This window comes from Thermoanaerobacterium aotearoense (assembly GCF_009905255.1).
In the GTDB taxonomy this organism is placed as follows: Bacteria; Bacillota; Thermoanaerobacteria; order Thermoanaerobacterales; family Thermoanaerobacteraceae; genus Thermoanaerobacterium; species Thermoanaerobacterium aotearoense.
In genome coordinates this window covers 807,401-1,535,000 of sequence record NZ_CP047602.1, presented here as the reverse complement: position 1 = coordinate 1,535,000, position 727,600 = coordinate 807,401, and the positions used below count along the sequence as shown (strand labels likewise).

The 727,600-nt window shown below is 34.1% G+C and carries 743 protein-coding genes, 7 tRNA genes, 2 rRNA genes, 2 other RNA genes, 3 pseudogenes, 4 riboswitches and 5 other annotated features (1 of these 766 only partly in view); of the genes and pseudogenes, 216 read left to right on the top strand and 541 right to left on the bottom strand.

The features are described 5' to 3' along the window. Positions 1-37: 37 nt before the first annotated feature. The 4 genes from GSH73_RS07745 to thpR all read left to right on the top strand — a co-directional run bounded on the left by GSH73_RS07745 (position 38) and on the right by thpR (position 4,304). Positions 38-2,914, top strand: a 23S ribosomal RNA gene (locus GSH73_RS07745). Positions 2,915-2,968: 54 nt separating this feature from the next. Continuing rightward, a 5S ribosomal RNA gene (gene rrf, locus GSH73_RS07740) occupies positions 2,969-3,077 on the top strand. A gap of 98 nt (positions 3,078-3,175) precedes the next feature. Continuing rightward, positions 3,176-3,727, top strand: coding sequence for a GNAT family N-acetyltransferase (locus tag GSH73_RS07735; RefSeq protein WP_014758581.1), 552 nt, complete (start codon positions 3,176-3,178; stop codon positions 3,725-3,727). Continuing rightward, positions 3,690-4,304 (top strand): RNA 2',3'-cyclic phosphodiesterase, encoded by a 615-nt coding sequence (gene thpR / locus GSH73_RS07730; protein WP_014758582.1) that lies wholly within the window; start codon positions 3,690-3,692, stop codon positions 4,302-4,304. The genes GSH73_RS07735 and thpR overlap by 38 nt, the downstream gene beginning before the upstream one ends. Positions 4,305-4,313: 9 nt before the next feature. Here the strand turns inward: thpR and GSH73_RS07725 are convergent, their stop codons facing one another. Further along, positions 4,314-6,029 carry an Rqc2 family fibronectin-binding protein gene (locus GSH73_RS07725; protein WP_014758583.1) on the bottom strand — a complete coding sequence of 572 codons (1,716 nt, stop codon included), beginning with the start codon at positions 6,027-6,029 and terminating at the stop codon, positions 4,314-4,316. Positions 6,030-6,208: 179 nt separating this feature from the next. Here GSH73_RS07725 and dapF point away from each other — a divergent pair, with 179 nt between their 5' ends. The 18 genes from dapF to GSH73_RS07635 all read left to right on the top strand — a co-directional run bounded on the left by dapF (position 6,209) and on the right by GSH73_RS07635 (position 22,676). Then, positions 6,209-7,042, top strand: coding sequence for a diaminopimelate epimerase (gene dapF, locus GSH73_RS07720; protein ID WP_014758584.1), 834 nt, complete (start codon positions 6,209-6,211; stop codon positions 7,040-7,042). A gap of 9 nt (positions 7,043-7,051) precedes the next feature. Continuing rightward, a complete protein-coding gene (locus tag GSH73_RS07715; RefSeq protein ID WP_014758585.1) occupies positions 7,052-7,957 on the top strand; it encodes a YicC/YloC family endoribonuclease in 906 nt (301 codons plus the stop codon). Between the two features lie 13 nt (positions 7,958-7,970). Continuing rightward, positions 7,971-8,255 (top strand): extracellular matrix/biofilm regulator RemA, encoded by a 285-nt coding sequence (gene remA / locus GSH73_RS07710; protein ID WP_014758586.1) that lies wholly within the window; start codon positions 7,971-7,973, stop codon positions 8,253-8,255. A gap of 8 nt (positions 8,256-8,263) precedes the next feature. Then, on the top strand, positions 8,264-8,881 hold the full coding sequence (gene gmk / locus GSH73_RS07705) for a guanylate kinase (protein ID WP_014758587.1): 618 nt from the start codon (positions 8,264-8,266) through the stop codon (positions 8,879-8,881). Then, positions 8,882-9,091, top strand: coding sequence for a DNA-directed RNA polymerase subunit omega (gene rpoZ / locus GSH73_RS07700; RefSeq protein WP_014758588.1), 210 nt, complete (start codon positions 8,882-8,884; stop codon positions 9,089-9,091). Between the two features lie 11 nt (positions 9,092-9,102). After that, on the top strand, positions 9,103-10,302 hold the full coding sequence (gene coaBC / locus GSH73_RS07695) for a bifunctional phosphopantothenoylcysteine decarboxylase/phosphopantothenate--cysteine ligase CoaBC (RefSeq protein WP_014758589.1): 1,200 nt from the start codon (positions 9,103-9,105) through the stop codon (positions 10,300-10,302). A gap of 31 nt (positions 10,303-10,333) precedes the next feature. Then, positions 10,334-12,529: a primosomal protein N' gene (priA, locus tag GSH73_RS07690; RefSeq protein ID WP_014758590.1), complete on the top strand. Its 2,196-nt coding sequence runs from the start codon at positions 10,334-10,336 to the stop codon at positions 12,527-12,529. Positions 12,530-12,540: 11 nt separating this feature from the next. Continuing rightward, entirely contained in the window at positions 12,541-13,017 is a 477-nt protein-coding gene (gene def / locus GSH73_RS07685; protein ID WP_014758591.1) for a peptide deformylase, read from the top strand. Between the two features lies 1 nt (position 13,018). Further along, entirely contained in the window at positions 13,019-13,960 is a 942-nt protein-coding gene (gene fmt, locus GSH73_RS07680; RefSeq protein WP_014758592.1) for a methionyl-tRNA formyltransferase, read from the top strand. A gap of 134 nt (positions 13,961-14,094) precedes the next feature. Further along, complete coding sequence (locus tag GSH73_RS07675) at positions 14,095-14,709, top strand: DUF116 domain-containing protein (RefSeq protein WP_233432474.1); 615 nt, start codon at positions 14,095-14,097, stop codon at positions 14,707-14,709. A gap of 5 nt (positions 14,710-14,714) precedes the next feature. Beyond that, positions 14,715-15,398: a zinc metallopeptidase gene (locus tag GSH73_RS07670; protein ID WP_014758594.1), complete on the top strand. Its 684-nt coding sequence runs from the start codon at positions 14,715-14,717 to the stop codon at positions 15,396-15,398. 39 nt (positions 15,399-15,437) lie between these two features. Beyond that, positions 15,438-16,781, top strand: coding sequence for a 16S rRNA (cytosine(967)-C(5))-methyltransferase RsmB (rsmB, locus tag GSH73_RS07665; protein ID WP_014758595.1), 1,344 nt, complete (start codon positions 15,438-15,440; stop codon positions 16,779-16,781). A gap of 43 nt (positions 16,782-16,824) precedes the next feature. Then, the gene (gene rlmN, locus GSH73_RS07660; RefSeq protein WP_014758596.1) at positions 16,825-17,856 is read left to right on the top strand and encodes a dual-specificity RNA methyltransferase RlmN; all 1,032 of its coding nucleotides are present in this window, start codon (positions 16,825-16,827) and stop codon (positions 17,854-17,856) included. A 5-nt stretch (positions 17,857-17,861) separates the two neighbouring features. Continuing rightward, positions 17,862-18,596, top strand: coding sequence for a Stp1/IreP family PP2C-type Ser/Thr phosphatase (locus tag GSH73_RS07655; protein WP_014758597.1), 735 nt, complete (start codon positions 17,862-17,864; stop codon positions 18,594-18,596). 4 nt (positions 18,597-18,600) lie between these two features. Beyond that, positions 18,601-20,511, top strand: coding sequence for a Stk1 family PASTA domain-containing Ser/Thr kinase (pknB, locus tag GSH73_RS07650; RefSeq protein WP_014758598.1), 1,911 nt, complete (start codon positions 18,601-18,603; stop codon positions 20,509-20,511). Next, complete coding sequence (rsgA, locus tag GSH73_RS07645; protein ID WP_014758599.1) at positions 20,511-21,386, top strand: ribosome small subunit-dependent GTPase A; 876 nt, start codon at positions 20,511-20,513, stop codon at positions 21,384-21,386. Before pknB ends, rsgA begins: the two co-directional genes overlap by 1 nt. 4 nt (positions 21,387-21,390) lie before the next feature. After that, positions 21,391-22,044, top strand: a complete 654-nt coding sequence (gene rpe / locus GSH73_RS07640) for a ribulose-phosphate 3-epimerase (protein WP_014758600.1) — start codon at positions 21,391-21,393, stop codon at positions 22,042-22,044. Beyond that, complete coding sequence (locus tag GSH73_RS07635; protein WP_014758601.1) at positions 22,041-22,676, top strand: thiamine diphosphokinase; 636 nt, start codon at positions 22,041-22,043, stop codon at positions 22,674-22,676. The genes rpe and GSH73_RS07635 overlap by 4 nt, the downstream gene beginning before the upstream one ends. A 400-nt stretch (positions 22,677-23,076) precedes the next feature. On the opposite strand, the gene rpmB is transcribed toward GSH73_RS07635, so the two are convergent. Continuing rightward, the gene (gene rpmB, locus GSH73_RS07625) at positions 23,077-23,265 is read right to left on the bottom strand and encodes a 50S ribosomal protein L28 (protein WP_082243678.1); all 189 of its coding nucleotides are present in this window, start codon (positions 23,263-23,265) and stop codon (positions 23,077-23,079) included. A 240-nt stretch (positions 23,266-23,505) separates the two neighbouring features. Here rpmB and GSH73_RS07620 point away from each other — a divergent pair, with 240 nt between their 5' ends. The 9 genes from GSH73_RS07620 to GSH73_RS07580 all read left to right on the top strand — a co-directional run bounded on the left by GSH73_RS07620 (position 23,506) and on the right by GSH73_RS07580 (position 30,817). After that, on the top strand, positions 23,506-23,856 hold the full coding sequence (locus GSH73_RS07620; protein ID WP_013788152.1) for an Asp23/Gls24 family envelope stress response protein: 351 nt from the start codon (positions 23,506-23,508) through the stop codon (positions 23,854-23,856). 46 nt (positions 23,857-23,902) lie between these two features. Beyond that, positions 23,903-25,453: a DAK2 domain-containing protein gene (locus GSH73_RS07615; protein WP_044984049.1), complete on the top strand. Its 1,551-nt coding sequence runs from the start codon at positions 23,903-23,905 to the stop codon at positions 25,451-25,453. A gap of 8 nt (positions 25,454-25,461) precedes the next feature. Next, a complete protein-coding gene (recG, locus tag GSH73_RS07610) occupies positions 25,462-27,510 on the top strand; it encodes an ATP-dependent DNA helicase RecG (RefSeq protein WP_014758605.1) in 2,049 nt (682 codons plus the stop codon). Between the two features lie 19 nt (positions 27,511-27,529). Beyond that, positions 27,530-28,372: a DegV family protein gene (locus GSH73_RS07605; protein ID WP_014758606.1), complete on the top strand. Its 843-nt coding sequence runs from the start codon at positions 27,530-27,532 to the stop codon at positions 28,370-28,372. A gap of 127 nt (positions 28,373-28,499) precedes the next feature. Further along, on the top strand, positions 28,500-28,727 hold the full coding sequence (locus tag GSH73_RS07600; protein WP_014758607.1) for an alpha/beta-type small acid-soluble spore protein: 228 nt from the start codon (positions 28,500-28,502) through the stop codon (positions 28,725-28,727). A gap of 139 nt (positions 28,728-28,866) precedes the next feature. Then, the gene (locus GSH73_RS07595) at positions 28,867-29,094 is read left to right on the top strand and encodes an alpha/beta-type small acid-soluble spore protein (protein WP_014758608.1); all 228 of its coding nucleotides are present in this window, start codon (positions 28,867-28,869) and stop codon (positions 29,092-29,094) included. A 213-nt stretch (positions 29,095-29,307) separates the two neighbouring features. Next, positions 29,308-29,892: a 16S rRNA (guanine(966)-N(2))-methyltransferase RsmD gene (gene rsmD / locus GSH73_RS07590; RefSeq protein ID WP_014758609.1), complete on the top strand. Its 585-nt coding sequence runs from the start codon at positions 29,308-29,310 to the stop codon at positions 29,890-29,892. Then, positions 29,861-30,340, top strand: a complete 480-nt coding sequence (coaD, locus tag GSH73_RS07585) for a pantetheine-phosphate adenylyltransferase (protein WP_014758610.1) — start codon at positions 29,861-29,863, stop codon at positions 30,338-30,340. Before rsmD ends, coaD begins: the two co-directional genes overlap by 32 nt. A 12-nt stretch (positions 30,341-30,352) precedes the next feature. After that, positions 30,353-30,817, top strand: a complete 465-nt coding sequence (locus GSH73_RS07580) for a hypothetical protein (protein ID WP_013788145.1) — start codon at positions 30,353-30,355, stop codon at positions 30,815-30,817. On the opposite strand, the gene ylbJ is transcribed toward GSH73_RS07580, so the two are convergent. Further along, complete coding sequence (gene ylbJ / locus GSH73_RS07575) at positions 30,818-31,981, bottom strand: sporulation integral membrane protein YlbJ (protein WP_014758611.1); 1,164 nt, start codon at positions 31,979-31,981, stop codon at positions 30,818-30,820. Positions 31,982-32,042: 61 nt separating this feature from the next. After that, a complete protein-coding gene (locus GSH73_RS07570; RefSeq protein ID WP_014758612.1) occupies positions 32,043-33,245 on the bottom strand; it encodes a nucleotidyltransferase in 1,203 nt (400 codons plus the stop codon). Between the two features lie 142 nt (positions 33,246-33,387). Between GSH73_RS07570 and pta the strand changes: the two genes are divergently transcribed. The 27 genes from pta (at position 33,388) to trpS (ending at position 57,294) form a co-directional block, all read left to right on the top strand. Continuing rightward, positions 33,388-34,374 carry a phosphate acetyltransferase gene (gene pta, locus GSH73_RS07565; RefSeq protein ID WP_014758613.1) on the top strand — a complete coding sequence of 329 codons (987 nt, stop codon included), beginning with the start codon at positions 33,388-33,390 and terminating at the stop codon, positions 34,372-34,374. A gap of 26 nt (positions 34,375-34,400) precedes the next feature. After that, the gene (locus tag GSH73_RS07560) at positions 34,401-35,603 is read left to right on the top strand and encodes an acetate/propionate family kinase (RefSeq protein WP_014758614.1); all 1,203 of its coding nucleotides are present in this window, start codon (positions 34,401-34,403) and stop codon (positions 35,601-35,603) included. A gap of 64 nt (positions 35,604-35,667) precedes the next feature. Then, positions 35,668-36,159 carry a YceD family protein gene (locus tag GSH73_RS07555; RefSeq protein ID WP_014758615.1) on the top strand — a complete coding sequence of 164 codons (492 nt, stop codon included), beginning with the start codon at positions 35,668-35,670 and terminating at the stop codon, positions 36,157-36,159. 12 nt (positions 36,160-36,171) lie between these two features. Continuing rightward, positions 36,172-36,354: a 50S ribosomal protein L32 gene (rpmF, locus tag GSH73_RS07550; RefSeq protein WP_013788139.1), complete on the top strand. Its 183-nt coding sequence runs from the start codon at positions 36,172-36,174 to the stop codon at positions 36,352-36,354. A 107-nt stretch (positions 36,355-36,461) separates the two neighbouring features. Beyond that, the gene (gene fapR, locus GSH73_RS07545) at positions 36,462-37,052 is read left to right on the top strand and encodes a transcription factor FapR (protein WP_013788138.1); all 591 of its coding nucleotides are present in this window, start codon (positions 36,462-36,464) and stop codon (positions 37,050-37,052) included. Then, complete coding sequence (gene plsX, locus GSH73_RS07540) at positions 37,049-38,050, top strand: phosphate acyltransferase PlsX (protein ID WP_014758616.1); 1,002 nt, start codon at positions 37,049-37,051, stop codon at positions 38,048-38,050. The genes fapR and plsX overlap by 4 nt, the downstream gene beginning before the upstream one ends. Next, positions 38,037-39,038 carry a beta-ketoacyl-ACP synthase III gene (locus GSH73_RS07535; RefSeq protein ID WP_014758617.1) on the top strand — a complete coding sequence of 334 codons (1,002 nt, stop codon included), beginning with the start codon at positions 38,037-38,039 and terminating at the stop codon, positions 39,036-39,038. The genes plsX and GSH73_RS07535 overlap by 14 nt, the downstream gene beginning before the upstream one ends. A 10-nt stretch (positions 39,039-39,048) precedes the next feature. Then, a complete protein-coding gene (fabK, locus tag GSH73_RS07530; RefSeq protein ID WP_014758618.1) occupies positions 39,049-39,996 on the top strand; it encodes an enoyl-[acyl-carrier-protein] reductase FabK in 948 nt (315 codons plus the stop codon). Continuing rightward, entirely contained in the window at positions 39,993-40,925 is a 933-nt protein-coding gene (fabD, locus tag GSH73_RS07525) for an ACP S-malonyltransferase (RefSeq protein WP_014758619.1), read from the top strand. Before fabK ends, fabD begins: the two co-directional genes overlap by 4 nt. Continuing rightward, on the top strand, positions 40,926-41,669 hold the full coding sequence (fabG, locus tag GSH73_RS07520; RefSeq protein ID WP_014758620.1) for a 3-oxoacyl-[acyl-carrier-protein] reductase: 744 nt from the start codon (positions 40,926-40,928) through the stop codon (positions 41,667-41,669). 40 nt (positions 41,670-41,709) lie between these two features. Next, the gene (gene acpP / locus GSH73_RS07515; RefSeq protein WP_013297969.1) at positions 41,710-41,940 is read left to right on the top strand and encodes an acyl carrier protein; all 231 of its coding nucleotides are present in this window, start codon (positions 41,710-41,712) and stop codon (positions 41,938-41,940) included. Between the two features lie 57 nt (positions 41,941-41,997). Next, positions 41,998-43,227 (top strand): beta-ketoacyl-ACP synthase II, encoded by a 1,230-nt coding sequence (gene fabF / locus GSH73_RS07510; protein ID WP_014758621.1) that lies wholly within the window; start codon positions 41,998-42,000, stop codon positions 43,225-43,227. 13 nt (positions 43,228-43,240) lie between these two features. Next, a complete protein-coding gene (gene rnc / locus GSH73_RS07505) occupies positions 43,241-43,939 on the top strand; it encodes a ribonuclease III (RefSeq protein ID WP_014758622.1) in 699 nt (232 codons plus the stop codon). Next, positions 43,936-45,000, top strand: coding sequence for an elongator complex protein 3 (locus tag GSH73_RS07500; RefSeq protein WP_014758623.1), 1,065 nt, complete (start codon positions 43,936-43,938; stop codon positions 44,998-45,000). The genes rnc and GSH73_RS07500 overlap by 4 nt, the downstream gene beginning before the upstream one ends. Positions 45,001-45,095: 95 nt before the next feature. After that, positions 45,096-45,356: a stage V sporulation protein S gene (locus GSH73_RS07495; protein ID WP_013788129.1), complete on the top strand. Its 261-nt coding sequence runs from the start codon at positions 45,096-45,098 to the stop codon at positions 45,354-45,356. 70 nt (positions 45,357-45,426) lie between these two features. Continuing rightward, positions 45,427-48,975: a chromosome segregation protein SMC gene (gene smc, locus GSH73_RS07490; RefSeq protein WP_014758624.1), complete on the top strand. Its 3,549-nt coding sequence runs from the start codon at positions 45,427-45,429 to the stop codon at positions 48,973-48,975. Between the two features lie 15 nt (positions 48,976-48,990). Next, a complete protein-coding gene (gene ftsY, locus GSH73_RS07485; RefSeq protein ID WP_014758625.1) occupies positions 48,991-49,956 on the top strand; it encodes a signal recognition particle-docking protein FtsY in 966 nt (321 codons plus the stop codon). A gap of 70 nt (positions 49,957-50,026) precedes the next feature. After that, positions 50,027-50,380 (top strand): YlxM family DNA-binding protein, encoded by a 354-nt coding sequence (gene ylxM, locus GSH73_RS07480; RefSeq protein WP_014758626.1) that lies wholly within the window; start codon positions 50,027-50,029, stop codon positions 50,378-50,380. Positions 50,381-50,404: 24 nt separating this feature from the next. After that, positions 50,405-51,745, top strand: coding sequence for a signal recognition particle protein (gene ffh, locus GSH73_RS07475; RefSeq protein WP_014758627.1), 1,341 nt, complete (start codon positions 50,405-50,407; stop codon positions 51,743-51,745). 28 nt (positions 51,746-51,773) lie between these two features. Beyond that, positions 51,774-52,031 carry a 30S ribosomal protein S16 gene (gene rpsP / locus GSH73_RS07470; RefSeq protein WP_013788124.1) on the top strand — a complete coding sequence of 86 codons (258 nt, stop codon included), beginning with the start codon at positions 51,774-51,776 and terminating at the stop codon, positions 52,029-52,031. A gap of 25 nt (positions 52,032-52,056) precedes the next feature. Next, positions 52,057-52,284 carry a KH domain-containing protein gene (locus GSH73_RS07465; protein ID WP_013788123.1) on the top strand — a complete coding sequence of 76 codons (228 nt, stop codon included), beginning with the start codon at positions 52,057-52,059 and terminating at the stop codon, positions 52,282-52,284. Between the two features lie 8 nt (positions 52,285-52,292). Further along, the gene (gene rimM / locus GSH73_RS07460) at positions 52,293-52,793 is read left to right on the top strand and encodes a ribosome maturation factor RimM (RefSeq protein ID WP_014758628.1); all 501 of its coding nucleotides are present in this window, start codon (positions 52,293-52,295) and stop codon (positions 52,791-52,793) included. Next, the gene (gene trmD, locus GSH73_RS07455; protein WP_014758629.1) at positions 52,793-53,521 is read left to right on the top strand and encodes a tRNA (guanosine(37)-N1)-methyltransferase TrmD; all 729 of its coding nucleotides are present in this window, start codon (positions 52,793-52,795) and stop codon (positions 53,519-53,521) included. The genes rimM and trmD overlap by 1 nt, the downstream gene beginning before the upstream one ends. 14 nt (positions 53,522-53,535) lie before the next feature. After that, entirely contained in the window at positions 53,536-53,874 is a 339-nt protein-coding gene (rplS, locus tag GSH73_RS07450) for a 50S ribosomal protein L19 (RefSeq protein WP_014758630.1), read from the top strand. Positions 53,875-53,915: 41 nt separating this feature from the next. Then, positions 53,916-54,752: a ribosome biogenesis GTPase YlqF gene (ylqF, locus tag GSH73_RS07445; RefSeq protein WP_014758631.1), complete on the top strand. Its 837-nt coding sequence runs from the start codon at positions 53,916-53,918 to the stop codon at positions 54,750-54,752. Positions 54,753-54,763: 11 nt separating this feature from the next. After that, complete coding sequence (locus GSH73_RS07440; RefSeq protein WP_014758632.1) at positions 54,764-56,296, top strand: YifB family Mg chelatase-like AAA ATPase; 1,533 nt, start codon at positions 54,764-54,766, stop codon at positions 56,294-56,296. A gap of 14 nt (positions 56,297-56,310) precedes the next feature. Further along, positions 56,311-57,294: a tryptophan--tRNA ligase gene (trpS, locus tag GSH73_RS07435; protein ID WP_014758633.1), complete on the top strand. Its 984-nt coding sequence runs from the start codon at positions 56,311-56,313 to the stop codon at positions 57,292-57,294. Here trpS and GSH73_RS07430 read toward each other — a convergent pair. After that, on the bottom strand, positions 57,284-57,652 hold the full coding sequence (locus GSH73_RS07430) for a YraN family protein (RefSeq protein WP_014758634.1): 369 nt from the start codon (positions 57,650-57,652) through the stop codon (positions 57,284-57,286). The genes trpS and GSH73_RS07430 overlap by 11 nt on opposite strands. A 4-nt stretch (positions 57,653-57,656) precedes the next feature. Beyond that, on the bottom strand, positions 57,657-58,385 hold the full coding sequence (gene rnhB / locus GSH73_RS07425) for a ribonuclease HII (RefSeq protein ID WP_038069287.1): 729 nt from the start codon (positions 58,383-58,385) through the stop codon (positions 57,657-57,659). Positions 58,386-58,498: 113 nt separating this feature from the next. Here rnhB and dprA point away from each other — a divergent pair, with 113 nt between their 5' ends. The 89 genes from dprA (at position 58,499) to GSH73_RS06985 (ending at position 145,415) form a co-directional block, all read left to right on the top strand. Further along, positions 58,499-59,587 (top strand): DNA-processing protein DprA, encoded by a 1,089-nt coding sequence (dprA, locus tag GSH73_RS07420; RefSeq protein ID WP_014758636.1) that lies wholly within the window; start codon positions 58,499-58,501, stop codon positions 59,585-59,587. 44 nt (positions 59,588-59,631) lie between these two features. Then, on the top strand, positions 59,632-61,689 hold the full coding sequence (gene topA / locus GSH73_RS07415) for a type I DNA topoisomerase (protein ID WP_014758637.1): 2,058 nt from the start codon (positions 59,632-59,634) through the stop codon (positions 61,687-61,689). An 84-nt stretch (positions 61,690-61,773) separates the two neighbouring features. Continuing rightward, positions 61,774-62,304 carry an ATP-dependent protease subunit HslV gene (gene hslV, locus GSH73_RS07410; protein ID WP_014758638.1) on the top strand — a complete coding sequence of 177 codons (531 nt, stop codon included), beginning with the start codon at positions 61,774-61,776 and terminating at the stop codon, positions 62,302-62,304. A gap of 13 nt (positions 62,305-62,317) precedes the next feature. Next, positions 62,318-63,700, top strand: a complete 1,383-nt coding sequence (hslU, locus tag GSH73_RS07405; RefSeq protein ID WP_014758639.1) for an ATP-dependent protease ATPase subunit HslU — start codon at positions 62,318-62,320, stop codon at positions 63,698-63,700. Between the two features lie 13 nt (positions 63,701-63,713). Continuing rightward, entirely contained in the window at positions 63,714-64,472 is a 759-nt protein-coding gene (gene codY, locus GSH73_RS07400; RefSeq protein WP_014758640.1) for a GTP-sensing pleiotropic transcriptional regulator CodY, read from the top strand. A 223-nt stretch (positions 64,473-64,695) separates the two neighbouring features. Next, positions 64,696-65,106, top strand: coding sequence for a flagellar basal body rod protein FlgB (flgB, locus tag GSH73_RS07395; protein ID WP_014758641.1), 411 nt, complete (start codon positions 64,696-64,698; stop codon positions 65,104-65,106). 2 nt (positions 65,107-65,108) lie between these two features. Further along, entirely contained in the window at positions 65,109-65,558 is a 450-nt protein-coding gene (gene flgC, locus GSH73_RS07390) for a flagellar basal body rod protein FlgC (protein ID WP_014758642.1), read from the top strand. Positions 65,559-65,568: 10 nt separating this feature from the next. Then, positions 65,569-65,853, top strand: a complete 285-nt coding sequence (fliE, locus tag GSH73_RS07385) for a flagellar hook-basal body complex protein FliE (RefSeq protein WP_014758643.1) — start codon at positions 65,569-65,571, stop codon at positions 65,851-65,853. Between the two features lie 24 nt (positions 65,854-65,877). Continuing rightward, positions 65,878-67,386, top strand: coding sequence for a flagellar basal-body MS-ring/collar protein FliF (fliF, locus tag GSH73_RS07380; protein WP_014758644.1), 1,509 nt, complete (start codon positions 65,878-65,880; stop codon positions 67,384-67,386). An 11-nt stretch (positions 67,387-67,397) separates the two neighbouring features. Beyond that, a complete protein-coding gene (fliG, locus tag GSH73_RS07375; protein ID WP_432416190.1) occupies positions 67,398-68,411 on the top strand; it encodes a flagellar motor switch protein FliG in 1,014 nt (337 codons plus the stop codon). Next, complete coding sequence (locus GSH73_RS07370; RefSeq protein WP_014758646.1) at positions 68,404-69,171, top strand: FliH/SctL family protein; 768 nt, start codon at positions 68,404-68,406, stop codon at positions 69,169-69,171. The genes fliG and GSH73_RS07370 overlap by 8 nt, the downstream gene beginning before the upstream one ends. Further along, positions 69,161-70,477, top strand: a complete 1,317-nt coding sequence (fliI, locus tag GSH73_RS07365; protein WP_014758647.1) for a flagellar protein export ATPase FliI — start codon at positions 69,161-69,163, stop codon at positions 70,475-70,477. Before GSH73_RS07370 ends, fliI begins: the two co-directional genes overlap by 11 nt. A 4-nt stretch (positions 70,478-70,481) precedes the next feature. Further along, positions 70,482-70,934 (top strand): flagellar export protein FliJ, encoded by a 453-nt coding sequence (gene fliJ, locus GSH73_RS07360; RefSeq protein WP_014758648.1) that lies wholly within the window; start codon positions 70,482-70,484, stop codon positions 70,932-70,934. 3 nt (positions 70,935-70,937) lie between these two features. Next, complete coding sequence (locus GSH73_RS07355) at positions 70,938-71,519, top strand: MotE family protein (RefSeq protein ID WP_014758649.1); 582 nt, start codon at positions 70,938-70,940, stop codon at positions 71,517-71,519. A gap of 15 nt (positions 71,520-71,534) precedes the next feature. After that, complete coding sequence (locus tag GSH73_RS07350) at positions 71,535-72,842, top strand: flagellar hook-length control protein FliK (protein ID WP_014758650.1); 1,308 nt, start codon at positions 71,535-71,537, stop codon at positions 72,840-72,842. Between the two features lie 13 nt (positions 72,843-72,855). Next, the gene (flgD, locus tag GSH73_RS07345; protein WP_014758651.1) at positions 72,856-73,260 is read left to right on the top strand and encodes a flagellar hook assembly protein FlgD; all 405 of its coding nucleotides are present in this window, start codon (positions 72,856-72,858) and stop codon (positions 73,258-73,260) included. 29 nt (positions 73,261-73,289) lie between these two features. Then, positions 73,290-74,564, top strand: coding sequence for a flagellar hook protein FlgE (locus GSH73_RS07340; RefSeq protein WP_014758652.1), 1,275 nt, complete (start codon positions 73,290-73,292; stop codon positions 74,562-74,564). Between the two features lie 34 nt (positions 74,565-74,598). Then, a complete protein-coding gene (locus GSH73_RS07335) occupies positions 74,599-74,784 on the top strand; it encodes a flagellar FlbD family protein (protein ID WP_014758653.1) in 186 nt (61 codons plus the stop codon). Positions 74,785-74,841: 57 nt separating this feature from the next. Continuing rightward, entirely contained in the window at positions 74,842-75,240 is a 399-nt protein-coding gene (locus GSH73_RS07330) for a flagellar basal body-associated FliL family protein (protein WP_014758654.1), read from the top strand. A 14-nt stretch (positions 75,241-75,254) separates the two neighbouring features. Next, a complete protein-coding gene (gene fliM / locus GSH73_RS07325; RefSeq protein WP_014758655.1) occupies positions 75,255-76,244 on the top strand; it encodes a flagellar motor switch protein FliM in 990 nt (329 codons plus the stop codon). Next, on the top strand, positions 76,237-77,355 hold the full coding sequence (gene fliY, locus GSH73_RS07320; protein WP_014758656.1) for a flagellar motor switch phosphatase FliY: 1,119 nt from the start codon (positions 76,237-76,239) through the stop codon (positions 77,353-77,355). Before fliM ends, fliY begins: the two co-directional genes overlap by 8 nt. 18 nt (positions 77,356-77,373) lie before the next feature. Beyond that, positions 77,374-77,733: a response regulator gene (locus tag GSH73_RS07315; protein WP_014758657.1), complete on the top strand. Its 360-nt coding sequence runs from the start codon at positions 77,374-77,376 to the stop codon at positions 77,731-77,733. Positions 77,734-77,742: 9 nt separating this feature from the next. Then, positions 77,743-78,126, top strand: a complete 384-nt coding sequence (locus GSH73_RS07310) for a flagellar biosynthetic protein FliO (protein ID WP_014758658.1) — start codon at positions 77,743-77,745, stop codon at positions 78,124-78,126. After that, positions 78,104-78,853 carry a flagellar type III secretion system pore protein FliP gene (gene fliP, locus GSH73_RS07305; protein WP_014758659.1) on the top strand — a complete coding sequence of 250 codons (750 nt, stop codon included), beginning with the start codon at positions 78,104-78,106 and terminating at the stop codon, positions 78,851-78,853. Before GSH73_RS07310 ends, fliP begins: the two co-directional genes overlap by 23 nt. A 12-nt stretch (positions 78,854-78,865) precedes the next feature. Next, entirely contained in the window at positions 78,866-79,135 is a 270-nt protein-coding gene (fliQ, locus tag GSH73_RS07300; RefSeq protein WP_014758660.1) for a flagellar biosynthesis protein FliQ, read from the top strand. A gap of 5 nt (positions 79,136-79,140) precedes the next feature. After that, on the top strand, positions 79,141-79,923 hold the full coding sequence (gene fliR / locus GSH73_RS07295) for a flagellar biosynthetic protein FliR (protein WP_014758661.1): 783 nt from the start codon (positions 79,141-79,143) through the stop codon (positions 79,921-79,923). A gap of 6 nt (positions 79,924-79,929) precedes the next feature. Further along, positions 79,930-81,003 (top strand): flagellar biosynthesis protein FlhB, encoded by a 1,074-nt coding sequence (flhB, locus tag GSH73_RS07290; protein ID WP_014758662.1) that lies wholly within the window; start codon positions 79,930-79,932, stop codon positions 81,001-81,003. A gap of 10 nt (positions 81,004-81,013) precedes the next feature. After that, positions 81,014-83,035, top strand: a complete 2,022-nt coding sequence (flhA, locus tag GSH73_RS07285) for a flagellar biosynthesis protein FlhA (protein ID WP_014758663.1) — start codon at positions 81,014-81,016, stop codon at positions 83,033-83,035. Then, positions 83,025-84,038: a flagellar biosynthesis protein FlhF gene (locus GSH73_RS07280; protein WP_014758664.1), complete on the top strand. Its 1,014-nt coding sequence runs from the start codon at positions 83,025-83,027 to the stop codon at positions 84,036-84,038. The genes flhA and GSH73_RS07280 overlap by 11 nt, the downstream gene beginning before the upstream one ends. 1 nt (position 84,039) lies before the next feature. Continuing rightward, positions 84,040-84,897 (top strand): MinD/ParA family ATP-binding protein, encoded by an 858-nt coding sequence (locus GSH73_RS07275; protein ID WP_014758665.1) that lies wholly within the window; start codon positions 84,040-84,042, stop codon positions 84,895-84,897. Next, positions 84,890-85,519 carry a flagellar brake protein gene (locus GSH73_RS07270; protein WP_014758666.1) on the top strand — a complete coding sequence of 210 codons (630 nt, stop codon included), beginning with the start codon at positions 84,890-84,892 and terminating at the stop codon, positions 85,517-85,519. Before GSH73_RS07275 ends, GSH73_RS07270 begins: the two co-directional genes overlap by 8 nt. 22 nt (positions 85,520-85,541) lie before the next feature. Next, positions 85,542-87,503 carry a chemotaxis protein CheA gene (locus GSH73_RS07265; protein ID WP_014758667.1) on the top strand — a complete coding sequence of 654 codons (1,962 nt, stop codon included), beginning with the start codon at positions 85,542-85,544 and terminating at the stop codon, positions 87,501-87,503. A 21-nt stretch (positions 87,504-87,524) separates the two neighbouring features. Next, positions 87,525-87,959, top strand: coding sequence for a chemotaxis protein CheW (locus GSH73_RS07260; RefSeq protein ID WP_014758668.1), 435 nt, complete (start codon positions 87,525-87,527; stop codon positions 87,957-87,959). Continuing rightward, positions 87,956-88,570: a chemotaxis protein CheC gene (locus GSH73_RS07255; protein WP_014758669.1), complete on the top strand. Its 615-nt coding sequence runs from the start codon at positions 87,956-87,958 to the stop codon at positions 88,568-88,570. The genes GSH73_RS07260 and GSH73_RS07255 overlap by 4 nt, the downstream gene beginning before the upstream one ends. Next, positions 88,563-89,051 (top strand): chemotaxis protein CheD, encoded by a 489-nt coding sequence (locus GSH73_RS07250; protein ID WP_014758670.1) that lies wholly within the window; start codon positions 88,563-88,565, stop codon positions 89,049-89,051. Before GSH73_RS07255 ends, GSH73_RS07250 begins: the two co-directional genes overlap by 8 nt. Before the next feature lie 22 nt (positions 89,052-89,073). Then, entirely contained in the window at positions 89,074-89,814 is a 741-nt protein-coding gene (locus GSH73_RS07245; protein ID WP_014758671.1) for a sigma-70 family RNA polymerase sigma factor, read from the top strand. Between the two features lie 26 nt (positions 89,815-89,840). After that, positions 89,841-91,202, top strand: coding sequence for a flagellar assembly protein A (locus tag GSH73_RS07240; RefSeq protein WP_014758672.1), 1,362 nt, complete (start codon positions 89,841-89,843; stop codon positions 91,200-91,202). 12 nt (positions 91,203-91,214) lie between these two features. Next, positions 91,215-91,487: a hypothetical protein gene (locus GSH73_RS07235; protein WP_014758673.1), complete on the top strand. Its 273-nt coding sequence runs from the start codon at positions 91,215-91,217 to the stop codon at positions 91,485-91,487. A 134-nt stretch (positions 91,488-91,621) separates the two neighbouring features. Further along, positions 91,622-92,329: a 30S ribosomal protein S2 gene (gene rpsB, locus GSH73_RS07230; RefSeq protein ID WP_014758674.1), complete on the top strand. Its 708-nt coding sequence runs from the start codon at positions 91,622-91,624 to the stop codon at positions 92,327-92,329. 62 nt (positions 92,330-92,391) lie between these two features. Continuing rightward, complete coding sequence (gene tsf / locus GSH73_RS07225) at positions 92,392-93,009, top strand: translation elongation factor Ts (protein WP_014758675.1); 618 nt, start codon at positions 92,392-92,394, stop codon at positions 93,007-93,009. A gap of 104 nt (positions 93,010-93,113) precedes the next feature. Further along, positions 93,114-93,824: a UMP kinase gene (pyrH, locus tag GSH73_RS07220; protein ID WP_014758676.1), complete on the top strand. Its 711-nt coding sequence runs from the start codon at positions 93,114-93,116 to the stop codon at positions 93,822-93,824. A gap of 2 nt (positions 93,825-93,826) precedes the next feature. Next, entirely contained in the window at positions 93,827-94,381 is a 555-nt protein-coding gene (gene frr, locus GSH73_RS07215) for a ribosome recycling factor (protein WP_014758677.1), read from the top strand. Beyond that, complete coding sequence (locus GSH73_RS13455) at positions 94,378-94,554, top strand: hypothetical protein (RefSeq protein WP_014758678.1); 177 nt, start codon at positions 94,378-94,380, stop codon at positions 94,552-94,554. Before frr ends, GSH73_RS13455 begins: the two co-directional genes overlap by 4 nt. Before the next feature lie 47 nt (positions 94,555-94,601). Continuing rightward, positions 94,602-95,363, top strand: a complete 762-nt coding sequence (gene uppS / locus GSH73_RS07210; RefSeq protein WP_014758679.1) for an undecaprenyl pyrophosphate synthase — start codon at positions 94,602-94,604, stop codon at positions 95,361-95,363. A 16-nt stretch (positions 95,364-95,379) separates the two neighbouring features. Then, complete coding sequence (locus GSH73_RS07205) at positions 95,380-96,162, top strand: phosphatidate cytidylyltransferase (RefSeq protein WP_014758680.1); 783 nt, start codon at positions 95,380-95,382, stop codon at positions 96,160-96,162. Between the two features lie 12 nt (positions 96,163-96,174). Then, positions 96,175-97,323: a 1-deoxy-D-xylulose-5-phosphate reductoisomerase gene (gene dxr / locus GSH73_RS07200; protein WP_014758681.1), complete on the top strand. Its 1,149-nt coding sequence runs from the start codon at positions 96,175-96,177 to the stop codon at positions 97,321-97,323. 7 nt (positions 97,324-97,330) lie between these two features. Beyond that, positions 97,331-98,347, top strand: a complete 1,017-nt coding sequence (gene rseP / locus GSH73_RS07195; RefSeq protein ID WP_014758682.1) for an RIP metalloprotease RseP — start codon at positions 97,331-97,333, stop codon at positions 98,345-98,347. Positions 98,348-98,362: 15 nt separating this feature from the next. Next, the gene (gene ispG, locus GSH73_RS07190) at positions 98,363-99,424 is read left to right on the top strand and encodes a flavodoxin-dependent (E)-4-hydroxy-3-methylbut-2-enyl-diphosphate synthase (RefSeq protein ID WP_014758683.1); all 1,062 of its coding nucleotides are present in this window, start codon (positions 98,363-98,365) and stop codon (positions 99,422-99,424) included. After that, on the top strand, positions 99,424-100,053 hold the full coding sequence (locus tag GSH73_RS07185) for a glycosyltransferase family 2 protein (protein WP_038069279.1): 630 nt from the start codon (positions 99,424-99,426) through the stop codon (positions 100,051-100,053). Before ispG ends, GSH73_RS07185 begins: the two co-directional genes overlap by 1 nt. A gap of 13 nt (positions 100,054-100,066) precedes the next feature. Beyond that, positions 100,067-104,299 carry a PolC-type DNA polymerase III gene (locus GSH73_RS07180; RefSeq protein WP_014758685.1) on the top strand — a complete coding sequence of 1,411 codons (4,233 nt, stop codon included), beginning with the start codon at positions 100,067-100,069 and terminating at the stop codon, positions 104,297-104,299. Positions 104,300-104,424: 125 nt separating this feature from the next. Then, on the top strand, positions 104,425-104,880 hold the full coding sequence (rimP, locus tag GSH73_RS07175) for a ribosome maturation factor RimP (RefSeq protein WP_014758686.1): 456 nt from the start codon (positions 104,425-104,427) through the stop codon (positions 104,878-104,880). A gap of 18 nt (positions 104,881-104,898) precedes the next feature. Next, positions 104,899-105,936 carry a transcription termination factor NusA gene (gene nusA / locus GSH73_RS07170; RefSeq protein WP_014758687.1) on the top strand — a complete coding sequence of 346 codons (1,038 nt, stop codon included), beginning with the start codon at positions 104,899-104,901 and terminating at the stop codon, positions 105,934-105,936. 17 nt (positions 105,937-105,953) lie between these two features. Beyond that, entirely contained in the window at positions 105,954-106,223 is a 270-nt protein-coding gene (gene rnpM / locus GSH73_RS07165) for an RNase P modulator RnpM (RefSeq protein ID WP_038069276.1), read from the top strand. Next, positions 106,216-106,536, top strand: coding sequence for a L7Ae/L30e/S12e/Gadd45 family ribosomal protein (locus tag GSH73_RS07160; protein WP_014758688.1), 321 nt, complete (start codon positions 106,216-106,218; stop codon positions 106,534-106,536). The genes rnpM and GSH73_RS07160 overlap by 8 nt, the downstream gene beginning before the upstream one ends. Then, complete coding sequence (gene infB / locus GSH73_RS07155; RefSeq protein WP_014758689.1) at positions 106,523-108,577, top strand: translation initiation factor IF-2; 2,055 nt, start codon at positions 106,523-106,525, stop codon at positions 108,575-108,577. The genes GSH73_RS07160 and infB overlap by 14 nt, the downstream gene beginning before the upstream one ends. Before the next feature lie 14 nt (positions 108,578-108,591). Beyond that, entirely contained in the window at positions 108,592-108,951 is a 360-nt protein-coding gene (rbfA, locus tag GSH73_RS07150; RefSeq protein WP_014758690.1) for a 30S ribosome-binding factor RbfA, read from the top strand. After that, on the top strand, positions 108,948-109,901 hold the full coding sequence (locus tag GSH73_RS07145) for a DHH family phosphoesterase (RefSeq protein WP_014758691.1): 954 nt from the start codon (positions 108,948-108,950) through the stop codon (positions 109,899-109,901). The genes rbfA and GSH73_RS07145 overlap by 4 nt, the downstream gene beginning before the upstream one ends. A 6-nt stretch (positions 109,902-109,907) precedes the next feature. After that, a complete protein-coding gene (truB, locus tag GSH73_RS07140; RefSeq protein ID WP_014758692.1) occupies positions 109,908-110,777 on the top strand; it encodes a tRNA pseudouridine(55) synthase TruB in 870 nt (289 codons plus the stop codon). Continuing rightward, positions 110,778-111,695, top strand: a complete 918-nt coding sequence (locus GSH73_RS07135) for a bifunctional riboflavin kinase/FAD synthetase (protein ID WP_014758693.1) — start codon at positions 110,778-110,780, stop codon at positions 111,693-111,695. Between the two features lie 126 nt (positions 111,696-111,821). Continuing rightward, complete coding sequence (locus GSH73_RS07130) at positions 111,822-113,306, top strand: ISLre2 family transposase (protein ID WP_160175246.1); 1,485 nt, start codon at positions 111,822-111,824, stop codon at positions 113,304-113,306. 249 nt (positions 113,307-113,555) lie between these two features. Next, positions 113,556-113,822, top strand: coding sequence for a 30S ribosomal protein S15 (rpsO, locus tag GSH73_RS07125; protein WP_014758694.1), 267 nt, complete (start codon positions 113,556-113,558; stop codon positions 113,820-113,822). 80 nt (positions 113,823-113,902) lie between these two features. Then, a complete protein-coding gene (locus GSH73_RS07120; RefSeq protein WP_014758695.1) occupies positions 113,903-116,005 on the top strand; it encodes a polyribonucleotide nucleotidyltransferase in 2,103 nt (700 codons plus the stop codon). Positions 116,006-116,122: 117 nt separating this feature from the next. Continuing rightward, the gene (locus tag GSH73_RS07115; RefSeq protein ID WP_038068785.1) at positions 116,123-116,830 is read left to right on the top strand and encodes a polysaccharide deacetylase family protein; all 708 of its coding nucleotides are present in this window, start codon (positions 116,123-116,125) and stop codon (positions 116,828-116,830) included. A 15-nt stretch (positions 116,831-116,845) separates the two neighbouring features. Next, positions 116,846-118,093 (top strand): M16 family metallopeptidase, encoded by a 1,248-nt coding sequence (locus GSH73_RS07110; RefSeq protein WP_014758697.1) that lies wholly within the window; start codon positions 116,846-116,848, stop codon positions 118,091-118,093. Then, on the top strand, positions 118,086-118,538 hold the full coding sequence (gene dut / locus GSH73_RS07105; protein WP_014758698.1) for a dUTP diphosphatase: 453 nt from the start codon (positions 118,086-118,088) through the stop codon (positions 118,536-118,538). The genes GSH73_RS07110 and dut overlap by 8 nt, the downstream gene beginning before the upstream one ends. An 18-nt stretch (positions 118,539-118,556) precedes the next feature. Then, entirely contained in the window at positions 118,557-118,814 is a 258-nt protein-coding gene (locus GSH73_RS07100) for a YlmC/YmxH family sporulation protein (RefSeq protein ID WP_014758699.1), read from the top strand. A gap of 97 nt (positions 118,815-118,911) precedes the next feature. Then, positions 118,912-120,129, top strand: a complete 1,218-nt coding sequence (gene dapG / locus GSH73_RS07095; protein WP_267889017.1) for an aspartate kinase — start codon at positions 118,912-118,914, stop codon at positions 120,127-120,129. Between the two features lie 51 nt (positions 120,130-120,180). Then, the gene (locus GSH73_RS07090; RefSeq protein WP_014758701.1) at positions 120,181-120,879 is read left to right on the top strand and encodes a ClpP family protease; all 699 of its coding nucleotides are present in this window, start codon (positions 120,181-120,183) and stop codon (positions 120,877-120,879) included. Between the two features lie 4 nt (positions 120,880-120,883). Then, positions 120,884-121,108 carry a YlzJ-like family protein gene (locus GSH73_RS07085; RefSeq protein ID WP_014758702.1) on the top strand — a complete coding sequence of 75 codons (225 nt, stop codon included), beginning with the start codon at positions 120,884-120,886 and terminating at the stop codon, positions 121,106-121,108. A 79-nt stretch (positions 121,109-121,187) separates the two neighbouring features. After that, positions 121,188-123,362 carry an FtsK/SpoIIIE family DNA translocase gene (locus tag GSH73_RS07080; RefSeq protein WP_014758703.1) on the top strand — a complete coding sequence of 725 codons (2,175 nt, stop codon included), beginning with the start codon at positions 121,188-121,190 and terminating at the stop codon, positions 123,360-123,362. 76 nt (positions 123,363-123,438) lie between these two features. Further along, entirely contained in the window at positions 123,439-124,752 is a 1,314-nt protein-coding gene (gene rimO / locus GSH73_RS07075) for a 30S ribosomal protein S12 methylthiotransferase RimO (RefSeq protein ID WP_014758704.1), read from the top strand. Next, positions 124,749-125,285, top strand: coding sequence for a CDP-diacylglycerol--glycerol-3-phosphate 3-phosphatidyltransferase (pgsA, locus tag GSH73_RS07070; RefSeq protein WP_014758705.1), 537 nt, complete (start codon positions 124,749-124,751; stop codon positions 125,283-125,285). The genes rimO and pgsA overlap by 4 nt, the downstream gene beginning before the upstream one ends. 13 nt (positions 125,286-125,298) lie before the next feature. After that, positions 125,299-126,543, top strand: a complete 1,245-nt coding sequence (locus GSH73_RS07065; protein WP_014758706.1) for a competence/damage-inducible protein A — start codon at positions 125,299-125,301, stop codon at positions 126,541-126,543. Positions 126,544-126,602: 59 nt separating this feature from the next. Then, positions 126,603-127,634: a recombinase RecA gene (gene recA, locus GSH73_RS07060; RefSeq protein ID WP_014758707.1), complete on the top strand. Its 1,032-nt coding sequence runs from the start codon at positions 126,603-126,605 to the stop codon at positions 127,632-127,634. Positions 127,635-127,674: 40 nt separating this feature from the next. Next, a complete protein-coding gene (locus GSH73_RS07055; protein WP_014758708.1) occupies positions 127,675-128,274 on the top strand; it encodes a regulatory protein RecX in 600 nt (199 codons plus the stop codon). A 1-nt stretch (position 128,275) separates the two neighbouring features. Next, a complete protein-coding gene (locus tag GSH73_RS07050; RefSeq protein WP_014758709.1) occupies positions 128,276-129,442 on the top strand; it encodes a DNA double-strand break repair nuclease NurA in 1,167 nt (388 codons plus the stop codon). Next, the gene (locus tag GSH73_RS07045) at positions 129,439-130,014 is read left to right on the top strand and encodes an HAS-barrel domain-containing protein (RefSeq protein ID WP_014758710.1); all 576 of its coding nucleotides are present in this window, start codon (positions 129,439-129,441) and stop codon (positions 130,012-130,014) included. Before GSH73_RS07050 ends, GSH73_RS07045 begins: the two co-directional genes overlap by 4 nt. Continuing rightward, positions 130,011-131,609: an ATP-binding protein gene (locus GSH73_RS07040; RefSeq protein ID WP_014758711.1), complete on the top strand. Its 1,599-nt coding sequence runs from the start codon at positions 130,011-130,013 to the stop codon at positions 131,607-131,609. The genes GSH73_RS07045 and GSH73_RS07040 overlap by 4 nt, the downstream gene beginning before the upstream one ends. 19 nt (positions 131,610-131,628) lie before the next feature. After that, positions 131,629-132,849: a metallophosphoesterase family protein gene (locus tag GSH73_RS07035; protein ID WP_014758712.1), complete on the top strand. Its 1,221-nt coding sequence runs from the start codon at positions 131,629-131,631 to the stop codon at positions 132,847-132,849. After that, entirely contained in the window at positions 132,850-135,411 is a 2,562-nt protein-coding gene (locus GSH73_RS07030) for an AAA family ATPase (RefSeq protein WP_014758713.1), read from the top strand. 120 nt (positions 135,412-135,531) lie between these two features. Continuing rightward, entirely contained in the window at positions 135,532-137,058 is a 1,527-nt protein-coding gene (gene rny / locus GSH73_RS07025) for a ribonuclease Y (RefSeq protein ID WP_038068776.1), read from the top strand. 95 nt (positions 137,059-137,153) lie between these two features. Next, positions 137,154-137,933, top strand: a complete 780-nt coding sequence (locus tag GSH73_RS07020) for a TIGR00282 family metallophosphoesterase (RefSeq protein WP_014758715.1) — start codon at positions 137,154-137,156, stop codon at positions 137,931-137,933. 77 nt (positions 137,934-138,010) lie between these two features. Continuing rightward, positions 138,011-138,271 (top strand): stage V sporulation protein S, encoded by a 261-nt coding sequence (locus GSH73_RS07015; RefSeq protein ID WP_013297863.1) that lies wholly within the window; start codon positions 138,011-138,013, stop codon positions 138,269-138,271. A 50-nt stretch (positions 138,272-138,321) separates the two neighbouring features. Then, positions 138,322-139,137 carry a PHP domain-containing protein gene (locus GSH73_RS07010; RefSeq protein WP_014758716.1) on the top strand — a complete coding sequence of 272 codons (816 nt, stop codon included), beginning with the start codon at positions 138,322-138,324 and terminating at the stop codon, positions 139,135-139,137. Between the two features lie 56 nt (positions 139,138-139,193). After that, positions 139,194-140,381 (top strand): pyridoxal phosphate-dependent aminotransferase, encoded by a 1,188-nt coding sequence (locus tag GSH73_RS07005; RefSeq protein WP_014758717.1) that lies wholly within the window; start codon positions 139,194-139,196, stop codon positions 140,379-140,381. A 15-nt stretch (positions 140,382-140,396) separates the two neighbouring features. Next, positions 140,397-141,821 (top strand): adenylosuccinate lyase, encoded by a 1,425-nt coding sequence (purB, locus tag GSH73_RS07000; protein ID WP_014758718.1) that lies wholly within the window; start codon positions 140,397-140,399, stop codon positions 141,819-141,821. A gap of 40 nt (positions 141,822-141,861) precedes the next feature. Further along, complete coding sequence (asnS, locus tag GSH73_RS06995) at positions 141,862-143,157, top strand: asparagine--tRNA ligase (RefSeq protein ID WP_014758719.1); 1,296 nt, start codon at positions 141,862-141,864, stop codon at positions 143,155-143,157. Positions 143,158-143,233: 76 nt separating this feature from the next. Beyond that, positions 143,234-144,124, top strand: coding sequence for a stage V sporulation protein K (gene spoVK, locus GSH73_RS06990; RefSeq protein WP_014758720.1), 891 nt, complete (start codon positions 143,234-143,236; stop codon positions 144,122-144,124). Between the two features lie 4 nt (positions 144,125-144,128). Continuing rightward, entirely contained in the window at positions 144,129-145,415 is a 1,287-nt protein-coding gene (locus tag GSH73_RS06985) for a methionine gamma-lyase family protein (RefSeq protein WP_014758721.1), read from the top strand. Positions 145,416-145,438: 23 nt separating this feature from the next. On the opposite strand, the gene lexA is transcribed toward GSH73_RS06985, so the two are convergent. The 21 genes from lexA to surE form a co-directional block, all read right to left on the bottom strand. Further along, positions 145,439-146,062 (bottom strand): transcriptional repressor LexA, encoded by a 624-nt coding sequence (gene lexA / locus GSH73_RS06980; protein ID WP_014758722.1) that lies wholly within the window; start codon positions 146,060-146,062, stop codon positions 145,439-145,441. A gap of 58 nt (positions 146,063-146,120) precedes the next feature. Next, on the bottom strand, positions 146,121-147,104 hold the full coding sequence (locus GSH73_RS06975) for a tyrosine recombinase XerC (protein WP_014758723.1): 984 nt from the start codon (positions 147,102-147,104) through the stop codon (positions 146,121-146,123). A 91-nt stretch (positions 147,105-147,195) separates the two neighbouring features. Continuing rightward, positions 147,196-147,657 carry a ribonuclease HI gene (gene rnhA / locus GSH73_RS06970; protein WP_038068767.1) on the bottom strand — a complete coding sequence of 154 codons (462 nt, stop codon included), beginning with the start codon at positions 147,655-147,657 and terminating at the stop codon, positions 147,196-147,198. Continuing rightward, positions 147,654-148,451 (bottom strand): pyrroline-5-carboxylate reductase, encoded by a 798-nt coding sequence (proC, locus tag GSH73_RS06965; protein ID WP_014758725.1) that lies wholly within the window; start codon positions 148,449-148,451, stop codon positions 147,654-147,656. The genes rnhA and proC overlap by 4 nt, the downstream gene beginning before the upstream one ends. A gap of 67 nt (positions 148,452-148,518) precedes the next feature. Then, positions 148,519-148,773: an RNA chaperone Hfq gene (gene hfq, locus GSH73_RS06960; RefSeq protein WP_013788022.1), complete on the bottom strand. Its 255-nt coding sequence runs from the start codon at positions 148,771-148,773 to the stop codon at positions 148,519-148,521. Positions 148,774-148,815: 42 nt separating this feature from the next. Next, a complete protein-coding gene (gene miaA, locus GSH73_RS06955; protein ID WP_014758726.1) occupies positions 148,816-149,766 on the bottom strand; it encodes a tRNA (adenosine(37)-N6)-dimethylallyltransferase MiaA in 951 nt (316 codons plus the stop codon). A gap of 10 nt (positions 149,767-149,776) precedes the next feature. Further along, complete coding sequence (mutL, locus tag GSH73_RS06950; protein WP_014758727.1) at positions 149,777-151,600, bottom strand: DNA mismatch repair endonuclease MutL; 1,824 nt, start codon at positions 151,598-151,600, stop codon at positions 149,777-149,779. A 5-nt stretch (positions 151,601-151,605) separates the two neighbouring features. Then, positions 151,606-154,179, bottom strand: a complete 2,574-nt coding sequence (gene mutS / locus GSH73_RS06945) for a DNA mismatch repair protein MutS (protein WP_014758728.1) — start codon at positions 154,177-154,179, stop codon at positions 151,606-151,608. 35 nt (positions 154,180-154,214) lie between these two features. Continuing rightward, positions 154,215-154,580: a YlbF family regulator gene (locus tag GSH73_RS06940; RefSeq protein WP_014758729.1), complete on the bottom strand. Its 366-nt coding sequence runs from the start codon at positions 154,578-154,580 to the stop codon at positions 154,215-154,217. Beyond that, entirely contained in the window at positions 154,573-155,988 is a 1,416-nt protein-coding gene (miaB, locus tag GSH73_RS06935) for a tRNA (N6-isopentenyl adenosine(37)-C2)-methylthiotransferase MiaB (protein ID WP_014758730.1), read from the bottom strand. Before miaB ends, GSH73_RS06940 begins: the two co-directional genes overlap by 8 nt. A gap of 122 nt (positions 155,989-156,110) precedes the next feature. Further along, entirely contained in the window at positions 156,111-156,878 is a 768-nt protein-coding gene (locus GSH73_RS06930) for a CheR family methyltransferase (protein WP_014758731.1), read from the bottom strand. A 155-nt stretch (positions 156,879-157,033) separates the two neighbouring features. After that, a complete protein-coding gene (speD, locus tag GSH73_RS06925; protein ID WP_014758732.1) occupies positions 157,034-157,408 on the bottom strand; it encodes an adenosylmethionine decarboxylase in 375 nt (124 codons plus the stop codon). A gap of 95 nt (positions 157,409-157,503) precedes the next feature. Beyond that, entirely contained in the window at positions 157,504-158,601 is a 1,098-nt protein-coding gene (locus tag GSH73_RS06920; protein WP_014758733.1) for a 30S ribosomal protein S1, read from the bottom strand. Between the two features lie 2 nt (positions 158,602-158,603). Beyond that, entirely contained in the window at positions 158,604-159,455 is an 852-nt protein-coding gene (locus GSH73_RS06915) for a 4-hydroxy-3-methylbut-2-enyl diphosphate reductase (protein ID WP_014758734.1), read from the bottom strand. Between the two features lie 9 nt (positions 159,456-159,464). Next, positions 159,465-160,043, bottom strand: a complete 579-nt coding sequence (locus tag GSH73_RS06910; RefSeq protein ID WP_014758735.1) for a lysophospholipid acyltransferase family protein — start codon at positions 160,041-160,043, stop codon at positions 159,465-159,467. 12 nt (positions 160,044-160,055) lie between these two features. Continuing rightward, complete coding sequence (gene cmk, locus GSH73_RS06905; protein ID WP_267889040.1) at positions 160,056-161,039, bottom strand: (d)CMP kinase; 984 nt, start codon at positions 161,037-161,039, stop codon at positions 160,056-160,058. 78 nt (positions 161,040-161,117) lie between these two features. Further along, the gene (locus tag GSH73_RS06900; RefSeq protein WP_014758737.1) at positions 161,118-161,582 is read right to left on the bottom strand and encodes a hypothetical protein; all 465 of its coding nucleotides are present in this window, start codon (positions 161,580-161,582) and stop codon (positions 161,118-161,120) included. Positions 161,583-161,652: 70 nt separating this feature from the next. Beyond that, positions 161,653-162,870 (bottom strand): BaiN/RdsA family NAD(P)/FAD-dependent oxidoreductase, encoded by a 1,218-nt coding sequence (locus GSH73_RS06895; protein ID WP_014758738.1) that lies wholly within the window; start codon positions 162,868-162,870, stop codon positions 161,653-161,655. Then, entirely contained in the window at positions 162,867-163,490 is a 624-nt protein-coding gene (locus tag GSH73_RS06890) for a histidine phosphatase family protein (protein WP_014758739.1), read from the bottom strand. The genes GSH73_RS06895 and GSH73_RS06890 overlap by 4 nt, the downstream gene beginning before the upstream one ends. 49 nt (positions 163,491-163,539) lie before the next feature. Continuing rightward, on the bottom strand, positions 163,540-164,403 hold the full coding sequence (locus GSH73_RS06885) for a MurR/RpiR family transcriptional regulator (protein WP_014758740.1): 864 nt from the start codon (positions 164,401-164,403) through the stop codon (positions 163,540-163,542). Between the two features lie 135 nt (positions 164,404-164,538). Then, the gene (surE, locus tag GSH73_RS06880) at positions 164,539-165,291 is read right to left on the bottom strand and encodes a 5'/3'-nucleotidase SurE (RefSeq protein ID WP_014758741.1); all 753 of its coding nucleotides are present in this window, start codon (positions 165,289-165,291) and stop codon (positions 164,539-164,541) included. A gap of 90 nt (positions 165,292-165,381) precedes the next feature. Here surE and GSH73_RS06875 point away from each other — a divergent pair, with 90 nt between their 5' ends. Further along, positions 165,382-166,020, top strand: coding sequence for a hypothetical protein (locus GSH73_RS06875; RefSeq protein ID WP_014758742.1), 639 nt, complete (start codon positions 165,382-165,384; stop codon positions 166,018-166,020). Between the two features lie 35 nt (positions 166,021-166,055). On the opposite strand, the gene safA is transcribed toward GSH73_RS06875, so the two are convergent. The 79 genes from safA to GSH73_RS06480 all read right to left on the bottom strand — a co-directional run bounded on the left by safA (position 166,056) and on the right by GSH73_RS06480 (position 230,262). Next, a complete protein-coding gene (safA, locus tag GSH73_RS06870) occupies positions 166,056-166,418 on the bottom strand; it encodes a SafA/ExsA family spore coat assembly protein (RefSeq protein WP_014758743.1) in 363 nt (120 codons plus the stop codon). A 114-nt stretch (positions 166,419-166,532) separates the two neighbouring features. After that, positions 166,533-167,927: an oxaloacetate decarboxylase subunit alpha gene (locus GSH73_RS06865; RefSeq protein WP_014758744.1), complete on the bottom strand. Its 1,395-nt coding sequence runs from the start codon at positions 167,925-167,927 to the stop codon at positions 166,533-166,535. A gap of 103 nt (positions 167,928-168,030) precedes the next feature. After that, positions 168,031-168,897 (bottom strand): agmatinase, encoded by an 867-nt coding sequence (gene speB / locus GSH73_RS06860; protein WP_014758745.1) that lies wholly within the window; start codon positions 168,895-168,897, stop codon positions 168,031-168,033. A gap of 3 nt (positions 168,898-168,900) precedes the next feature. Further along, a complete protein-coding gene (speE, locus tag GSH73_RS06855) occupies positions 168,901-169,734 on the bottom strand; it encodes a polyamine aminopropyltransferase (RefSeq protein ID WP_014758746.1) in 834 nt (277 codons plus the stop codon). Positions 169,735-169,751: 17 nt separating this feature from the next. Next, the gene (locus GSH73_RS06850; protein ID WP_014758747.1) at positions 169,752-170,129 is read right to left on the bottom strand and encodes a GNAT family N-acetyltransferase; all 378 of its coding nucleotides are present in this window, start codon (positions 170,127-170,129) and stop codon (positions 169,752-169,754) included. A 13-nt stretch (positions 170,130-170,142) separates the two neighbouring features. Beyond that, positions 170,143-170,850, bottom strand: coding sequence for a pseudouridine synthase (locus tag GSH73_RS06845; protein ID WP_014758748.1), 708 nt, complete (start codon positions 170,848-170,850; stop codon positions 170,143-170,145). A 99-nt stretch (positions 170,851-170,949) separates the two neighbouring features. Beyond that, complete coding sequence (locus GSH73_RS06840; protein WP_014758749.1) at positions 170,950-172,233, bottom strand: FAD-dependent oxidoreductase; 1,284 nt, start codon at positions 172,231-172,233, stop codon at positions 170,950-170,952. Beyond that, complete coding sequence (locus GSH73_RS06835) at positions 172,226-173,191, bottom strand: sulfide/dihydroorotate dehydrogenase-like FAD/NAD-binding protein (RefSeq protein ID WP_200866662.1); 966 nt, start codon at positions 173,189-173,191, stop codon at positions 172,226-172,228. The genes GSH73_RS06840 and GSH73_RS06835 overlap by 8 nt, the downstream gene beginning before the upstream one ends. Positions 173,192-173,282: 91 nt before the next feature. Continuing rightward, positions 173,283-174,428: a D-alanyl-D-alanine carboxypeptidase family protein gene (locus tag GSH73_RS06830; RefSeq protein ID WP_014758751.1), complete on the bottom strand. Its 1,146-nt coding sequence runs from the start codon at positions 174,426-174,428 to the stop codon at positions 173,283-173,285. Positions 174,429-174,485: 57 nt separating this feature from the next. Beyond that, a complete protein-coding gene (ytfJ, locus tag GSH73_RS06825) occupies positions 174,486-174,932 on the bottom strand; it encodes a GerW family sporulation protein (RefSeq protein WP_014758752.1) in 447 nt (148 codons plus the stop codon). Between the two features lie 6 nt (positions 174,933-174,938). Beyond that, positions 174,939-175,646: a DUF2953 domain-containing protein gene (locus GSH73_RS06820; protein WP_014758753.1), complete on the bottom strand. Its 708-nt coding sequence runs from the start codon at positions 175,644-175,646 to the stop codon at positions 174,939-174,941. 47 nt (positions 175,647-175,693) lie between these two features. Further along, complete coding sequence (gene scpB, locus GSH73_RS06815) at positions 175,694-176,200, bottom strand: SMC-Scp complex subunit ScpB (RefSeq protein WP_014758754.1); 507 nt, start codon at positions 176,198-176,200, stop codon at positions 175,694-175,696. Positions 176,201-176,204: 4 nt separating this feature from the next. Then, positions 176,205-176,915, bottom strand: coding sequence for a segregation and condensation protein A (locus GSH73_RS06810; RefSeq protein ID WP_014758755.1), 711 nt, complete (start codon positions 176,913-176,915; stop codon positions 176,205-176,207). Beyond that, entirely contained in the window at positions 176,915-177,478 is a 564-nt protein-coding gene (locus GSH73_RS06805) for a site-2 protease family protein (protein ID WP_044984053.1), read from the bottom strand. The genes GSH73_RS06810 and GSH73_RS06805 overlap by 1 nt, the downstream gene beginning before the upstream one ends. Positions 177,479-177,525: 47 nt before the next feature. Then, the gene (locus GSH73_RS06800; protein ID WP_014758757.1) at positions 177,526-178,677 is read right to left on the bottom strand and encodes a CCA tRNA nucleotidyltransferase; all 1,152 of its coding nucleotides are present in this window, start codon (positions 178,675-178,677) and stop codon (positions 177,526-177,528) included. 131 nt (positions 178,678-178,808) lie between these two features. Further along, entirely contained in the window at positions 178,809-179,165 is a 357-nt protein-coding gene (spoVAE, locus tag GSH73_RS06795) for a stage V sporulation protein AE (protein WP_014758758.1), read from the bottom strand. Positions 179,166-179,180: 15 nt separating this feature from the next. Beyond that, on the bottom strand, positions 179,181-180,194 hold the full coding sequence (gene spoVAD, locus GSH73_RS06790; RefSeq protein WP_014758759.1) for a stage V sporulation protein AD: 1,014 nt from the start codon (positions 180,192-180,194) through the stop codon (positions 179,181-179,183). Between the two features lie 5 nt (positions 180,195-180,199). Beyond that, entirely contained in the window at positions 180,200-180,649 is a 450-nt protein-coding gene (gene spoVAC / locus GSH73_RS06785; protein ID WP_014758760.1) for a stage V sporulation protein AC, read from the bottom strand. A 53-nt stretch (positions 180,650-180,702) separates the two neighbouring features. Then, the gene (locus GSH73_RS06780; RefSeq protein ID WP_014758761.1) at positions 180,703-180,906 is read right to left on the bottom strand and encodes a dodecin family protein; all 204 of its coding nucleotides are present in this window, start codon (positions 180,904-180,906) and stop codon (positions 180,703-180,705) included. Positions 180,907-181,102: 196 nt separating this feature from the next. Further along, positions 181,103-181,846: an RNA polymerase sporulation sigma factor SigF gene (gene sigF / locus GSH73_RS06775; RefSeq protein WP_014758763.1), complete on the bottom strand. Its 744-nt coding sequence runs from the start codon at positions 181,844-181,846 to the stop codon at positions 181,103-181,105. Positions 181,847-181,855: 9 nt separating this feature from the next. Then, positions 181,856-182,287 carry an anti-sigma F factor gene (gene spoIIAB, locus GSH73_RS06770; protein WP_014758764.1) on the bottom strand — a complete coding sequence of 144 codons (432 nt, stop codon included), beginning with the start codon at positions 182,285-182,287 and terminating at the stop codon, positions 181,856-181,858. After that, complete coding sequence (gene spoIIAA / locus GSH73_RS06765; RefSeq protein ID WP_014758765.1) at positions 182,288-182,632, bottom strand: anti-sigma F factor antagonist; 345 nt, start codon at positions 182,630-182,632, stop codon at positions 182,288-182,290. A 97-nt stretch (positions 182,633-182,729) separates the two neighbouring features. Continuing rightward, entirely contained in the window at positions 182,730-183,884 is a 1,155-nt protein-coding gene (locus GSH73_RS06760) for a D-alanyl-D-alanine carboxypeptidase family protein (protein WP_014758766.1), read from the bottom strand. Positions 183,885-183,941: 57 nt separating this feature from the next. Beyond that, positions 183,942-184,808, bottom strand: a complete 867-nt coding sequence (locus GSH73_RS06755; protein WP_014758767.1) for a site-specific tyrosine recombinase — start codon at positions 184,806-184,808, stop codon at positions 183,942-183,944. A 66-nt stretch (positions 184,809-184,874) separates the two neighbouring features. Continuing rightward, positions 184,875-185,501, bottom strand: coding sequence for a stage II sporulation protein M (gene spoIIM / locus GSH73_RS06750; RefSeq protein WP_014758768.1), 627 nt, complete (start codon positions 185,499-185,501; stop codon positions 184,875-184,877). Between the two features lie 68 nt (positions 185,502-185,569). Next, positions 185,570-186,736, bottom strand: a complete 1,167-nt coding sequence (locus tag GSH73_RS06745) for an endonuclease Q family protein (protein WP_014758769.1) — start codon at positions 186,734-186,736, stop codon at positions 185,570-185,572. Between the two features lie 13 nt (positions 186,737-186,749). Continuing rightward, positions 186,750-187,274, bottom strand: coding sequence for an NUDIX hydrolase (locus GSH73_RS06740; RefSeq protein ID WP_014758770.1), 525 nt, complete (start codon positions 187,272-187,274; stop codon positions 186,750-186,752). Between the two features lie 172 nt (positions 187,275-187,446). Then, positions 187,447-188,523, bottom strand: coding sequence for a DUF3866 family protein (locus tag GSH73_RS06735; RefSeq protein WP_014758771.1), 1,077 nt, complete (start codon positions 188,521-188,523; stop codon positions 187,447-187,449). 2 nt (positions 188,524-188,525) lie between these two features. Then, the gene (locus tag GSH73_RS06730; RefSeq protein WP_014758772.1) at positions 188,526-189,335 is read right to left on the bottom strand and encodes an MraY family glycosyltransferase; all 810 of its coding nucleotides are present in this window, start codon (positions 189,333-189,335) and stop codon (positions 188,526-188,528) included. Positions 189,336-189,339: 4 nt separating this feature from the next. Further along, positions 189,340-190,014 (bottom strand): glycosyltransferase family 2 protein, encoded by a 675-nt coding sequence (locus GSH73_RS06725; protein WP_014758773.1) that lies wholly within the window; start codon positions 190,012-190,014, stop codon positions 189,340-189,342. Then, the gene (locus tag GSH73_RS06720; protein WP_014758774.1) at positions 190,014-190,940 is read right to left on the bottom strand and encodes a copper transporter; all 927 of its coding nucleotides are present in this window, start codon (positions 190,938-190,940) and stop codon (positions 190,014-190,016) included. The genes GSH73_RS06725 and GSH73_RS06720 overlap by 1 nt, the downstream gene beginning before the upstream one ends. 10 nt (positions 190,941-190,950) lie before the next feature. Next, positions 190,951-192,072 carry a putative cytokinetic ring protein SteA gene (steA, locus tag GSH73_RS06715; RefSeq protein ID WP_014758775.1) on the bottom strand — a complete coding sequence of 374 codons (1,122 nt, stop codon included), beginning with the start codon at positions 192,070-192,072 and terminating at the stop codon, positions 190,951-190,953. A gap of 92 nt (positions 192,073-192,164) precedes the next feature. Further along, on the bottom strand, positions 192,165-192,947 hold the full coding sequence (gene spo0A, locus GSH73_RS06710) for a sporulation transcription factor Spo0A (protein ID WP_014758776.1): 783 nt from the start codon (positions 192,945-192,947) through the stop codon (positions 192,165-192,167). Positions 192,948-193,060: 113 nt separating this feature from the next. Beyond that, positions 193,061-194,371 (bottom strand): SpoIVB peptidase, encoded by a 1,311-nt coding sequence (spoIVB, locus tag GSH73_RS06705; RefSeq protein ID WP_014758777.1) that lies wholly within the window; start codon positions 194,369-194,371, stop codon positions 193,061-193,063. 149 nt (positions 194,372-194,520) lie between these two features. Next, on the bottom strand, positions 194,521-196,227 hold the full coding sequence (recN, locus tag GSH73_RS06700) for a DNA repair protein RecN (RefSeq protein ID WP_014758778.1): 1,707 nt from the start codon (positions 196,225-196,227) through the stop codon (positions 194,521-194,523). A gap of 22 nt (positions 196,228-196,249) precedes the next feature. Beyond that, positions 196,250-196,702 carry an arginine repressor gene (locus tag GSH73_RS06695; RefSeq protein WP_014758779.1) on the bottom strand — a complete coding sequence of 151 codons (453 nt, stop codon included), beginning with the start codon at positions 196,700-196,702 and terminating at the stop codon, positions 196,250-196,252. 15 nt (positions 196,703-196,717) lie between these two features. Then, on the bottom strand, positions 196,718-197,581 hold the full coding sequence (locus GSH73_RS06690; protein WP_038068743.1) for an NAD(+)/NADH kinase: 864 nt from the start codon (positions 197,579-197,581) through the stop codon (positions 196,718-196,720). A gap of 49 nt (positions 197,582-197,630) precedes the next feature. Further along, positions 197,631-198,455, bottom strand: coding sequence for a TlyA family RNA methyltransferase (locus GSH73_RS06685; protein ID WP_014758781.1), 825 nt, complete (start codon positions 198,453-198,455; stop codon positions 197,631-197,633). After that, positions 198,452-200,305 carry a 1-deoxy-D-xylulose-5-phosphate synthase gene (gene dxs, locus GSH73_RS06680; protein ID WP_014758782.1) on the bottom strand — a complete coding sequence of 618 codons (1,854 nt, stop codon included), beginning with the start codon at positions 200,303-200,305 and terminating at the stop codon, positions 198,452-198,454. Before dxs ends, GSH73_RS06685 begins: the two co-directional genes overlap by 4 nt. A gap of 16 nt (positions 200,306-200,321) precedes the next feature. After that, entirely contained in the window at positions 200,322-200,900 is a 579-nt protein-coding gene (locus GSH73_RS06675) for a hypothetical protein (RefSeq protein ID WP_014758783.1), read from the bottom strand. 727 nt (positions 200,901-201,627) lie between these two features. Further along, on the bottom strand, positions 201,628-202,509 hold the full coding sequence (locus GSH73_RS06670) for a polyprenyl synthetase family protein (RefSeq protein ID WP_014758784.1): 882 nt from the start codon (positions 202,507-202,509) through the stop codon (positions 201,628-201,630). Further along, on the bottom strand, positions 202,502-202,732 hold the full coding sequence (xseB, locus tag GSH73_RS06665; RefSeq protein ID WP_014758785.1) for an exodeoxyribonuclease VII small subunit: 231 nt from the start codon (positions 202,730-202,732) through the stop codon (positions 202,502-202,504). The genes GSH73_RS06670 and xseB overlap by 8 nt, the downstream gene beginning before the upstream one ends. Next, positions 202,710-203,933 (bottom strand): exodeoxyribonuclease VII large subunit, encoded by a 1,224-nt coding sequence (gene xseA, locus GSH73_RS06660; protein ID WP_014758786.1) that lies wholly within the window; start codon positions 203,931-203,933, stop codon positions 202,710-202,712. The genes xseB and xseA overlap by 23 nt, the downstream gene beginning before the upstream one ends. Then, positions 203,899-204,747: a bifunctional 5,10-methylenetetrahydrofolate dehydrogenase/5,10-methenyltetrahydrofolate cyclohydrolase gene (locus GSH73_RS06655; RefSeq protein ID WP_014758787.1), complete on the bottom strand. Its 849-nt coding sequence runs from the start codon at positions 204,745-204,747 to the stop codon at positions 203,899-203,901. The genes xseA and GSH73_RS06655 overlap by 35 nt, the downstream gene beginning before the upstream one ends. Further along, positions 204,737-205,156, bottom strand: a complete 420-nt coding sequence (gene nusB, locus GSH73_RS06650; RefSeq protein ID WP_014758788.1) for a transcription antitermination factor NusB — start codon at positions 205,154-205,156, stop codon at positions 204,737-204,739. Before nusB ends, GSH73_RS06655 begins: the two co-directional genes overlap by 11 nt. 81 nt (positions 205,157-205,237) lie before the next feature. Further along, positions 205,238-205,633 carry an Asp23/Gls24 family envelope stress response protein gene (locus tag GSH73_RS06645; RefSeq protein ID WP_013787958.1) on the bottom strand — a complete coding sequence of 132 codons (396 nt, stop codon included), beginning with the start codon at positions 205,631-205,633 and terminating at the stop codon, positions 205,238-205,240. 58 nt (positions 205,634-205,691) lie between these two features. Continuing rightward, complete coding sequence (locus GSH73_RS06640) at positions 205,692-206,249, bottom strand: SpoIIIAH-like family protein (protein WP_038068737.1); 558 nt, start codon at positions 206,247-206,249, stop codon at positions 205,692-205,694. An 18-nt stretch (positions 206,250-206,267) separates the two neighbouring features. Continuing rightward, complete coding sequence (spoIIIAG, locus tag GSH73_RS06635; RefSeq protein WP_014758790.1) at positions 206,268-206,843, bottom strand: stage III sporulation protein AG; 576 nt, start codon at positions 206,841-206,843, stop codon at positions 206,268-206,270. Positions 206,844-206,863: 20 nt separating this feature from the next. Beyond that, complete coding sequence (spoIIIAF, locus tag GSH73_RS06630) at positions 206,864-207,448, bottom strand: stage III sporulation protein AF (RefSeq protein WP_014758791.1); 585 nt, start codon at positions 207,446-207,448, stop codon at positions 206,864-206,866. Positions 207,449-207,460: 12 nt separating this feature from the next. Further along, on the bottom strand, positions 207,461-208,624 hold the full coding sequence (gene spoIIIAE / locus GSH73_RS06625) for a stage III sporulation protein AE (protein ID WP_038068732.1): 1,164 nt from the start codon (positions 208,622-208,624) through the stop codon (positions 207,461-207,463). 10 nt (positions 208,625-208,634) lie between these two features. Beyond that, complete coding sequence (spoIIIAD, locus tag GSH73_RS06620; RefSeq protein ID WP_014758793.1) at positions 208,635-209,021, bottom strand: stage III sporulation protein AD; 387 nt, start codon at positions 209,019-209,021, stop codon at positions 208,635-208,637. Between the two features lie 29 nt (positions 209,022-209,050). After that, the gene (spoIIIAC, locus tag GSH73_RS06615) at positions 209,051-209,248 is read right to left on the bottom strand and encodes a stage III sporulation protein AC (RefSeq protein WP_013787952.1); all 198 of its coding nucleotides are present in this window, start codon (positions 209,246-209,248) and stop codon (positions 209,051-209,053) included. Between the two features lie 14 nt (positions 209,249-209,262). Next, positions 209,263-209,778, bottom strand: a complete 516-nt coding sequence (gene spoIIIAB / locus GSH73_RS06610) for a stage III sporulation protein SpoIIIAB (RefSeq protein WP_014758794.1) — start codon at positions 209,776-209,778, stop codon at positions 209,263-209,265. Further along, positions 209,772-210,776 (bottom strand): stage III sporulation protein AA, encoded by a 1,005-nt coding sequence (gene spoIIIAA, locus GSH73_RS06605; RefSeq protein ID WP_014758795.1) that lies wholly within the window; start codon positions 210,774-210,776, stop codon positions 209,772-209,774. The genes spoIIIAB and spoIIIAA overlap by 7 nt, the downstream gene beginning before the upstream one ends. A gap of 111 nt (positions 210,777-210,887) precedes the next feature. Beyond that, positions 210,888-211,286, bottom strand: a complete 399-nt coding sequence (locus tag GSH73_RS06600; protein WP_014758796.1) for a CD1247 N-terminal domain-containing protein — start codon at positions 211,284-211,286, stop codon at positions 210,888-210,890. A 45-nt stretch (positions 211,287-211,331) separates the two neighbouring features. Continuing rightward, the gene (efp, locus tag GSH73_RS06595) at positions 211,332-211,889 is read right to left on the bottom strand and encodes an elongation factor P (RefSeq protein WP_013787948.1); all 558 of its coding nucleotides are present in this window, start codon (positions 211,887-211,889) and stop codon (positions 211,332-211,334) included. Between the two features lie 21 nt (positions 211,890-211,910). Beyond that, positions 211,911-212,975: a M24 family metallopeptidase gene (locus GSH73_RS06590; protein WP_014758797.1), complete on the bottom strand. Its 1,065-nt coding sequence runs from the start codon at positions 212,973-212,975 to the stop codon at positions 211,911-211,913. 4 nt (positions 212,976-212,979) lie between these two features. Next, on the bottom strand, positions 212,980-213,426 hold the full coding sequence (gene aroQ / locus GSH73_RS06585) for a type II 3-dehydroquinate dehydratase (protein WP_014758798.1): 447 nt from the start codon (positions 213,424-213,426) through the stop codon (positions 212,980-212,982). A 22-nt stretch (positions 213,427-213,448) separates the two neighbouring features. Further along, positions 213,449-214,723 (bottom strand): glutamate-5-semialdehyde dehydrogenase, encoded by a 1,275-nt coding sequence (locus GSH73_RS06580; protein WP_267889041.1) that lies wholly within the window; start codon positions 214,721-214,723, stop codon positions 213,449-213,451. Positions 214,724-214,737: 14 nt separating this feature from the next. After that, the gene (gene proB / locus GSH73_RS06575) at positions 214,738-215,832 is read right to left on the bottom strand and encodes a glutamate 5-kinase (RefSeq protein ID WP_014758800.1); all 1,095 of its coding nucleotides are present in this window, start codon (positions 215,830-215,832) and stop codon (positions 214,738-214,740) included. Positions 215,833-215,852: 20 nt separating this feature from the next. Next, on the bottom strand, positions 215,853-216,368 hold the full coding sequence (locus GSH73_RS06570) for a shikimate kinase (protein WP_014758801.1): 516 nt from the start codon (positions 216,366-216,368) through the stop codon (positions 215,853-215,855). Between the two features lie 32 nt (positions 216,369-216,400). Next, positions 216,401-217,192, bottom strand: coding sequence for a type IV pilus inner membrane component PilO (locus GSH73_RS06565; RefSeq protein WP_014758802.1), 792 nt, complete (start codon positions 217,190-217,192; stop codon positions 216,401-216,403). A gap of 4 nt (positions 217,193-217,196) precedes the next feature. Further along, positions 217,197-217,727 (bottom strand): PilN domain-containing protein, encoded by a 531-nt coding sequence (locus GSH73_RS06560; RefSeq protein ID WP_014758803.1) that lies wholly within the window; start codon positions 217,725-217,727, stop codon positions 217,197-217,199. 1 nt (position 217,728) lies between these two features. Beyond that, the gene (pilM, locus tag GSH73_RS06555) at positions 217,729-218,688 is read right to left on the bottom strand and encodes a pilus assembly protein PilM (protein WP_014758804.1); all 960 of its coding nucleotides are present in this window, start codon (positions 218,686-218,688) and stop codon (positions 217,729-217,731) included. Then, a complete protein-coding gene (locus GSH73_RS06550; RefSeq protein WP_014758805.1) occupies positions 218,685-218,960 on the bottom strand; it encodes a late competence development ComFB family protein in 276 nt (91 codons plus the stop codon). The genes pilM and GSH73_RS06550 overlap by 4 nt, the downstream gene beginning before the upstream one ends. Positions 218,961-218,974: 14 nt before the next feature. Then, on the bottom strand, positions 218,975-219,577 hold the full coding sequence (locus GSH73_RS06545; RefSeq protein WP_014758806.1) for a hypothetical protein: 603 nt from the start codon (positions 219,575-219,577) through the stop codon (positions 218,975-218,977). Positions 219,578-219,587: 10 nt separating this feature from the next. Beyond that, complete coding sequence (locus tag GSH73_RS06540) at positions 219,588-220,052, bottom strand: prepilin-type N-terminal cleavage/methylation domain-containing protein (RefSeq protein WP_014758807.1); 465 nt, start codon at positions 220,050-220,052, stop codon at positions 219,588-219,590. Then, complete coding sequence (locus GSH73_RS06535; RefSeq protein ID WP_014758808.1) at positions 220,030-220,767, bottom strand: prepilin-type N-terminal cleavage/methylation domain-containing protein; 738 nt, start codon at positions 220,765-220,767, stop codon at positions 220,030-220,032. The genes GSH73_RS06540 and GSH73_RS06535 overlap by 23 nt, the downstream gene beginning before the upstream one ends. 11 nt (positions 220,768-220,778) lie before the next feature. Next, positions 220,779-221,252, bottom strand: coding sequence for a prepilin-type N-terminal cleavage/methylation domain-containing protein (locus GSH73_RS06530; protein ID WP_014758809.1), 474 nt, complete (start codon positions 221,250-221,252; stop codon positions 220,779-220,781). Positions 221,253-221,256: 4 nt separating this feature from the next. Next, positions 221,257-222,012, bottom strand: coding sequence for a prepilin peptidase (locus GSH73_RS06525; RefSeq protein ID WP_014758810.1), 756 nt, complete (start codon positions 222,010-222,012; stop codon positions 221,257-221,259). Between the two features lie 49 nt (positions 222,013-222,061). Beyond that, the gene (locus GSH73_RS06520) at positions 222,062-222,451 is read right to left on the bottom strand and encodes a type II secretion system protein (protein WP_014758811.1); all 390 of its coding nucleotides are present in this window, start codon (positions 222,449-222,451) and stop codon (positions 222,062-222,064) included. A gap of 25 nt (positions 222,452-222,476) precedes the next feature. Next, positions 222,477-223,691, bottom strand: a complete 1,215-nt coding sequence (locus GSH73_RS06515; RefSeq protein ID WP_014758812.1) for a type II secretion system F family protein — start codon at positions 223,689-223,691, stop codon at positions 222,477-222,479. Between the two features lie 26 nt (positions 223,692-223,717). Further along, on the bottom strand, positions 223,718-224,770 hold the full coding sequence (locus GSH73_RS06510; RefSeq protein ID WP_014758813.1) for a type IV pilus twitching motility protein PilT: 1,053 nt from the start codon (positions 224,768-224,770) through the stop codon (positions 223,718-223,720). A gap of 28 nt (positions 224,771-224,798) precedes the next feature. Then, positions 224,799-226,493, bottom strand: coding sequence for a GspE/PulE family protein (locus tag GSH73_RS06505; RefSeq protein WP_014758814.1), 1,695 nt, complete (start codon positions 226,491-226,493; stop codon positions 224,799-224,801). A 153-nt stretch (positions 226,494-226,646) separates the two neighbouring features. Next, positions 226,647-227,498 (bottom strand): shikimate dehydrogenase, encoded by an 852-nt coding sequence (gene aroE / locus GSH73_RS06500; RefSeq protein ID WP_014758815.1) that lies wholly within the window; start codon positions 227,496-227,498, stop codon positions 226,647-226,649. A gap of 4 nt (positions 227,499-227,502) precedes the next feature. Then, the gene (locus tag GSH73_RS06495; protein ID WP_014758816.1) at positions 227,503-227,997 is read right to left on the bottom strand and encodes a YqeG family HAD IIIA-type phosphatase; all 495 of its coding nucleotides are present in this window, start codon (positions 227,995-227,997) and stop codon (positions 227,503-227,505) included. An 82-nt stretch (positions 227,998-228,079) separates the two neighbouring features. Then, entirely contained in the window at positions 228,080-228,775 is a 696-nt protein-coding gene (gene sigK / locus GSH73_RS06490; protein ID WP_014758817.1) for an RNA polymerase sporulation sigma factor SigK, read from the bottom strand. 190 nt (positions 228,776-228,965) lie between these two features. Then, entirely contained in the window at positions 228,966-230,093 is a 1,128-nt protein-coding gene (locus tag GSH73_RS06485; RefSeq protein ID WP_014758818.1) for a tyrosine-type recombinase/integrase, read from the bottom strand. Next, complete coding sequence (locus GSH73_RS06480) at positions 230,068-230,262, bottom strand: hypothetical protein (protein WP_014758819.1); 195 nt, start codon at positions 230,260-230,262, stop codon at positions 230,068-230,070. The genes GSH73_RS06485 and GSH73_RS06480 overlap by 26 nt, the downstream gene beginning before the upstream one ends. Positions 230,263-230,419: 157 nt before the next feature. On the opposite strand from GSH73_RS06480, the gene GSH73_RS06475 reads away from it, so the two are divergent. Then, positions 230,420-230,599 carry a helix-turn-helix domain-containing protein gene (locus GSH73_RS06475; RefSeq protein ID WP_223814614.1) on the top strand — a complete coding sequence of 60 codons (180 nt, stop codon included), beginning with the start codon at positions 230,420-230,422 and terminating at the stop codon, positions 230,597-230,599. Positions 230,600-231,411: 812 nt separating this feature from the next. Here the strand turns inward: GSH73_RS06475 and GSH73_RS13705 are convergent. The 24 genes from GSH73_RS13705 to GSH73_RS06365 form a co-directional block, all read right to left on the bottom strand. Then, on the bottom strand, positions 231,412-231,546 hold the full coding sequence (locus GSH73_RS13705) for a hypothetical protein (RefSeq protein ID WP_267889018.1): 135 nt from the start codon (positions 231,544-231,546) through the stop codon (positions 231,412-231,414). 4 nt (positions 231,547-231,550) lie between these two features. Beyond that, positions 231,551-232,159: a hypothetical protein gene (locus tag GSH73_RS06470; RefSeq protein WP_014758821.1), complete on the bottom strand. Its 609-nt coding sequence runs from the start codon at positions 232,157-232,159 to the stop codon at positions 231,551-231,553. Positions 232,160-232,171: 12 nt separating this feature from the next. Then, positions 232,172-232,591, bottom strand: a complete 420-nt coding sequence (locus GSH73_RS06465) for a hypothetical protein (RefSeq protein WP_014758822.1) — start codon at positions 232,589-232,591, stop codon at positions 232,172-232,174. 233 nt (positions 232,592-232,824) lie between these two features. Next, positions 232,825-234,156 carry a YfjI family protein gene (locus tag GSH73_RS06460; protein WP_014758823.1) on the bottom strand — a complete coding sequence of 444 codons (1,332 nt, stop codon included), beginning with the start codon at positions 234,154-234,156 and terminating at the stop codon, positions 232,825-232,827. Then, a complete protein-coding gene (locus GSH73_RS06455) occupies positions 234,135-234,734 on the bottom strand; it encodes a CHC2 zinc finger domain-containing protein (protein ID WP_014758824.1) in 600 nt (199 codons plus the stop codon). The genes GSH73_RS06460 and GSH73_RS06455 overlap by 22 nt, the downstream gene beginning before the upstream one ends. Before the next feature lie 179 nt (positions 234,735-234,913). Next, the gene (locus GSH73_RS06450; RefSeq protein ID WP_014758825.1) at positions 234,914-235,114 is read right to left on the bottom strand and encodes a helix-turn-helix domain-containing protein; all 201 of its coding nucleotides are present in this window, start codon (positions 235,112-235,114) and stop codon (positions 234,914-234,916) included. Between the two features lie 506 nt (positions 235,115-235,620). Then, positions 235,621-237,225, bottom strand: a complete 1,605-nt coding sequence (locus GSH73_RS06445) for a peptidoglycan D,D-transpeptidase FtsI family protein (protein ID WP_014758826.1) — start codon at positions 237,223-237,225, stop codon at positions 235,621-235,623. A gap of 56 nt (positions 237,226-237,281) precedes the next feature. After that, on the bottom strand, positions 237,282-238,493 hold the full coding sequence (locus tag GSH73_RS06440; RefSeq protein ID WP_014758827.1) for a peptidase U32 family protein: 1,212 nt from the start codon (positions 238,491-238,493) through the stop codon (positions 237,282-237,284). A gap of 4 nt (positions 238,494-238,497) precedes the next feature. Then, complete coding sequence (locus GSH73_RS06435; RefSeq protein ID WP_014758828.1) at positions 238,498-239,127, bottom strand: O-methyltransferase; 630 nt, start codon at positions 239,125-239,127, stop codon at positions 238,498-238,500. Positions 239,128-239,144: 17 nt separating this feature from the next. Continuing rightward, on the bottom strand, positions 239,145-240,170 hold the full coding sequence (gene mltG, locus GSH73_RS06430) for an endolytic transglycosylase MltG (protein WP_038068715.1): 1,026 nt from the start codon (positions 240,168-240,170) through the stop codon (positions 239,145-239,147). A 102-nt stretch (positions 240,171-240,272) separates the two neighbouring features. Then, on the bottom strand, positions 240,273-240,602 hold the full coding sequence (locus GSH73_RS06425) for a YlbF family regulator (protein WP_014758830.1): 330 nt from the start codon (positions 240,600-240,602) through the stop codon (positions 240,273-240,275). A gap of 12 nt (positions 240,603-240,614) precedes the next feature. Then, complete coding sequence (locus GSH73_RS06420; RefSeq protein ID WP_014758831.1) at positions 240,615-242,285, bottom strand: ribonuclease J; 1,671 nt, start codon at positions 242,283-242,285, stop codon at positions 240,615-240,617. A gap of 149 nt (positions 242,286-242,434) precedes the next feature. After that, a complete protein-coding gene (locus tag GSH73_RS06415; RefSeq protein WP_013787920.1) occupies positions 242,435-242,875 on the bottom strand; it encodes a Fur family transcriptional regulator in 441 nt (146 codons plus the stop codon). 323 nt (positions 242,876-243,198) lie between these two features. Then, entirely contained in the window at positions 243,199-243,504 is a 306-nt protein-coding gene (locus tag GSH73_RS06410) for a DUF1292 domain-containing protein (RefSeq protein ID WP_014758832.1), read from the bottom strand. A 63-nt stretch (positions 243,505-243,567) separates the two neighbouring features. Then, positions 243,568-243,990 (bottom strand): Holliday junction resolvase RuvX, encoded by a 423-nt coding sequence (gene ruvX, locus GSH73_RS06405; protein WP_014758833.1) that lies wholly within the window; start codon positions 243,988-243,990, stop codon positions 243,568-243,570. A gap of 64 nt (positions 243,991-244,054) precedes the next feature. Then, positions 244,055-244,306 (bottom strand): IreB family regulatory phosphoprotein, encoded by a 252-nt coding sequence (locus GSH73_RS06400; protein WP_014758834.1) that lies wholly within the window; start codon positions 244,304-244,306, stop codon positions 244,055-244,057. A gap of 83 nt (positions 244,307-244,389) precedes the next feature. After that, positions 244,390-247,023 (bottom strand): alanine--tRNA ligase, encoded by a 2,634-nt coding sequence (gene alaS / locus GSH73_RS06395; protein WP_160175245.1) that lies wholly within the window; start codon positions 247,021-247,023, stop codon positions 244,390-244,392. Between the two features lie 107 nt (positions 247,024-247,130). Next, positions 247,131-248,162 (bottom strand): AI-2E family transporter, encoded by a 1,032-nt coding sequence (locus GSH73_RS06390; RefSeq protein WP_014758836.1) that lies wholly within the window; start codon positions 248,160-248,162, stop codon positions 247,131-247,133. A 36-nt stretch (positions 248,163-248,198) separates the two neighbouring features. Then, positions 248,199-248,345 (bottom strand): hypothetical protein, encoded by a 147-nt coding sequence (locus GSH73_RS13450; RefSeq protein ID WP_014758837.1) that lies wholly within the window; start codon positions 248,343-248,345, stop codon positions 248,199-248,201. 118 nt (positions 248,346-248,463) lie between these two features. Further along, positions 248,464-248,829 carry a hypothetical protein gene (locus GSH73_RS06385; RefSeq protein ID WP_014758838.1) on the bottom strand — a complete coding sequence of 122 codons (366 nt, stop codon included), beginning with the start codon at positions 248,827-248,829 and terminating at the stop codon, positions 248,464-248,466. A gap of 184 nt (positions 248,830-249,013) precedes the next feature. Then, complete coding sequence (locus GSH73_RS06380) at positions 249,014-250,297, bottom strand: MFS transporter (RefSeq protein ID WP_014758839.1); 1,284 nt, start codon at positions 250,295-250,297, stop codon at positions 249,014-249,016. A gap of 26 nt (positions 250,298-250,323) precedes the next feature. Further along, complete coding sequence (locus GSH73_RS06375) at positions 250,324-250,527, bottom strand: hypothetical protein (RefSeq protein WP_014758840.1); 204 nt, start codon at positions 250,525-250,527, stop codon at positions 250,324-250,326. A 59-nt stretch (positions 250,528-250,586) separates the two neighbouring features. After that, a complete protein-coding gene (locus GSH73_RS06370) occupies positions 250,587-251,381 on the bottom strand; it encodes a CPBP family intramembrane glutamic endopeptidase (RefSeq protein ID WP_014758841.1) in 795 nt (264 codons plus the stop codon). Between the two features lie 35 nt (positions 251,382-251,416). After that, positions 251,417-252,247 (bottom strand): CPBP family intramembrane glutamic endopeptidase, encoded by an 831-nt coding sequence (locus GSH73_RS06365; RefSeq protein WP_014758842.1) that lies wholly within the window; start codon positions 252,245-252,247, stop codon positions 251,417-251,419. Positions 252,248-252,475: 228 nt separating this feature from the next. Here GSH73_RS06365 and GSH73_RS06360 point away from each other — a divergent pair, with 228 nt between their 5' ends. Then, positions 252,476-253,777: a helix-turn-helix domain-containing protein gene (locus GSH73_RS06360; protein ID WP_233432477.1), complete on the top strand. Its 1,302-nt coding sequence runs from the start codon at positions 252,476-252,478 to the stop codon at positions 253,775-253,777. Between the two features lie 15 nt (positions 253,778-253,792). Here GSH73_RS06360 and nifS read toward each other — a convergent pair whose 3' ends face one another. The 17 genes from nifS to tkt form a co-directional block, all read right to left on the bottom strand. Beyond that, entirely contained in the window at positions 253,793-254,974 is a 1,182-nt protein-coding gene (gene nifS, locus GSH73_RS06355; RefSeq protein WP_014758844.1) for a cysteine desulfurase NifS, read from the bottom strand. A gap of 9 nt (positions 254,975-254,983) precedes the next feature. Then, positions 254,984-255,433, bottom strand: coding sequence for an RrF2 family transcriptional regulator (locus GSH73_RS06350; protein ID WP_014758845.1), 450 nt, complete (start codon positions 255,431-255,433; stop codon positions 254,984-254,986). 133 nt (positions 255,434-255,566) lie between these two features. Next, positions 255,567-256,895 (bottom strand): replication-associated recombination protein A, encoded by a 1,329-nt coding sequence (locus GSH73_RS06345; RefSeq protein WP_014758846.1) that lies wholly within the window; start codon positions 256,893-256,895, stop codon positions 255,567-255,569. A 499-nt stretch (positions 256,896-257,394) separates the two neighbouring features. Further along, positions 257,395-258,666, bottom strand: coding sequence for a permease (locus GSH73_RS06340; RefSeq protein ID WP_014758847.1), 1,272 nt, complete (start codon positions 258,664-258,666; stop codon positions 257,395-257,397). Positions 258,667-258,868: 202 nt separating this feature from the next. Then, positions 258,869-259,186 (bottom strand): hypothetical protein, encoded by a 318-nt coding sequence (locus GSH73_RS06335; protein WP_014758848.1) that lies wholly within the window; start codon positions 259,184-259,186, stop codon positions 258,869-258,871. Continuing rightward, positions 259,180-260,436, bottom strand: a complete 1,257-nt coding sequence (locus GSH73_RS06330) for an ATP-grasp domain-containing protein (RefSeq protein ID WP_014758849.1) — start codon at positions 260,434-260,436, stop codon at positions 259,180-259,182. Before GSH73_RS06330 ends, GSH73_RS06335 begins: the two co-directional genes overlap by 7 nt. Positions 260,437-260,939: 503 nt before the next feature. Then, positions 260,940-261,590, bottom strand: a complete 651-nt coding sequence (gene uppS, locus GSH73_RS06325) for a polyprenyl diphosphate synthase (RefSeq protein WP_014758850.1) — start codon at positions 261,588-261,590, stop codon at positions 260,940-260,942. A gap of 124 nt (positions 261,591-261,714) precedes the next feature. Continuing rightward, positions 261,715-262,035, bottom strand: coding sequence for a thioredoxin (trxA, locus tag GSH73_RS06320; protein WP_014758851.1), 321 nt, complete (start codon positions 262,033-262,035; stop codon positions 261,715-261,717). 108 nt (positions 262,036-262,143) lie between these two features. After that, complete coding sequence (locus GSH73_RS06315) at positions 262,144-262,416, bottom strand: metal-sensitive transcriptional regulator (RefSeq protein ID WP_013788225.1); 273 nt, start codon at positions 262,414-262,416, stop codon at positions 262,144-262,146. 71 nt (positions 262,417-262,487) lie between these two features. Next, complete coding sequence (locus tag GSH73_RS06310) at positions 262,488-263,240, bottom strand: tRNA threonylcarbamoyladenosine dehydratase (RefSeq protein ID WP_014758852.1); 753 nt, start codon at positions 263,238-263,240, stop codon at positions 262,488-262,490. An 18-nt stretch (positions 263,241-263,258) separates the two neighbouring features. Further along, positions 263,259-263,438: non-coding RNA, 6S RNA (ssrS, locus tag GSH73_RS06305), on the bottom strand. 46 nt (positions 263,439-263,484) lie between these two features. Beyond that, on the bottom strand, positions 263,485-265,266 hold the full coding sequence (aspS, locus tag GSH73_RS06300) for an aspartate--tRNA ligase (RefSeq protein ID WP_014758853.1): 1,782 nt from the start codon (positions 265,264-265,266) through the stop codon (positions 263,485-263,487). 14 nt (positions 265,267-265,280) lie between these two features. Further along, the gene (gene hisS, locus GSH73_RS06295) at positions 265,281-266,534 is read right to left on the bottom strand and encodes a histidine--tRNA ligase (protein WP_014758854.1); all 1,254 of its coding nucleotides are present in this window, start codon (positions 266,532-266,534) and stop codon (positions 265,281-265,283) included. Positions 266,535-266,601: 67 nt separating this feature from the next. Next, positions 266,602-266,801, bottom strand: a binding site (T-box leader). Positions 266,802-266,863: 62 nt separating this feature from the next. Beyond that, positions 266,864-267,784 (bottom strand): RluA family pseudouridine synthase, encoded by a 921-nt coding sequence (locus tag GSH73_RS06290; RefSeq protein ID WP_014758855.1) that lies wholly within the window; start codon positions 267,782-267,784, stop codon positions 266,864-266,866. Between the two features lie 36 nt (positions 267,785-267,820). Continuing rightward, positions 267,821-268,255, bottom strand: coding sequence for a signal peptidase II (lspA, locus tag GSH73_RS06285; RefSeq protein ID WP_014758856.1), 435 nt, complete (start codon positions 268,253-268,255; stop codon positions 267,821-267,823). A 50-nt stretch (positions 268,256-268,305) separates the two neighbouring features. Continuing rightward, positions 268,306-269,208, bottom strand: coding sequence for a TTE1925 family mutarotase (locus tag GSH73_RS06280; RefSeq protein ID WP_014758857.1), 903 nt, complete (start codon positions 269,206-269,208; stop codon positions 268,306-268,308). A gap of 83 nt (positions 269,209-269,291) precedes the next feature. Beyond that, a complete protein-coding gene (tkt, locus tag GSH73_RS06275; protein WP_014758858.1) occupies positions 269,292-271,277 on the bottom strand; it encodes a transketolase in 1,986 nt (661 codons plus the stop codon). Between the two features lie 211 nt (positions 271,278-271,488). Between tkt and GSH73_RS06270 the strand changes: the two genes are divergently transcribed. Continuing rightward, positions 271,489-271,564 (top strand) — tRNA-Trp (locus GSH73_RS06270). Positions 271,565-271,656: 92 nt separating this feature from the next. Here GSH73_RS06270 and GSH73_RS06265 read toward each other — a convergent pair. Together GSH73_RS06265 and GSH73_RS06260 are read right to left on the bottom strand one after the other, a co-directional pair. Further along, entirely contained in the window at positions 271,657-272,280 is a 624-nt protein-coding gene (locus tag GSH73_RS06265; protein WP_014758859.1) for a TraR/DksA C4-type zinc finger protein, read from the bottom strand. A gap of 19 nt (positions 272,281-272,299) precedes the next feature. Next, complete coding sequence (locus GSH73_RS06260; RefSeq protein ID WP_200866660.1) at positions 272,300-272,590, bottom strand: DUF5665 domain-containing protein; 291 nt, start codon at positions 272,588-272,590, stop codon at positions 272,300-272,302. 141 nt (positions 272,591-272,731) lie between these two features. Between GSH73_RS06260 and GSH73_RS13445 the strand changes: the two genes are divergently transcribed. Next, entirely contained in the window at positions 272,732-272,869 is a 138-nt protein-coding gene (locus tag GSH73_RS13445) for a hypothetical protein (protein WP_013788235.1), read from the top strand. Between the two features lie 27 nt (positions 272,870-272,896). Here the strand turns inward: GSH73_RS13445 and bcp are convergent, their stop codons facing one another. From bcp to trpE, 8 genes are all read right to left on the bottom strand, one after another. After that, a complete protein-coding gene (bcp, locus tag GSH73_RS06255; protein ID WP_014758861.1) occupies positions 272,897-273,361 on the bottom strand; it encodes a thioredoxin-dependent thiol peroxidase in 465 nt (154 codons plus the stop codon). Positions 273,362-273,472: 111 nt separating this feature from the next. Continuing rightward, positions 273,473-274,294 carry a tryptophan synthase subunit alpha gene (gene trpA / locus GSH73_RS06250; RefSeq protein ID WP_102789875.1) on the bottom strand — a complete coding sequence of 274 codons (822 nt, stop codon included), beginning with the start codon at positions 274,292-274,294 and terminating at the stop codon, positions 273,473-273,475. Next, positions 274,294-275,469, bottom strand: a complete 1,176-nt coding sequence (trpB, locus tag GSH73_RS06245) for a tryptophan synthase subunit beta (protein ID WP_014758863.1) — start codon at positions 275,467-275,469, stop codon at positions 274,294-274,296. The genes trpA and trpB overlap by 1 nt, the downstream gene beginning before the upstream one ends. Continuing rightward, on the bottom strand, positions 275,463-276,083 hold the full coding sequence (locus GSH73_RS06240; RefSeq protein ID WP_014758864.1) for a phosphoribosylanthranilate isomerase: 621 nt from the start codon (positions 276,081-276,083) through the stop codon (positions 275,463-275,465). The genes trpB and GSH73_RS06240 overlap by 7 nt, the downstream gene beginning before the upstream one ends. 1 nt (position 276,084) lies before the next feature. After that, the gene (gene trpC, locus GSH73_RS06235; protein WP_014758865.1) at positions 276,085-276,867 is read right to left on the bottom strand and encodes an indole-3-glycerol phosphate synthase TrpC; all 783 of its coding nucleotides are present in this window, start codon (positions 276,865-276,867) and stop codon (positions 276,085-276,087) included. Continuing rightward, the gene (gene trpD / locus GSH73_RS06230; RefSeq protein ID WP_014758866.1) at positions 276,864-277,883 is read right to left on the bottom strand and encodes an anthranilate phosphoribosyltransferase; all 1,020 of its coding nucleotides are present in this window, start codon (positions 277,881-277,883) and stop codon (positions 276,864-276,866) included. The genes trpC and trpD overlap by 4 nt, the downstream gene beginning before the upstream one ends. Then, the gene (locus GSH73_RS06225) at positions 277,864-278,451 is read right to left on the bottom strand and encodes an anthranilate synthase component II (RefSeq protein WP_014758867.1); all 588 of its coding nucleotides are present in this window, start codon (positions 278,449-278,451) and stop codon (positions 277,864-277,866) included. Before GSH73_RS06225 ends, trpD begins: the two co-directional genes overlap by 20 nt. Next, entirely contained in the window at positions 278,451-279,875 is a 1,425-nt protein-coding gene (trpE, locus tag GSH73_RS06220; protein ID WP_014758868.1) for an anthranilate synthase component I, read from the bottom strand. The genes GSH73_RS06225 and trpE overlap by 1 nt, the downstream gene beginning before the upstream one ends. A 39-nt stretch (positions 279,876-279,914) precedes the next feature. Beyond that, positions 279,915-280,222, bottom strand: a binding site (T-box leader). Between the two features lie 244 nt (positions 280,223-280,466). On the opposite strand from trpE, the pseudogene GSH73_RS06215 reads away from it, so the two are divergent. After that, positions 280,467-282,178: pseudogene (locus GSH73_RS06215) on the top strand (IS1634 family transposase). 153 nt (positions 282,179-282,331) lie between these two features. Here the strand turns inward: GSH73_RS06215 and GSH73_RS06210 are convergent. The 11 genes from GSH73_RS06210 to GSH73_RS06160 all read right to left on the bottom strand — a co-directional run bounded on the left by GSH73_RS06210 (position 282,332) and on the right by GSH73_RS06160 (position 291,616). Then, on the bottom strand, positions 282,332-282,637 hold the full coding sequence (locus tag GSH73_RS06210; protein WP_014758870.1) for a thiamine-binding protein: 306 nt from the start codon (positions 282,635-282,637) through the stop codon (positions 282,332-282,334). A gap of 2 nt (positions 282,638-282,639) precedes the next feature. Further along, positions 282,640-283,344, bottom strand: a complete 705-nt coding sequence (locus GSH73_RS06205) for a 5'-methylthioadenosine/adenosylhomocysteine nucleosidase (RefSeq protein WP_014758871.1) — start codon at positions 283,342-283,344, stop codon at positions 282,640-282,642. Between the two features lie 48 nt (positions 283,345-283,392). Next, a complete protein-coding gene (ileS, locus tag GSH73_RS06200) occupies positions 283,393-286,176 on the bottom strand; it encodes an isoleucine--tRNA ligase (RefSeq protein ID WP_014758872.1) in 2,784 nt (927 codons plus the stop codon). 55 nt (positions 286,177-286,231) lie between these two features. Further along, positions 286,232-286,441: a binding site (T-box leader), on the bottom strand. Between the two features lie 45 nt (positions 286,442-286,486). After that, complete coding sequence (locus GSH73_RS06195) at positions 286,487-286,732, bottom strand: TM1266 family iron-only hydrogenase system putative regulator (protein ID WP_013788247.1); 246 nt, start codon at positions 286,730-286,732, stop codon at positions 286,487-286,489. Further along, on the bottom strand, positions 286,722-287,210 hold the full coding sequence (locus GSH73_RS06190) for a DivIVA domain-containing protein (protein WP_014758873.1): 489 nt from the start codon (positions 287,208-287,210) through the stop codon (positions 286,722-286,724). Before GSH73_RS06190 ends, GSH73_RS06195 begins: the two co-directional genes overlap by 11 nt. A 26-nt stretch (positions 287,211-287,236) precedes the next feature. Then, positions 287,237-287,980: a YlmH family RNA-binding protein gene (locus tag GSH73_RS06185; protein WP_014758874.1), complete on the bottom strand. Its 744-nt coding sequence runs from the start codon at positions 287,978-287,980 to the stop codon at positions 287,237-287,239. 12 nt (positions 287,981-287,992) lie between these two features. Continuing rightward, the gene (locus tag GSH73_RS06180) at positions 287,993-288,283 is read right to left on the bottom strand and encodes a YggT family protein (RefSeq protein ID WP_014758875.1); all 291 of its coding nucleotides are present in this window, start codon (positions 288,281-288,283) and stop codon (positions 287,993-287,995) included. A gap of 15 nt (positions 288,284-288,298) precedes the next feature. Next, entirely contained in the window at positions 288,299-288,709 is a 411-nt protein-coding gene (locus GSH73_RS06175; protein ID WP_014758876.1) for a cell division protein SepF, read from the bottom strand. After that, entirely contained in the window at positions 288,710-289,411 is a 702-nt protein-coding gene (locus GSH73_RS06170) for a YggS family pyridoxal phosphate-dependent enzyme (protein ID WP_014758877.1), read from the bottom strand. Positions 289,412-289,422: 11 nt separating this feature from the next. After that, positions 289,423-290,607 (bottom strand): biotin/lipoyl attachment domain-containing protein, encoded by a 1,185-nt coding sequence (locus GSH73_RS06165; RefSeq protein WP_014758878.1) that lies wholly within the window; start codon positions 290,605-290,607, stop codon positions 289,423-289,425. Positions 290,608-290,689: 82 nt separating this feature from the next. After that, positions 290,690-291,616, bottom strand: a complete 927-nt coding sequence (locus tag GSH73_RS06160; protein ID WP_014758879.1) for a Gfo/Idh/MocA family protein — start codon at positions 291,614-291,616, stop codon at positions 290,690-290,692. Positions 291,617-291,913: 297 nt separating this feature from the next. Here GSH73_RS06160 and GSH73_RS06155 point away from each other — a divergent pair, with 297 nt between their 5' ends. Continuing rightward, positions 291,914-294,016 carry a glutamine synthetase III family protein gene (locus GSH73_RS06155; RefSeq protein ID WP_014758880.1) on the top strand — a complete coding sequence of 701 codons (2,103 nt, stop codon included), beginning with the start codon at positions 291,914-291,916 and terminating at the stop codon, positions 294,014-294,016. Positions 294,017-294,155: 139 nt separating this feature from the next. Here the strand turns inward: GSH73_RS06155 and GSH73_RS06150 are convergent. The 8 genes from GSH73_RS06150 to GSH73_RS06115 all read right to left on the bottom strand — a co-directional run bounded on the left by GSH73_RS06150 (position 294,156) and on the right by GSH73_RS06115 (position 301,335). Next, positions 294,156-294,228 (bottom strand) — tRNA-Ala (locus tag GSH73_RS06150). 9 nt (positions 294,229-294,237) lie between these two features. Continuing rightward, positions 294,238-294,587, bottom strand: a transfer-messenger RNA (tmRNA) gene (gene ssrA / locus GSH73_RS06145). Between the two features lie 5 nt (positions 294,588-294,592). Then, positions 294,593-295,060 carry an SsrA-binding protein SmpB gene (smpB, locus tag GSH73_RS06140; RefSeq protein WP_014758881.1) on the bottom strand — a complete coding sequence of 156 codons (468 nt, stop codon included), beginning with the start codon at positions 295,058-295,060 and terminating at the stop codon, positions 294,593-294,595. Positions 295,061-295,147: 87 nt separating this feature from the next. After that, entirely contained in the window at positions 295,148-297,295 is a 2,148-nt protein-coding gene (gene rnr / locus GSH73_RS06135; protein WP_014758882.1) for a ribonuclease R, read from the bottom strand. A 627-nt stretch (positions 297,296-297,922) separates the two neighbouring features. Continuing rightward, positions 297,923-298,447: a hypothetical protein gene (locus tag GSH73_RS06130; RefSeq protein ID WP_160175244.1), complete on the bottom strand. Its 525-nt coding sequence runs from the start codon at positions 298,445-298,447 to the stop codon at positions 297,923-297,925. Beyond that, complete coding sequence (locus GSH73_RS06125; RefSeq protein WP_014758885.1) at positions 298,444-299,613, bottom strand: hypothetical protein; 1,170 nt, start codon at positions 299,611-299,613, stop codon at positions 298,444-298,446. Before GSH73_RS06125 ends, GSH73_RS06130 begins: the two co-directional genes overlap by 4 nt. Before the next feature lie 48 nt (positions 299,614-299,661). After that, complete coding sequence (locus GSH73_RS06120; protein WP_014758886.1) at positions 299,662-300,330, bottom strand: PH domain-containing protein; 669 nt, start codon at positions 300,328-300,330, stop codon at positions 299,662-299,664. Positions 300,331-300,531: 201 nt separating this feature from the next. Continuing rightward, on the bottom strand, positions 300,532-301,335 hold the full coding sequence (locus tag GSH73_RS06115; protein WP_014758887.1) for a helix-turn-helix domain-containing protein: 804 nt from the start codon (positions 301,333-301,335) through the stop codon (positions 300,532-300,534). 345 nt (positions 301,336-301,680) lie between these two features. Between GSH73_RS06115 and GSH73_RS06110 the strand changes: the two genes are divergently transcribed. Next, positions 301,681-302,169 carry a hypothetical protein gene (locus GSH73_RS06110; protein ID WP_014758888.1) on the top strand — a complete coding sequence of 163 codons (489 nt, stop codon included), beginning with the start codon at positions 301,681-301,683 and terminating at the stop codon, positions 302,167-302,169. A 53-nt stretch (positions 302,170-302,222) separates the two neighbouring features. On the opposite strand, the gene ppdK is transcribed toward GSH73_RS06110, so the two are convergent. From ppdK to GSH73_RS05970, 28 genes are all read right to left on the bottom strand, one after another. Then, complete coding sequence (gene ppdK, locus GSH73_RS06105) at positions 302,223-304,853, bottom strand: pyruvate, phosphate dikinase (RefSeq protein WP_014758889.1); 2,631 nt, start codon at positions 304,851-304,853, stop codon at positions 302,223-302,225. Continuing rightward, positions 304,854-305,669, bottom strand: coding sequence for a pyruvate, water dikinase regulatory protein (locus tag GSH73_RS06100; RefSeq protein WP_014758890.1), 816 nt, complete (start codon positions 305,667-305,669; stop codon positions 304,854-304,856). A 200-nt stretch (positions 305,670-305,869) separates the two neighbouring features. Continuing rightward, positions 305,870-307,258 (bottom strand): glycine--tRNA ligase, encoded by a 1,389-nt coding sequence (locus tag GSH73_RS06095; RefSeq protein WP_014758891.1) that lies wholly within the window; start codon positions 307,256-307,258, stop codon positions 305,870-305,872. Between the two features lie 130 nt (positions 307,259-307,388). After that, positions 307,389-307,790, bottom strand: a complete 402-nt coding sequence (locus GSH73_RS06090) for a DUF4342 domain-containing protein (protein WP_014758892.1) — start codon at positions 307,788-307,790, stop codon at positions 307,389-307,391. A gap of 12 nt (positions 307,791-307,802) precedes the next feature. Then, positions 307,803-308,549 (bottom strand): DNA repair protein RecO, encoded by a 747-nt coding sequence (gene recO, locus GSH73_RS06085; RefSeq protein ID WP_014758893.1) that lies wholly within the window; start codon positions 308,547-308,549, stop codon positions 307,803-307,805. Positions 308,550-308,570: 21 nt separating this feature from the next. Beyond that, complete coding sequence (gene deoC / locus GSH73_RS06080) at positions 308,571-309,224, bottom strand: deoxyribose-phosphate aldolase (protein ID WP_014758894.1); 654 nt, start codon at positions 309,222-309,224, stop codon at positions 308,571-308,573. 40 nt (positions 309,225-309,264) lie between these two features. Next, positions 309,265-310,164, bottom strand: coding sequence for a GTPase Era (gene era / locus GSH73_RS06075; protein WP_014758895.1), 900 nt, complete (start codon positions 310,162-310,164; stop codon positions 309,265-309,267). A gap of 18 nt (positions 310,165-310,182) precedes the next feature. After that, the gene (locus GSH73_RS06070; protein ID WP_014758896.1) at positions 310,183-310,881 is read right to left on the bottom strand and encodes a diacylglycerol kinase; all 699 of its coding nucleotides are present in this window, start codon (positions 310,879-310,881) and stop codon (positions 310,183-310,185) included. Positions 310,882-310,888: 7 nt separating this feature from the next. After that, complete coding sequence (ybeY, locus tag GSH73_RS06065; protein WP_014758897.1) at positions 310,889-311,368, bottom strand: rRNA maturation RNase YbeY; 480 nt, start codon at positions 311,366-311,368, stop codon at positions 310,889-310,891. Continuing rightward, on the bottom strand, positions 311,365-313,425 hold the full coding sequence (locus GSH73_RS06060; RefSeq protein WP_014758898.1) for an HD family phosphohydrolase: 2,061 nt from the start codon (positions 313,423-313,425) through the stop codon (positions 311,365-311,367). The genes ybeY and GSH73_RS06060 overlap by 4 nt, the downstream gene beginning before the upstream one ends. Before the next feature lie 5 nt (positions 313,426-313,430). Continuing rightward, on the bottom strand, positions 313,431-314,429 hold the full coding sequence (locus GSH73_RS06055) for a PhoH family protein (RefSeq protein WP_013788271.1): 999 nt from the start codon (positions 314,427-314,429) through the stop codon (positions 313,431-313,433). Beyond that, entirely contained in the window at positions 314,410-315,615 is a 1,206-nt protein-coding gene (gene yqfD, locus GSH73_RS06050; protein ID WP_014758899.1) for a sporulation protein YqfD, read from the bottom strand. The genes GSH73_RS06055 and yqfD overlap by 20 nt, the downstream gene beginning before the upstream one ends. 51 nt (positions 315,616-315,666) lie before the next feature. Next, a complete protein-coding gene (gene yqfC / locus GSH73_RS06045) occupies positions 315,667-315,939 on the bottom strand; it encodes a sporulation protein YqfC (protein ID WP_013788273.1) in 273 nt (90 codons plus the stop codon). A 142-nt stretch (positions 315,940-316,081) separates the two neighbouring features. Continuing rightward, entirely contained in the window at positions 316,082-316,525 is a 444-nt protein-coding gene (locus GSH73_RS06040; protein WP_014758900.1) for a GatB/YqeY domain-containing protein, read from the bottom strand. Positions 316,526-316,537: 12 nt separating this feature from the next. Further along, positions 316,538-316,723 carry a 30S ribosomal protein S21 gene (gene rpsU, locus GSH73_RS06035; RefSeq protein WP_013297679.1) on the bottom strand — a complete coding sequence of 62 codons (186 nt, stop codon included), beginning with the start codon at positions 316,721-316,723 and terminating at the stop codon, positions 316,538-316,540. Between the two features lie 112 nt (positions 316,724-316,835). After that, entirely contained in the window at positions 316,836-317,180 is a 345-nt protein-coding gene (locus tag GSH73_RS06030) for a histidine triad nucleotide-binding protein (protein WP_014758901.1), read from the bottom strand. After that, positions 317,173-318,549, bottom strand: a complete 1,377-nt coding sequence (mtaB, locus tag GSH73_RS06025; protein WP_014758902.1) for a tRNA (N(6)-L-threonylcarbamoyladenosine(37)-C(2))-methylthiotransferase MtaB — start codon at positions 318,547-318,549, stop codon at positions 317,173-317,175. The genes GSH73_RS06030 and mtaB overlap by 8 nt, the downstream gene beginning before the upstream one ends. 113 nt (positions 318,550-318,662) lie before the next feature. Then, a complete protein-coding gene (locus GSH73_RS06020; protein ID WP_201739046.1) occupies positions 318,663-319,436 on the bottom strand; it encodes a 16S rRNA (uracil(1498)-N(3))-methyltransferase in 774 nt (257 codons plus the stop codon). Beyond that, positions 319,406-320,332 carry a 50S ribosomal protein L11 methyltransferase gene (gene prmA / locus GSH73_RS06015; RefSeq protein WP_014758904.1) on the bottom strand — a complete coding sequence of 309 codons (927 nt, stop codon included), beginning with the start codon at positions 320,330-320,332 and terminating at the stop codon, positions 319,406-319,408. The genes GSH73_RS06020 and prmA overlap by 31 nt, the downstream gene beginning before the upstream one ends. Before the next feature lie 16 nt (positions 320,333-320,348). Then, a complete protein-coding gene (dnaJ, locus tag GSH73_RS06010) occupies positions 320,349-321,491 on the bottom strand; it encodes a molecular chaperone DnaJ (protein WP_014758905.1) in 1,143 nt (380 codons plus the stop codon). Positions 321,492-321,543: 52 nt separating this feature from the next. Next, positions 321,544-323,385, bottom strand: a complete 1,842-nt coding sequence (gene dnaK, locus GSH73_RS06005; protein WP_014758906.1) for a molecular chaperone DnaK — start codon at positions 323,383-323,385, stop codon at positions 321,544-321,546. A 25-nt stretch (positions 323,386-323,410) separates the two neighbouring features. Further along, positions 323,411-324,010, bottom strand: coding sequence for a nucleotide exchange factor GrpE (gene grpE, locus GSH73_RS06000; protein WP_038069031.1), 600 nt, complete (start codon positions 324,008-324,010; stop codon positions 323,411-323,413). Positions 324,011-324,036: 26 nt separating this feature from the next. Continuing rightward, a complete protein-coding gene (hrcA, locus tag GSH73_RS05995; RefSeq protein WP_014758908.1) occupies positions 324,037-325,071 on the bottom strand; it encodes a heat-inducible transcriptional repressor HrcA in 1,035 nt (344 codons plus the stop codon). A 93-nt stretch (positions 325,072-325,164) separates the two neighbouring features. Beyond that, positions 325,165-326,301, bottom strand: coding sequence for a radical SAM family heme chaperone HemW (hemW, locus tag GSH73_RS05990; protein WP_235062556.1), 1,137 nt, complete (start codon positions 326,299-326,301; stop codon positions 325,165-325,167). Next, the gene (gene lepA / locus GSH73_RS05985) at positions 326,288-328,105 is read right to left on the bottom strand and encodes a translation elongation factor 4 (protein WP_014758910.1); all 1,818 of its coding nucleotides are present in this window, start codon (positions 328,103-328,105) and stop codon (positions 326,288-326,290) included. Before lepA ends, hemW begins: the two co-directional genes overlap by 14 nt. Positions 328,106-328,147: 42 nt before the next feature. After that, positions 328,148-328,408 (bottom strand): hypothetical protein, encoded by a 261-nt coding sequence (locus GSH73_RS05980; protein ID WP_038069038.1) that lies wholly within the window; start codon positions 328,406-328,408, stop codon positions 328,148-328,150. A 4-nt stretch (positions 328,409-328,412) separates the two neighbouring features. Continuing rightward, positions 328,413-329,534 carry a glycosyltransferase family 4 protein gene (locus tag GSH73_RS05975; RefSeq protein WP_014758912.1) on the bottom strand — a complete coding sequence of 374 codons (1,122 nt, stop codon included), beginning with the start codon at positions 329,532-329,534 and terminating at the stop codon, positions 328,413-328,415. A 6-nt stretch (positions 329,535-329,540) separates the two neighbouring features. Beyond that, the gene (locus tag GSH73_RS05970) at positions 329,541-331,733 is read right to left on the bottom strand and encodes an alkaline phosphatase family protein (RefSeq protein WP_014758913.1); all 2,193 of its coding nucleotides are present in this window, start codon (positions 331,731-331,733) and stop codon (positions 329,541-329,543) included. A 101-nt stretch (positions 331,734-331,834) separates the two neighbouring features. Between GSH73_RS05970 and GSH73_RS05965 the strand changes: the two genes are divergently transcribed. Continuing rightward, complete coding sequence (locus tag GSH73_RS05965; RefSeq protein ID WP_014758914.1) at positions 331,835-332,533, top strand: N-acetylmuramoyl-L-alanine amidase family protein; 699 nt, start codon at positions 331,835-331,837, stop codon at positions 332,531-332,533. Between the two features lie 15 nt (positions 332,534-332,548). Here GSH73_RS05965 and spoIIP read toward each other — a convergent pair whose 3' ends face one another. From spoIIP to GSH73_RS05950, 3 genes are all read right to left on the bottom strand, one after another. Further along, the gene (gene spoIIP, locus GSH73_RS05960) at positions 332,549-333,730 is read right to left on the bottom strand and encodes a stage II sporulation protein P (RefSeq protein ID WP_014758915.1); all 1,182 of its coding nucleotides are present in this window, start codon (positions 333,728-333,730) and stop codon (positions 332,549-332,551) included. 64 nt (positions 333,731-333,794) lie between these two features. Next, on the bottom strand, positions 333,795-334,766 hold the full coding sequence (gene gpr / locus GSH73_RS05955) for a GPR endopeptidase (RefSeq protein WP_014758916.1): 972 nt from the start codon (positions 334,764-334,766) through the stop codon (positions 333,795-333,797). Positions 334,767-334,770: 4 nt separating this feature from the next. Continuing rightward, positions 334,771-335,097 (bottom strand): phage holin family protein, encoded by a 327-nt coding sequence (locus GSH73_RS05950; protein WP_014758917.1) that lies wholly within the window; start codon positions 335,095-335,097, stop codon positions 334,771-334,773. A 143-nt stretch (positions 335,098-335,240) separates the two neighbouring features. Here GSH73_RS05950 and rpsT point away from each other — a divergent pair, with 143 nt between their 5' ends. After that, positions 335,241-335,507 (top strand): 30S ribosomal protein S20, encoded by a 267-nt coding sequence (gene rpsT, locus GSH73_RS05945; RefSeq protein WP_013788292.1) that lies wholly within the window; start codon positions 335,241-335,243, stop codon positions 335,505-335,507. A 22-nt stretch (positions 335,508-335,529) separates the two neighbouring features. On the opposite strand, the gene holA is transcribed toward rpsT, so the two are convergent. From holA to GSH73_RS05920, 5 genes are all read right to left on the bottom strand, one after another. Beyond that, the gene (gene holA, locus GSH73_RS05940) at positions 335,530-336,522 is read right to left on the bottom strand and encodes a DNA polymerase III subunit delta (RefSeq protein ID WP_038069025.1); all 993 of its coding nucleotides are present in this window, start codon (positions 336,520-336,522) and stop codon (positions 335,530-335,532) included. Then, positions 336,522-338,780 carry a DNA internalization-related competence protein ComEC/Rec2 gene (locus GSH73_RS05935; RefSeq protein ID WP_014758919.1) on the bottom strand — a complete coding sequence of 753 codons (2,259 nt, stop codon included), beginning with the start codon at positions 338,778-338,780 and terminating at the stop codon, positions 336,522-336,524. Before GSH73_RS05935 ends, holA begins: the two co-directional genes overlap by 1 nt. A gap of 20 nt (positions 338,781-338,800) precedes the next feature. Continuing rightward, positions 338,801-339,532 (bottom strand): MBL fold metallo-hydrolase, encoded by a 732-nt coding sequence (locus tag GSH73_RS05930; RefSeq protein WP_236640061.1) that lies wholly within the window; start codon positions 339,530-339,532, stop codon positions 338,801-338,803. 7 nt (positions 339,533-339,539) lie between these two features. Further along, positions 339,540-340,253: an HAD family hydrolase gene (locus tag GSH73_RS05925; RefSeq protein ID WP_014758921.1), complete on the bottom strand. Its 714-nt coding sequence runs from the start codon at positions 340,251-340,253 to the stop codon at positions 339,540-339,542. A gap of 67 nt (positions 340,254-340,320) precedes the next feature. Further along, complete coding sequence (locus GSH73_RS05920) at positions 340,321-340,833, bottom strand: ECF transporter S component (RefSeq protein ID WP_014758922.1); 513 nt, start codon at positions 340,831-340,833, stop codon at positions 340,321-340,323. A 172-nt stretch (positions 340,834-341,005) separates the two neighbouring features. Between GSH73_RS05920 and GSH73_RS05915 the strand changes: the two genes are divergently transcribed. From GSH73_RS05915 to GSH73_RS05905, 3 genes are read left to right on the top strand one after another with little or no spacing between them, the layout of a single operon-like run. After that, positions 341,006-341,446 (top strand): MarR family winged helix-turn-helix transcriptional regulator, encoded by a 441-nt coding sequence (locus GSH73_RS05915; protein WP_014758923.1) that lies wholly within the window; start codon positions 341,006-341,008, stop codon positions 341,444-341,446. A 22-nt stretch (positions 341,447-341,468) separates the two neighbouring features. Continuing rightward, complete coding sequence (locus GSH73_RS05910; protein ID WP_014758924.1) at positions 341,469-342,269, top strand: ABC transporter ATP-binding protein; 801 nt, start codon at positions 341,469-341,471, stop codon at positions 342,267-342,269. Next, positions 342,226-343,056: an ABC transporter permease gene (locus GSH73_RS05905; protein WP_014758925.1), complete on the top strand. Its 831-nt coding sequence runs from the start codon at positions 342,226-342,228 to the stop codon at positions 343,054-343,056. The genes GSH73_RS05910 and GSH73_RS05905 overlap by 44 nt, the downstream gene beginning before the upstream one ends. Before the next feature lie 81 nt (positions 343,057-343,137). Here the strand turns inward: GSH73_RS05905 and GSH73_RS05900 are convergent, their stop codons facing one another. The 6 genes from GSH73_RS05900 to fdxA form a co-directional block, all read right to left on the bottom strand. Further along, positions 343,138-345,747 (bottom strand): calcium-translocating P-type ATPase, SERCA-type, encoded by a 2,610-nt coding sequence (locus GSH73_RS05900; protein ID WP_014758926.1) that lies wholly within the window; start codon positions 345,745-345,747, stop codon positions 343,138-343,140. A gap of 169 nt (positions 345,748-345,916) precedes the next feature. Then, the gene (locus GSH73_RS05895) at positions 345,917-346,108 is read right to left on the bottom strand and encodes an aspartyl-phosphate phosphatase Spo0E family protein (RefSeq protein WP_231560511.1); all 192 of its coding nucleotides are present in this window, start codon (positions 346,106-346,108) and stop codon (positions 345,917-345,919) included. An 81-nt stretch (positions 346,109-346,189) separates the two neighbouring features. Continuing rightward, positions 346,190-346,393: a hypothetical protein gene (locus GSH73_RS05890; protein WP_014758928.1), complete on the bottom strand. Its 204-nt coding sequence runs from the start codon at positions 346,391-346,393 to the stop codon at positions 346,190-346,192. An 86-nt stretch (positions 346,394-346,479) separates the two neighbouring features. Then, positions 346,480-347,664, bottom strand: coding sequence for an alanyl-tRNA editing protein (locus GSH73_RS05885; RefSeq protein ID WP_014758929.1), 1,185 nt, complete (start codon positions 347,662-347,664; stop codon positions 346,480-346,482). Positions 347,665-347,713: 49 nt separating this feature from the next. Next, positions 347,714-348,586, bottom strand: a complete 873-nt coding sequence (gene ilvE, locus GSH73_RS05880) for a branched-chain-amino-acid transaminase (protein ID WP_014758930.1) — start codon at positions 348,584-348,586, stop codon at positions 347,714-347,716. 107 nt (positions 348,587-348,693) lie between these two features. Continuing rightward, positions 348,694-348,864, bottom strand: coding sequence for a 4Fe-4S ferredoxin (gene fdxA, locus GSH73_RS05875; protein ID WP_013788306.1), 171 nt, complete (start codon positions 348,862-348,864; stop codon positions 348,694-348,696). Between the two features lie 165 nt (positions 348,865-349,029). Here fdxA and GSH73_RS05870 point away from each other — a divergent pair. Then, positions 349,030-349,103, top strand: a tRNA-Gln gene (locus tag GSH73_RS05870). A gap of 6 nt (positions 349,104-349,109) precedes the next feature. Continuing rightward, positions 349,110-349,182 (top strand) — tRNA-Glu (locus tag GSH73_RS05865). Positions 349,183-349,311: 129 nt separating this feature from the next. Here the strand turns inward: GSH73_RS05865 and gltA are convergent. The 9 genes from gltA to gltX all read right to left on the bottom strand — a co-directional run bounded on the left by gltA (position 349,312) and on the right by gltX (position 359,008). After that, on the bottom strand, positions 349,312-350,694 hold the full coding sequence (gene gltA, locus GSH73_RS05860) for an NADPH-dependent glutamate synthase (protein WP_233230911.1): 1,383 nt from the start codon (positions 350,692-350,694) through the stop codon (positions 349,312-349,314). Position 350,695: 1 nt separating this feature from the next. Continuing rightward, on the bottom strand, positions 350,696-351,550 hold the full coding sequence (locus GSH73_RS05855; RefSeq protein WP_014758932.1) for a sulfide/dihydroorotate dehydrogenase-like FAD/NAD-binding protein: 855 nt from the start codon (positions 351,548-351,550) through the stop codon (positions 350,696-350,698). A gap of 190 nt (positions 351,551-351,740) precedes the next feature. After that, positions 351,741-352,940, bottom strand: coding sequence for an iron-containing alcohol dehydrogenase (locus GSH73_RS05850; RefSeq protein ID WP_014758933.1), 1,200 nt, complete (start codon positions 352,938-352,940; stop codon positions 351,741-351,743). Positions 352,941-353,096: 156 nt separating this feature from the next. After that, positions 353,097-354,470 (bottom strand): ABC transporter substrate-binding protein, encoded by a 1,374-nt coding sequence (locus GSH73_RS05845; protein ID WP_014758934.1) that lies wholly within the window; start codon positions 354,468-354,470, stop codon positions 353,097-353,099. 33 nt (positions 354,471-354,503) lie between these two features. Next, positions 354,504-355,337 (bottom strand): carbohydrate ABC transporter permease, encoded by an 834-nt coding sequence (locus GSH73_RS05840; RefSeq protein ID WP_014758935.1) that lies wholly within the window; start codon positions 355,335-355,337, stop codon positions 354,504-354,506. After that, positions 355,334-356,275: a carbohydrate ABC transporter permease gene (locus GSH73_RS05835; RefSeq protein ID WP_014758936.1), complete on the bottom strand. Its 942-nt coding sequence runs from the start codon at positions 356,273-356,275 to the stop codon at positions 355,334-355,336. The genes GSH73_RS05840 and GSH73_RS05835 overlap by 4 nt, the downstream gene beginning before the upstream one ends. Continuing rightward, a complete protein-coding gene (locus tag GSH73_RS05830; protein WP_014758937.1) occupies positions 356,233-356,874 on the bottom strand; it encodes a glycerol-3-phosphate responsive antiterminator in 642 nt (213 codons plus the stop codon). The genes GSH73_RS05835 and GSH73_RS05830 overlap by 43 nt, the downstream gene beginning before the upstream one ends. Before the next feature lie 197 nt (positions 356,875-357,071). Next, positions 357,072-357,497: a gamma-glutamylcyclotransferase family protein gene (locus tag GSH73_RS05825; protein ID WP_014758938.1), complete on the bottom strand. Its 426-nt coding sequence runs from the start codon at positions 357,495-357,497 to the stop codon at positions 357,072-357,074. Positions 357,498-357,565: 68 nt separating this feature from the next. Then, complete coding sequence (gene gltX, locus GSH73_RS05820) at positions 357,566-359,008, bottom strand: glutamate--tRNA ligase (RefSeq protein WP_014758939.1); 1,443 nt, start codon at positions 359,006-359,008, stop codon at positions 357,566-357,568. Between the two features lie 128 nt (positions 359,009-359,136). On the opposite strand from gltX, the gene GSH73_RS05815 reads away from it, so the two are divergent. Beyond that, positions 359,137-359,607 (top strand): phosphatidylglycerophosphatase A family protein, encoded by a 471-nt coding sequence (locus GSH73_RS05815; protein WP_014758940.1) that lies wholly within the window; start codon positions 359,137-359,139, stop codon positions 359,605-359,607. A gap of 36 nt (positions 359,608-359,643) precedes the next feature. Here the strand turns inward: GSH73_RS05815 and msrA are convergent, their stop codons facing one another. The 3 genes from msrA to GSH73_RS05800 form a co-directional block, all read right to left on the bottom strand. Then, positions 359,644-360,132, bottom strand: coding sequence for a peptide-methionine (S)-S-oxide reductase MsrA (gene msrA, locus GSH73_RS05810; RefSeq protein ID WP_014758941.1), 489 nt, complete (start codon positions 360,130-360,132; stop codon positions 359,644-359,646). 64 nt (positions 360,133-360,196) lie between these two features. Further along, positions 360,197-361,258, bottom strand: coding sequence for a coiled-coil domain-containing protein (locus tag GSH73_RS05805; RefSeq protein ID WP_014758942.1), 1,062 nt, complete (start codon positions 361,256-361,258; stop codon positions 360,197-360,199). Positions 361,259-361,299: 41 nt separating this feature from the next. After that, positions 361,300-361,914, bottom strand: coding sequence for a helix-hairpin-helix domain-containing protein (locus tag GSH73_RS05800; protein ID WP_014758943.1), 615 nt, complete (start codon positions 361,912-361,914; stop codon positions 361,300-361,302). Positions 361,915-362,098: 184 nt separating this feature from the next. Between GSH73_RS05800 and GSH73_RS05795 the strand changes: the two genes are divergently transcribed. Beyond that, a complete protein-coding gene (locus GSH73_RS05795; protein WP_014758944.1) occupies positions 362,099-363,286 on the top strand; it encodes a D-alanyl-D-alanine carboxypeptidase family protein in 1,188 nt (395 codons plus the stop codon). A gap of 22 nt (positions 363,287-363,308) precedes the next feature. On the opposite strand, the gene GSH73_RS05790 is transcribed toward GSH73_RS05795, so the two are convergent. The 38 genes from GSH73_RS05790 to GSH73_RS05605 form a co-directional block, all read right to left on the bottom strand. Beyond that, complete coding sequence (locus GSH73_RS05790) at positions 363,309-364,445, bottom strand: DUF362 domain-containing protein (RefSeq protein WP_014758945.1); 1,137 nt, start codon at positions 364,443-364,445, stop codon at positions 363,309-363,311. 79 nt (positions 364,446-364,524) lie between these two features. Beyond that, positions 364,525-365,181, bottom strand: coding sequence for a helix-turn-helix transcriptional regulator (locus GSH73_RS05785; protein WP_014758946.1), 657 nt, complete (start codon positions 365,179-365,181; stop codon positions 364,525-364,527). A gap of 131 nt (positions 365,182-365,312) precedes the next feature. Further along, entirely contained in the window at positions 365,313-365,693 is a 381-nt protein-coding gene (rsfS, locus tag GSH73_RS05780) for a ribosome silencing factor (protein ID WP_038069068.1), read from the bottom strand. Positions 365,694-365,702: 9 nt separating this feature from the next. Next, positions 365,703-366,275: a bis(5'-nucleosyl)-tetraphosphatase (symmetrical) YqeK gene (yqeK, locus tag GSH73_RS05775; protein ID WP_014758948.1), complete on the bottom strand. Its 573-nt coding sequence runs from the start codon at positions 366,273-366,275 to the stop codon at positions 365,703-365,705. Positions 366,276-366,279: 4 nt separating this feature from the next. Beyond that, complete coding sequence (nadD, locus tag GSH73_RS05770) at positions 366,280-366,903, bottom strand: nicotinate-nucleotide adenylyltransferase (protein ID WP_014758949.1); 624 nt, start codon at positions 366,901-366,903, stop codon at positions 366,280-366,282. Between the two features lie 95 nt (positions 366,904-366,998). Then, entirely contained in the window at positions 366,999-368,270 is a 1,272-nt protein-coding gene (gene obgE, locus GSH73_RS05765) for a GTPase ObgE (protein ID WP_014758950.1), read from the bottom strand. 19 nt (positions 368,271-368,289) lie between these two features. Then, on the bottom strand, positions 368,290-368,517 hold the full coding sequence (locus tag GSH73_RS05760; RefSeq protein ID WP_014758951.1) for a Spo0B domain-containing protein: 228 nt from the start codon (positions 368,515-368,517) through the stop codon (positions 368,290-368,292). A gap of 79 nt (positions 368,518-368,596) precedes the next feature. After that, positions 368,597-368,884 carry a 50S ribosomal protein L27 gene (gene rpmA, locus GSH73_RS05755; RefSeq protein WP_014758952.1) on the bottom strand — a complete coding sequence of 96 codons (288 nt, stop codon included), beginning with the start codon at positions 368,882-368,884 and terminating at the stop codon, positions 368,597-368,599. Continuing rightward, a complete protein-coding gene (locus GSH73_RS05750; protein WP_014758953.1) occupies positions 368,881-369,216 on the bottom strand; it encodes a ribosomal-processing cysteine protease Prp in 336 nt (111 codons plus the stop codon). The genes rpmA and GSH73_RS05750 overlap by 4 nt, the downstream gene beginning before the upstream one ends. Before the next feature lie 2 nt (positions 369,217-369,218). Beyond that, positions 369,219-369,530, bottom strand: a complete 312-nt coding sequence (gene rplU / locus GSH73_RS05745; protein ID WP_014758954.1) for a 50S ribosomal protein L21 — start codon at positions 369,528-369,530, stop codon at positions 369,219-369,221. A 119-nt stretch (positions 369,531-369,649) separates the two neighbouring features. Continuing rightward, the gene (locus GSH73_RS05740) at positions 369,650-371,071 is read right to left on the bottom strand and encodes an Rne/Rng family ribonuclease (RefSeq protein ID WP_014758955.1); all 1,422 of its coding nucleotides are present in this window, start codon (positions 371,069-371,071) and stop codon (positions 369,650-369,652) included. Between the two features lie 10 nt (positions 371,072-371,081). Further along, positions 371,082-371,732, bottom strand: a complete 651-nt coding sequence (locus GSH73_RS05735) for a TIGR03936 family radical SAM-associated protein (RefSeq protein ID WP_014758956.1) — start codon at positions 371,730-371,732, stop codon at positions 371,082-371,084. Continuing rightward, positions 371,722-373,566 (bottom strand): TIGR03960 family B12-binding radical SAM protein, encoded by a 1,845-nt coding sequence (locus tag GSH73_RS05730; RefSeq protein WP_014758957.1) that lies wholly within the window; start codon positions 373,564-373,566, stop codon positions 371,722-371,724. The genes GSH73_RS05735 and GSH73_RS05730 overlap by 11 nt, the downstream gene beginning before the upstream one ends. Positions 373,567-373,575: 9 nt before the next feature. Next, positions 373,576-374,439: a M50 family metallopeptidase gene (locus GSH73_RS05725; protein ID WP_038069079.1), complete on the bottom strand. Its 864-nt coding sequence runs from the start codon at positions 374,437-374,439 to the stop codon at positions 373,576-373,578. After that, positions 374,429-375,175, bottom strand: a complete 747-nt coding sequence (locus tag GSH73_RS05720; protein WP_014758959.1) for a M23 family metallopeptidase — start codon at positions 375,173-375,175, stop codon at positions 374,429-374,431. The genes GSH73_RS05725 and GSH73_RS05720 overlap by 11 nt, the downstream gene beginning before the upstream one ends. A 55-nt stretch (positions 375,176-375,230) precedes the next feature. Next, positions 375,231-375,626, bottom strand: coding sequence for a methylglyoxal synthase (gene mgsA / locus GSH73_RS05715; RefSeq protein ID WP_013788335.1), 396 nt, complete (start codon positions 375,624-375,626; stop codon positions 375,231-375,233). A gap of 17 nt (positions 375,627-375,643) precedes the next feature. Next, positions 375,644-376,741: a rod shape-determining protein RodA gene (gene rodA / locus GSH73_RS05710; RefSeq protein ID WP_014758960.1), complete on the bottom strand. Its 1,098-nt coding sequence runs from the start codon at positions 376,739-376,741 to the stop codon at positions 375,644-375,646. Between the two features lie 131 nt (positions 376,742-376,872). After that, positions 376,873-377,148 (bottom strand): cell division topological specificity factor MinE, encoded by a 276-nt coding sequence (minE, locus tag GSH73_RS05705; RefSeq protein WP_013788337.1) that lies wholly within the window; start codon positions 377,146-377,148, stop codon positions 376,873-376,875. 18 nt (positions 377,149-377,166) lie between these two features. Then, positions 377,167-377,970, bottom strand: a complete 804-nt coding sequence (gene minD, locus GSH73_RS05700; protein ID WP_014758961.1) for a septum site-determining protein MinD — start codon at positions 377,968-377,970, stop codon at positions 377,167-377,169. 43 nt (positions 377,971-378,013) lie between these two features. Next, positions 378,014-378,658: a septum site-determining protein MinC gene (gene minC / locus GSH73_RS05695; protein WP_014758962.1), complete on the bottom strand. Its 645-nt coding sequence runs from the start codon at positions 378,656-378,658 to the stop codon at positions 378,014-378,016. A gap of 93 nt (positions 378,659-378,751) precedes the next feature. Beyond that, positions 378,752-381,064: a penicillin-binding protein 2 gene (locus tag GSH73_RS05690; RefSeq protein ID WP_014758963.1), complete on the bottom strand. Its 2,313-nt coding sequence runs from the start codon at positions 381,062-381,064 to the stop codon at positions 378,752-378,754. Positions 381,065-381,073: 9 nt separating this feature from the next. Further along, the gene (gene mreD, locus GSH73_RS05685; RefSeq protein WP_014758964.1) at positions 381,074-381,577 is read right to left on the bottom strand and encodes a rod shape-determining protein MreD; all 504 of its coding nucleotides are present in this window, start codon (positions 381,575-381,577) and stop codon (positions 381,074-381,076) included. 33 nt (positions 381,578-381,610) lie between these two features. Continuing rightward, positions 381,611-382,441, bottom strand: coding sequence for a rod shape-determining protein MreC (gene mreC, locus GSH73_RS05680; protein WP_014758965.1), 831 nt, complete (start codon positions 382,439-382,441; stop codon positions 381,611-381,613). 13 nt (positions 382,442-382,454) lie between these two features. Further along, positions 382,455-383,477: a rod shape-determining protein gene (locus GSH73_RS05675; protein ID WP_038069099.1), complete on the bottom strand. Its 1,023-nt coding sequence runs from the start codon at positions 383,475-383,477 to the stop codon at positions 382,455-382,457. 19 nt (positions 383,478-383,496) lie between these two features. Then, entirely contained in the window at positions 383,497-384,201 is a 705-nt protein-coding gene (radC, locus tag GSH73_RS05670; protein ID WP_014758966.1) for a RadC family protein, read from the bottom strand. 11 nt (positions 384,202-384,212) lie between these two features. Next, positions 384,213-384,788 carry a Maf family protein gene (locus tag GSH73_RS05665; RefSeq protein ID WP_014758967.1) on the bottom strand — a complete coding sequence of 192 codons (576 nt, stop codon included), beginning with the start codon at positions 384,786-384,788 and terminating at the stop codon, positions 384,213-384,215. Positions 384,789-384,818: 30 nt separating this feature from the next. Continuing rightward, a complete protein-coding gene (locus GSH73_RS05660; protein WP_014758968.1) occupies positions 384,819-385,070 on the bottom strand; it encodes a DUF4321 domain-containing protein in 252 nt (83 codons plus the stop codon). A gap of 151 nt (positions 385,071-385,221) precedes the next feature. Continuing rightward, complete coding sequence (locus tag GSH73_RS05655) at positions 385,222-386,967, bottom strand: NADH-dependent [FeFe] hydrogenase, group A6 (RefSeq protein ID WP_014758969.1); 1,746 nt, start codon at positions 386,965-386,967, stop codon at positions 385,222-385,224. 20 nt (positions 386,968-386,987) lie between these two features. Further along, positions 386,988-388,778, bottom strand: coding sequence for an NADH-quinone oxidoreductase subunit NuoF (gene nuoF, locus GSH73_RS05650; RefSeq protein ID WP_014758970.1), 1,791 nt, complete (start codon positions 388,776-388,778; stop codon positions 386,988-386,990). A 13-nt stretch (positions 388,779-388,791) separates the two neighbouring features. Beyond that, a complete protein-coding gene (locus GSH73_RS05645) occupies positions 388,792-389,157 on the bottom strand; it encodes a (2Fe-2S) ferredoxin domain-containing protein (protein WP_014758971.1) in 366 nt (121 codons plus the stop codon). A gap of 2 nt (positions 389,158-389,159) precedes the next feature. Further along, positions 389,160-389,705 carry an ATP-binding protein gene (locus GSH73_RS05640; protein WP_014758972.1) on the bottom strand — a complete coding sequence of 182 codons (546 nt, stop codon included), beginning with the start codon at positions 389,703-389,705 and terminating at the stop codon, positions 389,160-389,162. Positions 389,706-389,708: 3 nt separating this feature from the next. Beyond that, positions 389,709-390,191 carry an NADH-quinone oxidoreductase subunit NuoE family protein gene (locus GSH73_RS05635; RefSeq protein ID WP_014758973.1) on the bottom strand — a complete coding sequence of 161 codons (483 nt, stop codon included), beginning with the start codon at positions 390,189-390,191 and terminating at the stop codon, positions 389,709-389,711. A 145-nt stretch (positions 390,192-390,336) separates the two neighbouring features. After that, positions 390,337-391,032 carry a PHP domain-containing protein gene (locus GSH73_RS05630; protein ID WP_014758974.1) on the bottom strand — a complete coding sequence of 232 codons (696 nt, stop codon included), beginning with the start codon at positions 391,030-391,032 and terminating at the stop codon, positions 390,337-390,339. Further along, the gene (locus tag GSH73_RS05625; protein ID WP_014758975.1) at positions 391,029-391,358 is read right to left on the bottom strand and encodes a DRTGG domain-containing protein; all 330 of its coding nucleotides are present in this window, start codon (positions 391,356-391,358) and stop codon (positions 391,029-391,031) included. The genes GSH73_RS05630 and GSH73_RS05625 overlap by 4 nt, the downstream gene beginning before the upstream one ends. Further along, positions 391,355-392,665 (bottom strand): [Fe-Fe] hydrogenase large subunit C-terminal domain-containing protein, encoded by a 1,311-nt coding sequence (locus GSH73_RS05620; protein ID WP_014758976.1) that lies wholly within the window; start codon positions 392,663-392,665, stop codon positions 391,355-391,357. Before GSH73_RS05620 ends, GSH73_RS05625 begins: the two co-directional genes overlap by 4 nt. A 22-nt stretch (positions 392,666-392,687) precedes the next feature. Then, a complete protein-coding gene (locus GSH73_RS05615; RefSeq protein ID WP_014758977.1) occupies positions 392,688-393,107 on the bottom strand; it encodes an ATP-binding protein in 420 nt (139 codons plus the stop codon). Positions 393,108-393,109: 2 nt separating this feature from the next. Beyond that, complete coding sequence (locus GSH73_RS05610; RefSeq protein ID WP_014758978.1) at positions 393,110-393,463, bottom strand: DRTGG domain-containing protein; 354 nt, start codon at positions 393,461-393,463, stop codon at positions 393,110-393,112. A gap of 11 nt (positions 393,464-393,474) precedes the next feature. Next, positions 393,475-394,275, bottom strand: a complete 801-nt coding sequence (locus GSH73_RS05605) for an SPOR domain-containing protein (protein ID WP_233432478.1) — start codon at positions 394,273-394,275, stop codon at positions 393,475-393,477. 142 nt (positions 394,276-394,417) lie between these two features. Here GSH73_RS05605 and GSH73_RS05600 point away from each other — a divergent pair, with 142 nt between their 5' ends. Further along, positions 394,418-395,005, top strand: a complete 588-nt coding sequence (locus GSH73_RS05600; RefSeq protein WP_014758980.1) for a lytic transglycosylase domain-containing protein — start codon at positions 394,418-394,420, stop codon at positions 395,003-395,005. Between the two features lie 21 nt (positions 395,006-395,026). Here the strand turns inward: GSH73_RS05600 and typA are convergent, their stop codons facing one another. Together typA and GSH73_RS05590 are read right to left on the bottom strand one after the other, a co-directional pair. Continuing rightward, a complete protein-coding gene (typA, locus tag GSH73_RS05595) occupies positions 395,027-396,850 on the bottom strand; it encodes a translational GTPase TypA (RefSeq protein WP_014758981.1) in 1,824 nt (607 codons plus the stop codon). A gap of 147 nt (positions 396,851-396,997) precedes the next feature. Beyond that, complete coding sequence (locus GSH73_RS05590; protein ID WP_014758982.1) at positions 396,998-397,693, bottom strand: C40 family peptidase; 696 nt, start codon at positions 397,691-397,693, stop codon at positions 396,998-397,000. A 3-nt stretch (positions 397,694-397,696) separates the two neighbouring features. Beyond that, a riboswitch (cyclic di-AMP (ydaO/yuaA leader) is annotated at positions 397,697-397,827 on the bottom strand. 188 nt (positions 397,828-398,015) lie between these two features. On the opposite strand from GSH73_RS05590, the gene GSH73_RS05585 reads away from it, so the two are divergent. From GSH73_RS05585 to GSH73_RS05575, 3 genes are all read left to right on the top strand, one after another. Further along, positions 398,016-398,744 carry an AEC family transporter gene (locus tag GSH73_RS05585; RefSeq protein WP_236640056.1) on the top strand — a complete coding sequence of 243 codons (729 nt, stop codon included), beginning with the start codon at positions 398,016-398,018 and terminating at the stop codon, positions 398,742-398,744. A 49-nt stretch (positions 398,745-398,793) separates the two neighbouring features. Then, positions 398,794-400,305, top strand: coding sequence for a hypothetical protein (locus tag GSH73_RS05580; protein ID WP_014759563.1), 1,512 nt, complete (start codon positions 398,794-398,796; stop codon positions 400,303-400,305). A 224-nt stretch (positions 400,306-400,529) separates the two neighbouring features. Further along, the gene (locus GSH73_RS05575; RefSeq protein ID WP_235062572.1) at positions 400,530-400,916 is read left to right on the top strand and encodes an AEC family transporter; all 387 of its coding nucleotides are present in this window, start codon (positions 400,530-400,532) and stop codon (positions 400,914-400,916) included. A 52-nt stretch (positions 400,917-400,968) separates the two neighbouring features. Here the strand turns inward: GSH73_RS05575 and GSH73_RS05570 are convergent. From GSH73_RS05570 to GSH73_RS05525, 10 genes are all read right to left on the bottom strand, one after another. After that, positions 400,969-401,053: transfer RNA gene (locus GSH73_RS05570), tRNA-Leu, on the bottom strand. A 121-nt stretch (positions 401,054-401,174) separates the two neighbouring features. Continuing rightward, the gene (locus tag GSH73_RS05565; protein ID WP_014758984.1) at positions 401,175-402,209 is read right to left on the bottom strand and encodes a nicotinate phosphoribosyltransferase; all 1,035 of its coding nucleotides are present in this window, start codon (positions 402,207-402,209) and stop codon (positions 401,175-401,177) included. 18 nt (positions 402,210-402,227) lie between these two features. Beyond that, on the bottom strand, positions 402,228-402,677 hold the full coding sequence (locus tag GSH73_RS05560; protein WP_014758985.1) for a DUF441 domain-containing protein: 450 nt from the start codon (positions 402,675-402,677) through the stop codon (positions 402,228-402,230). 40 nt (positions 402,678-402,717) lie between these two features. Beyond that, positions 402,718-403,272: a lytic transglycosylase domain-containing protein gene (locus tag GSH73_RS05555; protein WP_014758986.1), complete on the bottom strand. Its 555-nt coding sequence runs from the start codon at positions 403,270-403,272 to the stop codon at positions 402,718-402,720. 19 nt (positions 403,273-403,291) lie between these two features. Further along, positions 403,292-403,888 (bottom strand): dephospho-CoA kinase, encoded by a 597-nt coding sequence (gene coaE, locus GSH73_RS05550; protein ID WP_038069466.1) that lies wholly within the window; start codon positions 403,886-403,888, stop codon positions 403,292-403,294. 47 nt (positions 403,889-403,935) lie between these two features. Continuing rightward, positions 403,936-406,539 carry a DNA polymerase I gene (polA, locus tag GSH73_RS05545; protein WP_014758988.1) on the bottom strand — a complete coding sequence of 868 codons (2,604 nt, stop codon included), beginning with the start codon at positions 406,537-406,539 and terminating at the stop codon, positions 403,936-403,938. A gap of 70 nt (positions 406,540-406,609) precedes the next feature. After that, complete coding sequence (locus tag GSH73_RS05540; RefSeq protein ID WP_014758989.1) at positions 406,610-407,752, bottom strand: DUF4349 domain-containing protein; 1,143 nt, start codon at positions 407,750-407,752, stop codon at positions 406,610-406,612. Further along, the gene (locus tag GSH73_RS05535; RefSeq protein ID WP_014758990.1) at positions 407,752-408,309 is read right to left on the bottom strand and encodes an RNA polymerase sigma factor; all 558 of its coding nucleotides are present in this window, start codon (positions 408,307-408,309) and stop codon (positions 407,752-407,754) included. The genes GSH73_RS05540 and GSH73_RS05535 overlap by 1 nt, the downstream gene beginning before the upstream one ends. A 107-nt stretch (positions 408,310-408,416) precedes the next feature. After that, the gene (locus GSH73_RS05530) at positions 408,417-409,589 is read right to left on the bottom strand and encodes a L,D-transpeptidase family protein (RefSeq protein WP_236640055.1); all 1,173 of its coding nucleotides are present in this window, start codon (positions 409,587-409,589) and stop codon (positions 408,417-408,419) included. A 214-nt stretch (positions 409,590-409,803) separates the two neighbouring features. Further along, positions 409,804-410,190, bottom strand: coding sequence for a hypothetical protein (locus tag GSH73_RS05525; RefSeq protein ID WP_236640054.1), 387 nt, complete (start codon positions 410,188-410,190; stop codon positions 409,804-409,806). Between the two features lie 136 nt (positions 410,191-410,326). On the opposite strand from GSH73_RS05525, the gene GSH73_RS05520 reads away from it, so the two are divergent. After that, positions 410,327-411,676 (top strand): amino acid permease, encoded by a 1,350-nt coding sequence (locus GSH73_RS05520; protein ID WP_014758993.1) that lies wholly within the window; start codon positions 410,327-410,329, stop codon positions 411,674-411,676. Between the two features lie 28 nt (positions 411,677-411,704). Here the strand turns inward: GSH73_RS05520 and GSH73_RS05515 are convergent, their stop codons facing one another. Beyond that, positions 411,705-412,115 carry a PspC domain-containing protein gene (locus tag GSH73_RS05515; protein ID WP_014758994.1) on the bottom strand — a complete coding sequence of 137 codons (411 nt, stop codon included), beginning with the start codon at positions 412,113-412,115 and terminating at the stop codon, positions 411,705-411,707. A gap of 206 nt (positions 412,116-412,321) precedes the next feature. Here GSH73_RS05515 and GSH73_RS05510 point away from each other — a divergent pair, with 206 nt between their 5' ends. Together GSH73_RS05510 and GSH73_RS05505 are read left to right on the top strand one after the other, a co-directional pair. Next, positions 412,322-413,245, top strand: coding sequence for a glycosyl hydrolase family 18 protein (locus GSH73_RS05510; protein WP_014758995.1), 924 nt, complete (start codon positions 412,322-412,324; stop codon positions 413,243-413,245). Positions 413,246-413,325: 80 nt separating this feature from the next. Next, positions 413,326-415,476 carry an S-layer homology domain-containing protein gene (locus tag GSH73_RS05505; RefSeq protein ID WP_014758996.1) on the top strand — a complete coding sequence of 717 codons (2,151 nt, stop codon included), beginning with the start codon at positions 413,326-413,328 and terminating at the stop codon, positions 415,474-415,476. Positions 415,477-415,489: 13 nt separating this feature from the next. On the opposite strand, the gene GSH73_RS05500 is transcribed toward GSH73_RS05505, so the two are convergent. From GSH73_RS05500 to GSH73_RS05485, 4 genes are all read right to left on the bottom strand, one after another. Next, positions 415,490-417,331: a heavy metal translocating P-type ATPase gene (locus GSH73_RS05500; protein ID WP_014758997.1), complete on the bottom strand. Its 1,842-nt coding sequence runs from the start codon at positions 417,329-417,331 to the stop codon at positions 415,490-415,492. Positions 417,332-417,389: 58 nt separating this feature from the next. Continuing rightward, on the bottom strand, positions 417,390-417,596 hold the full coding sequence (locus tag GSH73_RS05495) for a heavy-metal-associated domain-containing protein (protein WP_014758998.1): 207 nt from the start codon (positions 417,594-417,596) through the stop codon (positions 417,390-417,392). Between the two features lie 73 nt (positions 417,597-417,669). Next, a complete protein-coding gene (locus tag GSH73_RS05490; protein ID WP_014758999.1) occupies positions 417,670-418,347 on the bottom strand; it encodes a Crp/Fnr family transcriptional regulator in 678 nt (225 codons plus the stop codon). 104 nt (positions 418,348-418,451) lie between these two features. Beyond that, entirely contained in the window at positions 418,452-419,006 is a 555-nt protein-coding gene (locus GSH73_RS05485) for a TIGR01440 family protein (RefSeq protein ID WP_014759000.1), read from the bottom strand. Positions 419,007-419,120: 114 nt separating this feature from the next. On the opposite strand from GSH73_RS05485, the gene GSH73_RS05480 reads away from it, so the two are divergent. Further along, on the top strand, positions 419,121-419,717 hold the full coding sequence (locus GSH73_RS05480) for a superoxide dismutase (RefSeq protein ID WP_014759001.1): 597 nt from the start codon (positions 419,121-419,123) through the stop codon (positions 419,715-419,717). Positions 419,718-419,845: 128 nt separating this feature from the next. Here GSH73_RS05480 and GSH73_RS05475 read toward each other — a convergent pair whose 3' ends face one another. The 26 genes from GSH73_RS05475 to GSH73_RS05355 all read right to left on the bottom strand — a co-directional run bounded on the left by GSH73_RS05475 (position 419,846) and on the right by GSH73_RS05355 (position 445,713). After that, positions 419,846-421,036 carry a pyridoxal phosphate-dependent aminotransferase gene (locus tag GSH73_RS05475; protein WP_014759002.1) on the bottom strand — a complete coding sequence of 397 codons (1,191 nt, stop codon included), beginning with the start codon at positions 421,034-421,036 and terminating at the stop codon, positions 419,846-419,848. Positions 421,037-421,084: 48 nt separating this feature from the next. Next, entirely contained in the window at positions 421,085-421,633 is a 549-nt protein-coding gene (locus GSH73_RS05470) for a 2-oxoacid:acceptor oxidoreductase family protein (protein WP_014759003.1), read from the bottom strand. Next, complete coding sequence (locus GSH73_RS05465) at positions 421,623-422,453, bottom strand: 2-oxoacid:ferredoxin oxidoreductase subunit beta (RefSeq protein ID WP_014759004.1); 831 nt, start codon at positions 422,451-422,453, stop codon at positions 421,623-421,625. Before GSH73_RS05465 ends, GSH73_RS05470 begins: the two co-directional genes overlap by 11 nt. Further along, a complete protein-coding gene (locus tag GSH73_RS05460; RefSeq protein WP_014759005.1) occupies positions 422,453-423,574 on the bottom strand; it encodes a 2-oxoacid:acceptor oxidoreductase subunit alpha in 1,122 nt (373 codons plus the stop codon). Before GSH73_RS05460 ends, GSH73_RS05465 begins: the two co-directional genes overlap by 1 nt. Then, positions 423,546-423,770 (bottom strand): ATP-binding protein, encoded by a 225-nt coding sequence (locus GSH73_RS05455; RefSeq protein WP_038069473.1) that lies wholly within the window; start codon positions 423,768-423,770, stop codon positions 423,546-423,548. The genes GSH73_RS05460 and GSH73_RS05455 overlap by 29 nt, the downstream gene beginning before the upstream one ends. 76 nt (positions 423,771-423,846) lie before the next feature. Beyond that, positions 423,847-424,971, bottom strand: a complete 1,125-nt coding sequence (locus tag GSH73_RS05450; RefSeq protein WP_014759007.1) for a sodium ion-translocating decarboxylase subunit beta — start codon at positions 424,969-424,971, stop codon at positions 423,847-423,849. A gap of 10 nt (positions 424,972-424,981) precedes the next feature. Beyond that, positions 424,982-425,122, bottom strand: coding sequence for a hypothetical protein (locus GSH73_RS13440; RefSeq protein WP_014759008.1), 141 nt, complete (start codon positions 425,120-425,122; stop codon positions 424,982-424,984). 36 nt (positions 425,123-425,158) lie between these two features. Beyond that, entirely contained in the window at positions 425,159-425,557 is a 399-nt protein-coding gene (gene mce / locus GSH73_RS05445) for a methylmalonyl-CoA epimerase (protein WP_014759009.1), read from the bottom strand. Beyond that, the gene (meaB, locus tag GSH73_RS05440; RefSeq protein ID WP_014759010.1) at positions 425,551-426,504 is read right to left on the bottom strand and encodes a methylmalonyl Co-A mutase-associated GTPase MeaB; all 954 of its coding nucleotides are present in this window, start codon (positions 426,502-426,504) and stop codon (positions 425,551-425,553) included. Before meaB ends, mce begins: the two co-directional genes overlap by 7 nt. Before the next feature lie 28 nt (positions 426,505-426,532). Continuing rightward, a complete protein-coding gene (gene icmB, locus GSH73_RS05435; RefSeq protein ID WP_014759011.1) occupies positions 426,533-426,931 on the bottom strand; it encodes a coenzyme B12-dependent isobutyryl CoA mutase small subunit in 399 nt (132 codons plus the stop codon). A 12-nt stretch (positions 426,932-426,943) separates the two neighbouring features. Continuing rightward, positions 426,944-428,623 carry an acyl-CoA mutase large subunit family protein gene (locus GSH73_RS05430; RefSeq protein ID WP_014759012.1) on the bottom strand — a complete coding sequence of 560 codons (1,680 nt, stop codon included), beginning with the start codon at positions 428,621-428,623 and terminating at the stop codon, positions 426,944-426,946. A gap of 16 nt (positions 428,624-428,639) precedes the next feature. Next, positions 428,640-430,178 (bottom strand): phosphoenolpyruvate carboxykinase (ATP), encoded by a 1,539-nt coding sequence (gene pckA, locus GSH73_RS05425; RefSeq protein WP_038069477.1) that lies wholly within the window; start codon positions 430,176-430,178, stop codon positions 428,640-428,642. A gap of 49 nt (positions 430,179-430,227) precedes the next feature. Further along, positions 430,228-431,220, bottom strand: coding sequence for an asparaginase (locus GSH73_RS05420; RefSeq protein ID WP_084214952.1), 993 nt, complete (start codon positions 431,218-431,220; stop codon positions 430,228-430,230). Between the two features lie 19 nt (positions 431,221-431,239). After that, positions 431,240-432,490, bottom strand: a complete 1,251-nt coding sequence (locus tag GSH73_RS05415) for a Glu/Leu/Phe/Val family dehydrogenase (RefSeq protein ID WP_014759015.1) — start codon at positions 432,488-432,490, stop codon at positions 431,240-431,242. A 113-nt stretch (positions 432,491-432,603) separates the two neighbouring features. Further along, positions 432,604-433,668, bottom strand: a complete 1,065-nt coding sequence (locus tag GSH73_RS05410; RefSeq protein ID WP_014759016.1) for a M24 family metallopeptidase — start codon at positions 433,666-433,668, stop codon at positions 432,604-432,606. Positions 433,669-433,842: 174 nt separating this feature from the next. After that, the gene (yjeM, locus tag GSH73_RS05405; protein WP_014759017.1) at positions 433,843-435,363 is read right to left on the bottom strand and encodes a glutamate/gamma-aminobutyrate family transporter YjeM; all 1,521 of its coding nucleotides are present in this window, start codon (positions 435,361-435,363) and stop codon (positions 433,843-433,845) included. A gap of 421 nt (positions 435,364-435,784) precedes the next feature. After that, positions 435,785-436,906 carry an alanine dehydrogenase gene (gene ald, locus GSH73_RS05400; protein WP_014759018.1) on the bottom strand — a complete coding sequence of 374 codons (1,122 nt, stop codon included), beginning with the start codon at positions 436,904-436,906 and terminating at the stop codon, positions 435,785-435,787. A 94-nt stretch (positions 436,907-437,000) separates the two neighbouring features. After that, complete coding sequence (locus GSH73_RS05395) at positions 437,001-438,950, bottom strand: OPT family oligopeptide transporter (RefSeq protein WP_014759019.1); 1,950 nt, start codon at positions 438,948-438,950, stop codon at positions 437,001-437,003. Between the two features lie 266 nt (positions 438,951-439,216). Then, positions 439,217-439,768 carry a 2-oxoacid:ferredoxin oxidoreductase subunit gamma family protein gene (locus tag GSH73_RS05390; RefSeq protein WP_014759020.1) on the bottom strand — a complete coding sequence of 184 codons (552 nt, stop codon included), beginning with the start codon at positions 439,766-439,768 and terminating at the stop codon, positions 439,217-439,219. 1 nt (position 439,769) lies between these two features. After that, the gene (locus tag GSH73_RS05385) at positions 439,770-440,519 is read right to left on the bottom strand and encodes a thiamine pyrophosphate-dependent enzyme (protein WP_014759021.1); all 750 of its coding nucleotides are present in this window, start codon (positions 440,517-440,519) and stop codon (positions 439,770-439,772) included. Beyond that, the gene (locus tag GSH73_RS05380) at positions 440,519-441,583 is read right to left on the bottom strand and encodes a 3-methyl-2-oxobutanoate dehydrogenase subunit VorB (protein WP_014759022.1); all 1,065 of its coding nucleotides are present in this window, start codon (positions 441,581-441,583) and stop codon (positions 440,519-440,521) included. The genes GSH73_RS05385 and GSH73_RS05380 overlap by 1 nt, the downstream gene beginning before the upstream one ends. Before the next feature lie 13 nt (positions 441,584-441,596). Next, positions 441,597-441,809, bottom strand: a complete 213-nt coding sequence (locus GSH73_RS05375) for a 4Fe-4S binding protein (RefSeq protein WP_038069505.1) — start codon at positions 441,807-441,809, stop codon at positions 441,597-441,599. 29 nt (positions 441,810-441,838) lie between these two features. Further along, positions 441,839-442,906 carry a butyrate kinase gene (gene buk / locus GSH73_RS05370; protein ID WP_014759024.1) on the bottom strand — a complete coding sequence of 356 codons (1,068 nt, stop codon included), beginning with the start codon at positions 442,904-442,906 and terminating at the stop codon, positions 441,839-441,841. A gap of 19 nt (positions 442,907-442,925) precedes the next feature. Next, positions 442,926-443,996: a Glu/Leu/Phe/Val family dehydrogenase gene (locus GSH73_RS05365; protein WP_014759025.1), complete on the bottom strand. Its 1,071-nt coding sequence runs from the start codon at positions 443,994-443,996 to the stop codon at positions 442,926-442,928. Between the two features lie 34 nt (positions 443,997-444,030). Then, positions 444,031-444,936: a phosphate butyryltransferase gene (ptb, locus tag GSH73_RS05360; RefSeq protein WP_014759026.1), complete on the bottom strand. Its 906-nt coding sequence runs from the start codon at positions 444,934-444,936 to the stop codon at positions 444,031-444,033. A 192-nt stretch (positions 444,937-445,128) separates the two neighbouring features. Further along, positions 445,129-445,713 carry a hypothetical protein gene (locus GSH73_RS05355; protein WP_014759027.1) on the bottom strand — a complete coding sequence of 195 codons (585 nt, stop codon included), beginning with the start codon at positions 445,711-445,713 and terminating at the stop codon, positions 445,129-445,131. A 126-nt stretch (positions 445,714-445,839) separates the two neighbouring features. Here GSH73_RS05355 and GSH73_RS05350 point away from each other — a divergent pair, with 126 nt between their 5' ends. Continuing rightward, positions 445,840-447,210 carry a coiled-coil domain-containing protein gene (locus GSH73_RS05350; protein ID WP_160175243.1) on the top strand — a complete coding sequence of 457 codons (1,371 nt, stop codon included), beginning with the start codon at positions 445,840-445,842 and terminating at the stop codon, positions 447,208-447,210. On the opposite strand, the gene GSH73_RS05345 is transcribed toward GSH73_RS05350, so the two are convergent. Further along, positions 447,194-447,451: a putative Se/S carrier protein gene (locus tag GSH73_RS05345; protein ID WP_014759029.1), complete on the bottom strand. Its 258-nt coding sequence runs from the start codon at positions 447,449-447,451 to the stop codon at positions 447,194-447,196. The two genes, GSH73_RS05350 and GSH73_RS05345, sit on opposite strands and share 17 nt — an antisense overlap. A 127-nt stretch (positions 447,452-447,578) precedes the next feature. On the opposite strand from GSH73_RS05345, the gene GSH73_RS05340 reads away from it, so the two are divergent. Further along, positions 447,579-448,361, top strand: a complete 783-nt coding sequence (locus GSH73_RS05340; RefSeq protein WP_014759030.1) for a CAP domain-containing protein — start codon at positions 447,579-447,581, stop codon at positions 448,359-448,361. 40 nt (positions 448,362-448,401) lie between these two features. On the opposite strand, the gene GSH73_RS05335 is transcribed toward GSH73_RS05340, so the two are convergent. The 25 genes from GSH73_RS05335 to asnB (GSH73_RS05215) form a co-directional block, all read right to left on the bottom strand. After that, complete coding sequence (locus tag GSH73_RS05335; protein WP_014759031.1) at positions 448,402-449,805, bottom strand: aminopeptidase; 1,404 nt, start codon at positions 449,803-449,805, stop codon at positions 448,402-448,404. Between the two features lie 68 nt (positions 449,806-449,873). Then, complete coding sequence (locus GSH73_RS05330) at positions 449,874-450,506, bottom strand: response regulator (RefSeq protein ID WP_014759032.1); 633 nt, start codon at positions 450,504-450,506, stop codon at positions 449,874-449,876. Further along, entirely contained in the window at positions 450,499-451,647 is a 1,149-nt protein-coding gene (locus GSH73_RS05325) for a sensor histidine kinase (protein WP_014759033.1), read from the bottom strand. Before GSH73_RS05325 ends, GSH73_RS05330 begins: the two co-directional genes overlap by 8 nt. A 109-nt stretch (positions 451,648-451,756) precedes the next feature. Then, a tRNA-Ile gene (locus GSH73_RS05320) sits at positions 451,757-451,830 on the bottom strand. Between the two features lies 1 nt (position 451,831). Beyond that, positions 451,832-451,907, bottom strand: a tRNA-Ala gene (locus GSH73_RS05315). 38 nt (positions 451,908-451,945) lie between these two features. After that, entirely contained in the window at positions 451,946-452,656 is a 711-nt protein-coding gene (gene yunB / locus GSH73_RS05310) for a sporulation protein YunB (protein ID WP_014759034.1), read from the bottom strand. A 51-nt stretch (positions 452,657-452,707) separates the two neighbouring features. After that, entirely contained in the window at positions 452,708-455,068 is a 2,361-nt protein-coding gene (locus GSH73_RS05305) for an endonuclease MutS2 (RefSeq protein WP_014759035.1), read from the bottom strand. Continuing rightward, complete coding sequence (locus GSH73_RS05300) at positions 455,068-457,413, bottom strand: U32 family peptidase (protein WP_014759036.1); 2,346 nt, start codon at positions 457,411-457,413, stop codon at positions 455,068-455,070. The genes GSH73_RS05305 and GSH73_RS05300 overlap by 1 nt, the downstream gene beginning before the upstream one ends. A 54-nt stretch (positions 457,414-457,467) precedes the next feature. Beyond that, the gene (locus tag GSH73_RS05295) at positions 457,468-457,842 is read right to left on the bottom strand and encodes a cell division protein ZapA (RefSeq protein WP_014759037.1); all 375 of its coding nucleotides are present in this window, start codon (positions 457,840-457,842) and stop codon (positions 457,468-457,470) included. A gap of 96 nt (positions 457,843-457,938) precedes the next feature. Then, entirely contained in the window at positions 457,939-460,320 is a 2,382-nt protein-coding gene (pheT, locus tag GSH73_RS05290; protein WP_014759038.1) for a phenylalanine--tRNA ligase subunit beta, read from the bottom strand. Between the two features lie 12 nt (positions 460,321-460,332). Further along, positions 460,333-461,352: a phenylalanine--tRNA ligase subunit alpha gene (pheS, locus tag GSH73_RS05285; RefSeq protein ID WP_014759039.1), complete on the bottom strand. Its 1,020-nt coding sequence runs from the start codon at positions 461,350-461,352 to the stop codon at positions 460,333-460,335. Between the two features lie 44 nt (positions 461,353-461,396). Beyond that, positions 461,397-461,611: a binding site (T-box leader), on the bottom strand. A 35-nt stretch (positions 461,612-461,646) separates the two neighbouring features. Beyond that, positions 461,647-462,417 carry a TrmH family RNA methyltransferase gene (locus GSH73_RS05280; RefSeq protein WP_014759040.1) on the bottom strand — a complete coding sequence of 257 codons (771 nt, stop codon included), beginning with the start codon at positions 462,415-462,417 and terminating at the stop codon, positions 461,647-461,649. A gap of 55 nt (positions 462,418-462,472) precedes the next feature. Continuing rightward, positions 462,473-462,832: a 50S ribosomal protein L20 gene (rplT, locus tag GSH73_RS05275; RefSeq protein ID WP_013787802.1), complete on the bottom strand. Its 360-nt coding sequence runs from the start codon at positions 462,830-462,832 to the stop codon at positions 462,473-462,475. Between the two features lie 19 nt (positions 462,833-462,851). Beyond that, a complete protein-coding gene (gene rpmI, locus GSH73_RS05270) occupies positions 462,852-463,049 on the bottom strand; it encodes a 50S ribosomal protein L35 (RefSeq protein ID WP_014759041.1) in 198 nt (65 codons plus the stop codon). A gap of 17 nt (positions 463,050-463,066) precedes the next feature. Further along, the gene (gene infC / locus GSH73_RS05265) at positions 463,067-463,579 is read right to left on the bottom strand and encodes a translation initiation factor IF-3 (RefSeq protein WP_013787800.1); all 513 of its coding nucleotides are present in this window, start codon (positions 463,577-463,579) and stop codon (positions 463,067-463,069) included. A 21-nt stretch (positions 463,580-463,600) separates the two neighbouring features. Next, positions 463,601-463,713 (bottom strand) — a sequence feature (ribosomal protein L20 leader region). A gap of 123 nt (positions 463,714-463,836) precedes the next feature. Beyond that, positions 463,837-464,883 (bottom strand): chorismate synthase, encoded by a 1,047-nt coding sequence (locus tag GSH73_RS05260; RefSeq protein WP_014759043.1) that lies wholly within the window; start codon positions 464,881-464,883, stop codon positions 463,837-463,839. Between the two features lies 1 nt (position 464,884). Then, positions 464,885-466,075, bottom strand: a complete 1,191-nt coding sequence (locus GSH73_RS05255) for an MFS transporter (protein ID WP_014759044.1) — start codon at positions 466,073-466,075, stop codon at positions 464,885-464,887. A gap of 152 nt (positions 466,076-466,227) precedes the next feature. Beyond that, positions 466,228-468,132 (bottom strand): threonine--tRNA ligase, encoded by a 1,905-nt coding sequence (gene thrS / locus GSH73_RS05250; protein ID WP_014759045.1) that lies wholly within the window; start codon positions 468,130-468,132, stop codon positions 466,228-466,230. Positions 468,133-468,410: 278 nt separating this feature from the next. Next, entirely contained in the window at positions 468,411-469,010 is a 600-nt protein-coding gene (locus tag GSH73_RS05245) for a DUF445 domain-containing protein (protein WP_014759046.1), read from the bottom strand. A gap of 77 nt (positions 469,011-469,087) precedes the next feature. Continuing rightward, positions 469,088-469,963 (bottom strand): putative sporulation protein YtxC, encoded by an 876-nt coding sequence (ytxC, locus tag GSH73_RS05240; RefSeq protein WP_014759047.1) that lies wholly within the window; start codon positions 469,961-469,963, stop codon positions 469,088-469,090. A gap of 54 nt (positions 469,964-470,017) precedes the next feature. Further along, positions 470,018-470,758, bottom strand: coding sequence for a DUF6873 family GME fold protein (locus GSH73_RS05235; protein WP_014759048.1), 741 nt, complete (start codon positions 470,756-470,758; stop codon positions 470,018-470,020). A gap of 41 nt (positions 470,759-470,799) precedes the next feature. Then, on the bottom strand, positions 470,800-471,762 hold the full coding sequence (locus GSH73_RS05230) for a GGDEF domain-containing response regulator (RefSeq protein ID WP_044983983.1): 963 nt from the start codon (positions 471,760-471,762) through the stop codon (positions 470,800-470,802). Positions 471,763-471,945: 183 nt separating this feature from the next. Next, positions 471,946-473,280: a GH1 family beta-glucosidase gene (locus tag GSH73_RS05225; RefSeq protein ID WP_014759050.1), complete on the bottom strand. Its 1,335-nt coding sequence runs from the start codon at positions 473,278-473,280 to the stop codon at positions 471,946-471,948. Between the two features lie 117 nt (positions 473,281-473,397). Beyond that, complete coding sequence (locus tag GSH73_RS05220; protein ID WP_013787791.1) at positions 473,398-473,601, bottom strand: 4Fe-4S binding protein; 204 nt, start codon at positions 473,599-473,601, stop codon at positions 473,398-473,400. A 113-nt stretch (positions 473,602-473,714) separates the two neighbouring features. Then, positions 473,715-475,556: an asparagine synthase (glutamine-hydrolyzing) gene (gene asnB, locus GSH73_RS05215; RefSeq protein ID WP_038069519.1), complete on the bottom strand. Its 1,842-nt coding sequence runs from the start codon at positions 475,554-475,556 to the stop codon at positions 473,715-473,717. A 297-nt stretch (positions 475,557-475,853) separates the two neighbouring features. Here asnB (GSH73_RS05215) and GSH73_RS05210 point away from each other — a divergent pair, with 297 nt between their 5' ends. Next, positions 475,854-477,335 (top strand): methyl-accepting chemotaxis protein, encoded by a 1,482-nt coding sequence (locus tag GSH73_RS05210; RefSeq protein WP_014759052.1) that lies wholly within the window; start codon positions 475,854-475,856, stop codon positions 477,333-477,335. Positions 477,336-477,867: 532 nt separating this feature from the next. Here the strand turns inward: GSH73_RS05210 and GSH73_RS05205 are convergent. The 3 genes from GSH73_RS05205 to GSH73_RS05190 all read right to left on the bottom strand — a co-directional run bounded on the left by GSH73_RS05205 (position 477,868) and on the right by GSH73_RS05190 (position 481,542). Beyond that, complete coding sequence (locus GSH73_RS05205; protein ID WP_014759053.1) at positions 477,868-478,206, bottom strand: P-II family nitrogen regulator; 339 nt, start codon at positions 478,204-478,206, stop codon at positions 477,868-477,870. Further along, complete coding sequence (locus GSH73_RS05200) at positions 478,206-479,798, bottom strand: ammonium transporter (RefSeq protein WP_014759054.1); 1,593 nt, start codon at positions 479,796-479,798, stop codon at positions 478,206-478,208. Before GSH73_RS05200 ends, GSH73_RS05205 begins: the two co-directional genes overlap by 1 nt. A gap of 421 nt (positions 479,799-480,219) precedes the next feature. Next, a complete protein-coding gene (locus GSH73_RS05190; protein WP_014759056.1) occupies positions 480,220-481,542 on the bottom strand; it encodes an ammonium transporter in 1,323 nt (440 codons plus the stop codon). 349 nt (positions 481,543-481,891) lie between these two features. On the opposite strand from GSH73_RS05190, the gene GSH73_RS05185 reads away from it, so the two are divergent. Next, positions 481,892-483,604: an IS1634 family transposase gene (locus tag GSH73_RS05185; protein WP_014759057.1), complete on the top strand. Its 1,713-nt coding sequence runs from the start codon at positions 481,892-481,894 to the stop codon at positions 483,602-483,604. 414 nt (positions 483,605-484,018) lie between these two features. Here the strand turns inward: GSH73_RS05185 and GSH73_RS05180 are convergent, their stop codons facing one another. The 23 genes from GSH73_RS05180 to nifH all read right to left on the bottom strand — a co-directional run bounded on the left by GSH73_RS05180 (position 484,019) and on the right by nifH (position 506,237). After that, positions 484,019-485,077, bottom strand: a complete 1,059-nt coding sequence (locus GSH73_RS05180; RefSeq protein ID WP_233432479.1) for a Zn-dependent hydrolase — start codon at positions 485,075-485,077, stop codon at positions 484,019-484,021. Positions 485,078-485,102: 25 nt separating this feature from the next. Next, complete coding sequence (locus GSH73_RS13860; RefSeq protein WP_014759060.1) at positions 485,103-485,330, bottom strand: cytosine permease; 228 nt, start codon at positions 485,328-485,330, stop codon at positions 485,103-485,105. A gap of 53 nt (positions 485,331-485,383) precedes the next feature. Next, on the bottom strand, positions 485,384-486,745 hold the full coding sequence (locus GSH73_RS05170) for an aminotransferase class III-fold pyridoxal phosphate-dependent enzyme (protein ID WP_014759061.1): 1,362 nt from the start codon (positions 486,743-486,745) through the stop codon (positions 485,384-485,386). A 212-nt stretch (positions 486,746-486,957) separates the two neighbouring features. Beyond that, a complete protein-coding gene (locus GSH73_RS05165; protein ID WP_038069527.1) occupies positions 486,958-488,172 on the bottom strand; it encodes a PucR family transcriptional regulator in 1,215 nt (404 codons plus the stop codon). Between the two features lie 63 nt (positions 488,173-488,235). After that, complete coding sequence (locus tag GSH73_RS05160) at positions 488,236-489,354, bottom strand: iron-containing alcohol dehydrogenase family protein (protein ID WP_014759063.1); 1,119 nt, start codon at positions 489,352-489,354, stop codon at positions 488,236-488,238. 70 nt (positions 489,355-489,424) lie between these two features. Beyond that, positions 489,425-490,090, bottom strand: a complete 666-nt coding sequence (locus GSH73_RS05155) for an ATP-binding cassette domain-containing protein (RefSeq protein ID WP_014759064.1) — start codon at positions 490,088-490,090, stop codon at positions 489,425-489,427. A 40-nt stretch (positions 490,091-490,130) separates the two neighbouring features. Then, the gene (locus GSH73_RS05150) at positions 490,131-490,859 is read right to left on the bottom strand and encodes a Rossmann-like domain-containing protein (protein WP_014759065.1); all 729 of its coding nucleotides are present in this window, start codon (positions 490,857-490,859) and stop codon (positions 490,131-490,133) included. 54 nt (positions 490,860-490,913) lie between these two features. Then, positions 490,914-491,594 (bottom strand): molybdate ABC transporter permease subunit, encoded by a 681-nt coding sequence (gene modB / locus GSH73_RS05145; protein ID WP_014759066.1) that lies wholly within the window; start codon positions 491,592-491,594, stop codon positions 490,914-490,916. A gap of 27 nt (positions 491,595-491,621) precedes the next feature. After that, complete coding sequence (gene modA / locus GSH73_RS05140) at positions 491,622-492,434, bottom strand: molybdate ABC transporter substrate-binding protein (RefSeq protein ID WP_014759067.1); 813 nt, start codon at positions 492,432-492,434, stop codon at positions 491,622-491,624. A gap of 8 nt (positions 492,435-492,442) precedes the next feature. Beyond that, complete coding sequence (locus GSH73_RS05135; RefSeq protein WP_014759068.1) at positions 492,443-493,144, bottom strand: ABC transporter ATP-binding protein; 702 nt, start codon at positions 493,142-493,144, stop codon at positions 492,443-492,445. A gap of 1 nt (position 493,145) precedes the next feature. Next, positions 493,146-493,946 (bottom strand): ABC transporter ATP-binding protein, encoded by an 801-nt coding sequence (locus GSH73_RS05130; RefSeq protein ID WP_014759069.1) that lies wholly within the window; start codon positions 493,944-493,946, stop codon positions 493,146-493,148. Beyond that, complete coding sequence (locus tag GSH73_RS05125) at positions 493,927-494,883, bottom strand: branched-chain amino acid ABC transporter permease (protein ID WP_044984065.1); 957 nt, start codon at positions 494,881-494,883, stop codon at positions 493,927-493,929. Before GSH73_RS05125 ends, GSH73_RS05130 begins: the two co-directional genes overlap by 20 nt. Positions 494,884-494,892: 9 nt before the next feature. Continuing rightward, on the bottom strand, positions 494,893-495,777 hold the full coding sequence (locus GSH73_RS05120; protein ID WP_014759071.1) for a branched-chain amino acid ABC transporter permease: 885 nt from the start codon (positions 495,775-495,777) through the stop codon (positions 494,893-494,895). 155 nt (positions 495,778-495,932) lie between these two features. After that, entirely contained in the window at positions 495,933-497,114 is a 1,182-nt protein-coding gene (locus GSH73_RS05115; protein WP_014759072.1) for an ABC transporter substrate-binding protein, read from the bottom strand. A 120-nt stretch (positions 497,115-497,234) separates the two neighbouring features. Continuing rightward, positions 497,235-498,353 carry an alanine dehydrogenase gene (ald, locus tag GSH73_RS05110; protein WP_014759073.1) on the bottom strand — a complete coding sequence of 373 codons (1,119 nt, stop codon included), beginning with the start codon at positions 498,351-498,353 and terminating at the stop codon, positions 497,235-497,237. Between the two features lie 246 nt (positions 498,354-498,599). Next, on the bottom strand, positions 498,600-499,952 hold the full coding sequence (locus GSH73_RS05105) for a nitrogenase component 1 (protein WP_014759074.1): 1,353 nt from the start codon (positions 499,950-499,952) through the stop codon (positions 498,600-498,602). Beyond that, positions 499,945-501,303: a nitrogenase iron-molybdenum cofactor biosynthesis protein NifE gene (gene nifE, locus GSH73_RS05100; protein ID WP_014759075.1), complete on the bottom strand. Its 1,359-nt coding sequence runs from the start codon at positions 501,301-501,303 to the stop codon at positions 499,945-499,947. The genes GSH73_RS05105 and nifE overlap by 8 nt, the downstream gene beginning before the upstream one ends. A gap of 53 nt (positions 501,304-501,356) precedes the next feature. Further along, complete coding sequence (locus GSH73_RS05095) at positions 501,357-501,725, bottom strand: P-II family nitrogen regulator (protein WP_014759076.1); 369 nt, start codon at positions 501,723-501,725, stop codon at positions 501,357-501,359. A 12-nt stretch (positions 501,726-501,737) separates the two neighbouring features. Next, complete coding sequence (locus tag GSH73_RS05090; protein ID WP_014759077.1) at positions 501,738-502,055, bottom strand: P-II family nitrogen regulator; 318 nt, start codon at positions 502,053-502,055, stop codon at positions 501,738-501,740. 14 nt (positions 502,056-502,069) lie between these two features. After that, a complete protein-coding gene (locus GSH73_RS05085; protein ID WP_014759078.1) occupies positions 502,070-502,408 on the bottom strand; it encodes a HesB/IscA family protein in 339 nt (112 codons plus the stop codon). Positions 502,409-502,427: 19 nt separating this feature from the next. Beyond that, positions 502,428-503,774, bottom strand: a complete 1,347-nt coding sequence (locus tag GSH73_RS05080) for a nitrogenase component 1 (protein WP_038069545.1) — start codon at positions 503,772-503,774, stop codon at positions 502,428-502,430. 17 nt (positions 503,775-503,791) lie between these two features. Then, positions 503,792-505,399: a nitrogenase molybdenum-iron protein alpha chain gene (gene nifD, locus GSH73_RS05075; protein WP_014759080.1), complete on the bottom strand. Its 1,608-nt coding sequence runs from the start codon at positions 505,397-505,399 to the stop codon at positions 503,792-503,794. A gap of 19 nt (positions 505,400-505,418) precedes the next feature. Then, a complete protein-coding gene (gene nifH / locus GSH73_RS05070; RefSeq protein WP_014759081.1) occupies positions 505,419-506,237 on the bottom strand; it encodes a nitrogenase iron protein in 819 nt (272 codons plus the stop codon). Positions 506,238-506,795: 558 nt separating this feature from the next. Here nifH and GSH73_RS05065 point away from each other — a divergent pair. From GSH73_RS05065 to GSH73_RS05050, 4 genes are read left to right on the top strand one after another with little or no spacing between them, the layout of a single operon-like run. Next, positions 506,796-507,617, top strand: a complete 822-nt coding sequence (locus GSH73_RS05065; protein WP_014759082.1) for a radical SAM protein — start codon at positions 506,796-506,798, stop codon at positions 507,615-507,617. Further along, on the top strand, positions 507,614-507,955 hold the full coding sequence (locus tag GSH73_RS05060) for a NifB/NifX family molybdenum-iron cluster-binding protein (RefSeq protein ID WP_014759083.1): 342 nt from the start codon (positions 507,614-507,616) through the stop codon (positions 507,953-507,955). The genes GSH73_RS05065 and GSH73_RS05060 overlap by 4 nt, the downstream gene beginning before the upstream one ends. Next, complete coding sequence (modA, locus tag GSH73_RS05055) at positions 507,952-508,737, top strand: molybdate ABC transporter substrate-binding protein (RefSeq protein WP_014759084.1); 786 nt, start codon at positions 507,952-507,954, stop codon at positions 508,735-508,737. Before GSH73_RS05060 ends, modA (GSH73_RS05055) begins: the two co-directional genes overlap by 4 nt. A 23-nt stretch (positions 508,738-508,760) precedes the next feature. Beyond that, the gene (locus tag GSH73_RS05050; RefSeq protein WP_014759085.1) at positions 508,761-509,534 is read left to right on the top strand and encodes an ABC transporter permease; all 774 of its coding nucleotides are present in this window, start codon (positions 508,761-508,763) and stop codon (positions 509,532-509,534) included. A gap of 37 nt (positions 509,535-509,571) precedes the next feature. Here the strand turns inward: GSH73_RS05050 and thiE are convergent, their stop codons facing one another. The 4 genes from thiE to thiD are packed head-to-tail and all read right to left on the bottom strand — an operon-like array spanning position 509,572 to position 512,977. Continuing rightward, positions 509,572-510,201 carry a thiamine phosphate synthase gene (gene thiE, locus GSH73_RS05045; protein WP_014759086.1) on the bottom strand — a complete coding sequence of 210 codons (630 nt, stop codon included), beginning with the start codon at positions 510,199-510,201 and terminating at the stop codon, positions 509,572-509,574. Positions 510,202-510,203: 2 nt separating this feature from the next. Beyond that, the gene (gene thiM / locus GSH73_RS05040) at positions 510,204-511,004 is read right to left on the bottom strand and encodes a hydroxyethylthiazole kinase (protein ID WP_014759087.1); all 801 of its coding nucleotides are present in this window, start codon (positions 511,002-511,004) and stop codon (positions 510,204-510,206) included. Further along, positions 510,997-512,178: a putative hydroxymethylpyrimidine transporter CytX gene (gene cytX, locus GSH73_RS05035; RefSeq protein WP_014759088.1), complete on the bottom strand. Its 1,182-nt coding sequence runs from the start codon at positions 512,176-512,178 to the stop codon at positions 510,997-510,999. Before cytX ends, thiM begins: the two co-directional genes overlap by 8 nt. After that, entirely contained in the window at positions 512,168-512,977 is an 810-nt protein-coding gene (gene thiD, locus GSH73_RS05030; RefSeq protein ID WP_014759089.1) for a bifunctional hydroxymethylpyrimidine kinase/phosphomethylpyrimidine kinase, read from the bottom strand. The genes cytX and thiD overlap by 11 nt, the downstream gene beginning before the upstream one ends. 64 nt (positions 512,978-513,041) lie before the next feature. Beyond that, positions 513,042-513,158: riboswitch (TPP riboswitch) on the bottom strand. A gap of 158 nt (positions 513,159-513,316) precedes the next feature. Here thiD and GSH73_RS05025 point away from each other — a divergent pair. Continuing rightward, entirely contained in the window at positions 513,317-513,574 is a 258-nt protein-coding gene (locus tag GSH73_RS05025; protein WP_014759090.1) for a hypothetical protein, read from the top strand. A 91-nt stretch (positions 513,575-513,665) separates the two neighbouring features. Here GSH73_RS05025 and GSH73_RS05020 read toward each other — a convergent pair whose 3' ends face one another. Further along, complete coding sequence (locus tag GSH73_RS05020; RefSeq protein ID WP_014759091.1) at positions 513,666-515,399, bottom strand: ABC transporter ATP-binding protein; 1,734 nt, start codon at positions 515,397-515,399, stop codon at positions 513,666-513,668. 38 nt (positions 515,400-515,437) lie between these two features. Beyond that, entirely contained in the window at positions 515,438-515,989 is a 552-nt protein-coding gene (locus GSH73_RS05015) for a flavin reductase family protein (RefSeq protein ID WP_014759092.1), read from the bottom strand. Positions 515,990-516,259: 270 nt separating this feature from the next. Between GSH73_RS05015 and GSH73_RS05010 the strand changes: the two are divergent. After that, positions 516,260-517,127, top strand: a pseudogene (locus GSH73_RS05010) (transposase family protein); the annotation flags it as partial. 152 nt (positions 517,128-517,279) lie between these two features. On the opposite strand, the gene GSH73_RS13575 reads toward GSH73_RS05010, so the two are convergent. Continuing rightward, positions 517,280-520,726: a carbohydrate-binding domain-containing protein gene (locus GSH73_RS13575; protein WP_014759094.1), complete on the bottom strand. Its 3,447-nt coding sequence runs from the start codon at positions 520,724-520,726 to the stop codon at positions 517,280-517,282. A 48-nt stretch (positions 520,727-520,774) separates the two neighbouring features. Then, positions 520,775-521,188 (bottom strand): annotated as a pseudogene (gene tnpA, locus GSH73_RS05000) (IS200/IS605 family transposase). A gap of 190 nt (positions 521,189-521,378) precedes the next feature. On the opposite strand from tnpA (GSH73_RS05000), the gene GSH73_RS04995 reads away from it, so the two are divergent. Continuing rightward, entirely contained in the window at positions 521,379-522,656 is a 1,278-nt protein-coding gene (locus GSH73_RS04995) for a transposase (RefSeq protein WP_014759096.1), read from the top strand. Between the two features lie 690 nt (positions 522,657-523,346). Here the strand turns inward: GSH73_RS04995 and GSH73_RS13855 are convergent. The 5 genes from GSH73_RS13855 to GSH73_RS04970 all read right to left on the bottom strand — a co-directional run bounded on the left by GSH73_RS13855 (position 523,347) and on the right by GSH73_RS04970 (position 527,967). Next, positions 523,347-523,481: a family 1 glycosylhydrolase gene (locus tag GSH73_RS13855; RefSeq protein ID WP_152528719.1), complete on the bottom strand. Its 135-nt coding sequence runs from the start codon at positions 523,479-523,481 to the stop codon at positions 523,347-523,349. Positions 523,482-523,549: 68 nt separating this feature from the next. Further along, positions 523,550-524,449 carry a carbohydrate ABC transporter permease gene (locus tag GSH73_RS04985; protein ID WP_014759097.1) on the bottom strand — a complete coding sequence of 300 codons (900 nt, stop codon included), beginning with the start codon at positions 524,447-524,449 and terminating at the stop codon, positions 523,550-523,552. A 14-nt stretch (positions 524,450-524,463) separates the two neighbouring features. Beyond that, positions 524,464-525,396: a carbohydrate ABC transporter permease gene (locus GSH73_RS04980; RefSeq protein WP_014759098.1), complete on the bottom strand. Its 933-nt coding sequence runs from the start codon at positions 525,394-525,396 to the stop codon at positions 524,464-524,466. Between the two features lie 75 nt (positions 525,397-525,471). After that, positions 525,472-526,854: a sugar ABC transporter substrate-binding protein gene (locus GSH73_RS04975; protein ID WP_014759099.1), complete on the bottom strand. Its 1,383-nt coding sequence runs from the start codon at positions 526,852-526,854 to the stop codon at positions 525,472-525,474. Between the two features lie 54 nt (positions 526,855-526,908). Beyond that, positions 526,909-527,967, bottom strand: coding sequence for a LacI family DNA-binding transcriptional regulator (locus GSH73_RS04970; RefSeq protein ID WP_014759100.1), 1,059 nt, complete (start codon positions 527,965-527,967; stop codon positions 526,909-526,911). Between the two features lie 1,344 nt (positions 527,968-529,311). On the opposite strand from GSH73_RS04970, the gene GSH73_RS04965 reads away from it, so the two are divergent. Both GSH73_RS04965 and GSH73_RS04960 read left to right on the top strand, forming a co-directional pair. After that, positions 529,312-530,208, top strand: a complete 897-nt coding sequence (locus GSH73_RS04965; protein ID WP_014759101.1) for an acetamidase/formamidase family protein — start codon at positions 529,312-529,314, stop codon at positions 530,206-530,208. A gap of 16 nt (positions 530,209-530,224) precedes the next feature. Then, positions 530,225-531,583: an APC family permease gene (locus tag GSH73_RS04960; RefSeq protein WP_014759102.1), complete on the top strand. Its 1,359-nt coding sequence runs from the start codon at positions 530,225-530,227 to the stop codon at positions 531,581-531,583. Between the two features lie 113 nt (positions 531,584-531,696). On the opposite strand, the gene GSH73_RS13700 is transcribed toward GSH73_RS04960, so the two are convergent. From GSH73_RS13700 to GSH73_RS04930, 7 genes are all read right to left on the bottom strand, one after another. Next, positions 531,697-531,837 carry an EamA family transporter gene (locus tag GSH73_RS13700; protein ID WP_267889020.1) on the bottom strand — a complete coding sequence of 47 codons (141 nt, stop codon included), beginning with the start codon at positions 531,835-531,837 and terminating at the stop codon, positions 531,697-531,699. After that, positions 531,803-532,105: a DMT family transporter gene (locus GSH73_RS13695; RefSeq protein WP_014759103.1), complete on the bottom strand. Its 303-nt coding sequence runs from the start codon at positions 532,103-532,105 to the stop codon at positions 531,803-531,805. The genes GSH73_RS13700 and GSH73_RS13695 overlap by 35 nt, the downstream gene beginning before the upstream one ends. A 74-nt stretch (positions 532,106-532,179) precedes the next feature. After that, complete coding sequence (locus GSH73_RS04950; protein ID WP_014759104.1) at positions 532,180-533,631, bottom strand: sensor histidine kinase; 1,452 nt, start codon at positions 533,629-533,631, stop codon at positions 532,180-532,182. Continuing rightward, the gene (locus GSH73_RS04945) at positions 533,628-534,323 is read right to left on the bottom strand and encodes a response regulator transcription factor (protein ID WP_160175242.1); all 696 of its coding nucleotides are present in this window, start codon (positions 534,321-534,323) and stop codon (positions 533,628-533,630) included. The genes GSH73_RS04950 and GSH73_RS04945 overlap by 4 nt, the downstream gene beginning before the upstream one ends. Further along, positions 534,316-535,080, bottom strand: a complete 765-nt coding sequence (locus GSH73_RS04940) for a lantibiotic immunity ABC transporter MutG family permease subunit (protein WP_014759106.1) — start codon at positions 535,078-535,080, stop codon at positions 534,316-534,318. The genes GSH73_RS04945 and GSH73_RS04940 overlap by 8 nt, the downstream gene beginning before the upstream one ends. Further along, positions 535,080-535,838, bottom strand: coding sequence for a lantibiotic immunity ABC transporter MutE/EpiE family permease subunit (locus GSH73_RS04935; protein ID WP_014759107.1), 759 nt, complete (start codon positions 535,836-535,838; stop codon positions 535,080-535,082). The genes GSH73_RS04940 and GSH73_RS04935 overlap by 1 nt, the downstream gene beginning before the upstream one ends. Beyond that, positions 535,831-536,529, bottom strand: a complete 699-nt coding sequence (locus tag GSH73_RS04930) for a lantibiotic protection ABC transporter ATP-binding protein (RefSeq protein ID WP_014759108.1) — start codon at positions 536,527-536,529, stop codon at positions 535,831-535,833. The genes GSH73_RS04935 and GSH73_RS04930 overlap by 8 nt, the downstream gene beginning before the upstream one ends. 166 nt (positions 536,530-536,695) lie before the next feature. Between GSH73_RS04930 and GSH73_RS04925 the strand changes: the two genes are divergently transcribed. Beyond that, positions 536,696-537,184 carry a ferritin-like domain-containing protein gene (locus tag GSH73_RS04925; protein ID WP_014759109.1) on the top strand — a complete coding sequence of 163 codons (489 nt, stop codon included), beginning with the start codon at positions 536,696-536,698 and terminating at the stop codon, positions 537,182-537,184. A gap of 39 nt (positions 537,185-537,223) precedes the next feature. Here the strand turns inward: GSH73_RS04925 and GSH73_RS04920 are convergent, their stop codons facing one another. The 17 genes from GSH73_RS04920 to GSH73_RS04840 form a co-directional block, all read right to left on the bottom strand. After that, on the bottom strand, positions 537,224-539,020 hold the full coding sequence (locus GSH73_RS04920) for a carbon starvation CstA family protein (RefSeq protein WP_014759110.1): 1,797 nt from the start codon (positions 539,018-539,020) through the stop codon (positions 537,224-537,226). A gap of 138 nt (positions 539,021-539,158) precedes the next feature. Next, positions 539,159-539,926, bottom strand: a complete 768-nt coding sequence (locus GSH73_RS04915) for a LytR/AlgR family response regulator transcription factor (RefSeq protein WP_014759111.1) — start codon at positions 539,924-539,926, stop codon at positions 539,159-539,161. Beyond that, positions 539,898-541,592 carry a LytS/YhcK type 5TM receptor domain-containing protein gene (locus GSH73_RS04910; RefSeq protein WP_014759112.1) on the bottom strand — a complete coding sequence of 565 codons (1,695 nt, stop codon included), beginning with the start codon at positions 541,590-541,592 and terminating at the stop codon, positions 539,898-539,900. Before GSH73_RS04910 ends, GSH73_RS04915 begins: the two co-directional genes overlap by 29 nt. A gap of 31 nt (positions 541,593-541,623) precedes the next feature. After that, positions 541,624-542,184 (bottom strand): Uma2 family endonuclease, encoded by a 561-nt coding sequence (locus GSH73_RS04905; RefSeq protein ID WP_014759113.1) that lies wholly within the window; start codon positions 542,182-542,184, stop codon positions 541,624-541,626. A gap of 122 nt (positions 542,185-542,306) precedes the next feature. Further along, positions 542,307-544,793: a DUF2357 domain-containing protein gene (locus tag GSH73_RS04900; RefSeq protein WP_233432480.1), complete on the bottom strand. Its 2,487-nt coding sequence runs from the start codon at positions 544,791-544,793 to the stop codon at positions 542,307-542,309. Continuing rightward, a complete protein-coding gene (locus GSH73_RS04895) occupies positions 544,759-546,414 on the bottom strand; it encodes an McrB family protein (protein WP_038068451.1) in 1,656 nt (551 codons plus the stop codon). The genes GSH73_RS04900 and GSH73_RS04895 overlap by 35 nt, the downstream gene beginning before the upstream one ends. Positions 546,415-546,451: 37 nt before the next feature. Then, complete coding sequence (locus GSH73_RS04890; RefSeq protein ID WP_014759116.1) at positions 546,452-547,159, bottom strand: hypothetical protein; 708 nt, start codon at positions 547,157-547,159, stop codon at positions 546,452-546,454. Further along, a complete protein-coding gene (gene pglZ, locus GSH73_RS04885) occupies positions 547,140-549,080 on the bottom strand; it encodes a BREX-3 system phosphatase PglZ (RefSeq protein ID WP_014759117.1) in 1,941 nt (646 codons plus the stop codon). The genes GSH73_RS04890 and pglZ overlap by 20 nt, the downstream gene beginning before the upstream one ends. 31 nt (positions 549,081-549,111) lie before the next feature. Further along, positions 549,112-551,802, bottom strand: coding sequence for a DEAD/DEAH box helicase (locus tag GSH73_RS04880; protein ID WP_233432481.1), 2,691 nt, complete (start codon positions 551,800-551,802; stop codon positions 549,112-549,114). Then, entirely contained in the window at positions 551,795-554,341 is a 2,547-nt protein-coding gene (locus tag GSH73_RS04875) for a DNA methyltransferase (RefSeq protein WP_014759119.1), read from the bottom strand. The genes GSH73_RS04880 and GSH73_RS04875 overlap by 8 nt, the downstream gene beginning before the upstream one ends. Positions 554,342-554,354: 13 nt before the next feature. After that, the gene (locus tag GSH73_RS04870) at positions 554,355-558,038 is read right to left on the bottom strand and encodes a DUF6079 family protein (RefSeq protein WP_014759120.1); all 3,684 of its coding nucleotides are present in this window, start codon (positions 558,036-558,038) and stop codon (positions 554,355-554,357) included. A 26-nt stretch (positions 558,039-558,064) separates the two neighbouring features. Next, on the bottom strand, positions 558,065-558,535 hold the full coding sequence (gene brxF, locus GSH73_RS04865; protein WP_014759121.1) for a BREX-3 system P-loop-containing protein BrxF: 471 nt from the start codon (positions 558,533-558,535) through the stop codon (positions 558,065-558,067). A gap of 175 nt (positions 558,536-558,710) precedes the next feature. Next, entirely contained in the window at positions 558,711-559,076 is a 366-nt protein-coding gene (locus tag GSH73_RS04860; protein ID WP_014759122.1) for a hypothetical protein, read from the bottom strand. A 149-nt stretch (positions 559,077-559,225) separates the two neighbouring features. Next, positions 559,226-562,402 carry a DEAD/DEAH box helicase gene (locus GSH73_RS04855; RefSeq protein ID WP_014759123.1) on the bottom strand — a complete coding sequence of 1,059 codons (3,177 nt, stop codon included), beginning with the start codon at positions 562,400-562,402 and terminating at the stop codon, positions 559,226-559,228. Between the two features lie 7 nt (positions 562,403-562,409). Beyond that, positions 562,410-563,432: a sigma-70 family RNA polymerase sigma factor gene (locus GSH73_RS04850; protein ID WP_014759124.1), complete on the bottom strand. Its 1,023-nt coding sequence runs from the start codon at positions 563,430-563,432 to the stop codon at positions 562,410-562,412. Between the two features lie 303 nt (positions 563,433-563,735). Continuing rightward, positions 563,736-564,710, bottom strand: a complete 975-nt coding sequence (locus GSH73_RS04845) for a hypothetical protein (RefSeq protein ID WP_014759125.1) — start codon at positions 564,708-564,710, stop codon at positions 563,736-563,738. A 74-nt stretch (positions 564,711-564,784) separates the two neighbouring features. After that, entirely contained in the window at positions 564,785-565,351 is a 567-nt protein-coding gene (locus tag GSH73_RS04840; RefSeq protein ID WP_014759126.1) for a GNAT family N-acetyltransferase, read from the bottom strand. A gap of 163 nt (positions 565,352-565,514) precedes the next feature. On the opposite strand from GSH73_RS04840, the gene GSH73_RS04835 reads away from it, so the two are divergent. Both GSH73_RS04835 and GSH73_RS04830 read left to right on the top strand, forming a co-directional pair. Continuing rightward, on the top strand, positions 565,515-566,606 hold the full coding sequence (locus tag GSH73_RS04835) for a GerAB/ArcD/ProY family transporter (RefSeq protein ID WP_014759127.1): 1,092 nt from the start codon (positions 565,515-565,517) through the stop codon (positions 566,604-566,606). Between the two features lie 46 nt (positions 566,607-566,652). After that, positions 566,653-567,495, top strand: a complete 843-nt coding sequence (locus tag GSH73_RS04830) for an aldo/keto reductase (RefSeq protein ID WP_014759128.1) — start codon at positions 566,653-566,655, stop codon at positions 567,493-567,495. 63 nt (positions 567,496-567,558) lie between these two features. On the opposite strand, the gene GSH73_RS04825 is transcribed toward GSH73_RS04830, so the two are convergent. The 17 genes from GSH73_RS04825 to GSH73_RS04745 all read right to left on the bottom strand — a co-directional run bounded on the left by GSH73_RS04825 (position 567,559) and on the right by GSH73_RS04745 (position 587,529). Further along, on the bottom strand, positions 567,559-568,854 hold the full coding sequence (locus GSH73_RS04825; RefSeq protein WP_236640060.1) for an ADP-ribosylglycohydrolase family protein: 1,296 nt from the start codon (positions 568,852-568,854) through the stop codon (positions 567,559-567,561). 157 nt (positions 568,855-569,011) lie between these two features. Next, a complete protein-coding gene (locus GSH73_RS04820; RefSeq protein WP_014759130.1) occupies positions 569,012-570,640 on the bottom strand; it encodes a glycoside hydrolase family 84 protein in 1,629 nt (542 codons plus the stop codon). A 2-nt stretch (positions 570,641-570,642) separates the two neighbouring features. After that, positions 570,643-572,178 carry a DUF4127 family protein gene (locus tag GSH73_RS04815; protein WP_014759131.1) on the bottom strand — a complete coding sequence of 512 codons (1,536 nt, stop codon included), beginning with the start codon at positions 572,176-572,178 and terminating at the stop codon, positions 570,643-570,645. Continuing rightward, entirely contained in the window at positions 572,175-573,095 is a 921-nt protein-coding gene (locus GSH73_RS04810) for a GNAT family N-acetyltransferase (RefSeq protein WP_014759132.1), read from the bottom strand. Before GSH73_RS04810 ends, GSH73_RS04815 begins: the two co-directional genes overlap by 4 nt. 26 nt (positions 573,096-573,121) lie before the next feature. After that, on the bottom strand, positions 573,122-574,486 hold the full coding sequence (locus GSH73_RS04805; protein WP_014759133.1) for an FAD-dependent oxidoreductase: 1,365 nt from the start codon (positions 574,484-574,486) through the stop codon (positions 573,122-573,124). 12 nt (positions 574,487-574,498) lie between these two features. Then, complete coding sequence (locus tag GSH73_RS04800; protein WP_014759134.1) at positions 574,499-575,719, bottom strand: alpha amylase family protein; 1,221 nt, start codon at positions 575,717-575,719, stop codon at positions 574,499-574,501. Positions 575,720-575,730: 11 nt separating this feature from the next. Continuing rightward, positions 575,731-576,591 (bottom strand): carbohydrate ABC transporter permease, encoded by an 861-nt coding sequence (locus GSH73_RS04795; protein ID WP_014759135.1) that lies wholly within the window; start codon positions 576,589-576,591, stop codon positions 575,731-575,733. A 1-nt stretch (position 576,592) separates the two neighbouring features. Further along, positions 576,593-577,474 carry a carbohydrate ABC transporter permease gene (locus GSH73_RS04790; RefSeq protein ID WP_014759136.1) on the bottom strand — a complete coding sequence of 294 codons (882 nt, stop codon included), beginning with the start codon at positions 577,472-577,474 and terminating at the stop codon, positions 576,593-576,595. Positions 577,475-577,529: 55 nt separating this feature from the next. Further along, positions 577,530-578,831: an ABC transporter substrate-binding protein gene (locus tag GSH73_RS04785; RefSeq protein WP_014759137.1), complete on the bottom strand. Its 1,302-nt coding sequence runs from the start codon at positions 578,829-578,831 to the stop codon at positions 577,530-577,532. 1 nt (position 578,832) lies between these two features. Further along, positions 578,833-579,720 (bottom strand): ROK family protein, encoded by an 888-nt coding sequence (locus tag GSH73_RS04780; RefSeq protein WP_014759138.1) that lies wholly within the window; start codon positions 579,718-579,720, stop codon positions 578,833-578,835. A 17-nt stretch (positions 579,721-579,737) separates the two neighbouring features. Continuing rightward, the gene (locus GSH73_RS04775; protein ID WP_014759139.1) at positions 579,738-580,589 is read right to left on the bottom strand and encodes a MurR/RpiR family transcriptional regulator; all 852 of its coding nucleotides are present in this window, start codon (positions 580,587-580,589) and stop codon (positions 579,738-579,740) included. Then, positions 580,573-581,322 carry an N-acetylmannosamine-6-phosphate 2-epimerase gene (locus tag GSH73_RS04770; RefSeq protein WP_233432482.1) on the bottom strand — a complete coding sequence of 250 codons (750 nt, stop codon included), beginning with the start codon at positions 581,320-581,322 and terminating at the stop codon, positions 580,573-580,575. Before GSH73_RS04770 ends, GSH73_RS04775 begins: the two co-directional genes overlap by 17 nt. Before the next feature lie 212 nt (positions 581,323-581,534). After that, positions 581,535-583,238 (bottom strand): glycoside hydrolase family 66 protein, encoded by a 1,704-nt coding sequence (locus GSH73_RS04765; RefSeq protein ID WP_014759141.1) that lies wholly within the window; start codon positions 583,236-583,238, stop codon positions 581,535-581,537. A 4-nt stretch (positions 583,239-583,242) separates the two neighbouring features. Further along, positions 583,243-584,316 carry a glycoside hydrolase family 15 protein gene (locus GSH73_RS04760; RefSeq protein WP_014759142.1) on the bottom strand — a complete coding sequence of 358 codons (1,074 nt, stop codon included), beginning with the start codon at positions 584,314-584,316 and terminating at the stop codon, positions 583,243-583,245. A 71-nt stretch (positions 584,317-584,387) separates the two neighbouring features. Continuing rightward, positions 584,388-585,221 carry a carbohydrate ABC transporter permease gene (locus tag GSH73_RS04755; RefSeq protein WP_014759143.1) on the bottom strand — a complete coding sequence of 278 codons (834 nt, stop codon included), beginning with the start codon at positions 585,219-585,221 and terminating at the stop codon, positions 584,388-584,390. Positions 585,222-585,232: 11 nt separating this feature from the next. Further along, a complete protein-coding gene (locus GSH73_RS04750) occupies positions 585,233-586,162 on the bottom strand; it encodes a carbohydrate ABC transporter permease (RefSeq protein ID WP_014759144.1) in 930 nt (309 codons plus the stop codon). A 59-nt stretch (positions 586,163-586,221) separates the two neighbouring features. Continuing rightward, positions 586,222-587,529: an extracellular solute-binding protein gene (locus tag GSH73_RS04745; RefSeq protein ID WP_014759145.1), complete on the bottom strand. Its 1,308-nt coding sequence runs from the start codon at positions 587,527-587,529 to the stop codon at positions 586,222-586,224. 242 nt (positions 587,530-587,771) lie between these two features. Between GSH73_RS04745 and GSH73_RS04740 the strand changes: the two genes are divergently transcribed. Continuing rightward, the gene (locus GSH73_RS04740) at positions 587,772-589,049 is read left to right on the top strand and encodes a transposase (RefSeq protein ID WP_014759096.1); all 1,278 of its coding nucleotides are present in this window, start codon (positions 587,772-587,774) and stop codon (positions 589,047-589,049) included. 222 nt (positions 589,050-589,271) lie between these two features. Here GSH73_RS04740 and GSH73_RS04735 read toward each other — a convergent pair whose 3' ends face one another. Then, a complete protein-coding gene (locus tag GSH73_RS04735; protein WP_038070226.1) occupies positions 589,272-590,498 on the bottom strand; it encodes an ROK family transcriptional regulator in 1,227 nt (408 codons plus the stop codon). 245 nt (positions 590,499-590,743) lie between these two features. Here GSH73_RS04735 and GSH73_RS04730 point away from each other — a divergent pair, with 245 nt between their 5' ends. Beyond that, complete coding sequence (locus GSH73_RS04730; protein WP_014759146.1) at positions 590,744-591,175, top strand: HEPN domain-containing protein; 432 nt, start codon at positions 590,744-590,746, stop codon at positions 591,173-591,175. Beyond that, positions 591,135-591,536, top strand: coding sequence for a nucleotidyltransferase domain-containing protein (locus tag GSH73_RS04725; RefSeq protein WP_014759147.1), 402 nt, complete (start codon positions 591,135-591,137; stop codon positions 591,534-591,536). The genes GSH73_RS04730 and GSH73_RS04725 overlap by 41 nt, the downstream gene beginning before the upstream one ends. Before the next feature lie 34 nt (positions 591,537-591,570). Here GSH73_RS04725 and GSH73_RS04720 read toward each other — a convergent pair whose 3' ends face one another. The 8 genes from GSH73_RS04720 to GSH73_RS04685 all read right to left on the bottom strand — a co-directional run bounded on the left by GSH73_RS04720 (position 591,571) and on the right by GSH73_RS04685 (position 599,218). Beyond that, positions 591,571-591,858 (bottom strand): hypothetical protein, encoded by a 288-nt coding sequence (locus tag GSH73_RS04720; RefSeq protein WP_014759148.1) that lies wholly within the window; start codon positions 591,856-591,858, stop codon positions 591,571-591,573. Between the two features lie 164 nt (positions 591,859-592,022). Beyond that, positions 592,023-592,544: a YjbQ family protein gene (locus tag GSH73_RS04715; RefSeq protein ID WP_014759149.1), complete on the bottom strand. Its 522-nt coding sequence runs from the start codon at positions 592,542-592,544 to the stop codon at positions 592,023-592,025. Between the two features lies 1 nt (position 592,545). Then, the gene (locus GSH73_RS04710) at positions 592,546-593,250 is read right to left on the bottom strand and encodes a triose-phosphate isomerase (protein ID WP_197049925.1); all 705 of its coding nucleotides are present in this window, start codon (positions 593,248-593,250) and stop codon (positions 592,546-592,548) included. A gap of 23 nt (positions 593,251-593,273) precedes the next feature. Then, positions 593,274-594,116, bottom strand: coding sequence for a class II fructose-bisphosphate aldolase (locus tag GSH73_RS04705; RefSeq protein WP_014759151.1), 843 nt, complete (start codon positions 594,114-594,116; stop codon positions 593,274-593,276). A gap of 81 nt (positions 594,117-594,197) precedes the next feature. Further along, positions 594,198-595,445, bottom strand: coding sequence for a PTS galactitol transporter subunit IIC (locus tag GSH73_RS04700; protein ID WP_160175241.1), 1,248 nt, complete (start codon positions 595,443-595,445; stop codon positions 594,198-594,200). A gap of 10 nt (positions 595,446-595,455) precedes the next feature. Further along, positions 595,456-595,740, bottom strand: coding sequence for a PTS sugar transporter subunit IIB (locus GSH73_RS04695; RefSeq protein WP_014759153.1), 285 nt, complete (start codon positions 595,738-595,740; stop codon positions 595,456-595,458). A 32-nt stretch (positions 595,741-595,772) separates the two neighbouring features. Then, positions 595,773-596,237 (bottom strand): PTS sugar transporter subunit IIA, encoded by a 465-nt coding sequence (locus GSH73_RS04690; RefSeq protein ID WP_014759154.1) that lies wholly within the window; start codon positions 596,235-596,237, stop codon positions 595,773-595,775. 53 nt (positions 596,238-596,290) lie between these two features. Next, positions 596,291-599,218, bottom strand: a complete 2,928-nt coding sequence (locus GSH73_RS04685; RefSeq protein WP_038070238.1) for a sigma 54-interacting transcriptional regulator — start codon at positions 599,216-599,218, stop codon at positions 596,291-596,293. Between the two features lie 189 nt (positions 599,219-599,407). On the opposite strand from GSH73_RS04685, the gene GSH73_RS04680 reads away from it, so the two are divergent. Beyond that, entirely contained in the window at positions 599,408-599,971 is a 564-nt protein-coding gene (locus GSH73_RS04680; RefSeq protein WP_014759156.1) for a Uma2 family endonuclease, read from the top strand. Positions 599,972-600,037: 66 nt separating this feature from the next. On the opposite strand, the gene GSH73_RS13690 is transcribed toward GSH73_RS04680, so the two are convergent. The 23 genes from GSH73_RS13690 to GSH73_RS04565 form a co-directional block, all read right to left on the bottom strand. Beyond that, positions 600,038-600,172: a hypothetical protein gene (locus GSH73_RS13690; protein ID WP_267889023.1), complete on the bottom strand. Its 135-nt coding sequence runs from the start codon at positions 600,170-600,172 to the stop codon at positions 600,038-600,040. A gap of 122 nt (positions 600,173-600,294) precedes the next feature. After that, the gene (locus GSH73_RS04670) at positions 600,295-600,708 is read right to left on the bottom strand and encodes an EamA family transporter (RefSeq protein WP_014759157.1); all 414 of its coding nucleotides are present in this window, start codon (positions 600,706-600,708) and stop codon (positions 600,295-600,297) included. Positions 600,709-600,834: 126 nt separating this feature from the next. Beyond that, entirely contained in the window at positions 600,835-601,728 is an 894-nt protein-coding gene (locus GSH73_RS04665; protein WP_014759158.1) for a 1,2-beta-oligomannan phosphorylase, read from the bottom strand. Between the two features lie 12 nt (positions 601,729-601,740). Then, on the bottom strand, positions 601,741-602,649 hold the full coding sequence (locus tag GSH73_RS04660) for a beta-1,2-mannobiose phosphorylase (RefSeq protein WP_014759159.1): 909 nt from the start codon (positions 602,647-602,649) through the stop codon (positions 601,741-601,743). Between the two features lie 14 nt (positions 602,650-602,663). Beyond that, positions 602,664-604,532: a beta-galactosidase trimerization domain-containing protein gene (locus GSH73_RS04655; protein ID WP_014759160.1), complete on the bottom strand. Its 1,869-nt coding sequence runs from the start codon at positions 604,530-604,532 to the stop codon at positions 602,664-602,666. A 47-nt stretch (positions 604,533-604,579) separates the two neighbouring features. Then, complete coding sequence (locus GSH73_RS04650) at positions 604,580-605,452, bottom strand: carbohydrate ABC transporter permease (protein ID WP_014759161.1); 873 nt, start codon at positions 605,450-605,452, stop codon at positions 604,580-604,582. Positions 605,453-605,470: 18 nt separating this feature from the next. Next, on the bottom strand, positions 605,471-606,460 hold the full coding sequence (locus GSH73_RS04645) for a carbohydrate ABC transporter permease (protein WP_014759162.1): 990 nt from the start codon (positions 606,458-606,460) through the stop codon (positions 605,471-605,473). A 104-nt stretch (positions 606,461-606,564) separates the two neighbouring features. Next, on the bottom strand, positions 606,565-607,905 hold the full coding sequence (locus GSH73_RS04640) for an ABC transporter substrate-binding protein (protein WP_014759163.1): 1,341 nt from the start codon (positions 607,903-607,905) through the stop codon (positions 606,565-606,567). Between the two features lie 71 nt (positions 607,906-607,976). Next, positions 607,977-609,023, bottom strand: coding sequence for a LacI family DNA-binding transcriptional regulator (locus GSH73_RS04635; protein WP_014759164.1), 1,047 nt, complete (start codon positions 609,021-609,023; stop codon positions 607,977-607,979). A 263-nt stretch (positions 609,024-609,286) separates the two neighbouring features. Then, on the bottom strand, positions 609,287-610,279 hold the full coding sequence (locus GSH73_RS04630; protein ID WP_014759165.1) for a glycoside hydrolase family 5 protein: 993 nt from the start codon (positions 610,277-610,279) through the stop codon (positions 609,287-609,289). A 36-nt stretch (positions 610,280-610,315) separates the two neighbouring features. Next, entirely contained in the window at positions 610,316-611,491 is a 1,176-nt protein-coding gene (locus tag GSH73_RS04625) for a glycoside hydrolase family 130 protein (protein ID WP_014759166.1), read from the bottom strand. Continuing rightward, positions 611,481-612,659 carry an AGE family epimerase/isomerase gene (locus GSH73_RS04620; RefSeq protein WP_014759167.1) on the bottom strand — a complete coding sequence of 393 codons (1,179 nt, stop codon included), beginning with the start codon at positions 612,657-612,659 and terminating at the stop codon, positions 611,481-611,483. Before GSH73_RS04620 ends, GSH73_RS04625 begins: the two co-directional genes overlap by 11 nt. Before the next feature lie 80 nt (positions 612,660-612,739). Beyond that, positions 612,740-613,756: a LacI family DNA-binding transcriptional regulator gene (locus GSH73_RS04615; protein WP_038070222.1), complete on the bottom strand. Its 1,017-nt coding sequence runs from the start codon at positions 613,754-613,756 to the stop codon at positions 612,740-612,742. A gap of 205 nt (positions 613,757-613,961) precedes the next feature. Next, a complete protein-coding gene (locus tag GSH73_RS04610) occupies positions 613,962-614,609 on the bottom strand; it encodes a ThuA domain-containing protein (protein WP_014759169.1) in 648 nt (215 codons plus the stop codon). Between the two features lie 15 nt (positions 614,610-614,624). Beyond that, the gene (locus GSH73_RS04605) at positions 614,625-615,326 is read right to left on the bottom strand and encodes an SDR family oxidoreductase (protein WP_014759170.1); all 702 of its coding nucleotides are present in this window, start codon (positions 615,324-615,326) and stop codon (positions 614,625-614,627) included. A gap of 25 nt (positions 615,327-615,351) precedes the next feature. Further along, entirely contained in the window at positions 615,352-615,804 is a 453-nt protein-coding gene (locus tag GSH73_RS04600; protein WP_014759171.1) for a VOC family protein, read from the bottom strand. A gap of 248 nt (positions 615,805-616,052) precedes the next feature. After that, positions 616,053-616,736, bottom strand: coding sequence for an anaerobic ribonucleoside-triphosphate reductase activating protein (locus GSH73_RS04595; RefSeq protein ID WP_014759172.1), 684 nt, complete (start codon positions 616,734-616,736; stop codon positions 616,053-616,055). Then, positions 616,733-618,826: a ribonucleoside triphosphate reductase gene (locus tag GSH73_RS04590; RefSeq protein WP_432416198.1), complete on the bottom strand. Its 2,094-nt coding sequence runs from the start codon at positions 618,824-618,826 to the stop codon at positions 616,733-616,735. The genes GSH73_RS04595 and GSH73_RS04590 overlap by 4 nt, the downstream gene beginning before the upstream one ends. A 228-nt stretch (positions 618,827-619,054) precedes the next feature. Next, positions 619,055-621,190: a sodium-translocating pyrophosphatase gene (locus GSH73_RS04585; RefSeq protein ID WP_014759174.1), complete on the bottom strand. Its 2,136-nt coding sequence runs from the start codon at positions 621,188-621,190 to the stop codon at positions 619,055-619,057. Between the two features lie 210 nt (positions 621,191-621,400). After that, entirely contained in the window at positions 621,401-622,063 is a 663-nt protein-coding gene (locus GSH73_RS04580; protein ID WP_014759175.1) for a potassium channel family protein, read from the bottom strand. A gap of 67 nt (positions 622,064-622,130) precedes the next feature. After that, positions 622,131-622,775, bottom strand: a complete 645-nt coding sequence (locus GSH73_RS04575; RefSeq protein WP_014759176.1) for a potassium channel family protein — start codon at positions 622,773-622,775, stop codon at positions 622,131-622,133. Positions 622,776-622,784: 9 nt separating this feature from the next. Then, entirely contained in the window at positions 622,785-625,559 is a 2,775-nt protein-coding gene (locus GSH73_RS04570; RefSeq protein WP_014759177.1) for a cation-translocating P-type ATPase, read from the bottom strand. A gap of 327 nt (positions 625,560-625,886) precedes the next feature. Next, positions 625,887-626,588 (bottom strand): coenzyme F420-0:L-glutamate ligase, encoded by a 702-nt coding sequence (locus GSH73_RS04565; RefSeq protein WP_014759178.1) that lies wholly within the window; start codon positions 626,586-626,588, stop codon positions 625,887-625,889. 129 nt (positions 626,589-626,717) lie between these two features. Here GSH73_RS04565 and GSH73_RS04560 point away from each other — a divergent pair, with 129 nt between their 5' ends. The 5 genes from GSH73_RS04560 to gcvPB all read left to right on the top strand — a co-directional run bounded on the left by GSH73_RS04560 (position 626,718) and on the right by gcvPB (position 632,208). Then, positions 626,718-627,605 carry an N-acetylmuramoyl-L-alanine amidase gene (locus GSH73_RS04560; RefSeq protein ID WP_014759179.1) on the top strand — a complete coding sequence of 296 codons (888 nt, stop codon included), beginning with the start codon at positions 626,718-626,720 and terminating at the stop codon, positions 627,603-627,605. Between the two features lie 52 nt (positions 627,606-627,657). Beyond that, a riboswitch (glycine riboswitch) is annotated at positions 627,658-627,758 on the top strand. Positions 627,759-627,761: 3 nt separating this feature from the next. Beyond that, a riboswitch (glycine riboswitch) is annotated at positions 627,762-627,830 on the top strand. 69 nt (positions 627,831-627,899) lie between these two features. Then, positions 627,900-629,000, top strand: a complete 1,101-nt coding sequence (gene gcvT, locus GSH73_RS04555; RefSeq protein ID WP_014759180.1) for a glycine cleavage system aminomethyltransferase GcvT — start codon at positions 627,900-627,902, stop codon at positions 628,998-629,000. 11 nt (positions 629,001-629,011) lie between these two features. Further along, the gene (gene gcvH, locus GSH73_RS04550; RefSeq protein ID WP_014759181.1) at positions 629,012-629,386 is read left to right on the top strand and encodes a glycine cleavage system protein GcvH; all 375 of its coding nucleotides are present in this window, start codon (positions 629,012-629,014) and stop codon (positions 629,384-629,386) included. A gap of 28 nt (positions 629,387-629,414) precedes the next feature. Further along, entirely contained in the window at positions 629,415-630,770 is a 1,356-nt protein-coding gene (gene gcvPA, locus GSH73_RS04545) for an aminomethyl-transferring glycine dehydrogenase subunit GcvPA (protein WP_014759182.1), read from the top strand. Then, positions 630,757-632,208 carry an aminomethyl-transferring glycine dehydrogenase subunit GcvPB gene (gene gcvPB / locus GSH73_RS04540; RefSeq protein ID WP_014759183.1) on the top strand — a complete coding sequence of 484 codons (1,452 nt, stop codon included), beginning with the start codon at positions 630,757-630,759 and terminating at the stop codon, positions 632,206-632,208. Before gcvPA ends, gcvPB begins: the two co-directional genes overlap by 14 nt. A 20-nt stretch (positions 632,209-632,228) precedes the next feature. On the opposite strand, the gene GSH73_RS04535 is transcribed toward gcvPB, so the two are convergent. The 10 genes from GSH73_RS04535 to GSH73_RS04490 form a co-directional block, all read right to left on the bottom strand. Next, the gene (locus tag GSH73_RS04535; protein ID WP_014759184.1) at positions 632,229-632,672 is read right to left on the bottom strand and encodes an OsmC family protein; all 444 of its coding nucleotides are present in this window, start codon (positions 632,670-632,672) and stop codon (positions 632,229-632,231) included. Between the two features lie 53 nt (positions 632,673-632,725). Next, a complete protein-coding gene (gene lpdA, locus GSH73_RS04530; RefSeq protein ID WP_014759185.1) occupies positions 632,726-634,390 on the bottom strand; it encodes a dihydrolipoyl dehydrogenase in 1,665 nt (554 codons plus the stop codon). 119 nt (positions 634,391-634,509) lie between these two features. Next, complete coding sequence (gene lplA, locus GSH73_RS04525) at positions 634,510-635,490, bottom strand: lipoate--protein ligase (protein ID WP_014759186.1); 981 nt, start codon at positions 635,488-635,490, stop codon at positions 634,510-634,512. 106 nt (positions 635,491-635,596) lie between these two features. Next, positions 635,597-636,823, bottom strand: coding sequence for a S1C family serine protease (locus GSH73_RS04520; RefSeq protein ID WP_014759187.1), 1,227 nt, complete (start codon positions 636,821-636,823; stop codon positions 635,597-635,599). Between the two features lie 177 nt (positions 636,824-637,000). Beyond that, a complete protein-coding gene (locus tag GSH73_RS04515) occupies positions 637,001-637,744 on the bottom strand; it encodes an ABC transporter permease (RefSeq protein WP_014759188.1) in 744 nt (247 codons plus the stop codon). Next, positions 637,741-638,469, bottom strand: coding sequence for an ABC transporter ATP-binding protein (locus GSH73_RS04510; RefSeq protein WP_038070231.1), 729 nt, complete (start codon positions 638,467-638,469; stop codon positions 637,741-637,743). The genes GSH73_RS04515 and GSH73_RS04510 overlap by 4 nt, the downstream gene beginning before the upstream one ends. 92 nt (positions 638,470-638,561) lie before the next feature. Continuing rightward, a complete protein-coding gene (locus GSH73_RS04505) occupies positions 638,562-639,755 on the bottom strand; it encodes an MFS transporter (RefSeq protein WP_014759190.1) in 1,194 nt (397 codons plus the stop codon). A 160-nt stretch (positions 639,756-639,915) separates the two neighbouring features. Continuing rightward, entirely contained in the window at positions 639,916-640,509 is a 594-nt protein-coding gene (locus GSH73_RS04500; protein WP_014759191.1) for a DUF1847 domain-containing protein, read from the bottom strand. A gap of 85 nt (positions 640,510-640,594) precedes the next feature. After that, positions 640,595-641,944, bottom strand: a complete 1,350-nt coding sequence (locus GSH73_RS04495; protein WP_014759192.1) for a HAMP domain-containing sensor histidine kinase — start codon at positions 641,942-641,944, stop codon at positions 640,595-640,597. A gap of 1 nt (position 641,945) precedes the next feature. Further along, positions 641,946-642,614 carry a response regulator transcription factor gene (locus GSH73_RS04490; RefSeq protein WP_038070229.1) on the bottom strand — a complete coding sequence of 223 codons (669 nt, stop codon included), beginning with the start codon at positions 642,612-642,614 and terminating at the stop codon, positions 641,946-641,948. 162 nt (positions 642,615-642,776) lie between these two features. Here GSH73_RS04490 and GSH73_RS04485 point away from each other — a divergent pair, with 162 nt between their 5' ends. Continuing rightward, positions 642,777-643,289, top strand: coding sequence for a hypothetical protein (locus tag GSH73_RS04485; protein ID WP_014759194.1), 513 nt, complete (start codon positions 642,777-642,779; stop codon positions 643,287-643,289). An 87-nt stretch (positions 643,290-643,376) separates the two neighbouring features. Here GSH73_RS04485 and GSH73_RS04480 read toward each other — a convergent pair whose 3' ends face one another. From GSH73_RS04480 to GSH73_RS04460, 5 genes are all read right to left on the bottom strand, one after another. Next, complete coding sequence (locus GSH73_RS04480) at positions 643,377-644,195, bottom strand: MBL fold metallo-hydrolase (RefSeq protein WP_014759195.1); 819 nt, start codon at positions 644,193-644,195, stop codon at positions 643,377-643,379. Positions 644,196-644,257: 62 nt separating this feature from the next. Continuing rightward, positions 644,258-644,614, bottom strand: coding sequence for a NifB/NifX family molybdenum-iron cluster-binding protein (locus tag GSH73_RS04475; protein ID WP_014759196.1), 357 nt, complete (start codon positions 644,612-644,614; stop codon positions 644,258-644,260). Beyond that, a complete protein-coding gene (locus GSH73_RS04470; protein WP_014759197.1) occupies positions 644,615-645,484 on the bottom strand; it encodes an ATP-binding protein in 870 nt (289 codons plus the stop codon). Next, positions 645,481-646,326 (bottom strand): ATP-binding protein, encoded by an 846-nt coding sequence (locus GSH73_RS04465; RefSeq protein WP_014759198.1) that lies wholly within the window; start codon positions 646,324-646,326, stop codon positions 645,481-645,483. Before GSH73_RS04465 ends, GSH73_RS04470 begins: the two co-directional genes overlap by 4 nt. 2 nt (positions 646,327-646,328) lie before the next feature. Then, positions 646,329-646,694, bottom strand: coding sequence for a NifB/NifX family molybdenum-iron cluster-binding protein (locus GSH73_RS04460; protein ID WP_014759199.1), 366 nt, complete (start codon positions 646,692-646,694; stop codon positions 646,329-646,331). A 146-nt stretch (positions 646,695-646,840) separates the two neighbouring features. Between GSH73_RS04460 and hydE the strand changes: the two genes are divergently transcribed. Continuing rightward, positions 646,841-647,917: a [FeFe] hydrogenase H-cluster radical SAM maturase HydE gene (hydE, locus tag GSH73_RS04455; protein ID WP_014759200.1), complete on the top strand. Its 1,077-nt coding sequence runs from the start codon at positions 646,841-646,843 to the stop codon at positions 647,915-647,917. A gap of 12 nt (positions 647,918-647,929) precedes the next feature. Here the strand turns inward: hydE and hydG are convergent, their stop codons facing one another. The 3 genes from hydG to GSH73_RS04440 all read right to left on the bottom strand — a co-directional run bounded on the left by hydG (position 647,930) and on the right by GSH73_RS04440 (position 650,858). Beyond that, positions 647,930-649,330 (bottom strand): [FeFe] hydrogenase H-cluster radical SAM maturase HydG, encoded by a 1,401-nt coding sequence (gene hydG / locus GSH73_RS04450; protein WP_014759201.1) that lies wholly within the window; start codon positions 649,328-649,330, stop codon positions 647,930-647,932. Positions 649,331-649,432: 102 nt separating this feature from the next. Beyond that, positions 649,433-650,305: a YitT family protein gene (locus GSH73_RS04445; protein WP_014759202.1), complete on the bottom strand. Its 873-nt coding sequence runs from the start codon at positions 650,303-650,305 to the stop codon at positions 649,433-649,435. 265 nt (positions 650,306-650,570) lie between these two features. Next, entirely contained in the window at positions 650,571-650,858 is a 288-nt protein-coding gene (locus GSH73_RS04440; protein WP_014759203.1) for a DUF5320 domain-containing protein, read from the bottom strand. Positions 650,859-651,102: 244 nt separating this feature from the next. Here GSH73_RS04440 and GSH73_RS04435 point away from each other — a divergent pair, with 244 nt between their 5' ends. Continuing rightward, positions 651,103-652,254 (top strand): MFS transporter, encoded by a 1,152-nt coding sequence (locus tag GSH73_RS04435; protein ID WP_014759204.1) that lies wholly within the window; start codon positions 651,103-651,105, stop codon positions 652,252-652,254. 66 nt (positions 652,255-652,320) lie between these two features. Here GSH73_RS04435 and GSH73_RS04430 read toward each other — a convergent pair whose 3' ends face one another. The 10 genes from GSH73_RS04430 to GSH73_RS04390 all read right to left on the bottom strand — a co-directional run bounded on the left by GSH73_RS04430 (position 652,321) and on the right by GSH73_RS04390 (position 661,927). After that, positions 652,321-652,779 carry a Fur family transcriptional regulator gene (locus tag GSH73_RS04430; RefSeq protein ID WP_084215000.1) on the bottom strand — a complete coding sequence of 153 codons (459 nt, stop codon included), beginning with the start codon at positions 652,777-652,779 and terminating at the stop codon, positions 652,321-652,323. Between the two features lie 114 nt (positions 652,780-652,893). Next, entirely contained in the window at positions 652,894-653,055 is a 162-nt protein-coding gene (locus GSH73_RS13410) for a hypothetical protein (protein ID WP_014759206.1), read from the bottom strand. A gap of 122 nt (positions 653,056-653,177) precedes the next feature. Continuing rightward, complete coding sequence (locus GSH73_RS04425; RefSeq protein WP_014759207.1) at positions 653,178-653,837, bottom strand: hypothetical protein; 660 nt, start codon at positions 653,835-653,837, stop codon at positions 653,178-653,180. Positions 653,838-653,945: 108 nt separating this feature from the next. Beyond that, a complete protein-coding gene (locus tag GSH73_RS04420; protein ID WP_014759208.1) occupies positions 653,946-655,118 on the bottom strand; it encodes an ABC transporter permease in 1,173 nt (390 codons plus the stop codon). A gap of 15 nt (positions 655,119-655,133) precedes the next feature. Next, complete coding sequence (locus tag GSH73_RS04415) at positions 655,134-655,826, bottom strand: ABC transporter ATP-binding protein (RefSeq protein ID WP_014759209.1); 693 nt, start codon at positions 655,824-655,826, stop codon at positions 655,134-655,136. A gap of 2 nt (positions 655,827-655,828) precedes the next feature. After that, positions 655,829-657,598, bottom strand: a complete 1,770-nt coding sequence (locus GSH73_RS04410) for an efflux RND transporter periplasmic adaptor subunit (RefSeq protein ID WP_014759210.1) — start codon at positions 657,596-657,598, stop codon at positions 655,829-655,831. A gap of 259 nt (positions 657,599-657,857) precedes the next feature. Beyond that, entirely contained in the window at positions 657,858-658,955 is a 1,098-nt protein-coding gene (gene rodA / locus GSH73_RS04405) for a rod shape-determining protein RodA (RefSeq protein ID WP_014759211.1), read from the bottom strand. 47 nt (positions 658,956-659,002) lie between these two features. Further along, positions 659,003-660,130, bottom strand: coding sequence for a murein hydrolase activator EnvC family protein (locus tag GSH73_RS04400; RefSeq protein ID WP_152528720.1), 1,128 nt, complete (start codon positions 660,128-660,130; stop codon positions 659,003-659,005). A gap of 169 nt (positions 660,131-660,299) precedes the next feature. Then, positions 660,300-660,428 carry a hypothetical protein gene (locus tag GSH73_RS13685; protein ID WP_267889024.1) on the bottom strand — a complete coding sequence of 43 codons (129 nt, stop codon included), beginning with the start codon at positions 660,426-660,428 and terminating at the stop codon, positions 660,300-660,302. Positions 660,429-660,517: 89 nt separating this feature from the next. Further along, positions 660,518-661,927, bottom strand: a complete 1,410-nt coding sequence (locus GSH73_RS04390; RefSeq protein ID WP_014759213.1) for a PIG-L deacetylase family protein — start codon at positions 661,925-661,927, stop codon at positions 660,518-660,520. 256 nt (positions 661,928-662,183) lie between these two features. Between GSH73_RS04390 and GSH73_RS04385 the strand changes: the two genes are divergently transcribed. Further along, entirely contained in the window at positions 662,184-663,323 is a 1,140-nt protein-coding gene (locus GSH73_RS04385) for a YibE/F family protein (protein WP_038069116.1), read from the top strand. Between the two features lie 195 nt (positions 663,324-663,518). Here GSH73_RS04385 and GSH73_RS04380 read toward each other — a convergent pair whose 3' ends face one another. Both GSH73_RS04380 and GSH73_RS13850 read right to left on the bottom strand, forming a co-directional pair. Then, a complete protein-coding gene (locus tag GSH73_RS04380; RefSeq protein WP_267889042.1) occupies positions 663,519-664,130 on the bottom strand; it encodes a hypothetical protein in 612 nt (203 codons plus the stop codon). A gap of 14 nt (positions 664,131-664,144) precedes the next feature. Beyond that, a complete protein-coding gene (locus tag GSH73_RS13850) occupies positions 664,145-664,333 on the bottom strand; it encodes a hypothetical protein (protein ID WP_267889025.1) in 189 nt (62 codons plus the stop codon). A 311-nt stretch (positions 664,334-664,644) separates the two neighbouring features. Here GSH73_RS13850 and GSH73_RS13570 point away from each other — a divergent pair, with 311 nt between their 5' ends. Both GSH73_RS13570 and ytaF read left to right on the top strand, forming a co-directional pair. Continuing rightward, complete coding sequence (locus tag GSH73_RS13570; protein ID WP_014759216.1) at positions 664,645-665,178, top strand: peptidoglycan-binding domain-containing protein; 534 nt, start codon at positions 664,645-664,647, stop codon at positions 665,176-665,178. A gap of 393 nt (positions 665,179-665,571) precedes the next feature. Further along, positions 665,572-666,171 (top strand): sporulation membrane protein YtaF, encoded by a 600-nt coding sequence (gene ytaF / locus GSH73_RS04370; protein WP_014759217.1) that lies wholly within the window; start codon positions 665,572-665,574, stop codon positions 666,169-666,171. Between the two features lie 70 nt (positions 666,172-666,241). Here ytaF and fliD read toward each other — a convergent pair whose 3' ends face one another. Next, on the bottom strand, positions 666,242-667,543 hold the full coding sequence (fliD, locus tag GSH73_RS04365) for a flagellar filament capping protein FliD (protein ID WP_014759218.1): 1,302 nt from the start codon (positions 667,541-667,543) through the stop codon (positions 666,242-666,244). A gap of 210 nt (positions 667,544-667,753) precedes the next feature. On the opposite strand from fliD, the gene GSH73_RS04360 reads away from it, so the two are divergent. Next, the gene (locus tag GSH73_RS04360; RefSeq protein WP_014759219.1) at positions 667,754-668,338 is read left to right on the top strand and encodes a DedA family protein; all 585 of its coding nucleotides are present in this window, start codon (positions 667,754-667,756) and stop codon (positions 668,336-668,338) included. A gap of 197 nt (positions 668,339-668,535) precedes the next feature. On the opposite strand, the gene GSH73_RS04355 is transcribed toward GSH73_RS04360, so the two are convergent. From GSH73_RS04355 to GSH73_RS04345, 3 genes are all read right to left on the bottom strand, one after another. Beyond that, a complete protein-coding gene (locus tag GSH73_RS04355; protein WP_014759220.1) occupies positions 668,536-670,545 on the bottom strand; it encodes a PAS domain S-box protein in 2,010 nt (669 codons plus the stop codon). A gap of 126 nt (positions 670,546-670,671) precedes the next feature. Continuing rightward, complete coding sequence (locus GSH73_RS04350; protein ID WP_014759221.1) at positions 670,672-671,253, bottom strand: response regulator; 582 nt, start codon at positions 671,251-671,253, stop codon at positions 670,672-670,674. Positions 671,254-671,259: 6 nt separating this feature from the next. Further along, complete coding sequence (locus GSH73_RS04345) at positions 671,260-673,092, bottom strand: ATP-binding protein (RefSeq protein ID WP_014759222.1); 1,833 nt, start codon at positions 673,090-673,092, stop codon at positions 671,260-671,262. 383 nt (positions 673,093-673,475) lie between these two features. On the opposite strand from GSH73_RS04345, the gene kdpA reads away from it, so the two are divergent. From kdpA to kdpC, 3 genes are read left to right on the top strand one after another with little or no spacing between them, the layout of a single operon-like run. Next, complete coding sequence (gene kdpA, locus GSH73_RS04335) at positions 673,476-675,182, top strand: potassium-transporting ATPase subunit KdpA (protein ID WP_014759223.1); 1,707 nt, start codon at positions 673,476-673,478, stop codon at positions 675,180-675,182. Positions 675,183-675,199: 17 nt separating this feature from the next. After that, positions 675,200-677,236: a potassium-transporting ATPase subunit KdpB gene (kdpB, locus tag GSH73_RS04330; RefSeq protein WP_014759224.1), complete on the top strand. Its 2,037-nt coding sequence runs from the start codon at positions 675,200-675,202 to the stop codon at positions 677,234-677,236. Between the two features lie 31 nt (positions 677,237-677,267). After that, complete coding sequence (gene kdpC / locus GSH73_RS04325) at positions 677,268-677,846, top strand: potassium-transporting ATPase subunit KdpC (RefSeq protein ID WP_014759225.1); 579 nt, start codon at positions 677,268-677,270, stop codon at positions 677,844-677,846. A gap of 22 nt (positions 677,847-677,868) precedes the next feature. Here kdpC and GSH73_RS04320 read toward each other — a convergent pair whose 3' ends face one another. Together GSH73_RS04320 and GSH73_RS04315 are read right to left on the bottom strand one after the other, a co-directional pair. Then, positions 677,869-679,008, bottom strand: coding sequence for a universal stress protein (locus GSH73_RS04320; protein ID WP_014759226.1), 1,140 nt, complete (start codon positions 679,006-679,008; stop codon positions 677,869-677,871). A 58-nt stretch (positions 679,009-679,066) separates the two neighbouring features. Beyond that, complete coding sequence (locus GSH73_RS04315) at positions 679,067-680,311, bottom strand: stalk domain-containing protein (protein ID WP_014759227.1); 1,245 nt, start codon at positions 680,309-680,311, stop codon at positions 679,067-679,069. Positions 680,312-680,550: 239 nt separating this feature from the next. Between GSH73_RS04315 and GSH73_RS04310 the strand changes: the two genes are divergently transcribed. Then, positions 680,551-681,753: a mannosyltransferase family protein gene (locus GSH73_RS04310; protein ID WP_014759228.1), complete on the top strand. Its 1,203-nt coding sequence runs from the start codon at positions 680,551-680,553 to the stop codon at positions 681,751-681,753. Positions 681,754-681,755: 2 nt separating this feature from the next. On the opposite strand, the gene GSH73_RS04305 is transcribed toward GSH73_RS04310, so the two are convergent. Beyond that, on the bottom strand, positions 681,756-684,062 hold the full coding sequence (locus GSH73_RS04305) for a transglycosylase domain-containing protein (RefSeq protein ID WP_014759229.1): 2,307 nt from the start codon (positions 684,060-684,062) through the stop codon (positions 681,756-681,758). A 450-nt stretch (positions 684,063-684,512) separates the two neighbouring features. On the opposite strand from GSH73_RS04305, the gene asnB (GSH73_RS04300) reads away from it, so the two are divergent. The 3 genes from asnB (GSH73_RS04300) to GSH73_RS04290 all read left to right on the top strand — a co-directional run bounded on the left by asnB (GSH73_RS04300) (position 684,513) and on the right by GSH73_RS04290 (position 689,913). Then, positions 684,513-686,444, top strand: coding sequence for an asparagine synthase (glutamine-hydrolyzing) (asnB, locus tag GSH73_RS04300; RefSeq protein ID WP_051408273.1), 1,932 nt, complete (start codon positions 684,513-684,515; stop codon positions 686,442-686,444). A 102-nt stretch (positions 686,445-686,546) separates the two neighbouring features. After that, positions 686,547-687,968: a PIG-L deacetylase family protein gene (locus GSH73_RS04295; protein WP_160175240.1), complete on the top strand. Its 1,422-nt coding sequence runs from the start codon at positions 686,547-686,549 to the stop codon at positions 687,966-687,968. 28 nt (positions 687,969-687,996) lie between these two features. Continuing rightward, on the top strand, positions 687,997-689,913 hold the full coding sequence (locus GSH73_RS04290) for an FAD-dependent oxidoreductase (RefSeq protein ID WP_014759231.1): 1,917 nt from the start codon (positions 687,997-687,999) through the stop codon (positions 689,911-689,913). Between the two features lie 46 nt (positions 689,914-689,959). Here the strand turns inward: GSH73_RS04290 and murJ are convergent, their stop codons facing one another. Further along, complete coding sequence (gene murJ, locus GSH73_RS04285; protein ID WP_014759232.1) at positions 689,960-691,513, bottom strand: murein biosynthesis integral membrane protein MurJ; 1,554 nt, start codon at positions 691,511-691,513, stop codon at positions 689,960-689,962. Positions 691,514-691,677: 164 nt separating this feature from the next. Continuing rightward, positions 691,678-692,004 (bottom strand): thioredoxin family protein, encoded by a 327-nt coding sequence (locus GSH73_RS04280; RefSeq protein WP_014759233.1) that lies wholly within the window; start codon positions 692,002-692,004, stop codon positions 691,678-691,680. A gap of 151 nt (positions 692,005-692,155) precedes the next feature. On the opposite strand from GSH73_RS04280, the gene GSH73_RS04275 reads away from it, so the two are divergent. Both GSH73_RS04275 and GSH73_RS04270 read left to right on the top strand, forming a co-directional pair. Beyond that, the gene (locus GSH73_RS04275) at positions 692,156-692,455 is read left to right on the top strand and encodes a carboxymuconolactone decarboxylase family protein (RefSeq protein WP_014759234.1); all 300 of its coding nucleotides are present in this window, start codon (positions 692,156-692,158) and stop codon (positions 692,453-692,455) included. Between the two features lie 79 nt (positions 692,456-692,534). Continuing rightward, positions 692,535-692,987 (top strand): DUF1003 domain-containing protein, encoded by a 453-nt coding sequence (locus tag GSH73_RS04270; RefSeq protein WP_014759235.1) that lies wholly within the window; start codon positions 692,535-692,537, stop codon positions 692,985-692,987. Position 692,988: 1 nt separating this feature from the next. On the opposite strand, the gene GSH73_RS04265 is transcribed toward GSH73_RS04270, so the two are convergent. From GSH73_RS04265 to GSH73_RS04030, 51 genes are all read right to left on the bottom strand, one after another. Beyond that, complete coding sequence (locus tag GSH73_RS04265) at positions 692,989-693,333, bottom strand: PqqD family protein (RefSeq protein ID WP_014759236.1); 345 nt, start codon at positions 693,331-693,333, stop codon at positions 692,989-692,991. 64 nt (positions 693,334-693,397) lie between these two features. Further along, positions 693,398-693,568, bottom strand: coding sequence for a phosphodiester glycosidase family protein (locus GSH73_RS13675; protein ID WP_489884368.1), 171 nt, complete (start codon positions 693,566-693,568; stop codon positions 693,398-693,400). Beyond that, complete coding sequence (locus tag GSH73_RS13565) at positions 693,489-693,908, bottom strand: phosphodiester glycosidase family protein (protein WP_233432484.1); 420 nt, start codon at positions 693,906-693,908, stop codon at positions 693,489-693,491. Before GSH73_RS13565 ends, GSH73_RS13675 begins: the two co-directional genes overlap by 80 nt. A gap of 5 nt (positions 693,909-693,913) precedes the next feature. Beyond that, positions 693,914-694,804 carry a copper amine oxidase N-terminal domain-containing protein gene (locus GSH73_RS13560; RefSeq protein ID WP_233432485.1) on the bottom strand — a complete coding sequence of 297 codons (891 nt, stop codon included), beginning with the start codon at positions 694,802-694,804 and terminating at the stop codon, positions 693,914-693,916. Between the two features lie 788 nt (positions 694,805-695,592). Continuing rightward, positions 695,593-696,033 (bottom strand): IS200/IS605 family transposase, encoded by a 441-nt coding sequence (tnpA, locus tag GSH73_RS04255; RefSeq protein WP_014759237.1) that lies wholly within the window; start codon positions 696,031-696,033, stop codon positions 695,593-695,595. Positions 696,034-696,444: 411 nt separating this feature from the next. After that, positions 696,445-696,621, bottom strand: coding sequence for a hypothetical protein (locus tag GSH73_RS04250; RefSeq protein ID WP_014759238.1), 177 nt, complete (start codon positions 696,619-696,621; stop codon positions 696,445-696,447). Then, positions 696,618-697,478: a DNA adenine methylase gene (locus GSH73_RS04245; protein WP_014759239.1), complete on the bottom strand. Its 861-nt coding sequence runs from the start codon at positions 697,476-697,478 to the stop codon at positions 696,618-696,620. The genes GSH73_RS04250 and GSH73_RS04245 overlap by 4 nt, the downstream gene beginning before the upstream one ends. 97 nt (positions 697,479-697,575) lie before the next feature. Further along, complete coding sequence (locus GSH73_RS04240) at positions 697,576-699,204, bottom strand: AAA family ATPase (RefSeq protein ID WP_014759240.1); 1,629 nt, start codon at positions 699,202-699,204, stop codon at positions 697,576-697,578. A 647-nt stretch (positions 699,205-699,851) separates the two neighbouring features. Then, complete coding sequence (locus tag GSH73_RS04235; protein WP_014759241.1) at positions 699,852-700,388, bottom strand: hypothetical protein; 537 nt, start codon at positions 700,386-700,388, stop codon at positions 699,852-699,854. Positions 700,389-700,402: 14 nt separating this feature from the next. Continuing rightward, positions 700,403-701,101, bottom strand: coding sequence for a DUF3800 domain-containing protein (locus GSH73_RS04230; RefSeq protein WP_014759242.1), 699 nt, complete (start codon positions 701,099-701,101; stop codon positions 700,403-700,405). 102 nt (positions 701,102-701,203) lie between these two features. Next, the gene (locus GSH73_RS04225; protein ID WP_014759243.1) at positions 701,204-701,737 is read right to left on the bottom strand and encodes a hypothetical protein; all 534 of its coding nucleotides are present in this window, start codon (positions 701,735-701,737) and stop codon (positions 701,204-701,206) included. A gap of 20 nt (positions 701,738-701,757) precedes the next feature. After that, on the bottom strand, positions 701,758-702,633 hold the full coding sequence (locus GSH73_RS13670; protein WP_014759244.1) for a GH25 family lysozyme: 876 nt from the start codon (positions 702,631-702,633) through the stop codon (positions 701,758-701,760). 6 nt (positions 702,634-702,639) lie between these two features. Then, complete coding sequence (locus GSH73_RS04215; RefSeq protein ID WP_014759245.1) at positions 702,640-702,858, bottom strand: hypothetical protein; 219 nt, start codon at positions 702,856-702,858, stop codon at positions 702,640-702,642. Between the two features lie 15 nt (positions 702,859-702,873). Beyond that, positions 702,874-703,740: a hypothetical protein gene (locus GSH73_RS13400; RefSeq protein ID WP_014759246.1), complete on the bottom strand. Its 867-nt coding sequence runs from the start codon at positions 703,738-703,740 to the stop codon at positions 702,874-702,876. 13 nt (positions 703,741-703,753) lie between these two features. Continuing rightward, complete coding sequence (locus tag GSH73_RS04205) at positions 703,754-703,984, bottom strand: hypothetical protein (protein ID WP_014759247.1); 231 nt, start codon at positions 703,982-703,984, stop codon at positions 703,754-703,756. 2 nt (positions 703,985-703,986) lie between these two features. Continuing rightward, positions 703,987-704,454, bottom strand: a complete 468-nt coding sequence (locus GSH73_RS04200) for a hypothetical protein (RefSeq protein ID WP_014759248.1) — start codon at positions 704,452-704,454, stop codon at positions 703,987-703,989. Positions 704,455-704,466: 12 nt separating this feature from the next. Further along, on the bottom strand, positions 704,467-705,915 hold the full coding sequence (locus GSH73_RS04195; RefSeq protein WP_014759249.1) for a hypothetical protein: 1,449 nt from the start codon (positions 705,913-705,915) through the stop codon (positions 704,467-704,469). After that, entirely contained in the window at positions 705,915-708,452 is a 2,538-nt protein-coding gene (locus GSH73_RS04190; RefSeq protein WP_014759250.1) for a phage tail tape measure protein, read from the bottom strand. The genes GSH73_RS04195 and GSH73_RS04190 overlap by 1 nt, the downstream gene beginning before the upstream one ends. A gap of 45 nt (positions 708,453-708,497) precedes the next feature. Next, positions 708,498-708,926 (bottom strand): SHOCT domain-containing protein, encoded by a 429-nt coding sequence (locus GSH73_RS04185; RefSeq protein WP_014759251.1) that lies wholly within the window; start codon positions 708,924-708,926, stop codon positions 708,498-708,500. Between the two features lie 206 nt (positions 708,927-709,132). After that, a complete protein-coding gene (gene gpG / locus GSH73_RS04180) occupies positions 709,133-709,429 on the bottom strand; it encodes a phage tail assembly chaperone G (RefSeq protein ID WP_014759252.1) in 297 nt (98 codons plus the stop codon). A gap of 13 nt (positions 709,430-709,442) precedes the next feature. Beyond that, positions 709,443-710,015, bottom strand: a complete 573-nt coding sequence (locus GSH73_RS04175) for a major tail protein (protein WP_014759253.1) — start codon at positions 710,013-710,015, stop codon at positions 709,443-709,445. Further along, positions 710,016-710,339, bottom strand: coding sequence for a hypothetical protein (locus GSH73_RS04170; RefSeq protein WP_014759254.1), 324 nt, complete (start codon positions 710,337-710,339; stop codon positions 710,016-710,018). It lies immediately after the preceding gene. Next, complete coding sequence (locus GSH73_RS04165; RefSeq protein ID WP_014759255.1) at positions 710,336-710,734, bottom strand: HK97-gp10 family putative phage morphogenesis protein; 399 nt, start codon at positions 710,732-710,734, stop codon at positions 710,336-710,338. Before GSH73_RS04165 ends, GSH73_RS04170 begins: the two co-directional genes overlap by 4 nt. Beyond that, positions 710,718-711,017 (bottom strand): phage head closure protein, encoded by a 300-nt coding sequence (locus tag GSH73_RS04160; protein ID WP_044984080.1) that lies wholly within the window; start codon positions 711,015-711,017, stop codon positions 710,718-710,720. Before GSH73_RS04160 ends, GSH73_RS04165 begins: the two co-directional genes overlap by 17 nt. A 13-nt stretch (positions 711,018-711,030) precedes the next feature. Further along, entirely contained in the window at positions 711,031-711,321 is a 291-nt protein-coding gene (locus tag GSH73_RS04155) for a head-tail connector protein (protein ID WP_014759257.1), read from the bottom strand. A 16-nt stretch (positions 711,322-711,337) separates the two neighbouring features. After that, the gene (locus tag GSH73_RS04150) at positions 711,338-712,555 is read right to left on the bottom strand and encodes a phage major capsid protein (protein ID WP_014759258.1); all 1,218 of its coding nucleotides are present in this window, start codon (positions 712,553-712,555) and stop codon (positions 711,338-711,340) included. A gap of 13 nt (positions 712,556-712,568) precedes the next feature. Next, positions 712,569-713,531 carry an HK97 family phage prohead protease gene (locus GSH73_RS04145; RefSeq protein WP_014759259.1) on the bottom strand — a complete coding sequence of 321 codons (963 nt, stop codon included), beginning with the start codon at positions 713,529-713,531 and terminating at the stop codon, positions 712,569-712,571. Next, positions 713,494-714,747 carry a phage portal protein gene (locus GSH73_RS04140; RefSeq protein ID WP_051408282.1) on the bottom strand — a complete coding sequence of 418 codons (1,254 nt, stop codon included), beginning with the start codon at positions 714,745-714,747 and terminating at the stop codon, positions 713,494-713,496. The genes GSH73_RS04145 and GSH73_RS04140 overlap by 38 nt, the downstream gene beginning before the upstream one ends. Before the next feature lie 14 nt (positions 714,748-714,761). Next, complete coding sequence (locus GSH73_RS04135; RefSeq protein ID WP_014759261.1) at positions 714,762-716,405, bottom strand: terminase large subunit; 1,644 nt, start codon at positions 716,403-716,405, stop codon at positions 714,762-714,764. Between the two features lie 6 nt (positions 716,406-716,411). Beyond that, complete coding sequence (locus GSH73_RS04130; protein ID WP_014759262.1) at positions 716,412-716,765, bottom strand: hypothetical protein; 354 nt, start codon at positions 716,763-716,765, stop codon at positions 716,412-716,414. A gap of 27 nt (positions 716,766-716,792) precedes the next feature. After that, the gene (locus tag GSH73_RS13745; RefSeq protein WP_160175239.1) at positions 716,793-717,155 is read right to left on the bottom strand and encodes an HNH endonuclease signature motif containing protein; all 363 of its coding nucleotides are present in this window, start codon (positions 717,153-717,155) and stop codon (positions 716,793-716,795) included. A gap of 51 nt (positions 717,156-717,206) precedes the next feature. Then, positions 717,207-717,698: a hypothetical protein gene (locus GSH73_RS04120; RefSeq protein ID WP_014759264.1), complete on the bottom strand. Its 492-nt coding sequence runs from the start codon at positions 717,696-717,698 to the stop codon at positions 717,207-717,209. 77 nt (positions 717,699-717,775) lie between these two features. Beyond that, a complete protein-coding gene (locus tag GSH73_RS04115) occupies positions 717,776-718,681 on the bottom strand; it encodes a hypothetical protein (protein WP_014759265.1) in 906 nt (301 codons plus the stop codon). Positions 718,682-718,835: 154 nt separating this feature from the next. Continuing rightward, complete coding sequence (locus GSH73_RS04110) at positions 718,836-719,327, bottom strand: DUF1492 domain-containing protein (protein WP_014759266.1); 492 nt, start codon at positions 719,325-719,327, stop codon at positions 718,836-718,838. A gap of 37 nt (positions 719,328-719,364) precedes the next feature. After that, positions 719,365-719,544 (bottom strand): hypothetical protein, encoded by a 180-nt coding sequence (locus GSH73_RS04105; RefSeq protein ID WP_014759267.1) that lies wholly within the window; start codon positions 719,542-719,544, stop codon positions 719,365-719,367. Then, the gene (locus GSH73_RS04100) at positions 719,544-719,894 is read right to left on the bottom strand and encodes a putative PDDEXK endonuclease (protein ID WP_200866683.1); all 351 of its coding nucleotides are present in this window, start codon (positions 719,892-719,894) and stop codon (positions 719,544-719,546) included. The genes GSH73_RS04105 and GSH73_RS04100 overlap by 1 nt, the downstream gene beginning before the upstream one ends. Positions 719,895-719,902: 8 nt before the next feature. Beyond that, the gene (locus GSH73_RS13395) at positions 719,903-720,043 is read right to left on the bottom strand and encodes a hypothetical protein (RefSeq protein ID WP_200866684.1); all 141 of its coding nucleotides are present in this window, start codon (positions 720,041-720,043) and stop codon (positions 719,903-719,905) included. 6 nt (positions 720,044-720,049) lie between these two features. Further along, positions 720,050-720,238, bottom strand: a complete 189-nt coding sequence (locus GSH73_RS04095; protein ID WP_014759269.1) for a hypothetical protein — start codon at positions 720,236-720,238, stop codon at positions 720,050-720,052. Beyond that, on the bottom strand, positions 720,238-720,438 hold the full coding sequence (locus tag GSH73_RS04090; protein WP_014759270.1) for a hypothetical protein: 201 nt from the start codon (positions 720,436-720,438) through the stop codon (positions 720,238-720,240). The genes GSH73_RS04095 and GSH73_RS04090 overlap by 1 nt, the downstream gene beginning before the upstream one ends. Before the next feature lie 3 nt (positions 720,439-720,441). Beyond that, positions 720,442-720,843 (bottom strand): YopX family protein, encoded by a 402-nt coding sequence (locus GSH73_RS04085; RefSeq protein ID WP_014759271.1) that lies wholly within the window; start codon positions 720,841-720,843, stop codon positions 720,442-720,444. Positions 720,844-720,846: 3 nt separating this feature from the next. After that, positions 720,847-721,047 (bottom strand): hypothetical protein, encoded by a 201-nt coding sequence (locus GSH73_RS04080; protein ID WP_014759272.1) that lies wholly within the window; start codon positions 721,045-721,047, stop codon positions 720,847-720,849. Between the two features lies 1 nt (position 721,048). Beyond that, complete coding sequence (locus GSH73_RS04075; protein ID WP_014759273.1) at positions 721,049-721,585, bottom strand: replicative helicase loader/inhibitor; 537 nt, start codon at positions 721,583-721,585, stop codon at positions 721,049-721,051. A gap of 2 nt (positions 721,586-721,587) precedes the next feature. Next, on the bottom strand, positions 721,588-722,460 hold the full coding sequence (locus GSH73_RS04070) for a hypothetical protein (protein WP_014759274.1): 873 nt from the start codon (positions 722,458-722,460) through the stop codon (positions 721,588-721,590). A gap of 82 nt (positions 722,461-722,542) precedes the next feature. Further along, the gene (locus GSH73_RS04065) at positions 722,543-722,743 is read right to left on the bottom strand and encodes a hypothetical protein (protein ID WP_014759275.1); all 201 of its coding nucleotides are present in this window, start codon (positions 722,741-722,743) and stop codon (positions 722,543-722,545) included. Continuing rightward, on the bottom strand, positions 722,743-723,492 hold the full coding sequence (locus GSH73_RS04060; protein WP_014759276.1) for a hypothetical protein: 750 nt from the start codon (positions 723,490-723,492) through the stop codon (positions 722,743-722,745). The genes GSH73_RS04065 and GSH73_RS04060 overlap by 1 nt, the downstream gene beginning before the upstream one ends. After that, positions 723,492-723,683, bottom strand: coding sequence for a hypothetical protein (locus tag GSH73_RS04055; protein ID WP_014759277.1), 192 nt, complete (start codon positions 723,681-723,683; stop codon positions 723,492-723,494). Before GSH73_RS04055 ends, GSH73_RS04060 begins: the two co-directional genes overlap by 1 nt. A 21-nt stretch (positions 723,684-723,704) precedes the next feature. Beyond that, complete coding sequence (locus GSH73_RS04050) at positions 723,705-723,920, bottom strand: hypothetical protein (RefSeq protein WP_014759278.1); 216 nt, start codon at positions 723,918-723,920, stop codon at positions 723,705-723,707. A gap of 209 nt (positions 723,921-724,129) precedes the next feature. After that, positions 724,130-724,564 (bottom strand): helix-turn-helix domain-containing protein, encoded by a 435-nt coding sequence (locus tag GSH73_RS04045; protein WP_014759280.1) that lies wholly within the window; start codon positions 724,562-724,564, stop codon positions 724,130-724,132. Between the two features lie 63 nt (positions 724,565-724,627). Continuing rightward, the gene (locus GSH73_RS04040) at positions 724,628-724,828 is read right to left on the bottom strand and encodes a hypothetical protein (RefSeq protein ID WP_014759281.1); all 201 of its coding nucleotides are present in this window, start codon (positions 724,826-724,828) and stop codon (positions 724,628-724,630) included. A gap of 13 nt (positions 724,829-724,841) precedes the next feature. Continuing rightward, positions 724,842-725,054 (bottom strand): hypothetical protein, encoded by a 213-nt coding sequence (locus GSH73_RS04035; protein ID WP_014759282.1) that lies wholly within the window; start codon positions 725,052-725,054, stop codon positions 724,842-724,844. 13 nt (positions 725,055-725,067) lie between these two features. Next, positions 725,068-725,358, bottom strand: coding sequence for a helix-turn-helix domain-containing protein (locus GSH73_RS04030; protein ID WP_014759283.1), 291 nt, complete (start codon positions 725,356-725,358; stop codon positions 725,068-725,070). Positions 725,359-725,428: 70 nt separating this feature from the next. On the opposite strand from GSH73_RS04030, the gene GSH73_RS04025 reads away from it, so the two are divergent. Further along, complete coding sequence (locus tag GSH73_RS04025; protein WP_014759284.1) at positions 725,429-725,785, top strand: hypothetical protein; 357 nt, start codon at positions 725,429-725,431, stop codon at positions 725,783-725,785. On the opposite strand, the gene GSH73_RS04020 is transcribed toward GSH73_RS04025, so the two are convergent. Then, entirely contained in the window at positions 725,762-726,007 is a 246-nt protein-coding gene (locus tag GSH73_RS04020; RefSeq protein ID WP_014759285.1) for a hypothetical protein, read from the bottom strand. The genes GSH73_RS04025 and GSH73_RS04020 overlap by 24 nt on opposite strands. 15 nt (positions 726,008-726,022) lie before the next feature. Continuing rightward, positions 726,023-726,289 (bottom strand): helix-turn-helix transcriptional regulator, encoded by a 267-nt coding sequence (locus tag GSH73_RS04015; RefSeq protein ID WP_014759286.1) that lies wholly within the window; start codon positions 726,287-726,289, stop codon positions 726,023-726,025. 131 nt (positions 726,290-726,420) lie between these two features. On the opposite strand from GSH73_RS04015, the gene GSH73_RS04010 reads away from it, so the two are divergent. Together GSH73_RS04010 and GSH73_RS04005 are read left to right on the top strand one after the other, a co-directional pair. Beyond that, the gene (locus GSH73_RS04010) at positions 726,421-726,810 is read left to right on the top strand and encodes a helix-turn-helix domain-containing protein (RefSeq protein WP_014759287.1); all 390 of its coding nucleotides are present in this window, start codon (positions 726,421-726,423) and stop codon (positions 726,808-726,810) included. 117 nt (positions 726,811-726,927) lie between these two features. After that, on the top strand, positions 726,928-727,600 hold the start of the coding sequence (locus GSH73_RS04005) for an ATP-binding protein (protein WP_014759288.1). The gene runs 1,325 nt beyond the window's last position; only the first 673 of its 1,998 coding nucleotides appear in the window; it begins with the start codon at positions 726,928-726,930; its stop codon lies beyond the right edge, outside the window.

The window sequence follows — 727,600 nt, the reverse complement described above, 5'->3', positions numbered from 1 at the left end:
TGAGCGTTAATAATATTTTCAAAAAGCAATGGAAATAGGTCAAGTTAGAAAGGGCGTATGGTGGATGCCCAGGCACTTAGAGCCGAAGAAGGACGCAGCAAGCGGCGAAACGCTCCGGGGAGTCGCAAGCAGACGTAGATCCGGAGATATCCGAATGGGGAAACCCGCTTAAGGTAATACTTAAGCATCCCATGGTGAACACATAGCCATGAGGAGGGGAAACCGCGTGAACTGAAACATCTAAGTAGCGCGAGGAAAAGAAAGAAAAAGTCGATTTCCTGAGTAGTGGCGAGCGAAAAGGAAGGAGCCCAAACCATCACCATTGGTGATGGGGTTTAGGACCACGATAAGGTATATAAAGCGAAGCCGAACAGACCTGGGAAGGCAGGCCAAAGAAGGTGAAAGCCCTGTAGGCGAAAGCGAAATATACCGAGTGGGATCCAGAGTACCACAGGATAGGCAACCCGGTGGGAAGACGGGAGGACCATCTCCCAAGGCTAAATACTCCTAAGTGACCGATAGCGCATAGTACCGTGAGGGAAAGGTGAAAAGAATCCCGGGAGGGGAGTGAAAGAGAACCTGAAACCATATGTCCACAAGCAGTGGAAGCGAAAGCGACCACGTACTTTTTGTAGAACGGACCGGCGAGTTATAGATATGCAGCGAGGTTAAGCGAAAGCGGAGCCGAAGCGAAAGCGAGTCTTAAAAGGGCGAAAGTTGCATATCATAGACCCGAAACCGTGCGACCTACCCATGATCAGGGTGAAGCCGGAGTAAGATCTGGTGGAGGCCCGAACCACGTTGACGTTGAAAAGTCATGGGATGAATTGTGGGTAGCGGAGAAATTCCAATCGAGCTCGGAGATAGCTGGTTCTCCCCGAAATAGCTTTAGGGCTAGCCTCAGGGGGAAGGAAATATGGAGGTAGAGCACTGAATGGACAAGGGGCCAAAAAGGTTACCGAAGCCTATCAAACTCCGAATGCCATATTGAGACCCTGGGAGTCAGACTACGAGTGATAAGATCCGTGGTCAAAAGGGAAAGAGCCCAGACCGACAGCTAAGGTCCCAAAGAGCATGTTAAGTGGTAAAGGAAGTAGGATTTCCAAGACAACCAGGATGTTGGCTTAGAAGCAGCCATACATTCAAAGAGTGCGTAATAGCTCACTGGTCGAGAAATCCCGCGCCGAAAATAAACGGGGCTAAAACATGCCACCGAAGCTACGGATTCTAAAAAAGAATGGTAGGGGAGCGTACTGTACAGGACGAAGGATAAGCGAAAGCGAATCTGGACAGTACAGTAGAGAGAATGCCGGTATAAGTAACGAGAGTAAGGCGAGAAACCTTACCGTCGAAAGCCTAAGGATTCCTGGGGAAGGATAATCCGCCCAGGGTAAGTCGGGACCTAAGCCGAGGCGAAAGCGTAGGCGATGGAGAACCGGTAATAAATCCGGTACCACCGAAATCCGCCAAAAGAGAAGCAAGGACGCAGCGAGATAAGAAAAGCGTGCGGTTGGTAGAGCACGTCCAAGCAGCGACGAAAAGAGCTTTGAGTGAAGTACCAAAGCTCATAAGAGCTGTGATGGGGAGCCGCAAGGCGAAGTTTCGAAGGGGCTGCCAAGAAAAGTTGCTATCGAGGATGAGGTGCCCGTACCACAAACCGACACAGGTAGGCGAGGAGAGAATCCAAAGACGAGCGGGAGAACCCTCATTAAGGAACTCGGCAAAAAGACTCCGTAACTTCGGGAGAAGGAGTGCCGAAAGGCCGCAGAGAAGAGGCCCAAGCGACTGTTTACCAAAAACACAGGTTTCTGCTAAGTCGAAAGACGAAGTATAGGAGCTGACGCCTGCCCGGTGCTGGAAGGTTAAGGGGAAGGGTCAGGAGAAAATCCAAAGCTCTGAACTTAAGCCCCAGTAAACGGCGGCCGTAACTATAACGGTCCTAAGGTAGCGAAATTCCTTGTCGGGTAAGTTCCGACCTGCACGAAAGGCGTAACGACTTGGGCGCTGTCTTGAAGGGGGACCCGGTGAAATTGTAGTACTCGTGAAGATGCGAGTTACCCGCGACAGGACAGAAAGACCCCATGGAGCTTTACTGCAGCTTGTCACTGAATTTTAGTAATATCTGTACAGGATAGGTGGGAGGCGGAGAGATATGGGCGCCAGCCTATATGGAGCCAACGTTGGGATACCACCCTGATATTACCGAAATTCTAACATAGGAGCCGTAAGCCGGCATATGGACACTGACAGGCGGGCAGTTTGACTGGGGCGGTCGCCTCCTAAAAAGTAACGGAGGCGTCCAAAGGTTACCTCAGCGCGGAAGGAAATCGCGCGTAAGAGTGCAAAGGCAGAAGGTAGCCTAACTGCGAGAAAGACAATTCGAGCAGGGACGAAAGTCGGGCTTAGTGATCCGGCGGTAGAGAATGGGATTGCCGTCGCTCAACGGATAAAAGCTACCCTGGGGATAACAGGCTGATCTCCCCCAAGAGTCCACATCGACGGGGAGGTTTGGCACCTCGATGTCGGCTCATCGCATCCTGGGGCTGAAGTAGGTCCCAAGGGTTGGGCTGTTCGCCCATTAAAGCGGTACGCGAGCTGGGTTCAGAACGTCGTGAGACAGTTCGGTCCCTATCCGTCGCGGGCGCAGGAAATTTGAGAGGATCTGCCCTTAGTACGAGAGGACCGGGGTGGACAAACCGATGGTGTACCAGTTGCGTAGCCGTACGCACAGCTGGGTAGCCAAGTTTGGAAGGGATAAACGCTGAAAGCATCTAAGCGTGAAACCCACCTCAAGATAAGATTTCCCATCCGAAAGGAGTAAGACACCTTGAAGAAGACGAGGTAGATAGGCCGGAGGTGTAAGAGTAGAAATACTTTAAGCTGACCGGTACTAATAAGTCGAGGACTTGACCAAAAGAAGCATTGTGCAGTATTCAAAGTTCATTTAGAAGGAAATGAACGAAAGATTTCCGGTGGCAATAACGGAGGTTAAAAACCCGTTCCCATACCGAACACGGAAGTGAAGCCCTCCAGCGCCGATGGTACTGATTACTCGGGAGAGTAGGTCGCTGCCGGTAAAAATTTATAAAAGAGGTAGTCTGTTTTAAATGGACTATCTCTTTTTTGATTTTTATGATATAATAAGCGTTAAAATCATAAGAAAGGAAGTGAAAGAATGTTAAAAAGTAAAAATGTTGAACTTGTACCGTTTGAACCTAAATATATTAAGAAATTTGTAGAATTTCGCAATAGTGAAGATAGTAGAAATTTTTTGATGCCTGGTATACCATATCCTGTGACAGAAGGTTCAGTTTCAGAGTGGCTTAGTAAGAAAGCAAATCCTAATGAGTCAGGTGAATTTGCAATTATTTATAATGAAACTAAAGAATATATAGGCAATATTTCATATGGCAATGTAGATTGGAAAAATAGACATTGTGAAATTGCGATAATGATAGGTGAGGAAAAGTATAGAAATAGAGGACTTGGTTCAGAAGCAATAATGACTTTATTGGATTTTATATTTAATGAATTAAATTTGCATCGAGTTGAATTAAAAGTATATGATTTTAATGAGAGAGCAATAAGATGTTATGAAAAATGTGGCTTTAAAAAAGAAGGATTGCTGAGGGAAGTTGTATATAAACATGGCCGATATATAAACGAATGGTTAATGAGTATTGTTAAAGATGAATTTTCTAGGCACAATTTCCAGGGAAATAATTGAAAATATACATGATGGAGGAAATATGAGAGCTTTTTTAGCTGTTAAATTAAGTGAGAATATCATAAACGATGTTAAGAAATTGCAAGAGGAGTTAAAGAAATATACAATAAAAGGAAGATGGACAAATGAAGATAATTTACATATAACTCTTAAATTTTTTGGCGAAATAAATGAAAAACAAGTTAGTGAAATAAGAAAGACAATAGATGATATTTCTGTGAATTTTAAATCTTTTTATATTAGATTAAATAAAATTGGTTGTTTTAAAGGAAAAGATAGTATAAGAGTGCTATGGATAGATGTTAAAAATGATAATAACCTTATATTATTACATGATGCCATCGAAACAGAATTATCTAAAGTGGGATTTAAAAAAGACGATAGAAAATTTAAAGCTCATATAACTGTTGCAAGAGATATTATTTTGAAAAAGAGCATAGAAGAAATAAGCAACCTATATAAATTAGATTCTGACTACTTTGAAGTATCAAATATATATCTTATGGAAAGCAAGCTGGAGAATAATAGAAGAGTTTATAAATCCATCTTTGAAGTCCCACTAAAGACAAATAAGTAGGCACAATACCTACTTATTATCAGGCGTTACATATAATGTTTTTTGATTTGTGTAAATTACGAAACCTGGTTTTGCTCCTGCTGGTTTCTTAACATACTTTCTTAACGTGTAATCAACTGGTACATTTGAGGAGTTTTTTGCTTTGCTATACGTTGCTGCTAATTTCGCAGCTTCTAAAATGGTGCTGTCAGGAACAGTTTTACCTTGAGTCTTAATTATGACATGTGAGCCTGGTATGTCTTTAGTATGTAGCCAAATATCTTCAGAATCTGCAAATTTAGTCGTCAGGTAATCATTTTGAACATTATTTTTCCCAACATATATATCGAAATTATTCGACGAAACGAAATGCAGCGGTTTTGATATTGTCTTTTGACGTTTACTTATTTTTTTCTTTTTTATATATCCTAAGTCAGATAATTCTTCTCTTATTTCTTCTATTTCAGAAGGAAGCGTTGATTGTTCAACGTTTAAAAGTTGTCCTTCTAAATACTCTATTTCTCGTTTTGTTTCTTCTATTTGCTTAGAGAGAATTTCAACTGCATTTTTCATTTTGCTGTATTTTTTAAAATATATTTGGGCATTTTCATTTGGAGTATAACGTATATCAAGAGGTATAGAAATTTCCTCTCCGGTGTAGTAATTTGTAGTTTTTAACACGTCTGTTTTACCTTTAAATCTATATAGATTATTTGTTATGAGTTCACCGTATAGTCTATATATATCAGCATTTTTTGCTTCTTTTAATTCTTCTACTTGTTTCTCGACTTTATTATATAGCTTTTCTAAGAGGTTTTGAATTAGCTTTTTTAAATCATGAGATCGCCCTCGCATGTTTTCTGCGTTGGCCTTTTCTTTATAAAAATTTAAAGCTGCTTCATTTATGCTTTTGTAAAATATTAAATTTTCATATTGTGTAAGCTCAATAATCGAGAATTCCAATGGATTTCCGTCAATGTAAGCAATACATGGTTTAAAGGTTGAATTATCTATATGATTCTTTAAAATGTTAAGATTTAAATTTAATTTTTCCATATCATTCTGAGTTAATTCATCAACGTATTTGTCGTATATTGAGCTTCTATATGCAATTTCTCTTGATAGAACAGGACTAAATCCTTCAAAAAGTTCCAAAAGAGCTTTATCAACTTTTTTACCGCTTTTTAATTTTAATTCTCTTGATAAATCTTCTTTTGTAAAATTTTGAATTGTAAATTTATCTTGTAGTGGTGGCATCTCATATTTGACATCAGGAACTATTTCGCGTATTTTGCTCATGTCTTTGTACACGCGTTTAATGCTATCGACAATTATTTTGCTTTCTTTGTCTATTAATATGATATTGCTGTATCTTCCCATTATTTCTATTACTAATGTTTTTATGATTTCTTTTTCTAATTCATCGCGACTTAAAACATCAATGAATAAAATTCTGTCAAATCCTCTTTGGTATATATCTATAATTTTCCCACCTTGTAGATACTTCCGAAGTAACATGCAAAACATAGGAGGAGTAATGGGATTTTCTTTATTTTCATCTGTTAAATATACTCTTGGGAAATTTGCATTTGATGATAAAAGCAATTTATAATTGTTGCCGTTATTTCTGACAAAAATTATGATTTCATCTTTTTCAGGTTGATATATTTTATCTATTTTCCCATCTAACAATGTGCTTTTTAGTTCATTGACTATTCCATATAGTGTTATGCCATCCAAAGCCATGTTGAACATTCCTTTCTAAATGCAATTCTATTTAATAGTATACCACGGCATAAACTTATTACAAATAAACCAATGATATGATGATTGCAAAAAATTAATTGAACAAATTATATGACCAGTTTTTTATAAATTTATGTTATAATATATATGCGTTATTTGTGGTAAGAGGTGAAAAAGTTATGAAATTTACAAAGATGACTGGATTAGGCAATGATTTTATAGTGTTAGAAAACTTAGAAAACAAAGAATTAGAGTATGACGTGTTAGCAAGAAAACTGTGTGATAGACATTTTGGCATAGGCGGAGATGGTCTTTTGATAGTGGAGCCATCTGGAATAGCAGATATTAAGATGAGAATAATCAATTCTGATGGAAGTGAAGCAGAAATGTGCGGAAATGGAGCACGCTGCTTCGCAAAGTACGTCTATGAAAATGGCATAGTTTCAAAAGGGAAAATGTCTGTAGAGACATTGTCTGGCATTGTAATGCCAGAATTGATATTTGAAGATGATGTGGTGGATAAAGTAAGAGTTCATATGGGAAATCCTATTTTTAGGCCTGATTTAATTCCTGTAAAAACAGATAAAAATCAGTTTGTGGAAGAAACGATAAAAATAGATGGTAAAACTTACATTGTAACTTCCCTATTAGTTGGAGTGCCGCATACTGTTATTTTTGTTAATTCTATTGACGAAAACATAATTGTGAATGTGGGCCCATTAATTGAAAAGTTACAGATATTTCCACGTGGAACAAATGTTGATTTTGTCAAAGTTGAAGATGAAAATAATATTACAGTTAGAACTTGGGAGAGAGGTGCAGGCTTGACTCTCGCGTGTGGAACAGGTGCTTGTGCTTCTGCAGTTGCTTCTGCATTGACAAATAGGACAATGAGAAATGTTTATGTTCATTTCAAAAAGGGTGATCTGTATATTGAATGGACATCTGATAACAATATTTATTTAACAGGTAAAGCCGAAAAAGTTTTTACTGGCGATATAGACATTGTTTAGAAAGAAATAATGTTGATTATAATATTGATGGGTGATATGATGATAAAAAGCATGACTGGCTTTGGCAGAGGGGAAGCGAATGAAAATGGCTTTCACGTCTTAGTTGAAATAAAAACTTTAAACCATAGGTTTCTGGATTTGTCGTTAAAGCTTCCTAAAGTTTTAAGTGGATTGGAAGATAGAATTAGGATTAAGATTAGTGATACCATTAAAAGGGGTAGAGTGGAAGTAAATATTTCTTTTGAATCGCCTGAAAAAGGCCTTGACATACTTGAGATAAATCATGATCTTTTAAATCAATACATAAATATAATCCGCAGCTTGAAAGAAAGTGTCAATCTTGTAGGTGATATAAAAGCAACCGACATTTTATCGATGCCTGGGATAATAGATGTAAAAAGCACAGATGTAAATATTGATGACGTATGGACTGTGCTGGAAAAAGCATTAGATATGAGCATAAAAAATGTGATTGACATGAGGGTTTTAGAAGGTATAAAATTAAAAGACGATATAATAAATAGATTGGACATGCTAAGTGGCATAATTGAAAAAATAGAGGAAAGAGGACCAGTTGTTATAAACGAGTATAAGAGGAAACTGGAGATTCGTATAAGCGAACTGATTGGAGATGAATTTGATCAAAGTAGGTTTTTAACTGAAGTAGCTATAATGGCTGATAGAACGAGCATTTCAGAAGAGATAACAAGGTTTAAAAGCCATATTAGTCAGTTTAGGTTTTCGTTGGAGAGTTCTATGCCTGTAGGCAAAAAGTTAGATTTCTTGACACAAGAGATGAACAGAGAGGCAAATACAATCGGATCTAAATCAATAGATCTTGACATAATAAACGGAGTTATAGAATTGAAAGATCAGATAGAAAAAATAAGGGAGCAAGTGCAAAATATAGAGTAGGAGGATAATTATTATGGCCATCAAACTAATAAACATAGGGTTTGGCAATATTATTTCGGCAAATAGATTAGTAGCCATTGTTAGTCCTGAGTCTGCTCCTATAAAAAGAATTATTCAAGAGGCGCGGGACAGAGGTATGCTTATTGATGCTACATATGGTAGAAGGACTAGAGCTGTTATAATAACAGACAGCGACCACATAATATTATCGGCAGTTCAGCCTGAGACAGTTGCAAATAGATTGAATTCGAAAGACATAATTGATGAAGAAATTGTTGAAGAAGAATCTGAAGATTAAGGGGAATGATGTTATTGTACAATAAAGGTTTATTGATTGTAATATCTGGTCCATCTGGAGCTGGAAAAGGAACAGTTTGCAAAGCACTTTTAAAAAAAGATGAAAATCTTAAATTAAGTATATCAATGACTACTAGAAAACCTCGCAATGGCGAGGTTGATGGTGAGAACTATTTTTTCACCACTGTTGAAAAGTTTAAGATGCTTATTGAAAATAATATGCTTTTAGAGTGGGCGAAGGTGTACGATAATTATTATGGGACACCAAAAGAGTTTGTGCAAAGAAACATAGATGAAGGTCATGATGTAATTTTAGAGATAGACATTCAAGGCGCTTTAAAAGTTAAGGACAAATATCCGGAAGGTGTTTTTGTATTTATTTTGCCGCCGTCTATGGAGGAGCTTAAGAATAGAATCAAAAAGAGGGGGACAGAAACAGAAGAAGAGATTTTAAAAAGATTTAAAAGTGCTTACGAAGAAATAAATTTCGTCTCCAGATATAATTATGTTGTTATAAATGATGATGTTGATTTAGCTGTTGATAAAATCCTTGCCATTATAAAAGCTGAAAAATGTAGGGTTGATAGAAATAAAGGATTATATCTTGAAATAAAGGAGAGATGTTAAATGATTTTATATCCATCAATAGTAGATTTAATGAATAAAATTGACAGTAAATATACTTTGTGCGCTTTGGTTTCAAAACGTGCAAGACAATTAATAAATGGTGAACCAAGTCTTGTAGAGACAGATTCAAAAAAACCTGTGACAATTGCTACTGAGGAAATAAATAAAGGACTTATAACATTTGAAAGGCAAAAATTCGGTTTAAAATAGAAGGTGTTTTAATGGATTATACAAAAAATGTGGTCATTGGTGTTACTGGCGGTATTGCTGCATATAAGTCAGCAGATTTGGTTTCAAGACTTGTTAAAAAAAATATAAATGTCGATGTAATAATGACAGAGTCTGCTACAAAATTTATTTCTCCATTGACTTTTGAATCACTATCGCATAATAAAGTTGTAGTTGATATGTTTGATAGTCCTAAGTTTTGGGAGATAGAGCACATAGCGTTGGCAGAAAAGGCGGATGTGTTTGCTATCGTTCCTGCTACGGCAAATATAATAGGCAAAATAGCCAATGGTATAGCAGACGATATGCTTACAACTACTATAATGGCTACTGATGCAAAAATCGTTATTGCACCTGCGATGAATACAAACATGTATCAAAACATGCTATTTCAAGAAAATTTAAAGAAGCTTAAGTCTATTGGATATTCTATAATAGAACCTGAAGAGGGAAGATTAGCCTGCGGTACATTTGGCAAAGGTAAATTAGCAAAAATTGAGGATATAGAGAAAAAAATATTGGAATTATTAGGAACAGAAAAGAATGATTATGATGGTATTACTGTTTTGGTCACAGCAGGTCCTACAGTCGAACCAATTGATCCAGTAAGATATATTACAAATCGTTCTTCTGGAAAAATGGGTTTTGAAATTGCAAAGGCTGCAAAATCTCGAGGGGCTAAAGTTATTTTGATTTCAGGCCCTACAAGTATAGAAGATCCAGTCGATGTTGAGACTATACACGTAAATACCGCTCTTGAAATGTACAATGTGGTTATGAAATTTAAGGGCAAAGTCGATGTTTTTATTGGAGCTGCGGCTGTTGCTGATTATCGACCAGCGATATATGAGGTTAACAAAATAAAAAAAAGTGACGATGCACTTGTATTGAAGTTGGTTAGAAACCCAGATATTTTATATGAGTTTGGTAAAGAAAAAGGCAATACTTTTTTAGTCGGTTTTGCTGCAGAAACTGAAAATCTGATAGAGAGTGCTAAAGCCAAGATTATAAGAAAAAATTTGGATTTGATAGTTGCTAATGATGTTTTAAAAGAAGGTGCTGGATTTTCGGGTGATACAAATATAGTTAACATCATAGACAAGAATATGAACGTAAAAGAGTACCCTTTAATGAGCAAAACCGATGTAGCCCATGTAATACTTGATGAGATAAAAAATCTTTTTATTAGATAGCCTAAAGCGGCTTTTTTTTATGGGGGTATTTATGTTTGCTGATGTTGTCTTAAGTGAGCATTCACGAAATATCGATAAGATTTTAACTTACATTGTGCCAGATGGCATTGACAATATAAAAATAGGTGCTAAAGTTTTAGTGCCTGTAAATAGAAGCACAGTAGAAGGCTACGTTATAAATTTATCAGAAAAAACAGGCGTACCAATAGACAAGATAAAGCCAATAATTGGTGTTGTTGATGATATTGCATTGTTTGATGATAAATTGTTAGATTTAGCTTTTTGGATGAAAGATTACTATAAATGCAACATTTCTGAAAGTTTGCAATGTATTATACCATCAGGGACAAAAAGTGGCATAAAAAAGGTAAAGACAGTTAGGCTTAATAATGATTTTGTTGATGATTGCAAAATTACTCAGAGGCAACTTGAAATTATAAATTATTTAAAGATAAACGATTCAGTCATATTATCAGATCTGGTAAAAAACCTAAATGTAAGTTATTCAACTGTAAGAAGTTTGATTAAAAGGGGAATTTTGCAGTTAGATTTTAGAGAGATAAATAGGTTTAAAGCGACAGACTATAATAGAACTAAAAAGCATGTTCCTACTGAGGAACAAGAGCAGGTCATAAACGAAATAAAAAAAATCATTGGGAAAGGTATCTTTGAGAAGTATCTTTTGTTTGGTGTCACTGGAAGTGGGAAAACAGAAGTTTATCTTCAGCTTATTGAGAAGTGCATCGAATTAGGTAAAGAAGCAATTGTTCTGGTGCCGGAGATATCTTTAACGCCTCAAACTATTGAAAGATTTGTTTCAAGATTTGGCAATTTGGTTGCTGTTTTGCATAGCGGATTATCCGATGGAGAAAGATTTGACGAATGGAGAAAAATTGTAAATGGGGATGTAAAAATTGTCGTTGGTGTTAGAAACGCTGTATTTGCACCATTTTCTAATTTAGGGTTGATAATAATAGATGAAGAGCATGAAAATACTTATAAACAATCTGATTTTAAGCCAAAGTACAATGTAAAAGAAGTTGCGGAAAAAAGATGCGAGATAGAGAAAGCTGTTTTGCTGCTGGGTTCGGCAACGCCTCAGGTTGAAACGTACTATAAAGCTCTCAATAAAGAGTATAAACTTTTAAGATTAAACAATAGAATAGGGATTAGTTTGCCTGAAGTTGAAATTGTCAATATGAGTCGTGAATTGGCAGATGGCAATAATTCGATATTTAGTAGAAAACTTTATTATGAAATTAAAAAAAATTTGATTAAAGGTGAACAGACTATTTTGTTTTTAAACAGAAGGGGATTTTCTTCATTTGTCGTATGCAGGGATTGCGGATATGTTCCTGAGTGCCCGAATTGTGATATATCACTTACATATCATGCCGATGATGGAAATTTAAGATGCCATTATTGTGGATATAATATTAGCACAGTTCATGTATGTCCTAAATGTGGAAGCAAGCGAATTAGATATTTAGGCATTGGAACAGAGCGTGTAGAAAGGGAAGTTAAGCGACTGTTTCCTAAAAGCCGAGTTTTGAGAATGGATATCGATACTACTAAAACAAAGGGAGCTCATGAAAAAATATTTAATGAATTTAGAAGCGGAAATGCAGACGTATTAATAGGTACGCAGATGATTTCAAAAGGTTTTGACATACCAAATGTGACGTTGGTAGGAGTTATTCTGGCGGATATAACGCTTAACATACCTGATTTTAGATCAGGCGAAAGAACTTTTCAGCTTTTAACACAGGTAGCTGGAAGGGCTGGCAGAGGAGAAAAGCCAGGAAGGGTAATAATTCAGACATATGAAGATGATAACTACAGCATAGTAGCTGCAAAGAATCAAGATTATGAGGCCTTTTTCAATGAAGAAATACATTATAGAGAAACATACATGTACCCTCCTTTTACGCATTTATTGAATATATTGATATCAGGGCCAGAGAGAAATAACGTAATATCTGGTGCAGCATTGGCACATAATTTGATTATTAAAACTATTAACAAAAGTGAAATAAAGAGTTATAATAAAGTATTAGGTCCGTCATCTGCCCCTATAGAAAGGATAAAAAACAATTATAGATGGCAGATTATTGTAAAATCAGTCGAAAGAAGTGTTTTGGAAGATATATGCGATGCTTTAAATAATCATAATTTTATAAAAGGCGTCAAACTATCGTATGATTTGGACCCACTTAATTTAATTTAAGGAGGATTTATATGGCATTAAGGTATATTAGAAAGATTGGAGATCCTATACTGTATAAAAAGGCAAAATATGTTGATAAAATAGATGATCATGTTATTATGATTTTGGATGACATGGCTGAAACTATGTATAATGCTGATGGCGTCGGACTTGCTGCAAATCAGATTGGCATTTTAAGAAGACTTGTGGTGGTGGACGTTGGAGATGGTTTGATAGAATTGATAAATCCAGAAATAATATTAGAAGAAGGCGAACAAATAGGAAAAGAGGGATGCTTAAGCGTTCCTAATGTGACAGGAGAAGTCAAACGGCCTAAAAAGGTGAGAGTAAGGTATCAAGACAGAACTGGAGAGTATAAAGAAATCGAAGGAGAAGATTTTTTAGCCAGAGCATTGTCACATGAAATTGATCATTTAAATGGGATATTGTTTGTAAATAAAGCTATAAGGATAATAAATGACGAGGAAGAGAATATGGAGGCGGAGTGACTTGAACATTGTGTTTATGGGTACGCCTGAATTTGCTGTACCTTCACTTAAAAGGTTGGTTGAATCTGGACATAATGTGATGTTGGCTATAACACAACCAGATAAGCCTAAAGGCAGAGGCAAAAAGATGTCTTTTCCACCTGTAAAAGAATTTGCCATAAAATATGGTATAGAAGTTTATCAACCATTTAAATTAAAAAATAATGAGGAAGCATTTGAAAAAATAAGGGGTTTGAATCCTGAATTAATAGTTGTAGCTGCATATGGCAAAATTCTTCCAGAAGAAATTTTAAAAATCCCGAAATTTGGGTGCATAAATGTTCATGCATCTTTGCTTCCAAAGTACAGAGGAGCTGCACCCATAAATTGGGCTGTGATAAACGGCGAAAAAGAGACAGGTATTACTATAATGTATATGGAAAAAGGATTGGACACTGGTGACATTTTATTGCAAAAGTCAATACCGATATTAGAAGAGGATAATGCTGAGACAGTACATGATAAACTGGCGGTATTAGGCGGAGATGTTTTAATAGACGCTATAAGCATGATGAGCAATGGTACTTTAATGAGTGTAAAACAGGATGATAGCAAAGCGACGTATGCTCCTATGCTGGAAAAATCGATGGGGCTTATAAATTGGGAAAAAGATGCCGTTGAAATAAGAAATCTCATTAGAGGATTAAGGCCATGGCCTGGTGCGTATACGTACTATAATGGCAGCATGTTAAAAATTTGGTCTGCCGATGTATATCATTATTTCGGTGATGAAAAACCCGGCACAATTATTGATTCAGATGATACTTTGGTAATAAAATGCGGTAAAGAAGCGTTGAAGGTAATAGAAATTCAAGGTGAAGGCACGAGAAGGATGAATGTTGAAGATTATTTAAGGGGACACTTAATAAAAAAGGGTGAGCGGTTAGAGGGGATAACAATTTGAATGGGAAAAAACGTATTTTTTTGGGATTATTGAGTATATTGATATTGTTAATGACATTAAGTATTTTTTTTCTTTTCTATATGGTGAGAAACAGAAGCTCAGTTTTGTATAATTTTTTAATAGGATTTATAATTTTGTCTTTTTCTGCAATTACTATTGTCTTGATTCTTACAGTTTTTGGCTTTCTGTATGTGATTTATAGAGGGAAAAACAATGAGATGCTGAATAAAACATTATTATTGATGATAGATGAGTTATATCCATTTTTGGAGATATTGAGTGGTATATTTGGTGTAGAGAAGGAAAGGATTCAACAGTCATTTACAAATATAAATAACTTTTTAGTAAGTTCAAGAAAAGGCAAGTATTTACCTGAAGAGCTATTGATATTGACGCCGCATTGCATACAGTTTAATGAGTGTAAATTTAAAGTTACCAATGACATTGATAATTGTCGAAGATGTGGAAAATGTCAAGTCAGCGATTTAATAAAGCTAAAAGAGAAGTATGGTATTAAAGTCGCAATTGCAACTGGAGGCACTTTAGCGAGAAAAGCTGTCATGGACATTAAGCCAAAAGCCATCATTGCTATTGCATGCGAAAGAGATTTAACAAGTGGAATACTGGATGTGAAAAAAGTACCCGTTTATGGTATAATAAATATAAGACCTTATGGCCCTTGCTTCAACACAAAAGTGAATTTGGATGAAGTCGAAAAAGCGATAATCAATTTTACGAATGGAGGATAGGATTTATGTTTTGGTTTTACGATCCTACGTATATATTGTTGTTGCCTGCAATTTTACTTGCAATGTACGCTCAATTTAAGGTACAAAGCACGTTTAACAGGTATTCAAGTGTAAGAAACAGATATGGATACAGAGCTTATGAAGTGGCAAGAAGACTTTTAAATGATGCGGGGCTATATGATGTAAGCATTGAGATGATACCAGGCAATCTTACAGACCATTATGATCCAAGAAGCAAGGTACTAAGACTTTCTCAGACCGTTTATGGCAGTGATTCTATAGCAGCTATAGGTGTTGCGGCACATGAAACAGGGCACGCAATACAGCATGCTAATGGATATATTCCTCTTAAATTGAGAAATGCAATTGTACCTGTAGCAAACATTGGCACTACAATTTCATGGCCGCTTTTGCTGATGGGTTTTTTGTTTGGCTATACACAATTGATAGATATAGGCATAATACTTTTTTCAGCAGTTGTTTTGTTTCAGATAATAACATTGCCAGTAGAACTTAATGCAAGCAATAGAGCAATAAGACTTCTGGAATCCGGCGGGCTTTTCATGAGAGATGAGCTTTACCCAGCAAGGCAGGTGCTTAATGCAGCCGCTTTGACGTATGTTGCTGCTGCGTTTGCTTCTATTATGAATCTTATTAGACTGATAATTTTAAGGGATAGGAGAGATTAATTTCTATCCCTTATTTATTAAAATTTTAGAGGTGTTTTAATGAATCAGAGAAATACGGCTTTTAAAATTTTATATGATATAATTGTAAAAAGAGGGTATTCAAATATTGTATTGAGCAAGTATTTTAACAGCAATGAGTTAAGTGATGTAGACAGGAGCTTTATTAAAGAAATAGTTTTTGGAACAATAGAGAGAAAACAAACTTTAGATAGAATAATTGACTATTGTTCGACAAAAGGTATCAAAAAGATAGACAATAGAATATTGATAATACTTGAAATGGGATTATATCAAATAATTTATATGGATAAAGTGCCTCACTACGCTGCTATTAGTGAAGCTGTAAATCTTGCCAAGAAATATGCAGGGACATACGCTTCTAAGTTTGTTAATGCTGTGCTTCGCAATTATGTGCGCAATTCTGAAAAAATTGATGTCTTAAAATCTGACCAGAATCTTGTTGAATATTTGGCATTTAAATATTCATATCCTGAATGGATTGTAAAAAGACTTTTAAATAATTATGACAAAGGTGTGGTTGAGGATATATTAAAGTCATTGAACGAAAGACCGGAAATATCTGTAAGACTTAATACTTTGAAGGTAGGTATGCAAAAGTTTGAAAAGATATTGATGGATAGAGGATTGAATTTTAAAAAGGGATTGTATGTTGATGATGCTTATTATATTGATTTGAAAAATATCGCAGATGATGAAATTTACAAAGATGGCTTTGTACAGATCCAAGATGAAGGCGCTATGATTATATCTAAAGCTTTGTCGCCTAATTTAGGCGATCTTATAATAGATGTATGTAGCGCACCAGGAGGGAAGACTACGCATATTTCTCAATTAATGAACAATGAAGGAAAAGTTATTGCGTTTGATATTCATGAGCACAAGATTGATTTAATAAAAATGAATTGCAAAAGATTAGGCGTAAACAATGTTGATGCGTATGTATTTGACTCAACCAAGATAAATGAAAAATATATAGACAAGGCAGACAAGGTATTAGCTGACGTTCCATGCACTGGAATAGGGATCATAAGGAAAAAACCAGATATAAAATTAAAGGATTATACGGAAGAAGATATCAAAAAGCTTAATAACATTCAATACAGTATACTCAGTTCCAGTTCTAAATACGTCAAAAAAGGCGGGTATATATTGTACAGCACGTGTACAATTGGAAAAGAGGAAAATATGAATATTATAGATAAATTTTTGGATGAAAATAGGAATTTTGAAATTTCAGATATAACGCCTTTTTTGCCTGAAGCTTTGAAATCGCAAGTCGATATCAAAGGTTGCTTGCAATTGTTGCCAAATGTTAATAATACAGATGGCTTTTTCATATGCAAATTGCAGAGAAATGATTAAATTTGTGATATAATATCTCTATGAAATTCTGGAGGCGTTTTAATTGATAGATTTAAAGAATATGACTATTGAGGAACTTGAAAAGTTTTTTCTTGACATTGGTGAAACAAAGTATAGGGCAAAACAGGTTTTTCGGTGGATTTATAGGGGCATTGTTGATTTTGACGATATGACTGATTTAAAGAAAGATTTAAGGCAAAAGTTAAAAAATATCGCATTTGTGTCTAATTTGCAAATTGCAAAAAAAGTCGTATCAAGTGAAGATGCAACAGCTAAGTATCTTTTTTTGCTGGATGATGAAAATATTGTTGAAGGTGTGGCGATAAAGTATAGCTTTGGCAATACATCTTGCATATCTACTCAAGTTGGATGTAATATGAAGTGCTCATTTTGCGCATCAGGCATTGGAGGTAAAGTAAGAAATTTAAAGGCATCTGAGATGGTAGACGAAGTCCTTATAATGAATAAAGACTATGGCAAAATATCCAACATTGTATTGATGGGCAGTGGTGAACCGTTTGACAATTATGATGAGGTTATGAAATTTATAAAAATTGTCAATAATCCATTTGGCATGGGTATAGGTGTTAGACATATTACTATCTCCACATGCGGGATTGTGCCTAAAATTTACAAATTTGCAGATGAAGGCTTAGGAGTGAACTTGTCTATCTCGCTTCATGCCCCTACCGATGATTTGCGTTCACAGTTAATGCATATAAATAAGGTTTATCCTATAAAAGATTTAATTGATGCTTGTAGGTACTATATAGACAAAACCCATAGAAGGATAACTTTTGAATATTCGCTTATAAAAGGCGTAAATGATAGCTACGATATGAGCTTAAAACTGTCCAATCTTTTAAAAGGGCTTTTGTGCCATGTAAATTTAATACCGGTGAATTACGTCAGTGAGATTGGCTATGAAAAGGCTGATAATGAGAAAATAATGGCTTTTAAGAATGTGCTTGAGAGAAGTGGCATTACATGTACAGTGAGGCGCGAACTTGGCAGTGACATCGATGCAGCTTGCGGTCAATTAAGAAGGAAATACTTAGCTGGAAGGGTGAAATAATTTAGATGTTAGTATATGCACTTACTGATAAAGGTAATGTAAGAGAAAATAATGAAGATTCATACTTTATTTCTACAGATGAAAGAATAAAACTTTTTATTGTAGCTGATGGTATGGGTGGATGCAATGGCGGTGAAGTTGCAAGCAGATACGCGATAGAGGTCATTACAAAATATTTTTTTAGTAATTATAGTAGTTGTAATAAAAATGATAATTCAATAAAGAAATTTATTGAGGATGCGGTTAGAAGCGCAAACTCTCACGTTTTTAATAAATCTTTTTCAAATATAGACCTTACTGGAATGGGTACAACGCTAACTCTTCTTTTGATAGAGAATAAGAAATTTTTTATTGGGCACATAGGTGATAGCAGAGCATATTTAATAAGAGGCGATAAACTCATGCAAATTACTGAAGATCATTCTTATGTGGAAGAATTAGTGAAATTAGGTAGAATAACCCATGAAGAAGCAAGAAATCATCCACAGAAAAACATTATAACAAGGGCACTTGGCATCGATGAAGAAATAGAAGTAGATATATTTACTGGCGATGTTTTCGAAAATGATGTCTTTTTGCTGTGCACAGATGGCTTAACAAATATGCTTACAGATGATTTGATTTTAAAGGAATTTAACAGTTCCGAAAGCATAGATAAGGCTTGTGATAATCTGATCAAAATGGCAAAACAAAATGGCGGCTTTGATAATATAACCATTGTGGCTGTAAAGGAGGTGTGACAATATGATCGGTAAAATGCTTGGAAATCGATATGAGATATTGGAAAAGATAGGCGAAGGTGGTATGGCAAAAGTATATAAGGCAAAATGCCATCTTTTAAATAGAATTGTTGCTATAAAGGTATTGAGATCGGAGTTTGTGTCAGACGAAGAGTTTGTAAGAAGGTTCAAAAGAGAATCACAAGCGGCGGCAAGCCTTTCTCATCCCAATATTGTCAGCATATACGATGTTGGACAAGAAGGAGATATATACTATATTGTAATGGAATATGTAAATGGGAAAACCTTAAAGCAATTAATTAAGGAAACGAATGGACCTTTGCCTATACCAAAATCCTTGGATATAGCAAGGCAAGTATGTAGAGCGTTGGAACACGCTCATAAGCATCATATTGTTCACAGGGATATTAAGCCACAAAATATATTGGTGACAGATGACAACATTGTAAAGGTAACAGACTTTGGCATTGCAAGAGCAGCTAATGGATCAACAATAACGTATGGTGGAGGAGACGTCCTTGGTACTGCTTATTATTTTTCGCCAGAGCAAGCGAAAGGCTCTCTTATAGATGAAAAGACTGATATATATTCGCTTGGAATAGTCATGTATGAAATGCTAACTGGTAAAGTTCCTTTTGAAGGTGAGAGCCCAATATCGGTTGCATTAAAGCATATACAGGAAAACATAGTGCCACCATCAAAGTTGAATCCTCGAGTACCTTATAAACTTGATAAGATAGTTTTAAAGGCTACTGAAAAAGATATAAATTACAGATATAAAAGTGCGGCTGAACTTTTGAATGATATTGATACTTTTATAAGCGATCCAGATAAATTGATCATAGGCGATCTGACTGACAACAATGTTACGAGGGTTATGAAAGCGGAAGAAATTAACGAGAAGATCAAGGATTCAAAAACACCGAACAAAAGAAAAGGAAGAAAAATTTTAAGAAATATAGGGATTGCAATATTGATTTTAGCGCTTATGGCTTCACTGTCTTATGGTACTATGTATTTTTTAAACAACATGGCTACTGCAGCAGAAGTGAAAGTGCCTGATATAAAAGGTCAAACGCTGGATAAAGCAACTACAATATTGGAAAATAGCAATTTGAAGTTAAATATTTCAGACAGTCAATACAGCGATGCTCCAACCAACACTATTTTGTCGCAAGATCCACCGGCAGGAGAGACTGTAAAGAAGGGTTCTACTGTTAATGTAGTAGTTAGCAAGGGAAAGCAAAATTCCGTCGTCCCAAACGTTATAGGCAGCGAGTATAGGGATGCTCAGTTGAAATTAAAAAATAGTGGGTTAAATGCAAATTTAATTTGGGACTACAATGATAATTATCCAAATGGGTATGTATATGATCAAAATCCAAGGCAAGGCGTACAAGTTGAATACAATACTGTCGTTGATGTTTATGTAAGCAAAGGGCCAGAAATGGTTACAGTTCCTAATGTTCAAAACATGTCGCTTGATGATGCGACAAAAGCTTTGGAAGATGTAGGACTTAAGGTTGGAAATGTAACTACGCAATTTAGCGATAGTGTGCCTAATAATTTTGTGATTTCGCAAAGCATACCTCAGGGCACCAGTATTCAAAAAGGCAAATCCATTGATTTGATTGTGAGTCAATCAACACAGACACAGCAGCAACAGCAACAAACGCAGACTCAGTTGCCTCAAGGATATAAGACAAAAGAGATTACAATTGATTTGCCTAATCAAGAAGGTCCTATGAAAGTTGATGTCTATGTGATACAAGACGGCAATAAGACATTGCAGTATTCAAATACGTATACCTATGCAGACAGCCCAATAACAGTGCCAGTTAGTGGTAAAGGCAATGTTGTTATTGAAGTTGATATAAACGGCAATGTTTACGAAACGATGGGGGCGAAATTTTAGTGATATTAGTAGGACGAATTGTTAAAGGCATTGGAGGTTTTTACTATGTTTCCACCGAGCATGGCATCATAGAATGCCGTGCTCGTGGCAAATTTAGAATTTCCAATATTATACCTATTGTTGGAGATTATGTTGATGTGGAATCACAAAATTTTAAAGATGGATTTATAGTTAATATACATGACAGGAAAAACCAATTAGTAAGGCCACCTGTGTCAAATGTGGATCAAGCAATAATTACTTTTTCGATAGTTAATCCTGATTTAAACAGATTGCAGCTTGATAAAATGATAATATTAACTGAAGTAAACCAGATAAATCCCATCATCTGTATAAATAAGGTTGATTTAGTTGATGAAGATGAATACATGCCAATATACAATATATATAAAAAATTAGGCTATGAAGTGATTGCTACTTCCAAATACGACAACATTGGAATTGACAAGTTAAAAACAATTCTAAAAGGTAAAACATCTTTTTTTACAGGTCCATCTGGTGTAGGAAAATCTTCTTTGATAAATTGCGTTCATGGTCATGAAAGGCAAGAAATTGGAGATTTGAGCGAAAAGCTTAATAGAGGAAAGCATACGACAAGAAATGTAGAGTTAATATCTATTGATGGTGGTTACGTGTTAGATACGCCTGGCTTTACTTCGCTGAATCTGAATATTGATGAGAAAAATCTCAAAAATTTTTATAAAGATTTTAAAGTCTTTGAGGCAAATTGCAGGTTTAATTCATGCTTACATATTAATGAACCTAATTGTGGAGTTAAAGATGCTGTTGAAAATGGACTGATTGATAAAACAAGGTATTCAAACTATTTAAGTTTGTATGGTGAATTAAAAACCAACAGAAGAAGGAGGTATTGATATTATGGAAATCTCTCCATCAATTTTATCGGCTGACTTTGGAAATTTGTTATCTGATATACGAAAAGTTGAAAAAGAGAAACCTGAGTATTTACATATAGATATTATGGACGGTCATTTTGTGCCTAATATAACGATTGGACCATTGGTATTAAATGCTTTAAAAGATAAGACTGGTATTCCGCTTGATGTTCATTTAATGATAGAAGAACCTGACAAATACATAAAAGAATTTGTCGATGCAGGAGCTAAAAATATAACAGTGCATCAAGAAGCATGTGTACATCTAGATAGAACTTTGCAATTGATAAAATCAATGGGTGTAAATGCAAGCGTAGCATTAAATCCTGCAACATCTTTAGATACATTGAGATATGTATTATCATCAGTTGATATGGTATTGATTATGACTGTAAACCCTGGTTTTGGAGGACAAGTATTTATAGATGGCATGTATGAAAAAATTCGCGAATTAGCATCCATTAGAAATGAGAAAGGATTGAATTTTAAGATAGAAGTGGATGGAGGCATCAATATTGATAATATAAAGGATGTAGTTTTAGCTGGAGCTGATGTGATTGTGGCTGGATCGTTTATATTTGCCAATGGAGATCCTGGTGAGAATTTAAAAAAGCTTAGAGAGGCAGCGCTAAAATGAAGGTTTGTATTATCTCAAATGGAGAATTTAAAGATTCCAACTATTTAAAAAAGGCAATCAATGAATGCGACGCGGTAATCTGTGCGGATGGTGGAGCTAATATAGCGTACAAATTAGGCATAGTGCCAAATTACATCGTCGGTGATTTGGATTCAGCAGATGATAAGATCATAGATTATTATTTGCAAAAAGGCGTAACCATTGAAAAGCATCCTACTATGAAAGACGAGACGGATAGCCAACTTGCAACTATAAAGGCTATAGAAATAGGAGCTAATGAGATTGTGTATTTAGCGACGATAGGAAGTAGATTTGATCATTCGTTAGCGAATTTGTCGCTTTTGTTGTACCTTCTTAATAGAAAAATAAAGGGAAAAATTTTAAGTGAAAATAATGAAGTTTATCTCATTGATGACTTTATCGAATTGGAAGGCAAATCAGGTGATGTAGTTTCATTGATTCCGTACAGTGCAGACGTTAGAGGGATTTACACCGAAGGGTTGTTTTATCCTTTATCTGGTCAAGATATGTCTTTAGAAATGCCTTATGGGATTAGCAATGTATTTACAGATAATAAGATTAAAATAAAGATAAATAGTGGTTATCTGCTTGTGATAAAATCTAAAGATTAGCACAAAATCCACTCCTTCCGAATAAAATATTGAAAGAAAGGAGTGGATTTTTATGTGGAATAAAATTTATAAAAAAGTTAGAATATTAAATAAACGATTGAATTATTCAATTGGATATATTATAATTTCGCTTGGAATATTTATAATTGTATTGTACATACCAAGTTGGCTGTGGATGATACTTTTAGGATTTGCTGTAATAATGATTGGTTATTTTATTAATGCATATTTCAAATAGTAGATAAATAGTTTAGAAGTAAAAGGATAAAGGGGGATGTATATGAGTAAAAAAAAGGAACCTAAAATATACTACATTAGAATTCCTGATTTTATAAAAAAATTTTTGTCTTCATTTACTAAGAGCAAAAAATAAAAAGCGTGCATATATGCACGTCTTTCTTTATATGGCTCTCTTAACTCTTCCCGATCTTAAGCATTTTGTACAAACATTCAATCTTACAGGTGTACCGTCTACTATGGCTTTAACACGCTTTAAGTTTGGTTGCCATTTTTTGATTGATTTTCTGTGGGAATGACTGTATTGATATCCCGCCATCGGTGTTTTTCCGCATACTTCACATTTTCTCATCATGTGCACCTCCTCTTTGTCAACACTAACATTTTAGCAAAAAAATTAATAGACTTCAAGAAAAATAACTACACACTCTTTTATTTTATCCACACAACAATGATATTTTAACATTATATTTTAAAGCTGTAAATACTTTTTAATTAAAATTTGCATTAGCTTAAAATATAACAATTTTTTTCTTTGTTGATGATTTAAATTGGATAAGGTAAAATATAATTATAATAGGAGGTTGTAAAAATGGAGCAAACAAAAAATAATTTAGGAAAAATAGATATTTCTGCAGATGTAATTGCATCTATGGCTAGTTATGCTACATCTGAATGTTATGGCATAGTAGGTTTAGGAAAACGTGGACCTGACGGGCTTATAGAGCTTTTTAAAAATGAGCAGTCAGGCAAAGGAATAAAGATCGCATACGATGAAGATGGGATTGTTATAGATTTGTACATTGTTGTTGAATATGGAGTCAACATTAAAACAGTTGCTGCAAATATCATTGAAAAAGTCAAATACACTATAGAGACATATACAGGTGTCAATGTTAAGAATATTGTTGTAAATGTACAAAGCATAAAAGTTGATTTTTGAGGAGGAAAAACGGTTGGATCGTATAGATGTTAATACTATAAAGCGCATGTTTAGAGCTGGATCTCAATATTTAACAAATAAATCAGATGAAGTAAATAAATTAAATGTATTTCCTGTTCCAGATGGTGATACAGGTTCTAACATGGCCCATACATTGGATTTTGCTGTTAAGGAAATGGAGAAAGCCTCTGATGATATGAATGAGGTTTTAAATAACCTTTCCAGAGGTGCTCTCTTAGGCGCCAAAGGGAATTCAGGCGTGATTTTATCTCAAATAATTAGGGGATTTGCCAAACGTCTTATGAACCATGATGAAATCACGACCAAAGATTTTGCCGAAGCTTTAAATGCCGGTTCAGCGATTGCATATAAGGCAGTTATGAAACCTACAGAAGGTACTATTCTGACTGTAGTAAGAGATTGTGCCAATGAGGCTTTGAAACTAACCTCTATAAATGATTTTGAGATTTTCATGGAGAAGATTGTAAAAGCTGCCTCAGAATCAGTCAAAAGAACGCCTGACCTATTGCCGGTGTTAAAGCAAGCTAATGTAGTTGATTCTGGTGGGCAAGGCTTTTTATTTATGCTGATAGGAATGTTAGAAGCTATAAAAGGGCATGAGATAGCTGTCCAGCATGTTGTTGAAGGCATCCATAAAGAAGAAAGCAATATTGCAGATATAAAGTTTACTTATTGTACGGAAATGCTTATTGATGCAAAATCTAAGAATTTCTCTAAGCTTAAAGCTGAAATTGAATCTTTTGGTGATAGCATAATCGTTGTTGAAGATGAAGATTTAATAAAAGTTCATATACATACTAATTCTCCTGGACTGGTGTTACAGAAAGGTTTAGAGTATGGGGAATTGGTAAAAGTCAAGATCGACAATATGAAACTACAGCATGAAAATGTAATTTTTGAATCAAACAAAGACAGAAATACTTATGTCAAAAAATATGGCTTTTTGGCTGTTTCTCCCGGTGAAGGGATAAGCAGTTTGTTTAAAGATTTAGGGTGTGATATCGTAATAGATGGTGGACAAACTATGAATCCCAGCGCTTTAGATATCTTAAATGGTTTAAAAGAAATAAATGCAGAAAATATAATTGTCTTTCCAAACAACAAAAATGTAGTTATGACATGTGAACAAGCTAAAGGCTTATCAGGCAAAAATGTGTACGTCATCAATACGCACAGTTTCAATCAAGCTATAAGTGCCATGATAAACTTTGATGTCAATGCAAGCATAGATGATGCAATCAAAAATATAAATGATACTATCCAAAAGGTTACAACGGTAGAAATAACTTATTCTATAAGAGATACTGTATTAAATGGAACGGAAATCAAGACTGGAGAAATTTTAGGATTTGTAAATGGACAATTTGTAGATAAAGGTACTGACTACAATGAATTAGCAAGACAAATAGTGTTAAATGCTATCTCTGATGACACTTCAATAATAACCATTTATTATGGGAAAGAAGTTGGAGAAGAAAATGCGAAAAAATTGTTAAATACAATAGTATTTGATGGCGATGTAGATCTTCAATATGGCGGACAGCCTCTATACTATTATGTGATTTCGATTGAATAGGTGATTTTATGGATCTTTCAAAACCAATACAATATGTAAAAGGTGTTGGTCCAAAGAGAGCATTACTGCTTAAAAAAATTGGCATTGAAACTGTAAAGGATGCATTGGAGTATTATCCCAGAGAATATGAAGACAGAGAGAAAATAATTCCTATAGATATGTTGAAAATTGGTGAAAAGCAAACTTTTAAAGCGTACATTGCAGGAAAAGCAAGAGAGCATAGGATCAAGGGGCTAATAATCACGAAAATACCTGTTAAAGATGGAAGTGGAGCTTTAGAACTTGTTTGGTACAACCAGCCTTATATTAAAAATAATTTCAAATTGGGCGAAGAATATATAATAAATGGCAAGGTTTCCTATAAATATGGACAAGTGTACGTGGAAAACCCAACTATGGATAAAAGTGATGTTTTAAATCTAAATGCAGGAAGAATTGTGCCGATATATAAGTTGACAGATGGATTGAGTCAAAAGATTTTAAGAAATATAATTTATAGCCTTTTAAAAGAGTATATTAACGAAATAGACGAAATTTTTGACAAGGATTTTTTGGCAGAATATAATTTATTGGAAATAAGAAAAGCCATAAAAAATATTCATTTTCCTGATTCGTCAGAAATGTTAGAGAGAGCCAAATATAGACTTATATTTCAAGAATTTTTTATTTTGCAATTGGGGTTAAATTTGATTAAGCATAAGTATAATGATGACAAATCAGGCATAAAGTTTAAACAAGTAGATTTAAGAGGATTCTTAGACAATTTAAAATTTAAGTTTACTAAAGCACAAGATAAAGCTTTAAACGAAATCTTAAATGATATGTATTCAGGAAAAGTGATGAATAGACTTTTACAAGGCGATGTCGGTTCTGGAAAGACAGTTATAGCGGCAGCAGCAATGTATGTGGCAGTAAAGAATGGGTATCAGGCCTCCATATTGGCGCCAACAGAAATACTTGCAAAACAACACTATTTATCATTAAAGGAGTTGTATGATAAGTTAGATATTAAGACAGAATTGTTGACAGGAAGCATCAGCAATAAAAGAAAAAATTTAATAATAGAAAAAGTCAAAAATGGTGAGATCGATGTATTAGTTGGTACACATTCTTTAATTGAAGATAATGTTCAGTTTAAAAATTTAGGTTTGGCAATAACAGATGAACAGCATAGATTTGGAGTTCGACAAAGGGCTGTGTTTAAAGATAAGGGTAATCAAACCAATGTTCTCGTAATGACAGCAACGCCTATTCCAAGAACTTTGGCACTAATGCTGTATGGAGATTTGGATATGTCTATAATAGACGAATTGCCTCCAGGGAGAAAAAAAGTTGAGACGTACGCCGTAAGTGGAGCTTTAAGAGAGAGGGCGTATAAATTCGTCGTAAATGAAATAAAAAGAGGACACCAAGCTTACATAGTCTGCCCACTTATAGAGGATTCGCAAACTATATATGCAAAATCGGCAGAGGTGGTCTATGAAGAAATTTATAAAGGAGTTTTTAAAGATTTTAGAGTTGGCTTGGTCCATGGTGGAATGAATTCAAACGATAAGGACAAAGTGATGAGTGAATTTGTTGAGGGGAAAATAGATATATTAGTCTCTACAACAGTTATTGAAGTTGGTGTAAATGTTCCAAACGCAACAGTAATTGTCATTGAAAACGCAGAGAGATTTGGATTGGCTCAATTGCACCAATTAAGAGGACGTGTTGGTAGATCGTCACATCAATCTTATTGCATTTTGATAGCTTACTCATATTCTGATGTTGTCAAAAAAAGATTGAAGGTGATGACCGAAACAAATGATGGTTTTAAAATTGCAGAAAAAGATTTGGAGATAAGGGGACCAGGAGAATTTTTTGGTGTGAAACAACATGGATTGCCTGAACTTAAATTGGCCAATTTATTTGATGATATAGAAACATTAAAATTGGCGCAAAAGGCTGTAGAAAGATTTATAAGTGATGATGGTAATTTTGAAAGACACAGTAAAATGAAAGCGGAATTGATAGAGCGATTTAAGGATAAATTAGAAGGAATTATATTAAATTAACTGCTGGGAGGAAAAGATAATGGGAAAGATAGCCATAGTGACAGATAGTGTATCTGATATTCCAGATGATATTGTAAAATTATACGATATATATGTTGTACCGCTGACAGTTGATATTGATGGTATATATTATAAAGACGGGGTAGATATAAAAAAAGATGAATTTTACGATTTGATAAATTCTGGGAAGATGCCCAATACTTCACAAGTATCACCTATTGAATTTATGGATGTTTTTAGTGATTTGCTGAAAAGTTATGATGAAATAATCTGTATTTTAATGTCATCAAAATTAAGTGGTACATATCAGTCGGCATTGTTGGCTAAAGATAATTTAAAAAATCAAAACATAACCGTGATTGACTCTAAAAATTTTTCTTTAGGTGAGGGATTTATTGTCATTGAAGCTGCAAAAATGGCATGCAATGGCAGCACCAGTGATGAGATAATTGCAAAAGTAATAGATATGATACCTAAGATTAGTTATACAATGATTTTTGATTCGCTGGATTATCTTTACAAAGGAGGACGATTAAAAAAGACACAGGCAATTTTAGGAAGTATTTTAAATATTAAGCCAATATTAGTCAATAATGATGGTGAATTAGAAATAAAGGACAAGGTCAGAGGTCGAAAAAATGCTATAAAATGGATTATAAATTACATGAAAGATACGAAAATTGATTTTACAAAAAAAGAGATTGGGCTTTTGCATACCGACAGGGAAGAGTTTATGTTGGAAATTGAAAATGCAATTCGCAACGAATTTGGTGCAACTAATTTCATTAAAAACAGGGCCGGTTGCACAGTTGGGGTTCATGCTGGACCGTCTGCTGTTGGAATATTTTTTGAATTTAATTAATTTTTATTTTAAATAAGTTTTAACTCCATTTTTGTCACCTCGAAACAAAATTGCTAAATAAATTATAGTTTATTGATGTTACTATTGGGCAAATTAATATTGAAATCATTAAATGGAGGTGATAAAAATGGCAGCAGGTTCAGAGACAAAAAACCCTCTTGTAGTAAGAGAAGCTAAGCAAGCTATGAGCAAATGGAAATATGAAATAGCAAGCGAACTTGGAATAAATCCTCCAGCCGATGGTTATTGGGGCACACTTACATCCCGTGATTGCGGCGCTGTAGGTGGCCAAATGGTAAAAAAGATGATCCAAATGGCTGAAAGCCAAATCGCTAATAAAGGCACACTTAGATAACAAAAGATACCCGCAAGGGTATCTTTTTAAATAGATTTTTGGAAATATATCTCAATAATATATAAGAAAATATTAACATGAATATATAAAATAATATGTGGCAAATTAATATTGAAATCATTAAATGGAGGTGATAAAAATGGCAGCAGGTTCAGAGACAAAAAACCCTCTTGTAGTAAGAGAAGCTAAGCAAGCTATGAACAAATGGAAATATGAAATAGCAAGCGAACTTGGAATAAATCCTCCAGCCGATGGTTATTGGGGCACACTTACATCCCGTGATTGCGGCGCTGTAGGTGGTCACATGGTAAGAAAAATGATCCAAATGGCTGAAAGCCAAATCGCTAATAACGGAACATTAAAGTAATTAAATTAAAAGGGTAGCCAATTGAGGTTACCCTTTTTAATTAATTTAATCCAGGTAGTAATCTACCTGGATTGGGAGAGGAGAAATTGAAGGAAGAATTTTGGGGAAATTGGTTTCCCAAGTATATTATTTGCCATGTTTTAAAAGTTTTATACATAATTTTGTATCTAATCATAAAATATGCTAAAATATTTTAGTATTGGAGGTGTGATTTTGAGGGTTATATCTGGTATAGCTAAAGGCAGAAAATTAAAATGCCCACCTGGGAAGGCAATTAGACCAACGTCAGACATGGTTAAAGAATCGCTTTTCAATATAATAGGCATTGATATTTATGAAGCGACATTTTTAGATTTATTTTCTGGTACAGGCAGTGTAGGTATTGAAGCATTAAGTAGAGGAGCTAATATTTGCTACTTTGTAGAAAAAGTATATAATAATATTAAATACATATATGACAATGTAAAATTGCTTGGTTCTATTGACAATGCAGTTGTTTTGCATATGGACGCGTTACATGCTTTGGATTATTTTAGTAAGAATAATATTAAGTTTGATATTATATACATTGATCCGCCGTATTACAATAATTTATATGTGGAACCGTTAAATAAAATAAGTGAATATGAGCTATTGAATGCTGATGGTTACGCAATTGTTGAACACCATAAAAATGACTTTTTAGAAGATAAATACGGCAAATTGCAAAAATTTAGGATGAAAAAATATGGAGAAACGATATTAACATTTTTTAAGGAGGCAACAGATGAATATAGCAGTATATCCAGGCAGTTTTGATCCTGTTACAAATGGACATTTAGATGTAATTAAAAGAGCAGCAAGAGTTTTCGATAAATTAATTGTGGCAGTCCTTGTCAATCCATCTAAAACACCTATGTTTTCATTGGAGGAACGGGTGGAAATGCTGAAAGACGCAACTGCAGAAATAGAAAATGTTGAAATTGATAGTTTTTCTGGATTGCTTATAGAATATTTGGAAAAGGTCAATTCAAAAATTATTGTGAAGGGGCTGCGAATGGTTTCGGATTTTGAATATGAATTTCAGATGGCTTTGATAAACAAAAAGCTAAATCCTGAAGTTGAAACCATATTTTTTATGACAAGCAACAAATATGAATATTTAAGCTCCAGCATAGTTAAGGAAGTAGCAAGGTTTGGGGGGTGCTTATCGGATCTTGTTCCAGATTCAGTGATTGAAAAGATATCACAAAAACTTAAAGATTAAGGGGGCATTTCATTGGAAGTGGCTGATAATTTAGAAGTATTAGAATTGTTGGATTCATTGGAAGATTACATTGAGAAAAGTTCTACTATACCACTATCGCAAAAAACACTGATAAATAAGGATGAAATTTTAGAAATTATAAAGCAAATCAGGATTAAGCTGCCTGATGAATTAAAAAAAGCAGAGTGGATAAAACAAGAAAGGCAAAAGATATTGATAGAAGCTCAACAAGATGCTGAAACGATTTTAAAGGAAGCCGAGCAGAGAATTAATCAAATGGTAAATGAAAATGAAATTGTTAAAAAAGCCGAAAAAAAAGCAGCAGAAATAATAGCTCAAGCGCAGACTAACGCAAAAGAAATAAGACTTGGAAGTAAAGATTATGCTGACGAATTATTAGCTAAACTGGAGAAAAATGTTTCAGAATTATTAAATACGATAAAAAATAATAGGAATGAATTAAGAGGCATTAAATAATCATGCCTCTTTATTTGTCATGGAAGTTATGATGACGAGAAAAATAACAGATAAAAGCGAAATCAAAAACATGAGGGAGGACATTTCAAATATGCTTACCATATTTTTTACGTTTCCTTGATAAAAAGCTTCTGAAACTGCTACGTTGTCAATGCTTATAAATTTCATAAAGACAAAGGAAAACAATGCAGCAAAAACGCTATGAATAGCTTTTGCAATTAAATACGGCAAGTAATTTATCTTTGTACTATTAATGACACCTATTACTTGCCCATGCGTTGATAGGCCACCCCATGCTAAAATTGAACTTATTAGTATGACTTTTTGGTATAATGGTGCTGTTGCTTGGCTAATCATATTTGAGCCTATCGTGATTTCCATTAAGCCGCTTAAATATCCAGCAATCAAATTTTTGTTAAAACCAACTGCCGCAAATATTGGTGCGATAATCTTTTCTATAGCGTTTATTAAACCGTATACTTTTAGAAATTCTATTAAAACTGAGAATGTTATAATATATCCGCCTATCATGATTATTGTGTTCATGGAGCTTTTAACTGCGCTTCCCAAAACTTCTCCAAAATTAGCTGTTAAATCATCGGAATTGCTTTTGGGAATATTATGGTATTCTGAATCTTTTAAATTTTTCTCTTTGATATTGTAGTTTCTAAAAATTATACCAGTAGTAATTGCTGCTAAATAGTTTGACACCATTATTATATAACCAATTGTAGAGTTATTAAACATTCCCATGGCGACTACGCCTAACATAAACAGTGGCCCAGAATTATTGCAAAACGTCATTAGCCTTTCAGCTTCGGCTGTGTTTAAAAGTTTTTCTTCCCACAATCTTTTTATTATTTGCGCACCAACAGGATACCCAGATGTGTACCCAACAGCCATTGCAAAGCCACCGTTGCCAGAAACATTGAATATTGGCCGCATTATAGGCTCTAAAAATTTACCAAGCATTTTGACGAATCCTAATCGTACCAGCATTTCAGATCCGATGAAAAAAGGAAGTAACGCTGGGAATACTGTAAAAAGCCATAGGTTGATTCCTGATTTTGCAGCAGCAAGCGAATTTTTTGGGAATATGATAATTGAAATAACGAGAACTAAGACAAATACAATTGATAAAGCTTTTGTTTTATCCTCTTTCAATGTTGTTCCCCCTTTGAAGTTTCCATAGTATATTTTTATTAAAGAGGGGGAAATAAAATGATTATTTTACTATAAACTTTTTAGTAAAATCCAATCCTGAAACTGGTTCGTTTGTATATGCAAGCGTATATATATCGGTGGCTTTTAAATCTATTTCAAACATTTCTGCGTTAGACAAGATTTTTTTATATTCAGAAACTTTAGTAATAATTGGCATATTTGATCTATTTTTAATTTCTTTTAAAAGTTCTAAACCTTTTATAGTTGCGCCTAATATTCTGATGTAATTTGGCCCATCAAATTTCAAATAAATGCTTGAATCAATATCCAATAAAACGTGCATCATTATTCGCCTAATTCTGCTTTCGGTATACCTTTTAGTTTTGATGTAGCCGATTATATCGCTTAAATTATTGTAGAGAGATGAGGCTTTTTTTATACGGTTTTCCAAGCCTTCTGTAACGTCAAAAACATCTTTTACTGATGCATCATTTCTCAAACGGTAGACCACTATTTTAGCAAAATCGTCTAAAGTAACGGGGCCATGACCTTCTGCAAAGCACTTTTTTAAAATTTCAAGAGAATATTGTGGCATATATTTTTCTAATACAGAATAGTTTTTATCATTTATAACCTTTCTAAGATATGTAGCACTTGCAAAAGATTCTACTGTTTCCAGAGAATTATATCCTGGCCCAAATCTTTTTAATGTCAAAGGTCTAATATTGCTGTTTAACTTGATTAAGCTTTTTACGTATTCAATTCCAAGTATGTTATTTGGATTTCCGATAATATTGTTGATGGTTCTCCCAAAATATTTTGATAATGCTGCTTCACGTGCCTTTGCATATGTGATGCCGCTTTTTAAATAATTTTTCAAAAGAGCTTTATAGTCTTCTGGTTCATCTAAAAGAAATTTTGATATTTGGTATAATTCGTCAATAGAGCCATGTTCGCTTCCAAACGATATGTAATCAACGATCCGTAATGAATCAAGTAGTTTTATCGCACCGTAAGCAAATTTTTCTGCAGTGGAAACGGCGTATATTGTAGGAAGCTCAATTACTAAATCTATTCCAGATAATAATGCTGCTTCTGTTCTTGACCATTTGTCTATAATAGAAGGAATGCCGCGCTGTACGAAATTGCCACTCATTACAGCTACGACAAAGTCTGCTTTTGTCATTTCCATAGACTTTTTTATGTGATATACGTGCCCATTGTGAAGTGGATTGTATTCTACAATTAAACCTAATACGCTCATAATATGCGCCTTTCTAAAAAATTATTAATTGTACTTATTATTTTATAAAAAATATGTTAAAATGTAAAATGTGTATACAATATATTTCTTCTTAGTAAGAGGAATGTATAAAAATAAATATTTTAAAGGAAGGGACGATCTTATGAGCATTATTCAAAACATCATTGAAAAAGCTAAAAGCGATAAAAAGAAAATTGTTCTGCCAGAAGGTGCAGAACCCAGGACATTAAAAGCTGCTGAAATAGTTTTAAAAGAAGGGATTGCAGATTTAGTGCTTCTTGGAAATGAAGATGAGATAAGAAATGCTGCAAAAGACTTGGACATATCCAAAGCTGAAATCATTGACCCTGTAAAGTCTGAAATGTTTGATAGGTATGCTAATGATTTCTATGAGTTAAGGAAGAACAAAGGAATCACGTTGGAAAAAGCCAGAGAAACAATCAAGGATAATATCTATTTTGGATGTATGATGGTTAAAGAAGGTTATGCTGATGGATTGGTATCTGGCGCTATTCATGCTACTGCAGATTTATTAAGACCTGCATTTCAGATAATTAAAACGGCTCCAGGAGCAAAGATAGTATCAAGCTTTTTTATAATGGAAGTGCCTAATTGTGAATATGGTGAAAATGGTGTATTCTTGTTTGCTGATTGTGCGGTCAACCCATCGCCTAATGCAGAAGAACTTGCTTCTATTGCCGTACAATCTGCTAATACTGCAAAGAATTTGTTGGGCTTTGAACCAAAAGTTGCCATGCTATCATTTTCTACAAAAGGTAGTGCATCACATGAATTAGTAGATAAAGTAAGAAAAGCGACAGAGATAGCAAAAGAATTGATGCCAGATGTTGCTATCGACGGTGAATTGCAATTGGATGCTGCTCTTGTTAAAGAAGTTGCAGAGCTAAAAGCGCCGGGAAGCAAAGTTGCGGGATGTGCAAATGTGCTTATATTCCCTGATTTACAAGCTGGTAATATAGGATATAAGCTTGTACAGAGGTTAGCTAAGGCAAATGCAATTGGACCTATAACACAAGGAATGGGTGCACCGGTTAATGATTTATCAAGAGGATGCAGCTATAGAGATATTGTTGACGTAATAGCAACAACAGCTGTGCAGGCTCAATAAAATGTAAAGTATGGAGGATGAAAATTATGAAAATACTGGTTATTAATTGCGGAAGTTCTTCGCTAAAATATCAACTGATTGAATCAACTGATGGAAATGTGTTGGCAAAAGGCCTTGCTGAAAGAATCGGCATAAATGATTCCATGTTGACACATAATGCTAACGGAGAAAAAATCAAGATAAAAAAAGACATGAAAGATCACAAAGACGCAATAAAATTGGTTTTAGATGCTTTGGTAAACAGTGACTACGGCGTTATAAAAGATATGTCTGAGATAGATGCTGTAGGACATAGAGTTGTTCACGGAGGAGAATCTTTTACATCATCAGTTCTCATAAATGATGAAGTGTTAAAAGCGATAACAGATTGCATAGAATTAGCTCCACTGCACAATCCTGCTAATATAGAAGGAATTAAAGCTTGCCAGCAAATCATGCCAAACGTTCCAATGGTGGCGGTATTTGATACAGCCTTTCATCAGACAATGCCTGATTATGCATATCTTTATCCAATACCTTATGAATACTACACAAAGTACAGGATTAGAAGATATGGATTTCATGGCACATCGCATAAATATGTTTCAAATAGGGCTGCAGAGATTTTGAATAAACCTATTGAAGATTTGAAAATCATAACTTGTCATCTTGGAAATGGCTCCAGCATTGCTGCTGTCAAATATGGTAAATCAATTGACACAAGCATGGGATTTACACCATTAGAAGGTTTGGCTATGGGTACACGATCTGGAAGCATAGACCCATCCATCATTTCGTATCTTATGGAAAAAGAAAATATAAGCGCTGAAGAAGTAGTAAATATATTAAATAAAAAATCTGGTGTTTACGGTATTTCAGGAATAAGCAGCGATTTTAGAGACTTAGAAGATGCCGCCTTTAAAAATGGAGATGAAAGAGCTCAGTTGGCTTTAAATGTGTTTGCATATCGAGTAAAGAAGACGATTGGCGCTTATGCAGCAGCTATGGGAGGCGTCGATGTCATTGTATTTACAGCAGGTGTTGGTGAAAATGGTCCTGAGATACGAGAATTTATACTTGATGGATTAGAGTTTTTAGGGTTCAGCTTGGATAAAGAAAAAAATAAAGTCAGAGGAAAAGAAACTATTATATCTACGCCGAATTCAAAAGTTAGCGTGATGGTTGTGCCTACTAATGAAGAATACATGATTGCTAAAGATACTGAAAAGATTGTAAAGAGTATAAAATAGCATTCTTGACAAATGTTTACCCCATTAGTATAATTAATTTTGGCAATTATATTGGGGTGAGAAAATGAAAATTGATTTATCAAAAATTAAAGGACATAGGGGCCGCAGCATCGAAGTCAACTACGTAGAAAATCTGAGTGTTCTTGAGGCAAATAGCAATAGATACGTAGTTATAAAGCCTATTAGCGTAACTGGAAGCATAACATACGATAGTGAAGGAATAGTTTTAAAACTTTTAGCACGCGGGGCTATTAAAGTAACATGCGATAGGTGCCTTGACGAATTTGAGTATGAGTTCGTAATACCTATTGACGAAGTAGTAAACGAGTCTGACGATGAATTTTCAGGTGAAGTGGAAGATGAAAAGCTTGATTTGACGAAAATTGTGATTGAAAATGTGGAACTTTCTCTTCCGATGAAGTTCATTTGCTCGAATGATTGCAAGGGTCTATGTCCTACTTGTGGTAAAAATCTTAATCATGAAAAATGCGATTGCCAAATAAAAGAAATTGATCCACGCCTTTCAGTTTTGAATAAATTACTGCAGAAGATGTAGGAGGTGTATAATATGCCAGTTCCAAAACGTAGAACATCTAAGGCAAGAAGAGATAAAAGAAGGCATAGCCATAGTTTAGCTGTACCTGCTTATGTTTTGTGCCCACAATGTCACGAACCAAAATTGCCCCACAGAGTTTGTTTAAGCTGTGGTTATTACGATGGTAAAGAGGTATTGAAAGTGGAAGAAAAGTAATGGAGTTTTCTCTATTACTTTTCTTTTTTATTTCTTGACTTTTGTGTATGGCGTAATTTATAATTATGAGTAAGTCATAAAAACAACTTATATTTGGAGCTGATAATGTGGCCACGAAGCTTAGTAAAAGAGATAGATTAAAAAAGTTAAAAATTGAAATCGAAAAATATCCATTTTACACAGATGATGAGTTAGCTGATTTGTTTTCGGTTAGCGTTCAGACGATAAGGCTGGATAGAATGGAATTAGGCATTCCAGAGCTTAGAGAAAGAATAAAGAACGTAGCTGAAAAAAATTATAACAAGGTAAAAGCAATAGTAGGCAGCGAAATAGTAGGTGAACTTATCGATTTAGAGTTAGGAAAAAGTGGAATATCTGTTTTCGAGCCTACGCCTGAAATGGCTTTTTTAAAGACAAAAATTATAAGGGGACATTACATATATTCACAAGCAGAGTCATTGGCGATATCTGTTATCGATGCTGAGGCTGCGTTGATAGGTGTTGCAAATATAAAGTATAAATATCCAGTCAAGATAGGGGATAGGCTTGTCGCAAAAGCAGAAGTAACCAGAAAAAGAGGAAATAAATATTTTGTATGGGTTATGATTAAAGTGAAAGATAGAGAAGTGTTCAGAGGTAAATTCATATTAGTGTCTTTAGAAAGCGATAGTACCGAAAAGGAGGTGCAACAACCTTGAAAATAGCGGTTGATGCTATGGGAGGAGATTATGCACCGCGAGAGATTATAAAAGGCGTTGAAAAGGCTTTAGATAGTTTCGATATAGAAATAATTTTGGTTGGAAACAAAGAGCAATTAGATAAATATGTAAGGGAAAAAGATGGTTTGACTATTGTACATGCAAAAGATGTAATTACAAACAATGAACCACCTGTAGCCGCGATAAGGAAGAAGAAAGATTCTTCTATGGCTGTTGGCATTGAAATGCTTAAAAGGGATGAAGTGGATGCTTTTTTGTCAGCAGGCAATACGGGTGCTTTAATGGCAGGTTCACTTTTTAATATTGGAAGGATCAAAGGAATAGACAGACCTGCTTTGGCGCCAATATTGCCAACTTTGAATGGTGCAACGATTTTACTTGATGCCGGCTCAAACACAGATTGCAAACCGATAAATTTGTTCCAGTTTGCCATAATGGGAAGTGTATATGCGCAAAAAATGCTTAATGTCGACAATCCCAAAATTGGATTGTTTAATATTGGCGCTGAAGAAGAAAAGGGAAATGAGCTTACAAAACAAGTTTACGATTTAATAAAAAATTCTCATTTAAATTTCATTGGAAATGTAGAGGGCAGAGACATTGCGTATGGTGTAGCAGACGTTGTAACATGTGATGGATTCGTTGGAAATGCCATCTTAAAGTCGATGGAAGGGACTGCGTCTGTAATATCATCCCTGTTAAAGCAGGAGCTTCAAAAGAATATATTTACTAAATTAGGCGCGATGTTAATTTACGGCGCTCTAAAAAACATAGTTAAGAAAATGGATTACACTGAATACGGTGGTGCTCCGCTTCTTGGCATAAAGAAACCTGTTATCAAAGCTCATGGAAGTTCGAAAGAAAAAGCAATTTTTAATGCTATAAGACAGGCTAAAACCATTGTGGAAATGGATGTTATATCGCACATCCAGAGGGAAATAGAATTGATTGGAGATGATATAAGTGCTGCAAAATAGAGATTTTAAAGCTGGAATTTTAGGAACGGGAAGTTTTGTCCCAGAAAATAAGTTAACCAATAAAGATCTGGAGAAGATGGTGGATACTTCAGATGAATGGATTGTAACAAGAACGGGAATAAAAGAAAGACGCATTGCACCACAATCAATGACTACGTCTTATATGGCAACTGAAGCGGCAAAAAAGGCTATTGAAGATGCTGGAATAGAAGCTTCAGAAATAGATTTGATTATCGTTGCAACTGTCGTTCCAGATATGAATTTCCCTTCTACTGCTTGTCTTGTACAAGCAAATATTAAAGCTACAAAAGCAGCAGCTTTTGACATAGAAGTAGGATGTTCTGGATTTATATATGGTCTTTCTATAGCAAAACAGTTTGTAGAAAGTGGTACATATAAGACTGTTCTCGTAATTGCGGCAGATGTGCTGTCAAAAATAACGAATTGGGAAGACAGAAACACTTGTGTGCTATTTGGTGATGGAGCAGGGGCTGCTATAGTTGGTCCAGTTAAAGAAGGATATGGAATTTTAGATAATGTCATTGGAGCTGATGGAAATGGAGGAATGCATTTATACATGCCGGCTGGTGGCTCGCGAATGCCAGCAAGCGAAGATACTGTAAAAAACAAATTGCATACAATTCACATGAATGGACAGGAAGTTTTTAAATTTGCGGTCAACGTCATGAATACAGCAACTGTAGAAGTTTTAAATAGATGTGGATTGAAACCTGAAGATGTAGATCTTTTTATACCGCATCAAGCAAATATTAGAATAATAGATGCAGCAATGAAAAAGCTGAAACTATCAAGAGAAAAAGTTTTTATCAACTTGGATAAGTACGGGAATATGTCTGCAGCTTCTGTTATTGTCGCTTTAGATGAGGCTTTAAAAGCTGGTAAAATAAAAGATGGAGACATAATTTTGATGGTTGCCTTTGGAGCCGGCTTAACATGGGGCTCTACTGTGATAAAGTGGGTAAGATAGGAGTGAGAACATGATAAAGACGCAGATTACTGATTTGTTTGGCTTGGAATATCCTATATTTCAAGGTGGAATGGCTTGGGTTGCAACAGCAGAATTGGCTGCTGCGGTTTCGAATGCTGGCGGGCTTGGCATTATCGGTGCAGGAAATGCACCTGCCAGTTTTGTCAAAGAACAAATAAGAAAAGCGAGAGAGTTGACTGATAGACCTTTTGGTGTTAATGTAATGTTAATGTCGCCATTTGTCGATGAAGTCATGGATGTTGTGATAGAAGAAAAAGTAAGTGTGATTACTACAGGTGCCGGAAATCCAGGCAAATATATAAACAGGTTGAAAGAAAATAATACAAAAGTCGTGCCGGTTGTTCCATCTGTTGCATTGGCTAAAAGAATGGAATCAATTGGAGTTGATGCAGTTATAGCAGAAGGAACAGAATCAGGTGGACATATAGGTGAGCTTACTACTATGGCTTTGGTGCCTCAAGTTGTCGATGCAGTGAGTATACCTGTCATAGCTGCAGGTGGCATTGGCGATGGAAGAGGTGTTGCTGCAGCTTTTTGCCTTGGAGCTCAAGGTGTTCAGTTGGGCACGCGATTTGTGTGTTGTACGGAGTGTACAGCAAATGAAAAATATAAGGAGTACATAATAAATGCTAAGGACAGAGATGCGGTTGTGACTGGCAGAACTACAGGACATCCTGTAAGATCTTTAAAAAATCATCTTACAAGAGAGTTTGAAAAAGCAGAGCAAAACGGAGCTTCAAAAGAGGAGCTGGAACAGTTAGGTGCAGGAAAGCTAAGAGATGCAGTTGTATACGGGGATGTTTTGAATGGCTCTGTTATGGCTGGTCAAATATCCGGTCTTATAAACGATATTAAGCCTGCCAAAGCAATAATTGAGGATTTGTTTAATGATGCTGAGAAAATTATTGTAAGTTTATATGGAGGCTTTAAAAGATGAAAATTGCATTTATATATCCAGGACAAGGTGCGCAATATGCAGGAATGGGTAGAGAAATATATGAAAATTTTGCTGAAGCAAGAGAAGTTTTTGAAGAGGCAAATGATGCATTAAAATACGATATCACTAAGCTGTGTTTTGAAGGTCCTGATGAAGAATTAATGAAGACAGAAAATACACAACCTGCCATATTGACGGTAAGTATTGCATTGACTAAAGTGCTATCAAAAAGAGGGCTGAAAGCAGATGTGACGGCTGGCTTAAGCTTAGGTGAATACAGTTCTCTTGTATATTCAGGTGTATTATCTTTTAAAGATGCAGTGAAGCTTGTGAAAAAAAGGGGAGAATACATGCAAAATGCTGTTCCAATAGGCATAGGAGGAATGGCAGCGATAATAGGACTTGACAACGAAGTGGTGGAGAATATATGCTATAATGTGAGAGAATTTGGTGTTGTTGAACCAGCTAATTACAATTGCCCAGGGCAATTGTCGATTGCAGGTGAAATTAAAGCTTTAGAAAAAGCTGTAGAACTTGCTAAAGAAAAAGGAGCAAAAAAGGCAGTCATGTTGTCTGTTAGTGCACCATTTCATTGCAGCATGCTTAAAGGTGCAGGCATTAAATTAGAAGAAGATTTAAAGCAGGTTCCCATATTTGATATGTCAGTCCCTGTCATTACTAATGTTACTGCAGATTACCTTAAAATTGACGAAGTTAAAAAGACATTAGTGAAGCAAGTAAGTAGCCCTGTTTTATGGGAACAATCAGTAAGAAAGATGATTGATGATCAAGTTGAAGTTTTCATTGAAATAGGACCAGGAAAAACACTTACTGGATTTATGAAGCGAATAGATAAGACAAAAAAAGCCCTCAATTTCGAAGACATGAGTTCACTTGATAAACTTTTATCCAGCTTGGAGGTAAACTGAATGGGTAGGGAAACTAAAACGGCATTAGTGACGGGTGGAGGAAGAGGTATAGGGAAAGCTATCGCCTTAAAGTTAGCGGAAGACGGGTATAATGTTGTAATTAATTATTCAAAAAGTTCGAAAGATGCTTTAGAAACTGTTGAAGAAGCTAAAAAGTTTGGTGTTGAATCTTGTGCTTTAAAATGTGATATTTCAAATTATAATGAAGTTGAAAAAATGGTCAATGACATAATCGATATGTTTGGCAATATCGATGTTGTTGTAAATAATGCTGGAATAACAAAAGATAACCTTATACTTAGAATGTCCGAAGATGACTGGGATGATGTTATAGATGTCAATTTAAAAGGAACTTTTAATGTAATAAAATTTGTTTCTAAGTATATGATAAAAAGAAGAAAAGGAAAAATCATAAATATATCTTCGGTAGTGGGTGTGATTGGAAATGCAGGCCAATCCAATTATGCAGCGTCTAAAGCTGGAATTATAGGTTTAACGAAATCTTTAGCTAAGGAATTAGCATCCAGAGGAATAACTGTTAATGCTATTGCGCCTGGTTTTATAGAAACGGATATGACAGAGGTATTAAGTGAAACAGTAAAATCGTCAATGTTGGATTCCATACCATTAAAAAGAGCAGGAAAACCACAGGATATAGCAAATGTAGTGTCTTTTCTTGCCAGCAATGCTTCAGATTATATTACAGGACAGGTAATCAATGTTGACGGAGGAATGGTAATGTAATATTATTCTAATATGGGTGCTTTGAGAGGAGGTGAACTTTATGGAGTTTGAAAAAATTAGGGACATAATCGTTGAACAATTAGGAGTAGATCCAGAAGAAGTCACTATGGAATCATCTTTTATAGATGATCTTGGAGCAGATTCACTCGATATAGTTGAATTAATCATGGCGCTTGAGGAAGAATTTGATGTTGAAATTCCTGATGAAGATGCAGAAAAAATTAAGACAGTTGGTGATGTAGTAGAATATTTAAAAAATCTTGAAAAATAATATTAAGTCCCGCAATTGCGGGACTTAATTAGATAATTATTTGATGGAGGATTATCTATGAACAGGGTTGTAATAACGGGTATAGGAGCCATAACTCCAATAGGCAATAATATTGATGATTTATGGAATTCTCTCATAAATGGGAAGTCTGGGATTGATAGAATTTCCAGATTTGATGTTTCAGCTTATCCAACGAAACTGGCGGCAGAAGTAAAAGATTTTGAACCGACAGAATATATTGATAAAAAAGAAGCCAAGAGAATGGACAGATTTACTCAGTTTGCTTTGGCATCTGCGAAAATAGCTTTAGCGGATTCAGGACTTGATCTTGCCAGTGAAGATTTGGATAGAATAGGCGTTGTGTATGGCTCAGGAATAGGTGGAATAGAAACATTAGAAAATCAACAGAATATTTTAAGGGAGAAAGGTCCAGGAAGAGTAAGCCCTTTTTTTGTTCCAATGATGATAGCAGATATGGCAGCAGGGCTTATATCGATTACTTTCGGACTTAAAGGACACAATGAAACGATAGTCAACGCATGTGCATCAAGCTCCAATGCGATAGGTGATGCATTTAAAGTAATTGAACGCGGTGATGCGGATGTAATTGTTACTGGCGGCAGTGAAGCTGCAATAACACCTTTGGCAATTGCGGGATTTTGCTCAATGAAGGCGATGTCAACAAATGAAGACCCTAAGAATGCATGCAGACCTTTTGATGCTAATAGAGATGGATTTATAATGGGGGAAGGTTCGGCTACACTTGTCCTCGAGTCATTAGATCATGCGCTAAAAAGAGGTGCTAAAATATACTGTGAGATTGTGGGTTATGGTGCTACTGCCGATGCATATCATATAACCGCACCTGCACCTTTGGGTGAAGGAGCAGCAAGAGCGATGAAGCTTGCATTAAAAGATGCTGGTATTACGCCGGATGATATTGATTATATAAACGCACACGGGACTTCTACAGAGTACAACGATAAATATGAGACTATGGCTATTAAAAACGTATTTGGAGAACATGCTTATAAATTAAAAATCAGTTCTACCAAGTCTATGACAGGACATATGCTTGGAGCATCAGGGGCTGTGGAAGCTGTGGCTACAATACTTGCTATAAAAAATGGAATTGTTCCGCCTACTATCAATTATGAGACTCCAGATCCTGAATGTGATTTGGATTATGTTCCAAATAAAGCTTTAAAGATGGATATAAATTATGCTTTGTCAAATTCTTTTGGCTTTGGAGGACACAATGCTTCATTAGTGTTTAAAAAATATTGAAAGAGGCACAATCATGGAGTTAAGCGATAGATATGAAAATTTAGAAAAAAATATTGGTTACACTTTTAATAATAAAAAATTGCTTAAAAATGCTTTAACACATAGTTCATGGGCAAATGAAAGCAAAAACTTTTTAAGCAGCAATGAAAGGTTGGAATTTTTAGGCGATTCTGTATTAAGCATTGTAATAAGTGAATACTTATATAAAAATAGGACTGATTTGGAAGAAGGCTATTTGTCAAAGTACAGAGCCGAAATAGTCTGTGAGCCTTCACTTGCTCGATGTGCGAGAGAGATAGAGATTGGCAAATATTTAAATATAGGTAGAGGTGAAGAGATGACAGGTGGCCGCAACAGGGATTCTATCCTTGCAGATGCGATGGAAGCATTAATAGCGGCAGTTTACCTGGATTCGGACCTTAAAACCGTGAGTGAAGTTGTATTAAGGCTCTTTGAGAAAATTATAAACGAAGTGTTAAGTGGATTAATATATCGCGATTATAAGACAAAGTTGCAAGAAGTAACACAAAAGATGGGCTCAGAAAGAGTGATTTATAGATTAATAGATGAATATGGGCCTGATCACAATAAAATGTTTGTAATAGAAGTTTTTGTCGGTGAAAACAGACTTGGTAGAGGAAAGGGAAGAAGTAAAAAAGAAGCTGAGCAATATGCAGCAATGGAAGCTTTAAGCAAGATGGGGTTAATATGAAAGATATTTACATTATACCGATTTTTGTTCCTCATTTAGGATGCCCTCATAAATGTGTTTTTTGCAATCAAGATGAGATAACTGGTTTGAAATCGGAAGTAAATGAGGGATACGTAGAGAAAACTATCGAAGATTATTTGAAGACTATTCCGAAAGATGCTCACGTTGAGGTTTCCTTTTATGGTGGAAGCTTTACCGGAATACCATTAGAGATGCAAAAGAATTTTTTGTCGATTGCACAAAAATATTTGGCTTCAGGGAACATAGATGCAATTCGATTGTCTACCAGACCTGATTATATAGATGAGATTATTCTTGACAATTTAAAAAGGTATGATGTTTCGATTATAGAACTGGGAGTACAAAGCTTGGACAATGAGGTGCTATTAAAGAGCCATAGAGGTCATAGCATTGATGATGTTTATAAGGCATCAAAGCTTATAAAAGAGTATGGATTTACATTAGGGCTACAGATTATGGTAGGATTGCCTGGGGATACCAGACAAAAAACATTAAAAACCGCAGATGAGATAATTTCATTGAAGCCTGCGTTTGTAAGGATTTATCCTACTCTCGTTTTGAAAGGCACTTATTTAGAAAAGATGTATAAAAATGGAATGTATGTGCCTATTAGTTTGGAAGATGCAGTGGAGATTTCAAAAGAATTGTACATCAAATTTAAGAAGAATCATATAGATGTAATTAGAATAGGACTACAAGCTACAGATGAGATAAATGTAAATAAAGATGTGGTAGCTGGTCCATTTCATCCAGCATTTGGAGAATTAGTAAAGTCATCTATTTATAAAGATGTTGTTAAACATCTTTTTCAAAATAACGATATTAAAGAATGTACGGTGTTTATTTACATCAATCCTCGTTCGGTTTCAGCTTTAGTTGGAAATAAAAAAAGAAATAAGATTTACTTAGAATCGAAATTTGGCGTAAAAATTAATATAATTCAGCTTGATAATCTTGAAGATGATATTGTACTTTTAGAATATGATGGTCATATATTTAAAAAATCAATAGAAGATTACATAAATGAGTCCACTATATGATCTTAAAAAATTTTTTATAAAAAGAAGGAATTAGTCATTATTTATAGAATATATATTTTGTATTCATTTTCAATTCTACTAAGGAGGTTATTATAGTGGAGGTTCTAAAAGTATCAGCTAAATCTCAACCTAAATCTGTAGCAGGTGCATTGGCGGCTGTATTGAGAGACAAGTCTGTAGCTGAGATACAGGCTGTCGGAGCGGGAGCCGTAAATCAGGCTGTGAAGGCGATAGCAATAGCAAGAGGATTTGTGGCTCCAAATGGTATAGATTTAATTGCTATACCAGCTTTTTCAGAGATAGAAATAGAAGGGGAGACCCGAACAGCAATAAAGTTCATAGTAGAACCAAGATAATTAAAACCTGCTGAAGCAGGTTTTAATTATCTTGTGGAGTGCCTTTTAATTCTAATTTTTGGAGGGTCTTATGTTTTTAAAGAAATTAGAGATAATAGGATTTAAGTCCTTTGCAGATAGAGTTGTATTGAATTTTGAAAAGGGAATTACAGCAATTGTTGGCCCGAACGGAAGTGGGAAAAGCAATATTTCAGATGCTGTAAGGCTTGTTTTAGGAGAACAAAGCATTAAAAGTTTAAGAGGAAATAAATTGGAAGATGTCATTTTTGTAGGCACAGAAAATAGAAAGCCGTTGAGTTTTGCGGAAGTCACGTTGACACTTGATAACAGTGATCACATGCTTCCACTGGATTTTACTGAGGTTGTAATAACCAGAAAAATATTCAGATCTGGTGAAAGTGAATTTTACATAAACAAGACGCAGTGCAGATTAAAAGATGTATTTGAGCTGTTTATGGATACAGGAATAGGACGGGATGGGTACTCTATCATTGGTCAAGGTAAAATCGATGAGATTTTGCTGTCACGACCAGAAGATAGAAGGCAAATTTTTGAGGAAGCTTCTGGAATTTCAAAATACAAATACAAAAAGGAAGAGGCACAAAAAAAATTAGTTGTGACAAATGAAAATATAAATAGAATAAATGATATATTGCTGGAGCTCCAAAATCAATTAGAACCTCTGCATGAACAAAAAGTAAAAGCAGAAACTTTCCTGAAATTACAGGAAGAAAAAAAGCGCATTGATATAACAATTTATTGTCATGATATAGAAGAACTTTTTAAAAAGTTAAATAATTTTAAATCAGATTATAATGCAATTGAAAAGAATGTGTTGGAGTTAAAAACAGAAATCGAAAGCAAAAAAAGTACATTGAATGAAGCGGAATTAGAGCTTGAAAGTTTCAATAAGCAATTAGACAGAAAAAAACAAGATTATTATAATTCTATAAATGAGATAGAGACGTTAAATGGAAAGATAGAACTTTTAAATGAAAAAGTAAAAAATAGTGAAGAAAATATAGATAGATTAAAAAAATCACTTGAAGATAGTAAGAATAAATCTTCTCTTACATCAAAAGAAATAGGTGAAATCAATGAAAACATAAAAGAAATTGAATTAAAGAAGCAATATTTTGAATTAGAGTTAAGCAATCTTGTTTCAAGGTATGAATCCATAAAAGAAGAGTCTAGTTTAAAACAAATGGAAGTTGAATCTGCAAAAGAAGACGTAGTTGACATTTTAAATGAGATTGCAGAGAACAATAACATTCTTTCAAAGACGGAAGTGATGAAAACTAATTTATCTGAAAAATTAAGTGATTTAGTTAAAACGCAAAACAGTCTGCTAAACGACATTGAACTTAAAAAGCAAGAAATAAACGAAATACAAAATAACATTGATAGCCTTAATAGTGAATTAATTACATTTAAAGATGATAAAAATTCAACTGAAGAAAAATTAAAGTCATTAGAAAATAATATAAAAATTCAAAACAGGAAATATGAACAAACATTAAATGAGTACAACAGCGCCTTAGCTAGATTAAGGCTTTTAAAAGATATGGATAAGGAATATGAGGGCTATAACCACAGTATTAAAAACTTGATGAGGTACATTGAGAAGAATGAGCCATTAAGAAAGAATGTATTAGGTGTAGTCGGGGAATTAATTGATGTAAGAAGCGAATATTCTTTGGCTATTGAGATAGCCTTAGGTTCGGCAATTCAAGACATTATAACGGAAACTACCGAAAGTGCTAAGGATCTCATATCTGTGCTTAAAAAGAATAATTTTGGAAGAGCGACATTTTTGCCGCTTGACAATATAACGTACAAACCATTTGATAAATCTCTTAATATCGGCGATGGAGTAATAGGATTGGCTTCTGATATTATTGATTACGATAAAAAAATTGAAAAGGCAATAAAGTTTATTTTAGGAAGGGTAATAGTAACAAATGATTTAGATACTGCTATTTCGCTAAGTAGAAAATTTAAAAATCAATTTAAAATTGTGACATTAAAAGGCGAAGTAATCAATTCTGGTGGCTCGATTACTGGAGGAAGCATCTTAAAGTCTCAAAACATATTGAAACGGAAAGAAGATATTAAACTTGAGAATGTAAAATGCAATAAATTAGCAAAAGAATTAGAAGGATTGGAAAAGTACAAAGATAGTTTAACTAAAGAGATAGAAAAAACAAGAGAAAAATTGGACGACATAATAAATAACATCAACATTAAAGCAAGCATTTTAAATGATTTGATAAGAACTAAATCTTCTTTAGAGATGGAGATAGAAAAGTTAAACACAATTATAAAGCAAAGTACATTGGAAGAAAAACAGTTAAGAGATGTTATTAATAGCTATGACGAGGAAATTGATAAATACAAAGATAATATATCGCAACTTTATCAGAAGAAAGCTTGTTTAGATAAATTGATCAGAGATTATAAAGACAACAAAGACTCTAATGCTGATGTTCTCAATAAGTTAGAGGTACAAATAACCGATTTAAAAATTGAATTGGCAAAATACGAGCAAAAGTTGATGAATGATATTTCAAAATTAAATGAAAAGAAGTTGGAATATAATGACATTACTGAATCAATTATTGAGATAGAAAAAAGCCTTGACAAGTATGAAAATTTAAAAATAATGTATGAAAAAGATATAAATAAATCTAATGAGAAAAGTGAAATTTTAAATGAAAGGCTTAAAAAGATTAACGAAGATATACAGGAAATGGAGAGAAAGATTGAGAGAAAATTGGAAAACATAAATACTGACAAAGAGATATTGGCTAAATTAGAAGATGAATATTCTAAAGAAGTAGAAAATAAGCGGTTGAAAGAATTAAATATTCAAAAGGTAGAAATGGAGATTGAAAATATCAAAAATAAACTTTGGGAAGATTATGAAATAACTTTCAACAATGCAAAAGCAAATTTAATTAAGGAAAATATTTTGACATTGAAGCAGCAGCTATCAAAAATTAATGCATCAATTAAAGATTTAGGAATAGTCAATCTAAATGCGATAGAAGAATACAAAAATTTAAAAGAACGATACGATTTTTTGAAAATGCAATATGATGATTTAGTGGAAGCAAAGAATTCACTTAATTCAATCATTGATGATGCAAATAAAATTATAAAGACTAAATTTAAGGACAATTTTAACTTAATCGAAGCACAATTTAAAGAAACTTTTAAAAAATTGTTTGGCGGTGGCAGAGCAGAATTAATTTTGACAAATCCTGATGATTTGCTTAATACAGGGATAGAAATAAACGTACAGCCTCCTGGGAAAAAGCTTCAAAACATTTCGCTTCTGTCCGGTGGTGAAAAAGCACTAGTTGCAATATCGTTGTTATTTGCTATGATATTAATAAGGCCGACACCTTTTTGCATACTCGATGAAATAGATGCTGCGTTAGACGATGCAAATGTTGATAGATTTGCGTCTTACTTGAAAGACCTTTCCCGTGAATCACAGTTTATAGTTGTGACTCATAGAAAAGGTACTATGTCAGTTGCTGATACATTGTATGGAGTAACCATGCAGGAAAAAGGTGTTTCAAAGTTATTATCGTTAAAATTAGAAAGTGCTTAGAAAGGAATGTAATGTATGCTAAACTTCTTCAAAAAAAATAAAAAAGACGATGAAATTATAGAAAAAGAAGATAAAAAAGGACTTTATCAGAGACTAAAAGATGGTCTTGCAAGGACGAGGGATAATTTTACAGCCAAGATAGATGGCATATTATCATTTGGAAGAAAAGTAGACGATGAATTGTTTGAAGAATTGGAGGAAATTTTAATATTAGCAGATGTTGGTGTTTCTACAACAGAAAAAATTATTGACGATTTAAAAGAGAAAGCTAAGGAGCAGAAAGTTAAAGATGCAGAAAAAATAAAGGAATTGTTGGCAGAAGAAATATACGATATTATGGAGGCTAAAGAGACATCGCTTAAAATTACACCTCCAACTTTAATTTTAATTGTTGGCGTTAATGGTGTAGGTAAGACGACGACAATAGGCAAACTTGCCAATAAATTTAAAAGAGAGGGGAAAAGGGTACTGCTTGTTGCAGCAGATACATTTAGGGCAGCGGCCATAGATCAGTTAGATGTATGGGCAGGAAGAAATAATTGTGAAATAATCAGGCACGAGGAGGGTTCAGATCCGGCATCTGTCCTCTTTGACGGCATAAAAGCTGCGAAATCCAGAAATGTAGACGTGATATTGTGCGATACTGCGGGAAGGCTACACAACAAAAAAAATCTTATGGAAGAATTAAAAAAGATATACAGAGTTGCTCAAAGAGAATTTAATGAAGGCAATATAGAGACATTTTTAGTTTTAGATGCTACAACTGGCCAAAATGCAATACAACAAGCTAAAATCTTTAAAGAGGCTACAGATGTAACTGGTATAATACTGACAAAACTTGATGGAACAGCAAAAGGAGGCATTGTAATATCGATAAAATCTGAGCTTGATATACCAGTAAGGTTTATTGGTGTAGGAGAAGGTATTGACGACCTTCAAGAGTTTGATTCAGAAAAATTTGTTAGAGCATTGTTTGAATAAAAACTTGACAAATTACTTTTTCTCATATAAAATCTTAATGTAAAGGCAAGTACCTTAACAGGTGGTATATATGAATTCTGATTTTGTTGAAATGAATGTGTTGTATGATTTTTATGGCTCGCTACTTACAGGCAAACAAATGGATATATTTAAAATGTACTATATGGATGATTATTCATTAGGTGAGATATCACAAGAGCTTAATATTTCAAGACAAGGCGTATATGACTCTTTAAAAAGGGCTGAAAGCATCTTAAAATACTACGAAGATAAGTTGGGGCTTGTGAAGAAATACAATGATAACATGGAAAGGCTCTCTAAAATAAAGCGGTCTGTAGATGAAGTCAAAAAACATATTTCAGATAAAAAAGCCTTAGAGGCGTTGGAAGATATAGAAAAAGAAATTGATAGTTTGGAATTGTAAATAAAAATTGTAGGAGGTTTTTGAATGGCATTTGAAAGTCTTACTGGAAAGCTTCAAGACATTTTTAAGAAACTTAGAGGTAAAGGCAAGCTAAGTGAAAAAGATGTAAAAGAGGCTATGAAAGAAGTTAAGATAGCTCTTTTAGAGGCTGACGTTAATTTTAAAGTTGTCAAAGAATTTATAAATACTGTTACTGAGAAGTCTTTGGGGCAGGAAGTGATGGAAAGCCTAACGCCTGCGCAGCATGTCATAAAAATTGTCAATGACGAATTGACAGCATTGATGGGCTCTAAAGAAAGTAAGATCAATTTTAGCGATAAACCTCCAACAGTTATAATGATGGTAGGATTGCAAGGTTCCGGTAAGACGACTACAAGTGGCAAACTTGCTAATTATTTAAAATCTAAAGGGAAAAGTCCTGTGCTTGTTGCATGTGATATATATAGACCTGCAGCAATTAAACAGCTTCAAGTAGTTGGTTCATCCATAAATGTGCCTGTTTTTTCGATGGGTGATAAGACATCACCTGTTGACATTGCAAAGGCTTCTATAGATTTTGCAAAAAATAATAACTATAACGTAGTGATAATTGATACGGCTGGAAGGCTCCATGTAGATGAAGAATTGATGGACGAATTGAAAAACATAAAAGATGCTGTGCATCCGGATGAAATACTTTTAGTCGTCGATGCTATGACAGGTCAAGATGTTGTCAATGTAGCTGAATCTTTTAATGAGAAACTTGATGTAGATGGAGTTATATTGACAAAACTTGATGGTGATACGAGGGGTGGAGCGGCTTTGTCGGTGAAAGCTGTCACCCATAAACCCATTAAATTTATAGCATCAGGTGAAAAATTTACTGACATAGAAGTTTTTCATCCAGATAGAATGGCTTCAAGAATACTGGGAATGGGTGATGTTTTAAGTTTAATTGAAAAAGCTCAGGCACAGATAGATGAAAAAAAGGCATTAGAATTGCAAAAAAAGATTTTAGAGCAACAGTTTTCGTTTGATGACTTTTTAGATCAATTACAGGGATTAAAAAATATGGGTCCAATTGATCAGTTGTTTTCCATGATACCAGGTGTAAACATGTCAAAATTAAAAGGAATAAACATAAGTGATAAGGACATAAAGAGGATAGAGGCAATAATTCAGTCAATGACTAAGGAAGAAAGACAAAATCCTTCTATCATAAATGGCAGCAGAAAAAAGAGAATCGCTGCTGGCAGTGGTACATCGATTCAGCAAGTGAATAGCTTACTCAAACAGTTTGAGCAAACTAAGAAGATGATGAAGCAGTTTACTGATATGGGCAAAAATATGAAAATAGGCAAAAGGAAAATGCCATTTTTCAGATAGAAATTTAGCTTTAAAAGGAGGTGATAAAGTGGCAGTTAGGATTAGATTAAAAAGAATGGGTGCGAAAAAGTCACCGTTTTACAGATTTGTTGTGGCTGATTCAAGATCACCACGTGATGGTAAGTTTATAGAGGAGATTGGATATTATAATCCAGTATCTAATCCAAAGGAAATTAAAATTGATTCTGAAAAAGCCATAAAGTGGCTAAAAGTAGGTGCACAACCATCCGACACGGTTAGAGCTCTATTCAAAAAAGAAGGCATATTTGATAAAATTAACAATTAAAATGCTGTTTTAGGAAGGGATAAACATGGGTGAATTAGTTAAGTTCATTGCGAAATCTCTTGTTGATAATCCTGACGCAGTCCAAATTAATGAAATTGAAGGTGAGCAGTCAATCATAATAGAGCTTAAAGTTGCTCCAGAAGATATGGGAAAAGTTATAGGTAAACAAGGTAGGATAGCAAAAGCTATAAGAACTGTTGTTAAGGCTGCTGCAACTAAAGAAAAGAAGCGTGTCATCGTAGAAATAATTTAGGTGATTTTATGGATGATTATTTGTCCGTAGGTAAAATTACATCTGCATATGGCGTAAACGGCGAAGTCAAAGTATATCCGCTTACAGATCATTTAGATAGATTTTATGATCTCGATTATGTGTATATTTTTGATGATGAAAAAAAGGTTCAATATCAAATTGAGTCGGTAAGATTCATTAAGAATCTTGTTTTGATAAAATTTTATGCAGTGAATGACAGAAATGAGGCGGAGAAGCTTAAAGACAAATTTATAAAAATAACGATGGATGATGCTGTAGAGCTGGAAGAAGACGAGTATTTTATTAAAGACTTGATAGATATGAAAGTTTACACTGATGACAAAAGAGAGTTGGGTGTATTAAAGGACGTGTTAAAAACTGGCGCTAATGATGTGTATGTGGTAAAAACAGACGAGAGGGACATATTGATACCTGCCATTAAAGATGTGATTAAAGACGTGGATATAAATGGCAAAAAAATGATAGTCCATCTTTTGGAGGGACTATAATGGTTTTCAATGTTTTAACGATTTTTCCTGATATGTTTGAAGGTATACTAAGAAATAGCATTCTAAAAAGGGCAATTGAGAGAGAATTGATAAAAGTAAATTTGGTAAATATCAGGGATTATTCGAAAGATAAACATAAGAAAACTGATGATTATCCGTACGGCGGCGGGTATGGTATGGTAATGATGGTTCAGCCAATATACGATGCAATTAAAGCAGTCAAATCATCTAAAGATATGCCAGTTTTTTATATGGGCCCCAAAGGAAAAAAATTTGATCAAAAGAAAGCTATAGAGCTATCAAAATACGATGAAATAATGATTTTATGTGGACATTACGAGGGAATCGACGAAAGAGCGTATTCATTGATAGACGAGGAGATATCAATAGGAGATTTCATTCTGACAGGCGGCGAAATCGCTGCGATGGCAGTTATAGATTCCGTGTCAAGGTTGATACATGGTGTTTTGCCGCAAGATGAAAGTTTTATCGATGAATCTTTTTATTGTGGCTTATTAGAATATCCTCAATATACAAGGCCTGAAATATTTAATGGGATGGAAGTCCCGAAAGTGTTACTGTCTGGAAACCATGCAGAGATTGCTAAGTGGAGAAGACAGAAATCATTAGAGGCTACGCTTAATTTACGTCCAGATCTTTTAGATAGAAAGTATCTATCAGAACAAGATATTGAATATCTTAAAGAGTTAGGCTATTCAGATATTTGAAAGGAGGGAAAAAAATGAATTTAGTTGATATTGTAGAAAGAGAACAATTGAGAGAAGTACCTGAATTTAATGTTGGTGATACTGTAAGAGTACATTATAAAGTTATCGAAGGTGACAAAGAAAGAATTCAGGTTTTTGAAGGTGTTGTCATAAAGAGAAGTGGTGGATCATTAAGAGAGAATTTTACTGTAAGGCGTATTTCTTATGGTGTTGGAGTAGAAAGGACTTTCCCACTTCACTCACCTAGGATTGAAAAGATAGAGGTAGTGAGAAAAGGTAGAGTTAGAAGAGCCAAACTTTATTACGTTAGAAAAAGAGTTGGCAAAGCTGCTAAAATTCAAGAGAAAAAATAAAGGGGACTTGACTAGTCCCTTTTTCAATATTGGAGGAAATTATGTATCAATGGTATCCTGGACACATGGCAAAAACTAAACGCTTGATTGAGGAGAATTTAAAAATAGTAGATGTTGTTTATGAATTATTAGATGCTCGGATTCCCAAAAGCAGTAGAAATCCATTGATAGACGACTTAGTCAAAAATAAAAAGCGGATTATTTTGCTTAATAAATCCGATTTGGCTGATTTAGAAGTCAATAAAATGTGGAACGATTATTTCAATCTTAAAGGTCATGTAAGCCTTAATATAAATTCTTTAGATAGCAGATGCATTCAAAGTATTTACGAATTGACTTTAAAAGAGTGTAGCGATATAATCGATAAAAAAAGGCAAAAAGGCATAAAAGCCAAACTACGAGCGATGATAGTCGGTATACCTAACGTTGGGAAATCAACATTGATAAATTCTTTAACAAAAACAAAAAATGCTAAGACAGGCAACAAACCAGGTGTGACGAAATCAAAGCAGTGGATTAAAACACCTTATTTTGATTTGTTAGATACTCCAGGAATTCTGTGGCCTAAATTTGAAGACGAACATGTTGGAATAATGTTGGCTTTAACCTCTGCAATTAAAGATGAGCTATTAAATCATGAAGAGTTGGCATATTCATTACTTGATATATTGAAAATAAATTATCCAGAGCTTTTAATGAAAAGATACAAGTTGGAAGACATAGGTAAAGATGTGTTTAAATTACTTACGGATATAGGTAAATCAAGGGGTTGCTTGTCTTCGGGAGGAATTGTTGACACAGAACGTGCTGCAAAAATCATTATTGATGATTTTCGTGCAGGAAAAATTGGCAAAATATCTCTTGAAAGGCCTGATTAGGGGGATTTCTGATGCTTTCTATAACAAAAAGCATGGCAATCTTAGGTATTGACGGATATGTAGTAGATGTAGAAATTGATATATCAAATGGGCTTCCTGCTTTCGATATAGTCGGATTAGGCGATACAGAGATAAAAGAATCGAGAGATAGAGTAAGAGCTGCTATAAAAAATAGTGGATACGAATTTCCGGTTAAAAAAATAACAGTAAATTTAGCACCTGCTAATACTAAAAAAGAAGGCACATCATTCGATCTGCCGATAGCTGTAGGAATACTTATATGCACTGGACAAGTTAAATCGGTTGATTATGATACAGTTTTGCTTGGCGAGCTATCACTTGATGGATCTTTGCGACCAATTAAAGGTGTGTTGCCTATGGCTATGGATGCAAGACTCTACGGAATTAAGAGGATGATACTGCCATATGCAAACGCAAAAGAAGCTGCCATAACAAAAGATGTAGAGATTATACCTGTCAAATCATTAAAAGACGTTGTTGATTACATAAACGGCATAAAAGAAATCGACAGCATAAAAATTGATATCGATGAGCTTTTCAAAAGAGAAAATTATGATGTAGATTTTTCTGATGTAAAGGGACAGGAAAATGCAAAAAGAGCATTTGAAATTGCTGCTGCCGGTGGCCACAATGTCATGCTTGTAGGTCCTCCTGGTTCAGGCAAAACTATGTTGGCAAGAAGGTTTCCTACCATACTTCCAGAGATGACTTTGGAAGAGGCGTTAGAAGTTACCAAAATACATAGTATAGCAGGGACTTTGCCTGAAGATGTGTCACTATTGACAAACAGGGTTTTTCGAGCGCCACACCACACTATTTCAACAGTTTCTTTAGTTGGCGGCGGCAGGATTCCGAAACCAGGAGAAGTTTCTTTAGCGCATTATGGCGTCTTATTTCTTGATGAGTTTCCTGAATTTCGGAGAGATGCTATTGAAGCGCTTAGACAGCCGTTAGAAGATGAATGTGTTACGATATCACGAGTCAACGCTACTTTTACGTATCCGGCTAAGGTGACTCTCATCGTCGCATTAAATCCGTGCCCTTGTGGATATTTGGGCGACGATACTCATGAATGTAGATGTACTCCTAATGAAATAAGGCGTTATCAAAACAAGATTTCTGGTCCTTTATTGGATAGGATTGATTTGCATGTGGAAGTAAATCGCGTCGACAAGCAAAAGTATTTTGATGATGATGCAAATGTTGAAACATCAGAAATGATACGCAATAGAGTAAGAAAGGCAAGAGAGATTCAATTAAAAAGGTACAAAGGCAGTGGTATATTTTTTAATTCTCAGTTAAATAATAATATGATAAAAAAGTACATAAAACTTGATGAAAAAACTACGGATATGATAAAAGAATATTTTGATACATTGGGACTTAGCGCAAGGGCTTATAATAAAATAATAAAAGTAGCAAGGACGATTGCTGATTTAGAGGGAAGTCATGATGTTAAATATGAGCATGTTGTAGAAGCATTTCAATATAGAAATTTAAGCAATAAATACATTAGCAATTGAAAGAGGTGTTAAAGATGCAGAGAGTTTTTTCGGGTGTTCAACCAACAGGGGATATTCATATTGGCAATTACTTAGGAGCAATGAGACAGTTTGTAAAACTTCAAGATGATTATAGTTGTTTATTTTGTATTGTAGATTTACATGCATTGACTGTTCCACAAGATCCAGAGACTTTGCGAAAAAAATCCATTGAGTTGGCTGGACTTTATCTTGCCATAGGCCTTGATCCTAAAAAAGTGATTATTTTTGTTCAATCACATGTCAAAGAGCATTCAGAACTTGCTTGGTTGCTACAGTGTATGACATATTTTGGCGAGTTAAATAGGATGACTCAATTTAAAGATAAAAGCAAAGGCAAAGAGTCTGTATCAGTAGGTTTGTTTACGTATCCTGATTTAATGGCGGCGGATATCCTGCTATACGATACAAATTTTGTCCCTGTAGGCAATGATCAAAAACAACATTTAGAGCTTACAAGAGATATAGCCATAAGATTTAACAATAGATTTGGTGATACTTTTGTAATACCTGAACCGATGATTATGAAGACTGGTTCTAGAATAATGAGTTTGACTGAACCTGATAAAAAAATGAGCAAAAGTAGTGAAAATCAATATAGCAAAATAAATTTATTAGATGATCCTTCTTTGGTAAAGAAGAAAATCATGAAGGCAGTCACAGATTCAGAAAACGTGATAAGATATGATCCTGAGAATAAACCGGGTTTAAGCAATTTGCTTACGTTATACAGTGCATTTACTGACATAAGCATAGAAGATGCGGAGGCAAGATTTAAGGGACAAGGATATGGAACCTTAAAGAAAGAATTAGTTGATGTTATAGTAGAAAGGCTTCAGCAAATACAGCATAATTACAAAAATCTGGATTTAAATTTTATAAACGAAGTATTAAAAGATGGCGCTGAAAAAGCTAGTGAAATTGCAAAAACGACTGTAAATAAGGTTAAAGACAAAATGGGACTATTACCTAAAGCGTAAATGCGTCTTTTATGTGATTTATATTGTTAAGCTTAAATGTTTTTGGATCGATTAATATCTCAATTACATCAAATCTAAAAATATGATTTGCATATTTTTCGTTAAATGCTAAAAAAGCTTCTGCGACTTTAATGATTTTATTTTTTTTATGGTACGTTACTGCTTCCTTTGGATAGCCGAATTTTGTTGAAGTCCTTGTTTTAACTTCAACAAAAATCAGGCTATTTTTATTTAATGCTATTATATCTATTTCTCCGATAGAGCACCTGAAATTTTTGCAGACAATATTATAACCGGATTTTTTTAAATAATTTTCTGCAATTGTTTCTCCTAAATTACCCAATATTTTATTATTCATGTAATCAATCACCTAATATATTTTTTAAAAATGTTTTTCTGTGTATTGGACATGGGCCGTATTTTTTTATAGCTTCTATGTGTTCTTTTGTGCCATAGCCTTTATTTTTGTAAAAGCCGTACTGTGGATATATTTCATCGTATTTTTTCATCAAATTATCCCTTGTAACTTTAGCTATTATAGATGCAGCGGCAATAGAAATGCTTTTTGCATCACCTTTTACTATAGACATTTGCGCAATATCAATGTCTGGTATTGATATCGCGTCTACCAGCAAAAAATCAGCTTTAATATTGAGATTAGAAATCGCCATTTTCATCGCTTCATAAGTGGAATTCAGTATGTTTATTCTGTCAATACGTTCATTGTCTATTATGCCAATACCATATGAAATTGCCTTTTTTTTAATTATTTCAGACAATAATTCTCTTTTTGCCTCACTTAATTTTTTTGAATCGTCAATATCTGGAATAAGTGATTGCTTTGGAAGTATTACACATCCTGCAACGACAGGACCTGCTAAAGGTCCTCTTCCAACTTCGTCAATTCCTCCAATCAACTTATAATCTGAATTGTAAAGTTCATTTTCGTATTTCATTAAATTATTTAATCTACTTTTTTCTTTTTCAAGCCATCTTAAAGCATTGCTGCTTATCTTGCATCCCTCTATTTCGAATCCATAGCTATATATGTGTTCTTTTAAACTTTTTATCGTTAAAAATTGTTTTACCATTTTATCACCCAACTTATACTTATTCGACAAAAATATATAAAATACCTGCTTTTATTTTTTGTTTTTTATTATTATAATGGATAATGTTTAAAATATATATTTGAGGTGTAATAATGGATAGGAATAAAATATTTTCTGCTTGGCTTAGTTCAATTAACGGTGTAGGCGCAAAGACTTTCAAAAAGCTTGTGGATTATTTTGGAAATGCAGAAACAGTATATAAATCAAACGCGGATGATATAAAACAATTAGTCAATAATGAAAGGATCTTAAATAGCATAATAGAGGCAAAAAAGGTCGATCCGTATAAATACGCAGAAAGGTTGAATAAAGAAAAAATAAAAGTGTTATTGATAGATGATGACGAATATCCAAAATTACTTCGAGAGATATATGATGCGCCTCCAGTTTTGTATGTAAAAGGTAATATCACTGAATCTGATGATATGTCAATTGCCATAGTTGGTTCAAGAAATGCTACGTCGTACGGTAAATTGATGTCTGAAAAATTTTCATACGAATTGTCTAAGCATGGATTTACCATAATAAGTGGAATGGCCAGAGGAATTGACAGTCAAGCCCATAAAGGTGCTATAAAAGCTGGAGGAAGGACAATTGCAGTACTTGGTTGTGGAGTAAATATAGCATACCCTGAAGAAAATAAAAAACTGATGGAGGAAATAATTTCTAAAGGTGCTGTTGTATCGGAATATCCGCTTGATTATCTTCCTGTTGCTGGCAATTTTCCTGCTAGAAACAGGATAATAAGCGGCTTGTCATTAGGTGTATTAGTTGTTGAAGCAGGTGTTAAAAGTGGTTCTTTGATTACTGCCAAATTTGCGTTGGAACAGGGAAGAGATGTTTTTGCTGTTCCAGGTATTATTACAAGTGCTTATAGCAAAGGTACAAATGGATTAATAAAACAAGGTGCAAAATTAGTTGCAAATGTCAGCGATATTCTTGATGAGTATAATTTTAGAGAAGATATAAAAACAAGAATAAATGAGCGATTCGTAAATACACTAAGCAGTGAAGAACGAAAATTGTACGCTATAATATCAGAATGCCCAAGAGACATAGAAGAAATTGTGGAGATAACTAAATTTCCTATATCTAAAGTCAATTATCTTTTATCATCACTGACGATTAAGGGTCTTATTGTCAGGTTAGCTGGAAATAAATATGAAAAGAGTTTTAATTAATACGACAATTTGATATAATTAATAATTGTTTTGGAGGTATCAAAATGGAAAAATCTTTGGTAATAGTAGAATCGCCTTCTAAGGCTAAAACAATACATAAATATTTAGGAAAAAATTATAAAGTCGAAGCGTCTATGGGACACATTAGAGATCTGCCTAAAAGCCAGCTTGGGATAGATATTGAAAAAAATTTTGAACCAAAATACATAACGATTCGCGGAAAAGGACCGATAATCGAGAAGCTAAAAAAAGAGGCAAAAAATGCATCAAAAATTTACCTTGCCACGGACCCTGATAGAGAAGGAGAAGCTATATCATGGCATTTGGCAAGTTTATTAAATATTGATATTAATGAAAAATGCAGGATAGAGTTTCATGAAATAACAAAAAACGCTATACAAAATGCCATTAAAAATCCAAGGGAAATAAATATGAATTTGGTTGATGCGCAGCAAGCCAGGCGAATTTTAGATAGACTTGTAGGTTATAATATAAGTCCTTTGCTTTGGAAAAAAATAAAGAGAGGTTTGAGTGCCGGGAGAGTTCAATCGGTAGCAACAAGGTTGATTTGTGATAGGGAAAAGGAAATCGAAGATTTTAAACCGGAGGAGTATTGGAGCATATCGGCGTATTTGTACAAAGAAAAAAAGACACAACATTTTGAAGCAAAATTTTACGGTACAAAAGAGGGAAAAGTAGAATTAAAAAACGAGAAGGATGTAAACAAAGTAATAGACGATTTAACAGATGATTATGTAGTAGAAAATGTCAAAACAGGCACAAAAAAGAGAAATCCTTCTCCACCTTTTATAACAAGCACAATGCAGCAAGAAGCTTCAAAAACATTGGGTTTCACTGCGAAAAAGACCATGATGATTGCCCAACAACTTTATGAAGGTGTAGAAATAAAGGGGGAAGGCAGCCTTGGATTAATAACTTACATGAGAACAGACTCGACAAGAGTTTCCGATGAAGCTAAGAAAGCGGCCTATGAGTATATATTGCAGAAATACGGAAAGGAATATGCGAACCCGAATGCTACATATTCAAAGAAGGGAGGAAATGTGCAAGACGCACATGAAGCTATAAGACCTACATATATAGATTTAGACCCCGAAAGAATTAAAGATTCCTTAAAGCCAGATCAATATAAACTGTATAAGTTGATTTGGAGTAGGTTTTTGGCAAGTCAGATGTCACCGGCTTTATATGATACAATGAACGTTGATATTGTTAATAAAAATTACGTATTTAAGGCAAGTGGTTCTAAGGTTAAATTTGCTGGTTTTATGGTTGTTTACACAGATGATGTGGAAAGTGAAAATGAGGAGAAAATGCTTCCAATGCTTAACAGCGGAGATTTTTTGAAATTAAAGGAATTAAAGCCAGAACAACATTTTACACAGCCACCTGCAAGATACACCGAAGCTACACTAATAAAGGAGCTTGAAGAAAAAGGCATAGGAAGGCCAAGTACTTATGCACCTATAATATCCACATTATTAGAAAGAGGATATGTAATAAAAGAAAAGAAAAATCTTAAGCCAACGGAATTGGGATTTATTGTAACAGATGTAATGAAAGAATTCTTTCCGGACATAGTAGACGTAAAATTTACAGCTCAAATGGAAGAGCAATTGGATAGAATTGAAGAAGGAATTGAAAAATGGTGTGATGTCATCGATGAATTTTACAATGGGTTTAATGATTCACTGAAGGTAGCAGAGGAACAAATGAAAGATATTGAAATAAAAGATGAAGAAACTGATATCAAATGCGAATTCTGTGGTAGAAATATGGTTATAAAATATGGACGTTATGGTAAATTTTTGGCTTGTCCAGGATTTCCGGAATGTAAGAATACTAAACCATTGTACGAAGAAACTGGCGTAACATGCCCTAAATGTGGAGGCAAAATAATCATTAAGAAAAGCAAAAAGGGCAAAGTCTATTATGCCTGCGAAAATTCTTCAAATTGTGGTACGATGTTTTGGGATAGGCCAGTAGCAGAGACATGCCCTAAATGCGGTGCTTTACTTGTTGAGAAATATTCAAAAGGGCGAAAGATTATCAAATGCAGTAATTGCGATTATGTAAAGTAATTTAAATATATAAAAAATTTCGAAATATTATTGAAATGTTATAAAATTTGTGTTAATATTATATTGTTTTTGGGGGGTGAGAGTTTGTTTAAAGGTACTACTATAGTAGCTGTAAGACGAGGCAATAAAGTCTCAATAGCTGGTGATGGTCAGGTAACGTTTGGAGAAAATACAATTTTAAAACATGGCGCAAAAAAGATTAGAAGATTGTACAATGATGAGGTACTGATTGGCTTTGCTGGCTCAGTAGCTGATGCATTTACTTTATCTGAAATGTTTGAAGAAAAATTGGAGCAATACGGTGGGAATTTAAAAAGATCTGCTGTTGAGCTGGCACAGGATTGGAGAAAAGACAAAATTTTAAAAAAACTAGAGGCGCTCTTAATTGCGGCAGATAAGAATGTGACGTTAGTTATTTCTGGCAATGGAGAAGTGATTGAACCAGACAACGATGTAATTGCGATTGGTTCTGGTGGAAATTTTGCAATGTCTGCAGCACTTGCATTAAGGTATAATACAGATTTGCCGGTAGATGAAATTGCGAGAAAGTCCCTTGAGATTGCATCTCAAATTTGCGTATATACAAATGATCACATAACAGTAGAAAGCTTGTAAGGAGGGACTTAGTATGAAAAATTATACTCCAAAAGAAATTGTCGACGCTCTTGATAAATATATAGTTGGTCAAGACATGGCAAAAAGATCTGTGGCTGTAGCACTTAGAAACAGATACCGCAGAAATTTACTGCCAGACGAATTAAAAGACGAAATAACTCCTAAAAATATTTTGATGATTGGGCCTACAGGTGTAGGAAAGACAGAAATAGCACGAAGGATCGCAAAGCTTATTGAAGCTCCTTTTGTTAAAGTTGAGGCTACTAAGTTTACAGAAGTTGGTTATGTTGGACGAGATGTAGAGTCGATGATACGAGATCTGCTTGAGTCAGCCATTCGGATGGTTAAGCAGGAGAAAATGCAAAATGTCATGTTAAGGGCAAAAGAGCTTGCAGAGGAGAGAATATTAGATTACTTGATAAATGGCAGGAAAAGCAAAAGGCAGAAAAATCCCTTTGAGTTTTTGTTTAATGCACAAGGCGATGAGGATACCCACGATGATGATGGACAAGAAATAAGAATGCAAAAAGAGCAATTAAGAGAAAAAATAAGAAGCGGTGAATTAAACGATAGGATAATAGAGATTGAAATAACAGACTCTTCTTCGCCAATTCTGGAAATGTATTCAAATATAGGTGCAGAAGAAATGAACATAAATTTACAGGATATGTTTGCAGATATTTTACCTAAAAAGAAGAAGTATAAAAAAGTCCCCATAGGGGAAGCAAAGAAAATTTTAGAGGCTGAAGAAGCTCAAAATTTGATTGATATGGATGAGGTTATTGACGAAGCCATTAGGAGAACGGAACAAGACGGCATAATCTTTATAGATGAAATTGACAAAATTGCTGGAAGCGGATACACTAATGGTCCAGATGTATCTAGAGAAGGAGTTCAAAGGGATATATTGCCTATAGTAGAAGGCAGCACAGTTATGACAAAATACGGTCCTGTTAAAACTGATTATATTCTTTTTATAGCTGCAGGTGCTTTTAATGTATCTAAGGTTAGCGATTTAATTCCTGAGTTACAAGGGAGATTTCCTGTAAGAGTGGAGCTTAAATCTCTGACTAAAGAAGATTTCATAAAGATTTTGAAGGAGCCTAAAAATGCACTGACAAAGCAGTATGCGGCATTACTGAGCATTGAAGGGGTAGAAGTTGAATACACAGATGATGGAATAGATAGGATTGCAGAAATTGCTTATATAATAAATCAACAATCTGAAGACATAGGTGCAAGGCGATTACACACGGTAATGGAGAAGCTTTTTGAAAAGCTATCGTTTGAAGCTCCTGACATAACTGGTGGCAAAGTGATTATCGATAAGAATTATATCGATGAACAGCTAAAAGATAATTTGAACAAATTTGATGTTAATAAATACATACTTTAAGAGGAGGATAATAATGGGGATACTATTAGAAAAAATTAGAAAGGTAAATAAGGTACTTCAAAAGACAGGCGTTCAGCCAGTTGATTTCAATGAATTGTCTGAGATACTGAAGGATGTCATCAACTGCGATGTTTTTATAGTAAGCAGAAGAGGTAAGCTTTTAGGGAAAAATATAGAGAAATTTGTGGGAAATATAGGTGAATCGATAGTCAAAGGTATGCAGCTTTCAGAAGATTTTAATGATGAGCTTTTAAAGATATCAGAAACATCTGTAAATCTAACTGTCGAAAGTAAAGCCATGCTTGTAAAAAAGGATGACGTTTTTGAGACTGTAGTTCCTGTTTTCGGTGGTGGAAATCGACTCGGTACCCTAATGCTTTTGAGAGTAGGAGATAAATTTACTGATGATGATATTATTTTGGCTGAATACGGTGCTACAGTCATAGGATTGGAAATACTGAGATCCAAGAACTATGAAATGGAGGAAGATGAAAGGAAACGTACAGTAGTACAGATGGCTTTGGCAACATTATCTTATTCAGAGTTAGAAGCTGTGATTCACATATTTGAAGAATTAGATGGAAACGAAGGTTTGCTTGTGGCCAGTAAGATAGCTGATAAAGTTGGCATAACAAGGTCTGTAATTGTTAATGCTTTGAGAAAATTTGAAAGTGCTGGTGTTATTGAATCCAGATCGTTAGGAATGAAAGGAACTCACATAAAGATTCTGAATGATAAACTTATAGATGAGCTTAAAAAGTTAAAACGATAATGCGAAAAAAGTCCTAAATAAATTTAGGACTTTTTTCTTATGGTCTTTAAAATAATCCAGTGATATAATATATTTTGACAAAATTTGATAAATACTGACATATATTTCTTTACTTGCTCATAATACAGCTTTTATGCCAAAATAATCAATTTTTTTGAATATTTTTTGAAGGAAAATGCAATTTTGTGTCGAATAATAGTATTATTGAAATGGAGGAATAAAAATGCTGGGAATCAACTTTAACACAGTAGATCTTATGAGTAAAGCCTTAGATGCTTCAGAGCTTAGAAATGAAGTCATATCGAATAATATCGCCAATGTGGATACCCCGGGTTTTAAAAGATCTGATGTAAATTTTGAAAGCATTTTAAATGATGCCATAAATTCCAATAAGTTAGCTGGTTTTGTTACTGATAAAAATCATATACCAATTAATTCGACATCAATAGACAATATTGAACCGCAAATTGTTCAGGATAATAGTACATCTATGAGATTAGATGGCAATAATGTTGATATTGACGTAGAAATGTCGAATTTAGCAAAAAATCAGCTTTATTATGATGCGCTGGCTCAAAGAGTCAGTGGTGAATTGAATTCTCTGCTTACAGCAATAAAAGATGGAGGTAATTAAATGTGGGATTTTTAAATTCTATTGATATAAGCGCTACAGGTCTTACGGCTGAAAGACTTAGAATGGATGTTATTTCTCAAAACATCGCAAATGTAGATACTACAAGGACTTCTAATGGCGGTCCTTACAGAAGAAAGCTTGTAGTTTTAAAAGAAATTGACAATCAAAATAGCTTTAACGATATGCTGAATGCGGCAAGAAATTCATCATCGGTTGGAAATGGTGTTGAAGTCGTATCTATCGAGGAAGACAATAAAACACCTTTTAATCGCGTTTATGACCCAGGTAATCCTGATGCAGATAGCACTGGATACGTTAATTATCCTAATGTAAACATCGTTTCTGAAATGGTTGATATGATCTCTGCCACAAGGGCATACGAAGCGAATGTGACTGCGGTTAATTCAACTAAATCGATGATAGAAAAAGCATTAGAAATTGGAAAGGCTTAGGTGATTGATTATGATAAATCCTATTTCACAGATAAGTGCGGTTGGTAGTGTTGGTACTTCAAATACCACAAGCAATACTTCCTTTGGAGATATTTTAAAAACTGCTATTTCTGATGTGAACAATCTGCAACTTAAGGCACAGCAGGATGATCAAATGTTAGTTACAGGTGATATCAATGATATACATAATGTGATGATTGATGCTACCAAAGCCGATATAGCATTGGAACTTACCATTCAGATTAAAAATAAGATACTTGATGCATACCAGGAGATAATGAGAATGCCAGTTTAAAAAGCTTTGAGATGAGGTGAATTAATGCCCGTTTTTATAAATAACATACGTGAGCAGATAGACAATTTTTGGAATAAATTTGATAAAAAGCAAAAAATCCAAATAGGTATTATTGCATTATTATTAATAGGAAGCATTGCATTACTTCTGTATATTTTAAATAAGCCCAATTACGAAGTTTTGTATTCTGGTTTAAGTACAAAAGATGCAGGTACTGTAGTCGACAAATTGAAGAATGAATTGAAAATACCATATAAAATTGAAGGAGATGGCAGCACAATATTGGTGCCTGCTCAGTACAAAGATGAGGCGAGAATGCAACTTGCAACAGAAGGAATACCACAAGATGGTTTTAGCTTTAGCGATGCAATGAATAATTCATTAGCTACTACAGATCAAGAAAGAAGAGAGAAGTACATATATTTTGTTCAAAATGAAATACAGGATACGTTGAAGACAATAGATGGGGTACAAGATGCAAAAGTAAATATAGTCGTACCAGATCAGAATAATTTTGTGCTGTCTAATAGTGACAATTCTTCGACAGCGGCAGTTATGTTGCAGTTAAAGCCTGGAGTTACATTGACAAATCAGCAGATAAACGGAATAACAAACTTCGTGTCAAAAAGCGTTCAGGGATTAAGTCCTGATAAAGTTACGATCATTGATGGAAACGGTAAAGTGCTGGTAGCTCAAAATGACAGTTCACTTGATGGGGCAAGTTCGCAGTATGCCCTTCAAATGAAGGTGCAAAACGATTTGCAAAACAATATTCAGTCGCTTTTAGAGCAAGTTTTTGGGCCAGGAAATGTCATAGTTAGAGCTAATGTAAGTTTAAATTTCGATAAACAGGTGCAAGACAAAGTAGAATGGCAGCCAGTAATTGACAATAATGGGATCATAAGAAGCACACAGACAATAAAAGAGATTGCCAATGGTTCCAGCAATGGAGCGCCAGCTGGCACCGCGACGAACAATCCGCCAGGCAGCACGACATACACGACTCAAAATAATGGCAATTCAAGTTATAGCAAGACTGATACGACCATAAATTACGAGATAAATCAGATAAAGACGACGTTGACTTCAGCACAAGGTAAAATACAAAACATATCTTTAAGCGTAGTGGTAAACAACAATAATTTAACGCCAGCCATGAAACAGCAGCTTACAGATCTTGTTTCAAATGCCGCTGGAGGGAAAAATGTATCTGTTTCGGTTATGGGAATAAAATTTAACAACGATTTATTGAATCAAATGAAGAATAATGGAAAACAATCATTCCCATACGTATGGCTTATTTTGTTAGGTGCTTTGGTTTTAGCTGGAGGTGTTTTCTATGCTATGAAAAAGAGAAGCAAGCTGGCTGTACCTTCTGCGAAATCAGAAGAAGCCATATCTATGGTTGAACCTTTGGAAGATATAGAAGTGCATGATGAAAGAGATGAAAAGAAAAAGCAAATCGAGAAATTCATTAAGCAAAAACCAGACATAGTAGCTCAACTGATTAGAACATGGCTAAATGAAGAATAGAATGGATGGTGATGTCTACATTGGCAAAAAGTACACTATCAGGCAAACAAAAAAGTGCAATGCTTTTGATAGCTTTAGGGCCTTCGACAGCAGCACAAATCTACAAACATTTAAAAGAAGAAATAGAGCAATTGACGTTGGAAATAGCCAATATAAGAAATATATCCCCCGAGGAGAAGGATAAAATACTGGATGATTTTTACAATATGTGCATTGCACAAGAGTACATAATTGAAGGCGGTATCGATTATGCAAAAGAAATTTTGGAGAAAGCTCTTGGCTCTCAGCAAGCTTTAGAGATAATAAACAAGCTTACGTCTACACTTAAAGTTAGACCTTTTGACTTCGTAAGGCGGGCAGATCCATCTCAAATATTGAGCTTCATTCAAAACGAACATCCTCAGACGATAGCGATGATATTGTCGTATTTAAAGCCGCAACAAGCAGGTGTTATATTGTCATCGCTGCCTGAAGATATCCAGTCGGATGTGGCAATGAGAATTGCAAAAATGGAAGCTACATCGCCAGAGATTGTTAAAGAGGTTGAACGCATATTAGAAAAGAAACTATCTTCTTTGGTGACTCAAGATTACACATCTACAGGTGGTATACAGACAATCGTAGATATTTTAAATGCAGTTGATAGATCAACAGAGAAGAATATCATTGATACACTGGAGACAAAAGATGTAGAGCTTGTAGAAGAAATAAAGAAACGCATGTTTGTATTTGAAGATATTATAACGCTGGATAATCGTTCAATACAAAGAGTGTTAAGAGAAGTAGACAATCACGATATTGCTCTTGCGCTTAAAGGTTCTAATGAAGAAGTGCAAAGAGTTATTTACAGCAACATGTCAAAGAGGTTGGCTGATATGATTAAAGAAGACATTCAATACATGGGCCCTGTAAGATTAAAAGATGTTGAAGAAGCACAACAAAAAGTCGTCAATATTATAAGAAGGTTAGAGGAAGCAGGCGAGATAGTCATATCGAGAGGCGGAGGTGATGAAATAATTGTATAGAATACTAAAAAATGAGGATTGTGTAAATTCATCTCCTGTAATTATTGATAAACCTCATGTGGAAAAAGTGAAAGAGCTTACTAATGATAAACTTAATGTTGATGAGTCTTTTAAATATCTGGAATTTAAAAAGAGACTTGAGAAGATAAGCATTATCCAGAGTGAAATTATTAAAACTGCTAAAGATGAGGCAGAAAATCTTATAAAGAAAGCAAAAGAAATAGCTGAAGGGATAAAGGAAAATGCCAAGAAAGATGGGTACAAAGAGGGATATGAAAGAGGCTATGCTGATGGCTTGAATAAAGGGCTTGAAGATGGTAAAAGCCAAACTTACGATTTATTGGCTGAGGCAAGAGAGATTAAAGAAATGGTTGCAGACGAAAGGCGAAATCTTCATAAGGTGATTGAAAGTGACATTGTTTCAACTGTAATTTACTGTGTAAAGAAAATAATTGATCTTAATATCGAAGAAAATAAAGATTTAGTGATTAATCTCGTTAAAAAAGGTTTAGAAAACTATGAAGCATCTAATGTCGTGACTATTAGAGTTAGTGATGAAGATTATGAGTTTTTAACTAAAAATAAAGACAAGTTATTGAAAAGTTTGAAATTTATTGATGAAGTAAATATTGTAAGGGATATTTCACTCGATAAGTATGATTGCATTGTACAGACACCGTCAGGGATGATTGATTCTGGATTGAAAACCCAAATAGAAAGCATTAAAGAAGCTTTAAAAGGTGTTTTAAATGAGCAATAGCAGTTTTTTTGATAGGTGCAAATCCATATTGCAAGACAAAAATTTTATTAAGTATTACGGCAAGGTAAGCCAAGTTGTTGGCTTAACAATTGAAAGCGTAGGCCCTATATCTAATATTGGCGATGTCTGCGAAATAAGATCGATAAATGGCACTACTGTCTATGCAGAAGTAATGGGATTCAAAGATGATAAAGTCTATTTGATGCCTTTAGGAGATATGGACGGCATAGGTCCAGGCAATAGCGTTGTATCTACAGGGCAAAAATTAAAAATTGGAGTAGGGGAAGAATTGCTGGGAAGAGTTATCGATGCCTTAGGCAATCCGATTGATGGAAAAGGTGCGATAAAATGCAAAAAATTAGTCAGCACAAACAACACACCTCCGAATCCAATTGAGAGAAAGAGAATAAGTGAAGTGATGACTTTAGGCATAAAAGCCATAGATGGTTTGCTTACTTGTGGTAAAGGTCAGAGAATAGGAATCTTTGCAGGCAGTGGCGTCGGGAAAAGTACTTTACTTGGAATGATAGCCAGAAATGCAAAATCTGATATTAATGTTATTGCACTAATAGGCGAAAGAGGAAGGGAAGTTAATGAATTTATTGAGAATGACTTAGGAGAAGATGGGCTGAAAAGATCTATATTGGTGGTATCTACGTCTGATACTCCTGCATTGATGAGAGTCAAGGGAGCTATGGTGGCTACGTCTATTGCAGAATATTTCAGGGATCAGGGCTTAGATGTATTGCTCATGATGGACTCTGTCACAAGGTTTGCGATGGCTCAGAGAGAGATTGGATTATCAATAGGTGAAGCACCTGTTTCAAGAGGTTATACTCCATCAGTTTTTTCGGTTCTTCCAAAGCTATTAGAAAGAGCAGGCTCTTCAAAATATGGCTCAATAACGGCTTTGTACACGGTTTTAGTAGATGGCGACGATTTAAATGAGCCAATAACAGATGCAGTAAGAGGTATATTGGATGGGCATATTGTTTTATCGCGAAAGTTGGCAAATAAAGGTCAATACCCGGCTATAGATGTTTTATCAAGCATAAGTAGAGTTATGAATGATATTGTCACTGATGAACATAAAAATTTATCGTTGCGGTTTAAAAACATATTGTCTGTTTATGAAGAATCTGAAGATTTAATAAATATTGGTGCTTATGCAAGAGGCAGCAACTCTAAAATAGATGAGGCTATACTGCTTCATGATGACATGATAAATTACATAAAGCAGTCGACAGATGAAAAATATGACTTTGACGATGAAATAAACATGCTAAAAAATATATTGAACAGGTGATAATGTGAAAAAATTTAGGTATGCTTTGGAAACAGTTTTAAATATAAAGGAACAAAAGCAAAAGATGGAAAAAGAAAAAATGGCAATTTTGATTTCAAAATACGAAGTTCAAAAAAGCAAATTAGTTGAAATTTTAAATAGAATAGAAAAAACAACAAAAGAAAATGAAGAGAATAAGGCGTTAGGCACTTCAGCAATGAATTTAAGACAATTTAATTTGTACATAGAATCTCTTTACGAAAAATACAATCAGCAAAAAGCTATTCTAAAAGAGATAGAAGAAGAAATCGAAAAAGAGAGGCATAATCTGATGGAAGTCAGCAAAGAAAAAGAAGCCTTGGAAAGCCTGAAAGAGAAGAAATATGAAGAGTACAAGTATCAAACGTTGATAGAACAAAATTTAATGATCGATGAACAGATATCGTACAAAACAGCCAGGTCTACTTTAGGAGGTTAGTCGATGGAAAAAGAAGAATCCATAAACGGAAGAAGGCCATTGCGACTATTTATAGTTGTATTAATTTCATTATTTGTAGTTTTATTAGTCGGCTTGTTGTTTTATTTTAATATTGGTGGAATTAGCAATCATACATTAAAGATTTTAAGCAATGTACCTGTGCTAAAAGGCCTAATTCAGGTCAAACCTGCGACTAATTACGCAGATGAAATAAAAAAATTAAATGAAGAGCTTAGCATAAAGCAAAAAGAATTGCAAAGTGTTCAATCTGCCTTAAGCGATAAAGAAAAAAATATCGAAGATTTACAGTCACAGCTTCAAAAACAGCAAGATGAGATAAATAACTTAAAAGCGCAGTCAAACACAAAAAAAACTGATTTAAAAACTTTAGCTACGTATTATGAAAGCATGGATCCTGCGAATGCTGCCAACATATTGAACCAGATAACGGACAATAATGTTTTAATAGGCATTTTAAGCAATATGAATAAAGATAACGCATCTAAGATACTTGAACAGTTGGATCCTAAAAAAGCGGCTGATATAACGAAGATACTTTATGCAAATGCTTCCAGTTCCCCATAGAGAGGAGATGATAAAGTGGTGCAGGTAATGAACATATTAAACAGTTCTGTTCAGGTAAAAAATGATGGTAAAACGCCAAGCAAAAAAAGTTCAGATTTCAAAGACATTATAAAAAATATCAAAAATAGCGCAATCAAAAGCGACGGAAAAAATCTCGATGATAATATGTCTTTAGATGACAAACAAATATCAGATATAATAAGTATGATTTTAAATTTAATAAGTAACAATTTGCATTTAAATGTTTCAGCAAATCAAGATAATTTGGAATCTCTGAAAGAAAGCATATTAAATCAGTTAAATACTATAATTGCAAGCCAAAATGAGTCTAAAATAAACTTAAATAAATTGGCAGAAATTATTACAAAAACTTTGAATGATAAGTACAATTTAAACATTGACGCTAATGAAGTTTTAAATGTGTTAAAAAATGTTGATTTGTCTAAAATGGGATCTGATGTTATTACATTGAATGTTAATAGTACAACTAAAAATGATGCAATAGATAAGTCAAACCAAAGTTTAGGCGATGACGGTGGGCAAAAACAGTTAGCAACCATTAGTTACAGTGGAAGTGTAAAATCCAGCGTAAATGCATACGATGCTAAAACTGTTGCTGATACAAAAGTAGAAACTAAAAATGGTAATTTATCACAAAATGAAAATCAAAGTCAAAATGATGATTTAAATGGAACTCAAAAGGATGCTAACTTAGAAATAAGCAATAAATTATTTTCAAAAAAAGCAGATGATGCTTACCAACAGATAAATGACAGTAAATCGATAGAAACAAAGGTTGACAATTTGATTGCTTTTAATACTGTTCAAAGCAAACAGGCAGTAGCTTTAGAGGGTAATACAGATTCTAAAAACAGCGTGCAAATAAATGATATAATCGATCAAATTGTTAAAAACGTCAATATAACTAAAACAGATACAGAGTCAAATATAAAAATTCAGCTTAAGCCGGATTTTTTAGGGAATTTAGAAATCAACATAAAATCTGTAGATGGCAGTTTGACGGCTAACATTTTAACCGATAATGAAAAAGTAAAACACCAGATTGAGGCGAATTTAAACATATTAAATAATCAGCTTGAATCAAAAGGCATAAAAATAGATAGTTTCAATGTTTCAATAGATAGAAATATGCAATTTGCATCACAGTACAGTGGACAAGAGGATAGCAGTCAAAGATATAAAAGTCCTAACAATAGCAAAGTGCGCATTAATTATGAAGATTATGATGACGCAGAGCTTCAAACGCAGACTTATTCAACATTAAATAGCATATCTAACGATCATGTAGATGTGGTTGTTTAAAGGAGGTGATATGATGGCAATAAATACAAATTACGATAATAGCTATATGAATACATATACTGATGGGACTAAAGTTACCAATCCAAATTCAGAGTTAGGCAAAGATCAATTTTTACAGTTGCTTGTTACTCAATTGGAAAATCAAGATCCTTTGAATCCAATGGATGACAAAGAATTTATAGCTCAAATGGCACAGTTTTCAGCATTAGAGCAAATGCAAAATTTAAATGAAAGTTTTAGTGCTGTTAAAGCTTATAGCTTATTAGGAAAGACGGTTACAGCAAGTGTAGATTCAAATGGCTCCACTTCCACTGTGACAGGAAAGGTGGACTCCGTGAAATTTGACGGCAGCAATTGTTATTTAGAAATCAATGGAAGCGATGTGTCATTGGATTCTGTAACTTCTGTATCCGACTAATCTAATATAGTTTTTAAGGAGGAAAGATCATGTTAAGATCAATGTATTCAGCAGTCTCAGGACTTAAAGCAAACCAAGCTGAAATGGATGTAATAGGCAATAATATTGCTAATGTAAATACTGTAGGTTTTAAAGCCAGTAGAATGACATTCAAAGAGATATTCAACCAAACTATAAAAGGCGCTTCTGCACCACAAGACAATGGTGGAGGCACAAACCCACAACAAATTGGGTTAGGTGTTGCTATAGCGTCTATTGATACGTTGTTTACAAATGGTGGTTCTCAGAGAACTGACAATCCGACAGATTTGTCTATAGACGGCAACGGCTTTTTTATAGTAAACAATGGTGGTGCAAATTTATATACGAGAGCTGGAAATTTTTCCTTTGACTCAAATGGAGATCTTGTAACACCTGATGGATATAAAGTAATGGGGTGGATATCACAGGATGGGAAGACGGTAAATACAGATACCGGAAATTTATCGCCCATAAGCATTAAAAACTGGTCGAGCACATCACCAGCTTCTACTAAAACGATCCAGTTAGGTGGCAATCTTGATGCAGGCACAAGCATCGGAAGCTCGGTTAGCTACAATGTCACAATATACGATTCTCAAGGTGGAAGTCATGTTGCAACAATTCAATTCACTAAGCAAGATAATGCTGGAAATTGGAATGCCACAATAACAAATTTTGATGGCACTAACTTATCTACGCCTGTCACAATAGGGACAATTACATTCGATTCAAATGGTGTAATACAGCAACCAGCACCACCAGCTTCTCCTGCGGGAATATTTACAGTAGGTGTTTCATCACTTCCAATAACAAATACAAATGCTACATTGGGAGATGGAACAAATATTACCATAGATCTTTCTAAACTCACTATGTATTCCAATCCAACGGATATAAGGGAATTAAGTAAGGATGGCAATTCCGCAGGTTCTATTGAAAGCATAAACATCGATCAATACGGTGTTGTAAGCGGTATATATTCAAACGGCAGAACACAAGTGATCGGTCAAATAGCATTGGCTGATTTCCAAAATACGCAGGGCTTGGAGAAGGTAGGAAATACAATGTTTATAAATACAGTCAACTCTGGAGACCCAATGATAGGTGCTGCAAACACTGGGACAAGAGGAACCATAAACCCAGGAACACTTGAAATGTCAAACGTGGATCTTGCAAATGAATTTGCTAACATGATTACAACTCAAAGAGGTTTTGAAGCAAACGCAAAGGTAATAACTACATCTGATGAAATATTGCAAGATTTAGTAAACTTAAAAAGGTAATTTAATTTATTAATATGTTAAGAGGGATTAATAAGTGATAAGCGTTACAAAGCTAAATGGAGATGAATTCGTCGTTAATGCTGATATGATAGAATTTATTGAAGAAACACCCGATACTGTCATTAGCTTGATTAGCGGCAAAAAAGTTGTCGTGAAAGAAAAGAAAGATGATATTATAAGAAAAGTCATAGAGTATAAGCGCAAAATCATGTTAAGTTAAATTTTTGCATTTAGGAGAGGCTTAAAATCATTTTTTTAATATAGCAGAGGTGTTGTCATGAAAAATAACATCATAATAATAATTTTGATAGTAGTTATCATAGCTTTTGGAAGTGCATTTTTCTTTTTTAATTACAACTCAAAGCCGGCTAAAATTGTTTACTATAACTATTCTCCTGGCAGTGAGTTTATTACAAACTTAAAAGGAGACGATAAGTTTATCAAGGCTGGTATTGAATTAGAGGTCACCGATAAAAATGTCTTAAACGAGTTAACTGAACAAAACCCAAAAATAAGAGATGCAATAATTCAAATTTTGAGAAATGAAACTGCTCAAGATTTAGAAGGTTCTGAAGGACAAGCTAAACTACAGAATCAGATAAAAAGTCAAATCAATAAGATATTAGGGGCCGATAAGATAACGAATGTTTATTTTGATGATTTTATAGTTCAATAAGGGAGGAGAGTTCTATGGCTGACATACTGTCACAAAGCGAAATCGATGAATTATTAAAAGCAATGAATTCAGGAGAATTTGATGTAAAGGAAATAGAAGAAAGTCAGCAAGAAGCAAAAGTTAAACCTTATGACTTTCGCAGACCTAATAAATTTTCAAAGGAACAATTAAGAACTCTCCAAATGATATTTGAGAATATGTCGAGAAGTTTTACGACGTTTTTGTCTGGTTATTTAAGAACTTTGGTTCAAGTATCGATAGTGTCTGTGGAGCAGATAACATACTACGAGTTTAGCAATTCATTGACAAATCCAGTATTCATAGCCGTTATTGATGCAAAGCCGCTGGAAGGACCAATAATACTTGAGTACAACAATAATACAACATTTACAATAATAGATAAAATATTGGGTGGTATTGGTACATCCGAAACTGTGCAGAGAGATTATACTGAAATTGAGATGGGACTTTTAACAAGGATAACAACGCAATTGCTGCCACTGATAAAAGATGCGTGGAGCAATGTTACAGAGCTTAATCCAGAGATAACAAGGATAGAGACCAATTCTCAATTTACACAGGTAATTTCTCCTAACGAAACTGTAGCGTTGTGTACAATGTCTTTAAAGATAAATGATAATGAAGGGTTGATAAATTTTTGCCTGCCACATATAACGATTGTTCCTATATTGCCATTGCTTACTACAAAGACATGGTTCTCTAATGCAGAGAAGCAGACGTGTGACATAGGAATAATTAAAGATAAAATATCTAATACATATGTTCCTTTAAAAGTTGTCATAGGTACATCAAAGATAACAGTTAGAGATTTGTTAAGCTTTGATAAAGGCGATGTAATTGAGATAAATAAGCGGTATAAAGATCCTATTGAAGTAAAGATAAACGATGAAACAAAGTTTTTAGGTGTCCCAGGGATTAGAAACAAGAAATACTGCGTTCAAATAACCGAGATTTGCAGCGAAGGAGATGATGCGGATGAGTGATATTTTATCACAGGATGAAATTAATGCATTATTAAGTGGTATGGCTGGTGCGGAAAATAGCAAAAGTGATGTAATTTTGACTGAAGAAGAACAAGATGTTTTAGGTGAGATAGGAAATATCAGCTTTGGAACATCTGCAACAACATTGTTTACGCTTCTCAGAAACAAGGTAACTATAACGACGCCTAAAGTCAGCATTGTTAACTGGGAAAGCTTAAAGAAAGAATTCAATATACCATACGTTGCTGTTGAAGTAGAGTATACAGAAGGCATTAAAGGTAACAATCTCTTGATTTTAAAGGAGCAAGATGTACTTCGCATCACTGATTTAATGATGGGTGGTGATGGGAATATCACTGAAGGCGAGATAACAGAACTTCATTTGAGTGCTATTGGAGAGGCAATGAATCAGATGATTGGTTCTGCATCGACTTCGCTGTCTACACTCATTGGCGAAAGCATAAATATTTCGCCGCCAAAAGCTTTTATCGTGGATTTTAACAAAGGATTGCCAGGAGACATTTCTTTCCCTGAAGAGGATATAGTTAAGGTTGCATTTAAGATGGTAGTTGGAGACATAATTGACAGTGAAATCATGCAATTGATTCCTATTTCATTTGCTAAAAAGCTTGTCGAGCAGGTGATGTCAAAAAATGTAGAAAATTCTCCAAAAGGTTCTTTTCAAGATGTTAAGGATGATGATATAATAAATACTGGTACTGCAGGAATAAAGAATGATTTCAATGAAGAAATTAGACATGAAGAGCAAATAAGCCAGCCAAAAAGTAGAAAGGTCGATGTGAAGCCGGTCGTTTTTAAAGAGCTTGACGCTGATGAACAGACAGCTTCAGAAAAAGAAAATATAAATCTTATAATGGATATTCCATTAACTGTGACTGTTGAATTGGGGCGTACAAGAAAATTAATAAAAGATATATTAGAACTTAATGAAGGCTCTATAATCGAGCTTGACAAATTAGCTGGCGAACCTGTAGATATATTGGTTAATGGGAAATTTATTGCGAAAGGCGAAGTAGTAGTAATAGATGAGAACTTCGGCGTCAGAATACTTGATATAGTAAAACAAAGCAAAAGAATAAATTCATTATAATACGAGGAGGATTTGGTCATGAGCAAAATAATGATTGTAGATGATGCAGCTTTTATGAGGATGATGATAAAAGATATAATAACTAAAAACAATCTTGGCACTGTAATTGAAGCAGAAGATGGATCTGTAGCCGTGGAAAAATACAGTCAAGAGAAACCCGATTTAGTGCTTATGGATATTACAATGCCAGAAATGGATGGTATTCAAGCTGTAAAGCAAATAGTTAAAAAGGATCCAAATGCAAAAGTAGTCATGTGTTCAGCTATGGGACAACAGGCAATGGTTATAGAAGCAATACAGGCAGGTGCAAAAGATTTTATAGTAAAGCCGTTTCAACCAGATAGAGTCATAGAAGCCGTCAAGAAAATGTTGAAATGAGGAATTTAGATGTCCAGCGATAACCTGTTTGTTGAAGCTGTAGCATTTCTTTTGATGTTTATTTTAGTCGTGTTTTTGGCTTATTATGTAACTTTGTTTTTAAATAGAAAAGCGTTTAACATGTACAAAGGAGAAAATTTTGATATTATCGATCATCTGGCTTTAGGCAAGGATAAAAACTTATATATAATTAAGATTTGCAATGAATACATGCTTTTTAGTGTTACAAACGATTCTATTGTTTACATAAAAACTTTAGACGAAAAAGACTTAAAAATAAAAGATAAAAGTTTTAGCTTTGGACAAAGTTTTAATATTTCATTAAATAATTTAAAGAGATTGTCAATTAAAAATCTGGGTGGTAATGAACATGATAAAGATAAAAAAAATTAGTTGGTTGGTGCTTGTATTGCCAATTTTATTGATACAAAATGCATATGCAGCTCCAAATAACGCTTCGCCGTTAATAACGATCAATGCTCCATCGACTTCTAATGAAGTTGCATCAAGCATCCAAATAGTTCTTCTTTTGACTGTATTGACATTAGCGCCATCAATACTTATAATGATGACTTCTTTTACAAGGATAATTGTGGTTTTATCGTTTTTAAGAAACGCCTTAGGTTTACAGCAAATGCCTCCAAATCAAGTTTTAATTGGTCTGGCTTTGTTTTTGACGTTTTTTATAATGGCACCAGTTGGTGCACAAATAAATAAAGATTCTATCCAGCCATATATGCAAGGAAAGATAACACCACAAGAAGCTTATGTTAAGGCAAGAGATCCGTTGAAAAGCTTTATGCTTAAGCAGACGAGGAAAAATGACTTAAATTTGTTTATCAGTTTGTCAAAGCTGAAAGTAAAAAGTGTAAATGATGTTCCTTTGCGAGTTGTTATACCCTCATTCATAATAAGTGAATTGAAAACGGCATTTGAAATTGGATTTATCATATATATACCATTTTTAATCATAGACATGGTTGTTGCCAGTGTATTGATGTCGATGGGGATGTTCATGCTGCCACCTGTACTTATATCCTTGCCATTTAAACTTTTGCTTTTCATACTTGTGGATGGATGGAATATTTTGGTTAAGTCTTTAGTAATTGGTTTTAGATAAGGGGGTTAATAGATGGATCCGGGAGTAGTTCTTGATATAGGAAGAGAGGCATTAATGGTAACTATGATGGTTTCTGCACCTCTTCTAATTATATCATTGCTTGTAGGATTGATAATAAGTATTTTTCAGGCTACAACCCAAATTCAAGAACAGACATTGACATTTGTGCCTAAAATTTTAGCAATATTTGCATCTATTATATTATTTGGGCCATGGATGCTTACGGTACTTATTAATTACACTCAAAAATTGATTTTAAATATTAACAGTTTCATCAGGTAGATAATATGGAGTTAAGTTATTATATTTTAAACAATGTGCAGTACTTTTTAATAGTGTTTGTTAGAATGTTGGGAATCTTTATATTGACACCACTTTTTGGGACAAAGACATTGCCTTCCACGTTTAAGATAGGACTTGCTTTTTTTACATCAATAATGATTTTTGAATTAGTAAATGTGAAAATTGATGCAAATAATTTATATCAATACGTTGAAATTGTTTTTAACGAGTTTATGATTGGCTTATTGATTGGTTTGTCTTCTATGATTTCGTTTAGCGCTATATATTTGGCTGGACAAATAATAGATTACCAATTGGGCTTTAGCATTGTCAATGTCTTGGCGGCTGGTGAAGAAACGCAGGTACCTTTGATTGGAAATTTTGTGTACATACTTACATTATTATTGTTTTTACTTATAGATGGTCATCACAAGCTTTTTCAACTGCTTTTTCAAAGTTATAGCATGATACCTGTAGGCACGCCATTTTTACATTTAGAAAGCATTAATACAGTCATCACGAAAATTGTATCGGATATGTTTGTTTTAGGATTTAGAATAAGCGCTCCGATTGTTGTTTCGACTTTGCTTACAGATATAACTTTAAGCATAATATCGAGGACGATACCGCAATTAAATGTATTTATGATAGGTATGCCTATAAAAATATTCGTCGGTATTTTTACATTATTTATTATGCTGCCAATGTATTTAGCGGTTATTGATGTCTTGTTTAATGGAATGTACTCAGATATATTTATGCTTTTTAAATCAATTGTCAAAGGATGACAGGAATTGAAGCTACAAATTTTTGCAGGTGAAAGAACAGAACCGGCAACACCCAAAAGAAGGCAAGATGCAAGGAAAAAAGGACAAGTATTTCAAAGCAGAGAAGTTACCTCAGCACTTGTAACAATAGCTGGATTTCTTGTCATATATTTTACAGTACAAAATAGCATTGCCGAAATCATGAATTTAATCAAATTCCTTTTTTTAAATTATGGTGGTGCCAGCGATAATGTATTTACGATTAATGGCATATACAAGTTGTTTGAGATGGTGTTTTCTGTTTTTATAAAACTGATTTTGCCAACCATTGCAACTGTATTTATAATAGCTCTTATATCAACTTATGCGCAAGTTGGATTTGTATTTACTTTAGAGACTTTAAATTTTAAGTTAGAAAGACTAAATCCTCTTGATGGTTTAAAAAGGATGTTTTCTAAAAGGAGTCTTTTAGAACTTGTAAAGTCAATCATTAAAATCAGCATATTGGCATACGTAATGTATTCATTTTTGATAGGTCAATATAAGGGTATTCCGCAGCTTTTAGATATGTCTGTGCAAGATCTTATTAAATACAACATGAACATATTTGCTGGCATATTGCTGAGGATCTCTTTAGTATTGGTAGTTTTAGGAGCAATAGATTACGTGTATCAATGGAGAGAATATGAGTCAAACCTTAGAATGAGCAAGGAAGACATCAAAGAAGAATTTAAGGAAACTGAAGGCAATCCTCAGATAAAATCAGAAATTAGAAAGAAACAAAGGCAGATTTCCATGAGAAGGATGATGCAAAACATAAAAAAAGCCGATGTTGTCATAACAAACCCTACACACATTGCAGTAGCTTTAATGTATGATAGCGAGATTAATGATGCGCCTGTCGTATTGGCAAAAGGTCAAGATTATGTTGCACAAAAAATAAAGGAAGAAGCGATTAAATATTCGATTGCGATTGTAGAGAATAAGCCATTAGCTCAATCTTTGTATAAGACGACGGAAGTTGGTGACAGCATTCCACCCGAATTGTATAAAGCAGTTGCAGAAGTTTTGGCTTATGTATATAGTTTGAGGGGAGAATAGGAGGGATATATTGAAATTTTCAGATTTAATTGCAGCAATATTTGTCGTAGGAATTGTTTTAATAATAATCATTCCTGTTCCATCGATATTATTGGATTTTTTGCTTATTTTAAATATATCGCTATCCATCATAATATTGCTTACGACAATGTATGTTAAGGATGCCATGGATTTTTCTATTTTTCCATCAATATTGCTTATAACGACTTTGATGAGATTATCCCTTAATATTTCTTCTACCCGTTTGATTTTGACGTCTGGATTTGCAGGCAATGTGATTCATGCATTTGGGAGTTTTGTCATTGGCAATAATCCTATAGTAGGATTTATAGTGTTTATTATAATTGCAATTGTACAATTCATTGTAATAACAAAAGGCGCCGAAAGGGTGTCTGAAGTTTCCGCAAGATTTACTCTTGATGCAATGCCAGGTAAACAAATGTCAATTGATGCAGATTTGAATGCTGGAATAATAAACGACAAAGAAGCAAAAGAAAGAAGGAAGAAAATTCAGGAAGAGGCAAAGTTTTTTGGTTCAATGGATGGTGCAAGTAAATTTGTAAAAGGCGATGCCATCGTTGGAATCATAATCATGATAATAAATATAATCGCCGGATTAATCATTGGAATGACAATTAAGGGAATGGATATAAACCAAGCCATAAATACTTATACGATTTTGACTGTTGGTGATGGCTTAGTAAGCCAGATTCCGGCGCTTTTAATATCAACGGCAACTGGTATCATAGTTACAAGGACTGCTTCAGAGACAAATATGGGCAACGACGTGATAATGCAGCTTATAAAAGAGCCAAGAGTCTTACAGATGACTGGTATTCTGCTTATATTGATGGCATTTGTTCCTATGCTTCCTGCCATTCCATTGCTTATAATAGGTTCTTTATTTACATATTTAGGATTTGCAAATAGAAAGAAGAACTCTGCAAATGATGAAATCAAGAAAGATGATTTAAAGGAATTGGAAGAAATTAGAGATCCCAAAAGAGCTTATGATTTATTGCAAGTGGATCCAATTGAACTGGAATTTGGCTATGAATTAATTCCAATTGCCAGTAGCGAATTATTAGACAGAATTGTAATGATTAGAAGGCAAATTGCTTTGGACTTAGGTTTAGTGGTGCCTATGGTAAGGCTGAGAGACAATATTCAACTTAAACCAAATGAATACATAATCAAAATAAGAGGCAACGAAGTAGGGAAAGGCGATGTATATGTAAATAAATATTTGTGCATGCAAGTTGGGGAAATAAACAGCGATATAAAAGGTATAAGCACGAGAGAACCGGCTTTTGGCTTGCCTGCTTTATGGATTGACGATAGCGAGAAACAAAAAGCTGAAATGTTAGGATGTACAGTAGTTGATGTTCCATCTGTCATTTCTACTCATCTTACAAATATTATAAAAAGGCACTCGGATGAGCTTTTAGGAAGGCAGGAAGTCAAAGAGCTTTTAGATAATGTAAAGCTGTCAAATCCAGCTTTAGTTGACGAAATTGTGCCAAAATTACTAAGCTTAGGCGATATTGAGAAGGTTTTGTGCAACTTGTTAAGAGAGGAAATTTCGATTAGAGACATGGTAACTATTTTGGAAACTTTAGCTGATTATGCGCCAACTACGAAAGACACTGATGTTTTAACAGAGTATGTAAGACAATCATTAAAAAGAGCTATAACAAACAAGTATGCAAAAGACGGGAAGCTCCAAGTGATAACGTTAGATCCGGAGGTTGAAAGGTCAATACAAAATGCTATAAATCAAACTGAACATGGATCGTATTTAGCGCTTCCGCCTGATTCAATGCAAAAAATATTGAAGGCTGTACACAACATCATAAAAAAGATTACGATTAAGGGTGAACAGCCAATTATACTTACAGCACCAATTATACGCTTTTATTTGCGAAAATTAATCGAACAAATTTCAAAAGATATAGTCGTTTTATCGTACAATGAGCTTTTGCCTAATGTAGAGGTATTTTCTGTAGGGACGGTGAAACTAAGTGAAAGTTAAGCGATATATTGCAGACAATTATCAAGATGCTTTAAAACTTATTAAAGCTGAAATGGGCAGCGATGCGGTAATATTGCAACAGAGCAGTTACAAAGAAAGGGGATTGAGAGGCTTATTTAAAAAGAAGAAAGTTGAAGTTGTAGCTGCAGTAGAAGAAAACAAAATCGATGAAAGAGATCTGTTCATTAAAGACTTGTATGAAATCAAATCGCTTTTAAGAGAGTTTAAACATAGTGAAACAAAGGATGAAAGTAAAAAAGATTTAGTCTATGAACTTGTTTCAAGAGGCGTTGATGATAAATTGTCGAAAATTCTGGCTGAAGGTATAAATGAGATTTCAGATGATAATTTAGAGACATTGCAAAAAAGAATTGTAAATTTTATTGGGCCTCCAAAGAAAATAACCGGCTTAAACGAGAAAAAACGTGCTGTTTTTATTGGACCTACAGGTGTCGGTAAAACGACGACGATCGCTAAAATTGCTTCTAATTTAATTTTAAGGGAAAAGAAAAAAGTATTGCTAATAACTGCGGACATATTCAGAATTGCTGGTGCAGAACAATTAAAAATTTACGGTGAGATTCTTGGCGTACCTGTAATGGTAGTTAACAATATTTTCGATTTAAATCGATTAGAAGGTGAAATAAGCAAATACGATGTGGTTTTGATTGATACTGCTGGAAGAAGTCATACTGATTCTAAGAAAATGCAGGAATTAAAAACCTTTTTGCAATATGGTACCTATGACGAAGTTTATCTTTGCTTAAGCGCAGCTACAAAAAACAGCGATATTAAAAAAATTATAAAATCGTACGACTTTATAGATGAGTACAATCTTCTTTTTACTAAGTTAGATGAGACAGATAATTATAGTGTTATTTTAAATTCAATATACTACTCAAAAAAATCTGTATCATACGTGACAAATGGTCAGATGGTACCTGATGATATTAGTTTAGCTGATAGTAAAATGATTGCACAAAATATTTTAAAGGGGAATTAACATGGATCAGGCGGAGAGGCTTAGGTATCTATTTCAACAAAACAGTGCAAAAAGATGCAGAGTCATAACCGTTACAGGTGGAAAAGGAGGAACTGGAAAAACATGCATTTCTGTCAATCTATCTATAGCGCTAAAGAAGCTTGGATATAAAGTTTTAATCGTTGATGCTGATATAGGATTTTCTAATGCAGAGATAGAGTTAGGTGTTGTGTCAAATTATACATTGTACGATGTGCTGTATGGGAACAAAAAGATCGTTGACGTTATAAACGATGGACCTGTTGGGGTGAAATTCATTTCAACAGGAGGAAATTTTGATCTCGTAAATGGCGATATAGATTTAAATGTATTTTTTAACAATATAAAAATATTAGATAATTACTTTGATTATATAATTGTTGATACTGGAGCTGGGGTTAATAAAACGGTAAAAAGTTTTATAGATATGTCGGATGATGTGATAATCGTAACCACGCCAGAGCCAACTGCCATAATGGATGCTTACATACTTATTAAGACAATTAATGACTTAAGTGATAAAAATTTGTATTTAATAGTTAATAAAGTTGCTAACCAAAGTGAATATGTTTCTGTTTATGAAAGGCTTAACAATGCACTTATTAACTTTCTGGGCGCTTCAATAATTAATCTTGGTTTTATACATGAAGATGCCAAAATAAGTGAATGTATAAAAATGCAAATTCCTATTGTGCTAAAGTATCAGTATAGCAAACCTTCAAAAGATATCGCGAGAATTGCCGAAGTCCTTACAAATTATAAGACAGATAAAAAGAAAGAAGGGCTTCTCGGAATATTTAGAAAAATGTTTTTGAATGGTGGAGGCATTAATAATGGTTAACATAAAGCCAGGGCAAAAGATCGAAATAAGTATTGGCAAAAGTAACAACAAATATGTATCAAAAGTTGACGATGTATCTTTAGACGGTACATTGCTTGTGGAAACACCGATACATAATGGACACTTTGTTCCAATAAGGATTGGCGCAAAAGTTAATGTCATCTTTTTTAACAAAGATGGATTATTTACTTTTGATGGGATAGTCATCAATAGATTTTTCGGCAATTTGTCGTATATACAATTAAAAAGGGTAACTGATATAGAAAAGCTGCAAAGAAGACAATTTTTTAGATTAGAAAAAATAATTGAATTTAAGTATAAGCTACATGAAGATGATGAATCTTTCGAAAAAGGTGTCATAAAAGATATAAGTGGTGGTGGCTTTAGAGCGAAGGTTAAGAAAAAAGTAGACGTAGGTACAGAAATAATTTGCTACGTTAAGCTAAGCGATGAAACTGATGAATTGGTTCAAAAATGTAAAGTGGTAAGGTATAACTATTTTGATGATGGATATGAAATAGCCGCTCAATATGTCGATATACAAGATAGAATAAGAGAAAAGATAATATCATTTATTTTTAAAGAGCAAAGACGATTAAAAAGACAGCAGATAAACTTTTGAATGTAAAAAGGAGGAAAATAGAATGGATACAAATCAATACTTAGAGATATTTTTAGAAGAATCTGAAGAACACATTGAGAGCTTAAATGAAAATCTTCTTCAGCTTGAAAAAAATCCTGAAGATTCACATATTGTGGATGAAATATTTAGATCTGCCCATACTTTAAAGGGAATGGCAGCCACAATGGGTTTTGAAAACATGACAAAATTGACTCACAAGATGGAAGACATTTTTCAAGAAATTAGAAATAATTCTTTGAAAGTTTCCAGCAATTTAATGGATGTATTGTTTAAATGTATGGATGCTTTAAGCTCCATGATTGGAAAAATATCTCAAAGTGGTAATGATGCGTATGACATTGACAATTTGATTAAGTTGTTGGAAAGTGGCAATTCAAATGAGGAGATTGCTGTAACCAATAATAGTGAAGAATCCAAAGCTTATGCCAGCAATGAAGTGAATTTGTACGAGAAAGATATAATTGAAAAAGCGGCGTCTCAAGGCTATAAAACGTATAGTATTGAAGTTGTTATTGATAAAAATTGCGTGATGAAGTCTGCAAGAGCTTTTATAGTATTTAATACATTGGACAATTTAGGCGATATTATAGATTCTAAACCTTCAGTAGAGGATATAGAAGATGAAAAATTTGACGATAGATTCACCGTTCATTTGATTAGCAAACACGATAAAGATTCTGTAAAGTCAAAATTAACCGCAATATCAGAGATAAAGGAAGTAAATATCGAAGAAATATTGTATTCCAAAGAAATAAAAGATAATAAGAATTTTGAAAAGACAGCTAATATCAATAACGATGATCAGATAAAGCATAGCAAGACAAATAAAAGCGTTAGAGTAGACATTGAAAGATTAGATAATTTGATGAATTTAGTAAGTGAGTTAATCATAATAAAAACACGATTAGAGGGACTGGAATCAAACGAAAAAAATCCTGACACCATTGCAACGATTGAGTATCTCGAAAGAATAACTACGAATCTTCATGATGCGGTAATGAAGGTAAGAATGGTGCCAGTAGAAAGAGTTTTTAACCGTTTCCCAAGAATGGTAAGAGATTTGTCTCGAGAGCTGAATAAAAAAATAACGTTAAATATGTTTGGGCAGGATACGGAAGTTGATAGGACTGTAATAGACGAAATAGGTGATCCATTAGTACATCTAATAAGAAATTCCATAGATCATGGCATAGAAACACCTGAATTGAGAATAAGAAAAGGAAAGACGGAGACTGGCACTATAAATCTTAAGGCATACCATGAAGGGAATAATGTGATAATTGAAGTAAGTGATGATGGTTCCGGCATTAACTTTGATAAAGTGAAAAAGAAGGCTTACGAAAAAGGTATGCTATCTGATGAAGAAGCTAATGAGTTGTCAAACGAAAAATTAGTAAAATTGTTATTTGAACCTGGATTCAGCACTTCCGACAAGATATCTGATATATCAGGCAGAGGAGTAGGACTTGATGTAGTTAAAAACAAAATAGAATCTTTGAATGGTTCTATAGAAGTTAAAACAGAAAAAGATAAGGGGACAAAATTTATAATAAAATTGCCACTGACATTGGCTATAATTCAAGCATTGTTAGTGATGGTCGGAAACGAAAAGTACGCTTTTCCGCTTAATTCAATATCGGAAATTGTAAACAAAAATAAAAGCGAAGTACATTTGGTGCAGGGCAAGGAAGTTGTCATGTATAGAGGTAAAGTAATTCCACTTATAAGGCTGCATAATGTCTTAGATGTTGAGTCTAATGAAGACAATGATGAATTTATATGCGTGATCATAAAAAAAGGCGACAATTTGGCTGCATGTAGTGTTGATGAACTTATAGGGCAGCAAGAAATAGTAATAAAACCATTAGGCAAATATTTAAGCAATGTAAAAGTAATTGCGGGCGCAACAATATTGGGAGACGGGCAAGTAGCTTTAATCATAGATTCTAATAATTTATTTTAAAAGAAGAAGGAGGCGTTGCATATGAGTATGTTTGTCGTAACTAAATTAGGCGGTGAAGAGTACGGAATAGAAATAGATAAAGTACAATCTATTGAAAAGATTACTAAGATAACAAGGGTTCCAAAAGCGCCTTCATTTGTAAAAGGTGTTATAAATTTGAGAGGCGAGATAATCCCTGTCATATCAATTAGAATGTTGTTAAAATTAGAAGAAGTTGATTTTAACGATGATACAAGGATCGTCATAATAAAAAATAACGACATTGTAGTCGGAGTTATTGTAGATAACGCTAATGAAGTTGTAGAAATAAATGATGAAAGCATAGACTCAATAGATGTTAACAGCAATTTATACAAAAAGGAAAGTTTTATTGGGCGAATAGGAAAGGTAGGAAACAGGATATTGATGCTTTTTGATATAGACAAATTGACTACTCAGCAGGAAGTGAAGATATGAATATAAATAAGATAAATGAGACATACATCGATGTGCTTAAAGAACTTGGGAATATAGGCTCAGGAAATGCCATAACAGCTTTAGCATCTTTGATAGGAAAGAAAATAGATATGAAAATCCCCACCGTACGATTGATGGAATTAAACGAAGTACAGGATATATTTGGAGTTGCTGACACTATTATTGTGGGAATATATTTTGACCTTGAAGGAAGCGTGAATGGAAATATTTTATTTTCTTTAGACATTGAAAGTGCTTCTTATTTGATTCAATATTTGATGGGAGTTAATGTTGGCGATGAATTTACAGAAATCGAAAAATCAGCATTAGAAGAAATAGGCAATATTATGGCAGGGAGTTATGTGTCTTCACTGTCTACATTAACAAATTTGGACATGAAAATATCACCTCCTGCAATCAGCATTGATATGGCAGGTGCTATATTAAGTGTTCCTGCAATCAAATTTAGCGAATTGTCAGATAAAATTTTGTTTATTGAGACGGAGTTTTTTGAAGGCAATAGATTAATAAAAGGAGATTTCTTTCTTATACCTGATATAGAATCATTTGATAAAATACTTAATGCACTTGGAGTTGAATTAGATGGATAATTTTACATTTAGAGTAGGCATGGCCGATGCAAGAGTTGCTAAATGTCCAAGCAAATTGGTTACAGTCGGTCTTGGATCATGTGTGGGCATTGTCTTATATGACAAAGTAAGTAAAATATCTGGACTTGTCCACATTATGTTGCCATATAGCAATCAAAGCAAAAACAACTCAAATAAACTTAAATTTGCTGATACAGGCATTACAGCATTGATAGATATGATGTTAGAGTTAGGTGCTGACAGAAAGTACATAATAAGTAAAATAGCAGGTGGCGCTCAAATGTTTGCAACAAAAGCAAACCTGGATATTATGAATATAGGTGCCCGCAATGTAATTGCCACTAAAGAAGTTTTATCGTCTTTAAACATACCGTTGGTTTCAGAAGATACAGGTGGTAATTATGGTCGTACAATTGAATTTGATTGCGAAAGTGGTAAGCTATTAATTAAAACAATTGGGCATGGCGTAAAATTTATTTAGGGTAGGAAAGGAATGTTTAAAAATGTCTCTACTCGAACAGGACTTATGGGATAAATATGAGAAACAAAAAGACGGAAACTCCAAAGAAGATATAATCATCAAATATATGCCACTTGTTAAGCATATAGTCAAGAGAATTTGTTTGTCGGAGTTAAGCAAAGAAGATACTGATGATCTTATAAGCCAAGGCATGATTGGCTTAATCGATGCAGTCAATAAATACGATGTATCAAAAGGTGTAAAGTTTGAAACATATGCGTCGATAAGAATAAAGGGAGAGATAATTGATTATTTGAGAAAAAAAGATTGGATTCCGAGAAGTCTGAAAAAACGATATAAAAGCATCGAAAAAACAATTGAACAATTAGAACAGGAATACAAAAGAGAGCCTACTATTGAAGAAATCATGGAAGCAACAAAACTGTCAAAAAATGACGTTTTAAAAACTTTAAGCTATATGAATGCAGGATACATAAGTTCTTTAGATGAAGTGATTGAAAACAATTTAAAAATCACTTCAATCACAGATAATGAAGTTACAAATCCTGAAAGCGAAGTGATGATGTTTGATTTGAAGCAGAATATTTCTAAGGCTATTGATACGTTACAGGAGAAAGAAAGATTGATTATTTCATTGTATTACTATGAGGATTTGAACTATAAGGAAATTAGCAAGATAATGGGACTGACGGAATCGCGAATATCACAAATTCATTCAAAAGCCATAAAAAAGCTAAAGGAGAAGCTAAGTGACTTGCTGTAACTAAATAAAAATTTGGGGGCATTTATATGTGTGATTTAAAATATTCTTGCAAATTGGAAATATCATCAGACAAAATGTCAGCATTTTTAGTAGTTGAAAATATTTCAAACGATGGTATTGCTTTGAATAAAGATAATATTTACGAACTATTAAGATCTCATAACGTGGTTTTTGGGATAATTGAAAATGTCATAGATAAAATTTGCAAGTCCCCCAATATTAACGAACGTTATTTGATTGCACAAGGTAAAAAGCCTATAAATGGGAAAGATGGACGTGTTGAGTATTTAATTGATTTTGAAAGCAATGCTGAACCAAAGGTGCTTGAAGATGGAAGAGTGGATTACAAAGAGCTACAAATATTTAAGAGTGTGAAAAAGGATGAAATCATAGCCAGAAAAATAGATCCTGAAGACGGTATAGACGGTATGAACGTAAAAGGAGAAATAGTCAAAGCAAACAAAGGCAAAGAAGCCAAATTGCCATTAGGCAAAAATACATATATTAATGATGGGTGTCTTTATTCCTCTATTGATGGTCATATTTTCAAAAAAGATCAAAAAGTCAATGTAAATCCTATAATTGAGTTAAAAGATGTCAATGCTTCGACAGGAAACATTAGAACTTTTGCAAGCATTAAAATATACAACAACATAAGTTCCGGTTATAAGATAGAAAGCGATGGGGATGTGGAAATATACGGTGTTGTAGAAGGCTCTACAATATCGGCAAAAGGTAATGTAATAATTCATAAAGGCGTTCAAGGCAGTGGTAAGGCAAAGATTATCTCTGGTGGGAAAGTTGTATCGAAGTATTTGCAAAATTGTGAAGTAATAGCTGAAGATGATGTTGTGAGCGAAGCAATAATGTACAGTACGGTGAAGACAAATAATTGTGTCAAACTAATTGGGAATAAAGGTTTAATCGTTGGAAGTGTAGTTATAGCCACAAGAGAAATAGAAGCGATAAATGTTGGTTCCAAGATGTTTGTACAAACTGAGCTGATAGTCGGAGAACCGCCTGAAAAGAGAAAGAGAAAGGAAGAAATATCTAAAAGAATATCTGAAAATGAAAAATCCATAGACGGATTAAATAAAATCGTTTCATATTTGACGAAATTAGGCGTACCAGAAGATAAAAAAGCCATTTATGAAAAGACTCTTAAATCTTTGATGCAATTAGAGGCTGAGAATAAGTCATTATTGGATGAATATAGAGAATTAAATTCAAATAATGATGAATCATTTGGTATAATCAAAGTATATGATACGGTTTATCCGGGTACGAAAATAACAATAGATGATGTATCTAGAAAGATAAAGGATCCTTTGAAATATGTTGCATTTGTGAGAAATGGTGCAGATATAGACATATTGCCAGCGGGGTAAGGGGGTATATATATGTCAGTAAATCCGATAGATTTACAGGTAGCTATTCCTAAAATGGTGGATGTAAGCAATATAAAGCAAATTGAAATTCAAAGGCCAGATGTATTTGTTGGCCAATTTATGGAGATGATAAATAATGAAAATGAGATAAAAAAAAGCAGGACAAACAAAATCAATGAATCTAATAAATTGTCAACTAAGAAAGATAAAAATAAAATGGAAGGGAAATCATCTCAAAAAGAAAGAAAAAAATTTTTATTAGGGCATGTGGACATAAAAATTTAAAATTGTATTGACAAAAATATCATAATATAATATATTAATCAATGGATAACGCACGTTCAAAGATCATAAAGCTGGTGCCATAATGGTCGTTTTATGAGATGATTTGAACGGAGGAATAACCAGGAGGTGAGAAGATGTCAGTTATATCAATGAAACAATTGTTAGAAGCTGGTGTACATTTCGGTCATCAAACGAGAAGATGGAATCCTAAGATGGCTCCCTACATTTTTACCGAAAGAAATGGAATATATATTATAGATCTTCAAAAAACGGTAAAAAAGATAGAGGAAGCGTACGATTTTATAAAAGATGTTGTTTCGAATGATGGTACTGTTTTATTTGTAGGCACAAAAAAACAAGCCCAGGATTCTGTTAAAGAGGAAGCAGAAAGATGCGGAATGTACTATGTTAACCAAAGATGGCTTGGCGGAATGTTGACAAATTACAAGACAATTAGAAGCAGAGTCGAGAGACTTAAAGAGTTAAAGAAGATGGAGGAAGATGGTACATTTGAAGTTTTGCCTAAAAAAGAGGTTATAAAACTCAGAAAGGAAAAGGAAAAACTTCAAAAGTATTTAGGTGGAATAGAAAACATGAATAGCCTTCCATCGGTGCTTTTTGTAGTTGACCCTAAGAAAGAAGCTATTGCCATCGCTGAAGCTAAAAATCTTGATATCCCTATTGTTGCAATTGTTGATACAAATTGCGATCCTGAAGAAGTGGATTATCCTATACCGGGCAATGATGATGCGATCCGCGCGGTAAAATTAATAGCTTCAAAAATAGCTGATGCTGTAATTGAGGCTAAACAGGGTGAACAATTAACTGCGGTTGAGGAGTAATTTTAGAATGGTAAGGAATTTTTCGTCCTTACCATAAATTATATTAGGATGGAGGTAAGATTATGATTTCTGCACAACAAGTAAAAGAACTTAGAGAGCGTACTGGAGCAGGCATGATGGACTGCAAAAGAGCGCTTACTGATTCTAATGGTGATATTGAAAAAGCAATTGATATATTAAGAGAAAGAGGACTGGCAGCCGCTGCTAAAAAAGCTGGTAGAGTTGCAAATGAAGGATTAGTAGAATCGTATATTCACGGTGGCGGCAGAATCGGTGTTCTTGTTGAGGTAAATTGTGAAACAGATTTTGTTGCTAATACAGATGATTTTAAGTCTTTTGTAAAAGAAATATGTATGCAAATTGCTGCAGCAAACCCGCAGTACATAAAAAGAGAAGATGTGCCGCAAGAAGTTATTGAAAAAGAAAGGGAGATTTTAAAGGCACAATCATTAAATGAAGGTAAACCGGCTCAAGTGCTCGACAGAATAATTGAAGGAAGACTCGAAAAATTCTATAAGGAAAATTGCCTATTAGAACAATTGTATATAAGAGATGATAGCAAGACGATAAAAGACCTATTAAATGAATTGATTGCAAAGCTTGGTGAAAATATAATAATAAGAAGATTTGTTAGATTCGAAAGAGGAGAAGGTATTGAAAATTCTCAAGAAGAAGAATAAAATTAAATAGGCAACCAAAATAGGACACGGTTGTGTCCTATTTTTAATAGATTTTTATGAAGGATTTTTAATATTTTTATAGAATAATAAAATGAGGTGTTTTAATGTCTGTGAAATACAAGCGAATAATATTAAAAATTTCAGGAGAAGCTTTGTCTGGCAGCACAGGCTATGGTATCGATTTTGAAACCGTAAATTTAATTGCTGATCAAATAAAAGAAGTAAAAGAAATGGGAGTTCAAATAGGTGTCGTAATTGGAGGTGGTAATATCTGGAGAGGTAGAGAAGGAGTAGGAATGGATAGGACTACTGCTGATCATATGGGAATGCTTGCTACAGTTATTAATTCTCTTGCTTTGCAAGATGCTTTAGAGCGGAGAGGTGTAGAAACGAGAGTTCAAACTGCCATTGAGATGAGGCAGATTGCTGAACCGTATATTCGAAGAAGAGCAATAAGGCATCTTGAAAAAGGAAGAGTTGTGATTTTTGCGGCCGGTACTGGCAATCCTTTCTTCTCTACTGATACGACAGCATCTTTAAGAGCTGCTGAGATAGATGCGGAAGTGATTCTTCTTGCTAAGAAAGTAGATGGAGTCTATGATAAAGATCCTGTTAAACATAAAGATGCTATCAAGTTTGATAAGTTGACATATCTTGATGTGCTTAACAGAGGGCTTGGAGTGATGGATTCTACAGCAACTTCTCTGTGTATGGACAATAACATTCCGATTATCGTGTTTAATTTGACTGTACCAGGAAACATTAAAAATGTAATAATGGGTCAAAAAATAGGAACGATTGTCAAGGAGGGATAATGATGGATGATTTGTTAAAAAACACTGAAGAAAAAATGAAAAAGTCAATCGCAGTTTTAAAAAATGAGTTGATGTCTATAAGGGCTGGCAGGGCTAATCCTGCACTTTTAGACAGAATATCAATTGACTACTATGGTACTATGACGCCAATAAATAAGTTAGCAACAATCACGGCACCGGAACCAAAAGTTATAATCATTCAGCCATGGGATACATCTAAAATATCTGAAATTGAAAAAGCAATTCAAAAATCAGATTTAAACATTAATCCTACTTCTGATGGTAAAATAATTAGATTGGTTTTTCCGGATTTAACAGAGGAAAGAAGAAAAGAGCTTGTTAAATTGGTTCACAAAAAAGGAGAAGAGGCTAAAGTCGCAGTAAGGCAAATCAGAAGAGATGCTAATGATGCTATTAAAAAAATGGATAAAAATGGTGAGATTTCGGAAGATGAGAAATTAAAAAGTGAAGAAAATGTACAAAAACTGACGGATAAGTATATTAAAGAAATAGACAAAATTTTGGAGCAGAAGGAAAAGGAGATAATGGAGATTTGATCGATATTATTGGATACGATATTGAAGCGGCTAAGAGGATTTTAGAAAAAAATAATGTTCAATATAATGTGATATTTACTAAGCCTACTAAAAATTATAGAGGATATCAGATACGTGTGTTAAAGACAATATTTGAAGATGGTATATTAACAGTTATAGTAGCTGAATTTTAACCCCCTCTCGCGAGGGGGTATTGCCCATATTATAAGGAGGAAATTTGATGAGTTTTATTAAAAAGCGACAAAAAAACACTGATGAAGAAATAGAGAAAAAGCTTGATGCAAATAATATTCCAAAGCATGTGGCAATAATAATGGATGGGAATGGTAGATGGGCAAAAAAGAGAGGTTTCATAAGAACACTTGGGCATAGAGCTGGTATGGAAGCTGTAAGGCGAATTGTTAAAGCATCATCTGAAATAGGAATCAAGTATCTGACTTTATACGCATTTTCAACAGAGAATTGGAAAAGACCTGCAGATGAAGTTAACGGATTGATGGACTTGCTTATAGAGTATTTAGGTCGCGAAGTAAATGAATTAAATGAAAACAATGTGAAGTTAAACTTTATTGGCGATCTATCAATGATACCTGAAAAATGTAGAATTAAGATAAAAGAATCTGAGGAACTAACCAAAAGCAATACGGGTCTTACTTTAAATATTGCCTTAAATTATGGCGGCAGAAGTGAAATAGTTAGAGCATTTAAAAGGATAGGCAGCTCTTTATTAAGTGGTGAAATTGATCTAAGTGATATTGACGAAAATATTATTGCTGATAATTTATATACATCAGGACAACCAGATCCGGATTTGATCATAAGACCAAGTGGAGAATTGAGAATTAGCAATTTTATGCTTTGGCAGTCTGCATACTCTGAATTATGGTTTTCTGATGTTTTATGGCCAGATTTTGAAAAAAAGCATCTTTTGCAGGCTATATTTGATTACCAAAAGAGAAATAGACGTTTTGGCGGCATATAATTAAGGAGTTGAATATATGTTAAAAAAAAGGATATTTAGTGCGGTAATAGGACTTCCTCTGGTTTTTGCGGCATTAATAATGGGAGGATGGTATCTTAGACTTTTTTTAGTAGCGATTAGTCTTATTGGATTGTACGAGTTTTACGCGGTATTTAAAAATACCGAAATAAAGCCTATAAATTTTATAGGTTATGTGGCAGTTTTATTTTTTTACATTTTTGGCTATACCTATGATTCTATAGATCTTTTTGTAATTTTGTCTGTAGTAATATTTTCTATTCCAGTTGTATTTCATAAGTATAATTTGAAAGATACTTCCATAACGATTATGGGAATCATATATGTTATCTTTTTCTCGTACATAGGGAAAATAAGGGACATTAAAGGCGGTTACTTGCTTGTATGGCTTATATTTATCATTTCTTGGCTGACTGATACTTTTGCATATTTCATAGGTAAACGCATAGGTAAGAATAAATTATGTCCATCAATTAGTCCTAATAAAACTTTCGAAGGTTCGGTGGGTGGAGTAATAGGTTCATTGATAGGATGCCTTTTGTTTACATATTTATTTAAAGAAAAATTAGAATTAAATTATTTCTACATTACATTTTTAAGCGTTATAGGCAGCATAGTGGCTCAAATAGGCGATCTTTTTGCGTCGTTTATAAAACGAAATTGCAACACGAAGGATTTTAGCAAAATTATTCCGGGACATGGTGGAATATTAGATAGATTTGATAGCATTCTTTTCGTATCTCCTTGTATTTACATATTTTTCACGTATTTAAACAGATGAAAGGAGTTAAGCATGAAAAATATTGTCATTTTAGGTTCTACGGGTTCGATTGGGACTCAAACACTCGACGTAGTAAGAAAATCAAAAGAATTTCAAGTTATAGGACTTACATGTTATAATAATATTGATCTTATAAAGCAACAAATTGATGAATTTAATCCGAAATTTGTAGCTGTTAAAGATAAATCTTCTGCAAAAAAGTTAAAAGAAATGGTAGATACTAATACAGTGATTCTCTCTGGTGATGATGGAATAAACGAGGTAGCTTCTCTTTCAAATGTTCAGACTGTTGTTGTAGCAATTGAAGGCATAGCAGCGCTTATTCCTACTATAAAAGCGATTGAAACAGGACATGATATTGCACTTGCTAATAAAGAATGTTTAGTAACTGGTGGGCACATAATTAAGAAACTGGCAATTGAGAAAAACATAAATATATTCCCTGTTGATAGTGAGCACAATGCGATTTACCAATGCATTCAATCTGGGAAAAAGGAATTCGTAAATAAATTGATTATAACTGCATCTGGAGGACCATTTAGAGGTAAAACATTAAACGATTTAAAATCGGTGACAGTTGAAGAAGCTTTAAATCACCCTAATTGGAAGATGGGCAAGAAGATAACAATTGATTCTGCCACACTTATGAATAAAGGGTTTGAGGTAATAGAAGCTAATTGGCTTTTTGATATGCCGTTAGAAAAAATAGAAGTTGTTGTGCATAAAGAAAGCATAATACATTCAATGGTAGAGTTTATTGATGGAAGCATTATTGCAGAAATGGCGACTGCTGATATGAGGATACCGATACAGTACGCTTTAAATTTTCCAAACAGGGTATATGTAGAAGGCGTACGATATTTAGATATTGCCAAAATTGCAAGTTTATCATTTGAAAAACCAGATGTTAATACTTTTAGATGTCTCCAACTGGCGTATGACGCATTGAGAGAAGGCGGAACAATGACAACTGTTTTAAATACAGCAGATGAAGTAGCAGTTCAATTATTTTTAGAAAGAGCAATTTCGTTTAATGATATTCCTTGTATAATAGAAAAATATATGAATAGTCATAAAAACATCATTAATCCGGAATTAAATGATATAATAGAAGTAGATAAAGAAATAAGGGAAAAAATTAAGCGTGAGTATATGAGGTGATAGGTAAGTGGTATTTTTTTATGTTGTAGTAAGCGTAATTGTATTGGGAATTTTAGTTACGATTCATGAGTTCGGACATTTTATAATAGCCAAATTGTCTGGTACAAAAGTTAATGAATTTGCCATAGGTTTTGGACCGAAGATATTTTCAAAAAAATATGGTGAAACGGAGTATTCGTTTAGATTAATGCTTTTTGGCGGTTTTTGTGCCTTAGCAGGGGAAGATGAAGTATCTAATGATAAAAGAGCTGTGACAAATAAACCTTGGTATACAAGGCTTGGCATTTTTGCGGCTGGTCCTTTGATGAATATATTATTAACTTTTATAATTTTAATTATGGTTTTCTATTTCGTTGGAAGTCCAGTTCCTATTGTCAGTTCTACCATAAGTGGTTATCCTGCGGAAAAGGCCGGTATAAAGCCGGGTGATGAAATAGTGATGGTAAACAATACTAAAATTAATGACTGGACTACATTGCAGAACATTATAAATTCAAACAATGGAGTAAAGTTAAATTTTACAATTAAAAGGGGAAATATTACTTTAAAAAAAGCAGTTATACCGATGACTGATAAAAGCACTGGAAAGCCAATGATAGGGATAGTACCACAGTATCGTAGGTCTTTGATATTAGCTGCCGATAGCGGTATAAAGCAAACTATTTATTTCTCAAAGATGATAATTTTATCTCTGTACATGTTGATAACTGGCAAAGTTTCAACGAATGATTTGATGGGGCCAGTTGGCATAGTTCAAGCTATTGGCACAGAAGCGAAATCCGGCATACTGAATTTAATGGCATTTACTGCGCTTATAAGCGTGAATTTAGGGTTGTTTAACTTGCTGCCATTCCCAGCGTTAGATGGTGGTAGGATTTTATTCGTGTTGATAGAGAAAATTAGAGGGAAACCTGTCGATCCGGAAAAAGAAGGATTTGTACATTATATAGGTTTTATGTTGCTTATCGCGCTTATACTTTTTGCCACATATAAAGATTTGGTTAGGATAAATATTTTAAAATAATAGGTGATAAACTTTATGAGGAAAAGAACAAAAGAAATAAAAATAGGAAGCATACGCATAGGTGGAGAAAACCCGATTGCAATACAATCCATGACTAATACTGACACAAAAGACGTAAATAAAACCGTGCAGCAAATTAAAGAGCTTGAAAGTGTGGGTTGTGATATTGTGCGTGTAGCTGTCCTTGATGTAGATGCTGCAAAAGCCATTGAAGAAATAAAAAAAGAAATTGATATCCCCATTGTTGCCGACATACATTTTGATTATAGATTGGCTTTAGAAGCTATTAAGCATGGGGCGGATAAAATCAGGATAAATCCAGGCAATATTGGTGGAGATGATAAGCTTAAAGCAGTAGTAGATGCTGCTAAAGATGCAGGAATCCCCATAAGAGTAGGTGTAAATTCTGGTTCATTGGAAAGGGACATTTTAAATAAATATGGTGGTGTAACAGCGGATGGAATTGTTGAAAGTGCACTTAAAAGTGTATCTCTCTTAGAAAAATGCGGCTTTTACGATATAGTGGTATCTTTAAAGACCACTAATGTACCGTTGACAATTGAGTCTTATAAGATTATTTCTGAAAAGATAGATTATCCACTTCACGTTGGCATTACAGAGGCTGGAACAATTTTTTCAGGAACTATAAAATCTGCTGTTGGGATTGGCACACTGCTATATATGGGTATTGGAGATACAATAAGAGTATCTTTAACGGGGAATCCTGTCGAAGAAGTAAGAGTTGGAAAACAAATATTAAAATCTTTAGGATTGGCAAAAGGAGGCGTAGAAATAATTTCTTGCCCAACATGTGGAAGAACTAAAATTGATCTTATAGAATTGGCTCAAAAAGTTGAAAAAGCAACAGCAAATATAAATCAAGACATAAAAGTTGCTGTAATGGGATGTGCAGTCAATGGCCCTGGCGAGGCAAGAGAAGCAGATATAGGAATAGCTGGGGGAATTGGAGAAGGTCTTATTTTTAAAAAAGGAAAGATTATTAAAAAAGTACCAGAAGATAAGCTTTTTGATGAATTTATTAAGGAACTTAACGATATACTGAAGGAGAAATCATGATGATATCTGTCATTATTCCTGCGTATAATGAGGGGAAAAATATAAAAGATGTTTTAAAAGTATTAGAAAAAATCAATATTATTGATGAAACAATAGTTGTAAATGATGGTTCAACAGACGATACTGAAAAAGTCGTTTCTCTTTTTAACGTAAAGCTTATAAATCTAAAGACAAATTTAGGGAAAGGTGCTGCTTTAAAAAGGGGCATTCAAGCTGCTAATGGAGATGTATTAGTTTTGCTTGATGCAGATCTTATAGGTTTTACTCCAGAGCATTTTAATAAATTAGTAAAACCTGTTTTAGATAATAAGTGTGATATGGCAGTTGGCATATTTTCATCTGGAAGAAAAAGAACTGATTTAGCACAAAAAATAGCTCCTTTTTTGTCAGGACAGCGTGTTTTAAAAAGAGATGTTCTTATAGATTTTATAAATAATAGCGATGTAGACATTTTGAAATATGGAATAGAAGTAGCGCTTACGAAATATGCCAAAGAAAAACATTTAAGAGTGCAACATGTACAGTTAGAAAATATGACGCATGTAATGAAAGAAGAAAAATTGGGTTTTATTAAAGGTTTTAAAGCCAGGCTGATGATGTATAAAGACATTTTAAAGGTATGGATGTAAGGAGTGCGTTTTGATGCTACCTTCTTTTCTTAAAGAGGAATTAGGTATAAGCGACATAAAAATAAATAAAATAAGTTTATGTTTAAAGGAAAGAAAGCTTATACTGTTTTTGCCTTTTAATTTTAAAAAAGATGTTTCAAAATTAGAATCTTTAAAATCTACTATTAAATCAAAAATCCCTCTACTTTCTAATATAGAATTTGAATTTACAGGTGCAGATAACATTGACGTAAATTCAGTTTTAAATGATTATTGGGATGATATTATAAAAAAAGCCAGTGAAAAATATCCTGGCACTTTAAGTTTTATAAAATCATGTCATGTATCGATTAAAGATGAGGAACATGTAATAATAAAGGCGTCAAATGAAGTATCTTTTAATTTTCTAAAGAAAAACAAAATCGATGCGTATATTGGCGAATTGATAAAAGAATATTATGATCTAGACGTAAATTTTGCTTTAGATTTTGATGAAGCAATATATGACAAACTTCATGAAGAAATCAAAAAGGACGAAGAAATCTTGGCAAATAACATCATCACAAGTCCTCCAGAAAGCAGCCAAAAAATTGAAAGTGATGTGGATGATAATGACAGCAAAGTATTACTTGGAAAAGAAATAAATACAGAAATTGTAAAAATATGCGATGTATTTCAAGAAGGTGATGATGTTGCAATAAAAGGTGAAATTTTTTCAATAGATTTCCGCGAAATAAAATCTAAATATCTGATGACTTTTGATATTACTGATACTACATCTTCATTTACAGTTAAAGCATTTTTAAATGGTGAAAAGTACAATCTAATTAAAGACAGATTGACAATAGGAAGCAATGTAAAAGTGCGCGGTACTGTTATTTACGATAAATATGAAAGAGATCTAATATTGAATGCTAAAGACGTAGAACTATGCGAGAAATCTGTCAGAGTAGATTCTCATCCACAAAAAAGGGTAGAGTTGCATGTACATACACAAATGAGCAGCATGGATGGAGTAAGCTCTGCAGAGTCTTTAATCAGAAGGGCATCAGAGTGGGGGCACAAAGCGATTGCAATAACAGATCATGCTGTATTGCAGGCTTATCCTGAAGCTCAAAGTGCTGCGAAAAAATATGGTGTTAAAGTCATCTACGGCGTAGAGGGTTATCTTGTCAATGATGGTGTTCCAATCGTCAGCGGAAGCACATCTATGACTATTGATGGCAGCTTTGTTGTATTTGACATTGAAACTACTGGTCTTTCAAGCATTAATGACAATATTATTGAAATTGGGGCTGTCAAGATAAAGAATTGTCAAATAGTAGATACATTCGAGACTTTTGTGAATCCACAAGTTCACATATCTAAATTTATAACAAAATTGACCGGCATAACAGACGACATGGTTAAAGAGTACCCATCTATTGAAGAAATCTTGCCTAAATTTTTGGACTTTATAAAGGATTCTATTCTTGTAGCGCATAATGCAAACTTTGACGTGACTTTTATAAAGACAAAAGCCAGAAATCTTGGTATGGAAGTGGACAATCCCGTTTTAGACACTTTAGAGTTAAGCAGGCACATGTATGAAAATCTAAAAAATTACAAACTGGATACTGTAGCGCAGCATCTTGGTGTGTCACTTGAAAATCATCATAGAGCCGTAGACGATGCTAAAGCAACTGCTGAAATTTTTATTAAAAGTATCAATAAGCTGAAAGAAAACGGAATAGAAAAAGTAAATGAGATAAACGATTATTTAAAAAACAAGGTTGACATAAAAAAAATGCCTACATATCATGTAATCATACTTGTCAGAAACCAAAAAGGGTTGAGAAATCTCTATGAATTAGTATCAAGATCAAATTTGGAGTATTTTCACAGAAATCCAAGAATTCCTAAAAGTCTTTTGTCGCAAATGAGAGAAGGATTATTAATTGGTTCTGCTTGTGAACAAGGTGAAGTTTTTAGGGGATTAATATCAAATCTTGATGATGATAAATTACACGAGATCGCTAGTTACTATGATTATTTAGAAATACAACCTTTAGGAAATAACGAATTTTTAATTGATAAGGGTGAGGTAAAAAACAAAGAAGAATTGATTAAGATAAACAAAAGAATTTATGATTTGGGAAAACAACTCAAAAAACCGGTTGTTGCGACGTGTGATGTTCATTTTTTAGACCCTTGGGATAATGTGTATAGAAAGATACTCATGTATGGAAAAGGGTTTAAAGATGCTGATAGACAGCCACCACTTTATTTTAGAACAACCGATGAAATGCTGAGAGAATTTGATTACTTTGATGAAGAGATTGCAAGGGAGATTGTCATAGACAATCCTAATCAAATAGCAGATTCTATAGAAGATGTTAAACCAATACCAGATGGCACATTTCCTCCGTCAATAGAAGGTGCCGAAGAAGAGCTTAGGAAATTGACATTAAACAAGGCTCATGAAATATATGGTGAAAAATTGCCAGAGATAGTTGAAAAAAGGCTGGACAAAGAGCTAAATTCTATCATAAATAATGGTTACGCTGTTATGTACATCATAGCTCAAAAGTTAGTGACAAAATCACTAAGTGATGGTTATTTAGTTGGTTCAAGAGGTTCGGTCGGTTCGTCGTTTGTGGCAACCATGAGCGGAATAACCGAGGTTAATCCATTGCCACCTCATTATATCTGCCCTCATTGCAAGCACTCAGAGTTTATATTAGATGGAAGTTATGGTTCTGGTGTGGATATGCCTGATAAAGATTGTCCACAATGCGGAACAAAGATGAGAAAAGATGGACATGATATTCCATTTGAAGTGTTTCTTGGATTTGAAGGGGATAAAGAACCAGATATAGATTTAAACTTTTCAGGAGATTATCAGCCGATAGCACATAAGTACACAGAAGAAATATTTGGAATAGGTCACGTCTTTAGAGCTGGAACTATTGGTACATTGGCTGATAAAACAGCATACGGCTTTGTGAAAAAGTATTTCGAAGAAAAAAATTTAACGGTTCATAATGCAGAAATCAAGAGGTTAGTCATGGGTTGTACTGGTGCCAAAAGGACTACAGGGCAACATCCAGGTGGTGTTATGGTTGTCCCCAAAGACAAAGACATTTATGATTTTACACCAATACAGCATCCTGCAGATGCACAAGATTCAGACATAATAACAACACACTTTGATTATCACTCTATAAGCGGAAGACTGCTTAAGCTTGATATACTTGGTCATGATGATCCTACAGTAATCAGAATGCTGGAAGATTTAACAGGAATCAATGCCAGAGAAATACCATTAGATGATAAAAAGACGATGAGCCTTTTTACAAGTGTAGAAGCTCTTAACATAGATCCAGAAGATATAAATTGCACAGTAGGCACTTTAGGATTGCCTGAATTTGGAACGAAATTTGTAAGACAGATGCTGGTTGATACAAAGCCGACAACTTTTGCAGAGCTTGTAAGAATAAGCGGACTTTCACATGGTACAGATGTTTGGCTTAATAATGCACAAGACATAATAAAAGAAGGCAAAGCCACACTTAAAGAGGTAATTTCCACACGAGATGATATAATGTTATTTCTTATCAGCAAAGGGCTTGACAAGAAGTTGTCTTTCAAGATAATGGAAAGCGTTAGAAAAGGAAAGGGCATAAAAGACGAGGAAATAGAGGAAATGAAAAAGCATAATGTGCCTGATTGGTTTATTCAGTCGTGTCAAAAAATCAAGTACATGTTTCCTAAAGCCCATGCAGTTGCTTATGTCATAATGGCTTTTAGGATAGCTTATTTTAAAGTGCACCACCCTGAGGCTTTTTATGCCACGTATTTTACTGTTAGAGCTGATGAATTTAATTTGGATATGATGGATTCATTAGAAAAAATCAAAGAAAATATAAGGCTAATTGAATCAAAGGGCAATAATGCTACAGCAAAGGAGAAAGGCTTATTGACAATATTAGAGGTTGGTCTTGAAATGTACCTTAGAGGCCTAAGATTCACAAATATTGATTTGTATAAATCTGATGCGGTGAAATTTTTAATTACAAAAGATGGCATATTGCCTCCATTGAACTCATTGGAAGGTATAGGTAAGCAAGCAGCGAAGATAATAGCTGAAGAGAGAGAAAAAGGCAAATTTTTATCAATAGAAGATTTGAGAAATAGAACGAGAATCAGTAAAACTGTTATCGACATTTTAAAGCAGCATGGTTGCTTGCAGGATATTCCTGAATCAAATCAATTAAGTTTATTTTAATGTTGCATTGGTTATTTGTGTATGTTATAATTGATATGGCAAAATAGAGATGGAACTTAAGAGTGGGGTTTCCCACTCTTTCGTATTATATATATAAAATAATGAGCTACAAGGAGGTTATCAAATTGTCAAAGATTGAAGAGTTGACAAGACAGCTTGTTACTCCCGCCATAGAAAAAAACAATTTTGAATTGGTTGATGTTGAATACAAAAAAGAAGGCAACAATTGGTATCTAAGAGTTTATATAGACAAAGATGGAGGAGTTAGCTTAGACGATTGTCAAATTATAAGTGAATATTTAAGTGAAAAGCTGGATGAAGTAGATCCAATAGATAATAGTTATATACTTGAAGTTTCTTCGCCAGGAATAGATAGACCATTAAAAACAAAACGGGATTTTGAAAAATTCAAAGGCAGTTTGGTTGAAGTTTCATTATATCAACCAATAGATAAAAAGAAAAAGTATGAAGGCGAGCTTTTAGGCCTTGAAGATGATAAAGTGATCATTGTTGACGATGGCGGAAAAAGAGAATTTGATATAAAAAATGTTAGTTTGGTTAAACCTGTTATAAAATTTTAGATTAAAGGAGGGAAAATAATGAACAGTGAATTTATTGAAGCACTTGAACAAATTTGCAAAGATAAAGGCATTACGAAAGAAACGATGTTTGAAGCAATAGAAGCTGCATTGGTTTCGGCGTACAAAAAAAACTATGGAACAGCTCAGAATGTCAAAGTAAAGATGGACAGAGAAACGGGTGATGTTAAAGTCTATGCTCAAAAAACAGTTGTGGAAAATGTGTACAATGATTTGCTTGAAATAAGTTTGGAAGAGGCTCAAAAATTAAGCAAGAAATACCTTGTTGGTGATACTGTTGATATTGAAGTTACGCCAAAATCTTTTGGGAGAATAGCAGCACAAAATGCTAAACAGGTTGTTGTTCAAAGAATAAGAGAAGCAGAACGAGGTATTGTGTATGAAGACTTTTTAAGCAAGGAATCAGAAATAGTCACTGGAATTGTAGAAAGAATAGAAAAAAAGAATGTTTTAGTTGATTTAGGTAAAACTGAAGCTACTTTGACGCCAAATGAGCAGATTCCAAACGAAACCTACAAACATGGAGATAGAATAAAAGTCTATATAGTAGAAGTTAAAAAGACTACAAAAGGTCCGCAAATACTTATATCACGTTCACACCCAGGATTGGTAAAAAGGCTTTTTGAGATGGAGGTACCAGAATTGCAACAAGGTATCGTCGAAATTCGAAGTATTTCGAGAGAACCTGGTTCAAGGACGAAAATGGCTGTATATGCAAAAGACGAAAATGTTGATCCGGTAGGTTCATGTGTAGGTTACAAGGGCGCAAGAGTACAAGCTGTTGTAAATGAGTTAAAGGGTGAAAAGATAGATATCGTAAAATGGAGCTCAAAACCACAGGAATTTGTAACTAACGCTTTAAGTCCGGCCAAAGTTTTAAGTATTGATATTGATGAAAAAGAAAAAATAGCAAGAGTCGTCGTACCTGATTATCAGCTTTCTCTTGCAATTGGCAAAGAAGGACAAAATGTAAGATTAGCTGCTAAGCTAACAGGATGGAAGATAGACATAACAAGTGAATCTACTGCTAAATCTTAAAGGTTGGGGTTGATAACGTGAAGTCCAAAAAAGTTCCAATGAGAATGTGTCTTGGTTGCCAAGAAATGAAGCCAAAGAGAGAGTTGCTTCGAATCGTCAAAAAAGCGCATAGCAATGAAGTCCAAGTTGATTTGACAGGTAAGTTGTCTGGGAGAGGTTGCTATGTCTGTAAAAACATTGATTGCGTAGAAAAAGCCTTAAAATCAAAAAAAATAGAAAGGGCATTGGAAACTTCATTAACTGAAGATATTATTGAACAAATCAGAAAAGAGGTTTCAAATGAATAAATTTTATTCTATGCTGGGGTTGTGCAGGAGAGCAGGAAAATTATTGCCGGGAAGGTTGCCGGTTGAAAAAGGAATTGCTAAATCAAGTGTTCGTCTTGTTATTATAGCGGAAGACGCTTCTGAAAATACAAAGAAAAAGTTTATATCTTTATGTAATTCTAAAAACATTTTATATATAATCGCTGGTAATATGTCTTATATTGGCAAAAGCATAGGGCGAGACGATACAGCGGTGATTGGCATTACAGATGAAAACCTATCTAACAAACTATTAGCTGAAGCAAAGGAGGTTCTAACTAATGGAGGTGAATAAAATGTCAAAGACAAGAGTTTATGAGTTGGCAAAAGAACTAAAAATTACAAGCAAGGAATTGATTTCGAAGTTAAATGATTTAGATATTAATGTAAAAAATCATATGAGCACGTTAGAAGATGATGAAGTAAGTTTAATAATAGATTTATTGACGGAAAAAGAGGAAACAGAGACCGATGAATTAGTAGAAGAATATGACGAAATTGATGAAAAGCCTAAAAAGTCTAACAAAAAGCAAAAAAAGTCAGATGCCAAAAAAGCAAAGGACGATAACAATAAACCACAAGATGATTCTGTTAAAATAATATCGATACCTGCGTTTATAACTGTTAAAGAGCTATCTGAAAAAATGAAAATAAATCCTTCAGATATCATAAAGAAATTGATATCCAAAGGAATAATGGTGACAATAAATCAACAAATAGACTATGAAAATGCCTCGCAAATCGCTGAAGAGTATGGCTTTTTATTAGAAAAAAAAGAGGAAAATGAAGATAATCTTGAGATCATAGACAAAGAAGATGATGAAAAAGATCTTCTGCCTAGACCACCTGTAATAACTGTGATGGGTCATGTAGATCATGGAAAAACATCCTTGCTGGATGCAATCAGAAAGACAAACGTTACTCAACGTGAAGCTGGAGGAATTACACAACACATTGGTGCATCTGTTGTAGAAATAAATGGCAAAAAAGTCGTGTTTTTGGATACACCAGGACATGAAGCATTTACGGCTATGAGGGCGAGAGGTGCCAGTGTGACTGATATTGCTGTATTAGTTGTAGCAGCGGATGATGGTGTTATGCCTCAAACAATAGAAGCAATAAACCATGCTAAAGCTGCAAATGTTCCGATAATTGTAGCCATAAATAAAATTGATAAACCTAATGCGAACCCAGATAGAGTTAAGCAAGAATTGGTGGAATATGGTTTGGTGCCAGAGGATTGGGGCGGAAATACAATATGTGTCAATGTTTCAGCGCAAAAAAATATTGGGCTTGATGATTTGCTTGAAATGATATTGCTGGAAGCGGAAATGTTAGAATTAAAGGCAAATCCAAATAGGCCAGCCAGAGGTACAATCATTGAAGCACAACTTGACAAAAACAGAGGTCCTGTTGCAACAGTTTTAGTACAAAAGGGAACACTAAAAACAGGTGATGTAATAATTGCTGGGACAGCTTATGGGAAAGTAAGAGCAATGTTTGACGATAAAGGCAGGAAGGTTAAAAAAGCATCACCATCGATACCTGTTGAAGTTTTGGGTCTGTCTGACGTTCCAAAAGCAGGAGACATACTTGTTGTATTGGATGATGAGAAAAAAGCTCGTTCAATTGCAGAAAAGCGCAAGGAAAAGTTCAGAGAAGAAGAAATGATGCAAAAGCAAAAGATATCTCTTGATGAACTGTTTAATCAAATAAAAGAAGGCAATGTAAAAGAGCTAAATATAATATTAAAAGCTGATGTACAGGGTTCTGTTGAAGCATTAAAAAGCTCCATTGAGCAATTGAGTAATGATGATGTAAGACTTAGAGTTATCCATGGAGCAGTTGGTGCTATTACTGAAACTGATGTCATGTTTGCTTCTGCATCTAATGCCATAATAATTGGCTTTAATGTAAGACCTGATAGCAAGGCTAAATCTTTGGCCGAAAAAGAGAAAGTTGATATAAGATTATATAGAATAATTTACGATGCGATTGATGATTTAAAAGCAGCTATGAAGGGTATGTTGGAACCAGAGTATAGAGAAAAAGAATTAGGCAAAGCAGAGGTAAGAGCAGTATTTAGGGTTCCTAATGTAGGAAATGTAGCTGGATGTTATGTAGTAGAAGGCAAGATTTCCAGAAATGCAAACATAAGATTAGTAAGAGATGGCATAGTAATTTTTGAAGGAAAAATATCTTCATTGAAGAGATTTAAAGACGATGTAAAAGAAGTACAATCTGGTTTTGAATGCGGAATCGGCATAGAAAGATTTAATGACATTAAAGAAGGTGATGTGCTGGAAGCATACCAGATGGAGGAAATACCTCGTTGAAAGGATGAATTAATGTGCAGTATAGAATTGGACGTTTATCAGAAGAAATAAAAAAAGAAGTAAGCCAAATGATATTCGAAGAGATAAAGGATCCAAGGATAAGTAGCATGACTAGCATAACAGATATCGAAGTTTCAAAAGATTTGCGTTATGCAAAAATTTATATCAGCGTTTATGGAAATGATGATGAGAAAAAGAATACTATAGAAGGTTTAAAAAGTGCAACTGGTTTTATAAGACATGAATTAGGAAAAAGAATTAAATTAAGATATACTCCTGAATTGATTTTCGAACTTGATAATTCAATAGAATATGGTGCCCATATTTCTAAGATTTTAAGAGATTTAGATAGTCAAGAGAGTGAAGACAAATGATTTTAAATGATATGTTGGATTCAATAAGAGAAGCTGAAAAAATAGCTATTGTAACACATGTATCACCTGATGGTGATGGAATAGGATGTGTTACTGCATTGTACAAAGCCATGAATAAATTGAGAAAAGATGTATCTATATTTATTGACGATGATATACCTGAAATTTATAGATTTGTGCCATACACAGATAAAATCACAAAACCATTTGACATATCAGTAGATCTGCTTATAGCTGTAGATTGCGCCGATTCAGATAGAATGGGAAAGGCAAAAGAATTGCTTAGAAAAGTTCCTAAGTCAATAAATATAGATCATCATATTTCAAATACTTTGTATGCTACTATGAATTATGTAGACACAAATGCAGCTTCGTCATCTGAGATAGTATATCAATTGATAAAAATATTAGGTATTGATTTGGACCAAGAAATTGCAGAATGTCTGTATGTTGGAGTTGTTACAGACACGGGACATTTTATGTATGGCTCAACTACATCATTTACTCATGAAGTTGCTGGTGATTTAATAAACAATGGTGCTTCTGTGGATAAAATATCCAATATTATTTTTCATAATATTAAATATGAGAAGCTTAAGCTAATTGGCAGAGTTATAGACAATATGGAACTTTATTTTGGTGGAAAAGTTGCATATATGGAGATATCAAAGGAAGACTTCCTGAAGACAAATACAAAATTAGAAGATGTAGAGAATATTATAAATTATGGTAGAGATATAGACAGTGTGGAAATAGCTATCATGCTGGTTGAAAAAGACGATTTTGTAAAAGGAAGTTTACGCTCTAAAAAGTATGTGGATGTAAATAAACTGGCTAAAGAATTTGGCGGTGGTGGTCATGTAAGAGCATCAGGATTCTTAGTAAAAGGCAGTATAAATGATGTAAAAGAAAAAATTTTAGATTTAATAAAATCTGAAGTAGATGAGTGATTGAAAATGGATGGTTTTTTAAATGTTTTGAAGCCGCCAGGTATGACATCTCATGATATAATATCATTTTTAAGGAAAAATCTTAATATAAAAAAAGTAGGTCATTTGGGAACACTTGATCCGGGGGCAGCAGGTGTATTGCCTATATGTATAGGCAAAGCGACGAAATTGGCTCAGTATGTAGTATCGCAGACGAAGATGTATAGAGCAGAAATAACTTTTGGTTTCTCTACAGACAGCATTGATAAATTTGGGCATATTACAAGTGTAACGCCTGTTAAAGTTTTGGAACAATATAAAATGTTAGAAATTGAAAATGCATTTAAAGGCGATATTTTGCAGATTCCACCTATTTACTCTGCTAAAAAAGTTGATGGAAAAAGACTTTATCAATATGCACGAGAAGGCAAAACTATTGATATCAAGCCTTCTCTTGTGACTATATATGACATTAATGTGATATCTTACGAAGCACCGTACAAAATCATGTTTGACGTAAAATGTTCAAAAGGAACATATGTAAGAGCTCTTGTTCGTGATATTTGTGATTATTTGAATATTTCAGGATATATGTCAATGCTTATTAGATTAAGCGTTGGATCATTTACTTTAGAAAATTCATTTACATTAGAAGAAATTGTAGATGGAAAATATAAAATAATGAAAATGGATGATGTTATAACATTTCCTGATGTTTGTCTTAACAATGATGATTACCATAAGATTGTGCACGGCAATCCTGTGAAAAATAGATACATAGATACAGATAATGAATTTATAAAGTTATATAGCCCAGAACATTCATTTGTTGGCGTTGGCAAAGTTGCAGATGATAGAATCTATGTCGAACGATTATTATTTGGAGCTGATGGCTAAGTGATAATAATAGATGAGTACAATACAGAAAAGCACAACGAGAAAAAAGTAATCGCTCTTGGAAACTTTGATGGAATCCATCTTGGACATCAAGAATTAATTAAAAAATCAGTTGAGTTGTCAACAACAAATAAAATGATGAGCTCTGTATTTACATTTAAACAACATACGACAAAGACAATATACAAAAATGATTATCAAAAGCTATTGACAACTAATAGGAAAAAGATAGAGGAATTTTCTAAATTTAATTTAGACTATGCTATAATTTACGATTTTAATAAAGAGTTTTCATTGTTATCTCCCAAAGCTTTTATTGAGAACATTTTAATTGACAAGTTAAATATGAAAATTGCGGTTGTAGGGGATAATTATAGATTTGGATACAATGCTAATGGCGATGTCTCACTTTTAAAAAATTTTTCTAAGATCTATGGCTATGAAGTATATATTGTTGAACCTATAAAATTGAACGATATGCCAATAAGTAGCAGTTTTATACGTTCTTTGATCCAGGAAGGGAATGTGGAAGAAGCAAGCAAATGCCTTGGAAGATATTTTAGCTTAGAAGGGTATGTCGTTAGTGGTAGAAAAATTGGAAGAAAATTAGGATTTCCAACAGCTAATATTAGGATAGACAGCGATTGTATCTTACCGTTAAATGGTGTGTATATAACGAAAGTAAAAATAGGCAAGAGACACTTTCTTGGTATAACAAATGTTGGAATAAATCCAACTTTTAATGTCAATAATTTATCTGTTGAAACGTATATTATAGATTTTAACGAAAATATTTATGGATTGTTTATAGAAGTTGAATTTATTAAGCGCATTCGAGATGAAATAAAATTCAACAGCGAAAAAGAACTTATAGAACAGATGAGAAACGATTATGTATTAGCAAAATCTTATACTTAGTGTATAATTTTAGTAGGCGGTAAAAAATAGAAAAAGGAAGGTATCCAAAAAATACCTTCCTTTCGCATGAATCATCCGCTATAATGTTTAATAGAAAAAACAAAAAAGCGTTATAGAGGTGATTACATGCTAAATATAAGTTTAAATGAAAATGAAATAAATTTCAAGGATTTAGAAGTAGAAATTTATAGATTAGCATGCGAAAAAGCTTGTAATATAATGGCTCAAATCCTTATGGAAATAGATGATATGCTACTAGAAAAAAGGGACAAAAAAGAATATAGATGTAAAGGTAAAAAGCACACAAACATAAAGACAATTATGGGTACTGTTGAATTTGATAAAAGAATTTATGAACATATAAATAGTGAAGGAAAAAAAGAATATGTTTATCTTTTAGATGAATATTTAAACGTGGATACAATAGGCCATATATCAACAAATCTTATTGAAAAAGTTGTAGAAAATGTAACGGAAATGCCATATAGAGAAGCAGCAAAAAATATAGAATCATTAACAAATCAAAGCATTAGCCATACAACTGCATGGAATATAATACAAAAAGTTGGAGAAAAAATAGCAGAATTAGAAAAGCGAGATATAAAACTATTCAAAGAAAACAAGTTAAATGGAAAAAAAGAAACAAAAATATTATTTCAAGAAATGGATGGATTATGGTTATCAATGCAAGGCAAAGATAGACCAAAAGGCAAAAAAAGCAGAGGAAAGAAAGAAATAAAATTAGCAGTAGCATATGATGGATGGGTAAAAAGAAGCCCAGGAAGTGATGAATATATAACACATAACAAAATAGCATGTGCGGGATTTGCAAGCAGTAAAGAATTTAAAGAATTAGTAGATGCAACGATAGCAAAAGAATACAACGTAGACGAAATAGAAATAAAGATAATAAATGGAGATGGAGCAAGTTGGATTAAAGAAAGTTTAGGCGAAGAAGGAGTATATTTTCAATTAGATCCATTTCATAAAAGCCAAGCAGTAATAAAGAATGTAGAGGACAAAAAAGATGCTCACAAATTAATAAAAATGCTAGATGAAGGAAAAGCGGAAGAAAGTCTAGAATACATAACAAAATTGATAATAGAGCAAAAAGATGATGAAAAGCAGAAGGAAAAACTAGAAAAACTATATAACTATTTAGTAGCCAATAAAGAAGGGATAACACCATACCAAAAGAGAGAAGAAATAAAAATACCAGAAGCCCCAGAAGGAATAGAATACAAACATTTAGGGACAATGGAAAACAATATATTTGATATATTAGCAAACAGAATGAATGCAGGTAAAATGAGTTGGACAGAAAAAGGGGCAAATAATTTAGCAAAGATATTAGCCTTAAAGACAAGTGGAAAACTTAATAGTGTTGTAGAAGCATATTTTAATGTAACAATTTCAGAAGAAAAATTAGCAGAGATAAAAGAAGAAATAAAACTATCAGCAGCTGATGTAAACAAAAAACAGAAAAAAGCTAAGGCATATCACATACAAAGAGGCGGTATGCCGTTTGAAGGTTGCGCAATGACAAACAGTCGAAAAGCGATAAGGGAAATACTCAGATACAAATGCTTAAGTGAACTAAAAGTCATATAAAAGGTGCAATATAAAAAGAAAAATGGAGCAAAAACAATTGCACGAAAATTCACAATACGTTAAACATTATGCGGATAAAATTTGAAGAAAAAAATTTGCCAACGACTACTTGACACAAACAATCTTATAAATACATTTTACATAATTGATTTTTTGTGATAAAATTATATCCGTGGTTACCATAGCTTTGATATTCGTTCACCGGCGATGTCAATGCTAATTGGCGAATTTATGAGTGGAGGTGAAATTATGTTAAACAAAGAAAGAAAAAATGAAATAATTGCTCAGAACAGGATTCACGAAAAAGACACAGGTTCTCCAGAAGTTCAGATCGCTTTACTTACTGAGAGGATTAACTCTTTAAATGAACATTTAAAAGTTCATAAAAAAGATCATCATTCAAGACGCGGCTTGCTTAAGATGGTTGGTCAGAGAAGAGGATTATTAAATTATCTAATGAAGAAAGATATGGATAGGTACCGTGCCATCATTGAAAAGTTAGATTTAAGAAAATAGAGCGGGTAACCTCGCTCTTTTTTCTGTATTAATGCTTAAATATTTGAAAAAATATATTAAAAGGATGAAAGGAGGATAATATGGAAAAGATTTTTGAACTTAACCTTGCAGGGAGAAAATTAATCGTTCAAACCGGGAAACTTGCACAGCTGGCTAATGGTAGTGCTCTTGTTAGATATGGTGATACAGTTGTGCTGGTTACTGCTTGTGCTTCTAAAGAACCAAGAGAAGGAGTTGACTTTTTCCCTTTAAGTGTTGATTATGAAGAAAGGCTTTATTCCGTAGGCAAAATACCTGGCGGTTTTATTAAACGAGAAGGTAAACCTACTGAGAAAGCAATATTGACATCCAGATTAATAGATAGGCCAATAAGGCCATTATTTCCGCATGGTTATAGAAATGATGTACAAGTTATTGCTACTGTTTTATCTGTAGATCCTGATGTTCAGCCAGAGATAGTGGCTATGATAGGTTCTTCAGTTGCTTTGTCTATATCTGATATTCCTTTTAACGGCCCTACAGGCTCTGTATCAGTAGCACTTGTAGATGGGAATTTCATAATAAATCCTGACTTAAAGGCGAGGGAAAAAAGTGATCTGCACTTGACTGTTTCAGGCACAAAAGATGCCATAATGATGGTTGAGGCTGGTGCCAATGAAGTTCCAGAGGAAGTAATGTTAGATGCAATAATGTACGCTCATGAATACATAAAACAGATAGTAGAATTTATAGAAGGCATTGTAAAAGAAGTAGGGCTTCCAAAAGCTGAAGTAACAGTACATGAAATAGATGCTAACTTAGAACAACAGGTTAGGGAATTTGCAACTGAAAAAATTTATAATGCTTTAAGGACAGAAGAAAAGAAAGAAAGAAACGATAATATAGACAAAGTTGAGGAAGAAGTCTTAGATCATTTTAAAGATGAATATCCAGATAATATTGCAGATATTGATGAAGTTTTATATACAATTACAAAAGAGCAAATGCGAAAAATGATCACTGAAGAAAAAATAAGAGTAGATGGTAGGGGATTAGATGACATAAGGCCAATAACATGCGATGTTGGTGTTTTGCCTCGTACCCATGGATCAGCTATATTTACTCGTGGTCAGACGCAGGTTATGACAGTGGCAACATTAGGCCCTCTTGGAGATATCCAGATTCTCGATGGTTTAGGTGATGAAGAATCAAAGAGATATATGCATCATTATAATTTCCCTCCTTTTAGCGTAGGTGAAACGAGACCATTAAGAGGTCCAGGAAGGAGAGAAATAGGACATGGTGCGCTGGCTGAGAGAGCATTAGAGCCTATGATACCTTCAGAGGAGGAATTTCCTTATACGATCAGATTGGTTTCTGAAGTGTTAAGCTCAAATGGTTCAACTTCACAAGCAAGTGTATGCGGAAGCACTTTAGCTCTAATGGATGCTGGTGTTCCAATCAAAGCACCAGTTGCTGGTGTTGCAATGGGTCTTATTAAAGAAGGCGATACAGTATCTATACTGACAGATATACAGGGAATAGAAGATTTTCTTGGTGACATGGACTTTAAAGTTGCAGGTACTGAAAAAGGGATAACGGCAATACAAATGGATATAAAGATAGCTGGCATCGATCGCGATATCCTTTCGTTAGCTTTAGAAAAGGCTCGAAAAGGTAGGTTATTTATATTGAATAAAATGTTAGAAACTATAAAAGAGCCAAGAAAGGAATTATCTCCTTATGCTCCAAGGATTATAAGCTTAAACGTCGATCCTGAGAAAATAAGAGATATAATCGGAGCGGGCGGTAAGACAATAAATAAAATAATAGCAGATACAGGTGTAAAAATAGACATAGAAGACGATGGTAGAGTATTTATATCATCAACCGATTTAAAAGCTGGAGAAAAAGCTAAAATGATCATTGAAGCAATAACAAAAGATGTAGAAGTAGGTTCAATTTATTTAGGCAAAGTGACAAGACTGGCTTCATTTGGCGCTTTTGTAGAAATTGCTCCTGGTAAAGAAGGGTTGGTCCACATATCTAAGTTAGATAAAAAACATGTAAATAAAGTTGAAGATGTGGTAAATATTGGCGATGAAATTTTGGTTAAAGTGACAGAGATTGATAAGCAAGGACGGATTAATTTATCGAGAAAAGATGCTTTGCCAGAAGAAACTAAAAGTGACAAAGAAGTGTAAATGCATAAACCGCTTATGGTTTATGTTTTTTATTTATTAATATTCAATAAAAAAAGTAATATCTGATAACATCGCCTAATAAAATTTATTAAGAAAATGGATTAGGTGGTGTTAGTGTTGAAGATATATTATATAAAATATCCTAAAAAAACTACCATAATATTGATTTTAATATTAATTATTGCGATAATTTTGTTAGGGATGTTGATTAATCATTCCATTTCTACGTTTAAAACAAATGATCCTATTTATAAAGGCGATGCAAACAGTAAAAAGATAGCTTTTGCTTGCAACGTAGCGTGGGGTAATGAATATATTCCAAAAATGTTAGAAATATTTAAATCAAACAACATAAGGATAACATTCTTTTTTGAGGGACAATGGGCAGAAAAGAATCCAGAAATAGTCAAGCAGATAGCAAAAGACGGTCATGAGATAGCAAGCCATGGGTATACACACGTTAAGTATACGCAGTGGAGCAAAGATAAATATTCTGAAGATATTTCAAAAGCAGGTGATGTGCTTTTTAAAATAACTGGGAAAAAACCTAATCTTTTTGCTCCACCATACGGTGACTTTAATGATGATGTGGTAAAAACTGCTGAAGATCTTGGATATAAAGTAATCTTATGGAGTTTAGATACTATAGACTGGAGCAATCCTGGTGTTAACAATATTATAGATAGAGTTGTAAAGAAAGCTCATAATGGCGCTATCGTTTTGATGCATCCAACAAAAGGTACTGTAGAAGCACTGCCTACTATGATCAAAGAATTGGAAAGCAAAGGTTATGAAATAACTAACGTTTCGAATGTTCTAAAATAGATGAGGAGGTAATAAATGTACATACAAAAGAAAATTAACGATGTTAATGTAGTAGCTTATAAAATGCCATATGTTAATTCAGTTTACATAGGAATATGGATTAAAGTTGGTTCTCGCTATGAACGAAGTGATAATAATGGAATATCACATTTTATTGAACACATGGTATTCAAAGGAACAAAGAATAGAAGTGCAAAGGATATAGCAGAAGAGATTGATAACATTGGAGGACAATTAAATGGGTTTACAGGGAAAGAAAGCACTTGCTTTTATGTTAAAGTACATAATTCATACATAGAAAAAGCAGTTGATGTACTTTTTGATATGGTATTTAACCCACTTTTTAAAAGTGAAGATATCGAGAAAGAAAAAAATGTGGTTTTAGAAGAAATAAACATGAACAATGATTCTCCAGAGGATGTCGCTTATGATATGCTGGCAAATCTCATCTGGAATGGCAATCCATTATCATATCCTGTTCTTGGCTATGAAGACACTGTAAAATCTTTTGATAGAGACATGATTGTTAAATTCTATAAAGATAATTACATCAAAGATAATATTGTGATTTCAATTGCAGGAAATTTTGATGACTCTATATTTGATATTATATCAAGAAAGACCTTATTTATAAATTCTTGTAATAATGCCATTTCATTAGACAAACCTGATTGGAATAAAGGTATAGCACTAAAAAGCAAAGAATATGAACAAGTAAACATATGTATCAGTATGCCTGGCATAAATTATTCATTTGACAGTATATATACTTTATCTATAGTTAGCAATGCGTTCGGAGGAGGGATGAGCTCCAGACTGTTTCAGAAAATTCGTGAAGAAGCGGGATTAGTATATTCGATTTACTCTTATCCTTCTACATATATGGATACAGGTGCTTTTACCATTTTTGCAAGTACTGCATCTGAAAATTTAAAATCAGTTTATGAACTGATCATAGAGGAAATTTTAAAAGTAAAGAATGATGGCTTTTCGGAATTTGAGGTAAGCAAATTTAAAGAGCAGCTAAAAATCAGCATTTTAATGGATATGGATAGCATTAGTAGCAGAATGTCATCAATAGGCAAATCTCTGCTTTTTTTAAAAAAAGTTTATACTGTCAATGATATTGTAGACAAAATTGATTCAATTACATTTGATGATGTTAACAATCTTGCGAAAAAAATATTTAATACCAAACAATTGGGGATTTCAGTTGTCGGTAATATAAACGAAAAACAGATAGGATGGATGAAAGTTGAATGACAAATTGATTTTAAAAATAAAAAAAACAGATGATGCAAAGGATTTGCCCTTGCCTAAGTATATGAGCAAGGGAGCTGCAGGTATCGACTTATATGCGAAAGTAAATGAAGACGTGGTTATTAAGCCTGGCGAAATAAAATTGATAGGAACAGGTATTATGATACAGTTACCTGAGGGTTATGAAGCGCAAATTCGTCCGCGGAGTGGACTTGCATTAAATAACGGTATAACCATGTTGAATTCTCCCGGCACTATAGATTCTGATTATAGGGGAGAAATTAAATTGATATTAATAAACTTTGGAGAATCTGATTTTATAGTTAAAAGAGGACTTAGAATCGCTCAAATGATAATAAATAAAGTAGAAATACCGGAAATCATTGAGGTAGATGAATTGGATGAAACTGTAAGAGGGGAAAACGGCTTCGGACATACAGGATTATAGATAAGAAAGGAGGATATGATGAGGTTAAGTGAGTTTGGCAACAAAGAAATTGTAAACTTAAATGATGGCAAAAGGCTTGGTTTAATTGAAGATTCAGATCTTATAATCGATGAAAATACTGGAAAGATTAATTCAATTGTTGTCTATGAAACAAAAGGATCTATTTTTAGAAGCAAGCCTAATTACATAGAGATTCCTTGGGAATATATAAAAAAGATAGGAAATGATATGATAATCGTGGAGGTTGAACTTGATAAAATGAGAAAATTTTTATGATTTCTAATAAAGGAAAGGAAATTATCCTTTCCTTTATTAGCATAATAAAGTATAATAATATTAAATTTATTTTATTTTGCATGATGTATATGAAAGGGTGGTTATTACGAATATTATTGTTCAGAAATTTGGTGGCACATCTGTCTCAACATCTGAGAGAAGAAATATGGCGGTATCAAAAGTAGTAGATGCTATTGAACAAGGATTCATGCCAGTGGTAGTAGTATCTGCAATAGGAAGAAGTGGAGATCCGTATGCAACTGATACTTTGATAAATTTTGCCAAATCAATATATAAGGATACTCCTAAAAGAGAACTTGATATTTTAATGTCATGTGGTGAAATTATTTCAAGTGTCATTTTTTCAAATGTCTTGATGAGCAAAGGATATAAATCAAAAGTTTTTACTGGAGGACAAGCGGGAATAATTACGGATGATAATTTTGGGGATGCAGAAATAATAAGAGTAGAACCACAATATCTTCTTGACGCATTAAATCAAAATATAATTCCTGTAGTGGCTGGATTTCAAGGTATTACAGTTGATGGTGATATAACGACTTTAGGCAGAGGTGGCAGTGATACGACTGCTGCATTATTAGGTGAAGCATTGAAAGCATATGCCGTAGAAATTTATACAGATGTAGATGGAATCATGACAGCAGATCCTAGAATAGTGTCAAATGCTCATATATTGAAGCGAATAAGCTATAATGAGGTTTTTCAATTGGCAGAACAAGGTGCAAAAGTGATACATCCTCGAGCTGTAGAAATTGCAATGCGAGGCAATATACCTTTAGTAATAAAAAATACAATGAGCGACAGCCCAGGAACTATTATCACCCAATACAACAATGTTTATAACAACATTTATGATTCTGATAACCTTGTTACAGGTATAGCTAATATGAACAATAGAGTTCAAGTTATTATTGAATTAAATAGAGATGACAAAGATATCTTTGGAAAGATTGCAAAAGCCAAAATCAGCATTGACCTTATAAATGTCTTTCCTGATAGAAAAATATTCACCATATCGGAAGCTGATTTATCAAAATTAGAAACGTTGTTAAAAGAAAATGAAGTTAAATACGCGATAAGGAAAAATTGCAGCAAAGTTTCGATAATTGGCAATAGAATACGTGGTGTTCCAGGCGTTATGGCCAGAATAATAAAAGCATTATCTGATAATAATATTGAAATTTTCCAAACGGCAGATTCTCACAATACTATTTCATGCCTTGTAAGTCAAGATAAGGCGGATATAGCTGTGAAGGTTTTACACGATGAATTTAAGCTTGAAAGCTATAATTAGTGCATAATATGCACTAATTTTTTTATACTAATTTTATAGGAGAGTGATAAAATGGGTATATTGAAAAATGAAGATTTGCCTGTGCAAACCGGTACGGCATTACAGCAGAATATACAGAGTTTTGGACAGACAAATTTGCCGAACTTTGAAAGCAGTATTCATTGTCTGACAATAATAGGACAAATAGAAGGACACATGATATTGCCGCCACAAAATAAGACTACAAAATACGAACATATAATACCGCAATTAGTAGCAATTGAAGAAAATCCTCAGATAAAGGGCCTCTTAATCTTGCTAAATACAGTCGGTGGAGATGTAGAAGCTGGTTTGGCTATCGCTGAGATGATTTCCAGTTTGTCAAAACCTACAGTTTCAATCGTATTAGGCGGTGGACACAGCATAGGTGTGCCACTTGCAGTTTCTTCAAATTACTCTTTCATTGTTCCTAGCGCAACAATGACTATACATCCAATAAGAATGACAGGTTTAGTTATAGGTGTACCTCAAACATTTGATTATTTTAATAAAATGCAAGATAGAATAGTTGAATTTGTAATAAGAAATTCGAGAATTAAAAGGGATGCTTTTATGAATCTGATGTTAAAGATAGGAGAGTTAGCGAATGATGTTGGGACCATCTTGGTTGGAAAAGAAGCAGTTGATTATGGATTGATTGATGAAGTTGGAGGTGTTTCGGAAGCAATTGAAAAACTTCAACAATTGATTAAAGAGAAAGAAAATAGGTGATTTTATGTTATACACTATAATTCCTTACGAACTCGTATTTCAAAAGTGTGATGAAATAAAAGATAATTATATTGAAACAAATATAGAAGGTAAAACATTCATTTTGGAAAAAGAAGATGATAAATATAAAATAATAAGAATGTACTCTACAAATCCAAACGATTATCTAAAAACTAAATATACACCCGGAACTACAATTGATTTCAAAAAAAATCAAATTGTGCTATAATAGATGTGTTTAACACATCTATTTTTTTGATAAAAAGGATTTTTATATAAAATGTAGAATTAATTATTGGGTGATAATTATGAAATCAAAGACTAAAGAAAAATACAACAACGAAATAGTTGGAATAATTTTGCTTACTTTTTCGATTATTTCTATGATAAGCCTTTATTCTGACAAGACAGGCATAGTAGGAAAAGAATTAGTAGTTTTATTAAAAAGTCTTTTTGGTGTAGGTGCGTATGCAATATCGCTACTAATTTTGGTGTATTCATTGTTTCTTTTATTTAGAAATAGAAGCTTCTTAGACTATAAGAGAATCATATGTTTACTAATAACATTCTTGTGTTTTATAAATATGGTTCAGATATATCTTTATGATAACACTGGATATTTTAAAAATTATGTTTTAGATAGCATTAAGCACGGATTAAATGGGTCAGGTGGAGGAATTGTTTCTGCAATAACTGTCTTTGTGCTTGTCAAGTTTTTAGGAGTTATAGGAAGTTGGTTGTTTCTGGTTTCTACATTAATCATTAGCATCATACTTCTTACAGATATATCACTTATTGAAAGCATAAAATCAGTATATAGACAGATGTTTCAGCTTATAGAAAAATATAAAAACAAGAAAAAGGCGTTAGAGTTTAACGATGAGAATATACTGCCTGACATTGTAGAAAAGCCAGATGAAAAAAAATTATCCAGAAAAAAAATTGCAAATAGCGAAGATCAACAATTAAAGATAATACAACCGTACTTAGAAGAAAAAGAGGAAATAGAAGAGAAAAAAGATCACAGTGAAGATGAAGTCAAAACCTTAAAAAGAGAAAATAAAGGAAAAACTTATGAAAATTATATTTGTCCTCCTGTCGAATTGCTTAAAGAGGGTACACCGCAACAAAAAGTCAACAATAATCTAATTATAGAAAATGCTAAGAAATTAGAAGAAACGCTTAAAAATTTCGCTATTGACGCTAAAGTAGTGCAAGTAAGCAGAGGGCCGGCTATTACAAGATTTGAATTGCAACCAAGTCCTGGAGTCAAAGTCAGCAGAATAGTTAGTTTAACAGACGACATTGCGTTAAGTCTTGCAGCGCCTTCCGTTAGAATAGAGGCTCCAATTCCAGGAAAATCTGCAATTGGGATTGAAGTACCAAATGAAAAAATATCTGTTGTAACACTTAGAGAAGTTATAGATACTAAAAAATTTAGGGAAAGCAAGTCCGATTTAACAATAGGGTTAGGTAAAGATATTGCTGGGAACATAGTTATAGCTGATTTATCAAAAATGCCTCACTTGTTGATTGCTGGTGCTACGGGTTCAGGTAAAAGTGTTTGTATTAATACTCTAATTGTGAGTTTGTTGTACAAAGCTTCACCTGATAAAGTCAAAATGATTTTAATAGATCCTAAGGTTGTTGAATTGAATATTTACAATGGCATACCGCATTTGCTAACACCAGTTGTTACAGATCCTAAAAAAGCTGCTGGCGTCCTTAATTGGGCGGTAAATGAAATGACAGAACGGTATAAAGCATTTGCAGAAAACAATGTAAGGGACATTGAGGGGTATAATAAAATTCATGGTATTGATACAATGCCTAAGATAGTTGTTATTGTAGATGAATTGTCGGATCTCATGATGGTTTCACCAGCGGAAGTGGAAGAATACATATGTAGATTAGCCCAAATGGCGAGAGCTGCAGGCATATATTTAGTAATTGCTACACAAAGACCATCTGTAGATGTTATAACTGGTGTCATAAAAGCAAATATACCATCTAGAATCTCTTTTGCTGTTTCATCACAAATAGATTCAAGAACTATTTTAGACATGTCTGGTGCTGAAAAACTGTTAGGAAAAGGAGATATGCTTTATTACCCAATTGGTGAATCTAAGCCAATTCGCGTGCAAGGCGCATTTATTTCAGATAAAGAAGTTGAAGAAATTGTAAATTTTCTAAAGTCAAATACTAATGAACCAAAATACGAAGAAATAATTGTTGAACAAAAAAATACACTTAGTAAAGAAATAGAAGAAGATGAATTGATGAACGATGCAATTAAAGTGATTGTAGAAACTGGACAAGCTTCTATATCTATGCTGCAAAGAAGGCTTAGGATAGGCTATGCAAGAGCTGCAAGAATAATAGATCAGATAGAACAAAAAGGAATAATAAGTGGCTACGATGGCTCTAAACCAAGGCAAATATTGCTATCAGAAGAAGAAATAAAAAGAATAATAAACGATTAATATTTCTTTACAATGTGGATTATATGGTATATACTTTTCTTTGTAAAAACAAAAGAAATTAAGGAAGGAGCTTCAAATGGTAAATGTCGGAATAATATCTCTTGGATGTGCGAAAAATACCGTTGATTCAGAAAAAATGTTAGGAATAATAAAAGAAAAAGGATTTAATATAGTAAATAATGAAAATGATGCTGATGTCTTGATTATAAATACTTGTGGATTTATCGAAAGTGCAAAAAGAGAATCCATCGATTATATATTGGAAATGAGCAAATTAAAGAGAAAAAGATTAAAATCTTTAATTGCATCTGGATGCTTATCGGAACGCTATAAAGATGAACTTTTAAAAAGTCTTCCTGAATTGGATGCAGTGATAGGCACTGGCGATTTTTTAAAAATTGCAGATGTAATTGAAGACACATTGAATGGAAAGCGTATTTTAGAATATGGACATGCAAATGAATTAGATGATAAAGATTCACCAAGGATATTAAGCACGCCAAAACATTACGCGTATTTGAAAATCTCAGAAGGGTGCAATAATAAGTGTTCATTCTGCATCATACCAAAATTGAGAGGACATTACAGAAGTATCAAAATGGAAGATTTACTCAATGAAGCAAAGATGTTAGTTGAAAATGGCGTTAAAGAGTTAATTTTGATTGCTCAAGATACGACAAAGTACGGCATTGATATCTACAATAAATACATGTTGCCAACTTTATTGAGAAAATTATCACATATAGATGGGATAAAGTGGATTAGGATATTGTATGCATATCCAGACAGTATTACGGAAGAACTTATTGATGAGATAAAGACAAATGAAAAAGTGCTAAAATATATAGATATACCGCTGCAACATTCAAATGATGAAGTTTTAAAACGAATGAAAAGAAATACGACGAGAAAAAAGATTGAAAATACAATTGAAAAACTTAAGTCTATTCCTGGAATGATAATTAGAACAACGTTTATTGTTGGTTTTCCGGGAGAGACAGAGGATGAATTTGACGATTTAAAAAAATTTATTGTAGAAAAAAGGTTTAATAAATTGGGTGTATTCACATATTCCAGAGAAGAAGATACTGAAGCTTACGAGATGCAAAATCAAGTTTCAGAGCAAATTAAACAAAAAAGATACGATGAATTAATGCTTTTGCAAAAAAATATATCGCTTGAACATAATAAAAGATTAATTGGCAGTGAGTTTGAAGTAGTAGTAGAAGGGCAAAAGGATGGACTTTATTATGGCAGAAGCTATATTGATGCTCCAGACATTGATGGAATAACATTTTTTAAATCGTATAGGAAGTTAGGCATTGGCGATTTTGTCAAGGTTAAAATCACAAAAGCTTTTGACTATGATCTAATGGGGGAGTTGTTGTGAACGCAGCAAATAAGATTACAATTGCGAGATTGATTTTAGTTCCTTTTTTTATAGTAGTAATGTTGTCAGGAATTAAATACTCAAACATAATTGCAGCTTCTTTATTTTTAGTTGCTTCGTTAACTGATAAGTTAGATGGGTATATTGCGAGAAAATACAATCAAATTACGAATTTAGGCAAGTTTATGGACCCTCTTGTAGATAAAATCATGGTTTCATCTGCTTTAATCGTCTTAATACAGCTAAACCGCATACAAAGTTGGATAGTCATAGTTATTCTTTGCAGGGAATTTATAATAACTGGATTAAGAGCTGTTGGAGCAGATAAAGGTGTCGTAATCGCGGCCAGCAATCTTGGTAAATATAAGACGACGTTCCAAATCATAGCTATAATATCGCTGATGCTAAATAATTATCCATTTGAATACGTGTTTTTCCCATTTTCGACTATAGCTGTTTATTTAGCGCTATTTTTTACAGTTTATTCTGGAATTGATTATGTGGTAAAATGCAGAAACATAATTTTAGGATGAGAAGGTGCATTTTATGAAATGTGAGATAATATCTGTTGGCACAGAGCTTCTTTTAGGGCAAATTGCTAACACAAATTCAAAATTTATATCTGAGATGCTGACTACACTTGGAATAGATGTCTATTTTCAAACAAATGTAGGAGACAATAAAAGCAGACTTTTAGAGTGCCTTAAAATTGCCTCAGAACGTTCAGATTTGATAATTTTAACAGGTGGTTTAGGACCTACAATTGACGATTTAACAAAGGAAACTGTTGCTGAATTTTTTTCATTAAAGCTTATTGAAGACATTGATACAAAGCTTAAAATCCAATCATATTTTAAAAGATCAAAAAGAAATTTAACTCAAAATAATTACAAGCAGGCTTTATTTCCGGAAGGAGCTAAAATTTTACCAAATGACAATGGTACAGCTCCTGGATTCATTATAGAAAAAAACAACAAGGTAGTAGTTGTTTTGCCTGGACCGCCAGCAGAATTAATACCTATGTTTAAAAACCATGTATATTCTTATCTAAAGCCTTTAAGCGATGAGATAATTGTCTCTAAAGTTATAAAGATGTTTGGCATTAGTGAATCACAAGTTGATGAGATGGTAAATAATTTGCTTGTGTCACAGAATCCTACTGTTGCTCCGCTTGTTGGGAATGGATTTGTCACATTGAGAATAACTGCAAAATCAGATGATCCTTTAAAAGCAAAAAACATGATCGATGAATATGAAAAAAATATAAGAGGGCTTTTAAGCGAATACATTTTTGGAGTAGATGATGATACATTGGAATCTGTAGTTTTAAACTTATTAAAGACAAAAAATCTTACACTTTCTACTGCTGAATCATGTACTGGTGGATTGTTATCTGAAAAAATCACTAGTATACCAGGTGCATCTGAAGTATTTAAATTTGGAGCTATAACGTACAGCAATGAGTCAAAACAAGAGATTTTAGGTGTATCTAAAAACATCATAGAAAAATATGGAGCAGTTAGCGAAGAAACTGCGAGGGAAATGGCTGTCAATGTAAAAGATATTGCAAAAACAGATTACGGTTTATCTATTACAGGTATAGCCGGTCCCAGCGGTGGTACGCCCACTAAACCTGTTGGTTTGGTATATATAGGTTTAGCATATAAAGATACTGTATACATAAAAAAAATAATTTCAAATGGAAATAGAGATAAAATACGATTAAATTCTGCTATGAATGCTTTAGATATGCTTAGAAGACATTTAAGCGGTCTAAAAATTGACTATTGAATGTTACTAATATATAATTGAATTATGAATATTGCCGAATTTTGGCGGGAGGAGAAATTATGATAGAAAAGCAAAAAGCCCTTGATATGGCCATAAGCCAAATTGAAAGACAGTTTGGGAAAGGCTCCATAATGAGACTTGGCGATAATAGTAAGCTTAATATTGATGTGATTTCTACTGGCTCTATAGATTTAGACATAGCTTTAGGAGTTGGGGGAGTTCCAAGGGGAAGAATAATAGAAATATTTGGTCCAGAGTCTTCAGGTAAGACAACAATTGCATTACATATATTAGCTGAGGCTCAAAAATTAGGAGGAACAGGTGCTTTTATAGATGCCGAACATGCCTTAGATCCTGTGTATGCTAAAAATGTAGGCGTCAACATAGATAATCTGTTGGTTTCTCAGCCAGACACTGGTGAACAAGCTCTTGAAATTGTTGAAGCCTTAGTGCGAAGTGGTGCTGTGGATGTGATCGTTATTGACTCTGTAGCTGCTCTCGTACCGAAAGCAGAGATAGATGGTGATATGGGCGATGCACATGTTGGACTTCAAGCAAGACTTATGTCACAGGCTTTAAGAAAGCTATCTGGTGTTATAAGCAAAACAAAATCTGTAGCGGTATTTATAAATCAGTTGCGGGAAAAGGTTGGTGTGATGTTTGGGAATCCCGAGACGACTCCTGGCGGAAGGGCATTAAAATTTTATTCTACAATTCGTCTGGATGTAAGAAAAGTGGACGGTATAAAACAAGGTAATGATATTGTAGGGAATAGAACACGTGTAAAAGTCGTAAAAAATAAGGTTGCACCACCTTTTAAACAGGCAGAATTTGACATTATGTATGGAGAAGGTATATCGAGAGAAGGAAGTATTTTAGATTTAGCTGCAAGTATCGACATAATTGATAAAAGTGGTGCATGGTATTCATATGGCGACATAAGGCTTGGGCAAGGTAGAGAAAATGCGAAACAGTATTTGAAAGAAAACAAAGCAATTGCTGATGAGATAGAAAACAAAATCAGAGAAAATTTTAATCTCTTGGTGACAACAAAAAAATCTATCGTTGATGATGAAGTTGAACAAGATTAGTAACCCTTTATAGGGTTATTTTTCTATAAAAGGTGATTGGATGAAGATAACAAGTGTAGAAAAACAGAAAAATGACAATATGCGATTCAATGTTTATATTGATGATAAATATGCTTTCTCTATTTCTTACGAAGAAAAGGAAAAATTTAAGTTGGAAAATGGCGTTGAAATTGATAAAGAACAATATAATTATTATGTAAACTACTTGACATTTAAAAATGCGTATAACGATGCTATTAGAATTTTATCTTACAATATGAAAACAAAGAAAGAGCTATGGGAGAAGTTACGCTTAAAAGGATACAGCGATTCTGTAATTGGTGATGTCATAAATAAGCTTATTGATTTGCATTATTTGGATGATGAGTATTACGCAGAGGTATATGTAAAGGAGAAGAAAGAACGCCTTTTCAGTAAATACAGGATCTACAATGAACTTATAAGAAAGGGAATAGAGCCTTCTTTAATTGAGTTTAAGCTTTCTGAACTATATGATGATGAAACTGAAGTAATTCAAAAATTAATTAGAAAAAAAAGTATTTCCACAAATGATAAGTTAAAAATCAAAAATTATCTATACAGAAAGGGATTTAAAATCGAAGACATAAACAAAGTCCTCTCAGATGAGGAGGTTTATTAAATTGCTAAATAGTTCTAAGTTGATTCCTTTGCTTAATGCATTAATAAGTAGTGAAAAAAGCCTGCTTAACGATATATCAAATGATTTAAAGAATGCAATAAACGAATTTAATAAAGCCAAAGGCGTTGAGAACGAACTTGTAAAAAAGATAAAATTCAGCAAAACATCTTGGTTAACTGCAATTCCACTTGAAAGCTTGAATAGCACAAAGCGTGTAAGTGATAGTATAAATGACTACAGCGTAATTGCAGTGGATGGCTCACAAATTATGCCCGATAGGCATGAAATCAGATTGTGCTATTTAATAAATATAGGTTATGTAATATTTACCTATGGTGAAGATTCAAGTGCGGAATTAAAATCTGAACCATATCTGTATTTTAAGGAAGAAGATTTATTTAAGGAATATGCAGGTGTTAAAGCCTTAGTCACTCCTAAAGATATAACATTTAAGAGAACAATAATGGAGTATAAAAAAATTTCTGAATGTATATCTAAAATAAAAAGCAAAAATAAAATAGCCTTTATTGATGGGACACTGATAGAATGGATGGTACAGGGGGAACCTGATGAACAAAATATAATCGATAGTGTTCTTGCGACTTTTGATTATGCACAAAAGTTTAATACACCTATTGTTGGGTATATAAGTTCTCCTAAAAGCAATGATTTTATAAATATGTTGCGCATATCGCTGTGCCCACAAGACCCAGTAAACTGCAGTAATTGTCTGTATTTGAAAAATGATAAGGAATTGCCTTGTAGCACTATAAGCAAGTTAAACGATGCTGATCTTTTTTTGAAAATACTTGATGAAGGAGAAAGATCTCCGTTGTTCCTAAGCACATCCCATATTTTAGAAAACTACGGTCAGCACAAAATCGCATTTTTTTATTTAAATACAGGAAATGAAATTGCACGAATAGAAATTCCGTACTGGGTTGCAACTGATAGAAAAAATTTAGATTTAGTTCATTTTATATGTTATGATCAAGCCAAAAAAGGAAATGGGTATCCAATATCACTGTCAGAAGCGCATGAACAAGCTGTTGTTACTGGTGCAGACAGGGAACAATTCTATAATATTCTTTCGAACTTATATGTAAGAAGCGGTTTGAAAGTATCTCGATCGTATAAATCGCAAAGGAAAAGGAGTAGTATTCTATGAATCAGAATCATATAGGTGAAGTCATAGAGACCAGTACTCAGAAATTTTTGTGTCAATCGATAAAATTAAATGATGGTCCTGACTTTGGAAGTTTTGTAAAAACAACATCAAACGATATGACTATATATGGAATTGTATATAATGTTTCTACAATGAGCGATGACCAAAGTAGAAAACCAGTAGCTTTTGGATTGTCTGAAGAGGAGTTAAAAATGCAGCAACCACAAATTTTTGAATTAATGCACACGTATTTTGAAGTGCAAATAATTGGATATAAAAAAGACAGATATATTGGATTAATTCCACCTAAACCAGCTAAAATACATGCTTTTACATATCTCTGCGATGAAAGTGATTTAAACTGTATAAGGGAAAATTTGAATTATATAAAGTATATATTAAATAGTAAAACAGGGATTGAAGACGAATTAATAGCAGCAGCTATAAGGAATTTATATTCTTACGATTCTAATGAAAAAACATATTTGATTGAAGTTGGCAAAGAGCTGATAAGATTGCTAAAAAATGATTTCGACAGGTATGTAACCATAAAAAGGATGTGTAACATATGAAAGGAAAAATTTTTAGAGGATCTATTTCATCTGGTTTAGATGTTAAGCTTATAGGCGACAGCATTATAGAAGATGTTAAGGTTGGCAATTTTATAGTAGTAACCGGTAAAAAAAACAAATATTTGTGCATGGTAACCGATATAAAATATGAAGCTGTTAATCCTCAAATAATGATCAGTGGAACAGATTTTGATAGCGAAATAGACGAGAAAATAATAGAAGGTACAGGAGTATACGGTGTTGTCACATTGTCGCCTATGATACAAATAGATGAAAGCAAAAATCCTTTAACGGTAAAATCGATACCTTCTTACGGTTCTTATGCATTGGATGCAGATAAAGAAGATATATATGCCGTTTTTGGAGAACCATCAGAGGAAAATTTTTACATTGGTACACCACCGGAAATGGATATACCAATTTGCATTAATTTAAAAAGGTTGGTAGAGAGAAGCACAGGTATTTTTGGCCGTGCTGGAACTGGAAAAACGTATTTGACACGGTTACTGTTGTCTGGTTTAGTAAAATCCAATTTGGCAGTCAGTCTTATTTTTGATGCTCATAATGAATACGGCTATGGTGCAAAAAGTGAAAATAGCGGATATGTAAAAGGGTTAAAGCAATTATTTGGAAGTAAAGTTGCAATATTTACTTTAGATAGAGAATCTTCCTTGAGGAGACAGGTACCTATTGATGGCGTTTTAAACATTGCCTACAATCAAATAACCCCAGATGATATTTTATTGCTTAATTCCATGCTGAATCTAAATACTACAGCAATTGAAAGTATATATCAAATAATGAAGAAAGAAGGCAACAATTGGCTGTATAATTTCCTTAATATAGATGCTTCAGAGATTGATGAATACGCATTAGATATAGGTGCCAATGCCAGCTCTCTTCAAGCTTTAAGAAGAAAGTTAGAGAGATTTACGAAGCTTCCTTTTTTGATGGAAGTTGTTCCTAATGATTGCATAAAACAAATAATGGATTACTTGCAGAATGGTATAAATGTCGTTGTTGAATTTGGAAATGTATCAACACTGGGTTATATGCTTGTGGCAAATATCATAACAAGACATATACATGATATGTACGTAAAAAAATCTGAGGAAGCCATAGCTAATAACGGAAAAGGTCCCATACCTTTAATCATAACAATTGAAGAGGCTCACAGATTTTTAGATCCTTCAATTTCTAAAGAGACTACTATGGGAGAAATAGCAAGGGAAATGCGAAAATACAATGTGACTTTATTGATTGTAGACCAGAGGACGTCCCAAATAGATTCAGAAGTCATGTCTCAAATTGGGACAAAGATTACTTGTCGATTAGAGGACGATAACGACATTAATTCGTTTCTATCTGGTGTAAATAATGCATCGAAATTGAGAAATGTATTAGCAAGCCTTGACCAGAAGCAACAGGCTTTAATTTTAGGTCATGCTGTACCTATGCCTGTTGTGATTAAAACGAGAAATTACGACCAAGAATTTTACAGAGATATTTCAACTTACAACGACGCGGATTTTATAGATAAACCATTTTTAGAATTGATGGAAAAAGAGAAAATCGATGAGCTATTTCCAGACTGATTAGAAGAAGGTGAAATAAATGATAAATATTGCGCATACAGCAGATATTCACATTGGAATAGAGAATTACGGCGTTATAAACAAAAAAACAGGGTTAAATACAAGATTAGAAGACTTTTTGAACGCATTTGATCGGTTTGTAGATTATTCTATAGAAAATTGTGACGTAGCGGTTATTTCAGGCGATATGTACAAGTCCAGGGAACCCAACCCTACTCAGCAAAGAGAGCTGGCAAAAAGAATAAAACGCCTTTCACAATACATTCCAGTTGTCATAAACAATGGAAATCATGATCAGCCAAATTCTGATTCAAAAGCAAGGGCTTTTGATATATATAAAATATTAGATGTAAAAAACGTATATGTGGCCAATAAACCTGACATTTTTTGCATAGAAACTAAAAATGGTCCATTGCAAATTGCGTGCCTTCCGTATTTTCCTAAAAGTTTTCTTTTGAAGCTTGAAGAAAGCAAAAATTTAAGTATAAATGAGATAAACAAAAAAATGATTGAGAAAATAAATACTATCATTGATATTCTTACAGCCAAACTCGATCCTTCTATACCTTCGATTTTATCAGCTCATATATCCGTAACAGGAGCAATTACCAGCAGTGAAAAAAGCATTATGATTGGAGATGAAGTTGTTGTACCAATAAGCGTAATTGCCAGACCACAATACAAATACGTTGCATTAGGGCATATACATAAATATCAAGTAGTGTGGGATATGCCACTTGCCGTATACAGTGGCAGTATAGAGAAAATAGATTTTGGTGAAGAAAGAGATGAAAAAGGATTTTGCCATGTGATTATCGACGAACAGAATGTTACACATAAATTTATCACGACGAACTCCAGACAGTTTAAAACTATCAATATTGAAATAAAAGATGATGTTTCTCCTACTGAAGAAATATTAAAAGTAGTTAGCAAGTACGATTTAAAAGAGTCAATTGTCAGGCTAAATTTAAAAATCACAAAGGATATCGATAAACATATCAGGTACAGAGAAATAAGCAAATATTTTAATGAAAATTCTTATTATTTTGTTGGTATAAAAAAAGAATTTGATGTTGACAAAGGTGCTTTAAGAAATCCTGAAATAAATGAACAGCTTAATCCAATTGATGCTCTATCAAAATATTTTTTATCTGTTGATTTAGATGTTGATAAAGATGAACTTCTAAAAAGGGCTTCCCTCTTATACAAAGAACTGATGGAAGAGGTGAATAAATAAATGGTTCCAATAAGGCTTACGTTAAAGAATTTCATGTCATATTCTGAAAACGAAGTAATGGATTTTACAAGATTTCATATTGCTGCAATTACAGGCAAAAATGGGAATGGCAAATCATCACTTTGGGATGCTATAACATGGTGCATTTGGGGAAGAGCTAGAGGTTTAGATGGTGCCGGCAGAGGCAGTGATGATCTTATAAGAATCGGTGCTGATGAGATGGAAGTAGAATTCATATTCAAAATAAATAATACAAAATATCGAATTCTAAGAAAGAAAAAAAGAAATTCAAGTTCCATCCTTGAGTTTCATATAATAGGTGATGATGGAACATTAAAATCATTGACTCAAGAAAGATTGGAAGACACAAGAGACAAAATTGAAAGCACTATTATGTTGGATTATGATACTTTTGTCGCTTCATCTTTCATGCCACAAAACAAATATGGCTTTTTTTCTGAGGCTGATTCGACAAAAAGAAAGGAGATATTTTCTGAGGTCCTGGGCTTAGATATATATGATAAATTGCAGGAGAAAGCCAAAATAAAGCGCAATGAATACGAGAAAAAAGTAAATATTATAGATGAACAATTGAAAATGTATATGAATGAAGTAAAAGATAAAAATGAATTAGTTGACAAAAGAGATAAACTTTTAAAAAAATGCAATGAAAAAAAATCTGAAATTGACATGTTAAGCATTGATTTAAACGAATTAGATGAAAAAAAGCGCCACATGGATGATAACATAATAAAATACAATGAATATAGCGAAAGAATAAAGTTTAACGAAAAAGTAATATCGGAATACAAAATTATGATGGAGGATATGAAAAATAAAATAAATGAAGTAAATAATCTTTTGAAGGATGAAAGTGCAATCATTGAAGGATACAATACATTTAAATTGGTAAAAGAACAGCTTAAAGAGCTTGAAAAAAAATATACTGATTTTAATAAGTTTGAAAGAGAAAAAATCCAAATTGAAACTAATATAAATATATTGAGAAAAGAAACTCAGTTGGAGCTAAGGAATTTGCAATTTAAATACAATGATGCTTTGCTAAAGTACAATGAAATAGAAAATAATGCTTCAAAATTACGAGAGTTGGAAAAAAGCCTACAGGAAATTGGCAATTTGCAAGAAAAAATAAAATTAAACGATGAAGAAATTCAAAAAGCTACTCAAAAAATAGCTGAATACAAAGTCCAACTGGACAATTTTAATAAAAAGACAGAGGAACTTAAAGAAAACTATAAAGCAATACTGCAAACTGATGCAAAATGTCCATTGTGTAATTCACCTCTTGATGAAAATAAGAAAAGCAATTTGCTAAATGATATAAAAAAAGAAATAAATGATATAGCAAATAAAGTATATTCAATAAAAGATGAAATTTTAAAAGAGCAAGACAATATAAGATTTTTAAAAAAAGAACGCGAAAATCTGTTGATGCTTCAAAATAAACGGGAGAAGTTAATAGCTAACATCGATTCACTGAAAAATGCTATTGCTGAAAAGGAAAGCTTATTAAATTTATTAAATGAATTAAAGAAAAAAATTGACGATGTTAATGATTGTTTGATGAATGAAACTTTTGCTTCTGCTGAAAAAGATAAATTGTCCAATGTTGAAACCGAATTAAAGAATTTAAACTTTTCAATTGAGCTTTATGAAAATATAAAGAATAAATATGAATTATATAGAGACTTTGAAAAAAAATACGAAAGACTTTGTATTTCAAAACAAAATCTATCTGATTATCAGAATACATATCAAAGTCATAAAAAGACGATAGAAGTTTATTCAGAGTATCTAAACAAAGACAAAGAAATGTTGGAGTTTTTCAAGTCACAGTTTATAGGTTATGATAATTTGGTAAATGACATAAAAAAATTAAGGCAAAAAATAGATATTATAAACAATGAATATTTAGAATTAAATGCCAGTTTGACATCTATTGTTGATCAACTGAATAGAATAGAAAATTTAGAGAAAAAAATTGTTGATTTAAATAAAGAAAAGGATTTTTATTTATCTGAAATACATTATTACGAAATATTGGAGAAAAGTTTTAGCAAAAAGGGCATACAAGCATTAATTATAGAAAATGCATTGCCAGAATTTGAAGATACTGCCAACAATTTTTTGTCTAAATTGTCAGATGGAAAGATGTATGTAAGTCTATTGACTCAAAAAATTAACAAAAATGGCTCCGTACAAGAAACACTCGATATAGAAATTTCTGATGAATTGGGAAAAAGAAAATACGAACTTTTTAGTGGCGGAGAAGCCTTTAGGATCAATTTTGCATTGAGAATTGCTTTATCAAAGTTTTTATCAAGAAGAGCAGGTGTTAATTTACAAACCTTAATAATAGACGAGGGCTTTGGGTCTCAAGATGTACTTGGACGTCAAAATATTATTGACGTATTGAACATGATAAAAGATGAATTTGAACTGGTCTTAGTAATAACGCACATTGACGAACTTAAAGAAAGTTTTCCGTATTCAATAGAAATCACTAAAGATGAAAATGGGTCACATATAGTATACCCTTAAGCACTAAGTCAGCAATATAGCAGGGATGCTAACTTGACATAATTTTGAAATAGGAATAAAATATAAAATGAGTATCAACAAAGGAGGTGTAGGCATATTAACAATATTAGTCCACTATTTATAGCAGTAATTGCATTAATCGCCATAGCAATTGGTCTTTTTGTAGGATATTTCATACGAAAATTTATTGCAGAATCCAAAATAAAAAGCGCTGAAGAATTAGCAAAAACTATTTTGGAAAATGCGAAAAAAGACGGTGAAAATAAAAAAAGAGAGTTGCTTTTGGAAGCAAAGGAAGAAATTCATAGACAACGAACTGATCTCGAAAAGGAAGTCAGGGACCGTAGAGGCGAACTTCAGAGAATGGAAAGGCGTTTAATCCAAAAAGAAGAGTCTCTTGACAGAAGAGCTGAAACGTTAGAGCAAAAGGATGCAATGATTGAAAAGAAACAAAAAGAAATAAGCGATTTGGAAGAAGAAATAAAAATAATGCATCAAAAAGAAGTTGAGGAATTAGAAAGAATATCTGAATTAACCAGAGAAGAAGCCAGAAATATTTTATTAAACGATGTTAAAAACGAAATATCTCATGAAGCTGCTTTGATGATAAAGGAGATTGAAGCTAAAGCGAAAGAAGAAGCAGAAAGCAAAGCAAGGGAAATAGTTGTTACTTCAATTCAACGATGTGCTGTTGATCATGCGGCCGAAACAACTGTTTCGGTAGTAGCATTGCCTAACGACGAAATGAAAGGAAGAATCATAGGACGTGAAGGCAGGAATATTAGAACCTTAGAGACGTTGACGGGTATTGATTTGATAATTGATGATACACCTGAAGCGGTAGTTATATCAGGATTCGATCCAATACGGCGTGAAATCGCCCGTATAGCTTTAGAAAAATTAATTGAAGACGGAAGAATACATCCAGCCAGAATTGAAGAAATGGTCGAAAAAGCTAGAAAAGAAGTTGATAATGTCATTATTAAAGCTGGGGAAGAAGCAACTTTTGAAGTTGGCGTTCACGGAATTCACCCTGAACTAATAAAATTGCTTGGAAGATTAAAGTTTAGGACAAGTTACGGGCAGAATGTTTTGAAACATTCCATAGAAGTTGCTCATTTAGCAGGGCTTATGGCATACGAACTTGGTGCTGATGCAAATATAGCCAAAAGAGCCGGATTGTTGCATGATATAGGAAAGGCAGTAGACCATGAAGTCGAGGGTCCGCATGTAATGATAGGAGCAGATCTTGCAAAGAGATATCATGAGTCAAACGAAGTCATTCATGCTATAATGGCACATCACAATGATGTAGAACCTCAAACAGTGGAAGCAGTTTTGGTTCAGTCAGCAGATGCCATATCTGCAGCAAGACCTGGAGCAAGACGTGAGACACTTGAAGCGTATTTAAAGAGATTAAATAAATTAGAAGAAATTGCTAATTCATTTGATGGTGTTGAAAAATCGTATGCTATACAAGCTGGCAGAGAAATAAGGATAATGGTAAAACCAGAAATCATAAACGATGAAACTACAATCATGTTAGCAAGAGAAATTACTAAAAAAATCGAAGAAGAGCTGGAATATCCAGGTCAAATTAAGGTTATAGTAGTCAGAGAAACTGTTGCAGTTGATTATGCTAAATAAATTTGAAATAAAGCGTGCATATGCACGCTTTTCGATTTATAATTATCGATTATAGTAGTATAATAATATTATGTTGTAAATGAACGGAGGTTTATATGAATACGCTCATAATAGGTGATATTGTTGGAAGAATCGGAAGAAATATACTAAAGGATAAATTGCGGCAGTTAATTGAAGAAAATGATATTAATTTGGTCATTGCAAATGCTGAAAATGCTGCAGGTGGAAATGGCATAACGCGAAAAGTTGCCGATGAACTTTTTGAAATGGGAATATCGGCTTTAACTATGGGTAACCATGTATGGGATCAAAAAGAAATTTTTAACTTTATCGATGAAGAAAGAAGAATTGTAAGGCCTGCAAATTATCTTCCTAACACCCCTGGAAGAGGTTCTTCTCTGCTTAACATAAACAATATAAAAATCGGAATTATCAATTTGCAAGGTACAGTGTTTATGCCATGCAATAACAATCCTTTTTTTGTTGCTGATGAAGAAATAAAAATGTTAAAAGAACATACGAACATAATAATTGTTGATTTTCATGCCGAAGCTACGTCAGAAAAAATAGCTTTAGGTTATTACTTAGATGGGAAAGTATCGTGCGTATATGGAACACATACACATGTTCAAACGGCAGATGAAAAAATATTGCCAGGTGGTACAGGATATATAACTGATGTTGGAATGACAGGTCCGTATGATTCTGTTTTGGGAATGGACAAAGATAAGATAATAAAAAAATTTACATCTTCTTTGCCTGTTAAATTCGATATTGCAAAAGGCCCAGCTCAAATAAATGGATTGGTAATAAAAATAGATGAATCTACAGGGAAATGTATTGATATTTGCAGAATAAACAAAAATTATATATAAGTTTTAATTTAGAAGGATTTTTAATTTTTTTGTAGAATATAGATAATGTATTCGATATATTAAAAGGGGGATATACGATGGAGGTTTTAAAGGTCTCAGCAAAGTCTAATCCAAACTCAGTAGCAGGTGCACTAGCTGGTGTACTCAGGGAACGCGGTGGAGCAGAAGTACAAGCAATTGGAGCAGGTGCATTAAATCAAGCAATAAAAGCAGTAGCTATAGCAAGAGGTTTTGTTGCACCTGGTGGTATCGATTTAATTTGCATACCGGCCTTTACAGACATTGAAATCGATGGAGAAGAACGAACAGCCATTAAGTTGATCGTAGAACCAAGATAAACAACCTGCAAAACAGGTTGTTTTTAGTTTAACATTAGGAGTGGAAATAAATGTTTGGCGACTTGCACATACATACTACTAAATCAGATGGAACACATAAACCAAAAGAAGTAGTACACTTGGCAAAAAAAGCCGGTTTAAGTATTATTGCTATTACCGATCATGATACGTTGGAAGGCATTGATGAAGCAATACATGCCTCAAAAATTTTCGACGTAGAAATAATCCCTGGAATTGAGCTTAACTCATTTGATGGAAAACAAGATGTACACATACTTGGATATTTTATCGATCACAATAATGAAGATTTTTTAAGAAGATTGGTAGAAATTAGAGATTCCAGAATTTCTCGTGCAAAACTTATAATCCAAAAGCTTAATGAAATTGGTGTTAACATAAATTATGATGATGTACTAAAATACGCCAAAGAATCTTATATAGGGCGACCTCATATTGCAAGGGCTATAGTTGAGGCAGGTTATTCAAAAAGCGTAAAAGAAGCTTTTGACAGATATATTGGTGAAGGGCAACCAGCTTATGTTGAAAGATATAGGCTTCATCCATTTGAATCAATTAAAATGATAAAAGATATTGGTGGCATACCTGTATTGGCGCATCCAGGTCTTCTTAAAGATAAAAAAATTATAAGCCATCTTATCGAAAATGGTTTAAAAGGCATCGAAGTATATCATTCGAAACACGACAAAGATGATATAGAGTTTTTTAAAAATTTTGCCATAGAAAACAATTTGTTGATAACTGGTGGTTCGGATTTTCATGGAATTGATGTAGATGGAAAATATCTGTTGGGTACAGTAAAGCTTGATTACGAATATGTATTAAAACTTAAAGAAAGTATTAAATAGTAGAAATAATATCAAAAATAAGTTAAAATAATAGATATACTGTAGGAGGTGGAAATATGAGATTATCGGACAAGGCTCTTAGCATTAGTCCTTCACTGACATTGGATATTACCGCCAAAGCAAATAGGATGAAAAAGTCAGGAATAAATGTGATCGGTTTTGGAGCAGGAGAACCTGATTTTGATACACCTGATTATATAAAAGAAGCAGCAATTAGTGCTATAAGAGAAGGTTATACAAAATATACACCTACTTCAGGTATTTTGGAGCTAAAAGAAGCAATAGTACAAAAGTTAAAAAGAGACAATAATTTATCTTATGATGTTTCTCAAATAGTAGTTTCAAATGGTGCTAAACAGGCAATCTTTAATACATTATGTGCTATATTAAATCAAGGTGACGAAGTCATAATTCCTTCTCCTTATTGGCTTAGCTATCCTGAAATGGTTAAGTTAGCCGGCGGTATTCCAGTTTTTATTGATACTGCAGAAAGCAATAATTTTAAAATTACTGCGGCACAATTAGAAGAAGCAATAAGCGATAAGACAAAGGCAATTATTATAAATAGCCCAAATAATCCTACTGGGGCAGTTTATAATGAAGATGAATTGAAAAATATAGCATCTTTAGCCGTAAAATATAATATTTATGTAATTTCTGATGAAATCTATGAAAAATTAATTTACAGTGGAAAACATGTCAGCATTGCTTCTTTTAATGAAGGAATAAAAAATTTGACAATTATAATAAATGGCATGTCAAAAGCTTATTCAATGACAGGATGGAGGATTGGATATTCTGTATCAAATCCTGAGATCGCTAAACTAATTAACAATATCCAAAGTCATACTACATCAAATCCTAATACGATAGCTCAATATGCCAGTGTTGCAGCACTAAATCAAGGCGATGAGACGATCAAAGCTATGGTTGTTGAATTTAAGAGAAGACGGGATTACATGCTTCAAAGAATAAATAAAATAGATGGTTTAAAGGCTATCACACCAGATGGCGCATTTTATATAATTATCAATATCAGTAATTTTATTGGGACTGAAATATATGGAACAAAAATAAATGGCTCCATTGATTTCGCTAATTTTCTCTTAGAAAAAGCTAAAGTTGCTGTAATACCATGTCTTCCATTTGGCAATGATAATTATATTAGAGTTTCATATGCAACATCGATGAGCAATATTGAAGAAGGTTTTAATAGAATAGAAAATTTATTAACAAATTTTTAAAAAGCGGAGGTAATTATGTCAAATCTATATGAAAATCCATTGATAACACGTTATGCAAGCAAAGAAATGTCTCAAATATTCTCAGATGATGAGAAATTTAAGACTTGGAGAAAATTATGGATCGCTTTAGCAAAAAGCGAAAAAGAATTAGGGCTTAATATTACCGATGAACAAATACAAGAGATGGAAAAACATGTTGAAGATATAAATTACGAAGATGCTAAGAGATTGGAAAAAGAACTTCGCCATGATGTCATGGCACATATTAGAGCATATGGTCTGCAGTGCCCAAAAGCAAAGCCGATTATACATTTAGGAGCAACATCTGCTTTTGTGGATGATAATACAGATATTATACTTATGTATAAAGGATTCCAGATAATCAGAAAAAAGTTGCTTAAGCTAATTGAGGTACTTTCAGATTTTGCCTTAAAATATAAAGATGTACCTACATTGGGTTTTACTCACTTTCAACCAGCTCAGTTGACAACTGTCGGAAAAAGAGCTACTCTATGGATTCAAGATTTGATATTTGACTACGAAGATCTTGAATATAGGCTTAAAAACATAAAGCTAAGAGGTGTAAAAGGAACAACAGGAACACAAGCAAGTTTCATGGAGTTGTTTAATGGCGATGAAGAAAAAGTAAAGCTGCTTGATAAGCTTGTAGTAGAAAAGATGGGCTTTGACAAATCATTTGACGTAACTGGTCAAACTTACACAAGGAAATATGACTTTTTGCTTCTTTCTGTTTTAAGTGAAATAGCTCAAAGCGCACACAAATTTAGCAATGATATAAGATTGTTGCAGCATTTAAAAGAAATAGAAGAACCATTTGAAGAAAAACAAGTTGGCTCATCAGCAATGGCATATAAAAGAAATCCTATGAGATGTGAAAGGATAGCATCACTTTCAAGATACGTTATTACGTCACTGCTTAATTCATCAATTACATCATCTTCACAATGGTTTGAAAGAACGCTTGATGATTCTGCCAATAGAAGAATCGTAATACCAGAGATGTTTCTTGCAACTGATGCTATTTTAAATTTATATTTAAATGTCGCGTCTGGATTAGAAGTGAATGCCAAAATAATTAACAAGCATGTAATGAATGAACTGCCGTTTATGGCTACTGAAGCAATTCTAATGGAATGTGTTGTAAAAGGTGGAGATAGACAAGAGTTGCATGAAGTCATACGTGAAAATTCGTTAAAGGCTCAGGAAATTATTAAAAACGGTGGAGAAAATCAGCTATTAGATTTGTTAAAAGAAGATGAAAGAATAACCTTGTCAGACACAGAGATTGATAATATTATAAATCCCATCAAATTTACTGGAAGAGCTATAAACCAGACGGTAGAGTACATAGAGAATGTGGTTAAACCGTTGCTTAATGCAAATCACATTGAAGACGTAGAAGTCAGTATAGAAGTATAAAAATAATTATGTTATAATTTACGTGATAGGAGGCGTAAATATGAATCTGATAAAAATAAATGAAATGAAAGATCATGTGGGGGAAGAAGTTACAATTAATGGATGGCTATACAATAAAAGATCCAGCGGGAAAATTAAATTTTTAATAATCCGTGATGGATCTGGATTTGTTCAGGGCATAGTTGTAAAAAACGAAGTAGACGAAAATGTCTTTGAACTTTGCGACAAACTGACACAGGAGTCTTCTATATCGGTTTCTGGAATTGTGAGAAAAGATGAAAGATCTCCATTCGGTTTTGAACTTACAATCAAAAATGTAGATTTAGTACAAATGGCTTTTAATGATTATCCCATTTCATTAAAAGAACATGGAATAGATTTTTTATTAGACAATAGACACCTTTGGATCAGAACACCAAGACAGCAGGCAATTTTGTCTGTTCGCCATGAAGTAATAAGGGCAATACAGGAATTTTTAAATAACAATGATTTTGTGAGAATTGACTCACCAATCATAACACCATCTACTTGCGAGGGAACTTCGGATCTTTTTCAAATAGATTATTTTGGCGAAAATGCTTATCTTTCGCAAACTGGCCAGTTGTATCAAGAAGCTGCTGCCATGGCATTTGGTAAGGTGTACAGCTTTGGACCAACATTTAGAGCTGAGAAATCAAAAACGAGAAGGCACTTAAATGAGTTCTGGATGGTTGAACCTGAAATGGCTTTTGTCGATCATTATGGCAATATGGAAGTTCAAGAAAAGTTGGTGGAATACATAGTTCAATCTGTATTAGAAAACTGTTCAAGGGAATTAAAAGAACTTGGAAGGGATCTAAGTAAGCTGGAAAAAATCAAAACTCCTTTTCCACGCTTGACATATGATGAAGCAATTGAACTTTTGAATAAAAATGGTTATGAGATCCAGTGGGGTAATGACTTGGGTTCACCAGACGAGACATTCTTGTCAAATCAATTTGATAAACCTGTCTTCATAACTGAATACCCTGCTGAATGCAAAGCCTTTTACATGCAGCCGAAAGAAGATAGACCTGAAGTAGTGCTATGTGCAGATTTGCTTGCGCCTGAAGGCTATGGTGAGATTATTGGAGGTAGTCAGCGTATTCATGATTATGATTTGTTGTTAAAGAGACTGAAAGAAGAAAATTTACCTATTGATATGTACAATTGGTATCTTGATTTGAGAAAATATGGCACAGTGCCACATTCCGGGTTCGGACTTGGTATAGAGAGAACAGTCGCATGGATAACTAATACAGAACATGTGAGAGAATGCATACCATTTCCAAGAACGCTGTCCAGAATTCGCCCATAATAAACAGTATGAACATTTCACATCCCAATATCATAAGATAGTATTAGCGAAAACAATGTATTGGGATGTGATTATCATGAGTATATGGTCTGTAAACTTTGAAAATTATAAGATTGACAAAAAAGCAAAATCTGATGACAATAAAAATATAGAAAGAGATAAAAGCCTTGAGATAGAAGCATTAAAAGAATTAAACTCTTTAATCGGCCTTAACAAAGTAAAACAAATAATAAATGAATTATATGCTTTAGAGCAGGTTCAAATTAAGAGAAAAAATGCAGGATTAGTGACGGATCCAATAGTTTTACATATGGTGTTTAAGGGAAATCCTGGCACTGGGAAGACAACCGTTGCAAGAATATTGGGTAAACTTCTGAAAGGCATTGGAGTCCTTAACAAAGGGCACGTGGTAGAAGTAGAAAGAGCCGATTTAGTTGGCGAATACATAGGGCATACGGCTCATAGGGTACAAGAAAATGTAAAAAAAGCATTAGGTGGAATATTATTTGTCGATGAAGCTTATTCATTGGCCAGAGGTGGAGAAAAGGACTTTGGCAAAGAAGCGATTGATACTTTAGTCAAAGCAATGGAAGATTACAAAGATCAGTTTGTCTTGATTTTGGCGGGTTATAGAGATGAAATGGAATATTTTCTAAACACCAACCCAGGTTTAAGATCTAGATTTCCTATACAAATTGATTTTCCTGACTACACTATAGATGAGTTGTTGCGGATTGCAGAATTAATGACGAAGAATAGGCAATATGTACTAACAGACAGCGCAAAAAGAAAAATAATGAAAGTTTTAATTAATGACAATACTACAAGAGAAATAGGAAATGCGAGATTGGTTAGAAACATAATTGAAAGAGCTATAAGAAAACAAGCTGTGAGGATAATAAATAAAAAAACAATAACAAAAGATGATTTGATGATAATTGATTCTATTGATATTAGAGAGGATTGAGAATATGTCGGGAAACATACTTGAAGAAAAGTTTAACATCTCTAAAGATGTTATTTTTTTGCTTGAAAAAGCAGAAAATGACGTCAAAGATGAGTTTAAAAAAGTTGATAAGATCGTAGAAAAAAATCAATACAAAGTATTGTATGCAATGCAAAAGAATCATTTAAGCGATATACATTTTAATGGAACAACCGGATATGGTTATGGCGACATAGGAAGAGATACAATAGAAAAAATATATTCTGACATATTTAACGCACAAGACGCTTTAGTAAGGCCTCAAATAGTTTCTGGAACACATGCCATATCTCTATGTCTTTATGGTGTATTAAGACCAAATGATGAGCTAATATCGGCTTGTGGAACACCATATGATACTCTTATTGATATAATAGGGAAGGGAAGCAATAGCAACAATGGTTCTCTCACAGATTTAGGAATTATATACAAAGAAGTCCCTCTTTTAAAAAACGGAAAAATCGACGTTGAAAAACTTATAGGCGAAGTTACAAGTAAAACCAAAATGGTTATGATACAAAGATCAAAAGGATATGACTTTAGGTATTCGCTTTCTATTAACGATATTGAATTTGTGATTAAAAAATTGAAAGACAAAAAGAGAGATATAATTGTATTTGTAGATAATTGTTATGGAGAATTTACAGAGGATTTGGAACCAACAGATGTTGGAGCAGATCTGATTGCAGGCTCTCTGATAAAAAATCCTGGAGGTGGGCTATCTCCTACAGGTGGTTATGTTGCAGGAAAGAAAGAGCTTGTTGAAAAAGCGGCATACAGATTATTTGCACCTGGAATAGGGAAGAAGGTGGGGCCTACACTGAATACAAATCGTTTAACGTTAGAAGGATTATTTTTTTCACCTTTGGTTGTTGGCAATGCACTAAAAGGAGCTATAATTTTGGCTAAAATAATGGAAATGTTGGGCTACGAAGTTTTGCCAAAATTCAATGAATTAAGAACAGATATTGTGCAGGCAATTAGATTTAAAACAAAAGAAGAGTTGATCACTTTCATTCAGAGCATTCAGAAAGGTTCTCCTGTCGATTCACATGTGGTTCCTGAACCATGGGATATGCCAGGATACGATGATCAAGTCATTATGGCTGCAGGTGGGTTTATTCAAGGTTCATCTATTGAATTAAGTGCTGATGCTCCTATTAGGAAACCATATACAGCTTATGTACAGGGTGGTTTATCGTATTACCAAGTAAAGCTTAGCCTTATGATTGCTATAAACAATATGATAGAGAAAGGATTCATCAAAATCTAATTTAAGAAAGCTCAAACGATGATTCATTTGAGCTTTCTTATTACTCCAACCACTTTTCCTAAAATCATCACATCGTCTACAATTATAGGGTTCATTGAAGGATTTTCAGGCTGCAGCCTTATATGATTGTTTTCCTTATAAAATCTTTTCACAGTTGCCTCATCTTCGATCAAAGCTACTACAATATCGCCGTTGTCTGCATATGACTGCTTTCTAATTATGATGTAATCACCGTCTAATATGCCTGCATTTATCATACTTTCTCCGCGAACTTTTAAAATAAAACTTTCGCTTTCATAACCTGTAATAAGATCTCTCGGCACAGAATAATACTCCTCAATATTTTGAATAGCTAATATGGGAGTTCCAGCAGTGACCTTACCAATGACAGGTAGCTTTACAACGTCGCTTATATACTTTTCATCATTGCTTAAAACCTCAATAGCTCTTGGTTTTGTTGGATCTCTTCTTATATAACCTTTTTTCTCAAGGCGTGACAAGTGACCATGGACTGTTGATGTAGAACGCAAACCCACAGCTTTCCCAATTTCTCTAACTGATGGTGGGTATCCTTTGCGTTTAATCTCACTCTTTATGAAATCAATTATCTCTTGCTGTTTAATGCTTATTTTAGATGCATCTTTCACAATTAGACCCCTCCAAACTTTTCTTTATTATAACACAAAGGTATAATTAAATCAAACATTAGTTCTTGTTGTCAATATTCAATTCAGAGAGGGGATTCTTGCTTACAGCATCTCTCAGTTGACTATCGTCAACATGCGTATATATCTGCGTTGTTGATACATTGGAATGTCCTAATAACCTTTGCAATGTCCTAATATCAACTTTTCCATACCTGTACATAAGTGTCGCTGCTGTATGTCTAAGTTTATGAGTAGAATACTTTTTACCATCGAGATTAGCGTCTTTTAAGTGTTTTTTGACAATGTATTGTATAGTCTTAATGCTTATCCTTTGCAATCTTTTGCTTAAAAACAATGCCTTTTTGTCCTTAACGCCGTCATGCGGTCTAACTTTTAAATAATCGTTTATGGCATTTATACACGCATCATTAAGGTAAACAGTCCGCTGTTTATTTCCTTTACCGATAACTGTAAGTTTATCATCTTTAATATCGCTAATGTTTATATTTGCTAATTCTGAAAGTCTAAGCCCACAATTTAAGAATAAGGTTATTATAGCATAATCCCTTTCTTTAAATTCTCCATCAATAGAGTTTAATAATTTTACGCTTTCATCTAATGTTAAATATACAGGTTGTCTAATGCCCAGCTTAGGTGATTCTAATTCCAAAGCAGGATTTTTTGTTATTACTTTTCTTTTTGCGTACAGATAATTATAAAAAGACCTTAGACTTGCAACTTTGCGAGCACGGGCTGGAGGAGTATTAGATCTCTCATGTGTGACAAAGGATAAAAAGGCATACAGGTCATTTAAATCGATCGACTCAATGAGAGAGATATCAACATCACTAATATCGATGTTGTCAAAATCCGAATCAGAGCAGAGATTTTTTCTAACCTTTATAAATCTGAAAAACAAAATTAAATCGTATAAATAAGCTTTAACAGTATTAGGTGATCTAGCTTTTATAGTAGAGAAATAGTTTAAAAATTCTTCGAGAATAGGAGGTAATTCTAAATTATCTTTAGTTGAGATAAACATACAAAAAATTCACCTCTATAAACTTTACTTTATATGTACCCAATTATACGAAATAACTATTTCGTATAATTGGGTTTTGATTTAAAAAAAATTATTTTGCTATGCTAATCTGATGCTTTTTTATTTCATCAGTGGCCAATTTATCACATCTATTATTGTATTCATTATCAGCATGGCCTTTAACTTTGATCCACTTAATATGATGTATAGATGATAAGTCTAATAATTTAAGCCATAGATCTTTGTTTTCCACAGGAGTCTTATCAGACTTAATCCAGCCTTTTTTTAACCAATTGTCTATCCATTTTTGATTGAATGCGTTTATTAAATAGCTGCTATCGCTATATAAATTTACCTTGCAAGGCCTTTTTAGCATTTTTAAGGCTTCTATAGCGGCTGTCAATTCCATTCTGTTATTAGTGGTATTTTCTTCGTAGCCTGATATTTCTTTTACTGTATCTTTATAAATCAAAATTGCTCCCCAGCCACCTGGACCAGGATTGCCACTACAAGCACCATCAGTATATATAATAACCTCAGGAATACTCATCATTGTTTGTTTCCCTTTACTTTTTCAAAAGATGAAATTACAGCTTCAAAAACTGCACTCCTTAATCCGTACTTTTCCAAAGTCCTGACACCTTGTATTGTAGTTCCAGCCGGTGATGTAACCATATCTTTCAAATAGCCAGGATGAAAACCCGTCTTTAAAACCATACTACCAGAACCTGAAACAGCTTTTGAAGACAATTTGTAGGCTACATCTCTTGGCAACCCCAACGATACACCTGCGTCAGATAAAGCTTCAACAAACATGTACACGTAAGCTGGGCTACAGCTTGATATTGCCATTGCCGCATCTATTAAATTTTCTTTTATCTCAACTATCTCCCCGCAAGATTTGAATATTTTCTCAACTATTTCTTTATCACGAGAAGACATATCTTCAGGATAAGATATAGCTGTAATACCTTCTCCAATCAAAGCCGGTGTATTAGGAATCGTACGCACTATTTTTCCTTTCTTTAAAATACTCTTCACGTGATCGATACTAATTCCAGGAGCAATTATAATAATAATTTTATTTTCATCTACATCATTTTTTATTTCTTCCAATACGCTATCATATAAATTTGGCTTTACTGCTAGAATAATAACATCACACTCATTTGTCACATCGACATTGCTTTTAGATATGTTTATGCTTAATTCATCCTTTAATTTTAAAAGTTTGTCATATGAAACATCATAAGCATATATATCATTCGCAGTGACAAAATCAGAATTTATTAAGCCGTTAATTAAAGCTGTCCCCATATTGCCGGTTCCTATAAATCCAATTTTCATAAGCATATACCTCCAATATTTAAAAACAGTATTAGCTATTCTAATACTGTTTTTGCGTTTTCTTACATTATTGCTGCTTTTCATCCTTCTCAGTCGTTGTAAAAATTACTGGCTTTAAAGGCGTTATTGTAGAAACAGCGTGTTTGTATATAAGCTGCTGTTGTTTATTATCTGTTTCCAAAACAACCGTAAAATTGTCAAAACCTTTAACCATGCCTTTTAATTGAAAGCCATTAATCAGATAAACTGTTACAGCAATATGTTCTTTTCTTACCTGATTTAAAAAAATATCCTGTAAATTGATAGCTGTTTTTTGATTCATATAGCCATCCCCCTTCTATTGTTGTTAATAATTATTTATATTCTACTTAAATTTTAATTTTCCTGCTAAAAAAGAAATAATATTTTTTTCAAGATCTTCAAAGCTACTATAATCATCAACATAAAACCAATTTATGGTTTCATAACTTTTAAACCATGTTATCTGTCTTTTTGCATACCTCCTTGTCTTCATTTTTAGATCAGCAATTGCTTCTTCTAATGAAACTTTTCCCTCCAAATATTCTATAATTTCTTTATACCCTAAAGCCTGCATAGACGTACCATACTTATTATACCCTATTTTTAGCAAATTTACCACTTCATCTATTAAATTATTTTTTATCATTGTATCTACTCTATCATCAATTTTTTTATACAAAGTTTCTCTATTTCTGTAATTTAAGCCTACCATTACGGCATTGTAGTCTGGATTGACGCGTTTATTGCTTAATTCCTGGTAAACAGAAATTGGTATTCCTGTAAATTGGTAAACCTCTAAAGCTCTAATGACTCTTCTTAAATCATTTGGATGAAGTTTAGAATAAGTTTTAGGGTCAACCATCTTTAATCTTTCAAATAAATATTCATTGCCTAAAACAGATGCTATATTTTTTAGGGCAGATCTAAAATCATCATTGCCAATATACTCTGAAAAATTCATTATGTAAATCAATGAATTCACATATAAACCTGTACCGCCTACAACAATTGGCAGCTTTCCTCTCTTAAAAATATCATCTATCAGCGATTTAGCCATTTTCTCGTATTCAGCGACACTAAATTTAACGTTTGGTTCAACTATATCTATCATATAATGTGGTATGCCTTGTTTTTCTTCATTTGTTATTTTGGCAGTTCCGATATCCATATATTTATATATCTGCATCGAATCAGCAGATATTATTTCACCATTATAAAATTTAGCAATTTCTACAGATAATTTTGACTTTCCTGAAGCAGTTGGCCCTACGATTATTAATAATGGTATTGCCATTGAAACACCTCTACATGATTCTTTTAAACATTTTTTCTAATTCATATTTTTTTATCGATACAATTACTGGACGTCCATGTGGACACGTATATGGATTTTCAGTAACTTTCAAATCATTAAATAAAGAGCTAATCTCCTCTTTTGATAAACTGTCCATTGCTTTAACTGCCTTTTTGCAAGCCATCATTATTATTGTTTCCTCTTTTAAATTAATGTCTTTATTAAAATCATCTCTTTTCAATTTATCAATTATGTCAATGAATAGTTGCCTTGATTCTGGCTGGCCTAATACAACTGGCACTTCTCTTAATATAATTGAATTATTTCCAAAGCTTTCAAATTTATAACCTAATTTATTGAATAATTCTATATTTTCATTTATTATAACATCATCGCCAGGTTCGATATTTATCAGAATGGGTATAGTTGTCTGCTTCCCCTGAACATTATTATACATGTTCATAAACTTTTCATACAATATCCTTTCATGCGCGGCGTGTTGATCCACTAAGTATATCATATCGTTTTTTTCTACAACTATATAAGTTGAAAAAATCACACCGACGATTTTATAATCATCATGATCATCAGGCAATGTATTAAAATTTTCTATGTGCGTATTTTCAGTCTTTAAGGCATTGACATCATTGTAGTCAAAATAAGCCTTTTCGCTGCTTTCCTTTACATTGGATATAAAACTTTTGTTATTTGGATAGACTTCTATTATTTTATTAGTCGATTCTTCTTCTATTATATTAAGCTGTTTTGGATTAGATTTTTCTTCTACTTTGTTTTCTGGAATATCTGTATATGTAAACATATCATGTCGAATAGCTGGAATTAGATTTGATCTATTTAAAGCATTTTTTATGCTTTTGTATATTGAGTCAAAAATTTCCTTTTCGTCAGAAAATTTAACTTCTAATTTTGTTGGATGAACATTTACATCTATATTTTTAGGATCAATATTTAAATACGTGATCACAACAGGATATCTATTTACTGGAATCAATGTTTTATATGCTTCTTCAACAGCAGTTGTATAAATCTTATTTTTTACAAACCTTCCATTGACAAATAAAATTTGCATGTTGCGATTTCCTCTTGTATATGAAGGCTTACATAAAAATATTTTTATATTCATATATTCATCATTGTACTCAGTCTCTATCAAATTTGAATACAATTCATCACCATAAAGCCTTAAAATAACTTCATTGACAGAATTATTTCCGGACGTCATAAATTCCATTCTTTTATCCTTTATGTATTTAAATGATATGTCTGGCCTTGAAAGGGCAATTTTAGCTACCATATCTGTTATATACATTGCCTCTGTGGATGGTCGCTTTAAAAACTTTCTCCTTGCTGGTGTATTGTAAAACACATCTTTTACTTCAACGCTACAACCCTTCTCGCACCCGCACTTTGCCTTTTTTAAAATTTTTCCACCTTCAACATTAATTAAAGTTCCATACAGAGAATTTTCTTCCTTAGTTTTTAACAAAACTTTTGATATAGCTGCAATGCTTGCTAAGGCTTCACCGCGGAACCCTAATGTTCCTATGTTAAAAAGATCATCTGTCGACTTTATCTTGCTCGTAGCATGACGCCCAAAAGCTAAAACAGCATCAATCTCATTCATACCGCAACCATCATCTAAAACCTTTATGTAAGGTATTCCACCATCTATTATTTCAATAGTAATGTTCTTACTATCTGCATCTATTGAATTTTCTACAAGTTCTTTAACTATAGACATTGGCCTTTCAACAACTTCCCCGGCCGAAATTTTATTTATCAACTCATCATCTAAAAGGTTGATTTTATTCATTGAGATCACATCCTTAATGAAACGGCTTTTTTCTTTAAATCGTATAAATAATTTAAAGCTTGTATAGGTGTAATATTTTCTATATCTAAACCTACTATTTCTTCTATCAATGTCTCTTTCTCTAAGCTGAATATATCAATTTGAGTAGGCATAAATGTAGTGGCCACTTCTAAGTCACTATTCTCTAAATTATTTAATATTTTTTTCGCATTCTGAACGACTTCGTCTGGCAATCCAGCTAACTTTGCAACCTGAATGCCATAGCTTTTATCTGCTGCACCAGGTATTATCTTTCGTAAAAAAATTATTTCATCATCCGTCTCTTCAACAGAGATGTTATAATTTTTAATTCCATCTAGCTTATCTTCTAAATTAGTCAATTCATGATAATGTGTTGCAAACATCGTTTTGGCCTTTATTTTGTCATGAATGTATTCAAGAATAGCACATGCTATGCTCATACCGTCATAAGTGCTTGTGCCACGTCCAACCTCGTCAAGTATAATTAAACTGTTTTTTGTGGCAGAATTTAATATTAATGATACCTCATTCATTTCCACCATAAAAGTACTTTGCCCAGAAAACAAATCATCAGATGCACCTACTCTTGTAAAGATCCTATCGACAACGCCTATTTCAGCATAAGATGCAGGAACAAAGCTGCCAATTTGAGCCATTAAGACAATCAATGCAACTTGACGCATGTAAGTAGATTTTCCCGCCATATTTGGCCCTGTTATAATCATGATAGGTTTTTTGCCATCAATTTCGATATCATTTGATATAAAAGAGTCATCCATAATCGTTTCAATTACTGGGTGTCTTCCATCTTTTATTACAATCCTGTCACTGCCATTTACCACCGGCTTAACATAATTATTTGTTTCTGCCACCGTCGCCAGAGAAACGAGTACATCTAAAATAGCTATATGCCTGGACGTCATCTGTATTCGATATATCTCATTTTTTATCTGCTCTCTTATACTGTCAAATATTTCATATTCCAGCTCTACAAGCTTTGTTTCTGCACCGAGAATTTTTTCTTCTATATCTTTAAGTTCTGGAGTAATATATCTCTCAGCATTAGCAAGTGTCTGCTTTCTAATATAATTTTCTGGAACAGACGATATATATGATTTTGACACTTCAATATAGTAACCAAATACTTTGTTATAGCCGATTTTTAATGTTTTTATGCCGGTTTTTTCTTTCTCGTATGCTTCAAGGTTTGCTATCCATGATTTACCGTCTATAGATGCTCTTCTTAATTCATCAATATTTTTATCAAATCCATCCTTTATGATATTTCCTTCCTTCACATTAGAAGATGGATCATCTTTAATTGATTTATCGATTAAATCATGTATGTCTTGTAATGTATCTAACTTAGTAAATATTTCCTTCAAATAATTAGAGTTATACTTATTAAGCAATTGTTTTAACTTAGGAAGCCTTTCAATTGAGATCTTTATAGACAAAAGATCTTTTGCATTTATATTTTGATAAACCAATTTACTAGAAAGCCTTTCTAAATCATAAATCCCCTTTAAAATATCTCTAATATCCGATCGTCCTTTATAATCATTGTATAATTCTGAAACAGAATCCAATCGATAATTGATTTTTTCTACATCTATTAAAGGTTCTTCTAACCATCTTTTAAGTAATCTTCCTCCCATAGGTGTAACAGTTTGATCTAATACACTGAGTAAAGTTCCACTTTTAGAATGATCTCTGTTTATTGAATATATGATCTCCAAATTTCTTATTGTGTTATTATCAAGTAACATGAAAGAATTATCTTCATAATAAATTAAATTGTTTAATTGACTTAATTCAACCTTCTGCATTTCTTTTAAGTACAAAAGAACAGATGCTAAAGATTTAATTGCATATTTTTTCCTTTCTAATTTTAAATCTTTGAGCGACCTGTGAAATTGGCCTGTTATTACATCTTCTGCATTGTTTAATACTTTTTCATATTTGTTTATAAAAACTTTACTTGAATGTAAAATTTTAATTAATTTCTTTAATTCAAAAAAATCGCTATTTGCTATTATTTCAGAAGGACTGTATCTCATTATTTCATCGTATATTTTTCTTATGTCGTTACACTTTGTAATTTGTGTTACAAATAGTTCTCCTGTCAACACATCAACAAAAGACAATCCATAGCCGTCTCCTTCTTTAAATATAGACAAAAGGTAATTATTGCTTTTTTCCTCCAAAGAATTTGTGTTTATTACAGTACCTGGAGTAAAAACTCGTATGACATCTCTTTCTACTAATCCTTTGGCATAGGCAGGATCCTCCAGTTGTTCGCAAATGGCGACTTTATATCCTTTTTTGACTAATTTATCTATATAAAAATCCGCGGCATGGAACGGCACTCCAGCCATTGGTGCTCTTTCTTCTTGTCCACAATCTTTGCCTGTCAAAACTATTTCCAATTCTTTAGATGCAATTACCGCATCATCAAAAAACATTTCATAAAAATCACCAATTCGAAAAAACAAAATCGAATCTTTGTACTTCTCTTTTATTTTTAAATATTGTTCCATCATAGGAGTATATGACATTAAAACTACCTCCAATTTTATGGATAAGTCAAAACTCATTTTACGCAATGCCTATGACAATTCGCACAAGAATCTTTATCGCATTTATGGTCTACACCATTTATATAAAAATTTAATATGCTGTTTATCTCGGCCATCAACTCTTTAGAAGCTTTTTGTGCATTTAATAGCCTTTTATAACTGCCTAATTCAAATAGTTCTTCTTTAAGATATTTTAACTCAACTCCCTGATGCCCCTTTTTCTCATGCTCTTTTATCTTTGAAAGAAGCAATTGTGCCTTTTTATCATTTAAAAATGCGATCTCTGCATCCCTTAATTCATTAATAATGTCGGAGTCTGCCAAACTTTTTCCTAACTCTACCGTTTTTTCCATGATAATATTTTTATTATATTTATTCACTTATTAACTCACCTTGCATGGTCCACGCCTTTGTTTCAATTATTTTAACATCGACAAATTTACCTATTAGGTTAGGTTCTCCTTTGAAATGAACAATCTTATTTGTCCTCGTTCTCCCAGTCAGCTTATCACTATCCCGTTTGCTAATTCCTTCAACTAATACTTCTACAATTTTCCCATTCATCTCATTGTTTTTTTCTATGCTTATTGAATTTTGCAGTTCTATCAGTTCTTCAAGTCTTTTATGTTTAATATCTTCATCTACTTGATCAGGCATCTTTTCTGCTACTGTCCCTTTTCGCTTTGAGTAAATAAATGTATACGCAGAATCGTATTTGACTTTTTTTACAAGATCTAATGTATCCTGAAAGTCTTCATCTGTTTCTCCCGGAAATCCTACTATAATATCAGTTGTTATTGCAATATCTGGTATATTATCTCTTAGTTTCTCTATTATTTCTAAATACCTTTCTCTCGTATATTTTCTATTCATTTTCTCAAGAATTCTATTGCTTCCAGACTGTACAGGTAGATGTAAGTGTTCGCATACTTTGTCTAAATCCCTCATGGCAAAAATTAATTTATCAGAAATATCTTTTGGATGTGAAGTCATAAACCTGATTCTCTCTATGCCATTTATGTCATTTATCATATACAAAAGATCGGCAAAATCTACCTTTTGCGATAAATCATTGCCATAAGAATTTACATTCTGACCAAGCAAAGTTATTTCTTTAAACCCCTCATCGGCTAATGATTTTATCTCATCTAATATGTCATTAGGTTCTCTGCTTTTTTCTCTGCCACGGACATATGGCACAATACAATACGTACAGAAATTATTGCATCCATATATAATATTTACCCACGCCTTTAAACCTTCTGCACGCCTTATAGGTATATCTTCTATAATATTGCTATTATCATCCCAAACATCTATAATCGTCGTATCGGAATTTAGCGCTTCTTGTAAAAGTTCTGGGAATTTAAACAAATTATGTGTCCCAAAAACCATATCAATATATGGATAATCCTTTCTGATTGCCTCAACAACTTCTTTTTCTTGCATCATACATCCGCAGATGCCTAAGATAATATTAGGTTTTCTCTGTTTAAGCTCTTTAAGCTGAGATACTCTTCCAAAGATCCTTATTTCTGCATGTTGCCTGACACAGCAAGTATTAAAAAGTATGACATCAGCATCCTCTAAATTATCAGTATTTTGGTATCCCATCTCTGTTAACATGCCAGCCAATTTCTCTGAATCATGGACATTCATTTGACATCCATATGTTTCTATGTGAAATTTTAAATATCTATCCTTATTTAAAATAGCCATTTGATTTATTATATCTTTTTGTTTTTTTATGTCTTCTTCTGTGACTATAATTTCTTTTCTTTCACTCATCAGACGCATACCTCCGCAAAACTAAAATCTATGGCAAATGCTTATAATTGCATTTACTATAAAGGCTTATTCTAATTCAAATAATATTATACTATAAGAGCAATGCAAATTTAAACTCGATTTCATTTAGAAATTTTTCTGTAAAAAAAAGTTTTTATTGGAGCAAAATTATATTTATAAGGAAAAATGATTTGTTCTGTGCTTCCTACAAAAAGAATTCCATCTGAACTTAAGCTAGAATAAAATTTTTTATAAATATCTTCTTTAGCTTTATCATTAAAATATATTAATACATTTCTACATACAATCAAATCTACGCCATCAGGATATTTATCAAGTAATAAATTGTGCTTTTTAAACACAATATTTTTTCTCAACTCTTCAGAAATAACAAAATTATTTTCATCTAATTTGGTGAAATATTTCATATATTCTTCTGGAATTTTTTCAACACTTTTATTATTATAAATACCCTTTTTTGCTTTCTCAAGAACTGCGTCGTCAATATCAGTAGCGATGATATTAATTTCCCTTAAATCTATAAAATCTGAAAGCAACATAGCAAGACTATATGCTTCTTCACCTGTAGAACAAGCAGCACTCCAAATCTTCATGTTCTTTTTTACAATCTTAGGCAATATTTCATTCTTTAAAATCATCCATTGTTCTAAATTTCTAAAAAACTCTGTCACATTTATCGTAATATATTTCAAAAACTCTCTATAAATTTTCGTATCTTTAGTTAATGTCTCATAAAAAACATCGTAATTTTTACAATTGTTATTTGCTATAAATGAATCGACTCTTCTCTTCATTTGTTTTTCTTTATAAAGAGATAAATCTATACCTGTTAAATTAAATATTTTCTGCAAAAATTCGTCATAATTCAAATCAAGTACACCTCCAAGTGTCTAACCATGATAAAAAAAGTGGCTAAACTTAGCCACTCAAATGATGTAAAGGGGGTCTCAATGTATTTTGTGAGGTTCATTAATATTATTAACACATAAATCATCAAATATACATAAAATAATTTTTTTGCAAATTACATATTTACAACTTTGACAGGTTGTTCGAAAACCCCTCTTTTTACTTCAGTAGCAGTCATATTCTTCGCCTTCAACATCTTAGTTAAATAATTGCACGCATTCCACGGATTTACATTATCTCCACACGTAAACACATCAACAGCTGCATACCCTAATTCCGGCCAAGTATGAATTGTTATATGTGATTCAGAAATAACAACGACTCCACTAACGCCCTGGGGGCTAAATTTATGGAAAGCAACTTCACGGACTTCGGCACCTGCTTCTATAGCTGCTTTTACCATTATGTCTTCTATTAATTCGCAATCATCAAGAACATTTTCATCGCAACCATAAATCTCTGCCAATATGTGGCGACCCAAAGCATTCATTCTTTTATCTTGCCTCCTCGCATTTTAAAAGTAGATATTCAATAAGATAAATTTTATCAGATTTTTGTCTTTTGTCAAGGTATTTTACATAACACCTATGAATAATTATTTATGTTTTGTATTCTGTCTTTAATTGTTACATTTAATTCTTCTCTTTCTAAATCATAAGATTCACTGTTTTTTTCAACTTCTTTGAGACTTAACTTTTTCTTTTCTGAGTCAAAGCTAATTATTTCAACTGTAATTTGGTCCCCTATTTTGTATTCTCTGACATTTTTTATTAAATCATTTTTGTGTACTAATCCTTCTAACCCTTCGGAAATCTCCACAAAAGCACCAAATGTAGTCACATTTGTTATAATGCCTAATACAATATCTCCAATCCTAAATTTCTCATTAATATTCATCCATGGATCCGGAAAAAGCTTTTTCAAACTCAGCGTTATTTTTTCTTGATCTATTTTATCAACATAAACATCTACTCTATCGCCAACATGCAACACATCATTTATATTCACATTTTTACTCCAAGAAATCTCTCTTAATGGAATCAAACCATCAATACCACCTAAATCGACAAAAACACCAAACTTTGCAATTGATCTTACTACGCCGTTGATAACTTGACCTTCTCGTATGGTCTTTAGCAATGTTTCTTTCTTTTTGCTTTTTTCTTCTTCCAAAACAATTCTCCTCGATGCAACTAATTTTTTGTTTGGAATATAATCAATGATTTTTACTTCAATTTTTTCTCCTATATATGAATTTAAATCATCTACATAATGCATATCAAGTTGTGATGCTGGTATAAATGCCTTAACTCCTAATACTTCTGCAATAACACCACCTTTTACTACTTCAATTATTTTGCCATTTAATATATCTCCATTTTTAAATGATGTATTTAATCTTTCTTCAGCTAATTCAGTATCTGCTTTTACTTTTGAAGCCAAAACATCGCCATTCTCATCTTCTCTTTTTATTATATATAGATCGATTTCATCTCCTACATTAAAATCATCGTTTATTCTTATGTTAGGATTAAGGGACAATTGCGATTTAGGGACAAATGCATCAGATTTATATCCTATATCTGCTATAATTCCCTCGTTAAGTATTTTAATGATTTTACCCTTTACTATATCACCAGTATGAATTTCATTAAAAGTGTATTCATTCATAAAATCATCCATTTTTATTCTCCCTTTCTTCCACTTGTAATCTTATCAACAACTTCTTGTATTAAATAATCTGGCGTAGATGCACCAGCAGTAATGCCAACTGTTTCAACGTCTTTTAGAATAATCAAATCAATCTCATCAGCATTCTCAATTTGTATAGTTTTATCACAATTCTTTTCACATATTTTTTTTAATTTTTGCGTATTAGAGCTATTTTTTCCACCTATGACGATCATCATATCTACTTCTTTGGATATTTTTTCAGCAGATGATTGCCTTTTGTTGGTGGCATCGCATATTGTATTATATGATATTAATTCTTTGGCTTTAAGACGCAACAAAGCCAAAATATCTTCCCACATTTTTTGCGTTATGGTTGTCTGTGCAACAACACAGGCTTTATCTAAAAAAGGCAATGAATTTACATCATCGATTGATTGGATAACATAAGCTGAATTATTACACCATCCATTTACACCTACAACTTCCGGATGATTTCTATCACCTATTATAACAATAGAATATCCTTTTTTATAGTATCCATTGACTATTTTTTGAACTCTTTTTACAAAAGGACAAGTCATATCAATGATTTCCACTTTTTTCTTTTTTAATTCCTCATATATTTTTTCTGGTATACCATGTGTTCTAATAAGTATCTTGCTATTTTCATCCAATTCATCGATGTGTTCTATCGTCTTAATCCCTTTGTTTTCAAGGTCTTTTACAACTTGCGGGTTATGAATAAGCTCACCGTAAGCATAAGTCTTAAAATCATCGCCATTATTTACTTGATCATAGGCCATTTTGACTGCTCTTTTTACGCCGAAACAAAATCCTGCGTTGTCAGCTATCAATATTTTCATTGTTTCCTCCTAAATTAACTTTGAAATTTCCAGCATAATCTTTTCACCAATATTCGCCATATCTTGAGATGTTAAGTGCATATTTTGATACTCTTCAAAATAAATAGGTTTACCAATCTTTATTGTTACTTTTGAGAAAAGTTTATAATTCGACTTTATCCCGACCGGCAATACAGGTGCTTTCCCTTTTACTGATAAAAGCGATACACCAGGCTCGGCTTTTTGCAATTGGCCAGTTTTGCTTCTGGTTCCTTCTGGGAAAATACCAATGGCATGTCCTTTTTTCAAATGGTTTAAAGCAATTTTTATAGCAGTTAAGTCTGATGTGCCTCTTTTCACTGGAAAAGCGCCTAATCCTTTGTTTAATACAAATCTAAATAACGGATTTTTGAAAAGCTCAGCCTTTGCCATAAAAAAAATTCTTCTGGTAAAAATGGCGCCAACAATCGGTGGATCTAAAAAGCTTATATGATTAGGGCAGATAATTACAGGTCCATTAGCAGGAATATTTTCGTAGCCATCTACCTCTATTCTGAAAATTATATTTATAATAAAAAGAACGATGTATTTGGCTATATAATAAAACATGAGATACCCCCTTTACCCATTGGCTATAATATTGTACATTTTGCTTACTACTTCATCAATACTCATGTTTGTAGTGTCAATCACAATAGAATCATCAGCTTTTTTTAATGGGGCAACATCCCTTTCGGTATCATTCTTATCTCTTTTTCGTATATCATTTAATATATCATCATATTTAACAGGTATTTTCTTGCTTGTCAGTTCGTTGTATCTACGCATTGCCCTAACTTCAGGACTGGCAGTCAAAAAGAATTTAAACTGCGCATCTGGCATGACGACTGTCGCTATATCCCTACCGTCCATCACAACGCTGCCCTTATCTGACAACCTTTTTTGCAACTTTACCATTATTTCCCTTACCTCTGGTATCATTGAAATATATGATACTTTCTCAGAAATCGATGGTGTCCTGATCTCATTTGTAACATCTATTCCATCTAACAATACCTTATCATTTTTTAACTCAATATCAATCTTAGAAGCCAGTTCAACTATTTTATTTCTATTTTCTACATTGATATTTTCAATTATCGCTTTATATGTCAAAGCTCTATACATAGCTCCTGTATCTATGTAAGTAAAATTAAGTTTTTTTGCCAATTCCTTAGCAACTGTACTTTTCCCTGCACCAGCCGGTCCATCAATTGCAACTTTAATATTTAACAAGTCCAACCGCAATAATTTAGCATTTTTCATGTATATGTGCTTAACTTCTTTATCATCTTCACAATTAATGAACACTACGGTTCTGATACATTTCTCAAGACTTTTCTTTACGTTCATTTCTTGGAAACACATCATTGGAATATCTGAAATTCCATTATGTCTTAAGGCTTCTGCGGGGTAAGCAGCATCAATGTCTTTTGTTGCAGTAAAGAAGATAGATATGACATCACTGCTTTTTATCTTATTGATGCGAAAAATTTCATCAATTAGAGAAATTGTATCACGAAAAATAGCTTCTTTAGTATTTTCAGTTGTTATTGCTCCTCTAATGGCTTTTATAAGACATCAATCTCCTTTCCGTTTTTCTTTCTTTATAAATTATATAGTAAAAATCGTGTTATAACAATATCATCTCAATCTTACTCTACCAATGACTTCTATATCGCCGTTGACTTTTATAACTGCTGTCCTCTGTGGTTCTATTACATTGTCGCTTGAATCAATCACTTTAACATACAATGTTTGATTGTAGTTTGTTCCATCCATTTCAATAAGATCGCCTTGTTTTATGTTAATTTTTAATTTTTTCTCCTTAAAGCTATACTTTGGATCTCCGTTTATTAATATAAAAGCTTTTGGTGCCTTATCCAAATTAATTAATTCCAATTCCAAAGTTCCATCATTTGATAGATATGTATTTATGTTTATACCTTCGATTTTTTCTGTGGAATTTAAAAAAACCCTAATGTTATCATTTAACATTAATACTTGAGTCACTACCATAGTTAAAAAGCCCAATATGACAAAAAAGGCGACTATATTGTCGAAGCTTAAATAATATACACGTGCCGACTTTTTGACTCTTTTTCCCATAATAATCCTCCTTATGCATTCTTATATATTTTATGCAAAATATATAAGAAAATGCAAAGAAGGTTTATTTTCAAGAATTTATTCCTGCTAAATAGCCGGTAGAAAAAGAAATTTGAAGATTAAAACCGCCAGTCAATGCATCTACATCAATTATTTCACCCGCAAAAAAAAGTCCTTTAATAAGCCGCGATTCCATTGTCTTAGGATTTATTTCTTTAGTGCTTATCCCTCCAGAAGTGATTATGGCCTCATTTATAGATCGCTTAGATTTTATATGAAACACAAGATCTTTCATAACATTTACTAAAGCGCCTCGTTCCGCTTTTGATAATTCTGAAACTTTTTTGTCAGGATTTAAAGAGCTCACCTTTATCACATAAGGTATCAATGAACGCGGAAGCAAATCATTCAAAGAATTCTTCAACTCTTTTTTAGAATATTTTTTAAAATCTCTTTGCAGCCTTTCATCCAGCTTCTCGTGACTTAAAGCCGGCTTTAAATCAAGCTTTATTACAACATCTCCACTTTCAACACTTTTAAAAAAGCTGCTTAATGTCAATATTACAGGACCTGATAATCCAAAATGTGTAAACAACATTTCGCCAAATTCTTCTCTGACTAATTTACCATCTATACACAATTTAGCATTGATGTTTTTAAGTGTTAATCCCATCATTTCACTGACATCTTCGAAGGTTACAAGAGGCACTAATGCTGGATGCGGTTCTATTATTCTGTGGCCCAATTTTTTTGCCATATCATATCCATCCCCTGTTGAACCTGTAGAAGGATAAGATTTTCCGCCAGGTGCCAATATTAAACTATCACAAAATTCCTTTTTGCCATTGACAATTATTCCTTTGACGCTTGACCCATCAGTTAGAATATCAGTAACTTTGCTATTGAATCTAATTTCAATATGATTTTCTTTAATAAGCTTTAAAAGGACATCCAGTACATCAATAGCTTTATCTGAAACAGGAAATACCCTTCCCCCTCTTTCAACTTTAGTCATTAAACCATTCTTGTTGAAAAAATCAATTAAATCAGCATTAGAAAAACTATTTAAAGCACTATAAAGAAATTTGCCATTTGTTGGCGTGTTTTCAATAAATTCTTTTATTGATGCTGAATTTGTTATATTACATCTGCCTTTTCCGGTTATCATGAGCTTTTTCCCTGGTCTATCGTTTTTTTCAAAAATTATAACTTCATTGCCTTTTAGAGAACTCATTATGGCAGCCATCATTCCTGCAGGACCACAGCCAACTACAAAGACTTTTTTCAATTGTTATCGCTCCTTAAATGACATGTATCGTTCAGCAGAACTAAAACGCAATTTCCATCATCTTTTACATCTATTATGTTTAATGCTGTATTGTCTTGTCTTATCTTAGGATAAAAGCTTAAATCCAAATTTAGCATGCCTAAAATTAAAGCCTTGATTGTTGTTCCATGCGACACGATTAGTATATTTTTATTTTTATATTGTTCTACGATTTTATTCGTGACATTCAATATCCTCTCTTGCACAGCTTTTAACGTCTCAGCACCTTCAATTATGGCTTCTGGTGGATTAGTTTTCCATGTATGATACAATTCTTTATAGGATTTTTCTATCTCGTCTACTGTAAGCCCTTCCCACACGCCAAACGATATTTCTCTAAGCTCTGGCAATTTTATGACATCTAAGTTAAAGTTTTTTGCAATAAAAGTTGCTGTTTTATATGCTCTATCTAAATCACTGGAAAAAATCACATCTATAAATTCATTTTTTAATCTTTGAGACAACAAATAAGCTTGCTTCACTCCCTCATCGGAAAGTTCAGTATCACTTGCACCTTGAATTTTCTTTTGCCTATTCCATAACGTTTCACCATGCCGTACGATAAACAATCTAGTAGACATCAATAAACCTCCTGCAAATCAATTAAAGCCTTATTAGACTCTTATAGAATTAAATATTTTTCGACAAATATATTCCGTATTCATTCCAAATATTTTCTAATTTTTCAAATGTATCTGTTATCTTATCTTTCTCTCTGATACCGACAGAAACGATTAGTGCATTTATAAGACTCAACGGGGCGACTAATGAATCAACAAATGATGCCATATTGCTTTTGGCCAAAAGTATTTCATCGGCGATTTCGGTAAGCGGTGATATAAGACTGTCTGTAATAGCAACTATTTTTGCATTTTGAGATTTAGCATATTTCATAACTTCTAATGTCCTCTTTGAATACCTCGGAAACCCTATACCAATTACCAAATCCTCTGAATTTACTCTAAGCATTTGCTCAAAAACGTCAGATATGCCAGGTTTTACTAATATCACATTTTCAAGTATCAAATTTAGGTAAAAACCTAAATATTCAGCTATGGCAGTAGAACTTCTAAAGCCGATTATGTATATTTTCTTTGCCTTAAAAATATTGTCAACCACTTCTTTAAATGAATTTTTATCTATTTCTTCTTTTGTGGCTTTGATATTTTCTATATCAGATTTTAGCACATTGTTTAAAATAGAAACTTCATCTGTTTCATCTGTCATTTCAAGCCTTTGAACAGTAGTAAGTTTGTTTTTTATTAATTCCTGTAAAGCGCTTTGAAGCTCAGGATAGCCATCATAACCCAATGTATTTGCAAATCTAACTACAGTAGATTCACTTATATTTATGCTGTTGCCCAATTTTGCTGCAGTCATAAAGGCAGCTTTATCATAATGGTTTATTATATATTCTGCTATAATTTTTTGGCTTTTGCTTAATTGTGCGTAGTTATCTTGAATCCTTTTAATTATATCAGCATTTTTATCCATAATTTATACCCTTTCTATGCTTGATTTTAAAATTAATATCACATATAGAATATTCTATACGCAAACAAAAAATCCTGCAATCGATGAATAAAAAATGCCAATAAATTTAATGATAAATTTCTTGCTTCAAAAAATTCAAATAGACATATCCCAATTTTTTAAATTATCAATGAAGCTGTACATAGTTAAGTCAAGCTGTATTGGAGTTATAGAGATAAAGCCGTTTTTAACAGCGATTATATCACTATCTTCATCATTGGCATTTTCCAAGACTTTTCCCGCCAGCCAATAATAATCCCTGCCACGTGGATCGATTCTTTTTGTAAAATTTTCAGTATAATTTCGTTGACCTAATTTTGTGATTTTTATGCCGTTGAATTCGTCACTTACATTTGGTATGTTTACATTTAATAAACAGTTCTTTGGCAGTCCATTTCGTGCAACATTATCTATAAGCTTCCTTATATAAAGCATAGCTTTATCTGATAATTTTGACTCGGCTTCTAACGATATTGCAACCGAAGGATAACCATTAATAGCACCTTCCATTGCAGCCGAAACTGTCCCAGAATATAAAACATCTGTACCCAAATTGAAACCATCATTAATACCAGAAATTATGATATCTGGCTTTTTATCCATAACTACATCTATTCCCAGTTTCACACAGTCGGATGGGGTTCCATTTGCATAAAAAATTTTAAGTCTATCATCATCTTTGATTTTCTTAATCCTCAAGGGCTTATGCATCGTTATAGCATGTCCCACAGCACTTCTTTCTCTATCAGGTGCAACGACAACGACATCGTAATAATCTTTTAAAAAAACAGCCAATTCGTTTATGCCATCAGAAAAGACGCCATCATCGTTTGTCAGCAAAACATTCATACGCATCCTCCTACTATATTATTACATTCATGTACTGAATAATTAATATGATTTTAATATAAAATTAATATATAAGCAAGGAGTGATATTGTGATACAGATTGATGACGCTGGAAGCGGAAGTTTAATCGGCGGGACATGTATTGGCGTTATGAGAGTTGAAACTAATGAATACCATTATGACATAATACCTCTTACATACTATACGCAGGATAACTTTAGCAAAAAATTGTATTTACATAAAGCTGCTGAAATTTCAATTGGTTTCTTAAACCAAATGAAAGTAGACAAAGATGAGGAAATACATGTCTGCAGAGGTTACATGTTTGACTATTTGAGAGAATATCTAAAAGCTAATGGTTATAATTACAAAAGCACAAAAATATTGAATCCACTTCAGGATCAAATAGAGAAAACTTTTGAAAACTATGCATTGTCTCTTGGCCTTTCAAAGAGATTTCTTAGTTATACAAAATATCCATTTCATTTTCACAGATTATTAAAGTGGGTCTACGCCGATTACGATAATAGGCGCAAATTGTGTAAAACTGGATGGAAAAGCTTTATAAAGTATGGGTCATTAAAATTTGATGAATCATACTCAGAAATGACTAAAAATAAAAATATCTTCTGTCTTAAATGTGGTGAAAAAATCGATGATGGCCCAGTAAAGATAATTAAATTTAAAAGCAATTTTTTAAACGTTATTTATGTACATGTAAAATGTTGAGATACCATGCTTTGGCACCTCAACATTTCTATATTTTACCAGCAATGATGTGGTATACAAATTTGTTGACCCGGATATATTAAATTTGGATTTGGTATCTGTGGATTAGCTCTTATTAGGCAATCTAATGGAATACCATACATATTAGCTATGGTCCACATTGAATCTCCAGGCCTTACTATATACATTTCTCTGCAATGCCTCTCTGGTGGGCAATATGCTGGTATACAAATTTGTTGTCCCGGATATATTAGATTTGGGTTTGGTATCTGTGGATTAGCTCTTATTAAGCAGTCTAATGGTATGCCAAACATATTAGCTATGGTCCACATTGAATCTCCAGGTCTTACTATATATGTCGTTCTACAATGTCCAGGGTAATATTGTGGATCAGACATTATTAAAACCCCCTTTCATTTTTCTATTACATGTTATGTTTATTTTTAAATTGTGTTACACAACTATTTTTAAGATAAAAAAACTATAGGCTTTATGCCTATAGTCGTAATTGTTTATATCGGATGAACCCTTTCTTCGATATTTAATAATGTTGAATCAATTCTGTATTTTTTGGCTTGCCTATACTCGAAAAATCTTCTTGCTACTTGAGGAAATAATGCATATGATAAAACATCTTCATCTTGCTCTATAAATTCCTTTATCTCATTTTTAAATTCATCCAATTGAGGACTTAGTAAATCTGCTGGCCTCTTTGAAATTACTTCTTCATCGCCGATTATTTTCTTTCGTATAGAATCTGAAATTGGAGCTGGTGGCATCCCATATAAACCTTTGACATAATCTTTAATTTCTTTAGGAACGATTTTATATCTCTCCCCTGTAATAACATTTAAAACAGCCTGGGTTCCAACCATCTGGCTCATTGGAGTAACAAGAGGAGGATATCCCAAATCTTCGCGTACCCTTGGAACTTCTTTCAAGACGTCTTGATATTTGTTTAATGCATTCTGCTGCTTTAGCTGTGAAACCAAATTTGATAACATTCCCCCTGGTATTTGACTTTCTAATGCTTTAACATCAACAGACATAAGCAAAGACATATCGCTGTCATTTTTGTGATTCTGTTTGACTACATTAAAATGCTGAGCTATCTCAGCAAGCAATTTTAAATCTAGCCCTGTATCATATTCTGTATCTTTCAATGCAGCCACGATTGATTCTGTAGCTGGTTGTGATGTTCCTAAGGCAAGCGAAGAAATAGCTGTATCAACCCCGTCTACACCAGCTTCTATGGCTTTTAAATAAGTCATTGAAGCCAGTCCTGCTGTATAATGGCTATGCAGTTGAATTGGCGTGTAAAGTGCTCTTTTCAGAGATTTAATCAAATCGTATGCAACATAGGGTGATAATATTCCAGACATATCCTTAATGCATATGGAATCCGCACCCATATCTTGAAGAGACTTTGCCACTTTCAAATAATGATCTGTATTATGTACAGGACTAACTGTATATACAATAGCTGCCTGTACATGAGCACCTGCACTTTTTGCAGATTTTATTGGCACTTCTAAATTTCTCACATCATTTAACGCATCAAAAATTCTTATTATATCTATACCATTTTCAACAGATTTTATTATAAATTCATTTACGACATCATCGGGATAGTGTTTATATCCGAGTAAATTTTGACCTCTTAAAAGCATTTGAAGAGGTGTCTTCTTAATCGCCTTCTTTAAAAGTCTTAATCTTTCCCATGGGTCTTCATTCAAAAATCTCATACATGCATCAAATGTAGCACCGCCCCATGCTTCCAGCGAGAAAAAACCAACTTCATCTAATTTTTCTGCTATAGGAAGCATTTCATCGGTTGTCATTCTGGTTGCCAGCAACGATTGATGTGCATCTCTTAAAACAGTCTCCGTTATTTTTATCTTAGACATTAAAACTCCTCCTTTACTCAATATTATACTCTTGTTAAGTTAATATTTCTATAAAAAAATAAGACCAACTATTAAAAACTGGTCTTATTTTTAATGAAACTTATCATAAGAATGATAGAATAGACTCTCTTATCAATTTTGCAGCCAAAATCGACGTTATACCTGAGTGATCGTAATCAGGTGAAACCTCAACCAGATCCATACCTACAACATTAAGATCTTTTAACATGTGTATCGCACTTAACGCTTCTTTTGATGTTATGCCACCAGGTTCAGGAGTACCAGTTCCAGGTGCAAAAGCAGGATCTAAAACGTCTATGTCCCATGTGATGTATATAGGCTTTGATCTTATATTATCGAGTATTGATTTTAAAGGTTCTACAACATCATATAAGAACATATTGGTATTTTTAAATGCAAATACAAATTCCTCTTTAACACCTGAGCGTATACCGAAATGATACATATTTTTTTTGTTTATAAATTCAGAGGCGATTCTTAAAACTGTAGCATGGGAATCTCTTTCTCCAAAAAATTCAGTTCTCAAATCTGTATGTGCATCAAAGTGAAGCACAACTAACTCATTTCCGTATTTGTTAAAAACTTTTTCTAAAATTGGAGCGCTTATTAAATGCTCGCCACCCAAAAATATTGGCTTTTTCCCAGCATCTATAATATCTTTAGCAGCATCGCCAATTATATTTAAACATTTTTCTACATTTCCATAAGGTAATATCAAATCACCATAATCATAATACTTTTTATCTTTTAAACTTCTATCTAAATATACACTGTACTCTTCTAATCCTAATGACGCCATCCTTATTGCTTGCGGTCCAAAGCGTGTTCCAGGTTTAAAGCTTACAGTATAATCCATAGGAGCACCTACAATCACAATTTCAGATTTATAATAATCATCGCTGCTCCCTAAAAATTTTCCACCATTAGATAAATTGTCTTTTATTATCAAAAACTATGCCTCCTCAAAAATTTCTTTTACAAATTTCGGTAGAACAAAGCTGGCCTTATGTAATTGTGGCGTATAATATTTTGTGTCAATATTAGGAATATTATTCACATCTACAGCTTCTGGATCATACTTCTTAGAACCCATTGTGAAAGTCCACAAATGCCCAGGATATGTCGGTATAGTACATATATATGGCTTTACTATTGGGTAAATATTTTTAAACATCTTACTTAATTTATTTATTAAGCTACCATAAATAAAAGGTGACTCCGTCTGTGCTACTATAATTCCGTCTTCCTTTAAGCACTCATATACAGATCTATAAAAATCCTCTGTAAATAACCCTACCGCAGGGCCTATAGGATCTGTTGAATCTACAATTACAACATCAAATTCATTCTTGTGTTCGCTCACATATTTTATTCCATCACCAATCATAATCTCTACTTTTTCATCGTATAATCCGCAGCTAATTGTAGGTAAATATTTTTTCGAATTTTCCACAACACGATCATCGATCTCTGCGAGAACAACTCTTTCCACTGAATCGTGCTTCAAAATTTCTTTTACGGCACCACCATCGCCACCACCTACTATTAAAACACTTTTAGGATTTTTGTGAGTAAAAAGTGGAACATGCACTATCATCTCATGATACACAAACTCATCTTTCTCTGTCGTCTGTAAAATTCCATCAAGAATCAATACCCTACCGTAAAATTCAGACTCTATTACGTCTAGCTTTTGATACTGGGTATTTTCAGAATTTAATGTTCTATTTACTTTTAATGAATAACCTATAGAATCGTTGTGATGTTCAGTAAACCATAGTTCCATTTTTCATTCCTCCTAAATTATTTTTTAAATAATTCTTCTATGTCAACATATAAACCATTGTCAGATTTTTTAAAATGATTTCCAATGTAGAAATCATCTCTAATAGAATTTTTTATACATGCCTTTTTAATTCCAAAGTCATATACGTTGTTCAATGCAACCTTTAAAAGCATTGTTCCATAACCTTTCATCTGATATTCAGGCAAAACAGCATGTCCTATTATATAAGCTATATCATTATCTATTTTTATTGTTATAAAGCCAAAAGGCTTTTCATCTGTTGCTATCATATTGATACATTTGCTTAGATCTACCAAAAGAGGCAATTTAAAATAATCAGCAATTTCTTTTATATATTTTAAATCTTCTTCTAATGCAAACTTGATTTTAAACATAAACCATCTCTTCCTATAATTTTTTTAGATATTCTACTTCATCTTTAGATAGATAACGCCATTGTCCGGTTTTTAAATTTCCAATATCCAAATTGCCTATTTTTACTCTTTTTAACTTTAATACAGGATGTCCAATTAACTCACACATCTTTCTGATTTGCCTGTTTCGTCCCTCATGGATGACTATTCTTACGGTAGAATTTCCGTTTGCGACTTTTAATATATCTATCTTAGCCTTGGCAGTTTTATAATTATCAATGCGAAGTCCGTTTCTAAACATATCCAACTTCATTTTGTCTGGCACACCTTTTATTTGCGCAATATATACCTTGTTAATATTATGCCTCGGATGCATGAGCTTATTTGCCAAATCACCGTCATTCGTAAGCAAAAGCAGTCCTGAAGTGTCGTAGTCCAATCGACCGATTGGATACACCCTGTCATCAATATTAACTAAGTCTATTACCGAAGGCCTATCAAATTGATCTTTAACCGTCGTAATATATCCTACAGGTTTATTTAGCATGATGTATATATTTTTATTGACTTTAGTGACTACTTTACCATTGTATTCAATAACATCCTTGTTGGGGTCAACTTTGACACCAAGCTCTCTTACAGTTTCACCATTGACTTTAACTTTTCCATCTAAAATCAATTGCTCGCATTTTCTTCTGGACGCGATCCCGCACTCAGCCAAATATTTTTGCAATCTTTCCATGACACTTCACACTCACATTTATTATACACCCAGCACAACGCATATAATATAACATTTTTTGATACAAAAGACAATAGTTTAGGCAAGCTTTAAACTTGCCTAAACTAATTTTTCATCATATATTCCTATAAGATTATCTCTTTCTACCTTCTCTCTAATCACATCAGTATTTGTAGTATACAACCCTAATGATTTCATTCTCTCAAAATATATTCCACCTGCAAACGTATAGCGATTTTTCAATCCTTCTTTTGTTTCTATACATTCATTTTCATAGGCGATAAGATCTCCCGATGCCAAATTTCTTGGTAATTCTAAAAGCGGCATTCCTAATGACAACCTGACACTATTGTGCCCTGCCAGACATCCGGTAGTCATAGCCTCTGTATGTCCAGTAAAAAGCCCCGATTTTTCTCCTGCACAAAGCAAATTATCAAGACCTTTTACTTTCATTCCATTGTTCCTGGGAGCAATAGAGAGATATCTAATTGAATTAGCCTTTCCTCCAGAATACGGATCTTCAAACCTGGCTCTTTCAAGCCCCGGAATTTTTCTTAATTTTTCTAAAGGATAAAATGGGGTCATCAGCTTAGCATGGCCAGTATCAAGCAGTATGACATTCTTTGCGTATTCTGGAAGTGCATATTGTTGACATACTTTTATATTCAGTTTATCCATGTTTACATCTTCTTCAGGAACTGGTAACACGACAACACCTTCTTTATCAAGCTTCTCTCTGATTTCATCGCTTAATGAATCTTTATTCAACTTACAAGACCCGCTAAAGGCACCATAAACTTCATCAGATCTCATTCCTAAAATATCTTCAACACCTGCTCGGTAACTTATGCTTATCCTTGGTCCAAAAGATGGACATCTTAGTATGCACATTGAACAACCGTTGCCGTATCTTAAACAATTTCCCATAGGCCCTGTTGAACCGGTAGTCTCTATAAATACATCGCCATATTCAACTGATTCATCGTCTAAAACAATACCTTTGATTTTTGTCTTGTTTTCCATTACTACATCTGCCGCTCTAGATATAAATTTAATTTTAATTCCTTTATTTAATAGCATTTTTCTTATTTCAGGCTCAACCTTAGTTATGTCGTAAAGATTTGCGTGTTTATGACCTGGAAATTCAATATTTCTATGCCTTGCACACATATCAGTTATCTCAATCAATTCATGTCCACCTAAATACTTCAGCTCTTCTGCGGCAGTAAACCTGCCATTGTTTCGCATTATTCCTCCTACTAAACCACAGCCTAACAACATATCTGTTTTTTCAAGCAATACGACTTCAGCTCCTGCTTTTTTTGCCGTAAGAGCCGCTGCACATCCTGCCCAGCCGCCTCCAATAACAACAACCTTAACCATGTAATACTCTCCTTTCAATGGCTTTTCTAACATCTAATTGAACTTTACATGACCTTATTTTTTGCCCATCAATTTGGACCTCACAACTGCCGCAAATGCCTTCTCCGCAGCATATTGTATTATTGTTTGATACAGCAAAATAAGCTTTGCTATCAAGTAAATCTAAATAATTTAATATATTCAGATGTTGTTCATCAGAACCTCCACTGTAAATTAATTTAATATCGTTGTCTGCAATTGCTTTTTTTAAAATATCTTGCCCGTCGTTACTTAAAAGATCTGTCGTAATTATTTTTAAATTAAAGTTATTAATATACTGCCAAATAAAAAACTCTTCGACTTTACCCTTATCAATTATCACAGTTATTTCATTGTTGTTATTGTATAGCTTGTTTATGATTATTGCTCCAGGTGCTTGTGCTATACCCCTTAATATTACAAGGCATTTTGAATTTCTGGTGCCTTTTATATATTTGTGTCCAAACAATCCATTCCAATATGGGCCTCTTAAAAAAACGCGTTTACCGCATGAATTAATTACATTGGTCTTAGGACCGTTAATCTGTACAGCAATTTTTATAATCCCATTTATCTCATCAGCGTACATTACAGACATTGGAGCGTCGAAAAAAGAAGGAGTTGATTCATTTCTTAAGAATACATATGATCCGGGTTCATTTAAATCTCTTGCCATTTTATTAGGCACAGATAGCGTCAATATAATTAAATTTTTATTTATATTTTGTTTATCAATTATATCTGCCACAATAGTCTCCCTTTTTGCTTTCGCTTTTCTTTTTGACCATATAAAATCTTGATATACACATACACCATTCCAATTGCAATCGCAAAATTCTTTTCCTTGCAATTGAGAACAAACAATACATTCGTTTAATTCTGCTAAATAGCAAGGACAGTAATCACTACCAATGTCAATGCATTCAAGCCTGTGATTGATCATTTAACCATCTCCTAAAGAAATTTTACATATTTATGTTATTCTCAAATAAAAAAAAGGTTACAAAAAACTCCTGGTACGTACCAGGAGTTTAATATTGGAGTATGTCAATCCAATTCTTTATGATGGTTTTAAAATTAAACTTGTAATCTCTTTCATCAACGTTTTTGCCTGCAACAACATCGATAGTCGCAATCTGATTATCATTCAATTTTACAATTGCTACTCCTACCTTTTCTCCAATTCCTATCGGTGCTTTTACGGATTTAGGTAGGCTATAATCAATTTTAACATTTATCTCCTCATCTTTTGAAATTGGCAATATAAAATCACTATTATATATAAGAGGCAGATATTTTCCCTTGCCATTGACAACACTTATAGTCTTTACCATCTGACCTTTCGAAATGATTTTAATTGGAGTATAGTTTGCAAAAGAATAATCTAAAATTTTTTGCGTGTCTTCCCACATTGGGCCGCTGTTCAATACTACAGATATTAACCTTTGACCATTTCTCGTTGCTGAAGCAACTAAGCATCTACCAGCCTTATTAGTAAATCCTGTTTTTACTCCATCTGCTCCTTCATATTGCCAAAGCATCTTGTTTTTATTTCGCAGATATCTGTCGTATCCTTTTCCATCCCAAGGAATCGTCTTTTCTTTTGTTGATACTATTTCAGCAAATTTATTGTAATTATTAAAAGCATATCTTGTAATTAAAGCTAAATCATAAGCAGTTGTATAATGGTTGTCTATTCCGATATCAAGACCTGAAGGTGTGACAAAATTTGTATTATATGCTCCAATTTCTTTAGCTTTTTTGTTCATAAGCTCCACAAACTTATCAACACTGCCGCTTATATGTTCTGCAATCGCAGTTGCAGCATCATTCCCTGAATTCAACATCAAACCGTACAATAAATTTATCATTGAAATTTTTTCTCCAGGCGAAAGCCATATTGAAGACCCACCTACACTTGCAGCTTTTTTGCTGACGGTTACAATGTCATTTAAATTGCCGTATTCTAAAGCCAACAGCAATGTCATGATTTTGGTTGTACTTGCCATAGGAAGTTTTTCACTTATATTTTTTTCAAAAAGAATTCTGCCCGATCTCTGATCCATTACAATTGCAGCTTTTGCAGCAATTTGAGGAGACTTTAAATTTTCGGCTTCTATGTTTATAGGGGTCATAAGGAAAGTAAAAATAAGCACGAATAAAAGTATCTTCTTCATTACTGTCCTCCTTGAAAGTTAATACCTCACATTATGACCCGCTTACTACCTAATAAATCAATCTATGTTATTTGTTACAGTTATTGGAGTTGATTTTTTATAAGTCTTGTTTTTGCTAAAAACATTTTGAAGTTCTTCCATCAACTTAGGTGCTAAATCGATTATTCTTTCAACCATAGCATTTTGATTTACCGGCAAAAGCCTTATCTGTCCTTGTCCTACAACCATAAATGCAACTGGCTGCAAAGAAACGCCTGCACCACTACCACCGCCAAATGGCATGTTTGTTTGTCCATTATTTTGATTTTGTTCTTTGTCTTTATTTTGCGTCATCTGAAATTCTCCACCACCAGCAGCAAAACCAAATGTTACCCTTGAAATTGGAATGATCACTGTTCCGTCCGGAGCTTCTACCGCATCCCCAACGATTGTATTTACGTCTATCATTTCCTTAAGACTCTCCATAGTCGTCTTCATTAATCCTTCAATAGGATGATCGCTCATCCAAAATCACCTCCGTTTAAAATTTTTTAAGAATTTAATACCATTAACTATAATATTACCATATCTAAAATCTAATATGCAATCAAAGTCGCTTTTTAAAATATTTTCTCCAAAATGAGGGTTTATAGATATGTAAGGCTTAGTTAAAAATTTTATATTGCAATAGACAGGAACAATTAGCGTATAAATTACAGAATTAATGATTCCATATACAATGGATGTAAAAGCTGCATCGTTAAATCCCTCATCTATGTTTAATCTTAATTTTCTAATTACTATAGACCTTTTAATGCTTTTGCTCATTTCATAAATCATAATCTTATTTGAATTAAATAAATCTATTATTCTATGTACATCATGTAAACTTAGCATTTTTCTCTTTTCTGATTTTTGGGGAAATTTTAAAAAAAAGGCCTTATGAACTTCATACTTTATTACAGGTCTATTGTCTTTTAGAGTAAAATTAACAATATCAACGACTACATTCATCAATCTAATTCCAAATATTTTTAATGACAACTCTACTCTATCATTTTCATCAATTCTTTTATAATTAACGTTTAGGCTGGCAATCTTAGCAAATCGAACAATGTATATGTATATATTCAAAATAAAATTTACACCATAATTGTCATAGTGCATTTTAAAAGTCATAGGGTAAATAAAAATAAATATTACTACAAGCAAAATTAATAATATATAAAGAGAAAACATCAATTCACCTTCTCAAATATATTGTTTTCAATAATAAAAATAAAATACTAAGTAATATCATCTAATGGGGGCAAATCTTTTAAAGAAGGCAAATTAAAATACTTCAGAAAATCATCAGTTGTAGAATAAAGTATTGCACGGCCTGGAGCATTTATTCTTCCATCTTCTTTGATTAAATTAAAATCTAATAAGGTGTTAATTGCTTTCTCGCACTTTACACCTCTTATTTTTTCTATGTCGATTCTTGTAATAGGCTGATTATAAGCGATTATAGACAAAACTTCTAAAGCAGCTTGAGATAATCCTTGCTTTATATCAAGGCCTAAAGCCTTTTTTATATAGTCTGCATATACTTCATTTGAAGACATCACTATTGAATCATTTATCATTGAGACTTTTACACCTCTATTTTCTCTTTCATAACCGGTTTTTAACCTATTAAAAGATTCAATAACATCCCTTGAAGATATATTCAATACGTCACTTAAAGTTTTTATCTTTACAGGTCTGCCAGCGGCAAATAGTATGGACTCTATTATGAAATCTATATCCATTATTTCACCTCTTTAGACTTTTTATAATTATGTCTCCAAATGTCTTTTTTTGTTCAGCCGCAACTTTATTTAATTTAATCAATTCTAAAAGTGCTACAAACGAAACAATTTTTTCCAACTTACGTAAATTCTTTAAAAAATCGCCAAATTTAATCACAGGGGTAACTATTAGTTTCTTTAATATCTCCTTTATTTTGTCATCAATTGTAATTTGATCTTTTGCATATCTAATTGGCATAACATTGTTGTTGGACTTTTGAAGAATCTTCATATAAGCTTTTTTTAAGTCGATAGCTGAATAATTAAGACAAAGCGATTTATCAACGTATTTTATTTCAGGCTCATCTCTAAAAAATTTAGTGCCTAATGTATTTAAATCTTTCAGCCTGTTTGCGATACTTTTATATTTTTTATATTCAATCAGCTTTTCCACCAATTCTTCTCGAGGATCTGCATCAGCTATTGTCATTTGCTGCCCTTCGGCATTTTGCTTTGGCAAAAGCATACTTGATTTTATCTCCAGCAATGTAGCAGCCATTAAAATAAACTCTGTCGCAATATCCAAGTCCATTTCTTGCATTGCCTTTAAATATTCCATGTATTGATCAAAAACAGATGCTATCGGTATGTCTTTTATATCTATTTCATTTTTTTCTATCAGATGAAACAAAAGGTCAAAAGGCCCTTCAAAAGATTCTATTTTGATATTATACATTATCCCACTCCAAACGGAAACAAAATTATTTTAGAAATTAATCTATCTAATCCCATCATTAGCGGAGTCATAAATAAATTAATTATTCCTGTAAATAGAAGCAATAGCAAAACAATTTGTCCATATTGTTCATATTGCGAATAGATATACGCTTCTTTCTGAGGAAGAATGCTCCACAAAACCTTTGAACCATCTAACGGTGGAATAGGAATTATATTAAACACAGCAAAAACCAAATTGTATTGATATAGTATAGTCAAAAAAAGTCCTAATACAGGAATGTTTCCAACATAAAACATCAGAATTCGCGTTATTATAGCCAAAAAAACGTTAGAAAGGGGACCAGCCAGAGCCACATATAAAACGCCTTTTCTTCTGTCTTTAAAATAATATGGGTTTATTGGTAATGGCTTAGCCCAACCAAAGTATATAATAAACAGCATAATTAGTCCTAAAGGATCTATGTGGGCCAGTGGATTTAATGTAAGTCTTCCGCTTTGCCTAGGCGTAGGATCGCCTAATTTATCTGCTACATATCCATGGCTAAATTCATGAAAACTCATTGCGATTATCAGCGCCGGAATTCTAATTAAATAGCTTAATAATGTACTCAAATCTTTTCACCTCTTTTGACTTTTTCTACATAATGTAATAGACTCCTAATCTCATCTTCTCGATCTTTTATCTTGCCTGAAATTTTATCCAGCAATATTTTATCTAAAATTTGTTTGTAAATTGGTGACGGCTGAAGTCCTAATCTTTTTATATCGTCGCCATTTATTTCTAATCTTTTTAATTTCACCATATCATAATATTTTTCGATGGCTTGTTTTGTATTTAAGTCTTCCATAATATGTACTGCAGATATTGCTTCTATCCTCTTATCTTTTAATGTATTAAAAATAGATGCATTTTCATTTAGCTTAGACATATTCATCTTTATATTCAGAATATCAGATAATCCACTTAAATATTCTCGTTTTAAATTGTATTTTCTAATTAAACAATCAGCATCTTCTTTTGTGGCATTGTAGAAAAGCAACAAAAATCTATACAATAATATATCGCCTTCTTTAGGGCTTGTATTCAAATTTGTTGCATTAATCTTTATGCCGCAAAATAATTCCTTATTAATCTGATAATACTTCATCAACTCTACTATAGGTTCAGGTTTCTTTTCTTTTAATATCAAATAAATTTCATTCATAATTCTATCGGCAGATACATTAAAAATATCACCGTCAGATATAGACTTCCTCAACAACCGTTCAGTATGTTGCTCTATTTTAAAACCTAATCTTCCGCTGTATCTTATTGCTCTAAAAATCCTCGTTGGATCGTCAACAAAACTTTTATCATGCACGACTCTAATTAATTTATTTTTTATGTCGTTTCCACCGTTATATATATCAATGATTTGATTTGTTTTTACATCTAATGCCAGCATATTTATCGTAAAATCTCTTCTTTTAATATCATCAGCAAGACTGGCTCGTTGTACGACTGGCAACATTCCAGGACGTTCATAACGTTCCTTTCTTGCAGACACAATATCCAACTCAAAATCTTTTGTTTTTATTTTGGCAGTCTCAAATTTGTCATGTACTTCCATCTCACCATTTAAAATTTCATTGAGCATAAAAGCAAATTTTATTCCATCGCCTTCTACCGTAATATCAATATCGTCGCTTTCTAAATTTAACAATTTGTCTCTTACGTATCCTCCCACAATATACGCATTTACTCCAATTTTCTCCGACATATCTTTTAAAATTAAAAGTATATCTCTATCTATAAAAACTCCCTCTTTCTCGCTAATATGCTTTAATTATTATACCATATTTGCACAAAAAAATAAGCATAATCCCATGAATTATGCTTTTCTATAAATGATTATTTTTTAGTACGAGGATTAAATATTATGGAAAACAAATAACCAAAAAAAATTGCTGCAGCAATACCACCTGCTGTTGCCGTCAAACCACCTGTAAAAGCGCCAGTAATGCCATCTTTTTTTACTGCTTTGATTGCCCCTTGTGCTAAAGAATTTCCAAAACCAAGAAGTGGAACAGTGGCACCAGCTCCTCCAAAATCTATTATTTTTTTGTATATTCCTATACCACCTAATATAGCTCCTACTGTAACATACAAAACTAAAATTCTCGCAGGTGTAAGCTTTGTTTTATCCATTAATAATTGAGCAATCACGCAAATTATTCCGCCTACGAGAAAAGCCCGTAAATAATCCAATTGTATCAACCTCCTCTACGCGTAATTTGAAATTGTGACTGCATGTGCTATACCAGGTATTGACTCGCCTTGTTGCGTACTTGTTGGCGATAGCAAAGCCCCTGTAGCGATAAATAAAACCCTATTGTAAATTCCGCTTTTTATCTGTTGAAGTAGCCAACCATTTAAAACTACTGCAGAACATCCTGCCCCACTTCCGCCGGAATGTACATCTTGCGACTCATCATATATTTCTATTCCGCAATCTTTGTATTTATTTTCAATGTTCATGCCTTCTTTTCTAAGCAACTCCATTAGGATGCTTTTCCCAACTCTCGCCATATCTCCAGTTATTATCAAATCATAATCGTCTATTGTAAAACCAGTATCATTAAAATGTGTCAAAATTGTATCTGCTGCAGCAGGTGCCATAGCAGCACCCATGTTGTTTGCGTCTTTCATTCCCAAATCAACAACTTTCCCTGTGGTAACATGTGTTATATATGGACCTGTGCCATTGGATGACAACAACGATGAACCAGATCCTGTAACCGTCCACTGGGATGTGAATGGCCTTTGGACACCTTGCTCTAATGGAAATCTGTATTGTCTTTCTGCAGTAGAAAAATGACTAGATGTTGTAACAACAATATGATCTGCAAATCCTCCATCTATTAGCATAGAAGCTATCGACAATCCTTCAGCCATTGTGGAACAAGCTCCATATAATCCAAATGTAGGCACATTAAATTGCCTGGCAGCAAAACTAGAAGTAATTATTTGGTTTAAAAGATCTCCCCCTATCAAATAATCAATATCTGAAATATTTAAACTTGCTTTTTTAAGTGCTAAGTTAACAGAATCCTGAAACATTTTACATTCAGCTTTTTCCCAACTTTTTTCACCGTAAGTATCATCAGTCAAAATCATGTCAAAATAATCTTTTAAAGGTCCTTGCCCTTCTTTTGGTCCAACTATTGTGCCAGACGATATAATAGAAGGCGGATTTGCGAATTTCACAGTTTGCGATCCAACTTTTTTTATTGCCATAGTAATCACCCTTTTAGAAAATAGTATATGATCCCTACGATAATAGAAGTACCAACACCATAAACTATGACCGGTCCTGCAATGTTAAACATTCTCGAAGCTGCTCCAAATACAAATCCTTCTCTCTTAAACTCCATAGCTGGTGAAACAATAGAATTTGCAAAACCAGTTATCGGGACAACAGAGCCAGCTCCTGCAAAACGTCCAATATCATCGTAAATACCAATTCCAGTTAAAAATGAGCCTAAAAAAACCATTATAATTGCAACAGGAGTTCCAGCTTGTTCAGGAGTCATTCCACGTTTTACAAACAAATTTAAAAAAAATTGACCAACATCGCAGATTAACCCACCTACCACAAAAGCCCATAAAACATTTTTCAAAAGAGTTGGCTTTGGTTCATATTTTTGTGCAATATCTTTGTATTCTTGTTGCTTTTTTATATCTTTTTCCATTTCAATACCTCCATAAATTGATATACAGTGGGCACCTTATGGTTGCCCACTTTTTATCTGTCTACTCTAAATGCTATCTGAATATTTGCTTTATATTCCACAATTTTACCGTCTTTTACATTGGCAGTCTGGTTTAACACTTCTATCCCAGATATATTGTTTACAGTTTTTGCAGCTTCTGCAACAGCATTTTGTATAGCATCATCCCAGCTTTTAGTTGAATCTCCAACGACATTTAAAATTTTAACTACAGCCATTCTAATTCCTCCTTTAAATAAACAAGTATAGCACTATCTGGTACTTTTTTGGCGCTAAATTTTAAAAAGTAAATAGCAGATAAAGTAAATATAATTATTGAGAAAATTATAATAAGCTTTCTCATTTGTAACACCTCGGTACAGTAATATTATGTGACAATATGTTTTTTTCATACAAAAAGAAGTGCAAATAACTTTACACTTCTTGCAACTGTTCCTTTAGTTTTTTTAAAACCTTTTTTTCAATTCTTGATACCTGCACTTGAGATATGCCTAAGATTTTCGATACTTCTGTCTGCGTCATGTCTTTAAAATACCGCAAAACAATTATCTGTCTTTCACGAGAATTTAAATTTTTTAAAACCATTCTTAAAGCCAACCTATCTTCAATTTCGTATTCCTGTTCTTCGATCCCTATTTTTTCTATCAAAAGCAAATTGTCATCCTCATTATGATTGGAATTATCATACAAATATTCAGCAGCGGCAGTAGATTCAAATGCCATTGCAACTTCTTCTGCCGAAACATTAAGCTTTGAAGCAATTTCTTGAATTGTTGGTTCTCTATTTAATTCCTTTTCCAATTTGTCTTTCATAAAATAAGCTTTATTTGATAATTCTTTTAATGACCGGCTAACTTTGATAAGTCCATCATCTCTCAAAAACCTTTTTATTTCGCCTATTATAATTGGCACTGCATACGTGGATAATTTCACATTATAGGATTCATCAAACTTATTAATGGCTTTTACAAACCCTATACATCCAATCTGATAAAGATCTTCCGCCTCATATCCTCTGTAAGAAAATTTCTTCACTATGCTCCAAATAAGGCCGCTATTTTCTTTCAGCAATTTCTCCATCGAAGACTTGTCATTATTTTTAGATTTTCTTATAAGTTCATTTACATCTTCATTCCTTTCATTATCTTTATCAATCATAGCAGCACCTCATTTACCTGAATTGATGTATTTGGTCATTCTAACCTTAGTACCTTTTCCTTTTTCTGATTCAACAACCAATTCATCCATAAAAGTCTGCATCACAGTAAAACCCATTCCTGATCTATCTTCATCAGGTTTTGTAGTATATAAAGGTTCCATCGCTTTTTCAATGTCCTCTATCCCAACACCATTGTCAATAACTTCGACTGTTAACTTGTTACCTTCTATCTCTGCTTTTAATATTATATAATCAATTTTGCCTTCATAGCCGTGAATTATGGAATTTGTGACAGCTTCAGACACCGCCGTCTTGATATCTGCTATTTCTTCTACAGTCGGATCTAATTGAGCTGCAAAAGCAGCAATAACGGTCCGTGCAAAAGACTCATTTTGTGACTTGCTTAAAAATTTTAACTCCATTTTATTTGAATAACTCATTTATATCCCCCTTTGCATGTTTTTAATAGCTTCTTCTATTGTATCATAGCAATTTATTATCCTTAAAATTCCTGATAATTCAATGACTTTTAAAAGTCGAGAATTAGCACATACAATCGCCAATTTGCCATCATTATCTTTAGCCATTTTATACCTTCCAAGAATCATTCCAATGCCGGAACTATCCATAAAATTCAATTTTTCAAAATCCAATATAATATTTTTAAATCCTTTCTGGTATTCAGTATTTATAGCATCTTTAAAAATATCCGATGTATGATGATCTAATTCCCCTTTTATCTTTACTATTAAGGTGTCATTTTTTTCTACAAATTTTATTCCCATATTCATCCCTCCATAATATATTATTCTACATCATAGCTCAATTTCCTCCTTATTTGTAATTTTTTTCTATAGAAAATTTTAAAAAAATACTAAAAGCTTATAAGCTTTTAGTATTTTTTACCCACGATTTATAGATTTTTTCAAAAGTATTTATTAAATTTGTTCTTTTTACACTTTTATCAGCTATTAATGATACTGTCTTTATCAGATTATTGCCGTCGTATATTTTTACTGTTCCTATTTCTGAACCGGCTTTCACAGGTGCATCGACATATTTATTTAAGCTTACTATTTGCTTTATATTTTTTGATTCACCCTTCTTCAATAATACATATTCATCATTTTTGGAAATAGCATTTACGTAATCTTGTTGGCCTTTTAAAACTTTTATGTTGCCATATACTTTGCCTGCTTCAACGACTTTTTTTGTTTCAAAATTAGCAAAACCATAATCTAATAATTTTGAAGCTTCTTTGAAGCGAGTAGCAGAATCTGGTGCTCCAAATACCACCGCTATAAATCTTGTATCGCCTCTTTTGGCGGTTGCAGATAAACAATACAACGCTTCTGAAGTAGAGCCTGTTTTTATTCCATCTGCGCCTTGATAGTTCCAAAGAAGCTTATTAGTATTAGCTAAACTAAACTTACCATTTCTGACAGAATCAATTTTATCAGTTAAATATTTAAATATATTTTTATGTTTTACAAGTTCTCTGGATATTAGCGCCATATCATAAACAGAAGTATAGTGTCCCTCTTCAGGTAAGCCTGATGCATTCTTAAAATTTGTATTTTTTGCGCCCAACTCTTTAGCTCTTTTGTTCATTTCTTCCACAAATTTTTCCTCACTGCCTGAAATATATTCAGCCAATGCGACTGAGGCGTCGTTTGCAGAATTCATCGCGACAGATTTCAACAGATCATCCACCGTCATTTCTTCGCCGACCTCTAAATAAATTTGTGTGCCACCCATATCATAAGCATGTTCGCTTGTCACAACTTTGTCAGTAGTTTTGATTTTACCAGAATCCAATGCTTCCATAACTAAAAGCATAGTCATTACTTTTGTAACACTGGCAGGAGGTAGCTCTTCATGACTATTTTTTTCATATAGAACTTTACCTGTATTGGCGTCCATAAGAATTGCAGATTTTGACTTGAGATTAAAATTGTCAGCATATGCAAAATTTTGTAATAGCACTGAACATATAAGCACAAATATTAATGTAAATGATAGTGTTTTTTTCAACATTTTATCCCTCCTCTTAAAATTATTTTTTCTAATGGAGGGATTATTATTCTTAAATTTTTAAGCTCTTGGATGCGATTTTTTGTAGACTTCTTTTATTTTTGACTTTGAAATCAGTGAAATCAAATCACCTTGGTTAAAAGATTTGTACCCAAGAATTTCCTGTACACTTCTTATGTCAGCTCCATTTTCCAACATGTGCTTTGCAAAAGATTTTCTCAATATGCTTGGCGTTATGTCAAAACCAGGATTTACTATATCGGTATATTCTTTAATGATTTTCCAACATCCCTGGCGAGTTAACGGTTCACCTCTTAAATTTAAAAACAGGAATTCATCTTGATCTATTTTTCTCCTTACAGAAATGTAGTTTTGAAGTGCATTTGAAGCTGAATTTCCAATTGGTATAAATCTTTCCTTTGAGCTTTTGCAATAGATATACCCATAATTGAGATTTACATCTTTTACACGCAGAGATATCAGCTCTGATACTTTGAGCCCAGTTGCATACAATACCTCTAATATCGCTTTATCCCTCAATCCTTTTTCACTATTCTCGAATTCATGAGATAAAAGCTTGTCAACCTGTTCTACTGATAATGTTAGAGGAACTTTTTTCTCTATTTTTGGTGCATCTAAAGTATACGCCGGTTCTTTATCAATAAACTTGTTCATAAATAAGTATTGGTAAAAAGATTTTATGGATGATAGGTGACGAGAAATAGTGGATTGCGACATATTTTTATGTTTTAAAAAATTTAAATAGCTAATGATTGTTATTTTATTAACATCGTAATATTCGATGTTGTTTTCTTTTAAGTGCTCCATAAACTGTGTTATATCTCTTTTATAAGATTCAATCGTATTATCGCTTAGCTTTTTGTCATTTTTTAAAAAATCAATGAAAGCTTGTACAATACTTTCCATCTGCATTACCCCTATTATTTTAGTTATATTTTAATATTCAACATATTTTTTATTTTTCCTTCTTACCTATTGTATAATATTTTTTAAAAAATAGAGTATTTTAGGTGTAATATATGCTTCAAATATCCCGCTAACTATCATCAGCGAAAATGCAAAATAAACCAACAAAGTATATGTCACAAATTGAGAAAATAAATCATTAATATTGAATCTTCGGTTTTTTAATATATACATCGAAAAATTGACGGCCGTTGCCGAAATAAAAAATAATGAAATTAAAACAAGAATATTCTGAGGCAATATGGCAACTAACGTAAAAAGAATTCCTTTGTATTTCAATTGGTTTATCAGAAAGCCAACTGAAAAACCTAATAAAAATCCTCTTATGCCAATAACGATAAATATGAATGGAATTCCGATAATTGTTGCTCCAAGAAGCCACAATACAAACGTCGTTTCAAAATTATTTAAAACAGATTGTTTAAATATTTCAATTGGAACTATTTTCATCTGACTAATAATTACATAAAAATTTTTTATGTATTTCATCATATTTTCTTTTTGTACATCATTTAACGTATTTATTGTAAAAGAACCAGATGCTATGCCAATCATAAATGACATTAAAATAATGATATATAATATCGAATTGTCTCTAATGTGTTTAGATGTCTTTTCTTTTAAATATTTCAAGGCAACGTCCTCCTCCTGCCTCAAATTATATTTTAATTTATGCCATGGAGAAGGACATTATGACTACCTCAAATTATTTTCCCGTAGATACCGCCGCCTCCTGTTTCAATTTTTAAATTGCCATATCTTGCATCTATGATATTCTTTGCTATTTTTTCACCTACTGCATTTTTTAATTCTTCAAAAGGCGCTTCATGTGTGACGTATATTTCGCTTCCAACTTCTCTTGTAAGCTTCTTGATTGTTTTTGGCCCGATGCCAGGCAAAAATTCCAATGGGATCTGATATACGTATTCTGGTCTAAATGGTGGGTGCAGCATTTCTTGATCTTTTATCTCGTATATTCTGTCTAAAACCCCAAATACTATATTCTTGCTGTTGCAATAAGTACATTTATATGCAGGCGGATCTACGTTAGCAACTTTATTGCAATCAAGACAGAATGTCCTATGATATTTGCCTAATGCAGGATTTAGTCCATAATTTCTTATGACTCCTTTCATGGATTGTAATGCAGCTTTTAAGCTTAAAAAATCAGGTTTAGGCAAGTCAAATACGTTAAATTCTCTGCCAATCTTTTGTAGAGAATGAGCATCGGAATTGCTTAAAAAAGTTTTACCTTTCAATTCACTTATCATATCTGCCAAAAAAGTATCAGAGCTTAATCCGAGCTCGACAGCATCGATTTCTTCAAAATATTCATTAAATATATGATTTAACCTATCTGTCGTATTTCCATAATAACTTTTATATGGCGTAAATATGTGAGCAGGTACAACAAATCCGCCTAAGTCTTTTATAATTTTTAATATTTCCACGCTATTTAAATTGCATCTTTGTGTGCTTAAATTTAAATTATTAATATGTTTAGATAAGACTTTAGAAAACTTCCTCATTGATTTTATATCTTTCAAAAAACACAGCAAATGCGGTGAACCACGCAATTCACCACCAACCTCTATTTCACTTACCAACAGCAATGATACCTTTTGCTTAAATAAAATCCCGCCACCCCCAAGTTCTTCATACAATTCACATTCAGTTTCAAGCAGTTGCTCTATTTCATCTAAAATTTCTGGAGCGGCACAATCAACAATTCCAACGATATCTATGCCTTTCTCAATGCATTTATTTAATATATTTTCAATCGTTAGGTTTGGTGAAGCGGTGATCTTAACAGGTCTACCATTTTTAGTCCTTCCTATGTGAACGTGTAAATCTGCATTATAGTACATTTTAAACTCCTTTTCACTTTATATAATACAATAACGCAATAAGTGTTTTTGCATCTTCAATCAAGCCTTTTTGCATTATACCTTTTATCTCATCGACTGTATACTCATGGACGTTCAAAAATTCATCTGGATCTGTATTTGATACACCCTTTTCTAAATCATTCGCCAAAAATAGATGCAAAATTTCTGTGGAAAAGCCAGGCGATGGATAAAATGAAAACAAGTGTTTAAGCTCTTTCGCTATATACCCTGTTTCCTCCATTAGCTCTCTTTTTGCACATTCTATAGGTTCTTCTCCAATATTTAATTTTCCAGCAGGTATCTCCAACAACATCTTCTCTGCAGGTTTTCTGTATTGCTCCACCATGATTATTTTACCGCTTTTGTTTATCGCTAATATCGAAACACCACCATTGTGTTCAACAATTTCTCTTGTTGTTATCTTTCCGTTTGGCAAAACAACATCATCTACTCTTAAGTTTATTATTTTACCCGAAAATATAATATTTGAATTCTTCGTTACTTCAGTTAACTCCATTTTATACGATCCTTTCTAATCAGTATATTTTTTACTTAACTTGCATAAGATAACATTAAAGGAGATGAATGTGATGATCATATACGAAAACAAAATTTATTTTACAGGCAAATTTCGCCAGCTTTTAAAGCTTTTAAATGAACTTTCTTCTAAGTACAAAACGCTTTATGAGTTAATCAACCATTAATAGATCCGAACAATAAACTGCTGCAGCAATACAAGCATCGAAAAACTCGCTTTCTTCATCAAGTCCTCTTCCCATAGTAGTGAATTTAATATCTTTTACATTGTGCAACAACTCTCTATATTTTTCAATATCAATAAAGCGTTTATTCATTTTGTCAAACGCATTATTTTCTAATTGTTTTTTTATTATAAGCTGTTTTTCATGTTTCAGTTTTGGGACTACAATAGTACATGTGCTATTTACAAGTTCTACTACTGTGACAGTATGATGACTTATGCCGTTGTGCCTTTCTCTTGAATCATTAAAACTAATCCTGGGTATCAATATAGGATTGCCATTTATCTTATTAATCGCATCTATAATCGCGGCTTGATCAATGCCTGAAAATCCATATTTTGTTCCTGTCCCAACTATGCCTGGCCCCATAGCCACAATTGTAACGTCGCTTTTGGCTACTTCCTTTGCACATATTAATGCCGAATAAATATTAACAGCCTCAAAATCTCCTCCAAAAGCATGGCCAATAGTAATTGTGGTATCGATAAAATTATTTTCTTTTAAATAATGGACAGTATTGCTGAAATATATAGGCAGGCAAGCAGAATCAGTCATTATATATGATATTTTAGCCGACGGTCTTAGTTTCTTCAGTACTATTGCAGTAGGAGCCAACATGCTGTGGAGTTCAGCTACTATTACAGGCATACCCTCTAATCCTTTAAAGTCATTAAAAACATCATGGTATGGACTATCTTGTTCTTCTACCGAAAGCACATTAATCTGCATTGGAGCATAGCGCATTTTCATTATATGCCCTATGTTTTTATATTCAAACGTATCATATCTTGTATTCAATACGACAAAGTCATACCCGCCAGTACCCAATTGTAGATTTCTAGCCGTTTGATTTACATAAACCACATCATCAACATTTATTATGCCTGTAATTTTATTATAATTTACCGCCTTTGAAACAATTCCTTCTACATCAACCTCTACAAAGCATATATCAGCCTTTTCTGATATAATCTTTTTTACAATCCCTTTTTTAATTGAAATCACAGCTAATCACGTCCTCTGCCAATCATGTCTAAATAATTCAAAAACTTATTCCTTTCTATTATTTTAGACAATGAATATTTTTCAGTAATAATATGAATTAAAATTAAAAATCCTAAAATAATTAACTTTATATTGAAATTAAACAATAAAACACTTGATATCCCTAATGTAAGACCAAGAATATTAGAGCCAGTATCACCCAACATAATTTTTGCTTTTAAATCCAGCGGCATAAAGGCAATCGCAGCTCCCAGAACAATCAGTAAAATCAAAAAGTTTCCGGTGCCTGCTAATAAGAAAATTATGGATATAAAAAAGAACGCTTTACAAGCTCTTCCAGGCCTTAAATCAAGTAAATTCAAAAAATTAGTAAATAAAGATATCAATATTGTGTTAACTATTATATCAGCTAATCTGTTGCTGATATTTATGCTTATATAAAATGATACTATAACACCTATTACTGCTTTTAAACCTCCTGTTGTCAATTTCATGTTCAAAAGCGATTTAATATGACCTTTTAATCCTGTCACACTCCTGTCTCCTAATAAATCATCGATTAAACCTACATAAGACATCAATATAATAGAAACTAAAAAAATCGGTGTCATTTCATCAGAAAGCCCAACAAACTTTGAGATAATCGTTGCAACAAATATAGTTGGAACAAAAGCTATTCCGCCACATACTGGAATCAAAACATTTTTATAATTAGGCTTTAAACACACATCTTTGTCTAATATCTGAATTATAAATTTTTGAATTACTATCATTAGTAAAAAAGATATGATAAAAATTATTAATAATGACACTTTATCACCGGTCCTTAAATATCGCTTTTATTAATAAAACCTTAAGTATATCGAGAAATTGTCTGCCTCTGTGAATAAAACCTTTAATATCTCTTAATGTAACGGAATGCGTCATATCAACATCTACTTCTTTAATCTTATATCCTAAATTAAATATGTCGATTGTCATACCGACTTCTATGCCATAACCACCATAAAATTTTTTTATGTTGTCAAGCACTTCTTTTTTAAAAACTCTTTGGCCAGAGAGTGTAGAATCAAAATCATGACCAGTAAGCAGTTTTACACCGTATTTTGCTAATCTCTTTACAAATCCAAACCCTGATTTAACATTGACTTTAGGAAATCTGGCTACAGTAACATCCGCATCGCCATTTAAAACAGGACTTATTAATTTGATTACCTCTCGAGAAGTTAAACCAACATCTGCGTCAATAAAAGCGATAACATCATTTTTAACGTACTTTAATCCTTCTTTTAAAGCTCTTCCTTTACCAGAATTATTTTTTAAGTTCACCAATTTTGCTCCTGCTTTTTTAGCTTTATCTGCTGTATCGTCTGTAGAACCATCATTTATAACAATGATCTCATCAATTTCTTCTATATTCTCCATACCTTTTATTGTATCAACGATTCTCTTGCCCTCATTGTATGCCGGTATTAAAACACTTACAGCCATCATTTCACCTCGTTTGAATTTGTCTTATTTTGATTTTGATTCTGTTGATATTCTATAAAAGAATCGGGCATAATCGATGTATCTCCAGTTTTTATCCCATAATTACCATCTTTGCCTTGCATCACCATTATCAAAGAAGTTTGTCCTATAATCGTATCTATGTTATCAACAGTTGACAAGTGTTGTTTTCTGTACGCATCCATGTAAGAATATTTCACATCGCTTTGCTCGACCCCAACAATCGGCACATTTAAGATTTTCGATTGCTTTATTATTGGAATATCTACTATATTTAAATTGTTATTTTTAAGATTGCTGCCACCTGCCAAAACAATAAAATCTGTATTTCCAGGTGTACCAGTAAAGTCGATGTAACCTTTATCTTTTAAATAAGTTATCAATTCTCCATCTTGTCCGGTAACAAGAACTTCAGTTAACTTTTCAGATAAAGATTCTATAAGATGATTGCTATCAACATTGCCGTATTTAGACAAATTCGTTATTAAATCATCTTTCTCAGACTGATCTAAATTATTCAAATCATCTTTAAATATTGTAACAGATGATATTGTTGCACCTGCCTTCATCAAAGCATTCCTTAAGCCTGGATAGATAAAATCATTGTTTGTTTCAATTATTGCAACTTTTACACCATTTAAGCGTCCTTTTACAAGCTCAGGAAAGACAATTTTCCCGTATTGGTTCATATAGTCAAGTTGCTTATTCAAACTTTGTACATTGTCCTTTAAATTGGAATTTTCAGTTTGGATATCTTTAAATTTTTGCTCTAACTGATTTATGATCGTTTCCTGCTGTTCAGAAAAAACTTTTTGTCCGTCCAGCATGAAGCCTATAAATATGCCGATACCCAATGCCATAAAAATTGCTGCTATCGTCAACACATAATATCTAATATTTACGTTCATAGATCTCCTCCTAAAATCCTATTAAAAGCCTTATCCTCAGCTGCAAAAGTTTTAAAAGCTGTTGCATAGGTGGTGAAAAATAAGCTATTACACTAAGTGGAACCATTGCAGCAAATATAATACTAAAAACATATGAAAGCCTAAAATTTTCTCTGTATAGTTTATTAACCCCTTTAGCATCAATAAGCTTCGATCCAATCTTCAATCTTACGAGAAATGTGCTGGACATTCCTTTCCTTCCTTTTTCTAAAAAATCGATCATACTGGAATGAGTGCCAACAGCCACTATTAAATCTGCACCCTTTTCATATGCTAAAAGCATAGCAATATCTTCACTTGTTCCTGGCGCTTTAAATATATGTGCATCAAGTCCTAATGATTTAACTCTTTCTAACCCAGGAGACTTGCCATTTGGATAGGCATGAACTACTATCTCCTTTGCTTTTTTCAAAGCTTTATCGCTTACACTATCCATGTCTCCAATTATGATATCAGGAGTCAAGCCAAATTCCAGTATTGCATCTGCACCACCATCTACTCCTATCAATATGGGTTTTACATCTGTTATATACTGCCTAATAGTATATAAGTCTTCCTTATAGTCTTTTCCCCTTACAACAACCAGCGCTTGTCTATCTTTAAATTTTGTCTTTACGTCTGGTATTTCAATATCACCTAAAATAAACGATTTTTCTTTTTTAGCATATTCAAGTGTATTCTCAATGAACTTATCCAATTCGACTTCGAGATTTTCCTTGCACTCTTCCATTTTGTAATTAATGACATCATGTGTAAGCAATTTTCCTCTTTTTATCAATTTGCCATCTTTATATATTTCATTGTCGATTATAGTAATCTTATCATTCTCTTTTAGCAGATCAAATATATCTTCGCCAACTTCATCTATAATAGGAATACCAGCCTTATCTATAATAGAAGGGCCTAAATTAGGATATCTGCCGCTTATCGATTTATTGGCATTTATAACAGCCAAAATCTTCTTTTCTATCAAAGATTCAGCGCCAATTTCGTCGATGTCAACATGATCTATTACAGCGATTTCTCCAGGACCTATGCGCTTTGCCAGATTTTTTGTTCTTTTGTCCATTTTAACTGTGCCGGTAATTTGCATGGTAAAACCTCCATACATCTTTTCTTTGTTTATTATAGCACAATTTTCTACAAGGTAAAACAAAAAATACGGTGAACCACTCACCGCATTTTTCAGTTTGCCTTTAAACTCAATCTTAATTTGTCAGCAATAAGCGCGATAAACTCTGAATTGGTCGGTTTCCCCTTTTCATCGTTAATTGTATAGCCAAATAGATCATTTAAAACATCGACTTTACCTCTGCTCCATGCAACTTCAATCGCATGTCTTATAGCCCTTTCTACTCTACTGGGCGTAGTCTCATATTTTTCAGCTATCTTGGGATACAAAAGCTTCGTTACAGAATTTAAATATTCAATATTACTTATTACTAACGTTATGGCATCTCTTAAATACAGATAACCTTTTATGTGTGCAGGTATTCCCACATCATGGATAACCTGTGTTATAAGAGTTTCTAAGTCGACAGATTTTTTGTCTCCAATTATAGGCATGACAGCCTTTGACACCACATCAGGCTGATACTCCATTATCTCTGTTATTCTTTTAGAAAGCAATTCTAAATCAAACGGTTTTAAGATGTAATAATCTGCACCAAGACTTATTGCTCTTTGTGTAATTTTTTCCTGACCTACCGCCGATAAAATGATTATTTTAGGTCTCTTTTTCTTTAGTTCATTGACTTTTTCTAAGACTCCAATGCCATCTAAATACGGCATTATGATATCCAAGATTAAAAGATCTAAATCATTATCTTGAATAAGTTTTACTGCTTGATTGCCATCATTTGCAACACCTACAATTTCGATATTTTCTTTTGATGACAGGTAGTCAACCATTATACCGACAAATTCCTTATTATCATCACAAATTCCTAATTTAATTTTCTTTAACAACAAACGCCCCTCCTTATGCCATTTTATAAAAAACAAATCTACTTTATAATATTCTACATAAAATTAGAATTTCCTTCTTTTAACAATAAAAAAATTAGGGAAAAATGTAATCCCTAATTTTTAAACACATTTTCGTCATGGTGTAAATTTTCCATCTCATTTATCATCCATTCAGCATATACTGCATATCCTTTAGTTGGATCATTGACAAAAACATGCGTTACAGCACCTATAAGCTTGCCATTTTGTATAATTGGACTTCCACTCATTCCTTGAACAATACCGCCTGTTTTATCCAACAATTCCTTGTCTACAATTTTTATTATCATTCCTTTTTGATTTGGATTCTTTTGTTCAACTTTCTTTATTATCTGAATGTCAAATTCCTTTACTCCTGTATTGTCTATTGTCGTAAGGATTTTTGCCGGTCCTTCAATAACTTGTGATTGATAACCTATTGGCATTGGTTTTAAATTTATACCATTTGGATTAATTATCTTTCCATATATGCCATATTCAGTATTTTTTTCAATATCACCTATTGTGTCAACTTCTTCTAAAAAAATACCTCTAAGCTCTCCAGGACTACTTCTTTTCCCTTTACTTACAGATGTTATTTTGGACTTCATTATTTGTCCGTTGTTAACCGACAGAATATCTCCTGTGTCTATATCGGTAATAGCATGTCCTAAAGCAGCATAATATTTTTTATCTTCAGTGTAAAATGTCAACGTTCCAATACCTGCCGTATGATCTCTTACCCATAATCCCAGCTTATACTTTTGATCATCTTTAGCCAAAACCGGATGTAATTTTGAATAAACAATATTGCCTTTTCTACTTATTTTAAGTGTTACCATTGTATCTTTTTGCTTATTTATAATGTCTGTAATGTCATCAGCAGAATTAATCTTTATGTTGTTAACTTCAAGAATTATATCACCTATTTGTATTTTTCCTTCTCGGTATGGACTGTAAATTTTATCATCTGTTCCTATTATATCAGAATACCCTACTACAAGGGCTCCTTTTGTGTTAAGCTTAACTCCAATTGAATCGCCACCAGGAATTACCTTTATTGTTGGAATAACATCAACATAAATACTTTTTATTGGAAATATCCCAAATAACCTGAAGTTTATATTTACTTTCCCACGGTTTAGAGTTTCGACAGAAAATGGCTTGTCAAGATTTAAAATATTATTGCCACTTTCATCATTATCTATTTTTACAATACCTTGTCTATCTGTATAAAAGCCTACTTTAAGTGGTAAATTAAAATTAAATTTTACTTTTTCTCCTTCAAAAAATTTATAATAGTTGGGAGTCTGGTAAACACTCTTAATTGCAGGTGTATAATTTATATATATTATTAAAGCGGATAAAAAAGCAAAAATTAAATATTTAATCTTATTGCGATTCAATTTAATCACTCCCTCAAATAAATTTGCTATGATTAAATTAACCTTTTAGAATGATTTATATACTGTCAATAAAAAGTTAGATTTCTAAGTCAATTAATGACTTTTTTTCTAATGCAAAAAATAAAAAAATACGGCTTGAACCGTATCTTTTAAATTAAACTTTTTTTGTAGTTTTCTGCTAATTCAATTAGCTCCTTCGAATGACTGTAAGTAGTGTTTGTAACAACAGAACCGCTGATTATTCTCGATAGTTCTTTTATTTTTCCTTCATAATCCAATTTTTCAATTTTTATGTAAGTTTTGTCTTCGTCAAATTCCTTTGAAATTTTAAAATGCGAATCAGCCATGGATGTTATTTGAGGTAGATGAGTAACGCATATAACTTGGCGATTTCTTGAAATCAAAGCTATTTTCTGTGCCACAGATTGTGCCGCTTTGCCACTTATTCCTGTATCTACTTCATCGAATATTAATGTAGATATGCCATCAAAATCAGCTAAAATAGTCTTTAAAGCCAACATAATTCTCGATAACTCACCGCCAGACGCTATTTTATCAAGTGGCTTTAAAGGTTCACCGATATTAGTCGATATTAAAAACTCTACTTCGTCCATGCCGTTTTCATTTGCCACATCTTTCTTTCTAATATCGACTTTAAAAATCGTATTGGGCATATTTAACTCACTCAAGACATCACTTATTTTCTTTTCAAGAAAATCTGCTACATTTTTTCTCATTTCATGTATTTCATCGGAAATCATTTTTATTTTCTGCATGATTTCTTCTTTTTCTTTGTTTATCTTATGTATTTCTTCTTCCGCGTTTAACAACTTTGTAAGTTCATCATTTTTCTCTTCTTTATATCTAATTATTTCTTCAATCGTCCTTCCGTATTTTCTCTTTAAATTCCCCAGTATGTCCAATCTTTTTTCAATTTCATTTAACTCATTTGCATCAAAATTAATATTTTCAATGTAATCTCTGATTTGAATAGAACAATCATCTAATGTATATAAAGCACTTTGAATCATTTCTTTCAATTTCTCAAGCCTTCGATCTATTTTATACGAGACATCTAAATTTTTTAAAACTACACTGAGATTGTCTAAAACTGATGTGTTGTCATTAATACCTTTATAAAGCAAATTGTAGCATTCATTCATAGAATTAAATAATTTTTCTGAATTTATTAATATGTTTCGCCTTTCAAGTAAATTTTCTTCTTCTCCTTTTTTTATCTTTGCAGATTCTATTTCATTTATCTGATACTTAAGAAGATCTATTTTTGACATCTTTTCTTTGTCATCTGAATAAAATTCCTTTAGCCTTTTATTGAGAATATTGTATTCACTTAATAAATCCCTTAACGTGCCTTTTAAATCAAAAAAATTCTTATCTTGAAAATTGTCTAATATTGACAAATGCTTACTGCTATCTAACAGAAACTGATGCTCGTGTTGACCTAATATGTCAACCAAATACGTTCCCAATTTGCTTAAAAAAGATAAAGGCACTATTCTGCCATTAACTCTACAGTAGTTTCTTCCGTTTTCTGTTATGTCTCTACTGATAATCAGAGTATCATCATCTTCATGTTCAATACCTGCTTCATCTAAAATCTTATGTATAACATCAGTATTTGAATCTACTAAAAAAACACCTTCAACTGTAGCCTTTTGAGCACCATTCCGGATAATGTCTTTGTTTGCTCTCCCACCCAGCAAAAGCATCATTGAATCTATAACTATAGATTTACCAGCACCTGTCTCTCCAGTAAGAATGTTTAAGCCATCGTCAAAATCAATCTCAGCCTCATCGATTAAAGCTATATTTTTTATGTTCAATGTAAGGATCATCGTAATCCCCCTTAAAAAACATTCATTTAATCAATTCATTAATCCTGTCTATAATTTCTTTGACGGCATCTTCCGATCTCACAAGCATAAATATAGTATTATCTCCTGCAAGAGTTCCTACTACCTCATTCCAATTTAATGTATCCAAAGCTTCTGCAGCAGCAGGTGCAGTTCCAGAAAGTGTTTTAATTACTATAGTATTTCCAGCATAATCTATTCCTACTATTCCAGATAGAAGCGCAACCAATTTGTCAGTTACTTTGGTATCTTGGTTTTTCATTGGCGCATATTTGTACTTTTTGCCGTCTGCACTCAATACTTTTATAAGTCTTAGCTCTTTTATATCCCTGGATACTGTCGCTTGTGTGACTTTTATGCCTTCTTTTTGAAGGGCATCTGCCAATTCTTCCTGTGTTTCAATTTCATTTTTACTTATTATTTCAAGAATCTTTGCATGTCTTGCTAATTTCATCATCAACAACACTCCTCATTAAATGTTGAAATTCCTCTCTGATAATTTACTGCGCAGAAGTTCGAAAAAGTTCATGCTTTTTAAGCGTATCAAATTAGTGTATCTATTGCTTTTTTTTACATAAATTGTATCACCACTGTTTAGTTTGTAGCCTTGTTGTCCGTCTGTTGTCGCCATTACATCTTGATTTTCCCCTACTATAACAAGCTTTACTTTGTCTTTTTCTGATACTATAATAGACCTTGAATGCAGTGTATGAGGGCATATAGGCGTTATTACAAACAACTCCAGATTAGGGTACACTATCGGTCCACCTGCTGACAAAGAATACGCTGTTGAACCTGTAGGGCTAGATATAATTATCCCATCAGCAAGATATGTATTAACGTACTGTTCATTCACAAATACTTTTAATTTGACCATTCTGGAAAAAGAGCCTCTCGTCACCACAATGTCATTTAAAGCTATAAGATTAACCGCCTCCATATTCTCTTTGATTATGCTCGCTTCCAACATCATCCTTTTGTCTATAAAAAATTCATCGTTAACAATCTTTTCTACTGCTTCAATTACATTTTCGGCATCAACTTCCGCTAAAAAACCTAAATGTCCCAAATTTACGCCAAGGATAGGCGTAGAAAAAGATGCACATTGTCTGGCAACGTTTAGAATTGTCCCATCTCCCCCTAAAGCCACGATAAAATCACTGTTTTCAAAAATCTCTGTTCCGCTTTTACCATATTCAAAAAAGCCGATTTTCTGTGCGACAACCTCGTTTAGTATTGGTTTATATCCATGCTGGATGATCCACTCGACTAAACTTCTCGTAGTCCTCAAATTTTTGTCCTTATGAATATTCGGTATAACACAAATGTTCTTCATTTAATCACCACATAAATAGTATCATAAATTCATAATTCTACAAAACTTTTTATTTTCCTTCTTTATTTTGCTTTTTATTTTCATTAAGAGTATCATGAGACAACTCTACTAATCCTTCTACATCAAGATCAGAATCTACATCTTTTTCATTTTTTGCATAAATCAAATATTCTATATTGCCTTCTGGTCCTTTTATAGGTGAAAAAGTAATGCCTTTCACACTAAATGACAGATCTTTTAAAACATCTATTATTTTATTTATCACTTCTATATGGACACTTTTATCTCTTACAACCCCATTTTTCCCAACTTTCTCTCTTCCAGCTTCAAATTGTGGTTTTATAAGAGATACTAATTCACCACCATTTTTTAGAAACTTTTTTACAGATGGTATAACTATCGCAAGCGATATAAATGACACATCTATTGTAATTATATCGACAATATCAGGCAAATCATCGAGATAGCGAATATTTGTTCTTTCCATGTTTATAACTCTCTCATCGTTTCTTAAACTCCAATCAAGCTGACCATACCCTACATCTATAGCATAAACTTTTTTTGCTCCATTTTTTAGAAGGCAATCTGTAAATCCACCAGTTGATGCGCCCACATCCATTGCTATTTTGTCTTTAACATCAATATTAAAGTATTTGATTGCCTTTTCAAGCTTCAGACCGCCTCGACTTACGTAAGGGTTGCTTTTCGCTTTTATTTCTAAACTTGAATAAACGCTTATAATATCTCCAGCCTTATTTATCTTCTTTCCGTCTGCAAAAACCTCTCCTGCCATTATAGAAGCTTTAGCTTTTTCTCTTGATGTGAAAAAACCTTTTTGTACCAATAATAAATCTGCTCTTTCTTTATCTTTCATGACATCACCAATTCTATTATTTTTTCTGCCACAGAATCACTGTCCAATCCATATTTTTTAAATAAACTTTCTACATCGCCATGTTCTATGAATTTATCAGGAAATCCAAATCTGTAGAACTTCTTGCATATATTATTTTCATTTAATAGCTCCAATATTGCACTTCCAACGCCACCTATAAGTACATTGTCTTCTAATGTAAATATATAATCAACTTTTTTCGAAATTGTTATAATTGTATCCACATCTAAAGGCTTAGCAAACCTTAAATTCACTATGTAGGGGTTTATAGAATTGTATTTAAGCCTTAAAGACGCACTTAATGCAATTTTCACCATCTTGCCGAGGGCAAAAATCGCTACGTTAGAGCCAGCATTAATGACTTCAGCTTCTCCTAATGTAAAATTTGGTTCTTTATTGACATCGTAATTTTCGGCTTTTCCTTTTGGGTATCGTATTGCACAAGGTCCATTTATCAAGCCTGATAATTTTATCATTTCAACCAATTCATCAGCGTCCTTAGGAGCCATAACAATCATGTTTGGTATCATTCTTAAATACGATATATCAAACACACCTTGATGCGTTTCTCCATCTTCTCCTACAAGGCCAGCTCTATCTACTGCTAAGACAACTGGAAGATTTTGAATACATATATCGTGTATTACTTGGTCAAATGCTCTTTGCAAAAAAGTCGAATACACCGCAAAATAAGGCTTATACCCATTTACTGCCATACCAGCAGCAAAAGTCGCAGCGTGTTGCTCTGCAATGCCTACATCATAAAATCTGTTTGGAAACTTTTCAGCAAAGTAATTTAATCCTGTTCCATCCGGCATTGCGGCAGTTATTGCAACTATCTTTTTATTATTTTCAGCCAAATGAGTCAATGTTTTACCGAATACATCCGAATACGTGTCGGCCTTTTTCTTAAACTCTCCTGTTCCTATATCAAAAATTCCAGCGGAATGAAATTTATCAGGATTATCTTCTGCAAATACATATCCCTTACCCTTTTTCGTTATCACGTGAATTAAAATAGGTCCGTTCATTTTTTTAGCTCTTTTTAATACGTCAATTAAGGAATCCAGATCATGACCGTCAATTGGTCCTAAATATGTAAACCCCATTTCCTCAAAAAACATTCCAGGTACAATTAATTGTTTGATGGAATCCTTTATTTTTTCGATTGATTTATGGATGCTTTTCCCAATAGGCGGTATTATGTTTAAGATATTCTCTAAATCTTTCTTTAACCTAAAATAGCTTGGATCCGTTCTTAACCTACTTAAATAAAGTGAAAGACTACCTACATTTTTTGATATAGACATCTCATTGTGATTTAATATTACTATGAGATTTGTCTTAGATCTGCCTGCATCATTTAAAGCCTCAAAAGCCATTCCACCAGTAAGCGCTCCATCGCCTATTACAGAAATTACTGAATATTTTTCATTATTTAGATCTCGTGCCTTTGCTATTCCCAAGGCAGCAGATATAGATGTGCTGCTGTGTCCCGTTTCGAAAACATCATGCACGCTTTCATTTCTCTTGGGAAATCCCGACAAGCCACCAAATTTTCTCAATGTATTAAAGAGATCTCGTCTTCCTGTTAATATCTTGTGCACATAGCTTTGATGCCCTACATCCCAAATAATCTTGTCCTTAGGCGATTCAAAAACGTAATGAAGTGCAATAGTCAATTCCACTACTCCGAGATTTGACGCTAAATGCCCGCCTGTCTTAGAAATATTGTTTATCAAAAAACTGCGTATATCACTTGAAAGCTCTTCTAATTCAGTCAAACTGCATTTTTTTATATCATTAGGCGTAGAAATTTTTTCGAGCACAGTGCCCACTCACTTTCTATTTTTTATTTTTCTTAGAATTAGATGGGAAAAATTCTATACCTGTATTTTTTTCAAACCACGCCAAAAGTATGCCAACAGCAAAAATGATTGATTGGCTTTTATACATTCCTAAATTTTTCCCTAAAGATTTACCACCAATTGTAACCGCTGATAGTATTCCTCCAAAAATAGTCGCATAAATAGTGCTTTTAGTGCTGGAAATTGACAACTTAGCAATTATGCTGCTTAATGCAGCACCAGATACTATTCCACTTATATCGCCAATTATGTCATTGCAAATATTTGTAACGATATTTGCATTTCGTATCAATTTAATCGATTGCTTAGCTCCAAAAACCTTATTTGATGCCATAGAATGAAAAGGTTCTTCGGTTCCTGTTGCAACAGCTATGCCAATTATGTCAGATAAAACTCCTATCAATACTATAACCAACAATACAAAAAAAGCAATTATTATATTGCTTTTCTTTAACAAAACATCCGATGAAAAATTCAATATCACAGCAAAAATAAAGCTAAAAATGAAGGCATTTATAGTCCACTTGTAATTTATGTTAAACTTTTTAGATTTCATTAATAAAATCCTCCTATGTACTTGAAGTGGTAGCATATTGAGTAAATTTTGTGGCTTAGGTCCAGCAGGGTTTCCCCTTCAGGCACCAACTGTCGCCATTTGGCGGTTTCCCTTTAAGCCTGAATCTACTTTGTCGCCAAAAGTATGACTGGATTACCACTTAGTCCACACTGTAATCCTCAATATGCCTCCTTCGAGCAGCCTAGGAGCTTTCCTCGACGGTTTGTTAATTCCTATCCTCTTTTGCAACTAAGGTTTCATCAGCAATAGCTTTAACTTAAGAGCTCATTAAGTTAAAGTTCAGTCTGATAGCCACCTTAATCACTCAAGGCAGGCTACACTACCCACAGCTTTATTACCGCATGGTAGGTTCACCCTATGCCGTAGCACATTATGCCACGGGAATAGGTCTCCACGAAAAGGGGGTCAATGCCCACATGCCATTGCAGGTTGCCCCTCTTTTCTTAACTCCCAGCACAAGCCCTCGATTGGGCATCAAAAGCCAGCACCAGGAACTTCATCGATATGCCTTTAACGGATTTTTAGGCCCGTCTTCGGAATTAACAATACCGACTAGGATACTGCACCACTTCATGTCGATATTGATTATAGCATTTTTATGTATTTGTATCAAATATAATAATTGTTCAAGTTTTGTTACTAAGGGCTAAATGTATTGCATAATAACATGCTGCACATATTAATTTAATTTATGCTGTTTTATGCTCTAACTATCTCTCTCTGCCATGTACTGAGTAAGATTTTTTAAGAATTCACCCTTTTCTCCAAAGCCGTCTAATATATTAATTGCTTTTTCAGTCAACTCATTTATAAGATCTACAGAACGTTGTAATCCCAGTACGCTTACAAACGTGGATTTTCCATTAACCATATCACTGCCAATATCTTTTCCAATTTTCATTTCGTCTCCTAAAATATCTAAAATATCATCTTTTACCTGAAATGCAAATCCTAAATATTCTGCGTAACTGCTTAATTTTTTTAAAGTATCATCATCTGCACCACCCATTATCGCTCCTGCTAAAATTGAAGCTCTTATTAAAGCACCTGTTTTATGGTCATGCATGAATTTCAAATCGTCTACGCCAATTTCTCTGTTTTCTGATAGTAAATCTACAACTTGCCCCGCTATCATTCCACGACATCCTGCCGCACGCGCGATTTCGTCAGCGGCCTTTAAAATGTTTTGACTTTTACTTGAATTCAGTGCTTGCTGAATCAACACTTCAAATCCATAATTTAGCAAAGCATCACCCGCAAGAATCGCAATCGCTTCACCATAGACTTTGTGATTTGTAGGTTTTCCACGCCTTAAATCATCATTGTCCATTGCAGGCAAATCATCGTGAATCAGCGAATATGTATGTATAAATTCTATTGCACACGCAACTGCCAGTGCATCTTCTTTATTCCCGCCAACTAATTCGCAAGTAGATATGCAAAGTACAGGTCGAAGCCTTTTGCCACCAGCAAAGACACTGTACCTCATAGCTTCAAACAAGACTTCTGGCCTATCAGTTAATGATAAAAATTCATTTAACCCTTTATTAATATATTCTATCTTTTCTCTAAGAATGTCATCAAACATCTTTGTCCTCCTCAAAATTAAATGGTATTTCTTCATTTTCGTTAATGAGCATTGTTATTTTACCTTCAATATCGTTTAGCGCTTTATTCAATTTTTGGGATAATTCAAGGCCTTCTTTGAATAGTTTAAAAGATTCTTCTAAAGACAGATTGCCATCTTCTAATTTTTTTACAATATCATCTAACTTGTCCATACTTTCCTCAAAGTCCATATTTTCGCTCATATCTCATCACCTCATTGACAGTACAAAGTGCTTCGCCATCTTCAAACAAAAGGTATATTTTATCATCTGATGAAATATCATTAGCCTTTGTAACTAAATTGATTTTGTCTTTATCCATCGTCATTGTGTATCCTCGCTTTAAGACATTTAGCGGACTCAAAGCATTTAGCTTCTCTACAAGGCTTATATACTTGTTCTTTTTGTCTTTTAATATTTTGTAGATACTATCCTCCATAATTCTATTTAAAGTATTTAAGCGTTCTTTCATCTGCTGATTTTTGATAATTGGGTTTTTGCCTATTACAAGTTTCTTCAGATTATCGAGGCGATATCTCTTTTTATCAATTATTGACAACATATAACGATATAAACTTCTTTTATAGTTTTTAATTTTTTCGTTGTAAAAATTAACATCAGTTACTGCCAATTCTGCTGCTGCAGATGGCGTTGGCGCTCTTAAATCTGCAACAAAGTCAGCTATCGTAAAATCAGTCTCATGTCCTACAGCAGATATTACAGGTATTTCGGAATTATAAATGGCTCTTGCTACTATCTCCTCATTAAAAGGATAAAGATCTTCAAATGATCCGCCGCCTCTACCTAAAATGATCAAATCAACATCGCTTCTTTTATTAACCTTTATAATAGCTTCCACAATTTCTGAGGAAGCTTTAGTCCCCTGAACTAATATGGGGACCACCATTATATCTATCGACGGCTTTCTCCTTCTTAAAATATTTATAATATCGTGAACAGCCGCACCTGAAGGTGATGTAATCACCGCAACTTTTTTTGGGTTTTTAGGTAGATTCTTTTTCTTATCTAAATCAAATAAACCTTCACTTTTAAGCTTTTGCTTTAATCTCTCAAAAGATAAAAAAAGAGAACCTAATCCTTCAACCTCAATGTTAAAAACATGCAATTGAAACGAACTGCTTTTCTCATAAACGTAAACTCTACCTGTTACAATTACAGACATGCCATTTTTTACTTCTACATTTATGTTATCGATATAATCTTCAAAGACAACGCATTTTAAAGAGGAATACTCATCAACTAATGTAAAATACAGTGCTTGTCCTCTAAAATACAAATTTGATATTTCGCCTTTTACCATTACATGTTTTAATATTATGTCACCTGTAACTATGTTTTTTAAATAATCATTAACTTGTTTGACCGTGAGAGTTTTTAATAGCATTTTTATATGCCTCCAATGTATTTGATAAGACTATAGACGTCGTTACAGGACCAACTCCACCAGGAACTGGTGTTATATAGCTGCATAAACCCTCTACACTTTGAAAATCACAGTCACCGTATATTTCTCCATTGTATTCATTTATTCCAGCATCAATCAGTATAGTGCCTTTTTTTACCATTTGACCATCTACAAGATTTCTCCTACCTACTGCTAATACTAACACATCCGCTGTTTTGGTATACTCCTCTAAATTCAATGTTTTCGAATGGCATTGAGTAACCGTCATATCAAGATCCAGCATCAATTTAGCAACCGGTTTTCCCAATATATTGCTTCTTCCAACGACAACAGCATGTTTTCCAGTGTAATCAACATCTAAACTTTTTAAAATCGTCAATATTGCATAAGGTGTACATGGCAAGTAGAGAGGATTACCCGAAAATAAGCGTCCCATATTGTATGTCGATATACAATCTACATCTTTTATAGGATTGATAAGATCGTAAATTCTTTGTGCATTATATGACTTTGGAAGAGGCATTTCTATCATTATACCATGAATGCTATCGTCTGTATTTAGCTCATTTAATTTTTCTAAAAATTTATCTTCCTCATCATCGTTAAAGAAATATGTATAAGCATCAATGCCCACATTCGCACAAGCTTTAAGTTTAGTATTTGCATATATCAACGAAGCTTCATCATTTCCAGCAACGAGAATCGCAAGTTTTGGATGGTAATTTTTTTCAAGTATTTCAGATTTTACTTTTTCTCTTATTGATTTCGCAATATTTCTACCATCAATCACCATTTACATCACCGCCAATAATATCCCTTACCAAATTCCCCAGAATTCCATTTATAAAAGCCGGCGATTTCTCGGTGCTGTACTTTTTGGCAATTTCCACCGCTTCATTAATAGAAACACTGCTTGGTATGTCAGCAGAATATAGTATTTCGTAAAAACTGCAGCGCATTATTGCTAAATCAATTTTTGCTATTCTATTAATATCCCAATTCTTAAGATACTTTTTAATTTTTTCATCAATATTATCAAGATTTTTAATTACTCCAAAAAGCGTATTTTCTATATAGTCTTTCTCATCTCCTGGATCATTGTCCTCAAGGAATTTATCGAAAATTTTTTGAGGCTCCAACTTTGATATATCGTATTGATATAATAGTTTTACTAACCACTCTCGAGCTTGCGTTCTGTTCACATTTTTCAACTCCTTAATCGTAATTTGCTAATTGCATTTTATCCATTAAAATTAACCCTCTGCATTAAGAGGGTTTAAATATCATTTATTTTCTTTTGGAGGTTCTTTGGATTTTTGTTCTTTTTCCATGTTTACTCCTTGAATATGTATGTTGACTTCTACAACTTTAAGTCCTGTCATTGTTTCTATTGCCTTCTTAACATTTTCTTGTACATTCCAAGCTATTTCAGGTATTCTGACACCATAGTCAACTACGATGTACAAATCAATGGCCGCTTCTTTTTCACCAACTTGTACCTTCACACCTTTTGATAAATTCTTTCGGCCTAACATTTCGGTTATTCCATTGACAACTCCACCACTCATTCCCGCGACACCAGGAACTTCTGTAGCAGCTAATCCCGCTATAACAGCAACAACATCATCTGATATTTTAATCGTTCCAAATTCAAGTTCTTGGCTTATATTTTCCTCCATAATAACACTTCCTTTCAATAGATATTATATCAGACAATCAAATATTTTACAATTATGACTAATTCATTCTATTCATTATTTTTATGTTATCGAGAGGAAAACCTGTTTGCTGAGATACAACATCTTGTATTTTTGCGACTTCCTGTGCCGATAATTTATCAGCTTGTACTATGACATTTGCAGTATTGTTGTCAATCAAAACTATGGCATCTTGAAATCCTTTTGCTTTAATCAAATTCTCTAATATCAATTCCTTTTGATTCGTCTCTGTCAATTTGATAATTTGTTTTTGAGCTTCATCCCGAGTTTCCTGGCTTGTATTCTTGTTATTTACTATTTCTTGCAATGCCTCTAAACTACGGCTTCTGTTAATATCTCTGTCCTGTCTATATGAAGCAAATAAACCACTGGATAATGTTGTTGTCGCTTCAGTCTGTTCATTGGCAGATGAGGAAGTGGAAACTTTGCTATTGTCTATCAATTGTGAATTTAAACTGTTTTTGCTTGAAGCATTTTTATTAATTCCATTTTGATAATTATAATTGATTACAAAAGCTATCGCTATAAGCAAGACCAATGATGCTATTGCTATAGATTTTTTCTTTAAATACATCATAATAGACCCTCCTAAATTTTATTTTGAAGATACGACTTTAACTTTATATGCAGGAATGCCTAATGCCGTCTCTACAGCCGTCATAAGTTCATATTGAACATTTGGATCTTTTGCACCATCAGCAACGACGACAACACCCCTTACCTCAGGCATCACTTTTTTTAATATCATTGGTTGATTTTCTCCACTGGTGTTTTGTGAAGTAACGATTTTATTATCCGTCTCACTTTGAATGGTTGTTCTCGTGCCTCCATTGCTGTCCTTTTCGTTGGTAGTGGTTTCTGATTGTACTGTATCCATAGCTGCTACTACTTCTTCATCAGAATCTAAAGTGACAAGCACATCTACATTGCCAGCTCCGTGGATTTTGGATAGTATTTCTTTTAATTCAGATTCCAATTTACTTGCATAATCCTCATTTGTAATTTGCGTTTCAACCATTTGTTTATCTGAACTTTTATTTGTTGGTTTAGGCTTAAAAAAGATGCTGGCCCCAATCAAGATAATCAAACCAATAATGAAAATTACAGTCAAATCTTGTATAGTCTTATTATCAGCTTTTAAAATTTTTTGCTTTAGTTTATTAAAATCCACAATTTTATCCCCCTTTCATTTTATCTTTCCTCTATAGTTATATTCTTTAATGGCACATTATAGAATTTACTTAAATCGTTTTTGATGTTATCAATTTCACTCGTTTTTTCATTTGCTTTACTCACCTCAATTGAAATATTTCCACTGTTGTTCGATGATTCATTCTTGTCATTAAAGATTGTTATCTTGATTTCTTTTACTAATCCAAAGCTCTTATCATTTAAATCATCAACTATTGATGATTCCACCTCTACATCTGAGGCATTTACCATAGATAATATTCTCTCTTTTATCTGATCATTTAGCCTTTTTTTATACTCATCGACTATAAGCTTATTTCTTTCCATCTCCGCTTGTTTGGTCATTCCACTTATGTCTACATTGTTATAGTTATACTCTTTTTCCAAAGCATTATTTATATTGATGCCGCTTTTAATAAATCCTAATACTGGATTTATTATTGCAATCATGATTGTTAGACCTATTACTACCTTTACGTATTTTTTCATGCTTGATGATGGTATCAAAAGTTCAAATATTATAGCTAATATTGAAATATATGCTATTTGAATTATCCAACTTTTTACTTCATCCAAGAAATCCATCCCCTTTGTAGCCTATCGCATCATGACGCTGATACTTGATGCGTTAATTACGGCTGTTATGGCTAAAAACATCATTACGGTTACAGATACTAATGCAGCGAATACATACGCCACAGATGTTGAAATATCAGACAAAAAATCGACTATTTTTTTGTCGGCAATGGGCTCCACAACTGCAGCAGAAAGTTTGTATATAATCATTACTGAAAATATCTTTATAATGGGTACTATAGCCATCAAAACTATGGCTATCAATCCAAAAGTGCTTATTGCACCCTTTATTAGAAGCGATGCACTCATAATTGTATCTATGCTGTCAGATAATATACTGCCGACAACCGGCAGAAATGCTCCTACTGCGTATTTAGTTGTCCGCGAAATGACTCCATCCGCTAAAGATGATGTAATGCCTTGGATCGTTAAAACACCTATAAAAATACTTAATAATATTGAAATTGACGCTGTACAAATTGTCTTAAATAAATCGGCAAGCTTATTTAAAGTAAATTTATCGGAAATTCGGCTTATTATCCTAATGGCTGTCATAAATAAAATTGCAGGAAGAATAAAATCCCTTATTTCCTTGGCTGTGAATTCAACAATCATCACCAATGCAGGTTGAAAAAAGGAAGCAGATACAAAAGCTCCAACTGAAGCCAACATGGTAATTAAAACTGGCAGTATTGCTTGCATAAAATTAACCATGCTATCTATCGCATCTTTGCCGATATTTAAGACGCTCATAAAACTTTTAATTGCAACTATAACTAAGACAATGTAGACAGCCATATGGGCTACTTGGCTTATGCCTCCATTTTCAAAAGAGTTTTCTAAATTAGTTAGTACAGCACCGATAATTGCTAATAGTATAAGCTGTATCAAGATTTCAACAGATGCTTTTACTTCATTGAAAAAAATATTTAATATACCATTAACAATGTTTTTAACACTAAAAGTCTCCTTTCCATTTAAAAGATTATACAAATATGTTTTAACGTCTGTTATCTGAAACACATTGCCATTCTTCTCATTTATTCCCTTGATCAATGAGTCAATTTGACTTGTATCTGCACTGCTTATTTGGCTGTACAAATCGTCTTTTGTGTCAGCGTAAATCTTCATTGGAAACATCGATACTATCGTCAATATAAAAATTAAACATAAAGTTTTTCTCACGTTTATCACCTCACGGCAGTATGGAGACAATAGTGTCCACCAATGCTATAATAATTGGGAGGGATAAAAAAATGATTATTATTTTCCCTGCCAATTCGATCTTTGTAGCTATATTTTTTTCATCTGCATCGTTAGAAATCTGCACTCCTAATTCTGCAATATATGCAACTCCTATTATTTTAAGAATTGTTTTTACGTAGATGCTGTTTATGCCGCTTTTATCCGCAATTGTGTTTAAAACGGTTATTATATTGCTGATTTTGGGAATAATGATAAAAAATATGAGTATGCTGGCAGATAAACTTATTATGATAGCGACATCTTCAAAATTCTCTCTAAACAGTGAAAGAATTATTACACATATGATACCAATTGCTACAATCTGAATGATTTCCATAAAAGATTTCCTTTCGTTTGTTAATATATTCAATACAACTGGAATATCGTTTTTACGGCAGTAAATAGATTGTTTATCATTGTAATTACCATCATCAATACCACTACTACTCCTGCCAATGTAACCATCATGGCTTGTTCTTCTCTCCCAGACCTTATAAGAATCTGATTAAGAACAGTAACTAAGATTCCGATTGCAGCAATTTTAAAAATTATATCTATGCTCAAAATCACTACCTCCTCTATAGAAATATGATAACTACAGCAATTCCTATCAATATGCCAAGGCTTTTATACAATCTTTCATTTTTTCTGCTTGACTCCTCAGCATCAGTAAGCTGTTTTTTTAATAATTCGGAAGCTAATTTGAAATTCTTTTCTTGATTATATATGTCTGAATTTCCGAGGCCTTTTCCGAACGATTTTAGTATTTTTATGTCATCCTGGCTTAAATTTATGTTTTCAACTTTATCAAGTGCAATTTCCCATGCTTCACCAGCCGTATACCCTTCATTTGAATTTAAAATTCGAGATACCAATAAAAAAAATCTTCCGACGCCTGATTCTGATGTCTCAGATAACTTTGCAAATGCTTCAGACAATGTTATTTGGCTGTAGGTTATTTCAGTTATAAGCAAGTTTAGGCTGGATAAAAAAGATCTTAATGTTTGTCGTCTTAATGTATATTTAAGTGCTTTCATATAACCTATCATGGCAGATGAAATTAGAACCAGAACCATTCCAACGATTTTCAGCATATTGTCTTACATTCCTTTCTATAAGGGCCTTTAAAAATCGCATTAAAATCTCTGTCAAGAATGGCTTCTATAGTACCTGCTCCTAATTTGCGGCTTAAAATCACATACCTATCAAACTCTCTATTATTTAACATTTCATCAATGTACTTTTTCCTCGCCACATCTTCTATGCCGTTTCCATGAACTGTCGTAATTATGCTTACTCCTGCATTAAGTGCTTCGTGAATAGACGATATATCCTCAACTTTACCTATTTCGTCAGTTATTATGACTTTTGGTGACATAGATCTTATCATCATTAAAATGCCAATATGTTTTGGACATAAATCCAGTACATCCGTCCGGTATCCAACATCGTTTTGCGGAATGCCTTTAAAACATGCAGCTATTTCTGATCTTTCATCTACAATTGATACCTTCTCTCCTTGGAAATTCAATTCAGGCATTCCATTGCTAATATTGCGAGCTATATCTCTTATAAGCGTTGTTTTACCACATTGTGGAGGTGAAATTATCAACGTGTTATTCACTACGTCTGGATATTTTACAATGTACCTCATTATTTCATCTGACGAACCGATACATTGCCGCATTATTCTGTAATTAAAGCCAGATATGTTTACAATTGTTTTTACAGATTCACCGTCGATGACACATTTACCACATATTCCTACTCTATATCCACCTTTTATCGTAATATATCCATTTCTAAGCTCATTCTCAAAAGCATATATGGATGATTTAGAAATAAGCTGCAATGCTTTTTCACAATCTTCATTTGTGACTATATACGCCAAATTTGGAGAATTAACTATATTTCCATCAGCAGATAAAAACCTTTCTTGATTATTCACGTAAACCATCAATGGTTTATCGATTCTAAGCCTTATTTCCTCCAATCCTTCCTTTAAATACTCATCTAACTTTATGATTATGTTTCTTATATTTAATGGTAAAGAATACAATAGATCATCGTAATTTTTGCTTTTGTTTATCATTACATGTCCCCCTCTCTACAAAAATTATATTTAGGAGTATAAATATTTATGAATAAAAAAATGCCCACTAAATAATTTAGTGAGCATTTTTACGCTATTTGATTTTAATAGCTATTCTTTGTCATCATCTTCATATATTATTACATCTTTTACGTTAACTGTCTCATTGCAATGGGGGCAAACAATTTCCGCGTCTTCATCGTCTAAAAGCTCATCTTCCACGCTCATAAGCATGTGACAGTTGGGACATTCAACTTCAACATAATCGTACTCATCATCAGATTCGTCATCGTATATTTCATCTTCTACTTCTGACAAATCTTCATCAATGGCACCTACATAATCATCAAGCTCTGATTGTGAGGCCTCAAGATCATTAATGGCATCTGCAAAGTCTTCCAGCGCATCAATGATGGCAATTAAAACTTTGCCTTCTTTTGATTTTTCGTCAATATCCAACCCATCTACTAAGCCTCTTAAATACGATATGCGCTCATACAAATACTCCATCTTACATACCTCCTCCTTTACTATTATTTTTTAAAAGGTGCAAAACTATACTCTTTCCAGATACTCTGATGTCCTCGTATCAATCTTTATAACATCACCTTGATTTACAAATAGCGGAACTTGAATGATGGCTCCTGTTTCAACTTTAGCAGGTTTCGAACCACCTGTTGCGGTATCACCTTTAAATCCAGGTTCCGTCTCAACAACTTCTAATTCTACAAAAGTAGGAGGTTCTACTGAAAAGGCCTCACCTTTATAGAATTTTATTGTTGCTATCATATTCTCTTTTAAAAATTTCATGGCATCTTCGACTTTTTCGTAATTCAAAGGAATCTGCTCGTATGTCTCAGTATCCATGAAGTAGTATAGATTGCCATCATTGTAAAGATACTGCATATCTTTTCTTTCTATGACTGCCTCATCAACTTTTTCAGTTGGGTTAAAAGTTCTCTCTACAACAGCACCTGTTATGACGTTTTTTAACCTTGTTCTGACGAAAGCAGCTCCTTTCCCAGGTTTTACGTGTTGAAAATCTACAACCGTAAAAACTTGACCATCAATGTCAATAGTCATCCCTTTTCTGAATTCTCCTGCTGATACCAATTAAAATCCCTCCATCATTAGTTAAACTTCAATTAATTCCTTTGGCGAATTTGTCAAATCTATAACGCCATCCTCTTTTAATAATACCATATCTTCTATTCTAACGCCAGAGAAATTAGGAATATATATCCCTGGTTCAACTGTAACAACCATTCCAGCTTTTAATAAATTTGTCTTCTTAGGACCCATAAAAGGATTTTCATGTATCTCTAATCCTACACCATGACCTAATGAATGACCAAAATAATCACCATAGCCTTTATCAATGATCACCTTTCTTGCAAGATAGTCACCATCTTTTTCTATCATTCCCGCTTTTAAATTGCTGATTGCATTCACCTGTGCTTCTAAAACTATATTGTATATTTCTCGCTGCTTGTCATTTGCTTTTCCAACGACAACAGTTCTTGTCATGTCAGAACAATACCCATTTACTTTGCAGCCATAATCGAATGTTACAAAATCGCCATATTCAACGATTTTATCAGAAGCTTTTCCATGTGGCATTGAAGATCTTTTGCCAGATGCAACTATAAAATCAAAAGATTTTTCTTCTGCACCAAGCTTTTTCATGTAATATTCCATCTCTAAAGCCACATCTTTTTCTTTCATGCCAGGCTTTATAAAATTCAAAAAGTATTTGAAGGTTTCATCTGTAATATACTGTGCCTTTTTGATATTTTCTATTTCTATTTCATCTTTTATCTCTCTTAAAGATTCCACAAAGCCATTTTCAGATTTCAGCTCTATTTGTAAAATGTCTTTCAATTTATTGTACTGTTCAAAAGTTATGTAGTTTCCTTCAAATCCAAGTCTATCAGCACCCATATTTGATATGCAATCTCTTATTGCTTCAAAAATATCTGATTTGTGTTCTACTATTTTAAAGTCTTTAACTTCATAGGAAGCCTGCTCAGTATACCTTGAGTCTGTGATAAAATATGACTCATTGAGACCTACAATAGCAACGCTATCGTCGCCTGTAAATCCAGTCAAATATGTGACATTTACGGGTTTAAAAATCAAAAAGCTATCTAATCCTTTTTCACTTAACAATTTTTTAGCTTCATTTAATCTGTTTTTCAAACTATCACTCCTTTAAATTGTCTTCTAATAATTTAACTGCATTTAAAGCCAAGACATAGCTAAAAGGTCCAAAACCTGATATTTGTCCAAGACATTTAGTAGCAGTCACAGAAACATGCCGAAAATCTTCCCTTTTTTGTATGTTTGAAAGATGCACCTCTATTACTGGTATATCTATAGCACCTATTGCATCCATTATTGCATAGCTATAATGTGAGTAAGCACCAGGATTTATTATTATGGCATCAAAATTATTCTTTGCAGAATGAATAAAATCTATGATCTCACCCTCGCTATTAGACTGCTGAATTTTGACAGCCAACTCAAGTTTCGAAGCTTCTCTCTTAATTATATTGTTTATTTCATCAAAACTTACCTCTCCGTAAATGCTTATCTCTCTGCTACCAGTCAGATTCAAATTCGGCCCATGTATAATAAGAACTCTCTTCATATTAAAAACCTCACTTTAAAATTTATTCTCTTATTTGACCATTTCCTAAAATTACATATTTGTATGTGGTCAATTCTTTAAGCCCCATGGGGCCTCTTGCATGCATTTTTTGTGTGCTAATGCCTATTTCTGCACCAAATCCAAACTCTCCTCCGTCAGTAAATCTTGTAGATGCATTTACATATACAGCTGCTGAATCAACTGCTTTCAAAAATTTCATTGCATTTGTATAGTTTTCTGTAATAATGCTTTCAGAATGACCAGAAGAATATTTAGCTATGTGGTCAATCGCTTCATCAATGCTTTCCACAACTTTAACAGCCAGTATCAAATCTAAGTACTCTGTTTTCCAATCGTCTTCAGTCGCTTCTTTTACATTAGGGCAGATGGATTTTGTCATATTGCAGCCTCGTATTTCTACCCCCAAAGATGCAAGTTTATCCACCATAACAGGCAAAAAATCTTCCGCCAAGTCTTTATGGATAAGAACTGTTTCAATAGCGTTACATACACCAGGTCTTTGAGTTTTAGCATTCACAATGATATTAATAGCCTTTTCCAAATCAGCATCTGAATCAACAAACACGTGACAATTTCCTACTCCAGTTTCAATAACAGGTACCGTTGAATTTTGTATAACATTTTGTATTAGATTTGCACCACCCCTTGGTATAATTAAATCTATCTTACCATTTAACTTCATCATGCGATTTACTTCTTCTCTGTCTGTATTCTCAATAAGTTGAATGGCTCCTTTTGGAATGCCGCATTCTTCTGCCGCGCTTGAAATAACCTTAACAATGGCTATATTGGAGTTTATTGCATCACTGCCACCTTTTAAAATAACTGCATTTCCTGATTTCAAGCATAACCCTGCAGCATCGGCTGTTACATTTGGCCTCGATTCGTAAATTATGCCTATGACTCCGATTGGGCAGCGCATTTTCCCGATTTGAAGACCATTGGGCCTTTTCCACATTTCTTCTATATTTCCAACAGGATCAGGAAGCATGGCTATCTCTCTAAGCCCATTTGCCATACCTTCTATTCGCTTTTCGTTTAACTTAAGCCTATCAATTAATGATTCCTTTACTCCCTTCGCCTTTGCAATCGAAACGTCTTTTTCATTTGCCTCTAATATTTCGCGCTTATTTTCCACAAGCTTCAAAGCCATATTTTTAAGCGCTTCATTTTTAATGTTTTCATCAAGAATTGCAAGTATCCTTGACGCCTTCTTGGCAGCATCGGCTTTTAAATCGACTTCCATATTTTTAGTCCTCCTTACACAACATTTTATTATACACTATTAAGTTAAACTATGACAACTAAATTGTCTCTGTGGACAACTTCATCGTAATTTTTATATCCTAAAACTTTGTCTATTTCAGTTGATTTTAAACCCTTTATTTTGCTAACTTCGTCAGATGTATAATTAATCAAACCTCTTGCAATCTCTTTTCCATGCTCATCATATATTGATACACAATCCCCTACAGAATATTCTCCATCAGTTGATATAATACCACTTGGCAATAAGCTTTTTCCATTTTCAAGTATGGCCTGTCTTGCCCCATCATCAATAGTCAGCTTACCTGATAATTGTGCATTGAACGCGATCCATACCTTTCTATTGCTGATAGGATTTTTAGCAGGCATAAAAACTGTCCCTATTCTTTCACCTGCTACAATCTTGTTTAAAACATTATCAAGCTTGCCATTGGCAATTACCATTTTGACACCTGAGTTGTAACAAATTTTTGCCGCTTGAATCTTCGTATACATACCACCTGTGCCAAAATCTGTGCCAGAGCCACCAGCAATTTCAAAAAGCGCATCAGAAAAATCATAAACTACATCTATCAGCTTAGCTCCATCTGCTTTAGGATCTCTATCATATAGCCCATCAATATCAGTCAATATAATTAAAAGATCCGCTTCTACAATGCTTGCTACAAGTGCTGATAGAGTATCATTGTCACCTATTTTTATTTCATCTACAGTAACAGTATCATTTTCATTTATGATTGGAACTACATTATACCTTAATAAGTTTGATAATGTATAGCTTATGTTTAAGTACCTTTCTCTTATAGAAAAATCGTCCTTTGTAAGTAAAAGCTGAGCTGTAGTCTTCCCATATTCATTAAAAAATTTTTCATATAGTCCAATCAGCAATCCTTGTCCAATTGCCGCCAACGATTGTTTTTCCGGTAGTGTCTTAGGTCTTTTCAAAATATTTAGTTTTCCCATTCCAGCTCCAATTGCACCAGATGTCACAAGAACAACTTTATCGCCTTTGTTTTGCAAATTAGATATTTGACGTACAATTTTTTCCATCATTTCTAAATTCAATTTTCCGTTTTCATAAGTCAATGTGCTTGTTCCGACTTTTACGACAATTTTCATATTCATCTGCCCTCGACTTTTTATCTTGTTTTTAATTTCGAATATACATCTACTACTGTCAAAGCCACATCATTTATAGACATATTTGAAACATCAATAGTATAATCTGCAAATTCATAATAGTGCTGTCTTTCTGCTAAAAGAGCTTTTATCTTTTCATAAACGTCACCAGTAGCAAGTATTGGTCTTTTGTCATTATCTCCAATATTTCTCAAAATTACCTCTGGATTTGCCTTTAAGCATATAACTACGCCATGTTTTCTCAATTGTACTATATTAGAAGGATTTAATACAACACCACCACCAGTCGATATGACATGATTTTTTAATCTGGAAGCTCTTGCAACAGCAATTTTTTCAATTCCTCTAAAATATTTTTCACCGTATTTATCAAAAATTTCCGGAATCTTCATGCCAGAAATTTTTTCAATCAAATCATCAGTATCAATAAAGCTGAAGCTTAAAATATCAGCAACTCTTTTGCCAACAACTGTCTTTCCTGTAGCCATAAATCCGGTTAATGCGATGTTCTTCATTAAAATTTTATCCTCCAATACGCATAACTTTCTTACTGCTTATTTGCTGCTGTAGGTGGTGCAATTTTAGAAACATTATTTATTGCACTGTTTATACTATCTGAAATAATTTTGTTTATGTCAATTCCTTGCAAAGAATTCTGATTGTTTGAATTAACGTTTGTATTTTGATTTTCTTTATTCGCTTCAACTAATGATTTAAAAGGATCACTTTTCCCACTTTCCTCAAATGGATTCAAATTGCTTCCACCCTTTTTGCTCATGGAATATATCGCAATATCTATATTTAACAGTAAATTATTAGATTCATTATCTTTACTTATCTCAAATGATTTTATATTGCTAAGCCTTTGCATTGATTGTAGTTCTTCAATAAAACTCGATAATTTTGAATAGTCGCCTGCAACTTTTATATTGACAGGAATCTCTACATATTTTGTCTTGCTGGTTTTGTTATTATTTGTTTGATTTTCAGGACTCTGCGATTGATTATCGGTTGAATTAAAATTCAACTCTTCAAAATTTACACCAGTCTTTGCGATTGCATCATCAAGCAAAACTACAAAGCTTTCAATATTTTCATTGTCAGGAAGTTCTTCATTGCATGTTTCAATTTGCCTATCAAGCTCTGATAAACGGTTTTTCATTTTATCTACACTTAATGTATTGTAATCATTCACCTCTGTCTGTAACGTCATGATGTCATGTCTTAATTTATCTACTATTGCCAGTTGTTTTGTTAAAACAAACTGATAATATAAGCCAACGAAGGCGACAATAAACAATACCCCTATTAGCATTTTTTCTCTCGTGGTCAGTTTCATATAATTATACCACCTTAATCTTAATTTGCAAAGTATATTGAATCAAACCGTTATCAGATTTTTTTGTATCTAAGAGATCAACATCATCTACATATTTTAACTTTCTCAGATTCATCATGAAATCAGATAAGTATTTATTCATATAAGAATCGCCTGTTATTTCTAACATACTTCCATTAAATTTTATGTCCGTTATTGAAACATTTTCTGGAATATTAGACGAAATATCATTGAGCATTTCCGTCATGTTCAATTTTTTATTAGACAAATCTTTTATTATTTTTTCTTTTTCTGAATAATAATCTTCTTTACTTTTAATAGTTGAATACATATCTTTCTTTGCTTTTAAACTGCTTAATTGGATGTTTAAAGCAGACTTTTGCTTTTCTAAATTGTTGATATACATATTTGGCAAAAGTAAAATAAAAATAAGCGCAAAAGTCGCAATCAAAACGCCTATCATGGCAACGGTATTCTTTTTCCTTTTTTCGTCAAGTAATTTTATCTCATCGGGTATAAGATTAATATCTTTCAAATTACTCCCCCCTAATCAAAGAGCCAAATGCAGGCATAAAATATGTATATAGATCGTCATCATTGCCTGAAACAGGTATTTTAAAATAATCTTCTATATATCTTTTAAGCCCCGTAAGCCTTGACGTTCCGCCAATTAGAAAAATTTCGTTTATGCTTTTATGGTAAGATGATTCAAAAAAATCAAAAACCCTCGATATTTCACTCAATTTAATGCTTACATATTTCTCTGTATTCTCTCTAAGACTCGCATAATTTTCATCATCTATAAAAAAAGGTTTTCCCCTTTTATATTCTTCAGCAGTTTTAAAATCTGTATTAAACATATTGGCAATTATTTCATTTATATCATTTCCTCCGAATTTTACTATTCTGCTAAATGCATATTTGCCTTCATTTATTATCGTAATATCTGCATACTCTGCACCAATATTAATCACCGATACACTTCCTGTTGGTTTACATAATTTTTTTATCGACTTATAAATGCAATTGCTATATATATCTATGATTTCCAATCTCAATTTCAATGTTTTAGCTAAGTTCAAATACCCTGAAATCATTTCTTTCGGTGCTGCCACAATAATTGTCCTTATCTTTTTATCATCTTCATCATGCCCAATTTGCTTATAATCAACAACATAGTCGTCTGAATTAGGTATATACTGAACAATTTCATATTTTAAGGCATTCTTTAATTCATCATCTTTCATAAATGGCATTACTATTTCTCTAATTATTATATCTGTGCTTGAAATGCAAAAGGATAGCTTCTTTTCCTTTGCAAATTTCTTCTTTAATATTTCATTAAGGAAATCAGATAATACATTTATATCGCTCAAATATCCATTTCTAATGCAATTTTGAGGTGTTCTTTCTATCACCATATTATTTAATTTATCATTTTTTTTATCGCAACTGCCAATCTTAGTGTAAAAGCTGCCTATATCAATGCCTATCATTTAATATCCTCTCCATGGCGCCTATGTTGATTAACGTAAAAAGCTGATCTTGTGATTTGACTAATGATATCTACCTCAAATTGCCTTTTTAATTCATTGACTTTTGTATACACCTCACCTTTTTCTGTGTCGTAATATTTAGGAGGCAAATTGTTTAGGGTTAATGCCATTATATCGAGTTTACATTTATCGCACTTGCATACATCTAAATCTTTTAATACATTATCAATGACATCTTTCACTGCTTCTTCCATAAAATTTTTTAACTCCATTTATCATCTCTCCTTTAGCTTGATGGTGGTGTATTATCGATAACCCAACTGCTTATTGAAATTGGATTGCCAGATTTATTTAAATCAAGAACAATAAAAGCATGACCGTATCTTTTTAAATTTTTAAAATTTCCTATAGTTTCTATTCTTATTGTATACTTAGGCAAAATATTTGTCCCGTCAAAAGGCTGAAAATCAGTTATTTTAATATATGAAATAGTTACAGAGATCGTATTTTTATCATCTAAATAAAATTGATAATTTTGATACGCATTAAAAACATTGTTTTCAAGATATTGCCTAACTGCCTGATATATCGCTTCATACATAACCTCTTTTGGAACTGTTTGAGGAGGAATCAAAGAATTATATTCATTTATTAATGTATTAGCTGTATTATTTATCAAATTATTTAAATTATCAAATAAACTTTTATTAAACACACCCTTTGCTGTGTCTAATCCAGCCTCTGCAGCATTATCTACTGTGATTGAATTGCCATATGCATAAGAAGTTTTGTATTCAAATAAAGAGATATCTAAAATAGACAACGCAAGCACAGACAATATAAGTATTATAATCAAAGTGAATATTAAGGCAGAACCTTTATCATTCATTAAAATTATTTCACTTCCTTAAGTATATATCTGACTCCAATGTAATCTTACCGGTACCATCGCTTTTCTGACCAACTATTTTAACATTAATAATAGTTCCATCAGTAGAAGGAGTAACAGAAAAATCATATATATTTGTAGCTATTTCGTTTCCATTGTTTAAATAATCAAACAGCTTATGTAATTGACTATTGTAGAGAATAATGTTTTTATCATCGATTTTTATTCCTGTATATCCATTAATGCTATAAGGAGCAATTTTACTCTTATCAGAACATTGATTAACCTTATTCATAATGTACGTCATAGCATATCTAACATTCTGTTCTACATCAGAATTATTAACAACATTTGAGTATGTTTTATATCCAGAATAATACAATGTGGCATATATCGACACTATCAAGCCTATTAAGGATAATACAACCAAAAGTTCAATTAACGTAAAACCTTTATTTCCATTTCGTAGGATCAAATAACCATCTCCAGTCGAAATTTGGATCCCACCACTGCAATGCTGGTGGAAAGTTTATATTCCTAATTTTAGCAGATATCTCATCTGCAATTGTCTTTAAAGTATAGCCATCTTTCAATATATACGGAAAATTAAATATTTTCCAAATATCAATAGCATCAAAAATAGCCCCAAACACTGTGCCAAATGCACTAATTAAATCCAATTTTACAATAGGATATAAGAATAATAATGCAGCTAATGCACCCCACGCAAAAACAGTAAATATATTAGATATATCTCTATAATTAATAGTACTTCCACCTGGGATATTAACAGTCGGTGGTGTGTATGCAGTAACATTTGTTGCTGGTGCAACTACGTAAAGCGTATATACTAAATTGGTCTTGTACCGATAATTGACTTGAAACTTATATTTCATAAGTCCATTTCCGATAGATTGAGGATTTTCAGGCACAGATAAATAATATCCCTCTTGAATTTCTGGAAATACTTTTTTTTGTAAATCGTCGTTATTCTTTATATTTCCCGCCTTTATGTCCTCCGCAATACTTTGTGCAATAGTAGCTTCTTTTGTTCTGATTTTGGAATCTGCATTTGTAATTACTGATTCATGAAAAACGCCTAAAAGAGGTATAGCCGCAATCGAAAATAGCGCTATTGCTACAAGAACTTCAATAAGTGTCATGCCCAATGCATTTTTTAAATATTTCAACTTGCTTCACCTCAATAATTCCCTTTTATCATTACTCTTCCTGTAGCAGGCAAAACGGTTATGTCTAACCTCTTGTTTGAATTTAATAAGCTTATAGTACAGCCACCAGGTATTGGAGCACCTTGATTTGAAAATGATATTTTTAAAATATTTTCTGGAATATTCCAATATATATTGATACCATCAGGTAATTTTTTTGTCTTTATTCTTTTAACCATTGTACCAGGCTTATATATGCTGTATTCTTTGTGGTCCGATTGTAGCATTAAATACAAGCTTTCATTTTCATAGATATTTTTATACTGGACATACCTTATATCGCTTATAAGCTCATATGCCACCATTCTTAAACGCATTTCCGAAGTTTTTGCATTGAAAAAGTCTGTCTTTGGAACTGCCATCAATACGATAATAGAAAATATCGACACTACCGTTATCAACTCTATCAAAGTCAATCCATTTTCATCTGTTTTTACACAACGCATTGTTTCAACCTCTTATAAGTTTTATATACAGGTTCAACAAATCATATCCATATAAAATAGAAATCACACAACCAATGCTTATATAGGGCCCAAAAGGTATGTAATCTTTTCTCGTCTTAATTTTAAACAAAATCAAGGCGACACCACCAATAGCACCTAATACAACTGCCAGAAAAAGCGTTGATACAGTGAGTTTCCATCCTACAAAAAGTCCGATCATAGCCATAAGCTTTATATCTCCGCCACCCATACCACCTCCTGACAATAAAGATATTAAAAGAAGCACTCCACCGCCAACTAAAAAGCCTACAATATAGTCCCATACGCCGTAATTAATCGTAATCAACCTAAATGATGCTCCAACTATCAATCCTATCAATATTATTTTGTTTGGTATTATCTTATGTTCCATATCTATAAACGATATGACAATCAATAATGACGCCAAAAATGCATATGACAGCGACTTTATGGATATTCCAAAATATACAAATAAAATAAGATATATAAGTCCTGTTAAAAGCTCAACAATAGGATATCTTATGGAAATTCTATTTCCACAATACCTGCATTTGCCTCTTAAGACAATATAACTTACTATAGGAATCAAATCATAAGGCTTTAACTCATGTTGACAATTTGCACAATGTGATGGAGGATATACGATTGACTCATTCCTGGGGACCCTGTATATGACTGCATTTAGAAAACTACCAATTATTGTGCCAAATATAAAAACAAGTACGTATAGAATAAACATTTCTGCCTCCTTAATATAGGTATGTGCGGGCACCAATGGTGCCCGAAAATTACTGAATTATTTCATATTTAACTGAAGCTAAAGTGCTTCCATTGGGCCCAATAGACACATTTACAACATTATTGGTTGTATCTACATTAATTACAAAACCATTTGTTTTATCAGATTGTGGTGTAGGTTGTGCATCTAAATACTTATTCTGAACTAATTTGGTAAAAGTCACGTTCGTATCTCCAGTATCTGTTATGTATCTGGCTGCCGCTTCTGCAATGGTTTGTGCCGTTGCTTTATCAGCATTAACTTTCGCCTGATTTAGAGTACCTGTATATCTTGGTACTGCGATTGCTGCGAGTATTCCAAGTATTGCTATTACTACAATCAATTCAATCAATGTAAAACCTTTTTCATCTTTATTTAATGCCTTCACGAACCATGCCATTTTTTCACCCCCTTCCCATAATATCTCATTGCCCTATAAAGTTGTACATCTGGAACATAGGCATCACTATAGACACTACTATAAAGCCGACTATTGATGCCAAGAAAACTATTATTAGCGGTTCAATCAATGTAGTCATCTGCGATACGGCTGTATCGACTTCGCTGTCGTAAAAATCCGCTGTTTTCTTTAATATGCTGTCCAATGATCCCGAATCCTCTCCCACTTTTATCATTTGAATAACCATTGGTGGAAATATATCGATTTTCTTCAAAGGCAATGCAAGCCCATTTCCCCTTTTTATTTCTTCTTCCGCTTTTTTTAAGCCATTTGCCACAACAGTATTACCTACCACCTTTTCTACAACTAACAATGATTCCATTAGTGGAATCCCTGAACCTATAAGGGTTGACAGCGTCCGCGTAAACCTTGATGTGATGATCTTCACATTCAGTGGACCAAATATTGGCATCTTTAGCATCAAAAAATCAAACAACTCTTTTCCTCTATCTGTCTTTATAGTTCTTAAAAGCAAAAAGATCAAAAATACGAAATTCCCCAAATATATGTACCAATAATGCGCTATAGAATCACTTAAACCTAAAAGTATCAATGTAGGCATCGGCAATTGAGCTCCCGCATTTTTAAACATGCCTACAAATGTAGGAAGGACGTTTGTGACAAGAAATATGACTACCAATACTGCAACAATGGATACAATTGCAGGATATGCTAAAGCTGATTTTATTTTTTGGTTTAAATTATTTTCTTTCTCAAAATGTTCAGCCATTTCATTTAATACTTTGTCTAAGGTACCGCTTACTTCTCCCGCTTCTATCATGTTAAATAGAAGCATCGGAAATGCATCTGGATGCTTTCTCATTGATTCGGAAAGAGTTTTTCCTTTCTGCACATCCTCATATACTTCATTCAAGGCCTTCTTAAGCCGTTTATTTTCAAGTTGCTCAGACAAAGTTGCAAGTGATGCAACAATAGGAATACCTGCATTTATGAGAACCGAAAACTGCCTGCAAAACACAGCTATATCTTTTACCTTCACTTTACGAGAAGAATTGATACTTTCAAAAATATCCTTCTTCTCCACTTTTTCCTTAACATCTAATATGTAATAATTTTTCTGCTTTAAGCTATCTACACACGAAGACAATGTATCAAGTTCCATAGTGCCTGTTATAAGATTTCCATCCATATCCTTTACTTTGTATGTATAAGTTGGCATCTAAGCCACCCTTTCAAGCCATTATCTTATACTACTAATCGAGAAAAGTTTTCTCTGTCAACGCAATACGTAAGCGCATCATCCATAGAAATCAAATTCCTCTTTAATAACTGTGATATCCACATGTCCATTGTCACCATTCCAAATTTATTTCCGGTTTGCACCATCGATTGAATTTGAAATGACTTACCTTCTCTTATTAGGTTTCTTATTGCAGGTGTGGCTATCATGACTTCTACAGCGACGACTCGCCCTGAATTGTCTATTTTAGGCAGCAATTGTTGAGACACAATCCCTTCTAACACATTTGAAAGCTGTACTTTTATCTGTTGCTGTTGATGCGGTGGAAAAACATCTATAATCCTATCAATAGTCTTTGCTGAACCTATAGTATGTAAAGTGGATAACACGAGATGCCCTGTCTCAGCTGCTGTTATAGCTATCTGTATCGTCTCAAGATCTCTCATCTCCCCCACAAGTATCACATCAGGGTCTTCTCTTAATGCTGCCCTTAATGCACTGGCGTATGACGCAGCGTCATGTCCAATTTCTCTTTGATTTACTATGCTCTTTTTATGCTTATGCAAATATTCAATAGGGTCTTCAAGTGTCAATATATGACAATTGCGTTCTTCGTTTATTAAGTCGATCATAGATGCTAATGTCGTAGATTTTCCGCTGCCTGTAGGCCCTGTAACAATTATGAGACCACGGGTTTTAAGCGCAAGTTCTTTAATCACTTCTGGAAGTCCTAATTCATCAATTGTGGGAATTCTCAAAGCGACAGATCTTATGGCAAGGCTATATGTTCCTCTCTGCTTATACGCATTTATTCTAAACCTTCCAAGCCCTTTTACTGAATACGACAAATCAATGTCACCCATATCTTCAAGCTTTTTTAATTCATCGCTTGAAAGCAAATCTTTTGTAATTTCTTCCGTATCTTGAGGTGTTAATTGAGGTAAATTCAGTTTTATAAGTTGACCATTAATCCTGAGAACTGGAGGAACGCCAACTGTTATATGCAAATCAGATGCGCCTTTTTCTACAACCATAGCCAGAAGTTCACTTGTTTTCATCGTATCACCTTTAGCAAATTATTTAATGTTAATAAGCATCATCGTATGTAAGACGTAACATCTCATCTACAGTAGTTACACCTGATAAGACAAGCTTTTTAGCACTTTCTTTAAGCGTACTCATACCATTTGATACAGCCTCATTCAAAATCACATCTGCCGGAGCTTTCTCATTTGTAAGCTCTTTTATCTTAGGAGTCATCATCATTATCTCATATATAGGAACTCTGCCGCGATAACCAGTTTTATTGCAAACAGCACATCCTTTTGATCTATATAATTTAAGAGATTCATCGGCATCAATTCCTAAAATTATCTTTTCTCTCTTGCTGGCATCATACTCTATTTTACAGTTATCGCATATTTTTCTCGCCAACCTTTGAGCTATGACACCTACAACAGATGAAGAAACAAGATATGGCTCAATCCCCATATCAATGAGCCTCGTTATCGCGCCTGCAGAATCATTCGTGTGCAATGTTGATAATACAAGATGACCCGTTATGGAAGACCTTATAGCTATTTCAGCGGTCTCTCTATCCCTTATTTCGCCAATCATTATTATGTCCGGGTCCTGCCTTAGTATAGATCTTAAAGCAGAAGCAAATGTAAGGCCAGCTTTTTCATTGACTTGAACTTGATTTAATCCCTCAAGAGTGTATTCGACAGGGTCTTCCACAGTTATTATATTTTTATCAGGCTTATTAAGCTCGTTTAACATAGCATAAAGAGTCGTGGTTTTCCCACTTCCTGTAGGCCCAGTAAGAAGGATTATGCCATTTGGATGTTTAAGCAAATTATCAAATAGTTTCAAGTCATCATTGCCTAACCCCAATTTATCTTTTGTGATTATATAACCACTTTTATCCAATATCCTGAGCACAAGCTTTTCGCCATAGATTGTAGGCAAAGAGGAAACTCTTATATCGATATTTTTGCCGCCTGCATTCATTTCAATCTTACCGTCTTGAGGTATCCTTCTTTCAGCAATATTCATATTGGCCATGATTTTTATTCTGGTGATAACTGGCCCTTGGGTGCTTTTAAATACCCTCATTGCCTCATGCAATTCACCATCGATTCTAAACCTTATTCTTAAGTCATTTTCAGTAGGCTCTATATGTACATCAGATGCTCGGTTTTTCACCGCTTGCTCGATAATGGAATTTACTAATCTTACTGCAGGAGCATTGTTAATCTCATCTTCTGAAATATCCCTTAATAAATTGCCGTCGTCTTCAGCGCTATCATGGCTTAGCTCTTTTTTAAAGTCTTGGACAGCCCTTTCAGCTTCTTCTTTTCCAAAAACTCTGTCAATGGCCTTCAGTATACCATCTTCGGAAGCAATCAATGGCTTCACATCAAGTTTTGTGACAAGTTTAATATCATCAATAGCAAAGATATTTAGCGGATCTGCCATTGCAACAAATATGCTGTTGTTTTCTTTTTTTATAGGTATGGCAACATGCCTTTTAGCCATTGATTCAGGTATAAGCTTTGCCACATTAGCATCTATAAATACCTTTTTCATGTCTATATGCGGTATGCCCAATTGAAACTCCAAAGCCTCGATAATTTGCTCCTCTGTCAGATATCCTTCTTTTACAAGAATTTTACCTAACTTTTCACCAGTCTTTTTTTGTATCTTAATTGCATTATTGAGCTGACTCTCATCTAAAAGACCAACTTCTACAAGAAGATCTCCCAATTTCTTTTTTATCATCAAGGCCCCTCCAAAATAAATAAACCCGACAATGATGCCGGTTGCGCCACTATATCAATGAGTCATAAAGCGCCCAAATATAGACTCACATCATCTATCTCAATCAAATCCAAATTTATGAAAATAAAAATCACACATAAATTATATTCTACATTATTTAACAAAATCCTTCTTTTTAAGAAAATTTAAAATAATTTTTTTATCGAAATTTACTCCAGTCCAAATTTTAAATGAATCATTCGCTTGATTGACAAGCATATCAAGCCCATTAATGTATCTTATCTGGTATTTCTCCGCATAACTTAGAAATAGCGTCTTTTCAGGATTGTAGATAATATCATAGACAAATTTTGCTTTTGCAACTACATCTTCTTCGATTGGAGACACATCTACATTCGGATGCATACCAACGCTGGTTGCATTTATCAGCATATCAATCTCATCTAACATATTTAAATCATTATACGCAATCCCACGGCTTTTAATGTTAAAATTATTTTCTATGTGAATGCTAAGTTCATTTGCTTTGTCTATCGATCTATTGCATACATATATGGACTTAGCTCCTAAAAGCGCTAATCCTGTGGCCACAGCTTTGGCAGCACCACCAGCACCTAAAATAACCGCATTCTTACCTTCAACATCTACATTGTGTTCTTTTAGTGATTCCATAAAACCTGTCACATCAGTATTATACCCTTCTAATAAACCAGCGTTATTTCTTATTGTATTCACTGCTCCAATAAGTTTTGCTTCATCTGAAATACGATCAAGATACTTTATCACACTTTCTTTATGAGGAACAGTAACGTTAAGGCCTTTTATTCCCAATGCTTTTACACCCATAATTGCATCTTTTAAATCCTCTTGCTTTACATCAAAAGAAACGTAAACCGAATTAAAGTCGAGATTTTCAAAAGCATTATTATGTATCAAAGGCGATAGGCTGTGCCCTATAGGATGTCCTATTATACCAAAAATACCTGTCTTAGAATTGATATCCATCTCTTCACACCTTTTTCAGAACCTTTTTTTCTAATTTTCTCATGATTTTAGTCCATCCAAACTCTTCGTTCGACAAAGGCCTTACAAGTATTGTAAAAAGTCCAACTCTATGTCCACCAAGTATATCGGTGAAAATTTGGTCGCCAACAACAGCAGTTTCATCAGGCGTAGAATCAAGCATTTCCAACGCCTTATAAAAAGCGGACTTTCTCGGCTTTATAGCCCATGATATTCCTTTTACACCTGTACCTTTAGTAAAATTATTGACTCTCTTTGTCGTATTGTTTGATATGAGGCAAACTTTAAAACCTTTTGACTTCAAAAATTTAAAGAAGTTAATCACCTTTCGATCAGGATTTAAAACCTTTTGTGGTACAAGCGTATTGTCAATATCAAAAATCAATGATGTTATTCCTCTTTCTTTTAACTTTTCAAAGTCTATATCGTATATTGAATTAGCATACATATCTGGTATCAATTTTTTATACAACAAATTCACCCCAAACTTACTTTAATTATACTTTACAAAAAAATAAACTGTCAATACAGACAGCATTTGGGTTAAAACCTTTAGTTCACATTTACATCGTCATTTCCTTAAATAATTTGTTTAATGCCTTTTTTTCTATCCTCGACACATAAGATCTTGAAATTCCTAACATTTTTGCTATTTCTCGTTGAGTTTTTGCACCGCCATTTAAGAGGCCATATCTTAATTCAATTATTAATTTTTCCCTGTTTTTAAGGACACTATTTAACTTGTGGTACAGTTTTTTTACTTGCATTCTTAATTCTACTTGATCACTTACCTCATCTGTCTCAGTCCCTAAAATATCTATTAGCGAGATCTCATTGCCTTCTTTATCAACTCCTATAGGATCATGTAGAGATATTTCAGATTTTATCTTCTTTTCTGCTCGCAATGACATCAATATTTCGTTTTCAATGCATCGAGCAGCATATGTGGCTAAATGAGTTCCTTTTGAGGAATCGTAGGTTAAAATCGCCTTAATAAGACCTATTGTACCTATGGATATTAAATCATCTACATCTTTGCCCGTATTGCTGTACTTCTTTACAACATGAGCTACAAGCCTTAAATTTCTTTCTATCAAAATATTTTTCGCTTCTTCATCACCGTTTTTAAAGGCTTCAAAATACTTTTTTTCTTCTTCTGCTGTGAGAGGTTGGGGAAATGAATTAGCATTTGTTAAATAGCCGAAATTTATTATGTCTTTCACGATTGATGTAACAAGCGCTATAAGCGCTGCCCACATAAGCGCCACCTCCACATTTTAAGTCACATATTAAATAGATAGATTTGCCTACTTTTAATGAGAATTGTTAAAATTATCTAAAGTACTATAAGACTTGATTTTATAAGGCTTTCAGCCACCTCATAACTTTTATTATATGCCATTAAATTTATTAAGTTTTTTTCAGTTCGCAATCAACTCGCAATCAAAATTAAAATAGCAAATTTTCAAGTTTCATTGCGGCTTCTTCCTGCATGCTAGGCAAAACATGGCTATAAATATTTAATGTTATTGCAACGTTACTATGCCCTAATCGTTCACTTGTTACTTTTGGATTTTCGCCTGCCGCTAGCAGTAGTGTTGCACAGCTATGCCGTAAATCGTACAGCCGTAAATCTGGTAATCCTGTATCTTTAAGTAATGCTTTAAAATGTTGCTTAATATTTGTTATGCCTAATGGATTGCCATTACTGCACGCAAAGACAAGCCCATAATCATTATATTCCTCAGCTTCTAGCTTTTCTTGTGCTTGTTTTTTTCTGTGTTCTTTCAAATCTTCCATAACTTCGCATGGTAAAATAATTGTCCTTCGGCTATTCTTTGTTTTGGTTTCTTTAAAAAGCCATGTCTTCCCTACTCGGGATAATGTTCTTTTAATTGTAATTCGGTTATTTTTCCAATCAACATCTTCCCATTTAAGCCCTAATACTTCACTTGGTCTCATTCCTGATGTTAGAAGTAGTTCAAACAATACGCCAAATCTATCATAAATACAAGCTTCCAAAAACTTTCTGGCTTGCTCTGGCGTTAATACTTTCATTTCTCTTTCAACTGCTTTTGGCAATACTAAATTTTTACATGGATTTCTATTAATCATTTGCCATGTTACAGCCTGTTCTAAAGCTTGATTAAGTAGATTATGAATATATCGTATTGTACTGCCTTTTAAACCAGCAGCTTCTAAATCATTATATGCACTTTGGATTATTAATGGCACTAACTTTTTAATTTTATAATCTCCTAGGCTGGGAATAATATATTCTTTTAAATAATATTCATAAGTGGCGTATGTTTTAAGTCCTACTGAGGATTTTTTTACTTTTAGCCATTCATTCAAATAATCTTTTAATGTCGTGTTTGCCTCGCCTGTAGGTAATGCTCCTGTATCAAATTCTACTAACTTTTTAGCTAAATATTTTTGTGCTTCTGCCTTGTTTTTGGCTTCAATAGTTTCAACATGATATTTTCGCTTCCCATTAGCATCAGTTCCAATATAAAAGCTTATTTTGTATTTTTTCCCTTTTACAATTTCTTTAACCGATCCTCTTTGTCTCACCATTACAAAACCCCCTTTTAGCTAACGTGTATAATATTTGATATGTGCATTTGCCATTTTTTATATCTCGTAATATCTTCAACGCTTGCCAATGTATTGCTCTGTCTTTGTCGTTTGTATCATGAGCTAATTGCCATTTTAGGGCTTCTATTTGCTGGTCAATTTTGGTCATTCACAACCATCTCCTTAACTTAATATAACTAATTAAGTTTTATTAAGTTTTATTAAAATTTATTATAATCTTTTATATCTATATGTCAATATGCTTTATTCAATTTTATTAATTTTTATTGCTATGAATTATAACCTATGCTATCATATTAAATGAGGTGATTACTTTGGATGAATATTTTACAGTCAAAGAAGTAGCTGAAAAATTAAAACTTAACATTATGACGATATATAAATGGATTAATCAAGGAAAAATAAAAGCTGTTAAACTTGGCGATACTTGGCGCATATCTGAAACTGAAATAAATCGAATACTAAATGAGAATAAAAATATATAGTTTTATTATGTTGTATTATAATTTATTATAATTTATTATAATGTATTATACTAAATCTTCATTTCGTATAATTAGATCTTTATTCCCCTGTAAGGCTGGTATATCAAGGCTTTACAGGTTTTTTGATTATTCATCCATGCCTACTAGGATAATAATATTTTGTTAAATTTTTGACTTGTAATATATTCTATTCTTTAAAAACCGATCCATTGGCGCACTTTTTATTAAGGCATGCTCCATAAAATGCCCCCCTTCATTGGTTCGGAAAATTGCTCGATCCAAAACTGCGTGGATTTTTATCCACATAGCCTCACCTCGTACTAAAGTTATTTTAGCACCTCCACGGATTAAACCAAAAGTGAATTAGCCCCATTAAAAGGGCATAAAAGCATCGATAAAATCTTTTGGCATATTTTAATATCGCCCTAATTATCAACCGCCCTTTATAGCCCATTTAAAACCGCCTCTTTTTAGGTGCTAGTATAAAAATACTAGCAGCTTTTTTTATAGCGTCAGAAAAGTCAGATTAAAAAAATTTTTACGCTTTCAAATGTTACACTCTTATTGCTTCCATTCTCCTTGAAGGCTTGATATATGTGGTTTTCATCGATTTAAAAGCCCCCGATTTTGTAAACTTTTGTAAACTTTCTTAAAAAATTCGGACAAATTGACCGCTTTTATACTTATGGCACTTACATGTTAAACTTTTGAATAGCAAAATTCTTCAAATGCCTGATACAACTGTGTTTCATGATTTTTAAGACCTCTATTTTTATGACATTTCTTGACATTTTTAAGAATATTTCGCCAATTTATTTATTGTTATTTCTTCCGAAAAACATTTCCCATCGTCTTTCATCAATCACTTTTAGCAAGGCATCAAGGTCGTCATCTGATAGTTTTTCAATCTCTTTCAGTAGCTTTTCTAATCTTTGATGATCCACCATACTCTCACCCCACTTTCACACTATTGCTTTTAATGATCTTAAACGATTTTTTATCTTTAATCGGCATTGTTTTTCCTGTTTCACTATCATATAAAAACTTCTTGCCTTTATTGTCTGTATAAACTTTATAGGTCTTAATGCCCATCATGTTAGCGAATTCTTCCGCAATTGAAGGCTGTCCTTCCATCTGCCTTAAATGGCTCATAGTTAATAACATTTTCACAACAAATTCGTGAATATCGTCATTCACATATTCCCATAAGAAGTCCAATATCTTATCCCCTATAGATGTATCAAGGTCAAGTGTTTTTAAATAATCTATTGTATAAAAGTAATCTTTTGTATCGAATTTATAGCCTTTATAGTCCTTTTTTATCGGGAATATATTGATAAACTCCTTTGGCGTTATTGTTGACATCATATCAATTATTGAATTTATCAGTTTAAAATTACATATTAAATCCTCGCCTATGATCTCATCTTTCATTGTATTAATCATCTTAACACCGTAAAATATAGCCTTTTTTATAATAGGCAATGTGTCTTGACCTATTTGATATGCCTTTAAGGTATTAACATAAGCTTTTTTATATATTGCAAAACTTGCGTTCATTGTGTTTCCCCCTTACTTCTGATTGTATTTTATTACATAGGCTTGCTGTGCTTCGTCCCAATAGATAGAATTTATATCTACTTCATACTTCTCCGCCAACTGCTTCGCCTTTTTACAGGCTTCTACAATCTCGCTTATCACGCCTTCAAATTCTGCCATACTATTACAAAGAAGTGTCATGTCTTTAACTTTAAAGGAACGATTGATTTTTTCAATGGCTTCATTATGCTTCCTATTTAGGGGTTGGTGATGTTTTTCAACCCACTCAATGCCAAAGGTATCGCCACCTTTATGCTTTTCTTCTATCTCGTGTAATTTATCTTGAATATATTTAAACGCCTTTTCCTCGCTCCATTGGTTTAGCTCTCTGTACTTCCGTTTTATTTTATCTAGCAAATTATCATAATTCCAATAACTCTCATGCTGTTCCATCTTTTACCACCTTCTTTTTATATCCTTACGTATTTTACGTATTTACGTATTTGCAGTATTCATGCGGGTTTGCGGGAACGTATTAATTACGTATTAATTACGTATTTATTAATTCACCTATCAATTGATATATAATACGTAATTAATACGTAGGCGATTACGTATTAATTAACCTTGATTTCAAGCCAAAGTAAACATTTAATACGTAAATACGTTTATTACGTAAGGATAAGCTATTTCAATTTCCAAATGATGGTCTTCTTGCTCCGACCATCATGATTTGTATTTTCAGAAATCAGCCCTTTAGCTGATAATCGTTGAAGTGCATGTTTAATTTTATCGGCACTTACGTTGCAACCAAATATTTTCCGATATATGTCAGTCTGTGACATGCTCCCGTATTTCCTCAATCCCTCAATGATTGCATCCATTATCTTTTTTTCTTTGGTATCTTCGCCAAACAAAAATCTTATGGACTGCACGTTCCGATCCCAAATAGCCTGTGCCGCTAATAGGTGACTTGGCATAATAATTTTACTTTTGTTCAATATTGCGTACAGCAACCCAAGCCTTAAAATATATGGTTCTCCCCTTGCTGTCAGGGCGTTTACTCTCTCACCGTAATCGACATTTGCCAGCGTTGAATAAATTTCCTGCCACAGCTCTGACGTAATAGGGTCGAATTGAAGCCTTCTATCGTCTAATCTTTCTAACCAATCCTTTACTCCTTTTAGGGCTTGCACAGCCTCGTTATAAATGCAATTTGGCACTGGGTCGGCTAGTGGCAATAATTTGCTTCGCCTGACGCACATGGTTAGAAACCTGTTCAAAAATCCATTGCTTATATCAACTTCTTTTGTCAGTTTGAGCAATTCTGCCATTGTGATATGTGCCAATATCGCTACGTGTGGATTGCTTGCCCTTATAGATGTGCCTTCAAGCTTTGTGTTATTTTCAAGCGGAAGATTATCCCACGCTTTGCGGATAATATCGCTTAATAAATTCCCTTCTCGTGAAGCTACCTTGAGGATTGAAGAAAATTCGGGCTCGTATATTAGCAGTCTTTGGTCTGGTCTGTTTTCTTCATCACCATCGTCATCGTCTTTTATTTTAGCAATAATGCCTTCTCCGCTTCCGAAACCACCTTTGATGTGTTCTCGTTCAAAGACAGGGTCTAGCCTCAAAAATATTTCCCTAATAGGTGTCCAGCTTGTTCCCTTCCTTGATTTTGCACTGTCGCCAATTAGGAGGCAAAAAATATTCGGCGTAAATTTTTCGGTTCCAATTTGTAAATAAGCCCCTTTGCCTACGTAGCAACTGCATGCGGTCAAAAAACTCATTAATATTGCCGCTGGATCGGCTTCCGTATAGTCTTGTATTTCCTTGACAAATTTCCCAGCTATTCCGCTGTATGCTTCAGGAGCAAAATCTTGTGGATAAGGTACGGCTTCATTTAATAGGGAATTTTGCTTGTTTTCTGTTGGTATGCTGGTAACCTTATCCGAAAAAATATCTTCGGCATGTAACTCTCGGATCGCTCTAATTACTTCCTCCTTTGTTTCCATTCCTGTACCTCCTTCAACACTTGAATTTTTTCTTTTATGTTGCCATCTAACAAGACATTGAGCCAATATTGGACTATGTCCTGCATATGGCATGCTTCTACAAATTCGGGAATATCCATATCTTCAGGTGTTTCTATAGCTTGCTTAATCTTTTGATATAATTGATTAAGCCGACAAAGATAATCATAAACTTCGTTGAATTTTTTGTTGTACTCTTTATAAAGCTTGTCTAACTCCTGCTTTTGCCTAATCTTTCGCTGTGCCTCTTTGCTGGGTTTACTCCCTTCTAGGCGTATGCCAAAATCACTCGCTAGCTTTTTGGTTGCTTCTAATGGTGTGATATTAAAATACCTTGCTGTGAAGTCTATTACATCGCCATGTGCTTGGCATCCATAGCAATGATAGGCTTCATCATAAATTGCCATAGAAGGATTTTTGTCGGCATGGAACGGACATAATGCCCAATAACGTGAGCCTTTCTTTATAGGATTAAGCCCATAGCGTTCAATCGCCTCTAGGAGTGTAACCGATGTTTTGACTTCTTGAAATTTATCAGCTACAATAAAGTTAGAAGTCATTGATGGTAACACTCCTTTTCTTCTTTTTCCTTCCCTTTTTTGGAAGGCTTATGGCCAGACCTGTAGGGGTAAAGAGGACATGTCGTTATCGGACATTTCCTCACCTCCGCAGGCTGGTCATTACTGCATTGTAAGCACTTTTGCCTAATCGCCTTAAGTGGTCGTAATGCTTTCATTTTTTAAGCCTCCTTTTTCCATCCGCCTGCAAAACCTTGCCCACCGTTGTCAATCCACTGCTGAAGTTTAGTGGGGTCAATCCGCAATTGGCGTCCTATACGAACTACTGGAATAATACCTTGCCTTGCCAATGCATAAACTCGATCCTCCTTTAGGTCAAGTATTCTTGCTACCTCTGGCAATCGTAGTAACCGTTTTTCCACTTCAAATCACCTCCTATAACAATGATAAATATTGAACCTCGCCTAAATACCTTTTATATGTTTTTGAGGGGCAAATAAAAAAGAGCCGACGCTTTATGCTTTTTCTGCATAAAAACATCGGCTCAGGACTCTGGCTCACTAAATCATCCATTAGGATGACCGGCTCTGGTCTCTGGCTCTACAATATTCACTTTACTAAACATAACCCTACTTTGCCCTTGCTTCACTTTACCTTTTAATTTTACCTCATTTGAGTTTTTTTGTCAAGCATTTATTTGTATTTACATGGATTTATATATTTTTTGCAAGATTGAATTTGAAATCCTGCAAAATCGTACATAATTAAGTTATATTTTTCTCCAACTCGCAATCAATTCGCAATCAAAAAGGGTATCGATAAAATATCGATACCTGTAAAATGCCTTAAAATACTGGATTTGATGATACCTTTAAAGATTTTAAGTCACATATTAAATATATGCAACTTAAAATCTTTGGTGCAAGTCTCATTTATAGTATTTCATTATTTCTTCAGCTATTTGTTTAAATATTGGAGCTGCTTTAATCCCACCAATATCACCATTTTTAACAAAAACTGATATTGCATAAACAGGCTCATCATAAGGAACAAAGCCAGTAAACCATGCATGATATATATTTTTTTCTCTGTTTACTTCAGCCGAACCAGTTTTTCCCGCCGACTTATACTCAGTTTCTGCGTTTTTTCCGGTTCCATTTACTACAACATCTCTCATCATTTCTTTTACACTTTCTGCTGTACTTTCACTTACAACTCTGTATGAATTTACTTTGTGTAAATTTTCCACAATATTGCCATTCTCGTCTACAATAGCTTTTAAAAGATTAGGAACATTTCTTATACCATTATTGGCAATGGTCGCTGCAACATCGGCAGCTTGCAACGGAGTCATTGTGACATCTCCCTGCCCAATCGAAAGATTACCTATCCCAGCACCTAATGTATTTTCCAATGATGGCAATGTGCCAATTTGTTCCTCTATCGGCAGATTATCGTCCTTTGTTATTCCAAATTTTTTTGCCATTTCTATTATATCGCCGCCACCTGTCTTTTGCCCAATCTTTATAAATGTCGTATTCGATGAGACTTCAAATGCTTTAATCATATTAATCAATCCATTTGACTCATCCATAAAATTATGGTAAATCACTCCATCGATGTTTATGTACGGTTCGTCAATAAAGTTATCGTATATATTAACCTTTTTATTTTCTAATGCAGCAGATGCCACTATTATTTTAAAAATGGATCCCGGCGGATAATTCATCACTGCTTTGTTTAGCAGTTCTTCGTTTTTGCTGTTTAGATAATCGCTAACTTTATTTTGGTCGTAGTTGGGCCTTGAAGCCATTGCCAAAATATCTCCATTTTTTACACTTAAAACAACTGCAGCACCGTTAATATTGTTTTTATCCAAAATATTTTCTACCGCTTTCTGAATATGATAATCGAGTGTAGTTTGAATCGAATATACATTTTTATCAGTGCTTCTTATTTTTACACCCAATCCTTTTAAATAGTCATTATTGTTGTCTTTAAATACAGCTATGAAATCATATCCGTTAGTGCTTAAAACTTTGTTGAATGTATCTTCCAATCCATAATTAGTGCTGCCACTGTATCCTATTATGTGTCTCGCCAATGAATTAGAGTCATATCTTTGAGGAATATTGAGTATAAAGATTCCGACAGGCAACTTTTCGTCGTATGTATATTTTACTTTATAACTAAGAATATCTTTCCCAGTATTTAGATTTTTATATATCTCACTTTCTGAAATGCCTGTCAGTTTATTTATGATTTGTGATGCTGCTTTTTTATTGATGATCAAGCCGGGAATTGCATACACGTATTTTATTGAAGTTCTGTCTGTAAAAGGTATTAAATTTCTATCGTAGATTTCACCACGTTTTTTGTCTAAATTTAAACTTTGAATTTTTTGGTCTACAGCAATTTTAGCGTATGTTTCGCCTTTTACGTATTGTATATAAAAAAGCCTTATCAATAAAGATAAGATAAGAAGTGTCGTTGTAGTATTTAAAACAATAAACCTAAGGTTTTTCTTATTCATAAAAAACTCCTTTCTGGGTTTATTATTTCCCACAAAGGAGTTTAACATTCACAAAACTATACTTTTTTCCTAAGAATGTAATATTTTTCTACCTTCCTCTTTAATGGAATCTTCACAATCATCTGTGGATGTGGCGCAACTTCGATTTCATTGCCTTCTATATCATACATTTTATCAATAGTTTCCGTAAACATATCTTTAGGACCTACGATCTCTACTACATCACCTGAAAAAAATCTGTTTCTTTGCTCAATTACAGCCATTCCGCTTTTATCATCGTAATCCATCACCATTCCAACAATATTGTAATTTCTGATGTATGATGAAAAATCATAATTGTGTGATTCAGAGCCAGGCTTTCCGAAATAAAAACCAGTCGTAAAATCTCTATTGCTTACTTTGCCTAATTCTTCCAAAAGACTTTCATCAAAAACATATTTATCGCCAAATTCCAGATAATCATCAATTGCTTTTCTATAAGCTTTTGTCACAACAGCAACATAATACGAGCTTTTGTTTCTGCCTTCTATCTTTAGGCTGGTAACACCTGCTTTAATGACATCCGGAATATACTTTATCATGCACAGATCTTTTGAATTCATTATATACGTTCCTCTGTCATCTTCTTCTATCCTCATGTACTGTCCAGGTCTTTTCTCTTCAACAAGATAATATTTCCATCTGCATGGATGTGTACATTCACCTTTATTTGCATCTCTTCCCGTTAAGTAATTGCTAAGAAGACATCTGCCAGAATATGAAATGCACATTGCACCGTGGACGAACACTTCCAATTCCAAATCATCTGGAGTCTTTTGTCTAATCTGCTCTATTTCTTGCAGTGACAATTCTCTAGCCAAAACAATGCGCTTCGCACCTAAGTCATGCCAAAAAATTGCGCTTCTGTAATTAACGTTATTAGCCTGTGTGCTTATATGAATTTCAAGCTTTGGCGCAACTTCCTTAACTATTGAAAACACACCAGGATCAGAAATTATCACTGCGTCTATTCCCGTTTTACTAACTTCGTGTATATATTCTGGCAATCCAATAAGGTCATCATTGTGAGGAAATATGTTTACAGTTAAATAAGCTTTTTTGTCATGATTTTTAACGTACTCAACTGCATATTTTATCTCATCCATGCTAAAGCCGACTGTAGCTCTAAGTCCATAATTGTTTCCGCCGAAATAAACAGCATCGGCTCCATAATTTATCGCAACTTTCACTCTTTCTATATCACCGGCTGGCGACAATAATTCAACCATCTTTTCACTCCTTTACGCTTATAGACAGTCCATCACCTATGGGTATAATTGTCGTAGATATCTCTGTCTTGTTTAAAACATACAAGATAAAATCTCTCATCCTGTAAACTATTGTTCTTGGCTTATGTTTTACATGCTTTTCAGCAGCAACATAACCTTTATACAAAATATTATCGCAAATCAAAATGCCTCTATCATTTAATAATCTTAAAGATTCGTCAAAAAATTCCTTATAATGGCCTTTCGCTGCATCAATAAATATTAAGTCGTACTTTTTATTAAGGCAAGGCAAAACGTCCAAAGCATCGCCTTTTATAAGTTCGACCCTATCTAAAAGAGAAGCTTTAATAAAATTATTTTTTGCCATCTCAGCCATATCCATGTCTTTTTCAATAGTAAGGATTTTACATTTTTCATAAGCTAATAGCATCACGATAGAAGAATATCCAATGGCTGTGCCTATTTCTAAAATATTTTCTGGCTGCTTGACTTTTATAATTGTCTCCAAAAATTTCGCAACTTCAGGTTTTACGATTGGAATAAAATTATCACTTGCATAACTCTCGATTTCTCTAAGCAGCCCTTGACTTACATCAAACAATTGCCTTATAAATTTTATGTCGCTATCTATCATAAACGGCACCTCTTATTTTAATTGACCTTTTTTTCTGCATTTAACTGATCTAAATACGTCTTGCTAAAAATATGAGAGCCATCACTTTGAGCCACATAGTAGTAATAATCATGTTTCGCAGGATTTATAGCTGCTTCTATGGATTTTAAACCCGGATTGCTGATCGGCCCTATCGGCAATCCGTAATGCAAATAGGTATTATATGGTGAATTAACTTTCAAATCATCAAGAGACAATTTGTCTTTGTGCTCTCCTATGGCATATTCAACGGTAGCATCAATCTGCAATTTCATGTTTTTATTTAATCTGTTGTATATTACACCAGCAATAAGTGGTCTGTCTTTGTCTATTTTAGCTTCTTTTTCAATCATTGAGGCTACTATCACAATTTTGTCGGTAGTCATGCCAACATTTGTCTCTTTCCCTTTTATATAAGATTTATATATTTCGTCAAACCTTACCAGCATAAGATTTATAATATCATGAGCGCTGGTTCCTCTTTTTATTATATATGTGTCAGGGAAAAGATATCCCTCTAAGCGATCAGGTCTATCTTTAGGAATATCTTTTAAAAATTCATAATTAAACACACCATTTTGAGCTTCATTCATAAAATCGCTTTTCTTGACTATCCCCATCTGCTGCAAACGGTCTGCAATCTCACTTACAGTAAATCCTTCAGGTATAGTAAATTTGACAGTATCTAATACAACCTTTCCTTCTTTTAGCTTCTCAATTATCTCATCCGTAGTCATATTTGAACTTAAAAGATACTTTCCTGCTTTCATTTGGACGCCATCATCGTAAAATTTTGAACGAAAAATAAAAAACCACTCGCTTTTTATTAAGTCTTTATTTCGCAATATCTTAGCTATTTCTAAAGTAGACGCACCTTGCGGTATGACAACTTCTTTTTCAGTCGGGTTATTATCAACAGGCTTAAACAAACTCTCATAATATATAGCCGCTGATATGATAAAAAAAACTACAATGACAATCGTAACAAGCGATCTTTTTTTTACTTTCCCCTTTACATTTATCATCATGAGCTCTCCTCAAATCAAAAATCGACACTTTATACAAAGATTATATAATTATATACAAATAAAAACAAGTAAGGTTTTTAGCCTACTTGTTTTTATTTGTTATTTTAAATTAACAACATCCATTATAATCTTTGTAATGTCATCCATTATCCTGGAAAAACTGTATTCTGCAGAAAGATAAGCATTTAATTCAGGATTTAAGCTTAGTATATCATAAAGCTTTTTCAGCATTTCTTCATCTTCTTTTGTTATTTCTTTTCCCGTCAGTTCTTTCGTCTGAATTTCTAATTGTTTTTTCCTAAAATCTTCTAACATTTTTTTATTTTGTTCATTAGACTCAATTTTTTTGAATGCATCTTTAAATGCTTTATATTCAGGCAGCTCTTCTATTGCTCTTTTTAATTCATACGCTTTATCATATACGTTCATACATTAATCCTCCTATATTTCCATTATTATAGGTAATATCATTGGATTTCTCTTTGTTTTTTCATATAAAAAGCTGCTTAAACATTCCTTAATCATAGTCTTTATAGACGACCATTCTGTTATATCATCCTTCTCACATTGTGAAAGAGTTTCTTTAACGAGATTTTTAGCTTCCTCCATCAAATCTTCTGATTCTCTCACATATACAAAGCCTCTCGATATTATATCAGGTCCAGCGATTACAGAACCTTTTTCTTTAGATATGGTGACAACAACCACCAACAAACCATCCTGAGAAAGATGTTTCCTATCTCTCAAGACTATATTTCCTACATCGCCAACTCCTAATCCGTCAACCAATACTTTGCCTGCAGTTACTGTACCGGCAATCCGACCCGAATTTTTCGTAAATTCAATCACTGTACCATTATCAGCAATGAATATGTTTTTAGGATCCATACCAAGATCTTCTGCCAGTTTGGCATGTTGTTTCAAATGCCTGTATTCTCCATGTACGGGAATAAAAAATTGCGGTTTTATTAGTGTGTGGAGCAGCTTGATTTCTTCTTGGCATGCATGTCCGGATACATGTACATCAGCCAGTGCATCGTAAATTACTTCTGCACCCTTTTTGAACAGTTGATTTATCACCCTTGATATTAATTTTTCGTTGCCAGGTATAGCAGAAGCAGATATCACAACTGTATCACCTGGCACTATCTCAACTTTTTTGTGTTCTGAAGATGCCATTCTTGTCAATGCTGACATAGGCTCTCCTTGACTGCCAGTAGTAATAATGACTACTTCATTATACGGAAGTTTATTAGCTTCATCGATATCTACAAGTGTACCTTCTGGTATGCTTAAATACCCTAATTCATTGGCAACATTTATGACATTTATCATACTTCGCCCTGAAATCGAAACTTTTCTTCCATACTTGTAAGCAGAATCGATTATCTGCTGAACGCGATGAATGTTTGATGCAAATGTAGCTACGATTATCCTCTGTTCAGCTTTTCTGAATATATTGTCAAATGTGTCTCCAACAGTTTTCTCAGACATCGTATAACCTGGTCTTTCGATATTTGTACTATCACACATCATGACGAGAACGCCTTGTTCTCCTAATTCGGCAAATCTATGAAAATCAGCCACTTCTCCACCAATTGGTGTAAAGTCTATCTTAAAATCGCCAGAGTGAAATACGACTCCAACAGGTGTATGAATAGCCAACGCTGCCGAATCAGCAATGCTGTGAGATGTTCTTATAAATTCTACTTTAAGTTGCCCAAACGTCACTGTCTCTCGAGGTTTCACCGTTACCAATTTGCTATCTCTTAAAAGCCCATTTTCTTTTAATTTGTACTCAACTAAGCCAAGCGTCAAACGTGTCCCATACACAGGCACATTTAATTGCCTTAGAACATAAGGCAAAGCTCCAATGTGGTCTTCATGCCCGTGCGTCAAAACGATAGCCCTGACTTTTTCTTTGTTCTTCAATAAATACGAAATGTCTGGGATGACAAGATCTATACCCAACATCTCGTCATCAGGAAAAGCAAGACCGCAGTCAATGACAATAATGTCATTTCCGTACTCAATTACGGTCATATTTTTCCCGATTTCATTTAACCCGCCCAAAGGTATGATTTTTAATTTTGTCTTATTTGTCAAATACATATCTCCCTTCTTCGTTAATATCGCTAATAATATTTTAACCAACAACAATAAAACATTACCCGTACAACACACTAATTAATTGTATTATACTTTATTTAGTGCTCATCTTCAAGTAGATATAAAAAATTAAGCCCGTCAATCTGACAGGCCTAATTTTTATTTTGTTTGCACTTGCTACAATATCCAAAAAATTTTACATTATGATCGATTATTTGAAAATTCTTTGTATTTTCTATCGCTTCTTCTAAATTCTCCAGCAAATCTCCCTCCATTTCAATCACACTGCCACATTTTAAACAAATCAAATGGTGATGCTGATGATCTTCATTGTGATAAAGTTCATATCTGCTGCGTCCATCATCAAAATTTAATTTGTATATTATGCCCATTTCATCAAAAAGCTGTAACGTTCTGTAGACAGTAGCAAGGCCTATCTCTGGATACTTTTCCTTTACAAGGTCGTATATTTCCTCTGAAGACAAATGCTTTTCACGATTTTCTATTATAACGTCAAGTATCGCCCTTCTCTGTGTGGTCAACTTAAATCCTTTTTGTTTCAAATTCTCCTTTATATCATCTATTTCGTTCACTTTTTCACCACCTTACATTTTACCTGTTTATAAAAGTTTATGCATTATATTCTCAATTGTCAACTATTTTTGCAAAAATAAAATTAGCTTTATCATTAATATAACCTTATATTAACACAAAAAAAGATGTATTTTCAATTGAAATTAAAAATATTTTTATAAATCCTTTATTTGCACATAAAGCATAGATCTTTTAAGATAAATAACGTATTTTTTGAAAACGACAATAAAAATAGAAAGATTTGAATGGTGTTATTTCCCAGGTAATATTTGTTATAAGATATGGCTTAGCTTAAAAAAATAGATATACCTTCCAGGTATATCTATTCGTCGTCATGATGGTGATGGCAATCACAGTCATCATCACATTCATATTCTTCCAATAATTCATTGTAAGCTTCTACTACATCATTAAACTCATCTTCGTCATCTATTCCGACAAATATGTCTTCACCATTTTCATCCTGCTCAACTCTCAAAATATACGCATCATCGCTGTCACTATCTATCGGAGCAACAACGGCATATCTTGTGTCATCAAGTTCAAAAGATGAAATGAGTTCAAAATCTACTTCATTGCCATCTTCGTCGATAAGCTCAATAATGTCATTATTAAATTCATTATCCAACAAAATCACCTCATTTCTTATACCGATAATCCCATTGTATTATACAAAAAATTTCCTGTCAAGTTAAATTGATTTTCTTTTATAATCAAGATATCCTTGTAAAATTATCGTCGCTGCCAATTTATCTATGACTTTCTTTCTCTTGTCCCTTCTCATGTCAGCACTTTCCACAAGCATCCTATTAACCTCGACTGTCGTCAATCTTTCATCCCACAACATAATGGGTAAATCAATCTCTTTTTTTAAATGCTCCACAAAATCAATGACTTTCTGCCCTTGAGTTCCTATTGTACCATTCATATTTTTAGGAAAACCAATGACAATTTCCTCTACTTTAAATGCATCTATAATCTTCTTTATCTCAACTATATCATTATCTAAGCTTTCTCTTCTTATGGTTTTAATCCCCTGTGCTATAAGCCCTGATGGATCGCTTACTGCAATTCCTATTGTTTTATCACCAACGTCTAACCCTATTGTGCGCAATTCTACTCTCTCCATTCACGCATACAATATGCCTCACACGTATATGATGTGTGAGGCTAAATTTTTATTTCTCTAAATAATTTTTTACTAATTCCTCCACTAATTCATCTCTCTCAATCTTTCTTATAAGATTTCGAGCATTTTTATGGCTTGTTATATATGTAGGATCACCTGACAGAATATAACCGACTATCTGATTTATAGGATTATACCCCTTTTCCAACAAAGCATCATAGACAGAATTCAGTATGTCTTTCGCTTTACTGTCTTCATTTTCAAAATGAAATCTTACGGTTTCGTCATTGCGGTCGGTCATCTTTATCACCTCTATGGGATTTTCATTTAATATATTATACGACTATAATATATTAAACTATGAATGGTAGTCAAGTTAAATTTTTATTGAAGCCTTTCAACTGTCAAAGATCTTGAAGTTTCTATAGCTATATTTATCTTTTCCAAATTATTGCCAACACCTTGAGCCATATCAGCCCGTCCACCGCCTTTGCCATCTGCAACTCGGCATATTTCCTTTATGATATTGCCAACGTTAATTCCACGTTCAACAACATCTTTTGTCGCCATTCCTACAAAATTAATTTTTTGATCTTTTGTTGTAGCAAATATTATAACAGCGCTTTTTAATTTATCCTTTAGTATATCTCCCATCATCTTAAGCTCATCTACATCCAAATCATTTAATACAGCACTGACAAACTTTACTCCACTTATATCCTCTGCAGAATTAATTAACTTATCCGACATTGATATAACTACTTTTGATTTTAGCTGTTCTAATTGCTTTTCTAAATCTTTTATAGTTTGACTTAAATCAGCAATCCTATTCACAATGTCTTTTTCATTGACCTTTAGTATCTGTTCTATATTAGAAATTAATTCTCCTTTTTTATTCAAAAACTCCAAAGCACCTAATCCTGTCACAGCTTCAATTCTCCTGACACCTGCAGCAACACCACTTTCTGCAATGATTTTAAAAGCTCCAATTTGAATAGTATTAGTGACATGGGTTCCTCCACAAAGCTCCTTACTATCGTCAGAAATATTTACGACCCTTACCATATCACCATACTTTTCTTGAAAGAGTGCCATCGCACCTTTCTTAATAGCTTCATCCTGTGACATAATGTCTACAGATACATCAATGCTTTCGTAAATCTTTTTATTTACCTCATCTTCTATCGTCTTTATTTCCTCAGAGGTAAGACCTTGATAATGGGTGAAGTCAAATCTAAGCCTCTCTGGAGTAACCAAAGATCCTGCCTGATGTACATGATCACCTATAAACTTTCTCAATGCACTGTGCAGCAGGTGTGTTGCAGTGTGATTTCTGGCTGTGCTCATTCTGCTTTTCTCATCTATGATAGCCTCTACTGTGTCTCCTACATTTAAAATGCCTCTTTCGACAGTACCAATATGGATAAATTTATTTCCACCGGCTTTTTTGCAATCTTTTATGTTAATATAGACATCTTCGTTTTTTATTACACCGCTGTCTCCAACTTGACCACCGCTTTCTGCATAAAACGGCGTCGTATCTAAAATGATATTTACTTCTTCTCCAGCTTCAGCAGAATCCACTATCTCATTGTCCTTTATAATAGCCAAAACTTTTGCATCCGATTTAAATACATCATAGCCTATAAATTTTGTTTCAATGTCTTTCATAGTTGAATAAATATCTTTTTCCCAAAGGGCATTGTCCTCTTTCCTGCTGTTTCTGGCCCTTAGTCTTTGCTTTTCTAATTCTTGTTGGTATCCATTTTCGTCTATTGACATACCAGATTCATTCAGTATCTCTTTAGTAAGCTCAATAGGAAAACCGTATGTATCATATAATTTAAATGCTTTGATACCATCCAGTACATTTCCTCCAGAAGCTTTCAAATCATTGATATATTCATCAAGTATATCTAATCCTTGGTCAATCGTTTCTTTAAACCGCTCCTCTTCTTTTTTTTTTACATTTTTTATGTAATCTTTTCTTTCTTGTATTTCAGGGTACGCACCTTTATAGTGTTCGACAACAACATCCACTACATTATATAGAAATGGCCTATCAAGTCCTAATAACTTGCCATATCTTGCTGCCCTCCTTAATAACCTCCTTAGAACATAACCCCTACCTTCATTTGACGGCAATATCCCATCAGAGATCATAAAGGTAACTCCTCTTATATGGTCTGTTATAACTCTTAATGACACATCATTTTTCTTATCATCGCCATATTTTACACCAGCCATCTCGCCAACATAATCAGTAATGCCGCGAATCACATCCACGTCAAATATGCTGTCAACCTCTTGCATTATGGTCGCTATTCTTTCAAGCCCCATACCTGTATCTATATTTGGCTTAGGCAGTGGATTGTAGTTCCCTTCTGCATCTTTGTCAAATTGCGTAAATACGAGATTCCAAAACTCAATAAATCTGTCGCAATCACATCCAACACCGCAAGTAGGCTTTCCACAGCCTTTGTCCTCTCCCCTGTCAAAATATATTTCTGAGCACGGCCCACATGGTCCTGTACCAATCTCCCAAAAATTATCTTCCTTACCCATTCTAACAATCTTCTCTGGTGGAAGTCCAACGACTTTATTCCATATTTCATATGCCTCATCATCGTTTTCATAAATAGTCACCCATAATCTGTCTTCAGGCAACTCTAAAACTTTTGTCACAAACTCCCATGCCCATGGAATTGCTTCTTTCTTAAAATAATCGCCAAAAGAAAAATTGCCCAGCATTTCAAAAAAAGTCCCATGCCTTGCTGTCTTTCCAACTCTATCTATATCAGGAGTCCTAATGCATTTCTGGCATGTAGTAACTCTTTTGCTTGGCGGAATTTCCTTACCGGTAAAATACGGTTTCAAAGGAGCCATTCCAGCATTGATAAGCAGTAAACTTTTGTCGTTTTTAGGTACAAGCGAAAAACTTGGCAATCTTAAATGTCCTTTGCTTTCAAAAAAACTAAGATATTTCTCCCTTATCTCATTCATTCCGAGTTTTTCCATAAATATCCTCCTTATGTTTACAAAAAAACGCCCTACAAGGGACGGCAGAAACCTTCTCTTTTTATGTATATTTTACAAGAAAGCCTAATTAAAGTCAACAATTGCAATTATACCTCCATAAAAATATCTTTAAATATCACTTTTGCTACCGCTACGACAGGAACTGACAAAAGCATACCTAATACTCCGAAAAACTGCTCTCCCACCAAAAGAGCAATTATGACTGTTATAGGGTGCAAATCTACATTGTCGCTCATTATTTTGGGAGCTATTATGGCACTTTCGATTTGTTGTACTAAAAAAAATATAGCAAATGACCATATGCCTTTATAAAAAGAATCCATAAGTCCCATAACAACTGCTGGAATCGAACCCAGTATAGGCCCAAAATATGGTATTATATTTAATATACCGGCTAATATTCCTATCAGCAATGAATATTTTACTCTTAATATCATTAGTCCTATTGACGTCAAAATTGTCACTATTAACGAAATATATATTTGACTTCTAATGTAATTACTTAAGACATAGTCAATGTCTTTTAAGATTTTCAAAAAACTTCCTCTCATTTTTTGCGGTATAAATTGGTTGATGCCATTCTTTAAAGCTTCTTTGTCTTTTAGTAAGTAAAAAGTAATAATAGGTGACAATATCAAATTTACAAGATGATTTGTCATCGAGATAATGCCTTGCATTGCTCTGTCGATTATTAATTCCATTTGTCTATTAAACATATTCGCTCGTTTTGCAAATATATTATTGAATTCTCTTGGCAAATATGATAAATAATCATTTTTTATATTATTGATTTTGTAAGTCAGCAAACTAACATAATCTGGTATCATTTTAAAAAGATTCGATATTTCATTCGCAATTACTGGAAATATAAAAATAGCAAAAAGTGATAATACAATCATCAGCAAAAAATAAACAATTATTATAGATTGCACTCTTTTTATACCTTTCCTTTCAAGGTATGTCACAATCGGATTTATGAGATATGCAAGTATAACAGAAACCAACAAAGGTAACAAAATTTCTTTTATTTTATTAGCATTTCTATAAAAAAAATACAAAGCAATGATCGATATAATTATCCATATAATGTATTTAATATATCCTTTGCATATTCTCATATAAAACACCTTTAAATAAAAGGGCTAAAAGCCCTTTTACATTTTATTTGCCCTACGCGCAATTTTGGTTAAACCCATCTGAATTAATTGCCTCATTTTTTTTGAATTAATTCTCGGTAAAATAAATGCCGCTGCCGCTGCGCCAGTCAAGAAACCCTTTAAATATTTGCCTTTGTCCTCCATGATAATCCTCCTATCTTAAATTTCAATCAAGCGTAAACCTGCAAGTACAAAAACTTTAATTCAACATATCGATGATTTTAGTATTCCACTTTTTTAAATTAGTAAACCTGTCATTTTATTATTTCCAATACAAAGATGACGATATAGAATATCCGGATAATATTGTCAAAAGTGCTATTACATTCGATGATATTATATTCCTATTTAAAATTCCATTAAACGATAAAATATAAATCATAGCAGACGGCAACATAAGAGGAATGAAGTTCCATATATCAAATTTTAATTTACTGTCATTAATAGGTTTATATAACAGCTTTGAAAAGCCTATCAAGATCCCAAAAACAAAATAAATTAATGACATGCTCAAAAATGCCGTACGTATGTTGAATGACTGTGAAAGCACTAAATCTATCCTTTTGATTATTAAAGCGCTGATTAACAAATAAAAATACATTGAAATAATATAAAATTTTTTAATCATATCATATTAACTCCTTAAATTTTATTATATTCCGATTCACTGACATAAACTCCCATAATAAACTTATATAAAAAAATTTAATAAAAAATAGAGACAAATGCTCACTTCTATGGTATTAATATGTTGTTATCACACTATAATAATACCACTCAAAAGAGTTATAGTGATACTGTCACAAAATTTATTACCCTATTCCATCATTTGTAGTTACAAAGTGTTCCTGATCACCATATAATAAATAATTTTTAAAAAACAATATTACAACAAAATTTATAGAAGCACATATAATGATATTTATCCAACCGGGAATTTTGTCAAGTAAAATTCCAAATATCATTTGCCCTAATGGAGTCACTATCATTAAGCAAGTACTTATCGTTGCTATTATTCTTCCCATTAACTTTAAAGGTATTACTATTTGCAACATAGTAGTCAAAGCTATATTCCCGATGGATGTAATTAATCCGACAAAAAATATTATTATCATTAAGCTTATGTATGGTTTAAGAATGTAAGAAAAGCCCTGCAAATAGATAGGAGAAATTGTAAATGACAATAAAAAATATAATATAGAAACCGAAAATATATCTAAGAATAATATTTTACCTAATTTATATTTTTTTGTAATTATACTAGATATGAATGGTGATGCGATCATAGAAATAGCAAATGTAGATTGCAAAATTCCATATTGATAATCTGTAATTTTTAATATTTGTTTCGATATATATGTCAACCCTACAGATAATATAGGATTTGATGTGAAGTTAATAATTATACCTATAATTAATATATTCAAAATTAGCCTTTTACTTTTAATAAAATCAATACCCGTTAAGAAGTCATTTAAAAACGAAATTAGGTTTATTTTTCCTGGATCATCATTTGTTTTCTGTATTTCTAACATAGACTCACACATAAATGAAAGAAGAAAACTTATAGCATTAATTGTCAATATTATGAATATATTAAAAACTTCTAATAAAATACCAGCTATAACAGGTGAAATCAAATTTGCTATATTCATAAACATCGTATTAATACCATTAACATCCGCTAATTCATAATCTTCTGCAATGAAAGGCATAACTGCTGTTATTGTAGGATTAAACATTGAGGAGATAGTAGAAAGTAAAACTGATAAAATATAAATTTGAGTTAATGTTAAAACGCCATTTATTTTATAAATGATAGCATAAATTGCAACAATTGCTGCGCTTAGTAAATCTAACATCATAAGTAATTTCTTTTTATCAAACCAGTCGGCAATGACACCTGCAATATTGCCAAATACTATTTGAGGTACTAAAGTAATAGCCAATACTGATGCAAATTTTGTTGCAGAGCCCGTAATTTTTAAAACGTACAACGATAATGCAAAATTTTGCATTTCACTTCCAATAAGAGATACAAATTTCCCAGTAATAAGAAATAAAAAATTCTTTTTTCTAAAGAGAGAGAGATTCATCTATTTACCTCCCGTAAGTATTTATATCAATTGACGAATCTTAAAAGTCCAAATACAATCAAATTCTGCACATTCTTTTGTGCTATAGAATTATCAATGATTAATTTTATTACAAAGGGTTTAGCCAAAGATAAAACAGTCGATATTATGATCACTGAAAAACCAATAATCTCTTTAGCTATAAATGGCTTTATGATTTTAAATATGTACTTAAAATCACCTTTCTTCATAATAACGTGTCTTCCTTTCTTACAATATGACAAATAAACTTTTAAAACTCAAAAAGCAATTATTTTGAATTGAAATTTTCTATTCCGTAGATTTTTTTATTGTAAAAATACTTGCAAATATTGTATATTTCAATTATTATAACAGATGTAATTATATTAATAAACGTACTTAAAATACCGTAATATATTTCAGTATAATCTATTATAATTCCAGCATCTGCAAAAAAATGTGCAATTGCTGCAACATATATATTTTTTGTTCTCAAATAAAGATAACTAGCAAATATACCCCACATAAATATATTTAAAGTACTAAATATTTGTATATTTCTAACACTTAATATCGGTATATGCGCCATGGTAAATAAAAAACTTGTAATAACAACAGCAATTATCATTCTAAGTCTTTTATTTTTTAGTATAATTGTATCTAAAATTTTATAATATAAAATTACTCTAAATAAAAATTCTTCGCCCAATCCTACAAAAAGAAAATAAAAATTTTGAAAAATTAATGTTACATAGCTTTCACTTGTATTCCATATTAAATAATATTTTAAATGAAATATATTCACTAATATTATTGTTAATAACAATAGTAACAATATATAGACCATCAATTCAAGAATTGTTTTTAAAGATAATTTTACATAATTCATATAATTAAATTTTTTCAACAAATAAATTGCAATAATTAATAACACAATTTGTATAATATAGTTTACTATTATTTTTACATCTGGAATATTGCTTTTTAATATAAAAATTTCTATTCCAGCTAAGATTGGATATAATGCTACTACAATAGCAAATACAATTAAAATTATCATTATTAATTTCTTTACATTTATCATATCAAATCCTCCATATCTTTATAAAATAATATAGTCTAACTTTGTTCGTATTTGCTATATAGTCTTAGATAATAGCGTTTAACCATATAATAACTTTCTATTAACATAATTGAAATCATTAAAAGAATAATTTCCTCATAACGGTAATACCCGATGTCAATTGTTGTTAAAATCGGAAAGTCAAAATAAAAGTGCATCATGCAAGCTAAGTATATATTTCCACTTCGTAAAAAAAGATAACTGAAATAGATACCTGTTATAAATATTTCAAAAAGTTTAGAAATATTATAATGACGTATAGGATAATGGGCAATTGAGAATAAAATATTTGTTAATATCACGCTAAATACTATTTTTAAGATGTTGCTTTTTAAATTTAATATTTCAGATATTTTAAAATAAAGAGTAATTCTATATAAATATTCTTCTGATAAAGCAACTAAAATAAATAAAATCATTTGTGATATTGCAACAATATAATCTACCTTGTTCCAGCTTGCAATAATATTCTTAAAATCGGTCAACAAAAAAATATTATATATTTTAAATATATCCAGTATATACTTGGTAAAAATCAGCGACAATGTCATGAATAGTAATGCTTTGATTATAGATTTAAAAGACGTCTTAATATATTTTGTATAATTAAATTTTTTTAGTATAAATATAGCTAAAACTAACAACAAAATTTCCGTAATAAAATTGTAAACTAAATTACTACTTGTCATAACTAATGGATCATTATTTCTTATATTAAAAAAATGATATATACCTTCAAACAAATACATCATCATAAATTGATAAAAATATAAAGCCATGACAAAAATAATAAATATTAAAATTAAAATTCCTAATTTTTTTATCATATACCTCACCTTATTGTTCAATTTTATTTTCAAAAGCTATTATTCAATATAATAAATTTCTGGATTTTATTATAGTATCTTTATATTTTTTTGTAAAAGTAGTATAATATTTAAAAATAATTGTAATATTTCACCAATGTAATATACTTCTCTAATTTGCGCTTTTTCTTATACTTTTATATGCCATCAATTAAAAAATACAAAATTGTAACTAATAGTTACAAGGCGGTGTTATTGTTGGATCTTTACATAGGAAGTAAAATAAAGACTTTAAGGCTTCAAAAGAAAATTTCTCAAAGCCAATTGTGCGATAATTTTATGAATAGGATTGTTTTAAGCAGGATTGAGAATAATAAAGCTTTACCTTCTTTAGAACAACTTATTCACATATCTGAAAGGCTTGAAGTACCTTTAAGTTATTTTATTAGCGACGTCAAATACGACAAATTGATAGAATATGCTGATAACTCATCTTCTATCATCGGCGATTTATTTAATAGTCAGAATTATTATGAAATAGTAAAATTAATCGAGTACAATCATGATGAATTTTTAAAAATACAAGATTTTAACAAATATTATTATGCTGGCGCATCTTTTTTTAATATAGGGTTATATAATGACGCTTTAAAATATTTAAAAAGATATGTTAATTTATTTCTTAAATCAAAGGAAGATATTCAAAAGTTAAATATAGACAATTTTTGTCAGGCTTTAAATATACTATTTAAAATAATGCTTAAAAATCATAATTATGAAAAAGGAATATGCTATTTAGAACTGGCTAAAAAATATTTATGCGAATTTGATTCTTTGAACCATTCTATCTGCTTTATTATACATAATAATCTTGCTTATCTATACCTTAATACTAATCAATTTCAAAAGGTTATAAATTTGCTGGAAAGTTTTATTAATACGCATGACAATTTTATATATGTAAGAGCTATGCCACATATTTATATGTCTTTAAACATAGCTTGCTATAATGTGGGTGATTACGATAAGTCCATTAAATACATAGAAAAGGCGATATTGTTGTTTAAATTTTTTGATGATGAATATGATGTCGGAAGATGTCATCTAAACTATATAAATTCTCTACGATATAGCGGTAATTTTGATAAAGCTTTTGAAGTAGTCAATAGATGTAAAGATGAATATAAAAAATATAATAAGCTATACTTAAGCTTTTTCATTCAAGAAATGATATTATATTTTAATATAGGCAATTACGAAAAAGTAATGGAGATTTCAAGCAATATAGAAGTCAATCAACTCTCTGAAATGAGTAAACACAATTATGAATTTATGATGGGCCATATAAAATATTTGCATAATGACTTTAATGGGGCTTATGGTTTATTTAAAAAATGTGAGAAGTATTTTTCAGCACAATACTATTATCGCGATTTATCATTGCTCTATGATGATTTATATAACATGACAAAAGACATTTCTTACAAAGCAAAGCAAAATGAGATTATGAATAAAAATGGGAGAAAAAATATTGTGATGGTTCAGCAATGAATCCATCACAGGTAATTATACAAGTTTTTTCTCCTCTTTAATCCTTTCAAAAAGTGGCGACATCTGCCTCAATCTATCTACTATTTTAGGCAGTTTATTTATTACCGTATCGATTTCTTCTTCTGTATTTTCTTCTCCTATGGTAAGTCTCAATGAACCATGGGCTATTTCTTCTGGCAGCCCAATCGCTAATAGTACGTGAGATGGGTCAATGCTTCCTGCGGTACATGCAGAACCGCTGGATACACAAATTCCCTCCATATCAAGGCTTAGTATAAGCGATTCGCCATCAACAAATTCAAAAGAAACATTGACATTTCCAGGAAGTCTCTTTACTGGATGTCCATTTAGACGGGTATACGGTATTTTTAGTATCCCATCAATAAGCTTATCTCTAAGCACTGTCAATTTCTTTATATGTTCATCGATGTTTTTAGTGATAAGTTCTATCGCCGTTCCAAATCCCACAATTCCAGCTACATTTTCTGTCCCTGCTCTCCTGTTTCTCTCCTGTGCGCCACCTTGTAAAAGTGTATCAATTCTTAAGCCCTTTCTAATGTAAAGTGCTCCAACTCCTTTAGGCCCATATATTTTATGAGCTGACATTGACAACATATCCACATCTAATTTTTTTACGTCGATAGGCACATTTCCAACTGCTTGTACTGCATCTGTATGAAACAATACACCTTTCTCATGAGATACATTTGCAAGCTCTTGGATTGGCTCTATAGTACCTATCTCATTGTTCGCGTACATTATCGATACAAGTATTGTACTGTCTTTTATAGCTTTTTTCAGTTCATTTGGATCTACTAATCCATACTCATCTACAGGCAAATAAGTTATTTCAAATCCTTGGCTCTCAAGGTATTGGCATGTATGCAGTATTGCGTGGTGCTCCACACTGGATGTTATTATGTGGTTGCCTTTGCCTTTTAAGGCATATGCAGCACCTTTTAAAGCCCAGTTGTCTGACTCTGTACCTCCGCTTGTAAAAAAAATTTCATCTGAATTAGCGTAAATTGCATTGGCCACTTTATCTCTGGCTTCTTCAATTGCCTTTTTAGCTTCTTGCCCATAAGAGTAAAGTGAAGAGGGATTGCCAAAGCGATTGCTTAAATACGGCATCATTGCATCTAAAACTTCCGATCTTATTGGAGTAGTCGCTGCATTGTCGAGATAAATCCTATTCATAAAAGCCTCCTATATATAATACATGTAAGAATTTTTCTGAATCATCTTTTTGTAATCATCAACCATATCCTGTAATGTGATCGAATCAATCACTTTGTTTATAGCATCTCTGATTTTCTCTAATACTACTTTTGTTGGGCATCCACCTGATCTACTGCACTCAAATGGTATATCCTCTACAACACAGTCTGACGGAGCAAGTGACCCTTCCAAAGTTCTAATGACATCTCCTACTGTAATCTTATCTGGAGGAGCAGACAACATATAGCCACCTTGTGCTCCACGTATGCTTTTTACCAAATCAGCTTTCCTCAAGACTGCAATAAGCTGTTCTAAATAATGTTCTGATAATCCTTCATTTTCAGCTATAACCTTTAAGGATATCGGTCCCTCACCGTAATACAATGCAAGCTCAAACATAGCTTGAACTCCATATCTTCCTTTTGTCGATAATTTCATATAGACCCTCCTTAATACCGACTATTCTGCTCGGATTTCTACTAAATAAAATAACATTATAAATTTATTTTGTCAATAATTTATATGAATGTAAAACTAAATGTTATTGTATCCCTATAGTAAATAATTATCCTTAATTATCACCGCCATCATTTATAAATCTAAGCCAATCTGAAATCTTCTTTTCATACCCCATTGCAGATGGGCAATAATATTTTTTCCCTATCAATTCATCTGGAAGGTATTGCTGCTTTACATAGTGATTTTTAAAATCATGTGCGTATTTATACCCAATTCCTCGATTTAATTTTTCAGCACCTTTGTAATGAGCGTCTTGAAGATGCTTTGGAACTGCACCAGTTTTTTGACTTTTGATATCTTCAAGTGCTTTATCAATGCCAACTACCGATGAATTGCTTTTAGGAGCACAGGCAACATAAATTGCAGCTTGTGCAAGTATTATTCTGCCCTCAGGCATCCCGATTTGATTTACTGCCTGCATGGCAGATACTGCTATATTAAGCGCATTTGGATCAGCATTTCCAACATCCTCTGCTGCACAAATAACTATTCTCCTTGCGATAAACATGGGATCTTCTCCAGCATAAATCATTTTCGCAAGCCAATATAAAGCAGCGTCAGGATCAGATCCCCTCATACTTTTGATAAAAGCAGAAATAGTGTCGTAATGATTGTCACCATTTTTATCATACTTTAGCACTTTTCTTTGGATACATTCTTGAGCTACTTCTATGTCTATGTTAATTACTCCATCTACATCTCTCTCTGTAGTTAAAAATGCTAATTCTATTGCATTAAGTGCAGTTCTTGCATCACCATCAGAATATGTAATTATATGATTTAATGCATCATCCGTAATTTTAATTTTTTCATTTCCAAGTCCCCGCTTTCCATCATTTAACGCTCGTAAAACTATTTCCTTTACCTCATCATCGCTAAGTGGATAAAGTTCAAATATCATAGACCTTGATACTAAAGGACGAATAACCTCAAAATATGGATTTTCAGTTGTAGCACCGATCAAAATTATCGTTCCATCTTCAACATATGGAAGAAGTGCATCCTGCTGCGATTTATTGAAGCGATGTATCTCATCTACGAATAAAATTGTCCTTTTGCCATACATCGACAATCTATCTTTTGACTCATTTACTATCTTTTTTATATCTGCCACACCAGATGTTACTGCATTTAGCTTTTCAAAACTTGATTTTGTAGTATTAGCTATTATATTTGCAAGCGTTGTCTTACCTGTACCAGGTGGCCCATAAAATATAAGCGATCTGACTTTGTCAGCTTTTATGGCTCTATATAAAAGCTTATCATGCCCTAATATATGCTTTTGCCCAACAAACTCATCAAGAGTAGTAGGCCTCATGCGATCTGCCAACGGCGCATTGCTTTTTCTAAAATTGTCTTGTGCAAATTGAAACATATCCATGATTTTCACCTTTTACAAACTTTATTCATACATCAGCATTATTATACTATACATATGTATATATATAAAAGGGAGCAAAAATAAAGTTTGTGTCAAGTAGTTTTAGGTAAATTTTTTTAAACTATAGATTAGAAAATTCACTTGCATAAATTGCAATAATAATCTCACATGAAAAATTTTAATAAAAAACAGAAACAAATGTTCCTTTCGTCATTGATTTTATTATTTAAAAAAACCTTCAAGAGAAGAACAATTATATAATCTCTTGAAGGTTTTCTTTTTACTTTCTGTTTATTTTTTAAAATGATTTGTATAAGAACATCATGGACAAATCTATGCCATTTTATATTGTGTAAATACAAGTCAATATATATTGAGTTTTTTTCTACTATGTTGACATAAATCCAGCTTACAATTCTTTCATTCTAAGAAATAATCCATCTTCTTCAAAATCCTCGAAGTAAAAGCTAAAACACAAAAAAATAAATAGGATCAGTGATTACGTCTTTAGTAAAATCATCTCTATTATTTGGTATGTATAACCAAAAAAGATAGCACCGACTGCAATAATACCCAAGTAAAGTAAAAAGACACGCTTCGAGACAATTCCATATACAGCGGACATTGCAGGAAGTGTGGTAGTTGCTCCAGAAATCAAGAAGGCCAGAGCAGCTCCTCGACTCATATTCTTTGCAAGTAGTCCTCCAATCAAACCAAGTGCTGTAAGATTTGTGGTATAGAGAGGAACACCAAGAATTGTAGCATATAGTACAGAAAAAGGATTGCGAACTCCCAACAGGTTCTGGATCCATTCCTTAGGCATATAAAATGAAATAACCGCCTCCAAGAAATAAGCAATAAAGAGATATTTCCCAACCATCCATAGAACATCCATAAGTTCTTTCCAAAAGGCTTTCCAGGTAAATTTTTTGTTGTCCTTTTCTGAAAGAATATCGTTGCAACAAGATGATTCCGCTTCTTGTACTTTTGAGATTGAGCAACAATTAGTTTCTTGCTTTTGTACTGAAGTCAAATTTGTAATAGAAGGCAACATATTGATTTTGGAACAGCATGATGCTTTTGCTTTTTCTTGCTGTGAAAAATTTTTCTGTGGTTTTGCTGTAAAATTAATCTCAAGAAGATTCATTCCTTCATTTACAACACCTATGTTAGGTATAGCTTCTTCACAGCAAGAATTTTTGCTATTGGAGATTTGTTGTTTCTTTGCATTGGATAATTTATACGAAATTGCTTTTATCTTTCCTTTTAGATTTTGCAAAGAAAAGATGGTATGTTGTGGCTCCCTGTTGAGCTTTAGATAGTCTTTACCTATCCATCCTTTTGAAACAAAAAAGTGTGTGATTAATCCTCCACCAAGACTTAATAAGAAAGTAGCAACCAATCTTGCAATAGCAAGCGGCCAACCAAGAGATGCGACACTAAGAAAAAAGATTTCTGGATCCATTGAGGGCGAAGCAATCCAAAAAGACATTACAGCAGCAAGAGGAACACCTGCTATTAAAAAAGAAGTAATTACGGGTATAACACTACATGAACAAAATGGGCTAAATGCTCCAATAACAGTAGCAAAAAATATTGACAAAAAAACATTGTAATTTGTTAGTTTTTTTACATACTTTCCAGTGTCACTGATATTCACCCACACCGCCAAAGGAATGGTAATTAAAAGTAGCCACCAGATGTGCATAAAAGAATCCCAAATAAACTTCCCTATTCTGAGTAGTTCATAAAAAATAGTAGCTACACTCATATTTTTTCTCCCCCTTCTTAAACATTAACTTAAAAAATCAGCAACAAATCCCTTAATACATTCTTCATTTAAATGCTTTTTATGAGAATAACCAACCACTCAATATTTTATTTTTTCATTTAACGCTGCACAATAGTGTATTTATAAGTAACATTCTATTCAACATCTTTATTAAGAAATATTCTGGTGGCTCTATTCCCCATTATTGACAGCAACATGAACTTTTGTTCGTTCTTTCGTTACTTCCTGGATTTGTGGAAGTTCCTGTTGTCAAAAGCTGTACAATTTTTCGACCTTTCAATGCAATTACCATTGCTTCAATTTGTGCAATCTCTTCGTTAGTCAATCCTTCTTGCTTTGCTTTCATAAGACCCTCTTTTACAAGTTCTGGATTTTCTTCTGAAAGAGCAAATGTCAAAAGCACTATCGCCTTACTTTTGTTGCAAAGAGTTTGGTTTTGATAAGCTTCAGTAATAAATTCAGCAAAACTTTTTTCCAGTTGAGAGATAAAATTTAACATATACATCCTCCTTTTGCTTTTGGATTTATAATAATTTGTACTTGCTCAGCCAATGCATTAACAAGCTGATCTGCCATCTCCCCATCTGGGTCATAACAAATAATATGGCCTAAACGTGAAAAATTATCGACTGTTTTTGTAACATAGTCACCAGGACTAACATAAAACTCCAACTCCAAAACATGGCTATTATCTTTTATATTGTCAGGATAAAATTTCATAACTTCACCATCCATCTCACTGGTAAAAAAACGAATTGCTGCCGATCTTGCCACAATGGAATCACGAGGCATTTCCTCAAGACTGTACCCTAAAGCCAAGTAAAGTGCAATCTGACGAATATCGTAACCTGTAGTAAGATGTACAAGTCGTGGTATTTCATCACCTCCCGGACGAGCATTGACTTCAACAATCCTGGGCCCATTAGGCGTAAATTTGACTTCCGTATGTGTTACACATCTTCTAAGACCTATAGCATCTATGGCCTGCCTAACCAGATCCTCAATTTGTTGCTTTATAAGAGGCTCTAATCTAGCAGGGCTTAGATGACCAATCTCTACAGCATAAGGGAGAGGAGTTGTCATTTTAGCAGTAATCGAATATATAACCGTTTTCTCATCATCAGTTCCAGCCTCCACACTAAATTCTGGACCTTCTAAAAACTCTTCTACTATAATGTCTGAATCAAGCTTTTCATTTACATGATTTACTTTAGTATTGGTAATAATATTAAATGCCTCTATTAGTTCAGCCTCATTTCGGCAACAAAATACGTCGCGACTTCCAGAATCATTAGAAGGCTTTACAACGACGGGATAACCAATTTCCGACGCAAACTTTTTTGCACTACAACTACAAGTCACGACTTGATACCTAACAGGTGAAATTCTTTTATCTGCTAACTTTTCCCTTGTAAGTTTCTTATTGCGGCATTTCAAGACTGCATCAAGATCGGCAGGATGTGCCAAACCAAGCAACACAGCAATCTCCTTTGCTAGAGGAACACGGTACTCATTTGTTGTAAACACAGCACAAATATTGAACTTGTTTCGCAGTTCTTTGACTTTTTGCATCACTAATTCCTTATCATTTAATTCAATTTCTACAGGAATATCTACCATTATCAATGCATCCATATCTATTTTTCTGCTTAAAAGAATAACTTTATGCCCTAACCGATGAACAAGGTTGACATAATAATCCAAATATTTACTAATGGAAACAAACAATACATAATTATCAGCTTGCATACTTAACCTCCTTATTTTTTAGTGCCTTTCCGGAAGATATCATCGTGTCACTAATGCCTCTTTTTTTCTTTACTTTAAAAATTCCAACAATAATCTCATTAAAGTTTTCAGAGAAAGTTTTAAAAACATACATTTCTTAAATGTCTTTGAATTTTCTTCAAAGTAGTTGCTTAATTATAAATTCCCTATTTTTATTACAATTTCATAAAGCTATACCATATCTTCGGAAATCTTGCTTATTTAAAGCTGATGACAATTGATGTTCTTAAAGATTCGGAAATGTTCTTCAATGCAGTTTTCAATGTTATAGTACACTTCTAAGTTAACTTACCGTAAATTGTATTGTTGTTTTTATAACAGTTCAACACTTATTTGATAAAATTTTAACTTTTTTTCTTTTTACTGTCAAGTAGTTGTTGGTAATTTTTTTCTTAAAATTGTATTTGTATTACAAAAATTATACTTTGAGCAAAAATAAAAAATGCCACCTTTAATGATGACATTTATCCACCAAGTGTAATATCTTGTTTTGAATACCATTCAAGGGCATCGTAAAAATGTTGAGGCTTGAAATCCGGCCAATAATCATCAATCACATAAAAATCGGAATATATCGACTGGACAGGCAAAAATCCGCTTAACCTCCTTCTGCCACCCCACCTTATGATTAAATCTATTCGCGATATTTCTTTTGATGAAATTAGATCTAATATATCGCTTTTTTCACCACTGCTTAAAGCTTTCAATGCATTGTTCAAATCCCACTGCCATCCATAATTGACAAGAAAATTGACTTTCATCTTTCCACTGCCAATCTTTTTTCGTTTACAATACGGCAGCAATTCTTGCGGAAACATAGGAGAATTATAGTTTCCTATGACTAAAAGATCTGCATCTTCTTTTTCAAGCATTTTAACGGCATCAATGCACGCTCTTTTAAATGCTTCTGTTTGAACAGAAGGTCGCTTTGTGTTATCTTGCGTAAATCCATAGAAAGTTAATTCTTTGACGCCAATCTCTCTGCACATCTTATACAATGTTATTCCCGGTTCTAAACCGTATGAATATCCAGCTTCTTTAGGCATATTTCTATTTTGTGCCCAGCGCCTATTTCCATCAGGTATAATACCAATATGATTAGGAATTCGATACATTTTGTCCTCCTTTCTTTGCCTTGATATATACAGTTTTTCCAATTTAATTGCTATTATACTCTAAATACAAATGTTTTTAACTAAAAAAACTGTTATGCATAAAAGCATAACAGTTTTTTTATGGTTATATGTTCCTATTTATAAAATCTTCAAAATCAGATTTTGGCCTTGCGCCTATGATTTTATCCACCATTTTGCCGTCTTTGAAAAGGGCTATCGTAGGAATGCTCATTATTCTAAATTGCATTGCAAGCTCGTTTTCTTCATCAACATTGATTTTGCCAACTTTCACTTTCCCTTCATAATCTTCAGCTAACTCTTCTATTATAGGTGATACCATCCTGCATGGACCACACCACTCAGCCCAGAAGTCTACCAATACTGGTATATTCGAATTAACAACTTCTTCCTGAAAATTATCTTTTGTTATTGTAACTTCAGCCATTTTTCTACCTCCTAATTTTATTAAAATTTCTTTAATTATTAGCTTTTTCTTTTAGATTTATTTTATCCAACGAATAAATCTAAAAACTAAAAGCTAAAAATCTTTAAGTCATTTCATAAATTTCATGAATGTCTCAACAAGCTCGTCAATCATATCATCTTGCTTTTCAGTGTTTATGGCATCTTTCACACATCCAAGAGTATGACTTTTAAGCAATATTTTACCTACGCTATTTATAGCTGATCTTACGGCAGCAACTTGAATCAAGACATCTACGCAATATATGTCTTTTTCTATCATTTTCTGTATTCCCTTTATTTGTCCTTCGATTTTTTTTAGCCTTCTTAGCAAATCGTCTTTCTCATCTTGATACGAATTCATATTTACCTCCTATACCCCTATTAGGTACAAATTTAGTATAATTCTTCTACGAAAATTTGTCAACAGATTTTTCACTTGTACCCAAGTATATCCTTTATGACTTCACCTGCCAAAATAAAACCAGCTACAGGCGGCACAAAAGATACACTGCCTGGTATCTGTCTTCTTTTGACACAAGTTCTCTCTTTATTTGTGCATATACACTGTTCTTTACATGTTTCCACATCTAACAGAGGTTTTATAGGCTTTTCTTTAGAATAAACTACTTTTAGCGATTTTATACCGCGTTTTCTCAATTCATACCTCATGACTTTTGCAAGTGGACATATGCTCGTATCGTATATATCAGCCACTTCAAATTTTGTAGGATCCATTTTATTAGCTGCACCCATACAGCTTATTATTGGAATACCCATATCATTGCATTTTACAACAAGATCTATCTTTGACGATACTGTGTCAATTGCATCAACGACATAATCATAATCAGGAGATAATAGCATATTGCTGTTTTCGCTGCTATAAAATGTTTGATAAGCAGTAACTTCAAGTTTAGGATTTATTTCTAAAAGTCTTTCTTTCATCACTTCAACTTTCGGCTTGCCAACTGTTTTTCTTGTTGCATGTATTTGTCTATTTATGTTAGTTAAGCAGACTGTGTCATCGTCTACTATTACTAATCTCCCGATGCCGCTTCTTGCTAAAGCTTCTGCTGTGTACGAGCCTACGCCGCCCATTCCAAAAACAGCGACAGTAGATCTTTTTAATTTATCTAAATTATCTTTTCCTATTAATAATTCTGTTCTCGAAAAAGCGTGTAGCAATGCTGATTCCTCCAATAAAAAATCCCCATAGTGCCGTTAAGTCGGTGGTTTTGAACCTGCTCTCGCAGGTGGGTGCCCTCCTGATAACTTCATATGTCCATTCAAAGATGGCTTATATTCCATTACCAGAGCCCAGGCTCCCTTTTTATAGGTGTTGGCTCAAAACATTACCGCATTTCACGCACACCATAGGGTTTCTAAAAATATATTAGCACATTTTTAAGGATTTTTCAAGGTTAAACGTTTATAGGTCAACCTTTATGTGCAATTCCTCCAATTGCTCTTTCGACACTTCAGATGGCGCATCCGACATAAGATCGCACGCATTCTGAGTCTTTGGAAATGCGATAACATCTCTTATGTTATCTGTACCTGTAAGTATCATTGTCAATCTATCAAGCCCATATGCGATACCACCATGTGGCGGTGCTCCATATTTAAAAGCATTCAGCAAAAACCCAAATCGTGCTTCAGCATCCTCATCGGTGAATCCCAGCACTTTAAACATCTTTTTTTGCAACTCTGTATCGTGTATTCTAATACTGCCGCCACCTATTTCCATGCCATTTAATACAATGTCATACGCTTTTGCTCTTACTTGTCCAGGATTTTTGTCAAGCATTTCTATATCCTCATCTTTTGGAGCAGTAAACGGGTGGTGCATCGCAACATATCTTTTTTCTTCTTCACTGTACTCCAACAATGGAAAATCTACAACCCACAAAAATTCATATTTGTTCTCGTCGATGAGATTATATCTTCTCCCCATTTCCAATCTTAAATGGCCTAAAGCATCGTAAACTATCATATTGTTTCTGTCAGCCACTATCAATATCAAATCGCCTTTTTCTGCCTCCATCGTGTTTAAGACCTGTGTCAATTCATCTTCTTTTAGAAATTTCGATATTTGAGATTTTGGCCCATCATCTGACATCTGTATCCACACAAGTCCCTTTGCCTTATATGTTTTTACATATTCCACAAGCTCATCTAATTGCCTTCTGGGGATAGATGCTGCACCTTTCACATTTATTGCCCTTACAGAACCACCATTGTCTATTGCATCTTTAAAGACTTTAAATTCAGAATCCACAAATATTGATGAAAGATTTTTTAACTCCATTCCAAATCTTAAATCAGGCTTATCAGAGCCAAACCTGTCCATTGCTTCCTGCCAAGAAATTCTCTTAAATGGCACTTCCAAATCTATATCCAATATTTCTTTAAATATACGTGCTATCATCTTTTCATTAAGAGCAATAACATCATCTTCTTCAACAAACGACATCTCCATATCAATTTGAGTAAACTCAGGCTGTCTATCTGCCCTTAAATCCTCATCTCTTAAGCATTTTGCAATCTGATAGTACCTATCAAACCCCGATATCATCAAAAGCTGCTTAAATATCTGCGGCGATTGTGGCAACGCAAAAAATTTACCAGGCTGCACTCTACTTGGAACGAGATAATCTCTGGCTCCTTCCGGAGTGCTTTTTATGAGAAGCGGTGTCTCTATGTCAATAAAGCCGTTTTTATCTAAAAAGTCTCTCACAATTCTTGTTATCTTATACCTTGTAAGCAAAATTTTCTGCATCGATGGTCTTCTTAAATCCAAATATCTGTACTTTAATCTAATCGCCTCGGATACATTGTTTCTATCCTCCACCATAAATGGTGGTGTTTCAGCTTTGCTTAAAATCTTAAATTCGTTTACGTAAATTTCTATGTTTCCAGTTTCAAGATTTGGATTCACATTTTCTTCAGACCTTTTTACAACTTTGCCTGATGCAGCCAAAACATATTCATTTCTCACATGCTGTGCTTTATCAAATGCTTCTTTTGAAAGCTGCTCACTAAATACAATCTGTATAAGCCCAGTCCTATCACGCAATTCTAAAAATATGAGTCCTCCAAGATCTCTTCTTCTCTGAACCCATCCCATAACGACGACATTTTTCCCAACATCGTTAATCGTAAGTTCTCCGCACATATGTGTTCTTTTCATGCCTGCTAATTGCTCTCCCATCAATATACCTCCATCTATTCTGATATTTTATCATAAATTTTATCAATCTCAATTGTATTTTCTTCTCCAGTGTCCATGTTTTTCAGTTTCACCTTATTGTTCTTAACTTCGTCTTCACCTAAAATTATCGTATACCTTACATTTAGTTTGTTAGCGTATTTCATCTGCGCTTTTAGGCTTCTTCCCATATTATCTATTTCAACTGAAATTCCTAAACTTCTAAGTTTTGTAGCCATAGAAAACGCATATTTTTTTGCTTCATCCCCGACTGTGCATACGAAAAGATCTGGACGTTTTGGAACGGGTATTTCAATACCGCTGTTCTCAAGCGTAAGTAACAAACGTTCAAGTCCCAATCCAAACCCTACACCAGGTATAGAAGGGCCTCCACATTCTTCTACCAATCCGTCGTATCTTCCTCCGCCGCAAACGGTACCTTGTGCACCGATATCGTTCGATATTATTTCAAAAGCTGTCTTAGTATAGTAGTCAAGTCCTCTGACTATCTTAGGATTGACAACAAAGCTAAATCCCGCCTCTTTTAAATAAGATTTAAGATTTTCGAAATGGTCTTTGCAATCATCACAAAGGTAGTTAAGCATCAAAGGTGCATCCTTCAATATTTTTTTACAATTCTCAACTTTGCAATCAAGAACTCTCATCGGATTTATCTTATATCTTTCCTTGCAATCATCACATAAATTTTCAATATTTTCTCCTAAAAATTCCTTTAATGCTTCGTTATACTCTTTTCTGCAATTAGGACATCCAATGCTGTTGATATTTAGCTCCAAATTTTTAAGTCCTAATCTTTTAAATAAAGTCATGGCAACACTGATTACTTCAGCATCAGCCAATGCATCATGTGAACCAAACATTTCTATTCCAAATTGGTGATGTTCCCTAAGCCTTCCGGATTGAGGCCTTTCGTATCTATAAACTGGTGTTATGTAGTAAAGCTTAACTGGCATTGACTCTGCATACAGATTGTGTTCAACAAATGCTCTTACAGCAGGCGACGTCCCCTCAGGTTTTAAAGTAATACTTCTTCCGCCTTTGTCATTAAATGTATACATTTCTTTTCTGACAATATCGGTTGATTCACCAACACCTCTTAAAAATAGCTCTGTGTGTTCAAATCCAGGTGTCCTGATTTCTTTAAATCCAAAATCAGCACATATTTCTTTAATCATATTTTCTAAATAATGCCATTTATAGACTTCCGATGGCAGTACATCCTTTGTTCCTCTTGGTGCTTTTGTAAGCATAAAATCAACTCCTCTTTATACTTAAGTATTATATAAATGTAAAATTCTCTCAATCCCGCAAATAAATTGCAGGGACGAGAGAATTTCCCGTGGTGCCACCCTGATTACAACTCTTTCCTTTAACGCAGGTCTACGTATTTGGCCTACATATCGACCAATATGCTAATAGGCGTCTTTCACAAAAGCAGTGATATAAAGATACTCTCAGTCACGGTATCTTCTCCCTTGTATATGTGCTTTTGCTACTCTCCTACTCATCGCATCATCATATCAAACTATTTATTTGATATTATAACTTTAATATATTGACGTGTCAAGCCAGAAAAGAACTACTGCTTTTCTTTTAATACTTTCATTAACTTTTCAAAATAGTCAGGGACCGGCGCCTCAAATTCCATATAAATTTTCTTAGACGGATGCATTAAGCCTAAAAGTTTTGAATGTAGTGCCTGACCCGAAAGATTAAATCTCTGTTTTTTATATCCGTAAACTTCATCACCTACAATTGGATGTCCAATATATGCCATGTGAACTCTAATCTGATGAGTACGACCGGTTTTTATTACCGCTTCTACAAGAGAATTGTTTTTGTACCTTTCGAGGACTCTGTACAATGTTAAAGCATAACGTCCATCTTTTACAACAGCCATCTTTTTTCTCTCAATATGATCTCTTCCTATTGGAGCCTCTACAGCTCCTTCATCGCTTTTAATTACTCCCTCAACGATCGCTAAATATTTTTTTAAAATAGTCCTATTTTTTATTTGATTTGAAAGTTCCAAATGAGCTTTGTCATTTTTGGCAACGACCATTACACCAGAAGTATCTTTATCAAGTCTGTGAACAATCCCTGGCCTCAACTCTCCATTTATGCCTGACAAATTCGTGCAATGGTACAAAAGCGCATTGACAAGTGTACCGCTTAAATTGCCAGGAGCAGGGTGAACCACCATGCCTTGAGGCTTGTTTACAACAATTATATCATCATCTTCGTAAATAATATCAAGAGGAATGTTCTCTGGCTTTAAGTCTATTTCTTCTGCTTCAGGTATATTTACGTCTATTGTATCGCCTTCCTTTATCTTATAATTAGGCTTCACTGGTGCACCATTGACTTTAACAAGTCCATCCAATATCAATTTTTTCAAATACGATCTTGTAAAATCTACTTCTGAAGCTAAAAAAGAATCTATTCTTTTATCTTCATCATCTTTTTCTGCGATTATGTTTAAAGTATCAGCTATATTCATGAGATACAATCCTTTCAAACATGCAGCCAGATGTATTTAATTTTCTCTTTTTAATATCAAGGTATAGCATAACAATATGGCTCCTACTACTATCATGGAATCAGCCAAGTTAAATACTGCTGGAAAAAACTTAAAATCAATGAAATCTACAACATACCCTAATCTAACTCTATCAATCAAATTTCCAATAGCTCCCCCAAGAATCATGGACAAAGTAAATTTATAAAATGTACTGCTGGGTACTTTTATAATTGAGTATACCAATATTGTTCCAACAATAATCGTTATTATTATAAACAACAATGTTTTATTTTGCAATATTCCAAAAGCAGCCCCTTTGTTTTCAACATATGTAAAATTAAAAACATTGTCTATTATAGGAAAAGTTCCAATGGGTTTTAAATATCTCACCACAAAATATTTTGAAATTTGGTCAATTAAAATAGCTAAAATGACAGTAATTAGTTCCAATTCTATCCTCCTAAAAAACCTTAATTAGGGCTTTTGCAAGCCCTAATTAATCATTTTATATATTGTGACAACAATTCTTCTATTTCATCTTCGTTTATAGACGGTCTTTTTACATTGTCATATAATAACCATTCTTCTGTATGGATTGTGGAATCACCAGGATTTAACTTTACCATAGGGCCTAATGACTCCATTTCCATCATCCAATCTGTCGTATATGTTTCATAAGAAGCGTTGTAATCCGGATAAGTCGCATTTTCATCATGTTTGAATTTCTTTATGAAAAGATGTCCATGATTAAAGTACGCTGCCCATCCTTTTTCATTTTGAATTCCAAATTTAAATGGCTCTTTTTTGTTAGGATCTTGCTCAAAAATTATGTACTTGTTGCCAAAATGTATTCTGTGATCTTTCATATGGGAATACGGCCACAATACCAATGCTCTATTTGGCAAAAGTCCAGTGTCTTTCATAGGTTGCTCAACGACCTGAAGACCTCCTGTTGCCATGACAGATATAGCCCATGGTGAAAGCTCCACCGCCCAAGCGCCTTTATTTGTAAGCGTATGCTTAACCTTTGCAACAGGTTTATCTGGCTCTAAAGTTACTTCAATCTCTTTTTTTATGTAGGCATAATCATTAGGCTCTTGAATAAGCTTAATGCCGTTTTCTATTTCTTCGTATTTTATTGGAAAGTTGTCAAGCGTGTAAGTTCTTGGCATGGCTTCAGGACTATGCCACAGTCTATGTCCACCATAATTTCTCCAAATGTTTTCACCTTTTTTGCCTGCATCTTCATCGTTAATGCTGAATTCATTTGCTTGCCCTACAAATCCAAATCTCATTATCCTGGGACCTATTTCCGTCGTGGCTATAAAATCAACTACCCCATTTGAAACTTCAATGCAATCATTCCAGCCAGAAAATGAAACTTTTTTAATCGTAACACTCATAATACCATTCCTTTCTTAATATAGCATACTTGTATGATTCCTAAAAATTTTTGAATAAGAGCGCAATAAAGCGCTCTTATTCATCATTTTAATAGCTCTAATGCCTTGTTGACGACATTTTCAACAGTGAACCCAAATTCTCTAAAGAGTATTTCACCAGGTGCAGATGCTCCAAAATGGTCAAGTCCAATTACACATCCGTCAAGTCCAACGTATTTATACCAGCTCATAGTGCTTGCAGCCTCTACTGCAATTCTGGCTCTTACATTATCAGGAAGCACTGTTTTTTTGTATTCATCTGGTTGCGTATCAAATATCTCCATCGAAGGCATACTTACTACCCTCGCTTTAACACCTTTCTCTTTAAGCAGTTTGTATGCTTCGTAGATCAAGCTGACCTCTGAACCACTGGCCAATAATATCAAATCAGGATTTCCATCTTCTGCATCACACAATACATATCCGCCTTTTAGAGCATCTTTTGACGTCTCGTCGTATACAGGAAGATTTTGCCTTGTCAATATCAATGCTGTTGGACCGTCTTTTTTGTTAAGAGCATAACACCATGCAGCAGATACTTCTTTTGAATCTGCAGGTCTTATAACCGTCAAGTTTGGAATGCTTCTTAACATTGGCAAATGTTCTATCGGCTCATGTGTTGGACCATCCTCACCAACGCCAATGCTGTCATGAGTAAATACGTAAATCACAGGAAGCTTCATCAATGCAGACAACCTTACAGCACCTTTCATATAATCACTGAATACAAGGAATGTAGATACATAAGGTATAATTCCTCCATAAGCGGCCATTCCATTTGCAATTGCTGCCATTGCATGTTCTCTAACGCCAAAGTGGAAATTGGAGCCACCTCTGTTTTGGCTGCTATAATCGCCTCTATCTTTTGTATAAGTCTTTGTGGATGGAGCAAGATCTGCAGAACCACCGATCAGATTTGGGACAAGCTTAACCAAATAATTCAAAACATCTCCAGATGAGGACCTTGTAGCTGTCTTTGCTTTAAAGTTCCAAAGGCCTTCATCAGCGACTAAATCAACCGGCAATTTCTCACTGTGCCATTTATCCCATTCTTCTGCCAATTCAGGATATTCTTTTCTGTAATTTTCAAACATTCTATTCCATTTTTCTTCTTCTTTGTTTAATTCTTCTATGATATTCTCGAAGTGTTTACGCACTTCATCAGGAACATAGAATTCCTCCTCGTATTCCCATCCTAAAAACTTTTTAGTTGCCTCTACATTTTTATCTCCAAGCGGCTCTCCATGTGCTGAAGCTTTGCCTTGCTTCTCTGGGCAGCCGTATCCAATCACCGTCTTTACTATGATAAGCGACGGCCTCTCCTTATCCGCTTTTGCTTCTTCAATAGCTTTTCCTATCTTTTCTACATCATTTCCGTCATCTACTTTTATCACTTGCCAGCCATATGCTTCAAATCTTTTGCCGACGTCTTCTGTAAATGCAATGTCAGTACCACCTTCTATGGAAATATTATTTGAATCATACAATGCTATCAGCTTGCCAAGCTTTAACGTTCCAGCTAAAGAACATGCTTCAGATGAAATACCCTCCATAAGGCATCCATCGCCAACTATAGCATATGTATAATTGTCTACTATATCATACCCTGGGCGGTTGAATTTGCTTGCCATGTAAGTCTCAGCGATTGCCATGCCAACAGCATTTGAAATACCTTGCCCCAATGGCCCTGTGGTGATTTCAACACCTGGTGTATGTCCGTATTCTGGATGCCCTGGAGTCAAGCTCTGCCATTGCCTAAAATTTTTAAGATCTTCTATTGTAAGTCCATAGCCAAAGAGATGCAACAGTGAATATAAAAGCGCAGAACCATGTCCAGCAGATAGTATAAATCTATCTCTCCCAGCCCATTTAGGATTTCTTGGACTGTGCTTTAAATATTTGGCCCACAATGTATATGCCATTGGAGCAGAACCCATTGGCATACCTGGATGTCCGGAGTTCGCCTTTTGCACCTGTTCAATTGATAGTATACGTATAGTATTAATTGCTAATTCATCAATCCTGTTCATACTTAACTCTCCTTTGCTTTTTAATTACCATTAATATTATATCATTGGACAAATCGTAATAAAAGAATTTAACTTAAAATTCGGGTAAGTTATGAATTATTTTTATATTTTGCACACTTTTTTTGCTGAGTTTTATGACAGAATAACAACGAAATAGATGCACTTAGTTATTGACTACATGTAAATACTATGTTATAATAAAATTCGTCGCAGGGGAGTAGCTCAATTGGTAGAGCGGCGGTCTCCAAAACCGTAGGTTGCGAGTTCGATTCTTGTCTCCCCTGCCATTTTTTATGCCATTGTAATAAAATAAAGCCTGCGTTTTCTTTCCGAATTTGCAAGGCTTTTTTATTAATCTACATTATAGTAAGATTTATCATCACTCTAATGTTTTTTTGTAATCTTCATTGCTTATTTTATCTACTTCTTCCACATATCCTGAATTATAATCATCGTAATCGTCATCATAATTGTCAAGTCCTGCTTTAGTTTTATTATACCTTGCTACTGATTGGTACGAATCCTCGGCATCAAATTGATTTTCTTCTTTGGAATCCATGTATCCCCACCCAAAAGGATACTTAATAGTTCTTTCTTCGTTAGGGCGTGAAAACCTGAGATCGCTTAATTTTAAATCATTGTCTTTTGCACATTTTGCACATAAAGGTGCATATGGCAACGCTTCTAACCTTTCCATTTCAATTTCTTTATGACAATGATTGCATATACCGTATTCGCCATTAGCCATTCGCGAAAGAGCATCATCAATCTGCCTCAAAATGTGCTGTTCATTATCTTTTAATGCGTAATTTTTCTCTAATTCGTATACTTCCGAAGCAATATCCGCTGGATGGTTGTCCGCCATCGATAGTTCTTGGTAATACTCCCTCTCCCCAATTCTCCCGGTTCCGTTATTATCATCCATCTCGTTTAGAGTATGCAAAATTCTATTTCTTTCATCAATAAGTCTTTTTCTAAAATACTCTAATTTTTCGTCATCCATTTTACCACATGCCTTTCTATCACAAATTTTGTTGAACAATTTTAATTATATGAGCAATAATATTGCCTATAATAGGCAAATTCAATAAAACCGCTCTTTGCAATATGTATATTACAATTGCTCCAAGCAATGTAAATCCTATAGCCATTCCAAAACCACGCGCAAGCCCACCGACAAAGTTAAGCCATAGGAGTCTATAAGGGCTTTGCATCAATTCTACATAGTCTGCTATTTTCATTTTTTCCATCATATCAGACATTTTTTCAATTTGCTTCTTCATTTCATTTAATAATTTATTATCCAAGCCCATTCCTCCTATAAATTATTTTCTCTCTTTAGGTGAAGTTTATTAATAATTTATTGTTTTTTAAATTTAAATATGCTTAAATTAGTAATAAGAAGATGTATAATTTAATAAAATTACCTTAGTAAAATTGATGAGGGGAATAAAATGAAAAAAAAGAAAAACAAAGATTTTTTAAACCCTTTTTACAACAGAAAATGGCATAAATATGTAGCTTTGACTATTGTCATTGTGATGATAGTTGCATTAATAGCTGCTTTCAGTCTGCCGATTCTAAATTATTAAAAGTGCGCATAAAGCGCACTAAATCTCTTAATCAATCTCTTTAAGCACTTTCAATATTTCATCAACGTGTCCTTCAACTTTCACTTTCCTAAAAATTTTCTTTACTATGCCTTTTCTATCTATTACAAAAGTAGATCTTTCTATGCCCATTTTTTTCTTTCCATACATATTTTTTTCTTTATAAACACCGTACTCTGTTGATACTTTGGCATCACCATCACTTAAGAGTATAAATGGCAAATCAAATTTTTCAATAAATTTTTTATGAGACTCTAAATCATCTAAGCTTACCCCTATCACAACCGCATCATTATCTTCAATAGAATTTAGGTTGTCCCTAAACTGGCAAGCTTCCTTTGTACATCCAGGCGTGTTGTCCTTGGGATAAAAGTAAAGAACAACTTTTTTACCCCTGTAATCTTTTAAAGAGACATTCTTTCCCTCACTGGACATAAGCGTGAAATCAGGGGCTTCTTTTTCTAATTCAACCATCAACTTTTCCTCCTTTGATAATTATTCTCCTTTAATATTTCTTATCTTAATTATATCAATTTTAAAATAATAATCAATGCCTAAATTTAAAAAGAGGCAAATAGCCTCCTTTTAAATTACCTCTTTGACTGATGATATGAAATTTGCCACACTATCAAATATTTCATCATTATTTCTTGAATCACTTATCATTTTAACTATTGCACTGCCAATTATTATTCCATCACAGTACGGAGCAAATTTTTTTGCCATCTCAGGTCCAGATATGCCAAATCCAATTGCTTTTGGCAAATCAGTGTACTTTGATACCAAATCCATGTACTTTTCAATATCAGTTTCAATAGAATTCCTTACACCTGTGACACCTTTTGTGGAAACACAATACACAAATCCTTTGCCATTTTCACAAATCTTTTTTATCCTGTCATTTGAAGTAGGTGCAACTAATGGTATCAAATAAATATCATGTTTTTCTGATAATTCTTTTATGTCTTTTCTTTCCTCCAATGGCAAATCAGGTATAATTAGTCCATCTATGCCAGAATCCTTTGCATTCTTTAAAAATTTCTCCATTCCATATTTATAAATGGAATTGTAATAGGCAAGGTACACAAGCGGTACATCTGTATTTTGTCTTATTATATTAACAGCACTCATTATATCATCTATTTTAGTGCCCTTTTTCAATGCCCTTGCAGATGAAGCTTGTATTATAGGTCCATCTGCCAGCGGGTCCGAATATGGAATTCCAATCTCTATGATATCAGCCCCGCCTTCAACCATCTTATACACTAAATTGATGGTTATATTTATATCGGGATCTCCAGCGGTTATAAATGCAATCAGCGCTTTACGCCCTTTTTTCTTTAATTCATTGAATTTTTTATCAATCCTGTTTTCCCTTGCATTGTTAACTTCTACACTTGACAACATCATAGCTCAACCTCCAAAACATTCGCTACTGTATTGACGTCTTTGTCTCCTCTGCCTGATAAATTTACAACTATAATATCATCTTTGCTAAGACTTGGAGCAAGTTTCATTGCATAGGCAACAGCATGGGCACTTTCCAATGCCGGTATGATTCCTTCAATTTGAGATAAATCCATAAAAGCTGACAAAGCTTCTTCATCAGTTGCATACACATATTGTGCTCTGCCGGTATCCCTCAAATAAGCATGTTCAGGCCCTACACCAGGATAATCAAGTCCTGCTGATATTGAGTACACAGGCATTATCTGTCCTTCATCATCTTGAAGCAGATACGTCATCATGCCATGGAGGACGCCAATGCTTCCTTTTGCCATTGTAGCGGCATGTTTATTTGTATCTATTCCAAGGCCTGCAGCTTCTACCCCTATAAGTTTAACTGATGAATCGTTTATAAAAGGGTAAAATATACCCATAGAATTGCTGCCACCGCCCACACATGCAACAATATAATCAGGCAATCTCTTTTCTTTGCTTAAAATTTGTTCTCTCGTCTCGTCGCCGATCACCCTCTGAAAATCTCTAACCATTATCGGATATGGATGCGGTCCTACAACAGAGCCCATCACATAAAATGTATCATCGATATTCGTGACCCAATTGCGTATCGCTTCGTTAACAGCATCTTTCAATGTGCCAGTCCCCGTCTTAACAGGAGTAACTTTTGCACCCAATAACTTCATTCTAAATACGTTCAATGACTGTCTTTTTATGTCTTCTTCTCCCATAAATATCTCACATTCCATGTCAAACATCGCAGCGCCTGTTGCAGTCGCTACACCGTGTTGTCCTGCACCTGTTTCAGCGATGACTTTCCTTTTGCCCATTCTTTTAGCCAGCAATATTTGCCCTAAAACGTTGTTTATTTTATGAGCGCCAGTGTGGTTTAAATCTTCTCTTTTCAAATATATTTTTGCGCCACCCAATCTTTCAGTTAAGTTTCTTGCAAAATACAACGGTGTAGGCCTTCCAGAATATTCTCTTAAATAATATTTGTATTCATCAATAAAATCTTTATCATTTATTGCCTTGTAAAATTCGTCTTCAAGTTCTATCAATGCATTCATAATCGTTTCCGGTACGTATTGACCGCCAAATTTACCAAATCTCCCTACCATTTTACACTCCTCACTTTACATATTAAATCTTTCATCAATTGATAATTTTTAAAGCCGTCCACTTCAACACCGCTGGATGCATCTATTACATCCGGTCTAACTGTTTCTACAGCTTTTAAAGCATTGCCAGGATTAATGCCACCTGCTAAAATAAACTTGCACTTTAAGTTGTCCTTTACATCCTTAACTAAATTCCAATCAAATTTCACACCTGAACCACCATAAAAACCCTTTATCTTACTGTCAAGGAGAATACCATCAGCATGATAATCTTGTAATCTAAAAACATCGCTTTTTTCGCTAATCCGAATCGCCTTCCATACGGTATAATCATCAAAATTGTCTATATAATCTTGTGACTCATCGCCATGAAATTGTAAAACATCTAAATTTAAATAATCAGCAACATCCTTTACTACCGAAACTTTTTCATTTACAAAAACACCGACTTTTTTTATTTGTCTATCGAGATTTTTAATAAGGTTATATGCCGTATTTACATCTACTTTTCGCTTGCTTTCAGCAAAAACGAAACCAGCATAATCAGGCTTTAAATTATTAAGGTATTCTATATCTTCTGCCCGCCTTATTCCACATATTTTCACCAATGTCATTTTAAACACCCTTTGATTGAATTACGAAATCATCAATTTTACCGCCATTTTTGATTATATTCATAAATGTTTCACCGATTAGGACAGCATTCACACCTAATGATTTTAAGAATTTTACGTCATCAGAAGTCTTTATGCCACTTTCAGACACCAGTAAAACACCGCTTGGCACGTATCTAACAAGCCTTTCTGTCGTCCTTAAATCAACGTGAAAATCCTTTAAATCTCTGTTGTTTATGCCTAAAATATCCACATTCGCATTTAATGCTATTTCAAGTTCACGTTCGTCATGAACCTCAACAATAGCATCTAATCCAATCTTTTTAGCAGTATCGTAAAACTTCTTTAAATCATCTCCAAGTACAGTCACTATAAGCAAGACAGCATCTGCACCAATTAATTTGCTTTCGTATATTTGGTATTCGTCAAATATGAAGTCTTTTCTGAGAATAGGTTTTGATGTTACTTCTTTTACATCGTTTATATATGCATCATCTCCTTTAAAATAATTTTTTTCTGTAAGAACAGATATGGCATCAACATCAACATTTTCATATAGCTTAGCAATTTTTATGTGATCAAAGTCTTCTACCATTATCCCTTTAGATGGAGAAGCTTTTTTTATTTCAGCTATTATCGATATATCATCACCAATCAACGCTTCTTTAAAATTCCTCATATTTTTATCATTTTTAATTTCTTTTAATATACCATCCAGCGGTTTTTCGATTTTTTTTATTTCCACCTGTATTTTTTTCTTAACGATAATATCATCAAGTATCATTGCAAATACACCTTCTGAAAACTTAATATATCATTCAGCTTGCCTAATGCCTTGCCTGAATCAATGAGATATTCTGCAAGCTTGACACCTTCCTTAATGCTATCAACTGCTTTACCGACATATAAAGCTGCAGCGCTATTTAAAACTACAATGTCTCTCTTAGGGCCTTTTTCGCCATTTAATATATCTAAAATGATTTTTGCATTTTCTTTTGCATCGCCACCGCCGATATCCGTACCTTTCGACAGCCTAATACCGTAATCATCAGGATCAATTGTGTAATCAATAACCATACCGTTTCTCACTTCTGAAACAGTTGTAGTGGTAGTGGTGGTTATTTCGTCAAGCCCATCATTTCCATGAACGACTAAAGCTCTTTCGCATCCCAGTTTTAGCAAAACTTCTGCTAATATATGTGTCAGGCTTTTATCATAAACGCCTAAAACTTGGCCTTTAACAGAAGCTGGATTTGTCAATGGCCCTAATATATTAAAAACTGTTCTTAAACCCAGTTCTCTTCTTATGGGAGCTACGTTTTTCATAGCTGAATGATACAAAGGTGCGAAAAGGAACCCAAATCCTACTTCATCGATGAATTTCTTTGTCACCTCTGGTTCTACATCGATTTTTACACCTAATTCATTTAATACGTCAGCACTGCCGCTTTTACTGGAGACAGCTTTGTTTCCATGTTTGGCTATTTTGATTCCAGCAGACGAAGCAATTATTGCTACCGCAGTAGAAATATTAAATGTCTTTCCGCCATCACCTCCCGTTCCACAGGTATCTATTACATATGGAGAATCAAGATTTAATTTTTTTGCATTTTCTATCATTGACCTTGCAGAACCGGTTATCTCATCGATTGATTCACCTTTCATCCTTAATCCTATAAGATAACCACCAATTAATGGCGGGCTTGATTCCCCCTTCATTATTGCATCCATAGCGCTCTTTGCCTCTGTTTCAGACAAATTCTCCCCTTTGACGATCTTTTCAATGGCTTCCTTTAACATTGCAGATCCCCTCCACAAAATTTTTTAATATATTTTTACCATCATCTGTTAAAATAGACTCAGGATGAAATTGAAGTCCATATACATGATGGCACTTATGCTTAATTGCCATAATAGTTCCATCATCCGTTTCTGCAATTATTTCTAATGATTCTGGCAATGAGTCTTTGTCAATTACAAGTGAATGATATCTCATGGCTTTTATAGGATTTTTTATGCCTTCAAACACTCCTTCACCAACATGATTGACAGATGAAGTCTTCCCGTGCATTATGGTGGTTGCTCTGATTATTTTTGCGCCATAAGCATATCCAATAGCTTGATGGCCAAGGCAAATCCCTAATATAGGTATTTTGCCTTCAAACTCATCGACTATATCTACTGAAATTCCTGCATTTTCTGGCCTTCCCGGCCCAGGCGATATAATTATTCCTTTTGGATTCATTAAAGCTATGTCATTTAACCCTATTTTATCGTTGCGGGCAACTAATATATCGCTGTAAATTTCGCCTATGAATTGGTACAAGTTATAAGTAAATGAGTCGTAATTATCTACGAGAAGAAGCATCAAAGCACCTCCTTTAAGACCATTGCCTTATTTATAGTTTCATAGTATTCAGCTTCTGGTTGAGAATCATATACAATTCCACACCCAGCTTGAATAAATGCAGTGCCGCTTTTTAATAGCAATGTTCTTATTGCTATGCACATATCCATATCTCCGTTGTATGAAAAATAGCCGACTGCTCCAGCATAAAATGATCTTTTCACATTCTCCAATTCATCAATTATCTCCATGGCCCTTATTTTCGGTGCACCTGAAACCGTTCCAGCAGGAAGACATGCAATTAGTGCATCAAACGCTGTAAGACCCCTTCTCAAAATGCCTGAAACTTTCGATACAATGTGCATTACGTGCGAATAAAAATCGACTTCCATGAATCTATCCAATCTTACAGTGCCAAATTCGCTTACTTTTCCTATATCATTTCTTCCAAGGTCAACTAACATGACGTGTTCCGCCTTTTCCTTTTCATCGTTTAAAAGCTCATCTTTCAATATTAAATCTTCTTCAGCGTTTTTCCCTCTTCTTCTGGTTCCTGCAATCGGATTTGTAGTGACTTTATTGCCAAATACGGATACGAGACTTTCTGGCGACGAACCTATCAATTGGAAATCGTCAAAATCGATGTAAAACATATATGGTGATGGATTTGCAATCCTCAGCCTCCTGTATACATCAAAAGGTTCGGAATCAGTTTTGATTTTAAGTCTTTGGGAAGGCACTACTTGAAATATGTCGCCGTTTTTTATATATTCCTTTGCTTTAATTACAATATTGCAAAATTCTTCTTTGGTAAAATTACAATCAATATCGGAAGTGGGTTGTTTTGGTTTTATATCGTGAATTTTAACATTACTCTTTATGTTTAAAATTATTCTCTCCAATTTTTCTCTTATAAAACCATACTTTTCATTTTCATCAGGAAATACGTTGTAAATAACAGATACATTATGTTTATAGTGATCATAGCAGATTATAATCTTGTAAAACATAAAATACGCATCAGGTATTCCTATTTCATCAACATTTTTCGAAGGAAGATATTCATATTGTCTTATAATATCATATCCAGCATAGCCTATTGCTCCGCCAGTAAACGGAAATTCAAGTCCATAATTATCATAATCGTACATCATATTTTCCTTTATATAGTCAAGAATTCTGCCGTATCTTATTTCCGTTTTATCACCATCAATATGGATTATGTCACCACTACATCTGATCTTCAAATACGGATTTGAGCCGACAAACGAATACCTGCCCCACATTTTACTGCTTTCAGCACTTTCCAGGAGAAATTTATTTTCACCATCCAAATTGTAAAAAATGTTGATTGGCGTCAATTCATCACCGTTTATCTCCTCGTAAACAGGAAAGACAGTTTTCTTGTTCACAAGCCTTTCATATTCTTTTTCAGTTATATTCAATCAATACACCTCCTTAATATGCAAAAAAGTCACTTCATCCAATGGGACGAAGTGACTTCGTGGTGCCACCCAAATTGTTTTATACTTATGTGGTTAAAAAAAGCATCTCATCCACTAAGGACGAAATGCTTTCATTTCGCTTTGCCACCTAAGTACAAAACCTCTCATTGAAGGTACGGATTTCTCGATACCCTGTCATTTTAACGGTAGACTACCGGGCAATGCTACTTTTATTTCACACGCCATCTCGCAGGCCCATTCAATAACGCCGTCAGTACTTGGCTTCCACCATCCCAAGCTCGCTTTAACCTAATGCGATATTTACTATTCCTGCTCATCGATTTTTTTGTTTCGATTGATTTAATTATATAACGTGTTAAAATATATGTCAATAGTTTTAATCTTGTCTAAAATATAAATTATCTCACACCCTAGTTTTGCAGCAAAATTTTATGTAGCGTAACCCGGAACCAGCAATTTTACTAACGATTTTGGGTAAAATTTTTTTAAATTTTTGTCATATTTTGGTTGCGGATTATTATGGATTGTGGTATAATATAGTTATATTGAATTTTATTGGGGGAGTTTAATGTGTATTTAAAGAAAAGTAGACGCAGTTCCGGAAGAATATACCTATCTATTGCAGATGGATATCGTGATAAAGAAAGAGGGCATACAAGGACTGTTACTATTGAATCGCTTGGATACCTCGATGAGCTTCAAAAACAATACGATGATCCAATCGCTTTTTTTGAACAAAAGGTTAAAGAATTGAATGAACAAAAAGCCATGAAAAAGACTCCAATTACTCTTAGTTTTTCTCCTAATGAAAGACTTTTGATTAATACGAATGATCGTAAAAACTTTGGCTACGCTGCATTTAGTAAGATTTATCATGAACTTGAATTGGACAAATTTTTGAAAAACAGGCAGCGTCATTCAAAAGAAGAGTATGATTCTAATGCTATTATGAAACTTCTCGTATTTTCACGTTTATTGTATCCTGCTTCAAAGAAAAAGACTTATGAGAATAGAGATATATTCTTTGAGAGGTTTGATTTTTCTTTGGATGATGTCTACAGATGTCTATCTTTTTTAACAAACATAGTAATGCTTTGCAACTTTGGGTTCATGAGCATATTAAGTCTTTATATGAACGAAATACTAATCTGGTTTATTACGATGTTACCAACTATTATTTTGAAATTGATGAACAAGACGAATTGCGTAAAAAAGGCGTTTCTAAAGAACACAGGCCAGATCCAATTGTGCAGATGGGATTATTTATGGACACCAATGGTATACCTATTACATATAAACTTTTTCCTGGCAATGCTCTAGATAAAACTACATTTATGCCTATGTTAAGGAAAATACAACATGATTATTCTTTGGGAAGAATTATTGTAGTTGCTGATAAAGGTATCATCACTGGCGATAACATTTGGTATACTTTATCTGCTGGTAATGGTTATGTATTCAGCTATTCTGTTCGTTGTGCAGATAAGGAATTTAAGAAATATGTCCTTGACGAAAACGGATATACACACAGAGGAGATAGCTTCAAGATAAAATCCAGACTTTATCCAAGAGAAATATTAGTAACCACCACTAAAGGCAAAAAAATGAAAAAGGTAGTTGATGAAAAACAGGTTATTTTCTATAGTGAAGAATATGCTTTAAAAGCAAAATATGAACGAGCTGCTACCATAGAGAAAGCAAAAGACCTAATTAAAAATCCAGCAAAATACAATAGAGCTACATCATACGGTGCTTCCAAATATGTAAAGAATCTCATTTTTGATGAAGAAACCGGCGAAATATTAGAAAGTGCTCATCAGCATTTAACATTTGATGAGGAAAGGCTAAAAGAAGAAGAAAAATTTGATGGATATTATGCAATAGTTACTAGTGAATACAAAGAATCTGATGATAAAATTATTGAAATGTACCGTGGACTTTGGAAGATAGAAGAATCTTTTAAGATAACTAAAAGTGATATCGAAAGCAGACCAGTTTATTTATCACTGAGGGAACATATTGATGCTCATTTTCTGATATGCTTTATATCACTTGTAATTGTGAGAATACTTGAATATAGATTAAAAGGAAAATATTCTGTTTCAGCTATACTTGAGAGTCTAGCAAAAGCATCCTGCAGTTACATACAAGAAAATTATTATCTGTTTGATTTTAATAATGATGTTCTTGAAGATATAGGTAAAGAATTAGGCATTGATTTTGGGAAAAAGATTATGACATTAGGAGAGATTAAAAAAATTTTAGGAGAAGTAAAAAAATGACATTTCCACTACAACTTTTTGACAAAAACAGAAAGCCCGAAAGCCTTCATTTTAAAGGGCTTAGGGGCTTTTTTTATCCTTTTTTGCTGCAAAAGTCAGGATATAACGTGTTAAAATATATGTCAATAGTTTTAATCTTGTCTAAAATATAAATTATCTCACATCAGCACTATTTCTATATTTGCCTATTTTCTCCTCAATCGTCACACCATCAGGTTTAAAGTCTATCTTAACGATCGAAATTACTCTCTTGGCACCTTCATCCGCGCATATATTTTGAGCCTTTTTCACAATATCCAAGAGAACATCGATGTCTCCTTCCATAGTTGTTTCCATCGGGCTTACAAAATACTTAACGCCTGTTGATTTTATGTAATCAATAACTTTATCTACGACTGGATAAATTCTTTCTTCTTCAACTATAGGCAATACTTGTAAGCTTACATTTACAATGCTCATATCTAATTCTCCTTGATTAGATTTATCATCTCTTTAACTATATTGCTGGACACTATTGCTGCTTCCTTAACAAATTGACTAAAATCTTTCGCAGCATTTCCATCAGCATTGTCTGAAATGCTTCTTATTACAACAAATGGCACATTGTTGAGATATGAAGTATGAGCAATTGCTGCGCCTTCCATTTCGACTGCTGATGCGTTAAAAAGCTTTCCCAATTTTAAAGCTTCATCTTTTGATGAGATAAATTTATCGCCTGAAACGATCCTGCCAATATACACTTTCCCATCAATATTATCATTAGCAGCCTTATAAGCCACATCTATGAGATATTCGTCGGCTTTAAATACGCTTGTCTTCATGCGAGGTATTACTCCTAATTCATCTCCAAATGCTGTTGTATCGAAATCATGCTCTATCGCATCAGAAGAAATGACTATATCTCCAACATTTATGCCTTTTTTTAATCCTCCAGCAACACCTGTGTTTATTATGCAATCGACTTTAAATTCAGATATCAATATCTGTGTTGCGATCGCTGCATTTACCTTTCCTATACCTGATTTTACAACAACAGCATCTACTCCATTAAGTATACCGCTAAAAAAATCCATGTCTGCCCTATTTATCGTAAGCTTATTAACAATAGCTTCCTTGAGTAGCTCTACTTCTTCCTCCATAGCGCCAATAAAGCCTATCTTTTTCACACTTATACTCTCCTTTCATCTTTAATTAAAAAAGGGAGAAATCTCCCTTTAGATATGTGCAGCACACCTACTGCAAATTGTTGGATGCTCTTTATCTTCCCCGACAGTCTCGCTGTACATCCAGCATCTTTCGCATTTTTCACCAGGTGCATGACTTATTTTTATAGCGATGTCATAATCTTCGCTTTTGTACGCATCATCAGGTATAACTTCATCATTTTCATGAAGAACAGTCTTTGATACGATAAAGACTGTATTAAAATCTTCTTCAAACTGCTTCAAAAATTCATACAGTTCTCTGGACGCATAAATATCGACTTGAGCTTCCAAAGAATGTCCTATTTCCTTGTTTGAGCGGGATATCTCCAATGCCTTAGAAATGTCTTTTCGTATGTCAAAAAGCTTATTCCAGTTGTCTATTATCTGTTTATTGTCGTAGATATCATTAGGCTCTGGCCAATCAGCCAATTGAACGCTCTCGAAATTATTTTTTGCATCGTGCTGCATATAGCTCCATATTTCGTCTGCTGTAAATGTCAGCACTGGTGCTATGATTCTTACAAAACCGTTTAATATTGTGTACAAAGTAGTCTGAGCTGCCTTTCTTTCCTTTGATGCGGCTGGGAAAGTATACAGCCTGTCTTTCAATATGTCAAGGTACAAATTGCTCATATCTACAATACAGAAAGTATGAACAAGATGCAAGAACTCATAAAATTTATATTTATCAAAAGCTTCAGTTACATCCTTCACAAGTTCATTGTATTTGTACAAAGCCCATTTGTCTATATCTAACAATTCATCATATGGCAACAAATCTTTATCAGCATCAAAATCGTAAAGGTTACTTAATAAAAACTTTGCTGTGTTTCTGATTTTTCTATATGATTCCGTCATCTGCTTTAAAATTTCTTTTGATATCCTCATGTCTGAAGTGAAATCTGCAGAAACAGCCCACAGCCTCAATATATCAGCACCATACTCTTTTACAACATCGGCTGGATCGATTCCATTTCCAAGGGACTTTGACATTTTCCGCCCTTCACCATCTACAACAAAACCATGTGTCAATACATTTTTATACGGAGCGACACCTTTTGTAGCGACAGATGTCAGAAGCGATGACTGGAACCATCCTCTGTGTTGATCAGAGCCTTCCAAGTACAAATCTGCCGGCCATCTAAGTCCATCAGTTGTCTCTAAAACCGCTACATGGCTGGAACCAGAATCGAACCAGACATCCATGATGTCCGTTTCTTTTCTAAATTCTGCAGAACCACATTCACACTTTGTGCCTTGTGGCAGTATTTCTTCAGCCGATAATTCATACCATGCATCGGAACCCTTTTCGGCAAACAACTTCTTTACCGCATTTATCGTATCATCGTTTATCAATTCTTTCCCACAGTGTTTGCAGTAAAAAATAGGAATCGGGACGCCCCATATCCTTTGTCTGGATATGCACCAGTCGTGCCTATCTCTAACCATGTTTGTAATCCTATCTTCGCCCCACTCAGGAATCCAATTTACTTCTTTTATCGCTTTCAGCGCTTCATTTCTAAATCCATCTACAGATGCAAACCACTGCTCTGTGGCGCGGAATATAACAGGATTTTTGCATCTCCAGCAATGAGGATACGAATGCGTGAAAGTCTTCGAAGCCAATAACGCATTGGCTCTCTCAAGATCCTCTTTTATGACCTTATTTGCATCAGAGTAAAATAGCCCATTGTATTTTCCTGCTTTTTCAGTAAATCGCCCCTTATCGTCAACAGGATTCAAAACATCAAGTCCATATTTTTGACCAACTACAAAGTCCTCTTCGCCGTGGCCAGGTGCTGTATGCACACATCCTGTACCTGCTTCTTGCGTTACGTGTTCGCCTAATATTATAAGCGATGTCCTGTCAAAAAGAGGATGCTTAGCTTTCATTCCTTCCAGTTCTGAGCCTTTAAAAGTAGCAATTATTTGGCTGTTTGAAAGCCCAGTCTCTTTTTCAATGCTGTCAAGCATATCTTTTGCCATTATGTAAATTTCATTTCCGTACTTTGCTAAAGCATAATCAAAATCTGGATTCAAGCAAATTGCAAGATTAGCAGGGATTGTCCAAGTTGTTGTAGTCCATATTACAAAGTACAAATTGCTTAAATCATCAACAATGCCTTTAAATTTTCCAAGATCGTCTACAACTCTAAATTTAACGTAGATTGAATCAGATTTTTCATCAGAATACTCTATTTCTGCTTCTGCCAATGCAGTCTCACAATCTGTACACCAGTATACAGGCTTAAGTCCTTTATATATATATCCTTTCTTTGCCATCTCTCCAAATACTTCTATCTGCTTTGCCTCATATTCTGGTTTCAATGTCAAATATGGATTTTGCCAATCTCCTCTTACACCTAATCTAATAAACTGCGCTTTTTGCTTTTCAATTTGCGAAAAAGCAAAATCACGGCACACCCTTCTAAATTCTACTGGACCTACATCATTTCTCTTTATCCCTAATGTCTTAATCGCCTGCTGTTCTATTGGCAAGCCATGAGTATCCCAACCTGGCACATATGGTGATTCATACCCCCTCATCGTCTTATATTTAACCACCATGTCCTTCAAAACTTTGTTCATAGCAGTGCCAAGGTGTATATTGCCATTTGCGTATGGCGGGCCATCATGAAGAATGAACTTCTCCTTCCCTTTATTTTTAAGTAAAGTTTTGTGGTATATGTCCATGTTCTCCCATTTCTTTAATATTTCTGGCTCTCTCGTCGGCAAATTCGCCTTCATTGGAAAATCAGTCTTTGGCAGATTTAATGTTTTGTTGTAATCCATAAACATACCTCCTATTTCAAATTGCGTAATGCAGAAAAAATAAAAACCTCTCATCCAAAGGGACGAGAAGTCGCGGTACCACCCTAATTATTAAGGCACAATGCCTTAATCACTCATGAGATAACGGGGTTTTCCCGGCTTAGCCTACTGAATTTCAGCCAGCAGCTTCGAGGTGATATATGACAAACTAACTTATTGGCTTTCACCGACCGCCAACTCTCTTAAAAGTTTTGTTTGCATAAATTGTCCTCTTCATCGCTTTTTCGCATTTTAAATAATTATACAATATGTAAAAAAAGACGTCAACATCTTACGTTGTAATGGCAGACCTTACTTTTACACCTTCAATGCTGCCAAGCTTGCCAGTTAAAGCACCGATGTCATCCGTCGTACCGTCGACAATCAGCGAGATGATTGACACATTTCTTTCTTTATATGGAATACCCATTCTGCCCACTATGATATCGGCATATTCGCTTAAAATATGATTGACTTTTTCAGACGCCAACTCTCTATTTTGGACTAAGATTCCGATTACAGCAAGTCTATTCCTCATCATTTCTCACATCGTTCTCATCATCAAAAAATTCTCTGTCGTCTATAGATAATATAGCTTCAAGCTCTCCTTCAAGGAGTGTTTTGAATTTAGCCTTAAACACATTCAATTTTTTCCTTTGATTTTCAAGCTCTGCTCTAATCCTTACTACTTCTTGATTGGCTTTCTGCATTATTTTTTCTGCTTCTTGTTGCGCTTGCTGTATTATCAAATCAGCTTCTTTCTTGGCATTTAACTTTAAATCTTCAGCCGACTTTTGAGCAACCACCAGCGTATTATTTAGCGTTTTCTCTATATCGGTATAATTCTGCAATTTATCATTTAATATATTTACTCTATCCTTTAGATCAGAGTTTTCTTTGTACAACAGTTCATAGTCTTCCATGACTTTGTCCAAAAACTCGTCAACTTCATTTTCATTGTAGCCTCTAAATGAACGCTTAAACTCCTTGTTGTGTATGTCCATCGGTGTTAACATGCCAATCCACTCCTTGTCATCTTATATTATTTGTATTTTAAAATATGAACATATACCCTGCCTTTTCTCGATGTGCCCAAAACTTCTTGGAGTTTGATCCTTCCATAGCCTCTTAAAGACATGATGTCCCCTTCCTTTACCTCAAATGAAGGCGACATATTTGTCTCCCAATTCACTTCAGTAAGTCCAGCTTTTATCATTTCGGAAGCCTTTGTCCTGGATATTTTAAATCCTGATGCGACTATGCTGTCAAGCCTTATAGATGCAACGGTCGTTTTAATGTCCTCGTACTCTATTACAGGCTCTATAACCTCATCTAAGTCAATCGAACTAACAATAACCTTCTCTCTGCCTACCTTTTTCAAATTCATCAAAACATAATCGGCTATATCATTATGCACTATTACATCACAGATTTCCTGTCTTTTAATTATATCACCAATTTTTTCTCTTTTTATACCTAATCCTAACAGTGAACCTAACACATCTCTATGTGACAACTTCGTTAAGTCGCCATTTATCCTTATCCCCTTTATTACATTAAAATGTTCACCATCATAAATCGGTAAAAGCGACGGATATATACAGGCTATCTTTCTTTCAGCCTCCTTAAATCCACCATCAAATCTACAATCTATATCGTCATGTTTTGCAATCAACTTTAGCAGTATTTTCTGATCTTTCATGCTAAGAAAATCTGTAAATCTATCGCGCCTATTTTTTTGTACCCAGTTTATTATGTCACTAAGTCTTGCAGTACTGTATTCCATTCCTTCACCCTTTTATATTAACGATATTAAGCTTAATAATATTGGTCTTATCACATATTGGATAGCCAACATGGCAAGGATAGGCGAAAAATCTATCATCATATTCCTTCCAATAGATGACTTAAATTGCAATCTCCTGAAAGGATCCAAAATAGGCTCTGTAACGATGATGACGAATCGCGATATAGGGTTTCCCATATTCTCCATTCTCAAAAGTGATAATACCACCCTTATTACAATAAGCCAATTTACGATCTCAAAAAAGTAGTTTAATGTTAAGATCAAAGCATAGTTTGTCGTCAAATCATACCCTCCTCATTACTTTAAATTGAACATTGAATCGACTTCATCTTGTATATCGCCAGCAATATCAAAATTGTCCGGCACAATTAAAAATATGCTATTGGCAATTTTCTTAATTTCCCCATTTAACGCAAAAACAGCGCCGCTTAAAAAGTCTATGAGCCTTTGAGCATCATTTCTTTCCATATTTTGAAGATCAATAATTATAGGCTTTTTGTTTTTTATGTTTTCAAGGATTGTCTGCGCCTGTTCAAAACTATCTGGCTTCAAAATAATAACTTTTATCTGTGATTGTGTATGTATATTCACTATTTTGGGCTTTTGGCTAAAAGGCACTTCGTTTTCAACTTTTTCAACGTTCACTTCGTCTTCCTGCTCATCAAATCCAAAAAAATTCATAAGCTTTTCAATCACTTTTACAGCCATTTATTTTACCTCCATATCATATAATCTTTTCCCAAAAATTCCTGTACCTATACGTATGATGTTGGCACCTTCTTCAACAGCAACAGTGTAATCATTTGTCATACCCATAGATAAATACTTAAAATCTAAATTTCTTTGATTTAAAGACTTAGCGATATCAAATAATTGCTTCATTTTTCTAAAATAAGGCCTTACATCTTCAGCCTCTACATAAGGTGCCACCGTCATCAAACCTTTTATTTTCAAGTTCTCAAAGCTGTCAAGCTCCTTTATGAATTCCAATAAGTTTGACGGTTCAATTCCATACTTTGATTCTTCTGAGCCTACATTTACCTCGATCAAGCAGTCCATAATCCTATTGCACTTTTTGGCTCTTTTATCTATTTCTTCTGCAAGGCGTACGCTATCAAGCGAATGGATCATCTTCACTTTATCTATTATGTATTTTACCTTATTTGTTTGAAGATGACCTATAAAATGGAACTGAACCTTATCCATCAATGCTGGATATTTGTCTTCTAACTCTTGTACTTTGTTTTCTCCAATATCCGTAATGCCGTATTTTATTGCTTCTTCTATTCTTGATACATCGACGGTTTTAGTCACTGCCACAATTAATATATCGTCAGGATTTCTGTTAACTTTTAATGCATGCTTCTTAACATTTTCTTTTACTTCATCAATATTATAACGTATATCCATAATAATCCCTCTTACTTCTTTAAATAGTCTTTGCCATATACTAATATTTCGTCATACATTTTTAAATTTCCATCTGTACTTTCTACAACGGCACTTTCTGAATTTTGCGCTTTTACATCGACTTCTTCAAAGGCAGGAATGCCATTGTTTAATTTATACACGCCATATTTTCCATCAACTTTTACGATAGCCGTATTTGGCACAATAAAACCTTCATAGTTATTTACTGTTATGTTGACTTTGACCTTTCTTTTTTTATAAAAATCATTATAAGCATCATCCATTTTTATAACTACGCCAAACAAATTGTCAGATATCGAATATATTTTCATTATGTGTCCATCTAACAATTGACTGTCGTCATTATCTATTTCTACTTTTATGTTGTTCCCCTCTTTTAATTTTTGGCTCTGACTTTTGTCCAATACAGACAACACATACCAATCGTAATTGTCTATTAATTTTAATATAGGTTCACTTTGCTTTACTTCACCTTTTATCTCTGTTGGTTCTTTTTGTATCGCGTTGATATCATTGGATGTAATGTTAAACAATTTGTTTACATTAAACATCTTTTCATATCCATCAAAATAATCGCTGACGACCCCTGCTTCAGGCGAATATATCTTGTATAAGCCATTAGAAATAATGCTTTCTAATTGTTTTTTTTGGCTATAAAGGTCATCTAAATTTCTAATCGACGAAGGACCATTTTTGATTATCTGCTCTTTTTTGCTGGTCAAATCATCTATTTTTTTTCTTAAACTATTTAAAACGCTTTTGTCTTTTGCCTGCTGATATTCCTTATTTAATTCATCTATCTGAGCATTTATGCTTTCTATATCTTTTGCATAGGGATTTGTGTCTTTATCATCCTTAATGCTCTGAATCTTTTCATCTACAGAATTCAGCTCATTCAACTTCGACTTATCAAAGTTTGGCGATACAACTTCAGCTATTTCCTTGCCTTTCGGCACTCTTGTCCCATTCTTTACTAACATATTAACTTCTCCATTAATCGGAGAATTTATGACCATTTCATCAACCACTATGTAACCGTAAGTATCTATTGATTCAGATAAATTGCCCGGTTTAAGTGGTATAGTCTTATCTTTTCCGCTTATAGTATTTACTGCAACCTTCCCTATGTAAAGTATGACTACAATTGCTATGATGATATTCAATATTCTCTTCATAAAACCACCTAAGATAATATTCTATAAAAAATCAATTTTTCCTCCTTTAAATTCACTCTTTTGCACTTATTTTATAAACTTTTTATTTTATCTTTTTCACAATATCTTCAACCAATTGATGCGTCTTTAAAGAAAGTTTTATTTCATCATAATTTATTTCTTTAGAATTTATAGAACACAAAAAACTATCTACTGCACTTTCAAAACCTCTTATGTACGATACGCTGTCCCAAGAATGATGACTATAAATAGATACTGTTTCCCCATCAAACGCCCGTAATTTTTCGAGATTTTCAATTATTACACTTCTTCCATGACCATGCAACTCCAGCACTTCTTCATCTATGCCGCTGTTTCTGTGCATTACACCAATTGCGACTTTATTATCCGAAGAAATTTCAACGTTTATATATTTTAAGCTATTATTTTCCTTTATTACTTTTACGTGTGAAATATTTAGGCTTTCAACATCGCCAATTTGATGACACAGTGTATCAACTACGTGTATAAAGTCATCGTAAATGGTGAATTTACTATCATCTCCAACACCGCCACTTCTATTTTTCTTCATAATGTACAATTCAGGTTTTCTATCTCTAAAATGATCTAATGCTTTAATATACAATGGTGCATATCTTCTATTAAAACCAACAGTTAAAACAAGTGAATTGTTAAGCGCAACATCATAAAGTTCTTCAGTCTTTTTATAATCATCTGTCAATGGTTTATCCACATAAACATGAATATTGTTTGTGAGAAGTTTTTTTACAATCTCATAATGGCTATCAGTAGAAGCATGAACAAAAGCACAATCAGGCTCTAAAGCAATTGCTTCATCTGTCGAAACATATGTCTTAACTTTGTAATTCTCTTTATACTTTAAAAGCTTTTTTTCATCTCTGCCTACAATACCAACTATTTTAATCATATCTACATTAAATATGAATGGTAAATATGCTTTTTTAAATATATTGCCAGGTCCTACAATTATAGCTTTAAACTTCTTCATAACATCACCTCTATAATTCATTTGCTGTTTTTAGAAAATTTGTAAACCTCGGCATCTTTATGCATATTATATAACAAGTCATTCATATAACCAAGAAAAACACACGACTTTTTAAAAATGAAGTACTTGCATTTGCGTGAAGTTTGTGATAATATTTAATTAATTATTTGTGAAAAAATTTAATAGGTAAAAATGAGACAAGGGCGTTTCATTAATATATTTTGAGTGTATTAATGGCGTCCTTGTTTTGTTTATATTTTCCATTATTACTAAAAAATAAATGAAAGGGGATTTTTTATGTCAGAAAATTCTTTGAAAAATATTTTTGGTGCCAACGTGTTTAATGACGCAGTAATGAGAGAGCGTCTGCCAAAGCAAACATACAATGCTTTAAGAAAGACAATCGACGAAGGTTTGCCACTTGACCCAAAAGTTGCAGACGTAGTAGCAAACGCTATGAAAGACTGGGCCATTGAAAAAGGAGCAACGCACTTCACACATTGGTTTCAACCATTGACAGGTATCACCGCAGAAAAACATGAATCTTTTATCTCTCCTACACCAGACGGTAAAGTCATCACAGAATTTTCAGGCAAAGAACTCATAAAAGGTGAGCCTGATGCATCATCATTCCCTTCAGGCGGATTAAGGGCTACATTTGAGGCCAGAGGTTATACAGCATGGGATTGCACATCTCCTGCATTTGTCAAAGATAATGTCTTATACATCCCAACTGCATTTTGCTCATACACTGGCGAGGCATTGGATTTAAAGACACCTTTATTGCGTTCTATGGAAGCATTGTCAAAGGAAGCATTGAGAGTTCTTAAATTATTCGGAAATAGCACTTCAAAAAGAGTCATAACAACTGTTGGTCCAGAACAAGAGTATTTCTTGATAGACAAAAAATTGTATGAAAAACGCAAAGACTTAATATTAACAGGTAGAACATTATTTGGCGCAAAGCCACCAAAAGGACAGGAAATGGAAGACCATTATTTCGGAACCATCAGGGAAAGAGTTTTCGAATTCATGAAAGAGCTTGATGAAGAGCTTTGGAAGTTAGGAATATCAGCTAAAACCGAACACAATGAAGTTGCCCCTGCTCAACATGAATTAGCGCCAATCTTCAATACGACAAACATAGCAACGGATCACAATCAATTGACAATGGATATAATGAAAAAAGTGGCTTTGAGAAATGATTTGGTATGCCTATTGCACGAGAAGCCATTCGCCGGCGTCAACGGATCTGGAAAGCACAATAACTGGTCAATGAGCACAGATGATGGTTTAAACTTATTAGATCCTGGAAAGACTCCGCATGAAAATGCACAATTTTTGGTTTTCCTGTGCGCAGTTATCAAGGCAATCGATGAATACGCTGATTTATTAAGAGTATCATGTGCAACACCTGGAAATGATCACAGGCTTGGTGCAAATGAAGCTCCACCAGCAATAATCTCGATCTTCTTAGGCGATCAATTAACTGATATCTTGGAACAAATAGGCGAAACTGGCGGTGCTACAAACTCAAAGCAAGGTGGAGAATTAAAAATCGGCGTAACAACGCTTCCTACGCTTTACAAAGATTCTACTGACAGAAACAGAACATCACCTTTTGCATTTACAGGAAACAAATTCGAATTCAGAATGGTAGGTTCTTCATCATCAGTAGCAACTGCAAATTACATCTTAAATACGATTGTGGCAGAAGTTTTATCAGAAATTGCAGATAGACTTGAAAAAGCTGATAACTTTGATGAAGAAGTCCAAAAAATATTAAAAGAGATCGTAATAAATCATAAAAGAGTTATCTTCAACGGAAACGGATATTCAGAAGAATGGGTAAAAGAAGCTGAGAAAAGAGGGCTTCCAAATATAGCTTCAACAGTCGATGCTATTCCTGCCCTTTTAAAAGACAAAAATGTGAAGGTCATGGAAAAACACGGCGTATTAAGCAAGATAGAATTAGAAGCTCGCTATGAAATAATGCTTGAAAACTACTCAAAGACTATAAACATAGAAGCTTTGACAATGCTTGACATGGCTAAAAAGCAAATCCTTCCAGCGGTCTTAAAATTCATTAAAAATGTCGCAGACTCCATAAATGCAGTAAAAGAAACTGGATTAGATGCTTCGATTGAGGCGCAAGCCGATTTATTGAAGGAAGTTTCTTCATTGACAGCCGAATTTAAGAGGAGAACCGACAATCTTGAAAAGGCTTTAAACAATGCATCAAATATTGAAGGAGATTCTTTTGCTTTAGCTAAATATTATAGAGATGAAGTATTTGTAAAAATGGGAGAGCTTAGAGAAATAGGCGACAAATTAGAAACATTAGTTGACGCTGATATTTGGCCACTTCCAACATATGCCGACATGCTTTTCTACGTATAATCACCATATAAAAAAACTATTGGGGTTTTACCTCAATAGTTTTTTATATAATATTAGTTTAAATTTCAAATCAATAAGGATAATCAATAAGGATAATAAAAATAATAAAAAGCCTCATTCTCAAGGCTTTTTTTAAATATGGAGATAAGGGGATTCGAACCCCTGGCCTCTACAATGCCATTGTAGCGCTCTCCCAACTGAGCTATATCCCCGAATATGTATGGTGGAGGTGCGGGGAGTCGAACCCCGGTCCGAAGGTGTCACAGTAAAAGCTTCTCCGAGCGCAGTCACTGTTTTGACATTCCCTCTGCAGCTCTCCCAGTGACAGGATAACTGCTTTGGTAGCTTCATAAAATCCGATTTATCTCAAAGCTTTGATAAATCAGTTCCCCACTAAATCGACGCCCAATCCTTTGATGTGGGAATCAAAGGTTGAACGGCTGCTTGTAATTAAGCAGCGTAAGCTAAATTATCGTTTGCGTTTATATTTAAGTCCACCGTTTTACGAGCAGATGGAACCTCGGCTCGCTACTTTTACCTCAACTACCCCCGTCGAAACCAGTACACCCCCGTATATCATATATGCTGGCTTTCTTTAAAATGCCTTTCTATCTCCCTCTTAGCGTCTCTTTTCGCCATATCTTCACGTTTATCATACAATTTTTTGCCTCTGGCAACTGCTAATTCCACTTTTACAAGCCCATGCTTAAGATAAACTCTTAAAGGAACTAATGTATATCCTTTTTGAGTAACATAACCAGTCAGTTTATTAATCTCTCTTCTGTTAAGAAGCAATTTCCTCGTTCTAAGCGGATCTTTGTTGAAGATATTGCCTTTTTCGTATGGGCTTATATGCATATTGTATAGGAAAACCTCATTGTTTTCTATACGTGCAAAACTGTCCTTCAAATTCACTTTGCCCATCCGTACAGATTTGACTTCTGTACCAAAAAGCACAATGCCCGCTTCATAAACTTCATCTATAAAGAAGTCGTGACTGGCTTTTTTGTTTTGTGCAAGCACCTTTATATTTTCACTACTCATAAGAAAAACACCTTTTCTGTAAAATACATTGTTCCCTCACAGCACATGGGTCTGCGCTTAATTATTATAGCACATTAAATTCACATGTCAAGCACCTTCGATATTGCGGATTTCCTCTGGTGAAGCCAAGACAAAATCTATTTCCCTCCTATCCACGTTGGCACCTACTACTTTTACATATACAACATCTCCTATAGAAAATCTTCTATTAGTTCTTTCGCCAACTAACGTGTATGTTTCATCATCATAATGGTAATAGTCATCATCAAGAGTGTCAATATCGACTAATCCTTCTACTGTGTTGTCTAACTCTACAAAAAAGCCGTAATTCGTAACGTTGGCGATTATAGCTTTATAGATATTCCCGATTCTCTCTTTCATGTATTCTACTTTCTTCAAATCTTCTATTTCCTTCTCCGCCGAATCAGCCGCTCTTTCCCTTTCCGAAGCTTTTAATGAAATGTCATTTAATATTTTATTGTAATGTTCCTGCCGCTTCTCATTCAATTTACCATGGATATTTTCTTTTATAATCCTATGGATTATAAGATCGGGATATCTCCTTATAGGCGATGTAAAATGTGTATAATACTGTGTCGCCAAAGCATAATGTCCTAAATCCTCTGGACTATATCTGGCCCTCTTTAAAGACCTTAGTAAAAGCGTCTCCACGACTCTCTGTTCATTTTTGCCCCTCACTTGCTTTATAAGCTCCTGCAATGCTTTCGGATGTATTTCATCTCCTCCAATCCCTTTTATGTGATAACCTAAATTGTGTATAAATTTATTAAATGCCATCAGCTTCTCCATGTCCGGATGCTCATGAACTCTGTATACAAACGGCACGTTGATCCAGTGCATGTGTTCTGCAACTGTCTCATTTGCAACAAGCATAAATTCTTCAATAATCCTATGGGCTATATTTCTTTCGACTTTTACAATATCAACCGGCTTCCCTTTCTCGTCTACAATTATTTTTGCTTCTTCAAAATCAAAGTCTACGCTGCCACGTCTTTTTCTTCTTTCTAACAAAATCTTTGCCAAATCCTTCATATTATTAAAATCTTCTATTAAATCTTTATATCTTTCTTTTAATTCTTTGTCACTTTCCTCCAAAATTTTGTGCACATTAGTATATGTCATTCTTTCTTTGCTGCGTATTACGCTTTCAAATATATCGTGATCTACAACATTACCATTCCTGTCTATCTTCATCTTTACCGTAAGTGTCAATCTGTCCTCAGACGGATTAAGGCTACAGATCCCGTTTGACAACCTGTGCGGCAACATTGGTATGACTCTATCTATAAAGTACACGCTGCAACCTCTATTTAAAGCTTCCTTATCAAGCTCCGAACCCTCTTTAACGTAGTGACTGACATCTGCAATGCTGACATAAAGTATATAGTCACCACTATCAAGCTTCTCTACTGCTACAGCATCATCAAGATCTTTCGCATCTTCTCCGTCTATCGTGACAATATTTAAGTGGCGCAAATCTGTCCTTCCTGATATCTCATCACTTGATATTTTCTCTTGTATGTTTTCTGCCTCTTTTATGACTTTCTTTGGAAATTCTTCAGGTATGTTGTATGAACGAATCACTGATAGTACATCTACTCCAGGATCATCTTTCTTGCCTAAAATCTCAACTATTTTACCTTCAGGACTTCTCCTCTTTTCTGGCCACTTAGTTATCTTAACTACCACCTTCATGCCATCTTCGGCATTCATGGTATCAGATTTTGAAATAAATACATCTTGCGTAATACTTCTATCATAGGGAATTACAAAGCCAAAATTGCGACTTTTCTCAAAGGTACCAACAATGGTAGCATTAGCCCTCTTGAGTATTTTCACGACTTCGCCTTCCCACTTTTTGCCTTCAACTTTTTTTGTCGCCCGAACTAATACAATATCATTCTGCATTGCACTGTTTAAATTGTCTTTAGAAATAAATATATCCTTAATGTTTTCATTTTCTGGTATCAAAAAAGCAAAACCCCTTGATGTGGCATCTATTTTCCCTTTTATTATATCAAGTCTTTCTGATAAAGCATATTTCTCATTTTTTGTCTTATATATTGTCCCATCTTTCTCCAAATCTTTTAGTAGATCTTCAACAATTCCTTTTTGACTGTAATCCACATCAAGCATTTTTAAAATATTTTCAATTCTCGAAGGCTTATAATTTTCGTCATTAAAAAGCTCTAACAATTTATCTTTAAAATTCATACATATTCCTCACAATCTATTAAATTAAGTCTTACAGATTAATATCTCATATAGTTAATTTTCCATTTATCTATTATAATTATAACATCTACCATAAGAAATATTGAAGAAAACTATAAAATAATTTTCATTTTTCAAATATGAATTAAAGGTATGATTAATGCTAACCCAGACAATATCATTGAATCTAATAACGAATCAATAATATTAGAATCTGTATACTTCCAATAACTGTAGAAAAGTGTAATTGGAAGCAATATCGCATTCATCCAAATATATGTATTAGAGAATATACTCCATGAGATATTTAACAAAATTAAATTAAATAATGACATTATAGCCCATACTAACGTTAATGGCACAAATGCTAATAAAATAATTGCAACACTAGAAACCAATAAATTATTACGTCTTTCTTTTACTCTAATTAACCTTATTATTACTAACATTGGATACAAATAAACAAATTTAAAAAAGTATACTATACTAAGCATAATGAATCCGCTTTCGAAAAACACTTTGCTATTACCTGTAAAAGATTTAAACTGGCCTAACACTGTTACAGCTATTGATATAAAGATAAAAATTAATAGTAAAAAAATTTGTTTAAATGAAGCATGTATCTTTTTACTTGATAAAAGCCATGATTTCATATTGTTCTATCACTCCCCCAATTGCAATTAATGCTATTCCTGTTAAAAATAATGCAATTTGATATTTACTGTATCTTCTATAAACAAGATAATTCAAACCAATATACATTGAGAAAAGTACAACAACTGTAATACCGATTGACTCTGGTATAAAAAAAAAACATTTAGCAATTGAATTAATTTTAATTGTTTCTATCCATAAAGACCACCAACTAAATAGATACAGGATAGTGAAAATACCACCACTAATAAGCCCTAGCATCCCAACAAGTAAAGATAAAGATAGATTATGAATTATTATTTTTATCCATAAATTTCTCAATTCAGGTTTTTCAAAAATACCCATTCGATTTAATATATCTAAAATACCACTACTAATTTCATCGTTTGGTCTAACTCTTAATCCGCTAATTATTCCCATCAAAATTGGTATTAAAGTAATAATTAATGGGATCATATTAAAATATCTACTTTCTTTAATAATTTTTAGCGCTTTCATTTCTGCTTTAACCTCTCTATTAATTTAATAGCTTGAGTCCTATATCTATATTTATATTTTTCTGGTAGCATAATATCTCCATATGCTAACTCTTGCAAGGCTTTTATTGCACTATCAATACCTATTTTTCTGATAGCAAACTCCTCTGCTCGTTCTTCATAAATTTGCCTTATTTTTATAAAAATTAAAAATATCAAACTTATACTAGATGCTGCTATAAGCATTATTAACCAGAAGGTATAACGTAGCTTATTCATGAAGTGCAAATATTCAATTCCAACTGTAACAAAAAAAGCTAACCACGGAAATATTATCGGAGAAAGTAAATACATAATATTATTATATTTCGCACGAATATGTCCTTCTTCATGCGCGACTACGTATTTTAAGACTGTATTGTTTTCAGAAATTAAAGGATTTATATAAATTCTCTCTTTGTATGCTAATCCAAGCGGACAGTTTTGTAAAAAAGGCATTATTGGGCACTCATAAATTTCAAAATCATAAAGAAAATTTTTAATTTTTTTACTAAAGCTTATTGCAGGTAAAGCCCTATACCACCATGGCGATAATGAATAAGGTGAAAAATAAAATGATAAAATCTCAATGCCAAAAATCAATATTATATTACATGAAAATTTTTTAGAAATACCTATAATTTCTAATATTTTAGAAATGTAACTATTTAATTTAATAAATAAAAATGGTGAAGTAATTATAATTGCTAATGCAATCAAAATTACAATTATTGTTTTAACAAAATCAATCTTTTTTATAGGTTCAACATTGTCAATTCTCAAATAACTATGATCAGGACAAAGCTTTACTTTTATACGGTCTGACAATACTACTATGTTTCTTTCTATCTCTTTAACTTTTATTCCTTGAAGAAGAAAAAGCAGTAAATGGAACAAACTCAAGAAAAAATAATATTCTTTTTCTCGGTTTTTCTTAATATCATCATTTAAAATGAATTTTGGTTTCCCTGAAATAATTACATTAACAAAAAAAGAACATAAAATAAATAGAATATCAAGTGATACATAGTTATGTATAATTCCATTACCTAGCGGAATTACCAATACATTAATGCTAAGTGCCGATAAATAAATGGATACAAGGGCAGCGCGCATTACCCACGCTGCCACTTCTGCTAAAAGAATCAATTAAAATCCTCCTTATCGCCAAAACATTATATATCTTTATTTAGCAAACTATAAAACAATGCCAACAGCTGCAGCTCCTGTAATAATACCTGCTAGCTCCGGTGCTGTGACTATGGCATTTACAACTGCCCAAAAACCGTAGAATGAATATAAATATTTTAAGTCTTCCCAATTTTTAACTATATAATTAGTTACTTCCTGAACATATGAACCAATAGCACCTCCTAATACGTTCGCAACAATATCTCTTACATTAGGTAGTTTACCAGTTCCAAGATAATACACTAACGCATCTGGTTCTTGTTGATTATTTTCTATTTTTAAAGAATTCTTATTAAACAAGTAATCCGCAAGCGGATTAATTTTGCTTGTCACTTGAAATGTCTTCAAACTTTCCTCATCTGTTATTGTTATATCATATTGATTATTCGAAATTGGAGTTACTTTAATAGCCACAGTAGATGTTTTGCCTTTTGAATCTTTAAAGTTAACCATACCATCGAAAGAACTTTTTCTTGTCACAGTCAATACATTATGTCCATTTCTACTGATATTCAATGTCTTTGTATCATTTGAAACAGACATTGAAATCTTATCTTTTTCTTGAACATTTAACGTTTGTGCGCTTGCTGATATTATACCTCCTAACAGAACTAGCATAGCAAGAAGTAGCGCTACAGTCTTTTTTGTAAAAACTCTTTTGTATAATTCTAACACTCATCATTACCTCCTGTGTACATTATTAAACATACAACGGCCGTTTTCTGTTCATTTACTATTATAAACCTTTGTACAATCTTGAAAAGTTACCAAATTCGCCGATTTTTTAGTCAATATTTGTCGAACACAGTCGAAAACATGAGCGATTATTTCCATAAAATATTTTAGTATTTAAAATATTTTCATAACAACCTACCTCTAGTATCTATTATACCAGCATCTATAGCATTTAAGGACTAATGTAATATCATTTTTTGCCTTAAATTTAAATTTTAATTTATTAATATACCGTCTTAACGTTGTTTCTGAAATATTTATTTCATACATTATTTCTTTTTTATCCATACCACATGCTAAAAATGACAATATTGATTTTTCTGTTAAACTTAGTCTCTTGTCTATAGCACAACACTTTCCATATTTATACAAAATCATTTCTTCTATGTACATTGCAATATTCTTAAGCATAATACTTTGTTCCTTAATACTTGAAATATTAATACATGAGATATCAAGATATGCAATTGTTTCTACATTTAAACTATCAAATATTGGTATAGCTGTACAATACCAGTCTCTAAATAAATCGCAATAATGATCCTTACCACATAATTCAGCTTGCTTTTTGTATTTCATAGCAAGATTAATTGCATTTACACCACAGTCTTCAATTCTTAAGCTGTTCCCTTCTGAAAAATGCAATTCATTGAAGTAATCAATTAATTGATTATCATATATAAGCTTAATTATATAACCATTTTTATCACATAAAATAAAGAAATAACCATTTGCAAGGAGAAATTTGTATCTGGTACTTTTTCTAATGAGATTATCAAGTAAAGATATTAAATAACTATTTTCCTTTTTAGATCTTATCAATTCTTCTTTATCAATCTTCATATTGAACGATTTTTTATCTGGTTTGATATTCATAAGCAATGATTCCCCATATGAGAAAATTAATTCATTACATCCTCTTTTTATTACAGCTTCATTGTTCATAAATACCTCACTCCATAAACTTATTGTTATTTATCTAATATACATATTCTATAAAAATATAAAAAATCCTTTAAAAAGTTAAAAGAATAAATCAATAAATTATAATAAAATAGATAAAAATCAAAATCGAAGGAAATATTTGATTTTGCAGATAAAATAGTATAAAATTTAAATAAAGATTGGTAGCAATTTATTATCAAGCCTATTAAAATTTTGAGCATTAGAATAAACCCGAACATAGAAATGTCATGTTAAATTATTGTTCGGTGTATTAACTTACAATTTGATATAAATCATGTAACTTTGTTACAAATATATTATACTAGGTGGGGTATTATTATAAAAATGAAACACAAAATACTGTTATTATTTGTTCTAATAGCATGTCTTTTTATATTGCTTTTTTTAAGGCAAATACAAGCAATTTCTATGGTTATTTATGAAGGACATACAGTTAAAATTACATCTTTACATTTTAATAATATTGGTAGACCATTAACTGTAGTAAATGCTATTGACAGCAAAGGTAATAAAAATATTTATTTTATAAATCAGATTCATTTTTTTAATCCACATTTAGAATATATTGTCAACTCAAAAGATGGTATTTCAAGAGAAGACGCAATATCAATTGTAAATAACAATAAGTTATGTGATAATATTTGGAAAATAGAGTTGAAACACGAGACAACAGAAAATCCCAGAAAAGAATTAGTTTATTGGGAGATATTAACAAATAAATACAGTTCATATTCAATGATTTTTATTGATTTTTACACAGGCAAATATAAAGTTATAGATAAAAATGGTAAAATAATAAAAAGCAATATGTAAAAGGCTGCTGGACAAAATATGCCAGCAGCCTAAAATATTTTATATATATTTCTTTATTTTTCATCCTTTATTGCAGCTTGTGCAGCAGCAAGTCTTGCGATTGGAACCCTGAATGGTGAGCATGATACATAGTCAAGTCCTACTTTATGGCAGAATTCAATTGACGATGGATCTCCACCATGCTCGCCACATATTCCTACATTTAACTCAGGTCTTGTCTGTCTGCCAAGCTTTGTACCCATTTCAACAAGCTTGCCTACGCCAGTTTGATCAAGTTTTGCAAATGGGTCAAAGTCGTAAATCTTCTTATCATAGTATGATTCTAAGAACTTACCAGCATCATCTCTTGAGAATGCAAATGTAAGCTGTGTCAAGTCATTTGTACCAAATGAGAAGAATTCTGCTTCTTTTGCAATCTCATCTGCTGTAAGGGCAGCTCTTGGAACCTCAATCATTGTTCCAACTAAATACTTAATGTTGGAATTCTTTTCTTTTAATACCTCTTCAGCCGTTTTTACGATTATGTCTTTTACATATTTCATTTCTTTTACATCGCCTATAAGAGGTATCATTATCTGTGGTTCAATATTAATACCAAGCTTATTTGATACATTTATTGCTGCTTCTATTATAGCCCTTGTCTGCATTTCAGCTATTTCAGGATACTTGACAGCAAGCCTGCATCCTCTAAATCCAAGCATTGGGTTAAATTCTTTAAGGCTTTCTACAGTTGCTTTAAGATCCTCAAATGTCATTCCCATTTCATCAGCCAATGCTTTTATATCATCATCTTCATGTGGTAAGAATTCATGCAATGGTGGATCGAGAAGACGTATTGTAACAGGATGCTCGCCCATTGTCTCAAACAGCCCTTCAAAATCTGACCTTTGCATAGGCAGAAGTTTGTTTAGTGCATTTCTTCTTTGCTCTTCTGTCTTTGATACTATCATTTCCCTCATAGCAGGTATTCTGTCTTCAGCGAAGAACATATGCTCTGTTCTGCAAAGGCCTATTCCTTCAGCACCAAAATCTACAGCAACTTTTGCATCCCTTGGTATATCAGCATTTGCCTTGACTTTTAACTTTCTGTATTTGTCTGCCCAGCTCATCAATGTGGCAAAATTACCTGTAAGAGAAGGTGGAACAGTCTTTATTTCTCCCAAATACACATTTCCAGTGCTTCCATCAATTGATATGTAGTCACCTTCTTTAACTACGATATCACCAATCTTCATTATTTTCTGATTTTCATCGATCAATGCAGCGCTGCAGCCAGCAACACAGCATGTACCCATTCCTCTGGCGACAACAGCAGCATGTGATGTCATACCACCACGACCTGTCAAAATACCTTGCGCAACAACCATGCCCTCTATGTCTTCAGGGGATGTTTCCATTCTCACAAGTACCACTTTTTCGCCTCTTGCCTTCACGGCTTCAACAGCATCATCTGCAGTAAAGTAGACTTTTCCTGCTGCTGCACCTGGTGATGCCGGTAAACCTTTTGCAATAGGCTTTGCTGCTTTTAAGGCATCAGCGTCAAACATCGGGTGCAGTAATTGGTCAAGCTGTTTTGGATCAACCCTTAGCACTGCTTCTTTTTCATCTATTAAGCCTTCATTTACTAAGTCTATTGCGACTTTCAATGCTGCTTGAGCAGTTCTCTTTCCATTTCTCGTCTGAAGCATGTAAAGCTTTGATCTTTCTATAGTAAACTCGATATCTTGCATGTCTCTGTAGTGATTCTCCAGTTTATTTGCAATTTCTGTAAACTGGTTGTACACTTCAGGCATTATGTCTTTTAATGTTGATATTGGCTGTGGTGTCCTTATTCCGGCAACGACATCTTCACCTTGAGCATTCATCAAGAATTCGCCAAACAAAGCTTTTTCACCCGTTGCGGGATTTCTCGTAAACGCCACACCTGTACCAGAATCATTGCCCATGTTGCCAAATACCATTGTCTGAACATTTACAGCAGTACCCCAATCGCTTGGTATGTCATTTAACCTTCTGTAAACAATAGCTCTTGGATTGTCCCATGATCTAAATACGGCTTTAACAGCTTCTAAAAGCTGAATCTTTGGATCTTGTGGGAAATCAACGCCCATTTCTTTCTTGTACAGCTCTTTATATCTCTTTACGACTTCTTTTAAGTTTTCTGCAGTCAAATCTGTATCGTATTTTGCACCGTTTTCTTCTTTGACAGCGTCCAATATTGCTTCAAATTTATTCTTTTCAATTCCCATAACGACATCTGAGAACATCTGAATAAATCTTCTGTAGCTGTCGTATGCAAATCTCTCATTGTTAGTAGCTTCAGCAAGTCCTACAACGGTATCATCGTTTAACCCAAGATTTAAAATTGTATCCATCATTCCAGGCATGGAAACTCTTGCACCTGAACGTACTGAAACCAATAACGGATTTTTCTTATCGCCAAATTTTTTGTTGTTTATTTCCTCTAAAATAGCCATATTTTTGTAGATTTCTTCTACTATTTCATCAGATATTTTTTTACCATCTTCATAATATTTTGTGCAAGCTTCTGTTGTAACAGTAAAGCCTTGCGGAACAGGTAAGCCCAGATTTGTCATCTCAGCAAGGTTTGCCCCTTTTCCACCCAGTAAATTTCTCATGGACGCATTTCCTTCGCTAAACAAGTACACATATTTTTTAGCCATTTATAGTCCTCCTTTATTGATTTTATTTAATATTATGCTTGCTGTTTCCTCCACAGCTTTATTCGTTACATCAATCACTGTACAATCTAACCGCTCCATCACCTCCTTAGCGTAGTTAAGCTCTTTTATGATTCTATCTTTAGCAGCATAAACTGCCTTAGAATCCAACCCCAATGATTTTAGCCTTTCTTTTCGTATTTCTACTAAATTATCAATATTTATCATAAGACCAAATATTTTGTTGTGATCTATTTCAAACAGCTCTTTTGGCGGATCCACTTCAGGTACCAGCGGAAAATTTGCAGCTTTAATGTATTTATGCGCAAGGTACATACATAATGGCGTCTTTGATGTCCTTGAAACACCTAATATCACTACATCGGCCAACAATAGGCCGTTTACATCTTTTCCATCATCATGTTTTACTGCAAACTCAATCGCATCCATCTTTCTAAAGTAGTCTTCATCAAGTTTGCGCTTATGAAAAAACAATTCTGAAGGCGCAATACCGGTAGTACCTTCTATAGCATCCATAATAGGCCCCATCACATCGACGATGCGCAAATCATATTGCCTCGCTTTATTCAGAAGGTATCGTTTTAATTCATCGACTACCATTGTATGTATGATAAGGCTATTCTTATTATTAGAAGCATCTATTACTATTTCATCTATCTGGTTTTTATCACCAACATAAGGAAACTTTTTGATTTGACTTATATTGGTGCCAAATCTGGACGCGGCTATGGCTGCTACATGTTCCGCCGTATCAATGCTTGAGTCTGATACAAGATAAATGGCAACATTCTCATCCACAATAATTTTAGCCTCCTAAATAATAGCTGATACTAAAACAGTCATGCGGGACAATTTTACTCCCATTATGACAACACATTTTAGATTAACGTTTTCTGACTATACATAACAACATTTTATCAATTAAGTCAATTACAATAATGTCCAATTAATATTATAGCATAAAATATAAAAAAAACCAGGCACTCGCCTGATTTTTTTTATATTTTTAATTTAGATTCCAAATACGGCTTTACTTCATTTATCTTAATCCTTATTTGCTGCATCGTATCTCTATCCCTTACCGTCACCGATTCATCATTTAATGAATCAAAGTCGTACGTTATGCAGTATGGTGTTCCTATTTCATCCTGTCTTCTATATCTCTTGCCAATGCTTCCTGTCTCATCGTAATCAACCACAAAATCTTTTCTTAGTTCATCATACAATTTATAAGCATTTTCGCCTAACTTTTTAGACAAAGGAAGAACTGCTGCCTTTATCGGTGACAATGCAGGATGCAATTTTAAAACGACTCTTGTGTCATTTTCTTCCACTACTTCTTCATTGTAAGCATCTATCAAAAATGCCAAAGCTACTCTGTCAGCCCCTACAGATGGCTCAATGCAGTATGGTATGTACTTTTCATTTGTGACAGGGTCAAAATACGTTAAATCTGCCCCTGAATGTTCCATATGACGCCTAAGATCGAAATCAGTTCTGTCAGCTATACCCCACAACTCACCCCATCCAAATGGAAATTTGTATTCTATGTCTGTAGTAGCATTGCTGTAATGTGAAAGTTCTTCCTTGCTGTGATCTCTAAACCTCAAGTTTTCTTTTTTCAAGCCTAAATTCAAAAGCCAATTCATGCAAAACTCTTTCCAATAATTAAACCATTCTAAATCTTCACCAGGTTTGCAGAAAAACTCCAATTCCATCTGTTCAAATTCTCTCGTTCTAAAAGTAAAGTTTCCAGGCGTAATCTCATTTCTGAATGATTTGCCAATTTGTCCTATCCCAAACGGTATCTTTTTTCTTGATGTCCTAAGCACATTTTTAAAGTTGACAAATATTCCTTGTGCAGTTTCGGGCCTTAAGTATATTTCTGATTTAGAATCTTCAGTAACGCCTTGAAACGTCTTAAACATCAGATTGAATTTCCTGATATCCGTAAAATTATGAGCACCGCAAACTGGACAAGGCACGTTGTTTTCATCTATAAATTGTTTTAATCTTTCATTCGTCCAACCGTCTACATTTTTTTCTTCTCCATGCTCTTTTAAATAATCTTCCACAAGCTTATCAGCGCGAAATCTAGATTTACACTCTTTACAGTCCATCAGAGGATCGCTAAACCCTCCAACATGTCCAGATGCTACCCATGTTTCAGGATTCATCAGTATTGCACAGTCTATACCTACGTTATACTGACTTTCCTGTATAAACTTCCTCCACCAAGCTTTTTTTACATTGTTTTTAAATTCAACACCAAGCGGACCGTAGTCCCATGTGTTTGCCAAACCTCCATAAATCTCAGAGCCAGGAAATATAAAGCCGCGATTCTTTGCAAGAGATACTATCTTATCCATGGTTACATCAAAAGCCATCAACAAACACTCCTTTTTATGTATAAACAAAACCCTTTTTCCTCCTCGGTAAAAAGGGCTAAATTCAATTTATTTTAGAATATCAAATAGTTTTAAATATGTCAATATCGCTTAATGAAAGCATTGGGCTTTATTCTTTTTCTTCTTTCAATACAGTTATCTCTTTATTTGGTCTTTCTATCTCAACAGTACAGTTTGTAAAAAATGCCAATGCAGCGCCTATGACAGTAAGCTGAGGAACTATGATGGCTGATATGGCTCCGGCAGTGACAGGTACCTCAAGTATCACGTTGTCGTCTTTTTTTATTCTTATCTTTGTGACATTGCCTTTTTTAACAATTTCTTTTATCTTGTCGATTACTTCAGAACCTGCAACCGATATGCTCTCTGTCCAATTCTTTTTGTTTTCTTCAATGTATATAAGAGCATCCACCACATCACCATTGCACTTTTCTAATGCTTCCTTTGCTTCTTTGTAGCTTACACCCGTTCTGGCCACAATCTGATCGATCTTTTCAAGCTCATTATCCATTTACATCACCTCCTAAATATTTTTTAACTTGTCTAAAAAATATTTTGACTGAAAATTTTTGTCGAAATGAACACTCATGTAATCAGTAACTATTTTATCTAATTCGGCTAATGTATTCTTTTGTATCCTAAGTTTTGCAATATTGCCAAAACCATTGCTAAGCAAATACCTTAACATATTTAGTGTTTCTCTTTTTATGTAGAATATGTCGTCACTGCTTGCTTTACAATCTCTGCACAATACACCACCTTTTAATGGCGAAAAATACATAATGTTATCATTTCTGCCGCACGATAAACAGTGGTGTACTTCAGGCATATATCCCATAAATGTAACAAACTTCAGACAAAAAGTGATTGAAATCAAATCGCTATCGACAAAACCTCTTTCCAGCAAAAACATTGAATACTTTAATAGATTGTATATGTTTGTGTTCTTCTCATTTTCTTCCATCAGTTTATAAATGATATCTGCAAAATACGATGCGTAAGAAAGCTTCAAAATGTCATCGTCTATTTTTAAGAAAGAATGGATTAACTCCCACTGATCGATATAATAGTAATTTTGCCCTTCAAATAAAACATAATATCCTATTGAAAAAGGATGTGAGGAACCCAAAAATCTGCTTTTTGAGTTCCTTGCACCTTTTGCTATTGCGTCTATCTTGCCATTTGACTTTGTGAAAAGTGTGACAACTTTGTCTGATTCGCCTATTAGCCTGCTTTTTAAGACAATAGACTCTGTTTTTATAAATTTCATGATTGTTTACCTTTGTTGGTTTTACCACCCTTTTACAATTTGAATGCCAGAGCTTGTACCAATTCTATTAGCACCTGCTTTTACGATTTCTTTAGCAAAATCTGCAGTTCTTACACCGCCTGATGCTTTAACGCCAAAATTTTCGCCAACAGTTTTCCTCATCAATTCAACATCGTGCACAGTTGCGCCACCACTGCCAAAACCAGTTGATGTTTTTACAAAATCTGCTCCTGCATCAACAGTAATCTCGCAGGCTTTTACTTTTTCATCATCAGTAAGATAACATGTCTCCAAGATGACTTTAACTACGATTTCTCCAAATGATTTAGCTGCCTTTGTCACCGCTTCTATGTCCTTTTTCACATAATCGTAGTCACCAGATTTTAGTTTGCCTATGTTTAAGACCATGTCTATTTCATTTGCTCCATTTGATATGGCTTCTTTTGTTTCAAATACCTTAGTTTCAGTCGTATTAGCGCCAAGAGGAAAACCGATAACTGTACATACCTTTACATCACTGCCTTTTAAGGCATCAGCTACAAGTTTTACATGGCTTGGGTTTACGCACACAGACGCAAAACCATATTCCTTAGCTTCATCAGCCAATTTTTTAATATCAGAATCCGTTGCATCCGGTTTTAATAAAGTATGATCTATCATCTTTGCAATTTCCACAATATCTCCACCTTTCATAACTATACTTTAACACTACCAATCAATTTTTGTCAATCACATAACCAAAATTCCTTAAAATGCTGACATTATCTCTCCAACCTTTTCTCACCTTTACCCACAGATCTAAATATATTTTTTGCCCAAATAAACTTTCCAACTCTATTCTGGCACTGCTTCCTATCCTTCTTAGCATTTGTCCGTTTTTCCCTATGATTATAGCCTTATGGGACTCTTTCTCGCAATATATAAATGCTTCTATGTCCAATATGTCTTTGTCTTCTCTTGTTTTCATTGAGTCAACTTCCACGTATACGCCGTGTGGTACCTCATCCTCAAGGTAATTCAAGATTTTTTCCCTTATTATTTCGGATACGAGAAACTTCTCAGGCCTATCTGTTATATAATCGCTTGGAAAGTATTGCGGCCCTTCTGGCATATACGATACTATTGTGTGTTTTAAAAGATCTATGTTCATATTTTTTAAAGCAGATATCGGCAGTACATCCTTAAAATTATATAGCTGCTTAAACATCTGTATGGACATATCTACAGTTTCATGGGAAACTGCGTCTATCTTATTTATGACTAAAATTACTGGTGTATCAATATTTATAAGGTGATCGATTATATATTTATCACCCGGTCCTACTTCAACATCTGGCTCCACCATGTAGATTACTAAATCTACTTCTGCCAAAGTTTTTTTTACGGATTCAATCATGAATTCGCTTAATTTGTGTTTTGGCTTGTGTATACCTGGTGTATCAATAAAAATCACTTGATAGTCTTCACCTGTCAAAATACCTTGGATAGTATTTCTGGTTGTTTGCGGTTTGTCTGAAGTTATAGCCACTTTTTCGTTTAGCAACGCGTTTAATAGAGTAGATTTACCGACATTAGTTCTTCCAATCAATGCAGCAAATCCTGACTTAAATGACATATCATCACCTCAAAAGTTTTATTTAAAAATTTGAAAGAACAATACTGTTATAAGTATTCCAATAATGGCGCCTACTACTACCTGAAAAGCAGAATGTATTTTGCCTTCAACTCTGCTTTGTGCCACTAAAAAAGCCATAATGAAACTTATGGTTGATAAAAGTATATTTTTAGATATAAATGTTGATGCTGTTGCAAGACAAAAAGCAATTGCACTGTGCCCACTTGGCAGTCCACCTCTTAGTGGTGTTCCTTTGCCAAAATAAGCTTTTAAGATTATAGTCAATATCATTACAACTATGAGCGCAATGAATGTAACATGGGCTGGAGAGCTTTTTATCTTTGTAAGCAAAATATTAACCCAAGGATTAAGTCTATGAAAAAATAATAAGTATGCCACAAATACAGCGTTTAATGCAGATATCAACACAGCACCAGCAGCCACATCTTTAGCTATTTTAGCTAAAGCATGGTATTCATCAGTTATTAAATCGACTATAGTCTCTATAGCCGTATTTATCATTTCAGCGATTAAGACAAGAGATATTGTGACTATTATAGCTATCATCTCAAGTTTGCTGAAATTGTAAAACAGACTTAAAACTAATACAAAAAGTGCCGCCACAAAGTGTATTTTCATGTTTTTTTCTGTTTTAAATGCGTATATGATTCCTTCTATGGCATAATTAAAACTATCTATCAATTTTTTTATCTTCAAAAATGTATCACCTTTCTATTTTTAGACGTCTCATAACTTCTTCTTCTTTTTCCCTCATTATCTTTTTTTCGTCTTCTGTTTCATGATCGTATCCCATTAAATGAAACATGCTGTGGGCTGTAAGGTATGCGACTTCCCTTATAAAAGAATGTCCGTATTCTTCAGCTTGCTGCTTCGCCTTCTCCAAAGAAATTACTATGTCGCCTATAGGTTGTACTTCATCTAAATCATCATCTTCTTCATCTATATCTGTGTAAATTTCTTCAAACTCCACCAGTGGAAAAGACAATACATCAGTTTCTCTATCGACATTTCTGTAATACTTGTTTAACTTGTGGATCTCCTCATTGTCAACAAAAGATACGCTTACCTCCACATCATCGACAACGCCCTCAACTTCCAACGCTGTCCGCACCACATCTTCCACTATCTTATCCAATCCTTTTGCATCAACTTTATCCTGCCTATTATCAATTAAAATATTCATTGTAACACCTCTGCCTTATTATTTTCTATTTCAGGATACTCTATCCTGCGGTGAAATATTCCGTTTAAAGACGTCAAAAATGATTTTGACAAATCCTTTATGTCCTTTAAAGTCAAATTGCTTTCATTAAGCTGACCATCTTTCAATCTGTCGTCGATTATTTTGTTGACCATAGTTTCAATCTCATCGTCTGTAGGATCGTGAAGGGACCTTACAGCAGCTTCAATGGAATCTGCCAACATTAAAATTGCAGATTCCTTAGTCTGAGGTTTTGGGCCCGGATACCTAAACGAGTCCTCTTCACATAAATCATCTGTCTTTAATGCTTTACTGTAAAAATATTTTACGAGAGATGTACCATGGTGTTCTCGTATTAAATTTATTATATCTTCAGGTAACTTATATTTTTTAGCAAGCTCAACGCCGTCTTTAACGTGAGACGTAATCACCAGTGAACTTAAATCTGGCGATATTTTATCATGCAAATTTTCATCCGTAAATTGATTTTCTTTGAAAAAATACGGTCTTTTTACTTTGCCTATATCATGGTAATATGCCCCAACTCGTGTCAATAGGCTGTTGGCACCAATTGCATCAGAACCTGCTTCAGCCAAATTAGCAACTATTATGCTGTGATGATATGTGCCAGGGGCATCCATCATCAGCTTCTTCAGCAAAGGATTATTTGGATTTGAAAGCTCCAGCAATTTTAAAGGCGTTATGATGTCAAAACCAGATTCCCAAAATGGAAGTAATCCAATGGCTAATATGACACTAAAAGCACCGCTAATTATTCCCCAAAGGCTATTCTCTAAAACAGATAAAATATTATTGCTATTAATAAGCCCCACTCCTAATATGGACAATGTATTGGCAGCACTTATATATATGCCAGCTTTGACAAAATCGATTCTCTGCCTTGAATTAGCCATCTTTATTGCTCCAATTGTCCCTCCAAATATGGACATTACAAAGAAAGCCTGATTAAAATTTAGCATCATGCCACTTATAATAGAAAAGAATGTATTAAGCGTTACGGCAATAAAAGGATCTAATATGGCCGAAACAGACAGGGCGATAAGCTCTGATGGAATAAGCAACGGATTTATGTTTTTCAATGCTATAACTATGAAATAATATATTATACCCAAAAGGTAAAGTATTTGGATATACGCGTACTTCTCCCTCACTTTTTTATTAAGCTTAATTATATAATAGCCAGCAATAAATAAAGATACGCCCAATAAGACGATGATGCCAGACAGCATAGCAAAATCTACTCTGCTGTTATTTTTAAGAAGTCCCAATGCTTTTAAGACCTGAATTTGATCGTTTGTCACTACTTCACCGCTTACGATGATATTCTGCCCTTTCTTATAGACGACAGGCTCTACCTTTGAAGCAGCTTCTTTTCTTGCCATCTCAGTCTCAGTTGCATTGTATATCATATTAGGAGATATGACAGAAGATAGTATTTTATATACTATCGGCTTTAGATCTTGGCTCAGATCTGAACTATCTACAACACTTTTTACGCTGCTTAATGCACCAGATAAAGCATCATCTGTAATCTGACGTGACATAGTAGCTTTCTCAGTTGAAATAGCTAAAGATTCCACCGCAATTATCGTATTGTCTTCAGCAGAAAGCAAAACTTTAAGAGATTGGTCGTCAAGTTTAATTGGCAATGTTTCTCTTAATGTGCTAATTTTTTCGTCAATCTGGCCGCTGGACTTTCTAACGCTCCTAAGTTTATTAAAAAAATCAGTAAGCTTAATGTAAGATTCTTGTGCAACATTTTCATCGTAATCGTATTTAGGATTTACACTGTTCATGGCTTCTTGAATCTTTTTTTGTGTTGCCAAATTGTCAACAATGTCCTTCGGTGCTTTAATATCTATCTGAGCAACGTCTCCAGCTTTTATATCGATTTTAGGCGGCGTTATGGCTGTGTAAAACAAAAATATCGATACAATGATGTATATAGTTGTAATATATATCAAATATGCCTTTTGACTTAAAAATATTTTTCTAATCGGCATGTCCTTTATATGCATCTAAATTAATCCTCCCAAGAAGAATTTTCTTCTTCCGCATCATCAGTTTTTTTAGACTTTTCAAACACTTCATAAGCTTTTACTATCTTAGCAACAAGGGGATGTCTTATAACATCCTGCTCTTTTAGTAAAACAAATTCTATGCCTTCTATACCATTTAAAATTTCAATGACATCTTTAAGTCCAGATCTTTTTCCTTTAGGCAAATCCACCTGTGTAACGTCGCCCGTTATAACCGCCTTAGATCCAAATCCAATCCTTGTTAAAAACATCTTCATTTGCTCTGGAGTAGTATTTTGAGCTTCATCAAGTATTATAAATGAATCGTCCAAAGTTCTGCCCCTCATATACGCCAACGGAGCAACTTCAATAAGTCCCTTTTCCATGTATTTTTGAAATGTTTCAGCTCCAAGAATGTCGTATAACGCATCGTACAGCGGTCTTAAATACGGATCAACCTTCTCTTGCAAATCGCCTGGCAAAAAGCCCAGCCGCTCTCCTGCTTCAACTGCAGGCCTCGTCAAAATAATTCGCCCAACTTCTTTATTTTTCAAAGATGTTACAGCCATTGCCATAGCAAGATACGTCTTTCCTGTACCTGCGGGTCCAATCCCAAAGACAATTTCATTACTTCTTATGGCGTTTACATAGCGTTTCTGACCATAAGTTTTACACCTTATCTGTTTTCCTCTTGATGTAATGCATACAATGTCAGATAAGATGGATTTTAGCTTCTCTTCCTCTCCCATATTGACTAATCTCATGGCGTATAAGACGTTTTGAGCTGTTATAATCTCACCGCTATTGATTATATCTATAAGCTCACTAAACACCTTTTCTGCCCCATCCACATTGGCTTCTTCACCACTGATCTTAATCATATCATCTCTGACGACAATCTTTACATCCATTCCTTCTTCAATCAATTTTATATTTTCATCAAACTTGCCAAATAAATTTGCAGCTTGTTCAATATTATTGATATCAATTGTTACTTCTTTCAATTTTTACCTCCGTATTATAATTGATGTTCTCTTGCGTTCCAATATCCTCTATCACTTCCACTATGACGTCAGCTCGCAGCACGTTTGCGTTTATCATCGTCATCTTTTCCTGTCTATTGACTATTTTAGCATCTTTCCCAAAAGCGGGGGAAATATTTTTAAGAGCATTTTCCACAGCTAATTTTTCTGCTTCATCTTTTGTAAGCTTTATTTCAATCGGGACAGTCTCGTAATATGTCTCATTTACGATTCTTATTGGAGAAGCTGAGGAAGTTAAATTTCTCACTTCTCTATCATAATTCTTAAAATCGATTTTTCTTGATGAGAGAGTTAAAGTACTGCTGCCCATTGAAATTTTCGTCATAGTGATCTTTCTGCCAGTCCTCTTGTACTTTTGCTGCACTAAATTAACATCCGCGTAACCTTCATACCAGACTCTTGCCAGTATTGTACCCATTGAATGCACAAACCGCGTGTTTGTGTTAGGCCTTTCTATTACCCCAGATACTAAGACGTCTCCCGTCTTTACTGTATCTCCAACCTTTTTTAAAGCATCGCCTTCTAATACTGTCATTTTATATATTATACCATCTTTTTTAGCTATTATATTACATGGCACATTTTCATCTATTACAGCAGGTGGCGCAGTTTTCTTCACAACCTTAACTATTGCTTTTGTGCCTTTTATGTCAATGCCAATCCATGCTACATCTTTTTCATCCATCAAAAATTCTTGTTGAATCTTATGAATATCTATCGACGGCTTTAATACACCAGCTTTAAGCCCCAATTTGTCAAGTTCTGAAATTATAGAGGCTTCACTTATATTTTGTCCACCATCTATCTCAATAGACCATATAAACATCGAAAAAAGATATGCCAGCACCACACACGCTACTGCACCTAAAACCAACATTTTTCTCCTCTTTAAATAAAAGACAATAAACGGCAACCCTCTTTTTTCAACGATGTAAACCCTGCAATTCGTCATTTTCGTATACGGCAAGAGAAGCTTGAACCCTTTTAAACTGATCTTTGCTACTATTGTGGTGTGATTCGTCCTTTCTACATCCCATACATATATGTTTTTAGATATAACAATGTTTAAAAATCTCTCTATCGACAAGCCTTCTATTCTTATAATAGCATACCCGTATAAAAAATTCCACAATTTTATAGCCAGCAAACAAATACCCCCTTTTGCCTTTTTGCAACTAATTACAAGGCAAAGAAAATTTTATACAATTATTTCTATATTTAATATTTTCCCAGTAATGACTAATATTTCTGTCATTACTGAATTTATAATCATGTTTTTACCTGTTATTCTGATCATGCCTATCGTAGAATTGATCCTTATTCTTTCGGGAATATATTCTATTATGCCTCTATGATTTTCCACGGTAATTTGCGTGTTGCCTATTACTGTTATCTTAGGAAGGTTCAATAAAACATCTTTAGGAAAATCCACTAAATTCAGAATTCCCTCTTTTATGGTATTTGACTTCATTATAAAGCCTCCTCCCGTTAAATCTTATGAATCTTCAAGTAAAAACATTCTTTTAAGGAATTTTAAAATAAAAAAAGCATGGATCTATGTTCCATGCAAAAAAGCAAAAAAACTTGATACATCTAAGTACCAAGTTTTTTTATCATTGTAAGTGCTGCGAAACTATCGTCTTAACTTTATTGCCATCAGCCTTGCCTTTCACAAGAGGCATCACCTTGCTCATAACCATACCTATGTCATTTTTGTTTGTAGCACCAGTCTCATCGATAATACCTCTTACGATTTCATCTATCTCATCATCAGTCAACTGCTGTGGCATATACTCCAACATAATTTCTATTTCACGGTTCGCTTTATCTACCAAATCTTGCCTGCCACCTTTCTCGTATTCAGGCAAAACCTCTTTTCTTTGTTTTATCTCTCTTGAAATTACATTAATGACCCCTTCATCATCAAGGACTTTTCCTGTATCCTTTTCTACTTGCAATATTGAAGATCTAACCATGCTTAGAATATTTTTTCTGAATACATCTTTTGATTTCATAGCATCAACCATATCTTTGTACAATCGATCCTTAAGGGTCATAACCACACTTCCTTATTTTCCAAATTTGTACTTTCTTTTTCTTGCTGCTTCTGATTTCTTTTTGCGTTTTACGCTTGGGCTTTCATAATGTTCCCTTTTCCTTAATTCAGAAAGAACGCCACTTCTTGAGCATTGGCGCTTAAATCTTCTCAACGCATTATCAAGGGACTCATTTTCTCCAACTCGAACTTCTGACACTGTAATCTCCCTCCCTCCGGATAAACTGCCAAATGTAAGCTGCATTTATTGCTGCAAATATTATTGGGATATCTTAATATATTATAATCTAAAAACCAATTTGTGTCAATGTTTACCCTGGAGGCCATGTCATAAATCTTCCGCCTAAAAGATGAAAATGTATATGGTGAACAGTTTGTCCACCGTCGTCGCCACAATTGGATACTATCCTATATCCTTTGCTATCAATCCCATACTGCTTAGCCAGCTTTTTTGCAATTACATAGACATGTCCTACAAGCTCTTTGTTCTTGTCATCAATGTCCAATGGAGAATCAATATGAGCTTTTGGGACTATAAGCAAGTGAACTGGCGCTTGTGGATTGATGTCGGGAAAGGCAACTACATAATCATCTTCGTAAATTATTTTTGATTCAATCTCCCTATTTATGATCTTGCAAAAAATGCAATCACTCAATCATCTCACCTCCTTCAACTATATTGCCAATAGCAAAATCTTTTCTTACGTCTACTAACTTTACAGGTAGTATTTTATTCTTAATGTTTAAATCCGACTTTACTGCCACTCTAATATAGTTGTCAGTAAGTCCTTCTACATATCCCTGCAGTTCTTTAACCTTCTGTTCAAATAGAACATTTAGCGTGCTGCCTAAAAACCTTTTGTAAAATTCTGATTCGCATTCTTCTGAAAGCTTAATTAATATCTTACTTCTCTCTTCCTTAACAGAATTTTTAATTTGGTCGGGATAATTTGCCGCTTTTGTTCCCGCTCGCCTTGAATACTTAAAGACATGCATCTTGCTGAATTGTATGTCTTTTACAAAATTATAAGTTTCGTCAAACTCACTCTCGGTTTCTCCAGGAAACCCTACCATTATATCAGTTGTTATTGCCACATCTTCGACGTACTTTCTAACTCTCTCTATAATCTTTTTGTATTCACTGGTGGTGTATTTTCTACCCATTCTTTTAAGGACACTGTCCGAACCACTTTGCAATGATATATGGTAGTGTCTGCAAAATTTCGGCAAAATAGAAACTTCTCTTACGAAATCTTCGGTTAAAAATGTAGGCTCAACTGAACTTAGGCGTATCCTTTCGATACCCTCGATTTCGTGTATCATCTTTATTATATCAAGCAAATCCACATTTTCCAAGTCTTTGCCATATGATGCAACGTGTATGCCTGTCAACACTACTTCTTTATAGCCATTATCTTTAAGCCTTTTAACCTCATCCAATATGTCATGAGGCTTTCTGCTCCTTATAGGACCTCTGGCATACGGTATAATACAGTAAGTACAGTATTGATTGCACCCATCTTGTATCTTTAAATATGCCCGCGTATGACCTTCTTGAGCTGATATCTTAAGTTCCTCGAATTTTCTATCTTTAAATATATCTTCAACGGCATTTACCTTATTGGCACTCGCCGCTTTCTCTACTAATTTGACTATTTCTCCCTTGTTTTTAGTGCCTAAAACAACATTGACTTCAGGTATATTTAAAACTTCATTTGAGGCCACTTGCGAATAACAGCCAACCACAGCAATCACAGAATCTGGATTGATTTTTTTAGCCTTTCTTATTTCCTGCCTTGATTTCATATCGCCTCGACCAGTCACGGTGCATGTGTTTATGACATACACATCGGCATATTCATCGAACCCTACAACATCATATCCTGAACTCTTGAAAATCTCAGCCATGGCTTCCGTCTCATATTGATTTACTTTACAACCTAATGTAAAAAATGACACAGTTTTTTTGCGGCCATATACATCATAAAATTCGTCAGCGTCTAAAGCTATGTTTGCCTTTGCCACTTCGTAATATTCCTCCCATATCGTTTGTTATAAAGTTCAAAATTTATTATAACATTTAACGAAATATAAAAAAATAAGCCTCGAAACATTTAAGAGGCAAAAATAAAAACCGTCTATCCTAAATCTCCTAATTCGTACAAAATTATAGAACCAGCCACAATACCGGCTGTTTCTGTCCTTAAAATCCTTGGACCCAATGTGACAATCACAGCACCATTTTTAGTCGCCATAGTTACTTCACTGGATGAGAAGCCACCTTCAGGCCCGATAAAAATACAAATATTTTTTGCACCATTATTTTCCCTTAAAACATCTTTTAGCCTTACATTTGTCTCTCTTTCGTAAGGCATTATGCATAAATCAAACTCTTGGATGTAATTCAAAGCAATATTAAAACTTATCGGTTCCAGCACTTCCGGCACTATCAATCTTCCAGATTGCTTTGATGCTTCTTGAGAAATTTTATTCCACCTGTTTATTTTGTTGCCTATGCTTTTTTCTTTAACCTTTATAACCGAAAACTCGGTTTCAACAGGTACAATCTTTTTTATTCCGATCTCTGTGCATTTTTGAACAATCAAATCCATTTTATCAGACTTTGGCAGTCCTTGAAATAACGTTACATTTATAGAACTTTCTACGACTTGATGCAACTCACCAACTATCTTTAATAAGACAGAAGTGCTTTCGATAGAAAGAATAGAAGCATTGTACTGTTTCACTCCATTAGAAACCACCAAATCAGTTCCAATCTTTAACCTTAATACATCCTTTATATGATGAGCATCATCACCATGTATCCTGACTATGCCATCTTTTATATCCTCATCTTTTATAAAAAGTCTTCTCACAGCACTCACTTTTTCCTTGATAATATTGCAACCCATTCCCCATCTTCTTTGACATCAATAACGTCAAAATATTCGGAAATAGCATTTAAAACATCATCTTTACGATCTTTAATTATTCCACTTGATATAAACAAGCCGTTTTCTTTAAGTTTTTCATGTATGTCAAAAGTAGCTTTTATTATTATATCAGCTATAATATTTACAACTATTAAATCCGCTTCACCGCTTAGCTCTTTTAAAAGATCGCTTTTCAAAACCTCAACATTGTCCAGTTTGTTTAATTTCACATTTAAAGAAGCCACTTTTAATGCAACTTCGTCCACATCGACTGCAAAGACTTTTTTTGCACCTAACTTAGAGCTGACAATTGACAATATACCTGTACCGCACCCAACATCAAACACGGTATCGCCACTTTTAACATTATCTTCTAAAAATTCTATACACATTTTTGTTGTCTCGTGGCTGCCTGTGCCAAAAGCCATACCTGGATCTAACTCAACAACTATTTCATTTTCTTCTGGGTCATAATCTTCCCATGATGGTTTTATGACAACACGTTTGCCAATCTTAAAAGTTTTGTAGTACTTTTTCCAGCTGTTTGCCCAATCTTCATCATCGACTTCAGTCGTTTCAAACGTAAAATCTCCGATGTCCAGATTATATTCTTTAAGCCCTATTATTCTATCCTTGATTATGCTTAATTTGTCAATTGTACTGGGAGTAAGAGGAAAATAAGCAGATATTACAACTTTATCGCTATCTACAATCATATCAGGATCTACGTAGTCCCATTCATTGCTGTCATTTAACATCTTTAAATCATTTGGATCTTCTATGACAACACCGCCTGCACCAACTTCATGCATTATATTTGTTATAGCTTCCTCAGCTTCCACTGAAGTCGTAATTTTAACTTCAAGCCATTTCAATCATATCACCCTTTTTTTATGCTCCAAAAGCATCTTTTACTTTTTGAAAAAATGATTTACCACCGCTATCATTGCTCAGCTTGTCAAACTCCCTCAATAGCTCTTTTTGCTTTTCCGTCAATTTCTTAGGAACATCGATATATACTTCCACAAATTCGTCACCACGTCCTCTTCCATTGATATGAGGTATTCCTTTGTTCCTAAGTCTAAACACCGTTCCGGTCTGAGTTCCAGGTGGAATATTGTATATAGCTTTGCCGTCAAGGGTAGGAACTTCTATCTCTGCACCAAGTGCAGCATCTACAAAGCTAATAGGCATTTTAAGCAATACATTGAATCCATCCCGCTTGAATATCTTATGAGGTTTTATGCTTATTACAATAAAAAGATCTCCATTAGCTCCTCCTCTTTCTCCTGGTTCACCTTCACCTCTTAATGATACCATTTGTCCTTCATCAATTCCAGCAGGAATATTTACTTTTAATTTTCTCGCTCTTCTTATTTTCCCAGTTCCATGGCATTTTGAGCATGGATCTTTTACTATCCTGCCATCTCCATGGCACCTAGGACATGTTCTCACATTGACTATCCTGCCAAAAGGCGTATTTTGCGTTATCCTGACCTCTCCTGTTCCATGACATTCAGGGCATACATCTACTTTCGTTCCTGGGTTTGCACCGGTACCATTGCACCTATCGCATTTTTCATATCTTTCAACTTCAATCTCTTTCTCGACACCAAATGCAGCTTCTTCAAAGGACAAAGTCAGATTAATCCTTATATCATTTCCCTTTTGAGGACCAGTTTTTCTTCTGGTGCTGCCTCCAAACATATCGCCAAATATATCGCCAAAAATGTCGCCAAAGCCGCCAAAATCAAATCCACCTTGGCCAAAACCGCCAAAGCCACCAAAATCTCCTTGGTTGAAACCACCTTGATTAAATGCTGCATCGCCAAATTGATCATATTGAGCTTTTTTCTGAGGATCAGACAAAATCTGATATGCTTCATTTATCTCTTTAAACTTTTGTTCTGCTTCTTTATTGCCAGGATTTAAGTCGGGATGATACTTCTTTGCAAGAGTCCTATAAGCCTTCTTTATATCTTCATCACTGGCATTTTTATCAAGACCCAATATTGCATAATAATCTTTTGCCATACACATCACCTGCCTTTCTTAACATGAATGAGAACCAGGATTGCCCTGGTTCTTATTTATTGTCTTTGTTGTCATCTTCCATCCTATAGTCTGCTTCATATACATTATCTTTATTAGATGTTCCATCGCTGCCGCTATAGCTATTTGCCTGACCCGCACCGCCTGCTTGCTGATATATGCGTGAAGATACATTGTAAAATGCTTGTGACAATTTTTCTGAAGCACTTTTTATAGCGTTAATATCGCTGCCTTCAAGAGCTTTTCTTACATTTTCTATCTCTTTATTTATATCATCTTTTTCTTGTTGTGTCATCTTGTCTGCTAAATCTTTCATAGTCTTTTCAGCTTGATATATCAATGAATCTGCGTTGTTTCTTACTTCTATCTCTTCTTTTCTCCTTCTGTCTTCTTCTTCGTGCTGTTTCGCTTCATTCATCATTCTGTTTATCTCTTCTTCGCTTAAATTAGAAGAAGAAGTGATTGTTATGTTCTGAGATTTTCCTGTACCTAAATCTTTTGCAGAAACATGGACAATGCCATTAGCATCAATGTCAAATGTAACCTCTATCTGAGGCACTCCTCTTGGAGCAGGTGGAATTCCAGTCAGGGTAAATCTTCCAAGTGTCTTATTGTCACGAGCCATTGGTCTTTCACCTTGCAGAACGTGTATCTCAACAGATGTCTGCCCATCTGCAGCAGTGGAGAATATTTGGCTCTTCTTTGTAGGAATAGTAGTATTCCTTTCTATTAATTTTGTAAACACACCGCCAAGTGTTTCAATGCCAAGAGAAAGCGGTGTGACATCCAATAGTAAGACGTCTTTAACTTCGCCTCCTAATACACCACCTTGAATTGCGGCTCCAATTGCAACACATTCATCTGGGTTTATGCCTTTGTGCGGTTCTTTGCCCATTATCCTTTTTACTGTCTCTTGAACGAATGGTATTCTCGTCGAACCGCCGACTAATATCACTTTATCAATATCTGCAGGACTAAGTTTTGCATCGCTTAATGCACGATTTACTGGTTCTACAGTAGATTGCACTAAATCATTGATAAGCTCCTCAAATTTTGCTCTTGTAAGATTTACATCTATGTGCTTAGGACCTGTAGCATCAGCAGTTATAAAAGGCAAGTTTATGTTAGCTGTCATAGCAGAAGAAAGTTCTATCTTCGCCTTTTCTGCTGCATCTTTAAGCCTCTGCATTGCCATCTTGTCGTTTCTCAGATCAATTCCATACTCTTTTTTGAAGTTGTCTGCCAACCAATCCATAATCCTCTGGTCAAAATCATCACCACCTAAGTGGTTATTACCACTTGTAGCCAATACTTCAAATACTCCATCGCCTATCTCAAGTATAGATACATCGAATGTACCACCGCCTAAATCGTACACCATTATCTTCTGATTGCCTTGCTTATCAAGCCCATAGGCCAATGAAGCCGCAGTAGGCTCGTTTATAATCCTCTTTACATCAAGTCCTGCTATCCTACCTGCATCTTTGGTTGCCTGTCTTTGACTGTCATTGAAATACGCAGGAACTGTTATTACAGCCTCTGTAACTTTCTCTCCTAAGTACGCTTCAGCATCAGCTTTTAACTTCTGCAGTATCATTGCTGAAATCTCTTGCGGTGTATAACTTTTTCCATCAATAGTTACTTTGTAGTCAGAACCCATATGTCTTTTTATAGACATAACTGTCCTTTCAGGGTTTGTAATAGCCTGTCTTTTTGCGACTTGGCCTACTAATCTTTCACCTTCTTTTGTAAACGCCACAACAGATGGAGTTGTCCTGGCCCCCTCTGAGTTTGGTATGACTACCGGCTGTCCTCCTTCCATAACAGCTACGCACGAAAAAGTTGTGCCAAGATCAATTCCTATAATTTTTCCCATAATCTACTCCTCCTATTCCTATACTTTATTTTGCTACTTTGACCATACTCGGTCTTATTACTTTATTATTAAACATATATCCCTTTTGAAAAACTTCAATTATCTCATTTTCCTTCTTATCTTCTACCTCTTCCTGCATAACAGCATGATGCTTATATGGATCAAATATTTGGCCTAAAGCCTCTATCTCTTTAACCCCTATCTTTTCTAAAATACCTTTAAATTGCCTGTATATTAAATTGACACCTTCTTTAAAGGAAGCTATTTCCTCATTATCACCGTGAGATGCTTCAAGAGCTCTCTCAAAATTATCTATAACTGGCAATATATCTAAGATTACCTGTTCTTTACCATATTCAATCAGATCTGCTTTTTCCTTTTCTGTCCTTCTCCTGTAATTCTCAAATTCTGCTTTCAATCTCTGGGCCATTTCTAAGTATTCATTTGCTTCATCTTCTTTTTGCTTAAGCTTATTTTTCAATTCTTCAATTTCTCCTTCGTAATTTTTTTCTTCACCCTGATCAGAATTTTCTGTACCTATGCTGCCTTCACTGTCATCTTGAGGTCGGTCAGCATCAGATACATTGTCTTTTAAATCTTCGTCTAAATTGTTTTTGCTTTCCATTGTATCTTTTTCTCTATCCAATTGATTCACCTCTTATTTTCTTGGTATATATATGACAAAACTTTTGACAATTCATTCGACATCGTGTTTATTTCATTTATAAGCCTCTTGTAATTCATCCTTGTAGGCCCAATAATGCCAAAAGTCCCAACAACCTCACCATTTATCTTATACGTAGATTTGATTATGCTTAAATCCCACATCTCTTCAAACTTGCTTTCACTTCCAATAGTAACATCGATGGAATCGTCTAAAGGCTCTAATACTGAATTCATAATGTCTTTATTGTCAATCAGATCAAAAAACATTTTAGCTTTTAAGAGATCCTTGTACTCAGGAAAGTTGAGAATATTTGAAATGCCTTCCGAATACAAGTCTGTTTCATCCATCTGCTTTAAACCATTTATAATCGTATCTGTAATCTTGTCTATGATTCCGATAGCACTGCCAGACTCTTTTTTTATCTCATCTCTCAACGTCTGGTCCATTTCTCTTTTTCTTTTTCCTATCATTTTATTGTTGATCAGGTTGTTTAAAAACTCAAACAAATTATTATCAATATTATCCTTTAAGCTTATTAAATAGTTTTTCATGATGCCTGATTCTGTCATTACAAGAAGTATCAATTTATTTGCATCAACAGGCAATATTTGTATTCTCTTAATCGTGTTTTCATCAATTCGAGGCATCTTAACCACTATAGTGTGGTTAGTAATGGTAGATAATAACCTGGCATATTTCTTCACTATATCGTCTATCTCAGCAAAAACCTCATCAATTGCCTCTACTTCATCGTCACGACTTTCATTCAAATAGTGCTCTAATATATTATTAACATAAAACCTGTATCCTTTATCAGATGGTATTCTACCTGCAGATGTATGAGGCTGTTCAAGATACCCCATCTCCTCAAGGTCAGCCATTTCATTTCTAATTGTAGCCGAGCTTACACCAAGATTATATCGCTTTGCAATTGTCCGAGATCCAATTGGTTCTGCCGTCAAAATATAGTCATTAATCACAGCTTCTAAAATCTTCTTTTTCCTATCATCTAACGGCATATTCACCACCCCAAATTCTATTATTAGCACTCTTAGCTTGAGAGTGCTAATCACGATTTAAAAATACCACTATTGTGGATATTTGTCAATACTTTAAAATAAAAAATCCTCAAACACATTATTGGACACATCTACGCCTTTTGGCGTCAATTTAAGATTTTCACCTTCTTTTCTTAAAAGCCCCAACTCTATATTTTTATAAATGGCATTTTTAAATACAAAGAACATGCTTTCGCCAAATCTCTCTTTAAAGTCTTTGTCATTTACTCCATCCATCATTCTAAGACCTAAAAACATAAACTCAGACATTTGATCCTCTAAAGACAATTCATCAACATCGTCAACAGCATGTCCATCATTATTAATCATGCCTATGTACTTTTTAACATCTTTTATATTGCCAAATCGCTTATTTCCTACAAACGAATATGCACCTGGTCCAAAGCCTAAATAGTGCAAATCCATCCAATACAGCTTGTTATGTCGACATTCATACCCAGGCAATGCGTAATTTGATATTTCATAATGACTGTATCCACTATCCTCTAAAAGCTCTGCACCATAGTGAAACATCATCAATTCGTATTCATCATCAGCAAGCTTAACTTCATTTCTTTCATACATATCGTAAAGCGGCGTTCCTTTTTCTAATATAAGTCCATAACAAGAAATGTGTGATGGCTTTAATGCGATTACGTTTGTCAATGTTTCTTTAAAATTCTCAAAAGTCTGATTTGGCAGTGCATACATTATATCTATGTTTATGTTGTCAAAATATTTAGATGCTATACTATAATTTTCAATAAAATCACTCACTGTATGTATTCTACCGATAGCTTTTAATAAATCATTTTGCCAGGACTGCAAACCTATGCTTATTCTATTTACACCTGCTTTTTTATATAACTTAAGCTTTTCTTCATCTATTAAGCCAGGATTCAATTCGATCGTGATCTCTGCATCTTTGCTTAAACTGTAGTTTTCGTAGATTTCACCCAATATTTCTTCAATGTATATAGGAGGCAAGACATTTGGCGTACCTCCTCCTATATACACAGAAGTGTATATATCTTTAAGCTCCTCTTTTCTCGTTTTAATTTCCTTTATTATTGCCTTTTTAAACGAAAAAAAGCTATCTTCCATATTTGCATAGGAATTAAAATCGCAATAATAGCATTTTCTCTTGCAAAACGGAATATGAACATATATACCAGATCTAATCATTGTCATCATCAAGCTTTAAGATTGACATGAAGGCCTCTTGTGGAATTTCCACTTTCCCTATTTGTCTCATTCTCTTTTTGCCTTCTTTTTGCTTTTCTAATAATTTTTTCTTTCGCGTAACATCTCCGCCATAGCACTTTGCCAAAACATTTTTCCTCAATGCTTTGACAGTCTCCCTTGCTATTATCTTTGAACCTATAGCAGCTTGGATAGGAATTTCGAAAAGATGGCGAGGTATATTTTCTTTTAACCTTTCTGTCATCTTTCTGGCTCTTTCATAAGCCTTATCTTTATGGACTATCATAGACAAAGCGTCCACTATCTCGCCATTTATAAGTATATCCAATTTCACAAGATCTGATGTCTTGTAGCCTTTTAACTCATAATCTAATGAAGCATATCCTTTTGTTCGCGATTTTAAAGCGTCAAAAAAGTCATATATTATTTCATTCAATGGAATATCATATTTAATAAGCACTCTGGTAGGCTCAAGGTAATCCATTCCTTGATAAACGCCTCTTCTGTCTTGACAAAGCTCCATGATAGGCCCCACGTACTCTGTAGGAGACATTATTGTGGCAGTTATTATAGGTTCTTCTATATGATCGATCAACGTCGGCTCCGGCAAATTTGTCGGATTATCAAGTTCGATTACTTCTCCGTTTGTCTTGTAGACTTTATAGATAACGCCCGGTGCCGTAGTCACCAGATTCAGATTATATTCTCTCTCAAGCCTCTCCTGTATTATGTCCATATGTAAAAGGCCTAAAAAGCCACATCTAAAGCCAAACCCAAGAGCTGCAGATGTATCCGGCTCAAACGTCAATGATGCATCGTTTAATTGCAGTTTCATAAGAGCATCTTTTAGATTTTCATAATCTTCACCTTCCGCTGGATATATGCCGCAGAAAACCATGGGAGTCACTTTTTTATACCCTGGCAAAGGTTCAGATGCTGGAAATTCTGCATTTGTTATGGTATCTCCCACACGAGTATCGCTGACATTTTTTATGCTGGCAGCAACATATCCAACATCACCGGCTGTGAGAAAATCTACTGGACTTAGATTAGGCCTAAATATGCCTACTTCCGTCACTTCAAATTCTTTCCCGGTCGACATCATCTTTATCTTATCGCCTTGCTTTAATGTACCGTCAAAAACCCTTATGAAACTAATAGCACCTTTATAGTTATCGTAAAACGAATCAAATATCAATGCTTTAAGCGGTTTTTCTTGGTCTCCTGATGGTGGCGGTATTCTCTTTACTATTGCTTCCAAAACATCTTCAATGCCTATGCCTTCTTTAGCAGATATGAGCAAAGAATCTTCAGCATCGATGCCTATAACGTCCTCGATCTCCTTTTTTACAAAATCAGGATCCGCAGATGGAAGATCTATCTTGTTTATGACAGGCACAATCTCAAGATCGTGCTCTAATGCCAGATACAAGTTTGCCAGCGTTTGAGCTTCTATTCCTTGCGTTGCATCAACAACCAGCAAAGCACCTTCACATGCCGCAATACTCCTCGAAACTTCATACGTAAAGTCAACATGTCCAGGAGTATCTATAAGATTCAATTCATACTCTTCTCCATCGTTTGCTTTGTATATGAGGCGAACTGGCTGAAGCTTTATGGTTATGCCTCTTTCCCTCTCCAAGTCCATGCTGTCTAAAACTTGCTCTTCCATTTCCCTTTCCGTCAATACTCCAGTCTTCTCAATCAATCTATCTGCCAGAGTAGATTTACCATGGTCTATATGGGCTATAATGCAAAAATTCCTCTTGTTTTCCTTTCTAACTTTAGACATTTCAAACCTCCTTCACATATATTAATATTATAGCATAAAAAATCACTTGTACAGAGATTTGAAAAGACCATTAACGCCTTTTAATGGCACATGGTTATGCTGTCCCAAAAAAGTTATGTTGAGAAAATCTTTGCTTATAGCCACCTTAAATATGCTTTGACTTGCAATGCCTGTTGTTAAATCATTAAACGTGTAATCTACTTGAAATATGCATAACGTGATAAAAATTATGTAAATCGATATGAATAAGTATAACATTCTCAATTTTCTAAGCCTTTCTTTTTTCTCTTTTACCCTGCTCAAACTTTCATTTCCTCCTAAGTTCATCGTACAAAAGCTCCAATTCATTTATCATTTTTTCTCTTGAAAAATTGCTTAAAATATATTCTTTGCCTTTTTTTGAAAATTTATTTCTCAAATCTTCATTTAACGCAAGAATTTCAATGGCATTGGCCAAATCATTAGGGGCTTCAGATTTTACGATGATTCCATTTTCATCATTTCTAACTATTTCAGGTATCCCTCCAACGTCTGTAGCAATGACAGGTACACCTAACGCCATAGCCTCAGCAACCGATATGCCAAAGCCTTCGCTGTGAGACGGCAATACAAAGATATCTATACTGCTTAAAAAATTGAATATATCTTCTATAAACCCCAAAAATTCCACATTATCAAGTTTTAAATCCCGCACCATATCTTTAAGATGTTCCTTATAAGGCCCATCTCCTGCTATAAAGACAAATGCTTTAACTTTTCCTCTAAGTATGTTCAATGCTTCAATTAAATCTTGAACACCTTTTGACGGTATAAGCCTCGCAACACAACCAATTATAAGAGTATCTGAAGCTATGCCGTATTTTTCTCTCAATTTCAAAGGCTCTTTAATGATTTGTGGCACATCAATGCAGTTGTACACTACACGCACTTTATCAGGCGGCATGTTTTCTTCGTCTGCAACAGCTTTTTTAAGGGCGTAAGACACTGCAATTACTGCATCTGTCTTTTTATTTAAGCGTTTATTGATAGTCAGATAAAAATACTTTTTTACCTTGTTCATGTTATTGTAATTAGGAAAATTGTGCACTGTCACAACGATCTTTAAATTATATCCAAGTGAAGCCAGCCTTCCAACTAAGGACGCTTTTGCACCATGAAAATGGATGATATGTGGTTTGAAATCATCTATAATGGCTCTAATCTCCTTTAACGCAGCAAAATCCTTTTTAAAATTTATTCCATCACAAATATTAACACTGTAAACAGATACACCATCTTTTATCAAGTCGTCCATTGTTTTTTTATCAAAAGAGCAGCCAACGGCTAATTGATACTTGTCTTTATCAAGTCCATTAAGAAGCGATAACAGATGCTTCTTCATACCGCCTTCTGCTTCCCTTACAACATGCAAAACCCTTGTTTTTTCCAATCCATTTCACTCCTTTATAATTTTATTTTCATCAATGATAATGTCAATAAGCATCGGCGCAGCATAAACCATCGTCGTAGCCGCCGCAACAACACCTGAATCGTTAAAAGCTAAAGCAAAAATACTTCCTATTATGGTGGATAAAAAGCTTATGTATACAAATTTTCGCTCATTAAGAATCCTCTTTAAAGCGCCAACTGGTTTATAAAAAAGTATGAAAAGCACAAACACCAACGTAACTAAAACCCTGCTCCAAACGGAATACTTAAAAAGCTTCAAATTCATGCTAATCTTTCTTGCAAATATCTGAATAAGCGGGTAAAGCCCATCATCTTTCACTAAATTGAAGGTCTGCCCTATATGTGTTTGCTCCGGCAAAGGTCTTAAAGAGTCAACATAAAACAGCAAAAATAATAATGCAACGATGCTTCCACCTACAAACAAAATATTTTTAATGTTAAGTTTTTTGCCAAATAAGTACATAGACGCAACTGAAAATGCTGCAAACGCGGCTATACCACCGCCTACATTCGTCCCTAAAGACGGCGATGCTATAAAGTATAAGACGATAATGTAAATCAGTATATTTGCAAATATTAGATACTTTTTGTCAATATTCCCAAATATCTCAAACGATAAAAGCGCAAAGCACAGTACGGCTCCTATAAAAATCCCCATGTATTCATTCCCAATTCCATAGAATCTGGCACCTGCGATTACATCGTAACTTAAAAATGAATTTTTCAAAAGATTATATCCTGTAAGCATGTCCAGCATCAATATGGCAGCAGTGAAGGCTGCAATTAAAAAGTATCTAAAACTACTTTTTTTAACTAATTTGTACGCAGCTAATGTAAAAACTGTTGAAACAGCAACAATGCCTAAAACGCTGTTTACGATATTTGCATAATCAAATAGAGGCAAAAGCAAGAAACTTATAGGCATAATCGGTATCAAAAGCAAAAAAGGCTTCACCAAAGTAGAGTATTTTTTAAAAAACAGCAGTATAACCAAAGATAAAATCAGTATAAATATCTGCAGTATCACGTAAGTTTTTAAAAAATACGGCCTATACGTATAGTTAAATGTAAGCTGCTTATCTAAATTTTCAAGCTTCATTAAATCTCCATTGACATCTGATGAATACAAATTGTGTCCAGTTACAAAGGCAGGCACATCTAAGCCAAAATACGTCAATATTGTTGGAAGCAAGTCTGTGTTTGTTACAATACCTGTCCTTTTCGTCGTATCCGATGTTATAAGCTTACCTTTTGAAATGCCATTTCCATACATTACAACAGGCGTCAAAAAATCATTTTGACCCATTTTTTGAGAAGGCGGCAAAGGAGTGACAATCATAAAAAGGGTATTCCCACTATCAGTACGTAAAACTTTTCCAATGAATTCATCAGCATTCTTTAGTGCTTTTTCTTTGTTCTCTCTATTTATTTTATCTAATCCGCTGTTTTGATAATCATTTGCTCTTGCAGTATCGCCTAAATCAAATATTGCCAGAGCCACATTATCTTTAATACTCAGATACTCTTTGTACATTGTATCATAATCTGTCGATATGCCGTAAGGCATCAAAGGATCCTTTTTATTCGTCATATCACTGACATCTCCATAAGGCACGATACCGCTGTAATTCATGCCTATTAAAGGAGCATATCTTTTGTAATCAACATCTGTATCTTCATTGCCAAAAACAGCTACATTAAGCCCACTATCCTTAAATTTATCCCCTAATAAGCCAGGTCTTATAATATGATTTCTTTTTGAGTTGTTTCTGATTATCTGGGCAATATCCAAATTTAAAATTTGACCTTCTGAAGGAATTTTCCCCGTATTCCTCTCATAAATTGTAGACGCCAATTCATTGTTATATGTTTCCCATGTGTTGAAATTCAAAGAAGCACCATTAGAGCCAACAGCACGAGTACCTGTACCAAGCGTCATAAAAACACTTTCCAAAGATCTGCCACCATCAACATTGACAGTCATAAGGCCATAAGTACCATTGTCTATCATATTGTTAATATTCTTTAAATCACTATTTAAAAAATCATCTATAGAAACTCTATTTAATATAAATATTACGGCCCTTTTCCCATCCTCTGCAGTTTGTGCATAAGAAAAAGAAAATGTACTTAAGAAGAAAAGCAAAACTAAAAAAAATAAAGCAAATTTATTTTTCATCGTTACCTCCTAAATAACAGTTTCATACATAAATTATAATTATATACAGTATAATAAGCCTCTTTTTATCTAAACATAAAACTAGATTGGGGGCATCAAAATTGAATAAATCATTTAAATTCATTTGTATATATTGTACCATATCTTTGGTACTATTATCCACAATTTTACCGTTGATATTAAGAGCTAATACGGCATTTTCAGCACCGGACAATCCATTGAAAGACAAAATCATACTGATCGATCCTGGTCATGGAGGAATTGACGGTGGCACAAGCTCTGGAAATATACTAGAAAAAAGCATCAATTTAGAAGCATCATTAATCTTAAAAACAGAGTTGATAAATCGCGGAGCGAAAGTAATTATGACAAGAGATAAAGATACTTCCTTAGAAAATCTATGTAAAGATAATGACTACAGACATAGGCGAGATTTAAAAGCGAGAGTAAATATGATAAACAGCAATGATATAGATGCGTATATCAGCATACACGTCAATGCTGTAAACAACGCGCCATATGTAAAAGGTCCAATGGTTTTTTACTCAAATACCGATATAAACAGCAAAACATTAGCATCATATGTGCAAGATTCTTTAAATGCCATTGCTGGAACAAGCAGAAGTCCAAATGTGGCAGATTACTTTTTGCTGACAAATGCAAAAAAGACAGGAATATTAGTCGAACTTGGCTTTATCACAAACAATGATGACAAAAATCTACTTGTTAACAAAGACTATTTAAAAAAACTATCAACTGGTATTGTCACTGGATTAGAAAAATACTTTAAAAACAAATAATGAGGTAAACCCTCATTATTTGGCAAGTCCATCATCTTTCAGCACTAAATAAATTGCTTTAGCTAAGTATGGAGTCGAATTTAAGGCCTCTTCCAAAGTATTGTAATTGCTGCCTAATTCAATAAGTATGCCTTTCTCTGAAAAATGTTGGTTGTACTCGGCATACTGATGAATCTCTATTCCCAATGATATGCCCGGATATAATTCATTCAACTTATCGCTAATTTGTTTTGCAAACTCGTAATTCTTTTTCCAGTCTTCATTCATATCTGCAGTTCTTCGAGAACCAATTATGAACATGATCTTTGCAACCGTCTGTCCATTTATTTCCATCGTATATTTTTTTCTGTAATCTTGATTAGGCAAGCTGCTTAAAACAGGTATTGTATCAACTCCTGGCTGCATTACACTTCCATATCCATCACGGTGCAAATCGATAGTTACTTTAATCGAAGGATATTCTTCCAGATATTTTTTTACTGATAAAGAAGAATTGTAGTATGACTGATCGTAATTGTAATCATGTATTGTGCGATCATGCAAAACGCTAATGCCATAATCCTTAGTCAAATATTCTGTTAAACTATCGCCCACTCTTACCATGTTGTAATTGAGATTATTTGTCCTATCGTACCCATATGCGGCTACATATTTGTTTTTTAAAGTTGCAACGTACGATTCCATTGTATGTGTATGGTAAAGCAATATAAGTGGCTTGCCAGTATCAACGCTACTGGCATTTGTCGCAGTTGCAGTCGTCTCACTTTCTTTTGGTGTTTCATTTGCCGCTTGGCCATTTTCACTTTGATTAGCGCTGTGATTGTCTGCAACTTGCGTATTAGACGTATTGTTTTTTTCTCCTTTGTCTATTTGAGCAATAATGGGAATTTGGTACTTTAATATTTTAAGCGGATCTCTTTGATTTAGATTAAACATTGAAGCTATAGTCAAATCTCTATCGTAAAATCCTTCAGATTTATAGCCTACATCAACAGTCGGCATCGTATAATTCAAAGCAGTTATAAACATGCCATTAATGCTATTGTACTCCTCGGCAAAAGTCTCTGTTTCAAAATTTATATTGGCAGCTTCTATGTCATTTGTCATAAGCCATCTATAAAATAAAATATTAAAAAGCAATAAAATCACGAAAGACACCTTTTTAAGGCGGTAATACCTCAATGAACTTCTGTACAATGAAAGCACCTCTCTTTGGTTTTATACTATAAATTATTCACAAGAGAAGTGCTTTATTACTAATTTAATGTACAAGTTGATTCATCTCATCCACTGTCAAATTAGGTTGCAAAGCTAAATTAATTCCTCTTGACAAAATAGATGAAATGTTTTTGATAAGAAGATCAATTTCTTTTGGCGTGACTATGAGATTTTCTTCCGGACTTAATACCTCTCTTATTAAGGCGTATTTATCTTCATCATTCATGTTTTTCAATACATTGTATAGAGGACTACCGCTTTCCACATTGTTTTTCAATGCACTCTCAAGATGTTCTATAGCATCATTGGCAATTGTAGCTGCATCTACTACAGTCGGAACACCTATTGCAATTACAGGAACACCTAAGCTTTCCATGTTGATAGCAGATCTTTTATTTCCTATTCCAGATCCAGGGCTAATGCCTGTATTTGAAACCTGTATTGTTGTAGCAAGCCTTTCAACTCGCCTCGATGCAAGAGCGTCTATTGTGATGACTAAATCAGGTTTTATCTTATCAACGACGCTTTTAACGATTTCTGCCGTCTCAATACCTGTTATACCTAATACACCGGGAGCCATAGCACTTACAGCACATATATTTTCGCCAAACTGCAGAGGTGCCAATTCTTTCAAATGACGAGTCACAACAATATTTTCAATTGTCTTTGGTCCAAGTGCATCTGGCGTCACATTCCAATTGCCTAAACCTATCACAAGGACTTTCATATTGACATTAACATTAGAAATTTTCTTTATTACATCGGCAAGTTTTTGGGCTACTTTGTCTTCAAGTTCAATGTCCCTGTACCTTAAATCAGGAGCCTCTATAGTTATATAATCTCCTATCGGCTTTCCCATCGTTTTAGCACCGTCATCGTCCAAAATAGTTACTTTAACTATTTTTATGTTGTCATCTTGGCTTTCATCTACTAAAACGCCTGGGATTTCCCCCGCATGTCCGCCTTTATACATTTCACGGGCTTCAACAGCAAGATCTGTCCTTATATTGAACATAATCTCACCTCAATTCTGTAGGTATAAAAGCATCAACAAGCCCGATTACAAAAGCAGCTATTATTGAGCCTAATATCGTAGCATGTATTGTTGGAACTATAAACTGAGATACATATATTACTATTGCTGCAACTATGAAGCCAACAACACCTCTACTTCTCGGAGAAATATTTTGACCAAGCATTGCCTCAACTATATATCCCAGCAATGCAATCACAATTGCTGATATCAAAGCGCCCCAAAATCCAGCCACACTAAATCCTGGGACAAGATAACCTACGATCATTAAAACAATCGCTGAAACTACAAATCTAATTATCGCTTTTAACATAAAATCACCTCCTAAAAATATAATTGACATTTTAAAAAATATTATTCGCACAAGGTTGTATTAAACTGCTTTCCTGAATTGTATTGCAAAAAATGCTTTTTCGTGGTAAAATTACTTTTGATTGATTTGAGGAGGTGAATGGTTTGGCAAACATAAAATCAGCTAAAAAAAGAATACTTGTAACAAAAAGAAGGACATTGGAGAATAAAATAGTAAAATCAAAAGTTAGAACAGCTATTTCTAAATTCGAAAAGAGTTTAGCAGAAGGTAACATAGATAATACAAAAGCAGCTTTAATTAATGCCATAAGAGAACTTGATAAAGCATATTCAAAGGGCACATTGCACAAAAATACAGTTGCAAGGAAGAAGTCAAGATTATATGCAAAATTTAACGCATTAAATGCTTAAAAAGCGTACGTCGTACGCTTTTTTAATTGCAAAGCTTTCTTATCAATGATTCCAAAGCTAAATTGCCATCATAGCTTGATTTCAATTCCCTATCGCATTTTACACACAGTTTATACGCATTTAAAAGATCTTTTTCTTTAAAACACTTTGATTGCTGTATTATATCATCAACTAAAAAATAAGGTATCCCTAAGTCTTGCTGCAACTTTTTTTTGTCAATTTTTTTCATCAATAAATGCTTAGCCTTTATGAGAATCCGAAACTGTCGTGCAATCATGGATAATATTCCAATAGGATTTTCTTCATTTAAAATCATCTTGTTCAATATGTATATAGCTGCTTTTTCCTGTCTTAAACCTATTGCGTTTACCAATTTGAATACATTCTCAGCAGTTGATGCTGATACAACGTCTTTTACATCATCTATAAGCACTTCTTTGCCATCGCTGTAGGACACAATTTTTTTGATTTCATTTAAAATGGTATATAAATCCACACCTACGCTTTTAACAATATATTCTGCAACAGGTTTTTTTATGACTTTTCCATAGGTTCTGACAAAAAATCCTGCATAATTGACTGCTTCATCAAATTTTAAATGTTCAAAATTTACAATAGCACCATGTTTACTTATTGCCTTGAATATTCTTTTTCTCGTGTCGATTTTGTCCTTAAATACAAATGCTATACAACTGTCTGTATTTCCGCTTTCAATCCGCTTAATTATAGCATCGACAGTATTGTCATTTACCTTCTTTAAAATATCATCATCTTTTATTAAAACAAACCTATGTTCCGACATAAATGGAAGAGTTTCTAAACTGTCTATTATATTTTTATCATTAGCATCTTCAATTATGGTGTAATTCATGATTTCAGTGCCTTCAGCTATTAGTTTGTTTTTTAATTTTTTAATAGCTTCATCGATCAAAAATCTTTCTTCGCCGTAAAAAACATAAGCAGGCAAAAAGCCTTTGTTTGTAATCTCAAGAAATTCTTTGTAATTCACTGCCATCAATCCTCGATCATTTTTTTGATATGTATAAATGTGCCATTCGTTTCAACGATGATAGCACCATCTTTATCTGTCCTGAAAAGTCGCGATCTGCTTTTTAAATATTTTACTACTTCTCCATCTGGCTGTCCATAATTATTTTTACCTACCATTATCACGCTGATTTTAGGATTTACCTTGTCCACAAAATCTTTTTGCGATGACGTATTAGATCCATGATGTGGAACTTTCAATATATCTGACGATATATTATCATCTAATAGCGCATTTTCCGCTTCTTTCTCTATATCTCCAGTGAATAAGATGCTTACATTTTTATACACCATTTTAAAAACCAGCGCATTATTATTTATGGGGTTCTCAGCAATCACGTAAGAGTCGGGGCTCAAAATATCATATTTTATTCCAGATATCTCAACCCAGTCACCTTTTGACAATTGAAAAACTGGTATTTTCCTCTTGCTGGCGATAGCCATTAATTTTTTAAAATTTTCGCTATCCGCCACCTGTCTGCCAATAAATATCCTTTTCACATCTACATCGTTTAAAATGGACAATATGCCGCCTACATGATCATAATCTGTATGAGATATAAACACCGCATCTAACGATGTGGCATTTTTATAAAGCAAAAATGGCATCAAAATATCTTGTCCAACATCAAAGGAAGAATTGCCATATTCAGGCCTTCCTCCGCCATCTATCAGTATGTTTTTGCCATCCGGAGTCCTTAAAAAAGTACTGTCACCTTGTCCTACATCGAGAAAAGTTATTTCAAGATTTTTAGGTGTCAATGAATTTATAGCAAACACTGCCATCAAGAGAAACAGCATTGTTGAAACGGCACTAATTTTAATTTTTTTGCTGAGATTGCTGGACAATAAAATAAGTGCTGCATAATAGCATAACATCATGTAAACTGGAGGCTGCGATACGCTTATAGATGCATGCGGTATCTGGGAGAAAATCCTTGTAAGATACAAGACAATCTCTACTACCGGTATATTTATAAGGTTTAAAGGGATAGAAAAAGGCATATATATAAGACCTAAAATTGCGGACAAAAATCCCAACACTACAGCAACGCTTACAATCGGCACAATCAATATATTCGGCAATAGTGAAATAATCGAAATGTTGTGAAAAAAGTATATTATAATAGGAACCGTGCCAATTTGTGCAGCTAAAGTAGCAGAAACTACTTCTTTGATTTTTTCACTTTTTATCTTTACTATACCTTTTATTGGCTTATACAAAAGCAAAATAGACAATGTCGCTACAAATGATAGCTGAAACCCTATGTCAAATAACATCAATGGATTGAAAAATAGTATCATAGTTGCCGCAAAAGATATGGCATTAATTGGATTATTTTCTCTCCCGATAAATGTAGCAATTAAAGCCATACAAGCCATTATGGCGGCTCTTACGGCTGATGGTGGTGCACCTGTTATAACAGTGTATATTAAAAGCAGTGGAACTATCACAAATGGAGAATATCTTCTAATATGCAAAATATTTAAGACGAACATCATAAATAAAGTCAATATTCCAAAGTTAAATCCTGATACTGCAATTATATGTGTAAGACCTGTAACCTTAAAAGAATTAAGTACGTCTTCTTCGATATTGTATTGCCCCAGTATGACAGATGAGACAAAATCAGCATCGTTTTTAGGCATCGAATTGAAAAAAATCTGCGTTATTCTCTCCCTTATCCTTCTAATGACTTTATCCGCATAATTGTCTGCATTGCTTTTTATGATTTTTACAGAATAGCCATTTACATTCATCAAAGCTGTAATGCCGCTTTTTTTAAGATAAAGCCTATAATCAAATCCACCAGGATTTCTTTTGCCTTGAGGCAGCTCTATTATTCCTCTTACCTCGGTCAAATCACCTTCTTTAGGATAAGTACCACCATACTGCGTTATCAAAATTCTGTCTTTGTTTTTAGGAGCCAGCACGTACTTTGCAAATCCATCTTTTAAAACGACATTTGATACAATGCCATCAAGTGAAACCAATCTGTTGTTTAAATCATCGTACACACCTTTTGAATACAATGCATTTTCTCCCACCGTCAATCCCAAGACAAATACTGCCAGAAGCAATAAGTAAATGGCATTTTTTCTGAACAGATACATGTATATGCCGGCAAGCAGGACAACCAAAAACGCTAAAAGCAAAAACACAACATTTATCTCGACAAACCTGCTTATTATGATGCCTACAGATAATAATACTGCTACGTACAAAAATGGCTTATCCATATCAATTATACAAAATACGCTTCAAACGGCTTAGCTATGCTTGCATCATTTACCACTTCTGACACTTCTTTTTCATACTCTTCTATTGAGTGTTGCGGCCAAAGGTGTGTAACGACAAGCTTTTTGCAATGAGCAGCCTTTGAAATTTCTGCTGCCTGTCTTGCAGTAAGATGGGGCCCTTTCTCGCCATTTAATAAATTGCCATCGCACAAGAATAAGTCAGCATTATTTGCAAAAGAAATAAGCTTATCATTGTAAATCGTATCACTGCTAAAGACAAACGTCTTACCGCACGTATCAAATTTTACAGCAAATGTCTTAACAGGATGAACCATTTCTTTAAATGTTATCGTAAAGTTACCGATGTTGAGCTTTAACTCCTCATCTATATGTTTAATTTTAAATACGTCATTAAATTTTAATTCTTCAACGACTTTAGAAGGTTCGTCTGGACAATACACGTTTACAGGTTCATCTATATAACCCTTTTTCATCATTATGTCCAAAGCATACCTTAAGACAAGCATATCTGCCATGTGGTCTGAATGCAAATGTGTGAGTATTATGTACTTTAGGTCTTTTAAATCATGATACTTTTGGTATCTGCCGATAATACCGCTGCCACAATCTACAAGTACATTTACATCATCGTCTTCCACCAAATAACCTGAACAAGCTCCATCTGCACCTGGATAAGGCCCATGTGAGCCAAGAATTGTCAATTTCACTTTAATCATCTCCCATCTAAATAGCAGGTAATCTTTTAATATACTCATACAAATCTTTATAATTTCCATGTTCAAAGACTGAAATGTCTTTTGATGTTCTATTGATCAAAAACTCATCCAATAGATATGTCTTAAAGCCGATAGTCCCAGCTATTACATCTTCATCAACATCATTGCCGACCATGATGCAATTTTCAGGCTTTTTCTTAAGCTTTTCTACGATTTCTTTATAATATTGTATGTGAGGCTTGCAAAAGTGCATGCGCTCATAAGATGTGACAAAGCTAAAGTATTTATGGTCAATTCCAGCCCATCTCAATCTTTCTTTTATGGCTATACCTGGAAAAATCGGATTTGTAGCAAGTACAACATCGTATCCTTTATCAACCAGCAATTCTACACAAGCCTTAGCATACTCGTTTTTACACACATTAGCTCCAAGGTGCTTATAGTCATTTTCATAAAAATCAGTAAAAATCTCCATGATCTTATCCTTTGGATATTCCACTAATTTTAAAAACGAATCGAAAAAGGCTTCCTCGTTTGTCTTACTGGGATCCAAATTGTTTATCATGTCCATGCTGGCTGAATAAAGAGCCTTTTGAAAGTAATACTTATCGAAATAATCTGAGATTTTGTTTGAAATAGCTTCAAAATATTCCATAATCATCTTGTCTGTATCAACAGGGAGCAAAGTGCCATCAAGGTCAAACATCACTGTATCAATCATATTTTTTCACCTCAATGCAATTCTCATATAAAATAATACATTTTTGAAAAGAAAAAAGCAAGGATGTCTAACCTCGCCTTATATCTTTAAAGTATTTAACTCTTGACAACGAAGCCACAAGCACAGAACCAATGATCACACTTCCTATTCCTTGAAGTATATTTCCTGGCACATCAGCAAGAGCAGCTTTTGAACCGTACATAAAAGCACCGCCAATATAATATCCAAGCACCATCCATGATGCAGCTAAAGCAAAAACAGCTATTTGAACAATAAAATTTTTATCTTCCTTTTTCAATAAAGCAGCCACAATAAGCCCTTCCAACCCTTTTATGACTAATGTCCATGGAGCCCATAAAGCATATCCTGAAAGAAGATCAGATAATGCTGAACCAATGCCTCCAGACACAAAGCCTGCAAAAGGTCCCAAAATAGTAGCCGAAAGAAAGATGAAAGAATCACCTATATTTATATATCCTTTCGTATATGGCGTAGGAATTTGTATTACCATAGTACCAACAGCAATAAGAGCCGTCATAAGTGCGATGTAAACAAGTTTCTTCAAACTATTCTCTTTCACAATCGATACCTCCCATATTTTTTAAAATTATTATAACATACAATTGTTATAATTCAATAAATACAATATACAAACAATTTATAACTTTTTTATAACATGAAACTTTTGACATTAAGAACGATGTGTAATATAATAATATTACGGTTTACGAAATATTAGGGAGGCTGATATAATGGATGCCGAAATAAATTTATTAGAGTATTTACTGCGAGAAATCAACCATAGAATGAATCTTGTGACCAGAAATTACTTAAACAATAAAGAAATTACCATGTCTCGATTTTGGGTCTTAAACAAATTAAGCCAAGATGAAGCAATAACTATGAAGCAGTTACAGTCACAACTTTTACTGTCTTCCAGCACACTGACAGGGCTAATCGACAATCTCGTTGCTGATGATTTGGTATATAGGTGGAGAGATGACAAGGACAGACGCCTTGTGTTTTTGAAGCTCACAGAAAAGGGGGCTGTGCTTCTAAACGAAATTTTAGAATATCGCACAAAGATGCTAAAAAAAATAGTGGATATGTGCGGTGACAGCATAGACATTGACACATTAAACAAAAATCTTAAAACGCTATTAAACGCATCGGATGATGCCGTAATATTTTAAAAAATTTCAAGAAGGTGATTTTATGGACTTTGCAATCGAAATAAAAAATTTAAAGAAAAGATTTAAAGATTTTGAAGCAGTAGGTGGGATCACGTTTGACGTCAGAAAAGGAGAAATATTCGGCTTATTAGGTCCTAATGGTGCAGGAAAAACTACTACCATAAGAATGATAACGACATTGATGCCACCTACTTCTGGCAAAATACTTGTTGCTGGTCTTGATGCCAAAAAATACAGTGCAACGATAAGAAAGTACATTGGATATGTGCCACAAGCTCTTTCTGCCGATTCCACCTTAACTGGATATGAAAATATGCTATTTGTCGCTAAGCTTTTAAGGCTTGACAAAAAAGAAAGGGAAGAAAGAATTGATTACATTCTTGATATTTTGAATTTGAATGATGCCAGAAACCGCTTAGTCAAACAGTATTCAGGTGGAATGATACGAAGGCTTGAAATAGGCCAAGCCATAATACACAGACCTCAAGTCTTAATACTTGATGAACCGACAGTTGGGCTTGATCCTGTGGCAAGGCAAAACGTTTGGAACGTAATAGATACTTTGCGGAAAGAAACAGGTCTTACAATTTTAATTACTACCCATTACATGGAAGAAGCAGAAGCCATATGCGGAAGGATAGCAATAATGAACAGCGGCAAAATTGCTGCCTTAGGAACTCCTGATGAATTAAAATCAAAAACCGGAAATCCAAACGCTACATTGGATGATGTATTTACATTTTTCACAGGAAATCAATTAGAGTCTGGAGGGAATTATCGTGAAACAAGTCAATTACGCAAAAGAATCCAAAGATTCAGTTAAGATGAATTCTCCTATAAAAATAGTTTTAGACTATATCTTAAATTCTTTTACAATCGCAGAAATAGAGATACGAAAACTGAAACATGATCCAACCGAACTACTTACAAGAGCAGTTCAACCAGTTTTATGGCTTCTTATCTTTGGTCAGGCATTTTCCAGGATACGAGCCATACCTACAGGAAATGTCAACTATCAGACATTTATGGCTCCAGGCATTTTAGCCCAATCAATGATGTTCATATCCATATTTTATGGTTTAAGCATAATTTGGGATAAAGATCAGGGAATACTTCAAAAGCTTATAGCAATGCCTGTTCCTCGAGCAGCTTTTGTCACAGGAAAAGCCTTTGGAGCAGGAGTCAGAGCAATAAGCCAAGTAATAATAATATTATTTTTGGCGTTTTTGCTAAGACTTGACATAAAGTGGAGCATTTTAAACGTAATAATGAGCATATTGACAATTGTGTTGGGTGCTGCATTTTTTTCTTCTTTATCAATGGCTTTAGCAGCCATAGTAAAAAGCAGAGAAAGATTTATGGGAATAGGACAGGTTATAACGATGCCATTGTTTTTTGCCAGCAATGCAATCTATCCAATACAAATAATGCCACATTGGCTTCAAATAGTAGCAAGAATCAATCCTTTAAGTTATGTTGTTGAACTTTTACGAGGATATCTAATAAATGGCAGTGTATCACAAGCAGGCATTTCATGGATGATACTTATAGCTGCCACTGTCATAATTCAGATAATATCAGCAATTTTATACCCTCACATAGTAACATAAAACCGCTTTACACTTGATATGCCATGGTAGAGTAGCAAATGCTACTCCATCATGCAGCATGTCGTGCAAAGCGGTTTAAATTTACCTATTTTTGAAAAATGTCGCTTTTACTATTTCCATAATTGCTAAAGGCAAAAGTGATAGTGCAATTACTACATCCCAATCGTATATGTTTATATTTTTTATGTCAAAAATTGTATTCAATGGAGTCAGTATGACTACAAGCTGAAGGAATATGGAAACTAATAGTGCAAGCACCATGTATTTATTTTTAAATAAGCCGATCTTAAACACTGATTTGATGGATCTTGCGTTCAGCGCTTGTGAAAGCTGTGAAAAAGTCAAAACGGCAAATGCCATAGTTCTTGCATTAGTCAGATTTTCCCTAAGCCCAATCAGAAATGCTATAAAAGATACTAAGCCTATCATGATGCCTTCGATTGGTATTCTGTACATAAGGCCATCTGAAAAGATATTTTCATCTTTTGGTCTTGGTTTCTTAGACATTATATCTTTTTCAGCAGGTTCCAAACCTAAAGCAAGAGCAGGTAGGCTATCTGTTACTAAATTCACCCACAATATATGGATCGGCTTAAGAGGCATTGGCATACCAGCTAATGTTGCAACCAAGAGGACAAGTATTTCGCCAATATTGCATGATAAAAGGTAATGTATAGATTTTTTTATGTTTTCATAAATGGTTCTTCCTTCTTCTACAGCAGCCACAATAGTTGCAAAATTATCATCTGTAAGCACCATATCAGCAGAATCTTTTGCCACATCTGTGCCTGTAATACCCATTGCAGCACCTATATCAGCCTGCTTTAGCGCTGGTGCATCATTTACACCGTCGCCAGTCATAGCCACCACCGCATTGTTTTTCTGCCAAGCTTTTACTATCCTCATCTTATGCTCTGGAGAAACTCTTGCATACACTGATATGTTTTTTACCTTTTCGTAAAGTTCATCATCTGTCATTGTTTCCAACTCTCTGCCATCCACAGACATATCATCTTCATCCAAAATGCCTAAATCTTTTGCAATAGCTACAGCAGTAATCTTATGGTCACCTGTTATCATGACAGGTTTTATACCGGCATTTTTGCATATCCTAACAGAATCTCTTACTTCATCTCTCGGCGGATCTATCATTCCTAAAAGCCCAACAAATACAAGATCTTTCTCCACCTCAAGGCTTTCTAATCTTTCTGGCACACTATCAATATCTTTAAAAGATATAGCCAAAACTCTTAAAGCATCTTTCCCCATATTCTCATTTTCAATCTTAATTTTTGCCTTATCGTCATCGCTCAATTCTACTATTTTGCCATCTTTTAATATGTATCTACACCTTTCGATGACACTATCAAATGCTCCTTTTGTTATGACCTTATAATTTTTATCATTTGATTTGTGGATGGTAGTCATCATTTTTCGATCAGAATCAAATGGGATTTCGGCAACTCGCGGAAATTCTTTTTCTAACTCCGATTTTTTAGATACATATTTTTCACACGCTGATACTATAGCGACTTCAGTCGGATCTCCAAAGCTTTTACCTGACTCATCAATAAACGCATCTGTGCAAAGTACACTCTGCTCCAAAATAAACCCTGCCTTGCTGTCATATCCTTCAGTCAAGTCTATCTCTTTAAAATCGACAAAAACTTTCACTACAGTCATCTTGTTTTGAGTCAAAGTGCCTGTTTTATCAGAACATATCACATTTGCACTGCCTAATGTCTCCACTGCTGGAAGCCTTCTTAATATAGCATTTCTCTTTATCATCTTCTGTACGCCTAATGCTAAAGTGATAGTGACTATTGCTGGCAGTCCTTCAGGAATCGCAGCAACAGCAAGGCTTACGGATGTCATAAACATGTCAAATACCGGCCTTTTTTCCATGACACCTATTCCAAATATTATGCCACAAATGATAAGTGCTCCTGTGCCAAGATACTTCCCAAGTTGCTCTAACTTTATCTGGAGAGGCGTCATCGTCATCTCATCATCGTCTAACATCTTCGCTATTTTCCCCATCTCTGTGCTCATACCTGTCTCAGTCACTACAAACGATCCTCTCCCATAAGTTACAACTGTGCCCATGTACGCCATGTTATGTCTATCGCCGATATTGAGATTTTTGTCTTTTAACTTGCCAGAAGTCTTTTCTGACGGAACAGATTCACCTGTGAGAGCTGACTCATCTATCTTCAAATTTGCAGACTCTATTATCCTTCCATCAGCAGGCACAAAATTTCCTGCTTCTAAAAACACTACATCACCAGGAACGATATGCTGTGACTCTATCTCCACAACTTTTCCATCTCTTAGTAGGCGCGACACCGGCGCAGACAATTTTTTAAGCGCTTCAAGAGACTTCTCAGCGTTATTTTCTTGTATCATCCCTAAAAAAGCATTCAACAAGATTATGAATAAAATTATTACTGCATCTGTAATTTCACCCAGAAAAAACGAAACAATAGATGCAATTATCAAGATAATCACCATGTAATCTTTAAATTGATCCAAAAACATAGACAACATAGTTCGCTTTTTCTTTTCACTTAAAATGTTGGCGCCATACTTTTCTAACCTCTCTTTAGCATCTTTTGATGAAAGCCCCTCCTTAGCATCCACATTTAATTCATTTAAAACTTCTTCTACATCATAAATCCAGCTTTCCTTCATCTTATTCCTCCTTGTTTCTTAATTTATGGTATAAATAAAGACCTTTATTTTGTATTATTCCACAAAATAAAGGTCTCACTCGCAAATTTGCTTAACCAGCCGGGTGTTTCTCACCGTACTGACGACTGATTAACGAAGAGTTACTCCCCTTTAGACTATTATAGCATATTTATTGGACAATATCACCATTTGTGCGATATTTTTTCGATTTCGTCGTACAATATAGCACGATTAGATCGTCGAGTTTGCGGCTTAAGTCAAGAATCATCTCGTATTTTACTTCTTCTTGCTTTATCAAATCATCAAGTTCATCTCGTAAATTGCTAATCTGTTCTTCCAATACAGATATCTTATTGTACATCATTAGTTCCCCTTTTCTAAAAATCGCATATACAATTTTATCATTAGGAACCAAAAAATTCAATAGGATAATGTAGAAATTTCATCTAATTTTTTCCACCAAATTTGACAATTTCTTATATATATCTACTATATCTCGTCCACATTCTATCTCCCAATCTTCACATCCCTCACCAACTGTCAAAATTTCGCCGTCATTAATGCACCTTAATATGTCATCATTCGAAATTTTTTGCTTGATTTTTTCCAACAAGTCTTTTAACGATGACATTTCAATGTTTTCCATTTTAGCTCAACTCCTATAGAATATTCTAACTATAGTTATATATTCTATAAATGTTATTATTTTCCTGCATACCTCTTAAATTTTTTTTAACTTTTTGATATTAAGTTAATTGCTTTGTCTATAGCCAAGCCCACTTTTTCCGCTTTGCCACTTCCTTGGCATGTTTTTTGATTACCTCCACCGTTTCCTTCTATAACGTCCAAAACCTCTTTAAAAAACGAATTAATATCTATATCAACATCATCCGATCTTGATATTACTATATTGCCGCAATTCGCAACGCTGCCTAAAATGCAAATGATCCCTTTCTCTTTCGTGATTATCTGCGATAAAGCTCTCAATTCTTTCATATCTTTATCATCAAATGTTTTTGCCACCATCTTAAATTTTTTTAAATTTATTGACTCTGCGATTAATTTTTCAGCCTCATATTGAAGTATATTATCTCTCATTCTATTTAATTCCCTTTTTAGTTCTTTATTTTCATCCAATATCTTATCGATCTTTTCTAAGACTTCTTCTTCCTTTGCAGATAACAGCGCTATTAGTCTGTTTATGTAATTATTTTTCTTAAAATAATCATCAATTGCCCTAAATCCACAGACAAATTCTATCCTTAAGCCTTTTTTTGTTCTTTCAAATTTTTTTATCTTTACAATTCCTATTTCACCTAAATTTTTCACGTGAGTACCACCGCATGGTGAATAGTCAAAGTCTTTAATCTCCACTATTCTTATATTTTCGTCAACTTTAGGCTTTTTTCTCAAGGGTAATTTCCCCAAATCATCGTTTTTTACAAAGTATGAAACAACAGGTAAATTTAAATATATAAGCCTATTTGTTTCAATCTCGACTTCTTTAAGGTTATCTTCGCTTAAATCGCTATTTGTCAATGTAATATGCGAGCTATCATCTCCAATGCTAAAACTATCTGTTTCTGCATTAAATAGCTTATAAAATACTGCCGACAAAAGATGCTGACCACTGTGCTGTTGCATGTTGTCAAATCTCTTTTTCCAATCTATCTCACAACTTACCAAATCATTTTTAGGAGGCGTCTTCAAAACATGGATGACTTTATCATCTTTTAAAAAGACATTTTCAACCTTTATGCCGTCGATAAATCCGCTATCTGCTGGTTGTCCACCGCTTTCAGGATAGAAATACGTCTTATCAAGCATAACTTCGCAGTATTCATCAGTAACATTAATATCGATGACTTTTGCAGTAAAGGAGCTTTTATAGCTGTCATAATAGTACAATTTATCCATTTCATATCCTCCTTAAAGTCTAAAACGCATGGACTAGCCATGCGTTTTTTTAATATACCTTTGTTCCATACAAAGTTCTCACATTTTTAAATTCTTCAATGATCTTTTTAGTAATCTCGCCAGGCTTACCGTCACCGATGACTCTCTTGTCAACTTCAGTTACAGGAATTGCTTCTGCAGCAGTACCTGTCAAAAAGCATTCATCTGCAGTGTACACATTGAAAAGTGAAAAATATTTTTCAACAACTGGTATTCCAAGTTTATTTGCTATATCTATGACAGTAGCTCTCGTAATGCCACCTAAAGCTCCAGCAGCAGATGGCGGTGTATATAAAGTACCGTCAGATACAATAAAAACATTGTCACCTGTACATTCTGCCACATATCCTTCTAAATTTAATAAAAGAGCTTCTGGATAACCCGCTTTCACAGCCTCAATCTTTGCCAATATATTGTTAAGATAATTTAGAGATTTAATCTGTGGGTCTAAGGTTTGAATGGAGTTGCGCCTAAACGTAGATGTGATAATTTTTAATCCATTTTGGTACATTTCATCAGGATACAATGTAATCTTATCTGCAATGATAACTACTGTAGGCTTTGAACATTTGTAGGGATCGAGCCCTAAATCTCCTTTCCCTCTTGAAACAACTAATCTTATGTATGCATCTTTTAAGTTGTTTCTCCTCACAGTTTCCAAGACTTTATCGGCCATTTCTTCTTTAGAGTATGGTATATCTAAAAGAAGTGCCTTAGCCATATTGTAAAGTCTCTTTAAGTGATCATCTAATTTAAAAACAACACCATCATACGCCCTTATACCTTCAAAAACACCGTCACCATAAAGAAATCCATGGTCAAAAACCGAAACAGCCGCTTTTTCACTGTCTACAAACTCACCATTAAGAAAAACTATAGGCATTATGACTCCTCCTAATCTATCTAAAATATATTATTGTAGATTATACCACTTTGAAATTTTTAAGTCAATTAAACAAAAAGCCCCCTGAAAGGGACTTTTCGTTAATCTTATTCAGCCTTAATAGCTCCTGTTGGGCATACTGGTTCACATGCACCACAATCTATACATGTATCAGCATCCACTTCGTATTTTCCTGTACCTTCGTGAATAGCATCTACAGGGCATTCTGCAGCGCAAGCACCACAGCTTATGCATTCGTCTGTAATAATATGTGCCATTGTCATATCCCCCCTTTTATGTATACAGTATATAACTTCAAAGGATATTATATAGCATTTAACTTAATATGTAAACACTCAAAACAAGTCAGTTTTTTATAAAAATTTTTTAACACCCCCTTGTCAAAAATAAAAACCCATGCTATAATAAGTTCTGTCAGTTGATGCCGAATGGTGTAACGGTAGCACCGGTGACTCTGGATCATCTAGTCTAGGTTCGAATCCTAGTTCGGCAGCCAATATTTGGCCTTATCGTCTAGTGGCCTAGGACATCGCCCTCTCACGGCGAAGACAGGGGTTCGACTCCCCTTAAGGCTACTTCTAAAAGCAACGCTTTTAAAAGCGTTGCTTTTTGCGTTTAAAGTTAATCAAATTTTAGAGACAAAAACACCATTTATTGCATTTGACCATATACAACGCAATTAAATGGTGTTTTACAGTTAAAAATCACTTTTCGCTTAAATATTTGTGTATAGAAGCTGCAGCTTTTTTACCAGCTCCCATTGCAAGTATTACTGTAGCTGCACCTGTCACAGCATCACCGCCCGCAAAAACTCCTCTGCGGCTTGTCTCCAATGTTTCTTCGTTGACTATTATTCCACCCCATCTTTGCTTTTCTAAACCTTCTGTTGTGGATGTTATAAGCGGATTTGGACTTTGTCCTATTGCTATAATAACTGTATCTACATCTATTACATGCTCTGAGCCTTTTTCTTCTACAGGTCTTCTTCTACCTGATTCGTCTACATCGCCTAAAACCATGTTAACACATTCGATTCCTTTTACACTGCCACTTTCATCACCAATGATTCTTACAGGGTTTGTCAATAACTTAAATATGATTCCTTCTTCTTTTGCGTGGTGTATTTCCTCAAGCCTTGCAGGCATTTCTTCCTCTGACCTTCTATATACGATGTACACTTCTTCTGCTCCCATGCGCTTTGCGGATCTTGCTGCATCCATCGCCACGTTTCCACCGCCAACAACAGCAACTTTCTTGCCTACTTTTACAGGAGTGGGACTGTTAGGGAAATCATAAGCTTTCATCAAATTAATCCTCGTCAAAAATTCATTTGCTGAGTAAACTCCATTTAAGTTTTCTCCAGGTATATTCATAAATTTAGGCAATCCTGCGCCTGTCCCTATGAACACTGCTTCATACCCCATGTCGAATAAATCATCGATTGTAAGTATCTTGCCTATGACCATGTTGGTTTCTATTTTTACTCCCAATTTTTTCAACGAATCAATTTCTTTTTGCACTATTTCTTTTGGAAGTCTAAACTCTGGGATACCGTACATTAAAACACCGCCTGGTGTATGAAATGCTTCAAAGATGGTTGTGTCATATCCCATTTTTGCAAGATCACCTGCACACGATAGTCCTGCAGGCCCAGATCCTATAACAGCAACTTTTCTGCCATTCGTCTCTGGTTTTTCTATTTTATCTTCATTATTTTTCATATGCCAATCTGCTGTAAATCTCTCCAGTCTGCCTATAGCTACAGGTTCTCCTTTTTTGCCTCTTGTGCATACTGATTCACACTGGCTTTCCTGTGGACATACTCTTCCACATATTGCAGGTAGATTATTCGTTTCTTTTATCTTTTGATATGCTCCTTCAAAGTCCCTGTTTGCTATCAGCTTGATGAACTCAGGTATTTTTACGTGAACAGGGCAACCTTCAACACATGGCTGATTCTTACATTGAATACATCTTTCGGCTTCTTCAACAGCCATGTTTTCTTCATACCCTAATGCAACTTCTTTGAAATTTTTGTTCCGCTGATCTGGTTCCTGTTCAGGCATTGGTACTTTTTTTAACGACATGTTAGCCATTTAAGATGCCCCCTAACTTGCATTCGTGCTCATAATTTTCTAATACTTTCCTCTCCATATCTTTATACATATTCTGCCTTCTCATTGCTTCATCAAAGTCTACTTTAAGCCCGTCAAATGCTGGACCATCGACACATGCAAATTTTGTCTCTCCTCCAACTGTGACTCTGCATCCTCCGCACATTCCAGTTCCGTCTATCATTATCGGGTTCATGCTGACCATAGTTGGTATGTTGTATTCTTTTGTTATATTGCATACCATCTTCATCATTATCAGTGGCCCAATTGCAATTACTTCATCGTATTTGTTGTCTTTTTCTATCAATTCTTTTAATACATCTGTTACAAAGCCTTTACGGCCTTTTGTGCCGTCATCCGTCGTTATATAAAGGTTTTCACTGACTTTTTTCATTTCATCTTCTAATATGACGTACTCTGCACTTCTGCCGCCTATTATACTATCCACTGGTACTTTCATCTCATTTAGCATTTTTACTTTTGGATAAAGCGGCGCAACTCCAACACCTCCGCCGATTGCTAAAACTCTCTTCGTATCTTTTGAAAATTCAACAGGTTTTCCTAAAGGTCCTACGAAGTCATGCAATCTATCGCCTACGTTTAACGTACCTAACTTCTTGGTGCTCATGCCGACTTCTTGAAATATTATAGTAATCGTGCCTTTGTTTCTGTCGTAATCCGCTATTGTCAAAGGAATGCGTTCACCCTTTTCATCTACTCTTACTATGACAAACTGTCCAGGTTTCGCCTTTTTCGCCATTAGTGGAGCGTTTATAACCATCATTTTGACAGTGGGATTCAATTGCTTCTTCTCTAAAATCTCGTTCATTGCTTTCACACCTCCAAGATTTCGTAATAAATTATGTCTGGCTTTATACCAGACATAATTTTTCACTTAATGATATATTATATATTTATATGACTAATGTCAAATATTTTTACGTCAAAAACAACAAATTACATAATCACTTAACAACATCGTAATAAATTTAACAAAACAAGACAATTATTTATCAAAGTTAAAGAGATTTTAAATAAATCTTTTCAATGACAGATTCAGTAGCTTCAACAGGTGCAATAGATAACAACCCATCAAGGGAAGGAGTTGTTTTAGCAAGTTTTACAAGATTAGGAATATCATCTTTCGTAAACCCAAAATCAGATAACTTTTGAATGCACCCCACACTAAAAAGCCATTCTTGAACTTTTTCTGCTACATACTCCGCCTCAACAGGCAGTCCTTTTAAACCAGGAACTATAGGACTATATACATCAGCCAATACTTCTGCTGTAGCTGGATAAATAGCTTTTATAACTGCTGGCAATATTGCACCAAGCCCTAAACCATGAGCTATTTCAGGTTTTACAGCACTTAAAGGATGCTCTAAAGCATGAGTAAGATGCAAAAGACCATTGTCAAAAGATATGCCAGCTAATGCAGAAGCATACAGAAGGTAATATCTTGCCACTATATTTAAAGGATCATTTACAGCAGCGGGAAGATATCGAACAATCAATCTTACTGTTTCCTTAGCCGTAAGAATACTATATGGAGATGCAACAAGTGTCGTAGCAGCTTCTGTAATGTGATTTAAAGCATCAACAGTAACGGCTATAGTCTGTTTTTTATCAAGCTTTGTCATAAGCGAAGGGTCATCTATAGCAAACATAGGATATAAGCAATCATAAGCTATAGCTGGTTTATAATTTTTCTCAGGTATAGTAGCCACTGCAAATCTATCTACCTCTGTTCCTGTACCATGTGTAAGATTTATAGCTATTATAGGAACAGCATCATCAGGAATAAATTTTTGCTTATAAAGCTCTCGTGCATTTTTATCAGTATACTTTAATAGCACAGCTACACTTTTTGCAGTATCTATAGGGCTACCACCGCCAATTCCAATTACGGCTTTCGCTCCAGATTCTCGTCCAATTTTTGCCGCTTCGTCTATCATATCAACGGTAGGATTTGGACCAACTTTATCGTAAAGTGAATATTTTAAATCAAGCTCTTCCAATACAGGCCTTACAACATCCCAAGCTCCGCTAGTCTTATACGAACCTTTGCCTGTTATAAAAATAACATTATTAATGCCATTAATTTTTAGATTTTCTAATATATCCTTTATCTTATGTATACTGCCAACACCAAAATAAGTCGTATTTTTACAGCGAAGTTCAAAAATTTTGCTAGGATTTACTTTTGTTTCCCACATTTTTATAACCTCCTATTAGTTAAATTTATAACAAATTTCACAATATATTATAGTACCATTCCATCGAATAGTCAAATTCAAATCAAAAAATATCAAAAAGATTTTTATTAACAAAAAAACATAGCTATCAATACTATGTTTTTAAATTCTTTTATTCTATCTGTTTGATGTTTTGTTGTAATTTTCAAGCGCACTATTAATATTTTTTTCAGCATCATCGAGAGCTTGTTTTGGTGTAACCTGATTATTTAAAACTTTTTCTATGTTCTGTTCTATTATTTGTCTCGCCTCGGGAAAGACTCCTATTAATGCTCCTTGTGTTGCTCTATTTATAGGTGTAGAATGAAGCTGCTCAATTGCTGTTTTAAATTGCGGATACTTTTCCAAATGTACACTCATTTCAGGCAAATCATAAGCTTCCTTTGTCACTGGGAAATATCCTGTATTTTCATTCCAAAATACTTGTTCTTCCGGAGAAACCATGAACTTTACAAATTCCCACGCTGCTTTTTGGTATTCTTTCGGCTTATTGTTAAGTATCCACAGCGAGGCACCACCAATTATTACTCCACCATCTTTACTATCATTTAATGCTGGCAAATACGCTGTTCCAACTTCAAATTTATTTCCTACCCCATCCAATATTGATTTCAACGATGCTGTTGATTCTATAATCATAGCAGTTCGACCTGCAATAAATGCATTTTTAGTATCATCTGTTTTTCTTCCAAAATTGCCTGCAATACCTTCATCAACAAGTTTCTTCCACCAGTTAATAATATTTAAACCTGCATCATTATTAAATACTACTGCCGTTGCTTCTTTATCTCTGCCATTACCATTGTTGGCATACAGTGCTCCTTGTTTTGCCATAAATTGTTCAAAAAACCAACCATATATCGCCATTGAATATCCGTATTGTGTAACTTTGCCAGATGCGTCTTTTTTCACAAGCCTCTTACCGTATTCTTCTATCTCATTAAAATTATTAGGAGGGTTATTAGGGTCAAGACCAGCTTCTTTAAATGCATTTTTATTGTAATACAATATTGGTGTTGACGAATTGAATGGCATAGAATACAACTTGCCATTGACGGTATAATAACTTAAAAGGTTTGGTTCGAGTTTAGATGTATCAAATTTGTCTTCATCGATAAATTCTTGTACAGGCGTTGTCCAACCACTGTCAATCATGAATTTAGTTCCTATATCATACACTTGCATAATATCTGGTCCTGATTTTGACTGTTCTGATGCTTTCAATTTGTTTAACGCATCATCGTAGGTTCCCTGGTATTGGGCAGTAACTTTGATATTAGGATGTGTTTTATTAAAGTCGTCTACCATCTTGTTTATTGCTTCTCCTCCTTTTCCACCCATTGAATGCCAGAATGTTAGCTCTATGACTTTGTCTTTGTTCTGCTGTGTATTAGATACTGCCGATGGTTTTATGTCATTAGAACACGCTGTAGATGAAAATAATACACTTCCAATCAAAGCGATAGATAAGATTTTCTTCATTCGTTTCATTTTTAAAATCATTCCTTTCTTTTAATGATTTATTTAGCCTTTCAATGCACCGGCATTTAAGCCATCTACAAGCTGCTTTTGTCCAAAAATAAATATCATGATAGAGGGAATCAAAATCATGATTACACCAGCCATGATAAGTCCAAACGATTGTGAGTCTGACCATTGTAACATGCTTATGCCTATTTGCACTGTCCTCATATCATCAGTATTAGTTATCAAAAGCGGCCACATGTACTGATTCCACGTCATCAAAAAAGAATATACAGCCAAAGAACCAATTGCCGGCCTTGAAAGGGGCATCACCACTTTTATTAAAAATCCAAATCTCGTACAGCCATCTAGCTGAGCAGCTTCATAATAATCTTTTGGAATAGTTAAATAAAACTGTCTCAATAAAAATATTCCTAATGCGGAGCTTAAATATGGTAAGATGAGCCCTGCATAAGTATTTAACAGCCCTAACTGCCGTATAGTGAGATAATTTGCTATTATTATAGCTTCTGCCGGTATCATCATGGTCGATAGAAATATGGCAAAAATTATATTTTTTCCTTTAAACTCGTAAAATGTAAATGCATATGCAGCTAAACTTGATGTCAATATTTGTCCTATAGTAACGATTATCGAAACAATAAAGCTATTTGATATAAACCGCAATATCGGAACTGATTTAAGTGCCTCAATATAATTGCCTAAATAAAATGAATCTGGTATTAATTTTGGTGGATATTGAAAAGCTTCGCCATTAGGCATAAAACTTACAGATATGGCATAAATAATAGGAAATACCACAATAAATATTAGAATAAAGTTAACTAAATATAGCAAAATTCTCTTAATTAACCACCTCACATAGTCTGTCATTTATAAAACACCTTCTTTTCACTTGAAGCAAATTGTAATAATGTGAATATTAAAAGCAATATAAAAATGATTATCGATTCCGCCGCCCCATTTCCATATCTGAAATTAAAAAACGCATCTCTATATATCGAATAAACCATGACGTTAGTAGAATTAACTGGACCACCTTGTGTCATAATATTTATTACTCCAAATTCCTGAAAGGCATTTATAACGTCAACAGTAATTAGGAAAAACAATGTAGGAGAAAGCATTGGTACAGTTATCTTAATATGTTGTACAAAAATGTTGGCTCCGTCAATCTGAGCGCTTTCATAAAGGTCTTTCGGTATACTTTTCAGTCCTGCAAGCATAAAAATGAAATTTATCCCTACATTGAGCCATATATTTACTATCGATACTGAAATCATTCCGTATTTTACATCGGTTAGCCATCCTATACCATGTATTCCAAAAAAACTGAGTATGTAATTGATAAATCCTATACTTGGATTGAATAATAGCATCCATATTACCGCAGCTGATGCCGACGATATAGCAATAGGCAATGTGTATATTGTTTTAATAACCTCAATGCCTTTAAGTCTTAGATTGGCAAAAATAGACAGAACGAATGCAACAATCATTTCTAAGGGAACAGTCATAATTACAAATTTTAATGTTAAATAAATGCTATTTATATAATCAGCAGTTTTAAAAATGTCTATATAATTTTGCAATCCAATAAATTTGGCTAAATTCCCTTGTGGATCTGTTAGAAACAAACTTATGTAGATAGTCTTTATAAATGGATAAAAAACAAATGTCGCGAAAACAATAGCAGATGGAAAAAGGTATAAATATGGTTCAATGTTGTTTTTAAATCTTATTACGTCATTTTTTAGTTCACTATCTTCTATTGCATTACTAAAGTTTGCAATTGATTCTGTTCTCTCCACTTCGACACCTCCTTATACATTTTTGATGCATCTACATTCCATAATCTTGGAGTGCCTGTCGAAACAGCAATAGCACCATTTAATAAAGCATTCATCATTTGTTCACTTGTTTTAATTAGTCCTCCACTTATGACAGGCTCACTTGTATTTCCAGTAAATTCTCGAATTACATCAGGCATTAAAGCTGGCATAAGTTCAACAAAATCAGGTTGTGTTTCTTTCGAAATCTCTATCGCTTTTTTTAATGCATCTGTATCTATCATAAAACATCTTTGAATCGTCAACATATTAAGTTTTTTTGCAATCTTTATAAGACTGTTTTTTGTGGTAATTATCCCATCTGGTTTTACATAATTAGCTACAAATTCAAGCCCCTCTTTATCAAAACTTATACCTCCAATTTTCTCCATATGAACGAATGTAAACATATCATTTGCTCTAAAAAAGTCTACATACTTTTTTATTACACCAATATTCCCTGTAAGTAAGAAAACACCACTTAAGTTTTTATTAATTGCTTTTTCAATATATCTTTCTTCTTTAATAGCGGCAATCAATTTTCTGCTGTCAAGCCTTCTTAAGAACTCATCTTTCTTCAATATTTCACCTCCTTACATCTAAATATTCAGTAAAAAATCAGAAAGAGAAACCACTACAGATTAACAATTTATCTATGAAATTGTTAATCACATTAACGGTTTCTCTTCATCTCCAACCTAAAAATTTATATCTACTTGTCAATATCCATATTACAATAAAATTGTTATCACCATATTAAGTACATGTTACGTTTATGTTAATTTCTTAAAATATTTTCTATGAGCTCAACATCAAACCCTGCATCTATGTAGCCTTGCTTTATGATATTGTAATACCGTTTGCTTGGTTTTCCTATATCATACCCCGGATTCATTATATATGTCATCGCATTTATTGATTTATCTTCGCAAATTGCCTCTATAATCTCTTTCCTATAAAGATACGGATAATCTTCATATTTATCCAAAGCATCCTCGTCATTCTTTCCTATTTCCCACAAAAGAGCTGGCACGAAACTATTGTCAGATGGTTCAATTGTAGCATAAGCAAAGCCGTCTTTACCTCTGAATACAAGTTTCCAATTTTCGATTATGGCAGGCCCTATTAATTGTGCATTTGGACATCTTTTCATCATTTCCTTAAAATTCATATTGCTGCCATAAGCTAAATAAAGCTTTCCCATAAGTTCATCTCCTGATTAAGTTTACCGTAAAATTTATATTTAAACAAAAGTAAGAGAAGAATATTCTCTTACTTTTGTTTAATGCTTTCAATGTATTTTATCGCTTTTTCTATCCTTTCAATAGTCCTTTCTTTGCCTAATAGTTCCATTATATCAAATAAGCCTGGTCCAAACGTTCTGCCAGATATAGCAAGTCTTGTGGGGTGGAACAAATCACCGCTTTTTATGTTCAGTCTTTCTATCAAATCACGGTACGCATTTTCAGTTTCGGTCAAATTAAAATTATCTACTTTTTTAAGTATTTCAATGGCTTCTCTAAGTATGTTTTCGACTCCATCCTTTTCAAAATACTTCTTAACGCCTTTTTCATCATATGAAAAATCGTCTTTGAAGTAGTATGACATGGCATCAGCTATATCGCTTAAAGTTTTTTCCCTCTCCCTTACAGCGATTACAATTTTTCTTATATAATCATAATCGTATTCATCCCCTATCAATCCTTTGCTAATCAAGAACGGGATGACTTCTTTTGTCAATCTATCTATATCGCATTCTCTTATGTAAATGCCGTTTAACCAAGTAAGTTTTTTGGTATCATATATAGCCGGATTTTTAGATACTCTATCTAAAGTAAATTCTCTTACACTTTTTTCCGTAGTAAACACTTCTTCACCATCTGACGGCACCCACCCTAAAAGCGTGATGTAGTTTATGATTGCTTCAGGCAAGTATCCTAAATCTCTAAACTCTTGCACAGACGTAGCACCGTGTCTTTTGCTGAGTTTGCTTCTGTCAGGCGCCAATATCATCGAAACGTGTGCAAACTCTGGTTTTTCAAAGCCTAATGCTTCGTATATAAGGATCTGCTTAGGAGTGTTTGATAAGTGCTCCTCTCCTCTTATTATATGGCTTATCTTCATTTCATAATCATCTATTACGGTGGCAAAATTGTATGTAGGCATATTATCTGACTTCATTATGATAAAATCATCAAACGTTGAATTGTCAAATTCAACATCGCCCCTTATTATATCATGCACTACCGTTTTACCGTCTTTTGGCACTTTCAGACGTACGACGTATTTTTTACCTTCATCTATGTACTTTTTTACTTCATCAGGCGATAAATTTCTACATTTGCCTGTATACATAGGTGGTTTTCCAGCCTTTTGCGCTTCACTTCTCATTTCATCGAGCTCTTCTTTTGTACAAAAACAATAATAGGCTTTACCTTTACTTACTAACTCATCAGCATACTTCTTATATTCATCAAGCCTTTTTGACTGGTATATTGGCCCTTCATCCCAATCGATGCCAAGCCATTTAAGTCCATCTAATATGGCCTTCATTGAATCACCCGTCGAACGCTCCAAATCCGTATCATCAACTCTTAAAATTAACTTTCCATTATTGTGCCTTGCAAAAAGCCAATTAAATAACGCTGTTCTGGCACCGCCAATATGTAAATTGCCTGTTGGGCTTGGTGCAAATCTAACTCTAACATCTTTCATATAAACATCCCTTTCCAGCTGTCTATTGGATTTAAAACTAATTTAGATTATACTTTAATATATAATATTTTTCAACAATTGCACATAATATATGGTTGCACCACATTAATATTTTAAGGAGGCGCAAAATGAAGGATATAATCGTAGATTTGCTAAAAGAGCGAGGAGTAAATATCGAGGACATGGCTAAACTTGTATTAGAGCTTCAAAAAAAGTATTATGATCTAACCATGGATGAGGCAATAGAAAGCCTAAATGCAGTTTTAGACAAGAGAGAAGTTCAAAATGCTGTATTGACAGGCATAACTCTTGACAAACTTGCAGAGAAAAACATGCTTGAAGAACCACTTCTATCAATCCTCAAAAGAGATGAACCACTGTACGGAATTGACGAAATCTTAGCATTAAGCATTACAAACATCTACGGATCAATTGGACTTACCAACTACGGTTATTTGGATAAGGTAAAACTGGGCATAATAGGAACATTGAATGAACATAAAGATGAAAGATGCAATACATTTATAGATGATTTGGTCGCCGCAATAGTTGCTGCGGCATGTTCGAGAATAGCTCATTCCATCAAAAGCGGAAAATAGATTAAAAAGGGGCTTGTTAAAAAATGCCCCTTCATTTTACCTCTTTTCAAAAAGTTCTCTTGGTATATGACAATAGCCATTTGGATTCTTCTTAAGGTACTTTTGGTGATATTCTTCAGCATCGTAAAAATTTTTAAGCGGTTCAATTTCAGTCACGATTGGCTTTTCATGCTTTTTCTGCTCTTCTTCCTTAGATCTTAATATCACATTAAGATCACCATAATCCATGTAATAAATTCCCGTACGGTACTGCGTACCTATGTCATGGCCTTGTCTATTTTTAAGTGTTGGATCTACGATCTTCCAATAACTTCTCAGCAAATCTTCTAACGATATGATGCTTTCATCGTATTTTACATAGCACGCTTCAGCAAAACCTGTCGTATTTGTGCAGACTTCTTCGTATGTCGGATTCTCCTTGTTTCCATTTGCATACCCAACTTTCGTTTCCATCACTCCGTCTATGGTGTCAAAGTATGCTTGAACACCCCAAAAACAACCACCTGCTAAAACTATTTCTTTCATAGCCATTCCTCCTCGTAAGAATCTAATATAAGTCTAACACACTAAATAGCCAAAGAAAAACATTTTATTTTATTCTCGCCAATGTAAACTTCACTTCGCCAGCAGTTGTCTCAACACTGTCTAATTTATATTGTTTTAATGGACTTTCAAAATCCAAAACAGTATTGTAATTTTTTATAAGATTGTCTAAGTCCTCCCCTGTTATCTCCACACCTTTTACATTGATTGAGGTAACATTGAAATCAATTTTTCCATCATTCACCTCAAAATTTCCATATAAAGTGTAATTATCACCATCAGATAAAGTAAATCCGCTATCATCGAATGTGATCTTTACATTTTTCAATACATCATTATAATTGTCTATCATATTGCTTATTGATTCATCGCTAAATGATGCCGATACCGAATCAACCTGGATATCGAAGTTATCAGGCTGAAGGCTGTTCCAAGGCAGTTTTGAAATATTATTTAGCAAAAAGTCAAGAGATGGTAAGCCGCTTTCCACCGATGCGCTTATGTCTAATATTCTTTGATAATCGCTAATTTGCTTTTTGATATTGTCAAGCATTGCACTCTTTTCGTTTTCTAATTTATTTAAAGTCAAAACTGTATTTCTTTGCTCATCTAATTTCTTTTTAAGCTCATCTCGCTGATGGCTCAAAGCCTCTTCTTCAGCCTTTTTGTTTTTCAATAAGTAATTTATGTGATCTAATTTGCTGTAAAAGTAATTAGTAATTATATCTATGTATATCAATCTGTGCAAAAGCTCCGATGCATTGTTTGACATAAGCAGAAGTGATAATATGGTATTCGTACCATTCATGTACAAAAATCTGAACCAGCTTTTTATATTATTTCTCTCATTAACAATTTCTTTGCTTATGTTTGATATTTCTCCTTCCATTGAGTCGATGCGCTTTGTTGTATCTGCAACTTCAGAATTAAGCTCATCCAATAAATTTGATGCCCTTACCTTTTCCATGTCCAAATTAAATAGCTCAATTATGATTTTCTGTTCCTCAATCTGTGCATTTTTTAAATCTGATGCAGGATCAGAATAAGTCACCTTAATATTTGAAAACAACAATAGAAATATCAAAAGTATTGACACGTATTTCCTCATAATTTCTCCCCATCATGTTCTATATGGAACAAATTTACATTTTAATCAACTGTTATCTTGTCTTTTATTTGTTCAAAAAGCTTTGGCCCAATCCTTGAAACATTCATGATGTCCTCTATTTTTTGAAAATTGCCGTGTTGCTCTCTAAAATCTATTATGCGCTGTGCAGTGACTTCGCCAATTCCAGGCAGTGTGTCAAGCTCTTCTTTTGTAGCCGTATTGATATTTATCTTGCCATTTGCGGCATTAGAGCCGCTGGATTTATCGTTGGAAACATCATTTTCTCCAATTTTTGGCACTTTTATCATCTGCTCATCTTTTACTTTTTCGGCCAAATTTATGTTTGAAAGATCTGCACCATCCAAAGCTCCCCCTGCCATTTTTATGGCATCATCGATTCTATCGCCTTCTCTCATGGTATAAACTCCAGGTGATTTGACAAAGCCAGTGACATATACTTTTATTTCTTTGGCTTTTTCATTTTCTGATGTTTTACCTGTATTGGAATTGTTTATTAAATTCTCATCGCTTTTAATGCTGACAATATCATCCTTTTGAGGTTTGCTTTTTTCATAGATAAAATACCCAGTCAATAATGAAGCTACTATCAATAAAACGATGATTCCATATTGTTGACTTTTGGTTAATTTAAACATACTCCACCTCTTTTGATTTTGCTATATAAATATTTCTACATTTTTATATAAATTCCTTTTTAAATTTCATATTTTTTTGATATACTAAAATTATAAGCGTATATGGAGGCAAAAGTATGAAAAAACAGTTTCTATCATTACAGCTATCATACTTTTAATTAATTTTATACCAAAAGTATACGGAATGGAAAATCCACCACAAATCGTAGGTCCTACGGCAGTGCTGATGGATTTCACTACCGGTCAAGTCCTTTACGACAAAAATATGAATCAAAGGATGTATCCTGCCAGCACGACAAAAATTTTAACGGCCATAATCGCCATTGAAAAGGGAAAGTTAAATGACGTAGTAACTGTAAATGATGATGTCAAAAATATAGATGGTAATTCTATATACCTAGTACCGGGAGAAAAGCTTACATTAGAGCAGTTGCTTTATGCTATGCTTTTAGAGTCTGCCAACGATGCAGCAATTGCAGTAGCTGACCACATTGGAGGCAGCATACAGGGATTTGCAAATCTGATGAATGAGAAAGCAAAAGAAATTGGTGCTAAAGACAGCCATTTTGTCAATCCAAATGGTTTGCCAAATACCGACCACTACTCGACACCGTACGATATGGCTTTGATAGCAAGGTATGCGATGGGAAATACCACATTTAGGAAAATCGTAAGCACCATACATTACCAGATACCGCCTACCAACAAATTTGATAAGCCGAGAGATCTCTGGATTAGCAATAGATTAATAAAGCCTACAAGCTTTCATTACGACGGAGCAGATGGGGTAAAGACCGGTTATACTATCGCTGCTAACCAAGTTTTTGTCGGTTCTGCCACAAGAAATGGTCATAGGCTGATATCTGTAATCATGGGTGATGAAGGTACAAATATATGGACAGATACGATAAAATTGCTAAACTACGGTTTTAATAATTTTGATCTTGTAAATCCTTTAGAGAAAAATTCAATCGTAACATACGCAGACATTGGAAAGGTAAAGTTTAAGTTGCCTCTTATTGCGAAAGACTCATTCTACTATGTAGTGCCAAAAGGACAAGAAAGCAGTATTAAGTCATCTATTTCAGTCGATAAAAATATAAATGCACCTGTAAAAAAAGGCACTACATTGGGCATGATTAATTTCACGCTAAACGGAAAGCCTATTGGAAGTGTACAGCTTATAGCAGATGAGTCGGTTTATAAAAATTATTTAGGAACATACTACAACGGAACTAAAACCACTGTAATTAAAGATTACAGCACAATTAGATCTTACGCTGAACTTTTAATTGGGTTAGTAATAGTTATGATATCAATTTTGCTATGGCTTAAAAAGAGGGCGAGAAATAAATTTATCTTCATAAAATAAAAAAGGGTGATTAACCCTTTTTTTATCTATAAAACAACTTTGCAATCGATGGCTTTTTTATGCTTACTGCTTTATGAGGACACAGCTCTTGACAGCAAAAACACCTAATACATGCTTTAAGATCTACAACTGGTTTATTTTCAACCATTTTTAGCGCTTTAGGAGGGCAATTTGACACACATATTCCACAACTTTTGCACGTATCATGATGAAAAATCGGATACGGTTTTACATGTCTGTCTAAATATCTCGATAAAAATGGTGGAATCTTTTCAGTTACACTAAATCCTCTTAGCGTCGGTATGTCAAAATCATCTATTTTTGCATCTTCTACATTTATCCCTGTGATTTTTATATCTTCAATGCGGCCTAAATCACGTCTTTGTGCCATAAAAACCGTCGGTACATCTTGATTTTTCAAGCCGATAATTGACGTTGCAACTGTATCAAGCGCAAATACGTCATCTGATGAAATAATTAATCCAACCTTCTTTGGATGGCCGGCAGACGGGCCATTCCCTTCCATGGCTACTACAGCATCCATTACCGTCAATACTGGCTTTAAAATCGTATTTATGTCGATCAGCATGTCTGAAAAATCTTTCACATCCGGCATTGAAAGATGATAACCAGCTTTTACAAGCCCTGGTATGGCGCCAAACTGATTCTTTACAGCTCCTGTATAAACCGTCAAGCCGTGTGTCTTTAGTTTCGGCATTGACACAATTGCATCACATTCCATAAGTGCTTTCATAAACGTAGCTTGTTTTATAATTTTGCCATCGGGAATCTTTACTAAAACTTCTTCCGTATCGTAATTTAATTCAGCACCAGTTCTTGCTGCCACATCAATCATGCCTGTTGATTCATAAATCGCCTTTAAAGCTCTTTGAGAAAAAGGCCCTGCTGGACTATCGCCTATGATAGGCATAGCTCCAATTGCTTTAATGGCATTTGCAACTGCTTCAACAATTGAAGGATGTGTCGTTACAGCATCATCCGGTCTGTTTTTCTTTAAAAGGTTTGCTTTAAGAAAGACTCTTTGACCCTTTTTTATGTATTTTTCAAGTCCCCCCAAGTTTTTAAAAGAATTTTCCAATGCAACCTTTACATCATTTTGAGAATAAGAAGGACAATTTTCAATAGATACGGTATGCAAGATATACGCCACCTTTAAAAATATATTTTAGACCAAAATATTAAAGGAATGCAGCTTATGCACATTCCCATAATCAATTTTAATATTTGCCAAGGTCATCCCCTACTCTTATCTCATCAAGGTAATTGTATATGGTATATCTGGATACGCACAGTATTTTTGCAACATAGTCTATCGCACCTCTTATTAAGAAAGTGCCTTTAGCATCTAACATTTTTACCATATTGACTTTTTCCTCTTTAGACATAAAGTTGACAGGCTTCCCGTAATTCTCTATTGTGGTGTTTACAATGTTCTCCAAAACTTCGTTTACGCTTCCTCCATAAGGCTCGACCGGAGCTTCTTCCCCATCGTTTATCTCACAGAGATCTTCCAACGTATTCTTAACCATTATATATTCTGAAATGTCGATATTTATGCACAAACACCCTATCGGTTTTCCAGCATCATCTTTAATGTACACAATGGTAGATTTTAGTATCTTACCATCTCTTCCTTTAGTTTTGAAATTGACTTCGTTGTCAGTTTTATTTGCCTTCAGCGATTTTAGAATAGCCTCTGGTATAGGGTTTCCAATTTCTCTGCCTGTAATATGTCCATTTCCAACAGCAATTGCAGAACTTTGCAAATTCGAGAAATCGTAAAGAACGACTTCACAATTCTTGCCAAAGGTTTTAGCGATGCCATCTACAACTGGTATAAAATTTTTTAATAATGGATGTACTTTTGTAGGCACTTATATCCCCCCTAAAACTTCAAATATAAATTAAACTAATTTAAAGATTAAATAATTTATTGAATATAGATTACAAAAAAACCTCCCTGCCTTCTCTGCAGGCCACGGAGGTTTATATTAAATTCATTATACTAATCTGATAAAGCATTGTCAAGAGCTATTTCTTTGGCATCGCCCCAAAGCCTTTCCAATGAGTAAAAGTTTCTTTCGTCTTTAGTAAAAATATGAACTACAATGCTGCCGTAATCCATCAATATCCACGTAGCCGAATTATAACCTTCTATGTGATTTACATATACGCCATCTTCAGCAAGCTTTTCTGAAATTTCGTCACATAAAGATTTTACATGTGTTGTAGACGTACCGCTGGCAATCACAAAATAATCAGCAACTGTAGTAAGCTCTCCCACATATAGTCCTTTAATATCAAGCGCTTTTTTATCATCAAGTATTTTTAAAATTTTTAACGTTAAGTCAGTGCTTTTCTTATCCAATGTTGTACCTCCAAACATAAAATTTTATCAAATATATTTTGTCTTTATTATCATATCGTTGCGGGCGATTACTGTTTTCTGGTATAAAAGCTGTCCTTTCTCGAGCACATATTTTATTGTTTCGTCTAATGCCATAATCACCGCTTCATCAATGTTTTTATATGCCGCATCTCTCAAATTTTCTACTCCTTCAAAATTTCTATTTGGCTCTATATAATCAGCTAAAAATATTATCTTATCCAAAAGCGTCATATCTTTATCTCCAGTAGTGTGAAGCATTATGGCACGTTTTATTTCATCGTCATGTACGCCAAAGTAGTCTTCTATCATGTATCCTCCAACAGGTCCGTGAAGCAAAGATGGCGATTTTTCCAAGACATCATCTATCTGAATTCTGTACTTATTTGCTAAGGCAACAAGTTCATCTTCTCTAAGGTTTTTTGCGCAATCATGAAGCAATCCTGCAATTTTTGCCTTTTCTACATCTGCGCCGTATCTTACAGCCAATTTTTCAGACGTCTCCATAACACCCAATGAATGATTAAATCTCTCATCACTTAATAATTTTTTCAATTTATCGGCTAAAAATTCAAAATCCACAATATCAACCTCTCTTATAAAGTCCAGCTTTTTCAATGTATCTTTCTACAGACTCTGGCAACAAATACTTGATCGGTCTGCCTTCAGATACCCTATTGCGTATGTCTGTGGACGATATGGCTAATGACGGCACAGTCACCTGAAATATTTCTTTATCGTATATTCTCTTGATATACTGGATCTTTTCGCTTATGCTATCACCTGCATAACCTGGCCTTGTGGCAGCAACAAAATTGCACATCTTTAAAAGATCTTCAGCATTTTTCCATGTCAAAATCTCTAATATAGCATCAGCGCCCGTTATGAAAAATATCTGTGTTTCCTCTCCGTATATTTTTTTAAACTCCTTCAGCGTATCAATAGTGTATGTGTATCCTTCCCTCTCTATCTCAATGGCAGATACTTCAAAATACGGATTTGTAACGGTAGCAAGGATAGTCATCAAATACCTTATTCTCTTATCAGTAATGTTTCTTTTGACTTTATGCGGCGGATTGCCTGATGGGACAAATATAACTTTGTCCAAATCAAATTGATCTCTTACAGCCTCCGCTGTGACAAGGTGGCCAAAATGTATTGGATCAAAAGTACCACCCATAATGCCAATCCTTTGTGAGTTATTAGTCATCTAAATATCCTCCACTTGAAATTCAAAAACAATTTTCATACGTAAATTATACAATAATAAACTTTTAGAGACAATATTTGATAAACAGCATATTTTTATTCATAATACTCGAATTCAAAATCTCTCACATTTATCGCATCTCCGTCTTTGAATCCCTTCTCTTTAAGCATATCTATAACACCTGACTTTTTCAATATCATTTCAAAATATCTAAGCGAATTCTCATCTTGGAGATTTACTCTTTTTAACAGTCTATCTATTTTTGTCCCACCTAAATAGTAAACGCCATTTTTTACCTCGATTTCAACAGTTTCTTCTTCTTTTGGCATATTGTATATAATGACGTCTTCTGCATTTTCCTCCACATCTACTTTAAACCTATCAAGCATCTCTATCGTCTTATCAAGAAGCCCGTCAATGCCATCGCCTGTCATAGCAGATATTTTAAAGACATCATATCCAAGATTTTTCATCTTTGCTATTATATCATCTAAATTAATTGATGACGGATCAACTGCATCTATTTTATTTAAAACAGCAATTTGCGGAATTTCTTTTAATCTATTGCTGTACAGATACATTTCATCATTTATTTTCTTAAAATCGTCTATAGGATCCGACAATGGATTTGATACATCCACAATGTGCAATATCAATTTTGTCCTTTCAATATGCTTTAAAAAGTCATATCCAAGGCCTTCACCTTTATGAGCACCTTCAATAAGTCCTGGTATATCAGCCATGACAAAGGACTTTCCTTTATGGTACACAACACCTAAATTGGGATACAAAGTCGTAAATGGGTAATTTGCTATTTTAGGCCTTGCATTTGTGCATGAAGCAAGCAATGTTGACTTTCCAGCATTGGGAAACCCAACAAGACCTACATCTGCTAATAGCTTTAGTTCTAATCTCACATAAAGCTCTTTGCCTTCCTCACCGCTTTCCGCAAATCTGGGCGTTTTTAAAGTCGATGAAGCAAATTTTGCATTTCCCCTTCCGCCTCTGCCACCTCGCAGCACTATGGCTTTTTGTCCAGGTTTTGCAAGATCTGCTATCAACTCATTGGTGTCATCCCTTATTATTTGAGTTCCAACAGGGACTTTAATATATAGGTCATCACCATCTTTGCCGTATTTATTGTTTCCACTACCATTTTCTCCGCTTTCAGCAACATATTTTCTTTTGTACTTAAAATCCATCAATGTAGAAATATTTGGATCAGTAATGAATATGACATCACCGCCTTTCCCTCCGTCACCGCCGTCAGGGCCACCGTACGCCACGTATTTTTCTCGCCTAAATGATATGACACCATTTCCTCCGTTTCCAGACTTTATATAAATTTTCGCACTGTCTATAAACACATCATCACCTACTTTAAATTTAATTTTCTTCTATTTTATTTTTGATAAATTTCATGATACTATCCATATCGCTATTAAATACATTGCGCTCATTGTTGTATTCATCAATAACTCTTTGAATATATTCATAAATCTTGTCAGACTTGCCAAGCTGTGCATATCCAAGCAAAACTTGAAGGTCATTTATGTACTCATGCCTTTTTAAATTTATGTATTTTATCAAAAATTCATCATTGCATTTAGACATCCGCATCAGCTCCTTAAATAAACATTCGGTTTATCTATATTATACCATACATTCCACTGCAAAAAAGAAAAAGCCCGGCTTATGCCAGGACTTCTTTCCTCTTTTCATATACGCTTACCTGTTTTTTGTCTTTTCCTTTTCTTTCAAATGATACATAACCGTCAATCAATGCAAACAAAGTGTCATCTTTGCCTCTGCCTACATTAACACCTGGATGAATCTTTGTGCCTCTTTGTCTTACGAGAATGTTTCCCGCTAAGACGAATTGTCCATCAGCTCTTTTGACTCCAAGTCTTTTTGACTCGCTGTCGCGTCCATTACGAGTGCTTCCCATTCCTTTTTTATGAGCAAATAATTGCAGCTTCATCCATCACACCTCCTATCAAAGACTTTTACGTACGCTGAATAGTCCCTTTCGATGTCTTTAAGCCCAAGCACCATCGCATCTACAATAGCACAAGACTTTATGACATCATCACCAACACCGTAGTCCTCTATTTCAACATACATATAGCCATCTCTTATTTCCTTCTTTAAAGACACAGTATTAATCGATTCTAACCCAAGTACAGCCGTCTGTGCCACAGCCGTAACACCGGCACATACTATATCTCTGTCATAGACATCATAACCTGCATGTCCTTTTATTTCAAACTTCTTTACCTTATCATCATTTCTATATATGCTGACTTTAATCATTTTTACATGATCTTCTCAATCTGAACTTTTGTATATGGCTGACGATGACCGCGTTTCTTTCTCTCATTCTTCTTTGGCTTGTACTTAAAGACGATTATCTTCTCGCCTTTGCCATGCTCAAGAACTTTCGCTTCTACTTTAGCATCTTTAACGTATGGTTTCCCAAAATCAACAGTACCATCGTCTTTTGCAACAGCCAATACCTTATCAAAAGAATATACGCTGCCAGCTTCACAATCAAGCTTTTCAATATTTATTACATCGCCTTCTTGAACCCTGTACTGTTTGCCACCAGTCTCTATTATCGCGTACATTAGGGCACCTCCTCTTTACCAGTCTCGCCGGAGCCAAGGTACTTCGTCTACAAGAAGTATTTAAACCCGTTCCGAGCGGCTACAAAGTGTATTCTAACACAATAACATGAAAATGTCAATTACAACTGATAATCTACGTAAAATTCATCAGTATCAAGTTTGCTATTGCAGATGGTGTTTATTTCCACGCCGTATTTTTCCATGTACTTTTCTATTATGCCGCTTTTTTCGATTATGTTTTGTACTCTGCGGTTTGACGTTATAGTGATATTTTTAGCATTTGTATTCCTTAAGATTCTTTCTATAGAGCGATTTATTCTAAGTTGCATCATATCGCTTGACACAATATACCCTGTGCCTTTGCAGCAATCGCATTTCTCTTGCAAATACTCGCTTACGTTTGACCTAACTCTTTTTCTCGTCATTTCAACTAATCCTAAATGTGTAAAACCAAGTACGCTGCACTTTGATCTATCGCTTTTTAAAGATTCTTCAAAAACCTTTAGAAGCTTTTGACGGTCATTGTCACTATCCATGTCGATAAAATCTACAACGATGATGCCACCAATGTCCCTCAATCTCAATTGCAACGCAATTTCCTTCGCAGCTTCTATATTCGTTTTTAAAATTGTCTCCTGCAGTGAAGATTTTCCTGTGTATTTACCTGTATTGACATCTATTACAGTCAATGCTTCTGTCTCATCAATTATTATGAACCCGCCGCTTTTAAGCCAAACCTTTTTGCTTAAAAGCCTTTCTACTTGTTTTTCAATACCATATAGACCTACTAAATCTCCATCTTCATACTTTACTGAAATGTTTAAACTTTCCTTTTTAATATAATTAAAAATCCTTTTGTATTCTTCAGCATCATTTACAATTATTTCATCCACCATCAAAGATGACAAATCCCTTATGTACTTTGTTATAAAATTCTCTTCCTCGTAAATTAACTCAGGGGAACCAGCAACTTTAGATTTATTCAATATATCTTCATACAATTTACATAAATCAACTATGTCCCTTTCAAACTCCTCTTCACCCACGTATTGCGCTGCAGTTCTGATTATTATGCCTACATTATCTGGCTTTACTCTTTTCGCAATATTTATCAGTTCCATTCGCTTTTTTTCATCTTCTATCCTGTGGGAAATGCCAACATGATCAGAATCAGGCATAAGCACTACATACTTTCCTGGCAGCGATATATTTGTCGTAACTCTCGGATTCTTAAGTCCTATAGAATCTTTTAAGACTTGAACAATTATATCTTGTCCTGGTTTTACATATTTAGTTATTGAAGAATTTGATTTGAGAATTCCTTTAACATCATTTACAAATAGGTACGCATTTTTGTCTAATCCTATGTCAATAAAAGCACTTTGCATGCCTTTTATCGTATTTTTCACTTTTCCTTTGTAAATATTTCCGACTATGCTTTTTTTATCAGAATATTCAACATGATATTCAATTAACAATCCATCTTCTAAATATGCCACTTGATAAAATTTATCGCTTATATCAAATAAAATTCTCTTCAAGTAAAACACCTCAATTTAAAATAAGGTTTCTTCTGTCTACTAAGATTTTCTCCATATCAAAAACATGCCCCAAAAAATCATCAAGAGCTTTTACAACATATATTGGCCCTGGAGAGCCTTCTGAAATCTTTAGCTTCACGTACAGAGTGACTTTGCTGCCTTTTGCTTCAATCATTTTAAGATCTAAAATGTAATTTTTTAAGTCAATGATTTTGCTGCCGCTTTTTGATTCCTTCTCTATAAATATCTCATCTCTACCTAAAAATCTTTTAATTTCATCAGGAAGGTCTATCACATGACTCATCAAATAAACATCTACAGTGTATTCAGCTTCTTTCACTTTGTTTGACAACAAGTCCTTATCATCGACAATATAGCAATCGACGATCTCTAAACCATTTGGCAACGTCTTATTCAAATCACGTTTGAATCTTTCAGGTTCAATTTCGCCTTCTATCACTACATCAAAGTAATCGCCATGAGTTGTCGCACCCATGCTAAGCGCCGGCCCAAAAGATATCAATGGATGCGGGTTGAATCCCTTCGACAGTGAAAACTTTATTTGCGCCCTTCTCATAGCCCTTTCTATAGTTCTCATAAGATCCAAATGAGAAATATACCTCAAATCCCCATCCTTTTTAAACTTAGCTCTAAGTTTCAAAGCATACAACTCCTTCATCAAGATCTTTTATTCCACATCCTGTGCAATACAGTCTGCAATCGCCTGTAAGTCTTCCTTCTATCGCTTTTTTGCATTCTCTTTTAAGGTAATCCTTTTTTACTCCAACATCTACTATATCCCAAGGAAAGACTTCATCAAAATCCCTCTTTTTATAAGCGTAAAATTTAGGATCTACTCCAATGCTCTCAAATGCCGCCATCCATTTATCAAATTTAAACTGCTCATCCCAGCCATCAAACTTACATCCACTTTCCCACGCTTTAATAATCGCTTGTCCTACTTTTCTATCTCCTTTAGAGATGACAGCCTCTAAAAAGCTCATATTTGGTTCATGCCAGTTGTAGCTGAATATCTTTCCTCTAAGCAGTTCTTTTAAATAATTTTGTTTATTTATTATAGACTCCATATCGTCCTGAGGATACCATTGGAATGGCGTAAATGGCTTTGGCACAAAAGTTGAAGTGCTTACGGTTATCTTAAGGCCTCTTGTGGTGCCATTGACATCTTTGTATACATCAGCTACTAAATGAGCAAGATCTGATATCCCTTTCACATCTTCCATCGTCTCCGTTGGAAGGCCTAACATAAAGTACAACTTTACGCTTTTCCACCCTGCCTTAAATGCTTCTTTGGTAGAATTCACCAAATCCTCTTCAGTCACGCCCTTGTTGATAACGTCTCTAAGCCTTTGTGTCCCAGCTTCAGGTGCAAGTGTAAGACCAGTCTTTCTGACTTTTTGAATCTCATTTAAAAGATTGACAGAAAAAGCATCTATCCTGGTAGATGGCAACGCCACACCAGTTCCTATTTCTTTATACTTTTCTATAAGGTCATATACTAAACTTTCTATCTGAGAATAATCGCATGTACTTAAAGAAGTTAATGAAATCTCCTCATATCCAGTTGATTTTATCAATTTATCAGCTAACTCAATAAGAGTTTCTTTCGATCTTTCTCTTACAGGCCTGTAAATCATACCTGCTTGGCAGAACCTACACCCTCTTGTACAGCCTCTAAAAACCTCCAACACGATCCTGTCATGGACGATATTTATAAACGGTACAATCTGCTTATCTGGATGGTATGTCTTATCTAAGTCTTTTACAATTCTCCTTTTTATTACTGCAGGTATGCCATCTTCAATAGGTTTTATGCTTTTAATAGTATTATCATCATTGTACGTTTCTACGTATAATGATGGGACATAAACACCTTGAATTTTAGATGCCCGTCTTAAAAGCTCTTCCTTCGGCACATTGTCTTTTTTACAAGATATTACCAGATCCAATATTTCATTTATAATTTCCTCGCCGTCACCTATAACAAACAAATCAACGACATCAGACAGTGGTGCAGGGTTAACTGCACAAGGTCCACCTGCTATAATCAGAGGATACCCTTTCCTATCCTTGCTTCTTATCGGAATTTTAGATAAATCCAGCATATTCAATATATTTGTGTAACTTAGTTCGTACTGCAGAGTAAACCCTATTACATCAAACATATTAAGAGGTGTTTTCGTCTCAAGTGAAAAAAGAGGTATGTCCCTTTCTCTCATTAGGCTTTCCATGTCCACCCATGGTGCAAATACCCTTTCACAATATGTGTCATCTCGTTCATTCATCAAGCTGTAAAGTATTTTAAGTCCAAGGTGAGACATGCCAACTTCGTACACATCAGGAAAAGCAAATGCAAATCTTATTTTAACTTTATCTACATCTTTAATCACAGAATTTATTTCACCACCAGTGTATCTGGCAGGTTTATTCACTTTCATCAGCAAATCATCTATCTTGTTTTTTAAATCTGACATTGTTACCTCCTATTTTATCTTGCTTAAGATTTCACCAATCGGCAAATAAAGTCCGTTTTCAATGGCAAAATCAAAAAGCTCTGTCTCAGTAAGTCTTTTTTTCTCTTTCAAATTTTTATCCAACACAACTATTATATGATATTTTAATGGCAAAAAACAATTGATTATTTTGATTAGTTTTTGATTTTCCAGCACTGCAACCGTCCTAACATTCATAATTCCTCTTTTAAATAACTCTTCTTTTTTGTATATTAAATCTCTCAAGTTAAAATACTGAGAAAGCCTTCTCTCATTTCTGGCAGATATTATTAAAAATACAGCCATAGTAATCAGTACATAATTTTTATTCCCATTTACAAACGTAAGTATACTGCCGTAAACAAGCAATAATGATATCGCATAGGAAATCTTGACAGCTATGTTATTAGCTCTGGTTAAACCTATAAAATTAGATAAAACAGACTTTAAAGCTCTCCCTCCATCTAAAGGCACGCCCGGCAAAAGATTAAATGCACACATCAGGACATTTATCCTTATAAGGTAATCCAACTGAGTGCCGATGATTTGGCTTACTATTATGAGAATCATGATAAAAACAGCATTTGACAAAGGTCCTGCTAATGCGATGATGATTTCCAAATCAGGCCTTATAAAAATCTCACTATCGAAAACAGCCGCTCCGCCAAAAGGGAATATTTCTATCTGAATCATATTTATATTCAACTTTTTCGCCACCAAATAGTGGCTTACTTCATGTATCGCAACAGTCAAAATTATGTCAATAAGCTCAATGTAAAGACCTGCCAGTACGAGAAGCAATATAAAAACCCACGTAAATGGGTTTATCTTTATTTTAACATCGTCAATTTTCATTTTTGACATCACTTATTGCTGAATTAAAATCTATTTTTGATTGTGGATCTATCGGCTTTCCGTTTTCCCATATTTCAAAATGCATTGTGGCGCTTTTGTTGCTTCCAACGCTGACCTTTCCAATCGTCTGACCTTTAAGCACTTTATCTCCGACTTTCACGTCTACTTCAGAAAGGTATGCATAGACAGAGCGGATGTCCCCATCGTGCTTTATTACGACCACTTTCCCCCAATCAGGATTAGAATTATCCGCTATCATAACTTCTCCATCCAATACAGCGACTACTGGCTCATCGCTGGATACGGTTATGTCAATTCCGTCGTTTTTCACTTCTTTTGAAGTAGAAGAATCTACTTTTGTCCCAAATGTAGACACTACAACCCCATCGACAGGTCTTATCATTCCACTACTTACAACTTGAACTGTAGTATTTTTTGAATCATCCGCTTTGTTTGAAAACACTTTTACAACGTCATCTTTTAGCGAAGGTATCCTGCTCATTACCAGTTTAAGCCCTTTTTTAGTATTTTCATAGTTAGAATTATAATTAAGAACTGATTTCACTTCGTCTACAGTTTTATTTGTAACGGGAACATTTATGGCTTTAAAAAGCATGACTACTCCCAAAATCAAAAGACAAACTATCAATTGGTTTTCTAAAAGTCCAAAATACTTTTTAAAATTGCTTATGCGATTTTTTGAATAGCTAACAGATTGCCATTTGTTAGGTTTCATAAGATAAACCTCCTTTGCTATATTTATATTACATAGAAAGGAGGTTTATGATTTTTTATTTAACTGCATCTCTCCATTCCAAAAATCCAGCATCTAAACCCTTTATCAGCACTTCCGCGGTAGCCAAGTTTGTCGCAAGTGGTATTGAGTGAACATCGCAAACCCTTAAAAGCGCCAATATGTCAGGCTCATGTGGCTGCGCCGTTAATGGATCTCTCAAAAATATGACTAAGTCCATATTGTTTTCTGCAATCATTGCGCCAATCTGCTGATCGCCACCCATAGGCCCTGGCAAAAATTTATTGACTTTGATGCCAGTAGCTTCCTCTACCAATTGACCTGTGGCACCTGTAGCGTATATGTTGCATTTTTTCAATATCTCTTTGTAGGCAATAGCAAAATCCACCATTATGGATTTCTTCATATCATGTGCAATAAGAGCTATATTCAATCAAATCATCCTTTCGTTTAAAAATTGATCTTTTGCCTTCGCATCCCAATATTTAGCAATAATCCAATGGCAATCATATTAGCGACTAATGAACTGCCGCCATAGCTCATGAAAGGAAGCGGAATCCCTGTAATTGGCATAATCCCTACAGTCATACCGATATTTTCAAATATGTGAAATGTAAACATGGAAATTATTCCTACAGCTATCAAGTGGCCATACTTGTCCTTTGCCATAACCGCAATTCTAAAACATCTATATAGCATATAAGCGTACAATAGTATCAAAGCTGTAGCGCCGATGAAGCCTAATTCTTCTCCCACAACCGAAAAAATGAAATCAGTCCAAGCTTCTGGCAGATAGTAAAGCTGTGTCTGGCTGCCATTGTAAAGGCCTTTCCCCCAAAACATACCGGAGCCAATGGCTATCTTAGATTGTATCACGTGATATCCTGACCCCATCGGATCAAGATTTGGATTTATAAACGACAAAAGTCTGTTTCTCTGGTAAGGCTTTAAAATCTTGTACGCCACGGGCATCATTGCTGTGCCCATCGCAATAAGCCCAGCAAACACCTTTGGTTTTACGCCAGAAATAAAAAGCATACCTATAAAAATAGCTAAGAAAACCAATGCAGTGCCAAGATCCGGCTGCAGCATTACAATCACAAAAGGGATGAGAACGTGAATAAGCGGATTCACCAGATCTTTGAAAGTCTTGATCTCACCCATCTCATTAAATAGATTTGCTAATGTCAACACCAATGCTATTTTCGAAAACTCTGACGGCTGAATATCAATTGGACCTACGTGAATCCAGCTTTGAGCACCGTTACTTACTTTGCCGATAAAAAGAACAGAAATGAGAACCAAGATATTTAATGCGTAGATTACTTTTGAGAGCTTGGCAATTTGATTGTAGTCAAATAGCGCTACGGCAAATAAAAATACCAATCCAAACAAAACAGCTACAATCTGAACAATCACGTTTTTGTACGAACCTGTTTCAACTGCGTGTGACGCACTGGAAATGACAACGGCACTGAATGTGCATATCAATAAAACAGTGATCAACAAAGCAAAATCAAAATTCTTCCATAACTTCTTGTTAAACATTAATCTTTATTTCCCTTCTATAGTAAGTATTCATGACTACAATAGTATTATATCATACAACAAACCTTTTAACTATACATTTGATTATGGATATAATTTCACCAAATTTAAAATAACCGGCTTTCCACCGGTTATCTTAAATTTTTCTTCATTTTCTTTATTGGAATGTTTGCATGCAATGCTGGAACAAATGTATCATCTGTCTTTCTTTCTTTTGTTATTTCAACATTCAAACCATCTTCATCTATCTCAACATAATTTGATATTACATTCATTATCTCGCCTTTTACCATCTCTAAAAATTTTGGAGAGACATCGGCTCTGTCATGAACAAGCAATAACTGCAACCTTTCCTTTGCCACGTTTTTACTGTTGCTTTTTCCACCAAACGATTTGAATAAGTCCATCCATTACACCTCCTGATACTACCTGCTGGATGAAATTTTAAACAAACTTTTCAATCTGTCGATTAAACCATAATTTGTGTCTAAATTTATTATCGGAACATCTTCTCCAATCAATCTCTGCGTCAGATTTCTGTAAGCCTGCCCAGCCAATGACTTTTCATCTACGACTATGGGTTCACCCTTGTTTGTAGATATGACTATATTTTCATCATCAGGAATAACACCTAATAGGTCTATTGCCAATATATCCATGATGTCATCAATGTTCATCATGTCGCCTCTTTTTACCATGTCCATCTTTATCCTGTTTATGATAAGCATATGATCTCTTACATCAGAAGCTTCTAAAAGGCCTATGATTCTGTCAGCATCTCTTACCGCTGACACTTCTGGCGTTGTAACCACTAATGCTCTATCAGCACCAGCTATTGCATTTTTAAAGCCTTGCTCAATACCTGCAGGACAATCAATTAAAATGTAGTCAAAATCTTGTCTTAGCTCCTCCGTAATTGCGCGCATTTGCTCTGGATTTACGGCTGTCTTATCTCTTGTCTGTGCTGCAGGCAACAAATAAAGCCCATCAAACCTTTTGTCTTTTATGAGAGCCTGTTTCAGGCGGCATTGACCTTCTACTACGTCAACCAAGTCGTACACAATCCTATTTTCTAATCCCATAACCACATCCAAATTTCTAAGGCCTATATCTGTATCGACCAATGCTGTTTTAAATCCTTTCATTGATAGATATGTACCGATATTAGCTGTTGTTGTAGTTTTCCCAACTCCGCCTTTCCCAGATGTTATTACTATGACTTCGCTCATTTCCTTCACTCCATTCCTCTGTTTCTTCTAATTGTTTATTTTACTATATTTTTCCATACAAGTAAAGTGGTTTGACTATTATCTTATTTTTTTTAACCAAAGCGATTTCTGGATACAATGCTTCAATATCATTATCGGGTGAACGTGAAATAATGTTAGATATTCGAAGCTGCATAGCATTTATCTTAGACGCTGCAATTATTGAATCAAGATTTCCAGACATACCTGCATGGGCGATTCCTCTTAAAGTCCCCATAATTATTATGTTGCCTGACGCCTGTACAATGCCACCAGGGTTCACATCGCCTAATACAACTAAATTTCCGTAATATTTAACGACTTGACCTGATCTTACAGTGCCTTTGTAAAACTTCGTCATGCCTTCTTCCAAACCATCGAATATGTCATTTTCACTTGTAACATTTTTTAGATGCCTTTCCTGAATCTTTTTGAACCTTACATTTACGCCGTAATTTTCTAAGACAAATTCTTTCAATTCATCTAAGCTTTTCTCATCTACGCCCAAATTTCGAAATTTCACTGTAAGCTGTGCGCCTTTAAAAAATGTCAGAGATCTCTCTATCCGATTTATTATCTTTTCTTTTAAGGCATCTATATCAGAAACATCGCTTGCTATTATCACTAATCCATCTTTTGAACCATGGATCTTAACATAATCATTTAACATTTTTTGCCCTCCCAATACAGTCTTATTTATAATATTCTCCACAACTTAAGTTTTTCCTTCTTAAAAAAAACAAAAGAGGACAAAAAATCCTCTTTAATGATTACTGGCACTTTGATTTGACGTTGTATTATTATTTGAGTTTGTGAAGCCAAAATAAGCATCCATTATGTCCCTACCTACTTGAGCCGTATATGCACCGGAACCACCTTGGTATATAAGCGCTGTAACCAAAATTTGCGGCTTGTCGTATGGCGCAAAGCCAACAAACCATGCATAGTTTTGCATCACCTTCGTGCCATGGGAGCCTACCTCGGCAGTACCAGTCTTGCCTCCAACAGGTATTGGAAAATTAGCAAATGCCGCACTGGCAGTACCACCTTCTTCTGTAGCGCCTTTCATTCCCAACTTTATAGCATCCAAGTACTTCTGAGGTATGTTTATCTTGTCTAATACTTCAGGTTTTTCCTTTTCTATTACCTTTCCATCAGGAGAGACAATTTTGTCTACCAGATGCAATCTGTATCTTGTTCCTCCGTTTAACAGTGTTGATAAATAGCTGGCAATCTCTATAGGCGTAAATTGATTGCTGCCTTGACCTATAGATGCGTTTGTGGTGTCTACTAAAGTCCACTTAGTGGCATCCATCAACTGCCATATGGTCATCTGCAATTTAGGATCTGTTATTCCCATCTTCTTAAGCTGCAAAAATGTGGAGTAATCGCTAAAATTGCCTTTGTCAATCAAGCTTACTATCTTATCGTACTGTTCCTGTGTTATCTTTCCATTTGGATTTGAGTCGGATTTAACCATCGACTTCAAAATTGATAAATTGTAATCACGCTTAAATTTCTTGCTGGAGATTATTCCCGTCGTCTCGTAAAGCTCTATGCCTGTCTTCTGGTCTAAACCCAGCATGTGAGCATATTCGTCAATTTTGTCTATCCCCATTCTGCGGCCCATCTCGTAAAAATACGTGTCAGTAGAATACTTTATTGCGTCTGATACATTTACTGCACCCTGCGTCCTTCCGTATTCACCGTACAGCCAGTTCTCTTGACCCGTAGGAGCATATATACCCGTATCAACGTACCTTTCGTTTACGGTCGTTACACCAGACTCCAATGCTGCCAACGCTGTTACCATTTTAAATGTTGAACCAGGAGGCGCTGCACCTTGTGTAGCGTAATTGAATATAGGGCTTGGGTCAATAGTGGCATTCCTCGGTTTGAACAGTTCATTTACAATGCTGCTGGGTGGATTGCCTGAAGCAAATATATTTGGATCATAACCTGGTACACTGGCAAGCGCCAAGATCTCACCTGTATTTATATCCGTAACGACTACTGCACCGATATTTGCTGGCAGGTATTCACCATGTGGACCTCTTTTTGTTTGCCTTATGTTTTCCATGGTTCTCTGTAACGATTCTTCTGCAACCTGCTGCAATTTTTCATCTATCGTAAGGTATACAGTGTCTCCAGGTTTAGGACTGACTTCGTCCAATTTTTTTATTAACCTGCCGTAATTGTCTACTTCTACTTGCTGTTTCCCGTCAGTTCCCCTTAAATACTTCTCTAAATAGCTTTCAAGTCCATAATGTCCCACAAGATCTGTTATCTGATAGCCCTTTTGGCTGTACTTTTTCCATTCCTCAGCAGTCATGCGGCCGATGTATCCTAATGTCTGCGACAACAGTGTCTTGAATGGGTATAGCCTTATTGGCTTGACTTCTATTATCACTCCAGGCAAATCTAAATGATTTTCCTCAATCTCTGCAACTGTCTGCTGGTTGGCATCGGTGGCTATCTCTACAGGCTTGTACTGTGTATATCCTTGCTCCAGCATCAATTGCTGAACAGCCATTATGCCTCGGATATCCTGTGGAGACAGCGATTTTGATATTTTGAATTTATTTATCAATAGCTGCCATGCTTCACTGGCTGTAGCATTTGAAGGGATGTTGTTGTTTTTCTTCCACTGCAGCTCCCTCTGTTTCAAAACCGATTGCGACACATTGCTTTCATCTGGATTTTGAAAATTGAAATAAGGATTGTTATTGCTGTCTAAAAATATAGGCAAATCGTCTTTATACTTTACACCGTTTTTATTGAGGATATTCAACAACTTCAAAATGACATCATTTAGATTGACGCCTTTAGCATCGCTTCTTAAAAGCTCAACCGAATAGCTTGGCCTATTTGTAGCAAGTTTTACGCCGTTTCTATCGACTATATCTCCTCGAGGCGCTGTAATGATTATGGATCTTATCGCATTGCCCAATGACTGCTCTTTATAGTAGTCACCTTTTATAAGCTGCAGATAAACCAATCTTCCTATAAGAGTAATAAGCATCAAAGCTATTACCCATCCTAATACATTAAATCTCTTCTTTAAACCTTCACTCAATTGGACCACCTAAATTTTAAAAAAAAATTTTTTTGATTTGACAAAACTATTAAGCCGGACTATATACTTGTACACAAAAATAGTTATTATGGAATTGTAAATTGATTGAACTATTACTACATTTAACAAATACGATGGATTTAAATCATATTTCATGAGGAGCATGGAAAAAATCATGATGAGGTTGTAAAGGATCGTTCCTAAAAACACAAATATGAAGGCTACAAATGTGCTTTCCCTAAAAACATTTTTGCTAAGTATCCCTGTTAAATACGCCACAATAAGAAGCGAAATTGTCACAAAACCTATAGCGTTGTTGAAAAGCACATCTACTAAAATTCCGCCAAAAAGGCTTAAAGTGATGCCTTCACCAGAACCATTTAAAAGAGAAAAAGCAATAACTAAAATTAATAAGGCGTCAGGTTTAACGCCTAATATAGCAATGTATTTCATCAACGTAGCTTGAAGAACTATTGCAAATACAATTAAAAGGTACTTATAAATGCTCCTCATTTTACCCTCCGTAAAACATGCCAAATGTCTTAATCAATCTCCGGTTGTTTTCATGTTTGTCACTACTTGCACAAACTCCAATCTCTCGAAATCAGCCTCTGGCTTTATAACAGCCTGCTTCAAAAGGGAACCTTCGTCCTTTTCTACTTTTTCTACTCTGCCTATTATAAGTCCTCTCGGAAACATGCTCATATCAGATGTGGTTATAACATCGCCTTTTTCTATCTTGGAATCAATTGGTATATATATCATGTTTAGATTTCCATTGGAATCTCCCCGGACGATGCCATTGTCTCTTGTCCTTACATCTAAAGCGCTCACCGAACTGTCTACATCAATTATAGATAAAACTTTTGACCAATCCTTACCCACATCTGTAACTATTCCAACTAAATTGCCTTTCTCGTCCAAAACTGCCATTTTAGGTTTTATTCCATTGTCTGAGCCAACATCAATATTGAATGTATTAAACCAGTTTCCCGGATTTTTGCTTATTATATTGGCAGGCTTTGTCGTTATATTCGTATTGTTGTCTTTGAAATTAAGCATGTCCCTCAATCTGTTATTCTCGTTTATATACTCCTGAAGCATAATGTCATTTTTGCTTAACTTAATTACTTCTTTTTCTAATTCAGCATTTTTTGCTCTTAGTGTCCCAATCTCTTTTACTGAAGCAAAAAAGTTAGAAATACTGTTACCTACTGAGTAAAACACCTTTTCTACAGGAGATAAAATACCGCCTATAGCTGATTCAATGGGTGTCACATTGCGTCCACCGCCATAAGTGTATGCCATGGCGGATATAAGTGCCACGGCTATAACTATAACAAATATAAATTGTTTATTTTTGAGAAATCGTGGCACTTTACCACTCCTCTCAGTTTAACTTGCTGGTAGGCGTCAAGACCCTTTTAAACAAAGAACTTTCTTCCAAGATCTTTCCTGTTCCCAATGCAACACAATCCAGTGGTTGATCAGCAATTTGAATCGGCATACCTGTCTCCTGCCGTATAAGCCTGTCTATGCCGCTTAATAGAGCGCCACCGCCTGTAAGCATTATACCTCTATCCATAATATCTGCTGCCAACTCTGGCGGAGTTTTTTCAAGTGTCAATTTGATGGCATCTAAAATGCTGGAAACCGGATCTTTTAATGCTTCTAAGATCTCTGTCGATGTAATTTTTAATGTCTTTGGAAGCCCTGATACCAAATCTCTTCCTCTTATGTCCATTGATTCTTCCTTCGCTTTTGGAAAAGCTGAGCCTATTTGGATCTTTACTTCCTCTGCCGTTCTCTCACCTATCATCAAGTTGTACTCTCTTTTGATGTAGTTTATTATTGCCTCATCCATCTCATCTCCGCCAACTCGCAAAGATTTGCTTGTAACAATTCCGCCTAAAGATATGATAGCTACATCAGTAGTACCACCGCCTATATCCACAACCATGCTTCCTGTAGGCTCCTCTACAGGTAAACCGGCACCAATAGCTGCTGCCATCGGTTCTTCAACGGTATGAGCTTCTTTTGCACCTGCCTGCAGCGATGCTTCTATTACAGCCCTCTTTTCAACCTCTGTAACGCCTGACGGAATCCCAACTATGACTCTCGGTCTAAATAATCCCTTTCTCGGATTTACTTTGCCGATAAAATGATCCAGCATCATCTTTGTTATGTCAAAATCGGCGATTACGCCATCTCTCATTGGCCTTATGGCGACGATATTTCCAGGCGTCCTTCCAACCATTTTTTTGGCTTCTTCACCTACAGCTAAAACTGTATGTGTGTCATTTTTTATCGCCACCACAGAAGGCTCTCTTAACACAATTCCCTTCCCTTGAACATAGACAAGTGTTGTTGCAGTTCCAAGATCAATACCTATATCCCTTGAAAATCCTTTCATCCTTTTTATAACTCCTTCCTTATTTATCAAAATCATAATAGCCTTTTTCTTTCAAACTTATACCTATTCCATCACCAATAATAATATGATCTAATACCTTTATTCCTATTAAATTGCCACCTTTATAAATCCTATCTGATACTTCTACATCTTCTCTGCTGGGAGTGGGATCACCGCTTGGATGATTGTGAACCATTATTATAGAAGATGCTGACCTTTCGATAGCAGCTTTAAATACTTCTCGCGGATGAACTATAGAAGTATTTAAACTCCCTATTGAAACAGTGTCAACAGCAATCACCTTATTTTTCACATTCAGCAAAACTACTTTAAAGTGCTCTTTGTTTAAGTATCTCATTTCATCCATAAGCAAGCTTATCACGTCGTCAGGTTTCTTTATGATATAGCCGTCACTGTAGCCTGCAAGGGCCATTCTGCGTCCAAGCTCAATAGCAGCCTTGATTTTCGCTGCTTTTGCCAATCCTATGCCTTTTATCTCTGAAAGCCTTTCTACACCTGTGTCTAACAGGTATTTAAGCCCATGCCCTTCGCTTAAAAGCCTTTGTGACAACATTATGGCACTCTCATCTTTATTTCCCGTCCCTATAATTATAGCCATTAGTTCGGCGTTTGACAATACAGACGGGCCGTATTTTATGAGTCTTTCTCGTGGTCTATCATCTTCTGGCAAATCTTTAATCGTTACGCGAGATTCCTCTCCCATACATTACCCCCCTAAAGCAAATGCACGTTAAATTCTCTCGACAAAATATCATGCAATTTTGATATAGGAAGCCCTACTACATTGTAATAATCGCCATTTATCTTCTCCACAATAAGCGAACCATAGCCTTGTATGGCATATGAACCTGCTTTATCAATGTACTCGCCTTTTTCTATATAATTAAAGATCATTTCATCGCTTAAACTTTTGATGTAAACATCTGTTTTTTCATATTCTGTAACTATTTTATTCTGTTTCAATGATACGACCGTAATGCCAGTATAAACTTGATGCCATCGCCCTGTCAGCATCCTTAGCATATTAAAGGCGTCACTTTTATTTTTAGGTTTACCAAGGACAATTCCATCTGCAAAAACTACTGTATCGGCTCCTATAATTAGAAAATCACCACTTAATTTTTCTGCGACGAATGATGCTTTTTTTCTTGATAAATCCATGACAATCTTCTCTGGCTCTTTTTCATCTGTCACTTCTTCTACATCACTTGGCATTACAGAAAAATTCACACCAATATTTGATAGTATTTCGCTTCTCCTGGGAGAACCAGATGCAAGTACAATTTCCATATACACATACTCCACTTTCGATCTTATAGATTATTTTACCTTATAATACGAAAATATAGCAATTATAAGTCCTATTACAGTTCCCAAGTTGAACCTAAAAGCCAACAGGAACGATACTTTTATAAAATTTAGGTCGATATTTATTGGACTGTTCATTCCTATCATCTGTTGGTACGAAAAAGCATGAACGTACTTAGCAAGGAAGTCTCCAACAAATCCACCAAAAAGAAGACCTACTAAAAGCAAAAAACACAATGTACCAATTCCCTTGCTTCTCTTCATCTTCCCACTCCTTCTGTTTATTTTCTCCCAAATCACTTGTTTTAAAACTTTTCCTTTTAATTATAACATAAATATATTGTATTTCGACATAATCTAATCTTTTTTTAATATGTTATTTATGGCAAAAAAAATCTCCCTTTAGGGAGATTTTTTAATCATTCATAGGATAAAGATCTTTTTTGCTATAGGTTGTATGAAGCAAGTGATGAGATTTTTCTCCTAATGGGCTTATTAAGAATTCTTCGTACAGCTTTGTTATCATTGGATTTTTGTGAGACTTTCTGATAGGCAAGTCTTTATCTGCTTCATATATGGCTTTTAACCTACTTTTCCTCACCAAATCTTTTTCATTTGGATTGTGTATTGGCTGTCCGCCGCCCATTATGCAACCGCCAGGGCACCCCATGACTTCTATGAAATGGTACTCTGCCTCGCCATTCTTTATCTTGTCTAAGAGTTTCTTAGCATTCCCTGTGCCATTTGCTACAGCTATTTTTATTTCTTTTCCGCCTATGTCAATCTTCGCTTCTTTTATTCCTTCCAATCCTCTTACTTCTTCGTACTCAAAATTCTCAATATCTTTTCCTTCAACTATATCTGCAACAGTTCTTAAAGCCGCTTCCATGACACCGCCTGTAGCACCGAATATGACACCAGCACCGGATGATTCGCCCAGCGGATTGTCGTATTCGCTGTCAGGCAAGTTGACAAAATCTATGCCTGACTGTTTTATCATACGAGCAAGCTCCCTCGTCGTCAAAACAGCATCTACATCTTTCATGCCATCTACTATCATTTGAGGCCTGTCTATCTCATACTTCTTGGCAGTACACGGCATAATTGATACAACGAAGATATCCTTTGGATCTATTCCTTCTTTTTCCGCAAAATAGCTCTTTATTATTGCGCCCATCATCATGTGAGGCGATTTGCAAGTAGAAAGATTGTCTATAAATTCTGGATAATACCTTTCACAATAGTTTATCCATCCAGGGCTGCAGGATGTTATCATAGGAAGCTTACCGCCTTCGTTAAGCCTCTTTAAAAGTTCATTTCCTTCTTCTATTATGGTTAAATCTGCAGCAAAGTCTGTGTCAAACACTTTGTCAAACCCAAGCCTTTTTAAAGCTGATACCATTTTCCCTGTCACTATCGAACCATAAGGCATTCCAAACTCTTCACCAAGTGCAACTCTCACAGCAGGTGCTGTCTGAACTACAACGTATTTCTTCTCATCCAAAAGCGCATCGTAAACAATCTTTGTATGGTCTTTTTCATAAATCGCTCCGACAGGACATGCTTCTATACACTGTCCGCAGCTAATACATGGTGATTCGTTTAGACCTCTGCCAAATGAAGGTGCAACAATAGTCTTAAATCCTCTGTTAACCATGCCTATGGCGAAAACATTCTGCACATTGTTGCAGGTAGCAACACACCTTCTACACAATACGCATTTATTTGGGTCTCTTACGATGGAAGGAGACGACTCATCTTTTTGATATTTTATATTTTCGCCCATAAACCTTATTTCATCTATGCCAGACTTTCTACTTAAATCTTGCAACTCACAGTTTCCGCTTCTTACGCATGTAAGGCAGCTTCTGTCGTGTGCAGACAGTATAAGCTCTAAATTAGATCTCCTTGCCTCTCTTACACGAGGAGTATTCGTGTATATTTCCATTCCGTCGCTTACAGGATAAACACAAGATGCCTGTAAATTTCTAACGCCTTTTATCTCAACAACGCATAGCCTGCAAGCACCTATTTCGTTTATCTCTTCAAGGTAGCATAATGTCGGAATCTCAATTTTTGCATATTTTGCAGCTTGCAATACTGTATAGTTAGCAGGTACTTCTGCAGGAATTCCATCAATAGTTATTCGAACTTTATCCATGTTTTGCACTCCTTTCATTACTATTTCTTGTATATAGCATCAAACGGACATTTATCCATACATGTTCCACATTTTATACATTTATCTTGATCTATCACATGAGGCTGCTTTACTTTTCCAGATATGGCGTTTGTAGGACAATTCTTGGCACATATGCCGCATCCCTTACATTTATCTGGATCAATTCTAAATTTCAGAAGTGCCTGGCAAACACCTGCAGGACACCTTTTCTCCTTTATGTGCGCCTCATATTCATCTCTAAAATACCTTATAGTGGAAAGAACAGGGTTAGGAGCTGTTTGACCTAATCCACACAAAGAAGACGCCTTTATGGAATTAGCAAGAGTTTCAAGTTTCTCGATATCTCCTTCTTCGCCCTTTCCTGATGTTATCTTATTAAGCAGTTCCAACATTCTTCTCGTACCTATGCGACATGGTGAGCATTTGCCACATGATTCATCAACGGTAAATTCCAAGAAGAATTTTGCAATATCAACCATACAGTTGTCTTCGTCCATTACGATAAGTCCACCTGAACCCATCATGGAACCAATATTAAGAAGCGAATCATAGTCAATAGGTGTATCTAAATGCTCCGCAGGAATGCATCCACCAGATGGTCCACCAGTTTGAGCTGCTTTGAATTTCTTGCCATTTGGTATTCCGCCACCTATTTCAAATATGATCTCTCTCAGGGTTGTACCCATAGGTATTTCTACCAAGCCAGTATTGTTGATTTTTCCGCCAAGAGCAAATACCTTTGTGCCTTTAGATTTTTCAGTGCCTATACTTGCGAACCATTCTGCACCATTCAATATTATCGCAGGAATATTTGCATAAGTTTCAACGTTGTTTATGATAGTTGGTTTTTCCCACACGCCTTTTACAGCAGGGAATGGAGGCCTTGGCCTTGGTTCACCGCGTTTTCCCATGACAGAATTTAAAAGTGCAGTCTCTTCACCGCAGACAAAAGCACCTGCTCCAAGCCTTATCTCTATATCAAAGTCAAATCCCGTATTGAAAATATTTTTGCCTAAAAGTCCGTATTCTCTTGCTTGATCTATCGCAATTTGAAGCCTCTTTACTGCAAGAGGATATTCAGCCCTTACATAAATATAACCATGGTTAGCACCAATTGCATATCCTGCTATAGCCATAGCTTCCAAAACGCTGTGAGGATCTCCCTCCAATACGCTTCTATCCATGAAGGCACCAGGATCCCCTTCATCAGCATTACAAACGACGTACTTAGGCGTCTCTTTTTGGTTGTAAGCAAATTCCCACTTTATACCTGTAGGGAAGCCACCACCACCTCTACCTCTTAAGCCTGACTTTTTAATCTCATTTATGACTTCCTCAGGCGTCATCTCAGTCAATACCTTTGCCAATGCTTTATAGCCATCAAATGCAATTGCTTCTTTTATATCCTCTGGGTTTATAAGACCACAGTTTCTTAAAGCAACTCTCTGCTGTTTCTTGAAAAATGCTGTTTCCTCTAAAGGTTTGATTCCTTCTTCTGTGACGCTTTCTCCATAAAGATACTTTTTAACAACTCTTCCTTTTAGAAGGTGTTCTTCCACGATTTCCGGAACATATTCTTCTTTGACACAGCTGTAAAACACGCCTTCTGGATACACGACAACAACTGGGCCCAACTCACAAAGTCCAAAGCATCCAGTTCTTACAACCTGAACTTCTTTGTCTAAACCTTTATTTGCAATTTCTTCTTCAAAGCATTTTGCTATTCTATCTGAATTTGACGATGTACATCCAGTACCACCGCACACCATAACATGTGATCTATATAACATCTACAGCCCTCCTTTATTCAACACTACTAATAGTCCATTCTTTAATCGGATGTCCGTTAACTACATGTTCCGCAACTATCTGCCTTGCCTTGTTTTCATCAACTTTTATATACGTAACTTTTTCTTGTCCAGGAACATAAACATCTACCATAGGCTCATATTTGCACATGCCGATACAACCAGTCTCAGCAACAACTACATCCGTAATATTTCTCTTGCCAAGCTCATCTAATATAGCCATCATAACTGGCCTTGCGCCAGCAGCTATACCACACGTAGCCATGCCGACCGTAATTCTTATGCCGTTTCTATCTTTACGAAGATTTACCTTTTCCAATGTCTCTTTTCTTATTTTTTCTAATTCCTCTATAGATTTCATATTTACACCTCCATGACACAATTTATGTTTTCTTCAAGGTACTCAATTAGCCACCGCAATACAGAAGGCTCTGTAATCTTTACGCCATTTAGCAGTTTTTTAACATCCAAAGTATTAAAGGAAAATTTTCTACCATCCGATATAATTTCAAATAACACGTCAACATCACTATCAGAGACTATAAGCGAAACTATAGTAGAAGGTATATCGCCAATTGGAATCAAATCAACACTTGAAAGATTAAAAGTTCCTTCTACATAAGTGCCAACACCTTTTTGAGACCTTATTTTTGCATCTCCGCCGCATTGAAGGGCTAATTCTTTAAAAAAAGGCAAACCCAATCCAACTTTCCGCTCTTTCCTTGTTGTCGTAAAAGGATCAAACGCTTTTTTTAAAAGTTCATCGTCCATTCCACAACCGTCATCTTCAATGCTTAAACGCATAAAATCCTTTTTATGATCAATTTCTAATTTGATCGATATATTTTTTGCACCAGCTTTTATACTATTTTGAGCAATATCTAAAATGTAAAGCGATAACTCTTTCATATCTTAATCAAATTTCTTCAATATATCTTCAACATCATCAGGTGTCAATCTGCCAAAAACTTCTCCGTTTATCATCATTACAGGTGCAAGACCGCAAGCACCTAAACAGCGAGTCGCTTCAAGTGAAAACTTGCCATCACCTGTCACGTCTCCTACGCTTATGCCAAGCTTCTCTTTTAATTTGTCTAATACCATCGCAGAACCTTTTACGTAACAAGCAGTGCCAAGGCAAACGCCGATTTTATACTTCCCGGATGGCTTTAATGTGAAACGTGAGTAAAAAGTCGCGATTCCAAATATCTCTGTCAATGGTACATTCATTTCTTCTGAAATAAATTGCTGAACTTCTATAGGCAAATAGCCAAATATTTCTTGAGCTTCATTCATGACAGCAATCAAAGAACCGTCTGTATCTTTCAATTGGTCTATCACTTTTTTTAACTTATTTATATTTTCTTCGCTGAATTTTTCGTAGATTGCCTGCATCTAATACCTTCCTTTTAAAAAAATTAATCTTTAAAATTGCAAAATAGGACATAATTATTATACCATATGTTAATTATTTTTTTAACAGTTAAAAATAAAAATTTTTTTATTTTCTGATAATCCCGACTAATTTGATATGTTTTCTTTACTTGCACATCCAGTCGACTACCATATTCAAATCATCTAAATCAAAGCAATTTACCCTTTCGCTTATGTGGCCTAAATGATGAGCATCAGAAGAAGTGAGTCTTTTATACTTCTTTATACATTCATCTACAATGCGATTGGCAATCAATGATGAAGAAACTTCTACAGTTTTAAGATTTGATATATCTGGTATAAAGCCGAGATTTGAAATGATGCTGTAAGAAGTGCGATCTATGTGAGCAGGCACAGCAGCACCAATGCCATCCATCATTCTAAAGATTTCATCAACAGAAAAGCTGCTGGAAGATAGAAGCAGCTTTTCTGCTTCATCCACAATATTGTCGTCTTTATCCATAATCAATTGATTTCCGAAAAGATATTTGTTATTTTTTACGCAGTCTAAGCTGTTATAAATCATTTCACCAAAATTCAAACAGTCGAGAATATCAAAAAAATAACATAATACATGAACTTCTTCCTTTGTCTGAACCTCTATGCCTGGTATAAACTTTATTCCCTTCTGCCGGCATAATTCATGGACGGCTTCGACATTTTTAGTTGAATTATGATCTGTCAAAGATATTACGTCAAGGCCTTTTATCAAAGCCATATTGACAATATTATTAGGAGTCATATCATCATCTGCACATGGCGATAATGATGAATGAATGTGCAAATCATAGTAAAACTTCATTTAATCATCTCACTTAATTTAACTGCTGCTTCAAATGAACTGCCATTAAACGCTATAACAGGTATGTTTTCCTCATCAGCCTTTTCTTTAGCATTTTCATCAAGTTTTTCTCCTTCACAGATGATGATGCAGCTTATATCTGTCATAACGGCAACCGCAATCACATTCACATGCGTCTGAATCGTCACCCATGCGCTTCCGCTTTTCACGTGAGACATTACAAAGCTTAGCAAATCACACACATAGACATTGCTTACTTCCTTTTCTATGCCTCCCTCACCTGCTACCAAAGTAAATTCATGGCTTAATATATCCTTTACTTTCAAGGCTTTACCTCCTTATCACTGCCTATTACAGGCGGAATTTTTATAGAAAGTTTATTTATTTCTTCTGCCAGTATCTTTATCCTGTCTTTTAATTTAAAGATGCAGTCATATTCGCTGGCAAATCCTTTTACTACATCCTCTGCAAGAGCCCTGCATCCAGGGGAGCCACAAGAACCGCAATCAAGTCCCGGCAAGCTTTTATAGATTTCATCAATTGATTTCATCATGTCAATAGCTTTGTCTATGTCTTCATCTAAATTTAAAACATCGCTTTTTTTAAGTTTGACATTTAGCATAAACTCATGAAAATCCACCGCTATATATTTTTTTACCGATACATCCTTGTTTAATTTTTCTTTTAATTTCATTATCCTATTTCTGGCAATAAAATTATTTGCAACAGTCAAAGGGCCTCCCACACATCCACCAACACAAGCAAGACCTTCAAAAAAATCAATGTCGTCTAATTTTCCTAATTCAATATCCTCTAATACACCTATGACATTTTGAATTCCATCTACAAAAAGACAATTTTCCAATGATGTGCCGTACGATTCACCGCCTGCATTTGCCCATCCAACTCCAATCATTGATGAAGTATGCTCAATTTTCTTCTCAGCAAATTTTCTTTTGTCCAATATCATGCTGTAGACATCCCTCATGGAAAAAACACCGTCTATATACGACTTTTCAATGCCTATGGGATTTTTCACACTGGTGACTTTCGCAGCACACGGCGATACAAAAAACACTCCTATTTCTTCGTCTTTTAACCCTGTTTTCTTTTTAGCTTCATCTCTGGCAATTTTCCCAGCCACCTCAACAGGCGGCATTATATCTAAAATATTATCCATCAATGAAGGAAATCTCTGTTGAATAAGCCGAACAATAGCGGGACATGCGGATGATATAATGGGCCTTTTGTAATCTTTCGCCTTTACTATATTTCGAGTTATATACGATACGATGTCAGCAGCATAAGCAACCTCAAAAACTTCGTCAAACCCGCATGATTGCAAAGATGCCAATATGTCGCCTATTGTCATATCTTTAAATTGCCCGTAAAGAGAAGGCGCTGGAAGAGCGATTCTATATTTGTAATTTTCCATCATGCCTATATCGTCTGTCACCACGACTTTAGCATGATAAGGGCATACCCTTACGCACTCCCCGCAATCAATACATTTCTCTTTTATTATCTTTGCCTTTCCATCCCTCACACGTATCGCCTCAGTAGGGCACCTTTTTATACAATTGGTACATCCTTTACACCTATCTCTATCAAGAGTCACAGAATGAAAATACATTGTAAACAACCCACCTTAGAATTTAAAAATTAATCGTCATGACGATTTTCGTCCCGCTTTCATCGTGATTAACTATTTCCATAGTATCGGCATTTCGCTTCATGTTTGGCAGCCCCATCCCTGCGCCAAACCCCATTTCAATCACTTCTTTTGGCGCTGTGGAATATCCTTCTTTCATAGCCAGTTCCAGATCTTTTATGCCAGGGCCTGTATCCTCAGCGACTATCACAATTTTGTCTTTATATATTTCAAAATGCATCTTGCCTCCATAAGAATGAATGACTATATTCATCTCAGCTTCATAAGCTGCAATCGATGCCCTTCTAACTATGTCAGATGGTATCGAAAGCATAAGCAAAGTCTTCCGGAACTTACTTGACGACTCTCCTGCAGATGAAAAATCTCTTGCTTTAACATCAAAATCCATTGTATACGGCTTCACGATTAAAATTCACTCCCACAATTAAGTCCATTTTTATATAAAAGGCCGCAAGCGATAAAAAGCGGATAATCTGTCTTCATAACCACTATAGACGCAGAAGCTGCCATATCCAAGATCTCAGGTCCAGGCTCTTTTCCTCTCACAAAGACGATACACACTATATCTCCCAAGACTTCCGCCGTTCTAACAACTTGAACATTTGTAAGCCCTGTTAAAAGCAGTGATTTTTCATCTTTTGAAGCCAAAACATCGCTCATCAAGTCTGCGCCGCAAGCCGTATTTACTTCTTCAGACAATCTATCATGACCACAAAGCACTTCCGCGTTTAATATTTCTTTCACTTCTTCAAGTTTCATGCTGCACTCCCCTATTTATAATAACTCATGCTGTTATAATACTGTTTTATGGAATCCATAAGAAGCTTTTGAGTCAATCCATAAGCATTTCCGTCATTTAATTCAAACGATGTCCTTACATCGTCAAGATTGTTTAAAATTTGACTATTAATTTTCTTCGTATCCTCCAAAACTTTTTTTAAATTTTCATCTATATTTATATTATAAGTCATGTTGCTGTACTTTTTAAAGTATTTTTCCGTATCGTCTATATCTTTTTCGCTGGCAGTCTGCAATGCCATTTTATACGAAAGCTGTGATAAATGTGACAAATCGTTTAAAAAAACATCTATATTGTCAATTGCTTCCTTTACGCTTTCTTCCGAACTTTTTTCATAGTATATCTGATAAACAGGTCCATAGTACAAAGCTACAGATGAATTAATGCCACTTTTATTGAGCTTTAAGCTGAAATCATAGGCATCTTTTTTGTCCATAAATTGTCCCAAACACAAAACATAATTTCCGCCATCTTTAAGGATTTCACCGTAGATTCCTTTCATGGTAAGCAAATTCAAATTATATGAAGCATCTTTTTCATCCTTGTACTGTCCTATTTTTACAACGTAATAATTAATCTGTGGCACTTCCATGGAATAAGAATAAACATTTTTTTCAGACAGCTTAGCCAGATATGGCTTTATGGCATACTGAGAAATGACAAATCCTATTCCTATAGATGCTACTATTGACAAAGCCAATAGCAATACAACCCTTTTAAAGCCTAATTTTGTATTTTTCTTGCTTTCTTCGTCTGTATACACATTAATCACCTAATTATATATTCTACACCAAACACTAAAATCCTTTTTACAAATCATTCATTATTTGAGACTATATTCTCATTTTTTAAAACGAATAAAGGATTTTTAATTTTTTTGTCGAATTATAGATAATATGAGGAGGTTTTGGAAAATGGATTATGTAGATTCAATCATCGAAAGCAGATTTAGCGATATACAATCGCGATTACCTGTAAACATAAACCTCGTAGATAAAAGCAGTTCATTTCAGGACATCTTAAATGAATTGATAAGCGAAGAAACTGCTTCTACTGACAATGCTAAATCTGAAACAACTGATTTCAATAATAAAACGCCAGATATGCCTGCCGTATCAAAAGACAAAATAGAAAGCTATATAGATGAGGCTTCAAAAAAATACGGCGTCAGCAAGGATTTGATAAATGCTGTCATAAAAGCCGAATCAGACTACAATCCTTATGCTGTATCAAGCGCAGGCGCAATGGGCCTAATGCAGTTAATGCCGTCAACAGCTCAGTATTTAGGTGTAACAAATCCATTCGATCCAGAAGAAAATATTGATGGTGGTACAAAACTACTAAGCCAATTGCTTAATAAATACAGCAATACTGCATTAGCTTTAGCAGCTTACAACGCGGGAGAAGAATCCGTAAATAAGTACAGTGGCATACCGCCTTATGAAGAAACCATAAACTACATAAGCAAAATACTCAACGACACATCTGATGGTTCAAAATAAAAAAAGGGGTCATACCCCCTTTTATTGTTTATATTTAGCATTTTTATACCTTTGTTGTGCGCTCAATATCTTCTTTCTAAGCCTTATACTTTTAGGCGTAACTTCCACAAGTTCATCGTTAGCGATAAATTCCAAAGCTTCTTCAAGAGACATTTCTCTAACAGGCGAAAGCCTTAATGCCTCATCTGCAGTGGCAGAACGCAAATTAGTAACATGCTTTTTCTTGCAAACATTGACATCTATATCTTCACTTCTGGAATTTTCACCAACTATCATGCCTTCGTACACTTCAACACCTGGGCCAACAAAAAGAGTTCCTCTTTCTTGTGCATTGTAAAGCCCATAAGTCGTTGTGGTACCTGCCTCAAATGCAACTAAAGATCCTCTTGACCTTGTTGGTATATCACCTTTGTACGGTTCATAGTCATAGATTATAGACGTCATTATCCCATTTCCCTTGGTATCCGTAAGAAATTCAGAGCGATAACCAATTAATCCTCTTGTCGGTATCTTAAATTTCAACCTTAATGTACCGGGCTTCAAAGTGTGCATATCCATAAGCTCCCCTTTTCTTGAGCCCATCTTTTCCATCACTACGCCCATGTAATCTTCTGGTATGTCAATAGTAACAAGCTCAATAGGCTCATGCTTGACACCGTTTATCTCCTTTATAATCACAGATGGCTTAGAAACCTGAAGCTCATATCCTTCTCGCCTCATAGTCTCTATTAAAATGGACAAATGCAGCTCGCCACGTCCAGATACTTTAAATGCTTCTGTCGTCTCTGTCTCTTCCACTCTTAATGCAACATTCGTTTCAAGCTCTTTAAAAAGCCTTTCTCTTATATGTCTCGATGTCACGTACTTGCCTTCCCTACCTGCAAATGGACTCGTATTTACGCCGAATGTCATCGAAATGGTTGGCTCTTCTATTTCAACAAAGTCTACAGCCTCTGGCTTTTCTGGATCGGCTATCGTCTCTCCAATCTCAATATCGCTTATGCCTGATACAGCTACTATATCACCCAACTTAGCATCATCAACCTGTACTCTTTTCAAACCTTCATACTGATACAAATTGCTTAATTTTACATTTTGCACAGCCCCATCTCTTTTACATATTGCTACACTCTCTCCCGACACAATCTTACCTCTAACCACTTTTCCAATAGCGATTCTTCCAATGTAATCATCGTAATCAAGGGTCGTAACAATAAGCTGCAGTGGATCATCTATATTACCTTCCGGCGCCGGAATCTCTTTTAAGATAGTGTCAAAAAGAGGACGCAGATCTACCGATTCATCCTTTAAACTTAACTTAGCAATGCCCTCTCTGGCAGAAGCATATACTACAGGGAAATCTATCTGATCGTCATCGGCACCCAGCTCAATGAAAAGATCAAGGACTTCATCGATGACTTCTTCCGGCCTTGCATCAGGTCTATCGATTTTATTCACAACTACTATAGGTTTTAAATTAAGCTCTAAAGCCTTGCTTAATACAAATCTGGTCTGAGGCATCGGTCCTTCAAAGGCATCTACAAGCAGCAGTACACCGTCAACCATTTTAAGTACCCGTTCTACCTCACCGCCAAAATCAGCATGTCCAGGTGTATCAACTATGTTTATCTTTACACCATTGTACCTTATGGCAGTGTTCTTCGAAAGAATTGTTATCCCTCTCTCCCTCTCTAATTCATTTGAGTCCATTACCCTCTCTTCTACTTTTTCATTCTGTCTAAAAATGCCACTTTGTTTAAGCATTCCATCTACTAAAGTTGTTTTCCCATGATCAACATGCGCTATTATAGCTACATTCCTTATATCGTCCCTTACAAACCCCATTTAGGTTAACTCCTTCCACACAAATGCAAATTTTATACAATATATAATGATATATTAATATGCCTAAATAGTCAACAAACTATAAAATACCGTCTAAAAATGCATCAAAAAAAGACACATAAAGTGCCTTTTTGTCGTTATATTTAGTTACTGTATAACCCTTCTGGCTGTAGCATAATGAGTGCTGTAGTAGTCTTCATACAAAGAGCTTATCATGACTTTTCCTGCGCCAGATGAAGCGTGCATAAACTGGCCATTTCCTATGTATATTCCAGCATGGTTTATTATGCTGCTACCCAATGTCTTAAAAAACACTAAATCACCAGGCTGCAAATCTGCTCTATCGACGTACGTCCCTACCGTAGCTTGCTCATCAGCTACCCTCGGCAAACTAATGCCAACGCTTTTAAAGACGTATTGAGTAAAACCTGAACAATCAAAGCCTGATGGAGATTCACCACCGTAAACATACCTTGTTCCTAAAAACTCTTTTCCAAAGTCAATCAGCCTTGAGGCAATGCTTCTGTCAACATCACCTCTTGACACCGTACTTGAAGATCTTAATGAAAGGTACTTGCTGTATATCCAGCCTACAGTCCCATCTGAAAGCTTTATGTTGTACCAGCCATTATCCTGTCCAATCACTGTAACCACATCGTTATAGTTTAACTGTGTGATAACCTTTGACGACAAGCTTCCGCCATTTCTAACATTTACACCGTTTCCAACGACAATGCCGCTTCCAAGATCTGCTGCATAAATGTGAGTAAGCATCGAGGAACCTACCATCGTCATGCCGAAAACGGATACACCAAAAATAAATTTGCCTAATTTGCTATTCATAGCTAATCTCCTTCCTTTTGCCTCCGGAGTTAGTTGACGGGTGCGGAATAGAAGGTATCCCTACTGCCTCTGGCAGATTAACCCCAAACATGAAAAATCCTCCGTACCTAAATAGGATTCGGCAAGATTGCTAATATGTACAAGTTTCTTTTATTTTATCAAAAATAATTAATAAAGTCAATGTTTTCATAATAATTTTTTAAGATTTTTTTAATAATCTCTTAATATATTTTATAAAAAATTTATAAATTTGTTACAATCTCTATAAATAAGCGATCTATTGTAGTATAATTTTATTTGATATACGAAAAGGAGGATACGGATGAGCCAAATAGTCATACTTCAAAAAGTCGCAATAAGCATCATCATAATATTTTTCGGTTACGCGGTAAAAAAAATGAAATTTCTGCCTGCAGAAACAGGAAAGGTGCTAAATAGTTTTATTATCTACATAACGTTGCCTGCCAGCATCGCAAAAGTTTTCTTGACGACAAAAGTAAACACGAATTTATTCGTTTTGACGTTATCAGGCTTTGCTTTTGGCTTCATCACTTTTATTATAGGCTTTTTGGCCTTTAGAAACGCAAATTTAAAAAGAGAGACAAAAGGCACCTTGATTATATCTCTCTGCGGATACAACATAGGTCTTTTCGCTTTCCCGTTTGTCCAACAAATTTACGGCAACAATGGTCTTTTGCACATTGCCATGTTTGACATGGGAAATTCATTTAACGTCTTTGGAGTCGCATATATTGCTGCATACGCATTTTCTCAAAGCGATAAATTAGATCTAAAAAAAGTATTCAAAAAGATCTTGTGCTTTGTACCTTTTGACACTTATGAATATTTTCGGCAACTTCTGTTGCCTGATATATCTGAATTTCAGGAGACATCTTTTAAATTTATCCCCCAAAATTTCATTCTGAAATCCTTTTTCGATTTCCAATTCATTTACATCTTTATTTACATTGTAAGATTTTTTCTTTATATTTCCCTTTATTTAACATATATGGTTGCATTCTATCTTGACTTTTTTAAATCGCCCCAATAATCGAAATGGATGGTGTTTTTACCATACTACTTGTTATTGAGGTGATTTTATGTTGGGCGCATGGCGTTCGCATTCTGATTATCAGTCTTTCCTTGTCGAAAATATTCAACCCATTTATGCTTCAGATAAAAATCGTGTCCTTCAATTTTCTGAAGCTTTATCTAAACTCTATAATTTAGATCTTGATGTTCTTAAACCTGTACTGGAACCTTATTACTCTAATACTGGTTCTCCAGCCAAAAATCAGCCTGAAGTTTTTCGGTCTTTTGTACTTATGTCTCTTCTTAAATGTCACAGTATTACTAAATGGGTTTACACGCTTCATCATGATAATCTTTTGTGTTGCATGATTGGCGTGTCTCCTGATAATATTCCTGGTGTTGGTACTCATTATGACTTGATTAACAGGTTATGGCTTGAGGATCCTGATATTGAAAAAGACCGACAGGATTCTCTCCATCCTTTTAAACGCAAACCACGTAAAAAACTTGCTAAAAATCAGAAGCTCCCACCACGCCACCCTGGTATTATACAGAAATTTGTTGATTTGGCTTTACAGGGTAAAATTTTTGAGTCAAGACCTGAGAAGCTTCTTCAACAAATTTTTGCCGATGTTGCTGTTAGGCCTTCCGCCAATGATGGCATCCTCGGTGATATTGAAAAACTTACTATCTCCGGTGACGGTACTTGTATTAAAACCGGCGGAAGTCCTTTCGGTATTAGAACTTGTGATTGTGCTAATAAGGGTATATTTAATTGTGACTGCCATCGCAAGTTCTCTGACCCCGATGCTCGCTATGGTTGGGATAGTTATCATGAGACATGGTTTTATGGTTATTCTGGTTATTTTTTAGTGACATACAACGAAGAGCTTAAATCTGATATTCCGATTTATCTTCGCTTGGTTGAGGCTCCTCGTTATGATGGTGTTACTGCTATTATTGCTTTGTCTGAAGCAAGGGCTTTGTATCCTGATTTCGTTTTTGATAAATTTATTGGTGATTGTGCTCATGATAATTACCCTACTTATCATCTTCTTAATAAGTGGAATATTAAACCTGTAATTCCGCTTAATAAGAAGAATAAAAACAACAGCAAGTACCAAGGTACTATTAAAATCAATGAAAATGGTATTCCTGTCTGTATGGCAGGATTATCTATGGTTTACAATGGTTTTATGAAAGACCGTAACAGAATTAAATGGCGCTGTCCTTTTGCGACTGGTAAAGTTGATTCATGTAATTGTAAAGATAAGTGCTCCTCTTCTGATTATGGTAGAACCGTTTATACGAAGCCTTCATCTGATCCTCGCTTGTTTACCGTCATTCCACGTGGTTCTGATGAATGGAAATGCGAGATGAAAAAGCGAACTTCTTCTGAGCGTGTTAACAAAAGGCTTCTTAATGACTATGAGTTGGAGCTATCTAAAACCAGAGGCAAAAAGCGTTGGTCTTTCTGGATTATGATACATTCTATTAATATCCATCTTGATGCTAGATTGAAAAAATCTAAGTTTGATTTTATTTCTATGCTTGATGGATTATTAGGTAGAGCAGCATAAATATTGAGATTCCATATACTGTTAATTTTTAAACCTATTTTATTAGGCTTTATTTCTTATACTCTTTTTTTAAATTGATTTTCATTATTTTACATTTTCTTTCCTCTTTTCAGTATTTTATCGCAAAGGCTTTGTTATTTTCTGTATCTAATTTCTAATTTATGCCATAGTATGACGCTGGAAATTAGTTTCCGAAATCACTCACTTATATAATCGCCTTCATTTTGAATGTCATAGGCATTAAATTTCCAAGCCTAATTGTAAACCTTGCAGAACAAATTTCGATGCCAAATACAACATTGGCTTTGTTTGTAATAGGGTACTTTCTTGATTTTAATTTAGAAAAGGATGAAATTTTGTCACTACTTAAAGGTCTTGCCATTAAATATACTCCAGGCATAGCACTGTTTTTTGTCTTGCCTCTATTTTTCAATACCGCGTCGATGACAATTAAAGCTATAATGTTAGGGACGATAATGCCAACAGCACTTGTAGCAGTCATATACTCCAACGAGAAAGATCTAAACACCAAGCTTGCATCTATTTTTATAACGGCAACGACTATTGTTGCGATTGTATTCATGTCACTTATAATGATTAAATGGCATTAAAATAAGCCTTTCAAAAGGCTTATTTTTTATGTAAAATATTCTGCTTTCATTTTGGTGCGGAGGGCGGGACTTGAACCCGCACGGAAAACTCCATACGCCCCTCAAACGTACGCGTCTGCCTATTCCGCCACCCCCGCGTCACAACATCGTCAGCACATTAGTCATTATATAATGTTTTTTTATTTGTGTCAATACCTTTTTGTATAAATTGCGATTCATTCGGTATAGTATAGACAAGCATGGATTCATGCCTGTCTATTATATTATTCTTTTTAGTTTTGCATTCTCTATCCTTCCCGGAATTCGACCTCTCTTTGCAATAGGCTCTCCTTCTACTTCTTTAATGTCCATCGTCATATCTATAGGAGATGCATCTGATATATAACTGCCAACTCCAAATGCGTCTGCACCACTTAATGCAAGCTCTTTTATTCTTTCAGGTGTAAGCCCACCAGACACAATGATCTTGACATTATTAAACCCTTTCTGGTTGAGCCTCTGCCTAAGTTCATACACAAGGCTTGCCGTTACGCCTCCTCTCTCCGATGGCGTATCCAATCTTATGCCGTACAACCTATCTCCTAAGAATTCAGCAACTCTCAATGATTCTTCAATTTCATCTTTAAATGTATCTACTAAAATAGTTATCTTTTCATCTTTAGGCGTTATTTCACTGTAAGCCTTTGCTATAGTGAGAGTGTCACCAGCTATCAGAAAAGCCGCATGTGGAACTGTGCCCTTTGGCTCGCGTCCTAAAAGCTTAGCGCCTAATATGCAACTGGCATCATCGGCACCACCTATAAGGGCTGCCCTTTCCATGACAGGAGCCACTGCAGGATGCACATGTCTTGCGCCAAAACAAAGTAAAGGCTTATCTGGAATAACTTCTTTAAGCTCCCTTGCGGCAGTGGCCCATCCACATGAGCTGGCCAACATGCCTAATATCACAGTTTCATACGTACCAAACTCGTTGTAAGGCCCAATGATTCTCATAACAGTCTCCTTTGGTTCAAATGTCTCACCTTCATCTATAGACCATACTTCAATGTTTTTATCTTTCAAAACATTTTTTACTTCAGGCAGTCCTGCAAAAACACCACTTCTTCTTGCAAATATCTCCGCTGTTACAATTTTCCCATCAATCCCCAAATGCTTTAAAATATCTTGTGTCCTTAAAAAATAAACATCAGTAGTCGCACCATTTTTTATCTCATCATGTGTAGCAGAAAAAAACTCTCTATCATTGCTTACCTTAACTTCCCTTAAGTCTTCAAGATGTTTGATGATTTTCATATGTATTCTTCTCCCTCTCTATAATCTAAATATCCTAAGTAAGATTGTCGTAATGCCAAGGGCTATCATCGGACCCACTGGTGCTCCTTTAAAGAAGCTTACACCAATCACAGTACCCAGCAAAACACCTACGACACCATTTGCATCCACCTTCATGGTATTGAGGCCAATAGATGCTAATACAGCTACAATTATCCCCGCAATAATTGTAATAACTCCTTCCATGCTTTTTGCAGCATTTAAAAAGTCGCCAATTGATACTTTGTTCATTGCAAGAGGAGATAAGGCTCCCATAGTCAATACTATTATACCAAGATTCATGCCATTTTTCGATACAAATTGATTAATTATTTCCAAGTTCATAAGCTTCGTCAAAAGAAGTATTAGAATAGCAGCCGCAACATTGTCATTTTTTCCTATAATGCTGAAAAACAACATGATGGATAGAATCAAAACCCCAAAATCCATTTAAGATCCCTCACATCATAGTGTTGTGCAATGCTTCAAATCATTTGTATAAATTTGTGTAAATCTTATAATACTTCAACACCTTTTTGATGTACTTATCCGTCTCTGAAAAAGGCACTTTTTTAAGATTGCTGCCATTTTCCGAGTACCTCTTGTCCTTTAACCAATTTGAAACATTGCCACTTCCTCCATTATATGCGGCTACTGCCAAAGTGACATCATTATTAAATTGCTTTAAAAGGTATTTTAGATACCATGTTCCTATATTTATATTGTAGTCCGGATTAAAAAGCATATTAACGCTAAAATTTTTGATGCCTATGTAATTAGCAACCCAAGTTCCTGTCTCAGGTATCACTTGCATAAGTCCTATAGCTCCTTTGCTTGAAACGCTGTCAGGATTAAAATTGCTTTCCGCCTTTATCATAGCAAAGACCAAATTAGGATCTACTCCATACTGATTTGAATAGAAGTACACCTGTTGACTGTATTTCTTAGGATATAATTGCTTTAAAAACCAATTTGTCTTGACTCCATATACCGTCAAAACAGTAATCGCTACTACTATCACCAATATGACCTTTTTAAACTTCAATATAATACCTCCAGATGTTCTATTTTGAAAAACGTCCCCACAACAGCTCAACTTGTCTTTTTATAGCATTAAAATCCTTGCAGTTATTAATTATGAAATCTGCGTACTTCATTTTGTCCTCTATAGACATCTGGCTTTTAATACGGTTTAATGCGTCTTTATAGCTTAAATTGTCTCTTTTCATAAGCCTTCTAATCTGTGTCTTTTTATCAACAACCACAAGCCATACTTCATCTACCATATTAAAAAGCTTCATCTCAATTAGCAATGCTGCATCCAGCACGATGGCTTTCTCTTTGCCCTTTTTTCTTTCTTCTTCTATTATATCTTTTATCCTTTTTATTATTTCCGGATGCGTAATTTCATTTAATTTGTTCAATTTTTCTTTATCAGCAAAAACAAGGTTGCCAAGTTTTCTCCTGTCTATCTCCCCATCTTTTCGCAAAATTTCTTTTCCAAATACGCTTACTAATATATTATATGTCTCGGTACCCTTTATCATAATCTCTCTTGAAACGACATCAGCGTCAATTATTACTGCTCCAAGACTTTTTAATATGGATGAAACGGTGCTTTTCCCTGACGCTATTCCACCTGTCAATCCGATAACCTTCACCATCGCACCTCCAATCTATATAATTTAAAAGTGTCTTATAGACACTTTTATTTTGCATCATACCAATTTTTCCCTTGTCCTATATCTACGACCAAAGGAACTCTTAACTTTATGACATTTTCCATTATCGATTTTAAAAGCCCCTTGACTATCTCAACTTCATCAGGATGTGTGTCAATTATAAGCTCATCGTGAACCTGAAGAATAAGTCGTGATTTCAATCCTCTTTCCTTTAATTCATTGTACACTTTAACCATCGACATCTTTATTATATCCGCAGCACTGCCTTGAATAGGCGTATTCATCGCCATTCTCTCGCCAAAAGACCTTTGGTTAAAATTTTTTGAATTGATTTCCGGTATGTATCTTCTCCTGTTTAAGATAGTCGTAACATACCCATTTTCCTTTGCAAATTTGACTATTGAATCGATGTAATTTTTGACGCCCTTGTATCTGTCAAAATAATTGTCTATGTATTCTTTCGCTTCTTTTCGCGAAATCTTTAAGTCTTTAGATAAGCCGTAATCGCTTATACCATATACAATGCCAAAATTGACAGCTTTCGCCCGCCTTCTCATTTCACTTGTCACTTCTTCTTTCGAGACCTTAAAAACCTCCGATGCCGTCCTTAAATGTATATCTTCATTGTTCAAAAATGACTCAATAAGTTTTTCGTCCTCTGAAAGATGCGCAAGAACCCTAAGCTCAATCTGAGAATAATCAGCAGATATTATAAGCCCATCTTCATAACTTGATACAAATGCCTTTCTTATCCTTCTGCCAAACTCTTCTCTTACAGGTATGTTCTGCAGATTAGGCTCTGTTGAGCTAATTCTCCCTGTAGCAGCAACAGTTTGCTTAAACGTAGAGTGAACCCTATTATTTTCATCCATGATGGGAATGAAGCCATCTATGTACGTAGATTTAAGCTTCATAAGCTGTCTATATTCTATTATTTCTCCTACTATGTCATTGTACGGTATAAGTTCTGCAAGAACTTCCATGTCAGTCGAATACCCTGTTTTAGTCTTTTTTATTGCTGGCAAATTCAGTTTATCAAACAAAAATTCTGATAACTGCTTTGTAGAGTTAATATTAAATTCGTATCCAGCAGCATCGTAAATATCTTTTACAATCTTATCTGTCTTTTCATCTATTTCTTTAGAAATACTTCTAAGTACATCCTTATCTAATGTAAAGCCGTACACCTCCATAGATTTTAGCACTTCAATAAGCGGAATTTCCACATTTTTTAAAAGATCTTCCATCTCCATCTCTTTTATAAATGACATGAGCTTATCTTTTAACTTAAATAAGCTTGATGCGACTGAACACATATAATCGACTAAAAGCCTTTTGTCAATGTCATCGTAGCTCTTTTTATTCCTGCCCTTGCCTACAATATCATCTATGTTTTGCAAATCCTCTTTCAAGTATTTTTTCAATACGCGACTTATGTCGTAATTCGACTCAGATGGATTTAAAAGATAAGTCATTATGGCCGTATCTAAAATCTTACAATTAAGTTCAATGCCGCAGTATGAAATGCTTACTAAAAAATCTTTCAGATCGTGTCCTATCAACGTAAGCTTATCATTATTAAGCAATTTAAAATTGTCATAATCATCTATCTCTACAAAAAACGATTCGTCACCGCAAGCAAATGATACTGCTTTCATCTTTCCATCATATATGAATGGATACAGTGACAAAACATCAAACTTTCCTAAAACATTTTTAACGTATGTAAAATCTCTTACAGGCCATTCTTTAATATCCTTTGTATCACGACTATCATCTTTTAAATCTGAGATGAGGCTTGAAAATTCCAATTTTTCAAATAGCTCTGTAAGCCTATTGGCATCGTAATTTTTCACCGCGTATTCATTCAAATCAATATCAATAGGAACATTTCTCTCAATCGTAGCAAGCCGTTTGCTTAAAACAGCTAATTCTGCATTGTTTTCTACATTTTCCTTTACTTTCCCTTTTAACTTATCTGTATTCATCAGTAAATTTTCAATTGATCCAAATTCTTTAATAAGCTTTATGGCCGTCTTCTCCCCTATATTTGGCACTCCCGGAATGTTGTCTGATTTGTCTCCCATAAGCCCTTTCAAGTCTATGAATTGAAGTGGCGTCACTTCATACTTTTCAAAGACCGCCTTTTCATCGTACTCATCCATCTGCGTTATGCCTTTTTTGCATATTTTCACTTTTACGTTTGCCGACACAAGCTGAAGCGCATCTCTATCGCCTGTGACGATAAGCACATCCATCCCACTTTCGGAAGCAATTTTTGATACTGTACCAATGATGTCATCTGCTTCAAAGCCCTCTATCTCGATGGTCTTTATGTTAAACGCATTTATCACATCTTTTAAAATATCCACCTGTTCTATCAGCTCTTCTGGCATCGACTGGCGGGTTCCTTTATAAGCGCTGTACTCCTTGTGCCTAAATGTAGGAGCCTTTTTATCGAAAGCTATTGCTATGTAGTCTGGTTTCTCCTCCTCCAGCAATTTAAGAAGCATCATTGAAAAACCGTATATGGCATTTGTATGCATTCCTTCGCTGTTCATCAAATCAGGCAGAGCAAAATACGCCCTGTACATCAAGCTATTACCATCTATGATCAAAAATTTCGACATACACTCACTCCTATTTAACTTCTTGTAATCTAATATACCGCAAAAAAAAGAGGATGTAAATTGTCCATGATTATTTTTTGAACAATCTATATCCTTTATATATCAGATATATGAGTATTGCAAATGGCAATAGGTATATTATCATCACGATTGCATACTTTATAAACTCGAAAAATACATTGAGGCTTTTTGCCCCTGCATCTAAAACGTCTTTAAAAAAATTCTCGCTAAAGATTTTGTCTATCCCTGCTTGTGGAAGTGCTGACAGGAAAGTCAAATTAATTGTGCTCATGTCCGTCATGCTGTCCCACAGCTTTATCTGACTTTTGTATGAATCGATTTGCGTCTGTACATCATTTAATTTGTCTTCAATCTGCAGTATGTCTGATATGTTTGAAGCTTTTTTCATCAAGTTTTGTAGGCTTTCCTCTTGTATCTCCAGATTTTTTATTCTTGTTTGAACATCGTAATACTGCTCTGTAATATCGCTGCTGTTTATCCTAATCATCTTGACATCGCCCAAAGACTTTATGTTTGAAATAGCATACTCAAAATCATCAGCGGGAATCTTTAGCACGATGTTGACTGTCTTCTGCCCACTTTCTGAAGTACTTTCACTTGTGCTTTCAATATACCCATTGTACTGTTTGCTTATGTTTAAAATCTTGTTATAACCTTCATCTACAGAATTCATCTCAATGGATATCGCAGCATCTTTTGTTATTTTCCTTTCGTACCCTGAATCTAAACCTCTATTTGTCTGATTCGAACTGCTATAAACGCTATTTTTAAGATTTGGTGCAGCTTCTTTCCCGCCTGTAGAAGCCTCCGATGAATAATTTGCAGCACTTTTGACGCTTAAAGGCGGCTGAGAAGACAATTTAATATTATTCATCAAAAAATTAAATCCGAATGACAAAGCAAATATTGAAGCGACAGCAAAAGCCGCAACTGAAATCATCCTTTTTATCGGCTTTCGACGATTATTTTTCCTTCCTTCAATCAATTTGATGTGAAGCGTCTCGCCAAAATTATCTGGCAACTCTAAAGGAGGCGTATTTTCTAAGAGCCTTTTCGTGTAAAGAAGCTCATTGTATTCCAATTTGCATTCTTCACATGAATCTAAATGTGCCCGTACATCGTCCATTGATTTTTCATCTAGTTCTTCGTCTATATAGGGATTCAATAGCCTTCTGACTGCATAGCACTCCATCACAATTGCCTCCTTTCATCAAAAATATTTATAAAGCCCGGTATTTTTTTGAGATTTTCTTTAAGCGCACTTCTGGCTCTGGATATCCTGGACTTTACCGTCCCGATATTTGAATTTGTTATTTCTGCTATTTCACTGTATGTAAGCCCTTCTATATCTCTAAGTATTATTGCGATTTTGTAATCATTCTTAAGCTTGTTCAATTCGCTCATGATTATATCTCTCGTCATCTTATCGTCAAAAACATCTTCAGGCGTTTTGAAATCACTTATATCGTGCAATTGTTCTTCAACACCTTTTCTCTTTCTCATAAAATCAAGAGAAGTATTTACAGCGATCCTGTATAGCCACGTCTTAAACTCACTTTTGCCTTTAAACTTTTTTATATTCACAAATGCTTTGATAAATGTCTCTTGTGTTAAATCCAACGCATCTTCTTTGTTTCCAACGATCCTGTATATGACATTGTAAATGTAATTCTGATAAGATACTATAACATTTTCAAACGATTCAATATCTCCTTCCTGTGCTTTAAAAAGGAGCTGTCTTTCATCCAACAATAAAACCTCCCCTCAATGTGATTTGACGAAAAAAGAAGTGATAAGTTCCAAACGATCTGTCATTTCTATTTTAGCAGATTGAGAAAAAAGCACAAAAAAAGGCGCTAATCGCGCTTAATGTATATCTTATTTGATGATGAATCTACAGTGATATCTAACCCATATAAGCTTCTCAAATCTTTTTGATTTATATACGATTTGCTTTCGTATAACTTGTATTTAATACTTCTGCCATCTACAATAACTCCATCTTGCGGATCCCATTCCACCGTATATCCTGCTGCAGTAAAAAATTCTTTGATTGGAATGTAAATATCTCTACTTTGATAATCTACGTAATTAGTAGTTGACAAAAACTTGCCGTCATAGTAAATTATATTTCCAATCATCTTAATCGTATTTGTATCATTGTCTACTACAAACTTTAAACCTGTCAAATTTGCTATATCATCAATGTTTACGTAGTTTGCATTGTCTACTAAAACAGATTTTAAATCCTTAATTTTTTCGTCATCAATGTTTAAATAACCTTTTAGATCACCAACACGCATATAAAATTGGCCATCCTGAGATCTGTACACATCACTGCTGACAAGTTCATTGTTTCTGATAACCTTATATCCTTCCGAAAACACCAATGGATCTTTCACATTTACGTATTTGTACAATTTTCTAAATGTATCATCGCTTACTTTTATGCCGTAATTTTGCAGCTCAATTTCAATGTGCTGCCTTGTATTCAAGCCTTTTTTGTAGAAATCCGGATATACGAATAATGCCATGCCGCCAGTCGGAGAAGTCTTTGGAAAAATCGTTTGGCATACCACGTTCACAATGTCGCCGTAACTTACCATATCAAAAAGTTCTTCAACATCCGCTTCGTACATCCTTATGCATCCTGACGACGCCAAAGTACCTATGGATGATGGCATGTTATTTCCATGTATTCCATAATCGCTGTAAAACCCCATCCATCTATATCCCAAAGGATTATCAGGTCCTGATGGTACAACTTCACCATTCCATGGCGATACCCATTTAGGATTTACTTGCTTATTTATGATCCTGTATGTTCCCAACGGGGATGTAGAAACGATCTTGCCAACCGCTATCGCATAAAGTTTTGACATGTTTTGCGAGACAAAATATATTGTCCTTGACGGTATATTGACTGTTATGGTATTTGTAAAACCGTAAGACGGTGTCACATTAAATGCTAAAATAATAAAAATCGCAAATACCACGATAAATCTGTTTTTTACTTGCAACGTTTGCACCTCTTTTCACAAATTTTATCGACTTAAAGCGCAGGCCTTTAAAGACGCGCTTAATACTTTATCTATGATAAAATTTGTGAAAATATGAATCACATTTTTTTGTTTATTTCTTCTTTTAATACTTTCAAATTTGGTGCTGAAAAGACAATATCATTTGCATACCTGTCAAATAGCAAAAAGTAATAGATTTTAATTGGTGATTTTAATTGTACTTCTAATAAACTTTTTTCGAAATGATCAAACTGCACACATCGTTTTTTAAGTTAATGCCTCTTTTATAATTAATTTTTTTCTCTATTTCATTTATTCCAGCGATGTTGTCGTATCTTATTCTGGCAAAGCCCATGATGCCCAATGATACGACAAAATAATCTTCAAGCAAAATGACTTGTGAAATGCCTATAGAAAATAATGCAACTGTCAAAGCCATAGACAAGATTATGTAAAGTATCCACCACAATACAGACAGCTCCACATTGATACCTTTCATATTGACATCTACGAAGACAAACACAAACAATACAGCTACACTTAATAAAATGATAAATGTAACAAAATACAAAAACAGTCTTTCAATTCTATCTAACATGTAATACTTCATGGCTTTCCTCCACAATAATTTTTGATAAATGAAATTTTACATCATGTATAACCAAAATTCAAGTTAATAAAACACATAATAATTACAAATAATAAAAAGTAAGTCATGGAATGAATTGTATAATGGAGGTATTGCTTTGGAAAAAGGAAATCTATCTGTTAACGAACTGGTATTGGTAGGTGTAGGTGGAATACTTGGAGCCGGATTCTTCTTAGCAAGCGGCATAGCGATTCATACAGCGGGACCAATAGTCCTATTAGATTACCTTATCTCAGCATTTATAATGTCTGAAGTCTTTTGCGCCCTTTCTGAAATGATCGTTGCAAATCCTGTTGACGGCTCTTTCAGGGTATACGCTGAAGAAGCCTTAGGTGACATAGGCGGGTTTTTAAGCGGATGGGTATACTGGACAGCAGGTGTATTCATCATGTCCAGCGAAGTGACGGCATCAGCAATCTTTACTAAGTTTTGGTTCCCTAAAGTCCCACTTTGGATATTCGCACTGATTTATTCCATCATGGTAATCTGTGTGAACGCATTAGGCACAAAAAATTTTGGCACCGTAGAAGCTTGGTTTTCAACAATAAAAGTATCCGCTTTATTTATAATAACTGTCATCGGCATATTTGCACTTTTCGGGGCATTTGGCAATAAAGGCAATATAGGATTTAAAAACTACTACATTCATGGAGGCATTTTGCCAAATGGCATTAAAGGATTTTTAGGAGCAATGCTTATGTCTTTAATACCGTTTGGTGGTATAGAAGTCACAGCCATGACAGCATCAAAAACAAAAAAACCAAAAAAATATGTACCTATAGCGAGAAGGTACATCGTACTATTTCTGTCCATATTGTACTTATCGTCTATTGCCGTACTTTTAGGAGTAATTCCATGGTATGAAGTATCCACAAAAGAAAGTCCATTCATTAAGCTGCTTTCATTTACAAACATACCGTATATCGATTCAATAATGAATTTTATCATACTTACAGCAGCACTGACTACTATGAATGGAGCCATGTACGGAGTAACGCAGGTCATGTATTCTTTAGGAAAAGGAAGATTTGCACCGACTTTTTTAAGCAAGCTAAGTAAAAGAGATGTGCCTATATACGCCCTATTGATAAGCAGTTTCGGACTTCTTGTTGCCGTCGTGCTTTCATACATCCTTCCTAAAGATGTTTACGAATATATAACGAGTGCTACAGGATTCATACAATTTTTTAACTGGATCATCATCTTGTACACTTTCATCAAATACAGACCTATGCTTAAGAAGGAAAACCCGGATTACTTTGAATGTCAAAGGCGCGGGTTTCCTTTAAGACCATGGCTTACCATAATTTTATTGACAGCCGTCCTATTATCGACGCTAATCGTTCCAAAACAGGCAATAGGTTTTTTTGGCGGACTAATACTGCTTATTGCCATATTTGCCTTTTACCTAATAGCAAAAAAGCTGAATTTGTTTGATAAATGGTAAAATGCCGGAAAATCCGATACTTTTACCATTATTTTTTAAATATAAATAAAAGTCCAAATGCTATAAGAAGCACCGGCCAAAAAATCCTTAAATCAAACCATGGCATGAATATCCTGACGAGAAGAAATAAGCCTAAAGCAATCAAAATCCATCCAAATACCTCGCTGCTTTTTCTGTTTGAAGAAATTTTTGGCCTTTCATGCTCTTTGTCAACATTAACATTTTCACCATTATAATCATCATTTTTTAATTGATATGGATTTTCCGGAACAACGATCCAAGCAATTATATAAAGTAAAACGCCAGAACCTCCCACCAAGGCAATCAAAGCCCAAATAAGCCTCACTATAGTCACATCTATATCGAAATACTCTGCTATGCCACCGCAAACACCTCCCAAGATAACTTGGTTTCTCGAGCGGTACAATCTCTTGTCCATGTTGAGACCTCCTTTAAATCTTAAATAGATTTGCTTTTTAGGCGATAATTAAAAACTTAACACCACCTCGTTTCTTAAATTAAACACTTACTATAAATTATACTCAATACAAGGTATTTTTGGAAGCAAAATTTTGCGGAGCGTCGTAAATCACAAAGGATATATAATGGCGTATTATAAAATATAATATTTTAGGAGGTATCGTTATGGATAACAAATGGTATTTTGATATAGCACCAGGTGCTATAGATGATCTAAGAGAACACACTTCTCAAATAACGACGCTCATACCTTTCTGGTACGGCGTTAAGCCAGACGGCACGCTGGCGGATATGTCGTCGCAAGACGTCAAAAGCATAGCATCTCAGAATAATTTGCCTATCTTTCCTATTGTACACAATTATTCTGATCCGAAAAAATCACAGCTTATACATGATTTAATATCCAATACATCTTTAAGAAGCATATTAGTAAACAGCATAGTAAACATGGCATTATCAAATAACTATCCAGGAATAAATATCGATTTTGAGTTTGTGCCACCAGAAGACAGAAGCAATCTTAACGCATTTATGGAAGAACTTTATTATTCGCTAAAAAGCGCTAATAAGATTGTCACGATTTCATTGCCGGCAGAAACAGAAGACAACCCAAGGCATCCTTTCTCAGGCGCATTTCAATACACTGTCTTAAGCCAATTTGCAGATCAAGCATACGTATTAGCATACGACGAACACTTCTCGAAGCCAGGTCCCATTGCATCAATTGGATTTGTTCGCAGTGTATTAGATTACGCCGCAAAGTCTGTTGAGCCGAAAAAAATTTGGCTTGGCATGGCAGTTTACGGCTATGACTGGGCAGAAGGCTCAAACTATCCAAGGACATTATCTTACTTCCAAGCCATACAGACAGCCAAAAATCTGGGCGTCAAAATCGAATACGACGAGACAGCGCAAGAATCCACGTACACCTATACAGTCGACTCCGTAAAACACACCGTATGGTTTGAAGATGCCAGAAGTTTTCAAGCAAAACTGCCATTAGTATCTCAATACGGTATATCAGGCATAGCTATTTGGAGGCTGGGTCAAGAAGATCCTGACATTTGGAACATTTTAAGTAGAATTTGATACATTTTAGGGAACTTTTTTCACACATCAGTCGTCTAATGAATTGATGTAGAATACTAAAATAAAGAGGAGGTTTTTAGATGAAAAGGCTCTTGGCTATTTTAATAACTGTCATGTTTGTCTTAGCAGCAGCTATTCCTTCTGCCGTGCTTGCCCAGACAAACAGCAAAATTGAGCTTAAGCAAGCTATTGAAATTGCGAAAGAAAAGTTAAATCTTCCGACAGATGGATACAGCTTTAGTTCCAACTACTATGAAGGCGATGGCAATAAGACATGGTATTTGACATGGACATCCAGCACAAACGGCAGTATCACAGTAAACGTAAATGCTGATACGGGCGAGATAACAGGCTACAGCTTTTATAAACCTGACAACAGTTCAAATAGCGTAATACCTAAATATTCAAGAGACGATGCCAAAAAAGTAGCAGTCGACTTTTTAAACAAGGTCATCCCAGAGAAATTTAAAGAAACGAAAGAGCAGGAAAGCGACGATTACCTGGGTCTAAACCCAAAAATCGCGTACAGCAACGCATATTCTTTCAATTTTGCACAAGTGGTAAATGGAATCACATTTGAAGGAAATCACATAACTATAGAAGTAAACAAAAACACTTTAGAAGTTCAGTCATACTACTTGACGTGGAATGACAATTACAACTTCCCCGACCCCAAATTAGCCATTTCAAAAGATAAAGCCATAGAAATATACAAAAACAACAACAGCCTTAGATTGCAGTACAATGTGGTTTATAAAGATGTTTACGGAAACAATGACCCAAAACCGCAGGCAATATTAGTTTACACACTTGTAAACAATCAGCCTATTGATGCCATAAGCGGCACAGTCTTGCCTCAAAACTATTACGGACCTATGATTGGTGGCACTGGCGGAATGTCTACAAAATCGGCTGATTCGCAATCAGTCTTGTCCCCTGAAGAACAAAAAGCCGTAGACGACATTTCAAAATACATCTCAAAAGACAAGGCCATTCAAATGGCAAAAGAAAAACTTCCATTTACAATAGGATCTCAGTACAACCTTACATCTTCCAATCTTTTCAAAAATAGTTCAAATTCCGATAGTGCAATTTGGGATTTTGGTTGGTCATACTCAGACGGAAGCAGCTACAATTATATAACGGCTTCGGTTGACGCTACAACAGGTGAATTAATGACATTTACAAGAAACGACAGCAGTGAAAATAATGTTCAGGGAAAAACACCGAAGTACACGAAAGATCAGTTAAAAGGCATAGCCGAAGAATACTTAACTAAGATACAGCCAGATAAATTCAAACAAATGGAATATCAAGACGTTCCAACATCTCCTTATGATAAATCGCCGTATATGTCATTTAATTACGTGTATATGGCAAATGGCATACAGTGCCCTTTTGATTCCATATATATAGGCGTCAATAAGTACACTGGAGACATAGTATCATACAATTATAGCTGGATAAATCTAAATTTGCCAGACAGTAAAAATCTAATAAGCCTTGACAATGCATACGATACTTTGTTCAAAAATAGCGACTTGCAGCTTACTTACATCATCTACTACGCACCAGACAAAGTATATGATACACCTCCACAGGATGTAAAACTCGTGTATCAACTTAACAACTTCAATGGATTAATAGACGCAAAGACAGGAGATTATGTCGACTTCTCAGGAAATCCGATTGAAAAGGATAAAAGCAACCAATTTACAGATATAGCTGGAAATTGGGCAGAGAAAGACATACTACTTCTATTACAGTATGGCATAGTAGATGGAAAAGATGGCAAGTACATGCCAAATGACTATATACTGCAAAAAGATTTTATAAAAATGCTGGTAAAATCCTCACAGCCAAACAGCATAATAATACCTCTCAGCTCCAACGATGATGAAAACTACGATAATTACTACAACGTAGCAATTAACAATAAAATCATCACAGAGAATGAGAAAAATCCCGACTCTAAAGTGACTCGGCAAGAAGCAGCAAAATTCATCGTAAGAAGTCTTGGCTTAAAATATGTTGCCGACATAAATGACATCTACAAATTGGATTTCTTAAAAGATGCCAATAGCGTAGACAGTTCTTTAAAAGGATACGTGGCAATTGCCTATGGACTGGATTTGATGAAGGGCAATAATGGATATTTTAATCCAAACGGCGATCTTACTCGAGCTGAAGCAGCGTCAATATTAGTCAGATATTTGAAAATAGAAAAATAGCAATAAAGGGCGCTCACTTGAAGCGCCCTTTATACTTCATAAGTCTCATGGCATTTAGCGTAACTATAAATACACTTGCTTCATGTACAAACATCCCAGATGCCAAAAATACTTCACCATAAATTACGCCCAATAAAAGTACAAAGACTACAAATACTGAGAAGTATATATTTTGTTTCATATTTTTTAAGGTAGTTCTATTTAAATCCACAGCAAAAGCTAATTTTTCAAGGTTGTCATCTGTAAGCGTAATATTTGAAACATCATTTGCCACATCGGTTCCACTTAATCCCATGGATACGCCTATATCAGCGTATGCCAACGATGGCGCGTCATTTACACCATCCCCTACCATCGCAACAATTCCTTCTTTTTTCAAGGATTTTAATATTTTTAACTTTTCATCAGGCAAAAGCTCAGAAAAATACTCATCCAAATCAAGTTGTTGCTTCACTTGCTTTGCAGTCCTTTCGTTGTCTCCTGTAAGCATGACAGTCTTTTTAATCCCCAATTTTTTAAGCTCTTTTATAGCATCAATGGAAGAACCTTTCACTTTATCAGAAATAGAAATGAGACCGATAGCACTGTAATTTTTAGCCACAACTACAGGTGTTCTGCCTAATTCCTCTTCTTTTTCCATGTAATCTCTGATACAGTCAATATTTATTCCGTTATTTGCCATCAATTTGCGATTTCCAGCATAATACGTATCACCATTTATCTTGCCTTTGACTCCTTCGCCAGTAACTACGGCAAAATCATCTACATCAAAAATTTCTTCATCTATGCTGTATGATGTGATAGCTTTTGCTATCGGATGTTCTGACTTTACCTCTAAACTTTTAGCAATCTTTAAAAGCTCATCTCTATTTGCTCCAGAAGATATGATATTTACAACGAAAGGCTTTCCTTCCGTCAATGTGCCTGTCTTATCAAAAGCTATTATGTTTACTTTTCCAAGGTTTTCAAGATATTCTCCACCTTTAATTATGACACCGTGTTTAGCTGCATTTCCTATAGCAGATACTACAGATATAGGCGTCGATATGACCAAAGCGCCAGGGCAAGCTATTACAAGAAATGTAAGAGCCATCATCAAATCCCTTTTTATCAGAAATGCAATGATCGATGCTATTATAACTGATGGAGTATAATATTTTGAAAATCTTTCGATGAATTTTTGAGTAGGCGCTTTTTCTCCTTGCGCTTCTTCAACGAGATATAAAATTTTAGAAAAGGTAGTGTCCTCACCTGAATTGACCGTCTCTACTTCAATATAACCATTTTCATTTATAGCACCACTGTACACAAAACTTCCAACGCTTACATCTACAGGCATAGATTCACCTGTTATAGCTGACTGATTTACCGATGCATTACCTTTTACAACAAATCCATCTACAGGTATTTTTTCGCCGGACTTTACAGCCACTATATCTTTAACTTTTACATCATCTGCAGGCACATCTTCCACAGTGCCATTTTTCACAACGTGAGCTATTTTTGGTGCCATGTCGATCAAATATTTAAGGGCATTCCTCGTCTTTTGAAGGGTATATGATTCTAAAAAGCCTCCAAGCGAAAACAGAAATGTCACTGCTGCAGCTTCCCAATATTCACCAATTATTATTGCCCCTATTGCTGCAATCGATACAAGCAAATTTATGCTTATGATCTTGTACTTTAAAGATAATAAAGCACTTTTCAAGATATTATATCCAGAAACAACCGCTGAAGCTAACATTAAAATATTTGCCACAACTTTATAATCAAAAAATTTAAATGACCAGCTTAAAATTATGAAAATTGCAGCTAACAAAAGTGAAAATAGTTTTTTATCCTTCATATACGTCATTTTGCACCTCCTTTTTTTAAAAATAAGTCGAGCAAAAGCCCGACATCATAGTTAAATCTTAGACGCTGTATCCAAAATCTTTTATAACCCTCTTTATATCGTCAAGTGTTATGACTTCATCGTCAAACTTTACCTTAACAGAGCCAGTTGTAAAAATCACTTTGGCTTCTTTTACACCTTTTTGCGCAGCTAAAGCCTGTTCGATTTTTTTGCTGCAATCCGGGCAGCTAAGCCCTTCAACGGCAAATTTTACTTCTTTCATCATTAAAATCATCTCCTTTTAATTTTTATTACACATTAATAATAAAACTTTTCCTCAAAAATTTATGTGATCCTGATCAAATTTCATTGAAATCATCAATATCTTTAATTAGTATTTCCCTATTTGATAAAAACTCTATTATCCCTTCATGTTCTAATTCTCTTAATTTTCTGCTAACGGTCTCCCTGGTGGTACCGGCTAAATTCGCCAGATCTTCTCTGCTTAAATAAAGTCTTAGTTTAATACCGTTTATATCTTTCATTCCGTCTTTTTTGGCAAGCCTATAAATGATTGACATAAGGCGCTTTTTAACATCTTCTGTGGTCAGATCTTTAAGAAGCAGCTCAAGGCTTTTAATTCTTTCATTCAAATAATTCATGATTTTAAAGGCGATAGCCGGATTCTTTGATATTATCTTCACGAAGTCATTTTTTGACAAAATGCACATACTTACATTTTCCATGGCTTCAGCGTAAAATGTGGACTTTTGCTCTTTAAATATACTATTTTCTCCAAAAGTATCACCATCTTTTAAAATATACAATATCTGTTCTTTGCCATCTGAATTTATCTTGTAAATTTTTATCTTCCCACTGTGAATTATGTATATTTGTTCTAAGATGTCACCTTCATTCAGTATGATGTCTCCCTTTTTATAAAAACATTCCTTTGTCAGATCGGATATGACTTTTAATTCTTCGTCATTTAGTTCATTAAAAATATGTACAACCTGAGCACAATATTTACATTCCATACCACCACCTCCACATTTAGTATAACAAAATCAAGATAAAATTCTGTGATTATAATCAATTTTTATAAAAAAATCGCTCTTAAATTCCAGAGCGACTTGATAAATTATTGCTTTTTATATATTGCACGTTCTCCACCGATTAATTTAGGCCGCGTCTTAGCAGCCACTATCGTAGCATCGCCTATTTTGCTGTGCTTTAACCTAACTGGAACAACCACAGGCCTTAAGTGCATGCCAATTAATACAAGTCCTATGTCAAGCCCCGCATGTCCTAATCCTTTCAAGCTCTCCACCATAACTGGTTTTTCAAATACACTGTAAGAATAAGTCTGCAATGAACCTCCTGCATGTACTTGAGGGATCACAGATACTTCCTCAAGATTGTATTTTATCATAGCATCTTCTTCTACAAGAAGTGCCCTGTTTAAATGTTCGCATCCCTGTACAGCCAAATACAAATTTCTCTTCTTTAAAGAATCTAAAATCGGATCAACAATCGCTTTTGCTATATCAAGGCTTCCAGACGTTCCAACTTTTCGGCCTATGACCTCACTCGTGCTGCCACCTAATACAAAAAGGCCACCGCTTTTTACATCGGCTATATCTAAAAGCTCTTCAATGACTTCCTTCGTCTCAATCTTTATTTCATTTATGTCCAAGCAAAACACCTCCAACTCACATCATGTTTTAATTTATTGTATCACAGTATACATCAAAATCATATAATATTTCAGAAAAAGTCTAATGGGAAATTATAGAGGGAGGTAAAATAATTGAAAAGGTTGATACCTAAAAAGTATAACTTAGTGTTAAACGGCATATCGCAAAAGACGTTGCAAGAGCATTATAAATTGTATGAAGGATATGTTAACAAGACAAATGAAATTTGGGAGAAATTAACCACGTCTGATAGGGAAAATGCAAATGCCACATACAGCCAATACAGAGAACTTAAACTGGAAGAAACGTATGCATTGGATGGCGTAAAACTGCACGAACTTTACTTTGAAAACCTTGGCGGAACAGGCGGCCCTGCAACAGGAATAATCGCTTCTATGATAACATACGATTTCGGCTCTTATGAAAACTGGCTTAACGACTTTAAAGCATGTGCAATATCGTCAAGGGGTTGGACAGTTCTTTGCTTTGACCCAATTGACTTAAAGCTTCACAATTATCTGCAAGATCTTCACAATCATGGCATCATTTCAAGGTCGATTCCCCTTTTAATAATCGATACTTACGAACACGCATATTTTATAGACTACGGAACCGACAAAAAAGGATATATTGATGCTTTCATGAACAATGTCAAATGGGATGAAGTAAACAAACGTGTATACAATTGGATCGATATGAAGAAAATTTAGCAGGATTCAAAATTTCTTCCTGCTAAATTTTCTTCTGGCAGTATTATCGTAAAAGTGCTGCCCTGTCCAACCTTACTCGCGACTTCTATTCTACCATCATGCCTTTCAATAATACCTATATTACCGTTTTAAGCCAACTTTTCTAAAGCGGCTCTTATTCTTTCAAGACCATTTTTTATATTTTCGGCTGAAGTCGCATAAGATAATCTAATATAATTGTCATTTCCAAAAGCTATTCCAGGTATTATTGCAACGTTAGCTTCATCTATCAAGTATTTAGCCATGTCCAATGAATTGCTTATAATGCCATTTTTATATGACTTACCAATATAATAATCTATATTAACATATACATAGAAAGCACCCTGGGGAGTTATATATTTGAGTCCTGTAATATTATCTATTAATGACAAAATTAAATTTTTTCTTTTCTCAAACTCTATCCTTATTTTCTCTATAAAATCATTACCTTCGTTTAAAGCGACAATACTAGCATATTGTGCTATAGTATTTGGATTAGATGTAGTATGACTTTGTATATTGTTAATTACATTAGCTATTTCAGAGTTTGATGCACTGTAACCAATTCTCCATCCAGTCATCGAATATGTTTTAGACATTCCATTTATCACTACAGTCAAATTTTTAACTTTTTCATTTATAGATGCTATACTAACATGTTTTTTTTCATATATTAGCTTTTCATATATTTCATCAGAAATTATAAATATATTATTTTCAACTGCCATTTTTGCAATTTCTGATAATTCTTCTTTTGAATAAATTGCTCCTGTAGGATTGTTAGGAGTATTTATAATTATTAATTTCGTTCTCTCTGTAATTGATCTTCTAAATTCATCCGCAGAAATTTTAAAATTATTCTCTGGCTTTGTCTTTATGATGACAGGTTTGCAATTCATTAACTTAACCATCTCAGGATAACTCACCCAATATGGTGATGGAATTATAACTTCATCCCCGGGATCTAATATAGCAAGCATAGCATTGAAAATAGAATGCTTAGCTCCATTAGACACAACAATTTGATCTGCTGTGTAATTTAATCCATTATCAAGTAGTAATTTTTTGCATATAGCTTCTCTTAATTCTTTAATACCTGAAGATGCAGTATATTTTGTATAATTTTTATTTAATGCTTCCATAGCAGCATCTTTTATGAATTGAGGAGTAGCAAAATCAGGTTCTCCCGCTCCAAAGCTAATGACATCTATTCCTTGTGCTTTTAATTTATTCGCTCTATCTGTTATCTCAAGTGTTGCAGAAGGTGTTATTTTTACAGCATTTTTTGACAACATCATGTTATATACCCCCATACAATTAAACATTATAAATTGATTTAAATATCATTAAACAGATAGCAATACATTTCTAACAAGATTGTAGCCTGCTTCAAGAGCAATCTTATTTAATTTTTCTGTGTCTTTCGGGACTTTTTGAATAATAGCCTTCATAAGCGATTCTTGTGACACGATATTAGTCAGCTCAGCAACAACTCCAAGCAAAACTATATTTGCCGTAAAAAGACTTCCCACTTTGTTTTTTGCAGTTTCTATTATAGGCAGTGAAAAAACTTTATTCATTGCATTATCATCTACATTAATCGAACTATCGGTTACTATAATCCCATCGTTTTTTAAATCATTTTTGTACATATTGTACGCTTTTTGAGACAACACAGCCAATATATCTGGTTTTTGTACTTTTGGATAATCTATAATATCATTACTGATTATTACTTCAGACTTGCTTGCACCGCCTCTTGCTTCAGGACCATACGATTGCGTTTCTACACAATTCTTTCCATCTAACAATACGGCTTCTGCCAATATAATGCCCGCCAAAATTATGCCTTGTCCTCCTGCACCTGCAAATCTCATCTCAAATTTATTTATCATCACTATTCACCTTCAATGACTTAATCATTTTATCATATTTCTCAGTAAATTCCGGCTCATCTACGTTTAAAAATTCTCCTATAAAGAATTTATCTGAAAGCTCTTCTTCAGAAATCTTTTTCATCCTGTTGATTGAAACAGCGTGTTCCTTTTGCCACTTTAGCATCTCTTTGGCATCGCCTTTCTTGTTTTTTCTCCCATAATACGTAGGGCACATGCTAATTGCTTCTATAAACGAAAAACCTTTATGCATAATCCCGTTTTCAATCAATTTGATTAACTGCTGTACGTGGTACGACGTGCCTCTGGCGACATATGTAGCTCCTGCTGCCATTGCAAGTTTACACATATCGAAATCTCTATCTATGTTTCCATACGGCGTAGTTGTAGATTTATCCATAGATGGTGTAGATGGAGAATACTGTCCACCTGTCATGCCATAAATGCTATTATTGAACATTATGGTAGTCAAATCTATATTTCGTCTGCATGCGTGGATAAAGTGATTGCCACCTATTGCAGCACAATCCCCATCGCCAGTAATTACTATAACTGTGAGAGATGGATTAGCCACTTTTATACCGGTGGCAAATGCCAATGCTCTGCCATGTGTTGTATGAAGCGTATTAAAATTAAGATATCCTGAAGCTCTTGATGAACATCCTATGCCTGATACAATACAGACTTTATCACGATCTAAGTTTAACTTATCAATGGCTCTTACAATTGCTGATGTTATTATTCCATTGCCACAGCCTGGGCACCATATAGTAGGCAATGTATCAGTCCTAAAGTATTTTTCTATAAGTTCAAACGCCATCATAACACCTTCTTTACATTTTCAAATATATATTGTGGTGTCAGATATTCCCCATTAAATTTATTTATTTTAATCACCTTCCCAAAGCCTTTGACTAAACGGTCGATTTCCAAATAGAGTTGTCCATTGTTCATTTCAACCACAAAAATGTATTTGAATTTTTTACTTATTTCTTTGAAATGTGCTTCAGGAAAAGGCCAAATCGTTATTGGTTTAAAAAAAGATGCATTAATCCCTGCTTCGCCAAGCATTTTTATAGACTCTTTGCACGCTCTTGCAGAAGAACCGTAAGATACAATAAGCACATCACTATCTTTTCTTATTTCCTCATCGTAAACGCAGATATCATCCCTGTTATTTTCAATCTTGCCTAAAAGCCTCCTCATTAATTTTTCGTTTACATCAGTACTGTTTGTAGGATATCCTTTTTCATCATGGGCAAGCCCTGTAACATGATATTTATACCCTAAGCCAAATGGTATAAACTGTGTAGCACCATCTAATACATTTTTATAAGGCATGTATTCATCCTTGTCTGGAAAATCAAATCGATCATTTGTAATATTTAGATCATCCTCAATTTCTATTCTTTCTCTCACATGACCTATAACTTCATCTAACAGTAAAATCACAGGTGTCCTATATTTGTAGGCAAAATTGAATGCTTTAATCGTTATTTCGTACGCCTCTTTTACTGATGATGGTGACATTACTATTATTGGATGATCTCCATGTGTTCCCCATCTTGACTGCATTACATCACCTTGTGATGGCATTGTCGGCATGCCTGTGCTGGGCCCACATCTTTGCACATCAACAATAACGCATGGAATCTCCGCTATTGACGCAAACCCAATATTTTCCTGTTTCAACGAAAATCCAGGACCTGACGTTGCTGTCATGGCTTTTGCTCCTGCTAATGACGCACCGATGACAGCAGCCATACTGCTTAATTCATCTTCCATTTGTACAAACTTGCCACCGATTAATGGAAGCTTTTCTGAGCAAAGTTCCGCGATTTCTGTGGAAGGAGTGATCGGATAACCTGCAAAAAAATTTAAACCTGCTTTTATAGCTGCATCTACAACTGCTTCATTTCCTTGCATTAATTTTACCGTCATCGTCTATCACCTCTAAATAAATTGCATAATCTGGGCATCTTAGTTCACATAAACCGCATGATATGCACTTTTCCTGGCTTATTAAAAAAACCTTATTATCTTTCATGGTCAAAGCATTTACAGGGCAAAATTCTACACAAATCCCGCATCCTTTGCACCAGTTTTCGTTTATACATATTTTTTTGTTCCTCACAATATCACCTTCGAAAATCGAATAAATTTATCCTTGCCAAACTTATCGAAGTACAATCTACTGTCAGTATGAATAAAATTTAATGAACTCCTAAAATGGTCAACATCATTCCACCTGCTATGGCAGTGCCAAAAACACCTGCTAAGTTTGGACCCATGGCAAACATGATCAAAAAATTATATGGATTTTCTTTAATAGCAACGTAGTGTGAAACACGGGCCGCTATAGGAACAGAAGCAATACCTGCCGATCCTATTAGAGGATTTATCTTTCCTCCAGATAATTTATTCAAAAGTTTTGCACCTAAAATGCCTCCAGCCGTTCCTGTCATGAAAGCAACAAGCCCTAAAACTATTATTTCTAAAGTCTTAATCGTAAGAAAGGTGTCAGCTTTCATTGTTGAGCCGATAGATATGCCTAATAATATTGTGATGACATTCATCAATTCTCCACTGGCAGTCTTAGCCAATCTATCGACGACGCCTGATTCTTTTAATAAGTTTCCAAGCATCATCATTGTAATAAGCGGTGCTATTGGCGGTAATAGCATATCTATCAATACGGTAATAACAATAGGAAAAACAATCTTTTCTGTTTTTGAAACTTCTCTCGGTTGCTTCATAATGATTTTTCTTTCTTCTTTTGTAGTTAAAAGCTTCATAATAGGCGGTTGAATAAGCGGCATCAATGCCATGTATGAATAAGCTGCAACAGATATTTGTGCCATCAGATTAGGGGCAAGTTTTTGCGTGACGTAAATTGCCATAGGCCCATCTGCCCCGCCTATTATTCCTATGGCCGCCGATTGATATATGGAAAACCCTAAAATTTTCGCCCCTATCAATGCGATAAATATACCTATATGAGCAAATGCACCCAGGATCACAAGGCTGGGATTTGCAATCATTGGTCCAAAATCAGTCATAGCTCCAACACCTAAAAATATAAGTGGAGGATATACGATCTTTTTAACGCCAAGATAAAATATTCCAATAAGCCCATTTGGCAAAAGCAAATTAGTGGATGGTATATTTGCCACTATGCATCCAAACCCTATCGGCAACAAAAGATATGGCTCGTACTTTTTAGCAATAGAAAGAGAAATAAAAGCTATTCCTAAAGCTATCAATATTGCATTTCCTAACGTCAAATGAACTAAACCAGTTGATTTAAACATTTCCTTTATAATGTCTAAAATAATCATGTTTTATCTCCTACTTTTTTAAGTATTTAGATATTTTATTTAAAAAAGGAAATAGCCTTAATATGCCATCAATCAAAAAGAGAAATATTATCAGCAAAATCATATCAAGCAGAGATAAGTAAATTGCACCTACTACTGTATTTCCTACCAATTAACTATCCCCCTTAGCTTACAAATTTAAGTCATGTCATTTCTGACATAGCTCTAATAGCACCCCGTTAGTGCTTTTGGGATGTGCGAATGCTATCTTTGAGCCTTCCGCACCAAGCTTAGGTATTTCATCGATTAGTCTGATTCCTTTAGATTTTAATTTTTCTAATGATGCTTCAATATCATCGACTTTAAATGCTATGTGATGGATTCCTTCTCCTTTTTTCTCAATAAATTTTGCTACAGGACTATCAGGTGATGTAGCCTCTAATAGTTCTATCTCAACATCTCCAATCTTGACAAAAGCTGTTTTTAGATTTTCAGAACTTAAGGTTTCAATTCCAGCAACTTTTTGTCCTAAAACGTCCTCATAAAACTTAGACGCCTCTTCTATGCTTTTTACTGCTATACCTATATGATCAATTTTTTTTACCATTTGAAGTCCTCCTTGAGATTTTTATATATATCTTCCGCAATCATATATGGATTTGCCAATCCAGCATATTCTGCATTAATCAATTCTGTGATGTTTTCCTGACTTATTTTCTCGTTTAAAACTTTCATAAAATTGTCGATTACTATCTCTAAAATTTCCCATCTTAAATTTTTAAGCCGCCTTTCTTTAAGACCACCTGTTTTTTCAAGATAATATCGATGCTCTTTTATTTTAGAAAGAAGCGTACTACAGCCTTTGCCATACAATGCAGAAACCTCTAATACCGGCGGTCTCCAATCTGATTTATCATTTAAATCAAGCATAAAATTAATTTCTGCCGCCGTTTTATCAGCTCCTTCTCTATCTGATTTATTGACTACAAATATATCACCAATCTCCATTATCCCAGATTTAATAGCTTGTATATCATCACCCATACCTGGAGATAAAACCATCACATTTGTATCAGAAGCCTTCACAATGTCAATTTCCGATTGACCCACTCCTGATGTCTCCACAATGATATAGTCCATACCGACAATATCCAATATGTGAATTGCTGCTCTTGTTGTTTTCGCCAATCCACCAAGCTTGCCTCTTGTTCCCATGCTTCTCATATATACATTTTTATTAAGCGCTATATCGCTCATTCTAACCCTATCCCCAAGTATAGCTCCACCAGAGAAAAAGCTGGTAGGATCTACTGCAAGAATTCCAACTGAATAATTATCTTTTAGAAGAAATTTTGCTATTTCATTTGTAAGAGTGCTTTTCCCTACACCTGGAGGTCCGGTTATACCGATTACATACGCTTTTCCGGCCTTGTTGTATAGATTTTTGATTATCTCATAAACTTTTTCATCACCATTTTCTGCCATAGTTATAGCTTTAGCTATGGCTTTTTTGTCTTTCTTTAATAGCAAGTTTTCTAAATCTATATCTCTCATTTTTAAGCCTCTTTTCATCAAGCTTAAATTATTGGACTTTTACATTTCCCATAATATATTCTACAGCCTTTGATGTAGGCGTACCTGGTGTAAATATTTCTTTTATACCTACAGATTTTAGAAATGGTATATCCTCATCAGGAATTATGCCGCCAGCAATTACCATTATATCTTCTGCTTCCATGTCGTGTAAAAGATTCATTATTCTGGGAAACAATGTGTTGTGAGCGCCTGATAAGATGCTTAACGCGATTACATCAACGTCTTCTTGAATTGCTGCTTCTACAATCTGTTCGGGTGTCTGCCTCAATCCTGTATATATGACTTCCATGCCAGCATCTTTAAATGCCCTTGCAATCACTTTTGCACCTCTGTCATGTCCATCAAGACCTGGCTTAGCCACAAGAACTCTAATTGGCCTTTTCATTTTCTCCACCTCTTAAAAGATTATGTTCTCCTTGTATTCTCCAAAAGTAGACCGTAAAACATCGCATATCTCGCCAAGTGTTGCATACGCTCTAACTGCATCTATTATTTGTGGCATAATGTTTTCTTTACTGCAAGCCGCCTCTTTAAGCTCTGATAATCTTCTGTTTACTTTTTCATTATCTCTTTCGGATTTAAGTTTTTTTAGTTTTTCCCTTTGCATCTTTTCAACTTTATGATCTACTTTAAGCAAGTTACCGTGATATTTTTCTTCAGTTTTAAACTTGTTCAAGCCTACTATGATTCTCTCACCTTTTTCAATCTCTTTTTGATATCTATACGCGCTATCCTGTATTTCCTTTTGAATAAATCCGCTCTTTATTGCACAGGCAGCGCCACCAAGTTCATCAATTTTTTTTATGTATTGTAATGCTTTCTCCTCTATTTGATTTGTTAAATACTCTACGTAGTAGCTTCCTGCCAGGGGGTCAGGTGTATCACACACGCCGCTTTCATATGCTATTATCTGCTGAGTCCTTAATGCAATCTTCACCGAATCTTCTGACGGCAATGCCAATGCCTCATCACGGCTGTTTGTATGAAGTGATTGAGTTCCTCCTAACACTGCGGCTAATGCCTGCAATGCAACTCTTATAATATTATTGTCAGGTTGCTGAGCAGTTAGCGTAGAACCACCAGTCTGTGTATGGAACCTAAGCATCATCGATTTAGGATCTTTAGCATTGAATCTTTCTTTCATTATCCTAGCCCACATCCTTCTCGCAGCTCTGAATTTAGCTACCTCTTCTAATAAATCATTGTGAGCGCTAAAGAAAAATGAAAGCCTCGGTGCGAAGTCGTCAATATTAAGTCCCGCTTTTAATGCAGCATTTACGTATTCTATCCCATTTGCCAATGTAAAAGCTACCTCTTGCACCGCCGTGGCTCCGGCTTCCCTTATGTGATAACCACTTATGCTTATCGTGTTCCATTTTGGAATGTATTTGGAACAATATTCAAATATGTCTGTTGTAATCCGTAATGAAGGTTCAATAGGAAAAATGTATGTTCCGCGAGCAATGTATTCTTTCAATATGTCGTTTTGGATGGTTCCTTCCAATTTATCTAAAGAAATCCCCTGTCTTTCCGCCAAGACAATGTACATGGCTAAAAGAACTGCCGCAGGAGCATTTATCGTCATGGAAGTGCTGACTTTATCAAGCGGTATTCCATCAAACAAAACCTCCATATCTAAAAGGGAATCTACAGCAACTCCAACTTTTCCTATTTCACCTTCAGCCATCGGATGATCTGAATCATATCCTATCTGTGTTGGCAAATCGAATGCAACGCTTAATCCTGTCTGTCCTTGTGAAAGTAGGTATTTATACCTTGCATTTGATTCTTCTGCAGTGCCAAATCCAGCATACTGCCTCATGGTCCAGAACCTTCCTCTGTACATGGTTGGCTGTACGCCCCTTGTAAATGGATATTGTCCTGGAAAACCAATATCGTTTAAATAGTCCAAGTCAGCTATATTGTCAGGGGTATATATGTTTTTTATTTCTACACCTGATGAAGTCATAAATTTTTCTTTTCGTTCTGGATATTTTTCTTTAACTTTGTCCAAACAATCTTTCATCCATTTTTGTTTATTATGTTTTATATTGTTTATACTTTCATTTTGATTCATTGTAATCCCCTCTAAATTATTGATGAATCCCATTTTTTATATAATCTAATCTCGCTTTAAATGCAGATAATAAATTATTAGCAGTTTGGAAGTAATCATTTTTGTCTTCCCATGTTTTTATAGGATCTAATAATTCATCTGGAATGTTATTGCACTTTTCTGGTATCATCAAATCAAATACTGTATCTTTTTTAAATTTTGCTTTTTCCAATTCACCATTTAAAACATTTTTTATGATTTCTCTTGTGTATTTTAAATCTATCCTTTTGCCAATTCCATAATGTCCACCTATCCATCCAGTATTTATTAAATAAACAACTGAATCATTTTCTGCGATTTTTTTCTTTAACAATTCAGCATACCTCATTGGATATGATGGCAAAAATGGTGCTCCAAAACATGATGAAAACGTTGCTTGTGGTTCGCAAATTCCCTTTTCTGTTCCTGGTATTTTGCTCGTATATCCTAATAAGAAATAGTCAACAGCCTGTTCATTTGTCAGCTTAGAAATTGGAGGCAATACTCCAAAAGCATCGGCTGCCAAGAAAAATATAATTTTAGGATTACCGCCAATGCCATTTGACGCTTTCCTAGGGATGTACTCAAGTGGATATGAAGCTCTTGTATTTTCAGTTATTTTACTACTTGTATAGACTGGCATATTATTTACATCATAAATAACATTTTCTAAAATTGTTCCAAATCTAATTGCATTCCATATTTCAGGTTCATTATATGGGGATAAATTTATACACTTTGCATAGCATCCACCCTCAAAATTAAAAATTCCATGTGAAGACCATCCATGTTCATCGTCGCCAATTAAAAATCTTTCTGGATCCGTTGATAAAGTTGTCTTGCCGGTTCCCGACAACCCAAAAAAAAGCGCTGTATCATTATTGGAACCTATATTAGCTGCACAATGCATAGGCAGTACATTCCTTTTTAACATCAAATAATTCATCATTGTGAAGACAGATTTTTTTATTTCTCCTGAATATCTTGTTCCACCAATTAAAATTAATTTTTCTTCAAAACTTATAATAATAAATGCCTCAGAATTAGTTCCATCATAAATTGGATCAGCTAAAAAATTCGGCACACAAATAACTGTAAAATCGGATTCCTTTTTAAGTTCTTCTTCATTTTTAGGATTAATAAATAATTGATGTACAAAAGCGTTTTGATAGGCATATTCATTAATAACGGTTACTTGATATCTATATCGCGGGTCTGCGCCAACAAAACCTTTAAAAACATACAATTTTCTGCTCTTTTTTAAATAATCAATTACTCTGTTTAAAACTCTAATAAAATTTTCTTTTTCCATTGAATTATTATTTTCCCACCAAATATCATTATGAATAGATTCTTCATTTACAATGTATTTATCTTTTGGTATTCTTCCCGTATATTTACCTGTAAAAACATCTAATGCACCATTTTCTAACAATTTCCCTTCATTATTTCTTATGGCTTCCTCTATCAAATCTGAAACAGGTAAATTGTAAAGAATACTGCCAGAATTTTTAAATACATCATCTAAATCTATCATAAACAATTCTCCTCTCGAACTTCCAAAAGTATTCAAGGTTTCTTTGTCGTCAATATTCAGATTGAAACATTTCTTTGATTTTTTCATAATCATTTGTATAGCCTAAGCAAGCCATTAATTTTATTCTCGCTTTTGGACCAGTAAGATTTTCTCCAAAAATTACTCCTATAGATGCTAATTCTTTGCCTCCACCTTTATACCCATAAATATCAAGCACACGACCAGACATACAACGAGAGACAATAACGATAATAACGTTATTAGCAAGTGCATATTTGATACCGTCAACCATCTTTGGTGTTACATTGCCTCTTCCTGTACCTTCAATTATAATCCCCTTATCTCCAGAGTCAACGCAAAACTTTATTAACTTATCATCCATTCCAATTACAGTTTTTAAAAGACTTACTTTTTCTTCCATTGCATCAGTTAAAATTTTCTTTTGTTCTATTGTATTTCTGTAAAATATGACTTTATCAGTATCAACGATTCCAACTGGGCCCAGCATTGGACTGCAAAAAGCATCTAAACTGCTGGTACTGATTTTGACGACTTCACTGGCAGCAAATATCTTATTATTAAATACAACCAAAACACCTTTATTGATAGATTTTTCGTCTATAGCAACTTTAATTGATGCTTTCACATTGTTTATACCATCATACCCATCTTCAGAAGCATTTCTAATGGCTCCCGTTAAAATAACTGGCTTAGAAGAATCTATTGTCAAATCTAAGAAATAGGCTGATTCTTCTAAAGTATCTGTGCCATGTGTTATTACAACTCCACATATATCATTACTACTCAACAGATTCAGAATAACATTCCTTAATTTTTTTAATAAATCAATCGTAAGGTGAGGACTTGGATAATTTCCAAACTCAACTATTTCTATTTCTACGCCTTCAAAATTGGCATTAAATAATCCCATAATCTCATGGCCTGTCAATGTCGGTACAACAGATTTTGTATCTTTATTCATTGCCATAGCAATTGTTCCGCCAGTATATATAATTGCAACTTTCTTGCTCAAGACTTCCACCTTGCTTTTTTTAAATTTATCATACCCATCCGCGCATTTTCATGGCTTCATAAATTCTTTTTAACGATGTAATATATGCTGCTGTCCGCATATCAACTTTAAAATCTCTTGATGTTTCATAAACTTTTTCAAAAGCTTTTATCATTATTTGCTTTTGCCTTTTTTCTACTTCTTCTAAAGCCCAATAATAATTGTCCAGATTCTGAACCCATTCAAAATATGAAACTGTTACACCTCCTGCATTAGCCAATATATCTGGAACCACAAACACTTTCCTTTCGTACAAAATTTTATCTGCCTCCGGTGTTGTCGGTCCATTTGCTCCTTCGCATATTATTTTTGTCTTTATTGATCTTGCAACATCTGAAGTAATCTGATTTTCTAAAGCTGCTGGCACAAATATGTCTGTCTCAAGTTCAAATAATTTATCGTTAGCTATCTGTTCCGCACCATCAAATCCTGCTACGCTTCCATTTTCCTTTACATATTCAATTAATTTGTTGATATCTATTCCTTCTTTATTGTATATGCCACCTTTTACATCACTTATAGCTATAATCTTAGCCCCAAGTCTCTGCAAATTTAATGCAGAATATTTACCTACATTGCCGAAACCTTGAATGCATACCGTACAATTTTTTATATCTAAATTTAAATACTTTGTAGCTTCATGAGCCATCAAGGCCACACCATAACCTGTTGCCTCTGTTCTTCCAAGAGATCCACAAGATATTATTGGTTTTCCTGTTATAATTGCTGGACTATTTTTCCCTGTTAATTTACTGTATTCATCCATCATCCATGCCATAATTTGCTCATTTGTATTTACATCAGGTGCTGGTATATCTTTGTCAGGTCCAATAATGCTGAAAATCTCTCTAATATAACCTCTACTCAATCTTTCTAATTCACTTTTTGACAGTGTATCAGGATCTACAATTACACCACCCTTAGCTCCTCCAAATGGCACACCCACTACACTGCATTTAAAACTCATCCAAATTGAAAGTGCCTTTACTTCATCAATATTTACATTTGGGTGAAATCTTATTCCACCTTTTGTTGGACCTACTGCATCATTGTGCTGTGCTCTATAACCTTTAAATATCACTATTGATCCGTTATCCATCCTCACAGGTATGGACACTTCTAAAAATCTTATTGGTTCTTTTAATATTTGATAAACCGAATCACTTACTTTTAATAACTTACATGCATTTTTTATTTCCTGTTGTGCATTTGTTAATGGGTTTAAACATTCATTGTTCACGATTTATCTCCTCTCAAATCAAATATTTTCTACTTTTTGTAGTATAACTTGCATACTATTATAAATTGTTGAAATTTTTGCATCATATTGATGTATAAAATATTTTATCAATATCAAATTTCAATTAACTCTTTGGGTGAATCTGTAAGGTTTATAACACCATTTTCCTCTATTACCACCATATCTTCAATTCTAACACCACCAAAATTTGGAATATATATTCCCGGTTCAACAGTTACCACCATGTTGATTTTTAAAGTGCCGTTTTTATTTTTAGCCATATATGGTGATTCATGTATTTCTAACCCAACACCATGACCTAATGAATGTCCAAAATATTCACCATAGCCCTCATTTTCTATGACGCTTCGTGCTAAATTGTCTCCTTCGTATTCTTTAATGTTTGCTTTTAAATTTTCTAACGCATGTTTTTGTGCATTTAAAACAATATTATATATCTTTTTTTGTTCTTCTGTTGCTTTACCTACCACTATTGTTCTGGTCATATCAGAACAATAGCCATTATATTTACATCCATAATCAAATACAACAAACTCTCCATTTTTTATAGTTTTTTCTGATGCTTTGCCATGCGGTAGTGCAGATCTAAATCCTGATGCAACGATGGTATCAAATGATGTACCTTCAGCACCTTCTTTTCTCATATAATATTCCATTTCAGCAGCAATATCTTTTTCTTTCATTCCTACTTTTATAATACCTAAGATATGTTCAAATGCTTTTTCTGCTATCTTCTGAGCATGCTTAATATTTTCAATTTCCCTTTCATCTTTTATAGAGCGCAGTGGCTCTATTATGTTATTTAACGGTTCCAGATGAATTCTGTAAGTTTCTTTTAGTATTGCATAGGTTTCGTATGTCATATATCCGCCTTCAAAACCCAATTTCTTTATTCCTGATAAATTTACACATTCGCTTACCGCTTTAAGCATATCGCGATTATTGTCTATTATAAGAAAACCATCTGTCTCAATTTTTGCCTGTTCAATATATCTTGAATCGGTAATGAAAAAAGCTTTATCTCTTGTAACAATTGCAACACTTTCATCTCCTGTAAAACCAGTTATGTAAGTTACATTTGCTGGCTTTGATATATAATATCCATCAAAATCATTTTGAGATAATAAGTCTTGCAATTTCATCAAACGCCTATTCATACTAAAATCTCCTTTACAATTTTATAATGAATAAATATATTGTGAACTTTAAAGGGATAGGAATTTTCTACCCCTTTAAAGTTGTTTACTAATGGTAATAATGCAACCTTTTACAAATTCTTATATCGCATTCTCCATTATGTCTAATACTTCTCATTTAAGCCAATTTTAAAATTAATTCTCTAACTTCTCTTTTGTTTCAACTCCATAATTTCTTTTTTCATATCTTCTGAACATTAGCAGAGCTACAACAGTAAAGAACAACGGACCAGCAATCATCCACAACGTAGATGCTATATCTTTTGAAAATGCCGGTTCAATTATAGTAAAAATATTTGCAAATCCTACTGTAACAGATGTTAATACAGTGGCAATTATCACAGATGTTTTACTTTTAAAAATTTCAAACGGTTTATTAATCTTCTTATTATTTTTAAATGCTGGATAGACTAAGCATAAAAACACATATGGCAATGTCATCGCAACATTAGTCATGAGCACAATACGAGCAAAGAAAACTTTGGCAATATCTCCTCCGAATGATATAAGAAACAGCATAACTGCAACTAACAAGCATTGTATCCACATAGCATACTTAGGCACACCTTTTTCGTCAATTTCCGCAGTTTTTCCAGGCCATAACTCAGCAGGTGTACCTTCTATCAATTGCCTTAATGGCGCATAACTTAGCGTGAAGAAAGCACCCATCAGTGATAAAAATACTGATAATGCCACTATCCTGGCTGTCCAATTGCCTATGATTATTGCCGTGCTTTTGCTTGCACCTAAGCTCAATCCGATTTGATATCCAAAATTATTCATGATCACATATTGGGCATTTGCCATATTGACATTATTAGATGCTAAAACACTATTCCATTTTGTAAAAATCCCAACCAAGAATATTCCCAAAGAATATCCGATTGCAATTATGATAGCTGAAAACAATACTCCTTTAGGAAATGTCTTCTCTGCATTTTCCGTTTGGTCTACAACGCCACCAACTACCTCTGTTCCCCCATAGGCAAATATAGCAAATACGATAAATGATAAAACAGCAATCGGAGACAAGTATGATGGATTAGGCGAAACCATAAAAGATTTTAAAGATGTAATTGGTTCGGCTAATTTCCCTCCATTGGCTATCAATACAACAATAGAGCCAAGTAAAAATACAACGTTTATCGTCAGCACAGATGTACCACCGATTGAAGCAATTTTCGAAACCCAATTTAAACCTTTACTTGCCACGTAAGTAATCAATATGATAAGCAATATTCCTAATAATCCAATAACTTGAGTCGAATTTAGTCCAAAAAATTTAAGAGAAGAAGTTCTATCAGTGCCAAAAATTATATTTGAAATATTGATAAAAATTGTGGAGCAAATGCTAACCATCCATACCACGTATGACGCATACCACATGAAAGTACCGACAAAAGCGTATTTAGGTCCTGCCGATTTTTCCATCCATGTGTATATTCCACCACTTTCTTCTTTAAACGCCGCTCCAAATTCCGCCATCATAAACGCGTAAGGCAAGAAAAATGTTATACCCGATAAAATGTACCATGGTATTGCACTGTAGCCCATAAGGTAAAAAGCTCTCGGCATATTATTGAAGCCAAAAACAGAAGTGAAGATCATCAAGATCAAAGGCACTAACGTCAATTTTTTCTTTGAATTATCATTCATATCGCTACTCCTCCTCGTTATTTAAACTTTTACTTTATATATTAAAATTTTTTAATCTATATAAATTATAATATAACTATATCAAAATTTCAATATAATTCGTAATTGAATTATTAATTTTAATTTATGCAATTTTCTGTACATATCGTTTAACCTTAATGGAAATTTTGTGATATGAAAAATATCTTATTTTATTGCTTGAATAAGTTACAATGGAAAGTTTCAATTAATACGATTTCTAAATTTATCGATGTTTTAGCACAGCGTCTTTCTTGTAGCTAATTTTGATTGATAAAAAAGATAATCACAATAATATCAATTTAAGCTTTAATGCAACTGTTTGGAAAGGATATATGATCTTCGGCATATATCCTTTCCATTTGTAACTTCATCTTTTCTGTTGCATTATATAAGATGACTTTTATTCTGACAAAACTTCTATTGGATCTACATATTCAAATCCATGAGCTTCTGCTACCGCTTTGTAAGTGACATGGCCATTTATGACGTTAAGTCCTCTCATAAGCGATTTATTCTCTAATAAGGCTTTCTTATAGCCTTTATCTGCAATTTGCAGTGCATATGGCAAAGTAACATTTGTCAATGCAAATGTAGATGTCCTCGGAACTACACCTGGTATATTGGGAACTGAATAATGCACCACATCGTATTTTATAAAGTAAGGATTGTCATGAGATGTTATTCTGTCCATCGTTTCAACAGATCCACCTTGGTCTATAGCTACATCGACGATTACAGATCCTTTCCTCATGTTCTTTACCATTTCCTCTGTTATTATTTTTGGTGTCTTTGCCCCAGGTATAAGCACTGCTCCTATTACCAAATCTGCATCTTCTGTGCATTTAGCTATATTATAACTGTTTGACATAAGAGTCGTTACTTTTCCTCCAAAAATGTCATCTAAGTATTCAAGCCTTGAAGCATTTACATCAAGTATTGTAACATTGGCTCCCATTCCAACTGCAATCTTTGCAGCATTTAGCCCTACAGTTCCGCCGCCAACTATGACAACATTTGCCTTTTCAACGCCTGGAACACCGCTTAGTAGAACTCCCCTGCCGTTATTTTTGCTAAGCAGTAAATAAGCACCTATAGTCACTGATAATCTTCCTGCAACTTCACTCATGGGGCTTAATAATGGCAACATGCCATCATCTGTCTGAACTGTTTCATAAGCAATACCTACTACTTTTTTCTTTAAAAGTGCTTCTGTTTGTTGTCTATCTGGAGCTAAATGCAAATAGGTAAACAAAATCTGTCCTTCTTTAAAATAGTCGTATTCGGAAGGCTGTGGTTCTTTGACCTTCAATATCATGTCGGATTCATTAAAAACGTCTTCAGCCGCATTAAGGATTTCAGCTCCGGCCTTTTTATACTCTTCATTAGTTATTCCACTGATTAAACCGGCATTATTTTCAATCAATACCCTATGCCCTTTACTGCAAAACGCATGAACACCAGCAGGTGTAATAGCAACTCTTCCTTCTTCTTCTTTTATTTCTTTTGGTACTCCGATTATCATTGTGATCGCTCCTTTGTAATATAATTTATTAAAATCATTCTAATCCGACAGTTTTTAAACCATCGGATTAGAAATATTTTTTATCCATTTACAGCTAATTTGTCTTTTTGCTATCTCTAACTGTGTATCCATATAGGTAAATTCCTAACAACACAAACATCAAAAGTGAAACCCATGAAGCAAATGCTCCGCTGTTTGTAAACCAATTTGCTCCAAAACCTATATTTATCTTAAGGCCGGCAAATATAGCTATTACCAATCCCATCAACGCATCACCAGCAACTAATCCTGAAGATATCAATATACCTTTTTCAGTCTTTTCTTTATACATTTTTTCATCGTTCTTGTACTTCCTGTCAATTATCCATCTGATGATTCCTCCAACCATAACAGCCGCACTTAACTCAAATGGCAAATAAAGTCCAAGAGCAAACGGCAATACAGGAATGTGCATCATCTCTATCATTATTCCCATAAAGACACCAGCTATGATTAATATCCATGGAAGGTGTCCCGTCATTATTCCTTTTACGACCATTGACATTATAGTTGCTTGTGGTGCAGCAACATATTTTGAACCGATTCCGTAAGAATTATTGAGCATGATAAGCACTAACCCTGCAAAAATTGATGATGCAACTATTCCAGTGTACAGGTATGACTCTACCTTTTTAGGCGAGCCACCTATAATGTAGCACGTCTTTAGAGATTGTGCATTGCATCCTGCTGTTGCTGCTGCAATACAAACTATGCCTCCAATCGTAATTGCCAATATCATGCCACTGTCTCCAACAATACCTGTAAGCTTTAAAATAGACGTAACAACAAGCAATGTAGCTATTGTCATACCTGACACCGGGTTATTGGATTCACCAACAATTCCTGTCATTCTTGCTGAGACAACAGCGAAGAAGAAAGAAAATAATATCGTCAAAAGACTTCCTATAAATGTCATCTTAAACATAGGCAAAAGCCACGTTAAGAGGAATAGAAAAATTGATCCGACAATCACTATATTTATTGATATATCGCTGTCAGTTCTCTTCTGTCCTTTGGCACTTGTTCCAAACCCAGATAATGAATCTTTAAATGCCTTTATAAGTGTAGGGAATGTCTTGAATAAAGTAATAAATCCTCCTGCCAGCACTCCGCCAGCACCTATATACCTTATATAGCTGCCCCATATTTGAGAAGCTGACATATCTTTTATAAGCGTTGTAGCTGGATATATTGGACTTGTAAGACCATCTCCAAAAAATTTTATCAATGGTATAAGACCAAGCCATGCCAATATACCACCAGCCAGCATATATGAAGAAATCTCTATTCCAACTATGAAGCCAACTCCCAATAACGATGCTAACACGTTTATTCCAACTTGAGTCCCTTTAAACCAATTTAGATTCCATGCAGGCTCTTCCGACCATATAGAAAAACCGCCTGATAAAAGTTTGTATATGCCGCCTGTAAGCATACCAGACAATACTGTCATAAATCCCGAACCGCCTTGATTGCTTGTTACAAGGACTTCAGAAGCCGCCATTCCTTCTGGATACAGAAGTTTCCCGTGTTCTTCAACCGTCAAATACCTTCTTAGAGGTACAACAAACAATACGCCAAATAATCCACCGATTAATACCGCAAATATTATTCTTTCGAGAGTAAATTCATTTTTAAAACCCCAAATAGCTATAGCTGGAAAAGAAAACAAAAGTCCAGCAGCAACACTCTCACCTGTTGCGGCTATTGCTGTAGCCATATTAGCTTCTAATATGCTATTTCTTCTAAAAATCGTCTTTAATATACCGGTAGACAAAACAGCAGCAGGAATAGCTGCACTTATAGTCATTCCAGTTTTAAGACCTAAATAAGTATTAGCTGCCGCAAAAACAATTGCAAATATCACGCCTATAACTAAACTCAAAAATGTAGATTCTGGAAGAACCTCTTCCGCCGGAACAAATGGCACATACTTGTCGCCACTTATACCGCCATAAGCGCCATCTGATAGCTTTCTTCCATGTTCAACTTTTCCACTGGCCATATCTTTTCTCCTTTCGTGTTATAGTTTAAATAAATTATTTAAGCTTTTTATTACCGTAACCACCTCCTTTCAATATTTTAACTTATATTAAAATATTTTAATAGTGTAAAGTAATAAAATGGTTACATGGTTTTTTAACCTTTTACAAAACCATATATCGTTTTCCACTTTTATTATATTCGACGGACATTTCAAAAATCCTTCAAAAAATGCAAAATATGCTTCATGAATATTTTCATTGCATTTCTTTCATTCATGATGTAATTTTATCTGTTGCTTAAAATCTCTATAAGCTCTGCTCCTTTTTCTAAAGCTTTTTCATTTATTGGCACAAGATGCTCTTTACTTGGTCCTAAAACTTCTACAAGTGCCTTTAATGCAGATTCAATTTTTGTAATATTCGTTGCTTTTATTAAACCTCCTAAAATCACCATATTAGCAATTTTTAAATTCCCTATTTCATTTGCAATGTCATTTGCCGCGATTTCATAAATTTCTATATCACTTCTTTTCGCTTTCTCTTTAATCAGCGATGTATTTATAAAAAGTTTTCCACCAGGCACAACATATTTTTCATACTTTTCTAAAGAAGGCCTGTTCATCGCAACAACTACTGTCGCCTCATTTATTATGGGCGAGCCTACTGGTTCGTCAGATATGGTAACATGGCAGTTGGCTGTGCCTCCTCTCATCTCTGGTCCATACGACGGCAGCCATGATACGTTTTTCCCATCCATCATTCCTGCGTATGACATTATAAGCCCCATCGACATGATGCCCTGTCCGCCAAATCCTGCAAATATGATCCGCTCTTCCATGTTATTTTTCCTCCTCTAAGGTGTTTTTGTATACACCTAATGGATAGTATTGCTCCATCTTGTCTTTTGTCCATTTTAGTGCTTCATTTGGTGACATGCCCCAGTTTGTTGGACAGCTTGACAGGACTTCTATCATTGAAAAGCCTTTTTTGTTTATTTGGGCTTTGAATGCATTTTTGATCGCTTTTTTGGCGTTTAATACGTGTTTTACGTCGTACACTGATACTCTTTCGATGTACGCTGCTCCTTCTAATGTTGACAGCATTTCACACATTTTTATTGGGTATCCGTTTGTTTCTGGCTTTCTTCCATACGGGGTAGTGAGGGTTTCTTGCCCTATCAGTGATGTTGGTGCCATTTGTCCTCCTGTCATGCCGTATATGGCGTTGTTTATGAATATTACTGTTATGTTTTCTCCTCTTGCTGCTGCGTGTACTGTTTCTGCTGTTCCTATTGCTGCTAAGTCTCCATCTCCTTGGTATGTGAATACTATTTTGTCGGGGTGTACTCTTTTTATGCCTGTGGCTACTGCTGGTGCTCTTCCATGGGCTGCTTCTTGCATGTCGCAGTTGAAGTATTCGTAGGCGAATACGGCGCATCCTACTGGTGCAACGCCTATTGCTTTGTCTAATACTCCTAATTCTTCCATTGTTTCTGCTACAAGTCTATGGACTATGCCGTGTGTGCAGCCTGGACAGTAGTGAAATGGTGTGTCTGTTAGTCCTTTTGTTTTTTGAAATACTACTGCCATCATTTTTTCCCCCTTATTTTCTTGATTTCTTCTAATATGGCCATGGGTTCTGGTACCATTCCTCCTACTCTCCCGTAAAAGTGGACTTCTTTTTGTCCGTTGACTGCTAGTTTTACGTCTTCTACCATCTGCCCCATGCTCATTTCTATGGTTAGGTAGGCTTTTACGTGGTCTTTCGTTTTTTTGAATGGTTCTTCTGGAAATGGCCATAGTGATATGGGCCTTATTAAGCCTACTTTTATGTTTTCTCTTTTTGCTATTTCGATTACGTTTTTGGCGACTCTTGCTATTGTGCCGTATGCTACTAGTATTATTTCTGCTTCTTCGCAGTTTGTCATTTCGTATCGTACTTCTTCTCTTGCTGCTTTTTGGTATTTTTTGAATATTTCTATGTTGTGCTTTTCTAATATTTGCGGGTCTAATTCTAATGAGTTTATGATGTTTCTTTTGTTTCTTGTTCCCATGCCTGTTGTGGCCCATGGTTTTTCTTCTATTTTGTTTTCTTCTTTTTTTAGGATGTCAAAGTCTACTGGTTCCATCATTTGGCCTAACATGCCGTCTCCTAATATCATTACAGGGTTTCTGTATTTGTCAGCTATGTGGAATGCTTGTTGTACTAGTTCTGCCATTTCTTGTATTGTTGATGGTGCCAAGACTATCAGCTTGTAGTCTCCATGGCCTCCGCCTTTTGTGGCTTGAAAGTAGTCTGATTGGGATGGCTGTATTCCTCCTAAGCCTGGTCCTCCTCTCATTATGTTGGCTATTACGCATGGTACTTCTGCTCCTGCTATATATGATATTCCTTCTTGCATCAGGCTTATCCCTGGGCTTGATGATGTGATAAGGACTCTTGCTCCTGCTCCTCCTGCTCCGTATACCATGTTTATTGCTGATACTTCGCTTTCTGCTTGTAAGAATACTCCTCCTACTTCTGGCATTCTTTTTGCCATGTACGCTGTTACTTCGTTTTGTGGTGTTATTGGATATCCGAAATAATGCCTGCAACCGGCTTGTATTGCAGCTTCAGCCAGCGCTTCATTTCCTTTCATGAGTACTTTTGCCATCTATATCCCCCTCTTATTTTATAACTGTTATGACTGTGTCTGGGCACATTATTGCGCAGAATCCGCAGCTTATGCATTTTTCCATGTTTTCTTCTTTTATCATGGCTGGATGGTATCCTTTTGCGTTTAATTTGTCTTTGTCCATTTCTATTATGTGTTTTGGACATGCTTCAACGCATAGTTCACAGCTTTTGCACAAGTTTTCGTTAAATATGACTTGCTTCAATTTCATCATCTCCATCATATTTTATTACCTCATTCATAAACTTTTGCTTCTTCTTCGCCGCTTAAGACGCGGTATGCTCCTTCAGCAAGTGCTTGCATTTCATCTTCTCCTGGATACACGTACACAGGAGCGATAAATTCGACTCTAATTGAAATGCGCTTTACAAAATTTTCATTGTATGCTATGCCACCTGTTATACCTATAGCATCCACTTCGCCATTTAAAGCTACAGCCATCGCTCCAATCTCTTTTGCTGTCTTATACGCCATTGCATCAAGTATTAATTCAGCATTCTCATCACCATTTTCTATCATTCTGTATACTTCTTTTACGTCATTTGTATTAAGATGTGCTACTAAACCACCGCCACCCAATATCTTCTTTTTCATCTCTTCAAAGGTATATTTGCCACTGTAGCACAATCTCGCAAGTTCTAATGATGGAAGTCCTCCTGCTCTCTCAGGTGAAAATGGCCCTTCTCCATTTAAAGCATCATTTACATCTATTACATAACCATGTCTATGAGCTCCAATCGAAATCCCTCCGCCTAAATGTGCAATTATAAGGTTGGCATCCTCGTATTTCTTCTTTAAATCAGAAGCTAAGCGCCTTCCAATAGCTTTTTGATTTAATGCGTGAAATATGCTGGATTTTTGGATTTCAGGCATTCCCGTAATTCTGGCGACATCGTCTAACTCATCTACAACAACTGGATCAACTATAAATGCAGGTATACTATGATTTTTAGCTAATTCGTATGCAATAATGCCTCCAAGATTTGATGCATGTTCACCTCTTTTGGCCTCTTTTAAGTCTAATACCATCCTTTCATTTACAATGTAAGTGCCACTTTTTATCGGTTTTAACAAGCCACCTCTTCCTACAATCGCATTCAATTTTTCCATCGAAAAATTCTTTCTATGGAGCATCTCTAAAATGGCGGTTTTCCTAAATTCCAACTGTTCAAACACAGTTTTATATTGGCTAAGCTCAGAAACGCTATGTCGCAATATTTCTGTAAACAAAACTTTTTTATCTTCAAAAACTGAAATCTTTGTTGATGTAGAACCAGGATTTATTGCAAGGATTAGAAACAAAAGAATTCCCTCCATGAACTTAAACTTTTTTTATGAAATTATCTCTTACTCCCGCTATAGTTTTAATTCTATCTTCAGCTACCATATCAGCAGCAATACAAGTTGGAATATTTTCTTCCTTTGATTTCTGTAAAACTTTCTTTACATTGTCATATACCATAGAAACCTTTCTCATTGCCCGTTCTTTATTATAACCAGATGGATGTAATTCTTCAGCTACATTTATGACACCACCTGCGTTGATAATAAAGTCAGGTACATAGAGTATTCCTTTTTCTTGTAGGATTTCTCCATGTCTTTCTTCCTTCAATTGGTTATTTGAAGACCCTGCGACAATTTTACATTTTAGGTGCGGTATTGTCTCATCATTTATTACAGCGCCAAGTGCACACGGAGCAAATATATCACAATCAACACCGTATATATCATCAGGTTTTACATACTCAGCATTAAATTCACTGACGGCTCTTTTTACATTGTCTTCAAAAATATCTGTGATTATTAATCTTGCTCCTGCTTCATGTAAATATTTTGCTAAATTGTATCCAACATTTCCAACACCTTGAATAGCAACTGTTTTACCTTTTAATTCAGTTGTCCCAAATACTTCTTCACAAGCCGCTTGAATGCCTCTAAATACCCCGTATGCTGTAAAAGGAGATGGATCACCACTTTTCTCAGCAAGTCCCGCAACATAATTTGTTTCCATACTTATATAATCCATATCTTTCATATTTGTCCCAACATCTTCAGCGGTTATATACCTTCCATTAAGCCCTTCTATAAATCTCCCTAAACTTCTAAATAATGCTTCACTTTTATCCTTTCTTGGATTTCCAATTACGACAGTTTTGGCACCACCAAGATTTAGGCCAGCGGCCGCATTCTTGTAGGTCATGCCTCTTGCAAGCCTTAGGGCATCATTTATCGCGTCTTCTTCTGTGTCATACGTCCACATCCTGCATCCACCTAATGCAGGACCCAGTGTTGTATCATGTATTGCTATCACAGCTTTTAAACCAGATGTCTTATCATGACACAATATAACGTTTTCATAATCAAACTCTTCCAATGTTTTAAATAATTCCATGTAAATCACTCCTCTTAATTGATATTTTAAGCAATTATATGTTTTTATCTGATGCCACAATTGAAGCAAGCAATATTGAATTAAATTTAGACTCTTTAGAGTCAGACCTTGATGTTAAAATAACCGGCTTTTTTGCTCCAACGATTATTCCAGCTATTTTTTTATCTGCAATAAATGTGATAGCCTTGTAAAGCATATTGCCAGCTTCTATATCAGGTGCAATGAGAATATCTGCATTACCTGCAACAGCGCTATTTATACCTTTGTGAGAAGCCGACTCAATAGAAAGTGCATTATCTAATGCCAGCGGACCATCTACTATCATGCCTTTAAACTGACCTCTATCGCTCATCTTTGCTAAAATTGCAGCATCAATTGTCGCCTGCATAGCTGGGTTTACCATCTCTACAGCAGCAAGTACAGCTACCTTTGGATCGCTTATACCTATCTTTTTCGCCACGTAAGCCGCATTGTATATTATATCAATCTTTGCTTTTAAATCAGGTGATATATTCATCGCTGCATCACTTAAAAGCATTAATCTATTAAATGGAGATTCAAAAACAGCTACATGACTTAGTAGCCTATCTGACCTTAAATCAAATTCCTTGTCTAAAACAGCTTTTAATATTACAGATGTTGGCACTAATCCCTTCATAATCATGTCTGCTTGCCTATCACTTACAAGTTTTACTGCCGTTCTACACGCTTTCTCATCATCTTTTACATCTATAATCTCATGATCCTTTAAAGGCATCGATATAGAAAGTGCAAGTCTCTCTATCTCTGACTTATCCCCTACCAATATAGATTTTATTATTCCTTTTTCGTAAGCATCTTTCACAGCTAAAAGCACATCAATATCAGCCGCCTGTGCAACAGCCACGATTTTAGGATTAAAATCTTTAACCAATTCATACATTTCTTTAAAACTTTTCACTGAAAGCACCTTCCATATTTTCTTATCTTATATTTTGAAATAGTGAGAAAAATTATTATTTTATAAATGTTTATTGCTTAAAATTTTTTAATGCTTACAATTTATATTTAATATATTCTCCACTTATTTTAAAATTCCTTCTTAGTTTTATAATTTTTTTTAACCTTTATAATGCAGAATTGGGACATAATCTCATGGTACGCACTCAGGCGGTACTGGGCAGAATCCATACGAAGGTACCAATAATTGCACATCCATAGCAGATTTTATTATAATCCATACACCTATGATTACCTCTAATGTTGTTGGTGTTCCAACATTGACTCTTCCAAACAAGCACTCTGCAACTGCCTCAAATTTCATGATGGCAATAGAAGGTTCTGGCACATACAATACTATATCCTTATTAAATGTGGTCGTTAGTCCTGTCAATGTTTGAATATCGCCAGATGTATTTGTAATCACCACATCATATGTTACTTGGAACGTAGCCTGCACTCTTGCAAATCCTGGTCTCTCTGGAATAGGTGTCAGTGTAAAACCTGGAGGTGATACAAGCGTTACAGTTACATTCTCACAGCGTCCAAATGTTGGGTTTGTAATAGTAGGCACAAATGGAACTGGTGGTATGCTGTCCAAGCACAATCTTTGTGAGCATGAATCGTATATCTTTGTAACTTCTATGCAAGTTATCTCTGTTGGTTCAGGAAGCTGGCCTGGCTCTACTGGACCTGGTCCTACTTCTTGCTCTCCAATCAGCTTTTTAGCAAATGCCATTTTATTTCCCCCTTACGATTAAATTTTGTTTAATTTGATTTTGCATATTTCTAGTTACAATATACGTAGCACCCATAATATTTGTTACAAATAAAGAATATAATTTTAAATGAAAGGAGGTATTTTATGGACAAGGTACTGTTAAATTTTAAAGGCAAGATGTACAAATTTTCATTAAATCAAAACTCCATCTTATTAAATATATCTGGTGAAAATTCAGATAAAATAGACCTTATAGATAATGTCATAAGCGATTTTGATGTTGGGCTAAGCTCAAATGAAATTTTAATAGCATATTTTAGCAGAGAGCAAAATATTGTTTTAGCACACTTAAAAGATGACAACAAAGTAATCAAAAAGATTTTGTACCATTATAATGACAAATCATTTTTTGCAGATAATTTTAGATTGATAGCATTTGGTGAAACATTACATCTGTTTTTCATACAACACGATCTTTTATCGCCAAAAAAATTAATCTTAAAGCATTTTGTCCTCAGCAATACTTTCAAAGCTAATGATGTGGCTATAATTTATAACAGTCAAGTTAAACCTTTCTACAGCGTAGTATCAGACAAATCCGGAGTTCTGCATTTAGTCTATGTAACAGCCGAAAACACTCAGAAGATTTTTTATACAACGTATTTAAGCGGTGCTTGGACTTTAAAGACCACAATTTCTGAAGCCATATCGCTTGAATATCCAAACATAGCCATTGATGACAAAAGAAACATTCACATATGCTGGGTAGAAGAAAACATAATTAAAGAACTAAAGTACAGAAAAAAAATCGACGGAGGATGGCCAAAAGGTTCGTGGGATAAAAAAATCACTTTGTCATTTTCGGACGCAATCTTATGGCCTTGTTTTAATATAGTAGAAAACGCTGTATGGTGCACATGGATTCAACAAGATACTTTTTACAGCGCTGTGTCATCAGATGGCGGCAACAGCTTCTGCAAGCCTTTTAAATTGGCTGAAAAACCTTCGTCGTATGAATTTGTAAAAAAAGTAGAAGAATCTACAGAGAAATTTACGTTTTTAAATGAAAGTGGATTGGATCTTCCATTTACATCGGTTAAAGATGGCGCATCTTACGATAAAGACAGCTATTTTACTTTTTACATAAAAGAAGTACAGGAATATTTAAGCGCGTTATCTAAAAAAAAAGAAAACCTCCAAAAAGAAAAAATACATTTAGAGAGAAACCTGAACCAAAAAAGCTATGAAATCGCACTTAAAAACAGAAATATTGAAGAACTTAAAGAAAACCTAAAAAAATATTATGAGGAAAAGACAAAATACACTTCAAGAATTGACAATCTTAACTCTGTCTACAACAATGTCCTTTTGGAAAATGAGAAATTAAAAAAGCAGATAAAAGATCTGCAAAATAAAATAATCATATTAAACTCAAAGCTTAACGAAAAAGTAGAAAATGGAACTATAGACAAGATAAAATCAATGATTTTCAGAAAACCTAACGAACACCTATGACAGTGTACCCATTATATGTTTTTTCTACCTCATATATCCCTTTATAAGGGATATTTATTCTTTGTACTGTTAATTTTACAATGTTGACGTACTCTAATGCAAATTTTAAAGAATGGCTGCAGCTATTCATTATAGAGCGTGGCGTCGGTATAAACTCTACAGGTATATTGTTCTGCCTCAATACTTTGTCGCACAATACTGCATGTTGATAAGAATAAAAGACTAATATCCCATATCTCATCTTTGCACCCCCTACTCACAGTATATTCAAAGATGTGACTATTGATAAGATTTCCTACGTGTCCATTAATTACTTAAAGGTTTTTTTCTTTTTTTGTCGAATAGTTTAATTAAGGAGTGTGATATTAGTGAAAAAAAATCTAAAGTATTATGCAACATTTGCAGTAATTTCATTGTCCATGATTAGCTCTTTTAGTATTGCAGAAGCTTCGTATTCCTTTGGAACATATACAAACAACAATGTTGTCTACAATGTGGCGACAACTTCAAAACCTACCATGCCAAATTACTCTGTATTTAATACAGCCACAGTAAAAATAAATTATTTGCAAACAAATAATACAAACGCTTGGTACAATAACAATTATTGGTGGACTACAATGAATAATAGCACTGCAAATGTAAATCAAACGACAATTAATGCAAAAAAAACTGTCGCATCTACGGCTGCATCAGCCAACAATTCATCTTCCAATGCCGCAGGAAGCGCTAAAAATAGCAGCACACAACAAGATTATCAAGGATTATCAGCACAAGAAAAACAGTTGGTGGATCTCATAAATAGTGAAAGAACATCAAGAGGTTTGAGTCCCCTTGCTATCGATGAAACCCTGTCAAAAGTAGCCAGAATTAAAGCTGAAGACATGAGGGACAACAACTATTTTTCTCATACGTCGCCTACTTATGGCTCGCCATTTGATATGATGAAAGAATTTGGCATAAGTTACAACGCCGCTGCGGAAAACATAGCACTAAACAGCGATGTCGTAAGTGCCCATTACGCATTGATGAATTCCAGCGGCCATAGAGAAAATATCTTAAACCCTTATTTCAATAAAGTCGGCGTCGGTGTTGTCTCAAACAGCACTGGAAACGGCGTAATTGTGGTAGAAATGTTTATAAATCAATAAAAAGGCAAACCACCCGTTTTACGGGTGGTTATAATGTCATTTACTTGCTTAAAAGGAATGATCTATACGCTTTATACCCCATGTACAGGTCAAGTTTTGATGACAATTCATAAGGTGAATGCATGCTTAAAAGTGCAATTCCACAGTCAATGACTTCCATGCCATAATTTGCCGCGTAAAGTGCGACAGTTCCTCCGCCTCCAATGTCTACTTTTCCAAGCTCTCCTGTCTGCCATACTACATTGTTTTCATTAAATACCTTCCTCACCTTTGCCACAAATTCAGCATTTGCGTCATTTGATCCACTTTTTCCCCTTGAACCTGTGTACTTCGTAAGGCACACGCCATGTCCTATATATGAGCTATTAAGCTTTTCGCTTACGTCAGGATATAACGGATCAAAACCAGCATTTACATCTGCAGATAACAATTCCGCATTCCTCATAGCTGCTCTAAGCTTTATATCAGTGCTGCCTTCCTGCTTTTCTAATATTTCCGCTATAGCATTTTCAAAAAATCTGGACTGCAATCCTGTATTTCCCATGCTTCCTATTTCTTCTTTGTCAGCAAATATAGCTACAGCAGTCTTTTCAGGATTGTCAACATCTAATATAGCCCTAAGCACATCATAAGCGCATATCCTATCGTCTTGCCCATAAGCTCCTATCAAGCTTCTGTCAAAGCCTATATCCCTTGGTTTATGCGCTGGCACCAATTCCAACTCAGCACTTATAAAATCTTCTTCCACTATCCCATACTTTTCGTTTAAAATCTTCAATAAATTTGGCTTTACAGAAACGTCTTCAGACAAAGGGATATTTCCTATGACTGGGTTCAATGCTTCTCCTGTGACTACGTCAGCAGCTTTTTTCTCCATCTGATCTTTTCCAAGATGCGGCAGTAAATCAGTTATGTACAGCACAGGATCTTTTTCATCTTCTCCGACTTTAAAAACTACTTTTTCGCCACTTTCTTTTATGACAACTCCGTGCAGTGCCAATGGTATCGTAACCCACTGGTACTTCTTAATCCCCCCGTAATAATGTGTCTTAAACAATGCAAGACCACTATCTTCGTATAGTGGATTTGGCTTCAAATCAATCCTTGGTGAATCTATATGAGCGGCTGCAGCTTTAAATCCATTGCGAACAGAATCTTTTCCGATAACAGCTAATATTACCGATTTGCCTTTATTGTTATAGTACACCTTTGTGCCTGGCTTTAAGTTTGTAGCTGTTTCTAAGTTTATAAAGCCATTTTCTTCAGCAACCTTTATTATTCTGTCTGCAACTTCTCTTTCCGTCTTACACTCTCCTATGAATGCTTTGTAATCTTCTGCGTACTCAAATATCTTTTCCTTTTCTTCATCGCTTACTTTAAGCCATCCATTTTTGCTTTTGTATCCAAATCTTTTTTCGATGTCTTTTAATTCGCCACTCTCCATTTAATACGCCTCCTAAACATTTTGGATTACATATTAACTATAAAATATTTTTGGATTAAAAGCAAATTTTATGTATGTATATTGTACATGCTATTGTTTTTTAATAGATATATGGCAGCTTGAGTCCTATCTTTTACATCTAATTTTCTAAATATATTGTACACATGATTTTTTACTGTCTTCTCACTTAAGAAAAGTTTATCTGCTATCTCCTTGTTGCTGTACCCTTCTGCGATTAAATTCAATATTTCAAATTCCCTGTCAGTAAGATCTTTTTTGCATTCATTTTTCTCTAAATTTTCAATTTCTCTTATAAGTGATGGGTGTATGTAAACGCCTCCATTTGATATGATTCTTATAGCTTTTATAAGTTCATCTGAATCAGCATCTTTTAATATGTAACCTTCTACACCAATCTTCAATGCCTCCATAAGGTATTCTTTGTCATTGTAGATAGTCAAAAACATTATTTTATTTTTAGGATTATCGTTCTTTATCATCTTTGCTGCTTTAATGCCATTTACATTTGGCATGTTTATATCCATCAAAATTACATCTGGAGAATTATTTTTAGCCAAATTATAGGCTTCTTCTCCATCTGACGCTTGGTAAGACACTTTCATGTCTTCTTCCAATTCAATTATCTGTTTTAGACCTTGACGCAAAAGCACATGGTCATCAGCTATCATAATGTTAATCATTGCACTTATCACCACCTAGCGGAATAGAAATGTAAATTTGAGTCCCCTCATTAGGTGAACTGTTTATCTCAAATTTCCCGTTTAATATCTGAACTCTCTCCCGCATCCCCAATAACCCAAATTTATTATCTTTAAATGTTTTTTCAAATCCTATGCCGTCGTCTTTTATAATTATGCTTATAAAGCGATCGCCAAACTCTAAGCGTATCACAGCATTCTTCGCCTTCGAATGCTTCCGAATGTTTGTCAAGGCTTCCTGAATGACTCTAAAACAGGTTATCTCTATTTCAGGCTTTAATCTTTTATGTTCTGATAAAGTGACAAAATCGACATTTATTCCAGTATCATTTTTAAATTCGTTTATGTACTTTGATACAGCAGGTATTAAGCCTAAATCATCGAGAACAGACGGCCTTAAATCGTAAATAATCTTTCTCACTTCTTTTAGAGATAAGTGTGCTATGTCTTTAAGGTTTTTAAGCTCATCTTTCGCTTTTTCTGTATCTTTGCTTATTAACTTCTCGCACAGCTCCGCTTTTAATATTACATTTGCCATAGACTGCGCAGGACCATCGTGGATCTCCCTGGCGATCCTTTTCCTCTCATCTTCTTGAGCTTCTATTATGCGTATGTTGAGAAGTTGCCTGTCTTTTAGCTCTTCATACTGATTGTGAAGTTTTGTCAAATCGCCTGTCAAGTAATCAAGTGCAACGCCTATCTGTGTGGAAAGTTTTTCTGCTTTTTCTACAATCGCTCTGTACTCAACAAGCTTTCTTTCCAGCTCATTTCTTCTTGCTATAAGGTCTTTTTCTTCCTGCCTTTTTAAGATAAGCGCCACCTGAATCTCCTTAGCTTCTTCATAAGCTTCTCTTATTGCGTCTTCGCTAATGTTGCCAAATCGCTGGCTTACATAAGCCAGTTTTAGCTTGGAGCTTTTCTCTTTTCTTTCAAGTTGTTCTACCTCTTTTATAACCGATCTGACCTTGACTTTTAGCTCGTTTATCTGCTCTTCTAAGAGATGGTACTCATTTCTTGTCCTCTCCAATATTTCCGAAATCTGCTCTTTGCTGCTGCCTATAACTTCTATCGTCTTTTCAACTATGTTGTCAAGCTTTTTATCATATTCAAACTTGGAAGCCATTTTTACACCTCAAAGACAAATTTTATTTATCTAATTCGACAAAAATTTGCTAATTCCTCTATTTTTTTTAAATTTAGACATAAAAAAAAGACCCGCTAGGGTTCACAAATGGGCTTAGATGGACTTGAACCATCGACCTCACGCTTATCAGGCGTGCGCTCTTACCGCCTGAGCTACAAGCCCATGGTGGAGATGAGGAGATTCGAACTCCTGACCCCCTGCTTGCAAGGCAGGTGCTCTCCCAACTGAGCTACACCCCCGTCAAACAATTATTATTATACCATAATTTCTAATGTTGTCAATTACTTTCTACATTAATTTTCGAATCTCCGCTGGGAACGGGTACAGTGTACTTATTGCCATTGACATCTACAAAGCTTTGAGGCACATCGCCTACGATTATGCTGTCAGCAATAGGCATGTGAGTGGATACCTGTATCTGCTTTGATGCAAGTGGCGCAATTATTTGAATGTTCGTCTTTATGTAAAGATATATTATGTGCCTCGTCTGATTTATCCCTGCTGGTTCAAAGCTTGATTCAAAATCCACATTTACAGAGCCAATTGGAAGAAGCCCTACTTTTATCCTTGGTCCTGTATTTGCAAAAATATCCTTTGATATTAGACTTCCAAGAGGCAGTTTCACGTATACCGATCCTATGCTGTTTAAATTATCTTGAACAGCTTGGGTAATCTTTGCTGATAAAATATTCATCTCTATCGTATTAGCTTGCAGCATGGATACTTTTCCGCTATTGTCAGTTCTTACATTTATAAGGTCGCTGTATTGAATGCCTTTTAGGACTTTTTCATTGATGGATTTATTGATAGATTTTACAGCTACTTCCTGAGCTACTGTCTCACTGGCTTTAATAAGCGCAGGTGTCAACCTGTACGTTACAAACATATATAGCAATGATAATATTAATAATGATGCCAAAATGTAAACAAAATTTTTGTTTATCCCACGTATTTTTATCCTCCTTCTTCCCCACTTTTTTCTCCTCATATAGAAAAACACCTCCTCTACATTTTATGATAGATGAGGTGTTTTGGTTACTCATTTTTCTTTTAATTCTACGATTGTGACACCATCTTCTCCCTCGCCATACCTTCCCAGTCTAAACGATTTTACATGCTTGTTCATTTTGAGAAGCCTTGTTATGCCGCTTCTTAAAATGCCAGTACCTTTTCCGTGTATGACAGTAACCTGTTTTAGACCTGCAAGGTATGCATCATCAAGGTATTTGTCGACTTCTATTGAAGCTTCCTCCAATGTCTTTCCTCTCAAGTCAATCGATGTAGAAATATTGGAAGATTTCTCATTAATGTATTTGGCAAAACCTTTCTCCATCTCTTTCTCTTCGCTTGATTCAGCTTCTCTAAGATTGCTAATGTGAACATTCATCTTTAGTATCCCTGCCTGTATCTTTACATTTCCATCTTTATCAGGTTCAGACAAGGCTGTCCCGGTTTGATCAAGAGGAACTATGTAAAAAGTCTGTCCAGGCATGACATTTTTCGGTATCTTTTTGTACTCTGGGATTTCTGATCTTTTGAGATTTTCTTCAATCTCATTTATATTTTCTTTAAGTTTAAGCCGAGCTTCCTCAATAAGTTTATTTTTTCTGTCGGACTTTTCTGCCTCTTTAAGCTTTGCTATAATCTCGTCTGCAGTAGATTTTGTGCCTTCCAATATTTTCTTGGCTTTTTCTCTGGCTTTTTCTATGATTTTTTCTCTTTCTCTTTCTGCTTCTTTTACTTTTTTCTCATACTCATCTTTCAAACTTTCTACATGCCTTTTCAATTCCTCTATCTTCTGTTTTGCATTTTCTGCTTCTGTCCTTTTGTTCTCAAGATCTCTCAATATGTCTTCAAATCTAAGTTCTTCGCTTGTTATATAATTTTTTGCATTTTCTATGATGTCATCATTTAATCCTAAGCGTTTGCTTATCTCAAACGCATTGCTTTTCCCGGGTATGCCAATTGTAAGGCGGTAAGTTGGTTTTAATGTTTCTACATCAAATTCCACAGAGGCATTTTCCACGCCTTCATTTTTCAATGCATACTGCTTAAGTTCGCTGTAGTGAGTAGTGGCGATTGTTCGGCAATTCATCCTGTGAAGAAAATCAAGAATGCTCATGGCAAGTGCAGCACCTTCTGTCGGGTCGGTGCCAGCTCCTAACTCGTCCAGCAAAACTAAGCTGTTGCTATTAACATTGTTTAGTATTTTTACTATATTCGTCATGTGGGCTGAAAATGTGCTTAAGCTTTGCTCTATGCTTTGCTCATCTCCAATATCCACAAATACATTGTCAAAGAAAGCCACATCAGAACCATCATCAGCAGGTATATTTAATCCTGACATAGACATAAGCGTCAAAAGCCCTACAGTTTTTAGTGTAACAGTCTTTCCACCTGTATTAGGCCCTGTTATGACGAGAGTATTAAAAGATTGGCCTAAGTGCACACTTATAGGCACGACTGCATCTTTTGCGATAAGAGGATGTCTTGCGTTTTTTATATTTATATATCCTTTAGTATTCAATATGGGTTTTGTTGAATCTGTATTTATAGAATACTTTGCCTTTGCAAATATGACATCCAGCTCTTTTAATGCAACCATGTTTTCGTATATCTCATCGGCATGTTCTCCCACCTCATCTGTAAGCTCTGCCAAAATCCTTTCTATCTCATGTTGTTCCTTAATCTCAAGCTGTCTTAAATCATTGTTAAGTTCTACAACAGCCATAGGTTCTATGAAAAGCGTAGCACCACTTGACGACTGATCGTGAACAAGCCCTTTGAAAGTTCCTCTGTACTCCTGCTTTACAGGTACAACGTATCTTCCATTTCTTATAGTTATGATGGGATCTTGCAGCTCTTTTGACGATGACGCAATTATAGAATTCAATGTATCTCTTATCTTATTGTTTATATGCGCTTTCTGTCTTCTTATCTCTTTTAAAGCAGGTGATGCGTCATCAGCCAGTTCATCTTCAGATATGACAGTTCTATCGATTTTATCGTACAGTTCCCTAATATTAGTAAGCCTCATGTTGTATTCCCTTAAATAAGGGAATATGCCTTCTTCTTTTTCGTTTCTCAAATACGCTTTAACTTTCCCCGCCAATGACAAAAATCTCGATAGCGATAAAAGCTGTCCTGGGTTTAACGATGACCCTATCTTAGCTTTAGCCAAAATATCGTCTATCTTTTTAAACGAAAAAGACATATTACCGTACGAAACAATAAAAGACACAGCTTCATTTACTTTTTCAATTTCTTTTAATGCTTCCTCTACATTTTCATACGGTTTAATGTCTAATGCCGCTTCCTTCCCTGGTTCAGAATCACATAAATCAGAGATGCGGTTAATTATCTTGTCAAATTCCAAATTCTTAAAATACCTTTCATCCATTACAATACCCCTCTGTAAAAATGTCCTCTTGTGTAGTTTTTTACGTGCAAATCGCAAGTTCCGAATTTCAATGAATTTTTGTATTCTTTTATTGCATCTTTTATTTCTTCGTCGCTTTCAACCGTATCATTTATCCGTATATAAGATAAGCCTATCTTTCTTGAATCATTCATCTTATCTGCCATATATAAAACAGATGAATTTAAAACCTTTATCCTGCAAAAACCGTCGCTTACAATTTTCATGAGATTGCCTTTTCTGTCCTTTAAAAAATATTTTCCTTCCTCGCAGCCTTTTTTATCGCATCCTTTTAAATTTTTTATTGGACAGTATTCCATCGTCAAAAGCGGCAACCTTCCATAAGCAATTGCCTCAAATTTCGCATTGCTTCTTGAGGATATGTCTTCTATCTGATGAATGTTAAGCTCTGGTGATAATGTAATTGTATCTGCCTTGTCAAAAAAATCAGCAGCAAGATTATTTGAGACATTTAAATTAAAATCCACACATACATCAAGCCCTAATTTTATTGCAGCATCATACATGCCTAAATTAGTCACAAGGACTTTTTTAAATCCCATTTCTTTAATGTTTTCCATCTCTCGCTGAAAGTCATCCAATTCATCCCTCATTATCTGCGGAAACGCCGGAACTACCTCACATTTGTCCCTGTAGCAAATGACGTCTTTTATCGCATCATAATTTAGCCTGTAATTGAAGTAGACTCTATCTACTCCAAGCTCGTACGCTATCTTCACATGCTCTTCTCTTTCTGTATAAAGCGACAATTTCAAATCGCCAATTTTATCGTTTATTGATTTGTGAAAATTTATGTGAATATTCTTGGGTTCTCTATATTTTAATTTTTTTGCAATAAGGTCTTCCACTGCTTTTCTTCTCGTCTCTTTTACCTCACTTAAAGGCATAAAGAGTCCTTCATCCATATCTACTTCAATGTCATTTACATAGAAAGGAGTATCGTTTATTGACGACACTTTTTCTATCAATGTGTCTTTGTCAATAGCTTTTTTCATCGCCTTAACTGAGGCGATTTTGCTGTCTTTTGAGACAAATATGTCATTATTTCTGATCATTATATTGAGAGGCTTATCTTCTCTCATATTTACAAATACATCAACAGGCGATTTTAATTCATTGGAGACAGAAAATAGCTTGTTTAATTTTGCATCGTATGTTTTGTATAATGCATCACCACAGTTTACAGGTATTTTTTTAAGCTCTACAACTTGTCCCTTATATGCTTCATCTACTTTTTTGCCTTCCACCATAATATCATCGACTTTATACCCATATTCACCGGTTTCGGTTGATATGCCATCGCCAAGTGATAGACTTCTTAAAAGCGACACTTTTATTTTTTTGCCATCAATGGATATGACCTTGCCTAACGGGACACCCTTGTTTTTGGGATTTGTATAGCTCATGTATTGTGGCTTTTTTTCGTACAGATAGCCATTAGAAAAGCCTCTGGTAAATATTCCAGACATCATTTCTTTGTACATGTCTGTATTGATTTTTTCTCCGCTTAAATATGCGTCAATGGCTTTCCTGTACGACATGACGACAGATGCCACATATTCTTTTTCTTTCATGCGGCCTTCAATCTTAAACGAGTCGATGCCTGATTCTATCATATCTTTTATGTAGTCTATGGTACATAAATCTGCCATGCTTAATAAATGCATATTGCTGGCGATTGTATTCATCCTGTCATCTAAAAGATCGTATTTCAAGCGGCATGGCCCCGCGCATCTGCCTCTGTTGCCGCTCCTGCCGCCAATTACGCTGCTAAATAAGCATTGACCAGAGTAAGAGACGCAAAGAGCTCCATGAACAAATGCCTCCACTTCTATACCGGTCGCAGATTTTATCTTTTTGATTTCTTTTAAGCTTAACTCACGAGGCATGACAACTCTCTTAATTCCCATTTCATAAGCCGCTTTAATGCTTTCTAAGTTGCTTAAAGTCATCTGCGTACTGGCATGTATGTCCAGCTCAGGGTAAAAATCTTTAAGTAGTTTAACTACACCAAAGTCTTGAACTATTATCGCATCTACATTTAACTGATACAGATAATCGATGTATTTAAGAAGCAATTCAACTTCTTTGTTAAACACGATTGTATTTACAGTCACATAAACTTTTCTGTCTCTCAAATGAGCATACTCTACCGCTTCTTTCAATTCATCTTCTTCAAAATTTGCCGCATACGCTCTGGCTCCAAAAAATTTGCCACCAATGTATACAGCATCTGCTCCATAGTCTAAAGCGAATTTTAGCGTCTTAAGATTCCCCGCCGGAGCCAATAATTCTATCTTTTTCATCAAACCACCTTGTAAAAATATATTTAGTATTTAGTCTCTTTATTTTAATAGATTTTAACCAACGTCGTCAAATGTATTTATGTATTCCTCCAGTTCTTCTCTTGCTGCCTTCAACTCCTCCTTCAACTTTTCGACTTCTTCTGTTAATTCCTCTATCCTTTCGTCATCAGCACTTAACCTCGATTTTAGCGACACGATCTCTTTTTTTAAGGCATTGTTTTCTTCTCTCGAAATGAAAAGCTCATCCGCTATGTTAAGAGCCGATAAAACAAGCACCATCTGATTTGAAAGTCTATTGTAACTGCCGGAAATCCCTGATATTACACCGTTTAAATGTTCTGTCAATCTGAGTATATAATCTTCAGGATAATCAGTCTTCAATATGTACTCATTGCCATTTATATTTACCGTAATCTTCCTTATTTCCATTAGAACATCCCCTCAAACCAAGCATTACTTTATTTATTTCTACAAATCTTTTCGATTTCCTCCTTTATGAAGAAAAAAAGACCATTTCGGTCTTTTTTACCTTAATTGCGCTCCAAGCTCCTCACTTAACCTGTTCACTATTTTATCGTGGACTTTGCTCACTTCTTCATCTGTCAAAGTCTTGTCGTACGATCTGTACCAAATTGAAAATGCCACGCTCTTTTTGTCTTCAGGAATATTTTCACCTTCGTACACGTCAAACAATTTAACATCATCTACAAGCTGTCCCCCTGCTTTTCTTATGACATTTTCTATATCTGCCACAAATGTATTCTTATCTACCAACACAGCTATATCCCTTTCAACGGCCGGATACCTCGGAAGCGGCTTGTAGACTTTCTCGTCGTTTGCATATTTAAACAGAAGTTCAAGATTTACCTCTGCAATGTAAACTCTCTTATTTATATCGTAGTTTTCTGCAACATCAGGATTTAATTCACCGAAGACACATATCTTCTCATCCCCTACCATGACATCGGCAGATCTTCCTGGATGATATGCAGGGTTTTGACTTCTGACGTATTTGACATTCTTGATGTTGAGGACATCTAAAAGTTCTTCAATCACACCCTTAATCGTCAGGAAATCTGCATCATATCCGTACATAGCTATTATGCCGCTTTTTATCTCATATGGAAGTTCTTCTAATGGCAACGATTTTGGCACAAAGACTTTCGATATTTCAAATGCTTTAAATTCAGAGACTTTGCGGCTGTAATTTGTGTAAACCACGTTTAACATGAATGGCAAAAGCGTCGTCCTCATGTAGCCTTGATCTTCCCCCAGCGGATTCATTATCTTGACAGCATTTCTCAAATAGCTATCATCCGGCAAATTGATCTTATCTAGGTCTTTCATTCCCATAAATGACGTTGTTATGACTTCATTTAATCCGCATGACAAAAACACATCCTTTACGGTATCCTCTAACTTTTGTTCTCTCGTCTTGACACCTGCTGTAATCTGTGTTCCCTTTAAGAGAGTATCTTCTATGTTGTTGTAGCCGTACATTCTTCCGATTTCTTCAGCAATATCCGCCTCACTGTCAATGTCACTTCTAAACGCTGGCACCTTCACTATCAAGTTTTTGCCATCGCAAATGGCGCCAAAATCCAAAAATGAAAGTATCTCTTTCATCTCTTGGCAAGATAGATTTGTTCCTAAAAGCTTATTTATTCTTTCATATCTCACACTTAGGACTTTCTCAGTTACAGGCTTTGGATATACGTCTACAAGCCCTTCTAAGATCTCTCCGCCGCTTAATTCAGCCATAAGCTGTGCTGCTCTATTGCATGCCAAAACCGTGATTTCTGGATCAAGCCCCTTTTCAAATCTTGACGATGCTTCGCTTCTAAGCCCAAGTTTTCTCGATGTATACCGTATATTGCTGCCTTTAAAATTAGCACTTTCTATCAATATGTTTACTGTATCATCTGTTATTTCAGTATTTTGTCCACCCATAACACCAGCTAAACCTATTGCCTTTTCTTCATCTGCGATTACGAGCATATCCTTATCTAATATCCTCTCTTTATCATCGAGGGTTATAAGTCTTTCGCCTTCTTTCGCCTTTCTCACCACAATATGCCTATTTTTAACTTTGTCTAAGTCAAAAGCGTGTAACGGCTGACCCAATTCCATCATGACGTAATTTGTCACGTCAACTATGTTGTTTATGGGTCTTATGCCGGCTTTCAACAGCCTCATCTGCATCCACATAGGTGATGGGCCTATTTTCGCATTTCTTATGACTCTGGCAACATACCTAAAGCACAAATCATCCGCTTCGATTGTGACAGTAGCTGGATTTTTGTCGTCAACTTCGCTTATTTTAATTTCAGGCATCCTGTAGCTTTTCCTGTAAGTAGCTGCAGCTTCTCTTGCGATTCCAACTACCGAAAGGCAGTCAGGCCTATTTGGCGTTATTTCAAATTCTATTACGTCGTCCAGTTCAAGAGCATCTCTTACATCATCTCCCAAAGGAAGCTCAGGAAGGATAAATATGCCGTTTCTCTGGTATTCTGGAAGCAGACTTTCGTCTAATCCCAATTCTTTGGCGGAACACATCATACCATTTGATTCAACACCTCTTAGTTTGCCTCTTTTTATTTTTACGCCGCCAGGCAGTGTTGAACCGTGCAGTGCGACAGGAATATAATCACCAACTTTGATATTTTGAGCGCCTGTCACTATCTGCAATTTTTCTTTGCCTACATCCACGATTCCTATCTGAAGCTTTAACGCATCAGGATGTTTTTCTAAAGATACAATCTTTCCTATCACTACATTTTTTATCTCTTGTCCATAGCTTTTTACAGTCTCTACCTTTGAACCTGACATCGTAAGATCGTCAGCCAACTTTTTCGCATCAACAGACAAGTCTACATAGTCTTTTAACCATGAATACGATATTAGCATGTCTTAACCTCCTTAAAACTGTTTAATAAAGCGCAGGTCATTTTCGTAAAGAAGACGCAAATCGTCTATTCCATATTTCAGCATCGTTATCCTATCAAGTCCCATCCCAAATGCAAAGCCTGAATACTTCTCAGGATCGATTCCAGACATCCTAAGCACATTTGGATGAACCATTCCAGATCCCAATATCTCAATCCATCCAGAATACCCACAAACTCTGCAGCCTTTTCCGCCGCACGCAAAGCAAGATACATCCATTTCTGCACTTGGCTCAGTGAAAGGGAAATAGTGAGGCCTGAATTTTGTCTTTGTATCTGAACCAAAAAGCCTTTTGGCAAATAAATTTAAAACGCCTTTCAAATCTCCCATCGTTATCCCTTCATCAACTGCCAATCCCTCTATTTGGTTGAACACAGGAGAATGTGTAGCATCTATTTCATCTGATCTGTAAACTCTGCCAGGCGATATGACTTTTATAGGCGGTTTGCTTTTTTCCATCGTCCGCACCTGTACTGGAGATGTCTGCGTCCTAAGCAATATATTTTTAGTAATATAGAAAGTATCCTGCAAGTCCCTGGCTGGATGATCAGGCGGAGTATTTAGCGCTTCAAAGTTATAGTAATCAAGCTCAATTTCAGGTCCCTCAGCGATGGAAAATCCAAGCCCTAAGAATATGTCCTTTATTTCATCTAAAACTTTAGTCATAGGATGTTTGTGGCCTATCTCATGGACTTTCCCGGGCAATGTTATGTCTATATATTCGCTTTTAATTTTTTTCTCTTTTTCCTGTCGCAGCACTTCTTCTCTTTTTTGAGTAAGGTCTTTCTCGATCTCTTCTCTTACATCGTTCGAGATTTTGCCAATGATAGGCCTTTCCTCAGGCGATAGATTCCCCATACCTCTCAATATTTTTGTCAGCTCGCCTTTTTTCCCTAAATACTTAACCCTTATCTCCTCAAGTGTCTTTAGATTTTCCGCAGATGATAGCTCTTTTTTGGCTTCTTCAAGTAGATTTCTCAAAGTCTCTTCCAAAGAAATACTCTCCTTTCTTTAATATAATAAAAAAACTCCATCTTAAAAAGGACGGAGAGATAACCGTGGTACCACCTAATTTGGCTAAAAGCCCACTCATTTTGATGTAACGGATATAAACCGGTTATGCCTACTATCAGTTCAGCACACTGCTTAAGAGGGAACTTCCATTACGCAGTACCAACAATGCTCTCAGTCTACGGCATCGCCTCCCTGTCGCACCTAAACGTAATGTACTTTACTCTTTCATCGCATTTCTCTGTATTTTTTTTTGAATATTATATCATTTTTGCGCTATTTTATCAATCTTTGCCTCTCTGATTCATAAAGGCAAATAGAAGCTGCTACAGATACATTTAAAGACTCAGCCATGCCATCCATAGGTATCTTAAATGAATCGTCTATAAATCCATCTAAATACTTATTTACGCCTCTTGACTCATTTCCAAAAATAAGTGCTGCATTTTTTGAAATATCAAAATCGTATATGTACTTTTCTGCTTTAAGGCTTGTGGATAAAATTCTTATACCATTTCTCTTAAGTACATCAAAAAGCTTTGATGGCTCTACATCATTTACGACAGGCAAGTGAAATATGGAACCCATAGTAGAACGCAAGACTTTAGGATTGTATATGTCTACCGTATTGTTTATGGTAAAAATGCCATCTACGTTAAACGCATCTGCAGACCTTATTATTGTGCCTACATTCCCTGGATCTTGCACTTCGTCAAGTATCACGTAAAAACCGCCTTCTTTGACGATGTCATTCACTTCCCACTTAGGCATTTTGATAACCGCCATAATCATCTGTGGAGCGACAGTGTCGGAAATCTTCTTAAATACCTTTTCATCCACAAATACGATCTTGTCCCTTTCAATCTGAAAGTCTACATTAAAATCTTCTGCAAGTAGCAGGTGCACAATTTCAAAACCGCTTTTTAGCGCTTCAAAAACGCTGTTTTTACCTTCTACAAAAAACAGCTTTTTCTCATACCTGTATTTCTTATCTGATAACTTCTTTATATTCTTTATAAACTCATTTTTTTCGCTTGTTATAACCATTTAAAATTCACTATCCTGTATATAGGCTAAAACCCGGCATATACCGGGTATAAAATTATGCATTCAGTTGTTGTTTTGCTATGTTTACCAACTCTGCAAAAGCCTTGTTGTCGTGTATAGCCATTTCTGATAACATTTTTCTGTTTATCTCTATATTAGCCTTTTTAAGTCCGTTTATAAACCTGCTGTATGAAATACCATTTGCTCTTGCTGCAGCGTTAATTCTGGCAATCCACAATTTCCTGAAATCTCTCTTTCTTAATTTCCTTCCAATGTATGCATAATTAAGTGACTTCATTACAGCTTGGTTAGCTACTCTGAAAAGCTTACTTTTTGCACCGTAGTAACCTTTAGCAAGTTTTAATATTTTTTTATGTCTTTTTCTCGTAACTTTTCCTGATTTTACTCTCGACATTTTTATACCTCCTAATTATTTACGCATAAGGAATCAAGCGTTTTATGTTCTTTGCATCAACACTGCTTAAATACGCTATCTTTCTTAAGTTTCTCTTAGTCTTTCTCGTCTTCTTCGTAAGTATATGCCTCTTAAAAGCTTTTGATCTCTTTACTTTACCGTTTTTTGTAAGAGCGAATCTTTTTGCAGCTCCGCTGTGTGTTTTCATTTTTGGCATTTTCGTATCCTCCTCAATTAAACGTTTTTAGGTGCTAATATCATCATCAAATTCCGGCCCTCCATATTTGGAGCTTTCTCAACATTGCCGTATTCTTCTAAACTCTTTGCAAATCTATTTAATAGTTCTTCGGCAAGATTTGTGTGTGAAGCTTCCCTGCCTCTGAATCTTATCGTCACTTTTACCTTATCCCCATCTTTTAAAAACTTCATGGCACTTTTGACTTTAACGCCAAAATCATGCTCTTCAATTGCTGGAGTCATCCTTATTTCCTTTATGTTGATGACTTTCTGCTTCTTTTTAGATTCTTTCTCTTTCTTGCTTTGTTCATACCTGTATTTTCCGAAGTCCATTAATTTGCATACTGGCGGATTTGCCTGTGGTGCAATCTTAACCAGATCGATGTGCCTTTCTAAAGCGATTTTGTATGCCTCTTTTGCTGACATTATACCTAATTGATTACCATCTTGATCAATGAGGCGCACTTCCTTATCTCTAATTTCCTCATTAACCTGCAGCTCCTTGTTAATAAATACGCACCTCCTAAAATATTACAAAAAATAAAGCGAGTATAAACCCGCTTCTTTTTTGACCAAAACAACATTTAAATTTAAACCTGACACCTGCGGTGAAAGGTGAGAAGCGGGCGCTTCTACTTTAAACACATGTTAAATTATAGCACAACTTCTCATATCAGTCAATACCCTTTTCACCATAAAATCAATACTTTTCAACGACACATCCAGGTCTGACGGCAAACGCGCAATCATCCCTTTTCACCATAAAATCAATACTTTTCAACTCTTTTTATATACATATTAAAGTTTTCCACCATGTCCTGTAAGGAATCTCCACCAAATTTTTTAGTCATTTCATCGGCTATAGTCCACGCACATACAGCTTCAAGCACTACAGCAGCGGCTTCAACAGCGGTTACGTCTGAACGCTCATACGCAGCCTTCACTTCTTCCTTTGAATCTATATCAACAGACGTAAGAGGTTTTCTCAAAGTTGGTATAGGTTTCATATAAGCTCTCAAAACTATTGGCATGCCATTTGAAATGCCGCCTTCAATTCCACCTGCATTATTGGTCTTTCTGTAAAAATGTCCATCGTAAAATATCTCGTCGTGGACTGAAGAACCCCTTTGCCTTGCCGCCATAAACCCCATGCCAATTTCTACGCCTTTTATCGCTTGGACGCTCATGACGCCGTAGGATAAAAGGGCATCCAGCTTGCGATCCCATTGGACATGGCTGCCTAAACCTACAGGTACGCCGTCTATAGTAATTTCGATCACACCGCCTAACGTATCTCCTTCATTTTTTGCTTCGTCTATAAGCGAAGGCCACTTCTCTCTATCTCTTTCTCCGCCTATCTCCAATACATCGCTTTTTACATCTATGCCAAAGTTTTTAAGAAGCAGCTTTGCTACAGCACCAACAGACACCCTTGCTGCAGTTTCCCTCGCACTGGCTCTTTCCAAAACATCCCTCATGTCTTTTAGATCGTATTTAATAGCACCAGACAGATCTGCATGACCGGGTCTTGGCCGCTTTACTCTCGGCACATCTTTTCCTTTCCAATTTTCGTAATCAAGATTTCTGATGAAAAGAGATAGCGGTGCACCAATCGTCAAATTGTTTCTGACTCCACCCAATATGTGGACAACATCGCTTTCAATAGACATCCTGCCGCCTCTGCCGTAGCCAGATTGCCTTCTTTTAAGCTCATTATTTATGAAATCCACATCTATAAACAAGTTTGATGGCAAACCTTCGATGATAGCAACAAGTGCTTCTCCATGTGTCTCTCCTGATGTTAAATACCTCAAATCATACTCCCCCTTTGTTTAATACGCTTTTTTCAGTTTTATATAATGCAACGGCAAAAAGCAATAAGCTTGATAAGACTCTCAATACCGTCGTTATATACATGAATGCTTCATATCCCACAACTTCATAAAACCAAGTTCCAGCAATAGGCGACAAAAAAGCTGCAAATTGTGTCACTATGGTATAAATAGCAATGTAATTCATCTTTTCCTTATGGTCAGGCAAAAGCTCCAAAAGCCAGTTTAAAGAAAGCATCGTATATCCCGCTGTGGCCATGCCGCCAAAAAAGTCTATGACAGCACCTACAAATAGACTTGTGACTTTTGCCCAAAGAGCTGGAATTATTGCAATAAGCAACGTGCTTATGCTTAATGCAATGCCATTTCCTTTTCTATCTGCAAGATTTGCCCACCACTTATACGTTAAAATAGAACCTACCGAGCCTACGATAGTAGAAATGCTCATCCACATGTTGTTAGCATGGAGATCGTCGACTTTGTAGATTGTAAATATAGGCCATGCCATCATCCACGTAAAAGTAAATATAAAAGACGCAAGGCTAAAATAGATAAACTTTTTTGATTGCATCATAGTTTTTAGCGAATCTAAAATAGACGCTGAAGCTTCTTTTTTGTGTGACACATAGTGAAACTTTGAATAATAGTATGCGTCAAGTATTCCAAATAAAAAGGCTATAAAAAACATTATCTGATATCCGTATGGAAACTTAATTCTATCCAAAAGTATACCTGTTATGAATACAGCCGCTGTACCCAGCACACCTGTCCATATATTTCTATCCGCAAAGACTTTGCCGCGAAATTCCTCAGGTATCAAATCGCTCATAAATGACTGCCAACACATTCCTGCGACAATAGCCGGCAAATTCAATAGTCCTACAAACAAGACCACAGCTTCAGGCCTAAACTTGCTCATAAACGGCACTAATGCAACTAAAAGATAAAAACTCCTTGTAATGTACTCTAAAATGTAGGCAAATTTAAAGACATTTTTAGCTTTATTTATAAAGATTGTAGCAGGCAGTATCCCAATCAAAGCCATAAGGGCTGGAAGAGAATTAATAAGAGATACTTCGTAGTTGTTGGCACCCAATTTTATAGCGAATATGCCTACAAATGGCATAATCATGTTGTACCCTATTGAAAATGTTATGCCATTTAGCAGATTCATCTTTATGTTGTAATTAAGATATTTGTAGACCTCCCTATTTTTAGCCGTAATTATTCCCCCCGATAAAACACTACATATTTAGATTACCATTTTTTATTTTGTCAATCAAGGTAGTAGAATGTCCACCAATTCAAAGTTGGTGGACATTTCTCTTAGAGGGATTTCTGCTTAATCTCTTCCAAAATGGATGATAAAAATTCTTGCAAGGATTTAGATCCAAGATCTCCTTCTTTTCTGGATCTCACAGAAACATTTCCAGCTTCTACTTCCTTATCGCCTAATATAAGCATGTAAGGTATCTTTTGCATCTGTGCTTCTCTTATCTTGTAGCCTATTTTTTCATTTCTATCATCAAGCTCAACCCTTATGTCATTCTCCAATAGCCTTTCATAAATATTCTGCGCATACGCCAAATGCTTATCAGAAATCGGAAGTATTTTTACCTGCACAGGAGCAAGCCATGTAGGGAAGGCACCGGCAAAGTTTTCTGTGAGGATGGCGATAAACCTTTCTATGCTGCCAAACACCACCCTATGCAGCATGACAGGTCTATGCTTTTCACCATCATCTCCAACGTATTCGCAGTTAAACCTTTCAGGCATCTGAAAATCCAACTGTATCGTCCCACACTGCCATGTACGTCCTATGCTGTCTTTTAGATGGAAGTCAATTTTAGGGCCGTAAAAGGCTCCGTCGCCTTCATTCACTTTATAATTAAGTCCTATATGTTCCATAGCTTTTATCAAGGCATTTGTCGCCAATTCCCAGTCTTCATCAGAACCTATCGAATTCTCTGGCCTTGTAGAAAGCTCCACAAAGTATTCAAATCCAAATATCTTGTAGAAGTAGTCGATAAGTTTGATGACTCCTAAAATTTCTGATTCCACCTGATCTGGCGTCATAAACAAATGAGCATCATCTTGCGTGAAGCTCCTCACTCTCATAAGTCCATGGAGAGCACCTGACAACTCATGCCTATGAACAAGTCCCAGTTCACAAAGCCTAAGAGGCAGATCTCTATAGCTGTGCATAGTTGAATTATACACAAGCAAAGCTCCTGGACAGTTCATAGGCTTTATGGCATAGTCTTCATCATCAATTTTTGTAAAGTACATATTTTCTTTGTAATGATCCCAATGACCTGATCTGTGCCACAGCTCTTCATTCAAAATTATAGGCGTCTTAATCTCCTGATAGCCTCTCTTTGCGTGTTCTTTTCTCCAAAAATCTTCCAAAATGTTTCTTAAAACCATTCCTTTTGGATGGAAAAACGGAAAACCAGGCCCTTCATTGTGGATGCTGAAAAGATCCAATTCTTTTCCCAATTTCCTGTGATCTCTTTTCTTTGCCTCCTCAAGCATATTTAAGTATTCATCCAACATGCTTTTCTTAGGAAAGCTTATGCCATATATTCTCTGCAGCATTTTATTGTGCTCGTCGCCTCTCCAGTAAGCACCTGCCACTGAAAGAAGTTTTATGGATTTAACCATACCTGTCGATGGCAGATGGGGTCCTGCGCAAAGATCTGTAAACTCACCTTGCCTGTAAAAAGATATTGTAGCATCCTGAGGCAGATCCTTTATAAGCTCAACTTTGTAAGGTTCACCTTTTTCTTCCATGAATTTTATAGCTTCCTCTCTGGGAAGCACAAACCTCTCAAGCTTCAAATCTTCCTTAATGATCTTATTCATCTCATCTTCTATCTTAGAAAAATCATCGACTTTAAAAGGTTCATCAATATCAAAATCGTAGTAAAAACCATTTTCGATGGCAGGGCCTATCGTAAGCTTCACATTTTTATAAAGCCTTTTAATCGCCTGTGCCATTATATGTGATGAAGTGTGCCAGTATATTTTCTTTCCATCCTCATCGTCAAAAGTCAAAATCTCCAGCTTGCCATCCTCATTGATAGGCGTATATAACTCCACAATCCTGCCGTTTAATCTACCTCCAAGTGCTTCTTTAGCAAGCTTCTGACTCAGACTTTTAGCGATTTCATATACGCTCATGCCATTTTCATATTCTCTTTCTGTTCCATCTTTAAGTATTATCTTCATATCTTGTCCTCCTTCTTAAATTTAAATAAAAGAACCTCACGCCAAAAGAGGCAGAGGTTCTGCGGTTCCACTCTCATTTATACTCTAAATTATAACGGAATTACCGATCGGATTCATCACCCGCAGCTTAGAGGTGGTCTTCGATATCAAAAATATTTGAATGATTTCAGCCTAAGTCATTCAATCTCTTTGATATTTTTAGATATCTACTTTCCTCATCATCGCCAAAATATTGATTTTTTTCTATTATATAATTGATACAACGACTTGTCAATATTCTACAGCATCCTTACCACAAATGCCTGTAAAATGCCTATTACAAAACCTAAGACCCCGCCTAAAACCACAATCATCTTTAATTCTTTATTGGATACATCCAGTATGATCTTCTCCAGCTTTTCAAGCTCAAAAAGCTTTATCTTTTCTTCAACTATTTCTGCTATACCAATTTTGTCAGACATATCATTTAGCATAGTAGCTGCAGATTCATCCAAAAACTTCTCTGCCTCTTTGCTTACAATCCCAACTACATAATTGACTATCATTGATTTTAATGTTTTCGGTATAAATGAAGGAATGTTCTTTTCAACTGCAATATCAACGTCATCTAATATCCTTTTTATTATATAATTGCGATTGTCTTCATTTAAAAGTTTGTCCAATATGTCGTCCATTGACACAAGTTCATCTTCTACTACTTTTCCAATTGATGCTGCTATCTCATCTCTCCTTCTTGGTATGAGACCTTGGATGGAAATGCCAAAAATCTTTACAGGCTTTATCGGTTTAAAAAGCATGATGACAGCAATATAATTTGTTATCCATCCAATGGCTGCACCAACAACACCTAAAAACATCATTTGCAGAAAAAAATGCATCAGATCACCTCAACAAAATAACCTATGAATATAATAACAGATTTCATTAAATAATAAAACCCAGTTTAAGCTGGGTTTTATTTCCTTGCCTCATTTACTTTACATAAGCTGCAACCATTGCATATAAACACTTTGTTTGAAAATATTTTTTCAACAGTATCCAGAATATCCTTACTTTTTATATTTTCCAGCGAATGTATATATATTTTAGAAGGCGCCATTGCAATAAGCGTGCTTATAAGCATATCATCATCTGTCAATTCTCCTCCTGTAAATTCGATTGTTATATCGCTTAAAAACTTTCCTGTTATAGGTTTTTTTTCTTTATCGAAAAACAAGAACTTTCCGCTTTTGTCGATGAGGATATTAAGAACATCTACTTTGGAATCCTGAAGTTCTACAAAATACTTTAAAAGCCCAATAAATTCATCGTATTCCTTCTGCATCATGTATTCGTCAACTGCTCTATCTACAACTTCGCTTATCTCGCCTATGAAGTCTCTTAACCTGAAATTGACAAATCCCTCTATGTCAATGGTCTCATTGTCTTTTAGAAAATCCTCTATTTCCTCAAAAATTCTTTCTTTCTTAACTAATTTGAATGTCTCTTTGTTAGCATCGTTATCTAAAATACTTTTCGCTATGTTTTCAATCTTTTTCTTCTCATCGGAATCAAAATAGTAATAGTATTTATCTATAATCCTTTTTATCAGCTTCTTGTCGATCTGATTGACTATTACATCAGAAATCACATCTGATACAAGCTCTTTTATTTTAACTATATTTTTACTTGAAACTCTATCCTCTACGTCTATATTAAAAAAAGTAATGTTTCCACGATTATCTAAATTTACAGTAAAATCTAATCCTTCATTTTTCATATACTCTAATTCATTGTTAAAAACACTGCCACTTAATAAAGCATTTGGGATACCGATAGACAAAAGCTGCATTTTTCTCACTCCCTTCGTTAGTAGTATGTGCTTTTATTCCTTTTCTTTGCATCTTCAGTAGAGTGGAATAATGGAACCTATGTCTTTTACTTCACCAGATGTTAAAAAAATTATTTCTTTGTTTTTATATTTCATAAAATCAATTATTTTCTTGTATTCGCCGTGATATCTTAAATCTCCAGCAATGCAAAAAACATCTTTATCTATAAGCCCAGACGCTCCTCCTATAAATCCATAATCAAACCCATTAAGCTTTATGCCGCCTTGCTCAATCAAAAGGCAGTCAAATCCCTCTTTTGAAGCCGTCTTATAAACACCTGCGTCTGACGTTATAAAACTTGCATTGTCCACGATCGCCATGTTGCACTTGGTATATCCCTGATTAACGTGTATAAATTTTACTCCTTTTTTCTCTAATACTTTCCTTAACACAGGATCAGTGTACTTTAAATTGTGAAAAGCATAATCGCCCAATCTTGCTACATTATATGCTATATTGTCAGGATAGTTTCTACTTAGTACAGTCTTCCCAAATATTACTTCCAAATTTAACTTTTTGATTTCCTCAACAAAATTTTCATCAACATCTGGCGCTAAAACAATTTGACCGTCACCTGCATTGTGGACGATCATATCTGGATGATACGATATTGCTTCATAGAGAGAGCCATGTCTTTTTGTCATTATGACATCTATTTCCATCTTTCTCAATGACTCAGCCACATCATAATGCCTTCCATCAATTATGACATGACTCACTTTTTTATCAGGCACATAAGGATTTTTTAAAGACAAAGTAAAACCTCCTAAAAAAAATCAGCATACCAACCGTATGCCTAACATTTCCTTCTATCTTTTAAGTATTTACTTCCTTCCATAGACTTAAGCTTCCTCTTGATCTCTGCAGCCACTGCACTTATTTGAAGCTCATTATCAAAGTTTCTGTTTTCGTTTGTCACAACAGCTATAGATATTGAAACAAAAGGAAACCTCTGTATTTCTCCTCGCCTATTGATGACTTCTATATAGCCATTTGCCAAATCTTCATCATCGTAATACCTTTTTATATCCTCATCAAAGGTACTTATTATATAATTGCAAACATCATCGATTTTATCTGGAGTAGTGATTATTATGAAGTCATCTCCGCCTATATGACCTAAAAAATCATTTGCATTGCCACACTTAAAAAGCGCTTCTTTCAAGATCCTGGCTGTCTGTCTTATTATTTTATCGCCCCGTGAAAAACCGTAGTAATCATTGAAGGACTTAAAATTATCTAAGTCTATGTACAAAACAGCGTACAACGACCCATTTTTTATGCGCCTTCTTATCTCATACTTTATGTCAATATTGCCTCTAAGTCCTGTAAGTGGATTGGCCATCCTATTGTGCTCGATCCTCTGAAACAGATTTTTCACTTGCGCAAGAAGTTCTTTTTCATTGAATGGCTTCGTTATGTACGCATCAGCGCCTAACTCCAACCCGTGCAGCTTTTCTTCATAATTGTCACTGGACGTTAAAAGTATGACAGGCACCAATTGGTTTTCTTCCTCATCCCTCAATATCCTAAGCAAATCAAATCCACTAAGGCCAGGCATTACCACATCAAGTATTACCATATCCGGCAAAATACGCCTATAAAGTTTTAGAGCCTCATCACCATCTTGTGACTCGTAAATTTTGTACCCAGCGCTGCCTAAAATATTCTTTAAAATAGTCCTGCTTAGCTTATCATCATCAACGATCAATATACTTTTTTCATTCACATTACTTCCCCCAAAATCTTTTTCACCCATAATAAATTATATTTATGACTTGTAAGAATGATTCGCACCAAATGTAAATAAAAAAATAATAACCAATATATTACATCACTAATAAATTATAATATTGAAGAAGACAATAGTCAATAAAATATAAGAAAAATGGCAGGTTTAGCACTCTGCCATTTTCTACTATCAATAACACGATTTTTATATTTAGATGGTTCTTGTAGAAATCAAATCTTTGTACCATAGGGCACTGTCTTTCAAAATCCTTTTTTCTGTCTCATAGTCGACATATACGATGCCAAATCTCTTTGAATAGCCATGAGCCCACTCAAAATTGTCCATCAACGACCACACAAAGTACCCCTTTAAATTTCCACCATCATTCAAAAAGCGTTTAGCCTCTTTAAAATGCTGTTTTAAAAACTCTACCCGCTTTTCATCGTGTACACGTCCATCATCTTCAACGACATCATTAAACGCCGCACCATTTTCAGTAATGTACAATGGCATATCATAAGTGTATTCTCTTTTAAGCCTCATCAAAATATTGTACAGAGATTCAGGATAAATCTCCCATCCCATCTCTGTCCTTTCATTCCCAGGATCTATCTGCACAGCATCCAAAAGGCCGTCATTTCCTTTCTGGACAACTGCCCTTGTGTAATAATTAACTCCCAGAAAATCTAATTTTTGAGAAATCAGCTTCAAATCTTCATCATTTATGAAATCGACTTTTGCATATTTTCCAAAATACTCCACCATATCTTGCGGATATTTGCCTTTAAATAATGGATCTAAAAACCATCTGTTTTGGAATCCATCAGCTATTTGAGCTGCGACTTTGTCATCATCACTATCTGATGCAGGAAATACTTCATTCAAATTCAAAGTGATGCCTATTTTAGAATCATCTAAATTCAAACCTCTAAATATTTCTACAGCTTTTCCGTGGGACAGCAAAAGATTGTGTGAAACTAATAAAGCTTCACCTAAATCTTTATGCCCAGGCGCATGTTCACCAATGAAATACGACAAAAATGAAGAGCACCACGGTTCATTTAATGTGATCCAATTTTTTATGTATCCTCCCAGTTCAGAAAAAAGTTTTTCAGCATATTCGCCGTACCACTCAACAATTTCTCTATTAAGCCATCCACCTAAGTCATCAGCCCATTGAGGCAGATCCCAATGGTATATTGTAGCAAAAGGTTTAATGTCATTTTTTAAAAGTTCATCAGTCAACCTCTTATAAAAGTCCATCCCCTTAGGATTATACTGCCCTTTCGCAGGGAAAATCCTTGGCCAAGCAATCGAAAATCTGTACGCTTCAATCCCTAAGTCTTTCATCATCTTTACATCGTCTTTGTATAGATGGTAATGATCGCAAGCCACATCGCCATTATGACTTTTGTATACCTTTCCATCTTGTCTGGAAAATGTATCCCAGATAGACATAGTCCTGCCATCCTCGTTGTAAGCACCTTCAACTTGATACGAAGCCGTAGCAACGCCAAACAAAAAATCTTTACTAAAGTCCAACATTTCACACCCTCCCATAAATCATCTATTACAATTATACCATATATTTTACTCTTAATAAAAAGAAAATAGACAAAAAAATATAGGTATATACCTTCGTACATACCCTTTCTAAATATACTATGCGTTTACTAATTTTATAGCGCCGTGTGGACAATACCTTGTGCAGACGCCGCATCCAGTGCATTTTTCTTTATCAACATTTATCTCAACTTGAAACAAGCCTTTTCTTGATAACTTAAATGCGCCAAACTTGCAACTGTGGCTTGCTGGGCAAAACGGTGATCTATCACATATTTCTTGATCAACATACGCATACCTCATATCATTTCCTCCTTTTTTCTTTTCAATATTTTATACCCCCCTACCGTAGTAGGATTGTTTGTATACATTATACTTGTTTTTCGCCTAACTTGTCAAGATGTTTTTATGGATGTCTATAAAATTCTTATCTTGTACTTCAAAAGCCATTCATTTACTTGTATAAGGTATGCATATAACTGAGGACCACCCATAAGTTGAGAAAACCATGCTGGATCATAATCTTTTGCATCAGTATCTATTAAATTTTGCACTTCCTTTTTGTTGATTAACTGCAAAATTGGTGAGGACGGATCGTCAATAATCCTCTGAAGCCAACTTTTTACCTTCTCTTTGAAAACCGGGTTATGTGTCTTAGGATATGGGCTTTTTTTCCTTTCTACTACTATATCAGGTATATACCCCTTTAACGCTTCTCTCAAAAGGCCTTTCTCTCTATTGTGGAGGTTCTTCATATCCCACGGAATATTCCAAACATACTCCACTATCCTGTGGTCCAAAAACGGCACCCTGACTTCAAGGCCTGAAGCCATGCTCATCCTGTCCATCCTATCCAGAAGCATGGAAAGAAATCTCGTCTGATTCAAATAAAATATTTCCCTCATGCGAGAAGATGTTTTATCTTCTCCTGAAAGTTTAGGTACTTCTCTTAATGCTTCATTGTACCGATCATTTAAGTACTCTGTTGGACGGATCTTTTTTACAACGTCTTGAGATAAAAGATTCATTCTTTTTTCAACCATTCTTATCCATGGGAAAGTGCCTGACTCGACGGCATCTTTATTTCTAAACCACGGATAGCCTCCAAACACTTCATCAGCCCCTTCACCTGACAGTGCAACTTTTACATCTTTTTTGACTTCTCTTAGGAATAAGTACAAAGACGAGTCAACATCAGCCATCCCTGGCAAATCGCGGGCATAAAGAGCAGGCAACAGAGCATCTGCCAATTCTTCATTGTCCACATAGACATAATTATGATCTGTATCTATCTCTTTTGAAACAGCTTCAACTAAATCCGAATCGCTGTTTGGCTGAAATTGATTTGGCTTAAAGTATTTGTCATTTCCAATATAATCAACGGAATATGTTATAAGCTTGCTGCCTAATCTTTTTAATTTTTCATTGGCAAAGGCAGAAACCGCAGTAGAATCCAATCCGCCAGAAAGCAGCGAACACAACGGTACATCTGACACAAGCTGACGCTTCGAAGCATCGTCTAAAAGAAACCGAATCTTTTCCATTGTAGTTTTAAGGTCATCTTCATGGTTTTTACTTACCAATGACCAATATCTTTCAATTTTTATTCCACCTTTATTAAATGTAAGAGAATGGCCTGGCTTTAGCTCATATATATCGCGAAAAATACCAATTCCCGGTGTCCTTGTAGGTCCCATGACAAAAATCTCTGCAAGTCCTTCTTCATCCACTTCAGCCTGAGCGTATGGATGTGCTAAAATCGCTTTTATTTCCGAGCCGAAAATGAGAGAACCATTCTTATAAGTATAAAAAAGAGGTTTGACACCTATCCTATCTCTTGAGAGAAAAAGCTCGTTCTCGTAATCATCCCATACTGCAAATGCGTATATGCCATTTAACTTATGGACACAATCGCTGCCCCATTCAATATACGCAGTCAACAAGACCTCTGTATCTGAATGGCCATTGAATTTGTACCCTAATGACCTAAGCTCATCTCTTATTTCCTCCGTATTGTACAACTCTCCATTGTATATTATCACGCACTTTCTCTCGCCAAGTTCCTTAATCATCGGCTGTTCTCCACCCTCAGGGTCAATGACTATAAGCCTTGTCTGTGCAAAACCACAATGAGTCGAAAACCATGTCCCCCAGCTATCAGGTCCTCTATTCCTAAGTCTTTTCCCCATCGCAACTACTATGTTTTTCCTATTTATCACTTCTTCATCAAAGCTTACCCATCCTGCTATTCCGCACATCATATCAGCCCCTTTCGAAATAAATAATAAGGGTAGCCATATTGATTGATATTGAATTTCATCTGTTTGTAGTATATGTAGAAAGTATAAAAATGTGAAAAGGCATGTAAAAAATAATTAAAACAGATGAAAAAACATCTAACTAACAGGACCTCAGTGTACTCTTGACATTCCAGTAAATATCGATTATAATACTTCTCAAGGTTAGAAAGTAAATATTTTTATCAACGAAGGCGTTGATCAGTTTCTTTTGATCAGCGTTTTTATTTTTATACAAATGAAAAAGAGGTGTAGTAAATGGTGTTCAAAGACAAACAATTGTTGAAACTGTTAAATATTATAAATGCGAATAATTTACTAGATGAAAATAAAGACTACATTAATTTTAAAGGAATAATAAAAGACATATCTGTATCAATAACAAGACTTAAAAAGAAACTTGTAAAATACATATTTGAGACACAAGTCGCTTCAAGCCGTATATTCTCTGTATCAGAAGAATTGTCTATTACTATGGAAGAAAATAATGCTTTTGCCCAACAACTATATGCCGAATCGCAAGAAATATTTTCAAATAATTCACTTTGCTATGAAAATGTAGAAAATACAATCACCGAAATAAAGAAATTAGTTGAAAAGCTTGAAAATATCAAAAATACTTCTGGAGAAATGTACAACACTGGCATTCAATCGAGAAAACTGGTAAATGAAAGTTTCAAAGAAATCAGATTAGTTTTAGATAAGATAAGCAACATTTCTATAACCACAGAAGAAACACTAAATCGTATAAATGAGCTTACAAAAATATCAATACAAATTTCTCAGATATTAAAATCAATTGAAAAAATAGCTAAAGAAACCCATTTACTTTCACTAAATGCATCTATAGAATCTGCAAAAGCCGAAAAATATGGCAATGGTTTTGGCGTTATCGCAGATGGCATCAGAAAATTAACTTTAAACACCAATAAAGCTGTAACAGATATTGTGTCACTAATCGAAAAAGTAAATAACGAAATAGAAAATGTCAAAAAATCAGCCAGTGAAAATTATATAAACGTCAAGGATAGTGTAAGTAGTACAATGAATATAGAAAAAAGTTTAAGCATGATAGAAGAATACAACAATACAGTTATGAACATGATTAGCAAAATCGTAAATGTTTCTGAAGATGAATATAAGTACGTTAAAAATATCAATGAAAAGATCGAAAGTGTTCAAAACTTATTAAAAGAAGTATCAAATAATTTTGATATCATGAATAATTCTATATATCATCAAAAAGAAAATGCAGAGAAAATAGTATTTTTAAGCGATAAATTAAAAGAAGCATCAAATGATTTGAAATTATTGTCCGAAAGCGATGAAATAAAAAATGTAATACGAATGAATTTTGAAAATATAAAGAATACAGCAATTAATGTAATAAAATCTATAAAAAAAGAAATAATTTCAGATGAATTCTTACTAATGAATAGGAATTTTCATAAAGAAGCACTTGACGCTTTTTTAAAAAATCATAAAGAAATAGAAGCTCTTTGGACAAATGATATTAAAGGAAGATTTATTTATTCAAATCCACCTGCTGGTATTGCGAATGCAAACGTGCGAGAATGGTTTCAAAAATCCATAAAAGGCAAAGAATATGTATCTGAAGTCTATATATCTGCTATTACAAAAGCTCCATGTTTAACTGTATCTATTCCATTAATCGATAAAAACGGATCGTGCATAGGAGTTATTGGTGCTGATTTAAACATAAAAATATCTGATTTATAGTCTTTTTCCTATATTTTGTCGACCTTGTATTTCTCATACTGAGATTTTTTCATGCTACTTCAGATTCCACCTCACGGTGGGCAACCCCTGAAGTTCGGCTAAGTTGGTTCCATCACCTCGCCTATAGCGGACTTTCATTACCAACTTACCATACATCCTACATACCTGTCATACCATAGAAATCTCCTACCTATAAAAGATGGGAGATTTCTTTAACTCATTGTTGAATTAATAAATTTATAAATTGACCAGATGGCATCAACATTGATTTTTAGAGCAATTTGGTTTATGCTATAAAAGTAATCTTTTATTTAGCACATCGTGGTGATAAATTGTAAAACTCAAGTCTAAATGATATTCTTTTGTAACAATATCTGAACTTATGAAAGCTTATCAATAGTCAACACTACTGTAGAACTCGTATTTTTTTAATTTTTTTGTACAAACTATATTCACATCATCTTTCTGATAAAATTTTAAAAGGCTTCTACACTTTCTCTCGTGTAGAAGCCTTGATAATTTCACTAAATCTTTATATCGCTTTTTCTCCGCGTTCACCGGTTCTTATCCTTATGGCGTCTTGTATGTCGTATATGAATATCTTTCCATCGCCTACATTGCCTGTTCTTGCAACTTTTGTAACAGCATCTACGATGTTTTCAACACTTCCATCTTCTGTCACAATTTCAATTTTAACTTTAGGAAGGAGGCTTATCTCAATTTCCGCTCCTCTGTAAATCTCTTTTTTGCCTTTCTGATGTCCACATCCAAAAACCTGTGACACCGTCATTCCATGTATTTTAAGCTTATTAAGTTCCGCCTTTACATCTTCTAAAACATCTGGTCTTATTATACATTCAACTTTCTTCATTATTTTACCCCCTTGCTTAGTACAATATCATCTAAAACTTGTGGACTTTTTATATTTTTTTCAATCACACCATCCGAGTACACAACAGGCGTCAATTGGAAATCAGGATATGCTAAAACGCCCATCTCCGGCAAATCAAGCCCTGCGATCTCGTCTTCCGGTTTGACTCTTATACCCATTATAGCATCAAGAGCTTTGTAGAACAAGTAGCTTAATCCAAATCCGTATACGACTATTACTACCATATCAATAAGCTGTGCCCAAAGTTGACCTGTACTGCCATAGAGTATTCCTGTTACAGCACCTTGTACTCCATTGAGCCCTGCACCATATGTGCCATCTGCAAATATACCAACGCTTAAAATACCCCACAAGCCGTTTACACCGTGTACTGAAAAAGCTCCTACCGGATCATCTATCTTTAGTTTATTTTCAACAAAAGCAACAGATACGCAAACCAAGATGCCAGCCACTGCACCTATTATAAAAGCTGATATGCCATTTACGAATGCACATGGAGCTGTTATCGCCACAAGTCCAGCAAGGGCACCATTGCACATCATAGACGGATCAGGCTTTCCATATTTAATCCACATATAAAACATTGCAACAAGTCCTCCTACAGCACCGGCGATCATGGTATTTGTTGCAACAACCGCTAGCCTTAAATCCGTTCCATTAAGTGTAGAACCTGCATTAAATGCAAACCATCCAAAGAAAAGTATGATCGTACCAAGAATAGCCATTGGAATGTCATGGCCCGGTATTGCCACAGGTGTACCATCTTTCTTGAATTTTCCTATCCTCGGTCCTATGACCATCGCTCCTGCAAGTGCCATCATGCCCCCCATTGCATGAACGACACCAGAACCTGCAAAATCAATTACTCCATTCCCGAGTCCAAGTTTGGCTCCAAGCTGTGAAAGCCATCCTCCTCCCCAGACCCAACCACCATAGATTGGATAATACACCATTGAAACGAAAAACGACCCGATAACAACCGCTAAAAATTTAACTCTTTCCGCCATCGCTCCTGTAGGAATGGTTACCGTTGTATCCATAAATACCATCTCAAAGAAGAACAAAGCATACACACCTACGTCATACGTTCCGCCACTTGATAAGAAGAATCCGTTAAGTCCTAGTAAATTCCATCCTCCTATGCTTAGTGCGTGGTTCAAAGGCGCTGTACCGCCAAGGCTTGAAAAGGCTCCTGAACCTCCCATCATAAATGCAAAACCTGTTAGGAAAAATCCAACAGTACCTACTAAAAATACCATAAGATTCATAGCCATAGTGTGCATTGCATTTTTAGCCTGTGTAAAGCCTGTTTCAACAAGTGCAAATCCAGCTTGAAAGAAGAATATCAAAAATGCAGTCAACATTACCCATACAAAGTTAATCCCAAGCTTATTCTTTGCAACCTGTGTAGCTACTTCTTCTAGTGTAGGCTTACCTGCAACTGCGCTTGTAATGTCCTTTGCAGTGCCAAGATTCGCTCCCGTTGGATCGCCACCAGCAGCATATACCACCCCTACTGTCATTGCCAAAAGTAATGCAACTACAATACCTATTACAATTTTCCTTTTCATAAAAAGCACCTCCAGATTTTTAATTTTTATATTCTTTTAAAATTCCTGATTGAAAACTTTTTGTCTTTTATACTTTTTGAAAGATTGCGAATTCTCACAAAATAAATTAATACAAGGTAGACGATGGGCAATCCCATTATGAATGCTGGCACGTGATTTGAAAAAATTAATATTGTATTATGCATTGAAATACTGTACAATATAAACGCCAAACTTAAAATTAAAATTATTGTATTTAGTGTGTATAAAATGATGATAGACATTTTTTTCACCTATATCATCACCTCCTTCTAAAAATAAAGGTGCTTATATCTTAACAGATTAAGCACCTTTGCTTCTTAAATTTGCCAAATAAATTATTCATTTTTAAATAAATTATATTTATTTGGCAGCATTTATTATTTATTTTAAAGCTCTTAACTTATTGATTAAAGTCAATAGCTTTAAAGCCTATGTTATACGCTTCTTCACCGTGTTCAACTATGTCAAGACCTAATTCCTCTTCTTCTTTAGTAACTCTAAGCTCCATAAATAAGCTTATAAATTTCAGTATTATGAATGACATAAGTCCTGCAAAGATGTAAGTCGCAACAACTCCTGTAAGCTGAATAAGCAATTGATTCGGATTGCCGTAAAATAAGCCATTTGCACCTGCAGGATTTATAGCTTTCGTAGCAAATAGACCTGTTGCCAATGCACCCCATGTACCTCCAACACCGTGTATTCCAAATGCGTCAAGCGAATCATCATATCCAATCTTATGTTTAATGTAATTGACAGATATAAAGCATATTATACCTGATACAACACCTATTGCAATTGCTGAAACGGCTGTAACATAACCTGACGCTGGTGTAATTGCAACAAGTCCTGCTACAGCGCCGCTTACAGCACCTAGTAGTGTCGGTTTGCCGCTTACTTTCCATTCAGTTAATACCCATCCTATGGATGCAGCAGCAGCAGCAGTATTTGTCACAACAAATGCATTAACCGCTATGCCATTTACAGATAAAGCACTCCCTGCATTAAATCCAAACCAACCAAACCACAAGAATGCTGCTCCCATCAAAACCATCGGCATGTGATGCGGTACCATCTTTGCATTCTTTCTCTTACCAAGAATTAAGGCTGCTACAAGACCTGATACGCCAGAGCTTATGTGAACGACGGTGCCACCTGCAAAATCCAATGCACCTAAGTCTCTAAGCCATCCGCCGTTTCCCCACACCCAATGTGCAAGCGGATCATATACTAAAGTCGTCCAAAGCAATGTAAATATTATAAATGCTGAAAATTTCATCCTTTCTGCAAATGCACCAGTTATTAAAGCAGGTGTTATTATAGCAAACATCAATTGATATACCATAAACGCTAGAAGTGGTATCGTAGATGAATAAGTACTGTCGGGTCCAAGACCGATGTTATTAAGTCCAGCCCAATGTAAATTGCCTATCAAGTGATTTATATCACCACTAAAAGATAATGAAAATCCAAATAATACCCATTGTACAGAAATAAGTGCAATAATAGTAAAACTTTGCATCATTATGCTTATGACATTTTTCCCATTAACCATACCGCCATAGAAAAATGCTAATCCTGGCGTCATGATCATGACTAAAGCAGCCGAAAATAATATGAATGCGGTATCTCCTGTATCAATCTTTCCTGCTGCGGCAAAAGCTATATTTGGTATCAACATTGATAGTGCAATAATAGCTGGAATTAGTATTCTTTTTTTCATATAGTTTCCTCCTTTTAATAATAACAAAAGAAAACGCTCTAATACACAGGAATCACCTATGAATTAGAGCGCCTTTGCTCTGTCAATTTAAAGTAACAATATTTATTTTAGTTATATTATACTATATTTTTCAAATATGTCAATATAAAATTTTTGCCCTAGTTTTACAAGAAATTTTTAATTAGCACCCTAGTTTTGCAGCAAATTTTAAGATAGCATAATCCGAAACCATTTATTTTACTGATGATTTCGGGTAAATTTATTTTAAAATTTTGTCATATTTTGGTTGCGGATTATTATGGATTATGGTATAATATAACCATATTGAATTTTATTGGGGGAGTTTAAGGTGTATTTAAAGAAAAGTAAACGCAGTTCCGGAAGAATTTATCTCTCTATTGCAGATGGCTATCGTGATAAACAGAGAGGGCATACAAGGACTGTTACTATTAAATCTCTTGGTTACCTTGATGAACTTCAAAAACAATATGACGATCCTATTGCTTTTTTCGAACAAAAGGTTAAAGAATTAAACGAACAAAAAGCTATGAAAAAGGTTCCGATTACTCTTAGTTTTTCTCCTGATGAAAAACTTTCGGTTAATACAGATAACCGTAAAAACTTTGGCTATGCTGCGTTTAGTAAAGTTTATCATGAGCTTGAATTAGATAAATTTTTAAGAAACAGACAACGTCATTCAAAAGAAGAATATGATGCTAATGCTATTATGAAACTTCTCGTATTTTCACGTTTATTGTATCCTGCCTCAAAGAAAAAGACTTATGAGAATAAAGATATATTCTTTGAGAAGTTTGATTTTTCTTTGGATGATGTCTATAGATGTCTCTCTTTTTTCAACAAGCATAGTGATGCTTTGCAACTTTGGATTCATGAGCATGTTAAGTCTTTGTATGATCGAAATACTAGCTTAGTTTATTATGATGTTACCAACTATTATTTTGAAATTGATGAACAAGATGAATTACGGAGAAAAGGCGTTTCTAAAGAGCACAGACCAGATCCGATTGTACAGATGGGATTATTTATGGACACCAATGGTATACCTATTACCTATAAGCTTTTTCCTGGTAATGCTCTAGACAAAACTACACTTATGCCTATGTTAAGAAAAATACAACATGATTATTCTTTGGGAAGAATTATTGTTGTTGCTGATAAGAGTATCATTACTGGTGATAACATCTGGTATACTTTATCTGCTGGTAATGGATATGTATTCAGCTATTCTGTTCGTTGTGCGGATAAGGAATTTAAGAAATATGTTCTTGACGAAAATGGATATAAATACAGAGGAGATAACTTCAAGATAAAATCCAGACTTTATCCAAGAGAAATATTAGTAACTACCACTAAAGGAAGAAAGATGAAAAAGATAGTTGATGAGAAGCAGGTTGTTTTCTATAGTGAGGAATATGCTTTGAAAGCAAAATATGAACGAGCCGCTGCAATAGAAAAAGCCAAAGATTTAATTAAAAATCCAGCGAAATATAATAAAGCTACATCTTACGGTGCTTCCAAATATGTAAAAAATCTTATTTTTGATGATGAAACTGGCGAAATATTGGAAAGTGCTCGTCAACACCTAGTATTTGATGAGGAAAAATTAAAAGAAGAAGAAAGATTTGATGGATATTATGCAATAGTTACTAGCGAATACAAAGAATCTGATGATAAAATTATTGAAATGTATCGTGGTTTATGGAAAATAGAAGAGGCTTTCAAGATAACTAAAAGCGATATTGAAAGCAGACCAGTGTATTTATCACTGAGAGAGCATATTGATGCTCATTTTCTGATATGCTTTATATCACTTGTAATTGTAAGGATACTTGAATACAGACTAAAAGGCAAATATTCTGTTTCAGCTATACTTGAAAGCCTAGCCAAAGCATCCTGCAGCTATATACAGGAGAATTATTATCTTTTTGATTTTAATAATGATGTTCTTGAAGATATAGGCAAAGAACTAGGTATCGAATTTGGGCATAAATATATGAGGTTAGGAGAAATTAAAAAAATTTTAGGAGAAGTAAAAAAATGACATTTCCACTACAACTTATTGACAAAAGCAAAAAGCCCGAAAGCCTTCATTTTAAAGGTTTCAGGGGCTTTTTTTATTCCTTTTTGCTGCAAAAGTCAGGTTATTATACAAAAAAGACTACTACAATAGTAGCATAAAGTCTATATATCATCAATACTCCCAAAATAAAGGTTTAATACTTTAATAATATCAGATTAATTGCTTTTTTATTTTTATATAATAGAAAAAGGCACGATATTATCATGCCTAATTTTTATCATATACATTTGTTTTGCAATATTAGATGTTTTTCGATAATTTTTCTAAAAGCAAAAAATTGAAGGAATTATGATGTACAATTGTTCTTTACTTTACATTCCTTATTATGGCAATATTACTGATATATGGCGTTTGCAAAACTCGACATATTACTTTCTATTTCTTATCAATATCTAATATCGTTTTTAGTAATACATTGGCACCCTTCCAGCAATTGTCGAGAGATGTTTTTTCTATTTCGCAATGACTGTGTCCGCCAATACTTGGAACAAATATCATAGTGGTAGGCAGGATATCAGCAACAAACTGAGCATCATGCCCAGGACCACTATACATTCTCATGCAGGAATAGCCATATTCTTTTGCATTCTTCTCTACTAAATCGACCAAATCTTCATTGAAGGCAACAGTCTTACGTGACCACAATTTCCGATAGCTAACCTTGCACTTTGCAAGTTCTTTAGGAATGTTTTCAATAACATCAACAACCTGCTGTACAATTTTCGGATCTTGATGTCTTGCATCCAAAGTAAACTTAACATCATCCGGTATAATTGTATGTACATTTGGCGAGCAAATAATTCTACCCGTGGTATAAACCAACTTACTGTCAAGCTTATCAAGCTCTCTGTGAAGATACTGAATAGCCTCAGAAGCTGCATAGAGAGCATCTTTTCTCATTCTCTGCGGAACAGTTCCTGCATGACCAGCCTGGCCGATAAATTCAAACTCATAATTGACCATTCCAACGACACCTTCAACAACTCCGATATCCATTTTTGCAGCTTCAAGCACTGGACCTTGCTCAATGTGCAGTTCCACAAAAGCCATATATTCCTTGGGATTCATTCTATTTTTCTCATCACCCTTGTATCCGCTTGCATCCAAAGCTTCACCAAACGTTATTCCATCCTTATCCTTTGAGGCCAGCATCTTGTTTTTATCAAATTTACCAGTAATAACACCTGATGACATCATGGCAGGGTCAAAACGAGCCCCTTCTTCATTGGTCCAAATCATAACCGTAATTGGATGACGATGTGGAATCTTCTTTGTAACAATCGTTTCAGCTACTTCCATCGCACTTATTACACCTAAAATACCATCATAGTTTCCACCTTGTACTACCGAATCGCAATGTGATCCAACTGCAATACGCGGAAGATCTTCTGATCCTTTAAAGGTCGCATAGATATTTGCCATATCATCTGTCACAATGTCTGCACCTAGTACTTTCATTCTATTGCAGAATTCTGCTCTTGCCTGCAGATCCCCAATTCATACCTATTGAAATCAGCCCACTGGCCAGCATAAATGTAGGTATGGAAAATGACATTCCCACCCATAAAGATAAAAAGTGATAAGTATCCCATGTCCTTTGTTTTATTGTTGTAGGCGCAAGGTCTTCATTGTAAAGCTTGCTGTTTGATAAATCTTCTGTTCTAAGTTCATACATCTCCTCTTTCATAATTAACATCTCCTTTTTTCAATATTAATTGTTGTAATAGATAATTTAACGCCTCATGCTTTTTCAATATACTCATCTACAAAATCTAAAACCTCATCAAGAATTGATAATGCTTCCTTTAATTCCTCTTCCTTTATAATCAAAGGCGGTGCCACTAATATGCAGTTTTCATGAGAGTAAGTAGAAAAACCTCTCTCTCTTAAGCTATCTATAATTCTTGGCATTATTTTTTCAGGGTCTTTTCCATATGGAACTAAAGGTTCCTTTGTACCTTTATGTTTAACAAGTTCTACCGCTGAAAAAAGTCCTATATATCTCACATCACCAACGCATGCGTGTTTTTCTTTTAACTTTTCCAATCCGGCACCTAAAACTTTCCCCATCTTCTTTGAATTTTCTATTAATCCTTCTTTTTCATATACATCTATAGTTGCACATCCTGCAGCACAACCTATTGGATGTGCATTATATGTTAAGCCACACATCAAAACATTATCATCAAAATATTCTGCTATCTTTTTGTCTACAATAACACCACCTAAAGGCACATACCCACAAGTAATTCCTTTTGCAAATGTTATAATATCTGGTTTCACATTCCAATTATCACATGCAAACCATTCTCCTGTTCTACCCCATCCTGTCATGACCTCATCACACACCATAAGTATCCCAAATTCATCACATATGTCCCTTATTCCTTGTAAATATCCCTTAGGTGGGATAATTACTCCGTTACTTCCAGTCACTGTTTCAAGAAAAATCGCCGCAACATTATCTGCACCTTCATAAATAATTTGTTCCTTAAGCTTATCCAAGTAATACCTACTTGCATCCTCTTCACTCTTAAATTCTATTTTTTCACGATAAATATATGGATCAAAGAATTTAATAAACCCAGTCAATCCCGGCTCACAAGTATATCTCCTTGGTTCTCCGCTTAGATTTGCGGCTCCAAAGCTAGCTCCATGGTATGATCGATATCTTGAAAATATTTTTTGCCTTCCTGTAAACATCCTTGCTATTTTTATCGCATTTTCGTTGGCATCCGCTCCACCTAATGTAAAAAATACCTTACCCATATTATCTGGAGCCTTTTCTATTACTTTTGCAGCCAATTTTGATCTAACATCAACAGCATAGCTTGGTCCGATAAAAGGAAGCCTTTCCGCTTGCTCTTTTATCGCATTTATAATCTCTTTATTTCCATGTCCTACATTTACATTTACTAGCTGAGAAGACATATCAAAATACCTTTTCCCATTAATATCCCAAAAATAAATTCCTTCTGCTTTTGTAATAACCAATGGATTAAGATTTTTCTGAGCACTCCAAGAATGTAAATTGTATCTCTTGTCATATTCCCTTATACTGTCTTCATCCATAAAAATTTCATCATCTTCTTTAACTAACATTTTAGCCCTCCTCACTTAGAATACCATGTAAAACAGAAATGGTGCTAATTGTAAGGCATTTTTCGTACCTTTAATTAGCACCATTGCTACTTTATTTAGTATATTAATTTTTTAGTCTCATCTTTAAGACTTAAATAAATTTTACATAATAATTAATAAAATGTCATCCTACATTATGTAGCATTATTTTCATAAATTTTAATACAATTGATTCAATATTTGAGAAATTTTCCAATAGCCAATGCTATCTGTAAATTAAATTTGGTTTCCCAATCAGATAAATCCACATTAAGAATTTCCTCAATTTTTTTTATTCTATAGTTTAAAGTACTGCGATGTATAAAGAGATCTTTAGCGGTTTTTACGAAATTACCATTGTTTTGCAAAAATACCTCCAGTGTATTAATGAGCTCAGCACTTGAGCTTTCATCATATTTCATCATTGGTTCCATCAATTCATTGAAAAAAGAAATCATTTCACTTTTATCCTTCATTTCAAATAACAGTCGGAAAATCCCCGCTTCAGTATAACTATAAACTGAATTGCCTCCCATTATTTTATAAGCCAGCTTTAAAGCTCTTTCAGCTTCCTTTAAACTATTTTTTATATCTTTTAAATTAGAATAATATCGTCCTATTCCAATGCTAACTTTTAATGGAGACATCTGCTTCATAACACTTTTCCTTATTTCTTCTGCAATTCCTACTACTAAGCTTTCATCTTCTGCTTCCTTTTTAGATATGAGAGATATAACAGAATCACCACGAATTAAAGAAAGCGGTTTCTTGCCGTTTTTTTCTAATGTATTGTTTACAATCTGTTGCAAAGAAAATTTTATATCCATTATCTTCTTTTCGTCTTTTATGTTGCTCTTATTTATATATTGTCCAAATTTATCTATATCTGTAATCATAACACAGTTTTGATGACTGATGTTAAAGCCATGATATTCTGCCCTGCTTACAAAAACCTCTTCAGATTTAAAATCTGTAAAAAGTATGTTTTCTAAAAATTCTCCTATTGATTTTTCCTCAATTGACTTTTTTATAATAAAATTACATATTATCTCTGTAACATCAACAAGTTTAACCTCCCAAGGAAGCTCAAAAAGCGGAAAATCAAGCCTATCGGCTAATGAAATAGCTTCTTTCGGAATATTCTTGATATAAGGTCCCACATTTATCACAAGCCCTGCCAGGTTCTTCGAATCTATTTCTTCAATAATTTTCATTAGAATATCAACATTATCTTTTATGCTTATGCCTGTTGTAAAGAGCAGCTCACCTCCATGAACCCATTTGGAAACATCAGGAACATCTACAACATGCACCCAGCTTAAATTCCTGTCAAGCCCATTTTTCCCACCAACTAATCTAAACTTTTTCAAAGATGGAAGCATTAGTATATCTCTGCACTTTATACTCATATATAACCATTCCCTTTTCAAAAGGTAAAAAAACAATAGTGTGCCACCATTGCCGGAAATCTTCTAGAATATGCTCTTCTTGTAAATGTCTAACAGATCATCTTGTGTAACTGATTTTTTATTATTAGCTATATTACTAGCTTTTATGGCTATAGACGAGTATTTAATCAACTCATCTATTGATATTTCAGGTATTTTACCTTCTCTATATATCAGTTCATTTAAAATTTTCTCAAATTCATAAATATCTTTAATCCCCAACAACTTTAGGACCGTATTAATTTTATATTCTTCACTGTCATAATTAAATTTCAAATAATTTGCAAGCAATATCCCATTTGCCCTGCCGTGCGGAATCTCCTTATAATATGTGAGAGAATAACCCATAGCGTGAACAACAGATGTCCCTGTATGTGCTATTAACATACCACCTAGTGTTGAAGAATAAAGTAATAATTCTCTTGTTTCAAAATCAAGTTTTTTAATATCAGTACTTGCATCTAACACATTCTTATAACATGTCTTCAAACTGTTTAATCCATTAACAACAAGATATTCATAAAAATTATTATACTTAACTGATAGAAATCCTTCTATCAAATGTGACAACGCATCCAGCATAGTATCCACAGTAACATTATATGATAAACTCATGGTATACCTGGCATCTAAAAAAGCTACTTTAGGAAATATCAATGGGCTAAAAAAGCTCTTTTTACTTCCAACTTTGTCATACGTCAAAATTGAATATGGTGTAACCTCGCTTCCTGTACCTGCTGTTGTCGGAATAGCTATTATAGGCAAAGGCCTTTTTTTAATCATGTTAGCAAAAAGCTCTTCAGGTTTAATTGAATTTGTGGCTAAGGTTGCAATGGATTTTGATGCATCAAGTGGAGAACCACCACCAATGCCGATTATAAAATCAGCTTCGACTTTTCTGGCAACATCAGCACCATCTAATACATTTTCTATGTCCGGATTGGATTTAACACGATTAAAAATCTCGTATTTTACGCCATTATCTGTAAGTACCGATAACACATCATCAAGTGAACCATTTTTTTTAGAACTTTTACCTGTAACTATCAATGCTTTTTTACCTATACACATCAAATTGCTGTTTTCTTTAATGCAATTTTCACCAAAAATAATCCTTGTTGGTATAAAAAAGTTAAATTTCATATGTTATCTCCACCTCTATTATCATTAATTTTATCCATAATTTTTTAATATACTTCAATAGCATTGTCCGTCAAGCACTTTGACAAAACCACATTATAGTTTCTCCTTTATTTTCATCTTTTTCTGCCTTAAAGACCTTATCACCAAGTTCTGCCTCACATCGGCAGTGTGTAACCAAAACAAAGGGTATATTCCACTGTTTATGAAGTTCTTTTATTTCCTTTCGCAATCTTTCTCTTAATTTCCTATCCATAGCTGAAAGCGGTTCATCTAACAATAACAAATGAGGCTTTGTTATAAGTGTCCTTGCCATAGCTACTCGTTGTCTTTCACCACCTGAAAGCTGAACTGGATATCTTTCAGCCAGATGAGATATATTAAATTGTTTAAGTATTTCATTGAGCTGCTTTTCTTTTTCTTCTTTTAATAAATTTTTTGCCCCATAAAGAATGTTATCTTTTACTGTTAAGTGATTAAAAAGTGCATATTCTTGAAATATATACCCAATACCACGTTTGTATGAAGGAAGATTGATTCGCCTCGATGAGGAAAAAAGAACTTTCTCTCCCAATATTATCTCCCCCGAATCCGGCTTTTGAAGTCCTGAAATACATTCTAAAACAGTTGTTTTACCAGATCCTGAAGGTCCAATAAGAACCAAAATTTCTTTATCAACAAATAAGTCTACTTTAAGAACAAAATCAGGAAGCTTTTTTACAAATTTTGCTTTAAGCATCTTTCATCACCTTTTTGTCTATATTGTGGGTTCTATATCCTCAATAAGAACAAGGGCAAAATCTTTCCCATCCCATTAACTTAGCAGTCCCGGCGGCAGTTGTTCCAAAAAAGATCAATGGTTTTTGAACTTTTAAAATATTTTCAATCGTTCCATTAACAATAACACTCCCTGTCACTAATGCTATATCACACCATTCTATTGCATCATTATAATCTTTCTCTCCATCCAGTATCAAAACACCACTTTTTTCTTTGCCTATGTTGTCTTTATCCAGGTCAAGCACTTTAACGGAAAATTTGGAGGCACATGTTTCTACTAAAGCAGGTTGTAGCCCTACAAAACATATACGCGGTTGTCCATATTTTTCAACAATGAAATAGGCTATTTTTTGAGCACAGTTTTCTAAATCATTGTTTTTGCAGTGTACGGTGTGATCAGCCAAACGCAGATGTCGCATAATTGCATTTAAGGAGGAAATAAAAATAGCTCTTTCATAATTGTTTTTAAGTGGAAGTTCCAGTATCTCCCCAATAGAACCATGAAAATCATTTAATGAATCAGTAAATGCCTGTCCATAGGACCCTTTAAATTCTGCCTGCATAAGTCTTTCTTTGCCTTTCAGAAGCACATAGTCTGTACGTTTCGTCGCACCAAGAGCATCCTTAGGAGAAAGTATAGAGGCTTTAACTTCTATACTTTCTTTTAATAGCCCATTTTCGTCAACGATTTTTCTAAACACAGACTTTAAATTATCATAAAAACTCATAACTGATTCCTCCTGTATCTATTAAATAATGTATACCTAACGATTTAGCACCTTTTATTGCCTTTGTTTTTTTGTATACTTCAAAACTTTTTTCCTTGATAACCAATTTAGCCAAAAAATCATTCCAAAAGAAAATAGTATAATCACAACAACTAAGTAGATAGCAGTTTTGTAATCCCCACTTTCCACCGCAAAATAAATTACCATAGGAATTGTTTGTGTCTTTCCTGGGATATTACCCGCAGTCATCAATGTTGCTCCAAACTCACCAATAGCTCTTGCAAAGGAAAGAACAACACCCGATAAAATACCAGGCCAAGCAAGAGGCATCGTAATAGTACAAAAAACCCGCAACTCGTTTGCACCTAAAATACGAGCAGCCCGCTCCTGCTTTATATCAACGCTTTCAAAAGCTGCTTTGGCACTTTGATACATCAAAGGAAATGCGACCACAGAAGAAGCAATTACAGCAGCCCACCATGTAAACAATAATTGACTGTTAAATATTTTTCTAATGAGAAAACCTAAAGGTCCATGTTTACCAAAAAGAATCAGGAGAATAAAACCCGTAACTGTTGGTGGTAAAACCATTGGTAGAAAAAAAATGGCTTCAATAGCTTCTTTCCCAGGAAAGTTTTTTACAAAAAACAGGCGAGCAAAAAAGATACCAACTACAAATGATATAAGAGTAGCTATAATAGCTACTTTTATTGACAAGAATATAGGATATATCATTTATCTCACACCTTTTTAACCTTGAATTTATTGTTTCTGGTCTAAAGGTACATATCCATATTTTTTAAAAACCTGTGATGCTTCCTGACTTTTAAGGTAGTTTAAAAAATCAAGAGCCGTTTCTTTTTCTTGGCTGCTATTTATAACTGCTCCTCTAAAGAAAATTGGAGGGCAAGAATTTTCGGGTGCATCTGCAACAATCCTAATCTTATTATTATTTGTAGTATTTGATTTCCAAAGCAAACCAGCGTCTACATTTCCTGTTTCTATATAGCCTCTGATTTCCTGAACATCTTTTGCCAGAATAATTTTAGAACTTACTTTGTCCCAAAGTCCTAAATTTGTTAATACATCTTTAGCCCACTCACCTCCGGGAACAAGAGCAGGATCTCCAATAGCAATTTTATCTACATCAGGTAAAGTAAGGTCCTGAAAGCTTTTAACCTTTTGGCTTTCTTTTGGCGTAACAAGAACCATTTTATCAGATAGAATCTTTTTTTCTGTTAATTTATCAATTAAATTTTCACTTCTTAGAGTATTCCATTGCTTTTCTCCGGGACCTAAAAGTATATCGCAGGAGGCTCCTTGTTCAATTTGTTGCTGGAGCACACCAAGACCTGCAAAATTAAAAGAAATTTTTATATCTGGATGAAGTCGGTTATATTTTTTTGCTACTTCTGGAAGTGCATCCTTAAGTCCTGCTCCTGCAAATACCATAATGTTTTTTGTATTTTCCGTTTTATTAGATGACATATTTTCCTTTTCCTGTCCACAACCTCCAAATAATAATAGAATTAATAATATAAATATCAACATGGGAAAATGTTTCATATTTCTCATTCTATCTTTTATCCTCCTAAGTATGACTTTTTAACCCTTTCATCGTCTTTTAAGACAGATGCAGTACCTTCAAGAGAGATATTGCCTGTTTCAAGGACGTATGCCCTATCTGCAATAGATAGTGCCATTTTAGCGTTTTGTTCTACTAAAAGGATGGTTGTGCCGTCTTCATTTATATTTTTTATTGTCTTGAATATGTCTTGTACTACAATCGGCGCAAGCCCCATCGATGGTTCGTCTAATAAAAGCACCTTTGGCTTTGACATCAATGCTCTTCCTATGGCTAGCATCTGCTGTTCACCACCGCTTAATGTACCGGCAATCTGTTTGTGTCTTTCTTTTAGACGTGGAAATAGGTGAAACACTTTTTCCATGTCGCTTTTTACCATTTTGTCTTTCCTGAGGTATGCTCCCATCTCAAGGTTTTCCATTACAGTCATGTTGGCAAATATTCTTCTTCCTTCTGGCACTTGGCAGATGCCCATATCCACTATGTTTTGGGCAGGTTTTTTCGTTATGTCTACATCGTTGAATTTGATGTAGCCTTTTTTTGGCTTCAATATGCCTGATATCGTCATTAAAGTTGTGCTTTTGCCTGCGCCATTTGCACCTATTATTGTCACAATTTCACCGTCATTTACTTTTAAGTCTATGCCTTTTAAGGCGTTTACCATTCCGTAGGAGACGTTGAGATCTTTTATTTCTAACACATTAAACACCTCCTTCTATTGATAAAATTTCTTTTTCATCAATGTCTTCTTCTCCAAGGTATGCTGCTATTACTTCTGGATTTCTCTTGATTTCATCTGGTGTGCCATGTGCGATTATTTTCCCGTAGTTCATGACGTATATGTCTTCGCAAAGATCCATCACCAGCGACATGTCGTGTTCAATCAAGAGTATTGTTATGTCAAATTTGTCCCTTACGAATCTTATTGTGTCTGTAAGTTCTTTTGTCTCTTGTGGATTCATTCCTGCTGCAGGCTCATCTAAAAGTAATAGCTTTGGCTTTGTTGCCAGTGCTCTTGCTATTTCCAGCCTTCTCTGCTCACCGTATGGCAGATTTTTAGCAAGGTTTAAAGCGTGTTTGTCAAGATTGAAGATTTTAAGGAGGTCCATCGCTTGTTTGTCTTGAGATTTTTCTCCATCTAAGTATTTTTTGTACTGCAGAAAGGAGCTTAAAAGCCTGTATTGCACGTGAATGTGCTGGGCTATTTTTACATTGTCAAGGACAGTTAAGTTTTTAAATAGACGTATGTTTTGAAATGTTCTTGCTATGCCAAGTTTCGTGTTGTTGTACGGTTTTTGAGATATGGTTTTTCCGTTAAATGTTACTTTGCCTGATGTTGGTTTGTATATCCCTGTTATTATATTGAATACTGTTGATTTTCCTGCACCATTAGGCCCTATAAGTCCTGTAAGAGAGCCTTTTTCCAGTTCTATATTGACGTCTATCAAGGCTTTTATGCCGCCGAAGTCTATAGATACGTCTTTAATTGACAGTAAACTCACTGCTTTTCTCCCCTTTCTTAAATAATTTTTTGAGGGAAAATTCTTTTGTACCCATCAATCCTTCTGGTCTGAATAGCATTACGACAATTAAGAGGAGTGAGTATATGACCATTCTTAGTGCAGCATAATCCTGCAGCACTGCGTATACGAATGTGAGGAAGATTGCTGATAGTATTGATCCTGTTATGCTGCCAAGTCCGCCTAATACAACCATTGTCAAGATATCGAATGACTTCATGAAGTTGAATGTCTCTGGCTGTATGATGTAGAAGTTGTGGGCGTAAAGGGCACCGCCTATTCCTGCGAAGAATGCACCTATTGTGAACGCCAATGTCTTGTAGTACGTTGTGTTTATGCCCATTGATTCGGCTGCTGTCTCATCTTCTCTGATTGCAACACAGCATCTGCCGTAACTGGAGTTTATGAAGTTTTTTATTAGGACGACAGTTATAACTGCTATCCAGAATACCCACGTCCAGTTTGTGTACTTTGGTATTCCGGATAGGCCACTTGCTCCACCTACGTATTCAGTGTTTAAAAATATTACCCTTATTATTTCTCCGAATCCAAGTGTTGTTATGGCGAGGTAGTCGCCTTTTAATCTTAGAGATGGGATGCCTATCAATATTCCGGTTATTCCTGCTGATATGCCTCCTATTAGTATTGCCAGAGGAAATGGAAGCCCTAATTTGTACGTTATGATGGCTGATGTGTATGCACCGATTGACATGAATCCTGCATGTCCTAAGGAGAACTGTCCAGTAAATCCATTTATAAGGTTAAGGCTTACAGCAAGTATTACGTTTATACCCATGAGAACGATGTTTATTTCGTAATAGTCGTTTAATATGTTTGTAGACAGTAAGATTTGTATTATACCGTAAAAAGCCAACAGCCCTAAGAATATAAGTAATCTGTTTTTCAATATCTGCTTCAACTTTATCACCTACACTTTCTCTCTTACGTTTTTGCCAAAGAGTCCCGCTGGCTTGATTAGCAATATGATTATGAGTATTGCGAATGAAACGCCATCTCTGTATAGTGAGCTGCCATAACCTGAGACAAGTGCTTCTATGACGCCCATCAAAAGGCCTCCTACCATAGCACCTGGGATTATTCCTATTCCGCCTAAGACTGCTGCGATGAACGCTTTTAAGCCTGGCATTATACCCATTAGGGGATCTATTGAGTTGTAGTATATTCCGACTAATACGCCTGCAACAGCAGCAAGGGCAGAGCCTATTGCAAATGTAAATGAAACGGTCCTATCTACATTTACTCCCATAAGCCTTGCCGCATCTGCGTCAGTTGAGACAGCCCTCATGGCTTTTCCCATCTTTGTCTTGTATATTATTAGCTGAAGTCCTACCATCATGATTATGGATACGACAAATATGACGATCTGCTGGTTTGATATGGTGATTATTCCGTTGAAAAATGAGTACATGTGCTGCTTGAAAATTTGTGGATATGTCCTGACTTGTGGCGATAGAATGATTATGCCTCCGTTTTCCAGTAAAAGGGAGACGCCGATGGCTGTAATCAATATAGAGATTTTTGACTTATCTCTTAATGGCCTGTATGCGACTCTTTCAATTGTCACACCAAGCAAAAGGCTTACCAGCATTGCCAAAAGGAGAGATGGTATAAATCCAAGGTGAAAGTATGTGGATGCGAAGAATCCTGTAAATGCACCTACCATGTATATATCACCATGAGCGAAATTTATTAATTTCATTATGCCGTAAACCATGGTATATCCAAGGGCAATGAGTGCGTATATGCTGCCTAAAGATAGACCATTTATAAGCTGTTCAATAAATGTCTTCATCAACATCACCTCAAGTTTAAATATATTAAAATATATGCGGCCACAAGGTGACCGCATTGCCATGTTTTTCTAAAGTTATCTTACGATTTTTATTCAGCACTTACTTTTTTCTTAAGTGTCTGTTTACTTCATAAGCAACAATTTACAATTTTACTTTACTGTGCTGCTACTTTTTCAACCAAGTTCTGCTTACCGTCTTTTAATTCTATGATAACAGCAGATTTGACTGGATTATGCTCACTATTTATTGTTATTGTGCCTGTAACACCTTTAAAATCTTTAAGCTTTGATAAAGCATCAATAATCTTTGCAGGTTCTGTTGAGTTGGCATCCTTTATTGCCTGCACCAACATGCCTGCTGCATCATATACAAGTGCTGCCGACGCATCGGGTTCTGTGCCGTAAGCATCTTTATACTTCTTTATGAAGTCTTGAACAGTTGGATCGGGATCTGTCGATATAAAGTGGTTGCTGTAATAAACGTTGTTTAATGCAGATGCTCCTGCTATCTTTAATAGATCTGGAGAATCCCAACCGTCACCACCAAGTAAAGGCGTATTTATACCCATATCCCTTGCCTGTTTAGCTATTTTCCCTGTTTCTTGATAGTATCCCGGTATAAATATGACATCAGGATTTAAACCCTTTATCTTTGTAAGAGTTGCTTTAAAATCTTGATCACCTGCTACATACGCTTCTGTATCAATAACTTTCCCACCAAGCTTCTCAAACTGATCTTTGAAGCTTTGTGCAAGACCTTTGCTATAGTCACTCTTATCATCCATATACACAACTGCTGTTTTCGCATTCAGCTTTTCTGATGCAAATTGTGCCATAACACTACCTTGGTATGGATCTATAAAGCAAGCTCTGAATATTTCGTTTTTGACCTTGTTTGTGTTAGGATCGACTGTAACACTTACAGCAGTAGCAAAACCTGTTATCAATGGTATATGGTTTTGCACTGCGACAGATGATGCTGCTATTGTGTTAGTCGATGTGCTAGGTCCTAAAATAGCTATAACTTTGTCTTGTTGTATAAGTTTTGTAGCTTGATTTATTGATTCATCACTTTGCGATTTATTGTCTGCTTTCACCAAAACAATTTTTTTACCAAGCACACCACCATTTTTATTCACTTCATCAATGTACAATTTGGCTCCATTAAGCGCCGATGTTCCATATGTTGCAACACTACCTGTCAGCTCAAAAAGCGCTCCAACTTTTATGGTATCTGATGATGTAGATGTTGAATTGCTTTTTGAACAACCTGAAAATATCACAGCTATCATTAATACAGCAATGATAAATGATGTAAATTTAAATGACTTTGACATAATTTACCTCCTTTTATAAAATATTTTATTAACCTTATTTTGGAATTTTTATTAATGTCAATAATAATAAAATTAATTGATGCGCATCAATTTGATAACAAGAATTTGATAAAATTTAAGCTATTTCAATACTTCATAAGGATCGACATATTTAAATCCATGTGCATCTGCCACTGCCTTATATGTCACGTTATCATAATATATATTCAAACCATGTAAAAGTGATTTGTTTTCTAATAATGCTTTCTTATAACCTTTATTCGCAATATCAATCGCATACGGAATTGTAACATTTGTTAATGCAAATGTAGAAGTCCTAGGAACTGCTCCTGGTATATTCGCTACAGAATAATGTACAACACCATACTTAATAAAATATGGATTTTCATGTGTGGTTATCATATCAATTGTCTCAACAGATCCCCCTTGATCTATTGCTACATCAACTATAACAGAACCTTTCTTCATACTTTTGACCATATTTTCTGTAACAAGCTTTGGTGTTTTTGAACCTGGAATCAATACAGCACCTATTAAAAGATCTGCTTTTTTCACACTCTCTGCAATATTATAACTATTTGACATCAATGTTGTTATCTTGCCACCAAATATGTCATCAAGATATGCAAGTCTTTGAGCATTGAGGTCAAGTATTGTTACATGTGCTCCCATACCTGAAGCTATTTTTGCAGCATTTGTACCTACAGTTCCACCTCCTATAATTACCACCTCTGCCTGCTCAACACCAGGTACTCCGCTTAGTAGAACACCTCTCCCTTTATTTATATTTTCTAATAAGTATGCTCCGATTATTACAGACATTCTACCTGCAACTTCACTCATGGGAACCAATAATGGAAGTGATCCATCTTCATTTTGTACAGTCTCATATGCAATACCGATAATCTTTTTCTTTAGAAGTGCTTTTGTTAATTCAATATTTGGTGCTAAATGTAGATATGTAAATAGTATTTGACCTTCTTTAAAATAATCATATTCAGATGGTTGTGGCTCTTTTACCTTTATTATCATATCCGAGTTTTGAAATACTTCGTAAGAAGTCTCAACAATTTCAGCACCTGCCTTTATATATTCTTCATCCTCAATGCCACTCCCAATACCTGCATTTTTTTCAATATACACGGTATGACCATTAGAACAAAATGATTCAACTCCCGCTGGTGTTATAGCTACTCTTTCTTCACCTATTTTTATTTCCTTTGGTACACCAATCTTCATTTATGTCACCCTTTCTAAAAATATATAGGGTGCCCAATTCATGATAGAACGGGCACCCTTGCCTACCTAAAATAAACACTTGATTTCAATTAATAAAAGCTTACAAATGCATAACACACTTATAAGCTTCATCGCTTTATTTTTAAATATACAATTTACTCTTTTAACTTACTAAAATTATACATCTCTTTATTGATTATGTCAATATATAGACTATCTTTTTAAGTGATATTGAAATATTGCTTCTTACATTGCCTTATAATATTTCTCATACATATCCTTCCTGTAAGTCTTATATTTATTTTCTAGTAGCGTATTTGTAATTCTATCAAGAAAATTTAATGTTCCAGTGTAACCTACAGATAATATTCTCTGTCCTCCGACTCTATCAAGTATAGGGAATCCTAATCGTACAAGCGGTATACCACCCTTTTCGGTTAGATATTTTCCGTCAGATGGTCCTATGGCGATATTTACTTCCTTTTCTTCTGATAATTTCAATATGTGGCTAAAATCAGTTTCATCGATAATTGTAATGTCAACATTTAATGGATTATCTTCACTGATAACTAATTCTTTTAATCTTTGAGCCTTACTTCCGGTTGCAATTAAAAGAGGATGTATCCCATTTTCCATGCATGTAGTAAATACAGAATACACCATTTCAGGATCTCCAAAGATAATGCATCTTCCTTCAAAATTGTATTTATGCGAATCTATCATTCCATCAAGAAGTCTGCTTCTTTCCATTTCTATAGATTTTGGTATTGGATTACCTGTAATTTCCTTTAACAATTTCAAAAACACGTCTGTGTTTCTTAGTCCTATTGGTATCGGCACTTTATAAAGCGGCACATTAAATCTATCCTGAAGATATTTACCCGGCGTTTCTTCATAATTTACACCTATTTCAATTGTTGCAATAGATCCTCCCATAGACATTACATCAGATATTTTTGTGCCACCATCAGGAATTTTTTTGTAAGGGAAATTAAAAGGACTATCTAAAGTATCAGAATAATCAGGAAATAGAATGTACGGTATTTTCATAAGTTCAAGAAGTCTCTTTATCTCTCTTAAATCTGCTGTGCTTATATTCGGTACAATTACGTTTATTCTGTCATGTCTTTCTTTGTTTGTCGAAAGCTCCTCAACTATCCTGTATGATGTTTTTACAAATCCTTCACTGTGTGTTCCACCATATCCAGGGGTTGGTGCCGTTATTATTGGTATACTTATATTCCTAGATGCTTTATATTCTGACTTTATTCTGTCTATATCCTCACCTATTGTTTCTGCAAGGCATGTTGTAAGTATACCTATGCAGTCCGGATTGTATACTTTAACCACATTATCGAGAGCTTTAATAAGGTTTTTTTCGCCACCGTACACCGTTCCTTTCTCGTTCAGCGATGATGATGCAACGTCAATTGGCTCATGGTAGTGTTCAGCGATGTGTCTCCTCATATATGTCGCACAGCCCTGAGAGCCGTGCAACAATACCATAGATTTTTCGATTCCCTTAAATGCGATTATACCGCCTAAAGGCATACACATATTACATGGATTTTCATTTACGCTTTTATACGTTTCATACATATCTTTTCACCCCATCTTTCACATATTTCCATACCGGCGAGCATGCTGTTGTATAGACTTCTTCAGCAAAATTGATTGCACCTTCATAACCGCTTAAGGGGTGTTTTCTGTCGTGATTGTGATCGATAAAAGATATACCCATCTTGTATGATAGAAATCTCTCTTTAACACCGCCAGCTAAAATATCTGCTCCCTTTTCAACCATAAATTTTTCAAGTTCTGATGGGTTTGCATCATCTAGTATGACAGTGCCATAATCTGCTATCTCCTCAATCTTTTCATACTCGTCCTTTTGTCCGTTTTGCGTACCAATTACGACTACATCTATGCCCAGTTCTCTAAACTGCTTAATAAGGGATATTGCCTTGAATCCACCTCCAACAAAAATTGCAGCCTTCTTGCCCTTTAAATAACTTTTATATTTTTCTATTATATGTTTTGCCATTTTAGTTTTCTCTTCTATTAATTTTTCTGTTTTTAACATAACATCCTTATCATTAAAAAATTCTGCAATTTTCCTAAGAGAATTTGAAGTATCTTCAATACCTAAAAATGATACTTTCATATACGGTATGCCAAAAGTTTCTTCAAACTTCTTGGCAAGATACGTCATAGAGCCTGCGCATTGAACGATATTTAAACTGGAAGCTGTTGCTTTTTTCAATGATTCAAAATTTGAATCACCGGTAAATATTGTATTCACTTTTAGACCCATTTGATTAAGATAACCTTTTATTATCCACGCTTCACCTGCAAGGTTAAAATCACCCATGTAGTTTATACTTAAAGGTTCCTTTTTTAATACGGGAAATTCTTTAATTAACTCTAAAAGTGAATTGCAGGCAGCTTTATAGCCTGCAGCTTTATTTCCGATAAAACCACTGGATTCTACAGGCACAACATATATATTGTACTTATTTGATGATTCTTTGCACACTGCTTTTATGTCATCGCCAATTACGCCGGCAATACATGTTGAATATACGAAAATAAGCTTCGGCTTATATTTTTCGTATATTTCATCTATGCACTTAGATAGCTTTTCTTCTCCTCCAAAAATCACATCGCTTTCTTTTAAATCAGATGAAAAGCTATTTCTGAAAAGCTCTGAGCCGCTTGACAGACTTCCTCTTATGTCCCACGTATAACTGGCGCAGCCGATAGGACCATGGACCAGATGTACAGCATCTTCTATAGGATTTAATACGACTCTTGCACCACTGTATACACATGCTCTCTGACTTACACTACCTGCAACGCTATCAGTATTACATATAAATTCCTTCTTATGATGTTTTCCCTTCATCTTAATAAATTTTTCTCTTTCAGGTATGTCAAGTCTGAGTTCCATAATGCCACCACCTTTTTAAAATAGAGAAGCCTATAAAAAGGCTTCTCATAATTTTACTTTATTGCGCTTAAGCCAATTTCAGATGTTCTTATGCGAATTGCATCAGTCATTGGCAAAATGAAAATCTTCCCATCACCTGGATAGCCTGTATTATTTGTCTTTATTATAGTTTCAACAATTTTAGGAACATCAGCATCATCTGCAACAATCGAAATCAATCTTTTAGGAATAAACCTTACATCTACGTCTGCTTCATCCAGCATAAATTCATCCATCACTGGATCGACTTCTCCAATAAATCCTTTTTGCTTGCCTCTGCCACTTACACTCAGTATCGACATAGGTGAAAAGCCAAGTCCATCCAGAGCCGTTTTTGTTTCATGTAGTTTCTGTCTCCTGATGATTGCTACAATCTCCTTCATAAGTAATCCTCCTCATAACTCTTTATTACCAGTTCTAATCGTGTATACTTCATCTACTTCACTTATAAATATCTTGCCATCACCTATGTTTCCTGTTCGAGCATTGCTTTCTATCAGGTTAACTATCTTTGATACATCCTCATCTTTTGCTACAATCATAAGCAAAATTTTTGGTAATTCGTCATATACAATAGGACCTACTTGTATTCCCTTTTGTTTACCACGTCCAAATATGTGCATTTTCGTCATGGAGCTGTATCCATTTTTATCAAGAGCTTCAACAACTTGCTTCTCTTTTTCTGGCCTTATTATGGCACGTACCATTTTCATATGATTATCCCCTTTCAATTAATATAATTACAATCGCTATATCTGTCACATGTTGAACACAGCAGATTAAAACTATGTGGCATATTTATGAAAAATCTATTGTACTTGTCATCATATTCAATCACGCTGTACTTCAGATAATTAAGATCTGATTTATCAATATAGATATACACATCGTCATACTCTAAGATCTCATCATTTTCTTTAAAATTATCGGCAACCGCAAAACCGGCTAGAAATCCTTCTTCTGTTGGAACTGTATATATTTTAAAACCTGTAGTTTCATTTTTATTAGGTAAATTATTTAAAATTTTTCTTAACTGTGATAATGCCTCATCTGACAGCTTAATCATGATATTCACCTCTTCAAATCTACATTATAAGTTCCAGGAGATGTTCTGGCGATTTAGCATCCTTGTAGTCAAGAAGAGTGTTTCCTGTCCTTTCAACAAGCCATGCTGTCCCTTTATATCCTACAATTGGAAAATGTTGAAGATTGGCTCTATCTAGAATTGGGAAGCCAACTCTTAAAAGCGGCAGATCGTACTCTTTTGCAAGATATTTTCCATGGCTATTGCCAAATAGCATATCAACAGGCTTTTTATCAAGTTGCTCTTTTAGATACCATAAGTCGTTATCTGATGAAACATATGCATCTGGAACCATAGATTTTACTGTTTTTTCCCATTCACTGCTGTAACTCCCTGTCAAAGCATACAAAACATTTATTCCTAAATCATTTGCATATCCAACTATAGCTTCAACGATATCGGGATCACCAAATACTGCAGCCTTTTTATTGTACCAATGGGCATGTGCGTCTAGCATCATATCTACAAGCCTTCCTCGTTCTTCTTCAAGTTCGTAAGGTATAGGCTTACTTGTTATTTCACTTAACTTCATAATAAATTTGTCCACATTACTTATGCCGATAGGCAGTGGAAGTACCTCATACGGTACATCGTACATTTCTTTTAAAGATTCTGCAGGGGCGATTCCTGCTTCCCTTCCTAAAACTACAGTAGCTATCGAATTTCCCATATCTTCTATTTCAGATATGGTGGTGCCTCCCTTCTGATACAGGTGTATCTCGCCTGTCATAGGTGCATCTAAAACATCAGAGATATCTGGTAGAATGATTGCATCAATCCCCATTATTTTTAATATTCTTTTGATTTCCCGCAAATCACCCGGGCTTAACAATCCAGGAATGATGTTTATTTTTCCATTTGGTGAGCTTTTTTTGGCAAAAGTCTCTACAGCTGATTTAACCATATTAGAAAAACCTGTTACATGTGAGCCTACGTAGCTTGGTGTACTTGCTGTAAATACTTTGACATCTTCTGGTATATCGCCACTTGCTCGCATTTCATTTATTGTGCCAGGAACATCGTCGCCGATAGTTTCCGCTGAACAAGTTGTGGATATTCCGATTACTTTTGGTTTGTAAATGCTTAATATGTTTCGTATCGCCTGCTTTAGATTTCCTACACCGCCAAAGACAACTTGTGCTTCTGAAAAAGAGCTTGTTGTTGTCGGTATAAATTCCCTAAAATGACGGGTAAGCTGCATCCTTAAATACGATGTGCAACCCTGTGAACCATGGCTGTGTGGCATGCATTGGTGTATACCGAGGCACGCCCAAACTGCTCCAAGGGGCTGACACGTCTTTAGAGGATTTACCGTAAGGTATTTGCGTTCAGTATTATTACATTCCATTTTTGATTCTCCTCTCGCTATTTTTTCCAAGGTGGAGTCACCTCTTTCCAAATTGGATTGTTTATAGCCATATCCATATCTCTTGCAAAATTTACAGCACCTTCAAATGAACTGTAAGGCCCACTGTAGTCATATGAATGTATCTGTCTTGAAGGAACCCCCATCTTTTGAAATACATATCTGTCTTTAATACCTGATAAAAATATATCAGGCTTCAAAGCTTTTATAAGCTCTTCAGTCTCATGATGATTGAAATCATCAATGACGATGGAACCTTCTTCCATATGAACCATCATTCCTTCATAATTCATGAAGTGATCAGGCATCTTACTCTTCATTTCTTCTATTTTTTCTTGAGGATATGCTGGTTCTGTCACTCTCTCAAAATGATACGTGTCAAGTATCTTATGATGAGGTGCTTCTTTTATCTCAGGTATTATTTTGCGTCCTTCGTAATCATCCCGATGAGCAAACTCATATCCTGCAACAATTGTCTCCATGCCGATGTCTTTCAGCAAGTCTTGATAATGATGTGCACGAGAACCGCCAACAAAAAGTATTGCTTTTTTGCCTTTAAGCCTTTCCTTATAATAGTCAAGTCTAGGTTTTATCTTCTTAAGCTCTTCTTCAATAACTTTTTCAGTGTTTTCGTATATCATCGGATCGTCGAAAAATTTAGCCATTTCCCTTAATGATTCTATTGTGGAAGATATGCCTATATAATTTACTTTAAGCCATGGAACTCCAAATTTTTCTTCCATCATGCGGTTTGTATAGTTTATAGATCTGTGGCACATCAATATTGAAAGTTTTGCCCTGTGAGCCTTTGCAAGGTCATCGTATTTTGAGTCTCCTGTAAATACACTTACAACACGATATCCTATCTTTTGAAGCAGATCTTTCACTAACCACACATCGCCGCCAATATTGTATTCGCCGAATATGTTGATATCGTACGGTGTCGGGTCTTCTAGTTCCTCCGTCCCAACTATATCCATAATAAGAGTATTGCTGGCAAGATGATGCCCGGCAGATTGGCTGACACCTTTATAACCTTCACAGCTTACAGTAATTACTTTTATTCCAAGCTCTTCTTCGGCTCTTTTGGCAACGGCTTTTATGTCATCGCCAATAAGTCCCACAGGACATGTAGCATATATACCTATAACTTTCGGCTTAAATATCTCATACGCTTCTTTTATAGCGCCATAAAGTTTTTTCTCGCCACCGAAGACTACGTCTTTTTCCTGCATATTAGTAGAAAAGCAATTTTTTATGAAATAGTTATAGCCTTCTTCTGGCTCTGCAAGATTTCTTCTAGTGTTCCATGTATAGTATCCACATCCAATTGGTCCATGTGTCAAATGAAGAATGTCTTTTACAGGTCCAAAAACGACACCTTTTGCGCCTGCATAGCTACATCCTCTGTTTGTCATAATCCCCGGAATTGTTGCAACGTCTGCCATTATATGCTGTTCCTCGCTTGGATCTATCACTACAAGGTGCGTTTTCCTCTCTTTACTAACCTTTTTAGGATAAGAATCTGTAATGTCTTCAATCAATTTCTTGTTTTTTTCAACTGGACTCTCCATCATATAATCTTGCGTATGATTTCTTTCGATCATTTATAGACCCCCTTTCAAACTAATCCATAAGTCCATATTCTATGAGGAGTTTTTCAAGTTCATCTGTTGGCATTGGATTTGGTACTACAAACATGTCATTTTCATCAATTCTTTTTGCAAGGGCTCTATACACATCTGCCTGTGGTGCCTGTGGATCATAATCAATAACAGTCTTTTTATTTATCTCAGCCCTCTGAACGATATTGTCCCTTGGAACAAAGTATACAAGCTGCGTCCCTAATTTTTTGCAAAATGCCTTTAGTAATTCTTCTTCGTTGTCAACTTTTCTTGAATTGCAAATAATACCGCCTAACCTTACGCCTCCTTGATTTGCATACTTTCGAATTCCTTTGCAGATGTTGTTTGCTGCGTACATCGCCATCATTTCACCACTGGCAACTATATATATTTCTTTTGCTTTGCCTTCACGAATAGGCATTGCAAAACCACCACAGACGACATCACCAAGGACGTCATAAAAGACATAATCAAGATCATCATCATAAGCTCCTAAGTTTTCCAGCATATTTATCGATGTGATGATACCACGACCTGCACATCCAACACCTGGCTCAGGGCCGCCTGATTCGACGCATTTTGTATTGCCATAGCCAGAACGCATAATATCGTCAAGTTCTATATCTTCACCTTCATCCCTTATAGTGTCAAGAACTGTTTTTTGATTTAATCCATGAAGCAAAAGCCTTGTTGAATCTGCCTTTGGGTCGCATCCAACTACCATGACTTTTTTACCCATTTCTGACAATGCTGCAACAGTATTTTGAGTCGTTGTTGATTTTCCAATACCACCTTTACCATAAATAGCTACTTGTCTCATCGTTAAAAACCTCCTTAAATTTTTCAATATCTTTATATTTTTTATTAGTATCTAGATCAAATTTACAATAACACCAAAATCATCACCCCCTAACAAAATAACGCCATGTATATATACAGTGAAAATATATATACATGGCTCCATTGCCAAAACAAAAAGCGCTTTTCATTTTAGAAAAGCGCCTTTGCTTATTACAATATTATAAATTTAATATTCATTTTTATTTTAGTCATGAACTTAAAAATGGCTGTCTTTTGGAATAAAGCAAAATAGATATGTCAAATAAAATTATGTATTAGGAAAGTCTAGCAAAAATTTATTGTTGTTAAAATGATATCAGTATTTTTATTAAATGTCAAGCAAAAAATTTTAATACTTTACAAAAATAAAGTATTGACATTAAAAACATACTATGCTATTATATTTTCAATAATTTTCATAAACAAAAAAATAAAAGACGAGGAAGTCTTTAGCCATTCGGTTAAAGACTTTTTTAGGCACTGGAGCCTTTAATCAGTCGATTAAAGGCTCCAAAATTTTTTATAAGGAGAGGATAAAATGAATAAAGAATTTAATACGGTAGGTTTTGGACACCCATGTTTTAATCCTGATGCGACTTTATATCACGGCAGGGTGCATTTGCCTGTAGCACCTAAGTGCAATATAAAGTGCAAATACTGCGACAGAAAGACAGGGTGCGTAAATGAAAACAGACCCGGCGTAACAACTAAAATTATGGATCCGTATGAAGCAATATTATATGCTAAAAAGATGTTAAAAAAAGAGCCTCGCATTTCTGTCATAGGAATAGCAGGCCCCGGTGACCCACTTTACAACGATGAGACATTCTTAACTTTTAAATTGATTTCCTTAGAATTTAAAGATATGATCAAATGCTTAAGCACAAATGGATTGCTTTTAAGCGATAAGCTACCTCTTTTAATAAACTGTGGTGTAAGCACAATAACAGTGACAATAAATGCTATAGATCCTAACATAGGTAAAGAAATATACGATTATGCAATCTATAAAGATAATACGTACAAAGGAATAAATGCAGCAAAATTACTTATAGAAAAACAGCTAGAAGGCATAGAAGCTGCTTGTGACAACGGCTTACTTGTAAAGGTCAATACTGTCTTAATACCTGGTATAAACGATAAGCACATAGATGATATAGCAAAAAAAATAAAGGAACTTGGTGTTGCCATCATGAATATAATGCCTCTTATTCCACAAGCTGAATTTTCACATTTAAAAGCTCCCAAGTGCAATGAACTTGAAAAAGTAAGGCTTCAAAATTCAAAAATTATAAGTCAGATGTACCACTGCAGGCAGTGCAGAGCTGATGCTGCAGGACTTTTAGGTGATGATATATGATGCATAGAATTGCTATCGCATCAAGAGATGGTAAGATGGTTAACGAACATTTTGGACACGCAAAAAGATTTATCATCGTTGATTTATATGATGATGGAAATTATTTTGTCCGTGAAGTCAGAGAATGTATTAATGCATGTGGTGGTGATGATTTTTACGACAGAATGAATATTGTAATAGACAAAATCAAAGATTGCGAGGCAGTCTTCGTATGCATGATAGGAAATGCAGCCATAATGAGGCTCAAAGAAAGAGGAATCAAAGCATGCGTAAATCCCGGCATTATAGAAGATGTGCTGAAAGATTATTTGATAAATTTTGAGGGTGATAAACAATGAAAGACCAAAAGATAATTTGGCTCCTTATGTCTATCTTTCTAATCATTTTAATGGTAACAGGATGCGATATAAACGCCAGTGAAAGCGGCAATAAATCCTTGACAGTTTTTGTTGCTGCAAGCTTAAAAGATTCTATGGATACAGTTATCAAGCAGTTTGAAAAATTAAATCCAGATGTCAAAATAATCTTAAATTCTGCTGGAAGCCAAACATTGAGGGCACAAATAGAGCAAGGAGCATACGCTGACATATTTATTTCTGCTGATGAAAGAAACATGACGCCACTTTACACCGAAAAACTTGTAGAGAAACCTAAAACATTATTATATAACAAGCTTATTGTCATTGCATATAAAGATAGCAGTATAAATAGCTTTATGGATATAAAAAATTCCGGAGTGAAATTAGCTCTTGCAGATGAATCTGTCCCAGCCGGTAAATATGCGCTTGATATGCTGTCAAAAATCGATGCTGACTATAAAGGGTTCAAGGAAGCAACACTGAAAAATGTCGTTACAAAAGAAGTAACTGTCACAGATGTTGCACAAAAGGTTGCAATGGGTGAAGCAGACGCTGGCATTGTTTATATTACTGATGCAAAGCCATTTTCTGGCAAAATAAAAGTTATTAACATACCTGATAAATACAATGTCATTGCAACATATCCTGCTGCTATCGTTAAAAATACTAAATACAAGACTTTATCGTCGAAATTTCTAGATTTTTTATTAAATGGAGATGGAAAGAAAATACTAAAGGATTACGGATTTATAATGAAATGATAATCATTAAAGAGGTGTTTCAAATGACGTATATTTATTTAACCATATCAATTTTGATTTTTTTCTTATTAATACCTTTTATTTCGCTGATAATTAGAACTCCTTTAAATATAATAGTAACTGAAATCACATCTTGTCCTGCAATCAATGCACTACTCCTTAGTATCATATCATCTAGTGTGACCGTCGTCATCACATTTTTATTTGGAACACCTCTTGCATACTATATTGCATTTAAGAAAGGAAAGATATCTACATTTACCGAATACCTTGTCGACATACCTGCAATTTTACCACCTGCAGTTGCAGGAATTGCCCTTTTGATGGCATTTGGTAGAGAAGGCATCATAGGAAAATTTTTGAGTTCAATAGGCATACAAATATCATTTACAGTGATAGCCGTAATATTAGCACAGATTTTCATATCATCCACATACTACATCAAAGCAGCTTATTCTTCATTTATGGCTGTCGATAGAACAATATGGGAAGAATCACAACTAATTGGTGTCAGCGATTTTAAGCTGATGACAGCCATATACATCCCGATAACAAAGAGATTTCTCATAACTGGACTTATAAGCACATGGGCAAGAGCTATTGGCGAATTCGGAGCAACTATAATCTTTGCCGGCAATCTAGAGGGAAAGACGAGAACAATGCCGCTAGCCATATACACTGCAATGCAAAGTGACTTAAATTACGCTTTAAGCCTTTCTGTTATAATGGTCATGTGCTCTCTTATCATGATCTACCTTTGCAGGTTTATGATAAAAAAAGATGCTGGCAAAATTTAAAAAGCACATCCTATTTACAAGAATGTGCTTTTCATACCTACTTTGATATAGCATCTTTTAATCGCCTTGTGGCAAAACCTATATCATCTGATGCCATGATCTCTGATACAACTGATATTCCATCAACGCCTGTCTTCATCACATCTTGTGCATTGCTGTATTTTATACCTCCGATGGCGACAACAGGTATATTCACTGCCTTTTTAATTTTCTCTAAATTCAAAAGCCCTATTGCTTCGCCTATGTCTTTCTTTGTGCCTGTATAGAATACAGCACCTGCCCCTATATAATCAGCACCGTCTTTTTCTGCTTTTACCGCCTCATCTACGCATCCAGCAGATATGCCGATTATCTTATCATCTCCCAAGATCTTTCTTGCAATGCTGCATGGCAGATCTTCTTGACCTAGATGAACGCCGTCTGCATCAACAGACAGAGCTATATCGATTCTGTCATTAATTATAAACGGAATGCTGTATTTTGCTGCAATATCTTTTAATCTCTTAGCAATCTCATAAAATTCCTTCGATGAAACATCCTTTTCCCTAAGCTGCAGCATAGTAACGCCGTTTTTTAGTGCCTCTTCTACAGCATCGTAAAAATCTCTACCAGCCTTCAAAAGCTTTCTGTCAGTAACCAAATAAAGAGATATGTCAAAATCTTTCATGCTTACGCCTCCAATACTTCAATATCAGCGTATTTCCTTATCATGTCAGAGTCTAGAATGTATAGATAATCTATAAATTTTGTCCTAAATGATCCGGGGGCATTGCACTCTTTTTCCGCCAACTCACCAGATATATTCATAATAAGAAGTGCTGCTAATGATGATATCACTTTGTCATCGCTGCAAGCTGAAGTAGCGGCCATTATTGCACCTAAAGTACATCCTGCCCCTGTTATTTTTGTAAATAGATTTGCACCGTTATTTACTTTTACCACTCTCCTGCCGTCGCTTATATAATCTTCTTTTCCTGTCGATACAACAACCGTCTTTGTATGTTTTGCAAGTTTTACACAAGAATCAACATTTCCGCTGTCATCAAGGGAGTCTACACCTTTGACATTTGCGCTTTCACCTGATAGAGCCTTTATTTCTCCGCCGTTTCCCTTAATAATGCTTATTTCTCCTATTTTCAAAAGCATATTTACAAAGTCAACTCTGCTTTTTATGGCAGCACAGCCTACAGGATCTAGGACAACTGGTTTTTTGTGGTCTTTTGCTGATATTACAGAATTGATTATTGTCTCTTTAGTCTCATTATTTATAGTGCCTATATTTACATACAAAGCATTTGAAATTGCTGTAAAATTATACGCTTCGTCTGGTGACATCACCATTGCAGGAGATGCCCCGATACTAAGTAGCGCATTGGCATTGTCGTTTATTACGACGTAATTTGTTATTGCGTGAACAAGCGGTACTTCTCTTTTTAATTTTTCTAAAACTTTTATTGCTTCTTCAATCATAAATTTTCTCCTCTCTCTTATTTAAAGACTTAATTACTGGATATATTACAGCAGTCAAAATTATCGTTCCTATCGTTGGCGTTATAAACCACTTTGAAAGGTTTGTGCCGTAGTATGTAAGGTAATTATACGTTAAAGCTCCAACGATAAATGAAATAGTTGCAGGTACATTAAGAAGCCTATTGCTTTTACTATTCATCAAGAAGAAATCCTCAAATACCACAGTATACGCCGGGATAAACACGCTTCCTATGGCATACAAGAAGTTTTGGTAGTTGTCCATTGGAAATAGATATGCTGCAATCAAACCTACTATTGAATATATTACAAGTAAATTTTTTCTGCTTAATCTTGCTTTGACAATGGACAATGTGGAAACAGCAGCAGAATAAACATCCATAAAAGTCGTAGTAACCGTCGACAAAAGTATTATAAGCAGCGGTACAACACCTGTTTTTATTGATGCAAAGTATGAAATTATATCTTTGCCGCCTGTTTTTAGCGCAACATATAAACCTATAAAATACATGAAACAGCTTGCTATGAAGTAACCTGCAAATGTATATATAAAGCTTGACTTTCCATCTTTACTGTTCATAGTGTAATCCCCTACCAGTGGAAGCCATGATACAGGCATAGCAACAGCAAGCTCCACTGCACCGCTGAAGCTCATGTCTCCCGTTACTTCCGCTATTTTCCCGCCTTTTAAAAATACAACTACGAAAATAGTCAAGATAAACAGAAGTACAACAGCAATATTGTTTATCCAGTAAGCTTCGCTGTCAAAGAATAAAGTCCATATCAAAACAGATACACCTACAATAAAAATCCCTAAAGAAGTAGACATGCCAATAGCACCATTGAAAGCCTTTGCAGATTGTAATATCATAACAGCCGTCCAACCAATCAACTGAAGCACGTTTAAAAATCCTATAAAGATCATGCCTCTGTCTCCTAGAACGACCTTAGTTGATTCTATTGCAGGCTCTTTAACCTTATAGGACATAAGTCCTCCCAGCGCAAAAAACAACGTACCGATTATGTGACCTAGAAAGATAGTTAAAAGCCCTTTTGTAAAGCCTAATGGTGCAAACAATGAACCTGTATAAACCTCAGCAATGGATATTGCCGCACCTGCCCATATCAAAAATAACGTCGAGTTTTTAATCTTCATAGTCTATGCCTGCTTTCCTGTAAAGATCTACTAAATGTCCAACAGGTCCTACACCTTTCCCTACCTCAAGAGAATTTTTAATAGCTTCTGTTATGTAGCTTTTTGCACTCTTAACTGCATCTTTTAAATTTAATCCTTTGCCTAGGTATGCAGCAATAGCAGAAGAGTACGTGCATCCTGTCCCATGTATGTTTTTAGTATCGATCCTCTCCTGTGGCAGGATTAAAAATTCATTTCCATCGTAAAATACATCAGTAGCATTTTCTACAGAATGACCGCCTTTTACAACGACAGCTTTTACACCCATGTCGATGATTTTCTTTGCAGCCTCCTTCATGTCTTCAATTCCCTCAATATTCATTCCGGTGAGTTCACATGCTTCTGGTATATTTGGCGTTATTATATCTGCCATAGGCAAAAGTTTTGTCTTTAAAGCGTCTATGGCATCCTTCTTAAGAAGGTAATACCCACTTTTCGATATCATTACAGGGTCTAATACGACATTCTTCGGATTCCATCTTTTAAGAGATGATGCAATGGCGTCAATGATCTCTTGGCTTGATACCATGCCGATCTTTACGGCATCCACCTCTGTATCATCAAATACGCAATCAATCTGCTTCTTTATGATATCTGCATCCATCTCCCTCACATCAAAAACACCTACAGTATTCTGTGCCGTCACTGCCGTAATGACGCACATGCCGTATACTCCAAGGGCACAAAACGTCTTTAAATCTGCCTCTATGCCAGCACCGCCAATGCTGTCTGAGCCTGCAATTGTAAGTAACTTCTTCACATCAATTCCTCCTTTTTGTCTGCCTTAAGGAAATAAAAATGAAAAAAGTGTGCTGGATAAGCACACTTAAAGTCCAATGTACTCCCTACACCGGCATTATCCAGATCAGGTTTATGGGTCATAGCAGAAATAGCTGCTAACTCTCAGCCGGGCTATCACCCCAGCTCCCCAGACAAAAATATTTACTTTTACTTTATTTTAACACAAATTATCTGACTTGTACAGGATATTTCACTCTATCACCAAATTTTCCTGCTGGTAATTGTACAATAACTTTGTTCTATTGACATTATATATAATGTCATATATAATATCGTAGAAGTTTGGAGATGATAGCTTATGTCCAAAAAAGAAAAGTTAATCGAGAAAATTAAAAACAATCCTAAAACAGTGCGTTTTGAAGAAATTGATAAAATTTTATTAGATGTTGGCTTTGTTCGAACCCAACCTTCAAAAGGCTCTAGCCATTATACATATCATTTTGAAAACTTGACTATAACTATACCATATAAAAGACCTTATATTAGTGAAAGCTGCAGACGAAGAGGGCACCAGCTTAAATCAATATATAATTTATTTATTAAGCAAGGGACTTAAAGAAAATCGAAAATATATATAGATATGCGTTATTAAGCGCATACCTATATATGACAAAATGAAATCATATAATGATGATTTGACAACCTCCTTAAACTATTGTCAAATTTTCCTGCTGGTAGTTGTACAGATTATAATATACACCTTTTCGATTCATAAGCTCTTCATGCGTGCCCTCTTCTTCTATTCCATTTTCAGTAAGTACGATTATCCGTTTAGCATTTCTTATAGTTCCTAACCTGTGAGCGATTATGAGGGTAGTCCTGTTTTTCGATAGATTATCAATAGACTGCTGGATAATCGATTCACTTTTGTTATCAAGTGACGATGTTGCTTCATCAAGTATAAGTATCGGAGGATTTTTTAAAAACATCCTTGCAATAGATATTCTCTGCTTTTGCCCACCAGATAATTTAACGCCTCTTTCTCCAATATACGTATCATAGCCATCTTTTAGCTCCATTATGAAGTCGTGAGCATTTGCAGCTTTGGCCGCATTTATTATTTCTTCGTCACTAGCATCTAATTTACCGTATGAGATGTTTTCTTTTATTGTGCCCGAAAACAAAAATACATCCTGCTGGACAATGCCTATATTTTCTCTCAATGATGAAAGCTTCACATCCCTTATATCTATACCGTCAATTTTTATGGAGCCAGCATCTATCTCATAAAACCTCGGTATAAGGCTTAGAAGTGTGGTCTTACCTGCACCTGACGGCCCTACTATCGCAACCGTCTCCCCGTGTTTTATCTTAAGGTTTATTCCAGATAAAACTTCTTTTTTGTTGTCGTAGCTAAATGTGACATTGTCAAACTCAATATTGCCTTTCACATCTTTTAACTCTATCGCACCTTTTTTGTCAGCTATCTCTGGCTCTGTATCCATAAGCTCCACAAACCGCCTAAATCCAGCCATTCCCTGTTGATATTGCTCTACGAATCTTAAAAGCACAGTCAAAGGCTGCAAAAACTGGCTTATGTATATGATATATGCCACCAAATCACCTGTATTTATAAGTCCTTTTGATATGAAATAACCACCTGCTGCAAGAGTAATCACAACTGATATATTAGAAAGAAAATTTACACTGGAATCAAATATGCCAATATGCTTAACTGCTTTTGACCTGGCGCTTTTGTACATAGAGCTTTTATTGTCAAATTTAAGCTTTTCAAATTTTTCCCTTACAAATGATTTGACGACCCTTATTCCTGTAATGCTTTCTTCCAATGTAGCATTCATCTGTGCCTGCGTCTCACGGACATTCTTCCATATAACTTCAAACTTATTGTTGTAAATATACATGTATATAAACATAAAAGGTATTATGGTGAATACAACCAATGTCAGTCTCACATCAATTGTAAGCAAAAGTATGAATGTACCTATTATCCTTATGATAGACAAAAAAAGATCCTCTGGACCATGATGTGCTACTTCTGCTATCTCATTTAAGTCATTGACAACCCTTGACATTATATAGCCTGTCTTTGTATTGTCATAGTAATTCATAGACAGTTTCTGAAGATGTGCAAAAGCATCCTTTCTCATATCGTACTCTATGTTTACACCTAAAACATGTCCGTAGTATCCAACTATGTATTCAAGTATCATCCTTCCAAAGTACATAATTGCTAATAGTATTGCAAATCTGTATATAAGGTTAAATTCTTTATTTGGTATAACATTGTTTATTACATTTCTCGTCACCATTGGAAAGACGAGATCCGACGCTGATATGAAAAATGCACAGGTCATGTCAAGTATAAATAGCCATATATGCGGCTTGTAATACGACGCAAACCTTTTTATAAGCCTCAAAAAAATCCCCCCGTCTATTAAGTCCGATTATTACTCTCTCACACACCCTCAGGAATCCATTTTTCCATCATACTTCTGTAATTTAGCACCTTATCACTATCTACTGTAAAAGTACCATCGCCATTGGCATGAAATGTATATTTCCCTTTTTTGTCTTGATCTACCCACAGGCAAATCCCTTCCAGTACAACAATCCCATGTTTTTCAATATAATCCTCGACTTTACACTCTATACATGCAATACATTCTTCTATAAGAGGTGCCTTTACACTTTTTGCAGGCAATGGTGTCAGTCCAAATTCCTTAAACTTATCAACTTCCGTACCTGATACCGTACCAATTCTTACGACTTTCTCAATCATATCATCACCAGGAATTGCTATCACACATTCCTTCGTCTTCATCATCGTTGTAAATGAATGATTCCACGCTCCTGTTGATATTGCAATGTGCGGGATAAAATCCGTAACCATGTGCCATGATATAGTCATTATATTATTTTTGTCACCTTCCCTTGTCGTAACAAGTATAACAGGTCCCGGCTCAAGAAATGTAAATGCTTTTCTGATTGATATTTCTGTAAATGCCAATTTTATCATCTCCTAATAACAAGAGTATTGTAAATAATTCTTATATTACTATATTATAGCATAATAAATATACTAACTATAGATGAGAAAAATCACTAACATAAATTACCATAATAAACTTACATGAAAAAATTTAATAAAAAATAGAGACAAATGCTCGTTTCTATGGTATTAATATATTGCTGTACCAAAACAATATTAATCATAGGAGTGGAGCAAATGTCTCATAATAAAAGAATAACAGAAATTTCATCAATAATCTAGTACTTAATGAAAATAAATTTTGCATTATATTTCTCTAAGCCTGTTATTCGCCATATTTTAGAATTTATAATTGCTGCCACTCAAAAGGGTTATAGTGATACTGTTACTGATGTAGTTAATTTAAGCTTTGCTAATTGCCATAGAACTACCTTTGGCAAATTTTTAAGCCAAGGTGTTTGGAATATAGAATATGCATGGAAAGCTATAAGGCGAGAAGTTATTCGTATTATATTTGAATTATCCCAAATTAGCAACAAGCCGATATTTGTGATTTTTGATGATACTATTGCTGAAAAGACGAAGCCTTCGTCACAGGCTAAGCATTCTATCCAGGCAACAGGATTCCATCAATCACATCTAAAAGGGAAACAAGTTTGGGGACATCAACTTCTTACCATGATGCTATCCTGCGGCAAAGTAGTATTGCCTTACTACATTGAACGCTATGAAAAAGGTGGCAAAAGCAAAATCGAAAGAATATGTGAAATGGTATCTATGCTTCCAATACCTAAAGGGCTAGCATATGGACTATGTGATTCATGGTACATAAACAAAAAAGTAATAGAAGCACATTTTGAAAGAGGATACCATCTCATAGGAGCACTAAAAACTAACAGAATTATCTATCCACAAGGCATCAGAATTCAGATAAAAGATTTTGCCCAATATATCGAAAAGGACGAAGTTCACCTTGTTACAGTGAACACTTCTAGGTACTGGGTATATCGTTATGAAGGAGCCTTAAATGGCATAGATAATGCTGTAGTAGTATTGTGCTGGCCTGAGAAAGCTTTTAAAAATGAGAATGCTCTACATTGCATTTATTTGTACTGATACTGAATTAGGTACCGAGACAATTCTAATTTTCTCATCTATAGTTTCTTTATATTTTTATCCAAATATGCATTTACTAAAATCAGAAATATTTGCTTTATCTATTTTCCTTGGCAAAAAAAAGATGCTATTATGCATCTACATATAACATATAACTCACAATTAATATAAATTTATTAAATATTAGCATACTTATATATTACCTACTTTATCCAAAACACTATATATAACCGCTGCTGCTTCCGCTCTTGTAGCTTCATTTTTAGGTTTAAATTTGTTGCCCGGCTCTCCTTCGATAATTTGAAGCTTCATGGCTTTTAAAACTGCATTTTTTGCCCAAATACTTATCTCATTATCATCAGTGAAAGAAGTATTTCCATTTATGTCACTATACTGAGTTAATTTCTCATATATTCTCATTGCAATAGCAGCCATTTCCTCTCTTGTCAATGGGTCATCAGGTCTTATTTGTTTACCATCACCACTTATAATGCCTGCACCATATGCAGCTTGTATAGCACCCGCATACCATGAGTCACCTTTTACATCGTTAAATTCTCCTTTATACGATGTTTCAGAAATTCCTAATGCTCTTACAGCCATTGATGCAAATTCAGCTCTTGTAATCTTGTCATTAGGTGCAAAATTATTGCTGTTTTCTCCACTTACAATGTGCTTTGCTGCAAGTACGCTTATTACATCTTCAGCCCAAAAATCACTATTAACATCTTTAAAGTTCTTTTCTAATTCAAATACTGCATAAACCGACGATGATATCGCATCATATGTTATTGTCTTCGTACTTTTATCTACACTTCCACCTAAATATTTCCACTGACCATTCGATTCATCATAGCTGTAAATTCCTATTTTTCTTATATCTTTTGCTCTATTTACATTTAATGACAAAATAATTGGTAACGTCATCTCTACATCTTTGTCACCTGAAGTTATTTTTATGATGTATGAATTTGTAATAGGCATAAGTTCACCATTATTACTATTTTCATTATTAGTTATATGAAATTTTACAGAATCGCTTAACCCATCTAATTTTATAGATTGTCTTGCTAATTCAAATTTCATTTCACCAGAGTTTACTACTATGTTCTTATTGTTTTCATATGCTAAAACCAAAATACTTACTGGCACTTCAAGAACTTTTTGATTACTATCTCCAACTTTTGTAAGATCAAAAACTATTTCATTTGTGCTCGTATCTTTTATATCATTCATTATACTATCTTCATCAATTTTTGATACACTGTTACCAGATATTATTATTACATCTTGTTGCTTTTCATTGACTGAATTTGATGTATACGATGAAGATGCAGATACATTTGAACTACTATTACCATTTTGTGATTGGTTATCTACCTCAAATTTTACATTGTCTAAATACATTCTACCAATAAAGTCACTGTTCTCATCAGCAACGACTATGATTATATCGCGTAAAACAGTATCTGGTGCAATTGCTTTATTATCCGCAATTTTATCAAGGTCAAAGCTAACTTTAAAGTGATACAATCCATCATTCGTTTTCGAAAGCTGAGATAGCGATTCTAACGGTATATTATATGTGTCAGATTCTTGAGCCCAATAACCTAAACTTGGAGGTGCAAAAGCCAAATTAATCGCCAGCGAACCTTTATTTGCACGGCTTGGATTAAGGTAAAAATCAAATGCCAAATACTTATTATCACCTCTGGTAGCATTAATGTTTCGAAGAATTAGACGAGGCGCAGAAGCCCAATTATCAATAGGTTTTACATCAGGGTATTGAACTTCCCATGATAAGGCATGGGAACCATTTGATTCTTGTATAGTAAGTGCACTTTTTACTCCTGATGATTGATCCCAATCCCAGCCTTGACGAGTCATATCCTCAAAATCTGATGGTAACATCGCAGTCCCCAATGGATCATTTTTAACCGGCTGCTCAACAACTGTACGATTTCCTGACACTGTAATATTATCTATATAAACAGTATCTTCATTTTCTACACCAACAAAAAGAATAATATTAGTCAAAGTATTGTCACTCGTATCTGTTGCAATAGCTTCAAGATTTGGAGCATCGTCTTTAGTTATAATCAAAGTAGCTTCATATGTGCCATCCAACTGTAACGCAAAATCATCCGGAGTAGCTATGACAGCACGATTAGGGTTAGCCCATCCATGATTGGTACTCTGCGGAACAGCAGCAATTGACACAGTAGTAGGCTCTAAAACAACTACATCTATCATCAACTCACCTGCTCCAAATATATCTGGCTTTATAGTTGCCTCATCAGCCGAAATACGTACATTCGCCCAAAAATTTCCTTCAGAAACATCTTTACTATCCTTCATACCATCAATTTTTAACATGTTATTTTCATTTGACAATTTGATGCTTTGTATAGGACTATCTTTATTTACAACAAACCCTTGAGTCGTTCCATCGTTAAAATCCCATACTACTGTTTTATATGGTTTTTTTGAACGATCAATTGGTTGATACGGAATTCCTTTTATGCGTGCACGAACATATTCTCCAGAAACACTAAGCTCTGGGATGCTCCATACTTGATCAGGTCCTGGGTCTAAATTAGTTGCTTCAGTTTCTCCTGCCACATAAGGTGTAAAAGCTGCAGAACTCTCATTTTTGTTAGAAAGTGACCAATTGACCCAGCTGATATTGTTTTCATTTAAGTAATTAAGCCACTTATCAGCCTCATCTAAATAAGGTCCACCATTTCCGCTTGCATCACTTGTACCCCACTCCGTTACAAAAACAGGAAGGCCATGTTCAATTGCATATACCATGTTACCAAAAACATATCCTGGTTTGCCATCCTCTTCCGTAAGATGAGTACCTGTATAAAAATGCACTGAATACATAGTATTTTTATCATTAATAGGATCTTCCACTGCCAAATCTGGACGCTGACTCCAATTTGGACTGCCGACAATTACAATATTTTGATTTCCCGTATCTCTTAGCATTTTGATGATAGGTTCTGCGTAAGATTTTACTTTTTCCCAGCCATCCAGATCATTTGTAACACCTGGAGCATTTGAATTAGGCTCATTTGCCAATTCGTAAATAATATGCTTATCGTTTGGATATTTTTGCGCTATCTCTTTGAAAAAATCCAAAGCTCCGCTATATATATCTGCATTTGGATCGCCAGGATTAAGTACATGCCAGTCAACAATAACATACATGTCATTCTTAATAGCCAAATCGATACCTTGTATTACCTTATCTTTAACACTTGAATCTGTAGCATATCCTCCTTCGCCAACATACATTGCAAGTCGTATTACATTTGCCTCCCAATCTTTAGAAAGTGCTGCGAAGGCATTATCATTAATAATTTGCGGAAACCACTGCAATCCATGAGAGCTCATGCCACGAAGTTGTATTGGATCTCCATTCTCATCTGCAAGTATTTTCCGTCCATTCTTTTCGACAACTTGTAAAGCTCCTGCTACAGATGGTTTTTTTACATTATCATTTCCAAGTAAGTATGGATACTTTTCAGTCTCATAACTTTGCTTACTGGTTGCCCCAATAATAGGGATAGAATATACTGCCAGTACAAGGGTCACGAAAACAGTTATTATCTGTCTCGCTATCTTGCTCATTTTATATGACCTCCTTTAATTTATTTTATTTTTTTAAAACCCAAAATCTTAAGGATATTGAGTTTTAATGTCTTGATTTTGCATATATACTATTATCACTTCATCTGTTACATTGCCACTACTTGCTACAAAGTATCCTCATGCCCACGTATGTTGTCCCCAAAATTGTTTGTTAAGCTCCTTATTTTCCATCAGAAGCTTTATTGAACTGTATCCTTTTATATATTGTACTACCTTACTTACTGACAAATGTGGTGGTGCTGACACTAGTATGTGTATATGATCTTTTGACACATGCCCTGATAATATTTCTACTTCGTTATTTTTGCATACCATTCTTATTAGTTCTCTTGTCCTTTCTGCTATTTTTCCGGCCAATACAGGTTTTCTGTATTTTATTATCCATATTACATGATATTTTAGATCATACGTAGCATGCGACGACTTTCTATAATTTTGCATATTTATCACCTCTAGTTTATTTTTCACTTAGACTTGTGCATATCTCAAAAGCCTTGATTTTAGCCATTTTTAAGATATGCTTTTTTCTTATCACCCTGAAAATTTTTTATCTGATATGTAGGATTTCCTGCCTTTTATGTCGAATTATTGTATTATTAGCATCATTAAACATTAAAGGAGGAAACCCTACATGTACCAGCTTCAACAAGTTTTAAACATTATTGACCTTTTTACTTCTCAACCTAAAATTGATTTTTATACTTCTTTATTTAGCAATCTTGATTTGTCTTCCATTCCTGAATTCCCGCCTTCTAAATTTGGCCCTAGAGGTTATTCTCGTCATGCCCTCTTTAGAGCCATCATTGTTATGAAAGCTGAGAAATTCGGTGAGATTTCTGATCTCATTGATTATCTTAATAATAATCTTATTATTGCTCACCTCTGCGGTTTTGATATTACTAAAAAGTTGCCCTCTTATTGGACTTTTGATCGTTTCCTTAAAAATTTTGATCATAAATATTTGTCTTATGTTATGCAGAATCAAGTTAATATTCTTAAGGATTTCGGCCTTATTTCTGGTGAATCTATTTCTTTGGATTCTACTCCTATTAAGGCTAATACTAAGTTCAATAATCCTAAGTGTTTTTCTAAAAATAAATTCTCTAAAGATAATCAGCCTAAGTCTGACAAGGATTGTAGACTTGGTGTTCATACTGCTTCTAATGATTCTTCTAATAAAAATTTTGAATTTTATTGGGGATATAAAAACCATATTATTATTGATTCTTTGTCTGGTCTTCCTATTGCTGAAGTAACCACTCCTGCTAATATCCCCGATTTTGATGCTGCAATCCCTCTTTTATCTGAAACCAACAATTGGTTTAATCTTGAAGGTGTCAATTTTATTGCTGACAAAGGCTATGATGTTAAGAAAGTCTATAGTTTTGTGAGAGACACCCTCCATGGTCATTGTTTTATTCCTCTTAATAAGAGAGGCTCTAAAACGCATAAATTAACTGATGATGGTCATGTTGTCTGTGATGCAGGTATTCCAATGATTAAAGATGGTAAAGAGTATTTCGATGGTTTTATTAAGCAAAAACATCGTTGTAAATACTATAAGTCTAAAAATGATTCTCTTTGCCCATGCCATCATCCCAAATACTTTAATGGCAAAAAGTACAGGGGTTGCATTAAATATACTTCTATATCTACTGATTACAGGTCTTCAATTGATAGAAATTCTATATATTTCAAATCCAAATATAAATTAAGGACAGAATCAGAAAGATATAATTCCCGCTTTAAAGCTTTAGATTTTGAAAGGGCATACGTTAGAAACATTGATTCTGTAAGTAATTTAAATACTTTTGGCCATATTACTTTATTGACACTTGCTATTGTTGCATATAAATCAGGTAATATCGATAAAATTAAATCTCTTGATGGTTTAAAGCGTTTAGCTTAATTTTTATATGTTTTAGTTCTCAATTTTTGCCATCAATTATCTACAGGATTTTTATGCCCTTTTTCAGCTCTTTTTTTTCTTTTATTTAGTTTTAAATGTTCAAGTATATTTTTTAGCCTTTATCATTTACATTACCTACCTATTCTGGTTTTTATTTTTGATCGATTTTTTAATTATGCTCATATCTATTTTTCACTAGAAGTGAATATTTATTTTGTTGACCTACAGGTTTCAACTTAAGCTGAGGTATTTAACCCCATTATACAGACATTAAAAACTTTTATACTCATCGTACTATTCATGTGTATTTTCCATTATTACTTTTTAATACCACTTTCCATTTTCCATTTTATGGTCCAGCGCATGCCCACCTAATGCATAACTTAAAATAGAGGTACCATGGTCATTATGTGTTATCCACTGTAATATTGAATCGCAAAACTCATCAAATAATTTTATATCATATCTTAAATACCAATTTACTGCCTATATTTGGTCATCCTCCCGTGCCATACTCATTATGTCATACACCAATTATAAATTGTTAAATAGGTAAAATATCATTTTTTAAGTTCTCAATAATCTTTTCATGGAAATTCATACCATTTGGATCAAATATCAATCTCCATGAAAATCCTCGGTCATGAATATAAAATCTGTACGTCTTTACACATATATCTTTTAATAATTTTATATCATCCTTACAAAAAGATAATAGTCACATGCAAAATCACCAATATTGTAATCATATACCTTTCCTTCAGTTTTTGGAAATGTATCCCTTATAGATGGAATAGTTCCATCTTCATCATACGCACCTTCTATCTGATATGCTTATGTAAGAGTTCCCAGATGAAATCATCTTTAAATTTTTTCAATGAAACCACTCATTTTTATCCTTTTACAGCACCTGCTGTCATTCCACTAATAAAATATTTCTGCAACAAGAAAAACATAAGAGCAATTGGTATAGTAACTACAGTAGATGCCGCCATAAGCAAATCGTATCTGTTCTGATATTGGCCTACAAAAAGTCTTATACCAACAGGAATAGTTTGAACATCTGCTGAAGTAGTAAGTACCCAAGCAAATAATAATTCATCCCATGCCATAAGAAATATATATATCGCGGTTGCAACGATTCCAGGTATTGCTAAAGGCAATATCACTCTTAAAAATGCACTAAACTGAGTACACCCATCAATTCTTGCAGCTTCTTCTATTTCCATCGGAATAGATGCAAAAAAACCTCTTAAAATCCATATGCTGAATGGTATATAAAAAGCCGAATAAGTTAATATTATCCCATGATATGTATTAACCATTTTTATTCCAAAAGTTTGCTGCATTTGTATAAATATTAAATATAGAGGTAATAAAAATAGTATCCCTGGTATCATCTGTGTTCCAAGCGTTGCAATACCAAACAAATTCGAACCTATAAACTTGAATCTAGCAAGTGCATAACCCGCAAGTATTGCAATAGACAAAGCTAAAATTGTCGTACATGAAACGATTATAACACTGTTCTTAAAATACATCCCAAAATTTATATTTGTCCACATATCATGATAGTTAGCTAATATATTTTTAAAACTCGGCCTTATATCACCACTAAGTAAATCTTGTTGATTTGTTGTTGAAGATATAACCATCCATATAATTGGGAAAACTGTAAATGCAACAAATATCCACAAACATAATAAAGAAATTATTTTTTTAATTTTTTTCTTTTCTCTATAATTAAATTTCAATATTGATTTTCTTTTAGTTACAACGTCTTCTTTAATCAAACAAGATTCCCCCTTCAATTCATTGTTAAAGAATCTTTAAAAATTTTATACCATATCCCGGTTAACATTAAAACAGTAATCATTAATAAAACAGATGCAGCAGCACCAGTTCCAAATTGCCACATATTGAATGAATTCCTAGTTATATTTGTCATAATTAAGTCTCCCCACTCTCCAGGAAATCCTGAACCATTTCCAAACATCATTGCAACTATGTTATAGGAATAGATACTACCAATCATTCCAAATAATAAAAGTGTTCCTATAACTGGTCTTAAAAATGGAAGAGTGACATAGTAAAATTTTTGCCATCCTGTAGCACCATCTATTTCTGCAGCTTCGTAAAAATCACTTGATATGGACTGTAAACCTGCTAAAAGCATTATCATAGTCATTGGAAAAGAACGCCAAATTGTAGGAATTATTATTGCTACAATTACATTTGAGCCTATGAGCCAAAATGGCTTATAAGACAATAAATGTAAATAATTTACAAGTATTTTGTTTATAATGCCATTATCTTGCTGCCACATAAATCCCCACAAAATTCCAACAACATATGATGGAACAACCCATGGAAGTAAAAGCATTGTTCTTGCTATACCCCTTCCCTTAAACTCTTGATTTAATACCAATGCAAGTAACATGCCAATAACAAGTACTCCAAAATTAACAACAATCGTATAGATAATAGTATTTCTTACTGCATCTAAAAAGCCTATTCTCAAAGTGCTTGTAGGATCAAACAAAATTTTATAAAAATTTTGAAATCCTACAAATGGTGCGTGTAAAAATTTTAATAAAGTATACTGATTTAAATTAAGTAATGATATATATAGACCTTCTATCATTGGGACAAAATGAATCATAAGCATTGCAACGATTGCAGGAAGTATCAGTATATATGCTAACCTATTTTTCTTAAAATTTTGCTTCAAAAATTCCATAACTTAAAAACCTCCCTACTGGTATTGCATGTCATTACAAAAACTATGTATTTGTAATGACATGCTTTTCATTTATTATTGAGATTGTTTTAGAGCACCGTTTACTTCCTCTGCAGCTCTATCCATTTCATTTTTTATCATATTGGGATTAAATTTACCATTAACACCAGCAACATCATCCCAAACCGTACCTATATGCTTAACCATTATATTTTCAATAGAACCCCATGCCGGAATAGCAGGGTATGAACGACCATATTCTGCTATCTCCTTAAATACTGACCTATTTGGATCATTTGCAATGAATGGATCATTAAAAGCTTCTTTTACTGCAGGTAGCTGTCCAGACACTTTAGAATATGCTACTTGTGCCTCTTTTGAAACAAGATATTTAATTAATTCAAAAGCCTCATTTTTGTTTTTTGATGATTTAAAAATTGCTAAATCGCTACCTCCAAAGTAAGAAAATCTACCAGCAGGACCTTGAGGAAGTGGTACAACACCATAATCTTTAGCAATTGGTGAATCACCCATCCCTCCCTTGTCTGATGGTGTTTCAAAATTTTTTATCATCCATGGTCCATCTATTATCATTGCATAGTCACCATTTGCAAAATTACTTTCGATATCTGCTGTATTTTTTTCAAGTGTAGCCTTTGGTACAAGCCCTTCAACTGCGAAATTTGTATAAAAGTCAAGCCCTTTTAATGCTGTATCATTGTTAAAAGCTGCTTGTTGATCATCAGGTGTTAACAAGTCTCCCCCTGCTTCCCAAATCCATGGAGCTACATTGTGTAAAACATTCCAATCATTTTTGCCAGGTATACCTAATGCCGCAATTTTTTTCCCATTAATATCTATGTTATTGATTTTTTTTGCTGTCTCAAGCATTGAATCCCATGTATTAAGTCCTTGCTTTGGATCAATTCCAGCTTTTTCAAATACATCTTTCCTGTAAAATATTCCTCTTGTATCAACAAACCATGGTATTGCAGTTGTAACACCTGAATTTTTTATACCTGTCGTTGTCCATGCTGAAGGTAAAAACACCGATGCACCACCCACTTCAGAAATTTTCGAAGTTAAATCTTCAAGAGCACCCATTGAAGAAATTGCTGCAACCCATGTTGTACCAAGTTGAACTACGTCCGGAGCTTCTCCACTTGTTGCTGCTGTCGTTATTTTAGTCCATGCAGATCCCCAATCAATAACTGTAACCTTTACGTTTATATTAGGATGAGTGTCTGTAAATGGTTTCACAACATCTAAAAAATCTTTGTCAGGTGACGGACTATTAGGCATTATCCAGACATTTAAAGTAACTTTTTCTTTAGTACCATTTTGCTCATTCAATTGAGTGTTACTACTACCACTACTATTAGTAGAAGATGAACATCCTGTTAATGCTCCAATTGTCAAAATTACTGCAAGCACTGTGACAATAATTTTTTTAAACATTTAAAAACCCCCTTATATTTTGTAAACACGTGTTTAATTTATATAATAAAGGCTCTAAGCCTTTATTCCACTATTATTATTTTTATCTTCAAATACTTTACAAGATTCTCTCTCAATAAGTTCAACAGGTACAATGAATTTTGCCGTAATTATTATTTCATCTTCAATAGACTTGATTAGATTATTTACCGCAATTTCAGCCATCTGTAAAAGTGATACTTTCATTGTAGTCAAAGAAGGTTTTAAATACCGCGATATAGCAATATCGTCAAATCCAATTATAGAAATATCATCCGGTATAGAATAACCTAGATCATTAAGTGCCTTCATTGCCCCTATAGCCATTTGATCATTAGAAATAAAAATTGCAGTTGGTCTTGACTTTTTAAATAGTTTTATTATTGCTTCATAACCACCTTCTTCTATGAAATTTCCTTTTACAACAAGGCTATTATTATAAGTTAATTTCGTTTCTTTTAAAGCCTTTTTGTAGCCTTCAAATCTTTCAATTCCTGATAGTTTATCCATGTCTCCAGATATATGTGCAATTTTTTTATGCCCTAATTTTATAAGATGTTTCGTAGCTTCGTATGCACCATTAAAATTATCTGCATTTACAATAATACAATTATTAAAATCATCTTTTATTTCCTGATCTATTATTACAACTTTTAAGCCTGCATCAATTAGATATTTTATATCTGGGTCATTATTTTTAACACCAATAAATATAGCCCCACTAATAGTTTTATTATAAAAAACTTCTTTCACTTTCTTAAAATCTTTACTCTTATAAACCGTAATAACAAGAACGTTATATCCACGTTCATTTGCGAAATCAATAACAGCAGTTGTAAATGGTCCAAAATATACATTGTCGTAAACTTTGTGAATATCAATTTTTCTATTTAGATCAACAATCACAAGTCCAATTGTATTTGACATTTTGCCTCGCAGCATTCTTGCTGATGCATGCGGCACGTAATTATATTCTTTTATTACTTTTAAAACCTTTTCCCTCGTTTCTAGAGGTACATTTGGATAATTGTTTATTACCCTTGAAACAGTACTCCGTGATACTCCAGCAATTTTCGCAATTTCTTTACTATTCATTTTTTAACTCCTTATTACATATATTTTTTCGATAATTCGTGTTAATTTTACATCAAATAAAATACTGTTTCAAGTGTTTAATTTTTTAATATGATCTATAAAATTTAAAAATTTATATTAATATTAATATAAATAATTTGAAATTCTAATATAACTACCCCCAATATATTAGTACAAACTAATAATTTTATAAACACGTGTTTACTAATAATTATTATATACTATAAACTTTAAAAAATCAATATTTACGATATTTATTTTTTATATATTGATAATATAAACTTAATTTCCTTTATCTTAGAGTAAAATTATAGTTGGCAAATAAATAAGCTATCCTATAATTCGGATAGGCAAGAGCATAATCATCTTGTATAATTTACAAAAGAATTTACAAAGTGGTGACTATGCTTAATAATAGTTGTTTAAAGATGTTATAGATTTCAAGACGTTAAAACAAAAAGCATTATTTCGTGTTAAAATTCCAGTGAAAAATTTATTTTTACTAGTGTTTCAATATTTTACATCTAGTTTAATATATGGTAATAACAAATTCAATTGGATGTCAAAAATAGTTACACTTTCCCCTATCTCATGAAATTTTAATTTTTTCTAAGTTAACTCTACACAATTTTATGTTTTTTGTAGTAAAACTATTATAAAAATGATGTTTTTATCATGCAATTTTTTCTTTAGTTTCCAGTAAAAAACGGAAAATCACATATTGCTAGCTACGCTTCGTTAAACTATATAAATCATCAAGCTTATCGCTCTAAAAATTTTCAAATACAAAATCTCTAAACAAGAAGTTTATTATACTGTTTTGAAACCATGACGGCCCATGATGAAAGCTATAATTGAGGCTATTGACTAGGAGTTAGTGGAAATATTAAAGGGACAAAGAAAAAAATACCCTCACAGAGGGAAAAAAAATTCGTACACAGTTGCATACGTAGTATCTCCCCTAAAATTATCTCATATATATATTTTATTATATTTCAACCAATAATCAACAAAAACTTTTATAAAAAGACTCTAAATGCAATAACAGCTCATAGAGCTGTTATTGCATTTAATTAATTAAGAAAGAGGAAGATCTTATTTTTGATCCCAATTACATTATATATTTTTTTTAAAAAAAGTTAAGCAAAAATTTTTTAACCTCAACAATATTTATAATCTAATTTGTTCCACAATGTTTTCTCGTCTCTATATTTAAACTTTAGTAGATCTTTTTTGAAATTATAAAAATATTTTAATCGATAAAATACATTTTTATTGAATGATATCTTAATTAGAGATATAATGAATTTAAGTATAGTTTACATAAAAAGGAGATGCTGGAATATGTATGAATTGACAGATGAGAAGTGCATTTTTAGTTTTTCAAAGCACAACGATCCCGTACTTTTCGTAAATGACGGAGAGGAGGTGAAGATAAAGACTTTAGACTGTTTTTCAGGTCAAATTAAAACAAATGATGACAAATTGGAAACCATGGATTGGGATAAAGTAAATCCCGCAACAGGTCCAATCTACATCAATGGTGCAGAAGAAAGCGACACACTTGAAGTGACAATAAAAAAAATCGGCATTGATGATAAAGGTGTCGTTGCGACAGGAAAGAATCTGGGAGTTTTAGGTCATATGATGAATGAATTATATTCAAAAGTAGTTGAAATAAATGATGGCAAAGTCATTTTCAATGAAAAGCTCTCATTTCCTGTAAAACCAATGATAGGTGTAATTGGAGTTGCACCAAAGGAAGGCGAAATAAACTGCGGTACACCTGGTCCACATGGAGGGAACATGGATACGAAGCTTATCGAGGAAGGCTCTAAGCTTTATTTGCCTGTATTTGTCGATGGCGCACTTTTTGCATTAGGAGACTTACACGCTGTAATGGGCGATGGAGAAATAGGCGTATCAGGTGTAGAAGTAAGCGGTGCCGTTACAGTCGAGCTTAGAGTTTTAAAAAACTTAAAGCTCAATAATCCACTTGTAAGGACAAATGAAGTAACTGCCGCGATCGCATCAAATGAATCAATAGAAAAAGCCATAGAAACAGCAGTAAATGATATGGCAAAACTCTTCCAGAAGTACACTGACCTGTCGATAGAAGAAATTTCGACTCTTTTCAGTATATCTGGAAATGTTCAAATATCGCAAGTTGTCGACCCACTTAAGACAGCACGCTTCTCTATGCCAAACTGGATCTTGGAGGAGTATGGAATAATATTTTAATTGGGAGGTATATTCTATGAATAACAAAAGCGACAGCACTCTTGAAAATTTTGGTTATAAGCAAGAGTTAAAAAGGGCTCTATCTGTATGGGATCTCATCATTTACGGCCTCATATTCATGGTTCCAATTGCTCCTTTTGGTATCTACGGCTTCGTTGCTGACATATCAAAAGGAATGGTCGCTTTGGCATATCTAATAGGCATTATCGGTATGATATTCACTGCCTTTAGCTATGCTTCAATGTCTGAGGCATTTCCAATAGCCGGTTCTGTTTACTCTTATGCAACAAATGGTTTAAACAAGGTCATTGGTTTTTTCACAGGATGGGCTATATTATTAGACTATCTTTTAGTACCTGCACTCTTGTATGTCGTTAGTGCTGCAGCATTAAGCAGCATATTCCCGGTTATTCCAGTTGTGGTATGGGCATTAATATTCATAATCATTAATACAATCATTAATATATTGGGCATTGAATTTACTGCTAAATTTAATAAAATAGTCCTGATACTTGAATTGATCGTTTTGGCATTATTCATAGTTGTCGGTATTGTAGCTATATCCCAAGGCGTTGGAGGAGCACAATTTTCATTTAAAGCTTTCTACGATCCACAAAACTTTAGCCTAGGTTTAGTCATGAGTGCAGTTTCTATAGCAGTTCTAAGTTTTTTAGGCTTCGATGGAATAAGCACACTAGCTGAAGAAACAGTAGGAGGCAAAAAAACAGTCGGAAGAGCAACTGTATTAGCGCTTTTATTTGCTGGAGCACTTTTCATACTTCAGACTTGGGTCGCTTCTATGATATGGCCTGATTATAAATCTTTCAGTGACCTTAACACTGCTTTTTACGACGTTGCGAAAAGAGCAGGTGGTACATGGTTAATGCTAACCACTTCGCTGTCTACTGCTTTTGCATGGGGCATTGCAAATTCCTTGGCAGCTCAAGCAGCAGTATCAAGAGTGCTTTTTAGTATGGCAAGAGATAAAAATTTACCTTCTTTTTTATCAAAAGTTCATCCAAAATATAAGACACCTTACATTGCAACTATATTTATGGCAGTGCTTTCAGCTGTTCTCGTTATAATTTACAGCAATAAAATAGCCGATCTCACGTCAGTAATAAACTTTGGTGCTTTGACATCATTCTTAGTCCTTCATATAACGGTAATAGTTCATTTCATTAAAAATAAATCATTAAATATATGGAAACACATTGTATCACCAGTTTTAGGTTTTTTAGTTATCTTTTACGTATGGATAAACTTAAACAACCACGCAAAAATTCTTGGAGCATCATGGATCGGAATCGGTATAATATATTACATCATACTTAAATTCGTCTTCAAGAAAAAGGTAGAAAATTTGGACGTATAAAACCTAAGGGCCTCTAAACCACATTGAGGCCCTCAATACATCTTTTCATCTGCATTTTTATTGCTAAAATCCTAAGAAATAAGTGTAATATGCAATACCTGTGACAAATACAGTTAAATACAGACTATTACACCAAGTATCAAACCATAAATTTTGGCGGGATTTAATTTTTCATTTAACAGTATTGAAGCTGCAATCATTACAAAAAGGGGATTTGAGCTAAATATTACAGCAGAAAGGCTGGCGGATGTCATGTTTATCCCTATCTGCAAAAGGGGACATGCTGAATACCACATTAGTAAGCCCTATCAATACTAACAACCAAAAATCTTTTAACGCGATATGTAAATTTTTGCTTTTAATATTTTTTATAGCAACAGGAAGTAATATGAGTCCGCCTATAAAAAACCTGATGAAATTTATCTGAAGCGGATTTATAATGCCTGTCAATGTTCTTCCTACTACTTCGTAAGTACTAAAGAACAGCACCGTTACGATAAGGTAGATATAACCTCTATTCAATCTTGACACCTTCTATGTAAAATTTACAACATCATTTTTATTATATATCCTATGTCAAGATTATCGTTAGGATTTTACACACTCTTCTCATACTTTAAATCAAACTTAATACAAGCACCTCCGCCCTCTCTATTATAAGCTTCTATTTTCCCGCCATGAATCTCTACCAACTTCTTTGCAATGTAAAGTCCCAGACCAACGTGTCCATCTTCTGATGACCTAGATACATCTCCCCTGTAAAACCTTTCAAAGACATGTGTTAAGTCTCTCTGATTGAATCCACTTCCTGAATCACAAACTGTTACATAAATTTTATTTTCATCGATATTACATCTTATCTTTATCATTCCTAATTTAGGTGTATATCTTATACTGTTAATGACGATGTTATCCATTACCCTTTCAAACTTTTGAACATCAATATATACTATTGATTTATCATGCCTTTGGTCTTGAATATCCAAATCGAAATTTAAACTTTTGTCTTTTGAAATTTGTTTATACTCATCTATTTTACGTGTTAAAAAATCTTTTATATTTATTTGACTAAAATTCAGATTGGCTGGTGAATCATCTAATTCAGTCATAAAAAGCATCAGCTTCACAATCTTTATACATTTATCAGTATTCTCAAGAATCACATCTAAATACTTTTTAAATTTTAACTTGTCGTCTATACAATCATCAAGCAGTGATTCAGCATATCCTTTGATTATTGAAATAGGTGTCTTCAAATCATGGGCGAGGGATTCTACCATTTCGTGCCTTTCCTGTTCGATTTTCCACTGAGCATTAAGAGAATTTTTTAATTCATCCTTCATATCGTTAAATGCTACACAGAGATTACCAAGTTCATTATCTGCTTTATAATCAATGTCAAAATTGAGATCTCTTTCTTTTATTTTTTTTGACGCCTCAATAATCAAATTTAAAGGCTTTCTTATATTTTTAGTAAATTCTAGAGAAAAAATTATTGTAAATAAAGCAATGTAAATAAACGGCGAAAATACTATTATTATAAATAATGGCTCATATAAAATTCTGTCTACCTTATTAATAAAATAAGGCGTTAATGTATAGGACAGTGAAACAGCACCTTCTATCGTACCTTGCCTATTTATTATTGGTATGATTTTATAATAGCTACCTTTTATACCAAATGTCGTATTTATAATTTTATACAGCTCATCTCTATTCCTAATTAGCTTCTGATTATCAGTGCCATATATTTTACCGCCACTTTGATTCATTACCTGATACTTAATACCTTCTTTTGGTATGATTTTGTCAATTTTACTTTTATTATCAATATTTAATATATCCGGCCCATAACCTCTAATCTTGCTTTCGATTGAAGGAATCATCTTCTCATAGTAATTGGCCGGATAAACCTTTTTATACTGAATATTTAAAAACAATAGATATCCTATATAATACGTCACTATCGTTGCCAGTATGCTTAATATCAATATAGAAACAAAAGATATAATAAACTGTGTCTTTAGCGGTTTATTTTTAAATATCATAAAACCTTCTCCCATTTATAACCTATTCCCCACACTGTCTTAATATATTCTGTATCAGGGTCAAAGTTCTCAATTTTTGCTCTTATATTTTTAATATGCTCTGTAACTGTAGTAGTGTCGCCTTCTGCATCAAAACCCCATACTTTTTCATAGATCTGTTCTTTTGAAAATACTTGACCGGGATGAAGCGACAAAAGCTCTAAAACATCAAATTCTTTTTTAGTAAGCTCAATAGGAGCCCCCTTCACCATCACTTCACGCGATTTTAAATCTATTGAAATGTTTTTAAAATTTAATAAAGCCCTTTTTCCTTCTTCATTTAATAAAATTGCTCGCTTTTCCCTTCGCAAATGTGCATCTATCCTTGCTAACAATTCCTTTAAGCTAAATGGTTTTACAACATAATCATCACCACCTAAGGCAAATCCCTTTATCCTGTCCATTTCGCTTTGTTTTGCACTTAAAAATACGATGGGACAAATTACAGTATCCATTATCTTGCTGCAAACTTCATACCCATCAATATCAGGCATCATTATATCAAGCACTATAAGATCCGGCATATCTTTAGCTTTTTCAATTCCTTCCTTGCCATTATAGGCTGTCAGAACAGTATTGCCCTTTCTTTCAAGCGAATCTTTTAACAAATCGGCTATCTCTTTCTCGTCATCAATAATTAATATTTTACTCATACATTTTCCTGCCTTCCCATCTTTTAAACCATATTATACCACCAACAATCATAAATATAAAAAACAATGAAGCAAATATGACTCCACTTACTATTTGATTAATCAATTCTCCCGACGATATTATTTTAGGCTGATATGTAAAAAGAAGATATGCACCAGGAAGTTCTGATAACCTCACAGGCCATGCCCATGGAATATACATCCATATACTATTGCCTAAGTTTGTAGACATAAGCGCAGCAACTAACATGCCAAAACCCCCAAATCCAATTGATGCTCCCAATCCCCATGCAAAACTAATCCACATATACATAGACAATAATGATAATGCGCCGATTGATTCTAAAATAAAAGACGCTATATAGATGACCCACGGAAAATTCCCGCGTAATATTAAGTCAAACCCAATTCCAAAAATAAATATTGAAATTATCATACTTATCTGCATTGATAATGCTATAAATATGAATTTGCCAATGTATAAATTGCTCCTTTCAAAATTATTGCAAAACATGTTTATAAAACCTCCAGCATTCTCCTCCTGATTTGCAGCCAAACCAAATAATAAGCCAGCCATAACTGGAACAAACAATGCTGTCCAGATTTCAAAAAAGTCTTGATGTATATAAAAAACAGATAAAGATCTTACTGATGAGTACCATAGGAATGCAGATGAAAACAATACCGGAAGCAAAAATGTAATATATCTTAAAGGTGTACGCTTCGTCTTTATTATTTCAGAATACAATATCTTCATCAATTTAAATCTCTCCTTTGAAACCAAATCATAGTAAAAATTGAGAATATCAAAAACGCTAAAACTGATACAATAACGCCTATCGGAATTGCCGATGGATCCCTTAAAGAGTCATTAATCTGTAATAATGTACCGTTAGGATGAACACCTATTATTGGGCACATAAGCCTTATTGGCCAGCTCCATGGAATATAAATCCAATATGATTTCGAAGCTCCAATCACACCGATAATAAGTCCTACAAACCCTAACACAATGCTATAAAATGTTCCTTTCAAAGTCGCCAACCATAATTCCAAAGGAATAAGAGCAAGCGATGTAACCCATGTAAAAAATCCTCCTGCAATTATTTTACCCCAAGGAATATCTCCACCTGCCGTTATTGATCCTGTTATAATAATAGCAATAATCAAAACCAATGTTGACAAAAATGTATAAAAGGCCATTATCAATATTTTACCTATCCATATTTTGTGTAGAGGAACATTTCGGCTTTTTATACTTCGATATTCGCCAGATTTTTTCTCATGCAAAGCTACCAGCGATGCATAAAGTGCCAAGCCAATCGGTATAAAAATTACTGGACACCAATTGTACACCAAATCAATAAGAAGCTGCCATGGCATAAGATAATTTGCAGGCATAAATATCTTCTGTGGCAGTGCATACAGCACAAAAAATAACGGCGCAAATATAATAAGTTTTCTCATAAAAGTCCTTCTGTACTTTAAATTCTCTGATTTTAAAATATTAATCATTTTTTTCACCTCTCACTACAGTGAAAAATAACTGTTCAACGTCTTGCTTTTCATCTATTGTTCCTTGGTATTTAAGTTTGCCGTTACTTATAATACATATTGTATCAACAAGCTTTGAAACTTCTGTTAAAATATGGCTTGATAATATTACCGTAATCCCCATTTCGTGAAAAGACTTTATTAATTCTCGAAGATTCTGTATACCTATAGGATCTAAACCATTGGATGGCTCATCAAGTATTAACAAATCTGGATTTCCTAATAAAGCAATTGCAATCCCTAATCTCTGTTTCATGCCTGTAGAAAATTGCGATACTAGTTTTTTACCTGTACCATTTAAATCTACAATTTCTAAAACTTCTTTAATCCTCTCATCAGCAATTCCAATCAATCTTGCATGAACCAAAAGATTTTCATACGCCGTCAAATTCCCATATAGAGCAGGCGACTCAATAAGTGCACCAATTCTATCAAGATGTTCTCTTCGCCACCTCTCTCCAAACACAAATATTTCACCTGATGTTGGATGCAATAGGCCAGTTAACATCTTTAATGTAGTAGATTTACCGGCGCCATTAGGTCCAAGAAGCCCATATATAGATCCTCTAGGAACTTTTAATGAAATGTCATCTACAACTAAGTGTTTACCATAAGACTTTTTTAAATTTTTCGTTTCAAGTATATATTCCATAATATACTCCCTTTCTTCCATCTTTTTATTTGTTGTTTGTATTATAAAATCAAATTATAAAGAATTTATAAAGAAATATTTCCATTTCCCTATTTAATTAATTAGCAAATAATGTTATAATGTTATTAAAAGAAAATTATTATTTATTGATAATGGAGATGATTATATGAATCCTTTAGAGTATGCAATCAAAATGGAACTTGATGGTGTAAATTACTATAATGAACAAGCTGAATTAAATAAAGACAACGAACTTTACAACGTATTTAAAGAGATGGCAAAAGATGAAATGACACATGCAGAAATACTAAAAAATAAAATGAATGAAATTACATTTGAATTAAAAGATGATAGGAATTTGAAAAAGGCTAAAAACATATTTTTTAGCGCAAAAAATTTTAAAACCAATATAAAAGACATACCGGGACAGATTGAAGGATACAGGCTGATTTTAGATAAAGAAAAGGAAAGCATAGATCTATATAAAAGGCTTTTAAATGGCAGCAATGATGTAGAAGAAAGTGAAATCTTCAAATACCTTATAAAGCAAGAAGAAGAACATTATGAGATAATCGAAGACATAATAGCATTATTGAACCACTCTTATGAATGGGTTGAATCCGCTGAATTTGGTGTAAGAAAAGAAGAATATTAATACATAAGGACAGGCCTTCACCTGTCCTTTTTATTGCTTTTAATTGGATGTTTCTAAATTTGCAGCTATATCTTGTGAATGCATTTCCCTGTATATCTTGATCCACTTCGTCACACAATCGATGCTTATAGCCACAGCTAACAGTAAAATTATTATTGAGAAAACTATTAAAACTGTATTGCCTGATGGCAGATAATTCGTCACGATATTCAAATACGCCGCTGTAACTGTTGTAACTATCATAAATGCAAAAGGCACTGCTGTTATGGCAATGTACTTTGCCTTTCCTCTTTTTAAAAGCATTGTCGTACCGATTGCTAATGCAATTGATGCCAAAAGCTGATTTGATGTACCAAATAAAGGCCATATTGTAGATATACTGCCATTGTACACCAGATAGCCCCACGCAGATGTAAATACAACGCTTGTGATTATGATACCTGGCCACCAATTCTTATTTTTCAATGGCTTGTATATATATCCGCCAGCTTCTTGCAAGACATACCTTCCAATTCTTGTGCCTGCATCGACAGTCGTCAGTATAAACAAGGCCTCAAATAGTATTGAAAAATGATACAAATATGACATCAATTCTTTAAAGCCTGGAATAGATGAAAATATATACGACATACCTACGCCTAAAGTAACTGCACCGCCAGTCCTTCCTGCCAAAGTCTCTCCAACAGCTTTTGAAAGCGCTGAAAGATCAACAGTATTCATTCCAAGATGTGCAAATACCTGTGGCGGTACATTTATGGCAAAATAATCACCAGGATGCAAGCTTGTAGCAGCAATAAGCGCCATTATAGATACAAACCCTTCTACAAGCATCGCGCCATATCCTATAGGCAAAATGTCTTTTTCGCTTTTAATCATCTTAGGCGTTGTACCTGTAGCTATAAGAGAATGGAATCCTGATAGTGCTCCACATGCTATAGTTATAAATACATACGGCCATACTTTACCGGGTATTATAGGACCACCGCCATGTATAAATTTTGTAGTCAAAGGCATCCTTATCATAGGATTAACAAATATTACGCCGATTGCCAATAAAGATATAACGCCTATCTTCATATAAGTGCTTAAATAATCCCTCGGTGTCAAAAGCAGCCATACTGGCAAAACTGCAGCTACAAGTCCGTAGACAGCTATAATAATCGTCATCTGGTGTTGATTAAATGTCAGATATGGTGCTAATGCTGAATGTTGAATAGCAGGGCCAGATACAACTGATATAATCATTAGTGCCACACCGATTATAGTGGCTTCAGATACTTTATTAGGTCTTATCCATCTCATGTAGATGGCCATAAACAGCGCGATAGGTATCGTAGCACCTACAGTAAAAGTACCCCAAGAACTATTGAATAGAGAATTCACGACAACGATTGCAAGTCCTGCGACGGTAATAAGCAAAATGAATATCACAGCCATCGTTGCAGCGAAACCTGAAAATTTTCCTACTTCTGCTCTTGCAATCTCTGCCAGGGATTTGCCCTCATGCCGCACAGATGCAAACAAGATAACTATATCATGCACTGCACCTGCTAAAACCGCACCTATCAATATCCAAAGTGTGCCTGGCAAGTATCCAAACTGTGCAGCAAGAACCGGACCTACCAATGGACCTGCTCCCGCTATAGCTGCAAAATGGTGACCAAAAAGTACCCACTTATTTGTCGGCACGTAGTCATAACCATTTTCCAATGCGTATGCAGGTGTTTTTCTTGTTTCATCCAGCATTAAAACTTTTGATGCTATAAATGCGCCATAAAAACGGTATGCCAATGCAAATATACATGCAGCAGCAACAACTAATACTATTGCGCTCATAAATTAAGACCTCCTTATATTTTTGATTCTATAAGGAGTATAAAATAAAGGTGAATAAAATTCATCGATTATGCCATGAAAGTAAACGATAAAGGGTTAAAAAGAAATATACGTTATCAAAAAGAAATGTTTACATTTCTAATTTCTGCTAAGACCTAATATCGTTTTAAGTTCTTTTATCTTGTTTTTGCTGACGGATATTTTAGTCTTTTTATCGTCATTCATTGTAAGCCAATAAGTCCCTTTAAACCATGGCAGTATCTCTACAACGTTATTCAAATTGACTATGAAGCTTTTCTGCACCCTTAAGAATAATGGCTCTTTAAGTCGGCTCTCTAAATTCTTCATAGTATCGTTGTATTCAAAGATGTCGTTTTTTGTCTTGACCATCACCTTACCTTCCATCGCCTCCGCATACACGATTTCGTCAAAATCTATAAGCCTGATCCTGCCAAACTTCTCTACAGGCAACTTATTAAACTGCTTTTCAAAGAACTTCGCCTCGTCGTCTATATAGCTTTCCCACTGATCCGGTTTATCTATCATTCCAGCTATTTTATTGATTGTCTTACTTAATCTACATGGATTTATAGGTTTTAAAAGATAGTCAACAGCACCAATCTCAAATGCATCTATTGCATAGCTATCGTACGCTGTGACAAATATGACCAATGGTACTTTTTCAAGCGATGATATGTTGCTTGCAACATTGATGCCATTTATCTTTGGTATGTCTATATCTAAAAAAACTACATCTGGCTTTAAACTTATGATCTTTTCAAATGCCTCTGTGCCATTTGTAGCTGTCCCTGCGACTTCTAAAGTATTTTTATAATCTTCTAAAAGACGCTTTAATCCTTCTATTGCAGGAATTTCATCATCTACTATTAGAGACTTTAAGACCACCAAAAACTTCCTCCTTCCTTTCTTCGTAAAATTTCGGAAAATCAAACGAAACTTTTGTACCGTATCCTTTTTTGCTATCTATCTTAAAAAAAGCACTTTTATATATGCTTTTAACCCTTTCATACACATTGTGAAGACCTATACCTGCATTGTTTTCTGACTCACCGTTTAAGATCTTCAAGCGCATCTGGTTATCCATTCCCTCTCCGTCGTCTTCCACCGAAAACCTGATAAAATCTTTATTGTTTTTGGCCCTTATTATTATAGTGCCGCCATTATCTTTCGGCAGAATGCCGTGTTTCACAGCATTTTCCACAATAGGCTGTATCAACAAAGCAGGAATGTACATATTTAAAATATCACTGTCAATATCCTTGATCACATTTATCTTTTCGCCAAAGCGTGCTTTTTCTATATACAAGTAGGCGTCAATATTTTCGATTTCCTTGCCTACGGTTATCCATTTCCCAGCATGTCTTAGATTGTTTCTCAAATATTCGCTTAATGTTATAAGAAGTTTGCTGGCACCATCAGGATTGTACTGTATAAATGAAATGACAGTATTCAGCGCATTAAAGAGAAAATGAGGATTTATCTGCGCCTGCAGTGCATTAAACTTCATCTCATCGGCAATCCTTTTCTGATTTTCTGCATCAGCGATTTCAAGCTGGTTCGAAATTAAATTGCTTAGTCCTTTTGCAACTTCTATATCTGTGCTGTTTACAAACTTATTCTTGCGAAAAATCTTGAGCGTACCTACTAATTCATCGTAACAGTAAAGCGGTGCTGTCACAGACGATAAAAGGCACAGGCCTTTTTTGCTGTTTTCTACATAAACTTTTTTAAACCTGAATGCGTTAACTTCAGACTTTTTAAATATATGCCATTTTTCATCCGCCCCATCTAATCCTACAGAGGCCAAAATCGTCTTCATATCGGTTATGACGACAGCATCTGCATCAATCGCCTCATATATGATCTCAGAAACAATTTTCGCTGTCTCAATATTTAATCCGTTTCTAATATATGGTATTGTCTTAGACGTAATATCAAGGATTATCTTGGCTTGCTTTGACTGTATCGTGTCAATCTCATCAAATACTGATTTGATGATCAGCATAAACACGGCAATCCCAGTTGAATTAACCAATATCATAGGTACGCCAATCACTTTTACAAGTGATAATGCACTGGCAAAAGGCCTCGATATGGCAAGGATCAGTATCATCTGCAGTGTCTCACCGATTATGCCTGCTAAAAATGCTACTTTCCAATCGACAGTATTTTTGTAGTATTTCTTTATGATGCCGCCTATAAGTCCTTCCGCTGTTGTCGATATTCCACAAGCTAAAGCTGTAAATCCACCTATTAAAAATCTGTGAAACCCAGCTATGAATCCCACAATAAGCCCAATAAAAGGTCCACCTAAAAGGCCTGCTATCATAGGTCCTACGACTCTTGAATTGGCAATAGCACCATTTATAGGAATACCTGCATACGTTCCTATGATGCCAATCAAGCTGAATATGGCTATCAGTATAGATAGGTCTTTATAACTTACATTATTGCTTATAACCTTTTTAAAGAAGTTTGCTTTTGACAAGATAAAAGCCAGAAGTCCTATCATGCTGAATCTTTCAGCCAACAGAATAAGCAGGTTTAACATAATTTCATCTCCAATTATGTCTAATTGATTTTTACATCGATATGTTTTTAAAATCTATCTTTAAATCTTCAAATATGCCAACTTTAATAGTATCGTCAAAGCTGTATTGATCTACCTCATTATATTCATCATTTTGGTTCATTCTAAAAACTATAATGCTTTTTTTATATGGATTCACAATCCAGTATTCTTTTACACCTGAGTTTTGATATAAATTCACTTTTACAACATAATCTCTTGACAAAGAAGATGGTGAGGCTACCTCTATTATCATATCAGGCGCACCATCACACCCTTTATCATTTAGCTTTTTCTCATCACATACAATAGATATATCAGGTTGTACTCTGCTTATTTTATTATTTTTGTCTTTTAGTCGGACGTCAAACGGTGCAGAATAAACTTTGCATCTTCCACCCTTTGAAGCAATATAATTATATATTAAAACTGACAATTGCATTGAAACTTCTTGATGTACCCTTGATGGCGGAGCCATCACATATATCTGTCCATCAATCAATTCAACTCTTTCATCTTCTGGCCAGTTTTCATAATCCACTTCCGTATAATTATTTTTTATTATTTTACTCATATCTACATCACCTATTTTGATTATATCATAAGAAAAACAATTTCACATATGATGCTTTATTTGAGCTTATATAGTAAACAGGTTTAACATTTTTCTGCCTCCTACATCAATATTACACAGCATCAAATGTATTTCTTAATTCTTTTTATCGCAACATTAGGTCTTTTTCTGAAATCATCTACATTTATATTATCTAATAAAATCGAATTTTTGTAAACACGGTAAGAATCACCAACTAACCAAATGTAAAGATTCTTGAATACTATCCCTTTTATTGCTGTATCATCGTCTACATCATCTTTATTTAGTTCAACTTTTATTTTATCCAGTCTTTTAAGCTCAAGATACAATCTATAATCGTCTTTCGTCTTTAACAAAAGATCTGAAACAATTTTCGCATTTTTTAAAAGGAATAGATTCGTATAAAAGCGGCGACGCACCCTATATCCTGCCAAGTCAATCTTTTTATCTAATTTTTCCCATTTATCAACCGTAAATCTGACATATAGTTCATCCGAATCCTTTGGTATCTCCTTAATCTCGCTTCTCTTTAATATTTCAAAATTCTTTACTTTACCATAATACCTTATGCCTGCATCATCACCAAAGCCCTTTGCTTTTGTCTGAGCAATTGCTACATACTTTATATATTTAATAGAAGATCTGATTTCAGAATACGGTATATGGTAAAATTTATATTTAAGATTTACCTCCAACTGCTTATAGCTGCTTAAATTCCCTACTAGAACCTCTTTATTGTTGAATTCTATTTTTTCAAGATACTCGTACATGCCATGCTGTAATACTGTGCTTTCGAATGCAGTCTCAGGCGAATCAGTAATTACCTCATTCAAAAGATCCTCCACAAGATGTGTAGCATTAGGCAAAAAAGGAAGGCCCCCTACGCCTACTTTCTCGATGCTTTTGTAAAATTGATTATTCTTATATTCATCTTCTTTTGAATAAGGAAATAATACAAATGCACCAAAAAACATCCTCTCAAAATTGTGATTATCATTGTTCTCATACACGATTGCATCTCTGTACCTGTGCATTGTATTTATATCGTCCTCTTCAGGTCCAGGCGTAAAGTACTTTTTTAAGTAGTCATTGTCATAACATATCCTGTACTTTGCATCAAATATATAATTGTATTTGACATTTGATCCTTTTTTCTCTAGAGATAAAACATTGTCAGGCTTTTGTGCTACTGTCGCAGTGCCACCATACCTATTATTGTAAGCTAAAAAATACCTTTCGCCATTTCTAGGGTTCTGATATTCTACTTTTGACTTTTCCCCCATCTTTATCTTTACAGATAATCCACTATTCTCAAACTTTATGATGTCCTGCCTTACAAGATCGTATTTATGCCTAAGTATTGAATTAAGCTTTATAAAGCACCAATACTCGTATAGAAGTGCCATGTTTTTTGGAGAAATCTTGATAAAGCCCTCCCTCATCATAAGCCCTTTTAGAAGCATTATGTAATATTTGTAAACATCCCTATACCCTGCTGCCATGTTTAAAACCAGCGACAATGAATTCATTGTGTGTATGTCCTCAACATCTTTTAAAAACGTGGTAGAGATATGCTTATCAAGCTTTGTAATCATCATATCTATTTTGTCTATTATATCCCTATCCACAGTTGTAGTGCCATCGTCACTCTTGCCTGTATACCGCTTTTTAAGCATTCTAAGCCTATTTATCACAGACTTTATCATGTACTTTATAAGCCTGTTTTCAAATGTATCAAATGTCACAGTATTTTTTAAAGACAGCGCTTTTTCAACAGTAATCACGTCACCTGAAGCTTTTACATACTGCTGATGCCTGTTTATCCACTTTATACATTCATTGTCTACTCTCTTAACCTTGTAGTTGTTTTGCACAACCCTCTCTTTTGCCAATACGTGATGCGGCATTTTCAATACTATCCCGATTGCACGATCAAGTCTATCAAATATAAGGTTTATTATGGCAAAAAACTCTGTAAGGCTGTTGCCAACAGTATCCCTAAGTCCAGTCAATAAATACGTCTTTTTATAAAAGTCAAAAATCAAATTATAAAGCTCATCATTTATATCCTTTAAAATCGCTTTATAATCATCCCGATAATCTATTTTTGAAGGGTAAACTTCTATCTCCACTCTCAAGTACTCTTTGCCATCAACCTTGATTATCAAATCAGATAGGCCAATGTCATTGGTGAAATTGACAACACCCGTTAAAAGTCTCGCCTCATAACCTCTTTTCGCATTTCCTACAGGGCTGACTTTATTTCTGATGTTTATATTTTCGTGATAAAACTCAATATCGCATTCTGACCTTTTCTGTATTAATATTTCATAATTCTGTTGCTCAAAAAATAAAGGGTCGATTTCACCAGACAATTGTACAGCCTCTCCCAACTCCTGCGAATAAACTTCTGCCTTATATTCATCCCTGCATGATATCTTTACACTTGATTTTACGCCTTTATTTATATCAAGCTTCATCATATCTGGGTCTTTAAGAGACCCCTTTATAGTGAAGTAAAACTTAGGAGTCCATATATTTAGAAGTTCTATATCAGAGCCAGTAAGATGTGAAAACATCTTCCTCATATCTCCTTATCATAAACGCTATCTTCTCACACGATTTTCTGTACTTCGCATTGGCTATCTCTTCAAACATCTTCTCACTTTCATCGCTGTCGTAGTCAAACCTATTCTCAAGGTTACCCGAGCATATCTTAAAAAGCTCTATAAGTATTTTTTTTATGCCTATGCTGCTGCCATTTATCCTAGGCAATATCTTTTGAAGTATCTCATAGTCCATGGCATCATCAAAATCCATCAAACCATAAATAGAATTGTATATGATATAAAAGCATATCTCGTCTCTAACTCTGTATCCAAAACGATAATATCCCAATACTTCGTTTATATTTTTCAATATGGATATTGTATCATCTACAATATCATCGTATCCAAAACAGTCTTTCAACGTAAGAAAGTCACTTCTTAAAAAATCATTGTTTAAATTCTTCGGCAATACCTCTTCTACGTCTTCGAAGGCATAGTCAAGATCTACATCAGACAATTCTATCACATTTGCCCTGTCTAAAACCTTCTTGCTAAATGGAAATGTAGTCTCGTCCATATTGACTGTACCTATGAAATACAGATTATCAGGTATGTATATATCACCGTATTCATCAAAAAAATCCCTATCTAAGAGCTCTCTATTTAAAAGTCTATCAGTAACAATAGTTTTATTAACTTTATTTCGCGATTCTATGATGGACAAGACATCACTGAAGTAGTACTCTACTCTTGCAAGGTTCATCTCATCCAAAACGAAAAAATACGGGTAGTGTGGATTTTTCATCGCATCTTTTACAAAAGTAGTAAGAACTCCCGGATGAAATCTTCCATTTAAATCCTTATATCCCAATAAATCTGCAAAGTCAGACCAGTCAGGCCTAACAGGCACAAGCTTAAAGCGACCATTTTCCGTAGTCGCACCGACCGCTTCAGCAAAAAGCCTAGCCAGCTTGCTTTTGCCTGTCCCTGATATACCTGCCAATATCAAAAAAGGCTTCGTCTTCAAAGACAGATAGTAGTTTTCAACCAGTTTGTCACCGTACAAAAATCCACGGTTTCTTATGTAGTTTTTTATGTTTGTAATTTGTTCTTTGATAGTGGTATAAGTATTCTCCATATCTCGCTTTACCTCAATATTTTTAATCACATCGGAACCTTTTTTTGAAAAGAATGATCTTGGCTCCTTTTCAAAAACATACATTGGGTTTACTTGATTTCCAAAATTTATTCTCTCAGTTCTATCATGCTGATATAAATTTTTTCTTTCAAATGAATCATCATCTATTTTAGTAATTTCTCTTAATTCTATTCCTCCAACACACTTATTTATATCTGATCTATAATATTCAGGAATGAATTCTATATATTGTCCATTCCTCATTTCATCTCTATCCCAAAATCTGCTTATTATGCCAATGCCCCTAATATGCCCTTGATTATAAAAAAATGCCTTTGTCTCAATACCATTTTGAATTTGATCATTTATCGTTTTAATTTTATCTCTGCCTATACCTGGACTATTTTCATTTGGCTTTATTATGCCCCAAATTACTTTTCCCTTTTTCTTAATTACATTTATATGCTCTTCAATTGTATCAACACTGTACAATGAATCATTGTATTTTAAAACGACATGCATTGCTTCCAAAATAAATCACCTTCAAATATCATAATTATCACGCAAAAGTGATAAGTAAATTGTTATTTACTTTATATAAATTTAATGAATCCGAATTATGTATATCCATAGTCCCTATAGATAATCTAAATGGAAAAGAAGGATTTAATTTGTTTACTTCATAAAAATTTAAATAATCTTTTTTAAATGATCTCATATAACATTCTAGAAAAAATAACTCTATGTCAACATTATCTATGGCAATTATGTTTGCCTTTTGGCATATTCCGGGATTTTTCTTTTCAAGAGCTTTCCATTGTACCATTGAATATATAATTCTAGGAACAGCATATTTTACTGTGCTTCTTTCCCCCCATTTATCATATATCCTATTTAAAACAGTTTTAATTGCAAAATCATCTTGCAAATATAATAATTTACCTATCGTGTCAATAATATCGCAAAATATAGGAAAAGCAAGCATCATCATTGACCAATTAATTAATAATCTCTCATTTTCATTTGCATCATTGTATAACTTTATTGCCTTATCTCTCAAGTTAGAAAATTCATCAGGCATTGAAACCCACGTACTTGTCAGTATATTTACACATTTTCTTCTATTATCATCAGAAATAACTTTGTCTTTTAAATAATCATTTAATTCTTGTTTAATAATCTTTATATCAGATTCTTTACTATAAATTTCTACCGTTTTATTAAGCCACTCAATTTCTATCATTCTATCAAAGCCCACTTTTTGCATTATGTTCTTCCTTTCTTACGCGAATAAATGGCACAATCACTTCCTCAATAGATGCTCCACCATGTGTTATAATTCTTCTATCATTATCTACAAATGCATTATTTCCATTAGAGAGTATAAAACTGTAATCATCAGGCAATCCAAAACCTGTCCATACGAATGCGTTATTGTTATTGAGCGCTTTATCATAATTTAAACCGCGTTCGTAAATCCTCACTCTTTCACCAGCTATTTCAACAATACTGCCTTCATTTAGCCGTCCATTTCCAATAGAATATACGTTCCCATGATCGGATGTTATAAAAATTTCATATCCGTTTTTTGCTAAACTATCGAGAAATAAATTAAAATCACTATTTTTAAGCCATAATTTTAAATCTTGATATAATCCATCTACAGACAGTATTTGTCTATGAATCAACTTATCAACAATATCCACCACAAAGCCTAAAATTTTCGCCTTACGATTATTTATTATATCATTTAATCTGCTATCTTTAAAATCTATTACACTTCGCATATAAAAAACATTGTCCAAATATAAACCTTGGTTCATCCAAAATCTTTTCCATTGCCTTTCTTCATAATTGGTCGTCATCAATGTATCTTTAAAATACACAGGTATTTCACCCGCAAAAATCGATTGCCTTGATATTGATGTCAAGGTCGGTATCCACGCAAACGACGTAGTTGACTCTATATGCCAATATCCTTTTTCTTTCAGATAATCTTTAATAATATGCCAATCATCAAGAGACATTCCATCAAAAACTAAAAGCGCTACTTTATCAAAACCATCTTTTTTCATCTTATAATTTATATACCATGGCACATGATGAAGCATAACTGGTCCATTAACATAAGATGCCGAAGAAAGATAACTATATTCATTAATAAGCCATTTTCTAAATCTATCTTCTATTTCTTTTTGAACATCCTGGAATTCATGGTTAGAGCGATCTCCACTATAGAAAATATACAATGATTCTCCCCAAAGCTCAGAAATATTTTGCCAATCCCTATACGATTTTGCCTTATCAATCTTTTCTTTTACGCTTGACAAAATATTTTCTAATTCTCTCTTCCTTCTTAAATTTTCATCATAGATTATACCGGCATGTGTCCATTTTGGCAGTGCATCAATATTATGTATCACCACAGGATCAATATATTTTTCATAAAATAAATTATCGATATACACCTTTATATCATTATTGCCGAAATCAATCGTCGCATTTGAAGTCTTATTTAATAAATCATTTAAATATGTCTTCCATTCATCACCTAAATATGCAAAAAAATTATCTTTAGTATAAAACACCTCTTTATTTTTTATCTTTTTAAAATAATCTTTGCTATTTAGCTTTTCTATGAAATAGTCAAAGATAATCTCAGGCAGCTCTATTCCTTTGTAATAAATATTAACAAAGGTTTTAATTAAATCAATATAATTATTAATAACCTCAGGAACAATTCCGTATATATTTTTTAATATATATTCTTTAGTTTCTGCTTCACTTAATTGCTTGCCTGTGTAATACGAATAAATCGAATAAAGTTTTTTAAGTATGTCTGGATGCATCTCTTTTAAAACAGTATAATTTAATTTCGGGAATAGCTCGGTTAATGTAATTGCAATATTAGAAGAAGACATCTTTATATCATACGGTATTGTAATCTTACCGTCATATCTAATTAATAATTTCACACCACTTTTCAATTTCCCACTTGGAGCAATCTTAAATTTACTTTCAAAATAATATCTAAAAAGATCTGGATCTTTAAAATCGTAGATATCATACCCATTTTCCTTTAGCATGCTAATTATATCACTATTTGATAAAATATTGTCTTCATCAAATACCAATATTACATTGTTATCGCACCTATTCAATTTGCTAACTATATAATTTATCATCATAAATATGCATCCCTTTGTCAGTAAATATTTCTTACAACAATTCAATAATAAATAAAGGATTCAAAACCGGCAATATTTTTTCATAATCTCTCATTTTTTGATTTAATTCATTTTCTTCTTTTTCTATCTCCTTAAGCCTATACCTTTTAACAGCATCTAAACCAATTCTTTCTGCTGCCTCTCTTCTCAATTTTAATGCATATTTATACCTATTCAAGTCTTTTTCACATTTTTCAAAGTATGATTTTTTAAGTTCTTCAAATTTATCAAAAGCTATATTTTTAGCCTTTTCAAATATCATATTATAATTTTCTTCTGAAAGATCTTCAAATCTCTCAAAAATTATTGAAACGTCATCTTTCAAGAATATGTCCCATAGCATATTTGCTGATGCAATCCGCAGGACGCCACTTTTATTTATAAATAACGGAAATATCCTTTTAAAACTATTATTATATCCATTGATCCCTACTTCCCATAGTGACCAGTATCCATTTTCATTTGGAACACCATCAATTGATACAACAGGTATTTTCCCATCATATATATATTGAGGTATATTTTTAACCATATCCTCCAAATCTTTATTGTTTAATGATAAAAAATCATCATCTATAAACATGGTGATTTTATCACCATCAGAAAGCTTTTTATTAATATACATCTGCTTTAACCAATGCTTTATCGGTGTATTATTGATTTTTTCAATCATTTCTATATTTAATTCTTTTTCGTCTTTTAAAATGCCCTTTATATTGTTTATCTTTTCAGCATTTTCTTTTATCTTAATTTCGACTTCACTGACTATAAAATCAATATCATCTGGGTTTTCTATGCTTTTCATATACAAATCAGTAAAGTCCATCTCTGACTGTACAGAATCCAATATGTCCTGCATTTTGTCTACGCCAAATTGTTCAAATATTATCTTAAGCTTTTCTTCCAAAACCTGTCTTACTCTGAATTCTATCGTATCAGATAAAACATAATTTATTACCACTACATCTCTCTTTTGCCCTATCCTGTCAATTCTTCCAATGCGCTGTTCGATTTTCATCGGATTCCAAGGCAGATCATAATTTATCATTATATTGCAAAACTGAAGATTAAGGCCTTCACCGCCTGCATCCGTAGACACAAGTATATCAGCACTTTTCTTGAATTCGTCTATTGCATTGTTTCTTTCTTCCATCGACATTGTGCCATTCAAAATAGCAACAGAATATCCTTTTTCTTGTAGAAAATTTCGCAAGAATTCCTGCGTTGCAATAAACTCTGTAAATATAATGACTTTAGGTTTTTCACTATGCTCCATCTGCAATAAATCAAGATCTTCTAATAATGTTTCTGCTTTTACATCAACATATTGGCTTTCTGCGCGCTCTGCTAAATGCAACAAATCCTCTACTTCTCTCTGCTCTTTTTTTATGTCCTGATATTTAATTTTTATAAGTTCATCTAGAGCTTCCTGTGCGTCATATTCATAAAAGTCATCTTCATCAAAATTATTACTGCTTGTTCCGCTGTTTTTTAGAATCTCAATTCTTCTCTCTAAATTCTCTTTAATTGCGTGTGTGCTGCTTGTAACTAATCTCTGCATTAAAACCATCAGAAAACCTATGTAGTTTTTCTTCTCTCTCCTTGCCAAATTATATCCCTTTGATACATACTCTGTCACTTTTTCATATAGTTCTTTCTGCAAGCTATGCCTTGCACTCCATGATATATTTTTAGTTTTTGTGATTCTGTTTTTAAAAAGTGGATTGCCTTCAGAGTCTAATGCTTCCCTCTTTTCAGTTCTCACTATGTAAGGTACCACTTGTTCCCTTACAATAGCATTTTCATCTGGAAATGCATTTTTATCAAGCAATCTTACTAACCTCAAAAAAGAATCTGTCTTGCCTTGGTGAGGCGTAGCAGTAAGCAGTAAAAGATATGGACTTGCATCGGCTAAAACTTTACCTAATTTATATCGAGCTACATCAGACGATGATCCTGCTATCCTGTGGGCTTCATCCGCAATAATTATATCCCAACCTGCATTAGCTAAATCCTCAATTCTTTCTTTATTGTATTTCTCTATATCTTCTTCTGTCCACCTTTGTCTCTTTTCCAATGGCTTTACAGAATCAATGGATGTAATGACTTGATCAAATTTTCTCCAAACATTGCCATCGCCGTATAGCCTTTTAATAGCGTCAAAATCTTGTGGCAGCAGTATATTAAAATTTTCATCAAATTTATTTTTCATTTCATCATGCCACTGATTTATAAGTCCCTTTGGACTAATAATTAATATCCTTTTTATAAATCCTCTTGCTTTAAGCTCTTTGATTATGAGACCTGCTTCTATCGTCTTTCCTAACCCCACTTCATCTGCAAGCAAATATCTTATTTTACTATCTGATAAAACACGGTTTAATGCATATATTTGATGGGGAAGTGGAATGATACTGCCGCCTATTGGCGACAGTATCCCATTTGACAATTCATTAAATACTCTAGAAGATATAACGATATACTTAAAATAATGTATATCAAAATCGTCTCTTTGTGAGTAATGTCTAAGTACCTCATCAGATACTAAGCGAAGACTTTTATCGATAGGGTCATAAACATTGTATGTTTTATACCCCCATAGTTCATTTGAAGAAACTACTTGTACGTATCTATTTATTTCACAATCAAAAACCCACTGGCCTACACTGTACAACTTAAACACCTAACCTTGTTTGTGCATTATCATAGTACATCAGCAATGTTTGGTCTTCCTGCAAAAATGATTCAGGCAGCCTTTCGCTAACACTTACAATAGTCTCATAATCTTTATTTTTCCAGCATTCCTTAAAGCCTACTCTTATAGCTTCTGATCTAAATATCTTAAGCTTTCCCTTAGAATTTTTATACTCTTCAAAATCCTTTAAGAGTTTTTTCTCTCTTAATTTCTCCATGTCTGACTGTCTATTGACATCTGGCACATACCATCTGCCATCATCATCTTTCAAGAAATTTTCTTGAAGTATATCTATAAGCTCTGGTATGCTTTCATGCTTTCCCTGATGAAGCTCTTCTAAAAACAATGGCTGTAGTTCTTGATATGTCATAGGCTTATTTAAAAGCTTATATTTTAGCCACTGTATCGCCATCTTTTCATCTTTTATGATGAATGAAAGCTGATCATTAAGCTCAAGCTTTGCTCGCTTTGAGTCATAAACCGCTGCTTGGTCCGGTAGAAAGTACATTCCATCTCTTTCTATGTACCTTTTCTTTAGTCCAGCATAGAAGTCAGAAGATCCCATCGGTATAGATGCGCCATTCTGTATATGAAAAGCAATCATGCTGTCGTAAAGCAGATAATCACGCCTCTCATCTACGATATCAAGCCTGTCACCAACCTCTACGACGATAGGAAGCTTCTCAAGGTGCTGGCTCACAAAATCCCACACGCCTTCTTCTGTGCCAGCCTCTTTTAAAAACCTCTTGACAAAGCCTTCCTTTGGCTTATATGCCGATATAACAAGATCCTGCTTTACAGCAGTCGTTGTCGTAACTTGCTTAAATGATCCTTGTTTTTTGTCAAGCGTCCTAACATTGGCTATGACAAAGCCTGCTCTCAATATAGCTTCCTGTATGGCATTCCACACAGCGTTTTTTGAGTTGTGAAACTCTACAGTCATCCACCTGCCTGGCTTTAATATCCTGTACATCTCTGAAAAGCACTTCTCCATCAACTCTTGATACTCATGAAGCCCTTTCTTCTGCGTTTTATTAATTATAGCCTCTGTCTTATTGTTTGTAAAAATTTTAAGCCATGATTCCCACAAAAAATTCAGCTCGCTGTACATAAGATTATCTCCAAATGGAGGGTCCGTAAAAATATAGTCAACAGAGTTAGATTTAATATTTTTTATATCATCTAATGATTGCGTTGAAATACATTTATTGTAAGGGCTAGATAACTCTTTGTTAAGTATTCTTTTCATAATTTTTCTATAAATAAAATCAATATTGTTAATTTCATGTATCATTGAGCTTACATATAATGTACCAGATAATTTACTTGGCAAACCATTAGGTCTCTCTCTATTTAATTTTGAAGAACCTTCAGAAACCGAAGTTAAAAGCCAATAAAAGATATTTTTTTTCATTTTAATCCTATCATATATTGCACTTAAAACCCACAGATTTCTCTTTGTATAAAAATGGTGCACATGTGTTATTCCATGGGATTTTTTCGGTTGTTCTGTATTATAACCATTCGGCAATTCATCTGTCGGATACCAGTATGGTATATCCATCTCTTCGATCTTTTCTATAAGCTCCATATCAAATTCATCTGGTTTCTTTTCATACCTCTTATTGTCTACTGTGTAATTTATTAAGACAGGAACTTGTTTTACTTGATTTATCACTTTATCCAGCGCCTTATCGTATACAGTTTTCCATGCTCTATCGAGATCTTTCTTGTTTACGGCAGCACCGCAGTGTGGACACTTAAACTCATCCATCACCTTGCCATCTTCTTTATTAACTGCTGCATCCCAAAAAACTATCTCATTGCTGCAGTTTGGACAGACAAAAACATCCGACCACACTGTGTAGTTTATCCTTCCTTTTATGACACTTCCATCTATGTACTTCTGAGGTACTCCATCAATCGTGTGAATCGTCTCATACATCCAGCCGCACTCATTCTCTACTTCATCGAGGATTCTTTTAGCTTCCTTCTCGAATTCTGCAGTATCAACCGGCGTATTGTAATTGTATGCGATAAATGTTGCAGCAGGCGATAGATCGCCAAGTATCGCCCTTCTCGCTCCCCATTCTACTTTCTTGCCTTCTTTTTCAGACTCTTTTTCCACTTTAAACTTAAATTCTGGATCTGGATTGCCGCACATTTGTGCAGCAACACCTGTCATGCCGGTTCCGCAAAATCCATCAAAGACGATATCGCCTGGCTTTGTATAATGAAGTATATACCTCATTATAGCTTTGTGAGGTACTTTCGTGTGATACGAATGAGCATTGTATATAGGGTCGTTTTTCCCTTCTGATACGTCAGCAGCATATGGCTCGCATTTGTAATCATCAGTTTCCTCATCATACGGCTTACCGTACTTCTCTATAAAATCATTTATGAATGGATTAGGACATGCCGTATAGTGTGGCGGATCGGAAAGCTCAATTATGTCCTCATCACTTCCTATCGGAAATCCATCTATATTTCGTACACTGTCCAGCATTTCTTTTGTTAGCTTCACGTCAATTCCTCCATCATTTTATTATGATTCTTACTTTATCTTTTTCTTTGCCATTCACCTTATTTTCTATAAATTTCATAAAGTTATTTTTAAAATCGTCCAATGTCACAGGACCATTGCCTGTTATGTTAGCAATAAACTCTTTAGAATCTATTTCTACTTTATCAAGTCCTTTTAAAAGGTCTTTTATAGACGATAAAAATAAATTGTCTATTTTTTCTGGGAGCGATCTTCTTGCAATAAACTCATTAATACACTTCTGTTGATCATCATTTAAATAATTTATATTATCTTTTATTAAAGGATCTTCAATATTTTTAAGTAATTCTTCTTCCCAGTTTTTATAAATCTCATCAATTTTATTTTCTATCTCATCCAACTTTCCGTATACCAATAACTCATTTTTGTCGCCATACCTATACTTGCAGTATTTACATTGGACTTCTGTTTCTAAATCTTGTGGTGTCAAACTAAAGCATGAATTGATTTTACCAAGCTCTTCTTCTATTGCAGTCAATTCTGAACCACTAAGTATATCAATTGATTTTAGCTTTCTGAGATTATAAAGCTTGCTGCTATTTAGTATTTTCTTTTTATGCTCGTCTCCTTTGTAGTCTAGTCTGTGTTTTCTATGCTCATCAAAGTATATATCGATATACTCTTTTTTAATATTTATCAGCTCATTAATTACGTCGTTTTTAGCCGCATTCAGATCTACATTATCGATATTTTTAATCGTATCTTCTATTTTTTGCTTAACATCTTCCACTTTTTTAATCCAATCATTATTATCTACCAACACCAAACAAGCTTTAGATATGTATACTACGTAAGCATCAATGCTATTAACAAAATTCATTATTTTTTGAATTCTATTTATCAACTTCAATGCAGCAAATTCTCTCTCAATGTCTTCTTTAGAATACCTAAAATTTCTCAATTTCCCTGGCGTATTAAACCTCTTAAGAGTATTTAAAAATGATATAAAACCGTTCAATTCATCTTTGTATGACTTTTTCTCAGCATCATTAAATAACAGCTTATCCCAAATCGTCTTACCGCTTGTAACATACTGAATTACAGAATGCGCTTCATTAATTAATTCATCAAATTTTTTATTCATTTCTTTAATTGCTTCTACCTGCTTTTCTGGATTTGAAATAGTTCCTGTTGGCAGCCCAATAATCTCCATAAGTCTTTTTAATGTATTAATCGGAATCCCCTTTGGTCTATCGCAAAAAGAAAAGTTGACAATATCATTTGGAGCTAACTTTACTAAATCAGATAGCATAGTAGCATCGTATTTCTTATTGTTTACAGTAATTGCAATTTCTCCATTATACACTAAAGTGCAAAGTATGAGAGCTACCCATTCTCCGTCTAATCTAAACTTTCTATCAATTTCAACTTCATTTTCCAAAACAAAAATATCATCGTGGTTTAAGACTTTGCCTTCAGGCAAGCTATTCACTATATCCTGAAAATATTTTACATATCTTGAATTTTCAACTGTTATATTTCCATCATTGTCGATTAAGTCAAATGTCTGAAGTATTTTTGCTCCATGCTCAGACTTTTGCCCCGCAATGTAATTAAGCCCATATTTAAACATAGCTTCTCTATTATCTCTCGTTATAATAACTTTAAACTTTGGATAATCTGGATATTTATCAGCAAAGTAAAATGACAAACAAGATGAAGCAACAAAATCTATGTAATCTTTTATCGTCTCGTCTTCTCTTTTTGTACCCCTTGCCATGTCCAAAATTCTCTTTGTAACTCCATTATGTGAAACACTAAAACAATTTCCTATATTTGTCTTTATCCATTTAACTATTTCTTTCATAAAGCCATCAGCTTTGCTGCTATAAATAGCCTTGCCGTCATTTGCTGAACTATCATATAAAATCATTGATGCAGAATAAGACTTTAACAAACTTTCCAGCTTTTCATCGTAATTAGTAAATTCAAAAAACACTTCATCTTTTTTCCCATTTTCAATATATTTCCTATTATCTATTGAATATGGATTTAAAAAGTATATGTAAAAATCTCTCGGTGGTTGTGCTGTTGATCTCTCATCTGGAGACCCCATAAAGAGATACCCATCTCTCTCAATATTTTTATCAAGCCATTTTAAGCTGTATTCCCAGATTTTAAAATTTGGCACATATTCTTTCACGTTCCAATCAAGAACCTTTAGCAATATTTCAAAGTAATAGCGATTTAAAGTATCATCGTCTAGTTTTTCGGCCTTTTCTTGTATGATAACATCATAGTCTATTCCAACTCGCACCATATCAATGTAATACTGCTGATTATCTTGATTGTAGGATATAAACTGGCCATTTACAGTTCGTATTATGTCTTTCATTATTGTCTCTATTGTTGTCCTTAAGAAATCTTCTTCAAATTCTGGGATCCTTATAAATAAGCATAAATCATCTTTTATGTTATCAACTGTTATTCCAATTGGCGTTCGTATGTCGCCTGTAGCCAACCTATATACACTTAATGCGTTTATAATCTTTATTGCACTATCTTTGTATTGTGGCCTTGGAAAAGAGCGCAAAATTGCTCCTTCTATTATACTGCTTTTATCGATAACATCTTTTATATCTGGATTCGTCCTCATAGACATATTGTCTTTAATAAAATCCCAATACGCATCATAAGATATGATTCCCGGCATATCCTCTGCTACTTCTTCATCAATTATATTTTTTATAAGATTCGTGATCGTCTTTAAAACTTCTCTTTTTTCAGCTATATAAATTTTTTCAAATACTTCTATAAAAGCTGGATGAATAGGAAACAAGTCTACAAACTCATTCATTCTTTCAGCCATATTTTTATATAGACTTGAAAATTTTCCAAGATGGCTTCTGATATATGCCTTTTGTTTTTCATCCTTTTTTAAAATTCTCTCTGACACGACATATGATATATCTTCTCTTTTTATAATTATTTGCTCAAACCTATCTTTTACTTTTAATATCGTCCTTGCTACAAATTGAAAGCCGGGATTGTCAAACAATGATTCCTGCACGCCAGACATAAATCTAATTTTCGTTGATTTGCTTATTTCTCCAATTTCCCTTAAAAAGGCTAAGTCTTTAATAAGCTCTTGTTCTTTTCTTGTTTTTAAGAAGTCAAAAAGCTCATCAACTACAATAAGGTAGCCTTTGCCTGGATACTTCTCTTCAAATAGAGCCATCATTTCCATGAACGAGTCTTTGTTATTTGCTACTTTATTCATGGGCGGAAAATTGTACTCAATTCCCAGCTGATGAATATTTTCTTCAACTTTAGACAAAACTATATCCCTCAATGGCATGTCTGTAGAGCCAATATCAAATCTTAAAACTTTAAATTTTCCAGCTATCCTCCTCATGCCATCTTTAAACTTATCATTTGTTACAAATTTTAGTAATTTTTCATTTTCGGCAATTGATGATATAACAGACATTAAGTGGGACTTACCCGTGCCATAATTACCAACGATAAAAAGCCCCTTATTGTCAATTGTTTCATCAAATTGCAACTGTGAAATACATATATTAATAATATTTTCTGCCATATTATCAGACATCACATATGATTTAACAAGGGCAGCCGCTTTTTCTTCATCATCAGCATCTTTCAAATTAATTATTGTCTCAATTGGATCGTAATGTACAAGATCACCGTATCTCACATTGAATCCTCCCTTTAATTTAATTTCTATATGCAGTTGCTGCGTACCATTATGAAATCAAGATCATCATTTTTATATCTTCTATATTCTGGATGTGAAGGCTCTGCATACGTCAACACACCGTCTGTATAATCGCCTGTCCAGATTGCTATAATCTTTCTGTACCTACTCACACTTTTCAGTAGCCGCAATGGATCAACCTTTAAATGGGTTTCAAATAGCATCTCTATGCTATTTAATACAATCACATCCGTCTTATAGTCATTAAGTAATCTTGAAAAAAATTCATCAACATGTAGCCAGCGTTCAGATATAGGAACGCTAATCAACTTTTCTGATAATCTAAGATTTACATTCAAAACATCATATGCATACTTATTAGATATTTTCTCTACAACTTCTGCCTTATCATCTAATAGAGTCAAAACTAGTATCAATTTATGATATTCATTTTGCAAAATAGCCAATGCGTCTCTAATATTCTCACATAGTAACATAATCATCCCCTTTTCTACCTATAAGTTAATAATTCTACGTAAATCTGCAATTTCCTTCAATTATTTTAAAGTTTTTGATAAACTCTTTAAATTAAAACTCACATAAAAAGCAATGGACCTTAAATGTGAGCTTTATTTTGAGGCCTATTTAGACTCTATGATATTGTCGAAAGTTTTACTTGTAAATACATGACTTTGTACTGTCTTCTGGTTCTTTTTTATTTCCAATCAAAACCAGAATTCCTCCAACAAGTGAAAGCACCATAAAGATTGCAACTAATGTCCCACCTAATATAGCACCTAAAATTGAAGAGATGATTAATAGGATGCCTGCAGCTTTACTCTTTGCCCCAATAGCTATTGCTCCAAATATTACTACTAGGAATGAGAATACAACTCCACCCCAGCCAAGTCCTATTACTGTATTTGATCCTTCCGCTTGAAATGCTGATCCAGCTCCGCCTACAAGCAGTGTTGCTATAGCTGCAAATATGCTTATAACTCCTGCTATCAATGAAATAATACCGTCTGCTTTTTTCATATAGATCTCCCTTTCTTTATATGATTATAATAGAATCATTAAGTTGCCATTTATTTTATTTGCATATTAATCTTATCACAATGGCTTTCCATGTTGTGTCAGGAAATGCTTAAAATAAAAAATGTGGCAAAAATCTTAAGCCACACTAATCACATTATCTCTTTTGGTAATATACCCAAAAAGTAATCTTCTATAAGATCCCAAAATTCTTCGCTGCTGAAATTTCCATCAAAAAGATAAGTAAGCATTGCAACTGATATTTTATGCCTTTCCCCTATTATCTCTAATAGCTTATTTTTATACCTATAGGGTTTCTCTATTATTTCTTTCATCGTTTTAGTTTGATTTACATAAATATATATCTGGCTGTTTTTCCCACCCAATGCTTTAAATATCAATAAATCTAAAGATTCCATCAATCCTAAAATAAGCATCATTTCTTTTATATTACCATTCTCGATGTCGTCAACCAAATATATTTTCCCTTCATCAACATTGTTTATTATATAGTTAAATGTTCTATCAATCCATCTAAAGTACTCTGCAACACCGCTCATAAATCTGTATTCAATTTCTCCAGTCTTTAATGGTTTAACCGTATAAATTCTACTATGTATATTTTTATTGTAATCCCTTTGGAAAATAGACATAGAAGAAATAATAGATTCAACTATGCTTTTTGCTTTATATTCATTGTTGCCAATCTTTGTCATCAATAAGTCGACCAACCCGCCTTTACCATCTATCTTGTAATATTTTGATTCCCTTACAGAATTATATATAATATCTTTTACAGCATTTATATATTTGTTGTACATATTTAAATAATTACTATCTTTGAAATATATTTCGACACACAGTGCATGCCGCATTTCGTTCTTATGTTCAAAGTCTAGCTCATGATCCCTTGAATAAAGCATATATTTAAACTTTGGAAATGAATATTTCTCATAAAAATTTTCTTCCCATATCTTTTTTAAATTGACAGAGCAAATATCAGGATAATCGTATTCTTCATGCAATACATCACCATATTCTTCAATTATAGCCTTTTGTATTTTGGGATCTATCTTAAAATATCCTATTTCAAATAATGGTATAGGTCTAATATTAAAAGGTGAAAATGCAAATCTTCTTTCGAAATCTTTTTGTATTAATAGCATTGCAGTCTTTACTTTGTTTATTCCATCTTCCTCATCAAAAAATGGATTCTCAAATATATGCTGAAAAGACTCTGCATCTACCAGCATAGCATTTCTTCTTTTTGTCAATTTTTTATTGAAATTATTTTTTATATTTTGCAGATAAAGTTCATATACTTTTTTTATGACGTTAATTAGTTGATACTCTTTTACAGTTGATAAGCCGTGCAATTTATTTATATGCTTAAAATCATTTCTCATAAAATTGTAATATGCTTCTCCAATCATTTCAAGCTTTCGAGCAGCTCTACCTATTTCCTGCACATAATCGCATACATTGCCTGTTGGTGCAAAGTGGGCAATTATATCAATATCGTCAATGTCAATCCCCATGCCAAATGCTTTTGTTGCTAACATTACAGGAGTCTTATTCTCTTTAAATTTAGTATAATTCTCCCTTTTTTCGTATGGAGTGAGCCTGCCATGATATTTGGTAATGTATTTCCCTAGATTGTTAACTATACAGTACTCATAAAATCTATTTATCAGCGCTATCGTCGGAAAATATATAAGCATTTTTTGTCCCAGTGTCAATGATTTATTCATTTTCTCTATAAGTTTATCAAATTTATTTAATTCATACTCATCTTTTTGAGTAATTGTTACTTCAGATTTCTCTATATTTATTTTTATATCATTTCTTTTAACGTAGCCCAGGTAAGTAATAGGATCTAACATTTTAAGGCTTTGTATAGTCTCATCATACATATCTTCCATACCGCCATAAATAGCAGTTGCAGTAAATGTAGCTATTACAAAGTTTGGTTTGCCATTTTTGCGTTGATACTTTTTTATTCTATCTAAATGATCCCCCAAATACCAATAATCAGGTCTAAATTGCTTGCCCCACGTTGTAACTATGTGGGCTTCATCTATTACTAATAGACCTAACTGACGATCTCCTATTATCTGTTCTAAATCACTTTTGCTGAGAAGCGACTCAGGCGAAAGATACAATATATGGCACTTTTTATCGGCAATTTCATTCATAATTTCCTGCCTTTTTATAGGTGATATGTCTGAATTTATTGTCCTTGCATATTTGTAATTTTTCTTATCTAGATTATAAACTTGATCATTCATAAGACCTATCAGTGGTGAAATCACTATAGTAAAAAGTTCATATTTTTCTGCTAAATAGATAGCAGGAATCTGGAACATAGCAGATTTTCCTGAACCAGTAGGTGCAGTTACAAAAATGTCTCTATAATTTTCCCCTCTATAGCATTTTTCAACTTCTTCAACTATTCTTTCAATTATTTCACCTTGTGATACACTTTTTACGACTTTTTCTTTAATATATAATCTATCAATGTCATACATTTTAATTTTTCTAAATGCATCTTTCCCCCAATATTTTTTCAATATTTCATAGTATTCTTTTCTGACTGTTACCGGTCTTTCCCTATCTTTAACATACCCAATTTTAATATCTATGTCACTTTCATATATGTTTTTTAAAATCTGAAGCTTATCTAAATATGAATTATAAGCGTTGTGCCAGTCCCCCAATATATGTATATCTTTTACTTTTCCTTCTATGATGTCGTCTAAAAAAGTCACGTAGCTCTCTTCAGTATCCAACTTGTAGCATTTATCTAAAGACGTCACAACCTCCTTTTCAATTTTTGTATCAGCCTTTGTAAATACTGGATATTTTTCTTCTTTCTCATCAGAAATTATATTATTGTATACGACATAATATTTACCATTGATATATTTAAAATTACTATATATTGCTATATAATCTGATAAATTGCCGATTTCTTCATCTGATTCATTATCCTCATCAAAGTTAATCAGCAAAGATTTTTTTATATATTCCGGAATATCAACGTATAAAGGAAAGTAGTTTATGTATATATTATTTTCAAGAATTGTTATTTTTTTGAATTTATATATTATAAACGAATAGAGGATTAAATATTCCTCATAAGTAATTACTCGTCTTTCATTTATTAGATTGAAGTATTTTAGTTTATCATTTTTTAATATGTCATCAATGTCTATTGTGATGTTATTATCGTACAATTTTATACTAAATCCCTTTAAGACTATAATAGTTTCATCATCTTTTAAATAGCTTTGTATTATTTCGCTTATAAGATCTTTTAAGTTTATCAATTGTTTTTCACCTCAATATAAAATCTCTTAATTTCTTTGACCTAGAAGGATGTCTCAACTTTTTAATTGCTTTTTTCTCTATCTGCCTTATTCTCTCTCTTGTGATATTGTATTCTTTACCTATTTGCTCTAATGTCATTCCATCTCCACCATCTAATCCAAATCGCATTCTTATAACTTCTTTTTCCCTCTTTTTTAATGTATCTAATAAATTATTGATAGTTTCTTTCAATAATTTTGAATCAACATCTTCTTCTACTGTTGGATTTGTTTTGTCGACTATAAAATCAAGCAATTCAGTGTCATCATCTTCCATGTCTTGTCCAACATATCTGTTTAAAGAATCGACAGACAGCAAATTTTTTATAATAAACATAATTTCATTATATTTTTCTTCTTTTATATTATTTTCTATCAATATTTTCTTAATCTGCTCTTTTGACAACTCATAATGATTGCTCAATACTTTTAAAACTTTATTGATTGTATCAAAATAATGAGTAGGTAACCTTATGATAAATCCATAATCACAAATATTTCTTTTAATAGCTTGATCTATCCACCATACCGCATATGTTACAAATTTAACCTCTTTTTTTACATCGAAACGTTCAGCAGCTTTTATTAGACCTAAATAACCATACTGTACAAGGTCTTCTTCGTCAAGGCATAATTCATATTTTCTAAAATATTTATATGCACGACTCATTACAAGCTTTTTATTTCGGTTCGCAAGTGCTTCCAGAGCCCAACTATTGCCTTGCTGGTACAATATGCATAATTGTTCATTCGTTAGACACTCTATTTTTCCTGCAGGCACATTATCATGTCTGATTGAAGCATTATTTTTACTATAATCATTGCTGTCATCATAAATAATCTCGATATTTTCATCTATTAAAACATTTATAATCTCGTACTGCTGGTGCAAATCAAACATTGAAAACAATTTGTCAAAATCATCTTCGCTAATTGCATTGTTTTTATCTAAATAAGGTTTTATTCTATGTAAAATAAATTCCTTATTCATTTTAAAATCTCCTCAAATAATTTAAAACTAATTTAGGTCTTTATTATTAATTCGATATAAGTCATTTCTTTCCTGCATATCCATAAAATATTTTAATATTTAAGATGGTAATGGAATATCATTTTTTATTAAGTATAAAAATTAATACAAAATCATCTCTATAAAAATATTACAATATTTAAGGGCATAGTATTACCTAAAATAAATTTTATTCAAAAAAATATCAATTAACTTGTGAGTCAACTTTAAAGTTACTAACTCATAAGTTAGCAAATTGCACTTGCTCATAAGCCAAATAGTCTCTTACGTATACGACGGAAATACGTGGTCGTCACTAGCTCTACCTGTCAAAAGGTATCTCTCAAGCTCTTCTATGTTGTACTTTCTTTGGGGATATGAGTTAAAGTAGTTTCGTGGCACTTCATAATCACGTTTTGGCTGTTTTGTTGCTTCTATTTGTGAAAATAGTTCTTTTTCTTTAACGTAATTTTCCGCCACTTTCTCTAAAAATTTTGCTGGATATTTTATTTCTTTCCCTTTCATTCTAGAAAGACAGACCTTCATATCGTCGCCACTAAGATTGTATTTGCTTTTAATGGTATCTATCAAGGCGTTTGGTATTGCTGATTCGCTTTTCGCCTTGACTATTTTTGATGTACTCTGCCTCTCATCTTCAAATTTCTTTACGGTAGAAAAATCCTCATGATTGATAGATCGATCTATCATATTATTTTTTTCAATCGATCTATCTGATTGATATGATTTATATATAATACTACTCATAGTATATATGTCGTCACTTTTTGAAACTGGTGATTTTTCAATGGTTTCAGAAAATGACGATCCACCTTCGGGTTTACTAAATTGTGATGTGGTTTCGCTTTCTGAAGTGCCATCTATATTAAGTGATTTAAGCCAATTTTCGTATGTTAAATATTCGCAAGTCTCTTTATCATAGGCATACGTCAAATTTTTGTTACTTTCATTTTTTGAAATCATGTAATACTTTTTTATCCTGCCTAAGTCTGTGTTGTCAATAAAGCATACAATAAGCTTTTTGTCGATCAACTTCTTTATTGTTTCAGAAATCGCACCGGCTGATAAACCTGTGCCATTGTCCAGCCTCTTTTTAGCATCGTCAAGTTTGCCATTTTGAAATTCGTCTGTAGTAATATGTACAGGAAATTTATCAGCATACTTTAGCAGAAATAGCAAAAGCTTTATTTCACTTCCCGAAAGACTGTCTAAATTTTCGTATATGTAATCTATCCCTAACATCTATATCCTCTCCCTATATTTTATTTTCGGTTTCACTTATAATATAGGGGAAGTTTAAAAATCTTATATACGTTTTAAAAATTTTTTTCGCTTATAATTTTTTTGATATAAATTGATTCATATTCGTCTTCCAAAATGTCCATGATTATCTCGTCATACCTTTCACCTGCTATTCTTTTTGCTTCTCTTATCCTCCCTGCCTCTTTGAAGCCAACTTTTTTGTAGCAAGATATAGCCGGTTTATTGTAGGAGTAAACTCTTAAATAAATATTGTGCATATTGAGGATATTAAATCCAAAATCAAGTGCTAGTTTAAGTGCACCTTGGCCATAGCCTTTACCCCAAAATTCTTTGTTTCCAATAAATAATCCTACCTCGGCAACTCCATTTATGTAATCTATTTTAGGAAATCCGATATTGCCAATAAGCTGATCCGTCTTAATATCTACTATGGCAAAATTGTATTCTTTTGACAATGTTTCTATAGTTTCTTTTTCTCTTTCTTTAGTAACAATTTGTGATGCAAAAAGCATACCTGCAGCAACTTCCATGTCGTTTACCCATTCTGTGTACTTTTCGTAGTCATCTACATTCATCGGTGACAAATAACATTTTTCTCCTATTAATTTCTTGCAATACATGTATATCTCCCCCAGTCAAATATAATATTAATACAATTTTATTTTTTAAAACTCCATATGTCAAGAAATTTCAGTCACGCAAATATCTTTACAAATCTTCGAATAATTTCTAATTAACATTTAAAACTAATAATGTCAGTATTGAAATGTGGGGATGTTGTATATGAAAAGCGTCACAATTAAGGAACTTTTTTCTGCCATGTTTTTATTTGAAATAGGAAACACTATTTTATTTGCACATGGAATATCGGCAAAACAGGACTCATGGATAGCAGTTTTATTGGCAATGATTTCAGCACTACCGCTTTTGTATTTGTACATTTTTTTATACAACACATACAATATCAATCTAACTGAGATATTAAAAGTAAGCTTTGGAAAAATCATTGGAAGGATAATATCAATAATCTACATGTTTTACTTTTTTTATATGGCGGCCCGCGTCACGAGGGATTATCTAGAGCTAAGTACGAGCAGCATATTTCCTTTAGCACCTATTAAAATTATTGCCATTTTCTTGATGATTGTGACTGCATACTTTTTGCTGTTCGACATAAGTGTGACATTAAATGTAGCTAATATCCTATTGCCTTTTTTTCTTTCGTTAATATCAATCATTTTCATATTTGCTTTTACAATACCTGGTTATAGTTTTAGCAAAATCTTCCCAATATTTGAAGGTGGAATAATGCCAGTATTAAAAGCAGCATATCCACGTATACTTACTTTTCCTTTTGGAGAGATGTTTGTTTTTATGATGATATTTCCAGAAATAAAATGCAGCAAAGATTTATTCAAATACTCTTCTCTCGTTTATTTGATTACTGGAATTTTACTTGCATTCAATGATATAAACATAATATCTGCCATAGGCGTCAAAGAAGCATCAAGAGTAAATTTCCCATTTTACACTGTAACAAGACTTATCACATTAGGCTTTTTAAGAAGTTTGGATTCTTTATACATAGCCCTTATGATAATAGGCAATTTAATCAAGATAATCATTTTTGCCTTTGCCGGTTTGAAAGCTTGCCAATCTGTTTTTGATATAAAGGAATATAAATTTTTGATAATTCCCACTGCTACAATTGTCTATGCCTTATCAATTGTCACAGCGGAGTCGTATTTTATTCAAATACCTGTGGAGCTTCCTATAATGGCCCTTTATGTTCATGTTCCTTTATTAGTTATAGTACCGCTTATATTATTAATAGTGTATTTTCTAAAGAAGGTAATAAATTCATGCATAACTTGATTTTGCTATTTTTGTGTTATATTATATCCTTAAAGGAGTGATATAAATGATTAAACGAGTATTAGGAAATACTGGCGAAAAACTTTCAATCATAGGTTTTGGCGGGATACTGGTCATGAATATGGAGCAAAATAAAGCCAATGATTTAGTCGCATACGCTTATGACAAGGGAATAAACTACTATGATGTATCTCCCAGTTATGGTGATGCAGAAATTAAACTTGGAAATGCTTTGGTCGGCAAAAGAGATAAGGTATTTTTAGCTTGTAAAACTGACGGCCGTACAGAAGAAAGTGCTTTAAAAGAAATGACAGAGTCTTTCAAAAGATTAAAAACTGACTATTTTGATCTCTATCAATTGCATGAAATGAAGACAGAAGATGATTACAATAAAGCTATAAGCCCAGGCGGTGTGCTGGAGCTTTTAGACAAGGCTAAAAAAGATGGGAAAATAAGATATACTGGGTTTTCAGCACATTCTGTTGATATTGCATTGAAACTTTTAGATGCCTATGATTTTGATACAATATTGTTTCCTGTTAATTTTGTAAATTATTTTAATGGCAATTTTGGACCACAAGTTATTGAAAAGGCAAAATCAAAAAATATAGGCAGGCTTGCCATAAAGGCAATGGCATTTACAACGAAATCTCAAAATGATACATCGCACCCAAAAACTTGGTATACGCCAATTGAAGATAAAGAGGTAGCAAAACTGGCATTGAGATTTACATTATCACAGCCAATAACTGCTGCAATACCTCCTGGAGATGAATCGTATTTCCCATTGGCACTGGAAGTGGCAGAAAACTTTAAAGAGATCACAGAGGATGAAATAAATCATCTAAAAGAAATCGCTAAAGGTGTGACACCTATATTTCATGCATAAAGATGAAAACTCCAACCACTTCTTATGAGAAGAGGTGGTTGGATGGAAATTTTACAATTTAGATTAATCTTTCTTAATAAGGTTTAACGTCTCTTTTGCAAGATCTGAAACCTTAACTACATTATACTTGTAAACACCTGTCATTGCAGTATCGCATATAGGTTGTATAAACTTAGCAGGCAATTTTTTTGCACCAATCATAAGCCCTAAAATTGAACCTACTGTAGCGGCATTGCAGTCTGTATCTAATCCACTCATTACAGCTAAGCATATTGATTTTCCAAAATCTTTATTGCCATAAATTAATGATAAAGCAACTATACAAGCATTATTTATTGTATGCGTAGTATTATAATGACCATATTTCTCATATATTTTATTAAGACATTTTTCCCAATCAGGCTCAATTTTACTCCAATTAATCACATCCTGTATAGCTACTTTAAGTCGACTCTCTTTTGGAATTACAGAAAGTCCCGTATTAATAACATCTATAGGATTGTCAAATAGATATGCGGAAGCTAACATTGCAGATATAAACATTTCACCATAAATTCCATTTCTTGTATGAGATATAGAAGCATCACGATATCCATATTCTGCCGCTCTCCATGGATCTCCTGGATTTATATACCCCCAAAGATCCCCCCTAATCATCGCACCAATCCATTCTCTATATGGATTCCTATATATTGCAGATTTGGGTGGCATAATAAGTTGACATAAATTTGAATATGCAACTCGTTCAGCGGTACAAGTATGTAAAATAGGAAGATTATTTAACCATGCTTCAGCAACATCTTCAGAAGTAAAATTTTTTCCATATTTTTTTGCGATTTCAAGACATAACACTGTATAATTAATATCATCATCTTCTGGACTATGTCCTTCATTATAACTATACTTTTTTAAATTATTATCAAGCCTAAATTTTCTATAAATTTTATCATCCAAATTAAAATCTATGTATTCATTTAACGGCAACTTTCCAATCTCTATCAAAAAAGCCTTAATGTTATTTTTGCCCATAGTCATACTATATGACTCTAATGGCTGTCCTAACCAATTCCCTGCTATTCTTCCTAACCATGCACCATAGATTTTATCATATATAATCTCATCATCAATACAAATGTCCATTTTGGGAAATTCTGAAATATTGTTTTTTATCTCTTCTAATGTATTTGGTTCATTAAATGGGAAATCATCTTTTACTGGTAAATTATTCAATTCGTCAAGGAGCGCACCTGAATATTTTTCTCTATTTTCATATGGTTCATTCTCAATAGATTTTACTTTTTCATCATAATCTTTTATATCCTTTCCTTCTTCCTTGGCTTGAATTAATTCCAATTGCACTCTCTCCCAGTTTGTCAAATACCTTGTCTGCATACTACACACCCCTATATTCTTTTATAAATTTGTTAACTTTATCTCTATCAGGAATTGACACTTGCGCGCCTTCCCTTGTTATTGCTATTGCAGATGCATATGTTGCATAAATAATATTCGCCTATTATTTCTTCCGTCCTAATTTATCAATTATATTAACATAAAAATCATATACAATCTTATCCAAATATTTATTTTCAATTTTTCTGCTTTCATCTAACAATTCTTCCAAAACATCAATATTTTCTTTACCTTTTAATACGTTTATAGCTATTCTTCCTATTTTACCATCTATTTTTATCCTGTTGTACCACGGTCTAATATCTTGCAAAAATCTCTTATTGTCAACAAATTTCTCTAAATTATCCGGCAATTCATAAATTGATTCGAATATCTTACCAAGTTCTTCCAAAATGATATTATCTTTTGTTAGTTGATACTCTTTTATCAACTTACTTACGCGAGTCTCAAGAGGCCACATTGGAGGATTTTCAGCATTCTCACATAAAACTTTGACATGTTCCCAGCCCTCTCCACCTATCTCTTTATAAGCTTTTTCTAAAGCTATATACGAGTTATATGCTTCGGGATTCCACATATAATATGAATAAGTAATAAGTGATATCTTAGACGCTTCGGCTTGGTTCATTGGATTTGATAATATATACCTACAATTATGTTTATATAATTCACGGCTTCTATTTATTACAGCACCTAAATATAAATTATCTTTGGAATAGTCATTTACAGGATAATTATCCCATAATACAAGCTCATGTTTATATATGTTAGATATATAATCAGCATCAGAATTAGTAATTGTTGGCGCAGTTACACCTATTCCTGTCCAAAAAACTAATATATTTTTATCAAGTTTTTCCCTAAGATTTCTTCTGTAATCAGAATCTTCTTCCTGATGATACTCTGTCGGGCACATTATAAATTCAATATCATTGTATTTATCTTTTAGATAGGAAAAAACTTTATTGCACAAAAATGCATGTGCATTTCCTGGTATCAAAAATTCTTCAATGTCATCTTCATATTTTAATTTATAGTCTATATCATCTAATAACAAAGCAAATTTTCTCACGCCTTTATTTGCAATAATATCGTATTTTTCACATAAAAGCTTAAAATCATAATCATCTGTATACTTTATAGAGTTTCCAGGACTAACAGAAAACACAAAATCAACGTTTTTTTCATTGCACTTATTTATGAGAACATCCAACTTATTAAGTAAATCTAATGGATATGGCTCTCTCCATTTTTCTCTGTGATATGGATCATCTTTTGGCGCATAAAAATATGTATTCATTTTATGTCTTCTCAAAAATGATATCATATCAAGCCTATCCTCAAAGCTCCATGGCTCGCCATAAAATCCTTCTATTATTCCTCTCATTTTGAATGAAGGCCAATCGATTATTTCCACCTCAGGTACGATGACATAGTCGTCTTTCTTCTTGAATAGATTAAAGACAGTATCAATAGCATACTGGTATCCCCTATCGTCACCAAATTCAACTAAGATATCATCCTTTATTTTTATTCTATATCCTTCACTTGGTATTTTCTCATTTTTATATGTCTTTAGTTTTAAATCGCCATCCATTCTAACTATTTTTATAAATTCAGGTAAATCAAAATTATCAATTTTTTCTTCAACTGTGATATTTACCAATTTTTTATATATCTTTTTGCAACCAGTGAAAAATATTTCTTTAGGTTCTGGTACAATATCAATCATTTTCATCCTCCAATCTTTATCCCTACTTCAAACATCCTATTCCAAGGCATATAAACATCAAAATTGTAATGGAAATCATTTAAATTTTTTTCACTAAATTCATAAAGTTTCTTTTTAATAATATCAGATATTAATTTTCCTTTATCCTTTAGAGTAAAATAATTAAGGCCATAAGTGCCTAATAATTCTGTTACAGAAGATCTTACAAAATGTTGATAACCCCAATCTTCAAGATACCTAAGATATAAAAATTTTTCTGAAGCAATCAATTGGTCTTTTGAAAATATATTTTTCTTAAAATAATAAGATGAAATCATACTATGTGGTATAACTGTACCTAAGGTATTCGAAGATGTATTCCATCCGCCATAAGAAAGAAGTTTTTTTAGTAAATTGTACTTCTTAATTAATTGCATTAATTGATTATCCGAGCCATTTGGCATTGCAACATCCGCCACAGAGCATAGTTTACCTTTACTGATATAATAACTGAGGGCTTCTACAAATTCATTTAAATTTCTTTCTGGATCAATAATATCAATTTTGCTTAATATGGAATCCCAACTTTCAGATAGTCTTAACGTGAATTCTGATGGTGGATTAACCATCAAAATAAAATCAGCATCAGAGCTACTATCTATTATTACCCCTCCAGCCGAAATAATATGATATTTAACTGTCTCATTAAGACTTCTATCTTCATATCTCGGAATTAATGTAGAACCTATTTCAGATGAATATCTTATAAAAACTGTTGGTTTTCTATTCTTCAGTTCATTAAAAACCCTCGCGATTAGTGTGCACCCTACTTCATCTGCACCTGGATATGAATATACCCTATCTGTCAAATCTAGGTCACTTATATATTTCATAATCTTTCTACGCTCTCTTGCAGAAAACCCATACTTCGAACAATCATCCATTGGAATAATCAAAAAATCAATTATCCCCTCTTTTACAAGATCAACAACGTTCAAATTTATTATGTGATTTACACGCCTTCTGTTTAAAAAATCATTTAATACATCCATAGGAATTTGATTTTTAATTTTATTATATTCACTTATATCTTCATCCGTTGCAACATTAAGTTCTAATTTATCAGATATAACCCCATATTGAAATATTTTCTCACCATAATCCTCATAATAATCTGGTTCTTCGTCAGAACTATTATATGATGGTGATCTCATAATAAGATTAAATCCATAAACTCTTAAGTTTCTATTCATAGTTTTTAACTCTTTGATTAATTCAAGCCTCTTAATGCACTCATTATATGTTATTCTATGAAGTCTAGATGGAACAATTCCTCCATATAATAACATATCAACTGACACTACAAGATGACTTACATCGTTGATGTTATTGATTATCCAATATTTAAGTTTATCTACATCTGCTGCACTTTTTTTATTACCAAGTATGTCTAATGGAGGTTCAATCATTTCTATATCGCTTATATCCATTATCATTTTAGGATAAATATAATTGCAAGGCCTTTCATCAAGCGGAATATACATTACTTTTTTATTCATTTATTATCCCCCAGTTCTTTAAATCCACTCCTATAAAATTTATACGGCCTAAATCCAAATTGTCCATAAAACTCTTTAAGAATTGTCCAATCTATAACAACATTTCTCGTTCCCCTCATTTTCAATAGATTAAGCGATTCAAGTAATAATTTATTTCCTAGTTTTTTACCTCTATAATCTATATCAATGCCTATTGGCCCAAGCGATCCATTACCATCTGCATCCACATTTATCTTACAAAATCCTATAACACTTCTGTCGCACCACATTAATATTATATTTCGGAAATCGCCATCATTTTCGATATAATTATTGATTTCATGCTTCCATCTGCCAGGAAAATTCTTGTCAAAAAATTCATTAAGAGCATTAATTTCATTTAATCGAAATTCTTTTACTATATAACTGCTATCCATATTTATCTTAACATTAAGTTTACTAAAATCTAGTTTCGAAACATCCGCCATTAAATCATAATGTGGTTCATTTAACTGAAAGCCCAAATCTTTAAAAAATCGCTCTACTTCATGAGATGGTTCAGGAATTCCAGAAAAGAAATTATTTATATCACCACCAAGTAAGATTTTTCTAACTCCCAAATTTATCAGCTTTTTTTCTGAGAGTTTATAAAGTGACATTCCATAACCATGATACCTAAATTTTTCGTCAACTAGCAACATATTCAACCATGCACAATTTTCATACTCCTCAATTTTTCTATTATTTAATTTTACTATTATGAGCCCAACAACATTGTTGTCGATTTTTAAAATAAATGAACCATCATTATAAAAATCAACATCATCAAAGACATTTTTTATGAATCTGTTTCTATCTATATGATATTTTTTATCAAAATTATATTCCCATAATTTTATTATCCCATCAATATCTTGTTTTGTTATATTTTCGAACATAATATATTACCTCTCAAATTTGAAATTTATATATCATAGCCATAATCACGCATAATTTTTCTAATTTCACACCCGTCTATCTTGCTGACCTTTATGCCTTTTTGAATACTATATGCAGCAGCAATGCCTGCGGCTTCACCAGTTGCTCTACACGTTGGCTGTATTCTTATTGATGATTGCGCTATGAAAGTTGAAGATATACATCTTCCAGCAACTAATAATCCTTCTATATTTAGTGGAATAAGACATCTAAATGGTATTTCAAAATATTCATTATTTTCTATAGGCAGAATCTTAAGTTCGGTTTTCATACCGTGCACATCGACTGGATACGCCGTTTTCGCAATTGCATCATTGAATTTTGATCTATTATTATAATCATCAATGTTTAAAATATACTTTCCTTTTATTCTTCTCGATTCTCTAATCCCAATCATAGGAGCAACAGATAATATATAACTTTCTTCAAAGCCTGGTATATATTTTTTTAAAAACTTATAAAGTCTTTGTATCATTTCTCTGCCTTTTTGATATGAATAAGATATTTCTTTTGCATTAAGTACATCCTTTATAGCCGGTATCTCTGGACAATTAAATGACATTACACCGGACATTCCTGGTATCGAAAACGCTTGGAAATAAACTCCATCTTCATAATTAATAATCTTGTCATCAAGACCTTTTTTAAAAATACTTTCAAGTGGAAAATTACTATTCCATACCATTGCAGTTTCAATAAGCGGGTAGTCCAATCCCCAATTTTGGCCAAGATCTCTAAGAAATGACTGTAATTTTATAAGATCAATATTTCCAACCATAAATCTTAAAGAAATTGCCTGATTCTTGCTTGTTCTTTCATCGCCAATAAAGCATGGTACTCCCGCAGAAAATGCTACATCAGCGTCACCAGTACAATCAATAACAACCTTTCCAAAAATTGCACTTATCCCTGATTTATTATGAACTAATACACCTTTTATCGTATAGTCTTCTACTATACTGCCTAAAAAGAAAGTATCATACAAAATTAAACCATTATACTCTAATAACATTTCCTCAAGAACAAATTTCATCATTTCCGGATTAAACCATCCGTCGTTTCCACTTGAATCTTTTGCACCATATCCATAATTTATAAGCCTTCTACGAATCTCTTTATCTATAGATGAAGCAGGGTTACCACTTATATTAACATGCATCATTGGTGTAACCTGAGCGGCAGTTGATGATCCACCAAGGAATCCATATTTTTCTATTATTAATGTCTTGGCTCCTTCTCTAGCAGATGCAATTGCAGCTATAGAGCCTGCTGTACCTCCTCCAACAATTATGACATCATATTTATCATCTAAAATCGGTATTTTATTATTTTTATATATATAATAATCCATTATGACACATCCTTAATCAATTAGTAATCTCCACCAATTATAATCTTCAATATAGCTTAGATCAAACAACATACAGCCTTGTGATTTCTTAAAACACATATCAATTGCTTTTTTAAAATTCTCTGGATTGCCTTCATACTGTTTCACAAAAAGGCTTCCAATGATAGGTACCACATTCATTGTTACTTTATTTGCCATTATGCCAGAGCCTTCCACGCTGTACCAATATGCAGGTTTACCATTTTTAATCGCCTCATCTATTGTTACATCAGGATAATAAAATCCAGACATCAGTTTATCCAGACATTCAGCATAACCAGTTTTTGAATACTCTTTTCCTACCCACGGATAATCTTCTGGTATATACTTCTCACTAGCCCAATTTGCTCCAACCTGATAATAAATTGGATACCACGATCCTGCATAATCTATAAATTCAATTTTTTTATTTGATTTGTTTATTGTTTCTCTAACTCTTATAATGAATTTTTTGATGTTTGATGCCTTAAAAGTTATCCAATCCCCAAAAAGATCACCATAGATAACTTGTTTATCACCATTATCATCTACCTTAAGTTCATAAATATCTGTAGGCCAATTGTACGCTTTTTTTCCTATAAACTCCTCAAATTTATCTTTAGTATATTCGCTAAAATCTGCTGCAAGTCCTATGAATCTGACTCTGTCAAGCACAATACCATCAATATCATAATTATTGATCAATTCATTTATCACGCTTTCCTCATACTGTTGTACATCTTCTCTTACGGGATTGACAAAAACGTCAGAAAAGTCGTCAATAGAATCAAATGTTTTTAATCCATCTATATCCGTAATTGGTTTTATGGACGATTTACCTTCATTATTAATTCCATATAGATATGTTTGCCAATATGGGTGTTCATAGCCTTTTGACAAATTGCTTTTATTTTCCTTATTTCCTTCCGAGAAGACATCTACAGCGGCATATATCCTTAAATTTCTATCATGTGCTTGTTTTATATATAATTCAAGATAATCTTTATCATTTTCAAATTCTGAATCATAACAACTATAATGTGGTGCTATTTCACTTTTGTATATGCAAAAACTTGATGGATCTTTAACGCTTAGTACAATAGAACCAATTCCATATTTAACACATTTATCAAGTATTTTCTCGAAGTATTTATTGTCGAGAATTATATTCTTGTTAGCATGAATTTCTATCCATAGATAATAATCTTTATACAAACTTACTCCTCCTAACCTTTTATAGCACCGGCAACAGCATTAATGAAATACTTCTGAAAAGCTAGAAATACTATTATAACTGGAATTATGGATAATACTGTTCCTGCAGCTACATAGCCAAATTTATAATTAAACTGGCCAGACAAATATTTTAGAGCTGTTGCTAAAGGATATTTATTCGGATCTTGTAACACAACTATAGGCCACAAAAATGAATTCCACAGACCTATAAAGTCAAATATTACAATCGTAGAGATTGCTGGCATAACTTCCGGAAGCATTATCTTATACCATATCTTAAATTCTGATGCACCATCTATTTTCGCAGCATCAATTAATTCCCTTGGTACAGTTAGATAAGATTGCCTTAAAAGTATTATGCTAAAAACAGATACCGCACCTGGGATAATAACACCAGTTAAAGTATCAAGTAAGCCCATTTTTGATATAGTCAGGTAATTAACAATTAGCCCTGCAGCAGCCGGCAAAATCATGGTACTAATTAATGCAGAGAATATTAAATTTTTGCCATAAAAATCCATACAAGCCAAAGGATATGCCGCAAGTGAAGCTAGTACAACATCAAGCACTATTCCTGAAACTGTTATTATTACTGTGTTCAAAATATATTTAGGTATTGATATAAAATTAATCACACCTATATAATTAGCCAATGTAAATGGATGTGGAATTAAATCCATTGTATAAATATTTTGACCCGTTTTAAATGATGAAGATACAAGCCAAATAAAAGGTCCTGCCAAAAATATTGCTATTATTATCAATATTAAATAGGTTATTACTAATGAAAATATCTTTTTTATAGCTTTTACTCTTTTATAATCTACCGATTTTTTATTTAATGTTTCCATATTAATAATAGCTCATTCCTCCTTTTCTACCGCCATATATGAATACCAATATACTCAATGCCGTTGTCAAAATAGCGACTAACAAGCCTATCGCCGACGCATAACCGAAGTTAAAATCCGTAAATGCTTTCTGAAATTGATAAACACTCGTTACCATAGTTGCGTCTCCCGGCCCCCCATTTGTTAACACATATACAACATCAAATACTCTGACTGCAGATAAAATGCTCATAAATGTACATAACCATATATATGGCTTTAATAGCGGAATAGTAATTTTGTATAACGCTTGAGTTCTTGTAGCTCCATCAACATAAGCTGATTCTTCTAATTCTTTAGGAATCGATTGAAGCCCTGCAAGGTATATCATCATATAATATCCAAGTCCTTGCCACAGTGTAATAAACATTAATGATGATAGGGCAAATCTAGGATCATTTAAAAAAGATATGGGCTTACTAAAAATACCATGATTAATCATAAATGTATTAAGTAATCCTTGTGGATCAAAGATCCAACCCCATGTAATTGAAACCGCAACCATAGAAGTAACAACAGGTATATAGTATAAAACTCTAAAAAATGATATACCTTTTATCTTTCTATTTACAAATATAGCTAATAAGATTGACAATAGCTGAAGTGGTGGAACAACTCCAACAAATAATATTGAATTTTCTACTGAAACCCAAAACTCATGGTCATGTATAGCTCTTGAGAAATTAGCCAGCCCAACAAATTTTGATTGTCCAACAACAGAATAATCATAAAATGCTAATGGTATACTTGCCACAATTGGATAAAAAACGAAAATCACAAGAAAAATCATAACTGGTAGAATAAATAAATAAGCTATTAGCGATTTCTTTAACTTATTCTCCATTTTTAAAACCCCTTATGGAGCAAGGCTTAAAAAGCCTTGCTCAAAATTATTACTACTACTGCTGGCCTGATAACATTTGATTTACATTCTTTTCAGCATCATCAAGTGCTTGTTTAGGCGTCTTTTGTCCATGAAATGCTTCATCAGTTTCTTTTATTATTTCTGATGTTATGTCACCGCTATTAGGCACACCTAATGTTTTATCAGTTGATTTACTTAGAAAATCTGCCGCAATAGATATCGCTTTGCCTTCTAGAGTTGATGTATCAGATTTGAAGTAAGAATCTTGTGATGCTTTTATTGTCGACGGAAAAACTTTTGCTTCCTTTGCAAATTCAAGCTGATTTTCATCATTAGTTACGAAGTTTGCAAAATCAATCGCCTCTTTATGATGTTGGCTTTTTTGCATTACTACTAAATCCATTATTGGATTGTCTATAACTCCACTTTTACCTACCAATGGTTGCGTAATATCTGTATTTTTGTAAATATCCGGTGCCTCATCTTTTATACGCGACAAAGATTGTGCTCCAGAATTTATAAGCCCAAGTTTCCCAGTTGAATAAAGTTGTAGCATTTTTGTCCAGTTACCTTCTGCATCTAACGGGAAAATATCATTCTGATAATATTCTTTAAATTTCTCCAACAATGCTAATGTATCAGGTGTATTAAAAGCAGCTTTTGTCTTGTTTTCGTTAAGTATATTTATATCATACCCCCAGTATGCCTCATTGTGGAAATAGTCTGGAACATATAAATAAGCTCCAGTCTTATCTTTAAATTCTTTCGCCATTTGGAATACATCATCATATGTCTTTGGTGGATTCATTCCTGCTTTTTCAAACAGCGCTTTATTATAAATCATAACTGAAGGTGCACCATACCATGGGAAAGCATATATCCCATCCTTTATTTTTGTTGATTCCCATAATGTTTTTATATATATACTTTTTTGTTCATCCGTTGCTTCTTTATTTAAATCAACCAAGGCTCCTTTTGCTGCTAACTGCAATGCCATATCTGTATTTAAGTTGACAACATCTGGTACATCATTGCCTGCAGTTGATGCCACTAACTTATTTTGAATTGCGTCATATGGTAAATCTGTCCATTTAATCTCTACATTAGGATGAAGTTTTTTATACTTAGCGAATAAATCATTAAAGTAGTTATCAAACTTTGGCCTTAAGGATATAGTCCAAAATTGTAATGTTATTTTTTCAGCAGTATTACTGGAAGTCTTAGCATTATTTGAATTGGACTTTGATGAACTGTTTCCACATGCAGTAAATGCTGTTATAATCATCACTAGCACCAGCAACATACTTACTGTTTTCAACATCTTACTTCTAATCATTTTAAACAACCCCCTCATTTAAAATTAATTTTGCGGCACCATAGACTGTCGAAAAGTTATTAAGTCCTGCGATAGAAATATTTAAATCACATTTTATTTGCGATTTTAAATATTCCCACCACAGATCTTTTGAATTTGTTACACCACCTCCGAGAATGATTATTTCAGGATCAATAAAATTTCTTATGTTAAAAATTAATAATGAGAGCGATTTTACAAATTCATCCACAACTAACTTTGATATTTTATCGTTTTTCATATACAAATTGAAAACATCTTTCGCACTACTCACCAAATTAGAACCCACTATTTCATTGTATCTTTTATATATTGCAGTACCCGATATATATTGTTCAACGCAACCATTTTGCCCACAGTTGCATCTTTTGCCACCAGGATACAAAATAGTATGGCCAATTTCCGCTGCGCTGAAATGACTTCCTCTTATCAATTTACCATCTAGTATTATTGCACCCCCAACACCTGTCCCTAAAGTTATCATTAAAACGTCTTTAAAACTTTTAGCAGAGCCTAGCCAATTTTCACCAATAATTGCCGCATTAACATCATTTTCAACTATTGTTTTTGTCTTATATTTTTGAGAAATAATTTCTTTTAAATTTATGCCAGTCCAACCTGGTAAATTATCCGTAGCATAAATAACTTCACCTGTATTAAAATTAATTCTACCGGCTGAACCAATGCCAATTCCTTCTATATCAGTATCAAATAAATCATCTAATACACTGAATAATTTTTTCAATATGTGATCTCTGCCTAAATTAGCATCTGTTGAAGTCTCTTTAAATTTAATTAAATCTCCATTTGAACCAATAACCCCACCTAAAATTTTTGTACCACCAATATCTATACCAATAACTTTTTTCATTTCATAAACACCTTAAATCAATACAATTTATCTAAAACTGCTTTAGCAGTTTTGTTTAGATTTTGAACTGCTTTATCTTTCATTTTCACTGCTATACACGTATATAAAATATCAAGTATATGAAGCTGAGCTATTTTAGAAGTTAAAGCACCACTTCTTAATGGCGTTTCTTTTGCAGATGTTAGCAATACTATATCCGCTACTGCAGTAATAGGCGATCTTGCATAATTTGTAATGCAAATAACTTTTGCTCCAGCTTCTTTAGCTAACTTACATGTTTCTACAGTATCTTTTGTACTACCTGAAAAAGATATTCCAATTGCTACATCACCTTCCTTAAGGTTAACCGCTGATATGGCCTGTATATGTGGATCTAAATTAGCATCAACGTTTAAGCCAAGCCTCATAAATTTATACTTTGCATCAAGTACAGTATAGCCAGATGCGCCAACACCATATATCTCTATCTTATTCGCCTTTATGATTTCTTCGACAGCCTTCTCAAGTTCACTGACTAACAACATTTTTGTCGTATTTGAAATAGCCATTGTATTCTCTGTAGTTATTTTTTGTAAAAGTACATCAATTGTATCACTAAAAGTTATATTCTCGTGTATGCTTGTTTCTGGGCTCGTTGTCTCTTTCGCAATATTTAATTTGAAATCCTGAAAGCCAGTTAATCCAATATGCCTGCAGAATCTTATTATTGTTGTTTCACCTACATTAATTTTTTCTGCGAGTTCTGTTATTGAAGAATAAAGCACTTCTTCCGAGTTCTCAAGAACATAGTCAGCTACTTTTTTTTCAGCATTTGTCAATGAATTATATACACTTCTAATTTTTAATACAACACTATTTTGCTCCTGCATATTTTACCGCCTTTCTTATTGATTCAGCAAAACGCCTTGTTATCTCTTGAGGTCTTGTTATTGCAGTACCTACTACTACTGCATACGCACCAAGTTCTAAAGCTTTAATGGCTTCTTCAGGCGTCCATATCCTTCCCTCAGCAATAAGTGGAACCTTTAATACTTTTGACAATCTTTCAATTAATTCAAAGTCTGGTCCATCAATTTTAGGGCTATAATCTGTATATCCGGAAAGTGTTGTAGATACAATGTCAAATCCTAAATTTTCCGCTTCAATTCCTTCGTTATAAGTAGATATATCAGCCATTACCAAAATGTTTGGATATAATTTTTTAATTTCTCTCAAAAGATCCTTTGTTGAAATATCTCCTGGCTTAATCAACTTAGTCGCATCAATTGCGACAATATCCGCGCCAGCTTTAACAACAGCACTTACTTCTTCTATAGTAGGTGTTATATATGGCTTGTATCCTTCATAATTTTTTTTAATAAGACCTATAATAGGAAGTTTCACTTCTCTCCTTATAGCTTTTATATCTTCATAACCATTGGCCCTAATAGCTACAGCTCCTCCCACTTCTGCAGCTTTAGCCATCTTTGCCATTATAAACGGGCTGTAAAGCGGCTCATTACTAAGTGCTTGACATGAAACTATTAGTCCATTTTTTATATCATCTAATACCTTCATTGGCATCTCCTCTTTTCTTTTTCTTAATATAAATATATTCGACACATTTTGAAAAATTCCTCCTTAATTTTTATTAAAAAAGAAAAATTTTTTTAATAACTTAGCAACAATTTGACTTTTTTATCCTATTCTATGACTTCAGTACTTATCAAAATAAAAAAGGCTGTTGCATAACTGACTAAATAAGTCATAATACAAAGCCTCTTTTTATTCAAAAAAAAGAAATTGCAGATTTACAAAAACCTATAACATAATTTTCATACTTCCACGGTTATATATACCAAATCCCAGATATAAAGCTCTGGTATTATAAATCTTATGGCCCTTCCTTGTTCATGTGTGACATATTCATACGAAATCTTCTGAGGATGACCATGATTTATTTCTGGTGATGCAACAAATACTTCTTTTACATCTTCAACTACAAGGGCCACTACTTCAATATCTCTCAATAAGTTCGGCCTCTTTTCTTTTCCTTCATTCCAATTCATATTTTTTATACCAGTAAAATTGATAAAGTTAATTATTTTATAGCCTGGTTTCTCTTTTATTATTGTCCAAACACTATCTACTTTTGCAATAGGTGAAAATTTAGCTCCTTTAAAAACATATTCTTCATTTATCCCACCTGTATATGTCATTGTATCATCAATTATGTCAAATCCATAGAGAAGTTCTTCATACCTGACTATAAAATCGTAATAATTTCTTAGTTCGCAAATAAACCGCTTATCAGAAATCTTAAAATAATTAGGATAATACCCTTCCGTCAAAATGCCATTCTCTTCTCCCAGCAAAAGGTGAAACCCGCCAGAAGCAAATATGGAAGCCATAGTCAATATTGTAGCATTCTCGGCATATTCTATGTTTGTATTTTCAGATTTTGAAAATGGCTTCATATACGCAGCTAATATCACCTGCTTTGTGGTGCCGCGTTTTTTCACATTTGCAATCAGGTTGTACAAGTCTTGATAGGTATCATTAGGTGGCCATACTTCTATGTATACCGCGTCCTGCTTTGAATCTATCACTGAATCAATAGGCCAATTATTTACAGCATTAAATATTAACTCAACATCGTATCCATTATTTTCTATATAACTTTTCGCATCATTAATTAGTTCAGGAAAATCATCTTTTAACCGTCTTAATCTTTTCAATCCATCTTTCACACTCACTGCTTCTTTAGGAAATCCATATTGATCCATGTGAATACCATCAAATCCAAATTTAATTGCATTAAAAAACTCTTTAATTATATGCTGATGCCATTCGCATTCTTTTGAAATATCCATTATATATATAAAATTGGCAAATTCATAATACTCATCATTATTATTTAGAAGGGCCCAATCTTTATGCTTTTCAAAAAATTCCGACTCAGATCCGTATACTGCACCATATGCCATTGCCTTCATTCCATATTCATGAGCTAATTCAATTTTTTGTTTAACAACATTTATAGATAAATCTCTTCCAAGTGGATCTTTAAACTTTTCAGTCGGCGGTATCAACTCATGATGCCTATACATCCAATCATAAAACTGAATTAAATTTATATGAAATTTGTTAAGTTCTTTTAAATCGTTGTAATCATCTTTATCGCTTTCAAAAAAATCTGAAATGAATCCGTATCTTGGCGCATACATTAAATTTTTGACTACATCAAATGAAGTCGTCGCACCTTCTATCAATTCATTACCGTTGAATAAAGACACATTGACGCCGAAGCCTGCCATAGATTCATTATCACATTTGATATTAAATTCAAATTCTTTAAGTTCCTCATTTTTAAGATCACTTTCAAACTGCAATATTCTATCATTTAAATGGAAAATATCACATCTAATAATATATCCACTTTTACTTTTAAATTCTTTATTGCTAAGTTCCACAATTATTTTTATATTTTCTCCATTCAAATATTGTGCTTTAGAAGGATATACATCTTTAATCAACATCTTTTTAAACCTCCTCAATCATTTTTATTAAAACTATATACATTGCATGAGACCATAACAATGGTTTTGCTACTTCACCCCATTTTTTTACCCAATAAGGGTAATATCTATCATCGTTGACATGAAAGCAAACCTGCTCTGGCAAATATCCATTGTCATCCATCTGATTTTCTATCCACTTTTTAATATTTTTAGCATCGTCTATTTCCCCTACTTTAGCATAATACCATCCAAGCCATGCAGAAAGCAGTATCCATTCTCCACCACCATAATAAGTATCATCTTTAAATCGGTGTAAACCTCCGTTGTGAAAAAGCTCCTTTTCTATTTTTTTTACAGTATTAATAAAAATTTCATCATTAATTTCAACCACTTCAAAAGGCACCAGAATCCATGCCAAACTAGCATCTACATCCTTGCTTCCAATATACTTAACAAAATGCCCATCACTTACACAATTAGTAAGTATGAAAGACTTTATTTCATTACACAATGTTAACAATTTTTTATCATGCAAAAATTCATTAATAGATTTAATGCCGCCATATATACATGCAAGTGTAGATGTATGGATTTTGTCGCCATTCTCTTCCCATACGTCGTAGTTTGGATAATTCCATAAATGACTTAAATATTCTATTGTCAATTCAATGCTTTCTTTAAAGTTATATATAAGTTCTTCTTTACCTGTCAATTTTATATGTTCAGACAATCCCCAAAGCCAAGTCCCATATCCATCAAGCTGAAAATTTCCCCAGCCTTGTTCAGTTTCCTCATATCCATCTAAAGTATACCTTGCGTGTAGAAAATCTCCCGTCACAAGCCTCTTGCCATCTTTAACCTTTTCCTTAATATTCTCTACTTTATAACCATATCTTTTTATTACAGTATCTATCCAATGATAAAACTTTTCAGATGATTCATATTCACCCATTAAATCCATAGAATATGCAATAAAGCTTCCATCCCTAAGCCAGCTATAATGATATGTTGGAAAGTACGGCGATGCTATAAACGAACCATATTCCGATTGGTTATCTTTGATTATTTCAACACTTTTATTTAGCAATTCTATCACTTCAACCCCTCCATATATTTCATTTTTAATTGAAAATTTATTGCTACAAATACTTAATTTCTAATACTTGATTAACCTTTTATTGCACCTTCTTGAATGCCGCCTCTTATAAAATACTTTTGGAACACAACAAATATTAATATAACTGGAACAACTGCAATTAATGATGCAGCAAAGACAAGCCCCCATTTTGTTGCAAATTCTCCCTGAAATAGCATAATCGCAATCGGCAATGTGCGCTTTATTTCTGTTTTTATAAACGTCAGTGCAACAAAAAATTCATCCCATGTTCCTTCAAAAGCAAAAATTGCAAATGTCGCCAGCGCCGGTTTTGAGAGAGGCAATATAACATGCCTGTATATGGTCCATCTCGTTCCGCCATCAATTATTATTGATTCTTCTAACTCCTTAGGAATGCTTTCAAAGAAACCTCTAAGAAAGAAAGTATTTCCGGCGATCCCCGTACCTACGTACAGCAGTAGTAGCCCAGAATATGTGTCAACAAGATGCAATCCATTGATTACGGTATACTGTGCCACAATATTTAAAACTCCTGGAACCATCATTGTAAACAGATATACATTAAATAGCATTTCTTTCCCTGGAAAACTAAATCTTGCAAAGCCGTAAGCTGATAGTGTAGCTATAAATAGCGACAATACTGTGCTAATTAATGATATATATAAACTGTTTAAAAAATATCTGAAAAAATTATTAGATAGCCATGCTTCTTTAAAATTCCCCGTATAAAATGTCTTTGGAATTAATATAGGCGGATACGGCATAATATAAGTATCTTTTGTCAGCGCAGTTGAAATCATATATAAGAAAGGCACTATCATAGCAGCTACACATATTAATAAGAAAATATGCAAAAATAACTGTGGAAAATTAATCTTTTTCATAAATCTCACCTCTAATAAGGATTATCTTCGCTATACCTCATAATCCTTTTTTGAAATAATGACAATGTTAAAATTACTATGCCGATTATAACGCTCATTGCAGATGCATATCCAAAGTTGAAATCACTAAATGCAGCTTTATACATATAGTTTAGCAGAACATCGGTTGTTCCAAGCGGTCCTCCGCCTGTAATCAGCATTACTTGTATAAATACACCAAAAGCACCAATAATAAGATTAATCAAAATATAAAAAGTAGTAGGTTTTATTAACGGTACTGTAATATTAAAAAACACTTGAATTGGATTTGCACCATCAATTTTTGCTGCTTCATATATATCATTTGATATGCCTTGAAGTGCAGCATAGTATATAACCATAACCCAACCGATTCCTTTCCAAACACCTAATAACCATATTACTAAGTTTGCGGTCCAAGTATTTTCTAACCACATAATAGGGCTTCCAATTAAATGCAGTTTAAGCAATAAAAAATTCATCAGTCCTTCCTTGCCGTCCGTAAACAAATATTTAAATATTAATGAAACCACAACCCAAGACGTAATTACAGGAATATATATCATAACCCTATAAAACACTTTTCCTCTAGTCAAATTATTAATTAATACGGCAATTACAAGACCAATAATCATTTGACAAGGAACAGTAACAATACCGTAAAGAATGGTATTTCTAAATGCTAATAAAAAATTATCATCGTGAAATATTTTTATAAAATTCAATAATCCAACCCATGGGCTAACTTGACCTGGCATTATATTATAATTTGTAAATGCCATATATATATTTTTAATTTGTGGATAGATAACAAAAACAGCCAATAAAATAAATCCTATACCTATGAACGGTAATACATCCAACCATTCCTTTATTCCACGACTAAGATTTTTATTTCTAAATGAAACATTTTGAGATAACAATCAATTTCACCTCCTAGTATAGGGATCATGTCACTAGCATAATCCCTATACTTTACCAATTAATTATTTTTTAAATAAACATCAATTTCTCTCGCAGCATCGTCCAAAGCTTTTTGTGGTGTTGCTACATGCCTAAATACTTTTTCAAAAGCCAAACTTAATGATTTATCTATTTTATCCCAATTTGGGCTTGGCGTACGAGGCCATGCACTCTCCATTTGCTGCACATATAATTTTAAAATAGGATCAGAACTTATTTCTTCAGAATTTGCAACGACCTTGTTAGTAGGTATTAGATATGCCTGCTTAGCCAAAATCTTTTGTGGTGTTTCTGAAAACATATATTTCATAAAAGTCCAAGCTTCCTTTGGATGTTTGCTACCTTTAAACAAAACTAGATCCTCACCACCAACTACAGAAATACTACCAGCAGAACCTTGTGGAAACAAAGCCGGTACTGTCGTGTTTTTTACAGAATCGCCTTGTATACTATAATACCACGGGCCATCATCAATCATTAAATAATTGTTGCCTTTCATGCCACCCCAAGAATCAGGTTTACCACCGATTATTGTTGGGGCGATCAATCCTTTATTATATAAATCAAGTAGTTTCTGTAATGCAGCTACACTTTCTGGACTATTTAAGTACCCAGTCGCCTTTGTATATTTATCATCTGTAACCTTACCACCAAGTGACAGGAAATATGGTGCCATTCCCCATGTACTTGTACCGCCAATGCCAATACCCCATTTATCTTTTGATTTTAATTTTTCTGCTGCTGAAACCAAATCATCAAAAGTCTTTGGCGGCTCATTCAATCCTAATTGTTGAAGCAGTGTCTTGTTATACAAAGCAATTTTGGTATTAGTATCCTGTGGTATGCCATAATAATGACCATTATAGTAATTTGTCGCTAGAGGACCTGCAAATGAATTATTCTTAATTTCATCAAAGCCGTCTAAATTATCAACTTCCTGAAGTGCCCCAAGTTTAGCAAATCCAGATACCCATACAATATCCATTCTCATAACGTCTGGAACAGCATTACCCGAAACCGCTGTTATTACCTGCTGTCTTAAGGTATCAGTTGAAGGCATTCTTTTAGCATCAACTTTTATATTAGGATATTTCTTTTCAAAATAAGGTATAATCTGTTCTTTCAGCAATTTATCTTCTTTATCACTAAATGTATGCCAAAAAGTAATTGTGACAGTTTCTGAAGACTGACTTTCGTTTACATTCGAACTGCTATTAGAACTGTTCTCTGCTGATTTAGAGTTTTTAGCACTGCCACACCCAGATAAAAATACAGAAAATATCATTACTGATACAATTAAAACTGACAACAACTTTTTACTTTTCATCTCAATACCCTCCTAAAATTTTAATTTGACAGAAAAATTTAATTTAAAATTAAAATCACCTCCTATACTTGATTCATTGATAGACTTGTGCATATCTCAAAAGCCTTGATTTTAGCCATTTTTAAGATATGCTTTTTTCTTATCACCCTGAAAATTTTTTATCTGATATGTAGGATTTCCTGCCTTTTATGTCGAATTATTGTATTATTAGCATCATTAAACATTAAAGGAGGAAACCCTACATGTACCAGCTTCAACAAGTTTTAAACATTATTGACCTTTTTACTTCTCAACCTAAAATTGATTTTTATACTTCTTTATTTAGCAATCTTGATTTGTCTTCCATTCCTGAATTCCCGCCTTCTAAATTTGGCCCTAGAGGTTATTCTCGTCATGCCCTCTTTAGAGCCATCATTGTTATGAAAGCTGAGAAATTCGGTGAGATTTCTGATCTCATTGATTATCTTAATAATAATCTTATTATTGCTCACCTCTGCGGTTTTGATATTACTAAAAAGTTGCCCTCTTATTGGACTTTTGATCGTTTCCTTAAAAATTTTGATCATAAATATTTGTCTTATGTTATGCAGAATCAAGTTAATATTCTTAAGGATTTCGGCCTTATTTCTGGTGAATCTATTTCTTTGGATTCTACTCCTATTAAGGCTAATACTAAGTTCAATAATCCTAAGTGTTTTTCTAAAAATAAATTCTCTAAAGATAATCAGCCTAAGTCTGACAAGGATTGTAGACTTGGTGTTCATACTGCTTCTAATGATTCTTCTAATAAAAATTTTGAATTTTATTGGGGATATAAAAACCATATTATTATTGATTCTTTGTCTGGTCTTCCTATTGCTGAAGTAACCACTCCTGCTAATATCCCCGATTTTGATGCTGCAATCCCTCTTTTATCTGAAACCAACAATTGGTTTAATCTTGAAGGTGTCAATTTTATTGCTGACAAAGGCTATGATGTTAAGAAAGTCTATAGTTTTGTGAGAGACACCCTCCATGGTCATTGTTTTATTCCTCTTAATAAGAGAGGCTCTAAAACGCATAAATTAACTGATGATGGTCATGTTGTCTGTGATGCAGGTATTCCAATGATTAAAGATGGTAAAGAGTATTTCGATGGTTTTATTAAGCAAAAACATCGTTGTAAATACTATAAGTCTAAAAATGATTCTCTTTGCCCATGCCATCATCCCAAATACTTTAATGGCAAAAAGTACAGGGGTTGCATTAAATATACTTCTATATCTACTGATTACAGGTCTTCAATTGATAGAAATTCTATATATTTCAAATCCAAATATAAATTAAGGACAGAATCAGAAAGATATAATTCCCGCTTTAAAGCTTTAGATTTTGAAAGGGCATACGTTAGAAACATTGATTCTGTAAGTAATTTAAATACTTTTGGCCATATTACTTTATTGACACTTGCTATTGTTGCATATAAATCAGGTAATATCGATAAAATTAAATCTCTTGATGGTTTAAAGCGTTTAGCTTAATTTTTATATGTTTTAGTTCTCAATTTTTGCCATCAATTATCTACAGGATTTTTATGCCCTTTTTCAGCTCTTTTTTTCTTTTATTTAGTTTTAAATGTTCAAGTATATTTTTTAGCCTTTATCATTTACATTACCTACCTATTCTGGTTTTTATTTTTGATCGATTTTTTAATTATGCTCATATCTATGATTCATTGAAGAAAGTATGTTGAAAAAATTTATTTAAAATGCCGCAAAAGCATCTTCTTGCTCTTCATATAGCGGCATTTCAAAAAGCTTGCTAATTGCAAGTAATGATGCTCCTATCTCCCAAGCATCGTCACCTAGATTAGATACTCTGATCTGGACTTTTTTCTCATGCATTTTAAAAAAATTATTTTTTACAATATCAATTACAACAGGAAGAATAATATCTTTTGCTACCATTCCTTCGCCTGCAAGTATAATAGTCGATGGATTGAAAATATTTATCACACTTAAAAGACCATAACCTAAATACTTTGCAGACAGCTTCAGTGCATTTATAGCTAGCATATCGCCATTTTTAGCGTATTCATAAACTTTTTCAATAGACAGTTCCTCATCTATATTTATTTTACTTTCCTTAAAAAATTGAATATTTTCTTTTATATAATCTATGATAAAATTCTCAGAAGCATAAGCTTCAAGACACCCTTTTTGCCCACATTCACATTTTCTGCCATCGGCTACTAAAACCATATGTCCAATTTCGCCAGCACCTCCAAAATCGCCACAGTAAAGACGCTTATTAATTACTATACCGGAACCTATACCAGAGCCATACGTCACTACGATGAAATTGCTGAGTGTTCTTCCTTGTCCATACCACAATTCAGCAAGTGTATATGCGTTTACATCATTATCTACATATACAGGTACATTAAATCTATCTTTTAGAATTCCACTAATATCAATGTCTGACCAGTTTAGCATTCCAGAGTATATTAACCGTCCTCTTTTTTGATCTATAAGCCCCGATATAGCTATGCCTATGCCAAGTAAACTTCTATCCATTGGTATTGCTTTTATTAAATCCTCTATATTTTTGATAATCAACTCTAAAACATCATTGCTATTCGAGCCTCTTTTAAATGGTACTTTTTTTCTTCTTATAATATCAGCATTAAGATTAGTAAGGGCAAAAATCAAATTATTTTCTTCTATTTTTATGCCTATAGTGTATCCATAATTATAGTTAAATTCTAATAATATAGGTTTTCTTCCACCGGTTGAATCAGCTTCACCAATTTCAAATATGAGTTTCTGTGTTTTTAACTCCTCTACAATATTTGTTACAGTTGATAAACCTAGATTTAAATTCTTTGATATATCAGTGCGGCTAATTGGACCATTCAACCTTATTTCATTTATTACAAGTGAACGATTTATATCTTTTATTAAATCTTTATTGCCAATTCTGAGTCTCATCTTATATCACCTAAAATTATTATAACATACTTTTTTCAGTGAAGCAAGTTATATTTAAAGAAAATAATAAAAAATTAGTTATAAGAGTTTTTGTTCAATTATATAATCTCATAAAAAGTACTAATCAATATACTTCTTTCAAAAGCGTAAAATCGAAAATTTAGATTTAATCCTCTACTTGTAGTTGTGTATCCAAAAATGTTAAAGTATAATTAAAGTAGTAAATAGTATTGGTGGTGAACAGTATGGATATGGATGAATATAACAGATGGTTTAATCAAGCAATTCACACTTTTAAATCAGCTTATAGAGATTATAAAGATGGAGATTATTCATGGTCATGTTTTAAAGCACAGCAAGCTGCGGAATATGCTATTAAAGCACTTTTAAGAGCGTTTGGAATTTCTATAGTAGGCCATTCACTTGTTAAATTAGCAAATGATCTTGATAATGCTGGAATTAATAAACCTGATGATTATAATAAGTGGGCTAGAAAACTTGACAGAGATTACATTCAGCCACGATACCCGGATGCTTACCCATCAGGAAGTCCTTACGAATATTATGATGAAAATGATGCTAAAATATCATTGGAATATGCTCAAAATATTCTAAATTATGTGGAGGAATACATAAATGAATCCAGCAATGATAATAAGGGAAAAGAAAAGGAATAATCTTATAGATATAGGTAAGAAATACTCAGAAATTATTAGCAATGTTTTACATCCTATGTGTGCTATTATAATCGGTTCAGTTGCCAGAGGGGACTTTAACGATAGCAGTGATATTGACGTAATATTAATATCTGATAAAATGCCTGCTAATTATAAGGAAAGAATGACACTACTTTATGATTATGTTTTTGATGCAATCGAACCAAAAGGCTATAGCACTGAGGAATTTAAAAAACTATATCTTAAAAAAAATCCAATTTCTGTGGAAGCAATTGAAAAGGGTATTGTAATTTATGATGACGAAATATGGGATAAACTAAAAAAGGATATTCTTTCGAGTTATGTTGTAGAAATACAGTAAAAAAACGGCTATCATAGCCGCAGTGAATACATTTTTAATTCTTTTTATTTCTAAAATCACTTGGCGATTTTAGAATTTTAATAGGTATTGAAAATAATAATTTATTTAATTCGCTTATCAATTCTTCTGTTATTTTGAAAGATTTCTCTAATAATCCAATGTTTTTATTTTCTGATATAAAGTCATCTTTTAGCTCTATCTCGGTTTTACAATCTTGACATTTTATTCTAATGATTTTTTCATCACCATCGTAGTAAATCACGTGATTAGTATTTTTATTGCAGTGTAAGCAAAACAGATCGGCTTCCATATACTTTATCATATAAACACCTCTTGTAAACTATTCTTGATTTTGAATGAAAATTTAATCATATGTTTGATATTAAAATATATAGCCTAAAACTCCACCTATAGTGGAGTTTTGCATATGAAGTAATTTTTCGACATTCTATACCGTTTTAACTAATAATAATTTTAATCTAAAAATCATTCTCCCAATACAATTATCTTACATTTACGAATGCGTGATCTTGTGCGATCAAAATCTACAAAGTAAATATAGCCTGTTGGTCCTACCCCTAATTTTCCATTATCAACTTCAAATATCTCGCTAGAACCAATCAATGTAGCCTTTAAATGTGCATCACAGTTTAGAAGCGCTGAGCGATCACCATTTGGAAGATAGTCTTCTGCATCGGGCCATGATAATACTGCTTCATAATGTTTTTCACCAGGATAGTTATATTGTCCTTCCTCAACTTGATCTGGGATGATCTTTTTTAGGACATTGTTTAAATCAGCCTGCAGATATTCATCACCATCTTCAGTATAATCGTGAACAAATTCTTCAAAAAACACAGAACAGGTAGTATGAGGAGAAATTACAGCACAGATGCCATTTTGTATTTCACTTTTTTTGATTATTTCCTTAACAGAAGGAGTTATATTAAAAAAGCTAGGTGTTCCTCCATGAGATGTTAAATAAATTTGTTCTTTATAGATTTTCATTCTAAGGCCTCCTTCCGTAACCCAATTCGTTTTTTGCCTTTACAATTGCCTGTATCATTTCTTCTAACATTTTTATTCTATCTGGTGCATTAATTATGCCGCTTGTCGCTCCTGTCCCATCGGCACCATTTATTATCGTCTGATAAACATCTTCTCCAGAACTTATTCCAGCTGCCTGCATGACTAAGATATTGCTATTTATATCTTTTATCTTTCTCGTAGTTTCTCTTATATACTCATAACCGCTGGTTTTCCCTGTACCAATTAAATCAGTTGGTTCACACAATAGTATGTCAGGTTCCAACATAGCTATAGCTGTAGCTTCTTCTACAGAATCAGCACATACAATTGTAATAAGTTCTAAATCTTTCGCTCTTTTTATCGTTTTGACCAAATCCGATAGTTTTAATGAATGCTCAGCATGATTTAAAAATACTGCTTCAGCACCCGATGATTTTATGGATTCAGGCAGTACATAGCCCATCCCTCGTCCAGGTAGTAATGGATCCATATGTTGTGCTGTAATCTTGATGTTTTTTGTATTAGATTTAATGTAATATAAATCTGCAAACGGCGCAGTAAAAAATATATCAACATCATATTCTTCAGCAAACTTGTCTGCAGCAAATGCCAATCGCAAACTTTCTTCACCGTAAAGATATGACTTGGGATTGACTACAAAAAATGGAACTCTTATACCCTTCATCATTATCACCCCTTCACATGAAATTAGCTTGTTCTATATTTGTTTGTTTCAAAAACATCATAATAATGTTCTAAGCATTCTTTCATACCTTCTCTTTGAGCACAAAGTAACTCATAATAATCATTGAATTGAGTGTTTTTTACTTTATCGCATGCAGCAGTTACCAAATCAGTATAGATATTTATTTTGCTTATTCCTTCGGTAGCACATCTTTTAAGATTGTCATCTCCAGAAGATGATCCTCCATGAAGTACCAAAGGAATATCTACAGCATTCCTAATTTCTCTTAATCTGTTAAAATCTATAACTGGTTCCCCTTTATAATGTCCGTGAGCAGTGCCAATAGAAATTGCTAAAGAATCTACATCTGTAAGCTCAACAAATCTTTTTGCGTCTTCAACGGTAGTATATATACTAGCACTATTGTCGTTATTTCTGTAATTTTCACTGTTGCCAACATGCCCAATTTCGGCTTCAACAACTACTCCTCTCAAATGAGCGTATTTGACTATCTCTTTTGTTTTTCTAACATTGTCTTCAAATGAGTCCATAGAAGCATCTATCATAACTGAGTTAAATCCTTCATCTATAGCTCTGACTATTAATTCTTTTTTTGTACCATGATCAAAATGCAAAACTGCTGGAATTTTAGCCTTTTCACCATAATATTTGCCTAAATAAACTGCTTCATCAAATGACAAGAAATCTTCATGTGCTTCCGCATATGCTAAAATAATTGGCAAATCTAATTTTTCTGCGACTTCTATATATGCTTTTATAGAGTTCTGATCTACAAAATTCGGAGCCGGTATGGCAAAATTATATTTTCTTGCAATTTTAAATAATTCTTTTGATGATACTAACAAGAGATCATCTCCTTATTTAATATAACATTTTCAAAATCTTAATGGGAGTATTAAAAAACTCCCATTAAGATTTTTCAATATTTAGAACAAATCCATAATCTTTAAAATTATCCATGTCAAAGGATTAGCACCGTCACAAATGCTTGATATTTGAGAAGCGCCACTTGGAAATTTAAATGCAGCGTCTGTTGCAGCCTGTGTAAGAAGTGGTGCAACATTAGTTGCAATTAAAAGTCCTACTCCAATTACAATTGCTCCTATTATGACTGACCTGAACACATTTCCTCTTGTGATAGGCGCTATCATCGCTACCATAAACGGTATTGTAGCTAAATCGCCAAATGGTAAAACATTGTTACCAGGCAATATCACTGCAATCAATATCGTAATAGGTACTAAAATTAAAGCTGTAGATATTGCTGCAGGATGGCCAACTGCAACTGCTGAGTCAAGCCCTATATAGAATTCCTTGCCCGCAAATCTTTTCTGCATAAATGATTTTGCAGCTTCAGAAATTGGTATAAGTCCTTCCATAAGTATCTTTACCATCCTCGGCATTAAAAACATTACACCAGCCATAGACATACCAAGATTTAAAGTTGTCTTTGCGTCGAATTTTGCTAATGTACCTAATATCAATCCTAAAATTAAACCCAATACTACAGGTTCTCCAAAAATGCCAAACTTTTTGTTAATTGTATCAGGGTCCGCTTCTATTTTATTAATATACGGTATCTTATCAATTAATTTATTCAATGGTATAGCTATTGGAACATACGCTGCTGAAAAACCATGCGGCAGCGATATTCCCGGTAATCCGTAAAAATCCTGAACCATTTTTGCTGTCCAGTCTGCAAGTTTCAATACTATAGCTGCATTAATTGCTGCCGCGATCAAACCTAATGTCAAGTTTCCTGTAGCAACTGCCACAAGTGCCCCAGTAAAAGCAAAGTGCCAATAATTCCAAAAATCTACGTTTACAGTCTTAGTAAGTCTTGTAGCAAGCATTATGATATTAATAGCAAGTCCTAATGGTATTACAAAAGCTCCTACTTTCGATGCAAATGCAATTGCTGATGATGCCGGCCAACCAACATCAATGACATTTAATTTTACACCCATGTTTTTTACCATTGCTTGTGCCGCAGGTCCAAGATTATTAACAAGCAAACCTATAACAAGATTTATTCCAATGAATCCTATTCCTATTGTTAATGCTGAACGGAAAGCTTTGCCAGGCTTTTCACCTAAAATCAAACCCAACACGAAGATTATTATAGGAAGCATTACAACAGCTCCAAGGTCTAGCAAATATTTTATTACACTCATTCATAACACCTCACTTTTTCAATTCACTTATAATCTCTTCAAGCACTTTTTCTTCGCCTATACCTGTTATCAAGGAAAGAGCATTGATGCTTTTTTTGCCAAAATTGTCTTTTAAAATCGTCGTAGTCACGATTAGATCTGCATTTTCCGCATATCCCTTGATTTCTGTGACTTTGCATTGGATTATGTTTACATGAAGATTCTCTTTTTTACATGCTTCTGTTATTTTTTCTGCAACAACAGTTGACGTGGCTATTCCAGTTCCACATGCTACTATTATCGTCTTTCTCGTCATGACTCATTCTCCTTTCAACGTTCTAATTTGTTTCATATGGTACACTTTTTTATGCTTTCTATTATTCCATCACCTCCATCTTCACCTATGATCTTTTCCAGTAGTGAATCATCTTGTATCAGTTGAATTAGTTGCTGCAGCATTTCAACTTGACTGTGAGATTCGTTTAAAGCAATCATAAAGACTATATTGACTAAAACATCTTCCAACGGATTTGCCATGTTTTTAAAGACAACAGGGTTTTTCAGTGTTGCGACGGCTATCGCAGGTTTTACTACATGTTCTGGATCAGTGTGAGGTATCGCAACATTGTATTTGTTTAATAGCAAACCTGTCGGAAAAACTTTTTCTCTTTTTTTAACTGCTTCTAAATATGTCTCTTTGACATATCCGTTTTCAAATAGTTTTTTAAAAAGTACGTTAAATACATCATCTTGAGATACTGCATCAAAATTTGTAACAATTAATTCTTTGTTGAAAAACTCCGATATCTTCATATAATCTACCTCCTCATTGTTTACACCTTTATATAATGCAAATACCGTGCCAATTAATTGGACGGTATTGTATTTCTTATAATTATTTCTTTTATCTCTTCTTTGCTTTTGGCTTTTTCTAAGTCTTTCAATATTGCTTCATTCGACAGAACTTTATACAAATCAAGCATGTAATCTTTAGCGTCTTCTTTCAAAGCCAGCATAAAAATTAAGTCTGTCTTAAAATCTCCTTCCCAATAAATAGGTTCTTTCAACTTTGCTATGGCTATGGCAGGTTTTGTGACATATTTTGTGTCTCCATGTGGTATTGCAATACCTCCTTTCATCCACGTAGCACCCATCGATTCTCTCTTGTACACGCTTAAAATAAACTTTTCATCAACATAGCCTTTCTCTTCAAGCATATACGCCATTTTGTCTATAGCATCGCTTTTCATGGATACATCCACATCAAATAGTATTAGGTCATCGTCTAATACTTCTTTTAGGCGGCTTTCTCCCACAACATCCATGTTTACTAATTTCTTTAACCTTTTTAGCCCCTCTCCATTCATTATTTCCTCGACAGAGATATATGGGATATCACTTATTTTAGGATCGATGGTTCCAACAAAAGCTTGAATATTGTTTTTGCTTCTTATTCTATTTATTTCTGCGTCTAATTCTCTTTCGCTGAAAAGCCCTACAGGTATTATTTTTAATCCATTTTTTATCTCTGGTATCTTATCTTCAATATATTTCTTTATCTTAAGTGCAGTACCTTCACCAGTTATGCAGATGGTTACTATGGCTTTTGGAAGTTTGTTTGAATCTTTCACACCTTCCACATGCCCTACGTAAGATTTATTTTCATCAAGTGCATCAGCTATTTCGTCGATTGTGGCATCTGGCAAAATAGCCCGCCTTACGGCTTCCAAGACCATAACAGTGTCTACCCTTCCAATCGTCCTTGTTGGTATACCTGTCCTTTTTGTTATTATCTCACCAAAAGTGATGAGTGAACCCATGTCAACAAGTATTATACAGCCTTTCCCTTCATTCACCTTTTTCACAACTTCAATTGTACGCAAAAGTGCATCTTCAGGGCTTTCATCAAGTGCCATCTCTATACCGTGTGCTATATTTACCCCTAAAAGCTTGTTCGCCACATCTGCCATACCGCAGGCTACATGACCGTGTGTTAATACTATAACAGCCACATTGCCTTTATTTCCACCTTCACTGGCTGAAAATGTTCTCAAATACATGGCTACAAAACCAACCTCATCGTCTGTAAGCTCTATGTCCAATATTTTATTGATTTTTTCAACCATCTTTTTTGCTACAACGTATTCTCTTAGATATTCCCTTCTGACACTTTCAAGCTGCGGATTAAATATGGATTTTCCGCTTTTTACCCTTTCATAAGCCGCGCTTAGATGAATAGCAAGTGCATAAAAAAGATTGTCCTTTATATTTTTGTAATTCTCCTTTGCTATGTCTATGGCTTCTTCAACGGCATATAATATTTTCTCTCCTACAATTTCCTTTAATTCCTTTTTTGAAACAAAATTTTTTGTTCGTATATCATTGGCAAATTTTTTAAGTTCTGATTCTACTTGACTTCCAACGATCTTGTAGATTTCGTCAGTTTTTAGCCCATCATTTTTTAGCTCAGTAAATCTATCCTCTATAAACTGGTATATTTCATCAGGCAAAATGTACCTATCTTCTTTAGGCAGCAATTTGCTTACCTTGTTTGGATATATTATGATGTCTTTATCCGAATATTCTTCTATATATGGTTCCCTTTTGCTGACTTTTAAAAGCCCCATCCTTACATGGTTTGGCAAATCAGCAAGGTTTATCGTTATTTCGCCATCTCTACTGTCTAAAGTTTTTAAAAAACCTCTTGCACATGCTACTTGTATATCGCTTCTCATTTGGCCTATATTGCCTGGGCAATCATAAAGCATTAGAGCTCTAAGGGCGTCCGGCTTTAATTTTATGGGCTTATTTATTCTAAACGCTTCCTTTTTAAAGAAAAATTTTATAATCTCAAATCTCTCTGTATGAGGCCTTTCACTTATCGGAGGAAGTTCAATAACCATTGGTATCCTACGCCTAAATGTAAGTAGAAGTGATGACTCCGGATTTTCTGTTGTAGCCGCTATAAGCATTATGTTAGCTTGACGCTCGCTGTCAGTCTCTCCAAGCCTCCTAAATTTTCCTTTGTCAAGTAAAAAAAATAAAATCTCTTGCCCTTCGCTGGGAAGCCTGTGGACTTCGTCAAGAAACAGTATCCCACCGTCGGCTTTTTCCACAAGTCCAGCTTTTGAGGACTCTGCACCCGTAAAGGCACCTTTTACATATCCAAAAAGCTGAGACATAAGAAGCTGTGGATTATCCGCATAGTCTGCACAGTTAAAGACGATAAAAGGACTACCTGCTTTTAGCCTGCCTGACTCCAACGCAAATTCGTACATGGCTTCTGCCAGTTGGCTTTTCCCAACGCCAGACGGTCCTAATAAGAGAGTGTGAAGGCCATGTGGTGGATATAGAATTGCAGCTTTTGCTTGGCTTATCTGTGTCTTTAGGCTTCCATCGTGTCCTATTATCTCTTTAAACGACATAAAATCACTTTCTCGATTTATTTCATCATCTTTGCCATCATCATCTTTTACATTATCAGCCACTATAAGTTCTGAATTTAAGATTTCTTTTTTTACCTGTGATGCCGCAAATCTCGATATGTCATATCCTAAATCGTTTAATCTCTTTGTAAACTTCCTATCTGAAATGTCTTTATCCTCTCTTAAAATCTTTTTTGCATCTTCATAAAGATATGGCTTTCTCCGCTCTCGCGAATCAGGTATACTATTTAAAAGTCTATACTGTGTCACTTCTTCTCTATTTATATTTAATATAGAAGCAATTTTTTCATCTGTCAGAGGATTTTTCTTGTCTTCATTTTCTATTATCTTTATAATTTCATCCACGATTAACCATCCCCCGTAAACAAAATAATGCAAAAAATATGCCATATTGAATGGCATAAAATGTACGGATATATTATATCATATATTGCATGTATAATATACGCATGATACAATGAATCTGAAAAGGGAAAATTTTCATGAATACGTAGATGATTTTTAGATAGACAAAGATATAGGAAAGAGGTGTTAATTATGGAATTGCCTGATAAAAAAGAAATGTACACTTATGAAGATTACTTAAATTGGCCAAATAATCAAAGAATTGAGTTAATCAATGGCCAGATTTATTTGATGGCTCCTCCGTCACGAATACACCAAGAAATCTCAGGTGCAATATATCTACAATTTGCCAATTATTTAAACGATAAAAAGTGTAATGTTTATTATGCACCTTTTGGAGTAAAATTTCCTGAAAAAAACGAAAAAGATATTAAAACTGTTGTAGAACCTGATATTGTAGTCGTGTGTGATAAATCGAAGCTTGACAATGAAGGATGCAAAGGTGCTCCCGATTTGATTGTTGAAATAACATCTCCTTCAACTGCAAGAAGGGATAGAGTAGAAAAGTTTAATTTGTATGAAAAAAATGGAGTAAAGGAGTATTGGATAATAGAGCCCGAGCTTAAAATAGTTAATGTATTTACATTACAGGAAAATAATAGATATGGCAGACCTGAAATTTATACTGAAGAAGATAATGTTAAAGTTTCCATATTTGATGATCTCGTTATAGATTTGAAAGATGTTTTTAGTTGATACAATACAATAAAAGCCATAGTCTTATACCATATATTTAAGGTTTAAGACTATGGCTAAATCATTTTATTTTATCTTATCAGATTTAAGTTCTTTGTACTTCTTTACTATCTTATCTATAAGGATTGTTTCATCAAGCCCTGTCACTTTCTTCACTGTTTCTTGAAGTCCTAAAGTGCTTATGCTTTCTTGTATTTCCATTGCCTTTGGATCGTCTTTATAGTCAAATGCGAACCCTGCCGCTATGCCGTTTCATTTCTGTCATCCGTTTTCTGTGACAAATTTTAAGAAGGGTAAAATATGGCATTGTGAAGGCATATACGCTACATAATCATGACAAATGTACCTGCCGTTATCAATATCCCTGCAATTATAGCCTTTAAGTCAAAATGCTCACCTAAAATTATGTATGACAAAACAAGTGTCATGACTATACTGGACTTATCTATAGGAGCAACTTTTGAAACATCTCCCAGCGCAATGGCTTTGTAATAAAAAAGCCATGAAAAACCTGTAGCAAGACCTGATAAAATCAAAAAAAGCCAATTTTCTCGTGTCAATGCTTTCATGCCGCTTTGCACACCTGTTGTAAAAACAATGCCCCATGATAAAAATATGATGACGCTTGTGCGTATTGCCGTTGCAAGGTTTGAATCCACACCTTTTATGCCGATTTTTGCTAAGATAGATGTCAGTGCTGCAAATAAAGCAGACAATACTGCATAAAGCTTCCACATGATTTATGCCTCCTGTAATATTGATATCATAAATTATACTACTTTTGCCCATGCAGTAAAAGCTAAACAGTTTTAATTAATTCATTTCATCGATAATTTTTTATGAAACATTAAAACCGTTTCTGATTAATCAAATTTTATATCATTCATATTTATATACGCTACACCTATTACAGTGTCTGCGCCACCGTAATATACAAATATGTCGTCGCCTCTTACTGCGTTGCCGCAACTAAAAACTACATTTGATATAAAGCCGTTCTTTTCCCATTCAAGCTCAGGTTCCAAAATTGGTTCCTTTTGCCTTGCTAAAACTACCGATGGATCATTTATGTCGAGAAGTGCTGCACCTAATCTATAGACATTATCGTCATCTGCAGCATGGTAAATAAGAAACCATCCATCTTTAGTCCTTATAGGCGGTCCAGCCACACCTACCCTTGAGCTTTCCCAAGTGCCTTTGATAGGTTTTATTATTGATTTATGGCCAAACCATGTTTTCAAATCGCTGGAGTATGCTATCCATATATCCGGATACCTTCTGTGAAACATTACATAATTGCCATTTATCTTTTCTGGAAAAAGTGCAGCATCTTTGTTTGGCTCATCTAAAACAACACCTTTTCTCTCCCAATTTATTAAATTTTTTGAAGTTGCAAGGCATATTCTGTAGTCATCATCTGTCCTATCTCCAAAGCCTGTATACATCATGTAGTACGTGTCATCAATCTTAACTATCCTTGGGTCTTCGCACCCTCTTAGCTCTTGCTCTACGTCATTGCTTAAAACAGGTTTATCAAGCCTCATAAAGTTAATTCCGTCTTTGCTTACAGCGTAGCCTAACCTCGATATATATTTGCCGTATTTTTTGTGTGGTCCTAAATCTGTCGCTCTGTAGATAAGGTGAAACAATCCATTGTCGTATATTGCAGAACAGTTAAATACAGCTTTTCTCTCCCATTCATGCTCTGTCACTGGTTCTAAAATTGGTTTGTCGCTTAGCCTTTTTAGCTTTATCAATTTATCCACTCCTTAAAATGATATTTTATTTTTTTCCACTACTGCGACACCTATATGTGTATCTGCACCACCGTAATAAACGTAGTACATTCCATTTGCTTCAACTGCACCACAGCTAAAAACTACATTTGGTACAAGACCTTCTCTTTCCCATTTAAGCTCAGGCTCCAAAATAGGCTCTTTCTGCCTTGCTACCACTTTTGAAGGATCTTTTAAATCTAAAAGTGCTGCACCTAACCTGTACACATTATTTTTGTCAACTCCATGGTAGATAAGAAGCCATCCATCATCTCTTTTTATAGGAGGCCCAGCTATGCCAATCTTCTTAGATTCCCATGTATCTTCAATAGGCATCATTATTATCTTATGATTAGTCCAGTTTATCAAATCATCTGAATATGCTATCCAAATATCTGGTTCTCTTCTGTGAAACATGACATACTTCCCATTTATTTTTTCAGGCAGAAGTGCTGCATCTTTATTAGGCTCATCAAGGACCACCCTATGTCCTTCCCATCTTTTTAAATCGTATGATGTAGCTATGCATATTCTAAAATTATTCCAGTCTTTGCCTCCAAAACCTGTATAAAGCATGTAATATTTACCATCAATTTTTGTTACTCTGGGATCTTCAACACCCCATTCTTCCTGCTCTGTCTCACCTACTATAATAGGCTTATCAAATCTCTCAAAATTGATGCCATCACTGCTTACCGCATAGCCTATTGATGATACAAATTTATTTTCCTCTTCTGGTTTTTCTGTGTTTAAAACAAATCCATTGTTAGAAGCCCTGTAAAAAAGGTGAAACTTGTGATTTTCGTATATTGCTGCGGCATTAAACACAGCTTTTCTTTCCCATTCGTGTTCTTTTAAAGGCGACAATATTGGTTTATCTGTAAGCCTCCTTAGCCTAAACATTATAATACCTCCTTCTACATCAAAAATGCAACTGCTTCATCGGCTTTTATCACGAAATTTTCCAAATCAATTTCTTTATTGCTTATTAAATCTTTCACTCTTCCAGAAATGTTCGCTTCGACTTTGACATCAATATCTTCATGATTAATAAACACGACTAATTTTTCCCCTTTATACTCAAATTCTTTGGCTTCTACAAATGGAGAACCCGCTTCTATCTTCGGATTTATATTTGATAATTCTTTTGCCAATTTGTAAATTTCGTAAGTTTTGTCGTCTTTATATACGTCTGGCATGTAGCTTAAATATAGCTCAACAGGGTATGTCACAAGGACTGCATTGCCTTTACCGAATTTATTTATGACTACTGCAGGATTCCCTTCATTGTCGTATCCAATCACACTGCATGTAGTAGGTTTTACGATTAAGTGTTTATTAAATTTAAGTGTGCTATAATTTAACTTAATCTTTCTGTCTTCTATATAAATTGAAGCGATATTATCCTTCGGCACCATTGAATACTGTGTTTCAATGCCAAAAACTTCGTCAAAACCTTCAACTGCAATTCCGTCATAAGATGCATATAATGTACCACCGCTTTTTATATAATCAACTATCCTCATCCACTGATCGTGTGTTAGATGTCCCTTCCTATATGCTGATGGGAGTATCAGCATTTTGTATTTGCTAAAATCAATATCAGAAGCTTTTACCATCTCTACATCTATACCAGCTTCTTTTGCAAGTATAAAGCTATTTAATAGTATTCTGAAATTCCTCTCAGGTGTATAATCATCGCCAACAAATAATGCATTATAATACTTATCAGGAACAATTATAGCTGCATCACAGCTTTTTGGAATTAATTCATCATACTCAATTTTATTTATAAATTCTGAAAAAGCCTTTATTTTAAGTCCTGATGGCTTTGGCCTGCCATCAAATGCAGTTATGCCAAAGTGCGTTTCAAAGGGTGTAGTGTTGTAAGGCAATTTGTTGCCAACCGTAAAATCTCCAAAGCACCATGCCATTGCACCTAAAGCTTCATTTGCAAATAAACTGTACAAAACTGTTTTATAGTATTTACCTTCGATTTCTTCTGACATCATAAGTGTAGTGGCTCCAAATTCCTCAAATAGAACATCTTTGCCTCCCAGAGCTTTTGTAAGCTTTGATGCAAATGGTGCAATGTAAGTACTCCTTATGGAATTCACAGGGTCAATGCATGTATCTGTATATATTGGATACGCATGCATACATAAAAAATCATTGCCTTCACCCATATCTTCTGGGTAAAATTTATTGTCTGAAAGAAGAGATGCCTGATGTATTCCTAACGTCACTGGATGATTTTTGTCGTGCTTTTTTATCTCATTTGACAGTATATAATTCCAAAGCCATGCATCATGATTCGACTCTGCTTTAACATAGTTGTCAGGCTCGTTGGAGAGATCCCAGAATAGTATGGCGCTTTCGTCCTTGTACCTTTGTGCAAAAAATCTTACCAGTTTAATTTCATGTCTCAGCATAAAAGGATCACTGTATATGCTTTTACCATCTCTCCATTTTACATCGAAATTTTCTCCACTCATATGGCCTACGAAAAACGTAGGAGCTATTTTTATGCCTACATCATGGCATATTTCAATAAGTTCATCAAATTTCTTAATCGCGTCTTCCGATATAATATCAGGCTGTGGCTGAAAATCTTCCCACAACAGATTTATCCTTAATGCATCAAGTCCTAATGTTTTAGCCTCCATAAACTCCCTTTTAATTTCTTCCTTATTCCATCTCTTCCACATATCAATGCCGTAATTTCTTGGCCAGTAATTAGCACCTATAATGAATTTGTTAAAATAGTTGCCATAAGATGTACCCATTCTATTGTCATCCCCTTCAATCATAATAATATTTAAGAAGAATAAACTTAGTCTTTTAAGCCAGTAAAAGTAATTCCTTCAATAAAATACCGTTGAGCAATAAAGAATAAAACGAGCATAGGAAGTGCTATCACAATTGACATAGCCATTAAATAATTCCAACTTGGTTGTTCATTTACACCACCCATGAAGAAGTACATACCAAGAGTCATTGTATATTTGTTCATATCATTTAGGTAAAGAACAGGCCCTAAAAAATCGTTCCAATATCCTCTAAATGTAAACACGCAAATAGCTAAAAGAGCGGGCTTAATCTGAGGTAAAATAACATGAACAAAAGTTTGCAACGGGGTCGCACCATCAATCTCTGCAGCTTCATCTAACTCAAAAGGAATTCCCATCAAAAATTGTCTCAAAAGAAAAATGTAAAAAGGTCCCCATGCTGTCCATGCCCTTATCACCAGCGGATCAAATTGGCCTACAAGGCCTAATTTCTGCCATATCAAATAAGTTGGTATTAATGTTACATGAAAAGGCAACATCATTGTACTTAAAAGTATGAAAAAAATTAAATCTCTTCCAGGGAACTTAAAGCGTGCGAAGCCATATGCTACCAAAGTCTCGCTGGTTATCTCAGCTACCATCCCCAAAACAACTATAAATATACTATTTATGAGGTATATGTTAAATGGCATAGCATGCCATGCTTTTGCAAAATTCCCCCATAATGCAGGTTTAGGGAAGAAATCCGGCGGCCATGCAAAAATATCTGCATTAGATTTCAATGCTGTTGACAGCATCCAAAAGAAAGGCATCAATATTACTATGGCTATTGCAGAAAGTACAATGTACAAAATTGTTTTCTTTGTTATATTGCGAACTTTGTTAGATTTTTTATACATGTGTAATATATCCACCATAGTTTAACATCTCCTTAATTACCTTTTAATTTCCCCTTCGTAATGTACCCATGCTGGTGTGGATTTAAAAACTAAAAGAGTAAAAGCTAATATTATTACAAATAATACCCATGCTATTGCGGATGCTTGCCCCATGTGCAATTGTGTAAAACCTCTATTGTAAATCAATTGATTCATAAATATTCCCGCTCCTGTTGTAGGCCTTACAAACATTGCCACAGTAAATATCTGCAATGCACTAATAATTCCCATTACCACTTGTAAAAGTATTACAGGTGATATTTGTGGAATAGTTATTTTCCAAAATTTAATCCATGAATTTGCACCATCAAGTTCGGCAACCTCATAAAGACTTCTGGGAACACCCTGAAGTCCCGCGAGAAAAACAACTGTATTTGTTCCAAAAATTCCCCATACACTCATTATTATGAATGCCCACAATACGTATTTAGGATCGCCAAACCAGTCTATTTTCCCAATGTGAAAAATTTTAAGAAAGGGTGAAATAACATAATTAATAAGACCAGACTGACTGTTAAAAAGCCATCTCCATATTAATGCAACTGCCACATCTGGCATAACAGCAGGTAAATAATAAATTGTTCTAAATGCACCTATTCCTTTTATACGATTATTCAACAACATGGCTATCATCAAAGAACCTATGACACCTATAGGAACTGTAAATGTTGCATAAAGCAAAGTCAGTCTAACTGACGGCCAAAATTCATAATCATTAGTAAAAATGTATATATAATTGTTAAGCCCAATCCATTTCGGTGTGCCAAACAAACTGTAATTAGTAAAGCTTAAATACAAAGAATAAATAAGTGGAAATGCTGTAAAAATAATAAATCCTATAAGCCATGGTGATACTAAAGCAAATCCAGTAGCGGCTCTTGCCTTCCATCCTAACTTTCTAAGCAATAAATATATTATCATTGCAAGAAACATAAGAACTAAAGGTGTTATAAACCATCGTTCTGTAGTTCCTAAATATTGTTCCATTTGAATTCCTCCTTTTAGTTTTAAAAGGAATGCCAACCTTGTATTAATAAGGTAAGCGTGCTTATCTCATCAATTGGAAAGGAGGTTTACCCTCCTTTCCATAATTATTTGTTGCTAATGTATTGTTTTAAAACATTATCCAATTGCGGCTTGACTTTTGGAATGAGATCATCTGGATTTGCTTTATTGTTGATTATTGGATCCATAAGCTGATTCCAGAATATATTATCCCAGTCTGGATAATTTACAAAATATCTGAAACCTTCCGCATAAGACATCGATTTTACTATTGTATCCAATGTTTCTGTGCTTCTGTCTGGATGCAATTTTTTCAATGCATCAACATTTACTTCTGATTTTATAGGAGGCACCACTTTCCATTCTTGAATAGCCTTTGTCAAATCAATAAATGCTTTAAACGCTGCATCTGGATTCTTTGTCTTTGCGTTTATTGCCATTCCGTACAAATCTCCAAAAGTAACCTTTTTACCTGTGGGACCTGATGGAACCTCATATACACCACAATTAAATTTAACTTGCGTCTCTAAGCTATCCGCAGCGCCACCCATGAACATCGCAACTTCTTGATTTTTAAACATTGTATCAAAGCCCTGATCCTTAATCGTCTGCTGTGAAGGAACCGCAGGACTATTTATCAATTCAGAGTAGAACTCAAATGCCTTCTTGGCTTCAGGAGTATCTATAGGTGAGCTTTTGAAATCCGGTGTTATAACTTCACCGTTATTTTGCCATACAAACATTTGAACTGGTGGCCAACCGTTAAGTGTGAAACCCCACTGTTTGATGTTATTCTTGTCAAATCCAGCCTCTCCCGGATGTTTGCCATTTGCATCAACCGTCAATTGCTGAGCAACACTTAAAAACTTATCCCAGTTCCATGTACCATCTGGATATGGAATTTTAGCTTTATCAAACATATCTTTATTGATGTATAAAACTACGGGATTTTCAGCCCATGGCAAACCGTATATTTTATTTTGATATTTAAACGGTGCTAATGAATTTTCGTAATAATCAGAAACGTTAGCTGATTTATTATCGGATTTAGATAAATAGTTTGTTATATCAAGTAATGCACCTTGTGCTGCAAGTTGTGTCGCTCTTTGTGCTGATACCCAAAACAAATCAGGGCCACCATCACCTGCTGAAAGTTGAGTTGTAATCCTTGTGTCATAGTCAGCAGGGTTTGAATTTTGCTCTATTACGTAATCTTTTGAGCTAGCATTTAATTTATCGATAATTGACTGCAATTGTTTTGCCTCTTCTGCTCCTGCCCATGTAGACAATTTTATAGTCACCTTATTGGTTGTGCTTTTAGAAGCATTGGAAGAAGAATTTTGCTTGTTTGAGCTGCTTGAACAGCCACTCACAAGTATTGATAAAATCACCAAAGCCGATATCAAAATTGAAATTCTCTTTTTCATCGTAATTGCTACCTCCTAGATTTAAATTAATTTTTGTGAGATAAGCACGTTTACATAGTTGATTTAGATCTCTATCTTATTTCTCTTACAGATCCTCTTTCAATTAATTTAACTTCCATTCTTATATGGTCATACGGTTCTTTAATATTATTCATCCTCCACAAGAGTTTTTGAACTGCCTTGACGCCCATTAACTCCTTGTTTACACGAACCGTAGTCAACGGAGGAGTGACAATTTTACATATATCAATGTCGTCAAAGCCTACAACTGAAATATCATCGGGTACTTTCAACCCTAAAATGTTTAATGCATTGTATAGCGTTATAGCCGCACTGTCGTTTGAGCATACCCAAGCAGTTGGAAGCTTTTCCATCTTTGAGATAATATTTGCTACTTCTTTGTAGTTTTTGCTTAAGACGTATTTTTCAACACTGCCAATTACACAGTACCCTGGATTTACATTTAATATAGGGTCAATATTAAGCCCCGATGTTCTCATGGCTTCGTTAAATCCAAGCCACCTCTCTTTAAAGCTTAGAGAAAAATCTATCTCGCCGAAAAATCCTATCTGGGTATGTCCTTTTTCAATGAGATATTTTGTGGCCATATAAGATCCAGGCATATTTTGAGTCAAAATTGCATCTGTATTTATCAAAAATGATGAATGATCGACTTGTACTATCGGTATTCCATAATCTAAAAGCATCTTTAAGTTCTGATCTTTTATCGTTCCTACAACTAATATTCCTGAAACTTTTCTGCTCTCAACACTTTTCGGTATTTGAAAATCGTCTTTATTCATAAAGTTTACCAAGATGTCAAAATTATTCTTTCTAGCCTCATTTTCTATTCCAAGTATTACTTTTGTGTAAAAATGAGTATCTCGAAAATTTCTTTCTTCTATAATGAGACAAATATTTTTAAAGTGATTTTTAATGATGAATGATGGATTTTCGTCAAAATAGCCCATCTCATCGGCTGTTTTTAAAATCAGGTTTTTTGTATCTTCGCTTACTCCAACTTTATCATTTAGCGCTATCGATACTGCATTTACAGATACATTCAATTTTTCTGCTATATCCTTCATTGTAACCTTTTTCTTTTTGATTGCCGGCAATCTAAACACCTCAGTGTAATTTTTTTCTTGCAATTTAATTATACGTTATGCATATATAACTTTCAAGCAATTTTTACTTGAATTTAATATGATTTTACTTGAATCAGGCGTCATATTTGATTAAATAACGATTACTTACGTAACTTTTGGTAGTTTAGCCATTATATAAGGTTTATAATTAAAGTAATTCAAGTGAGCATTCAACATATTGGCAAGTAAGAAAAAAGCCGGTTTTTACTTAACCGGCTTCTTCTTACTTTATCTTAAACTCTATTCTCTATAAGAAGAGCTAAAAGCTCTCTATCAACTTTATATCCATGGAAGTCTTCATATTTAGCACCATCACGGCCATGTTCTATGATTCCAAATGGCCCTTTAAAATTCCAGAGGGAATAGCCCCATTCAAATTCTTTGTACAAGCTTAAAAGGTCATTAAACCATCTTAAAGCAACATCATTTGGTGTCTTGTTGAAGCATCCAAATTCGCCTATATGCACCTTAACACCTTTTTCTTCCACATCTCGCCATGGCTTGTAGTATTCTCTTATGGTGTCTTTATTCCACACTTTCCCATCCCAAATGAGATCTGGATATTTAGGCACTGGCAGTCCTATATAGCCATTCCACCAAGTTGCCTCATAATGCGTTAAAGCCATCGGCTGATATCCTCTACCACTGTGTATCGCGCCAATATCAGCTAACTCAGGCATCGCTATATTCCCACCACCTAAGCCATCTATGACTATTTCTCTTTCAGGATCAATTTCACGTATTGCCTCAACGGTGCGCTTAATCAGTGATGCATGTATCTCGCGAGTCATGCCGTACTGCCCTATATCCGGTGGCTCATTTAAAAGGTCAAAGCTTAGGTATTTGTTTGGCACTCCTTTGTACCTTCTAGCAAATACCTGCCATTGATATACAAATCCATCTTGAGCAACTTTATCGATCCACAAATTATCACGCTCTATGTCATTGCGGTTAATGCAGTATCCAGGTGCCCTGTGTATATTGAGGCACATGTGAATATTTCTCTTTTTACACTCTTCTAAGTACAAATCTATATATTCAAAAACGCTTTCATCAGGATTAAAATAATCAAAATTTTTTATCCAAAATCTATAATCTGTCGGTATCCTTACGAAGTTAAAGCCTGTCTCCACTAAAAAATCCAAAGCTTTCAAGTCTGGCTTCAAAGGCGATTTGCCTTCATCCCACACGTATATCCACTGGAAATTAAATCCATATTTTTTCATCAAATTCAACTCCTATTATTTATAGAATAAAGCTTTCTATCTCATGTTTAATTCGAGATTTTTCTTAATAAGCTCTTTTCTCTGCTTTACACAATCCATAGATCTTAGAGCATCCGGCGGTGTGTTAAAAGCATAATCCAAGAGTCTATCGACAGTCGTAGTTGCAACATGGATTCTGGTATCTGATGAAGCATAGTAGATGTAAACATCACCATTATCTCTTGCGATTACACCATTAGTAAATACTACATTTGATACATCACCAACTCTCTCATTGCCTCTCGGGGCAATCAAATACCCTCCTGGAGCTGCTATGACTTTACTTGGATCATTTAGATCTGTTACAAATAAGTATATAACATATCTCAATCCTGCTGCAGTATTTCTAACACCGTGTGCTATGTGTATCCAGCCTTTTTCTGTTTTTATCGGAACACATCCAGCCCCATTTTTTACTTCTGTAATAGTATGATAAACTCTTGGGCTTACAAGTTTTTCTTCATCTATCACCGGATTTTCTATGTCATCGCACAAACCGAAACAAATCCCACTGCCGCTTCCCGCTTCTATGAAATCATCTTGAGGTCTTGTGTAAAATGCATACTTTCCATTTACAAACTCAGGATGCAGTACTACATTTCTCTGCTGTGGTGATTTCGTCTTAAGATTAGGAAGTCTTTCCCATTTTTTAAGATCCTTTGTGCGAACTATACCTGCACTTGCAATAGCAGACGATAAGTCGCCTGGAGGAGCATTTGGATCCTTGCTTTCAGAGCAAAATACGCCATAAATCCATCCATCTTCATGCTTTGTAAGCCTCATATCGTATACATTCGTTTCTTCAGGGTATAAATCGTCAAATTCTACAGGGTAATCCCAGAATTTAAACCCGTCTATGCCGCTGTCGCTTTCTGCAACGGCAAAAAACGATTTCCTGTCGTATCCTTCAACACGAGCAACAAGATAAAACTTTCCATCTAATTCTATCGCACCGGGATTAAATACAGCATTCACACCAAGCCTCTCCATGAAGTAAGGATTAGTCCTCTCATCAAGATCGTATCTCCAAAAAAGCGGTGTATGCTCTCTTGTCAAGACTGGGTATTTGTACCTGTCAAATATGCCGTTGTAGTCTTCTGTCTTCTCATTTTTTCTGTTTATCAGATCCTCATATTTACGCAATTCCAGCTTATACCTGTCCTTAAACCTCACTGTTTTTCACCCTTTCTATAATTTCAATGCACATCCTGCCATTGTGATAAGGACACTTCCAAGGTTCCACAATAGGCATTTCAAATGGTTTCCCATTTTCATCAACCTTCCAGTACCACTCGCCACCATCTCTCTTGTCGATCGCATATCTTTTTATATATTCCCAGATATTCTTTGAAGCTTCTATGAATCTAACATCATTTGTCTTTTGATATGCGTTAAAAAAACCTACTACAGATTCTGCTTGAACCCACCATACTCTTGATAAGTCAGTTCTACCTTCAACAGTTTCATTTACCATGCCATCCGGTGAATACACATTGTTTAATATGTTTTCAGCAATTTCCATAGTGTATTTTTTTGTTGTATTTTTTATTTCTTCATCACATAATACATCCACAGCTTTATCTAAAAGCCAGCTTGCCTCTATGTCGTGCCCGTATGATTTTATATCGATGGTAGTATTCCAATTGTCGTCGAAAAAGACTTTTAGATATTTTCCATCTTCACTGTATATTTTATCTTTGAAGAGATTGAGAAGATAGATTATGCTTTTTTTAAGATTACTATTCTTCCAAACATCATAAAGCAATGTGTAGGCTTCCAATATGTGAAGATGCGTATTCATTGTACGGCTGGATATTACTCCATGTTCGCTAAGTTCATAATTCTCTTTAAGATTCCAATTGCGATCAAATTCCTCCAAATATCCATTTTCATCTCTGCAATTTCTTTCAATAGTGTTAAACAAATCGATTGCAATATTTAAGGCTTCCTCATTGCCCGTCGCTTTGTAGTATTGAGCCAATCCGTATATTCCAAAAGCCTGACTGTAGGTATGCTTTCTGGTATCCACAGGTTCTCCTTTATAATCTACCATCCAATAGAGACCTTTATTTTCTTTATCCAATATATTATCTCTTAAAAATTTATAGGCATGATGGGCCAGTTCAAGTGCTTTTTTTTCTTTATCTAAACAGTAAAATGCAGAAAAAAACCACAATATTCTGGAATTTAATATTGAACCTTTCAAGGCTTTATTGTCAATATTTAAGTCATAGTCAACATATCCGTAAAAACCGCCATTTTCTTCGTCTTTTAATTTGCTCCAAAAGGGAAAAATTCTATCCTTCAATTCTTTATTCATTTCATGTACTATTTTCTCCATTTGACACGTCCCCTCACCTAAAATTAATGTCAAAGAAAATTTTAAACCTTCATTTACCACCTCCTGTAAATTATAAATTTTTAAATTATCTCTTTAACTGAACTGCGAATCACAAGCTGCGTATATAGCCTAATATCTTCGTAGGGTTTATCAAGATTATTCATCCTGTACAAAAGTTGATTGACGGCCTTTTCACCTAAAGAGCTCTTTGGAATATCTACAGTCGTAAGAGCAGGATGAGAATACGCACTCATTTCAATATTGTCAAATCCTACAACTGAAACATCATCAGGTATTTTTACTCCCAAATCTTCTAAGCTTCTCATAAACGCCAATGCAATTTTATCATTTGCACAAACCCAGCCAGTAGGAAACTTTTCCGCTACGGTAATCTTTTTCTTAAAGTATTCGGGATCTTTGAAAAATTCTGCACCTTTTAAATTTATGTCTAGCCATACATAATCTTTGTCGATACTAAGGCCCAGATCTTCCATGGTCCTTACATAAGCAAAATATCTCTCCCTGAAACTAAATGCCCATTCGTTGTTGCCTATAAAGCCTATCTTTCTGTGTCCATTATCATATAGATGTTTTACAGCTTTGTACATTCCATTTTCATTTGCTGTATTTATGTAGTCACAATCAATTGCATTGCTATAATGATCTACAATTACAAATGGTATTTTCGTTGCTTTTATCTTTTTTATAAACTCATCGTTTAAAGTACCTACTATTATGATTCCATTTGTAGTATCTTTTGTAACAGTGCTAGGAATACTTAGATTTTCTTCACCTTCTACATCAATGCCTGTAATGCTTAATTTTAAATTATTGCTTCTGGCTGCGTTTTCAATTCCATATAAGACATTAGACCAAAAAGTGGATTCAACGAGAAAATCTTCTCTGCAAAGTATGGTTACATTTAAGATCTTATTTGGAATGTCTTTTATCTTTTTGTATCCCATCTTCATAGCCGTCTCCAATATCCTGCTTCTCATTTCGGCACTTACACCTTCAGCGCCTCTCAGTGCCTTTGATACAGTATTTTTGGACACACCTATGACCTCTGCAATATCTTGTAAGGTTACTTTCTTCACATTTATCACCCGTATTCGTTTGATTTGCACTTTATTTTTTGCTTAATTTAAGTATAATGTAACTTTTATTTAGTGTCAATACGATTTTAAAATTTGATTTGTAGAAATCGTATCGTATTTATCGTACAAAATACAAAAAAAATTAAAAGATAGGCTGGCTATTATCTTGCACAGCCTATCTTGCCTTTTCATTTAAAAGTATTTACTATTTTATACACCAATTTATGCACTCATGTAACGTCTTTAAAAATGACTCGTCCAATAATCCATCTTCCCTGTGGGCAGGAGTCAAGCAGCATACTTTGCCTTTCCCAAAATGATGATACCATCCTGCTATGGATTGTCCGTCTTTAGAGAAGGAGCGCAAAAATACATTTGTATCATTTTCTTCGCATTTGACAAAATAATGTTCATCAACAAACCCAAATGGATCGATGGCACTTTCAAATTCCCCTAACATATCTTTTTGCGGTACGTATTGTACAACATCATTTTTTTCAGGATGATGTAGAAAATATCCCTTTAGCATTTTATTGTATTCTCCATCTTCCGGATATGATGATAGACCAGAATGCCATGCAAATAAGCTTCTCCCGTCTTTTACGTAGTTTACTATTTCTTTTTCTATCTCTTCTGTCATCCAGAGGTCAACACTCTCCGATTGCGGATTTAATCTATTTTCTTTAAATATTACTACACAATCAGGTTTTGATTTTAATTCCTTTTGTAACTCATCAATGTCTATAAGCTTAAGATTTACGCTGCCAAGATTATTTATGGCTCTACATAGAGATCTTTTTATAATTTCTTCATCATGGTAGAAATCACCTAAAATCGCAACTATCTCTTTCACAATATCATCCCTTTTTTATAATTTCATTGACTGTCCTGTGAAATCTATAAAAAACTGGTTGTCATCAACTTTAATGTCTCCCTCTATAATCTTCATGATTCCTTCTGCAGAAATTTCAGGACTTAACGGAGCTGATGTTCCACCCATGTCTGTCTTCATCCATCCAGGATGCACTGCGTAAACTCTCCCTTTGTAGTCCTTCATAGCATCTTTTAGCTGTGCCGTAAAGAAATTTAGTGCTGCCTTTGATACAGCATACGGATAATCACCACCATAGGCATTTGCAAAACTTCCAGCTTCCGAAGATATATTAATTACCACCTTTTCTCTGCCATTTTTTAATAATGGCAGAAAATATTTTACAACCATCATTGGACCCATCAAGTTGATTTTAAGTGTATCTTCTAAATCAGTATAATCTAAATCTTCTATTTCTTTTCCTCTTCCTTTTAATATACCTGCATTGTTTACTATAACGTCTAAAGAATCCTCTTCTTTGCTTACCTGTATAGCTGCTCTTTTTATAGATTCTTCATCGCTTACATCTAATTCAATTAAATTCATCTTTTTTTCATATCTATCCTTTAGATCTTTTAATTCAGATGCAACATCATTGATTTTTCGAACTCCTGCATATACTTTATGGTTATTTATAAGTGCTTTTTCGACTAAGTTTCTTCCAAGTCCTCTGTTAGCACCTGTAATCAATATATTCATATTGACGCCTCCTTGGCAATTTCATTTAAAAGTTCTCCAAAAGCTCTATGATTACCTTTAACTTCGAAGAAGTATCTATGTAAGCATATCTCCCGCCTTCGTAATCGCCTTTTTGGACTAGGCTCATCTCATTTTTCTCTAATGCTTCTATCTTTTCATCCATGTCTTTTACTTGAAACGCTATGTGATGTACACCTTCCCCATGTTTATCCAAAAACTCCCTCCAAGTGCTCATGTTTTCATCTGGCTCAATAAGCTCTATTTGAAGCTGACCCATATCAAAAAAGGCAAGCTTTGCACGAGCATTAGAAGGTTTCCCATTAAATTCAGCATGTGACTTTTCATAGCCATCTGTCCAATTCCACTTAGGCTTCTCAACTCCAAAAAAGTCTGCATAAGTCTGTGATACTTTCTCAATGTCTTTTACAATTATGCCTATCTGTGTAACAATGTTTGTTCCCAATAAATTTTTATCCATAAAAATCCCCCTATGAAAATTATTTTAAATGTATTCAAAGGTCTTTCTCTCAATATTTTAAGAGAAAATTCCTTATGAATCATAATCTAATAACGATTTCTTCAATATGCTCAAAAAATCTCGTTAAAAATATAGAAGTAAATCACGTTTTTGTAACCTTAATTTTCGACTTAACCATCTACTTAAATTATACACCATTTATGATTTTTTCTAAAACAAAAAAGGAGAAAATCTCCTTTTAAACAATTCTATCTTATTAGTATTTCTTCGATTTTATCATTTATCATCTCTTTTATAATTAGCAAATATTTAATGTCGCATTGCTCTCCACCGCACAAATCCTTATTTAATATGCCTTCTGAGTATTTGTACCTTTGTAAAATATATCTTTTACATCCATAAATCATATTTGCTATAGATAAAAAATCATCTGCAGAAAGCAATTTTTCATTTACAGTCGTCCTGAATTCATAATCTATTCCAGAGTTTTTAATCAAATTGATGCTTTTTACAATCATCTCTATATCTTTATTGTTTTTTATAAATAAACCGTATTTATCTTTCGGCCCTTTTACATCCATAGCAATGTAATCTATCAAATCATCGTTTAAAAGTCTTTCTAAGACTTCAGGACGAGAACCATTAGTGTCAAGCTTAATGCTAAATCCCAAATCCTTTATATCCTTAATAAAGTTATATAAGCCATCCCACAGCGTAGGCTCACCACCTGTTATGCAGACACCATCTATTAGATTTCTCCTTTTGTTCAGATATTCCATGAATTCAGCTTCACTTCTAACAGGTTTTTTAAACTTAATAAGCTGGCTATTGTGGCAGTATGGGCAGGCAAAGTTACATCCACTTATAAATACTGTCGTGGCTATTTTGCCGGGATAATCCACCATAGATACAGGCATGTAATCATACATCATATTACGAATTCCTTCCTGTCAGAAAACTCCTCTCTTTTGCCTTCATTCCAGTTTTGAAGCGGCCTATAATATCCTACAACTCTGCTGTACACTTCGCATTCATTTCCACATTGTGGACAGTTAAGATGCTCTCCTGATATATAGCCGTGGTTGTCACATATTGAAAATGTCGGCGTTATTGTGTAATAAGGAAGCCTATAATTGTACGCTATCTTTTTCACCAATGCTTTGCACGTGTCAGGATCGCTTATGTTTTCACCTAAAAAGCCATGAAATACTGTTCCTCCTGTGTATTTAGTCTGAAGTTCGTCCTGCAAATCAAGAGCTGTAAATATATCATCTGTAAAATCGACAGGAAGCTGTGTAGAATTAGTGTAATACGGCACATCTCCCCCTGCAGTGATGATGTCTTTGTATAACTCTTTGTCTTTTTTCGCCAGTCTGTACGACGCACCTTCAGCAGGCGATGCTTCAAGGTTGTAAAGGTAATTTGATTCTATCTGATAGTCTTCCAATCTATTTCTCATGAAGTCCAAAACTTCTAATGCGAAATTCCTGCCTTTTTCGCTTGTGATGTCACATCCCATGAAATTCAAAAGTGCCTCGTTCATCCCTATTAAGCCGATGGTATTAAAGTGATTCTGCCAGTATGAGCCAAATCTCATCTTTATATCTCTTAGGTAAAACTTTGAATAAGGATAAAGGCCCATTTCAGTCATGTTTTCCAGTACTTTTCTCTTTATCTCAAGGCTCTTTCTTGCCACATCCATTTGCTTACCTAATCTCTCAAAAAATTCTTCTTTTGAATTTGATAAATACCCAATCCTTGGCATGTTAATCGTCACAACGCCTATAGAGCCTGTAAGTGGATTTGCTCCGAAAAGACCACCACCACGCTTTCTAAGCTCTCTATTATCAAGCCTTAAGCGACAACACATGGATCTCGCATCTTCTGGGTTTAGATCGCTATTTACAAAGTTGCTAAAATACGGAAGGCCGTATTTTGCAGTCATCTCCATTATTTTGTCTATAACAGGGCTTTCCCAATCAAAATCCTTCGTTATATTGTAAGTCGGTATTGGAAATGTGAATATCCTTCCATTTGCATCCCCTTCCATCATTACCTCAGCAAATGCCATATTAAGCATATCCATTTCCTTCTGAAATTCTTTATACGATCTATTCATGGCTTTGCCGCCTATTATGACAGGTTCATCAGCCAATATAGCCGGTACAACTAAATCCATCGTTATATTTGTAAATGGCGTTTGAAACCCTACTCTCGTAGGTACATTTATGTTAAAAATAAATTCCTGTAGCGATTGTTTCACTTCTTTATATGAAAGTTTATCGTAATAAATGAAAGGCGCCAAATAAGTATCAAAATTAGAAAATGCCTGAGCGCCTGCAGCTTCGCCTTGCAATGTATAGAAGAAGTTCACTATCTGTCCTAAAGCAGATCTAAAATGCTTTGGAGGTCTGCTTTGCACTTTTCCCTCTACGCCGGTAAACCCAGATACAAGGAGATCTTTCAAATCCCATCCGCAGCAGTACACAGATAATAGGCTTAAGTCGTGTATGTGCAAATCACCATTTACATGAGCATCTCTTACTTCTTTTGGGTATATCTTATTTAGCCAGTAATTGGCCGTAATTGTGCTTGCTATATGATTATTCAAGCCTTGGAGAGAGTAGCTCATGTTGCTGTTTTCATTTACTCTCCAGTCAAGTTTCCCTATGTACTCGTCCACCATTTTTTCAATGTCCATAAACATATTCTTAAATTCTCTTATGTCTTGGTGTTGTTTTCTGTACAATATGTACGCTTTTGCAGCTTTTGCAAATCCATGCTTTATCAAAAATTGCTCTACAATGTCCTGAATCTCCTCTACACTTGCGCGCCCTTCAAAATTTTTCCCTATGTACTCCATAACTTCGTCAGCTATCTTTGAAGCATCACTGTACTTCCCTTCGCCGACAGCTTCAAATGCCTTGTTGACAGCATTTGCGATTTTCTCTTTGTCAAATCCTTCTTCTTTACCATTTCTCTTGACTACTTTCATTTCCTTATCCAATTTCAAAACCTCCATTAATTTATCATCTGTAAAAATGATTCATCAAAAACCCCGATTAAAAGTTAATCAAATAAGCAAACATATCTGAAATTTTCTAATATTGGCTCTATATATTGTGTTTAATTATATTGATGTATCAATATATAGTATATCATCGATGCATCCTTCAGTCAATAAAAATTTTAAGAGCTTAATGCAATTAAAAAAGGTGGAGCATTAAACTCCACCTTAGTATAGATTTTTTTATCTAAACAAAGATGCAAACACAAGTGTTATGGTGCTTATGAGCTTTATCAAAACGTGCAATGACGGACCTGCAGTATCTTTAAACGGGTCACCTACTGTATCGCCTACAACACCTGCTTTATGCGCATCGGATTTCTTTCCGCCGTAGTTTCCTAATTCGATGAACTTCTTAGCATTGTCCCATGCACCGCCACCATTGTTTAAGAACAAAGCCATTATTACACCGGATATTGTGCCAACCATCAAAAATGCTGCTGCAGATTCTTTTCCCAGCAAGATTCCTACTAAGATAGGCGCTACTACGACAATAAGGCCTGGAATTACCATCTCTTTTAATGCGCCTTTTGTGACTATGTCGACTGTCTTAGCGTAGTCAGGCTTTGATGTACCTTCCATGATGCCAGGATTTTCTTTAAACTGCCTTCTAACTTCCAGTATTACGTACTGTGCAGCTTTTCCTACTGCTCTTATGGCAGTAGAGCTAAAAAGGTATACTATCATGGCGCCAATAAATGCACCAATAAACACCTCAGGTTTACCGATATCTACAGCAAACCAAGAGTCGATTGGCTTCCCTAATATCTTCTTAACTTCATCAAGATATGCAGAGAAAAGGAGGAATGTAGCCAACGCTGCAGATCCTACTGCATAGCCTTTTGTCAATGCCTTTGTCGTATTTCCGCAAGCATCAAGCCTATCTGTGACAACCCTCACAGATTCGGGTGCTTCAGACATCTCAGTGATTCCGCCTGCATTGTCAGTAATAGGTCCAAAAGTATCCATAGCTAAAATATATGCCGTCGTTGATAGCATTCCCATAGTAGCTATTGCAGTACCATAGAAACCCGCTGTAGCTATATTTGGAAGTGCCAATTCACCAAGCCTGTATGCTATGATTATTGCTGCAGATATGAACAAGACTGGAAGTGCTGGTGACTCCATGCCTACGGAGATACCAGTTATTATGTTTGTCGCTGCACCTGTTGTTGAAGCCTTTGCGATCTCCTGAACAGGTCTTGTGCTCATAGATGTGTAGTAGTTTGTCAAAAATACAAATACGTAGCTTAGCAATATGCCTGCGACTGCTGCACCATATAGAAGCAAATAATTTACGCTATCGCCATTTGATAAATGACCTGAAAGCATAACCTTCACAGCGAAGAAAAGTACAATTATGTTTATTATCGTTGTTACAAAATATCCTTTATTTAAAGCAATCATAGGATCTTTTGATTCGTCTTTCGTGTTTACGAATACAATACCGATGATTGAAGCGATAATACCAATAGCACGTGCTACAAGTGGGAACAATATGCCTTTTAATCCAAAGACAGGATACAAGCCTACACCCAAAATCATAGCACCTATATTTTCAGCGGCTGTTGATTCAAACAGGTCGGCTCCCCTTCCAGCACAGTCTCCAACGTTATCGCCAACCAAATCAGCGATTACTGCAGGATTTCTTGGATCATCCTCTGGAATGCCTGCTTCTACCTTGCCGACAAGGTCAGCACCTACGTCAGCAGCTTTTGTGTATATACCACCGCCTAACTGTGCAAAAAGCGCAACGAAGGAAGCGCCAAAGCCAAAACCTACTATCAATGATGGAGCATTTTTAACTAATTCCTGTTGTCCAGACGCTCCACCGTATGCAAAAAACAAAGTCGCCACGCCAAAAAGTGACAATGCTGTAACCGCAAGGCCTGTAACAGCCCCACCTCTTAAAGCGATCTGTAAAGCCTTGTTAAGACCTTTTCTGGCACCACTGGCTGCCCTCACATTTGAATTGACCGCCATGTACATGCCTATGTAGCCAGATATAGCAGAGCACAAAGCCCCAGATATAAATGCCAATCCAACATGCCATGCATAGCTTATGGCAGAACCAACACCTTCTGACTGGTGTCCATAATAATTGGCAATTATTATTATGACAGCAACTATCAGTGCAAGGACTGTTATCGTTTTATACTGCCTGTTTAGAAAAGCCATTGCACCTTCCTTTATGGAGTCTGAGATCTGCTGCATCTTCTCGTCACCTTTGTCTTGACTGAAAATAAACCTAATAAAACCAATGATGGCAAGAGCTGCAATAATGACAACTCCATAGATGATAAGTAGATAGGAATTCAATTAGACCATCTCCTTTAAATTTATTAATATGTTTATTAAAGTATTATTTCTACACTGGATAAAAAATTCCTTCATGTTTTTAAAAATATTTTATATTTTTTATTGACCAGTCAGTATCAATCGCGAAGTGGTTATAACCTCAAAATATTTTTTGTATAAAAAAAGGCTTTTGCACTATGACATATTCAGTCAATCGTGCAGAAGCCTTTTTTATTCTGCATCAAAAATATTCTTTAATGTTTCTTTGCTTTCATCACTTACGACGCTTAAGACCTCATCCCCCGGTAAGATGTAAGTGCTGCCATCTGGAAGCAAAACCTTGTTGTTTCTTATTACCGACATGATGACGCAGTTTTTCGGCAGCATCAAGTCTTTGATCATCTTATTGGCGGCATTGGAGCCTCTTTCAATGATGCTCCTTACGATAGAAATTTTTCCTTCTGAGAGATTTATTATTGTCGTAATTCCACTTATTTCAGCTTCTTCTTCTATCAATCTTGCGATTATCCGGGCACTGCTTACAGCCGCATCCACCCCCATATCTTTAGTAAAAAGCCAGTCATTTTTTGGATTGTTTATCCTGGATACTACTCTCGATACCCCAAACTCGTATTTTGCCAGTTGACAAATTATAAGATTATCCTCATCATGTCCTGTGGCAGCGACGACAATATCCGTTCCTATTATTCCAGCTTTTTTTAAAACATCCGAGTTGCAACCATCTCCAACCACTACTTCACAATTTAATTCCTTCCTTAACTTATCCATCTTTGACTCATCTTTTTCAACAACTACGACTTTTTCTTGCCTTTCCTTCATCAGTTGAGCAAGATACAAGCCTAACCGACCAGCACCGACAATCATTATTGACATGATTATAACCTGCGACTTGGAAACACATTTATTGTTTCCGTCAGGTTTTTCACCTCCTTACCAATATTTACATAAACATCTGTTTCATCTTTGTCTTTCCAAAAGCCGTAACAGCTATAAATATCTTGTCTCCTTTTTTTACAACAGTGCTTTGTGTTGGAATCATAGCGATGCCATCCCTCACTATGCTGACTACATTCACTTCTGATGGGATTACTAAATCTTTTACGTATCTTCCATCCAGATAAGCCGAAGCTTCCGTCTCTACTATCTCCACTTCACCGCTGCCAAAAGAGGAAACCCTAAAAAGATCTGGATGGCAAATCAGATCCTTCATTTTATTTGCGCCCCACAATGTAGGAGATACAGTATTGATGCCCATTTTTCTGTATATCTCCGCTCTTATAGGGTCATATATCCTTGCCACAATAGTAGGAACATTGAACTTCTTTTTTGCAATCAAAGCCGTAACGATATTGGTGTTATCACCGTTTGTAGTTGATGCAACGGCATCTGCATGCTCAATGCCTGCTTTTATTAAAGTAGCCTTGTCAAAAGCGACTCCTTCAATGAACTTTCCTTTAAAAGAAGGCTTTAATCTTTTAAAGGCATTTGCGTCTTTGTCTATGACTACGACACTATAGCCATCTGAATCTAACATCTGTGCCAACTCAGCTCCAAGCCGGCCGCATCCAGCAACAATTATATTCATAAATCAGGCTCAAATAGAGCCTTTCACCTCCTTTTGGTTTGATGCGATTTTCCTCCGCAATAAATATTTCCTTATCTCTTCAGCGCCTATGAGTATTGGCATAAAAGCCACATAAAACAGCCAATTCTTAAATGGTACCGGATACGTGTCAAATATCTTCTGTAAAAACGGAACGTATATAAGCAGCGCAGTTAAAACCAGCTCAAAAACTACACCGATGTTTAGCAATCTATTTTTGAAGAAACTTACACTGAACATTGAAGCAACCTCTGTGCGACATGCAAATACGTTTGCTACCTGCATAATGACTATCCCCAAAAAGCTCATTGTAGCAGCCTTTCTTGCCAATGGATCAGACAGAGGAAGCGTCATTCCCCAATGCCATCCACCGCTATACAAAACCCAGAAATATCCAGATAAAACAGCTATTGAGCTTATTATGCCCAATAACACGTAGCCTCTTAAAAATAGCGATAGATTTAGAAGCTTTTCTTTTGGCGATCTTGGTGGCCTATCCATGACGCCGGGTTCAGGCGGCTCCACGCCAAGAGCAAGAGCCGGCAACGTTTCAGTACCTAAATCTATAGCCAATATCTGCATTACCGTTATCGGCACAGGAATATTAAACAGTGAAAACAAGATATAAGGTATTGCCTCTGGCGTCAAGTGTGCAAAGATGTACGTTATAAACTTCCGCACATTGTCGTAGACTGCCCTGCCTTCTTCGATGGCATTTACGATGCTGGCAAAATTATCATCTGTCAGAACCATCGTAGCCACTTCCCTTGCTACATCCGTTCCTGATTTGCCCATTGCAATGCCTATATCGGCTTTCTTCAGTGCAGGCGAATCATTGACGCCATCACCCGTAACAGCCACCACTTCACCCATATCTTTCAATGCAGCCACGACTTTCATCTTGTGCTCAGGTGCAACTCTTGCAAATATTATCTCATTATTTTTCAGTTCTTTTTTCAGATCCTCGTCAGACATCTTGTCCAATTCATTGCCTGTTATTACCCTTGGTCTTGGCCCTTTTACTATGCCTATTCTTCTTGCGATCGATTCAGCCGTCAGTCCATAGTCACCTGTTATCATGATGATCTTTATACCTGCTTTGTGTGCATGTTTGACAGCCAATTCGACTTCAGGCCTTGGCGGATCCATCATTGCCACTAAGCCTACAAAAATCAAGTCGTTTTCCACATTTTCAATGCTATAATCTTTAATCTCATTATCTATTTTCTTGTATGCCATTGCAAGCACTCTAAGACCTGATTCAGCAAATTTGTCATTTTGCCTAACTATCTCGTCTATATCCGACTGCTCCAATTTTTTGATGCCGTCATCGCTTAAAATGTAATTGCATACTGAAATGGTTTCTTTTGGTGCACCCTTAGTAAACGCGTAAATTTCTTTTCCATACTTATGTATGGAAGTCATCCTTTTTCGCCTTGAGTCAAACGGCAGTTGAGATATTCTCGGGTACTCTCTCAACATTTCTTCTAATATAAATCCTGCCTTCTCCGCCAGTACCACCAATGAACCTTCTGTAGGATCGCCTATTATGCCCCAAGACGGATTTTCATTCGTAGGCCTGACTAACCGGCTGTTGTTACAAAGTAAACCTATTTTTAATAACAATGAAAGTTCATTAGGCAGGTTTTTGACATCTACCTTTTCGTCGCCAACGTAAAAATCACCTTTTGGTTCATATCCAACACCACTTACATTGTAGTATGCCACTTTAGTCCAGATTTCCCTTACAGTCATCTCATTTTGCGTCAGTGTCCCTGTCTTGTCTGTGCAAATGACCGTTGCACCGCCTAATGTCTCAACGCTGGAAAGCTTCTTCACTAAAGCATGTCTTTTCGCCATTCGCTGTACGCCCATTGCAAGGGCTAATGTAACAGTAGGCAATAATCCCTCAGGCACATTTGCTGTAATTATACCTATTGCAAACATAAATGTGTCAACTAATGACCTTCCCATCAAAAGGCCTAAAAGGAAGAAGAATACTCCCATAACAAGAGACAAATACGCTATGACTTTTGCAACTCTCGTAAGCTGCTTTTGCAGTGGGCTTTGCTCTACGCTTATTGTTTGTGTCAATGAAGCTATCTTGCCAAATTGGGTATCCATACCTGTAGCGTAGACAACTGCCGTTCCAGAACCAGATGCGACATTTGTACCCATAAAGACAAGATTTGGCGCTTGTATAAGCGATACATCATCGTCTAAGACAACATCAGACGTTCTTCTGACAGGTTCTGACTCTCCTGTCAACGCAGCATTAATAGTCCTCATCTCAAAAGCTTCGATAAGTCTTGCATCAGCAGGCACATGGTCGCCTTCTTCAAGGTATATAATATCTCCTGGTACTAATTCACGAGCTAATATTTGTTCTTGTTGTCCATCCCTTATGACTTTCACATACGATGGCAGCATCTTCTTAAGGCTTTCTGTAGCTTGTTCTGCCTTAAACTCCTGCCAGAAGCTAAACAAAGCATTTACGATTATTACAAGTATTATCGCCCACCCAAGCTGTGGCATTCCACCTATAAATGAAAGTATGCTGGCTATCCAGAGGAGTATCGCCAATAAATGCGTAAAATTTGCTATAAACCTTGAAAACATGGATGTCTTTTTGACTTCTTTTATTTCATTATAGCCATACTTTTCCAATCTTTTGCTGGCTTCTTCTTTTGAAATGCCCTTTATGGATGTGTTTAGCTCTTTAAACAATTGGTCTTCTGTAATTCTAAATATATCATCAATTTTCAAAGCACCAAACCTGTATTAAACAGGTTTCACACCTCCCTCTATAATAATATTCTATAGTAAACACTTTGGCGAAGTGAAAATACTTCATAAAGGCATAATAATCACCTCATACATTTTTCTCCAGTATAGCATTATTCTGCTGCATAGTTAAACTTCAATTTAGCCTTATTATCCCCAATTAAAGCTATACAATCTTCTTCTTATGAAGCTTATAGCTTATTTTGTCTTGCAATCTTCATTTATCGCATAAAATCACACTTTTGCAAAATAAAAAAACCATAGCAAAATCATGCAACGCAAAATTCGCTACAGTAATTCTATATCATATTATTGATTCTGCAAAATCTCATGAAATTCTTTTTCACATCTTAAATCATCAGAGATTTCTGCAGTTTGCTCTTTATACGATTTAATGACGACAATAGGCGTCTGCTGTTCTGAATTTCCTGACGGATTGTCTAAAAAGAGCCTCTCAACGTATGATTTTGAAACACCTTTAGACGCACCGATGCAATCAGCACAGTGCAAATCATTTGCATCGATTATAACAGTATCGATGCCTGTTTTCTCTTTTATCATATCGCATACCAAGTCAGGTTCAGCAGGACCTAATACTATGTACTTGTGATAAGGTGCCATGGTTCCTGCCACGTCATCTATAAGCGCAACTTTTCGCCCTGCTATCTTGAAAAAAAGTCCTCTTTTCTTAAATATTTTGCCTATTGCACTTATAAGCGCAGCCACAAAAATCCTAAGCCAACCAACTTCATTTATGGCACATTGCATAGCTTGTGGTGAAGTAAGGCTCCCATTTCTCCCTGTAAATCTGCATAAAATCTTAGCCAAAAGTCCCACTTTTATCTCATCAGGCCTATACGCCCTTCCCTGCGTAATAGCCACAACACTTTCCGCAATGGCTATTAAATCTCCATCTTCTGCAATGTCTTTTGTGTATCTTGATATAACATCCACTATGTCGTCATCTTTTGTTATCACGTGGGTTCTTATAGGAATTTTTCCGTATGGCAATTAATATAACCCCCAATAAAACTTATTTCCATTTTCTTGATGTTGTGATATATTAAGGTTGTACATAAATAATTATATCACAAATGTATCAAATTTATGTCAACAATATAAGAGAAGGAGGTCTTTTATTTGAAAAGCGTACTGACAAACATTAGACTTGATGCAAAAGCCACAAATGATTGCATAAAGGAAAATAAAAGTTTGATAGGTTTTGACTTTTACACAGATATTCCACAATACAGCGTAGAAAAATCAGATGTCGATTATATAATTGTATTCAAAGATGCTTCAATGAATATGCCAGATGGCACATATACCGTCGATGATGGCATTATCGATAGAGTAGTGCTTAAATCCTATGAAAAAAATGTAGAAGCGACAGTCAAACTGTATATGGAATCAGATAGCCACATTAAAATATCAAATGGAATACCAGCTAAGATGGATTTCTACGTTGACAGAACACCGCTTAAAAACATCTTATTAGATAGAAAAATTGCACTAAATCCTGTGTATAAAAAAACTACTAAAAGCCCTACGAACCTTTTGCCTCAAGTGCCAATGAACGACATTGCAAAGAAGACAAGCGAATTGTTGAATTTGCTGAATGCAAAGCCATTTATAATAGGAAGCAATTACATCGACTCATTTGCTATAAATGATGATGTAAAATACGATATTGCAATAAGTTTTGCAACCGAAGTGTCTTTAAAAGACGAAAGTGGATTTAAGATATACTACGACGAGCAAAATGACAAGGCCAAAATGTTGGCTGAAATCCTCAATAAAACTGTAGAGCGAAAATCTCCATTGAACAATTTAGGAATACATGCAAAAAAATACGGCGATGAATTTTTTGAAACACCTATTGTGACAGTAGTACCTGCCATAGAAAACAGCAGATTGGACGATGCACATTTAAGAGACATAGACTACAGAAGTAAAATTGCATTGGCAGTATTTAACGGAATATTGGAGTATTTTAAATCTAATTCTTTTTCTTTTATATTGAATTAATAAATTTGCTGCACTATAATTATAGTAGCATTATGAATTTAATAAGATCCAAATGAGGATAGCGAGAGACACCTTTTAAGGTGGCCGAAGGAGCAATATGAAGTGGGTCACGGCTTCATAAAATCTCTCAGGCAAATTAATCGCTATTTGATGGGACTCTGGAAAGCCGTATGGCACCGATGGGGCAATACCTTTTGGTAGAAACTCTCAGGTCATGATACAGAGGAATATGATGACACTTGTCTTCATATTCCTTTTTTGCTTTCAATTTTAATTTAGAAAGGGATGAACTGATTGGACAGCTTAAAAAGAACTCCTCTTTACGACATCCATAAAAAATACGGCGCAAAGATGATAGATTTTGCAGGATTTGAAATGCCTGTACAGTACGAAAGCATACTTAAAGAACATGAAGCAGTCAGAAAAAATGCAGGACTTTTCGATGTATCCCACATGGGAGAAATAATTGTAGAAGGTCGTGATTCAGAAAAGTTCATAAACTACATGGTCACAAATGACATCACAAAAATTAGTGCAAATCAAGCAATGTATTCCCCTATGTGCTATCCTAATGGCACAACAGTAGACGATTTATTAGTGTACAAATTTTCTTGCGAAAAATATATGCTGGTAGTAAATGCCAGCAATATAGATAAGGATTACAAATGGCTATGGAAAAATAAAAATGGCTTTGATGTAGAAATAAAAGATGAATCAGGAGAAATCTCAGAGCTTGCTTTGCAAGGGCCAAAATCTCAGGAAATACTTGAGAAGATTACAAATTACGATTTAGACAGTTTAAAATACTACCATTTTGATTACATGGACTTAGATGGGATAAATTGCCTTATTTCAAGATCTGGCTACACTGGCGAAGATGGCTTCGAAATATTTTTGAAAAACGAATATGTAGCAAAGATGTGGGAAAAAATCTTATCTGTCGGAGAAGTTCTCGGCATAAAGCCTGCCGGCTTAGGTGCCAGAGATACATTGAGATTTGAAGCAGGACTTCCACTGTACGGCAATGAGCTCTCCGACGACATAACGCCATTAGAAGCTGGGTTAAGCTCATTTGTTAAGCTTGATAAATCATTCATAGGAAAAGAAGCTCTTTTAAATCAAAAAGAAGGCGGACTTAAGAGGAAAATAGTCGGATTTGAAATAGCAGATACTGCCATACCTCGCCACGGTTATGATGTCTATGCAGAAGGCGAAAAGATTGGATATGTGACAACAGGATATTTAGCACCGACGCTAAAGAAAAACATAGGAATGGCGTTAATAAAAAGTCAATTTACCACCATTGGCAATGAAATAAATATAATAATACGCAATAAGCCATATAAGGCTTTTGTGACAAGCAAAAATTTTTACAAGAAAAATTACAAAAAATAGGAGGTTGTTTTATGAAAATTTTAGAAGGTCTTTACTATTCAAAAAATCACGAATGGGTAAAAGTTGAAGGTGACAAGGCATACGTTGGAATAACCGATTTTGCTCAACATTCATTAGGCGACATAGTCTACGCAGAGCTTCCTGAAATCGGTACAGTGTTAAGCGCAGGTGATACATTAGGCACTGTTGAATCAGTAAAAGCAGCATCTGATGTATACTGCCCTATAAGCGGTAAAGTTGTAGAGGTAAATCAATCCGTCGCAGATGATCCATCACTTTTAAACAGCGATCCATACGAAAACTGGATGATTTGCGTCGAAATGAATGACAAAGGTGAATTAGACCAGCTTATGTCACCGGAAGAATACAGAGATTTTTGCAATTGATTAAATTTTTCTAAAAGGAGTGGGTATCGTGCACAAATACATCCCAGCTTCCAAAGTCCAACAAAGCGAAATGCTTAAATCTGTGAATGCAAAATCAATCGATGATTTATTTGTGGACATTCCAGAAGATGTAAGGTTAAAGCGGAAGCTTAATGTGGCAGGTCCTTTGTCAGAGGCAGAGCTTATTAAAAGCATCAAAGAATTGGCTAAAGATATTAAGACAACAGATGATCTTATTTGTTTCTTAGGTGCAGGCGTATACGATCATTTTATACCATCTGTTGTAAAACACATCGTGTCAAAGCCTGAATTTTACACAGCTTATACGCCTTACCAGCCTGAAATAAGCCAAGGCACATTGCAAGCCATATACGAATATCAGACGATGATATGTAACTTGACTGGTATGGATGTTTCAAACGCATCTATGTACGATGGTGCTACAGCTTTAAGTGAAGCTGCAAAAATGGCTTTTAGCATTACAAACAGAAAAAAAGTGCTTGTATCGTCATCGGTTAATCCTGAGGCAAAAAAGGTACTTCGTACATACATGAGATTTAGCGATATAGAAATTGTTGAGATAGATGATAAAGAAGGCACGATTGATGTAGAGCTTTTAAAATCTTCTATTGACAGCAATACTGCAGCATTCATAGTACAAAACCCAAACTTTTTCGGCATAATAGAAGACCTCGATGATGTAGAAAAACTTGTGCATAAAAATGGTTCACTTCTCATCATGTACGTCGAGCCTATATCATTGTCTATATTAAAAACACCTGGTGAAATAGGTGCTGATATAGTAGTTGGTGATGGTCAACCACTTGGAAATAACCTTAACTTCGGCGGTCCTCACCTGGGATTCTTTGCAACTACACAAAAATTAATGAGAAAATTGCCAGGCAGGATCATAGGTGAGACAAACGATGTGGATGGCAAAAGAGGATTTGTATTGACGCTGCAAGCAAGAGAACAGCATATAAGGAGAGAAAAAGCCACATCAAATATTTGCACAAATCATTCACTAAATGCATTGACTGCCGCCGTATACATGGCAGCACTTGGTAAACATGGCATCAAAGAAGTCGCTTTGCAGTGCTACAAAAAGTCCCACTATGCATATAATGAGCTATTAAAAACTGGAAAGTTTAAACCACTGTTTGAAAAGCCATTTTTCATGGAGTTTGCGATTGAATGTGAAAACAACGTGGATGACCTAAATGAAGTTCTTTTGTCAAATGGCATAATAGGCGGTTACAATCTTGAAAAAGAGTATAAAAAGTACAAAAATTCAATGCTTATCTGCGTCACTGAAAAAAGGACTAAAGGAGAAATCGATAAGCTTGTAGATGTCATGGGAGGTGCAATTGATGAGCTACGATAAACTCATATTTGAAGTATCAAAACCAGGTCATACAGCTTACAGCCTTCCACCATTGGACGTAGACGACTTTGAATTAGAAGAATCCATCCCAGACGAACTTTTAAGGCATACAGAGTTAAGCTTTCCTGAAGTCAGCGAGGTAGAGCTTGTAAGGCATTATACAAATTTATCATATAAAAACTACAGCGTCGACAAGGGATTTTATCCATTAGGATCTTGTACCATGAAGTACAACCCAAAAGTAAATGAAGATATTGCAAATTTCGAAGCATTCACTGACATACATCCACTGCAAAGCGAAAGCACTGTACAAGGCGCTTTAAAACTCATGTACAATTTGCAAGAAATGCTTAAGGAAATAACAGGCATGGATGGGATGACACTTCAGCCTGCCGCAGGAGCTCACGGCGAGCTTACTGGAATGATGATAATTAAATCATACTTTGAAAACATTGGTGAATACAAAAGAAAAAAAATCTTAGTACCTGATTCTGCCCACGGCACAAATCCAGCTAGCGCTGCAACAGCCGGTTTTGAAGTTGTAGAGGTAAAATCCGGAAGTGATGGCCTTATAGACATAGATTCATTGAAAGCGATGCTTAATGATGATGTAGCAGGGCTGATGCTTACAAATCCAAATACTCTCGGCCTTTTTGAAAAAAACATCATAGAAATAGCTAAATTAGTTCATGATGCCGGCGGACTTCTGTACTACGACGGAGCAAACATGAATGCCAATATGGGCATAACAAGGCCAGGCGACATGGGATTTGACGTCGTCCACATAAATCTCCATAAGACTTTTGCTACACCACACGGTGGAGGTGGGCCTGGAAGCGGACCAGTGGGAGTTAAAGGCAATCTTGTAGATTTTCTACCTGTACCTGTAGTTGAGAAAAATAATGATACGTATTACCTTAATTACGATTTGCCTCATACAATAGGCAAAGTGAGGAGTTTTTACGGAAATTTCAACGTACTTGTCAAAGCTTACGCATATATATTGACTATGGGTTCTGAAGGACTTAAGTTCGCCAGTGAAATCGCTGTTTTAAATGCAAATTATCTTAAAGAAAAGCTTAAAGGCTACTATGATCTCCCATACGATACGATATGCAAACACGAATTTGTCTTAAGTGGCCTTAAGAATAAAGAAACTGGCATAACGACACTTGATGTAGCAAAAAGATTGATAGATTATGGATTCCATCCTCCTACTATCTACTTCCCTCTCATAGTTGACAGCGCACTGATGATAGAACCGACTGAGACTGAAAGCAAAGAGACTTTAGATGAATTCATAGATGCGATGAAATCAATCGCTAAAGAAGCAGAAGAAAATCCAGAAATATTAAAAACTGCACCGCATAATACGCCTGTAAGAAGGCTTGACGAAGTAAAAGCAGCAAGAAATCCAATAGTAAAAGCCAGTGTCTAATGACACCGGCTTTTTTCATATCATTCTACAACAACGTCTGACAAAACTAATTTCACAGGATTTGCTATAGAATCCCCCACTGGACACGTTCTTTCAATAAACTTTGCAAACTCCTCTGCTTTTTCTTTTGGAGCATCCGTCTTCATATGCATCTTAAATCTTATTTCTAAAAACCCTGGCCTTACGTCGGATTTTCCCATGAAGCCATCCAAATCAATATCGCCCTCTAATTCTACCCAAAAATCTTGAAGATTAATGCCATTTGCTTTTGCAAAAACTGACGCTACAATGGTTTGGCAAGAACCTAAAGCGCAAAGCAATGCCTCTACAGGATTCATCCCTTTATTCGTGCCGCCTAATTCTTTTGGTTCGTCTAAAACCATCTTAAAGCCTCTTACTTCGCTTTCAACTGCCAAACCTTCCGGCAACTTTTTAGAAACCGCCTTAAAAGTTTCCACTGCCATTTTAATTACCTCCTTATTTATTTCAAAGCTTTTATATAAGCTTTGATCGCTATTTACACTTTATGTATAGATTCTTTAAAAATGTCTTTTACTGCCTCCATAATTGTCTCGCTTCTGGTAGGATGAGTGTATATGGCTTTCTTAAGATCATCCGCTTTTGCACCGCTTTGACAAGATGTGGATAATATCTGCACTATTTCAGATGCATCGCTTCCAACAACCCACGCTCCCAAAACATCTCCATCTTCGGAAGATATGATCTTGGCAAAACCCTTTGTTTCGCCGTACGTCTTTGCTCTGCCATTTGCCGCAAAGTAAAATTTGCCAACTTTTACATTTTTAAATTTGCTTTTAGCCTCTTCCTCTGTATAGCCGAAATAACCTATCTCCGGCTCTGTAAATACAGCAGCAGGTATTTTCATATAGTCGATAGCAACATTGCATCCGAAAATATTGTCAACTGCTGCTTCTCCTTGCGCTGATGCCACATGTGCCAACATCATCTTGTTTGTAACATCACCTACCGCATAGACATTGTCAATATTCGTCCTTAAGTATTCGTCGACTTTTATAGCTTTTCCATCGAATTCTAATAACTCTGAAATTGGTCCTACATCTGTATTTAGTTTTCTGCCAATGGAAATAAACACTTTGTCAGCATATATACATTTTGTCCCGCCATCTTTTGCTATCGTTACAATGCTTCCACCGTTTTCTTCTTCTAAAATCTTTTCGACCTTAGAAGATGTGTAAATCTTTATGCCTCGCTTCTGTGCTTCAGACTTTATCAAATTGCTTACCTCTTTGTCCAGTTGAGGAAGAAGTCTTGGCATCATCTCAACGATAGAAACTTTCACGCCAAACTGATTCATTATAAAGGCAAACTCCATGCCAATTACACCGCCGCCTATTATGCACAAGCTTTCAGGCAGTGATTGGATCTCCAAAATGTCGTCACTATTTATGACATTTTTTGATTTTACACCTTCAATGGGTAATTCTTGAGGCTTAGAACCAGTAGCTATTATTATATTTTTCGCCTTTATCTTATTTTCTCCAAACAATATGTTTTTATCTTTGTCTATTTTCGCTTCTACGGAATACAAATCAACACCATTGGCTTTAAGCAATGCATTTATCCCTGATACAAGCTCGTTTACTATATTATCTTTTCTTTCAACTACTTTTTTATAATCAAAAGATTTTACATCTACACTAAGGCCAAATTCATCTGCCTTTTTTATGATGTCATAAACTTCTGCAACTCTTGCGTAAGCTTTTGTGGGTATGCAGCCTCTATTAAGACACGTACCACCTACTCTGTCTTTTTCGAAAAGTGCCACTTTCGCACCTTTTTTTGCAGCTTTTATGGCTGCCACATAACCTCCAGGGCCACCACCTATGACTGCCAAATCGTAATCTTTTACTTCATTGTAAAATGTATCTATACTGTCTGAAACTGACTTTTGAGGATTTCCTTCGGATTTTGAAATGATGGAAATAACATCACCAGATTTTACGGTACTGCCCGCTTCACATATGATTTTGGAAATAATTCCATCATATTCAGAATAAACTTCATAGTTTACTTTGCCAACTGCTATGTCACATAAAAGCATGCCTTTCTTTACTTCTTGGCCTTCTTTGACATGCCACTTTGTCAGCTTCCCTTCACTTATAGAGTCAGATAATACAGGTACCTTTACTTCAAAATTCATAAGGTACACCTCCACTTTGTTGCTAACTACAGCTTCGATAAGTTAATTATTTAACAACATCTCTAACCATATTTTAGCACTTTTTAAAAAGTTAATCAACATTTTGAACATAATTTTGATTAAAACATGACCTCAAGCAAATTCTCTAACGTTATGTTTGAAAAATATTCTCCAATGTCTATTGATGATAGCACATCTTTCACATCATTCTCAGAATGCTTTACACCTTTTAGCATCTCCTCTACATCTTTTACATCCTTTTTCCCAAAAAAATCTCCGTATATCTTTATGTCTTTTATTATTCCATCAGACACGTTCAAATCCACTTCTACTGTGCCACCTGAGAATTTCTTTTCATTTTTTAAATTGTAATCTGGAGACATGCCAAAATTCCATTCCCAAGTGCTGTATTTTTCATTTTTAAGTTTTTCTATATTTCTTATATCTTCGTCTGTAAATTCATAAAGCCCACTTCCACCTGTAGTTAACCTTATATCATCCATTATAAGGTTAATAAATTCTTCTATATCTATAGGCTTTTCCAAATGTTCGTTTATATTCGTCACTCTTTTAGATACAGATTTCACACCTTTGTCTTCAAATTTTATAGGCCGCACCTTTAATGCTGCTGATAAGTCTGCCATATTTGACGACACCAGCAGTGTTCCATGATGAAGTATCCTATTTTTATAATAGTACTGCGCATTACCTGAAATTTTCTTGCCATCGATTGTTATATCATTTCTGCCAGAAAATTCAGCATTTAAAGATAGCTTTCGCAGTACATCAATAATAGGCTGTGTAAATCTTCTAAAATCATTAAATCCATTCAAATCATCGTTTACAATAAAGGTAAAATTAACATTGCCTAAATCGTGAAACACTGCTCCACCTCCAGACAGCCTTCTCACAACCGGTATATTGTACTCTTTAACATAATCAAGGTTAATCTCCGCCAAAGCATTCTGATTTTTTCCTATTATTATGCTTGGCCTATTTCTCCAAAGCATAAAACATTCATCGCTAAATTGCTTTAGCACATATTCTTCTGCTGCTAAATTGAAATAAGGATCTGTGATTTTGTTGTAGATATAAATCATAGTGCACACCCTTTCTCAAAATAAGCTAACTTTATAAATTAAGTATAACACAAATGTATAAACTACGAAAAAATAAAAAAGTGGCATGAAAGCCACCTGAAACTTATCATTGCCCATTCGAGCCTGAAAGTTTTACATTAACTGTAAGTGTTTGACCATTTCTCCAAACTGTTACGCTTATTACATCTCCTATTTTATGATTGTTTAAAATATTTTCAAGTTGATTAAATGTTGTTACGTTAGTCCCATCTACAGCAGTTATTATATCACCTGCTTGAAGACCTGCAGCATCAGCACCACTTCCTTGCTGCACTTGTGCAATATAAAGTCCTACTGGTATATTGTATTGATTTGCTTGCTGCTGTGTTATCTGCTGCACGCTTACACCTATAACAGGTCTTTCCACATATCCCTTTCGAATAAGCTCTTCAATTATAGGTTTTGCCTCGTTTATAGGTATCGCAAAGCCCATTCCTTCAAGCGGCACACTTTGGCTTTGAAATAGCCCAAAAGGATCTCCAGAACTTGAACCACCAGTTGATGTAAGCTTTATGCTTGTTATTCCTATCACTTCGCCGACGCTATTTACAAGAGGTCCTCCACTGTTTCCTGGATTTATTGCGGCATCTGTCTGTATTAGATTTACTGGGCCATAATCACTTTGCAAATTTCGATTTAAACCGCTTATGATACCTGCTGTTGCAGTTCCAGCAAAGCTATCACCCAATGGATTTCCTATAGCTACTGCTAATTCTCCTACTTCAAGCTTTGATGAATCTCCTAATTTTGCAGGTGTCAAATTTGTGGCATTTATCTTTAAAACCGCAAGATCAGTCCTTGAATCCTTTCCTACCAATTGTGCAGGAAATTTCCTTCCGTCAGACAAGTTTACGGTTATCTTTGATGCACCTTCCACAACATGATCATTTGTGACAATGTGGCCTTCCGAATCTATGATTATTCCAGAGCCGCTTCCTTCCTCAACGTAAGAATTGCCACCGTATCCATAAGCCCCATAACCACTAATATATGTATCTATTCCGACAACCGATGGGCTTACGGCCTTCACAATGTTTGTAATCAAGTTAAAATTGTTGTTATCAGATGAAAGCGGCAAATACCTATTCACAACCTGAGTATTGCCTGTATCAGCGTATTTGACAATTCCCGCTCCTAAGGCACCACCAGCCAATGCAGCAACAAGTGCCACAGCGACAAATGACATAAACATTTTTCTTCTATATCTTTTAACCATCTTGCCTAAACTTTTCTTATCATTTTTTGGATTAACGTCAGGAAGCCTGTAATTTTCAAAACCATTGTTGAATTCCATTATACCAACCTCCTCATACTTTATTCTTTCCACGATTATATTATAAATAACATTTTTTAAGAATTTGTGAATACTTTGTAAATATTTTTTTACGTTTTAAAAAATTAAGCTATCCTTATATCATGGATAACTTAATTTTACGTCCTATGAATATGTTGAAAGTTAAATATAGATTTTTTAAATCAGTTGATGGTTCTTTGTAAAAAATTGAGTATATGATAGAAGTGCAACTGTAAAACACGCTATTGCTGTAGTAGATGTCATCATAAATGTAACCATCATTTGGTATTTCACTGCATTTACAGGATCAACACCTCCAAGTATAAGCCCCGTCATCATACCTGGTAACTGCACAATTCCAAGTGTTTTCATGCTGTCTATCGTAGGCATCATTCCTGTTTTAATAGCTATTTTCAATATTTTTTGTGATGCTTGTCTTGAATTAGCCCCCAAAGCAAGGTATGTTTCAATTTCATGTCTTCTACTTTTTACCTCATCTTTAAGCCTTGACACTGTCAATCCTGATGAAACCATTGCATTTCCTATTATCATCCCAGATACAGGAATCACTTCCTGCGGCCTAAAATGGATACTGCCAAATAATATGAGTGCTGTGAGTGTTATAGCAGCACCAAATGCAATAGATATGGTTATAAAATAAAACACATGCGGAATTCCACTTCCTCTTTTTGCAGCATTATTTCCTGCCACAATAATCATTAAAATAACCATTGCAAGTGTAAACAATATACTATTTGCTCTAAAAATATAATGAAGAATATATCCAACAATCGCCAGTTGTACAATTGCTCTTATAGAGCCGATAATAATTTCTTTTTCAACGCCAAGTTTTTGATAATACGAAATAAAAATTGATATTAACACGAGACTTGATGACATTACAAGCGACAAAACGTTCATTCAATTCCCTCCTTTGTCAATTTTCCATTAATAAAAAGCCTTGTTAAATCATTTTTAGGATTTGAGAAAAAAGCCTTCGTATTTCCATATTCAATCAGTCTGCCATTATTAATGAAAATGGTAAAATCTCCAACACGCTTCGCTTGTTCCATATTATGTGTAATCCATATAATTGTAAGATTTAATTTGTTTTTTAACTCCATGACAAGATCCTCAATCACTTGTGTAGATGCTGGATCAAGGGCTGACGTTGGCTCATCCAATAGTAATACTGTAGGTTCATTTGCAAGTGACCTTGCTATTGAAATTCTCTGTGCTTCACCGCCAGATAAGTCATCAACTTTTCTTGAACTATAACTTTTGTCTAGTCCAACCATACTTAAATAGTAGTCAAGATCAGTATCTTTTTGCCCTCTTATCATAGATCCATATTTTATATTGTCTTCAACAGTTCCTTCAAAAAGATATGGCTGCTGAAAAACCATTCCTATCCTGCGCCTAAGCTTAATTATGTCATAATCCTTTATGTTTTTATCGTCTATCAATATTTTCCCTTCAGTTGGGTCAATAAGTCTATTTATTAATTTTATAAAAGTAGATTTACCAGCACCAGATGGCCCTATTATTGTATATATATAGCCTAAAGAAATTTCCATTGATATATCTTTCAGTATTACATCATCATGATCCTTAAAACCTACATCAATAAACTTTATCTTTTTCATTTCGCACAAATGCATCCTCCTCGCATAATTATTATTAAATACAATAAATTTGTCTCACATACCATAACGTAAATTTCGAAAAATGCTATTTCTTATATGCCTGATTCTTTATCTTCATGAAATCGACTTACACTTAGTATAATGGCAATCAAAGCTGCAGATCCAAGTCCAAGAGTTCCAGCAAACCAAAATGGTGCATAAGGACTTATGCGAACCCACATAGCTCCGGCTATAATAGATGCCAACAATAACCCTATACCTTGAACCATACCGTAGATACCTAATACTGTACCTTTATACTTATCAGGAGAAGCTTCTGCTACGAATGCCCGTTCAGCACCGCTTATAAACGCTGTATAAGCTCCATAAAGCATAAATAAAAGGAAAATCATGATTTTTGAATCAAACACTGCAAACCCCAAATAAACAAGTCCATAAATGGCATAACCAGAAACCAAAATCAATCTCCTGCCAAACTTATCTGACAACTTTCCAGAGGGAATGGCAAGTAATGACGTAGAAACATTAAATGCGAGATAAAGAAGCATGACGTATGGTAAAGAAAAACCCAAGTTCTGTGCTTTTAAAAGCAAAAAAGTATTTGATGAATTCCCAAGGTTGAAAATGAATATAACAGCCAAATAGAGCTTTAACTTTAAGCTTAAATTTAAATTTTTGAACGTAAATTTTTCACTTTTTGGTTTCTTAACTTTATCCTCTTTTATAAAAGGAATAATTAAAATCCCAAGAATAGCTGGTATAATAGACAGCATAAATGCAACTCTGTACTTAAACCCAATAGCTACAACAACAAAAGCAATAAAAGCTCCTACAGATGATCCAGCCATATCAAGCATTTTGTGCAGTCCATAAGATCCGCCAAGCTTATCCTTTTCACTGGACTGCGCAATAAGAGCGTCTCGCGGTGCAGTGCGGATGCCTTTTCCTGTGCGATCTATGATTCGCGCTATCAAGACACCTATCCACGATCCTGCTAAAAGGAGAAGTATTTTATAAATAGCTGAAGCTGAATATCCAATAAAGGTCAGCACTTTCTTATTTTTATATTTATCACCTATGTAACCGCTAAAAACTTTTAAAATCGATGCTATGCTTTCAGCAATACCCTCAATAATTCCTACAATTGCTGGTGAAGCCCCAAATGTTGCAGTCAGGAAAAGTGGTACTATCGGATACACCATTTCTGTACTCATATCAATAAGTAAACTTACCATGCCAATCAACACAATATTTGATACAACAATTTTCTTTTTTGAATTTGTCATGTTCAATTGACTCCTCCTAAAATCTTCTATGTTCTGCATGAAATGATAAAAATCACATTGAAAGTTGTTAATATAATTTTAAATTAACTTAAAGCAATTTTGCAAATATTTATAGTGAAAAATAAAAAAAGCTATCCTTATATCATGGATAGCTCCTCTCCTATTCTTCAAATGCCTTCACAGGACAATGACCGTACTTCCTGTCCTTAGCGACTAAGGTCGTCACATATGCTTTAGAATTTTTGTTAAATAATATATCGTGTCCAACACAAAGTCCAACAACCACATTCAGTTCTGTATTTTCTTTATTCATTATTTCAGCTTGTGTGATTGGATTGCATGTTGCAATGAATTTGTCCCTCTTTTTCTCTATTCCAATTTCTTTTACATCTACTGAACCTACCTTGCAACACACTGGTACAACTGTAATGTCGTATTTATCAAGCATCTTTACAAATTTCTTTGCTTCTTTTTCAAGTGAATAGCAAAAAGCAACGCCAACCTTCTTTATACCCATTTGCACAATTAAATTGATTATTTCATCTGCTCTGCTCCTTAATTCGCCATTTTCAGCCACAGGAAGTGTATTGGCTATTTTCATAATCTTATTCACATCATCATCGTTGTTATATTTTTCAATCGATTCATTAATAATATCTTTTTCCATAACTGTAGGACAATTCTTTGGGAAATTTTCATCACCTTTTGCGCATGGTTTGTTAGAACATACTGCACAAGAAAATATAGAATCCATAAAATCACTCCTTGTATACTGTATTCATTTAATATTATACCATATACCTATCCCATTGTATAGGGGGTTAGTATATGATTGAATTTCATGTATTTTCTTTCTCTAAAGTAAAATAAAATGAAGTTCCTTTATTCATCTCGCTTTCTATATGATATTTACTGCCATGCAAATCCAATATTTCTCTTACTATCGCAAGTCCCAACCCTGTACCTTTATTATCACCTTTGTAAAATTTTTTAAAAACATCTTGCAGCTTTTCTCTCTCTATTCCTTTACCCGTGTCTGATACAATGACTTTTGCATGATCATCTTCTAATATCGAAGAAATAGTAATTAAACCTGCTTCATCAATGCTTTTTATCGAATTGCTTAAGAGATTCATCAGAACTCTTCTAATTAGTTCAACATCTCCATTTACAATAACATCAAGATTCTCCGTGACAATATTTATATTTTTACCATGTAACAATGGTTCAAAGCTTAAAATTACATCATCAACTAAATTTTTTAAATTAAAAGACGTTATTTTTAATTTAACTAAACCTGATTGAAGCTTTGATAATGATAAAACATCGTCTATCATTTTTGACATTCGATCGACTTCATTTAATGCAGCATTTAAATATCTATTCCTTTTTTCTTTATCATCACCATAAAAATCTAATAACATTTCACAGTATCCTTTTATAAGTCCTAAAGGCGTCTTAAGGTCGTGTGTAATATTTGCTATTAAATCTTTTTTAAATTTCTCTGCTGTACTGAGGTTTTTTGCCATACTATTCATCGACATTGCAAGATCTTCTAATTCGTCATTTGTCTTTACATCTAATTTCACATCAAGGTTTCCCGACGCTATGTTTTGCGCCGCATATTTTAAATCATCAATTGGCTTTGTCAGCCTTTTTGACATGATAACTGACATAATGATTATTACAACAATGCATATTAGTAGCATCAAAAAAAATTCACTTTTAAATATCACGGTAGTATCAGTAATAGTCGATAAAGGAATAGTCAATACCAGTTTTGCATTTTGCTTGTTGTACGAAAATGATCTTATAACCGCCAGAGATTTTACACCGATTGACGGATGCGTAAATTCTATCACACTTAATCTTTCATTAGTGTTTAGGTAAGTTTTAGGCAATCCTATTCCGTAGCCTTGCCCGTTTCCATGTGTTCCAAAAACCAAGTCGCCTGTATCAGTCACTGCAATTACTTTTGCATTGGATTCTTCCATAAGCTCATTAGCAGTTTTATAATCGTTTGTAGCTAATGCATTAGCTATTTTTAAGCTGTAGCTTTTTAGCTGATTTATTTTATAATAAGTGTATATCTTACCTATAAAGACAACTTGAGACAAATAAAACAACAAAAAAATTATTCCCGTTATAATCAGATAAGTAATAAAAAGTTTTTTTCTTATGCCTCTCACTTTAATCACCACCTAATTTATATCCATAACCCCATACTGTTTTTATGATATCCCTTTTATCGCCAAGTTTTTCTCTCAACTGCTTTATATGTGTATCGACTGTCCTTAAATCACCAAAAAATTCATATCCCCAAACAACATTAAGGCATTTCTCACGGCTTAATGCTTTACCAATGTTTTGTGCAAGCAAATTTAAAAGATCAAATTCTTTTGGAGTAAGATCTATTTTCTTCCCATCGACTTTAACAACTCTTGAATCAGTGTCAATAGTAATACCTGAAAAAGATATTAGATTATCCGATTCAGTCCATTTAGATCTCGATAAAATAGCTTTTATCCTTGCCATGACTTCTCTAGGGCTAAATGGTTTGACTACATAATCATCAGCACCAAGTTCAAATCCTAAAAGCCTGTCGTATTCTTCGCTGCGGGCAGTTATCATCATTACAGGTATTTTAGATGATTCTCTTATTGTCCTTAAAACATTCCAACCGCTCATGTCTGGCAACATCACATCCAACAAAACTATATCAAATAGGTTATTTTTAAACATATTTATTCCTGTACTGCCATCTTCAGCAAATAAAGCATCAAAATTATTTTTCTCTAAGTAAGTTTTTAAAATATCCCTCATTCCTTCCTCGTCTTCAATGACCAATACCTTTGCCATCATAAAACACCTCCAACTTTAGTTTACATATCTTAAAAGCCTTTTACAATATTATTAAAAAACCTTCACAAAAACATCACAATTTCATTAAAGATGTATCAAATATAATGGGTAGAATAAAAGTGTAAGATAAATAAATAAATTTTGAAAGGAGATGTTTTTATGAACATCAAAAAATTAGTAGCATCAATAATGGTAGGAGGTTTACTTTTAACAGGCATTGCTGCATATGCAGCGACAGCAAATAACAATTCGCCTCAAGCAAACACATCATATACTGCACCAAGGTATGGCAGAGCTCAAATGGTAGATTTTATGGCTAATCTTTTAGGAAAGTCTACAGATGAAACATTGAAACTTCTAAATTCCGGTAAGACACTGGAACAAATAGCAGTTGAAAATGGCGTAAAATTAGAGGATTTCAAAAATGCCTTATTAAAACAAAAAACCGACTATATAGACCAAATGGTTAAAAATGGTGTAATAACAGAAGAAAGAGCTGCAGAGCTAAAATCATTAATTAAGGAAAGAATAAATGCATGTGATGGCACTGGCAATGGTGGTGCAGGACTTGGAATAGGCTTTGGAAGAAATGGAATGTCAGGTAATGGATACGGCAAAGGACATGGTACAGGCTTCGGTAAAAATATGCATTTTCAATCAGGAAGCAATTAAGTGAATTTCTGATTGATGCTATAAAATTTTCTGATTCATATAATATGGCCGCAAAAAATTCCCCGCGGCCATATTATTTTTATATTTTTACAGAATTATAGACGAACTGGTAGTCAAATAAGATACTCTGTCTCCTAAAATTCGTTTCATAATCCCGTACTCATCTATACCTGTACAGTGACCTGTATAAATATACTGTATATCATAACCTTTCATCATCTCTGAAATATTCACAATATTTTCTTCAGTCATTCCTTTTAAGTGAAATCCTCCAATAAGTGATTTTATTCTATAACCTTTAAATCTACTTTCAGCAGTGTGCAGGATATTCAAAATGCCTAAATGCGAACATCCTGTAATTATATTTATGCAGTCTCCCTCTTTAACAACAACAAATATTTCATCCAAAAAATTATCTTTTATTTTCACATTGTCTTTTTCCACTAAAAAATTTTTAGTCGTAAAATCATTATTATATTTCTCATCAATATTAGTGACTATAAAAAAATCTTTTTCCACTTCTGTGTCTTCATGAATTAGCACAAAATTTTCTTTGTTCTTTTCATATACGGACAAATCAAAACCTATTTCATCAATTGCCCCATTTTTACGTAAAGCATATTTTCTATTAAGTATTTTATGGCTTGCATATATGCGTGCATCTTTATTTTCATCCATTAGATCTTTAAGTCCTCCAATGTGGTCATAATGACCATGTGTTAGTATTACTTTGTTTATGTTCTTTAAATTTATCCCCATCAATCCGGAATTTATAATAAAGTTACCGCTTTGCCCAGTATCAACTAAAACTGCCTTGTCTTCTTTCTTTACAAGCAATGATAAGCCATGTTCAGCTAAGAAACCTTTTTTATAGACTACATTTTCAATTAATACTTGTAACTCCATTTAAGCACCTCTTTCTCATAAAATTAGGACTATCTACAAAACAATAGACAGTCCTTTTACTTTTAGTCTTCACAGTGTCCTTCATGTTCATGTTTTTCACATGCACTATCTGTAGATATCAAAGTTCCATCAATATATCTCTTTACCACATCTTCAACATCGCCAGATGCACCTGTAATGACATCAATGCCGTAAGAATTAAATAAATCTATTGCACTTGAGCCCATTCCACCAGAAATAATACATTCAACGCCTTTGTCTTTCAAAAATTCAGGCAAATACCCTGGTCTATGTCCTGGGTTTTCAATAAAATTAGCACTTATTATCTTATCTTCCTCCACATTAAAAATTGTAAATCCCTCACAATGCCCAAAATGCATTGAAACACTTCTTCCATCTGTAGCAACAGCTATCTTCATTTAAGCATCCATCCTTTCCTCTAAATATTTTTTTACTTTCTCCCACATATTTAAAATCTGTCTGTATGCAGCGCTGTCAGGATACTTACTAATGCTTTGAAAATTTTTCAAAGCTTTAATTACTGTTTCATCAAAATCTATCTTTCCTACAACCTCTACATTGTTTTCCTGACAATATTTCTCTATTCTATTAGAAATATCTTTATTAATATCCCACTTGTTTATGCAAACAAGTGATGTTATTTTAAAACTCTCAATTGCTTCAAGCACTCTTTTCATGTCTTCAAATCCTGAAACAGTTGGCTCAGTAACAATAAGAGCAACATCTGCGCCTGTTGCAGAAGATAAAACAGGACATCCTATTCCAGGTGTGCCATCAATTATAATATAGTCGCAATCACCTTTATTCTCAGTGGCTTTTTTCCTTACCTCTGTAACTAACTTTCCAGAACCATCAGCACCAGGAAATAACTCGGCATATATTATCTTCTCGCCGTTTTTGTTCTCACCTACTATAATTTCTCCTGTATTTTCTTCAATCATCTTAATTGCACCACTGGGGCACTTATAAGAGCAAAGACCGCAACCTTCGCAATAATATGGATTTACCTTATACTCAGAAATAGCATCAAACCTGCACAATTTCTCACATAACCCACATTTTATGCATCTGTCATCATCTATCAATGCTACTTCTTTTCCAAAGAAATTATCGACTTTTTGTATTTCTCCATTAAAAATTATATTTAAGTTAGGAGCTTCTACATCGCAATCTGCCATTACTTTATTTTCTACAATTTCACTTAAGGCCGTTGCAACTGTTGTCTTTCCAGTTCCACCTTTGCCACTTAATATAACCAACTGTTTCATTTTCCAATCAGCTCCATCAATCTCTGTGATAAATTTTCAAATGTATGCCTTATTTCATCATCTTCTTCAATCAACAGATTCCCTTTAGAATACAATTCGGCATACTCTTTTTTAAATGGAATTTTTGCAATCACACTTATATTTTCTTTATTACAATAATCTTCAATAATACTATCTGATTCTCCAGATTTATTTATAATAACGGCAAATGGCAAATGCAACTCTTTTACAAGTTCAACAGCCAGTTTAAGATCGTGTAGTCCATATGGAGTCGGCTCAGTAACTAAAAGGCAATAATCGCTACCTTCTACAGAATGTATGACAGAACAAGATGTCCCAGGAGGACTATCAATGATTACATTTTTATCTGTCTCTTTTATCAAATCTTTAATTTCTTTTATTATAGGAACTCCTGAAGCTTCACCTATATTTAATTTACCATCTATAAAATCTATATCATCTGATCGCCCTACCCTAACAACACCTATCTTCTTCGGTATTTCTTTTATGGCATTATATGGACATATCTCATAACATGCTCCACATGAATGACATAAATGGTCAAAAACAAGTATTTTTTTCGTCAACCTCATTAATGCACCGAATCTACATGCCTTTGTGCATTCACCGCAAAGGGTACACTTATCATAATCTATGCTGGGAATCATCACATTTACATCTTTTACTTTCTCTACTTCCGGTTTTAAAAACAAGTATCCATTAGGTTCTTCTACATCACAGTCAACATAAATGCTTTTTTGAATTTTAGCAAGGTTTGAAGAAACCGTAGTTTTACCAGTTCCACCTTTACCGCTTAAAACTGCTATCTTGTAACCTTTCATTTTTAATGCTCTCCATGATGACCATTATTAGTAGGCAATTCAATTTTCTCTAATGTACCCTTTTTAAATTCTTCTACATTTTTTTCAATAGTGCTATTGATTGATTTATAAACAGCTATTTCAGCCGCCTGAAATACTTCTAATGCATTTGGGCCTACATTACTTGATATAATTGAGTCAACTCCCTCATCTAATAAAAGTTGTGCTGCCTTTGTACCAGCACCACCTGCAGATGATGCTGCAGTATTGTCAATAACCTTGTAATTCATTGATTCAGTATCAACAACGATAAAATACCTTGCTCTACCAAATCTTGAATCCACATTTGAATTTAGATTATCACCTTCTGATGAAATCGCAATCCTCATAAAACAACCCTCCAACATTTTAAACATACGTCATATACAATTATAAATATATAATTATTTTTGTCATATGTCAATAAAAATATTAAAATTTTTATTTTCTATATGATATAATGTTGATTATAAAAAATGAAAGGCTGATTTTTGCAATGAGTAGATTTGATTATCAAATTAATCATGATTACATAAAAGATTTAATTTCATATGCTGAAAATGAGCACACATTAACAAAGGAAGATCTCGTCATCTTACTAAATTCTGAATATACTGATGACATCTGCAAAGCTGCCGACAGAGTAAGAAAAAAATTTGTCGGTGATGTAGTTCATTTACGAGGCTTGATTGAAATAAGCAATTATTGCTGCAGAACTTGCTATTATTGTGGCCTTAGAGTCTACAATAAATCAATAAAAAGATATAGGATGACCGAAAATGAAATTTTGCAATGTGCAAAAGCTACAAAAGATGCTGGATTAAAAACTGTAGTATTACAAGGTGGCGAAGATAAACTTTTTAAAATTAAAGATTTATGCAATATCGTTGAAAAAATCAAGGATCTTGACTTGTCTATTACACTAAGCATTGGCGAATTAACAACAAAAGAATATGCCGATCTAAAAAAAGCTGGCGCAGACAGATACTTGCTTCGAATTGAAACAACAAATAGGGACCTTTACAAAAAATTGCATCCAAATATGAGTTTCGATAATCGCGTTAGGTGTTTAATGGATTTGAGAGAACTGGGTTATGAAGTAGGCACTGGATGCCTAATCGGATTGCCTGGACAAACTTTAGACATGCTGGCTGAAGATATACTTTTTTTTAAAAATATTGATGCGGATATGATTGGAATGGGCCCATTTATACCAACGCCAAATACTCCATTAGAAAATGAAAAAAGCGGCAACGTTGAAATAGTATTAAAAATGTTGGCTTTGACACGCCTTTTACTGCCAGATATTAACATGCCAGCTACTACAGCATTAGGAGTAAAATCAGAAAATGGATATGTACAAGGATTGAGAGCAGGTGCAAATGTTATAATGCCAAATATGGGGCTTAATGAATATAAAAAATTGTACGCTCTATATCCAGGAAAAACTTCTAATGACGGCACTAAAGTGGTTAATGACTTAGAAAATATAAAGAAATTGATCATTTCAGAAAATAGGATAATCGGGCATGATAAAGGGGAACGCAAAAAGACATGGAAAAATCCGGGATAACCCGGATTTTTTTTAGAAGTACAGATCTCTTTCACCATTTTCCAACCGTTTTAATCTTCTTTTAGTCTCTTCTCTTACTTTCTCAGAAGGAATATTTTCTATGTTTGCAGCAATCGTCTCTTCGCCTATGGCTTTTGTCGCTTCATCGCCGTAATCTAAAAGAAATTCCTTAAATGTAAGTATCGCATTTGGCAGACAGAAATTGTGAATCTGCCCTGATTTAGCAAAGCTCATAAACCTATCACCAGTACGGCCCATCCTATAACAAGCTGTACAGTAACTTGGCAGATAATGCTGTTCACATAGTGTTCTCAATATCTCATTTGGTGTCCTATGATCTCCTACCTCAAACTGTGGCTTCGTTTCAGCCTTTTTCGATATTTCCTCGTGATATCCACCTACACCCGTACAAGAACCTGCACTTATCTGAGATATACCTACACTTATGACTTCATCTCTGAATTCAGGAAGTTCTCTCGTAGACAAGATCATACCCGTATACGGCACAGCAAGCCTTATTACAGCTACAAGCTTTTTAAAATCCCTGTCAGACACCAGATATGGGTATTCATCAAGTGTTATATTTAAAGCAGGTCTAAGCCTTGGAACAGATATAGTATGTGGTCCAACGCCAAATTTTTCATCAAGGTGATTTGCGTGATACAAAAGTGCTATTGTCTCGTACTTGTAGTCATAAAGTCCATACAAAACTCCCATGCCTACATCATCAATACCCGCTTCCATGGCTCTATCCATAGCAGTCGTATGATAGTCATAGTCATGTTTAGGACCTGTAGGATGCATGTATTCGTATGTTGGCCTGTGGTAAGTCTCTTGGAACAATATATACGTCCCTATGCCTACATCTTTTAATTTTTTATAATTTTCAACAGTTGTAGCAGCAATGTTTACATTGACTCTCCTTATGCTGCCATTTTTTAATTTTGTATCATAAATTGTCTTAATCACATCTAATACATAGTCAATAGGGCAATTTACAGGATCTTCACCTGCTTCCACAGCCAATCTTTTATGTCCCATTTCTTCCAGTATCTCTATCTCACGTCTTACTTCATCCATAGTAAGTTTTTTGCGCTCTTGCTCATTGGAGTGTTTATAGCCGCAATACCTACAATTATTAACACAATAATTGCTGATGTAAAGTGGTGCAAATATAACTATTCTGTTACCGTAAATTTGCTCTTTAATGTATCTTGCAACTTTGTACATTTCTTCAAGAAGCTCATCATCCTCCAAATTTAGAAGAACTGCCGCTTCTTCAGGCGTAATGCCTTTCAAATTTTTGGCTTTTTCAATGATTCTCAGTGCTTCATCTTTTGATGCACTTTCGCCATATTTTAAAGCTGCTTTTATCTTCTCGTCGTCAATAAAATCTGCAATTTGCCTATCCATATATTAATTTCTCCTTCCCTTGCCCTCAGTAAATCCCTTGGGCTTAGTATTTATAATAAAATTATATACCTATTTTGTTAAATATTCAACAATGAAATTTTATTAAAATAAATCATCCATAAATCCTTTCCCTCTTACTTCAGAAACGTCTAATATTGATATAAATGCATTGCTGTCAATGCTGTAAACTAAATGTTTAAGATATGGAATCTGCGAAAGTGATACAACGCAATACAGTATTCTGCGATTGGTCTTTGTATATGCGCCTTCAGCTTGAATAAACGTAACACCTCTTTTTAAATCGTTCATGATTGCATTGCTAATTTTTTCTTCTTCATTTGTAATTATAAAAAGCATCTTTCGCCTGTTAAAACCATTTATCGTTTTATCAAGCACAAAGGAATTTATTGACATGGAAACAAGTGTGTATAAAGCACTTTTAAGTCCTATAAATAAGGCTCCAGCTAAGACTATAAAAAAATTAATATATAGGTTTGTTCTGCCTATCTCAAAGTTTTCATGTTTTTTCTTCATTAAAACAGATATTATATCAAGTCCACCAGTAGAACCGTGATTAGCAAAAACTATTCCCATGCCTGCACCTGTAAGTACACCACCGTAAAGGCATAACAATATCGGATCGTCAAAATTGATTAATTTGTCTAAAAACTGAGTTAATACCAGAAATAAAGATAGAGATGCTGTACCTAATATCGTATAAAAAGTAAATCGAGAACCGATTTTTTTGTAGCTTAAAATAAGCAATGGTATATTAAGCATGAAAATCGTATATCCAGCAGGAAGTCCTGTCAAATACTGCACAATTAGGGAAATCCCCGATACACCACCACTTAAAAGTTTTGCATGAACAATAAATGTATTAATCCCAATTGAATAAATAAAAGTGCCAAAAAGGATTTCCAGTATGTTTTTTACGCTTAGTCTGCTTCTTAATTTATTGTTGCCAATAAACATTATTGTAATTGCCTCCTACATCCTTATATAAACAATAAATTGTATCAATGAAACATCTTCCAAAATTAAGTTTAAACTATGTCAGTTAATTATGCAATAAATTATTCAAAATAATTTTTTTAAAAATAAAAATTTCATTTATGCTATTCTGATACATTTATATTCATAAAAATTAAAATAATTATGCATGAATTTTTATGTGCACTTTCAAAAAAAATAAAGCCAGTAGCAATGATTGCCACCAGCTTTCCTTAATACTTACTTGTTACTTTTTGTCTTCGTCGTCATCATCTAAATCTTTCAATCTGTCTTCTATATATTTAAGTTGGTCCTTAAGGTATTGGGCTTGTGCATTAAGGTAAGATTTCTCGTCCACAGCACTGCCATATCTTGCCCAAAACGGCGCTTTAGTTGCGTAATACATGTTTCTATATCCTCTGTGAATGCCATGTCCACTCATGTATCCTGGAGCGCCATGACCACAACAAAATCCCATACCTCTTCCTGACATTGGACCATATCCCATTGGACCTGTGCCATCTCCTCTTGGCATATCTATCACTCCTTTAAATTTATTTTGGTCTTATGACCAATTCCTTGATTATATATTACTAGTATTTTTGTCATATGTCAATAATAAAATAAAAATTTTTAATTATTTATCTTTGATATAAAATCCTACAAAATTTATAGTTTAAATAACTTGACATTTTTTATAAATAGTTATAAAATCCTAAATAGTAATTTTTACTTATTTATTATTTTGATTTCTAACTATTGTCTAGGAGGAATTTTGTATGACCATTGTAAAAACAAACAAGACAAAATTATTTATTCTTTCTCTTTCTCACATGGTAAATGATTATTACATGAATTTCATTCAGACACTTATGCCATTTTTAATTGCTGCAGGACTTAGTGCTGGCAAAGCAGGATTTTTAGTATCTGTCTTTACAATAACATCATCATTAATACAACCAATAATAGGATATATCGTTGATGTTAAAAACCAAAAGTGGTTTGTCTATGTTGGGACATTGTTTATGGCTGTCTTACTTAGCCTATTAGGAATAATGAAAAATTACCCATTGCTCTTAATAATCTCTGGAATTGCCGGTATTGGTACTGCTACTTTTCATCCACAAGCATCTGCTATGACAACTAAATTTAGCTCCATTGAAAAAAGAAACACAAATCAAGCTTTTTTCGTGACATTAGGCAACATAGGATGGGCTCTCACTCCACTAACAGTTGTCCCCTTTGTTGAAAAATACGGTTTATCAATAACGCCTATTTTTGTAATTCCAGGTTTGATTGCTTTTATTTTATTGTTCTTATCTCTTAAAAATAATACATCATCTTCAAATGTGAAAAAAGAATATTCACCTTTGCTTATAACCCTACGCACATCATGGAAAGAACTTACTAAAATCATGATTGTCGTTGCATTGCGTTCATTAACATACTATGGCATGTTGTCATACTTAGCTCTTTATTTAAAACATAAAAATGTGTCCGTCCTTTTATCAAGCAAATTGCTTTTCTTTATGCTATTTGCAGGTGCTCTTGGTGGCCTTATCGGAGGAATGTTAGCTGATAAATACGGCAAAAAGTTGATCTTAACCACTTCATTAATACTCTCCAGCTTTTTCTTCCTCATTTTTATTCTGACAACCGGTATTCTAAGTTATATAATGCTTATTATCGCAGGTACAATGCTTTTAGCATCATTCTCAATTACTACCATTCTTGCTCAAAGTTTGCTGAGCAAAAATGCTGCAATGGCTTCTGGCTTAGCACTTGGATTTGGGACAGGAATAGGTGGTCTTGGCGTAGGATTATTTGGAATACTCATTGATTTTAATGGTGTTACATCAGCAATTTTATTAATGGCATTTATACCTATTTTAGCTGGTTTAATAAGCCTAAGTATAAAAACACAAAACTAAAATCACTTTTATCAATAGTAGCTCTTATGTTTTATAAAGATGCTACTATTGATTTTTTTAAAATTTTTATTCTTGTACTTTTTGTTTACATTTTTTACATATACCATATGCATTGATGCTGCCATAATTTATATCAAATCCATATTTATTTTTGACTAAATTTAAAAACTGCATGACTTCATAACCTAAATACTCTTCTACATTGTTGCAATATTTACAAATCAAATGTATGTGAATATTGCCCTTTTGAGGTGTAATAATCTCATAATATTTTACATTATTGATTGTATTGACAGAAATTATATTTTTTTTAACCAACATGTTCAAATTTCTATAAAGAGTCGCTACACCATAATTAGGATCTTCTTTTTTGACAATCTTCAGCAATCTATTAAAATCAAAATGAACATCAGGATTGTCTGTAAATGTCTTTAAAAGTATAAATCTGGTTAATGTGATTTTTACACCAGTCTTTTTTAAAAAATCTATTAAACTTTGTAAAGATACATTTTCCAATTTTATCACCATTTAAATTATAATTAACATATGTTCATTATATATGATATAATTAATTTCTTCATATGTCAATAATTTATAACAAATAACTAAAGGGTACACAACTTTGTGTACCCTTTTACTTTATGTTACGTACTGTACTTTTTTAATACGGCCTTCCTGATCGTACAATTTTACTATGAATTTATTGCCTCTTATTTTAATTTCACAAAAACATTCTCTGCAGAAAAACAAATTGCCTCCGATTTTACCAACATTTTTACTTTTACAATTAGGACACCTCATTTTGATTACCTCTTTTTACAATGATTCTGTATTTTAAAAATGCAGCCTAACCTAACGTTAGGCTGCCAGATTATAGGGAGGTTATATTAATTATGTTATGTCCTCTGTAATCATTATTAATATCATAATGTGTTAGAAACATCTGAATTTACTGTCGTTGTGCTTTTAGAAGTATTTGTTTTACTTCCTTTTAACTCATTAAGTATTTCCTGTTCCTGTGTCGACGTTATTTGATTCTTCTTAACTGCTTCATCAAGCACTTTTTTAAATCTTCCCATAGGACTAAATTTTTCGTGTACTACACCCATGTACTTCTTCAAATAGCGCACAACGAATTGCGGATAGCCATTTCCATCCCATTTATTGACTTTATCTGTAAAATTCTTAATAAGAGTATTAGCTTTGTCTTGTGTAATCTTGCCATTCTTTACTTGATTATTAACGATATTTGTAAAATCATCAATCAGTGTTTGCTTTTTTTGATCTAACGTCATATTATTAAAAGCTTGTATTTTTTGTTCAGCATTATTTATTTTTGTCAGAATACTATTTTCTTGATCTTGGCTTATTTTGCCTTGGCTATACTTTTCTTCAATTTTTGTCTTAAGATTTTCTAAAGTTTGTATCGGGTCAAACTTTTTGTTTGTCTTAACTGTTTGGCTTGTTGAGGCATTTGAATTAGCCTGTGAAGATGATGTTGACGTATCAGCAAAAGCTATTGATGTCAAAAGAACCGTACTTATGACAGCAGTCGCTATGATTTTTTTGCTTTTCCCTGTCATAAAAAATCCTCCTTATGTTTTATTTTAAATTCATTATAGCCCAAAATTTTTAACAAACTGTTAAATAAGTGTATATTTTTTGTTAATGTTTATTTCCATTGCCATTCTTTACTCATACCGCAAAGCTTCAATCGGTTTAAGCCCCGCTGCCTTGTTTGCAGGATACATGCCAAAGAATAAGCCTATTAAGAGGGAAAATGAGAATGATATTAATATCGTGTTTATTGATGGGCTTACCGTCATGTTCATAAAGTGTCCCATCAGATACGATGCTATAAATCCAAAGATTACTCCTACTATCCCTCCTACTCCGCTTATGGTCAGCGATTCTATCATGAACTGCAGCAGTATGTCCCTTTTCTTAGCTCCTAATGCTTTTCTTATGCCTATTTCTCTCGTCCTCTCTGTGACTGATACCAACATTATGTTCATTATGCCTATGCCGCCTACTATTAATGCTATGCCTGCTATTCCGCCCAGCATCATGGACAGTGTGTTGCTGACGCTGTTTACTGTTGATAATAGGTCTGATTGGTTTAATATTCTATATGCGTTTGTGTCACCTTTGAATATTGTGTTTAGCATGTTTTCTACATGGTATTGTGCTATGTTTACGTATTGTTCTGATGATGCGCTTAGGTATATCTGAGTTATTCCTCTGTTTCGCTGGAATACGAACATCGTCTTTATCGGGATGAATATCGAGTCGTCATAGGAGTTTGATATTGATGAGCCTCCTGATGCTAATACTCCTACTACTGTGAAGTTGTTTCCATCCAGTTGTATTGTTTTGCCTAAGGGATCTGTGAATCCAAACAAATCGCTGGCTACGTTACTGCCTATTACTGCTACTTTTTGCCTCATGTCATTGTCTATTGATAGTATGAACCTACCTTCTCTTAATTTTAAATTTCTCAGTGTGGCATAGTTTTCGTTTACTCCGCTTATGTTTTCTTCGTATGATTGGTCACCGTACTTGGCATATGCGTTGGCACTCATTATTGGGGATATTTGCGATATGTACGGTGAGTCTCCTATTGACATGGCTTGGCTGTAGGACAGGGATGTGTCCATACCCCTGCCCATTATTGATACCATTATTAGGTTTGAACCCATGCTTTTTATCTGCGATGTTACTCCTTCTGTGGCTCCTTGTCCTAAGCTTACCAGTCCTATTACTGACATTACGCCTATTACTATTCCAAGCATGGTTAGAAATGATCTTAGTTTGTTGTCTATTATGCTTTTTAAGGACATTTTTATTGCCTGCATCAATGCCATTTTACGCACTTCCTTTTATTCATATATTTTGCCGTCCATTATTTTTACAGTCCTTTTTGCTTGGTTTGCTACGTTTATGTCGTGGGTTATGAGTATTATGGTGTTGCCTCTTTCGTTTAATTCTTTTATTATTTTCATGACTTCTTTGCCGCTTTGGGAGTCTAAGTTTCCTGTTGGTTCGTCTGCCAGTATAAGATGCGGATTGTTGGCTAAGGCTCTTGCTATTGCTACTCTCTGCTGCTGTCCTCCTGATAGTTCTGTAGGTTTATGGTGTATTCTTTTTTCCAGACCTACCATGGTAAGGAGCTCTACTGCTCTATTGTACCTTTCTTTTGCCGGTATGCCTTTGTATATCATTGGAAGTTCTACATTTTCTAATGCTGTAAGTTTTTGAAGCAGGTTGAAGCTTTGGAATATGAATCCTATTTCGCTGGATCTTAGTTCAGCCAGTTTGTTTTCATTTAGCTTGCTTGTGTCGTTTCCGTTTAGATAGTATTCTCCTTCTGTCATTACGTCTAAACACCCTATTATATTCATCAGTGTGGATTTCCCTGAGCCTGATGGTCCTACTATTGATACAAATTCTCCTTCGTCGACGGTTAAGTTTATGTTGTCCAAAGCTCTTACTTCGTTGTCTCCCATCTTGTATATCTTTGACAGGTTTCTCATGGTGATCACATTTTTATTTAATTTGCCGTTATTCTCCATAGCTAATTTCTACTCCTATTCCCACCAGATTGTTGTCTAACTATAAAACCAGCTCCTCCTGCTCCACCGCCGAAGCTTCTACTGCCAAAATTACCGCCGCCGCCAAATCCGCCAAAACCAGTACGATTGCTATTGCCATTTGATGAAGTTGCTGCAGCACCAAATATCAATACTTTATCGCCTTCGTTTAATCCACTTACTATCTCTATATATTTGTCATTGTAAAGGCCTGTTTGGACTTGCCTTATATTCCTTCTTCTACCGCCATTATTAGAATTATTCTCATCGTACAATATGACGTATTTGTTATTCCCATTAGTTTGAACTGCTTCAATTGGCAATAGAAGCGCATTATCCTTCTCTGCCACTATTATCGAAGCATTCATTGTTTGTCCTAACTTCAACTTGTCTGTAAAAGGCAGTGATACTGTTACATCATAAGAAGCCACATTGTTTTGTATTGTTGGAATAGACGATATTTCCGTAACCGTTCCATCAAAAGTCTCTCCAGGTAAATCGTCTGTCGTCAATGTGACTTTTTGTCCAACTTTAATCTTACTAATATCAGTTTCGTCTATAGGCACATCTACCGAATAATTGCTATTATTAATGATTACGGCTGTCTCCGCTTGACTTGTCAATGATGACAAGCTGCTTACAGCAACATTGCCACTACTGTTGGAGTTGGCACCGCTGTTTGTATTTGAACTTGTGTTACTACTTGCAGATGCACTATAAGAACTTGAACCAAGTTCATCGCCTTCATTTATATTTTGTGAAATGATGACACCATCAATCGGTGCATATATGCTTAAATTATTTAGCTGACTCTGCAGATTATTGTAATTGTTTTGAGCCTGCTGCAGATTCAATTGATCTCTTTTTATCGCCGTATCATCTACATTAGTTGTCAACGTTGCTAATATTGTACCAGCATTGACTTTCTGCCCCTGTTTTACATTGACACTTGCTACAGTTCCTTGTATTTGTGACGAAACTATATTAGTTGTTTTGACGTTTAGTGTCCCGTCTTGAATTGCTCTTTCATCACCAGCACTTGTATGTACTGTCACTTGCACCTTAGTTCCATCAGTCAATGCACCTGGATTTGGTAATGTTACCGTTACATAGTAATACGGCGCACCATTGACAGGTATTGCTTGCGTTGAAACATCTGTCACAGTACCTGTTACTGTAGCAAAAGAATCGTATAAATATATATCCGCAGTCTGACCAACTTTTATATCGTTTATTTGTGAACCATTAAACGGCACTCTCACAGTCGCATTGGAATAATCGGCAATTGTAGCTATAGTTGTTCCGGGATTGACGTTTTGTCCTGTTGAAACATTTACACTATCAACGATTCCTGAATATGGCGATACAATATTTTGATTTGATACAGTGTTATTATATGTTTTAGTATCATTATCAAGCTGCTGTTGAGCAAGTTCCACACTTATAAGAGCATTTTGTACCTGCTGATTTAAATTGTCGTCTTCTATTTGATAAAGTAACTCACCAGCTTTTACTTTATCGCCAACTTTGTGATAAACTTTTGCCACTGTTCCATTGCCTTTTAAGGTTATCACCCTTTTATCCACATCAAGATTTCCTGAACCGTCTATATGCATGACTATATTTCCTCTTGTCACTGTGGCGTATGGAGCTCCTGATGTCTTCTGTGCATTTTTCACTTTTGCAAAATAATAAGCTGTACTGCCAGCAACTAAAACTGAAGCAAGAATAATGGCAATGTATTTCTTTTTCATCCTATCCTTCCTTTCCAGTGAAAAATATAAATTAGCACTTAACTATTAATTATACACGTTAGTTTTAAAAAATTGTTTAATAATTTGTTAATTTTTTGTAAGAAAATAATATTAAAAAGTAAAATGCAGCCCGAAAAAAATTGGGCTGCTATTATTAATAAGGGAGGTCAAGGAGAGGCTTTAACTTTCAAGTATAATTATATATTTTGTTTATGAAAAAATTATGAACAATGTGTAAAAATTTATTTAAAAAATTTGTTCAAAAGTTAATTTTATTTTTTCTCATGCCAATATTTATCAGCAAACCTATTGACATCATATTGACAATCAGCGAAGTTCCTCCATAACTAACAAATGGTAAAGGTATCCCTGCTATCGGCATTATACCTACTGCCATCCCAATGTTCTCAAAGACATGAAATGCAAACATTGACAGTATTCCAATCGAAATTAGTCTTCCAAACTTATCCTTAGCATTATATGCGATTTTCCAAGCTCTATATAGTAACAAACTATATAGTAAAATCAAAGTTGCTGAACCAATAAATCCTAATTCTTCGCTTAACGCTGAAAAAATAAAATCTGTCTGTGACTCTGGTAAAAAAAACAATTGTGTCTCTGTTCCATGGAATAATCCCTCGCCCCAAAACATACCTGATCCAACAGATATAATCGACTGTATAACATGATATCCAGCACCTAAAGGATCAAGGTTGGGATTTATAAATGACAAAAGCCTTTTCCTCTGATATGGTTTTAATAGCTTGTACACTATTGGCATAATTGCTATACTAGAACCAATTAATTCTGAAAAAACTCTGAACTTTATTCCAGATATAAAAATCATACCAATAAAAATCATAATAAATACCAGTGCCGATCCAAGACTATGTTGCAATATAACAATAATGGAAGGTATAATCACCAAAATAAGCGGATAAATTAATTCTTTAAAATTTGTAATCTCATCTTTATCTTTTAAATAACTAGCCAACGTAATTATTAAAAAAACTTTTGATATTTCGACAGGTTCCAAAGATATTGGACCAAATACAATCCACGTCTTAGCACCATTGATCTCTTTGCCTATCAAAAAAACAGAAACTAATAATAAAATGTTTAAGATATAAAGCTGTAAAGAATAATTCGATAATAAGTTGTAGTCAAAAAGTGTAATTACCGAAAGAGCGATAACACCTATTACTATTGAAACCGACTGGGTTATAGTCTGTTTTAAAGAGCCTGTTGCCGCAACATGAGATGCGCTTGTAATTACAATTACTCCTATAATTGATATTATAATAGCTAATGTAAATAAAACAAAATCAAAATTTTTTATAAGTTTTCTATCAAGCATGATAAATCTCCTCAGTTACCTAAAACATTTATTTTTTAATTAGTATTTCATTTTAAGTATAACAATGGATTAACTGGAATACCATTAACGTAAACACCAAAATGACAATGAGGACCAGTAGCCCATCCTGTATGCCCGGAATATGCAATAATCTCTCCCTTTGATACTCGTTGACCAACGACAACAAGTAATTTTTCATTGTGCGCATAAAGTGTAGATATTCCATTTCCATTATTAATTATTACTACATTGCCATACCCCTCCATCAAACCTGAATAACTGACAATTCCGTCTGCAGCAGCGCGAATTGGTGTTCCATCAGGAACTCCAATATCTATTCCTGGATGAAAATCATTTGGCTGCCCGGTATATGGATTTATACCTCTATAACCAAATGGAGAAGTTATTGGACCGATACAAGGCCAAGCTAACTTAGCATTTGAATTTGAATTTATTTTTGCATCTAAAGATTTTTCCTGCTCACTTCTTATTATATTCTCTATTTGTTGTGATTCTCTTTCAAGTTCTTTTTCTTGTTCTTGTATATATTGACTTCGCTTATCCAAACTTCTCATTATTCCCTCTCTAGATACTAATGCATACTGTAAATCTCTATTTCTATCTTGCAAAAAATTTTCTTGTTTTTTTATTGTTTGCTGTAAAGAAAACATCTGATTTTCTTTCTGTTTAATTAGTAAAGTTTGTTTATGGTAATCAACAAGCAAATTATTATCAAAACTTAGAAGACTTTTTATCAATTCTAATCTGTTCAAAAAATCATCTATACTTTTCGAATTAAACAATATATCTAAATAACCTACCTGTCCACATGTATAAATTGCATGCACTTGTTCTTTTAATAACTCTCTTTGTTTGTTTTCAGTCTCTTTTGCATTATTAAGCTCTGCTTGTATAGAATTTAATTTTAAATTTAAATCATAAAGACTTAATTCTGTGCTGTTTAATTGTTTTTGAGTATCATTAATTTTTTTATTTAAATCTTGTAATTCGTTTGAAACTCCCTTTTTTTGACTGTTTATTTGAGATTGTTCTGTTTTATACTCATTCAAAGACTTTTGAATATTATTTAGTTGACTTTGCTGATCAGCCATAGGAAATGTGACAATCTGCATCACTTCTATTATAATTAATAAGAATACAATCTTCCTAAACAACAAATTACTTCTCCTCCAAAAAATGTTAATTTACAAATAACCATAAAAGTATCTTTTTTAGTATAGTGTTTTAATCTTTAATTCTGCATATTTTGACATTATTTATATTTATTCTACATTTTCGCTTAAATTCCTTCTTTTCTGAGAGAAAGAAATAATACGCGTAAGTTTAATTACCAAGATAACCATCATCAAATGTAATAAATGTAGACTTCTTTGGAAGCATTTTGCCGTACTTCATAAAATTATAAAGATCTTCCACAGTGATAGTTTCATACCCATGGCTTTTAAAGTACATAATCTGCTTTTCAAAGTTTTTATGTATAACTATGATTTAATAAGTATTAGATTACTTATTAAATCATAGTTTAATGGTATACGCTTTTGCTAAAATTTGTACAAATTCCAAGGAATCTTATCGATTAGTCTTCCTTTGTATATTGAGTCAGAACCCATGAATATATAGCGCAAGTCCTGTTTTTGTGGAATATTCAATTTTATCCACAATATATTTTTGTCTATTATTGGTCTTGATGCTATAGATTTAAGAAGCGAATTATTGGCTTTTTTGTACTGATAGAGCTTGTCATTTACCAATCCTAAATCGATCCTCTTTATGCTGTTATTGTAAAACAGCCTCATTTCGATGTTGTATCGTACATTTTTAGATATAGGTGACAGTGTTTGAACACCTATATACAAGTGGTTGTCGTAGTAGAATGAAGCAAGCTTTGTAAGATCAGCGCTTTTATAGATTTCCTGATCGAGAATTCCACCTGCTGGTATGCTTAAAAGCGAGAAAGGCATGTTTTTGTCGTATAAATTAGGTTTCGTTTCAACTTCTGGAATCGTAATGACAGGCTTTGTCCCGAAAAGCTCATTTTTCCTTACAAACGCCAATAAAAATGGCTCCATCACTTTTATCTGCGATGTATACTGCTTAATGGCTTCTTCCTTTTTAGCTTCTTCTTGCTTTGAAAGAGGAATACTTTGCCATACAGTGTTGCTGTCTTTCATGTCTGTTGGCGGTAAAAGAGAATCATTTGGCATCAATAACCATGGTACAGGCCATTGTGGATGGTGAACTAAAAACATGTGCTCTTTTACGTTTAGATTAAGTGCTGTTATTGCATACCTTGTAAAGTTGCTTACAGCCCAGTGATCGGGATGTACGTCATCTGCTAAAGGATAGTAAATATCTGTAGGCTTAAATGACTTCATGATATCTTGCAGCTCATTTTCTAAATTTTCACCTGTATATGCAACACCAGGTTTGTACGCATCTTTATATGGAGAGTATGCTACATTTGTTCCACCGCTAATCCTGGGTTTTCCATTATCCCAAAAATCGCTCCATAAAAATCTTGTGCTGCCATCAGCAAAACCTAAAAATATTACGTCATTCTTTGGAAGCCCTAATACAGACATTGCGGCTAAACTTTCACTGTGCCTTTGAAGTCCAAGTTTATAAAAGTCTGCTGGTGTAGGATTGATATGGCCTGTAAAGACTTGAGCAGCTTTTTTGTAGCTTTCGCCATCTGTTACAATCACCACTTTTATGGGGCGTTTCAATTCAATAGCTTTTTGTATGACACCTGCCATTCCCAATGATTCATCATCAGGGTGTGGTACGACTACAAGTATTCTTTGTCCCGGATCGTCGTTATTTGGAACAGGCTTTTTCTCTGTGAGATTTGCAAAAGTAGTTTTTAAATTCATTATAGATGCTATAATAATGACACTGATTAGCCCAAAAGTTATAAATATATACTTCCATTTGAATAGTTTCTTGTTCAACTTTAATTCCCCCTCGTATTTGTGTCATAATTGTGGCACATTTATAATAAAATATTATCATGAATATATGTACAAATTGTTAATAAGATGTAAACAAATTATAAAAATCATTATGATTTCCAAGCATAAATTGTTATTTTTGTAAAACAGAATATTACAGGAGAACCATGAATTAAGAAATAACTTAGTTATCAAAAGTAGTTTTATAATATACATTTGGAAAATTTAAAGCAAAGGGTGAGTAAAATTGCTTAATATGATAAAAAATTTTGCTAATCTAATGATGACCGTAATTTTCTATATAATTATTGTAACCACCATATTATTTATTGCATTTGTAATATTAAAGGTTTCTTCAGATAATAGAAATAATTCCAATATTAATACTGGAGAAATATATGGAAAAATTATAAAAATAAGTTCTAAGGTTGAAAATAATAATTCTCAATATTGTAATGTGGATATAGAACTTTTATCAGGAAAATACAAAGGCAAAATAATAACAGCTCCTAACCTTGTTGCGGGATTCACCAGCACTTCACAATACAATAATCAGGAGTATGCAAAAGTTGGAGACGAGGTTATTGTATATTTAAATCTGGATTCTAACGGAAACATAAAAAGTGCATACATTTATGAAATTGTAAGAGATAAATATTTATTCAAGCTAACTTTAGTTTTTATAATTTTGTTAATTCTTTTAGGCGGTATAAAAGGATTAAAATCAATCATTACATTATTTATAACTGGATATACAATAATTAAAATTCTCATACCTTTAATACTAGATGGTTACAATTCAATTATAGTAACTTCTATGATATGTATTATCTTAGTAATAATAAACTTACTCATAATAAATGGATATAACAAAAAAACACTATCTGCTATTATTGGCACTTCAAGCGGCGTATTTATCGCTGGGGCAATAGTTATCTTTTTGAATTCTATAATAAGAGTTAATGGCTTTACAGATGAAGAGATACAATCAATGATTAATATAACTCAAAACAGCAACATTAATTTAACAGGAATTTATTATGCAAGTGTTATTATGGGTGCTTTGGGTGCGGTAATGGATGTAAGCATGTCAATAGCTTCAGCTATATTTGAAATAAAAGAAGTAAGACATAAAATAACTGCACTGGAATTGATAAAATCTGGTTTAAATGTAGGAAAAGATATAATGGGAACCATGGCTAATACTCTAATTCTTGCGTATGTGGGAGGCTCAATGTATATAATAATTATGATTATGCCATATATAAATTCAATTTCAACAGTTATCAACCAAGATATTATTGCAGCAGAAATATTAAAAACATTAGCTGGAAGCATAGGATTAATGATTGCTATCCCTATTACAGTGCTCGCATCGACATTTTTAATCTTATAATAGCAAACATCAAAAGCTACTTTAAACTATAAAAGTAAAGTACACTGCCAGTAAATTAGCAAATTTCATTTTTTTACTCTATAAACACACATTGAAAAGTATTCAAGCTACTGCTGCCATAAAAAATTGCTTGCACAAAAAACAAGTTTAAAAGAACTAAAAGCTATCCTAAAAAAGGATAGCTAATAAAATTTATCAATTATTTAATGTACTCTTTACCCTCATTCGGATCGCTTTAGCAGCATTAACCATATTAATAAGGCTCAATTTTGCTTCTTCGTTTTCTCTTGTTTTTAAACCACAATCCGGGTTTATCCATAGTTTATTTATATCCAATTTTTTAATCATAATTTCAATCAATTCTTCCAGCTCTTTTTGCGATGGAACTCGCGGTGAATGAATATCATATATCCCTGGCCCCACCTCTGGTTTAAAATTAATTTCCTTAAATAAGTCTAATATTGAAAAATCTGAACGTGCCGCCTCAATAGAAATCACATCTATATCCATAGATTCAATTTCTTTTATAATATCTGAAAACTCACTATAACACATATGTGTGTGAATTTGAGTTTCAGTTTTTACTTTTGCATGAGTTAAACGAAATGCACGAATCGCCCAATTTAAATAGTCGTTCCACTCTTTTTTTCTTATAGGCAATTTCTCTCTTAAAGCTGCTTCATCAATTTGTATAATACTAATTCCCGCCGCTTCTAAATCTAATACCTCATCTCTGATAGATAAGGCAATTTGATATGCTATTTCTTTTAATTCTAAATCCTCTCTTGGAAATGACCAATTTAAAATAGTAATTGGTCCAGTTAAAATTCCCTTTCAATTTTATCAGTTTGTTTTTGAGCAAACTGAATCCATTTGACTGTCATGGGCTCCTTTCGCTTTACATCTCCAAATATTATTAGAGGTTTTACACACCTTGTTCCATATGATTGTACCCACCCATTTTGGGTAAACAAAAATCCTTCCAATAATTGTCCGAAATATTCAACCATGTCAGATAGCATTAAATATTTTTAGGTTTTTTTGAAAAAAGACCTCACTATCATTCTAAGGATGAGCATTGATAGCTAAACAACAAAAGTTTTTTAGTATTGAAATTTCTTAACTTCTCAATAGCATAAAATCATTACTCCTCATAATAATGATTTTATTTAAACTTTTCATATAGTTTAATTTATTGATGAAATTACCTTAAATAAATATTTATTACATTTAAGTTATTTAATATCAATAATGTATATTTTAATATTTATATTCACAAACTATTATAGAAAAATTAAAAAGTTTTTAGGAGGTTTCTATAATGAAATTATTAAAAAAATCAACTTTATTCATTACTTTAGTACTAAGTATTATCATACTTTTCAGTATTTCATCTTTTGCACAAAATTATCAAAGTAATAATATAAAAGACAGTAAATATATTGCCTATGCTTATAATGATAAAGGTGCTGTTGAAGAAAAGAAAGTGGTATCGACTATCCAGGAAGGTAACAACTGGATTAAATCTAAAGGTATAAGAGGAATAATTTGTTTAAAAAATAACTCGAAAACCGTAGCAGGAATTGAATTAGAAGGAATTGCTATAGATTTTACATCAAATCAAAAATATGTTATTAATATGAAATATTACAAAAACAAGTACGATAAAAAAGTCTTAGCACTTCAGAAAATATTGAACTATTTAGGTTTTAAACTAAAAGAAGATGGATACTACGGCGAAAATACATATTATGCTGTTAAGAAATTTCAAGCCAAAGAACATTTAACAGTTGATGGTATTGTCGGAAAAAATACATTAGAATGTTTGGCATGTGCAGCAAAAATTAAATCATAATCACCAATAAAATAAGTGATTTACTGAAACTATAAGCCTCTATTACTATCCAGCGTCTAAAGGCGCTGGTTTTCATTTTGTTTAAATACTCTATGTATGCCTTTTACTCCTTTTGAAATAATTTTATTTTTTATCAGATATATCTTCTGAGTCTAAGATTTAAAAACCAATTTATTAGCACTAAAAGATATCTTCTAAATAAAAGCAAATAGGTCATAGTCAAATGTTCTCATTGCAAATCTCACCATAGAATCATATAGTAATGCATACAAAATCTACTGCTTTATCTATCATTGGCCCAATTCTAAAGTTCCTGTTTCCATCTGCTTCAGGTAACATAATTTTCAAATGAAGAATATAATATAAAGACATATTAAAATAGGGGGTTTTACTATGCATGTTATATCAAGTTTATTATTTTCAATATCAGCAAATATCGATAACTTTACCGTAGCCATAGCATATGGGATTAAAAAAATAAAGATTGGAATATTAAGTAATCTTCTAATTGCTTTAGTATCTGGTATTGGTACATTTTTATCAATGTCTATAGGTTTACTTATAAATAAATTTTTACCTTCAAACATATCAAATATTGTTGGTAGTCTTATACTTATTATGCTAGGATTATGGTTTATTTTAGACTATTATAAGAAACGAAAAACAAATACTTTTGACTTTAAAAATAATTACGAAATCCTGATTAATTCAAAAATAGCAGACAAGGATAATTCAAAATATATAGATATAAAAGAATCTATTATTCTTGCTTTTGCTTTAACAATAAATAATTTAGGTTTGGGAATCGGAGCAAGCATCACAGGGCTTAACATATATTTTACGACATTATTAACAATTATTTTCAGTTTATTATCCATTCTTTTTGGTTATATGCTTGGCAATACTTACTTAGCCAAAACATTTGGCAGTTATGCACCATTAGTTTCAGGTATTTTAATTGTTTTTTTGGGTGTATACGAAATTTTCATTTAAATCGTTAAATTTTTATGCTGTATAAGAAATCTCCCACCTCTAAAAGTTGGGAGATTTCTTTAACTCATTGTTAAATTAACGAATTTATAAATTGACCAGATGGCATCAACATTGTTTGAATTAACGACGCATCAAGCATTCCAGTTGAATCATAAATTCCCATATTATTATTGACTAAAGGCATCGTTTCGTTTGCATAGTCTGTAAGAGGACTCTCAGCTATTTGTCCAGCAAATTGACCTACATTTACAGCCAATCCATCAAATCCAGCAAAAGCTGCTTGTACAGTGCTAAAATTGTTCTGTATTGCATTATTTAAAGTATTTTGGTCTATCGAAAGAGTCATGTCTGGATTTTGAGTAATTCCAATAGCTTGTAAATTTGACGCCTGATATTCATAACTTTGAGTAAGCTCCGAAACAACAAGAGGGCTTATATATTGCTGGTTTTGATTCGCATATGTTAACATCTCATTGTAGTCATTGACAAAATTATTTATGCTGTCGCTTATGGATTGCGCATCAGGTGCCACTGTTACTGTAGCATTGCTTATAGTCTTGTCAAATGTCATGGTCAAGTTGTTATTGTCAATATTAACAGTGTTTGTTTGAGATGTACCACTGACTCCATTAATAATATAATTTGCATTTGTTGCTTCTACTGTTACTGTATTTGCGCCAGTATATGAAACTGCATTGCCGTTGACATCTGTCAATGTGAATGCATTATTTGTTCCAGTATTATTTGCATTTATTTCTAACTGACTTGTACCAAGATATGGATTGTTATTTACAACAGCTGTAATCCCTATATTTGCAGAGTTAATTGCTTGAGCCATATTATCTAAAACAGTTTGATTAGTATCTCCTTGGTTGACATTAAAAGATATATTATACTGTTGACCACCTACTTGTGCTGTAAAGCTGTATGTTCCAGGTGTAAGGCTTGTAACACTATTGCTTGACAAACTTGTCCCATTGTTCTGTTGCACCATAGCAAGCTGATTTACAGTAACACTATAGGTAGTAGCAGTTGCTCCTGGTTGAGCTAATACACTTATGGAATTTGGATCACTGGATGTAGCAACCATTTGATTAAAAACATTATCAGGCGATGTAAGTTGCAACTGTGACGCCGCGTCAGCTAAATTATTTGCGTAACTATTCAGCATGACAAGAGCATTTGTAGTTTGCATTGGCAACTGTTGGTTCTGCATATCTGTGTACAATGCCTGCTGTGCGATTTGAGATATATTGTCAGTGGTAATATTTGATAATGAAGTCAATGGATTACTCGTATTAAAAAAATAACTGTAGTCGCTGTAATAAGGATACATCATATACATATAACTTGTATCAATATAGCTTGCCATATTGTCACCTCCAATCTCTCATTTTTAATCTTTTATCGGCAAAACTTTTAAAATTTTTATAGAAAGCATCAAATTTTTTATTAATTGCCGATAAGGCATTTTTAAAAGTAAAATAATATTATTATAATTTAGATAATTTTCTTATTCTGTGGTAAAATAAGATAAAATGGATATTTTGCAGATCAATAACATTCTTTATGGAGGAAAAAATTGCCTAAGAATTTTATATTTACGCTCTTAAAGCAATACGGGGATCCAATTCTTTTTTTAAGCCTTGCTGCTGAATATTTGGGAATGCCATTTGTGCCTGGAGAAACAGTAATGGCTTTCATGGGCTTTTTAGAACTAAAAAGTTCTATCTTACCAATAATCTATTCAATATTATTCGCAACAGCAGGTACTTTCACAGGGTCTATGGTAGCGTGGTTTATAGCATTCAAATACGGTGAAGGAGTTGTGCTTAAGTTCGGCATCACAAAAGAAAAAATCCATAAGACAAAAATTTCTTTTGATAAACATCGAGAGGTTTTAATTATTTTCAGCAAATTTATCCCCGGCATAAGACACATTATACCTTATTTAAGCGGCATTTACATGATCAAAGTCAAAAACTATGCTTTATTGAATTTCATTGGATCAGTTTTGTGGTGTATTACATTCATAGGCTTAGGTTTATTACTCGGTGAAAAATGGCAAATAGCTGTTGACTTAATAAAAAAATATTCCTTAGCATTGCTATTGCTAATTGTAATTTTATTTATGTTGATAAAGTTTTTTAGAAAGCTCTTGCGATAAATAAAACTGTATCAGATCGAGATTTTGCTTACCTCTTTCTTTATGTTCCACTTCATGCTGGACATCACTGCAGTTCAGCTAGTAGTTCACAATGCCAAGCCCACAGCGTCACCACCAAGTTACTGCCTATGCCAGGCACATATTAAAAAAAGAAAGCAGGTTAACCAATTAAACCAACTTTCTCTTTTGTTTTTAAATTACCCAACCCAAACGCAGTTTCGCCCATTATTTTTCGCTTCATAAAGCATATTATCTAATCTTAAGAGGACTGTATCAATATTATCATTTTCTTTAAAATCAGTCGCTCCAAAACTTGCTGTAACATTACCAACATCGTCAAATCTTGTAGTGCTGATCTTAAGTCTCATTTCTTCTGCTATATCTGAAACATTAATCAAAGAAGTCTCAGGCAAAAGGATGATAAATTCTTCTCCACCCCATCTAGCAAAGCAATCGGTTTTGCGTATTCTTTCTTTTACAATTTCAACAACTCTTTTTAGTACCATATCACCTGCTGAATGTCCAAAATAATCATTGACATTTTTAAAATGATCCAGATCAAACATGATAAGCGAAAAAGGCTTTTTATTCCTTTTTGTCATTTCTACCTCTTTTTCAAGCATATCCATAAAGAAACGCCTATTGTATATACCCGTAAGTGGATCAGTGACTGATCTCAAATAAAGCAATTCTTCAAATTTTTTGCGGTCGCTAATATCGCGTATAATTCCTATCGCATGCCATGATCCATTTATTTTAACAACAGAAAGTGAAAGCTCTATATCTATTTCATAGCCCTTCTTATGTACAGTCTTCATTTCAACTGTTTTCCCAACGATGCTTCCTTCACCGCTTTGACGAAATTTATCAATTGCCTTCTTGTAAGAACTATACAATTGTTCATCTAATATCATAAATGTATGCAACTCTTTACCTAATATTTCATCTTTTGAATAACCCAGTATTCTTTCTGCCGCCGGATTCCAAAAAGTAACCTTTCCATACCCATCAATCATTATAATAGCATCACCGGCATAAGCAGTTATAGTATTTAAAATCTCATTTTTCTCCATAAGATCATTCTCAATTTTCCTTTGTTCTGTCAAATCAGCTACAAATGCTACAAAGACTTTTTCGCCATCATACTCCATAAGCTCTATATGGATTCCCACCGGATATAGTGAACCATCTTTTCTTCTGTGCATCGTTTCAATATTTAATTGCATCTGCTTGCCATTTAAAAGGGGTTCTAGAAACTCTTTAAAACTTTGCAGCGTAAATTCTACCTTTATATCAACAGGAGTCATTTCTTTGAGTTCTTCCCCAGAATAACCTAAATTATTCCTTGCTCCACGATTTACAAAAATAAACTTTAAAGTTTCAGCATGAAATATATAAATTTCATTTAGAGAATCCTCAAAAAGCTTTCTGTAAAATTCAAGTTTTCTTTTGATTTCCCATTCTTCAGTTATATCAAATACTATTAGATGAATTAATTTCTTATCTTGATAATCTATAATTGTTGAATACGCATTTACTATTTTTTTACTTCCATCAACTTCACTTTGAATGCATACGCATGGGTTACAGCCTTTTTTAAGCATTTTCCAACAGCTTTCATATCCATCTACACTAAAAAAATCCGCAACTTCTCTAATATCCATGTTTTGTACAATATCTTTAGGATATCTGCAAAATTCGCAAGCAGTTCTATTCGCATAAACTATATGACCTGATTCAGCATCAATCAACATCATAGTTACATCATGGTTTTCAAACATGCTATGAAACATTTCTTCTCTGTTTTTGATTTCATTCCTGGCCTCATACAAATTAAAAGCCATCTCGATCTGAGAAATAATGACACTTTCATCTACACCTTTTAAAATGTAACCATACGCCGAAACAGATTTTATTTTCCCCATTATGTTTCTATCGGCATTAGCAGTCAAGAATATAATTGGAATGTCTTTATGCTGACCAATCATTTTTGCAGCGTCTATGCCATCAATCTTTCCACTAAGCTCAATATCCATCAAAATCAAATCTGGACTTTTTTCACTGCTTATTACTTTTTCAATAGCCTTTTCCCCCGAAAATACTATTTCAACCTTGTATCCATACCTTTTTAAAATATCTGCCGTTACTTGTGCGTTAAGTCTACTGTCTTCTACAATTAAAATTTCTTTTGGATAAATAGCCTTCATCATCAAGTACCCCCACCAATCTAGTCTACAAATACTCATATAGTGAAAATTTTTCTTAATGATATTATACACTATTTAACCAAAAGCACAATAATTTGACATAAGACGACCTTATAATTTTATACTTTAGCCTTCATTGAAAATTTTATATGCCTTCAAAAATTTATCAGACATCTCTTTGTCTCCTAAACCATCGTATATCTTATAGTGCAAAAGGTAAAATCTCGGATCATCTGGATTGACCTTAGACTTTTTAAGCATGTCCAATGCTTCAATGAAGTTATCATTATCAATTAAGTTTTCTATTTTGTGTATCAAATTATTTGTATCATTTTCTTTTATTTTCTCATGTTCATCAATCATTTTTTCTAATACAGATTTAACTCTTTTAACAGTAAATGGTTTTTGTATATATTCTACTGCGCCTAATTTTGTACACTCAATCGCATTTTTTATCGTGGCAAATGCCGTTATTATTATGACAGGTGTCGTTATCCCACAAGATCTTATCTTTCTTAAAACTTCGGTACCGCTTAAAATTGGCATTTTAATATCTATAAAGGCAAGCTCCACATCTCCATTTTTTAATATCTTAAGCGCCTCTTCACCATCTTTAGCTGTTATAACATTATATCCTTCTGATTCAAGGCAAGTAGTAAGAAGCATTCTAATATTCTTAGTATCATCTGCAACTAAAACTTTCTTCATAAATAATTACCCTCTTTCATCGCATATAGGAAGTGTAAATATGAAATTGCTTCCTACATCTATATCGCTTTCACACCATACTTTCCCACCATGTGCTTCTACAATCTCTTTTACGACAGCAAGGCCCAATCCTGTGCCTTTAATCTCAAATTCGTCATCATTCTGTACGTGAAAAAACTTGTCAAAAATTTTATCTTTATATTCTTTAGGTATTCCTGCACCAGTATCTTTAACAGAAATCTGCATGAAGTCGCCATTAAGCAATGCACTGATTGTAATATCATCACCTGCATCAGTGTACTTCAAAGCATTAGTTATAAGATTGTTTAAGACCCACGTTATTTTCTCTGGATCAGCATATACGCATGGCATATCTTCGTCAATTGTATTAGTAAGATTTACACCTTTTTCATTAGCTATATTATATAATGGCCTTACAGTATTTTGCACTATTCCAAATATAGAACAACACTTAAAATTGTACATCTCTTTGCCAGATTCAATCTTAGTAAGCTCTATTAGTTCATTAACCAATTCAGTAAGCTTTTCACCTTCTTCTTCGATTGCAATGAGTGTGCTTCTTTGTTTATCATTAATCATACCTATTTTTTCTTCTAAAATCATGCTTGTACCCATCATTATAGATGTCAATGGTGTTTTGAACTCATGTGAAATTATCGATATGAAATCGTCTTTTGCCTGATCCAACTCCTTAAACTCAGTAATGTTATGAAAAACTAACAGCATATCTGATATTTCAGATTTGTAATTTTTTATTGGAGTGATTGTAACATCGTAGTACTTATCACCGTATTTAACTTGTTCAACCTTGTTAATATTAAATTTCGAATCAACAATCGCATTTATTTGCTCAAAAAGTTTTTCGTCCTTAACAGAAAGAAGAAAATGCTTATCAAGTGCATTTTTCTCTTCGATTCCAAATAACTCTTCTGCCGCACCATTTAATAATATTATTTTATAATCTGAATTAAGCACTAACAAAGGGTCATTTATACTTTTTACTATAGACAATGTCTTGTTGCGTTCATCGATTATTTTGCCTAATTGACTTTCTTCATATTGCTTAAGTCTTTTTATCATGTTATTAAATTCTACTGCTAATTTACCCAATTCATCATCCGTCTTAATTGATATAACTTGGTCAAGTTCCCCTTCTTTTACTTCTCTTATAGATTTTATCAAATATTCCATTGGCTTTAAAAATCTATTGGTAAATATTAAAGATATTATGAATCCAAAAATAGCTGCTAAAAGTGTAACTAACAAAATTGTGTACATTGAATTTTTTGCATCCAACGTCGCATTAGTCTTTTTTTTGAACATAGCGTCTTCGTTTAATTTTGCAAGGGAATTTAATAGATCTTTTATATGTTCATAATTAGGCTTTATCTTCGTATTATAATAGTTCAACATGCCAACTTTATCGTTTGGTGGCATCCCTTGCAAATATGAAACGCTTGTCGTAAAATCCACATACGCATTTTTTATCTCATCAACATATTTGCCTTCATTTTTTTCTGTTATATTGTTTGCTTCTACATTGTACCAATTGTAAAACACCGAATTGTCTTGATTAAACTGCTTTATAGCGGTTTGCCTGTCTTCATATATAAATGTCAGTATGGCATTGTTTTGATTTTCTAACTCCTCATTCATCAAATTGACAGCTTTTATGCTTTTATAGTTGTCAATCATTAAACCATCTATAGTTTTACTAAGATAATACATATTAATGCCAGATATTATTCCGACTATCAATACCAGTACGACAAGCACCAAATACACAATCGATATCTTGCCTTTTAACGTCTTAAGCATTAAATACACCTACCTACATACGCTTCAATTCTTAATAGTTAAAGTATAATTTTCAGAAAATATAAAGTCAATAAAGGATTCTTACGAAAAAACGCGAAAAAATGTGATAATTATGTGTATTAGTGAGATAATTTAATATAAAGGGATTTGATAATATGGATAATTTTTTAATGAAAATTTAATGAAACTTTTGTTTTATTTTCCCCTGTATTATAATTTACTCATGCCTAAAAGCAAACTATTTTATTTTATTTTTTAAGGAGGAGTTGGCAATGAATATTGAATTTACTTTAGGTGGCATAATATCACTTGTGATACTTTTTTATCTGGTTTACATGTTATTAAAAGCTGATGAATTATGATAAGTATCAGGGAGGATTAGTATGATATATGATATTTTACAAATGCTAATATTTATATGTCTTTTAGTGATAATTACAATTCCACTTGGTTCGTATATAGCAAAGGTATTTACGAATCAGCATACATTCTTTGATTTTGTGGCAAAACCAATCGAAAAATTTGTCTACAAAATTACAGGCATAGATGAAAGCCATGAAATGAATTGGAAGGAATATGCTTTGTCGCTGGTTATATTTAATTTTTTAGGCATGATATTTCTCTTTATTTTACTCGTATCGCAGGGCAAATTGCCATTAAATCCTCAAAAACTACCTGGAATTTCATCATGGCATCTTGCTTTAAACACAGCAGTAAGCTTTGTAACAAACACAAACTGGCAAGCGTACAATGGTGAAACAACCGTAAGTTACTTGACACAAATGTTAGGATTTACGGTTCAGAACTTTTTGTCTGCTGCTACTGGTCTTTCTGTTGCAATTGCTTTAATTAGAGGCATAATGCGACATTCCACAAAAGACATAGGCAATTTTTGGGTGGACATCACAAGATCAATAATATGGATTTTTTTGCCTCTTTCATTAATTCTTTCTTTAATCCTTGCACAACAGGGCGTAATACAAAACTTTAGCAGCTATATTAGAGTACATACATTAGAAGGTCTAAAGCAAGTCATAGCAATGGGTCCTGTGGCTTCTCAGGAAGCAATTAAAATGCTGGGAACAAACGGCGGAGGCTTTTTTGGTGCAAATTCCGCACATCCTTTTGAAAACCCAACGCCACTTACAAATATGTTAGAAATGCTGGCAATACTTGCTATACCAGCTTCATTGCCATATGCATTTGGTAAAATGGTGAAAAACACAAGACAAGGATGGGCTATCTTTAGTGCCATGCTTATTTTATTTGTCATCATGTTAGGGACAACATATTATTCGGAAAAAACCGGCAATCCAATCATAAGCCATATAAATATAACTGGTCCATCTGCCATGGAAGGAAAAGAAGTCAGATTTGGAATAGCTGGTTCTTCATTATTCTCAACAGTCACGACAGCCGCTTCTTGTGGCGCCGTAAATTCTTCTTTAGACAGCATGACACCTTTAGGCGGACTAATACCAATGCTTCAAATAATGCTTGGAGAAGTCATATTTGGAGGTGTTGGCTCCGGGCTTTATTCAATGCTAATAGATGCTTTTTTAGCAGTTTTTATTGTAGGTCTTATGGTAGGGCGAACACCTGAATACATCGGCAAAAAAATAGAATCATACGAGATGAAGATGTCAATATTGGCCATCATAATACCAGCTTCCACAATACTTATAGGAAGTGCTATTGCATCGGTTACAAAAACTGGTACAAGTGTCCTGCTAAACCATGGTCCACATGGTTTAAGCGAAATATTGTACGCTTTTGCTTCGACAACAGGAAATAATGGAAGTGCTTTTGCCGGACTTAACTCTAACACACTTTTTTACAATTTAATCACCTCAATCGCAATGATTATTGGTAGGTTTGGCGTAATCATACCAGCACTGGCCATTGCAGGAAGTTTGGCAAATAAAAAGGTTGTTCCTGTCAGTGTAGGGACATTTCCTACCGACAATGCATTATTTTCAGTGCTTTTAGTAGGAATAGTGCTGATAATTGGCGCTTTGACATTTTTCCCGGCTCTTTCTTTAGGTCCAATAATTGAACAATTGCTGATGAATGCTGGAAAATTGTTCTAACCATGGAGGTATTAATTATGAGCAAAAAAGAATCTACGCGAATGAATATAAATAGTAAAGAACTCATTAAAAATGCTTTTAAAAAATTAAATCCTGCAACACTTTTCCGAAATCCTGTAATGTTTATCGTTGAAATAGGTTCAATATTGACGACTATAATAACGATCATGGACTTCATAGGCAAAAGTGCTGAAAGAAATTTTGACTTGCAAATCTCAATTTGGCTGTGGTTTACCATATTGTTTGCAAATTTTGCAGAATCTTTAGCTGAAGGCAGAGGTAAGGCTCAAGCTGATGCGCTGAGGAAGACAAGAAAAGATATAAAAGCGAAAAAATTAATAGGGAATAAAACTGAGGTAGTGTTAGGCTCTACTCTTAAAAAAGGTGACATTGTCTTGGTTGAAGCTGGCGATATAATACCAGGCGACGGAGAGGTAATTGAAGGTGTAGCATCTGTAGACGAAAGTGCAATTACTGGTGAGTCTGCACCTGTCATAAGAGAATCTGGAGGTGACAGAAGCTCTGTAACCGCTGGTACAAAAGTCCTATCAGACTGGATAAAAGTAAAAATCTCTTCAGATCCAGGCGAATCATTTCTTGATAAAATGATAAGCCTTGTAGAAGGTGCAAAAAGGCAAAAGACGCCAAATGAGATTGCATTGACGATTATGCTTATAGGGCTCACTATAATACTGCTTTTAGCCACAGTTACAATTGAGCCTTATGCGATTTATTCGGGAACAAAAATATCAATTCCAACCCTCATTGCATTGCTTGTATGTCTTATACCGACCACAATAGGAGGACTGCTAAGTGCAATTGGCATAGCAGGGATGGACAGGCTCATAAAAAAGAATATATTGGCTATGTCTGGTCGCGCCGTTGAAGCTGCAGGTGACGTAGATGTGCTTTTACTGGATAAAACAGGTACAATCACATTTGGCAATAGAATGGCTACAGAATTTATTCCTGCTCCAGGCGTGACAGAAAATGAATTGGCAATGGCTGCTCAAATGTCCTCTTTATCCGATGAAACACCAGAAGGCAGAAGCATTGTAGTTTTAGCAAAAGACAAATACGGTATAAGAGAGCACAATTTAAAAGAATTAAATGTTGAATTCATACCTTTTACAGCCAAGACTCGCATGAGCGGAATAAATATAAACAACAATAAGGAAATACGAAAAGGCGCTATAGATGCCATAGAAAATTATGTTAAAGAAAAAGGCGGCAATATGCCTGAAGAAGTTTTAAACGCAGTTAAAATGATTGCACAAAATGGCGGTACTCCTTTGGTAGTAGCAGAAAATGAAAGAGTATTAGGTGTAATACACCTAAAAGACATAGTTAAAGGCGGCATTAAAGAACGCTTCGCTGATTTACGTAGAATGGGAATAAAAACCGTAATGATAACAGGCGATAATCCAATGACAGCAAAGGCTATTGCAGATGAAGCAGGTGTGGACGAATTTGTTGCAGAGGCAAAACCCGAAACAAAGCTTAGCCTTATAAAGGAATATCAAGCAAATGGGCATTTAGTTGCAATGACAGGTGATGGCACAAACGACGCTCCTGCACTTGCTCAAGCAGACGTTGGTGTCGCTATGAATTCAGGAACACAGGCCGCTAAAGAAGCAGGAAACATGGTAGACTTGGATTCAAGCCCTACAAAATTAATAGCAGTCGTTGAGATCGGCAAACAGTTGCTTATGACACGTGGTGCATTGACTACGTTCAGCATCGCAAATGATGTAGCAAAGTATTTTGCCATAATACCTGCTATGTTTTCAGCTACATATCCTCAATTAGGCGTATTAAACATCATGCATTTAAAAACACCTGAAAGCGCAGTTTTATCGGCTATAATCTTTAATGCACTTATTATAATTGCACTTATTCCATTGGCATTAAAAGGTGTAAAATACAGACCGCTGGGTGCTGCTGCAATCTTTAAGCGAAACATGCTTATATATGGATTAGGTGGGCTTATAGTACCGTTTGTAGGTATAAAAATAATAGACATAATTATCACTTTCTTAGGATTGGTTCACTAATCAAGTGTATTATACCGAAAGGAGATTAGACATGATCAAAAATGCCATTTTAAAAAGCTTAATGCTTCTTATAGTGCTCTCTGTCTTTACAGGTTTACTATATCCACTGACTATTACAGGAATAGCACAGTTAATTTTTCCACATCAAGCAAATGGAAGTCTGATTTACAAAGATGGCCAAGTCATTGGCTCATCTTTAATAGGTCAACAATTTAGCGATCCAAAATATTTTCATGGGCGCCCATCTTCCGCCGGCGAAACCGGCTATGATGCAACGTCCTCATCAGCTTCAAACCTTGGTCCTACAAATAAGTTGCTAATTGAAAAAGCTGAAAAACTTGCGCAGCAAGTCAGAAAAGAGAATGGTCTTAAATCAAACACCGCCATCCCATCCGACCTTATTACATCATCGGCAAGCGGTCTTGACCCAGACATAAGTATCGATGCTGCCCTTATGCAAATACCAAGGATAGCCAAAGCTCGTGGTATATCTGAAGAAAAATTAAAAAATCTTGTTAATGAACATATTGCAGGGAGACAATTAGGCATATTGGGAGAACCAAGAGTAAATGTATTAGAACTAAACATCGCTCTTGATAATCTCAAATAGGAGTGCAATTTTTGCATTTTGATTAGTTATATGGGATAACATGTATTTCAATGTTTTTTGCCGAGTTTATTAGTTTCTGTACTGTAGATCCTCTTAAAAGCGTCTCCCATTTTCTTCTATTTGAATGACCCATTATTATCTGTGTAATATGTCTTTCTTTGGCGAATTTAAGCAGTTCTTCCGATACGCTTTTCCCCCTTAATACAACTACTTCAGCCCCAAGCTGCTTAGCAAGCTTAAAATGGCTTTCCAATACCTCCATATCCTTTTTAGTTGGCTTTTTAGCGAAAATATTGGTACATTCTACATACACGACTATCCATTCGCATTTAAAGCGGTGTGCTCTTCTGGCACCCCGCCTTATTAATTTTTTTACAAGCGGATTAAAACTTATGCATACCATTATCTTTTCATTTGTCTCCCAATTTTCTTGTATACCATGTTCTTTCATGTATTGCTCCAAGTCTTCATCAACTTCATCCGCAGACTGTCTGAGTGCCAGTTCTCTTAGTGCATTTAAATTTCCCTTGCGGAAAAAATTTTTTAACGCTTGATCAACTTTATCGAGATTGTATACCTCGCCTCTTTTTAATCGATTTTGAAGAGCGTCAGGCGTTACATCTATGACTTCTATTTCATCAGCATTGTTAACTATTGTATCTGGAATCGTCTCCCTCACCGTTATACCAGTAATCTGTTTTACAGTGTCATTTAAACTTTCTAAATGCTGTATATTCAAAGTCGACAAAACGTTTATCCCATTTTGCAGTATTTCCTCTACATCTTCATATCTTTTATTATGCTTGCTGCCAGGGACATTTGTATGTGCCAACTCATCTACCAAAACGACTTGCGGTTTTCTCTTTAATATAGCGTCAAGATCCATCTCGTACTGTACAGTGCCTTTGTATATGATTTCCTTCTTAGGTATTATCTCTAAATCACCTATCATCGCTTCAGTTTCTTTTCTGCCATACGTTTCTACAACCCCAATAACGACATCCTGACCTCTTTTCAATCTTCTGTTTGCCTCATCAAGCATTGCATACGTCTTTCCTACACCAGGCGCATATCCTAAAAATATCTTCAACTTGCCTCTTTGGCTTTTATTGGCTATTTCCAATGCTTCTTCTGGAGTAAGTCTTTTAAAACTATCGTTCATTGTATCACTCCTGAAAATTTCTTTATTTTTATTAAATGTCGATTTATCTTACAATTATTTACGATATAGCATAAATATAAGCTGTTTGCTCTAATGAATCATCGCTTAGTTGCCCTATAAGCCAACCAGGGCTTGTTGTCTCTGCAAAATAATATTTTGTGCCACTAAAGCTGTAATATGTAAAGTCGTAATCTCGGTAGAGCGGAAGTTCATTATCGTTGAATGCTATTCCAACTGCCATGTGCCCAACTTGTTGGTTTTGAGGCGGAGGAAATACTAATAATGCCACATTATAACCTAGATTTTTAAGCAATGAAGCCAATAATATTGATTTATCCTTACAATCACCGCCATCCACAAGAGTTTGAACAGGAAGCTCAGGCGTATCCGTTACTTTGTACGGAATAGATTCCACAAAACTTTGCACAAACTCAGCCGTGTGAAAATTATCAAATCCATTATTCTGAGCCATTTGCAGTAAAGTTTTTGCTACATCTTTTACATAGTCGTAATTTGATTCTTCTGTTACCCACGGTGTGTAATTATTATTTGCATACTCCGAACACGATAAAACTAATGTCTTAATTTCATCAGACATATATGAAAGCTGAGATGATTGCTGCTCACCATTGCTATTGTAAAAAGTATCTATTATAGCTGGTATTTTTCTATCCCAATTTAAAATATCGGTAGGAATCTGTAGTTCTAAACTGTACGTAGCATTTCTATACTGCCAACTAAATTGCTTACTTACATCATTTGAAGGATTGACATTTGTCGATGTCGCTAAAGAGGAACTGTTATTAGTCAAAGTAGAATTATTTATATTTAAACTGCTTCCCGTCTTTTCAATGTAATCAAATGTAACAGAATATGTAGATTGATTCCAGCTAATATTTATGCCAAAAGCTTTAGATATCCAATAGACAGGCACCATTACCCTATTATTCACAATCTCAGGCTTTGTGTCCATTTGAATTATATTTCCATTTACTCTTAAAATATCGCTGTTTACACTGAGCTTTACAACATTATTATCATTATTTATACTTATGACTCCATTTTCATAGACAATGTTTTGAGGTTCAACACCTATAGCATATGCTACATATCTCAATGGCAAAAACGTACGGTTATCTTTTATATAAGGTGCTACATCCATTGCATAATATTGACCATTGATGGTATATTGACTTTTGCCGATAGTAAATTCTACTTTCACATCATTTGTTGCAGCAAAAGCTGAAAACATAATACCTACACCAATCAGTACAATGCAAATAAATACAAGCAGTTTCTTCATCTCTTTCATCCCCTTTGTGCTGGATCAGTGTTAAAATATAAACAGTATTTAGTCACAATTGCTTTTACAATATTTTATCATATTTTATTGTGCAAAACTATACAGATCGCGCTATTAACGTTTTATTATTTATATATTAATAAGCAATTCATAATTCATTTACAAAATTTTAATTTTATTTTAAGAAAATTAAATTAAACTATAAATAGCAAAAACTAATCGCAATGGGGGGTATAATTATGATATATATTTATATTAATAAACTCAAAAATTTATCTTGGATAGCAGTAATATGGCTAATATCTCGTATTGTTCTTGTATTTATAGGTTGGGTAGCAAATCTACGCATACCTGGTGGTAAACCATCACAGCCGTGGCCTATGTCTAAGGCACCTTTAATTTTTACAATGTGGGATAGATATGATTCACAGTGGTATTTAGCTATCGCAAAATATGGATACAATATACCTTATAAATCTCATTATTCACCTCAAGCTTTTTTCCCACTCTATCCAGCGCTTATAAGTTTTATACATAAATTAATACATATTCCATATATTATATCAGGAATATTTATCTCTAATTTGTTTTTTATCTTTTCTTTGTTCTTTTTATACGATTTAGTAGAAAATCACTTTGATTCAAAAATAGCAAAATTAACAATTATTTTTACATTTTTATTTCCAACATCTTTTTTCTTCTCTGCCATCTACACTGAATCACTATTTTTTTTCGGAACCATTCTTGCATTTTGGGCTGCCGACAAAGAATTATGGTGGATTGCAAGTTTAGGTAGCAGTATAGCAGTTTTAACACGTAATCTCGGAATAACTTTGTTTATACCCTTGTCTTGGATAGCAATAGAGAAATACGGAAAGAAGGCTTGGAAAATTTTATTTCATTTATTTTTAATACCTTTTACCTTTTCTTTATGGGCAATATATTTATGGCATTCTACAGGCGATCCATTGCGTTTTATTCACGCTGAAAGTGGATGGGGAAGATTTTTATCACCACCATGGATGGGCATAATAACTGCCTTCAAGAACATTTTAACTCCAATACCATCAGCAAAATTTCCTTCTGGAAAATATATAAGCGCTTGGAATATTCAGTTTTCACATGTTTATAGTACTATTGATGTTACTGCAGCAATTTTAGGTATAATTCTCCCTTTAATTGGTAAAAAATACGGACAACCTTGGCCATGGATTATTTTTACATTAATTGGAGTTATAATACCTATATCAGCACCAACTTTGTACTCTATGACACCATTAGCAAGCATGACCCGTTATATTTTAGTACTTTTTCCTTTGATGATATCATTAGCACAACTATCAAAAAAGTATCCAAATTTAGGAATTGCATTATTAATTTCCTTACCTATGATTCAAGGGCTATTTTTTATTCTATTTACAACTTGGAATTGGATAGCATAAAATCAATTACTTTTATCACTTTTATTTGATGGAGGTGTCAATTTTGTACTATTTAAATCAGAAGTTATACTTTTATCTTGACTATTAATGTTATTTTTAGACAATAAAGTATTACCTTTATTATCTAAATTTATATTTGTTCCATTAGAACTTTTACTAATGTTGCTATTTAAACTACTATTTGCATTATTTATATTACCGTTCATTGTTGAATTGTTATTTGTTACATTGTTCATATTGTTCAAAATTGCACTATAATTATTTGAATTGTTAGTATTATTTTTTGTCGTGTCTTGTATTTTATTATTTTGAGATAAATTTGACGTTTTTTCATTTGCGCTTACATTTACAATTGCGTTATTAACAATTTCTGAAATATATTCTTTTGAAATTCCATTCGGCGCTTGAAAGTCAACAGGTTGTAAATTCTTGTGAATTTCATACATAACTGCTTTCCAAAGTTCAGCTGGAAATGTGCCTCCAACAACTGGTCCTATTCTGTCGTCTACAATTCTCCTGTTACTATCAAAGCCCATCCAAACACTACCTACATAATAGGGTGTAAAACCCGTAAACCATGCATTATCATAATTATCAGTTGTACCCGTTTTACCAGCAACAGGCATATTAGGTAATGCTGCATTTATACCTGTTCCATATTTCACTACTTCTTCCATCATCATCTCTAAAATATAAGCATTCTTTTTTGACATGACATATCTTTCAGAAGGAGCATTTTCAAGTATTACATTCCCATTGCTATCTTCTACTTTCGTAAATGTTATTGGTGATAAATATATGCCACCATTTGCTATTGCACCATAAGCACTTGCTTCTTGCAGTGGAGATACACCACGACTTAGTCCTCCTAATGCAAGTGCTGGTAAATACATATCATTTTGGGTTATATCTAATCCAAATTTTTTCCCATATTCTGCAGCTTTATTGAGACCAATTTTCTCAACAATTTTAACTGCTGGAATATTAATTGAATCTGCCAATGCTTTTGTCAAAGTGACAGGACCTTGAAATGTGTTCTCATAGTTATGTGGAGACCATCCATTTATGTTTATTGGCTCATCATTTACTATTGATGCTGGAGTTAATCCACTTTCCAATGCTGGCGCATATACTGTCAAAGGTTTAATCGATGATCCAGGCTGCCTAAAAGACTGTGTAGCTCTATTAAAAAGCAATTTTTGATTTTCACCATCTCTCCCCCCTACAATTCCTTTTACTTCTCCTGTCCTCCAATCAATTACAACCATAGCACCTTGTACTTTTTCTTTTATTTTGTTGTTGACAGGAAAGTACTTTGGATTTGAAAACACATTTTCCATGCTTAACTGTATATTTAAGTCCATTGTTGTAAAAATCCTTAATCCACCATTATAAATTTTATTCAACGCTTCTTGCCTAGTTAAATGATATTTTTGTTCTAATTTCGAAGTCACATCGTTTATGACTTGATCTATAAAATACTCATGACTATAACTCAATAAATTTGATTTTTTAAATGTTAATTTTTCATTTATAGCTTGTTCATATTGACTTTTAGTTATAAAGCCTAATTCTAACATCTTTTGCAGTACCAAATGCTGCCTTTGTATCGCGTATGTTTCATTTGCATATGGTGAATATCTTGCTGGATCTTCAGTTATGCCTGCGATCATAGCTGATTGAGCCAAATCAAGTTGATTTACATTTTTACCGAAATAACCTAACGCTGCAGCTTGAACGCCATACACATTTAAGTTGGGACCTCCTAAATATATCGTATTAAGATATGCCTCTAATATTTGTTGTTTGGAATACTTATGCACAAATTTCCATGCTAAAATGGCTTCTTCTATTTTTCTAGTGATAGTTTTTTTGCTTGCTATTTGCGGGAAAATAGTGTTTTTAATCAATTGCTGCGTTATTGTACTTGCTCCTTCGACAGGTTTAAAACCTGCCTTAATATCTACTATTAAAGCCCTTATGATACCCTTAGGATCTATCCCAAGATTATCTTGATAAAATCTTTGGTCTTCAATTGCGACAAATGCATTTTGCAGATCTTTCGGTATTTTACTAATTGGAACCCAAATTCTATTGTCAGTGCCATGTATTTCGCCAATATTTACCCATTTCCCTTGAGCATTTTTAGCATATAGCAATGATGAACGGTTTTTCGACGTTATATCATGCATAGATATGGTTGAGTAATTATCCATTATTCTATTAACATCGCTTAAAACAACGCCTATTCCAATGGAAAATAAAATCAAAAATATTGATATACAAACAGCAAATATCTTATGTTTCATTGTATCGTACACCTCTTTTAAAATTTCTATAGTTTTAAATTATAAAACAAAATTATTAAAATATTATTAATTAAATATTAACAATATCAAAACATAAGACATTGCTATAATTTATTCTTTCTGGTTTTTCTTTTGTGTATTAGTAGGTAAAAATACAACAAATGTAGAACCATGCCCTTCTTCTGACACTGTAGATGTAAAAGTTGATGCAGGAAATGGCAAAGTATTAAAACAAGACAAAGAAAATGATAATGAAAATAATGCAAAAGCAAATGAAGCAGAAAAATCTAATGTTAATGAAAAAGATAATGATAACTTGCAGGTTCAACAACAAGGTGAAAATCAAAACTAAATCATATTACCCAAAAAAATTAATGGTGATACTACAAAGTATCACCATTTTTAATATTATTTTAATCATAAAAGGATATAATACAAGGAGTATTAAAAATGGAGGTATCAAACATGTGTGGAATATGCGGATTTTCTGGAGATATGACAAATTATTTAGGAGAAAGCGATTTAAAAGAAATGCTAAATGTCATTGTTCATAGAGGACCTGATGATGAAGGTACTTATTTTAAAAATAATACAGCTCTTGGTATGAGAAGACTAAGCATAATAGACTTAGAGAATGGTCATCAGCCAATCCATAATGAAGAAAAAGATATTTATGTTGTGTTTAATGGTGAGATATATAATTTTCAAAGTTTAAGAACAGATCTTATCATAAAAGGGCACAAATTTTATACATCATCTGATACAGAAGTAATTGTACATCTATACGAAGAATATGGTGATGATTTTGCATTACGTCTTAATGGTATGTTTGCTATCTGCATTTGGGATGAAAAAAACAGAAAGTTGCTTCTTGCAAGAGATAGACTTGGTATAAAACCGCTTTATTATGCGTTTAAGAATAACACTATTATATTTGCATCTGAAATAAAATCACTACTAAAATGTAGTATTATAGATACAGAGTTAAATTATAACAAAATTGGAACCTTATTATCTTATAGATATATACCAGGCAATGAAACAATGTTTAAAGATATATTCGAAGTATTGCCTGGAAATATATTAATTTATCATAGTAAAAACATAAAAATAAAAAAATATTGGGATATCGAATTTAAAGATAATCCTGATATAGAAGAAGAATTTTATTATGAAAACAAATTATTAAATCTAATTGATTCATCTATTAATAAAAGAATAATAAGTGATGTACCAATAGGAATATTCTTAAGTGGAGGTTTAGACTCTACAATTATATTATCCGAGGTTTCGAAATTTTACGATAAATCTATTAAAACTTTTTCTGTTGGCTTTGAAAAGCCAAAAACAAAAACTAATATAAATGATTATTCTGAATTAGCTCTTTCAAAAAAAACCGCAAAATACTATGGTACAGAACATCATGAATATATCATTAAACCAGATGAAGTAATAGATAATTTGAAAAACATCATTTGGTACATGGACGAGCCATTAAGCGATCCAACCGCAATACCACTATACTTTTTATCAAGACTTGCTAAAAAGTACGTTAAAGTTGTTTTATCTGGTGAAGGAGCTGATGAAATATTTGCCGGATATACTGTATATAGAGAACCAAATGCTATTAAAAAGTATAATCAATTACCAAATTTATTAAAAGATTTAATAGAGTCATTGAATAATAATTTTCAAATAAATTTCGGTAAAAATTTCTTAATGCGTACAAAACTTCCTGTCTTAAAGAGATACAAAGGAGTTGGTATGACGTTTAAAGATGATGAAATATCCAATCCTTTAAGCGGAGATTTACAAGCATTATGGATAAAAGACAAAAAAAGCGATAAATATTTAAATTCATTTTACCATATGCCACAATGGAAGGATGAAATTAATCAGATGTTATATTTTGATCAAAAAGTATGGCTTCCAAAAGATGTACTTATAAAATCAGATAAGATGACAATGGCAAATTCAATAGAATTACGTGTCCCTTTTCTAGATTATAAGATAGTGGAATTTGCTTCATCATTGCCATCAAGTTTAAAATATAAAGGTAATACTGAAAAATATATTTTAAAAAAGACATTTAAAGATATTTTGCCAAGTTTTATATTAAATAGGCAGAAAAATGGATTTCCAATTCCACTAAGTTCATTATTAAATTCCGAATTGAAAAATTTTGCTAAAGATATATTGTTTTCCCAAAAATCATTATCTAGGGGTTATTTCAATGCAAAATATATTGAAAGTCTTTTTAAAGATTATGATAGCTCAAGCCATAAAGGAAGACAAATCTGGCTTCTTTTGACTTTTGAACTATGGAATCAAATATTCATCGATAACAACGACGTTTTAAATGAAAATTTTTCTGCAATATAAATGACCATTTTATCTTTTTTTAATCTTCTGTTAACAATTTATTCATAAAGTTTTGATATTATTTTCTTACAATTATGACACAAATACGAGGGGGAATTAAAGTTGAACAAGAAACTATTCAAATGGAAGTATATATTTATAACTTTTGGGCTAATCAGTGTCATTATTATAGCATCTATAATGAATTTAAAAACTACTTTTGCAAATCTCACAGAGAAAAAGCCTGTTCCAAATAACGACGATCCGGGACAAAGAATACTTGCAGTCGTACCACACCCTGATGATGAATCATTGGGAATGGCAGGTGTCATACAAAAAGCTATTGAATTGAAACGCCCCATAAAAGTGGTGATTGTAACAGATGGCGAAAGCTACAAAAAAGCTGCTCAAGTCTTTACAGGCCATATCAATCCTACACCAGCAGACTTTTATAAACTTGGACTTCAAAGGCACAGTGAAAGTTTAGCCGCAATGTCTGTATTAGGGCTTCCAAAGAATGACGTAATATTTTTAGGTTTTGCTGATGGCAGCACAAGATTTTTATGGAGCGATTTTTGGGATAATGGAAAACCCAGGATTAGCGGTGGAACAAATGTAGCATACTCTCCATATAAAGATGCGTACAAACCTGGTGTTGCATATACAGGTGAAAATTTAGAAAATGAGCTGCAAGATATCATGAAGTCATTTAAGCCTACAGATATTTACTATCCTTTAGCAGATGACGTACATCCCGATCACTGGGCTGTAAGCAACTTTACAAGGTATGCAATAACAGCACTTAATCTAAACGTAAAAGAGCACATGTTTTTAGTTCACCATCCACAATGGCCTGTACCATGGTTATTGATGCCAAATGATTCTCTTTTACCGCCAACAGACATGAAAGACAGCAACACTGTATGGCAAAGTATTCCTCTTTCAAAGCAAGAAGAAGCTAAAAAGGAAGAAGCCATTAAGCAGTATACATCGCAGATAAAAGTGATGGAGCCATTTTTATTGGCGTTTGTAAGGAAAAATGAGCTTTTCGGGACAAAGCCTGTCATTACGATTCCAGAAGTTGAAACGAAACCTAATTTATACGACAAAAACATGCCTTTCTCGCTTTTAAGCATACCAGCAGGTGGAATTCTCGATCAGGAAATCTATAAAAGCGCTGATCTTACAAAGCTTGCTTCATTCTACTACGACAACCACTTGTATATAGGTGTTCAAACACTGTCACCTATATCTAAAAATGTACGATACAACATCGAAATGAGGCTGTTTTACAATAACAGCATAAAGAGGATCGATTTAGGATTGGTAAATGACAAGCTCTATCAGTACAAAAAAGCCAATAATTCGCTTCTTAAATCTATAGCATCAAGACCAATAATAGACAAAAATATATTGTGGATAAAATTGAATATTCCACAAAAACAGGACTTGCGCTATATATTCATGGGTTCTGACTCAATATACAAAGGAAGACTAATCGATAAGATTCCTTGGAATTTGTACAAGATATCTAAGCAAGCATAGCCGGTTTTCATGAATTGAGGTGACTAATTTGCAAAAGAAATATTTAAAGACAGTGATATCGCTTTTCATCGTGTCAGTATTAATAATAACAGCAGTAGGCGGCTACTTTTACGTAGAAAAGTACAAAAAATCGTCACAGGAGACTAAAGCTAAAGTCACAGAGGAAAGCCAAAATCTTCCTGAGCCTATAAAGCTTAACCTTCCTAAAGACGGAAATCAGTACGATGTCATAGTGGTAGGAGCAGAACCGGAAGGCGTTGCTGCTGCAAGGTCTGCGGCAAAAAACGACGCTAAAGTCTTAATAATTGACAAGCACGATGGCCCTGGCGGCCTCATGACGTATGGAATGTTAAATACCATAGACATGAGTGCATCTTCTGACGGCACATTGCTTACTCAAGGCACATTTAAGGAGTTTTTTAAAGGCATAGGCTCAAAAAACTCCTTTGATGTAAAAAAGGCAAAAGAAGTATTCTTGAAGCTTTTAAACCTTCCAAACATCACTCAGTCGTACAACACTGTATTTGAAAAGCCTATAATGGATGGCAACAAGATAATAGGCATAACAGCATTAAAGGACGGAAAAGAAGTAAACTACTACGGCAAAAGGATAATCGACGCAACACAGGATGCTTCAGTCGCAGCATCTGCAGGTGTGCCGTACACAATCGGCGCAGAAGACATGGGTGTAAAAGGCAAAGTACAGGCATCAACACTTGTATTTAGATTAAAAGGCATAGACTGGAACAACCTAATAAAAATAATAAAATACGAGAAAAAGATACCAGCAACGTATATAAACGATACATCCGCAAACGGATTTCTATCAATCACAAAAAACTACAAGCCTTCAACGCCTATGCTTAGGTTAAGAGGTCTTAACCTTGGCAGGCAAGATGATGGCACAGTATTAGTAAACGCCCTTTTGATATACGGCGTAGACGGACTTAACCAATCATCAATAGAAAAAGGAATGGAACTGGCAAAGAAAGAGCTTCCGAGGATAGTGCAGTTTTTTAGAGAAAACATCCCTGGTTTTGAGAAAGTGCAGCTTGACGGCACAGCAGACGAACTGTATATAAGAGAGACGAGGCATATAAAAGGATACTACACACTTGACATAAATGACGTAGTATTCAATAGAGATTTCTACGACAGGATAGCAATAGGCTCATATCCAGTAGACATACAAGCCACATCACCGGAAGACACAGGATATGTGTACGGGAAGCCTGTAGAGTATGCAGTGCCATTTAGGTGCATAGTGCCTGAGAAAGTAGAGAACCTGCTTGTAGTAGGACGGTCAGCCTCCTACAGCCACTTAGCAGCAGGGTCAGCCAGAACGATACCGATAGGCATGGCCGAAGGAGATGCGGCAGGTGTAGCGTCAGCGTACTCCATAGCCAAAGACAAATCATTTGCTGACATCGCAAAAAGCGAAGAAGATATAAAAAACATACAGTCCATATTAGTAAGCCAAGGAGCGTACCTTAAGCCGTTTAAAGTAGAAGAAGCTGTAGAAAAAAGTTGGGCATTTGACGGGCTAAAATTTGTCCTCCATTGGGGTCTTGTAGTGCCTGGATACACAAATGATTTTAAGCTTAGTGAAAACATAAAAAGCATATCGTTTTATTATATGGCATCAAACATGATTAAAAGGTCAATACCAGATAAATCACAACTTATAGATGATAATTATCAATATCTGCAGAAATACATTGTAGACAAACCTCTTACAAAGGAAGAAGCTGCGGATATACTTTTGACGTATGCTGGATATAGAAATGAGGCTGATAAATACACCGGTAGTTTATACAATTTAGCACATGAAAAGGGACTAATATCTGATACAGCGTACGAAAAGATGAAAGATTTAAAATACGTAAAATGGGAAGATGCATACGACATGATGGCATCACTTCACAATTATCTGAGCAAACTCTGACAAAGTAAAGTATATGCAAAAAGCTCGGTTTTTAGCCGAGCTTTAATTAATTTTGGAAATTAATTATCCTGTTTGCCACAATGCCAAATAAGTATTTGAACTCTTTTACTTTTAAAAGAAGCATCATACCAACGTATATAGCACCGCCGATAATGACAATCAAACTTGTAAGCAACAATTCCATCTTAAATCCAACCATGTATCTTGAAAGAAAATTATTCATTAAAAATACCGCCGCGCCCATCACAAGCGAAGATAGCACCAATTTACCACCGGTAATTACAACATCGCGTCCGCCAAAAGGCCCCATCTTTTTCCTAAAATCCTTCATCAACAACATGGCGCAAATTGCCGCAGATGCAGACGAACCTATGGCAAGACCAGCGATACCTATATATTTTACCAGTATTATGCTTATCAATATATTTACTGCTATGCCTAAAATACTGTTTATCATAGGCGTCCTCGTATCATTTGTGGAGTAAAATGATACATTAAACACATCTCTTATGCCGTAAAAAATCATTCCTATTGAAAGGTACAAAAGCGCAATAGCTGTAATCTCAACACTGTAATCATTAAACCTGCCATGTTTAAACAATATATCTATTATGTGGTACCTTAAAATCATGATGCCTAAAGTAACCGGAATCATGATCATATTGATATTGTTTATAGCCTTTATCATGTGAGATTTCATGCCTTTATAATCGCCGGTACTTCCTTCCCTTGACAAAGTAGGAAATATGACTGTCACAACCGACGTGGCAAATGTGCCATAAAAAGCACCTGTCAATAAGCTGGCATAGCTAAAAGCGGTGATGTTCCCATTTGGCAACCCTGATGCAAGTCTCGTATTTATGATTATGTTTATCTGGTTCACAGATAATCCCACAATGACAGGACTAATAAGCTTAAGCATCCTTACTATGCGAGGATCTTTAAAATCAATTTTCAGGCTGTACCTGTACTTGTTCTTGATAAGCCATGGTATCTGGTTTACCACCTGAAGTCCAAATGCGACTGTAGTGTAGATAGTAAGGCCTACAATGCCACCATCCTTTGCAAAAAACAGCATAAACACAATAGGCGGAATATCTATCAAAATCCCATTTAAAGCAGGTGCAGTAAAATCATTGAGCGTCTGAAGGATAGCAGTAAAGCCTGCCGACATGCTTAAAAACAGCATGTTTACAATGCTTATTTTTGTCAAATTTACTGCAAGTTGAAATTTCTCACCTGTAAAATTCGATGCCATCAATCTTACCAAGTAAGGCGAAAAAATCCACGCTATTATAAATATGGCAAATGAAAACAGGAATAAAATATTCATGATATTGTTGGCAAAATCAAACATTTCATCTTTGCCGCGCTTAGCATATGTCTCATTTAAAAGAGGTATAAAAGCTGTGGATACAGCAACACCTATTATAGAGTAAAGCACTGTCGGGATATTTAAAGACACAGTGTATGCATCAGTAGCCCATGTAGTACCAAACACCTTACCCTGTACAGTATTTTTCAAAAGCCCAGCAAATTTCCCTAAAATCGTTATAAATGCAACAATGCTTGCCGACTTAAACAGTTTCTTATTACTCATACGATCTCCAATCTAACTCGTAATTTTTCTTAGCAGTGATTTCAAGCCCCATAACAATTTTATATTTTACATCGTAAACGGCTTTTAGGCAATACACAGCAATTTCAAAAATGAAGCGTTTTATCGACTAAAAATAAATTTTTCACATTAATAGCTATCGTAACTTATGAAAAAAACAGATCATAATACTTTTGTATTTTCTCTTCTAAAATGTCCATGCTTATAAATCTCGCCTCTCTTATGACTTCTTTCCCCTCCGCAAAAAGAAGCACTGTAGGCACAGTAAAAACCGAAAACTCCGATGATGCAGCAGGCAATTCATCTATAGAAACATGACAACTGGATATCTTGTCATAATTTAAGAGCATCGCTTCAAGTTTTGGAAGCAATGTAGTGCATATACCGCAATCATTTGTTGAAAAATACAATAGCGCCATTTCTTCACTATCTACAAATTTCTTTATTTCGTCAACTGCATAAAATTTCTTCATCACCTTTGCCCTCCGAAGCTATTCTTTAAATCTAACATATAAAGTATTTTACCACAAAGCGAAAAATTTTTATATATCTTGCCTTAATATTAAAATTTAATTTTTAAAGGTGATATAATATATATGTAAAAATGTACAAGGAGGGATTTAGATGCCATTACCACCATTTTTGTCATCGCTTGATAAAAATGATCCTGAATTTGCATCTGCAATAGAGAAAGTTTATTCGTATGCAATGGGGCCAGGTGCATTAGATAAAAAGACGAAATTGTTAATCGCACTGGCTATTGATGCACTGCACGGTGCTAACCTTGGAGTAGAAAACATATCAAATCAACTGCGAAATATGGGAGTAAGCGACGAAGAAATAAAAGAAGCCATTAGAATCGCATACTTCGCATCCGGAAATACAATATTAGCTTCGTATATTTCCGCCTTCAAAAACAAATAGCTATTAAAAAGTGAGAAGCTTAAATTTCATCAAAGCTTCTCACTGTATTAAAAAACATATAGTAGAGGTGAACACAAATATGGATAATAAAGAAAAACTGATACATTCATATATTGACAAGAAAGTCTCTAAAAATATCAATGAAGAGCACAAAGATTCGCTGACATTTGGCGATAGAATGGCAGACAAATTGGCAGACTACGCTGGAAGCTGGTCATTTATATTTACGTTTGGCTTTTTGCTTATCGTTTGGATGGTTATAAACAGCGTCGCTTTTATAAAGCATTTTGATCCGTATCCATTTATACTCTTAAATTTGGTTTTATCCTGTCTTGCTGCAATACAAGCTCCAATAATCATGATGAGCCAAAACAGGCAAGAAGCAAAAGATAGGCTAAGAGCACAAAATGACTACGAAGTCAATTTAAAAGCAGAGTTAATAATAGAAGACCTGCATACAAAAGCAGATAAAATCATCGAAAATCAAGAAAAAATACTGAAACTTTTGGAAAGCCAATCACAAAAAGAATAAATTATTGAATCCTCCACCTAATCCATCCATTTTGATGCAAATAGCGTAAATATTTGTTTAGTCTATCGTATGTAGGCTCAGCCTTATCGCCGTAAACTTCTTTAAGCTTAATGCCTATGTCATAAACAGTTCTTTTGCCATCAATAAGCTTCCAAACGGTGCTGCCAATTTCATCAAGCTCTACTGTCGTTATCCTTGGTCTTTTGATAAAAAGCCTCGCCAACCGCTCAACGATTTTATCGTGCCTAAACAAAAGCTTGACTATGTTATCATTCTCTTCCCACATAAGTTTTTTTGAATGAATAGGCACATAAAGCATGAAATTGTTGTTGTTCTTTTTAGCCATTTATCACATCATCCTCATATTATCGTGTTTTTTATTCAGTCACTAAATATATTATACCACACCATTATTTGTAGAATATCAGTGCATTGCTTAAATCTCTCCCAGGCTTTGTCAAATACTCCCCTTTAAAATAAATCCCAGAAGAAGCACCACCATCAAGATTCATTGCATCGTATGCCCCCAGATCTTTCATGACCTGTGCCAACTGATATACAGTAATCTCTGGCGTAGTCACAAGAAGAATATCGCCTTGTGGCCGTTACTCCTATAGCACTTCTTGCGTATGCTAAGCTTACAATTTTATCCTCTGTGAATCCCTCTCCTACAGGATCAACACTGACGACACCATCTTTGACAAGAATAGGTCCTGCACCTACCGCCTGAACAACGTCAGACCAATCAACTGGATTTCCACTATCATCTGTAAAGTTGATTTTATACTCAACTGTCTTGCCTACATTAAATACTTTAGCTAAATATTCTTCGCTGCCATTGAGATTTATGACATATCCATCTGCAGGAATATTTACATCCTGGTTTTCTTCAATATCTTTAACAACCCCATTTTCTACCACAATATTTATTCCATAATTAATTCAGATGTAAATATATATACCGAGTTTGCAGAAGGTGTGTGATTGAAGCCATAAGCATACCAATTATTTGGCCAGCTATAAGAGCCATTGGTGCCGCCTGCTATGCTTATTTTAAGCTTGTCCATCTTCACCCTACCATCAGCAGTAAAGCCAAAAACAGACCCTACATTAACAACATGCACAACTTTGCCATCTTTAATTATAGTGTTCCACGGTACCGGGTTCCCATCATAGGCACTGAAGAACGTCCCATTTATTGCAACATCTGCATTGTAGTATTTAGCCATGTCATATAGGCTCTGGGTAGTACCTATCTGATTATTTGCCAAAACAACCGCAGGTTTATAAGGTGAATTGTAAGGTATCCTTACACCCGTCACAACAACGCCATCAACTTTCTGAGTAAAACTTGTCGCGTCTAAGCTATAATCAACCGCTTTAACATAAATATAACCATTGTTAAATGGGATAGCAGCAGTTTGCGTATTTCCATCCCATTTGACTTCATTATCCCCAAGCAGTTCAGCCAAAAATCGAAGCGGTAAAAAGGTTGAACCGTCTTTTATTATGGCAGGCACCGGCATATCTTTCGCTTTTCTATTGACGATCGCATTGGTGCTGTCGATCTTAAGCGCGATTTTAAGGCTATCTTTTGTTATCTCAACCGTTTGAGTATCACCGTACCATTTTACATCTGCACCCATGCTTTGAAATACACCTCGTGCAGGCACCATCATATAGCTATTGCTTTGATATGTATACAAAAAACCATTGTAGTATGTATCAGCGCAAACTTGCGATGTAAATGTAAAAACTAAAATCAAAGACACAGCAATTAGTACAATCCTTTTCATGACCATTGGAACAACTGTCATTCAAGCGCTATTCCTTATCCTCCTCTCCATTTTTAGTAAATAATTTACATAAGATTATAGTTATTATAACACTTTATGACTTATTCGACATATTTAAAAAAAATCCTTCTTGATTGATTAATTTTTTGTTTGCATTTGGAAATTAGCCGAAATTAACTTATTTTTAAGCAAAAAAATAAAAGCCATGAAAGGCTTGATATCGCTTAATTTAATATGGAGGCAGCATCCAGATTCGAACTGGAGATAAAGGTTTTGTAGACCTCTGAAGTATTTTTTAAGCAGTTTTAATTAGTAACTGTATGTCACGAAAGCGCTTAAAATTAAGCTTTTTTTATTTTTAAAACTGGAAATTGTTAGACTTCTTTCACGCCTAATTTTAAGTATTTTTATTTGTTACGTTAGCAAAATGTTAGCAAGTTTTATAGCATGTTTGCGACTTGAAACAGGCGATATATTCACTTAAAGAAAACATTAGGAAACATCCAATAAGCTATAAAAAACAAAACACATGAAATTAAAAAATAATACAAAAGATATTTCCAGCTTTTGCTTATAACTCGAGTATCTTTATGAAAAATTAATCTAAAGATAAAATCTGCAATAAAAATTATTGTCATTGTGCCAATAAAAGTTAATAAGTATTTGTACAACTTTAAAACCCCCATTTAGGTACATATAAAGGACATATTAATACTATGTACATTTTATCGCACCTTTGATACTACGTCAAGAAAAAGTACAAACTCAACCACCACCTGCTTTATCTGGTGGTGTGCCGCTTAAGCAGCTTAAAACTCGCCTAAAGTAAAATTATCATTCTTTTGATTTTTTTCTATGTCTTGATTTTGTATATACTCTATTATCACTTCATCCGTTACATTGCCACTACTTGCTGCAAAATATCCTCCTGCCCATAAATGTTGTCCCCAAAATTGTTTGTTCAGTTCCTTATTCTCCATTAGCAACTTTCTCGAACTATATCCTTTTATATATTGCACCAGCTTACTTACTGACAAATGTTGTGGTGCTGACACTAGTATATGTATATGATCTTTCGATACATGTCCTGATAATATTTCTATTTCATTATTTTTGCATACCATTCTTATTAGTTCCCTTGCTCTTTCTGCTATTTTCCCAACTAATACCGGTTTTCTGTATTTTGTTATCCAGACTATATGATATTTTAGATCATACGTTGCATGTGATGACTTTCTATAATTTTGCATATTTATCACCTCTAGTTTATTTTTTACTAGAAGTGATTATTCATTTTGTTGACCTAAAGGTTTCAGCTTAAGCTGAGGGATTTAACCCCATTATACAGACATTAATTTATTTTTAAGCAAAAAATAAAAGCCATGAAAGGCTTGATATCGCTTGAATAAATATGGAGGCGGCATCCAGATTCGAACTGGAGATAAAGGTTTTGCAGACCTCCCAAGCGAAATCCATGACAATCCTTCTTTATCTTTTATATCTTAAGAACCTAGTATTTATGCATATTATAAAAGATAAGCTTAATTTGATAAAAGTATCGAAATATATAAAAAAGATTGTCTCGGATTGTCATGGGATTGTCATGAAAAAGCACCCATTTTAGAGTGCTTTATATCTATCTCTTATTTTTAATTGTTCTTTTAGTGCGTATTGAAGTACTTGTGAAAAGTTATGTTTGCATTTTCTGCTGCCTCATTCAACCATCGTGGAATTGTTACTGTTTTATTTACACTTTTATTGGCCATTTCATTACGAACAGGAGGCATGTAAACTTCGATAAGATTTACAAAAGCACCTTCAGGAACTTTTATACTCAAATCACACTTTTGCATTCTTTAGGAATATTAAGATTATTACTGTAAATCATTATTTCATATCCAGTATATTTTCTTTGTGCAGTATAATTTAATTTATAGGTTGTTTGAAAATATTGACTATACATTTTACTGATTGCTTTTACATAATCATAAGTAACTATCCAACAATGTTCTTTAATTTGTCCTATTTTTTTACTCAATTTTAGGTGGTCCTCATGATTATAATAATTTACATAAAGTGTAGATCCTTTATTATAATAAGGAGGATCAAAAAAAATAAAGCTTTTAGTTTCAATTTTAGGTAATACTACATCTAATAACTGAATAGTATCCATATTAAAAATTTTTATATTATTCTTATATTTTGATATATATCTAATTTGGTTTATCAGCCGTTTTTTATTAAACCGACAATCCATTTTATATTTTCCATTCTGTTCTAAACCACCAATCACACCAGCCTTTAATATTCCAGATCTATTAGTCCTATTTAGAAAGAATGTTGAAAAACCTAGTTCTAACAAATTAGCACTATCCTTATGTCTTTGAATATCTTTTTGTTTATGCCATTGATCTATATTAATTGGTGTATTTTCAATTAAATAACATAATTCATCTGTATGGTTTAAAACTGAATACCAAAATGCATATATCGACTTGTCAATATCATTTATAATAATTTCGGAAGCATAGCCATCTATCAATAATGCTAATGCAATAGCTGCACCACCAGCAAAAGGTTCAATGTATATGCATCCTTTAAGATTATTAGCTATTATTATTTTTTTTACATATCCCGTTAATTTATTTTTACCACCAGGATATCGTAAAGGCGTATAAGTTCTCATACTAGACATGATTTTCACTTCTCCTAACAAATATATTATATTTGATTTTACCATAAATTATTGTTTCTGGCCATAATTATTTAAGCAAATTTATATTATATTAAGGCTAGTCAATTCTTTGCATCAGAAGTCTATCTGCAATTGAGTTAAAAATATTAATAAAAGTTTGTATAAATTTATCGCAATCTTCTCTATTATCTTTATACCAAAAATCGAATACATTATATGGTTCTATAAGAATGCCTAAATACTCATTAAACCATTTTTTATACTGTTCTCTTTCTTTTGCTTTTTCTTTATACTCTTTTTCAGGAGAATGTGTTTGAAAATATTCTTTTGTAAAATTATATTTAGTGATCTGTTCCCTTAATTCATGTTCTGCTGGTATATCCTTTAAATATAAATATAAAATTTCTTCAGGTCTTTTACCTCCTGGTAGTTTGATAATATTATTAATATTAGGAAGTTTATATTTTTCAATATCCTCATCTCTAACATCTCCATCAACTATAAAGATTATATTAGAAAAATATTTTGGATCGGCTTTGTTTAATTTTAATAAATTAGAAAATCCCATAGTTATATTTACTAACTCTAATCTATGAATATATTTATTCAGCAATTTTTGTGCAAACCATCTAGTTTCATCATCTTCAGAATATACTATAATTTTCGATGGATTTTCTTTTATTGACTGAATATTTAAATCATTGTACATAGTAGCATATTCTATACTTTGTCTTATTTCCAAGGTACCATTTGCTTTAGTAATATATAATAATTCAATATCGTTTATATTCCCATCTTTTTTATTATATTTTGTCTTTTCACAAATTAATTGAAGTATAGTTAAACTATGTGTTGTAAAAACTATTTGTAAGTCTAATTCCTTGCAATATTTAATTAAGTGTCTTAATAGCTCTGATTGAGCATAAGGATGAAGAGTTGCTTCTAATTCATCTATTAATAATAAACCACCTTTATATTTATCTGGATTATTTCTTTTTAATCTATAAAAAGATAAAACTGCTAAAAGTATCTGCCCAATATTATCTTGACCAGCTGAGTTTGTTAAAGAATCATATTCGGTCGTAGATATTCCTATCCCCTTTTTTCTGTCAGTTTCTCCAATATTTATACAATCAATGCTGATTTCTTCATCATTTACTATTGACAATATTTCTTTATAACTTGTTAAAAACATTATTCGTTCATCTTCTTCTAATTTTATATTTTTTACTGAAAGTGTTTCTTCATTTGACTCACCTATAGGATATAACCTCGATAAACCAAGATACAAAACTGGATAGCTATATTTTTTACTTGATTTTCTTTTACTAACTGTTTTTTCTGGTATAACACGAAATCTTTTTTTATACTTTATATCACCTTTAGTGGTTTTTATTTTAGTTGTTGGCCAAGTTATCCTACAAGTTCTGTAATCAACTATTTTATCAGGATTTTTTATATCTGAGAAATAAACAGTATATTTGTTAGAACCACTTAAATCAAATTTTTCGGAGCCTTTAAATATTTCACTAAATTCAGTTCTAAATTGCTTCTGTATTATTGGTCTACCTTCACTAGCTTTCAATTCACATGTGTTCCCAATCATACCGAGTAATGTTGATTTCCCCAAAGCATTTTTACCTGAAATAACAGTTAAATATCTTCCTAAATTCATTGAAATATTCTTAAAAATTCTAAAATCATTAATTTTAATACTATGTATCATTTTTTCCTCCATTTCTAAATGTTTTAGTAGAAAATCTAAATAAAAATAAAATAATAACCACTAATTTATTATTCTTTATAAAATTACATTTTCCTTCTTATTTTGATATAAATCTTCAAAAAAAATAAAAAATTACTTAATCTAGTTTCTCTAATGTTAAAAATACTTTATGTTTTATTAAATGTTGTATAATTTAGTTTGGTTTTGCTTTTGCAAAAAACAATATTTAATCGCATCTTCTTGCACAAATAAAGCATATTTAGTAAAAGCTATCCGTATTTCAAATTGTTCCAAATCATAATCGAGTAGGAGCTGAATAATTATTTTATCCAGCGTCCTCTCACACCACCGTACGTACCGTTCGGTATACGGCGGTTCATTAAGAATTACAACAAAGTAGGTGCTCCGGCTTAATTATAGACGAGTTGCTCTCTATTTTGAATGGACTTAACATAAAAATTATTTTCAACGTTTCATCTTAAAATATTTTTAAATGAGATATTTGTATAATATTTGCCTATAATACATATAATAATATTACCTGCAGGAAAATATAATTGTTGACATTTTAGATGAAATAGATTATATTTAAAGTAGCTCAACTACCAAGTAGTAGGAGGAGTTCCTGAAGACGCCTAAACTATAGTTTAGGCGTCTTCTGTTTTATATTTTTCATATTGTTTAATTTTCTTTTGCAAAGTATGTTCATGTTCAATATAAAAAGCCGAAATTAATAGATTATAATTTTCCCTTTCTTCAAGAACAACAAGAAATCTAAAATTTTCAAAAAGAAAATGCCATCTCTTATACTTTTTATAAGGTTCTGGCCAATATTTTATCTTATTACACCCATTACAATTTTCTCTACAATTATAATTTTCAATTATTTTTCTTATCCAGGCTATTCTTTCACATCTCCTTAAATCAGGTATTCTATCGTTTAGATCATTTGAAGTTTTCGAGGAATCTACAGAAGTTACATGGAAATATGCCTGTTCTTTATTTGCTACCATGGGATATTTTCTAATCCTGACTTCTTTAAATTTAAAAATTGGTCTACTCTCTATAAAATCTTTCTTAAAAATTTCGTATAAAAAGTTATCATAATTATCCCAGTTACCATCAAACTCACTTAATTGAACTAAAGGAGGAAGCCATTTACACAGCAGTTGCTCATCGTCCATTTTAGTATCTTCTCCTAAGATGGATCCCATACAAAGATATTAATTTTCTTTGAAAAAAAGCTAGTTGAATGATTTAAGGCTAAACCTGATTGCTCCTTTAGTTCTTTCGTTATACGCAGCTTTGCCTCACTGCTTTTTAGATCCCTATTTATATATGAAACTGCTCCAATAAGAATATCCACAAGCTGCATAAGTTGAATTTCTGATGAATTAACTGGTTGTATTTTTTTTATTATATTACAATTATAGTCATAATATTTGTTTCTCAAATATTTAGCAAGAATTTTACTTTTTTCGTTAGTATGAGTATCTTTAATATCAATATAAATATTGTACGAATTTGATGTATCGATAATATTACATAACATAAGATAATACATTTTATCATAAAAAGTATTATGGTCTTGGTTAAAATCAAAATGCCTTAATTTTGTTTTGTCTGATACTATTAAGCATCTAAAATGTAAATCTGTTTCTTTTAAAAATAACTTTATCATATCGGAATAAAATTCTATCTTATTAGGAGATACTTTTACCCATTTAACTTCAAAATTTGGTTTAATACCATGCTTGATCTTTAGATCTTTTATCTTGTCTGAAATATATTTTATTTTATTTTTAGGGCACCAAATTCCTCCAATGACCATTACTTTACTGTCATCATGTTCTAAATGACAACTCTCGTCACAATATATATTATATACCTGGCCCATATAGCCCTCCTCGTAATATTTATCTATTATTACATTTTATTAATATTATAGCACAAATTAATTAACTCTTGGCATAAAAAAATAGGCCCCGAAGGGCCATGATTATTTTTGCTGGGTAGTTGCAGTTGTCTGCGTATTTGCGGTTGCAGTTGTCTGGGTAGTAGGTGTTTGCGTGTCTGTTGTAGCTGCTACTTGTGCCTGCGCTGCTTCTTTCGTATGTCCTAAAGCCATCACAGACGCTTCAATTGCACCGTCTATAACTTTGTCAAGCTCGGGAGTAACGTCTATCTTTGCAAGTTTAAGAGCATCCAATATAAAACTTTTTGCTTCTGCTTTTCTCTGGTCTGCTTGTATTTGTCCGATGTGGTAAAGCTGCTCGGCTTTGTTTACACCGAGTTTTGTGTATTCGAGAACTTTGTCTATGATACCTAAAGCAGGCACTTGTGGCAAAAAAGGTTTGATTGTATCAAAGACTTGATCTACTTTTACGACAGTGTCATTAGCTTCGTTCAAATATTTTTCTATGTCTATACCTTTCTTTTTCGCATAGGGTAATGCTATACCTACCGTTGCTACTACCCCTATTACAACTCCTATAACAAGTGTTAAAACTGCTAATGTATTTCCTTCTAACATAATTTATCCTCTCCTTTAAATTATTTTATTTCATAAGATCCATCTGAATAGATGTTTATTGTGAGCGTTTTTAAAAGTGCCTTAGCCTGTGATGTCGTTTGTGTTGTTGTATTTTGTGCAGACTTATTAAGCTCTGCCAATGCCTTTGATAAAGCATCGGCTGTTGCAGGGCCATATACGCCATCAGCCGTCAAACCTGCTTTTTGCTGAAATTGCTTTATAGCTGCTGTTGTAGCAGGTCCTAATACGCCGTCAACTGTCAGGTTCGTCCCTAATACTTGGTTGAGCTCTTGTTGTAATTGTTTTATCCAATCCACACTTTCGCCTCCTTTCCGAATTGATAAATCGTCGTTGGCAATGCTACAATCACAGATACCGATTTCCGGTACATTTTCTTTATTTGTGTACTGCCACATTATGTGCGGAATTTCAGGCTCTTTACTGCCATAGTCTGCTATCCAAAAGTTATAGTTTTGCAGTTTAGAATAGTCTAATTTTGAATTGAGATAGCTTGTATATGTGTAAATAATGCAGTCTTTGCCTGTCAGTTTTTTCATAGCTGTAATAAATCGCAATATCCAGTTAGTTAGAGCATCTTTGCCTAAATTGCAATTTACCTCGATGTCTAAGATTGGCGGTAATTTTGTTGTTAATGAAGCAATTTGCCTGTAGTAATTCGTTGTCTCATCTTCAGGCTGGTTGTTGTCAGGTCTTGCAAAATGATATGTGCCGAATAGCATACCAGCTTGCGATAATTTTGAGACATTAGTCTGAAATGTTGGGTCTACGTATGTCTTCCCTTCTGTTGCTTTTACAATCACGCCTGCATAACCTGCATTTTTTACTTTAGTTGCGTCCTGAACTGGATTGTGATTAGAGATGTCTATTATTTTCATTATTCTTCACTTCCTCATTAGTGCAAAGTTCACTATAAGCATAATTAAAGAGGCTATTACGCCTCCCATTAAACCTATCAGCCATGTATATATTCCGTCTACCTTTTGCTCTAAACGCTGTAGACTGCCATTCTGTTTTGCCTGCCATTCCTCAAGCTTTTTTAGTCTTTCATCGTGTTTGCCTAACAATACTTCCATGTCATTCACCTTCTCCTCAAGTTCCATCTGCATCCGTCCTTTCTATGCAAAAGCAAAATAGTTAAATTTAGTAAATGAAAAATTCTGTGCGCTTAATGTAAAATATAAATTTCCTGCTGTGTAATATAAATTTAGCCACATTGTACTAGACCCAGACCCTCCCATGTATGTGCTTGTCATACTAAAACCATATATGGCATCATAGATAGCGGGTCTGTATCCAGCATCTGTAGGAAACACAACTAATAATTTTGGCACAAATGGCAAAGGTATTTGCGAACCAAGTGGATATGCGGTAGTGGTTGTACTTACTGTGTATACTTGGTCGTAAGGTGGACTGAAACTCCCGGTTACACCAAATACAGTAATACCATGCTTAATATTTGCCGCCACTAAATTTGCATCACCTTTTACATATCCGCTGCCGTTGTGATAACCAGCTGGGATAGCTTGATTTTGCGTTGATGGCGTGATTATTACTGCACCATTATTTGGCATAGCTCCAGTTTGTTTACTACCACCTGAATAAAATGTTTTGCCTGAAAGCACATCTCCTACTCCAGCATTTGCATCTATCGATATTGCACGAATTTTTGATGACAAAGTGTCAAATGTGTCTGTAGAAGTTGCACTCTGCCCCATAGCTGTAATAGCAGTTGCTATTTTGCTTTTGCCTGTTTGAACATTGCCTGCAAGCTCTTGCAATGCATCTTCTACGTTAGTTGCAGTTATATTATTATTTGTATCCTGTATCAAGATATTTTTTGCCTGCGGTTTTATATCACTGGTTCCATCCGTCTTTTGCAATTCAGTTTTAACTTCATCATACTGGCTTTCAAGATGGTTTAAATTCGGAGCGCTGATTCCAGGAGCTGCACTATCATTCCAAACTGTTTTTGTATACGCCATTTAATCACCTTCTTTATCTTGAAATAGTATAGAGTTCTTGTAATGCACCTTCTATATTGCTTGAACTAAAATATCCATTTGCATCTTGTATTAGACAATTTATTGCTTGTATTTTTATATCACTGGTTCCATCCGTCTTTTGCAATTCAGTTTTAACTTCATCATACTGGCTTTCAAGATGGTTTAAATTTGTCGAATTTAATGGCGTTATTCCTGCTTCCCATTGTGTTTTTGTATACGTCATAATTAAGCCCTCCCTATTGTGTCGGTACGCACAATCTGTAAACTCTCTAATTCATTCTTTGTATGCGACCATAGCACCCTTGCAATCATAACACCGCTATCTTTTGCATCTGTTGCCTCAGGTCCTGCAAATACGCCTATTTCTTCAATATCTACGTTTGCCTCGTACGGTGCTATATAGCAGGTTGTCTGTACTTGTCCTGTTCCCGGCGTCTCTTGCTTTGTTACAGCTTTTCTGAATACTTCATTACCAAGTTTTGTGTCTGACGCTGATACAGGCGTATTTGATGTACCAAGTGCTATATATTGTATAGATGTTGGGGGATTGACAGTACCATCAAGCAAATCCCTCATATAATTCAAACCTGCATCGGTTATCATATTATGCAAGCTGATTGTTTTTCTTTTGTATGGGGTTTCTATTGTTATTTGGAATGTTCCATCCCATACTAAATTAGACATATCTATCATCATCTCACTCCTTTAACAAGGGTAAAGGCTACTTGAAGGATATAAACTATCCGAAGGCAAAGGACATGCAAAAAGTGTCTGTGTCATTGTTTCAGACCAGTTTGTATTCTCAGATTGCTGTACTAAGCGTATTAAAACTTCTTGCTCTTGTATATTCTCTCTAATAACATAAGTTTTTGGCTGACCGAGATTAGCTTTAAAAAACTTTGTCCAACTTTCATAATTATCATTTGATGCTGCTTCAATTTGATAGCGATATTGCGGTTCATAACCAGTATATTTAAAGCTATACGTGACTTTCTGTATAAGAAATTCGCCAATAGCCTTGATTTTAGGAAGATTGACATTTAGTATCTGTCCTGCGTGAAGTCCACTTTGCAAAGTCTCAAATGTAAGAGTCCTACATAAATTTGCATACCGTTTTAATAGTGCGTTAGCATTTTGAAATGCCGCATCTGATGTATCAAGATATGGCTCTTCGTCGACTGCTTCATACCAGCCAGTTCCGCCTTCTACCGACTGTCTTTCAGTTATGGCAGTGTAATCATCTGTCAGCACAATGACGTCATAAAGCCCTTGATATGTGATTTGTAGAGTATCTGTCGCTGCAAGTGGCGTCGCTGCATCGTCCTGCGTTATGATGGCATCTCCTTTGTTCCAATACCAATCCTTACCTGTGTCTACGCCTTTTATGCCAACAGTTTTTTGTATTCCATTTACTTTCACTGTAGGCACCAACGCTATCGGAAATCCAACAGTAAATGTCTTTTGTACGCCATTGCCTTTGAAAGTTTCTGTTTGCGGATCTGTTGTACCTTTACCTGCTCGAATATATTGTCTATTTCTGTAATTATCACGATTATCCGTCATTTTCATATTAAATACTTTAAAATTACCATCTAATGTATATGGTGCTACAATTGTGGCTCTATCACAAAAATAGAATACTTTATTTGAATCAATCCACCAATTGAATCCCGCTAAATCTGAAAGTTTATCGAAGCAATCCGTAGCAGGCACATAATTAAAGACGGCCTGCAAAACTGTAGGGCCATCTTGTATTGAATCCATTGTATATGTTATTCCTTCAGGTGCAAGGTATGAATCGATTATAGATTTTACAATATCCCCGGCCAGTACGTTCTCGTATGCCTCACTAACAATCCTTCTATCACATATTTGTTGCCAGTCAGCACATTGTATTGAAGCTTGAATATAAAGGGGGAAATCTTGAATGATTTCTTCACTGTCAATATTATCTATAGTACCTGCAAAAAGATATTCGCCAGATTCTATTTCAATAATTGAAATTTGCGTCCCAGGCTGTAAATTTAATTCACCTGGTAAATATTTTACGTCAAATTGACAGGTGCTGCGTTCTCCAATTGCCTCATCAATTTGTAAGCTCTCTGTTCTAACATATTTGGTTATGTTTTTACCGTTTGCAAATATCTGAAACATTATCTTACAGCCCCTTTAACCCTTAAATAGCGTGGCATGTTTTCAATTGTTTTTTGTATCAATGTCCGACTATCAAGTTCAATAATTAAAGTCATATTTACTGGCTTCCCATCTGTACTCGCTACATTTACTGTAGAAGCTGTAGTAGATGATGTAATACCTACTTTCATATCAGCTGAAAGTCCCTGTATTGCCTGTTGCACACGCTTTTTATTATCTTCAATGCCCTTAGCAAGTCCGGCCATGAAATCAGGCATCCAACTTTCATAATCTGCAAGTGGACCTTCATCCGGTGCGCTGAAATGCAAATAACTTCTTATTGTATTTGCAACGTTTTTGACTGTGTTTGTAATGCTACTTATCATGCTTTTTATACCATTTATAAAGCCGTTTATCATATCTTTGCCCCATTCCATAGCTTCAGATGGCAAGGATTTTATCCAATCAATTGCACTGCTTATTCCGTTTACTATTGCAGTTTTTACACTTCCAACAGTATTGGTTACCCCATTTTTCATAGAATCGAACATATCAGTTGCTATATTATAAAGGGCAGATGGTAACTCTTTGAACCAATTTATAAGCCCATTCCATATATCCTCTGCACCTTGGACTATAGTGTTCCAAAGATTAGTTACCGTCTCTTTGAAGCTCTCCCATGCTGTTTTAGCACCATTAATTATGTCATTCCATACACCAGTTATAAATAATTCAATAGCCAATAATTCACTTGTAAAAATTTGCTGAATAGCATTCCATATCTCATTAAAATATTCACGAACACTATCAAATATTTTTACCGTATCCTCTTTTAACTTTGTAAAGTCTCCAGTTATTAAATCACAAATTAATAATACAACACCTAAAACCACTGTTTTAATTACATTCCATATGTCAATCAATATTGTTTGAAAATTTGTCCATGCGGTTTGCAATAAAAATATTTCAACTCCAAATTTTGTTTGAATAAAATTTACAAATCCATTGATGATGTTTGTAATACTATTTACAATTGAATTCCATGTGTTTACGAAAAAGTCTCTTATACCGTTCCATAAATCAGTGAAAAATGTGCCAATTCCACCCCAAATATTCGTTGCTGTTGTTGTTATACCGTTCCAAGTATTAGTGAGAAATGTTTTTATATTATTCCATGTATTCGTAACTGTTGTAGATATTTCATTCCATAAATTTTTAAAAAATGTGCTTATTGTACCCCAATTCGAGTATATCAAATATGCTGCTGCCGCTACTGCTGCAATTGCTGCTACAACACCAATAATTGGTATTATTAACGACGTTGCCTCAACTTCCATACCTGTTAATGCCGCCTCAAGTGGGGCAAATACTCCTGCTAATGTATTAATAACACTTAATCCGCCTATTAAAGTGCCTAAAACCGCTACAATTGATAATACTGCCGCTGTGAATTGCGGATTTTTCTCTATAAAATCCGCTATAGGTTGCAATATTTTTGCGAGGCTACCTGCTAACTGTGTCAATACTGGCAACAATGCTGTACCTATCGTTTCTTTTATCTCCTTGAATGAATTCTGCATTTGTTTTAAACGGCCATCATATGTCTGTGCTGCCGCTGCTGCCTGTCCACCAAATTCCTTGTTCAACTCTGCCAGAATAACTTTTTGCGCCCCTGCTACATCTCCAGCTTTAACCATTGTCTTAATTTGTTCCTGTTGTTGTGCTGTAAATGATACGCCTACACGTCTTAATGCAGTTAGCCCATTAACAGGATCATTTAATGCTTTTCCGAGCTGGATCGCTGCCTCTTTTGGATCGCTACCCATTTTTTGCGATAGATCTAATAAAGCCTGCGTTGCCTGTGGAAATACATTCTTTCCTATATTCGTAAATGTCAATAGCATTGCTTCTCCAGCTTTTATCTGATCATCACTAAACGTCGTTGTCTTTTTTAAGCTGTTTGCTAACCCTTCAAGTGATTCCATCGTCATCCCTGACGCATCACCGGTCGATTTCAAAGTCTGCTCAAGATTTTTATTCGCATTTTCCGCTTCGCTTGCTTCTTCTATAGCGTCTTTTAGAAAACTACCAGCTGCCAACCCTACAGCTCCAAAAGCAGTCTTAAGCCCTTCTAAATTTAGATGCAATTTATCAGCCATTTGCCCAAATAAACTTTGCTTTTTAGTGCTTTCATCAAGCTGTTTATTTGTCTGCTGTAATTCATTTTCCATGTTAGCAAGAGCAGCTTTTGCATTGTTGAGTTTTATCGCTAAATCTTGTGAAGCTTTAGAATTTTCTCCTGTTTTTTCTACACTTGTCTGATATGCCTTTTCTAAAGCCTCTACTTTTTGCTTTTGTAAGTCAATTTGTTTGTTTAAACTATCTGATTTTAACCGAAGCTGGTCTGTACTATTACCAAATGATCCAAGTTGTGCACTTGCAGCTTTGAATTCTGATTGCACTACTTTTAATTGTTGATTTATTGCTGATATTCCATTCTGAAAACCTGTCGAATCCATCGAAATTTTAACCGCAAGGTTGCCAACATCTTCAGCCATACTCTCACCACCTTTTTAGGCATGAAAAAAGAGCCTTTTTGGCTCCTACAATCCTAATAGCTGTTTTTTCTTTTGGTTGAATTCTTCTTCTGTTATAATTCCTTCATCAAGTAATTCTTTAAATTTTTTGATTTCGTCTGCCGCACTCGTTGTATTCTCTGTGGCGTTATTTGCCAACATTGCTTCTAACTGTTCCTTAATCTTTAAAGCTACTTCATTTGATTTATTAGTAAATATAACCGCATTTCTATTATTCTCTTTGCTACCTTGAACTATAATCTGTATGTATCCTTTTGCTATCTTCCCCGCTGGTCTATATTGAATTCCACTAATTTGTTTAATGAAAAATTCTTTATCATGAGCAAGTAATCCTTGTGTCATACGGGCCCGTAATCCATTGCGTTTTATAACTACCTTATCCTCGTATAACTCTAGTTGTCCATCTGTCCCATTTAAAACATACAATGGTTCCATATAATACCACCCCTTTTTCTTTTAAATTTACGCCAATTACAATATGTTGTCAATAGGGACGGTTTTAATTTCTTGTTTTGCTTTGTAAATTAAAATATCCATATAATAAAAAAAGTCCATTTCGTCTATATCCTGCATTGTCCAGCCTTGCTCTAATAATTGCAAATATATTTCTTTCATAAAATCAGATGGGGAAATAGATTCCTCTACTTCCCCGTTTGAGCGTTTGGGAATTGTTCAAGTTTTGCTCCTACTTCCCCTACTACGCCTTTTATGCAATCCATTATTGTAGGAATTAGCTTGTTTGCTTCTAGTCCGTCATATACATCATCAATTGTGAATTGTCTGCCAAACAATTCAACTACATAATCAATTAAATTATCGAGATCTTTCGTTTTGATTTCATTAAAATTTATTTTTTCTGTAATTTCAATTGCCTTCCTGACTACTCTTGCCTTTGTCGCAGGTGCAATATATGTTTTGTTATTCAAGGTTATTTCCATTTATATCATCTCCTTATACTGTTGGCGTATAGACTGCTGTAAACCAACCGCTATCTCCGCCAGTATAGCCAGAATCTTCATCTGCTGTGTATTCTATTACTCCATCTTGTCGTGGCAAAAATGTGCCTTTTAATGTAGGCGTAGAAAACTTTATTTTATCTTCTTTTGTTGCATAATCTTCTTCAAGTTCCTGAAACATTCCTTTCAGCAACCATACATATCTGTATTTGCCATTTGCCTTTTTCGCTTTAAAACCAATTGCTACATAAGGTGTTATATCATTTGCTGATTTCGTTAATATACCTTTTGCCGAATCTAATGTATGCCCTAAAAGTGCTGCCTGAACTTCAAGCGGTATATCCTGCGTATTTAATTCTACATCCACCTCGCTTAATGTTTGTGCAACTTCTATGCCTTTGTTATCTGCATAAAGCATATCCATGTTAATCTTTGGTGTTATCTTTGCCGTTATTGCTGGAGCAATAAAGGCCGGTGTTCCATAAGTTGGAGTTGCTCCATCTGTTGTCAAAATTGCATAATGCAGACTTTCTAATCCTACTAATGCGCTTGTCACTGGTGTTGCCATTTATACTACCTCCTCATAAAAAAATCTTATAGCTTTATGATATATATGGGTTTCTTCTTCGTATAATTCAATTGCATATGTCCGTTTGAATCCTGCCGCTGTCATCAATTCCTTAAGTTGATTTTCAATATCGGTATAGTCTTCCTTGCTCCAGATGTCAACTTGTACATGATAACCTGTCACTATTTCCTCGTTGTCTGCGAATAAGTCGCCCATTTCGTTAAAAATGAAATAAGTGATATAAGTTGGAGCTGTGCCTGAATATTTTAAACAACATACAGGAACATTTAAAGGTTTGAGAATATCAACAATGCTTGCTTTCATATTTCCAAACCTTCTCTCAATTTCTGTACTAATATTTCTTGTATTTTCTCTTTGTTTTTCTCATAAGCAGGCCCTAAAAACGGCTTTGCGCTCATCTTTGACGTCCCAAATTCTATAAATTTCCCATAGAATAACTCTGGATTGTCCTTTTTGATTATGCCTACAAGCACATATTTCACGCCATTTTGTGTTTGCACATTACTAATCTTTAGGCCTTCTCTAAGTCTTCCCGTATTTTTTGGCACTAAAGATTTAGCATCTTCTAACACAGGCTCTGCTGCTGTTTTTAATGCAGTATTTGCAATTGTACCAGCTTTTTTACCCATGTCTTGCAGTCTATTTATTAAATCATCTAATCCTTCTATTTCAAATTCTGCATTAGCTATTTTTAACACCTGCCTTTATATCTTTGTCAGCACAGCTTAACTCAATTATTTCTCCATTTTTGTCATAAGTTCTGACTATATAATATTGAGTACCATTGTATTCAAGATATTTTTCACCATTATAATCGCCTGTTCGTATTTCAAAGATATATGCAAGGTTAATATTCTGCATTGCAGCATTATAGAATTCTGCCTGTCTTACTGATTTTCTGTTTGCATATACTGTTCTTCTGTTTACAATAGATGTTTCAGGGAAGCCATTTGAATTTATTGTTTCTTCAACTTCTAACAAATCAACTGTATCCCTAAATAACATTTATATCACTTCCATTGTAGTCACCTGAAAGAGCTAAACTCATTTTAAGCAGGTTATATGACTGTTGTAACCTATCAGCATCTGGATTATCAAAGCCAAAATTAGCTTTGCAATATAATGATATTGCTCTTTTGATGAGTGGATCCGTATCGTCATTTGCCTTTGTAGAATCAACGCCCGACAAGACTAAATCCTGTCGGGCTGCTGATATTAGATCATTTATCTCAGTATCGAAAGCGGTTGTTGTTATTCGTAGTAATTTTTTGATGTCATCAAGCATTAGGCATCACCGCCTATTAAGCTGTAGCCTGTGTTACTTTTACAAACGCCTCATCTAATACAGGCTTACCATCAGCAACTAATGTGCCTTTGTAGTCAATTAAATTCTGCTTAAAGCTTGATTCATAGGATTTTTCAATCATTGCCTGCTGTGAAAAATTCCAATAGTAGTAGCTAGGCTGGCAAATTATTATTGTATTGTCAGGAACATACTCATCGAGCACAATTGGTTTACCAAACAGTCTCATGTCCATGTCATCGTTTGGGTTCTGATAGAATATTGGTCTGCCATAGTTGTCCATTATGTCCATGACTTCGTTATAAAGCATATTAGAATTCATTACAACTTTGGCAAACTGTCTGTATCTTATAGGCAACAAACCAAGTGCTTTTGTCAAATCTTTATATGTCAATCCAGTTGTTGCATATGTCATTGCATTTGTTCCCCAGTTCACGCCTGTTAAAATGCCTGTTGGCTGTGCAGCAGCTGATCCCGCACCATTTATAATAGCATTTTCAATTGCTGCGGACATTCTCTCAGATAACTGGTTAACGATAAATGTCTCGAAGGCATCGATTGCCATCGCTTCAACTGTTCTTGAAAGTTGTACCAGCCTTACAAGTTCATACCCAAACAATGATACACTATTTACAGTATCATCGACTGCTGTAATGTCAGTACCTTCTGCGTGCCATGATGCATCATTAATAGCATTCTGACGTGGTATAGACAATCCACCAGGGACATTTAATTGAGTAACTAATGGGAACAGTGCTGTTATCTGGCGTAATTTTTCAACTATCATGTTTAATGTCTGTGTTGGTATTGCTGCTCCTGCACTTGGTATCCCTGTCGTGAGAGCTCTCTGCTCTAATATTCTGTTCATTGCTGACATTGCTCTTTGTTCTGTCTCATCAAGCGGCTTTGACTGCAATTTTTTCAAAAATGCAGTTCTATATTCTTTCTGTGATACCAAATCATTAAAGCTCATTTTGTCAAAATTATCTCTGTCTCTTACTTCAATATCAGGCTTATCAATTTTTCTGCCTTCAATTGTACCTGCTGCTATGCTATCCATTATTTGTTTCTTTTCCCGCAAGCTTCTTTCCTCCTGTTCAAGTGTTTCTAACTCTGTTTTGATTGCATTTAAGTCAATATCTTGATTGCTTTCAAGTAAACCTCTTATTTCTACTTTCCTTTCTGATATTTCTTTTAATCTTTTTTCTATATTCATCCTTAATTCCTCCTTACAGATATGTTTTTATAATTAACTTTTTACGTAAAATATCATCTTGTATCTTATTTAAAGCTCTCTGCCCAACAACCGCTTCTGTATCAGGATAAGCTGGCGTTGTTACTACTGCAATATCATAAAGTTTGCCTATCTTGTTTATTGTTCTCTCGTAAACTTGATCTTGCTCGTTGTATTCGATGCTGTCCGCATCATCGTCTGCTGCAAGCGTAAAAGTAAAACTGCACTGATTTATTACACCTGCTCTAATGTTTTCTTTTAGATCCCTTGCGTATGATGTGTCTGTCGGAATACATCTAAATTTTAGTCCAATATTATCAACAGACAATTGCAAACTGCCTATGCCATCTTTGATAGTGTTTCTTCCAAGCGGCATATTCTCATCATGATTGAACGTTGCCACTACATTTGACATATCACAGCTTTCAAGTGCATTGGGATCTATTTTTTCTCTGAACTTTAAGAACATTCCCATAGTGTCAGACCACTTATTGAATTTCAGAGCATATCCTTCTATCACCTCCTGCTGATTATCTCCATCATCTGCACTTCTAAGTTCTATTTTTGTTGTCAACGTGCGAATCTCTTTTGATGTTTCTAAACTTCTTTTGAGTTCAGGCGGCTCTTGTCCTGCGTCCTTAATATGCTTTGCAAGATGATTATAAACGCCTTCATAATCTGCTTTTGGAATGTTAGTGCCGCCCATTGCTCCATTCAAAACGCTTATCCCAGATATGCAGCCTTTTATATTTGCTGCACCAATATTGCCATCACTGTCAACTTCGTGGTGTGGAAATTTATATGCCGATTTCGTTTTTGGATTTCCGTCTGGATCTTGCCATGCATAAGCTTTTTTATAATAACTTTCATCTTGCCCTGTCTTTAAATTTGCTTCATTTTTAGGTCCATCCCATGATTTATCACTGGTTGGTGTTTTGCGATACGGTATTGCCGGCATTGTTATCACCTCCTCCTACCCCTTGATAATCGTCAGCTTTCATTGCGTTAACAAAATTAAGGCTCTGTAATCTTACATCTCCGCCTTCAACTGGTGCCATGTTAAGAATTTCCCTTGCTTCATTCACTGTTAATATTCCAAGAGGCATTAACTGCTGAATTAAAGTTGTCTTTGTTGTATTTGAAGCATATTGCAACCTGTTAGATTCAAAAATTATCTCATTCCCAAAGCCTTTCTCACGCTCGGTGAATATCTTATTCGTAAACTCAAGGCTCATTTGCACCGCTAAAGGCTCTATTGTGCTTTCATAGAAGGCATTCCACTGGTCCTCATTATAATTACTCATGATTATCTCCTTTGAAACACCATAATACTTGTAAATTTTCTGTTCAATAAGATCCATTTGAGGCCCATTAATAATCTTTGGGTCATTATCTAATGGGATATAATCAGCTTTGGCATCAAGTGCTGCAATTCCACCATTGTTTGTGATATTCATATAGTCTGCTACAAACTTATCTTTTTGCGCCTTTATATCAGTGTCTTTTAACATTGCTTGTGTAAATTTTAAGATACCACGTAACATCGCACTTGATTTTATCGCATTCTCTATGCCTTGATTAATTGTGTTAAGCACATCAAGCGTCTGCATTATCGCCATATCATTAGGCTGGCCATAGAAATCGTGGTCATTGTAGAACCGCCTTAAATGTATCAAGTCCGTATAAGGCAATACTATAACATCACCTGAAAGGAATAAAAACTTTGCATACACTTCGCCATTGTATTCTATCAAGTCTAAATAGATAGGATTTATAGGATAAAACCCTCTAACATTCCCTGTATTGTCAAAGTCAATAAATACAAAGGCGTTATTCTGCAAATACAACTGTGTAATTATCTTGTAATAAAAGGCGTATGCATTCATATACGGATTAGGCTGTACTCTTAACAAATCTTCTATGTTGTCATGAATCGGCGTTATCTGCCCGTTTGCTCGGCGTATGTGTTTTGGAGTTAGCTTTGCACCATTCCGAGCAATTGCGTCTATCGCTGCTCGGACCGTATCCGAAGCATACGCATTTTGTCCGAACGGAGTAAATACGGGAAGCCAACCGTTAAGCAATCTAAGCTGTGTATATTCGCCTGTTGGTTGTTCTTGTTTATGGCCGCCAAATATCATGCTGAATAAACTTCGCTTTTGTTTCTTTTGCAAACTCTCACCACCTTTCAAATCAAGGCCAGATAATCGTTAAGTTTTTGCTGCAATATCACATAAGCGATTAACAAACTTACTGCGCCGTCAATTCTTTGTCTTTGGTTTTGGCCTTTGACCGGTCTTATATTCCCATTCTCATCCACTTTCACAGATGTATTAGTAAGGCACCACTTTAGGATTGGATTGTTGTTGTAGTTAATCATGTGTGCTTTAAGATCTGCTTCTAATTCCTTCATCGGCTGGCTTAAGGTCTTGTATCCTTGTCTAACTTCAACCATGTCAAACCCAGCATCATTCATCTCCTGAATCCAATACTGCGAATTCCAAGGATCATAGCCAATCCAAAGAGGCCTTATGCCATATTCTCTGAACATCTTCACAAACCAATCAGTAACGTAATGATAGTCCACCTTGTTCCCTGGAGTTGTCGTCAGCAAACCTCTGTCTCGCCATTTGTCATAAGGAATTTTGTCTTCCACAACTCTCTTTTCTAAAAGATCCTCAGGTAAAAAATATTGCTGCAATACATACTTCTTCTTACTGTCCGGTTTCATAAAAATAAGCGTTGCGCATGTCAAGTCTGTTGTACTTGACAAATCTGCACCGCCTACCGCATAAGAGTCTTTGAATTCTTCTATATCAAATGTTTCTTCGTTGTTTATGTCCTCAAATGTAAGCCACATACCTGCGACCGTATCTCGGATATTGAAATCTTTGCAAAGCACACCTGGAAGATCTTTTGGATTAGCTTTTGCTCTTTCTACTTTTTCAGTTAGATCTTCAACTTTCTTTATAGTTCCTAACCCCGGATTAGCCTTTTGCCACATCCGCCAATCGGTCCACTCATCTCTGCTGTCGAGTTCGTACAATACAGGTAAAAATCTATCATCCTCAATCACTCCGTCAGTAACTTTGCAGGCGTAGTCATATATATCATCGTATATACACTCTCTAACTGTTCCGCTTGTCGTTATCATTACTAAAAGTGGCTGACGCCTTGCGCTCATCGACTGCTTCATTACCTCATACAAATTCCTGTCTTTAATAGCATGTAACTCGTCTATGATAACACAATGGCTATTTAAACCATCAAGACTGTTACTATCACTCGCCAATGGTTCCATCTTGCTAAATGTCAGCGGCATATACATATCAGATTTTCTCTTGTGTATATGCTTACTTAATGCCGGCGATTGTTTAACCATATTGACGGCTTCAGTAAATACTATTCTGGCCTGATCCTTCTTGGTAGCAACGCTGTAAACTTCTGCGCCACCTTCGCCATCTGCAACCAGCATATATAATGCTATTCCTGAAAGCATTGTTGACTTACCATTTTTACGAGCAACTAAAAAAAGCGTCTCTTTGAAACGCCTTATGCCTGTTTCTTTGTGTACAAATCCAAAAAGAGCGGATATATATGCCTTCTGGAATAGTTGCAATTGAACAGGCCTGCCTATCCATTCGCCTTTTGACTGTCTACAAAATGTCTCTATAAACTGAATAGGTCTCTCTGATCTTTCTTCGTCAAAGATCCAATCGCCCTTTGGATTATTTATCTCATCTACAAGTCGCTTATAAATTTTATGGACCTTGTTTGATACGATTATGTTGCCACTTTCTATTTCCTCCCAATATCTCAATATCCAATTCATAGCCTATCACTTCGCAGCTTTAATGAAGTCTATCAATTCATCTTTAACAGATGATTGTTCTTCTTTTGGCAGCATATCTGTCAATTGCTTAATTATTGCCGAATAGTTTTTTATCATTGTGTTATATACATCCGCCTCAGGACTTTTTTTAGTGCCCCATTGGTTTTCTCCGTTCTGATAAGTGCTAATACAGCCATTCTCATTTATTGCTTTTTGTAAATCCTCAAGTGTAACCGACATGAATGCTGCGTTTTGAATAAGTGAGGTCACGGCACTCAATTTATCTTTAGGTAAATTTTTGTAAAGTTTTTTAAGTCTTTTTATTTCTTTTTTAATTCGCTCATCTTTTGATAATTCCATGCAAATCACCTCAAAATACCACACCGGTCATGTGAGCCTGTTCCGAGGTTTTCGAAAGGCCGCCCGCCGGTCCCTAAACAATCCGCTATTTTCAAGACCCGGGGGGGATTGTATCAGGTTGCCATCATCATCGAACATCAAGCCATCTTTCACACTGTCTTGTTTGCTATGTTCTTTGTTGTGGCAATCAAGGCATAGCAATTCAAGATTATCAAAACTCAAAGTTATATTAGGATCGTTTATATTCAATGGCGTAAGATATTCTTTGTGGTGAACTATCTCCCCAGGTCTTCCGCATCTCTCGCATATCCCATGTCTATAAATAAAATAAGCCTGGCGAACTTCTTGCCAAGCTCTTGATTTATAAAACTTCTCTGCCCAAGGCTTCATATTGCCACCAACTTTATTACATGAAAAAAAGAACTAGTTGAAGCTCTATAATCAGAAAAACTTTACAAACTTACGTCGGTCTAATTCCCCTTCTAGTTTCTTCACATGTTCTACAATTTCATTCATTAATTTCTTACATTCATTATACATAATATCAACATCTTCTTTCCTCATCATATCTGCGTTTTCCATCCCATATATAACTTTATAAAATTTACTTATTTCCCCAGTAATTCCATCATCACATAAAAAAATTCTTTCTCTCACTTGTTTCCACGCCTGATCTCTTACTTGGTTTATATTATCATTTCTAAAATCTATATACAACTTGTTATTAGAATCCATAAAATTTATATAACCTCGAATAACTATTTTATTCTCTTCCAATTCATCCTTCAATACTAAAAAAGCTGATTTTTCTTTCTTTATTTCTTCACGTTTATTTAACTTTTTTTGATTTATAAATTCTTCACGAAGAGAAAAATAAGAACCAATCCAAGACAATATACCTCCTACTAAAGTTCCAATTAATCCTTCTACCATTTTCTTCTGTCTCCCTTTCTCATCACTACTTTTATCAAGATTACTTAAAAAATATCTAATTAAATCTTTTTAAATCACTATTTATTAATTTCATTTGCTGAATAAATTTTCAAGCTTTTTATTTCATCTTTAAGAGTAATTGGATTATATTGGATTTTCCTTAGAGCGATAAATTCTGCTTCCCTATTTATCAATGCACAACATTTCCTTAATAGATTACCACTATCATCTAATAATTCAAAGTTAAATTCATAACCATTTAAATTATTATCATCACATGATATTATTGTAAGTTTACCACTTTGTAAATGTGTGTCAATTCTGAATATTTCCCCAATAAAGTTAAAAGGTTCCTCATCTAATATAGGTTCTAAATTAAAAATTTTTCTTTCTTCTTGACCAATGTTAATAATCTTTTTATCTTCTTTTCCCTCAATAGTAATATTACTTATATTTTCACCATCCACACATGAAGCTAAACTTGCAATATCAGGAAATGCTCTATTTGAAAACTTATATGTACTTGGATCTATTATATAAATAGGCGCATTATTATTTCCGATAGATAAAATCATATTTCCACTTCCGTTTTCCTGCTTTAAAGATATCGCTTTGTTATCCTTTCTTGCTTCTAATATAATTTTTAAGTATTCGAAACCATTTTTAGTTATTTCCCACAATAAAGAAGGCGAGTAGGTCTCAACTATTGGCATTGCAATTTGAACCGCTCCACAAGCAAGTATAGATAAATCTGCTATAAACGAGCCTTCATATATGCTATTTGCTTTGACTTTATAAATTTGTCTATCAGTTTTGGTTATTCTTTCCTTATTTACTATAGTAAGGTATGCTTTATCTAGAATATCCTGAAAGCTTTTTAATCCCAACAAAGCATTATATAAATCATATCCACTTTGAAAAGCACTACCTTCCATTTTAAATATTATATTTTGCTTAAATTGATTTTCTTTTGCATCTTCCACAATATTCCTTCCCCTTTTTTATTTTTACCATAATATTCTACATTTCTTGCTAAAATCCTTCTTTTTTTAGTAAAAATTTAAGCCCAGGAAGGGGACACCTGAGCTTTGTCTTTTGTTTTTCAAATATTTATCTATTGTTCTATTATGCATTATATCATCCTGCCTTTATTTTGTCAGTCTTAGACTTTTTTAAAAAATCATCATATTTAATAAGCCCTATTGCAGTGGCTAAATTTATACCCATCATTAATATTTCCCTTTTCCAAACGTAATATGTTGCACGTTCTATATGCAATTCTTCACATATCTGATCCTCGCACAACTCATCAAAATATTTCTTATTTATCAACATGAAATATTTTGTTCCAGAGAGTTTATCATGAATTTCAGCATTTTTAATAACATCTTTTACAACCTTCAACCACTTTTCTTTTTCTATGATGTCTTTGTTTGATGCAAGTTTAATTCCTTTTAATTCAGTAGGATTTGACATATGATTTATTCCACCGCCACCAGCTTCTTGAAATTGAGAAGGTGATGCTTCTATAATATTTTTCTTTATATTATGCAGTTTTCTGATTTCATCATAATAATTATATAGATAATGTTCTAATGTTTTAACTGCCCATCCCGGCTCTAATCTCATGCTCTCCCCTCCTAAACAGAGTCAGGGATAGCTTTAGCTACCCCTCTTGTACTTCAACTGCTACTTTTACTAATTTGCCTGTTGCAGTAACAAGTTTTACTACATTTGCTATTTCTGTTGTTGGCACATCAAATTGTATTCTGCTTGCACCATCACCGCCTATTTTGATTGCACTTTGTATTTGTGGTAAAGTAGCTAAAAATTCAATCTTCTCCATTAAGATACCTCCTTACTTATCAAATTTAAGAATTCTTCAAATGTCATGCATACAAGCCAATCTTTGTTGTCCTGTCTCATCATCAAGAGATTGCTGTTCTCGTCCTCATTTAGCCAGTTGTATATGCTTGTCAATCCTGTTTTTCTTCTTTTCACTTCTATTCTTTTTTCTCCGTTTATATTTGCAACTACATCGCAACTGTATTTTGTACTTTTCAATGCTCCGCTTAATGGCACTCTTTCTGCTTCAATTCCATACTTTTGTAAAAGCTTCACTACTTCATTTTCACCTTCCCAGCCTTTACGTTTTGCTCTTTTCCCTCGCTTGCTTGCTTCATTCTCTTTTTTCATTTTTCTCTTCAGCTTCCTTTCCTCTCGCTCTTGTATTTGTCTCTTGCATAAGATTCTTTTGTCTTCTGGCCAATATAAACTATAATTCTCACATATCCAGCATTCGCCTTGCACATATGTTTTGCAATTCTCCCGTACCTCACATTCATACATTCTTAAGTCCCCCTTTTTGTGGTCGTATATCTTATTTCTATCTCTCTTGTATACTCAAACATTTTCCCGCAGTTTTCGCATTCTCTTTCTCCTTCATTGTCTCCAAATTCAAAAGAGTCTGGATTCGCATATCCACAATAAGGGCAAATCATCTCTTCTGTTTGAAAAGTATCATAATCCATCATTCTCATTATTTTTTACCTCCTATCCATATTCCTTTTTTCTTCGCATGTTCTCGTATTGTATGAAATGCTGCCCAAATGCCTGTATATTTCACAAATTCTTTCTCCACAGCACGATGTTTTTCCCGGTATGGTGCTTGTTCGTATGCTGCTCTTGTCTTTTCAAGTGCTACTTTTATTTCTGGAGATTCCCAATTTATTCGAGGCATTATCTATTCCTCCTTTAACAATTCTGGATTTTGATAAATATTTCCAATTATTTCAACGTCATCTATAAAAATCCATGAAACATTGGCAAATTTGCGTCTTATATCTTTGAACTCCCAACTACCAACAGATTGGTCCCAAATTACTACTACTTCTAATACACAATCACGCTCGCACGACATTGGATTCCATATTTTGCAGCGTAATATATCTCTTTCATAAATCTCCTTTTTCGTCTTGTCTTTAAGTCCTGTATATCTCACTATCTCGTAATTATCATCGTTTGTTATATCCTGCCAACCATCACCAAGCACATATATGCTTCCATCACCATACATACATACTTCAGTATCGCCTAGCCACATTTTCCGTCTTTTGTCCCAAACACGAAATTTTATTTCTCGCATTTCTCACACCTCCAAAAACTTTATTTTTGCCTGTCCGCACACAATATCCGCTTTATTTATGCATGTCCTATATCCCTTTTTCTGCACTAAGTAAAAATGTTTGTATTCTTTTATAAGTTCACCCTTGCCTCGCATTATTTCCCTCTTTCTTTTCTTGTCAGAGCCATCTCCGTTTTTCAGATTCATCTCAAATTCAACCTTCATGTTATTTCTTGCCTCCCTCTATAAGCTTAAAATCATGCTTATTTGCAAGCATTGCTATATCGTTTTTAAGCTTCTCTGGTAGCAATGCTTCTTTTTTCTCCCGTTCCTGGACCTGGCTAAACATTTTGAGAAATTGCCCTCTCACAACTCCCGGTTCTTCACTAAGGCATATCTCACGCCACCCCATATATTTTGCGACCTTTGCTACAGCCGGGCTCATGCTTGCTAATGCCTCTTCTTCCCGATATGAGCCAAAATAGCGTATTGCTTTTTCAACTTCTCCCCATGCTTCGGCAGGATCCAGCTGTTCTTCTTTGGGTGTCGATATTTCAGCTGCTTGTTTCCTCACATCTGCAATCGCAGGTGGAAATGGATTTTCAAGTATAAGTTTTTGTACCGCCATTTGCACAATTCTATAATCTAAATCTCCGAGCATCTCGTGCCATACCTGTAACGTCAACCCGGCCCTATCAACCTGAAAGCGTGGATATGCGGCTGCTATAATAGATAATATTCTTGACGTTTCATTTAGCGTCATTCTTAATCAACCTCCCAAATACTTTTTTCTTGTCCTTGTTGATATTCAGTTCTTTTGACTAATTCAAGAGCATTTCGCACGTTTTCTGGTAAATCATTAATAGGTGCAGCTCTATTGTCATACGTACCTTCAAGCACTTTTACAAGGTTATTGCTATTAATCAACCAGTCAAAGTTACAACCGGTCCATTTACCATTGCGTCCTGATAAAAAGTCGCTTGTTTCGGCTTTCCTGAAGGCTTGTTCAAAGGCAGAAATATTCTCATGCATATTATGCCATGCGGTTTTTATGCTTCTTTTACGCTTATTAGTTATTTGCTTTATTTTAGGCAGTGACTGACATATATCGTTATAAAGATTGGCTATTTCCTGATATGGTACTTTATCTTGTTGCGTTTGCGAGGTTGTGTCGTCAGTTTCTGACGACAATATATCTTCGGATTCGTATTCGGATTTGGATTCGGATTCGTATTCGGATTCTCGGGGACATATGTTATCATCTGATATCATATGATTGTATGTGCTATCAGATTGTTGTTGTGCTTCATCAGGTGAAGGATACTTGCTTTTCTTCGCTCTTACTTGCTGATGCTTTTCCCATGTTGTTACGTATAAATATGGCTTATTGTCAACTTCATATAAATGTATTAGTCCCACTTTAACTAATTTATTAAGCCATTTATTTATATCTGATTCTTTAACCTTATCTATTTTAAGAGGATATCCTTTTGCTCTTAAGATAGCTGGCCTTGCGTCCATGCGGCCATAATCATCGCACATAACTAATAATCTATAAAAGAATATTTCTTCCTCTGGATCCAATTGTGCAATTGTATCACTTGTGCATATGCTTTCTTTAAGTATTCTATTTGGCATCTTCCTTCACCCTCCAATTTGGTACTTAATGAATATTTTTCCGTTCAAAATGTTTTTTAGAGAGGCGGTTTATTCCGCCTCATTAATTATCGCTCCAATATCTCAGCTCCTGTTCGAAATACTCTACTAAGTCGTCAATTGTATTTATATCTTCTTCTTCTGCTGCTGCTTCAAATTCATCTTTTAAGCAATCACTTAAGCAGAAGATGTCGATTATTTCGTATAGTCTTTTTATTGCGTTTTTGTTATGCAATCTTCTTGTTGAGCTTTCCTTATTTTCCATTATTCTTCACCTTCTGATTTTAAAAACTCAGGAAGATCTGCTTGTGTTGCTGTCTCTATCTCGTTGCAAATTTTCTCATAGTCTGTTTTCTTTACGTCTGTGCTGTGTTCATATCCATATTTCCCTATTATGTTCTTTACTAAGTCGTTGTCACCATTTGCAAGAGCAAACATTCTTTTTGCCTGCTTCTGTGTGATAGTCCCAGATGTATCAGTATATTGCCTATTTTGTGCTATGCTTTGCTCTACAGGTGTACCCTCTATATCATCTTCTAAATCCTGCGTAAAGATTTCTGAAAGTGCGGCTACAGTTAAAGTAGCATCAATTAGCGATCTTTTTTTGGCCATCTTTAAAATGGTATTGGCAATGCTATATGGATCCTGCTTGGCATATTTCTTTTCTCTTGTGTTTGCATGGCCAACTCCTTCTGTAACTTTTAATCCATTTTTGCTGAGAATGCACTTTATTGTAAATGCAAAGAATCCATTTTCATAATCTTGAACACGTTCTATTTCTTCAAATTCACTTGTAAGTCCAAACAGCATCAATATTTTTTCAGCACCGGGTTTTAAAAGTGTTGGTTTAGTACCTGTTCCTGGGATAATTCCATAATCGTGATTAGGTTTAAGCGTTTTTTGCACTATAGCTTGAAATGAAGATATTTTCTGCATTGTTTGCTGTATTGTTTGTAAATTTACAGTATCTATCATTGAAATTACATTTACTTCAGGAAGCTCATTCGTTGTCATTATCTTTCCCCTCCATATTCTTCATTGAGTTTTTTATTAACTTCACGGATTTTAGTCAAAACTGTATTCGCATTTTCACCTTTAAATGTTATCTCCCAGTTGTACCCTTTGCTATTTTTCTCAAGTTTTATTTGGATTTCTGGATCTTGTCTATCATAGAGATGTATTATCTTCATTTCCTGCGTATCCATTTTAAAAATCCCCTTTCATTTTTATTCCCAAACTATTTCCATTACTTCTTCATCAATTTCTGCAAAAGCTTCGTTATCTTTAATTAATTTTTCAATCGCTTCTTTGCTTATTCTTACTGTTACTTTATGTGTTTTTTCGTTGTATTCTGTCGAAATACTATCTCTTAAAGCATGTTCTATACTGTCGTAGTAGCCAAATTCATATGGTGTTAATACAAATTCATGTACTTCTTTCATCTTCTTATCTCCTTTTAAAACTTTTTCTTGAGAGTATCCACAAAATGTGGTATACTCTCCTTGGAAAGATTTAATTTGTGCCTTTTTTAAGGCATTTTTTATTTGTCTTTATAAATTCTAATCTTCTTTCTGTCAGCATCGTATGTCACTGCAAAACCAAGCTTATATAATATTTGAGCGAATTTTATCGACATCTTTAAATCCCCCTTTCATCTTGCAAATATAACCGCAAGTGCTGCGCCTGCCATTTCGCTTATTTCCTTTGTAACACGCTGCCATCTATCTTTTTCTGTTTCATCTACTACGCCATCAGCGGCTATCTTAATCATGTCTTTTTTGACAATTTCCAAATCATCTGTTTCACTCTGCAGTGTCAATACCGATTCAGGTAAAATCGTTAGATTTAGATCTGGAAGATATTTTTGCCCAACTTTCGTGTATTGTTTTAAGTGCTTATAGCCAAGCCAAGGTGCTTTATATATTTCAACCATATTACATACAACATCATCAGGTGGTATTGTTCTATTTGTCTCATAATCTATAAGCGATCTTGTACTTATATGCAGCAATTCAGCTGCCTGTTCTTGTGTTAATCCTGAAGCTTTTCTATCCTCTTTATATATGTTTGTGCAATACTTATTCATTCACTTTCCCCCTTCCTGCTTTATAATGAATTCAGAAACACTTCTTATGACATTTTCGAGATCTCACATCTGACTGTAGTAAAGTCTTAATTTCTCATGATATTCCTCATTATAATCTGCAATTTCATCTCTCAATTTTTTTATTATCATGTCAGCTTTCTCTGCTTGTCTCTTTAATTCTTGCAATTCCTTTATGCGTCTATATCTAAATTCTATTTGCATTTCAAGTGTCGCTAATTCTCTATCAAGTTCATCAATTAGCATTTTTAGCCCTCCTTTAATCCTTAATTTCTAAGCTATTAATTTTATGATAAATGCTTTCTAATTCTTTGATTTGCTCTTGTAAATCTTTAAAAATATCTTCTTGTGTTTGGCTTAATTTTTCTTGTGTGTTTAATTTCACGATATAATATTGTCTGCGCTCTTTAAGCCTATTAAGTTTTTCATCAAGCACCATCAGCAGTGTTAATTGTTCATGCCATGTCAACATTTATTTCATCCCCTTAAACTGCTTTAATATCAATTTTTAAAATTTCATCTTTTATTTGTGATAAATGTCTTTCATATTGCCTTAATTTTTCTTTTAACCTTTTGTTCTCTTCTTCAAGCCTAATTTCATTCTCTGTTTTAGCAGGAATGATACCCAGATAACTATTAATGCTTTGTTCAGTTATCAAAATCTTTGATCCAACTTTAACGGCTTGAAGTTTATGTTCATCTTTCAATTTGTATATTGTTTTAATGTCTACTTTTAGAAGCTGTGCTGCTTCTTTTGTTGTATAAACAAGTGCCATAAGTTGTTTTACCCCCTTTTTTGTTTTCCCCCTCCTCAGTGGTAAAATTTTCTTGAGAGGAGGTGAAATTATGGATAATCTCGAAGTCTTTAAATACAGGAAAGATGCTCTTTTTGAACTAATCAAAGAAGCTTTTATAGAAGCCACTAAAGCACACGAACTTTTATTCAAAGAACCTAATGGAAAACAAAATGAAATAATTGCTGCATTATATCTCAATAAGGCTATTTCTTTAATGTCTGCTGCTAGATCGCTTTATCTTTCAAATTATGAAATTCTCATGAGGCAAGAAATAGAGAATATTTTTCATACCTTTAATGTTTTTGAATCCGAGTTTCTTAGCAATATTTCAACTGGTCACTCGCATCAATGGACTGATTTGGAATTTTTAAAGTTCAAAGAATCAGTCGAAACATTTATTGTTTAACCTCATTAGCTGCTCTGGAAACTCCTGAATTTGCTTTTCTAGGGCAGTTACTCTTCCTTTTAATTCCTTTATTTCGTAAAATTGCTCTATCAATTCTTTTGTTTGTTTTAAGAATTCCTGCCCGAATTCCGATGTTGGATCAATGTTTGAATCTTCCATCCACTTAGATACTTCTTTTAAATGAATATCCAATAGTTCTTTTCTTTGCTTAATTTCCTCCATCCTTCTCACCTCCTCCTATGCGCTTTCTGATTGGTCGGGTATAGTGTTATGATGTAACGTTTCGTGACTTTGTTCTTCAAAAAAAATTTCGTCTATACTTGTATTTAAAACTTTTGCAATTTTTTTAGCCAACTTAATACTTGGATTTCTCGTTCCATTTTCTATCATATATATAAGCGAGTGTGTTACATTAACTTTTCTGGCTAATTCATAACCCGAAATATTTTTTGAATTTCTTATTTCTTTTAGCTTATTTTTCATAGTTTCACCTCCAAGCGTCACTTAACGTTACCTTCTATATATTATTATAGTCACATTTTGTTACTTGTCAATAGTTTTTATAACTTTTTGTGACAAATATTTTTTATGTCACTAATAGTGATATAATAAATATCAATAGGAGGTATATCTTAATGAGTTTTGCAAAAAGATTATCAGAATTGAGAAATGAATTTAAATTAACTCAAAAAGAACTTGCTGACAAATTAGGCGTTTCAAGAGGTACCATAGGCATGTATGAGATAGGTCAAAGAGATCCAGATACTGATACATTGTTGAAGCTATCTGAATTATTTAATGTGTCAGTCGATTACCTCCTTGGTAACACCGACATCCGAAACCCAGTCGACGAAATAACAGATGCTGTATCTGATGACCCAGAGCTGGCAGAGTTTTGGAACGAACTTAAGCAAAGAGAGGACTTAAAACTTTTGTTTAAGCAGACTAGAAACCTTTCTCCAAAGGCTATAAAGCAGGTAATGCGTATAATAAAAGCTATTGAAGATGAAGAAAGTGGAGAATAAAAAATAAATTTATACGAACACATGTCTTATTTATCATCCATGAGTTATAATATAATTAAATTATTATAAAGGGTGATAAATATGACGAATAATATCTATAATAAAGAAGGGTCATATATGGGAGATATTAAAATTACAAATTCCGGTATTAAAAGGATTCTAAATAAATATACTTATCTAAAATCTATTGCTGAATATATATGGAATGGTTTTGATGCGAAAGCAAATTGTGTCGAAATTAATTTGCATAAAAATATATTAAAAGAAATTGATGAAATATCAATTATAGATAATGGATATGGTATTGACAGAACTAAACTTAGTGAAAAATTTACTCCTTTTTTTGACTCTGAAAAAGTGATAAATCCTGACGAAAAACGAAAAGTATCATTAATGCATGGTAAAAATGGCGTAGGAAGACTTACATTCTTTTGCTTTGCCTCGAATGCTAAATGGGAAACAATATATAAAGATAAATCTACAAATAGAAATATTAAATATGAAATATATATCGATGATCAAAATTTAACTACATATATTGACAAAAATATCCAAGAAACATTTGAAAATACAGGAACAAAAGTTACATTTACGAATTTACATAACTCAATTAATGAAAATGAAATAATAGATTTTATAAAAAAAGAATTTTGTTGGTTTTTAGAATTGAATAAAGAAAGAAATTTCAATATAAAAGTAAATGATAAAAAAGTTGATTATTCAGATATTATCTTGGATGAGGAAAAAGAGGAATTAATTTATGAAAAAACAAAAATCAATTTTAAAATAA

What these genes read in the sequence shown, in the direction of transcription:
- GSH73_RS07735 (WP_014758581.1), top strand. Translation starts at nt 3,176, where the DNA reads ATGTTAAAAAGTAAAAATGTTGAACTTGTACCGTTTGAACCTAAATAT.
- thpR (WP_014758582.1), top strand. Translation starts at nt 3,690, where the DNA reads ATGAATTTTCTAGGCACAATTTCCAGGGAAATAATTGAAAATATACAT.
- GSH73_RS07725 (WP_014758583.1), bottom strand. Translation starts at nt 6,029, where the DNA reads ATGGCTTTGGATGGCATAACACTATATGGAATAGTCAATGAACTAAAA.
- dapF (WP_014758584.1), top strand. Translation starts at nt 6,209, where the DNA reads ATGAAATTTACAAAGATGACTGGATTAGGCAATGATTTTATAGTGTTA.
- GSH73_RS07715 (WP_014758585.1), top strand. Translation starts at nt 7,052, where the DNA reads ATGTTGATTATAATATTGATGGGTGATATGATGATAAAAAGCATGACT.
- remA (WP_014758586.1), top strand. Translation starts at nt 7,971, where the DNA reads ATGGCCATCAAACTAATAAACATAGGGTTTGGCAATATTATTTCGGCA.
- gmk (WP_014758587.1), top strand. Translation starts at nt 8,264, where the DNA reads ATGTTATTGTACAATAAAGGTTTATTGATTGTAATATCTGGTCCATCT.
- rpoZ (WP_014758588.1), top strand. Translation starts at nt 8,882, where the DNA reads ATGATTTTATATCCATCAATAGTAGATTTAATGAATAAAATTGACAGT.
- coaBC (WP_014758589.1), top strand. Translation starts at nt 9,103, where the DNA reads ATGGATTATACAAAAAATGTGGTCATTGGTGTTACTGGCGGTATTGCT.
- priA (WP_014758590.1), top strand. Translation starts at nt 10,334, where the DNA reads ATGTTTGCTGATGTTGTCTTAAGTGAGCATTCACGAAATATCGATAAG.
- def (WP_014758591.1), top strand. Translation starts at nt 12,541, where the DNA reads ATGGCATTAAGGTATATTAGAAAGATTGGAGATCCTATACTGTATAAA.
- GSH73_RS07670 (WP_014758594.1), top strand. Translation starts at nt 14,715, where the DNA reads ATGTTTTGGTTTTACGATCCTACGTATATATTGTTGTTGCCTGCAATT.
- rsmB (WP_014758595.1), top strand. Translation starts at nt 15,438, where the DNA reads ATGAATCAGAGAAATACGGCTTTTAAAATTTTATATGATATAATTGTA.
- GSH73_RS07655 (WP_014758597.1), top strand. Translation starts at nt 17,862, where the DNA reads ATGTTAGTATATGCACTTACTGATAAAGGTAATGTAAGAGAAAATAAT.
- pknB (WP_014758598.1), top strand. Translation starts at nt 18,601, where the DNA reads ATGATCGGTAAAATGCTTGGAAATCGATATGAGATATTGGAAAAGATA.
- rpe (WP_014758600.1), top strand. Translation starts at nt 21,391, where the DNA reads ATGGAAATCTCTCCATCAATTTTATCGGCTGACTTTGGAAATTTGTTA.
- GSH73_RS07635 (WP_014758601.1), top strand. Translation starts at nt 22,041, where the DNA reads ATGAAGGTTTGTATTATCTCAAATGGAGAATTTAAAGATTCCAACTAT.
- rpmB (WP_082243678.1), bottom strand. Translation starts at nt 23,265, where the DNA reads ATGAGAAAATGTGAAGTATGCGGAAAAACACCGATGGCGGGATATCAA.
- GSH73_RS07620 (WP_013788152.1), top strand. Translation starts at nt 23,506, where the DNA reads ATGGAGCAAACAAAAAATAATTTAGGAAAAATAGATATTTCTGCAGAT.
- GSH73_RS07615 (WP_044984049.1), top strand. Translation starts at nt 23,903, where the DNA reads ATGTTTAGAGCTGGATCTCAATATTTAACAAATAAATCAGATGAAGTA.
- recG (WP_014758605.1), top strand. Translation starts at nt 25,462, where the DNA reads ATGGATCTTTCAAAACCAATACAATATGTAAAAGGTGTTGGTCCAAAG.
- GSH73_RS07605 (WP_014758606.1), top strand. Translation starts at nt 27,530, where the DNA reads ATGGGAAAGATAGCCATAGTGACAGATAGTGTATCTGATATTCCAGAT.
- GSH73_RS07600 (WP_014758607.1), top strand. Translation starts at nt 28,500, where the DNA reads ATGGCAGCAGGTTCAGAGACAAAAAACCCTCTTGTAGTAAGAGAAGCT.
- GSH73_RS07595 (WP_014758608.1), top strand. Translation starts at nt 28,867, where the DNA reads ATGGCAGCAGGTTCAGAGACAAAAAACCCTCTTGTAGTAAGAGAAGCT.
- coaD (WP_014758610.1), top strand. Translation starts at nt 29,861, where the DNA reads ATGAATATAGCAGTATATCCAGGCAGTTTTGATCCTGTTACAAATGGA.
- GSH73_RS07570 (WP_014758612.1), bottom strand. Translation starts at nt 33,245, where the DNA reads ATGAGCGTATTAGGTTTAATTGTAGAATACAATCCACTTCACAATGGG.
- pta (WP_014758613.1), top strand. Translation starts at nt 33,388, where the DNA reads ATGAGCATTATTCAAAACATCATTGAAAAAGCTAAAAGCGATAAAAAG.
- GSH73_RS07560 (WP_014758614.1), top strand. Translation starts at nt 34,401, where the DNA reads ATGAAAATACTGGTTATTAATTGCGGAAGTTCTTCGCTAAAATATCAA.
- GSH73_RS07555 (WP_014758615.1), top strand. Translation starts at nt 35,668, where the DNA reads ATGAAAATTGATTTATCAAAAATTAAAGGACATAGGGGCCGCAGCATC.
- rpmF (WP_013788139.1), top strand. Translation starts at nt 36,172, where the DNA reads ATGCCAGTTCCAAAACGTAGAACATCTAAGGCAAGAAGAGATAAAAGA.
- fabK (WP_014758618.1), top strand. Translation starts at nt 39,049, where the DNA reads ATGATAAAGACGCAGATTACTGATTTGTTTGGCTTGGAATATCCTATA.
- fabD (WP_014758619.1), top strand. Translation starts at nt 39,993, where the DNA reads ATGAAAATTGCATTTATATATCCAGGACAAGGTGCGCAATATGCAGGA.
- fabG (WP_014758620.1), top strand. Translation starts at nt 40,926, where the DNA reads ATGGGTAGGGAAACTAAAACGGCATTAGTGACGGGTGGAGGAAGAGGT.
- acpP (WP_013297969.1), top strand. Translation starts at nt 41,710, where the DNA reads ATGGAGTTTGAAAAAATTAGGGACATAATCGTTGAACAATTAGGAGTA.
- fabF (WP_014758621.1), top strand. Translation starts at nt 41,998, where the DNA reads ATGAACAGGGTTGTAATAACGGGTATAGGAGCCATAACTCCAATAGGC.
- rnc (WP_014758622.1), top strand. Translation starts at nt 43,241, where the DNA reads ATGGAGTTAAGCGATAGATATGAAAATTTAGAAAAAAATATTGGTTAC.
- GSH73_RS07500 (WP_014758623.1), top strand. Translation starts at nt 43,936, where the DNA reads ATGAAAGATATTTACATTATACCGATTTTTGTTCCTCATTTAGGATGC.
- smc (WP_014758624.1), top strand. Translation starts at nt 45,427, where the DNA reads ATGTTTTTAAAGAAATTAGAGATAATAGGATTTAAGTCCTTTGCAGAT.
- ftsY (WP_014758625.1), top strand. Translation starts at nt 48,991, where the DNA reads ATGCTAAACTTCTTCAAAAAAAATAAAAAAGACGATGAAATTATAGAA.
- ylxM (WP_014758626.1), top strand. Translation starts at nt 50,027, where the DNA reads ATGAATTCTGATTTTGTTGAAATGAATGTGTTGTATGATTTTTATGGC.
- ffh (WP_014758627.1), top strand. Translation starts at nt 50,405, where the DNA reads ATGGCATTTGAAAGTCTTACTGGAAAGCTTCAAGACATTTTTAAGAAA.
- GSH73_RS07465 (WP_013788123.1), top strand. Translation starts at nt 52,057, where the DNA reads ATGGGTGAATTAGTTAAGTTCATTGCGAAATCTCTTGTTGATAATCCT.
- rimM (WP_014758628.1), top strand. Translation starts at nt 52,293, where the DNA reads ATGGATGATTATTTGTCCGTAGGTAAAATTACATCTGCATATGGCGTA.
- trmD (WP_014758629.1), top strand. Translation starts at nt 52,793, where the DNA reads ATGGTTTTCAATGTTTTAACGATTTTTCCTGATATGTTTGAAGGTATA.
- rplS (WP_014758630.1), top strand. Translation starts at nt 53,536, where the DNA reads ATGAATTTAGTTGATATTGTAGAAAGAGAACAATTGAGAGAAGTACCT.
- ylqF (WP_014758631.1), top strand. Translation starts at nt 53,916, where the DNA reads ATGTATCAATGGTATCCTGGACACATGGCAAAAACTAAACGCTTGATT.
- GSH73_RS07440 (WP_014758632.1), top strand. Translation starts at nt 54,764, where the DNA reads ATGCTTTCTATAACAAAAAGCATGGCAATCTTAGGTATTGACGGATAT.
- trpS (WP_014758633.1), top strand. Translation starts at nt 56,311, where the DNA reads ATGCAGAGAGTTTTTTCGGGTGTTCAACCAACAGGGGATATTCATATT.
- GSH73_RS07430 (WP_014758634.1), bottom strand. Translation starts at nt 57,652, where the DNA reads ATGAATAATAAAATATTGGGTAATTTAGGAGAAACAATTGCAGAAAAT.
- rnhB (WP_038069287.1), bottom strand. Translation starts at nt 58,385, where the DNA reads ATGGTAAAACAATTTTTAACGATAAAAAGTTTAAAAGAACACATATAT.
- dprA (WP_014758636.1), top strand. Translation starts at nt 58,499, where the DNA reads ATGGATAGGAATAAAATATTTTCTGCTTGGCTTAGTTCAATTAACGGT.
- topA (WP_014758637.1), top strand. Translation starts at nt 59,632, where the DNA reads ATGGAAAAATCTTTGGTAATAGTAGAATCGCCTTCTAAGGCTAAAACA.
- hslU (WP_014758639.1), top strand. Translation starts at nt 62,318, where the DNA reads ATGAAAAATTATACTCCAAAAGAAATTGTCGACGCTCTTGATAAATAT.
- codY (WP_014758640.1), top strand. Translation starts at nt 63,714, where the DNA reads ATGGGGATACTATTAGAAAAAATTAGAAAGGTAAATAAGGTACTTCAA.
- flgB (WP_014758641.1), top strand. Translation starts at nt 64,696, where the DNA reads ATGCTGGGAATCAACTTTAACACAGTAGATCTTATGAGTAAAGCCTTA.
- fliE (WP_014758643.1), top strand. Translation starts at nt 65,569, where the DNA reads ATGATAAATCCTATTTCACAGATAAGTGCGGTTGGTAGTGTTGGTACT.
- fliF (WP_014758644.1), top strand. Translation starts at nt 65,878, where the DNA reads ATGCCCGTTTTTATAAATAACATACGTGAGCAGATAGACAATTTTTGG.
- fliG (WP_432416190.1), top strand. Translation starts at nt 67,398, where the DNA reads ATGTCTACATTGGCAAAAAGTACACTATCAGGCAAACAAAAAAGTGCA.
- fliI (WP_014758647.1), top strand. Translation starts at nt 69,161, where the DNA reads ATGAGCAATAGCAGTTTTTTTGATAGGTGCAAATCCATATTGCAAGAC.
- GSH73_RS07355 (WP_014758649.1), top strand. Translation starts at nt 70,938, where the DNA reads ATGGAAAAAGAAGAATCCATAAACGGAAGAAGGCCATTGCGACTATTT.
- flgD (WP_014758651.1), top strand. Translation starts at nt 72,856, where the DNA reads ATGGCAATAAATACAAATTACGATAATAGCTATATGAATACATATACT.
- GSH73_RS07340 (WP_014758652.1), top strand. Translation starts at nt 73,290, where the DNA reads ATGTTAAGATCAATGTATTCAGCAGTCTCAGGACTTAAAGCAAACCAA.
- GSH73_RS07330 (WP_014758654.1), top strand. Translation starts at nt 74,842, where the DNA reads ATGAAAAATAACATCATAATAATAATTTTGATAGTAGTTATCATAGCT.
- fliM (WP_014758655.1), top strand. Translation starts at nt 75,255, where the DNA reads ATGGCTGACATACTGTCACAAAGCGAAATCGATGAATTATTAAAAGCA.
- fliY (WP_014758656.1), top strand. Translation starts at nt 76,237, where the DNA reads ATGAGTGATATTTTATCACAGGATGAAATTAATGCATTATTAAGTGGT.
- GSH73_RS07315 (WP_014758657.1), top strand. Translation starts at nt 77,374, where the DNA reads ATGAGCAAAATAATGATTGTAGATGATGCAGCTTTTATGAGGATGATG.
- GSH73_RS07310 (WP_014758658.1), top strand. Translation starts at nt 77,743, where the DNA reads ATGTCCAGCGATAACCTGTTTGTTGAAGCTGTAGCATTTCTTTTGATG.
- fliP (WP_014758659.1), top strand. Translation starts at nt 78,104, where the DNA reads ATGATAAAGATAAAAAAAATTAGTTGGTTGGTGCTTGTATTGCCAATT.
- fliQ (WP_014758660.1), top strand. Translation starts at nt 78,866, where the DNA reads ATGGATCCGGGAGTAGTTCTTGATATAGGAAGAGAGGCATTAATGGTA.
- fliR (WP_014758661.1), top strand. Translation starts at nt 79,141, where the DNA reads ATGGAGTTAAGTTATTATATTTTAAACAATGTGCAGTACTTTTTAATA.
- GSH73_RS07275 (WP_014758665.1), top strand. Translation starts at nt 84,040, where the DNA reads ATGGATCAGGCGGAGAGGCTTAGGTATCTATTTCAACAAAACAGTGCA.
- GSH73_RS07270 (WP_014758666.1), top strand. Translation starts at nt 84,890, where the DNA reads ATGGTTAACATAAAGCCAGGGCAAAAGATCGAAATAAGTATTGGCAAA.
- GSH73_RS07265 (WP_014758667.1), top strand. Translation starts at nt 85,542, where the DNA reads ATGGATACAAATCAATACTTAGAGATATTTTTAGAAGAATCTGAAGAA.
- GSH73_RS07260 (WP_014758668.1), top strand. Translation starts at nt 87,525, where the DNA reads ATGAGTATGTTTGTCGTAACTAAATTAGGCGGTGAAGAGTACGGAATA.
- GSH73_RS07255 (WP_014758669.1), top strand. Translation starts at nt 87,956, where the DNA reads ATGAATATAAATAAGATAAATGAGACATACATCGATGTGCTTAAAGAA.
- GSH73_RS07250 (WP_014758670.1), top strand. Translation starts at nt 88,563, where the DNA reads ATGGATAATTTTACATTTAGAGTAGGCATGGCCGATGCAAGAGTTGCT.
- GSH73_RS07245 (WP_014758671.1), top strand. Translation starts at nt 89,074, where the DNA reads ATGTCTCTACTCGAACAGGACTTATGGGATAAATATGAGAAACAAAAA.
- GSH73_RS07240 (WP_014758672.1), top strand. Translation starts at nt 89,841, where the DNA reads ATGTGTGATTTAAAATATTCTTGCAAATTGGAAATATCATCAGACAAA.
- GSH73_RS07235 (WP_014758673.1), top strand. Translation starts at nt 91,215, where the DNA reads ATGTCAGTAAATCCGATAGATTTACAGGTAGCTATTCCTAAAATGGTG.
- rpsB (WP_014758674.1), top strand. Translation starts at nt 91,622, where the DNA reads ATGTCAGTTATATCAATGAAACAATTGTTAGAAGCTGGTGTACATTTC.
- tsf (WP_014758675.1), top strand. Translation starts at nt 92,392, where the DNA reads ATGATTTCTGCACAACAAGTAAAAGAACTTAGAGAGCGTACTGGAGCA.
- pyrH (WP_014758676.1), top strand. Translation starts at nt 93,114, where the DNA reads ATGTCTGTGAAATACAAGCGAATAATATTAAAAATTTCAGGAGAAGCT.
- frr (WP_014758677.1), top strand. Translation starts at nt 93,827, where the DNA reads ATGGATGATTTGTTAAAAAACACTGAAGAAAAAATGAAAAAGTCAATC.
- uppS (WP_014758679.1), top strand. Translation starts at nt 94,602, where the DNA reads ATGAGTTTTATTAAAAAGCGACAAAAAAACACTGATGAAGAAATAGAG.
- GSH73_RS07205 (WP_014758680.1), top strand. Translation starts at nt 95,380, where the DNA reads ATGTTAAAAAAAAGGATATTTAGTGCGGTAATAGGACTTCCTCTGGTT.
- dxr (WP_014758681.1), top strand. Translation starts at nt 96,175, where the DNA reads ATGAAAAATATTGTCATTTTAGGTTCTACGGGTTCGATTGGGACTCAA.
- ispG (WP_014758683.1), top strand. Translation starts at nt 98,363, where the DNA reads ATGAGGAAAAGAACAAAAGAAATAAAAATAGGAAGCATACGCATAGGT.
- GSH73_RS07185 (WP_038069279.1), top strand. Translation starts at nt 99,424, where the DNA reads ATGATATCTGTCATTATTCCTGCGTATAATGAGGGGAAAAATATAAAA.
- GSH73_RS07180 (WP_014758685.1), top strand. Translation starts at nt 100,067, where the DNA reads ATGCTACCTTCTTTTCTTAAAGAGGAATTAGGTATAAGCGACATAAAA.
- nusA (WP_014758687.1), top strand. Translation starts at nt 104,899, where the DNA reads ATGAACAGTGAATTTATTGAAGCACTTGAACAAATTTGCAAAGATAAA.
- GSH73_RS07160 (WP_014758688.1), top strand. Translation starts at nt 106,216, where the DNA reads ATGAATAAATTTTATTCTATGCTGGGGTTGTGCAGGAGAGCAGGAAAA.
- infB (WP_014758689.1), top strand. Translation starts at nt 106,523, where the DNA reads ATGGAGGTGAATAAAATGTCAAAGACAAGAGTTTATGAGTTGGCAAAA.
- GSH73_RS07145 (WP_014758691.1), top strand. Translation starts at nt 108,948, where the DNA reads ATGATTTTAAATGATATGTTGGATTCAATAAGAGAAGCTGAAAAAATA.
- truB (WP_014758692.1), top strand. Translation starts at nt 109,908, where the DNA reads ATGGATGGTTTTTTAAATGTTTTGAAGCCGCCAGGTATGACATCTCAT.
- GSH73_RS07130 (WP_160175246.1), top strand. Translation starts at nt 111,822, where the DNA reads ATGCTAAATATAAGTTTAAATGAAAATGAAATAAATTTCAAGGATTTA.
- rpsO (WP_014758694.1), top strand. Translation starts at nt 113,556, where the DNA reads ATGTTAAACAAAGAAAGAAAAAATGAAATAATTGCTCAGAACAGGATT.
- GSH73_RS07120 (WP_014758695.1), top strand. Translation starts at nt 113,903, where the DNA reads ATGGAAAAGATTTTTGAACTTAACCTTGCAGGGAGAAAATTAATCGTT.
- GSH73_RS07110 (WP_014758697.1), top strand. Translation starts at nt 116,846, where the DNA reads ATGTACATACAAAAGAAAATTAACGATGTTAATGTAGTAGCTTATAAA.
- GSH73_RS07100 (WP_014758699.1), top strand. Translation starts at nt 118,557, where the DNA reads ATGAGGTTAAGTGAGTTTGGCAACAAAGAAATTGTAAACTTAAATGAT.
- GSH73_RS07090 (WP_014758701.1), top strand. Translation starts at nt 120,181, where the DNA reads ATGGGTATATTGAAAAATGAAGATTTGCCTGTGCAAACCGGTACGGCA.
- GSH73_RS07085 (WP_014758702.1), top strand. Translation starts at nt 120,884, where the DNA reads ATGTTATACACTATAATTCCTTACGAACTCGTATTTCAAAAGTGTGAT.
- GSH73_RS07080 (WP_014758703.1), top strand. Translation starts at nt 121,188, where the DNA reads ATGAAATCAAAGACTAAAGAAAAATACAACAACGAAATAGTTGGAATA.
- rimO (WP_014758704.1), top strand. Translation starts at nt 123,439, where the DNA reads ATGGTAAATGTCGGAATAATATCTCTTGGATGTGCGAAAAATACCGTT.
- GSH73_RS07065 (WP_014758706.1), top strand. Translation starts at nt 125,299, where the DNA reads ATGAAATGTGAGATAATATCTGTTGGCACAGAGCTTCTTTTAGGGCAA.
- recA (WP_014758707.1), top strand. Translation starts at nt 126,603, where the DNA reads ATGATAGAAAAGCAAAAAGCCCTTGATATGGCCATAAGCCAAATTGAA.
- GSH73_RS07055 (WP_014758708.1), top strand. Translation starts at nt 127,675, where the DNA reads ATGAAGATAACAAGTGTAGAAAAACAGAAAAATGACAATATGCGATTC.
- GSH73_RS07045 (WP_014758710.1), top strand. Translation starts at nt 129,439, where the DNA reads ATGAATCAGAATCATATAGGTGAAGTCATAGAGACCAGTACTCAGAAA.
- GSH73_RS07040 (WP_014758711.1), top strand. Translation starts at nt 130,011, where the DNA reads ATGAAAGGAAAAATTTTTAGAGGATCTATTTCATCTGGTTTAGATGTT.
- GSH73_RS07035 (WP_014758712.1), top strand. Translation starts at nt 131,629, where the DNA reads ATGATAAATATTGCGCATACAGCAGATATTCACATTGGAATAGAGAAT.
- GSH73_RS07030 (WP_014758713.1), top strand. Translation starts at nt 132,850, where the DNA reads ATGGTTCCAATAAGGCTTACGTTAAAGAATTTCATGTCATATTCTGAA.
- GSH73_RS07020 (WP_014758715.1), top strand. Translation starts at nt 137,154, where the DNA reads ATGAATACGCTCATAATAGGTGATATTGTTGGAAGAATCGGAAGAAAT.
- GSH73_RS07015 (WP_013297863.1), top strand. Translation starts at nt 138,011, where the DNA reads ATGGAGGTTTTAAAGGTCTCAGCAAAGTCTAATCCAAACTCAGTAGCA.
- GSH73_RS07010 (WP_014758716.1), top strand. Translation starts at nt 138,322, where the DNA reads ATGTTTGGCGACTTGCACATACATACTACTAAATCAGATGGAACACAT.
- GSH73_RS07005 (WP_014758717.1), top strand. Translation starts at nt 139,194, where the DNA reads ATGAGATTATCGGACAAGGCTCTTAGCATTAGTCCTTCACTGACATTG.
- purB (WP_014758718.1), top strand. Translation starts at nt 140,397, where the DNA reads ATGTCAAATCTATATGAAAATCCATTGATAACACGTTATGCAAGCAAA.
- asnS (WP_014758719.1), top strand. Translation starts at nt 141,862, where the DNA reads ATGAATCTGATAAAAATAAATGAAATGAAAGATCATGTGGGGGAAGAA.
- spoVK (WP_014758720.1), top strand. Translation starts at nt 143,234, where the DNA reads ATGAGTATATGGTCTGTAAACTTTGAAAATTATAAGATTGACAAAAAA.
- GSH73_RS06985 (WP_014758721.1), top strand. Translation starts at nt 144,129, where the DNA reads ATGTCGGGAAACATACTTGAAGAAAAGTTTAACATCTCTAAAGATGTT.
- GSH73_RS06975 (WP_014758723.1), bottom strand. Translation starts at nt 147,104, where the DNA reads ATGTTTATCTCAACTAAAGATAATTTAGAATTACCTCCTATTCTCGAA.
- rnhA (WP_038068767.1), bottom strand. Translation starts at nt 147,657, where the DNA reads ATGATGAGTATTCCTGAGGTTATTATATATACTGATGGTGCTTGTAGT.
- proC (WP_014758725.1), bottom strand. Translation starts at nt 148,451, where the DNA reads ATGAAAATTGGATTTATAGGAACCGGCAATATGGGGACAGCTTTAATT.
- hfq (WP_013788022.1), bottom strand. Translation starts at nt 148,773, where the DNA reads ATGAATCAAAAAACAGCTATCAATTTACAGGATATTTTTTTAAATCAG.
- miaA (WP_014758726.1), bottom strand. Translation starts at nt 149,766, where the DNA reads ATGGCAATACCATTATTAATAATCGTAGGGCCAACTGCTTCAGGAAAG.
- mutL (WP_014758727.1), bottom strand. Translation starts at nt 151,600, where the DNA reads ATGAATAAAATCAACCTTTTAGATGATGAGTTGATAAATAAAATTTCG.
- mutS (WP_014758728.1), bottom strand. Translation starts at nt 154,179, where the DNA reads ATGTCATATACTCCTATGATGGAACAATATTTAAAAATAAAAGAGAAG.
- miaB (WP_014758730.1), bottom strand. Translation starts at nt 155,988, where the DNA reads ATGAGTGAAAGAAAAGAAATTATAGTCACAGAAGAAGACATAAAAAAA.
- speD (WP_014758732.1), bottom strand. Translation starts at nt 157,408, where the DNA reads ATGAATGCTTTGGGTCGCCACATATTGGCAGAGATTTATGGTTGCGAT.
- GSH73_RS06920 (WP_014758733.1), bottom strand. Translation starts at nt 158,601, where the DNA reads ATGGATGATTTTATGAATGAATACACTTTTAATGAAATTCATACTGGT.
- GSH73_RS06915 (WP_014758734.1), bottom strand. Translation starts at nt 159,455, where the DNA reads ATGAAAATATTGATAGCTGACAACGCAGGATTTTGTTTCGGCGTAAAA.
- GSH73_RS06910 (WP_014758735.1), bottom strand. Translation starts at nt 160,043, where the DNA reads ATGTTTTATTATATAGCCAAATACATCGTTCTTTTTATTATAAATATA.
- GSH73_RS06900 (WP_014758737.1), bottom strand. Translation starts at nt 161,582, where the DNA reads ATGGGAAAAAGAGTCAAAAAGTCGGCACGTGTATATTATTTAAGCTTC.
- GSH73_RS06890 (WP_014758739.1), bottom strand. Translation starts at nt 163,490, where the DNA reads ATGTCTACTAGATTGTTTATCGTACGGCATGGTGAAACGTTATGGAAT.
- GSH73_RS06885 (WP_014758740.1), bottom strand. Translation starts at nt 164,403, where the DNA reads ATGGATAAAAATGCTGATATAATTAAAAGGATTCAAGATAACTACGCA.
- surE (WP_014758741.1), bottom strand. Translation starts at nt 165,291, where the DNA reads ATGAATGTTTTGCTGACAAACGATGATGGCGTCTTTTCTGATGGCATA.
- safA (WP_014758743.1), bottom strand. Translation starts at nt 166,418, where the DNA reads ATGTCTGATCCACAATATTACCCTGGACATTGTAGAACGACATATATA.
- GSH73_RS06865 (WP_014758744.1), bottom strand. Translation starts at nt 167,927, where the DNA reads ATGTCTAAGATAAAAATAACGGAGACTGTTTTAAGAGATGCACATCAA.
- speE (WP_014758746.1), bottom strand. Translation starts at nt 169,734, where the DNA reads ATGGAACTATGGTTTACTGAACATCACAACGATTCTATAGGTTATTCA.
- GSH73_RS06850 (WP_014758747.1), bottom strand. Translation starts at nt 170,129, where the DNA reads ATGTTTAAAATCAAGTTTGCATTAGAAGAAGATTTAAAATATATAAAA.
- GSH73_RS06845 (WP_014758748.1), bottom strand. Translation starts at nt 170,850, where the DNA reads ATGGAAAGATTGCAAAAATATTTGGCTGAGTGCGGGATCGCGTCCAGA.
- GSH73_RS06840 (WP_014758749.1), bottom strand. Translation starts at nt 172,233, where the DNA reads ATGGTTAAGGTTGTTGTTATTGGAGGCGGCTGGGCAGGATGTGCAGCG.
- GSH73_RS06830 (WP_014758751.1), bottom strand. Translation starts at nt 174,428, where the DNA reads ATGAAGAAGATACTTTTATTCGTGCTTATTTTTACTTTCCTTATGACC.
- ytfJ (WP_014758752.1), bottom strand. Translation starts at nt 174,932, where the DNA reads ATGAGCGATCATCCTATTGAAGGATTAATGAAGACGACTATGGAGAGT.
- GSH73_RS06820 (WP_014758753.1), bottom strand. Translation starts at nt 175,646, where the DNA reads ATGTTTTCTCTTTATATATTATTAATTTTGCTTGTAGTAATATTTATT.
- scpB (WP_014758754.1), bottom strand. Translation starts at nt 176,200, where the DNA reads ATGGATATAGATTTCATAATAGAGTCCATACTATTTGCCGCTGGCAGA.
- GSH73_RS06810 (WP_014758755.1), bottom strand. Translation starts at nt 176,915, where the DNA reads ATGTATAATATCAAAATAGAATCTTTTGAAGGGCCTTTTGACCTTTTG.
- GSH73_RS06805 (WP_044984053.1), bottom strand. Translation starts at nt 177,478, where the DNA reads ATGAGTTTTCATGAATTTAGCCATGGATATGTAGCAGATAAATTAGGC.
- GSH73_RS06800 (WP_014758757.1), bottom strand. Translation starts at nt 178,677, where the DNA reads ATGTCGGAGAAAATTGGAGTAAATGCGTATATTGTGGGAGGATACGTA.
- spoVAD (WP_014758759.1), bottom strand. Translation starts at nt 180,194, where the DNA reads ATGGCAATAAAAAAAGTTGGATCGCAAACTGTGAAATTCGCAAATCCG.
- spoVAC (WP_014758760.1), bottom strand. Translation starts at nt 180,649, where the DNA reads ATGGAAAAAGATATAAAAAAGCAACAAGAATACAAAGATATTGCACAA.
- GSH73_RS06780 (WP_014758761.1), bottom strand. Translation starts at nt 180,906, where the DNA reads ATGGCTGTAGTTAAAATTTTAAATGTCGTTGGAGATTCAACTAAAAGC.
- sigF (WP_014758763.1), bottom strand. Translation starts at nt 181,846, where the DNA reads ATGATTGATAAAGATAATGAAAGGAATGAAGATGTAAATGAACTTATA.
- spoIIAB (WP_014758764.1), bottom strand. Translation starts at nt 182,287, where the DNA reads ATGAGTTATTCAAATAAAATGGAGTTAAAATTTTTAAGCAAGTCACAA.
- spoIIAA (WP_014758765.1), bottom strand. Translation starts at nt 182,632, where the DNA reads ATGGGAATAAAATTTGTAGAAAAAAATGACACCTTAATAGTAAAGATA.
- GSH73_RS06760 (WP_014758766.1), bottom strand. Translation starts at nt 183,884, where the DNA reads ATGTTGAAAAAAACACTATCATTTACATTAATATTTGTGCTTATATGT.
- GSH73_RS06755 (WP_014758767.1), bottom strand. Translation starts at nt 184,808, where the DNA reads ATGGAAAGTATTGTACAAGCTTTCATTGATTTTTTAAAAAATGACAAA.
- GSH73_RS06745 (WP_014758769.1), bottom strand. Translation starts at nt 186,736, where the DNA reads ATGTACTATAATGCAGATTTACACGTTCACATAGGAAGGACTAAAAAT.
- GSH73_RS06740 (WP_014758770.1), bottom strand. Translation starts at nt 187,274, where the DNA reads ATGGAGTTAACTGAAGTAACGAAGAATTCAAATATTATATTTTCGGGT.
- GSH73_RS06725 (WP_014758773.1), bottom strand. Translation starts at nt 190,014, where the DNA reads ATGGCTGTAAGTGTTTTAATACCGGCATACAATGAGGGCAAGAGAATC.
- GSH73_RS06720 (WP_014758774.1), bottom strand. Translation starts at nt 190,940, where the DNA reads ATGAACGTAAATATTAGATATTATGTGTTGACGATAGCAGCAATTTTT.
- steA (WP_014758775.1), bottom strand. Translation starts at nt 192,072, where the DNA reads ATGCAAATTACCGGCACAGTTAAAATGGACAAAAGAACAAAAAATCTG.
- recN (WP_014758778.1), bottom strand. Translation starts at nt 196,227, where the DNA reads ATGATCCTTACATTGAACATAAAAAATATAGCTTTAATCGATGAGGCT.
- GSH73_RS06695 (WP_014758779.1), bottom strand. Translation starts at nt 196,702, where the DNA reads ATGATGAAATTAGCAAGACATGCAAAGATTCTTGAAATAATAAGTAAA.
- GSH73_RS06690 (WP_038068743.1), bottom strand. Translation starts at nt 197,581, where the DNA reads ATGAAGAACATTTGTGTTATACCGAATATTCATAAGGACAAAAATTTG.
- GSH73_RS06685 (WP_014758781.1), bottom strand. Translation starts at nt 198,455, where the DNA reads ATGAAAGATAAAGAAAGAGCAGATTTATTATTGGTACAAAAAGGTTTT.
- GSH73_RS06675 (WP_014758783.1), bottom strand. Translation starts at nt 200,900, where the DNA reads ATGAAATCTAAAAAGTTTAACATAAATTACAAGTGGACTATAAATGCC.
- GSH73_RS06670 (WP_014758784.1), bottom strand. Translation starts at nt 202,509, where the DNA reads ATGTTTGATGACATTCTTAGAGAAAAGATAGAATATATTAATAAAGGG.
- xseB (WP_014758785.1), bottom strand. Translation starts at nt 202,732, where the DNA reads ATGAGCGAAAATATGGACTTTGAGGAAAGTATGGACAAGTTAGATGAT.
- xseA (WP_014758786.1), bottom strand. Translation starts at nt 203,933, where the DNA reads ATGCTATTAAAAACTCTCACGGTCAAACAAGTTAATGATTATTTAAAA.
- GSH73_RS06655 (WP_014758787.1), bottom strand. Translation starts at nt 204,747, where the DNA reads ATGGTGATTGATGGTAGAAATATTGCGAAATCAATAAGAGAAAAAGTA.
- GSH73_RS06645 (WP_013787958.1), bottom strand. Translation starts at nt 205,633, where the DNA reads ATGGAGGAAAATATAAGCCAAGAACTTGAATTTGGAACGATTAAAATA.
- GSH73_RS06640 (WP_038068737.1), bottom strand. Translation starts at nt 206,249, where the DNA reads ATGATGTATTTAAAGAAAAAATCTATAGCAATAGCATCATTGGTCTTG.
- spoIIIAF (WP_014758791.1), bottom strand. Translation starts at nt 207,448, where the DNA reads ATGGATTTCTTGGATGAAGTAAAAAGTTGGATAATTCAAATAGCATAT.
- spoIIIAD (WP_014758793.1), bottom strand. Translation starts at nt 209,021, where the DNA reads ATGGAAATCATTCAGATTGTAGCAATTGGTATCATATGTGTAATAATT.
- spoIIIAB (WP_014758794.1), bottom strand. Translation starts at nt 209,778, where the DNA reads ATGCTGAAAATCGTTGGAATGGTTCTGGTTCTAATTTCATCTGCCATG.
- spoIIIAA (WP_014758795.1), bottom strand. Translation starts at nt 210,776, where the DNA reads ATGATAAACAAAAGCAAAAATTACGATGATCTATTGTATTCTTTACCA.
- GSH73_RS06600 (WP_014758796.1), bottom strand. Translation starts at nt 211,286, where the DNA reads ATGGAGTATTTGTATGAGCGCATATCGTATTTAAGAGGCTTAGTAGAT.
- aroQ (WP_014758798.1), bottom strand. Translation starts at nt 213,426, where the DNA reads ATGAAGAGAGTTCTTATTATACATGGGCCGAATTTGAATCTGACTGGT.
- proB (WP_014758800.1), bottom strand. Translation starts at nt 215,832, where the DNA reads ATGAAAATTGTCGTAAAAGTCGGAACAAGCACATTGACTTATGAAAAC.
- GSH73_RS06570 (WP_014758801.1), bottom strand. Translation starts at nt 216,368, where the DNA reads ATGAAGAACATCGCATTAACCGGATTTATGGCTACAGGAAAGACAGTT.
- GSH73_RS06565 (WP_014758802.1), bottom strand. Translation starts at nt 217,192, where the DNA reads ATGAAACTGACCACGAGAGAAAAAATGCTAATAGGGGTATTGTTTATT.
- pilM (WP_014758804.1), bottom strand. Translation starts at nt 218,688, where the DNA reads ATGATAGGCATTGATATAGGCAGCTTTTACACTAAGATTGGCAGTTGC.
- GSH73_RS06550 (WP_014758805.1), bottom strand. Translation starts at nt 218,960, where the DNA reads ATGGAGTTAAAAAATTTTATGGAAGAAGCAGTGAAAGATGTCATTGAT.
- GSH73_RS06545 (WP_014758806.1), bottom strand. Translation starts at nt 219,577, where the DNA reads ATGAATGATAAAGGTTCTGCCTTAATATTCACTTTGATTATAATACTT.
- GSH73_RS06530 (WP_014758809.1), bottom strand. Translation starts at nt 221,252, where the DNA reads ATGCGTTGTGTAAAAACAGATGAAAATGGATTGACTTTGATAGAGTTG.
- GSH73_RS06525 (WP_014758810.1), bottom strand. Translation starts at nt 222,012, where the DNA reads ATGTTTATTCTATACGTACTTGTTTTTATATTTGGCACAATAATTGGT.
- GSH73_RS06520 (WP_014758811.1), bottom strand. Translation starts at nt 222,451, where the DNA reads ATGGCATGGTTCGTGAAGGCATTAAATAAAGATGAAAAAGGTTTTACA.
- GSH73_RS06515 (WP_014758812.1), bottom strand. Translation starts at nt 223,691, where the DNA reads ATGCCAACTTATACATACAAAGTAAAGGATATGGATGGAAATCTTATA.
- GSH73_RS06510 (WP_014758813.1), bottom strand. Translation starts at nt 224,770, where the DNA reads ATGAAAACAAGTGAACTTCTGGCTATGGTTGTAGAAAAAGGCGCATCT.
- GSH73_RS06505 (WP_014758814.1), bottom strand. Translation starts at nt 226,493, where the DNA reads ATGATAAAAAAGAAATTGGGAGATCTTCTTGTAGAAGTTGGTCTTTTA.
- aroE (WP_014758815.1), bottom strand. Translation starts at nt 227,498, where the DNA reads ATGGATATCAATTCTAAGACAGGTATTTTTGGTATAATAGGACATCCT.
- sigK (WP_014758817.1), bottom strand. Translation starts at nt 228,775, where the DNA reads ATGTGGGCAGCGCTTATAGCGCTTGTTACATCAATCGTGAAAGACATA.
- GSH73_RS06485 (WP_014758818.1), bottom strand. Translation starts at nt 230,093, where the DNA reads ATGGTGAGACAAAGAGGATCGGTTAAAGAAATTGTAAAAGGGAAAAAA.
- GSH73_RS06480 (WP_014758819.1), bottom strand. Translation starts at nt 230,262, where the DNA reads ATGACCAAAATTGACCAGCAAATAGAAGCCCTAAAATGGCAATTAGCT.
- GSH73_RS13705 (WP_267889018.1), bottom strand. Translation starts at nt 231,546, where the DNA reads ATGGTGGATCATCAAAGATTAGAAAAGCTACTGAAAGAGATTGAAAAA.
- GSH73_RS06470 (WP_014758821.1), bottom strand. Translation starts at nt 232,159, where the DNA reads ATGAACGCAAGTTTTGCAATATATAAAAAAGCTTATGTTAATACCTTA.
- GSH73_RS06465 (WP_014758822.1), bottom strand. Translation starts at nt 232,591, where the DNA reads ATGGAACAGCATGAGAGTTATTGGAATTATGATAATTTGCTAGATAAA.
- GSH73_RS06460 (WP_014758823.1), bottom strand. Translation starts at nt 234,156, where the DNA reads ATGGAAACAAAGGAGGAAGTAATTAGAGCGATCCGAGAGTTACATGCC.
- GSH73_RS06455 (WP_014758824.1), bottom strand. Translation starts at nt 234,734, where the DNA reads ATGACTTCTAACTTTATTGTAGCTGATAAATTTCAAGAAGTCAAAACA.
- GSH73_RS06445 (WP_014758826.1), bottom strand. Translation starts at nt 237,225, where the DNA reads ATGAATAAGAAAAACCTTAGGTTTATTGTTTTAAATACTACAACGACA.
- GSH73_RS06440 (WP_014758827.1), bottom strand. Translation starts at nt 238,493, where the DNA reads ATGGTTGAATTATTGTCGCCAGCCGGTGATATAGAAAGAGTGAAAGTT.
- GSH73_RS06435 (WP_014758828.1), bottom strand. Translation starts at nt 239,127, where the DNA reads ATGATAGATAGCGACATAAAATTTATAAGGCAATTGTTTGATGTAAGT.
- mltG (WP_038068715.1), bottom strand. Translation starts at nt 240,170, where the DNA reads ATGATAAATGTAAAGGGGAAAGTAAAAAAAAGATCGCTTGTTACGATT.
- GSH73_RS06425 (WP_014758830.1), bottom strand. Translation starts at nt 240,602, where the DNA reads ATGAACGTATATGATAAAGCGTATGAATTAAAAAGAGCAATAGAAGAG.
- GSH73_RS06420 (WP_014758831.1), bottom strand. Translation starts at nt 242,285, where the DNA reads ATGTATTTGACAAATAAGACAAAATTAAAAATCATACCTTTGGGCGGG.
- GSH73_RS06400 (WP_014758834.1), bottom strand. Translation starts at nt 244,306, where the DNA reads ATGACCGACCGCAATGACGAAACCGTAAGATTTCATTTTGAAAATGAA.
- alaS (WP_160175245.1), bottom strand. Translation starts at nt 247,023, where the DNA reads ATGGAAAAACTCGGAATGAATGAGATAAGGGAGAAATATCTTAGTTTT.
- GSH73_RS06390 (WP_014758836.1), bottom strand. Translation starts at nt 248,162, where the DNA reads ATGAGAATATGCAAAGGATATATTAAATACATTATATGGATAATTATA.
- GSH73_RS13450 (WP_014758837.1), bottom strand. Translation starts at nt 248,345, where the DNA reads ATGGAGGACAAAGGCAAATATTTAAAGGGTTTCTTGACTGGCGCAGCG.
- GSH73_RS06385 (WP_014758838.1), bottom strand. Translation starts at nt 248,829, where the DNA reads ATGATTAAAAAATTTTATATTATTTCAATGTATTTTTATTTGTTAATC.
- GSH73_RS06380 (WP_014758839.1), bottom strand. Translation starts at nt 250,297, where the DNA reads ATGAATCTCTCTCTCTTTAGAAAAAAGAATTTTTTATTTCTTATTACT.
- GSH73_RS06375 (WP_014758840.1), bottom strand. Translation starts at nt 250,527, where the DNA reads ATGAAGAAAGGTGATTTTAAGTACATATTTAAAATCATAAAGCCATTT.
- GSH73_RS06370 (WP_014758841.1), bottom strand. Translation starts at nt 251,381, where the DNA reads ATGATAAATGTAAAGAAATTAATAATGATAATTTTAATTGTATTTGCT.
- GSH73_RS06365 (WP_014758842.1), bottom strand. Translation starts at nt 252,247, where the DNA reads ATGATAAAAAAATTAGGAATTTTAATTTTAATATTTATTATTTTTGTC.
- nifS (WP_014758844.1), bottom strand. Translation starts at nt 254,974, where the DNA reads ATGAATAGGATTTATCTCGACAATGCAGCGACTACTCCAATAAGATCG.
- GSH73_RS06350 (WP_014758845.1), bottom strand. Translation starts at nt 255,433, where the DNA reads ATGAAATTATCGACAAAAGGAAGATATGGAGTTCAAGCTATGTTTGAG.
- GSH73_RS06345 (WP_014758846.1), bottom strand. Translation starts at nt 256,895, where the DNA reads ATGGATATGTTTCAATTTGCACAAGACAATTTTAGAAAAAGCAATGCG.
- GSH73_RS06340 (WP_014758847.1), bottom strand. Translation starts at nt 258,666, where the DNA reads ATGAGTGTAGCTACTATTTTTTATGAACTACTCAGAATAGGGAAGTTT.
- GSH73_RS06335 (WP_014758848.1), bottom strand. Translation starts at nt 259,186, where the DNA reads ATGTTAAATTTTATCTCTCAACTGGAAAAAAGTTTTGCTGAATTTATT.
- GSH73_RS06330 (WP_014758849.1), bottom strand. Translation starts at nt 260,436, where the DNA reads ATGCAAGCTGATAATTATGTATTGTTTGTTTCCATTAGTAAATATTTG.
- uppS (WP_014758850.1), bottom strand. Translation starts at nt 261,590, where the DNA reads ATGTATCGAATTCCTAATCATATTGGTATTATACCTGATGGAAATAGG.
- trxA (WP_014758851.1), bottom strand. Translation starts at nt 262,035, where the DNA reads ATGGCTGAAGTTACAATAACAAAAGATAATTTTCAGGAAGAAGTTGTT.
- GSH73_RS06315 (WP_013788225.1), bottom strand. Translation starts at nt 262,416, where the DNA reads ATGAATTCGTATCAAGATGAGAAAGACGATTTGCTAAGAAGGCTAAAA.
- aspS (WP_014758853.1), bottom strand. Translation starts at nt 265,266, where the DNA reads ATGGGAGAGCAATTAGCAGGCATGAAAAGAACACATATGTGCGGAGAA.
- hisS (WP_014758854.1), bottom strand. Translation starts at nt 266,534, where the DNA reads ATGCTTACAAAAGCACCAAGAGGAACAAAGGATGTACTGCCATCGGAA.
- GSH73_RS06290 (WP_014758855.1), bottom strand. Translation starts at nt 267,784, where the DNA reads ATGAATATAGCTGATACTTTAAACATAATCGCAGAAAAAGATGATGAA.
- GSH73_RS06280 (WP_014758857.1), bottom strand. Translation starts at nt 269,208, where the DNA reads ATGAGTGTTACGATTAAAAAAGTTTCATTTTCTGGCTGGAATGATTGC.
- tkt (WP_014758858.1), bottom strand. Translation starts at nt 271,277, where the DNA reads ATGAACAGGATTGATGAATTAGCAATTAATACTATACGTATACTATCA.
- GSH73_RS06265 (WP_014758859.1), bottom strand. Translation starts at nt 272,280, where the DNA reads ATGGATGACGAAAAATTAGAGTATTTTAGAAAAAGACTTATTGATGAA.
- GSH73_RS06260 (WP_200866660.1), bottom strand. Translation starts at nt 272,590, where the DNA reads ATGGGCTTGGATAATAAATTATTAAATGAAATGAAGAAGCAAATTGAA.
- GSH73_RS13445 (WP_013788235.1), top strand. Translation starts at nt 272,732, where the DNA reads ATGAAAAAAAAGAAAAACAAAGATTTTTTAAACCCTTTTTACAACAGA.
- bcp (WP_014758861.1), bottom strand. Translation starts at nt 273,361, where the DNA reads ATGGTTGAATTAGAAAAAGAAGCCCCTGATTTCACGCTTATGTCCAGT.
- trpA (WP_102789875.1), bottom strand. Translation starts at nt 274,294, where the DNA reads ATGTTGTCAAGTGTAGAAGTTAACAATGCAAGGGAAAACAGGATTGAT.
- trpB (WP_014758863.1), bottom strand. Translation starts at nt 275,469, where the DNA reads ATGGTAGGGAGATTTGGTAAATTTGGCGGTCAATACGTACCGGAAACG.
- GSH73_RS06240 (WP_014758864.1), bottom strand. Translation starts at nt 276,083, where the DNA reads ATGACATTGGTGAAAATATGTGGAATAAGGCGGGCAGAAGATATAGAA.
- trpC (WP_014758865.1), bottom strand. Translation starts at nt 276,867, where the DNA reads ATGATACTTGATGATATTATCGTTAAGAAAAAAATACAGGTGGAAATA.
- trpD (WP_014758866.1), bottom strand. Translation starts at nt 277,883, where the DNA reads ATGTTAAAGGAAGCCATTGAAAAGATCGTCAAAGGGGAGAATTTGTCT.
- GSH73_RS06225 (WP_014758867.1), bottom strand. Translation starts at nt 278,451, where the DNA reads ATGCTTCTTCTCGTAGATAATTACGACTCATTTACTTATAACTTGTAC.
- GSH73_RS06210 (WP_014758870.1), bottom strand. Translation starts at nt 282,637, where the DNA reads ATGAGCATTGTAAATGTAAGCTTACAAGTATTGCCTATAGTTGAAGAA.
- ileS (WP_014758872.1), bottom strand. Translation starts at nt 286,176, where the DNA reads ATGGATTACAACAAAACATTAAATCTGCCAAAGACTGATTTTCCAATG.
- GSH73_RS06195 (WP_013788247.1), bottom strand. Translation starts at nt 286,732, where the DNA reads ATGAGGAATAGACTTGCTGTAATCGGAATCTTAGTCCAAAATAGAGAG.
- GSH73_RS06190 (WP_014758873.1), bottom strand. Translation starts at nt 287,210, where the DNA reads ATGTTAACACCGATGGACATACACAACAAGGAGTTTAAGCGTTCATTT.
- GSH73_RS06185 (WP_014758874.1), bottom strand. Translation starts at nt 287,980, where the DNA reads ATGGAATACAGTACTGCAAGACTTAGTGACATAATAAACTGGGTACAA.
- GSH73_RS06175 (WP_014758876.1), bottom strand. Translation starts at nt 288,709, where the DNA reads ATGGCTGTAAAAGTGATTGAAAAGCTTATGAATTTTTTTGGATTTGAT.
- GSH73_RS06170 (WP_014758877.1), bottom strand. Translation starts at nt 289,411, where the DNA reads ATGGATATACGTTATAATATTGATGAAGTAAAAGAAAATGTTAAGAAG.
- GSH73_RS06165 (WP_014758878.1), bottom strand. Translation starts at nt 290,607, where the DNA reads ATGAAGAGAATATTGAATATCATCATAGCAATTGTAGTCATACTTTAC.
- GSH73_RS06160 (WP_014758879.1), bottom strand. Translation starts at nt 291,616, where the DNA reads ATGAAGAAGTTTAAAGCTATAATTGTAGGACCTGGCAATATATTTAAA.
- GSH73_RS06155 (WP_014758880.1), top strand. Translation starts at nt 291,914, where the DNA reads ATGTCAGAAAATTCTTTGAAAAATATTTTTGGTGCCAACGTGTTTAAT.
- smpB (WP_014758881.1), bottom strand. Translation starts at nt 295,060, where the DNA reads ATGAGTAGTGAAAATATAAAGGTGCTTGCACAAAACAAAAAAGCCAGT.
- rnr (WP_014758882.1), bottom strand. Translation starts at nt 297,295, where the DNA reads ATGAATTTTAAAGATAAATTGTTAGAGCTTTTTAATGACGAAAATTAT.
- GSH73_RS06130 (WP_160175244.1), bottom strand. Translation starts at nt 298,447, where the DNA reads ATGAAAGCGCTAAAAATTATTAAAGAAAGTAGATATTTTAATATGATC.
- GSH73_RS06115 (WP_014758887.1), bottom strand. Translation starts at nt 301,335, where the DNA reads ATGAACAATGAAGCTGTAATAAAAAGAGGATGTAATGAATTAATTTTC.
- GSH73_RS06110 (WP_014758888.1), top strand. Translation starts at nt 301,681, where the DNA reads ATGAAACACAAAATACTGTTATTATTTGTTCTAATAGCATGTCTTTTT.
- ppdK (WP_014758889.1), bottom strand. Translation starts at nt 304,853, where the DNA reads ATGGCTAAAAAATATGTGTACTTGTTTAGCGAAGGAAATGCGTCCATG.
- GSH73_RS06095 (WP_014758891.1), bottom strand. Translation starts at nt 307,258, where the DNA reads ATGGCTTTTGATGTAACCATGGATAAGATAGTATCTCTTGCAAAGAAT.
- GSH73_RS06090 (WP_014758892.1), bottom strand. Translation starts at nt 307,790, where the DNA reads ATGGATAATGAGCTTGAAAAGATCGATCAGATTGTGGCCAGAACGGGT.
- recO (WP_014758893.1), bottom strand. Translation starts at nt 308,549, where the DNA reads ATGAAATTTATAAAAACAGAGTCTATTGTCTTAAAAAGCAGGCTAATA.
- era (WP_014758895.1), bottom strand. Translation starts at nt 310,164, where the DNA reads ATGTCATTTAAGTCAGGATTTGCTGCATTGATTGGAAGAACTAATGTC.
- ybeY (WP_014758897.1), bottom strand. Translation starts at nt 311,368, where the DNA reads ATGAATATTTTAATTGATAATAGGCAGGATAAAGTTGATGCAAAAGGA.
- GSH73_RS06060 (WP_014758898.1), bottom strand. Translation starts at nt 313,425, where the DNA reads ATGCATATAAAGGACATGCCGATTAGAAAAATATTTTTAAGTCAAAAG.
- yqfC (WP_013788273.1), bottom strand. Translation starts at nt 315,939, where the DNA reads ATGAAGTCAAATACCATAAAAGAGGGAATTCTGAATTTAGTGGATTTT.
- GSH73_RS06040 (WP_014758900.1), bottom strand. Translation starts at nt 316,525, where the DNA reads ATGACCCTTAAGGATCGATTGTACAAAGATATGGTTGATGCTATGAAA.
- GSH73_RS06020 (WP_201739046.1), bottom strand. Translation starts at nt 319,436, where the DNA reads ATGGGTTGCAATATTATCAAGGAAAAAGTGAGTGCTGTGAGAAGACTT.
- dnaJ (WP_014758905.1), bottom strand. Translation starts at nt 321,491, where the DNA reads ATGGCAAAAGATTATTATGCAATATTGGGTCTTGATAAAAATGCCAGT.
- dnaK (WP_014758906.1), bottom strand. Translation starts at nt 323,385, where the DNA reads ATGGGAAAAATTATAGGAATTGATCTTGGCACAACTTTTTCGTGCGTA.
- grpE (WP_038069031.1), bottom strand. Translation starts at nt 324,010, where the DNA reads ATGGAAAGCAAAAACAATTTAGACGAAGATTTAAAAGACAATGTATCT.
- hrcA (WP_014758908.1), bottom strand. Translation starts at nt 325,071, where the DNA reads ATGCCGTTAGATGATAGGAAAAAGAAGATTTTAGAAGCTGTGATTAAT.
- hemW (WP_235062556.1), bottom strand. Translation starts at nt 326,301, where the DNA reads ATGACAATGATTAGATCTGGTATATATGTTCATATTCCGTTTTGCAAG.
- lepA (WP_014758910.1), bottom strand. Translation starts at nt 328,105, where the DNA reads ATGTCTAAAGTTAGAAAGGAAAACAAGAGGAATTTTTGCATTATAGCC.
- GSH73_RS05970 (WP_014758913.1), bottom strand. Translation starts at nt 331,733, where the DNA reads ATGAAAAATAAATTTGCTTTATTTTTTTTAGTTTTGCTTTTCTTCTTA.
- gpr (WP_014758916.1), bottom strand. Translation starts at nt 334,766, where the DNA reads ATGTTCAATATAAGGACAGATCTTGCTGTTGAAGCCCGTGAAATGTAT.
- GSH73_RS05950 (WP_014758917.1), bottom strand. Translation starts at nt 335,097, where the DNA reads ATGTTAAAAGCGATAATTAGATTTGTAGTTTCAGCGATTGTTTTAATG.
- holA (WP_038069025.1), bottom strand. Translation starts at nt 336,522, where the DNA reads ATGGCAGTGAATTACAAAGAATTTCTTGAGATTACAAACAAAGGCTTT.
- GSH73_RS05930 (WP_236640061.1), bottom strand. Translation starts at nt 339,532, where the DNA reads ATGATTAAAGTGAAATTGACAATTCTTGGCTCACATGGGCCTTATCCA.
- GSH73_RS05925 (WP_014758921.1), bottom strand. Translation starts at nt 340,253, where the DNA reads ATGATTGATACAGTGATGTTTGACCTTGATGGCACTTTGCTCCCTGTT.
- GSH73_RS05915 (WP_014758923.1), top strand. Translation starts at nt 341,006, where the DNA reads ATGGATGCCGAAATAAATTTATTAGAGTATTTACTGCGAGAAATCAAC.
- GSH73_RS05910 (WP_014758924.1), top strand. Translation starts at nt 341,469, where the DNA reads ATGGACTTTGCAATCGAAATAAAAAATTTAAAGAAAAGATTTAAAGAT.
- GSH73_RS05900 (WP_014758926.1), bottom strand. Translation starts at nt 345,747, where the DNA reads ATGAAGGAAAGCTGGATTTATGATGTAGAAGAAGTTTTAAATGAATTA.
- GSH73_RS05895 (WP_231560511.1), bottom strand. Translation starts at nt 346,108, where the DNA reads ATGTACAATAAGATATCTGTATTGGAAGAACAGATTAGCAATTTACGA.
- GSH73_RS05890 (WP_014758928.1), bottom strand. Translation starts at nt 346,393, where the DNA reads ATGGAAAACATTGAAATGTCATCGTTAAAAGACTTGTTGGAAAAAATC.
- GSH73_RS05885 (WP_014758929.1), bottom strand. Translation starts at nt 347,664, where the DNA reads ATGGATAAATTGTACTATTATGACAGCTATAAAAGCTCCTTTACTGCA.
- ilvE (WP_014758930.1), bottom strand. Translation starts at nt 348,586, where the DNA reads ATGCCTATAGTTTTTCTTAATGGTGAGTTTGTAGACAGTGAAAAAGCG.
- fdxA (WP_013788306.1), bottom strand. Translation starts at nt 348,864, where the DNA reads ATGGCACATATTATTACAGACGAATGCATAAGCTGTGGTGCTTGCGCT.
- gltA (WP_233230911.1), bottom strand. Translation starts at nt 350,694, where the DNA reads ATGTCGTTAAAAAAAGTACCAATGCCTGAACAGGAACCAGATCAGCGG.
- GSH73_RS05855 (WP_014758932.1), bottom strand. Translation starts at nt 351,550, where the DNA reads ATGAACGAGATTTTAGAGAAGAAGCAATTGAATCCCACTGTCAAAATG.
- GSH73_RS05850 (WP_014758933.1), bottom strand. Translation starts at nt 352,940, where the DNA reads ATGTGGGAAACAAAAGTAAATCCTAGCAAAATTTTTGAACTTCGCTGT.
- GSH73_RS05845 (WP_014758934.1), bottom strand. Translation starts at nt 354,470, where the DNA reads ATGAAACGAATGAAGAAAATCTTATCTATCGCTTTGATTGGAAGTGTA.
- GSH73_RS05840 (WP_014758935.1), bottom strand. Translation starts at nt 355,337, where the DNA reads ATGACAGACTATGTGAGGTGGTTAATTAAGAGAATTTTGCTATATTTA.
- GSH73_RS05825 (WP_014758938.1), bottom strand. Translation starts at nt 357,497, where the DNA reads ATGGGAAAGCTTTATTTAGCTTATGGCAGCAATATGAATTTTAAGGAA.
- gltX (WP_014758939.1), bottom strand. Translation starts at nt 359,008, where the DNA reads ATGAAAGATGTTAGAGTTAGATTTGCACCAAGCCCAACAGGCAATTTA.
- GSH73_RS05815 (WP_014758940.1), top strand. Translation starts at nt 359,137, where the DNA reads ATGAAGGATATAATCGTAGATTTGCTAAAAGAGCGAGGAGTAAATATC.
- msrA (WP_014758941.1), bottom strand. Translation starts at nt 360,132, where the DNA reads ATGAAAGAAATAGTTTTAGCAGGTGGTTGTTTTTGGGGTGTTCAAGCA.
- GSH73_RS05805 (WP_014758942.1), bottom strand. Translation starts at nt 361,258, where the DNA reads ATGAGGAAATACGTGTCAATACTTTTGATATTTCTATTGTTGTTTTCA.
- GSH73_RS05800 (WP_014758943.1), bottom strand. Translation starts at nt 361,914, where the DNA reads ATGTTTAAATTAACCAAAAGTCAACAATATGGAATCATCGTTTTATTG.
- GSH73_RS05795 (WP_014758944.1), top strand. Translation starts at nt 362,099, where the DNA reads ATGGAAAATCCACCACAAATCGTAGGTCCTACGGCAGTGCTGATGGAT.
- rsfS (WP_038069068.1), bottom strand. Translation starts at nt 365,693, where the DNA reads ATGTTTGGAGGTACAACATTGGATAAGAAAAGCACTGACTTAACGTTA.
- nadD (WP_014758949.1), bottom strand. Translation starts at nt 366,903, where the DNA reads ATGACTAATAACTCACAAAGGATTGGCATTATGGGTGGTACTTTTGAT.
- GSH73_RS05760 (WP_014758951.1), bottom strand. Translation starts at nt 368,517, where the DNA reads ATGTCTAAATGCAATGATGAATTTTTGATAAAATACATAAATTTAAAA.
- rpmA (WP_014758952.1), bottom strand. Translation starts at nt 368,884, where the DNA reads ATGAAGCTGCAATTATTTGCTCATAAAAAAGGAATGGGAAGCACTCGT.
- GSH73_RS05750 (WP_014758953.1), bottom strand. Translation starts at nt 369,216, where the DNA reads ATGATTAAAGTCAGCATATATAGAAATGATGATAAGGTAAAGAAGTTT.
- rplU (WP_014758954.1), bottom strand. Translation starts at nt 369,530, where the DNA reads ATGTACGCGATAATAGAGACTGGTGGCAAACAGTACAGGGTTCAAGAA.
- GSH73_RS05730 (WP_014758957.1), bottom strand. Translation starts at nt 373,566, where the DNA reads ATGTCAGATTTAAAAAACAAGATAGATGATTTGCTGATGAAAGTGAAT.
- GSH73_RS05725 (WP_038069079.1), bottom strand. Translation starts at nt 374,439, where the DNA reads ATGAAAATTGACGATGTTAAAATAAAGATAAACCCATTTACGTGGGTT.
- GSH73_RS05720 (WP_014758959.1), bottom strand. Translation starts at nt 375,175, where the DNA reads ATGAAACCTAACAAATGGCAATCTGTTAGCTATTCAAAAAATCGCATA.
- rodA (WP_014758960.1), bottom strand. Translation starts at nt 376,741, where the DNA reads ATGTTTAACAAGAAGTTATGGAAGAATTTTGATTTTGCTTTGTTGATC.
- minE (WP_013788337.1), bottom strand. Translation starts at nt 377,148, where the DNA reads ATGGACTTATTCAAATCGTTTGGTGGAAAAAGCAACAGTAAAAACGTG.
- minD (WP_014758961.1), bottom strand. Translation starts at nt 377,970, where the DNA reads ATGAGCGAAGTCATAGTAATAACATCTGGGAAAGGCGGAGTTGGGAAA.
- minC (WP_014758962.1), bottom strand. Translation starts at nt 378,658, where the DNA reads ATGTTAAATGATTATGTTAAGATCCATGGTTCAAAAGATGGATTAGTG.
- mreD (WP_014758964.1), bottom strand. Translation starts at nt 381,577, where the DNA reads ATGAGGAGCATTTATAAGTACCTTTTAATTGTATTTGCAATAGTTCTT.
- GSH73_RS05675 (WP_038069099.1), bottom strand. Translation starts at nt 383,477, where the DNA reads ATGAAAGGATTTTCAAGGGATATAGGTATTGATCTTGGAACTGCAACA.
- radC (WP_014758966.1), bottom strand. Translation starts at nt 384,201, where the DNA reads ATGGGAGAGGAATCTCGCGTAACGATTAAAGATTTGCCAGAAGATGAT.
- GSH73_RS05665 (WP_014758967.1), bottom strand. Translation starts at nt 384,788, where the DNA reads ATGGAAATTGTACTTGCATCTGGTTCTCCCAGGAGAAGCGAAATACTA.
- GSH73_RS05660 (WP_014758968.1), bottom strand. Translation starts at nt 385,070, where the DNA reads ATGAAGAGAAGCAAGGGAATTGGTACATTGTGTTTTTTGCTTTTAGTA.
- GSH73_RS05655 (WP_014758969.1), bottom strand. Translation starts at nt 386,967, where the DNA reads ATGGATAAAGTTCGAATAACTATTGATGGAATTCCTGCAGAAGTACCT.
- nuoF (WP_014758970.1), bottom strand. Translation starts at nt 388,778, where the DNA reads ATGTTATATAGATCACATGTTATGGTGTGCGGTGGTACTGGATGTACA.
- GSH73_RS05645 (WP_014758971.1), bottom strand. Translation starts at nt 389,157, where the DNA reads ATGAAATCTATAGAGGAATTAGAAAAAATAAGAAAAGAGACATTGGAA.
- GSH73_RS05640 (WP_014758972.1), bottom strand. Translation starts at nt 389,705, where the DNA reads ATGAAAGAGTTATCGCTTTACATTTTAGATATTGCTCAAAATAGTATA.
- GSH73_RS05635 (WP_014758973.1), bottom strand. Translation starts at nt 390,191, where the DNA reads ATGCAGGCAATCTACGAAAAATTCAGCGAAGAAAATATAAATAAGTTA.
- GSH73_RS05630 (WP_014758974.1), bottom strand. Translation starts at nt 391,032, where the DNA reads ATGAAGTTTTACTATGATTTGCACATTCATTCATCATTATCGCCATGT.
- GSH73_RS05620 (WP_014758976.1), bottom strand. Translation starts at nt 392,665, where the DNA reads ATGTATTTTCATTCTGTGACTCTTGATAGAGATAGGTGTAAAGGATGT.
- GSH73_RS05610 (WP_014758978.1), bottom strand. Translation starts at nt 393,463, where the DNA reads ATGAAACTTGAAGAAGTGAAAGAAATATTAAACGCGGAAGTGCTTTGT.
- GSH73_RS05600 (WP_014758980.1), top strand. Translation starts at nt 394,418, where the DNA reads ATGGATTATGTAGATTCAATCATCGAAAGCAGATTTAGCGATATACAA.
- typA (WP_014758981.1), bottom strand. Translation starts at nt 396,850, where the DNA reads ATGGGGTTTGTAAGGGACGATATAAGGAATGTAGCTATAATAGCGCAT.
- GSH73_RS05590 (WP_014758982.1), bottom strand. Translation starts at nt 397,693, where the DNA reads ATGAATAGCAAATTAGGCAAATTTATTTTTGGTGTATCCGTTTTCGGC.
- GSH73_RS05585 (WP_236640056.1), top strand. Translation starts at nt 398,016, where the DNA reads ATGAGCCAAATAGTCATACTTCAAAAAGTCGCAATAAGCATCATCATA.
- GSH73_RS05580 (WP_014759563.1), top strand. Translation starts at nt 398,794, where the DNA reads ATGTTGGGCGCATGGCGTTCGCATTCTGATTATCAGTCTTTCCTTGTC.
- GSH73_RS05565 (WP_014758984.1), bottom strand. Translation starts at nt 402,209, where the DNA reads ATGAAAATCATCAAACATCTTGAAGACTTAAGGGAAGTTAAGGTAAGC.
- GSH73_RS05560 (WP_014758985.1), bottom strand. Translation starts at nt 402,677, where the DNA reads ATGGATTTTGGGGTTTTGATTCTATCCATCATGTTGTTTTTCAGCATT.
- polA (WP_014758988.1), bottom strand. Translation starts at nt 406,539, where the DNA reads ATGTCGAAATTTTTGATCATAGATGGTAATAGCTTGATGTACAGGGCG.
- GSH73_RS05540 (WP_014758989.1), bottom strand. Translation starts at nt 407,752, where the DNA reads ATGGAGTGCTATGCAGTCAGAAGGCTATTGAATCCCTATATAGACGAA.
- GSH73_RS05525 (WP_236640054.1), bottom strand. Translation starts at nt 410,190, where the DNA reads ATGAAGTATTACATGTTAGATAGAATTGAAAGACTGTTTTTGTATTTT.
- GSH73_RS05515 (WP_014758994.1), bottom strand. Translation starts at nt 412,115, where the DNA reads ATGGACAAGAGATTGTACCGCTCGAGAAACCAAGTTATCTTGGGAGGT.
- GSH73_RS05510 (WP_014758995.1), top strand. Translation starts at nt 412,322, where the DNA reads ATGGATAACAAATGGTATTTTGATATAGCACCAGGTGCTATAGATGAT.
- GSH73_RS05505 (WP_014758996.1), top strand. Translation starts at nt 413,326, where the DNA reads ATGAAAAGGCTCTTGGCTATTTTAATAACTGTCATGTTTGTCTTAGCA.
- GSH73_RS05500 (WP_014758997.1), bottom strand. Translation starts at nt 417,331, where the DNA reads ATGACGTATATGAAGGATAAAAAACTATTTTCACTTTTGTTAGCTGCA.
- GSH73_RS05495 (WP_014758998.1), bottom strand. Translation starts at nt 417,596, where the DNA reads ATGATGAAAGAAGTAAAATTTGCCGTTGAAGGGCTTAGCTGCCCGGAT.
- GSH73_RS05490 (WP_014758999.1), bottom strand. Translation starts at nt 418,347, where the DNA reads ATGGAATGTAAATATTGTGCTCAGGTTGTACATATTTTTAATGAACTA.
- GSH73_RS05475 (WP_014759002.1), bottom strand. Translation starts at nt 421,036, where the DNA reads ATGATGTTGTCAAAAAATGCTGTAAAAATAACACCTTCTGCAACACTT.
- GSH73_RS05470 (WP_014759003.1), bottom strand. Translation starts at nt 421,633, where the DNA reads ATGATAAATAAATTTGAGATGAGATTTGCAGGTGCAGGAGGACAAGGC.
- GSH73_RS05465 (WP_014759004.1), bottom strand. Translation starts at nt 422,453, where the DNA reads ATGGCGTTTGAACTTATAGAAAAATACTTTAGGACTGATACATTGCCT.
- GSH73_RS05460 (WP_014759005.1), bottom strand. Translation starts at nt 423,574, where the DNA reads ATGACGGTAAAATTAATGCAAGGAAATGAAGCAGTTGTAGATGCAGCT.
- GSH73_RS05450 (WP_014759007.1), bottom strand. Translation starts at nt 424,971, where the DNA reads ATGATTATTTTAGACATTATAAAGGAAATGTTTAAATCAACTGGTTTA.
- mce (WP_014759009.1), bottom strand. Translation starts at nt 425,557, where the DNA reads ATGGTAAAAAAAATTGATCATATAGGTATAGCAGTAAAAAGCATAGAA.
- meaB (WP_014759010.1), bottom strand. Translation starts at nt 426,504, where the DNA reads ATGAGAGATATAGATTTAGAAAACTTGCTATTAAAGAAAGACAAAAAA.
- icmB (WP_014759011.1), bottom strand. Translation starts at nt 426,931, where the DNA reads ATGAAAAGGCCAATTAGAGTTCTTGTGGCTAAGCCAGGTCTTGATGGA.
- GSH73_RS05430 (WP_014759012.1), bottom strand. Translation starts at nt 428,623, where the DNA reads ATGAATCAAAATGAAAGTATAAACAATATAAAACATAATAAACAAAAA.
- pckA (WP_038069477.1), bottom strand. Translation starts at nt 430,178, where the DNA reads ATGATAGATTTAGATGATGTATTTAAAAATTCTGGCAGTATTCTTTAC.
- GSH73_RS05410 (WP_014759016.1), bottom strand. Translation starts at nt 433,668, where the DNA reads ATGAATAGGCGTTTGATGAAATTGCAAGACTTATTATCTCAAAATGAT.
- yjeM (WP_014759017.1), bottom strand. Translation starts at nt 435,363, where the DNA reads ATGAATGATAATTCAAAGAAAAAATTGACGTTAGTGCCTTTGATCTTG.
- ald (WP_014759018.1), bottom strand. Translation starts at nt 436,906, where the DNA reads ATGATAATCGGAGTACCAAAAGAAATAAAAGAAGAAGAAGGAAGAGTT.
- GSH73_RS05395 (WP_014759019.1), bottom strand. Translation starts at nt 438,950, where the DNA reads ATGGCCAGTGGAAAAGTTGAACATGGAAGAAAGCTATCAGATGGCGCT.
- GSH73_RS05390 (WP_014759020.1), bottom strand. Translation starts at nt 439,768, where the DNA reads ATGGAAGAGCGGATCATATTTGCAGGATTTGGCGGACAGGGCATCATG.
- GSH73_RS05385 (WP_014759021.1), bottom strand. Translation starts at nt 440,519, where the DNA reads ATGGCAGTAGTATTTCAAAAAACAAAAGGACTAACAGACACACCATTT.
- GSH73_RS05380 (WP_014759022.1), bottom strand. Translation starts at nt 441,583, where the DNA reads ATGGCAAAAGTACTCATGAAAGGAAATGAAGCGCTGGCTGAAGCTGCA.
- GSH73_RS05365 (WP_014759025.1), bottom strand. Translation starts at nt 443,996, where the DNA reads ATGGAATTATTTAAAACATTGGAAGAGTTTGATTATGAAAACGTTATA.
- GSH73_RS05355 (WP_014759027.1), bottom strand. Translation starts at nt 445,713, where the DNA reads ATGGCATTTGCTAAAAAGCTGATTGGAGAGCAAGAAGTAGGACCAGGT.
- GSH73_RS05350 (WP_160175243.1), top strand. Translation starts at nt 445,840, where the DNA reads ATGGACAAGGTACTGTTAAATTTTAAAGGCAAGATGTACAAATTTTCA.
- GSH73_RS05345 (WP_014759029.1), bottom strand. Translation starts at nt 447,451, where the DNA reads ATGAGATATGGGATATTAGTCTTTTATTCTTATCAACATGCAGTATTG.
- GSH73_RS05335 (WP_014759031.1), bottom strand. Translation starts at nt 449,805, where the DNA reads ATGGAGAGTGGCGAATTAAAAGACATCGAAAAAAGATTTGGATACAAA.
- GSH73_RS05330 (WP_014759032.1), bottom strand. Translation starts at nt 450,506, where the DNA reads ATGATTAACATTATGATAGCTGATGACCATGTGCTTTTGCGTCAAGGT.
- GSH73_RS05325 (WP_014759033.1), bottom strand. Translation starts at nt 451,647, where the DNA reads ATGGCTTCCAAGTTTGAATATGATAAAAAGCTTGACAACATAGTTGAA.
- yunB (WP_014759034.1), bottom strand. Translation starts at nt 452,656, where the DNA reads ATGAGGAGAAAAAAGTGGGGAAGAAGGAGGATAAAAATACGTGGGATA.
- GSH73_RS05305 (WP_014759035.1), bottom strand. Translation starts at nt 455,068, where the DNA reads ATGGATGAAAGGTATTTTAAGAATTTGGAATTTGACAAGATAATTAAC.
- GSH73_RS05300 (WP_014759036.1), bottom strand. Translation starts at nt 457,413, where the DNA reads ATGAAAAAGATAGAATTATTGGCTCCGGCGGGGAATCTTAAGACGCTA.
- GSH73_RS05295 (WP_014759037.1), bottom strand. Translation starts at nt 457,842, where the DNA reads ATGGAAATAAGGAAGATTACGGTAAATATAAATGGCAATGAGTACATA.
- pheT (WP_014759038.1), bottom strand. Translation starts at nt 460,320, where the DNA reads ATGCTAATATCGTATTCATGGTTAAAAGACTATGTAGACTTGTCTGTT.
- GSH73_RS05280 (WP_014759040.1), bottom strand. Translation starts at nt 462,417, where the DNA reads ATGGTTATAACAAGCGAAAAAAATGAGTTTATAAAGAATATAAAGAAG.
- rplT (WP_013787802.1), bottom strand. Translation starts at nt 462,832, where the DNA reads ATGTCGAGAGTAAAATCAGGAAAAGTTACGAGAAAAAGACATAAAAAA.
- rpmI (WP_014759041.1), bottom strand. Translation starts at nt 463,049, where the DNA reads ATGCCAAAAATGAAAACACACAGCGGAGCTGCAAAAAGATTCGCTCTT.
- GSH73_RS05255 (WP_014759044.1), bottom strand. Translation starts at nt 466,075, where the DNA reads ATGAATCTGCTAAATGGCATAACATTTTCAATAGGGTACAACATGATT.
- thrS (WP_014759045.1), bottom strand. Translation starts at nt 468,132, where the DNA reads ATGAAGATAATACTTAAAGATGGAACAGAAAGAGAATATGAAAATGGC.
- GSH73_RS05245 (WP_014759046.1), bottom strand. Translation starts at nt 469,010, where the DNA reads ATGCATTTTTTTCTGCAAATGATGTTTTTAGGTGTTGTTGGTGCAGCC.
- ytxC (WP_014759047.1), bottom strand. Translation starts at nt 469,963, where the DNA reads ATGCAGCTTTTGTCTATCGGTATCCCAAATGCTTTATTAAGTGGCAGT.
- GSH73_RS05230 (WP_044983983.1), bottom strand. Translation starts at nt 471,762, where the DNA reads ATGGGTGAAAAAGATTTTGGGGGAAGTAATGTGAATGAAAAAAGTATA.
- GSH73_RS05225 (WP_014759050.1), bottom strand. Translation starts at nt 473,280, where the DNA reads ATGTTGGACTTTAGTAAAGATTTTTTGTTTGGCGTTGCTACGGCTTCG.
- GSH73_RS05220 (WP_013787791.1), bottom strand. Translation starts at nt 473,601, where the DNA reads ATGAGGTATGCGTATGTTGATCAAGAAATATGTGATAGATCACCGTTT.
- asnB (WP_038069519.1), bottom strand. Translation starts at nt 475,556, where the DNA reads ATGTGCGGAATAGCAGGATGGGTAAGCTTTGATGAAGAAGTGATAAAT.
- GSH73_RS05210 (WP_014759052.1), top strand. Translation starts at nt 475,854, where the DNA reads ATGGTGTTCAAAGACAAACAATTGTTGAAACTGTTAAATATTATAAAT.
- GSH73_RS05205 (WP_014759053.1), bottom strand. Translation starts at nt 478,206, where the DNA reads ATGAAGAAAGTTGAATGTATAATAAGACCAGATGTTTTAGAAGATGTA.
- GSH73_RS05200 (WP_014759054.1), bottom strand. Translation starts at nt 479,798, where the DNA reads ATGAAAAGGAAAATTGTAATAGGTATTGTAGTTGCATTACTTTTGGCA.
- GSH73_RS05190 (WP_014759056.1), bottom strand. Translation starts at nt 481,542, where the DNA reads ATGAAAAAAAGAATACTAATTCCAGCTATTATTGCACTATCAATGTTG.
- GSH73_RS13860 (WP_014759060.1), bottom strand. Translation starts at nt 485,330, where the DNA reads ATGAAAGAGGAGATGTATGAACTTAGAACAGAAGATTTATCAAACAGC.
- GSH73_RS05170 (WP_014759061.1), bottom strand. Translation starts at nt 486,745, where the DNA reads ATGTTAGTTAAAGAAGATGATGAAATTTTTATGGATGAAGACAGTATA.
- GSH73_RS05165 (WP_038069527.1), bottom strand. Translation starts at nt 488,172, where the DNA reads ATGAGTATAAAGTGCAGAGATATACTAATGCTTCCATCTTTGAAAAAG.
- GSH73_RS05160 (WP_014759063.1), bottom strand. Translation starts at nt 489,354, where the DNA reads ATGAAATTTAACTTTTTTATACCAACAAGGATTATTTTTGGTGAAAAT.
- GSH73_RS05155 (WP_014759064.1), bottom strand. Translation starts at nt 490,090, where the DNA reads ATGCTTAAAGCAAAATTTGTAAAAAAGCTTCCTGATTTTGTTCTTAAA.
- GSH73_RS05150 (WP_014759065.1), bottom strand. Translation starts at nt 490,859, where the DNA reads ATGAGTTTTTATGATAATTTAAAGTCTGTGTTTAGAAAAATCGTTGAC.
- modB (WP_014759066.1), bottom strand. Translation starts at nt 491,594, where the DNA reads ATGATATATCCTATATTCTTGTCAATAAAAGTAGCTATTATAGCTACT.
- modA (WP_014759067.1), bottom strand. Translation starts at nt 492,434, where the DNA reads ATGAGAAATATGAAACATTTTCCCATGTTGATATTTATATTATTAATT.
- GSH73_RS05120 (WP_014759071.1), bottom strand. Translation starts at nt 495,777, where the DNA reads ATGAAGACATTTATTGAACAGCTTATAAATGGTCTATCTTTAGGCAGC.
- GSH73_RS05115 (WP_014759072.1), bottom strand. Translation starts at nt 497,114, where the DNA reads ATGTCAAAGTCATTTAAATTTACATCATTTATCATTGCTGTATTAATG.
- ald (WP_014759073.1), bottom strand. Translation starts at nt 498,353, where the DNA reads ATGAAGATTGGTGTACCAAAGGAAATAAAAATAGGTGAAGAAAGAGTA.
- GSH73_RS05105 (WP_014759074.1), bottom strand. Translation starts at nt 499,952, where the DNA reads ATGTATGAAACGTATAAAAGCGTAAATGAAAATCCATGTAATATGTGT.
- nifE (WP_014759075.1), bottom strand. Translation starts at nt 501,303, where the DNA reads ATGGAACTCAGACTTGACATACCTGAAAGAGAAAAATTTATTAAGATG.
- GSH73_RS05095 (WP_014759076.1), bottom strand. Translation starts at nt 501,725, where the DNA reads ATGAAGGAGATTGTAGCAATCATCAGGAGACAGAAACTACATGAAACA.
- GSH73_RS05090 (WP_014759077.1), bottom strand. Translation starts at nt 502,055, where the DNA reads ATGAAAATGGTACGTGCCATAATAAGGCCAGAAAAAGAGAAGCAAGTT.
- GSH73_RS05085 (WP_014759078.1), bottom strand. Translation starts at nt 502,408, where the DNA reads ATGATTAAGCTGTCAGATGAGGCATTATCACAGTTAAGAAAAATTTTA.
- GSH73_RS05080 (WP_038069545.1), bottom strand. Translation starts at nt 503,774, where the DNA reads ATGGAATGTAATAATACTGAACGCAAATACCTTACGGTAAATCCTCTA.
- nifD (WP_014759080.1), bottom strand. Translation starts at nt 505,399, where the DNA reads ATGATCGAAAGAAATCATACGCAAGATTATATGATGGAGAGTCCAGTT.
- nifH (WP_014759081.1), bottom strand. Translation starts at nt 506,237, where the DNA reads ATGAGACAAGTAGCTATTTATGGTAAAGGTGGTATTGGAAAATCAACA.
- GSH73_RS05065 (WP_014759082.1), top strand. Translation starts at nt 506,796, where the DNA reads ATGAATAAAGAATTTAATACGGTAGGTTTTGGACACCCATGTTTTAAT.
- GSH73_RS05060 (WP_014759083.1), top strand. Translation starts at nt 507,614, where the DNA reads ATGATGCATAGAATTGCTATCGCATCAAGAGATGGTAAGATGGTTAAC.
- modA (WP_014759084.1), top strand. Translation starts at nt 507,952, where the DNA reads ATGAAAGACCAAAAGATAATTTGGCTCCTTATGTCTATCTTTCTAATC.
- GSH73_RS05050 (WP_014759085.1), top strand. Translation starts at nt 508,761, where the DNA reads ATGACGTATATTTATTTAACCATATCAATTTTGATTTTTTTCTTATTA.
- thiE (WP_014759086.1), bottom strand. Translation starts at nt 510,201, where the DNA reads ATGAAAGATTTTGACATATCTCTTTATTTGGTTACTGACAGAAAGCTT.
- thiM (WP_014759087.1), bottom strand. Translation starts at nt 511,004, where the DNA reads ATGATTGAAGAAGCAATAAAAGTTTTAGAAAAATTAAAAAGAGAAGTA.
- cytX (WP_014759088.1), bottom strand. Translation starts at nt 512,178, where the DNA reads ATGAAGATTAAAAACTCGACGTTATTTTTGATATGGGCAGGTGCGGCA.
- GSH73_RS05025 (WP_014759090.1), top strand. Translation starts at nt 513,317, where the DNA reads ATGTCCAAAAAAGAAAAGTTAATCGAGAAAATTAAAAACAATCCTAAA.
- GSH73_RS13575 (WP_014759094.1), bottom strand. Translation starts at nt 520,726, where the DNA reads ATGAGCAAGATAGCGAGACAGATAATAACTGTTTTCGTGACCCTTGTA.
- GSH73_RS04995 (WP_014759096.1), top strand. Translation starts at nt 521,379, where the DNA reads ATGTACCAGCTTCAACAAGTTTTAAACATTATTGACCTTTTTACTTCT.
- GSH73_RS04980 (WP_014759098.1), bottom strand. Translation starts at nt 525,396, where the DNA reads ATGGAATTTTTGAAGCAAAATTTTAAGAAAAATAGGTTAGCATATATA.
- GSH73_RS04975 (WP_014759099.1), bottom strand. Translation starts at nt 526,854, where the DNA reads ATGTTTAAAAAAATTATTGTCACAGTGCTTGCAGTAATTTTGACAATT.
- GSH73_RS04970 (WP_014759100.1), bottom strand. Translation starts at nt 527,967, where the DNA reads ATGAATAGTAAAGAAATTGCGAAAATTGCTGGAGTATCACGGAGTACT.
- GSH73_RS04965 (WP_014759101.1), top strand. Translation starts at nt 529,312, where the DNA reads ATGTATGAATTGACAGATGAGAAGTGCATTTTTAGTTTTTCAAAGCAC.
- GSH73_RS04960 (WP_014759102.1), top strand. Translation starts at nt 530,225, where the DNA reads ATGAATAACAAAAGCGACAGCACTCTTGAAAATTTTGGTTATAAGCAA.
- GSH73_RS13700 (WP_267889020.1), bottom strand. Translation starts at nt 531,837, where the DNA reads ATGACATCCGCCAGCCTTTCTGCTGTAATATTTAGCTCAAATCCCCTT.
- GSH73_RS04950 (WP_014759104.1), bottom strand. Translation starts at nt 533,631, where the DNA reads ATGATATTTAAAAATAAACCGCTAAAGACACAGTTTATTATATCTTTT.
- GSH73_RS04945 (WP_160175242.1), bottom strand. Translation starts at nt 534,323, where the DNA reads ATGAGTAAAATATTAATTATTGATGACGAGAAAGAGATAGCCGATTTG.
- GSH73_RS04940 (WP_014759106.1), bottom strand. Translation starts at nt 535,080, where the DNA reads ATGAAGATATTGTATTCTGAAATAATAAAGACGAAGCGTACACCTTTA.
- GSH73_RS04935 (WP_014759107.1), bottom strand. Translation starts at nt 535,838, where the DNA reads ATGATTAATATTTTAAAATCAGAGAATTTAAAGTACAGAAGGACTTTT.
- GSH73_RS04930 (WP_014759108.1), bottom strand. Translation starts at nt 536,529, where the DNA reads ATGGAATATATACTTGAAACGAAAAATTTAAAAAAGTCTTATGGTAAA.
- GSH73_RS04925 (WP_014759109.1), top strand. Translation starts at nt 536,696, where the DNA reads ATGAATCCTTTAGAGTATGCAATCAAAATGGAACTTGATGGTGTAAAT.
- GSH73_RS04920 (WP_014759110.1), bottom strand. Translation starts at nt 539,020, where the DNA reads ATGAGCGCAATAGTATTAGTTGTTGCTGCTGCATGTATATTTGCATTG.
- GSH73_RS04910 (WP_014759112.1), bottom strand. Translation starts at nt 541,592, where the DNA reads ATGTTAAACCTGCTTATTCTGTTGGCTGAAAGATTCAGCATGATAGGA.
- GSH73_RS04905 (WP_014759113.1), bottom strand. Translation starts at nt 542,184, where the DNA reads ATGAGTAAAATAATAAAAAATAATTATACGGAAGTGGATTATGAAAAC.
- GSH73_RS04900 (WP_233432480.1), bottom strand. Translation starts at nt 544,793, where the DNA reads ATGAGGAAGATGTTTTCACATCTTACTGGCTCTGATATAGAACTTCTA.
- GSH73_RS04895 (WP_038068451.1), bottom strand. Translation starts at nt 546,414, where the DNA reads ATGCATGTCGTTTTAAAATACAATGATTCATTGTACAGTGTTGATACA.
- GSH73_RS04890 (WP_014759116.1), bottom strand. Translation starts at nt 547,159, where the DNA reads ATGCAAAAAGTGGGCTTTGATAGAATGATAGAAATTGAGTGGCTTAAT.
- pglZ (WP_014759117.1), bottom strand. Translation starts at nt 549,080, where the DNA reads ATGATGATAAATTATATAGTTAGCAAATTGAATAGGTGCGATAACAAT.
- brxF (WP_014759121.1), bottom strand. Translation starts at nt 558,535, where the DNA reads ATGTTACTATGTGAGAATATTAGAGACGCATTGGCTATTTTGCAAAAT.
- GSH73_RS04860 (WP_014759122.1), bottom strand. Translation starts at nt 559,076, where the DNA reads ATGAAAAAAGCAGACGGTATTATTTCATTGATAGCAGGAGTTATAAGC.
- GSH73_RS04850 (WP_014759124.1), bottom strand. Translation starts at nt 563,432, where the DNA reads ATGAATAAGGAATTTATTTTACATAGAATAAAACCTTATTTAGATAAA.
- GSH73_RS04845 (WP_014759125.1), bottom strand. Translation starts at nt 564,710, where the DNA reads ATGTTAGGGATAGATTACATATACGAAAATTTAGACAGTCTTTCGGGA.
- GSH73_RS04840 (WP_014759126.1), bottom strand. Translation starts at nt 565,351, where the DNA reads ATGTATTGCAAGAAATTAATAGGAGAAAAATGTTATTTGTCACCGATG.
- GSH73_RS04835 (WP_014759127.1), top strand. Translation starts at nt 565,515, where the DNA reads ATGAAAAGCGTCACAATTAAGGAACTTTTTTCTGCCATGTTTTTATTT.
- GSH73_RS04830 (WP_014759128.1), top strand. Translation starts at nt 566,653, where the DNA reads ATGATTAAACGAGTATTAGGAAATACTGGCGAAAAACTTTCAATCATA.
- GSH73_RS04820 (WP_014759130.1), bottom strand. Translation starts at nt 570,640, where the DNA reads ATGATTGATATTGTACCAGAACCTAAAGAAATATTTTTCACTGGTTGC.
- GSH73_RS04815 (WP_014759131.1), bottom strand. Translation starts at nt 572,178, where the DNA reads ATGAATAAAAAAGTAATGTATATTCCGCTTGATGAAAGGCCTTGCAAT.
- GSH73_RS04810 (WP_014759132.1), bottom strand. Translation starts at nt 573,095, where the DNA reads ATGTTCGAAAATATAACAAAACAAGATATTGATGGGATAATAAAATTA.
- GSH73_RS04805 (WP_014759133.1), bottom strand. Translation starts at nt 574,486, where the DNA reads ATGGATTATTATATATATAAAAATAATAAAATACCGATTTTAGATGAT.
- GSH73_RS04795 (WP_014759135.1), bottom strand. Translation starts at nt 576,591, where the DNA reads ATGGAAACATTAAATAAAAAATCGGTAGATTATAAAAGAGTAAAAGCT.
- GSH73_RS04790 (WP_014759136.1), bottom strand. Translation starts at nt 577,474, where the DNA reads ATGGAGAATAAGTTAAAGAAATCGCTAATAGCTTATTTATTTATTCTA.
- GSH73_RS04785 (WP_014759137.1), bottom strand. Translation starts at nt 578,831, where the DNA reads ATGATTAGAAGTAAGATGTTGAAAACAGTAAGTATGTTGCTGGTGCTA.
- GSH73_RS04780 (WP_014759138.1), bottom strand. Translation starts at nt 579,720, where the DNA reads ATGAAAAAAGTTATTGGTATAGATATTGGTGGTACAAAAATTTTAGGT.
- GSH73_RS04775 (WP_014759139.1), bottom strand. Translation starts at nt 580,589, where the DNA reads ATGCAGGAGCAAAATAGTGTTGTATTAAAAATTAGAAGTGTATATAAT.
- GSH73_RS04765 (WP_014759141.1), bottom strand. Translation starts at nt 583,238, where the DNA reads ATGTTGATTAAAGATGTATATCCTTCTAAAGCACAATATTTGAATGGA.
- GSH73_RS04755 (WP_014759143.1), bottom strand. Translation starts at nt 585,221, where the DNA reads ATGAAAAAGATTAATTTTCCACAGTTATTTTTGCATATTTTCTTATTA.
- GSH73_RS04745 (WP_014759145.1), bottom strand. Translation starts at nt 587,529, where the DNA reads ATGAAAAGTAAAAAGTTGTTGTCAGTTTTAATTGTATCAGTAATGATA.
- GSH73_RS04740 (WP_014759096.1), top strand. Translation starts at nt 587,772, where the DNA reads ATGTACCAGCTTCAACAAGTTTTAAACATTATTGACCTTTTTACTTCT.
- GSH73_RS04735 (WP_038070226.1), bottom strand. Translation starts at nt 590,498, where the DNA reads ATGAGACTCAGAATTGGCAATAAAGATTTAATAAAAGATATAAATCGT.
- GSH73_RS04730 (WP_014759146.1), top strand. Translation starts at nt 590,744, where the DNA reads ATGGATATGGATGAATATAACAGATGGTTTAATCAAGCAATTCACACT.
- GSH73_RS04725 (WP_014759147.1), top strand. Translation starts at nt 591,135, where the DNA reads ATGAATCCAGCAATGATAATAAGGGAAAAGAAAAGGAATAATCTTATA.
- GSH73_RS04720 (WP_014759148.1), bottom strand. Translation starts at nt 591,858, where the DNA reads ATGATAAAGTATATGGAAGCCGATCTGTTTTGCTTACACTGCAATAAA.
- GSH73_RS04715 (WP_014759149.1), bottom strand. Translation starts at nt 592,544, where the DNA reads ATGAAAATCTATAAAGAACAAATTTATTTAACATCTCATGGAGGAACA.
- GSH73_RS04710 (WP_197049925.1), bottom strand. Translation starts at nt 593,250, where the DNA reads ATGAAGGGTATAAGAGTTCCATTTTTTGTAGTCAATCCCAAGTCATAT.
- GSH73_RS04700 (WP_160175241.1), bottom strand. Translation starts at nt 595,445, where the DNA reads ATGAGTGTAATAAAATATTTGCTAGACCTTGGAGCTGTTGTAATGCTT.
- GSH73_RS04695 (WP_014759153.1), bottom strand. Translation starts at nt 595,740, where the DNA reads ATGACGAGAAAGACGATAATAGTAGCATGTGGAACTGGAATAGCCACG.
- GSH73_RS04690 (WP_014759154.1), bottom strand. Translation starts at nt 596,237, where the DNA reads ATGAAGATATCGGAGTTTTTCAACAAAGAATTAATTGTTACAAATTTT.
- GSH73_RS04680 (WP_014759156.1), top strand. Translation starts at nt 599,408, where the DNA reads ATGGAATTGCCTGATAAAAAAGAAATGTACACTTATGAAGATTACTTA.
- GSH73_RS13690 (WP_267889023.1), bottom strand. Translation starts at nt 600,172, where the DNA reads ATGGAAATACAAGAAAGCATAAGCACTTTAGGACTTCAAGAAACAGTG.
- GSH73_RS04670 (WP_014759157.1), bottom strand. Translation starts at nt 600,708, where the DNA reads ATGTGGAAGCTTTATGCAGTATTGTCTGCTTTATTTGCAGCACTGACA.
- GSH73_RS04660 (WP_014759159.1), bottom strand. Translation starts at nt 602,649, where the DNA reads ATGTTTAGGCTAAGGAGGCTTACAGATAAACCAATATTGTCGCCTTTA.
- GSH73_RS04655 (WP_014759160.1), bottom strand. Translation starts at nt 604,532, where the DNA reads ATGGGTACATCTTATGGCAACTATTTTAACAAATTCATTATAGGTGCT.
- GSH73_RS04650 (WP_014759161.1), bottom strand. Translation starts at nt 605,452, where the DNA reads ATGGTGGATATATTACACATGTATAAAAAATCTAACAAAGTTCGCAAT.
- GSH73_RS04645 (WP_014759162.1), bottom strand. Translation starts at nt 606,460, where the DNA reads ATGGAACAATATTTAGGAACTACAGAACGATGGTTTATAACACCTTTA.
- GSH73_RS04640 (WP_014759163.1), bottom strand. Translation starts at nt 607,905, where the DNA reads ATGAAAAAGAGAATTTCAATTTTGATATCGGCTTTGGTGATTTTATCA.
- GSH73_RS04630 (WP_014759165.1), bottom strand. Translation starts at nt 610,279, where the DNA reads ATGAAAAAATATGGATTTAATTTCCAGTGGATATACGTGTGGGATGAA.
- GSH73_RS04620 (WP_014759167.1), bottom strand. Translation starts at nt 612,659, where the DNA reads ATGGAGAAAATAGTACATGAAATGAATAAAGAATTGAAGGATAGAATT.
- GSH73_RS04605 (WP_014759170.1), bottom strand. Translation starts at nt 615,326, where the DNA reads ATGAATATATTGATTACAGGTGCTAACAGAGGACTTGGAAGAAACTTA.
- GSH73_RS04600 (WP_014759171.1), bottom strand. Translation starts at nt 615,804, where the DNA reads ATGGATAAAAATTTATTGGGAACAAACATTGTTACACAGATAGGCATA.
- GSH73_RS04595 (WP_014759172.1), bottom strand. Translation starts at nt 616,736, where the DNA reads ATGATGTATGATTACATGCCTGTATCTATGGTGGATTATCCCGGCAAA.
- GSH73_RS04590 (WP_432416198.1), bottom strand. Translation starts at nt 618,826, where the DNA reads ATGGAGGTTTTGAAATTGGATAAGGAAATGAAAGTAGTCAAGAGAAAT.
- GSH73_RS04580 (WP_014759175.1), bottom strand. Translation starts at nt 622,063, where the DNA reads ATGTCAATAATGATTGTCGGTGCTGGTCGGTTAGGCTTGTATCTTGCT.
- GSH73_RS04575 (WP_014759176.1), bottom strand. Translation starts at nt 622,775, where the DNA reads ATGAATATAATTGTTGCTGGATGCGGCCGGCTTGGAGCTGAGTTGGCA.
- gcvH (WP_014759181.1), top strand. Translation starts at nt 629,012, where the DNA reads ATGAAAATTTTAGAAGGTCTTTACTATTCAAAAAATCACGAATGGGTA.
- gcvPB (WP_014759183.1), top strand. Translation starts at nt 630,757, where the DNA reads ATGAGCTACGATAAACTCATATTTGAAGTATCAAAACCAGGTCATACA.
- GSH73_RS04535 (WP_014759184.1), bottom strand. Translation starts at nt 632,672, where the DNA reads ATGGCAGTGGAAACTTTTAAGGCGGTTTCTAAAAAGTTGCCGGAAGGT.
- lpdA (WP_014759185.1), bottom strand. Translation starts at nt 634,390, where the DNA reads ATGAATTTTGAAGTAAAGGTACCTGTATTATCTGACTCTATAAGTGAA.
- lplA (WP_014759186.1), bottom strand. Translation starts at nt 635,490, where the DNA reads ATGATTTATATCTACAACAAAATCACAGATCCTTATTTCAATTTAGCA.
- GSH73_RS04520 (WP_014759187.1), bottom strand. Translation starts at nt 636,823, where the DNA reads ATGGAATTCAACAATGGTTTTGAAAATTACAGGCTTCCTGACGTTAAT.
- GSH73_RS04515 (WP_014759188.1), bottom strand. Translation starts at nt 637,744, where the DNA reads ATGAACGTTTTGTCGCTTGTAATGTCATCAAGTCTCGTGTTAATATCA.
- GSH73_RS04510 (WP_038070231.1), bottom strand. Translation starts at nt 638,469, where the DNA reads ATGAAAAAGATAAAGTTTATTGATGTAGGTTTTAAGGATCATGATGAT.
- GSH73_RS04505 (WP_014759190.1), bottom strand. Translation starts at nt 639,755, where the DNA reads ATGACAAATTCAAAAAAGAAAATTGTTGTATCAAATATTGTGTTGATT.
- GSH73_RS04500 (WP_014759191.1), bottom strand. Translation starts at nt 640,509, where the DNA reads ATGGATTCTATATTTTCTTGTGCAGTATGTTCTAACAAACCATGCGCA.
- GSH73_RS04490 (WP_038070229.1), bottom strand. Translation starts at nt 642,614, where the DNA reads ATGGCAAAGGTATTGGTCATTGAAGACGAGGAAGGAATGAGGGATATT.
- GSH73_RS04485 (WP_014759194.1), top strand. Translation starts at nt 642,777, where the DNA reads ATGAACATCAAAAAATTAGTAGCATCAATAATGGTAGGAGGTTTACTT.
- GSH73_RS04480 (WP_014759195.1), bottom strand. Translation starts at nt 644,195, where the DNA reads ATGGAGTTACAAGTATTAATTGAAAATGTAGTCTATAAAAAAGGTTTC.
- GSH73_RS04475 (WP_014759196.1), bottom strand. Translation starts at nt 644,614, where the DNA reads ATGAAGATAGCTGTTGCTACAGATGGAAGAAGTGTTTCAATGCATTTT.
- GSH73_RS04470 (WP_014759197.1), bottom strand. Translation starts at nt 645,484, where the DNA reads ATGAAACAGTTGGTTATATTAAGTGGCAAAGGTGGAACTGGAAAGACA.
- GSH73_RS04465 (WP_014759198.1), bottom strand. Translation starts at nt 646,326, where the DNA reads ATGAAAGGTTACAAGATAGCAGTTTTAAGCGGTAAAGGTGGAACTGGT.
- GSH73_RS04460 (WP_014759199.1), bottom strand. Translation starts at nt 646,694, where the DNA reads ATGAGGATTGCGATTTCATCAGAAGGTGATAATCTAAATTCAAATGTG.
- hydE (WP_014759200.1), top strand. Translation starts at nt 646,841, where the DNA reads ATGAGTAGATTTGATTATCAAATTAATCATGATTACATAAAAGATTTA.
- hydG (WP_014759201.1), bottom strand. Translation starts at nt 649,330, where the DNA reads ATGGATAGGCAAATTGCAGATTTTATTGACGACGAGAAGATAAAAGCA.
- GSH73_RS04445 (WP_014759202.1), bottom strand. Translation starts at nt 650,305, where the DNA reads ATGTTTATTGGCAACAATAAATTAAGAAGCAGACTAAGCGTAAAAAAC.
- GSH73_RS04440 (WP_014759203.1), bottom strand. Translation starts at nt 650,858, where the DNA reads ATGCCAAGAGGAGATGGCACAGGTCCAATGGGATATGGTCCAATGTCA.
- GSH73_RS04435 (WP_014759204.1), top strand. Translation starts at nt 651,103, where the DNA reads ATGACCATTGTAAAAACAAACAAGACAAAATTATTTATTCTTTCTCTT.
- GSH73_RS13410 (WP_014759206.1), bottom strand. Translation starts at nt 653,055, where the DNA reads ATGAGGTGTCCTAATTGTAAAAGTAAAAATGTTGGTAAAATCGGAGGC.
- GSH73_RS04425 (WP_014759207.1), bottom strand. Translation starts at nt 653,837, where the DNA reads ATGACAGGGAAAAGCAAAAAAATCATAGCGACTGCTGTCATAAGTACG.
- GSH73_RS04420 (WP_014759208.1), bottom strand. Translation starts at nt 655,118, where the DNA reads ATGGCATTGATGCAGGCAATAAAAATGTCCTTAAAAAGCATAATAGAC.
- GSH73_RS04415 (WP_014759209.1), bottom strand. Translation starts at nt 655,826, where the DNA reads ATGGAGAATAACGGCAAATTAAATAAAAATGTGATCACCATGAGAAAC.
- GSH73_RS04410 (WP_014759210.1), bottom strand. Translation starts at nt 657,598, where the DNA reads ATGAAAAAGAAATACATTGCCATTATTCTTGCTTCAGTTTTAGTTGCT.
- rodA (WP_014759211.1), bottom strand. Translation starts at nt 658,955, where the DNA reads ATGCTTGATAGAAAACTTATAAAAAATTTTGATTTTGTTTTATTTACA.
- GSH73_RS13685 (WP_267889024.1), bottom strand. Translation starts at nt 660,428, where the DNA reads ATGTACTTTAAAAGCCATGGGTATGAAACTATCACTGTGGAAGATCTT.
- GSH73_RS04385 (WP_038069116.1), top strand. Translation starts at nt 662,184, where the DNA reads ATGATAAAAAATTTTGCTAATCTAATGATGACCGTAATTTTCTATATA.
- GSH73_RS13850 (WP_267889025.1), bottom strand. Translation starts at nt 664,333, where the DNA reads ATGGTTGAATATTTCGGACAATTATTGGAAGGATTTTTGTTTACCCAA.
- GSH73_RS13570 (WP_014759216.1), top strand. Translation starts at nt 664,645, where the DNA reads ATGAAATTATTAAAAAAATCAACTTTATTCATTACTTTAGTACTAAGT.
- ytaF (WP_014759217.1), top strand. Translation starts at nt 665,572, where the DNA reads ATGCATGTTATATCAAGTTTATTATTTTCAATATCAGCAAATATCGAT.
- fliD (WP_014759218.1), bottom strand. Translation starts at nt 667,543, where the DNA reads ATGGCAAGCTATATTGATACAAGTTATATGTATATGATGTATCCTTAT.
- GSH73_RS04355 (WP_014759220.1), bottom strand. Translation starts at nt 670,545, where the DNA reads ATGAAGGCTATTTATCCAAAAGAAATTTTAATTGTAGAAGACAGTAGA.
- GSH73_RS04350 (WP_014759221.1), bottom strand. Translation starts at nt 671,253, where the DNA reads ATGAAGAAAGTTTTAGTTGCAGATGATACTAAGAATATTAGAATGCTT.
- GSH73_RS04345 (WP_014759222.1), bottom strand. Translation starts at nt 673,092, where the DNA reads ATGCTTAAGACGTTAAAAGGCAAGATATCGATTGTGTATTTGGTGCTT.
- kdpA (WP_014759223.1), top strand. Translation starts at nt 673,476, where the DNA reads ATGATATATGATATTTTACAAATGCTAATATTTATATGTCTTTTAGTG.
- kdpB (WP_014759224.1), top strand. Translation starts at nt 675,200, where the DNA reads ATGAGCAAAAAAGAATCTACGCGAATGAATATAAATAGTAAAGAACTC.
- kdpC (WP_014759225.1), top strand. Translation starts at nt 677,268, where the DNA reads ATGATCAAAAATGCCATTTTAAAAAGCTTAATGCTTCTTATAGTGCTC.
- GSH73_RS04320 (WP_014759226.1), bottom strand. Translation starts at nt 679,008, where the DNA reads ATGAACGATAGTTTTAAAAGACTTACTCCAGAAGAAGCATTGGAAATA.
- GSH73_RS04315 (WP_014759227.1), bottom strand. Translation starts at nt 680,311, where the DNA reads ATGAAGAAACTGCTTGTATTTATTTGCATTGTACTGATTGGTGTAGGT.
- GSH73_RS04310 (WP_014759228.1), top strand. Translation starts at nt 680,551, where the DNA reads ATGATATATATTTATATTAATAAACTCAAAAATTTATCTTGGATAGCA.
- GSH73_RS04305 (WP_014759229.1), bottom strand. Translation starts at nt 684,062, where the DNA reads ATGAAACATAAGATATTTGCTGTTTGTATATCAATATTTTTGATTTTA.
- asnB (WP_051408273.1), top strand. Translation starts at nt 684,513, where the DNA reads ATGGAGGTATCAAACATGTGTGGAATATGCGGATTTTCTGGAGATATG.
- murJ (WP_014759232.1), bottom strand. Translation starts at nt 691,513, where the DNA reads ATGAGTAATAAGAAACTGTTTAAGTCGGCAAGCATTGTTGCATTTATA.
- GSH73_RS04280 (WP_014759233.1), bottom strand. Translation starts at nt 692,004, where the DNA reads ATGAAGAAATTTTATGCAGTTGACGAAATAAAGAAATTTGTAGATAGT.
- GSH73_RS04275 (WP_014759234.1), top strand. Translation starts at nt 692,156, where the DNA reads ATGCCATTACCACCATTTTTGTCATCGCTTGATAAAAATGATCCTGAA.
- GSH73_RS04270 (WP_014759235.1), top strand. Translation starts at nt 692,535, where the DNA reads ATGGATAATAAAGAAAAACTGATACATTCATATATTGACAAGAAAGTC.
- GSH73_RS04265 (WP_014759236.1), bottom strand. Translation starts at nt 693,333, where the DNA reads ATGGCTAAAAAGAACAACAACAATTTCATGCTTTATGTGCCTATTCAT.
- GSH73_RS13560 (WP_233432485.1), bottom strand. Translation starts at nt 694,804, where the DNA reads ATGACAGTTGTTCCAATGGTCATGAAAAGGATTGTACTAATTGCTGTG.
- tnpA (WP_014759237.1), bottom strand. Translation starts at nt 696,033, where the DNA reads ATGCAAAATTATAGAAAGTCATCACATGCAACGTATGATCTAAAATAT.
- GSH73_RS04245 (WP_014759239.1), bottom strand. Translation starts at nt 697,478, where the DNA reads ATGTCTAGTATGAGAACTTATACGCCTTTACGATATCCTGGTGGTAAA.
- GSH73_RS04240 (WP_014759240.1), bottom strand. Translation starts at nt 699,204, where the DNA reads ATGATACATAGTATTAAAATTAATGATTTTAGAATTTTTAAGAATATT.
- GSH73_RS04235 (WP_014759241.1), bottom strand. Translation starts at nt 700,388, where the DNA reads ATGGACGATGAGCAACTGCTGTGTAAATGGCTTCCTCCTTTAGTTCAA.
- GSH73_RS04230 (WP_014759242.1), bottom strand. Translation starts at nt 701,101, where the DNA reads ATGGGCCAGGTATATAATATATATTGTGACGAGAGTTGTCATTTAGAA.
- GSH73_RS04225 (WP_014759243.1), bottom strand. Translation starts at nt 701,737, where the DNA reads ATGTTAGAAGGAAATACATTAGCAGTTTTAACACTTGTTATAGGAGTT.
- GSH73_RS13670 (WP_014759244.1), bottom strand. Translation starts at nt 702,633, where the DNA reads ATGAAAATAATAGACATCTCTAATCACAATCCAGTTCAGGACGCAACT.
- GSH73_RS04215 (WP_014759245.1), bottom strand. Translation starts at nt 702,858, where the DNA reads ATGGAACTTGAGGAGAAGGTGAATGACATGGAAGTATTGTTAGGCAAA.
- GSH73_RS13400 (WP_014759246.1), bottom strand. Translation starts at nt 703,740, where the DNA reads ATGGCGTATACAAAAACAGTTTGGAATGATAGTGCAGCTCCTGGAATC.
- GSH73_RS04205 (WP_014759247.1), bottom strand. Translation starts at nt 703,984, where the DNA reads ATGACGTATACAAAAACACAATGGGAAGCAGGAATAACGCCATTAAAT.
- GSH73_RS04200 (WP_014759248.1), bottom strand. Translation starts at nt 704,454, where the DNA reads ATGATAGATATGTCTAATTTAGTATGGGATGGAACATTCCAAATAACA.
- GSH73_RS04195 (WP_014759249.1), bottom strand. Translation starts at nt 705,915, where the DNA reads ATGTTTCAGATATTTGCAAACGGTAAAAACATAACCAAATATGTTAGA.
- GSH73_RS04190 (WP_014759250.1), bottom strand. Translation starts at nt 708,452, where the DNA reads ATGGCTGAAGATGTTGGCAACCTTGCGGTTAAAATTTCGATGGATTCG.
- GSH73_RS04185 (WP_014759251.1), bottom strand. Translation starts at nt 708,926, where the DNA reads ATGGAACCATTGTATGTTTTAAATGGGACAGATGGACAACTAGAGTTA.
- gpG (WP_014759252.1), bottom strand. Translation starts at nt 709,429, where the DNA reads ATGGAAATAACCTTGAATAACAAAACATATATTGCACCTGCGACAAAG.
- GSH73_RS04175 (WP_014759253.1), bottom strand. Translation starts at nt 710,015, where the DNA reads ATGGCAACACCAGTGACAAGCGCATTAGTAGGATTAGAAAGTCTGCAT.
- GSH73_RS04170 (WP_014759254.1), bottom strand. Translation starts at nt 710,339, where the DNA reads ATGAAAGCAAGCATTGTTGATATTCTCAAACCTTTAAATGTTCCTGTA.
- GSH73_RS04155 (WP_014759257.1), bottom strand. Translation starts at nt 711,321, where the DNA reads ATGCTTGATGACATCAAAAAATTACTACGAATAACAACAACCGCTTTC.
- GSH73_RS04150 (WP_014759258.1), bottom strand. Translation starts at nt 712,555, where the DNA reads ATGAATATAGAAAAAAGATTAAAAGAAATATCAGAAAGGAAAGTAGAA.
- GSH73_RS04145 (WP_014759259.1), bottom strand. Translation starts at nt 713,531, where the DNA reads ATGCCGGCAATACCGTATCGCAAAACACCAACCAGTGATAAATCATGG.
- GSH73_RS04135 (WP_014759261.1), bottom strand. Translation starts at nt 716,405, where the DNA reads ATGAATTGGATATTGAGATATTGGGAGGAAATAGAAAGTGGCAACATA.
- GSH73_RS04130 (WP_014759262.1), bottom strand. Translation starts at nt 716,765, where the DNA reads ATGGAATTATCAAAAGATGAGCGAATTAAAAAAGAAATAAAAAGACTT.
- GSH73_RS13745 (WP_160175239.1), bottom strand. Translation starts at nt 717,155, where the DNA reads ATGAAGCCTTGGGCAGAGAAGTTTTATAAATCAAGAGCTTGGCAAGAA.
- GSH73_RS04120 (WP_014759264.1), bottom strand. Translation starts at nt 717,698, where the DNA reads ATGGTAGAAGGATTAATTGGAACTTTAGTAGGAGGTATATTGTCTTGG.
- GSH73_RS04110 (WP_014759266.1), bottom strand. Translation starts at nt 719,327, where the DNA reads ATGAGATTAGAGCCGGGATGGGCAGTTAAAACATTAGAACATTATCTA.
- GSH73_RS04105 (WP_014759267.1), bottom strand. Translation starts at nt 719,544, where the DNA reads ATGGAGAAGATTGAATTTTTAGCTACTTTACCACAAATACAAAGTGCA.
- GSH73_RS04100 (WP_200866683.1), bottom strand. Translation starts at nt 719,894, where the DNA reads ATGAAAAAAGAGAATGAAGCAAGCAAGCGAGGGAAAAGAGCAAAACGT.
- GSH73_RS13395 (WP_200866684.1), bottom strand. Translation starts at nt 720,043, where the DNA reads ATGAATGTGAGGTACGGGAGAATTGCAAAACATATGTGCAAGGCGAAT.
- GSH73_RS04095 (WP_014759269.1), bottom strand. Translation starts at nt 720,238, where the DNA reads ATGAGAATGATGGATTATGATACTTTTCAAACAGAAGAGATGATTTGC.
- GSH73_RS04090 (WP_014759270.1), bottom strand. Translation starts at nt 720,438, where the DNA reads ATGCCTCGAATAAATTGGGAATCTCCAGAAATAAAAGTAGCACTTGAA.
- GSH73_RS04085 (WP_014759271.1), bottom strand. Translation starts at nt 720,843, where the DNA reads ATGCGAGAAATAAAATTTCGTGTTTGGGACAAAAGACGGAAAATGTGG.
- GSH73_RS04080 (WP_014759272.1), bottom strand. Translation starts at nt 721,047, where the DNA reads ATGAAGGTTGAATTTGAGATGAATCTGAAAAACGGAGATGGCTCTGAC.
- GSH73_RS04075 (WP_014759273.1), bottom strand. Translation starts at nt 721,585, where the DNA reads ATGACGCTAAATGAAACGTCAAGAATATTATCTATTATAGCAGCCGCA.
- GSH73_RS04070 (WP_014759274.1), bottom strand. Translation starts at nt 722,460, where the DNA reads ATGCCAAATAGAATACTTAAAGAAAGCATATGCACAAGTGATACAATT.
- GSH73_RS04065 (WP_014759275.1), bottom strand. Translation starts at nt 722,743, where the DNA reads ATGGAAAATAAGGAAAGCTCAACAAGAAGATTGCATAACAAAAACGCA.
- GSH73_RS04060 (WP_014759276.1), bottom strand. Translation starts at nt 723,492, where the DNA reads ATGACAACGAATGAGCTTCCTGAAGTAAATGTAATTTCAATGATAGAT.
- GSH73_RS04055 (WP_014759277.1), bottom strand. Translation starts at nt 723,683, where the DNA reads ATGGATACGCAGGAAATGAAGATAATACATCTCTATGATAGACAAGAT.
- GSH73_RS04050 (WP_014759278.1), bottom strand. Translation starts at nt 723,920, where the DNA reads ATGAAAGAAGTACATGAATTTGTATTAACACCATATGAATTTGGCTAC.
- GSH73_RS04045 (WP_014759280.1), bottom strand. Translation starts at nt 724,564, where the DNA reads ATGAATAAGTATTGCACAAACATATATAAAGAGGATAGAAAAGCTTCA.
- GSH73_RS04040 (WP_014759281.1), bottom strand. Translation starts at nt 724,828, where the DNA reads ATGCTAATTGATGAACTTGATAGAGAATTAGCGACACTTGAAATGCAA.
- GSH73_RS04035 (WP_014759282.1), bottom strand. Translation starts at nt 725,054, where the DNA reads ATGTTGACATGGCATGAACAATTAACACTGCTGATGGTGCTTGATGAA.
- GSH73_RS04030 (WP_014759283.1), bottom strand. Translation starts at nt 725,358, where the DNA reads ATGGCACTTGTTTATACAACAAAAGAAGCAGCACAGCTTCTAAAAGTA.
- GSH73_RS04025 (WP_014759284.1), top strand. Translation starts at nt 725,429, where the DNA reads ATGGATAATCTCGAAGTCTTTAAATACAGGAAAGATGCTCTTTTTGAA.
- GSH73_RS04020 (WP_014759285.1), bottom strand. Translation starts at nt 726,007, where the DNA reads ATGGAGGAAATTAAGCAAAGAAAAGAACTATTGGATATTCATTTAAAA.
- GSH73_RS04010 (WP_014759287.1), top strand. Translation starts at nt 726,421, where the DNA reads ATGAGTTTTGCAAAAAGATTATCAGAATTGAGAAATGAATTTAAATTA.